The 922,746-nt window shown below is 71.0% G+C and carries 752 protein-coding genes, 7 tRNA genes, 3 rRNA genes, 24 pseudogenes and 3 riboswitches (1 of these 789 cut by a window edge); of the genes and pseudogenes, 309 read left to right on the top strand and 477 right to left on the bottom strand.

The features are described from left to right. The 4 genes in view from QF030_RS32055 to QF030_RS32040 are tightly spaced (each overlapping or abutting the next) and all read left to right on the top strand, a layout consistent with a single transcriptional unit that may run on beyond the window. Positions 1–127, top strand: the final stretch of a protein-coding gene (locus QF030_RS32055) for a glycoside hydrolase family 78 protein (protein WP_307166058.1). It extends 2,684 nt beyond the left edge of the window; the window shows 127 of its 2,811 coding nt (coding positions 2,685–2,811); the start codon falls outside the window, past its left edge; it ends in the stop codon at positions 125–127. Further along, the gene (locus QF030_RS32050; RefSeq protein ID WP_307166057.1) at positions 124–1,077 is read left to right on the top strand and encodes a dioxygenase family protein; all 954 of its coding nucleotides are present in this window, start codon (positions 124–126) and stop codon (positions 1,075–1,077) included. Before QF030_RS32055 ends, QF030_RS32050 begins: the two co-directional genes overlap by 4 nt. Next, positions 1,074–1,931 carry a fumarylacetoacetate hydrolase family protein gene (locus QF030_RS32045; RefSeq protein WP_307166056.1) on the top strand — a complete coding sequence of 286 codons (858 nt, stop codon included), beginning with the start codon at positions 1,074–1,076 and terminating at the stop codon, positions 1,929–1,931. The genes QF030_RS32050 and QF030_RS32045 overlap by 4 nt, the downstream gene beginning before the upstream one ends. Further along, positions 1,928–3,583, top strand: coding sequence for an FAD-dependent monooxygenase (locus tag QF030_RS32040; protein ID WP_307166055.1), 1,656 nt, complete (start codon positions 1,928–1,930; stop codon positions 3,581–3,583). Before QF030_RS32045 ends, QF030_RS32040 begins: the two co-directional genes overlap by 4 nt. A gap of 184 nt (positions 3,584–3,767) precedes the next feature. Here QF030_RS32040 and QF030_RS32035 read toward each other — a convergent pair whose 3' ends face one another. Then, entirely contained in the window at positions 3,768–4,907 is a 1,140-nt protein-coding gene (locus QF030_RS32035; protein ID WP_307166054.1) for an SGNH/GDSL hydrolase family protein, read from the bottom strand. Between the two features lie 257 nt (positions 4,908–5,164). Here QF030_RS32035 and QF030_RS32030 point away from each other — a divergent pair, with 257 nt between their 5' ends. From QF030_RS32030 to QF030_RS32000, 7 genes are all read left to right on the top strand, one after another. Beyond that, positions 5,165–6,403 carry a cysteine desulfurase-like protein gene (locus QF030_RS32030; RefSeq protein ID WP_307166053.1) on the top strand — a complete coding sequence of 413 codons (1,239 nt, stop codon included), beginning with the start codon at positions 5,165–5,167 and terminating at the stop codon, positions 6,401–6,403. A gap of 132 nt (positions 6,404–6,535) precedes the next feature. Further along, positions 6,536–6,973: a Fur family transcriptional regulator gene (locus QF030_RS32025; RefSeq protein WP_307166052.1), complete on the top strand. Its 438-nt coding sequence runs from the start codon at positions 6,536–6,538 to the stop codon at positions 6,971–6,973. Positions 6,974–7,039: 66 nt separating this feature from the next. Next, the gene (gene katG, locus QF030_RS32020; RefSeq protein ID WP_307166051.1) at positions 7,040–9,256 is read left to right on the top strand and encodes a catalase/peroxidase HPI; all 2,217 of its coding nucleotides are present in this window, start codon (positions 7,040–7,042) and stop codon (positions 9,254–9,256) included. Between the two features lie 310 nt (positions 9,257–9,566). Next, a complete protein-coding gene (locus QF030_RS32015; protein ID WP_307166050.1) occupies positions 9,567–11,057 on the top strand; it encodes a family 43 glycosylhydrolase in 1,491 nt (496 codons plus the stop codon). A gap of 83 nt (positions 11,058–11,140) precedes the next feature. After that, entirely contained in the window at positions 11,141–12,589 is a 1,449-nt protein-coding gene (locus QF030_RS32010) for a family 43 glycosylhydrolase (RefSeq protein ID WP_307166049.1), read from the top strand. Positions 12,590–12,665: 76 nt separating this feature from the next. Next, entirely contained in the window at positions 12,666–13,454 is a 789-nt protein-coding gene (locus QF030_RS32005; protein ID WP_307166048.1) for a polysaccharide deacetylase family protein, read from the top strand. An 89-nt stretch (positions 13,455–13,543) separates the two neighbouring features. Next, complete coding sequence (locus tag QF030_RS32000; protein WP_307166047.1) at positions 13,544–13,984, top strand: SRPBCC family protein; 441 nt, start codon at positions 13,544–13,546, stop codon at positions 13,982–13,984. A gap of 143 nt (positions 13,985–14,127) precedes the next feature. Here QF030_RS32000 and QF030_RS31995 read toward each other — a convergent pair whose 3' ends face one another. The 5 genes from QF030_RS31995 to QF030_RS31975 form a co-directional block, all read right to left on the bottom strand. Next, the gene (locus tag QF030_RS31995) at positions 14,128–15,501 is read right to left on the bottom strand and encodes an XdhC family protein (RefSeq protein WP_307166046.1); all 1,374 of its coding nucleotides are present in this window, start codon (positions 15,499–15,501) and stop codon (positions 14,128–14,130) included. A gap of 87 nt (positions 15,502–15,588) precedes the next feature. Beyond that, complete coding sequence (locus QF030_RS31990) at positions 15,589–17,046, bottom strand: NCS2 family permease (RefSeq protein ID WP_307166045.1); 1,458 nt, start codon at positions 17,044–17,046, stop codon at positions 15,589–15,591. Between the two features lie 159 nt (positions 17,047–17,205). Beyond that, the gene (locus QF030_RS31985; protein ID WP_307166044.1) at positions 17,206–19,587 is read right to left on the bottom strand and encodes a xanthine dehydrogenase family protein molybdopterin-binding subunit; all 2,382 of its coding nucleotides are present in this window, start codon (positions 19,585–19,587) and stop codon (positions 17,206–17,208) included. A 1-nt stretch (position 19,588) separates the two neighbouring features. Continuing rightward, complete coding sequence (locus QF030_RS31980) at positions 19,589–20,242, bottom strand: (2Fe-2S)-binding protein (protein ID WP_307166043.1); 654 nt, start codon at positions 20,240–20,242, stop codon at positions 19,589–19,591. Continuing rightward, positions 20,242–21,132, bottom strand: a complete 891-nt coding sequence (locus tag QF030_RS31975; RefSeq protein ID WP_307166042.1) for an FAD binding domain-containing protein — start codon at positions 21,130–21,132, stop codon at positions 20,242–20,244. The genes QF030_RS31980 and QF030_RS31975 overlap by 1 nt, the downstream gene beginning before the upstream one ends. 383 nt (positions 21,133–21,515) lie before the next feature. Between QF030_RS31975 and QF030_RS31970 the strand changes: the two genes are divergently transcribed. After that, positions 21,516–23,225: a PucR family transcriptional regulator gene (locus tag QF030_RS31970; RefSeq protein WP_307166041.1), complete on the top strand. Its 1,710-nt coding sequence runs from the start codon at positions 21,516–21,518 to the stop codon at positions 23,223–23,225. 169 nt (positions 23,226–23,394) lie between these two features. Then, positions 23,395–24,180: a hypothetical protein gene (locus tag QF030_RS31965; RefSeq protein WP_307166040.1), complete on the top strand. Its 786-nt coding sequence runs from the start codon at positions 23,395–23,397 to the stop codon at positions 24,178–24,180. Between the two features lie 106 nt (positions 24,181–24,286). Here the strand turns inward: QF030_RS31965 and QF030_RS31960 are convergent, their stop codons facing one another. Beyond that, positions 24,287–25,111 (bottom strand): GntR family transcriptional regulator, encoded by an 825-nt coding sequence (locus QF030_RS31960; RefSeq protein ID WP_373428929.1) that lies wholly within the window; start codon positions 25,109–25,111, stop codon positions 24,287–24,289. 156 nt (positions 25,112–25,267) lie between these two features. Between QF030_RS31960 and QF030_RS31955 the strand changes: the two genes are divergently transcribed. Then, a complete protein-coding gene (locus QF030_RS31955) occupies positions 25,268–26,116 on the top strand; it encodes a (2Fe-2S)-binding protein (RefSeq protein WP_307166038.1) in 849 nt (282 codons plus the stop codon). A 312-nt stretch (positions 26,117–26,428) separates the two neighbouring features. After that, positions 26,429–27,505, top strand: a complete 1,077-nt coding sequence (locus tag QF030_RS31950) for a DUF2637 domain-containing protein (RefSeq protein ID WP_307166037.1) — start codon at positions 26,429–26,431, stop codon at positions 27,503–27,505. Positions 27,506–27,808: 303 nt separating this feature from the next. On the opposite strand, the gene QF030_RS31945 is transcribed toward QF030_RS31950, so the two are convergent. From QF030_RS31945 to QF030_RS31935, 3 genes are all read right to left on the bottom strand, one after another. Next, positions 27,809–28,297: an ATP-binding protein gene (locus QF030_RS31945; RefSeq protein ID WP_307166036.1), complete on the bottom strand. Its 489-nt coding sequence runs from the start codon at positions 28,295–28,297 to the stop codon at positions 27,809–27,811. 1,076 nt (positions 28,298–29,373) lie between these two features. Beyond that, on the bottom strand, positions 29,374–29,925 hold the full coding sequence (locus tag QF030_RS31940) for a hypothetical protein (RefSeq protein ID WP_307166035.1): 552 nt from the start codon (positions 29,923–29,925) through the stop codon (positions 29,374–29,376). Positions 29,926–30,060: 135 nt separating this feature from the next. Continuing rightward, positions 30,061–30,693, bottom strand: a complete 633-nt coding sequence (locus QF030_RS31935) for a hypothetical protein (protein ID WP_307166034.1) — start codon at positions 30,691–30,693, stop codon at positions 30,061–30,063. Positions 30,694–30,942: 249 nt separating this feature from the next. Between QF030_RS31935 and QF030_RS40785 the strand changes: the two genes are divergently transcribed. Further along, a complete protein-coding gene (locus tag QF030_RS40785) occupies positions 30,943–32,505 on the top strand; it encodes a helix-turn-helix domain-containing protein (protein ID WP_444875804.1) in 1,563 nt (520 codons plus the stop codon). A gap of 107 nt (positions 32,506–32,612) precedes the next feature. On the opposite strand, the gene QF030_RS31925 is transcribed toward QF030_RS40785, so the two are convergent. Next, the gene (locus QF030_RS31925) at positions 32,613–34,355 is read right to left on the bottom strand and encodes a pyruvate dehydrogenase (RefSeq protein WP_307166032.1); all 1,743 of its coding nucleotides are present in this window, start codon (positions 34,353–34,355) and stop codon (positions 32,613–32,615) included. 62 nt (positions 34,356–34,417) lie between these two features. Next, the gene (locus QF030_RS31920; protein WP_444875803.1) at positions 34,418–35,968 is read right to left on the bottom strand and encodes a PP2C family serine/threonine-protein phosphatase; all 1,551 of its coding nucleotides are present in this window, start codon (positions 35,966–35,968) and stop codon (positions 34,418–34,420) included. Positions 35,969–37,131: 1,163 nt separating this feature from the next. Between QF030_RS31920 and QF030_RS31915 the strand changes: the two genes are divergently transcribed. Then, positions 37,132–38,115, top strand: a complete 984-nt coding sequence (locus tag QF030_RS31915) for a helix-turn-helix domain-containing protein (RefSeq protein WP_307166031.1) — start codon at positions 37,132–37,134, stop codon at positions 38,113–38,115. Between the two features lie 72 nt (positions 38,116–38,187). Continuing rightward, a complete protein-coding gene (locus tag QF030_RS31910) occupies positions 38,188–38,670 on the top strand; it encodes a DUF456 domain-containing protein (RefSeq protein ID WP_307166030.1) in 483 nt (160 codons plus the stop codon). A 129-nt stretch (positions 38,671–38,799) separates the two neighbouring features. On the opposite strand, the gene QF030_RS31905 is transcribed toward QF030_RS31910, so the two are convergent. From QF030_RS31905 to QF030_RS31885, 5 genes are all read right to left on the bottom strand, one after another. Continuing rightward, a complete protein-coding gene (locus QF030_RS31905; RefSeq protein ID WP_307166029.1) occupies positions 38,800–39,312 on the bottom strand; it encodes a methylated-DNA--[protein]-cysteine S-methyltransferase in 513 nt (170 codons plus the stop codon). Continuing rightward, positions 39,309–40,802, bottom strand: a complete 1,494-nt coding sequence (locus QF030_RS31900; protein ID WP_307166028.1) for a DNA-3-methyladenine glycosylase 2 family protein — start codon at positions 40,800–40,802, stop codon at positions 39,309–39,311. Before QF030_RS31900 ends, QF030_RS31905 begins: the two co-directional genes overlap by 4 nt. A 578-nt stretch (positions 40,803–41,380) precedes the next feature. After that, on the bottom strand, positions 41,381–42,481 hold the full coding sequence (rsgA, locus tag QF030_RS31895; protein WP_307166027.1) for a ribosome small subunit-dependent GTPase A: 1,101 nt from the start codon (positions 42,479–42,481) through the stop codon (positions 41,381–41,383). A gap of 506 nt (positions 42,482–42,987) precedes the next feature. Next, complete coding sequence (locus tag QF030_RS31890) at positions 42,988–44,487, bottom strand: cellulose-binding domain-containing protein (protein WP_307166026.1); 1,500 nt, start codon at positions 44,485–44,487, stop codon at positions 42,988–42,990. Positions 44,488–44,865: 378 nt separating this feature from the next. Beyond that, positions 44,866–46,221 (bottom strand): radical SAM protein, encoded by a 1,356-nt coding sequence (locus tag QF030_RS31885; protein WP_307166025.1) that lies wholly within the window; start codon positions 46,219–46,221, stop codon positions 44,866–44,868. A gap of 149 nt (positions 46,222–46,370) precedes the next feature. Here QF030_RS31885 and QF030_RS31880 point away from each other — a divergent pair, with 149 nt between their 5' ends. From QF030_RS31880 to QF030_RS31840, 9 genes and pseudogenes are all read left to right on the top strand, one after another. After that, entirely contained in the window at positions 46,371–47,615 is a 1,245-nt protein-coding gene (locus QF030_RS31880) for an FAD-binding protein (protein WP_307166024.1), read from the top strand. A gap of 151 nt (positions 47,616–47,766) precedes the next feature. Further along, on the top strand, positions 47,767–49,020 hold the full coding sequence (locus tag QF030_RS31875) for an ROK family protein (protein WP_307166023.1): 1,254 nt from the start codon (positions 47,767–47,769) through the stop codon (positions 49,018–49,020). A gap of 271 nt (positions 49,021–49,291) precedes the next feature. Next, complete coding sequence (locus QF030_RS31870; protein WP_307167756.1) at positions 49,292–50,548, top strand: ABC transporter substrate-binding protein; 1,257 nt, start codon at positions 49,292–49,294, stop codon at positions 50,546–50,548. Positions 50,549–50,568: 20 nt separating this feature from the next. Further along, a complete protein-coding gene (locus tag QF030_RS31865) occupies positions 50,569–51,534 on the top strand; it encodes a carbohydrate ABC transporter permease (protein WP_307166022.1) in 966 nt (321 codons plus the stop codon). Between the two features lie 8 nt (positions 51,535–51,542). Continuing rightward, positions 51,543–52,427, top strand: coding sequence for a carbohydrate ABC transporter permease (locus tag QF030_RS31860; protein ID WP_307167755.1), 885 nt, complete (start codon positions 51,543–51,545; stop codon positions 52,425–52,427). Between the two features lie 12 nt (positions 52,428–52,439). Next, positions 52,440–55,331, top strand: coding sequence for a glycoside hydrolase family 2 TIM barrel-domain containing protein (locus tag QF030_RS31855; RefSeq protein ID WP_307166021.1), 2,892 nt, complete (start codon positions 52,440–52,442; stop codon positions 55,329–55,331). Positions 55,332–55,417: 86 nt separating this feature from the next. After that, a pseudogene (locus QF030_RS31850) lies at positions 55,418–55,750 on the top strand (ATP-binding cassette domain-containing protein); the annotation flags it as partial. Between the two features lie 263 nt (positions 55,751–56,013). Beyond that, positions 56,014–56,226 carry a hypothetical protein gene (locus QF030_RS31845; RefSeq protein WP_307166020.1) on the top strand — a complete coding sequence of 71 codons (213 nt, stop codon included), beginning with the start codon at positions 56,014–56,016 and terminating at the stop codon, positions 56,224–56,226. A 188-nt stretch (positions 56,227–56,414) separates the two neighbouring features. Next, a complete protein-coding gene (locus tag QF030_RS31840) occupies positions 56,415–57,743 on the top strand; it encodes a jacalin-like lectin (protein ID WP_307166019.1) in 1,329 nt (442 codons plus the stop codon). A 253-nt stretch (positions 57,744–57,996) separates the two neighbouring features. On the opposite strand, the gene QF030_RS31835 is transcribed toward QF030_RS31840, so the two are convergent. Further along, positions 57,997–58,647: a CatB-related O-acetyltransferase gene (locus tag QF030_RS31835; protein WP_307166018.1), complete on the bottom strand. Its 651-nt coding sequence runs from the start codon at positions 58,645–58,647 to the stop codon at positions 57,997–57,999. 440 nt (positions 58,648–59,087) lie between these two features. Here QF030_RS31835 and QF030_RS31830 point away from each other — a divergent pair, with 440 nt between their 5' ends. Next, positions 59,088–59,693 (top strand): TetR/AcrR family transcriptional regulator, encoded by a 606-nt coding sequence (locus QF030_RS31830; RefSeq protein WP_307166017.1) that lies wholly within the window; start codon positions 59,088–59,090, stop codon positions 59,691–59,693. Positions 59,694–59,698: 5 nt separating this feature from the next. Here the strand turns inward: QF030_RS31830 and QF030_RS31825 are convergent, their stop codons facing one another. The 4 genes from QF030_RS31825 to QF030_RS31810 all read right to left on the bottom strand — a co-directional run bounded on the left by QF030_RS31825 (position 59,699) and on the right by QF030_RS31810 (position 64,455). Further along, complete coding sequence (locus QF030_RS31825) at positions 59,699–60,508, bottom strand: isocitrate lyase/PEP mutase family protein (protein ID WP_307166016.1); 810 nt, start codon at positions 60,506–60,508, stop codon at positions 59,699–59,701. 389 nt (positions 60,509–60,897) lie between these two features. Then, positions 60,898–61,269 (bottom strand): VOC family protein, encoded by a 372-nt coding sequence (locus QF030_RS31820; protein WP_307166015.1) that lies wholly within the window; start codon positions 61,267–61,269, stop codon positions 60,898–60,900. Positions 61,270–61,564: 295 nt separating this feature from the next. Then, complete coding sequence (locus tag QF030_RS31815) at positions 61,565–63,319, bottom strand: DUF2264 domain-containing protein (RefSeq protein WP_307166014.1); 1,755 nt, start codon at positions 63,317–63,319, stop codon at positions 61,565–61,567. An 89-nt stretch (positions 63,320–63,408) separates the two neighbouring features. Beyond that, positions 63,409–64,455 carry a rhamnogalacturonan acetylesterase gene (locus tag QF030_RS31810; protein ID WP_307166013.1) on the bottom strand — a complete coding sequence of 349 codons (1,047 nt, stop codon included), beginning with the start codon at positions 64,453–64,455 and terminating at the stop codon, positions 63,409–63,411. 191 nt (positions 64,456–64,646) lie between these two features. Between QF030_RS31810 and QF030_RS31805 the strand changes: the two genes are divergently transcribed. Further along, the gene (locus tag QF030_RS31805; protein WP_307166012.1) at positions 64,647–66,329 is read left to right on the top strand and encodes a rhamnogalacturonan lyase B N-terminal domain-containing protein; all 1,683 of its coding nucleotides are present in this window, start codon (positions 64,647–64,649) and stop codon (positions 66,327–66,329) included. A gap of 6 nt (positions 66,330–66,335) precedes the next feature. On the opposite strand, the gene QF030_RS31800 is transcribed toward QF030_RS31805, so the two are convergent. After that, positions 66,336–67,748 carry an RICIN domain-containing protein gene (locus QF030_RS31800; RefSeq protein WP_307166011.1) on the bottom strand — a complete coding sequence of 471 codons (1,413 nt, stop codon included), beginning with the start codon at positions 67,746–67,748 and terminating at the stop codon, positions 66,336–66,338. A 515-nt stretch (positions 67,749–68,263) separates the two neighbouring features. On the opposite strand from QF030_RS31800, the gene QF030_RS31795 reads away from it, so the two are divergent. Together QF030_RS31795 and mmuM are read left to right on the top strand one after the other, a co-directional pair. After that, positions 68,264–70,492 (top strand): autotransporter, encoded by a 2,229-nt coding sequence (locus tag QF030_RS31795; RefSeq protein ID WP_307166010.1) that lies wholly within the window; start codon positions 68,264–68,266, stop codon positions 70,490–70,492. A gap of 166 nt (positions 70,493–70,658) precedes the next feature. Continuing rightward, the gene (gene mmuM / locus QF030_RS31790; RefSeq protein ID WP_307166009.1) at positions 70,659–71,600 is read left to right on the top strand and encodes a homocysteine S-methyltransferase; all 942 of its coding nucleotides are present in this window, start codon (positions 70,659–70,661) and stop codon (positions 71,598–71,600) included. Positions 71,601–71,699: 99 nt separating this feature from the next. Here the strand turns inward: mmuM and QF030_RS31785 are convergent, their stop codons facing one another. Then, a complete protein-coding gene (locus QF030_RS31785; RefSeq protein WP_307166008.1) occupies positions 71,700–73,382 on the bottom strand; it encodes a carboxylesterase/lipase family protein in 1,683 nt (560 codons plus the stop codon). A 473-nt stretch (positions 73,383–73,855) separates the two neighbouring features. On the opposite strand from QF030_RS31785, the gene QF030_RS31780 reads away from it, so the two are divergent. The 3 genes from QF030_RS31780 to QF030_RS31770 all read left to right on the top strand — a co-directional run bounded on the left by QF030_RS31780 (position 73,856) and on the right by QF030_RS31770 (position 77,794). Beyond that, positions 73,856–74,869, top strand: a complete 1,014-nt coding sequence (locus QF030_RS31780) for a hydroxyacid dehydrogenase (protein ID WP_307166007.1) — start codon at positions 73,856–73,858, stop codon at positions 74,867–74,869. A gap of 208 nt (positions 74,870–75,077) precedes the next feature. Continuing rightward, positions 75,078–76,172: a LacI family DNA-binding transcriptional regulator gene (locus tag QF030_RS31775; RefSeq protein WP_307166006.1), complete on the top strand. Its 1,095-nt coding sequence runs from the start codon at positions 75,078–75,080 to the stop codon at positions 76,170–76,172. 566 nt (positions 76,173–76,738) lie between these two features. Next, positions 76,739–77,794 (top strand): LacI family DNA-binding transcriptional regulator, encoded by a 1,056-nt coding sequence (locus QF030_RS31770; protein WP_307166005.1) that lies wholly within the window; start codon positions 76,739–76,741, stop codon positions 77,792–77,794. Positions 77,795–78,284: 490 nt separating this feature from the next. On the opposite strand, the gene QF030_RS31765 is transcribed toward QF030_RS31770, so the two are convergent. The 3 genes from QF030_RS31765 to QF030_RS31755 all read right to left on the bottom strand — a co-directional run bounded on the left by QF030_RS31765 (position 78,285) and on the right by QF030_RS31755 (position 80,224). Continuing rightward, the gene (locus QF030_RS31765) at positions 78,285–78,542 is read right to left on the bottom strand and encodes a hypothetical protein (RefSeq protein ID WP_307166004.1); all 258 of its coding nucleotides are present in this window, start codon (positions 78,540–78,542) and stop codon (positions 78,285–78,287) included. After that, positions 78,539–79,402: an isocitrate lyase/PEP mutase family protein gene (locus QF030_RS31760; RefSeq protein ID WP_307166003.1), complete on the bottom strand. Its 864-nt coding sequence runs from the start codon at positions 79,400–79,402 to the stop codon at positions 78,539–78,541. Before QF030_RS31760 ends, QF030_RS31765 begins: the two co-directional genes overlap by 4 nt. 168 nt (positions 79,403–79,570) lie before the next feature. Next, positions 79,571–80,224 carry a ThuA domain-containing protein gene (locus QF030_RS31755; RefSeq protein WP_307166002.1) on the bottom strand — a complete coding sequence of 218 codons (654 nt, stop codon included), beginning with the start codon at positions 80,222–80,224 and terminating at the stop codon, positions 79,571–79,573. 513 nt (positions 80,225–80,737) lie between these two features. On the opposite strand from QF030_RS31755, the gene QF030_RS31750 reads away from it, so the two are divergent. Both QF030_RS31750 and QF030_RS31745 read left to right on the top strand, forming a co-directional pair. Beyond that, complete coding sequence (locus tag QF030_RS31750) at positions 80,738–81,370, top strand: VOC family protein (protein ID WP_307166001.1); 633 nt, start codon at positions 80,738–80,740, stop codon at positions 81,368–81,370. Positions 81,371–81,888: 518 nt separating this feature from the next. Continuing rightward, positions 81,889–82,284 (top strand): VOC family protein, encoded by a 396-nt coding sequence (locus QF030_RS31745; protein WP_307166000.1) that lies wholly within the window; start codon positions 81,889–81,891, stop codon positions 82,282–82,284. A 9-nt stretch (positions 82,285–82,293) separates the two neighbouring features. On the opposite strand, the gene QF030_RS31740 is transcribed toward QF030_RS31745, so the two are convergent. Both QF030_RS31740 and QF030_RS31735 read right to left on the bottom strand, forming a co-directional pair. Beyond that, the gene (locus QF030_RS31740) at positions 82,294–82,968 is read right to left on the bottom strand and encodes a helix-turn-helix domain-containing protein (protein WP_307165999.1); all 675 of its coding nucleotides are present in this window, start codon (positions 82,966–82,968) and stop codon (positions 82,294–82,296) included. 385 nt (positions 82,969–83,353) lie between these two features. Next, a complete protein-coding gene (locus QF030_RS31735; protein WP_444875802.1) occupies positions 83,354–84,301 on the bottom strand; it encodes an AraC family transcriptional regulator in 948 nt (315 codons plus the stop codon). 104 nt (positions 84,302–84,405) lie between these two features. Between QF030_RS31735 and QF030_RS31730 the strand changes: the two genes are divergently transcribed. Further along, positions 84,406–85,245, top strand: coding sequence for an SDR family oxidoreductase (locus tag QF030_RS31730; protein WP_307165997.1), 840 nt, complete (start codon positions 84,406–84,408; stop codon positions 85,243–85,245). A gap of 223 nt (positions 85,246–85,468) precedes the next feature. On the opposite strand, the pseudogene QF030_RS31725 reads toward QF030_RS31730, so the two are convergent. From QF030_RS31725 to QF030_RS31715, 3 genes and pseudogenes are all read right to left on the bottom strand, one after another. Further along, a pseudogene (locus QF030_RS31725) lies at positions 85,469–85,893 on the bottom strand (IS5/IS1182 family transposase); the annotation flags it as partial. Between the two features lie 18 nt (positions 85,894–85,911). After that, entirely contained in the window at positions 85,912–86,193 is a 282-nt protein-coding gene (locus tag QF030_RS31720) for a hypothetical protein (protein ID WP_307165996.1), read from the bottom strand. Between the two features lie 136 nt (positions 86,194–86,329). After that, a complete protein-coding gene (locus tag QF030_RS31715; RefSeq protein ID WP_307165995.1) occupies positions 86,330–87,511 on the bottom strand; it encodes a YihY/virulence factor BrkB family protein in 1,182 nt (393 codons plus the stop codon). Between the two features lie 124 nt (positions 87,512–87,635). On the opposite strand from QF030_RS31715, the gene QF030_RS31710 reads away from it, so the two are divergent. The 15 genes from QF030_RS31710 to QF030_RS31645 all read left to right on the top strand — a co-directional run bounded on the left by QF030_RS31710 (position 87,636) and on the right by QF030_RS31645 (position 102,683). After that, positions 87,636–89,285, top strand: a complete 1,650-nt coding sequence (locus QF030_RS31710) for an acyl-CoA dehydrogenase family protein (RefSeq protein ID WP_307165994.1) — start codon at positions 87,636–87,638, stop codon at positions 89,283–89,285. 311 nt (positions 89,286–89,596) lie between these two features. Continuing rightward, a complete protein-coding gene (locus tag QF030_RS31705; protein ID WP_307165993.1) occupies positions 89,597–90,874 on the top strand; it encodes a GAF domain-containing protein in 1,278 nt (425 codons plus the stop codon). A 166-nt stretch (positions 90,875–91,040) separates the two neighbouring features. Beyond that, positions 91,041–92,354 carry a hypothetical protein gene (locus QF030_RS31700; RefSeq protein WP_307165992.1) on the top strand — a complete coding sequence of 438 codons (1,314 nt, stop codon included), beginning with the start codon at positions 91,041–91,043 and terminating at the stop codon, positions 92,352–92,354. A gap of 17 nt (positions 92,355–92,371) precedes the next feature. Then, complete coding sequence (locus QF030_RS31695) at positions 92,372–92,944, top strand: GNAT family N-acetyltransferase (RefSeq protein ID WP_307165991.1); 573 nt, start codon at positions 92,372–92,374, stop codon at positions 92,942–92,944. Between the two features lie 150 nt (positions 92,945–93,094). Then, complete coding sequence (locus QF030_RS40660; RefSeq protein WP_373428927.1) at positions 93,095–93,178, top strand: putative leader peptide; 84 nt, start codon at positions 93,095–93,097, stop codon at positions 93,176–93,178. A 180-nt stretch (positions 93,179–93,358) separates the two neighbouring features. Continuing rightward, complete coding sequence (locus QF030_RS31690) at positions 93,359–95,056, top strand: nitrite/sulfite reductase (protein ID WP_307165990.1); 1,698 nt, start codon at positions 93,359–93,361, stop codon at positions 95,054–95,056. Beyond that, on the top strand, positions 95,053–95,232 hold the full coding sequence (locus tag QF030_RS31685) for a hypothetical protein (RefSeq protein WP_307165989.1): 180 nt from the start codon (positions 95,053–95,055) through the stop codon (positions 95,230–95,232). The genes QF030_RS31690 and QF030_RS31685 overlap by 4 nt, the downstream gene beginning before the upstream one ends. Continuing rightward, a complete protein-coding gene (locus QF030_RS31680; protein WP_307165988.1) occupies positions 95,229–95,939 on the top strand; it encodes a phosphoadenylyl-sulfate reductase in 711 nt (236 codons plus the stop codon). Before QF030_RS31685 ends, QF030_RS31680 begins: the two co-directional genes overlap by 4 nt. A gap of 4 nt (positions 95,940–95,943) precedes the next feature. Continuing rightward, positions 95,944–96,549 (top strand): adenylyl-sulfate kinase, encoded by a 606-nt coding sequence (gene cysC / locus QF030_RS31675; protein WP_307165987.1) that lies wholly within the window; start codon positions 95,944–95,946, stop codon positions 96,547–96,549. Further along, complete coding sequence (gene cysD, locus QF030_RS31670) at positions 96,546–97,484, top strand: sulfate adenylyltransferase subunit CysD (protein ID WP_307165986.1); 939 nt, start codon at positions 96,546–96,548, stop codon at positions 97,482–97,484. Before cysC ends, cysD begins: the two co-directional genes overlap by 4 nt. Before the next feature lie 2 nt (positions 97,485–97,486). Then, positions 97,487–98,821, top strand: a complete 1,335-nt coding sequence (locus QF030_RS31665; protein WP_307165985.1) for a sulfate adenylyltransferase subunit 1 — start codon at positions 97,487–97,489, stop codon at positions 98,819–98,821. A gap of 235 nt (positions 98,822–99,056) precedes the next feature. Next, positions 99,057–100,205: an aliphatic sulfonate ABC transporter substrate-binding protein gene (locus tag QF030_RS31660; RefSeq protein WP_307165984.1), complete on the top strand. Its 1,149-nt coding sequence runs from the start codon at positions 99,057–99,059 to the stop codon at positions 100,203–100,205. Between the two features lie 10 nt (positions 100,206–100,215). Further along, positions 100,216–101,028, top strand: a complete 813-nt coding sequence (locus QF030_RS31655) for an ABC transporter ATP-binding protein (protein WP_373428833.1) — start codon at positions 100,216–100,218, stop codon at positions 101,026–101,028. After that, the gene (locus tag QF030_RS31650; RefSeq protein WP_307165982.1) at positions 101,015–101,914 is read left to right on the top strand and encodes an ABC transporter permease; all 900 of its coding nucleotides are present in this window, start codon (positions 101,015–101,017) and stop codon (positions 101,912–101,914) included. Before QF030_RS31655 ends, QF030_RS31650 begins: the two co-directional genes overlap by 14 nt. A 7-nt stretch (positions 101,915–101,921) precedes the next feature. Then, the gene (locus tag QF030_RS31645; protein ID WP_307165981.1) at positions 101,922–102,683 is read left to right on the top strand and encodes a sirohydrochlorin chelatase; all 762 of its coding nucleotides are present in this window, start codon (positions 101,922–101,924) and stop codon (positions 102,681–102,683) included. Positions 102,684–103,146: 463 nt separating this feature from the next. On the opposite strand, the gene QF030_RS31640 is transcribed toward QF030_RS31645, so the two are convergent. From QF030_RS31640 to QF030_RS31625, 4 genes are all read right to left on the bottom strand, one after another. Continuing rightward, positions 103,147–103,746, bottom strand: coding sequence for a TIGR03086 family metal-binding protein (locus QF030_RS31640; protein ID WP_307165980.1), 600 nt, complete (start codon positions 103,744–103,746; stop codon positions 103,147–103,149). Positions 103,747–103,771: 25 nt separating this feature from the next. Continuing rightward, on the bottom strand, positions 103,772–104,806 hold the full coding sequence (locus QF030_RS31635) for a ketopantoate reductase family protein (protein ID WP_307165979.1): 1,035 nt from the start codon (positions 104,804–104,806) through the stop codon (positions 103,772–103,774). A gap of 457 nt (positions 104,807–105,263) precedes the next feature. After that, positions 105,264–105,446, bottom strand: coding sequence for a hypothetical protein (locus QF030_RS31630; protein WP_307165978.1), 183 nt, complete (start codon positions 105,444–105,446; stop codon positions 105,264–105,266). Continuing rightward, a complete protein-coding gene (locus QF030_RS31625; RefSeq protein WP_307165977.1) occupies positions 105,443–105,991 on the bottom strand; it encodes a DUF1697 domain-containing protein in 549 nt (182 codons plus the stop codon). The genes QF030_RS31630 and QF030_RS31625 overlap by 4 nt, the downstream gene beginning before the upstream one ends. 624 nt (positions 105,992–106,615) lie before the next feature. On the opposite strand from QF030_RS31625, the gene QF030_RS31620 reads away from it, so the two are divergent. Further along, the gene (locus tag QF030_RS31620; RefSeq protein ID WP_307165976.1) at positions 106,616–108,883 is read left to right on the top strand and encodes an MMPL family transporter; all 2,268 of its coding nucleotides are present in this window, start codon (positions 106,616–106,618) and stop codon (positions 108,881–108,883) included. 628 nt (positions 108,884–109,511) lie between these two features. On the opposite strand, the pseudogene mgt reads toward QF030_RS31620, so the two are convergent. The 4 genes and pseudogenes from mgt to QF030_RS31600 form a co-directional block, all read right to left on the bottom strand. Next, positions 109,512–110,751: pseudogene (gene mgt / locus QF030_RS31615) on the bottom strand (macrolide-inactivating glycosyltransferase). A gap of 120 nt (positions 110,752–110,871) precedes the next feature. Next, the gene (locus QF030_RS31610) at positions 110,872–112,146 is read right to left on the bottom strand and encodes an ABC transporter substrate-binding protein (RefSeq protein ID WP_307165975.1); all 1,275 of its coding nucleotides are present in this window, start codon (positions 112,144–112,146) and stop codon (positions 110,872–110,874) included. After that, positions 112,146–112,979 carry a carbohydrate ABC transporter permease gene (locus tag QF030_RS31605; RefSeq protein WP_307165974.1) on the bottom strand — a complete coding sequence of 278 codons (834 nt, stop codon included), beginning with the start codon at positions 112,977–112,979 and terminating at the stop codon, positions 112,146–112,148. The genes QF030_RS31610 and QF030_RS31605 overlap by 1 nt, the downstream gene beginning before the upstream one ends. After that, positions 112,976–113,911, bottom strand: a complete 936-nt coding sequence (locus QF030_RS31600) for a carbohydrate ABC transporter permease (RefSeq protein ID WP_307165973.1) — start codon at positions 113,909–113,911, stop codon at positions 112,976–112,978. Before QF030_RS31600 ends, QF030_RS31605 begins: the two co-directional genes overlap by 4 nt. A gap of 196 nt (positions 113,912–114,107) precedes the next feature. On the opposite strand from QF030_RS31600, the gene QF030_RS31595 reads away from it, so the two are divergent. Beyond that, the gene (locus tag QF030_RS31595) at positions 114,108–114,971 is read left to right on the top strand and encodes a phosphotransferase enzyme family protein (RefSeq protein ID WP_307165972.1); all 864 of its coding nucleotides are present in this window, start codon (positions 114,108–114,110) and stop codon (positions 114,969–114,971) included. 99 nt (positions 114,972–115,070) lie between these two features. Here the strand turns inward: QF030_RS31595 and QF030_RS31590 are convergent, their stop codons facing one another. The 4 genes from QF030_RS31590 to QF030_RS31575 form a co-directional block, all read right to left on the bottom strand. Beyond that, positions 115,071–115,793, bottom strand: coding sequence for a 3'-5' exonuclease (locus QF030_RS31590; protein ID WP_307165971.1), 723 nt, complete (start codon positions 115,791–115,793; stop codon positions 115,071–115,073). Between the two features lie 108 nt (positions 115,794–115,901). Beyond that, the gene (locus QF030_RS31585) at positions 115,902–117,140 is read right to left on the bottom strand and encodes an SAV2148 family HEPN domain-containing protein (RefSeq protein WP_307165970.1); all 1,239 of its coding nucleotides are present in this window, start codon (positions 117,138–117,140) and stop codon (positions 115,902–115,904) included. A 102-nt stretch (positions 117,141–117,242) separates the two neighbouring features. Next, complete coding sequence (locus QF030_RS31580; protein ID WP_307165969.1) at positions 117,243–118,589, bottom strand: copper amine oxidase; 1,347 nt, start codon at positions 118,587–118,589, stop codon at positions 117,243–117,245. A gap of 76 nt (positions 118,590–118,665) precedes the next feature. After that, entirely contained in the window at positions 118,666–119,487 is an 822-nt protein-coding gene (locus QF030_RS31575) for a Tat pathway signal sequence domain protein (RefSeq protein ID WP_307165968.1), read from the bottom strand. A gap of 197 nt (positions 119,488–119,684) precedes the next feature. On the opposite strand from QF030_RS31575, the gene glgX (QF030_RS31570) reads away from it, so the two are divergent. From glgX (QF030_RS31570) to QF030_RS31560, 3 genes are all read left to right on the top strand, one after another. Next, a complete protein-coding gene (gene glgX / locus QF030_RS31570; RefSeq protein WP_307165967.1) occupies positions 119,685–121,793 on the top strand; it encodes a glycogen debranching protein GlgX in 2,109 nt (702 codons plus the stop codon). A gap of 81 nt (positions 121,794–121,874) precedes the next feature. Continuing rightward, positions 121,875–124,226 carry a malto-oligosyltrehalose synthase gene (treY, locus tag QF030_RS31565; RefSeq protein WP_307165966.1) on the top strand — a complete coding sequence of 784 codons (2,352 nt, stop codon included), beginning with the start codon at positions 121,875–121,877 and terminating at the stop codon, positions 124,224–124,226. Between the two features lie 222 nt (positions 124,227–124,448). Further along, a complete protein-coding gene (locus QF030_RS31560) occupies positions 124,449–125,699 on the top strand; it encodes a M14 family zinc carboxypeptidase (RefSeq protein WP_307165965.1) in 1,251 nt (416 codons plus the stop codon). Between the two features lie 102 nt (positions 125,700–125,801). Here QF030_RS31560 and QF030_RS31555 read toward each other — a convergent pair whose 3' ends face one another. From QF030_RS31555 to QF030_RS31545, 3 genes are all read right to left on the bottom strand, one after another. After that, positions 125,802–126,257: a subtilase-type protease inhibitor gene (locus QF030_RS31555; protein WP_307165964.1), complete on the bottom strand. Its 456-nt coding sequence runs from the start codon at positions 126,255–126,257 to the stop codon at positions 125,802–125,804. Next, entirely contained in the window at positions 126,254–127,582 is a 1,329-nt protein-coding gene (locus tag QF030_RS31550) for a M14 family zinc carboxypeptidase (protein ID WP_307165963.1), read from the bottom strand. The genes QF030_RS31555 and QF030_RS31550 overlap by 4 nt, the downstream gene beginning before the upstream one ends. A gap of 332 nt (positions 127,583–127,914) precedes the next feature. Next, a complete protein-coding gene (locus QF030_RS31545; RefSeq protein ID WP_307165962.1) occupies positions 127,915–128,466 on the bottom strand; it encodes a DUF1707 and FHA domain-containing protein in 552 nt (183 codons plus the stop codon). 165 nt (positions 128,467–128,631) lie between these two features. Between QF030_RS31545 and treZ the strand changes: the two genes are divergently transcribed. Continuing rightward, entirely contained in the window at positions 128,632–130,377 is a 1,746-nt protein-coding gene (treZ, locus tag QF030_RS31540; protein WP_307165961.1) for a malto-oligosyltrehalose trehalohydrolase, read from the top strand. Between the two features lie 151 nt (positions 130,378–130,528). Here the strand turns inward: treZ and QF030_RS31535 are convergent, their stop codons facing one another. From QF030_RS31535 to QF030_RS31515, 5 genes and pseudogenes are all read right to left on the bottom strand, one after another. Then, the gene (locus tag QF030_RS31535; RefSeq protein ID WP_307165960.1) at positions 130,529–131,500 is read right to left on the bottom strand and encodes an aminoglycoside phosphotransferase family protein; all 972 of its coding nucleotides are present in this window, start codon (positions 131,498–131,500) and stop codon (positions 130,529–130,531) included. A 48-nt stretch (positions 131,501–131,548) separates the two neighbouring features. Next, positions 131,549–132,682, bottom strand: a complete 1,134-nt coding sequence (locus tag QF030_RS31530; protein WP_307165959.1) for an aminopeptidase P family protein — start codon at positions 132,680–132,682, stop codon at positions 131,549–131,551. Between the two features lie 154 nt (positions 132,683–132,836). After that, a pseudogene (locus QF030_RS31525) lies at positions 132,837–133,461 on the bottom strand (LysE family translocator); the annotation flags it as partial. 167 nt (positions 133,462–133,628) lie between these two features. Continuing rightward, a complete protein-coding gene (locus tag QF030_RS31520; protein WP_307165957.1) occupies positions 133,629–134,237 on the bottom strand; it encodes a PDZ domain-containing protein in 609 nt (202 codons plus the stop codon). A 107-nt stretch (positions 134,238–134,344) separates the two neighbouring features. Further along, a complete protein-coding gene (locus tag QF030_RS31515; RefSeq protein ID WP_307165956.1) occupies positions 134,345–135,211 on the bottom strand; it encodes a LysR family transcriptional regulator in 867 nt (288 codons plus the stop codon). A gap of 94 nt (positions 135,212–135,305) precedes the next feature. Between QF030_RS31515 and QF030_RS31510 the strand changes: the two genes are divergently transcribed. Further along, entirely contained in the window at positions 135,306–136,037 is a 732-nt protein-coding gene (locus QF030_RS31510) for a CTP synthase C-terminal region-related (seleno)protein (RefSeq protein WP_307165955.1), read from the top strand. On the opposite strand, the gene cyc2 is transcribed toward QF030_RS31510, so the two are convergent. From cyc2 to QF030_RS31490, 4 genes are all read right to left on the bottom strand, one after another. Continuing rightward, entirely contained in the window at positions 136,028–138,214 is a 2,187-nt protein-coding gene (cyc2, locus tag QF030_RS31505; RefSeq protein WP_307165954.1) for a germacradienol/geosmin synthase Cyc2, read from the bottom strand. The two genes, QF030_RS31510 and cyc2, sit on opposite strands and share 10 nt — an antisense overlap. A gap of 272 nt (positions 138,215–138,486) precedes the next feature. Then, the gene (locus QF030_RS31500) at positions 138,487–139,770 is read right to left on the bottom strand and encodes a damage-control phosphatase ARMT1 family protein (RefSeq protein WP_307165953.1); all 1,284 of its coding nucleotides are present in this window, start codon (positions 139,768–139,770) and stop codon (positions 138,487–138,489) included. Positions 139,771–139,888: 118 nt separating this feature from the next. Further along, positions 139,889–140,539, bottom strand: a complete 651-nt coding sequence (locus QF030_RS31495; RefSeq protein ID WP_307165952.1) for a ScbR family autoregulator-binding transcription factor — start codon at positions 140,537–140,539, stop codon at positions 139,889–139,891. Positions 140,540–141,105: 566 nt separating this feature from the next. Beyond that, positions 141,106–142,914, bottom strand: coding sequence for a S8 family peptidase (locus QF030_RS31490; RefSeq protein ID WP_307165951.1), 1,809 nt, complete (start codon positions 142,912–142,914; stop codon positions 141,106–141,108). 392 nt (positions 142,915–143,306) lie between these two features. Here QF030_RS31490 and QF030_RS31485 point away from each other — a divergent pair, with 392 nt between their 5' ends. Then, positions 143,307–144,260 (top strand): lytic polysaccharide monooxygenase, encoded by a 954-nt coding sequence (locus QF030_RS31485; protein WP_307165950.1) that lies wholly within the window; start codon positions 143,307–143,309, stop codon positions 144,258–144,260. A 75-nt stretch (positions 144,261–144,335) separates the two neighbouring features. Here QF030_RS31485 and QF030_RS31480 read toward each other — a convergent pair whose 3' ends face one another. After that, positions 144,336–144,971 (bottom strand): Tat pathway signal sequence domain protein, encoded by a 636-nt coding sequence (locus QF030_RS31480; RefSeq protein ID WP_307165949.1) that lies wholly within the window; start codon positions 144,969–144,971, stop codon positions 144,336–144,338. Between the two features lie 725 nt (positions 144,972–145,696). Between QF030_RS31480 and QF030_RS31475 the strand changes: the two genes are divergently transcribed. The 8 genes from QF030_RS31475 (at position 145,697) to QF030_RS31435 (ending at position 152,866) form a co-directional block, all read left to right on the top strand. Further along, complete coding sequence (locus QF030_RS31475; protein WP_307167754.1) at positions 145,697–146,362, top strand: DUF6230 family protein; 666 nt, start codon at positions 145,697–145,699, stop codon at positions 146,360–146,362. Next, positions 146,362–146,823, top strand: a complete 462-nt coding sequence (locus tag QF030_RS31470; RefSeq protein WP_307165948.1) for a DUF6114 domain-containing protein — start codon at positions 146,362–146,364, stop codon at positions 146,821–146,823. Before QF030_RS31475 ends, QF030_RS31470 begins: the two co-directional genes overlap by 1 nt. Before the next feature lie 384 nt (positions 146,824–147,207). Next, positions 147,208–147,423: an SAM-dependent methyltransferase gene (locus QF030_RS31460; protein WP_307165947.1), complete on the top strand. Its 216-nt coding sequence runs from the start codon at positions 147,208–147,210 to the stop codon at positions 147,421–147,423. 202 nt (positions 147,424–147,625) lie between these two features. After that, entirely contained in the window at positions 147,626–148,651 is a 1,026-nt protein-coding gene (locus QF030_RS31455; RefSeq protein ID WP_307165946.1) for a substrate-binding domain-containing protein, read from the top strand. 101 nt (positions 148,652–148,752) lie between these two features. Continuing rightward, complete coding sequence (locus tag QF030_RS31450) at positions 148,753–151,452, top strand: sensor histidine kinase (protein ID WP_307165945.1); 2,700 nt, start codon at positions 148,753–148,755, stop codon at positions 151,450–151,452. 11 nt (positions 151,453–151,463) lie between these two features. Then, on the top strand, positions 151,464–151,898 hold the full coding sequence (locus QF030_RS31445; RefSeq protein WP_307165944.1) for a roadblock/LC7 domain-containing protein: 435 nt from the start codon (positions 151,464–151,466) through the stop codon (positions 151,896–151,898). A 1-nt stretch (position 151,899) separates the two neighbouring features. Then, entirely contained in the window at positions 151,900–152,262 is a 363-nt protein-coding gene (locus tag QF030_RS31440) for a DUF742 domain-containing protein (RefSeq protein WP_307165943.1), read from the top strand. After that, positions 152,249–152,866 carry a GTP-binding protein gene (locus QF030_RS31435; RefSeq protein ID WP_307165942.1) on the top strand — a complete coding sequence of 206 codons (618 nt, stop codon included), beginning with the start codon at positions 152,249–152,251 and terminating at the stop codon, positions 152,864–152,866. The genes QF030_RS31440 and QF030_RS31435 overlap by 14 nt, the downstream gene beginning before the upstream one ends. Before the next feature lie 263 nt (positions 152,867–153,129). Here the strand turns inward: QF030_RS31435 and QF030_RS31430 are convergent, their stop codons facing one another. After that, the gene (locus tag QF030_RS31430; protein ID WP_307165941.1) at positions 153,130–153,546 is read right to left on the bottom strand and encodes an ankyrin repeat domain-containing protein; all 417 of its coding nucleotides are present in this window, start codon (positions 153,544–153,546) and stop codon (positions 153,130–153,132) included. 208 nt (positions 153,547–153,754) lie between these two features. Between QF030_RS31430 and QF030_RS31425 the strand changes: the two genes are divergently transcribed. Beyond that, positions 153,755–155,125 (top strand): glycoside hydrolase family 43 protein, encoded by a 1,371-nt coding sequence (locus tag QF030_RS31425; RefSeq protein WP_307165940.1) that lies wholly within the window; start codon positions 153,755–153,757, stop codon positions 155,123–155,125. A 39-nt stretch (positions 155,126–155,164) separates the two neighbouring features. Here QF030_RS31425 and QF030_RS31420 read toward each other — a convergent pair whose 3' ends face one another. Continuing rightward, positions 155,165–157,063: an aromatic amino acid lyase gene (locus QF030_RS31420; protein ID WP_307165939.1), complete on the bottom strand. Its 1,899-nt coding sequence runs from the start codon at positions 157,061–157,063 to the stop codon at positions 155,165–155,167. A gap of 24 nt (positions 157,064–157,087) precedes the next feature. Next, positions 157,088–158,047: an ABC transporter substrate-binding protein gene (locus tag QF030_RS31415; RefSeq protein WP_307165938.1), complete on the bottom strand. Its 960-nt coding sequence runs from the start codon at positions 158,045–158,047 to the stop codon at positions 157,088–157,090. A gap of 401 nt (positions 158,048–158,448) precedes the next feature. Here QF030_RS31415 and QF030_RS31410 point away from each other — a divergent pair, with 401 nt between their 5' ends. The 5 genes from QF030_RS31410 (at position 158,449) to QF030_RS31390 (ending at position 164,147) form a co-directional block, all read left to right on the top strand. Continuing rightward, positions 158,449–161,937 (top strand): ATP-binding protein, encoded by a 3,489-nt coding sequence (locus QF030_RS31410; protein WP_307165937.1) that lies wholly within the window; start codon positions 158,449–158,451, stop codon positions 161,935–161,937. Further along, positions 161,934–162,410: a roadblock/LC7 domain-containing protein gene (locus tag QF030_RS31405; RefSeq protein ID WP_190147619.1), complete on the top strand. Its 477-nt coding sequence runs from the start codon at positions 161,934–161,936 to the stop codon at positions 162,408–162,410. Before QF030_RS31410 ends, QF030_RS31405 begins: the two co-directional genes overlap by 4 nt. Positions 162,411–162,441: 31 nt before the next feature. Next, on the top strand, positions 162,442–162,885 hold the full coding sequence (locus QF030_RS31400) for a DUF742 domain-containing protein (protein WP_307165936.1): 444 nt from the start codon (positions 162,442–162,444) through the stop codon (positions 162,883–162,885). After that, the gene (locus tag QF030_RS31395; RefSeq protein WP_053742700.1) at positions 162,872–163,471 is read left to right on the top strand and encodes a GTP-binding protein; all 600 of its coding nucleotides are present in this window, start codon (positions 162,872–162,874) and stop codon (positions 163,469–163,471) included. Before QF030_RS31400 ends, QF030_RS31395 begins: the two co-directional genes overlap by 14 nt. Positions 163,472–163,670: 199 nt before the next feature. Next, entirely contained in the window at positions 163,671–164,147 is a 477-nt protein-coding gene (locus QF030_RS31390; RefSeq protein WP_307165935.1) for a RidA family protein, read from the top strand. A gap of 62 nt (positions 164,148–164,209) precedes the next feature. Here the strand turns inward: QF030_RS31390 and QF030_RS31385 are convergent, their stop codons facing one another. From QF030_RS31385 to QF030_RS31370, 4 genes are all read right to left on the bottom strand, one after another. Continuing rightward, positions 164,210–164,878, bottom strand: a complete 669-nt coding sequence (locus QF030_RS31385) for an ABC transporter permease (protein ID WP_307165934.1) — start codon at positions 164,876–164,878, stop codon at positions 164,210–164,212. Beyond that, positions 164,875–165,591, bottom strand: a complete 717-nt coding sequence (locus QF030_RS31380) for an ABC transporter permease (RefSeq protein ID WP_307165933.1) — start codon at positions 165,589–165,591, stop codon at positions 164,875–164,877. Before QF030_RS31380 ends, QF030_RS31385 begins: the two co-directional genes overlap by 4 nt. Beyond that, positions 165,588–166,742 (bottom strand): ABC transporter ATP-binding protein, encoded by a 1,155-nt coding sequence (locus QF030_RS31375; protein WP_307165932.1) that lies wholly within the window; start codon positions 166,740–166,742, stop codon positions 165,588–165,590. Before QF030_RS31375 ends, QF030_RS31380 begins: the two co-directional genes overlap by 4 nt. Before the next feature lie 73 nt (positions 166,743–166,815). Beyond that, positions 166,816–167,223, bottom strand: a complete 408-nt coding sequence (locus tag QF030_RS31370; RefSeq protein WP_307165931.1) for a hypothetical protein — start codon at positions 167,221–167,223, stop codon at positions 166,816–166,818. Between the two features lie 115 nt (positions 167,224–167,338). Here QF030_RS31370 and QF030_RS31365 point away from each other — a divergent pair, with 115 nt between their 5' ends. Together QF030_RS31365 and QF030_RS31360 are read left to right on the top strand one after the other, a co-directional pair. Then, on the top strand, positions 167,339–168,295 hold the full coding sequence (locus QF030_RS31365) for a hypothetical protein (protein ID WP_307165930.1): 957 nt from the start codon (positions 167,339–167,341) through the stop codon (positions 168,293–168,295). Then, a complete protein-coding gene (locus QF030_RS31360; RefSeq protein WP_307165929.1) occupies positions 168,292–170,430 on the top strand; it encodes an ArnT family glycosyltransferase in 2,139 nt (712 codons plus the stop codon). Before QF030_RS31365 ends, QF030_RS31360 begins: the two co-directional genes overlap by 4 nt. A 117-nt stretch (positions 170,431–170,547) precedes the next feature. Here QF030_RS31360 and QF030_RS31355 read toward each other — a convergent pair whose 3' ends face one another. Genes QF030_RS31355 through QF030_RS31340 form a run of 4 tightly spaced genes read right to left on the bottom strand, consistent with a single transcriptional unit; the run spans position 170,548 to position 173,164 of the window. After that, entirely contained in the window at positions 170,548–170,673 is a 126-nt protein-coding gene (locus tag QF030_RS31355) for a hypothetical protein (RefSeq protein ID WP_307165928.1), read from the bottom strand. Beyond that, positions 170,670–171,404 carry an FAD:protein FMN transferase gene (locus QF030_RS31350; protein ID WP_307165927.1) on the bottom strand — a complete coding sequence of 245 codons (735 nt, stop codon included), beginning with the start codon at positions 171,402–171,404 and terminating at the stop codon, positions 170,670–170,672. Before QF030_RS31350 ends, QF030_RS31355 begins: the two co-directional genes overlap by 4 nt. Before the next feature lies 1 nt (position 171,405). Continuing rightward, complete coding sequence (locus QF030_RS31345; protein WP_307165926.1) at positions 171,406–171,816, bottom strand: FMN-binding protein; 411 nt, start codon at positions 171,814–171,816, stop codon at positions 171,406–171,408. A 10-nt stretch (positions 171,817–171,826) separates the two neighbouring features. Next, positions 171,827–173,164 carry a ferredoxin reductase family protein gene (locus QF030_RS31340; protein ID WP_307165925.1) on the bottom strand — a complete coding sequence of 446 codons (1,338 nt, stop codon included), beginning with the start codon at positions 173,162–173,164 and terminating at the stop codon, positions 171,827–171,829. Between the two features lie 152 nt (positions 173,165–173,316). Here QF030_RS31340 and QF030_RS31335 point away from each other — a divergent pair, with 152 nt between their 5' ends. The 3 genes from QF030_RS31335 to QF030_RS31325 all read left to right on the top strand — a co-directional run bounded on the left by QF030_RS31335 (position 173,317) and on the right by QF030_RS31325 (position 177,177). Then, positions 173,317–174,009 (top strand): response regulator transcription factor, encoded by a 693-nt coding sequence (locus QF030_RS31335; protein WP_307165924.1) that lies wholly within the window; start codon positions 173,317–173,319, stop codon positions 174,007–174,009. After that, positions 174,006–175,514 carry a sensor histidine kinase gene (locus tag QF030_RS31330; RefSeq protein ID WP_307165923.1) on the top strand — a complete coding sequence of 503 codons (1,509 nt, stop codon included), beginning with the start codon at positions 174,006–174,008 and terminating at the stop codon, positions 175,512–175,514. The genes QF030_RS31335 and QF030_RS31330 overlap by 4 nt, the downstream gene beginning before the upstream one ends. A 649-nt stretch (positions 175,515–176,163) precedes the next feature. Further along, positions 176,164–177,177, top strand: a complete 1,014-nt coding sequence (locus QF030_RS31325) for a lysylphosphatidylglycerol synthase transmembrane domain-containing protein (protein WP_307165922.1) — start codon at positions 176,164–176,166, stop codon at positions 177,175–177,177. Positions 177,178–177,297: 120 nt separating this feature from the next. On the opposite strand, the gene msrB is transcribed toward QF030_RS31325, so the two are convergent. From msrB to QF030_RS31305, 4 genes are all read right to left on the bottom strand, one after another. Then, positions 177,298–177,708, bottom strand: coding sequence for a peptide-methionine (R)-S-oxide reductase MsrB (gene msrB / locus QF030_RS31320; RefSeq protein ID WP_307165921.1), 411 nt, complete (start codon positions 177,706–177,708; stop codon positions 177,298–177,300). A gap of 13 nt (positions 177,709–177,721) precedes the next feature. Beyond that, positions 177,722–179,107: a UDP-N-acetylmuramate--L-alanine ligase gene (murC, locus tag QF030_RS31315; protein ID WP_307165920.1), complete on the bottom strand. Its 1,386-nt coding sequence runs from the start codon at positions 179,105–179,107 to the stop codon at positions 177,722–177,724. 269 nt (positions 179,108–179,376) lie between these two features. Continuing rightward, positions 179,377–179,850, bottom strand: a complete 474-nt coding sequence (locus tag QF030_RS31310; protein WP_307165919.1) for an indole-3-glycerol phosphate synthase — start codon at positions 179,848–179,850, stop codon at positions 179,377–179,379. A gap of 181 nt (positions 179,851–180,031) precedes the next feature. Continuing rightward, entirely contained in the window at positions 180,032–180,880 is an 849-nt protein-coding gene (locus QF030_RS31305; protein WP_307165918.1) for a pyrimidine reductase family protein, read from the bottom strand. Between the two features lie 37 nt (positions 180,881–180,917). Here QF030_RS31305 and zapE point away from each other — a divergent pair, with 37 nt between their 5' ends. The 6 genes and pseudogenes from zapE to QF030_RS31275 all read left to right on the top strand — a co-directional run bounded on the left by zapE (position 180,918) and on the right by QF030_RS31275 (position 187,403). Next, positions 180,918–182,024 (top strand): cell division protein ZapE, encoded by a 1,107-nt coding sequence (zapE, locus tag QF030_RS31300; protein ID WP_307165917.1) that lies wholly within the window; start codon positions 180,918–180,920, stop codon positions 182,022–182,024. A gap of 183 nt (positions 182,025–182,207) precedes the next feature. Next, positions 182,208–182,621 (top strand): hypothetical protein, encoded by a 414-nt coding sequence (locus QF030_RS31295; RefSeq protein WP_307165916.1) that lies wholly within the window; start codon positions 182,208–182,210, stop codon positions 182,619–182,621. 92 nt (positions 182,622–182,713) lie between these two features. Continuing rightward, positions 182,714–183,296, top strand: a pseudogene (locus QF030_RS31290) (carbonic anhydrase). A gap of 8 nt (positions 183,297–183,304) precedes the next feature. Next, the gene (locus QF030_RS31285) at positions 183,305–184,813 is read left to right on the top strand and encodes a SulP family inorganic anion transporter (RefSeq protein ID WP_307165915.1); all 1,509 of its coding nucleotides are present in this window, start codon (positions 183,305–183,307) and stop codon (positions 184,811–184,813) included. Positions 184,814–184,928: 115 nt separating this feature from the next. Then, positions 184,929–185,939, top strand: coding sequence for a slipin family protein (locus tag QF030_RS31280; RefSeq protein ID WP_307165914.1), 1,011 nt, complete (start codon positions 184,929–184,931; stop codon positions 185,937–185,939). A gap of 90 nt (positions 185,940–186,029) precedes the next feature. After that, positions 186,030–187,403: a PhoX family protein gene (locus QF030_RS31275; RefSeq protein WP_307165913.1), complete on the top strand. Its 1,374-nt coding sequence runs from the start codon at positions 186,030–186,032 to the stop codon at positions 187,401–187,403. On the opposite strand, the gene QF030_RS31270 is transcribed toward QF030_RS31275, so the two are convergent. Continuing rightward, entirely contained in the window at positions 187,400–187,618 is a 219-nt protein-coding gene (locus QF030_RS31270; protein ID WP_307167862.1) for a hypothetical protein, read from the bottom strand. The genes QF030_RS31275 and QF030_RS31270 overlap by 4 nt on opposite strands. Between QF030_RS31270 and QF030_RS31265 the strand changes: the two are divergent. From QF030_RS31265 to QF030_RS31255, 3 genes and pseudogenes are all read left to right on the top strand, one after another. Beyond that, positions 187,535–187,867: pseudogene (locus QF030_RS31265) on the top strand (AAA family ATPase); the annotation flags it as partial. The gene QF030_RS31270 and the pseudogene QF030_RS31265 sit on opposite strands and share 84 nt — an antisense overlap. Before the next feature lie 203 nt (positions 187,868–188,070). Next, complete coding sequence (locus tag QF030_RS31260) at positions 188,071–188,925, top strand: polysaccharide deacetylase family protein (RefSeq protein WP_307165912.1); 855 nt, start codon at positions 188,071–188,073, stop codon at positions 188,923–188,925. 119 nt (positions 188,926–189,044) lie between these two features. Then, a complete protein-coding gene (locus tag QF030_RS31255; protein ID WP_307165911.1) occupies positions 189,045–189,233 on the top strand; it encodes a hypothetical protein in 189 nt (62 codons plus the stop codon). A 445-nt stretch (positions 189,234–189,678) separates the two neighbouring features. Here QF030_RS31255 and QF030_RS31250 read toward each other — a convergent pair whose 3' ends face one another. Next, the gene (locus QF030_RS31250) at positions 189,679–190,350 is read right to left on the bottom strand and encodes an ABC transporter (RefSeq protein ID WP_307165910.1); all 672 of its coding nucleotides are present in this window, start codon (positions 190,348–190,350) and stop codon (positions 189,679–189,681) included. Further along, complete coding sequence (locus QF030_RS31245; RefSeq protein ID WP_307165909.1) at positions 190,347–191,207, bottom strand: ABC transporter ATP-binding protein; 861 nt, start codon at positions 191,205–191,207, stop codon at positions 190,347–190,349. The genes QF030_RS31250 and QF030_RS31245 overlap by 4 nt, the downstream gene beginning before the upstream one ends. A 27-nt stretch (positions 191,208–191,234) precedes the next feature. Between QF030_RS31245 and QF030_RS31240 the strand changes: the two genes are divergently transcribed. From QF030_RS31240 to QF030_RS31220, 5 genes are all read left to right on the top strand, one after another. Beyond that, entirely contained in the window at positions 191,235–191,987 is a 753-nt protein-coding gene (locus QF030_RS31240; protein WP_307165908.1) for a peptidyl-tRNA hydrolase, read from the top strand. A 307-nt stretch (positions 191,988–192,294) separates the two neighbouring features. Next, positions 192,295–193,857, top strand: coding sequence for a DUF692 domain-containing protein (locus tag QF030_RS31235; RefSeq protein WP_307165907.1), 1,563 nt, complete (start codon positions 192,295–192,297; stop codon positions 193,855–193,857). A gap of 261 nt (positions 193,858–194,118) precedes the next feature. Then, positions 194,119–194,895 (top strand): DUF4142 domain-containing protein, encoded by a 777-nt coding sequence (locus QF030_RS31230; protein ID WP_307165906.1) that lies wholly within the window; start codon positions 194,119–194,121, stop codon positions 194,893–194,895. Positions 194,896–195,237: 342 nt separating this feature from the next. Continuing rightward, the gene (locus QF030_RS31225) at positions 195,238–196,017 is read left to right on the top strand and encodes a TIGR04222 domain-containing membrane protein (RefSeq protein WP_307165905.1); all 780 of its coding nucleotides are present in this window, start codon (positions 195,238–195,240) and stop codon (positions 196,015–196,017) included. 131 nt (positions 196,018–196,148) lie between these two features. Then, on the top strand, positions 196,149–197,759 hold the full coding sequence (locus QF030_RS31220; protein ID WP_307165904.1) for an alpha/beta hydrolase: 1,611 nt from the start codon (positions 196,149–196,151) through the stop codon (positions 197,757–197,759). Here the strand turns inward: QF030_RS31220 and hemQ are convergent, their stop codons facing one another. Together hemQ and hemG are read right to left on the bottom strand one after the other, a co-directional pair. Continuing rightward, positions 197,760–198,491, bottom strand: coding sequence for a hydrogen peroxide-dependent heme synthase (gene hemQ, locus QF030_RS31215; protein ID WP_307165903.1), 732 nt, complete (start codon positions 198,489–198,491; stop codon positions 197,760–197,762). 5 nt (positions 198,492–198,496) lie between these two features. Continuing rightward, complete coding sequence (hemG, locus tag QF030_RS31210; protein WP_307165902.1) at positions 198,497–199,960, bottom strand: protoporphyrinogen oxidase; 1,464 nt, start codon at positions 199,958–199,960, stop codon at positions 198,497–198,499. Positions 199,961–200,119: 159 nt separating this feature from the next. Here hemG and QF030_RS31205 point away from each other — a divergent pair, with 159 nt between their 5' ends. Further along, on the top strand, positions 200,120–201,181 hold the full coding sequence (locus QF030_RS31205; protein ID WP_307165901.1) for a DUF4349 domain-containing protein: 1,062 nt from the start codon (positions 200,120–200,122) through the stop codon (positions 201,179–201,181). 27 nt (positions 201,182–201,208) lie between these two features. Then, positions 201,209–202,591 (top strand): FAD-dependent oxidoreductase, encoded by a 1,383-nt coding sequence (locus QF030_RS31200; protein WP_307165900.1) that lies wholly within the window; start codon positions 201,209–201,211, stop codon positions 202,589–202,591. A 129-nt stretch (positions 202,592–202,720) separates the two neighbouring features. On the opposite strand, the gene QF030_RS31195 is transcribed toward QF030_RS31200, so the two are convergent. Beyond that, positions 202,721–202,990, bottom strand: coding sequence for a hypothetical protein (locus QF030_RS31195; protein WP_307165899.1), 270 nt, complete (start codon positions 202,988–202,990; stop codon positions 202,721–202,723). A 125-nt stretch (positions 202,991–203,115) separates the two neighbouring features. On the opposite strand from QF030_RS31195, the gene QF030_RS31190 reads away from it, so the two are divergent. Next, positions 203,116–203,928 carry a rhomboid family intramembrane serine protease gene (locus QF030_RS31190; RefSeq protein WP_307165898.1) on the top strand — a complete coding sequence of 271 codons (813 nt, stop codon included), beginning with the start codon at positions 203,116–203,118 and terminating at the stop codon, positions 203,926–203,928. A gap of 6 nt (positions 203,929–203,934) precedes the next feature. On the opposite strand, the gene hemE is transcribed toward QF030_RS31190, so the two are convergent. Then, positions 203,935–205,002 (bottom strand): uroporphyrinogen decarboxylase, encoded by a 1,068-nt coding sequence (gene hemE / locus QF030_RS31185; RefSeq protein WP_307165897.1) that lies wholly within the window; start codon positions 205,000–205,002, stop codon positions 203,935–203,937. A 207-nt stretch (positions 205,003–205,209) separates the two neighbouring features. Between hemE and QF030_RS31180 the strand changes: the two genes are divergently transcribed. The 3 genes from QF030_RS31180 (at position 205,210) to QF030_RS31170 (ending at position 208,260) form a co-directional block, all read left to right on the top strand. Beyond that, on the top strand, positions 205,210–205,878 hold the full coding sequence (locus tag QF030_RS31180) for a DUF3000 domain-containing protein (protein ID WP_307165896.1): 669 nt from the start codon (positions 205,210–205,212) through the stop codon (positions 205,876–205,878). Positions 205,879–206,120: 242 nt separating this feature from the next. After that, positions 206,121–206,780: a helix-turn-helix transcriptional regulator gene (locus QF030_RS31175; protein ID WP_307165895.1), complete on the top strand. Its 660-nt coding sequence runs from the start codon at positions 206,121–206,123 to the stop codon at positions 206,778–206,780. A 193-nt stretch (positions 206,781–206,973) separates the two neighbouring features. Further along, complete coding sequence (locus tag QF030_RS31170; protein WP_307165894.1) at positions 206,974–208,260, top strand: ribonuclease D; 1,287 nt, start codon at positions 206,974–206,976, stop codon at positions 208,258–208,260. A gap of 153 nt (positions 208,261–208,413) precedes the next feature. On the opposite strand, the gene QF030_RS31165 is transcribed toward QF030_RS31170, so the two are convergent. Genes QF030_RS31165 through QF030_RS31155 form a run of 3 tightly spaced genes read right to left on the bottom strand, consistent with a single transcriptional unit; the run spans position 208,414 to position 211,534 of the window. Next, positions 208,414–209,244: a carbohydrate ABC transporter permease gene (locus tag QF030_RS31165; protein WP_307165893.1), complete on the bottom strand. Its 831-nt coding sequence runs from the start codon at positions 209,242–209,244 to the stop codon at positions 208,414–208,416. Further along, positions 209,241–210,215, bottom strand: a complete 975-nt coding sequence (locus tag QF030_RS31160; RefSeq protein WP_307165892.1) for a carbohydrate ABC transporter permease — start codon at positions 210,213–210,215, stop codon at positions 209,241–209,243. Before QF030_RS31160 ends, QF030_RS31165 begins: the two co-directional genes overlap by 4 nt. Beyond that, on the bottom strand, positions 210,215–211,534 hold the full coding sequence (locus QF030_RS31155; protein ID WP_307165891.1) for an ABC transporter substrate-binding protein: 1,320 nt from the start codon (positions 211,532–211,534) through the stop codon (positions 210,215–210,217). Before QF030_RS31155 ends, QF030_RS31160 begins: the two co-directional genes overlap by 1 nt. A 281-nt stretch (positions 211,535–211,815) precedes the next feature. Between QF030_RS31155 and QF030_RS31150 the strand changes: the two are divergent. From QF030_RS31150 to QF030_RS31140, 3 genes and pseudogenes are all read left to right on the top strand, one after another. After that, positions 211,816–212,196: pseudogene (locus tag QF030_RS31150) on the top strand (substrate-binding domain-containing protein); the annotation flags it as partial. 168 nt (positions 212,197–212,364) lie between these two features. Next, on the top strand, positions 212,365–213,591 hold the full coding sequence (locus QF030_RS31145; protein WP_307165890.1) for a thiolase family protein: 1,227 nt from the start codon (positions 212,365–212,367) through the stop codon (positions 213,589–213,591). Next, positions 213,588–215,714, top strand: a complete 2,127-nt coding sequence (locus QF030_RS31140) for a 3-hydroxyacyl-CoA dehydrogenase NAD-binding domain-containing protein (RefSeq protein WP_307165889.1) — start codon at positions 213,588–213,590, stop codon at positions 215,712–215,714. The genes QF030_RS31145 and QF030_RS31140 overlap by 4 nt, the downstream gene beginning before the upstream one ends. Positions 215,715–215,918: 204 nt before the next feature. Here the strand turns inward: QF030_RS31140 and QF030_RS31135 are convergent, their stop codons facing one another. Next, positions 215,919–216,935, bottom strand: a complete 1,017-nt coding sequence (locus QF030_RS31135) for a hypothetical protein (protein WP_307165888.1) — start codon at positions 216,933–216,935, stop codon at positions 215,919–215,921. A gap of 79 nt (positions 216,936–217,014) precedes the next feature. Between QF030_RS31135 and QF030_RS31130 the strand changes: the two genes are divergently transcribed. Further along, positions 217,015–217,386, top strand: coding sequence for an NTP pyrophosphohydrolase (locus QF030_RS31130; protein ID WP_307165887.1), 372 nt, complete (start codon positions 217,015–217,017; stop codon positions 217,384–217,386). A 119-nt stretch (positions 217,387–217,505) separates the two neighbouring features. Here QF030_RS31130 and QF030_RS31125 read toward each other — a convergent pair whose 3' ends face one another. The 9 genes from QF030_RS31125 to ngcE all read right to left on the bottom strand — a co-directional run bounded on the left by QF030_RS31125 (position 217,506) and on the right by ngcE (position 230,221). Further along, positions 217,506–219,029 (bottom strand): amino acid permease, encoded by a 1,524-nt coding sequence (locus tag QF030_RS31125; protein WP_307165886.1) that lies wholly within the window; start codon positions 219,027–219,029, stop codon positions 217,506–217,508. Between the two features lie 156 nt (positions 219,030–219,185). Further along, on the bottom strand, positions 219,186–221,147 hold the full coding sequence (gene dxs, locus QF030_RS31120; protein WP_307165885.1) for a 1-deoxy-D-xylulose-5-phosphate synthase: 1,962 nt from the start codon (positions 221,145–221,147) through the stop codon (positions 219,186–219,188). Positions 221,148–221,340: 193 nt separating this feature from the next. Next, positions 221,341–222,696, bottom strand: a complete 1,356-nt coding sequence (locus tag QF030_RS31115) for a sugar ABC transporter permease (protein ID WP_373428832.1) — start codon at positions 222,694–222,696, stop codon at positions 221,341–221,343. Next, positions 222,693–223,484, bottom strand: a complete 792-nt coding sequence (locus QF030_RS31110; protein ID WP_078615460.1) for an ATP-binding cassette domain-containing protein — start codon at positions 223,482–223,484, stop codon at positions 222,693–222,695. Before QF030_RS31110 ends, QF030_RS31115 begins: the two co-directional genes overlap by 4 nt. 296 nt (positions 223,485–223,780) lie before the next feature. Continuing rightward, a complete protein-coding gene (locus QF030_RS31105) occupies positions 223,781–224,884 on the bottom strand; it encodes a sugar ABC transporter substrate-binding protein (protein WP_373428831.1) in 1,104 nt (367 codons plus the stop codon). Between the two features lie 122 nt (positions 224,885–225,006). Continuing rightward, positions 225,007–226,206 (bottom strand): ROK family transcriptional regulator, encoded by a 1,200-nt coding sequence (locus tag QF030_RS31100; protein ID WP_307165884.1) that lies wholly within the window; start codon positions 226,204–226,206, stop codon positions 225,007–225,009. A 614-nt stretch (positions 226,207–226,820) separates the two neighbouring features. Next, positions 226,821–227,753 (bottom strand): carbohydrate ABC transporter permease, encoded by a 933-nt coding sequence (locus QF030_RS31095; RefSeq protein ID WP_307165883.1) that lies wholly within the window; start codon positions 227,751–227,753, stop codon positions 226,821–226,823. A 2-nt stretch (positions 227,754–227,755) separates the two neighbouring features. Beyond that, complete coding sequence (locus QF030_RS31090) at positions 227,756–228,682, bottom strand: carbohydrate ABC transporter permease (RefSeq protein WP_307165882.1); 927 nt, start codon at positions 228,680–228,682, stop codon at positions 227,756–227,758. A gap of 45 nt (positions 228,683–228,727) precedes the next feature. Then, positions 228,728–230,221, bottom strand: a complete 1,494-nt coding sequence (ngcE, locus tag QF030_RS31085; protein ID WP_307165881.1) for an N-acetylglucosamine/diacetylchitobiose ABC transporter substrate-binding protein — start codon at positions 230,219–230,221, stop codon at positions 228,728–228,730. Between the two features lie 382 nt (positions 230,222–230,603). On the opposite strand from ngcE, the gene QF030_RS31080 reads away from it, so the two are divergent. From QF030_RS31080 to QF030_RS31065, 4 genes and pseudogenes are all read left to right on the top strand, one after another. After that, a complete protein-coding gene (locus QF030_RS31080; RefSeq protein WP_307165880.1) occupies positions 230,604–234,464 on the top strand; it encodes a GH92 family glycosyl hydrolase in 3,861 nt (1,286 codons plus the stop codon). 112 nt (positions 234,465–234,576) lie between these two features. Then, a complete protein-coding gene (locus tag QF030_RS31075; protein ID WP_307165879.1) occupies positions 234,577–235,101 on the top strand; it encodes a hypothetical protein in 525 nt (174 codons plus the stop codon). A gap of 25 nt (positions 235,102–235,126) precedes the next feature. Further along, a pseudogene (locus QF030_RS31070) lies at positions 235,127–235,855 on the top strand (hypothetical protein); the annotation flags it as partial. An 87-nt stretch (positions 235,856–235,942) separates the two neighbouring features. After that, positions 235,943–236,836 (top strand): annotated as a pseudogene (locus QF030_RS31065) (acetylxylan esterase); the annotation flags it as partial. Positions 236,837–237,312: 476 nt separating this feature from the next. Here QF030_RS31065 and QF030_RS31060 read toward each other — a convergent pair. From QF030_RS31060 to acnA, 4 genes are all read right to left on the bottom strand, one after another. Continuing rightward, positions 237,313–238,377: a lytic polysaccharide monooxygenase auxiliary activity family 9 protein gene (locus tag QF030_RS31060; protein WP_307165878.1), complete on the bottom strand. Its 1,065-nt coding sequence runs from the start codon at positions 238,375–238,377 to the stop codon at positions 237,313–237,315. Between the two features lie 676 nt (positions 238,378–239,053). Further along, positions 239,054–240,568: a sensor histidine kinase gene (locus QF030_RS31055; RefSeq protein ID WP_307165877.1), complete on the bottom strand. Its 1,515-nt coding sequence runs from the start codon at positions 240,566–240,568 to the stop codon at positions 239,054–239,056. 299 nt (positions 240,569–240,867) lie between these two features. Further along, positions 240,868–241,593 carry a response regulator transcription factor gene (locus tag QF030_RS31050; RefSeq protein ID WP_307165876.1) on the bottom strand — a complete coding sequence of 242 codons (726 nt, stop codon included), beginning with the start codon at positions 241,591–241,593 and terminating at the stop codon, positions 240,868–240,870. A 469-nt stretch (positions 241,594–242,062) separates the two neighbouring features. Beyond that, entirely contained in the window at positions 242,063–244,780 is a 2,718-nt protein-coding gene (gene acnA / locus QF030_RS31045) for an aconitate hydratase AcnA (RefSeq protein ID WP_307165875.1), read from the bottom strand. A gap of 743 nt (positions 244,781–245,523) precedes the next feature. On the opposite strand from acnA, the gene QF030_RS31040 reads away from it, so the two are divergent. The 4 genes from QF030_RS31040 (at position 245,524) to QF030_RS31025 (ending at position 248,920) form a co-directional block, all read left to right on the top strand. After that, positions 245,524–245,724 carry a DUF4236 domain-containing protein gene (locus QF030_RS31040; RefSeq protein ID WP_307165874.1) on the top strand — a complete coding sequence of 67 codons (201 nt, stop codon included), beginning with the start codon at positions 245,524–245,526 and terminating at the stop codon, positions 245,722–245,724. Positions 245,725–245,788: 64 nt separating this feature from the next. Further along, on the top strand, positions 245,789–247,318 hold the full coding sequence (locus QF030_RS31035) for a UDP-N-acetylglucosamine 1-carboxyvinyltransferase (RefSeq protein ID WP_307165873.1): 1,530 nt from the start codon (positions 245,789–245,791) through the stop codon (positions 247,316–247,318). A gap of 521 nt (positions 247,319–247,839) precedes the next feature. Next, on the top strand, positions 247,840–248,376 hold the full coding sequence (locus QF030_RS31030; protein WP_307165872.1) for a DinB family protein: 537 nt from the start codon (positions 247,840–247,842) through the stop codon (positions 248,374–248,376). Between the two features lie 148 nt (positions 248,377–248,524). After that, on the top strand, positions 248,525–248,920 hold the full coding sequence (locus QF030_RS31025; protein ID WP_307165871.1) for a TOBE domain-containing protein: 396 nt from the start codon (positions 248,525–248,527) through the stop codon (positions 248,918–248,920). A gap of 184 nt (positions 248,921–249,104) precedes the next feature. Here the strand turns inward: QF030_RS31025 and QF030_RS31020 are convergent. Continuing rightward, positions 249,105–249,554, bottom strand: a pseudogene (locus QF030_RS31020) (molybdopterin-dependent oxidoreductase); the annotation flags it as partial. Between the two features lie 436 nt (positions 249,555–249,990). Here QF030_RS31020 and modA point away from each other — a divergent pair. From modA to QF030_RS31005, 3 genes are all read left to right on the top strand, one after another. Beyond that, positions 249,991–250,824 (top strand): molybdate ABC transporter substrate-binding protein, encoded by an 834-nt coding sequence (modA, locus tag QF030_RS31015; protein WP_307167750.1) that lies wholly within the window; start codon positions 249,991–249,993, stop codon positions 250,822–250,824. Next, on the top strand, positions 250,821–251,681 hold the full coding sequence (gene modB, locus QF030_RS31010) for a molybdate ABC transporter permease subunit (protein ID WP_307165870.1): 861 nt from the start codon (positions 250,821–250,823) through the stop codon (positions 251,679–251,681). The genes modA and modB overlap by 4 nt, the downstream gene beginning before the upstream one ends. Before the next feature lie 275 nt (positions 251,682–251,956). Beyond that, on the top strand, positions 251,957–253,048 hold the full coding sequence (locus tag QF030_RS31005; protein WP_307167749.1) for an ABC transporter ATP-binding protein: 1,092 nt from the start codon (positions 251,957–251,959) through the stop codon (positions 253,046–253,048). Between the two features lie 186 nt (positions 253,049–253,234). Here QF030_RS31005 and QF030_RS31000 read toward each other — a convergent pair whose 3' ends face one another. Continuing rightward, positions 253,235–253,663 carry a DUF6299 family protein gene (locus QF030_RS31000; RefSeq protein WP_307165869.1) on the bottom strand — a complete coding sequence of 143 codons (429 nt, stop codon included), beginning with the start codon at positions 253,661–253,663 and terminating at the stop codon, positions 253,235–253,237. Between the two features lie 229 nt (positions 253,664–253,892). Between QF030_RS31000 and QF030_RS30995 the strand changes: the two genes are divergently transcribed. After that, complete coding sequence (locus QF030_RS30995; RefSeq protein WP_307165868.1) at positions 253,893–254,096, top strand: DUF5999 family protein; 204 nt, start codon at positions 253,893–253,895, stop codon at positions 254,094–254,096. 633 nt (positions 254,097–254,729) lie between these two features. Here the strand turns inward: QF030_RS30995 and QF030_RS30990 are convergent. Together QF030_RS30990 and QF030_RS30985 are read right to left on the bottom strand one after the other, a co-directional pair. After that, positions 254,730–255,131 carry a RidA family protein gene (locus QF030_RS30990; RefSeq protein WP_307165867.1) on the bottom strand — a complete coding sequence of 134 codons (402 nt, stop codon included), beginning with the start codon at positions 255,129–255,131 and terminating at the stop codon, positions 254,730–254,732. Beyond that, a complete protein-coding gene (locus QF030_RS30985; RefSeq protein ID WP_307165866.1) occupies positions 255,128–256,264 on the bottom strand; it encodes an acyl-CoA dehydrogenase family protein in 1,137 nt (378 codons plus the stop codon). Before QF030_RS30985 ends, QF030_RS30990 begins: the two co-directional genes overlap by 4 nt. A 522-nt stretch (positions 256,265–256,786) precedes the next feature. Here QF030_RS30985 and QF030_RS30980 point away from each other — a divergent pair. Together QF030_RS30980 and QF030_RS30975 are read left to right on the top strand one after the other, a co-directional pair. After that, entirely contained in the window at positions 256,787–258,565 is a 1,779-nt protein-coding gene (locus tag QF030_RS30980) for an AMP-binding protein (RefSeq protein ID WP_307165865.1), read from the top strand. A gap of 16 nt (positions 258,566–258,581) precedes the next feature. Then, entirely contained in the window at positions 258,582–259,409 is an 828-nt protein-coding gene (locus QF030_RS30975) for a PaaX family transcriptional regulator (protein ID WP_307165864.1), read from the top strand. Between the two features lie 52 nt (positions 259,410–259,461). Here QF030_RS30975 and QF030_RS30970 read toward each other — a convergent pair whose 3' ends face one another. After that, positions 259,462–261,849, bottom strand: a complete 2,388-nt coding sequence (locus tag QF030_RS30970; RefSeq protein WP_307165863.1) for a bifunctional salicylyl-CoA 5-hydroxylase/oxidoreductase — start codon at positions 261,847–261,849, stop codon at positions 259,462–259,464. A 2-nt stretch (positions 261,850–261,851) separates the two neighbouring features. Then, positions 261,852–262,679: an enoyl-CoA hydratase family protein gene (locus QF030_RS30965; RefSeq protein ID WP_307165862.1), complete on the bottom strand. Its 828-nt coding sequence runs from the start codon at positions 262,677–262,679 to the stop codon at positions 261,852–261,854. Between the two features lie 312 nt (positions 262,680–262,991). Here QF030_RS30965 and QF030_RS30960 point away from each other — a divergent pair, with 312 nt between their 5' ends. Further along, positions 262,992–263,453: an ATP-binding protein gene (locus QF030_RS30960; protein WP_307167748.1), complete on the top strand. Its 462-nt coding sequence runs from the start codon at positions 262,992–262,994 to the stop codon at positions 263,451–263,453. Between the two features lie 85 nt (positions 263,454–263,538). Here the strand turns inward: QF030_RS30960 and QF030_RS30955 are convergent. From QF030_RS30955 to QF030_RS30945, 3 genes and pseudogenes are all read right to left on the bottom strand, one after another. Then, a pseudogene (locus QF030_RS30955) lies at positions 263,539–263,604 on the bottom strand (DUF3027 domain-containing protein); the annotation flags it as partial. A 15-nt stretch (positions 263,605–263,619) separates the two neighbouring features. Beyond that, on the bottom strand, positions 263,620–264,633 hold the full coding sequence (argF, locus tag QF030_RS30950) for an ornithine carbamoyltransferase (RefSeq protein ID WP_307165861.1): 1,014 nt from the start codon (positions 264,631–264,633) through the stop codon (positions 263,620–263,622). A 121-nt stretch (positions 264,634–264,754) separates the two neighbouring features. Continuing rightward, entirely contained in the window at positions 264,755–265,978 is a 1,224-nt protein-coding gene (locus QF030_RS30945) for an arginine deiminase (RefSeq protein ID WP_307165860.1), read from the bottom strand. 186 nt (positions 265,979–266,164) lie between these two features. Between QF030_RS30945 and QF030_RS30940 the strand changes: the two genes are divergently transcribed. Continuing rightward, positions 266,165–267,301, top strand: coding sequence for an SPFH domain-containing protein (locus QF030_RS30940; protein WP_307165859.1), 1,137 nt, complete (start codon positions 266,165–266,167; stop codon positions 267,299–267,301). After that, positions 267,298–268,212, top strand: a complete 915-nt coding sequence (locus QF030_RS30935; protein WP_307165858.1) for a hypothetical protein — start codon at positions 267,298–267,300, stop codon at positions 268,210–268,212. The genes QF030_RS30940 and QF030_RS30935 overlap by 4 nt, the downstream gene beginning before the upstream one ends. A 468-nt stretch (positions 268,213–268,680) precedes the next feature. On the opposite strand, the gene QF030_RS30930 is transcribed toward QF030_RS30935, so the two are convergent. The 4 genes from QF030_RS30930 to QF030_RS30915 form a co-directional block, all read right to left on the bottom strand. After that, positions 268,681–271,263, bottom strand: coding sequence for a polynucleotide kinase-phosphatase (locus QF030_RS30930; RefSeq protein WP_307165857.1), 2,583 nt, complete (start codon positions 271,261–271,263; stop codon positions 268,681–268,683). Further along, positions 271,260–272,729, bottom strand: a complete 1,470-nt coding sequence (locus tag QF030_RS30925; RefSeq protein WP_307165856.1) for a 3' terminal RNA ribose 2'-O-methyltransferase Hen1 — start codon at positions 272,727–272,729, stop codon at positions 271,260–271,262. Before QF030_RS30925 ends, QF030_RS30930 begins: the two co-directional genes overlap by 4 nt. Before the next feature lie 333 nt (positions 272,730–273,062). Continuing rightward, positions 273,063–273,995 carry a DUF4232 domain-containing protein gene (locus QF030_RS30920; RefSeq protein WP_307165855.1) on the bottom strand — a complete coding sequence of 311 codons (933 nt, stop codon included), beginning with the start codon at positions 273,993–273,995 and terminating at the stop codon, positions 273,063–273,065. Positions 273,996–274,228: 233 nt separating this feature from the next. After that, positions 274,229–275,152, bottom strand: a complete 924-nt coding sequence (locus tag QF030_RS30915; protein ID WP_307165854.1) for an LLM class F420-dependent oxidoreductase — start codon at positions 275,150–275,152, stop codon at positions 274,229–274,231. A gap of 242 nt (positions 275,153–275,394) precedes the next feature. Here QF030_RS30915 and QF030_RS30910 point away from each other — a divergent pair, with 242 nt between their 5' ends. Continuing rightward, positions 275,395–275,571 carry a hypothetical protein gene (locus QF030_RS30910; protein ID WP_307165853.1) on the top strand — a complete coding sequence of 59 codons (177 nt, stop codon included), beginning with the start codon at positions 275,395–275,397 and terminating at the stop codon, positions 275,569–275,571. Positions 275,572–275,715: 144 nt separating this feature from the next. On the opposite strand, the gene QF030_RS30905 is transcribed toward QF030_RS30910, so the two are convergent. From QF030_RS30905 to QF030_RS30895, 3 genes are all read right to left on the bottom strand, one after another. Then, positions 275,716–276,195: a DUF6099 family protein gene (locus tag QF030_RS30905; RefSeq protein ID WP_307165852.1), complete on the bottom strand. Its 480-nt coding sequence runs from the start codon at positions 276,193–276,195 to the stop codon at positions 275,716–275,718. A 312-nt stretch (positions 276,196–276,507) separates the two neighbouring features. Then, positions 276,508–276,837 carry a nucleotide pyrophosphohydrolase gene (locus QF030_RS30900; protein WP_307165851.1) on the bottom strand — a complete coding sequence of 110 codons (330 nt, stop codon included), beginning with the start codon at positions 276,835–276,837 and terminating at the stop codon, positions 276,508–276,510. Further along, positions 276,834–278,009 (bottom strand): ATP-binding protein, encoded by a 1,176-nt coding sequence (locus QF030_RS30895; RefSeq protein ID WP_307165850.1) that lies wholly within the window; start codon positions 278,007–278,009, stop codon positions 276,834–276,836. Before QF030_RS30895 ends, QF030_RS30900 begins: the two co-directional genes overlap by 4 nt. On the opposite strand from QF030_RS30895, the gene QF030_RS30890 reads away from it, so the two are divergent. Further along, a complete protein-coding gene (locus QF030_RS30890; RefSeq protein ID WP_307165849.1) occupies positions 278,008–278,211 on the top strand; it encodes a hypothetical protein in 204 nt (67 codons plus the stop codon). The genes QF030_RS30895 and QF030_RS30890 overlap by 2 nt on opposite strands. Positions 278,212–278,521: 310 nt before the next feature. Here QF030_RS30890 and QF030_RS30885 read toward each other — a convergent pair whose 3' ends face one another. Both QF030_RS30885 and QF030_RS30880 read right to left on the bottom strand, forming a co-directional pair. Next, the gene (locus QF030_RS30885) at positions 278,522–278,911 is read right to left on the bottom strand and encodes a cell division protein SepF (RefSeq protein ID WP_028806047.1); all 390 of its coding nucleotides are present in this window, start codon (positions 278,909–278,911) and stop codon (positions 278,522–278,524) included. A 638-nt stretch (positions 278,912–279,549) separates the two neighbouring features. After that, entirely contained in the window at positions 279,550–280,065 is a 516-nt protein-coding gene (locus QF030_RS30880; protein ID WP_307165848.1) for a YceI family protein, read from the bottom strand. Between the two features lie 111 nt (positions 280,066–280,176). Between QF030_RS30880 and QF030_RS30875 the strand changes: the two genes are divergently transcribed. Next, a complete protein-coding gene (locus QF030_RS30875) occupies positions 280,177–280,740 on the top strand; it encodes a MarR family winged helix-turn-helix transcriptional regulator (RefSeq protein ID WP_307165847.1) in 564 nt (187 codons plus the stop codon). 350 nt (positions 280,741–281,090) lie between these two features. On the opposite strand, the gene QF030_RS30870 is transcribed toward QF030_RS30875, so the two are convergent. From QF030_RS30870 to QF030_RS30860, 3 genes are all read right to left on the bottom strand, one after another. Then, positions 281,091–282,728, bottom strand: coding sequence for an MFS transporter (locus tag QF030_RS30870; RefSeq protein WP_307165846.1), 1,638 nt, complete (start codon positions 282,726–282,728; stop codon positions 281,091–281,093). A gap of 1,099 nt (positions 282,729–283,827) precedes the next feature. Continuing rightward, positions 283,828–284,475 (bottom strand): TetR/AcrR family transcriptional regulator, encoded by a 648-nt coding sequence (locus QF030_RS30865; RefSeq protein WP_307165845.1) that lies wholly within the window; start codon positions 284,473–284,475, stop codon positions 283,828–283,830. A 311-nt stretch (positions 284,476–284,786) separates the two neighbouring features. Next, entirely contained in the window at positions 284,787–286,073 is a 1,287-nt protein-coding gene (locus tag QF030_RS30860) for a multidrug effflux MFS transporter (RefSeq protein ID WP_307165844.1), read from the bottom strand. A 64-nt stretch (positions 286,074–286,137) separates the two neighbouring features. Between QF030_RS30860 and QF030_RS30855 the strand changes: the two genes are divergently transcribed. The 5 genes from QF030_RS30855 to QF030_RS30835 all read left to right on the top strand — a co-directional run bounded on the left by QF030_RS30855 (position 286,138) and on the right by QF030_RS30835 (position 293,444). Continuing rightward, positions 286,138–286,641: a MarR family winged helix-turn-helix transcriptional regulator gene (locus tag QF030_RS30855; RefSeq protein WP_307165843.1), complete on the top strand. Its 504-nt coding sequence runs from the start codon at positions 286,138–286,140 to the stop codon at positions 286,639–286,641. A gap of 201 nt (positions 286,642–286,842) precedes the next feature. Beyond that, a complete protein-coding gene (locus tag QF030_RS30850) occupies positions 286,843–287,259 on the top strand; it encodes a hypothetical protein (protein ID WP_307165842.1) in 417 nt (138 codons plus the stop codon). Further along, complete coding sequence (locus QF030_RS30845) at positions 287,256–287,909, top strand: hypothetical protein (protein ID WP_307165841.1); 654 nt, start codon at positions 287,256–287,258, stop codon at positions 287,907–287,909. Before QF030_RS30850 ends, QF030_RS30845 begins: the two co-directional genes overlap by 4 nt. Positions 287,910–287,911: 2 nt before the next feature. Then, positions 287,912–292,678: a putative T7SS-secreted protein gene (locus QF030_RS30840; RefSeq protein ID WP_307165840.1), complete on the top strand. Its 4,767-nt coding sequence runs from the start codon at positions 287,912–287,914 to the stop codon at positions 292,676–292,678. Between the two features lie 7 nt (positions 292,679–292,685). After that, positions 292,686–293,444: a hypothetical protein gene (locus tag QF030_RS30835; RefSeq protein ID WP_307165839.1), complete on the top strand. Its 759-nt coding sequence runs from the start codon at positions 292,686–292,688 to the stop codon at positions 293,442–293,444. 577 nt (positions 293,445–294,021) lie between these two features. On the opposite strand, the gene QF030_RS30830 is transcribed toward QF030_RS30835, so the two are convergent. After that, complete coding sequence (locus QF030_RS30830) at positions 294,022–295,362, bottom strand: class I SAM-dependent RNA methyltransferase (protein WP_307165838.1); 1,341 nt, start codon at positions 295,360–295,362, stop codon at positions 294,022–294,024. Between the two features lie 123 nt (positions 295,363–295,485). After that, positions 295,486–297,579, bottom strand: coding sequence for an APC family permease (locus QF030_RS30825; RefSeq protein ID WP_307165837.1), 2,094 nt, complete (start codon positions 297,577–297,579; stop codon positions 295,486–295,488). Between the two features lie 413 nt (positions 297,580–297,992). On the opposite strand from QF030_RS30825, the gene QF030_RS30820 reads away from it, so the two are divergent. Both QF030_RS30820 and QF030_RS30815 read left to right on the top strand, forming a co-directional pair. Next, positions 297,993–298,661 carry a potassium channel family protein gene (locus QF030_RS30820; RefSeq protein WP_307165836.1) on the top strand — a complete coding sequence of 223 codons (669 nt, stop codon included), beginning with the start codon at positions 297,993–297,995 and terminating at the stop codon, positions 298,659–298,661. Continuing rightward, positions 298,661–299,338 carry a potassium channel family protein gene (locus QF030_RS30815; RefSeq protein WP_307165835.1) on the top strand — a complete coding sequence of 226 codons (678 nt, stop codon included), beginning with the start codon at positions 298,661–298,663 and terminating at the stop codon, positions 299,336–299,338. The genes QF030_RS30820 and QF030_RS30815 overlap by 1 nt, the downstream gene beginning before the upstream one ends. Before the next feature lie 212 nt (positions 299,339–299,550). Here QF030_RS30815 and QF030_RS30810 read toward each other — a convergent pair whose 3' ends face one another. The 8 genes and pseudogenes from QF030_RS30810 to QF030_RS30775 form a co-directional block, all read right to left on the bottom strand. Further along, entirely contained in the window at positions 299,551–300,306 is a 756-nt protein-coding gene (locus tag QF030_RS30810; protein WP_307165834.1) for a DUF3159 domain-containing protein, read from the bottom strand. 3 nt (positions 300,307–300,309) lie between these two features. Then, positions 300,310–300,708 carry an OB-fold nucleic acid binding domain-containing protein gene (locus tag QF030_RS30805; RefSeq protein WP_307165833.1) on the bottom strand — a complete coding sequence of 133 codons (399 nt, stop codon included), beginning with the start codon at positions 300,706–300,708 and terminating at the stop codon, positions 300,310–300,312. Between the two features lie 57 nt (positions 300,709–300,765). Beyond that, entirely contained in the window at positions 300,766–301,482 is a 717-nt protein-coding gene (locus tag QF030_RS30800) for a response regulator (RefSeq protein WP_307165832.1), read from the bottom strand. After that, a pseudogene (locus QF030_RS30795) lies at positions 301,476–304,033 on the bottom strand (ATP-binding protein). The gene QF030_RS30800 and the pseudogene QF030_RS30795 overlap by 7 nt, the downstream one beginning before the upstream one ends. A gap of 205 nt (positions 304,034–304,238) precedes the next feature. Continuing rightward, on the bottom strand, positions 304,239–305,417 hold the full coding sequence (locus tag QF030_RS30790) for an alginate lyase family protein (protein ID WP_307165831.1): 1,179 nt from the start codon (positions 305,415–305,417) through the stop codon (positions 304,239–304,241). A gap of 202 nt (positions 305,418–305,619) precedes the next feature. Then, on the bottom strand, positions 305,620–306,387 hold the full coding sequence (locus QF030_RS30785; RefSeq protein ID WP_307165830.1) for a DUF3710 domain-containing protein: 768 nt from the start codon (positions 306,385–306,387) through the stop codon (positions 305,620–305,622). A gap of 1 nt (position 306,388) precedes the next feature. Then, positions 306,389–306,940: a dUTP diphosphatase gene (gene dut / locus QF030_RS30780; RefSeq protein ID WP_307165829.1), complete on the bottom strand. Its 552-nt coding sequence runs from the start codon at positions 306,938–306,940 to the stop codon at positions 306,389–306,391. Then, positions 306,937–307,521 carry a PaaI family thioesterase gene (locus tag QF030_RS30775; RefSeq protein WP_307165828.1) on the bottom strand — a complete coding sequence of 195 codons (585 nt, stop codon included), beginning with the start codon at positions 307,519–307,521 and terminating at the stop codon, positions 306,937–306,939. Before QF030_RS30775 ends, dut begins: the two co-directional genes overlap by 4 nt. A 58-nt stretch (positions 307,522–307,579) precedes the next feature. On the opposite strand from QF030_RS30775, the gene QF030_RS30770 reads away from it, so the two are divergent. After that, positions 307,580–308,044, top strand: a complete 465-nt coding sequence (locus QF030_RS30770; RefSeq protein WP_307165827.1) for a DUF3093 domain-containing protein — start codon at positions 307,580–307,582, stop codon at positions 308,042–308,044. Positions 308,045–308,052: 8 nt separating this feature from the next. Here QF030_RS30770 and QF030_RS30765 read toward each other — a convergent pair whose 3' ends face one another. From QF030_RS30765 to QF030_RS30750, 4 genes are all read right to left on the bottom strand, one after another. Beyond that, complete coding sequence (locus QF030_RS30765; RefSeq protein WP_307165826.1) at positions 308,053–309,090, bottom strand: hypothetical protein; 1,038 nt, start codon at positions 309,088–309,090, stop codon at positions 308,053–308,055. Positions 309,091–309,103: 13 nt separating this feature from the next. Then, positions 309,104–309,400: a DUF4193 domain-containing protein gene (locus QF030_RS30760; RefSeq protein ID WP_003993510.1), complete on the bottom strand. Its 297-nt coding sequence runs from the start codon at positions 309,398–309,400 to the stop codon at positions 309,104–309,106. A gap of 397 nt (positions 309,401–309,797) precedes the next feature. Continuing rightward, positions 309,798–311,033: a sensor histidine kinase gene (locus QF030_RS30755; RefSeq protein ID WP_307165825.1), complete on the bottom strand. Its 1,236-nt coding sequence runs from the start codon at positions 311,031–311,033 to the stop codon at positions 309,798–309,800. A 6-nt stretch (positions 311,034–311,039) separates the two neighbouring features. Further along, positions 311,040–311,693 (bottom strand): response regulator transcription factor, encoded by a 654-nt coding sequence (locus QF030_RS30750; protein ID WP_020125132.1) that lies wholly within the window; start codon positions 311,691–311,693, stop codon positions 311,040–311,042. A 414-nt stretch (positions 311,694–312,107) separates the two neighbouring features. Here QF030_RS30750 and QF030_RS30745 point away from each other — a divergent pair, with 414 nt between their 5' ends. Further along, positions 312,108–312,281, top strand: a complete 174-nt coding sequence (locus QF030_RS30745) for a hypothetical protein (RefSeq protein WP_171399964.1) — start codon at positions 312,108–312,110, stop codon at positions 312,279–312,281. A 73-nt stretch (positions 312,282–312,354) separates the two neighbouring features. Here QF030_RS30745 and QF030_RS30740 read toward each other — a convergent pair whose 3' ends face one another. Together QF030_RS30740 and QF030_RS30735 are read right to left on the bottom strand one after the other, a co-directional pair. Continuing rightward, positions 312,355–313,170 (bottom strand): inositol monophosphatase family protein, encoded by an 816-nt coding sequence (locus QF030_RS30740; protein ID WP_307165824.1) that lies wholly within the window; start codon positions 313,168–313,170, stop codon positions 312,355–312,357. An 8-nt stretch (positions 313,171–313,178) separates the two neighbouring features. Further along, positions 313,179–314,306: a ferrochelatase gene (locus QF030_RS30735; RefSeq protein ID WP_307165823.1), complete on the bottom strand. Its 1,128-nt coding sequence runs from the start codon at positions 314,304–314,306 to the stop codon at positions 313,179–313,181. Between the two features lie 231 nt (positions 314,307–314,537). On the opposite strand from QF030_RS30735, the gene QF030_RS30730 reads away from it, so the two are divergent. Continuing rightward, the gene (locus QF030_RS30730) at positions 314,538–315,776 is read left to right on the top strand and encodes an MFS transporter (RefSeq protein ID WP_307165822.1); all 1,239 of its coding nucleotides are present in this window, start codon (positions 314,538–314,540) and stop codon (positions 315,774–315,776) included. After that, positions 315,736–317,064 carry a D-arabinono-1,4-lactone oxidase gene (locus QF030_RS30725; RefSeq protein WP_307165821.1) on the top strand — a complete coding sequence of 443 codons (1,329 nt, stop codon included), beginning with the start codon at positions 315,736–315,738 and terminating at the stop codon, positions 317,062–317,064. The genes QF030_RS30730 and QF030_RS30725 overlap by 41 nt, the downstream gene beginning before the upstream one ends. Here the strand turns inward: QF030_RS30725 and QF030_RS30720 are convergent. Further along, positions 316,988–317,842 carry a hypothetical protein gene (locus QF030_RS30720; protein WP_307165820.1) on the bottom strand — a complete coding sequence of 285 codons (855 nt, stop codon included), beginning with the start codon at positions 317,840–317,842 and terminating at the stop codon, positions 316,988–316,990. The genes QF030_RS30725 and QF030_RS30720 overlap by 77 nt on opposite strands. A 472-nt stretch (positions 317,843–318,314) precedes the next feature. Between QF030_RS30720 and sepH the strand changes: the two genes are divergently transcribed. Beyond that, positions 318,315–319,352: a septation protein SepH gene (sepH, locus tag QF030_RS30715; RefSeq protein WP_307165819.1), complete on the top strand. Its 1,038-nt coding sequence runs from the start codon at positions 318,315–318,317 to the stop codon at positions 319,350–319,352. Between the two features lie 127 nt (positions 319,353–319,479). Here the strand turns inward: sepH and QF030_RS30710 are convergent, their stop codons facing one another. Then, complete coding sequence (locus QF030_RS30710) at positions 319,480–320,331, bottom strand: sulfurtransferase (RefSeq protein WP_307165818.1); 852 nt, start codon at positions 320,329–320,331, stop codon at positions 319,480–319,482. Positions 320,332–320,550: 219 nt separating this feature from the next. On the opposite strand from QF030_RS30710, the gene QF030_RS30705 reads away from it, so the two are divergent. Beyond that, positions 320,551–321,351 (top strand): VOC family protein, encoded by an 801-nt coding sequence (locus tag QF030_RS30705; RefSeq protein WP_307165817.1) that lies wholly within the window; start codon positions 320,551–320,553, stop codon positions 321,349–321,351. Between the two features lie 25 nt (positions 321,352–321,376). Here the strand turns inward: QF030_RS30705 and QF030_RS30700 are convergent, their stop codons facing one another. From QF030_RS30700 to QF030_RS30685, 4 genes are all read right to left on the bottom strand, one after another. Further along, on the bottom strand, positions 321,377–322,024 hold the full coding sequence (locus tag QF030_RS30700; RefSeq protein WP_307165816.1) for a thymidine kinase: 648 nt from the start codon (positions 322,022–322,024) through the stop codon (positions 321,377–321,379). Positions 322,025–322,091: 67 nt separating this feature from the next. Further along, positions 322,092–323,336, bottom strand: coding sequence for an alkaline phosphatase family protein (locus QF030_RS30695; protein ID WP_307165815.1), 1,245 nt, complete (start codon positions 323,334–323,336; stop codon positions 322,092–322,094). Then, positions 323,336–323,932, bottom strand: coding sequence for a DUF5998 family protein (locus QF030_RS30690; protein WP_307167747.1), 597 nt, complete (start codon positions 323,930–323,932; stop codon positions 323,336–323,338). The genes QF030_RS30695 and QF030_RS30690 overlap by 1 nt, the downstream gene beginning before the upstream one ends. Before the next feature lie 223 nt (positions 323,933–324,155). Continuing rightward, entirely contained in the window at positions 324,156–326,969 is a 2,814-nt protein-coding gene (locus QF030_RS30685; RefSeq protein WP_307165814.1) for a bifunctional acetate--CoA ligase family protein/GNAT family N-acetyltransferase, read from the bottom strand. Between the two features lie 180 nt (positions 326,970–327,149). On the opposite strand from QF030_RS30685, the gene QF030_RS30680 reads away from it, so the two are divergent. Then, the gene (locus tag QF030_RS30680; protein WP_020125117.1) at positions 327,150–327,431 is read left to right on the top strand and encodes an HPr family phosphocarrier protein; all 282 of its coding nucleotides are present in this window, start codon (positions 327,150–327,152) and stop codon (positions 327,429–327,431) included. A 228-nt stretch (positions 327,432–327,659) separates the two neighbouring features. Here the strand turns inward: QF030_RS30680 and QF030_RS30675 are convergent, their stop codons facing one another. The 4 genes from QF030_RS30675 to QF030_RS30660 all read right to left on the bottom strand — a co-directional run bounded on the left by QF030_RS30675 (position 327,660) and on the right by QF030_RS30660 (position 332,408). After that, entirely contained in the window at positions 327,660–328,355 is a 696-nt protein-coding gene (locus tag QF030_RS30675) for a GntR family transcriptional regulator (protein WP_307165813.1), read from the bottom strand. A 189-nt stretch (positions 328,356–328,544) separates the two neighbouring features. Next, on the bottom strand, positions 328,545–329,288 hold the full coding sequence (locus QF030_RS30670) for a M23 family metallopeptidase (RefSeq protein WP_307165812.1): 744 nt from the start codon (positions 329,286–329,288) through the stop codon (positions 328,545–328,547). A 14-nt stretch (positions 329,289–329,302) separates the two neighbouring features. Beyond that, positions 329,303–329,471, bottom strand: a riboswitch (cyclic di-AMP (ydaO/yuaA leader). A 202-nt stretch (positions 329,472–329,673) separates the two neighbouring features. After that, complete coding sequence (locus tag QF030_RS30665; RefSeq protein ID WP_307165811.1) at positions 329,674–331,062, bottom strand: M16 family metallopeptidase; 1,389 nt, start codon at positions 331,060–331,062, stop codon at positions 329,674–329,676. Further along, a complete protein-coding gene (locus QF030_RS30660) occupies positions 331,059–332,408 on the bottom strand; it encodes a M16 family metallopeptidase (RefSeq protein WP_307165810.1) in 1,350 nt (449 codons plus the stop codon). Before QF030_RS30660 ends, QF030_RS30665 begins: the two co-directional genes overlap by 4 nt. Before the next feature lie 270 nt (positions 332,409–332,678). Here QF030_RS30660 and QF030_RS30655 point away from each other — a divergent pair, with 270 nt between their 5' ends. After that, positions 332,679–335,159: a DNA gyrase/topoisomerase IV subunit A gene (locus QF030_RS30655; RefSeq protein WP_307165809.1), complete on the top strand. Its 2,481-nt coding sequence runs from the start codon at positions 332,679–332,681 to the stop codon at positions 335,157–335,159. On the opposite strand, the gene QF030_RS30650 is transcribed toward QF030_RS30655, so the two are convergent. Then, a complete protein-coding gene (locus QF030_RS30650; RefSeq protein ID WP_307165808.1) occupies positions 335,156–336,217 on the bottom strand; it encodes a CobW family GTP-binding protein in 1,062 nt (353 codons plus the stop codon). The genes QF030_RS30655 and QF030_RS30650 overlap by 4 nt on opposite strands. A gap of 324 nt (positions 336,218–336,541) precedes the next feature. Between QF030_RS30650 and QF030_RS30645 the strand changes: the two genes are divergently transcribed. Both QF030_RS30645 and QF030_RS30640 read left to right on the top strand, forming a co-directional pair. Beyond that, a complete protein-coding gene (locus QF030_RS30645; RefSeq protein ID WP_307165807.1) occupies positions 336,542–337,099 on the top strand; it encodes a DUF6082 family protein in 558 nt (185 codons plus the stop codon). A gap of 264 nt (positions 337,100–337,363) precedes the next feature. After that, on the top strand, positions 337,364–337,603 hold the full coding sequence (locus tag QF030_RS30640) for a hypothetical protein (RefSeq protein WP_230194432.1): 240 nt from the start codon (positions 337,364–337,366) through the stop codon (positions 337,601–337,603). 71 nt (positions 337,604–337,674) lie between these two features. Here the strand turns inward: QF030_RS30640 and QF030_RS30635 are convergent, their stop codons facing one another. Then, on the bottom strand, positions 337,675–338,844 hold the full coding sequence (locus QF030_RS30635; protein ID WP_307165806.1) for a citrate synthase/methylcitrate synthase: 1,170 nt from the start codon (positions 338,842–338,844) through the stop codon (positions 337,675–337,677). 99 nt (positions 338,845–338,943) lie between these two features. Between QF030_RS30635 and QF030_RS30630 the strand changes: the two genes are divergently transcribed. The 4 genes from QF030_RS30630 to QF030_RS30615 all read left to right on the top strand — a co-directional run bounded on the left by QF030_RS30630 (position 338,944) and on the right by QF030_RS30615 (position 343,822). Continuing rightward, positions 338,944–340,206: a citrate synthase gene (locus tag QF030_RS30630; protein WP_307165805.1), complete on the top strand. Its 1,263-nt coding sequence runs from the start codon at positions 338,944–338,946 to the stop codon at positions 340,204–340,206. A gap of 196 nt (positions 340,207–340,402) precedes the next feature. Then, positions 340,403–341,344 carry a sucrase ferredoxin gene (locus QF030_RS30625; protein WP_307165804.1) on the top strand — a complete coding sequence of 314 codons (942 nt, stop codon included), beginning with the start codon at positions 340,403–340,405 and terminating at the stop codon, positions 341,342–341,344. Positions 341,345–341,474: 130 nt separating this feature from the next. Further along, positions 341,475–343,145 carry an ATP-binding protein gene (locus tag QF030_RS30620; protein ID WP_307165803.1) on the top strand — a complete coding sequence of 557 codons (1,671 nt, stop codon included), beginning with the start codon at positions 341,475–341,477 and terminating at the stop codon, positions 343,143–343,145. Further along, a complete protein-coding gene (locus tag QF030_RS30615) occupies positions 343,142–343,822 on the top strand; it encodes a response regulator (RefSeq protein WP_307165802.1) in 681 nt (226 codons plus the stop codon). Before QF030_RS30620 ends, QF030_RS30615 begins: the two co-directional genes overlap by 4 nt. Positions 343,823–343,899: 77 nt before the next feature. Here the strand turns inward: QF030_RS30615 and QF030_RS30610 are convergent, their stop codons facing one another. The 3 genes from QF030_RS30610 to QF030_RS30600 all read right to left on the bottom strand — a co-directional run bounded on the left by QF030_RS30610 (position 343,900) and on the right by QF030_RS30600 (position 346,757). Beyond that, a complete protein-coding gene (locus QF030_RS30610; RefSeq protein ID WP_307165801.1) occupies positions 343,900–344,961 on the bottom strand; it encodes an ABC transporter substrate-binding protein in 1,062 nt (353 codons plus the stop codon). A gap of 127 nt (positions 344,962–345,088) precedes the next feature. Beyond that, positions 345,089–345,952 carry an ABC transporter permease gene (locus QF030_RS30605; RefSeq protein WP_307165800.1) on the bottom strand — a complete coding sequence of 288 codons (864 nt, stop codon included), beginning with the start codon at positions 345,950–345,952 and terminating at the stop codon, positions 345,089–345,091. Continuing rightward, entirely contained in the window at positions 345,942–346,757 is an 816-nt protein-coding gene (locus tag QF030_RS30600; protein WP_307165799.1) for an ABC transporter ATP-binding protein, read from the bottom strand. Before QF030_RS30600 ends, QF030_RS30605 begins: the two co-directional genes overlap by 11 nt. 161 nt (positions 346,758–346,918) lie before the next feature. Here QF030_RS30600 and QF030_RS30595 point away from each other — a divergent pair, with 161 nt between their 5' ends. Beyond that, on the top strand, positions 346,919–347,611 hold the full coding sequence (locus tag QF030_RS30595; protein ID WP_307165798.1) for a response regulator: 693 nt from the start codon (positions 346,919–346,921) through the stop codon (positions 347,609–347,611). A gap of 46 nt (positions 347,612–347,657) precedes the next feature. Here QF030_RS30595 and QF030_RS30590 read toward each other — a convergent pair whose 3' ends face one another. From QF030_RS30590 to QF030_RS30565, 6 genes are all read right to left on the bottom strand, one after another. Next, positions 347,658–349,250 carry a solute symporter family protein gene (locus tag QF030_RS30590; protein ID WP_307165797.1) on the bottom strand — a complete coding sequence of 531 codons (1,593 nt, stop codon included), beginning with the start codon at positions 349,248–349,250 and terminating at the stop codon, positions 347,658–347,660. Continuing rightward, a complete protein-coding gene (locus QF030_RS30585) occupies positions 349,247–349,819 on the bottom strand; it encodes a DUF485 domain-containing protein (protein WP_307165796.1) in 573 nt (190 codons plus the stop codon). The genes QF030_RS30590 and QF030_RS30585 overlap by 4 nt, the downstream gene beginning before the upstream one ends. A gap of 80 nt (positions 349,820–349,899) precedes the next feature. Then, complete coding sequence (locus QF030_RS30580) at positions 349,900–350,583, bottom strand: response regulator transcription factor (protein ID WP_307165795.1); 684 nt, start codon at positions 350,581–350,583, stop codon at positions 349,900–349,902. After that, positions 350,580–351,731 carry a sensor histidine kinase gene (locus QF030_RS30575; protein ID WP_307165794.1) on the bottom strand — a complete coding sequence of 384 codons (1,152 nt, stop codon included), beginning with the start codon at positions 351,729–351,731 and terminating at the stop codon, positions 350,580–350,582. Before QF030_RS30575 ends, QF030_RS30580 begins: the two co-directional genes overlap by 4 nt. Continuing rightward, the gene (locus QF030_RS30570; protein ID WP_307165793.1) at positions 351,728–352,252 is read right to left on the bottom strand and encodes a DUF1453 domain-containing protein; all 525 of its coding nucleotides are present in this window, start codon (positions 352,250–352,252) and stop codon (positions 351,728–351,730) included. The genes QF030_RS30575 and QF030_RS30570 overlap by 4 nt, the downstream gene beginning before the upstream one ends. 277 nt (positions 352,253–352,529) lie before the next feature. After that, positions 352,530–354,650, bottom strand: coding sequence for a DNA gyrase/topoisomerase IV subunit B (locus QF030_RS30565; protein ID WP_307165792.1), 2,121 nt, complete (start codon positions 354,648–354,650; stop codon positions 352,530–352,532). A gap of 445 nt (positions 354,651–355,095) precedes the next feature. Here QF030_RS30565 and QF030_RS30560 point away from each other — a divergent pair, with 445 nt between their 5' ends. Next, positions 355,096–355,326, top strand: coding sequence for a DUF7455 domain-containing protein (locus tag QF030_RS30560; RefSeq protein ID WP_307165791.1), 231 nt, complete (start codon positions 355,096–355,098; stop codon positions 355,324–355,326). A gap of 120 nt (positions 355,327–355,446) precedes the next feature. On the opposite strand, the gene QF030_RS30555 is transcribed toward QF030_RS30560, so the two are convergent. The 7 genes from QF030_RS30555 to QF030_RS30525 all read right to left on the bottom strand — a co-directional run bounded on the left by QF030_RS30555 (position 355,447) and on the right by QF030_RS30525 (position 367,411). Continuing rightward, positions 355,447–356,313: a serine protease gene (locus QF030_RS30555; protein ID WP_307165790.1), complete on the bottom strand. Its 867-nt coding sequence runs from the start codon at positions 356,311–356,313 to the stop codon at positions 355,447–355,449. A 134-nt stretch (positions 356,314–356,447) separates the two neighbouring features. Continuing rightward, positions 356,448–357,989: an RNA polymerase sigma factor gene (locus tag QF030_RS30550; RefSeq protein ID WP_307165789.1), complete on the bottom strand. Its 1,542-nt coding sequence runs from the start codon at positions 357,987–357,989 to the stop codon at positions 356,448–356,450. Between the two features lie 427 nt (positions 357,990–358,416). Next, positions 358,417–359,304, bottom strand: coding sequence for a FadR/GntR family transcriptional regulator (locus QF030_RS30545; RefSeq protein WP_307165788.1), 888 nt, complete (start codon positions 359,302–359,304; stop codon positions 358,417–358,419). 164 nt (positions 359,305–359,468) lie between these two features. Further along, positions 359,469–361,844, bottom strand: coding sequence for an ATP-binding cassette domain-containing protein (locus QF030_RS30540; protein WP_307165787.1), 2,376 nt, complete (start codon positions 361,842–361,844; stop codon positions 359,469–359,471). Positions 361,845–361,977: 133 nt separating this feature from the next. After that, a complete protein-coding gene (locus QF030_RS30535) occupies positions 361,978–362,736 on the bottom strand; it encodes an NUDIX hydrolase (RefSeq protein ID WP_307165786.1) in 759 nt (252 codons plus the stop codon). Between the two features lie 129 nt (positions 362,737–362,865). Further along, on the bottom strand, positions 362,866–364,785 hold the full coding sequence (locus QF030_RS30530) for a glycogen debranching N-terminal domain-containing protein (RefSeq protein WP_307165785.1): 1,920 nt from the start codon (positions 364,783–364,785) through the stop codon (positions 362,866–362,868). A 754-nt stretch (positions 364,786–365,539) separates the two neighbouring features. Then, complete coding sequence (locus QF030_RS30525) at positions 365,540–367,411, bottom strand: DUF4192 domain-containing protein (protein WP_307165784.1); 1,872 nt, start codon at positions 367,409–367,411, stop codon at positions 365,540–365,542. A gap of 163 nt (positions 367,412–367,574) precedes the next feature. Between QF030_RS30525 and QF030_RS30520 the strand changes: the two genes are divergently transcribed. Both QF030_RS30520 and QF030_RS30515 read left to right on the top strand, forming a co-directional pair. Then, complete coding sequence (locus QF030_RS30520; RefSeq protein WP_307165783.1) at positions 367,575–369,740, top strand: RecQ family ATP-dependent DNA helicase; 2,166 nt, start codon at positions 367,575–367,577, stop codon at positions 369,738–369,740. Positions 369,741–370,095: 355 nt separating this feature from the next. Then, on the top strand, positions 370,096–370,716 hold the full coding sequence (locus QF030_RS30515; protein ID WP_307165782.1) for a hypothetical protein: 621 nt from the start codon (positions 370,096–370,098) through the stop codon (positions 370,714–370,716). 191 nt (positions 370,717–370,907) lie between these two features. Here QF030_RS30515 and QF030_RS30510 read toward each other — a convergent pair whose 3' ends face one another. The 3 genes from QF030_RS30510 to QF030_RS30500 form a co-directional block, all read right to left on the bottom strand. Continuing rightward, positions 370,908–371,546 carry a hypothetical protein gene (locus QF030_RS30510; protein ID WP_307165781.1) on the bottom strand — a complete coding sequence of 213 codons (639 nt, stop codon included), beginning with the start codon at positions 371,544–371,546 and terminating at the stop codon, positions 370,908–370,910. 68 nt (positions 371,547–371,614) lie between these two features. Then, positions 371,615–372,316 (bottom strand): ribonuclease HII, encoded by a 702-nt coding sequence (locus QF030_RS30505; RefSeq protein WP_307165780.1) that lies wholly within the window; start codon positions 372,314–372,316, stop codon positions 371,615–371,617. A 93-nt stretch (positions 372,317–372,409) separates the two neighbouring features. Then, positions 372,410–373,033 carry a TetR/AcrR family transcriptional regulator gene (locus tag QF030_RS30500; protein ID WP_307165779.1) on the bottom strand — a complete coding sequence of 208 codons (624 nt, stop codon included), beginning with the start codon at positions 373,031–373,033 and terminating at the stop codon, positions 372,410–372,412. Positions 373,034–373,220: 187 nt separating this feature from the next. On the opposite strand from QF030_RS30500, the gene QF030_RS30495 reads away from it, so the two are divergent. Further along, positions 373,221–374,768, top strand: a complete 1,548-nt coding sequence (locus QF030_RS30495) for an MFS transporter (protein WP_307165778.1) — start codon at positions 373,221–373,223, stop codon at positions 374,766–374,768. Positions 374,769–375,178: 410 nt separating this feature from the next. Here the strand turns inward: QF030_RS30495 and QF030_RS30490 are convergent, their stop codons facing one another. From QF030_RS30490 to QF030_RS30480, 3 genes are all read right to left on the bottom strand, one after another. Continuing rightward, positions 375,179–376,099, bottom strand: coding sequence for an ADP-ribosylglycohydrolase family protein (locus QF030_RS30490; protein WP_307165777.1), 921 nt, complete (start codon positions 376,097–376,099; stop codon positions 375,179–375,181). A 12-nt stretch (positions 376,100–376,111) separates the two neighbouring features. Beyond that, complete coding sequence (locus QF030_RS30485) at positions 376,112–376,771, bottom strand: histidine phosphatase family protein (protein ID WP_307165776.1); 660 nt, start codon at positions 376,769–376,771, stop codon at positions 376,112–376,114. A gap of 130 nt (positions 376,772–376,901) precedes the next feature. Beyond that, the gene (locus QF030_RS30480) at positions 376,902–377,507 is read right to left on the bottom strand and encodes a YdbC family protein (RefSeq protein ID WP_307165775.1); all 606 of its coding nucleotides are present in this window, start codon (positions 377,505–377,507) and stop codon (positions 376,902–376,904) included. A gap of 156 nt (positions 377,508–377,663) precedes the next feature. Between QF030_RS30480 and QF030_RS30475 the strand changes: the two genes are divergently transcribed. Next, on the top strand, positions 377,664–378,197 hold the full coding sequence (locus tag QF030_RS30475) for a TerD family protein (protein ID WP_307165774.1): 534 nt from the start codon (positions 377,664–377,666) through the stop codon (positions 378,195–378,197). 131 nt (positions 378,198–378,328) lie between these two features. Here the strand turns inward: QF030_RS30475 and QF030_RS30470 are convergent, their stop codons facing one another. Together QF030_RS30470 and nrdR are read right to left on the bottom strand one after the other, a co-directional pair. After that, on the bottom strand, positions 378,329–381,229 hold the full coding sequence (locus QF030_RS30470) for a vitamin B12-dependent ribonucleotide reductase (protein WP_307165773.1): 2,901 nt from the start codon (positions 381,227–381,229) through the stop codon (positions 378,329–378,331). Positions 381,230–381,393: 164 nt separating this feature from the next. Continuing rightward, positions 381,394–381,963, bottom strand: a complete 570-nt coding sequence (gene nrdR, locus QF030_RS30465; protein ID WP_307165772.1) for a transcriptional regulator NrdR — start codon at positions 381,961–381,963, stop codon at positions 381,394–381,396. Positions 381,964–382,546: 583 nt separating this feature from the next. Here nrdR and lexA point away from each other — a divergent pair. After that, positions 382,547–383,326: a transcriptional repressor LexA gene (lexA, locus tag QF030_RS30460; RefSeq protein ID WP_307165771.1), complete on the top strand. Its 780-nt coding sequence runs from the start codon at positions 382,547–382,549 to the stop codon at positions 383,324–383,326. Between the two features lie 163 nt (positions 383,327–383,489). Here lexA and QF030_RS30455 read toward each other — a convergent pair whose 3' ends face one another. The 4 genes from QF030_RS30455 to QF030_RS30440 all read right to left on the bottom strand — a co-directional run bounded on the left by QF030_RS30455 (position 383,490) and on the right by QF030_RS30440 (position 390,367). Next, entirely contained in the window at positions 383,490–385,466 is a 1,977-nt protein-coding gene (locus tag QF030_RS30455; RefSeq protein ID WP_307165770.1) for an ATP-dependent DNA helicase, read from the bottom strand. Positions 385,467–385,638: 172 nt separating this feature from the next. After that, positions 385,639–386,346, bottom strand: coding sequence for a GNAT family N-acetyltransferase (locus tag QF030_RS30450; RefSeq protein ID WP_373428830.1), 708 nt, complete (start codon positions 386,344–386,346; stop codon positions 385,639–385,641). Further along, on the bottom strand, positions 386,337–388,277 hold the full coding sequence (locus tag QF030_RS30445) for an IucA/IucC family protein (RefSeq protein WP_373428829.1): 1,941 nt from the start codon (positions 388,275–388,277) through the stop codon (positions 386,337–386,339). The genes QF030_RS30450 and QF030_RS30445 overlap by 10 nt, the downstream gene beginning before the upstream one ends. 158 nt (positions 388,278–388,435) lie before the next feature. Next, positions 388,436–390,367 carry a diaminobutyrate--2-oxoglutarate transaminase family protein gene (locus tag QF030_RS30440; protein WP_307165768.1) on the bottom strand — a complete coding sequence of 644 codons (1,932 nt, stop codon included), beginning with the start codon at positions 390,365–390,367 and terminating at the stop codon, positions 388,436–388,438. 392 nt (positions 390,368–390,759) lie between these two features. Here QF030_RS30440 and QF030_RS30435 point away from each other — a divergent pair, with 392 nt between their 5' ends. Together QF030_RS30435 and QF030_RS30430 are read left to right on the top strand one after the other, a co-directional pair. Beyond that, a complete protein-coding gene (locus QF030_RS30435; protein WP_307165767.1) occupies positions 390,760–391,983 on the top strand; it encodes a trypsin-like serine peptidase in 1,224 nt (407 codons plus the stop codon). Positions 391,984–392,302: 319 nt separating this feature from the next. Beyond that, positions 392,303–393,514, top strand: coding sequence for a hypothetical protein (locus QF030_RS30430; RefSeq protein ID WP_307165766.1), 1,212 nt, complete (start codon positions 392,303–392,305; stop codon positions 393,512–393,514). Positions 393,515–393,585: 71 nt separating this feature from the next. On the opposite strand, the gene hflX is transcribed toward QF030_RS30430, so the two are convergent. From hflX to miaA, 6 genes are all read right to left on the bottom strand, one after another. After that, on the bottom strand, positions 393,586–395,079 hold the full coding sequence (gene hflX, locus QF030_RS30425) for a GTPase HflX (protein WP_307165764.1): 1,494 nt from the start codon (positions 395,077–395,079) through the stop codon (positions 393,586–393,588). Between the two features lie 135 nt (positions 395,080–395,214). Next, positions 395,215–396,726 (bottom strand): M1 family metallopeptidase, encoded by a 1,512-nt coding sequence (locus QF030_RS30420; RefSeq protein WP_307165763.1) that lies wholly within the window; start codon positions 396,724–396,726, stop codon positions 395,215–395,217. 177 nt (positions 396,727–396,903) lie between these two features. Further along, positions 396,904–399,093 carry a RelA/SpoT family protein gene (locus tag QF030_RS30415; protein WP_307165762.1) on the bottom strand — a complete coding sequence of 730 codons (2,190 nt, stop codon included), beginning with the start codon at positions 399,091–399,093 and terminating at the stop codon, positions 396,904–396,906. Between the two features lie 301 nt (positions 399,094–399,394). Then, positions 399,395–400,264, bottom strand: a complete 870-nt coding sequence (gene dapF, locus QF030_RS30410) for a diaminopimelate epimerase (protein ID WP_307165761.1) — start codon at positions 400,262–400,264, stop codon at positions 399,395–399,397. 73 nt (positions 400,265–400,337) lie between these two features. After that, the gene (locus QF030_RS30405; RefSeq protein ID WP_307167745.1) at positions 400,338–400,847 is read right to left on the bottom strand and encodes a hypothetical protein; all 510 of its coding nucleotides are present in this window, start codon (positions 400,845–400,847) and stop codon (positions 400,338–400,340) included. Positions 400,848–400,954: 107 nt separating this feature from the next. Continuing rightward, entirely contained in the window at positions 400,955–401,893 is a 939-nt protein-coding gene (gene miaA, locus QF030_RS30400; RefSeq protein WP_307165760.1) for a tRNA (adenosine(37)-N6)-dimethylallyltransferase MiaA, read from the bottom strand. Positions 401,894–402,137: 244 nt separating this feature from the next. Here miaA and QF030_RS30395 point away from each other — a divergent pair, with 244 nt between their 5' ends. Further along, on the top strand, positions 402,138–402,398 hold the full coding sequence (locus QF030_RS30395) for a hypothetical protein (RefSeq protein WP_307165759.1): 261 nt from the start codon (positions 402,138–402,140) through the stop codon (positions 402,396–402,398). Between the two features lie 25 nt (positions 402,399–402,423). After that, a complete protein-coding gene (locus QF030_RS30390; protein WP_307165758.1) occupies positions 402,424–402,693 on the top strand; it encodes an antitoxin in 270 nt (89 codons plus the stop codon). Positions 402,694–402,828: 135 nt separating this feature from the next. Here the strand turns inward: QF030_RS30390 and QF030_RS30385 are convergent, their stop codons facing one another. The 4 genes from QF030_RS30385 to QF030_RS30370 all read right to left on the bottom strand — a co-directional run bounded on the left by QF030_RS30385 (position 402,829) and on the right by QF030_RS30370 (position 407,022). Next, a complete protein-coding gene (locus QF030_RS30385; protein ID WP_307165757.1) occupies positions 402,829–403,542 on the bottom strand; it encodes a class III extradiol dioxygenase subunit B-like domain-containing protein in 714 nt (237 codons plus the stop codon). Between the two features lie 61 nt (positions 403,543–403,603). Then, positions 403,604–405,133 (bottom strand): tRNA (N6-isopentenyl adenosine(37)-C2)-methylthiotransferase MiaB, encoded by a 1,530-nt coding sequence (gene miaB / locus QF030_RS30380; RefSeq protein WP_307165756.1) that lies wholly within the window; start codon positions 405,131–405,133, stop codon positions 403,604–403,606. A gap of 210 nt (positions 405,134–405,343) precedes the next feature. Next, entirely contained in the window at positions 405,344–406,042 is a 699-nt protein-coding gene (locus QF030_RS30375) for a response regulator (protein WP_307165755.1), read from the bottom strand. Continuing rightward, positions 406,042–407,022 carry a sensor histidine kinase gene (locus QF030_RS30370; protein WP_307165754.1) on the bottom strand — a complete coding sequence of 327 codons (981 nt, stop codon included), beginning with the start codon at positions 407,020–407,022 and terminating at the stop codon, positions 406,042–406,044. Before QF030_RS30370 ends, QF030_RS30375 begins: the two co-directional genes overlap by 1 nt. A 382-nt stretch (positions 407,023–407,404) precedes the next feature. Here QF030_RS30370 and QF030_RS30365 point away from each other — a divergent pair, with 382 nt between their 5' ends. Together QF030_RS30365 and QF030_RS30360 are read left to right on the top strand one after the other, a co-directional pair. Then, positions 407,405–407,890, top strand: coding sequence for a cation:proton antiporter regulatory subunit (locus QF030_RS30365; RefSeq protein WP_307165753.1), 486 nt, complete (start codon positions 407,405–407,407; stop codon positions 407,888–407,890). Between the two features lie 4 nt (positions 407,891–407,894). Next, a complete protein-coding gene (locus tag QF030_RS30360; RefSeq protein WP_307165752.1) occupies positions 407,895–409,118 on the top strand; it encodes a cation:proton antiporter in 1,224 nt (407 codons plus the stop codon). Between the two features lie 187 nt (positions 409,119–409,305). Here QF030_RS30360 and QF030_RS30355 read toward each other — a convergent pair whose 3' ends face one another. Next, positions 409,306–409,719, bottom strand: a complete 414-nt coding sequence (locus tag QF030_RS30355) for a MazG nucleotide pyrophosphohydrolase domain-containing protein (RefSeq protein WP_307165751.1) — start codon at positions 409,717–409,719, stop codon at positions 409,306–409,308. 99 nt (positions 409,720–409,818) lie between these two features. Here QF030_RS30355 and QF030_RS30350 point away from each other — a divergent pair, with 99 nt between their 5' ends. Next, the gene (locus QF030_RS30350; protein ID WP_307165750.1) at positions 409,819–410,817 is read left to right on the top strand and encodes a TAXI family TRAP transporter solute-binding subunit; all 999 of its coding nucleotides are present in this window, start codon (positions 409,819–409,821) and stop codon (positions 410,815–410,817) included. Positions 410,818–410,825: 8 nt separating this feature from the next. On the opposite strand, the gene QF030_RS30345 is transcribed toward QF030_RS30350, so the two are convergent. Continuing rightward, entirely contained in the window at positions 410,826–412,232 is a 1,407-nt protein-coding gene (locus QF030_RS30345) for a sensor histidine kinase (protein WP_307165749.1), read from the bottom strand. 12 nt (positions 412,233–412,244) lie between these two features. Further along, positions 412,245–412,931 (bottom strand): response regulator transcription factor, encoded by a 687-nt coding sequence (locus tag QF030_RS30340; protein ID WP_307165748.1) that lies wholly within the window; start codon positions 412,929–412,931, stop codon positions 412,245–412,247. Between the two features lie 314 nt (positions 412,932–413,245). On the opposite strand from QF030_RS30340, the gene QF030_RS30335 reads away from it, so the two are divergent. From QF030_RS30335 to QF030_RS30305, 8 genes are all read left to right on the top strand, one after another. Beyond that, positions 413,246–414,022 carry an amino acid ABC transporter ATP-binding protein gene (locus QF030_RS30335; protein WP_307165747.1) on the top strand — a complete coding sequence of 259 codons (777 nt, stop codon included), beginning with the start codon at positions 413,246–413,248 and terminating at the stop codon, positions 414,020–414,022. 62 nt (positions 414,023–414,084) lie between these two features. Further along, positions 414,085–414,948, top strand: coding sequence for a glutamate ABC transporter substrate-binding protein (locus QF030_RS30330; protein ID WP_307165746.1), 864 nt, complete (start codon positions 414,085–414,087; stop codon positions 414,946–414,948). Between the two features lie 109 nt (positions 414,949–415,057). Continuing rightward, complete coding sequence (locus QF030_RS30325; protein WP_307165745.1) at positions 415,058–415,723, top strand: amino acid ABC transporter permease; 666 nt, start codon at positions 415,058–415,060, stop codon at positions 415,721–415,723. Beyond that, positions 415,720–416,628, top strand: coding sequence for an amino acid ABC transporter permease (locus QF030_RS30320; protein WP_307165744.1), 909 nt, complete (start codon positions 415,720–415,722; stop codon positions 416,626–416,628). Before QF030_RS30325 ends, QF030_RS30320 begins: the two co-directional genes overlap by 4 nt. Positions 416,629–416,804: 176 nt before the next feature. Continuing rightward, the gene (locus tag QF030_RS30315; RefSeq protein ID WP_307167744.1) at positions 416,805–418,427 is read left to right on the top strand and encodes an FAD-dependent monooxygenase; all 1,623 of its coding nucleotides are present in this window, start codon (positions 416,805–416,807) and stop codon (positions 418,425–418,427) included. Between the two features lie 233 nt (positions 418,428–418,660). Further along, the gene (locus tag QF030_RS40655) at positions 418,661–418,774 is read left to right on the top strand and encodes a putative leader peptide (RefSeq protein ID WP_373428926.1); all 114 of its coding nucleotides are present in this window, start codon (positions 418,661–418,663) and stop codon (positions 418,772–418,774) included. Positions 418,775–418,871: 97 nt separating this feature from the next. Beyond that, positions 418,872–419,411 carry a cysteine dioxygenase gene (locus QF030_RS30310; protein WP_307165743.1) on the top strand — a complete coding sequence of 180 codons (540 nt, stop codon included), beginning with the start codon at positions 418,872–418,874 and terminating at the stop codon, positions 419,409–419,411. A gap of 98 nt (positions 419,412–419,509) precedes the next feature. After that, positions 419,510–419,881: a rhodanese-like domain-containing protein gene (locus QF030_RS30305; protein ID WP_307165742.1), complete on the top strand. Its 372-nt coding sequence runs from the start codon at positions 419,510–419,512 to the stop codon at positions 419,879–419,881. A gap of 21 nt (positions 419,882–419,902) precedes the next feature. Here QF030_RS30305 and QF030_RS30300 read toward each other — a convergent pair whose 3' ends face one another. The 4 genes and pseudogenes from QF030_RS30300 to recA form a co-directional block, all read right to left on the bottom strand. After that, positions 419,903–420,880 carry a sugar ABC transporter substrate-binding protein gene (locus QF030_RS30300; RefSeq protein WP_307165741.1) on the bottom strand — a complete coding sequence of 326 codons (978 nt, stop codon included), beginning with the start codon at positions 420,878–420,880 and terminating at the stop codon, positions 419,903–419,905. 208 nt (positions 420,881–421,088) lie between these two features. Next, positions 421,089–421,467: pseudogene (locus QF030_RS30295) on the bottom strand (ABC transporter permease); the annotation flags it as partial. Between the two features lie 276 nt (positions 421,468–421,743). After that, positions 421,744–422,565 (bottom strand): recombination regulator RecX, encoded by an 822-nt coding sequence (gene recX, locus QF030_RS30290; RefSeq protein WP_307165740.1) that lies wholly within the window; start codon positions 422,563–422,565, stop codon positions 421,744–421,746. Positions 422,566–422,568: 3 nt separating this feature from the next. Beyond that, positions 422,569–423,699, bottom strand: a complete 1,131-nt coding sequence (gene recA, locus QF030_RS30285; RefSeq protein WP_307165739.1) for a recombinase RecA — start codon at positions 423,697–423,699, stop codon at positions 422,569–422,571. 371 nt (positions 423,700–424,070) lie between these two features. Here recA and QF030_RS30280 point away from each other — a divergent pair, with 371 nt between their 5' ends. Continuing rightward, positions 424,071–424,955 (top strand): hypothetical protein, encoded by an 885-nt coding sequence (locus QF030_RS30280; protein ID WP_307165738.1) that lies wholly within the window; start codon positions 424,071–424,073, stop codon positions 424,953–424,955. Between the two features lie 13 nt (positions 424,956–424,968). On the opposite strand, the gene QF030_RS30275 is transcribed toward QF030_RS30280, so the two are convergent. Then, positions 424,969–426,228: an AI-2E family transporter gene (locus QF030_RS30275; protein WP_307165737.1), complete on the bottom strand. Its 1,260-nt coding sequence runs from the start codon at positions 426,226–426,228 to the stop codon at positions 424,969–424,971. Positions 426,229–426,288: 60 nt separating this feature from the next. Further along, a complete protein-coding gene (locus tag QF030_RS30270) occupies positions 426,289–426,483 on the bottom strand; it encodes a DUF3046 domain-containing protein (protein WP_062650931.1) in 195 nt (64 codons plus the stop codon). Positions 426,484–426,562: 79 nt separating this feature from the next. Between QF030_RS30270 and QF030_RS30265 the strand changes: the two genes are divergently transcribed. After that, the gene (locus QF030_RS30265; protein ID WP_307165736.1) at positions 426,563–427,507 is read left to right on the top strand and encodes a hypothetical protein; all 945 of its coding nucleotides are present in this window, start codon (positions 426,563–426,565) and stop codon (positions 427,505–427,507) included. A gap of 41 nt (positions 427,508–427,548) precedes the next feature. Here QF030_RS30265 and QF030_RS30260 read toward each other — a convergent pair whose 3' ends face one another. The 3 genes from QF030_RS30260 to QF030_RS30250 are packed head-to-tail and all read right to left on the bottom strand — an operon-like array spanning position 427,549 to position 429,484. Continuing rightward, on the bottom strand, positions 427,549–427,857 hold the full coding sequence (locus QF030_RS30260) for an AzlD domain-containing protein (protein ID WP_307165735.1): 309 nt from the start codon (positions 427,855–427,857) through the stop codon (positions 427,549–427,551). Beyond that, complete coding sequence (locus QF030_RS30255) at positions 427,854–428,609, bottom strand: AzlC family ABC transporter permease (RefSeq protein WP_307165734.1); 756 nt, start codon at positions 428,607–428,609, stop codon at positions 427,854–427,856. Before QF030_RS30255 ends, QF030_RS30260 begins: the two co-directional genes overlap by 4 nt. Beyond that, positions 428,510–429,484 carry an AraC family transcriptional regulator gene (locus QF030_RS30250; RefSeq protein WP_307165733.1) on the bottom strand — a complete coding sequence of 325 codons (975 nt, stop codon included), beginning with the start codon at positions 429,482–429,484 and terminating at the stop codon, positions 428,510–428,512. The genes QF030_RS30255 and QF030_RS30250 overlap by 100 nt, the downstream gene beginning before the upstream one ends. Before the next feature lie 284 nt (positions 429,485–429,768). Between QF030_RS30250 and QF030_RS30245 the strand changes: the two genes are divergently transcribed. The 3 genes from QF030_RS30245 to QF030_RS30235 all read left to right on the top strand — a co-directional run bounded on the left by QF030_RS30245 (position 429,769) and on the right by QF030_RS30235 (position 436,539). Then, complete coding sequence (locus tag QF030_RS30245; RefSeq protein ID WP_307165732.1) at positions 429,769–434,742, top strand: ATP-dependent helicase; 4,974 nt, start codon at positions 429,769–429,771, stop codon at positions 434,740–434,742. A 44-nt stretch (positions 434,743–434,786) separates the two neighbouring features. After that, on the top strand, positions 434,787–435,629 hold the full coding sequence (locus QF030_RS30240; RefSeq protein ID WP_307165731.1) for an Fpg/Nei family DNA glycosylase: 843 nt from the start codon (positions 434,787–434,789) through the stop codon (positions 435,627–435,629). Positions 435,630–435,774: 145 nt separating this feature from the next. Then, complete coding sequence (locus QF030_RS30235) at positions 435,775–436,539, top strand: SDR family NAD(P)-dependent oxidoreductase (RefSeq protein ID WP_307165730.1); 765 nt, start codon at positions 435,775–435,777, stop codon at positions 436,537–436,539. 1,205 nt (positions 436,540–437,744) lie between these two features. Here the strand turns inward: QF030_RS30235 and QF030_RS30225 are convergent. The 9 genes from QF030_RS30225 to QF030_RS30185 all read right to left on the bottom strand — a co-directional run bounded on the left by QF030_RS30225 (position 437,745) and on the right by QF030_RS30185 (position 452,190). Beyond that, positions 437,745–438,215, bottom strand: a complete 471-nt coding sequence (locus tag QF030_RS30225) for a Dps family protein (protein WP_307165729.1) — start codon at positions 438,213–438,215, stop codon at positions 437,745–437,747. Positions 438,216–438,421: 206 nt separating this feature from the next. Beyond that, the gene (locus QF030_RS30220; protein WP_020125026.1) at positions 438,422–438,802 is read right to left on the bottom strand and encodes a helix-turn-helix domain-containing protein; all 381 of its coding nucleotides are present in this window, start codon (positions 438,800–438,802) and stop codon (positions 438,422–438,424) included. Between the two features lie 109 nt (positions 438,803–438,911). Then, positions 438,912–439,457 carry a CinA family protein gene (locus QF030_RS30215; protein WP_307165728.1) on the bottom strand — a complete coding sequence of 182 codons (546 nt, stop codon included), beginning with the start codon at positions 439,455–439,457 and terminating at the stop codon, positions 438,912–438,914. Further along, on the bottom strand, positions 439,454–440,245 hold the full coding sequence (pgsA, locus tag QF030_RS30210) for a CDP-diacylglycerol--glycerol-3-phosphate 3-phosphatidyltransferase (protein WP_307165727.1): 792 nt from the start codon (positions 440,243–440,245) through the stop codon (positions 439,454–439,456). The genes QF030_RS30215 and pgsA overlap by 4 nt, the downstream gene beginning before the upstream one ends. After that, on the bottom strand, positions 440,242–441,711 hold the full coding sequence (rimO, locus tag QF030_RS30205) for a 30S ribosomal protein S12 methylthiotransferase RimO (RefSeq protein WP_307165726.1): 1,470 nt from the start codon (positions 441,709–441,711) through the stop codon (positions 440,242–440,244). Before rimO ends, pgsA begins: the two co-directional genes overlap by 4 nt. Before the next feature lie 89 nt (positions 441,712–441,800). Then, positions 441,801–442,640 carry a helix-turn-helix domain-containing protein gene (locus tag QF030_RS30200; RefSeq protein WP_307165725.1) on the bottom strand — a complete coding sequence of 280 codons (840 nt, stop codon included), beginning with the start codon at positions 442,638–442,640 and terminating at the stop codon, positions 441,801–441,803. Between the two features lie 256 nt (positions 442,641–442,896). Continuing rightward, positions 442,897–445,617 carry a DNA translocase FtsK gene (locus QF030_RS30195; protein ID WP_307165724.1) on the bottom strand — a complete coding sequence of 907 codons (2,721 nt, stop codon included), beginning with the start codon at positions 445,615–445,617 and terminating at the stop codon, positions 442,897–442,899. A 164-nt stretch (positions 445,618–445,781) separates the two neighbouring features. After that, the gene (locus QF030_RS30190) at positions 445,782–446,471 is read right to left on the bottom strand and encodes a response regulator (protein ID WP_307165723.1); all 690 of its coding nucleotides are present in this window, start codon (positions 446,469–446,471) and stop codon (positions 445,782–445,784) included. Between the two features lie 256 nt (positions 446,472–446,727). Next, complete coding sequence (locus tag QF030_RS30185) at positions 446,728–452,190, bottom strand: HAMP domain-containing protein (RefSeq protein ID WP_307165722.1); 5,463 nt, start codon at positions 452,188–452,190, stop codon at positions 446,728–446,730. A gap of 375 nt (positions 452,191–452,565) precedes the next feature. On the opposite strand from QF030_RS30185, the gene QF030_RS30180 reads away from it, so the two are divergent. Further along, positions 452,566–455,307 (top strand): SpoIIE family protein phosphatase, encoded by a 2,742-nt coding sequence (locus QF030_RS30180; RefSeq protein ID WP_307165721.1) that lies wholly within the window; start codon positions 452,566–452,568, stop codon positions 455,305–455,307. A 59-nt stretch (positions 455,308–455,366) separates the two neighbouring features. On the opposite strand, the gene QF030_RS30175 is transcribed toward QF030_RS30180, so the two are convergent. The 8 genes from QF030_RS30175 to thyX form a co-directional block, all read right to left on the bottom strand. After that, a tRNA-Thr gene (locus tag QF030_RS30175) sits at positions 455,367–455,442 on the bottom strand. Positions 455,443–455,518: 76 nt separating this feature from the next. Then, the gene (locus QF030_RS30170; protein ID WP_307167742.1) at positions 455,519–456,181 is read right to left on the bottom strand and encodes a DegT/DnrJ/EryC1/StrS family aminotransferase; all 663 of its coding nucleotides are present in this window, start codon (positions 456,179–456,181) and stop codon (positions 455,519–455,521) included. Positions 456,182–456,295: 114 nt separating this feature from the next. After that, positions 456,296–456,412 (bottom strand): 5S ribosomal RNA (rrf, locus tag QF030_RS30165). Between the two features lie 91 nt (positions 456,413–456,503). Beyond that, positions 456,504–459,626: ribosomal RNA gene (locus QF030_RS30160) — 23S ribosomal RNA — on the bottom strand. 310 nt (positions 459,627–459,936) lie between these two features. Continuing rightward, positions 459,937–461,462: ribosomal RNA gene (locus QF030_RS30155) — 16S ribosomal RNA — on the bottom strand. The 16S, 23S and 5S rRNA genes sit together here, the layout of an rRNA operon. Before the next feature lie 519 nt (positions 461,463–461,981). Continuing rightward, a complete protein-coding gene (locus QF030_RS30150) occupies positions 461,982–463,667 on the bottom strand; it encodes a ribonuclease J (RefSeq protein ID WP_307165720.1) in 1,686 nt (561 codons plus the stop codon). Between the two features lie 126 nt (positions 463,668–463,793). Continuing rightward, positions 463,794–464,693, bottom strand: a complete 900-nt coding sequence (gene dapA / locus QF030_RS30145) for a 4-hydroxy-tetrahydrodipicolinate synthase (protein ID WP_307165719.1) — start codon at positions 464,691–464,693, stop codon at positions 463,794–463,796. 228 nt (positions 464,694–464,921) lie between these two features. Continuing rightward, positions 464,922–465,662 (bottom strand): FAD-dependent thymidylate synthase, encoded by a 741-nt coding sequence (thyX, locus tag QF030_RS30140; protein ID WP_307165718.1) that lies wholly within the window; start codon positions 465,660–465,662, stop codon positions 464,922–464,924. A gap of 189 nt (positions 465,663–465,851) precedes the next feature. Here thyX and QF030_RS30135 point away from each other — a divergent pair, with 189 nt between their 5' ends. After that, positions 465,852–466,088 carry a hypothetical protein gene (locus QF030_RS30135; protein WP_307167741.1) on the top strand — a complete coding sequence of 79 codons (237 nt, stop codon included), beginning with the start codon at positions 465,852–465,854 and terminating at the stop codon, positions 466,086–466,088. A gap of 121 nt (positions 466,089–466,209) precedes the next feature. Next, complete coding sequence (locus tag QF030_RS30130) at positions 466,210–466,758, top strand: hypothetical protein (protein ID WP_307165717.1); 549 nt, start codon at positions 466,210–466,212, stop codon at positions 466,756–466,758. A 66-nt stretch (positions 466,759–466,824) separates the two neighbouring features. Here the strand turns inward: QF030_RS30130 and QF030_RS30125 are convergent, their stop codons facing one another. The 5 genes from QF030_RS30125 to rpsO all read right to left on the bottom strand — a co-directional run bounded on the left by QF030_RS30125 (position 466,825) and on the right by rpsO (position 472,360). Next, positions 466,825–467,280: a hypothetical protein gene (locus QF030_RS30125; RefSeq protein ID WP_307165716.1), complete on the bottom strand. Its 456-nt coding sequence runs from the start codon at positions 467,278–467,280 to the stop codon at positions 466,825–466,827. Position 467,281: 1 nt separating this feature from the next. After that, positions 467,282–468,040 carry a 4-hydroxy-tetrahydrodipicolinate reductase gene (gene dapB, locus QF030_RS30120; protein ID WP_307165715.1) on the bottom strand — a complete coding sequence of 253 codons (759 nt, stop codon included), beginning with the start codon at positions 468,038–468,040 and terminating at the stop codon, positions 467,282–467,284. 46 nt (positions 468,041–468,086) lie between these two features. Beyond that, positions 468,087–469,466 (bottom strand): M16 family metallopeptidase, encoded by a 1,380-nt coding sequence (locus QF030_RS30115; RefSeq protein WP_307165714.1) that lies wholly within the window; start codon positions 469,464–469,466, stop codon positions 468,087–468,089. Next, positions 469,463–471,682: a polyribonucleotide nucleotidyltransferase gene (locus tag QF030_RS30110; protein WP_307165713.1), complete on the bottom strand. Its 2,220-nt coding sequence runs from the start codon at positions 471,680–471,682 to the stop codon at positions 469,463–469,465. Before QF030_RS30110 ends, QF030_RS30115 begins: the two co-directional genes overlap by 4 nt. A 390-nt stretch (positions 471,683–472,072) precedes the next feature. Next, a complete protein-coding gene (rpsO, locus tag QF030_RS30105) occupies positions 472,073–472,360 on the bottom strand; it encodes a 30S ribosomal protein S15 (RefSeq protein ID WP_020128575.1) in 288 nt (95 codons plus the stop codon). 370 nt (positions 472,361–472,730) lie between these two features. On the opposite strand from rpsO, the gene QF030_RS30100 reads away from it, so the two are divergent. Next, a complete protein-coding gene (locus QF030_RS30100; RefSeq protein WP_307165712.1) occupies positions 472,731–473,027 on the top strand; it encodes a DUF397 domain-containing protein in 297 nt (98 codons plus the stop codon). 149 nt (positions 473,028–473,176) lie between these two features. Here QF030_RS30100 and eccD read toward each other — a convergent pair whose 3' ends face one another. Beyond that, positions 473,177–474,688, bottom strand: a complete 1,512-nt coding sequence (eccD, locus tag QF030_RS30095; RefSeq protein WP_307165711.1) for a type VII secretion integral membrane protein EccD — start codon at positions 474,686–474,688, stop codon at positions 473,177–473,179. A 257-nt stretch (positions 474,689–474,945) separates the two neighbouring features. On the opposite strand from eccD, the gene eccCa reads away from it, so the two are divergent. The 4 genes from eccCa (at position 474,946) to QF030_RS30075 (ending at position 482,561) form a co-directional block, all read left to right on the top strand. Continuing rightward, positions 474,946–478,911 carry a type VII secretion protein EccCa gene (gene eccCa, locus QF030_RS30090; RefSeq protein ID WP_307165710.1) on the top strand — a complete coding sequence of 1,322 codons (3,966 nt, stop codon included), beginning with the start codon at positions 474,946–474,948 and terminating at the stop codon, positions 478,909–478,911. Positions 478,912–479,161: 250 nt separating this feature from the next. Continuing rightward, positions 479,162–479,680 carry a hypothetical protein gene (locus tag QF030_RS30085; protein WP_307165709.1) on the top strand — a complete coding sequence of 173 codons (519 nt, stop codon included), beginning with the start codon at positions 479,162–479,164 and terminating at the stop codon, positions 479,678–479,680. Further along, positions 479,680–481,944 (top strand): DUF6571 family protein, encoded by a 2,265-nt coding sequence (locus QF030_RS30080; protein ID WP_307165708.1) that lies wholly within the window; start codon positions 479,680–479,682, stop codon positions 481,942–481,944. Before QF030_RS30085 ends, QF030_RS30080 begins: the two co-directional genes overlap by 1 nt. Before the next feature lie 215 nt (positions 481,945–482,159). Further along, a complete protein-coding gene (locus QF030_RS30075) occupies positions 482,160–482,561 on the top strand; it encodes a hypothetical protein (protein WP_307165707.1) in 402 nt (133 codons plus the stop codon). A 316-nt stretch (positions 482,562–482,877) separates the two neighbouring features. Here the strand turns inward: QF030_RS30075 and QF030_RS30070 are convergent, their stop codons facing one another. The 7 genes from QF030_RS30070 to eccB all read right to left on the bottom strand — a co-directional run bounded on the left by QF030_RS30070 (position 482,878) and on the right by eccB (position 490,325). Continuing rightward, entirely contained in the window at positions 482,878–483,183 is a 306-nt protein-coding gene (locus QF030_RS30070) for a WXG100 family type VII secretion target (protein ID WP_307165706.1), read from the bottom strand. A gap of 50 nt (positions 483,184–483,233) precedes the next feature. Next, positions 483,234–483,572, bottom strand: coding sequence for a WXG100 family type VII secretion target (locus tag QF030_RS30065; protein ID WP_307165705.1), 339 nt, complete (start codon positions 483,570–483,572; stop codon positions 483,234–483,236). 46 nt (positions 483,573–483,618) lie between these two features. Further along, positions 483,619–484,803 carry a S8 family serine peptidase gene (locus QF030_RS30060; RefSeq protein ID WP_307165704.1) on the bottom strand — a complete coding sequence of 395 codons (1,185 nt, stop codon included), beginning with the start codon at positions 484,801–484,803 and terminating at the stop codon, positions 483,619–483,621. Between the two features lie 124 nt (positions 484,804–484,927). After that, complete coding sequence (locus QF030_RS30055) at positions 484,928–486,637, bottom strand: hypothetical protein (protein ID WP_307165703.1); 1,710 nt, start codon at positions 486,635–486,637, stop codon at positions 484,928–484,930. Further along, the gene (locus QF030_RS30050) at positions 486,637–487,071 is read right to left on the bottom strand and encodes a hypothetical protein (RefSeq protein WP_307165702.1); all 435 of its coding nucleotides are present in this window, start codon (positions 487,069–487,071) and stop codon (positions 486,637–486,639) included. The genes QF030_RS30055 and QF030_RS30050 overlap by 1 nt, the downstream gene beginning before the upstream one ends. A gap of 366 nt (positions 487,072–487,437) precedes the next feature. Beyond that, entirely contained in the window at positions 487,438–488,673 is a 1,236-nt protein-coding gene (gene mycP / locus QF030_RS30045) for a type VII secretion-associated serine protease mycosin (RefSeq protein WP_307167740.1), read from the bottom strand. A gap of 125 nt (positions 488,674–488,798) precedes the next feature. Further along, on the bottom strand, positions 488,799–490,325 hold the full coding sequence (eccB, locus tag QF030_RS30040; protein WP_307165701.1) for a type VII secretion protein EccB: 1,527 nt from the start codon (positions 490,323–490,325) through the stop codon (positions 488,799–488,801). 223 nt (positions 490,326–490,548) lie between these two features. On the opposite strand from eccB, the gene eccE reads away from it, so the two are divergent. The 4 genes and pseudogenes from eccE to QF030_RS30025 all read left to right on the top strand — a co-directional run bounded on the left by eccE (position 490,549) and on the right by QF030_RS30025 (position 496,601). Further along, a complete protein-coding gene (gene eccE / locus QF030_RS30035) occupies positions 490,549–491,853 on the top strand; it encodes a type VII secretion protein EccE (protein WP_373428925.1) in 1,305 nt (434 codons plus the stop codon). Continuing rightward, entirely contained in the window at positions 491,850–492,626 is a 777-nt protein-coding gene (locus QF030_RS30030) for a hypothetical protein (protein WP_373428828.1), read from the top strand. Before eccE ends, QF030_RS30030 begins: the two co-directional genes overlap by 4 nt. Positions 492,627–492,947: 321 nt before the next feature. Beyond that, positions 492,948–493,076, top strand: a pseudogene (locus QF030_RS40780) (SCO5717 family growth-regulating ATPase); the annotation flags it as partial. Positions 493,077–493,688: 612 nt separating this feature from the next. Continuing rightward, complete coding sequence (locus QF030_RS30025) at positions 493,689–496,601, top strand: AAA family ATPase (protein WP_444875801.1); 2,913 nt, start codon at positions 493,689–493,691, stop codon at positions 496,599–496,601. Between the two features lie 78 nt (positions 496,602–496,679). Here the strand turns inward: QF030_RS30025 and QF030_RS30020 are convergent, their stop codons facing one another. The 9 genes from QF030_RS30020 to rimP form a co-directional block, all read right to left on the bottom strand. Next, entirely contained in the window at positions 496,680–497,624 is a 945-nt protein-coding gene (locus QF030_RS30020) for a bifunctional riboflavin kinase/FAD synthetase (protein WP_307165698.1), read from the bottom strand. A 184-nt stretch (positions 497,625–497,808) separates the two neighbouring features. Further along, positions 497,809–501,642: a trypsin-like peptidase domain-containing protein gene (locus QF030_RS30015; protein ID WP_307165697.1), complete on the bottom strand. Its 3,834-nt coding sequence runs from the start codon at positions 501,640–501,642 to the stop codon at positions 497,809–497,811. Positions 501,643–501,899: 257 nt separating this feature from the next. Beyond that, positions 501,900–502,805 carry a tRNA pseudouridine(55) synthase TruB gene (truB, locus tag QF030_RS30010; RefSeq protein WP_307165696.1) on the bottom strand — a complete coding sequence of 302 codons (906 nt, stop codon included), beginning with the start codon at positions 502,803–502,805 and terminating at the stop codon, positions 501,900–501,902. Next, positions 502,805–503,254 (bottom strand): 30S ribosome-binding factor RbfA, encoded by a 450-nt coding sequence (gene rbfA, locus QF030_RS30005; protein WP_307165695.1) that lies wholly within the window; start codon positions 503,252–503,254, stop codon positions 502,805–502,807. Before rbfA ends, truB begins: the two co-directional genes overlap by 1 nt. A 46-nt stretch (positions 503,255–503,300) precedes the next feature. After that, the gene (locus QF030_RS30000) at positions 503,301–503,594 is read right to left on the bottom strand and encodes a DUF503 domain-containing protein (RefSeq protein ID WP_307165694.1); all 294 of its coding nucleotides are present in this window, start codon (positions 503,592–503,594) and stop codon (positions 503,301–503,303) included. Between the two features lie 185 nt (positions 503,595–503,779). Further along, a complete protein-coding gene (infB, locus tag QF030_RS29995) occupies positions 503,780–506,914 on the bottom strand; it encodes a translation initiation factor IF-2 (protein WP_307165693.1) in 3,135 nt (1,044 codons plus the stop codon). 147 nt (positions 506,915–507,061) lie between these two features. Further along, positions 507,062–507,358, bottom strand: a complete 297-nt coding sequence (locus QF030_RS29990) for a YlxR family protein (RefSeq protein ID WP_307165692.1) — start codon at positions 507,356–507,358, stop codon at positions 507,062–507,064. Positions 507,359–507,504: 146 nt separating this feature from the next. After that, entirely contained in the window at positions 507,505–508,491 is a 987-nt protein-coding gene (nusA, locus tag QF030_RS29985) for a transcription termination factor NusA (RefSeq protein WP_307165691.1), read from the bottom strand. A gap of 2 nt (positions 508,492–508,493) precedes the next feature. Further along, on the bottom strand, positions 508,494–509,060 hold the full coding sequence (gene rimP / locus QF030_RS29980; protein WP_307165690.1) for a ribosome maturation factor RimP: 567 nt from the start codon (positions 509,058–509,060) through the stop codon (positions 508,494–508,496). A gap of 226 nt (positions 509,061–509,286) precedes the next feature. Here rimP and QF030_RS29975 point away from each other — a divergent pair, with 226 nt between their 5' ends. The 3 genes from QF030_RS29975 to QF030_RS29965 are packed head-to-tail and all read left to right on the top strand — an operon-like array spanning position 509,287 to position 511,314. Further along, a complete protein-coding gene (locus tag QF030_RS29975) occupies positions 509,287–509,871 on the top strand; it encodes a hypothetical protein (RefSeq protein ID WP_307165689.1) in 585 nt (194 codons plus the stop codon). Next, entirely contained in the window at positions 509,868–510,386 is a 519-nt protein-coding gene (locus QF030_RS29970; RefSeq protein ID WP_307165688.1) for a ferritin-like domain-containing protein, read from the top strand. The genes QF030_RS29975 and QF030_RS29970 overlap by 4 nt, the downstream gene beginning before the upstream one ends. A 28-nt stretch (positions 510,387–510,414) precedes the next feature. Further along, positions 510,415–511,314 carry an aminoglycoside phosphotransferase family protein gene (locus tag QF030_RS29965; RefSeq protein WP_307165687.1) on the top strand — a complete coding sequence of 300 codons (900 nt, stop codon included), beginning with the start codon at positions 510,415–510,417 and terminating at the stop codon, positions 511,312–511,314. Positions 511,315–511,545: 231 nt separating this feature from the next. Here QF030_RS29965 and QF030_RS29960 read toward each other — a convergent pair whose 3' ends face one another. The 8 genes from QF030_RS29960 to QF030_RS29925 form a co-directional block, all read right to left on the bottom strand. Then, the gene (locus tag QF030_RS29960) at positions 511,546–511,902 is read right to left on the bottom strand and encodes a hypothetical protein (RefSeq protein ID WP_307165686.1); all 357 of its coding nucleotides are present in this window, start codon (positions 511,900–511,902) and stop codon (positions 511,546–511,548) included. A 128-nt stretch (positions 511,903–512,030) separates the two neighbouring features. After that, positions 512,031–513,731, bottom strand: a complete 1,701-nt coding sequence (locus QF030_RS29955) for a proline--tRNA ligase (protein WP_307165685.1) — start codon at positions 513,729–513,731, stop codon at positions 512,031–512,033. Positions 513,732–513,803: 72 nt separating this feature from the next. Then, positions 513,804–514,334 carry a GNAT family N-acetyltransferase gene (locus QF030_RS29950; protein ID WP_307165684.1) on the bottom strand — a complete coding sequence of 177 codons (531 nt, stop codon included), beginning with the start codon at positions 514,332–514,334 and terminating at the stop codon, positions 513,804–513,806. 21 nt (positions 514,335–514,355) lie between these two features. Further along, the gene (locus QF030_RS29945; RefSeq protein ID WP_307165683.1) at positions 514,356–515,204 is read right to left on the bottom strand and encodes a GNAT family N-acetyltransferase; all 849 of its coding nucleotides are present in this window, start codon (positions 515,202–515,204) and stop codon (positions 514,356–514,358) included. 410 nt (positions 515,205–515,614) lie between these two features. Continuing rightward, entirely contained in the window at positions 515,615–516,772 is a 1,158-nt protein-coding gene (ispG, locus tag QF030_RS29940) for a flavodoxin-dependent (E)-4-hydroxy-3-methylbut-2-enyl-diphosphate synthase (protein WP_307165682.1), read from the bottom strand. 212 nt (positions 516,773–516,984) lie between these two features. Then, positions 516,985–518,289, bottom strand: coding sequence for a M50 family metallopeptidase (locus tag QF030_RS29935; RefSeq protein WP_307165681.1), 1,305 nt, complete (start codon positions 518,287–518,289; stop codon positions 516,985–516,987). Continuing rightward, the gene (gene dxr / locus QF030_RS29930) at positions 518,286–519,539 is read right to left on the bottom strand and encodes a 1-deoxy-D-xylulose-5-phosphate reductoisomerase (protein WP_307165680.1); all 1,254 of its coding nucleotides are present in this window, start codon (positions 519,537–519,539) and stop codon (positions 518,286–518,288) included. The genes QF030_RS29935 and dxr overlap by 4 nt, the downstream gene beginning before the upstream one ends. Before the next feature lie 292 nt (positions 519,540–519,831). After that, complete coding sequence (locus QF030_RS29925; RefSeq protein ID WP_307165679.1) at positions 519,832–521,766, bottom strand: acyl-CoA dehydrogenase family protein; 1,935 nt, start codon at positions 521,764–521,766, stop codon at positions 519,832–519,834. Positions 521,767–522,180: 414 nt separating this feature from the next. Here QF030_RS29925 and QF030_RS29920 point away from each other — a divergent pair, with 414 nt between their 5' ends. From QF030_RS29920 to QF030_RS40650, 3 genes are all read left to right on the top strand, one after another. Continuing rightward, a complete protein-coding gene (locus QF030_RS29920) occupies positions 522,181–523,194 on the top strand; it encodes a LacI family DNA-binding transcriptional regulator (RefSeq protein ID WP_307165678.1) in 1,014 nt (337 codons plus the stop codon). Positions 523,195–523,269: 75 nt separating this feature from the next. Further along, a complete protein-coding gene (locus QF030_RS29915; protein ID WP_307165677.1) occupies positions 523,270–525,312 on the top strand; it encodes a glycoside hydrolase family 31 protein in 2,043 nt (680 codons plus the stop codon). Positions 525,313–525,390: 78 nt separating this feature from the next. After that, the gene (locus QF030_RS40650) at positions 525,391–525,633 is read left to right on the top strand and encodes a hypothetical protein (RefSeq protein WP_373428827.1); all 243 of its coding nucleotides are present in this window, start codon (positions 525,391–525,393) and stop codon (positions 525,631–525,633) included. Between the two features lie 26 nt (positions 525,634–525,659). Here QF030_RS40650 and QF030_RS29905 read toward each other — a convergent pair whose 3' ends face one another. The 7 genes from QF030_RS29905 to QF030_RS29875 all read right to left on the bottom strand — a co-directional run bounded on the left by QF030_RS29905 (position 525,660) and on the right by QF030_RS29875 (position 536,785). Next, the gene (locus QF030_RS29905; protein ID WP_307165676.1) at positions 525,660–526,373 is read right to left on the bottom strand and encodes a glycoside hydrolase family 12 protein; all 714 of its coding nucleotides are present in this window, start codon (positions 526,371–526,373) and stop codon (positions 525,660–525,662) included. A gap of 35 nt (positions 526,374–526,408) precedes the next feature. Further along, the gene (locus tag QF030_RS29900; protein WP_307165675.1) at positions 526,409–528,652 is read right to left on the bottom strand and encodes a glycosyl hydrolase family 95 catalytic domain-containing protein; all 2,244 of its coding nucleotides are present in this window, start codon (positions 528,650–528,652) and stop codon (positions 526,409–526,411) included. Then, positions 528,649–530,628, bottom strand: coding sequence for a beta-galactosidase (locus QF030_RS29895; RefSeq protein ID WP_307165674.1), 1,980 nt, complete (start codon positions 530,626–530,628; stop codon positions 528,649–528,651). The genes QF030_RS29900 and QF030_RS29895 overlap by 4 nt, the downstream gene beginning before the upstream one ends. Next, positions 530,625–532,832: an exo-alpha-sialidase gene (locus QF030_RS29890; RefSeq protein ID WP_307165673.1), complete on the bottom strand. Its 2,208-nt coding sequence runs from the start codon at positions 532,830–532,832 to the stop codon at positions 530,625–530,627. The genes QF030_RS29895 and QF030_RS29890 overlap by 4 nt, the downstream gene beginning before the upstream one ends. A 266-nt stretch (positions 532,833–533,098) precedes the next feature. Then, positions 533,099–534,034 (bottom strand): carbohydrate ABC transporter permease, encoded by a 936-nt coding sequence (locus QF030_RS29885; protein WP_307165672.1) that lies wholly within the window; start codon positions 534,032–534,034, stop codon positions 533,099–533,101. Beyond that, positions 534,031–535,065 (bottom strand): ABC transporter permease, encoded by a 1,035-nt coding sequence (locus QF030_RS29880; RefSeq protein WP_307165671.1) that lies wholly within the window; start codon positions 535,063–535,065, stop codon positions 534,031–534,033. Before QF030_RS29880 ends, QF030_RS29885 begins: the two co-directional genes overlap by 4 nt. Before the next feature lie 25 nt (positions 535,066–535,090). Further along, entirely contained in the window at positions 535,091–536,785 is a 1,695-nt protein-coding gene (locus QF030_RS29875) for an extracellular solute-binding protein (RefSeq protein WP_307165670.1), read from the bottom strand. Between the two features lie 325 nt (positions 536,786–537,110). On the opposite strand from QF030_RS29875, the gene QF030_RS29870 reads away from it, so the two are divergent. Then, positions 537,111–539,981, top strand: a complete 2,871-nt coding sequence (locus tag QF030_RS29870; RefSeq protein WP_307165669.1) for a glycoside hydrolase family 3 C-terminal domain-containing protein — start codon at positions 537,111–537,113, stop codon at positions 539,979–539,981. Between the two features lie 97 nt (positions 539,982–540,078). On the opposite strand, the gene QF030_RS29865 is transcribed toward QF030_RS29870, so the two are convergent. The 3 genes from QF030_RS29865 to gabT all read right to left on the bottom strand — a co-directional run bounded on the left by QF030_RS29865 (position 540,079) and on the right by gabT (position 544,128). Then, positions 540,079–541,524, bottom strand: coding sequence for an aldehyde dehydrogenase family protein (locus QF030_RS29865; protein WP_307167738.1), 1,446 nt, complete (start codon positions 541,522–541,524; stop codon positions 540,079–540,081). A 39-nt stretch (positions 541,525–541,563) separates the two neighbouring features. Further along, positions 541,564–542,343, bottom strand: a complete 780-nt coding sequence (locus tag QF030_RS29860; protein WP_307165668.1) for a phosphatase PAP2 family protein — start codon at positions 542,341–542,343, stop codon at positions 541,564–541,566. A gap of 450 nt (positions 542,344–542,793) precedes the next feature. Further along, a complete protein-coding gene (gene gabT, locus QF030_RS29850) occupies positions 542,794–544,128 on the bottom strand; it encodes a 4-aminobutyrate--2-oxoglutarate transaminase (protein ID WP_307165667.1) in 1,335 nt (444 codons plus the stop codon). Between the two features lie 237 nt (positions 544,129–544,365). Between gabT and QF030_RS29845 the strand changes: the two genes are divergently transcribed. Together QF030_RS29845 and QF030_RS29840 are read left to right on the top strand one after the other, a co-directional pair. Further along, on the top strand, positions 544,366–546,747 hold the full coding sequence (locus QF030_RS29845) for an ATP/GTP-binding protein (protein WP_307165666.1): 2,382 nt from the start codon (positions 544,366–544,368) through the stop codon (positions 546,745–546,747). A gap of 104 nt (positions 546,748–546,851) precedes the next feature. After that, positions 546,852–548,483, top strand: coding sequence for a PucR family transcriptional regulator (locus QF030_RS29840; protein ID WP_307165665.1), 1,632 nt, complete (start codon positions 546,852–546,854; stop codon positions 548,481–548,483). Between the two features lie 679 nt (positions 548,484–549,162). Here QF030_RS29840 and QF030_RS29835 read toward each other — a convergent pair. The 7 genes from QF030_RS29835 to QF030_RS29805 form a co-directional block, all read right to left on the bottom strand. Next, positions 549,163–549,615: a hypothetical protein gene (locus tag QF030_RS29835; RefSeq protein ID WP_307165664.1), complete on the bottom strand. Its 453-nt coding sequence runs from the start codon at positions 549,613–549,615 to the stop codon at positions 549,163–549,165. A 172-nt stretch (positions 549,616–549,787) separates the two neighbouring features. Continuing rightward, positions 549,788–551,206 (bottom strand): NAD(P)/FAD-dependent oxidoreductase, encoded by a 1,419-nt coding sequence (locus tag QF030_RS29830; protein WP_307165663.1) that lies wholly within the window; start codon positions 551,204–551,206, stop codon positions 549,788–549,790. Between the two features lie 30 nt (positions 551,207–551,236). Then, positions 551,237–552,037, bottom strand: coding sequence for an ABC transporter permease (locus QF030_RS29825; protein WP_307165662.1), 801 nt, complete (start codon positions 552,035–552,037; stop codon positions 551,237–551,239). Then, on the bottom strand, positions 552,038–552,967 hold the full coding sequence (locus QF030_RS29820; protein WP_307165661.1) for an ABC transporter permease: 930 nt from the start codon (positions 552,965–552,967) through the stop codon (positions 552,038–552,040). Beyond that, positions 552,967–554,118, bottom strand: a complete 1,152-nt coding sequence (locus QF030_RS29815; RefSeq protein WP_307167737.1) for an ABC transporter ATP-binding protein — start codon at positions 554,116–554,118, stop codon at positions 552,967–552,969. The genes QF030_RS29820 and QF030_RS29815 overlap by 1 nt, the downstream gene beginning before the upstream one ends. Positions 554,119–554,123: 5 nt before the next feature. Beyond that, a complete protein-coding gene (locus QF030_RS29810; RefSeq protein WP_307165660.1) occupies positions 554,124–555,371 on the bottom strand; it encodes a polyamine ABC transporter substrate-binding protein in 1,248 nt (415 codons plus the stop codon). 56 nt (positions 555,372–555,427) lie between these two features. Further along, the gene (locus QF030_RS29805) at positions 555,428–556,942 is read right to left on the bottom strand and encodes a gamma-aminobutyraldehyde dehydrogenase (protein WP_307165659.1); all 1,515 of its coding nucleotides are present in this window, start codon (positions 556,940–556,942) and stop codon (positions 555,428–555,430) included. A gap of 222 nt (positions 556,943–557,164) precedes the next feature. Here QF030_RS29805 and QF030_RS29800 point away from each other — a divergent pair, with 222 nt between their 5' ends. Further along, positions 557,165–557,725 carry an NADAR family protein gene (locus tag QF030_RS29800; protein WP_307165658.1) on the top strand — a complete coding sequence of 187 codons (561 nt, stop codon included), beginning with the start codon at positions 557,165–557,167 and terminating at the stop codon, positions 557,723–557,725. A 172-nt stretch (positions 557,726–557,897) separates the two neighbouring features. On the opposite strand, the gene QF030_RS29795 is transcribed toward QF030_RS29800, so the two are convergent. Further along, the gene (locus QF030_RS29795; RefSeq protein WP_307165657.1) at positions 557,898–558,800 is read right to left on the bottom strand and encodes a DUF4190 domain-containing protein; all 903 of its coding nucleotides are present in this window, start codon (positions 558,798–558,800) and stop codon (positions 557,898–557,900) included. 333 nt (positions 558,801–559,133) lie between these two features. On the opposite strand from QF030_RS29795, the gene QF030_RS29790 reads away from it, so the two are divergent. Continuing rightward, positions 559,134–560,270, top strand: a complete 1,137-nt coding sequence (locus tag QF030_RS29790; RefSeq protein WP_373428826.1) for an adenosine deaminase — start codon at positions 559,134–559,136, stop codon at positions 560,268–560,270. 27 nt (positions 560,271–560,297) lie between these two features. After that, on the top strand, positions 560,298–561,002 hold the full coding sequence (locus QF030_RS29785; protein WP_307165656.1) for a glycerophosphodiester phosphodiesterase: 705 nt from the start codon (positions 560,298–560,300) through the stop codon (positions 561,000–561,002). On the opposite strand, the gene QF030_RS29780 is transcribed toward QF030_RS29785, so the two are convergent. Next, positions 560,959–561,606, bottom strand: coding sequence for an NADPH-dependent F420 reductase (locus tag QF030_RS29780; RefSeq protein ID WP_307165655.1), 648 nt, complete (start codon positions 561,604–561,606; stop codon positions 560,959–560,961). The two genes, QF030_RS29785 and QF030_RS29780, sit on opposite strands and share 44 nt — an antisense overlap. A 123-nt stretch (positions 561,607–561,729) precedes the next feature. On the opposite strand from QF030_RS29780, the gene QF030_RS29775 reads away from it, so the two are divergent. Beyond that, complete coding sequence (locus QF030_RS29775) at positions 561,730–562,089, top strand: winged helix-turn-helix transcriptional regulator (RefSeq protein WP_307165654.1); 360 nt, start codon at positions 561,730–561,732, stop codon at positions 562,087–562,089. On the opposite strand, the gene QF030_RS29770 is transcribed toward QF030_RS29775, so the two are convergent. Then, positions 562,071–563,762 (bottom strand): RNA polymerase sigma factor, encoded by a 1,692-nt coding sequence (locus QF030_RS29770; protein ID WP_307165653.1) that lies wholly within the window; start codon positions 563,760–563,762, stop codon positions 562,071–562,073. The genes QF030_RS29775 and QF030_RS29770 overlap by 19 nt on opposite strands. Before the next feature lie 347 nt (positions 563,763–564,109). Between QF030_RS29770 and QF030_RS29765 the strand changes: the two genes are divergently transcribed. Then, a complete protein-coding gene (locus QF030_RS29765) occupies positions 564,110–565,291 on the top strand; it encodes a serine hydrolase domain-containing protein (RefSeq protein WP_307165652.1) in 1,182 nt (393 codons plus the stop codon). 13 nt (positions 565,292–565,304) lie between these two features. Here QF030_RS29765 and QF030_RS29760 read toward each other — a convergent pair whose 3' ends face one another. The 5 genes from QF030_RS29760 to QF030_RS29740 form a co-directional block, all read right to left on the bottom strand. Beyond that, positions 565,305–565,829 (bottom strand): hypothetical protein, encoded by a 525-nt coding sequence (locus QF030_RS29760; protein ID WP_307165651.1) that lies wholly within the window; start codon positions 565,827–565,829, stop codon positions 565,305–565,307. Further along, entirely contained in the window at positions 565,813–566,313 is a 501-nt protein-coding gene (locus QF030_RS29755) for an RNA polymerase sigma factor (RefSeq protein ID WP_307165649.1), read from the bottom strand. Before QF030_RS29755 ends, QF030_RS29760 begins: the two co-directional genes overlap by 17 nt. Next, complete coding sequence (locus QF030_RS29750; RefSeq protein ID WP_307165648.1) at positions 566,310–566,930, bottom strand: class F sortase; 621 nt, start codon at positions 566,928–566,930, stop codon at positions 566,310–566,312. The genes QF030_RS29755 and QF030_RS29750 overlap by 4 nt, the downstream gene beginning before the upstream one ends. After that, positions 566,927–567,301: a sortase-dependent protein gene (locus tag QF030_RS29745; protein WP_373428825.1), complete on the bottom strand. Its 375-nt coding sequence runs from the start codon at positions 567,299–567,301 to the stop codon at positions 566,927–566,929. Before QF030_RS29745 ends, QF030_RS29750 begins: the two co-directional genes overlap by 4 nt. Before the next feature lie 304 nt (positions 567,302–567,605). Then, the gene (locus QF030_RS29740) at positions 567,606–569,045 is read right to left on the bottom strand and encodes a gamma-aminobutyraldehyde dehydrogenase (RefSeq protein ID WP_307165647.1); all 1,440 of its coding nucleotides are present in this window, start codon (positions 569,043–569,045) and stop codon (positions 567,606–567,608) included. 164 nt (positions 569,046–569,209) lie between these two features. Between QF030_RS29740 and QF030_RS29735 the strand changes: the two genes are divergently transcribed. From QF030_RS29735 to QF030_RS29705, 7 genes are all read left to right on the top strand, one after another. Continuing rightward, complete coding sequence (locus QF030_RS29735) at positions 569,210–569,728, top strand: Lrp/AsnC family transcriptional regulator (RefSeq protein WP_307165646.1); 519 nt, start codon at positions 569,210–569,212, stop codon at positions 569,726–569,728. 19 nt (positions 569,729–569,747) lie between these two features. Further along, complete coding sequence (locus QF030_RS29730) at positions 569,748–571,112, top strand: aspartate aminotransferase family protein (RefSeq protein ID WP_307165645.1); 1,365 nt, start codon at positions 569,748–569,750, stop codon at positions 571,110–571,112. Between the two features lie 194 nt (positions 571,113–571,306). Then, positions 571,307–572,050 (top strand): ABC transporter ATP-binding protein, encoded by a 744-nt coding sequence (locus QF030_RS29725; protein ID WP_307165644.1) that lies wholly within the window; start codon positions 571,307–571,309, stop codon positions 572,048–572,050. Next, positions 572,032–573,573 carry a hypothetical protein gene (locus QF030_RS29720; RefSeq protein WP_307165643.1) on the top strand — a complete coding sequence of 514 codons (1,542 nt, stop codon included), beginning with the start codon at positions 572,032–572,034 and terminating at the stop codon, positions 573,571–573,573. Before QF030_RS29725 ends, QF030_RS29720 begins: the two co-directional genes overlap by 19 nt. 111 nt (positions 573,574–573,684) lie before the next feature. Continuing rightward, positions 573,685–574,104: a VOC family protein gene (locus QF030_RS29715; RefSeq protein WP_307165642.1), complete on the top strand. Its 420-nt coding sequence runs from the start codon at positions 573,685–573,687 to the stop codon at positions 574,102–574,104. A 35-nt stretch (positions 574,105–574,139) separates the two neighbouring features. After that, positions 574,140–575,267 (top strand): LOG family protein, encoded by a 1,128-nt coding sequence (locus tag QF030_RS29710; RefSeq protein ID WP_307165641.1) that lies wholly within the window; start codon positions 574,140–574,142, stop codon positions 575,265–575,267. A 162-nt stretch (positions 575,268–575,429) separates the two neighbouring features. After that, a complete protein-coding gene (locus QF030_RS29705; protein WP_307165640.1) occupies positions 575,430–576,140 on the top strand; it encodes an LAETG motif-containing sortase-dependent surface protein in 711 nt (236 codons plus the stop codon). 108 nt (positions 576,141–576,248) lie between these two features. On the opposite strand, the gene QF030_RS29700 is transcribed toward QF030_RS29705, so the two are convergent. The 5 genes from QF030_RS29700 to QF030_RS29680 form a co-directional block, all read right to left on the bottom strand. After that, positions 576,249–577,268: an ABC transporter ATP-binding protein gene (locus QF030_RS29700; RefSeq protein WP_307165639.1), complete on the bottom strand. Its 1,020-nt coding sequence runs from the start codon at positions 577,266–577,268 to the stop codon at positions 576,249–576,251. Next, on the bottom strand, positions 577,269–578,939 hold the full coding sequence (locus QF030_RS29695; RefSeq protein ID WP_307165638.1) for an ABC transporter permease: 1,671 nt from the start codon (positions 578,937–578,939) through the stop codon (positions 577,269–577,271). Then, a complete protein-coding gene (locus QF030_RS29690; RefSeq protein ID WP_307165637.1) occupies positions 578,915–579,991 on the bottom strand; it encodes a thiamine ABC transporter substrate-binding protein in 1,077 nt (358 codons plus the stop codon). Before QF030_RS29690 ends, QF030_RS29695 begins: the two co-directional genes overlap by 25 nt. Before the next feature lie 264 nt (positions 579,992–580,255). Then, positions 580,256–581,362: a 23S rRNA (adenine(2503)-C(2))-methyltransferase RlmN gene (gene rlmN, locus QF030_RS29685; RefSeq protein WP_307165636.1), complete on the bottom strand. Its 1,107-nt coding sequence runs from the start codon at positions 581,360–581,362 to the stop codon at positions 580,256–580,258. 170 nt (positions 581,363–581,532) lie between these two features. After that, positions 581,533–582,159, bottom strand: coding sequence for a hypothetical protein (locus tag QF030_RS29680; protein ID WP_307165635.1), 627 nt, complete (start codon positions 582,157–582,159; stop codon positions 581,533–581,535). Between the two features lie 367 nt (positions 582,160–582,526). Here QF030_RS29680 and QF030_RS29675 point away from each other — a divergent pair, with 367 nt between their 5' ends. After that, on the top strand, positions 582,527–583,267 hold the full coding sequence (locus QF030_RS29675) for a hypothetical protein (RefSeq protein WP_307165634.1): 741 nt from the start codon (positions 582,527–582,529) through the stop codon (positions 583,265–583,267). Positions 583,268–583,270: 3 nt separating this feature from the next. Here QF030_RS29675 and QF030_RS29670 read toward each other — a convergent pair whose 3' ends face one another. Then, positions 583,271–583,822 (bottom strand): hypothetical protein, encoded by a 552-nt coding sequence (locus QF030_RS29670; protein ID WP_307165633.1) that lies wholly within the window; start codon positions 583,820–583,822, stop codon positions 583,271–583,273. Between the two features lie 224 nt (positions 583,823–584,046). Here QF030_RS29670 and QF030_RS29665 point away from each other — a divergent pair, with 224 nt between their 5' ends. Next, positions 584,047–584,700 carry a tyrosine-type recombinase/integrase gene (locus QF030_RS29665; RefSeq protein WP_307165632.1) on the top strand — a complete coding sequence of 218 codons (654 nt, stop codon included), beginning with the start codon at positions 584,047–584,049 and terminating at the stop codon, positions 584,698–584,700. Positions 584,701–584,998: 298 nt separating this feature from the next. Further along, positions 584,999–585,220 carry a hypothetical protein gene (locus QF030_RS29660; RefSeq protein WP_307167735.1) on the top strand — a complete coding sequence of 74 codons (222 nt, stop codon included), beginning with the start codon at positions 584,999–585,001 and terminating at the stop codon, positions 585,218–585,220. A gap of 18 nt (positions 585,221–585,238) precedes the next feature. Here QF030_RS29660 and QF030_RS29655 read toward each other — a convergent pair whose 3' ends face one another. From QF030_RS29655 to rpsB, 6 genes are all read right to left on the bottom strand, one after another. Beyond that, the gene (locus QF030_RS29655; protein ID WP_307165631.1) at positions 585,239–585,448 is read right to left on the bottom strand and encodes an e9imm peptide; all 210 of its coding nucleotides are present in this window, start codon (positions 585,446–585,448) and stop codon (positions 585,239–585,241) included. Between the two features lie 310 nt (positions 585,449–585,758). Continuing rightward, the gene (locus QF030_RS29650) at positions 585,759–586,940 is read right to left on the bottom strand and encodes a phosphatidate cytidylyltransferase (RefSeq protein WP_307165630.1); all 1,182 of its coding nucleotides are present in this window, start codon (positions 586,938–586,940) and stop codon (positions 585,759–585,761) included. After that, positions 586,940–587,497, bottom strand: coding sequence for a ribosome recycling factor (gene frr, locus QF030_RS29645; RefSeq protein WP_020128692.1), 558 nt, complete (start codon positions 587,495–587,497; stop codon positions 586,940–586,942). Before frr ends, QF030_RS29650 begins: the two co-directional genes overlap by 1 nt. A 173-nt stretch (positions 587,498–587,670) precedes the next feature. After that, positions 587,671–588,429: a UMP kinase gene (pyrH, locus tag QF030_RS29640; RefSeq protein WP_307165629.1), complete on the bottom strand. Its 759-nt coding sequence runs from the start codon at positions 588,427–588,429 to the stop codon at positions 587,671–587,673. 186 nt (positions 588,430–588,615) lie between these two features. Next, positions 588,616–589,452 (bottom strand): translation elongation factor Ts, encoded by an 837-nt coding sequence (tsf, locus tag QF030_RS29635; protein WP_307165628.1) that lies wholly within the window; start codon positions 589,450–589,452, stop codon positions 588,616–588,618. 157 nt (positions 589,453–589,609) lie between these two features. Continuing rightward, positions 589,610–590,566, bottom strand: coding sequence for a 30S ribosomal protein S2 (gene rpsB / locus QF030_RS29630; RefSeq protein WP_307165627.1), 957 nt, complete (start codon positions 590,564–590,566; stop codon positions 589,610–589,612). Between the two features lie 280 nt (positions 590,567–590,846). Between rpsB and QF030_RS29625 the strand changes: the two genes are divergently transcribed. Beyond that, entirely contained in the window at positions 590,847–591,431 is a 585-nt protein-coding gene (locus QF030_RS29625) for a M23 family metallopeptidase (RefSeq protein WP_307165626.1), read from the top strand. 1 nt (position 591,432) lies between these two features. Here QF030_RS29625 and QF030_RS29620 read toward each other — a convergent pair whose 3' ends face one another. From QF030_RS29620 to proS, 18 genes are all read right to left on the bottom strand, one after another. Then, on the bottom strand, positions 591,433–591,990 hold the full coding sequence (locus QF030_RS29620; protein WP_307167734.1) for a TetR/AcrR family transcriptional regulator: 558 nt from the start codon (positions 591,988–591,990) through the stop codon (positions 591,433–591,435). 108 nt (positions 591,991–592,098) lie between these two features. Then, positions 592,099–592,941: an RNA polymerase sigma factor WhiG gene (gene whiG, locus QF030_RS29615; RefSeq protein ID WP_307165625.1), complete on the bottom strand. Its 843-nt coding sequence runs from the start codon at positions 592,939–592,941 to the stop codon at positions 592,099–592,101. 264 nt (positions 592,942–593,205) lie between these two features. Beyond that, complete coding sequence (gene dprA, locus QF030_RS29610) at positions 593,206–594,366, bottom strand: DNA-processing protein DprA (protein WP_307165624.1); 1,161 nt, start codon at positions 594,364–594,366, stop codon at positions 593,206–593,208. After that, positions 594,363–595,988, bottom strand: a complete 1,626-nt coding sequence (locus QF030_RS29605) for a YifB family Mg chelatase-like AAA ATPase (RefSeq protein WP_307165623.1) — start codon at positions 595,986–595,988, stop codon at positions 594,363–594,365. Before QF030_RS29605 ends, dprA begins: the two co-directional genes overlap by 4 nt. A gap of 1 nt (position 595,989) precedes the next feature. Continuing rightward, a complete protein-coding gene (locus tag QF030_RS29600; protein ID WP_307165622.1) occupies positions 595,990–596,397 on the bottom strand; it encodes a YraN family protein in 408 nt (135 codons plus the stop codon). Between the two features lie 87 nt (positions 596,398–596,484). Further along, positions 596,485–596,793 (bottom strand): DUF2469 domain-containing protein, encoded by a 309-nt coding sequence (locus QF030_RS29595; RefSeq protein WP_005311352.1) that lies wholly within the window; start codon positions 596,791–596,793, stop codon positions 596,485–596,487. Between the two features lie 56 nt (positions 596,794–596,849). Next, complete coding sequence (locus QF030_RS29590) at positions 596,850–597,386, bottom strand: NUDIX hydrolase (protein ID WP_307165621.1); 537 nt, start codon at positions 597,384–597,386, stop codon at positions 596,850–596,852. Continuing rightward, entirely contained in the window at positions 597,376–598,152 is a 777-nt protein-coding gene (gene lepB, locus QF030_RS29585; protein ID WP_307165620.1) for a signal peptidase I, read from the bottom strand. Before lepB (QF030_RS29585) ends, QF030_RS29590 begins: the two co-directional genes overlap by 11 nt. A gap of 130 nt (positions 598,153–598,282) precedes the next feature. After that, positions 598,283–599,263, bottom strand: a complete 981-nt coding sequence (gene lepB, locus QF030_RS29580; protein ID WP_307165619.1) for a signal peptidase I — start codon at positions 599,261–599,263, stop codon at positions 598,283–598,285. After that, on the bottom strand, positions 599,151–600,248 hold the full coding sequence (gene lepB / locus QF030_RS29575) for a signal peptidase I (protein WP_307165618.1): 1,098 nt from the start codon (positions 600,246–600,248) through the stop codon (positions 599,151–599,153). Before lepB (QF030_RS29575) ends, lepB (QF030_RS29580) begins: the two co-directional genes overlap by 113 nt. Continuing rightward, on the bottom strand, positions 600,241–600,972 hold the full coding sequence (lepB, locus tag QF030_RS29570; protein WP_307165617.1) for a signal peptidase I: 732 nt from the start codon (positions 600,970–600,972) through the stop codon (positions 600,241–600,243). The genes lepB (QF030_RS29575) and lepB (QF030_RS29570) overlap by 8 nt, the downstream gene beginning before the upstream one ends. A 45-nt stretch (positions 600,973–601,017) precedes the next feature. Beyond that, on the bottom strand, positions 601,018–601,368 hold the full coding sequence (rplS, locus tag QF030_RS29565; RefSeq protein ID WP_307165616.1) for a 50S ribosomal protein L19: 351 nt from the start codon (positions 601,366–601,368) through the stop codon (positions 601,018–601,020). Between the two features lie 137 nt (positions 601,369–601,505). Then, a complete protein-coding gene (gene trmD, locus QF030_RS29560; protein WP_307165615.1) occupies positions 601,506–602,339 on the bottom strand; it encodes a tRNA (guanosine(37)-N1)-methyltransferase TrmD in 834 nt (277 codons plus the stop codon). Then, positions 602,339–602,938 (bottom strand): ribosome maturation factor RimM, encoded by a 600-nt coding sequence (rimM, locus tag QF030_RS29555; protein ID WP_307165614.1) that lies wholly within the window; start codon positions 602,936–602,938, stop codon positions 602,339–602,341. The genes trmD and rimM overlap by 1 nt, the downstream gene beginning before the upstream one ends. A 105-nt stretch (positions 602,939–603,043) precedes the next feature. Next, complete coding sequence (locus tag QF030_RS29550) at positions 603,044–603,283, bottom strand: RNA-binding protein (protein ID WP_005479813.1); 240 nt, start codon at positions 603,281–603,283, stop codon at positions 603,044–603,046. 5 nt (positions 603,284–603,288) lie between these two features. Beyond that, positions 603,289–603,717 (bottom strand): 30S ribosomal protein S16, encoded by a 429-nt coding sequence (gene rpsP, locus QF030_RS29545; protein WP_307165613.1) that lies wholly within the window; start codon positions 603,715–603,717, stop codon positions 603,289–603,291. A gap of 285 nt (positions 603,718–604,002) precedes the next feature. Then, positions 604,003–604,599 (bottom strand): hypothetical protein, encoded by a 597-nt coding sequence (locus tag QF030_RS29540; RefSeq protein WP_028806665.1) that lies wholly within the window; start codon positions 604,597–604,599, stop codon positions 604,003–604,005. 261 nt (positions 604,600–604,860) lie between these two features. Continuing rightward, positions 604,861–606,276 (bottom strand): proline--tRNA ligase, encoded by a 1,416-nt coding sequence (proS, locus tag QF030_RS29535; protein ID WP_307165612.1) that lies wholly within the window; start codon positions 606,274–606,276, stop codon positions 604,861–604,863. 199 nt (positions 606,277–606,475) lie between these two features. On the opposite strand from proS, the gene QF030_RS29530 reads away from it, so the two are divergent. Next, entirely contained in the window at positions 606,476–607,357 is an 882-nt protein-coding gene (locus QF030_RS29530) for an SAM-dependent methyltransferase (protein ID WP_307165611.1), read from the top strand. 213 nt (positions 607,358–607,570) lie between these two features. Here QF030_RS29530 and ffh read toward each other — a convergent pair whose 3' ends face one another. The 5 genes and pseudogenes from ffh to nsdA form a co-directional block, all read right to left on the bottom strand. Next, a complete protein-coding gene (ffh, locus tag QF030_RS29525) occupies positions 607,571–609,115 on the bottom strand; it encodes a signal recognition particle protein (RefSeq protein ID WP_307165610.1) in 1,545 nt (514 codons plus the stop codon). A gap of 123 nt (positions 609,116–609,238) precedes the next feature. After that, the gene (locus QF030_RS29520; protein WP_307165609.1) at positions 609,239–611,686 is read right to left on the bottom strand and encodes a [protein-PII] uridylyltransferase; all 2,448 of its coding nucleotides are present in this window, start codon (positions 611,684–611,686) and stop codon (positions 609,239–609,241) included. 26 nt (positions 611,687–611,712) lie between these two features. Next, positions 611,713–612,052, bottom strand: a pseudogene (locus QF030_RS29515) (P-II family nitrogen regulator). After that, the gene (locus QF030_RS29510; RefSeq protein ID WP_307165608.1) at positions 612,049–613,392 is read right to left on the bottom strand and encodes an ammonium transporter; all 1,344 of its coding nucleotides are present in this window, start codon (positions 613,390–613,392) and stop codon (positions 612,049–612,051) included. Before QF030_RS29510 ends, QF030_RS29515 begins: the two are co-directional and overlap by 4 nt. A 336-nt stretch (positions 613,393–613,728) precedes the next feature. Beyond that, entirely contained in the window at positions 613,729–615,213 is a 1,485-nt protein-coding gene (nsdA, locus tag QF030_RS29505; protein WP_307165607.1) for a transcriptional repressor NsdA, read from the bottom strand. Positions 615,214–615,661: 448 nt separating this feature from the next. Here nsdA and QF030_RS29500 point away from each other — a divergent pair, with 448 nt between their 5' ends. Continuing rightward, on the top strand, positions 615,662–616,318 hold the full coding sequence (locus tag QF030_RS29500) for a bifunctional DNA primase/polymerase (protein WP_307165606.1): 657 nt from the start codon (positions 615,662–615,664) through the stop codon (positions 616,316–616,318). Between the two features lie 164 nt (positions 616,319–616,482). Here the strand turns inward: QF030_RS29500 and ftsY are convergent, their stop codons facing one another. Next, positions 616,483–617,688, bottom strand: coding sequence for a signal recognition particle-docking protein FtsY (gene ftsY, locus QF030_RS29495; protein ID WP_307165605.1), 1,206 nt, complete (start codon positions 617,686–617,688; stop codon positions 616,483–616,485). 280 nt (positions 617,689–617,968) lie between these two features. Between ftsY and QF030_RS29490 the strand changes: the two genes are divergently transcribed. Next, entirely contained in the window at positions 617,969–618,940 is a 972-nt protein-coding gene (locus QF030_RS29490) for an LLM class flavin-dependent oxidoreductase (RefSeq protein WP_307165604.1), read from the top strand. A 97-nt stretch (positions 618,941–619,037) separates the two neighbouring features. Here the strand turns inward: QF030_RS29490 and QF030_RS29485 are convergent, their stop codons facing one another. The 4 genes from QF030_RS29485 to QF030_RS29470 all read right to left on the bottom strand — a co-directional run bounded on the left by QF030_RS29485 (position 619,038) and on the right by QF030_RS29470 (position 625,373). Continuing rightward, positions 619,038–620,456 carry a sugar porter family MFS transporter gene (locus QF030_RS29485; protein ID WP_307165603.1) on the bottom strand — a complete coding sequence of 473 codons (1,419 nt, stop codon included), beginning with the start codon at positions 620,454–620,456 and terminating at the stop codon, positions 619,038–619,040. A gap of 215 nt (positions 620,457–620,671) precedes the next feature. Beyond that, positions 620,672–624,229: a chromosome segregation protein SMC gene (smc, locus tag QF030_RS29480; protein ID WP_307165602.1), complete on the bottom strand. Its 3,558-nt coding sequence runs from the start codon at positions 624,227–624,229 to the stop codon at positions 620,672–620,674. Between the two features lie 278 nt (positions 624,230–624,507). After that, positions 624,508–624,711, bottom strand: coding sequence for a hypothetical protein (locus tag QF030_RS29475; RefSeq protein WP_020128723.1), 204 nt, complete (start codon positions 624,709–624,711; stop codon positions 624,508–624,510). 380 nt (positions 624,712–625,091) lie between these two features. Beyond that, on the bottom strand, positions 625,092–625,373 hold the full coding sequence (locus QF030_RS29470) for an acylphosphatase (RefSeq protein WP_307165601.1): 282 nt from the start codon (positions 625,371–625,373) through the stop codon (positions 625,092–625,094). A 210-nt stretch (positions 625,374–625,583) separates the two neighbouring features. Here QF030_RS29470 and QF030_RS29465 point away from each other — a divergent pair. Beyond that, positions 625,584–626,724, top strand: a pseudogene (locus QF030_RS29465) (CAP domain-containing protein). 45 nt (positions 626,725–626,769) lie between these two features. Here QF030_RS29465 and QF030_RS29460 read toward each other — a convergent pair. Then, on the bottom strand, positions 626,770–627,357 hold the full coding sequence (locus QF030_RS29460) for a flavodoxin family protein (protein ID WP_307165600.1): 588 nt from the start codon (positions 627,355–627,357) through the stop codon (positions 626,770–626,772). 107 nt (positions 627,358–627,464) lie between these two features. On the opposite strand from QF030_RS29460, the gene QF030_RS29455 reads away from it, so the two are divergent. Further along, a complete protein-coding gene (locus QF030_RS29455; RefSeq protein WP_307165599.1) occupies positions 627,465–627,866 on the top strand; it encodes a winged helix-turn-helix transcriptional regulator in 402 nt (133 codons plus the stop codon). On the opposite strand, the gene mutM is transcribed toward QF030_RS29455, so the two are convergent. The 8 genes from mutM to recG all read right to left on the bottom strand — a co-directional run bounded on the left by mutM (position 627,839) and on the right by recG (position 635,739). Beyond that, a complete protein-coding gene (gene mutM, locus QF030_RS29450) occupies positions 627,839–628,699 on the bottom strand; it encodes a bifunctional DNA-formamidopyrimidine glycosylase/DNA-(apurinic or apyrimidinic site) lyase (protein WP_307165598.1) in 861 nt (286 codons plus the stop codon). The genes QF030_RS29455 and mutM overlap by 28 nt on opposite strands. Before the next feature lie 89 nt (positions 628,700–628,788). Next, positions 628,789–629,643, bottom strand: coding sequence for a ribonuclease III (rnc, locus tag QF030_RS29445; protein WP_307165597.1), 855 nt, complete (start codon positions 629,641–629,643; stop codon positions 628,789–628,791). 19 nt (positions 629,644–629,662) lie between these two features. Next, positions 629,663–629,836 (bottom strand): 50S ribosomal protein L32, encoded by a 174-nt coding sequence (gene rpmF, locus QF030_RS29440; protein ID WP_006139588.1) that lies wholly within the window; start codon positions 629,834–629,836, stop codon positions 629,663–629,665. A 2-nt stretch (positions 629,837–629,838) separates the two neighbouring features. Next, the gene (locus tag QF030_RS29435) at positions 629,839–630,492 is read right to left on the bottom strand and encodes a YceD family protein (protein ID WP_307165596.1); all 654 of its coding nucleotides are present in this window, start codon (positions 630,490–630,492) and stop codon (positions 629,839–629,841) included. Positions 630,493–630,659: 167 nt separating this feature from the next. Continuing rightward, positions 630,660–631,754: an ATP synthase F0 subunit B gene (locus QF030_RS29430; RefSeq protein ID WP_307165595.1), complete on the bottom strand. Its 1,095-nt coding sequence runs from the start codon at positions 631,752–631,754 to the stop codon at positions 630,660–630,662. Positions 631,755–631,864: 110 nt separating this feature from the next. Further along, on the bottom strand, positions 631,865–632,344 hold the full coding sequence (gene coaD / locus QF030_RS29425) for a pantetheine-phosphate adenylyltransferase (RefSeq protein ID WP_307167733.1): 480 nt from the start codon (positions 632,342–632,344) through the stop codon (positions 631,865–631,867). 26 nt (positions 632,345–632,370) lie between these two features. Beyond that, complete coding sequence (gene rsmD / locus QF030_RS29420; RefSeq protein ID WP_307165594.1) at positions 632,371–632,955, bottom strand: 16S rRNA (guanine(966)-N(2))-methyltransferase RsmD; 585 nt, start codon at positions 632,953–632,955, stop codon at positions 632,371–632,373. 549 nt (positions 632,956–633,504) lie between these two features. Further along, entirely contained in the window at positions 633,505–635,739 is a 2,235-nt protein-coding gene (gene recG, locus QF030_RS29415; protein WP_307165593.1) for an ATP-dependent DNA helicase RecG, read from the bottom strand. 167 nt (positions 635,740–635,906) lie between these two features. On the opposite strand from recG, the gene QF030_RS29410 reads away from it, so the two are divergent. Both QF030_RS29410 and QF030_RS29405 read left to right on the top strand, forming a co-directional pair. Next, positions 635,907–637,754: an HSP90 family protein gene (locus tag QF030_RS29410; protein ID WP_307165592.1), complete on the top strand. Its 1,848-nt coding sequence runs from the start codon at positions 635,907–635,909 to the stop codon at positions 637,752–637,754. Next, a complete protein-coding gene (locus QF030_RS29405) occupies positions 637,754–640,765 on the top strand; it encodes a tetratricopeptide repeat protein (RefSeq protein WP_307165591.1) in 3,012 nt (1,003 codons plus the stop codon). Before QF030_RS29410 ends, QF030_RS29405 begins: the two co-directional genes overlap by 1 nt. A 219-nt stretch (positions 640,766–640,984) precedes the next feature. Here the strand turns inward: QF030_RS29405 and QF030_RS29400 are convergent, their stop codons facing one another. Then, positions 640,985–642,730, bottom strand: coding sequence for a DAK2 domain-containing protein (locus QF030_RS29400; RefSeq protein ID WP_307165590.1), 1,746 nt, complete (start codon positions 642,728–642,730; stop codon positions 640,985–640,987). Between the two features lie 280 nt (positions 642,731–643,010). On the opposite strand from QF030_RS29400, the gene rpmB reads away from it, so the two are divergent. After that, the gene (gene rpmB, locus QF030_RS29395; protein ID WP_013000438.1) at positions 643,011–643,196 is read left to right on the top strand and encodes a 50S ribosomal protein L28; all 186 of its coding nucleotides are present in this window, start codon (positions 643,011–643,013) and stop codon (positions 643,194–643,196) included. A 673-nt stretch (positions 643,197–643,869) separates the two neighbouring features. Here the strand turns inward: rpmB and thiD are convergent. Both thiD and QF030_RS29385 read right to left on the bottom strand, forming a co-directional pair. Next, positions 643,870–644,685: a bifunctional hydroxymethylpyrimidine kinase/phosphomethylpyrimidine kinase gene (thiD, locus tag QF030_RS29390; RefSeq protein WP_307165589.1), complete on the bottom strand. Its 816-nt coding sequence runs from the start codon at positions 644,683–644,685 to the stop codon at positions 643,870–643,872. Next, on the bottom strand, positions 644,682–645,653 hold the full coding sequence (locus QF030_RS29385; RefSeq protein WP_307165588.1) for a thiamine-phosphate kinase: 972 nt from the start codon (positions 645,651–645,653) through the stop codon (positions 644,682–644,684). Before QF030_RS29385 ends, thiD begins: the two co-directional genes overlap by 4 nt. 206 nt (positions 645,654–645,859) lie before the next feature. Here QF030_RS29385 and QF030_RS29380 point away from each other — a divergent pair, with 206 nt between their 5' ends. Both QF030_RS29380 and QF030_RS29375 read left to right on the top strand, forming a co-directional pair. Further along, positions 645,860–646,093, top strand: coding sequence for an Lrp/AsnC family transcriptional regulator (locus QF030_RS29380; protein ID WP_020128743.1), 234 nt, complete (start codon positions 645,860–645,862; stop codon positions 646,091–646,093). A 20-nt stretch (positions 646,094–646,113) separates the two neighbouring features. Then, complete coding sequence (locus tag QF030_RS29375) at positions 646,114–646,623, top strand: DUF3515 domain-containing protein (RefSeq protein WP_307165587.1); 510 nt, start codon at positions 646,114–646,116, stop codon at positions 646,621–646,623. 40 nt (positions 646,624–646,663) lie between these two features. Here QF030_RS29375 and QF030_RS29370 read toward each other — a convergent pair whose 3' ends face one another. The 3 genes from QF030_RS29370 to QF030_RS29360 are packed head-to-tail and all read right to left on the bottom strand — an operon-like array spanning position 646,664 to position 649,780. Next, on the bottom strand, positions 646,664–647,821 hold the full coding sequence (locus QF030_RS29370; RefSeq protein ID WP_307165586.1) for a D-alanine--D-alanine ligase family protein: 1,158 nt from the start codon (positions 647,819–647,821) through the stop codon (positions 646,664–646,666). 58 nt (positions 647,822–647,879) lie between these two features. After that, positions 647,880–648,890: an NAD(P)H-dependent glycerol-3-phosphate dehydrogenase gene (locus tag QF030_RS29365; RefSeq protein WP_307165585.1), complete on the bottom strand. Its 1,011-nt coding sequence runs from the start codon at positions 648,888–648,890 to the stop codon at positions 647,880–647,882. Next, entirely contained in the window at positions 648,887–649,780 is an 894-nt protein-coding gene (locus QF030_RS29360; RefSeq protein WP_307165584.1) for a lysophospholipid acyltransferase family protein, read from the bottom strand. Before QF030_RS29360 ends, QF030_RS29365 begins: the two co-directional genes overlap by 4 nt. A 164-nt stretch (positions 649,781–649,944) precedes the next feature. Here QF030_RS29360 and cofC point away from each other — a divergent pair, with 164 nt between their 5' ends. Beyond that, positions 649,945–650,583 carry a 2-phospho-L-lactate guanylyltransferase gene (cofC, locus tag QF030_RS29355; protein WP_307165583.1) on the top strand — a complete coding sequence of 213 codons (639 nt, stop codon included), beginning with the start codon at positions 649,945–649,947 and terminating at the stop codon, positions 650,581–650,583. A 9-nt stretch (positions 650,584–650,592) separates the two neighbouring features. Beyond that, positions 650,593–650,796 carry a hypothetical protein gene (locus QF030_RS29350; protein ID WP_307165582.1) on the top strand — a complete coding sequence of 68 codons (204 nt, stop codon included), beginning with the start codon at positions 650,593–650,595 and terminating at the stop codon, positions 650,794–650,796. 105 nt (positions 650,797–650,901) lie between these two features. On the opposite strand, the gene QF030_RS29345 is transcribed toward QF030_RS29350, so the two are convergent. The 4 genes from QF030_RS29345 to leuC form a co-directional block, all read right to left on the bottom strand. Beyond that, a complete protein-coding gene (locus QF030_RS29345; protein WP_307165581.1) occupies positions 650,902–651,573 on the bottom strand; it encodes an HU family DNA-binding protein in 672 nt (223 codons plus the stop codon). A gap of 138 nt (positions 651,574–651,711) precedes the next feature. Next, positions 651,712–651,942: a hypothetical protein gene (locus QF030_RS29340; protein ID WP_307165580.1), complete on the bottom strand. Its 231-nt coding sequence runs from the start codon at positions 651,940–651,942 to the stop codon at positions 651,712–651,714. 287 nt (positions 651,943–652,229) lie between these two features. Further along, entirely contained in the window at positions 652,230–652,823 is a 594-nt protein-coding gene (gene leuD / locus QF030_RS29335) for a 3-isopropylmalate dehydratase small subunit (RefSeq protein WP_307165579.1), read from the bottom strand. Between the two features lie 6 nt (positions 652,824–652,829). Beyond that, positions 652,830–654,260: a 3-isopropylmalate dehydratase large subunit gene (leuC, locus tag QF030_RS29330; RefSeq protein WP_307165577.1), complete on the bottom strand. Its 1,431-nt coding sequence runs from the start codon at positions 654,258–654,260 to the stop codon at positions 652,830–652,832. A 187-nt stretch (positions 654,261–654,447) separates the two neighbouring features. Between leuC and ndgR the strand changes: the two genes are divergently transcribed. Then, positions 654,448–655,164 (top strand): IclR family transcriptional regulator NdgR, encoded by a 717-nt coding sequence (ndgR, locus tag QF030_RS29325; protein WP_007384919.1) that lies wholly within the window; start codon positions 654,448–654,450, stop codon positions 655,162–655,164. 60 nt (positions 655,165–655,224) lie between these two features. Here the strand turns inward: ndgR and QF030_RS29320 are convergent, their stop codons facing one another. Further along, complete coding sequence (locus QF030_RS29320; RefSeq protein ID WP_307165576.1) at positions 655,225–655,719, bottom strand: DUF4188 domain-containing protein; 495 nt, start codon at positions 655,717–655,719, stop codon at positions 655,225–655,227. A gap of 38 nt (positions 655,720–655,757) precedes the next feature. Here QF030_RS29320 and QF030_RS29315 point away from each other — a divergent pair, with 38 nt between their 5' ends. Beyond that, on the top strand, positions 655,758–656,402 hold the full coding sequence (locus QF030_RS29315) for a MerR family transcriptional regulator (protein WP_307165575.1): 645 nt from the start codon (positions 655,758–655,760) through the stop codon (positions 656,400–656,402). 66 nt (positions 656,403–656,468) lie between these two features. On the opposite strand, the gene QF030_RS29310 is transcribed toward QF030_RS29315, so the two are convergent. From QF030_RS29310 to QF030_RS29270, 9 genes are all read right to left on the bottom strand, one after another. Then, positions 656,469–656,541, bottom strand: a tRNA-Glu gene (locus tag QF030_RS29310). A 28-nt stretch (positions 656,542–656,569) separates the two neighbouring features. Continuing rightward, a tRNA-Gln gene (locus QF030_RS29305) sits at positions 656,570–656,641 on the bottom strand. Positions 656,642–656,661: 20 nt separating this feature from the next. After that, positions 656,662–656,734, bottom strand: a tRNA-Glu gene (locus QF030_RS29300). Between the two features lie 62 nt (positions 656,735–656,796). Next, positions 656,797–656,869: transfer RNA gene (locus QF030_RS29295), tRNA-Glu, on the bottom strand. A gap of 42 nt (positions 656,870–656,911) precedes the next feature. After that, positions 656,912–656,983: transfer RNA gene (locus QF030_RS29290), tRNA-Gln, on the bottom strand. A gap of 91 nt (positions 656,984–657,074) precedes the next feature. Next, positions 657,075–657,803, bottom strand: coding sequence for an HAD family hydrolase (locus QF030_RS29285; RefSeq protein WP_307165574.1), 729 nt, complete (start codon positions 657,801–657,803; stop codon positions 657,075–657,077). Between the two features lie 108 nt (positions 657,804–657,911). After that, positions 657,912–659,396, bottom strand: a complete 1,485-nt coding sequence (gltX, locus tag QF030_RS29280) for a glutamate--tRNA ligase (RefSeq protein ID WP_307165573.1) — start codon at positions 659,394–659,396, stop codon at positions 657,912–657,914. Then, positions 659,389–660,174 carry a fumarylacetoacetate hydrolase family protein gene (locus QF030_RS29275; protein WP_020128759.1) on the bottom strand — a complete coding sequence of 262 codons (786 nt, stop codon included), beginning with the start codon at positions 660,172–660,174 and terminating at the stop codon, positions 659,389–659,391. Before QF030_RS29275 ends, gltX begins: the two co-directional genes overlap by 8 nt. Positions 660,175–660,321: 147 nt before the next feature. Further along, positions 660,322–660,510, bottom strand: coding sequence for a hypothetical protein (locus tag QF030_RS29270; RefSeq protein WP_307167861.1), 189 nt, complete (start codon positions 660,508–660,510; stop codon positions 660,322–660,324). A gap of 602 nt (positions 660,511–661,112) precedes the next feature. On the opposite strand from QF030_RS29270, the gene QF030_RS29265 reads away from it, so the two are divergent. The 8 genes from QF030_RS29265 (at position 661,113) to QF030_RS29230 (ending at position 671,760) form a co-directional block, all read left to right on the top strand. Continuing rightward, a complete protein-coding gene (locus QF030_RS29265) occupies positions 661,113–664,889 on the top strand; it encodes a sensor histidine kinase (RefSeq protein ID WP_307165572.1) in 3,777 nt (1,258 codons plus the stop codon). 9 nt (positions 664,890–664,898) lie between these two features. After that, a complete protein-coding gene (locus tag QF030_RS29260; protein ID WP_020128762.1) occupies positions 664,899–665,312 on the top strand; it encodes a roadblock/LC7 domain-containing protein in 414 nt (137 codons plus the stop codon). Between the two features lie 112 nt (positions 665,313–665,424). Then, entirely contained in the window at positions 665,425–665,823 is a 399-nt protein-coding gene (locus QF030_RS29255; RefSeq protein WP_009190816.1) for a DUF742 domain-containing protein, read from the top strand. After that, entirely contained in the window at positions 665,804–666,379 is a 576-nt protein-coding gene (locus tag QF030_RS29250) for a GTP-binding protein (protein ID WP_054239771.1), read from the top strand. The genes QF030_RS29255 and QF030_RS29250 overlap by 20 nt, the downstream gene beginning before the upstream one ends. A gap of 376 nt (positions 666,380–666,755) precedes the next feature. Then, on the top strand, positions 666,756–670,091 hold the full coding sequence (locus tag QF030_RS29245; RefSeq protein ID WP_307165571.1) for a sensor histidine kinase: 3,336 nt from the start codon (positions 666,756–666,758) through the stop codon (positions 670,089–670,091). Positions 670,092–670,101: 10 nt separating this feature from the next. After that, positions 670,102–670,515 carry a roadblock/LC7 domain-containing protein gene (locus tag QF030_RS29240; RefSeq protein WP_037737006.1) on the top strand — a complete coding sequence of 138 codons (414 nt, stop codon included), beginning with the start codon at positions 670,102–670,104 and terminating at the stop codon, positions 670,513–670,515. Between the two features lie 95 nt (positions 670,516–670,610). After that, complete coding sequence (locus tag QF030_RS29235) at positions 670,611–671,198, top strand: DUF742 domain-containing protein (RefSeq protein ID WP_307165570.1); 588 nt, start codon at positions 670,611–670,613, stop codon at positions 671,196–671,198. Next, positions 671,179–671,760, top strand: coding sequence for a GTP-binding protein (locus tag QF030_RS29230; protein ID WP_054239772.1), 582 nt, complete (start codon positions 671,179–671,181; stop codon positions 671,758–671,760). The genes QF030_RS29235 and QF030_RS29230 overlap by 20 nt, the downstream gene beginning before the upstream one ends. A gap of 198 nt (positions 671,761–671,958) precedes the next feature. Here QF030_RS29230 and QF030_RS29225 read toward each other — a convergent pair whose 3' ends face one another. Next, a complete protein-coding gene (locus QF030_RS29225) occupies positions 671,959–672,150 on the bottom strand; it encodes an acyl-CoA carboxylase subunit epsilon (protein ID WP_307165569.1) in 192 nt (63 codons plus the stop codon). A 67-nt stretch (positions 672,151–672,217) separates the two neighbouring features. Beyond that, a complete protein-coding gene (locus QF030_RS29220; protein ID WP_307165568.1) occupies positions 672,218–673,822 on the bottom strand; it encodes an acyl-CoA carboxylase subunit beta in 1,605 nt (534 codons plus the stop codon). A gap of 368 nt (positions 673,823–674,190) precedes the next feature. On the opposite strand from QF030_RS29220, the gene QF030_RS29215 reads away from it, so the two are divergent. From QF030_RS29215 to QF030_RS29205, 3 genes are all read left to right on the top strand, one after another. Continuing rightward, positions 674,191–674,805 (top strand): YceI family protein, encoded by a 615-nt coding sequence (locus QF030_RS29215; protein WP_307165567.1) that lies wholly within the window; start codon positions 674,191–674,193, stop codon positions 674,803–674,805. Positions 674,806–674,898: 93 nt separating this feature from the next. Next, positions 674,899–675,537 (top strand): hypothetical protein, encoded by a 639-nt coding sequence (locus QF030_RS29210; RefSeq protein ID WP_307165566.1) that lies wholly within the window; start codon positions 674,899–674,901, stop codon positions 675,535–675,537. A gap of 319 nt (positions 675,538–675,856) precedes the next feature. Continuing rightward, entirely contained in the window at positions 675,857–676,642 is a 786-nt protein-coding gene (locus QF030_RS29205; protein WP_307165565.1) for a S1 family peptidase, read from the top strand. 110 nt (positions 676,643–676,752) lie between these two features. On the opposite strand, the gene QF030_RS29200 is transcribed toward QF030_RS29205, so the two are convergent. Together QF030_RS29200 and QF030_RS29195 are read right to left on the bottom strand one after the other, a co-directional pair. Then, complete coding sequence (locus tag QF030_RS29200; RefSeq protein WP_307165564.1) at positions 676,753–678,138, bottom strand: hypothetical protein; 1,386 nt, start codon at positions 678,136–678,138, stop codon at positions 676,753–676,755. Positions 678,139–678,198: 60 nt separating this feature from the next. Next, positions 678,199–681,231: a glycoside hydrolase family 3 protein gene (locus QF030_RS29195; RefSeq protein ID WP_307165563.1), complete on the bottom strand. Its 3,033-nt coding sequence runs from the start codon at positions 681,229–681,231 to the stop codon at positions 678,199–678,201. Positions 681,232–681,468: 237 nt separating this feature from the next. On the opposite strand from QF030_RS29195, the gene QF030_RS29190 reads away from it, so the two are divergent. Next, positions 681,469–683,334 (top strand): lectin, encoded by a 1,866-nt coding sequence (locus tag QF030_RS29190; RefSeq protein ID WP_307165562.1) that lies wholly within the window; start codon positions 681,469–681,471, stop codon positions 683,332–683,334. Between the two features lie 69 nt (positions 683,335–683,403). Here the strand turns inward: QF030_RS29190 and cimA are convergent, their stop codons facing one another. The 8 genes from cimA to QF030_RS29150 all read right to left on the bottom strand — a co-directional run bounded on the left by cimA (position 683,404) and on the right by QF030_RS29150 (position 692,289). After that, on the bottom strand, positions 683,404–685,008 hold the full coding sequence (gene cimA, locus QF030_RS29185) for a citramalate synthase (RefSeq protein WP_307165561.1): 1,605 nt from the start codon (positions 685,006–685,008) through the stop codon (positions 683,404–683,406). A 305-nt stretch (positions 685,009–685,313) separates the two neighbouring features. Beyond that, positions 685,314–685,928, bottom strand: coding sequence for a TetR/AcrR family transcriptional regulator (locus QF030_RS29180; RefSeq protein ID WP_307165560.1), 615 nt, complete (start codon positions 685,926–685,928; stop codon positions 685,314–685,316). Between the two features lie 29 nt (positions 685,929–685,957). Then, positions 685,958–686,995 (bottom strand): agmatine deiminase family protein, encoded by a 1,038-nt coding sequence (locus tag QF030_RS29175; protein WP_307165559.1) that lies wholly within the window; start codon positions 686,993–686,995, stop codon positions 685,958–685,960. Positions 686,996–687,004: 9 nt separating this feature from the next. After that, entirely contained in the window at positions 687,005–688,678 is a 1,674-nt protein-coding gene (locus tag QF030_RS29170; RefSeq protein ID WP_307165558.1) for an urease subunit alpha, read from the bottom strand. Beyond that, complete coding sequence (ureA, locus tag QF030_RS29165) at positions 688,675–689,370, bottom strand: urease subunit gamma (RefSeq protein WP_307165557.1); 696 nt, start codon at positions 689,368–689,370, stop codon at positions 688,675–688,677. Before ureA ends, QF030_RS29170 begins: the two co-directional genes overlap by 4 nt. A gap of 210 nt (positions 689,371–689,580) precedes the next feature. Next, on the bottom strand, positions 689,581–690,669 hold the full coding sequence (locus QF030_RS29160; protein WP_307165556.1) for a branched-chain amino acid aminotransferase: 1,089 nt from the start codon (positions 690,667–690,669) through the stop codon (positions 689,581–689,583). A 249-nt stretch (positions 690,670–690,918) separates the two neighbouring features. Further along, complete coding sequence (locus QF030_RS29155; protein WP_307165555.1) at positions 690,919–691,962, bottom strand: 3-isopropylmalate dehydrogenase; 1,044 nt, start codon at positions 691,960–691,962, stop codon at positions 690,919–690,921. Positions 691,963–692,157: 195 nt separating this feature from the next. Next, on the bottom strand, positions 692,158–692,289 hold the full coding sequence (locus QF030_RS29150) for a hypothetical protein (protein WP_099935881.1): 132 nt from the start codon (positions 692,287–692,289) through the stop codon (positions 692,158–692,160). A 556-nt stretch (positions 692,290–692,845) separates the two neighbouring features. Here QF030_RS29150 and QF030_RS29145 point away from each other — a divergent pair. Beyond that, positions 692,846–693,730 (top strand): alpha/beta fold hydrolase, encoded by an 885-nt coding sequence (locus QF030_RS29145; RefSeq protein WP_307165554.1) that lies wholly within the window; start codon positions 692,846–692,848, stop codon positions 693,728–693,730. Positions 693,731–693,791: 61 nt separating this feature from the next. Here QF030_RS29145 and pruA read toward each other — a convergent pair. Both pruA and QF030_RS29135 read right to left on the bottom strand, forming a co-directional pair. Then, a pseudogene (gene pruA, locus QF030_RS29140) lies at positions 693,792–695,433 on the bottom strand (L-glutamate gamma-semialdehyde dehydrogenase). Between the two features lie 188 nt (positions 695,434–695,621). After that, positions 695,622–696,548 carry a proline dehydrogenase family protein gene (locus tag QF030_RS29135; protein WP_307165553.1) on the bottom strand — a complete coding sequence of 309 codons (927 nt, stop codon included), beginning with the start codon at positions 696,546–696,548 and terminating at the stop codon, positions 695,622–695,624. 164 nt (positions 696,549–696,712) lie between these two features. On the opposite strand from QF030_RS29135, the gene QF030_RS29130 reads away from it, so the two are divergent. After that, positions 696,713–697,945, top strand: coding sequence for a PucR family transcriptional regulator (locus tag QF030_RS29130; RefSeq protein ID WP_307165552.1), 1,233 nt, complete (start codon positions 696,713–696,715; stop codon positions 697,943–697,945). Between the two features lie 33 nt (positions 697,946–697,978). Here the strand turns inward: QF030_RS29130 and QF030_RS29125 are convergent, their stop codons facing one another. Continuing rightward, complete coding sequence (locus QF030_RS29125; RefSeq protein ID WP_307165551.1) at positions 697,979–698,569, bottom strand: TetR/AcrR family transcriptional regulator; 591 nt, start codon at positions 698,567–698,569, stop codon at positions 697,979–697,981. A 95-nt stretch (positions 698,570–698,664) separates the two neighbouring features. Here QF030_RS29125 and QF030_RS29120 point away from each other — a divergent pair, with 95 nt between their 5' ends. Next, complete coding sequence (locus tag QF030_RS29120; protein WP_307165550.1) at positions 698,665–700,194, top strand: MFS transporter; 1,530 nt, start codon at positions 698,665–698,667, stop codon at positions 700,192–700,194. Between the two features lie 159 nt (positions 700,195–700,353). On the opposite strand, the gene serA is transcribed toward QF030_RS29120, so the two are convergent. The 6 genes from serA to QF030_RS29090 form a co-directional block, all read right to left on the bottom strand. Then, positions 700,354–701,943 carry a phosphoglycerate dehydrogenase gene (gene serA, locus QF030_RS29115; protein WP_307165549.1) on the bottom strand — a complete coding sequence of 530 codons (1,590 nt, stop codon included), beginning with the start codon at positions 701,941–701,943 and terminating at the stop codon, positions 700,354–700,356. 233 nt (positions 701,944–702,176) lie between these two features. Continuing rightward, complete coding sequence (gene ilvC / locus QF030_RS29110; protein ID WP_020131430.1) at positions 702,177–703,175, bottom strand: ketol-acid reductoisomerase; 999 nt, start codon at positions 703,173–703,175, stop codon at positions 702,177–702,179. Between the two features lie 139 nt (positions 703,176–703,314). Then, complete coding sequence (gene ilvN / locus QF030_RS29105; protein ID WP_307165548.1) at positions 703,315–703,839, bottom strand: acetolactate synthase small subunit; 525 nt, start codon at positions 703,837–703,839, stop codon at positions 703,315–703,317. Between the two features lie 21 nt (positions 703,840–703,860). Then, positions 703,861–705,741 carry an acetolactate synthase large subunit gene (locus QF030_RS29100; RefSeq protein ID WP_307165547.1) on the bottom strand — a complete coding sequence of 627 codons (1,881 nt, stop codon included), beginning with the start codon at positions 705,739–705,741 and terminating at the stop codon, positions 703,861–703,863. Positions 705,742–705,983: 242 nt separating this feature from the next. Then, positions 705,984–709,082 carry a putative bifunctional diguanylate cyclase/phosphodiesterase gene (locus QF030_RS29095; RefSeq protein WP_307165546.1) on the bottom strand — a complete coding sequence of 1,033 codons (3,099 nt, stop codon included), beginning with the start codon at positions 709,080–709,082 and terminating at the stop codon, positions 705,984–705,986. Between the two features lie 410 nt (positions 709,083–709,492). Next, entirely contained in the window at positions 709,493–710,446 is a 954-nt protein-coding gene (locus QF030_RS29090; protein ID WP_307165545.1) for a 2-hydroxyacid dehydrogenase, read from the bottom strand. 76 nt (positions 710,447–710,522) lie between these two features. On the opposite strand from QF030_RS29090, the gene QF030_RS29085 reads away from it, so the two are divergent. Together QF030_RS29085 and QF030_RS29080 are read left to right on the top strand one after the other, a co-directional pair. Next, complete coding sequence (locus tag QF030_RS29085; protein ID WP_307165544.1) at positions 710,523–711,518, top strand: aldo/keto reductase; 996 nt, start codon at positions 710,523–710,525, stop codon at positions 711,516–711,518. A gap of 155 nt (positions 711,519–711,673) precedes the next feature. After that, positions 711,674–712,780: a PQQ-dependent sugar dehydrogenase gene (locus tag QF030_RS29080; RefSeq protein ID WP_307167731.1), complete on the top strand. Its 1,107-nt coding sequence runs from the start codon at positions 711,674–711,676 to the stop codon at positions 712,778–712,780. A gap of 6 nt (positions 712,781–712,786) precedes the next feature. On the opposite strand, the gene QF030_RS29075 is transcribed toward QF030_RS29080, so the two are convergent. The 16 genes and pseudogenes from QF030_RS29075 to QF030_RS29000 form a co-directional block, all read right to left on the bottom strand. Further along, complete coding sequence (locus QF030_RS29075; RefSeq protein WP_307165543.1) at positions 712,787–712,966, bottom strand: DUF6191 domain-containing protein; 180 nt, start codon at positions 712,964–712,966, stop codon at positions 712,787–712,789. A gap of 67 nt (positions 712,967–713,033) precedes the next feature. Continuing rightward, positions 713,034–716,122: pseudogene (locus QF030_RS29070) on the bottom strand (helix-turn-helix transcriptional regulator). A 95-nt stretch (positions 716,123–716,217) separates the two neighbouring features. Then, entirely contained in the window at positions 716,218–716,427 is a 210-nt protein-coding gene (locus QF030_RS29065) for a hypothetical protein (protein WP_307165542.1), read from the bottom strand. 195 nt (positions 716,428–716,622) lie between these two features. Continuing rightward, on the bottom strand, positions 716,623–717,228 hold the full coding sequence (locus QF030_RS29060; protein WP_307165541.1) for a hypothetical protein: 606 nt from the start codon (positions 717,226–717,228) through the stop codon (positions 716,623–716,625). A gap of 35 nt (positions 717,229–717,263) precedes the next feature. Continuing rightward, entirely contained in the window at positions 717,264–717,839 is a 576-nt protein-coding gene (locus QF030_RS29055) for a GNAT family N-acetyltransferase (RefSeq protein WP_307165540.1), read from the bottom strand. Then, positions 717,817–718,038 (bottom strand): annotated as a pseudogene (locus QF030_RS29050) (MMPL family transporter); the annotation flags it as partial. The gene QF030_RS29055 and the pseudogene QF030_RS29050, both read right to left, overlap by 23 nt. Positions 718,039–718,141: 103 nt before the next feature. After that, the gene (locus tag QF030_RS29045; protein WP_307165539.1) at positions 718,142–718,561 is read right to left on the bottom strand and encodes a hypothetical protein; all 420 of its coding nucleotides are present in this window, start codon (positions 718,559–718,561) and stop codon (positions 718,142–718,144) included. A gap of 97 nt (positions 718,562–718,658) precedes the next feature. Continuing rightward, positions 718,659–720,173, bottom strand: coding sequence for an Asp-tRNA(Asn)/Glu-tRNA(Gln) amidotransferase subunit GatB (gatB, locus tag QF030_RS29040; protein WP_307165538.1), 1,515 nt, complete (start codon positions 720,171–720,173; stop codon positions 718,659–718,661). Between the two features lie 15 nt (positions 720,174–720,188). Continuing rightward, positions 720,189–720,428, bottom strand: coding sequence for a hypothetical protein (locus QF030_RS29035; protein WP_020131415.1), 240 nt, complete (start codon positions 720,426–720,428; stop codon positions 720,189–720,191). Next, positions 720,425–721,927, bottom strand: coding sequence for an Asp-tRNA(Asn)/Glu-tRNA(Gln) amidotransferase subunit GatA (gene gatA, locus QF030_RS29030; protein WP_307165537.1), 1,503 nt, complete (start codon positions 721,925–721,927; stop codon positions 720,425–720,427). The genes QF030_RS29035 and gatA overlap by 4 nt, the downstream gene beginning before the upstream one ends. Positions 721,928–721,932: 5 nt before the next feature. Continuing rightward, a complete protein-coding gene (gene gatC / locus QF030_RS29025) occupies positions 721,933–722,229 on the bottom strand; it encodes an Asp-tRNA(Asn)/Glu-tRNA(Gln) amidotransferase subunit GatC (RefSeq protein WP_007384860.1) in 297 nt (98 codons plus the stop codon). A 186-nt stretch (positions 722,230–722,415) separates the two neighbouring features. Next, entirely contained in the window at positions 722,416–724,671 is a 2,256-nt protein-coding gene (locus QF030_RS29020; protein ID WP_307165536.1) for a putative bifunctional diguanylate cyclase/phosphodiesterase, read from the bottom strand. Positions 724,672–724,941: 270 nt separating this feature from the next. Further along, positions 724,942–727,134, bottom strand: a complete 2,193-nt coding sequence (gene ligA, locus QF030_RS29015; RefSeq protein ID WP_307165535.1) for an NAD-dependent DNA ligase LigA — start codon at positions 727,132–727,134, stop codon at positions 724,942–724,944. 15 nt (positions 727,135–727,149) lie between these two features. Then, a complete protein-coding gene (locus tag QF030_RS29010) occupies positions 727,150–728,151 on the bottom strand; it encodes a methionine synthase (protein ID WP_307165534.1) in 1,002 nt (333 codons plus the stop codon). 50 nt (positions 728,152–728,201) lie between these two features. Further along, on the bottom strand, positions 728,202–728,891 hold the full coding sequence (locus QF030_RS29005) for an SDR family oxidoreductase (protein ID WP_307165533.1): 690 nt from the start codon (positions 728,889–728,891) through the stop codon (positions 728,202–728,204). Between the two features lie 27 nt (positions 728,892–728,918). Beyond that, positions 728,919–729,458 (bottom strand): LOG family protein, encoded by a 540-nt coding sequence (locus tag QF030_RS29000; RefSeq protein WP_307165532.1) that lies wholly within the window; start codon positions 729,456–729,458, stop codon positions 728,919–728,921. A 50-nt stretch (positions 729,459–729,508) separates the two neighbouring features. Here QF030_RS29000 and QF030_RS28995 point away from each other — a divergent pair, with 50 nt between their 5' ends. Both QF030_RS28995 and QF030_RS28990 read left to right on the top strand, forming a co-directional pair. Next, positions 729,509–729,862 (top strand): DUF427 domain-containing protein, encoded by a 354-nt coding sequence (locus QF030_RS28995; protein ID WP_307165531.1) that lies wholly within the window; start codon positions 729,509–729,511, stop codon positions 729,860–729,862. 38 nt (positions 729,863–729,900) lie between these two features. Next, the gene (locus QF030_RS28990) at positions 729,901–730,686 is read left to right on the top strand and encodes an alpha/beta fold hydrolase (RefSeq protein WP_307165530.1); all 786 of its coding nucleotides are present in this window, start codon (positions 729,901–729,903) and stop codon (positions 730,684–730,686) included. 3 nt (positions 730,687–730,689) lie between these two features. On the opposite strand, the gene mnmA is transcribed toward QF030_RS28990, so the two are convergent. Further along, complete coding sequence (mnmA, locus tag QF030_RS28985; protein WP_307165529.1) at positions 730,690–731,820, bottom strand: tRNA 2-thiouridine(34) synthase MnmA; 1,131 nt, start codon at positions 731,818–731,820, stop codon at positions 730,690–730,692. A gap of 83 nt (positions 731,821–731,903) precedes the next feature. Between mnmA and QF030_RS28980 the strand changes: the two genes are divergently transcribed. Next, positions 731,904–732,563, top strand: coding sequence for an N-acetylmuramoyl-L-alanine amidase (locus QF030_RS28980; RefSeq protein ID WP_307165528.1), 660 nt, complete (start codon positions 731,904–731,906; stop codon positions 732,561–732,563). Between the two features lie 67 nt (positions 732,564–732,630). Here the strand turns inward: QF030_RS28980 and QF030_RS28975 are convergent, their stop codons facing one another. The 3 genes from QF030_RS28975 to QF030_RS28965 are packed head-to-tail and all read right to left on the bottom strand — an operon-like array spanning position 732,631 to position 734,323. Then, the gene (locus QF030_RS28975; RefSeq protein WP_307165527.1) at positions 732,631–733,794 is read right to left on the bottom strand and encodes a cysteine desulfurase family protein; all 1,164 of its coding nucleotides are present in this window, start codon (positions 733,792–733,794) and stop codon (positions 732,631–732,633) included. A gap of 59 nt (positions 733,795–733,853) precedes the next feature. After that, a complete protein-coding gene (locus QF030_RS28970; protein ID WP_307165526.1) occupies positions 733,854–734,120 on the bottom strand; it encodes a DUF4190 domain-containing protein in 267 nt (88 codons plus the stop codon). A 35-nt stretch (positions 734,121–734,155) separates the two neighbouring features. After that, positions 734,156–734,323, bottom strand: coding sequence for a hypothetical protein (locus QF030_RS28965; protein WP_199824938.1), 168 nt, complete (start codon positions 734,321–734,323; stop codon positions 734,156–734,158). A gap of 122 nt (positions 734,324–734,445) precedes the next feature. Here QF030_RS28965 and QF030_RS28960 point away from each other — a divergent pair, with 122 nt between their 5' ends. Beyond that, complete coding sequence (locus QF030_RS28960) at positions 734,446–735,072, top strand: TetR family transcriptional regulator (RefSeq protein ID WP_307165525.1); 627 nt, start codon at positions 734,446–734,448, stop codon at positions 735,070–735,072. A gap of 112 nt (positions 735,073–735,184) precedes the next feature. Here QF030_RS28960 and QF030_RS28955 read toward each other — a convergent pair whose 3' ends face one another. Together QF030_RS28955 and QF030_RS28950 are read right to left on the bottom strand one after the other, a co-directional pair. Next, positions 735,185–735,565 carry a hypothetical protein gene (locus QF030_RS28955; protein ID WP_307165524.1) on the bottom strand — a complete coding sequence of 127 codons (381 nt, stop codon included), beginning with the start codon at positions 735,563–735,565 and terminating at the stop codon, positions 735,185–735,187. Between the two features lie 203 nt (positions 735,566–735,768). Beyond that, a complete protein-coding gene (locus tag QF030_RS28950; protein ID WP_307165523.1) occupies positions 735,769–736,662 on the bottom strand; it encodes a thioesterase family protein in 894 nt (297 codons plus the stop codon). A 198-nt stretch (positions 736,663–736,860) separates the two neighbouring features. On the opposite strand from QF030_RS28950, the gene QF030_RS28945 reads away from it, so the two are divergent. Next, positions 736,861–738,105, top strand: a complete 1,245-nt coding sequence (locus QF030_RS28945; RefSeq protein ID WP_307165522.1) for an alpha/beta hydrolase — start codon at positions 736,861–736,863, stop codon at positions 738,103–738,105. Here QF030_RS28945 and QF030_RS28940 read toward each other — a convergent pair. From QF030_RS28940 to QF030_RS28900, 9 genes are all read right to left on the bottom strand, one after another. Beyond that, complete coding sequence (locus QF030_RS28940) at positions 737,987–738,670, bottom strand: trimeric intracellular cation channel family protein (protein WP_307165521.1); 684 nt, start codon at positions 738,668–738,670, stop codon at positions 737,987–737,989. The genes QF030_RS28945 and QF030_RS28940 overlap by 119 nt on opposite strands. A 63-nt stretch (positions 738,671–738,733) precedes the next feature. Then, on the bottom strand, positions 738,734–740,086 hold the full coding sequence (locus QF030_RS28935; RefSeq protein WP_307165520.1) for an ABC transporter ATP-binding protein: 1,353 nt from the start codon (positions 740,084–740,086) through the stop codon (positions 738,734–738,736). Beyond that, positions 740,083–741,180, bottom strand: coding sequence for an ABC transporter ATP-binding protein (locus tag QF030_RS28930; RefSeq protein WP_307165519.1), 1,098 nt, complete (start codon positions 741,178–741,180; stop codon positions 740,083–740,085). Before QF030_RS28930 ends, QF030_RS28935 begins: the two co-directional genes overlap by 4 nt. Continuing rightward, positions 741,177–742,175 (bottom strand): ABC transporter permease, encoded by a 999-nt coding sequence (locus QF030_RS28925; RefSeq protein ID WP_307165518.1) that lies wholly within the window; start codon positions 742,173–742,175, stop codon positions 741,177–741,179. The genes QF030_RS28930 and QF030_RS28925 overlap by 4 nt, the downstream gene beginning before the upstream one ends. 110 nt (positions 742,176–742,285) lie before the next feature. Next, complete coding sequence (locus QF030_RS28920; RefSeq protein WP_307165517.1) at positions 742,286–744,085, bottom strand: ABC transporter substrate-binding protein; 1,800 nt, start codon at positions 744,083–744,085, stop codon at positions 742,286–742,288. Between the two features lie 119 nt (positions 744,086–744,204). Continuing rightward, the gene (locus QF030_RS28915; RefSeq protein WP_307165516.1) at positions 744,205–745,212 is read right to left on the bottom strand and encodes an ABC transporter permease; all 1,008 of its coding nucleotides are present in this window, start codon (positions 745,210–745,212) and stop codon (positions 744,205–744,207) included. Positions 745,213–745,524: 312 nt separating this feature from the next. Next, positions 745,525–746,280 carry an enhanced serine sensitivity protein SseB C-terminal domain-containing protein gene (locus QF030_RS28910; RefSeq protein WP_307167730.1) on the bottom strand — a complete coding sequence of 252 codons (756 nt, stop codon included), beginning with the start codon at positions 746,278–746,280 and terminating at the stop codon, positions 745,525–745,527. A gap of 223 nt (positions 746,281–746,503) precedes the next feature. After that, positions 746,504–747,316, bottom strand: coding sequence for an enhanced serine sensitivity protein SseB (locus QF030_RS28905; protein ID WP_307165515.1), 813 nt, complete (start codon positions 747,314–747,316; stop codon positions 746,504–746,506). A 79-nt stretch (positions 747,317–747,395) separates the two neighbouring features. Beyond that, on the bottom strand, positions 747,396–748,079 hold the full coding sequence (locus tag QF030_RS28900; RefSeq protein WP_373428823.1) for an AAA family ATPase: 684 nt from the start codon (positions 748,077–748,079) through the stop codon (positions 747,396–747,398). Between the two features lie 179 nt (positions 748,080–748,258). Next, positions 748,259–748,358, top strand: a riboswitch (glycine riboswitch). Next, positions 748,359–748,474: riboswitch (glycine riboswitch) on the top strand. Positions 748,475–748,516: 42 nt separating this feature from the next. Between QF030_RS28900 and gcvT the strand changes: the two genes are divergently transcribed. The 5 genes from gcvT (at position 748,517) to QF030_RS28875 (ending at position 753,472) form a co-directional block, all read left to right on the top strand. Next, the gene (gene gcvT, locus QF030_RS28895; RefSeq protein WP_307165514.1) at positions 748,517–749,659 is read left to right on the top strand and encodes a glycine cleavage system aminomethyltransferase GcvT; all 1,143 of its coding nucleotides are present in this window, start codon (positions 748,517–748,519) and stop codon (positions 749,657–749,659) included. 119 nt (positions 749,660–749,778) lie between these two features. Continuing rightward, positions 749,779–750,156, top strand: a complete 378-nt coding sequence (gcvH, locus tag QF030_RS28890; protein WP_020131386.1) for a glycine cleavage system protein GcvH — start codon at positions 749,779–749,781, stop codon at positions 750,154–750,156. A 14-nt stretch (positions 750,157–750,170) separates the two neighbouring features. Then, a complete protein-coding gene (gene glyA, locus QF030_RS28885; protein WP_307165513.1) occupies positions 750,171–751,448 on the top strand; it encodes a serine hydroxymethyltransferase in 1,278 nt (425 codons plus the stop codon). Positions 751,449–751,523: 75 nt separating this feature from the next. Continuing rightward, complete coding sequence (locus QF030_RS28880; protein ID WP_307165512.1) at positions 751,524–752,891, top strand: L-serine ammonia-lyase; 1,368 nt, start codon at positions 751,524–751,526, stop codon at positions 752,889–752,891. Between the two features lie 38 nt (positions 752,892–752,929). Continuing rightward, positions 752,930–753,472, top strand: coding sequence for an MOSC domain-containing protein (locus tag QF030_RS28875; RefSeq protein WP_307165511.1), 543 nt, complete (start codon positions 752,930–752,932; stop codon positions 753,470–753,472). A gap of 10 nt (positions 753,473–753,482) precedes the next feature. Here QF030_RS28875 and QF030_RS28870 read toward each other — a convergent pair whose 3' ends face one another. The 3 genes and pseudogenes from QF030_RS28870 to QF030_RS28860 all read right to left on the bottom strand — a co-directional run bounded on the left by QF030_RS28870 (position 753,483) and on the right by QF030_RS28860 (position 755,708). After that, a complete protein-coding gene (locus tag QF030_RS28870; RefSeq protein ID WP_307165510.1) occupies positions 753,483–754,145 on the bottom strand; it encodes an NADPH-dependent F420 reductase in 663 nt (220 codons plus the stop codon). A 431-nt stretch (positions 754,146–754,576) separates the two neighbouring features. Then, positions 754,577–754,789 (bottom strand): EF-hand domain-containing protein, encoded by a 213-nt coding sequence (locus QF030_RS28865; protein WP_028807102.1) that lies wholly within the window; start codon positions 754,787–754,789, stop codon positions 754,577–754,579. 62 nt (positions 754,790–754,851) lie between these two features. Continuing rightward, positions 754,852–755,708 (bottom strand): annotated as a pseudogene (locus QF030_RS28860) (helix-turn-helix domain-containing protein). Positions 755,709–755,826: 118 nt separating this feature from the next. On the opposite strand from QF030_RS28860, the gene QF030_RS28855 reads away from it, so the two are divergent. Next, the gene (locus tag QF030_RS28855) at positions 755,827–756,525 is read left to right on the top strand and encodes a GNAT family N-acetyltransferase (protein WP_307165509.1); all 699 of its coding nucleotides are present in this window, start codon (positions 755,827–755,829) and stop codon (positions 756,523–756,525) included. A 217-nt stretch (positions 756,526–756,742) separates the two neighbouring features. Here QF030_RS28855 and QF030_RS28850 read toward each other — a convergent pair whose 3' ends face one another. The 6 genes from QF030_RS28850 to QF030_RS28825 form a co-directional block, all read right to left on the bottom strand. Continuing rightward, complete coding sequence (locus QF030_RS28850) at positions 756,743–757,939, bottom strand: YncE family protein (RefSeq protein ID WP_307165508.1); 1,197 nt, start codon at positions 757,937–757,939, stop codon at positions 756,743–756,745. After that, the gene (locus tag QF030_RS28845) at positions 757,939–758,781 is read right to left on the bottom strand and encodes a polysaccharide deacetylase family protein (RefSeq protein WP_307165507.1); all 843 of its coding nucleotides are present in this window, start codon (positions 758,779–758,781) and stop codon (positions 757,939–757,941) included. The genes QF030_RS28850 and QF030_RS28845 overlap by 1 nt, the downstream gene beginning before the upstream one ends. A gap of 509 nt (positions 758,782–759,290) precedes the next feature. Then, positions 759,291–759,794, bottom strand: a complete 504-nt coding sequence (locus QF030_RS28840; RefSeq protein WP_307165506.1) for an ATP-binding protein — start codon at positions 759,792–759,794, stop codon at positions 759,291–759,293. A 289-nt stretch (positions 759,795–760,083) separates the two neighbouring features. Then, on the bottom strand, positions 760,084–760,851 hold the full coding sequence (locus tag QF030_RS28835) for an enoyl-CoA hydratase/isomerase family protein (RefSeq protein ID WP_307165505.1): 768 nt from the start codon (positions 760,849–760,851) through the stop codon (positions 760,084–760,086). Between the two features lie 89 nt (positions 760,852–760,940). Then, complete coding sequence (locus QF030_RS28830) at positions 760,941–762,185, bottom strand: L,D-transpeptidase (protein WP_307165504.1); 1,245 nt, start codon at positions 762,183–762,185, stop codon at positions 760,941–760,943. Between the two features lie 170 nt (positions 762,186–762,355). Continuing rightward, the gene (locus QF030_RS28825; RefSeq protein WP_307165503.1) at positions 762,356–763,600 is read right to left on the bottom strand and encodes a L,D-transpeptidase; all 1,245 of its coding nucleotides are present in this window, start codon (positions 763,598–763,600) and stop codon (positions 762,356–762,358) included. A 152-nt stretch (positions 763,601–763,752) separates the two neighbouring features. On the opposite strand from QF030_RS28825, the gene glgX (QF030_RS28820) reads away from it, so the two are divergent. The 8 genes from glgX (QF030_RS28820) (at position 763,753) to QF030_RS28785 (ending at position 778,596) form a co-directional block, all read left to right on the top strand. Beyond that, positions 763,753–765,984 carry a glycogen debranching protein GlgX gene (gene glgX / locus QF030_RS28820; protein WP_307165502.1) on the top strand — a complete coding sequence of 744 codons (2,232 nt, stop codon included), beginning with the start codon at positions 763,753–763,755 and terminating at the stop codon, positions 765,982–765,984. Between the two features lie 322 nt (positions 765,985–766,306). Continuing rightward, positions 766,307–768,148, top strand: a complete 1,842-nt coding sequence (locus tag QF030_RS28815) for an ABC transporter ATP-binding protein (RefSeq protein WP_307165501.1) — start codon at positions 766,307–766,309, stop codon at positions 768,146–768,148. Then, on the top strand, positions 768,145–770,001 hold the full coding sequence (locus QF030_RS28810; protein WP_307165500.1) for an ABC transporter ATP-binding protein: 1,857 nt from the start codon (positions 768,145–768,147) through the stop codon (positions 769,999–770,001). Before QF030_RS28815 ends, QF030_RS28810 begins: the two co-directional genes overlap by 4 nt. A gap of 63 nt (positions 770,002–770,064) precedes the next feature. Beyond that, positions 770,065–771,861, top strand: a complete 1,797-nt coding sequence (locus QF030_RS28805; RefSeq protein WP_307165499.1) for an ABC transporter ATP-binding protein — start codon at positions 770,065–770,067, stop codon at positions 771,859–771,861. A gap of 2 nt (positions 771,862–771,863) precedes the next feature. Beyond that, a complete protein-coding gene (locus tag QF030_RS28800; RefSeq protein WP_373428924.1) occupies positions 771,864–773,678 on the top strand; it encodes an ABC transporter ATP-binding protein in 1,815 nt (604 codons plus the stop codon). A 290-nt stretch (positions 773,679–773,968) separates the two neighbouring features. Continuing rightward, positions 773,969–776,020 (top strand): M4 family metallopeptidase, encoded by a 2,052-nt coding sequence (locus QF030_RS28795; RefSeq protein ID WP_373428822.1) that lies wholly within the window; start codon positions 773,969–773,971, stop codon positions 776,018–776,020. 320 nt (positions 776,021–776,340) lie between these two features. Beyond that, positions 776,341–778,005, top strand: a complete 1,665-nt coding sequence (locus tag QF030_RS28790; RefSeq protein ID WP_307165496.1) for a M4 family metallopeptidase — start codon at positions 776,341–776,343, stop codon at positions 778,003–778,005. 72 nt (positions 778,006–778,077) lie between these two features. Further along, entirely contained in the window at positions 778,078–778,596 is a 519-nt protein-coding gene (locus QF030_RS28785) for a DUF1990 domain-containing protein (protein WP_307165495.1), read from the top strand. A gap of 26 nt (positions 778,597–778,622) precedes the next feature. Here the strand turns inward: QF030_RS28785 and QF030_RS28780 are convergent, their stop codons facing one another. The 5 genes from QF030_RS28780 to QF030_RS28760 all read right to left on the bottom strand — a co-directional run bounded on the left by QF030_RS28780 (position 778,623) and on the right by QF030_RS28760 (position 787,151). Next, the gene (locus tag QF030_RS28780; protein WP_307165494.1) at positions 778,623–779,810 is read right to left on the bottom strand and encodes a hypothetical protein; all 1,188 of its coding nucleotides are present in this window, start codon (positions 779,808–779,810) and stop codon (positions 778,623–778,625) included. Between the two features lie 337 nt (positions 779,811–780,147). Beyond that, entirely contained in the window at positions 780,148–781,428 is a 1,281-nt protein-coding gene (locus QF030_RS28775) for a vWA domain-containing protein (RefSeq protein WP_307165493.1), read from the bottom strand. After that, complete coding sequence (locus QF030_RS28770; protein WP_307165492.1) at positions 781,425–782,738, bottom strand: AAA family ATPase; 1,314 nt, start codon at positions 782,736–782,738, stop codon at positions 781,425–781,427. Before QF030_RS28770 ends, QF030_RS28775 begins: the two co-directional genes overlap by 4 nt. A 74-nt stretch (positions 782,739–782,812) precedes the next feature. Continuing rightward, positions 782,813–784,273 carry a hypothetical protein gene (locus QF030_RS28765; RefSeq protein WP_307165491.1) on the bottom strand — a complete coding sequence of 487 codons (1,461 nt, stop codon included), beginning with the start codon at positions 784,271–784,273 and terminating at the stop codon, positions 782,813–782,815. Between the two features lie 253 nt (positions 784,274–784,526). Next, the gene (locus tag QF030_RS28760) at positions 784,527–787,151 is read right to left on the bottom strand and encodes a glycosyltransferase family 1 protein (RefSeq protein WP_307165490.1); all 2,625 of its coding nucleotides are present in this window, start codon (positions 787,149–787,151) and stop codon (positions 784,527–784,529) included. A gap of 278 nt (positions 787,152–787,429) precedes the next feature. Between QF030_RS28760 and QF030_RS40645 the strand changes: the two genes are divergently transcribed. The 5 genes from QF030_RS40645 (at position 787,430) to glgB (ending at position 795,988) form a co-directional block, all read left to right on the top strand. Then, positions 787,430–787,819, top strand: a complete 390-nt coding sequence (locus QF030_RS40645; RefSeq protein ID WP_373428821.1) for a S8 family serine peptidase — start codon at positions 787,430–787,432, stop codon at positions 787,817–787,819. 191 nt (positions 787,820–788,010) lie between these two features. Continuing rightward, the gene (locus QF030_RS28750) at positions 788,011–790,203 is read left to right on the top strand and encodes an alpha-1,4-glucan--maltose-1-phosphate maltosyltransferase (RefSeq protein ID WP_307165489.1); all 2,193 of its coding nucleotides are present in this window, start codon (positions 788,011–788,013) and stop codon (positions 790,201–790,203) included. Further along, positions 790,200–791,918, top strand: coding sequence for a maltose alpha-D-glucosyltransferase (gene treS, locus QF030_RS28745; protein ID WP_307165488.1), 1,719 nt, complete (start codon positions 790,200–790,202; stop codon positions 791,916–791,918). Before QF030_RS28750 ends, treS begins: the two co-directional genes overlap by 4 nt. 91 nt (positions 791,919–792,009) lie before the next feature. After that, a complete protein-coding gene (locus tag QF030_RS28740) occupies positions 792,010–793,389 on the top strand; it encodes a maltokinase N-terminal cap-like domain-containing protein (RefSeq protein WP_307165487.1) in 1,380 nt (459 codons plus the stop codon). A 313-nt stretch (positions 793,390–793,702) separates the two neighbouring features. Continuing rightward, on the top strand, positions 793,703–795,988 hold the full coding sequence (gene glgB, locus QF030_RS28735; RefSeq protein ID WP_307167728.1) for a 1,4-alpha-glucan branching enzyme: 2,286 nt from the start codon (positions 793,703–793,705) through the stop codon (positions 795,986–795,988). Between the two features lie 163 nt (positions 795,989–796,151). Here glgB and QF030_RS28730 read toward each other — a convergent pair whose 3' ends face one another. From QF030_RS28730 to QF030_RS28715, 4 genes are all read right to left on the bottom strand, one after another. After that, complete coding sequence (locus QF030_RS28730; protein WP_307165486.1) at positions 796,152–798,434, bottom strand: HelD family protein; 2,283 nt, start codon at positions 798,432–798,434, stop codon at positions 796,152–796,154. Between the two features lie 144 nt (positions 798,435–798,578). Then, positions 798,579–798,911: a thioredoxin family protein gene (locus QF030_RS28725; protein WP_307165485.1), complete on the bottom strand. Its 333-nt coding sequence runs from the start codon at positions 798,909–798,911 to the stop codon at positions 798,579–798,581. Further along, positions 798,908–799,336 carry a MerR family transcriptional regulator gene (locus QF030_RS28720; RefSeq protein ID WP_307165484.1) on the bottom strand — a complete coding sequence of 143 codons (429 nt, stop codon included), beginning with the start codon at positions 799,334–799,336 and terminating at the stop codon, positions 798,908–798,910. The genes QF030_RS28725 and QF030_RS28720 overlap by 4 nt, the downstream gene beginning before the upstream one ends. A 28-nt stretch (positions 799,337–799,364) precedes the next feature. Further along, the gene (locus QF030_RS28715; protein ID WP_307165483.1) at positions 799,365–799,874 is read right to left on the bottom strand and encodes an Lrp/AsnC family transcriptional regulator; all 510 of its coding nucleotides are present in this window, start codon (positions 799,872–799,874) and stop codon (positions 799,365–799,367) included. Between the two features lie 45 nt (positions 799,875–799,919). Between QF030_RS28715 and QF030_RS28710 the strand changes: the two genes are divergently transcribed. Then, complete coding sequence (locus QF030_RS28710; RefSeq protein WP_307165482.1) at positions 799,920–800,891, top strand: NAD-dependent epimerase/dehydratase family protein; 972 nt, start codon at positions 799,920–799,922, stop codon at positions 800,889–800,891. 1 nt (position 800,892) lies between these two features. Next, positions 800,893–801,789, top strand: coding sequence for an aldo/keto reductase (locus QF030_RS28705; RefSeq protein ID WP_307165481.1), 897 nt, complete (start codon positions 800,893–800,895; stop codon positions 801,787–801,789). 250 nt (positions 801,790–802,039) lie between these two features. Here QF030_RS28705 and QF030_RS28700 read toward each other — a convergent pair whose 3' ends face one another. Next, positions 802,040–803,491 carry a cation:dicarboxylate symporter family transporter gene (locus QF030_RS28700; RefSeq protein WP_307167727.1) on the bottom strand — a complete coding sequence of 484 codons (1,452 nt, stop codon included), beginning with the start codon at positions 803,489–803,491 and terminating at the stop codon, positions 802,040–802,042. A gap of 122 nt (positions 803,492–803,613) precedes the next feature. Between QF030_RS28700 and QF030_RS28695 the strand changes: the two genes are divergently transcribed. The 3 genes from QF030_RS28695 to QF030_RS28685 all read left to right on the top strand — a co-directional run bounded on the left by QF030_RS28695 (position 803,614) and on the right by QF030_RS28685 (position 806,805). Beyond that, positions 803,614–805,275, top strand: coding sequence for an ATP-binding protein (locus tag QF030_RS28695; protein ID WP_307165480.1), 1,662 nt, complete (start codon positions 803,614–803,616; stop codon positions 805,273–805,275). Continuing rightward, positions 805,272–805,967 (top strand): response regulator, encoded by a 696-nt coding sequence (locus QF030_RS28690; protein ID WP_307165479.1) that lies wholly within the window; start codon positions 805,272–805,274, stop codon positions 805,965–805,967. Before QF030_RS28695 ends, QF030_RS28690 begins: the two co-directional genes overlap by 4 nt. A 64-nt stretch (positions 805,968–806,031) precedes the next feature. Next, positions 806,032–806,805, top strand: a complete 774-nt coding sequence (locus QF030_RS28685) for a helix-turn-helix domain-containing protein (protein WP_373428819.1) — start codon at positions 806,032–806,034, stop codon at positions 806,803–806,805. A gap of 444 nt (positions 806,806–807,249) precedes the next feature. On the opposite strand, the gene QF030_RS28680 is transcribed toward QF030_RS28685, so the two are convergent. After that, a complete protein-coding gene (locus QF030_RS28680) occupies positions 807,250–808,275 on the bottom strand; it encodes an ATP-dependent 6-phosphofructokinase (protein ID WP_062641960.1) in 1,026 nt (341 codons plus the stop codon). Positions 808,276–808,463: 188 nt separating this feature from the next. On the opposite strand from QF030_RS28680, the gene pta reads away from it, so the two are divergent. From pta to pyk, 3 genes are all read left to right on the top strand, one after another. Next, positions 808,464–810,554 (top strand): phosphate acetyltransferase, encoded by a 2,091-nt coding sequence (pta, locus tag QF030_RS28675; RefSeq protein ID WP_307165478.1) that lies wholly within the window; start codon positions 808,464–808,466, stop codon positions 810,552–810,554. Continuing rightward, positions 810,551–811,756 (top strand): acetate kinase, encoded by a 1,206-nt coding sequence (locus tag QF030_RS28670; protein WP_307165477.1) that lies wholly within the window; start codon positions 810,551–810,553, stop codon positions 811,754–811,756. The genes pta and QF030_RS28670 overlap by 4 nt, the downstream gene beginning before the upstream one ends. 118 nt (positions 811,757–811,874) lie before the next feature. Further along, entirely contained in the window at positions 811,875–813,305 is a 1,431-nt protein-coding gene (gene pyk / locus QF030_RS28665; protein WP_307165476.1) for a pyruvate kinase, read from the top strand. Between the two features lie 116 nt (positions 813,306–813,421). Here the strand turns inward: pyk and QF030_RS28660 are convergent, their stop codons facing one another. The 4 genes from QF030_RS28660 to QF030_RS28645 all read right to left on the bottom strand — a co-directional run bounded on the left by QF030_RS28660 (position 813,422) and on the right by QF030_RS28645 (position 817,805). Beyond that, positions 813,422–814,801 carry a hypothetical protein gene (locus QF030_RS28660; protein WP_307165475.1) on the bottom strand — a complete coding sequence of 460 codons (1,380 nt, stop codon included), beginning with the start codon at positions 814,799–814,801 and terminating at the stop codon, positions 813,422–813,424. Then, a complete protein-coding gene (locus tag QF030_RS28655) occupies positions 814,791–815,429 on the bottom strand; it encodes a DUF6114 domain-containing protein (protein WP_307165474.1) in 639 nt (212 codons plus the stop codon). The genes QF030_RS28660 and QF030_RS28655 overlap by 11 nt, the downstream gene beginning before the upstream one ends. A gap of 118 nt (positions 815,430–815,547) precedes the next feature. Next, positions 815,548–816,180, bottom strand: coding sequence for a DUF6230 family protein (locus tag QF030_RS28650; RefSeq protein WP_307165473.1), 633 nt, complete (start codon positions 816,178–816,180; stop codon positions 815,548–815,550). 644 nt (positions 816,181–816,824) lie between these two features. Then, complete coding sequence (locus QF030_RS28645; RefSeq protein WP_307165472.1) at positions 816,825–817,805, bottom strand: tetratricopeptide repeat protein; 981 nt, start codon at positions 817,803–817,805, stop codon at positions 816,825–816,827. A gap of 238 nt (positions 817,806–818,043) precedes the next feature. Here QF030_RS28645 and QF030_RS28640 point away from each other — a divergent pair, with 238 nt between their 5' ends. Further along, positions 818,044–818,694, top strand: coding sequence for a TetR/AcrR family transcriptional regulator (locus QF030_RS28640; RefSeq protein WP_307165471.1), 651 nt, complete (start codon positions 818,044–818,046; stop codon positions 818,692–818,694). A gap of 47 nt (positions 818,695–818,741) precedes the next feature. Here QF030_RS28640 and QF030_RS28635 read toward each other — a convergent pair whose 3' ends face one another. The 7 genes and pseudogenes from QF030_RS28635 to QF030_RS28605 all read right to left on the bottom strand — a co-directional run bounded on the left by QF030_RS28635 (position 818,742) and on the right by QF030_RS28605 (position 823,903). Beyond that, on the bottom strand, positions 818,742–820,442 hold the full coding sequence (locus QF030_RS28635) for an acyl-CoA mutase large subunit family protein (RefSeq protein WP_307165470.1): 1,701 nt from the start codon (positions 820,440–820,442) through the stop codon (positions 818,742–818,744). A 142-nt stretch (positions 820,443–820,584) separates the two neighbouring features. Next, entirely contained in the window at positions 820,585–820,923 is a 339-nt protein-coding gene (locus QF030_RS28630) for a DUF3817 domain-containing protein (RefSeq protein WP_307165469.1), read from the bottom strand. An 84-nt stretch (positions 820,924–821,007) separates the two neighbouring features. After that, positions 821,008–821,517, bottom strand: coding sequence for a MarR family winged helix-turn-helix transcriptional regulator (locus QF030_RS28625; RefSeq protein ID WP_307165468.1), 510 nt, complete (start codon positions 821,515–821,517; stop codon positions 821,008–821,010). Positions 821,518–821,528: 11 nt separating this feature from the next. Then, positions 821,529–822,044, bottom strand: a pseudogene (locus tag QF030_RS28620) (MFS transporter); the annotation flags it as partial. A 78-nt stretch (positions 822,045–822,122) separates the two neighbouring features. Then, positions 822,123–823,112 (bottom strand): matrixin family metalloprotease, encoded by a 990-nt coding sequence (locus QF030_RS28615; RefSeq protein ID WP_307165467.1) that lies wholly within the window; start codon positions 823,110–823,112, stop codon positions 822,123–822,125. Positions 823,113–823,259: 147 nt separating this feature from the next. Continuing rightward, the gene (locus QF030_RS28610) at positions 823,260–823,562 is read right to left on the bottom strand and encodes an MTH1187 family thiamine-binding protein (RefSeq protein ID WP_307165466.1); all 303 of its coding nucleotides are present in this window, start codon (positions 823,560–823,562) and stop codon (positions 823,260–823,262) included. Beyond that, positions 823,559–823,903 (bottom strand): DUF3817 domain-containing protein, encoded by a 345-nt coding sequence (locus QF030_RS28605; protein WP_307165465.1) that lies wholly within the window; start codon positions 823,901–823,903, stop codon positions 823,559–823,561. Before QF030_RS28605 ends, QF030_RS28610 begins: the two co-directional genes overlap by 4 nt. 167 nt (positions 823,904–824,070) lie before the next feature. Between QF030_RS28605 and QF030_RS28600 the strand changes: the two genes are divergently transcribed. From QF030_RS28600 to QF030_RS28585, 4 genes are all read left to right on the top strand, one after another. Beyond that, positions 824,071–824,703: an AIM24 family protein gene (locus QF030_RS28600; RefSeq protein ID WP_307167725.1), complete on the top strand. Its 633-nt coding sequence runs from the start codon at positions 824,071–824,073 to the stop codon at positions 824,701–824,703. 1 nt (position 824,704) lies between these two features. Continuing rightward, positions 824,705–825,355, top strand: a complete 651-nt coding sequence (locus QF030_RS28595) for an AIM24 family protein (protein WP_054239883.1) — start codon at positions 824,705–824,707, stop codon at positions 825,353–825,355. A gap of 2 nt (positions 825,356–825,357) precedes the next feature. Further along, on the top strand, positions 825,358–826,164 hold the full coding sequence (locus tag QF030_RS28590) for an AIM24 family protein (RefSeq protein ID WP_307167724.1): 807 nt from the start codon (positions 825,358–825,360) through the stop codon (positions 826,162–826,164). A gap of 92 nt (positions 826,165–826,256) precedes the next feature. Further along, positions 826,257–826,733, top strand: a complete 477-nt coding sequence (locus tag QF030_RS28585; RefSeq protein ID WP_307165464.1) for a MarR family winged helix-turn-helix transcriptional regulator — start codon at positions 826,257–826,259, stop codon at positions 826,731–826,733. A gap of 10 nt (positions 826,734–826,743) precedes the next feature. Here the strand turns inward: QF030_RS28585 and QF030_RS28580 are convergent, their stop codons facing one another. After that, positions 826,744–828,285 (bottom strand): sensor histidine kinase, encoded by a 1,542-nt coding sequence (locus QF030_RS28580; RefSeq protein WP_307165463.1) that lies wholly within the window; start codon positions 828,283–828,285, stop codon positions 826,744–826,746. Then, positions 828,282–828,974 carry a response regulator transcription factor gene (locus QF030_RS28575; RefSeq protein WP_307165462.1) on the bottom strand — a complete coding sequence of 231 codons (693 nt, stop codon included), beginning with the start codon at positions 828,972–828,974 and terminating at the stop codon, positions 828,282–828,284. Before QF030_RS28575 ends, QF030_RS28580 begins: the two co-directional genes overlap by 4 nt. Before the next feature lie 131 nt (positions 828,975–829,105). On the opposite strand from QF030_RS28575, the gene QF030_RS28570 reads away from it, so the two are divergent. Then, the gene (locus tag QF030_RS28570) at positions 829,106–829,738 is read left to right on the top strand and encodes a PepSY domain-containing protein (protein ID WP_307165461.1); all 633 of its coding nucleotides are present in this window, start codon (positions 829,106–829,108) and stop codon (positions 829,736–829,738) included. Between the two features lie 28 nt (positions 829,739–829,766). Here QF030_RS28570 and QF030_RS28565 read toward each other — a convergent pair whose 3' ends face one another. The 3 genes from QF030_RS28565 to QF030_RS28555 all read right to left on the bottom strand — a co-directional run bounded on the left by QF030_RS28565 (position 829,767) and on the right by QF030_RS28555 (position 833,731). Next, positions 829,767–830,993 (bottom strand): MFS transporter, encoded by a 1,227-nt coding sequence (locus QF030_RS28565; RefSeq protein ID WP_307165460.1) that lies wholly within the window; start codon positions 830,991–830,993, stop codon positions 829,767–829,769. Between the two features lie 516 nt (positions 830,994–831,509). Beyond that, positions 831,510–832,466 carry a methylmalonyl Co-A mutase-associated GTPase MeaB gene (gene meaB / locus QF030_RS28560; RefSeq protein WP_307165459.1) on the bottom strand — a complete coding sequence of 319 codons (957 nt, stop codon included), beginning with the start codon at positions 832,464–832,466 and terminating at the stop codon, positions 831,510–831,512. A 53-nt stretch (positions 832,467–832,519) separates the two neighbouring features. Further along, positions 832,520–833,731, bottom strand: coding sequence for an acetyl-CoA C-acetyltransferase (locus QF030_RS28555; protein ID WP_307165458.1), 1,212 nt, complete (start codon positions 833,729–833,731; stop codon positions 832,520–832,522). Positions 833,732–833,882: 151 nt separating this feature from the next. On the opposite strand from QF030_RS28555, the gene mce reads away from it, so the two are divergent. The 7 genes from mce (at position 833,883) to QF030_RS28520 (ending at position 843,690) form a co-directional block, all read left to right on the top strand. Beyond that, positions 833,883–834,323, top strand: coding sequence for a methylmalonyl-CoA epimerase (gene mce, locus QF030_RS28550; protein ID WP_307165457.1), 441 nt, complete (start codon positions 833,883–833,885; stop codon positions 834,321–834,323). 232 nt (positions 834,324–834,555) lie between these two features. Beyond that, positions 834,556–838,437, top strand: coding sequence for a polarized growth protein Scy (gene scy / locus QF030_RS28545; protein WP_307165456.1), 3,882 nt, complete (start codon positions 834,556–834,558; stop codon positions 838,435–838,437). Between the two features lie 183 nt (positions 838,438–838,620). After that, on the top strand, positions 838,621–839,559 hold the full coding sequence (locus QF030_RS28540) for a cellulose-binding protein (RefSeq protein WP_020131158.1): 939 nt from the start codon (positions 838,621–838,623) through the stop codon (positions 839,557–839,559). 84 nt (positions 839,560–839,643) lie between these two features. Continuing rightward, positions 839,644–840,621 carry an ABC transporter ATP-binding protein gene (locus QF030_RS28535; protein ID WP_307165455.1) on the top strand — a complete coding sequence of 326 codons (978 nt, stop codon included), beginning with the start codon at positions 839,644–839,646 and terminating at the stop codon, positions 840,619–840,621. Positions 840,622–840,623: 2 nt separating this feature from the next. Next, positions 840,624–841,394: an ABC transporter permease gene (locus tag QF030_RS28530; protein ID WP_307167723.1), complete on the top strand. Its 771-nt coding sequence runs from the start codon at positions 840,624–840,626 to the stop codon at positions 841,392–841,394. A 110-nt stretch (positions 841,395–841,504) separates the two neighbouring features. Continuing rightward, on the top strand, positions 841,505–842,812 hold the full coding sequence (locus QF030_RS28525) for an ABC transporter ATP-binding protein (protein ID WP_307165454.1): 1,308 nt from the start codon (positions 841,505–841,507) through the stop codon (positions 842,810–842,812). Next, the gene (locus QF030_RS28520; protein WP_307165453.1) at positions 842,809–843,690 is read left to right on the top strand and encodes an ABC transporter permease subunit; all 882 of its coding nucleotides are present in this window, start codon (positions 842,809–842,811) and stop codon (positions 843,688–843,690) included. The genes QF030_RS28525 and QF030_RS28520 overlap by 4 nt, the downstream gene beginning before the upstream one ends. Before the next feature lie 31 nt (positions 843,691–843,721). Here QF030_RS28520 and QF030_RS28515 read toward each other — a convergent pair whose 3' ends face one another. Next, positions 843,722–844,054 (bottom strand): ATP/GTP-binding protein, encoded by a 333-nt coding sequence (locus tag QF030_RS28515; RefSeq protein WP_307165452.1) that lies wholly within the window; start codon positions 844,052–844,054, stop codon positions 843,722–843,724. A gap of 222 nt (positions 844,055–844,276) precedes the next feature. Between QF030_RS28515 and QF030_RS28510 the strand changes: the two genes are divergently transcribed. Further along, positions 844,277–845,305: an LLM class flavin-dependent oxidoreductase gene (locus tag QF030_RS28510; RefSeq protein WP_307165451.1), complete on the top strand. Its 1,029-nt coding sequence runs from the start codon at positions 844,277–844,279 to the stop codon at positions 845,303–845,305. Between the two features lie 83 nt (positions 845,306–845,388). Here QF030_RS28510 and QF030_RS28505 read toward each other — a convergent pair whose 3' ends face one another. Beyond that, positions 845,389–845,781: an SCO5389 family protein gene (locus tag QF030_RS28505; RefSeq protein WP_307165450.1), complete on the bottom strand. Its 393-nt coding sequence runs from the start codon at positions 845,779–845,781 to the stop codon at positions 845,389–845,391. 309 nt (positions 845,782–846,090) lie between these two features. On the opposite strand from QF030_RS28505, the gene nucS reads away from it, so the two are divergent. Further along, positions 846,091–846,762 carry an endonuclease NucS gene (gene nucS, locus QF030_RS28500; protein WP_020131166.1) on the top strand — a complete coding sequence of 224 codons (672 nt, stop codon included), beginning with the start codon at positions 846,091–846,093 and terminating at the stop codon, positions 846,760–846,762. Positions 846,763–846,834: 72 nt separating this feature from the next. Here nucS and QF030_RS28495 read toward each other — a convergent pair whose 3' ends face one another. Both QF030_RS28495 and QF030_RS28490 read right to left on the bottom strand, forming a co-directional pair. Next, complete coding sequence (locus QF030_RS28495; protein ID WP_307165449.1) at positions 846,835–849,384, bottom strand: ATP-binding protein; 2,550 nt, start codon at positions 849,382–849,384, stop codon at positions 846,835–846,837. Positions 849,385–849,615: 231 nt separating this feature from the next. Further along, positions 849,616–849,939, bottom strand: coding sequence for an STAS domain-containing protein (locus QF030_RS28490; RefSeq protein WP_020131168.1), 324 nt, complete (start codon positions 849,937–849,939; stop codon positions 849,616–849,618). Positions 849,940–850,363: 424 nt separating this feature from the next. Between QF030_RS28490 and QF030_RS28485 the strand changes: the two genes are divergently transcribed. After that, on the top strand, positions 850,364–850,936 hold the full coding sequence (locus QF030_RS28485) for a cob(I)yrinic acid a,c-diamide adenosyltransferase (protein ID WP_307165448.1): 573 nt from the start codon (positions 850,364–850,366) through the stop codon (positions 850,934–850,936). Positions 850,937–851,010: 74 nt separating this feature from the next. On the opposite strand, the gene QF030_RS28480 is transcribed toward QF030_RS28485, so the two are convergent. After that, on the bottom strand, positions 851,011–851,574 hold the full coding sequence (locus QF030_RS28480) for a hypothetical protein (RefSeq protein ID WP_307165447.1): 564 nt from the start codon (positions 851,572–851,574) through the stop codon (positions 851,011–851,013). Positions 851,575–851,726: 152 nt separating this feature from the next. Here QF030_RS28480 and QF030_RS28475 point away from each other — a divergent pair, with 152 nt between their 5' ends. The 3 genes and pseudogenes from QF030_RS28475 to QF030_RS28465 all read left to right on the top strand — a co-directional run bounded on the left by QF030_RS28475 (position 851,727) and on the right by QF030_RS28465 (position 855,526). Then, on the top strand, positions 851,727–852,911 hold the full coding sequence (locus QF030_RS28475) for a sensor histidine kinase (RefSeq protein ID WP_307165446.1): 1,185 nt from the start codon (positions 851,727–851,729) through the stop codon (positions 852,909–852,911). Continuing rightward, positions 852,908–853,589, top strand: a pseudogene (locus QF030_RS28470) (response regulator). The gene QF030_RS28475 and the pseudogene QF030_RS28470 overlap by 4 nt, the downstream one beginning before the upstream one ends. Before the next feature lie 113 nt (positions 853,590–853,702). Continuing rightward, entirely contained in the window at positions 853,703–855,526 is a 1,824-nt protein-coding gene (locus tag QF030_RS28465; RefSeq protein WP_307165445.1) for a glycoside hydrolase family 18 chitinase, read from the top strand. A gap of 78 nt (positions 855,527–855,604) precedes the next feature. Here the strand turns inward: QF030_RS28465 and QF030_RS28460 are convergent, their stop codons facing one another. The 26 genes and pseudogenes from QF030_RS28460 to QF030_RS28335 form a co-directional block, all read right to left on the bottom strand. Then, complete coding sequence (locus tag QF030_RS28460) at positions 855,605–856,051, bottom strand: DUF2550 domain-containing protein (protein WP_020131174.1); 447 nt, start codon at positions 856,049–856,051, stop codon at positions 855,605–855,607. A gap of 141 nt (positions 856,052–856,192) precedes the next feature. Then, entirely contained in the window at positions 856,193–856,567 is a 375-nt protein-coding gene (locus QF030_RS28455; RefSeq protein ID WP_307165444.1) for a F0F1 ATP synthase subunit epsilon, read from the bottom strand. Positions 856,568–856,759: 192 nt separating this feature from the next. Next, on the bottom strand, positions 856,760–858,196 hold the full coding sequence (gene atpD / locus QF030_RS28450; RefSeq protein ID WP_307165443.1) for a F0F1 ATP synthase subunit beta: 1,437 nt from the start codon (positions 858,194–858,196) through the stop codon (positions 856,760–856,762). Beyond that, positions 858,196–859,113 carry a F0F1 ATP synthase subunit gamma gene (locus QF030_RS28445; protein ID WP_307165442.1) on the bottom strand — a complete coding sequence of 306 codons (918 nt, stop codon included), beginning with the start codon at positions 859,111–859,113 and terminating at the stop codon, positions 858,196–858,198. The genes atpD and QF030_RS28445 overlap by 1 nt, the downstream gene beginning before the upstream one ends. A 21-nt stretch (positions 859,114–859,134) precedes the next feature. Beyond that, positions 859,135–860,724, bottom strand: a complete 1,590-nt coding sequence (atpA, locus tag QF030_RS28440; protein ID WP_307165441.1) for a F0F1 ATP synthase subunit alpha — start codon at positions 860,722–860,724, stop codon at positions 859,135–859,137. 134 nt (positions 860,725–860,858) lie between these two features. Further along, complete coding sequence (locus QF030_RS28435) at positions 860,859–861,680, bottom strand: F0F1 ATP synthase subunit delta (protein WP_307165440.1); 822 nt, start codon at positions 861,678–861,680, stop codon at positions 860,859–860,861. After that, the gene (locus QF030_RS28430; RefSeq protein WP_307165439.1) at positions 861,677–862,222 is read right to left on the bottom strand and encodes a F0F1 ATP synthase subunit B; all 546 of its coding nucleotides are present in this window, start codon (positions 862,220–862,222) and stop codon (positions 861,677–861,679) included. Before QF030_RS28430 ends, QF030_RS28435 begins: the two co-directional genes overlap by 4 nt. 36 nt (positions 862,223–862,258) lie before the next feature. Further along, positions 862,259–862,507 (bottom strand): ATP synthase subunit C, encoded by a 249-nt coding sequence (locus QF030_RS28425; RefSeq protein WP_030008695.1) that lies wholly within the window; start codon positions 862,505–862,507, stop codon positions 862,259–862,261. Between the two features lie 72 nt (positions 862,508–862,579). Then, complete coding sequence (gene atpB / locus QF030_RS28420; RefSeq protein ID WP_307165438.1) at positions 862,580–863,401, bottom strand: F0F1 ATP synthase subunit A; 822 nt, start codon at positions 863,399–863,401, stop codon at positions 862,580–862,582. Positions 863,402–863,626: 225 nt separating this feature from the next. Continuing rightward, positions 863,627–864,079: a hypothetical protein gene (locus tag QF030_RS28415; protein ID WP_307165437.1), complete on the bottom strand. Its 453-nt coding sequence runs from the start codon at positions 864,077–864,079 to the stop codon at positions 863,627–863,629. A 303-nt stretch (positions 864,080–864,382) separates the two neighbouring features. Then, positions 864,383–865,723, bottom strand: coding sequence for an MraY family glycosyltransferase (locus QF030_RS28410; protein WP_307165436.1), 1,341 nt, complete (start codon positions 865,721–865,723; stop codon positions 864,383–864,385). Between the two features lie 173 nt (positions 865,724–865,896). Then, complete coding sequence (gene glyA, locus QF030_RS28405; protein ID WP_307165435.1) at positions 865,897–867,159, bottom strand: serine hydroxymethyltransferase; 1,263 nt, start codon at positions 867,157–867,159, stop codon at positions 865,897–865,899. A 128-nt stretch (positions 867,160–867,287) separates the two neighbouring features. Then, on the bottom strand, positions 867,288–867,965 hold the full coding sequence (locus QF030_RS28400) for an arsenate reductase/protein-tyrosine-phosphatase family protein (protein ID WP_307165434.1): 678 nt from the start codon (positions 867,963–867,965) through the stop codon (positions 867,288–867,290). Then, positions 867,962–868,609 (bottom strand): L-threonylcarbamoyladenylate synthase, encoded by a 648-nt coding sequence (locus QF030_RS28395; protein ID WP_054239907.1) that lies wholly within the window; start codon positions 868,607–868,609, stop codon positions 867,962–867,964. The genes QF030_RS28400 and QF030_RS28395 overlap by 4 nt, the downstream gene beginning before the upstream one ends. A gap of 53 nt (positions 868,610–868,662) precedes the next feature. Continuing rightward, complete coding sequence (prmC, locus tag QF030_RS28390; RefSeq protein WP_307165433.1) at positions 868,663–869,508, bottom strand: peptide chain release factor N(5)-glutamine methyltransferase; 846 nt, start codon at positions 869,506–869,508, stop codon at positions 868,663–868,665. A 45-nt stretch (positions 869,509–869,553) separates the two neighbouring features. Next, entirely contained in the window at positions 869,554–870,630 is a 1,077-nt protein-coding gene (gene prfA / locus QF030_RS28385; RefSeq protein ID WP_307165432.1) for a peptide chain release factor 1, read from the bottom strand. Between the two features lie 109 nt (positions 870,631–870,739). After that, positions 870,740–870,964 (bottom strand): 50S ribosomal protein L31, encoded by a 225-nt coding sequence (gene rpmE, locus QF030_RS28380; RefSeq protein ID WP_062642060.1) that lies wholly within the window; start codon positions 870,962–870,964, stop codon positions 870,740–870,742. A 149-nt stretch (positions 870,965–871,113) separates the two neighbouring features. Then, positions 871,114–872,253, bottom strand: a complete 1,140-nt coding sequence (locus tag QF030_RS28375; protein WP_307165431.1) for an LCP family protein — start codon at positions 872,251–872,253, stop codon at positions 871,114–871,116. 169 nt (positions 872,254–872,422) lie between these two features. Beyond that, the gene (locus QF030_RS28370) at positions 872,423–874,228 is read right to left on the bottom strand and encodes a trypsin-like serine protease (protein ID WP_307165430.1); all 1,806 of its coding nucleotides are present in this window, start codon (positions 874,226–874,228) and stop codon (positions 872,423–872,425) included. A gap of 208 nt (positions 874,229–874,436) precedes the next feature. Beyond that, a complete protein-coding gene (rho, locus tag QF030_RS28365; RefSeq protein WP_307165429.1) occupies positions 874,437–876,491 on the bottom strand; it encodes a transcription termination factor Rho in 2,055 nt (684 codons plus the stop codon). 404 nt (positions 876,492–876,895) lie between these two features. Continuing rightward, entirely contained in the window at positions 876,896–877,840 is a 945-nt protein-coding gene (gene thrB, locus QF030_RS28360) for a homoserine kinase (RefSeq protein WP_307165428.1), read from the bottom strand. 286 nt (positions 877,841–878,126) lie between these two features. Next, positions 878,127–879,185 (bottom strand): threonine synthase, encoded by a 1,059-nt coding sequence (thrC, locus tag QF030_RS28355; RefSeq protein WP_307165427.1) that lies wholly within the window; start codon positions 879,183–879,185, stop codon positions 878,127–878,129. Positions 879,186–879,191: 6 nt separating this feature from the next. Continuing rightward, positions 879,192–880,491: pseudogene (locus QF030_RS28350) on the bottom strand (homoserine dehydrogenase). A 218-nt stretch (positions 880,492–880,709) separates the two neighbouring features. Continuing rightward, on the bottom strand, positions 880,710–882,101 hold the full coding sequence (gene lysA / locus QF030_RS28345; RefSeq protein ID WP_307165426.1) for a diaminopimelate decarboxylase: 1,392 nt from the start codon (positions 882,099–882,101) through the stop codon (positions 880,710–880,712). A gap of 14 nt (positions 882,102–882,115) precedes the next feature. Then, positions 882,116–883,168, bottom strand: coding sequence for an ArgS-related anticodon-binding protein NrtL (gene nrtL, locus QF030_RS28340; protein WP_307165425.1), 1,053 nt, complete (start codon positions 883,166–883,168; stop codon positions 882,116–882,118). Positions 883,169–883,597: 429 nt separating this feature from the next. After that, positions 883,598–884,050, bottom strand: coding sequence for a response regulator (locus QF030_RS28335; RefSeq protein ID WP_373428817.1), 453 nt, complete (start codon positions 884,048–884,050; stop codon positions 883,598–883,600). 229 nt (positions 884,051–884,279) lie between these two features. Here QF030_RS28335 and QF030_RS28330 point away from each other — a divergent pair. Then, positions 884,280–884,351, top strand: a tRNA-Arg gene (locus QF030_RS28330). 215 nt (positions 884,352–884,566) lie between these two features. Here the strand turns inward: QF030_RS28330 and QF030_RS28325 are convergent. Continuing rightward, a complete protein-coding gene (locus tag QF030_RS28325) occupies positions 884,567–884,989 on the bottom strand; it encodes a hypothetical protein (protein WP_307165423.1) in 423 nt (140 codons plus the stop codon). 84 nt (positions 884,990–885,073) lie between these two features. Further along, positions 885,074–885,223: a hypothetical protein gene (locus QF030_RS28320; RefSeq protein WP_307167860.1), complete on the bottom strand. Its 150-nt coding sequence runs from the start codon at positions 885,221–885,223 to the stop codon at positions 885,074–885,076. A 348-nt stretch (positions 885,224–885,571) separates the two neighbouring features. On the opposite strand from QF030_RS28320, the gene QF030_RS28315 reads away from it, so the two are divergent. The 4 genes and pseudogenes from QF030_RS28315 (at position 885,572) to QF030_RS28305 (ending at position 887,103) form a co-directional block, all read left to right on the top strand. Next, positions 885,572–885,796 carry a cold shock domain-containing protein gene (locus tag QF030_RS28315; RefSeq protein ID WP_307165422.1) on the top strand — a complete coding sequence of 75 codons (225 nt, stop codon included), beginning with the start codon at positions 885,572–885,574 and terminating at the stop codon, positions 885,794–885,796. A gap of 56 nt (positions 885,797–885,852) precedes the next feature. Then, positions 885,853–886,002: a hypothetical protein gene (locus QF030_RS28310; protein WP_307165421.1), complete on the top strand. Its 150-nt coding sequence runs from the start codon at positions 885,853–885,855 to the stop codon at positions 886,000–886,002. A 112-nt stretch (positions 886,003–886,114) separates the two neighbouring features. Next, a pseudogene (locus QF030_RS40640) lies at positions 886,115–886,381 on the top strand (hypothetical protein); the annotation flags it as partial. Beyond that, positions 886,369–887,103 (top strand): glycosyltransferase, encoded by a 735-nt coding sequence (locus QF030_RS28305; protein ID WP_373428923.1) that lies wholly within the window; start codon positions 886,369–886,371, stop codon positions 887,101–887,103. The pseudogene QF030_RS40640 and the gene QF030_RS28305, both read left to right, overlap by 13 nt. A gap of 35 nt (positions 887,104–887,138) precedes the next feature. Here QF030_RS28305 and QF030_RS40635 read toward each other — a convergent pair whose 3' ends face one another. Beyond that, positions 887,139–887,480, bottom strand: a complete 342-nt coding sequence (locus QF030_RS40635) for a hypothetical protein (protein WP_373428816.1) — start codon at positions 887,478–887,480, stop codon at positions 887,139–887,141. 280 nt (positions 887,481–887,760) lie between these two features. On the opposite strand from QF030_RS40635, the gene QF030_RS28295 reads away from it, so the two are divergent. Next, positions 887,761–888,612 carry an ANTAR domain-containing protein gene (locus QF030_RS28295; RefSeq protein ID WP_307165420.1) on the top strand — a complete coding sequence of 284 codons (852 nt, stop codon included), beginning with the start codon at positions 887,761–887,763 and terminating at the stop codon, positions 888,610–888,612. A 54-nt stretch (positions 888,613–888,666) separates the two neighbouring features. Here QF030_RS28295 and QF030_RS28290 read toward each other — a convergent pair whose 3' ends face one another. From QF030_RS28290 to QF030_RS28275, 4 genes are all read right to left on the bottom strand, one after another. Continuing rightward, positions 888,667–889,776, bottom strand: coding sequence for a LacI family DNA-binding transcriptional regulator (locus QF030_RS28290; protein WP_307165419.1), 1,110 nt, complete (start codon positions 889,774–889,776; stop codon positions 888,667–888,669). Between the two features lie 95 nt (positions 889,777–889,871). Beyond that, entirely contained in the window at positions 889,872–892,466 is a 2,595-nt protein-coding gene (locus tag QF030_RS28285) for a beta-galactosidase (protein WP_307165418.1), read from the bottom strand. Continuing rightward, the gene (locus QF030_RS28280) at positions 892,466–894,220 is read right to left on the bottom strand and encodes a glycoside hydrolase family 35 protein (RefSeq protein WP_307165417.1); all 1,755 of its coding nucleotides are present in this window, start codon (positions 894,218–894,220) and stop codon (positions 892,466–892,468) included. Before QF030_RS28280 ends, QF030_RS28285 begins: the two co-directional genes overlap by 1 nt. A 406-nt stretch (positions 894,221–894,626) precedes the next feature. After that, positions 894,627–895,796, bottom strand: coding sequence for an MFS transporter (locus QF030_RS28275; RefSeq protein WP_307167722.1), 1,170 nt, complete (start codon positions 895,794–895,796; stop codon positions 894,627–894,629). A gap of 459 nt (positions 895,797–896,255) precedes the next feature. On the opposite strand from QF030_RS28275, the gene QF030_RS28270 reads away from it, so the two are divergent. Then, a complete protein-coding gene (locus tag QF030_RS28270; RefSeq protein ID WP_307165416.1) occupies positions 896,256–897,779 on the top strand; it encodes an acyltransferase family protein in 1,524 nt (507 codons plus the stop codon). A gap of 201 nt (positions 897,780–897,980) precedes the next feature. Here the strand turns inward: QF030_RS28270 and ku are convergent, their stop codons facing one another. Then, positions 897,981–899,177, bottom strand: a complete 1,197-nt coding sequence (ku, locus tag QF030_RS28265; RefSeq protein WP_444875794.1) for a non-homologous end joining protein Ku — start codon at positions 899,175–899,177, stop codon at positions 897,981–897,983. 55 nt (positions 899,178–899,232) lie between these two features. Between ku and ligD the strand changes: the two genes are divergently transcribed. Next, positions 899,233–900,114 (top strand): non-homologous end-joining DNA ligase, encoded by an 882-nt coding sequence (gene ligD, locus QF030_RS28260; protein ID WP_307165414.1) that lies wholly within the window; start codon positions 899,233–899,235, stop codon positions 900,112–900,114. A gap of 121 nt (positions 900,115–900,235) precedes the next feature. On the opposite strand, the gene QF030_RS28255 is transcribed toward ligD, so the two are convergent. Next, positions 900,236–901,039, bottom strand: coding sequence for a nuclease-related domain-containing protein (locus QF030_RS28255; RefSeq protein WP_307165413.1), 804 nt, complete (start codon positions 901,037–901,039; stop codon positions 900,236–900,238). A 111-nt stretch (positions 901,040–901,150) separates the two neighbouring features. On the opposite strand from QF030_RS28255, the gene QF030_RS28250 reads away from it, so the two are divergent. The 7 genes from QF030_RS28250 (at position 901,151) to QF030_RS28220 (ending at position 908,801) form a co-directional block, all read left to right on the top strand. Further along, a complete protein-coding gene (locus QF030_RS28250; protein ID WP_307165412.1) occupies positions 901,151–901,660 on the top strand; it encodes a protein-tyrosine phosphatase family protein in 510 nt (169 codons plus the stop codon). Between the two features lie 267 nt (positions 901,661–901,927). Further along, positions 901,928–902,758 carry a hypothetical protein gene (locus tag QF030_RS28245; protein ID WP_373428815.1) on the top strand — a complete coding sequence of 277 codons (831 nt, stop codon included), beginning with the start codon at positions 901,928–901,930 and terminating at the stop codon, positions 902,756–902,758. Next, a complete protein-coding gene (locus QF030_RS28240) occupies positions 902,755–904,059 on the top strand; it encodes a sensor histidine kinase (RefSeq protein ID WP_307165411.1) in 1,305 nt (434 codons plus the stop codon). The genes QF030_RS28245 and QF030_RS28240 overlap by 4 nt, the downstream gene beginning before the upstream one ends. A gap of 70 nt (positions 904,060–904,129) precedes the next feature. Continuing rightward, positions 904,130–905,131 carry an SH3 domain-containing protein gene (locus tag QF030_RS28235; RefSeq protein WP_307165410.1) on the top strand — a complete coding sequence of 334 codons (1,002 nt, stop codon included), beginning with the start codon at positions 904,130–904,132 and terminating at the stop codon, positions 905,129–905,131. Between the two features lie 212 nt (positions 905,132–905,343). After that, a complete protein-coding gene (locus QF030_RS28230) occupies positions 905,344–906,771 on the top strand; it encodes an FtsW/RodA/SpoVE family cell cycle protein (RefSeq protein ID WP_307167720.1) in 1,428 nt (475 codons plus the stop codon). Next, positions 906,768–908,225 carry a peptidoglycan D,D-transpeptidase FtsI family protein gene (locus QF030_RS28225; RefSeq protein ID WP_307165408.1) on the top strand — a complete coding sequence of 486 codons (1,458 nt, stop codon included), beginning with the start codon at positions 906,768–906,770 and terminating at the stop codon, positions 908,223–908,225. The genes QF030_RS28230 and QF030_RS28225 overlap by 4 nt, the downstream gene beginning before the upstream one ends. Positions 908,226–908,270: 45 nt before the next feature. Next, the gene (locus QF030_RS28220; RefSeq protein WP_307165407.1) at positions 908,271–908,801 is read left to right on the top strand and encodes a DUF3291 domain-containing protein; all 531 of its coding nucleotides are present in this window, start codon (positions 908,271–908,273) and stop codon (positions 908,799–908,801) included. A 75-nt stretch (positions 908,802–908,876) separates the two neighbouring features. Here QF030_RS28220 and QF030_RS28215 read toward each other — a convergent pair whose 3' ends face one another. Together QF030_RS28215 and QF030_RS28210 are read right to left on the bottom strand one after the other, a co-directional pair. Then, entirely contained in the window at positions 908,877–909,203 is a 327-nt protein-coding gene (locus QF030_RS28215) for a hypothetical protein (protein ID WP_307165406.1), read from the bottom strand. Next, entirely contained in the window at positions 909,200–910,114 is a 915-nt protein-coding gene (locus QF030_RS28210; protein WP_307165405.1) for an ADP-ribosylglycohydrolase family protein, read from the bottom strand. Before QF030_RS28210 ends, QF030_RS28215 begins: the two co-directional genes overlap by 4 nt. A gap of 119 nt (positions 910,115–910,233) precedes the next feature. Between QF030_RS28210 and QF030_RS28205 the strand changes: the two genes are divergently transcribed. The 4 genes from QF030_RS28205 (at position 910,234) to QF030_RS28190 (ending at position 913,558) form a co-directional block, all read left to right on the top strand. Next, positions 910,234–911,172, top strand: a complete 939-nt coding sequence (locus tag QF030_RS28205) for an AurF N-oxygenase family protein (RefSeq protein WP_307165404.1) — start codon at positions 910,234–910,236, stop codon at positions 911,170–911,172. A gap of 46 nt (positions 911,173–911,218) precedes the next feature. Then, positions 911,219–911,869 carry a TetR/AcrR family transcriptional regulator gene (locus tag QF030_RS28200; RefSeq protein WP_307165403.1) on the top strand — a complete coding sequence of 217 codons (651 nt, stop codon included), beginning with the start codon at positions 911,219–911,221 and terminating at the stop codon, positions 911,867–911,869. 14 nt (positions 911,870–911,883) lie between these two features. Then, positions 911,884–912,234 carry a hypothetical protein gene (locus QF030_RS28195; protein WP_307165402.1) on the top strand — a complete coding sequence of 117 codons (351 nt, stop codon included), beginning with the start codon at positions 911,884–911,886 and terminating at the stop codon, positions 912,232–912,234. A gap of 103 nt (positions 912,235–912,337) precedes the next feature. After that, positions 912,338–913,558, top strand: coding sequence for a C40 family peptidase (locus QF030_RS28190; RefSeq protein ID WP_307165401.1), 1,221 nt, complete (start codon positions 912,338–912,340; stop codon positions 913,556–913,558). Positions 913,559–913,639: 81 nt separating this feature from the next. Here QF030_RS28190 and QF030_RS28185 read toward each other — a convergent pair whose 3' ends face one another. The 11 genes from QF030_RS28185 to QF030_RS28135 all read right to left on the bottom strand — a co-directional run bounded on the left by QF030_RS28185 (position 913,640) and on the right by QF030_RS28135 (position 922,737). Beyond that, positions 913,640–914,911, bottom strand: coding sequence for a tyrosine-type recombinase/integrase (locus tag QF030_RS28185; protein ID WP_307165400.1), 1,272 nt, complete (start codon positions 914,909–914,911; stop codon positions 913,640–913,642). Between the two features lie 81 nt (positions 914,912–914,992). Then, positions 914,993–915,232 (bottom strand): helix-turn-helix domain-containing protein, encoded by a 240-nt coding sequence (locus QF030_RS28180; RefSeq protein WP_307165399.1) that lies wholly within the window; start codon positions 915,230–915,232, stop codon positions 914,993–914,995. A 320-nt stretch (positions 915,233–915,552) separates the two neighbouring features. Next, entirely contained in the window at positions 915,553–917,103 is a 1,551-nt protein-coding gene (locus tag QF030_RS28175; RefSeq protein WP_307167719.1) for a YfjI family protein, read from the bottom strand. 11 nt (positions 917,104–917,114) lie between these two features. After that, positions 917,115–917,414, bottom strand: a complete 300-nt coding sequence (locus tag QF030_RS28170) for a hypothetical protein (RefSeq protein WP_307165398.1) — start codon at positions 917,412–917,414, stop codon at positions 917,115–917,117. 20 nt (positions 917,415–917,434) lie between these two features. Further along, entirely contained in the window at positions 917,435–918,313 is an 879-nt protein-coding gene (locus QF030_RS28165) for a DNA primase (RefSeq protein ID WP_307165397.1), read from the bottom strand. After that, entirely contained in the window at positions 918,310–919,026 is a 717-nt protein-coding gene (locus tag QF030_RS28160) for an SAM-dependent methyltransferase (RefSeq protein ID WP_307165396.1), read from the bottom strand. Before QF030_RS28160 ends, QF030_RS28165 begins: the two co-directional genes overlap by 4 nt. Positions 919,027–919,115: 89 nt before the next feature. Beyond that, positions 919,116–919,406: a hypothetical protein gene (locus QF030_RS28155; protein ID WP_307165395.1), complete on the bottom strand. Its 291-nt coding sequence runs from the start codon at positions 919,404–919,406 to the stop codon at positions 919,116–919,118. Between the two features lie 19 nt (positions 919,407–919,425). After that, complete coding sequence (locus tag QF030_RS28150) at positions 919,426–919,893, bottom strand: hypothetical protein (protein WP_307165394.1); 468 nt, start codon at positions 919,891–919,893, stop codon at positions 919,426–919,428. A 16-nt stretch (positions 919,894–919,909) separates the two neighbouring features. Then, positions 919,910–920,104, bottom strand: coding sequence for a hypothetical protein (locus QF030_RS28145; RefSeq protein WP_307165393.1), 195 nt, complete (start codon positions 920,102–920,104; stop codon positions 919,910–919,912). 17 nt (positions 920,105–920,121) lie between these two features. Further along, the gene (locus QF030_RS28140) at positions 920,122–920,373 is read right to left on the bottom strand and encodes a hypothetical protein (protein WP_307165392.1); all 252 of its coding nucleotides are present in this window, start codon (positions 920,371–920,373) and stop codon (positions 920,122–920,124) included. A gap of 141 nt (positions 920,374–920,514) precedes the next feature. Beyond that, positions 920,515–922,737: a cell division protein FtsK gene (locus QF030_RS28135; RefSeq protein WP_307165391.1), complete on the bottom strand. Its 2,223-nt coding sequence runs from the start codon at positions 922,735–922,737 to the stop codon at positions 920,515–920,517. Positions 922,738–922,746: the final 9 nt, after the last annotated feature.

The following is a 922,746-nucleotide window of genomic DNA, read 5'->3' as shown; positions in this document are numbered from 1 at the left end:
GCCGCCCGGCACCACCGCGCAGGTCCTCCTGCCCGACGGCGCCCGGCACCACGCCGGGTCCGGCACCCACACCTACGGCTGCGCGGCACCGGACGCCGCCCTGACTCCCGCGGGAGCGACCTCATGACCGACCCCACCGAATCGGCTCGGCACGCCTTCGCGGAAGGGACGACACCGCCCGGCTCCGGCCACGACCGGGAGCCGGACGCGCTGACCCGGCAGGTCCTGTCCACCGTCCGGGGCGACGACGAGCGGCTGCGGGAGCTGATCGGCGGCCTCGTGACCCATCTGCACGCCTTCGTACGGGAGACGCGGCCCTCCGAGGACGAGTGGCTGCGCGCGGTGGACTTCCTGGTCCGCACGGGCCGGGCCTGCACCGAGCGCCGCAACGAGTTCATCCTGCTCTCCGACATGCTGGGCCTCACCTCGGCCGTGGACGACGTCAACCACACGGGCCCGCCGACCATGACGCCCAGCTCGGTCGAGGGCCCCTTCCACTCGCCGGCGCCGCCCCGCCCGATGGGCGCCTGGATCGCCGAGGGCCCCGAACTGCGGCGCGGTGAGCGGGCCGTGGTGCACGGCCGGATCACGGACTGCGACGGCAGGCCGCTGGCCGGTGCCGTGCTGGACGTCTGGCAGGCGAACGACACGGGTCTGTACGACAGCCAGGACGACGAGCAGCCCGACGGCAACCTGCGCGCGCTGTTCACCACGGGCCCCGACGGCGCCTACTGGTTCCGGACGGTCAAGCCCGCCAGCTACCCGGTGCCGACCGACGGCCCGGTGGGCGAACTGCTGCGGGCGCTCGGCCGTCACCCGATGCGTCCCGCTCATGTCCACCTGCGGGTGGAGGCCGCCGGTCACCGGTCGCTCACCACCCATGTGTTCGCCGCCGGCGACCCCTACCTCGGCTCCGACGCGGCGTTCGCCGTCAAGGACGCGCTCGTCGCGCCCTTCGCACCGGGCGACGAGGACACGGCGCGCCGGTTCGGCATGGACGGACCGTTCCTCCAGGCCGAGTTCGACATCCGTCTGGCCGCGGCACCCGCGGCGGAAACAGGAGGCACACGCGCATGAAGCTCGTCGGCATGGTGGATCCGGGCCGGGGGTCCGGCCGCAGGCAGGTCATGATCGGCGTCGCCGTGGACGGCAGGGTCACCCCGCTCACGGACGTGGACGACTTCTACACGGACCTCCCCCACTGGCTGGAGCGGGCCCGCGCGGTCCGGCACGGCACGGTGCCGCTCGCGGAGGTGTCCCTGGCCCCGCCGGTGCCGGCGTCCGCGCGGGTGCTGTGCGTGGGTCTCAACTACCGTGCGCACGCGGCCGAGGGCGGCTTCCGGGCGCCGGAGCACCCCACCGTGTTCGGCCGCTGGACGGCCTCCCTGTCGGTGAGCGGCGTGCCGGTCCCGGTGCCCGCGAACGAGCCGGGCCTGGACTGGGAGGGCGAGGTCGCGGCCGTCGTCGGCGCCCGGCTGTGCGACGCCGACGAGCGGGAGGCGGAGGCCGCCGTCCTCGGGTACGCCGTCTTCAACGACCTGACCGCCCGTACCGCGCAGAAGCTCACCGCCCAGTGGACGCTGGGCAAGAACGCCGATCTCAGCGGCCCGATCGGGACGGTCGTCACCGCCGACGAGGCGGGCAGCCTCGCGGACGGGCTGCGCCTGGTCACCCGCGTCAACGGGGAGGTCGTGCAGGACGGGAACACCCGCGACATGATCTTCGGCGTGCCCGAGCTGCTGTCGCGGATCAGCGCCACCCTGACCCTGCATCCGGGCGACGTCATCGCCACCGGCACCCCGGAGGGCGTCGGCTACGTCCGGACGCCGCCCCGTCTGCTGCGCTCCGGTGACGTCGTCGAGGTGGAGGTCGACCGGCTCGGCACGCTGCGCACGCCCGTCGCCGACGCGTCCGCGAGGTCGGGCGCGTGACCGGGACGGCCGTCCAGGTGCTGATCGTCGGCGGGGGGCCGTCCGGCCTCGCCGCGGCGGTCGAGCTCGGCCGCCGCGGTGTCCGCGTGGTGCTCGTCGAACCGCGCACCACCGTCGACGACGACCGGCCGCGCGCCAAGACCACCAGCATCCGCACCATGGAGCACTTCCGCCGCTGGGGTCTGGCCGACCGCTTGCGCGCGGCCGCCCCGCTGCCGGTGGCCTGGTCCCAGGAGGTCATCTTCTGCACCGCGCTCCTCGGCACCGAACTCACCCGTTTCCGCAACGTGTTCGGCCTGTACGACGGCCGCGACGAGCGCTGGGCCGAGCCGGGCCAGCAGGTCCCGCAGCCGGTCGTCGAGCGGCTCCTGCGCGCGGCGGCGGCCGAACTGCCCACGGTCACCCGCATGTTCGGCCACCGGGTCACCGCCATCGAGCAGGACGAGCAGGCCGTGCGCGCCACGGTCACCGCCGCCGACGGCTCCGTCCGCGTGCTGACGGCCGACTATCTGCTGGGCTGTGACGGCAGCGGCGGAGTCAGCCGGCAGGCCATCGGCGCCGAGTACGCCGGGACGTCCGGTGAACGGCCGAACCTCAGCGTCGTGTTCCGGGCGCCGGGCCTGGGCGAGGCCGTCGGCCTGGACCGGGCGGTGCAGTACTGGGTGGTGAGCCCCGGGGCGTCCGGTCTCATGGGCCGTCTCGACCTGGACGACCGGTGGTGGGCCATCGTCCAGCGGACCGGTCCCGACGACCCGCCGGATCCCGACGCGCTGGTACGCGCCCTCGTCGGCGCCGGACACGCCGGGCCCCTGGAGGTGCTGGCCACCGACCCCTGGACCGCCCGCATGCTGCTGGCCGACCGGTACCGCGGCGGCCGTGTCTTCCTGGTGGGCGACGCCGCCCATCTGAACCCTCCGTGGGGCGGTCACGGTTTCAACACGTGTGTCGGCGACGCGGTGGACATCGGCTGGAAACTCGCCGCGGTCCTCCAGGGCTGGGGTGGCGCGGAGCTGCTGGACAGCTACCAGACCGAGCGGCGCCCGGTGGCCCGGCAGATCATCGCCAGTGGCGCCGCCCAGGACCGGCTTCTCGCCCCGTCCTTCGCCGACCCCGCGCTCCTCGGGGACAGCCCCGAAGCCGGTCGCCGCCGTGCCCGCACCGCGGCCGCCCTCCAGGCCAAGGCCGGCGAGTTCCACAGCGAGGGCCTGGTCCTCGGCCAGCACTACGCCTCGTCCCCAGTCGTCGTCGACGACGACTGCGCGATCCCGCCCCTCCTGCCGCGCAGCTATCACAACCTGTCCTTCCCGGGCGCCCGGCTGCCGCACAGCTGGCTCCCCGACGGCCGTTCCCTGTACGACGTGCTCGGCGACGGCCTGACGCTGCTCCTCCTCGCCGGTGACCGGGAGCCCGACCGCGCCGCCTTCGCGAGGGAGGCCGCGGCGCGGGGCGTCCCCCTCACCACCGTGGACCTGACCGGTGTGGTCCCGCGTGGACGCTACGGCGCCCCGATGCTGCTGATCCGTCCCGACCAGCACATCGCGTGGCGTGGCGCGGACGCCACCCGGGCCGGGGAGGTGCTCGACGTCGTCCGCGGCGCGGCGCCGGCCCGCCGACCGCACCCGAGGCGCCACGCCGAGTCCCCCCGGCCGTAGGCGGAGTCGGCGGGTGCCCGGAGCGGCCGACGAGAAGGGCGGCCACGACGCGGACACCGGTGCGCTGCGGGCCGGCGCGCACCTCACGAGGCCCGCCCCCGGGCGCCGTTCACCACCCCACAGCGGACGCCGACCTCGACGGTCGGCTTCCCGCGCGGGAGTCGACGCCTGCCCGGCCTTCCGGTCACCCGAACGCGCCCGCCCTGCCGAAGGAGAGGGGCAGGAAGCGTTCGGCCATACGGGCGTAGCCGGCCGCGTTCGGGTGCAGGCCGTCGGGCAGGTCGGCCACGTCGTCGGGCCCGAACAGCGTGGTTCCGTCGACGAGCCGGAGCCGGTCGTCGCCGTCCTTGCGGCGCTGTTCGACATGCTCGCTCAGCACCTCGCGGATGCGGGTGAGCGTGAGCGCGCCGAAGGCGAGTTCGGCGGGGCGGTCGACGGTGCGGACTTTTCCGTCGGGGCCCAACAGCGTGGGGCCGGGCCGCTGTTCGGCGGCCGGGCAGACGATGGGGCTGACGACCAGGACCGGCGTGCGCGGATGCCCGTCGCGGATCGTGTCGAGGAAGCCGTGGAAGGCCGGGACGAAGGCGCGTTCCCGCATGCTGTCGGCGTTGTGGACGTTGATGCCCAGCTCGAGGCTGATCGCGCTCGCGGGCAGGTCACGGATGGCGCGGGCCATGAAGGGGTCGAGCTGGCACTGCCCGCCGAGGCCCAGGTTGACCAGGGACCGCCCGGCCGAGCGGGCCACGGCGGCCGGCCAGGTGGAGGTCGGGCGGTCCGCGTCCGAGCACTGGCTGATGGAACTGCCGTAGTGCACCCACAGCGGGCCGTTCGCCGGAGCCGGTCGCACCGACGCCCCGTCCGTCACGCGCACGTCGATCAGCGTGAGGGCCGGGGTGACGGGCAGCCAGATCTCGACGCGGCGTTCACCGGCCCGCGGACCGAGGCGGAAGCGCACGGTCGCGGGCTCGGCCGGTCCGGACTCCAGGGAACCGGTGGCGGGGTCGAAGTAGACCCGGCCGTATTCCCTCGCCACCACCGGCTCGCGCAGTTCGCCGTCGACCACCAGGTCGAAGACGCTGCCGGCGGACGGCATGCCCAGGGGCAGGACGACGGTCAGCAGGGCGTCGAGCTCGACGTCGGTGGCGTCCGTGAGCATCTCCAGCCGCACTCCGGACGGCACGGCGCTGTTGAAGTCGAACGCCCGGTCGGCCAGCCGCGCACGTCCCGAGTCCGGGGAACGGTGCAGGGTGACCCCGGTCGGGTCGGTGGTCTTCCCGAGCGCGCCGACGACACAGTCGAGCGCGCGGTCGAGTACGGAATGCATGCGAGGACCTCTCGACGTCACAGGTCAGGTCAGGTCAGTCGTAGTCCTCTGTCCGGCATTCGTCGCGTGATTCATCGCGTGATTCGTCGCGGGTTTCCACGAACGGGTCCCCGGGGGCGCAAGCACGGGCCCGGTGCCGCGGCGTGTCCCTCCGGGGGCCGGGCCGGCTCACCTGCGGAAGGGACCGGTAGGGCACCGAGGCCGTGGCCGTCGTGGCTCCCTGGTGGGTCCCGTCCCCGGGTGTCAGAGTCGGGGCCATGGCCATCGACATCGCCGCCCTCCGGGCGCATTTCCCGTCCCTCGCACAGGGTCTCGCCTTCTTCGACGGGCCGGGTGGGACACAGACCCCCACCCCGGTCGCCGAGGCCGTCACCAGGACGTTGACCGGTCCGCTGTCCAACCGGGGGCTGGTCAGCGCCTCCGAACGCAACGCCGAAGAAGCCGTCACCGGCTTCCGGGCCGCCTACGCCGATCTGCTGGGCGTGCCGGAGAGCGGCGTCGTGCACGGGCGCAGCGCCACGCAGCTCACCTACGACTTCTCCCGGACCCTGGCCAAGGACTGGCGGCCCGGCGACGAGATCGTCCTCAGCCGGCTCGATCACGACGCCAATGTGCGCCCCTGGATCCAGGCGGCCGAGCGCGCCGGGGCCGTCGTCCGCTGGATCGAGATCGACGGCGCGAGCACGGAACTCGACCTCGGCTCCTACGAGCGGGCTCTGTCGTCCCGCACCCGGCTGGTCGCGGTGACGGCGGCCTCGAACGTGCTGGGCACCAGGCCGCCGGTGCGCCGGATCGCCGACCTGGCCCACGAGGCCGGCGCCCTGGTGTTCGTGGACGGGGTGCACTACGCCGCGCATCACCTGGTGGACGTGCCCGCGCTGGGGGCCGACCTGTTCGTCTGCTCGCCGTACAAGTTCCTCGGTCCGCACTGCGCGGTGCTCGCCGGACCGGCCGACGTCCTGGAGGCGCTCGTCCCGGACAAGCTGCTGCCGTCGCCGGACACCGTGCCGGAGCGCTTCGAGTTCGGGACGCTGCCCTACGAGATCCTGGCGGGCGCCACCGCGGCCGTGGACTTCCTGGCCGCGCTCGACCCGACCGGGCAGGGGCGACCGGGGGCGCCCGGGGACGCGCCGGGGACGGCGGTGCCGCGCCGGGAGCGGCTGGCGCGGTCGCTGCGGTCCCTGCACGACCACGAGAACGCGGTGCGCGCCCGGGTGGAGGAAGGGCTGCGCGCGCTGGGGGACGCCGTCACCGTCCACTCGCGGGCCAGGGACCGCACCCCGACGGTTCTGATGAGTTTCGAGGGCCGGGACGCACGCGCGGCTCAGGCGCATCTCGCCGCCCGGGGTGTCGTGGCCCCGGCGGGCTCGTTCTACGCCTACGAGGCCTTCACCGCGCTGAAGCTCGACGATCCCGCGCTACGGGTGGGACTCGCGCCCTACAACGACACCGAGGACGTCGACCGGCTCCTCGACGGGCTGGCCTCGTTCCTCTGACGCGGGTCATGACCTGCGCCGCGACCTGCGCCGCGACATGTGCCGTGATCTGCGCCGCGACATCTGCCGTTTCCCAGACTTGCACTGTTCGTTTTCTTGAATGATTCGTGTTTATAAAGTAGCCTGGACGTCATGACAGCACCCCGTACACCGACCACCGCCGACGAGCTGCGCGGTGCCGGCCTGCGGGTGACGGCCGCCCGTGTGGCGCTGCTCGAGACCGTCCGCAAGGGCGACCACCTCGGCGTCGAGGCCCTCGCCTCCGGAGTGCGCGACCGCGTGGGCCACATCTCCCTCCAGGCGGTGTACGACGCCCTGCACGCGCTGACCACCGCGGGACTGGTGCGCCGGCTCGAGCCGCCGGGCAGCCCCGCCCGGTTCGAGGGACGCGTGGGGGACAACCACCATCACCTCGTCTGCCGGTCCTGCGGCGCGGTGGCCGACGTCGACTGCGCCGTCGGCCACGCCCCCTGTCTGACAGCCTCCGACGACCGCGGCTTCGCCATAGACGAGGCCGAGGTCATCTACTGGGGCCTGTGCCCCGACTGTTCCACCGCCCGCAGCACCTGAGCGCCCGCAGGACCCGAGACCTGCGGTACGCGAGCATGTGATCCGACCAGCCAGAAGGATTCCCCCATGACCGAGAACCATGATGCGATCGTGACCGAGCCGAAGGCGGCGGAGGCAGGCGGCTGCCCGGTCGCGCACGGTCGTGCCGCGCACCCGACCCAGGGCGGCGGCAACCGTCAGTGGTGGCCGGAGCGCCTCAACCTGAAGATCCTCGCCAAGGACCCCGTCGTGGCGAACCCGCTGGGTGCGGAGTTCGACTACGCCGCGGCGTTCGAGGCCCTCGACCTGGCGGCCGTGAAACAGGACATCGCCGAAGTGCTGACCACTTCGCAGGACTGGTGGCCCGCCGACTTCGGCAACTACGGCCCGCTGATGGTACGTATGGCCTGGCACAGCGCCGGCACCTACCGCATCAGCGACGGCCGCGGCGGCGGTGGCCGCGGGCAGCAGCGCTTCGCGCCCCTGAACAGCTGGCCGGACAACGCCAACCTCGACAAGGCCCGCCGTCTGCTGTGGCCGGTCAAGAAGAAGTACGGCCAGTCCATCTCCTGGGCCGACCTCCTGATCCTCACGGGCAACGTCGCGCTGGAGACGATGGGCTTCGAGACCTTCGGCTTCGCCGGCGGCCGCGCGGACGTCTGGGAGGCCGACGAGGACGTGTACTGGGGCCCGGAGACCACCTGGCTCGACGACCAGCGCTACACCGGCGACCGCGAGCTGGAGAGCCCGCTCGGCGCCGTCCAGATGGGCCTCATCTACGTCAACCCCGAGGGCCCCAACGGCAACCCGGACCCGCTGGCCTCGGCCCGCGACATCCGCGAGACGTTCCGCCGCATGGCGATGAACGACGAGGAGACCGTCGCCCTGATCGCCGGTGGTCACACCTTCGGCAAGACCCACGGCGCCGGTCCGGCGGACAACGTCGGCGACGACCCCGAGGCCGCCGCCCTCGCGCAGCAGGGCCTGGGCTGGAAGTCCACCTTCGGCACCGGCAAGGGCGGCGACGCCATCACCAGTGGTCTGGAGGTCACCTGGACCACCAAGCCCACCCAGTGGAGCAACGACTTCTTCGACATCCTCTTCGGCTTCGAGTGGGAACTGTCGGAGTCCCCGGCCGGCGCCAAGCAGTGGGTGGCCAAGGACGCCGAGGCGATCATCCCCGACGCGCACGACGCGTCGAAGAAGAAGCTTCCGACGATGCTCACCACCGACCTGGCGCTGCGCTTCGACCCGATCTACGGCGAGATCTCGCGCCGCTTCCACGAGAACCCGGCCGAGTTCGCGGACGCCTTCGCCCGCGCCTGGTACAAGCTGACCCACCGTGACCTGGGCCCGAAGTCCCTGTACCTCGGCCCGGAGGTCCCGGCGGAGACCCTGCTGTGGCAGGACCCGCTGCCGGAGGCCGAGGGCGAGGTCATCGGCGCCGAGGACATCGCGGCGCTCAAGGCCAAGGTCCTCGACTCGGGGCTGAGCGTCTCGCAGCTGGTGTCCACCGCGTGGGCGTCGGCCTCCACCCACCGCGGCAGCGACAAGCGCGGCGGCGCCAACGGCGCCCGCATCCGCCTCGAGCCGCAGCGCGGCTGGGAGGTCAACAACCCGGACGAGCTGGCCCAGGTGCTGCGCGTCCTGGAGGGCATCCAGCAGGAGTTCAACTCCGGCGCGAAGAAGGTCTCGCTGGCCGACCTGATCATCCTCGGTGGCGCCGCCGCCGTGGAGAAGGCCGCGGCCGACGCCGGCCACGCCGTGGAGGTCCCCTTCACGCCGGGCCGGGTCGACGCCACGCAGGAGCAGACGGACGTCGAGTCGTTCGCCGCCCTCGAGCCGACCGCCGACGGTTTCCGCAACTACCTCGGCAAGGGCAACCGCCTGCCGGCCGAGTTCCTGCTGCTCGACAAGGCGAACCTGCTGACGCTGAGCGCCCCCGAGCTGACCGTCCTGGTCGGTGGCCTGCGCGTGCTGGGCGCCAACCACGGCCAGTCCTCGCACGGCGTCTTCACCGACACGCCGGGCAAGCTGACCAACGACTTCTTCGTCAACCTGCTCGACCTGGGCACGACGTGGTCGTCGACCTCCGCGGACCAGGCCACCTTCGAGGGCCGCGACGCCGCCACGGGCGAGGTCAAGTGGACCGGCACCCGCGCCGACCTGGTCTTCGGCTCGAACTCCGAGCTGCGCGCGCTCGCCGAGGTCTACGCGAGCGACGACGCGAAGGCGAAGTTCGTGAACGACTTCGTCGCCGCGTGGGTCAAGGTCTCGAACCTCGACCGGTTCGACCTGATCTGACGTCCCGGCCTCCCCGGAGGCCGCGAGGCAGCAGACCGGCCGGAAAGAGCGGCCGGAAGCAGCTAGAAACAGTCAGAAACAGCTAGACCGCCAGGGCGTCCGGCCCGGTCCACAGTGACCGGCCCGGGCGCCCTGGCGCGTTCCGCCGACGACCGGCCGCGCGGTGCCACCTGTGGTCCGACGGGTTCCCGAGGCCCGTGGGACTGTCGAAACCATTGACGAGGGCATGCGCGCACCTTATCTTCTGGCCGAAGTTACGAACTATGTTCGATACCTCGGACAGGCTTTTACGGACAAGGGACGGTCCTGTATGCCTCGGAAGTACCGCCGCAGCCCCCTGCTCGTCTGCGTGCTGGCCCTGCTCGTCGCCCTGGTGGCGGCGACCCAGCCGGCGGCCGCGGCCGACGGCCGCCCGTACACCAACCCGCTGAAGTCGGCCAAGGGCGCGGACCCCTGGCTGGAGTTCTACGACGGCAACTACTACCTGATCACCACCACGTTCACGGGCGTCCTCGGCATGCGCAAGGCGCCGACCCTGGCGGGTCTGGCCACCGCGCCCACCGTCCAGGTGTGGTCGGACACCACCTCGACCCGCAACACCAACATCTGGGCGCCGGAGATCCACCGGTTCAACGGCCACTGGTACCTGTACTACTCGGCCGGCCAGGGCGGCGTCGCCTGCTGCGACTCCCAGCGCACCCACGTCCTGGAGAGCGCCGGCACCGACCCGCTGGGCCCCTACACCTACAAGGGCTCCCTGACCGGCTCCAACCTCACACCGGGCGGCTGGCTGATCGACGCGAGCGTGCTTCAGGCGAACGGAAACCTGTACCTCGTCGGAAGCGGTTTCGTGAACGGCAGCGCGCAGAGCCTGGTGATCGCGCCGATGAGCAACCCGTACACGCTCTCCAGCAACACCTTCACGGTGATCTCCAGCCCCACACTGGACTGGGAGAAGTCGGGAGCACCCGTCAACGAGGGCCCGGAACCGCTGTATCACAACGGCCGCACCTTCCTCGCCTACTCCGCCAGTTACTGCCAGACGGCCGACTACAAGCTCGGCCAGCTGGAGTTGACGGGCACCGATCCGCTGAACCCGGCGTCCTGGACCAAGAAACAGACGCCCGTCTTCCAGCGCAGCGACACCAACGGCGTCTACGGCCCGGGCCACAACGGTTTCTTCACCTCGCCCGACGGAACCGAGAACTGGATCGTCTACCACGCCAACTCCTCCGCGAGCGGCGGCTGCGGCAACGGCCGGACGACCCGCGCCCAGAAGTTCACCTGGAACGCCGACGGCACGCCGAACTTCGGCACCCCGGTCGCATCGGGCACGACACTCCCCGGCCCGTCCGGCGAGACGGCCGCGACGCCGACGTCGTACACCCTCGTCAACCGCAACAGCGGCAAGTGCCTCGACGTCGAAGGCGGTTCCACGGCCGACGGCGCCGACATCCTCCAGTGGACCTGCACCGGCGGGACCAACCAGAAGTGGCGGATCGAGGACCAGGGCGACGACACCAGCCGGCTGGTGAACGTGGCCACCGGCCACGTGATGGACACCGCCGACTGCTCCACCGCCGACGGCGCCGACCTGCGCCAGTGGTCGTGGCTGAACAACAAGTGCCAGCGCTTCCGCCTGGTCTTCACCGCGAGCGGCGACTACGTCCGGCTCGTCGGCGAGAACAGCGGCAAGGTCGCCGACGTCGCCGACTGCGGGACCGCGAACGGCACGGACGTACGGCAGTGGACCTGGCTGAACAACACCTGCCAGCAGTGGCGCCTCGTGCCCACCACCTGAACCCGGACGCCTTCTCCCCTGTCCCCTCCCTCCTTCGCTTCCCCCCTCCCCTCTTCCCTCCCCCCTCCGTCTGGAGAACTCCCTTGAGACGCAACGCCGTTCGGCTGATCCTGGCCGGCCTCGTCGCCCTCGCGGCCGTCGTCGCCGGCGTGGGCGCCCCCGCCCAGGCCGCCGTGCCCGACTCCCCCGCGGTGACGTACACCAACCCGATCGCGGCGCAGCGCGCCGACCCGCACATCTACAAGCACACCGACGGCTACTACTACTTCACCGCCACCGTCCCCGAGTACGACCGCATCGTGCTGCGCCGGGCGACGACCATCCAGGGCCTGTCGACGGCCCAGGAGGTCACCATCTGGACCAAGCACAGCAGCGGGGTCATGGGCGCCCACATCTGGGCTCCGGAGATCCACTTCATCGACGGCAAGTGGTACGTGTACTTCGCGGCCGGGTCCACCAGTGACATCTGGGCGATCAGGATGTACGTCCTCGAGGGCACCGGCGCCAATCCGCTCACCGCGGCCTGGACCGAGAAGGGCCAGATCAAGACCACGTGGGAGAGCTTCTCGCTCGACTCCACCACCTTCGTCGTGAACGGCGTCCGCTACCTCGCCTGGGCGCAGCGCAACCCGTCCGAGAACAACAACACCAGCCTGTTCATCGCCAGGATGGCCAATCCCTGGACGATCTCGGGGACCGCGGCGGAGATCTCGCAGCCGACGCTCTCCTGGGAGACCATCGGGTACAAGGTCAACGAGGGTCCCGCGCTGATCCAGCACGGCGGCAAGGTCTTCATGACCTACTCGGCGAGCGCGACCGACGCCAACTACTGCCTGGGCATGCTGACCGCCTCCGCGACGGCCGACCTGACCGACCCCGCGTCCTGGACCAAGGGGCCGCAGCCCGTCTTCACCTCGAACGCCTCGACCTCGCAGTACGGGCCGGGCCACAACTCGTTCACAGTCTCCGAGGACGGCAAGTCGGACATCCTCGTCTACCACGACCGCAGCTACAAGGACATCACCGGTGACCCGCTGAACGACCCCAACCGCCGTACCCGCGTGCAGAAGGTGTACTGGAAGGCGGACGGCACCCCCGACTTCGGCATCCCGGTGGCCGACGGCGTCACCCCGAAGCGTTTCTCCTCCTACAACTACGCGGACCGGTTCGTCCGGCACTGGGAGTACCGCGCCCGCATCGAGGCCGGCGTGAGCCCGCTCGCCGACTCGCAGTTCCGGGTGGTCACCGGTCTCGCGGGCACCGGCACGGTCTCCCTGGAGTCGGCGAACTTCCCGGGCTACTACCTGCGCCACAAGAACTTCGAGGTGTGGCTGGAGAAGAGCGACGGCACGTCGGCGTTCGCGTCCGACGCGAGTTTCTACCAGCGGGCCGGCCTGGCCGACTCCGCGGGAGTCTCGTACGAGTCGTACAACTACGCCGGACGCTACGTCCGCCACTACAACTACGTGCTGTACGTGCAGACGCCGAGCACGGCCACGGACAAGGGAGACGCGACCTTCTACGCCCAGTGAGGCCCCGTCCGGCCTGAGGAGGGCATGACCGCCAGGACTATACATAGCGTGTATACGCTCTATGTATAGTCCTGGCATGCCTTCTCTGACCAAGAAGATGAAGAAAACGGGCGCCGGGTTGCGGACCGTCGCCGTCTCGGCGGCGGCCACCTGCCTGGCGGTCACGCTGACCGGCTGCGGCGGCGCCGACATCACCCACCCGAGCGCCGCCCGCGGCCACCCCGCGGCCACCACCCAGGCCGCCCGCTTCGGCAGCGTCGACTGCCGTGAGGCCAAGTGCATCGCTCTCACCTTCGACGCCGGTCCGAGCGAGAACTCGGCCCGTCTGCTCGACATCCTGAACGAGAGACAGGTCCCGGCGACCTTCTTCCTGCTGGGCGAGCGGCACATCGAGAAGTACCCGGAACTCGTCCGGCGCATGGCCGCCGAGGGCCATGAGGTGGCCAGTCACACCTGGGACCACAAGATCCTCACGCAGATCACGCCGGAGGAGATACGCGAGGAACTCCAGCGTCCCAACGACGAGATAGCGCGCCTCACCGGCCGGCGCCCCACCCTGATGCGCCCGCCGCAGGGCCGCACCGACGAGAGCGTGCACGAGATCTGCCGGGAGCTGGGCCTCGCCGAGGTGTTGTGGACGGTGACCGCCAAGGACTACACGACGACCGACTCCGCGCTGATCCGGCGCCGGGTACTCGCCCAGGCCGAACGGGACGGCATCATCCTGCTGCACGACATCTACGACGGGACCGTGCCCGCCGTACCGGGGATCATCGACGCGCTGAAAGAGCGCGGATACGTTTTCGTGACCGTTCCTCAGCTCCTCGCGCCGGGTGAGGCGGTGCCCGGCCACGTCTATCGCTGAACCGGCCGACACCTCGCGAAGGTGAGCCGGAACCTGTGAGCCGGAGGGTCGTCCTCCCTCGAACGGCCCCCACTCCTTACGATCGACGCGTGGTCTTCTTCCAGCTCGAACGCACGGTGCCGCTTTCCCCGGACGACGCCTGGCGTCGCCTGACGAAGTGGTCCCGGCACGGTGACGCGGTACCGCTCACCCACATCGCCGTGCTCACTCCCGCGCCGACCCGTGAGGGCACGGTCTTCGAGGCGCGTTCGGGTCTCGGCCCGTTCGCCTTCGCCGACCGGATGGAGGTGACCGTGTGGCAGCCGCCGTCCGACGACGAGCCGGGCCTGTGCCGACTGGAGAAGCGCGGCCGGGTCGTCCTGGGCTGGGCCGAGATCGAGGTACGGCCGGGGCCCGGCGGACGGGCCCGGGTGCTCTGGCGGGAGGAAATCCGCCTGCGTTTTCTGCCGTCCTTCTTCGACCCGCTCCTCGGGGCCTGCGCCCGCTCGGTGTTCGGGCGCGCGGTCAACCGGCTGCTGCGCGGCCGATGACCGTGCGAGACCCGCGTGGGCCGCGTCGGGCCGAGGGAGCGCGAACTGCCGCGCCCCGTCCGGCCGAGCGGGGGGGGGGCGGCGACCCTCGCGGCCCGTTCACCCGGCCGGACCGGCCGCCGTGCGCGGCGCGGCGCGGCGGCTCAGGCCACCGAGCCGATCCGGTCCGTCGGCGCCGAGGCCGCGTCGTGATGGATGGGCGTGTGCGCGCCGGTGAGTGAGACCCCGGTGCCGCCGCGCCGTTCGGCCACGATCTCGGCGGCGATCGACAGCGCCGTCTCCTCCGGCGTGCGGGCGCCCAGGTCGAGGCCGATGGGAGACCGCAGACGCGCCAACTCAAGTTCCGTCACGCCTACTTCGCGCAGCCGGGCGTTGCGGTCGAGGTGGGTGCGGCGGGAGCCCATCGCGCCGACGTAGGCGACCGGGAGCCGCAACGCCCGCTGGAGCAGCGGGACGTCGAACTTGGCGTCGTGGGTGAGGACGCACAGCACGGTCCGCGCGTCCACCTCCGTACGCTCCAGGTACCGGTGCGGCCACTCGACGACGATCTCGTCGGCCTCCGGGAAACGGGCCTCGGTCGCGAAGACGGGACGCGCGTCGCACACCGTCACCCGGTAGTTCAGGAACTTGCCGACCCGCACCAGCGCCGACGCGAAGTCGATCGCGCCGAACACGATCATCCGGGGCGGCGGGACGGACGACTCGACGAGCACCGTGAGCGGCGCCCCGCAGCGGGAGCCCTGCTCGCCGATCTCCAGGGTGCCGGTGCGACCGGCGTCGAGGAAGGCGCCGGCCTCGGCGGCGACCGTACGGTCCAGCTCGGGATGGGCGCCGAAGCCGCCTTCGTAGTAACCGCTGTCGCAAGAGCCGCTGCCGAGGAAACCGCTGTCGTAAGAGTCACCGCCCCGGAAACCGCTGTCGTAAGGCTTACCGCCACCGTAACCGCTGTCGTAGGACTCACCGCCGCGGAAAGCGCTGTCGCAAGACTCACCGCCCCGGAAACCGCTGTCGTAAGGCTTACCGCCACCGTAACCGCTGTCGTGAGAGCCGCTCGTGCGGGAACCGTTTTCGCCGCTTCCCCGGCGGACGATCAGCGCGCGACCGACGAGGTCGGCCGGGCCGGTCACGATCCGTGCCAGCGCCGTGGCCCCGCCCGAGGCGGCGGCCGCCAGGCCGGCCGCGATCGCCGGACGGACCCGGTCGCCGACCCGCACCGGGGTGACGAGGATGTCGATGATCCCGCCACAGGTGAGCCCCACGGCGAAGGCGTCGTCGTCGCTGTACCCGAAGCGTTCGAGGACGGACTCCCCGTCCTCCAGCGCCTGCCGGCACAGCTCGTACACCGCGCCCTCCACACAACCGCCGGAGACCGAGCCGATCGCCGTGCCGTCGGCGTCGACCGCCAGGGCGGCGCCCGGCCGGCGGGGCGCGCTGCCGCCGACGGCCACCACGGTGGCCACGGCGAAGTCACGGCCCTGCTCGACCCACCGGTTCAGCTCCTCGGCGATGTCCAGCATCTCTCGGTCTCCTTGACTGCGGTTGCGTGAAGGGCGGTTGCGGGGAGGGAGGTGGTGCGCAGGGCGGGTGCCCGGCGGACCGGGGTGCTAGTGCACGCCCAGCCAGCTCTCGATCGGGTTGAGGGCGAAGTAGACGAGGAAGATCCCCGTCAGGACCCACATGAAGGCGCCGATCTCCCGTGCTCTGCCCTGTGCCGCCTTGATCGCCACGTACGAGATGACGCCCGCGGCGACACCGGTGGTGATGGTGTAGGTGAACGGCATCAGGACGACGGTGAGAAACACCGGGACAGCGGTTGCCCGGTCGGCCCAGTCGACATGGCGGGCGTTCATCAGCATCATCGCGCCGATGACGACCAGGGCGGCCGAGGCGACCTCCTGCGGGACGATCGCGGTGAGCGGGGTGAAGAACAGACAGGCCGCGAAGAAGGCGCCGGTGACGACCGAGGCGAGCCCCGTACGGGCTCCTTCGCCCACGCCGGTCGCCGACTCGATGAACACGGTCTGGCCGGAGCCGCCCGCCACCCCGCCGATCGCTCCGCCGGCGCCGTCGATGAACAGCGCCTTGGACAGGCCCGGCATCCGGCCCTTGTCGTCGGCGAGCCCGGCCTCGGTGCCGACGCCGATGATGGTGGCCATCGCGTCGAAGAACCCGGCGAGGACGAGCGTGAAGACGATCATGCCGACGGTCATCGCGCCGACCTCGCCCCAGCCGCCGAACTCCACGTCCCCGAAGAGCGAGAAGTCGGGCATCGAGACCGCGCTGCCGTGCAGTTCGGGAGCGCCGGCCGCCCACTGTTCCGGGTCGACGACCCCGGTGGCGTTCAGGATCGCGGCGACGGCCGTGCCGCCGACGATGCCGATGAGGATGGCGCCGGGGATGTTCCGGGCCTGGAGCATGAAGATGAGCAGCAGCGTGCCGGCGAACAGCAGGACCGGCCAGCCCGCGAGTTCGCCCGCCGGGCCGAGGGCGAGCGGGGTCGCCTCGCCCTGGTGCACGAAGCCGGACTTGTAGAAACCGATGAGCGCGATGAACAGGCCGATGCCCATGGTGATGCCGTGCTTGAGCGCGAGCGGGATCGCGTTCATGATCATCTCGCGCAGACCGGTGACGACCAGGAGCATGATGACGACGCCGTACAGCACGCACATGCCCATCGCCTGCGGCCAGGTCATCTCCGGGGCCACCTGCGAGGACAGGACGCCGGAGACGGAGAGCCCGGCGGCGAGCGCGAGCGGCACCTTGCCGAAGAAGCCCATCAGCAGCGTGGTGAAAGCAGCTGCGAAAGCGGTTGCGGTGATCAGTGCCTGCTGGCCGAGGGTGTCCCCGGCCGCGTCCTTGCCGGACAGGATCAGGGGGTTGAGCAGCAGGATGTACGCCATCGCCATGAAGGTGGTGACGCCGCCGCGCACTTCGCGGGCGACCGTGGATCCCCGCTTGGATATGTGGAAGTACCGATCGAGCCAGGACCGTCCGGCCGGGACGCGAGTGCCTTCGCCCGCGTCTTCGGCTGTGGTTCTGGGCTCCAGTGACTGCTGGGTCATGGGCCATCTCCCAAGGTTCAAAGGGACACCCGCGTGGTGCCTTCGGCTGGTCGCGGGATTTGGGAATGGACGACCCGGGGGACGGCCCGAGACGAACAAGGGGGGGGTGGTTCCGGGGGTGCGATACCCCCGGACGACACCTGCTCAGACCCCGAGGGGTCACGTTCCGGTGAGGTGCTCCGGGCGTACCGGCGTGCGGTTGAGCTCGAGCCCGGTCGCGTTCCGGATGGCCGCGAGGACCGCCGGGGTGGACGACAGGGTGGGTGCCTCGCCGATGCCACGGAGCCCGTAGGGGGCGTGGTCGTCGGCGAGTTCGAGCACGTCGACCGGGATGGTCGGCGTGTCGAGAATCGTGGGGATCAGATAGTCCGTGAACGACGGGTTCCTGACCTTCGCCGTCTTGGGGTCGACGATGATCTCCTCCATGACGGCGACGCCCAGACCCTGGGTCGTGCCGCCCTGGATCTGACCGATCACGGACAGCGGGTTGAGCGCCTTGCCGACGTCCTGGACACAGGCCAGCTCGATGACCTTCACCAGGCCGAGCTCGGTGTCGACCTCGACGACGGCGCGGTGCGCGGCGAACGAGTACTGGACGTGCCCGAAGCCCTGTCCGGTGCGCAGGTCGAACGGCTCGGTGGGCCGGTGCCGCCACTCCGCCTCGACCTCGACGCTCTCACCCTCGAGCACGTCGACCAGGTCGGCGAGGACCTCACCGCCGTCGGTGACGACCTTGCCGCCCTCCAGGAGCAGCTCGGCGGTGGCCCAGGCCGGGTGGTAGGAGCCGAACTTGCGGCGGCCGGTCTCCAGGACCTTCTCCCGGACGAGCTCGCAGGAGTTCTTGACGGCGCCGCCGGTGACGTACGTCTGCCGGGAGGCCGAGGTCGAGCCGGCGCTGCCCACCTGCGTGTCCGCGGGGTTGATGGTCACCTGCGAGACGCCCAGCTCGGTGCGGGCGATCTGCGCGTGGACGGTGACACCGCCCTGGCCGACCTCCGCCATGGCCGTGTGGACGGTCGCGACGGGCTCGCCGGCGATGACCTCCATGCGGACGCGGGCGGTCGAGTAGTCGTCGAAGCCCTCGGAGAAGCCGACGTTCTTGATGCCGACCGCGTAACCGATTCCCCGTACGACGCCTTCGCCGTGCGTGGTGTTGGACAGACCGCCGGGCAGCTGCCGTACGTCGGCGCCCTCGCTGCTCTCCCACTGGCGCTCCGGGGGCAGCGGCATCGCCTTGACCCGGCGCAGGATCTCGGCGACCGGCGCCGGGGAGTCGACGGGCTGCCCGGTCGGCAGGAGGGTCCCCTGCTCCATCGCGTTGAGCCGGCGGAACTCGACGGGGTCCATGCCGAGTTCGGCCGCCACCTTGTCCATCTGCGCCTCGTAGGCGAAGCACGCCTGGACCGCGCCGAAGCCGCGCATGGCGCCGCACGGCGGGTTGTTGGTGTAGAGAGCGAGGGCCTCGATCTCGACGTCGTCGACGACGTACGGGCCGACGCCGAGCGAGGAGGCGTTGCCGACGACGGCCGGGCTGGCCGAGGCGTACGCGCCGCCGTCGAGGACGATCCGGCACTTGACGTGGGTGAGCTTGCCGTCGCGGGTCGCGCCGTGCTCGTAGGAGAGCTTCGCCGGGTGGCGGTGGACGTGGCCGAAGAACGACTCGAAACGGTTGTAAACGATTTTGACGGGTTTTCCGGTGCGCAGGGCCAGCAGGCAGGCGTGGATCTGCATCGACAGGTCCTCGCGGCCGCCGAACGCTCCGCCGACGCCGGCCAGCGTCATTCGCACCTTGCTCTCGGGCAGGCCGAGGACGGGCGCGATCTGGCGCAGGTCGGAGTGGAGCCACTGGGTGGCGATGTAGAGGTGGACGCCGCCGTCCTCCTCGGGCACGGCGAGACCGGACTCGGGGCCGAGGAAGGCCTGGTCCTGCATGCCGAAGGTGTACTCGCCCCTGACCACTACATCGGCGCGCGCGGCGGCCGCGGCCGCGTCGCCCCGGATGATCGGCTGGCGGTGGACGATGTTCGGGTGCGCGACGTGACCGATGTGGTGGTCGTCGCGGCCCTCGTGGATCAGGATCGCGTCGGGGGCGGTCGCCGAGGCCTCGTCGGTGATGACGGGCAGTTCGCGGTACTCGACCCTGATCTTCGCGGCGGCGCGGCGGGCGGTCTCCGGGTGGTCGGCGGCGACGATCGCGACCGGCTCGCCGTGGTGCCGGACCTTGCCGTGGGCCAGAACCGGGGTGTCCTGGATCTCCAGGCCGTAGTTCTTCACGTCGGTGGGCAGGTCGTCGTACGTCATCACGGCGTAGACGCCGGGCAGGGCCAGCGCCTCGGACGTGTCGATGGAGACGATCTCGGCGTGGGCGACCGTGGAGCGCAGGATCTGGCCCCAGAGCATGTCCTCGTGCCACAGGTCGGACGAGTACGCGAACTCGCCGGTGACCTTGAGGGTGCCGTCGGGGCGGAGCGTGGACTCGCCGATGCCGCCCTTGGTCCGGGAGCCCTGGGTCAGGGTGGTGGGAGTGCCGTTGGTAGGCATGTCAGACCGCCTCTCCCTGCCGTGCGGCCGCCAGGCGGACCGCGTCCATGATCTTCTCGTAACCGGTGCACCGGCAGAGGTTGCCGGAGAGCGCCTCGCGGATGTCCGCGTCACTCGGGTTCGGGTTGCGTTCCAGCATCTCGTCGGCCGCCACCAGCAGGCCCGGGGTGCAGAAACCGCACTGGACCGCGCCGGCGTCGATGAACGCCTGCTGGATCGGCGCGAGTTCGTCGCCCTCGCCGGTCCGGGAGCCGGCGCCCTCGGACGGCCGACCGTCGGCCCCTCCGTGGGAGCGGGAGGCGCCCGCAGCGCCCGGTGTTCCTTCCGCGCCCGACGCGCCCGGCGTTCCCTCCGTGCCCGGCGCGCCGCAGGAACCGGTTCCACAACCGGCGTGCCCGGCGCGCTGCCTTGCGTGGTCCGCGAGGCCCTCGACGGTGACGACGTCTCGGCCCTCGGCCTGTCCGGCGGCGACCAGACAGGAACACACCGGGACGCCGTCCAGCCGGACCGTGCACGAGCCGCACTCGCCCTGTTCGCAGGCGTTCTTCGAACCCGGCAGCCCGAGCCGCTCGCGCAGCACGTAGAGCAGGCTCTCGCCCTCCCAGACGTCGTCGGCTTCCTGCGGCCGTCCGTTGACGGTCAAGTTGACGCGCATCACGCGGCTCCCTTCGCGGTGCGGCGGGCGCCGCGGTACGACTCCCACGTCCAGGTCAGCGTGCGGCGGGCCATGACGCCCACCGCGTGCCGTCGGTAACTCGCCGTCCCGCGGACGTCGTCGATGGGGCTGCTGGCGGCGGCGCACAGGTCCGCGAACTGCTTGGCGACCGACGGGGCGATGATCTTTCCGTTGTCCCAGAAACCGCCTTCTTCGAGCGCCGCGTTGAGGAACTCCTCGGCGGTCTTCGCCCGGACGGGGGTGGGCGCGGCCGAGCCGATGCCGGTACGGACGGTGCGGGACTGCGGGTGCAGGGCGAGACCGAAGGCGCAGACGGCGATCACCATGGCGTTGCGGGTGCCCACCTTGGAGTACTGCTGCGGACCGTCGGCCTTGTTGATGTGGACGGCGCGGATCAGCTCGTCGGGGGCGAGCGCGTTGCGCTTCACGCCGGTGTAGAAGTCGTCGATCGGGATCCGGCGGGTGCCGCGCACCGACTCCGCCTCGACCTCGGCGCCGGCCGCCAGCAGGGCGGGGTGGGCGTCGCCGGCCGGGGAGGCGGTGCCGAGGTTGCCGCCCACGCCGCCGCGGTTGCGGATCTGCGGGGAGGCCACGGTGTGCGAGGCGAGGGCCAGGCCCGGCAGCTCGGCGCGGAGGTTCTCCATGATCCGGGTGTAGGGGACGGAGGCGCCGAGCCGCACACTCTCCTCGCCGACCTCCCATTCGTAGAGGTCGTCCACGCGGTTGAGGTCGAGCAGGTACTCGGGCCTGCGGTGGTCGAAGTTGATCTCGACCATCACGTCGGTGCCACCCGCAATCGGCACAGCGGTGGGGTGCTCGGCCTTGGCGGCGAGCGCCTCCTCCCAGCTGGCGGGGCGAAGGAAGTCCATGACCGGCTCTCTTCTTCGTCTCTTGAGTCTCGTGAGTCGTATCGAGCCAGAATCGGGTGCGGCGGGCCCGGCTCGTATCTGTGGTGTTCACGCTGAGTCAGGCCAGTACACAGCCGCTTGCTCCGACCGGGTCAGTCACGGAAACCATGAAGGAGTTGGCTGGTCGGTCCGGGCATCTTGTAGATTCGTATGAACGGAGGTCCTCGGTAACCTCCTCGTTTTCCTGCGGAAACTCAGGAAACGACCTGGCCACCGAAGAATGCGGTTCGTGACTGTCCGCCGCATGGGTCGGGCTCCCCGGGGCGGAACCGACGGCGGGTCCTGCGCCACCACGTCCTTCACGATTCATCGTAGATTTCGAGACAAAGAACGGCGGCGACGAGATGCGGCTGCGCGCACTTCTGGACACCGATGCGCTGGGCCTCAGGCTCCTCGGCGGCGAGGACGAGCTGGACCGCACGGTACGGGGTGTCATGACCACCGACCTGCGGGACCCCAGCCGCTACCTCTCCGGGGGCGAGCTGGTGCTGACGGGCCTGGCATGGCGCCGGGACGCGGCGGACTCCGAGCCGTTCGTGCGCATCCTGGTGCAGGCCGGGGTGGCGGCGCTCGCGGCCGGCGAGGCGGAACTGGGCGACGTTCCGGAGGACCTGGCCGTGGCCTGCGCCCGGCACCGTCTCCCGCTGTTCGCGGTGCACGAGTCGGTGGCCTTCGCGACGATCACCGAGCACGTCGTACGGCAGGTGTCCGGCGAGCGCGCCGGGGATCTCGCGGCCGTCGTGGACCGGCACCGCCGGATGATGATCTCGGGCCCGGCCGGCGGCGGCCCGGACGTGGTCCTGGACCTGCTCGGCTCCGACCTGGACCTGCGGGCCTGGGTCCTGTCCCCCACCGGACGGCTGATCTCGGGCCCGAAGCCGACCGGACCGGTGCTGCCGCCCGAGGCCTGCGCGAAGCTGGCGGCCGAGCACCTGGCGGCCGTCCGCACCGGACGGCGCGGACCGCACCGGGTGATCATGGGCCAGGCGACGTACTCGCTCTTCCCGATCCGCAGCGGCGGCCGCGCCCCGCAGGCCCCGCGCACCGCACAGGCCGCCCAGGCCGCAGAGGCACCGCGGGACGTGCGCGAGAGCGTCCTGTCGGACTGGCTGCTGGCCGTCGAGGCGGACGCCGGGGACTGGGCGGACGAGCGCCTCGACCTGCTCCAGGGCGTCACCCAGCTGATCGCCGTCGAGCGGGACCGCCGGGACGCCGCGCGCACGGTGCGCAGGCGGCTCGCGCAGGAGGTGCTGGAGCTGGTCCAGACGGGCGCGGCCCCCGCCGAGATCGCGGCCCGCCTGCGGGTGGCCGCGCCGGTGCTGCTGCCGGGGCTGGGGGCCGCCCCGCACTGGCAGGTGGTGGTGGCCCGGGTCGAGTGGGACGACGGCGGGCCGGCGGCCGGCCCGGTCGCCCAGTCGCTCCTGGAGGAGATCCTGGTCGACCCGCTCGCCACCGGACCCGAACCCTCCGACCGTATCGCCGTGGCCCACACGGGCGACGAGGCCATCGCCCTGGTCCCGCTGCCGGCGGTGTCGAGCGAGCACGACGGCTCCGAGACCGGCGTCCTCGCCGACGCGCTGCTGACCGCCGTCCGGGAGCCGCTGTCGTCGGGCCTCGACGGCGACGGACGGCTCACGCTGGGCGTCAGCGCGGCCGTGCACTCGGCGGAGGGCCTGCGCGGGGCCCTGGAGGAGGCACGGCACGCCCGGCGCGTGGCCGCCGCCCGCCCCGGCCGGGTCTGCACCGCCGGCCACCAGGAACTGGCCTCGCACGTGCTGCTGCTCCCGTTCGTCCCGGACGATGTGCGGAAAGCGTTTACCGCACGTCTCCTGGACCCGCTGCGCGACTACGACCGACGGCACCGCGCGGAGCTGATCCCGACGCTGGAGGCGTTCCTGGACTGCGACGGTTCGTGGACCCGGTGCGCGTCCCGGCTGCACCTGCACGTCAACACACTGCGCTACCGGGTCGGGCGAATCGAGCAGTTGACGAGCCGCGACCTCTCCCGGCTGGAGGACAAGCTGGATTTCTTCCTTGCGCTGCGGATGAGCTGACACCGGACCGGCACCGGTCACCCCCTGGGTCACGAGCTGTCGAAGCCTTCGGGGCGCGGAGTCCCACGACTTTGTGAAATCCTTCACCCGCCCCCTTGGCCCGGCCCCGCGATTCGTGCTGAGATGCGGCCACCACTCAAAGCTCGACGGCGCGCTCGGGGAGGGCAACGTGGCGTACACCGCCATGTCTGGTACCGGAACGACCTCAGGTGACGATCCCCTCCAGACCGCGGTATGGCGGCTGCGTTCGCGCGCCTGCTGGGCCGACGCGGCGGCGCTGCTCCCACCGGACGACGCGGCGGCCGCGATCCAGCGGGCCGCGCTGCTCGTGGAACGGTGCCTGTACACCGAGCAGGGCTGGCAGGACGCCGAGGACGCGCTGCGTACGGCGGAGGCTCTGGCCCACGACGACGAGGAACGCGGCGCGGCCGCCTGCGAACGAGGACAACTCGCCTACGCGGCCACCCTGCACGGTGTGCGCGACCGGGTGGACGAGGCACGGGCCGCGCTCGGCCGGGCGGCGGCGCTGATCCCGCCGGACGCGCCCGGGCGGGCACTGCTGGACTTCCGCCGGGGCCTGCTCGCGGAGAACATCTCGCGCTCCCCGCAGTCCGCGAGGGCCGCCTACCGGCGCGCCCACACGGCCGCCGCGGCCCACTCCGACTCGCTGCTGCTGTCCTTCACCTGGCGCCACCTCGCCGGACTCGCCCTGCGCGACGGCGAGGTGGCGGAGGCCCGGCACGGCTTCGCCGAATCCCTGCGCATCCGCGAGGAGTTGGGCTACCTGGTCGGAACCGCCCCGGCGCTCGCCTCGCTGGCGGACGCGGAGGTCGAGCCGGAGGCCTCACGCCTGCGGGAGGAGGCACGACGGCTGTTCCGGCTGCTGGGCGGCGTACCGACGTGGCTGGCACGGCAGTTGGCGCCACCGCCGACACCCAGCCCGACCGGAGTCTGAGAGCGGGCCTCACCGGGAGGCGGGTGGGCGAGGCGGCGCCTTCGCCTGCCCACGAGGAAGGTGGGGCAGGGGCGGCAGGGCCGCGACCCGGCCCGGCAGGGTCGACTCAGCCGCGTGGGCCGGTGAAGTGCCCGCGTATCAGCGCCTGGGCGCGGTCCGGCTCGCCCGCCGTCAACGCGTCCAGCAGCACGATGTGCTCCGCCGCGTCGGCCATGAGATCCGCCCGCCCGCGTCGCACCGACCCGCCGGCCAGCGGCCACTGCGAGCGCCGGTGCAGATCCTCGGCGACGCCGGCCAACTGCTCGTTGCCGGAAAGGACGAGCACCGCCCGATGGAAGGCGCGATCGGCCTCCGCGTAGGCGGCCGGGCAGCCGGAGGCCGCCGCGCGCAGGCTCGCCTCGCCGACCGGCCGCAGCTCCGCCCAGCGCTCGGCGGGCACCGTACGGGCGAGCCGCAGCATCACCGGAACCTCGATCAGCGCGCGCACCTCGGCCAGCTCGGCCAGTTCGCGGGCGCCCCGCACGATCACCCGGAAGCCCCGGTTGGGGACGACCTCGACGGCGCCTTCCAGCGCGAGTTGCTGCATCGCCTCGCGGACCGGCGTGGCGGAGACCCCGAAGCGTTCTCCGAGGACCGGCGCCGAGTACACCTCCCCCGGCAGCAGTTCGCCGGCGACGAGCGCGGTGCGCAGGGCGTCGAGGATCTGGCCGCGCACCGAGGCCCGCTGCACCACCGGCCGGGGGTGCGGGACGGGGGTCTCGCTGTGCGTGTGCTCACCGCGCGCGGCGCCCGCCGGACCGCATCTCTCCCGGTCCGCGCCCTCGCCGTACCCGGCGGACCCCCGCGACTGCGCCGGCACCCTGGCACGGCCCTCGGCCCCCGGCACGGCCGGGGTCCCGGTGCCGGTGGAGCCCTGCGCGCCCTGCTCCACGGGGCCTCCTCCGGCCTTGTCGGTACTTGGGGTCATTACGGCGGGTTGTTACTCGTCCGTCAAGCACCTTAGGCGTACTGGCCGTCAGTTCAAATCCCGACGATACTGAGTAAGGTAAGGCTTACCTTTAAACCTTCTCGAAACGGCGGTCCCGGCATGCCCACAGCCCCGTCGGCCACAGCGGAGGCCTACGCCCGTCTCGCCGAGGTCTTCCCCGGCCTGACCGTCACGGAGCTCGGAACCCGTGAGCCGTTTCCGCAGGGCGGCGGCTGGGTCGCGGCGGCCGACCTGGCGCAGGGCGGAGCGGCGCTGGAGGCCTTCCTCGCCTGGGACGACGCCCAGGTCCTCCGCGACTACGGCCGACCCGCGCGCCCGGACGTCGTGGCGAGCTTCGGACTGCACCGGTACTCCTGGCCCGCCTGCCTCCTGATCACCGTCCCCTGGTTCCTGCACCGCCGGGTGCCCCGCCTGCCCGTGACGCACGTCTCGTACGACCGCACGGGCGACGGCATGCGGATGGCCGTCCGGCCGCCCTCCTCCTTCGCCTGCCTGCCGGGCGATCCCGCGGCGCTGCTGCCCAGCGCCCGGGTGGTCGCGGACGAGGAGGCGCTGCGGGCGGAGGTGCGGACGGCGATAGCCGAGCACCACGAGCCGGTGCTCGCCGGGTTCGGACCACCCTCGCGACGCCGCGGCCGGGCCCTGTGGGGCATGGTGACCGACGAGATCGTCGAGGGCCTCTGGTACGTCGCCGAGCTGCTCGGCGAGGGCGAGAAGGACCGTGCGCGACGCGAACTGGAGCTTCTCCTGCCGGGGGCCACCCGGCCCTACGTCGGCTCGGCGTCCTTCCGCGAACTGACCGGACCGGCCGGCGAGCGCCTGCCCACCCGGGACCGGGCGAGCTGCTGCATGTTCTACACACTGCGCCCCGACGACACCTGCGCCACCTGCCCGCGCACCTGTGACGCGGACCGCGTCACCAAGCTCACCGTCGCCGCCGTCAGTTGAGGCACCCTCAGGCGCACCCGCGGGCCCGACGCCGACGGACGTCCCGTAAGATCACCCGGACGAGAGCCCTCCCGGGGTCACAGGCCATTCACAATTTCCTCACCTGCCCCGGGAACTTTCCGAGGAACCACCCGTACGGGTAGTCTTATTCGAACTCAACTCCCGCCCCTCAAGCGGCAGTTCGAGCAGAACGTCGCCCTGGGCATCCCCTTGCACCTCCTTGGCGGCCTCTTGCCCCGAAACCCCCTGAGGGACGGCGGGATTGCGCCACTATGGCGGGCGTTACGCCCTATCCCAATGCAAGGGACCCTGATGAGATTGACCGACATATCGCTGAACTGGCTGCTTCCCGGCGCCGTACTGCTCCTGGGCATGCTGGCGGCGGTGGCGGTGCTCGCGCGCGGCAAGCGCTCCTCCGGGGCAAACGCGAGCGCGGACGATTCGTGGGAGCGTACCGAGGAGCGCCGCAGGCGCAAGGAGGCCATATACGGCACTGCCTCCTACGTTCTTCTGTTCTGCTGCGCGGCCGTCGCCGCCGCGCTGTCCTTCCACGGTCTGGTCGGCTTCGGCCAGCAGAACCTCGGCCTCACCAACGGCTGGGAGTACCTGGTCCCGTTCGGTCTGGACGGTGCGGCCATGTTCTGCTCCGTGCTCGCGGTGCGCGAGGCCAGCCACGGTGACGCGGCACTCGGCTCCCGGATACTCGTGTGGACCTTCGCGGGCGCGGCAGCCTGGTTCAACTGGGTGCACGCGCCCAGGGGCCTCGGCCACGACGGCGCGCCGCAGTTCTTCTCCGGCATGTCCCTCTCGGCGGCCGTGCTCTTCGACCGGGCCCTGAAGCAGACCCGCCGGGCCGCGCTGCGCGAGCAGGGTCTCGTGCCCCGTCCGCTGCCGCAGATCCGCGTCGTGCGCTGGGCACGTGCTCCCCGCGAGACCTACAAGGCCTGGTCGCTGATGCTCCTCGAGAACGTGCGCAGTCTGGACGAGGCCGTCGAGGAGGTCCGCGAGGACAAGGCCCGCAAGGAAGAGACGAAGCTGCGCCGCCGCGAGCAGCACCGCGTCGAGCGGGCGCAGTTGAAGGCGATCAGCCGGGGCCACGGCCCCCGCTTCCCCGGTCGCGGTGGTGGCGGCGGCGGTGGCGGTGGCCGTCCGGTGGAGGCCCCGGCCGCCCTGGAGCCAGCCACGGCCGAGCGCGTTTCCGCGGAGCCTGCCATAGCGAACTCGGCGGAGCAGCTGCCCCTGCGCTCACGGCCCTCCCTCCAGCCCGTACGCCAAGGATCTGACGCGTCGACCACCGTCGACCTCACCGCGGAGGACGACACCATGGCCCTGCCGCGCCTGGACTCCCTGGAGCGCAAGCTCCAGGACCTGGAGCGGCAGTTCGGCTGACGGCCGTTCAGTTGTCACGGGAAGGGGGCGCGACCGCCGAGGTCGCGCCCCCTTCCCGTTGCCCTTCGCTCACCAACCGTTTCCGCAACCGGTTGCCGCGACCATTTCCGCAACCGGTTGCCGCGACTATTTCCGCAACCGGTTGCCGGGACTATTTCCGCAACCGGCACCGTAAGCGTTTCCGCGACCGGCACCGTTAGCGTTTCCGCAACCGGTCCCTTATGTGTTTCCGCAACCGGTCCCGTAACGGTTGCGCGACGATCGGTCGCCGTCACCCGTCGCTCGTCGTCCGTCGGCCTTCGCTCACGCGGCTCCGGCGCCCAGCTCGAACCAGACGACCTTGCCGCCGCCCTGCGCCCGCACCCCCCACGTGTCCGCGAGGGACTCGACCAGGACCAGGCCCCGGCCGTGCGTGGCCTCGTCGGCGCTCGGCACCCTCGGGCGGGGGCGGCGCGCCGCGGAGTCCCGCACCTCCACCCGCAGACCGGACGGTGAGACGGTGGCCGTCAGGACCGCGTCGTCGTCGGTGTGCACGAGCGCGTTGGTGACGAGTTCGCTGGCGAGCAGTTCCGCCGTCTCCGACCGCCCCGGCCTTCCCCAGCCCCGCAACAGCTCCCTCAGCGCGCGGCGCGTCTCGGGCACCGCCCGCAGGTCCGCCCGTCCGAGCCTGCGCCTGAGCCGGCACGCCCGGTTCTGGTCCGCCATGTCCTCGGCCCTGTCCTCCCCCGCCCGTCTGGTCGCCGAGGTGCCCGCGATCGCCGTCGGACCGCTTCCCCGTGCCTGCCTCTCCATGACCCCCGCCCGCGTGTCGATGTGGGTTCCCCTCCTGCTCGAACACGTTCACGGGAATCCTTGCCCGGTCGGCACCGAGCCAGTCATGTCGCATCATCGACGCCCGGATGTTCGGCCATGTTCGGGCGGGCCCCCAGGGCGCTCCCGGCAGGGGGAGACGGCCCGACAGCACGGGTCGAGCCGTCGGGGACGGGTCCGTGCACGCCGTGTACGCCGCGCACGCCCCTGGCTCGGGCGCGTCCGAAGCGAACGCTGAGACGGTTCGCACGTCCCGCGGGGCACGTGGCCCGCCTGCCGCCGGTGACCTCGGCACCGCACGAGCCGGACGAGCCGGTGCCCGCCGGGGTGTCGGTGCCCGCCGCCCGTGATGGCGCCGCGGCCGGCGCCCGGCGGGGAAACCCCTGGTCGAGGAGTCGGGTCCGGTGGGCGGGGCGGGGACCGGAGCAAGGGGCGAGCCGTGGGGCTGCGGCGGTGATCGGCCCTGTCTCCCGGGCGAAGGGGCTACCGTACGCCGGACCCGACACCCCTGCGGGGAGCGTGCGCCCGCGCAGCGGCACCCGCTCTTCACCTCCCTCTCGTGCGGGAGTGAGCGGGCGCATGCGCGGTGCGATACGGCCTCCGTTACGGCCGTCCCGCCCATCTGCGCGCCTACGCGCCCACGCGGCCCGTTGACCGCCGGGAATCGGCCCGTCTGCCGATTCGACCCCGCCCACCTGGGCCCTATGCGAAGAAGAGGTGGGGCAGCAGATACCGCCCTCCCTGTGGCGGCCGCCGCCCTGAACCGCTCCATCACGCCGAGGGCGCCCTCGCGCGGCCGACGAGGTTGGCCGGAATCCGCCGGTGCGAACGGCCGCGGCGGGAGCAGGGTTGGGCGAGCCGGTGATCGAACTGCTGGCCTCCGGTCGACCGCGGCACCGCACAAGGAGGCGAGACCCACGCACGCGTACGCGTCGTGGACTCGCCTCCGGTTGCTCGTTCCGCGTCGCCGACCGGCGGCCGTCGGCGCGCTGGGCGGCGGGGCGACGGGGCGACGTGGGCGCAGGACGGCTGGGCGGTGAGTGGTGTGGGGCCGTTCGTCAGCCGGCCTCTACTCCCGTCGTGCCGATGTGGAAGATCTTGTGCGTGTTGCGGGTCATGTCGACGATGAGCTTCGTGGTCCGGTTGCCGCCCCAGGTGAGGGTGACGACGGCCTCCGTGTAGTTCGCCGTGCCGTTGTCGGTGACCTTCCACGCGAGCGGCACGTTCTGGGCCTGGAGGACGCCGTTGGCGTGGTTCTCGTCCTCCCACGCCGCCAGCTCCTTCTGGAAGGCGGGGGTGAGGTAGTGCTTGCGCAGTTCGTCCTCGAGCCCGCCACCGCCCTCGTCGGTCGCCGCGTCGATGTAGGCGCCGTAGAAGTCGGCGATACGCGTGATGTTGTCCGACGGCTTGCCGCTCACGCTGCGCGGGCTGCCGGCGGAGGCCTGGGCCGTCACGCCGAGACCGAGGGCCAGGGCGAGACCGGCGGCGACCGCCGTACGGCGACGGGCGGTACGGAAACGGGCGGTATGGAAACGGGTGGTGCTGTCACCGGTCGCGCCGTTGTTGCCGGTCGACTCGTTGTTGCTGATCGAGCTGTTGTTGCCGGTCATGTGCGTGTTCCCCGTATGTCTCGTGTGTGCGGCCTGTCGGCCTGACTGGTGGCGGTGTGGTCGTGCGGGGCCACCGACCCTCCCGACCCCCGTGGCGGGAGGGCGGCGGCCCGGCTTTTCCTGGGTGGTCGTGTGTCAGCGGAGCTTGTTGACGGCCGTGACGGTCGTCTTCTTGAAGGCCTTCACCGGGGCGTCGCCGAAGTCGCCCAGCTGGCCCCAGTCCACGACCGTCACGGTCGTGCCGTCCCGGCCGACGGAAAGGAGGCGGATGTCGGTCGCGCCCCAGGATGTCTCCGTGTGCAGGCCGTAGACGTGGGCGCCCTCCTCCACGTTCAGCCTCCCGTAGTCCTTGAGCGTGGCCTCGACCTCCGGATCGGCCTGCTCGATCCACGCGGGACAGGACTTGATGTCCTGGTTGACCCGTGCGAACCGGCCCTTCGCCGCGCTGACGCTCGACAGCTCGACGCTCACCTGGCGGGCGCTCGTGTCGAGGTCGGTCCGGAAGTCCCGGTACCAGGAGTCCCGGCCGTCACCCAGCGCCATGCCGAGGCAACGGTCCGCCTCCACGTCCGGTGACGCGCCGGCGGTGATCCGGCCGGCCGTCCAGGAGGAGCCCGGGTGCGGCGGAAGGTCGGCGGCCGAGAGGAACCCCGGCTGTCGCGGGGTGGCGGCGCCCGCCGGTACGGCGAGTACGGTGCCGAGGGCGAGGCCCGCGACCGTGAGTGCGGTGAGCCCGGTGAGCGTGCCCGCTCGAGTGCGCTTGGGCATGGGTGTCCCCCGTGAGTGAGTACGTGGCTGTGGGTCGTCACCATGACGCCGATCGGTCGGTCCGGCCCTGGTCGGTGCGACACCAAGAGCATCGGCGCTCCGGGCCGCCCGGTGCAACGGTCAGCGCCCGATCGGCCGAGGTGGAACCATCCCAGCCCATCTGACGTGCAGGTATATGAGTGCCTGGGATGACCGCCGGGCCGGACGAACACAGGGAGAACGGTGTCGACCGACGACGGTGTGGCCGATGTGACGCAGTTCGCGGCGCTGCTGACGGAACTGAAGGGGCGCACGGAGCGCAGCTACGGCTCCCTCGCCCGCCGACTGGGCATGAACACCTCGACGCTGCACCGGTACTGCGCCGGGGAAGCGGTTCCGCAGGACTTCGCCCCCGTCGAGCGGCTCGCGGAGTTCTGCGGGGCGACACCGGAGGAACGCCTCGAACTGCACCGGCGGTGGCTGCGAGCGGTTGCGGCCCGCCAGCGGGCCCGGGCCACGACGCCCTCGGAGACTCCGAAAGCCGGGGCGATCTCGGCACTTGAGGAAACCGGGGAAACACACGGAACCGAGGACACACAGCAAGCCTCGGGAACACGTCAGGCCGACGACGACAGGTCGGGAACGCGGGAAACATCAGAAACACCGGGAACAACTGGAACGTCGGGAACGCCGGAAACAGCGCGAACGCCCGCAACACAAGGAGCCTCAGGGACGCTGGGCGCACCGGAAACGCGAGGAACACCGGTGGGGCCGGAAACGCCGGAAACGCCGGTAACCGGGACGTCCTCAGTTACCGCGAAATCCTCCGCAACGCCGACGGAAACGGAAACCCGGCCTACCGCCGACACGCGCGCTCCGCAACCGGACGGGAAACTCTTACCGCCTCGCCGTTGGTACCGCCGTCGGCGCACCACGGTCGCCGTCGGTGTCGCCTGCGCGCTGCTCGCCACCCTGGGGGCACTGACCGCGCTGCCCGGCGGCGGCCGCCCCTCGGCCTCCGACGACGTGGCCGGGTCCTCCGGTTCCGCCGTGGCCACGCCCCGGACGACGGCATCGGCCCACGCCGAGTCGCTCGGTGCCGGCTCGACCCTCTCCCCCGCACCCGGTGCCGTCTCCCTCTCCGCCCGCCCCACCGGGTCGTTCTCCCCCTCCCCGGCGGGCGGCAAGGCCTCGGCACCCGCGTCGGACGTACCGCTCGCCTGGACGGTCGACTCGCAGGTCTGGGCGCTCGGTTGTGGTCACGACTACGTCATCGACAAGCCGCCGACGCAGGTTCCGCCGCCCCCGGCGGAGCAGGACGCCGGCCCCTGGGCGACCGCACAGGGCGCGGTGCACGGGCGGGAGACCAACGTGGAGATCTCGGTGCAGGGCCGCACCTCCACGGCCGTCGTACTGACGGCGCTGCGCGTGCGCGTCGTAGGACGCGACGCACCCGTGCCGGGCACCGCCTACGCCATGGACCAGGGCTGCGGCGGCTCCCTCAGCAAGCGTTACTTCGCGGTCGACCTGGACAAGGACCGTCCGGTGGCGCACCCGGTCGCCGGCAACGACGCGGGCACGCCGATCCCGGCGGTGAGCCTGCCCTACCGTGTGTCCAGTGCCGACCCAGAGGTGCTGCTGGTCACGGCCCGGACCGAGACCTGCGCCTGCGCCTGGTACCTCGAACTGGACTGGTCGTCCCAGGGCCGCACCGGAACGGTCCGGCTCGACGATCACGGCCGCCCGTTCCGCACGAGCGGCATCGAGGGACTGCCGCGCTACTGGTACGGGTCCGAGAACGGCGAACGCCAGTGGGTCCCGACCGGCGACTGACCGCCTGCCCGGCCGACCGCACCCCTCACGGGCTCACGACCTCATAGAGCCTCACGACATCAAAGCCTCACGACATCAAAGCCTCACGGCCTCATAGCGCCACAGCCTCAGGGGCGGGGCACATTGCGCAGGTTGGACCGGGCCATCTGGAGCATCCGGCCCACTCCTCCATCAAGAACGATCTTCGATGCGGAGAGCGCGAACCCGGTCACCATCTCGGCGCTGATCTTCGGCGGGATGGACAGCGCGTTGGGGTCGGTGACGATGTCGACGAGGGCCGGGCCCTTGTGCCGGAAGGCGTCCTTCAGGGCGCCGGCCAGCTGTCGCGGCTTCTCGACCCGCACACCGTGGGCGCCGCAGGCGCGGGCGACCGCGGCGAAGTCGGGGTTCTTGTTCGTCGTGCCGTACGAGGGCAGACCGGCGACCAGCATCTCCAACTCCACCATGCCGAGGGAGGAGTTGTTGAACAGGACGACCTTCACCGGCAGGTCGTACTGCACCAGCGTCAGGAAGTCGCCCATCAGCATGGCGAAACCGCCGTCGCCGGACATCGACACCACCTGACGGTGGCGGTCGGTGAACTGGGCGCCGATCGCCATGGGCAGCGCGTTCGCCATGGAGCCGTGGGAGAACGAACCGATGACACGGCGACGGCCGTTGGGCGTCAGATAGCGGGCGGCCCAGACGTTGCACATACCGGTGTCCACGGTGAACACGGCGTCGTCGTCGGCGAGTTCGTCGAGAACGGCGGCGACATACTCGGGATGGATGGGAACGTGTTTCTCCACTTTCCGCGTGTACGCCTTCACCACCCCCTCCAGCGCGTCGGCGTGCTTCTTCAGCATCCGGTCGAGGAAACGCCGGTTCTCCTTGACCCGCACCCGCGGGATGAGACAGCGCAGGGTCTCCCGTACGTCTCCCCAGACGGCGAGGTCCAGTTTCGAGCGCCGGCCGAGGTGTTCGGGGCGTACGTCGACCTGGGCGATCTTCACGTCGTCGGGGAGGAAGGCGTTGTAGGGGAAATCGGTTCCGAGCAGGATCAGCAGATCGCACTCGTGGGTGGCCTCGTAGGCGGCGCCGTAGCCGAGGAGACCGCTCATGCCGACGTCGTACGGGTTGTCGTACTGGATGTGTTCCTTGCCGCGCAGCGCATGGCCCACCGGGGACTTGATCCTCCCGGCGAACTCCATCACCTCTCGATGCGCGCCTGCCGTGCCGGCGCCGCAGAAGAGGGTGACTTTGTCGGCCGCATCGATCATCGCGACGAGTGCGTCGATCTCGGCGTCGCCGGGGCGGACGGTGGGCCGGGCGGTGACGAGAGCGGTTTCGACGGCTTTCTCGGGGGCGGCCCGGTCGGCGATGTCACCGGGGAGCGAGACGACGCTGACCCCACTGCGTCCGACCGCGTTCTGGATGGCGGTGTGCAGCAGCCGGGGCATCTGTTTCGGGCTGGAGATCAGCTCGCTGTAGTGGCTGCACTCGCGGAACAGCTGGTCGGGGTGGGTTTCCTGAAAGAAGCCGAGACCGATTTCGCTGGACGGGATGTGCGAGGCGAGGGCGAGGACGGGGGCCATGGAGCGGTGGGCGTCGTAGAGGCCGTTGATGAGATGGAGGTTGCCGGGTCCGCAGGACCCCGCGCAGGCCGCGAGCTTCCCCGTGATCTGGGCCTCGGCGCCGGCGGCGAAGGCGGCCGTCTCCTCGTGCCGGACGTGGATCCAGTCCATCGAGGGATTGCGTCGTACCGCGTCCACCACGGGGTTGAGGCTGTCCCCCACGACACCGTAGAGGCGCCGCACTCCCGCCCGGGCGAGGATGTCGACGAACTGTTCCGCGACGTTCTGCTTGGCCATGGATCGACGCACCCCTTCGGTCTCCTCGGGTCTCTCCTTCCACAGTGGCCGCCGCGACTCGGTTACGCCTCCCAGACGGCCGCCGCCGTGCGGTCGTCGGCGTAGCCCTTCACTCTCACCTGGGTGTCGGCGAGGAAGGCGGCGAGACCGGGCGGAGTGGGGCCCGACCAGCGTCCTGTCAGGTGTGCGGACAGTTCCGGCTCGCCGCGCAGGGGCTCGGCCAGGCCGTCGGTGCACATCAGGAGCGTGTCGCCCGGTCGTGCCACGGAGGCGCGGAATCGGAACGGCTCGCGGGGCGGTTCCGGGTCCGGGTCGTAGGGGTTCGGCGGTGTGGTGATGCCCAGGTCCATGGTGAGCCGGTCGCCCTCGGGCGTCTCGGCCGGCAGCGAGCCGAACCCGACGACCGGCTCCCCCCTCACCTCGCCCACCCGCGGTTCGATGTCCCGCCACACACCGCCGCGCAGCCGGAACAGTCCGCCGGCGCCCACCCCGAAGAAGACCCGGGTACGGCAGTCGGGGTCGGCGGGCAGGAGCAGACAACGCAAGGTGGCCGCGTACTCCTCCGGTTCCAGGTTCTGTTCGGCGGCGCTGGCGCGGAGCCGTCCGAGGCTGCGGTCGGTGAGCCGGTGCAGGCCCGACTTGAGGTCTCCGCGCCGGGCCGCCCTTATGTCCTCCGCGAGACGGACATGACTGCGTCCCACGGCCCGCCCGATCCACCGGCACGCCTCGGCGGCCGCCCGATGCGCTCCCGGGGTCGCCCGGGCGCCGGTCGCCATCGCGACCAGGATCAGCGCCTGCTCGCCGGTGCCGAAGCGGGCGGTGAGGAGCGAGTCACGGCGCGGCTCCCCCCGGTAGCGCGCGGAGTCCCCGCGCACCGACGCGGCCCGCAGCGCCCAGGCTCCGTACCGGGCGCCGTCCAGGACGGTGTCGGCGACCAGGTCGGCCAGGTCGTCCGGGTCCGCGGGCGGAAGGCCGGTGGGCTCGGCGTCGTAGGTGGGCGGCCCCGAACCGACGTAGTCCCTGGAGCTGGACAGCGGCGGCACGGCGGGCGGGGCGGGCAGGCCGACGACGGTGGGGGGATGGTCTGGTGGGGAGGCACTCGGCGAGACGGGGGCGGGCGCGGGCTCCGTCGCGTGGAGGGGGGCTGCCGAGCCGTCGACGGAGGCGGTGGGCGCCTGCGGGGGCGGCGGCGCGTGGGCCGGAACGGGGGGCGTAACGGGCGGGGGTGGAGCGACGGGTGAGGCGGAGCCGCTGCCCTCCCCCGGCTCGGTCGCGGTCACCGCCCCCGCGGGTGGGATCGACGGCGGCGCAGGCGGGATGGACGGCGGTGCAGGCGGGGGGGACGTCGCCGGGGGCGGGGCGGCGTCGGGGCGTGCCTGCGTCGACGCTCGGCCGTCGGCGGGCGAGGGGGCGGGGCCGTGGAGCCCCCGCTCGGCGAATCCCGGTGGGAGCGGGCCGGTCGGGAAGCTCGTGGGACCGGCGGGCGTGGCCGACGGCGGCTCCCAGGGTGCGCGGTGCCGCCCCGGCGTTCGGGCGCCCTGTTCCGCTTCCACGGCACCTCCGCCGACGCCGAGGACCCGCCCGGCGGCGTCGTCCTTCGCACTGCGCCCGATGCCGTCACGCTCGTCGTCACGACCGGTGCCGCGCTGGTCGTCACGCTCGGCGTCACGACCGGTGCCTCGCTCGGCGTCACGACCGGCGTCACGACCGGTGCCGCGCTCGGCGTCACTCCGGACGTCACGCTCGTCATCGTCCCGTCCGGCACCGGCACCGGCACCGGCACCGGCACCGGCACCAGTCTGTTCGGGAGCACGGCCGGTGCCCCACGGGTCGCGCCACTCGGTGTGCGGCCCCGGCGCCGGCTCGGCGGTGGATCTGCTCCGGGGCGGCGGAACGGCGGCTTCCGGAGAGGGAGAGCGTCCAGAGGACGGGGACGGTGGCGTACCTGCCGTCGGGGCCGCCGGCGAGGCCCACCAGTCGGTCTGCCCCGCGGAACCGGACCGCTCGGCACAGGGCGACGGCAGCGGACCCGGGACGTTCGCGCCGCCGCCCGGGCCGTCCGTGTCGCCACCGTGGCCGTCCGTGTCGCCCGTGTCGCCCGTGCCCTCCGGGTACCGCTGGTCTGCCGTGGCCCCGGGTCCGCCGACGCCGTCCGGCGCACCCGCGCTCCCCGCCGTGTCCGTGGCGCTCACCGTCTTGGCGGCCGAGGCGAATCGGTCGTCCAGGGAGTCTGCGGTGCGCGCGGGCCCCGTGTCCTCGGTGGCGTCGTCGTACAACTGCCCCCACCAGTCGTCCTCGTGACCGGTGGGCCTACCCCCCTGCTGGCTCATGCCCCCGATTGTCCACCGCACGGGCACGATGAATACGGGGCATCCGGAAAATGCGCCACCGCGGGTGTGTCGAACAGAGGACCGAGTGACGTCCTGGACGGCAGTGCGAAACAGGGTGCGGCAAAGGTCGCCGGGCGGTTCCACCCCCCACGGGAGAACCGCCCGGCGACATGGGGTGACCCGAACTCATCCCCTGTGCGCCCCTGCGCGTCATGAGCCCGGATCACGTTTCGAAAGGTTTCCGTGCCGCGGCGATGTGGCCGACCGGCCCGAGTCTGCACGGCGCGGTTGGACCTCCGCTGTGGCTGATCAGTGGATGATCACGTGTTTCCGCCGTGGCCACACCTTGGCAGAGTGACCGGCGGTACGGCGATGATGTGCGGCGGCGGGTTTACGCCGTGGCTGTTTCCCGCCACTCACGGGACGTCAGAAGGAGGAGGACCCCGATGCTCGGAGCGATAGGGCTGGACGGCACGCACGAGTCGGCGTACCGGGCGCTGGTGTCCGTGGGCGCCGCGGACGTGCCCGACCTGGCGCGTCGGCTGGCCCTCGGCGAGCACGACACCGAGCGCGCGTTGCGCCGGCTGGAACGGCACGGTCTCGCCGCCCAGTCCTCGGGTCGCCCCGGTCGCTGGGTCGCCGCGCCTCCGGGCGTCGCCCTGGGCGCGCTGCTCACCCAGCAGCGGCACGAGCTGGAGAAGGCCGAGCTGGCGGCGGCCCTGCTCGCCGAGGAGTACCGGGCGGCCGCCGCCGAACCCGCCGTGCACGACCTGGTCGAGGTGGTGACCGGCGCGGCCGCCGTCGCCCAGCGCTTCCTGCAGATCCAGCTCGGGGCGAGCGAGGAGGTGTGCGCGCTGGTCACCGGCATCCCGGTCGCCGTGACCGGCGCCGAGAACGAGGCCGAGGAGCGGGCGACCGCCCGCGGGGTGCGCTACCGCGTCGTACTGGAGCGGGCGGTGCTCGACCAGCCGGACGGCATGACGGAGCTGACCGCCGCGCTGAACCGGGACGAACAGGTGCGGGTGGTGGACCGGGTGCCGACGAAGCTGGTCGTCGCCGACCGCTCCCTCGCCCTGGTGCCGCTGACCGGCCGCTCGGCCGAGCCCGCCGCGCTGGTGGTGCACGCCAGCGGGCTGCTGGAGCTGCTGTCGGGCCTGTTCGAGTCCGTGTGGCGGGAGGCGCTGCCGCTGCGCCTCGGAGCGGCCGGCGTGATCGAGCAGGCCCAGGACGGTCCCGACGCCACCGACCTGGAGATCCTTTCCCTGCTGCTGGCCGGGATGACCGACGCGAGCGCGGCCAAGCAGCTCGACCTCGGGCTGCGGACCGTGCAGCGGCGGGTGAAGGGGCTGATGGAGCTGACGGGAGTGACGACCCGGTTGCAACTGGGCTGGCACGCGTACGAACGGGGCTGGGTGGCCCGCGAGCACTGACCCCGCGCGGCACGGGTCCTGGACTCCACGCCTTGACCTGCGGGTTCTCCCTTACTCGGGCACCCTGGGCAGATGGGAGTGGCGCAACTCCTGCTGGTCGGACTGGTCATTCTGCTCGGCCTGTGCGGAGTGCTGGTGCCCGGCGTACCGGGGTCGTGGCTGGTGTGGGCCGCGGTCCTGTGGTGGGCGCTGGAGGATCCGCAGCCGGTCGCCTGGTTCGTGCTCGTCGGTGCCACGGTGACGCTGTTCCTGTCACAGGTGGTGCTCTGGACGCTGCCGCCCCGTCGGCTGCGGGAGAGCGGCGCGACCCCCCGGATGGCGGTGTACGCGGGGCTCGGCGCGTTCCTCGGCTTCTTCCTGCTCCCCGTGATCGGCGCGATCCCCGGCTTCATGGGCGGCATCTATCTCTCCGAACGTCTCCGTCTGGGCCGCCACGGCGAAGCCCGGGCGGCCCTGCGCACGGCGATGCGCTCGGGCGGCTCCAGCGTTCTCGCGGAGCTGTTCACCTGCCTGTTGATCATGGGCGCATGGCTGGGGACGGTTCTGTGGGGATGACCCGCCCCTTCCCCGACGGCGGCCCCACGACCAGGGCGACGGCCCTTCGACCGGACGACGGCCTCCCCCTCGGGACGACGGCCACTCGACCAGGCCGACAGCCACTCGATCCGAACGACGGCCACTCGATCAGACCAAGGTCTGGGACCGCTCCTGGAGCGAGCCCTCCAGCGAGAGCAGCCGCACCTTGCGCTCCAGCCCGCCCGCGTATCCCGTCAGCGAGCCGTCGGCGCCGATCACCCGGTGGCAGGGGCGCACGATCAGCAGCGGATTCGCCCCGATCGCCCCTCCGACGGCCCGTACGGCCATCCGCGAGGCGCCGACGCGGGCGGCGATCTCGCCGTAGGTGGTCGTCGCGCCGTAGGGCACGGAGTCGAGGGCGGCCCACACGCGCTCGCGGAACTCGGTGCCGTCACTGCGCAGCGGCAGCCGGAACTCCTTCAGCTCGGCGGCGAAATAGGCGGCGAGCTGCTCCACGGCGGAGCGGAAGGGCCCGGGGTCGTGCCGCCAGCCGTCCTGGACGGTCCGACCGCCCTTCTGTCCGGGCACGGAGAGCGACGTCAGCGTCGAGTCGGCGTCGGCGGTCAGCAGCAGCGGACCGAGCGGGCTCTCCACGCTGGTCCAGTACGTCAGGTCGGTCATCGTTCCTCCGCGGCGCGCAGATGGTGCAGGGCGTAGGTGCGCCAGGGGCGCCAGGTGTCGGGGACGTCCAGGCCGGGCGGCACGACGTCGGGGTCGCCGAGGGCACGGGCACGGATCTCCGCGATGGTACGGGCGTCCAGCCCGGGCAGCGCGAGCAGCGCCTGCTGGGCGTCGTCCCGGTCGACGCCCGGGTCCAGCCGTACGGTGCCGTCGGCGAGGGCGGCGGTGAGGACGCCCAGCGGCCCCTCGGCCCCGGCCCCGGACCTGCTGCCGGACCTGGTCGTGGTCCCGGACCTGGTCGTGGTCCCGGTCGCTGCCTCAGCCTCAGCCACAGGCACAGACACAGACCCGGCCTCGGACGCCGACTGCGCCAGGACGGCCGGCTCGGGGAAAAGGTGGGTGAGGGTTCCGCACGGGGTGTCGAGTGCCTTGCCGTGGGCGCGGACGAGCCGTTCGGCCGCCGCTCGCCCCACGACCGCCCGCACCGCGTACTCCTCCGGATCGGCGGCCCCCGGCGCACGCAGTCCCGGCCGGGCGGCGACCAGCGGGGCGAGCCGCGGATCGGCGCCGAGCCGCTCGTCGACGGCGTACGGGTCGGAGTCGAGGTCGAACAGCCTCCGCAGCCGCTGGACGGCGGTGGTGAGGTCGCGCGGGTCGGTGAGATGCAGCCGGGCGTCGAGCCAGCCGCCGGGATGCACGGCCGAGGCCCGGCCCGGGTCGCCCGCCCGCTCGTCCACGGCGACGATCCCCGTGCCGTACGGCAGCCGCAGCGTACGGCGGTAGGTGCGCCCGCCGGGCGGTCCGCTCACCTCCTCCACCCCGGCCACGGCCTCCCGTCGCAGCAGATCGAACACGGCGCCCGCGTGGTACGGGCCCCGGTGGGCGAGCCGCAGCGGGATTCCGGCGGACGGGGTGGCGGTGCGGCGGGTCGCGCGTACCGCGGCCCGCAGCTCGGTCGGGGTCGTGGCGTACACGGTCCGGACGGTGTCGTTGAACTGGCGCACGCTGGCGAACCCGGACGCGAAGGCGATCTCCGTGACCGGCAGGCCCGTCGTCTGGAGCAGGACCCGCGCGGTGTGAGCACGCTGCGCCCGCGCGAGGGCGACCGGTCCCGCACCGAGCTCCGCGGTGAGCTGCCGTTGCACCTGCCGGGCGCTGTAGCCGAGCCGTACGGCGAGCCCGGTGACCCCCTCCCGGTCGACGACGCCGTCGCCGATGAGCCGCATGGCCCGGCCGACGACATCGGCGCGCGCGTTCCAGTCGGCCGATCCCGGCACGGCGTCCGGACGGCACCGCCGGCAGGCCCGGAAACCCGAGCCCTGCGCGGCGGCGGCCGTCGCGAAGAAACGCACGTTGTGGCGTTTCGGCGTCACGGCGGGGCAGCTGGGGCGGCAGTAGATGCCGGTGGTCTCGACGGCGAAGAAGAACTCGCCGTCGAACCGGGCGTCCCTGCTGCGGACCGCCTCGTAACGCGTGTCCTGGTCCGTCATGAACCCCAGTCTTCGCGCCCGGGAGGAGCCGCGCTAGCGGAAATCGGACGTGACGCTGGACCCCGGAAACGGCTTGCCGGACCGGCAGCGTCACCAGGGCAGACACACCTCTCGCCGGGGACTGGCAGCGTTACCGAAACAGGGCACGCCATTGCCGGGACCGGCAACCGTTTCCGCAACAAGCAACCGATTTCGGGCTCGGTAACGCTTACCGGTGTCCCGGTCAGCATTACCGGACGACACACACGGCACCGCCCGACAACATCGCCGGACAGCGCACGCGTTACCGCGACGGCAGCCGTCGCCATCGCCGGACCACACACGCGGCACCGCGACGGCAGCCGTTGCTGGAACAAGCACGCGTCCCCGGAACCGGCACGCGCCACCGGACCAGACACCCGTTACCGGACCAGACAGCCGTTACTGCGACTGGTAACGGCTACCGAAACAGGCACACGCTCCCCGAACCGGCCCGACTCACCGCACCACCCACGCGACACCGCGACCGGCAACCGGCAACCGCACCGCAACAGGCACACGCTCCCCGAACCGGCTCGCCTCATCGCACCACCCGCGCCCTACCGCGGAGGAGCGGGTCGCCACGGACCGCGCCCCCGCTTCGCCTCCCCCGCGGCCCGGCCGGCGGCCTGCTTGCGCTTCCAGTCCTGGCGGACGTCGGCGCGCATGCGGGCGTCGGACTTGGCGACGATCCACTGGTTCTCCCGAACGAGCTTGTGGTAGCTCTCCAGCCGGCGCGGCGGCAGCTCCCCGTCCTCGACGGCCGCCCGTACCGCGCATCCCGGCTCGGACTCGTGAGCGCAGTCCTGGAACCGGCAGCCCCGGGCGAACTCCTCGATCTCCGCGAAGACCTGGCCGACCCCGGAGCCCGCGTCCCAGAGGCCGACGCCGCGCAGTCCCGGCGTGTCGATGAGGACGCCCCCGCCGGGCAGCGGCAGCAGGTTGCGGGTGGTGGTGGTGTGCCGCCCCTTGCCGTCCATGTCGCGGGTGGCCTGGACGCCCATGACATCCTCACCGACGAGCGCGTTCGCGAGCGTCGACTTGCCCGCTCCGGACGCCCCGAGCAGCACGGAGGTGCCCCGCCCGAGGAGGTCGGCGAGCTCCTCGACGCCGTCGCCGTCGCGTGCGCAGACGGAGAGCACGGGCACGCCGGGCGCGCTCGCGCAGACGTCCTCGACGAGATACGACAGCGCGACCGGGTCGGGCACCAGGTCCGCCTTGGTGAGCACGACGACGGGCTGGGCGCCGGACTCCCAGGCCAGCGCCAGGAACCGCTCGACGCGGCCGAGGTCGAGTTCGACGGCCAGCGACATCGCGATGACGGCGTGGTCGACGTTGGCGGCGAGGATCTGCCCCTCCGACCGCTTGGAGGAGGTAGAGCGCACAAAGGCCGTACGGCGCGTCAGAAGGGTCCGTACGTACCGCGGATCGGCGCTCTCGGGGTCGACGGCGACCCAGTCGCCCGTGCACACGACCTTCAGCGGGTCACGGGGAACGACGAACTCGGTGTCGGCGCGCACGACGCCTGCCGTGGTGACGACATCGCACATCCCACGGTCGACCCGCACGACACGGCCGGGCAGCAGGCCGCGCTCGGCGCAGGGGGCGAACTCGGCCTCCCGGTCTGCGTCCCAGCCGTACGCGGCGAGAGGCAGCGGCAACGCCGAAGAGGAGGAGGTGGAAGAGGTGGAGGTGGAGAAATGCAAGGGAAACCCTTCACAGGGGAGGCCCCGGCAGCGCTCGCGTACGCGAAGCGGAAGAAGTGGTCAGCCGGAGACCGCGGAGGCGGAGTGAACGAACGTCTGGTCGCTGCGAACAGCACCCTTCTCGGCGACAGTCATCGGTCACACCTCCCGTTTCTCATGTTTCTGCACGCATGTCTCTCACGCGCCCGACAGCTGACAGTGCGGCCGTCAGCCGCTCGAAGCTCACTCAGGATAGGCGCGCTCGTAACCGGTTGCCACCCAATTCCGGCCGGGTCGACGGCGTCGGACACGCGCGCGTGTCCGACGCGGCGTCGTCCTCCCGGATACCGCCGAGCACTGTGTGCATCCGATGGAGCCCTTGGAACGTCCGCTCGTAAGGACGGGGCGGGAAGCCCGCCCCGTCCTACGTTGCGCTCTCGGCTCGCGCCGACGCCCGGTTCAGTCGCCTCGGGCGGCGCGCGTCAAGCGCTCGTGCACGTCTGCCCGTTGAGGGTGAACGCGTACGGCGCGCTGTTCTTGTTCTGCCAGGAGGCGAGGAAACCGAAGGTGAGCGTGCCGTTCGCCGAGACGGACCTGTTGTAGTCGGCGGCGGTCGCGGTGACGCGTGAGCCGTTCTGGGCGAGACTCGCGTCCCACATCTGGTCGACCTTCTGGCCGTCGCGGAAGGACCAGGCCACGCGCCAGGAGTCGAGCGTCACGGCGGTGGTGACGGTGACGGTGGCCTGGAAGCCGTCGGGCCACTGGTTGACGAGGTCGTACGTCACCGCGCAGGCCGCCGCGTCCTCGCTCCCCCCGGCGCCGGCGGTGGCCGAGGAGGTGCCCTGGGGCTCGGGGTCGGGCTTCCCGGCGTCGTCGCCGTCCGTCGCCGAGGGCGTACCGCTCCCGGACGCCGCCGCGCCGGACGAGGACGGCGCGGCCGAGGTGGCGGGTTCCGCGGACGGCAGGACGGAGCCGGGACCGGCCACCGGGCTGCTGTCCGTGGGGTTGCCCTGGGCGACGTTCTCGCCGCCGCTGCCAGTGCCGGTGTCGCCGGGCATCATCGACACGGCGAGCGCCACCACGGACACCAGGACGGCGGCGGCGAGCATTCCGCCGCGCAGCACGCGCGCCCTGCTCGCGGCGGCCGGTGCCGGCACGCCCTCGTCCTCGTGCGCGTCCGGGCGTCCGGCGCCGAGGCGCACCTCGGCGGCCCGGCGGCGGCGCTCCAGGTAGGCGAGGCCGCCCCAGCCGATGACGCCCTGGGCGAGGGCGGCGGGCAGCCCGCCGCCGTGCAGCCGCAGACAGGCGGCGGCCTCCGCGCACTCCACGCAGGTGGCGAGGTGACGGGAGAGGTCGGGGGGTGTGTCGGCGGCGGGCGAGCGGGTGACGGCGTCCAGGAGCCGGACGTAGCTGCGGCACTCCGCGTCCATCGGCGTGTCGAGGTGGTTGCGGTGGCAGCGGTCCCGGAACAGTCCGCGGACCTGGTTCAGCTCCTCCACCGCGGCGGTCGGGTCGAGGCCCTGTCTGCGGACGACGGAGTGCAGCGGCAGCGCCTCCACCTCCGCCAGCCACAGCAGAGCGGCGTCCGGTTCCTGCATGTCGCGCAGGCCGCGCAGGGCGATGGGACGGCTCAGCGGCGGTCCGACGTACCGCGCCGCCTTGTCGGAGTTCAGCCACAGACGCAGATCGGGGTCGAGCTTGTGGCCCTGGCCTCGGGCCTCCCAGGCGGCGGCCGTGGTGCGTACGGCGGTCAGCAGCAGCGGGATCCGGGGCAGCCGGGACGAGCGACGGCCGGCACCTCGTGCGGTACCGTCCTCGGCGGCGCGGGCCTCGCGTATGCCGAGTGCGAACGCCTCGCGGGCCAGCTGGTTCGCCGCGGTCGAGCCGGACGTACACAGGTCGGCGTACGACAGGACGGCGTCCCAGCACTCGGAGAACAGCGCGGCCTCGGCGGCGTCCTTCGGGGTCGGCAGGTCGGGCATGAGTCTCCTGCATCCACAAGCGAGGTCAACTCACCATGGCGGCAATGGAGTTGGGGGGAACCTCGCGGCAGGGGCAGAGCTTTTCACGTTTCCAACACAACTGACAAGCGCCCTGTTCAGATGTCATGTCAGGACAGCAGGACAGACAGCCGAACGGAGCGGCGAAAAGGCGGCCGCGCCCCGTACTCCGGTCTCTTGTACGGACGCGGACCGCCCCGTGTTCAACACCGACGCCATGTTTCGACACCGGTTTCGGAAACCGCTTCGCGGATGGACTGTCTTCGCGGTGGGCTTTCGCAGGGAACGGTCCGCGCGGTGGGCTGTGCAGAGGGGAACGACTGTTGTTCGCAGGGAACAACAGCCTGCGCGACGGACCGCTCAGCGGACTGCGGGACCGTGGGACTGTCGCGCGGACTCCACGGTCGCCGGGTCCTCTTCCGGAAGACTGTCCATGAAGGAACTCACGGAGAACACCGCGCGGCCCGGTCCGGGCAGTCCGTAGCCGGGGGGCGAGGCAAGACCGAACTCGTCCATCGTGGCGCGGTAGGCCTCCAGCAGCCGGATGTGGTACTCCAGCGGCGCACCCTGCGGGTTGGCCTTGCCGAGCGGGGTCGTGGGCTCCGGGCACCAGGTGGTGAAGCGGGGCGTGATGCCGTGCGACATGAAGAAACGCAGGCCCTCCGTGGTGGAGGCGATGGCCTCGTCGACGGTGGTGAAGCCGAACGGCTCGGCCATCTCCACCCCCGCGACGAAGTTGGGGATCACGTTGCGTGCGCCGAAGATCTCCGCCGAGTCGAGGATCCGCTTGTGCCACTCGTCGCGGCCTACGTAGCGCTCCTTGCCGGGGCAGTACAGCTCGAACAGCCGGCGGTCCCACACCTCGTAGTTGGGGTGGTAGATCTGCACGCCGTAGTCCTTGAAGCGCTGCACGTCGTCGCGTGGCAGCGCCTGGGCGACGACCTTGCCGATCCAGCGGCCCGGGAAGCGCTCCTCGATGGCCTTGGCGTAGTGACCGTAGAAGTCGGCCTCGTCCCGCCCGGCGACGGTCTTGGTGATCGCGCCGCCGGTGAGGGTGTAGGCGGTGGACGCCTTCAGGGTGTCGTACCGGTCGATGATCTCCAGGGCCTCGAGGACCTCCTCGACGTCCTTCACGCCCGTATAGGGCCGACCGGCCGCCTTGTGCTGGCGCCAGTTGTGGTTGATGTCGCAGTACTGGCACTCCTCCTTGGCGCCGAAGTACTGGCACACCCGGAAGACGGTCAGGTAGATCAGGTAACCCCACTGAATGGTCGGGGCGACCTCCATGACGGACTTCCCGTTGGAGAGCTTGTGCCGGTAGTACTCCGGCATCGGCGGCACGCCGACGTCGGCGATGCGCTTTCCGTCGAGGTAGAGCCCGAGCAGGCCTTCGGCGTCCGCCGCGACGCGGTACGGGGAGGACGGATTCACCCGGACCGAGACGACCGTGCGGCGCAGGTCGTACGGGCCGCCCGTGAGGATGATCTCCTCCGGCGGCCGGCGCAGCGCGGCCTCGCCCAGCTCGGGCAGGGTGCCGTGGTCGAAGGAGAAGATGAAGTAGGACTTGGGTTTGACCTCGCCCGACTCGTTGTCACTCAGCGCGGAGGGATCGAAGGCCACACCTCCGCGCAGCAGGTCCTCCTTGAAGACGGCCTCCCGCGGAACATGCGGAAACCGCTCCATCAGATCCTCGACCAGCGCGGTACGGCTGCCCATCCCTGGCTCCTCCCGGTTCAGGCGTACGACTCCTCACGGTATGCCCCCGGTGGTGCGGAGGTGGGGGCGGGGGCCTCGTGTTGCGGGCAGGGTAGGTTCCACCTGGGCATTCCGGGTTCTCGATCTCCTCGGGAGGGGCGAGCAGTCGCATGACAGAAACCGTTACCAACTGGGCCGGCAACATCACCTTCGCCGCCAGGGAGCTGCACCGTCCGCGCTCCCTCGACGCGCTCCGCTCGCTCGTGGCGGGAAGCGGGCGGGTGCGGGTGCTGGGCAGCGGACACTCGTTCAACGAGATCGCCGAGCCCGGTGGCGACGGGGTACTGCTGTCACTGGGCGCACTGGCCGGTGAGGTCGACGTCGACACGTCGGCCCGGACGGTGCGGGTCGCCGGCGGGGTGCGGTACGCGGAGCTGGCGCGCCGCGTGCACGAGCGCGGGCTGGCGCTGCCGAACATGGCCTCCTTGCCGCACATCTCGGTCGCCGGGTCGGTGGCGACCGGTACGCACGGGTCGGGGGTCGGCAACGGCTCGCTCGCCTCGGCCGTGCGGGGGGTGGAGATCGTCACCGCCGACGGCTCGACCGTGGTCATCGGGCGCGGCGACCGGCGGTTCGGCGGGGCCGTCACCTCGCTGGGCGCACTCGGAGTGGTCACCGCGCTCGTCCTCGATCTGCAGCCGGGCTACGAGGTCGAGCAGCATCTGTTCACCGAACTCCCCCTGGCCGGCCTGGACTTCGAGACCGTCGCGGCGGCCGCGTACAGCGTCAGCCTGTTCACCGACTGGGGCGCGCCGGGCTTCCGGCAGGTGTGGCTGAAGCGGCGCGCGGACGAGCCCCTCGCCGACTTCCCGTGGGCCACGCCGGCCGTGGAGGCGCTGCATCCGGTACCGGGGATGCCGGCGGTCAACTGCACCGAGCAGTTCGGGGTGCCGGGGCCGTGGCACGAGCGGCTGCCGCACTTCCGGGCGGAGTTCACCCCGAGCAGCGGGAGCGAGCTGCAGAGCGAGTATCTGCTGGCGCGCCGGCACGCCACCGAGGCGCTGGGTGCGATCGACGGCATCCGGCAGACGGTCGCCCCCGTGCTGCAGGTCTGCGAGGTGCGTACGGTGGCTGCCGACGAGCAGTGGCTGAGCCCCTCCTACGGGCGGGACACCGTGGCGCTGCACTTCACCTGGGTCGAGGACACGGCGGCCGTGCTCCCGGTGGTGCGGGCGGTGGAGTCCGCGCTGGAGCCCTTCGAGCCGCGACCGCACTGGGGCAAGGTGTTCGAGGTGCCGGCCGACGTGGTGCGCGGGCGCTACCCCCGCATCGACGACTTCACGGCTCTGGCCCGGGTGCTGGACCCGGCCGGGAAGTTCACCAACGCCTTCGTACGGGACGTCCTGGGGGGCTGAGCGCGGGGGCCCGGGCGACTTTATAAAGCCCCTTTCCTAACCCCTTGTCGAACCGTACGGCAGCCCATAGCCTGGCGCGGCGCCGGTGCCGTCGCGCAGTGCGGGCCCGCCCGGCGCGGGAGGCACGGAAGGGATGAGGGGGGCACGCTCCATGAAGCGCGGCACGTCACGGGACATCCGCACCGCGAACCGCTACGAGGTGCTGCGTCAGATCATCGCCGCCTCGCCCACCTCCCGGCAGGAGCTCGCGGCCGCCACCGGTCTTTCGCTCGCCACCGTCGCCACCCTGGTCGGCGAGCTGCTCGACCTCCGCATGATCACCGAGGTCGGGTTCGAGGACTCGGCGGGTGGCCGCCCCCGTGGCCTCGTGGCCGTCAACGCGTCGGGGGGCGCGTTGATCGGCGTGGACATCGCGGAGACCTATGTCCATGTCGAGCTCTTCGACCTCGCGCTGAACGTGCTGGCCCGCGCCGAGGAGAACATGCGGCCCGGCGAGAGCCGTCCCGAGCAGGTGGTGGGCCATGTCGCCGCCGCGGCCGGTTCGGTGGTCGCGCAGGCCGGGGTGGAGGCCGCCCGGGTGCTCGGTGTCGGCGTGAGCGTGCCGGGGCAGGTGGACCGCGCCACCGGCATCTCCGAGTACGCGCCCAACTGGGACTGGCACGACGTGCCCTTGCTCGATCTGCTCTCCGAACACATCGCGTATCCCCTGTACTTGGACAACCCACTGCGGGCGGGCGCGGTCGCCGAGCTGTGGTTCGGCGCGGCACGCGGTCACGGGGACGCCGTGGTGGTCAACCTGGGCACCGGAGTCGGCGCCGGCCTGATCCTCGGCGGCGGGCTGCACCGGGGCGTGAGCAACAGCGCCGGCGAGTGGGGACACACCACGCTGGTGCTCGACGGGCGGTTGTGCCGCTGCGGCAACCACGGCTGCGTGGAGACGTACGTCGGGGCGCCCGGCATCATGCAGAACCTGCGTGAACTGAGCCCGCGAAGCCCGCTGTTGCATCCCGAGGACCAGACCGCCACCATCGACGCCCTGGCCGCCGGGGTGGCCGCGGGCGACCCGGTCGCCGTCAAGGTCGTCCGCGACACCGCCCGCTACCTCGGCGCGGGCATCGCCAACCTGGTCAACGTGCTCAACCCCGAGGTGGTCGTCCTGAGCAGCTGGGTCGCCGCCCGGCTCGGCGAACCGCTGCTCGACGAGGTGCGGGAGGCCGTCGCCCGGCACGCGCTGAAACGGCCACTGGCCGCCAACCGGATCGTCCTCTCCACGATCCCCACCGACCCGGCCTGTCTGGGCGCGGCGACGTTCGCGCTCGAAGGGGCGTTGCAGTCGGTCGGTCCGAAGAACGCCAAGCGCGCCGTTCTCGCCCGTGCCAGGAGCCGCACCGCACCGCCCGCTTGAGCCACAGGGCCGTCGGACCTGTCGTCGGCGGTCATCAACTCCCCTGCGGCGCGCCCGCGTCACCCGCGAGACAGCCGCTCCGCGCCCTGTACCGGACCCTCTCCCGTTCGCTATCCCGAACCGATCACAACGCTTCGAACAGCCTTCGTCCAACCCCTTGCCGAAGGCTTAGCCGAAGGTTAACGTCCCGCTCCGCGACAGGAATTGAGCCGCCTGCGCCGCGCCACAAAGCCGTAGCCGTACTCGAGACAAGGACGTCGCCATGTCGGCAATGAGCAACAGCAACTGGTCCCGCAGGTCCCTCTTCCGAGCCGCCGCGGGCATGGCCGCCGCCGGCACGCTCGCCGCCTGCGGCGGCAACAACGGCCGCGGCGGCGGGTCCGGTTCGGGTGTCGGCCTCACGCAGTACTTCCACGCGTACGGCGAGCAGGGCACCGAGCAGGCCATCAAGAAGTACGCGAAGGCCTACGACAAAGCGAACGTGACCACGCAGTGGATCACCAGCGCCGACTTCGAGAGCAAGCTCTTCGCGACCCTGCTCACCAAGAACGCGCCCGACCTCTTCGAGTTCCACCCGCAGATCCAGCTGATCAGGAGTGGCCAGGTGGCGGATCTGACCGACATCATCACGCCGGTCAAGGACGACTTCAATCCCGCGGACATCAAGTCGCACACGGTCGACGGCAAGATATACGGCGTCCGCATGATCGACGACCCGCAGTTCTTCTTCTACCGCAAGTCGATGCTGGAGAAGGCCAAGGTCGACGTGCCGACCACGCTCGACGAACTGGCGGAGGCCGCCGCCAAGCTCGCCACCGGCAAGGTCAAGGGCCTGTACATGGGCAACGACCTGCACAACGTCATCGACACGATGATCTGGTCGGCCGGCGCCGACCACCTCACCGAGAAGAACGAGATCGCCTACCACACCCCGGGCGTCATCGAGGGCCTGAAGAAGATGCGCAAGCTCTTCACCAGCGGCGACCTGCTCCTCGGCGCGCCGACCGAGTCCTGGGACCCGTCCTCGCTCAACCAGGGCCTGTGCGCCATCCAGTTCTGCGGGATGTGGGCGATGCCGGGGATCCAGGCGGCGCTCGGCGACGACTGGGGGGTCTTCCCGTTCCCGAAGACGATCGACTCCGGCAAGCAGTCGGTCTACAACGGCGGCTGGTCGATGTTCGTCAACGCCAAGGGCGAGAACGTCGAGGCGGCCAAGGAGTACGTCAAGTGGCTGTGGATCGACCAGAAGAAGTACCAGGAGGAATGGGCCACGAACTTCGGCTTCCACATTCCGCCGCGCACCTCGCTCGCGCAGACGGCCACCAAGCTGAAGTCGGGCAACGCCGCTGAGGGCGTCCGGCTCTTCAACGAGTTCGGACACTTCGACAACATCGGCTGGACCCAGGCCATGCGCACCGCGCTCGAGGACGTCTTCGCCAACAGCGTCCGCAAGGACATGGACCCCGAGGCCGCGCTCGACAAGGCCGACACGGCCGTCGACCGCGAACTCAAGAAGCTGTTCGGATAGGCCGCGGGACGGACCACGACATGTCGACGACCGAGACGCGCGACCTCGCGCGGCCCGCCCCGGCGAAGGCCGCACCGGCCAAGCCGCGGCGGGGCCTGCGGGGCAGCCCCACCTTCAACTTCTGGCTCTTCACCGGGCCGTTCCTCATCGGTCTGGCGATCTTCGTCTACGCGCCGATCCTCTGGAGCCTCTGGCTCAGCTTCTTCGAGGCCCGCTTCACCGTCACGCCCGACAAGTTCGTCGGCTTCGAGAACTACACGTACATGCTGACGAACGACGACTTCGTCGGCTCGCTCGGCACCTTCACCGCCTTCGCCGCGTTCATCGTGCCCACCACCTGGGCGCTCTCCCTGAGCCTGGCCCTGCTGGTGAACCGGCTGCGCTTCATGCGGGCGTTCTTCCGTTCGGTCTTCTTCCTGCCGACCGCGTGCAGCTATGTGGCCGCCTCGCTGATCTGGAAGATGTCCATCTTCAGCGGAGTCCGCTTCGGCATGATGAACACGGTCCTCGGCTGGTTCGGGGTCGAGAACATCGCCTGGCTGGCCGACCCCAACCCGCCCTGGTACTGGCTCGTCATCGTCACGGCACGGCTGTGGCTCCAGTCCGGCTTCTACATGATCCTGTTCCTGGCCGCGCTGCAGAACATCCCGGGCGAACTGTACGAGGCCGCCGCCATCGACGGCGCCAAGCCGGGCTGGCAGACCTTCCGGTACATCACCCTGCCCCAGTTGCGTGCCACCTCCACGGCGGTGATCCTCCTGCTGCTCATCGCCGCTTACCAGGCCTTCGACGAGTTCTACAACCTTCTGTCGAAGACCACATGGGGTCGTCCGCCCCTCGTCGAGCTGTACTACAAGGCCCTGGGCGAGAGCCAGGACTACGGTTCCGGCAGCGCGGGCGCGGTCATCCTGACCGTGCTGATCTGCGCCGTGACCCTGCTCCAGGGCAAGTTCATGGGCTTCGGAAGGGGGGAGGATTCCAAGTGACGACCACGATGCCCGAAGTACGGGAACCCGCGCCGTCGCCGGACAGGCCTCGCCGCGGCGGTCGCGGTGGCGGCGTGATGAGCTCCACCGGCCTGTACATCGCCACCGGCGTCGCCGGCTTCTTCTTCCTGATCCCGTTCTACCTGCTGATCCGCAACGCCCTCTCCACCGATGCCGAGATCACCGGGGAGAACTGGAAGTTCTTCCCGACGGACATCCAGTGGTCCAACGTCGGCGAGCTTTTCACCGACGGGACGGTGCCGTTCGGCCAGTCCCTGTGGAACTCCGCGGTCGTGGCCACCCTGCACACCGTCGGCGTCCTGCTGGTGTGCTCGCTCGCGGGCTACGGTCTCGCCCGCATCCCGTACCGGCACGCCAACAAGGTCTTCTACGCCGTCCTCGGCACCCTGATGGTCCCGACGGCGGTCACCTTCGTGCCGAGCTTCGTCCTGGTGTCGTCGCTCGGCTGGGTGGACACCTACCGGGGCCTCATCATTCCGGGCCTGTTCAGTGGTTTCACCTGCTTCCTGTTCCGGCAGTACTTCCTGGGGTTCCCCAAGGAACTGGAGGAGGCGGCGCGGGTGGACGGACTGGGCTACTGGGGTGCGTACTGGCGCATCGTGGTGCCCAACTCGCTGAACTTCTTCGCGGCGATGGCGACCATCACCTTCATCAACGGCTGGAACTCCTTCCTGTGGCCGCTGGTCATCGGCCAGGACCCGGGATCGTGGACCGTCCAGGTCGCGCTCTCCAACTACATGACCAACCAGACCGTCGTCTTCCATCTGATCTTCATGGCCACCGCCTTTTCCATCCTGCCCCTGGTGTTCGTCTTCCTCTTCCTCCAGCGCTGGCTGGTCCAGGGGATCGCACAGACCGGCATCAAGGGCTGACCTAGGAGACCGATGTCCCTCCGCACCTCCCCCGCCGTCGACTACGTCGAGAACGTCTCGCCGGGAAGCGGGGCCCTGCCGCCCCGCGCCTGGTACGCCTCGTCGGACGCGAAGTCGCTCTCCCTCAACGGACCTTGGCGTCTGCGTGTGTCGCCGACCGCCGACGCCGAGGACGACTCGTTCGCCGAAGACGGCTACGACGCCGAAGGCTGGGCCGAGGTCGTGGTACCGGGCCACTGGGTCCTCCAGGGCGACGGGGCCTTCGGCTCGCCCGTCTACACCAACCATCTCTACCCCTTCCCGGTCGACCCGCCCCGGGTGCCGACCGAGAACCCGACCGGCGACCACCTGAAGGTCTTCGACCTGCCGGAGGGATGGCCGGATGTTTCCGAAGGCGGTTTCGTCCTCCGTTTCGACGGCGTGGAATCCTGCGCCCGGGTCTGGCTCAACGGCCGGGACATCGGGGAGTTCAAGGGCTCGCGGGTGCCGCACGAGTTCGCTGTCGGGCACCTGCTCAGGCCGACGGGCAACGTCCTCGCCGTCCGGGTCCACCAGTGGTCGGCGGGCTCGTACCTGGAGGACCAGGACCAGTGGTGGCTGCCCGGCATCTTCCGTGACGTCACCCTGCTGCACCGCCCCGCGGGCAGCGTGCTCGACTTCTTCGTGCACGCCTCCTACGACCATGTCACCGGTACGGGCACCCTGCGCGTCGACTCCGATGCCGACGGGCGGGTGTCCGTGCCGGCTCTGGACATCGATGTCGAGACCGGGGAAGCGGTTACGGTACCGGTTCGGCCATGGACGGCGGAGACGCCCGCGCTGTACGACGGCGAACTGGTGACGGAGGGCGAGCGGGTCCCCCTGCGCATCGGTTTCCGTACCGTCGAGCTCGCCGACGGTCTGATCAAGGTCAACGGCCGGCCGATCCTCTTCAAGGGCGTCAACCGGCACGAGTGGCATCCCGAGACGGGCCGGGCCCTGGATCCGGAAACGATGCGCGCCGACGTGCTGCTGATGAAACGGCACAACATCAACGCCGTGCGCACCTCGCACTACCCGCCCCACCCGGCCTTCCTCGACCTCTGCGACGAGTACGGACTGTGGGTGATCGACGAGTGCGACCTGGAGACCCACGGCTTCGTCGAGCAGGACTGGCGGGACAACCCCGTCGACGACGACCGCTGGACCCCCGCGCTCCTCGACCGTGCGGCCCGCATGGTCGAGCGGGACAAGAACCACCCGTCGGTCGTCATCTGGTCCCTCGGCAACGAGGCCGGCACGGGGCGCGGTCTCACCGCGATGGCCGAGTGGATCCGCGACCGTGACGACTCACGCCTCCTGCACTACGAAGGCGACGTCGACTGCCGTGACACGGACGTCTATTCACGCATGTACGCCTTCCACGACGAGGTGGAGCGGATCGGCAAGGGGCTGGACGGCGGCACCCGGAAACGGCGCCGGCTGCCCTTCATCCTCTGCGAGTACGCCCACGCCATGGGCAACGGACCGGGTGGACTGGCCGACTACCAGCGGATCTTCGAGGCGCACGACCGTCTCCAGGGCGCCTTCGTCTGGGAGTGGATCGACCACGGCATCAAGCACGCCGAGCTGGGTTACGCCTACGGCGGCGACTTCGGCGAGGAGCTGCACGACGGCAACTTCGTCTGCGACGGTCTGGTCTTCCCGGACCGGAAGCCGTCGCCCGGCCTGGTCGAGTACAAGAAGGTGATCGAGCCCGTCCGTATCGAGGGCGACGGCACGGGCGGGACCGTGCGGGTCACCAACGGGTACGACTTCTCGGACCTGTCCCATCTGGAGTTCGAGTTCTCCCACCAGGTGGACGGGATTCCCACCGGCGCGAAGGCACTCACCGTCGGGCCCCTCGCCCCCGGCGAGTCGGCCGAGATCGAACTCCCGGCGGGCCCCGACGGTCGGGGCGCCGAGGTCCGGTGGACGGTCCGCGCGCTGCTCGCCGAGGACACGTTGTGGGCACCCAGGGGTCACGCGGTGGCGTGGGGTCAGGAGACCGTCGTCCCCCGCACGCCCGTGACCGTCACCGCCTCGGAGGGCCCCGTCCGCGGCGGGGGGCCGATCACGCTCGGCCCCGGTGCCTTCGACGCCCGGACCGGCGCACTGAAGGCGATCGGCGGCGTCGACGTGACGGGGCTGCGGCTGGACGTGTGGCGGGCGCCGACCGACAACGACGACGGCGCGTCCTGGCAGGACGACACGCGCTACGGCGTGCTGTGGCGCACGTTCGGCCTGCACCGCATGCGACACCGCCTGGACGGCGTGGAGTCGGCGGCCGACGCGCTGACCGTACGGACCCGGGTGGCCCCGGCCGCCCGGGAGGCGGGCCTGCGCACCGCGTACCGCTGGACGTCGGACGGGACACGGCTGAAGCTGACCGTCTCCGTGGCACCGGACGGCGACTGGAAGGTACCGCTGCCGAGGATCGGCATTCGCTTCGGGCTGTCGGCGTCCTCCGCGGGACACGCGCGGTGGTTCGGCGGCGGTCCGGGCGAGGCCTACCCGGACACCGGCGCCGCGTCCATGCTCGGCCAGTGGGACGGCAGCATCGAGGAGATGCAGACGCCGTACCTGCGCCCCCAGGAGAACGGCGCCCGGGCCGACGTCCGTTGGGCGGAACTCGGCGGACTGCGGATCGAGGGCGACCCGGAGTTCTGGTTCTCCGCCCGGCGCTGGACGAGCGAACAGCTGGACGCGGCGCGGCACCTGACCGATCTCACGCCCGGTGACACGGTCTGGGTCAACCTCGACCACGGCCAGCACGGCATCGGCTCCCAGTCGTGCGGCCCGGGTCCGCTTCCGCAGTACTTCCTGAACGCCGAACCCGTCGAGTTCTCCTTCGTGTTCTCGGAGATCGGTCGTCCGACTCCTTGATCGGCTTTTCCGACACGGTGACGACGTCTCCCGCGGCCGGGCCGGCTCCCCTGCCGGCCGGCCGCGCTGTACTGGAGGGTGAACCAGTGATCGCCAGCATCGAGGTCCGCGGCCTCTCCCGCACCTTCCACACCACCGTCCGCCGACCCGGCCTGGTCTGCGGCCTGCGTTCCCTGGTCGACCCGGAACGGGTCGCCAAGCACGCCGTCCGCGACATCACCTTCGACGTGGGGGCCGGCGAACTCCTCGCCCTGCTCGGCCCGAACGGCGCCGGCAAGTCCACCACCATCAAGATGCTCACCGGGACCCTCACCCCCACCTCCGGCGAGGCACGCGTCGCGGGCGTGGTGCCGTACCGGGAACGGGAACGCAACGCCCGCAACATCGGCGCCGTGTCCGGGCAGCGCACACAGCGGTGGTCGAACCGGGCGAGTACTCGCCGTGGGACGAGGCGCTGGCCCTCGTCGATCACGACCTGACCGCCCTCCTGCCGGGCCTGGCCCGCTGTGCCTGGTGACGACGCCCGCCCGGCCGGAGGAGCGGGGCCGACGACGAACAGGCGGCCGAGCACCGGTACGTCGCTCTGCCGGACGGCCGCCGACACGGCGACGCCCTGCCTCCGGACACGGACTCCGGGCCCGGCGCCGCGCTCGCCGCTGTCGCCGAAGCCGCGCAGGAGACGGTGCTGGAATGCCTGTGGCAGGTGTGGCCCGTCTGCCCCGAGCACCGGCTGGGGATGCACCCGGGCCTGGAGAACGGGCAGGCGGTGTGGAGGTGCGCGGGCGGAAACGACGAGCGGGAGCCGGCACCCGTACAGGCGCCGGTCGGGAAACTGGAGGAGCCGTACCGGTCACAGAGGGAGCGCCGTGAGCAACGCAAACAGAACGAGCTGTAGAAACATGGGCGAAAAATGATAGAGGGCATGAAAAGCCATAAGTGGAGCAAGTGGAACCGGGGACGGTAAGCGTTTTCTCCTCCGCACTCACTGTTTCCCCAACAGCCCTTGTGCGTCACTCCGGACGGCCCCAATCTGAGCTTTGTTCAGCTCCTTCGCCGCTCCTCCCCCACCGGAGACACCCTCACATGAGACGACTCATCGGCACCCTGGCGGCCGGCGTCCTGGCCCTGACCGGCCTCACCGCGACCGCCACAGCTCCCGCCCGGGCGGCCACCACCGCGGAGTCCGGCACCTTCAACGTCCTGACGTACAACGTCGCGGGCCTGCCCGAGGGCCTCAGCTCCGGCCCCCCCGCGACCAACACCCCACTGATCTCACCGAGGTTGGCGGCGTACGACATCGTCAACGTCCAGGAGGACTTCAATTACCACGCGGCGCTGTACGCGGGTGACAACCACCCGTACCGCACCGCGACCAGCGGTGGCGCGGGCATAGGCGACGGCCTCAACACCCTCTCGGACTACGTCCTCGAGGACTTCGAGCGGGTGCGCTGGAGCGACTGCACCGGGACCAACTGCCTCACGCCCAAGGGATTCACGTTGTCCCGGGTGCGGCTGGCCGAAGGTGTCTTCGTGGACCTCTACAACGTGCACACCAACGCCGACGACTCGGACGACGCACTGGCCGCCCGGCGCGCCAACACCGAGCAGCTGTCGGACTTCATCCAGGCGAACTCGTCCGGCAACGCGGTGCTCGTCATGGGCGACACGAACACGCGTTACACCCGCGCCGGAGACAACATCCGCACCCTCGCCGACGAGAACGGCCTGACGGACGCGTGGGTACAGCGGGTGAAGGGCGGCACCCGGCCCACCCAGGGCACGGACGCGCTGCTGTGCCCGACGACCGCGCCGACCGACGACTGCGAGGTCGTGGACAAGGTCTTCTACCGGGGCAGCAGGCTGCTGAGCCTGAACGCAACCCGATACCACAACGAATGGGCGTCGTTCCTGGACTCCGCCGGCGGCAATCTGTCGGACCACTTCCCGCACACGGTCGACTTCTCCTACACCCTCAACTCGGCCCTGCGGGCCAGTGACTTCTTCGGCGGTCCGCACGGTACCGCCTTCAACGACGCCGACGACCTGCCTGCCACCCCGGCCCCGCGTACGCTGACCCTGCGCGGCAGCGCCCGCCTCGACGCGGTGTCGCTGACCCACGACGGCGGTACTACGGTCACCCACGGAGGCACGGGCGGCACGGCGACGACGCTGACGCTGGCGACGGGCGAACACCTCACCTCGGTGAAGCTGACGCAGGGCCAGAAGGACGACCGTACCCGCATTTTCTCGGCGGCGTTCACGACCGACAAGAGCCGCACAGTGTCCTCCGGCACGGCGACGACCGACGCCACCACCTTCACGGCCCCGTCCGGCTGGCAGATCGTCGGGTTCACGGGCCGGGCGGGCGGCGAGGTGGACAGGCTGGGCGTGCTGTACGCGCCGATCGGCTGATTCTCGTCCGCCTCCGCCTGCCTCCGCCTGCCTCCCCTGCGTCCGCCTCCGCCTGCCTCCGCCTACGCATCGTCGTCGGCGCAGGCCGGCCCTCGGGTGGATGCCTCCGGGGAATCGGTCTCCCAGATAGGGGTTTCCGGGATAGGGGTTTCCGGGATAGGGGTTTCCGGGATAGGGGTTTCCGTGGAAGCTCTTTCCGCCGGAACCCTTTCGCCGAAACCGTTTCCGCGGAGACCGTTTCTGCGGAAACCGTTTACGGGGCTCCGGAGCTCGGCGCGGCGGCCTCGAGGTCGTCGACGCTGCCGGACATGATCGTCCGCACCTGTTCGGTGATGTGCTCGGCGGGCCAGTCCCACCAGGCGACCGCCAGCAGCCGGGCGACGTCCGTCTCGCTGTAGCGGGTGCGGATGAGACGGGCCGGGTTGCCGCCGACGATCCCGTAGTCGGGCACGTCGGCGGTGACCACGGACCCGGCGCCGATGATCGCCCCGTGCCCGATCCGGACGCCCGGCATCACCGTCGCGCCGTAACCGAACCAGACGTCGTTGCCGACCACGGTATCCCCGCGGTTCGGCAGGCCGGTGAGCAGGTCGAAGTGCTCGGACCAGGAGCCGCCCATGGTGGGGAAGGGGAAGGTCGAGGGGCCGTCCATGCGGTGGTTGGCGCCGTTCATGAGGAACCGCACTCCGGTTCCCAGCGCACAGAACCTGCCGATGACCAGCTTCTCCGGGCCGTAGTGGTAGAGCACGTTCCGCGTCTCGAACGCGGTGGCGTCCTCGGGATCGTCGTAGTACGTGTACTCCCCGACTTCGATCAGCGGGGACTTCACCAGCGGCTTGAGCAGCACGACTCGCGGCTGCTCGGGCATGGGATGCAGGACGGTGGGATCGGCGGGTACAGGCATGCGAAGCGTCCTTGCGGGCTCGGAGGTCGGCGACTCGGGCCTGGGCGCGGGATACGGGCCGTGAGCCCGAGTTCTGGGGCTATGGCCCTGGCTCTGAAACTGCAACTGCAACTGCAACTGGAACTGGAACTGGAACTGGAACTGAGATCGAAACTGGGACTGGGACTGGGAACCAAGACCGGGCGCCGGGGGTTCGTTGCCGATCATGATCGCAGCCCCTGCCGTTCGGTGCCCGTCATTTCCCGGCCGGGCAGAGCCTGTGGAGGGAGCTGTTGGGCCCTGGCGGTGAGCAGGAAAGCGGGGAAGCCGTTACAGAACGGTTCCGCAGCTCTGGGCTCGGCTCCGGGGCGGAGTCTCCCCCGGCGTCCACCGTGCCACCTGCGGAACCCTTAGGATCCTGGCTGATACCTCCAGGTCCGAGCGCACACAAGGCGGTCCCCATGCCACGAGTCGGCCTGACCACCGACCGCCTGGTCGAAGCCGCCGCGGAGCTGGCCGACGAGATCGGTTTCGACAAGGTCAGCATCTCGGCGCTGGCCCGACGGTTCGGAGTCAAGGACGCGAGCTTGTACTCGCACGTCAGAAACCTTCGGGAACTGCGGGCAAGACTCGCGCTGCTGGTCGGCGGCGAGATGATCGACCGGATCGCCGTGGCCGTCGTGGGACTCGCCGGGAAGGAGGCGCTGGTCGCCTTCGCCGGGGCGTACCGGGAGTACGCCCTGCGGCACCCGGGCCGGTACGCCGCCACCCAGATCCGGCTCGACACGGAGATCGACCGAGAACTGGCCGAAGCCTCCACCGCTCCGCGCCGGACAGCCGAGATCACCTACGGCATGCTCCGCGCCTACGGCCTCGACGAACCCGACCTCACCGACGCCGTCCGCCTGCTGCGCAGCACCTTTCACGGGTACTGCACGCTGGAGGCCGGTGGCGGGTTCGGTGCGCCCCGGGACGTGCAGCGGTCGTGGGACAAGGCGATCGACGCCCTGCACACGGCCCTGACCCACTGGCCGCGGGAGACCGGCACCCGCGACGCCGGCGGCTGACGCTGTCACACGTGGCGTGCTGCCTCGGTGCCCGGTCCCCGTAGGTCCTCGTACGTCGGTGTGGGGCCTCCCGGCCTGCGTCCCTCACGGATGTCACCCAGCGCTTCGAGCGCCGCACCCATCGCTCGCCGGTACAGAAGCGAGCCGAGGCTGACACGGCTCACCCCCAGGTCGCCGAGTTGGGCGAGGCTGGGGCCGGTCGGCGAGTAGAGGAGGTTGAGGGGCACATCCAGGCGCGCGACGAGCGCGGCGATCTCTCGGGCATCGGTCAGCCCCGGGACGAAAACGCAGTCCGCGCCCGCCTGTTGATAGGCGTCGAGGCGCGCAAGCGTTTCGGCTCCCCTGCGAAGGCCGTGATCGCCGTGTTCACGCAGCCAGTACGTGTCCGTGCGGGCGTTGACGAAGAGGCCGGGCGCGGCAGCCCTGACCGCGGCGATCTTCGCCGCATGCCGGTCGACCGACCCCAGGCCATCCTCCAGGTTGATTCCGACCGCACCCACCGCCACCAGCTGACGGGCGAACTCGCCCACCTCGTCCGGATCTTCGCTGAAACCGCTTTCGGCGTCGACAGACAGGAGAAACGGTTGCGAACCCAGGATCAGCGCGAGCCGTAGGGTTTCGTCGCAAGTCGCCGACGCGCCGTCCGGCAGCCCCACCGCCGCCGCCACCGCGAGACTCGTCGTGCCGATCGCCGGAAAGCCCATCCTCGCCATGGACATCGCCGTGGCATGGTCCCAGGCATTGGGCAGAAGGAGGGGGTTGTCGGCGTGGTGGAGGTCGGCGAAGGGGTGAGAGGTCGCCCTGAGTGCACGCATGCGAGCCACGCTAGGGGCGCGTCCCTTCGGCCTCCGCCGAACTGTCCCGGCTGGTCTGCTTCCGTCAGGCTGTTTCCGGTATTTCGTTCACGTCGGACTGTTTCCTACGCTTTCCTCCCAGTGAACCGTTTCCCGGCACCCTGACGTCCGGTGACCTGTTTTCGAAATCCTTGCATCAAGCGAACTGTTCCGGAGCCCTGCTTCAAGCGAACCGATTGCCGGCGTCCTGTTTCCCGTGAACTGTTGCTGACACCGTTTCCGGCGAATTGCCCACCGATCTGTTTCCGGCGAATTGCCCGCCGATCTGTTTCCGGCGGACGCTTCTTCTTCCGCGACCCTGTCAGGGGTCGGCTGCCGGCCCGCCCGTATCGTGCCCGGTGGCCGCCGCCTCAGCCTGCTGCCCGCTCTTCCGCGCTGCGCTCCACGCAGAACTCGTTCCCCTCCGGGTCCGCGAGGACCGCCCACCCGGTGCCGTCGGGCTTACGACGGTCGTCGACCAGCGTGGCGCCGAGGGCGAGGAGACGCTCGACCTCCTGCTCGCGGGTACGGTCCTGCGGCTGAAGGTCGAAATGAATGCGGTTCTTCCGGCTCTTGGTCTCGGGGACGGTGACGAACAGCATGCCCGCGCCCTCGATCAACGCCTCCTCGTCGCCCGGCTTGTCGTCCTCGTGGAGAGGCTGGCCGAGCACCTCGGACCAGAAGGCGCCGAGGGCGTAGGCGTCGGAGCTGTCGATCGTCACGTGACGGATGGCAGAAGTCATAGGCGGATTCTTCTGCACGCCGTTCACGCAGGGCAACGGAGATTCCCTCCCACCGGCCCACGCGCACGCGGCCGCGCCGACCGAGCCCGCGTCCCTCCCCTTCACTCGGCGCCGGTTCACCCCGACCGCATCCGTCACGGCAGTTCTCCGTCGTCGGCCGGAACGGCACGTTCCAGGGCCCGGTCGAGGTGGTGAGCACTCACCGCGCCTCACCTCACCAGTGATCTCGCGGTCCTCGAGGACGGGACGCCGACCTGGGCGTACGCCGCGGTGACGCCGTCCTGCGCACAACCGCTCAGCGGGGGATCACCGACCACGACGACGTCACGGATCGTCCGTCCGAAGCCGTGAAGCGGAAATGGCGCTCCGCACCCGTCGGCCATCGGACGCTGAGCTCGTACGCGCCGTCAGCGGTGGTGTCGGCCTCCACCCTCTGCACCTCGACGGACACCAGCTCCCCGAGTGGCAGGGGGTCCGGCTCGGCCGTGAGGCGGGCCAGCGCGACGAACAGGGTCGCAGGACCTTCTCCCGCCACGCCCGACAGAGGGGACGTGCCCGCCAGTCCGTGCACCGGCACCAGTTCCGCCCGCTCGTCCCCGCCCTCCACCGGCACCCAGCCCGTGATGTGAACCTCCGTCCCCGGGTCGGCGCCGGCCACCAGGTGGGCCCGAACCTCCACCGCGTCCTCGGCCACCACCAGGCTGGTGACTTCCGCCCCGGAGCTCAGCGCGTGTCGGGAGGCCGCCCAGCCCTCCCCCACTCCGAGGGGGACGATGCCCTCGCGGCGCGCGTCGCCGCCGATCATGACGATGTTGTCCGGTGGCACGTCCAGCGGCCGTGTGACCGTGGAGTACGAGAACCTGGTGTAGTACGGGTCGTAACGGACGTCTTCGCTGCCGTGGTTGTGCAGGCGGACCAGGCCGTCCGAACTCGTCGACTGCAGAAGCCAGTTGGGAGCGGCAATGGGGGTAACGGCGTTACCCCGTTCCGCCGGTCCCGCCTTCTCCGTCGCCGTCCACACCTCGTGTTCCGGGGGGATCAGCAAGCCGAGGAAACCCTTGCTCGCCCAGTAGGGGGAGGCCGGTCCCGAGTAGCCCTGGAGAACCGACGCGTCGGGTCCGTGCCAGCCAAGGGTCAGCAGACCGTGTTCGTCGACCGCACCGCGTTCCAGGAAGTACTTCAGCGCACCCGAGGCAAGGCGCCGGGTCTCGCCGGAGGGGAGCGGGGTGTGGCCGGTCAGGGCGCCCAGCCACAGGGGGGCGGTGGTGGCGAAGCGATAGGTGAGGGACCGGCCCTGGTGCAGGGGTGCGCCGTCGCCGCCGAACAGGCGGGCGTAGTCTCCCAGATGGGTCCTGAGCCGGCCGCCGTAGAGGGCGAGCAGCCCGGGGTCGTCGGCCAGCCAGGCGTGCAGGACCGGGTAGAGATGCATCGCCCAGCCGTTGTAGTAGTCGAAGGCACGGCCTGCGCCGTCGCTGTACCAGCCGTCGGCGACATACCACTGCTCGATGCGCTCCAGCCCTCGGTCGATGGCCTTGCGGGACGCCTCCGGCTCATGGCCGACAGACTCCAGGAAACCGCCTACCGTCACCGGGAACAGCTCCCAGTTGCAGGGCCAGGCCTCCGCGGTCAGGGCGTCGCCGAGCCAGGCGGCGGCGCGCTGGCGCACACGGTCGTCGAGCCGGTCCCAGAGCAACGGGCGGGTCAGTCGCAGCGCGAGGGCGATCGACGCGGCCTCGACGAGGGGCTGACCTCGGTCCTCGATCCGGGGCCAGACGCCGCGGACACCGGCCGCGAGACCGCTTGCGTAACGCTCCAGCGCCGTCTCGTCACGGCGGAACGCCGCCAGCAGCAACGTGCGAGCGTAGCCTTCCAGGCCGTCGGAGAGGCGACCCGACCAGCTCTCCCGGTCGCCGGGAAAGTGGTAGAGAGCGCGATCCTCGGTGGCGTACGGCTCCACCGCGGCGAGCAGCGAGTCCGCGGCGGCCTCCCAATGGGCGCGGGTGTAGCCGGTGCGGGGGCTGCGGGCGAGGTCGGGCGGGGGCAGGTGCATCTGCTGTTTCTTCCTTCGCGGCCGGTGCGGAGCCTGGTGTCGCCAGGACCTGGGGGCGTCCCGGTTCCGGTCGGGGCGCCCCCAGGCGTTCATCCCACCCGCACGGTGCCCCTCGGCACCAGATGCCGGGCGACGAGTTCGTCGCGGACCAGGCCCGCGTAAACCGTTGCTCCGTGCACGGAGGTGTGCGTGTTGTCGCGCTTCTCGTTGTAGAGGTAGAGCGCCTTGGAGCCTTCGACGCCAAGGGACTCCACCAGTGCCTTGGTCTTGGCGGTGAGATCGATCAGCGGTACCTCCTGTGTGGCGGCGACCGAGCGGATCACCGCCGGGTGGTCGACGCCGAGTCCGTTGACCAGCAGGGCCGTTCCGTTGTTCAGCGTTCCGTCGGCGTTGAACCAGCGGCGCACGATGGGGGTCACCAGGACCGGTCGGCCACCCCTCTCCCTCACTCCCGCCACCAGCGTCTCGAGATTCGCCCGGTAGGTCGCCTCGTCTGTCGTCTTGTCGTTGTGGGCGAGTTGGACCAGGACGAGATCGCCCGGGCGGATCAGCGGCTGGACCGTGGCCCAGAGCAGCGGGTTCCCCAGATACGTGACCGTACTCTCCCCGGAATCCGCGTAGTTGGCGACCGAGACGCCCTTGCGCAGATACTGCGGCAACTGCTGGCCCCACCCGGCGTACGGGTCGCCCGGCTGGTCACACACCGTGGAGTCGCCGACGAGGAAGACCTGCCGTGCGTGCCGGGCCCGGGTGACCCTGATGTCGGCCAGGGCCGGCGCCGAGCCGCCCACGGCCAGGTCCAGGCCGGCGGTTCCGGCCGCACCCGTGGGCTCACCCTCCGGGGTTCTGACGTCCACCGTGAAGCTGCGGACGACCCGTTCACCGGCCGGCGCGGCGGTCTCGGGGAGCAGAGCGCGCCGGGTCTCTCCGCTGATGCCGGTACTCGACGCGACGTCGCCACCGAGGACGACCTCGACGTCATAGGTGCCGGGTGGGACGTCGAAGTGGCAGGCGGTCGCGGTGCAGTTGTCGATGCCGAGGGATGCGCGGCCGCCGTGCGCCTGAGCGGCGGGCACCGCCGTCAGACCGACGGTCAGGGTCAGTGCCGCCAGCACGGCAATGTTGAAACGTCTCACTTGCGGCTCCTCCGTCGAGGCAACAGGGGCTGGCGGCTGGACCGTACCGCCTCTGGCAAGCGCTTTCTAGACCTGGGACTGATTTTGCGAGATTGCCAACTTCCAGGGCGTGAAAGCCCTTTCGCGAAATCGATTCAACTGTCACTCTCTCAGGCACCCGCACCCCCACACCTCCCGAAGGAGGCACCCCCATGTCCGGATCCGACAGCCACCGGCCGATCCGACGCCGTACCTTCGTCCTCGCCACCGCGGCCACGGCAGGCTCGGCCGCCCTGGCCGGGCCGCTCGCCGCACCGGCCGCGGCAGCGGCCTTCGGCTACACCGACGACGGCTCGAACTACGTCGTCGACACCGGCGCCAACCTGGTCTTCAAGGTCAGCAAATCCACCGGCGACCTGACCTCACTGGCCTACCGGGGAACCGAGTACCAGGGCTACGGCGGCATGAACTCGCACATCGAGTCGGGCCTCGGCAGTTCCACCGTGACGATCGCGCAGTCCGGCTCCACGATCCTGATCTCGGTCACGCACGGCACGCTCAAGCACTACTACGCGGCCCGAAGCGGCGAGAACAACGTCTACCTGTGGACCAACAAGGCCGACACATCCGTTTCGGCAACGCGTTACATCGTGCGCGTCAAAGCGGGTCTGTTTCTCAACGACGAGCCCGACTCCTACACGTACACGACCAGCACCATCGAGGCTTCCGACGTCTTCGCGAAGTCCGACGGCCAGACCCGCTCCAAGCACTACTCCAGGCTGCGCGTCATCGACTACGACTATCTCGGCTGGTCGACCGGCAGCGTCGGTCTCTGGATCGTGCGCAGCAACCACGAGAAGGCATCGGGCGGCCCCTTCTACCGCTCCCTTCTGCGCCACCAAAGTGCCGACGGCGGCGGCCTGTACGAAATCCTGTACTACGGCCAGAACCAGACCGAGGAACAGCGTTTCGGTCTCCAGGGCCCCTACGTCATCGCCTTCACCGACGGCGGCGCCCCCTCCTCGTCACTGTTCCCGGGCAACCTGACCACCTCGTGGGCGGACTCGCTCGGCATCTCCGGCTACGTCGCCGCCGGCGGGCGGGGCCGGGTCGCGGGGGTCGGCATCACGGGACGCAACTCGGCGTACCCGTACACGGTCGGACTGGCCAACGCGAGCGCGCAGTACTGGGGTTCGGCGCGGTCGTCCGACGGCTACTTCTCGATCCCCGGGGTTCTCCCGGGGACGTACACACTGACCGTCCACAAGAGCGAACTCGCCGTGTACAGCACACAGGTGACCGTGTCGGCGGGCGGGACGACCACCCTCAACTCGATCGCGATCCCGTCCTCGAACGACCCCGGCAACGCGACCGCGATCTGGCGGATCAACGACTGGACCGGCACCCCGAGCGGCTTCAAGAACGCCGATCTGATGACGTACGCGCACCCGTCCGACGTCCGGGCCGCCGCCTGGACCGGCAACGTGGTGATCGGCAGCGGCAGCGAGACCGCGGGCTTCCCCTGCTACATCTGGAAGGACGTCAACAGCGGTCTGCTGGTGTACTTCAAGCTGACCGCGGCCCAGGCCGCCGCCGCGCACACCCTGCGCATCGGCGTGACGACGGCCTATGCCAACGGCCGGCCGCAGGTCGTCGTGAACGACACCTGGACCTCGGCCATCCCCTCCCCGCCCACCCAGCCGAGCACCCGGTCCCTGACCAACGGGTCCTACCGGGGCAACAACCACACGTTCACCTACAGCGTCCCGGCGAGCGCGTGGCTCACGGACACCAGCCAGTACAACGTGCTGAAGATCAACGTGGTGAGCGGTTCGGGGACGACCTCCTACCTCAGCGCGGGGACGTCGATCGACGCGATCGACCTTCTCGCCTGACGTAGGTCAGGTGCCGCGCGTCCACTGCTGGTTGGTTCCTCCGTTGCACGTGTAGGTGATGAGCGCGGCGGAGTTGGCGGTGGACGCGCCGTTCACGTCCAGGCACTCGCCGCTCGCGCGGGACTTGACGTTGACGTAGGTGCCGGAAGTCGTCAGCGACCACTGCTGACCGGTGGCTGTCGCGCTGCAGTTCTCCTGGCTGACCGTGTTCGCGTTCTCCTGCACACACAGAGAACTGCTCCTGACGACCAACTGGTAGTAACCGCTTCCGACGGACTTGAACCAGTACTTCTGGTTGTTACCACCGTTGCAGTCGTACTGCTTGATCTGTGCGCCCGCCCAGAGGGACTGGCTCGTGACATCCGCACATCTGCCGCTGTGCCGGGCGATGAGCGTGTTGTACGTGGCGCTCGTTCCGGTAACCGTTCCAGCCGCCGTGTCGATGGTGAGCTCGGGGGACCAGGACATCGACAGCGACGTGGTCGTGGGGAAGGTCAGCGGCAGCCAGACGTAGCGGGAGTCGTTGACGGTCCCACCGAAGGCGTTGCCCCAGCGGTCGCCCAGGTAGAGGTACGAGGTCCCCGAAGTGCCCTGGACGGGCAGCACGTACGCGGTCTGCGAGCCGTACGCCGTCGAGTCGCCGACGTTCGTCATGGCCGACCAGGGGCCGGTGAGCGAGGTCGCCGTGGCGTACTGCTGCTGGTTGGGGCTCCAGCCGGTCGCTCCGGAGGTGAGCATGAAGTAGACGCCGCCCCGCTTGAACAGCGCGGGCGCCTCGCGGTGGCCACCGTGCCAGGGGTCGGCGACCAGACTTGCGATACCGGTGTAGTCGGCGGTGAGCCGGTAGATCTGGAGGTCGTAGTTCTCCCGTGCGGCCGAGACCATGTATCCGGCGCCGTCGCTGTCGACGAAGACCGTGATGTCACGGGACATGTGCTGGCCGAGCGGGCGGAAGCTGCCCTGCCACGCGTAGTTTCCGTCGACGGTGTCCGACACGGCGACAGCTGCTCGGGCCTCGCTGTAGTCGGTTCCGTTCTCCTTGTGCATCCACATCACGAACTTGCCGGTGGAGGCGTTGTACATGACTTTCGGGCGTTCGATGTTGGCCGTGGCCAACTCCGAGTCGCTCGCCTGGGTCAGGACGTGACTGCGGAACTCCCAGTTCTTCAGATCGGTGGAACGGTAGGCGTCCACGTACCGGAAGGTGTTGTCGGCGTTGCGGTTCTCGCCGAACCAGTAGTAGTAGGAGCCGACTTTCAGGACGCCGCCGCCATGGGCGTGTACGGGGCTGCCTGAACTGTCGTTGAACTGAGTGCCGTTGGCGACCGTCACCGGCGCCGCCTGGGCGGGCCCAGCGGTCGCGAGGGCGCCGATCAGCACAAGACAGAGGGCGAGCAGGGTCGTGTACGCACGTCTCATCTCACGCACTCTCCTTCACGGTGTCGGCGACGGGGACGCCGAAGTCGGGGATGCCGTCCGGGCGCGGGCCGGAAGGCCTGGATCCGGGCGTGGCGGCTGGGATCGTTCGACGGGCCGCCCACGAGGCGAGGTCCGTGTCGGGCAACCGGGACCGTCGGCCCGTCAGGCCCCGTGAGCTGTCCGTCACGGGATGAGGTATCGCCGTGCCGTGGCGCTGGCGGGCGGGTTCGGGTCGCGCCTGGGGGTCGGCGCGGCGGAGGACGAGCGCATTGAGGTGCACGCGGCTACCTCTCGAGGGAGGGGGTGTTCGGTACTGCGAACGGCATGTGGAATGACGAACGCCGAAAAGGTAAGGGCGTGTTACGGGCAGGTCAACGGGTCGGACGGACTTGATGGAAAGCCCTTTCCGGAAGTTTCCGGCGGGAAGGTGGTTTTCTGGGGTGTGCCGACATACCCGTCGACGCTCGAGCAACGAATTTCTGTTATCCGTGGGGCGCCCACGCGTCTCCGATGACGTGCGCAGCCCTCTCCACACCTCAGCAGCGGTCGTCGGCGCCCTCGCGTCCGTCGCCGCCCTCATGGCCACCGCTCCCCCGGCCGTGGCCGCCGACGCGCAGGACATCACTCGGGACGTCCTCGCGAACCGGGACGTGACGCTCGTCGGCGACGCCGTGATCACCGTGCCCTCCGGGACGACCACCTACGACGGCGTTTTCCGCGGCCAGGGAACACTTACCGTGCGCGGCGGCGGAACGCTGGTCCTGAGCAGGGACAGCGATTTCACGTTGCCCGACGCCCGCCGGCGGCAGGTGGTGCGCACCCAGGGCGGGAACCACCCGTACACCACGGTCGTGAACCCGGACCCGCCCGCGATCACGGTGGAGCGTGGGACGACCCTCCAGTACGGCACCGGCGGGGGCACAGGGCTGATCGGACACTTCCCCTACGGCACTCCCGGTTACCGGCTCAATCAGCTCAACGTGCGCGTCGACGGCACTCTCCGGCTCTCGCTGACCCGCACTTTCAACATCGGCACGATCAGCGGATCCGGCCTCGTCACCCAGCCCCGCGGCATGTGGGGCACCCTCGACCTGGCGGGCACCCACCCCTTTTCCGGGGTCATCGACAACGGCACCGGGATGGCGGCCGGCCGCCCCGAGTACCCGGTGTCGCTGCCCAACGCCCGGGCGATCCTCAACCAGGGCTCCTGGATCATCGACACCCCGCTGCACCAGACGATCATCCTGCGGCAGGACTTCTTCCAGCGCGAGTACGGCAGTGACGTCAACGTCCACTCGCGACCGGGCAGCAAGGTCGTCCTCACGGGGCAGTACAGCTACAGCGACCAGGGCGGAGACACCCATCCCTCGCTCAGCGACCCCGCCATCAACTGGCATGCCGTAGCGCATCAGTTGAACAAGCGCGGCACCAACATCGAGGGTGCCGACGTGCAATGGGGCGACGGCACCACGCACAAGATCTTCATGCCGGGAACGAAGGACACCGTTTACATCAATGTGCACGAAGCCGGCGGACGGCGGTCACTGCTGACGTTCGACTACAACGGGCCGGTCACCCTCGGGGCGCCGATCGGCGGCGGCAGGTACCACGACACCCTGGCCGCGCCCGGCGCCGGTGACATCGTGATCGCCGGGACCAAGGGCAACGACGTCACCTTCGCCGCCGCCCAGTACTACGACGGTTCGACGACCGTGCAGGAGGGGGCGGTCCTGCGACTGGGGTCGGCACAGGGAGACGGCTCCCTGCTCATGGGTACCGACCGGCGCCGGATCGTGAACGACGGCACTCTCGTCGTGCACAACACGAAGGCCTGCGTCTCTCTTTCCCGGCTGGGCGGCAGCGGCTCGCTCGTCCAGTCCGGAGCGGCCACGACGACCCTTACGGGCACCGCGGTGACGTACACCGGGACGACGACGGTCAAGCAGGGAACGCTGGCGCTGAGGGACGGGGCGACGCTCTCCAACAGCAGGGCGGTCCGTTTGACGTCGGCGGGGGCGCGGCTGGACACCGGCGGTTCGGCACTGCGGGTGACGAGCACGCTCAGCGGCAAGGGCACGGTGAACGGCGCCGTGACGAACGAGGGTGCCGTCAGCGGCGGGCTGACCGTGACCGGCGCCTACACGCAGAGCGACGAGGGGCAACTCGTCCTGGCCGACACTCCCCTCAAGGTGGGCGGCAAGGTCACCCTGGGAGGAGGGCTCGACCTGTCCGCGGCAGGAACCACCCCCGCGACGCCCGGGGCTGCTGCCACGCGGGGCCCGTCCCCCGCCTCGCCCGAAACCGGTATCCACGCAGATACCGATACCGCTTCCAGCGCGGGCTCCCCCGCGGCTGGCGACACCTCCGCCCGGAAGATCACCGTCCTGAACCACACCGGGAACACTCCCACTACCGGCACCTTCGACCAGCTGCGCGAGGGAGCCGAGGTGAAACTCGCTGACACCGTTTACCGGATCACCTATAAGGGCGGGGACGGAAACGACGTCGTCCTCACGGCGGCAGCCGTGAGCCAGTCGGTGAGCGCACAGGGACAAGTGTCGGCGGGCTCCGTGACCGCCCGGACGCGCAGCGCGAGCGCGGCCGGAAGCGGCGCCTTCGGGTGGTGGCCGTACGTGCTGGCGGCCGGGTTGCTCGGCGGGCTGCTGGTTCCTGCGACCAAGCGCAAGCGCGAGCGGGGCGGCGGGCGCCGCGGTGGTGGACGGCACTCGGCGCACGGGCGATGAGCCGTCGGGTGCCACCGAGCGCGGAAGGGCCGACCGGCTTCTCCCTCACCGGCCAGGTGAAGCGAGCGCCTGGCCGCCGCCCCGTCTCGCATCCCACATCGTGGCGCTCTTGTTCAGGCAACGGACAGTTCCGGCTGTCTGCCGCCTCTTCGACTAGCGTCGTGCCATGACCAGCGACGTCCCCGCTCCCCTCGCCGAGACCTCCCTCACCACGGCTCTCGCCGCCGGAGCCGTCGTCCTTGACGGCGGCATGTCCAACCATCTGGAGTCCGCCGGGCACGACCTGAGCGACGAACTGTGGTCGGCGCGGCTGCTCGCCGAGCAGCCCGAGGCGATCACCGAGGCGCATCTCGCCTACTTCGGGGCGGGCGCCAACGTGGCGATCACTTCCAGTTATCAGGCCACGTTCGAGGGGTTCGCCAAGCGCGGCATCGGCGCCGACGAGGCCGCCCGACTGCTGGCGCTGAGTGTGGAACTGGCCCAGGAGGCCGCCCGGCAGGCCCGGCACAAAGGTCTCACGCACCCGTTGTGGGTGGCCGCATCGGTGGGGCCCTACGGGGCGATGCTCGCGGACGGCTCCGAGTACCGGGGCCGTTACGGGCTGAGCGTCGAGGAACTGGAACGTTTCCACCGTCCCCGGGTGGAGATTCTGGCCGCCGCGGCGCCCGATGTCCTGGCACTGGAAACGGTTCCCGACGCCGATGAGGCCGAGGCACTCCTGCGCGCCGTGCGCGGGCTCGGCGTGCCGGCCTGGCTGTCGTACTCGATCGCCGGAGAACGTACGCGCGCCGGACAGCCGTTGGAGGAGGCGTTCGCGCTGGCCGCCGATGCGGACGAGGTGATCGCGGTCGGGGTGAACTGCTGCGCCCCGGAAGACGTCGAGGCCGCGGTGACGACTGCGGCTCGGGTGACGGGCAAGCCGGTCGTGGTCTACCCCAACAGCGGCGAGGTATGGAACGCGGAGGCTCGCGCCTGGAACGGCCGATCCACCTTCACTGCCGAACAGGTCCTGGGATGGCGGGAGTCGGGAGCCCGTCTGATCGGCGGCTGCTGCCGGGTCGGCCCCGAGGCGGTCGCCTCGATCGCTCGGACACTGACCTCCGCATAGGCCTCTGGCGCTCCGCCCACCGCTCCCGCCCCACTGTTGCCGTCCAACAGCCGCTCAGCGCCGGGGGAGACGCGACTCCAGCGCCCGCAGGCCCGATGGTCAGCGTCCTCTCGCTCCGCCGGCCCGGCGCAGTCGGCGCATCGCGGACTTGAGCTCCGTGCCGCGCGGGGTCTTGCCGAGCAGGGGGTCGGGCGTCGTCGTCTCATCGACGGGATCTCCTGAGGGAACGGCGGCTGCCTCCACTGCCCACAAGGCCCGCTCACGGTCCCGCGGTCCGTACGCGGTATGCGACATACCGTCGACCTCATGCGCGATACCGTCGCCCTCATACCGCCCGCTGTCCACCTCACCGAAGATCCGCACAGGGTGCGTCGGCCCCCATGCCTCCCAGCCGGGCGCGCCCGTGGCGACGAAGCGCGTCCACGCTCCGTGCATGGCGTCGGCGAGTTCCTGCGGCGCGCCGTCCCCTGCCAGTTTCGCGGACTCGGCCGTCCCGCCGGTGTCGAAGACGAAGCCGAGCTCGAGGCCGTGGCAGGCGCCGAGCCCGGGCCTGAACGAGGGCCAGGCGAACTCGTAGACGTAGGACGGGCCGGAACGGGCTTCGGCCATCTGTTGCAGGGGGTTGCGCAACAGGTTGTCGGTGACCATCTGGCCGACGATCTCGGCGGTTCGGGCTTCGGGGTGCAGGGCACGGTAGCCACGCGGCACCTCGCGGCCGCAGCGGCAACGCGCCATCGCGGCGGCGAGGGCGACGGGACCCAGCCGGTCGACGCGCTCCATCAGTCCCCCCGGGACCAGCCACAGCCGGTGCTCGTCCCGGGTCCAGCCCAGGAGGAGGTCGGTTCCGACGGCCGCGTCCCCTTCGACGAGTGCCAGGAGAGGGTCGCGCGGGACGAGGTCGCCGTCGACGACGATGCCGAACGCGGGCCCGCCGAGGACGGGGCTGCTGAGCCTGCCGGCCTCCGCCTGGGTACGCAGCAGCAGATCCCGGTCGACGGCGGCGAAGGCCTCGGCGGTGGCGGGCACCTTCAGCCGGGTCGCCATACGGCGGACCATGCGCCGGACCCTGTGCCGTTCGAAGGCCTCCGGCGCTCCACTCTGGAGGATGGCCTGGCGGAACAGGCCCTGTGCCCGCGGAGCGGCGATCAGGGCGCCGACGCTGATGGCTCCGGCGGACTGTCCCGCCAGGGTGACCCTGTCGGGGTCGCCGCCGAAGGCCCTGATCGCGCGGTGCACCCATTCCAGCGCGGCAAGCTGATCCCGCAGGCCGGGATTGGCGGGGGCGTCCGGGAAGAATCCGTAGCCCTCCACGCCCAGCCGGTAGTTGATCGAGACGAAAACGATTCCATCGCGGGCGAAGTTCCGTCCGTCGCACACCGGCATTGCCGACGATCCCCTGGTCAGGGTGCCGCCATGCAGCCAGACCAGGACAGGCAGCCGGGCGGCGGGGCCGGGCTCGGGCGTCCAGACATTGAGGTTGAGGCAGTCGTCGCCCGCCACCACGGGGTCGGACAGGTACGGGGCGAAGGCCTCGGAGTACGGCGGTTTCGGCGACGTTGCGCCGAAGGCTCCCGCGTCGCGCACCCCGTCCCAGGGCGCGGGTGGGACAGGAGGCCGGAACCTTCGGACCCCGAAGGGAGGTGCCGCGTAGGGGATCCCGCGGAAGACGGCGATGCCGTTCTCGTACCTGCCGCGTACGGCCCCGCAGGGGGGCGTGACCACGGGATCGTGCTCGGGGTCCGCCTGGACCCCGGCCCGTGGGTCCGTCGGGCCTCCTGCCATCTGCTCACCAGCCCTTCACCGCGCTCACGCTTGGTACGACCAGATCACCACACCTGTGCGCGGTATTCCGGTGCACAAGCCTGTGGCAGGGCTGTTCGGCGTACGGGAGGGTGCGGCAATCCGAGCTGGTCGTTGCGGTAGGCGGCGGTTGCGTCGGTGAAGGGTGACGAAATTTCTCTGACCCGTCGTCCCAGATACTTCCTCGTCTTCCGCGGGTCGCTACACCGCCTGCGGACATCACCTGCGTGCATCGAGGCGACCGCCCAGGCGCGTCCTGGAACAGCCCTCGCATCCGACGGAGCCGAGTTACCCCGGCCGTCCAACTGCCCATGACAGGCAGCCCTTTACATGGAAACCGCCCCGAACAGTTTCCACCCCGGCGATCCCCCACCTCATTGATTGACCCCGCCTCTGCGCCAGATCTACGGTAGAAAGCGTTCTCAGAAAACGTTTCCCCGCACCTCAGGAGAGTCATGCCCAGCGCTCAGCTCCCCAGGGCCGTGTTCGCCATGGATCCGGTGCACCTTCCCCTGTTGTTTCCCCCGCCGCTCGTGGCCCGGCTACGGCAGGTGGCCGAGATCGATCCAGCGTTTGTCGTAAGGGATTTCGCCGATCCCGCTGCGGCGTCGCCCTTGGCCGCCGCCGAGATCCTGATCACCGGCTGGGGTTGTCCCCACCTCGATGCGGACATCCTCCGTGCCACGCCCCGGCTCCGTACGGTCCTGCACGCTGCGGGCTCGGTGCGTTCCCTGGTCGGAGAGGCATTGTGGGGCCGGGGGGTGACCGTCTCCAGCGCGGTGATCGGCAACGCCGTCCCGGTCGCCGAGTACACACTCGCGATGATCCTCCTCGCCGGAAAGAACGCCTTCGTCCACCGGGAGCGTTTCCGCCGCACCCACGCCCAGCCGACGCCCGCCGAAACCGCGACCACCGGAAACCTCGGCCGCCGGATCGGTGTCATCGGCGCCTCGCGGGTAGGGCGCCGCCTCCTCGCACTTCTGCGCCCGTACGACTTCGAGGTGCTCCTGCACGACCCGTACGTGGACGCGGCAGAGGCCGCCGAACTCGGAGCGCGGCTGTTCTCCCTTGAAGACCTGCTGCGCCACAGCGACATCGTCAGCCTGCATGCGCCCGACATCCCCGGGACCCGCCACATGCTCGACCGCGCCCGCCTCGCCCTGATCCGCGACGGCGGCGTGCTGATCAACACCTCTCGGGGCGCCCTTGTCGACCACTCCGCCCTCACCGACGAACTGGTCTCCGGCCGACTGCATGCCGTCCTGGACGTCACCGAACCCGAACCACTGCCCGCAAGCTCTCCTCTTTACCGGTTGCCGAACGTGTTCCTCACCCCGCACATCGCCGGCTCCCTCGGAAACGAGCTGGAAAGACTCGGCCGCATCGTCGTCGAAGAGGTGGAACGCCTGGCCGAGGGGCTGCCCCTCGGCCATGAAGTGCGCCAGGCAGACTTGGACCGGGTGGCGTGAGGCGTAGGTCCGTGCCCTTGTCGGCGTCCCGGGCCGCGGCGACGACCGGGCTTATCCACAGGCCGGCCCACGTCGCAGACCATCGGGATACGGTTCCCGCACCGACGGGGGGCCGGGTCCCTGCCGTGCCTTGACCAGGCTACGGCGAGGTCCGCACGCGGCCTCCAGGGCGCCCTGTCGGCGCCCACGACAGTGAAGGAGCCGCAACGTGAGTCAGCGCAGGACGACGGGTGGGGCCGGCCGGGCGACCATACGGGATGTGGCGGAACGCGCGGGGGTGTCCGTCGCAAGCGTTTCCCGCGCGTTGTCGGGCAACTACCCGGTCTCCGAGGAACTGCGGCGCCGCGTGATGAAGGTCGTCCGCGACCTGGACTACGTCACCAACGCGCACGCCCGCTCCCTTGCCGGTGGGGGTACTCCGACGGTGGCCATACTGATCAACGACATCACCGGGGCCGCGTTCGCCCACGTGGCGAAGGGCGTCGAGGGTGCGGCCACCCTGCGCGGCTGGCTGTCGATCGTCGGCACCACGGGAGACGACCCCGAACGCGAACTCGCACTGGTCAACCTGATGCGCCACCAGGGCGTCGACGCCGTGATCCTGCTGGGCGGCACCAATGACCACGACGAGTACCAGCTGCGTATGGCCCGGTTCGCGCGTTCACTGGACGCGGCAGGTTCGCATCTCGTCCTGGTCGGCAGGCCGCCGCTGGAAGGGGACGTCCCGGCCACGACGATCGACTACGACAACGAGTCCGGGGCCTACGCCATGGCCGGCCACCTGCTCTCAGCCGGTCACCGGAGGGTCCTGATGCTGCCCGGCCCCGCTGAACTCACCACTGCACAAGGCAGGTTGAGGGACGCCAGACGGGCCTTCGAGGCATACGGAGTGCCGTTCGACCAGGGGTTGGTGCGGCACGGTCCCTACGACGACGAGCACGGATACGCCGCGGCGCGAGCGGCTCTGCACGAGACACCGGACTTCACCGCCGTGCTCGCCGGCACCGACATCGTCGCCGCTGGAGCCATGCAGGCACTGCGCGGGGCAGGTCTGCGGGTGCCGGACGATGTGTCGATCACGGGCTACGACGACATTCCCCTGGCGTCCCAGCTGACTCCCCGACTGACCACGGTGCACGTGCCTTACGAGGAAATGGGCCGCGTCGCCCTGCGCGCGGTGGCCGATCGGCGGCAGGGAGCCGGAAGCGGCGGCCGACGCAGAAGCGGAGAGGGCGAGCACCTGGTCCTGGGCACCCACGTCGTCGTAAGGGAATCGGTGCAGCCGCCGAAGCGGCGTCGGTGAGCCACAGTGTCGGCGGAGACTACGCATCGATCGGTCTCCGTAAACGTTTTCTCCGTGCAGTCCATGGGGTGCGGGCCTCTCCGGAGGCCCCACCACACGGAGTTCGGAACATTGCCGGCTGCCGCCTTCGACCTGTGCCGGTATGCGGCGGCCTGAGACCCTCCGCGCCACGCGGTACCGCGCTTCTCCGCCTCGCAGCGGCGCAATGATTTCCTGTATGCCGCTCGGAGAGCCGGATTCTCCGGAGTCCCGACTCCGGCGCTGCTGCGTGATCCGACTCGCGCACCCGGCCCGGTCCGGTGCCCCTCGATGCTTCGGGACAGCGACTCCCACCTCGGGGCACCGACCTCGCCTCGGGGCGCCCGCTGTCAACCGGGTTGCAGCACGGGGAGAGTTTCGAAAGTTCCTGCGTTCATGATCCCGCGTTTTCCGGAGTCTTCACGTCTCGCCGAGGCACCCCTAGGATAGCAAGCGCTTTCTGTGAGCCGTCTGTTTCCGTATCGGCTCCGAAAGGGCGCTGGTCGAACTTTCGCTGGCCTTCGGGCGGGCCGGAGAGGTGGTTCCCGATGGTGCGTACGGCAAGTGCGAGCGGGACGGCCGGGCCGACCCTGGCGGTCGTGGCCCGCGAGGCAGGTGTGTCGGTGCCGACCGCCTCCAAGGTGGTCAACGGCAGGGAGGATGTTGCCCCCGAAACCAGACGGCGGGTGACGGAGGCGCTGGACCGACTGGGTTATGTGCGCAGACCGCGCTTCGACGCGACCAAGCCGCCCCGGTTGATCGACCTCGTCGTGCACTCGCTGGACAGTTCCTGGTCGGGCGCGGTGCTGCACGGCGTGGAGGAGGCGGCACACGACGCGGGCCTGGACGTGGTCGTCTCGGCCGCCCTGTCCCGCTCCCGCGTGGGCCGCCCGCAGCGCGGCTGGCTGGACAAGCTGACCGTGCGCGGATCGGCCGGAGTTCTCTTCAACCTCACGGAGTTGACGGCCTCTCAGTACGCTTGGCTGGAGCAGCACCACACCCCCTTCGTGCTGATCGACCCGGTGGTCGAGCCGCCGCCCGGAGTGGTGTCGGTGGGTGCGGCGAACTGGCAGGGCGGGGTCACGGCGACCGAGCACCTGCTTGCCCTCGGCCACGAACGCATCGCCGTGATCGCCGGCCCGCCCCGCAAGATGTGCAGCAGCGCCCGGGTCGCCGGATACCGCTCGGCCCTGGCGTCGGCAGGGCTCGCGTACCGCCCGGAGTACCTGCACAACGGCGGCTTCGACGAACTGGTGGCCCACCGGCGCATGCACGAACTGCTCGACCTGCCCGAGCGGCCGACGGCCGTTTTCGTCTGCTCCGACCGCATGGCCCTCGGCGTCTGTCTGGCCTTGGCTGAGCGGGGGTTGACGATCCCCCACGACGTCAGTGTGGTCGGCTTCGACGATCTGCCGGAGTCCCGGTGGACCACCCCCGCTCTCACCACCGTGCGCCAGCCCCTATCGGAGATGGCCGCAACAGGGTTGCGGTTGTTGCTGCGGATGATGGACGGCGAGCAGCCGGAGGGGACCCGGACGGAGTTGTCGACACGGCTCGTGGAGCGGGCGAGCACGGCTCCGCCGCACCGGCGAGCAGGAGCATGAAACGGTGGCCTTCCGGTGTTACTGATCTTTTTCCGTCATGAACCTCAGCACGCACACCACAGTCCTGCTCGTCGTCGCGCCCGCCCTCCTCATCACCGTCAGGACGGCCCGGGCCGCGACTCCCGGTTCCGTCCCTGGGACGCCACCGCCGAAGCCACGGTCAGCGATCGCGGTGACGGGCCCGTCGACGGGCCCGAGGCGATCGAACGGGACGAGGTCGGACGTCCCCACGCCGAAGAGGACTGACGGACCGTTCGGTGATCCGGTCGCTGGGGCCGTGGCGCTCGCATGCGCCGGCAGGTCACGAGAGTCACGGCCGTGACCGGGACCCCGGCCGTCGCCGTCACCATCACTGTCGTGCGTTTCTCGATCGCGGGGTGCGTCGTCTGGCGGCGGCACGCTCGCACGGTCGCCGGGAAACACGGCGTAACGGACAGCGGAGAGCCGGGCGCCACCATCACGATGACTCCCGGCCGGTGGTCTCCTCGCCTCAGTCCTCGCCCCGGTCCGGTGCGCCGACCAGCGCTTCCATCATGTCGACGGCGCTTCCGTCGTGGTCGCTGCCCGCGGTGCCGCTGCTGCCCTGCTGGACGTTGGCCGCCCGGTCGACCTCGAGGATCGAGTCCGCGTGCGAATTGTCGATCACGGTGATCAGGCTGCCTTCGGCTACCGCCGGCGCTGCGGCGGCGCCCAGCAGGGCGGCCGTCAGGAACGTCGCCGCCCTGAGCCGGGGCGCGACCGGGCTCACGCGTTCACGCTCTCGGGCGCGGTGCGCAGGCGCGCGATGTTCCGCTCCAGCAACTCGGTCGAGGCCCGCACGCCGATGCCGCTCTCCGCGTCCACCTCGGGGAGCCGGCCGTCGGCCCGCTTGAGGTCGGCGAGCGCGGAGTCCATCGCCGCGTGCGCGGCGAAAAGACACGGCGTGCTGTAGATCGCGACGTTCACGCCCAGGTCGGACAGCTCGCTGAGCGAGAGCCGGGGAGACTTGCCGCCGGCGATCTGGTTGAACAGCAGCGGCTTGCTTCCCACCACGTCACGGATCCGGCGGATCCATTCCACGGTACGGACCCCGTCGACCAGGATGACGTCCGCATCGGTGGCGGCGAGCGTGCCGGCCCGCCGCAGGATGTCGTGCTCGTCGGTGGCGTCCGTACGGGCCACCACGACCATGTCACGCCGGGTGGCGAGCACCATCTCCAGTTTCGCCAGGTACTCGTTCAGGGGCAGTACCTGCTTGCCGTCTGCGTGACCGCACCGGCGCGGCCGCTTCTGGTCCTCCAGGATCACGCCGGAGGCCCCGATGCGCTCGAGGCCCTCCACCACATGACAGGCGACCTCCGGATCGACGTACCCGTCGTCGATGTCCACCAGCAGATGCTGCTGCGGAAACGCGCCCCGCAACCGCTGCACGAACGCCAGCATGTCCGGCCAGGCGATGAAACCGATGTCCGGCAGTCCGTAGTGCGACGCCGCGAAGCCGAAGCCCGAGACGAACATGCCGTCGTAGTGATCCGCCGCGATCGAAGCCGAGTACATGTCGTACACGCCGATCAGCGGGGTCGTTCCCGGGTCGGCGATCCGCTCCCGCAACTTGTTCCCGTAAGTCACCGTCCGGCTCCTCCAATGGAGTCGAGGGGTCAACACACCAGGTGCAACAAAGCCGTTGCGACACAACAGCCCTTTACGAAGACAAAAGGATCTCTATGTCGATGCGCGGCTTTCCCCATGTGAAGGCTTTGCTCACCCCAATGGCGGAACCGGTTCACCGGAGAAACGTCACTGGTCCCGCAGCCGTGCCGCCCAGGCGATGCCACCGCCAAGATGGTCACGGAACTGCGGGTCGGCGTAGGCCTGGGAGGCGTGCCCGAGGGCCGTGTAGAAAACGCGTCCCCGGCCTTGCTCCCGGCACCAGACCAGCGGGTGGTCACTTCCCATCCCCCCGCCCGTGTACGACGACTCGTCGGCGACGGCGAGAACGCGTACCCGTCCGCGCGGGTTGACGCGGAAGTCGTACCACTCGTCGGTGAGGTTCCAGACCGCCGGCAGTGAACGGGTGGCGGGATGATCGTGGTCCTCGATCACCGCCTTGCCCGGCTGGTACTCGGGATGACCGGCGAAGCGGGCGCCGAGGAGCTCGCCGTAGTACGGCCAGTCGTACTCGGTGCAGGACGCCGCGTGCACGCCGACGAAACCACCGCCCGCCTCGACGTAACCGGCGAGGCGTTCCCGCCCGGCCGGGGTCAGCACCTCGCCGCTGGTGGAGAGGAAAACCACGGCCGCGTACCCGTCGAGTGAGGCCTCCAGGGCCGCCGGGTCCTCGGTGTGGTCGACTGCGAACTCACCCAACGCGCGTACGGCGGCAACGGCGTCCGGGATGGAGTCGTGGCGGTAATCGGTTGTGCGGGTGTACACGAGCAAGCGAACGGTCATGAGGACGAGCCTAGGCGGACGGGAGTTCGGGATTTCCTGAGCCGTGCTCGGCGACCGGACGGGCGCTGGACGCATACGGAGCGTCTCCCGGCCCCGGCCCTGGCGCCGGCCCTGGCCCTGGCCATGGCGCCGACGCCCGATGCCCGACACCCGACACCCGACACCCGGCTCACTGGTGGAGCCCGTGGGAACACGAAGCAACCGGTTACACCCTTGCTCAGCCATCCAGGCCGGCGAGGCGGTCAGCGAGGTGACCTCCAGATCCGTGTCGGACGCCTGTGCGCAAGGCGTCAGTGGAAGCGTTTTCTCCCCGTTCATCTGGTCCCGAGACCGACCGCCGTCGACTTTCGCCGGCCCTCCACCGCGGACATCGAGCGTTCGGATGAGCAGCCGCGCCGGTCGTGCGGGAACGACCTCCGTGACCAGCAGACCAAGAACTCGCGCCTCGACACGTCGTACAGTTGTTCCCTATGCGCGGTCCCGTCGAGGACCGGGCGCGTAGTCTCGGGCGGGATGAACACCATTCCCGCACGTCTCGACCACATCGTTCTCGCGACGCCCGATCTGGCAGCGACGGTCGCCGAGTTCACCCGGCGCACGGGAGTGGTTCCGGCGCCGGGCGGGGTGCATGTCGGGCTCGGCACCCGCAACTGTCTGGTCGACCTGGGGCATCGCGCGTATCTGGAGATCATCGGCCCGGACCCGGAACAGCCCACGCCTTCCTACCCTCGCCCTTTCGGCGTGGACGCGCTCGCCGCCGCACGGACGATCACCTGGGCCATCAGCCCACCAGATCTGGACGCGACGGTCGCGGACGCCCGTGCTCGTGGCTACGACACCGGTGACGTACGGGAGATGAGCAGACGCCGCCCCGACGGCTCCCTGCTGCGATGGCGGCTGACCGACGGCGGCTCCCCGCATCCGTCCGGCCTCGTGCCCTTCCTCATCGACTGGGGCAGCACGACCCACCCCTCCGCCTCCGGCCTGCCCGTCAGTCCCCTTCTGGAACTGACCGCCACCGCTCCCGACCCCGAGGACGTCCGACCCCTCTTGACCACCATCGGCACCGACCTCGCCCTCACCGAGGGCCCGGCGGGATTTTCGTTCACGGTGGACACGCCCAACGGGCCGGTGACCTTCAACTGACCTGTGGAGCCGTTGGTTTCACAGGTTGAGGCCGGCCGGTCACGACCGAACCAGGAGAACGGCATCTGGGAGACGCCGTCTGGCCGGTCGGTACCGTCTGACCGGTCGGCGAAGGTGAACCTCACGACAACGGCCGTTCGCTCCCCGCACGGACGCCGTAGCTGATCGACGGCCGTCGGTCGTCGGCCTCGGCCGTCGACCGGCTCCTGCCGCCGCCGACCGGAGAAGTGCAGGTGCGCTCGCATGGCGAGCGGCCGAGCAGGTGATCGGTGACGACGCTCAGCCGTACGGCGGTGGGCCGGGATCGGTTTCCGTGTCCGCCGCCCGGAGGGCCGCACTACGGGCGCCGTACGGGTTGTACGGGCCGTACGGATGTACGGATGTACGGATGTACGGATGTACGGATGTACGGATGTACGGATGTACGGATGTACGGATGTACGGATGTACGGAAAGTTTCCCGGGGCGTGTCCGTTTCCTTCAAGACCGGCCGCGGCAGCGCTGCCTACCGTTGCCGTATGAGTCCACGATTCGATGCCATCGGCCTGGTCGTCTCCGACATGGCTGCTTCTGTTTCCTTCTACCGACGACTCGGCTTCGTCTTTCCAGAGGGGGCCGAGCACGAACCGCACAGCGAGGCCGAACTGTCCGGGGGGCTGCGGCTGTTGCTGGACACGGAGGACACCATCCGCTCGTTCAACCCGGCGTGGCAGCCGCCGTCCGGGGGTGGTCGGACCTCGCTCGCACTGCGTTGTGACACACCGGGCGAGGTCGACACGGTGTACGAGGAGTTGCTGGGCGCCGGTCACCAGGGCGATCTGAAGCCGTGGGACGCCTTCTGGGGCCAGCGCTACGCCGTTGTTCTCGACCCCGACGGCAACGGCGTCGACCTGTTCGCACCGCTCCCTCAGTAGCGCGGCCGCTCAACGCAGCAGAGCGCCTAGCGTGATGCCCGTGAACTGCCTGACGTCGCGGGCGAGATGGGCCTGGTCGGCGTAACCGGCCCGGATCGCAGTGTCCGCGTACGGTACGCCCTGCCGGGCCAGCGTGAGGGCCCGTTGCAAGCGCAGGATCCGGGCCAGCGTCTTGGGGCCGTAGCCGAAGGCCGACAGCGAGCGGCGATGCAACTGGCGCGCTCCCAGGCCGAGTTCGTCGGCCGTATCGGACACGGCCCGACCTGAGGCGAGGGATGCGACCAGTCGGCGCAGCGCCCGGTCCGGCGGCACCGCCCGCTTCAGCGCCAACTCCTCCAGTGCCACGGCAGGCTGCGCGGCCGCGGAAACCCTGTCGGTCAGGCGACGCACTTCCCCGGCGGGCCACAGGTCGGCCAACTCGACTCGCCGATCACGCAGTTCGTAAGCCGGTACGCCGAGCAGTGCGGGCGCGGTCCCGGGATACAGACGTACGCCCGCCCAGGACGCGGGCGGGCCGTCCGGGACATGAGCCCGGGTGTCCGGCCCGGCGACCAGCAGTCTGCCTTCGTGCCACAGCAGGTCCATACAGCCGTCGGGAAGCACAGGACCTACGCCGGCTGCCGCGGACGGCGTGTTGGTCCACACCACCGCCCCGGCCAGTCGGGAGGGCCGCTCCTCGTACATGTACGCCAGGCTACGCCGCCGGGATCCTGGGCGTCGGGAAGCAGCCCATACCGCTTCCTGGCCCCGCCTCCACCAGTGGTTCTTCCCGGCTGCGCGACCGGGGGCCGCGCCGAGCGATGTCGCAGTGTCCATTACTGCGGCCGGAAGCCGCATTCTCCTGCTTTGCGGCGGTCCGCCCCGGCGGCCGAGACGGACCCCGCCCCCGCAGCGCCGCTCGGTGCCACGGCGAGCAGAAACCGCATACCGCTGACTTCCAAGCGCTTCCAAACGCTTCCAGGGCCCCGAACGCCGCCTGCCGAGCCCGTCGTCATCACAGGGTCAGCGCGTACTACTGACGAAACCGAGACGCCGACCGGGAAACACGTTGTCCTCCCCCGGGGCCTTCCTACGTGGCTCGCGAGCGGTGTTCCTGCGGGCTGACGCCGTACAGCCGTTTGAAGGCGCTGGAAAGGGCGAAAGCGCTTCCGTAACCGACCTGCCGGGCTATCGCGCCGATGGTTTCCTCGGTGTCGCGCAGTCGGTCAGCGGCGAGAGCGAGGCGCCAACCGGTGAGATAGGTCATCGGGGGTTCGCCCACGAGGTCGCTGAACCGGCGGGCCATGGCCGCCCGGGAGACACCCGCCTTCGCGGCGAGGGACGCGACGGTCCAGGAGTGTGCCGGATCGTCCTGGACCAGCCGTAGGACGCGCCCCACGACCGGGTCGGCCAGCGCCTGGTACCAGGCCGGGGCAGCCGCCTCCGGGCGGGAGAACCAGGCCCGGAGCGCGGCGATGACCAGGAGGTCCAGCATGCGGTCCAGGACGACCTCCTGACCTGGTTCGTCGCGGACGATCTCCTCCATGAGCAGCGGGGTGAGCGGGCACCGCCAGACGTCGGCGGTGAGGGACAGCAGTGGGGGCAGCGCGTCGAGCAGCCGACCGCTGATCTCGCCGTGCATCAGGTACGTGCCGATCAGGACGACCGTGGACCCGTCCAGCCGGTCGCCCCAGGTGCGCACGCCCAGGTCCATGGAGCCGTTCAGGAGGCGCCCGTCGGGGTACGCGCACTGTCCAGCGGGGAGGATCAGCGCCTGCGGAGGTGTGCCGGGAACATCGGCGCAGGTGTACGGGGCGGGGCCACGGGCGATGGCCAGGTCCCCGGCCCGCAGCCGAACGCCCTCGCCCTCGTCCGGCACGACCCAGCCCTCGCCGCGCACCATGAGCATCACCGTCAGCGGGGCGCGGTCCTCGACCCGTACGGCCCACGGTGGGTCGAAGCACGCGCGGATCATGAGGGCGCCACGCGCGCGTGGACCCTCCAGCAGGCCTGCAAGGGGGTCCCCCCGGGTGAGCATGTTCGAGCGTGGGGGAGCGTCCATGCGGCCAGCGTAGACGCGCGCTTATGGGAATGAGCCGTTCAGCGATGGGACCTTGCGCTGTACGGCAGTTGACTGAACGCATGACACAGAACACGGCACAGCGGATGACGGTGGTGGTGACCGGCGCGTCCGGTCGTACGGGCAGCCGGGTGGCGCTAGCGGCCGAGACGGCCGGGCTTGCGGTGCGGGCGGCCTCGCGGGCCCAGGGCTTCGACTGGCACGACGGCTCGACGTGGGCGTCCGCGCTGCGCGGCGCTGACGCGGCGTACCTGGTGTACCCCTCGGATGTGGGTGCGCCGGACGCGGCCGACGCGGTGGGGCGGCTGGCCCGGGAGGCGGTCGCCCTCGGGGTGCGGCGGCTGGTGCTGCTGTCGTCGCGCGGTGAGGAGCGGGCGCTGCCGACCGAGGAGGCGCTGCGGTCGTCGGGCGCGGACTGGACGATCGTACGGGCCGCGTGGTTCGCGCAGAACTTCAGTGAGGGGCCGCTGGTCGAAGAGTTGCGGCGGAGTGGGGAGTTGGTGTTCCCGGGCGGGGAGGTGCGGGAACCGTTCGTCGACCTGCGCGATGTCGCCGATGTGGTGGTGAAATCGCTTACCGAGGGTGACCGGTACGTGGGCAGGGTGCTGGAGGTGTCCGGGTCGCAGCTGCTGACGTTTCGGGAAGCGGTTGCGGCGATCGGGCGAGCAGCCGGTCGCGCACTGACCTACACGCCCGTGCCCGCGCGTCAGTACGGCGAGCAGTTGGCCGGGTTCGGGGTACCGCCCGAGGAAGTCGCTTTTCTGGTGGAGCTGTTCGAGTCGCTGCTGGACGGACGTAACGCCCACCTCTCCGACGGTGTTCGAGAGGTGCTCGGCCGCGCGCCGCGCGACTTCACCCAGTTCGCCGAGGAGTCGGCGCAGGCCGGTGCCTGGAAGGCTTAGAAACTCGTTTCTCATGGTTCAGGTGAGGCTGAGCGGCCCGGGGAAGCCCAGCTGGTCGAGCAGCGCGGTGAAGAGATCTTCGAGGAAGGTTTCGTGTGAGCGAAGCAGCTCTTCGATTCGGACTGATTGTGGGCGCACCCGGTGGGCTGCCGCTGACAACGCGGGTGTAGCCGGCATCTGCGCCGTCGGCCGGGCTCACCTGCTGAGACGGCGATACCCGATGAAGGCTGCGGGCGACGGCAACGAAAGCGAGGAAATGCTGGGCTCGGCGTTCACAGCGGCGGTGCGGACGTCGGCAGCCGGCCGGCCAGGGCACGGTCCTCTCGACCACCCGGCGATGACGGCCGAGCCGCTCGCATGGCTCGACTCCCTTGCGGGCGACGCGGTGGCGGATACCCCTCTGGGGAAGCCGTTGCTCCGGTGGTCGTCGTCGTAGTCCTTGCCGGCGTGGAGCCTGGCAGGGCGTCGGCGGCGGGGTCCGCGGCGGGAGCGGACGGGCGGGATCCCGCGCACGAGCGGCTCCGGACCAGGGCTGTCGTGCATGCCGGCGCCGGAGATTCCCAGCGATGGCGGCAGACCGTTTCGGTCCGTGACGAGGTGGATCGTCGATCCCGACTGGCCACGGTCGGTCGGATTCGGTGGTTGCAGGTCCGGGCCGGGGGATGCTCAGTCGGCAGGGGTGTCGAGGAAAGCGAGGAATCGGCGGGCCTCGGCCGTGGTCATGCCGGTCTCGTCCTGCACCAGCCTGACGGCCTCGAAGGGGTCCTCGTCGGACTGCAGCAGCCGGATCCGTGAGATGAGGCTGCCGCCTCCGTACTCGGGTGGGACCTGCTCCTGGAGGAAACGTCGGCCCTCCACGGCGTCGCAGAATCCCTTGGCAGTCTCAAGGGAGAAGCCGGTCAACGAGCGCAGCTCCTTGATGACCTTGATCTTCGGTGTCTTCGCCAACAGATCGGCTATGTGCAGCGCAAGGGGTTCATGCCGTCAACCTAGACAGGCCGTGAGCAGGGCGGACAGGCGGGCGCCCCGAACTCGCCGGTCAGCCCCGGCCTGATGCCAAGCCCCCGGCCGACTTCCCAGGGGCTCACTTCTCCGGAGGCCGCTGTTCCGTGTTCCCGCCGTTTCCTCCGTGCACCTTCGGAAAACTCTTCGCATGCGTCCGGAAACGTCCCGTCACGTCCTCCGGCGGGAGGAAGCGGGACCACCTCTCGGGAAACTCGGACGGCATGTCGGGATCGTCGGGGTCGTCGTCCTCGTGGGAGCGGATCGCCGCCATACGGGCGACGTACTCCGCCGCCTCCTCCTCGCGAAGCCGTTCATTGGCGGCGCGGGCCGCTGCCGTCGCGGCGGCCGGCCAGACCCGGTCGATCGCGGCGTTGACGGCGGCGCCGACCAGTACGGCGAACGCGGACACGCCGATCCACAGCATTACGGCGACGGCGGCGGCGAGGGAACCGTAGATGGTGGCGCCCTCGATCGTGCTCGTCAGGTAGATGCGCAGCAGGAAACTGCCGAGCACCCACATGGCGAGGGCGACGAGCGCGCCGGGGACGTCCTCGATCCACGGCGAGCGCACGGGTACGGAGACGTGGTAGAGCGTGGTCAGAAACGCGACGGAAAGGACGATCACGACCGGCCAGTACAGGACCTGCACCACAGTGGTCGACCAGGGGACGATCCTCACCACCGCGTCCGGTCCGGCGACCATCAGCGGCAGTGCGACCGAGCCGATCAGCAGGGCTCCGACGAACAGCAGGAAGGCCACCAGCCGCGTCTTGACGATCCCGCGCACTCCGTCCAGGCCGTACATCACGGTGATGGTGTCGATGAAGACGTTCACCGCGCGCGAGCCCGACCAGAGCGCGAACAGGAAGCCGATGGAGATGACGTCGGGGCGGCCGCCCTTCATCACGTCGTCGAGGATCGGCTGGGCGATCTGCCGGACGCCCTTGTCCGAGAGGACCGTGCGGGAGGCGTCGAGAAGGTTGGCCTCGAGGCTGGTGATCGTGTCGGTGCCGGTCCAGTCGTCGACGTAGCCGAGCAGGCCGATGAGACTGAGCAGCAGCGGCGGCACGGACAGCAACGTGAAGAAAGCGGCTTCGGCGGCGAGTCCGAGGATGCGGTACTCGATGCAGGAGTTGACGGTGTCCTTCAAGAGCAGCCAGGCTGTCCGCCGCTTGGAAACGTTCCGGTAAAGGGCACGCGCCCGGTGGAGACGCCCGGCGGGGCTTCCGGGTTGCTCGGGTGACTGACTTCCTGGCTGCACGACCTAAAGGTATCCGCCGTTCGGGGCTGCACTCACCTCCGGCAAGGCCGCTTCACCGGGTCGGGGAGCGGCACGCTGGTTCCCGGATGGCCATGACCGTCGTACCCGGGGGTAGGTTCGGGCTATGGCAGGCACCACGCACACCGTGACCAACCAGCCCCCGCCCCTGACCGGGTACGACGTGTACGGCGCCGATCAGGCGCTGGTGGCGGCCGTGGAACGGCATCTCGATCCGGAACTGCTCGACGAGACCCACAGCGAGTTGTCGGCGCTCGGCCGGGCGGCCGGGTCGGCCCAGCTGCAGGAGTGGGCGGTGCAGGCCAACGAAAACCCACCGAAACTGTGTACGCACGACCGTTACGGCCACCGCATCGACGAGGTCGACTTCCACCCGGCGTGGCACCGGCTGCTCGGCAAGGGGGTCGGGGCGCATCTCACGGATGCCTGGGTGCGGCCGGGCGGCCATGTGCGTCGGGCGGCGGGTTTCCTGGTGTGGACGCAGGTGGAGGCGGGAAACGGTTGTCCGCTGTCGATGACCCACGCGGCGGTGCCCGCGCTGCGCGCCGATCCGGAGCTGGCCGCCGAGTGGGTGCCCCGGCTGACGTCGACGATCTACGACCGAGAGCTGCGGCCGGCCGGTCAGAAGTCCGGGGCGCTGTTCGGCATGGCGATGACGGAGAAACAGGGCGGCAGCGATGTGCGGGCGAACGCGACGGTCGCCACGCCGCTCGCCGAGGACGGGACCTACGAACTGACGGGTCACAAGTGGTTCTGCTCGGCGCCCATGTCCGACGGTTTCCTGGTGCTCGCGCAGGCGGCTCCCGTCCAGGGCGAAGGCGGACTCACCTGTTTCCTGGTGCCGCGCGTGCTGGAAGACGGTACCCGTAACGTTTTCCGTCTCCAGCGGCTCAAGGACAAGCTGGGAAACAGGTCCAACGCGTCCGCGGAGGTCGAGTTCGACGGGACGTGGGCCCGTCGGGTCGGTGAGGAGGGGCGCGGGGTGCGCACCATCATCGACATGGTGGCGGCGACCCGGCTCGACTGCGTACTGGGTTCGGCCGGGCTGATGCGGCAGGCGGTGGCGCAGGCGGTCCATCACTGCAGCCATCGTGCGGCGTTCGGCGGGAAGCTCGTCGACAAGCCGCTGATGCGCAACGTTCTGGCCGACCTCGCGCTGGAGTCGGAGGCGGCGACCGCGCTCGCGCTGCGGCTCGCGGCGGCCTACGACGACGGTGGGGAGCAGGAGCGGGCCCTGCTGAGGATCGCGGTTCCGGCGGCCAAGTACTGGGTGACCAAGCGCTGTGCGCCGGTGGCGGTGGAGGCGTCGGAATGCCTGGGTGGAAACGGTTACGTCGAGGAGTCGGGGATGCCCCGGCTGGTGCGCGAGTCGCCGTTGAACTCCGTCTGGGAGGGCGCGGGCAACGTCCAGGCGCTGGACGTGCTGCGCGCGCTGCAGCGGGAGCCGCAGGCGCTGAACGCCTATCTCCAGGAGGTGGGTCAGGCGCGTGGGGCCGATCACCGGCTGGACAAGGCGATCAAGAGCCTGCTGACGGAACTGGCCGATCTGGACGGCGTCGAGGGGCGGGCACGCCGGCTGGCCGAGCGGTTCGCTCTGGTGCTTCAGGGTGCACTGCTCGTGCGATTCGCGCCGCCGGAGGTCGCCGACGCGTTCTGCGCGTCGCGGTTGGGCGGGGACGGGGGCGCGGCCTTCGGGACCCTGCCCCACAGCCTGGACCTGGCGTCGATCGTCGAGCGGGCCCAACCCCGCGGCTGACCGCGCCGACCTGGTCGGACAGGAAGCGGGGGTGGTGCTGCGCCGACACGGCACCACCCCCGCCGCAATGGCCCTGCGAGGCCAGAATCGCCGCTCGGGACGGCGTGGCTCAAGTTTCAAACACCCTGTGGACGTTCACCAGGGTTGCAGGGGGTTGCAACTTGTCGGTGGTTGTGACCGGACTGTGCCCCTCCGTCACCCGAGGGCGGCAAGATGGGGGCCTTCAGCAAGACCGGAAACAGTCGGCGCAGAAACTTGACATCCGGTTGTCGGACTGTGTGCTCCCGGGAGGCCCAGTGGTGATGCCACCGATGAACGTGCCGCAGCTCGCGGCCGTCGACGCCGCGCGGGCGGCGCGGGTGCTCAACGAGATGCGCGACGCCCGGCTGTCCGGTCAGCAGGCTCGCGTCGCCCCGCGCCCCGTGATCGAGCAGTCCTGGGATCGGATGCTGCGCAGTGGTGTCGACCCGGAACACGATTTCAGAGCAGGGCTGCTCAGCGCCGACGAGGTGCGGCGACGGCGGGAGGAGTCGCCGCTGCGGGAGGTCCTTCCGGTGCTGCGCGAGGGCCTGCTGTCGGTCGCCGACGTCGCCCACCACATCATGGTCGTCGCCGACGAGGAGGGCCGGGTGCTGTGGCGCGAGGGCTGCGGACCCGTGCTGCGCAAGGCCGACGGGCTCGGCTTCCAGCTGGGCGCGGACTGGGGCGAGGCCGTGGTCGGCACCAACGGCGTCGGCACTCCGGCGGTGGTACGCCGCCCCGTACAGGTGTTCGCCGCCGAGCATTTCGTGCGCTCGCACGCTGCCTGGACCTGCGCGGGCGCCCCCATCACCGACCCGCGCAACGGCCGGCTGCTGGGTGTGGTCGATGTCAGCGGACCGCTGGAGACGATGCATCCGGCCACGCTCGCCTGGGTCGACTCGGTGGCGAAACTCGCCGAGTCGAGGCTGCGGGAGAGACACCTGCGTTCGCTGGAGCGGTTGCGCGCGGTGGCGGCGCCCGTGCTGGCGCGGCTGGGCGGCCGGGCGGCCGCCGTGGACGGGGACGGGTGGACGGCCGCGGTGACCGGGATGCCGTACGCGAGCCGCATCGCGCTGCCCAAGTCGCCGTCGCCGGGCCGTCGCCGGCTCCCGGCGCTCGGGCTGTGCTCGATCGAGCCGCTGGCCGGTGGCTGGCTGGTGCGGTCGGTGGACGAGGCCACCGAGCCGCCGCCGAGCGGAACGACCCGGATCGTGCTGGATCTGACCCGCCCGCGGCGCTGGTCGGTGACGGTGTCGGGCGGGGCGGGGTCGTGGTCCCACGAACTCAGTCCCCGGCATGCCGAATTGCTCTACCTGCTGGCGGCCGACCGCGGTGGCCGCAGCGCGGCGGGCCTGGCCGAGGACATGTTCGGCGACCCGGGCCGTACGGTGACGGTGCGGGCCGAGATGTCCAGGGTGCGGCGGTATCTCGGGGGGTTCCTGGAACATCGGCCGTATCGTTTCTGCGAGGGCGCCGAGGTCGAGGTGCTCCTACCGGCGGACCCGAAGGCTTTGCTTCCGCACTCGACCGCGCCCGCAGTGGTGAGAAACCGGGCGGCGGCGCCGTAGCAGCACGATGCCACCGGAGTCCTTCCGGTGGCATCTTCCGCATATTTGCGGGGTCTTCGCCCCCGACGGCGCCCGACTGCCGTAGCATCCCTCTACGGGTCACCCCACCTGCTCCTCGGTCAACGTACGGATCATCAGGCGCAGTTGGCCCGCCTCGGGAGGGCAAATGAAGCAACGCGGCCGACACCGCCGGCGCAGACGAGGCAGGGCACTACGCGCGTTCCTCTCCGCAACCGCCCTCGCGCTCACCGCTGCCGCCACCATGATCAGCGCCTCCCAGGCAACGGTCACGGACGGGCCCGGGGACCTGAAACCGCTTACGGCCTCGGCCGAGACGGCAGAACTGCGCCTCACGGAGCACCGGGTACCGCAGGCCTCCCTGGACCGGCTCGCCGCGGGAATGGGCCGGCCGTTCGGCGTCGGCGCGGTGCTGGACGGGGCCGACCGCACGTTGCGGGACGCGATCGACTGCTCGGCCGCCGAGCGCAGGGCCCTGCCCGTCTCCCCCGTGGCCACGCGCGCCTACTGCTGGAACACGGACGACACCGAGGGCTGGCAGCCGGGTGCGGTCACCACCTCGGGGGACGCGGACGACGACGGCGTCTGGGGCTCGAACCGGGTGATCCTCTCCGGCTGGTCGCGCAGCGGCGGCACGTCCGCCGACCGCGGTCTGGCCCGGGTCGGCTTCGTGAACGCGGGCGACCTGAGCCACCTCACCTACACCTGGGCACTGCTCGCCGTCCCGGTGGACGAGGGCCGGGACTACCGGGGCCTGGTCTCACATGTCTCCGGGATGGTCTGGTACCAGGACAAGCTGCTGGTCACCGCCGACGACGGCGACCGGGCCGCGCTCTATGTGTACGACATGAACCGGGTCCAGCGGGCCACCGTCGCAGGCGACGCGGTCGGGCGGGTGCCGGGCGGCTGGTCCGCAAACGGTTACCGCTTCGTACTGCCGGCCATCGGTTCCTACGAACTGAGCGGGGACTCCGACGCCCCGCATCCCGCAACCGTTTCCCTCGACCGCAGCACCGCGCCGGACAGCCTGGTCGCCGGGGAGTGGACCCCCGACGACGGCGATCGTGACGCCCGCCTGTGGCGCTACCCCTTCAGTACCGTCCCCGGCCACGCGGGACTGCTCGCCACGAACGCCGCCGGCCGGGCAAGGGCCTCGGAGGCGTACGAGACGAAGGTGACGGGCGTACGGGGCGTGCTGTCGTACGGGGCGGAGTGGTACGTGACCCACGCCGCCGGCCCGCGTGACAGGCAAGGGGCGCTGTGGCGGCAGGACGCCGGCGAGGTCGACGACAAGGCGCACAAGGCGCAGGCGGCCGTGTGCGGCGCCAAGGAAACGCACAGCTGCTGGAGCCCGCAGACCGCATCCCTTTCCTACTGGGAGTCGACCGGCGAGGTCTGGACCCAGTCGGGACGAGCGCTCTTCGCACTGCCGCTGGCCTCGATCGACAGAACAACCGGGTAGATGATTCCCTGACGGGCATGACCAACATCCCCGTGACCACCTGGTCCCTGGAGCAGACCGACCCGACCGACGTGCTCCCGGCCGCCGCGCCGGAGGGCGACGTCCGGATCGTGCGCTCCGAGGTCCCCTCCCCCGAGTACAGCCGCTTCCTGTACGCGTCCGTCGGCGGGGACATCCGCTGGATCGACCGGCTGCGCTGGACGTACGCGCAGTGGCAGGAGCATCTGGCGCGTCCGGGGGTGGAGACCTGGGTCGCCTACGACCGGGGCACACCGGCCGGGTACGTGGAGCTGGAACCACAGGACGACGGTGTCGTAGAGATCGTTTACTTCGGTCTGATCCCGGCCTTCCGGGGACGGCGCATCGGCGGGCACCTGCTGGCGTACGGGGCCGCTCGGGCATGGGACCTCACGGAGCGCTGGCCCGGGCTGCCGCAGACCAAGCGGGTCTGGCTGCACACCTGCAGCCTGGACGGCGAGCACGCGATGGACAACTATCAGCGGCGCGGTTTCAAGCTGTTCGACACCAAGGTCGAGGAGCAGCCCGAGGTGTCCGCGCCGGGCCCCTGGCCGGGCGCCCTTCCGGCCTGATCGTTCGCTCATACCGGCTGTGACCTGCGCCGACAAGAGGCCTCGCAGGTCATGTGATCGACGACACCCTCGTCTCACACTTCGGGACCAGGGTGTCCGCATCGCGGACGAAGCTGGACTGTGTCCAGATCGCCGTGACACGCTTTCGCCATGTCCGGAACTGGAATTGCCTTGGTGAGTCGGCGACACGTCGACCTCGGCCGCATGTCCAGCGCCATCTGTCCGACGAGCTGACGAGCCGCAGCACCGCCGGCGTCTCCGTTCGAGCCACCCGCCTGCGCAATGTCGCGCACGTGTGCTCCATGCGCCCGCACGCGCAGGTCAGAGCCGCCCGCCCGTCACCAGACCACCGCCCCTCCCGGACGGCGCTCTGCGCCGACACCTTCCGCCGCTGTCCCGAAGGACGTATCAACCATGGCCGCCACCCCGCAGAACCCTGCCGCCGCGACTTCCCGCCGCAAGGTGAGCCGTCACCGCGGTGAGGGCCAGTGGGCTGCGGGACACCACACCCCGCTCAACGGCAACGAGCAGTTCAAGAAGGACGACGACGGTCTCAATGTGCGGACACGCATTGAGACGATCTACTCCAAGCGGGGTTTCGACTCGATCGACCCCAACGATCTGCGCGGCCGGATGCGCTGGTGGGGGCTGTACACCCAGCGCAAGCCGGGAATCGACGGCGGCAAGACGGCGATCCTCGAGCCGGAGGAGCTGGACGACAAGTACTTCATGCTGCGGGTCCGCATCGACGGTGGCCGGCTCACCACCGAGCAGCTGAGGGTGATCGGCGAGATCTCGCAGGAGTTCGCCCGCGGCACCGCCGACCTCACCGACCGGCAGAACGTCCAGTACCACTGGATCCGCATCGAGGACGTGCCCGAGATCTGGAACCGCCTCGAGGCGGTCGGCCTGTCCACCACCGAGGCCTGCGGCGACACGCCCCGGACCATCCTCGGCTCGCCGGTGGCCGGCATCGCCGAGGACGAGATCATCGACGGCAGCGCGGCCGTCGAGGAGATCAGCCGCCGGTTCATCGGCAGCAAGGAGTTCTCCAACCTGCCGCGCAAGTTCAAGACGGCGATCTCCGGCTCGCCGCTCCTGGACGTCGCCCACGAGATCAACGACGTCGCGTTCGTCGGCGTCGAGCACCCCGAGCACGGGCCCGGCTTCGACCTGTGGGTCGGCGGTGGTCTCTCCACCAACCCGAAGATCGGCGTCCGGCTCGGCGCCTGGGTCCCGCTGGACGAGGTCCCGGACGTCTGGGCGGGCGTGATCGGCATCTTCCGCGACTACGGCTACCGGCGCCTGCGCACCCGCGCCCGTCTGAAGTTCCTGGTCGCCGACTGGGGCCCGGAGAAGTTCCGCCGGGTGCTGGAGGACGAGTACCTCGAGCGCACACTCGTCGACGGCCCGGCGCCCGCCGCCCCCGTCGAACGCTGGCGCGACCACGTCGGTGTGCACCGTCAGCAGGACGGCCGTTTCTACGTCGGTTTCGCCCCGCGCGTCGGCCGCGTGGACGGCGCCACCCTGACGAAGATCGCGGAGCTCGCCGAGGCGCACGGCTCGGGCCGGGTGCGTACCACCGTCGAGCAGAAGATGATCGTCCTCGACGTCGAGGAGGGGCAGGTCGGGTCGCTGGTCGACGCGCTGGAAGCGCTGGACCTGACCGCCAAGCCCTCCGCGTTCCGGCGCGGCACCATGGCCTGCACCGGCATCGAGTACTGCAAGCTCGCCATCGTCGAGACCAAGCAGCGCGGCTCCGCACTGATCGACGAACTGGAGCGCCGCATCCCGGAGTTCGACGAGCCGATCACCATCAACATCAACGGCTGCCCGAACGCCTGCGCCCGCATCCAGGTCGCGGACATCGGGCTCAAGGGCCAGCTGGTCCTCAACGACCGGGGCGAGCAGGTCGAGGGCTTCCAGGTGCACCTGGGCGGTGCGCTCGGGCTGGAAGCCGCTTTCGGCCGCAAGGTCCGCGGTCTGAAGGTCACTTCGGAGGAGCTGCCGGACTACGTGGAACGCGTACTGAAGCGGTTCCAGGACGAGCGCGAGGACGGCGAGCGGTTCGCCGTCTGGGCCACGCGTGCCAGCGAGGAGGCCCTCTCATGAGCGAGCGGGCCGCACCCTTCTACTGCCCCTACTGCGGCGACGAGGACCTGCGTCCGAGCGAGCAGGGCCATGGCGCCTGGGAATGCGCGGCATGCAACCGCGCATTCCAGCTGAAGTTCCTCGGGCTGCTCGCCCGGGGCGTTCAGCACACCGACCCGGGAGGGGACCGGATATGACGACGCTTCAGGAAGGCCGTACGACCGAGGAGTTGAAGGCACTCGCCGAGCAGGCGGGCCGCGACCTGGAGGAGGCCTCCGCGCTGGAGATCCTCCAGTGGGCGGTGGACACCTTCGGCGAGCAGTTCTGCGTGACGTCCTCGATGGAGGACGCCGTGGTCGCGCACCTGGCTTCCCGGGTCCGCAAGGGCGTGGACGTGGTGTTCCTCGACACCGGTTACCACTTCCCCGAGACCATCGGCACCCGGGACGCGGTCGAGGCGGTGATGGACGTCAACGTCATCACGCTCACCCCGCGCCGGACGGTCGCCGAGCAGGATGCCGAGTACGGGCCGAAGCTGCACGACCGCGACCCTGACCTGTGCTGCAAGCTGCGCAAGGTGCAGCCCTTGGAAGACGGGCTGAACGGTTACCGGGCCTGGGCCACCGGCCTGCGGCGCGACGAGTCCGCGACCCGGGCGGGTACTCCGGTGGTCGGCTGGGACGAGAAGCGGCAGAAGGTCAAGATCTCGCCCATCGCCCGCTGGACGCAGGACGACGTCGATGCCTACATCACCGAGCACGGCGTACTGGCCAACCCCCTTCTGATGGACGGCTACGCCTCCGTCGGCTGCGCCCCGTGCACCCGCCGGGTCCTGGCGGGCGAGGACGCGCGCGCGGGCCGCTGGGCGGGACGCGCGAAGACCGAGTGCGGACTGCACGGCTGACGCCATGGCCTCGACCCCCACGAACGTCCCCATCCCCACCTCCACCCCCACTTCTACGAACCGGGAGAATCACGTGACGACCGGAGCCACCGTCTGGCTCACGGGTCTGCCGAGCGCCGGCAAGACCACCATCGCGTACGAGCTGGCCGGCCGGCTGCGTGAGGAGGGCCACCGCGTCGAGGTGCTCGACGGCGACGAGATCCGCGAGTTCATCTCCGCGGGCCTCGGTTTCAGCCGCGAGGACCGGCACGTCAACGTGCAGCGCATCGGTTTCCTGGCCGAGCTGCTCGCCCGTAACGGTGTCAAGGCCCTGGTCCCGGTGATCGCGCCCTACGCCGACAGCCGGGACGCGGTGCGCAAGCGCCATCAGGAGAGCGCAACCGGTTACCTGGAGGTGCACGTGGCGACCCCGGTCGAGGTGTGCTCGGTCCGGGACGTGAAGGGTCTGTACGCGAAGCAGGCGGCGGGCGAACTGACCGGGCTGACCGGGGTCGACGACCCCTACGAGGCTCCCGAGTCGCCGGATCTGCGGATCGAGTCCCAGGACCAGACCGTGCAGGAGTCCGCGGCGTCGGTGTACGCCCTGCTCACCGAGAGGGGACTGGCATGACGACGACCGTCGCCCAGGCCGAGGAGGGCACGGCGAGTCCGTACGCCCTCAGCCACCTGGACTCGCTGGAGTCCGAGGCGGTGCACATCTTCCGCGAGGTGGCGGGCGAGTTCGAGAACCCGGTGATCCTGTTCTCCGGCGGCAAGGACTCCATCGTCATGCTGCACCTGGCGCTGAAGGCGTTCGCCCCGGCCCCGGTCCCCTTCTCGCTCCTGCATGTCGACACCGGGCACAACTTCCCCGAGGTCCTCGCGTACCGCGACCGGGTCGTCGCCGCGCACGGGCTGCGCCTCCACGTGGCCTCCGTCCAGGACTACATCGACCGCGGCGCGCTGCGCGAGCGCCCCGACGGCACGCGTAACCCGCTCCAGACGCTGCCGCTGACGGAGAGGATCCAGTCCGAGAAGTTCGACGCCGTCTTCGGCGGCGGGCGCCGCGACGAGGAGAAGGCCCGCGCCAAGGAGCGGGTGTTCTCCCTGCGCGACGAGTTCTCCCAGTGGGACCCGCGGCGTCAGCGCCCGGAGCTGTGGAACCTCTACAACGGGCGGCACGCTCCCGGTGAGCACGTCCGGGTGTTCCCGCTGTCCAACTGGACCGAGCTCGACGTCTGGCAGTACATCGCCCGTGAGGGCATCGAACTGCCCCAGATCTACTTCGCGCACGACCGGGAGGTCTTCCGGCGCGGCGGGATGTGGCTGACCGCCGGTGAGTGGGGCGGGCCGAAGGACGGCGAGACCGTCGAGAAGCGCCTCGTGCGCTACCGGACCGTCGGCGACATGTCCTGCACCGGCGCCGTCGACTCCGACGCCGTCACGCTCGACGACGTCATCGCCGAGATCGCCGCCTCCCGGCTCACCGAGCGGGGCGCCACCCGCGCCGACGACAAGATGTCCGAGGCCGCGATGGAAGACCGCAAGCGCGAGGGGTACTTCTAAGCATGAGCACGATCACCTCCGAGGAACTCTCGGCAACGACCCTGCTGCGGTTCGCCACCGCCGGTTCCGTCGACGACGGCAAGTCCACGCTCGTGGGCCGGCTGCTGCACGACTCCAAGTCGATCCTCACCGATCAGCTGGAGGCCGTGGAGCGTGCCTCGGCGAGCCGCGGCCAGGAAGCCCCCGACCTGGCGCTGCTCACCGACGGCCTGCGCGCCGAGCGCGAGCAGGGCATCACCATCGACGTGGCCTACCGTTACTTCGCCACGCCCCGACGCCGCTTCATCCTCGCCGACACCCCCGGTCATGTGCAGTACACCCGCAACATGGTGACGGGCGCCTCCACGGCCGAGCTGACGGTGATCCTGGTCGACGCCCGTAACGGCGTGGTGGAACAGACGCGCAGGCACGCGGCGATCGCGGCCCTGCTCCGTGTTCCGCATGTCGTCCTGGCCGTCAACAAGATGGACCTCGTCGAGTACCGGGAAACCGTCTTCGCGGAGATTGCCGAGGAGTTCACGGCGTACGCGAGCGAGCTCGGCGTTCCCGAGGTCACCGCGATCCCGATCTCGGCGCTCGCCGGGGACAACGTGGTCGATCCGTCGGCGAACATGGACTGGTACGGCGGGCCGACCTTCCTGGAACACCTGGAAAAGGTCCCGGTCAGTCACGACCTGGCACACTGCCACGCGCGGCTGCCGGTGCAGTACGTGATCCGTCCGCAGACCGCCGAGCACCCGGACTACCGGGGATACGCCGGTCAGATCGCGGCCGGCACGTTCCATGTGGGCGAAGCGGTGACGGTCCTGCCGTCCGGCCGTACCTCGACGATCTCCGGCATCGACCTGCTCGGCGAGCCGGTGGACGCGGCGTGGACGACCCAGTCGGTGACCGTGCTGCTCGACGACGACATCGACATCTCGCGCGGTGACCTGATCGTGCCGACCAAGGACGCGCCGGCCACCACGCAGGACGTCGAGGCGACCGTGTGCCACGTGGCCGACCAGCCGCTGACCGTCGGTCACCGGGTGCTGATCAAGCACGGCACCCGCACGGTCAAGGCGATCGTCAGGGACATCCCGTCCCGTCTCACGCTCGACGACCTGTCCCTGCACCCGCACCCGGGACAGCTCGTCGCCAATGACATCGGCCGGGTGAAGATCCGCACCTCGGAACCGCTTCCGGTGGATTCCTACGCCGACTCCCGCCGCACGGGCTCGTTCATCCTGATCGATCCGGCCGACGGCACCACGCTCACCGCGGGCATGGTCGGCGAGTCGTTCGCGGCGCCCGAGCCGGTCAAGGACGCGCCCGACGACGACGGTTGGGACTTCTGAAAATGACCACAACCGACTTCTACTCGACGTTCGCGAAGGAGGGCGGCCGCATCGGCAGCGGCGCCCTCGGCAGCGGGCAGGGCGGAGTGGCGCGATGTGCGCTCTGACGTACGCGCACTGCCTGCGCGCCCCGTCCCCCCACCCGCCGTCCCGGAAGCGACGAAAACCCTTTGCCGATTTCCCGGCCACGACCTGAAAACCCGTGACCGCCGGGCCAACGAGAGGAACCCCTCCCGTGCCTGCCAACCTCCCCCTTTCTCGGCTTCGCTCCAACGGGGGCGCCCCCGGACGCCTTCTCCGCCGCGGCATCCTCGCCGTAGCGGCCCTTCCTCTGCTCGCCCTCACCGCCTGCGGTTACGGTTCCGAGGCCAAGGACGACAACGCCAACGAGAAGGTCGCCGCCGGATCGGAGAAGATCGACGGGCTCGACACCGTCAAGATCGGCTACTTCGGCAACCTGACGCACGCGACCGCGCTGGTCGGCCGTCAGCAGGGCATCTTCCAGAAGTCGCTGGGCGCCACCAAGGCGTCGTACGCGACCTTCAACGCGGGCCCGTCCGAGATCGAGGCGCTGAACGCCGGTTCCATCGACATCGGCTGGATCGGCCCTTCCCCGGCGATCAACGGCTACACCAAGTCCGACGGCAAGAGCCTGCGCATCATCGGCGGTTCGGCGTCCGGCGGGGTGAAGCTCGTCGTCAACCCGGACAAGGTGAAGTCCGTCAAGGACGTCAAGGGCAAGAAGATCGCGACGCCTCAGCTCGGAAACACGCAGGACGTGGCGTTCCTGAACTGGATCGCGGAACAGGGCTGGAAGGTCGACGCGCAGAGCGGCAAGGGTGACGTAACCGTTGTCCGCAGCGACAACAAGGTGACCCCGGACGCCTTCAAGGCCGGTTCGATCGACGGCGCCTGGGTGCCGGAGCCGACCGCGTCCAAGCTGGTCGCCGAGGGGGGCAAGGTGCTGCTCGACGAGGCGTCGCTGTGGCCCGACAAGAAGTTCGTGATCACGAACATCATCGTGTCGCAGAAGTTCCTCACGGAGCACCCGAAGGTCGTCGAGGCGGTGCTGAAGGGTTCGGTCGACTCCAACAAGTGGATCAACGCCAACCCGGCGGCGGCGAAGGCGGCGGCGAACAAGCAGTTGGAGGCGGACTCCGGCAAGGCGCTGCCGACCGAGGTCCTGGACCCAGCGTGGACGTCGATCCAGTTCATCAACGACCCGCTGGCCTCCACCCTCAACAGCGAGGCGGAGCACGCGGTCAAGGCGGGCCTGCTGAAGAAGCCCGACCTCAAGGGCATCTACGACCTGAGCATCCTGAACAAGGTCCTCAAGGCCGAGGGCGAGTCCGCGGTCGACGACGCCGGTCTCGGCGTCAGCTGATCGGAATCCGATGAGTTCCCAGGAGGTGACGACCATGGCCACGACCTTCGCCAAGGCCGCCGAGTCCGCGGAGTCCGTGGACTACGCGGCACGGCTTGAGCACGTCTCGAAGTCCTTCGCGGGGCCGGGCGGGCAGCAGCTCGTCCTGGACGACATCACTCTCGATGTCGCTCCCGGCGAGTTCGTCACCCTCCTGGGGGCTTCGGGCTGCGGCAAGTCCACTCTGCTCAATCTGGTGGCGGGGCTCGACGAGCCCACCGCCGGTGCCATCACGACGGACGGCCGCCCGGCGCTGATGTTCCAGGAGCACGCCCTCTTCCCGTGGCTGACCGCGGGCAAGAACATCGAGCTCGCCCTGAAACTCCGGGGTGTCGCCAAGCCCGAGCGCCGCGACAAGGCGGAGGAACTCCTCGAGCTGGTCCGGTTGAAGGGTGCTTACGGAAAGCGTGTTCACGAACTTTCCGGCGGTATGCGGCAGCGCGTGGCCCTGGCCCGCGCGCTGGCGCAGGAGAGCAACATCCTGCTGATGGACGAGCCGTTCGCGGCGCTGGACGCCATCACGCGGGACGTGCTGCACGACGAGCTGACCCGGATCTGGGCGGAGACGGGACTGTCGGTCCTCTTCGTCACACACAACGTGCGCGAGGCGGTCCGACTCGCGCAACGGGTCGTCCTGCTGTCCTCGCGGCCCGGACGGGTGGCGCGGGAGTGGACGGTCGACATCCCGCAGCCTCGCCGGATCGAGGACGCCCCGGTGGCGGAACTGTCCATCGAGATCACCGAAGTCCTGCGTGGGGAGATCCGCCGTCATGGCCAGCACTGAGACGAAGACGACGGTGACGAAAGCGGCCACCACCGAGCTTGCCGGGGTGGAGGCGGGCCTCGACGCGCTGGACGTCGTGGCGCCCACCGGCCGTACGCCCTTTCGGCGGACCTTCGTCGACAAGATCCTGCCGCCGATCCTGGCGAGCGTGCTGCTGCTGATCGTCTGGCAGATCACCTTCAAGGTCGTCGACGACCCGACCAAGCTGGTCTCGCCCCTGGACGTCTGGCGGACGCTCCAGGACGCCTGGCTCGAGGGCAAGCTGCTCGGCTATATCTGGACCAGCGTCTCGCGCGGTCTGCTCGGCTTCCTCTTCGCCCTGGCCATCGGCACGCCACTGGGTCTGCTGGTGGCACGGGTGAAGTTCGTGCGGGCGGCGATCGGTCCGATCCTCTCCGGTCTCCAGTCGCTGCCCTCGGTGGCGTGGGTTCCGCCGGCCGTGCTGTGGCTGGGTCTGAACAACTCGATGATGTACGCGGTGATCCTGCTCGGCGCGGTGCCGTCCATCGCCAACGGGCTGGTTTCCGGTGTCGACCAGGTGCCGCCGCTGTTCCTGCGGGCGGGTCGCACGATGGGGGCGACGGGACTGAAGGGAACCGTGTACATCACGTTGCCGGCCGCGCTGCCGGGTTACGTGGCGGGCCTGAAGCAGGGCTGGGCGTTCTCGTGGCGTTCGCTGATGGCAGCGGAGATCATCGCGTCGTTCCCCGACCTCGGCGTCGGACTCGGTCAGTTGCTGGAGAACGGGCGCAACGCCAGTGACATGTCCATGGTGTTCGAGGCGATCCTGCTCATCCTGTTCGTCGGCATCGCGATCGACCTGCTGATCTTCAGTCCGCTGGAGCGGTGGGTGCTGCGCAGCCGTGGTCTGCTGGTGAAGAGCTGAAGCCCCCATGTACAGGAAACCGGTTCCTCCCGTTCTCGTGGTGATTGCCCACGGCAGTCGTGACCCACGGCACGCCGCGAACGTGCACGCCCTGGTACGGCGGGTGCGGTCGCTACGGCCGGGGCTACGGGTAGAGACCGGTTTCCTGGACTTCAACATCCCCTCCGTCCACGGCGTGCTGGAGTCGTTGGCTACCGAGGGCGTCCGCGACGTCGTGGCGCTGCCGCTGCTGCTGACCCGGGCGTTCCACGCGAAGGCGGACATCCCGGCGGTCCTGCGGGACGCTCCGGCACAGCTGCGGATCAGGCAGGCCGAGGTGCTCGGCCCGTCGCCGCAGCTGCTCACCGCCCTGGAACGACGGCTGTACGAGGCCGGGCTGACGCCGGCCGACAAGTCCTCGACCGGGGTCGTGCTGGCCTCGGCGGGGTCCACGGACCCGGAGGCGATCGCAGTGATCGCAGAAATCGCGCGGGAGTGGCGGCGCACCGGTTGGTGTGCCGTGCGGCCTGCGTTCGCCTCCGCCGGCTCTCCCTCGGGGTTCCCGCGCACCGAGGACGTGGTCCGTGAACTGCGGGCGACGGGGTGCTCGCGGGTCGCCGTCGCACCGTACGTGCTGGCCCCCGGCTTCCTGCCGGACCGCATCGCGCGAGGCGCGGCCGGGGCGGACGTCCTGGCCGACGTGCTGGGCCCTGCGCCGGAGGTGGCGCGGGTGCTGCTGGAACGGTACGACGCCGCGCGTACGCCGGCACTGGCGGCTGTCGGCGCCTGACCGACGACGGGCTCCCCCGCGCCGCGAAGCGCTCCTGTTTCGCTCTCTTTCCCCCCATCCTCCTCGGTACCGGTTTCTGTTTTCTGCTGCGGTTCTCTTTCCGCTCCGGCGCTCCGGCTTCTGTTTCTGCTGCGGTACCGGATTCTCTTTCGGTACCGGTTTCCGTTCCGGTACCGGTTTCCGTTCCGGTACCGGTTTCCGTTCCGGTACCGGTTTCCGTTCCGGTACCGGTTTCCGTTCCGGTACCGGATTCCGTTCCGGAACCGGTTGGCGTTGCGGAACCGGTTGGCGTTGCGGTATCGGTTTCCGTTGCGGTATCGGTTTCCGTTGCGGTATCGGTTTCCGTTGCGGAACCGCTTCCCTTTCCAGTACCGGATTCCGTTCCGGAACCGCTTCCCGTTGCGGTACCGGTTTCCGGAAGTTCACGCCCCCGCGCCCACAGCTTCCCGTCCGGGGTGAGTGCTCAGCGGTCCACGTGCGCGGCGCCCTGGCGGGGGTCGCGCCCACTCGCCGCCAGCGCCCGCTCGAACACCGGCGCGTCCTCCGCCACCGGCACTACCGCCGCGAAGCCGTCGTACTGGCGGTAGAGGTCGCCGTGCCGTTCGACGACGTCGAGAACGAACCGGGCCGCGTCGTCCGAGATACGGAACTTCTGGTCGGTGGCTACCGCCACGTCCCAGCCGTGCACCGCCATCTCCTTGACGATCATCGAGGCGATCTCGGCGGCGGGCATCGCGGCCGTCCCCAGGTCGACCTCGCCCTCCCACACGGCCGGATCCGCCCAGGCCGCGACCGCGCGCCCCAGCTGGTCGGCGTATGCCTCGGCCCACTGCGGGTCGGCCGTGAAGTCGCGGGCGACGAGGTCGTCGGGAAGCGGCTTGCGCAGGGCGCGGTGCTGGAGGCCGTGGGAGGTGTAGAGGACCCAGTGGTCGACCAGGGTGCGGACGTCCCAGCCCGGGCAGTGGGTCGGGTCGCTCAGCCGTGCCGCCGGGACACCGCGCGCCACGCGCGCCGCCTCGGCGGAGCATTCGGACATGTACTGGTGCGTCTCGTCGTACTTCATGGGTCCCACGCTAGGCAGCGGGTGCTCAGGACTCTTGAACAAACGCGACAGCGCCGGCGGACCGCTGGTCGGCCAGTCGGGTCAGCTCGGGCAGCGGCAGGGAACCGGGCGCCCTGCGCTCCCGTGCGAACTGGTTGGCAAGCCCTTGCAGCAACTCGTTCAGCGGGGTCGGCACGCCGTGCAGACGGCCGAGGAGCACGATCTCGCCGTTGAGGTGGTCGGCCTCGATGGTGCCGGCGCCACGTCTGAGGGACTGCCAGGAGGAGCCGCCGGCTCGTGGGACGCCGTCCAGCGGCACGAGGGTGACCTTGTCGCCACGCAGGGCCTGCTGCTCCTCGGCGCTCACCCACGCGATCCCGGCGGCACGCAGCACGGCCTCGCCCTCGGCCCGCACGCTCGCGTACAGCGCCTCTGCTTCGGGGTCGCCCACCGGCCCGCTCACCGCTTCCAGGGCGTTCCCGAGGTTGGACAGCAGCTTGGCGTACTGCCAGCGGGAGACGTCGGCCACGACCGGTGCCTCGAAGTGCGCCTTCTCCAGGTCGGCGGCGACACCGCGGGCCGTGTCGTCGGTGCCGTGCGGGTACCGGCCGAGGTGAAGGATGCCGCTGAGCGGGGTGCCGGCGGCGGAGACGACACCCGGTTCGACATGGGTGGCGGGCAGCCAGACGCAGACGCCGTAGACGTGCCGGAAGCGGCGCAGAGCGAGGCGCGGGCTTTCCACCCCGTTCTGCGCGCAGACCACGGGCAGCCGCTCCGCGGCCGTGCCGCCGCCCTCGACCGGGGCCGGCCCCCAGACCCGGAGTGCCGCCTCGGTGTCCTGCGTCTTGACGGCGAGGAAGAGGACGTCGTCGGTGCGGAGCGGGCCGAGCGCGTCCGGTCCGTCGACGACGGGCAGCCGGTGAGTCGACTCGCCCTGCGGAACCCTGAGCCGCAGTCCCCCCTCCGTGAGTGCCGCCCGGTGCGCGCCGCGTGCGACCAGCACGACCTCGTGACCGGCCTGCGCCAGTCGTCCGCCGACGGTGCCGCCGATCGCCCCTGCCCCGATGATGATGTAACGCATGGGACGAGCCTCGCACAGTCCTGAGGAGGCCCGGTCGAAGGCGTGGGACAGGATCCGTGCGAGGTTGACCCTGACCCTGGGTCAGGGCCGAGGCTCCGGACATGGACGACTTCTCCCTGCGGCAGACGCCGTACAGCGACCCGGGTGACCTGGATGTCTCCGACCTGCCGCGCGATCCTCACTAACTCGCTCTGCTGGTACGCCGTCTGATGGCGCATCGGCTCGGGGGGCACGTGTCGCCTACGAGATTCCCCGAGGAGCGGCTGCACCACGACGCCGAGTCCCGGTACGTGACGGAGATGCTGCGGATCTTGAGGACGCGCGGGAACGCGCCGCCGGCCCGGCGGCGTTCCTACGACGAACAGTTCGTCGGCACGTGCCGGGACCACTCGCTGCTGCTGTGCTCGCTGCTGCGGGCCACGGGGACGCCGGCCTGGATCCGGGGCGCATACGCGACCTACTTCATCGAGGGTTCCCACGACAGCCACTGGTCACCGAGTACCGCCTGCCGGACGGTGGTTGGCGGCTCGTGGCCGGCGCCCGCAGCCGCGAGGAGCTCCGCCGGCTCTACGCCGATCCGCGGCTCGCCGTGCCCCGCGAGTTTCTCGCCGACACCGTTCCACGGCCTGCGCACGGTCACGCTCGCGTCATCTCCACCAGTTTGACGACGGTGTTCCAGTTCCGGGTCGTGGCGATGAGGCCCTTGTTCAGCCGGGGCCTGGACAGCTGCTCGGCCAGCTTGGACCGGCCGAGGCCCTCGGGGGCGTACAGGTAGAGCACGCGGTCGCCGAGGCGGAACTCCTCGGGGAGGTGAGCGGCCTGGTCGATCCCGGCGTAGCGCTCCGCGTCGACGGGGGTGGAGAAGTACGTGATGTGGAGTTGCTTGGCCTCCAGCTCGGCCGCCGGGAACGGGCAAGCGTCCGCAACCGCTTTCAGATAGGCGTGGTCTCGCACGATCACGCCCACGGCGAAGCCGAAGTGTTTCTCGATCGCCGCCGTGACCTCGGCGGCCAGGCTGTCCTCGTCCCCGTGCGCGGAGGAGAAGGCGGCCTGGCCGCTCTGGAGGTGGGTGCGGACGTCTGCGAGGCCGAGTCCCTCCAGCAGGGTGCGCAGTTCGGCCATCGGGACCTTCCTGCTGCCTCCCACGTTGATGCCGCGCAGCAGCGCCGCGTACGTCGTCGTCATCCGCTCACCTTAAGCGGCCGTCGTGCCCCGTGGGGGTGGGCACGACGGCCGAGGCCCGGGTGGGGCGCCGGGCGAAACTCTGGCTGATCCAGGGGATGCGGAGCAACATCTGCCGGACATCTCCACAGGCTTGTGACTTGTTCAACAAACTTTCGTAATCACCATTCCGACCTTCACCCTCCAAACGTCCATCGGCCCTCGTCGTCGACCAGCACCCATCGGCTCGCGCCGTCAGCCCACTTCACCGGCCCGCGTCCTCCATCCGCCCGCGCCCGCCCACTTCACCGGCCCGCATCCTCCGCCCGTCCGCGCCCGCCCACTTCACCGGCCCGTTCCTTCCATCCGTCCGCGGCGTCCAACCGTCTGCGTCCTCCATCCGACCGCAGATTCCAGCCGTCCGCGCCCTCCGTCGGCCCGCACCCTGATCGTCATCCCCGAGATCCCCGGATAGATGTAGGGGCCCTCCGTCCTCCCCAGCGGTGAGACCGCGGGGTCCGACGGGAGGAGTCGGGGGTCCGGCACCTCACCGGGGAGCACGACGAGATGGCCTTATCCAGGCCATACCTTCGAATCGAAAGGTGGCGGCAGGGGGCTTCCACCGCATCACAAGAGGGCAGGCCCGTCATGGGGAACGGAGATATACGGGTGCGGGGCATCGCCGCGCGAGCCGGCGGCTGGAGCGCCCGGCACCGATGGGCCGCCGTGGGCATCTGGGTGCTGTTCGTCGTCCTGGCCATGGGGATCGGTTCGGCGGCGGGCACGGTCGAGGTCAAGGAGAGCGACCAGCTCGGGGGCGAGACGCATACGGCCGCCCGGATCATCGAGGACGCCGGCATCGACGAGCCGGCCAGCGAGACCGTGCTCATCCAGTCGAAGGACCGCTCGGTCAAGGCCACGGACGCGGAATTCAGGGCCGCGGTCGCCGCGGTCGTCTCGGCGGTGGACAAGACCGGCAAGGTCACCGACGTGACCTCGCCGTACGACTCGGACACGATTTCCGAGGACGGCCGCAGCGCGCTCGTGCAGTTCGACATGCGCGGCGACTCCGACACCGCGGGCGAGCGGGTCGAGCCGGTCCTCGATGCCGTCGAGGGCGTCCAGAAGGACCACTCCTCGCTGCGGATCGAGGAGATCGGCGGCGCCAGCATGATGAAGACGTTCGACGACGCGTTCGGCGACGACTTCCAGCAGGCGGAGTACTCCGCCGTGCCGGTGGCCCTGGGCATTCTGCTGATCGCGTTCGGCGCGCTGGTGGCGGCGCTGCTGCCGGTGGCGCTCGCGGTCACCGCGATCATGGCGACGATGGGCCTGATGAGCATCGTCAGCCACTTCCAGCCGATGGACGACACCGCGAGTTCCGTGATGCTGCTGGTCGGTCTGGCCGTCGGCGTCGACTACTGCCTGTTCTATCTGCGCCGCGAGCGCGAGGAGCGGGCCGCGGGACGTGATCCGGAAACCGCTCTCAGGATCGCCGCAGCGACCAGTGGCCGCGCCGTGATCGTCTCCGGTGTCACCGTGTGCGTGGCGATGGCGGGCATGCTCTTCACCGGGCTCGCGACGTTCGAGGCGATGGGCCTGGCCTCACTGATGGTGGTCGCGGTCGCCATGGTCGGTTCGGTGACCGTGCTGCCCGCGCTGCTGTCGCTGCTCGGTCGGCGGGTGGAGAAGGGCCGGATCCCGTTCCTGCACCCCGACAAGCGCCGCAAGAACGGCAACGGAGGACGCGCCGACGAGGGCAGCCGGTTCTGGAGCGCCGTCCTGAAGGTCGTTCTCGCCAAGCCCGGCGTCTCGCTGGTCGTGGCGGCGGGCGCGCTGCTCGCGATCGCCGCTCCGGCGGTCGGCATGAAGACCCAGAACCTCACCCTGGACCAGGAGTTCGGCGACTCGCTGCCGATCGTGCAGACCTACAACCGGGTCAACGACGCCTTCCCGGGCGGCTCCGAACCGGCCGAGGTGATCGTCAAGGCGGACGACATCAACGCCGCCGAGGTGAAGACCGCCCTGGCGCAGTTCAAGGAGCAGGCGGTCAGCTCGGGCGCCTCTCGCGGTCCGGTCGAGATCAAGCTGCACGACGCGCAGAACATCGCGTACGTCTACGTTCCGCTGGTGGGCGGCTCCGACCTGGACAAGGCGGGTACGAGCCTGGACAAGCTACGTGACGAGGTACGGCCCGCGACGCTGGGCAAGGTCGACGGCCTGCAGGCGCCGATCACCGGACAGGTGGCCGGTTCCAAGGACTTCAACGACCAGCTGGCCGGAGCCGTCGCTCCCGTCTTCGCGTTCGTCGTGGTCTTCGCCTTCCTTCTGATGCTGCTGTCGTTCCGCTCGCTGACGGTCGCGATCACCTCGATCGTGCTCAACCTGCTGTCGGTGGGCGCCGCCTACGGCATCCTGGTCGCCGTCTTCCAGCACGGCTGGGGGGCGTCGCTGGTCGGCGCGGAGGGCGTCGGCGCCATCATCACCTGGCTCCCGCTGTTCCTCTTCGTGATCCTCTTCGGCCTGTCGATGGACTACCACGTGTTCGTCGTCTCCCGGATCCGCGAGGCGCGGATGCGGGGCCGTTCGACGAACGAGGCCATCAAGCACGGCGTGGTCACCACGGCCGGTGTGGTCACCAGCGCCGCGGTCATCATGGTCGCCGTGTTCGCGATCTTCGGAACGCTTTCCATGCAGTCCATGAAACAGATGGGCGTGGGCCTGGCGGCCGCGGTGCTGATCGACGCGACGATCATCCGGGGTGTGCTGCTCCCGGCTGTGATGGCGCTGCTGGGCGAGCGCAACTGGTACCTGCCGAAGTGGCTGCACTGGCTGCCCGACTTCACGCACGACGAGTTGCCCGAGGCCGTGACGCCGGTGACGCGGGACGACGAGGGCGAGCCGCTGCGGGTCTGACGCCGCTCGACAGCCGCTGAGGAAGCTGTCCGTACCGAGGGCCCGTTGACCTCCCGGGGGAGCCGACGGGCCCTCACTCACGCCTGGTCCGACACCGAATCGGCGCCGGTTCGGGACCTGGTTGGAGATCTGACCCGGGCCTGGGTGTCTCCCGGTTCGAGACCTGCCCCGGGAGCTGATTCGAGACCTGGCCCGGCATCCGGTCCGGGATCTGGCCCGGGGCCTGTTCGGCACCCGCCTGGGGGCTGGCCAGGACCAGGCTCGGGACAGGCCTGGAGCATGGCCGGCACCCGGCTCAGAACCGGCCCAGGTCCCGGTGGGACCGGCCCAGGTCCCGGTGGACCGGCCCAGGTCCCGGTGGACCGGCCCAGGTCCCGGTGGACCGGCCCAGGTCCCGGTGGACCGGCCCAGGTCCCGGTGGACCGGCCCAGGTCCCGGTGGACCGGCCCAGGTCCCGGTGGACCGGCCCAGGTCCCGGTGGACCGGCCCAGGTCCCGGTGGACCGGCTCAGGTCCCGGTGGGACCGGCTCAGGTCCCGGTGGGACCGGCTCAGGTCCCGGTGGGACCGGCTCAGGATCTGGCCCCGAACCTGAATCGGGACCCGGTTCGACGCCGGTCGAGGCGATGCTCAGGGCCGCTTCCTCGTCAGCTCGGCCTCGATGAGGTCCGCCGCCCGGTGGGTGCCGCCCTCGTCCGCCATCTCCGCCTGGATCGCCTTGAGCCGACGGGTGACCTCCGGGTCGTCGACGAGCGCGAGGGCGGCTTCCCGCAGGGTCTCGGCGCTCGCCTCGGACGTGGCGATCTGCCGCGCGACACCGAGTCCCTGGAGCATGTCCGCGTTGCCGAACTGGTCGACGGCCTGCGGTACGGCGATCATCGGCGTGGCCGTGGCCAGTCCCTCCTGACTGCCGCCCGCGCCGGCGTGCGTGACGAACAGGTCGGCCTGTTTCAGGACCGCCAACTGCGGCACCCAAGGACGCACTTCGACGTTGTCGGGAACGGTGCCCAGCGCGGCGGGATGGACGTGCCTGCCGATCTGGAGCACGAGGTGCCAGCCGGGCAGGTCGCCGAAGGCCCGCACACACTCCCGGTAGAAGTCCCGGTCGGTGAAGGTCGAGCCCAGCGAGACGAGGACGACCTTCTCCGCCCGCTCGGGACGCGTCCACTCGCCCTCGGCGGCGCGGTCGCCCTGGCAGGCGCCGACGAACGTGTAAACGCTTTCGTCGACCCGGTCGGCGTGTGGCTGGAGCGCCCGGGGGATCAGCACGAGGGAGCGGGCCGGGCGGCCGACGAAAGGATCCGGGTGTTCGGTGATCCCGTTCTCCTTCAACCAGGCATGGAAACGCGCGTAGTAGGCCTTTCCGCGCTCCGTTTCCCTCGGCTCCGCCCACATCGGCTCGGCGACTTCCTCCTCGTAGCCCTCCCAGGCCACGAGGTTGGGCGAGAGGGAGATCGCCGGCACGTCCCAGCGGTGGGCGAGGACGCGGGCCGGGTAGGCGGTGATGTCGTGCAGCACCAGGTCCGGCTCGTCCCCTTCGTACGCCTCGATCAGCTGGGGCAGGGCCTGGATCGCGTCGGCCAGGAAGGGCTCGACGTTGTCGAGGAGGGTGCTCCCCCAGGCGGAGGGGTCGTCGTCGGGCGAGGGCAGCGTCGAGTGCCACGGCTTGACCTCGGCGCCGGTGCCGGCGACCTTCTCGGCGAAGACGGGCGGGATCGCGTACGTCACCCGGTGCCCGCGCGCGACGAGCTCGCGGATCACCTCGAGGCTCGTGTTCACGTGCCCGTGGGCGGCGATGGAGAACATGGCGACATGGGCGGGGCGACTGGTCATACCGTCGACCGTAAGCGAGACGATACGTCTCGTGCAACCGGAATGACGTGGGTCGGCCGCCGCGACAGCGCTCGTCGGTCCCCCTTCGACCCACCGCCGGACCGGTCGCCGAAACGACCGCCGAACCGGTCGCCGAACCGGTCGCCGGGCGGGCCGTTCACCGCTGGTAGCGGGCCAGCACCAGGTTGCCGTCCTTCTCGAGCCGCTCGCGCAGTTCGCTGAGTCCGATCGCTCCGCTGTAGTACTCCTGGAACGCGGGGGTGGCGACCTTGTCCTTCCACTCGGCATAGCCCCGGACGGCCTGGGCGGGCGCCGGGCGCAGGTGTTCGGCGAGGGCGGTACCGGTCGCCCAGCCGTCCTTCGCCGTGTGCAGGGCGGGGTCGGCGAGGGCCTGCGTGCCGGTCGGCAGCATCCAATCGCCCAGCGCGAGCCGCACCATGTTCCCGGGCCGGAGCAGGAAGTCGATGAAGGCCGCCGCCTCTTCCTTGTGCGGGCTGTCCTCGGCGACGGACAGCGTCTGCGGACTGACCCCCTGGGCGAGCCCGTCGGCGCCCGCCGGAGCGGGCAGCACCTGCCAGTCGAACCCCTTGGGCGCCTGCTGCACGATCTGCTGGCGGTAGGAGAAGCCGAGCGGGACCATCGCGTACCGGCCGCCGAAGAACCCGGGAAGGGTGTCCGAGCCGCCGCTGCCCAGCGTCGTGGGCGAGGCGCTGTGGTCGGTGTCGACCTGGTCGTGGATGGTGCGCGGTACGACCTCGTCGCCGGCCTCGAAGCGGACGGTGACCTTCCCGTCCGCTCCCCGGTGGAACAGCCGGCCGCCCGCCGACAGGGAGAGGTTGAGGGTGGCCGAGACGGGCTCCTTCAGCGGCCAGGCGACGCCGTACTCGCCGTCGCCGCTGAGCTGTCGCGTGATGTTCCGGAACTCCGGCCAGCTCCAGGGGTGTTCGGGGGTCGGGATCCGTACGCCGGAGCGCTTCAGCCAGGTCGCGTTCGCGACGAGGACGCGCGGCTCCTGGAGGAACGGCACGCCGTAGACACCGTCGCCGAAGGTCGTGGTCCGCCAACTGCGCTGCGGGATGTCCGACGTGAGGCGGGCGGGCAGCAGACCGGTCAGATCGGCCAGGTAGCCGCCGTGGGCGAAGTCGGCGAGGTCGTCGGAGGCGTCGTGGATGATGTCGGGGGCCTCGCCGCCCTCGAAGGAGGTGAGCAACTGGTCGTGGACGCTCGACCAACTTCCCTGTACGTAGTCGACCTTGACGTCGGAGTGGGTGGCGTTCCACTCCTCGACCAGGTCCTTGTTGGCCTGGACGGACTCCTCCTGCCAGGCGAGGGACTGGAAGCGGAGGGTGACGGGCCCTCCGTCGTCCGTTCCGTCGGCGGTACAGCCCGCGAGGAGCAGCAGGGCTGCCACGATCAGCGCTCCGGTCCGCATCAGCTCTTCACCGCCCCGGCGAGCATGCCGCCCGTGATCCGTCGCTGGACGACCGCGAAGACGGCCAGCGAGGGGAGGGTGGCGAGGAAGGCGGCGGCGGCCAGGGGGCCGAGGTCGGCGACTCCCTCGGTGCCGATGAAGTGGGTCAGCACGACCGGCAGGGTCTGTTTCTCCGGGGTCTTCAGCAGCACCAGCGCGAAGAAGAACTCGTTCCACGCCGTGACGAACGCGAAGAGCCCCGTCGCCACGATCCCGGGGGCGAGCAGCGGCGCCGTGACCGAAACCAGCGTCCGCAGCCGTCCGGCGCCGTCGATGGCCGCCGCCTCCTCGAGTTCGACGGGGACGGCCCGGACGTATCCGACGAGCATCCACAGCGCGAAGGGCAGCGCCCACACCACGTACACCATCACCAGGCCCGGCACGGAGTCGATCAGCCGCAGGTTCTTCAGCACCAGGAACAGCGGGATGATCACCAGCACGAACGGGAACGCCTGGCTGACCACCACCCATCCGGACGCGGCCCGCGCGAGCCGGGTGGGCCGGCGGGCCATGACGTAGGCCATCGGGGTGGCGAGGACGACGGCGATCACGGCGGCGCTCACCGCGGCGAGCAGGGAGTTGAACGCGGCGTGCAGCAGGGGCTGCTCGTCGAACGCCTGGCGGAAGTTGCCGAGGGTGGGGTGCTCCGGGATCCAGGTGGGGTGCAGGCTGCCCAGTTCGCGCGCGGGCTTGAACGCCACGGAGAGCAGCCAGAGGAAGGGCAGGGCGAGGAAGACGAGGTAGCCGAGCAGGGCCGCGTACTGGCCGGCCCGGGCCCCGGGGCGCGTCCTCACGCGTCGTCACCTCCCCTGATGCGGCCCACCAGGAACAGGGCCAGGAACACCGAGATCACCGCGACCATCACACAGCCCATCGCCGCCGCGTACCCGAACTGGCCGTAGCGGAAGGCCTCTTCGTAGGCGAAGAGCATGGGCAGCCGGGTGCGGCCGCCGGGTCCGCCGTTGGTCAGCACATAGACCAGGGCGAAGGAGTTGAAGTTCCAGATGAAGTTCAGGGCCGTGATGGCGAGGGCGATGGGCCGCAGGGCGGGCCAGGTGACCGTCCGGAAGCGACGCCAGGCGCCCGCGCCGTCGACCGCGGCCGCCTCGTGCAGTTCCCTCGGGGTGTTCTGGAGGCCGGCGAGCAGGGCGACCGTCGTCTGCGGCATGCCCGCCCACACGCCGACGACGATCACGGCGGGCAGGGCCGTCGTCAGTCCGCTGAGCCAGTCGCGCCCGTCGCCCAGACCCAGGTCGCGCAGGGTCTCGTTGAGGATGCCGGCGTCCGGGTTGTAGACGAGCCGCCACATGACGCCGACGACGACCTCGGGCATCGCCCAGGGGATGATCGCGAGGGCGCGGGCCAGCCAGCGCAGCCGCAGGTCCTCGTTCAGGAGCAGGGCGAGGCCGAGAGCGAGCAGGAACTGCGGGACCGTCACCCCGACCGCCCAGACCAGGCCGATCCGGAACGACTCCCAGAACAGCGTGTCGTGCAGCAGGTCGGAGAAGTTGAGGACGCCGATCCACCGGGTGGGCGCGGTGCGGCCCGACTGGGCGTCGGTGAACGCCAGCAGGATCCCGTACAGCAGCGGGCCGACGCTGAGGGCCAGGACGGGGATCAGGGCGGGGAGGACGAGGAACCACGCGCCGTGGCCCGCGGTGCCGCGCGGCGGGCCGGTGCCGGGCGCGCGACGCGCCGTCCGTCTCTTCTCGGTCGCCGACGACACCGGATCCGCCCCCTTCCCCCGGCTGTGACGGGCCCCGTCATGGTCGTGAAGGTGCTGTACCCCGTCAAGAGACCGTGCGCACGGCCCGATCCGTGCGAATGCGACACTGACCGTCGGACGGCCGGATCACGACGCCGTCCGGCGGCGTCGGGCGGCGTCGGGCGGCGTCGGGCGGCGAACCACACGGAGGCGGACGATGGACGAGGCACGGGCGCGGGACGTACTCGCCGCGGCGGGCGTACTGACCGGCCCGGCGGCGGACGCGCGGCTCCTCGCCCTGGGTGAGAACGCGGTGTTCGCCGCCGGTGACCTGGTGGTGAAGGTGGGCCGTGACGCCGAACTCCTCGACCGGGCCCGGCGCGAGCTCGCGGTCGCGGCCTGGCTGGCCGGGGCGGGGGTCCCGGCGGTGCGGGCCGCCGGGCCGGAGCCGCTGCTCGTCGAGGGCCACCCGGTGACCCTGTGGCACCGGCTGCCCGACCCCGTGCGCCCCGCCGAGCCACGGGATCTGGCCGAACTGCTGCGTCTCGTGCATGCCCTGCCCGCCCCCGCCTTCGGCCTGCCCGCACGCGATCTGCTGTCGGGTGTCGAACGCTGGCTGCGGCTCGCGGGCGACGCGATCGACCCGGCGGACGCGGCGTATCTGCGCGAGCGCCGCGACGGCTTCGCCGCGGCGGCCGCCGCCCTCACCCCGCATCTGCCGCGCGGTCCGATCCACGGCGACGCGCTGCCCCGCAATGTGCACGTCGGGCCCGACGGTCCGGTCCTGGTCGACCTGGAGACCGTCTCCGCCGATCTGCGCGAGCACGACCTGGTGGTGATGGCGCTCTCCCGCGACCGGTACGGGCTGCCCGCCGAGGCCTACGACGCCTTCACCGGGACCTACGGCTGGGACGTGCGGGAGTGGGCGGGGTGCACGGTCCTGCGGGGCGCCCGCGAGACCGCGAGCTGTGCCTGGGTCGCCCAGCACGCGCCCGGCAACCCCGAGGCGCTGACGGAGTTCCGGCGCCGGGTGGCGTCGCTGCGGGACGGCGACGAGGCGGTGCGATGGTATCCGTTCTGATCCGGGCGCTGCGGGCCTGGCGGACCGCCGCCGGGGGCGGGAAGGACGCGGACCTGCCCCGGACCGGCGGCCGGTGAGCGCGGCCGGGGTCGCGGGACGTCAGACGGTCTTCTCCGCCGGCTCCCGCACCGGCCAGGCCCCGTCCACCACTGCCTCCGCGTCCCCCTTGCGGCGGAGGAAGCTCTGGAAGTCCGCCGCCCACTCGGCGTACCACTCGATCTGGCGGCGGTGCAGCTCCGCCGGGCCGAGGGACGCGACCTTGGGGTGGCGGCCGGCTATCGCCCGCGCGAGGCGGGCCGCCGCGAGGGCGTCGGCCGAGGCGTCGTGCGCCGAGTCGAGGCGGACGCCGTACTCGGCGCAGACCGCCTCGAGGTTGCGCTTGCCGCGCCGGTAGCGGTCGACCGAGCGGTCGATGGTGTACGGGTCGACGACCGGTGCCGGGTCCACGCCGCCCAGGCGGTCGCGCAGCGAGGGCAGCCCGTGGCGCCGCAGTTCGGCGGAGAGCAGGGTCAGGTCGAAGGCGGCGTTGTAGGCGACGACCGGGACCCCGGTGCGCCAGTAGCCCGCGAGGACGTCGGCGATCGCGTCCGCTACCCGGTCCGCGGGAGCGCCTTCGCCGGCCGCCCGCTCGTTGCTGATCCCGTGCACCGCGACGGCGTCCGCCGGGATCTCCACGCCCGGGTCCGCCAGCCACTCGCGGTGTCCCAGGACCTGCCCGTCCCTGACCTCGATCACGGCTCCCGTGACGATGCGCGCCTCGCGCGGGTCCGTCCCGGTCGTCTCCAGGTCGAAGCCGACAAGCAGCTCCCGGTACCAGGCCATGGTGGCCCCCCTTCTTGGTGGTGCTTCCCCCAGTGGTCTCCACCCTCGCACGCACCACTGACAATCAGAGGACCGCGTTCCGCTCACCCTCCGGGCGAAACGGATGATTCAGGACACCGGCCGCGAGTCCGCCCAGGCCAGCTCGAACTCCTCGCGGTATGCCGGGAAGATTCCGCTGTCGTCCTGTTCGCCCGGTCTGACCACCCGGTTGCCGTTGCGCAGCACCAGCACCGGCGCCTCCATCCCGCGCATGCGCCGCAGGTAGGACTGGATCACCGCGATGCCGTCGGTGCCGTCGCCGTCGACCAGATAGGCGGTGAAGCGGGGTGTCTCGTCGTACACCTGGATCTGGAAGGCGCCGGGGTCGCGCAGCCGGGCGCGGACGCGGCGCATGTGCAGGATGTTCATCTCCACCGCCCGGCTCAGCTCGCCCCGTTTCATCCCGAGTTCGCGCTCGCGGCGCTTGACCGCGCTGGAGGCCGGGTTGAGGAACAGCAGCCGGACCCGGGCGCCGGCCTCGGCGAGGCGGACCAGACGGCGGCCGGAGAAGTTCTGCACGAGCAGGTTGAGGCCGATGCCGATGGCGTCGAGGCGGCGGGCGCCGTCGAAGATGTCCTCGGCGGGGAACCGGCGCAGCAGCCGCACCCGGTCGGAGTGGACGGCGACCACGTCCGCGTACCGGTCGCCGACGAGGTCCTCGACGGCGTCGACGGGCAGCCGGCGCGCCGAGGGCACGTCGCCGCTGGTGCCGAGCATCTCCAGCAGACGTGCGGAGGCCCGCTCGGCCTGCCCGAGGACGGCCTCGGACAGGGCCCGGTTGCGGGAGACGACGTTACGGGTCACCTCGAGCTCGTCCAGCGCGAGTTCGACGTCCCGGCGGTCGTCGAAGTACGGCTCGAAGCACGGCCAGTGCTGCACCATCAGCTCACGCAGCTGGGGCAGTGTGAGGAAGGAGATGACGTTGTCGTCGGCCGGGTCGAGCAAGTAGCCCTTGCGGCGGCTGACTTCGCGCACGGCGACCGCGCGCTGCACCCACTCCTGGCCGGCGGGTCCGGCCGCGGCGACCACCCATTCGTCGCCGTGGACGGGTTCGTAGACGGGCCGCAGCACGGCGGCCACGACGGCGCGCAGCCGCTGTTCGACGAGGTTCAGCCAGATGTAGGCCCGGCCGGCCCGCTGGGCGCGGGTGCGTACCTCCCGCCAGGCTTCGGCGTCCCAGTCCAGCTCCGGTCCGATGGCGTTCGTCTCCATCGGCCGGGCCAGCGACACCGTGCCGGGCGGGACGTCTGCGGAGCCCCCCTCGTGACCCTCGTCACCAGGGGGCAGCTCCAGCCCTCCCGAGCCCACCCGCGCACCGCCTTCCGCTCCCCCGAGCACTCCCCGTCCCAACGATCAAGGAAGGGTACTCCGGGAGCGGCGGGCGGTGCAGCCGGATGGACAGGTCGTTTCTCAACTACCGCTGTTCGACTCACCGTTCTGTCCGGCCAGCGCGGACGGAGTGAGCGGATTCATAGCGGTGACGTCCCGGGGGACGAGCGAGAAGCCCTGCCAGTGGACCGGCATGGGCTGCTGGTCCTCGTCCCGGGCGATGTGGTGGAATCCCACGTTCACCCAGGTCACGGGGTGGGTGAGGGTCTGTCCGTTCACCCACTTGTCGACGGAGGTGCCGTGCAGGGGGCTGCCGCAGTCGCGGACGTTGTTGCTGGCGTACTGCTCGCACTGGTTGTACTGCGTGAAGTAGACGTCGTGCTGGGTGAACCTGCGCCCCGGGTACGTGGCGGTGGCGCCGGGGACGAGTTCGTAGGAGCGGGCGTGGCCGTCCTTGTTCTTGCCGGTCGCGCTGACCACCCGCCACCAGCGCATGTTCTGTGCGTCGCCCGCGAGTTCCGTGGTGACGGGCGTGCGGGTGGTCCTGGCGGTCGGGCCCTGTCCGCCGCCGGCGGGCGGGCTGACCACCGAGTCGTACTGCTCCACCTTGGTGGCCGAGGAGCCGTCGAGGCCGAAGTCGAGCCGCCAGAAGACGTTGTGGCTGTGGCTGGTGGCGTAGGACTTGGCGCCCTTGCCTATCGGCCAGCCGCGGCCGTCGCCGGCGTCGTAGTCGAAGGGCGAGAGGCTGCCGGTGGCGCCGACGTTCATGTTGACGGCGCCGTCGTCGGAGAAGCGCCACTCGGTGATGTACTCGTACCAGCCGACCTTGTTGACGGTGTAGATCAACAGGTCCTTGCCCTGGGCCTGGTAGACCTTGTTGCCCGTGTCCGACTGCATGCGGTAGGCGTGACCGCGCGAACGGGTCGTGGTGCACAGGCCCTTGACGTTCGGGTTGTCGGAGAAGGACTCGGGGACCTTGATGGTTTTGAGGGTGCCGCCGGGGCACTCGGCGGGCGTCATCCCGACCAGGCCCGAGCCGAAGTTGTAGTCGGTGATGTCGTTGTACTCGTTCTTGCCGTCGTCGTACGGCACGTGGATCTGGGCGATCTTGGCGCTGTTGAGGACCTTGATCGGCTTGGTCTCGCCGGGTGGCTGGTAGGAGATCTTCTCCAGGACCAGGCCGGACTTGGCCTCGAAGCGCCAGCACATGCGCCAGGTCGTGCCGGTGGCGAGCTTCTGTTCGATGCGGTAGGCGGCGCTGCAGTCGGCGGCCGCCGCGGGGGCCGCCTTCGGCCGGGCGGCGGCCGGGCCGGCTCCGGCGGCCGCCCCGGTGGCCAGCGCGGCCACACAGAGGCCGACGGCCGCCCCCCGGTGGACACGGCCGGCGCCCTGCGGCCGAAGGCCGCCGATCAGATTCGGAACACGCATGTGGACATGACTCCCTGTGCCTCCCGCTGCGGAAGGCAGGTCGGAAAACGGACGTGGAGGTGGGCCTGCTGCGGATTCAGCCGCTGAGCCGGACGACCTTGCGGGTGCTGAGGTCGATCACCAGGGACCGGGCGTCGATCCACGGGCCGTTCCTGACCTTCGGCAGCAGCCGCACGCAGCGGTGTTCCCCGCACGTGTCGAGGACGGCGGGCTCGGCGCCCGGCACCGCGCGGTAGATCATGGCGGCGATCTGCAGCTGGTCGGGAGAGCTGAGCTCCTTGCCCGTGGCGTCCTTGAAGTCGGCCTTCAGGCCCGCGCCCAGCGGGTCGGCGATCAGCAGGCTCGCGGCCTCGCTCTGCTCGGCGGCGCTGAGCGGCGGCTGGACGCCGTGCCGGGCGCCGGTGCCCTCGACCTTGCCGGTGTCGAGGTTGACGGTCCTGGTGACGAGCGTGTCGTCCTTGTAGTCGTAGAACGACACCACCGCGCGCCGGGGCGCGTCGGGGTCGTCCACCTCGTCGGCCGCGGGTTCGGCGAGGTCCACGCCCAGGCGCTGCGGGCCGCGGTCGCCGTCCACGTCCTCACTGGCGTTGAACTGCTGCCGGTCGAGCGCGATCTTCTCCACGCGCGCGATCTCGTCGTCGGTGAGCGGGTCGCGGCCCTCGCCCCTGGCGCCCTCGGCGGGCGCCTCCTCGACGACACCGGGCTGTACCGCAGCCCCCGTGTCCCCCTGCTGCTGTCCGGCTGCCTGCCGCGTGCTCGGGCCGCCCTTGCCGCCTCCTGTGTCGTCCGCCCCCGCCGTGCCCGGAAGGGTGATCCCCACCATCACGGCCGTCGCGGCCACCGCGATGGCCGTACCCGCCACCACCTTGCCCAGGTGGCGGCGCACTGTCGTGCGCACAAATTCCCCCTGCTCCCCCTGTTGCGCGGGAGTACGTTTCTGCCCCACTGGTTCGGCACAGGACGTGAGTCACCTGTCGTCCTGTGCACTGGTCGTCAGGTAAGAGGGGCGTAAGTCACAGGTGGTTCCCCCACTTTCCTGGAGACTCGACGTTCAAGGCGCCCCGACGGGGCGAGACACCTGAAAGAGTCGTGTCCATGCAGGTCTGGCCTGGAGAGGCGTATCCCCTCGGTGCCACGTACGACGGCGCCGGCACGAACTTCGCGGTCTTCACGGAGGCCGCGGACCGAGTAGAGCTGTGTCTGCTGCACGACGACGGCTCGGAGACGGCGGTGGAACTGCGCGAGAGCGACGCGTTCGTCCGGCACGCGTACCTGCCGGGCGTCATGCCCGGGCAGCGGTACGGATTCCGGATGCACGGCCCCTACGAACCCGCGCGCGGGCAGCGCTGCAACTCGGCGAAGCTGCTGCTCGACCCGTACGCGAAGGCGATCAGCGGTTCCGTCCGGTGGGGCGAGGAGGTGTACGGCTATCACTTCGACGCCCCCGAACGGCGCAACGACCTCGACTCGGCGCCCCACACCATGACCTCGGTCGTGGTCAACCCCTACTTCGACTGGGGCGACGACCGCAGGCCGCGTACCGAGTACCACCACACGGTGATCTACGAGGCGCATGTGAAGGGCCTGACGATGCGCCACCCGGGGCTGCCGGAGGAGCTGCGCGGCACCTACGCGGCGCTGGCGCACCCGGCGATCATCGAGCATCTGACGGAGCTCGGGGTCACGGCCCTGGAGCTGATGCCGGTGCACCAGTTCGTCAACGACCACCGGCTGGTCGACATGGGCCTGAACAACTACTGGGGCTACAACACGATCGGTTTCTTCGCCCCGCACAACGCGTACGCCTCCTGGGGCGACCGCGGTCAGCAGGTCCTGGAGTTCAAGTCGGCGGTGCGGGCGCTGCACGAGGCGGGCATCGAGGTCATCCTCGACGTGGTCTACAACCACACCGCCGAGGGCAACCACCTGGGCCCGACGCTGTCCTTCCGGGGCATCGACAACCAGTCCTACTACCGGCTGACGGACGATCCCCGCTACTACATGGACACCACGGGCACCGGCAACTCCCTGCTCATGCGGTCCCCGCACGTCCTCCAGATGATCATGGACTCGTTGCGGTACTGGGTGCTGGAGATGCACGTCGACGGGTTCCGTTTCGACCTCGCGGCGACCCTGGCCCGCCAGTTCCACGAGGTGGACCGGCTGTCGTCGTTCTTCGACCTGGTCCAGCAGGACCCGGTCGTGTCCCAGGTCAAGCTGATCGCGGAGCCGTGGGACGTGGGCGAGGGCGGCTATCAGGTGGGCAACTTCCCGCCGCTGTGGACCGAGTGGAACGGCAAGTACCGCGACACCGTGCGGGACGTGTGGCGGGGCGAGCCGCGCGCGGTCGGCGAGTTCGCCTCCCGGCTGACCGGTTCCTCCGACCTCTACCAGGACGACGGGCGGCGTCCGCTGGCCTCCATCAACTTCGTCACCTGCCACGACGGGTTCACCCTGCACGACCTGGTCTCCTACAACAACAAGCACAACCAGGCCAACGGGGAGGACAACCGGGACGGCGAGAGCCACAACCGGTCCTGGAACTGCGGTGCGGAGGGCGCGACGGAGGATCCCGGGGTCCTGGAGCTGCGGGCCCGGCAGATGCGGAACTTCCTCGCCACGCTGATGCTCTCCCAGGGCGTGCCCATGATCAGCCACGGGGACGAGTTCGGGCGCACCCAGCAGGGCAACAACAACGCCTACTGCCAGGACAGCGAGCTGGCCTGGGTCCAGTGGCCCGAGGAGGGCAGCGAGCTGCTGGACTTCACGCGCGCGTTGGTGTGGCTGCGCAAGGAGCATCCCGTCTTCCGGCGGCGCCGCTTCTTCCACGGCCGGCCGGTGGAGGGCACGCACGACGAGCTGTCGGACATCGCCTGGTTCACCCCCGAGGGCAAGGAGATGGCGCCGCGGGACTGGGACCGGGCCCAGGCGTCCGCGCTGTCGGTGTTTCTCAACGGCAACGCGATCTCCGAGCCGGGTTCGCGTGGGGAACGGATCACCGACGACTCCTTCCTGCTGATGTTCAACGCCTCGGCCAAGCCGATGGAGTTCGTGGTGCCGGTCGACCACGGGCGGCAGTGGCAGGTGGTCGTGGACACCGGGAACCCCCAGGCGCCGGCGCCCGGCGCGGGCCCGAAGGTGCAGGCCGGGGCCCGGCTGAAGCTGGTCGACCGGAGCATGACGGTGCTCCAGCGGCCGACCTAGCCGGGCCGGGAGGGCACGGGAGCGACCCGCCTGGAGGAGGTGTGTGACACGAAACGCGGCGGGACGGGTACGTAGGTTGTCATGACCCCTGAGCGACGTGACGCCTCCGTTCCCGTGCCGCCCACGGCCACCTACCGGTTGCAGCTCCAGCCCGAGTTCCCGTTCGGGGCGGCGACGGCGGCCGTGCCGTACCTGGCCTCGCTCGGCGTCTCGCATCTGCATCTGTCCCCCGTCCTGGAGGCCGTACCGGGCTCCCCGCACGGCTACGACGTCGTGGACCCCACGCGCGTGCGGGCGGAGCTCGGCGGGGAGGAGGGACTGCGGGCGCTGGCGCGGACCGCGCGGGAGCACGGGCTCGGGCTGGTGGTGGACATCGTGCCGAACCACATGGCGATGGCCCCGCGTCACAACCACGCCTTGTGGGAGGTGCTGCGCGAGGGGCCGAAGTCGCCGTACGCGCGCTGGTTCGACATCGACTGGGAGGCGCAGGGCGGCCAGGTGCTGCTCCCGGTGCTCGGCGGCCCCGTCGGGTCGGAGCTGGCAGGGCTGAGGGTGGACGGCGACGTGCTGCGCTACTACGACCACGTCCTCCCGCTGCGCGAGGGCACCGAGGGGCTGCCGCTGCCGAGGCTGCTGGACGCCCAGTGGTACCGGCCGGTGTGGTGGCGGCTGGCCCGCACCGAGCTGAACTACCGGCGCTTCTTCAGCATCTCCGAACTCATCGGCGTGCGGGTGGAGGATCCGGAGGTGTTCGAGGCCACCCACGGCACGATCCTGCGGCTGCTGCACGAGGGCGTCGTCGACGGGCTGCGGGTGGACCACCCCGACGGCCTCGCCGACCCCGACGCCTATCTGGAGCGGCTGCACTCGGCGAGCGGCGGCCGCTGGACGGTCGTCGAGAAGATCCTGGCCGACGGCGAGCGGCTGCCGGACTCCTGGCCCGTGGCCGGCACCACCGGCTACGACGCCCTGCGCCACGTCGACGGCCTCTTCGCGGATCCCGAGGGGGCCGGGGAGCTGCTGGCCCACTACCGGCGCTTCGCGGCCCCGCAGACGGACCGGGGCGGCGACTGGGCGGCGACGGTGCGCCGGGCGGCGTACAAGGTGCTGACGCACGAGCTGGCGGCCGAGACGGAACGGCTGACCCGGACGGCGTCCCGGGTGTGCGCCGCGTCGGCCGACCCGGGCCTGCGCGACCGGGCGCCCTGGGCCCTGCGGACGGCGCTGGAGGAGCTGCTCGTGCGCATGGAGGTGTACCGGCCGTACGCCTCGGGCGACCCGGCCGCCGTCGTCACCGAGGAGGCGGCCGCCGAGGCGCGGCAGGCGTTCGTCGTGCCGGAGGAGGCGGGCGCCGTCGACGTGGTGCGGAAGCTGGTGCTCGGCGGGGAGGGGCCGGCCGGGGCGGAGTTCCGGGCGCGGTTCGCGCAGACGGCGTCCGCGCTGCGCGCCAAGTCGGTGGAGGACACGGCGTTCTACCGGTACGTGCCGGTGGCGGCGGCGAACGAGGTGGGCGGCGACCCCGGCGCCCCGGGGGTCTCCCCGGCCGGCTTCCACGCGTACTGCGCGCGCGTGCAGCGCGACTGGCCGGCCACCGGGACGGTCGTGTCGACGCACGACACCAAGCGCAGCGCCGACGTGCGCGCCGCGCTCGCCGTGCTCACCGAGTGCCCGCAGCGCTGGGCGGACGTCCTGGCGGAGGTCACCCGCGCGCAGGAGGGCGTACCGGACGGACAGCTGGCGTGGGCGGCCTGGCAGACGGTCTTCGGACTCGGGCCGGCGGCCCCCGAGCGCGTCCAGGAGGCACTGCTCAAGCACGTGCGCGAGGCGGGGCTGTACACGAGCTGGACGGAGCAGGAGCCGGCGTACGAGGAGGCGGTGGCGGCGTTCGTGGCGGCGGGGCCGTGCGGAGTGCCGGGTGAGCGGGTGACCGCGCTGCGCGCCGCGCTGGAGCCGTACATCCGGGCGAACGTGCTCGGTACGGCGCTGGTGCACCTGACGATGCCCGGGGTGCCGGACGTCTACCAGGGCACGGAGAGCGAGTACCGGGCGCTGGTGGACCCGGACAACCGGCGCCCGGTGCGCTTCCCGCCGGACGACCCCGGCGTCAAGGGCACGGTGACCGCCGCCGCGCTGCGGCTGCGCCGGCGGCGGCCGGAGGTCTTCGGGGACACCGCGGGGTACGAGCCGTTGGCCGCCGAGGGAGCGGCCGCGGCCCACTGTCTGGCCTTCGCTCGCTCCGGCCGGGTGGTGACGGCCGTGACGCGGCTGTCGCTGCGGCTGGCGGAGGCGGGCGGCTGGGGCGAGACCCGGCTCGCGCTGCCCCCGGGCACCTGGGCCGACGTCCTGGCTCCCGAGCGGGAATTCACCGGCCACGCGCGCGTGGCGGAACTGTTCGAGGGGCTGCCGGTGGCCCTGCTGGAGCGGGCGGACTGAGAACCTCGCCGTGGTCGTCCGGCCCACCCGCCGGCCGCGGGGACCGCGGACGTGGGAGGGCGCACGCGCGGGGAGTGCGGGCGGGGAGTGCGGGCGGGACGGTCGTACCCCCCGCCGGCGCGCACGTCCGAGCGCCCCCGGAGCCTCCCCGCAGGCGTTCTTGACAGTTACCAGAGAGCGTGGGGTACTGCGGATGCGAAGGCCGGGCGGACGATAACGGGGGTGAGTCTCCTGCCGGAGCTGCGCTACCCCACGGTGGCCGAACTGACGTCGTCTGTCCGGGCTCTGGCCGCGCGCCACCCCGGAATGTGCGCACTGCGGCAGGTGGGTCTCTCCCGTGCGGGCAGGCCCCTGCACCTGCTGTCCGTGGGGCACGCCCGGCGGGCCGTGCTCGTCGTCGCGGGTGCCCACGCCAACGAGCCGACCGGCGGCTCGACGCTGCTGGCGCTCGCCGAACGGGTCTCGCAGGAGCGGAAGTTGCGGGACGGCACGTCCTGGCACTTCCTGCTGTGCGCGGACCCCGACGGGGCGAGCCTGCATGTGACCCCGGCGCCGCGCAGCCTGCTGGAGTACCACCTCGGCTTCTTCCGGCCCGCCGGTCCTGAGCAGCCGGAGTGGTCCCCCGCCGTGCTGCCGCCGGACCGGCTGCCTCCCGAGACGCGCGCGCTGACCCGGGTCATCGACGAGCTGCGGCCCTACCTCCAGGTGACGCTGCACGGCACCGACCTGGGCGGCAGCTGGGTGCAGCTGACCAGGGACATCCCGGGTCTCGCCGAGCCGTTCGTCAAGTCCGCCGCCCGGTTGCACATCCCGGTGGAGACGGGCGCGTCCGACGCGGCGGGCTGGCCCGCGTCCGGGCCCGGCGTGCATGTGATGCCGGCCGCCGGGACGGAGGCGGCGTACCCGAGCATGCCGGACGACGCCCGGCACAGCACCTGGTACCACGCCCATCGTTACGGCGGTCTGACCGCGGTGGTGGAGGTGCCGATGTGGGCGAGCGACATGGTGGACGATCCCGCCCCGCATCCCGCCCCGGCCGCGGCGATGCGGCGCCTGGCGCGGCGGCTGCTGCGGGACGCCACGGAGGTGGAGCGGGTGCTCGTCGAGGCGCTGCCGCGTCTGGAGGGCGTCGACGGACCCCTGCTGCGGGCGGCGAAGTGGGCGCTGGAGCTGGTGCCCGGGCTGGCCGCGGACTGGACGGACACCCCGCCCGCCGACACGACGATGGCGTACGTCGGCAGCGTGGACGCCTTCGCCCGTCGGCTGCCCCTGCGGGCGGCCGCGATGCTGTGGCGGGTCCTCCAGGAGAGCGACGACCACGCCGCCCCACGTCTGGAACACCTCGTCGAGACGTGGAGCGACGCCTTCGCCTATCGCTTCCGGGCCCGCTGGGTGCCCCTGGAGAACCAGGTCGAGCACCAGTCCCGCACGGTCGTCGCGGCCGCCCTGCACGCGCGCGAACAGGCGGCATGACAGGCGGCACGACGGGCGGACGACGGGCGGGACGACGAGGGGGACGACGGACAGGGCGGTGGCCGCGGGCACGCGCGGGTGTCCGCGGCCGTCCCGGCCGGGTCAGACCTCGGGCACCTCCTGGTCGTCCAGGGCGAACACCGCCCCCGTCAGCGCCTCCCGCTCGCAGTCGTTGCCGAAGGTGCGCTCGTAGTCGACCGGGCGCCCGTTCCACTGCCCCTGTGCGCGGACCGTGACCGGCGCGTACATGAGCGGGCAGACGCGGCTGCCGTCCGCGGTGAGCGCGTCGACGTCCCCGTCGGCCTGCGTCAGGACGTCGCAGGCCTCGACGGCGCGGGAGTGGCCCTGGGGAGGGTCGCACAGCAGCAGGGTGCCCCGGGTGTCGCTGGAGCGGGAGTCGCCGCGGGTGACGGTGAGCTGGAGCCAGTTGCCGGAACGGGCGTCGTGGGAGACCGCCAGGGCCGGTGCGGCGCCGACGGCGAGAAGGAGGGCGGCCGCGGCCGGGAGCGCGCGCCGTACGGCTTTCGCCGACCGGAGACAGGTGAGGGAATACGTCATTCCCGATGCATCGGCACGACCGGCTGCGTACCCCAGTCCGACTCACCCGAACGGGCACCCGCGGGCTCGGCGGCGTGGCGGCCTGCCAGCTCGAACGCGGCGAACACGACCCGCGCCTGGTACTCCGCCTGGCGTGCGACGGGAATCCAGCGCGCCCCGCACCCCTCCTGGTAATCGGCGCACCACGCGTCGATGAGCCCGTCCAGCTCCGGCAGCGCGCCGGTGGGATCGTGTCCGGCGCCGGTGACGAGCTGGTGCAGCAGGCCCGCCGTCCGGACGGCGATCCGGCGGCCCGCGATGCGCAGGGCGGTCAGATGCGCGGTGCTGAGCGAGGGCAGCGGGCGGGCGGGGTCGGCCGTGGCGGGGTCCCAGGCGGCCGCGAGACCGGGGCAGACCAGGAGATAGTCGTCGACCGGGGCGAGCAGACGGGCCGCGTCGGGCGCACCGGCGAGATGGGGCCGGACCCGCGCGAGGATACGTTCCAGCAACTGTGCGTCATGGCGCAGGGCTGAGCTCACGGCCCGCAGCGCCGCGTCCCGGTCGGCGGGCGGCGAGTCGTCCTCGACGGCGGCGACGCCCCACATGGGCGCCTCGACGACCGCGGTGACCGTGCCGTACCGGTGCGGGTGGTACCAGGTCGACTCGACGGCGGCCTCCGTGATCGCTGCGGCCAGGTCACGCGGCCGCGGTGGCGGGATCCGGTAGACGGCGGGTCCGAGACGGGGCCAGTACAGGCTGTCGTAGGGCCCGAGTTCGCGGGGGATGCCGAGGCGGGCGGCGGCGTGGGCTACGCGCCGGGAGAGACCGGGCAGGTCGCGGGTGAGTTCCACGAAGGCTCCGCCGACGTCGACGCCGTGCAGCGAGCACTGGAAGGTGGGTTTCAGTTCGTCCTGGAGGCGGAGCAGCGTACGGGTCTCCGGCAGCGCGGCGGCGGCCGCGCCGTCGGGCAGCCACTCCGGTTGCTCCAGGAAGCCGGGCCGGAAGAAGTGACGGAAGTAGCGGCCGAGGCTGTAGGGGCCGGACAGCCAGCCCTCGTTGCGGCGCAGGCCGTCGGGGTCGAGACAGAGCAGCAGGTTCCAGGTGGCGTCGGCGCCGACGGTGAACCGCGGGTCGGCGAGGACGCGTTCGGCCAGCCGCAGGACGGTGGCGCCGCCGACGGGCTCGTTGGCGTGCGGTCCGGCGACGACGAGCGCCTGGCGGGCGCCCCGGCCGACGGAGAGCAGCCACAGGGGCGAGCCCGCGCGGGAGACGCCGACGCGGCGCAGCCGGACGTCCCCGGAACCACGGACGGCGAGCGCGGCCGCGCGGGCCGCGAGTTCGTCCACGGTCGGGTAACGGAGGAGGGGCGGCAGGGCACACCTCCCACGGGACGGCACCGTCGGTTCACCTGGAGTGTCTGGTGTACGCACAGTGAGTCATGGGCCGGGGGTACGTCAACACCGCGGTGGCGGTGGGGACTTGACCCGACCGTGGCCGCTCGGGCGAGCCCGGGGTCGCCGTCGGCCCGCCGGGACGCCACGGTTCGACGGACCGCATACGGACCGACAGGCGGGCACGCGGACAGGCCGCGCAAGCGCGACGGGCGAGCGCGACGATGCGTCCGGGTCGGGGCGGGGCCTCGGGCCGGCAGGTCGGTTCGGTGGGCCGGTTGGGTGGGTCAGTTCACCGAGAGGCGGAAGGCCATGCGGCCGAAGGCGACCTGGTCGCCCTCGCGGACCACGGCCGCTCCGATGACCCGGCGTCCGTTGACCGTGGTGCCGTTGGTGGAGCCGAGGTCGCGCAGCACCCACATCCCGCCCTGGCGGACGAGTTCGGCGTGCACCCTCGAGACGCTCTCGTGGGTCAGTCTGAGGCCGCTCGCGGGGTCGCGGCCGATGCGCAGGGCGCTCGCGGTGCCGGGGTGCGGCAGCAGCAGCTTGGGCAGCCGCTCGGCCTGCCAGGCCCTGCGCAGCCGTACGGTGAAGCCGGAGACCGCTTCGACGCTGCCGAAGACGGCCCTCGAGAGGCGGCTCTCCCTGGGCAGGTCGGCGGTGAGGACGGCGAGCTCGTCGGAGCGGCGGGCGACGAGAGCCAGCTCCATACGCCGGATGAACGTGTCGTGCGACAGTCGCCCCATGGCGACGCCGTCACGCAGCACCTTCAGCGCCCGGTCGCGCTCCACGTCGGACAACCGCGCGGGGTACGTGTTGAACTCGAAAGACGACGTCACGGTGGTGATTGTCGGTCAGTGGACGGCGGGTGTCCAGAAGACGCGAAAACGCCCGGCACGCGCGCGTGCCGCCAATGGGAGTGTTACCAAAGCGGATTGATCTCCGGTGGAGCACGATGGACGCGACGGGCTACATCACCGTGAGCAGACGAAGGGGAACCGTCCGTGCAGTTCGAGGTGTGGGCACCGAAGGCCGAACGTGTGACGCTCCAGTGCGACGACGTCACCCACGCGTTGGAGCGCGATCCGGAGCGGGCGGGCTGGTGGACCGGTGAGGCGGAGGCCGCGGACGGCTCGCGGTACGGGTTCGCGGTGGACGACGGACCCGTCCGCCCCGATCCCCGCTCGCGCCGTCAGCCGGACGGCCCGGACGGACTGAGCGCGGTCGTGGACCAGGCCCGCCACGAGTGGCGTACCCCGTGGCCGGGCCGGCCGCTGCCGGGGGCGGTCCTGTACGAGCTGCACGTGGGCACCTACACCCCCGAGGGCACGCTGGACGCCGCCGCGGAGCGCCTCGGGCATCTCGCGGAACTCGGTGTCACCCACGTCGAGTTGATGCCGCTGTCCGCGTTTCCCGGCCGGCACGGCTGGGGGTACGACGGGGTGTCGCCGTGGGCGGTGCACGAGCCGTACGGCGGCCCCGAGGCGCTGAAGCGGTTCGTCGACCGGGCCCACGCGCTCGGCCTGGGCGTCGTCCTGGACGTGGTGCACAACCACCTGGGCCCGTCCGGCAACTACCTGCCCGAGTTCGGCCCGTACTTCACGGAGACCCACCAGACGCCGTGGGGCGCCGCCATCAACCTGGACGCGCCCGGCTCGGACGAGGTGCGCGCCTATCTGCTGGACAGCGCGCTGGCCTGGCTGCGCGACTACCGGCTCGACGGGCTGCGGCTGGACGCGGTGCACGCGCTCGCGGACACGCGCGCGTGCCACTTCCTGGAGGAGCTGTCGGCGGCGGTGGACGCCCTCGCCGAGGAGACCGGCCGGCCGTTGTTCCTGGTCGCCGAGTCCGACCTGAACGACCCGCGGCTGATCACGCCCCGCCGGGCGGGCGGTCTCGGCCTGCACGCCCAGTGGAACGACGACTTCCACCATGCCGTGCACACCGCGCTCACCGGCGAGTCGCAGGGCTACTACGCGGACTTCGCGCGCGCCCCGTTCGCCGCGCTGGCCAAGACCCTCACCGGCGGCTACTTCCACGACGGCAGCTACTCCGGCTTCCGTGGCCGGCGCCACGGCCGCCCGCTCGACCGCACCCGCCTGCCCGCGCACCGGCTCCTCGGGTACAGCCAGACCCACGACCAGATCGGCAACCGCGCCCAGGGCGACCGCCTGTCGGCGTCGCTCTCCCCCGGGCTGCTGGCCTGCGCGGCGGCGCTGACGTTGACCGCGCCGTTCACACCGATGCTCTTCATGGGCGAGGAGTGGGCGGCGGGCACACCCTGGCAGTACTTCACCGACCACACCGACCCGGAGCTCGCCGAGGCCGTACGGCGGGGCAGGCGGCGGGAGTTCGCGGCGCACGGCTGGGCCGAGGAGGACGTGCCCGACCCGCAGGACCCGGCGACCCGCGAGCGCTCCTGCCTGGACTGGTCCGAGCCGCAACGCGAGCCCCACGCGCGCGTGCTGGCCTGGTACCGCGAGCTGATCGCGCTGCGGCACGCGACCGCGGACCTCACCGATCCGGATCTGGCCGACATCAAGGTCGCCCACGACGCACAGGCGCGCTGGCTGGCGTTCCGGCGCGGTGACGTCCGGGTGGCGGTCAACCTCGGCAAGGAGCCGGCCGCCATCCCCCTGGGCCCGCGTCCGGCCCGCGTACTGGCCACCTGGGATCCGGTGGACGTACCGGGCCGGGACGGGCTGCTGCATGTCCCCGGCGAGTCGTGCGTGGTACTGGCGCAGGACTGAGGACTGAGGACTGAGGCATCCCGGTGGGGCGCCCCCTGGGACGACACCGTGGGCGACCCCTTGGGGTGACCCCCGTGGGGTCGTCCCGTGGATGGCCCGGCGGAGGGACCGCTCGCCTCCGTACGGCCGTCCCCCGCCCTCCCCCGTCCGCTCATCCCTCCTCGTGGGGCCCGCCGTCCTCGCCCTCCACGCGGAACTCCGTCACCCGCTCGAGCAGGATGGCCTCCCAGGCCCGTCCCAGCCGCACCCGCGGGAGGGTGAGCGCCTCGGCGTCCCGCGGACGGGCGGTGCGGCCGTCGAGGCGTTCCGCGAGGCGGACGACGGTGTCGCAGCGGGCGAGCCACAGGCCGCGCAGGCAGGGGCGGGCTCCGTAACCGGCGAGGGTGGCGGCGCGGACGGCGGCGCCGGAGCCGACGGCGAGGGCGAGCCCGGCGATGTCCTCGGCGGGGTCCCCGAGGACCGCGCCGGTCCAGTCGAGGACACCACGCACCCGGCCGTCGGCGCTCACCACGAGGTGTTCGCCGCGCAGGGCGTGGTGGACGAGGACGGCGGTGCCGGGCTGGGCGGCGAGCTGCGCCGCGCCGGACGAGGTGAGCTGCTGGAGGCGGGCCGGGTCGAACTCGTCGGCGCGGGCGAGGCGTTCGGCGGAGGCCACGGCCATCCGGCGCAGCGCCTCCAGGGAGCGCGGGGCGGTGCGCGGCACGCCGAGCGTCTCGGCCTGCCGGGGCGGCACCTCGCGCAGCCCTCGGAGCAGTCCGGCGAGGTCGGCCTCGCCGACGGCCGACACGTCGTGCTCCTCGGCGGTGCCGCCGGGCAGCTTGGTGTCGAGGGTGTACATCAGCCCGGGAGACCACTCGCCGTGCGCGACGCTGGTGGGCACGGCGACCGGGACGTGCGGGCGGACGAGCTCGCGCAGCCGCAGTTCCCGGCGGCGGCGCAGGGTCGTCGCGCGGTCGGTGGCGAGGCGCAGCACATGGCGGGTGCCGACCCACCAGGTGGCGGGCGAGCCGCCCGCGGCGACGGGCCGTACCTCCGGCCCCGAGCCGCTCGCGCCGCCCTCGTCGAGGAGCGCACGGACCAGTCGGCGGACGGTGTCCGCGGTGGGTGTCGGTGCCTGGGTCATGGTCGCGCCGTTGCCGTTCGGATGGGTGGCCGGGACTCCTGGGGCAGGTCAGTCCACTATGACCAGCTCGCGGGTGGTGTCGTTGAGACGGCGGCCGCCGTCCTCGGTGACGGTGACGATGTCCTCGATGCGCACGCCGAACCGGCCCGGCAGGTAGACCCCGGGCTCCACGGAGAAGCACATGCCGGGCACGAGGGGCCGCTCCTCGCCCTCGATCATGTACGGCGGCTCGTGGGTCGTGACGCCGATGCCGTGGCCGGTGCGGTGGACGAAGTAGTCCCCGTAGCCGGCGTCCGCGATGACCGCGCGGGCGGCCCGGTCGACCTCCTGGCAGGCGACACCCGGCCGGACGGCCCGGAAGCCCGCCTCCTGGGCCTCGCGCACGAGGTCGTGGACCCGGCGCTCCTCGTCGGTGGGCTCGCCGACGTGCACGGTGCGGGAGGTGTCGGAGCCGTAGCCGTCCTTGAGGCCGCCGAAGTCCAGGACGACCATGTCACCGTGTTCGATGACCCGGTCGCCGACCTCGTGGTGCGGGTTGGCGCCGTTCGGCCCGGAGGCGACGATGGTGAAGTCGACCTGGGAGTGCCCGTACCGGCGCAGCAGCCCGGCGAGGTCGGCGCCGACCTCCCTCTCCCGGCGCCCGCGGAAGGGGACCTCGCGGATCTCCTCGAACGTCGCGTCCGCGGCCGCGCCCGCGGCCGCCATCAGCTCCAGCTCCGCCGCGTCCTTGACGGCGCGCAGCATCGGCAGGGCCTCGGTGAGCGAGGCGTAGGAGGTGGCGGGCAGGGCCCGCTGGAGGCCCAGCAGGTGCATCGCCCAGGCGTTGTCGCTGATGCCGAACCGGCCGTCCCGGTCGACGAGGGCGGCGGTGGCCGCGTAGGGGTCCTTGCCGTCCGTCCAGTCCCGCAGGGTGAGCGCCGGGGCGCCGACCGCCTTCGCGGCGTCGGGGGCCTCCAGCGTCGGCACCACGAGGACGGGTTCCCGGCCGGGGGCGAGGACGAGCACGGTGAGCCGTTCGGTGGCGGCGGTGGGCGCGTAGCCGGTGAGCCACACGAGGTCGGGTCCGGGTGCCACGAGCAGTCCGGCGAGTCCGGCGTCGGCGGCCTCGCGCACGGCCCGCCGCATACGGGCACGGTAGTCGTCGGCGGTGAAGGGCGACGTGGCGGTGGCGGTGCCGGTCATCCGGGCCTCCCAGAAAGGACGTGGCGACTGAGGTGTGACGGACGTGATGACGCTGACGTGACGGCCACGGGCAGCATCCTGCCCGTACGGCGGGGGTCGCGCGAGCCGGTCGGCGCGGATCCCGGGCGGGTGACCGGCCCGGGTCGGCCGCCCCGGCCAGGCGCAGGCCCGGGAGCGGCAGGACGCCGCCGGAGACCCGCTCCGGGCGGCGGCGTGCCCCGGCCCGGGTCAGGGGGCCTTCATCCCGCCGAAGAACCGGACGCAGAGGCTGTAGTAACCAATCTCGCAAACCGCCCGGAGCGCGGCGAGCCCCGCCACGGCCGGCGGGTGCGGGGCGCTCTGCGGCCGGAACTGCGGCAGGAAGGACAGGGCCGGGACGGCCGCCTTGGGGTGGGCGAGATTCGGCAGCGGCCCGCCCGGCTGCGAGGCCCGGCCGCTCTGTCCGGCGCCCTTCCGTCCGCCGGCGCCCTTCCGTCCGCCGGCGCCCTTCCGTCCGCCGGCGCCCTGCGCGCCGCCGGTCCCGGTCCGGCGGGCCTGCCGCGGGGCCCGCCCGCCGAACCGGAGCAGCACGACGGCGCCGCCGCCGCACGGCACGTCGTACGCCACCTGTGAGGCGGTCGGCAGGGCCGTCGAACCGAACGCGGCGACGACGCCCCGGACGAACGCGCCGGTCTCGTTGCCGAGCACCGTCGGGAAACCGGCACGGCGGCTGCGCAGCGACTGCTGACGATGAGCACGGTGCCCGGCCCGGGAGAGGCGGCGAGGGCGCAGGCGCCCAGGGAGGCCGGGCAGGCCGGAGACCAGGGGCGCCAGGAAGGCCAGGGGGCCGGTCGGCATGACGCTCACGGTGGCACGGTGAGGTCCGCCCTGGCCGGTGGTCCGCCCGGCGGTGGCGACGGCCGGGCGTCTGCGGCCCGGCGGCGCTCAGGGCCGCCTCGGGCCCCGTTCACGTGACGACGCCGGGGATCACCGTCAACCTGTCGTAGCCCCCGTGCCCGTGACGCACCCGCAGTTCGACCGCCTTTCCGGGGCGGGCCTCGTCGACCGCCCGGGCGAGGTCCGTCGCCGAGTCGATCCTGGTGCCGCCGAACCGCAGAAGGACGTCACCGCGGACCAGGCCCGCCGTGCAGCCGGGGCCGGGGATGTGGACGGCGACGATCTCGGCGCCCGTCTGCTCCGCGTCCACGGCCTCCAGGCCGAGGGTGGCGTCCGGCGGGCGCGCTGACGCGGGGGCCGACCCGGACGCGCCGTCCGAACCCGGCCGGCCCTCCCGGCCCGGGGTGGACGCGGCGCCCGGTGAACCTGCCGTGCCCGGCCCCGGCTGCCGCTGGAGCTCGGCCAGTCTGCTCATGCCGATCACGGTCGCACCGACGGTGCCGAGTCCGACGCCGGACAGGACCAGGACCGTGCCCGCGAACAGGCCGAACAGCAGGGTCGTCAGCCGTCGGCCGCGGCGCCGCGCGGCGTGCGGGCGCCGGCCCTGGCCACCCGGACCGGCACCGCCGCCGGGTTCGGATCCGGGCATGGGCTTGGGACGCAACGCTGTCTGTTCCATGGATCGCCTCCGGCTGGTGCTCTACCCGGCGCGTCGGCGCACCACGAGCCCCGAAAGAGTGAGACTGACCGGGCGTCGGCAGCGGTACCGGTCGACGGCACCGCAGGTCACGGGCGGGTGGACAGCGCCTCCACCAGCGTCCGCGCCGCACCCGACGGCGTACCCGCGTACACGAGTTCGATCCGGTGTACGACCCGGGGCCCGGTCAGCGGGACGGCGGCGGTGCCCGGCACGTCGGCCGCCACCGAGCGGGGCAGCAGGGTGAGACCGTGCCCTGCGGCCACCAGGGCGGTCAGGACGCGGACGTCGGCGCCGTCGTAGCGCAGGGCGGAGCGGAAGCCGTGGCCGCCGTTCGCGGCCCGCAGCTGGGGCAGCGGCAGACCTGCGTCGGGGGCGTCCAGCCAGCGGGCGTCGGCGAGGTCACCGAGGTGCAGGCCGCTGCGCCGGGCCAGGGGGTGGCCGGCGGGCAGCAGGACACGGACCGGTTCCTCGACGACGCCGTACGTGGTCAGCGGCGCGACGTCGGGCAGCCGGAGCGGGTCGCTGGGCGCGGCCAGACCGTCGACGAGTCCCACGTCGGCCGTGCCGTCGGCGACGGCGGCGCAGACGTCGTCGCGGCCGAGCACCCGCAGCGTCACACCGGCGGGCGGGAGCGCGGCGAGGGCGGCCGGCGCGAGAGCGGTCGGCGAGCCGGCCAGGGTCAGCCCGTGCGAGGGCGCCGAGGCGATCCGGACGACGTCCGCGCGCGCCGCGTCCAGGCGCAGCAGCAGTGGTCCCGCGTGCTCGAGCAGCCTCTCGCCGGCCGTGGTGGGCAGGACGGGCCGGCGGGTGAGCAGCGGCGCGCCCAGGTCCTGTTCGAGGGCCGCGACGTGCTGGGAGACGGCGGACTGGGTGTAGCCGAGTTCCCGGGCGGCGTCGGAGAAGGAGGCGAGGCGCGCGACGGTGACGTAGGTGCGCAGCAGATGCGGATCCATGCGCCCAGGGTCGCAGGCCGCATCAGTTCTGCTTATCGAGGGTGCAGGAATCATCGTTGGACGTGAAGTCGGAGGCACCTTCAGGATGAGCGGCATGACCGACACCACCGCTCAGATCGCCAAGCTCGCCCTCATCGGCGACCGCTCTTCGAACGTCGTCTCGCACACCCGTGTCCCGCTCCTGGTGGACGCTCTCGCCACCCGGGACCGGCTGGTCCTGGACGCCTACTGGATCCCCTCCGAGGAGGCGGAGGCCGAGGGCGCGGTACGGGGATTCGACGCGGTGTGGGTGGTGCCGGGCAGCCCCTATCGCAGCGAGGCGGGCGTCCTGTCCGCGATCCGCACGGCGCGCGAGGAGGGCATCCCGTTCCTCGGCACCTGCGGCGGCTTCCAGCACGCGCTCCTGGAGTACGCCCGCAACGTCTGCGGACTGTCGCGGGCGGCGCACGCCGAGAACGACCCCGAGGCGGACGACCTGCTCATCGAACCCCTGGCCTGCTCCCTCGTGGGCCACGAGGGTGTCGTGAGGATCGAGCCGGGGTCGCTCGCCCAGTCGGTGATCGGCTCGGAGCGCACGGTCGAGCGCTACTTCTGCGCGTACGGCCCCTCCCGACACCTCGACACCCTGCGCGCCCACGGCCTGCGCTTCTCCGGCCACGACGAGGACGGGCAGGTCCGGGTCGCCGAACTGCCCGGCCACCCCTTCTTCCTGGCCTCCCTCTTCCAGCCGGAGCTGTCCGGCGACGGCTCGCGCCCGCACCCGATCGTCCGGGCACTGGCGCGAGCCGCGGTCGGGCACGCCTCCCGCAAGGAGCGTCAGCGGTAGGAGGGCACGGAGACCGGCAGGTGCGGGAGGGACGCCGGCGCCGCGAAGTCCGGCAGGAAGCCGTGGGTGCGGCGGCCCAGGTACGCGGACTTGTAGCGGTCGACCTCACGGTGCCAGTGCAGGATGCCGGCCAGCCAGTTCTGCAGGTCGGCGACATAGTTCCCCATCGCCTCCCGCGCCCTGGGCGAGAGCCCGAAGTCGTCGTACAGCACCGGCAGTTCATGGGCGACGACATGCTCGAACTGCTGCATGCGCTGGGTCATCAGGTCATGGACGATGCCCAGCGCGGTCGGATAGTCGCAGCCGAAGAAGTTCTGCACGACGAGGATCGCGTTGTGCATCTCGCCCTCGTACTCGATCTCCTTCTGGTACGAGAAGACGTCGTTGACGAGACACGCGTAGTCCACGGCGGCGTTCTCCAGCGAGCGGACCACACCGCTGCGGTAGACCTCCGGCGGCACGGCGGGGCCCTGGCCCATGCGGCACAGGCTCAGCGTGAGGTCGGAGCCGAAGGTCGCGCGGCGCATCTCCAGGTAGTCGACCGGGTCGGGGACCCGGTTCTGGAGCTGGTTGGACAGCTCCCACACCCAGCTCTCGGTCATGACGTCGACCGCGTCGCGCAGGGTGCGCCGCTGGTCGGGGCTCATGCCCTCGGTCGTGCGCACCCACAGGTCGATCAGGCCGCGTTCCATGGCGTTGACGGGGACGACCGGCGCCTCCAGGTCGTCGACGGGCATGCACGCGGACAGCCGGGCCGTGGTCAGGCGCGCGGCGGCCAGGTCACGGCGCGCGCCGAAGACCAGCGGGTAGTAGTCGTCGCCGTAAGTGCCCCAGGCGAGCCAGCAGGCGCTGAGATCGAGCGCCTCCGCGGTGGCGTCCGGGTCCAGGCCGGCCGAGCACAGCGCCAGGTCGTAGGCGCCGAGTTTGTCCTCGTCCCAGACGCCCTCCTCCAGGATGCCCATCCGGTGCGCCCAGTCCTTCAGGCGCGGGCGGCACGCCTCCAGGTGCGGGCTCAGCTCCACCGGGAAGGGCATGTGGAAGTCGGGCAGCAGCGACGGGCCGACCTTCTGGTGCGGCACGTGCGCGTAGGCCCGCAGGCGTTCGGCCGCGGCGGAGGCGAGCAGCGCGCCGACGTCGGCGGCGGAGGTGCCGGGGCCGGTCAGCTTCTGCCAGGGCGCGTCGGAGGTGGCGCCCTTGTTCATGTAGCGGCTGGAGCGCATGTGCCATTCGTGGCCGCCGGACTGCCAGTCCTGCAGGCCCTTGGTGTAGGCGGCGACCGCGAGGACCTCGTCCGGCCCGAGGCCCTTCTCCAGGGCCACCGCGGGCACTTCGGTGAACGCGGTGTGCTCGAACTGGTGGAGACGGGAGGTGAGGATGTCGTTGACGGTGTCGGCGGCCTCCTGGGTGGTGCAGCCGAAGAACGTCTCCAGGACGAGCACGCCGTTGCTGTTCTCGCCCTCGTCCTCCACCTCGCGCTGGTAGGAGAACAGGTCGTTGCGCAGATGCACGGCGTCGGAGAAGGTCTCCATCAGCACCCTGAGCGGCCTCGACCCGGCGACGGCGGCCGGCACCTCGGCGGTCGCGTACTCCACGAGCCCCGCCGACCAGGGGGCGCCGCCCACCTTGCGCCGCATCTCGATGTACTCGACGGGGTTGGCGATCCGCCCCTCGTTGATGTTGGAGAGCTCCCACATCGACTCGTTGAGCAGGTGCTCGGTCGCCACGGCGAAACGGCGTCGCCAGTCCTGCGACATCTGCGGCACCGTGCGCGCCCACAGGTCCGCGAGGCCCGCCTCGACCGGATTGCGCGGCTCGGGCACGGGCGTCGACAGGTCCAGCGGCATGAACAGCGGCAGCCGGTCCAGGTGCGCCTTGCCGGCGGCCCGGTCCGGAGTGCGCTTGAACATGTCGAGGAAGTGGTCGTCGAAGAAGAACACCCACACGTACCAGTCGGTGATCAACGACAGCGCGGGACCGTCACAGTCCGGGTGGGTGTAGGCGCAGAGCAGGCCGTAGTCGTGCGCCTCCAGGTCGGCCTGGTCCCAGATCCCGGACCCCTCCAGCATGCCCATGTCGCGCGCCCACTGCGTCGAGTGGACCCGCGCCTCCTCGACATGCGGGTTCAGGCGCGCGGGATGCGGCATGTAGAAGTGCGGGAGTTCGAACGGTTGCGTCATGGCCGGGCCCTACCCGGGGGTCCGCACCGTCATCCGCGGGGCCGCACATGATCACACCATCGCGTGAATCGAGCGGAAAGCCCTGTACGGTACGGAACTTGAGGTACCGGTCCGCGCGGCCCCCGCACCACCTGCCCGGTCGTCGTCACGCAGCGCCGCGGACACGGGCGGGCCCGGCCGGCGCTCCGGCCGCGTTCGCCCGGCGGTTCGGCGCCCGCTCCCTCCTGACCCACCGTCCGCGCCGGCCTCGCCGTGCGGCCGTCCCCTGTCCGTCACGCCCGGACCTGGATCAGCGCGTGCGTCCCCGCGGTGCGCCAGCGCCGGCCCTCGGCGGCGACCAGGGCGGCCTCGGTAGCGGCGTCCAGGCCGGTGATCACATCGGACTTCAGGGTGCGCAGGGCCGCGACGGGGCCCGGGAAGTAGGCGGTGACGTCGGTGAACGGGGTGGTCGGACGCCACCGGCTGTCGCCCACCAGGCGCCGGTAGTTGAGGTCGCCCTTCACGATCGTCAGGGCGGCCGCCGCGAACTCGGCCCGCAGGTCGCCCGGCATCGCCGCGTAGGGCAGCGGGGCGGCGGAGAAGGGATGGGCGCGCACGGTGAGGGCGCCGTCGGTCATGGCCTTCCAGAGCCGCCGGCCGTATGCGCCGGCCGCTCCCCGCGCGGCCGTCAGCTTCCTGAGCGCGTCGACGACGTCGGCCGTGGTGGCGTCGGAGACGTAGTACGGGTACGGCTTGACGTGCAGCACGACACGGCCGCACCGCCCGTGCGCGAGGAGGTGGGCGGCGAGGAGGAGATCAGGGATCAGCTCCCGACCCGCGTTGTCGGCGACCAGACAGAGGACGCCGGTGCCTGAACCGGCGCCCCCCTGCCGGATACCGGCGGCGATCTCCGCGCCCGCGTCCGCGTCCGCATCGACCTCTGCATCCGTATCCGTATCCGCAACAACATCCGCATCCGCAGCCGGCAGCAGTGACCACAGGGTCTCGCTGTCGTCGGCGACCAACGCCGGTACCGCCGCCCGCTTCTGCGCCTCGACGTCGGACAGCCGGAAGCCGAGGTCGGCACGGTTGCCCCAGAGAGAACCGTGCAGCAGCGCGCGGTCACGCTCGTCGACCGGGCGGTCCGCCAGGGTGTCGAGTACGGCCAGTTCCTCGTCGGTCTCGGGTGCGTCGAGCTCGGCCAGCTTGAAGGGACGGAACGGGTCGATGCCCTGCCAGGCGCCGGCCCCGAAGTAGCCGACCGCCTCGAGAAGTTGACGGTAGAAGTAGCTCTCCGACCACAGCCAGGGCACGTCGAACCAGGATCGCCCGGCGTACGCGTCCATACCCCAGGTCCGCCACCGGTCCCGGTCCAGCGCACCGGCGGGAAGCGGTTCGATCACGCCCTCGGCGCAGTTGTCGAGCAGCGCGTCCAGCCTGCGGTGGATGTCGGGTCCGTAGGGGAACGCCTCCCGCACCTGCTGGATGATCGCCGGGTGCCGTTCGGCCAGGACGCTGTGGGGGAACGAGCCGGGCTCGCCGCCGAGGATCACGGGCGGCGCGGAGATGTCGGACATGCGGCTCACCGTATCCCGGGGCCCACCGCTCGGACCCACCGCTCGGGCCCACCGCTCGGGCCGACCGTCACCGGCACCGTGGTCGTCATCGTCACCACGGCCGAGCGCTCCGCACCCCTCAGACCGCCGCCATGATCTCCCGCTCCAGGCGCGCCGCGAGGCTGAGATAGCGCGGTCGGCGCGGTACCGGAACCAGGCCGCGAATGAGGACGTGCCACATCTCCGCCATCCGGCGGGGCAGCCGGCCGGCGGGTTCGCGGGAGCGGCCGACGACGCGGGTGCCGACGAAGAAGCAGACGAGGGAATGCGCCACGGCGTCGACGTCGATGTCCGGATGGATGTCGGACTCCTTGAGCGCGCCGCCGAGCCGTCGGGAGATGAGGTCCAGCAACTCCGCGAAGGGATGCGACAAGGGCGGGCGGACCGCCACTCCCCCCGTGGCGAGCCGCAGCCCGGCCCGGGTGATCGGCCCTTCGACCGACAGTCGCGTCAGCGCGAACGTCAGGCGCATCACGGCTTCGAGGGAGGCGTAGCCGCGGTCGTCGATCTCGCCGGCGATCCGGCGCGAGGCCGAGGACTGCAACTCCATGATGGCATGGGCCAGATCCTCCTTCGCCGCGAAGTGGAAGTAGAGGGCGCCCTTGGTGACATGGGCGTGCGCGACGATGTCACTGAGGCTTGTCGACTCGTAGCCGCGCCGGTCGAACAGGTCGGCGGCGGCCGTGATGATCGTCGTGCGGGTCTGTTCGGCGCGTAACTGCCTCGCCATCGACTGGTACTCTCCCGGGCCGGTAACGAACGGGTCATGCCGTTTTTTCTTACCCACCGTACACAATAGCTCACGGTACGACTGGACTGCCCATACGAGTGAACCCGGCCGACGCCCCCTGGGCTCACCCGACTTGTTCTCGACTGCTGGCCTGCTGCACGAAGCCTCCCACAGAGAACGTACCGGAGGCATAGTCGAGAGAGAATCGAAAGAGACGGGGGGCGCGGTTTCCGCTTGTGGGCAGCCGGAGAAGAGGATGCCGGGACACTCGAGCGACACGTGTCACCGCATACCGAGGCTCTCACAGCCCCTTGCAGAGCACATCCTTCCGGTGTCTTTACGGTGCGAGGGCGGCCGGTTTGTTTTTCATGGAAACGGCTGGAAACACATAGGTAACTCGTTGCCGTCGAGGTGCCGTTGCCGACGGCGCCGGAGTCCACGCCTCGACGGGATCCGGCTCAACCGGAACCCGGAAGCAGGCAGAAACAGAACGAGGGCGGGTCGGCCGGTGCCCCTCCACACCGGCCGGCCCGCCCGTTCGTCGCAAGCGGCGAGAAGCGGTTTCCTCAGAACGTCAGTTGCCAGCTGTTGAGCTTGCCGGTGTCCTGCGCCGCGGTGTCCTGGACACGCAGTTTCCAGGTGCCGTTGGCGATTTCGCCGGAAGCGTTCACGGAGTAGGTGGCCTTCACGTTGTCGGCGGAGTCCGAGGAGGCGGCCGCTTTCAGCCGGTAGGCGCTGCCGTCGGGCGCGACGAGGTCGATCACCAGGTCCCCGCGGTAGGTGTGGGTGATGTCGACGCCGACCTGGAGTGCGGTCGGGGCGTTGCCCGTGCGGCCGCTGACAGCGATCGAGGACTCGATCGCGGAACCGTTGTCCGGGATCGGGACCGCGGTGGTGTTGGAGAAGGTGGTGCCCCCCGTGGAACCGCCTGAGCCGCTCACCGCCTGCACCGTCCTGGCCGCGTCCGCGAGACCCGCGCCGCAGCCACCGGAGCAGGCGCCGGGCAGGGCACGGGCGTTGTTCTTGACGGCCGTCTCGATCTGGGCCGGTGTGAGCGCGGGGTTGGCCGACTTGACCAGCGCGACCAGTCCCGCGATGTGCGGGGTGGCCATGCTGGTGCCCTGGTAGTAGGCGTACGACTCGGTCGCCGGCGTCGTGGTACCGGAGTTCAGGGTGGACAGGATGCCGTTCGCGGTGCCGGTGCCGGTCTGGCCGCCGGGCGCCGAGATGTCCACCAGGGACCCGTAGTTGGAGTAGGACGCCTTGGCGCCCGTGCGGTTGGTCGCCGCGACCGAGATGACGTTGTTGCAGTTGCCCGGCGAGTGGTTCGCGACGTTGTCGCTCTCGTTGCCGGCGGCCACCACGACCGTTGTTCCGCGGTTCACGGCGGCGGTGATCGCGCTCTGGGTCGCCGAGGTGCAGGCCCCGTCGCCGCCCAGGCTCATGTTGATGACCTTGGCGACCTGGGAGTTGGCGGGAACACCGGAAACGGTGCCGCCGGAGGCCCAGGTGATCGCGTCGATGATGTCGGAGTCGTAGCCGCCGCACTTGCCGAGCACCCGGACCGGGGAGATCTTCGCGCCGTACGCGATGCCCGCGACACCCTTGTTGTTGTTCGTGACGGCGGCGATGGTGCCGGCCACGTGGGTGCCGTGCCAGGAGGAGTTGCTCGCCCCGACGCCGGAACCGCACTCGTTGGCGGCGTAGTGGTCGCCCGGGTCGGCCGGGTTGCTGTCGCGGCCGTCACCGTCCACGGAGACCGCGGTGTCGGCGATGAAGTCGTAGCCGCCGACGACGTTGGCGGCGAGGTCGGTGTGCGCGACGTAACCGGTGTCGATGACGGCGACGGTGACACCCGTGCCCGTCGAGGTGGCCCAGGCGCCCGGCACGTTCATACCGGCGGTGGTCTCGAAGAGGTCCCACTGTTTGGTGTACTCGGTGTCGTTCGGGTCTGCCTTCGGCTTGTTCAGCCGGTCCGGGACGACATAGGCGACCTGCGGGTCCGCCCGGTACTGGGCGACGACGTCGGCGACATCCGCCTTCGTGAGGTCGTCGCCCAGGTCGACCAGGGCGGCGCCGGTGCCGAGCCGGCGCTGGAAATCGACGTCCTCGCCGGCCTGCCGGCCCTTGGCCGCGGCGTCGGCCTCGGCGGCCGGATTCGAGCCGGCCTCGGCGGCACCGGCCTGGTATCCGACGATGAGGCGCTCGGCCGGGGTGCCGGGCGCGGCCTCGGTCTGGGCGGCGGGGACGGCAAGACCCTGGGAAACGGTTTCCTGGGCGGCGACGGCCGAAGCGGTCGACGCGGCGGTGAGCAGGGCCGCGGAGGCCGCGGCGACGGATATCAGCTTCCGTCTCAGGGCGGGTGAGGTGCGCAAGGGCGTGCCTTTCGTAACCGACTCCGGACAGGGCGGAGCGGCGGTCGATTCGCTTCGGCGGGGAAGCGGCGGGGGGTGCATCGAAGAGCAGCGCGAAAGGCCGGCCAGGCGCGGGGACCGGCCCCGTCGGGGTTACCTGTGGGTCGGCTGTGCAGGAACGATAGGCAAAGGATCAGCCATCCGGATACAGGGGAAACCCTCGATCCGACCAAAACCCAACCCTCGTCGACCCCGATCGGTCATCGAACGACCGTTTTGGTCGCGTCCTCGCGAGGGGCGAAAGCCATGGGAAGGCGCGCTGAACGCGCCGGGCCGGATTCCCGTACTGACGAACAGACCGTTCCCGTACTGATGAAGAGACCATTCCCGCGCCGGCCGAGGAGACGTCCCCGATGCCCCGCAGCACCGCACACCGCACCGCAGTTCTGACGGCCGCCGCCGTCAGTCCTCTCCTGCTGGGCCTGTGGGCCGCCGGACCGGCCCAGGCGCACGGCGCCCCCACCAATCCGGTCAGCCGGGTGTTCGCCTGCTCCCCCGACGGCGGAGCCGACGCGAGGACCGCCGCCTGCCGGGCGGCGGTCGACGCCAACGGCACGTCCTTCGCCGCGTGGGACAACCTGCGGGTGGCGAACGTGAACGGCCGCGACCGGCAGACCATTCCCGACGGGCGGTTGTGCAGCGGCGGACTGTCCGCGTACAAGGGGCTCGACCTCGCCCGCGCCGACTGGCCGTCGACCCGGCTCGCCCCCGGCGGGACGCTGCGCATGACGTACGCCTCGACGATCGCGCACACCGGCACGTTCAAGCTGTATCTGACGAAACCGGGATACGACCCGTCGAAGCCGCTCACCTGGTCCGACCTGCCGACGAAGCCGTTCGCCGAGGTCAGGGACCCGGCGCTGAAGGACGGCGCCTACCACCTCACGGCGAAGCTGCCCGCCGACCGGACGGGACGTCAGATGCTCTACACGATCTGGCAGAACAGCAGCACGCCGGACACCTACTACTCGTGCTCGGACGTGGTGTTCCCGGAAGCGGTTTCTCCGAGCAGGCCGGACAGTGACCCGACGAGCGAGGGGCCCGTTCCGGCCACGCCCACGACGTCTGCGGCCACGACCTCCTCGCTCGAGACGCCGGGCACGCCGTCCGCCATTTCGTCGCTGTCGACCGCGTCCGGCGGCGCCGCCTCAGCCCGGGCCGCGGCGGCCGACCCCGGGAGCACCCCGGTGGCGTCCGCCACCGATTCCGGCTCCGGGCCGTCCGCGCCGATGCTGGCGGGCGGCGCCGCGGCGGTGTTGGTGCTCACCGGCGGCGCCGCCCTCGTCGCGCGTCTGCGTCGGCGCTGAACCCCGTTGGCGAGGGTTCGGTCCAGCAAACTCCGATCAGTCACACAGACGGTTCTCTGTGGTGGATGACGGCTTTCAGTTGACGGTGACGGCCGCGCCCGCGTCGGTCACCGGGGCGTACTTGGCGGTGAAGAAGCCGTTGGCGAAGCACAGCGACGAGCCGGACGACTTGGTGAACTGCTGGCCGGTGAAGGTGATGCTGTTGTCGGCGTTGCTCGCCGTGCCGGTCAGGCTGGGCGCCCGGTAGACGCAGTTGATGCTGCCCAGCAGGGTGCGCAGCACGACCGTGGTCTGGATGGTGGAGCCGCTCGGCGGGGTCACGGTGACGACGCCGTCCGACGACACGCTCGTCGTGTAGGACAGGTTGTTGACCGTGATGCTGGTGACGCCGAGCACGCCGACGACGTTGGCGGTGCAGTTGTTGAAGGTGTGCGCGGTGAGCGACTCGGTGGCGGTGCCGGGCGCGGTGGGGTTGTCGGTGACGGTGGCGGTGAACGCGGACGCGGCACAGGAGACGCCGCTGGTGCCGGTCGCGCTGGAGTACAGCGTGGCGGCCGTGCCGCTGGCGAGGGAGGCGTTGAGGACGTCACCGACGGCGACGTCGCCGTTGGCGGTCGTCAGCACCGCGCCGGCCGCGGAGGCCGGGGTGACGGCGGTGAGCGAGAGGGCGACGACGGTACCTGCGAGGGCGAGGAGGGAGCGAGTGCGCATGCGGGTGCCTCTTTCTCAAGTGGGGGTTCAATCAACGGGTTGATCTGTGGGGGGTTGATCCGTGGGGGGGGTCGGCCTGTGGCGGGTTCGGTCGGTGGGGATGAACCGGTGCGTCGCTGGTCGCGACAGGAGGGACGCTGATCGGCGTCCGCCGTCACCGGCCCGTGACGCCTTCTCCGTACGTGACGGACCGGCAACAGCGGCCGGCCGGTGACCGGCCTGAGGCACTGGCGAGTGACTCCGGCCGGGCCGGGCGGGGAGGGGCGACCGGTCACGGCCCGCGGGCGAAGCGGCCGTACCGGTGCCGTGCAGGGATCGAGCTCGGGACCGAATGGCCCGTACTGGCTGAAAAGCGTCCGGGAGCGCGGCCATGTCGTCGCGCTGCGGATCCGGCGCCACGGATCCCGGCTGAGCCAGGGAGAGTTGTAGACCTGATGGTCTGTCAACGTCAAGGCTCTGCAACAAAGTTGATGGTCCAACAGATATATGCGTCAGCCCGTCGAGGGTGCGACCGATCGGCGGCACATAATGAACACTCTTTTTCCACATCTCCCTTGACCGGCTGGTGTAACCATCGGTAACTTCCTCGACGGCTACTGCTGCGTAACCAGAAAGCCCTTGCGGTTTCCGGGAGTCGCGAGGAGGCGTGCGCGGCAGCCGCTGTCCGCGCCAGGACAACGTGCCACTGAAGCCCAACCCGCATGACCAAGCGCATGGGAGCAGACATGGCCTCGTCCCCGGACGTCACTTCGTCCGCCGACCACACCCCCGAGAACCCCGAAAGCGGTTCCGCAACGAGACGCGGCCGGGTGCGGCTGCGCCGGGCCGCCGTCATGGCGGTGCCCGCCACCTTCGTCGCCGCGGGGCTCGCGGTCCTGACCGCGCAGGGTGCCCTGGGCGTGCAGTTCGCGATCTCCGGCATGCCGTTCGTGGTCACCGCCGACAAGCTCGAAGGTGAGGGCTTCGCACAGTTCGGCGGCCTGGACAACATGATCGAGAACAGCCCCAACCAGGGCGACACCGGCGGCCAGGTCCTGGTCGTCACCTCGGTCGTGAAGAACGGCAAGATCACCAACATGTGCCAGAGCGTCGACCTCGGCGGCATCCAGCTCATCCTCAAGGCCGGCGGTGGGTCCACCCCGGTGAGCGTGAAGAACCTGGCCATCGACTCCGACGAGATCTCGGGCGACGCCGAGTTCAACAACATCGAGATCGGCCGCGACTCCAGCACCTTCGACAAGGTCCCGATCCAGGGCCCCGCGGGTGTCTACGGCCAGCAGGCGGACACGGTCGTCATCAAGAACCTGTACCAGCACAACTACGCGGCGACCGCGGCCGTCTTCAAGCTTCCCGGACTGAAGATGAGCTTCTCCAGCGAGGGCTGCAAGTAATGACCTTCACCCAGTGGCGGGACCGCTTCCGCGGGTGGAGGGGCCGACGGCCCTTCGCGGGCGGTGTGCTGCTCGTCCTGGGCGGCGCCGAGATCCTGGTGACCATGAAGGCACCGCTTCCGGTGATCCTTCATGTGGGTATGCAGGGCCTGGCGGGTTACCTCCTGCCGACTCTGATGGTGCTCTGCGGACTTCTGATCATCTTCAACCCGACCCAGCGGCTGTTCTACTCGATCATCGCCATCCTGCTCTCCCTGGGCACCTGGCTCACGTCCAACATCGGCGGCTTCGTCGTCGGCCTCCTGATGGGCGCCGTGGGCAGCAGCCTGGCCTTCGGCTGGCTGCCCGACCAGGAACCGCGTCAGAGCCGTCGGCAGCGCCGCAAGGAGAAGCGGCCGGAACGGACGGCCGACCGGGTCCGGCAGGACGGTCCGCTGCCGGGAGCGGGGAAGCCCGCCTGACCCGCGGACCTGCGCGCCTCTGACGCGCGAATGCGACGCGCGGAAACCGGTTCGCGGCCGTACGTCACTTCACCGGCGGGGCCGGGACGACCTGTGCACAGCAGGCCGCTTCCGGCCCCGCCGGTGTCGTCAGCGCTCCCGACCGGCTCACCGTCCGTCCACTGCCCGCGCCGAAGGCGGTCACGGAAGCACTCGGGTCGCCCGGGTTCGGTTTCCGGTCCGCCGACCTCGAGCAGGGGCGTATCGGGAGCACGGTCGACAGCCGCCGTGCCAGCCGGGGATCGACCTCACCGTTTCCCTCCCGTGCGTACGCGGCACACGGCACACGGCACACGGCACACGGCACGGGGAACGGGAACGCGGCACGGGGAACGCGGCACGCTGATGCCCGATGCGGGTGCGCGCCCGGCGAAGGCAGCGACGTTCTTCACCGGGCTCGACCTCGTCGTCCCCGAGATCGTCCGGGTCCGCCACTGGCGCCCGGACGGCACCGCCGCCGAGTCCCCCCGGCGCCGCCCACATCGCGAAGTACGGAGCGGCGGCCCGTCGGCTCCCAACCGCGCCTCCCTGCTGACGATCAGTCAAATCACCTGCGGATAGGCTCCCTTCTGCCCTTGCCGCCTCGTCAAGGATCACGATGCGGACGCAGCGCCTCCCCCAGGCGAGGGCTCACTTGACTACCAGCGGTCACACACGGTTGGCTCCGAGCCAACGAATGCCTCTCGCCGGTGCACCACCCCCTCGCTCCGGCGGCGCTCGCCCCGTCCTCCCTGCTCTGCCGCACAGCGAGGTGCAGCCCCCCATGAACACTCCCCTCCCCACCCTCTCGGCCCCCTCAGCTCCTTCTCCTCTCGGCTCCGTACGCCTCGCCGCCCTGGCCGCGGCCTGCTGCCTTCTCCTGTCGACCGGCTGCTCCGCGGGCACGTCGTCCGGCTCGGACATGGACACGGCGGGTGGCTCGGGCGACCGGATCAAGATCACCCTGGTCACCCACGGCGCCGAGGGCGACGACTTCTGGGAGCTGGTGCGCAAGGGCGCCGAGGCCGCGGCCGCCAAGGACGGCGTCGACCTGACCTACGCCAGCGACTCCGACGCCGCCGGACAGGCCGAACTCGTGCGGGACGCCATCAGCGACCGGGTCGACGGCATCGCGGTGACCCTCGCCAAACCGCAGGCCATGAAGGGCCCGGTGGCCCGGGCCAAGGCGGCCGGCATACCCGTGGTCGGACTCAACTCCGGTATCGACGCCTGGCGTTCGGCCGGCCTCCTGGAGTACTTCGGCCAGGACGAGAGCGTCGCGGGCCGCGCCGTCGGCGACAAACTCGACGGCCTCGGTGCGAAGCACGCGCTGTGCGTCATCCACGAACGGGGCAACATCGCCCTGGAGGCGCGCTGCGCGGGCGTGAAGAAGACGTTCACCGGCGAGACCGAGATGCTCTACGTCGACGGAACGGACATGGACGCCGTGACCGCCGCCGTGGCGGCACGCCTGCGGCAGGATCCGGACATCGACGAAGTCGTCGCCAACGGCGCGCAGTTCGCGCTCGCCGCGGTGCAGGCGACCGAGCAGGCCGGCAGCAAGGCCAAGGTCGCCACCTTCGACCTCAACAAGGACCTGGTGACGGCCGTCCGCGACGGTAGCGTGCAGTTTGCTGTGGATCAACAGCCCTACCTGCAAGGCTACTTGGCCGTCGACGGGCTCTGGATCTACAAGACCAACGGCAACCTCAGCGGCGGCGGTGCGGCGCCCGTGCTGACCGGTCCGGCCTTCGTCACGAAGACCAACGTCGCCGAAGTCGCGCGCTTCGCCGCCGCCGGCACCCGCTGACGGAACCGTTTGCTCCTCCCCTCCACCTCCTCCACCCCCCGCTCTCCTCCCCCCGGTTCTCTCCTCTCCCCCCGCCCCCCGCTGATCGCTCTAGGACGACTATGTCTCCACGGACAGGTGCCCGGCGCCGACGTCTCGGCTCCATACGTCTCTCCCTGATCCTGCTGGCACTGGTGCCCAGCGTCACCCTCGCCGCCATGTGGGGTGTGACGACGACCCAGATGTTCGCGGAGGGGCTGCGGCTGCGCGCGCAGACCGAACTGAGCCGGTCCACCGGCGCCATGGGCACCGAGGCGACGCTCATGCTCCAGCAGGAACGCAGCCTGTCAGCCGTGTGGCTCGCCTCGGGGCCCGCCGGTTCCCGGGCCGCGCTGGAGGCACAGCGCGAACGGACGGACGTGGCCGTCGCCGAACTCGTCGCCCGGTCGGACGACATCCAGCAGGCGTCCGACCGCGTCAGGGACCGGATGTACTCGGTCGTCGCCTCCGTGGGCAGCCTGGAGTACTACCGGGGCCAGGTGGACGACCCCGTCGACATCACCGCCGCCCAGGCACTGGACCAGTACACGTCGATCATCGACGACCAGATCCACGCCTTCCAGGAGTTGTCCCAGGTCGACGACGGCGACCTCACCTCACAGGCCGGACCGCTCGTCGCCCTGGAGCACGCGGCGGAACTGGTCTCCGAGGAGGACCTTCAACTGACGCTCGCCGGGCCCCGGCAACGGATGGACGAGAAGACGTGGGCGGAGTTCGCCCAGCTGGTGAACACCCGGCGCTGGCTCGTGCAGGACCAGATCGTCCCCTCGCTCACCGGCCCCGCGAAGGAGCAGACCGAGAAGATCCTGACGAGCTACCAGTGGCAGATCCTGGAGTCCGTCGAGGACAAGGTGCTGGCGGCCCGCGCGAAACAGGGCGAAAGCGGTGACATCGCGTTGCCGGACGTGCAGAAGGAGTGGCGGGCCGCGCTCATCGAGGTCTCCGACCAGTACTCGGGGCTGATCCGGCTGCAAACCACGGCGCTGCTCCAGCACAGCGCAGACGAGGCGCGCGAGCTGCTCATCACGGCCGCCTCGCTGAGCGCCGGCGGTCTCGTCGCCCTGCTGATGTGCGTCGGCATGTCGTGGCGGATCACCCGCTCGCTGTCCCGGCGGCTGCACGGACTGCGGATGGCCACACTGAGCCTGGCGCAGGAGCGGCTCCCGGACGTCGTGGCCCGGCTGGACCGGGGCGAGACCGTCGACGTGGACTCCGCGGCTCCGCCGCTGGACTACGGCGGCGACGAACTCGGCCAGGTCGCCGCGGCGTTCAACACGGCGCAGCGCACCGCCGTACACACGGCGGTCGAACTCGCCGACACCCGGCGGGGCTTCCAGAAGGTCATCCTGGGCATCGCCCGGCAGAGCCAGAACCTCGTCAACCTCCAGCTCAGCAAGCTCGACGCACTGGAGCGACGGCACCAGGACCCGGACGTCCTCAACGGGCTCTACGAACTGGACTCCACCGCCAGTCAGTTGCGGCGCTACGAGGAGAATCTCGTCATCATCAGCGGCGGTCGGCCGGGACGCAGCTGGACGGAGCCGGTGGCGCTGATCGACATCCTGCGCGGCGCCGTCGGGGAGGTCGCCGAGTACCGGCGGGCCGAGGTGCACACCGAGGAAGACGTGTACATCGCGCCTCCCGCGGTGGCGGACGTGATCCATCTGCTCGCCGAGCTCATCGACAACGCGACGTCCTACTCGCCTGCGCCCAGCCCGGTCGGTGTGCGGGCCACACTGGTGGCCAGGGGCCTGGCGATCGAGGTCGAGGACCGCGGACTCGGTATGTCGGAGGAGGACTACGCCTCGTTCAACGAGCAGCTGGCGGTTGCGCCCCAGTTCGACGTGGTGGCACTCGCCGACGACCTGCGGCTGGGCATGTTCGTGATCGCCCGGCTCGCGACCCGGCACGGCATCACCGTCACCCTGCGCCCGTCGCCGTACGGCGGGACCACGGCCATCGTGCTGGTCCCGCACGACGTCGTGGTCCGAGAGGACCCGGCAGACCAGGCGGACCCGGCCGACCCCGCGAACCCGGCGGAGTCGACGGACCCGACCGAGTCGACGCACCCGGCAGACCCGGCGGACCCGAGGGTCCCGGCTGCGGAGGTCTCCGGTGAGGCGGTGACCGCCGGTTCCCGCATGTCGGAACCGGACGTCCCGTCACCTCTGCGGGCCGCCGCGGACACGGCGCGGGAGCACAGCAGGTCGCCGACCGGACGGGTCGCCTCGCCTCTCCCGACGGCCGGCGCCTCCGCCCCGGTGCGCGACTCCGGTCCGCTGTCGGCCGGTGGAGGGGACCCGGCACTCGGCCGACGCTCCTCGGACGGCCCTGACTCGGCCGACTCGCGTTCCACGGAAGGCTCCCCCTCGTCGGAAGGCTCCCCCTCGTCGGAGGGCTCCCCTTCCCCGGCGGGCGACGCGTCCCCGACGGCCGGCCCGGGTGCGGTCGCGCGCCCCGAAGGTCTCACCCCGTTGCCCCGCAGGGTCCCGCAGACCAGCCTCGCCACCGAGCTGCGCGAGGACTCCGCCGCCTCCGCGTCCACCGCGGCCGTCGAGGAAGACGGTTACCCGGACGATTTCACCGCGGAGCGCGCCGCCTCTTCCCTCGCCGCTTTCCAGCGAGGCACGCTGCGAGCACACGCCGACGCCGACCTGTCGCTCGACGATCCGCAGGAAACATCCGCCGAGGAGGCCCCCGGCCCGCCGGTCACCACCGCGGGCGCCTCCCGGACCCCGACACCGCCCGCCGACCGCTCATGAAGGACTTCACGATGACACGCTCGATCCCCGGCACGAACACCCAGCTCGACCAGCTGCTCACCGGTCTCGTGGACCGGGTCGCCGACGTCAACCAGGCCGTCGTGCTCTCCGAGGACGGGCTGGTGGTGAGCAAGTCCACCGGGTTCCTTCGCGAGGACGCCGAGCGGCTGGCGGCGACCGCCTCCGGCCTGATGAGTCTGAGCAAGGGCGTCAGCATGGATTTCCGCGGCGGCCCGGTCCGCCAGGCGCTCATCGAGATGGCCAACAGCTACCTGATCCTCACCTCGGCCGGCCCGGGGGCCCATCTGGTCGTGCTCGCGGGGAAGAACGCGGACGTGGGCGTGGTGGCGTACCAGATGAACATGCTCGTGAAGAAGATCGGCGAGCACCTCAGCGCGGCGCCGCGGGCCCATGTCGGTCCCGCGGCCCGCACCAACGGCGGGTGAGGTGAGCGGAGGCGACGAAGCGGGCCGGCTCGTCAGGCCGTTCACCCTCACCGGTGGCCGGACCCGGCCCAGCCGTGCCGACTTCACGCTCATCACGACGGTGACCGCCGTCGACCCGCCGCCCGAGCGGGTCGCGCGGCAGCAGCCCGAGCACACCCGGATCCTGCGGCTGTGCGCCCGGCCGCTCGCCGTGGCCGAAGTCGCGGCCCGTCTCGACCTGCCCGTGAGCGTGGTCGTCATCCTGCTCTGCGACCTGCTGGAGGCGGGCCTGATCACGGCCAGGCCGCCCCGTCCCGTCACCGGCGCCGGCACCCCGGATCTCGATCTGCTGAAGAAAGTGAGGGACGGCCTTGGCCGGATCTGATTCCACCGCTCCCACCGCCCTCAGCGCCGGTACGGCGGTCGCGCCGGACACGGTGAAGATCCTCATCGCCGGCGGCTTCGGCGTCGGGAAGACCACCATGGTCGGGGCGGTCAGCGAGATCGCGCCACTGCGCACCGAAGAACCGCTGACCGTCGCCGGGCTGGACGTGGACGACCTGAAAGGCATCGAGGAGAAACGGTCCACCACGGTGGCCCTGGACTTCGGACGGATCACCATCGGCGACGACCTGGTGCTGTATCTCTTCGGCACGCCCGGCCAGCAGCGGTTCTGGTTCATGTGGAACGACCTGGCGATCGGCGCCCTGGGGGCGGTGGTGCTCATCGATGTGCGGAGGCCGGAGTCCAGTTTCGCCGCGATCGACTTCTTCGAGCGCCGGGGCATCCCCTTCGTCGTTGCGGCAAACGGTTTCCACGGGTTGCACCCGTATCCGACGGAGGAGATCCAGGAGTCGCTGGCGCTGCCGGAGCAGGTTCCCGTGCTGCTGTGCGACGCGCGGGAACGTGATTCCTGCCGGGACGTACTGATCGCTCTCATCGACCGACTGATCGAGGATGTCGTACTCCGGTCGAATCCGGTCCGGTGAGGGAACCCCCGTACTGACAGGACCCGTCCGGCCTGCCCGCCCACTCCGCCTGTCTTCCCCGTCCGGCCTGCCCGCCCACTCCGCCTGTCTTCCCCGTCCGGCCTGCCCGCCCACTCCGCCTGTTTTCCCAGTCCGCCTGTCTGCCCATCCGGCCTGTCTGCCCACTTTGCCGACGGTCCGGCAGCCCGACGGCTCCAGCCCGGCTCGCAGCACCGGTGGCCCGTAGTGGCCGGGAGCCATGGCGCCCGACTTTCCGACTTCCGTCAGCGTGCTCCCGCGGCGCGCAGTGCGGCCATCGTTTCCGGGTGCGGTCCCGCGGCCGCCCACTCCAGTGGGGTCAGTCCCGTTCCGTGGTCCTCGCGGAGGTTGGGGTCGGCGCCGTGGGCGAGCAGGGCGCGGACGGCGTCGAGGTGCCCCCAGCAGGCTGCCGCGCACAACGGGGTGCCCTCGGCGCCCGAACCCGCGCTCTCGGCGTCGGGGGGCGCACCGGCCGCGAGCAGTCTGCGCGCGTTGTCGGCGGCCCCCTGGACGCAGGCCACGTACAACGGGGTGGTTCCGTCGGCGTCGGCGGCCGCGGGGTCGGCGCCGGCCCGCAGCAGCAGGTCGACCCGAGTACCGCCGTCGAACATCACCGCCGACAACAGACGCTTGGTGAGTTTCTTCTGCCGTCTCCTGTTCACGGTCGCCGAGACTAGTCCGGACCGGCGTCGAGATCGCCGGAATTTCCATGGGCCGCACACAGGCACACGGCGGAAAACCGCCAAGCGTGTCCCGGTGATTGACCTGTTCCCCGCACGCCCCTACCTTCTGACCGACTCACCGAACCTGGTTCGACATTTCGAACCTCTGAGTCGGCATCAAAGGGCACCCCGCACCCCTGGAGCGCATATGACCCCCAACCCCTCCCGCCGCCTCGTCCTGGGCGCGGCCGCCGCCGTCCCCCTGTCCCTCACCCTCGGCGTCCCGTCCGCCCACGCGGCCGACTCGGCCTATGTGATGGGCTACTTCACCGAATCGACCAGCCTCGGCGCCGGCACCGACTACGGCCTCCACCTCGCCGTCAGCACCGACGGGTTGCAGTGGATGCCGCTCAACCAGAACAACCCCGTGGTCACGCCCACCGAGGGCGCACTGGGGCTGCGCGACCCGTTCATCCTGCGCAAGCAGGACGGCACCTACGTGGTGATCGCCACCGACCTCAAGGGCACCGACTGGAGCTACGTCAGCCAGTACGTGCACGTGTGGAACTCGACCGATCTGCGCACCTTCACCGGCTATCACCGGCTGAAGCTGCACGACATGAACACCCACAGCTGGGCGCCGGAGGCGTTCTGGGACGCGGGCCGGGGTCAGTACGCGCTCATCTACTCCGCCGTGAACTCCAGCGGACACAACGTGATCATGGTCAACTACACCACCGACTTCGTCACCGCCTCGGCGCCCCAGGTCTTCTTCGACCCCGGCTACGACGTGATCGACGGCGACATGGCCGTAGGGGTGAACGGCGTCAACTACCTCTACTTCAAGAAGGACCAGACGCTGGTGGGCGCACGGTCCAGCACCCTCGACCCCGGCAGCTTCACGGTGTTCAACACGGGGGTCGCCCACGGCGGCACCGAGGCGCCGACCCTCGTCAAGTCACTCACCTCCAGCACCTGGTGGCTCTGGGGTGACACCTACACGCCCAACGGCGTCTTCTACGCCTGGCAGTCCACCAACCTGTCGGCGGGCACCTGGACCGCGCTCGACCAGAAGACGTACACCCAGCCGGTGAACTCCAAGCACTGCGGTGTCACGACGATCACGAGCACGCAGTACAGCAACCTCGTCGCCAAGTGGGGCGCCCCGGCCTGGAACCGGCTCAAGTCGTACAACTACCCGGACCGTTACGTCCGCCACTCCAACTACGTCGGACGCATCGACACGTACCCCTTCGACCTGTACACCGACTCGCAGTGGAAGCTCGTCCCCGGCCTGGCCGACAGCTCCGGGGTCTCCTTCCAGTCGGTGAACTACCCGACCCGGTACCTGCGTCATTACAACTACCAGCTGCAACTGGACGCGAACGACGGCACGTCGGCCTTCGCCGGTGATGCGACCTTCTACCGTACGGCGGGCCTGGCGGACTCCGGATGGGCGTCGTTCCGCTCCTACAACAACCCGACGCGCTACATCCGGCACTCGAACTACGTACTGCGGATCGACCCGGTCTCGACGGCCACCGAGAAGCAGGACGCGACGTTCTACGTGGGTTACTGAGCGAGGCCCCTCACCGGAGCCGCTCCCGAGTGGAAGGACTCACAACTCGGCCAGCACCGGCAGCAGTTCGGCAGCCACCAGCACGTCTCCGGTCAGCGGACGGTCCTCCAGACCCGTGGGGAGAACGGCCGTGGCCGCGGCGAGGACTGCGCCCGGCGGTGACAGTGAGTCCATCTGGCCCGGGCGCATCCGCAAGGCCCGTACCGCGACGACGAGTTCACATGCGAGGACGGTGGTGTAGGCGTCCGTTGCCCGCGAGGTCTGGCGGGCGGCCTGTCCGGCGAAGCTGGCGGCCTCCTCCAGACCTCGCGACAGGACGGCGTGGCCCGCCGAGGCGGGCGTCGCCGCCGAACGCAGCTCCGCCAAGGCGGAGTTGGCGGTGTACTCCAGGATCATCGTGCCCGAGCTGCTCGAGGGGCCTCCACCGAGGAACGCGGGCAGGCCGGTGAGACCGGGGTCACCGAGCGCCGTCAGACGAGCGGCGGAGAGCTGCGCGGTCTGCAGCAGGGCGAGTACGGCGGCGTCCAGGGCGAGGCCCAGCGGCGCAGCGAAGAAGCCACCGTGATGGTAGGCGGTGGCCCTGTCGGGATCCATGAGGGGGTTCTCCGACGGGCAGTTGACCTCCACCTCGATGACCTCACGCAGCCGTTCGGAGGCGTCCAGGGCGCATCCGTGCGCCTGCGGGAAGGCGCGAAACCCGAAGGGGTCCTGGATCCGCCGGCCCCGGCCCTGCGGCCGATCGGGCAGACCGAGCAGCCGCCGCACCTCACCGGCCGCGCGGGCCGCGCCGGGATAGGGCCGCAAGGCGTGTACGGGCGCGGCATACGCCTCGGGCGAACCCGACACCGCGGCGAGGGACAGGGCGGCGACGGCGTGCGTGGCGCGCAACAACACGTCGAGATCACGCTGGGCGAGCGCGGCCTGCCCCAACGCGAGCGCGTTGCTGCTCAGCAGGGCCAGCGCATCACCGGGCTGAAGGACGACCGGCGCCGGGAGCCCGGGGGCAGGGGCGGCGCCTGGGGCGGAGTCGGCGGCCGCGACCGGGGTGGGGGCGCAGACGGGGACGTAAACGGTCCGGGCGGCGGGTCCGGGCAGGGTGACCAGCCGAACCACGGGGTCGACGACACGCCGAGCAGCGGCAACGGTCTCGGTACCGGACTCGGTACCGGTCGTACCGGGCTCGTCACCGGGGGCATCCGCGGCCGCCGACCCGGTCGGCCCGGCTGTCCGAGCCGTCCATGACCGACCGGCCCACCGTGCATCCGACTCGGACTGGTTCGCCGAGCTGCCCCGCTCGGCCCGCTGTGCCTGGTCTGCCTGCTCGCCCTGTCCGGCCTGCCGCAGCCGGCCGGTCGTTCTGCCCTCCGGCTCAGGAGTGACGCCCGGCTCCGTCAACTCCGGTCTCAGCCAGGGTCGTTCGCCGATCAGCGTCAGGCCGGTCTGGGCCAGCGCCGTCAAGTCACCGGTGCCGACGCCGCCGTACTCGTTGACGGCCGGATGGACGCCGAGGCGGAGGGCGTCGACGAGGGCATCGATGAGGGCGGGCTGGATGCCGGAGCCACCGGCGAGAAGCTGGTTGGCCCGTACCGCGAGCATGGCGCGGACCTGGCGGGCGGGGAGCGGGGCGCCCGCTCCGCCCGCGTGGCTGCGCAGCAGGCGCAGGCCGTGCGCGGCCTCGTCGCCCTCGTCGACCGGCACCGAGCGGTGTGCGCCGACGCCGGTGCCCCGGCCGTACAGCCGTCCGACGGCGGCGAGTCGCTGTGCGGTGCGCCAGGAGAGGGCGGCCCGCTCGCGGGCCTCGGGGGCCACGACGGGGACGGCCTCACCGTCGACGAGCGCGATCAGCTCGCCGACGGTGAGGGCGGTTCCGTTCAGGACGATCCGGGCGTCCCCGCGCTGCGGGGGAACCCGGGTCGCACCGTTTGCTGTCGTGTCCAACGGTTCACGTGATCCGGTGGAACCTCAGCCGAGGCCGGCCGACTTCAGCCAGGCCTTGGCGACGTCCAGCGGGTCCTTGCTCTCCAGCTGGACCTGGGAGTCCAGCTCGAGCAAGGTCTTGGTGTCGAGCTTGGCGGAGACGGCGTTGAGGGCGTCGACGCCCTCCTGGGAGAGTCCGCTCTTGTAGACCAGCGGGGTCACGTTCGCGAATCCGAAGAGGTTCTTGGGGTCCTGGAGGACGACGAACTTCTCCTTGGTGATGGTCGGGTCCGTGGTGAAGACGTCCGCGGCCTGCACGGTGTTCTTCTTCAGCGCGGCCTGGGTCAGCGGGCCGCCGGCGTCCAGGGCCTTGAAGGACTTGAACTTCAGCCCGTACACCGACTCCAGGCCGAGCATGCCCTGCTGGCGGGTCTGGAACTCGGGCGAACCGCCGAGGACCAGCTCCGGCGCGATGTCCTTGAGGTCGGCGAGCGTGGACGTCGCGGTGAGGTTGTACTTCTCGGCGGTCGCCGCGTTGACCGTGACGGAGTCCTTGTCCTCGGCCGGCGACGACTCCAGCAGCGTGAGCTTGGAGTCGAGTTTGGCCGTCGCCGCGGCGTTCACGGTCGCGAGCGAGGTCTGCTCGGCCTTCGCGTCCAGGTAGGCCAGCAGCGAGCCGTTGTACTCCGGCAGGACGGTGATGGAGCCGTTCTTGAGGAGGCCGTACGTGGTCTCACGGCTGCCGATGTTGGGCTTGTAGGACACCTTGATGCCCTTGGCCTTCAGGGCCTCGCCGTAGATGTCGGCGATCAGGATGCTCTCGGCGAAGTTGTTGGAGCCGACGACAACGGTGTCACCGGCCGCCTTGTCGCCGGCGAGCGGGTCGGAGGTGTCGTCGGACGAGGAGGAGCATCCCGCCAGCAGGACCGTCACGGCCGCGAGGGCGACGGCCGCCGCACCGGGGTGGTTCCTGAGGGACCTGCTGCTGTGGGCGTTGGAAGTCACGGTTCCCGTTCCGGGCTGTGGGGTTGATGAGAACTCAAACACTCTGTCCTGATCCAATCCACCCGCTTCTCGATCAGTCAAGAGCAGCCGGGTTACCGATTGGCTTCGATCCGTGATCGCTTGCGCAGGGATCAGAAGATCGTCCGGGTACCTCTCCGGTGGTCCCGGACAGGTTCCGGTTCACCGCTTCGTAATGGATTCTTGACGTAGGGCTACGCGCTCGGCCGTTCGAATAGGCGATAGTCTCGCCGGAGTTGGCGTCCGCCACAGCAGTCGGCGTCGGCCACAGCGGTGTGCGGGGGCCGCTTCCGTATCATTCATATTCGGACACGTGTGTGCAGAGTTCCGGCATGCATGCGAACCCCCTTGCACGCCTGCAACACCTTCTTGAAGGAGGCCCGGTGTCCACGAAAGAGGTGGACGCGTCCGCCCGGTCGAGATCCTCGGCACCGACGTCCGTGCGCCGGGGCCTGCGGGGTTTCGCCGACCGGTGGCCCTTCCAGCGCAAGTTGAACGTACTCGTCGGTATCCCGCTGACGGTGATCGCGCTGCTGCTGACGTACCTCATCGTCGACCTGGTGCAGGAGTCCAACCGCGCGGAGGACGCCGCCCAACTGGTGCGTGACAGCGCGCAGGTCGCCCAGCTCGTCGCCCAACTGCAGGACGAACACCAGCAGGCGATCCTGCTCTCCGTGCGGCACGAGGCGTCCTTCGACGGCGGCACCCCCTCCACCGACGGCTACCGGCAGGCGCAGGCGGCCGTGGACGCGCAGGTACGCAAGGTGGTCGACGCCTTCGGCGAGCGGCTGCCGGACACCGAGGTGCAGGCGCTGAAGGAGGTCCAGGGCCTCGCCGGCCTGCGGGCCACCATCGAACAGGGCTATCTGCCGGCCGACAACATCGACCCGGCGTACTCGGGTGCGGCCGACGGCCTCATCGACGGCCTGGGCCTGGACCGCAACGCCGCCCTCGCGACGACCTTCACCGGCAACCTCCTCGACTCGCTGCTGCGCGCCGACGCCGCGCACGGCGCCTTCGAGACCGGCGTCTTCTCCGCACGGACCGGCGACAGCAACGCGCTGATCGAGTTCACCGGCGCGGTCGGCTCCTACGAGCTGTTCACCTACCAGGCCGAACGGTTCGAGCGGTTCGCCAACGACACGCAGAACGAGGAGTTCGGCGGCATCGAGCACAACGCCTCGCAGGCTTCGATCGGCCAACACTACGCCGAACTGGCCGTCGACCCGAGCGCGTTGCAGGCAGAGTCCAAAGCCGAGATCCGTACGGCGTTCCGCGCGGCCATCGCCTCCTACCCCGACTACAGCGCGCAGGCCCGGAACCGGCTGAAGATCACCGCGTCGCTCATCGACCAGATCGCCGACCGGGCCGACGACACCGCCTCCAGCGCCCAGTGGCGCGCGGGTCTGCTGCTCACCCTGGCGCTGCTCTCCTTCGCCCTGTGGATCGCCTTCTCCATCCTGGTACGCCGCTCCGTGGTCCGTCCGGTGCTGGCACTGACGGGGGCCGCCCAGGAGGTCGCCGACGTAGCGGGCCGCGAGCTCGCCCGCGTCGCCGACGACGACGCCGAGGAGTCCGGCCCTCCGCGCCTGCGTGAGCTGCCGGTCACCGCGGACGACGAGATCGGTGAACTCGCCGAGGCCTTCAACAACGTGCAGACCACCGCGGCCGCGCTGCTGGAACGCCAGGTCCTCAGCCGCCGCAACGTCGCCGAGATGTTCGGCAACGTCGGCCGCCGCGTCAGCAACCTGACGACACGTCAACTTGCTCTGATCGACGCGGTGGAGCGCGGCGAGACCGACCCGGCACTGCTCGAACGGCTCTACTCCATCGACCACATCGCGGTCCGCCTGCGCCGTAACGCCGACAGCCTGATGCTGCTGGCCGGCATCCGCGAGACCGTCCTGGAGGCCGGCCCGACCGAACTCACCAACGTCGTACGCGCCGCGCTGGGCCAGATCGAGGGCTTCCAGCGGGTTCAACTGCGCGCCGCGACCGAGGCCATGGTGGAGCCCGACATCATCGGCGACCTCACGCTGATGATCGCCGAACTCCTGGAGAACGCCGTGTCGTTCTCGCCCGAGGGCAGCCCCGTCGAGGTGGTCGTCGGCTCCGATCACGACGGCGCCTCGATCACCGTCGCCGACCACGGTCTGGGCATGAGCGCCGAGCGCCTCGCCGAGGAGAACTCCCGCCTCGTGCGCCGCGAACGCCTCGACGTCGTCCCGACGAAGGTGCTGGGCCTCTTCGTGGTCGGCGCACTGGCCCGCCGCTGGGACGTCGACGTCACCCTCTCCCGCACCCCGGGGGGCGGCGTGACGGCCGAAGTGCTGATCCCGTCGACGCTGCTCCTGACGATGAACGAGCTGGGTGCGGTGGGCAGGCCCGCCTCCCCCGGCACACCGTCGTCCCCGGCCGCGGCGGCGCTCGCCGCCCCGTCGGCCCCCGCGGCCGGCCCCTCGCCGTCGAACTCGATCCCGTCCACGGTTCCGTCCTGGGCCACGCGCGAGGACGACGCGACCGCGCTCCCGCGCCGGGTCCCCCGCCGCGATCCGTCCCCGGACGAACGAGAGGCCGAGGCCCCGCTCGCTCCGGCGACCGGCACGGACGACCCGACGCGCGACACCGAAGACCCGACCCGCGACACCGCCACCACGGTGACAGCCACCTCCGCCGCAACCGCGGAAAGCGGTATCTCGTCCCGTACGGCGGAAACCGGTGTCTCATCCCGTATCGATGAAACCGGTATCGCGTCCCGTATCGCGGAAAGCGGTTCCTCCAGCGTTACCGGTGACATCGGCTCCCCTTCCTCCGGGCATGCGGCTGTAACCGTTTCCTCCGACCTCACCGGGCATGCGGCTGCAACCGTTTCCTCCGACCTCACCGGGCATGCGGCTGCAACCGTTTCCTCCGACCTCACCGGGCATGCGGCTGCAACCGTTTCCTCCGAGCTTGCCGCCGAAACCGGTGTCTCCGCCCGTACGGCGAAGTCCGGGTCCCCCGCCGACGAGGAACTCCCCGCCCCGCACGAGGCAACGGTCAGTACCGGGGCCGAGTCCGGCACCACCGGTGGGCCGGCAGCCCGCTCCTACCCGGCCGGCGTCGGAATCCCGGCGCCCCGTACGGCCGGGACGACGTCCCACGCCCGCGCGCAGGACGAACCCGGGGAGCGCGCCCGTACGGCGGAGCGCACGACCTCCGCCGGTACCGGGGAGTCGTCACACGTCCACGCGACCGGGTCCCACCCCGCCGCGCGTACGGCGCAGGCCGCGCCGCACGCCCACCCGTCCGGACCCGAGAGCGGCCAGGGCCGCGCGACGAGCGGCTCCGGCGACTCCGTCCGCGGGGCGGAGCACATCGTCGCCGACCATGGCGCCGAACCGTCCCCGCTCGACCGCGCCACCGGGTCCGGCGGTCCCCTCTCGGCCCGTGCCCAGGCCGGGGCCGACCCGTTCGCCGTCGGTCCCGACGGCTCCCGCCCGCTCCGCCGGCGGGTGCGTGGCGCCACGCTCAGGACGACCGCCGACGCCGCCGCCCAGCAGGCCGCGCGGCAGGCCCCCCGCCCCGCCGACGCGGACGCCGTACGTGATGCGCTGGAGGAGTTCGAGGCGGCCGTGGCCCGTGCGCACCGGGACACCGGCGAGCACCCTCGCCCCGTCGAGTCCCACCCCCTCGCCACCCCCACCCCCGAAGACCCGACCGACCGCCGGAACGACCGCCGGCCCGACCACCGTCCCGACGTTTCGCCCGAGAGGACCGACCGGACAGAGCCGTCCGACGGGTCCGACCGGACCGGACCGATCACCGACCCGATCACCGTCCGGGACAGCACGCACCACCAGAACCACCTTCCGGAAGGAGCCGAGCAGTGAGCACGTCGACAGGTGAGACTCCCGCCGGAGACGCCAGGCCGACCGACCTGCGGGCCGCCGCAGCCGACTTCACCTGGCTGCTCAATCGTTTCGCCACCGAGACCGCAGGGGTCGTGGACGCCATCGCGGTGTCCTCGGACGGACTGCTGATCGCGGTGTCGGAGCTGCGCGAGCACGCCGACTCCGAACGGCTGGCCGCGATCGTCTCAGGCATCACCAGCCTGGCCGCGGGCGCCTCCGGCAACTACGGGCTGGGCGGCCTGAACAAGGTCATCATCGACCTGGAGGGCGGCCATGTCCTGGTCTCCGCGATCGGCAGCGGCGCCGTGCTCGGCGTCGTCACCGACAAGGAGGCCAAGCTGGGCAACATCGCCTACGAGATGACGGTGTTCGCCAACCGCGCGGGCACGGCGCTCAGCCCGCAGCTCGTCCTGGAACTGAAGAACAGCGTCGGCGCCACGCGTACGCGCTGAGCGCGTGCCACCGTAGAGAGAGCGAACACCGATGGCGGACGGCCGCACACCGCGCGGGCCCGGCGAGGACGGCGTCGTACCCGTCGGTCCCGCACCCGCCGTCCGGCCCTTCCTGGTCACCGCCGGCCGGGTCGCGGGCGGCGCGGGCGAGGCGTCGTCCGGCCGGACGATGCCCGTGGAGACACAGCTGGTGGCCACCACCGGCGGGCTCGGCGCGCTCGACCGGCTCTCCTTCGAACAGCACGACATCGTCGCCGCCTGCCGCGTCCCGCAGTCCATCGCGGAGATCGCGGCCAGGCTGCGGCTGCATCTGAACGTGGTGCGGGTCCTCGCCGAGGACCTCCGGACGGCGGGGCAGTTGTCGGTGCACGTGCCCGACTCCGGCGTCACCCACGACGCATCCGTTCTGCGCAGGGTTATCGATGGCCTGCGGGCCATCCCCGACTCCCGGGGGGTACTCCGTGACACCGACTGAACCGCTGGTCCGCACCTCGGCCGGCCAGGCCGCCGTACGGCCGCCGCTGCCGGTGAAACTGGTGATCGCGGGCGGTTTCGGCGTGGGCAAGACCACCGCCGTCGGCTCGATCTCCGAGATCGAGCCGCTGACCACCGAAGCGGCCATCACCGAGGTCGCGGCGGGTGTGGACGACCTCAGCCACACCCCGCGCAAGACCACCACCACGGTCGCGATGGACTTCGGCTGCATCACCATCGACCCGACACTGAAGCTGTATCTGTTCGGCACGCCCGGGCAGGAGCGGTTCGGGTTCATGTGGGACGACATCGTCGAAGGCGCGGTCGGCGGGCTCGTCATCGTGGACACCCGCCGTCTCGACGACTGTTACGCCGCAGTCGACTACTTCGAACACAAGCAGATTCCGTTCGCCGTTGCGGTAAACGCTTTCGACGGCCAGACCGCGCACACGCTGGACGAGGTCCGCTGGGCCCTCGACGTGTCCGAGGGCGTCCCACTGCTCGTCTTCGACGCCCGCGAGCGCGGCTCGGTACGCGACGCCCTGCTGGTCGTGCTGGAACAGGCGCTGGCCCGGTCGGGCGGGTGACAGCGTCCCGGTTCGGAAGGGCGCAGAAGCAGAAACGGGAACAGGAACGGGAACGGCAACAGGAACGCGAAAACGCTCGACAATGCCTGGAAAGGTCCGGCACCGACCGGGTCGGTCGGCAACGGCGAAGACAGCGGTTACCGAAACGGAACTGTGGTGCGGGGGAATGGCCTTCCCCCGCACCGCAGTTGTTTCCGTCATGAACCAGAGCCCGAGCCAGAGCCCGAGCGACAGCCGCAGCCAGAGCCACAGGCACGACGAACGTACGATCACCAACCCGCCCGTCCTGCACGACCCCACGCCCTTCGGCTACAGCCATGCCGTGTCGGCGCCCGGCGAACTGGTCTTCCTCGCGGGTCAGTACGCCTCGGACGCGTCGGGAGCCCCCGTGCCCGGCGGCTTCGGCGCCCAGGTGGAACTGGCCTTCGACCGACTGGAGGCGGCGCTGGCCGGGGTGGGCCTCGGGCTCCGGCACGTCGTGCGGTTGGGTACGTTCGTCGTCGACCACGATCCCGGCAGGCTCGGGATCCTGGGCAAGGCCCTGCATGCCCGCTTCGGCGAGCGGCTGCCCGCCCAGACCCTGAGCGGGGTCGCCTCGCTCGCCCTGCCGGGCATGCTGTTCGAGGTGGACGCGATCGCTGTTCGGCCGTCACCCCGGGGCCAGGACCGGCCCTAGTCGCTCCTGACCCGGAGCCAGGACCGGTCCTAGTTGCTCCTGACCCGGAGCCAGGACCGGTCCTAGTTGCTCCTGCGGACCCCCGGCGAGACCGTCACCTTGGCCGCCGCCCAGAACACCGCGAGTGTCGCGAGTGCCATGCCGGCGACCAGGGTGGCGCCGCCCACCACCTTCTCGTAGTCGTGCTGGTAGAGGCCGTCGACGATGTAGCGGCCGAGACCACCGAGGCTGACGTACGCGGCGATGGTGGCCGTGGAGACGATCTGGATGGCCGCCGAACGCAGCCCACCGAAGATCATCGGAAGCGCCACGGGCAGTTCCACGCGCAGCAGGACGCCGGACTCCCCCATGCCCATACCCCGTGCGGCGTCCACGGGGGACGGATCGACGGAGCGCACCGCCTCGTACGTGGTGACCAGGATCGGCGGGACCGCGAGGACGACCAGCGGGATCATCACCGGCAGCATGCCGAACCCGAGCACGATGGTCGTCACCACCAGCAGACCGAAGGTGGGCAGCGCCCGACCGGCGGTGGCAACCAGGGAAAGGACGTTTCCGCCCCGCCCGTAGTGACCCGTCACCAGGCCGATCGGCAGCCCGATCACGGCAGCGAGGGCAAGGGCTTCCAGGGAGTACTGGACGTGTTCCCACACGCGGGTGGGGATTCCGTCGTAACCCTGCCAGTGCGCGCTCTCGCTGAAGAAGGCGCTTACGAAATTGATGACGTTCACCGGGCTGCGTCCTCCAGGGCGGGCACGGCCGGTTCCGGCCGGACCCCGGCCGGCTTGCTCTTTTCCACGCGCGCGCCGCTCGGCATCCAGGGCGTGAGCAGAATCCGTACGACGACCAGCAGTGCGTCCGCGAGCACCGCCAGAGCGGCACTCGTGATCACGGAGTTCCAGGCGAGTTCCGGCCGGTTGTAGATCTGTGCGTCGTGCAGCAGGTTGCCGAGCGCACCCTGGTTGCCGATCAGCATGCCGACACTGACCAGGCTGATGCTGGACACGGTGGCGACCCGCAGGCCGGCGATGATGGCGGGCACCGCGATCGGCAACTGGACCAGGACGTAACGGCGTACGGGTCCGAAGCCCATGGCGGTCGCGGCGGCGAGGGTCTCCTGCGGGACCGAACGGACGCCGTCGACGATCGCCGGCACGAGCACGACCAGGCTGTAGATGGTGAGCGGGATCATCACCGTCAGTTCGGTCTGCCCCGTGTAGTCGATGAGGACGACGAAGAAGGCCAGGGACGGGATCGCGTAGAGCACGGTCGTCACCCACAGCACGGGCGGGTACAGCCAGCGCAGCCGCACGCACAGCTGGGCCAGCGGAAGCGCGAGCAGCAGCCCGCCCAGCACCGGAAGCAGCGCCTCGCGCAGATGCAGCCCGATGAGACCGAGCCAGTCGTGCTGGAGGTCGCTGGGGATGTCGAAGAAGCGGTTCACCGGATGACCTTCTGGGCGCTCACCGCGGGCGTCGGCTGCTCCTCACGGCCTACCGCGTGGGCGCCGCGGATGGCCTCGCCGATGGCCGCCTGGGAGACGACTCCGGTGGCCCGGCCCTCGGCGTCCACGGCGACCGCCCAGCCGGTGGGCGACAGGACCGCGCAGTCGAGGGCGGCGCGCAGCGAGTCCCGCCCGGCGACGAACGGCCGCCCGTACGACAGCAGTCGGGCGGCGTCGACCCGTCCGGCCGTCAGCGCGCCGGGCTCGCTCCACCCGAGCGGACGGCCGTCCAGACCGGTGACGAGGAGGTAGGGCGCGTCGGTCGCGCCACGCGCGGCGATCTGCTCGGCCGTGGAGTCGATCGCGACGATCGGGGTGGTGAGCAGTTCCAGGCCGGCGGAGGAGAAGAAGGACAGGCGCCGGATGCCCCGGTCGGCGCCGAGGAAGTCCTCGACGAACGCGTCGGCGGGGTCGGACAACAGCTCGGCCGGCGGCGCGAACTGGGCGAGCCGACCGCCGGTGCGCAGCACGGCGACCATGGTGCCGAGCTTGACGGCCTCGTCGATGTCATGCGTGACGAAGACGATGGTCTTGCCCAACTCCTCCTGAATGCGCAGCAGTTCGTCCTGCAGGCCCTTGCGGACCACGGGGTCGACGGCGGAGAACGGCTCGTCCATCAGCAGGACCGGCGGATCGGCGGCGAGCGCTCGGGCCACGCCGACGCGCTGTTGCTGGCCGCCGGAGAGCTGGTAGGGATACCGCTTGGCGAACGAGGCGTCGAGGCCGACCCGTTCCATCAGTTCCCGTGCCCGCGCGCGGGCCTTGTCCTTGCTCCAGCCGAGCATCCGGGGCACGGTGGCGATGTTGTCGACGATCGTCCGGTGCTGGAAGAGTCCGGCGTTCTGGATGACGTAACCCATGGACCTGCGCAGCGTGTTGACCGGCTGCCGACGGCTGTCGACACCGTCGATGAGGATCGTGCCCTCGCTGGGTTCGACCATCCGGTTGATCATCCGCAGAGTGGTCGTCTTGCCGCAGCCCGAGGGGCCGACGAGGACGGTGATCGAACGGTCCGGTATGTCGAGGGAGAGCCGGTCGACCGCCACCGTGCCGTCCGGGTATCGCTTGGTGACTGAATCTATCCGTATCAAAGCGCCGAATACCCTTCGGGTCTGGCAATTTCTGCCCGCTCTCGATACGAGTTCGGGCCGTTGCGAGGAGAGTCTAGACCGCGTACCAGATCAGCAGTCCGCCACCGGCCCCCTGCGCGTACCGGGCGCTCGCCTCGATGCCATGCAGGCGGCGGGCGACGTGGAGATGGTGGCTCTCGACCGTCCGGTCGGACGGGCGGGTCTCGGCGGTGAGCCGCTCCGAGTAGGCGCGTACTCGATCGATTTCCGCCAGGAAGGCGGGGATCTCGTCCGGAGCGACGACGTCACCGTTGTGCACGCTCACCGACGCCGGCAGGAACCGGGCGCCGAGTCGGCGGATGGCCCGCGAGCCCCAGACCGTCCTGCGCCAGGATTCCGGCCCGGCCAGTTCCATTCCGTCGGGCCGACCGTCCCGCTGCCCGGCCAGGATGTCGAGCTCAGCACCCTCCCCCACCAGGAAGACCTCGCTCGTCAGGCTCATGTCCCCAGTGGATCACGCCAACCGCACCTGGGCGAGCGGGGTTTCCTCTGTGCGCTGCCTGTGAGTCCGCTGATTCTCACTCTTCCCTCAGGACCGGCTCAGGGTTCCCCCAGACATGGCCTCGATCGTCATGGCCATGAACGAAACGAAGGCGGGAGGCGTCCGTCAGCGGTCGGCCGAAGTGCTGGTGCCCGTGCTGCCGGTACCCGTGCCAGTGCCCGTGCCCGTGCCGGAACGCGTGCGGGTGCCCGTGCGGGTATCGGTGCCCGTCGTGCCGGTGCCGGTGCCGGTGCCGGTGCCGGTGCCGGTGCCGGTGCCGGTGCCGGTGCCGGTGGGCAATGAGGCGCGCCTTCTCGCCGGTGGCATCGACCGTCGCCACGCCCACCTCGAAGAATCCTTCCTGTTTCCGTTCGCGTTCCGGTTTCCGTTCGCGTACCCCTTTCCGTTGCCGTTCTCCTTTCCGTTTCTGTTTCTGTTTCCGTTCCCGAACTGCTTCGCGACAGTGGACGACGTCGGCGCGGGCGACTTGATGCATGGCCCCAGACCTGACGCTCCGTCAAATTCGCGTGCGTGCGACATACCTGGAAGAAGAGGGTCGGGGCCAGGGCCGGGCGGGGCCCGGGGCTGGGACCGGCCCCTGAAACACGGGTGGAACCGCTTCAGCGCAGACGGCGCCGCCGCCTCCCTGGACGTGGACCTGTCGACAGGCCTGGCGACCTGCCTCCCTCTGGTCGCCCCGCTGCCGTCCGGCCACAGCAACCTCCCCGCCGGCAGCCGTCTCCACCGCCAGGCGACCGCCATGCCGGGCGCCGATCGGAAGCGCATCTCCCGCCACTGCCACCTCAGGCAACAGGCCGACCTCGGCGCACTGTCCCACTCCCGGCTTCGCCCGAGCGGAGTGACCATCCGCACCGGCCGCACTCGCCTCCCCGCCGTATCCCGCCACACCAGCGCCGATTTCCCCGCCGTACCCCGCCGCACGAGCACCCCCCGGGTGCCTGCGGCACGCACGACCACCTCCGCCGCCGTCCTGCCCACCGGGGCGAACATCCACCTGGAGCACGCGTCATGACGACACTCGTCCCGCCGCCCGTACCGGTCCACGAGGAGGGCGCCCGCCACCGGGTCACCGTCCCTCCCTCCGACGGCGGGCTTTCCTCCCGCGCCAGGCGCCTGTTCACCGGCGCCCCCGAAGACCCGCGCTGGGCCCGCCCGGCGCTCTGGGCGATCCTCGTCCTGGCCACGGTCCTCTACGCCTGGAACCTCTCCTCGGTCACCGGTAACACCTTCTACGACGCGGCCGTCTACAGCGGCACCAAGAGCTGGAAGGCATTCTTCTTCGGCGCCCTGGACGCCGGCAGCTTCATCACGGTGGACAAGCCGCCGTTCGCCCTCTGGGTGATGGGCCTGTCCGCCCGCGCCTTCGGTTACGGCACCTGGCAGTTGCTGCTGCCGATGGTCGCCGTGGGAACCGGTTCCGTCGCGCTTCTCCACCGGCTGGTCAAGCGGGACTTCGGGGCGGTGGCGGCGACGATCTCCGCCCTGGCGCTGACACTCACCCCGATCACGGTCGCCATCACCCGGGACACCAATCCCGACCCGATCCTCGTCTTCCTGATGCTGCTGGGCGCCGCCGCACTGCTGAAATCTGTGCGCACCGGCCGGCTGATGCCGTTGGTGTGGTCCGGTGTCGCCATCGGTTTCGCGTTCAACACGAAGATGATGCAGGCGTACGTCGTCCTGCCCGCGTTCTTCCTGGTGTATCTGTGGGCCGCGAACGTCTCGTTGGGCAAGCGCATACGCAACCTTGCCGTCGCTACGGTCGCGCTGGTCGTCTCCAGTGCCTGGTGGATGGTGGTCGTCGACCTGATCCCCGCCTCGTCCCGCCCGTACATCGGCGGCTCGACGGACAACACGGTCTGGGACCTCGTCATCGGCTACAACGGTTTCGGCCGTATCTTCGGGGCGAGTTCCTCGGTGGGCTCTCAGGGCAACGGTGCCGGCTTCGGCGGTGAAGCGGGCCTCTACCGGATGTTCAACGACATCATGGGCGGCCAGATCTCCTGGCTGATCCCGTTCGCGGCGATCGCGCTGATGGCGGGTCTCGTCCTGCGCGGCCGGGCGCCCCGTACGGATGCCAGGCGTGCCGCGCTGATGCTGTGGGGCGGCTGGTTCGTCCTGCACTACCTGACCTTCGCCCTCGCCGAGGGCACCTTCCACCCGTACTACGCCACCGCCATGGCGCCCGGCATCGCGGCCCTGGCCGGCGCGGGCGGCGTCATGCTCCACAACGCTTTCCGTAACGGCTCCGCGGCGAAATGGGGTGGGGTGCTGCCGGCCGCGGTGGCGGCGAGCTCGGTGTGGGCGGTCGTCCTCCTCCAGCGGGCCTCCGGCTCCGGAACGCTGTACACGGTTGCCGAGGTCGTGGCCGGTGTGGCGGGGGCCGCCTCGGTGATCGGGCTGCTGGTCGGCCGGTTCGCGAAGCGGCAGCGGCTGATGGGCGTCGCGGCACTGGCAGCGGTCGTGGCGCTGCTCGCCGGTCCGGCCGCGTACTCGGCCTCGGCCATGACCTCCGGCACCAACGGCACCAACCCGACGGCCGGGCCGAGCACCGGCGGCATGGGCGGTGGCGGCGGCCAGCGGAACGTGGGCGACGGCGGACCGGGAACCAACTCCGGTACGGGGACGAGTGGTTCGGACGCCGACCAGGAATTGGGTCAGCCTCCGTCGAACAGCGGCGGCTCCACGGACAACACGGACAACGGCGGCTCGACGGAGTCGAGTACGACCCGATCCGGCACGAGCGAGTCCGGGACGACCGAGTCGGGGACGGCGGAGCCCGGCGTCTCCGGCGGTCGCGCCGGCGGCGGTACCGAGGTGTCGTCCGCGATGATCACATACCTGAAGAAGAACCAGGACGGTGCCACCTGGCTGGTGGCGGTGGCCACCGACCAGACGGCTTCCTCGATCATCCTGGAGTCGGGCGAGCCGGTCATTTCGATGGGCGGCTGGTCCGGCAGCGACAACGCGATGACACTGGCCAAGCTGAAGAGCCTCGTGAAGGCGGGCAAGCTGCACTACATCGTGGTCGGCGCCGACGGCCAGGGCTCCTCGGACTCCGGGGTGTCGACCTGGGTCGAGGCGAACGGCACGGCCGTGTCCGACTACAGCGGTCTCTACCGCCTGGACGCGTCCGACGTCAGCTGAGGACACCGGGACAGAAGAAGCGGGCCGCCGGTGTCACCGGACCGGCGGCCCGCCTTCCGCATGCCCTGGATCCGTTGTGGAACCGCTTCGAAGCGTTTCGCACCGGAGCGGCAGGGGTCAGGAACGCCGGCCTGGATGACGGGTCTGCGGCCTGCGTCCCCGCCCCGATGTCCAGGCGAGGACCGTCGCGCCCCAGCCGAGCAGCCACAGGGCCACTCCCAGAGCCACCGCCTCGACGCTCACGCGGCCGCTGTCCCCGCCGTCGGGAAGCCGCCGGTGCGCAGCACGCGTCCGCCGGGCAGCACGGCGTACACCTCGCAGCCGTCCCGTGCGGCCGCCCACTCGACACCGTCCGCGCCCATGGCGAAGGCGGCCGTGGCGACGGTGTCCGCGTCGGTCAGGGTCGGGGCCACGACGGTGAGACTGTCGAGTCCGGTCGCCGGACGGCCGGTACGGCCGTCGAGGATGTGGTCGCCGCGCTCGTATCGAGCGGAGGTCGCCACGGCCCCGTCGGTGAGGTCCAGTACGGTGCACAGCCGGTCGGCGATCTCGGGATGCCGTACGCCGACCCGCCAGGGCCCGCCGGAAACGACCACGTCACCCCCGGCGTTGAGGCAGAACCGGGTGAGCCCGGCCCCCGTCAGCAACTCCGCCGCCCGCTGCACCGACCAGCCCTTCACCACCGCGCAGGGGTCCAGGCAGCGGCCGGGCAGCCGGATGTCGAAGGCGCCGCCGGTGGCCACCCGGTACCGCTCGCAGATGTCGAGCACCTCCACGAGGTCGGCGCTCAGCTCGTCGGCCGACAGCTCCCCCCGGCCGTAGCGGGAGACCTCGCTGTCGGCCTTGAACGGGCTGAACCGTGCGTCGACCGCACGCAGCCACGCGAACACGGCGTCCCCGGTCCCGTCGGGGACGACGGTGTCGTCGACCCGCAACGAGACCGGGAATCCCATGACGTGCTCGACGCGGTGCACGTCAGGCGCCCTTCGCGTCGATCGCGGCCTGGAGGGACTCCCGGTAGCCGTCGCTCGTGATCGTCGCACCCGAAACGGTGTCGACGTCCGCACTCTGCGCCGTAAGCGTTTCCGCAATCAGCTTCGGCACCGCCGCGGTCGTCTGCGGATGGTCCGGCTGCTTCAACATCTCCACAGCCGTGATCCTTTCGCCCTCGAAGGTGATCCGAACCTGGACGTCCCCTTTCTCGGTGGACACGGTCGTACCGGTGAACGTGGTCGATCCCGAGGAGCCCGAGGACGACGTGGAGGGGGACGCGGAGGGCGTCGAGGCGGCCTCGGTGGTGGATGTCGTACCGATCGACGGCTCGTAGCGCCAGACCGGGATCAGACCCGCCACGGACAGGACCAGGACAGGTATGGCTCGCTTCACGATGTCTCTCTCATCCCGCCAGGCTGAAGCGTTCGAAGTGGATCTGCGGCTTGGGCACGTCCAGCTCACGCAGGGTGCCGAGGACCGCGTTCATCATCGGCGGCGGTCCGCACAGGAAGACGTCCCGCTCCGCGATGTCCGGTACGAGCGCGGCGAGTTCACGCGGCGCCAGCCGGTCCGGCACCGGCGGCCCGGTGACCAGGTGCAGCTCGGCGCCCTTGGCCAGGGCGAGGTCGCGCAGCTCGTCGTAGAGCACGGCGTCCCGCTCGCCGGCCACCCGGTAGATGACCACCGCGTGCCCGTGGATCTCCTCCAGGAGCGCCCGGATGGGGGTGACGCCGACGCCGCCGGCGATGAGCAGCGCCTCGGGCCGGGTGCGGTGCATGGCGGTGAAGGCGCCGTAGGGGCCCTCGGCGAAGACGCGCGTGCCGGGCTGGAGATGGCGCAGTCCGGCGGAGCCGGCGCCGGCCGCCTTCGCGGTGAGACGCAGCCGGGTGCCGTCGGGCGCGGCCGAGAGGGAGAAGGGGTTCGCCTGCCACCAGCGGTCCTTGGTCAGGAAACGCCACAGGAAGAACTGGCCGGCCCGGGCGGGCAGCCGGTCCAGGTCACGACCGGTGATGTAAACGCTTACGACGTTGTCGGCCTCGGGGACCACGGCCTCGACGCGCAACTGGTGGCGCCAGTTCCGCCACAGCGGCAGGACCAGCCGGCCCAGAGCCACCGAGCCGAGGGCGACGCTCCACACCGCGTACCAGTACGCCGTGGCGACGGACGACGCGGTGAAGGTCGTACCGACCACGACCTGGTGGGTGAAGGCCAGGATCACGGCGGCGTACGTGTACAGGTGGATGAAGTGCCAGGTCTCGTAGGCCAGGCGCCGACGGGCCCAGCGGCCGGAAACGCCGCCGACGACCAGGATCAGCACCATCGCGACGGCGGCGCGCAGCACGCCCTCGACGGTCTCGGCGAGGTCGACGAGCTGGTTCACCGGGTTCATCGACGAGGATGCGGCGTAGCCGAAGGTGATGAACACCACATGGCCGACCAACGTCCACAACAGGCTGAAACCGGTCCAACGGTGCCAGTTGGTCAGCCGGTCCATGCCGATGCGGCGGTCCAGCCAGGGCAGCCGGGCCACCAGAAGCAGTTGGAACGCCATCAGCAGGGCGCTGTACAGGCCGGCGAAGCGGCCGATCACGACGAGTGCGTTGGAGGCGAAGCCCGCCTGGACGGCGAAGAGGGTCACGACGGCCGCGTTCGCGGCGAGCACGGCGTACAGGCCGGTGCGGGCCACTACTTGGGGACGTATCGCCGTGGGGGGTACGGGAGGCGATTGGACGGTCGTCACGGACGGAAACTCCTAGATCGGGTCCTCAGAACACAGAGCTTGTCCGTGCTTCGCTGTCGTTTTCCTGTCGTACAACTTTCAAGATCTTATCGATCCGCGCGTGCGTGAGACGGGGGTCTGGCGCTGCGGGGTGTGTGGCGCACTATGAGCAGGTGGAAAAAGTACGACTCCTCGTCGTGGACGACGACCCGCCGATAGCCGATCTCGTGGCGACGGTCGCCCGCTACGAGGGCTGGGACGCGGTCACCGCGAACTCGGGTGCGGAGGCGCTGCGCCGTGCCGCCGACTTCCACCCCGACATCGTGGTGCTCGACCTGATGCTGCCCGACATCGACGGCTTCGGCGTGCTCGACCGGCTGCGGCGCACCGGGACGATGGTGCCGGTGGTGTTCCTGACGGCGCGCGACGGGGTCGCCGACCGGGTCGCGGGGCTGACGCGGGGCGGCGACGACTATCTGGTGAAACCGTTTGCCGTCGAGGAGCTGATGGCCCGGCTTCGGACCGTGCTGCGGCGCAGCGCGGGCCCCGGCGCCCAGCGCTCGGTACTGCGGGTCGCGGACCTCACCATGGACGAGGACACCCGGGAGGTCCGGCGCGGCGGAAAACTGCTGACCCTCACGCCCACCGAGTACGAGGTGCTGCGCTATCTGATGCGGAAGTCGCCGACGGTTCTGACCAAGGCGCAGATCCTGGATCATGTCTGGGAATACGGTTTCGGCGGCCGTTCCAACGTCGTCGAACTGGTGGTCAGCCGACTGCGCCGCAAGCTCGACACGACGGGCGACGACCCGCTGATCCAGACGGTACGCGGTTTCGGGTACGTGATCCGGCAGGCGGCCGAGTGATCGGCCGCTTCTGGCACGCGTACCGCAGGCTACGGCTCGGCACCCGGCTGGCGCTCGGCCTCGGTGCGCTGTCGCTCGTCGTCTTCGCGGTGGTCGGCGCCACGCTGACCATGTACATGCGTGACTACCTGGATCATCAACTACGCGACCAGATCAAGCTGGTCCAGGTCATGCAGTCCAAGGACGCCAAGGCGCACGGCATCGTGGAGCGCCAGCCGTACTACGGCTGGTACACGGCCGTGTACGACGTCTCGGCGGGGTCGGCCGTGCTGCGCAGGCCCGCCGACGTGCCCGCGGACACCGCGGCGCTCACCGCCCTCGCCCGGCGGATGGAGGATGACGACGCCGAGGTCACCCGTACGGTACGGATCGACGGTGAGGGCACCTATCTGCTGCGGGCCTGCCAGGTCTCGCCGGGTGTCGTGCTGGTCAGCGCCGCGCCGACGGAGGACATCGACGGCACCGTGCGTCAGCTGATCACCACGCAGGTGGTCGCCTTCGGCCTCGCCCTCCTGGCGCTCGTGGTCTTCGGCCGTCGGATGCTGAAACACGGTCTGAAACCGTTGAGCGACATGGCACACACCGCGCACGGCATCGCCTCGCACGACCTGACCGAGTCGGCGTCCCGGCTGCACCTGCGAGCGGACGCCCCGGGCGGCGGCCCGGAGGTCGAGGAGCTGCGCACGGCCTTCAACACCATGTTGCAGCACATCGACGACTCCCTCGCGGTGCGGGCGGAGGCCGAACAGCGCCTGCGCCGCTTCGTCGCCGACGCCTCGCACGAACTGCGCACGCCCCTGATGTCAGTACGCGGTTACGCGGACCTTTTCCAGTACGCGGCCGCCAACGCCCCCGAGGAACGCGACAAGCACCTGGCCCGGTTGCGAGCCGAGGCGGCCCGGATGGGCGTCCTCCTCGACGATCTCCTGCTGCTCGCCCGCCTGGACGCGGCCGAGGTGGAGACACCCCTGCGGATGGAGAACGCCGACCTGGTGGAGCTGGTCGAGCAGGCGGCCGACGCGTTCCGCGCGAGCCACCCCGGTCATCCCCTGACGGTGTCCCCCGGTCCGGCCGCCGTCCACCTGCGGATGGACCCGCACCGCATCCGCCAGGTCCTGGACAACCTCCTCACCAACGCGGCCGTGCACACTCCGGCCGGCACGGCGGTCCGCGTCGAGGTCACCGCCTCGCCGGGCACAGCACGCGTCCACGTCGCCGACAAGGGCCCCGGCATACCGTCCGGCGACCGCGACCGTGTCTTCGACCGGTTCTACCGCGTCGACAAGGCCCGCAGCCGTGACCGCGGCGGCAGCGGCCTGGGCCTGTCGGTCGCCCGGTCCCTGGTCCGGGCGCACGCCGGCTCGTTGGAGCTGGGCGACATGGCGGGTGCCACGTTGTTCGTGGTGACACTCCCCCGGGGCCCGGTCACGAACGGGCGCGGGACATCGCCGGCCACGAACGGTCGAGGGACGCCCCCGGTCACCAAAGGGCGCGTGACGCCGTAGACCGGTAACGCCGTGACGTCGTGGACCGGTAACGCGGTGACGTCGTGGACCGGTAACGCGGTGACGTCGTGTCGTCGGTAACGCGGTAACACGGTGACGCCGTAGATGGGTGACGCGCTAGCGCGGTAACGCCGTAGACCAGTAACGCGGTACCGCAGTAACGCAGTAACGCAGTAACGCAGTAACGCAGTAACGCAGTAACGCGAAGTATCTGCAACCGCACCGCAACCGTCATCCGTCGAGGCTGGTTCGGCGGGTGAACCGGTCACCGGAGAGTCGAGTGGTTTCCTCGGCGCGGCAGAAGCAGCGTTCCGTCGCCCGCGAAGGCGACCGAGCCGATCGCGGGCAAAGGGGGCCGATCGTACTGCGGCCCGGTGAACCTCGGCGCGCGGCCGGGATGAACCACGGGGGGTGCGGGCAGAAATCCCACAGCCTCACCGCACTTCCCCCGCCGCACAGCACCTCGCCCCACGGCACCAGCCGCACGGCAACCCGCCACACCGCACTGCGGTCGCCCTTCGGCCCGCACTCCGTCGGCTCACGGACACCGCACCGTCACACCGGAGGGGAACGACTTTCCCGTCCCCTCCGCAGGCCCGATCCGTCGCGCCGTCGCGCGCGGTCACGACGCGGAAGGACGACGTGCGCCGTGCCCCTGCTGCCCCTCGACGACCCCGCGTCCCCGCCCCCGCCTCAGCCGCCGCTCGCGGAAGACCGCCGCGGTCCCCTGGCGGCCACCGCCACCCGCCGGGCCCTCACGCTCTCCCCGATCCTGCTGCTCGCGGTGTGGGCGGCGCTCGACTGGCATGCCGTGCGAGACGGCGCCGCCCTGCTGGCCGCCGCCGACCCCTGGTGGCTGCTGGTCGGGCTCCTGTTCACCTACCTCGGCTCGGTCGCCGCGGCCTGCGTCCGCCAGGGGGCGATCCCGGACCGGCTGCCACCGGGTCTGCTGGTGGCGTCCCAGATCGCCGCGGGCGCCGCGAACCACATACTGCCCGCGAGTATCGGCGCCCATGCGGTCACGGTCCGCTTCCTGCAGCGCCAGGGCGTCGCCCTCCCTCGCGCCACCGCCTCCGTGGCCCTGTACTCCTTGGTCAGGGCCGTGGCGAAGACACCCGTTGTGTTGATCTTCCTGCTTGCCGCGCCCAGCGCCGTACCCCCCGCGAGGCTCCTCCCGGAGGGGCGGACACTGCTTCTGGCCGCCGCGGGCCTCCTGCTGGTTCCCGCGGCGACCGGGGCGGTGCTCGTCCTGGTACGGCCGCTGCGCCGTCCCGCCCTGGACTTCGTCCGTACGGCCCTCACCGACGCCCGGCAGCTGCACACCCGCCCCGCCCGTTTCCTCCCGCTGTGGGGCGGAGCGGTCGCGGCGCCGCTGATCCAGGCGAGCGTGGTGGCGTCGGTGGGAACGGCGCTGGGCCTGCCCCTGTCCTGGCCGCAGCTGCTCTTCGCGTTCCTCGCGGCGAGCACCGCGGCGGGGGCCGTTCCCGCACCCGGCGGCATCGGCCCGGTCGACGCGGCCCTCGTCCTCACCCTGGCCGGATACGGCACCCCGCTGCCGCTCGCCACGGCGACGGTCATCGGCTACCGGGTGCTGACGGTGTGGCTGCCCCTGCTGCCAGGGATGCTGGTGCTCTCGGCGCTGGTACAGCGCAAGCAGCTGTGAGCGGTCGGGGCCCGCCCGTCAGTCCCTGCCGTCGGGCCTCGCCGTCGTCCTCATCACCGGCCTCGCCGTCAGTCCTTGCCGTCAGCCTTTACCGGCAGATCTCGCCATCAGCCCTCGTCGTCAGCCCTCGCCGTCCGCCGCCAGCCGCAGCGAGATGCTGTTGATGCAGTACCGCTGGTCGGTCGGGGTCCCGTACCCCTCGCCCGCGAACACGTGTCCGAGGTGCGAACCGCACCGGGCACACCGCACCTCGGTGCGCAGCATCCCGTGCGAGCGGTCCTCGATCAGCTCCACGGCGTCGGTGTCCTTCGGGTCGAAGAAGGACGGCCAGCCGCAGTGGGAGTCGAACTTGGTCTCGGAGGTGAACAGTTCGGCACCGCAGGCACGACAGGAGTAGACCCCCTCGGCCTTGGTGTCGGTGTACTCACCGGTGAACGCGGGCTCCGTCGCGGCCTGCCGCAGCACGGCGTACTCGCCCGGGGTCAGCTCCGCCCGCCACTGCTCGTCCGGCTTTTCGACGTCGTACGACATGAGCCTCAGCCCCTTACTGGGAAAGACGGTCCAGAATGCGCGGGCCCAGGTCCGTCACGTCGCCCGCGCCCATGGTGAGAACGAGATCACCCGCCTTCGCCATTCCCGCCACCACCTCCGGGGCCAGGTCCTTGTCGTGCATCGCGGTCACGTCCGCGCCCGCCGACCGGGCCGCGTCGATGATCAGCTCGCTGGTCACGCCCGGGATCGGGTCCTCGCGGGCGGGGTAGATGTCGAGGACGACGGAGGCGTCCGCGAGGGCCAGCGCCTGCCCCATCTCCTGGCCGAGTTCCTGGGTCCTGGAGAACAGGTGCGGCTGGAAGAGGACGAGGATGCGGGCGTCGCCTACCGCCGCGCGCATCGCCTCGAGGTCCGCCGTCATCTCCGTCGGGTGGTGGGCGTAGGAGTCGATGACCTGGACGCCCGCCTTCTCGCCCTTGAGCTGGAGCCGGCGCTTGACGCCCGTGTACGCGGCCAGGGCCGGGGCCAGTTCCGCGGCCGGTACGCCCAGGGCGACGCCCGCGGCCAGCGCGGCGACGGCGTTGTGCGCGTAGTGGCGGCCGGGCACGGAGACCGCGAAGCTGAGCTGCTGCCCGTCGAGCAGCACGGTCACTTCGCTCTTCAGCCCCTGGGGGACGACGGACAGCACCCGCACGTCGGCGTCCTCGGCCTCCCCGTACGTCACCACCCGCACGCCCTCGACCCGCCGGGTCAGTTCGCGGGCGCCCTCGTGGTCGGCGGAGATCACCAGCGTGCCGCCGGGCACGATCTTCCGGGCGAAGGTCTCGAAGGACTCGTAGATCTCGTCCATCGAGGCGTAGTTGGCGTGGTGGTCCAACTCCACGTTGAGGACGATGGCGACCTCGGGCGCGTACTTGTGGAAGCTGCGGTCCGATTCGTCCGCCTCGGCGACGAAGATCTCGCCCTCGCCGTGCAGCGCGTTGGAACCGGGCGCGTCCAGGTCGCCGCCGATCGCGTACGAGGGATCGAGTCCCAAGTGGGACAGCGACACCGCGAGCATGGACGTGGTCGTCGTCTTGCCGTGGGTGCCGGCGACGGCGATCGGGCGCGTCCCGTCCATCAGCCGGGCGAGCGCGTCCGAGCGGTGGACGACGGGAATCCCCAGCTCGGCCGCGCGGGCCAGTTCCGGGTTGTCCGCGCGGATCGCCGACGAGACGACGACACAGCTGGCGTCGTCGGCGAGGTGGGCGGCGGCATGCCCGATGTGCACGGTCGCGCCGAGCGCCCGCAGCGCCGCGGCGGTCCCGGACTCCTTGGCGTCGCTGCCGGCCACCTTCGCGCCGCGCTGCGCCAGGATCTTCGCGATCCCGGACATCCCCGCCCCACCGATCCCGATGAAGTGCGGTCGGTCCATGGCGGTAGGAAGGCCGGGTGCCATGCGTGTTCTCCCAGGGTGCGCTACGACGGTTCGGTGCGCCCCCACCCTATTGCGCGAGGCACACCGCACCCACCCAGGGGCGCGGGGCCGTGTCCACGTGCGGTATCGATGTGCCGTATCGACGTACGACGGCGCCGCGCGGACGCGAGCGGATGCAGCGCACCCTGCCCGCTCACCGAACCCGTCACCCGCACCCGCACCCGCACCCGCACCCGCACCCGCACCCGCGGACGAACGGATACGGGCGGGGGCGCAGCACAGCGGTCCGCTCACGCCTTGCTGTGCGAGAAGAGTTTCAGCACCGGCACTCCCACCTTGTGCCGAGCCCGAGAGGCCCAGTCCCGGTGGAAGAACTCCTCGACGTAGTGGGGGTCGGTCAGCACGATCACCTCGTCCGCCTGCGCCTCCGCCACCAGGGACTTCAGCGCGTCCAGCGGGTGGTCCTCGACGAGGCGTCCCACCGCGTCGTGGCCCGCCGCGTGCAGGGCCTGCAGGGACACCTCGAGGGCCCGCACGCCGAACCCCTTCGCCTCGTCCCCCTCCGGCGTCTCGCCCTCGCGCGCCGCCTCGTCCAGTTCGCCGAGAGCCACGTCGTCGACGGCCCGCAGCAAGCGGTCCGCCTGGTCGCCGCGCGGCTGGAGCAGCACGTGGAAGGAGACCGGCTCGTCCCCGTGCAAGGTGCTGACGAACTCCACGTCGGCGGACGTCAGGGCCTTCTCGATCATCAAAACGCTTGTGAACACCAGCGCCCCATTCTCCTTCGAGGACCCCCGTGGCCCTCTCTCCTCCGTGAGCCGTTCGCGGCCCTGCGGAAACCATCCTTCCCCGTGTACGCACGGGGACTGCGAGATCCAGTGTGCCCGCCGGACGCCAAACGGAACGGTTGATTCCGCCCTTTGGGGACCGACGGCGACGACCGAACTCCTATCCGGCATCCGGCCTCTGATACCTGCTGAACAGGAAACCCTCCTCCTCCAGGAGGGACACGAGTGCGAACCGGTGCGGCACCGCGACCGACGGCCCGCCGGCGATCCGCTGCGCGTCACCGACGGTGAGCATCGGGGAAACGGTCAGGCAGAGCTCGTCGAGCACCCCTGCGGCCACGAACTGACCCAGCAGCCGGGGACCGCCCTCCGTCAGCAGCCGGGTGTGTCCGAGCTCGGCGAGCGCCCGTACGGCCCGGTCCGGCTCCACGCCCATGCCGTCACCGGCGATCACCACGCGCGCGCCCGCCTTCTCCGCGCTCGCGACCTTGTCGGGGGCCGCGGCGGCGCCCGTCAGGATCAGGGTGGGCACCAGCGGCGAGGTGAAGAGCGGAAGCGAGAAGTCCAAATCGAGGCTCGCACTGACCACCGCGACGGCCGGTGCGGGGCCCTGCCCGGCCGCCTCACGCCGCTCGGCGAACTCCGCACGCGCGCGTGCGGGACGGTAGCCCTCCAGACGTACCGTTTCCGCGCCCACGACCACGACGTCCGCGAGCCCGCGCAGCGTGCCGAAGATCCGCATGTCGGTGGCGGTGGAGATGGGCTGCGAGCGCCCGTCGTGCTGGGCGGCGCCGTCCAGCGTGGACACCATGTTGGCCCGCAGCCAGGGCACCGGCCCGCCGGGACCGGGCCCGGGGTAGGCGTAGGCGTCGGCGAGCTCGTCGAGGCTCCACTCGCGGTCCGCCGCCGCGCCACCCCCCGCACCACCGCCCTCGTCGGGGGCCCCGGGCGGCCTGCCGCCGGAACCGGTCGTCACTGTCTGGTCGGTCACAGGGAACAGCCGTCGCATGCCAGGCAGTCTGGCACGCCCCGTAGCATGGGGAACCGTGTCGTCCTCCTCCTCCGCCCCCGGCCTCGGCCCGATAGCCGACGCGGCCCCGGTGTCCCTCTGCACCCGTCAGCCGCACGTCCCCGCGGACCGGCTGGTCGCCGAGATGGTGCCGCCGCCACGCTTCGACTCCGTCCGCTTCAGCACGTACATCCCGGACCCGAACCAGCCCAGCCAGACCGAGGCGGTCGGCGTCCTCGAGGGCTTTGCGACCGGACTCGGCGGGGCGCACGCCCTGGGCGGCGCCAAGCGGGGCTTCCTCGGCTTCGGCAGGTCCAGGGCGCCCAAGGTGCCCGCCGGGCCGCGCGGCGTCTACCTGGACGGCGGCTACGGCGTCGGCAAGACGCACCTGCTGGCCTCCCTGTGGCACGCCACCCCGGCGGAGCCCGCCCTCAAGGCCTTCGGCACCTTCGTCGAGCTGACCAATCTGGTCGGCGCCCTGGGCTTCCAGCAGACGGTGCGGACCCTCTCCGCACACCGCCTGCTGTGCATCGACGAGTTCGAGCTGGACGATCCGGGCGACACCGTGCTCGTCTCGACCCTGCTCGGCAAGCTGGTCGAGGCGGGTGTCGCGCTCGCCGCCACCTCCAACACGCTGCCCGGCAAGCTCGGCGAGGGCCGGTTCGCCTCCGCCGACTTCCTGCGCGAGATCCAGGGCCTGTCGGCGCACTTCCGCGCGCTGCGCATCGACGGCGAGGACTACCGCCACCGCGGTCTGCCCGAGGCGCCGGCGCCGTACTCCGACGAGCAGGTGACGAAGGCGGCCTACGCCGCCGAGGGCGCTTCGCTCGACGACTTCCCGCATCTGCTGGAGCACCTCGCCAAGGTCCACCCGAGCCGCTACGGCGCGCTGACGGACGGCCTGAAGGCGGTCTGTCTCACCGACGTGGGGGCGGTGCCCGACCAGTCCACGGCGCTGCGGCTGGTGGTCCTGGCCGACCGGCTCTACGACCGAGAGGTCCCGGTCCTCGCCTCCGGACTCCCCTTCGACCGGTTGTTCAGCGAGGAGATGCTGAACGGCGGCTACCGCAAGAAGTACTTCCGCGCGATCTCCCGGCTCACCGCACTGGCCCGCGACGCCAAGAGACTCGTCGAGCCCCAATAAACGATCTTGACCGCCCCGTCAAGAGTGGGTTCGCGCCAAGAACCCCTCCCTTTTGAGGCGCACTTCATTTCGCAACGTCCAGTTAACCCTGCAAACAACTTTGCAGGGTTAACGTGTTTCTTGACCAATGGTTGACCAGCCGTTGGTCTGGACTAGAAGTGCGAACCGTCCGAAGGGGGGCGCATGTTCCGAGGTACGACGACCCGAACCGTCATTTCGGTCCTCGCCGCCGTCCTGCTCGCCCTTCCGTTCTTCGCACCCACGTCATCGTTCGCACGCGCGCACACGGTCCGTCAGGCCGAGGCCAAGGCCCAGCCCGGGATCAAGGTCTCGGGCAAAGCGATGCGCGACGAGATCGCCACGCTCCGCGACTGCGACCGCTCCGGCGGGCCCGCCGACCCCCTGCGCACCCGTGACCGCCACCGTGCCGGCAGCTCCGGTCCGGCCGCTTCGGCACCCCAGGAGCCCGAGCGCGCGCTGCTGGCGCAGGATCCCGCGTCCGCGCATCAGCCGCCCCTGCCCGGCGACCCCTATCACCGCTGGTCGAGATCCTCGGCCGCCCACTCACCGGCGACCCTCCAGGTCTTCCGCTGCTGAGAGAGCAGAGCAGAACAGCACTTCCCCCACCTGTCCTGTGTCCTGCACATCCGACGCGCCCCCCACCGCGCGCCAGGAGGAGTCACCACGTCATGCAGCCCCTCATCGACAACGCCCGTACGTTCGGACAGCGCCCTGAGGAGTTCGCCAACCTCGCAGACGGCCAGTCCCCTCAGGTCCTGTTCATCACCTGCTCCGACTCGCGGGTCGTTCCCGCCCTGATCACGGGCGCCCGTCCCGGTGAGCTCTTCGAGCTGCGCACCGCGCGGCAACATCGTGCCCCCCTACGTCTCCGACCGCCCCACCGGCGAGGCGGCCACCATCGAGTACGCCGTCGAGGTCCTCGGCGTCCAGGACGTCGTCGTCTGCGGCCACTCGCACTGCGGCGCCGTCGGCGCGCTGGTGCGCGGCGACGACCTCGACGGCGTCCCCGCCGTACGCGACTGGCTCGCGCACGCCGCGGACGAACCGGAGGCCGCCGACCCCGACGACCCGACGGTCATGCGGGCGGTGCAGACCCACGTACTCGCCCAGTTGCTGCGGCTGCGCTCCTACCCCTGCGTGGAGAAGCGGCTGGCCGACGGCCGGCTGCGGTTGCACGGCTGGTACTACGAGGTGCACACCGGCGCCGTGCGCGAACACCGCGTCGACACCGACGGCTTCGAGGCCCTGTGAGCGCCGCGATGAACCAGAAGCCCGCCGGGCGAATATCCCGGTTCCCCCATCTGCGGCAGGACTTCGCCGCTTCCCTCGTCGTCTTCCTGGTCGCGCTGCCGCTGTGCGTGGGCGTGGCGGTGGCCTCCGGCGTGCCGGCCGAGCTGGGGCTCGTCACCGGCATCGTCGGCGGCCTCGTCACCGGTGTGATGCGCGGCAGTTCCCTCCAGGTGTCCGGTCCGGCGGCCGGACTGACCGTGCTGGTCTTCGAGGCGGTGCGGGAGTTCGGCCTGCCCGCCCTCGGAGTCGTCGTCCTGGCCACGGGCGTCCTCCAGCTCGCCATGGGCGCCCTGAAACTGGGCCGCTACTTCCGGGCCATCTCCGTCTCGGTCGTCGAGGGCATGCTGGCCGGAATCGGCCTGGTGCTGATCGCCGGTCAGTTGTACGCGATGGCGGACACCAAGGCGCCGGCGTCCGGCCTCGCGAAGATCGCCGGACTGCCCGAGGCGCTCGTGGACGCGGCCGGCAGCACCTCCGCACTGGCCTCGCTCGCCATCGGCGTCGGCACCATCGCGGTGCTCGTGTTGTGGAAGCGGTTGCCGACGAAGGTGCGTACGGTGCCCGGCCCACTCGCCGCGGTCGGCCTGGCGACCCTCGCCGCCCTGCTGCTGAACCTGCCCGTGGCCACGGTCGAGGTGCAGGGCCTGCTCGGTTCCGTCCAGCCACCGTCGCTGAGCTCCTTCGGCGAACTGGCGCACGTCGGCCTGCTCGGCACGATCGTCGCCTTCACCCTGATCGCGTCCGCCGAGTCGCTGTTCAGCGCGGCGGCGGTGGACCGTCTGCACGACGGCCCGCGCACCGAGTACGACAAGGAGCTGATGGCGCAGGGCGCGGGCAACGCGCTCTGCGGGGCGCTCGGCGCGCTGCCGATGACCGCGGTGATCGTGCGCAGCGCGGCCAACGTCCAGGCGGGCGCGCGGACGAAGGCCTCGCGCGTCCTGCACGGCGTGTGGCTGCTGCTCTTCGCGGCCCTGCTGCCGAACGTACTGGCCTACATACCCCTCCCGGCGCTGGCCGGCATCCTCGTGCACGCGGGCGCCAAGCTCGTGCCCGTGCGGGCGATCGTGGGACTGTGGCGCGAGCACCGCGGCGAGGCGCTGATCCTGGTGGTCACGGCCGTCTCGATCGTCGCGGTCAGCATGTTCGAGGGCGTTCTCATCGGCCTCGCACTGGCCGTCGCCAAGACGGCCTGGGAGGCCTCGCACATCAGGCTGGAGGTCGTCGACAAGGGCGCCGGACCCGTCCAGGTCCACCTGTCGGGCAACGCGACCTTCCTGCGGCTGCCGAAGATCCTCGACAGCCTGGAGGCCCTCCCGCAGGACCGCCCCGTCGAGCTGGACCTCTCCGGTCTGCACCACCTCGACCACGCCTGCCGTACGGCACTGGAGACCTGGGCCGAACGCCACAGTGCGGCCGGCACGGAGCCGGTGAAGGTCACGGAACCCGTCAAGATCACGGAACCGGTTACGACCGTGTAGCCCGCCCGTCGCTGTCCGGCCCGGGACCTGGGGCGTGGCCCCGGGCCGGACAGCGGGCATATCGTGGCAGAGCAGACAGAAACACTCTTTCGGGCCTCTTGCCGAGGAGGTCGTCATGCTCGAGGAGCTGCTGGGCGCGGCAGCGGTGGTCGCCGCCGGAGGGCTCGTGTACGTCGGGGCGGCGGCTCGGGTCGTCAAGCAGTACGAACGCGGGGTCGTCCTCCGGCTCGGCCGGCTGCGCGGCGATGTCCGTATGCCGGGGTTCACCCTGGTCGTCCCCGCCGTGGACCGGTTGCGCAAGGTCAACATGCAGATCGTGACGATGCCCATTCCCGCCCAGGAGGGCATCACCCGCGACAACGTGACCGTGCGGGTCGACGCGGTGGTGTACTTCCGGGTGGTCGACGCGGCGGCCGCGACCATCAACGTCGAGGACTATCGCTTCGCCGTCTCACAGATGGCACAGACCTCGCTGCGTTCGATCATCGGCAAGAGCGAACTGGACGACCTGCTGTCCAACCGGGAGAAGCTCAACGAAGGCCTGGAGCTGATGATCGACAGCCCCGCCATCGGCTGGGGTGTGCAGATCGACCGGGTGGAGATCAAGGATGTGTCCCTGCCGGACACGATGAAGCGCTCGATGGCCCGGCAGGCCGAGGCCGACCGTGAGCGGCGGGCCCGGATCATCAACGCCGACGCCGAGCTCCAGGCCTCGAAGAAGCTCGCCGAGGCCGCGAAGGAGATGTCCGAGCAGCCCGCCGCGCTCCAGCTGCGGCTGCTCCAGACGGTGGTGGCGGTCGCCGCCGAGAAGAACTCCACCCTCGTGCTGCCGTTCCCGGTGGAACTGCTGAGATTCCTGGAAAAGGCGCAGCAACCGCTCCCACAACATCCACAGCAAGAGACACAGCAGCAACCGCTTCCGCAACATCTACAGCAAGAGGCACAGCAGCAACCGCTTCCGCAACATCCACAGCAAGAGACACCGCAGCAACCACGCCACGAGCCGCTGAACCAGCAACGGCAACAGCAAGAGCAACAAGAGCAGGAGCAGGAGCAGGGGCAAGAGCAACAACAGCCGCCCTTGTCGCCTTCACCCCAGCCCTCCCCGAGGGACGGGGAGGAGTGACACGAGCTACGCGCGTGGTTCCCGGGGCGCCCTGCGGGTGATAGACACAGCGGGATCACAGTTCCTGTCCGCCAGCAGGAAGGTTTCCGCATGTCTGCGACACGACGTCAGATCCTCGCCGGTACCGGCGCCCTGGGAGTGGGCGCGGGAATCGCGTTCACCGGCGCCCTCTCCGACCTCTTCGCGGGCACCGCCGCCGCGCAGACCCTCGGCGGTGACGGCTACGGCCCCCTCGTGCCCGACCCGCAGGGCCTGCTCGACCTCCCCGCGGGCTTCCGCTACCGGGTCCTCTCCCGCGAGGGTGACCCACTGCGCTCCGGCGAAGGTCCGGTCCCCTCGAACCACGACGGCATGACGGCTCTGCCCGGCCGGAACGGTCGCGTCCACCTGGTCCGCAACCACGAGAACCGCCCCACGGCCAAGTTCCCCGTCCCCACGGTCGAGGGCCTGACCTACGACCCGGAGGGCAAGGGCGGCTGCACGGCCCTCACGCTGGACTCCCGGAACCACGTGCTCGCCGAACGAGTGGCCATCGCCGGTACGGCCGTCAACTGCGCGGGCGGGCCCACCCCCTGGCACACGTGGCTGACCTGCGAGGAGACCGAGGACAAAGCCGGCACAAACGGTTACACAAAGGATCACGGCTTCATCTTCGAGGTCGACCCGTCCGACCCGCGCCGCAGCGGGGCCGTCCCCCTGACTGCGATGGGCCGCTTCCAACACGAGGCGATCGCCGTCGACCCGCACCTCGGAATCGTTTACGAAACCGAGGACGCGTTCCTCAAGCCGTTCGGCCTTTTCTACCGCTTTCTCCCGAAGAAACCGTTGGGCGGAGCGGGCTCGTTTCGCGCGGGCGGCCGCCTCCAGGCGATGCGCGTCCCCGGCGTGCCGGACCTGTCCTCGATCCAGGACACGGGCGCCACCTTCGACGGCATCGAGTGGGTCGACGTACCGGACCCGCTCGCCGCCGAAACCCCGGTGCGGCTCCAGGACTTCGGCCCGAAGGGCATCACGCACGCCCAGAAGCTCGAGGGCTGTTACTGGGGCGGGCGGTGCGTGTACTTCGTGTCGTCGTTCGCACGCGGCGCGGACGGCTCGGCGGCCGATCACTTCGGCCAGATCTGGCGGTACGACCCGAAGCTCCGCCGCCTCACCCTTGTCATCGTCTTCGGCCCGGACACGGACGTCCAACTCCCCGGCGAGTCCCCCGACAACATCTGCCTGGCCCCCAGCGGCGGCCTGATGGTCTGCGAGGACGGCAACGGCGCCCAGCACGTCTTCGGCGTGACCAGGACCGGCGAGGTGTACGCGATGGCGCGTGGCCGCCAGAACATCGGAACACCGCAGGCCCCGGAGTGGGGCGAGTTCGCCGGCGTCACCTTCTCCCCCGACGGCGACACCATGTACGTCAACTGCTACACCCCGGGGACGACCTTCGCCGTCACGGGGCCCTGGCGACGCTAGGCCGCCCGACTGGGGACTCGGGCGGTCGCGGGGCGTCCCGACCTGCGCGACGCCTGCCGCCCGGCGAAGGCGACCGCCGCCGCCCGCCCCTGCGTCAGCAAAGCGCTCCCGACGACGCCTTCGATGCCCGAACGCTGCTCGCGGCATTCGCCGCCGACAGGGCGGGGCAGCCCGACGAGCATGCCGACGCGCTCCTTGCGCTCGGCCTGTTCCACGCCGCCGACCTCGCTGTTCCCGTACGGAACCTGTCCGTCGGACAGCGCCGCAAGCTCGAACTGGCCCGGCTTGTGACGGCCGGCCCATTGGATCTGCTCCTGCTCGACGAGCCGACGAACCACCTGGCTCCCGCCCTGGTCGAAGAGATCGAGGCGGCCCTGGACCGCTACACCGGCACGCTGGTCGTGGTGACGCACGACCGTCTCCTGCGCAACCGCTTCCATGGGCTCCGCCTGGAACTGCCCTGACCGTCGGGATGACGCGCCCGAGCCGACAACCGTGAGCGACCGACCGCCCGCGTCTACGGGCCCGCCCGCAACCCGCTGTCTCCTCACCGGCCTGGTGCTGCCCGGGCGAACGAGAGCCCGGGTGGGTGACACGACGATGACACGACCAGAGGCACGGTCGCATATCGCAACGAACACCATCAGAACTCTCATAACTTCATACGATGATCCCTTCCGTACGCCGCCTCACCGCCCTCTGTGCCATCGGGGCCGCCCTCGCCCCCCTCGCTGCCTGCGGCACCCCTGAGGAACCACGCACTGCTCGTCCGGCCGCCCACGCGCCCGCTTCCCCGGCCCCCACCCGGCCCCCCACGCTGGCCCCCGGTCCGGCGGGCCTCACTCCCGTCTTCACTAGAGCGCCCCGCACCGCCGACAAGGCAGTCGCCCTCACCTTCGACGCCGACATGACCGCCGACCAGGGAGCCCGCGCGGCGGCCGGCGAGCACTTCGACAACCCGGGGCTCATCGCCGCACTGCGTGCGCTGAAGGTGCCTGCCACCGTGTTCATGACCGGCCGCTGGGCCGAGGAGTACCCGGACCAGGCCCGCTCCCTGGGCCGCGACCCCCGCTTCGAGATCGCCAACCACTCCTACAGCCACTACGCCTTCACCGATGACTGTTACGGCCTGCCGACCGTCCCGGCGGACAAGATGCGCGCGGACGTGGAGCGGGCGTATAAGGCGTTCCGCAACGCCGGGGTGCCGAACGCGATGCCGTACTTCCGTTTCCCCGGCGGTTGCTACGACCGACAGGCGCTGCGGGCGGTGAGCGGCATGGGCGTCACCGCGGTGCAGTGGGACGTGGTCAGCGGAGACGCCTTCGCGACCGACGCGGACGCGGTGGCCCGGCAGGTGCTCGAAGGAGTCCAGCCCGGCTCCGTCGTCGTCATGCACTGCACGCGCAGCGCCGCCCCGACGACCGAGCGGGCGGTACGGGCCATCGTGCCGGAGCTGCGCCGACAGGGGTACCGGTTCGTCAAGGTGTCCGAGCTGATCGGGGCGGCGAGCGGACGCCGGTGAACCACGCCACCCCGACATCCGGACGCCCCGCCACCCGGAGCACGCGGAGCACCCGAAGGACCCGGACACCCAGGTCCGGACACTCGGACGAGTCGTACTCGCTTACGTACTCTGGAGGTATGAGCGACGACAGTGACCGCGAGTACTGCCTGATCGACGCGACCACGCCGCCCAGCACCGAGGGGCCGCCGTACGCGGAGTGCGTCCTCTGCCGCAAGCCGACCGAGTATCCGGAGTCCTACAAGGGGATCACGCTGTGCCCGGTGTGCGAGTGGCAGGAAGCGCAGCGGACTGCGTGCTCGGGGTAGCACGCCCCGCCCGCACAACCGGTTACGGAACACAATCGGCGCCGACTACCGACCAGCAACCGGATACACGTCAAGTAGCCGGTTGCTGCCGATTGGCGGTCGGCGAGCGGCCGATCACCGTTTCACCATCGCTTACCGTCGCGGGCTCGTGCCACTGACGCGTAATCGGTTACCCGACACCCGCTCGCCCGCTGAAACGGACGGGGGCACAGCGCACTTTCGCTCACGGACGCCGCGTAGACGCTTACCGGCGCACATCACCGCCGAGCGTTGGTTCACTGTTGCGTAACCGCTCTCTCCCAGCCTCCCCCGTCTGTCTGCCCCCGGTTTGCCTCACCTTCCCCCGGCTGCTTCCCCCACCTCCCCGGCTCCCCCGGCTCCCCCGGCTCCCCCTCTCCCGCTCTGACCGTCTTTCCCGGCCTCCCCTCTTCCCCGGCCCCCTTCCTCACGGCGATCGGCGTGACGTAAGCGCGCATGCCAGGGCCGTCGCCGCGGCGCTCAGCAGGGCTGCCGCAGCGACGGGCACGATCGGCACGTGGACGGTGGCCGTGTGGGAGCCGTCCACCAGGCCGCGCACGGCCGCATGCGCCGGGGAACCGGTTACCACCAGGGCCAGCAGAGCCGCCAGGAGCAGCGCGGGCACGGCGCGGCCGGGCGAGCGCAGCACGGGCCAGGCGGTGAGCACGCCGACGGCCGTGCCCAGCAGGGCGCAGGTCAGGACGGCGAGCAGTCCGGCACCGGCGGCTTCCACGACCGGAACGCGCTTGTCGTGGTCGCTGCCGACCGGGTCGCTGATCAGCGTGACCAGCACGGTCGCCGTCACGCCGAGCACGACGGCCGTGGTCAGCGCGACCAGGACACAGGCCAGGTGCGCCCGCGCGGGCCCGGCCGCCGCCGCGACGACGGTGCGGGCGGCCGGGGGCTCGTTGGTGACACAGATCCGCACCAGCCAGGCGGCGACGGGCAGCAGGAACGCGGCCGTGTAGCCCAGCGAGTCCAGCAGCGGCTGGCCTCCCTGCACGCCGATGCCCAGAAAGACGGCGTAGAGCAGGAACGGGGGCAGCCAGCGCTGCGAGCGCAGGAGCAGGGCGGTCTGGTAGCGCAGGAGGGCGCTCATCGGCGTGGGCTCCCGTCCTGACGGACGCTCACCACGTGCCACGGCGGGCGTGCGGTCAGCAGGGCGCGGAGCAGGACGTCGGAGTGGGAGGCGGAGACGGTGAGCCGGTGGTTGCGGTCGGCCGTCTCCTCGGTCGCGGTGGCCAGCCGGAGCGCTTCCGGCGGAAGCGGCGCGGCAGGGCCGCGGACCTCGATGGTCACGTGGGGGCCGTCGGGAACGGCGGCCGGTTCCGCCGCGGTGCGGCGGTGGAGGCCGCCGTCGCGGACGGTGTACTCGGCGTCCGCCCGGCCGGCGAGGCGGCGCGGGTCGTGGTCCACGAAGACGACGGCCGATCCGGCGGCCGTCCGCTCGGCGACGGCACGTTCGAGTTCGGCGCGCGCGTCGGTGTCGAGACCGGTCCAGGCCTCGTCCAGGATCATCAACTCCGGTTCGGCGAGGAGCGCTTGCGCCACGGCGACCTTCTGGCTGCCGCCCTTGGACAGGCGGCTCATCGGGGTGTGGGCGTGCGCGGTGGCGCCGAAGCGGTCCAGCCAGTCGCCCGCGGCCTGTGCGGCCGCCGTACGGGACAGTCCGTGGACCGCGCCGAGGTGGGTGAGGTAGCCGAGGGCGGTGAAGGGGAGGGCGGCGGGGAAACGTTCGGGAACGTAGGCGGTTCGGGGGGCACCGGTCACCCGGCCCTCGGTCGGCGCGTCGATGCGGGCGAGCAGACGGAGCAGGGTGGACTTTCCGGTGCCGTTGGGACCATCGATGCGGGTCAGGGTGCCGGGAGCCGGCTTCAGGTGCACGTCGCGGAGCACCCAGGGGCCGCGAACGCCATAGCGACGGCCCACCGCCTCCAGCCTCAGCTCATGTGGCATGCGGACCGTCCTTTCACGCGCGGATGCATGGATCTTCCACCTGGCAGACTGGAGGACGTGACCAGCGATCCGGCCGTTCCAGGCGACAGCCCCTTCCGTTCCGAGCGTTCGACACGGGACGAGGCTCCGCAGTTCGTCCTGCCTTTGGTGGTCCGTATCGAGCGTGCCGACCCGCCGGCCCGCACGGACGCGCTGGAGACGGCCGCGCGCGCCGTACTGACCCTCCTCGCCGACGACCGGGCGCTGGGCGACGGCGAGTGGGCGGCGGCCGTGCGCGACTGGCAGGACGCCCGGATCCGCAAGGTGGTGCGGCGCGCGCGTGGCGCCGAGTGGCGGCGGGCGGAGGCACTGCCCGGCATCACGGTCACGGGCAAGGCGGCCGAAGTAAGGGTTTTCCCGCCCGTTCCGCTGGACGGCTGGCCCAAGGAACTGGCGAAGCTGCAGGTTTCCGGAACCGATCTCGAGGATCCGGAGCCGCCGGCCGATTTCGACCCGACGGCTCCGGTGATCTGGCAGAACCCGGAGGTCGACATGTCCGCGGGCAAGGCGATGGCGCAGGCCGGACACGGCGCGCAGCTCGCCTGGTGGGAGCTGTCGGACGAGGAGCGGACCGCCTGGCGCGAGGCGGGTTTCCCGCTCGCCGTACGGACCGCGGAGCCGCGACGGTGGCGTGAGCTGACGGAGAGCGGACTTCCGCTGGTAAGGGACGCGGGCTTCACCGAGATCACGCCGGGCAGTTGCACCGTGGTCGCGGACCACCCGGCCCTACGAGCCCGCTAGCCCCGCATCTCGCTGCCTCACCTGCCGGGCAGCGCACCGCGCCGCGCTGGCCGCCTGCCCACCACGCCGGCAGCCCTGCTGCTCGGAACCGCCGCAGCCCGCACCCCCACACCTCCCGCAGGCCCATACCCCCGCAGCGCCGCAGCCCCGCAGCCCCGCAGCCCCGCAGCCCCGACGACCCCGGGCCCTCCAGCTCGGTGGTCCGAACCTCAAATGTTGCTCTGAAGGGAGGCCACGGGCGGTTCGGGAAGCGGTGGCGGGGCCATACCACCGTCACCACGCAGGGGGCACGAAGGAGGCGGGGACCATGAGGCGACTGGGGACGGGGATCGGCTGGCGGCCGGAGATCGCGGACGCCGTGGAGCGGATGCCGGGCATCGACTGGGTCGAGGCCGTCGCCGAGAACGTGTGTCCCGGACATCTGCCTGACTCCCTGCTACGGCTGCGTGATCGCGGGGTCACCGTGATCCCGCACGGCGTCTCGCTCGGGCTGGGCGACGCGGAGCGGCCCGACGCGGGCCGACTGGCCGCGCTCGCCGAGCGAGCCGAGGCACTGGGTTCGCCGCTGGTCACCGAGCACATCGCGTTCGTCCGCGCGGGCGGCCCCCTGACGGCGTCCCCGCGTCTCGAGGCAGGGCACCTGCTGCCCGTGCCGCGCACCCGTGACGCCCTCGACGTGCTGTGCGAGAACGTACGCATCGCGCAGGACGCGCTGCCGGTGCCGCTCGCCGTCGAGAACATCGCCGCCCTCATCGCGTGGCCGGGCGAGGAGATGACCGAGGGACAGTTCCTGTACGAACTGGCCGACCGCACGGGCGTACGACTGCTCATCGATGTCGCCAATCTGCACACCAACCACGTCAACCGGGGTGAGGACCCCGCCAAGGCGCTCGCCGAACTGCCCCTGGAAGCCCTCGCGTACGTCCATGTCGCGGGCGGTTTCGAGCGGGACGGCGTCTGGCACGACAGTCACGCCCACCCGGTGCCCCGCCCGGTCCTCGACATCCTCACCGACCTCGCGTCCCGGGTGTCGCCCCCGGGGGTGCTGCTGGAACGGGACGAGAACTTTCCCGAATCGGCAGAGCTGGAGCAAGAGTTGGCCACGATCAGGGCGGCCGTCGAAGCCGGCGGCCAGAAGGGCGCCCTCACGCGAGCTCGTTCGAGTGCGAGAGAGCACGGCCCGACGAAGACGGGGCCGGAAACCAGAAGGGAAACCGGAACCGAAACCGGGATCGGGACCGTGACCGGGATCGAGACCAGGGCTGAGACCGGGCCGGGAAGCAGGCCCGAGACGGGGACCGGGACCGGAATTGAGATCGGGGCTGAGATCCGGGTCGAGAGGGGGGCCGAGACCGAAATCGGGTACGAGTTCACCCCGTCCCCGTCCACGTCCCCGTCGACGGCAACAGCAACAGCAACAGCAACAGCAACAGCAACGAACCCGACCGCCCCCGACGAGGCGACGCGTCAGCGCCTCGCCCTCGCGCAGGCGGCCCTGTTGTCCGCGCTGGTCGCCGGAACGCCGGTCCCCGAGGGCTTCGACCGGGTGCGACTCGGCGTACAGTCCCGGGCGCTGGCGGCGAAGCGGGCGGATGTGGTCGCCAAGGTGGCCCCGGAGCTGCCGCTCCTTCTTGGAAGCGGTTACCGCGCCGCGTTCATCGCCTACGCCCAAGGGCACCCGATGCACGGTGGCTACCGGCAGGACGCCCTCGACTTCGCCGAGAGAACTCTCCTGGGTGGACGGCTGACCGAGGGCCGGGCCCGCCGCGAACTGCGCCGCTGGTGGCTGGACCGCTCGGGCCCCGCGCCGAGGCCGAAGTCACGACTGCGTCAGGTGGGACGGGCAGGACGGACGTTGATCCGGCGATGAGGGGTCAAGCACCGCGGGCGGCTCGAATGTGCCGGGGTTAACACCCCGCTGCCAGCAACGCGCGCCGCGACGGTTCCACCACCGTTTCCCCACTGTTTCTCCTGCTTTGAGGCTATCTTCAGCCATCCCATTTCGCCCACGAAATCCCCATTGCAACTATTCACCCCTGTACGGCAGTTGGCGGTGCAGGCGCAGTAGCATGCCGGTCAGACCCGCAATCGAAGCGCACTAGTGTGCAGTGCCGCGAGCAGGAGGCACCCCATGCGGCCGCGACCCCCCGTTCAGGGCAGAGGCATCTTCAGCGGAACCGGGCTCATCATCACCGGCCTGGCGGCGACCCTGGCGGCACTGGTCTTCCCGATCTGGTCGTACGCCGACCGGTCGGGCACCGGAGTGGACGTACTGAACGCGCAGACGGTGTCCACGCAGTACGGGCCGCTGTCCGCGCTGGACCGGGACTTCGTCACGAAGGTACGGCTGGCGGGGCTGTGGGAACTGCCCGCCGGTCAGCAGGCGCAGACGAAGGGCACGACCGAGGCCGTGCGGACAGCGGGCCGGCACCTGGTCGCGGGGCACGCCTTCCTCGACGAGCGGGTGCGCACCGTCGCCTCCCGGCTGGGCCTCGCGCTGCCGAACGAGCCCAACGACCAGCAGCGGGGCTGGCTGAGCGAGCTCGACGCGGCACAGGGCCGGCAGTACGACTGGAAGTTCGCCAACATCCTGCGCCTCGCGCACGGGCGGGTGTTCTCCGTCGTCGCCCAGGTGCGGGCCAGTACCCGCAACTCGCTGGTGCGCGAGCTCGCCGACGACGCCAACACCACGGTGCTGGACCACATCAGGATCCTGGAGGCCACCGGGTACGTCGACTTCGACGCCCTCGCCCGGGACATGGCCGCCGGCAGCACGCCACCGATCACCCGCTCCCCCGGCCCGCCGGGGCCGACGGCCGATCCCGGGTCGGTCGTGCCGTTGGCGCCGTCACCGGCCCCCACCTACACGCTCCCCCCTGCCGCGGCCAGTCCGCCGCCCGGCAACTGACTCCGGTTTCCGGGACAGTTTCCGAGACGGTCCACGACACGGGTTGCGAGACGCGTTTCCCAGATACGTCTCCCAGACGCGCTTTCGAGACCGGTTTCCGCATCCGCCGGTTCAGGAACACGTTTCCGCGCGTTTGCGAAACCGGTTTCCCACAGCGGTGCCGACATCCGTTTCAGAGACGCGTTTCCCCGACGCGTTTCCGAGCCGGTTTCCACACCCGTTTCCGAGTCCGTTCCCGAGGGTCAGCGCGAAGGCGAGCGGAACGTCACATATCCACCACGCTCGGTCCGGATTGTGAACAGGGCATGGCGTTTGTCGGTGCACATGGCATAGAAACGCGGCATGGTCTGGGTGCTTCTCCTGCTGCTGGCATGGACCGTCGCGGGTGCGGCGTGCACACGGCTGTGCCTTGCCGCCGTACGGGCGGCGGCCCTCGACGAGGACGCCGGCCAAGGCCATGACCTGACGCTCTATGAGGCCGCCTTCCTGTCCGGCGGTCCGGGCAGGGTCGCCGACCTGACCATGGTCTCCATGGCGCGGCAGCGGCGGCTGGTGCTCGCCCGCACCGGCTGGGCGACCGTCGTGGACCCGCGCGGGCGCGACGAGATGGAGCGGTCGGTCATAGGCGCCATCGGACCCGAGGGACAGTCCCGTATCGCCCCGGCACGGGCGGCGGCGGCCGCCGCGGACGCGGTGGGCGGCCTGGCCGACCGGCTGGTCCGCGCGGGTCTCGCGGTGCCCGACGGGGCCCGTACGACGGTCGCGGCCGGGGTGCGTCAGGTACGGGTCGCCGCCGTGGCCGTCCTCGCACTGGGCGCGACCGCACTGCTGGTTCCCGCCACCCCGGACATGCCCCGCGCTCTCGTCGCGCTCTGGTTCGCGCTGCCCCTGGCGCTCACGTTGAGCTGCCTCGCCATAGCGCGGGTGGAGGTGCATCCGTACTCGCGCTGGGCCTCCCCGGCCGGGCAGCGGCTGCTGGGCGCGCTGGCGCGGCGCGCCGGTGGCACGGCGGGGGACGACCGTACGTATCTGACGTCCGTCGCCGTGCGCGGGATCCGCGCGGTGGGCGAGCCGGACCTGCGGGCGGCCTTCGCTCATCGTGAGCAGTACGGGCGGGACTGAGGCGGGGCGCGCTCGACCAGCGGGGGGCGCACAAGGGGCATTGGCGCCGACACCCGCCGATGGTGCTTGCCTTCCCCCACGGTCGAACCAACCATCCCTTTTGTCGCCGCCGTGCACCGAAGGGACACCCGATGAGAGCCGCCGCCCTCCACTCGGCCGCAGGAGCCCTGCTGCTGACCACCCTCTCCGCCGTCCCGGCGGGCGGCGCCCCGAACCCCGGCGGCCTGTCCGGTTCGTCCGGTGTCGTGCCGGCCGCCGTACGGGCGGCGGCGAAGGGCGTCGACTTCGGGAAGTGCTCCGCCGCGCAGGACCTGCCCGGCAGCATGCAGTGCGGCACGGTCTCCGTCCCGCTCGACTACGCGGCGCCCAACGGCAAGCAGATCGAGCTCACCGTCAGCCGGGTGCGGGCCACCCAGCGGGATCCGCACAACAGCAAGCGCCGGGTGCCCCGGCAGGGCGCGCTGGTCTTCAACCCGGGCGGTCCCGGCGGCTCGGGCCTGTACTTCCCGCTGATCGGGCTGCTGCCGGAGTGGAAGCGGATCGGGGCGGCCTACGACCTCGTCGGCTACGACCCGCGCGGGGTCGGCCGTTCGGCGCCGTTGTCCTGTCAGGATCCCAAGCGCTTCTTCAAGGGCCCCGCCCCCGCCCCGGAGCACCCCTCGGAGTCGTACAAGCGGGAGCGCATCGCGCAGGCGAAGGCGTACGCGCGGGGCTGTGCGAAGCGGTCGGGCAGCGCCCTGCGGCACTACAACTCGCTCAACAACGCCCGCGACCTGGACGTGCTGCGCGCAGCGCTCGGCGAGGAGCGGCTGACGTTCATGGGGGCGTCGTACGGCACCTACTTCGGGTCGGTCTACGCGACGCTGTTCCCCTCCCATGTGCGGCGGATGGTGTTCGACGCCGCCGTGAACCCGGACCCGGCGCAGATCTGGTACCGCAACAACCTCGACCAGTCGGCGGCGTTCGAGAGCCGCTGGACGGACTTCCGGGAGTGGATCGCGCGGCACGACGACGTGTACGGCCTGGGCGGCACGGCGGAGGCGGTGCTCGCCAGTTACGAGCGGGCGCGCGCCCGGCTGGCCGCCGAGCCGGCCGGCGGGAAGGTCGGTCCGGGCCAGCTCCAGGGCGCGTTCCTGCAGGCCGGGTACTACGACGACTACTGGCCGGCCCGGGCGCAGGCACTGTCGGAGTATCTGAGGGGCGATCCCGAGCAGCTGATCGCGCAGGCCGGACCGGTGCGGGAGGCCGCGGTGGAGGCGGAGAACGCCAATGCCGCGTACACGGCCGTGGAGTGCAACGACGCGTCCTGGCCGACCGACTGGAAGGTGTGGGACCGCGACAACACGCGGCTGGCGCGCGTCGCGCCGTTCGAGACGTGGGACAACGTGTGGGCGAACCTGCCGTGCGCGTACTGGCCGGCGCCCCGGCAGCAGCCGGTCGACGTGCGGACCGGTCCGGGTGAGCTGCCGCCGACGCTGATCCTGGCCGCCGAGCGGGACGCGGCGGCGCCCTATGCCGGGGCGCTGGAGATGCACCGGCGGCTGACGGGCTCGGTGCTGGTGACCGAGCGGGACGCCGGCACGCACGGCATCGCGGGCGGCCCGAACCGGTGCGTCAACGGCCATCTGGAGGCGTATCTGCTGGAGGGCCGGCTCCCGGGGCGGCGCGCGGCCTGCGCCCCGCACCCGGAGCCCGAGCCGGCGGTCGCCCCCGCGGAGCGCGCCGCCCGGCCGGGGCGCTGATCAGGCGAGGCCCGCGACCAGTTCCGTGAGGTCCTTGCGGCGGCCCGTGTAGAACGGGACCTCCTCGCGGACGTGCATGCGGGCCTCCGAGGCGCGCAGGTGGCGCATGAGGTCGACGATGCGGTACAGCTCGTCGGCCTCGAAGGCCAGGAGCCACTCGTAGTCGCCCAGCGAGAACGAGGCGACGGTGTTGGCGCGGACGTCCGGGTAGCCGCGGGCCATCTTGCCGTGGTCGGCGAGCATGCGGCGCCGGTCCTCGTCGGGCAGCAGGTACCAGTCGTAGGAGCGCACGAAGGGGTAGACGCTCACGTAGTTGCGGGGCGTCTCGTCGGCGAGGAACGCCGGGATGTGCGAGCGGTTGAACTCGGCGGGGCGGTGCAGTGCCATGTTCGACCAGACCGGCTCCAGAGCGCGGCCCAGCCGGGTGCGGCGGAAGAGGTTGTACGCCTCCTGGAGCTGGTCGGCGGTCTCGGCGTGCCACCAGATCATGACGTCGGCGTCGGCGCGCAGCCCGGACACGTCGTACGTGCCGCGGATCGTCACGTCCTTGGCGGCGAGCTGGTCGAACAGCTCCTGGACCTCGTCGGCGTAACCCGCGCGGTCCTCGGGCAGTACGTCCTTCAGCTTGAAGACGGACCACAGCGTGTAGCGGATGACCTCGTTGAGGTCCTTGGCCAGCTTGCCCTTGTTCGGGACCCTGCCGGACTCGGTGGTGGGGGCGTCGTCACTCATGGTTCTTATTCTCCCGCTCCGCCGTGCAGACTCTGCACCGGGTTGGCGGCGAGCTCCCGGACGGCGCTCAGGTCGTCGCCGAGCTGGTCGACCGCGGCGTAGGCGCTCGCGATGCAGGCCGGGATGCCGACGCCGTCGTAGGGGGCGCCGCAGACGGCGATGCCGGGGAGCTCGGCGACGTGCTCGCGGATGCGGGCCACGCGCGCGTGGTGGCCGACCGGGTACTGCGGCAGGCCGTCCGTCCAGCGGGTGACGCGGGTGTCGAGGGGCGTGGCGTCCAGGCCGGTGGCCGCGCGCAGGTCGTGCCGGGAGACGTCGACGAGGTCGGCGTCCTCGCGACCCAGGATCTCCGTCTCGCCGTACCGTCCGACGGAGGTGCGCAGCACGATCGTGTCCGGGTCCTCGTCGGCGATCCAGCCCCACTTCCGGGAGGCGAAGGTGGACGCCTTGATGGTGCGTCCGTCGACGGGCGGGACGAGGAATCCGCTGCCGTCGGGCAGGGCGCCGGCGGTGTCGGTGCGCCGGTAGGCGAGGGTGACCAGGGCCATGGAGGCGTACTCCACCGTGCTCAGTGCGGCGGCGGCCCCGGGGGACTCGGCGGCCAGCAGGGCGGCGGCGGCCGGCGCGGGCACGGCGACGACCACGGCGTCGGCGTGCAGCACCCGCTCCCCCGCGGTGACGCGCCAGCCTCCGCCGGGTGCTCGGCGCAGTCCGGTCACGGGTACGCGCGTGTGGATCTCGGCGCCGCGCGCCCGCACGGAGTCGGCGACGGCGAGCGGCAGGGAGCCCACACCGCCCTGGATGCCCATGAACACCGGGCCGGTCTGCTGGTCGGCGGCGGTCTTCGCCTGGATCTCGCGGACGGCCTCGGTCAGCGAGGTGTGGGTCAGTGCCGCCCGGTAGAGCTGCGGGACGGCGGAGCGCATCGAGATCCGGTAGGCGTCTCCGGCGTACACCCCGCCGAGCAGCGGCTCGACGAGGCGGTCGACGACCTCGCGCCCGAGGCGGGCCGCCACGTACTCCCCGACCGCCACGTCGTCGCCGACCTCGGTGCGGGGCAGGTCGGCGTCGCGCTCGATACGGGCGAGGCCCTCCTCGGAGAGGACTCCGGCGAGGGCGGTCGCCGTGCCCGGCACGCCCATGACGTGGCCCTTGGGCATGGGGCGCAGCGCGCCGCGGGTCCAGATCGACGCCGTCGCGGTGGCCGGCGGCTGAAGGCGGTCGGAGAGGCCCACCTCGCGCGCGAGGGCGACCGCCTCGGGCCGGCGGGCCAGCATCGACTCGGCGCCGAGGTCCACGCGCACGCCCGCGATCCGGCCGGGCAGCAGCTTGCCTCCCACCCGGTCGGAGGCCTCGAGGACGGTCACCCGCGCCCCGCGCTCCAGCAGTCGGTGGGAGGCGGCCAGACCGGCGATCCCGGCTCCGACGACGACGACGTGCTGCCCCGTGCCCGTACCCGTTGAGCTCATGCGTCCACTCTCTCAGACCCCACTGACACCGCCGTCGCGGCACGGAGTCCTCCCCGCGTCCCGACCGTGACCTGTTCGGAACCGATCCCCGCCAACGTCCCGGCCCGCTCGCGCGTCGAAGGAGCGTCAAGGCAGTCACCACCTCGGGGGTTCACCCAGATGCGCACACGACGTTCCGCAGGACACTCCGTACGACGTTCCGCACGGCCCGCCCACGCCCTGGCCGGGCTCCTGCTGGCCGCGGCCCTCGCGCTCACCGGATGCAGCGGCGCGAACGATTCGGGGGCGAGCAGTTCGGCCGACAAGGCCGCGGTCGGGGAGGCCGCCGCGGGGGAGGCGGGCGCCGGTGACGCCGACGCCGCGCAGGACGCGAAGCAGGGTGCGGGCTCCAGCGGCTCGAAGGCCACCTCCGCACCCGATGTCACCGTCAGCCGGATCATCCGCACCGCCTCGCTGACCGTGCAGGTCAAGGACGTGCCCAAGGCCCTGGACGAGGCCCGCGCGACCACCGAGAACGCGGGCGGCTACGTCGGGGACGAGACGACCGTCCGGGACGAGGACGGTGCCGAGCGGACCCGGGTGGTGCTGCGGGTGCCCGTCGCGAAGTACGACGACGTCCTCGCCGACCTCCAGGGGGCGGGCAAGCTGCTGGAGCGCACGGCGAAGGCCCAGGACGTCACCGACCAGGTCGTCGACGTCGAGAGCCGCATCGCCTCGCAGCGGGCCAGCGTCGTCCGCGTCCGCGAGCTGATGGACCGGGCCACCAAGCTGAGCGACGTGGTCACCCTGGAGGGTGAGCTGAGCAGCCGGGAGGCCGATCTCGAGGCGCTGCTCGCCCAGCAGTCGTCCCTGAAGGACCGCACGAGCCTGGCGACCGTCACCCTGACCCTGTCGGAGAAGCCGGTCGTCCCGGCCGCCGAGGACGACGACCCGGGGTTCGTGGACGCGCTGGCGGGCGGCTGGGACGCGTTCGTGACGATGCTGCGCTGGATCGCCGTCGTGTTCGGTGCGGCACTGCCGTTCCTCGTGGTGGGCGTCCTGCTCGTGCTGGCGTGGCTGCGGCTGGTGCGGCCGCGCCGGAGGGCGGCGGAGGCGAGCTGGGCCCGGTTGAGCGTGCCCGGGCAGCCGGGGGCAGCGCCGGCGGGGACCGCGCCGACGGGCCCGGCGCAGACCGGGGCCGCAGAGGAAGGGGCCGGGACGGACGGGCCCGGGCAGCACTGAACTGCGGGTCCCCCGTAGCGTGTTCGCATGAGCATCGAGCGACTGGTGGTGATCGGCGGGGACGCCGCGGGCATGTCCGCGGCGTCGCAGGCCCGCCGTCTGAAGGGGCCCGGGGAGCTGGAGATCGTGGCCTTCGAGCGCGGTCACTTCACGTCCTTCTCGGCGTGCGGCATCCCGTACTGGGTGGGCGGTGACGTCACCGAGCGGGACGATCTGATCGCCCGCACGCCCGAGGAGCACCGCGAGCGGGGGATCGATGTGCGGCTGCGCACGGAGGTCACGGAGATCGACCTCGCGGGACGGCGGGTACGCGCGCGTGCGCTGGATCGCGGGACGGAGTCCTGGACGTCGTACGACAAGCTCGTCATCGCGACCGGAGCCCGCCCGATCCGGCCGGACATGCCGGGCGTGGACGCCCGGGGCGTGCACGGGGTGCAGAACCTGGACGACGGGCAGGCGCTGCTCGACACGCTGGCACGCGCGCGTGGGAAACGGGCCGTGGTCGTGGGGGCGGGCTACATCGGTGTGGAGATGGCCGAGGCGCTCATCAAGCGCGGCTACGAGGTGACGGTCGTCAACCGCGGCAGCGAGCCGATGTCGACCCTGGACCCGGACATGGGGCGGCTGGTGCACCGGGCCTTGGAGGGCCTGGGCATCACCCTGGTGAACGACACCGAGGTCACCGCGGTGCGCGCCACACAGGACGGTCACGTGCGGGCGGTGGTCACCGAGGACGCCGAGTATCCGGCGGACGTGGTGGTGCTGGGCATCGGGGTCCGTCCGGAGACCGGGCTCGCGAAGGCCGCCGGCCTGCCCCTGGGCGCTCACGGCGGTCTCCTGACCGACCTGGCGATGCGGGTGCGCGGGCCGCTGGCCGACGGGACCGTCTGGGCCGGCGGTGACTGCGTCGAGGTCCTGGACCTGGTCTCCGGCCAGGAACGCCACATCGCCCTGGGCACCCACGCCAACAAGCACGGTCAGGTCATCGGCACCAACGTCGGGGGCGGGTACGCGACGTTCCCCGGCGTGGTCGGCACGGCCGTCAGCAAGGTGTGCGACCTGGAGATCGCCCGCACCGGCCTCCGCGAGAAGGACGCCCGTCGCGTCGGCCTCCAGTTCGAAGCGGTCACCATCGAGTCGACCAGCCGCGCCGGCTATTACCCCGGTGCGTCGCCCATGACGGTCAAGATGCTCGCCGAGCGACGGACGGGCCGTCTGCTGGGCGTTCAGATCGTCGGGCGGGAGGGCGCGGCCAAACGCGTCGACATCGCGGCGGTCGCGTTGACGGCCGGGATGACGGTGGAGCAGATGACGGCCCTGGACCTCGGATACGCGCCGCCGTTCTCACCGGTGTGGGATCCCGTACTGGTGGCGGCGAGAAAGGCGTCGGCAAAGGTGCGCGACCGCTAGCCGGGCGTCGGGCCGGGACTGGCCGAGTGGCGCGGAAACCGCGAGCAGCCCCGTGCCCCCGCGCCGCACCGCATCCGCACTGCATGGCACCGCGTCCGGAAAAGCAGGAAACGGGCCAGTAAACGCTTGTCAGGCGGTTCCGCTCAGTCGCGGCAACGCGGAGACCGCCGCGGTGGGCGGCTGCTCCGCGGGCTTCGCATGCGCCGCGGGCGCCGGCCGCGACCGCAGACGGCTGCTGACCGCCTCGTCCAACGTCACCGGCCGCTGCATCTGCGCGGCGAGCCGCCCGGCCTCCTGGCCGAGTCGTGCCACGTCCTCCCAGGGCAGCCTGATCACCAGGGAGATCTCCGCCTCGCCGTCGGGAGTGGCGTGCATCGGGGGAGCTGTTCGGTCGTTCATCGCCTGTTCCTCACGTCGTCCTCGCGGCCCGCCTTCCTCGTGCCGCGAGCAGTTGACGGTTCATACGCGCCTGTGAGGATCCGCGTTCACCGGTTCGCCGAAGGGATCGGGGGCAGTAATTTCTTGTGGTCATCCCCGTCCATGACGTGAATCCCGTGCGCCGCACGCCGGTGGTGACGTACGCCCTCATCGCGGCGAACGTCTTCGTCTTCCTGTTCATGCCCGGCCTGTCCGGCTCCACGGCGGGCGACAGCAGCCTGGCCCAGACCTGTCATCTGCACGCCTTTCTGGAGCACTACGCCGCCGTACCACGGGAGTTGATCCACCATCAGCTCCCGCAGCTCGTCCCCACCGGCGAGGTGCGCGGCGCGGGCTGCCTGCTGGCCCCGCCGGGCTACGACAAGTCGCCCGCGCTGAGCGTGCTCAGCGCGATGTTCCTGCACGGCGGGTGGCTGCACCTGCTGGGCAACATGCTGTTCCTGCTGATCTTCGGCAACAACATCGAGGACCGCATGGGCCACGTCCGCTTCGCCGTCTTCTACGTCGCCTGCGGCTATGCGGCGTCGTACGGTTTCGCGCTGGTCAACGCCGACTCGACCGACCCGCTGATCGGCGCGTCGGGGGCGATCGCGGGAGTGCTGGGCGCCTATCTGGTGCTGTACCCGAAGGCCAGGGTGTGGGTGCTCGTCCCGTTCCTGGTGTTTCTGCCGTTGCGGCTGCCGGCCTGGCTGGTGCTGGGTTTCTGGTTCGTGCTCCAGGCGGTGTACTCCTCCGGAGAGGGCGTCTCCGGCGCCGGCACCGTGGCGTACGCGGCGCACGTCGTCGGCTTCCTCGCCGGGATGCTGCTCGCCTGGCCGCTCAAGCCGGGCACGCCCCCGCCGCCGGAGCCGCGCGGTCTGCTGTTCGGCAGACGGGCGCGCCCCCGGCACACCTGGTGAGACGGCTCAGCGGGCGGTCTGCGTGTGGACGTACTCGACGAGGCGGGTGAGCGCGTCCGGGTCGGTGGAGGGCATGACGCCGTGGCCGAGATTGAAGACGTGGCCCTCCAGGCCGGCGGCCGTGTCGAGGACCTCGCGGGTCTTGGTCTCGACGGCCTCGGTGCCGGCGAACAGGACGGTCGGGTCGAGGTTGCCCTGGAGCGCCTTGCCGGGGCCGACCCGGCGGGCGGCCTCGTCGAGCGGGACACGCCAGTCGACGCCGACGACGTCCGCCCCGGCCTCACCCATCAGCCCGAGCAGCTCGCCGGTGCCGACTCCGAAGTGGATGCGCGGGACGCCGTACTCCTCGACCGCGCGGAACACCTTCGCGGAGGCGGGCAGCACGGAGCGGCGGTAGTCGGTCGGGGCGAGCGCGCCGGCCCAGGAGTCGAAGAGCTGGACGGCACTGGCGCCCGCCTCGATCTGCACCTTCAGGAAGGCGGAGGTGATCTCCGCGAGACGGTCGAGCAGGTCGGCCCAGAGCTCGGGCTCGCCGTACATCATCGCCTTGGCGTTCTCGTACGTGCGGGACGGACCGCCCTCGACGAGGTAACTCGCGAGGGTGAAAGGAGCGCCCGCGAAACCGATCAGCGGGGTGGCACCGAGCTCGGCGGTCAGCAGGCCGATGGCCTCGGTGACGTAGGAGACGTCCTCGGGCGTGAGGTCGCGCAGCTGGGCGAGGTCGGCGCGGGTGCGGATCGGGTGCTCGACGACCGGGCCGACGCCCGGCTTGATGTCGAGGTCGATTCCGATGGCCTTGAGCGGGACGACGATGTCGCTGAAGTAGATCGCCGCGTCGACGTTGTGCCGGCGCACCGGCTGGAGCGTGATCTCGGTGACCAGGTCGGGCCGCATGCAGGACTCGAGCATCCCGACGCCCTCGCGGACCTTGCGGTACTCCGGCAGTGAGCGTCCGGCCTGCCGCATGAACCACACGGGCGTGTGCGGCACCGGTTCGCGCCTGCACGCCTTCAGGAAGGCACTGTCGTAGGTCGCTGTCCGCTGCCGGCCCGCCGGGCTCTCGTTCGCACTCACGACGGCAAGTCTCGCACGGCGCCGGAGGCGGTGAGGCCGCCCCCTGCCGCGCTCGCGTACGGCTCACGTCCTGTCCGGGGCCGGCCGTTCCGAGCGTCCCGGGCGTGCGCGGTCCGTGCGCCTGTTCGCCCAGCGCGCACCCGTCCGCGAGCCCCGCGCGGGTGTCTTGCCCTGCGCGAAGGCCCCGTTCCCCTTAATCTTCCCCGCATGGCTGCGGCTCAGGGACGACTGTCGGACGGCGCTGGCGGGATGGACGACGCGAACGAGGGGGACCCGGATGGGACCAGGTCGGCTCCACCGCCCTTCCGGGCGGCCGTCGACCAGCTGAGGGCGGCGCGGCTGCGGCCACAGATCGAGATGGAGGCGACACCGGCCCCCAAGCGGCTCGCCCCGTTCGCGTACGCGCTCGAGGCGACGGTCGTGGACGGCGACCAGGACCTGGCGGACGGCCGGCTGGTGCTGCTGCACGACCCGGCCGGGCACGACGCCTGGCGCGGGACGTTCCGGCTGGTGACCCTCGTCCGTGCCGAACTGGAGCCGGAGATGGCCGCGGACCCGCTGCTGCCGGAGGTGTGCTGGTCGTGGCTGACCGGCGCGCTCCAGGCGCGCGGGCTGACGTACGGCGAGCCGAGCGGGACCGTCACGCGCGCGGGTTCGCACTACTTCGGCGGGCTGGCGGAGCGTCCGGCGACCTCACAGATCGAGATCAGGGCCTCGTGGACACCGCGCGAGGGGCTGGGCGGGGTGCCGGAGGCGGGGGCGCACCTGGCGTCCTGGTGCGATCTGCTGGCGCAGGTGGCGGGGCTGCCGCCGGCCGGCCCGGGGGACGCGTCGGTGGTGACGCTGCCGCAGCGCAGGGGGCCCCAGTCACGTTGACCATCTCTTTGTCGATACGGCCATTTTCGATCTCGTAAGAAGCCCACTTAAACCGACTCGATCTTCGGATGATCGATCGCGTGTCCGAATTGCACGTATTGTTACTCACTAGATCGTGATCATTCTCTAAAGGACCCCGGGCTGCCTGCCGAAGACGACTGTGACCTTGAAAGCACGGTTCGTCCCGGCTTCCTCCCCACAAGCCCCGCGAGCCGGCCCCCGTCCCCCACCCAGGAGGCCTGGTGTCCGTTCTCCTCGAGCAGCCCGCAAGCCTGGTCGCCTACCGCCCGAACAAGCCCACCGCCATGGTGGTCGTGGCCGACCCGCGCGTCCGCTCCACCGTCACCCGCCATCTGTGGGCGCTCGGTGTGCGCGACGTCATCGAGGCCTCGTCCATCGCGGAGGCTCGTCCCCGCATCGGCAACCCCCGCGACATCTGCGTCGCCGACGTCCACCTGCCCGACGGCTCCGGCCTCACCCTTCTGTCCGAGACCCGCGCCGCGGGCTGGCCCAACGGGCTCGCCCTCTCCGCCGCCGACGACATCGGCGCCGTGCGCAACGCCCTCGCGGGCGGCGTCAAGGGCTACGTCGTCACCGGCACCCGCACCAACCTCGGCCTCCCCAGCCGCCCCGGCGCCGTCCCCATGGGCTCGGCCGCCCGTCTGCACCGCCGCCCCCCGGGTGCCCCGAGTCACCCGGGCGGCTACCGCGAGCTCTCCGGCCGCGAGGTCGAGGTGCTGCGACTGGTCGCGGAAGGCCAGTCCAACAAGGCGATCGGCGTCTCGATGGGCCTGTCCGCGCTGACCGTCAAGAGCCACCTCGCCCGCATCGCGCGCAAGCTCGGCACGGGTGACCGCGCCGGCATGGTCGCGGTGGCGCTGCGGACCGGCATCATCCACTGACACCCCACCCGGCGCCCGGGGCCTCTCTCCCCAGAACGCCCCGCGACCCCGGCCCGACTCCTACCGAATCCGAACGGTTTCCACCCGACCCCCTCCCCCGCGTTCACCGTCCTGACTGGTTTACGACCCTCCGGCGCCCGCCGACGGAACGTTCCGTCGGCGGGCGCCGTCCATACACAGATACCCTTGACAGGTGACCGACGCCCAAGAAACCGCAGCAGCCAGTTCACTGCGAACCACCGGAGGCGCCCCTCCGGACGACGGCGGATCAGCTGATTCCGGGGCGCCGACACCGTTGCTCGAACCGCGCGAGGGCATCCCTCCCGTGATCGCCGACGAGGCCGCCCTCGCCGAGGTGATCGCCGCCTTCGCCGCCGGCACCGGCCCCGTCGCCGTGGACGCCGAGCGCGCCTCCGGCTACCGCTACGGACAGCGCGCCTATCTGGTGCAGCTGCGCCGCGAGGGCGCGGGCACCGCGCTGATCGACCCCGTGGGCTGCCCCGACCTCTCCGCGCTCGGCGACGCCCTGTCCGGCGCGGAATGGGTGCTGCACGCGGCCACCCAGGACCTGCCGTGTCTGCGCGAGATAGGCATGGTGCCGACGCGGTTGTTCGACACCGAGCTGGCCGGACGGCTCGCCGGGTTCCCGCGGGTCGGCCTCGGCGCGATGGTCGAGGGAGTACTGGGCTTCGTCCTCGAGAAGGGCCACTCCGCGGTGGACTGGTCCACCCGGCCGCTGCCCGAGCCCTGGCTGCGTTACGCGGCTCTGGACGTCGAGCTCCTGGTCGACCTGCGCGACGCGCTGGAGAAGGAGCTGGACCGGCAGGGCAAGCTGGACTGGGCCCGCCAGGAGTTCGACGCCATCGCGTCCGCCCCGCCGGCCGAGCCCCGCAAGGACCCGTGGCGTCGCACGTCCGGCATGCACAAGGTGCGCCGGCGGCGGCAGCTGGGTGTCGTGCGGGAGCTGTGGCAGACGCGGGACCGGATCGCGCAGCGGCGGGACGTGTCGCCCGGCAAGGTGCTGTCGGACGCGGCCATCGTGGAGGCGGCGCTGTCGCTTCCGGTGAACGTGCAGGCGCTGGCCGCGCTGAACGGCTTCGGGCACCGGATGGGCCGACGGCAGCTGGAGCAGTGGCAGGCGGCGGTCGACCGGGCGAAGACGCTGAGCGAGTCGCAGCTCCCGCAGCCCGGACAGCCGGTGGCGGGCCCGCCGCCGCCGCGCGCCTGGGCCGACAAGGACCCGGTGGCCGCGGCACGGCTGTCCGCGGCACGGACCGCAGTCTCCGCACTGGCCGAGGAGCTGAACATGCCGCAGGAGAACCTGATCGCTCCGGACGCGGTACGGCGGGTCTGCTGGGAGCCTCCGGCCGCGGACGAGGAAGCGGTGGCCGGCGCGCTCGCGTCGTACGGGGCTCGGCCGTGGCAGGTGGAGCAGGTCGCACCGGTGCTCGCCGCGGCTCTCGCCGGCCAGAGCGCCTGACGGCCGCGGTCCCGTCCGGGGTGCCTGCCGCAACCCGGACCGGGGCGACGGCCGCAATCCCGTGCGGAGCGCCCGCCACGAGCTGGCCGAGCGGTACGGGGCACCAGCCGCACCAGCCGCACCAGCCGCACCAGCCGCACCAGCCGCAAGCGGTTACCTCGTCGCTCCTCTCATGAAACCGTTGTAGATGTATTTCTGGAGGGCGAGGAAGACGATCAGTGTCGGCAGGACGACCAGCACCGCTCCTGCCGAAATCGTTTCCCAGTGGGCGGCATAGGGGCCCTTGAAGCGGAACAGGGACGTCGAGATCACGCCAAGATCTTGCGAGGGCATGTACAGGAAAGGGATGTAGAAGTCGTTGTAGACGGCGATCCCCTTCACGATCACGACCGTCGCGATCGCCGGTTTCAGCAACGGAAAGATGATCTTCCGGTAGATCGTGAAGGCGTTGGCTCCGTCGAGGCGGGCGGCCTCGTCCAGGGAGATCGGGATCGAGCGCACGAACTGCAGGAAAATGTAGATCGAGACGATGTCCGTGCCCATGTAGAGGGCGATCGGGGCCCAGCGGGTGTCGAACATGCCGAGGCTGTGGACGATCTGGAAGGTGGCCACCTGGGTGGTCACCCCGGGGACCAGCGCGGCGACCAGGAACAGCGCGACCACCAGTTTCCGGAAACGGAAGGTGAACCGGTCGATCGCGTATGCCGTCATCGACCCGATGAGAACGGTTCCGCCGACCGAGACGAGAAGGATGAAGGCGGTGTTGCCGAACGCCGTGAGCATGCCGCCGTCCTGGAACGCCGTCACGTAGTTGTGGAAGTTGAGCGGGTCGTGCGGCGGTGTGAGCGCCCCGCTGCCGTTCGCCGTCTCGTTCTCGGTCTTCAGCGATGTCATGACTACGACGCCCAGCGGGAGCAGGACGACCAGCGTCGCCGCGATCAGCGACAGGTACACGAGGGCACGGGCCACGGCGCTGCGTGTCATACGAGGTCCACCCTGTCGTCGGGGACGAGACGTCGCTGCACCCAGGTCACCAGCAGGATGATCAGCAGCAGCACGACCGCCGCCGCCGAGGCGAGCCCCGTCTTGTTGAACTGGAAGGCCAGCTTCACGGTCTGGATCACGAAGGTCTCGGTGCCGGTCGCCCCGCCGGTCATGATGTACGGGATCTCGAAGGCCGACAGGGAGCCCGAGACGGAAAGGATCACCGTCAGGGTCAGCACCGGCTTGATGCCGGGCAGGATGATGTGGCGGAACTGGTGCCGGCGGTCGGCCCCGTCCAGTTCGGCCGCCTCGTACAGCTCCCCCGGGATGGACTGGATCGCCCCGAGGAAGAGGACGAAGTTCATGCCGAGGTAGCGCCAGATCGAGACGCCGGCCAGCGAGACGTTCGCCGAGGCCGGGGTGCCCAGCCAGGCGTGGTCGGTGTGGTAGCCGAAGAGGCCGAGGACCGTGTCGAAGGTGCCGCCGTCCTGGAAGAAGTAGAGGAAGACGAAACCGATCGCCACGCCGTTCACCAGGGACGGAAAGAACAGCACGCCCTTGAAGAAGTTCCGGAAGCGGATGCTGAAACTCAGGACGGTCGCGAAGTACAGCGCGGCGACGATCTGGATCACCGAGGCGACCAGGTAGTAGCCGCTTACCCAGAAGACCTGGAAGAGGTCCTCCCTGGTGAAGATCTCGGTGTAGTTCTCCGTGCCCGTGTAGTGCAGTTCGGGACTCACGCCGTCCCAGTCGGTGAAGCTGTAGGCGACCATGTTGGCGATCGGCGCGTAGGTGAACGTGATCAGCAGGGCGAGCGGAGCGAGCAGGAACAGCCACGGGGTGAGCAGCCGCCAGGTGCGCGCCCGGCGCGGGGCCGGTGCGGGAGCGAGGCGTTTCTGAACCGGTGTCGCGGCCTCTGAGTTCCTCTGCCCCGTGCGGTGCGCCGGAGGGTGCGGGTGCGGGAGCGCCATCAGTCGCTCACGTTCGCTTGCGTCTCGGTCCACTTCTTGCCGAGTCCGGCGAGGAAGTCGTCCAGGCTGCCCTTCTTGGCGCCGCGCGCCAGGTCGATCAGATCCTGGCGGTACTCGGGCTTGTAGATGCCGACCTCGGACTCGTCGTCGATCAGCTTGACCTTCGCGCCCGCCGCGTCGTCCAGTTCGATGAGCTTGACGCCCGCCTCTTCGTACGGTTTCAGCACCTCGGGCAGGGCCGCGTCCTTGAGCGGGGAGATCGCCAGGTTGTCCTTGTCGTAACCGGACCGGTCGGTGAACCAGTCGATCCAGGCGCGGGCCGCTTCCTTGTGCGGGGAGTGGACGTTGACGGCCTGGTTGTAGTCGGGGCCGACGGTCGCGCAGAAGGTGCCGTCCGTCCGGGCGGGAAACGGCATGAAACCGATGTCGTCGGGGTTCACACCGGCCTTCTTCGCGGCGTCCTGGAACTGGATGACCGCCCAGGTGCCGAGCCACTGGGTGGCGATCTCGCCCTTGGTCGTCCGGGGCTTGGACTCTTCCCAGTTGCTGGTCGTCGGGTCCTTCTCGGCGAGGCCCTGCTGGACGATGTCGTACAGCAGCGTGTCCCCGACGCGCAGGTCGGAGTTCTCGGCCCAGGGGTCGTCCTCGGCGAGCTTGGTGGTCGCCTGCGGGTCGCAGTGGACCGAGCCGTCGACGTACGTCCAGGAGGTCAGGGGCCACTGCGCGGCGAAGTTGGTGTAGTAGGGGATCGCGTCGGTCTTCGCCTTGATCGCCTTCAGGTCGGCGAGGAACTCGGCCGGAGTCGTGGGCCATTCGGTGACCCCGGCCTCGTGCCAGACCCGCTTGTTGTAGACGAAGCCGGGCATCACGCCGACCGGGCTCTGGCCGTAGACCTTGCCGTCGACGGTGGTGAAGTCGGTGAACCGGTACTTCTTGCCGCGTTCGGCGGCGGTGCCGAGGGAGGCGAAGAACTTCGGGTAGTCGTTCTTCTTGATGACCGCGGGGATCAGCAGGACGTCGCCGTAATCGTCCGTGTTCATCCGGATCTTGATCTCGGCCTCGTAGTTGGTGAGGGCCTGGAACTCCACCTTGACCTTGGGGTAGGTCTTGTTGAACTCGGCGGCGTACCTCTTCATCGTGCCGTCCTGCACCAGGTCGGTGCGCACGGTGAGGACCGTGATGGTTCCGCTGACCTTGGAGGGGTCGTCGGGCGCCTTGGCGTCCGCGCCCTTGGCGCTGCCTCCGGTGCCGGTGCAGCCGGGGAGCAGGAGAGCGGCTCCCGCGACCGTGGCGAGGGCCGTGACGGTGCGGCGGTTCATGTGCATCACTTCCGTTCTCGGGAGGTTCTCGGGACGGACGAGCACGTGCGGGTCGGTCGCACGCCAGTGGGTCGGTCGACCACGAGTGGGTTGGCTGATTCGGCACTCTGACAGCGCTTTCTCAACCGGTAAAGCCCCATTCCCGCCAACGATGAAGAGGCAAGTCTCAGTGCGGGCTTGACCGGTTAAGGGAGTGCGCATGCGGGAGACCTCACCACTCGACGACGACCGGCACCTGCGGCAGAGCACTCGGGATGCCGCCGCCGCCCGGGGCGCGCTCGGCCGGGGCGCGGCAGGTCGCCACGGACCACTCCGGGGAGGCGGGGGCACGGGCGACCCGGTCGACGCTGACCGCCGCTCCGGCGGACCGGCCAACGGCAATCGTTTACGACAACGACATCATGGCGGTGGCCGGGCTGGCCGTGGCGGCCGAGATGGGGTTCGGTGTGCCGGGCGACGTCTCCCTGCTCGCCTGGGACGACTCCCCGTTGTGCCGGCTGACCCATCCGACGCTCTCCGCGATGAGCCATGACGTGCACGGATTCGGGGCGGAGGCGGCGCGGACGCTGTTCGGCGTGTTCACCGGGCCGGGTCCCGGATCGCATCCGGTGCCGACGCCCGTACTGACACCACGGGGTTCGACGGCCCCGCCGCGGCGCTGAGGACGGGCGCGAGCGAGGATGATCCCGGACCCGTCCGGGGTGTGACGTTCGCCGCTTGGCCCTCCGGGACTGGGCAGCTACGTTACCCACAAGTAGCATGGGTCCTGAGCGCGCGCTCAGCGCTTGCGTGTCGCAGCAGTGCCATCCCGCACCTGGAGGAGAGCCATCGTGCCTCGTACCGTCAGGGACGTCGTCTTCGTCGACGGCGTCCGTACCCCGTTCGGCAAGGCGGGCCCGAAGGGCATCTACCACGAGACCCGGGCCGACGACCTCGTCGTGAAGGCGATCCGGGAGCTGCTGCGCCGCAACCCCGGTCTCGACCCGAAGAAGATCGACGAGGTCGCCATCGCCGCGACCACGCAGATCGGCGACCAGGGCCTGACCATCGGCCGTACCGCCGGCATCCTGGCCGGTCTGCCGACCTCCGTGCCCGGTTACTCCATCGACCGCATGTGCGCGGGCGCCCTGACCGCCGTCACCGCGGTCGCCGGCTCCGTCGCCTTCGGCGCCTACGACATCGCCATCGCCGGTGGTGTCGAGCACATGGGCCGCCACCCGATGGGTGAGGGCGTGGACCCCAACCCGCGCTTCGTCAGCGAGAAGCTGGTCGACGAGTCCGCCCTGTTCATGGGCATGACCGCCGAGAACCTGCACGACCGCTACCCGCAGATCACCAAGCAGCGCGCCGACGAGTACGCCGTGCGCTCGCAGGAGAAGGCCGCCAAGGCCTACGCGAACGGCAAGATCCAGGCCGACCTGGTGCCGGTCTCGGTCCGCCGCACCAACCCGGACGCCGGTGAGACGGGCTGGGGCCTGGTCACCGCCGACGAGCCGATGCGCCCGGGGACGACGCTGGAGAACCTGTCCGGTCTCAAGACCCCGTTCCGCGTCCACGGCCGGGTCACGGCCGGTAACGCGGCCGGTCTGAACGACGGCGCGACCGCTTCGCTCATCGCGTCCGAGGACTTCGCCCGCGAGAACGGCCTGCCGGTGAAGATGCGCCTCGTCGCGTACTCCTTCGCGGGTGTCGAGCCGGAGGTCATGGGCTACGGCCCGATCCCGGCCACGGAGAAGGCGCTGGCCCAGGCCGGTCTGTCCATCTCCGACATCGGTCTCTTCGAGATCAACGAGGCCTTCGCCGTCCAGGTCCTGGCCTTCCTCGAGCACTACGGCATCGCGGACGACGACGAGCGCGTCAACCAGTACGGCGGCGCGATCGCCTTCGGTCACCCGCTGGCCTCCTCCGGCGTCCGCCTGATGACGCAGCTGGCCCGCCAGTTCGAGGAGCAGCCGGACGTCCGCTACGGCCTGACCACCATGTGCGTCGGCTTCGGTATGGGCGCCACGGTCATCTGGGAGAACCCGCACTTCGAGTCCGCCGGAGGCGACAAGTGAGCACCACCGAACTCCTGAAGGGCGCGGCCGAGCTGTTCCCGGACGAGGTCGTCACCCAGGCGCACGTCCGTCACCTGGACCTGCCGTTCGGCGCGGGGCGCTTCGCCCTGATCACGCTGGACAACGGTTTCGACCACACCAAGCCGACCACCTTCGGCCCGCAGTCCCTCGCGAACCTCGACTCCGCGATCGACCAGGTCGAGAAGGAGGCGGCGGCCGGCGAGATCGTCGGTATCGGCGTCACCGGCAAGCCGTTCATCTTCGCCGTCGGCGCGGACCTCAAGGGCGTCGAGCTGCTCAAGGAGCACAAGGACGCGCTCGCCATCGGCAAGGGCGGCCACGAGGTCTTCAAGCGCCTGTCGGGCCTCGCGGTCCCGACCTTCGCGTACTACAACGGCGCGGCGATGGGCGGCGGTGTCGAGGTCGGTCTGCACTGCGCGTACCGCACCGTTTCGAAGGCGCTTCCCGCGTTCTCCCTCCCCGAGGTGTTCCTCGGTCTGGTGCCCGGCTGGGGCGGCTGCACCCTGCTGCCGAACCTGATCGGTGCCGACAAGGCCGTCTCGGTGATCATCGAGAACAGCCTCAACCAGAACAAGCAGCTCAAGGGCCAGCAGGTCTTCGACCTGGGGATCGCGGACGCGATCTTCGAGGGCGCGGACTTCCTGGAGCAGTCGCTGATCTGGACGGCGAACGTCCTCAAGGGCGACGTCGAGGTCGAACGCCCGGTGATCGACCGCGGGGAGGCCTGGGACCAGGCCGTCGCGCGCGGCCGGTTCGTCGCGGACAGCAAGGTGCACGGCGCGGCCCCGGCCGCCTACCGCGCTCTCGACATCATCGCCGCCGCCAAGAACGGCGACCTCCAGCAGGGCTACGACGCCGAGGACGTCGCGCTCGCCGACCTGATCATGGGCGGCGAACTGCGCGCCGGCATCTACGCGTTCAACCTGGTGCAGAAGCGCGCCAAGCGCCCGGCCGGCGCCCCGGACAAGTCCCTGGCGCGTCCGGTCACCAAGGTCGGCGTCGTGGGCGCGGGCCTGATGGCCTCGCAGCTCGCGCTGCTGTTCCTGCGCCGTCTCGAGGTGCCGGTCGTGCTGACCGACATCGACCAGGAGCGCGTCGACAAGGGTGTGGGCTACGTCCACGCCGAGATCGAGAAGCTGCTCGGCAAGGGCCGCATCAACCAGGACAAGGCCAACCGCCTCAAGGCGCTGGTGAGCGGCGTCCTGGACAAGGCCGAGGGCTTCGCCGACGCGGACTTCATCATCGAGGCCGTGTTCGAGGAGATCGGCGTCAAGCAGCAGGTGTTCGCGGAGGTCGAGGCGGTCGCCCCGGCGCACGCCGTCCTCGCCACCAACACCTCCTCGCTGTCGGTCTCCGAGATGGCGTCGAAGCTCAAGAACCCCGAGCGGGTCGTGGGCTTCCACTTCTTCAACCCGGTCGCGATCCTGCCGCTCCTCGAGATCGTCCGGGGCGAGCAGACCGACGACGCCTCGCTGGCAACGGCCTTCGCCGTCGCCAAGAAGCTGAAGAAGACGGCGGTTCTGGTGAAGGACGCCCCGGCGTTCGTCGTGAACCGCATTCTCACCCGTTTCATGGGCGAGGTGCAGAACGTCATCGACGAGGGCACCCCGGTCGAGGTGGCGGAGAAGGCGGTGGAACCGCTCGGTCTGCCGATGTCCCCGCTGGTGCTCCTCGAGCTGGTCGGCCCCGCGATCGGGCTGCACGTCTCGGAAACGCTCAACCGGGCGTTCCCGGACCGTTTCACGGTCTCTCCGAACCTCGCGGCCGTCGTCAAGGCCGGCAAGCGCGGCTTCTACGTCTACGACAGTGGCAAGCCCGAGCTGGACCCCGAGGTCTCCGCGCTCCTGAAGCAGGGCGACAACGTCCTGACCGAAGAGCAGGTGCGGGCGCGCGTCCTGGACGCCGTGGCGCAGGAGATCGGGCTCATGCTCGACGAGGGTGTCGTCGCCGAGGCGCAGGACATCGACCTCTGCCTGATCACGGGCGCCGGCTGGCCCTTCCACCTGGGCGGCATCACGCCGTACCTGGACCGCGAGGGTGTCTCCGAGCGCGTGAACGGCAAGAAGTTCCTGGCGCCGGGCCTGGCCTCGGTTCCGGCGTAACCGTCGTAACCGCTCGAGCCGTCCTGCGTCCTGGGACATGAAGAGGGCCTCCGCCACCGGCGGAGGCCCTCTTTCCTGCGTTTCCGTCGCGTTTCCCGGTCCCGGCGGGCCGGGCTTCTCAGTTCGGCGTGTCCGGCCCGCGGCCCGGCGACCCGGTGGGGAGTGCCGTCGGCCGCGGCGGGCGCGCCGGCCGGTCGTTGCGCGTCACACCGTCCGCCAGGCCATCATGGCCAGGCCGGGCTCGTCCTTGCGGCGGGTGATCTGGAGCAGACCGGTCGACGGGGACAGGGCCGCCGCGACCACCCGGTTCTCGTGGTCCATGGCGAGCGCCACCACGGCGTCGGCGGGCAGTCGGGGGCCCGACTCGGCCCACCAGGCGCCGGCCGACTCGCGTTCGGTCGGATACGCCGCGAAGGCGACCCGGCCGCTCGCGGAGCGCTGGGCGAGCAGGGTGCAGTCGTGACCGTCGAGTTCGGTGCGGATCGCGGCGACCGGGCCGGGGCCGGCGGCGGCGAGCACGGAGACGGGCTCACCGCCGGGACGCCACGCGCACACGTCACCGGAGTCGTCGGTGTAGAAGAGGGTGGTGTGCTCCGGGGAGGTGGCCAGTGCCCGCAGGGTGCGGGGCCGCACCGGTGCCTTGAGGGGCTCCTGGAGCACCGGCTGGGCGCCCGGCGCCTCCTGGCGCCAGTGCAGGATCCCGCCGGAGACGGCCGCGAACGCCTGGACGCAGCCGGACTCCGCCGTCACCGCGATCGGCGGCCCCTCGACGCCCTGCCCCTTCAGGTCGCGCCACGGGTCCCAGCCGCCCTTCTCCTTCTGGGCGACCATGCACAGTCCGGTGCCGATGTTGCGGGCGAAGACGTGGGCGCGTCCCTGGGCGTCCACCGCGACGGCGGGCGTGCCGGTGCGGTCGCCCTTCCTGTTGGGGTGGCCGATGGGCATCCAGTCCAGGGCCGCGAGGTGCGGCCGGAAGTGGGCGGAGTGCACCAGACCCGCCTCGCCCTTCACCGTGGGCCGCCAGGTGGCCAGATGGGCGTAACCGTCGGCGCCCTGGCCGATGGCCGGGGCCGGGTACACCTTCTGGTCGCCGCCCACCCTGCGTGGGGCCTCCCAGGCCCCGCCCGGGGTGCGTTCCGCCCGGCACAGGACGGCGTCGTCCGACATCAGATAGACACCGAGCCGCCCGTCGCGGCCGCGTATGAGCCAGTCGCCGTTCACCCGATCACTTTATGACGGACCCCGCACGGCGCCTGCGCGAGGGTCACACCCGGGGGGTCGCGCGTGCGACGCTGGCTCCATGGACGACAACGCCGCGCTGCTCGTGATCGTCGACGCCGCGAACGTCGTCGGGTCGGTGCCCGACGGGTGGTGGCGGGACCGGCGCGGAGCCGCGGAGCGTCTGCGGGACCGGCTGGCCGTCGACGGGCTGCGGGGGCACGAGGGGGTTCAGGAGATCGTCCTCGTCGTGGAGGGCGCGGCCCGCGGGGTGGAGCCGGTGCCCGGCGTACGGGTGGAGGCGGCGTCCGGCAGCGGGGACGACCGTATCGTCGAGCTGGTCGCCGGGGCGCCGGAGCGCTCCCGCCTGGTCGTCACGGCCGACCGCGAGCTGCGCCGCCGGGTGACGGAGCTGGGCGCGGAGGTGACGGGCCCGCGCGCGGTGCGGGACTGAGGGGGCGTGCGGTACGAGACGGTACGCGGCCGAGACGGTACGGGGCGGTCCGGGATCCGGGGCGGTGAGCCATCGGAGCCGGCCCCGCGCGGACGGGCGGGGCCGGGGCTCCGAAGGCGTCACACGGTGTCGTCGCGGCCCGGCCCGGCGGTCCCGCCGACGGTCGTCTCCTCGCGTCGTGCCAGGCGGCTGTGCGAGCGGCCGTAGAGGAAGTACACGACGAACCCGATGACCATCCAGATGCCGAACCGCAGCCAGGTCTCGGCGGGCAGGTTGAGCATCAGCCACAGCGAGGCCAGCACCGACACGATCGGCAGGAACGGCACCCACGGGGTGCGGAAGGCCCGGGGCAGGTCGGGGCGGGACCTGCGCAGGATGATCACGCCGATCGCGACCACCACGAAGGCGAAGAGGGTGCCGATGTTCACCAGCTCGGCGAGTTCGCTGAGGCTGGTGAAGCCGGCCAGGATCGCGATGAGGACGCCGAGCAGGATCGTCGGCCGGTGCGGGGTCTTGAACCGCGGGTGGACGTGGGAGAAGAAGCGCGGCAGCAGTCCGTCGCGGCTCATCGCGAAGAAGACCCGGGTCTGGCCGAGAAGCAGGATCATGCAGACGGTCGTCAGGCCGACGGCGGCGCCGAAGCTGATGAAGCCCGCGAACCAGGGGTGCCCGGTGGCCTTGAAGGCGTCGGCGAGCGGGGCGCTGACCGACAGCTTGGTGTAGTGCTGCATCCCGGTGACGACGATCGACACCGCGACGTACAGGACGGTGCAGATGATGAGGGAGCCGATGATGCCGCGCGGCATGTCACGCTGCGGGTTCTTGGTCTCCTCGGCGGCCGTGGCGACGACGTCGAAGCCGATGAAGGCGAAGAAGACGACGGAGGCGGCGGTGAAGATGCCCATCACGCCGAAGTTGGAGGGCGCCCAGCCGAACATGAGCTGGATGAGCGGGGACTGGAGGCTGTCGCCGGCCGGCACGGGCTGCGCCTTCGGGACGAACGGGTCGTAGTTCTTGCCGTCGATGAGGAAGGCGCCCGCGACGATCACGGTCAGTACGACGGTCACCTTGATGGCAACCACCACGGAGGTGACCCGCGCGGAGAGCTTCGTGCCGACGACGAGAATGGCCGTCAGCACCAGGACGAGGGCGGCGGCGAGGATGTCGAAGCCGAAGCCGTCGGTTCCCTCCCGGCCGCTGAGCGCCGCCGGCAGGTGCCAGCCCGCGTTGTCGAGCAGTGAGGCGATGTAGCCCGACCAGCCGACGGCCACCACCGCCGTGCCGAGCGCGAACTCGAGGACGAGGTCCCAGCCGATGATCCAGGCGGGGAGCTCTCCGAGGGAGGCGTACGAGAAGGTGTACGCCGAGCCGGCCACCGGCACCGTCGAGGCGAACTCGGCGTAGCAGAGCGCGGCGAGCGCGCAGGCCACGCCGGCGGCGACGAAGGCCAGAGCGACGGCCGGACCGGCGTTGTTCTTGGCCACCGTGCCGGTCAGGACGAAGATGCCGGTGCCGATGATGACACCGACGCCGAAGACGGTGAGATCCAGCGCCGACAGGGATTTCTTGAGCGCGTGCTCGGGTTCCTCGGTATCGAGGATGGACTGCTCGACCTTCTTCGTCCGGAAGAGGGTGCTGCTCACGGGGACCTCCCACGCTGTGTCGTCCTCGACATGATCGAGAGGGCGCGTAGACCGTATGCCCCGGCGCGGGCGGGTTAACGCGAAGGGGCCGGTCGCACCACTCTTCACAGTGGTGCAACCGGCCCATTCGGACGTGTCGGTTTCTCCGGGAGGACGTCAGTCGCGCGCCGGCTCCACGGAGTCGACCTCGGCGGCCGTGCTGCCGAGGTGCGTCCCCCCGCTCGGACGGAGCCGGGCGTGGGGGATGCCGTCGAGCTGGGAGACCAGCCCGGTGACCTGGCGGGCGATGTCCGGGGCGGTGAGCCCGATCTCGGCCATGACCTCGGCGCGCGAGGCGTGGTCGAGGAAGCGGGGCGGGATGCCGAAATCGCGCAGCGGGACGTCGACACCCGCGTCGCGCAGCGCCTGGGCGACCGCCGAGCCGACGCCTCCGACGCGGGAGTTGTCCTCGACGGTCACGACCACGCGGTGCCGCTCGGCGAGCGGGGCCATGGCCTCGTCAACGGGTTTGACCCAGCGGGGGTCGACGACCGTGGTGGTGATGCCCTGCCGGTCGAGCAGGGTCGCGATCTCCAGGCACATCGGGGCGAGCGCGCCCACGGAGACCAGCAGCACGTCCGGGGTGTCGGTGCCGCTCTCGCGGAGCACGTCCATGCCGCCGACGCGCCCCACGGCGGGTACGGCGGGGCCGACGGCGCCCTTGGAGAAGCGCACGACGGTCGGCGCGTCCTCGACCGCGACGGCCTCGCGCAGCTGGGCGCGGACCTGGTCGGCGTCGCGCGGGGCGGCGAGCCTGAGGCCCGGGACGACCTGGAGGATCGACATGTCCCACATGCCGTTGTGGGAGGCGCCGTCGGTGCCGGTGACACCGGCCCGGTCCAGTACGAACGTCACACCGCACTTGTGGAGGGCGACATCCATCAGGACCTGGTCGAAGGCACGATTGAGGAAGGTGGCGTACACGGCGAACACCGGATGCACCCCGCCCGCCGCCAGACCCGCGGCGGAGACGGCGGCGTGCTGCTCGGCGATGCCGACGTCGTAGATGCGGTCCGGGAAGGTGTCCGCGAACTTCTTCAGGCCGACCGGCTGCAGCATCGCGGCCGTGATCGCGACGATGTCCTCGCGCTCCTTGCCGAGCTCGACCATCTCGTCGCCGAAGACGGAGGTCCAGTCGGCGCCCGACGCCTTGATCGGCAGACCGGTGTCGGGGTGGATGGGGCCGATGCCGTGGAAGCGGTCGGCCTCGTCCTGGAGGGCGGGCTGGTAGCCGCGGCCCTTCTCGGTGAGGCAGTGCACGATGACCGGGCCGCCGAAGCGCTTGGCGCGGGCCAGCGCGGACTCCAGCGCCTCGATGTCGTGGCCGTCGATGGGGCCGACGTACTTCAGGCCGAGGTCCTCGAACATGCCCTGGGGGGCGATGAAGTCCTTCAGGCCCTTCTTGGCGCCGTGCAGGGTCTCGTAGAGCGGTCTGCCGACGACGGGGGTGCGCTCCAGGACCTCCCTGGTGCGGGCGAGGAAGCGCTCGTAGCCGTCCGTCGTGCGCAGGGTGGCGAGGTGGTTGGCCAGGCCGCCGATGGTCGGCGCGTACGAGCGCTCGTTGTCGTTGACGACGATGACCAGGGGGCGGTCCCCGTCGGCGATGTTGTTCAGCGCCTCCCAGGCCATGCCGCCGGTGAGCGCGCCGTCACCGATGACGGCGACCACGTGGTCGTCGCGGTCGAGGATCTGGTTGGCCTTCGCGAGGCCGTCGGCCCAGCCGAGCACCGTGGAGGCGTGGCTGTTCTCGATGACGTCGTGCTCGGACTCGGCCTGCGACGGGTAGCCGGACAGGCCGCCCTTCATCTTCAGCCGGGAGAAGTCCTGCCGGCCCGTGAGCAGCTTGTGCACGTAGGACTGGTGCCCCGTGTCCCACAGCACCTTGTCCTTGGGGGACTCGAAGACCCGGTGCAGGGCGATGGTGAGCTCGACCACGCCGAGGTTCGGACCGAGGTGGCCACCGGTCTTGGAGACGGCGTCGACGAGGAAGGTCCGGATCTCCTCTGCCAGCTGGTCCAGCTCCTCCAGGCTGAGCCGGTCCAGATCACGCGGTCCCCTGATGCGGGTCAGCAGCGGCACCCGTGCCTCCTTGCAGTAAAAGCTGATCGAGCTGTTGCCGGGCTCGTCGAGTCTAATGTTCCGCCGGGGCGGACGGACTCCGGCCCTTGCGTCATGGGTCACGCGAACGGCCGTACCCAGAATGAGCCTTTCCTATGACACGACTGTGCCCGGCATCGAAACGGATGCCGGGCACATCGGGTCACCAGGAGCGTCAGCCGCGACCGGCGGCCTTCTGGCTCTTGCGGGAGACGGAGTCGATGACGACCGCGCCCAGCAGAACACCACCGGTGATCATGTACTGGATCGAGGTGTTCATGTTCAGCAGGTCGAGGCCGGTCTGGATGGACTGGATGACCAGCATGCCCAGGAGCGCGGACCACACCGTGCCGCGGCCGCCGAAGAGGCTCGTGCCACCGATGACGGCCGCCGCGATGGCGAGCATCAGGGTGTTGCCGCCACCGGCGTTCAGCGTCGCGGAGGCCGTCTGGCCCGCGAAGAACATGCCGCCGACCGCCGCGAAGCCACCGGAGATGGCGAACACGGTGATCCGGACCATCGGCACGTTGATACCGGCACGGCGGGCCGCCTCGATGCCGCCGCCGACCGCGAAGACCTTACGGCCGTACGTGGTGCGACGGAGCACGAAGTCGACGACGACCAGCGCAGCCAGGAAGATCACCAGCGCGTTGGAGACACCCGACGCGTTGTTCAGGACGCTCGCCGCGAGGAACGACGCGACGGCCAGCGCGCCGACGCGCAGCAGGATCTCGGTCGTCGGCCGGAACGGCACACCGGCGGCCCGGCGACGGCGCTGCTCGCCGAAGTTGCCGACGAGGGTCAGCACGACCGCGAGACCGGCCAGCAGGTACGCGCCGATGATGGCCTGGTCCATGAAGAAGGAGTTCTGGCCGAGCAGGTGCACCGGGCCGGAGTCCGACGGGATGTTGATCGTGCCGCTGGAGCCCAGCAGCCACAGCATCAGACCGTTCCAGCCGAGGAAGCCGGCCAGGGTGACCACGAAGGCCGGTACGCCGATCTTCGCGAAGAACCAGCCGTGCAGTGCGCCGATGCCGGCGCCGGTGATGATCGTCAGGACCAGCGACAGCCACGGATTCATGGTGTGGTCCACCACGAACACCGCGAACAGCGTCGACGCCAGGCCGCTGACGGAACCGACCGACAGGTCGATCTCGCCGAGCAGCAGGACGAACACCAGGCCGATGGCCAGCATGCCGGTGGCCGACATGAAGTAGCTGATGTTCGAGAGGTTGTCGGCGCTCAGGAACAGGTCGTTCTTCGCCTGGAAGATCGTCCAGATGATGATCAGGCCGATGACGACGGGGATCTGGCCCAGCTCGCCGCCCTTCACCTTGCGCTTGAACTCGGTGAGGTAGCCCTTGAAGCCCTCTTCCCGCACCAGCAGGCGCGGGTCGACGACGGATACCGGCGCGGCGGTCGGGTCGTCGGCGGGGGCGACGGTGGTCTGGTCCTCGATGACGCCCCCGGTCTTGTCGACCTTCTGGGGCTCCGAGGAATCGCTCTTCACGGTCTTCGACGTGTCGCTCACTTTGCCGCCTCCGCGGTGCGACGCCCCGCACGACGGGTCACGGCGTTGTCCGTGGCCCCGGTGATCGCGGCGATGATCTCTTCGTGGCTGGTGTCCTTCACGGGGAAGGAGCCGTTGTTCTTGCCCAGACGCAGGACGGCGACGGTGTCGGCGACCGCCTTGACGTCGGCCATGTTGTGGCTGATGAGGATGACGCCGAGGTTGCGCTCGCGCAGCCGCTCGACCAGGTCGAGGACCTGTGCGGTCTGCTCGACGCCGAGGGCGGCGGTGGGCTCGTCGAGGATGACGACCTTGGGGTCGCCGATCAGGGCGCGCGCGATGGCGACGACCTGGCGCTGACCGCCGGAGAGGCTCGCGATCGGGATGCGGACGCTCGGGATGCGGATGGAGAGCGTGGACAGCAGCTCCCGGGCGTTCTTCTCCATCGTCACCTCGTCGATGACGCCGCGGTGCAGCAGCTCGCGCCCGAGGTAGAGGTTGCCGACGACGTCGAGGTTGTCGCACAGGGCGAGGTCCTGGTAGACGGTCGCGACGCCGAGTCCCTGTGCGTCGTGCGGCCGGTTGATGCTGACCGGCTTCCCCTCCCATTCGATGACGCCCTCATCGATGGGGTGGACACCCGCAATCGTCTTGACCAGGGTGGACTTTCCTGCGCCGTTGTCGCCCACCAGGGCGACCACTTCTCCGGCGTGGACCTCCAGCTCGACGTCGGTGAGTGCCTGCACAGCACCGAATCGCTTGGAGACCCCGCGCAACGCCAGCACGGGCGTAGCGGACACGTGAACCATCTCCTTCGCCGCCTGACCGGCGGGGATGCCGCGCTCAAAGACAGGCGCGGAGGGATGTGCGCGACTCGCGGGGTACGCGATGCCGACGCACGAGGTTTACAAGATGAACATGCGTGAATCCGCTGCGCTTGGCAACGGTTCCGTCCGACGCCCGCCCCGGCAGCGGGGTGTGAGGTGGGGCGGGCGTCGGACAGGTCTCACGGGACCGCTGAGCGGTCGGTGGGACCCGAGGGCCGGCTCGAGAAGCGACTCGAGAGGGGCCCTCGGGACCGGGTGCCTGCGGGAGGACCGTCGGGTTACTGGATGCCGGCGGTCTTGCAGGCGGCGGCGTACTCGCCGGCGCAGATGTCGGCGACGGTGTACAGACCGTCCTTGATCACCGTGTCCTTGATGTTGGCCTTGGTGACCGACACCGGGGTCAGCAGCTGCGAGGGGACCTTGTCGCCGGAGCCGCTGGTCAGCGTCTCGGTCGCCAGGGACTTGATGTCCTTGCCCTCGAGCAGGTCGACGGCGAGCTGGGCGGCCGCCTCGGCCTCGGGCTTGAAGGCCTTGTAGACGGTGGAGGACTGGGTGCCGGCGACGATGCGCTGGATACCCGCGAGCTCGGCGTCCTGGCCGGTCAGCGGGATGCCGCTGATCTTCGCGCCCTTGAGGGTGTTGGCGATGCCACCGGCCATGCCGTCGTTGGCGGCGTAGACGCCCGCGATGTTCTTGGCGCCGAGCTGGGTGATGGCCGCGGACATCTTCTGCGCGGCGACCGTGTCCTTCCAGAGGCCGGACTGCTCGTAGGCGATGTCGACCTTGCCGTCGAGGGCCTTGTGCGCGCCTTCCTTGAACTGGCCGGCGTTCGGGTCGGCGTCGTCACCGTTGATCATGACGACCTTCGCCTTGGGGGTCGCCTTGGCGCCGAGGGAGTCGAGCAGGGCCTGACCCTGGAGCTCGCCGACCTTGACGTTGTCGAAGGAGACGTAGGCCGAGACGGGGCCCTGAGCGAGGCGGTCGTACGCGACGACCTTGACACCCTTGTCCACCGCGGACTGGATCGAGGACTTGATCGCGGCGGAGTCCTGGGCGGAGATCACGATGACCTTGACGCCCTTGGTCACCATGCTGCTGACCTGCTGGGCCTGCTTGGCCGAGTCGGCGGCGGCGTTCGCGTACTCGAGCTTGCAGTCCGAGCAGAGCGCCTTGACCTTGGCGTCGAAGTACGGCTTGTCGAACTTCTCGTACCGCGCGGTGACGCTGTCGGGGAGCAGCAGACCGATGGACTTGTTGCCCGAGGAGCTGCTGCTGCCGGAGTCGCTGTCCTTGTCGTCGCCGGCCTTGCCGCACGCGGCAATCGACAGCGCCATGGACACGGCGGTGGCGCCGATCACGACTCTACGCATCGTTGCGTTCATTGGGGTGTGCCTCCCTGACAGGGCCGCAACGCTGCGGCCGAGGTGGCTCGAAGTCAACTCGGCCGCAAGTTCGACGTCAAGAAGTAAATACTTAACGAGATGGCAACGGCGTCATTCGTTCTCTAAGTGAAGGCAGGTGTCGCTGCAGTCAGCGTGCCGTCCAAAAGGGTCGAATCGCCCATCTCGCTCAGTGCGAGAGCGAGCGCTCCGAGCACCTCCGCACGGCCCCCAAGTGCCCCCGGGAGAACGGAAAGTTGACGCGCCGCACTCGGGATCGCATAGCGGCCGACGGACTCCCTGATCGGACCGAGCACCAGCTCACCGGCCTCAGCGAGATCACCGCCCAGGACCACCCGACTGGGATTCAGAAGGTTGCAGAGATTGGCGACTCCACTGCCGATGTGTCGGCCGACGTCGGCGATCACCCGACGGCAGCCCGGGTCACCGTCCCTCGCCAGCCGCACGACTCCTTCCATCGTCAGATCCGTGCCGTGACTGGACTGGAGGAGCGGCAGCACGTAGCGCGCCGCCGCGAAGGTCTCCAGGCAGCCCCGGTTTCCGCAGCGGCAGACCGGGCCGGATTCGTCCAGTGTAATATGCCCGATTTCTCCCGCAGTGCCACCGGGACCCCGGTAGATCTTCCCCTCGATCACCAGCCCGGCGCCGACACCGCTCGCGACCTTGATGTAAGCAAGATCACGAACGCCCCTGCCGCTGCCCCAGACCATCTCGCCGAGGGCGCCGAGGTTGGCGTCGTTGTCCACGTGCACGGGCACGCCGAGCCGGCCCCTCATCTCCTCGGCGGGCCTGGTGCCGATCCAGCCGGGCAGAATGGCGGACGAGCCGAGCGTTCCGGACTCCAGATCGATCGGTCCGGGCACGCCGAGACCGACTCCCGCGACCTTCGTACGATCCACCCCGGTGGCCTCGATCAACCGGGTGACCAGCTGTTCCGCCCGGTCGAAGCCCTGCGTGGAAGAGGCGTCCACATCCAGCGGCTCGGACTCCTCGGCCAGGACCTGGTGGGCCAGGTTTCCCACCGCCACACGGAGGTGGGTATGACCGAAATCGACCCCGATGACGATGCCCGCGTCACCGCTCAGACTGACGCTGCGCGCCCTGCGTCCGCCCGCCGAGGTGGGCGTCACCTCGACGGTTCCGCCGTCCTTGAGTTCTCGCACGATGTTGGAGACGGTCGCGGCGGACAAGCCCGTGGACCGGGCGATCTCCGCTTGTGTGAGGGACCCGGCCAGACGCACGGCGCGTACGACTCGCTCCAGGTTGGCTCGGTGCAGCGACGACTGCGACCCCGGAGTCTCCACGACGACCTCCTGCGCGCGGGACCGCATCGATGAGGCCCCGTCTATGTCCAACTAGTGAACTCTAAGCTGAGCCGTTCGGGTCGCCTCCCGTCAAGAGGTTGAACGGTATCCGCATGCGTGCGAAGAGACACGGAGGGTGGCCGCGCCGGGCTCGCGCGGCGTGTGGGAGCGGTTGCGAGGCGTTGCGGCCAGGGTGCGGACCGGGCGTGGAGGGGGTCGGAACAGGTGGTGGCGGAGGCCGGGCGGGAGGTGCGCCCGGGGCGAGGGTGAGGCGGCGGCCGTGAGGACGGGGGCCGAGGGGCCAGGTAATGAAGGCGAAGCCGGTTTCCTCTCTTCTCTTCTTCCCGGCGGCCCCCCACGCCTCGGCCGTTGACCACGGCCGGAACCGGAGTCGATGGGGCGGAGGCGGAACCCGGAGCGGGAACGCCCGGTGCGGGGCGTCGGGGGCGTGGGCGGGCGACGTGGGAACGGACGTCCTGAGACGGAGTGCACGCGGCGAGGCCTTGCGGCGGCGCCCGCGTCAGACCCGACCGGGAGTCTCGACGCGGGCATCGGTGGGCGTCGGTGGGCGTCGATGGCGTCGGTGGGCGTGGGCCGTACCTCCGGCCACGCTCCTACTTCAGCGCCCCCGCCGTCAGTCCCTGGACCACCTGCCGCTGGAAGACGATGTACGCGGCGAGCACCGGCAGCATCGCCATCACGAGGCCCGCGAAGAGCCCCGACCAGTCGCCCTTGTAGCCCTGGCTGACGGCCAGTTGGACCAGGCCCTGGGTCAGGACGCGTTTGTCGGGGTCGGTGTTGAGGACCGTGGGGAGCATGTACTGGTTCCACTGACCCAGGAAGTTGAAGATGCCGACGCTGATCAGTCCCGGCTTGGCCATGGGCACCATGATCTGGAAGAACGTACGGCTGTGCGAGGCGCCGTCCACGAAGGCGGCCTCCGCCACCGAGGTCGGCAGGGTCCGGAAGAAGGCCGTCAGGAAGAACACCGTGAACGGCAGCGAGTAGGCGATGTAGACGAGGATCAGGCCGTGGATGGAGTTCAGCAGGCCCATGTTGTTCACGACGTAGAACAGCGGGACGAGCGCCAGCATGATCGGAAAACTCATGCCGCCGATGAAGAGGAAGTAGATGAAACGGTTGCCCGGGAAGTCGAAACGCGCGAGGACGTAGGCCGCCATGGAGCCGAGGACCAGTGTGCCGATGAGCGAACCTCCCACCACCAGAACGGTGTTGAGGAAGTAGTCGCTCATGTTGGCCTCGGTCCAGGCCCGTGACCAGTTGTCGAAGTGCAGCGTGTCCGGCAGCGACCAGGGTGAGCCGAAGATGGAGCCGTCGCCCTTGAAGGAGGTCATCACCGCCCACAGCAACGGCAGTACGACCATGATCGCCCAGATGACCAGGATGCCGTGGGAGAAGGCGTTGAGTACGTTTCCTTCCGTTTTCTTCTCCGCAGCCGGTTTCTCGGTGGACAGGCCGACCTTCGTGACGGGGACGGCCGAGCCGGACTCGGCCGGCAGGGGTGCGGGGGTTTCGGTCGTCTTCATCGTCAGTACTCCAGCCGCTCGCGCCGGCCCAGCCGCATCACGACGGCGGCGAAGGCCAGCGTCACGACGAGCAGGGCGACGCCGATGGTGGTGGCGTAGGCGGCCTGACCGTCACGGAAGGCCTTCTGGTACACGTACAGGACCATCACGGTGGTCGAGTAGTCGGGGCCGCCGGGTCCGGTCGTCATGATCTGCACGACCGCGAACGACTCGGCGCCGAGCGCGAGGATCCCCATGTAGACCCAGCCCGACTGCACCGTGTCCCAGAGCAGGGGCAGGGTGATGCGGAAGAACGTCGCGGCCCGGCCCGCACCGTCCAGCAGCGCGGCCTCGTACAGGTCCGCCGGGATGGAGGCCATGCCCGCCGAGAACAGCACCACGAAGAATCCGACGGTGGACCAGACGAGCACCGCCATCACGCACCACAGCGCGAGATCCGGGTCGCCGAGCCAGAGGGGCTGGAGGCCGTCCAGCCCGACGCCCCGGAAGAAGGAGTTGATCGCGCCGCTGTCCGGGTTGTACGCGAAGGCGAACAGCAGAGCCACGATGGCGATCGACAACACCTGCGGGAAGAAGTACACGATCTTGTAGAAGGAAGAGCCCCGGACTCCGGAGATCACCGGGCCGCCCTTCCTCCGCCGTCCACCGACATTGATCATGAAGGCGAAGAACAACGCCAGGCTGATCGTCACCAGTGGCAGCGCGACCGCGAACATCAAGCTGTGCTGCAGGGACTTCCAGAAGATGTCGTCGTCCAGCATCCTCCGGTAATTGTCCAGGCCCACCATCTTGAATTCGGGGCTCAGGCCGGTCCAGTCCGTGAACGAGTAGTAGATGGACTGGATGAACGGCCACACCACGAAGAGCGCGTACAGTCCCAGGGGGAGCGCCAGGAACCCCACGATGAACCGGTACTTGCCGTGCTGCATCGCCACTCCGGTGCTTTTATGGATGCTTCGCCGTGATTCCCACCGTCACTGGTGCTTGTAGTGCTTGATCGCCGTGTCCTTCGCGGCCTCGTCGGCGTATCCCTGGATCTTCTTGATCGCCTCGGCCGGGGTGAGCCGGCCGGCCATCATCTCGCCGAGGCCGGACACCCCGATCTTCTCCTTCTGCAGCTGGACGTACCAGTCCTGAAGCCGTGGATTCACCACGTTCTCGCCGGCCTTGTCCAGCGCCGCCACGCCCGACTTGAGGCCTGGGGTGAGGGTGATGCCGTCGGTGCCTCCGTTGTACGCGGTCAGCGACTTGACCTTTGAGGTGAAGTTCCTGGAGGACGCCTCGCCGAGCATGATGCGCAGCTGTTCCATGCCGCCCGCCGCGTTCTTCGCCTTGGCCGGCACGACGAACGGTTCGCCGCCGGAGGCCCAGATGGTGCCGAAGGGCATCTTGTCGGAGGAGTCGATGCCGGTGGGCGCGGAGACCGCCAGGTCGAAGTCGGCGGGGATGACGTTCGCCGACTCGTTCTCCACCCAGGAGCCGTTGGGGATGAACAGGGCCTTGCCCTTGGCCCAGGCGGTCTGCGACTGGATGTGGTCCAGGCCCGGGGTGCCCCGCAGGACGTAGCCCTTCTTGTAGAGCTCGTAGTAGGCCTCGAAGCAAGCCTTTACCGCGGGGTGATTCCAGGCGTTCGGCTCGAGGTTGTCGATGGCGTCGAGGACCTCCCGACCGCCCACCTTGCCGATCATCGGATACAGCGAGAAGGGGAGGTAGTAGGGGTATTTGCCCGCGTACGTCCAGCCCGCGATGCCCTTCTTCTTGGCCTTCGCGCAGACCGCGAGCATCTCGTCCCACGTCTGGGGGTATGTGGCGTCGAGCGAGTCCAGGGCCTTCTGCGAGTACCAGACGCCGTAGACGGTGTAGGCGTAGTACATGATCCAGACCGGGTCGCCGTCGAACTGGCCCATCTCGACGATGCCGGGCCGCAGGGTGTCGCGCACCTTCTTGTTCGGGTCGTCGTAGGACACGGCGTCCAGCAGCGGGGTGAGGTCGGCCAGCTGTTTCTTGCCGACCAGGACGCCCATGTCCATCTGCTCGGCGCCGGAGTTGTCGATGAGGTCGGGCGGGGTGCCCTGGTTGAAGCGGGGCTGGAGGGTCGACTGGATCTTCTGGGTGGCCGCGAACTTCACCTTCGCGTCGGGGAAGCCCTTCTCGTAGATCTTGACCGCGTCCTCGGCGTACTCCTTGCCGAAACCGCCGTCGAACAGGACGAATTCCATCTGGGCGGTCTCGTTGACCGCGAGGGGGTTCTTCGCCGTCTTCTTTCCGGCCTTGGCCTTGTCCTCGTCGCCGCCGCCGCTGCTGGCACAGGCGGACAGGAAAGCCATCGTGGGGACGGAGATCAGGCCGAGCGCCGCGGATCTCCTGATCAGGTCTCGGCGGCCGACACCTACCGAGCCGTTCTCGTCGGAGCCGCTCTTGTCGGAGTCGATGTTCTCGGAGCCGATGTTCTCGGAGTGGGATCCCATGCTCAAGTCCTCGCCTTCTCCAGGACTCAGGCGGTGCACCGGATCCTTCCCGGCACCGCGGTCAGGTCAAGCAGGGTCGTACGGATCATGCGGTCCGACGCCATCGCCGGATTCGACGGTGAATGGTCGACAGGTATAGTCCACTTCGCGCCGACGGAGCAAGATCGAATGCAAGGTTGACCGTGGGTCTTTTCCGAGTTGAGACCTCCCGGAAATATGACCGGCCGGTGGGTGCCTTGCCGGAGAATTGCATGACATGAGCCCCGCCTGGCGCAATCAACATCCTTGACATCACTGTCCACTTGGCCACCTACTGATTCCTGCGCAACCAGGAGGACAACGTTGTCCGGGGCGTTGTCCGGCGCGGGGAGGGTGCTCACGCATGCAGCGGTTCGGACGGTTGCGGGCGGTCGTGGTCACGGCTGCTCTGCTCATGACGGTCGGCGCGCAGGGGACGGCGGTCGCACTGCCGTCGCCGGTGCCGCTACCCGGTCGGGGGTTCGCCTCGTCCTTCGAGACGGGTGAACACGCCCCCGACTGGCAGAGCACGGTCGACACCACGCCCGGCGGCGGCAAGCGGGCCTCGGGCGTGGACGGCGGCTACGGCGGCGGGCTCCCCGGCGATGTGACCGACCGGGTCACCGACCTGCGGGCGAGCACGGAGAACACGGCCGGCGGCGAGGTGAAGGAGAACCTCGTCGACGGCGAGGCAGGCACCAAGTGGCTGGCGTTCGCATCCACCGGATGGGTCGAGTTCGACCTCGACGAGCCCGCCCGGGTAAGCGCTTACGCACTCACCTCCGCCAATGACTTCGCGGAGCGCGACCCCGCCGACTGGACCCTCTCCGGTTCGGCCGACGGCAGCGCCTGGACCCCCCTCGACGCCCGCTCCGGGGAGTCCTTCGCCGAGCGGTTCCAGACCCGCACGTACACCCTCGAGGCCCCGGCCTCGGCCGAGTACCGGCACTTCCGGCTGGAGGTCACCCGCAACCACGGCGCGGGGATCCTCCAGCTCGCCGATGTGCGGTTCGGCACGGGCGGCGGCGACGCACCCGTCCCGCCGGACATGCTCACCGTCGTCGACCGGGGTCCGAGCGGCTCACCGACCGCGAAGGCGGGCGCCGGCTTCAGCGGGCGGCGCGCGTTGCGTTACGCGGGTCGGCACACCACAGCCGGCCGGGCGTACTCGTACAACAAGGTTTTCGACGTGAACGTCCGGGTCGGTTCGCGCACGCAGTTGGCCTACCGGATCTTCCCCGGGATGGCGGAGGGCGACCGTGACTACGCCGCGACACACGTTTCCGTGGACCTGGCCTTCACGGACGGCACCTATCTGAGCGGGCTCGGAGCCAGCGACCAGTACGGCTTCCCGCTGTCGCCCCGCGGCCAGGGCGCCGCGAAGGTGCTGTACGTCAACCAGTGGAACGACGTGGTGTCCGCGATCGGGACGGTGGCGGCCGGGAAAACGGTCGACCGGATCCTCCTCGCCTACGACTCCCCCGGCGGCCCCGCCCGGTTCAGGGGCTGGGTGGACGACATCGCGCTGCGCACCGCTGCCCCCGAGCAGCCGAAGGCCCATCTGTCGGACTACGCGGTGACCACCCGCGGCACCAACTCCAGCGGGAGCTTCTCGCGCGGAAACACATTTCCCGCCACGGCCGTGCCGCACGGGTTCAACTTCTGGACGCCGGTGACCAACGCGTCCTCGCTCGGCTGGCTGTACGACTACGCACGGGGCAACAACGCGGACAACCTGCCCACGATCCAGGCGTTCAGCGCGAGTCACGAGCCGAGTCCGTGGATGGGCGACCGGCAGACCTTCCAGATGATGCCGTCGGCCGCGGCCGGCGTCCCGGACACCGGCCGGACGGCGCGGGCTCTGGCCTTCCGGCATGGGAACGAGACCGCCCGCCCGTACTACTACGGAGTCCGTTTCGAGAACGGTCTCACGGCGGAAATGGCACCGACCGACCATGCGGCCGCCCTGCGCTTCACCTACCCGGGTTCGGACGCGAGCGTGGTCTTCGACAACGTCACCGGCCAGGCGGGATTGACCCTGGACAAGGAAGCCGGTGTCGTCACCGGTTACTCGGACGTGAAGTCGGGACTGTCGGCGGGAGCGACCCGGCTCTTCGTGTACGGCGAGTTCGACGCCCCGGTGACGGATGGGGCGTCGAGCGGCGTAAAGGGTTACCTGCGTTTCGACGCGGGCGCCGACCGCACGGTCACCCTGCGCCTGGCGACCTCTTTGATCAGTGTCGACCAGGCCCGCGACAACCTCCGCCAGGAAATTCCGGCGGAAACCGACTTCGACACGGTCAAGCAGCGTGCCCAGCGGCAGTGGGACAAGCTGCTCGGCACGGTGGAGGTCGAGGGTGCGAGCCAGGACCAGCTCACGACGCTGTACTCCAGCCTGTACCGGCTCTACCTGTATCCCAACTCCGGTTTCGAGAAGGTCGGCTCGACGTACCAGTACGCATCGCCGTTCTCGCCGATGCCGGGCCCGGACACCCCGACCCACACCGGCGCGAAGATCGTGGACGGCAAGGTGTACGTCAACAACGGTTTCTGGGACACCTACCGAACGACCTGGCCGGCCTATGCCCTGCTGACGCCGACACAGGCGGGCGTCCTCACCGACGGCTTCGTCCAGCAGTACAAGGACGGCGGCTGGACCTCGCGCTGGTCCTCGCCGGGGTACGCCGACCTCATGACCGGTACCTCCTCCGACGTCGCCTTCGCGGACGCGTTCGTCAAGGGAGTGGACTTCGACGCCGAGGCGGCGTACGAGGCGGCCCTCAAGAACGCGACCGTCGTGCCCCCGGCGTCCGGGGTGGGCCGCAAGGGCATGGCCACCTCGCCCTTCCTCGGGTACACCGGCACGACCACGCACGAGGGCCTGTCGTGGGCCCTGGAGGGCTACCTCAACGACTACGGCATCGCCCGCATGGGCCAGACCCTGTACAAGCAGACGGGCGAGAAGCGCTACCGGGAGGAAGCCGACTACTTCCTCAACCGCGCGCAGGGTTATGTGCACCTCTTCGACGCGAAGGCCGGGTTCTTCCAGGGCAAGGACGAGAAGGGCGACTGGCGCGTGCCGTCGCAGACCTACGACCCGCGAGTGTGGGGATACGACTACACCGAGACCAACGGCTGGGGCTACGCCTTCACCGCCCCGCAGGACAGCCGGGGCCTGGCCAACCTGTACGGCGGCCGCGACGGTCTGGCGAAGAAGCTCGACACCTACTTCGCCACCCCGGAAACCGCTTCCCCGGAGTTTGTGGGATCGTACGGCGGCGTCATCCATGAGATGACGGAGGCGCGGGACGTGCGGATGGGCATGTACGGGCACTCCAACCAGGTCGCCCACCACGCGATCTACATGTACGACGCGGCCGGGCAGCCCTGGAAGGCGCAGGCGAAGGTCCGTGAAGCCGTCGCACGGCTCTACACCGGCAGCTCGATCGGTCAGGGCTACCACGGCGACGAGGACAACGGCGAGCAGTCGGCCTGGTACCTCTTCTCCGCGCTCGGCTTCTACCCGCTGGTGATGGGCAGCGGCGAATACGCCGTCGGCTCCCCGCTGTTCACCAAGGCCACCGTGCACCTGGAGAACGGCAAGGACCTGGTGGTCAAGGCGCCGAAGAACAGCGCCAAGAACGTCTACGTCCAGGGCCTCAAGGTCAACGGCCGTGCCTGGACCTCGACCTCGCTGTCCCACGCGCTGCTCGCCAAGGGCGGGGTCCTGGAGTTCGACATGGGGCCGCGTCCCTCGCCATGGGGGTCGGGGAAGAACGCTGGTCCGGTTTCGATCACTCAGGACGAGAAGGCGCCGACGCCGCGCACGGACGTGCTGAAGGGACCGGGCGCGCTGTTCGACGACACGTCGGCGACGCAGGAAACGGTGTCGGGCGCGCTGACCCTGCCGGTCACCGCCGGCGCCAGAGCGGTGCAGTACACCCTCACGTCGGCCGATCACACGCAGGCACCGACGAGTTGGGCGCTCCAGGGTTCCGCGGACGGCCTGACGTGGACCGACCTCGACCGCCGCTCCGACGAGGCCTTCCCGTGGGACCGGCAGACACGTGCCTTCACGCTCGAACGGCCGGGCACGTACGCGCACTACCGGCTCGTTCTCGACGGCGAGGCGGGAGGGGCGGGCGCCGAGGGCGCGACGAGCACAGCGGCTCGCGGCGCGCGGGCGGGTCACGTCAGCCTCGCCGAAGTGGAGTTGTTGTCCTGATCCGGTAACCACCAGCGATCGCCTGCTGTACCGGGCGTCACCCGTGTTCCAGAATGACCAGGCCGCCCGGCAAACACCGGGCGGCCCGTGCCATGGAGGGGGAAAGCGGTACATGAGCATCGTCAAACGGTTCACGGGACTGCTCGCGGGGGCGGCGCTGGGAGCGGGGGCCCTGTTCGCGACGGCGGCGCCGGCCCAGGCGTACAGCCCCAACCCGGAGTTCCACGCCTACTACTACGACACCGGCAACTGCCCTTGCAGCGGCGGCAACCTCACCGACCCGTTCGACAACACGTATTTCGCGAACGACGCCGGTGGCCAGGCCGTGAAGATGGAACTGACCAACGCGGGGGCGTTCGTCGGCAAGGTGGAATTCCACCCCAACGACGAGAAGCTGTGGGTGTACGACACCGCCAACGACGGTGACACGTACTACGTCAAGGTGAGCTACACCTCCGGCGGCGTGACCCACGGCCTGGGCACCTTCAGCCCGCCCGGGACCACGGCGGTGCTGGACTACCAGGTCCAGGATTTCGACCTTCCCGAAGGCGCTTACGTCGACATTTCCGTGTACGACGACGCGGCTCTCACCGACCTCATCGGCGCCGCCCGCGGCACGGGATCGGCCATCGCCTAGACACGTCTGCATCACCGGAGGCACCATGCCGCTCACCGTGCCCGTCCTGGCCGAGGGGATCGACCCCGCCTGGCTGCCGCCCGAGGCGCTTCGGCCGCTGGGGCGCCGACGGACGCTGGTGGACGGCTCGGGCCCACTGGTGGACACGGTGCACGGAGAAGTGGAGCAGGCCTGCCGGCAGTTCGGCGGTGAGGTGGTCGTACGGGGCGAAGCGGATGCCTCGTCCTCGTACGACCTGGTGTTGCGGGTGGTGGACGCCACCGACGTGGGTGGCTCGGGCGACGTCGGTGCGCGCCTCGGTCGCGTCGCGTGCCTCGGCGAGTGCGGTGGCCTGGGCGACTACGGTGGCCCCGGTCATCTCGATCGCCTCGATCGCCTTGGTGACCTCGCTGACCTTGGTGACCTCGCTGACCTCGGCGCAGAGGGGTTCGCCGTTGAGCGAACCGACGGCACCACCGTCATCACGGCGAGCGGCCGGCCGGGCCTGCTGTACGGCCTGTTCTATGTCGTACGACTCGGCGAGGCCGCGTTCCGGGGCGAGCGGGCGCGGGAGGTACACCGTCCGGCGGCCGCGCAGCGGATGCTGGACCACTGGGACAACGTGGCCGTCCATCCGGTCATGGGCCAGGTGGAACGCGGGTACGCGGGCGGCTCCCTCTTCTGGCGGGACGGGTGTGCGCGCGGGGACTCGGAGCGCGTGCGGGCGTACGCCAGGCTTCTCGCGGCCTGTGGGATCAACGCCGTCTCGGTCAACCGCTCACCGAGCACTGGCGCGGCACCGACCACACCGCCTTCCAGGGCATCACCCTCGACTACCAGCGCTTCATGACCGAGGCCCTAGGAGGCCGGCCAATCGACCCCGCTGGTGTCGGTACTGCCTGTCGAAACCGGTCTCCGCCTCACGAACACCTGGGACGTGACGTTCCGAGGCTTCGCCGGGGATCCGGTGCGCGCCTGGTTCAGCCTTCCGGCAGGCGCTCGGGAACCGCTTCCTGTAGTGGTCGAATACGTCGGCTACGGACGTGGCCGCGGTCTTCCCCACGAACGTCTGACCTGGGTGAACGCCGGGTACGCTCATCTGCTGATGGACAACCGGGGCCAGGGCGACCAGTACGGCAACGGAGGTGCCACCCCAGACCCGCACAGCACGTCGCCCGGCGGCCCCGGTCCGGCCGTTCGCGGCCTCCGCTCCCCGCACGACTACCACTACCGCCGTCTGATCACGGACGCGGTCCGGGCGGTGACGGCCGCTCGAGCACTAACCGGTGTCGACTCCGCTCGCACGGTCGTGGTGGGCAACAGTCAGGGCGGTGGACTCGCCCTCGCCGTCGCGGGCCTGGTCCCTGATCTGACCGCCGTCCTGGTCACGGCACCGCTCCTGTGCGGAATCCGGCGCGCCTTGGACCTCACCGACACAGGCCCGTACGGCGAGATGGCCACCTACCTCGCCGTGCACCGGGGAAACGAGGAAACCGCATACCGCACGCTTTCCTACATGGAAGGCATCTCCTTCGCCCGTCGCGCCCAGGCCCCCGCGCACTTCGGTACGGGGCTGCGCGACACTGTCTGTCCGCCGAGCGGGGCGTACGTCGCGTTCAACCGGTACGGAGAGCTGAGCGGCGGCGCCGATTCCCCGAGAGAGATGCACGCTTATCCGTTCAACGGGCACGAGGGCGGCGAGGGAGAGCAGGTTGCGCGTCAACTCCGGTGGCTGGCTGCGAGGTTGGGTTACTGACGTCCGCATCACGCCGTCTCCCGGGGCCGGAGACGGCGCTGCTCGTTACGTTGGGGACCGGGCGGCACTTCGGCGCGGGGCTCCGGCACCTCGGCGGCGCGGGGCTCCGGCACTTCGGCGCGGGGCTCCAGCAGCGGCGCTTCGATACCTCGGTGCTTCAAGCGCTTCGGTGCGAAGCTCCGGCGGTCCGGCGGAAGCGACTACGTATCACCTGCTCGAGGACATTCCAGGCGCTGGACGGCGGCGGAGTTTCTCTGTCGATCTCCATCCAACTCTATTGCGTACTACACGCGTTGAACCGCTAAGATCGTCCGGACGACGTCCAGACAACGTTGTCGAAATGCGATCCCCTTCCGTGCACCGTCCGGGCGGGGACACCCCGGGCCGCCCCGCACCCCCCTTGGGGCAGGACCGGCTCGCGGGCCCGGTGGGCGTGCGGCTCGCCGCCCACCGGGCCCGCCCTGAGCTGCTCGTGCTCAGCCGACCCTGCAGGGAAGGCTCGTGGCGCTGTCACCGCCCGTGCCGGAGACGACGTATCCGAACGTCGCGGTCTGGCCCGGACTCAACGAGCCGTTCCAGTCGGCGTTGTGGACCATCACCGCCTGTCCGTTGTACGTCGCGTTGCCGCTCCAGAGACTGGCCACCGACTGACCGCCGGGCAACGTCCAGTCGACCATCCAGCCGAGCATCGGAACGTCGCCGGAGTTGGTGACGGTCACTTCGGACTGGTAGCCACCGGTCCAGGTGTTGGTGGTCCGCCGGGTGGCGGTGCAGGTACCGGGAACCGGCTCGGTCGGGTTGCCCGGCTCGTGGATACCGGTTACCTCGCCGTTCCCGCCGTCGAAGACAACGTCGGAGCAGGAGTAGAACGTCTCGGCGCTGTCCGAGCGCTGCCAGACCATGTAGATGATGTGCCGGCCGGACTTGCCAGCCGGAAGCTGGCCGTTCCAGGAGTAGTTGGCCTCGACCGTGCCCGGACTGCCGTTGAGCGGCGGGTGGTCGACGGAGAGGAAGGGCTGACTTTCCATGGTGTCCCAGGTGAGGGTCCGAGTCGGGTCGAAGCCGTCCTTGGTGACGTAGACGTAGAACCAACCCGGGTGCGCAGCCCAGGCGTTGTAGGAGAAGTCGACGTTCGCGCCCGACGTGAGATGGGTGAGCGGCCAGTCACTGCGGGCCGCGTCGAAACCGGTGAAGTTGGTGTTGCCACCGCTGCACAGCTGGCCGTCCGGCACGAAGCCGCGGGTGCGGCCGGCCCCGTCGGAACGCAGCACCGAGAACCAGTTGTAGAACGGCGTGGTACCGCTTACCTGCTGCGCGTTCCTGCATGCGGGATTGACCGGCTTGATCTCACCGGTGTCGGTGAGGCCGTCCTGCCAGCACAGGAAAGTGCGGCTGCCGGGTTTCATAGGGGTGCCGTGAGCCTCGGCCTTGCCGCCGGTCGTGAGGATCAAGCCCAGGGCGGGGACAGTGGCCAGCAGCGCGAGGAGGACGAGGAGAAGGGCCCGGGTGCGTAACCTCGACCGCACTTGTGACGTGATCATGACAGATTGCATGGCGAATGACTCCGCCTTCCGTGTACGGACCGTGCGTGCATGGGGTGCACTGCGGATGCGGGTGTGGGGGCGTGAAGTGGGAGCCTCCCGGACCCGAGGCCGACAGGTTCCGGTCCGCCGGACGCGAGATATTGTGGGAGCGCTCCCACTTCACCTGTGGCGGAAGGTAGCGCCGTCCGGTCGACTTGTAAACGGGCGCGTACGGCGCTGCCGCGAAACGGCGACTTGTCAGTGGTGGTGCGGCGGCGCCCAGAGTGCTGGCACAGAAACTTTTGTTGCCATTGCCGCAATCGTTTCGGTCGTTGCGGTTGCGGTTGCGGTTGCCGTAACCGTTGCCGTTGCCGGTGCCGCTGCTGTTGCGGTTGCGGTTGCCGTAACCGTTGCCGTTGCCGTTGCCGTTGGGTGTGCGAACCACACAGGCTAGATGCTGCTGGGTCGGGGCCCTGCCGTTCGTCTCACCGTAGAGCGGGCCGAACGCGAACGGCGCCTGGCAGTCGGCCTCGGTCCAGTGCGGCAACAGCCGGAGGAAGCGGGCGAGACGGCCGGGTGGAGTGGGTTGGGCTGTGCGCGGTGTGGTCGGGCTGTGCGTGGTGTGGTCTGGCTGAGTGCAGTCACCGCGTGGCGTGTCGGGGCGCGCCGGCTCGGCACTGGGCGGCGCTTCGGCTCATTGCACCGACACCCGTGGACTCCACGTCAGGGTGTCCGCTCCGGTATCCCCCACGAGCGGGAGTTCGACCGTGAACTCCGTGCGGCCCGGTTCGCTGTGAACGCCGATATGACCGCCATGGGCCGCTGTGATCGCCGCGACGATGGCGAGGCCGAGACCGGCACCGCTGCCCTTCGTGGCGCGGACCCGGGAGACGTCGGCGCGGGTGAAGCGTTCGAAGACGGTTGGGAGGAGGTCGGGCGGGATGCCTGGGCCGTCATCCCGGACGCGCACCGCGCACGTTCCCCGTCGCGCCTCCACCACCGCCACGACACTCGTGCCAACAGGTGTGTGCACACGCGCGTTGGCCAACAGGTTGGCGACCACCTGATGGAGGCGGGCCTCGTCGCCGAGGACCAGCGGCGTCTCGTCGAGGAACAGCTCCAGTTGCCAGTCGTGACCGCTGCCCGCGGCCCGGGCGTCCCACACCGCCTCGGCGACGAGCGCAGCAAGGTCCACCTCGGCGGATTGCAGCGGCCTGCCCTCGTCCAGTCGGGCGAGCAGCAGCAGGTCTTCCACCAGGCCTGTCATCCGCGCCGACTCGGCCGTCACCCGGCGCCAGGCCAGTCCCGGTTCGATGCGGTCCGTTCCCCGGTTCATCAGCTCCGCGTATCCGGCGATGGAGGCGAGGGGAGTGCGCAGTTCGTGACTGGCATCGGCCAGGAAGCGGCGCATGCGTTCCTCGCTGCGGCGCATCCGCTCCTCACTGCGCTGGCGTTCGGCGAGCGAGGACTCCACGTGGTCGATCATGCGGTTCAGAGCTGCGCCCACTTGGCCGGCCTCGCTTCCGGGGGCGGTGTCCCGTTCGGGAACCCGGGTGAGACCGGTTACCTCGCCGTGGCAGAGCGGGGCGTGCGAGACCTCGACGGCGGTGGCGGCGACCCTGCCGAGGGGGCGCAGTTGACGTCGTATGACCATCGCGCAGACGCAGCCGGCCACTGTCAGACCCGCCGCGGCCACGACCGCCTCCACGACCACCAGGCCGCTGATCATGTCCTGGACGTCGTCCATCGGAAGGCCGGTGAGAACGCGTACGCCGTTGTTGCCGAGGACGGTGAAGCGGTAGGTGCCCAGGCCGGGGACCGTCCTGGTGTACAGGCCGCCGTCGGCCTCGATGCCCCTCAGGGTCGCGATCTGGGTTTCGGTCAGGTTCTGCGGCGGAGCGTCCTGGCCCACCGTCGCCGCCGCGAGGACGAAGCCGTCGGCGTCCAGGCGGGCGGCGAGCATGCCGGCCGGATGGCCGCTCTCGTTGAGAAACGTGAGGTCCTGGGCCAGGTCCGGGTGGAGGGAGGCGCCGCCCACGCCGCGTTCCGCGGCGTTGGTGACTCGGTCGTCCAGGTTGCCCAGCAGGTAGGCACGCTGTGCGTAAACGGTTGTGAGCGCCATCATGGCGCACACGGCGGCGAGAACGACGCCGATGAAGACCAGGAGACGAGTGCGCAGGGAGCCGCCCCGCGGGCGGGCATCCCACATACGGAAACCCCACCGATCGATACCCCTCGGACGGGCCTCCCCCGAACCGACATCCACCGAACCGACATCCACCGGGCTGGCATCAATCGGTCCGGAACCTAGCGGTCCGGCGCGCTCCAGACGTGCCTGCGTCGAAGCCATAGCCGCAGCCGCTGGAGAAACATCCCGCAGGTGAACAGCCCCTGGAGGGACATCCGTCAGGCCGACAGCCTCTGGACGGACAGTCGTCGGGACGGCAGCCTCTGGACGGACATCCGTCGGGACGGTGTCCCTCGGGCGGGCGCCATTCGGATGGATCCTCATCTTCCGTCCTCCGCCGGCCTGAGCGCGTACCCCAGCCCGCGCACGGTGTGGATCATGGGAGAGCGGCCGCGGTCGAGTTTCCGGCGCAGACTGGAGATGTACACCTCGACCAGGTTTCCGCCGCCGCCGAAGGAGCTGGTCCAGACGTGTTCGAGGATCTGCGCCTTGCTGAGCACCTGCCGCGGGTGCTCCATCAGCAGACTGAGCAGTTCGTACTCCTTGGCGGTCAGGGCGATCCGCGAGCCGTCGCGGTGCACCTCACGGGACTCGCCGGTCAGCACCAACTCACCGAGGACGCGCACGGGATCGTCGGTGCGCGTCCCTTCGGCGCCGGACCGCCGCAGCAGTCCGCGCAGCCGCAGCACGACCTCTTCCAGAGAGAACGGTTTCGTGACGTAGTCGTCGGCTCCGTTCTCCAACCCGTCGATGCGGAACTCCAGGGCGTCGCGGGCGGTGAGCATGAGGATCGGCAGCTCGGGATTCTCATGGCGCAGGCGGCGCAGGACCTGGATGCCGTCCAGGTCGGGCAGCATGCCGTCGAGAACGACGGCGTGCGGGGCGCAGCCGCGCGCGATCCTGAGCGCACTGTGCCCATCGGCGGCCGGGTAGGGGCGCCAGCCCGCCTCGGTGACGGCCACGGAGAGCACTTCGGTGAGCGCGGGCTCGTCGTCGACGATCAGAACGCGGACCCGTTCGCTTCGAGTACCGGAGATGCCAGCCATGTCCTGATCCTGTCCCTGTTGACTGAGGGAACCCTGTGTTCCGACTGAGCCGAAGCCGTGGGTACCGGCGTTCGTCCTGCTCCTCGAGCGGGAGTGGCAGGCGGGGTTCCCACCTGCACCCACCTGCACCCATCAGTGGCTTCTCGCGACTTCCGCCCTGGGGACCGCGTAAGTCCGCCAACTGGCCTGCGCCGGCGGGGCTTGGCGGCCCTTGCATCCAATGGGGGCTCGGCGTCCTGCAGCACGACAAAGGGCCGCACCCCCGCTGACGGGGATGCGGCCCTTCACTACCGTGCCTTGCCGTGCCGTTCGGCTCGCCCTGCCGTTTACTGAACCGCTTACCGGATCAGTTGCGAAACCGTCGCTCGATCGATTGCGCAACCGCTTATGCAATCGGTTGCGGAACCGCTTGAGCGATCGGTTGCGGAACCGCTTGAGCGATCGGTTGCGGAACCGCTTACCGAATCGGCTACTTGCGGATCAGGCTGCGCAGCACGTACTGCATGATGCCGCCGTTGCGGTAGTAGTCGGCCTCACCGGGAGTGTCGATGCGGACGACCGCGTCGAACTCGACACCCGTGTCGGTGGTGACCTTGACCGTGCGAGGCGTGGTGCCGTTGTTGAGCTCCTCGACACCGGTGAAGGAGAAGGTCTCCTCGCCGGTCAGACCGAGGGACTGGGCGCTGGCGCCCTCCGGGAACTGGAGCGGGAGCACGCCCATGCCGATGAGGTTCGAGCGGTGGATGCGCTCGTACGACTCGGCGATGACGGCCTTGACGCCGAGGAGCGCGGTGCCCTTGGCGGCCCAGTCGCGCGACGAGCCCGAGCCGTACTCCTTGCCGGCCAGGATGACCAGCGGGACGCCCTGCTCGATGTAGTTGCGCGAGGCGTCGTAGATGAACGACACCGGGGCGTCGGGCTGGGTGAAGTCGCGGGTGTAACCGCCTTCCGTACCCGGCGCGATCTGGTTGCGCAGGCGGATGTTGGCGAACGTACCGCGGATCATGACCTCGTGGTTGCCTCGGCGGGAGCCGTAGGAGTTGAAGTCACGACGCTCGACACCGTGCTCGGTGAGGTACTTGCCGGCCGGGGTGTCGGCCTTGATCGCACCGGCCGGGGAGATGTGGTCGGTGGTGACCGAGTCGCCCAGCTTGGCGAGGACGCGCGCGCCCGTGATGTCGGAGACCGGGGTGGTCTCCATCGTCATGCCCTCGAAGTAGGGGGGCTTGCGGACGTAGGTCGACTCGGCGTCCCACTCGAAGGTGTTGCCGGTCGGGATCGACAGCGCCTGCCACTGGGCGTCGCCCGCGAAGACGTCCTGGTAGGACTTGTTGAACATGTCCTCGCCGATGGCGTTCGCCACGACGTCGTTGACCTCGGCCTCGGAGGGCCAGATGTCGGCCAGGAAGACCGGCTTGCCCTCCTGGTCGGTGCCCAGCGCGTCCTTGGTGATGTCCACCTTCATGGAGCCCGCGAGCGCGTAGGCGACGACCAGCGGCGGGGAGGCCAGGTAGTTCATCTTGACGTCGGGGTTGATCCGGCCCTCGAAGTTCCGGTTGCCGGAGAGGACCGAGGTGACCGCGAGGTCGTGGTCGTTGACGGCCTTGGAGACCTCTTCCGGCAGCGGGCCGGAGTTGCCGATGCAGGTGGTGCAGCCGTAGCCGACGAGGTTGAAGCCGACCTTGTCGAGGTACGGGGTGAGGCCCGCCTTGTCGAAGTAATCGGTTACGACCTTCGACCCCGGGGCGAGCGTGGTCTTGACCCACGGCTTGCGGGTCAGGCCCTTCTCCACGGCCTTCTTCGCGACGAGCGCGGCGGCGACCATGACGTACGGGTTGGAGGTGTTGGTGCAGGAGGTGATGGCCGCGACCGTCACCGCACCGTGGTCGATCTCGTACGTCGAGCCGTCGGGGGCGGTCACGGTGACCGGGTTGGACGGGGCGCCGTTCGGGGCGACGGCCGGGGCGTCGGAGGCCGGGAAGGACTCCTTGCCCGCCTCGTCCACGTCGTCGACGTAGTTGCGCACGTCCGTCTTGAACTGCTCGGCGGCGTTCGCGAGGACGATGCGGTCCTGCGGGCGCTTCGGGCCGGCGATCGACGGCACGACGGTGGAGAGGTCCAGCTCGAGCTTCTCGGAGAAGTCGGGCTCGGCCGCCGGGTCGAGCCAGAGGCCCTGCTCCTTGGCGTACGCCTCGACGAGCGCGACCTGCTGCTCGGAGCGGCCGGTGAGCTTGAGGTACTTCAGGGTCTCGTCGTCGATCGGGAAGATCGCGGCGGTGGAACCGAACTCCGGCGACATGTTGCCGATGGTGGCGCGGTTCGCGAGGGAGGTGGCGGCGACGCCCTCACCGTAGAACTCGACGAACTTGCCGACGACGCCGTGCTTGCGGAGCATCTCGGTGATGGTCAGCACGAGGTCGGTGGCGGTGGTGCCGGGGGGGAGCTCACCGGTGAGCTTGAAGCCCACGACACGCGGGATCAGCATCGAAACCGGTTGCCCGAGCATCGCGGCCTCGGCCTCGATGCCGCCGACGCCCCAGCCGAGGACGCCGAGGCCGTTGACCATGGTGGTGTGCGAGTCGGTGCCGACCAGGGTGTCGGGGTAGGCCTGGCCGTTACGGACCATGACCGTGCGAGCGAGGTGCTCGATGTTCACCTGGTGGACGATGCCGGTGCCCGGCGGGACGACCTTGAACTCGTCGAAGGCGGTCTGGCCCCAGCGCAGGAACTGGTAGCGCTCCTTGTTGCGGCCGTACTCCAGCTCGACGTTCTGGGCGAAGGCGTCGTGGGTGCCGAACTTGTCGGCGATGACGGAGTGGTCGATGACCAGCTCGGCAGGGGCCAGCGGGTTGATCTTCGCCGGGTCGCCGCCGAGCTCCTTGACGGCCTCACGCATGGTGGCGAGGTCGACGACACAGGGCACGCCGGTGAAGTCCTGCATGATCACGCGGGCCGGCGTGAACTGGATCTCCTCGCTGGGCTGGGCCTGCGAGTCCCAGCCGCCGAGGGCCCGGATGTGGTCGGCGGTGATGTTCGCGCCGTCCTCGGTACGGAGCAGGTTCTCCAGCAGCACCTTCAGGCTGTACGGAAGGCGAGCCGAGCCTTCCACCTTGTCCAGCCGGAAGATCTCGTACGACTCGTCGCCCACCTGCAGCGTGCTGCGGGCGTCGAAGCTGTTCGCCGACACGACAGTCTCCTTCATTGATGTGCGCTTACCACCGCATCCTGCCGCCACGCGGGCTTGGCCGATCCGCTAAGGTCAGGCTAAGTTAGGTAACCCTTACTGCCAGACCGACTAGCGCGTGCGACTGCGGGGCGCCTCGGCAGATATCTCGATGTCGAGATAACTCTAGTACATGGGGGCTGAATGGTCATGCCCGGGCTCGCTGACCGCTCCCACGGAAAGTCGGGTTTCGCACTGCGCCGCCCAGGCGACAGCTCCCGCCGGGAGACACGAACCAGTCTGCCGCCGCCGAAGCGCACCGCGGCCGTGACCCCGGCCACGCACCGCGCAGCAGACGCGTAGGCAAGTGCGCCGGCGGCCGTCACCGACGAAGGCATCGGAGGACCGGTCGGCAGTAACGCCCCTCCCGCCCGGCCCGAGCGCACCTCCGCTCCGCACACTCCCCCCACCCGGCCTCCCGGACTCCCGGGTCTCCTGGGCTCCGCAGGCTCGCGGGCTCAGGGCTTCCGGGCGCCAGGGCTCCCGGCCGGCACCGCAGCACCGCAGCACCGCAGCACCGCAGCACCGCAGCACCGCAGCACCGCAGCACCGCAGCACCGCAGCACCGCAGCACCGGCGAGGCTTCCAGGAGCATCTCGGCTGTGGCGCGGGCGCGTTGGGCCGCTCGCCGCACGAACGCCCGGTCATGGGTCCGCCCAGCCGGGGTAGACGTCGGCCAACGGACACTTCGCGACGATGGAGGCTCGATGCCCCTCACCTTCCGCAAGAGTTTCCGCATCCTTCCCGGGGTGCGACTGAACATCAATCGGCATTCCTGGTCGATCACGACCGGCGGCGGTCGGCACGGGCCGCGTCAAACGCACAGCAGCACCGGTCGTCGTACGACATCGGTGGATTTGCCGGGACCTTTCGGGTGGCGGCGTACGCGTAAGGACAGGCACCATTGACGGGACGTCACCCGAACGGCCCCCCAGAGAGGCGCCATCTCATATCTGAGATAACCTCAGCCTCATGGCAGACGACTACCTCGTACGCATCGGCAAGCTCATCCGTGACGCCCGGCAGCACCGGGGCTGGACACAGGCGCAGCTGGCCGAGGCGCTCGCAACCAGCCAGAGTGCTGTCAACCGCATCGAGCGAGGCAACCAAAACATCAGCCTTGAGATGATCGCTCGAATCGGTGAAGCCCTGGACAGTGAAATCGTCTCTCTGGGCTACGCGGGACCGATGCATCTGCGGGTCGTGGGCGGCCGTCGGCTGTCCGGCGCGATCGACGTCAAGACCAGCAAGAACGCCTGTGTGGCCCTGCTGTGCGCCTCGCTGCTCAACCAGGGGCGCACGGTGCTGCGCCGGGTCGCCCGGATCGAGGAGGTCTACCGCCTCCTCGAGGTCCTGAACTCCATTGGCGTACGGACCCGCTGGATCAACGACGGTGTCGACCTGGAGATCGTGCCGCCGAGCGAGCTGGACATGGACGCGATCGACGCCGAGGCCGCCGTACGCACCCGTTCCATCATCATGTTCCTCGGTCCGCTGCTGCACCGGATGAACCACTTCAAGCTGCCGTACGCCGGTGGCTGCGACCTCGGTACGCGGACCATCGAGCCGCACATGATCGCGCTGCGACGGTTCGGACTGGAGGTCGCGGCGACGGAGGGGCAGTACCACGCCGTCGTCGACCGCGCAGTCCGTCCGGACCGGCCGATCGTGCTGACCGAGCGCGGGGACACGGTTACCGAAAACGCTCTGCTGGCCGCCGCCCGGTACGACGGCGTAACCGTTATCCGCAACGCCTCTTCCAACTACATGGTCCAGGACCTGTGTTTCTTCCTGGAGGCGCTCGGGGTGCGGGTCGAGGGCATCGGAAGCACCACACTCACCGTGCACGGTGTGCCGAACATCAACGTCGACGTCGACTACTCGCCCTCCGAGGACCCGGTCGAGGCGATGAGCCTGCTGGCCGCCGCCGTGGTCACCGAGTCGGAGCTGACGGTGCGCCGGGTGCCCATCGAGTTCCTGGAGATCGAGCTGGCGGTCCTGGAGGAGATGGGGCTCGATCACGACCGTACGCCGGAGTACCCGGCCGACAACGGCCGCACCCGTCTGATCGATCTCACCGTCCGGCCTTCCAAGCTGGAGGCGCCGATCGACAAGATCCACCCGATGCCGTTCCCCGGCCTGAACATCGACAACGTTCCCTTCTTCGCGGCCATCGCGGCCGTCGCGCAGGGCAAGACCCTCATCCACGACTGGGTCTACGACAACCGCGCGATCTACCTGACGGACCTGAACCGCCTCGGCGGGCGGCTTCAACTCCTCGACCCCCACCGGGTGTTGGTCGAGGGTCCGACCCGCTGGCGGGCCGCCGAAATGATGTGTCCGCCCGCGCTGCGGCCCGCGGTGGTCGTGCTGCTGGCGATGATGGCGGCGGAAGGCACATCGGTGCTGCGCAACGTGTACGTCATCAACCGCGGTTACGAGGACCTGGCCGAGCGGCTGAACTCCGTCGGGGCTCAGATCGAGATCTTCCGGGACATCTGACCGGCGGACGCCACCGCCGCCGCACTCCGCCTGGCCTGAACGGATTCGGATCAGCAACGGGTGCGGCGGCGCCTCTCGGACTTCGCCGGCCTGCGAGTGTGAGGCGAGTTGTCGCCGGTCGCCTTGCGGCTGTGCGGCTGTGCGGCTGTGCGAAGACCGCGTCGATGCCCTGCTACGGCAGTGCCCGGGCGCCCAGGAAGCGCCCGGCAGGCTCGTGGGGCAGGAGGCGCGCTTGCTTACGGAGGATGCATTGCGGTGTCCGTGGCGTGCGCCCCTGGGCCGCTCCCGGGCGCGGAATCCTCCCCAGCGTCGAAATCGATGTCGTCCACGAACAGGCTTCGAGGGCTTCTGCCTGCCGGGGCCGAGGGCCCGTGCCTGCCGCCGGAGTCCGTGGCCGGTGCGGATCTCCACAACGGCGCGACAACAGGCTCAACGGGGCTCTCGGAGCGATGAGTTTCGGTGCGGTGGTGAGTCTCCCCCGGGTGAACGTCAGGCCTGAGGCAAGTGAGGGGAAGTCCAGCGTGAGCGACATCGTGGTTCAGGAGATCGTTCGGCCCGGGCGCACGTTGTCGGGCTCCTGGCTGGAAGTGATCGCCTCCGGCCTCGACCACCACCGGGCCACCTTCCTGTGGAAGTGCGAAGGCCTGTCGGACGCGCAGTTGCGACAACGGCCTTTTACATCCTCCGAGTTGAGCCTGTTGGGCCTCATGCGCCATCTCGCGGGGGTCGAGCGTGCCTGGTTCCAGCGGACCCTGGCGGGTACGACGCCTCGGCACTTCCCCTATCGGACGTACGTCACCGGCTCCGGTGACGAGTGGTACGACGAATCGGACCCTACGCCGGCCGAGGAGGTCTACGAGGACTACCTGAAGGCCTGCGAGGAGTCACGGCAAGCGTTTCCGCACGTTACCGAGAACCCGTCGCGTGTCAGGCCCAACCCGGAGTTCGGTGACACCGATGTGCGGTTCGTCCTCGAGCACGTGATCGAGGAGTACGCCCGCCACCTCGGTCACGCGGACCTCCTCCGCCAAGCCATCGACGGATCCGTCGGCGAGTAGCCCGCCTCCGCGCCGGAAGCGTGCGTCACTGAACCCTCCTCGCGCCGGAGATCTACCGCAGGGGCCCGGTCCGGCGCCCACGCCCGGCGCAGGAGCGATACGCGCCCCCGCACGGACGGGTCGGCGTCGATCGCCTATCTTGGCGGCTATGCAGTCCTACACGATCGGCCAGGCGGCGCGTCTGCTCGGGGTGAGTCCGGACACCGCGCGACGGTGGGCGGACGCGGGCCGGGTGGCCACACACCGGGACGAGGGCGGACGACGCCTCATCGACGGCCGGGATCTGGCTGCCTTCTCGGTGGAGCTGGCCAAGAGCGGTGGCGGCGAGGAGGGTGCCTCGTACACCTCGGTCCGTAACGCCTTTCCCGGCATCGTCACGGCCGTGAAACTCGGTGATGTCGCTGCCCAGGTGGAGATCCAGGCCGGGCCGCACCGGCTGGTGTCGTTGCTGACGCGGGAGGCCGTGGAGGAGCTGGGGCTGGAGGTCGGGGTGGAGGCCACCGCCCGGGTGAAGTCGACGAACGTGCACATCGACCGGGCCTGAGAAGAAAACAGGGGTCTCCGCCGCCCTCCACCGGTGACGCGTTGACGGGGGGGGGCACCGGCGCGGTCCGCTCCGCCTCGCTGCCGACGAAGGCCCTGCGACGGATGTGTGGAACCGGTTTCCCGGCCCCACGGGTACGGGCCGGGAGACGGTAGCCGATTCCTCATAGCAGGGCGGGGTTTGGTCACGCCCATGAGGTGTAGCCGCCGTCCACACGGATCACGCTCACGCCGCTGGTGTGCCGGGCGCCGCAGCGCTCCCGCGGCAGGACGAGCTGGGGTCCGGCACGGTCGAGCGGGGCGCCGTCGAGGGTGACCGCGAGGAGTACGGGTGCCTGCCCGAAGTCGGGGTCGATCTCCGCCCAGGACAGCAGGGCGTGACGGCCGTCCGCCCCGGACACCGCTATCAGGAAGCGCAGACGGTCCTTGCGCCGGACCGGGTCGAAGCCGGGACCGGCGTCCGCGAGAACCTCGTACAGCAGCGGTCCCGTGAAGCGGTGGTGCCGGACGCCGCTGGTGGCGCACTCGAAGGTCACCTCGGCCCGGTGCTGCGGCCGACCGAGCAGGTCGGGCACCGTGAGCCGGGCAGGCCGGCACAGATCGCCGACGAGGACGAGTTCCGCCGCGGGAGTAGCGGTCGTATCGGCCGTCGGGCCGGCGGACGTACCGGCGGACTCACCGACGGCTGGACCAGCGGCGGGACCGGCGGTCGGGTCAGCGGACGTGCCGGCGGCTGGGCCGGCGGTCGGGGCAGCAGCCGTAACGGCAGGCGGGCCAGCAGCCGTGCCGGCGGACGTGCCGACGGACGTGCCGACGGACGTGCCGGCAGCTGCGAGGGACTGGCTCACGGGCTACCCCCTCCTGGATGACCGTACCCGGACCCGCCTCCCGTGCAATCGCACATGCCACCTCATCCGATCACCGTTGCGGCTCATGCGAAGCGACAGGAGACTTTCCCCTCGCATCTGCGGCAGTATGATCAGTGCATGCGCACCTACCGGATCAGGGACGTTGCCGCCCAGCCGGTGTCAGCGTGAGGGTGTCCGTCAGGACCAGAGGAGTGGACCCATGATGACCCGTACCGCGCGCCGGAGCGGCCGACCGATGCAGGTGGCCGCCCTGGGAGTGACGGCGCTGCTGGGCCTGAGCGCCTGTTCGTCCTCCGACGGCTCCTCCTCGGCGGCGTCGGGCTCCTCCGCGTCCACGTCCACGTCCACGTCGGACAAGCTGTCCGGGACGGTCACCGTGTTCGCCGCGGCCTCGCTGAAGGAGAGCTTCACGACGCTGGGCAAGGCGTTCGAGAAGGCTCACCCGGGTACCGAGGTCACCTTCAGTTTCGGGGGCAGCGACTCCCTCGCCGCGAGCATCACCGGCGGTGCCCCGGCGGACGTGTTCGCGTCCGCCAGCCCCAAGACGATGGCGATCGTGACGGACGCGGGGGACGCCTCGGGGACGCCCGCCACCTTCGTCCGCAACCAGCTGGAGATCGCCACCCTGCCGGGCAACCCCCACCAGGTGTCCTCCCTCAAGGACCTTACGAAGTCCGGCCTGAAGGTCGTGCTGTGCGACAAGACGGTCCCCTGCGGCGCCGCCGCCCAGAAGGCCCTCGACGCCGCCGAGCTCAAGCTCACGCCCGTCTCCTACGAGCAGGACGTCAAGGCCGCGCTGACGAAGGTGGAGCTGAAGGAGGCCGACGCGGCGGTCGTCTACAAGACCGATGTGCACGCGGCGGGTGACAAGGTGGAGGGTGTGGAGTTCCCCGAATCGGCCGACGCCGTCAACGACTACCCGATCGTCCGCCTCAAGGAGGCGAAGAACGCCGTGGCGGCCGAGGCCTTCATCGCGCTGGTGCGGTCCGCCGAGGGGCAGAAGGTCCTGACCGAGGCCGGGTTCCTGCAGCCGTGACCTCCCCGACCGGCAGGTCCGACATCGCGGCCGACACCGTCCGGGGCGGGCCGCGGCGTCGACGGGTCCGGGCCCAGGTGCGCGGCGTGCCGCTGCCCCTGCTGGTCCCCGCGCTGATCGGTATGGCCTTCCTGATCGTGCCGCTGATCGCGCTGCTGGTGCGGGCCCCTTGGCGCAGCCTGCCGGACCTGCTGACCAGTGCCGAGGTGTGGCAGGCGCTTCGGCTGTCCCTGGTCTGCGCCACCGCCGCCACTGCCGTGAGTCTGGTCGTCGGCGTGCCGCTGGCCTGGTTGCTGGCCCGGGTCGAGTTCCCCGGACGGGGCCTCGTCCGGGCTCTCGTCACCCTGCCGCTCGTGCTGCCGCCGGTGGTGGGGGGTGTGGCGTTGCTGATGGCGTTGGGCCGCAACGGCGTCGTCGGGAAGTCGCTGGACTCCTGGTTCGGCATCACGCTCCCGTTCACCACCGCCGGGGTCGTGGTCGCCGAGGCGTTCGTCGCCATGCCGTTCCTCGTCATCAGCGTCGAGGGCACCCTGCGCGCCGCCGACCCGCGCTTCGAGGAGGCGGCCGCCACCCTCGGCGCCTCCCGTTTCACCGCGTTCCGCCGGGTCACACTGCCGTTGATCGCGCCGGGCGTCGCGGCCGGCGCGGTCCTGGCGTGGGCCCGGGCGCTCGGCGAGTTCGGCGCGACGATCACCTTCGCCGGCAACTTCCCCGGCCGCACCCAGACCATGCCGCTGGCCGTGTACCTGGCCCTTCAGAGCGACCCGGAGGCCGCCATCGCCCTCAGCCTCGTTCTGCTGGCCGTGTCCGTCGCGGTGTTGGCGGGCCTGCGCGACCGATGGATGACAGCGCGATGAGCGAGCCCCAGGAGACCGCCGCCGACTCCCGGCCCGTCCACGACGACCGACGTGGCGCCCCGTCCGCGGACGGACACAGTCTCCGTGCGGGGCCGTCCGGGGAACTCGGCCTCCGCGCCGACCCCTGTGCGGACGAAGTCACTCTCCGCGGCGACCGCACTGCGGACGAAGACACTCTCCGCGCCGGTCCGTTCACGGACGAAGACACTCTCCGCGCCGGTCCGTCCGCGGACGAAGACAAGCTGCGCGCCGGTCCGTCCGCGGACGAAGACAAGCTGCGCGCCGGTCCGTCCGCGGACGAAGACAAGCTGCACGTCGGCTCGTCCGCGGACGGGCTCGACGCCCACCTGGTCGTGGAGCGCGGCGCGTTCCGCCTCGACGTGGCGCTGAGCGTGGCGCCGGGTGAGGTGGTCGCCCTGCTCGGTCCGAACGGCGCGGGGAAGACCACCGCGCTGCGCGCCCTCGCCGGTCTGACGCCGCTCACCGACGGCCGGCTACGGCTGGACGGCCGCGCGTTGGAGGACACGCCGCCGGAGTCCCGCCCGGTCGGTGTCGTCTTCCAGGACTATCTGCTCTTTCCCCATCTGACCGCCCTGGACAACGTGGCCTTCGGCCCCCGCTGCCAGGGTGCGACCAAGGCGCAGGCCCGTGCCCGGGCCGCCGCTTGGCTGGACCGCCTGGGCCTGGCGGCGCACGCGGGCGCCAAGCCGCGCAGGCTGTCCGGGGGCCAGGCCCAGCGGGTCGCCCTGGCCCGTGCGCTGGCCACGCGCCCGCGGCTGCTGCTCCTCGACGAGCCGCTGGCCGCGCTGGACGCCCGCACCCGGCTGGAGGTCCGGGCCCAACTCAGGCGTCACCTGGCCGAGTTCGAGGCCGTCGCCGTCCTCGTCACGCACGATCCGCTGGACGCCATGGTGCTCGCCGACCGGCTGGTCGTCGTCGAGCACGGGCGGGTCGTCCAGGAGGGCGCACCGTCCGACATCGCCCGTCATCCCCGGACGGACTACATCGCCCAGTTGGTGGGCCTGAACCTCTATCGGGGCGAGGCGGACGGCCACACCGTCCGCCTCGACGCGGGACCGGCCCTCACCACCACCGAGGTCCTGTCCGGCCCGGTGTTCGTGGCGTTCCCGCCGAGCGCGGTCACGCTCTACCGCGACCGTCCGACCGGCGCCAGTGCCCGCAACCTCTGGCGCTGCGAGGTCGCCGGCCTGGAGACCCACGGCGACCAGATCCGCGCGGACCTCACCGGTGAGCTCCCCCTCGCCGCGGACCTCACGACCGTCGCCGCGGCCGAACTCGATCTGCACCCGGGGGCGCGGGTCTGGGCGGCGGTGAAGGCCACGCAGACCCACGCCTACCCGGTGTGAGACCGGGTCGGGAAGGGGCCGGAAACGTCGGGCCCGTCGGGAGGCGGGTCCCACCCACGACGCCAGGGGCGTCGGGCCCGTCGGGAGGCGCGCCGACCCACGACGCCAGAAGCGGCGGGCTGTCTGCCGGGCCCGCCGCTCGGAGTGCGGTGCCCGTCAAGGGGCCCGCTGTTCAGGACCGGCCGCTCAGCCGGCAGTCAGCGTGATGTCCTGCTCCTGCGTCGCGTGGAAACGGGGCAACGGCAGGCTGCCCTGGGGGCGGAGTTCCATGAGCGTGGCCTCGACGTGGGCCTTACCGGGTTCGAGGTCGGCCGGGGTGGCCCTGCCGGTGTTCTTCCAGGCGTGCTCGGCGCCGTCGCACACCGCACGGGTGCCTCCGATGCCGTGCCGGACCTTGCCGGACCCCTGGCCCACCGAGGAGCTGACGAAGACGGGACCCGTGTTGCCGAGACACCGGTAGGTACCCGAGAGGGTGACGGTGCCGTCCGCGGCGATGGTGCCGACCGAGTCCACGGTGACGGACTCCGACGGTCCGGCGGTGGCCGTCACCGCCGGAGCGGCGAGCAAGAGCAGAACGGCGCCGACGGCCGCGGAGAGGGCGGGACGCAACGACATGGGGAAACCTCCTGTTGTGGGGGGCTCCACAGGTACCCGGCGAGCGTGCCCGAGGCGGTGATCGTCACTCCTTCGGTGGCGAGTCCGCGCCGGTCGTCGACGAACGGTCCTGGAGTTGTCCTGGTGCTGTCACGCTTTCGAGCACCCTCTGGAGATGCCGGCGGGCGGGGCGCATGGTCTACCCATGGGGCCGACCGGACGGCCGACCCCACCGACGTGGAGGTGCTCCATGTGTTCCCACCAGCTTCCCAGCGCTTCTGCCGACGCCCGGACGGTACACCTCGCGCACATCGTCGCCGCCCACCCCGAGCAGGGCTGGTACCTGATGTGCGACGGCACGATCGCCTTCGACGACTCCGGCGAACTGCTGCCCGACGGCCGGTCTGTGGCCCCGCACCGGGTGACCGCCGGACAGCTGGCCGTCGCCGCCTGACCTGGATTTCAGCCCGGCTGCCGATCATCCCGCCGATGCCGACCACGGATGCCGGCCAGTTAGCGAACTTGCGCAGATACCGGTTACCGAATTGGTCCGGGGACCGGTTACCGAATTGGTCCGGGAACCGGTTACTGAGTTAGTGCTGGTACCGCTTACCGCGCTTGCGCGGCGACTGGTTACTGAGCGTGCGCGGAGACCGGTTACTGAATCGCCGCGGAGACCGGTTACTGATTGGTGCTGGTACCGGTCACCGAAACCGGCGCTGACGTGGTTGCTCAAACCGGCGCTGGTACCGGTTACCCGACTCGGTGCTGAAACCGGTTACGGAACCGGCCGTCGAAACCGGTTACGAAGACTGGCCGTCGATACCGGTTACGAAGACTGGCCGTCGAAACCGGTTGCGCAAACCGATGACGGAAAGCCGTCACCGAAACGGCCACCAGCACCCGTCACGGAACCCGACGGAAACCGGCCGCCGACGCCTGCTACCGAAACCGGTTGGCGAACCCGTTACCGGAACCGGAGGGCGAAACCGGTTACCGGAACCGGCCGACGAGACGCGGTACCGGAACCGGCCGACGAGACGTGGTTGGGGAACTGGCCGTGGCCGCAGATACCGGATACTGCCTTTCATCCATCGAGTACCGCGAATCCGTCCAGTTCGACGAGTGCCTGCTCGTCCCAGAGTCGTACGATCCCGACGACGGCCATCGCCGGATAGTCGCGGCCCGCCAGTTCCCGCCAGATCGAGCCCAGTTCGGCGGCCCGCTCGCGATAGGCGGCGACGTCCGTGACGTAGACGGTGACGCGCGCCAGGTCCGACGCCGTACCGCCCGCCGCCGTCAGTGCGGCCAGCAGATTCGCCAGCGCACGACGGAACTGGTCCGGCAGCGACTCACCCACGATCTTCCCGTCAGTGCCGAGTGCGGTCTGGCCCGCGAGGAACACGATCCGCTCTCCGGCTGCGACGACGGCGTGGGAGAAGCCGCTGGGCGGGGAGAGTTCGGGTGGGTTGACGCGGTCGGTGGTCACCTGGCCTCCAGTTCTGCGAGTTCGGCGTACAGCTCCCGGGCGATGATTCCGCGTTGGACTTCGCTGGCCCCCTCGTAGATCCTCGGTGCGCGTACCTCCCGGTAGAGGTGCTCGAGCAGATGGCCGCGGTGCAGGGCGCGTGCGCCATGAAGTTGGACGGCCGCGTCGACGACGTACTGCGCGGTCTCGGTGGCGAACAGCTTGGCCATGGCGGCCCGCTTCGGGACGTCCGGGGAACCGCTGTCGTACGACATCGCCGCGGCGTGGACCATCAGCCGCGCGGCCTCGGTACGCAGGGCCATCTCGGCGACCTGGTGGGCGACCGTCTGGAGGTCACTCAACTTGCCGCCGAACGCGTCCCGTCGGGCGGTGTGGGCCAGAGTCGCGTCGAGGGCGGCCTGCGCCATGCCGACGGCGAAGGCGCCGACGCTGGGGCGGAAGAGGTTGAGGGTGCCCATGGCGACCCGGAAGCCGCGGTCGGGCTCGCCGAGCACGTCGTCCGCCGTGACCGGCACGGCGTCGAAGCGGAGGGCGCCGATGGGGTGCGGGGAGAGCATGTCGAGGGCGGCGCCGGTGAGACCGGCACGCTCGGCGGGAACGAGGAAAGCGGTTACACCGCGAGCTCCGGCTCCTTCGGTGGTGCGGGCGAAGACGGTGTAGAAATCGGCCTCGGGAGCGTTGGAGATCCAGCACTTCTCTCCGGTGAGCCGCCAGCCGTCCCGTCCGTCCCGCTCGGCGGCCAGGGACAGGGCCGCCGCGTCCGAGCCCGCGCCCGGCTCGCTCAGGGCGAAGGCGGCGATGGCGGTGCCGTCGGTGACACGGGGCAGCCAGTGCTGCCGCTGGGCGGGGGTGCCGTGGGCGTGGACCGGGTGCGCGCCCAGCCCCTGCAGCGCGAGCGCGGTCTCCGCCTCTGTGCAGGCGTAGGCGAGGGACTCGCGCATCAGGCAGAGGTCGAGGGCGCCGGAGGTGAACAGTCGCGGCAGCAGGCCGAGCCGGCCGAGTTCGGCGACGAGCGGGCGGTTGACGCGCCCCGGTTCGCCCTTCTCGGCGAGCGGGTGCAGCCGTTCGGCGGCAAGAGCGCGCAGTTCGGCGCACCAGGCGGCCTGTGCCGGTTCGAGCGAGAATGCGGGCATCGCCTGTCCTCTCTGCCGTGCGTGACCTGCCGTACGGGACTTGCCGAAGTACGTGTTTCTGCCGTGCCTGCCGTGCCTGTTTCTGCCGTCTCTGTTTCTGCCGTGCCTGTTTCTGCCGTGTCTGTTTCTGTCGGTCCGACTTGGCGTACCGCTGCCGCTGCGCCTTCCTGCCGGGCCTGCTGCTCTAGCTGTTTCCATGCTGGTTCCGGAGGGTCTCACCCTGCCGAGACCGTTTCTGCCGTACCGGAGGGGATCGCGCCGGTGCCGCCGTGTCCGCACCCGCCTGCCCTGACCGCTGCTCCGCCCGCCCGTCTGCCCTCCACCGCCCACCGCCCACCCGTCAACGTCCACCACCCGTCAACGTCCACCGTTTACCGTCGCCTACGCCGCCGCCCATCTCGACGGTATCGCGTACCGTTGACTGTCGTCACCAACGCGCTACGCTCGCTTACGCGACCCCAAGACGACGCCCGCCCGGGCAGCCCAGCCGGACAGTCCATCCAGGCAAGGGGGCGAACGCCCATGAACGTCTCGGCTCACGTCGACACCTTCGCGCGCGACCACCTTCCGCCGCCCGGTACCTGGCCCGGTCTCCGATTCGAGCTGCCCGAACTCGACTACCCCGATCGGGTGAACTGCGCCGCCGAACTGCTCGGCAGCACCGCCCCGGACCGGCCCGTGTTCCACACCGCCACCGGGCCGTCCTGGACGTACGGGGAGCTACGGGCCCGCGTCGACCGGATCGCCCATCTGCTCAGCGGCGAACTCGGGGTCGCCCCCGGCAACCGTGTGCTGCTGCGCGGTCCCACCACTCCCTGGCTCGCGGCCTGCTGGCTGGCGGTGCTGAAGGCGGGCGCGATCGCGGTCACCGTCCTGGCCCAGCAGCGGCCGAACGAGCTGCGCGCCATGTGCGAGATCGCGCGGGTGGACCACGCGCTCTGCGACATCAGGGCCGTGGACGCCCTCGCCAAGGGGGAGATACCCGGACTCCGCATCACGACGTACGGCGGTGACTCCCCCGACGACCTGCTGAACCGGTCGGCGCCTTGCGAGCCGTATCAGGCCGTCGAAACCGCTTGCGACGACGTGGCGCTGATCGCGTTCACCTCCGGGACCACCGGCCGCCCGAAGGGGTGTCTGCACTTTCACCGGGATGTGCTGGCGATCGCCGACACCTTCTCGCGGCACATACTGAAACCGCTTCCGGATGATGTCTTCGCCGGCAGCCCCCCGCTCGGTTTCACCTTCGGCCTCGGCGGGCTGGTCGTCTTTCCGATGCGGGCCGGCGCCAGCGCCCTGCTGCTCGAACAGGCGGGCCCCCGGCAGCTGTTGCCCGCGATCGCCGCACACCGGGTGACCGTGCTGTTCACAGCCCCCACCGCTTACCGCGCGATGCTCGACGACCTGAACGCATCGAACGACCGGAACGACCGGAACGACCTCAACCACGTCAAGCAGTTCAACCACCTCGGCGGTCTCCATGACCTCAACCGCCCCTCCGCGCACGACGTCTCCTCGCTGCGCCGCTGTGTCTCCGCCGGCGAGAACCTGCCCGCCGCCACCTGGCGAGCCTGGCACGAGCGGACCGGGCTCCGGTTGATCAACGGCATCGGCGCCACCGAGTTGCTGCACATCTTCATCTCGGCCGCCGACGAAGACATCCGGCCCGGCACGACCGGTGTCCCCGTCCCCGGCTGGCACGCGCGCGTACAGGGGCCGGACGGCAGACCCGTGCCCGACGGCGAGCCCGGGCTGCTCGCCGTGTGCGGCCCGGTCGGCTGCCGTTACCTCGCCGATCCGCGTCAGCAGGAGTACGTGCGCGACGGCTGGAACATCACCGGCGACACCTACGTCCGCGAGCCCGACGGCTACTTCCGGTACGTCGCCCGTGCCGACGACATGATCATCTCCGCCGGGTACAACATCGCGGGCCCCGAGGTCGAGGAGGCGCTGCTGCGCCACCCGGACGTGGTCGAGGCGGCGGTCGTGGGACGGGCCGACGAGCAACGGGGACAGGTGGTCGTCGCGTTCGCCGTCCTGCGGGCGGGTGTCCGGCGCGATGCGGAGGCTCTGCGCGCCTTTCTCAAGGAGGAGTTGGCGCCGTACAAGTGCCCCCGCGAGTTCGTCTTCCTGGACGCGCTGCCCCGCACGGCGACCGGAAAGCTCCAGCGATTCCGGCTGCGCACCCAAGACCACGGCGAAGATCACGGCGCAGATCACGGCGAACACCATGCCGAAGACTGCGCCGAAGGCCGGAGTGGAGATCACGTCAGGGATGACACCAATGGTGACCAGCCGTGATGCCGAAGACCTTAAGATGATCAACGTGTCCGACCAGCCAGCACCCCGGTCTCTCATCGTCACGCTCTACGGCGCGTACGGCCGCTTCGCACCGGGCCCGGTGCCCGTCGCCGAGCTGATCCGGCTGCTCGCCGCGGTGGGCGTCGACGCGCCCTCCGTACGCTCCTCGGTGTCCCGGCTGAAGCGGCGCGGACTGCTGCTGCCGGCCCGTACGGCGCAGGGCGCGGCAGGGTATGAACTCTCGGATGAAGCAAGGCAGTTGCTCGACGACGGTGACCGGCGCATCTACGCCACGGCACCGCCGGCGGACGAGGGCTGGGTGCTTGCGGTGTTCTCGGTGCCTGAGTCCGAGCGGCAGAAGCGGCATGTGCTGCGGTCGCGGCTCGCGGGCCTGGGGTTCGGTACCGCCGCGCCGGGCGTCTGGATCGCACCGGCGCGTCTGCACGACGAGACCCGGCACACCCTCCGACGGCTGCGTCTCGACCCGTACGTCGATCTCTTCCGCGGCGAGCACCTCGGCTTCTCGCCGACCGTCGAGTCCGTCGCCCGGTGGTGGGACCTGGCGGCCATCGCCAAGGAGCACGAGACGTTCCTCGAGGGTCACGCGCGCGTGCTGCACGCCTGGCGGCAGCGTCCGGACACTCCGCCGGAGGAGGCCTACCGGGACTATCTCCTGGCTCTGGACTCCTGGCGTCACCTGCCCTACACCGACCCCGGGCTGCCCGCCCGCCTGCTGCCCGAGGACTGGCCGGGCACCCGTTCGGCGGCCGTGTTCCAGGCACTGCACGAGCGGCTGCGGGACGCGGGGGCGCAGTTCGCCGGAGTGACTCCGCACGCGCCGTGAGCCACTCAGCCGAACCTCAGGCTCTTCGACCGAGGGCGCTCGTTAACCTGTCTCAACTCCTGAACAGCAGACGGGGTTTGGGCGCGTCCGCGCGTCCGGTGCGCGGGGGGCGGCTGCCTGCGCGGTAGGGGGCGGGCCAGTCGACGCCCGGTCCGGTGTAGCCCTGTTCGGCGGCCGCGTGCAGGGTCCAGTTCGGGTCGTAGAGGTGGGGTCGGGCGAGGGCGCAGAGGTCCGTACGGCCGGCCAGGATCAACGAGTTGACGTCGTCGTACGAGGAGATCGCGCCGACCGCGATCACGGGCACCCTCGCCTCGTGCCGGATCCGGTCCGCGAACGGCGTCTGGTAGGAGCGTCCGAACTCGGGACGTTCCTCGGCCACCACCTGGCCGGTCGACACGTCGATCGCGTCGGCGCCGTGTGCGGCGAAGGCGCGGGCGATCTCGACGGCGTCGTCGGCCGAAGTGCCGCCGTCGGCCCAGTCGGTGGCGGAGATGCGGACGGTCATCGGTCGTTCCGCGGGCCATACCGCACGGACCGCGTCGAATACCTCCAGCGGGAAGCGCAGCCGTGCGGCGAGCGGGCCTCCGTAGGCGTCGGTCCGGTGGTTGGTCAGCGGGGAGAGGAAGCCGGACAGCAAGTAGCCGTGGGCGCAGTGCAGTTCGAGCAGGTCGAAGCCGGAACTGGCGGCTCGCCGAGCGGCGGCGGCGAACTCCTGGCGGAGGTCCGTGAGGCGTGCTCGGGTGAGTTCGCGGGGCAGTTGGCCGGTCGGCCTGTAGGGCAGCGGGGAGGCGGCCACGAGCGGCCAGTTGCCTTCGGGCAGTGGTTCGTCCATGCCCTCCCACATCGGTTTCGTCGATCCCTTGCGTCCGGAGTGGCCGAGCTGGACGCCGATCGCGGTGCCCGGCGCCCGGAGGTGCACGAAGTCGGTGACGCGCCGCCACGCGTCGGCCTGGCGGCCGGTGTAGAGGCCGGTGCAGCCGGGTGTGATGCGTCCCTCGGGAGAGACGCACACCATCTCGGTCATGACCAGTCCGGCCCCGCCGAGGGCGCGGGCGCCGAGGTGGACGAGGTGGAAGTCGTCGGGGAGTCCGTCGGTGGCCGAGTACATGTCCATGGGCGAGACGACGACCCGGTTGCGCAGGGTCAGGCCGCGCAGCCGGAACGGGGTGAACATCGGGGGCGTACCGGGCGGGCAGCCGAACTCCCGCTCCACGGCCTCGGTGAAGTGGGGGTCGCGCAGCCGCAGGTTGTCGTGGGTGACGCGGCGGCTGCGGGTGAGCAGGTTGAAGGCGAACCTGCGGGGCGGCTGGTCGAGGTAGAGGCCGAGGTTCTCGAACCACTCCAGGCTGGCGCGGGCGGCTCGCTGGGTGGAGGCGACGACGGGCCTGCGCTCCTCTTCGTAGGCGGTCAACGCGGTGGCGGCGTCAGGGTGTTCGTGCAGAGAGGCGGCCAGGGCCAGGGCGTCCTCGACGGCGAGCTTGGTGCCGGAGCCGATGGAGAAGTGGGCGGTGTGGGCGGCGTCGCCCAGCAGGACGATGTTGCCGTGGGACCAGTGTTCGTTGACGACGGTCCGGAAGGTGGTCCAGGTGGAGTTGTTGGACTCGAGTGAGCGTCCGCCGAGGGCTTCCGTGAAGATCTTGGCGCAGCGCTCCACCGACTCGCGTTCGTCGAGTTCGTCGAAACCGGTTGCCCGCCAGACTTCCTCGCGCATCTCGATGATCACGGTCGAGGAGTCGGCCGCGTAGGGGTATCCGTGCAGTTGCATCACGCCGTGCGGGGTCTCGGCGATCTCGAAGCGGAAGGCGTCGAAGGCGAAGTCGGCGGCGAGCCAGATGTAGCGGCAGCGGTGGCCGGTCACCCGGGGGCGGAACATCTGGGCGTATGCCTCGCGGGTGGTGCTGTGCACACCGTCGGCGGCGATGACGAGGTCGTGGTCCGCCGCCAGCCGGGCGGGGTCCGGCGCCTCGGCGCGGAAGCGCAGGTCGACGCCGAGGGAGTGGCAGCGTTCGTGCAGGATCTCCAGGAGCCGGCGGCGGCCGAGGGCGGCGAAGCCGTGTCCGGTGGAGGTGTGCCGGGTGTTGCGGTGCACGATGTCTATGTCGTCCCAGCGGACGAAGTCCTGCTGGAGGGCGGCGTGGACGCGCGGGTCGGCGTGTTCGATGCCGCCGAGGGTCTCGTCGGAGAGGACGACGCCGAAGCCGAAGGTGTCGTCGGGGGCGTTGCGTTCCCAGAGGGTGATCTCGCGGTGCGGGTCGAGGCGTTTGAGCAGGGCTGCGGCGTAGAGGCCGCCGGGGCCGCCGCCGATGACGGCGACGCGTAGGGGCCGGCCGGCCGGTCCGGGCGGCCGTGGGGGTGTCGTGGCCGGTCGCGCCCCGCGGGGGGGCCGGTCGTCGAGGCTGTTACGCGCTCCGGTGGACGGGGTCCGGCCGTCGGCTGCCACGTCTACCGTCCCCTCCACTCGGGAGGGCGCTTTTCCCTGAACGCCGCGTGGAACTCGGCGTAGTCCTCGCCGTTCATGAGGAGGGCCTGGGTCGCGGCGTCCAGTTCCACCGCGGCCGCCAGGGGCATGTCCAGTTCGGCGGTCAGCAGCGCCTTGGTCTGCGCGTACGCCAGTGCGGGTCCGTCGGCCAGGCGGCGGGCGAGGGCGTGTGCGGCCTCGTCGGAGCGGCCCTCGTCGGTCAGTTCGCTGATCAGGCCGATGCGCTCGGCCTCGGGGGCGCGGACCGGTTCGCCGAGCATGAGCAGGCGGGTGGCGTGGCCGAGGCCCACGACCCGGGGCAGCAGGTAGGCGGCGCCCATGTCGCCGCCGGAGAGGCCGACGCGGGTGAAGAGGAATGCGAAGCGGGCGCTGGGGTCGGCGATCCGGAAGTCCGCGGCCAGGGCGAGGACCGCGCCGGCTCCCGCCGCCACGCCGTGCACGGCCGCGATGACGGGGAACGGGCATTCCCGTAGGGCGCGGACGACCTGGCCGGTCATCCGGTTGAAGTCGAGGAGCCGGGCGGTGTCCATGCCGAGGGTGGCGCCGATGATCTCGTCGACGTCTCCGCCGGAGCAGAAGCCGCGTCCCTCGCCGGCCAGCACCAGGGCGCGGACCGACCGCTCCCGGGACAGCTCGGCGAGCAGGTCGCGCAGGTCGGCGTAGGCGCCGAAGGTGAGGGCGTTGAGTTTCTCGGGACGGGCCAGGGTGACGGTGGCGATGCCGTCGGTGAGCTCGACGCGCAGGTGGTGCCAGTCGGAGGTGCGGGCGGCGGAGCCGGTGAAGGGACTCATGAGGGCGGCCTCCTCGACAGTCACTCACGAAGTTATCACCTTCTTGTGACTGTCGTCATGAGTACGCGATAGAGCAGCCGGGAAGAACTGCTGTGTCACCGCACGGCATGTTCTCGTCACACACGTCACCGGTCGTCGATAACGCGGTAACAACGGGATCAGGTACGCGAGCGGGACCGTTGTCCCGGGTAAGCCGCCGGCAGGGGCCGAAGGTCCCGTAGGACGCCCGACGAGCGCCTCTGCCGGAGGCCGCCGTACCATTCCTGAAGTTGAAAGCAGGACCGCCTGATGTCGATCACCGGACCCTGCGCCATGAACGGACTCGCCTTGTACGAACGCCCCTCCGAGCCGGCCGCCTCCTGGCGTATCGCGCTGCCGCACTCCGCTGCGGCCGTGCCGGTGGCCCGTGCGCTGGTCCGAACGGCGCTGGCCGAGCTGAAGCACGGGGCGGACAGCGACACCGCGGAGCTGCTCACGGCCGAGCTGGTGGCCAACGCCGTGGAGCACACCGCCGGGGACGCCCCGATAGAGCTGGTCGTGGAGTTGCGGCCGACCGGCTGCCAGGTCGAGGTGCACGACCCCGACCCCGTGCCGCCGGGCGATCTCACCCGTCCTTCCGGGGTGGAGCCCGACCCCTGGCAGGAGCACGGGCGCGGGCTGCTGCTCATCCGCACCCTCAGCTCGTCCTGCGGGCACCGGCCCACCGAACAGGGCAAGGCGGTGTGGTTCAGGCTGGCCGCCGTCCCGTCGCAGTGGCGCCCCCACCCGGCGTGAGTCCGACCGACCCGGGCCCGACCGACCCGGCCCCGACGGGCGCCCCCCGCGGGGCGCGGCGCCCGTAGCCGACGGGGAGCGTGCGGTCGCCGGGGCGCAGGCGGTCGCTCCATGGAACCCATTCGGGGGCGAGGACCGCGTCCGGGCCGGGGCGGGGTCCGCCCGGTCAGGCGAGCGTCGCCACCAGTACGGCCTTGATCGTGTGCAGACGGTTCTCCGCCTCGTCGAAGACGATCGAGTGGGCCGACTCGAACACCTCGTCGGTGACCTCGAGGGAGTCCAGGCCGTGGGTCTCGTGGATCTCGCGGCCGACCTTGGTGCCGAGGTCGTGGAAGGCCGGGAGGCAGTGCAGGAACTTGACGTCCGGGTTGCCGGTGGCGCGCAGGACGTCCATGGTCACGGCGTACGGGCCGAGGGCGGCGATCCGCTCGTCCCAGACCTCCTTGGGCTCACCCATGGAGACCCATACGTCGGTGGCGACGAAGTCGGCGCCCGCGACGCCCTCGGCGAGGTCCTCGGTGAGCAGGATCGCGGCCCCGGAGTCCTCGGCCAGCTTGCGGGCCTGGGCGATCACCTCGTCCGCGGGCCAGTACTCCTCGGGCGCGACGATCCGGACGTCCATGCCGAGCAGGGCGCCGGTGATCAGGTAGGAGTTGCCCATGTTGAAGCGGGCGTCGCCGAGGTAGGCGAGGACGAAACGGTCGTCGCCGAGGTTCTTGGCGCAGTGCTCGGTCATCGTGAGCACGTCGGCGAGCATCTGGGTGGGGTGCCAGTCGTCGGTGAGGCCGTTGAAGACGGGCACGCCCGCGTGGGCGGCGAGCTCTTCGACCTGCTGCTGACTGGACCCGCGGTACTCGATCCCGTCGTACATCCGGCCCAGCACCCGCGCGGTGTCCTTCACCGACTCCTTGTGCCCGATCTGGGAGCCGGAAGGGTCGAGGTAGGTGGTGGAGGCGCCCTGGTCGGCTGCGGCGACCTCGAACGCGCACCGGGTGCGCGTCGAGGTCTTCTCGAAGATCAGGGCGATGTTCTTGCCGCGCAGGTGCTGGACCTCGGTCCCGGCCTTCTTGGCGGCCTTCAGCTCGGCGGCCAGCTCGATCAGGCCGCGGAACTCCTCCTGGGTGAAGTCCAGCTCCTTGAGGAAGTGGCGGCCGGCGAGGGCGGTCGGGACTGTCGCCATGGGGGTCGCTCCAGAAGTGCGGTGAAGAAGCGCAGTGCACGGGACTGCGGTGACAGGGACCCTCGGAAGTCTATACGATGATCAACATTTTTATACAGACGCCTAGACGGCAACCGCACACCTATACGGCACTCCGCTCGACCGGGCAGCTCATGCAGCGCGGCCCTCCCCTCCCCCGCCCCAGCTCGCTGCCGGGGATCTCGATCACCTCGATGCCCTGTTTGCGCAGATGGGTGTTGGTGGTGACGTTGCGCTCGTAGGCGACGACGACGCCCGGCTCCACGGCGAGGACGTTGCAGCCGTCGTCCCACTGTTCGCGTTCGGCCGCGTGGACGTCCTGGGTGGCGGTGAGCACGCGGATCTCGCTCAGACCGAGGGCGGCGGCGATCGCGCGGTGCATGTGCTCCGGCGGATGGTCGGTGACCTTCAGTTCCTTCTCGCCGACGCCGGGCTCGATGGTGTACGAGCGGAGCATGCCGAGGCCCGCGTACTGGGTGAAGGTGTCGCCGTCGACCATCGTCATCACGGTGTCGAGGTGCATGAACGCGCGCCGCTTCGGCATGTCGAGGGCCACGATGGTCTCGGCCGAACCCGCCGCGAACAGCTTGTGGGCGAGCATCTCGACGGCCTGCGGCGTGGTGCGCTCACTCATGCCGATCAGGACGGCGCCGTTGCCGATGACGAGGACGTCGCCGCCCTCGATGGTGGACGGATAGTCGGCCTGCCCCTCGGACCAGACGCGGAACGTCTCGCCACGGAAGAGGGGGTGGTGCCGGTAGATCGCCTCGAAGTGGACGGTCTCGCGCTGCCGGGCGGGCCAGCGCATGGCGTTGATCGCGACGCCGTCGTAGATCCAGGCGGAGGTGTCGCGGGTGAAAAGGTGGTTGGGGAGGGGGTCGAGGAGGAAGTCGTCGAGGTCCATGACGTGGAAGCGCACGGAAGTCGGTTCGGGATGCGCTTCCAGGAACTCCCGCTTGGTCATGCCGCCGACGAGGGCCTCCACCAGCTCGGGGGCGGGGAGCGCCTCGAAGGCGGCGCGGAGGTGGTCGGTGGCGAGCACCCCGTACTCCTTCTCGTCGAAGACGCGGTCCAGGACGAGCGCACGGGCCGCCGGGATCTCCAGGGCCTCGGTGAGCAGGTCGCCGAAGAGGTGTACGGCGACACCGCGGTCGCGCAGCACGTCGGCGAATCCGTCGTGCTCGGCGCGCGCCCGGCGCACCCACAGCACGTCGTCGAAGAGAAGGGTGTCCTTGTTGCTGGGGGTGAGCCTTTTGAGCTCGAGATCCGGCCGGTGCAGGATGACGCGGCGCAGCCGCCCGGCCTCGGAGTCGACATGGAATCCCATGTCTCCATCCTGACCACCGGGGACCGCCTTCACCCCCTACTGGACCGTTTCCGCACCAGCTTGTTTCCTCCCTACGCCGATCTCCGCCACCTCCCCTCATTCTCGTCCTCTTGACGACAAGAGGAACTCGCCTCTATCGTTTCCTTATCGTCGCACTGACGAGAAATGGAACGAGGGGGGTCTCTCATGGCCGACATCACCCGGCGCCTGGGCTGGCGACACCTGCGCGGCGCCCCGACGGCGCATGTGCGCCACCACCGCTCCGGCAAGCTGGCGCACGACGGACCGGGGCTCAGCTTCTGGTTCCGCTCACTGAGCGCGGCACTGTCCGAAGTGCCGGTCGACGACCGCGAGTTGGCGATGACCTTCCACGCCCGCACGGTCGACTTCCAGGACGTGACGGTGCAGGCGACGGTGACCTACCGGATCAGCGAGCCGGCGGTAGCCGCCTCCCGCCTCGACTTCTCCATCGACCCCGACACGGGGGTGTGGCGCAGCGCGCCCCTGGAGCAGCTCGGCACGCTGCTCACGGAGACGGCGCAGCAGCACGCGCTGGACGTCCTCGCGCGGACGTCGCTGTCGTCGGCGCTGGTGGACGGCGTGACGTCGGTACGGGAGCGGGTCGCGGCGGGGCTGGCGGCCGAGCCGCGGCTGCCCGCCACGGGCATCGAGATCGTGGCCGTGCGGGTCGTCGCGCTGCGTCCGGAGCCGGAGGTGGAGCGGGCCCTGCGCACCCCGGCGCGGGAGCAGATCCAGCAGGAGGCCGACCGGGCGACGTACGAGCGGCGGGCGGTGGCCGTCGAGCGGGAGCGGACGATCGCCGAGAACGAGCTGGCCAGCAAGATCGAACTGTCCCGCCGTGAGGAGCAGTTGGTCGAGCAGCGCGGCACCAACACCCGGCGTGAGGCGGAGGAGAGCGCGGCGGCGGACAAGGTGCGGGCGGAGGCCGAGGCCAACCGGTCCGTACGGCTCGCGGAGGCGGAGGCCGCCAAGCTGGTACGGCTGGCGGATGCCGAGGCGCAGCGCACCGAACGGCTGACCCAGGTGGAAGCGGCGCGCACCGTCCGGCTCGCGGAGGCGGAGGCGGCCCGCTCGGTCCAGCTCGCCCACGCCGAGGCGCAGGCTGCGCGCGAGGTCGGCGAGGCGCGGGCCCAGGCACAGGCGGCCTGGCTGCGCGTGCACGCCGACGTCGACGTGGCGACCCTGCACGCCCTCACCGGAACCCGTCTCGCCGAGAACCTGCCGCGCATCGACAGCGTGACGATCTCGCCGGACGTCCTCACCGGTCTCCTGTCGAGGCTCGGCGGCGGGGAACCGGAATGAGTCTCGCCCCGCGGGCCGTGCTGGTCCACCGCCGCACGGAGTACGAGGAGTTGGTGGCCCGGCACGGCACCCACGGCCAGGCCGCCTTCTTCCTCTCCTCGCGGGGCCGGGACATCGAGGAGATCGCCGAACGCCACCGGCGGACCAGGCGGGCCCTGGCCGAGGTGACGGCGGCGATTCCCCTGACCTGGCGTCAGACCCGGGTGGAGCGGGCCGACTTGGACCGCTTCCTCTTCGCCCCGGAGGACGTGGTGGTCGTCGTCGGCCAGGACGGACTGGTGGCGAACGCCGCCAAGTACCTGGCCGGTCAGCCGGTGGTGGGCATCGACACCGACCCCGGCCGCAACCCGGGCGTCCTGGTCCGCCACCGCCCGGCGGACGCCCGGCTGCTCCTGCCTGCCGTGCTCGCGGCGGACACCGGCGCCGAGGAACTGACCATGGTCGAGGCGGTGGCCGACGACACCCAGCGGCTGCTCGCCCTCAACGAGATCTACCTGGGCGCCGCGGGGCACCAGACCGCCCGCTACCGCCTGGGCCTCGACGACGACGGGGGTGCCGTCGAGGCCCAGGCCTCCTCCGGGGTGCTGGTGGGCACGGGTACCGGGGCGACCGGCTGGATCCGGTCGGTGTGGCAGGAGCGGGGCGGCGGCGGAGGCGACATGGGCCCGCGGCTGCCGGGTCCGACGGAGGACCGTCTGGTGTGGTTCGTGCGGGAGGCGTGGCCGTCGCCCGCGACCGGCACCTCGCTCGTCGCGGGCGAGCTCGCGGCCGGCGGCCGTCTGACGCTGACCGTCGAGTCGGAACGGCTCATCGCCTTCGGTGACGGGATCGAAAGCGACGCGGTGGAGCTGACGTGGGGGCAGCGGGTACGGGTGGGGCGGGCGGAGACGGCGCTGCGACTCGTCGGTTGAGCCACGCCGGCGGCTCACCAGCCGCCCTGCGCCTCGCCGAGGATCTCGCTGCCGATGTGCGCGCCGAGCAGTTCCGCCCGTGGCGCTCACCCCGGTCGGCCACATGGCCGAGAACGGGCGTGATGCCCGGACCAGCCCTGGTACCGGGCGTGCTCACCGAGGAACGTCACCTGGACCCCGTCGCGCTTCGCCACCCCGTAGTGGGCCGCCGCCGGACGTCCGGCCAGGCCCGCACAGCCGCCCGGCGCGCGTGGACGCGATGGCCGCCTCGCTGGTACGGAGCGCGGGATACGCCCGCGAGTTGCCCGTGGGCGGACCGACGGGGCGGAGATGGGCAAGCGGTGGTGGCCGAGGGGCACGGTCACCCGGGTCGGCCCGCCCACGTCACCGCGTTCCACCCGGGCCGGGACCGGCGGGGCGCAGCCTCGGGCCCCGGTCCGCGCCGACGGCACGGACCGGGCGAACGGCTCACAGCCTCGGGTCGACCGGCTCCGACTCCAGGGCCAGCACGCCGAAGACCGCCTCGTGGACGCGCCACAGGGGCTCGCCCTCGGCCAGGCGCGCCAGGGCCTCCAGGCCCAGGGCGTACTCGCGGATCGCCAACGACCGTTTGTGGTTGAGGAAGCGTCCGCGCAGCCGGGTGAGGTTGTCGGGGCGGGTGTACTCCGGGCCGTAGATGATCCGGAGGTACTCGCGGCCCCGGCACTTGATGCCGGGCTGGACCAGCCGCCCCTCCCCGTTGCGGACCAGTGCGCCCAGCGGCTTGACGACCATGCCCTCGCCGCCCCGGCCCGTCATCTCCAGCCACCAGTCGACACCAGCCTGGACCGACTCGGGGTCGGCCGTGTCGACGTAGAGGCGGCGGGTCGTCTGGAGCAGGCCCGTGTTGTCGTGTTCCACCAACCGGTCGAGGAGCGACAGCTGCTCGTCGTGCGGCAGACCGGCCAGGCTGCGGCCCTGCACGGCGAGGATCTGGAACGGGGCCAGGCGTACGCCGTCCAGCCCGTCCGTCGTCCAGCAGTAACGCCGGTACGCCTCGGTGAACGCGGCCGCGTCCGCGGCGCGTTCCCGCTGCCGGGAGAGAAGCCCGCCGACGTCGACGCCTCTTGCCGCCGCGCCTTCCAGTGCGGACAGGGCGCCCGGGAAGACCGCGCGGGACGCGGCGCCCACGGCCGCGTACTGCGAGCGCAGCAGACCCGAGGCCTTCAAAGACCAGGGCATCAGCTCGGCGTCCAGCAGAAGCCAGTCCACCGCTTCGGAGGCGCTGTCGGGAGCGGCCAGCTCCGACCAGAGGCCCGCCTCGTCCACCGCCGTCCGTATCCGGCCGAGGATCTCCTCCGTCACGGCTTCGTCGTCGAAGAAGGGCCGGCCCGTGCGGGTGTAGAGGGATCCGGTGGGGCCGTCCACGCCGAACCGCTTGCGCGCTGTTTCCGCGTCCCGGCACACCAGGACCACCGCCCTCGAGCCCATGTGCTTCTCCTCGCACACGACCCTGGCGACGCCGTCCTGCGCGTACTGCGCGAACGCCTCCGCCGGGTGCTCCAGGTAGCCCTCGACGTGCGAGGTGGCCGTGGGGGCCATCGTCGGCGGCAGGTACGGCAGCAGGCGCGGGTCCACCGCGAAACGGCTCATGACCTCCAGGGCCGCCGCCGCGTTCTCCTCGCGGATCGAGACCCGGTTCTGGCCTTCGTAACGGGTTTCTACGATGCGTCGGCCGTGCACGTCCGCCAGGTCCAGCGGTCGGCCGTCGTGCCCGCCGGGTGCCTCGGAGCGCAGCGGCTTCGTCGGTTCGTACCAGACCTGCTCCGCCGGTACGTCGACCAGCTCGCGCTCCGGCCAGCGCAGCGCGGTCAGCTTGCCGCCGAACACGGCGCCGGTGTCCAGGCAGATGGTGTTGTTCAGCCAGGTGGCCTCCGGGACGGGCGTGTGGCCGTAGACCACCGCAGCCCGGCCCCGGTAGTCCTCGGCCCACGGGTAGCGCACCGGCAGGCCGAACTCGTCGGTCTCGCCGGTGGTGTCGCCGTACAGCGCGTGCGAGCGGACGCGGCCGGAGGTGCGGCCGTGGTACTTCTCCGGCAGGCCCGCGTGGCAGACCACGAGCCTGCCGCCGTCGAGGACGTAGTGGCTGACGAGGCCGTCGATGAACTCCCGTACCTCGGCGCGGAACTCCTCGCTCTCGCTCGCCATCTGCTCGATCGTCTCGGTCAGGCCGTGGGTGTGCTGGACCTTGCGGCCGCGCAGGTGACGGCCGTACTTGTTCTCGTGGTTGCCGGGCACGCAGAGGGCGTTGCCCGACCTGACCATCGCCATCACGCGGCGCAGGACGCCCGGGCTGTCCGGGCCCCGGTCGACCAGGTCGCCGACGAACACGGCCTGCCGGCCCTCCGGGTGGACACCGTCGGCATAGCCCAACTTGCCGAGCAGGGACTCCAGTTCCGCCGCACAGCCGTGGATGTCACCGATGATGTCGAACGGGCCGGTGAGGTGGGTCAGGTCGTTGTAGCGCTTCTCCGTGACGACCGAGGCGTTCTCGATGTCCTCGACGCCCCGCAGGACGTGCACCTTGCGGAAGCCCTCACGCTCCAAGTGCCGCAGGGAACGGCGGAGTTCGCGTGTGTGGCGCTGGATGACCCTGCGGGGCATGTCGGCGCGGTCGGTGCGGGCCGCGTTGCGTTCGGCGCACACCTCCTCCGGTACGTCCAGCACGATGGCGATGGGCAGCACGTCGTACTGCTTCGCCAGCTCGATCAGCTGGCGGCGGGCGTCCTGCTGCACGCTCGTGGCGTCGACCACCGTGCGGCGGCCGGCCGCGAGCCGCTTTCCCGCGATGTAGTGCAGGACGTCGAAGGCGTCCCGTGTCGCGCTCTGGTCGTTCTCGTCGTCGGAGACCAGCCCGCGGCAGAAGTCGGAGGAGATGATCTCCGTGGGTTTGAAGACACGGTGGGCGAAGGTGGACTTGCCGGACCCGGACGCGCCGATCAGGACGACGAGGGAGAGGTCGGTGACGGGCAGGACGCGGCCCTGCCTTGCAGGAATCTGGGTCTCGGTCATGCTGCTGTCGCCTCCTTCTCGTTCATGCTGCCCATGGTGAAAACGGCCATCTGGGTGGGCGGACCGACCTCCGGGTCGTCCGGACCGACCGGGACGAACTCGACGGCATAGCCGTGCCGTTCGGCGACCGAGGCCGCCCAGCCGCGGAACTCCTCGCGGGTCCACTCGAAGCGGTGGTCGCCATGCCGGACATGACCTGCCGGGAGACTCTCCCAGCGGACGTTGTACTCGACGTTCGGGGTGGTCACCAGGACCGTGCGCGGGCGGGCCGCACCGAACACCGCGTACTCCAGGGCGGGCAGCCTGGGCAGGTCGAGGTGCTCGATCACCTCGCTGAGCACGGCGGCGTCATAGCCCTTGAGGCGGGCGTCGGTGTAAGCGAGCGAACTCTGGAAGAGCTGGACGCGGGAGGCCTGCCGCTCGCCCATCCGGTCCAGCTTCAGCCGGCGGGAGGCGATGGTGAGCGCGCGCATCGACACGTCGACGCCGACGATCTCGGTGAAGCGCGGGTCCTTCAGCAGCGCCTGCACCAACTGGCCCTGGCCGCAGCCGAGGTCGAGGATCCGGGCGGCCCCGGACTCCGTCAGCGCGGTGACGATCGCCTCGCGGCGCAGCACCGCCAGCGGGGCCGGGCGTTCCTCCGCCTCCGCCTCCGGTTCGACCGCGTTGTCGATCTCCTCGACCTCGCTGTCGTCGGCCTCGGCGAGCCGGACCAGTTCGAGCCGTTCCATCGCCTGCCGGGTCAGCGACCAGCGGCGGGAGAGGTAACGGCTGGTGATCAGCTTCTGCTGGGGGTGCTCGGACAGCCAGCCCTCCCCGGCGCGCAGCAGCTTGTCGACCTCGTCGGAGGCGACCCAGTAGTGCTTGGCGTCGTCGAGGACGGGCAGCAGGACGTACAGGTGACGCAGGGCCTCGGCGACGGTGAGCGTCTCCGACTCCAGGACCAGGCTCACATACCGCGAGTCGCCCCACTCCGCGAACTGCGTGTCCAGGGCCACCGGTTCGGCAGTCACGGCCCAGCCGAGCGGCTCGAAGAGATCGCGTACGAGGTCGGCGCCGCCGCGGGCGGGCAGTGCGGGTACCTCGACCCGCAACGGCCTGGCCTGCGCGGGGAGTTCGGGCTTCGCCGTGCAGACGCCGCGCATCGCGCTGGAGAACACGCCGCTCAGGGCGACCGCGAGCAGCGAGGAGGCCGCGTAGGGGCGGTCGTTGACGTACTGGGCGAGGGCCGCGTCCGGAGCACCGCCCCGACCCTTGCCCTTGCCCCGCCGGACCAGCGCCACGGCATCCACCTCCAGCAGCAGCGCCGCCGTGCAGCGCTCGGCGCCGGCCTCGGGATAGAGGACGTGGGCCTTGCCGTAGGAGGTGGAGAACGCCTGCGCTTTGCCGGGATGCTTGTGCAGCAGGAAGCCCAGGTCAGTGGCAGGACGTTCGGGGGTGCCGGTGGTACTGATCGTCAGGAACACGTGGGTGCCTCGGTGGGGTTCGGAAGAAGGAGCGCAAGCGCTGATCGTGCGCCCGCGCACCCCTACAACGTACAGAGAACGCTTCCTCACCACTCGCGATTTTCCCAGCCGATCGACGGCCGTCCGCGCTGGTCAGCCGCAGGACCGGCCGTGTGCCGGGAAACGGGGACGGAGGGGAGCGGCAGCCCGCGACGAGAGGGGAGCCGTCGGGGGAAGCTGGGGTTGGGGAGGAGGGGCACCGGACGGGTCACGGACGGGGCAGGGCACCTGATCGACCGGATCGCGGGGCGGTCGGAAGCGGCGAAGCGAGGCTGGGCGGCCTGCTCGCGTCGGTTACCTCGGCATGCTTCGCCATGGGCCGACACCGAGCTTTCCGGTGGTGCCGAGGTCCAGGTGAGGGGTCACCATCACCGGCGTGGCGTCGGACTTGGCGCGCACCCGGACGTACGGGACGTCGACCGCGGTGCCGAAGCCGGTGGTGTTGCGCCACATCAGGCCGGCGCTCGCGCGTTCGCCGGGTTTCAGGGTGACGGGCCGGGGCGGGTCGTCGAACCCGGTGACGGTGGAGATGCCGCCGCTGCCCTTGAAGATCTTGACGCCGTCGACCGGCTCATGGTTCTCGTCCAGGAGGCTCACCTGCGGGTAGCCGTCGACGGTGTAGTCCCGGTCGCCGCAGTTCTCCAGGACGAGCCCCACTACTCGCAGTCCCATCGCGGCGTCGCCGTCGTCGGCCGAGACGCGGATGCCGGAGGGCGGGCAGGTGCCGGGCTCGGTCGGCGCCTCGTCCGCCGGGACCTTGGTCACCTCGCCGACCTTCACCGTCGTCACCGAGGACGCTCCCGGCGCGAGCGTCCCCGGCCGGACCGTCCCCCGCACCGTCCGTCCCGCCCCCACCGAGCGCACGGTCACCCGCTCGTTGCTCATGACCTCGCCCGCGCTCGTCGTGAACTCGAAGAGGACCGTGTACGTCAGCTCCTCGGTGCCGGAGTTGACGATCTCGTAGGCGGCCGAGACGCCGGAGCCGGCGGCGAGTCCGGTCGGCAGCCGCTCTGCCTTGACGCGGCCGTCGTCGGATGCGCTGGGGGTCGCGGAGCCGGCGGGGACGGTCACCGAGGTGATCCGGACCCCGTCCACGGCGGGCTCGGTGACCTGCGTCCGCTCACCCGCACCGCCGCCGCCGTTCTGTGCGTCGGCGTGTTCCGACCCGCATGCCGTCAGAAGCAGCAGGGCGGCCAGGGCCGGGAGGAACGGAAGGGATCTGCGCATCGGGCCACCTCATCAGGGCCCGACCACGCCGACTGTGACGGAAGCCATACTTCCGGTCACAGCCGTGTCACAGATGATCGGCGCGCGGCCCGAGCACCGGTGAAAAGGGACACGGAGGCCGCGCCCTGGCCGCAAGAGAAGAGGGACACGGAGACAAGGGGGACACGGAGGACGACGGTGTCCGTGCCAGCCGTGTCGGGCCGGGGCGCGACGCCGTGCGTCCCTGTCCGTGCTTAGGTCAGCTGCGCCTGGACCTGGGCGGAGATCAGCTCCAGGTGGTCCAGGTCGTGCAGGTCGAGGACCTGGAGGTAGAACCGTCGGGAGCCGGCCTCGGCGTAACGGCCGATCTTGTCGACGACCTCGGCCGGGGAACCGGCCAGCCCGTTGGCCTTGAGCTCGTCGACCTCGCGGCCGATCGCGTCGGCACGACGGGCGAGTTCCTGATCGTCCTTGCCGACGCAGACGACGAGGGCGTTGGAGAAGGTGATGGCGTCGGCTGCGCGGCCGATCTCCTGCGCGGCGGCCCGCACCCGGCCGAACTGGCGCTCGCTGTCCTCGATCGAGCTGAACGGCATGTTGAACTCGTCGGCGAACCGGGCGGCCAGGCGCGGCGTACGGGTCGCGCCGGTGCCGCCGATCAGCACCGGGATCTTCGCCTGCGCGGGCTTGGGCAGCGCAGGCGAGTCGGTGAGGTCGTAGTACGTGCCGTGGAAGTCGTACGTCTTGCCGAGCTCCGTCGCCCACAGGCCCGTGACGATCTCCAGCTGCTCCTCGAGCCTGCCGATCTTCTCCTTCGGGAAGGGGATCCCGTACGCCGTGTGCTCCTCCTCGAACCAGCCCGCGCCCAGGCCCAGTTCGACGCGCCCGCCGGACATCTGGTCCACCTGCGCGACCTGGATGGCCAGGACGCCGGGCAGCCGGAAGGTACCGGCGGTCATCAGTGTGCCGAGGCGGATGCGCTTGGTCTCGCGGGCGAGCCCGGCAAGGGTGATCCAGGCGTCCGTGGGACCCGGAAGGCCGCTCACGTCACCCATCTTCAGGTAGTGGTCGGACCGGAAGAAGGCGTCGAATCCGAGATCCTCGGTGGCCTTGGCCACGGTGAGGAGGGTGTCGTAGGTCGCCCCCTGCTGGGGCTCGGTGAAGATACGCAGATCCATGCCTCCATCCTGCACTCCGACCTCCCCGTCAACCCCACCGGTCCCCGCTCCCCCGGCCGTCCCCGGTCGGGTGAAAAACGCCCGCGCCGTGCGTGGGGGGTTGCCCCGTCCAGTGACCCGCCCCTCCGGTGATCGTTGGGCGAGCGGAGCCGGCCCGCCCGGCGCCCGTGCCCGGCTGGTCAGCACCGGGACGTCATCCGCGTCGGCCCTCCCCACGGGGGGCCAGGGCCGAGGAGGCCGTCATGTCCGAAGAGACCGTGCCGCAGCAGGGCGGGGCCCCCGCCGCAGCCCAGCCGAAGGGGTTGTTGCAGCAGATGGAGGAGCTGATGGCGGCTCTGAACGCAGATCTCTCGGCGCTGGACGCGGACTTCCAGTCGACCGGGGCTGTGCAGCGGGGGCGAGAGAAGAGGGTGACGTGACCGGCTGCCCCCCTGCCCCGTGCCCGGCTCCGGGAGAAGAGGGTGACGTGACCGGCTGACCTTTCCCTGCCCCGTGCCCCACGCTCGCACTCTCCCCCTCGCCGCTGTTCCCCTTCCTTCCAGCGCCGGACAGGTCGGCCTACCTCACCTCTCCGGCAGGGCGCCCTCCCTCTCCTCCCGTTCCTCCCTCGCCGCCAGCTTGCGCAGCATCTCCAGGACCCGGTCCCTGGACTCGTCCGCCGCGTCGATGGCCTCCATGCACTTCCAGTACGTGCCCTGGTCGTCCGCCGAGCTCGCCAGGCCGACCAGGGCGATGCCGACCTCGCCCAGCAGGCCGCTCAGGTCGAGCAGCGCCCGGCGAGCGTCGTCCAGCTCGGTGAGCCGGGCGGCGAGCAGGTCGCCCGGGTCGAGGTCCGGCGCGCCGAGCACACCGCAGCCTCTGCCCGCCAGCTCGGTCAGTCCCAGCGCCTCGCCGCGCAGTTCGGGCGGGCCCGAGACGGCGAGGCGACTGCCGATCGCCTGCGCCAGGGCCTGCGCCTGCCACACCTCCGCCAGGATCCCCGCTCCTTCGCCGCTGCCCGCGAGCGCGCGCCTGCTCGTCAGGATGAGCTGCACCGCGTCCATGCGCTGCCCCCGTCTGCCCCGACGTGCTGCTCGCACGTCCGCCCGAACACCCGTCTCCACCAGTCCACTACCCAGAGTGAGGGCGTGTGGGACGAAAAGCCAGAGGAAGACCGAAATCTGTGGACAACAAATCGATTTCGGTCCGCCATTCGACTGCGGAGAGTGAAAACGGACTGTTCGGCTCACCTTCGAGGCATCCCCGCCGGGCTGTCACGGCAGGGCCGTTGCGGCGGGGGCCGCCGCGTCACCGCCGCCTCGACGGCACCCTGTTTTTTGACGGCACTGCTGCTTCTCCGCTCCGCTGCGGCGCCGCTACGGCGCCGGGAACCTGTGCTCGTTGCGGTCGATCTTCGCGTCCAGCGCCGCCAGCGGATCGACACCGAGCACCTCGCAGAGCTGGAGCAGATAGGCGAGAACGTCGGCGACCTCGTCCGTCACCCGGTGGGCGGTGTCCGGGTCCTCCATCACGCGCGCCGACTCCTCCGGCGTCAACCACTGGAAGATCTCGACCAGTTCGGACGCCTCCACGCTGAGCGCGGCGACGAGGTTCTTCGGGGTGTGGAAGGGCTGCCAGTTCCGCGCGGCCGCGAAGTCGGCGAGTCTGCGCTGGAGCTTCGCCACGTCGAGGTGTTGTTCTGTCACGGACCCAGGTGTACCACCGTCACTCCTTCCGTCCGGGCGGCACCGTGGCCGTCACCGACCGCGCCGACGCAGCGGATGTGCCCGCGCTCGGCCATCCGCACCGCCAGCCGCAGCAGTTCGGCGCGCTGACGTGCGTCGAGGCCACGGTCGAGGCCGTCCGCGAGCAGGGTGAGAGTCTGCATCGCGGCGGGCACCTCGCCGGCCGGGTCCACGTCGAGGACGCCCGGGCCGGTGAGCAGCACCAGGGCGAGGGCGATGTAGCGCAGTTCGCCGTATCCCAGCCGGGCGAGTTCCGTGCGGCTGCCGTCGGCGCGGTGGAGCAGCGCGCGGACCGTGCCGTCGGGCAGCGGTTCGGCGCGCAGGTCGACGACCGGTCCTCCGGAGCCCGCCGACAGCGCGGCCACCAGCTGTGCGTGCCGCCGTGCGCACTCCTCTCGGGTGCGCCACAGGACGTCGGCGAGGTTGTCGCAGCCGCCGAGCAGTCGGCCGGAGCCGGTGGGAACGGGGGCCCCCATCCAGTCGGGCTGCGGATCGCAGGCGAAGACGGATCGCAGGGCGACGACCATCTGTTCCGCGGCGGCGAGCACCTGCCGTTGCCCGTCGGTCTTGCCTGCCACGCGCAGCGGGAGCAGGGCGGTGCCGAGCCGGTCGTCGGGCAGCGGCGCGCGCGTCACCGGCGCGGAGCCGCCGGTGTGCCAGGCCGCCTGTACGGTGCGGCGGCCGGGATCACGCAGTGCCGTCTCCAGCAGCACGACGCCCGCCGCGCTCAGCCGCTCCCCCACGATGCGCAGCTCGGGCTCGGCCTGCACGGCGACGTCGAGCCGAACCGGGCCGCCGGGTCCGTCGGCCGTGCATCCGATACGGAACCCCCTACGACGCTGGGCGTCGGGCCGCGCCCCCTGCGGCACGCACGCGAGCGGATCGGCGAACACCTCACCCAGCGAGGCCCCGCCACCGAGCCGCGCCAACGCCTCGTAGGCGCGCAGCGCGCTGCTCTTGCCACTCCCGCTGGCCCCGACGAACAGCGTGACCGCCCCCAGCGGAAACCGGGCCCGGCGATGCCCCGCGAAGGCGGAGAGCCGCAGTTCGGTGACACAGGGCCGGACGTACCGAGCCTGGGCGTCCGCCGTACCGGGACCCGGCGCGGAGGACGGAACATGCCGCTCCGCCATGGCCGGCGCCTGCGCGGGCACGGTTGGGGAGGCATCCTCCGACGGCGGCCCGCCGGACGACTGGTGGTGGGGTAAGGGCGCGGAGGAGACACCGGCTGAAACAGAGGAAGGGAAAGAGGAAGAGGAAGAGGAAGAAGCGGAGGCAGAGACAGAGGCAGAGGAAGCCGAAGAGGCGAGCGGCGAGGGCATATCCGGACCGTAGGACTCCGCCGCCAGACGAACCGTTACGCCCCGAGAACCTTCCTACGATCGAGCGACCTCGACGAGACCGACGACATCTACGGCACACCGACGAGCCTCGCGGAGCACGCCGAACGGGACGGGAGAGACCAGCGGGACGGAAGAACGGGCGGGACCGCGGGACAAGGGGACCAGGGGACCGGGGGACGGGGAACGGTGGGACCGGGGGGGGAACGGATCGACGGGTTCCCGTGTCGCCGAGCGCCGCGGTGGGCGCGGTTACCCGACGCCACACCCGGAGCCCGACGCCGTGCCCGGAGCCCGACGGTTGCTCAGACTCCGGGAACCCCCGCCCCCTCCATGATCCCGCTGACCTCGGTGCCCGGTGGGGTCAGCAGGAAGACGTTGCGGTCGACCCGGTGCATGCCGCTGGCCAGCCCGAAAACAACTCCCGTGGAGAAGTCCAGGACGCGCTTGGCGGTGTCGGTCTCCGCGCCCGTCAGATCGAGCAGCACCGGGATGCCCGCCATCAGCGTCTCGGCGACCTCGCGGGCGTCCGCGAAGACGTTGACCCGCAGCACGACGAATCGGCGCCGGGTCTCCGTCTCCGCGTCGGGGAGCGAGCGGTGGCTCACCGCCGACGGCCACGCGTCCCGGCCCCGCAGCGGAACAACCTGAGCGAGCCCTTCCCACTGTTCATCGGTGACGTCGTAACGGTTCACCGGCACCCCCCGAACTGACTCGCCTTCAATACCTGCACCAGCCATTCTTACGCCAAGTCACCCGTTCAGCCCAACAACGACACGGACCGCCACAGTCCTCGCCGTCGCTCAGCGGCTTGTCGCCGTGGCCGGACCGGGATCCTCACCCCAGGCGCACTCCCCCACCAGCCCTGTTCGCGTCGTGAAACCGGAACCACGAAGGCGGCGGTCCGAGACACCACACGAAGAGCACCGGCAGCGCGGAGGACCGCCCGGCGGCGGCCGACGTGCCGCCCCGGGCGGCGGCGTTCCTCCTGTCGGCGCGCCCAGGAGGGCGACTACCTGATGATGACGCTCATGTGGACGTCGGCTGCGGTCATCGGGCCCCAACGGAGTTCGCCCGCGCCTCGCAGCCGACGCCGCCCCTCCCCCCGCCGACGAGAGGACACGGGCGGCGGCCGAGCCTGATCGCGGCGGCTCCACCGGTCGTGCTCCCGGCCCTGACGGGCACGGAAGTGACGGCCGGCAGCGCGGGTCCTACCGGCGCCCCTTCACAGCGGGCACCTCAGCTGCCGCCGAGGACGGACGCGAACAGATCCCCTCGCCGATCCAGCTCATGACGTTGCGTCAGGCCGCGCCGCCGCAACGGACACGACGGCTCAGGCGGCCGTGCGCGTGAAGCGGAGCGTGGTGGTGATCGTCGTCAGGCCGCCCATCATGCCGAGCTGGTTCAAGGTGATCCCGAACTCGTTCCGGTCCACGGTGAACGTGGCGTCCAGGGTGACCGCGTCCGCGTCCACCTGACTCAGGCGAGCGGTGAAGTCCTGCGGGCGGCTGACACCGCGCACCGTCAGCTGGCCGGACACCTTCACGGACCGGTCGGCGCCGAGTTCGGCGGCGCGCACCGCGAAAGTGATCTCGGGGTACGTCTCCACGTCGAAGAAATCCGCGCTGCGCAGGTGCGTGTCCCGCTTGGCGTTCTTGGTGTCGACGGAGGCCGCGTCCAGGACCAGGGTCCCGCTGACGGTTCCGTCGGCGGCCACCTCGCCCCCGCCGTTGACGGTGGCGAAGACGCCCTTGACGGTGACAAGGCCCCATACCGACTTGTGCTTCAGGGCGACGGTGGAGGCGCTCGCGTCGAGCTGCCACAGTCCGGTTTCCACAGCGACGGTCATGGTCGTTCTCCTCGGTGTTCCAAATTTGGATAAGCGTCGTGGTCACGCTAGCGGGTTATCCAAATCTGAACAACAGGTCGTGCAAATTTGGACCAGCGATACACTCGAGCCATGGCAGACTCCCCTGAACACCCCGCCGACCTGCCCGCATGTCCGTCAGCGCAGGACGCCGGGGCCGGCCTGCTGCCGCCCGAGCTGCGCGGCTGGATGTTGCTGCTGGCGGCGACCGGAGCGGTGGAGCAGCGACTGCGGTCGGTGGTCAAGGAGCACCTCGACGTCTCGCACGACGAGTTCCTGGTCCTGTGCCTCCTGGCGGAGCAGCCCCAGGGCGGCCTCCGCATGACCCGCGTCGCGGAGCTGCTGGGGCGGCCCAAGACCCGGCTGACGTACCAGGTCGCGTGCCTCCAGCACGTCGGTCTCGTCACCCGGAGGTCGGTGTGCGGGGACAAGCGCGGGGTGGAGGTGGCCCTCACCGACAAGGCCCGGACCAAGCTCCAAGAGGCGTCCGGCGCCCTGGCCGAGACGGTGACAGGGGCGCTGGCCCACGTCATAGGGCCCGAGCACCGTGCCGCGATGAGCGGGCTGATACCTAAGGCGGCCGCGGGCTCGGACCCGGAGTCGACCCCGGAGCGGGAGCCGGAGCCCCAGTACGAGCCTGCGACCGCCTCGGACTGAAGACGGCACCCCACCCGACCCCCATCACTTCCACCGGCCCCCGCGGCCCCCGCATCCCTCGGGCGGTGACGACCGCCGACCTCTGGTCCGACGGTCGCCCTCTTCACGCCGCCGTGAAAAACATGGGAGGCACAATCCGCCGAACGCCGGACGCCGGACGCCGAGTGCCCGGATGCCGGACGCCCCACCGGCGGAGTTCCGAGAACACCACGGCGGGGCAAGGCAAGTCGGCAGCAGGGGCGACAGACGGGCCGTCCTGGCCCAGGGGACGGCCCCTTCAGCCGGAGACGGGCCGCCCTGGCAGGTCCCCTCAGCCGGAGACGGGCCGCCCTGGCCGAAGGCAGGCCGTTCTAGCGGGAGGCGTCGGAGTACTCCTCCGAGGCTGCGGCCTCCTCCGACCGCTCCGCGCCCTCCGCGCCCTCCGCGCCCTCCGCGCCCGCGGCAGCCTTCCGGCCGGGCAGGACCGCGAAGACGACCAGCGTGCCGACGGCCATGATGATCCCGCCGACCAGGCTGGTCTGGGCGACGCCGTGTGCGAACGCCTCGTGCACCGCCTCGACCAGGACCTGCGCCTGCTGCGCCCCGCCGGCGGGGTCCTTCGCGACCTGTTCGGCGACCGCCAGGCCGCCGCCCACCGAGTCCTTGGCGGTCTCCATCGCGGCGGCCGGAAGGTTGCCGCCGACCAGATCGGTCAGCTCGTCGCGGTACGCGGTGCCCAGCAGCGAGCCGAGGATCGCGATGCCGAGCGAACCTCCCAGCTCCAGGGCGGTGTCGTTGGCGCCGCCTCCGACACCCAGCTCACTCTCCGGGAACGATCCCATGATCGTGTCGGTGGCCGGGGACACACTCAGGCCGATCGCGAAGCCCAGCATCATCATCGGCGCGAGGAAGTCCGTGTACGTCGATCCCATGTCGACGCGGGTGAGCAGGAACACGCCCGCGGTGCCGATCACCATGCCGGACACGACCATGGCCCGCACGCCCAGCTTCGGGGTCAGCCGCCCGGTCACCGCGGCGCCGACGAAGACCGCACCGGCCAGCGGCAGCAGCCGTACGCCGGTCTGCAGCGCGTCGTAGTCCAGAACGAACTGGAGGAACTGGGTCGAGTAGTAGATCGCCCCGAAGGTGCCGAAGAAGAAGAACAGCACCGCCAGCATCGAACCGCCGAAGGGCCGCAGCCGGAACTTGCGGACGTCCAGCATCGGATGCGGATGCCGCAGCTCCCAGGCCACGAATCCCACCAGGCCGACCGCGGCGACCACGGCAGCGGTGATCGGCCCGGCGCCCCAGCCGAAGTGCGGACCCTCGATGGTCGCGTACACCAGTGAGCCGACGGAGACGATCGACAGCAGACCGCCGATGTAGTCGATCCGGCCCATGCCCGCCGCCTTGGACGGCGGGATCAGTGCGAGCGCGCCGACGACGGCGACAAGCGCGATGGGCACGTTGATCAGGAAGGTCGAGCCCCACGCATGGTCCTGGAGCAGCCAGCCGGCGACCAGCGGACCGACGGCGATGGCCAGCCCCGAGGTGGCCGTCCAGGCCGTGATGGCCTTGGCCCGCTCCCGCCGCGGGAAGATCGCGACCAGTAGCGACAGGGTGGCCGGCATGACGACCGCGGCACCGACACCCATGATCGCGCGGGCCGTGATGACCATGTCGGTCCGGTCCACCAGGCTGCCCATCACCGAACCGCCCGCGAAGACCAGCAGCCCGGTGATGAGCGCGCCGCGACGGCTGTACTTGTCGCCTATCGACCCCAGCACGAGCATCAGCGCGGCGTACGGGACCGTGTAGCCGTCGATGACCCACTGGAGGTCGCTGCTGCTCAGGCCCAGGTCCGTGGTCATGTCCGGCGCGGCCACGATCAACGAGGTGTTCGCCATGACCACGATGAGCAGGCTCAGGCAGAGCACGATCAGCGCCGACCAGCGCTTGGCGTACGGCCCGGTCATCTTCTCGACCGGTGTCTTGACGGGGAAGGGCATGGGGGGCTCCTAAGAGGACGAGTTAATTGCCCGTTGATGTGCAGACTAGTTTGTTGCCCACAAGTGTGCAAATAGTTCGATGGCCTGCCCAGCGCCCCTGACCGACGGGAGGCGAAAGGACCGGCGGCCAGCCCCCGCGCGAGCCGCGGCGCCGTGGCCGCAGCGCCGCGCACCTCGCCCACCCCGCCCCCTGCTCGCCGCGCCCGCGGTCTGGCCCGAGAGCTGGACCTGGTGGCGACCCGTGGCCACCGAGCCACGGCACCGACAGCGGCCTCGCAGAGACCGCCGGGACCGCCGGGACCGCCGAGACCGCCGAGACCGCCGAGACCGCCGACGTCACGGGTGCCCTGGCAAGCTGTGCCCTCACCTCGCGCAGGGTGAACGACCGCTTTTGTGCTCCGTCGGCGAAGACCCCCTCCCCAAAGAGCAGTTGAGGGTTCCGGCTCAGGTACGAGAGCGGCGCGTCCACGAAACGACCGAAGGGCCCGGCACCCGCCACAGGCGGCGACCGGCCGCCCCCACCATCACCCTTGCCGCACGGCTCACGCTGATCCTGATGCCCGTCCCGCTCGACCGTCCCGTGCGGCCGGCTCATTCGACCGGCTCATGACGGCGCAGGTGGATTCACGCACCGCGAAGACGTGCCGGTGGACTCATGCACCGCCAAGGCGTGCCGGTGGACTCCCGTACCGCGAAGGCGTGCCAGGAGGGCATCGGCACCCTGGCTCACGCCGAGGCACGAGCGCGGGTTGCCGTCTTCTGCCCTGACGCGGGTGGCTGAGCACAGCTGCGGGCACGTACGGCGGGTGAATATCGCCGTCCGCGACATCCCACCGACGGGTCGGCCCGTCAGCTGCCGCTGCTCGAACTCGACCTACGACCGGACGGTCCGACCAGTCACGACCAGGGCACGACCAGGCACGACCAACTACGACCGGACCCGACGACGACAGCGAGGCGCCGACCCGCTCAGCAACGGCGACTGCCTGCGCTGCCTGCCCTGTCGTGTCCTGCTGCCCCTGTCAGGGCCTGTGAGCGCAGAGCGGCGTGAGCGCAGAACGGCAGGCGGAGGCAGGGAACCTTTGGCGATCCGGACGCTTCAGGCGCCCGGCTCAGCGACGCTTGCGGCCGCCGACACGATCTCACCGACCACGGACCGTGCCCGCTCCTCCGACACCCCCGCCGCGACGAGTGTCACGACGGCCGTCCGGGTCCCGTCGTCCTCCAGCGCCCCGGTGTTGACCTCCTCCAGCAGCGCGACCTGCATCGCCTCGAGCCCCGCGCTCAGCACGGCGGGCGGCAGCTGCGTGTGGAAGACACCGTCGCGCTGCCCGCGCGCCAGGATGGCGGTGACCTCGTCGCGGGCGGGGGCGAGGATCTCGGCGACCCGCTCGTCGCCCAGGTCACGCCGGGCCAGCGCCAGGAGCAGCCGATAGCGGTCGCCCACCGGCCAGATCGTGTGCACGAAGTGCGCCAGCGCCCGCTCGGCCGGCTCCTGCGGTGCCGACGCGACCGCCAGCGCGCCACGCAAAGCCTCGGACGCCTCTTCCGCGAGCGCCTCCAACAACGCAGCACGTCCGGGAAAGTGACCGAAGAGAGTCCGTCGTACGACGCCGGAGGCGCGCGCGATCTCCTCCAGGGTGACGTCCGGGTTCCGGCCGAGTTCCTGCCGGGCCGTGGCCAGGATGCGCGCCCGGTTGGACCGCGAATTACGCCGCTGCGGCTCGCGGGCCACGGAGTGGGTCACGGGGAAACCTCGGATGGTTCGGTACGGACGAACGAACGACGGGCGCCCATTGTGGCCGATCTTCGCCGCGGGGGCGACTCGGGTGCGGCCCGACCCCGACCCGCGTGCGACCGGACATCAGCGCAGCGCCTGACCGACACCGACGTGAGACCGACGGCCGCTCTCAGACAGCGGCACCAGACCGACGGCCCCGCCCTGCCCCGCCCGCCCTGCTCAACGGCATCCGCCCCACGGCGCCGCCCCGCCCCACCCACAACAGCATCCGCCCCCGGCCGCATCCCAGCGACAAGAGGGTCCCACCTCCAACAGCCTCAGACGGAAGCCGTTTCCCCGTGTCCCTGCCACGGCCGTGCCAGTCCGACGAGGGCGAGTACCGCCCCCGTGGCGGCGATCAGCATGATGAGGGCCATCGGCAGGGAGCTGTCCTCCCCGAACAGCCCCACCAGCGGTGAGGCGAGCGCTCCGAAGAGGAACTGGAGGCCGCCCAGCAGCGCGGACGCCGCTCCCGGCGCCATCCGCCCCACCGACTGCCCGATGCTCATGCCGCTCGGGAAGACCAGCCCTACGCCGGCGGTGGTCACGAACAAGGTGACCCATGTGCCCACGAGGCTCTCCCCCACGGACAGGACCACCAGAACCTGCCCGAGTGCGCCCGCCAGCACGACACCGACCCCGGCGGCGAGCAGGGTGTTCAGCCGTACGCCCCGCCCGGCGAGCCGGGCGAAGACCGCGCCGGCGAGCAGCATGCCGACCGCGTTCGTGGCGAAGATGAGGGAGTACGTCGTCGAGGAGACGCCGTGGAGGTTCTCGAAGACGAAACTGGAACCGCTGATATAGGCGAACAAGGCTGCCGCGACGAGGGCGACGGCCAGGACGTACCCCATGAACGCCCGGCGGCCGAGCAGCGTTCCCATGGCACGGAACGTGTTCAGGAACCCGCCGCTGCGACGCCGCTCGGGCGGCAGGGACTCCGGCACCCCGCGCACCACGGCAAGTACCAGCAGTCCGCCCAGCACCGCCAGCACGGCGAACACCGCACGCCAGGTGGAGACGCCCAGGATCGCCCCGCCGAGCACCGGCGCGGCGATCGGCGCCACGCCCATGACCTGGGAGAGCACCGCGAAACGGCGGGGCAGTTCGGCACCGTCGAACCGGTCGGTGAGCACGGCCCGGGCCAGCACCATGCCCGCCGCGCCGGCCACGCCCTGGAGGAAGCGGGCGCCGGTCAGCAGACCGACGTTCGGGGCGACGGCGCACACCAGCGAGAAGAGGACGAACCCGGTGGAGCCGGATATCAGCAGCCGGCGCCGCCCGAGCCCGTCACTGAGCGGCCCGATCAGCAACTGCCCGACGACCAGCCCGGCCAGGAACGCGGTCATCGTCAGCTGCACGGCCGAGCTGCTCGCCCCGAGCGCGTTGCCCATGGCCGGGAAGCCCGGGACGTACATGTCGGTCGCGAGCGGGGCGACCGCCGTCAGCGCACCGAGGACGGCGACGAGGGCGACGGCCGAACGCTCGCGCGGGGCGGGGCCGGGAGCGGTGGCGGTGGCGGTGGCGGTCGGCACAGCGGTGGCACGGGAGGATGACGGGGGTACCATGAGTAAAAGATAACCAATAGTTCACCAGCTAACAAATTGCCGCGCAGGTCAGAAGGCGAGCCGCATGCCCACCTCCCCCGCCTCCCCCGCCGACGTCCGTGCCCAGTGGGCCGCTCACAACCCGGGGCTCGACACCTCACCCATGGAAGTGGTGGGCCTGCTCAAGCGCGCCACCGGTCTGCTCGACCGCGCCGTCGAACCGCTCTACGCGGGCGCCCCCCTCACCGCCCCCGAGGTCGACACGCTCATCCCCCTGCGTCACGCCACCGACCCGGTGATCGCCCGCAGCCTCGCCGAACGCCTCGGGCTCTCCCGCGCCGGCGTCAGCAAGACCCTCGCCAAACTGGAGCGGCGCGGTTTCATCACCCGCACCCCCAATCCCGCCGATCGCCGCGCCGCCCTGCTCGTCATCACCGAGTCGGGCGCCAAGGCCGTCGACGACCTCTTCCCCCGCCAACTCGCCGCCGAGGTGGATCTGCTGGCAGGCCTCGGGGACGACCGCGAGTGGATTCTCAGGGCGTTGGGACGGCTGGTGGAGACGATGGAGGGCCAGGGACGCCACGGCTGAACCCGGTTTTCCGGCCACGTGATGGCCGGGCCGGGCCGGCCGGGCTGAGGGGGCCGGACTGAGGGGGCCGGGAGTCCCGACGGAATCCCGTCTTCGCGGGAGACGCCTTCCGGCCCGGGCGGGCTTCACCAGAACCGCTCGCTTCTCCCCGCGCGTCCTGCTCTACGGTGCCTTCAGTCACCTACGCCCGGGGAGGGAACCGTGCAGCAGCCGAAGGCGGCACTCGCCGAACGCATCGCCGAGCGGAGAAGGGGAGGCGACGACCCGCGTGCTCTGGTCGGCGAGATGCGGCGCTCGGTCCTCCTGGTGCCCATGGCCGACGGAGGTCTCTGGTCGGTGCGTTCGGGCGGCGTGCGGTGGATCTGCGGGTTCACCGACGAGGCCGCGCTGGCCCGGTTCGCGCTGCGTCACACGCGCGGTGACCAGCCCATGGACTACGCGGCGCTGCTCGGCGCGCGCATCGTCGACGACATCGTGCCCACCCTGGGCGAGCCCGCCGGCCTGGCCGTCGACATCGCCACCGAGGACGGGTCGATGTTCTTCCCGCCCGTCGTCGGCATCGTGCCGGAGGCCGTCGCCGTCGACGCCGCCGCGGCGGGAGAGGGGGCGCGGTCATGAGCGGTGACGAACCGGACCTGCGGCTCGACAAGGCGTCCGTCGCCAAGTTCACCCAGGGTGTGGGCGCGACCATCGACCAGCTCGGTGAACTCGGCGGCGCCACCGGATCGGTGATGGGAAAGGGTTTCTCCGAACTGGCGATGACGGGGATGGAGGCCGGGCACCACGGCCTCGCGGTCGACTTCGAGGACTTCTGCGAACGTTGGGAGTGGGGCGTGCGTGCCCTGGTGCACGACGCCAGCGCGCTCGCCGACCGCCTCGGCCTGGCGGCGGGCACCCAGTGGGAGCACGACCAGTACGTCGCGGCCACGCTCAAGGTGGGTGCCAACTCCCTGTTCGGCGGGAACCCGCACGCAAGTGAGGAGGAGATCGCCCAGCAGAACTGGGGCGACATCTTCACGCCGGACTACTTGGACCCGGACTGGAGCGCCGAGTCGTTCGACAAGGCCGGCCAGGACATGGAGCAGACCTGGAAGGACACCGGCCGCACCGTTCTCACCGAGGGTCACGGCGGTCAGCAGTCGCAGGTGCTCAACGACGCTCTCGGCATCTCCGACGACCAGTGGAACCAGGCGCTGGACGACACCTTCGGCCCATCGCCGGAGGAACGCGCCCAGCAGGAGCAGCAGGGTGAGTCCGGGGGGAACTGACGGTGGGTATCGGCGACTTCATCAGTGACATCACGCCCGACTCGGTCGAGGACGCGGTCGAGGACGGCGTCGAGTGGGTGGGCAACCGGGTCGAGGACGCGGGCAACTGGACCGCGGACCGGCTGGACGACGTCGGCTGGAAGTCCGGCGCGGACTGGGTGCGGGAGCAGTCCCGTTCGGTCGCCAACCGGTTGGGCGCCGAGGTCGACGAGATGGACCTCGGGCAGACCGAGGACAAGACCAAGCTGATCTACGGCAGCCCGAGCGAGATCACCTCCACCGCCGGGAAGCTCCGCGCCTTCCAGTCGGCCTTCGACAACGCAGGTGACGGTCTCAAGGGCCTCGACTCGTCCCGGCTCAAGGGCGAGACGGCCGACGCGTTGCGCACCGCGGTGAGCACCCAGCCGCCCAAGTGGTTCACCGGTGCCGATGCCTGTGAGAGGGCGGCCGCCGCGCTGGAGGCGTTCGCCGGCACGGTCACCTGGGCGCAGGGACAGGCGCAGACGGCGATCGACAAATGGAAGGAGGGAGTCAAGGCCTCCGAGGACGCCGCCGACGCCCACCGCAAGAAGGTCGACGACTACAACGGCGCCGTCGATCGCTACAACGCCCAGCCCGCCGACCGGCGCGACCCGGCCTCCCTGCCGCCGAAGCCCGCGGCGACGTTCGACGACCCCGGCAAGAAGCTGATGCAGGAGGCCCAGGACGTTCTGGCCGAGGCCCGTAAGCAGCGCAACTCGGCGGCGGAGACCGCGCGCACGGCAGTGCGCGCCGCCCGCGACATGGCCCCGCAGAAGCCGTCCTACACCGAGCAGTTGGGCGACGGACTGCAGGAGCTTCAGCTCATGGGCGACCACGTCGGCGGCGGCGTCGTCAAGGGCACCGCGGGGCTGCTCAACTTCGTCCGCGGCGTCAACCCGCTGGATCCGTACAACATCACGCACCCGGCCGAGTACGCCACGTCCCTCAACAACCTGGCCGCCGGCCTGGTGGTGGCCGCCAACGACCCGGTCGGCACGGGCAAGCAGATGATCAGCGACTTCATGAAGGACCCGGCCGAGGGCTTCGGCCGGCTGCTGCCCGACCTCGCTCTGACCGTGGCCACCGGGGGCGGGGGCGCCGGGGTGAAGGCCGTGCGCGTCGCCGAGGAGGCCGCCGACGCCGCGCGGCTGCGCCGCCTGGTCGACGACGCCCCGGAGGGGACCCACAGCCGACCGGACGGCGAGCGCCCCACCGACGGCACCGACCCGGTGGACCTCGCGTCGGGCCGGATGTTCCTGCCCCAGACCGACCTGGAGATCCCCGGCATCCTGCCGCTGGTCTTCACCCGCCGTACCGAGTCGGGTTGCACGGCCGGCCGCTTCCTCGGGCCCGCCTGGACGTCGACCGTCGACGAACGTCTGGAGATCGACGCGATCGGTGTCCTCCACGTCACCGCCGAGGGACTTCTCGTGCCGTACCCGCACCCGGCCCCCGGCTCGCCCACCCGCCCCGAAACGGGCCGCGCCCGCACGCTGCTGGCCAGCGACAGCGACGGCGGCTATACGGTCACTGCCCTCGACAGCGGCCTGACCTTCCACTTCACGGCCCCGTCGGGCGGCGAACCGGGGGGCGACGGCGTCGCCTGGCTGTCGGGCGTCAGCGAACGCAACGGCCACGCCGTCGACGTAGACCGGGGCGAGGACGGAGTGCCGCTGGCCCTGGTCCACTCGGCGGGACACCGGGTGAACCTGTCCGTCGCCGACGGCCTGGTCACCGGCCTGTCGCTGGCCGGCGGCGGCGAGGGCGGGGCTGATCTGCCGCTGCTGAGCTACGGCTACGAGGACCGCGACCTGACCACGGTCACCAAGCCGTCGGGCGCCGTCACCACGTTCGTCTACGACGACCGCCGCCGCGTCATTGCCTGGATCGACTCCAACGGCAGCCGGTACGACTACGTCTACGACGACCGCGACCGGGTCGTGGCGGAGGGCGGCGAGGCCGGCCACGTCCAGATCACCCTGTCCTACACCGAACCGGACGCCGCGACCGGTCACCGAGCGACGGTCCTGACCACCGCCGACGGCCGGGTCACCCGGCACCTGTACGGCCCCGGCTGCCGTCGGCTCGCCCTCACCGACCCGCTCGGCCACACCACCCGGTTCGGCTACGACAGCGGCGGCAACCTCGTGACCCGCACCGATCCGCTGGGCCTCACCACGGTCTTCGCCTACGACGAGGAGGGGCGCGTCGTGTCCGCCGTCCGCCCGGACGGCAGCGAACTGCGCACGGTGCGCGGTCCGTTCGGCCTGCCCGTGGAGGTCATCGGCTCCGACGGCACCCGCATGGTCCACGCGTACGACGAACGCGGCAACCGCACGGCGGTCACCGACCAGGCCGGCGCCACCACCCACTACACCTACGACGGGTCCGGTCGGCTCACCTCGGTCACCGACGCCCTCGGGGCCACGACACACGTGGTGTGCGACGCGGCGGGGCTGCCCGTGGAGGTGACCGACCCGGCCGGGGCCCTCACCCGCACGGAGCGGGACGCCCTCGGCAGACCGGTGCGCGTCACCGACCCCATGGGCGGCGTCACCCTCCTGGAGTGGGCCGCCGACGGACAACTCGCCCGGCGCACCGGCCCTGACGGCGCCGCGCAGTCGTGGACCTACGACGGCGAGGGCAACCTGCTCTCCCGCACCGACGCGTCCGGTGGCGTCTCCCGCTTCGAGTACACCCACTTCGATCTGCCGGCCGCCCATACCCGACCCGACGGCGCGCGCTACGAGTTCGAGCACGACGCCGGACTGCGCCTCACCCGCGTCACGAACCCGCAGGGGCTGACCTGGACCTACGAGTACGACGCCGCCGACAACATCGTCTCCGAGACCGACTTCGACGGCCGCACCCTCACCTACCGGACGGACCCGGCGGGCCGGCTGGTCGCCCGCGTCGACGCACTCGGCGGGACCGTCTCGTTCGCGCGCGACCGACTCGGCCGGGTGGTCGCCAAGGACGTCGACGGCCAGGTGACGACGTACGCCTACGACCGGGCCGGGCGCCTGCTGGAGGCCGTCGGCCCGGACGGTGAACTGCGCTACCGGTACGACCGGCGCGGACTCACCAAGGCGGAACTCGTCGACGGCCGGGCCGTCCTGTACGCCTACGACGTCCTCGGCCGGCGCATCCGCCGCACCACGCCCACCGGTCACGTCACGTCCTACGCCTACAGCGCCGATGGGCTGGCCCACAGTCTGACCAGCGGCGGTCACCGGATCGACTTCACGCACGACGCCGCCGGCCGCGAGATCGCCCGCGTCTTCGGCGACGCGATCACCATGACCTCGGCCTGGGACGAAGCCGGACGGCTCACCACGCAACGGATCACCGCCGGGGGCCTCGACGTCAACGGACGCGCCTACTCCTACCGCGCCGATGGCCGACTGACCTCTGTCGTGGATGGGCTCTCGGGCTCCCGCACCTTCGATCTCGACCGCGTGGGCCGAGTCACCGCCGTCCACGCCCGGGGATGGACCGAGCGGTACGCCTACGACGACGCCGGCAACCAGGCCTCGGCGTCCTGGCCCTCCGGCCACCCCGGCCACGAGGCCACCGGACCGCGCGCCTACACCGGCACCACGCTCACCCGCGCCGGAGACGTCCGCTTCGAGCACGACGCCCTCGGCCGGGTCGTCCTGCGGCAGAAGACCCGCCTCTCCCGCAAGCCGGACACCTGGCACTACACGTGGGACACGGAGAACCGCCTCACCGGCGTCACCACCCCCGACGGAACGCGGTGGAGGTACCGCTACGACGCCCTGGGCCGCCGCACCGCGAAACAGCGCCTGACGGCCGACGGCGCGAGCGTGGTGGAGGAGGTCCGCTTCACCTGGGACGGCCTGAATCTGTGCGAACAGACGAGCCACCACCCGGACGCCCCGAACACGGTCGCCCTCACCTGGGACCACCGCAATGTCGTCCCGCTGGCGCAGACCGAGCGCATCCTCACGGCCGACGGCCGCCAGGAGGAGATCGACCGCCGATTCTTCGCCATCGCGACGGACCTCGTCGGCACACCGACCGAACTGATCGATGAGACGGGCGGCATCGCCTGGCGCACCCGGAGCACGCTCTGGGGCACGACGGCCTGGTCCCGTGACAGCGGTGCCTACACCCCTCTCCGCTTCCCCGGCCAGTACTACGACCCCGAGACCGGCCTCCACTACAACTGCTTCCGCCACTACGACCCCGAGACCGGCCGCTACACCTCGCCGGACCCCCTCGGTCTGGCTCCCGCCCCGAACCCCCTCGCGTACGTGGACAACCCGCACAGCGGCTGCGACCCGCTGGGCCTCATGCCCAAGTACACGAAGGAGGAGAAGGCGCAGAAGCGGGTCGACAAGATCCTGGACGACATCGCCGAGAGGGCTCAGAACGGTGAGATCAACAAGCATCCCAAGTACCACGGGGAGACGAGGCACGGCTTCACCGACGAACAGGTCCTGGAGATCCTGAAGAACCCGGACGCCGTGTACCAGTCATCGGGACAGGCAGGGAACTTCATCTTCCGCAAGGACAACGACATCGCCGTGGTCTACGGTCCCGGCTCCAAGCAGGGTCAGGCCATCACGGCCTACGGAGACTCGGGCATCAAGGGCCCGTCCGGCGCGGACGCGCTCGGTGGCAGTCCGACAGACCCCGGCGCTCCGGTGACCCACGAGGACATCGTGCAGGGCAGGATTCCCACCGAGGACGGCTACCTGGCCCCGGCGAAGCAGATCAGATGAGGCAGGAATGACCACGAAACTGTCGTTCGACGGCGACTGGCGCGCAACGGTGACGGACGATCCGCTGCCCATCACCCCCCGCTTCACGGGCGACTCCGTCGATGTCGCGCGGTACGCGGACGTGCAGGAGCGCGAGCGGTTCCTCGCGCGTACCTTCGGCAGCCAGGACCGGCTGTGGGACACGCCCGACGTCCTCAGGTTCGACCCGGACAGCCGGAAGCTGGTCGGGGTCGAACTCCAGATGCCGTACGTGTCCGCCGACGCCGAGACCACCACCCGCCTTCCCGTCCTGCCCGACGTGCGCCCGGGCGGGCTCCGCGCGGACGAGGTCCGGGACTTCCGGCACGAGACCTGCACGGTGCTGTGCCGCGCTCCTGGGGACGCCGTACTGATCTGTCTGCGCGACCTCGACGTCCTCGACGAGCCTCTGGAGGCCCGCATCGGCATCGCCCCCGACGTGGCGCTGCTCGTCCAGCACGGCGCCGTCGCCGGTTGGAGCCTCACCGACCCCGCGCGGTACCTGACCACCACGTACGCCGACCCCGACCCCGCCCCGCCCTCGCCCGCCACCCGCCGCCTGCTCACCGAATGCCTGGACCTGATCACCACGCCGCTGATCGACGACGTGATGGACGCCGAACCACCCGCCCTGGCCCGCCTCCGAGCCGCCGACGCGGCACTGCGCGCCCAACGCGAGGACCGACACCGCGCCGACGCGCTGCACGCGCTGATCGCCACGCTGGTCAAGGATTACGGAAACGGATGACGGTCGGCCGTGAGGCCGAGGCGCCGGCCGCACCCGCCCTGATGACCGCGGCGTCACGAGGTGGCGCGCAACGCCTCACTTCCACCGCGCGGTCAGGCCCCCTCGGCCACCGCCTCCAGAATCGCCACGCACTCCACGCGATGCGTCATCGGAAAGACGCCAGCCGGAGCCGCAGCCGGGAAATCGCAGGGCAGGTAGGTTTTTGCGCCTCACCGGAGAGTCCGCGAGCGCCGCGGCGTCACGTCCGGACGCTCCATGAGCGCTGCATCCCGACCGGCGCAGGCGGGATCGTCGCCCTTGTCGCCGACTCCGGGTATCTGGACAGTGAGGGCGCGGTCGGCATGCGCCTCTATTTGCGCGAGGCCGCCGACGAGGGCTGGATCATCGGCCTCTCAGAACGAGCGTCATGCGAGCGTCAGCAGCCCGAGGAGCGCACGGACCCGGCTTGCACCGCTGTCGCTACACCCGCCTGGATCCGCCCCCCAGGCCGGGCGGCCTTCACAGGCGATCGCCACCGTTCACCCGTCGGACGAGCGGAAACAGGTCGGGTAACCGGCGAATCCCGCAAAACCGCAGCTCAGGCGTCCTTCTTCACCGGCTCCAGGATCGCCACGCACTCCACGTGATGCGTCATCGGGAACAGGTCGAAAGCGCGAAGCGTGCGGACCCGGTATCCGCCGTCCCTGAAGTACGCCAGGTCACGTGCCAGCGCCGCCGGGTCGCAGGCGACGTACGCGATCTTCCGGGCGCCCAGCGAAGCCAGGTGCTCGACCGTCTTCTTGCCCGCGCCCGCGCGCGGCGGGTCGAGGACGATCAGGTCGACCTCGGTGATCCCGGTGCGCGGCAGGACGGCCTCGACCTTGCCCTGCTCGATCCGCACCCGCTCGAACCCGGCGAGGTTGTGCCGGGCGTCCTCCACGGCGCGCTTGCCGGACTCGATGCCGAGGACCGCGCCCTTGTCGCCGAGGCGGTCGGCGAGGGCGCCCGCGAAGAGGCCTACGCCGCAGTACAGGTCGAGCGCCATGTCGCCCTTGCGCGGCAGGAGGCCCTGCATGACCGTCTTGACGAGGGTGTCGGCGGCCTGCGGATGGACCTGCCAGAAGCCGCCGCTGCCGACGCGGTAGGTCCGACCGTCGGCGCGTTCGCGCACGAACGCCCGGCCGTGGACGCGGTGGATGCCGCCGTCGTGCTCCTCGACCCGCATGACGGAGACGGGCCTGTCCAGCTCGACGAGGGGAAGTCGGGCGCCGGGACGGGGCTCCAGGATCACCATGCGGTCCTGGGAGCCGGTCGCGGCGATCGCGTCGACGGACGCCATACCGGACCAGTCGCGGTCCTCGATGCCGAGCTCGCTGACGCCCGGCGCCGCGATCATGCAGTGCTCGATCGGCTCGACCTCGTGCGAGCGGTGGCGCCGCAGGCCGGCGTTGCCGTCGGCGTCGACCGCGTACTGGACGCGGGTGCGCCATGCGGGCACCTCGCCGGGGGGCAGCTTGTCGCCCTCGGCCGGCATGACGGTGCCGTCCCAGCCGGCCTCCTCGGGCGTGAGGCCCGCGAGCCGCAGCAGCTGCTCGGCGACCACCTCGCCCTTGAGGCGGCGCTGGGCGCCCGGCTTGGCGTGCTGCCAGTCGCAGCCGCCGCAGCGGCCGGGTCCGGCGTACGGGCAGGGCGCCTCGACCCGGTCCTTGGACGCCTCCAGCACCCGCACCGCGTCCGCGCGCAGATACCGGGCCCCCTCCTCGCCCTCGGTGACCCGGGCCACGACCCGCTCGCCGGGCAGCGTGTGCCGGACGAACAGCACCTGGCCGGCCTCCGTACGGGCGATGCAGTGGCCGCCGTGGGCGACGGGGCCGATCTCGACCTCGTACTCCTGCCCGACGAGCGACACCGCCTGCGACTTCTTCGGTTCTGCCTGCATGGCGGGGTGACTCCACAACGTCGAACGAGGAACGGCCGGACAACAGCCCACCAGTCTACGTGGCTGCCGCCCGGCCGTTCACCATGCGCCGGGGCGAAGCCCGAGGGCCGCCCGGCGCGACGGTCAGTTCTTCGCGTCCGGCTTCGAGGAACCCGGGGCGTTCCCGGAGCCGGAGCCCGACGGCTCCTTCGGGCGCCCCTCCTGCGCGGGACCGCGCCGCACCGCACCCGGAGCGTTCCACTCCGAGCGCCTGCGGGCCCGCTTCTTGGCCGCTTCGGAGGACTGGAGCTGGTACGGGACGGAGGTGACCATGACGCCCGGCGTGAACAGCAGCCGGCCCTTGAGCCGGAGCGCGCTCTGGTTGTGCAGCAGGTGCTCGTACCAGTGGCCGACCACGTACTCCGGGATGATCACCGACACGGCGTCGCGCGGCGACTCCTGGCGCAGGCTCTTGACGTATTCGATGACCGGCCGTGTGACCTCGCGGTAGGGCGAGTCCAGGACCTTCAGCGGTACGTCGATACCGCGTCGCTCCCACTCGTCGCGCAGCGTCTTCGTCTCGGCCGGGTCGACGTTGACGGTGAGCGCCTCGAGGGTGTCGGAGCGCATCAGCTTGGCGTAGGCGAGGGCGCGCAGCGTCGGGCGGTGGATCTTGGAGATCAGCAGCACCGAGTGGACGCGCGAGGGCCGGACGGTGTCGTCGCTGGGGCCCTCGGGCGCGGCGATCTCCTCGGAGACACCGTCGTAGTGGCGGCGGATCGCGCTCATCGTCCCGTAGAAGATCACCATGCCGAGCAGGGCGACCCAGGCGCCGTGCGTGAACTTGGTGACCAGGACGACGATCAGGACCAGGCCGGTGAAGAAGGCGCCGAAGGTGTTGATCGCGCGGGAGCGGACCATGTGGCGGCGCTTGGCCTGGTCGGTCTCGGTCGCCAGAAGGCGGTTCCAGTGCCGGACCATGCCGATCTGGCTGAGGGTGAACGACACGAACACGCCGACGATGTACAGCTGGATCAGCCGCGTGGAGTCGGCGCCGTAGATGATGACCAGCATCGTCGCCGCGCCGGCGAGCAGCACGATGCCGTTGGAGAAGGCGAGACGGTCGCCGCGGGTGTGCAGCTGGCGGGGGAGATAGCGGTCCTGGGCGAGGATCGAGCCGAGCACCGGGAAGCCGTTGTAGGCGGTGTTCGCCGCCAGGAACAGCACCAGGGCGGTGGCCGCCGCCAGGACGATGAAGAGGAAGCTGCCCTTGCCGAAGACGGCCTCGGCGACCTGGGTGATCACCGGGTTCTGGACGTAGTCGGCGCCGACCGCGGTGCCGTCCTTGAGCAGGTCGACGGCCGGGTTCTCGGCCATCCGGACCTTGGTGAACAGGGCCAGCACGATGATGCCGCAGAACATGGTGACGGCCAGCAGGCCCATCGCCGCGAGGGTGCTCGCCGCGTTCTTCGACTTGGGCTTGCGGAAGGCGGGGACGCCGTTGGAGATCGCCTCCACGCCGGTGAGCGCGGCACAGCCGGAGGAGAAGGCGCGCAGCAGCAGGAACACCAGGGCGAACCCGGCCAGGCCCTGGTGCTCGGCCTTGATGGTGTATTCGGCCGTCGGCGCCCGCATGGTGTCGTCGAGCACGAGCCCGCGGAAGGCGCCCCAGGCGATCATGATGAAGACGCCCGCGACGAAGACGTAGGTCGGGATGGCGAAGAGCTTGCCTGACTCCTTGACGCCGCGCAGGTTCATCAGCGTCAGCAGCACGATCACGGCGACCGCGCAGGCCACCTTGTGCTCGACCACGAACGGGATCGCGGAGCCGAGGTTCTCGATGCCCGAGGCGATGGAGACGGCGACGGTCAGGACGTAGTCGACGAGCAGCGCGCTCGCGACGGTCAGGCCGGCCCTGGGGCCGAGGTTGGTGGTGGCCACCTCGTAGTCACCGCCGCCACTGGGGTAGGCGTGGACGTTCTGCCGGTAGGAGGCGACCACCGTGAACATCAGCACGACCACCGCGAGGGCGATCCAGGGGCTGAAGTGGTAGGCCGACACGCCCGCGATGGACAGGACCAGCAGCACCTCCCCGGGCGCGTAGGCCACGGAGGACAGCGGGTCGGAAGCGAAGACGGGCAGGGCGATGCGCTTCGGCAGGAGCGTTTCTCCGAGCCGATCACTGCGCAGTGCGCGCCCGATCAGAATCCGTTTGGGCACGTCGGTCAGTTTGGACACAACAGAGGATCGTAGGCCTTCGAACACGGGACCGCCCACCCTCCCCCGGCCTCAGCCGGGTGATGGTGTTCCGCGTCTGCCTCCCGGGTGAAATCGGCCATGCCCGCGCTGCGGATTCCGTGACCGCACCGATCCCCATGCCTATATGACAATCCCCGCCCGCTGCCGCCCCCTTGGAGGGTCCATGCACACGACCGCGGAGATCATCGGCGCCGTCGGCACCCTCGTCGGCCTCGGAATCCTTACCTTCCTCAGTCTCTGGAGCATCAGTCGCCGCTGATTCCGTAAAGCGTGCACAGGGGTGCCCCGCGGTGACCGCACGTGTGTAGCTTGGTCGACGGTCTGAGACCCTGTTCAAAGCCAGGCCAGAATTTTTATTGACTTCTTGACTTCTTGACCTCGGAAGGACGGTCGTGCACATCGTCATCATGGGCTGCGGCAGGGTGGGTTCCGCCCTCGCGCAGACCCTGGAGCAACAGGGGCACACGGTCGCCGTGATCGACCAGGACCCCACCGCCTTCCGACGGCTGGGCTCCGGTTTCGGTGGCCGGCGGGTCACCGGAGTCGGCTTCGACCAGGACACCCTGCGCGAGGCGGGCATCGAGGAGGCCGGCGCCTTCGCCGCCGTGTCCAGCGGCGACAACTCCAACATCATCGCCGCCCGGGTGGCCCGTGAGATGTTCGGCATCGAGAACGTCGCCGCCCGTATCTACGACCCCCGGCGCGCCGAGGTCTACCAGCGCCTGGGCATCCCCACGGTCGCCACCGTCCGCTGGACGGCCGACCAGATGCTGCGCCGGCTGCTCCCGTCGGGCGCCGAGCCGCTGTGGCGCGACCCCACCGGGGGCGTCGAGCTCGCCGAGGTGCACGCCGCCCCGTCCTGGGTCGGCCACAAGATCAGCAGGCTTCAGGAGGAGACGGGCGTCCGCGTGGCGTTCCTCACCCGTCTCGGCGAGGCGATCCTGCCCAGCTCCCAGACGGTGCTCCAGGAGGGCGACCTGGTGCACGTGATGCTGCGGAGCGACGAGGTCGAGAAGGTCGAGGCCTCGTTCGCCGAGGGCCCCAAGGAGGACGGTCACTGATGAGGGTCGCCATTGCCGGAGCCGGCGCCGTAGGCCGCTCGATCGCGGGCGAGCTGCTGGAGAACGGCCACGAGGTGCTGCTCGTGGACAAGGCGCCGACCGCCATCTCGGTCGAGCGCGTCCCGCAGGCGGAGTGGCTGCTGGCCGACGCCTGTGAGATCACCTCCCTCGACGAGGCGGCCCTCCAGCGTTGCAACGTCGTGATCGCCGCGACCGGCGACGACAAGGTCAACCTGGTCGTGTCACTGCTGGCCAAGACGGAGTACGGCGTCCCGCGCGTCGTCGCCCGGGTGAACAACCCGAAGAACGAGTGGCTGTTCAACGAGTCCTGGGGCGTGGACGTGGCCGTCTCCACCCCGCGTCTGATGTCGGCCCTCGTCGAGGAGGCGGTGAGCGTCGGTGACCTGGTCCGCCTGCTCCGCTTCAGCCACGGCGACGCCAACCTCGTCGAACTGACCCTCCCCGAGGAGTCGGCCCTGGCCGGCACCCAGGTGGGCGACGTGGAATGGCCGGAGGACACCTCGCTGGTGACGATCATCCGCGGCACCCGGGTCCTGACCCCGACCCGTGAGGACTCCCTCGAGGCGGGCGACGAACTGCTCTTCGTGGCCGCCCAGGCCCGGGAAGAGCAGCTGGAGGACCTGCTGTCGGTGCGCAAGGAAGACACCAGCGGCTGACCGCCAAGGGTGACGACGAGGGGGCGTCCGGAGATCTCCGGACGCCCCCCTCTCAGTGTGCGTCGGGCGCCGGACGCGCGGCGGGCGCCGCAGCCGTCCAGCGCCGGTCGGCATCATCCAGCCCGTCCGGTGATTGAGGACAAGGCCCGTTCAGGGCCGGAGCGGGGTCTGGGGGGCGCAGCCCCTGGGGAGGTCACCCCGGCGGCAGGGGGTCACCCCTCCCGACGATGCCGCCCAGCGGCCTCCGCCGCAGTCTTCCGCTCGGCCTCCGCCTTCTCCTCGGCCTCCATCTCGGCGAACACGTCAATGGGCGCGGGCGCCTTCGCGAGGAAGACCCACGTCAGCCAGACGGCGAGCAGGAACGGCGGGATCTTCAGGGCGATCAGCACCCAGCCCAGCTGCGCGGTGTCGGCCCACCAGTACAGCGGGAAGAGGATCGCGCACTTGGCGAGCAGGATCAGCCCCCACGCCCAGCTGGCCTTGGCGTACGCCTTCTTGCGGCCCGGGTTGCGGGTCCGCCAGGAGAGGTTCTCCTTGAAGACCGGGCCCAGGATCAGGCCGATCAGCGGCACTCCGCACAGCGTCGTGATGATGTAGGCGAGGGCCAGCCCGAGCGTGTAGAGCATGCCGGGCAGGTAGAAGTCCTTCGCGTTGCCGGTCATCATCGCGAAGACGACGCCGAAGGCGACGCCGAAGACCCCGCTGAAGGCGTGCTTGACCGTGTCCTTCCTCGCCAGGCGGACCACGACCAGGATCAGCGACACCGCGAGCGCGGCGATCGCGGACATGTGCAGATCCTTGTTGATCGTGAAGATCGTGACGAAGAGCAGGCCGGGCACGACCGTCTCGACCATGCCCCGGACCCCGCCGAACGCCTCGAACAGCGCAGCCTCGGTCACCGCCCGGGCGTCGGCCGCGGTCGTGTCGTCCGCGGTCGTGTCTTCGGTCGGCTTGTCGAGCGACGTCACCGGCTACTCCCTACCCACAGGTCTCAGTTCGTACTTGGGGTTGAACAGCACCCGGCGGCCCCGGCTCATGGAGACCCGCCCCGATGCGATGAGCTTGCGCCCCGGTTCTATGCCCACTATGGAGCGTCTGCCAAGCCACACCACGTCCAGCGCGGCGGTACCGTCGAACAGCTCGGCCTCCAGGGCCGGAACTCCGGCGCGTGGCCGCAGGGTGACCGTGCGCAAGGTACCAGTAACCGTGACGATCTGGCGGTCCTGGCAGTCTCCGATCCGCGTGCAGCCGGCCGTCTCGGCGTCCTCTCGCAGCTCCTCCGACTCCAGGTCCTCCTGCGAGGAGGAGAGCCGGTCGAGCATGCGCCGGAACCGGCCCACCGGCTTTTCGGAACGAGGAACAGCACTCATGTCTGAAGGGTACCGGGGCACGCCCGCGGAGCCGTAGCCGCCGCCCCACCCGTCGCACTAGCGCTCGAACCGGTATCCCATGCCGGGTTCCGTGACGAAGTGCTCCGGATGCGAGGGATCCGCCTCGAGCTTGCGTCTCAGCTGCGCCATGTACACCCGCAGGTAGTTGGTCTCCGTTCCGTAGGACGGCCCCCACACCTCCTGGAGCAGCTGCTTCTGGCTGACCAGCCGGCCCGTGTTGCGCACCAGCACCTCCAGCAGGTGCCACTCGGTGGGGGTCAGCCGTACGTCCTTCCCGGCCCGGTTGACCTTCTTCGCGGCCAGGTCGACGGTGAACCCGCCGGCCTCCACCAGGACTTCGTCCTCGCCGCCCCCGGCGGGTTCCGCCCGGCGGACGGCGGCTCGCAACCGCGCCAGCAGCTCGTCCATGCCGAACGGCTTGGTGACGTAGTCGTCGGCGCCCGCGTCCAGCGCCTCGACCTTCTCGTCCGAGGAGTGCCGGGCGGACAGCACCAGGATCGGCACCCTGGTCCAGCCGCGCAGTCCCTTGATCACCTCGACGCCGTCCATGTCCGGCAGTCCCAGGTCGAGGACGATCACGTCCGGGTGGCGGGCGGCCGCGAGCCGGAGGGCGGTGGCGCCGTCGTGAGCCGCGTCGACCTCGTACCTGCGGGCCTTGAGGTTGATCACGAGGGCGCGGACGATCTGCGGCTCGTCGTCGATCACGAGCACTCTCGTGGGGGCCTGGGGCGTCCCCTCGGCCGGGCTCAGCATGGGGCGTGCCTTTCGGGTCGGGCGGGTCGTGCTGCCTGCGGCTCGAGGCGCGGTCCCGCCGCGCGGACGGTGAGCACCATGGTGAGGCCGCCGCCGGGGGTGTCCTCCGCGTCGAGAGTGCCGCCCATGGCCTCGGCGAAGCCACGCGCGACCGCGAGGCCCAGCCCCACCCCAGCCCCGCGCGGAGCGTCGCCGTAGCGCTGGAAGGGGGCGAATATCCGCTCCTTGGCCTCGTCTGGAACGCCCGGCCCCCGGTCCACGACCCGTACCTCGACCCGGTCGGACATCGCGCTCGCCGAGACCAGCACCGGCCGGCCGCCCGGACTGTACTTGACCGCGTTCTCCACGAGGTTGGCGACCGACCGCTCCAGCAGCCCGGCGTCCACCGCGACCATGGGCAGCGTCTCCGGGATGTCCAGCTCCACGCTCTCCGTCGGATCGGGCACTCCGCCGAGCGCCATCGGCACCACCTCGTCCAGGTCGATCTCCCGGATGATCGCCGTGACCGTACCGGTCTGGAGGCGGGACATGTCCAGCAGGTTGCCCACCAGGTGATCGAGGCGGTCCGCGCCTTCCTCGATGCCCTCCAGCAGCTCCGCCCGATCTTCCTCCGACCAGGCCACGTCGTCGGATCTCAGGCTCGACACCGCCGCCTTGATCCCGGCCAGCGGGGTCCGCAGGTCGTGGCTCACGGCGGCCAGCAGGGCCGTGCGGATGCGGTTGCCCTCGGCCAGCGCGCGGGCCTGGTCGGCCTCCTCCCGGAGGCGCCGCCGGTCCAGTACGACGACCGCCTGCGCGGCGAACGCGGCCAGCACCCGCCGGTCCTCCGCGGGCAGCACCCGCCCGGTGAGCGCCAGCGCCAGGTGGTCGCCGACCGGCACGTCCACGTCCGCGTCCTCGGGCCGCTCGACCGGTCGTCCGGTCCCGACGTGGCCCGCGCGGGTCCACGGCGTTTCGTCGTCCGCCCGTTCCAGCAGGGCCGCCGACTCCATCCCGAAGGTCTCGCGCACCCGCTCCAGCAGCGCCTCCAGGCTGGTCTCGCCCCGCAGCACGTTGCCCGCCAGGTAGGACAGGATCTCCGACTCGGCGCGCAGCCGGGCCGCCTGATGTGTATGGCGGGCCGCCAGGTCCACCACCGACGCCACCGACGCCCCGACTCCGACGAAGATCACGATGGCGACGATGTTCTTCGGGTCGGCGATCATCCACCGGTGCAGGGGCGGTGTGTAGAAGTAGTTCAGCAGGAGCGAGCCCACCGCCGCCGAGGCCAGGGCGGGCAACAGCCCTCCGAGCAGCGCCGCCGCCACCGTCACGGCCAGGAACAGCAGCATGTCGTTGGCGAGGCCGAGGTGGACGGAGTTCAGCAGCAGGGCCAGCAGCGCCGGACCCACCACACCGACCAGCCAGCCCCAGAGGATCCGGGCCCGCCCCAGCCGGGCGCCCCGGGCCACCGGCAGCCCACGCCCCTTGGCGACCTCGTCGTGGGTGACGATGTGCACGTCGAGGTCGGACCCCGACTCCCGGGCGACCGTCGCGCCGACCCCGGGCCCGAAGACGTACTGCCAGGCCTTGCGCCGCGAGGAGCCGAGCACGATCTGTGTGGCGTTGACCCCGCGGGCGAAGTCGAGCAGGGAGGCCGGAATGTCGTCGCCGACCACGTGGTGGAAGGTGCCGCCCAGATCCTCCACGAGGGTGCGCTGGACCGCCAGCTCCTTGGGTGAGGCGGAGGTCAGCCCGTCGCTGCGCGCGATGTACACGGCCAGCACCTCTCCGCCGGCGCCCTTCTCCGCCAGCCGCGCCGCCCGCCGGATCAGAGTGCGCCCCTCCGGGCCGCCGGTCAGCCCGACCACGATCCGCTCGCGCGACCCCCAGATCGCCGACACCCGGTGCTCGCTGCGGTACTGCTTCAGGTACTCGTCGGCCCGGTCGGCCACCCACAGCAGGGCCAGCTCGCGCAGGGCGGTGAGGTTTCCCGGCCGGAAGTAGTTGGACAGGGCCGCGTCGACCTTGTCCGGCCGGTGGACGTTCCCGTGGGCCATCCGCCGCCGCAGCGCCTGCGGCGACATGTCCACCAGCTCGATCTGGTCGGCGCGCCGGACGAACTCGTCGGGGACCGTCTCCTGCTGCCGCACCCCTGTGATCGACTCCACGACGTCGCCGAGGACTCCAGGTGCTGGATGTTCACGGTCGACACCACGTCGACGCCCGCCGCGAGCAGTTCCTGCACGTCCTGCCACCGCTTGGCGTTGCGCGAGCCCGGGACGTTGGCGTGCGCGAGTTCGTCCACCAGGGCGACGCGCGGGGCGCGGGCGAGGACGGCGTCCACGTCCATCTCGGTGAGGACGCCGCCCCGGTGCTCCAGTTCCCGGCGCGGGACCTGCTCGAGGCCGTGCAGCATCGCCTCGGTGCGCCGCCGCCCGTGGTGCTCGACGAACGCCACCACGCAGTCCGTGCCGCGCTCCGCCCGGCGGTGCGCCTCGGACAGCATCGCGTACGTCTTGCCCACGCCCGGTGCCGCACCGAGGTAGATCCGAAGCTTTCCGCGTGCCATGGCCTCATTGTCTTCCCGTGACTCCTGCGTACGCAGCGTCGACCTTACGGCCAACGGTTCCGGCATAAGGGACGAGCTGAAGGGTGAGGGACGCCTTTGACGCAACCCTGACGCGGCGAGACGAACACCGGCGCCCTTCAGCCCTTCAGCCCTTCATCGGACGAGCCCCCCGGATCGGTTCACGCGCAGCGGGCACGGACACCGGTCACGCGGGATTGTCCCCGTGGGTGAGCGTCTCCCAGGCGACGAAGAGGTTGTTGCTGCCGGCCGGGCGGTTCTGCAGGGTCAGCGTCTGGGTGTTGGTCATCGCGATGCCCAGGCGGTTGTGCAGCGCGTTGTAACCGACCTCGGTGACCGGGCCGAGCGTCTGGTTCAGCGAGCCGCCGCACAGCCAGCTCGGGACGGCCGCGCCGAGCTCGTACTTGGCCTGGAAGCCGAGCGCCTGCCGCAGCCGCTCGCCGACGTCGGTGCCGTACAGGTCCTGTCCCTGGATCCGGCTGGTCTCGGCGATGTGCGAGATCGCGGAGATGCCGTACCCGGTGTGGGTGAGGTCTCGGCAGGTCTCCTGGGTGAGGCCGGTGACGAAGGTGCCCTGCCCCTGCCAGTAGGCGACGATCTTGTCCCGGGTGTTCAGGTTCTGGCTCGGCACGGTCTTCGGCAGTTCGCCGTCGGAGGCCAGGTAGACATAGGCGGCCGTGCGGGTGCGGAACCGCGCCATGGCCTTGTCGTACGAGGTCCTGTCCTCGAGGAAGACGGAGATGCCGATCGCGGCCTCCGTCATGGACAGCTCCCAGTTCCCGTTCGAGTTGGAGCCGTTGATGACCTCGGGCAGGTAGACGTCCCGCAGCATGGTCGCGAAGCGGCCGGAGCCGGCCCAGCCGCCGGTGTACGTGTACTTGATGATCTCGGCGGCCCTGGGCCAGGACGAGCCGGCCCAGCCGGTCTGGAGCGGGGCGTTGCTGTTGGTGTGGTCCTGGACGACGGCCGACCAGGCGTCCATCAGCTCGATGGCCTTCTTCGCGTAGCGCTCGTCCCGCGTGATGTACCAGGCGAGGGCGTCGGTGTACGCCGCGAGGGCGTCCTCCCGCTCGTCCGTGCAGCCGTAGTTCGGGTTGGAGTAGGACCCGCACTCGACCACCGCGCGGGGTTTGGGGGTGCGGATCAGGCTGGCGTACTTGCTCGCCAGGAGCTGGTCGAAGGCGCCCTTCCAGGGCTGGGCCGCGGAGCCGACCTTGTCCCGGACGAAGTCCAGTTGCGCCCGCGAGACGGTGACCCCGGGGTGGGCGAAGGCGGCCGGGGCGGCTTGGGCCCGTGGGGCGGCGGGTGACACGAGAGCGCCCAGGACCAGGGCGGTGACGGTCACAAGGAATGCGGTTCGACGCACAGCAGCTCCGTTCTCGTTCCTGTATGTGAACACAGAGCGCCCTTATGAACTCAGGCGTTGAGCGGAGACCGTAGGTCCAGACCAATGGGCCGTCAAGGGTGCACACAGGAGAAAGACGCGAGACGCGGACACGACAAAGGGCCGCACCCCGTGCGGGGTGCGGCCCTCTGGGTCGTGCGGCCTGCCGTCGTGGACCAGCGGACTAACGGACCTCGGTGATCTCAGGTCCGCGCTGCAGCTGGCCCATGCCGCCGGAGAAGCGGGAGCTGTCGTCCTGCTGCTGGACGCCCTCGGGAACCATCTGCGCGTCGTTCGGCAGCTTGAGCACGATCGGGTCGCGGGGCGCCATCGGGCCCTCTCCGCGAACCACGACGGTGTCCCGGAAGATCTGCTCGAGCAGACCGGCCGCCTGCGGCTGCACCGCGCCCTGACCCGAGATCACTCCGCGCAGGAACCAGCGGGGACCGTCCACGCCGACGAACCGCACGACGTGGAAGCCACCCGTGCCGTCCGGCAGCTGCACCGGCACCTGGGCCCGCAGCTCCCAGCCCAGCGGGCCTTCGACCTCGTCGACGATGCCACCCTGCTGGGTGATGCCGGAGCCGATCTCCTCGCGCACCTCACCCCAGATGCCCTCCCGCTTGGGAGCGGCGAAGGCCTGGAGCTGGATGGCGCTGTCGCGCAGTACGACGGTCGCCGCGACGATCGCGTCACCGGCGACCTCCACCCGCAGCTCCATGCCGTCGACCCCGGGCACGAAGATCCCGCCGAGGTCCACGCGGCCCTCGGCCGGGTCGCGCACCTCCGAGTCGTCCCAGGGCCCGTCGGGCCGCGGCTCGGGCTCGAGCCGCACGCGCTCGCGCCCGCCGCCCGCTACGTCGTCCGCCTCAGCGTCGACACTGTCGACGACCTGCTCGGCCTCGCCGGCCGCGTCCTCGGCGGCACCCTTCTTCTTGCGACGTCCGAACACGTCACTGTCCTTCCCGGTCGGATACGACCGAAGCGTATCGATTCCCACCCGTCGCGCCGCCCTCGGCGGCCGAGGCGCTTGTACCGCTTTCACCGCCCACGGCCGCATGCCCGCCGGTGGACCCGAAGCCCCCTGCGGCCCGCGCCGATCCGGGAAGTTCCGCCACCTCCTGGAAGCGGACCCTCTCGACCTGCTGCACGACCAGTTGGGCAATCCGGTCGAAGCGCTCGAACCGCACGGACTCGCGCGGGTCGAGATTCACCACGATCACCTTGATCTCCCCACGGTACCCGGCATCAACCGTCCCCGGGGCATTCACGAGGGCGACGCCGCACCGGGCGGCCAGCCCCGAGCGCGGGTGCACGAAGGCCGCGTACCCCTCGGGCAGGGCGATGGACACCCCCGTGGGCAGTACGGCCCGCTCCCCCGGCGCCAGTTCATGGCTGCGCGTGGTACGCAGATCGGCCCCGGCGTCACCCGGGTGCTCGTACGTCGGAAGCGGTACGTCGGGGTCGACGCGCCGGATCAGCACGTTCAGGGGGTCACGGCTCACGGGTTCACCTCGAAGGCACGGGTGCGCCGGATCTGGTCCGGGTCGCTCATGGCGGCCCGGATCTCCGTCTCACGGCCGTGGCTCACGAAGTGCTCGACCGCGACCTCGACGAAGAGCGCGTCGGCACGGACGGCGAGCGGCCCGTCGGGGCCGCCGATCCGCCCGGTGGCACTGGAGTAGATCTTGCGTCCCGCCACCGCCGTCACCTCGGCCTCGAGATGCAGCGTGGTTCCGACGGGCACGGGCCGTACGAAGTCGGTCTCCAGCCGTCCGGTCACGGCGATCGTCCGCAGCAGCCAGTTCAGCGAGCCGAGTGTCTCGTCGAGGGCGGTGGCCAGGATCCCCCCGTGCGCGAGGCCGGGCGCGCCCTGGTGGGCGGGCTGCACGGTGAATTCGGCGGTGACGGTCACGCCCTCACCGGCCCGCGCCTCCAGACGCAGCCCGTGCGGCTGCTCGCCGCCACATCCGAAACAGTGTTCGTAGTGGGCACCGAGAAGCTCGCCGGGCACGGGAGCGTCGGGGTGCCGAACGGGTTTCACGGCATCGGCCGGAGGCTCAAGAGCTGCGGAAGTACCACTCACAGCCGCAGACCTTACCCGCGCGTCCGCCCCATCAGGACACCGTGCCAAGCTTGGCTCCATGCAGCTCTCGACCAGCCCTTACGAAGAACGCCTCACCGCCCCCCGGTCGTGGTGGTTCGTCTCGTTCCTCGTGGGTGTCTCCATGGCCCTGATCCTGCTGCCCTTCGGCACCCTGCCGTTGCTCGGCGGACTGGTCGGCGGCACCGCGGCGGCGGCGGTCGTGGCCAGCTCCTACGGCTCGCTCCGCATCCGCGTCGTGGGCGACTCGCTGATCGCGGGCGAGGCGAAGATCCCGGTCGCGGCCCTGGGCGAGGCGCACATCCTGGACGCCGACGAGGCGCGCGCCTGGCGCACGCACAAGGCCGACACCCGTGCCTTCCTGCTCCTGCGCTCCTACATCCCCACGGCCCTGCGGGTCGAGGTCACCGACCCGGACGACCCGACGCCCTACCTGTACCTGTCGACGCGGGAGCCGGAGCGCCTGGCAGCGGCGCTGAAGGCGGCGCGGGAGGCGACCGCGTAACCGGATCCCTAGCGCCCGGGCTCTCCGGGATTCCCGGGAAGCTGGGGGTTGCCGGGGTTCTGGGGGCTGCCGGGGCTGCCGGGGTTGTCGGGATCATCGGGGCCCAACGGGTTCAAGGGGTGCTTGGAGATCTCCCCGATGGCCAGGGGATCCGCCGGCCGCTCCAGCGGCGGCAGTTCCGGCAGCGCGTCCCACGGCACCTGCATCTTCCGCAGGTCGGCCCGGACCTTCGCGGCCACTCTCCTGGTGTCCCGCCGGTTCATGACCGCGCCGACCGCGGCGCCCACCATGAAGGGCATGAGGTTCGGCAGGTCACGGACCATGCGTTTCATGATCTGCTGGCGCAGTTCACGCTTCATCTGGCCGCCGAGCGCCGAGTTGATCGAGGACGGCTTCATGACTTCGACGCCGCGTTCGCCCGACCACGAGCGCAGATACGCGGTACTGCGGTCCTTGAGATTGCCGGCCGGCCGGACGCCGTAGACCTCGTGGAGTTCGGCGATCAGCTTCAGCTCGATCGCCGCCACCCCGGTGATCTCCGCGGCCAGTTCGGTCGGCATCGCGGGCGGCACGGGAAGCATGGCCGCCGCCCCGATGCCGGCTCCGACGGTGGACGTGGCGTTCGCCGCGCCCGAGACGAGTTTGTCCGCGAGCTGCTCGGGCCCGAGACCGGGGAACTGTCTGCGCAGCGTCTGGAGGTCCCGTACGGGGACCCGGGGGGCGAGGTCGATGATCCGGTCGGCGAGGTGCCCCAGTCCCGCCCTGGCGCGGTTGCCGCCCCTGCGGGCGCCTTCCCGGGCCAGGTGCGTCGCCTTGTCCCGGATGACCGCCGCCCGCCGCCTGGCGACGGGGGCGGCGCTCTGCGGCGGCACCGGTTGGTCAGCCCGGTCGGCCGCGGGTTCGAGCGAGGCCGATCCTTCAGGGACCGCTCCCGTACCGGATGAGCCTCGCTCGTCGTCACGCACGCCGTGAGGGCCGCGGGAGGGCCCCTTGTCCGTTCCCCACGAGGGGAAGCGGCGCTTCCGAGGTGGGGTCGAGCCAGTCACGGCCGACCCCGCCTCAGTCGCAGTCGCGGCAGATCGGCTGGCCGTTCTTCTCCCGGGCCAGCTGACTGCGGTGGTGCACCAGGAAGCAGCTCATGCAAGTGAACTCGTCCTGCTGCTTCGGCAGCACCCGGACGGCCAGTTCCTCGTTCGAGAGGTCTGCGCCGGGCAGCTCGAGACCTTCCGCGGCCTCGAATTCATCAACATCGACTGCGGAGGCGGACTTGTCGTTCCGCCTGGCCTTCAGCTCTTCAAGACTGTCTGAGTCGACGTCGTCATCGGTCTTGCGTGGGGTGTCGTAATCGGTAGCCATTTCGCCTCTCCCCCTCTGGGTATCTGCTGGTGTCTCCAGCGCACGTAACGCGTGAGAGGCCGGACTTGTGCCCGCCTCGAGGCGGAGATTTTGCCTCACATCAAGGTCTGTTACTCAATCGACACCCAACCGAACTCCTCACGAGTGATCGGCTTGGATGGCGATCGGGACCGTACACGGTCCGATTGCCGCACTTCAAAGGCGTCTCACCGTGTACTTCCCGTGATCAGGACCCCTGAAAACCCGGATTTTCCGGGCTTTACGACGGCATTCATGATCACGGAGAGTAGATGGCCGGATATTCGCCCTTGTGATCGATCACACACGGGAAAGCCAGGTCGAGGCACAGAAGATTCCGCGCAAAGCGAACATCCCCGTGTGTGTCGGCGACATGATCTCAGACGGGGAAGGTGACCCGCATCACGAGCCCACCCCCCTCGCGCGGCTGGGCCGCGATATGACCGCCGTGCGCCCGGGCGACGGACCGCACGATGGACAGGCCCAACCCGACCCCCTTGTCACTGCCGGTCCGCTCCGTGCGCAGGCGACGGAACGGCTCGAACAGATTATCGATCTCGTATGCGGGCACGACCGGCCCGGTGTTCGACACCACGAGGACGGCCTGCCCGTGCCGGACCTCGGTGGTCACCTCGACCCAGCCGCCCTCGGACACGTTGTACCGTACGGCGTTCTGCACGAGATTCAGCGCGATCCGCTCCAACAGCACGCCGTTGCCCTGAACCACGGCGGGTTTCTGCTCACCTCGGATCACCACGCCCTTGGCCGCCGCCTCCCCGTGCACCTGATCGACGGCCTGCTCGGCGACCTCGGCGAGGTCGACCGGCTTGCGCTCGACGATCTGGTTGTCGCTGCGGGCGAGCAGCAGCAACCCCTCGACGAGCTGTTCGCTGCGTTCGTTGGTGGCCAGCAGCGTCTTGCCGAGCTGCTGCAGTTCCACCGGAGCGCCCGGATCCGACAGGTGCACCTCCAGAAGCGTCCGGTTGATCGCGAGCGGTGTCCGCAGCTCGTGCGAGGCGTTGCCGACGAACCGCTGCTGAGCCGTGAAGGCCCGCTGCAGCCGCTCCAGCATCTCGTCGAAGGTGTCCGCCAGCTCCTTCAGCTCGTCGTCCGGGCCGTCCAGCTCGATACGGCGGGACAGGTCCGAGCCGGCCACCGCGCGCGCCGTGCGGGTGATCCGGCCGAGCGGGGACAGCACCCGGCCTGCCATGGCATAGCCGAAGGCGAAGGCGATCACGGCGAGGCCCAGGAGGGCCAGCAGGGAGCGGCTGAGGAGGTTGTCCAGGGCGTGCTGACGCTGTTCGTTCACACACCCGTTGAGAGCGTGGTTGAGCTCGGACGCGGTCGGGGTGGTGGAGCCGATGTTGCAGGTCTCGCTGGACACCTGCCCGGAGATGACCCTGAAGGGCAGATCACTGCCGACGTTCAGCGCGTTGGCGGCGAGCAGGTAGATGATCGACAGCAGCAGGATGCCGGCGATCAGGAACATACCGCCGTAGAGCAGGGTGAGCCGTATGCGGATGGTCGGTCGCAGCCACGGGAGGGCGTCCTGCGGGCGCCTGGGGTCCCACGTGGGCTTCGGGGGCGCCTGGGACGGCGCGGGTGTCGATGCCACGGCGGATCAGATCCGGTAGCCGGAACCGGGGACGGTGACGATCACCGGAGGTTCGCCCAGCTTGCGGCGGAGCGTCATGACGGTCACGCGTACGACGTTGGTGAACGGGTCGGTGTTCTCGTCCCAGGCCTTCTCCAGGAGCTGCTCCGCGGAGACCACCGCTCCCTCGCTGCGCATCAGCACCTCCAGGACGGCGAACTCCTTGGGCGCGAGCTGCACCTCCTTGCCGTCGCGGAAGACCTCGCGGCGGTTGGGGTCGAGCTTGATGCCGGCCCGCTCCAGTACGGGCGGCAGCGGAAGGCTGGTGCGGCGGCCGAGGGCGCGCACGCGTGCGATCAGCTCGCTGAAGGCGAAGGGCTTGGGGAGATAGTCGTCGGCGCCGATCTCCAGTCCCTCGACGCGGTCGCTGACGTCGCCTGAGGCCGTGAGCATCAACACGCGTGTGGGCATGCCGAGTTCGACGATCTTGCGGCAGACGTCGTCGCCGTGGACGAGGGGGAGGTCCCGGTCGAGGACGACCACGTCGTAGTCGTTGACGCCGATGCGCTCCAGAGCGGCCGCGCCGTCGTACACGACGTCGACGGCCATGGCCTCCCGGCGCAGCCCGGTGGCCACCGCATCGGCGAGCAGCTGCTCGTCCTCGACGACGAGTACGCGCACGTCGCTTGTCCTTCCTGTGTCCACCCGCGTAGCGCTCCGTGAGCGCACGCGGGCGGGGGTTCCGGTGAGTGTGGGCTTCCATCCTGCCCTTTTCGGCCATAAGTCGGCGGTAAGGCGGGTGCGCGGAAGATGAAGGGCGGGTGTGAAGCCCGGGAATGCGAGATTTTCTCGTGAGGTTGAGGTTTCCGCGGAAGGGAGCGGGGGGAGGACGGCTTTACACCCCGCGATCACGCTCTGCATGTGCCGCAGCACCATGCGGTACTCCGCGGTCCGCAGCCGCAGAGTGGGCGTGGGTGTCCGGCACCGTCGCCGCCCGGCGGACAGCGCTGGGCACCTGTGGCAGACGTGATCGCCCCTTCCCGACCGGCACACCCCCGTGCCACCTACCCACGACCCAGGACGAGGGGGCGCAGCATGGACGCATTCACCGCAGGACTTCTGCACCGCATAAGGACGACCGAGTCCGACCTGACGCGGGCTCGCGACGAGGGCGACGACTTCCTCGTCGAGGTGGAACAGGCCGAGCTCGACGACCTGCGCCGCCTCGCCGCCGAGCACGGCGTGGAGGTCGGCGCGACGAGCGTCTGAGCAGTTCGCAGGTACGCGGAGGGGCCCCGGCGAATCCAGCGCCGGGGCCCCTTCGCATGTCCGCGCGAGCGCATCAGTCGTGCCAGGCGCCGAAGTCGTCCAGGAGTCGCTGGAGGGGCTCGAAGACGCCGGGGGAGGCCGCCACCGCCAGGTCGCGTGCGGGGCGCTCTCCGGGCCGCCCACCGGTCAGCGCGCCCGCTTCCCGGGCGATCAGGTCGCCCGCCGCGAGGTCCCAGGGATGCAGCCCGCGTTCGTAGTAGCCGTCGAGGCGACCCGCGGCCACGTCGCACAGGTCGACCGCGGCCGAGCCGCTGCGCCGGATGTCCCGCAGCAACGGGATCAGCCGTTGCGCGACGTCGGCCTGATGGGCGCGCACCTCGGTGACGTAGTTGAAGCCGGTGGAGACCAGGGCCTGCTCGAGGGGCGCCGCGGTACGGCAGGACAGGGCGCGCTCGCCCTCCGGGGCGCCGCTCCCCCACGCCCCGCCGCCGCGCACCGCGTGGTACGTCTCGCCGCGCATCGGGATCTCGACGACCCCGACGACGGCCTCGCCGTCCTGCTCGGCGGCGATGGAGACGGCCCAGGTGGGCAGTCCGTAGAGGTAGTTGACCGTGCCGTCGAGGGGGTCGATCACCCAGCGGATGCCGCTGGTGCCCTCGCTGGAGGCGCCCTCCTCGCCGAGGAAACCGTCGTCGGGGCGGTGCTCGGAGATGAGCCCCGTGATCAGTTTCTCGGCCGCGATGTCCATCTCGGTGACCACGTCGATCGGGCTCGACTTGGTGGCGGCGACCGCGAGATCGGCCGGGCGGCCGTCCCGCAGCAGTGCGCCGGCCCGGCGGGCGGCCTCCATGGCGAGATCGAGCAGTTCGGTGTGCAGGGGGTCGGTCACGCCGTTCCTCACGCGTAGGGGCTGTCGGCGCCCGCGGCGGCGGGCTTGGGGGCGCGGGCGGGGCAGCAGCCGACCGGGCACAGGTTGTGGCTCGCGCCGAGCGCCCCCAGCGCGCACGGAGCGACCTCGCGTCCGCTCTCGGCCGCGGCGCGCTCGAGGACGAGCTCACGGACCGCGGCGGCGAAGCGCGGGTCGGCGCCGACGGTGGCCGAGCGGCGCACCGGCAGGCCCAGTTCCTCCGCCTTGGCCCTGGCCTCCGTGTCGAGGTCGTACAGGACCTCCATGTGGTCGGAGACGAAGCCGATGGGAGCCATCACGACGGCCGGGACGGCGGCCGCGTGCCGCTCCTCCAGGTGGTCGCAGATGTCGGGCTCCAGCCAGGGGATGTGCGGGGCGCCGGAGCGGGACTGGTAGACGAGCTGCCAGGGATGGTCGACGCCGGTGCGTTCGCGGACGGCGTCGGCGATGAGCCGTGCGGTGTCCAGATGCTGCTTCACGTAGGCGCCGCCGTCGCCGTGGTCCTCGACCGGTCCGGAGGTGTCGGCGGACGCGATCGGGATGGAGTGGGTCGAGAAGGCGAGATGCGCGCCGTCCCTGACCTCGTCGGGGAGGTCGGCCAGCGACCGGAGCACCCCCTCGATCATGGGCTCCAGGAAGCCGGGGTGGTTGAAGTAGTGCCGCAGCTTGTCGACCTTCGGCAGTTCGAGTCCCTCGGCCTCCAGCACGGCCAGCGAGTCGGCGAGGTTCTCGCGGTACTGACGGCAGCCGGAGTACGAGGCGTAGGCGCTGGTGGCGAGGACGAGGATCCGGCGCCTGCCGTCGCCGACCATCTCACGCAGGGTGTCCGTGAGGTACGGGGCCCAGTTGCGGTTGCCCCAGTAGATCGGCAGGTCCAGGCCGTGGTCGGCGAAGTCCTTGCGCAGGGCGTCCAGCAGGGCGCGGTTCTGGTCGTTGATGGGGCTGACCCCGCCGAACAGAAAGTAGTGCCGGCCCACTTCCTTGAGGCGTTCCTTGGGGATGCCGCGCCCGCGCGTCACGTTCTCCAGGAACGGGACCACGTCGTCCGGGCCTTCCGGGCCGCCGAAGGAGAGCAGGAGCAGGGCGTCGTAGGGGGTGGCATCGAGCGCGTCTCGCATGAGTCGATCCTGCCACCCGCCTCCGACAGGCGGGAAACGGTGGGGTGCCGGGCGGGGTACCTCCCCGTCCGATTGCGTTAGGGTTGCCTAACTTCGTAAGCTGTATGAGCCGTCTTCACGCCTTACCGGCCCTGCCGGGCTCACCGCACGCCTTGCCGAGTCCCTGCCGAGCCGCCTTTCTCACGCCGCGCCGAGCGTCACGCGCGCGTGCCCGGACCCACCGGAGACCCCGTGCCCAGCCCCTACCGCGCCCTGTTCGCCGCCCCCGGCTCCAAGGGCTTCTCCGCCGCGGGCTTCGTCGGCAGGATGCCGCTGTCGATGATGGGCATCGGCGTGGTCACGATGGTCTCCCAGCTCACCGGGCGCTACGGGCTGGCGGGCGCGTTGTCGGCGACCATCGCTCTGGCGGCGGCCGCCTTCGGACCGCAGATATCGCGCCTGGTGGATGTGCACGGTCAGCGCAGGGTGCTGCGCCCCGCGACACTCGTCGCGCTCGCCGCCGCGGCCGGACTGCTGCTGGCCGCGCACTTCGAGTGGCCGGACTGGGTGCTGTTCGTGTGCGCCGCCGGGATCGGTTCCGTGCCGAGCCTCGGCGCGATGATCCGGGCCCGTTGGGCGGCCCTGTACCGGGGCACGCCACAACTGCACATCGCGTACTCGTTCGAGTCCGTCGTGGACGAGGTGTGCTTCATCTTCGGGCCGATCGTCTCCATCGGCCTGTCCACGGCCTGGTTCCCGGAGGCGGGACCACTGCTGGCGGCCGGCTTCCTCGCCGTGGGCGTCTTCTGGCTGACCGCTCAGCGGGCCACCGAGCCCGCGCCGCACCCGCGCGGGCAGCGCGGCGGCGGTTCCGCCCTGCGCTCGCCCGGACTCCAGGTCCTGGTGGCCACCTTCGTGGCTACCGGAACGATCTTCGGGGCGGTCGACGTGGTCACCGTCGCCTTCGCCGACGAGCAGGGCCACAAGAGCGCCGCCAGCGTCGTCCTCGCGCTCTACGCGGCCGGTTCCTGCGTGGCCGGGCTCGTGTTCGGCCTGCTGCGCCTCAAGGGGGCGCCGGAACGTCGCTGGCTGCTGGGCGTGTTCATGATGGGCGTGAGTATGATCCCCCTCCTACTGGTCGGAAACTTGCCGTCTCTGGCCGTGGCGCTCTTCTTTGCGGGTCTGGCCATCGCTCCGACGATGATCACCACGATGTCCCTCATCGAAGAGCACGTACCACGCGCACAACTGACCGAGGGCATGACCTGGATCAGCACCGGGCTCGCGGTCGGCGTCGCGCTCGGGTCCTCCCTCGCCGGCTGGGTCATCGACGCGGCGGGCGCACAGGCCGGGTACGGGGTTCCGGCGGTGTCCGGAGCCGTCGCGGTCGCGGTCGGTTTCCTGGGGTACCGCCGGCTGAGCAGGCCGGCGCCGGGTCGGGGAGGCACCGTTGAGCAGCACAGCGAGCGGCAAGAACGCCACGTGGCGTAACTGGGGCGGCAATGTCGCCGCGCGGCCGGCGCGGGAGGTCACGCCGGCCTCCGTCGACGAGCTGGCCGAGGCCGTGCGCCGGGCCGCCGAGGACGGTCTGAAGGTGAAGGCCGTGGGCACCGGCCACTCCTTCACCTCGATCGCGGCGACCGACGGTGTATTGATCCGACCTCAACTGTTGACCGGTATCCGCGACATCGATCGCGACAACATGACCGTCACGGTCGAGGCCGGCACCCCGCTCAAGAGACTCAACCTCGCTCTCGCGCGCGAGGGCCTGTCGCTCACCAACATGGGCGACATCATGGAGCAGACGGTGTCCGGGGCCGTCAGCACCGGCACACACGGCACCGGCCGCGAGTCCGCCTCGATCGCCGCCCAGATCAAGGGACTCGAGCTCGTCACGGCGGACGGGTCGGTGGTGACCTGCTCGGAGAAGGGGACCGACGAGGAGCGCGCGCTCTTCGCCGCCGCCCGCATCGGCCTGGGCGCCCTCGGCATCGTCACCGCGATCACCTTCGCCGTGGAACCGATCTTCCTGCTCACCGCGCGGGAGGAACCGATGCCCTTCGACAAGGTCCTCGCCGACTTCGACGAACTGTGGGCCGAGAACGAGCATTTCGAGTTCTACTGGTTCCCGCACACAGGGAGCACCAACACCAAGCGCAACAACCGCAGTGCGGGCCCCCGCGAACCGGTGAGCCGGGTCTCCAGCTGGATCGAGGACGAGTTCCTCTCCAACGGCGTCTTCCAGGTGGCGCAGTGGGTGGGCCGGGCGGTCCCCGCCACGATCCCGACCATCGCGCAGGTGTCCAGCAAGGCGCTGTCCGCGCGCACCTACACGGACATCCCCTACAAGGTCTTCACGTCTGAGCGCCGGGTGCGCTTCGTGGAGATGGAGTACGCCGTTCCGCGCGAGGCGGTGACCGAGACGCTGCGCGAGCTGAAGGCGATGCTCGACCGCTCGGGCCTGCGCGTCAGCTTCCCCGTGGAGGTGCGCACCGCGCCCGCCGACGACATCACGCTGTCCACCGCCTCCGGTCGCGACAGCGCATACATCGCCGTCCACATGGTCAAGGGCACGCCCTACCAGGGGTACTTCACCGCCGCCGAGCGCATCTTCACCGCCCATGAGGGCCGGCCGCACTGGGGCAAGGTGCACACACGGGACGCCGACTACTTCGCCGGCGCCTATCCGCGCTTCGGCGAGTTCACGGCGCTGCGGGATCGGCTGGACCCTGATCGCCTGTTCCAGAACGACTACTTGCGGAGGGTGCTGGGGTCGTAGCCGACTCCGTGGGTACGGGGACCGCCGGGTCGTCGGTCCCCGAACTGCCCACCGTGGCCGTGGGAGTCGGCGCGGTCCCGGCCGTCGTACCGCCGGGGTCCTCCTCCGCGTCCTCCCCGCTGCCGCTCGCCGACGGGGAGACCCCGCCCGAGGCAGCCGACCCCCCGGCCGAAGGCGAGGAGGGCGACGACGAGGAGGCGGGCGCAGAGGTGCTGTCCGACTCCGCGCCGGAGGGGCCGGGCGACGAACCGGACGAGGAACCGCCACCCGTGACCGCCTCGGTGACCGTCGTGCCCCGGTCGCCGCTGAAACTGTCGCCCGACACCAGCTCGTACGTGGTGATCCCGGCCATCGCGACCCCGAAGACGAGCGCGGCGGCCGCCACCGGCCGCTTGCGGCGCCCGCTCCGGGCGCGGTGGACGGTGCCCTCGGTGAACTCGCCCGGCGCGGGCGGTGTGCGCACCCTCGGTTCCGCGGCCACCCAGGTGTCGCGGACCCGTGGCTCGCGGACCTGTGGCTCGCGGACCTGAACTTCGCGCAACTGCTCCCCGGTACGCCTGAAGAAGTGCTGGAAGAGCGATCCGCCACAGGTGGCGACGACACTGACCAGACCCGCGCCGAGGATCGTGCCGTAGACCCCGAAGTACGAGGCGAGTTTCGCGGCCACCACCGCGGCCACGGCGCTGCCGGCGACCTGAGGCACGCTCAGGTCGAGCCGCTTGCGTTTCACCTCCTCCCCGGCAGTCGACTCACCAACGGATTCGGGCCTTTCACACATACCGGGAGCTTGCCTTCCTTTCCCGCACTTGATCAATCATCTGCACGAGAAGGGGACGTACGGACGAAACCGATAGTTCCTTTTCGGGAGATTGCGTGAACTACGCCACGCCCAAGATCGCGAAATGCCCGCCGCGGACGGTCAAGTCCCACGCCTCCCCCGAAGTTGGATGGCGCGCCAATCCACGCACGTGGCCCAAATGGAGTACTGTTGCGAGCCCTGGGCCCGGTCTCCCTCCAGGATGTCCGGAGCCTCGCTGGACCGCTTGTGGGGGGATGAGTTGCACAGGGTGACGGGGTTGGTCACTCAGCGTGACGAATAGGTAACCGTGCCATAACGGCGAGGCAGGACCTGTGCCCGACACGCCGGGCAACTCGGCAAGGTTGTGGCAGGCTGCACCCGGGCAGGCCACACTCGACTAGCGGAAGCAGCGACGCACGTGACGTCGGCAGGCACCACCCGGGAGGTCCCCATGCCCGAACTGCGTGTCGTGGCCGTCTCGAATGACGGCACACGGCTGGTGCTGAAGGCTGCGGACAGCACGGAGTACACGCTTCCGATCGATGAGCGTCTGCGCGCCGCCGTCCGCGGCGACCGTCCCCGCCTCGGCCAGATCGAGATCGAGGTGGAGAGCCATCTCCGCCCCCGTGACATCCAGGCGCGTATACGTGCCGGTGCCACCGCCGAAGAAGTCGCCCAGATGGCCGGCATCCCTGTCGACCGGGTGCGCCGCTTCGAGGGCCCCGTGCTGGCCGAGCGTGCCTTCATGGCCGAGCGAGCCCGGAAGACTCCGGTCCGTCGGCCCGGCGAGAACGCCGGCCCCCAACTCGGCGAGGCCGTCCAGGAACGTCTGGTGCTGCGCGGCGCCGACAAGGACACCGTCCAGTGGGACTCGTGGCGTCGCGACGACGGCACCTGGGAAGTCCTGCTGGTCTACCTGGTCGCGGGCGAACCCCACTCGGCGAGCTGGACGTACGACCCGCCCCGGCGGCTCGTCCAGGCCGTCGACGACGAGGCCCGTTCGCTGATCGGCGAGTCCGACGACCTGGCCGCTCCCGAGCCCAGTTTCCCGTTCGTCCCGCGCATCGCACGGCTTCCGCGCGACCGTCCGCTGGACCGCGCGCTCGACCGGCCCAGCCTGCCGGCCCAGCCGTCCGAGCCGGCCGAGGAGAGCACCGGCGAGCGGGAACGCGACTCGCTGACCAGCCTGTTGGAGGCGGTGCCGAGTTTCCGTGGCGACATGGTCGTGCCGGAGCGCCCGGCGGATCCCGCCGCGGAGGAGCCCGAGGAGCAGGAGCCGGTCACCGAGGAACCCCCGGCGCCGGCCGCCTCCGCCGGATCCGCCTACGCGGACGTCCTCATGCCGCGCTCGGTGGGCAGCCACCGCGATCGCCTCATCGGCGCCACCGACCGGCAGGCCGAGGCGGACGGCGTCCGTCCGGGCCGCCGGGCCGCGGTGCCGAGCTGGGACGAGATCGTGTTCGGCACGCGGCGGAAGAAGCAGGAGTAACCGGCCCTCGGGCAACTCGCCCGGGGCGTCGGCCGGTTCGCGTAATCCGGTGAACACACCCGTAGATACGTGGGGGAGGGCCGCATCTGTTCGATGCGGCCCTCCCCCACGTCTCCACGCGGCCGGACTACCGGGGATCGGGGCCCACGGCGACCGGCCGGGCCGGGTCCGAGGACCACTCCGACCAGGAGCCGACGTACAGGGCCGCCGGGATCCCCGCGACCGCCAGGGCCAGCACCTCGTGGGCGCCGGAGACGCCCGAGCCGCAGTACACGCCGACCTCGGTGCCGTCGGACGCCCCCAGCCCCTCGAAGCGGTCCCGCAGGTCCTCGGCGGCCAGGAATCGGCCGTCCGGGCCCACGTTGTCGTTCGTGGGCGCGGAGACGGCACCGGGAATGTGCCCGCCGACCCGGTCGATCGGTTCGACCTCACCCCGGTACCGCTCCCCCGCACGGGCGTCGAACAGCACTCCGGAGCGGGCGAGAGCGGCGGCCCCGTCGGCGTCGAGAAGCCCCGTGGCGCCCGGCACCGGCTCGAAGTCGCCCTCCGCGCGCGCGGGGACGTCACGCGAGAGATCCCCCTGCCACGACGGCAACCCGCCGTCGAGGACCCGCACGTCCGGGTGACCCGTCCAGCGCAGCAGCCACCACGCGCGGGCCGCCGCCCAGCCCTGCCCGCCGTCGTACACGACCACCGGCCGGCCCGCCGAGACACCCGCTCGGCGCATCGCGGAACCGAACAGCGCGAGGTCGGGCAGCGGGTGCCGGCCACGACCGCCCGGCGCTCCCGCGAGCTCCCGGTCCAGGTCGACGTAGACCGCGCCGGGCACATGTCCGGCCTCGTACGCGGCGCGCCCGTCGAACGGCGGCTCCCCCGCCGCTTTCGCCACGCTGAGCTGCCAGCGGACGTCGAGGACGACCGGCGGGTTCTCCCCCGCCAGGTCGCCGGTCAGTTCCGATGCGGTGATGATGGCGTTCATGGTCACCATCCTCGCTCACGGGGTGGCCCCATCGCTCATGTCCGGCTACTCTGCTCGGCCGGACAGGCTCGATCACTGGGCGTGCGGGATCGAGCACATGCCGTACAGGCGATCGACATACGGCGACAACCGCGCGTAAACCAACGAGAAACCCCCTATCAGGCATCCTCCGAGGGCGGAAGCGACACGGCACCTCAGGGGGCCGAGGAGAGAGTGACGATGACCGAGGCAGGTGGGTCGGCCGGCCCGATCGGCGCAGCACACGCCCGCTACGCGCCCGGTACACCCTGCTGGGTGAGTCTGATGGCGCACGGGTTGACCGCGACGCAGGAGTTCTACGGCGAGCTGTTCGGCTGGGAGTTCCGACCCGGCCCGCAGCAGCTGGGCCCCTACGCGCGGGCGCTGCTCGACGGGCGCGAGGTGGCCGGCATCGGTCAACTGCCTCCGGACCGCCACCTCCCGGTCGCCTGGACGCCCTACTTCGCCTCCGACGACGTGGACACGACCGCCGAAACGGTCCGCCTGTGCGGCGGCACGATCGGGGTCGGCCCGCTGGACGCCTCCGACGCCGGGCGGCTGGCCATCGGCTCCGACCCCTCCGGCGCCGTCTTCGGCGTCTGGCAGGCGGCTGCCCACGTCGGCACCACCCTCACCGGCGTGCCCGGCACCCCGGCCTGGAACGAGCTGACGACCTACGAGGCCGCGAGCGTCCGCAAGTTCTACGAGACGGTCTTCGGCTACGAGGAGACGGTGGTGTCCGCAGACTTCGACCACCTGACCCTGCACGTCGCCGGCCGCCCGGTCGCCGGCATCCACGGGGTGGGCGCCGCGTTGCCCCGGGACCGGGGGCCGCACTGGACGACGTACTTCGAGGTGGCCGACACGGACGCGGCGCTCGGCCGGGTCGTCGATCTCGGCGGGCGGATCCTCGAGCCGGCCCAGGACAGCGAGCACGGGCGCGTGGCGAGCGTGGCCGACCCCGAGGGTGCCCGGTTCTCCCTGATCCAGGGGCCTCGGTGACGGCGCTCCCTGAGGCCGACGGAGGCTAGACCTGCTGCACCGGCAGCACGTCCGGCGACAGGGCCGCCGCCCGGGCCGACGCCGAGGTCATACGGCGGCGGTGGTGGCGCCTGCACAGGACCTCGTAGCCGACGGTGTCCGCCCGGTCGACGTCACCGACGACGACCTGGGCGCCCTCCACGACCATGACACCGCCCACCGTGCGGGCGTTGTGCGTGGCGCGGGCGCCGCACCAGCACAGCGCCTCGACCTGGAGGACCTCGACGCGGTCGGCGAGCTCGACCAGCCGCTGCGAGCCGGGGAACAGCTTGGAGCGGAAGTCGGTGGTGATCCCGAAGGCGTAGACGTCGATGTCCAGGTCGTCCACCACGCGCGCGAGCTGGTCGATCTGCTCCTCGGCAAGGAACTGCGCCTCGTCCGCGATCACGTAGTCCGCGCGGCCGCCCTGCGAGAGGTGGTCGACGAGGGAGGCGTAGAGGTCCTGGCCGTCCTGGACCTCGACCGCGTCGGTGACCAGGCCCAGGCGGGAGGAGAGCTTGCCCTCGCCCGCGCGGTCGTCCCGCGTGAAGATCATGCCCTGCAGACCGCGCGAGGAGCGGTTGTGCTCTATCTGCAGAGCCAGCGTCGACTTCCCGCAGTCCATGGTTCCGGAGAAGAACACCAGCTCGGGCATGGGAAGTTGAGCGCCTTTCGGTGACGTTGACAGTGACGGTGTCGGTGAGAGGGAACGGTCCTGGGCGTCAGGAGCGTACTTCGAGCAGCGGGACCAGCTGCTCGGCAGGGGTCATCGAGCCGTGGTTGCCGACCATCGCCGACTCCTTGGGCTCCCGTTCGGACGCGATGATCAGCACGTCGTCCCGGGCGGCCGCGACCACGTCGCCGAGACGGGCGTACACCCGCTCGTCGATCTGCGGTCCGAACCAGCCCGCGGCGATCGCCTCGTCGCGGGAGGCGATCCAGAACTGCTCGCCGAGCACCTCGCGCCAGCAGGTCAGGACGTCGTCCTCGGCGCCCGGCACGGCGTAGACATGGCGGGCGCGGCCCTCGCCGCCCAGCAGGGCGACCCCGGCACGCAGCTCCCAGTCCGCGTCGAAGTCGATGCGGTGCTCCTCGTCGAAGGGCACGTCGACCATGCCGTGGTCCGCGGTGACGTAGAGCGCGCTGCGCGGGGGGAGCTGCTCGGCGAGGCGCTGGACGAGCCGGTCGACGTACATGAGCTGGCCGCGCCAGGTGTCGGAGGCGACGCCGTAGCGATGCCCGGCGCCGTCCAGTTCCGCGTAGTACGTGTAGACGAGGGAACGGTCGCCGGCGGCCAGTTGCTCGGCGGCGAAGTCCATGCGCTCCTCGCCGGTCAGCCGCCCGTGAAACGTTCCGCCGCTGAGCGCGACCTTGGTCAACGGGGTGTTCTGGAACGTGGGGGACGACACCTGCGCGGCGTGCACGCCCGCCTCGTGGGCGAGCTGGAAGACGGTGGGGTACGGCTGCCAGGCGCCCGGGGCCGTCCATGGCTGCCAGCGGAGCTGGTTCATCAGGGCGCCGGTCGCCGGGTTGCGCACGGTGTAGCCGGGCAGGCCGTGCGCGCCCGGGGGAAGGCCGGTGCCGACGGAGGCGAGGGAGGTCGCCGTGGTCGCCGGATAGCCGGCGGTGAGCGGACGTCCGGTGCCGCCGCGCGAGCTGCCGAGCAGCGCGTGGAGGTAGGGCGCCTCGTCGGGGTGGGCCTTGACCTGCTCCCAGCCGAGGCCGTCGATCAGGAAGACGCAGTTGCGGTCGGCCGGCGTGAGCTCCGGGATCGCCGCGGTCGTACCGGGTACGCCCATGCCCGCCGCCAGCGTGGGCAGCAGGTCGGCGAGGGATCCGGAGCCGTACTCGGGGACGGGGGCGGAGCCGACGGCGAGCGGTTCGGGGAAGTCCCAGGAGGCGGAGCCGTAAGGGGCGTCCGCGGGGCGCCCTCGGTCATGGGCGGCGGGGGGATGCGGGTGGGACATCAGCGGGGTACGTCCACTGTCGCCTCGGAGAGCGCCTGCGCGAAGACCAGGGCCTGGCGGACCGTCTCCGGGCCGTCACCGGCCTCGCTCACCCGCAGGCTGAGGTCGTCCGCCGTCGAGCTGCCGGTGTAGCCGTGGTCGGCGTCGCAGTTGGGGTCGCCGCAGGCGGCAGGCTCCAGGTCGATACGGGAGACGGCGCCCCAGCCGATGGTCAGCACGACCTCGCGCGGCAGAGTGCCCGGCGTGTACGACTCGGGGTTGGCGACCACCCGACTGAGGACGACGGACGAGATCCGGCCGATCTTCACGGATTCCGTGGACGTCGTGGCGTACGGCGTCGGGGAGGTGGTGTCGGCTGCCTGCTCGTCGGTGTGGCTGACGATGAAGCGGTTGCCGGTGAGCACCAGCACGGTCACGTGCCGGCGCACCTCGTTCTGGTCGAACGTGGTCTCCTGGTGGACCAGGAACGACCGGATCGGCTCGCCGCCCACAGCGGCCTCCACCGCCTCGGCCACGAGGGCCGGGTAGTAGCCGCTGCGCTCGATCGCCGCGCGCAGCCCCTGGGTCGTCGTACTGGTCTTGGCCATGCCCTCCATCCTACGGGGACCCACTGACTGCGAGGCACCGCTCAGGAGCGCTTCGGTACGTCGGCGCGGGCCGGGCTGTGCGCCGTCGGCGCCCCGCCGACGCTCCGGGGACCGCGCCACGGGGCGGGCCGCCGCCCGGGCTGCGTGTCCTCGCGCGCGTGCCGCACCGTGTTCCCGGACGGACCGCTCAGCCGGCCGGCCGCCGGCAGATCCGCAGTCGGTAGGTCGGCAGTCAGTAGGTCGGCAGCGTCCTCGGTCCGAGGTCGTCGCGCGCCGGCGGCGGCGAGAGGCGTACGGAGGCGCCGAGCACGCTCAGGCCGTGCGGGGCGACGACGACCGGCTCCAGGGTGACCGCGACGACCTCGGGGTGGTCGTCGACCAGCCGGGAAACCCGCAGCAGCAGCTCCTCCAGGGCGGCGGTGTCGACCGGCGTCGAGCCGCGCCAGCCGAAGAGGAGCGGGGCGGTCCGGATGGACCGGATCAGCGAGGTCGCGTCGCGGTCGGTTACCGGAACGAGCCGGTGCGCCATGTCCCCGAGCAGCTGGGAGGCGGCTCCGGCGAGCCCGAAGGACAGCACGGCTCCGGCCGCCGGGTCGATGACCGCGCGGACGACCGTGTCGACGCCGCGCGGCGCCATCGCCTGGACGACCGGGCGGATCTCCTCCGGCTTGCCGAAGAGCTCGGTCAACTCGGCGTATGAACGGCGCAGTTGCTCCTCGTCGGCCACATCGAGCCGTACGCCGCCCAGGTCGGCGCGATGGCGCAGGTGCGGCGCGGTGGCCTTGAGGGCGACGGGGTAGCCGAGGGCGTCCGCGGCCCGCGCGGCCTCGTCCGGGGTGGGGGCCGCGATGGCCCGGCGGGTGCGGATGCCGTAGCGGCCGAGCAGCGCGCACGTCTCGTCGGTGCCGAGGGTCAGGCCCTGCCCGCGCGCGAGGAGCCCGCCGATCAGCTCGGCGGCGCCCTTCTCGTCGATGTCGTCGTACTCGGGCACCTTGCCGGCGTCGGCCGCCTCGCGCCGCCACTGGGCGTACTTGACCGCCTCCGCGAGCGCGCGGACGGCGCGTTCGGCGGCGGGGTAGGCGGGGATGAGATGCGTGCCCTCGGCCGGCTCGACGGCGGTGGGCACCGGCCGCCCGGCGTCGGCGGCGTCGGCACGCGCGCGGGGGGCCGCTTCCGCGCGCGGCGCGGTGCTCGTCGCCGCGGACAGCGCCGTGGCGAGACCGCCGAGTTCCACGTGCACGACGAGCACGGGTTTGGCCGGAGCGGCCGCCGCGGCCGACCGCAGGGCCTCCGCGAGTTCCGCGTCTCCGGGCGACCCCTCACCGATCGCCGGGATCGCCGTCACGACCACCGCGTCGCACGTCTCGTCGGCCAGCGCCCGGGCCAGCGCCGCGTGGAAGTCCTGGGCCGACGCCTCGGTCGTCAGGTCCAGCGGCGGCATCGGGCGCAGCCCTTCCGAGAGACAGGCGTCGTACGTCAGCAGGCCGAGCGACTCGGAGTTGCCGAGGATCGCCACCCGCGGGCCCGTCGGCAGCGGCTGACGGGCGAGCAGCAGGCCCGCGTCGACCAGTTCGGTGATGGTGTCCACCCGGATCACGCCGGCCTGCCGCAACAGCGCCGACACGGTCGCGTGCGGCAGCCGGGTCGCCCGTACGGCGTGCCCCTGCGGGGCGGAACCGGCGCCCTGGACGACGACCAGGGGCTTGGCGGCGGCCGTGCGCCGCGCCAGGCGGGTGAACTTGCGCGGGTTGCCGATCGACTCCAGGTACATGAGGGCGACGTCGGTGTCGGGGTCGTCGTACCAGTACTGCAGGACGTCGTTGCCCGAGACGTCCGCGCGGTTGCCGGAGGAGACGAAGGTGGACACGCCTGTGACGCCGGTGACGCCTCCGCCACGCCGGTGGAGGCGGGACAGCAGGGCGATGCCGATGGCGCCGGACTGCGCGAACAGACCGATCCGGCCGGGCCTCGGCATCTCCGGGGCCAGCGAGGCGTTCAGCCGCACCTCCGGGGAGGTGTTGATGACGCCGAAGGCGTTGGGGCCGATGATCCGCATGCCGTACGCGCGCGCGTGGCGGACGAGTTCACGCTGGCGCTCCCGCCCGTCGGGGCCGCTCTCCGCATAACCGGCGGAGATGACCACGAGCCCCTGCACGCCGTGCTCGCCGCACTCGGCGACGGCCTCGGGGACCTGCTCCGCCGGGACGGCGACGACCGCGAGGTCGACGGGCGCCGCTATGTCGCGCACCGAGCGGTGGGCGGGTACCCCGTCCAGCTCCTTCAGGTCCTCGGGAAAGGCCTTGTTCACCGCGTACAGCCGTCCGGTGAAGCCCGCCTCGCGGAGGTTGCCGAGGACGCTTCGGCCTACACCGCCGGGGGTGCGGCCGGCGCCGACGACGGCCACGGAGCCGGGCGCCAGCAGCCGACCCACGGAGTGCGCCTCGGCGCGCTGTTCCCGCGCGCGCTGCACGGCGAGGGAGCGTTCGGTGGGTTCGAGGCCGAACTCCAGGTGTACGACGCCGTCCTCGAAGCTGCGCTTCTGGGTGTAACCGGCGTCCGTGAACACCTTGATCATCTTGGTGTTGGCGGGGAGCACCTCGGCCGCGAAACGGCGGATGTCCCGTTCGCGCGCCACGGCCGCGATGTGTTCCAGCAGCGCGGAGGCGACACCCCTGCCCTGGTGGGCGTCCTGGACCAGGAAGGCGACCTCGGCCTCGTCGGCCGGCGCCGAGGCGGCCATGCCGTCGGCACCAATGCGGTCATAGCGTACGGTGGCGATGAACTCGCCGCCGACCGTGGCCGCGAGTCCCACCCGGTCCACAAAGTCGTGGTGCGTGAAGCGGTGGACGTCCTTGTCGGACAGGCGCGGGTAGGGCGCGAAGAAGCGGTAGTACTTCGACTCGTCCGAAACCTGCTCGTAGAAGCTGACCAGGCGCTCGGCGTCATCGACGGTGATGGGGCGGATGCGCGCGGTGCCGCCGTCGCGCAGCACCACGTCGGCCTCCCAGTGGGCGGGGTACTCGTGCCGGTCCGACGCGCTCTGCATGGGGCCCAGAGTACGGCTCGCGTACGACAACGGCGCGAGGCAGTCTGTCTGTGGGGGACGCACGTCGGATCGAGGCCGCGATCCGACCACCACGTCGGGAGGGACACGTGACCCCTCCCTCACACGCTTCACGTGTGGAACACTGGTCTAGACAACCTGAACACTGAAGGGCAGCATCACATGGCTGAGCGCCGCGTCAACGTCGGCTGGGCCGAGGGCCTTCACGCCCGCCCCGCTTCCATCTTCGTCCGGGCCGCCACGGCCGCAGGTATCCCGGTGACGATCGCCAAGGCCGACGGCAACCCCGTCAACGCGGCCTCCATGCTGGCCGTTCTCGGCCTGGGCGCCCAGGGCGGCGAGGAGATCGTCCTCGCCTCCGAGGCCGACGGCGCGGACGCCGCCCTCGACCGTCTGGCGAAGCTGGTCGCCGAGGGTCTCGAGGAGCTTCCCGAGACCGTCTGAGCACACGGCCCCCTTTGCGCGTCCGAACCGGCACCGCTCTCGCGGATGTGGTCGCGCATCACGGGGATCGCTCGATCGACGGTAGCGGTGTTCGTCGCCTCGAAGGTGCCGCACCGCTGACATTGAAGGGCTCGTCCGAATTATCGGGCGAGCCCTTCGCATTTCCCGTTCACGGGCAGCAGAAATAATCCCCCGCGAATTACCCCCTCTTTGTATACGGCCCTCGTGTTAATGCCGCAGACCCGTCATGTTTACGGGAGGTTGCGAACTCCTCACACGGTCGGTCCGCTCGGAACCGCCGGAAAAGCGCAGCCGGTGCGCGGCCGTCGCGCGCTCGGTGTGCAGCGCCGTTATCGTCCGCGCGCGCTCGCCGTCGCCGCGCGCCACCGCGTCCACGATCGCGCCGTGCTCCGCCCAGGACTCCACGGGGTCGGCCGGGGCCTCGACCGCGTACATCCAGGCGATCTTGTGGCGCAGCTGGGTGAGCATCGACGTGAGGGCGTGGCTTCCGCAGGACTGGGCGAGCGTCTCGTGGAACCAGCCCCCCAGCGAGCGCAGATCCTCGCTGTTGCCCCGCCTGGCCCGCTCCTGGCCCAGTCGGACGAGACCGCGCAGCACCTTCAGATGGGCCTCGGTGCGCCGCTGGGCGGCGCGGGAGGCGCCGAGCGGCTCCAGGAGCATCCGCATCTCCAGCAGGTCCGCGGCCTCCTGCTCGGTCGGTTCCGCGACGCACGCGCCCGCGTGCCGCCGGGTGACGACGAAGCCCTCGGCCTCCAGGGTGCGCAGCGCCTCTCGGACGGGGACGCGGGAAACGCCGTAGCGGCGGGCGAGGAGTTCCTCCGTGAGGCGGCTGCCGCGCTCGTAGACACCCGCGACGATGTCGTCCCGAATGGCCGTGCACACCGAGTGCGCCGGAATACGCATGACGGACCTCCGCCTTAATCCCCGTGAAACGTCGACGATTGACGTGTGTTCCGTGACTCTATTGCAATGAGCGGGAATTTCCGATGGCGGGCCGGAATCCGGGGATATTTTTTGGACAGCGAGGCCCCGAAAACGGCGAAAGCCCCGGCCGGAAGGGCCGGGGCAAGACGATCCGTCGCCGTGGGGTCGTCAGACGTTCACGCCGTGGTTGCGGAGGTAGGCGACCGGATCGATGTCCGAGCCGTACTCCGCGGTGGTGCGGGCCTCGAAGTGCAGATGCGCGCCGGTGACGTTGCCGGTGGCGCCGGACAGGGCGATCCGCTGCCCCGGGGCGACCTGCTGGCCCACCGACACCTCGATGGACGACAGGTGACCGTACTGGGTGTACGTCCCGTCGTTCATCTTGATGACGACCTGGTTGCCGTACGACCCGCCCCAGCCGGCCTCGACGACGGTGCCCAGCCCGACCGCGTGCACCGTGGTGCCGCTGGCCGCGTGGAAGTCGATGCCGGTGTGGCTGCCGGAGGACCACAGGGAGCTGCTGGCCTGGTAGCCGGTGGAGACGTAGGAACCGGTGATCGGCAGCACGAAGGTGTTGAGGCGCTTGCGCTCGGCCTCACGGGCGGCACGCACGCGTGCCTCGCGCTCCTCGACGGCCTTCTTGGCCGCGGCCTGACGGGCGGCCTCCTCGAAGGCCGCGTGCTTCTGCACGGCGACCTGGTCGTCGACCTGCTCGGCGACGGCCGCGGAGGCGGTGACGACGGGGATCAGCCCGGTCTGCTCGGGGCTGGGTTCGGCGGCGAGAGCCGGAGTGGAGGCGACGGTGGCCATCACACCGGTGGTGGTGAGCGCCGCGACGCCCGCCGCGCGAGCGGTGGTCCGCTGCATCCGGCTGGGCCGACGGTGCTTACCGGGCGCGCAGGTGAACGCCATGAAGTCGTGGGTGTCCTTTCCTTCCCTCTCGCCTACCGGGTTAGCTGACGGGTTCGGAGCAGGAAGGTCTCCTACGGACCCCCTCGCGTTCACGCGCGGGCGTCCGATTCACCCCAGGGACTTCACAAGTGGGTCCCCGGCTCCCCTGGCTCGCGCCGTACGGGGACTCGGCGATGACTGTCCGGTGCCGCGGCTGCGGCGCACTGCCTGACGAACAGCCCGGATGACGCTAAGCGGCGCGGGTTTCAATCCTCAAACGAATCCCGGGTTTTGTAGCGCATCCCACAGGGCAGACGGGCAACCTCCGCATCAATTCGGACATACGGAGGCCCTGGTGACGCTTTCGTCGACCAGGGCCCCCGCACGCGTGCGCCGTTGCCGGGACCTACTCGGCGGACACGACCTTCACCTCGCCGATGCCGAGGGCTTCGACCGGTTCCTTGATCTGGGCGGCGTCCCCGACGAGAACGGTCACCAGGCGGTCCACCGGGAAGGCGTTGACGGCCGCCGCGGTGGCCTCCACCGTGCCGGTCGCGGCCAGCTGCTGGTACAGCGTGGCCTGGAAGTCGTCGGGCAGGTGCTGCTCGACCTGGTCGGCCAGCGTGCCGGCGACGGCCGCGGCGGTCTCGAACTTCAGCGGCGCCACACCGACCAGGTTCTGCACGGCGACGTCACGCTCGGCGTCGGTCAGCCCCTCCGCCGCGAGGGTGCGCAGCACCTTCCACAGGTCGTCCAGGGCGGGACCGGTGTTCGGGGTGTCGACGGAGCCGCTGATGGCGAGCATCGCGGCGCCCGAGCCGTCCGGGGCGGACCGCAGGACCTGCCCGAACGCGCGGACACCGTAGGTGTAGCCCTTCTCCTCCCGCAGGACACGGTCCAGCCGGGAGGTGAGGGTGCCGCCGAGGCAGTACGTGCCGAGCACCTGCGCGGGCCACACGCGGTCGTGCCGGTCGGCGCCGATGCGGCCGATCAGCAACTGCGTCTGGACGGCGCCGGGACGGTCCACGATGACGACCCGGCCGGTGTCGTCGGCGGTCACCGGCGGCACGGGCCGCGGCTGGGCCGAGGAGCCCGTCCAGGCGCCCAGGGTGTCGCCGAGGAGCGCCTCCAGGTCGACGCCGGTGAGGTCGCCGACGACCACGGCGGTGGCCGTGGCGGGGCGGACGTGCTTCTCGTAGAAGGCGCGTACGGCCGCGGAGTCGATCTTCTCGACCGTCTCCGCGGTGCCCTGACGGGGGCGCGACATCCGCGCGGTGGCCGGGAAGAGCTCCTTGGAGAGCTCCTTGGCGGCGCGCCGGGAGGGGTTGGCCAGCTCGTGCGGGATCTCGTCCAGCCGGTTGCGGACCAGGCGCTCGATCTCGCTGTCGGCGAACGCGGGGGCCCTGAGCGCGTCGGCCAGCAGGCCGAGGCCCTTGGACAGGCGCGAGGCCGGCACTTCGAGGCTCAGCCGGACGCCGGGGTGATCGGCGTGCGCGTCCAGGGTGGCGCCGCAGCGCTCCAGTTCGGCGGCGAAGTCCTCTGCGGAGTGCTTGTCGGTTCCCTCCGAGAAGGCCCGCGCCATGATCGTGGCGACGCCGTCGAGGTTGGCCGGTTCGGCGTCCAGAGGTGCGTCGAGGAGGATCTCGACGGCGACGACCTGCTGGCCGGGACGGTGGCAGTGCAGCACGGTCAGGCCGTTGGCCAGCGCGGTGCGCTCGGGCGCCGGGAACGCCCACGGCTTGGCCTCGCCCGCCCGGGGCTGGGGGTGGAAGTCCATCGTGGCGAGCTCGGTCACCGGGCCGCCTCCTCGTTCTCGTCCTGGTCGGCGGGGGCTTCGGCGGCGGTCGGCTCGTAGACGAGCACCGCGCGGTTGTCGGGGCGCAGGCGGGCCTTGGCGATCTCCTGCACCTCCTCGGGCGTCACGTCCAGCACGCGCTGGACGGCGGTGAGGGCGAGCTGCGGGTCGCCGAACAGGACGGCGAACCGGCACAGTTCGTCGGCGCGGCCGGCGACCGTGCCGAGCCGGTCGAGCCACTCGCGCTCCAACTGCGCCTGAGCCCGCTCCATTTCCTCCGCCGTGGGCCCCTCCTCGGCGAACCGGGCGAGTTCCTCGTCGATGGCGGCCTCGATGACGGGCACCTCGACGTCACCGGACGTCTTCACGTCCAGCCAGCCCAGGGAGGGCGCTCCGGCGAGCCGCAGCAGGCCGAAGCCGGCCGCGACGGCCGTACGGTCGCGGCGCACGAGCCGGTTGTACAGGCGGGAGGACTCGCCGCCGCCGAGGACGGTGAGCGCCAGGTCGACGGCGTCGCACGCGCGCGTGCCGTCCTCGGGCAGCCGGTAGGCGGCCATCAGCGCACGGGCCGGTACCTCCTCCTCGACGATCTCGCGCAGCTGTTCGCCGATGACGTCGGGCAGTCCGCCGTCACGGGGGGCGGGCTTGCCGTCGTGGCCGGGGATGGAGCCGAAGTACTTCTCGACCCAGGCGAGGGTCTGCTCCGGGTCGATGTCACCGACCACGGAGAGGACCGCGTTGTTGGGCGCGTAGTACGTGCGGAAGAACGCGCGCGCGTCCTCCAGGGTCGCCGCGTCCAGGTCGGCCATCGAGCCGATCGGCGTGTGGTGGTACGGGTGGCCGTCCGGGTAGGCGAGAGCGGTCAGCTTCTCGAAGGCCGTGCCGTAGGGGACGTTGTCGTAGCGCTGGCGGCGCTCGTTCTTGACGACGTCGCGCTGGTTCTCCATCGACTCGTCGTCCAGCGCGGTGAGCAGCGAGCCCATGCGGTCGGCCTCCAGCCAGAGGGCGAGCTCCAGCTGGTGGGTGGGCATGGTCTCGAAGTAGTTCGTGCGCTCGAAGCTCGTGGTTCCGTTGAGCGAACCACCGGCCCCCTGGACCAGCTCGAAGTGGCCGTTGCCCTTGACCTGCCCGGAGCCCTGGAACATCAGGTGCTCGAAAAGGTGAGCAAGACCCGTACGCCCCTTGACTTCGTGGCGCGAACCGACGTCGTACCAGAGGCACACCGCCGCGACCGGGGTCAGGTGGTCCTCCGAGAGCACCACGCGCAGGCCGTTGGCCAGACGGTGCTCGGTCGCTGTCAGGCCCCCGGAGCCTGCCTGGGCTGTGGCCGTGTGACCCATGGGCATGTACGTCCCTTCCGATCGCGGACGCGGTCGTCGAAACCGCGGTTTTCCTGCCGGTCCTGCCACTGTATGCAAGCGTGCGGACGGTCCGCGAAGTTCCCGGACGACATACGCCGAGAGCGAGATCGCGTAGCCTGCGGACAGCCGTGGAGGAGATGCCCCTGCGTTCGGGCCGGACGGCCGACGCCGGGTCCTCGCCCGCGCTGTCAGTGCCACGGTCCACAATGGTCCGCGTCAGATCCCGTATCACGCCCCAGCAAGGAGCCGGCAGCGATGGCCCGCCGCAGCACGAAGACCCCGCCGCCCGACGACTCGTACGAGGAGCGGATCCTCGACATCGACGTCGTCGACGAGATGCAGGGCTCCTTCCTCGAGTACGCGTACTCGGTCATCTACTCCCGCGCCCTGCCGGACGCCCGTGACGGCCTCAAGCCGGTCCACCGCCGCATCGTCTATCAGATGAACGAGATGGGCCTGCGCCCCGAGCGCGGCTATGTGAAGTGCGCCCGGGTCGTCGGCGAGGTCATGGGCAAGCTGCACCCGCACGGTGACGCGTCGATCTACGACGCGCTGGTGCGGATGGCCCAGCCCTTCTCGATGCGCGTGCCGCTGATCGACGGCCACGGCAACTTCGGCTCGCTGGGCAACGACGACCCGCCGGCCGCGATGCGGTACACCGAGTGCCGCCAGGCCCAGGCGACGAGCCTGATGACGGAGTCGATCGACGAGGACACGGTCGACTTCTCGCCCAACTACGACGGCCAGGAGCAGGAGCCGGTGGCACTGCCCGCCGCCTTCCCGAACCTGCTGGTCAACGGCGCGTCCGGGATCGCGGTCGGCATGGCCACGAACATGCCGCCGCACAACCTGGGCGAGGTCATCGCGGCCGCCCGCCATCTGATCCGCTACCCCGGCGCGGATCTGGACGCCCTGATGAAGTACGTTCCGGGCCCCGACCTGCCCACCGGCGGCCGGATCGTCGGCCTCTCCGGCATCCGGGACGCCTACGAGAACGGCCGCGGCACGTTCAAGATCCGTGCCACCGTCGCGGTGGAGACCGTCACGGCCCGCCGCAAGGGCCTGGTCATCACCGAACTGCCCTTCACCGTCGGACCCGAGAAGGTCATCGCCAAGATCAAGGACCTGGTCGGCTCGAAGAAGATCCAGGGCATCGCCGACGTCAAGGACCTCACGGACCGCGCGCACGGCCTGCGTCTGGTCATCGAGATCAAGAACGGCTTCGTGCCGGAGGCGGTCCTGGAGCAGCTGTACAAGCTGACGCCGATGGAGGAGTCCTTCGGCATCAACAACGTGGCACTGGTCGACGGCCAGCCGCTCACGCTGGGCCTCAAGGAGCTCCTGGAGGTCTACCTCGACCACCGCTTCACCGTGGTGCGCCGTCGCAGCGAGTTCCGCCGCAGCAAGCGCCGTGACCGGCTGCACCTGGTGGAGGGCCTGCTGACGGCGCTCGTCGACATCGACGAGGTCATCCGGCTGATCCGCTCCAGCGACAACAGCGCGGAGGCGAAGCAGCGCCTGATGGAGCGCTTCTCGCTGTCGGAGATCCAGACCCAGTACATCCTCGACACCCCGCTGCGCCGGCTCACCAGGTTCGACCGCATCGAGCTGGAGGCGGAGAAGGAGAAGCTCAACGAGGAGATCGCCGAGCTGACCCGGATCCTGGACTCGGACGCCGAGCTGCGCAAGCTGGTCTCGGCGGAACTGGCCTCGGTGGCGAAGAGGTTCGGCACCGAGCGCCGTACGGTCCTGCTGGAGTCGTCGGGTACCACGGCCACCGCCGTGCCTCTCCAGGTCGCGGACGACCCGTGCCGTGTCCTGCTGTCCTCCACGGGCCTGCTGGCCCGCACGGCCAACGGCGAGCCCTTCACGGAGAACGCCGAGGACGCCGAGGACGGGGACGGGGACGGCAAGCGGACCAAGCACGATGTGATCGTCTCGGCGGTGTCGGCGACCGCGCGCGGGGAGATCGGTGCGGTCACCTCCTCGGGCCGTCTGCTGCGGATCAACGTCGTCGACCTGCCGCAGCTCCCGGACACGGCCTCGGCGCCGAACCTCTCGGGCGGCGCCCCGCTGGCGGAGTTCGTCTCTCTGGAGGGTGACGAGACGGTGGTCTGCCTGACCACGCTCGACGAGTCGTCCCCGGGCCTGGCCATCGGCACGGCACAGGGCGTCGTCAAGCGGGTCGTGCCCGACTACCCGACCAACAAGGACGAGCTGGAGGTCATCACCCTCCGGGACGGCGACCGGATCGTCGGCGCCGTCGAGCTGCGCACCGGCGAGGAGGATCTGGTCTTCATCGCCGACGACGCCCAGCTGCTGCGCTACCAGGCCTCGCAGGTGCGTCCGCAGGGCCGCGCGGCGGGCGGCATGGCGGGCATCAAGCTGACCGAGGGCGCGAAGGTGATCTCGTTCACGGCCGTGGACCCCGCGGTGGACGCGGTGGTCTTCACGATCGCGGGCTCGCGCGGAACCCTGGACGACTCCGTCCAGACGACCGCCAAGCTCACGCCGTTCGACCAGTACCCGCGCAAGGGCCGTGCCACGGGCGGTGTGCGCTGTCAGCGGTTCCTGAAGGGTGAGGACTGCCTGTCCCTGGCCTGGGCGGGGCCCGTCCCCGCCAAGGCGGCGCAGAAGAACGGCCTGCCGGCCGAGCTGCCGGAGATGGACCCGAGGCGGGACGGCTCGGGCGTGTCGCTGACGAAGACCGTCTCGGTGGTGGCGGGGCCGGTCTAGGCCTCGGCGTCCCCGAAGGCCTCGTCGTCGGGGGTCTGCACGTAGCGCAGGACGCCCCACATGCCGTGCTCGTCGGCGTATGGGGCGTCGTCCTCGCACGCCTCGAGTTCCTTGCCGAGGGCGACGGTGTCGATGCCGGAGCCGATGAGGACGAGCTGGGTCCGACGGGCGGCGGCGGCCGGCCAGGGCTCCGGGTAGAAGCGCAGAAAGCGTCCGACGGCGTGCACGGCGTACCGGTTGGCAGGGTCGTGCGGGCCGAAGTCGACATACCCCTTGATCCGGTACAGCCCCTCGGGCCGGCTGTCGAGGAACTCCATCAGAGCCCGGGGGCCGAGCGGCACTTCGGAGGTGAAGGAGAGGCTGTCGTAGGAGCTGTGGAGGTGGTCCGCGTGATCACCCCCCGAGCGGTCGTGCAGGTCGTCGAAGGAGAGCTGCCCGACACGCTCCTCGGCCGGCCGGCAGTCGAAGAGGAACTCCGGGTCGATACGGCCATAGGTGGCGGGGACGACGGCGGCCCGGTCGGTGAGGGAGCGGACGAGGCCGAGGACCCGCTCGGCGTCGGGCGCGCGGTCGAGCTTGTTCACCACGACGAGGTCGGCGAGGACGAGGTGCCGGTCGATCCCGGGGTGCTTGGCCCGGGTCTCGTCGAACTCCGCGGCGTCGACGACCTCGACGAGCCCGCCGTAGACGATGCCGGGATGCTCACTGGCCAGCACCATCCGCACGATTTCCTCGGGCTCGGCGAGACCGCTGGCCTCGATGACGATGACGTCGATGCCGACGGCGGGCCTGGCGAGCCGTTCGAGGTACACGTCGAGTTCGCCCGCGTCGACGGCGCAGCACAGACAGCCGTTGCCGAGGGAGACGGTGGAGTCGCCGAGCGCACCGGCCACGGCCATGGCGTCGATCTCGATGGCGCCGAAGTCGTTCACGATCGCCCCGATGCGGCTGCCTCCGCTGCGGTGCAGGAGATGGTTGAGCAGAGTCGTCTTGCCGGAACCGAGGAATCCGGCGAGGACGACGACCGGGATCTGCTGCGGACTGCGGCTCTGCGACACGTGCGACCTTTCCGAAACCTACGCGTGCACCGGCGCGCGGCCCCGGCGCGCGTACGAGGATTGAATGCCGCCCCAGGATACGAGCCGTGGTAATCACCGCGAAGTGAACGATTGTTAGCAGGCTGATCGGGGCAGACGTTGGGCAAGGCGCCCTGGCGTGCGACCCTCGCTTCCCTCCGTGCGCCTCCCCTCCGCCTCCCCCGCCGATCAGAGCCGCTCGGCACTCTGGGAGATGGCAAGCGCCGCCCACCGCTCGCCGGTCCCCGTCACGTCCACCCGCACCCCGACGACCGGCGCACGGCCGCTCGATCGGGGGTTTTTGACATGGCCACACAAAGGTTTGGGGTACGCGGACTCGGTGCCGTCGCCACGGCGGCGGCCGGCATGGCCGCGGGCGCCCTCGTCACCATGGCGGCCCAGCGCCATGCGCTGGGAACACTGCGGGTACGGCTGGAACACCTGGAACGGACCGCCCACTCCCAGCAGCACACCAATCTGGCCAACCAGCAGCGCCTCCACTGGGAATTGCTGAGCAAAGCCATCGACGACCCGGAACTGGCGGAAGTGCTGGACCTCTTCGAGGCGCCCGTGTCCACCAAGCAGCGGCGCCAGTACCTCTACGCCAACGCGCTCTACACGAACGCGCTGTTTTATTACCGGATAGGCAACATCTCCCGTGAGGAGTTCTTCGGATACATTCGAGGCATTCTCCAGAACCCCGTGGTACGGGAGTACTGGTACGCGACGAGACACCAGCGGGCGACCATCGCCGACGGTTCTGACGAAGCGGAACTCGGCCGTATGGTGGACGAACTCCTGACGCAACTCGAGGAGTCCGACGCCGACGAATGGTGGGTGGTGGGCGAGCCGCCGAGCCAGTGAACTCCCACCGGCCCTCGGCTCACTGCGGCAGCCGAGGGCTCACACTCCGGAGCTCGCACCCCCTCCTGCGGAATCACACCCTCGGCCCATTACGAAAAGGTCAAGTGGGGAGTTAGGCGGGGCGTCAGGGAGTTGACTCGCGCTTGATCGCGTAGAGGACCCCACAGATCGTCGCCTACGCCGCCGGATGACGAGCGACCCCACAGGGCCCGTCTTGCACCGCGCAGTCGTCGTGCGCAAATCAACGGACCCAAGGAAGCAACAGTGAGTCAGATCATCCGTCGGATCGGTGCATCTCCGCGCGCTCGGGGAAGCGTGAGCGGAGCGAATTGCCCCGATATTTTCGAACTTGCCGATGGTAATTTCGCCGTGATCGGCACGGATGCCACGGATTCACTGGACCCGGATCTTCCCTCCGATGCCTCACGCGGTGACCACGAGAGAATTGTCGTCATCACTCGCGAAACTCTGATTCGCGCCAAGGCCGATATTCCGGACCTTTAGGCTCCTTCGCGAGGGGGGCTCGGCCGGGATGTGCCGGGCCCCCCTCGCACACGGGTGCCGTCAGGGCGCTTTCAGGCCACCGCCGGTACCTCGACCGGCGCACCCGGCCCCACATACCGCGCGACCGGGCGGATGATCTTCGAGTCCTGCGCCTGCTCCAGGATGTTGGCGCTCCAGCCCACCACCCGCGCCGCCGCGAAGGTCGGGGTGAACATCTCGCGGGGCAGCCCGCAGAGCTCCATGACCACGCCCGCGTAGAACTCCACGTTCGTGTGCAGCTCACGGCCGGGCTTCAGTTCGGCGAGGATCGCCTCGACGCACCGCTCCACCTCGACGGCGAACTCGACCCGCGGGCCTCCGAATCGCCGGGCGATCCCGCGGAGCATGCGTGAACGCGGGTCCTCCGTCCGGTAGACGGCGTGGCCGAAGCCCATGATGCGCTCACCGGCGAGGACACGCTCGCGGATCCAGGGGTCGATGCGGTCCACAGTGCCGATCGCGTCCAGGGTGTCCAGGGCCCGGCTGGGCGCGCCCCCGTGCAGCGGCCCCGACAGCGCCCCCACCGCCCCCACGAGGCACGCTGCCACGTCCGCCCCGGTCGAGGCGATGACCCTCGCCGTGAAGGTCGATGCGTTGAAGCCGTGATCAATGGTGGAGATCAGGTACTGCTCGATCGCGCGGGCCCGCTCCGGATCGGGCTCGACGCCGGTCACCATGTAGAGGTAGTTGGCCGCGTACGGCAGATCCTCGCGCGGCTCGACGGGGTCGAGTCCGCGTCCCAGCCGGTACAGCGCGGTGAGCAGGGTGGGTACGGCCGCGGCCGCGACGACCGTGTCCGCACGGCGCCGGTCCGTGTCGACGTCGTACACCGGCCGGAAACCCTTCGCCGTGCCCAGCAGCGACAACGCCGTCCGCATCCCGGCCAGCGGATTCGCGTCCGCACCGGCCGCCGCCGCCAGTGCGGGCAAGGCGACGGCCACCTCCTCGGGCAGGCCCCGCAGTGCGGCGGTCTCGGCGGCGAAGGCCGCGCTCCGCCGTGCGTCCGGCAGCGCGCCGTGGACCAGGAGGTGCCAGACGTCCTCGAAGCGGCGGGTGCGCGCGAGGTCCACCGCGGAGTACTGGCGGTAGTGGTAGAAGCCCTCACGTCCTCGGACGTCGCCGACCTCCGTGTCGGCGACGACGACGCCCGCGAGTCCCCGCGGCACGTCTTCGGATGGGGCTGCTGACGGATTGACGGACATGAATTCCTCCTTGAACTTGATCCGACTGTCCATCCTTGACTCAGCCCCTGTCAATATTGACTTAATCAACCTATGCGTCTTGTGGATACGGTGACCCCCATGCGCGATCAGGAACCCGGCTCCGGCCACCCCGAACGACGGCTGAGCACCAAGGAGGCCGCCGAACTGCTCGGTGTGAAACCCGAGACCGTGTACGCGTACGTCAGTCGCGGCCAGCTGAGCAGCCGGCGTACGCCCGCGGGCCGGGGCAGCACCTTCGACGCCGGAGAGGTCGAGGCGCTCGCACGGCGCAACAGGCGGGACAGCAGCGGGAGTCCGGGCTACGGAGCGGAACTGTCCGTGCGCACCCGCGTCACCTTGATCGACCAGGACCACTACTACTTCCGGGGCGTCGACGCGGTCGAACTGGCCTCCCGGCACTCCTACGAAGAGATCGCGGAGTGGCTGTGGACCGGCCGGTTGCGGCCCGGCGTCACCTTCACCGCGCCCGACGAGTCCGTCGAGGCCGCCCGCCTCGTCGTCGAGGCGCTGCCCGAGCACACGGGTCCGACCGACCGGTTGCGGGTCGCCGCCGTCGCCGCCGCGGCTGCGGACCCGTTGCGGTTCGACCTGACCGAGGACGCCGTGCTCGGCACCGCCCGCATCCTGATTCCCACCCTCGTCGCCGCGCTGCCCCCGAAACAGCCCCTGCACGGTGACGAAGGCCCGCTGGCCCGGCGCCTGTGGGGCCGGCTCAGCGGACGCCTCGCGGAGGAGGCGCAGCTGCGCGTCCTCGACACGGCGCTCGGCCTGCTCGCCGACCACGACCTGGCCGCCTCGACGCTCGCGGTGCGCGTCGCCGCATCGGCCCGCGCGCACGCCTACGCGGCCGTCTCCGCCGGCCTCGGAGTCATCGAGGGACCGCTGCACGGCGCGGCCGGCGGGCTGGCCCACCGCCTGCTGCTCGACGTGCTCGACATCGGCAGTGCGGCCCCGGTGATCGCCGAGGAGTTGCGCGCGGGCCGCCGCATCCCGGGCCTCGGGCACCGGCTCTACTCCGGCGAGGACCCCCGCGCGCGTGCCCTGTTCGCTCTTCTGGAGGAGATCCCCGCTGCCGGGCCGGCGCTCGCCGCGGCCCGGGACATCGTGGCCACGACCGCCCGCCACACGCCACTGCACGCCAACGTGGACCTGGCGCTCGCCGTCCTGACCGCCTCCAGCGGCATGGAGTCCTCGGCCAGCGAGACGATCTTCGCCGTCGCCCGGACGGCGGGCTGGATCGCCCATGCCCTGGAGGAGTACGGCGAACGCCCTCTGCGGATGCGCCCGAGCGGACACTACGTGGGGCCGAAGCCACCCCAGCCGCTGCCGAAGCCGCACTAGGAAGCCGCGGAGGCCGTCGCGCGCGGGTCTGCGTCACCGCTCGGGGTGCCGCCTCTCCCGCGCGACCGGTACGGCTCCGCCCAGCGGCGACGCCGGGGCATCCCGACCCCCGCGGCACGCGTTCCCGGTACCCGCACGGCCGAGCACATGACCCGGCCGGAGTCGCGCTCCAACAAGTCAGGTTAGGCTCACCTCTGTGAGTACGTGCGCGACCGTCTCGCGGGACCTCGACGAGCCCATTTCCGGAACCGCGGCCACGGCAACGACCTGGCTCCTCCTGGAACAGCCCGGCCCCTGGGGTGCCGAAGCGCTGGTCTCGAGCCACCTGGACCCGGCCCTGGGCCGTGCCCTGGGTGCCGCCGCGCGGGACACGGGCGTGCGCATCGCGCTCATCCGCCGTCCCGGGCGCCACGCGGACTTCGGCGCGCCACCCCTGCGGCAGGTGTACGCGGCCCACACCGTGCCGGGAAACGTATGGCTGCGCAGCGCCACCACCCACGACCCGCGGCACCTGCTGGACCTCGACTTCGACGCACTCGGCAGGGGCGACCACCGCACCTTCGACACCGCACTGCGCGGCGGGCCCCACACGGGCGACCCGCTCGCCCTCGTCTGCACCAACGGCAAGCGTGACCGCTGCTGCGCGCTCCTCGGCCGTCCGCTGGCCGCGGAGCTCGCCGCCTCGGGGGTACGGGGCGCGTGGGAGGTCACCCATCTGGGGGGTCATCGCTTCTCCCCCACCCTGCTCGTCCTGCCGTACGGGTACGCGTACGGTCGCGCGGAGGCCCACACCGTCAAGGAGGTCCTGCACGGCGTCCAGGAGGGGCGGATCGTCATGGCGGGGTGCCGCGGACGTTCGGCCTGGGAGCGGACGGGCCAGGCGGCGGAGCTGGCGGTGCGCTCGGCGACCGGCGAGGACGCGGCGGATGCGCTCACCGTCGTCCGGACCACGGGCGGCGCACCGCGCTGGGAGGTGACCGTCGCGCACCTGGACGGGCGCCGCTGGCAGGTCGTCGTCACCCAGGCCGCTTCGCAGCCGCCCCGGCAGGAAAGCTGCGGCGCCTCGGTCCTCGGTTCACCTGCGCGGATGGACGTGGTGGCGGTACGCGAGCTGGCAGGAACGGCCCTGGTGGGGTGACGCACTTCCGTAGATGATCCGGCAGCCCCTCGCGCGGGCCACGGCCGAATCGTTTCCTCTTGAGTCGATCAAGAGATCCACACCACCCACCCCTACGGCTGTGCCGGTCCACCCACGTACCGTCTTGGGTATGAGCCCCAGTCCCCCCGCCCGCCGCCTGCGCCTCGGAATGCCGCGACGCATGTTCTCGCAGGTCCTGCTCATGCAGTTGACGATCGCCGCGGGAGTCGTGGTGCTCGCGACCGGGCTGTTCCTCGCTCCGCTCAGCGATCAGCTGGACGACCAGGCGATGCGCCGTGCCCTCGCCATCGCGCAGACCACCGCGGCCGTGCCGCAGATCGCCGAGGATCTCCGGAGCACGCGGCCGTCGGTCGACGGGCCGGTGCAGCGGGAGGCCGAGCGGATCCGCAGGGCCAGCGGCGCGGAGTACGTCGTGGTGATGGACCTCCACGGCACCCGCTGGTCGCACGCCGACCCCCGGCAGGTGGGTGGCCATGTGTCGACGGACCCGAGCCAGGCCCTGGCGGGCGAGGACGTCATGGAGATCGACAGCGGCACCCTGGGCCGCTCGGCCCGCGGCAAGGTGCCTCTGCGCGACGGTGACGACAGGATCATCGGCGCGGTCTCGGTCGGCATCGAGTACGACAGCGTGCGCGCCCGCCTGATCCACGCGATCCCCGGGCTCTTCGCCTACGCGGGCGGCGCCCTCGCCGTGGGCGCCCTGGCCGCCTGGCTGATCTCCCGGCGGGTCCAGCGACAGACCCGCGACCTGGCCTTCTCGGACATCTCGGCGCTGCTCGCCGAACGGGAGGCGATGCTGCACGGCATCCGGGAGGGCGTCGTCGCCCTGGACCGCGTCGGCCGCGTCCGCCTGCTCAACGACGAGGCGCAGCGCCTCCTCGGTATCGGGGAGGAGGTGGTCGGATCTTCTCCCGACGACGCGCTCGGCGGGGGACGCACGGCCGACGTCCTGGCGGGCCGGGTGACCGGCACGGACCTGATCGCCGTCCGCGGACAGCGCGTCCTGGTCGTCAACCGCATGCCCACCGACGACGGCGGAGCCGTGGCCACCCTGCGCGACCGCACCGAGCTGGAGCAGCTCGGGCGCGAACTCGATTCGACGCACGGCCTCATCGACGCGCTGCGCGCCCAGGACCACGAGCACGCCAACCGGATGCACACGCTGCTGGGGTTGCTCGAACTGGAGATGTACGACGACGCGGTGGATTTCGTCGGGGAGGTGGTCGGCGATCACCGGGCGACGGCGGAGCAGGTGACCGAGAAGATCGAGGATCCGCTGCTCGCCGCCCTGCTGGTCGGCAAGGCGACCGTCGCGGCCGAGCGCGGTGTCGCGCTGTGGGTCTCCGACCTCACCCGGCTGCCCGACCGCCTGATCGACCCGCGCGGACTGGTCACCGTCGTCGGCAACCTCGTGGACAACGCGCTCGACGCAGTGGCGGGCAAGCCGCACGCGCGCGTGGAGGTCGAACTGCGCGCGGAGGGCCGTACCGCGGTGCTGCGGGTACGGGACACGGGCCCTGGCATCCCGGCCGAGCAGCGCGAGTTGATCTTCACCGAGGGCTGGTCCACGAAGAAGCCGCCGGCGCACGGCAAGCGCGGCATCGGGCTCTCCCTGGTGCGCAGGCTCGCCGAGCGGCAGGGCGGCCACGCCACGGTGGACGAAGCGACCGGTGGAGGAGCCGAGTTCACCGTTGTCCTGCCCGAGGCGCTCACCGAACCCGACCTGGAACCCGCCCTCGCCGCACCGGCGCAGAGCACTGCCGAGGAGGAGTCGCGATGATCGAGGTCCTGGTCGTGGACGACGACACCAGGGTCGCCCAGGTCAACGCCGCCTACGTCGAGAAGGTGCCGGGCTTCCACGTCGCCGGCGAGGCCCACACCGCGGCCGACGCACTGCGTCAGCTGGAGTTGCTGCCCCACCTGGACCTCGTCCTGCTGGACCATTACCTGCCCGACGAGACGGGTCTCGAGGTCGTCCAGGAGATGCGCCGGCGCGGTCACCAGACCGACGTGATCATGGTGACGGCCGCACGGGACGTCACGACGGTGCAGGCGGCGATGCGCCAGGGCGCCCTTCAGTACCTGGTGAAACCGTTCGCCTTCGCGGGGCTGCGCGCCAAGCTGGAGGCGTACGCCGAGCTGCGCCGCACGCTGGACGGCGGCGGAGAGGCCGAGCAGGCCGACGTCGACCGCATCTTCGGCGCGCTTTCCGCCTCCTCGGAGCCCGGCCTGCCCAAGGGACACTCCCCCACCACCGCGGAACTCGTACGCCGGTCCCTGATGAACGCCGATGGGCCCCTGTCGGCCCAGGAGATCGCCGACCTGACCGGGGTGAGCCGCCAGACCGCCCAGCGCTACCTGAAGCTCCTGGAGCGCACGGGGCGGGCCCGGCTGACCCTGAAGTACGGCGACGCGGGCCGCCCGGAACACCGTTATGTGTGGGCGACCCGCGCCTGAAGGCACGGTCCTCGGGGGCGGGGGAAGGACCGTGCCCCTTCTGGGACACGGGTCCCGGCCCGCCGCCTGCTCGACCGTCAGCCCACCGCCTTCTCGACGAACTCGGTCGTGTAGGTCTTGCTCAGGTCCACGTCGGCGTTCTGGATGTTGGGATTGAAGGCCTTGAGGACCTTCTCGACCGTCTCGGGGCCGTTCTTGGGCATCACGCCGTCCTTGGTGAACATCGGCAGCGTGTTCTTGATGGCCACCGCGTACAGCAGCTTGTTCCCCTGCGAGTAGTCCGTCGGCATCTTCTCCGCGATCTCGGCCGCGCTGTGGGTGGACATCCACTTGAGCGTCTTGACGAATGCATTGGCCAGCTTCTGGACGGTGTCCTTGTGACCATTGACCCAGTCCGTCTGCATGTACAGGCTTGACGAGGGATACGGCCCGCCGAGCGCGTCCTCGGAGCCCTGGGGCGTGCGCATGTCCAGCAGGACCTTGCCGGCCTTCTTGTCCAGGATCGTCGCCACGGTCGGGTCGGTCGTCATACCGCCGTCGATGGCGCCCTGCTGGAGCGCGGCGATGAAGGTCGGCCCCGCTCCCACCGCGACCGGGGTGAACTCGCTGACCTTCACGCCGTTCTTGACCGCGAGGTATTTGGTGAGGAAGTCGGTCGAAGAGCCGAGGCCCGTGACGCCGAGCTTCTTGCCTTTGAAGTCCTTGGGCGAGGCGATGTCGTCCGCTGACTCGGTGGAGACGATCTCCACCTCACCGGGCGCGTGCGAGAACTGCACGACGGACTCCACCTCCTTGCCCTTCACCTGAAGGTCGAGGGTGTGGTCGTAGAAGCCGACGGCCCCCTGCACCTGACCGGAGACGAGTGCCGTCTCGGCCTGGACACCGGCCGGTTCGCTCAGCATCTCCACCTCGAGCCCCTGGGCGTCGAAGTAGCCCAGGCGCTGGGTGAGCATGGCGGGCAGGTAGATGACCTTGTCCAGGCCACCGACCATGATCTTGACCTTGGTGCCCTTGCCGTCCCCCTTGCCACCGGAGCCCGTGGACGCGGTGCTCGCCGCGTCGTCGGCACAGGCGGTGAGCGAGGAGAGGGCGAGCAGGCCGGCGGCGGCCAGGGCCGTGTATCTGACGGTTGTGCGCATGGCGGGTTCACGTCCTTGTGAGAGGGCGATGCGGAGGACAGAGCGAGCGGAAGGCGGGAGAACGGTCGACGGGGCCCTGAGAGCCCTTTCGCGGGGACGGCTCATCGGGGGATCGTTCAACGAGGGGTCAGCTGTCGGAGCCCGAGGGCTTCCACCGGAAGATGCGCCGCTCGGCGAAGGTCAGCAGCCCCTCCGCGACCAGTGCGACGACGGCGAGGATGACCATCGCGGCGTACACGCCCGCCGCGTTGAACGTTCCCTGGGACTGCGCGACGAGCAGCCCGATGCCCTTCGTCGCGCCGATGTACTCGCCGACGATGGCGCCGATCAGAGCGAAGCCGAAGCTCACGTGGAGGCTGGTGAAGATCCAGGAGGTGGCGGACGGGACGACCACCTGGAGCGTCACCCTGCGGTCGCTCGCGCCGAGGATGCGGGCGTTGGCGACGAGATTGCGGTCCACCTCGCGGGCGCCCTGGAAGGCGTTGAAGAAGACCGGGAAGAACACCAGGACGACGGCCGAGGCGACCTTGGAGGCGGGGCCGAGGCCGAACCAGATCACGAAGATCGGCGCCAGCACGATCCTGGGTATGGAGTTGAGCACCTTGATGTACGGACCAAGGATGTCGGCGAGGAAGGTGATCCGCCCCAGTGCGATACCGCACACGACACCGGCGACCACACCGATGATCCAGCCGAGCAGCGCCTCGTAGAGCGTGTACCAGATCTGCTCGCCCAGAGAGCCGAGCGCGGTTCCGTGCGTCACCCAGGTGTGGATCTGGTCCCAGATCTTCGTGGGCATCGAGAAGTTGAAGGGATCGATCACCTCGGCCCGGGAGAGTGCCTCCCACAGGGCGAGTACGGCGACCAGGAGCAGCACACGGGACGCCGTCACGACGGCCTTGCGTCTGCGGGCGGCACGCGCACGGGAGTGTGCGCGGTCGGGCGCCTTGGCCGTGTCGACGACGGGCGTGCTGAGAACCTCAGGCGACACGGGCGGCACCTCTCTCGCGGGTGATGCGGACCTCTTCGCCGAGGGACTCCCAGATCTCGCGGTAGATCTCGATGAACCGCGGCTCCAGACGCACCTGCTCGACCTTGCGCGGCCTCGGCAGGTCGATGTCGTACACCTGCTTCACGGTGGCGGGCCCGGCGGTCATCACGACGACCTTGTCGGCGAGCGCGATGGACTCCTCCAGGTCGTGGGTGACGAAGACGACGGACGTGCCCGTGCCCTCCCACAGCTCGAGAAGCTCGTCCGACATCAGGGCCCTGGTCTGAACGTCGAGTGCCGAGAACGGCTCGTCCATGAGGAGGATCTCGGGGTCGTTCACAAAGGTCGCGGCGAGGGCCACGCGCTTGCGCTGCCCGCCGGAGAGCTGGTGCGGGTAGCGGTCCTCGAAGGCGGTGAGCCCGACCCGGGCCAGCCACTCGCGCGCCTTCCGCTTCGCCTCCGCCTTGGGCACACCGCGAAAGCGGGGGCCGGCCATGACGTTGGACAGGACCGTGCGCCAGGGGAAGGTGGCGTCCTGCTGGAACACGAAGCCGACCTTGTCGCCGACGCCACGCACGGGCCGCCCCGCGACCATCACCTCGCCCTGGGTGGGCTCTTCCAGGCCGCTGACCAGGGTCAGCGTGGTCGACTTGCCGCAGCCGGTCGGGCCGACGACGGCCACGAACTCGCCACGCCCGACAGTGAGGTCGAGTTCCCGCACGGCGGTGTGCGGGGCCCCCGAGGGGGTCCTGAAGACCTTGCTCGCGCCCCGCAGCTCGATGGCGGGGCTGGTGTGTGCGCTCATGGCCGGGGACGGTAGAGGCGACCCGGGAGACGGCATCAGCCTTGTGGGCGCATGCGCTTCTTTTGCTTGCAGTAGCCTGTTGTGCTCGTTTTGCTCGCGCTAGAACTGCGAAGCCGAAACACGGGCTCACCGCCCGCCTGGCCTTGACGGAGAGAGGCCCGATGATTGACGTCCTGGTGGTGGACGACGACTTCCGTGTCGCCGAGATCAACGCCAAGTACGTGGGAAAGGTTCCCGGCTTCCGGGTGGCCGCCCGCGCGCACAGTGCCGCCCAGGCGCTGGGAGCCATCGAGCGCGGACCCATCGACCTGGTGCTGCTCGACCACTACCTGCCCGACCAGACCGGTCTCCAACTCATCCACCACCTGCGCGAACAGGGCCATGGCACCGACGTCATCATGATCACGGCGGCCGGTGACGTCACGACGGTGCGGACCGCGATGCGCCTGGGCGCCCTGCACTACCTGGTCAAACCGTTCACCTTCGCCGCCCTGCGCACCCGTCTCGACTCGTACGCCGCCCTGCGCCGCACGGTGGACCGGGTCGGTGGGCACGGCATCGCCGGCCAGGAGCAGGTCGACCGGATCTTCGGCGCCCTGCGCACCGGACCCGCGCCGTCCTCCCCCGGCCTGCCGAGTGGCCACTCGGAACCGACCACGGACCTGATCTGCGACGTTCTGCACCGCGCGAAACAGCCCCTGTCGGCCCACGAGGTCGCCGCCCGGACCGGTCTGAGTCGCTCCACCGCCCAGCGTTATCTCCGCCACCTGGAACAGGCCGGACGCCTGCATCTCTCGCTCAAGTACGGCGACACGGGCCGCCCGGAGCACCGCTACGCCTGGGTGGCGCCGTAGCCGTGGGCCGGTGGCCCGACGCCGGGCGGCGATGAGAAGTCGCCCGCTACGCGGCTCCCGCCCCGGTCAGCGACCGCACCTCTGTCTCCGCGTGCTTGGCCTCGTCCGCCACCTCGGCCGAGGTGACCGTACCGAGCCAGCCCGCCAGGAAGCCCAGCGGAATCGAGACCAGCCCGGGGTTCTGTAGCGGGAAGTACTGGAAGTCCACGCCGGGGAAGAGCGAGTCGGGGCTGCCGGACACCACCGGCGACAACACGACGAGCACCAGGGCCGGCACCAGCCCGCCGTACACCGCCCACACGGCGCCCCGCGTGGTGAACCCCCGCCAGAACAGCGAGTACATCAGAACGGGCAGGTTCGCGGACGCCGCGACGGCGAAGGCGAGCCCGACCAGGAAGGCGACGTTGAGATCGCGGGCCAGCAGTCCGAGTGCGATCGCGACCACACCCACCCCCACGGCGGCCACCCGCGCCACCGCGACCTCGCTGCGGGGTTTCGCCTGCCGGCGGCGCAGGGAGGCATACAGGTCGTGCGCCACCGAGGCCGAGGAGGCGAGCGTGATCCCGGCGACGACCGCCAGGATCGTGGCGAAGGCGATGGCTCCCACCACCGCGAACAGCACCGCTCCACCGGTGGAGTCGGCGCCGCCGCCGAGGTCGAGTGCCAGAAGAGGAACCGCCGTGTTCCCGGCCGCGTTCGACCCGCGCACCGCCTCCGGGCCGACGATCGCGGCCGCCCCGAAGCCGAGGACGATCGTCATCAGGTAGAAGCCGCCGATCAGCCCGATCGACCAGACGACGGAACGACGGGCGGCCTGGGCGGTCGGCACCGTGTAGAAGCGGGACAGGATGTGGGGCAGTCCCGCCGTGCCCAACACCAGCGCGAGCCCCAGGCTCATGAAGTCGAAGCGCGCGGTCCAGTCCCCGCCGTACTTCAGTCCGGGCGCCAGGAACGCGTCGCCGTGCCCGCTGCGCTCGGCCGCCGTGCGCAGCAACTGGTCGAAGTCACCGTGGAAGCGCACCAGGACGAGCACGGTGAGCGCGATGGTGCCGGCCAGCAGCAGAACCGCCTTGACGATCTGGATCCATGTGGTCGCCCGCATCCCCCCGAAGGACACGTAGATCACCATCAGCGCGCCGACGCCGATGACGGCCCAGGACTGGGCCGCCTCGCCGGTGTTCCCGAGGAGCAGCGCGACCAGGCTGCCGGCGCCCACCATCTGCGCCACCAGGTAGAGAACGGACACGGTGACCGAGGAGGTTCCCGCCGCGATCCGCACCGGCCGCTCGCTCATCCGCGCGGCGACCACGTCGGCAAGCGTGAACCGTCCGCAGTTGCGCACCAGTTCGGCCACGAGGAAGAGCACCACCAGCCAGGCCACGAGGAAGCCGACCACATACAGCAACCCGTCGTACCCGAACAGCGCGATGAGTCCGGTGACACCCAGGAAGGAGGCGGCCGACATGTAGTCCCCCGCGATGGCAAAACCATTCTCCATCGGGGAGAACAGCCGGCCTCCGACGTAGAACTCCTCCTCCGAACCGTGCCGGTTGCGGCTCACCCAGGTCGTGATCCCCAACGTGACCGCGACGAAGGCGCTGAACAACAACAACGCCAGCGTCTGATGGTTGCCGGTCACGACGCACCGCCTTCTGCTCCCCGAGTCAATTCCTGCGTGTCCCAGCGCAGTTCGAGCGCGGCGCGGTCCCGGCGCAGCCGTGCGTGCCGGGCATAGGCCCAGGTGAGCAGGAACGTGCTGACGAACTGCCCCAGCCCGGCGAGCAGGGCCACGTTCACCGCGCCCGCCACCGGCCGCGCCATGAGTCCGGGCGCGGTCGTCGCGGTCACCACGTAGGCCACGTACCAGATGAAGAAACCGACGGCGGCGGGCACCACGAATCGGCGGTACCGGCTGCGCACCTCCTGAAAGGCCGCGCTGTGCTGCACCTCGAGATAGATCTGAGCCGCCGCACCGGTGCCGGTCTTCCGCCGACGTGCCGCGGGGACGTCGGCGGGAGTGCTCATGATGGCCGACTCGCCCCAGCCCGAGGCGAGCGCGTCGTACCACGGGTCCTCGTAGCGCACATCGCCTGGCGCCTCGGCGTACGCCTGGCCCTGTCCTTGATGAGGTTCGTGCACGTGTGGCGTGGGGGCGCCGCTCTCGGAACCGTCCCCGTCGGCGCGGGCACGACCGTTGCTTGACTGCATGCCCAAGGATGGACAGAACGGGAAGATCCCCGACTATTGTTCCCCGAACACTTCACCCCATCAGGTGACCAACCCGCCGTTCACCCCGCAGGCGGCCGGACCAGCCCCTTCCCGTACGCGTAACGCACCGCCTGGGCCCGGTCCTTGAGCCCCGTCTTGGAGAACATGTTGTTGATGTGGGTCTTCACCGTCGCGGTGGACACGCTCAGCCTGCGGGCGATCTCCTGGTTGCTGAGTCCCTCGGCGATCAGCACGAGCACCTCCGCCTCGCGGGATGTGAGCCCGTCGGGGACGACAGCGGGCGCGACCGGCTCCGGTTCCGGCGCCGACAGGCGCTCAAGCAGCCTTCGCTGGACACTCGGCGACAGTCCCGCGTCCCCGGACAGCACGCTGTGCACGGCCCGTACGATCTCCTCCCCGCCCGCGTCCTTCGTGAGATACCCCCGTGCGCCCGCCTTCAGCGCCGGGAAGAGGGATTCGTCGTCCGCGTAGGTCGTGAGGACCACGACCTGCGTTCCGGGATGCCCGGATCGGATACGCCGGGTCGCTTCCACTCCGTCACAGCGAGGCATGCGCAGGTCCATCAGCACGACGTCGGGAGCCAGTTCGGCGACGAGCCGCACAGCCTCTTCCCCGTCCCCGGCCGAGCCCACGACCTCGACGCCCGGCAGCAGCCCGAGCAGCATGACGATGCCTTCCCGGACGACCGTCTGATCGTCCGCGACCACGACCCTGGCGGGCTTCCGCTCCGCCTCCTTCGTCATACCGGCACCTTCAGCGTCACCACGAACCCTTCCTCGTCCGCCCCGGCGACGAGCGACCCACCCAGCAGTTCGGCGCGCTCCCGCATACCCAGCAGACCGTACCCGCCTCCAGCCTCGGCCAGTTCGCCCGGCGCACCACCCGAGTCCCGCACGTCCAGGGTCACTTCCTGCCGGCCGTAGTCCAGCCGTACACGGACCTTGGCGCCCGGCGCGTGTTTACGAGCGTTCGTCAAAGCTTCCTGAGCGACCCGCCGCACGGCCTGCGAGGCCTCGGCCGGCAGCGGTCTGCGTTCCCCTCCCACCTTGACCTCGGCGCCGTCGGACATGCGGACGAGGTCGGCCAGAAAGTCCTCCAGCGGTGTCAGCTCGCCGCGCAGCGCGCAGAGCGACTGCCTGGTCTCCTCGAGACCGTCGCGGGCCATCTCCCGTGCCGCGACCACGCGGCCGAGAATCTGCTCGCGGTCCGCGCCCCGCTCGATCAGCAGCCGGGCCGCCTCCAGGTGCACGAGCTGCGCCGAGAGGCTGTGGGCCAGGACATCATGAATCTCCCGGGCGATGCGGGCCCGCTCGGCGAGAGCGGCCGACTCGGTCTCGGCCACGCGCGCCGCCCGCTCCTGGGTGAGCAGTCGCTGTGCGGTGGCTCTGGCTTCGGCGTCCAGACGCAGGGCGTATCCGGCGAGAGCCATGCCCGCGCTGGCGACGGCCGACGTCGCCAGCGAATCGTCGTTGACGACGGCGAAGGCGGCGAACCCGGCCGAAGCCACCGGCAGCGCCGCCCCGAGAGGCAGTCGCTCCAGTGCCACGACGGCACAGCCACACCACAGGACCGCGGCCGGGGAGCGGAAGTCCGCGGCCTCGGCCCCGGCCGCCAGTCCCAGCAGCATCAGGAGAAGCGCCAGGGACGGCCACAGCCGGTGTGCGAGCGTGGTCCGGAAGAGAGCCCACGCCAGGCCGCCTGCCACGAGAACGCCGCCGACCCCGGCGACCGCGACCCACCCCTGGATGCGGCTGTCGTGGAAGGCGCTCCATCCGAGCGCGCCCCCGACCAGCAGCCTTACTGCCCAGGCCAGCAGCCGCCTGGGGCGCGAGATCCCTCTGGGGCCCAGAGCCTCCCGTGAGGGCCAGCGTGTCCAGGCGTTCTCCGTCACACGCGTTCCTTCCACGGGGACCGGGGCGCCTGGTCACCGTACGCCGCGGAGTGCACGACCGTCCGGTCCAGGAACTGCGCGCGCCGGACAAGGATCCCGGAACGGACCAGCAAGGTCACTGCGAGCCCCAGCAGCAGGGCCGCACTGTCCTGGCGGAGGCCCAGCAGTGCGCCGACTCCGAAGAAGCCGGCTCTCAAAGCGATGCCGACTCCCCATACGGCCACGCTCGCTCTGGTGCCCTTGCTCCATACCGCGCCGTCCGGCTCCACCCAGATGCGGGTGGTCCAGGCCCAGGCGGCTCCCATGGCCAGAGCGACGATCAGTTCGGCGCCGAGCACCAGGGCCGCCTCGGCGTGGTGACGACCGTCGAGCAGATCGGGTTCGCGCAGCGCCAGGACGGCCAGGATTCCCGGAAGGAGCCACCAGCGCCGGTCCGTGTCGACGCGGCCTGCGCGGAACTGCCGCACGATCACGAGTGCGGCCACGGCCGCGATCAACAGTGCGTCGACGAGCCCGGACATCACAGCCTCCGTGAGCGGGAAGGGGAGGCCGGCAGCGAGCGCTGCCGACGCCTTCGACGCTACGGAATCGGGCTGATCCGCAGATCGGAGCGGGGGTGGATCATGGGTGGATCTCCGGAAGCCGGGTTCTCCACCCGCGGGTGGAGAACGAACCCTCCGCCGACCTGCCCGGCCGGGCCTGTACGGCCCCGGCCGGATGTCCCGGCAACCGGCCGGGTGGATCCGGGACCCGGCCGGGGGGTACGGGACCCGGCCAGGGCCGGACAGAGCGCCCCGGTTACGCGTCGATACGGGACCGGTCCAGCGTCGCCGCCGAGCTGGAGATGAACTCCTTGCGCGGCGCCACGTCATTACCCATGAGCAGATCGAACACCTGCTCGGCAGCGTCCAGGTCGGAGAGGTTGATGCGCCGCAGGGTGCGGTGGCGCGGGTCCATCGTCGTCTCGGCCAGCTGGTCGGCGTCCATCTCACCGAGACCCTTGTAACGCTGGATGGAGTCCTTGTACCGGACGCCCTTGCTCTGGAACGCCATCAGCTTGTCGCGCAGCTCACGGTCCGAGTACGTGTACACGTACTTGTCCTGGCCCTTCTTGGGCTGGACGAGCTCGATGCGGTGCAGCGGCGGGACAGCGGCGAACACCCGCCCCGCCTCGACCATGGGCCGCATGTAGCGGTGGAACAGCGTCAGGAGCAGCGTCCGGATGTGGGAGCCGTCCACATCGGCGTCGGTCATCATGATGATCTTGCCGTAGCGCGCCGCGTCGATGTCGAAGGTGCGCCCGGAGCCCGCTCCTATGACCTGGATGATCGCGCCGCACTCGGCGTTCTTGAGCATGTCGGTGACGGACGACTTCTGGACGTTGAGGATCTTGCCCCGGATCGGCAGGAGCGCCTGGAACTCGGAGTTCCGGGCGAGCTTGGCCGTACCGAGCGCGGAGTCCCCCTCGACGATGAACAGCTCGCTGCGCTCGACGTCGTCGCTGCGGCAGTCGGCGAGCTTGGCGGGCAGGGACGAGGACTCCAGAGCCGTCTTGCGGCGCTGGGCGTCCTTGTGCTGCCGGGCCGCGATCCGCGTCCGCGCCGCTGCGACCGCCTTCTCCATGACGACCCGCGCCTGAGCTGCGGCATCGCGCTTGGCGGAGGTCAGGAACGCCTTGAGCTCCCTGGAGATCACCGTGTTCACGATGCGCCGGGCCGCCGAGGTACCGAGGACCTCCTTGGTCTGGCCCTCGAACTGGGGCTCCGCGAGACGCACCGTGACGACGGCGGTCAGGCCCTCGAGGGCGTCGTCCTTCACGATGTCGTCCTCGGCCACGCGCAGCAGCTTCTTGGCGCGCAGCACCTCGTTCATCGTCTTGGCGACCGCCTGCTCGAAGCCGGCGACGTGAGTGCCGCCCTTGGGCGTGGCGATGATGTTGACGAAGGACTTGAGGTTCGCGTCGTAACCGGTGCCCCAGCGCAGCGCCACGTCGACGCCGAGTTCACGGGTGACCTCCGTGGGAGTCATCTGCCCGTGCTCGTCCAGGACGGGGACGGTCTCCTTGAAGGTGCCCTGTCCGGTGAAGCGGAGGACGTCGCAGACGGGCTTGTCGGTGGCCAGGTACTCGCAGAACTCGCTGATGCCGCCGTCGAAGCGGAAGGACTCCTCGCCCTTGCTGCCGCCCTCGCCGAGGCCGTACTCGTCGCGGACGACGATGGTCAGGCCGGGCACCAGGAAGGCGGTCTGGCGGGCGCGCTGGTGGAGGTTCTCCAGGGAGAGCTTGGCGTCTTTCAAAAAGATCTGGCGGTCGGCCCAGTACCTCACCCGCGTGCCGGTCCGGTTCTTGGCGACCCTCTTGATCTTCCGCAGGCCGCCCGGCTCGAACTTGGAGTCGGGGCCGTTGCCTGCGAAGGCGCCGGGAACTCCACGCCGGAAGCTGATCGCGTGCGTGTGCCCGCTTCGGTCCACCTCGACGTCGAGACGGGCGGACAGGGCGTTGACGACGGAGGCGCCGACGCCGTGCAGACCGCCGGAGGCGGCGTAGGAGCCGCCGCCGAACTTGCCGCCGGCGTGCAGCTTGGTCATGACGACCTCGACACCGGACAGCCCTGTCTTCGGCTCCACGTCGACCGGGATGCCACGGCCGTTGTCACGGACCTCGACCGAGGCGTCGTCGTGGAGGATCACCTCGATGTAGTCGCAGTAACCCCCCAGGGCCTCGTCGACGGAGTTGTCGATGATTTCCCACAGGCAGTGCATCAGGCCACGGCTGTCGGTCGAGCCGATGTACATCCCCGGGCGCTTCCGCACGGCCTCGAGTCCCTCGAGGACGAGCAGGTGCCGCGCGGTGTAATTGGAACCGTCCCGGTCTGCTCCTGCCAGCAGCGCTGTGGACGGCACGGACGTTTCGGCGGTCACGCGGTTCGCTCCTCGCTGAATTTCACTTGAGGCCCTTCTGGGTAAGGGCGCGGCTTGGGTTGCCGCCAAGAGGGTACCGAGGCCTGGTAGAGCCGTTGTAACGCCACCCTTGCCCGCAACTGAGACTAGTCCAGCGTCGCATACGTGTTCGATCCCTCGATGGAGTGAAGTACATATCACGTTCCCTTCGGGGCATGAACCATTTAGGCTCCGGGCACGTCCTCATGAACAAACGGCAACCCAGCCGGGAGGATCGCACCATGACCGACAGCGCGAAACCGTAAGCACCACAGACCACGCAATACGGCACATTCGCCGCCAAACCGGCAGCAGACGGCCACCTCGGAAAAGATTTTTTCGAGGAGAAGCCACGAGCGGGAACGTTTTGGGCCTGGTTGGATGTTGACCCTGGTACGACAGCTCGTCGAGCTAGAGAAGAGGCGACGTGACTACTGTTCTGACCCCCGCGAGCCCGATGACGGCCGCTGACCGCTGCGACCGCTGCGGCGCCCAGGCGTACGTACGCGTCGTCCTGCTCAGCGGTGGAGAACTGCTCTTCTGCGCCCACCACGGCCGCAAGTTCGAGCCGGAACTCAAGAAGATCGCCGCTGAGATACAGGACGAGACAGAGCGGCTGACGACCGTTCCGGCCTCCACCCCGGAAGAAGAGCGCTGATCTGCGCGTCCACGACGAGCCAAGACCGGCACAGGCCGGTATACGGGCGGCCGCCCCTTCTCCCAGGGGCGGCCGCCCGCTCTCGTGACCCGCAGCTCGGCCCCGAGCGGCAGGACTCGCTCAGCCGCTCTCAGAGGGTGTCGCCGGGCTTCCGAGCGCCCGGGTCCAGCCGAGCGTCCTCACGGCGTCGGAGACCCGCGTGTAGACGCCCGGACTTCCCGGCCGACCACAACCACTGCCCCATGACACGAGTCCGATGAGCCGGCCCCGCGCGACCAGTGGCCCCCCGCTGTCTCCCTGACAGGCGTCGCGGCCGCCCCGCGCCTCTCCGGCGCACACCATGCTCCGCGCGTCGTAGGTGCCGTCGGAGGTGCCCGGATAGGCCCGCTCGCAGGACGCGTCGGACAGCACATGGACACGAGCCGCTCGCAGACTGTGCGCGTACGCACCGAAGCCGGTGCTGTCACCCCACCCGTAGACGACGGCCTCCGTGCCGGCCTGGTACGCCGGATCGCCTTCGGCGGCCATGCCGATGACCGCCGCCGCCGGAAGGGGCTGGGCAAGGGTGAGCACGGCGAAGTCCCCGGCGTTGCTGCCGCTGTCGTAGCCGGGATTGACCCAGACGCTACGCACGGTGACCTCCTGACCGGTGTCCCTGTACAGGTCCGTACGGCCCGCGACGACCTTCAGGTCGGCCAGCTCCCCCGGCGGCGCTCCCAGGACGTCCTCGCCCATGCAGTGGGCCGCGGTGAGTACGGTGGACGGGCCGACGGCCACGCCGCCGCAGAACTGCCCGGAGCGCATACCTCCGAACCGGTCACGACTGGACAGCGCGACCGCCCACGGGCTCTGGGAGACATCGACCGGGAAGCCGCCCACGACCACACCGTCGGAGGCTGCCGGTGCGGCGGAGCCCAAGGGTATGGCCACCGCCGCGGCCGCCAGGATCAACGGCCGGGACAGGGCCCGGACAAAGGGACGTCGCATGCGCGCTCCTCACTCTGGAGTGATCGGTGAACACCCAGAGTGATCCAGCGCGCGCCGCCCCGCACCCGCGCGTCCAAGCCGAAGGCCCGGCTCCCTCACGGGAGACCGGGCCTTCGGCTTCGTACTGCTACGACCTAGTCGAGGTAGTCGCGCAGCACCTGCGAACGGGACGGGTGGCGCAGCTTGGACATGGTCTTGGACTCGATCTGACGGATGCGCTCGCGCGTCACGCCGTACACCTTGCCGATCTCGTCGAGGGTCTTCGGCTGACCGTCGGTGAGACCGAACCGCATGGAGACGACGCCCGCCTCGCGCTCGGACAGGGTGTCGAGGACGGAGTGCAACTGCTCCTGGAGGAGCGTGAAGCTGACCGCGTCGGCCGGGACCACGGCCTCGGAGTCCTCGATGAGGTCACCGAACTCGCTGTCACCGTCCTCACCCAGCGGGGTGTGCAGCGAGATGGGCTCGCGGCCGTACTTCTGGACCTCGATGACCTTCTCGGGGGTCATGTCGAGTTCCTTGGCCAGCTCCTCCGGGGTGGGCTCGCGGCCCAGGTCCTGAAGCATCTGACGCTGCACGCGCGCGAGCTTGTTGATGACCTCGACCATGTGCACCGGAATACGGATGGTGCGGGCCTGGTCGGCCATGGCGCGGGTGATCGCCTGACGGATCCACCAGGTGGCATACGTGGAGAACTTGTAGCCCTTGGTGTAGTCGAACTTCTCGACCGCGCGGATCAGACCGAGGTTGCCCTCCTGGATGAGGTCCAGGAAGAGCATGCCGCGGCCGGTGTAACGCTTGGCCAGGGAGACCACCAGACGGAGGTTGGCCTCCAGGAGGTGGTTCTTGGCGCGTCGGCCGTCCTCGGCGATGATCTCCAGCTCGCGCTTGAGCTTCGGGGCGAGCTTGTCGGCGTTGGCCAGCTTGTCCTCGGCGAACAGACCGGCCTCGATGCGCTTGGCGAGCTCGACCTCCTGCTCGGCGTTGAGCAGCGGGACCTTGCCGATCTGCTTGAGGTAGTCCTTCACCGGGTCGGCGGTGGCACCGGCCACGGCGACCTGCTGGGCGGGCGCGTCGTCCTCGTCGTCGTCGGAGAGGACGAAACCCTTGTTCTCGGTCCCCTCCTCCTCCTCTTCGCCGGGCTTGACGTCCTCGAGGACCTCGTCCTCAGCGACCTCGGCATCGTCCTTGCCCGCGGTCGTCTTCTTGGCCGCCGTCTTCTTGGCGACGGTCTTCTTCGCGACCGCCTTCTTGGCGGTCGTCTTCTTGGCAGCCGCCTTCTTGGCGGGGGCGGCTTCGTCTGCGGAATCGTCCACAGCGGGAGCGGCCTCGGTGGCCGGGGCGGCCGTGGCGGTGGCCTTCCTCGTGGTCACCGCCTTCGCCGCGACCGTCTTGGTGGCGGTGCGCTTGGCCGGACTCTTCGCTGCGACGCTCTTTCGGGTGCGCTTGGGCTCCGCGGCACTGACCATCAGCGTCACACCCTCTTCCTCGAGGATCTGGTTGAGGCTGCGCAGTACGTTCTTCCACTGAGTGGCCGGAATCTGGTCAGCTTCGAAGGCCCGACGCACATCGTCGCCGGCGATCTGCCCCTCAGCCTTTCCCCGCTCAATGAGCGCCATGACAGAGACGGACTCGGCGATCTCAGGCGGGAGCGTACGGGATGTGCTGGCCGACACGAACAACCTCTCGGAACGTTGGAAAACGGCTTCCGGCCCCGTCCGTGAGGACAGGAGCCGACCACCGGCCTGGGGATGGGCCGACGGTGCGGGCGGGGGCCGGGAGGATTCACAGCGCCTTGAACGGCGTTCGTATTCCCTCCGCGGCGGTCACCTCTTAGGTCATCGCGTTGTTTCCACAAGCGTTACGCCCAATCTTCGTGGCCCGAGTCACACCACGTAAGCTTTCAAAAACGGTCAGACGCGGACAGATGAGGTCACCCGGAAGCCTACCGGTGCCGCCTGGACCGGTGCCGCCACATCGACCGTCGGACCCCGCAGGCCCCGGGGCGGGTTCTGCGGGGTCCGACGGGAGTGGCAGGTGGAGCGGCGGCCGAGGACGACGCGGGAGGGGGAGGCCCCCCGACCGTCCCCCGCGCGGGTGCGGTCAGTGTTCGCGCGGCGCCGGCACGACGCGCTCCACCTCGGGATGAACGATGAGCAACTGTCGCATGGCCGTCTCGGCGGCGGTGGCGTCGCCCGCCGCGAGGGCGTCGACGATCCGGCCGTGGTGCCCCAGCGACGCGTCGTTCGGCCGGTCACAGCCCGTGGCCGGGCCGCCGGAGACCTGCAGGGCGGACGACACGATCCCGGAAAGGTGTTCCAGCATGCGATTGCCGGCGACCTGGATGAGCAGCGAGTGGAACTCGGCGTCGGCCCGGGAGTAGGTGAGAGCGTCACCCTGCCCCATGGCGTGCGCCATGATCTCGACCATGTCGGACATTCGCTGCTGGATGTCGGCGCGACCGTGCCCTGCGGCGAGGCGCGCGGCAAGCGGCTCGATCGTCCAGCGCAGCTCGTTCAGCTCACGCCGCTGATCATCGCGCTGGGGACCGAACGCCCGCCACTCGATGATGTCCGGGTCGAGAAGGTTCCAGTCACTCACGGGACGCACACGCGTGCCGACGTTCGGCCGGGCACTGACCAGGCCCTTCGCCTCGAGGACACGCAGCGACTCGCGGACGACGGTGCGGGACACCTCGAACCGCTGACCGATCTCCTCGGGTACCAGCGGTCGGTCGGCGCCCAGGTCGCCCGAGACGATCATCTGACCGAGCTGCTGGACGAGTTGGCCGTGCAGTCCGCGTCCGCGGCTGCCCGCGGCGCGACGGCCCACGCGGCCCAGCTCGGGTTCCGCGGAGTCCCATACGGGGGCTCCGACGCGTTCGGCCACAGGGGGCTCGCCGAAGGGATAGCGGTCGAGTTCGCCCGGGCCGGCCAGACCGGAGTCGGTGGAGCGGGCGGCGGTCATCATGGTGTGCGCAAGGATACTCACGGATCCTTTGTCGGCGCTGCTCCCAACTCCCTTGAGGTCTTTGGTGAAAAGCACACGAAAGGGTGATCGCTCACCCCGTCGCAATTGACGCCTTATCGGAAAGAAATGGGCTTTATTCGGGGAGTTGCGCACACACCGGGATCGGATCGGCCCAGAGATGGTCGTCAGACTCTGCTACGCAGGGTCACGAGCAGGTACGCGCACAGCAGAGCCGTCAGCGACAACGCCATTGCCCCGCCCACGGGTTGGGCGATCACGCGTGCCGCGGCGGCCACATAGCGCTCTCCGCCGAAGGGCCACTGCACCAGGACCAGCTCGCGCAACCGCACCGAGAACCCCGCCGCCGACCGCACGGACATGCTCTCCACGGTCTTCTGTACGACGGGCAGCACGGCGACGGGCATGGCGACCACCGCCGCCAGCCCGGCCGTGGTGGATCGGAAGACGCCGGCGGCCAGCACGCCGGTCCAGGCGCAGCCGATCACCAGGCCGACCCAACCCGCGCCGAGTGGAAGCCAGTCCGCGGGAACCTGTGCGACCTCCCGTCCGTAGACGAGGTAGAGCGCTTCGGCGTCGCAGCCCACCGTGAGAAAGGCCAGCATGAGTGCGGTGAGAGCGGCGACGAGGAGTTTGGCGGTGAGTACGCCCAGTCTGCGGGGCACGGTTCCGCGGTCCGCGGCCAGGGCGGGGTGGCGGAATTCGTCTCCGAAGGCCAGCGCGCCGAGCAGGCCCGCACCGAGCGCCGCGGGTGGCAACGGGAGTTCCGTGGGCCACGCGGCCAGCAACCGCGCCTGTGCGGTATGGCCCGCGCCGGCCAGGAGTACGGCGGTGAGAGCGGAGACGACCAGCACGACCGCGCCGGTGGTGAACCCGGTACCGATGCCGGTGGCGCGACGGAGTTCGTAGCGGAGGGGGCGCAGGGGGCTGGGGGCCGAGCGCACGGAGATGGGAGGCGGCAGGGCGGACAGGGTGTCGACCCCACGGGACGCGAAAGGGCGGATGGCGTGCTGGGGCGAGGACATGACAGAGGCGGCCGGGGGACGGGCGGCGGCGCGGTGGGCGTCAGAGGTGGCGCGGCCGGTGGCGTCGGCGGTATCGGCTTCCAGGGGCTGCCGAGGTGCCTCGACGATCGCGCTTGCGGAGGCGGCCGCTCCACTGACAGGGCGCCATTCAGGAGCAGCGGAGTGCCCCGCGGAAGCAGTCGGGGAGGCCGGTGCATCCGCGGTGTCCGCGGCCCGGGCGGCGGCGGCCGGTGCCATGAGAGCGACCGGGGAGTCGCCGCCGCAAGTCGGCATGCCGTCGCGAGGCGCCGCCTCGACCGGCCGGTACGGCGCTGGGGACGGCGACAGCTCATCACCGGGGCCGCCCGGCGCGTCCACGGCGCCCGTGTACGGGGATTCGCTCGCCGCACGTGCCCCTTCCGACAGGTCCGCGCATGCCCCTTCCGACAGGTCCGCGCATGCCCCTTCCGACAGGTCCGCGCATGCCCCTTCCGACAGGTCCGCGCATGCCCCTTCCGGCAGGTCCGCGCGTTCCGAGCCCGGTTCGGAGGAAGCGACAGTGGGCGGTTCTCCGCCCGCGGGTTCCTGACCCGCTCGCCTCGTGGGGCCCGGGCCCGGCTCTGCCGCGGCGTGCGCCCGCTGCCGTGCCTCCGCTCCCGCTCCGGGCCCCATGTCGCCGGTTTCGTCGGCGAGTTGGTGGACCAGGATGTCGTGCCGGAACGCCGTCTCGCCGACATGGGCGCAGCTGCTGCCGTACACGGAGAGCCGGTTGCCGTCCTCCTGCACCACCTCGACGGAGCGTTGCCCGGCTCGGGCCTCCCTGGTCAGCAGGGCGGCCAGGCGGGTGGCGTGCGGGCTGCGGACGGCCACCCGGGGCCTCAGCCGGGTGCGGGCGAAGTCGGCTGCCTCCTGGTCGGCGACCACGGCGCCCCGGTCCAGAGTGACGACCCGGTCGGCGGTGCGCGCGGCCTCCTTGGGGTCGGTCGTGGTCGTCAGGACGGTGCCGCCCTGGTCCGCGTGGGCACGCAGCATGCCGTACAGCCAGCGGCTCTCGCGCCCGGAGAGCCCGTCGGCGGGATCGTCGAGGACGAGGGTGTGCGGATCCGCCAGGAGAGCGCAGGCCAGGCCCAGGCGCCGGTCCATGCCGCGGGACAGGGTGCCGAGGCGTTCGTCGCGGAGGCTGACCAGACCGACCACCTCGAGCACTTCGTCGGCGCGCCGCGCCGGGACTCCGGCGGCCGCGCACAGCATGCGCAGGTGGCCCCGGACCGTGCGGGCGGGGTGGCCCGGCACATCGCCGAGGAGGACGCCGACCTCACGCGAGGGATGGGCGATGCGGTGCAGCGGACGGCCGCGGAAGTAGGCGAGCCCGCGGCCCTGTTGAAGTCCGAGCATGAGTCTCAACACCGTGGTCTTGCCCGCGCCCGGCGCTCCGAGCAGCACGGTGACGCGGCCCGCGCGCGCCTCGAAGGAGACGTCGTCGACGGCGGGCGGAAGCGCCTTGCGGGAATTACTGGTCAGTCCGAAGGCCTGGATCACCCGTAGCAAGATAGCGCGTTATATCCCTTTTTTCCGTTCACCGCACGGTGACGCCGTGCGGCCGGTCACCCGGCCACGGCAGACCGGCTCGGGGTTCTCCCCTCCTGCCGGTGGGCGACGCTGTCGGCCGGCGTCACACCTCGGGCCGCAGCATCGGCGGGTTGAGCAAGGTCGCGCCGCCCGCTCGGAACAGCTGCGCCGGACGTCCTCCCTGCCGAGTGGTGGTGCCACCCGTGGGCACCAGGAAGCCGGGCGTGCCCGTCACCTTGCGGTGGAAGTTCCTCGGGTCGAGCGCCACACCCCACACCGCCTCGTAGACCCGGCGAAGCTCGCCGACCGTGAACTCGGTGGGGCAGAACGCGGTCGCCAGGGACGAGTACTCGATCTTGGAACGGGCACGCTCCACTCCGTCCGCCAGGATCTGGGCGTGGTCGAAGGCGAGCGGTGCGACCGGTTCCCCGTCGCGGCCGTAACCGCCGTGCTGAAGCAGTTCCTCGACCGGTGCCCAACGCGCGTTGCTGGCGTCTCCGCCCGCTCGCGGCGCGGGCAGGTCCGGGGCGAGCGCCAGGTGCGCGACGCTGACGACGCGCATCCTGGGGTCGCGCTTGGGGTCGCCGTACGTGGCGAGCTGCTCCAGATGGGCACCGTTGTCGTGAGCCGGGGCCGAGGGGTCGTGCGCACGCAGTCCGGTCTCCTCGGCCAGTTCGCGCGCGGCGGCCTGGGCAAGGTCCTCGTCGCCCCGTACGAAGCCGCCCGGGAGCGCCCACCGCCCCTGGAACGGCGCCTCACCCCTGCGCACCGCCAGCGCGCACAGGGCATGGCGGCGCACGGTCAGCACGACCAGGTCCACGGTCACGGCGAAGGGCGGAAAGGCTGACGGGTCGTAGGGCATGCCGCGATCATAGTCGTCTCCCTGACGATAAACACTCCCTTCGTCGGCCGCTTCGATGGCTGGTCCAGTGCGGTGCCGCACGGCTGACCTCGTCCACCGTGCCGACGACCGGAGCCGCGTCGTTCGAGCTCACACCCCCAATTGCAGTCCGTCGGCCGCTTCCTCCACCATGGCGAGACCCAGTCGGCTGACCCGTACCGAGAAGGGGGCGCCGGCGACTCGCAGCCCGGTCAGGCCGATCTCTCCCAGGGGCGCGCCGCGCAGGGGACGCAGGGTGACGGTTCCCGCCGGAGCGTCGGGCCGGACGCCTGCCAGGGTGGTCAGCAACAGGACCCCTGCCGCCGCCGCGGTGGCCGCGGGGCGACAGGCGGCCGGGTGCGGGAGCGGCGTTCCCCCGTCACCGCGTTGCTCGCCCGCGTACATCTCCGGCAGGCGGTGCTCGAAGGCCTCGGCCGCCGTCAGTACGCCTCGCAGCAGCGCGGTGCCCTCCTTCTCGTAGCCCGCGGCGGCCAGGCCGGCGACGGCGATCGCCGTTTCGTGGACCCGGACGGCACCACTGCGGTGCCCGAAGGGGTTGTAGCCGACCTCCTTCGCTCCGAGGCCACGAAGTCCCCAGCCGGAGTCCATGACGGGACTGCCGAGCAACCGGGCGAGCTGCTCGGTCTGCACCCGGTCCAGCAGCCCGGCGGCGTGGGCGCCGCCGCCCAGCAACCCGGTGTCGAGCAGATGGACGGCCGTCGCGCAGAGGTGGGGCAGTGGCCGCCCGTCCGGGGTACGGGCGGCCGCGGGCCGGCCGCCTGCGGGGTCGTCGATCCAGAAGTCCCGCCGGAAGGTGGCGCGCAGCTTCCTGGCCCACTCCCGCAGCCCCTCCCCACCCCGTCTGCCGCAGGCGTCGAGCAGGTCGGCGCCGAGCAGTGCGGCCCGGTGGGCGTGGGCCTGGGACTCGCAGCGCACGGGACCGCCGGGCCGGGGGTCGCTCAGGTAGGGCCCGTCACCGACCGTCGTGCGCAGCCAGGTCAGGCAGCGCTCGGCCGCCGGCAGCAGTTCCTCCGTCTCCTGGTCGGGCAGGCCCCATCGGCGGGCCTCCGCGAGGAGCACCGGAAAGAGCAGGGTGGCCTCGGTCCCGGTGCAGCCCGGCGGGAGGTGCGCGCCCGCGTCCCGGCGGGGGCCGGGGATCATGCCGCACCGTGGACCCGGAGCCGTGATCTGCGTCCGGGCCAGGGTGCGCAGCGTGCCCACGGCGAGGCGGGTCCCGAGCGGCAGCGTCATGCGGGCCGCGGCGAGCGCGTCGGCCGGCGCCAGGCCGCAGCGCCACGGCGCGCCTGCCGCGAAGTGGGTGTCCGCGGGATGCGCGGGATCCCGCAGCAACAGGGCCTGAAGGTCCGCGACGCTCGTCGCCATGAGCGGTCGGACGCGTGGATCGTCGCCCGTCGCCTGTGCCGCAGCCAACGGGCCGGCGGCCGCCCTGCCCACGGCCCGGACCGGTCCCGCACCGTCCAGGCGGACCCTCAGTTCCACACGTACGGTGCCGCCGGGAGGCACTTCGAAGTCCCAGCGCAGCAGGCCCGCGGAGGCGATCGCGTCGGACGGGGGCGGGTCGGCCGTGACGCTCGAGGCCCCGGCGGCAGAGGACCACCGCAGTCCGGAATCGTGGACGCTGGCGGCCAGTTCGGGGCCCACGGCGCCGGACGCGATCGCCCCCAGGTCGGCCAGATCGGCGCCGAGCGCCACCTCGACCGGGAGGCGCAGCGGCCGAGTGGCGGCGCTGTGCAGCGTGATCAGCTCCGTGCCGTCCGCGGAGCGGGTCCGCTCGACGACGATGTCCGGGTCCGGGCCGCCGTGCGGTGTGACACGGAGCGTGCCGACGAAACGAGCCCGGTCGGCCGAGGTCATGCGGGCCTGGACAGCCAGCGGTTCACGTCCGGCCACCCTCACCTGGCAGCGGGAGAGGATGCGCCTGCCCGCCCGGTAGAAGCCCTCCAGCCCATGTCCCGTCAGCTGCCCCTGCTCCGTCGAGATGGCGAGGCCCGGCAGAGCGACGCAGATCATCGCCGTGTGGGTGGGGGGCAGGCCGACGGAGCGAGGCCGGGCCGGCGTCCCGGGCGGAGGTCCGGCGCCTCTGGACGACGGCGGCGGAGGACGACGCGCGGTGCCGGCCGATGGGACGGCCGTGGTGCCGGGGACACCGGGGCCGACGGCCGGGCGCGGGCCTTCCTCCGACCTGATGAGCGGGGAGGGCGGCGAGGTGTGCCGGTCCTCGCCGGTAGATCCGGGCCGTTGCGGACCTGGCCCGTCCGCAGGCGGTGGGACGGGCCCCGCGCCTGGAACCGGCGTCGGGTTGTCGAGGCGGGAGCGTTCGTCGGCAGCGGAGGGCGGAGTCGGCTGATGCATGCGGTGACTTCTTCTGCTCTCTTTGCGCCTCGGGCATGGTCGAGGCCGGGTGGACGGCTCCGGCAGGGCGGGTGCGCTGCGGCGGCACGACCCGTGCAGGCGTTCCGCCACTCAGGTGAACGGGGCGGGACTCCCCCAGGTCACGCCCCCGGGACACAGGCCACACCGAATGGCGGTCGGATCCGAACAGACCGGACCGACCTCGGGGCACGCTCGGGCACGATGGCCCGGTTCGCGGTCACGCCGGAGCGGCGTCGGACGATGTCCGGCCGACGGCCGGCGGTGTCCGAGGTGGCCGGCCACAGGCCTTCACCGGACGGGGCAGGTGCCGGTGGGGATCCGGTCGTCGTCGACCGCCCACGCCGGCCACCTCCCTCCAGTCCGGTGGCAGAACGGCGTCACCCCTTACCCGTCACCCCTTCCCCGCGGTGTCGCCGCTGTCGGAGCGCAGGCCTTCCGGGCGGTCGTCACGGCGGCGAGTGACGGCCTTCCCCACAGGACGGGTTCGGGATCCTCCACGACTCGGCGCGGCAGGACGTGTGACGTGCGACTTCCGCGGGTGAGCGCGAAGCGCGTTCGTTTCCTGTGCGCGCAACTCCGGTTCCTGGCCTTCCTCCGCTGCGGACACAGCCTGTGCGTGACCGGCGCCGGCACTGGTGGGGCGGACACGGCGACGCCTGCGCGCAGTCGTGGGGGCGGCCGTCGGCACAGGGCCTGATGTGTGGGTGGGTGGAGTATGCGGCAGTGCACCGGAGGGGCGGCCTTTCATCCCGCCGACTCGGCCCTCGTGTTCGACCTCGCCGGAGTCGCTCACGTCGTCAGGCGTGCCGGAGCCCGTTCCCTCGCCGGAGCAGCTCCCGTGATCGGGCCGACTTCCCCGGCCGGAATGATGCTCCGCCTCCGAACACCGGAGGTCGGTGGAGGCATCTCCCCTCTCGGTTCCGCACAGATCTGCGCCGAAATCCGCCGCGGGCGGGTCCTGGGGCCCCTCGAAGCCTTCCAGGTCCTCGGCCGCGGCCCCCTTGCCCGGCATCTCCGCTGCCGTGAGCAGCCCACGTCCCCCGCGCTCGGCGCGCAGACAGCGTCGCACCGACTCGGGGTCGAGACCTTCGTTGCAGGCCTGGTGCAGGAGGCGGGCGAACAGGTAGTCCGGATCGGCGCCCAGGGCCATGGCAAGGGCCTCCCTTGCCTCGAGTTCATCCCCGCTGGACCAGGCGACCCAGCCCGCGAGGGTCAGGGGGGCCGCCGCGTGTTCGCCGTAGGGTCCGACGCAACGCCGTGCCAACGCCCGCCACAGACGCAGGGCGGGGGCCGCCTCGTCGCCCTCCATCCACCCGGCCGCCCGGTCACGCGTCACCCGGTCCTGGAGGCCGAGGATCAACGCCGCTGCCTCGTCGAATCCGAGCAGTTCGTCGTCTCGGCGGTCGGCGCTGAGGGCACCCGGCACGACGGGCGCCTCCGCGAGGCGGCGAAAGACCCGTCCGGCCAGTTCCAGCGTCTCCTCCGCGACCGTCGCGCGACTCGTCTCGTCCAGGATCCGCGGGAGAAGCGCCATACCGGCGGCGTCCAGGGCGACTTCCTGCTCCAGCGCGGCACCGGTCTCCAGGGGCAGCAGTCGGGCACGCAGCTCGCGCAGGGTGCCGCGTACCTGGATCCCCGCGTAGGTCGCGGCCGCGGCCAGTACGGAGGTGCCGGGCAGCCCCATCGCCACCCCTTCGACCGGGCAGCAGCCCTTGCCCCCGCAGCAGTACGACCAGAAACGGCCGTCGGCGATGCAGAGCGCCTCGATCACCGGGACATCGAGGCGGCCGCATTCGAGACGCAGCCGGTGGGCCAGCGGCTGAAGCCGTTCCATGACCTCCCGGCCCGTCTCTCCCCTCCCCGGCTCCTGGCAGAGGTAGGCGACCATGCTCGCGGGAGGGGTGCCGCGGCGTTCGCTGCCCTTGACGAGCCCCTGCGCCAGCTGCCGGGCAACGGCTTCCCAGTCGTCCGGGTTCGCGGGAATGCCGAGCCGGGCCCGGCCGCCGAACCGGCCTCGTCCGCCGCGGTCGTGCAGGGCGACCAGGACGATGCTGTCCTCCGGCCGGTACCCGAGCAGGTAGGGCAGGGCGTCGGCCAGCTCCGCCGGAGTGCGCAGGGTGACCTGGTGGTCGGCCGGGGCTGTGCCGTACGCGATGTCTGCGTCGTATGTCGTGTGGCTGACATAGGCCGGGTGCTCACGCCCGTCCCGTCCGGAGATGTCGCTGTTTTCGGAGGATCCAGTGGTTTCGCCGTGATTCGTCATGCGCCGACGATCTCGCGGATCTTGAGCTTCCGCTTAACCTGTGGATAAGTCCGATCAGGGTCATGCCAGAAATGCGGGTCGACGGGTCACCGGGCAGGCGGCTGACGCCCCGCCCCCTCCCGTCACTGACCGGATTGTCAGTGCCGTCCTGTTGTATGGGGGCATGGAGCACACGAACAACGCGGATCTCCGGGCCGACGCCGACGCCGTCCTCGCCCGCCTCGTCGGTGACGCCACCGGCGTGACCAGGCTGCGCGAGGACCAGTGGCGGGCGATCGAGGCGCTGGTCGCGGACCGGCGCCGCGCCTTGGTCGTGCAGCGGACGGGCTGGGGCAAGTCCGCGGTCTATTTCGTGGCGACCTCTCTGCTCCGCGCCCGCGGTTCGGGCCCGACGGTGATCGTCTCTCCGCTGCTCGCCCTGATGCGCAACCAGGTCGAGGCCGCGGCCCGGGCCGGTATCCATGCGCGGACCATCAACTCCTCGAACACCGAGGAATGGGCCACCGTGCAGGACGAGATCGCCGCGGGGGAGGTCGACGTCCTGCTGGTCAGCCCGGAGCGGCTCAACAACCCGGATTTCCGGGACGAGGTGCTGCCCGCCCTGTCGGCCGCGACCGGACTGCTCGTGGTCGACGAGGCCCACTGCATCTCCGACTGGGGCCACGACTTCCGCCCGGACTACCGTCGGCTGCGGACCATGCTCACCGATCTCCCAGCCGGCGTACCGGTGCTCGCGACGACCGCAACCGCCAACGCGCGCGTGACCTCCGATGTCGCCGAACAGCTCGGCACCGGCGGCACCTCGGACGCCCTGGTGCTGCGCGGCCCGCTCGACCGCGAGAGCCTCAGCCTGAACGTGCTGCGGCTGCCCGACGCCGCACACCGGATGGCGTGGCTCGCCGACCATCTCGACGACCTGCCCGGATCCGGAATCATCTACACGCTCACCGTCGCCGCCGCGGAGGAGGTCACCGCCTTTCTCCGGCAGCGCGGCCACATCGTCGCCTCGTACACCGGGCGCACGGAGAACGCCGACCGCCAGCAGGCCGAGGAGGACCTGCTGGCCAACAAGGTCAAGGCGCTGGTCGCCACGTCCGCGCTCGGCATGGGCTTCGACAAGCCCGACCTCGGGTTCGTCGTGCACCTCGGCTCGCCCTCCTCCCCCATCGCGTACTACCAGCAAGTGGGCCGCGCCGGACGCGGTGTGGAGCACGCGGAGGTCCTCCTGCTGCCGGGGAAGGAGGACGAGGCGATCTGGGAGTACTTCGCCTCGCTCGCCTTCCCGTCGGAGGAGCTGGTCCGCCGCACACTGGATGTCCTCGCGCACGCGCAGCGGCCCGTGTCGCTGCCCGCCCTCGAGCCCTTGGTGGAACTGCGCCGCTCCCGCCTGGAGACCATGCTCAAGGTTCTCGACGTGGACGGGGCGGTCAAGCGCGTCAAGGGCGGCTGGCTCGCGACCGGGCAACCGTGGCAATACGAGACCGAGCGATACGAATGGGTCGCCCGGCAGCGCAGGGCAGAGCAGGAGGCGATGCGGCAGTACGCGTCGACGACGGACTGCCGGATGGAGTTCCTCCAGCGCCAGCTCGACGACGAAGGCGCCAAGCCCTGCGGACGCTGCGACAACTGCGCAGGGGCGCGCTACGCCGCCGAGACGTCCACGGCCGCGCTGGACGCCGCCCGTGTGGACCTGGGCCGCGCGGGCGTCGAGGTGGAGCCCCGCCGGATGTGGCCGACCGGACTCCCGGCGATCGGCGTGGAGCTCAAGGGCCGCATCCCGGCCGGTGAACAGGCTTGGACGGGGCGCGCGTTGGGCCGTCTCTCCGACATCGGCTGGGGTAACCGGCTGCGACCGATGCTGACCGCCCAGGCTTCCGACGAGCCGGTTCCGGACGATGTGGCGAGCGCCGTGGTGGGAGTGCTGGCCGACTGGGCGAAGGGTCCCGGCGGCTGGGCCTCCACGGTGGCCGACGCCTCACCGCGCCCGGTCGGCGTGGTCACCATCGCCTCCCGCACCCGACCCAGGTTGATCCACTCGCTGGGCGCGCGCATCGCCGAGGTCGGCCGACTGCCGCTCCTGGGCTCGGTGGAGTACACCGCTGACGCCTCGCCGATCTCCCGAAGCAACAGCGCGCAACGCCTCAAGGCGCTGCACGGCATGCTGGAGGTACCGCCCGCCCTCGCCGCCGCGCTCACGGAGGCTTCGGGGCCCGTTCTGCTCGTGGACGACTACACCGAGACGGGCTGGACTCTCGCGGTCGCGACCCGGATGCTCCGTCGCGCGGGCGCACACGGGGTGTTGCCGCTGGTACTGGCTGTGCAAGGCTGACCACAGGTGGCGACCTAGGAAGTCGGCCCGAGCGTCGCCGGCCGCCTCCCGGTGGCCCCTCGACCTCGTTGTGCCGGAGCTCCTGCGCTTCGCATCCGCAGCCCGGGAAGCGCATACGAGGCGTGAGCTGTCGGCTCACGTGTCCTTCCGCGAATCAGTGGGTAAGGATATAAGTCACTCATCGTCACATAACGGTCGGTGGCCCCAATTGCTCGTTGCCGCATCCAAGTTCGGCAGGAAGAATTGAGTTCCGCTCCCCGCACGGCTCGCCCGTAGTCCGGTAGGGCTCTGCTGCGGCGTGCGCTCCCCCGAATCCGACCCGCCCGCAGTGTGGGCCGTAGCCGAAGGGAGGATCGTGACCTTCGGATTCGCTCCGTCCTCGGCGGCATCGTTGTCGACGTCCACGTCCGCCACCTCCGCCACCCGCTTGCTCGAACCCGCCGAATGGGCAGCGGCCGGCATTCCGCTGCTGCGCAACCCGCGCGAAGTCGTCAGCGGACTGCACTCACGGCACCGACCGCGGCCGGCCACCGCGATCGTGGCCGTGCTCGATCCTGACGAACGGGTGCGGGCGAGCGCCTCGTTCACCCGGCGCCAGGCATCGGCCGACGGGTGGATGTTCCGCAACGCCCTGCTCGCCCAGCTGCGCCGGGTCATCCCGCACGACCTGCGGCTGCGCACACCCGTGCGCACCGCCGTGCTGCTGTACTGCCGGGACGGCGACGCGCGCTGGACGGAGGAGGACGGCGCGTGGATGTGGGGCCTGCGAGACGCCTGCACCCTGCACGGGCTGCGCTGTGGGGCGTACATCACCCTCACCCGGGACGGCTGGCAGGTCCTCGGTGAGGGCCGCGGGGGCAGGCGGCCCCACGCCGACTCGGCTCCGGAACCCTTCGCCCTGTCCGAGGCCCCGCCTCCGCTGCCCCGGACCGGCGGTGCCGCCTCGGACGTACTGCGTCGCGCGGCCGCCCGCTGAGAGACGGCCGGACAGCCGGAACCCCTTACGAACGGCGGCCCTCGGGAGGTGTGAACCTCCCGAGGGCCGCCCGCACATCGCCGCGCGCCGGGACCCGGCCGTCCGCGCACGCGAGAGGTCGCGCAGCCGGGGCACACCACGGAGGCGCCGCAGCAGCGACGCCTCCATGACCCCGGGCTACCGAAGCCGGCTCAGACGCCCGCGGCCAACGCCGCGTTGATCTGCTGCGGGTCACCGCAGACGATCAGCAGGGCGGCGGCCCGAGCGCGAGCCAGCGGGAGAACGGTGGCGGCAACGGTGTCCGGACCACCGTTGACGGCGACCACGACGACGGGACGCACGCCCGCCCGCTCCACCGCTGCGGCATCGGCGTAGAAGACGTCGTCTCCCGCGTCGTGCTGCGCCCAGTAGGGCGCTTCACCGAAGGACAGTTCATGGGTGGCCCAGGGGTGCCGCTCGCCGGTGGTGATCACCAGCACGTCCCCCGGAGTGCGACCCGAGTCCAGGAGGAGGTCCACGGCCTCCTCGGCGGCGTCCAGCGCGCCCTCGGCCGAAGCCGGGATCAACTGGACCTGGGGGGTCGCCGAGGCGGACGCGGCGACGGCAGGGGCGGCCGGGGCCGAGGGCCCGGGCATGGCGGCCGCGTCACGCGGCGCGCGTTGCGCCGGCGGCGTGGGCCGGACGGGTCCGGGACGACCGGGACGCGACGGAGCCGCGGGACGGGGTCCGGGTACAGGTCGAGGGGTCGGCGCTGTGCGGCCGCTGGCCGGAGTGGCGCGGGGACCCTGGGCACTCTCGTGAATCTGAGGCTCCTGGGGAATGAGAGGCATGAGCTGTTATCTATCAAACGCCGGCGCGGCAAGCGCCAGCGGGTGGCACATCAGTGCGACCGGGATCGTCAGAAGTCGAAGCCGAGTTGACCTTCGACCCCCGCAACGCTCCCGTTCGCCCCGGTACGGGCCTTCTTGAGGTGCCGCCACCGAGGCAGCGCATCAAGATACGCCCACGACAACCGGTGGAACGGAGTGGGTCCCCGCTCCTCCAGTGCGGCCTTGTGCACGGGCGACGGATACCCGGCATTGTCCGCAAAACCGAAGTCTGCATGGTCGATGCCCAGTTCGGCCATCATTTTGTCGCGCTGCACCTTGGCGATCACCGAGGCCGCCGCGACCGCCACACAGGACTGGTCGCCCTTGATCACCGTGCGGACCTTCCAGGGAGCGCCGAGGTAGTCGTGCTTCCCGTCGAGGATCACCGCGTCCGGGCGGACCGGAAGGGCCTCCAGGGCCCGCCCGGCGGCGAGCCGGAGCGCGGCGGTCATCCCCAGGTCGTCGATCTCCTCCGGTGAGGCATGACCCAGGGCGTGCGAAGTCACCCACGTCAGCAGCTCCCGGGAGAGCTCGTTGCGCCGCTTGACGGTGAGCAGCTTGGAATCGGTGAGGCCTGCGGGAGGCCGACGGAGCCCGGTGACGGCGGCGCAGACGGTGACGGGTCCGGCCCAGGCGCCCCGGCCCACCTCGTCGACACCGGCAACGACCTTCGCTCCGGTCGTGGCGCGAAGGGAGCGCTCGACGGTGTGAGTGGGTGGTTCGTACGGCATGGCGCCCCTAGATTACGCCGCCCGCATCCCGTCGCGACACCCCGGTCGGCACCGGGCCACCACGGACCGGCCGCAAGGTCGCCGAATCCGCGCTCAAGGCAGGTCCGGCCGCAGCAGCGGCAGCATGAGCCGGTCGATCATCTCGTCGAGTTGGCGATCATTCCATTCGCACCCGCACATCTTTGATCGATACATCATCATGGCCGGAATGACATCGAAGACGTAACCGTTCGCCGCGTCGGGCCGCACCTCACCTCGCTCGATTCCACGGGTGACAACCTCGTGCAGCAGTTTGACGGTCGGCTCCACCACTCCCTCGACGATCAGGGCGTGGAAGCGTTCGGCCTGGATCGGATCGCATTCGTGAATGATCGAGCGCAATGCGAAACCAGGGCGGGAGTACATCGCGTCCCGCGCGTCACGGCACAACGCCATGAGGTCCTCACGCACGCCGCCCAGATCTGGCACGGCATCGAGCCGGGGCAGTCCGGCCCGCAGGGCGTCCGCGACAAGCGCCTCCTTCGACGGCCAGCGGCGGTAGACGGCGGCCTTGCCGGTCTGGGCTCCGGCCGCCACTCCTTCCATCGTGAGGCCGTTCCAGCCGACGGTGCCCAACTGCTCCAGCGTGGCGTCGAGAATCGCACGTTCGAGCACGGCGCCGCGCCGGCGGGGAGAGGACGCCCGAGCGGGGGCGGCCGTCCAGCGCGAAGTAACCATCCGAGTGTCTCCAGCGAGCAGAGGAAGCGGGGATCAGGGTGCGGAGCGAGGATCTGCGCGACCGCGACGGGGGACACGCCGAGAGGCGACGCCGCAAGTGAACGCTTGCGTTCACTACGAAGAACTCACTACCGTTGACGGGCCAGTGAACGCCATCGTTCACTAATGCTCTTGTGGGGGACTCATAGTGACAACCTCTCAGCTGACTCAGAACCAGAAATCCGGGGCCGCCCGCCGGGAGGGACATCCCGGCATCGCACTCACCGTGATCGCGGCCTGCCAACTCATGGTGGTGCTCGACGCGACGATTGTGAACATCGCGCTCCCGCACATCCAGGACTCGCTCAAGTTCAGCACCACCGATCTCACCTGGGTGGTCAGCGCCTATACGCTCACCTTCGGCGGTCTGCTGCTGCTCGGCGCCCGAGCCGGCGACATCCTCGGCCGGCGACGCGTGTTCATGGCCGGCATCCTTCTCTTCACCTTCGCCTCGCTCCTGGGCGGACTGGCCCAGGAGCCCTGGCAGTTGCTCGCCGCACGCGCCCTCCAGGGCGTGGGAGGCGCCATCGCGTCGCCCACCTCGCTGGCGCTCATCACCACCACGTTCCCCGAGGGACCGGAGCGGAACCGGGCCTTCGGCGTCTTCGCCGCGGTCTCCGCGGGCGGCGGCGCCATCGGCCTGCTCGCGGGCGGCATGCTCACCGAGTGGCTCGACTGGCGCTGGGTGCTGTTCGTCAACGTGCCCATCGGGGTCCTCATAGCCTTCCTCACGCCGCTCTACATCAGCGAGTCCGAACGCCACCCCGGACGCTTCGACATAGCCGGCGCCTTGACCTCGACACTCGGCATGGCCTCCCTGGTGTACGCGTTCATCCGCGCGGCGGAGGAAGGCTGGCGGGACGGTCTGACCGTCGGCGCCTTCGCGGTCGCGGTGGTCCTGCTGGTGGCCTTCGTGTTCACGGAGACGCGGGCCAAGGAGCCGATCACTCCGCTGAAGATGTTCGCCGACCGCAACCGCTCCGGTACGTACGTGATCATGTTGAGCCTCGCTGCGGCCATGTTCGGCATGTTCTTCTACATCGTGCTGTTCGTCCAGAACGTCCTGGGCTACAGCCCCATCCAGGCGGGCCTCGCCTTCCTCCCCGTCACGGTAGCCATCGCGGCGGGTGCGGGTCTGTCGCAGCGGTACCTGCCCACCGTCGGCCCCAAGCCGTTCATGCTCGTGGGTTCCGCCCTGGTCGCGATCGGCCTCACCTGGCAGGCCTTCATCAGTCCCGACAGTTCCTACGTCGGCGGCATCCTCGGACCCATGGTGGTCTTCGCCTTCGGCATGGGTCTGAACTTCGTGACGGTGACGGTCACCGCTGTCTCGGGTGTCCCCCCGCATGAAGCGGGCGCCGCGTCCGGCCTGCTCAACGCGACGCAGCAGGTGGGAGGTTCGCTCGGTCTGTCCATCCTGACGACCGTGTTCGGCACGGCCAGCAAGGACGAGGCGGAGAAGCAACTGCCGAAGTTCCTCACGGACGCGACCCCGGAGCAGAAGGCCGAGTTCGCCAAGACGCACCAGTTGCCCGCCCCATGGGGGCATGAAGTACTCGCGCACGGCATTTCGACGGCCTTCGTCCCGGCCGCCGCGATGGCCGCACTCGCCCTGGTGACGGCCTGGTTCGTCATCCGGATCAGCAAGAGCGACCTGGAAGCGCTGTCCGGCACGGCAGGCACCCCGATCGTCTGACGGGACGGCGCCACCGGCCGACCCGGGAGCGTCACCGCCTGTCACGCCGAAGGCGCGCTCATCGCTACCGGGCCGGTCCGCCCGGCTCCTCGGCACCGCCCCCGACATGGTCATCAATACGCCGGATCGCACATCCACCCCCCAAGTCGTCTCCCGGTCACCCGCCCACCCAGCACGCCCCGGGTCGCACCGGTCGCACAGCGGATGCCCGAACAACGCCCGGACAGTCACACAGAGTTCCCATCAAGCACGCTGAGTCGCCACGGGCTGCCGTGCCGCCATGTCCGGCGTGACGCCGCAAGCCCACGGTGAGACGTCAGCCCTCAAAGTCCGGCCGTCAGCCGTCAGCCGTCGGGCGCCAGCCGTCAGGCATCAGCCGTGATTCCGGCTTCAGGCGTCGGGCCACATCTTCAGGCTTCGGGCGTCCCACGGAGCGCGGGCATCCACGCCGGCAGCGCCTCGACCTGACGTGCCCACGACTCCGGAGGAGCCCCCGCCTTGCCCGACGCGAGTATTCCGCCCACGATCGCGCAGGTCGTGTCCACATCGCCGCCGACCTGCGCGGTCGTCCAGAACGCCGCCTCGTAGTCACCGAGGGCGCGCGCCGCCGACCAGATCGCGAAAGGCACGGTGTCGTGGGCCGACGTCCGCCTCCCACAGCCCAGCACTGCCGCGACGGTGGCCGCGTCGGCGTAGTCGAGCATGTCCCTGGCGCGCCGCAGACCGGCGCCGACGGCGCTCTTCGGGACGAGGGCGACGACGCCGTCCAACAACGCCTCGGCGCCGGGCGGCCCTCCGGGGGCGCCGGCCAGCGCGGCGGCCGCGGCGACGGCCATGGCCCCGACCACGGCCTCCCGGTGCTGATGCGTGGGGTAGGCGGAGATCTCGGCCTGGTGCGTCGCCTGCTCGGGATCGTCCGCGTAATAGGCCCCCAGTGGGGCGACCCGCATCGCGGCGCCGTTGCCCCAGGACCCCTGCCCGTTGAACAGGGCGGCCGACAGCTCCCGCCAGTCGGCGCCCTCCCTGACCAGCCTCAGCAGCCGGTTGACCGCGGGACCGTACCCGCGGTCGAAGTCGTGGTGCTGGGCGAAGGACTGGGCCAGCGCGTCCTGGTCGATGCGGTGGTGGGCGGCCAGGACGGCCACGACGGAGCAGGCCATCTCCGTGTCGTCGGTCCACTGCCAGGGGCCGGGCGGCAGCTCGTGGCGCTGGAGCAGCGGGTAGTTCACCGGCACGAAGAACTGTGAGCCCAGCGCGTCGCCCACGGTGAGGCCTCGCAGGCCTGCCAGCGCGCGCTCCAGGCGACGTTCGGGAGAGGAGTCAGCGGTCATCGCTCTGCCACTCTATCCGGTGATCCCGTACGGTTCCGGATCTCGCCAGCGGTTGAAGGGCCGGTCGAGCGTGTACCTGTCGTCGTCCCCGAGAACGAGCATCCGCATCTCGGCGTTCCCCGGGTTCGCGAGGGACTCGAAGTCCGCGACCGTCCAGTGGAACCAGCGCATGCAGAACAGCCGCATCGCGAGGCCATGGGTCACGAGGAGCACGTTCGGCGGGTGGTCGGGAGCCTCGAAACTGCGGAAGAGGCTCTCCAGGAAGCCGCCGACCCGGTCGTAGACGTCGGCTCCGCTCTCGCCCTGGGCGAAACGGTAGAAGAAGTGCCCGTAGGCGTCCCGGTAGGTCTTCTGCAACCGTACGTCGTCGCGGTCCTGCCAGTTCCCCCAGTCCTGCTCACGCAGCCGGGGCTCCTCCCGTACCCGTATGAGCTCCTGGTCCAGGTGGAAGGCCCGGAGCGTCTCGTGCGTACGCCGGTAGGGGGAGACGTACACGCTGACCCGCTCGCGGCCGAACACCTCCCGCAGGGTCTTTCCCGTCTCCTCGGCCTGCTGCCACCCTCGCTCGGTCAGGGCCAGTGCATGGTCGGGTTCACGCTCGTAGACGGTGTCATCAACATTGCCCGTTGACTCCCCGTGCCGGACAAGGACGATGCGCCGTGGTCGTGCCATGCCAAAACCCTAGATCGGGTGACGGCCGATGGAGCACTCGTACGGCCTCCATACAGCGTAGGTCACACAAATTCTGCAGGAGTAAGCGCATACGGAGCACGATCGGCGAGCGCTGAGGCGGGTCCGGTTCTCAAACTGTCCAGGTCGACTCGAGCTCGACGATGTCACCGGTGAGGGCGGATATGTCGGCCTCCGTCTGGGCGCGCAGCGCGAGCCGCTCCACCCGTTCGGTTCGGTACTTGCCATGCTCGGCCTGCTGGCGCCACATCGAAAGCACCATGAACTCGTGCCCCGGCGCCTCCGCGAACATCCCCCGGATCATGCCGGGAGAGCCGGCCATGGCGGGGTTCCACACCTTCTCCTGCATGAGGGTGAAGTGCTCGGCGCGTTCCTCGTGGACCCGGCACAAAGCAACTCTCAGCAGGTCGGAGTCGGTGAAGCGCGGCTCGAAGCCCGTCTTCACATCGAAGCGGTAATCGAACAGGCGTACCTGGGCGTCCTTGAACGTGCCCGACTGAGCCGAGGCCAGCCGGTCGTGGGAACGCGCCATGAAGGAGTCGTAGAAGGCGCGGCTCTCCCAGAACGCGAAGACGTGCGCGACCGAGGGCCGCCCCCTGCTCCAGCCCCCGCCCTGCCCCCGGAACCCCGGCTCCCCCAGAAGCCCCGCCCACTTTCGCTGTCCCCGTTCGAAACCGCGGCGGTCCACCACGGTGCAGCGAATCCACTTGACCAGCACGGCGCCATGGTAAGGCCAGTGGGCGTGGCGTTGGTCACGCTCGTTCACAGAGCCTCGCTGCGATGGCGCACGCGCGCGTGGCAGGATGGACAACCGGCCCTAGGAGTCGGCCGGTTCGGGGCGATGCCTGACGGGGAAACGGGGAGGGGAATTCCGGTGAGCGGTCTCAACAAGGGAATCCGCAAGGTCGAGATGGCTCTGAAGTGGGACCCGAGTCCGGCGGGGCAGCCGCCCACTGACCTGGACATCGTGGCCGCGACCTACCTGGGAAGTGATCCCCATGGTGTCCCTGCCTACGTGGTGCACTTCGACAGTCGCTCCCCCGACGGAACGATCTATCTCAACCGTGACAGCAAGGACGGCAAGGGCTTCGGCTGGGACGAGGTGATGACGCTGGAACTCGACCGCCTGGACGCGCGGTACGCGCGCGTGGTCGTCGGTGTCGTCATCCAGCAGAACCCTGAGCACCGGACGTTCGCCGGTGTCCTCAACCCCGCGTTCCGGATACGCGAGGGCTACACCGTCCTGGCCGAGGACGACTTCGCCGATGTCCTCGGCGCGACCGCGGCGACGGTCGGGGAGTTCGTGCGCGAGTCGTCCGACGGATGGTCGTTCCACCCCGGCGTCCAGGGCTTCGAGGACGACCCGGCGACGTTCACCAGGACCATGGGCCAGGTGCGCCACTCCTGAGGACGCGTGGGACGCCACCGAACCCTCGGGGACGGTGGAACCCCCCGGAAAGCACCGAGGGCGGTGGAGCCGAGAGAACCGGCTCCACCGCCCTTCGTCAGATCATCGCGACCTGACCGGCACGGCTGTGATCAGCTGCAACCGCTGGTCGAACCGCAGCCCTCGCAGATGTAGCAGGAACCGGCCCGCTGCATCTTCGTACCGCAGGAGAAGCACAGCGGGGCGTCGGCCTGGATGCCCAGCTGCATCTCCACCAGCTCGGCACTGGTGTGGGCCTGCTTCGGGGCCGGCTCGGCAACCTCGACGTCCGCCTTGGGAGCGGCGACGGCCTTCAGGTCCGTCTGACGCGGAGCGGACTGCGCGAGCCCCTCGACGTCCACGTTCTCCTCCTCGAAGGTCGGCTCGTACGAACCGGTCTCCAGGTGGCGCTGACGCTCCTCGGCGGAGTGGATGCCGAGCGCGGAACGCGTCTCGAAGGGCAGGAAGTCCAGCGCCAGGCGGCGGAAGATGTAGTCGACGATCGACTGCGCCATCCGCACGTCCGGGTCGTCCGTCATACCGGCCGGCTCGAAGCGCATGTTGGTGAACTTCGAGACGTACGTCTCCAGCGGCACGCCGTACTGGAGACCGACGGAGACCGCGATGGAGAAGGCGTCCATCATGCCGGCGAGGGTCGAACCCTGCTTGGACATCTTCAGGAAGACCTCGCCGAGACCGTCGTCCGGGTAGGAGTTGGCGGTCATGTAGCCCTCGGCGCCACCGACGGTGAAGGAGGTGGTGATGCCGGGACGGCCCTTGGGCAGACGCTTGCGGACCGGGCGGTACTCGATGACCTTCTCGACCGCGGTACGGATCGTCTCCTCGGCCTTCTCGGTGATCTCGGTCTTCTCCTTCTCCTTGGTCTTCGCGGAGAGGGGCTGACCGACCTTGCAGTTGTCGCGGTAGATCGCGAGCGCCTTGACGCCGAGCTTCCAGGCCTCGAAGTAGATCTCCTCGACCTCCTCGACGGTCGCCGTCTCCGGCATGTTGACCGTCTTGGAGATGGCACCGGAGATCCAGGGCTGGATCGCGGCCATCATGCGGACGTGGCCCATCGGGGAGATGGCGCGCTCGCCCATGGCGCAGTCGAACACCTCGTAGTGCTCCGGCTTGAGGCCGGGGGCGTCGATCACGTTGCCGTGGTCGGCGATGTGGGCGACGATCGCCTCGATCTGCTCCTCCTGGTAACCCAGGCGGCGCAGGGCCTGCGGAACGGTGCCGTTGACGATCTGCATCGACCCGCCGCCGACCAGCTTCTTGAACTTGACCAGGGCGAGGTCGGGCTCGACGCCGGTGGTGTCGCAGGACATCGCCAGACCGATGGTGCCGGTCGGGGCGAGCACGGACGCCTGGGAGTTACGGAAACCGTTCTTCTCACCGAGCCGCAGGACGTCCTGCCAGGCCTCCGTGGCGGCGGCCCAGACCGGGGAGTCCAGGTCGTCCATGCGGACGGCCGTCCCGTTGGCGTCGGAGTGCTGCTTCATGACGCGGTTGTGGGCGTCGGCATTGCGGGCGTAGCCGTCGTACGGGCCGACGACGGAAGCCAGTTCCGCCGAGCGGCGGTAGGCCGTGCCCGTCATGAGGGAGGTGATGGCGCCGGCCAGCGAGCGGCCGCCGTCGGAGTCGTAGGCGTGGCCGGTGGCCATCAGCAGGGCGCCGAGGTTGGCGTAACCGATGCCGAGCTGGCGGAACGCGCGCGTGTTCTCGCCGATCTTCTGGGTCGGGAAGTCCGCGAAGCAGATGGAGATGTCCATCGCGGTGATGACGAGCTCGACGACCTTCTGGAAGCGCTCGGCCTCGAAGGACTGGTTGCCCTTGCTGTCGTCCTTGAGGAACTTCATCAGGTTCAGCGAGGCGAGGTTGCAGGACGTGTTGTCCAGGTGCATGTACTCGCTGCACGGGTTCGACGCGGTGATCCGGCCGGACTCGGGGCAGGTGTGCCAGTTGTTGATCACACCGTCGTACTGGATGCCCGGGTCGGCACAGGCCCACGCCGCCTCGGCGAGCTTGCGGAACAGCGCCTTGGCGTCGACCTTCTCGATGATCTCGCCGGTCATACGGGCGCGGAGGCCGAACTCGGTGCCGTTCTCGACAGCCGTCATGAACTCGTCGTTCACGCGGACGCTGTTGTTGGCGTTCTGGTACTGGACGGACGTGATGTCGTCGCCGCCCAGGTCCATGTCGAAGCCCGCGTCGCGCAGAGCGCGGATCTTCTCCTCCTCCTTCACCTTGGTGGCGATGAAGTCCTCGACGTCCGGGTGGTCCACGTCGAGGACGACCATCTTCGCCGCGCGGCGGGTGGCTCCACCGGACTTGATGGTGCCGGCGGAGGCGTCGGCGCCACGCATGAAGGAGACCGGGCCGGAGGCGTTGCCGCCGGAGGAGAGGAGCTCCTTGGAGGAGCGGATACGCGAGAGGTTCAGGCCGGCGCCGGAGCCGCCCTTGAAGATCATGCCCTCTTCCTTGTACCAGTCGAGGATCGACTCCATGGAGTCGTCGACGGCCAGGATGAAGCAGGCGGAGACCTGTTGGGGCTGCGGGGTGCCGACGTTGAACCAGACGGGGCTGTTGAAGCTGAAGATCTGGTGCAGGAGGGCGTACGCCAGCTCGTGCTCGAAGATCTCGGCGTCGGCGGGCGAGGCGAAGTACTTGTGGTCCTCACCGGCCTTGCGGTAGGTCTTCACGATGCGGTCGATCAGCTGCCTGAGGCCGGTCTCGCGCTGGGGGGTGCCGACGGCACCGCGGAAGTACTTGCTGGTGACGATGTTGACCGCGTTCACCGACCAGAAGTCGGGGAACTCGACGCCACGCTGCTCGAAATTGATCGAGCCGTCGCGCCAGTTGGTCATGACGACGTCACGACGCTCCCAGGCCACCTCGTCGTAGGGGTGCACGCCGGGGGTCGTGTGGATGCGCTCGATACGCAGGCCCTTGGTGGTCTTGATTCCCTTGGCTCGGGAACCTCGTGCCGGACCGCTCGCCGTCTCTGTCATGCCGCCTCCCTCTACGGGCGAAAACGCCCTGAAATGCCACGTTGTTCCCGTGACACGATGTTCTGTCTTGTGCTGTGGGCACCCATGCGCCATCGCCCACAGCAGGTCTTGGTGCGCCGCCGTCGGCCGCCCCCGGACTCGAAACCCCGGTTGCGGCCCTTCGGTCAGTCGGCGGCGTGGGCGGGCTCGGGGACCTGCACGGTCCCTCCGGGCCCGCCTTCGTCTCCCCGGCTCCCCACGTCGGTCCCTGCAGCGCCCTTGCGGTCGTCGTCGTCCGCGGCGGGGCGTGCCGTCTGGTCCCTGAGTTCCACGATGGCGGCCTCGAAGTCCTCGAGCGAGTCGAACGCCCGGTAGACGGAGGCGAATCGCAGATAGGCGACGAGGTCGAGCTCCTGCAGCGGGCCGAGTATGGCCAGCCCCACGTCGTGAGTGGTCAACTCGGCGCTTCCGGTGGCCCGTACCGCCTCCTCGACCCGCTGGCCGAGCTGAGCCAGAGCGTCCTCGGTGACAGGTCGTCCCTGACATGCCTTGCGCACGCCGTTGATGACCTTGGTACGACTGAAGGGTTCGGTGACTCCGGACCGCTTCACCACCATGAGCGAGCACGTCTCCACGGTCGTGAAACGACGGGAGCAGTCAGGGCACTGGCGGCGCCTGCGGATCGACGTGCCGTCATCCGTCGTACGGCTGTCGACGACACGGCTGTCGGGATGCCTACAGAAGGGGCAGTACATGAACTCCAACCCTCCTCACAGCAGACTCAATGGCCTCGCCAGACCTCATGGGCCCCTCGAAGCAGCCCCAAGCATAGGGGATCCATGAGCATCCGAAGACACCGGGGACCACAACTTCTGGGCCGCTGCTGCAATCCAACCACTACATATGGGGGCTTGGCTCATAAAGCCAGGCTGCATCGCGTGTCGCGTCCGACGGCTTCACCCCATGCGATCCCGCCGTCACACCGAGCACCCGGAAGCCACCGGTTCACGCGCGCGTGCATCCGTATCGGCGCGCCGGATACGGCGATACCGTGGGCGCCGCAGGGAGGAGAGGTGGGACTCTCGCGCAGAGCGGGCCGGATCCCCGATCCGCGGGCCGCCGGATGGCAGACTGGGACCACGCCTCACAAGGTCATCCGTCTCGGCGGGGAAGAGTACAACAATGTGCTCTTGCGACCGCCGGGCGGCGCGTTAGCCATACACCCAGACACATGATCAAGTCAGGCTATCCACGCTTTTTCACTCGAACGTGTGTTTGGCGCAACCTTTCGAAAGCAACTACCGTTGTCCAGCAGGGAGACAATCGAGAGGGGCCGACGTGACCACCACCGCAGACAGTGCCACCATCACTGCCCAGGACCGCTCCCAGGGCCGACTCGAGCCGGTGCATGCGATGAACGAAGCCATGAATTCCGAGGTGCACAAGCGCTCTCTGCCTGGGCGACCTCCAGGCATCCGCGCGGACAGCTCGGGACTCACCGACCGGCAGCGCCGAGTGATCGAGGTCATCAGGGACTCCGTACAGCGGCGCGGTTACCCGCCGTCCATGCGCGAGATCGGGCAGGCGGTCGGCCTGTCCAGCACGTCCTCGGTCGCCCACCAGCTGATGGCACTGGAGCGGAAGGGCTTCCTGCGCCGCGACCCGCACCGGCCGCGCGCCTACGAAGTGCGCGGTTCCGACCAGGCCAGCTCCGTGCAGCCCACGGACACCGCCGGCAAGCCCGCCGCGTCGTACGTCCCTCTGGTCGGCCGCATCGCCGCCGGTGGTCCGATCCTCGCCGAGGAGTCGGTCGAGGACGTCTTCCCCCTCCCCAGGCAGCTGGTGGGTGACGGCGAGCTGTTCGTCCTGAAGGTCGTGGGTGACTCGATGATCGAGGCCGCGATCTGCGACGGCGACTGGGTCACCGTCCGCCGCCAGCCCGTCGCTGAGAACGGCGACATCGTCGCGGCGATGCTGGACGGCGAGGCCACCGTCAAGCGTTTCAAGCGCGAGGACGGCCATGTGTGGCTCCTGCCGCACAACGCGGCCTACGAGCCGATCCCGGGTGACGACGCGACCATCCTCGGCAAGGTGGTGGCCGTACTCCGCCGCGTCTGAGCACGGCGGTGGACGGGACGCCTCCGTCCGCCTCCCTGAACTGGGCCCCGGGATCCCTGCGCCGGTTCCGGGGCCCTGTGCTGTGCCCGATGATCCATGGAAGGAGGGGCCGTCCCGGAAGCGGGACGGCCCCTCCTTCACGCTGTCTCCGCCTGCTTGTCCTTCACGCTGTCTCCGCCTGCTTGGCCACCGCGTCGATCGCGGCGAGCGACCTGCGGACCTGATTGCGGTCCGTGGTGTACCAGAAGTCCGGCAGGGACGCCTTCAGATAACTTCCGTAACGGGCCGTCGCCAGCCGCTGGTCCAGTACGGCGACCACGCCGCGGTCCCCCGACGCGCGTACCAGCCGACCCGCTCCCTGGGCCATCAGCAGCGCCGCATGGGTGGCCGCGACGGCCATGAAGCCGTTGCCGCCGGCGTCCTCCACGGCTTTCTGGCGGGCGCTCATCAGGGGGTCGTCCGGACGCGGGAACGGAATCTTGTCCATGACCACCAGCTGACAGCTCGGACCGGGGACGTCGACCCCCTGCCAGAGCGACAGGGTGCCGAAGAGACAGGTCTTGGGATCCGCCGCGAAGTTCTTGATCAGCTCGCCGAGTGTCTCCTCGCCCTGGAGGAGGATCGGGAATTCGGGGAGACGGGTGCGCAGTTCCTCGGCGGCGAGCTGAGCGGCCCGCATGGAGGAGAACAGGCCGAGCGTGCGTCCGCCGGCCGCCTGGATCAGTTCGGTCAGTTCGTCCAGCATGTCGCCGCGGTCGCCGTCGCGCGCGGGACGCGACAGGTGTTTGGCCACATAGAGGATGCCCTGCTTGGGGTAGTCGAAGGGCGACCCCACGTCGATGCCCTTCCACTGGGGGACGTCCTCGCCCTCGGTGCCCTCCGGGGCCAGCCCCATCGAGGCGCCCACTCCGTTGAAGTCCCCGCCCAGCTTCAAGGTCGCCGAAGCCAGCGTCACGGAGCGGTCGGCGAAGAGCTTCTCCCGGAGCAGGCCCGACACGGACATGGGCGCCACCCGCAGGGAGGCGCCGAAACGGTCGTGCCGCTCGTACCAGACGACGTCGTACTCGGAGCCGTCGACGATCCGCTCCGCCACGTCGTGCACGGCCTCCACGGACGCGAGGGCCTGCTTGCGGACCGCGTCCTCGTCCTGGACGGACTTGTCCCGGGTCGCTCCGATGGCCGAGATGACCGTCCGCGCCGCGTCGCGCAAAGCCATGAGGGCGTACCCGAGATCCTCCGGGATCTCCTCCAGACGGCCGGGCAGTGCCAGTTCCATGAGCCGCTCGAAACCCTCGGCGGCGGTCTGCAGCTGGTCGGCGGCCTTCTCGTTGGCCAGCTTCGCCGCCCGGCGTACGGCCCGGTTGACCTGTCCGGGAGTGAGTTCGCCGGTGGCCACACCGGTCACCCTCGACACCAGCTCATGCGCCTCGTCGACGATCAGCACCTCGTGCTGCGGAAGGACCGGCGCACCCTGGATGGCGTCGATGGCGAGCAGCGCGTGATTGGTGACGACGACCTCGGCGAGCTTGGCACGCTCGCGCGCCAGTTCCGCGAAGCACTCGGCGCCGTAGGCGCACTTCGTGGCGCCCAGACACTCCCGGGAGGACACCGACACCTGCGCCCAGGCCCGGTCGGAGACACCGGGCGTGAGGTCGTCCCGGTCCCCGGACTCGGTCTCGTCCGACCAGTCCCGCAGCCGGAGCAGGTCCTGGCCCAGCTTGCTGGTGGGTGCGGCCGCCTCGAACTGGTCGAAGAGGCCCTCCTCCTCGTCCTGCGGGACGCCTTCATGGAGGCGGTGCAGGCACAGGTAGTTCGACCTGCCCTTGAGCATCGCGAACTCCGGGCGGCGGCGCAGCAGCGGGTGCAGCGCGTCGACCGTACGCGGCAGGTCCCGCTCCACGAGCTGGCGCTGGAGGGCCAGCGTGGCGGTCGCGACCACGACGCGCTCCCCGTGGGCGAGGGCGGGCACGAGGTAGCCGAGCGACTTACCGGTGCCGGTGCCGGCCTGGACCAGCAGATGGGATCCGTCGTCGATCGCCTCGGCGACGGCTTCGGCCATGGTCACCTGGCCGGGGCGCTCCGTGCCACCGACAGCGGTGACGGCAGCGTGCAGGAGTTCGGGGAGTGAGGGCTTCGTCATAGCGCGACCACCCTACGGCGCGGCACTGACAAACGTGTGGTCACGGTGGACGGGAGGCAAGGGATCAAGACGGTGGGTTTCTCGGTGGGGGCGGAAAGACCGGACTCGGTCGATTGCGGGAACCGATGCGCCGCGAGAGGCGTTCCATGTGTGACGGCGTGATTACACAGCGTCATGACAGATCACGAGGAAAACGGTCCCGGATCATGAGGGCGGCTCGCTTGCCGGGCAGGTCGATCTCTGCGACGGACCGGAACCCCGCGCTCGAGAAGGTGGCGATGGACGGAATGTTGCGCAGGTCGGGTTCGGCGACGACGCGGGCACAAGCGGGTCTCCTGTCGAGGACAAGGTCGGCGACGGCCCTGAGCAGACGGCTGCCGAGGCCTCGCCCCCGGTCCGCGCCACCGCCGATGAGCAGATGGATGCCGGTGTCGTGTGGTCGGGCCGGATAGTGGCCCGCCAGGGGGTCGAGGTCTGCCCGGTAGATCTCCCAGTAGCTCATGGGCCGGCCGTCCAGCACTCCCAGACAGGGGACGCTGCGCCCGTCGTCGGCGATCTGACGGCGCAGATGCAGCGCCGTCAGGGATTCGGGTCCCGCCAGTTCCCAGAACGCCGCGACCACGGGGTCGTTCATCCAGCGGCAGACAAGGGAGACGTCCCGATCAATCTGTACGGGGACCAGGTGGAACACACCTACCGGGGTGGCGGTGGGCCCCCAGCCGCCGACGCCGTCGAGCAGGTCGCGGGCGGCCGGAGGGATACGGCTGTCGGCGGCTGTCTCGGCGAGAGCCACGGCAGCTCCTCTCAGCAGATCGGGCGGGACGGGTTCCGTGGCGAAGCGCAGAGGTCGGCGGCCGGTGCAGTGAGGGCTCAGGAGCACAGGGGGTTGGCGATGGTGACGTAGACGGACTGGGTGTCCACGGGACCGACGAGTTCGTCGAGGCCGTGCAAGCGGGTCAGCAGATTGGCCTTGCACCGCAGGCGGGGCGAGTCGAGCAGTCGGGCGGGCAGCGAACCGCGCATTCGGCGGGGGCCGGCGGCGGCTTCGGCGAGGAAGCGCCGGAAGGCGGCGAGCAGCAGTTGCTCGTCCGCGAGCCGCTGGGAGCCGAACGCGCCGATGAGTCCGAGCACGTTGTTGATGCCCAGGTAGTAGGCGAAGCGCTCGTCGGTGACGTCGTCCGAGACGAAGGTGTCGCTGTGTTCTCCGATGCCGGGAAGCAGGGCCGTGAGTCCCGCGCGGTGGGACTCGCGGAAGTAGTAGCCCTGGTTGTCGCGGTAGCGGCCGCCGGTGGGCCAGCCGTCGGCATCCAGCAGGAGGAGCGTGTTCTGCTGATGTGCCTCCAGGGCGATCCCTGCCTCGCCGTCGAGCCACAGGACGGGGCGGACGACCTGCTCCAGGTAGCGCAGGAACCACTCGGCGGAGACGGCCGACGACGGCCGGCCTGTCCGTGCGGAGAGGTGCCTGACGATCGCGGCCAGTCGCGAGCGGTGGGCGGATGCCATGTCCGGCCGGGGTGCGACGAGTCCTGCGATGCAGGAGACGTCGTCCTCAGGAGCGAACGGGTTGTGCCGGATCATCACGTCGAGGCCGGTCAGCGGAAGACCGTCGGCACCGTCGACCGCGAGCCAGGCCGGATCGCGGACGATGTCGAAGCCCGGGTGGACCGCCTGCCACTGCTCGGCCAGGCCCGCACGCAGAAGACGGTGTACCTCGACACCACGGTGGAGTTCTTTGCGGAGGTTCTCACGACGGGAGTTGGTGATGCGCAGAGCCAGCGACAGTTTGAGCATGGCGGGGGCTCCGGGCCGGTGGACGGTGCGTACGGAGGAGGTCGGATGCCACAAGAGGCCGTGTGTGCCCAGGTCCTGGAGGAGTCCGGCGTCGAACAGTGCCTCGACCTCGGGACGGTGACGCACCTCGCGCAGCTGCCAGGGGTGCACCGGCAGGGCGGCGAATCCGGTCGGCACCGGCAGCCCGGCGCCGCCGAGCCGGGCCGTCACCCTGGCGGCGGGGACGGGACGGCCGCCTTCGGTCCAGGCGGAGTCGGTGGCGACCACGGAAGGATCGACAGCGATCCAGCGAAGGGGGAAGGAGCCACGCGACTCGGGTGAGTAGCGGCGCGCTTCGCCGTCCGAGAGGCCTTCCCGGCTCTTCGGCGTCGGGTGCAGCGGATGTCCGAGCAACAGTGCCTGTTCGGCGGTCAGGAAGAGGTCGGGTTCGTTGCCGGGGCGTTCCCGGCGCTCGTCGATGAACACCGCGGTACGGCGGACGGAGTCGGCGACGCGGGCGACGAGGTCGATGCCTTCACCGCTGTTGATGTTCCCGCAAGCCGGACGGGGCGTCCGCTCGGGAGTGGTGGCGCGCTCCACCGGGTCCGTGCCCTTGTGGGCCGCCGCCACGGCTTCGGTGGACCCGTCGGGCGCGCCGCCGTCCCGGTGCGTCTCGCGGGCCAGGAGGGCCGCGACCATGACGGCGTCCGCGGGCGGGGAGAGGTCGGGTGCGCCGGCCAGACGTGGGGGGCCGAACCGGTGCCAGCCGGTCGGGGACCAGTAGTGGACGGGGGTGAGCAAGGTGATGCCGCTGGCGCGCAGCGGCAGGCGCAGGACGCCGTCCTGGGGTGCGGGCAAGCCCGTCTCGCGCACCCAGCAGCGCAGCAGGTTCTCCACGGCGGCCGCGTCGGCGGCCGTGTGCGGGTCGGGATGGTGCAGCAGATCGGCGGCGCGGCTCGGCGGCGCCACGGAGGCGGCGTCTCCCTGTTGGTGGGGGACGGGAGAGGTGAGGAATGTGGGCTGGTGGGAGGAGGTGGTCAAGGTCGTTCCTCGTGAAGTGGTGGAATCGGCCGCGAGCGGGCGGCGGCGCGGGACTCGAGCGCCCACAAGGGCGCGTGGGCGTCGCACACCGAGGCGAAGGTCGGCACCGGTACCGCCGACGCCCGTGGTACCGAAGTGACGCCGGCGGCTGCCCGGGGCTACCCCGCCCACTCGGCATCACCGTCGCAGTGCCGGTCCGCATCCGGCGGCCGACTCGGCCTGTCCTGGGTCTGGTCCTGGGGCCGGTACTCGGGGCTGTCCTCCTCAGGCGGGCACCCGGGCCTGTCCTGGGGCGGGCATTCGGGCCTGCCCTGGAGCCCGCACTCGGAGCTGTCCCCGGGCCGGTACTCGGGGCTGTCCTCGGGCGGGCACTCGGGCCTGCCCTGGAGCCGGTACTCGGGCCTGTCCTGGAGCCGGTACTCGGAGCTGTCCTCGGGCCGGTACTCGGGGCTGTCCTCGGGCCCGCACTCGGGGCTGTCCTGGAGCCGGTACGCGGGGCTGCCCTGGGGCCGGTCCTCGGGCGGGCACTCTGGGCGGTATTCAGGTCGCGGTTGATGGTTCGGCTGGTCGGGCACTCGTCGGTACGCGCCTCGGCTGTGGCTGCGGGACACCGCCGCCATCGCGTCCGCGAGTCGGTCGAGCACCGCGACGGCCTGCTCGTCGGTGATCGTCAAGGGCGGAAGCAGCCGTACGACGCTGGCGTGACGTCCGCCGAGTTCGACGATCAGACCCCGCCGCAGACACTCCCGTCGCACGGCGGCGGCCAGCGCGGGGGCGGCGGGACGGGGGGCGTGCCCGGGAGCCGAAGGCGCCGTCGGGGTGCCGATCGCGCCGGACCCGCTTTCCCCCTCGGGGTCCACCATCTCGACCCCGATCATCAGCCCGCGCCCCCGGACGTCCCCCATGCACGGGAAGTCATGGGAGAGACGGCGGAGCCGGCCCAGCATGCGGCTTCCCAGGGTGGCCGCGCGTTCGGCGAGGCGGTTCTCGCGGACGTAGGCGAGGGTGGCCGTACCGGCGGCCATGGCGAGCTGGTTGCCGCGGAAGGTGCCCGCGTGGGCACCGGGTCGCCAGACGTCGAGGGCGTCACGGTAGACGACGACGGCGAGCGGCAGGCTGCCTCCGATGGCCTTGGACAGGACCATCACGTCGGGCACGACCCCGCTGTGTTCCACCGCCCAGAAGGCGCCGGTCCGGCCCACGCCCGTCTGGACCTCGTCGGCGATCAGGGGGATCGAGCGCTCGGCCGTGATCTGCCTCATGCGCCGCATCCAACCGTCCGGAGCGGGAATCACACCGCCTTCGCCCTGGACCGGTTCGAGGATCATCCCGGCGGGGTGCCGCACCCCCGACTTGGGATCGTCGAGGACGGACTCGGTCCATCGAGCGGCGAGTTCGGCGCCGCGCTCGCCGCCGACACCGAACGGACAGCGGTAGTCCTGCGGGTAGGGCAGCCGCGCCACCCGCACGTCGAAGGCGCCCCCCGACACTTCGAGGGATCCGGCGGTCATCCCGTGGTACGCACCGGTGAAGGCCAGGACACCGGTGCGGCCGGTGGCGGCCCGGACCAGCTTGAGGGCGGCCTCCACGGCATCCGTACCGGCCGGTCCGCAGAACTGCACGCGCGCGTGGTCGGCGAGACCGGGCGGCAGCGTCCGGAAGAGTTCGGTGATGAAGGCGTCCTTGACGGGGGTGGCGAGGTCGAGGACGTGCAGCGGCGCTCCCGAGTCGAGGACCTTGCGGATGGCCTCCAGCACAACGGGATGGTTGTGGCCGAGCGCGAGCGTCCCGGCTCCGGAGAGACAGTCGAGGTAGCGGCGGCCGTCCGCGCCCTCGATGGTCAGCCCACGTGCCCGTACCGGCACGATCGGCAGAGCACGCGCATAGGTGCGCGCCGCGGACTCGCGAGCAGTCTGGCGCCGCAGGATCCCCTCGTGCGCCGGCCGGCCACCCGTCCGGTCGCCCTTGGCCGCGGTTCCGGCGACAAGGGCTCCCGCGACGGGAGTTCCGGCGCCGGAGCCTCCGTCGGGGCGGGTTCCGGTGGTACGCCCCGCGGGAGCCTCCTCTGGTACTGGCTCGGTCTCTGCCACGCCTCCCCTGTCCTCCCGCCGGTAGAAGGGCGAGCACACACGGTCGCGCCCATCGCTACCAACACCGGACGGCCTTGCCGGTTACGGGCGGTGGGGAGAATGACGGTGCCCGCGCCCATGTCTGCGCGCCCCCGCCGCCGGGGCCGCGCCCAACACCCGGCTGCGCACGCACTTTGCCGCCGCCACCGCGTCCGCACCCCATCGGCCCCGTCGAGGCTCTGTGGCGGAACAGTTGCCATTCGGTCGGGAGTCCCCCGCGGCGACCGCATATCGTGTGGTGGCATCACAGATGGCCGTGAGACCCGCTTGAACTCGTTGTGAGATCACCATGAGTTCCGCTCCGCGGGGTCGGCCGGCACTTCAAGTTCGTTCACAGCAGGGGGAGTCAGATCATGCGATCCATACGGCCGTCGTTCACCGCTCGGCGGGGGAGGAACGCGCGCCGCAGAATCTCCCCCGTGCTCGGCGCCGTGGCCCTCGCCTCGGTGCTCGCGCTCACCGCGACCGCCTGCGATTCGGGCGGCACCGACGCGGACAGCCAGGCCGGCGCGACGGCGTCGACCGGCAGCGACGGCAAGATCACGATCCCGGACGACATCAAGGACAGGCTCAAAGAGCACGGGATCGACCTCGACAAGTGGAAGAACGGCGCCTGGAAGAACTGGGACAAGGACGACTGGCTGCGTGAGGCGCAGGACTACGTCAACCCGATCATCGCGGGGCTGTGGGACCCGGACCGGATGCGCGAGGCCGAGGACCCGGACCGGAGCGTCGACGAGAACGACCTCTCCGGTGACCAGGGCGTGACCGACGCGACGCCGCAGGCGGTGGACGCGAAGGCCGTCCCGCCCTCGTACCACGAGAACGCCGCCGAGGCGGGCAAGGTGCTCTTCGACTCGCCGGAGGGCACGATGGTCTGCTCGGCGACGGTCGTGAAGGACCCGGCTCACCCCGGCAAGTCCAACCTGGTGTGGACGGCGGGCCACTGTGTGCACGCCGGCAAGGGTGGCGGCTGGTACCGCAACATCGCGTTCGTGCCGTCGTACAACGACTCGGGCCTGTCGGCCGAGGAGTTGGAGACGGCCACCAAGGAGCAGGTCGCTCCGTACGGGGTCTGGTGGGGCGACTGGACGAAGACGTCCGACCAGTGGATCGCGCAGGGCGGCCAGACCGGCGGTGACGGCGCCTCGTACGACTACGCCGTCATCCACGTGACGCCGGAGGAGGGCGGCACGGGCAAGTCGCTGGAGGAGACGGTCGGTTCGGCGCTCCCGGTGAACTTCAACGCTCCGGCGGTGCCGAAGGTGAGCAGCATCACCGCGACCGGCTACCCGGCGGCGGCACCGTACGACGGGCAGACGCTCTACCAGTGCCAGGACAAGCCCGGTCGGTTCTCGCTCAGTTCCTCGGACCCGACGATGTACCGCATCGGCTGCACGATGACCGGTGGTTCGTCGGGCGGTGGCTGGGTCGCGACGGGGTCGGACGGGAAGCCCGCGCTGGTGTCCAACACCTCGATCGGCCCGGTGAAAGCGGGTTGGCTCGCGGGACCGCGGCTGGGTGAGGTGGCCAAGGGTGTGTACGACTCGGTGAGCGACAAGTTCGCCGGTCAGTAGCTTGACCGGCGGTGGGACGCCTGACGGGAACCTTCACCGTCCCACCGCCGTTCGTCCCGAAATCCCGGGGCATAGTGGGGTGTTGCCTGCGAGCGAACGGGGCGTCGACTCGGTCCTGTGCCTGTCAGGCCCATGACATCGCTAGCATCGCGCGCTCCATGAGCCCTTCGTTCGACCGTCCGTACGTGCGACCATCCACCTCTTCGGCTAGCCGCACGTTCAACAATCCGCGCATTCGGCAAGCAACACGCTCAGCGATCCGAGCGTTCCATGACCCACCACGTCTCACTTCACACGCTTCAACGGGGGACATCGCACCATGCGTTCCATACGTACACCCGCCGAGCGCCCACGCGGCCGCCGGCGGACCCTGCTCGCGGCCGGACTGGTCACCGCCCTGGCTCTGACGGCAACCGCGTGCAACGGCTCCGAGGACACCGGGGCCGACGCGACCGCCTCCGGGACGGCCACCGGCTCCGTCTCCGGCTCCGCTGACGGCAAGGTCCGGGTCCCGGCCGACATCGCCGACAAGCTCGAGAAGCACGGCGTCGACGTCGACAAGTGGGCCGACGGCGGCTGGCAGGACTGGGGCAAGGACAAGTGGCTCAGCGCGGCCAAGGACTTCGTCAATCCGGTGATCGAGGGGCTGTGGAAGCCCGAGCGGATGCGGTCCGCGAAGGAGGCGAACAAGACCGTCACCACGAAGGACGCCGCCGCCGACCAGGGTGTCAGCGACCCGGATCCCACGGCCGTGAAGGCTGAGGCCGAGAAGACGCCCTACCACGAGAACGCGGCCCCGGTCGGCAAGGTCTTCTTCGACTCGCCCGAGGGCACGATGGTCTGCTCCGGCACGGTCGTCAAGGACGTGAACCACCCGGGCAAGTCCAACCTCGTATGGACGGCCGGGCACTGTGTGCACGCCGGAGGCGACGGCGGCTGGTACCGCAACCTCGTCTTCGTCCCGGCCTACAACGACCTCGGCAAGTCCGAGGCCCGGCTCGGCGACGCCACGGCCTCGGAGATCGCCCCCTACGGCAACTGGTGGGCCGACTGGGCGTCCACGTCGAACGAGTGGATCGCCGGCGGCTCGGACACGGGCGGCGCGGGAGCCGCGTACGACTACGCCGTGCTGCACGTGACACCGGAGCAGGGCTCCAAGTCGCTGGAGGAGACGGTCGGCGCGGCGCTGGACGTGGACTTCTCCGCGCCGGCCGCGACCGCGGTCACCTCCATGGGCGCCTGGGGCTACCCGGCGGCACCGCCCTACAACGGGCTGAAGATGTTCAAGTGCCTGGACCGGCCCGGGCGGTTCTCCCTCGATGCGTCGCTGCCGACGATGTACCGCATCGGTTGCACGATGACCGGCGGTTCGTCCGGCGGCGGCTGGTTCCGGGTGGTGGACGGAAAGACCGAGCTGGTCTCCAACACCTCGATCGGCCCGGCCGACAACAGCTGGCTGGCGGGGCCCCAGCTCGGCCAGGAGGCCGAGGCGCTCTACGAGAACATGAGCAGGACGTACGGCGGTCAGTGAGCCGAGCACGCCGAAGGCCCGCCCCCGCGAAAGGGGGGCGGGCCTTCGGGCGCTCAGCCGGCTGTGACGGCTCAGGCGAGCGGAGCAGGTACGTACGGCGCGAGGTCCGCCGCCAGCTCCTCGTGCACCCGCACCTTCAGCAGGGTGCCCTCCGCCGTGTGCTCCGCGGAGATCACCTCGCCCTCGGTGTGGGCGCGGGCGACCAGGCCGCCATGGGTGTACGGCACGAGCGCCTCGACCTCGACCGACGGCCGCGGCAGCTCGTTGTCGATCAGCGCGAGCAGCTCGCCGATGCCCTGGCCGGTGCGGGCCGAGATCGCGATGGAACGCTTCTCGTTGCGCATGAGCCGCTGGAGCGTCAGCGGGTCGGCCGCGTCCGCCTTGTTGATCACGACGATCTCAGGCACGCCGGTGGCGCCGACGTCCCGGACCACCTCGCGTACGGCGGCCAGCTGCTCCTCCGGGTTCGGATGGGAGCCGTCCACCACATGCAGGATCAGATCGGACTCGCCGACCTCTTCCATGGTGGAACGGAACGCCTCGACCAGATGGTGCGGCAGGTGCCGGACGAAGCCGACCGTGTCGGCCAGCGTGTACAGGCGGCCGCTCGGGGTCTCGGCCCGGCGCACGGTCGGGTCCAGGGTCGCGAACAGGGCGTTCTCGACCAGGACGCCCGCGCCCGTGAGGCGGTTGAGCAGCGACGACTTGCCGGCGTTGGTGTAGCCCGCGATGGCGACGGACGGCACCTTGTGGCGCTTGCGTTCCTGGCGCTTGATCTCGCGGCCGGTCTTCATCTCCGCGATCTCCCGGCGCATCTTCGCCATCTTCTCGCGGATCCGGCGCCGGTCCGTCTCGATCTTGGTCTCACCGGGGCCTCGGGTGGCGAGGCCGCCGCCCTTGCCGCCGCCCATCTGCCGGGACAGCGACTGGCCCCAGCCGCGCAGCCTCGGCAGCATGTACTGCATCTGCGCGAGCGCGACCTGCGCCTTGCCCTCTCGGGACTTGGCGTGCTGGGCGAAGATGTCGAGGATCAGGGCCGTACGGTCGATGACCTTGACCTTGACGACGTCCTCGAGGTGGATCAGCTGTCCCGGGCTGAGCTCACCGTCGCAGATGACGGTGTCCGCGCCTGTCTCGAGCACGATGTCGCGGAGTTCCTCGGCCTTGCCGGAGCCGATGTAGGTGGCCGCGTCGGGCTTGTCACGGCGCTGGATGACGCCGTCGAGCACCAGTGCGCCCGCCGTCTCCGCGAGGGCGGCCAGTTCCGCGAGGGAGTTGTCCGCGTCCTGTGCGGTCCCCGTGGTCCACACGCCGACGAGCACGACCCGCTCCAGGCGGAGCTGGCGGTACTCGACCTCGGTGACGTCCTCGAGTTCGGTGGAGAGGCCCGCCACGCGGCGCAGGGCCGCGCGCTCGGACCGGTCGAGCTGATCGCCGTCCCGGTCTCCGTCGATCTCGTGGCTCCAGGCGACGTCCTCTTCCATCAGGGCATCGGCCCGGAGGCCTTCGGGGTAGGCGTGCGCAACGCGCGGGGTGTCCTGGGAAGGGGAAGAAGAGGAGGTCATTGGGTCCTTACGTCGTTGGATGCCAGTACGGCGGGTTACATGATGGTCAACGCGCGAGCACCCCGGGAGATTCCCGTGTCCCGCGCTGCACCGACCTCACGATGGTCGCACGGTACGGCCCGTCTCGTCACGGCCTTATTTCGTGGCCCGTGCTGCCGGCCGGGCGACCTTCGGCGCGGCCTTCGGTTCACCCTTGGCGACCGGCGCCGCCGGCTTCCAGTCCGGGTGGCCGGGCATCACCGGGGTCTTCTCGCCGTACAGCCAGTCCTTGAAGAACCGGGCCAGGTCGCGTCCGGAGATCTCCTGGGCGAGGTTCTCGAAGTCGGCCGTGGTCGCCGTGGAGTCCCGGTGGTTGTGGACCCACGCCCGTTCCAGGTGCTCGAACGCGGTCCGGCCGATCTCCTGACGCAGGGCGTAGAGGACGAGGGCGGCGCCGTCGTAGACGTTGGGCCGGAAGATGCTGATCTTCTGCCCCGGGTTGGGGGCCTTGGGCCGTGCCGGCGGGCCGCCCGTGGAGCGCCAGCGGTCGGAGGCGCCGTACGCCGCCTTCATCCGCGCTTCCAGCGTGCGCCCCGCCTTCTCCTCCGCGTACAGGGCCTCGTACCAGGTGGCGTGTCCCTCGTTCAGCCACAGGTCGGACCAGGTGCGCGGGCTGACGCTGTCGCCGAACCACTGGTGGGACAGTTCGTGCACCATGATCGACTCGACGTACCACTTGGGGTAGCCGGGCTCGGTGAAGAGGTCCCTCTCGAAGAGGGAGAGGGTCTGCGTCTCGAGTTCGAACCCGGTGGAGGCCTCCGCCATGAGCAGGCCGTAGGTCTCGAAGGGGTAGGGGCCGACCTTCTTCTCCATCCAGGCGATCTGGTCGGGGGTCTTCTTCAGCCACGGTTCGAGGAGCTCGCGGTCCTTGGTGGGCACGACGTCCCGTACGGGCAGTGCGTGCGGTCCCTCGCGGTGCACGACCGTGGAGCGCCCGATGGACACCTGGGCGAGCTCGGTGGCCATGGGGTGCTGGGTGCGGTAGGTCCAGGTGGTCGCCTCGCCCGCCCGCTCGACCCCGGTCGGCAGCCCGCCCGCGACGGCCGTGTAGCCGTTGGGAGCGGTGATCCGGACGGTGAACATCGCCTTGTCGGACGGGTGGTCGTTGCACGGGAAGACCAGGTGCGCGGCGTCCGCCTGGTTGGCCATGGCGAGGCCGTCCGCGGTCCGTACCCAGCCGCCGTCCCGGCCGTCGGTGCTCACGGGATCGCTGGTGTGCCGCACGGTGATCCGCATCCAGCTGCCGGCGGGCAGCGCGTCCTCCGGGGTGACCACCAGGTCGTCGCCTGCGCTGCTGAAGGTGGCAGGTTCGCCGTCGACCTCGACGGATTCGACCTTCCCCTGGGCGAAGTCGAGGTTGATCCGGTCCAGAGCGGTGGTGGTCCAGGCGTCGATGGTGGTGACCGCCTGGAGGGGCTTGGTATTGGTACCGGGGTAGCTGAAGGCGAGGTCGTACGAGGCCACGTCGTATCCGGGGTTGCCCAGGTACGGGAAGAGGCGGTCGCCGAGACCGAGCGGGACCTCCGGGGCGCTCGCGGCGACGAGGCAGACGGAGACGGCCGAGGCGAGGAGTGCGGATTTCAGCCGGGCGCGAGGGGTGAGCAGCATGCACCACCGCTACCAGCGCGCACGTCCGTCGCGTCGGCGACGCGCGCCCGGCCCACTCGAACGGGTTGCGCACGCGCGCGTGCGGTGACGTTCGGAAGGACACCCGCACGACGCGCCGTCCCTCCACGCGCGCGTGGAGGGACGGCGGTGCTCACCTCACGCGTGCGCAGGCACGGCCTACCCGGCGTCCGGGGAGGCGGAAGCGTGGTGCTGCGCGCGGCCCACGTCGTAGACGCCGGGTACGTTCCGCATGGCGCGCAGGAGGGTGGGCAGGTGGCCGGCGTCCGGGAGCTGCACGGTGTACGTGTGGCGGACCCGCTGCTGGGTCGGTGGCTCGACGGTCGCGGAGACGATCTCGGCGCCCTCCAGTGCCATGGCCTCGGTGAGGTCCGCGAGCAGATGGGGGCGGCCGAACGATTCGGCGACCAGGGTGACCCGGCATCCGGTGGTGTCCCCCCAGCGCACGTCGACCTCCTCGCGCCCTGCGTTCGCCATGCGGGCCACGGCAGAACACTCGGCGCGGTGCACGGTCACCACTCCCCCGCGCACCGCGAAGCCGGTGACCTCGTCGAGGGGCACCGGCGTGCAGCACCCGGCGAGCCGGACGCTCGCGTCGGGCCGGTCGACGACGGTGATCGCGGCGCCGGGGCGCGAGGCGGGGGCGTCCGGCGTGGCCGGGTCGGCCGCGGACCGGGCAGTCGCCTCGGCGGCCTTCGCGGCCCCGGGGTCCTCCGCCGTCCCGGCGCCGCCCTCGTGCTCGGCCGGGGCCGGGTGCGTCGCCAGCCACCGCTGGATGGCGATGCGGGCGGCGGGGGTGTGGGCGTGCTCCAGCCACTCCCTGGAGGGCTCCGAGGCGGGGTCCTGGCCCATGAGGAGCTGAACCATGTCGCCGTCCCGCAGAACGGTGCTCAGGGTCGCCAGGCGGCCGTTCACCCGGGCCCCGATGCAGGCGTGGGCGTCCTCGCCGTACTGGGCGTACGCGGCGTCGACGCAGGTGGCACCCTCGGGCAGGCCGAGCGTGCCGCCGTCGGGGCGGAAGACGGTGATCTCGCGGTCCTGGGCGAGGTCCTCGCGCAGGGTGGACCAGAAGGTGTCGGGATCGGGCGCGGCTTCCTGCCAGTCCAGGAGGCGGGAGAGCCAGCCGGGCCGGGTGGGGTCGACGCGTTCCTCGTCGGCCGGCACCCTCCCCCGGGCCTGCTCCTCCGCGGGAGCCGTGTAGGGATTGCCGAGGGCGATGACGCCGGCTTCGGCGACCTTGTGCATCTGGTGGGTGCGGATGAGGACTTCGGCGACCTGGCCGTCCTCGCGGGCGACGGCGGTGTGCAGCGACTGGTACAGGTTGAACTTGGGTACGGCGATGAAGTCCTTGAACTCGGAGACGACCGGCGTCATACAGGTGTGCAGTTCGCCCAGGACGGCGTAACAGTCGGCGTCCTCGTTCACCAGCACCAGCAGGCGGCCGAAGTCGGCGCCGCGCATGCGGCCGCGCTTGCGGGACGCGCGGTGCACGGAGACGAAGTGCCGCGGGCGGATGAGGACTTCGGCCTGGATGTCGGCGTCGCGCAGGACCGCGCGCATCGCCTCGGCGAACTCCGCGAGCGGGTCGTCCGCGCGGGAGGCGTTGTCGACGATCAGCGCGCGGGTGTGCTCGTACTCCTCCGGATGCAGGATCGCGAAGACGAGGTCTTCCAGTTCGGTCTTGAGGGCCTGCACACCGAGGCGTTCGGCGAGCGGGATGAGGACGTCGCGGGTGACCTTGGCGATGCGTTCCTGCTTCTCGGGGCGCATCACACCGAGGGTGCGCATGTTGTGCAGCCGGTCCGCCAGTTTGATCGACATCACGCGGACGTCGTTGCCGGTGGCGACGAGCATCTTGCGGAAGGTCTCGGGCTCGGCGGCCGCACCGTAGTCGACCTTCTCCAACTTCGTGACGCCGTCGACGAGATAGCGCACCTCGGCGCCGAACTCCTCACCGACCTGATCGAGCGTCACATCCGTGTCCTCGACGGTGTCGTGGAGCAGTGAGGCGGTCAGTGCCGTGGTCTCGGCGCCCAGTTCGGCGAGGATCAGGGTCACGGCGAGCGGGTGGGTGATGTAGGGCTCGCCGCTCTTGCGCATCTGTCCGCGGTGCGAGGACTCGGCCAGCACATAGGCGCGGTGCAGCGGCTCGAGGTCGGCGTCGGGGTGGTGGGCGCGATGGGCCTCGACCACGTGACCGATCGCGTCGGGCAGCCTGCCGCGGGAGGCCGGGCCGAGCAACGCGGCCCGGCCGAGGCGACGCAGGTCGATCCGGGGGCGACTGCGCCTGCGGGGCGCTGAAGGCACTACCGGGCCTGGGGTCGCGGGATTCGTGGCCTCCGCACTCATGGGCACCTCCGGCTGCGTGGACCGGCGGACGGGGTGTCCCAGGGCGGACACGGCTCAGGGGACTGGCGAACGGTTCCCCGTCCGGGCCGGTGCTTGATGCTACCGAGCCCATCACGCGCGACTGACCGCCTCTCGCCGAGCGTGAAACGGATCACCCATTCGAGCGAAGGATCGGGGGTTTACGAATTCGAGCCACCTGACCTGATCTCGATCGTGGAATCGAGCCCCGCAGCCGGATCCCGGTGACCACCCCTCCGGGTCGTCGGGCCGCTCCTGCCTGCGATGCCAAGCCCCAGCGGATTCAGCGGGCGACTGTTTCCAGCCACTCCGGGTCGATCTCCCCTGTGGCGACGATCACTGCGGGCCCGGTCATCTCGATCTCGCCGTCGGGCCGTTCGGTGATCAGCAGACGGCCGCCGGGTACGTCCACGACGTACGTCGCCGGCACACCGGTGGCCGCCGGGTCGGCGCCGTCCCGGCGCGCGGCCGCCACGGCTACGGCACACGCACCCGTGCCGCACGAGCGGGTCTCGCCGGCCCCGCGCTCGTGCACGCGCAGGGCGACGTGCCGTGGGCCCCGGTCCACGACGAACTCGACGTTGACCCCGTCCGGGTAGGCCGAGGCGGGACTGAACGGCGGCGCGGCGGACAGGTCGCCCGCGTGCGCGAGGTCCGCCACGAAGGCGACGGCGTGCGGGTTGCCCATGTTCACGTTCCGCGCGGGCCAGCTGCGCTCGCCGACGCTCACCGTGACGTCCCCTTCGGGCAGGCGGGCCCTGCCCATGCCGACGGTGACGTCACCCTCCTTGTCGAGGTGCGCCCGCTTCACGCCCCCGCGTGTGGCGATCGCGAGATCACCATCGGTGACGAGCCCGGCGTGCTGGAGGTAGCGCGCGAACACCCGGACGCCGTTGCCGCACATCTCCGCGACGGAGCCGTCGCCGTTGCGGTAGTCCATGAACCACTCCGCCTCGGCCGCCATGTCCTTCGCCTCGGGGTGCGCGGACGACCGCACCACGTGCAGCAGCCCGTCACCGCCGATGCCCGCGCGGCGGTCGCACAGGGCGGCGACGGCGGCCGGAGAGAGGTCGATGGCGTTCTCGGGGTCCGGGACGATCACGAAGTCGTTCTCGGTGCCGTGCCCCTTGAGGAAGGCGATCCGCGTGCTCATCCCCCGATCGTACGGGGTGGGCCGGGACACCCCGTCCGGGGCGGCGGCGCCGGTGAGCACGCGCGCGGGGCGCTCAGCGCAGCCGGGCGACCCGCCAGACGGCCAGGGCCACCACCGCGGCGACCATCACGACGTACGCGAGGACGACCCGCCAGTCGGGACGGCGTCCGGAACCGCGCGGGGGCACGCCGGGCCACGTGTAACCCACGCGACGCGCGGCCATCATTCCCCAGCCGGCCGCACAGGAGCAGATCAGCAGCCCCAGCATGGCGATCACGGCGCCGCTGTCTCCGAAGTCGAAGGCGAGCGGGAAGGCGAACATCAGGGAGCCGCCCGCTGCCAGCGCCACGATGGGCGCGAGCTGCCAGATCCGGAGCCGACGCTGAGGGCGCAGCTCGACCTCGACCTCGGGCCCGCCCGCGAACATCTCCTCGGGCTCGGGACCGTCGTCGATCACACCGTCCCGGGTGTCGTCCACGTCCGGCCCGTCGGGGCTCAGACGGCCTTCCTCGGGCTCCGTTTCACCACGCTCGGTGGTGAGGTGCTCGGTGCCTTCTGCGGTGTCGCGAGGGCCGGCCTCCATCGCCACGCGCCCTCCCAACTCGGTTCCACTTGGTCGATCGAAGCTCGATGATGGCACGGCACCGGATGCCCGGATGACGGCCTGGGCGTCCCGATGCCAGGACGTGATCAGGCTGTAACCGGTCGTTCCACCAACGCCAGCGCGAGCTCCGGAAGTTCTGCGAGGTCAGCCGCGGCCCCACTCAACCAGTGCACCCGCGGATCGCGCCTGAACCACGAATCCTGACGGCGCGCGAAGCGCTTGGTGGCACGGACCGTCTCGGCACGCGCCTCCTCCTCCGTGCACTCGCCGGCCAGGGCGGTGAGGACCTGCTGGTAGCCGAGCGCTCGCGAGGCCGTGCGCCCCGCGCGCAGGCCCTGCGCCTCCAGCGCGCGGACCTCGTCCACCAGCCCCGCGTCCCACATCCGGTCGACGCGGCGGGCGATGCGCTCGTCGAGTTCGGGGCGCGCCACGTCGACCCCGATCTGGACGGTGTCGTAGACCGAGTCATGACCGGGCAGGTTGGCGGTGAAGGGCTTGCCGGTGATCTCGATCACCTCGAGGGCCCGGACGATACGGCGGCCGTTGCCGGGCAGGATGGCCTGCGCGGCCTCGGGGTCGGCTGCGGCCAGCCGGGCGTGCAGCGCACCCGATCCGCGCAGCGTGAGCTCCTCCTCCAGCCGGGCCCGGACCTCGGGATCCGTGCCGGGGAACTCCAGGTTGTCGACGGCGCCGCGGACGTACAGCCCCGAGCCGCCGACCAGAACCGGCCAACGGCCCTCGGCGAGCAGGGCGTCGATCCTCTCGCGGGCCAGCCGCTGGTACTCGGCGACGGAGGCGGTTTCTGTCACCTCCCAGACGTCCAGGAGGTGGTGCGGGACGCCGCCGCGCTCTTCGGGCGTCAGTTTGGCGGTGCCGATGTCCATCCCGCGGTAGAGCTGCATGGAGTCGGCGTTGACGACCTCGCCGCCGAGCCGCTGGGCCAGGAATACGCCCAGATCGGACTTTCCGGCCGCGGTCGGTCCGACGACGGCGATGACGTGGGGGACGGGGGGTGCGCTGCTCACGGCACCAGTCTCGCAAACCTCGACCACCGCCCTCGAACGAGTTACGTGACGACGCCGCAGCGACGTCGTTGCCCGTTGCGAGATTCCCGTCACCCGTCCCGGGGGCGGCGACCCCGGTGACGCAGACGGACGCACCGGCCAACGCGGGGTTTCGCCCGCACGAGTACCATATGGAGTGGAAATGGGAGTATTGGCGCGAATTTTTCGGAGGTCGAAGGCCACGGAGGAGGCGACGGCGGAAACCGTGAGCGCCGCCGACGCGCCGACCGGTACGTCGGCCGACGACGTCGAGGCGGAGCCGACAGGTGAGCCGACGTCGGCGCAGGACCCGGTCGAGGCCGAGCAGGCCGGGAACGCCGCAGGGCCGGAGCCGGAGAAGACGCCGGAGCTGGAGAAGACAACGGAACCGGTTGCCGTACCCGCCGACGACGGGGTCGAGATCCCCCGGCAGCAGTCCGCCGAAGAGGCGGCCGACAGCGAAGCGGGCGAAGGCGCTCGCGCGTGACGGAACCCGCGAGGAAGGTGCCCCCATGGGTCTCTTGGACAATTTGAAGGCCAGACTCTCCCCGGCCAAGGGCAAGGTCTCGGGCCTCGCGCAGCAGCACGGGGACAAGGTCCAGCACGGCCTCGACAAGGCCGCGAAGGTCGTCGACGAGAAGACCAAGGGCAAGTACAGCGACAGGATCCAGTCGGGCACCGGTAAGGCCAAGGGCGCCATGGACCGGCTCGCACACAAGGACGAAAGCGCCGGAGGCGGCGACACCTTCACGCCGCCGAAGACTCCCCCGCCGGCCTCCTGAGCCGCACCTCGGCCGGACCATCGATCGGCGGACGGCCGCGCAGCGGAAACGCTCGCGGCCGTCCGCCGTTCCACCGGCAGGCGCCGCTCACCGGGGACCGTGCACGGCGGCCGTGCGACGCGGCCGCACGGCCGCCTACGACCAGGTCGCGACCACGTATCCCACGCCGTAGGGCGCGTCCTCGTACAGCAGGGCGCCCGTCAGTCCGGCGCCCTCGGCGGCGCCTGCGAGGACCTGCCAGGGCGCCCGGCCCGAGGCCTTGAGCTCGTACGCCAACTCGGCGTCCAGCGCCCCGAGGGCCGCGAGGTCCGCCGTTCCGAGCGCCCTCGCGACCTCGGCGTCGAACGGTGCCGCGCGCTCGTCGAGATAGCCCGGAGCCTTCAGCGTCCGGCAGGCGCTGGCGTCGCCCATCACCAGCAGCGCGACCCGCTCCGCCGCCGCGCCGATGCTCCGGCCGACTTCGGCGCACCGCTCGGCCGCGAGCGGTTCCCCGACGCCGAGTCCCTCGACGGGGGCGGCCGCCCATCCGGTCCGCTCGAGCAGCCAGGCGGCGACGGCGAGCGACGACGGCAGTTCGCGTGCGGACGACGCCTCGCCGTCCTGCCCGAGCCGTACGGCGAGATCCACCCCGTAGCCGGCGAACGAACCCCGCGCGCCCTCCGGATGCGGGCCACGCCCCGGCTCCTCGGCCGGTCCGACGACGACGAGCCGGTCGGGCCGGGCGGCGGCCAGCACGGCCAGCGCGTCCGAGCAGGCGGTTCGCGCGGCATCCAGCTCGGCAGCGGCGCCTGCGGCGACCTCGGGTACCAGCAGGGGCGGACAGGGACAGACTGCGGCGGCGACAAGCATGATCGGCAGGGTAACCCCGTGCGAGAACCACGGGGCTGCCGACCGGGCGTCGCGTCGCCCGTCAGTCGCAGCCGCAACCGCTGGCCGCGGCCACCGGCAGCGGCGCGGGCACGCCGATCTTGGGCAGCCCGAGCAGGACGCCGGCCGGCTTCGCCGCCTTCTCGGCGGTGCGCTTCTCCCAGGCGTCCCCCGCGCGCGTGCGGCGCACTTCCAGGACGGGGCCCTCGGCCAGGAGATGGTGCGGGGCCGCGTACGTCACCTCGACGGTCACGACATCGCCGGGGCGGACCTCCTGCTGCGGCTTGCTGAAGTGGACCAGGCGGTTGTCCGGGGCACGGCCGGAGAGGCGGTGGGTGGCGCCGTCCTTGCGGCCCTCGCCCTCGGCCACCATCAGCTCCAGGGTGCGGCCGACCTGCTTCTTGTTCTCCTCCCAGGAGATCTCCTCCTGAAGGGCGACGAGACGCTCGTAGCGCGCCTGCACGACCTCCTTGGGGATCTGGTTCTCCATGGTCGCGGCCGGGGTGCCGGGACGCTTGGAGTACTGGAAGGTGAACGCCTGCGCGAAACGGGCCTCGCGGACCGCGTGCAGGGTCTGCTCGAAGTCCTCCTCGGTCTCGCCGGGGAAGCCCACGATGATGTCGGTGGTGATCGCCGCGTGCGGGATGGCGGCCCGCACCTTCTCGATGATGCCCAGGTAGCGCTCCTGGCGGTACGACCGGCGCATCGCCTTCAGCACCGTGTCCGAGCCGGACTGCAGGGGCATGTGCAGCTGCGGCATCACGTTGGGCGTCTCGGCCATGGCCGCGATGACGTCGTCGGTGAAGTCGCGCGGGTGCGGGGAGGTGAAGCGGACGCGCTCCAGGCCCTCGATCGCGCCGCACGCGCGGAGCAGCTTGCTGAACGCCTCGCGGTCGCCGATGTCGGAGCCGTAGGCGTTGACGTTCTGGCCGAGCAGGGTGATCTCGGAGACGCCCTCACCGACCAGCGCCTCGATCTCGGCGAGGATGTCGCCGGTGCGGCGGTCCTTCTCCTTGCCCCGCAGAGCCGGGACGATGCAGAAGGTGCACGTGTTGTTGCAGCCCACGGAAATCGACACCCACGCCGCGTAGGCGCTCTCGCGCCGGGTCGGCAGGGTGGAGGGGAAGGCCTCGAGCGACTCGGCGATCTCGACCTGGGCCTCTTCCTGCACGCGCGCGCGTTCGAGCAGGACCGGGAGCTTGCCGATGTTGTGCGTACCGAAGACGACGTCCACCCAGGGCGCCTTCTTCACGATGGTGTCGCGGTCCTTCTGGGCGAGACAGCCGCCGACCGCGATCTGCATGCCCGGCCGGCTCGCCTTCCTGGGCGCGAGCCGGCCGAGGTTGCCGTAGAGGCGGTTGTCGGCGTTCTCGCGCACCGCGCAGGTGTTGAAGACGACGACGTCCGCGTCCCCGTCGGACCCTTCGGGGGCGCGCACATACCCGGCTTCCTCCAGCAGCCCGGACAATCGCTCGGAGTCATGGACGTTCATCTGGCACCCATAGGTGCGGATCTCGTAGCTCTTGGGGGTGTGAACGTCCACTGCGAGGCTCCGGTCGCTGCTGCTGGTCATGGCTCAAGGGTAGGCGCTCCCCGAGCAAGGCCTGCCTGCCTCCGTTCGAGGGACCGGCACCGGCCCGGCACCCTCTCCGTCGCTCTTCCTCGACCACCGCGTCGCCGCCGTCGGATTCCCGGCCGTGCGGCGGGGGCTCCTCGGTGCTCGGGCACGGCCGCGACCCTCGCCAACGCGATCGGCGAGTACCGCGCGCACCCGCGCAGGGCGTCACGGATCGACGAGGCCCGCGCGGATCGCGTAGCGGGTGAGTTCCAGACGGTCGCGCATGCCGAGTTTGTGCAGCAGGTTCGCGCGGTGCCGCTCCACAGTCTTGGCGCTGATGAACAGCAGCGCGCCGATCTCCCTGGAGGTGTGCCCTTCGGCCACGAGTTTGAGGATCTCCTCCTCGCGCTCGGTGATGGGCCGCTCGGGCAGCCCGTCCACACCGTCCCCGCGGTGCAGCCGGTCCAGGTACGAGCGGACCAGGGCCCGCTCCGCGCCCGGGTAGATGAACGGCTCGTCCCGCACCACCGCCCGGCACGCCTCGACCAGGTCCCGGTCGGCGACCGACTTCAGGACGTACCCGCCGGCTCCTGCCTTGAGCGCCTCGAAGAAGTACTGCTCGTTGTCGTACATCGTCAGGATGAGGATGCGCAGGCCCGGAAGGCGGCGGGACAGTTCGCGGGCCGCCTGGAGGCCGGTCATGCGGGGCATGGCCACGTCGAGGACCGCCAGGTCGATGTCACCGGCGCGGGCGCGCTCGACCGCCTCGGCGCCGTCCCCCGCCTCGGCGACCACCGTCAGATCGGGCTCGCCGTCCAGGATGAGCCGTACCCCGCGGCGTACGAGGGTGTGGTCGTCGGCGAGCAGGACCCGGGTCGGCGAGGGCGCGGGCCCCGGTGCGGCCGGTGCGGCGCCGTCCGCCATCAGCGGTCTCCGACAGGGGTCGCCGTGTCCGCCCCGCCCGTCCACGCGTCCGCCCGCAGCCGTATGTCCGTCCCGCCGCCGTCCGCCCTCGACGACACCGTGAGGGTCGCGCCGATCAGCAGGGCCCGCTCGCGCATCCCCCGGATCCCGGCCCCCTCCCCGGCCCGCTCGCCCAGGCCCCTGCCGTTGTCCTGTACGAGGAGTTCGACGCCGTCGGTGACCGGGCGGAGGCGGAGCTCGGCGCGGTCGGCGCCGGCGTGCCGGGCGGTGTTGGTGAGGGCCTCCTGGGCCACGCGGTAGAGCACGAGTTCCGTCTCCTCGGTCAGCGGGGGCAGGCCGGCGCGAAGGTCGTGGCGCACCGTCAGTCCATGGGTGGTGAACTCGCCCGCGAGCGAGCGCAGGGCGCTGAGCAGTCCGAGTTCGTCGAGGACTCCGGGGCGCAGCCGACGGGCGATACGGCGGATCTCGTCGAGGCCGGACCGGGTGGCCTCCTGTGCCTGGCCGAGTTCCTCGCGCAGGTCCTGCGGGGCCCGGTTGGCGACCCGCTTGAGCTGCAACAGCACGGCGGTGAGGGTCTGGCCGACCTCGTCGTGCAGTTCCCGGGCGATGCGGTGGCGCTCGCGCTCCTGGGCGGACAGCGCCCCGGCCGCACTGGCGGCGCGCTCGGCCTCCAGCCGGTCCAGCATGGCGTTGTACGTCGTGATCAGTTCGGCCGTCTCGACCGGTCCCGAGACCACGGCACGGGCCCCCGGGTGCAGCAGGTCCGCGTCGGCCATGGCCCGTCCCAGCCGCCCCAGCGGGGCCAGCCCGAGACGCAGCACGACCGCGTTGACGGTCAGCAGCGCGGCCAGACCCGCGACCACGACGAGCACCTCGCCCGGCAGTATGGGCGTGGAGACGGTGACCGGGCCCAGCAGCAGTGCGGCCGCGACGATCAGACCGGCGGCGTCGAGCACGAAGATCCGCCAGAACAGTGACATGTGCGCGACCCCTCCTCGTCCGACTCCCACAACTCCCCCTACTCGGCGGACAGCCGAGTCTCGTCCGTCTCGCCTTTCTCGTTCGTCTGGTTCGCCTCGTAGGTCTCGTACATCTCGTTCGTCTCGTACGGCTCTTGCCACGTCTGCGGCCTCTGCGGTATCTCCCCGCCCTGCGGTTCCCGGCTCCTGTCGTACGCCGGAACGGCCCCGGCCGCGTCTCCATGGCACTGCCGTGACCAGCCTCTCCGCCCGCCGCCGGCCCTGTCCATCCGTCACGACACCCATGTCGTCACCGTACGGCGGGATGGCAGCATGGCGGTTTTGGGCACTCGTCCCAGACGTCGCAGGAAACGACCAGCAACCACCAGCAAGGGGAAGAAACGTGTCTGCTCCACGCCTACGGACGACACCGCTGCCAGGCATCGGAGTCCAGTACGACCTCGTGACGCGGGAGCAGCGCCACCTGTCCGTGGTGGCCCACCGCGACGGCTCGCGGACGGTCGGCCTGTACCAGGCGGACGACCCCGACTCCTGTGCGCACTCCCTGCGGCTGACCGGCGCCGAGGCGGGCTCGCTGATCGACGCGCTGATGCCGACCCACCACAGCGCGAGCCTGCTCTACACCACGGACCTGGGGCTGGTCGCCGAGCGCGTCGAGGTGGCGGCCACCTCGCGCTGGAACGGGCGGCTGCTGGGCGACACCCGGATGCGGACGGAGACCGGCTCCTCGATCGTGGCGGTGCTGCGGCGGGCCGAGGCGATCCCGTCGCCTGCGCCGGACTTCCGGCTGGCGGGCGGGGACACCCTCATCGTCATCGGCACCCGCGAAGGCGTGGACGCGGCCGCGGCCATCCTCGGTCGGGAGTGATCGAGTGCACTCCGCGGTCCTGCTGATCGAGTTCGGTTCCATCATCCTCGGCCTCGGCCTGCTCGGCCGGTTCGCCGCCCGGTTCCGGTTCTCGCCGATCCCGCTGTACCTGATGTCCGGCCTGGCGTTCGGTGAGGGCGGACTGCTGCCGCTCGGCGCGAGCGAGGAGTTCGTGGCCACCGGTGCCGAGATCGGCGTCATCCTGTTGCTGCTGATGCTCGGCCTGGAGTACACGGCGAGCGATCTGGTCTCCAACCTCAAGGCGCACTATCCGGCCGGTCTCGTCGACTGCGCCCTCAACGCCCTGCCGGGCGCGGCCGCAGCGCTGCTGCTGGGCTGGGGGCCGGTGGCGGCCGTGGTGCTGGCGGGCGTCACCTGGATCTCGTCGTCCGGTGTGATCGCCAAGGTGCTGGGCGACCTGGGCCGGGTCGGCAACCGGGAGACCCCGGTGATCCTCAGCGTGCTGGTCCTCGAGGACCTGGCCATGGCGGTCTATCTGCCCATCGTCACCGCCCTGGTGGCCGGGGTGGGGCTGGCGGCCGGCAGCGTCACCCTGGCCATCGCGCTGGGCGTCGCGGGGCTCGTGCTGTTCGCGGCGGTGCGCTACGGCCGGGTCATCTCCCGGTTCGTGTCCAGCGACGACCCGGAGAAGCTGCTCCTCGTCGTGCTGGGGCTCACCATCCTGGTCGCCGGAGTGGCGCAGCAGCTCCAGGTGTCGGCGGCCGTGGGGGCGTTCCTGGTGGGCATCGCGCTGTCCGGGGAGGTCGCCGAGGGCGCGCACACGCTGCTGAGCCCGCTGCGTGACCTGTTCGCCGCCGTCTTCTTCGTCTTCTTCGGGCTGCACACCGACCCGGCGAGCATTCCTCCCGTCCTGCTGCCCGCCCTCGCGCTGGCCGTCGTCACCGCCGCGACGAAGATGGCCACCGGTTACTGGGCGGCCCGGCGGTCCGGGATCTCGGTCAAGGGGCGCTGGCGGGCGGGCGGCGCGCTGGTGGCGCGCGGAGAGTTCTCGATCGTCATCGCGGGGCTGGCCGTCACCGCCGGGATCGAGCCTTCCCTCGGACCGCTGGCCACGGCGTATGTACTGATCCTGGTCGTCCTGGGACCGCTCACCGCCCGCTACACGGAACCAGTGGCGGCTTGGTGGGCGCGGCGCCGGGCGCCCCACGACCAGGGCACGGCGGAGCGGCTGCCCGAGGCGATGACCCAGACGCCGGTGCGCGACTGAGGCGCGGTGGCTCCGGTCATGGACGCCGCCGGTCCGGTCCCCGGGCCGTGTACGGCGGCGTCGACCAGAGCGGCACCCTGCGGCCCCAGGTGACGCTCTTCGGTCCTCACGTGCTCCAGCGCGAGCGGGACACCGCGCCGGACACAGTGCTCCGGGCGCGGAAGCCGATCACCTTCCCGACCGGTTCCTACGCCTCAGGCCGCGCCGCCGGGGTCCAGCCCTGGCGGCGCAGCACGGCGGCCACGTCCGGTATCTCGTAGTGCTCGCCCTTGAGCACCTTGCCGTCGGCACGGCGGGCGACCTGGCCGCCCGGACCCAGCTTGGTCATGTTGGACCGGTGGATCTCGGCGAGGACCGCGTCGAGATCGATGCCGTGCACCAGGGCCGTGCCGTAGGCGACGTAGACGACGTCGGCCAGCTCGTGCGCGAGCCGGTCCAGCGGGCCGCTCACCGACACCTCGGCGACCTCCGCCGCCTCCTCGGCGAGAAGCTCACCACGCTGTGCGGCGAGGCGGGGCGACACCTCCGTCGGCGTGCTGCGGGCATCGAGTCCGAAGGCACGGTGGAACTCACGGACCAGGTCGGCGGGCGAGGAACTCATGCACCGACTGTAACGACGGCCACTGACACCGCCGCCCCGAACCGGCCCTGTGAGCCCCGCCCTGGTCAGCACCGCGTTCCGGCTGGCAGGATCGCGCGCATGTCCCCGTTGTTCTCCCGTATCGGCAGGCGCCGCGCGCTCCAGGGCACGGCTGCCGGTGTCGTCGTCCTCGGGCTGCTGCTGTGGTGGCTGCTGCCCCTGGGCGAGGACCCGCCGAGCGGGTCGATCACCTTCAGCACGGGCACGACGAGCGGCGTCTACTACGAGTACGGCAGCCGCCTGCGCGCCGAGCTGGCCAGGGACATGCCCGACCTGGACGTCAAGCTGTCGACCAGCAACGGATCGCAGGAGAACGTCGCGCGCGTGGCGACCGGCGAGGCCGACTTCACCATCGCCGCGGCCGACGCCGTGGAGACGTACGAGCGGCAGCACCCCGGCTCGGCCGCCCGGCTGCGCGGGGTGGCCCGCCTGTACGACGACTACGTCCAGCTCGTGGTGCCGCGCGACTCGGACATCCGGTCCGTCGCCGACCTGCGGGGCAGAACCGTGGCGACCGGGCTGCCCCGCTCGGGCGTGCGACTGATCGCCGAGCGGGTGCTCAAGGCGGCGGGCCTCGATCCGGCGAAGGACATCACGGCCGCGTCGCAAGGCATCGACACGGGTCCCGAGGAGCTGAAGAAGGGCAGGATCGACGCCTTCTTCTGGTCCGGCGGGGTGCCGACGGCCGGCCTGGAGAAGCTCGCCGACACGTTCACCTTCCGGTTCGTGCCGATCGGCCCCGATCTCGTCGCCAAGATGCACGACCAGGACGACTCCACCGGGTTCTACCGGGCCACGAACATGCCGGAGTCGGCCTACCCCACCATCCAGAACGGCTCCACCGTGCCGACGATCGCGGTGTCCAACCTGTTGATGACCCGTACGGACATGGCGCCCCGGCTCACCGAATGGCTGACCCGGACCGTGATCAAGAGCCGCGACGGGATCGGCGCGCATGTGCATTCCGCGCAGTTGGTCGACCTGCGCACGGCCATCTACACCGACCCCCTGAAGCTGCACGAGGGCGCCCGGCGCTACTACCGCTCCGTCAAGCCGTAGGACCCTGGCTACGACGTCGGCGATCTCGGGACCGACACCGTCGCCGTCAGTCCGCTGGGCTCGTGATGGTCGTAGGAGAGGGAGCCGCCGCCCGCCGCGAGCAGGGCCCGGGAGATGGACAGGCCCAGCCCCGAGCCCTTGACGTTCTGGTGACGGCCGCTGCGCCAGAAACGGTCGCCCACGCGCGTGAGCTCCTCGTCGGTCAGCCCGGGGCCGTTGTCGGTGACGACGACGGTCGTGGTCGCGCCGTCTGCCGCGACCGTGACCGTGACGCTCTCCCCCTCCGGGGTGAACTTCACCGCGTTGTCGATCACGGCGTCCAGCGCGCTGGACAGCGTCACCGGGTCGGCCCATGCCGTGGTGGGCGGGCAGTCGCCGACGAGCCGGACGCCCTTGGCCGCGGCGGTGGGCGCCCAGGCGGCCACGCGCTCGGCGGCCAGCGCGCCGATGTCGGTGACCCGCAGGTCGGCCTCCGCGTGCTCGGCCAGGGCCAGGTCGAGCAGGTCGTCCAGGACCTGGGCCAGGCGCTTGCCCTCGTTCTGAACCGAGGCGATCTCCTCGTTGCCCTCCGGGAGCTCGTACCCGAGCAGTTCGATGCGCAGCAACAGGGCCGCGAGCGGGTTGCGCAGCTGGTGCGAGGCGTCGGCGACGAAGGCGCGCTGCTGCTCCAGCACGTCCTCGACGTTGTCCGCCATCTCGTTGAACGCCCCGGCCAGCCGCCGGAGTTCCGGCGGCCCGCCGGCCACCGCGACCCGGGACTTCAGGCGGCCGCTCGCGATCTCGTGGGTGGTGGCGTCCAGGACCCGTACCGGCCGCAGCACCCAGCCGGTCAGCCGCAGGGCGGCGCCGATGGCCAGCAGCATCGCGGCGATCTCGCCCGCGCCGACGACGAGCCAGCCGTGCAGGATCCGCGACCGCATCGGTCCCGTGGGCGAGTCGGTGACGACGACGGCGACGACGTCACCGTCCCGGATGACCGGCGAGGCCACGACGAGCCGGTTGCGCTGCCACGGCCACACCTGGCGGGGGTCGTGGCTGCGACGGCTGAGCAACGCCTCCTCGAAGGCATCCCGCACCTCCCCCTTTTCGGGGAGGTACCAGTCCCTCGGGGCATGAGCCATGGGGGTGTCGGTGCCGTAGAAGACACCGGCACGAATGCCGTAGACGTCGTAGTAGCTGTCGAGCTCCCGGCTGAGCGTCGCGCGTCGCTCGTTCGTGGCCGACGCGGAGTCGTTGACGCCCGAAGACGCGGTGACGAACTGGGCGAGCGCCGCGAACCGCGCGGTGTCGTCGATGCGGTCGACGACCACGCTCTGCTGCTGGGCGCCCGCCACACTGACGGCCAGCGGCACCCCGAGGGCCAGCAGTACGGCCGCCATCAGCACGATGAGCAGCGGCAGGAGACGGGTACGCAACCGCGGTCCCCGCTATGCGCCGGGAGCGACGAGCCGGTAGCCGACGCCGCGTACGGTCTCGATCAGCGCGGGCATGCGCAGCTTGGCGCGCAGCGAGGCCACGTGCACCTCGAGGGTGCGCCCGGTCCCCTCCCAGTTGGTGCGCCACACCTCACTGATGATCTGTTCCCGGCGGAAGACCACACCGGGACGCTGGGCGAGCAGCGCGAGGAGGTCGAACTCCTTGCGGGTCAGTTGGACTACCGAACCGTCCACCGTGACGCGTCGGGTGGGCAGCTCGATGTGCACCGGGCCCAGGCGCAGCGCGTCCTCCCCGCCGGCCTCCGCGTCCTCGTGGACGGTGCGGCGGCTGACGGCGTGGATGCGGGCGAGCAGCTCCCCGGTGTCGTACGGCTTCACCACGTAGTCGTCGGCGCCCAGGTTGAGGCCGTGGATGCGCGAGCGGACGTCGGAGCGGGCGGTCACCATGATCACCGGCGTGGCGGTGCGTTTGCGGATCTTGCCGCAGACCTCGTACCCGTCCTGGTCGGGGAGGCCGAGGTCGAGCAAGACGACGCCGAAGCCGGGGCCCTCCGGGACGAGCGCCTGGAGCGCCTCCTCGCCGCTGCGCGCGTGGGTGACGTCGAAACCGTGCCGCTTCAGGACCGCGGACAGGGCGGCGGCGACGTGGTTGTCGTCCTCGACGAGCAGCAGTCTCACGCCGGCCTCCTCCGATTGGTCGGGCATACGGTCTGACTCACTAAAACAGGCGTTCGGTTCTCCGGTCGGGAAAACGCGGGCACACGCGTGTGTGCATCATGGCAGTCACGCTGATGGACGAGGACGCAGTCAAGAGGGTTCCGGTTGCGCCCGGCTTCCGTTATCCGCCCGATACGCCCGCAGGTCACAAGTGCTACGACACGTGTCCGATTGCTATCGGATCGTGATGCTCAGATTCCCCTCAGATGTAATGACGCTGGTCGCGACAGGTCACTACTGTCCTCCGAAACCGAGGAGGACGGAGCACCAGAGCGATGACCGAAGTATCGGTGACCAAGGAAGACGCGGTCGCGAGCGGTGAACTGGTCGTCCTGAGGAGCGTCAACAAGCACTTCGGCGCGTTGCACGTTCTCCAGGACATCGACCTCACGATCGACCGCGGCGAGGTCGTCGTGGTCATCGGACCCTCCGGGTCCGGCAAGTCGACCCTGTGCCGCACCATCAACCGCCTGGAGACGATCGACGAGGGCGCGATCACCATCGACGGGAAGCCGCTGCCCCAGGAGGGCAAGGCGCTGGCCCGGCTGCGCGCCGACGTCGGGATGGTGTTCCAGTCGTTCAACCTCTTCGCGCACAAGACCGTGCTCGAGAACGTGATGCTCGGCCAGATCAAGGTCCGCAGGGTCGACAAGAAGAAGGCCGAGGAGAAGGCGCGCGCGCTCCTCGACCGGGTCGGCGTGGGCACCCAGGCCGAGAAGTACCCCGCGCAGCTCTCCGGCGGTCAGCAGCAGCGCGTCGCCATCGCACGCGCGCTGGCGATGGATCCGAAGGTCATGCTCTTCGACGAGCCGACCTCGGCTCTGGACCCCGAGATGATCAATGAGGTCCTCGAAGTCATGCAGCAGCTGGCCAGGGACGGCATGACCATGATCGTCGTCACCCACGAGATGGGTTTCGCACGATCGGCTGCAAACCGCGTGGTGTTCATGGCGGACGGACGCATCGTCGAAGAGGCTGCGCCCGACCAGTTCTTCAGCAATCCGCGCAGCGACCGTGCCAAGGACTTCCTGTCGAAGATCCTGCACCACTGATCTGCATCACTGACGGAACCCGCGCCACACGCAGTACTTCACCACTCTTCTAAGGAAGTTCCATGAAGCTTCGCAAGGTCACCGCCGCCTCCGCCGCAGCCCTCGTCCTCGCCCTGACCGCCACCGCCTGCGGCGGCGACGACAGCAAGGACGACACCGGCAGCAGCAGCTCCAGCGGCGGCAGCGGTGGAAAGATCAAGGTCGGCATCAAGTACGACCAGCCCGGCCTCGGCCTGAAGAAGCCCGACGGGTCCTTCGCCGGCTTCGACGTGGACGTCGCGACCTACGTCGCCAAGCAGCTCGGTTACAAGCCGGACCAGATCGAGTTCGTCGAGACCAAGAGCGCCGACCGCGAGAACGCCCTCGCGCGCGGGGACGTGAAGTTCATCGCGGCCACCTACTCGATCAACGACGAGCGCAAGCAGAAGGTCGACTTCGCCGGCCCGTACCTGCTGGCCCACCAGGACCTGCTGATCAAGTCGGACTCCGACATCTCCAAGGCCACGGACCTCAACGGCAAGAAGCTGTGTTCCGTGACCGGCTCGACGTCGGCGCAGAACGTCCAGAAGTCGATCGCCCCGAAGGCGAACCTCAAGGAGTACAGCTCCTACTCGGAGTGCATCGCCGGTCTCCAGAGCGGCGCCGTGGACGCGGTGACCACCGATGACTCGATCCTCGCCGGCTTCGCCTCCCAGGACCAGTACAAGGGCAAGTTCAAGCTCGCCGGTCTGAAGCTCAGCAACGAGAACTACGGCGTCGGCGTCAAGAAGGGCGACTCCGCGACCGTCGACAAGATCAACAAGGCGCTGGAGCAGATGGTCAGCGACGGCTCGTGGCAGAAGGCGGTCGACGCGAACCTCGGCCCGGCCGACTACAAGAACGAGCCCGCCCCGAAGATCGGCGTCATCGTCCCGAACGCCTCGTAACGACAGTTCACCCAGCGGGGTACCTGCGGTGCGCCGCCGTCCGTCGCGATCACGGCGGCGGCGCGCCCCGCCCTCCTCATAGGCCACCCACCCGGAAGCGCGGGAGATCGTGTTCGACTTTCTTGATGGTTACGACGTCCTAGGGGCGTTCTGGATGACGGTGAAACTCACCGCCCTCTCCGCCGTGGGTTCCCTGGTCTGGGGCACCCTGCTGGCCGCGATGCGGGTGAGCCCGGTTCCGCTGATGCGCGGGTTCGGCACCGTCTATGTCAACGTCGTCCGGAACATCCCCCTGACGGTCATCATCCTGTTCAGCTCGCTCGGCCTCGCCGACGTCTTCGGTGTGACCATGGGAAGCGACGACTTCAAGGTCCAGGGCTTCCGGCTGGCCGTGCTCAGCCTCATCGGCTACACCGCGGCCTTCGTGTGCGAGGCGATCCGCTCCGGCATCAACACCGTGCCGCTCGGCCAGGCGGAGGCGGCCCGGGCCATCGGCCTGAGCTTCAGCCAGACCCTGACGCTCATCGTCCTTCCGCAGGCCTTCCGCTCGGTCATCGGCCCGCTGGCCAACGTCCTGATCGCGCTGACCAAGAACACCACGGTGGCGGCCGCCATCGGCGTCGCCGAGGCCGCCTACCTGATGAAGACGATGATCGAGAACGAGGCGCAGACGCTGCTCATCGGCGCGGTCTTCGCGTTCGGCTTCGTGGTACTGACCCTGCCGACCGGCCTCATCCTGGGCTGGCTCAGCAAGCGACTGGCGGTGAAGCGATGACCTCGGTCCTGTACGACACTCCCGGCCCCCGCGCCAAGCGGCGCAACGTCCTCTTCTCGGTGGTCTTCACCGTCCTGCTCGCCCTGCTCCTGTGGTGGGTGTGGCAGAAGATGGACGAGAAGGACCAGCTCACCTCCGCGCTGTGGAAGCCGTTCACCGAGTCCGAGGCCTGGACGACGTATCTGCTGCCCGGCCTCGAGAACACCCTCAAAGCGGCCGCGCTCTCCATGGTGATCGCCCTTCCGCTGGGCGCGGTCTTCGGTATCGCGCGCCTGTCCGACCACCGTTGGGTGCGCGCCGTGTCCGGCACTGTGGTCGAGTTCTTCCGGGCGATCCCGGTACTGCTGCTGATGCTGTTCGCCAACGAGTTCTACGCCCGCTCCACGGACGTCAGCAGCGAGGACCGGCCGCTCTACGCGGTCGTCACCGGCCTGGTGCTCTACAACGCGTCGGTCCTCGCCGAGGTCGTCCGGGCCGGCATCCTCTCGCTGCCCAAGGGCCAGACCGAGGCCGCGTACGCGATCGGCCTGCGCAAGGGCCAGACGATGACCAGCATCCTGCTTCCGCAGGCGGTCACCGCGATGCTCCCGGCGATCGTCAGCCAGCTGGTGGTCATCGTGAAGGACACCGCACTCGGTGGTGTGATGCTCGGATTCCCCGAGCTGCTCAACTCCCGCGGCACGCTGGCGGCCAACTACGCCAACGTGATCCCGAGCTTCATCGTGGTCGCGGTCATGTTCATCGTGCTGAACTTCATCCTCACCAGCTTCGCGAGCTGGCTGGAGCGCTACCTGCGGCGCAGCAAGCGCAGCACGGGCGCGGTGCTCGGCGTCGACAAGGTCGACGACCTGAACGCCGCCGAGGTCGGCGGCACCTACGGCACCGGCGCGGGCGGCAGCATCTGACGCGACATCAGGCGATGTGACCTGTACGGAGGCGGTGGCGTGCGCGCCACCGCCTTTCGTCACTTGACGCAAGCAGCGGCAATAGGTTGCATACGTTCTGTGATCGTGCACCCTGCTCCTACCTCTTGTTCCCTTACGTCCCTGAGGACACCGTCGTGGGCAGGGGGCGGCACGCCGTGGACCCGGTGATCATCGTCGGAGCGGGGCCGGTGGGGCTCACGCTCGCCCTGGCGCTGGCGCGCCAGCAGGTGCCGTCCGTGGTCCTCGACGAGGGCCCCGGCAAGGACGAACCACGGCTCGCGCGCACCGTCGTCCTGCGCGAGGACACCGCCGCCCTCGTCGAGCGGCTGACCGGAGTGTCCCTCGACGAGGCCGGGGTCCACTGGGCCGGATGGCGGTCGATGCGGCGCAAGCAGGTGACCCGCGAGGTCAGATTCGACGACGCGACGGATCCCGCCCCCCTGCACCTCGCCCAGCATGTGCTGACGGGCGTGCTGCGCGCCGCCGTCGCAGGTCAGCGGCTGGTGAAGATCGCCGTGGACAGCCGCCTGGACTCCATCGAGCAGGAACCTTCCGGCGTCACGGCCCACACCCGCGGTCCCCGGGGCACCTGGTGGCGCGGCAGCCACCTCGTCGGCTGCGACGGCCCGCGCTCCACGGTCCGCAAACTCCTCGACATCCGCTTCCCCGGCCGTACGGCGGTGGAGCGACACGCCGTCGCCGCGCTGCGCACGGAACTTCCCTGGGCCGACGAGGCGTTGCTCCATCGGACACCGCCGTGGCGGGTGTCCGGCCCCTCCGCCGGGGAAGTCACCGGACGCCCGCTGCCGGACGGTGTATGGCGCCTGGACTGGCTGCTGCCGCCCGGCAAGGACCTCGTCACGCCCGAGCTGCTCGTGGCCCGTATCCGCGAGACCCTGGCGGGCTGGAACAGCGGTTCCACGCCCCCTTACGAACTGCTCGACACCGGCGTCCACACCGTGCACCACCGGTTGGCCCGCCGCTGGCGCGTGGGGCGGGTCTTCGTCGCCGGGGACGCCGCCCACCTGCTCGGCGCGTTCGGCACCCAGGGCCTCGACGAAGGCCTGCGGGACGCCGACAACCTGGCCTGGAAGCTGGCGCTGGCCTGGCACCACGGCTCGCACGAGGCGTTGCTCGACAGCTACCAGGCGGAGCGGCGCGCGGCGGTCGCCGCCCGGCTGCGCGCCGCCGACCAGGCGCTGCCGGTGCTGCGCGGCGGCGCGGGCATAAGGGCGTACGTGCCGGGCACGGCGCGCGGTCACGACCTGCTGCTCACCGACGGCCATCTGGGCCGCGGCCCGTTGGGCGCGCCGGGCACCTACGACGGCTCGCCGCTCGCGCCCCGGCATCTGGAGGCGGAGGTGCCGGTGGACACGCCTCCCGGCGCGCCCGTCGAGGACGTCCGTGTGACGGCGGAGGACGGTTCGTTCGTACGGCTGCGGGACCGGCTGGGACGCGGCGCGCTGCTCGTCCTGCTGATCGCGCCGGGCACCGGCGTGTGGGAGCGCAGGCACTGGGTGGGCGCCGGGATCATGCCCCGGCTCGCCGCCGCGGTGACGGCCCTGCCGAGCCCGGCCGAGCTCCTGGTGGCGGAGAGCTATCCGGGTGCGGCCGCGCACACCGTCCTGCTGATCCGGCCCGACGGCCATCTGGTCACCGCGCTCGACGGGGTTCGCGCGGCCGACCTGTACGCGGCGGCGGAGGCGACGGTGGGCGGACCTGAGGGGGCACGCGAGACCTCCGAAGCGGGGGCCACGGCCGGCTCCGCGACCAAGTGACGGTATGGCCGCCCCGCCCCGCCCCGCCCCGGCGCCCGCCCGCGCAGGCCGATACGAAGCCCGGCCGACAACCGGCCAGAGGTGAGCCGGGGGCGAGCCGGGGGCGAGCCGGACGAAAGTCGGGTGCGAGCCGGCCGAGAGTCGCACGCGAGCAGGGTGCGAGCAGGGTGAAAAGCGCACGATCGCACCGGCCGTGACCGTGCGGTCCGCATGGTGACAGTGAGTTGACCGGGGTGCACCGGCATGGTGTACTCCGGATCGTGACCGACACCGATGTGCGCCTGTGGCGGAGGGTCCATATGGACCTCGTCCGCTATGCGGGCTGCGTGTGTCGCCCGTCCTGCTGAATTCGCATCCCCTTTCCCCACCGGCGCGCGCCGCCGATGCGCACCTCACCTCGTGCGCCGCCGCGTGCTCCCCGCGAACCTTCCCAGGACGGTATCCGTGTCTGTCTCCCCCTCCTCCGTGCCCACCGCCGCCCCCGTCGCCGCCGCGCCCACCCAGGCGGAGCTTCTCGACTTCGTCCGGCGCACGGCCGCCGACGCCGAGCTGATCGCCTCGCTCCCCCTCGACCCGGAGGGCCGTACCTGGGTGCGCCTGGAGGGCCCCGGGGGCAGTGAGGCCTGGCTGATCGGCTGGCCGCCCGGCACCGGCACCGGCTGGCACGACCACGCCGACTCGGTCGGCGCCTTCCTGACCGCGCGGGGCGAGCTGAAGGAGTACTCGCTCGCCGCGCGGCTGCCCACCGACGGCTGGAAGACCCTCGAGCTGACGGAGGACGTGGACCGGGAGCGCACCCTGAGGGCCGGCCAGGGCCGCTCCTTCGGACGTCACCATGTCCACGAGGTCCTCAACCGGTCCACCGAGGAACACGCCGTCTCCGTCCACGCCTACTACCCCCCGCTGCCGCGCATCCGCCGCTACAGCCGTACGGGCCACGTCCTGCGGCTGGAGCAGGTCGAGCGTCCGGAGGACTGGCAGTGAGCGGCTCGGGCGCACCTCGGGAGGCACGCCCGGTCGGCGCACGGCCGGTCGACACACGACCGGTCGACACACGACCGGTCGACACACGGCCGACAGGCGTGGACGAGCTGCTCGAGCGGATCCGCACGGGGTACGCGCGCGTGGAGGCCCGGGAGGCGTACGAGGCCGCACGCACGGGCGACGCGCTGCTCGTCGACATCCGGTACGCGGCCCTGCGCGAACGGGACGGCCTGATCCCCGGCGCCCTGGTCGTCGAGCGCAACGAACTGGAGTGGCGCCTCGACCCCCAGGGCAGTCACCGCCTCCCCGAGGCCACGAGTCACGAGGTGCGGGCGGTCGTGATCTGCAACGAGGGCTACGCGTCGAGCCTGGCCGCCGCCTCCCTGCACCAACTGGGGCTGCACCGGGCCACCGACCTCGTCGGCGGTTTCCAGGCGTGGCGGGCGGCGGGGCTCCCCGTGACGTCGTAGCGGGGCCGTGGCGTGCCGGGCTCAGTCCCGCGGCGGGCAGTACAGCGGGGCCGTGTCCGCGTTGTCCCGGGTGACCAGGCGGACGGGCGTCCTGTCGATCCTGTCGGCCCGGTCGTCCTTGCGGAGCAGGGAGACGACGTTCTGCACCGCCAGTTCGCCGGTGTCCGCAGCCGAGTTGGAGACGGTGGCGGCGAGGCTGCCGGCCTTGAGTGCGGCCAGTGCCTCGTCGGTGCCGTTCACCGTCACGATCCTGACGTCCTCTGCACCGGCCGTGTCGAAGGCCTTGCGGGCGGCGAACGCCATCTCCTCATTGGCGACGAAGGCGTAGTCCAGGCCGGGACTGTCTCTGATCACGGCCGCTGCGACCGTGCGCGCCTTGACGGGGTCGTACATGCCGGGCCGGCTCGCGACCACCTCGGCGTTGTCCGGCAGCCGCTCGGTGAACGCCTTGGTCAGCAGGTCGGAGGCGGCACCGGGGGCACCCGCGATCACAGCGACGCTCACCTCACGACCGGCGGCGTCCCGCTCGATCCACTCGGCGTCGAGCTCCCCCACCTCCTTCAGATCGACCACGACGGCCCCCAGGAGGCCGGACGTGTCGTCGGGGGCGACCGAGGTGAGGAAGATGGGGACCCCGGCGGCCTTCGCCTCGGCGATGTCCCCCTTGAGGACGTCGACGTCGACGGTCTGGACGATCAGCGCGTCCACCTTGCGGGCGATCATGTCCTCGATGTTGGAGACCTCCGTGTCGCCGTCCTGGCGCGAGTTGGCCGTGAACAGATGGACGCCGTTGTTGCGGGCCGTCCGCTCGACGGACTCCTGGAGACACGTATGGAACTCGGTGGTACCGCCGTTGACGAAGCCCAGCGTGATCCTGCCCGTGACCGCCCCGGCGGGCGCCGTGGCCTGCGAGGGCCAGACTCCGCAGCCGGTGAGCAGCAGACCGGCGCCGAGGACCGGGACGACGAGCGGTCTTCGGGAGCGGGTGGACACGGGCATGGCAAGGCCGCCTTTCGGAAGTGCGGGAGACGATCCCCGCGGACGGGACGGGGGTGCCGGGCGGCAGCAGACAGTACCGGCAGCCCGGACGAGCTCACCCTTCCGGGAGCGCAAGGTAATCCTGCGCTCCCCGGGGGGCCCGGAGATCACGCCTTCCGACAGGGTGCGGAGCATCGCTCACGCCTTCCGACAGGATGTGGAGCGTCGCTCACTCCCTCGCCGTCGCCACCGTCGCCCCCGCGCGCACCCTCAATGCCACGCGTCCCGGCACCACGGTGGCGTACCCGAGCGGTATGACGGCCGGGGCCGCCCGCCCGGTCCTTCCGACGCTGAACGCGGTCAGGACCGCCAGGGAGAGGGCCCTGCCCAGGGCGACGGCGAGGAGCAGTACCGCCAGCGCCTCGGTACGCATGCGCAGCACCTGGCGACGGGTCGCCCCCGCGCAGCAGCGCGAACTCCCGCACTCGCTCGGCGACCGACATGGCGAGCGTGTTGACCACGGCGATGGCCGTGAACGCCGGCACCAGTCCCATGGCCAGGAATATGACCTCGGCGTTCGCCTGCTCCCGCTCGGCCCGCAGCGAGTCGGGCGGCGGCACGGCGAGGTCGCCGAGTTCGACGGGAGCCGCGGACGCCGGTTCCGCTTCCGGGGGCTCCTCCGCACCGGGTTCCGTGGCTTCGGGATTCTGGGACACGCGTACACACTCACCTGTGCACAGACGCCCTTGTGCACTGCGGTGATCCGGACTCCTCAGTGGGGGTTGTCCCCACCCCGCTGCGGAAACCGGCTGTTCAGCACCCGTTCTTCAGCGCCCGCGTCTGTACAGGGGTAAGACGCCGGCGACTCGTCGAGAACCTCTCGTTCAGAACCCTTCGCCGTCCAGGAACTCCGTCTCCTGACCCTCCGCCTCCAGTGCCTGTCGGACCACCCGCAGGGCCATGCCCTCGGGGTAGCCCTTGCGCGCGAGCATGCCGGCGAGTCGGCGCAGCCGTTTGTCACGGTCGAGGCCGCGGGTCGAGCGCAGCTTTCGGGCGACGAGCTCGCGCGCCGTCTCCTCTTCCTGCTCGGAGTCGAGCCGGCCGACGGCCTCTTCGATCAGCTCCGAGTCGACCCCCTTGGTCCGCAGCTCCTGGGCGAGGGCCCGCCGGGCCAGCCCCCGGCCGTGGTGCCGGGACTCCACCCAGGCGTCCGCGAAGGCACCGTCGTTGATCAGCCCGACCTCCTCGAACCGCGAGAGCACCTCCTCCGCCACGTCGTCCGGGATCTCCCGTTTGCGCAGCGCGTCGGCGAGTTGCTTCCGGGTGCGCGGGGTCCCGGTGAGCAGGCGCAGGCAGATAGCCCGTGCCCGCTCAGCCGGGTCCCCTGAAGACCCCTCCTGCTCGGCCCTCGACGAGGAAGAGGTGCCTTCGTCCTCGGCGGACGGTTCTCCGAAGCCGCGCCGACGTCGTCCACGACCACCGCGTGGACCTCCATCGCCGCCGCGCCGCCCCCGGCCACCACGGGGCCGGTCGTCGTCGTCCGTCCCGTCACCGCGGTGCGGGTCGCCGTCCGTCCCGTCACCGCGGTGCGGGTCGCCCTCCGGCCGGTCGTCGTCGGCCTGGGCGGGGCCGCCGTCGGCCCCGCCCCTCGTCCCCCGGGGCGTGTCGGGGTAGACGTACTCGGCCCAGTCCGTTCGTCGCGTCACGGATCAGCTCTTGGCAGCCGCGGCCTTGGTCTTGGCGGTCTTGGCCGCGGTGGCCGGAACCGCCTTGGCAGCGTCCTCCGCGGGGGTGCCCGCGGCAGCCGGGGCGACCGCACCCGGCTCGGCGGCGGGCTCCTCCGGACGCACGCCGACGCCCAGCTTCTCCTTGATCTTCCTCTCGATCTCGTTGGCGAGGTCGGGGTTGTCCTTCAGGAAGTTACGGGCGTTCTCCTTGCCCTGTCCCAGCTGGTCGCCCTCGTACGTGTACCAGGCGCCGGCCTTGCGGACGAAGCCGTTCTCCACGCCCATGTCGATCAGACCGCCCTCGCGGCTGATGCCGTGCCCGTAGAGGATGTCGAACTCGGCCTGCTTGAAGGGCGGCGCAACCTTGTTCTTGACGACCTTGACGCGGGTGCGGTTGCCGACCGCGTCGGTGCCGTCCTTCAGGGTCTCGATGCGACGGATGTCGAGACGCACCGAGGCGTAGAACTTCAGCGCCCGGCCACCGGTCGTGGTCTCCGGGGAGCCGAACATCACGCCGATCTTCTCGCGGAGCTGGTTGATGAAGATCGCGGTGGTCTTGGACTGGTTGAGCGCGCTGGTGATCTTCCGCAGTGCCTGGCTCATCAGACGGGCCTGGAGACCGACGTGGCTGTCGCCCATCTCGCCCTCGATCTCGGCGCGCGGGACGAGCGCGGCGACGGAGTCGATGACGATGAGGTCGAGGGCGCCGGAACGGACCAGCATGTCCACGATCTCGAGAGCCTGCTCGCCGTTGTCCGGCTGCGAGAGGATCAGGTTGTCGATGTCGACGCCGAGCTTCTTCGCGTACTCGGGGTCGAGGGCGTGCTCCGCGTCCACGAAGGCGACCTGTCCGCCGGCCTTCTGCGCGTTCGCCACGGCGTGCAGCGTCAGCGTCGTCTTACCGGAGGACTCCGGCCCGTACACCTCCACCACGCGGCCGCGTGGCAGCCCGCCGACGCCGAGGGCGACGTCGAGTGCGGTCGACCCGGTGGGGATGACCTCGATGGGCTCGTTCGGTCGCTCGCCGAGACGCATCACGGCGCCCTTGCCGAACTGCCGTTCAATCTGTGCGAGTGCGGCATCCAGTGCCTTCTCGCGGTCGGTTCCTGCCATGGGTTCCACCCGGTTTGCTTGAGTCGATCGCTTCACGTCAAAGACGCTAACGCCTGCCACTGACAATGCGCCCCGACGCCGGTCCGGCCTGTGGATAACTCGGGTGCTTCTCCGCCCAAACCGGGACGGAACGCCCGACCAGAGTCTCACCGGAGCCCTAATAAGAATGGATGTTCGATTTCTGTGTCAAGCGCACCACGCGGCACTTCCGAGGCTACGTTCACCTGCCTGCCACGCCTCCGGTCCGGCTCACGCGGGCCTCCTGTCCACGTGCTCCCGACCACTTCCCCCGGCGACTACTTCCCCCGGCGTACGGCGGGTGTCTTCGGCAGGACGACGACGGCGTACGACACGGCCGGGACGCTCGACGCATGGACCAGCAGAAGACCGGGCACGCACGCGGCGAAGCGGAGGCCGGGCACCCGATCCCGCATCCGCCACCGCATCCCCCTCCGCACCAGCACCTCATGGACAGCCAGTCCCCTCAGCACGTCCGGTACCCCCAGTACCCCCCAAACGGCCTGTCCCACCAATACCGTCTCTACGAAGCGACGGCACTTGTGCTGATCCTCTCCGGGCTCGTCCACCTCGCGGTGTTCGCCGTCGACGGCGGCCCCTGGAGCGGGCCCGTCTCCTGGCGCAAGCCGGTGACCTTCGGGCTCTCCTTCGGGGTGACGCTCCTCGCGGTCGTCCGGGTCACTTCGTATGTGCGTGTCGGACCACGGCTGCGCGGCGCGCTGCTCGGGGTCTTCGCCGCCGACTGCGTCGTGGAGGTCGCGGGCATCACCCTTCAGGCGTGGCGCGGCGTGCCTTCGCACCTGGACATGGAGACGCCCTTCGACACGGCCGTGTCCATGACGCTGGCGGTCGGCGGCGGGATCCTGGTGATGCTGCTCGCCGGGTTCGCCGTGGCGTCCTTCCGGCACCGGCCGGCAGGTCCGGCCGGGATGGCTCTCGCCGTGCGCTCCGGCTTCGCGATCCTGCTCGTCGCGCTCGCCTCGGGGGCGGCGATGATCGCGCGTGGTGTCGTGCTCACCCGCACCGGCCATCAGGAGGCGGCGTACCACTCGACGGCCTGGCTCAAGCCCCTGCACGGGGTGAGCCTGCACGCTGTCCTGGTGCTGCCCGCCCTGACCTGGCTGCTGTCCCGCACGCCCTGGAGCGAGGCCGTGCGGCGGCGGATCGTGGCGGCGGCGGTGGGTTGCTACGCGGCCGCCGTCGCCGCGGCCGGTGTATGGGCGGTCCTCAGGTACTGATTGCCGCTCCCCCTCAGCGGGACTCGCCCCGCGACCCGTCCCGCCGATGCCGTACCTGCCTCCACAGCCCCCGCGCGCGGGTGAGCGGTCCCGGCCCGTCGCTGCGTCCCCGGTGTCCGTGGACACGGGGATCGTCCGTGACGTCGTAACGCTTCACGTAGGCGCCCAGGAACGCCTGGAGGGTGGCGATCGCCGGGATGGCGACCAGCGCGCCGACGGCGCCGAGAAGGGCGGTGCCCGCGATGACGGAGCCGAAGGCGACGGCGGGGTGGATGTCGACGGTCTTCGAGGTCAGCTTGGGCTGAAGCATGTAGTTCTCGAACTGCTGGTAGACCACGACGAAGATGAGTACCCACAGGGCGTACAGGGGCGAGACCGTGAAGGCGATCAGCATGGGCAGGGCGCCGGCGAGATAGGTGCCGATGGTGGGGATGAACTGCGAGACCACACCCACCCAGACGGCGAGCACGGGCGCGTACGGGATACCGAGCGCCTCGAGCAGTACGTAGTGCGCGACGCCGGAGATCAACGCCATCAGCCCGCGCGAGTACAGATAACCGCCGGTCTTGTCGACGGCGATCTCCCACGCCCGCAGCACCTCGGCCTGCTTGGCGGGCGGCAGGACGGAGCACAGCCCGCGGCGCAGGCGGGGACCGTCGGCGGCGAAGTAGAACGAGAACAGGGCGATCGTCAGCAGCTTGAAGAGGCCGCCGAGCACCTGTGTGGAGACGTCCAGGACGCCGGCGGCGCTGTTCTGCGCGTACTTCCTCAGCCAGTCGGAGTGAAGCAGTCCCTCCTGGACGTCCACACGCCTGAGGTCCGTGTGGAACGTGGTGTTGACCCAGTTGATCACCGAGTCGAGGTACTCCGGAAAACCCTCGATCATCTTGATGATCTGACCCGCCAGCATCGAGCCGAGCAGCGTGAAGAAGCCGGCGACCACGATCAGCAGGCCGAAGAAGACCAGGAAGGTGGCGAGCCCCCTGCGCATCCCGCGGGCGGCCATCCGGCTGACCGCCGGCTCTATCGCCAGCGCCAGGAAGAACGCGATCAGGATGTTGAGCAGCAGGCCGATCAGCTGGTGGAAGGCCCAGGTGCCCAGCTGGAACGCACCGATGAGAGCGAGTGCGAGCACCATGGCGCGCGGAAGCCAGCGCGGCATGCGCGCGCCCTGCTCGGCGCCGCCGTCGGCCGGGGGCGGCCCGGTGGGCGGCGTAGCGCCGAGCGGGGATGGGTGCCGGGCGACCTGCCCGGTCTCGTCAGTGGGTGCCACGGACCAAGTCTCGCCTACGCCACCGACAATCGGAGCGCCGCCTACGATCTTCTTGTGGGATCAGCGCATCTCCTGGGGAACGTTCATCACCGTGCACACCACGCGCCACACGTCCTTGGCCTCCCAGCCGTCCGCCAGCGCCCCGTGCACCGTGCGTCCGCCGAGTTCCGCCATCACGTGATCGCGTGCGAACGTCTCGGCGTATCCCGCGCCGAAGTGCTCGTCCATCCGCTGCCAGAAGACCGTCAACCGCATGACACCAGTATCCCGCGCGCGGGGGTGGCCCTCGCAGGGGCCGCCTGCCGAGACCGCTTTCCGCCCTACGGTCTGACGCATGGCCGAATCCGGAGCATCCCCACTCCCCCCGACGCCCCCGGCGCGCTCCCCGCTCTTCCGCGCCGAGCACTTCGTCTGGCTCACCGCACGCGTGCTGGAGCAGCGCCTCTTCGCACACGACTTCCTGCACGGCGCCGCCGACCCCGTCGAGACCGCCCTCGACGCCTACCGCAACGAGGACGGCGGATACGGCCACGCGCTGGAGCCCGATCTGCGCGGTCCCGTGAGCCAGCCCCTGCACACCGCGCGGGCACTGCGCGTCCTGGACTCCGTCGGTCGCCTCGGCGGCCGGCGCGTGGAACAGGTGTGCCGCTACCTGACCTCGGTCTCCACCGGCGACGGCGCACTGCCGGCGATCCATCCCAGCCAGCGCGGGTACCCGGCGGCCCCGTTCATTCCGATCGTGGACGACCCGCCCAGCGAGCTCCTGTCCACCGGGCCGGTGGTGGGCCTGCTGCACGGCAACGACGTCTGGCATGCCTGGTTGTTCAGGGCCACGGACTTCTGCTGGCAGGCGGTCGACTCCCTGGAGCGGTCCCATCCGTACGAGATCCAGGCTGCCGTGGCCTTCCTGGACTCCGCCACGGACCGCCCGCGCGCGGAGGCGGCCGCCGACCGGCTGGGTCGGCTGGTACGCGCGCAGCGGCTCGCCGCGCTGGATCCGGACCACCTGGACGCGTATCCGGTCGCCCCCGGGTACGCACCCGGCGAGCACCACTTCCCGTACGACTTCGCGCGGACACCGCACTCCCTCGCGCGGGCGTGGTTCACCGACGACGAGATGGCACGCTCCCTGGACCACCTCGCCGGCGATCAGCAGCAGGACGGCGGCTGGCCCGTCCGGTGGCGTCGCTGGGCGCCCGGCACCGCCCTGGAGGCCCGCCCCATGGTGACGATCGAGGCCCTGCGCACCCTCAGGGCCTACGGCCGCGCCATCGGCTGATCCCGCGCCGGCCGGCCCTCACCTGGACCGCCTCCTCGTTCTCACCCGCCCAGGGCCCGCACCCCCGCCGTCACCACCACCGCGGCCGCGACGACCAGCAGGAAGGGAGCCCGCAGCATGAGGGCGACGACGGCCGCGGCGAGCCCCGCGGCCCTCGCGTCCAGCACGAGCGCGTGCCCGTCCGCGAAGGTCTGCTGGGCGGTGAGGGCGGCGAGCAGGGCGACGGGAAGCAGGGCGGCGAACCGCCTGACGAGGGGCCGTTCGAGAAGACCGGCGGGGACGAGCAGTCCGGCGAGCTTGACGGCATAGCAGCCGAGAGCGGTCGCGCCGATCGCGAGCCAGATGTTCATCGCTCCTCCTCCCCCGTGTCGACCCGGCCGGCCGCCCCGCGGCCTCGGCGCCGGCCATCGAGGTACAGGACGACCGGCGCGGCGAGCGCGGCCGTCAGCACGGGCACTCCGGCGGGCAGCACGGGCAGCAGGCCCAGCCCCAGGAGCACCGCGAGCCCGGCGACGGCCCGCTCGGCGGTGGTCTTCAGCATGGGTGCGAGCAGCGCCAGGAAGACGGCGGGACCGGCCGCGTCGAGCCCCCACGCGTCCGTGTCCCCGATGGCCTCCGCCCCCAGGGCGCCGCACAGCGTGGTGAGATTCCACAGGACGTACAGAGACAGTCCGGTGACGCCGAAGCCGATGCGCGCGGCACGCCGCCCGGGCTGAGCGAGGGAGACCGCCGCCGTCTCGTCGATCACCCATTGGGCGGCGAACGGGCGCACCGCGCGCGGGAGCGCCAGCGACTGCGACAGACGCAGACCGTAGAAGGCGTTGCGCACACCCAGGAAGAAGGCGCCCGCGGCCGCCGTCAGGGGGTTGCCGCCCGCCGCCAGTGCCCCGACGAGCGCGAACTGGGACGCCCCCGTGAACACGAGGAGACTGAGCGCGCAGGTCTGCCACACCGAGAGTCCGCTGCCCGCCGAGGTCACCCCGAAGGCGAACCCGGAGAGTCCTACGGCGACCCCGACCCCGAGGGCGTCCCGTACGACGGCGGCGTCCGGCCGTCCCCCGCCGTCGGCGCGTATGTCCGTGAGTGCTGTCTGTTCTGCCACGACCACGAGGGTAGGAGCAGCCCACCGGGCGGGTCTTGTACGTTCTTGCGCTCACGCTGGTACGCCCCCGGAGGGACTCCGACGATCCGGGCGAAGTGGCGGTTGAGGTGCGGCTGGTCGGTGAACCCGACCGCGACGGCCGCCTCCGCGGGCGCGGTCCCCGCGTCCAGCAGCCGCCGCGCCCGCCGCACCCGGGCATCCGTCAGCCAGGCATGGGGCGGCAGCCCGTACATGTCCCGGAAGGCCCGCAGCAGCGCGAACGAGCTGGTCCCGAGGTCCGCGGCCAGCTCCTCCAGCGTCGGAGGGTCGATCAGCCGCTCCTCCAGCACGCCACGCGCGCGTGCGGCGATCCGCGCCCCGGCCGACCGCACCTCCCGCTGCGGCAGCGGTCCGCCGTTGAGCCGCAGCAGCCGCGTCACAGCCACCCGCAGCAGTGTGTCGGCGGCCAGCGCGTTGCCCTCCTCGGCGGCCCGGAGCACCTGATGCACCAGCCCGACGGCGTAGGCATCGTCCAGCACGGGACGGACGAAACCCGGAGTGCCACGAAGGGTCGTGGTCTCGGCCGCGATCCCGGCCACCACGTCGGGCGAGGGATACACGGCCCCGTACCGCCAGCCCTCCGGCACCCCGGCGCGTCCGGTGTGCGGCGTGTCCGGGTTGACCAGCGCGAGCGCCCCCGCGCCCGCGTACTGGTCGGCCCCACGGTGGTGAAAGACCTCCACCCCCTCGGCGATGGCGGCGATCACGAAGTGCTCGTGGGTGTGCCGCACGAAGGCCTTGTGGACATAACGGGCGCGCAGCAGATCGACACCGGGCAGCTCCGCATACCGCCAGTGCCGCGCCAGCTCAGCCGAACCGGACCTCGAACTCCCCACACACCCATTCTCCGCGACCCACCACGGGCCCACCGGCCCACCGGCCCACCGGCCCACCGGCCCACCGCGTCAGAGGATCCCGTGCCACACGACTCCGCCATCGCGCGCTGCCGCGTCTCGCCCCGCCGTACGGCCATCGCCCCCGCCGTGCCTGGCCCAGCCCCCCCGCCACACGGCGACCGCCCAGCCCGCCACACGGCGTCCCCCACCGCCGGGGCGCGGCGGGGGACGCCGTATCCGCGCAGGTCAGGGCAATTGTCAGTGGCCGGGTGCAGGATGGACGCATGGTCAGCTCCGCACACCGAGCCCTCGACGGCTTCTCCCCCGCGACCCGCGGCTGGTTCACGGGGGCGTTCTCCGCGCCCACCGCGGCCCAGGCGGGCGCGTGGCGGGCCATCGGCGAGGGCTCGGACGTGCTGGTGGTGGCCCCGACCGGCTCCGGGAAGACCCTGGCCGCCTTCCTCGCCGCCCTGGACCAACTCGCCTCGACACCCCCTCCCGCCGACCCGAAGAAACGCTGCCGAGTCCTCTACGTCTCCCCCCTCAAGGCCCTCGCGGTCGACGTGGAGCGCAATCTGCGCAGCCCCCTGACCGGCATCCGCCAGGAGTCCGTCCGTCTCGGCCTGCCCGAGCCGGAGGTCAAGGTCGGCATCCGCTCCGGCGACACCCCGCCCGCCGAGCGCCGCGCGCTGTCCACCCGCCCCCCGGACATCCTGATCACGACTCCCGAATCGCTGTTCCTGATGCTGACGTCGGCCACTCGGGACGCGCTGACGGGCATCGAGACGGTGATCCTGGACGAGGTGCACGCGGTGGCGGGCACCAAGCGGGGCGCGCACCTGGCGCTCTCCCTTGAGCGGCTGGACGAACTGCTGCCGAAGCCGGCCCGCCGCATCGGCCTCTCGGCCACGGTCCGGCCGGTCGACGAGGTGGCGCGGTACCTCTCCCCGCACCGCAAGGTGGAGATCGTCCAGCCGAAGTCCGGCAAGGAGTTCGACCTCTCGGTCGTCGTCCCGGTGGAGGACCTGGGCGAGCTGGGCGGCTCCCCGGTCGCCGAGGGCTCCGAGGGGGCGGAGCGCCCGTCGATCTGGCCGCATGTCGAGGAGCGGATCGCCGACCTCGTCCAGGCCCACCGGTCCACCATCGTGTTCGCCAATTCCCGCCGGCTCGCCGAACGCCTGTGCAACCGGCTCAACGAGATCGCCTACGAGCGGGCCACCGGCGAGCCGTTGGACGAGCACCACTCGCCCGCTGAGCTGATGGGCGGCTCGGGTGCGGCCCAGGGCGCCCCGCCCGTCATCGCGCGCGCCCACCACGGTTCGGTCTCGAAGGAACAGCGCGCACTCGTGGAGGAGGACCTCAAGGCGGGCCGGCTGCCCGCCGTGGTGGCGACCTCCAGCCTGGAGCTCGGCATCGACATGGGCGCGGTGGATCTCGTCATCCAGGTCGAGTCACCGCCTTCGGTGGCCTCGGGCCTCCAGCGCGTCGGCCGCGCGGGCCACCAGGTGGGCGCCGTGTCCACCGGCGTGGTCTTCCCGAAGTACCGCGGTGACCTCGTCCAGGCGGCGGTCGTCACCGAGCGGATGCGCACGGGCTCGATCGAATCCCTGAAGGTCCCCGCCAACCCGTTGGACGTCCTGGCGCAGCAACTCGTGGCCATGACCGCGCTCGACACCTGGCAGGTCGACGACCTGCTGACCACCGTCCGCCGTGCCGCCCCGTTCGCGTCCCTCCCGGAGTCCGCGTTCACGGCGGTCCTGGACATGCTGGCGGGCCGCTACCCGTCCGACGCCTTCGCCGAGCTGCGTCCGCGCGTGGTGTGGGACCGCGTCGCCGGCACGATCACCGGCCGTCCCGGCGCCCAGCGTCTCGCCGTCACCTCCGGGGGCACGATCCCCGACCGGGGCCTGTTCGGCGTCTTCCTGGCGGGCTCCGACCCCAAGAAGGGCGGCGGCCGGGTCGGCGAGCTCGACGAGGAGATGGTGTACGAGTCGCGCGTGGGCGACGTCTTCACGCTCGGCACCAGTTCCTGGCGCATCGAGGACATCACACGCGACCGCGTCCTGGTCTCCCCCGCCCCCGGAGTCCCGGGCCGTCTGCCGTTCTGGAAGGGCGACCAGCTGGGCCGCCCGCTGGAGCTCGGCCGCGCGGTGGGCGCGTTCCTGCGCGAGGTCGCCTCCCTGCCCAAGGACGACGCCCGGCTCCGGCTGCTCACCGCGGGCCTGGACGCCTGGGCGGCCGACAACGTGCTCTCCTACCTGGACGAGCAGCGCCAGGCCTGCGGACACATCCCGGACGACCGCACGATCGTCGTGGAACGCTTCCGGGACGAACTGGGCGACTGGCGGGTCGTCGTCCACTCACCCTTCGGCGCCCAGGTCCACGCCCCCTGGGCCCTTGCGCTCGGCGCCAAACTCTCCGAGCGCTACGGCATGGACGCCCAGGTCATGCACGCCGACGACGGCATCGTCCTGCGTCTGCCGGACGCCGATCTCATGAGCCTGGACCTGCTCGACCAGGAGCCGCTGAAGGCGGGCATCGAGTACGACGCCGAGCAGGCGCCGGTCGGCGCGGCCGACGTCGTCTTCGACAAGGGCGAGGTCGATCAGATCGTCACCGACCAGGTCGGCGGCTCGGCCCTGTTCGCGGCCCGCTTCCGCGAGTGCGCCGCCCGCGCGCTGCTGCTGCCGCGCCGCAGCCCCGGCAAGCGCACCCCCCTCTGGCAGCAGCGCCAGCGCGCCGCCCAGCTGCTCCAGGTGGCGAGCGAGTTCGGCTCGTTCCCGATCGTCCTGGAAGCGGTCCGCGAGTGCCTCCAGGACGTCTTCGACGTTCCCGGACTCGTGGAGCTGATGGGTGACCTGGAGGCCCGCAAGGTGCGCCTGGTCGAGGTCACCACCGCGGAGCCGTCCCCCTTCGCCCGCTCGCTGCTCTTCGGCTACGTCGCCCAGTTCCTGTACGAAGGGGACTCCCCGCTCGCCGAGCGCCGCGCGGCCGCCCTCTCCCTGGACTCACGTCTGCTGGCCGAGCTGCTCGGCCAGGCAGAACTGCGCGAACTGCTCGACGCCGAGGTCCTCACGGAACTGGAGCGGGAACTCCAGTGGCTCACCGAGGACCGCCGGGTGAAGGACATCGAAGGCATCGCGGACCTCCTGCGCCTTCTCGGTCCGCTCACCGACGCCGAGCTGGCCGAGCGCGGCGCCGAACCGCACTGGGCGCAGGAGCTTGCCGCCGCCCGCCGTGCCATCCGGGTCCGGATCGCGGGTGTCGACCACTGGGCAGCGATCGAGGACGCGGGGCGCCTGCGCGACGCGCTCGGCACGGCGCTGCCGGTCGGTGTCCCGGAAGCCTTCACGGAGCCGGTCAAGGACCCGCTCGGCGACCTCCTCGCGCGTTTCGCGCGTACGCACGGCCCGTTCACCTCGGCGGGCGCGGCCGCCCGCTTCGGCCTCGGCGCGGCGGTGACCGAGGGCGCCCTCCAGCGGCTCTCGGCCGGCGGGCGCGTCGTGCAGGGCGAGTTCCACCCGGCCGGCATCGGCCAGGAGTGGTGCGACGCGACGGTCCTGCGCAGGCTGCGCCGTCGCTCCCTGGCCGCCCTGCGGCACGAACTGGAGCCCGTCCCGCCGCCCGCGCTGGCCCAGTTCCTGCCCCAGTGGCAGCACATCGGCAAGGGCCACTCCCTGCGCGGCACCGACGGCCTGGTGCGCGCCGTCGAGCAGCTCCAGGGCGCTTCGGTGCCCGCCTCGGCCCTGGAGAGGCTCGTCCTGCCCTCCCGCGTGCGGGACTACGCCCCGGCGATGCTCGACGAACTCACCGCGGCCGGAGAGGTGGTCTGGGCCGGAGCCGGCGCCCTGCCCGGCAAGGACGGCTGGATCTCCCTGTATGTGGCGGACGCGGCGCCCCTGCTCCTGCCACCGCCCCACCCCCTGGAGCTGACGGCGCTGCACCAGTCGGTCCTGGACGCCCTTTCCGGGGGTTACGGCCTGTTCTTCCGCCAGATCGCCGATCAGGTCCGCGCCACCACGCATCCCGAGGCCACCGACCCGCAGCTCGCCGACACCGTGTGGGACCTGGCCTGGTCCGGCCGGCTCACCAACGACACGCTCAGCCCCCTGCGCGCCCTGCTGGGCTCGGGGCGCACGGCCGGTTCCACGGCCCACCGCGCCAAGCGCAGTGTCCCGCGCGGTCGCTACGGCTCGCTGACGGCGGCGGCCCGACCCGCTTCCCGCAGCGGCCCCCCGACCGTCGCCGGGCGCTGGTCCCTCCTGCCGGCCCACGAGTCCGACCCCACGGTCCGCGCCCACGCCCTCGCCCGTACGCTCCTCGACCGGCACGGCGTGGTGACGCGGGGCGCGGTCGCGGCCGAGGGCGTCGAAGGCGGCTTCTCGGCGACGTACCGCATTCTGTCCGTCTTCGAGGAGAGCGGTCAGGCCCGCCGCGGCTATGTCGTGGAAGGCCTCGGCGCGGCGCAGTTCGCGATGGACGGCGCCGTGGACCGACTCCGCGCGGTGGCCAACGCCCGTGACCGGGGCGAGCCGCTGCCGGGCCCGAACCCGACGACGAGCCCGTCGGACGGCTTCGATTTCCCCGACGGCTCCCCCTCCGACGACATCTGGGGCGTCCCCGGCCTCGACGCCCCGTCCTCCCCCTTCGACGCCCCGGCTGCCTCCGCCTCCCGCGACGAGTACGTCTCGCCCCGTGACTTCGGCTCTCCCGGCGCCGGCGGCCCCCGAGGGAGCGGCGGCTTCACCACCGGCTCAGGCGGCCCGGACGGCTCGGGCAGGCCGCACGCCTCGGGCTTCCCGGACCACCACAACCCCCGACGCGCCCAGAACCGCAACCGCTACGGCACGGCATCGAGCGTCTCCCGCGCCGTCGTCCTCGCCGCCGCCGACCCGGCGAACGCATACGGCGCAGCGCTGGGCTGGCCCGAGCCACCGAGCGGCGCCGGGCACAAGCCGGGCCGCAAGGCGGGCTCCCTGGTGGTGCTCGTGGACGGCGAGCTGACGCTCTACATGGAGCGCGGCGGCAAGACCCTGCTGGCCTGGCCCTCCACCCCCGACGGCGAGGGCGCCCCCACCGACGACCCGCGCCTGCACGCCGCCGCGGAGGCCCTCGCGGCGGCCGCGCGCGCGGGCTCCCTCGGCACGGTCACGGTGGAGCGCGTCAACGGCGCCTCGGCCCTGACCTCCCCCATCGGCACCCTCCTGGAAGGAGCGGGTTTCATCGCGACCCCCCGCGGCCTGCGACTGCGCGCATGACCGCCCCACCCCGTTCCCGACGACGCTCATGCCACCCTTGACCCATGCCCGAAGGTGACACGGTCTGGCAGGCCGCGAGGCGACTGCACGACGCCCTCGCGGGAAAGGTGCTGACCCGCTCGGATCTCCGGGTGCCGAAGTACGCGACCGCCGACCTCGTCGGACGCACCGTCCTGGACGTCACTCCGCGCGGCAAGCATCTCCTCACCCGCATCGAAGGCGATCTGACGCTCCACTCCCACCTGCGGATGGACGGCTCCTGGAAGGTGTTCACGAACGACCAGCGCTGGACCGGCGGCCCGGCGCACCAGATCCGGGCCATTCTCGGTACCCACGACCGCACCGCCGTCGGTTACCGCCTCCCCGTCCTCGAACTGCTGCGCACGGGCGACGAGTCACGAGCCGTAGGCCATCTCGGCCCCGACCTGCTGGGGCCCGACTGGAACCCCGAGGCAGCCCTCTCCAACCTCCTGGCGGAGCCCGCCCGCTCCCTCGGCGAGGCCCTCCTCGACCAGCGCAACCTCGCCGGCATCGGCAACGTGTACAAGAGCGAGCTCTGCTTCCTCCTCGGCGTCACCCCGTGGCTCCCCGTCGGCGCCCTTCCCGCCGATCGCGTCGCGAAGCTGCCCGCCCTCGCGAAGAAGCTCCTGGAGGCCAACCGCGACCACCCGGTACGCAACACGACGGGCCGTCGCGGCCCGAACCTGTTCGTCTACGGCCGCACGCCCCGCCCCTGTCTGCGCTGCGGAACACCGGTCCGGGTCGCCGATCAGGGCGACGGCTCCCGCGAGCGCCCGACCTACTGGTGCCCGGCGTGCCAGACCGGGCCCGCCCCGGCGCCGGGTTCCCCGCCGACGCGCCGCATCCGCCCTCGCACCGTCCGGTGAGTCCCGTCAACGACCGTTCTCCGCCCAGTCGTCGACGGGCCGTCTGCGGCCCCGCATCGACGATCCACCCGCGACATACGAACGACCCGTCGTAATCGACGAACGGTAATTGACGGACCGTCAGAAACCCTCGTACGGTCCCTTCATGCCCGTCAAGGCGTACGACCTCACCGGACGCACCGCATTCGTCACCGGCGCCGCAAGCGGAATCGGCCGCGCCTGCGCCGTACTCCTCGCCGAGGCGGGCGCCACCGTGCACGGCGCGGACCTCGACGCGCGCGGCCTGCACGAAACGGCGACCCTGATCAAGGACCGCGGCGGCACGGCCCGCACCCACCACCTCGACGTCACCGACCGCACCGAGGTGCGGCAGGCCGTCGAGTCCTGCGAGCGGCTGGACGTCATGGCCGCCGTCGCCGGGATCATGCACAGCAGTCCGGTCCTGGAGACCCGGGACGAGGACCTCGACCGGGTTCTGGCCGTCAACTTCAAGGGCGTGCTGTACGCCTGTCAGGAGGCGGCCCGCCTGATGCTGGCCCGCGACAGTGGCGGCAGCATCGTCACCATGGCCTCGGGCGCCGTGGACACCGGCGGCCCCGGCCTGCTCTGCTACGGCGTCGCCAAGGCGGCCGTGGTCCAGTTGACGAAGACTCTGGCGACGGAGGTCGGCCGGTACGGGATCCGCGTCAACGCCGTCGCCCCGGGCTGGATCCGCACCCCCATGACCGACCGCCACGACGCCGGCGCTCAGGCGCACACCGAGGCGCTCATGGCCCGCATGTCACCCCTGGGTCGGGTCGGCGAACCCGAGGACATCGCCCACGCCGTTCTCCACCTGGCCTCGGACGCGTCGGCGTTCACCACGGGCCAGATCCTCCGCCCGAACGGCGGCGTGGCGATGCCCTGGTAACCGCGCCCCAGGAGACCCCGAAGAGCACTTCGGTCGGCCTCACTCAGCCCCTCCCCTCCGGGTCCCCACCACGCCCGCACTCCACCCTGGGCCCGCACCCCGCCCTACGCCCGCACTCCGCCCTGGGCCCGTGCACAGCCGCCCCCAGCCCGAACCAACGCCGCCTCCCAGGCCCGTCGCGCCCGCACCCCACCCGACCCTCGCCCCCAGCCGTATCCCGGCCGCACCGCACCACAACATCCCGCCCTGAACCGGGCATCACGCGCACGGCGCGGAGTACTCCACAAGCGGCCTCGGCCTCCCCACGGATCCACCCCATGCAGACCCCCGGTGGACCCGAGGGCACCAAGCCCTCTCTCGAGCCTCCGGTCGGCAGCCGGCAGTCGGCAGCCGACACGTCCAGCCGCCGGTACCGCCCGGCACCCCACCGGGTCCACGACCTCTGTCCAGCGGTGGCGAAAGTCGCTCACCGGACATCGCTCACCGGACAAGGCTTCGGCCAGTCATCGGCCCCGGCTCGCCACCGAGCGCGAGGGCGGCGCTGCCCAGCCGCCCTCCTCGCCCCGCCTTACAACGCCCGACCCCCGCCCCCTCCGCCGGAAGACACCTACCCCGACACCTCCTCCGCGGTCCCGCCACCACTCGCCGCAGCACCTCACCGGCCCTCCGGCCACCCTCGACCCCATTCCCCGCACCACCTCAACCAGCCCTCCGGCCACCCTCGACCCCATTCCCCGCACCACCTCAACCGGCCCTCCGGCCACCCTCGACGTCACTCCCCGCGCCACCACCACCAGCCCTCCGGCCACCCTCGACCCCCCGCCAAGCGACTCTCCATCGCCCCTCCCCGACCGCCCCCACCGCACGCGCCTTGGCCACGCAGTGCACGGGCAGGAGGCTCAGCCCCCACCCCCCGGCGGCAACCGCTCCCTCCAGTACTCCGGCATCGGGGGCCACGGCGAGCCTCACCACGGCCCACCACCACGCCGTGCCCAACCCGAGGCCGAGCCCCAGCGCGACGCCTCGCCCCGCTATTCGCCTCACCACGGCCGTCACCTCCAGCCCGACGCTCACCACGACACCCGGTAACCTCACGCGCTTGCGAGAAGACCGACGCCAGACGCCCGACCCCGGCGTCGGCAGGGCGCGCGGGCGGCACACCGGCGCATCGGCCGAGCCGATCCGCCGCCCGCGCCCCCGCCGCCTCAGACGGTCTCCGCCTGGAACATCCAGTGATGCTTCTCGAGATCGGCGGTGATGCCGATGAAGATGTCCTGGCTCACAGGATCCGCGTCGCCCGTGCCCGCCACCCGCTCCCGCATACGGGTGATCGCCGCGCCGAGAGCGGCGACGAGCGCGTCCACCGCGTCGGAGTCCTTGACCCAGCCCGCCGGCACCGCACCGATCCCGCTGCCCGCCGCCACCGTCGCCGCACGCCCATCCGGCGAGACGCCGAGCGCCGAGGCGCGCTCCGCCACGGTGTCCGAGTGGGCGCGGGCGACATCCACGACCTCGTCGAGCTGGAGGTGGACGGACCGGAAGCGGGGCCCGACGACGTTCCAGTGGACCTGCTTGGCGACGAGCGACAGGTCGATCAGGTCGACGAGCGCGCCCTGCAAGGCCTCGGAGACGGTCTTCAGATCGGCGTCGGACAGGGGACTCTTCACGACGAACATCGGTACCTCCGGTGGTTGGCCCCCGCCGTGCCCCTTCACGATGCCCTCGGCGCCCCGCACCGGCAAACGGACGACGGACGCGAAAAACCCCGACCGCACCTCTCCGGGTCTTCCCGGAGAAACCCCGGCCGGGGCCTCACACTTGCGTTCCTGCGTGCCTGCGTCGCGTCACATGCCCACGCGTCACACGCCCGCGCGCGTGAATGTCACGCGGCGACCACGTCCACCGCCTCGGCGGGTGCCTTGATGGTCACCCGCTCCGGTGGCACACCGGTCACCGACACGGAACCCAGCATCGGGCGAACCGACGCCGGTACAGGCTCCCTGGGGGTGGCGGCAGCAGACTGAGCCAGCTCGGCGAGAGCGAGCTCGTCGCTCACTTCCCGCATGAGCTCGGACATCCGTACGTCCAGCGCGTCGCAGATGGCGGAGAGCAGCTCAGAGGAAGCCTCCTTCTGCCCCCGCTCCACCTCGGAGAGATAGCCGAGTGAGACTCGGGCGGACGAGGAGACTTCGCGCAGAGTACGGCCCTGGCGCTGGCGCTGCCGACGCAGCACGTCACCCAGCAGGCGACGGAGCAGAATCATCGGTGGCTCCCTCCTCGGACCGCGTAGCCGCATCCTTCACGCCCCACCGTACCGCCTTGCGCTGCGGCCGTGCGGGGAGCGATGTCGTGTTCACTCAGGGCTGCAAACATCAAAACCCCCCGTTCTGTTCCGTATCCTGTGCCCGCTCGTTCCCGGTGTGTTCGCCCGCAAGCTCTGTCAGGAGCAGTGCGAGTACGCTCCGTACACTCTCTCTACGAATTTCCGCCCGGTCGCCGTTCAACCGCAGGGCCTCCACTTTTCCGCCGCCGGCGGAACCGGACTCCGCCCCGGACGGGCCGTCCACCGCCACGAAAACCGTCCCCACCGGCTGTCCGTCCTGCGGATCGGGGCCGGCGACACCCGTGGTCGCGATGCCCCAGTCGGCGTTCAGCGCCTTCCGCACTCCGGCGGCCATCTGGGCCGCGACCTGCGCGTCCACGGCCCCGCGCGCGGCCAGCAGCTCCGCGTCCACCGCGAGCAGACCGTGCTTGAGATCGGTGGCGTAGGCGGTGACGGAACCACGGAAGACCTTGGACGCACCGGGGACGGTGGTGATCTCCGCGGCGACCAGGCCACCGGTCAGCGACTCGGCCACGGCGAGCGTCTGTTCCCTCACCGTGAGTAGTCGCACCACATCCGTGGCCGGGGAATTCACGCTTGCGTCTCCTCCAACGCGGCCTCGCGCTCGGCGATTCCCTGCCTGCGCAGCACAACGGCCTGCCTTATGTAATCGAGCCCGGTCACCACGGTCAGAACGACGGCCGCGGCCATCACCCACCACCTCATGGTGGCCAGCCAGCCCGTCAGCGGAAGGACGTACATCCCGACCGCCACGCCCTGGATGAGCGTCTTCAGCTTGCCGCCCCGGCTCGCCGGGATGACCCCGTACCGGATGACCAGGAAACGCAGCAGCGTGATCCCGAGTTCCCGGCCGAGGATCACGATCGTCACCCACCACGGCAGGTCACCGAGCGAGGAGAGGCAGACCAGCGCCGCTCCCATGATCGCCTTGTCGGCGATGGGGTCGGCGATCTTCCCGAAGTCGGTGACGAGGTCGTACGTCCGCGCCAGGTGCCCGTCGAACAGGTCGGTGATCATGGCGATCGCGAAGGCCGCCCAGGCGAACGCGCGCCACGCCGGGTCGTAGCCGCCGTCGGCCAGCATCAGCGCGACGAAGCCGGGCACCAGGATCAGCCGAAGCATGGTCAGCAGATTGGCGACGTTCCAGACGCTCGCCTGATTGACGGCGGCGGCCGCCAGCTTCGCGCCGCGCGGCGGCCGGCCCGCACCGCCCGGATCGGCGACCGTGGCCGCGTCGGCGGACCCTTCCACAGGAGTCACCACGGTCCTCGCCGCCTGCGAGGCCTGGGAACCGGGTGAGGTCTGCGAAGCCGGTGAGGCCTGCGAGGAGCCGCCCGCAGCCGATGCCGGAACACCCGTCATCTGCCCGCCTCCTCACTACACCCGGACGAGCCCGGCAGGGGCTCGGCCACCAGGTCGACGCCTTCGGTACCGACCACCTTCGCCTCGACCATACGACCGACGCTCAGGTTTTCGCCCGATGTGAGCAGCACCTGGCCGTCCGTCTCCGGAGCCTGGTGCTCTCCACGGCCGTACACGCCTTCCTCGTCGACCGACTCGACCAGTACGTGCACGGTCTCGCCGACGCGCTCCTCGGCCCGCTGCGAGACGAGCTCCTCGGCGAGCCGGGAGACCCGGGCGAGCCGCTCGGCCACGACGTCCACGTCGAGCTTGCCGTCGTACGTCGCGGCCTCGGTGCCGTCCTCGTCGGAGTAGCCGAAGACGCCGATCGCGTCGAGGCGCGCGCCGTTCAGGAAGCGCTCCAGCTCGGCCAGGTCCGCCTCGGACTCACCGGGGAAGCCCACGATGAAGTTGGAGCGCACACCGGCCTGGGGCGCCTTGCTGCGGATGGTGTCGAGCAGTTCCAGGAAGCGGTCGGTGTCGCCGAAGCGGCGCATCGCGCGCAGCACGCCGGGCGCCGAGTGCTGGAAGGACAGGTCGAAGTAGGGCGCGATCTTCGGAGTCGAGGTCAGCACGTCGATCAGGCCGGGCCGCATCTCGGCCGGCTGGAGGTAGCTGACCCGCACCCGCTCGAGGCCGTCGACGTCCGCCAGCTCGGGCAGCAGCGACTCCAGCAGCCGGATGTCGCCGAGGTCCTTGCCGTAGGAGGTGTTGTTCTCGGAGACCAGCATGATCTCCTTGACGCCCTGCTCGGCCAGCCACCGCGTCTCGTTCAGCACATCGCTCGGCCGGCGCGAGATGAAGGAGCCGCGGAAGGACGGGATGGCGCAGAAGGAACAGCGCCGGTCACAGCCGGAGGCGAGCTTGACCGAGGCGACCGGGGCGCCGTCCAGCCGGCGCCGCAGGGGCGCACGGGGGCCGGAAGCCGGGGCGACGCCCTCGGGAAGGTCGTTCGGCCCATGGCCGGGCAGGGCCACGGACGCGGCCGAGTCCTGGCGTTCCGCCGGGCTGACCGGCAGCAGCTTGCGCCGGTCGCGCGGGGTGTGGGAGGCGTGGATGCCGCCGTTCAGGATGGTCTGGAGGCGGTCGGAGATGTCGGAGTAGTCGTCGAAGCCGAGCACGCCGTCGGCCTCGGGCAGGGCTTCGGCGAGCTCCTTGCCGTACCGCTCGGCCATGCAGCCCACGGCCACCACGGCCTGGGTTCTGCCATGACCCTTGAGGTCGTTGGCCTCCAACAGGGCATCGACGGAGTCCTTCTTGGCGGCGTCGACGAAACCGCAGGTGTTGACGACGGCGACGTCCGCGTCCTCGGCGTCCTCCACGAGCTGCCAGCCGTCCGCCTCCAAACGGCCTGCGAGCTCCTCCGAGTCCACCTCGTTACGGGCGCAGCCAAGGGTGACGAGTGCGACGGTACGGCGTTCAGGCATGGGCTCAAGACTACTTTGTCCCACCGACACCGAACGTCGACGGGGTTGGCGATCTTCGCCAACCCCGTACACCCGAAGGCACGCCTGGCTCATCCAACCTGCGGGTCGCCCTTCGTGTACGTCAGCCGCTCCACGGCGCCGGGCCGGAAGTCGTCGTCGAGCTTCTTGCCGTTGACGTACAGATCGATCGCGCCGGCGTCGCCCAGGACGAGGTTGATCTTCTCGCTGTCCTGGAAGGTCTTGGACTCGCCCTTCTTGAGCAGACCGTCGAAGAGCAGTCGGCCGTTGTGGTCCTTGGCGGCGACCCAGCTGCGGCCGTCCGCGGCGCTGACCTGGACGGTCACCTTGTCCTGAGGGGCCGCGGCGATGGCGCTGTCGGAGGGTTCCGGCTTCTCGTCGACGGGCTTGTCGGTCTTCGTCGTGGGTGCGGCGGTCTTGCCGGTCGCGGGGGTGGCGCCGTCGGCGACCTGATCCTTCGAACCGTCGTCGTCGCCGCCCGTGAAGGCGGTGAAGCCGACGAAGCCGACCACCGCGACGATCGCGGCGACCATGGCCGCGGTCCAGTTCGGCCCGCGCCGCTCGGGGCGGATACGTTCCGCCTCGAAGAGGGGCGCGGCCGGCGTCGGCGCCGGACGGCCGCCGTGGGTGTCGTCGTACCGCTCGATCAGCGGGGCGGGGTCGAGGTGGACGGCCCGGGCCAGGGTCCGGATGTGCCCACGGGCGTAGACGTCCCCACCGCAGGGGGTGAAGTCGTCGGACTCGATGGCGTGGACGATGGCGATGCGGACCCGGGTGGCGGAACTGACGTCATCGACGGTCAGCCCGGCCGCGATACGGGCCTGCTTCAGGGCGCGGCCGATGGAGAGGGGGGCTTCCTCGGACGGGTCTTCGAACGGACGCTCGTCTTCAGGGGAGTTGCCGATGGACACGGGGGCGCCTTTCGAGCGTGTAGCCACCTGTGCTGGAGGTTCAGTCTAGGGGGGGTGCCAAAGGGAGGGGCAACCGGGCGGTACGACTTTGTACGCCATCGGTATGGCCGGTCACACCGATGACGGGCCGGTTTACGGCCCCGGCGGGGAGCCGCACCTGTCCTCTCGCTCAACTGGACGTACGCCAAAGGGAAACGGTTGCCCACTGCTCTCTAACGGGTGAGTCACGGTCGGCCTCCGCTTCCCTCGCTGACGTCTACCCCGCGGAATCCCCCCGGATCACGGCGAGCACGCCGTCCAACTCGTCCGGCTTCACGAGAACGTCGCGTGCCTTGGAACCCTCGCTGGGTCCGACGATGTTCCGCGACTCCATGAGGTCCATCAGCCGGCCGGCCTTGGCGAAGCCGACGCGCAGCTTGCGCTGGAGCATGGACGTCGACCCGAACTGGGTGGAGACGACCAGCTCGGCCGCCTGGCACAGCAGGTCGAGGTCGTCGCCGATGTCCTCGTCGATCTCCTTCTTCTGCTTGGTGCCGACCGTGACGTCGTCCCGGAAAACCGGCGCCATCTGGTCCTTGCAGTGCTGTACGACGGCCGCGACCTCGGCCTCGGTCACGAAGGCGCCCTGCATACGGGTCGGCTTGTTCGCGCCCATCGGCAGGAACAGCCCGTCACCCTTGCCGATCAGTTTCTCGGCGCCCGGCTGGTCGAGGATGACGCGCGAGTCGGCGAGCGAGGAGGTGGCGAAGGCGAGCCGCGAGGGCACGTTCGCCTTGATCAGTCCGGTGACGACGTCGACCGACGGACGCTGGGTGGCGAGCACCAGGTGGATGCCGGCCGCGCGCGCGAGCTGCGTGATGCGCACGATCGAGTCCTCGACGTCACGCGGGGCGACCATCATCAGGTCGGCCAGCTCGTCGACGATCACCAGCAGGTAGGGGTACGGCTGAAGCTCGCGCTCACTGCCCTCGGGCGGCTTGACCTTGCCGTTCCTTATGGCCTCGTTGAAGTCGTCGATGTGCCGGAAGCCGTACGCCGCCAGGTCGTCATAGCGCAGGTCCATCTCCCGTACGACCCACTGCAGCGCCTCGGCGGCCCGCTTCGGGTTGGTGATGATCGGCGTGATCAGGTGGGGGATGCCCTCGTAGGCGGTCAGTTCGACGCGCTTGGGGTCGATCAGGACCAGCCGCACGTCCTCGGGGGTCGCGCGGACCATGATCGACGTGATCAGGCAGTTGATGCAGGACGACTTGCCGGAACCGGTGGCTCCGGCCACGAGGACGTGCGGCATCTTCGCCATGTTGGCCATCACGTAGCCGCCCTCGACGTCCTTGCCGAGCGCCACCAGCATCGGGTGGTCGTCCTCGGCCGCGTCCGCCAGCCGTAGCACGTCGCCGAGGTTGACCATCTCCCGGTCGGTGTTCGGGATCTCGATGCCGACCGCGGACTTGCCGGGAATCGGGCTGATGATCCGCACGTCGGGGCTGGCGACGGCGTACGCGATGTTCTTCGCCAGCGCCGTGATCCGCTCGACCTTCACGGCGGGGCCGAGCTCGACCTCGTAACGGGTGACCGTCGGCCCGCGCGTGAAGCCCGTGACGGCCGCGTCGACCTTGAACTCGGTGAAGACGTTCGTCAGCGAGGCGACGACGGCGTCGTTGGCCGCGCTGCGCGCCTTGCCGGGACCGCCGCGCTCCAGGAGGTCGAGCGAGGGCAGCGAGTAGGTGATGTCACCGGACAGCTGGAGCTGCTCCGCGCGCGGCGGGAGCTCGCGCGCCTCCTGGGGGGCCTTGGTCAGGTCGGGGACCGCTCCCCCACCCGTCCTGAGCTTCTCCTGCCTGGGCCGGGGGGCCGGTGCCGGAACGGGCGTCGGCGTGGTCGGCTCCCCGTCGCCCCCGCTCACCCCCTGGGTGAGGTCCGCGACGATCCGCGAGGGCGGCATGCCGTGCAGGACGGCGCCGTCCAGGTCGGCCGCGGCGGCCGCGGCGATGTCCACCGCGTCCATCCGCCGGTCCATGGCCGGCTGCGGCACCGCGGAGCGCCTGGGACGGCCACGCCGCCGGGAGAGCGCCTCCTGCTCGGCGTCCTCGGGGTCGTACCCCTGATCGGACGCCGGGCGCCGGCGGGGGCGCCCGGGCAGCGCCTCGCGCCACTGCTCGTCGTAGCGCGTGTCGTCGTCGAAGTCCTCGTACGCGTCCGCCGCCGGGTCGTGCAGCACACCCAGCCGCACCCCGAGCTGCCGCAGCCGCTGCGGAATGGCGTTGACCGGGGTCGCCGTGACGACCAGCAGCCCGAAGACCGTGAGCAGCACCAGCATCGGCACGGCGAGAACCTCGCCCATGGTGTACGTCAGCGGGGTCGCCGCACCCCAGCCGATGAGTCCGCCCGAATCCCTTATCGCCTGCATGCCGTCGCTGCGGGCGGGCGCGCCGCAGGCGATGTGGACCTGGCCGAGCACACCGATGACGAGCGCGGACAGGCCGATCACGATCCGGCCGTTGGCCTCGGGCTTCTCCGGGTGCCGGACGAAGCGCACGGCGATGACCGCCAGCAGGATCGGCACCAGCAGGTCGAGCCGCCCGAAGGAGCCGGTCACCAGGATCTCGACGAGGTCGCCGACCGGGCCGCGCAGGTCGGCCCAGGTGCCCGCCGCGACGATCAGCGCGAGACCGAACAGCAGCAGCGCGACGCCGTCCTTGCGGTGCGCCGGGTCGAGGTTCTTCGCGCCGTTCCCTATGCCGCGGAACACGGCGCCGACGGCGTGCGCCAGACCGAGCCAGAGGGCGCGCACCAGCCGGTAGACGCCCCCCGTGGGGCTGGGAGCCGGCGCGGGCACGGGTTTCCTGGCCGCGGCTTTCCTGGCGGGCGCCTTCTTCGCCGGGGCCTTTTTGGCGGCGGCCCTCTTCGCCGGAGCCTTCGCGGGAGCAGCCGCCTTCCTGGCGGGCTGCTTCTTGGCTGCGGACGGACGTGAGGCCATGGGTGTGAGGTTACCGGTGGAGACCACTGGGGACACGTGTGCCCACTGCTTCACCCGTTCGTGTCGCCCTCCCGAGGACGCGGAACTGACACGTCGGCCTTGGGTGGAGGCGGAACTGACGCGCCCTCATGCGCAACTCGTCACGTCGCACGCGTCAGTTCCGTTCAGTTCGGTGACGACACCGCGGCCGTGCCGCTGCCGGTGCCCGGCTCCAGGGCGTCCAGCGCCCGGCGCAGGCCGGTGAGTTTGCGCTCGAGGTGCGCCGCGGTGGCCACCGCGGCCGCGTCCGCGGACTCGTCGTCCAGCTGCTTGGACAGGGCCTCGGCCTGCTCCTCGACGGCCGCGAGCCGCGCGGAGAGCTCGGCGAGCAGCCCCGCCGACTCCTTGACGCCACCGCCCGCGGCGGCCTTGCCGCCGCCACCCTCCAACTGCAACCGCAGCAGCGCCGCCTGCTCGCGCAGCTGGCAGTTCTTCATGTACAGCTCGACGAACACCGAGACCTTCGCGCGCAGCACCCACGGGTCGAACGGCTTGGAGATGTAGTCCACCGCGCCCGCCGCGTACCCGCGGAAGGTGTGATGCGGCCCGTGGTTGATCGCGGTGAGGAAGATGATCGGGATGTCCCTGGTCCGCTCCCGCCGCTTGATGTGCGCGGCCGTCTCGAAGCCGTCCATTCCCGGCATCTGGACGTCCAGCAGAATGACCGCGAAGTCGTCCGTCAGCAGTGCTTTGAGCGCCTCTTCCCCGGACGATGCCCGCACCAGCGTCTGATCGAGCGCAGAGAGGATCGCCTCCAGCGCCAGCAGATTCTCCGGCCGGTCATCGACCAGGAGGATCTTGGCCTTCTGCACCATGGCCCGCCCTCCTCGCCCCGGCAGTGCACCGGGCGCCGCCCCTGGGGACGACTCCTTTGCGCCGCCCTTCCTTGTGCCGGTCATGGTAGCCGCACCCCGACCGTCGCCACACCCTGTCACCGTGATGTCACTGTGCACGTAGCAGGAACGCAGCAGGAGACCAGAAGGTTCCCCGGAATCCACCCTGCTACACGACAACGGACACCCTGAGTCAGCAACTCCGGGCGCCCCGCGAAGGTTCCCGTCCCACCGCAGGTCACTCGTCCCGCATCCACTGCCGCATCACCGACAGCAGGTGATCGGGGTCGACCGGCTTCGTCACGTAGTCGGAGGCACCCGACTCGATCGCCTTCTCCCGGTCGCCCTTCATCGCCTTCGCGGTCAGGGCGATGATCGGCAGCCCGGAGAACTGCGGCATCCTGCGGATGGCCGTGGTGGTCGCGTAGCCGTCCATCTCCGGCATCATGATGTCCATCAGCACGACCGCCACATCGTCGTGCTGCTCCAGGACCTCGATGCCCTCCCGGCCGTTCTCCGCGTACAGCACCGACAGACCGTGCTGTTCCAGGACGCTGGTCAGCGCGAACACGTTGCGGATGTCGTCGTCCACGATCAGCACCTTCTCGCCGCCGAACCGGATGCCCGCGCGCGCGTGGGCCCCCGCCTCCTGCGCGCGGGCCGGCCACTGCTCCGGCCGCCCCACCTGCTCGCCGCCGCTCACCAGCCGGCGCCGGCGCCGGAAGAGAGCCGCGGGCCCGTTCTGCGCGTCCTGGTACGACCGCACCTCGGCCGGCATCTGGATCTCCGCGTCGGACAGCTCCGACATCTCGCGCGCCCCGCTCTCCGAGGCCACCAGGTCACCGGCCTCCAAAGCGGGCACGACCTGCTGGTAGCCCTGCGGCGGCAGCTCGCTGGGGTGCAGCGGCAGATAGAGCGTGAACGTCGAACCACGGCCCGTCTCGCTCTGCGCGTGGATCTCGCCGCCGAGCAGCTGCGCGATCTCCCGCGAGATCGACAGCCCGAGGCCCGTACCGCCGTACTTACGGCTGGTGGTACCGTCCGCCTGCTTGAACGCCTCGAAGATCACCCGCATCTTGCTCGCCGCGATCCCGATGCCGGTGTCGGTCACCGAGAAGGCGATCAGCGGCGCGTCCGCGTCGGTCAGCGAACCGGCCTCCAGCAACTGCTCCCGGATCGCCACCGGCACCTCCGCCCCGGCCGGCCGGATGACCAGCTCCACCGAGCCGGAGTCGGTGAACTTCACCGCGTTGGACAGCAGGTTGCGCAGCACCTGGAGCAGCCGCTGCTCGTCGGTGTGCAGCGTGGCCGGCAGCTCCGGCGACACCCGTACGGACAGGTCGAGGCCCTTCTCCGCGGTCAGCGGACGGAAGGTGGCCTCCACGTAGTCGACCAGCTGGACGAGCGCGATACGCGTCGGCGAGACGTCCATCTTGCCCGCCTCGACCTTCGACAGGTCCAGGATGTCGTTGATCAGCTGCAACAGGTCGGACCCGGCGCCGTGGATCGTCTCGGCGAACTCGACCTGCTTCGGCGTCAGGTTGGTGTCCGCGTTGTCGGCGAGCAGCTTGGCCAGGATCAGCAGCGAGTTGAGCGGCGTGCGCAGCTCGTGCGACATGTTGGCGAGGAACTCGCTCTTGTACCGCATCGACACCGCGAGCTGCTCGGCGCGCTCCTCCAGGACTTGCCGCGCCTCCTCGATCTCGGTGTTCTTCACCTCGATGTCGCGGTTCTGCCGGGCCAGCAGCTCGGCCTTCTCCTCCAGTTCGGCGTTGGACGCCTGAAGGGCCTTCTGCCGCTGCTCCAACTCGGCCGACCGCTCCCGCAGTTGCTCGGTCAACTCCTGCGACTGCTTCAGCAGCTGCTCCGTCTTGGTGTTGACGGAGATCGTGTTGACGCTGGTCGCGATCATCTCGGCGAGCTGGTTCAGGAAGTCCTTCTGGATCTGCGTGAACGGCGTGAACGACGCCAGCTCGATCACCCCGAGCACCTGGCCCTCGAACAGCACCGGCAACACGATCACCTGCGCGGGCGGCGCCTCGCCGAGCCCCGAGGAGATCTTCAGATACCCGGACGGGGCGTTCGCGACGAGAATCGTCCGCTTCTCCTCCGCCGCCGTCCCGACCAGTGCCTCGCCCGGCCGGAACGACGTCGGCATGGAGCCCATCGAATAGCCGTACGAGCCCAGCATCCGCAGCTCGTACAGATCCGCGTCGCCTTCCGCAGGCGGCATCGCCAGGAAGAACGCGCCGTGCTGCGCGGCCACCAGGGGGGGCAGCTCGCTCATGATCAGCGAGGCCACGTCCTGGAGGTCGCGTCGGCCCTGCATCAGGGCGGACACGCGCGCGAGGTTGCCCTTGAGCCAGTCCTGCTCCTTGTTGGCGATCGTGGTGTCGCGCAGGTTGGCGATCATCTTGTTGATGTAGTCCTGGAGTTCCTGGATCTCCCCGGACGCGTCCACGTCGATCTTCAGGTTCAGGTCACCACGGGTCACCGCGGTCGCCACGCGCGCGATGGCACGCACCTGCCGGGTCAGGTTCCCGGCCATCTCGTTCACCGACTCGGTCAGGTCGCGCCAGGTGCCGTCGACGTCCCGGACCCGCGCCTGACCGCCCAGCTGCCCCTCGGTGCCCACCTCACGGGCGACCCGGGTGACCTCCTCGGCGAACGACGACAGCTGGTCGACCATCGTGTTGATGGTCGTCTTCAGCTCGAGGATCTCCCCGCGCGCGTCGATGTCGATCTTCTTCGTCAGGTCACCCTTGGCGATGGCCGTCGTGACCATGGCGATGTTGCGCACCTGACCGGTCAGGTTGGACGCCATGCCGTTCACCGAGTCGGTGAGGTCCTTCCATGTGCCCGCCACACCCGGCACATGCGCCTGACCGCCCAGGATGCCGTCCGTGCCCACCTCGCGGGCCACCTTGGTGACCTGCTCGGCGAACGAGCTCAGCGTCTTCACCATGGTGTTGAAGGTGTCGGCGAGCTGCTGGACCTCGCCGCGCGCCTCGATCGTCACCTGCCGCGTCAGGTCGCCGTTGGCGACGGCCGCCGCGACCTGGGAGATGTTGCGCACCTGCATGGTCAGGTTCTTGGCCATCAGGTTGACGTTGCCGCTGAGGTCCTTCCAGATGCCCGTGACGCCCGGCACGTGCGCCTGGCCGCCCAGGATGCCCTCGGTGCCCACCTCGCGGGCCACCCGGGTCACCTGCTCGGCGAAGGACGACAGCTGGTCGACCATCGTGTTGACGGTGGTGACGAGCTCCAGGATCTCGCCCTTGGCGTCGACGGTGATCTTCTTCGACAGGTCGCCCTTGGCGACCGCGGTCGTGACCTCGGCGATCTGACGCACCTGGATCGTCAGGTTGTTCGCCATGAAGTTCACGGACTGCGTGAGGTCCTTCCAGGTGCCGGAGACACCCTGCACCTCGGCCTGGCCGCCGAGCTGCCCCTCCGTACCCACCTCACGGGCCACCCGGGTGACCTCCTGCGCGAACGACGACAGCTGGTCGACCATCGTGTTCAGGGTGTTCTTCAGCTCGAGGATCTCCCCGCGCGCGTCCACGGTGATCTTCTGCGAGAGGTCACCCCGGGCCACCGCGGTGGCGACCTGCGCGATGTTGCGCACCTGCGCGGTGAGGTTGCCGGCCATGCCGTTCACCGAGTCCGTCAGGTCCCGCCACACACCGGCCACGCCGGGCACCTGCGCCTGCCCGCCGAGCCGGCCCTCGGTACCCACGTCCCGCGCCACCCGGGTCACCTGGTCGGCGAAGGCGGAGAGCTGGTCGACCATCGTGTTGATGGTGTTCTTCAGCTCGAGGATCTCCCCGCGCGCGTCCACGTCGATCTTCTGCGACAGGTCGCCACGGGCCACGGCCGTCGTCACCTGCGCGATGTTGCGCACCTGGGAGGTCAGGTTCCCGGCCATCGAGTTGACGGAGTCCGTCAACTCCTTCCAGGTGCCCGACACACCGTCCACCCGGGCCTGCCCGCCCAGCCGGCCCTCGGTGCCCACGTCCCGGGCCATCCGGGTCACCTGGTCGGCGAACGACGACAGCTGGTCCACCATGGTGTTCACGGTGTTCTTCAGCTGCGCCATCTCGCCCGAGACGTCCACCGTGACCTTCTGCGACAGGTCACCGTTGGCCACGGCCGTGGTGACCTGCGCGATGTTCCTCACCTGTCCGGTGAGATTCCGGAACGCCGTGTTGACGGAGTCCGTCAGGTCCTTCCACGTCCCGGCCGCGCCCGACACCTGCGCCTGCCCGCCCAGCTCACCCTCGACCCCGATCTCGCGCGCCACGCGCGTGACCTCGGCGCCGAAGGCCGACAGCTGGTCGACCATCCCGTTGACGGTGTTCTTCAGCTCCAGCATCTCGCCGGCCACGTCCACCGTGACCTTCTGCGACAGATCACCGCTGGCCACGGCCGTCGTCACGGCCGCGATGTCCCGCACCTGAATGGTGAGGTTGCGGAAGACGGTGTTGACGGAGTCCGTCAGGTCCTTCCAGGTCCCCGCCGCGCCCGGCACGTTCGCCTGACCGCCCAGCTGCCCCGCGGCCCCCACCTCGTTGGCCACCCGCGTGACCTCGTCGGCGAAGGTCCGCAGCGTCTCCGTCATCTGGTTGATCGTGTCCGCGAGCTGCGCGACCTCGCCGCGCGCCGACACCGTCACCTTCTGCGACAGATCGCCGTTGGCGACCGCCGTCGTCACCTCCGCGATCCCGCGCACCTGGGCCGTCAGGTTCCCGGCCATGGTGTTCACCGAATCGGTGAGCTCCTTCCACACCCCGTCCACGCCGGACACCTGCGCCTGGCCGCCGAGGATGCCCTCGGTACCCACCTCGCGGGCGACCCGGGTCACCTCGACCGAGAACGCGGAGAGCTGGTCCACCATCGTGTTGACGGTGTTCTTCAGCTCGAGCATCTCGCCCTCGACGTGAACCGTCACCTTCCGGGACAGATCACCCTTGGCCACGGCCGTCGTCACCAGCGCGATGTCCCGCACCTGCGCCGTCAGCCGGTACGCCATCGTGTTGACGGACTCGGTGAGGTCCTTCCAGGAACCGGACATACCGCGCACCTGGGCCTGGCCGCCCAGCTTGCCCTCGGTCCCCACCTCACTGGCCACCCGCGTGACCTCGTCGGTGAACGTGGAGAGCTGGTCCACGAGGTTGTTGACCGTCCGCCCGACCTTCAGGAACTCACCGCGCAGCGGATGACCGGCCCCCTCCGGCGTGTGCGTCCTGAGCTCCATCCGCGGCGACAGATCACCCTCGGCGACCGCCGACAGCACCCGCCCGACCTCGGAGACAGGCCGTACGAGGTCGTCGACCAGCGCGTTCGAGTTGTCGATGGCCGTCGCCCAGGACCCCTCGGAGGCGCCCGTCTCGAGCCTCTCGGTGAGCTTTCCCTCACGTCCCACCATGCGCCGGACCCGCGACAGCTCACCCGTGAGGTGCAGATTCCGGTCCGCGACCTCGTTGAACACGGCCGCGATCTCCGACATCACGCCGTCCCCGGACACCGTGAGCCGCTTGCGGAAATTGCCGTCCCGCATGGACCCGAGGGCCCCCAGCAGCCGGTTCAGGGCTGCCGTGTCCACGACGGTCGTCCCGCCGCGTGGTGTGCGCGGCCTGCTCAGAGACTGTCCGCCTTTCGCGCGCGTCTTAGTGCCCCGCGTCGCTGCGCCAGACTCCACTTGTCCCTCCCGCAGGGATCGACCGATACCGCTGTGCCTGGGTGCTACTGCTCGCCGTACCTGTTGCCACTCGGCATCCCGCCCGATGAAATCAGGCGGACCCGGGGGGCTGCTGCCCCCTGTGCTCAGAAGACACCCAGTCTGCCCGGACCTTCACAACAAGCCTGCCCAGTGTTTCACCCTTGCCGAACCAGGCCATAACAGTTCGGCAGCTTCGCACATCGTCCGCACACCCTCGGGCGGAAACACTGGCGACCGGCATCCGTAGGGACCGGGAAGGTAAGTAACCTTGCATGCGGCTGTCCAGCCACGCCGGTCCGACCGGCCTGGGCGGTGGCACGAGCACGAGCGGGCATCGGAGGGGCGGCCGCACACATGACCACCGGACTGATCCCGGGGGGACAGACCCCGGACCCCCGGCCCTCCGGCACGCGCCCGCCCCACCAGCGTGGCGCCCTGACCGGCCAGGGCGCCCAGCACGTCGACGACCCGCAGAGGAGTCCAGTGATCACCGCGCGCGCGGCTGCCAGCTTCGAGCCCGTCGGGAGATCGGTGGCGACCGCCCGCTCCTTCGTCCGCGACACCCTCCAGGGCTGGGGCTTCTCCGACATCATCGACGACGCCGTGGTCCTCACCAGCGAGCTGGTCACCAACGCGGTCGTCCACGCGGGCACCCACGCCGACGTGCTGTGTCTGCGCAGCGCCGACGGCGTGCGCGTCGAGGTGTCCGACCGGTATCCCGAACGTGAGATTCCGCTCCAGGGCTCCCTCGCCACCATGGGCAGCCCGGACCGCGAAGGCGGCCGCGGCCTCCAGCTCTGCGCCGCGATCGCCGGCCGCTGGGGAGTCGAGTACACCCCCACCCACAAACAGGTCTGGTTCCAGCTCGACCTCCCCGACCGCCCCGTCGGCACTCGCACGGCCGGCCCCTCCCTCCCGGCCGACCTCCTCCCGCTCGCCGACAGCCGCGTGCGCGTGGCGGTCGTCCAGATCGACCGCACGGGCGCCATCTCGGCCTGGAACGAGGACGCCGAGGAACTCTTCGGCTACCCCGCCGACCAGGTCACCGGCAAACCCCTCACCGACCTCGCCGCCTGGCCGCACACGCCCGGCACGAGCACCGGCATCGTCGAGGCCCTCCAGCTCTCCCGCTGGGAGGGCAGCTACGGCATCCGCGGCGCCAACGGCCGCGTCACCCCCGTGTACGCCTCCCACCTCCGCGTCCGCGACACCGAAGGCGAGCCCTCCACCGTCTGCCTCCTCGTCCGCGACCACGAGCGGGCGGTCCTCCAGACACCGTCGCGCGGCCCGGCCACCGACCCGTCCACCGCCTCGGACGGCCAGAACACCGATCCCTTCGAGGTGTTCATCGGCTCCCCGGCCCCGGACGACCTCGACGGCCTCCTCCAGCGCACGGTCGAGCGCGCTCGCGACATGCTCGACGGCGACTCCGCCTTCCTCCTCCTGGCGACCGACGACGAGACGGAGCTCGAGGTCCGCGCCTCCACCGGCCTGCCCTCCGCCCGCCAGCGCTTCGCGCGCGTACCCGTCGAGGCGGGCCCCGGCCGCTACGGCTCGGCCCGCATGCCGGCCGTCCACGAGGACCTGCTGGCCGTTCCCGGCGCCGTACCCCTGCTGAACGGCACGGGCATGCGCTCGGTCGTCACGGTCCCGCTGAAGGTCGAGGGCCGGCTGACGGGCTCCCTCGGCGTGGCGGCGGAGGCTTCCGGCCGCTACTCCAACGAGGAGGCACTGCGCCTCCAGTTCGCGGCCGACCGTATCGCCCTGGCCGTGGAGTCGGCCCGCCTCGGCGAGTTGGAACGCCTGCGCCGCGGCTCCCTCAGTTTCCTCGTCGAGGCCTCCGACCTCCTCGCGGGCACCCTGGACCGCGACCAGACCCTGGCCCTCATGGCCCAGATGACGGTTCCGACCCTGGCCACCTGGTGCGCTGTCTACACGATCGCCGACCAGGCATCCGACCCCTACCTGTCGTACGTCCTGCACGAGGACGAGGAATTCATCGACGGCATCAAGTCACTGCTCTCGAAGATCGCGCCCCCCGACCCGGTCCCCACCCCCGGAGCGAGGGTCTGGGCGGCCCCGGCCGCCGCTGCGCACGACGCGGCCCTGCGCAGCTCCATGCGCAGCCTCGGCCTGACCGGCGGCCCGACCCACCAAGTGGCGTCCGGCGTCGGCCCCACGCTCGCCACCGCCTCGGCGGTGGGCGGCGAGACGGTCGTCCTTCCGCTGGTCGCCCGCAACCGCGTCATCGGCATGCTGACGCTCGGCAAGCCCACCGACGAACACTTCCGCCAGGAAATCCTCGAACTGGCCGAGGACTTGAGCCGCCGAGCGGCCCTCGCCCTCGACAACGCCCGCCTGTACTCGGAGCGCACAGCCATCAGCCAGGCCCTCCAGCGCAGCCTGCTGCCGCCGGAACTTCCCGAGATCGACGGCGTCGAGGTCGAGGTCATCTACCGCGCGGCCGGAGAGGGCAACGAGGTCGGCGGTGACTTCTACGACGTCTTCCCCATCAGCGACGGCGCGTACGGCTTCGCCATCGGCGACGTCTGCGGCACGGGCCCGAACGCGGCGGCGGTGACCGGCCTGGCCCGCCACGCCCTGCGCCTCCTGGCACGCGAGGGCCTCAGCGGCCCGGCCGTCCTGGAGCGACTGAACTCGGCCATCCTCGACGAGGGCGCCCGCAGCCGCTTCCTGACCCTCCTCTACGGCGAGATGCGTCCGCAGGAGGACGGCAGCGCCGAGCTGAAGCTGGTCTGCGCCGGGCACCCGCTCCCCCTGCGCCTGCGCCAGGACGGCACCGTCGAGCCGGCCGCCGAGCCCCAGCCGCTGCTGGGCGTCATGGAGGACCTGGAGCTCTACGAGCAGACGGTCACCCTCGACCCGGGTGACGTCCTCCTCTGCGTCACGGACGGCGTCACAGAGCGCCGTGAGGGCACCCGCATGCTGGGCGACGACGGCCTCGCCGACGTCCTCACCACCTGCACGGGTCTCACCGCCGGCGCGGTCGCGGCCCGCATCATGCGCGCGGTGGAGCGCTTCGCGTCCGACGCCCCTTCCGACGACATGGCAATCCTGGCCATGCGGGTGGCGTGAGAAAAGAGCGCACAGGGCATGAGAAAAGCCCCCGCCCGGAAGGGCGGGGGCTTTCTTTGTGGAGCCCTCTAACGGAATCGAACCGTTGACCTTCTCCTTACCATGGAGACGCTCTACCGACTGAGCTAAGAGGGCCAGTCGCCTTTTCGAGGTTTCCCTCGCGGCAACAGAACAGATCGTACCCCGAAGTGGCCGGTGTTCCCAAACTCGTTCAGAAGGCGGGCTGAAGCAGTCCGCCGAGCGCGTTGCAGGCGGTCACGATGCGCTGCATGTCCCGCTTGGTCAACGAGGCGTCCACCGGCAGCGCGAGGGTCTCGTCCGCCGCGAGCTCTGTCTCCGGCAGCGACGCGCACCGCCTGAACTCGGGCAGCCGGTGCAGCGGAATCTTCACCGGCACCCGGCACTCGACTCCCTTTGCCCGCAAGGCCCGCGCGAACGCATCCCGGTCGGGCCGGCCGTTCCCCGGCACCCGTACGACGTACTGCTGATAGGTGTGTCCGTCCCCGCCGTCCGGCATCCGCACCCCACGCAACCGCCCGTCCAGGTAGGCCGCCCGCTCCCGACGCCGCGCGATCTCGTCCTGCGACGCCTCGGACTCCCCCTGTTCCCACACCAGCAGCCCATGCCGCCGCCCCACACCGCGCAACTGCCCGACATCCGCCGTCCGGCCGAAGCGATGCACGACAACAACCGCTGCGGTACGCCGAGTTACGGCCGCTTCGACGGCGACCGGGTCCAGGCAGTACGTCACGGGATCGACATCGGCGAACACCGGAAGCGCACCCGCCAGAGCCACTGCTCCGGCGACTTCCACATTCCCGAAGGCCGGCACGATGACCTCGTCACCGACTCCGACGCCTGCGGCCCTGAGCATTGCAGCAGTACCCATGCCGTGGATGCTGGAGGCGGAACATGAACTTCAAGTGGCCGAAAACAAAAAAGGGTTGGTCCCTGAACCAAAGTTCAGGGACCAACCCTTTGAATAATTGTTCGGCGGTGTCCTACTCTCCCACAGGGTCCCCCCTGCAGTACCATCGGCGCTGTAAGGCTTAGCTTCCGGGTTCGGAATGTAACCGGGCGTTTCCCTTACGCTATGACCACCGAAACACTATGAAACACATGCAGCCGCACCATACCGTGACCATGGCATGGGGCCGTTCGTGGTTTCAGAACCAACACAGTGGACGCGAGCAACTGAGGACAAGCCCTCGGCCTATTAGTACCAGTCAGCTTCACCCATTACTGGGCTTCCACATCCGGCCTATCAACCCAGTCGTCTACTGGGAGCCTTAACCCCTCAAGGGGGTGGGAATACTCATCTCGAAGCAGGCTTCCCGCTTAGATGCTTTCAGCGGTTATCCCTCCCGAACGTAGCCAACCAGCCATGCCCTTGGCAGGACAACTGGCACACCAGAGGTTCGTCCGTCCCGGTCCTCTCGTACTAGGGACAGCCCTTCTCAATATTCCTGCGCGCGCAGCGGATAGGGACCGAACTGTCTCACGACGTTCTAAACCCAGCTCGCGTACCGCTTTAATGGGCGAACAGCCCAACCCTTGGGACCGACTCCAGCCCCAGGATGCGACGAGCCGACATCGAGGTGCCAAACCATCCCGTCGATATGGACTCTTGGGGAAGATCAGCCTGTTATCCCCGGGGTACCTTTTATCCGTTGAGCGACGGCGCTTCCACAAGCCACCGCCGGATCACTAGTCCCGACTTTCGTCCCTGCTCGACCCGTCGGTCTCACAGTCAAGCTCCCTTGTGCACTTACACTCAACACCTGATTGCCAACCAGGCTGAGGGAACCTTTGGGCGCCTCCGTTACTCTTTAGGAGGCAACCGCCCCAGTTAAACTACCCATCAGACACTGTCCCTGATCCGGATCACGGACCCAGGTTAGACATCCAGCACGACCAGAGTGGTATTTCAACGGCGACTCACCGTGAACTGGCGTCCACGTTTCAAAGTCTCCCACCTATCCTACACAAGCCGAACCGAACACCAATATCAAACTGTAGTAAAGGTCCCGGGGTCTTTCCGTCCTGCTGCGCGAAACGAGCATCTTTACTCGTAGTGCAATTTCACCGGGCCTATGGTTGAGACAGTCGAGAAGTCGTTACGCCATTCGTGCAGGTCGGAACTTACCCGACAAGGAATTTCGCTACCTTAGGATGGTTATAGTTACCACCGCCGTTTACTGGCGCTTAAGTTCTCAGCTTCGCCACCCCGAAGAGTGACTAACCGGTCCCCTTAACGTTCCAGCACCGGGCAGGCGTCAGTCCGTATACATCGCCTTACGGCTTCGCACGGACCTGTGTTTTTAGTAAACAGTCGCTTCTCGCTGGTCTCTGCGGCCACCCCCAGCTCGAGGAGCAAGTCCTCTCACCAGTGATGGCCCCCCTTCTCCCGAAGTTACGGGGGCATTTTGCCGAGTTCCTTAACCATAGTTCACCCGAACGCCTCGGTATTCTCTACCTGACCACCTGAGTCGGTTTAGGGTACGGGCCGCCATGAAACTCGCTAGAGGCTTTTCTCGACAGCATAGGATCATCCACTTCGCCACAATCGGCTCGGCATCAGGTCTCAGACTATGTGAACGGCGGATTTGCCTACCGTTCGTCCTACACCCTTACCCCGGGACAACCACCGCCCGGGATGGACTACCTTCCTGCGTCACCCCATCACTCACCTACTGCAAGTCTGGTCCGTCGGCTCCACCACTTTCCATTCCCCGAAGGGTCCGGAACGGCTTCACGGACTTAGCATCGCCTGGTTCAATGTTTGACGCTTCACAGCGGGTACCGGAATATCAACCGGTTATCCATCGACTACGCCTGTCGGCCTCGCCTTAGGTCCCGACTTACCCTGGGCAGATCAGCTTGACCCAGGAACCCTTAGTCAATCGGCGCACACGTTTCTCACGTGTGTATCGCTACTCATGCCTGCATTCTCACTCGTGAACCGTCCACAACTACCTTCCGGTGCTGCTTCACCCGGCACACGACGCTCCCCTACCCATCACAGCGGGCGTTGGCCCTATTGCTGCAATGACACGACTTCGGCGGTACGCTTGAGCCCCGCTACATTGTCGGCGCGGAATCACTAGACCAGTGAGCTATTACGCACTCTTTCAAGGGTGGCTGCTTCTAAGCCAACCTCCTGGTTGTCTGTGCGACTCCACATCCTTTCCCACTTAGCGTACGCTTAGGGGCCTTAGTCGATGCTCTGGGCTGTTTCCCTCTCGACCATGGAGCTTATCCCCCACAGTCTCACTGCCGCGCTCTCACTTACCGGCATTCGGAGTTTGGCTAAGGTCAGTAACCCGGTAGGGCCCATCGCCTATCCAGTGCTCTACCTCCGGCAAGAAACACACGACGCTGCACCTAAATGCATTTCGGGGAGAACCAGCTATCACGGAGTTTGATTGGCCTTTCACCCCTAACCACAGGTCATCCCCCAGGTTTTCAACCCTGGTGGGTTCGGTCCTCCACGAAGTCTTACCTCCGCTTCAACCTGCCCATGGCTAGATCACTCCGCTTCGGGTCTTGAGCGTGCTACTGAAACGCCCTATTCGGACTCGCTTTCGCTACGGCTGCCCCACTCGGGTTAACCTCGCAACACACCGCAAACTCGCAGGCTCATTCTTCAAAAGGCACGCAGTCACGACGCACCGAGTAAACTCGATGCGCGACGCTCCCACGGCTTGTAGGCACACGGTTTCAGGTACTATTTCACTCCGCTCCCGCGGTACTTTTCACCATTCCCTCACGGTACTATCCGCTATCGGTCACCAGGGAATATTTAGGCTTAGCGGGTGGTCCCGCCAGATTCACACGGGATTTCTCGGGCCCCGTGCTACTTGGGTGTCTCTCAAACGAGCCGTTGATGTTTCGACTACGGGGGTCTTACCCTCTACGCCGGACCTTTCGCATGTCCTTCGCCTACATCAACGGTTTCTGACTCGTCTCACAGCCGGCAGACTGTGAAAGAGAGATCCCACAACCCCGTACACGCAACCCCTGCCGGGTCTCACACGTATACGGTTTGGCCTCATCCGGTTTCGCTCGCCACTACTCCCGGAATCACGGTTGTTTTCTCTTCCTGCGGGTACTGAGATGTTTCACTTCCCCGCGTTCCCTCCACATACCCTATGTGTTCAGGTATGGGTGACAGCCCATGACGACTGCCGGGTTTCCCCATTCGGAAACCCCCGGATCAAAGCCTGGTTGACGGCTCCCCGGGGACTATCGTGGCCTCCCACGTCCTTCATCGGTTCCTGGTGCCAAGGCATCCACCGTGCGCCCTTAAAAACTTGGCCACAGATGCTCGCGTCCACTGTGCAGTTCTCAAACAACGACCAGCCACCCATCACCCCGAACCCTTACGGTCCGAGTGCACTGGGGCCGGCACTGAAGGCAGCCATACGGCCATACCCTCAGATACCCAACAGCGTGCCCGGCACTCCAGCCACTCGTGATCAGCTTTCCACGCTCCGAAGAGCAGTACTTGCAGCCCGAGATGACTGAAAATGCCGAATAATCAACGTTCCACCCATGAGCAACCAGCACCGGACGTACGCCGATGTACTGGCCTCTGACCGAGCGAACTCGGTAAGAAGTGCTCCTTAGAAAGGAGGTGATCCAGCCGCACCTTCCGGTACGGCTACCTTGTTACGACTTCGTCCCAATCGCCAGTCCCACCTTCGACAGCTCCCTCCCACAAGGGGTTGGGCCACCGGCTTCGGGTGTTACCGACTTTCGTGACGTGACGGGCGGTGTGTACAAGGCCCGGGAACGTATTCACCGCAGCAATGCTGATCTGCGATTACTAGCAACTCCGACTTCATGGGGTCGAGTTGCAGACCCCAATCCGAACTGAGACCGGCTTTTTGAGATTCGCTCCACCTCACGGTTTCGCAGCTCTTTGTACCGGCCATTGTAGCACGTGTGCAGCCCAAGACATAAGGGGCATGATGACTTGACGTCGTCCCCACCTTCCTCCGAGTTGACCCCGGCAGTCTCCTGTGAGTCCCCATCACCCCGAAGGGCATGCTGGCAACACAGAACAAGGGTTGCGCTCGTTGCGGGACTTAACCCAACATCTCACGACACGAGCTGACGACAGCCATGCACCACCTGTACACCGACCACAAGGGGGCGCCTGTCTCCAGACGTTTCCGGTGTATGTCAAGCCTTGGTAAGGTTCTTCGCGTTGCGTCGAATTAAGCCACATGCTCCGCTGCTTGTGCGGGCCCCCGTCAATTCCTTTGAGTTTTAGCCTTGCGGCCGTACTCCCCAGGCGGGGAACTTAATGCGTTAGCTGCGGCACCGACGACGTGGAATGTCGCCAACACCTAGTTCCCACCGTTTACGGCGTGGACTACCAGGGTATCTAATCCTGTTCGCTCCCCACGCTTTCGCTCCTCAGCGTCAGTAATGGCCCAGAGATCCGCCTTCGCCACCGGTGTTCCTCCTGATATCTGCGCATTTCACCGCTACACCAGGAATTCCGATCTCCCCTACCACACTCTAGTCTGCCCGTATCGAATGCAGACCCGGGGTTAAGCCCCGGGCTTTCACATCCGACGTGACAGACCGCCTACGAGCTCTTTACGCCCAATAATTCCGGACAACGCTTGCGCCCTACGTATTACCGCGGCTGCTGGCACGTAGTTAGCCGGCGCTTCTTCTGCAGGTACCGTCACTTTCGCTTCTTCCCTGCTGAAAGAGGTTTACAACCCGAAGGCCGTCATCCCTCACGCGGCGTCGCTGCATCAGGCTTTCGCCCATTGTGCAATATTCCCCACTGCTGCCTCCCGTAGGAGTCTGGGCCGTGTCTCAGTCCCAGTGTGGCCGGTCGCCCTCTCAGGCCGGCTACCCGTCGTCGCCTTGGTGAGCCATTACCTCACCAACAAGCTGATAGGCCGCGGGCTCATCCTTCACCGCCGGAGCTTTTAACCTCCACCCATGCGAGTGGAAGTGTTATCCGGTATTAGACCCCGTTTCCAGGGCTTGTCCCAGAGTGAAGGGCAGATTGCCCACGTGTTACTCACCCGTTCGCCACTAATCCCCACCGAAGTGGTTCATCGTTCGACTTGCATGTGTTAAGCACGCCGCCAGCGTTCGTCCTGAGCCAGGATCAAACTCTCCGTGAATGTTTACCGGTAATCCGGTCGACACCACGAGAGCGGAACAGCCAGGCGGAATAAGCCCGGCCGTTCACAGCGTCCTCGCTGTGTTTTTTTTCAAAGGAACCTCATCCTCGGCTATCACTGCCGGGGACGGGGTATCAACATATCTGGCGTTGATTTTTGGCACGCTGTTGAGTTCTCAAGGAACGGACGCTTCCTTTGTACTCACCCGAGAGACTCTCTCAGGCTTTCCTCCGGGCGCTTCCCTTCGGTCTTGCGTTTCCGACTCTATCAGATCTTTTCTCGACCCGATTTCCTCGGTGCTTTCCAGGTTCCCGCTTTTCTTTCGCGGTTTCCTTTCCGGCGGTTCCGACTTTATCAGAAGTTCTGAGTCGGATTTCCCGGCCCCTCTCGGTGGATCCGGCGCACGAAGCGTCCGGGGTTCCCGTTCAGGCGGAGACGTAAACGTACTGGAGCGGGGCTCCTCGATGCAAATCGAGGAGCCCCGCTCGGGGTTCACGCGTACGAGGGGCCGTGCGTCGGTCAGACCTCGACCACGACCGGCAGGATCATCGGCCTGCGGCGATAGGTGTCGGAGACCCACTTGCCCAGTGTGCGGCGGATGAGTTGCTGGAGCTGGTGGGGCTCGACCACACCGTCCTGAGCGGAGCGTTCCAGGACCTCGGCGATCTTCGGGGTGACGGCCGAGAAGGCCGAGTCCTCGATGCCCGAACCGCGCGCCTGGATGTGCGGACCTCCGGTGATCTTGCCCGTGGAGGAGTCCACGACGACGAACACCGAGATGATGCCCTCGTCCCCCAGGATCTTCCGGTCCTTGAGGGCCGGCTCGCCCACGTCACCGACCGAGAGGCCGTCGACGTAGACGTAGCCCGCCTGGACCTTGCCGGAGATCTTCGCCTTGCCCTCGACGAGGTCGACGACAACGCCGTCCTCGGCGATCACGATGCGGTCGTGCGGGACGCCGGTCATGGCGCCCAGCTCGGCGTTGGCGCGCAGATGGCGCCATTCGCCGTGGACCGGCATCAGGTTCTTCGGGCGGCAGATGTTGTAGAAGTACAGGAGCTCGCCCGCGGAGGCGTGGCCCGAGACGTGCACCTTGGCGTTTCCCTTGTGGACGACGTGCGCGCCCCAGCGGGTCAGGCCGTTGATGACGCGGTAGACCGCGTTCTCGTTGCCCGGGATGAGCGACGACGCCAGGATCACCGTGTCGCCGGGGACGATGCGGATCTGGTGGTCACGGTTGGCCATGCGGGACAGGGCCGCCATCGGCTCGCCCTGGGAACCCGTGCAGACCAGGACCACCTCGTGGTCGGGCAGGTCGTCGAGCGTCTTGACGTCCACGACGAGGCCCGGCGGGACCTTGAGGTAGCCCAGGTCGCGGGCGATACCCATGTTGCGGACCATCGAGCGGCCCACGAAGGCGACCCGGCGGCCGTACTCGTGCGCGGTGTCCAGGATCTGCTGGATGCGGTGGATGTGGCTGGCGAAGCTGGCCACGATGATGCGCTTGCGGGCGTTGCCGAAGACCGTGCGCAGGACGTTGGAGATGTCCCGCTCGGGCGCCACGAATCCGGGAACCTCGGCGTTCGTCGAGTCGGAGAGAAGGAGGTCGATACCTTCCTCGCTCAGACGTGCGAACGCGTGCAGGTCCGTGAGACGGCCGTCCAGCGGGAGCTGGTCCATCTTGAAGTCGCCCGTGTGGACCACCATGCCCGCCGGCGTGCGGATGGCGACGGCGAGAGCGTCCGGGATCGAGTGGTTGACCGCGATGAACTCGCAGTCGAAGGGGCCGATGCGCTCACGGTGTCCCTCCGTCACCTCGAGGGTGTACGGACGGATCCGGTGCTCCTGGAGCTTGGCCTCGATGAACGCGAGCGTCAGCTTGGAACCGATCAGCGGGATGTCCGGCTTCTCCCGGAGGAGGTAGGGGACGGCACCGATGTGGTCCTCGTGACCATGGGTGAGGACGATGCCCTCGATGTCGTCGAGGCGGTCCCTGATGGACGTGAAGTCCGGCAGGATCAGGTCGATTCCGGGCTGCTCCTCCTCGGGGAAGAGCACACCGCAGTCGACGATCAGCAGGCGGCCGCCGAATTCGAAGACCGTCATGTTCCGGCCGATTTCGCCGAGACCGCCGAGCGGGGTGACCCTGAGGCCGCCCGCCGGGAGCGGCGGGGGCGGGGCGAGTTCGGGATGCGGATGACTCAAAAGACTCTCCTCAACCACACGCGCCACGTACCGGTGGGCACGTGGCGCGCGTGACGTTCGTGCAGTAGCAGTTGTCTTGTGGATCGCAGGCGCCGGTGGCCTGCTATTCAGTTGTGAAGTCTGTTGTCAGAGCTGTACCCCGCCCGCGGCAAGATCGATCTTGAGCTGTTCGATCTCTTCGGACGAGCACTCGACCATCGGCGAGCGCAGCGGGCCCGCGGGCAGGCCCAGCAGGGTGAGTGCCGCCTTGGTGGTCATCACGCCCTGGGTGCGGAACATGCCCGTGTAGACCGGGAGCAGCTTCTGGTGGATCTCGGTCGCCTTCTGGATCTCCCCGGCGGTGAACGCCTCGACGAGGGCACGCAGGTCCGGGGTGACCACGTGGCCGACGACGGAGACGAAACCGACCGCGCCCACGGAGAGCAGCGGCAGGTTCAGCATGTCGTCGCCCGAGTACCAGGCCAGACCGGAGCGCGCGATGGCCCAGCTCGCGCGGCCCAGGTCGCCCTTGGCGTCCTTGTTGGCGACGATCCGCGGGTGTGCCGCGAGGCGGACCAGCGTCTCGGTGCTGATCGGGACACCGCTGCGGCCGGGGATGTCGTAGAGCATGACCGGCAGCCCGGCGGCGTCGGCGACGGTTGTGAAGTGCCGGTACAGGCCCTCTTGAGGGGGCTTGTTGTAGTACGGGGTGACGACCAGGAGGCCGTGTGCGCCCGCCTTCTCGGCCGCGCGGGCGAGTTCGACACTGTGGTGGGTGTCGTTGGTGCCGACGCCGGCGACGACGTGGGCACGGTCTCCGACGGCCTCCAGGACGGCTCGTACCAGGTCCGATTTCTCCGCGTCACTGGTGGTGGGGGACTCGCCGGTGGTGCCGTTGACGATCAGGCCGTCGTTGCCTGCGTCCACCAGGTGGGTGGCGAGCCGCTGTGCGCCGTCGAGGTCGAGTGCGCCGTCCGCCGTGAAGGGCGTGACCATGGCGGTGAGGACCCGCCCGAAGGGGGTCTGCGGAGTGGAGGTCGGAGCCATGGGTAACACGCTACTCGTTGCTCACCGTGGGGTCTGCCCGCGGGGGGTACGGAAAGTCATGACAAAGGTGGAACCCGGCACTGCCTGCTCGGGGGTTCAAGCAGTGCCGGGTCCGTTTGATCAGGCTAGATGAACTTCTCTAAATGCCGCAATACGGACACTTCGCGCGGATGATCCGTACATACGTCTCCGTAGCCCGATCTCCGTGGCACGTCTCCGTCGAGGCCGTCAGGGCGCGATTCGGCCGTTGGCGTTGAAGGCCGCGTAGGTGAGGGGCATGAGCCTGGCCCACTCCGCCTCCATCTTCTCGCCCACCATCTCGATCTCCCGCTGCGGGAAGGACGGGACCTTCGCCAGCTCGTGCTGGGTGCGCAGACCGAGGAAGTGCATCAGCGAGCGGGCGTTGCAGGTGGCGTACATGGAGGAGAACAGCCCGACCGGCAGGACCGCGCGGGCGACCTCGCGGGCGACGCCGGCGGCGAGCATCTCCTGGTAGGCCTCGTAGGCCCGGCGGTAGGAGTCCTCCATGGTGCGGTTGACGAGTTCCTGCTGGTCCTGGGTGCCCTCGACGAAGACGTACTTGCCGGGGCGGCCCTGCTGAACGAGTTTGCGGGACTCGCCGGGGACGTAGAAGACGGGCTGGAGCTCCCGGTAGCGGCCGGACTCCTCGTTGTACGACCAGCCCACGCGGTGACGCATGAACTCCCGGAAGACGAAGATCGGGGCGCTGATGAAGAACGTCATCGAGTTGTGCTCGAAGGGGCTGCCGTGCCGGTCCCGCATCAGGTAGTTGATCAGACCCTTGGAGCGCTCCGGGTCCTTGCCCAGCTCGTCCAGGGACTGTTCGCCGACGGTCGAGACGCGGGCGGCGAACAGGACGTCGGCGTCGGACGCGGTGTGCTTGACCAGTTCGACGGTGACGTCGCTGCGGAAGCCGGGCTTGAGGTCGTCGGCGGGGCTGTCGGTCACTGTGCGGGGGTCCTTCCGTCGCGTCTTCGGAGCGGCGCCAACTCTACGGGGGCCGTCGAGCGGGACCGCCCACGGGCGTGCCGCGGGGCGGGTGCGGGACGTCTGCCGATATGGGGCACGTTTTCGGGCACCCGCTCGTCTGTATCAGTGAAAGCGCCCGATCGCATGCCCCAGGAGGACGTACCCATCATGTTCCGCCGGCGCGAGCCCGTACCCTTCGCCTTCCTCGCCGAGGCCGACAGGTTCCGTAGCAATGTCACTCCCCCGCCCTCAGAGCACTCCTCCGCCGGTCAGGTAGCCGGGCGTTGGCTGTTCGGCCTCACCGTCGTGGCCGCCCTGGTGGGCTCTCTGGTCATCGGGATGCCGGCGCTGAGCCTGGACCATTCGTCGGGGGCACAGCAGTCGCAGGCGTCCCAGGGACGCTGACGTCTCCCACCGCCCGAATGGTGTGCCGGATACCCCCATGGCCCCCCGATGGTGGTGAGCCGGGACACAGGCGGATAGCCTCACCGGGCACAGCCCACGCATGGACGAGTGAGGACCAGCCGTGCCCCTGCCCTTCCTGACGGCCGACCGCTTCGAGGCGGCGGACGACGTCGCGCTGCCCTTCGAGGACCGTGAGCGCTGGCGGCGCCCCTACCGGCCCGGACCCTGGCGGGTCGGGGTGGCCGCGTTGGCGCTGCTGCTCGCCTCGTACGTGCTGTTCGCGGCGGTCATCATCGCGTTGACCGGGCCGATGTCCAGGGCAGGCGCCGTCTTCGGCTGCTCGGTGCTCGTGATCGGCGCTGCCCTGCGGTTGCTGCGTATGGGTGTGTGGGTGAGCGACCGCGGACTGCGACACGTGCGTTTCCTCCTCACCCGCACGCTGCCCTGGGAGCGCGTCGTGGCGGTGCGGACCGTGCAGCAGCCGGTGCGCTGGCTCGGGCTGCCGCGGACCGTCCAGGGACAGGCACTGACCCACGGACGGCGGGACCGCCCCGAGGAGGCCACGCAGCTGCTGACCACGCACGGGGCGGACTTCCTGGCGCGTCCCGAGGCGTTCGAACGGGCGGCCGACGCGATCGAGGCGTGGGCCGCGGAGAACCGGCGCGCCTGATCGCGCACGACCGTACGCCGAAGGGGCCGGTCCGCCAGGCGCGGGCCGGCCCCTTCGGCGTACGGCTCAGGCGGTCCGGACCGGCTTGCCGTCGTGCAGGCTGATCGCGCGTTGCATCGCCCTGCGGGCCCGGGGGGTGTCCCGGGCGTCGTGGTACGCGACGGCGAGGCGGAACCAGGTGCGCCAGTCGTCCGGGGCCGCCTCGGTCTCGGCCTTGCGCCGGCCGAAGACCTCGTCGGCCGAGTCGCGGTCGACGCGGCCGCCCGCGGTGCGCTTCAGTTCGTCCACGGGAAGGCCGCCCTCGGCGTCGAGTTCGGCGGCGAGGGCGTTGGCCCGGCGGACGAACTCGGTGTTCTTCCACAGGAACCAGACGCCGATGACCGGCAGGATCAGCACCGCCACCCCGAAGGTGACGGTCAGCAGTGTGCCGGACTGGATGAGCATGACGCCGCGGCTGCCGACCAGGACGAAGTAGAAGACCAGGACGGCGGCCGTGACGGCGTAGGAGAGCTTGGCACGCATGTCAGCCTCGGCCGAGGTCCAGGAAGTTCTCCAGGCCGAAGGTGAGGCCCGGAGTCGACACCACCCGGCGGGCGCCCAGCAGGATGCCCGGCATGAAGCTGCTGTGGTGCAGCGAGTCGTGGCGGACCGTGAGGGTCTCGCCCTCGCCGCCGAGCAGTACCTCCTGGTGGGCCAGCAGCCCGCGCAGCCGGACGGCGTGCACCGGGATGCCGTCGACGTCCGCGCCCCGCGCCCCGTCCAGAGCGGTCTCCGTCGCGTCCGGCGCCGGGGCGGTGCCCGCCTCGCGACGGGCCTCGGCGATGAGCTGGGCGGTGCGCGTGGCGGTGCCGGAGGGCGCGTCCACCTTGTTGGGGTGGTGCAGTTCGACGACCTCGACGGACTCGAAGTACGGCGCGGCGATCTGCGCGAACTTCATGGTCAGAACGGCTCCGATGGAGAAGTTGGGCGCGATGAGCACGCCCGTCCCCGGAGACTCGGCCAGCCGGCCCGTCAGGTGCGCGAGGCGTTCCTCGGTCCAGCCGGTGGTGCCGACCACGGCGTGGATGCCGTGCCCCACGCAGTAGTCGAGGTTGTCCATGACGGAGGCGGGCGTGGTCAGTTCGACCACGACCTGGGCGCCGCTCTCCGTCAGTGTCTCCAGCTTGTCGCCCCGGCCGAGGGCGGCCACCAGCTCCATGTCCTCGGCGGCCTCGACCGCCCGTACCGCCTCGGAACCGATCCGGCCCTTGGCGCCGAGGACCGCCACGCGCAGCTTGCTCATCTGTTGTGCTTCCTTACCGAAGTTGCCGAAGGCCTGCCGAAGAGGATCAGGCGACCGCGTCGTGCAGCCGGGAGGCCTGTTTGTCCTTGAGCGGGCCGATGACCGACAGCGACGGGCGCCGTCCCAGGATGTCGCGGGCCACCGAGCGGACCTCGTCCGGGGTCACCGCCGCTATCCGGGTCAGCATCTCGTCGACCGACATCTGCTCGCCCCAGCAGAGTTCGCTCTTGCCGATGCGGTTCATGAGCGCGCCGGTGTCCTCCAGGCCGAGCACCGTGGAGCCCCTCAGCTGGCCGATGGCGCGGACGATCTCCTCGTCGGACAGGCCGTGCTCGGCGGCCTGGTCGAGTTCGTCCCGGCAGATCTTCAGCACGTCGTGCACCTGGCTCGGGCGGCAGCCCGCGTACACGCCGAAGAGGCCGCAGTCGGCGAAGCCGGAGGTGTACGAGTACACGCTGTAGGCCAGGCCGCGCTTCTCGCGGACCTCCTGGAAGAGCCGGGAGGACATGCCGCCGCCAAGGGCGGTGTTCAGCACGCCGAGCGCCCAGCGCCGGTCGTCCGTGCGGGCCAGACCCGGCATGCCGAGGACGACATGCGCCTGTTCGGTCTTGCGGCCGATCAGCTCGACGCGGCCGGCGGAGCGGATCGCGCGCCGGCCGCCGCGCGGGGCGACGGGCGCGGCGTCCTGGTCGCCGAGGGCGCCCGCCTTCTCGAAAGCCGCGCGGACCTGGCGTACGACCTTGTTGTGGTCGATGTTCCCGGCGGCCGCGACCACGAGGTGGGTCGGGTCGTAGTGCTTCTTGTAGAAGCGGCGGATGCGGTCGGCGGTGAGGGCGTTGACCGTGTCGACGGTGCCGAGGACCGGGCGGCCGAGGGCGTTGTCGCCGAACATCGTGTGCGCGAACAGGTCGTGCACGCAGTCGCCGGGATCGTCCTCGGTCATCGCGATCTCCTCGAGGATCGCGCCGCGCTCGACGTTGACGTCGTCCTCGCGGATGAGGGAGCCCGTGAGCATGTCGCAGACGACGTCGATGGCGAGCGGCAGGTCGGCGTCGAGCACGCGCGCGTAGTAGCACGTGTACTCCTTCGCCGTGAACGCGTTCATCTCGCCGCCGACCGCGTCTATGGCGGAGGAGATGTCCAGCGCGGACCTGCGGGTCGTCCCCTTGAAGAGGAGGTGCTCCAGGTAGTGCGTGGCGCCGTTCAGGGACGGCGTCTCGTCCCGGGAGCCGACGTGCGCCCAGATGCCGAAGGTGGCGGAGCGGACCGAGGGGAGGGTCTCGGTGACGATGCGCAGGCCGCCCGGGAGGGTGGTCTTGCGGACGACACCGATGCCGGCCGTGCCCTTGATCAGAGTTTGGGTACGGGCGACGGCCCGCGCCTCCGAAGAGGTGCGGGCCGTCGCCTGGGAGCTACTCGACGTCACTTGTCGGAGTCGTCCTTCGTGTCCTCATCAGCTTCCTCGCCCTCGATCACGGGGATCAGGGAGAGCTTGCCGCGGGAGTCGATCTCGGCGATCTCGACCTGGACCTTGGAGCCCACACCGAGCACGTCCTCGACGTTCTCCACGCGCTTGCCGCCGGCGAGCTTGCGGATCTGCGAGATGTGCAGCAGTCCGTCCTTGCCCGGCAGCAGCGACACGAACGCACCGAAGGTCGTGGTCTTGACGACCGTACCCAGGTAGCGCTCGCCGACCTCCGGCATGGTCGGGTTGGCGATGCCGTTGATCGTGGCACGGGCGGCCTCGGCCTGCGAGCCGACCTGGGCACCGATGTAGATGGTGCCGTCGTCCTCGATCGTGATCTCGGCGCCGGTGTCCTCCTGGATCTGGTTGATCATCTTGCCCTTCGGGCCGATGACCTCACCGATCTTGTCCACGGGGATCTTGACGGTGATGATCCGCGGGGCGTTCGGGGACATCTCGTCCGGCGTGTCGATCGCTTCCATCATCACGTCGAGGATGTGGAGGCGGGCGTCGCGGGCCTGCTTGAGGGCCGCGGCCAGGACGGAGGCCGGGATGCCGTCCAGCTTGGTGTCGAGCTGGAGGGCGGTGACGAACTCCTTGGTGCCGGCGACCTTGAAGTCCATGTCGCCGAAGGCGTCCTCCGCACCGAGGATGTCGGTGAGGGCGACGTAGTGCGTCTCGCCGTTGATCTCCTGGGAGATCAGGCCCATGGCGATACCGGCGACGGGGGCCTTGAGGGGCACACCGGCGTTCAGCAGCGACATGGTGGAGGCGCAGACCGAGCCCATGGACGTCGAGCCGTTGGAGCCGAGGGCCTCGGACACCTGACGGATCGCGTAGGGGAACTCCTCGCGCGTCGGCAGGACCGGCACGATGGCGCGCTCGGCGAGGGCGCCGTGGCCGATCTCGCGGCGCTTCGGGGAGCCGACGCGGCCGGTCTCGCCGACGGAGTACGGCGGGAAGTTGTAGTTGTGCATGTAGCGCTTGCGGGTCACCGGGGAGAGGGTGTCCAGCTGCTGCTCCATCCGGAGCATGTTGAGGGTGGTGACGCCCAGGATCTGGGTCTCGCCACGCTCGAACAGCGCCGAGCCGTGCACGCGCGGGATGGCCTCGACCTCGGCGGCGAGCGTACGGATGTCCGTGACGCCGCGGCCGTCGATGCGCTTCTTCTCCTTGATCACGCGCTCACGGACCAGCTGCTTGGTGAGCGAGCGGTACGCGGCGGAGATCTCCCTCTCACGGCCCTCGAACTCCGGCAGGAGCTTCTCGGCGGCGAGCGCCTTGACGCGGTCCAGCTCGGCCTCGCGGTCCTGCTTGCCCGCGATGGTCAGCGCGGAGGCGAGCTCCGGGCGGACGGCGGCGGACAGCGCCTCCAGGATGTCGTCCTGGTAGTCGAGGAAGACCGGGAACTCGCCGGTCGGCTTCGCGGCCTTGGCGGCGAGGTCGGCCTGGGCCTTGCAGAGCACCTTGATGAAGGGCTTCGCGGCGTCCAGACCGGAGGCGACGACCTCCTCGGTCGGCGCCTCGGCGCCGCCCGCGACGAGCTGGATGGTCTTCTCGGTGGCCTCGGCCTCGACCATCATGATCGCGACGTCGCCGTCCTCCAGGACGCGACCGGCGACGACCATGTCGAAGACGGCGTCCTCGAGCTCGGTGTGCGTCGGGAACGCGACCCACTGGCCGTTGATCAGCGCGACGCGGACGCCGCCGATCGGGCCGGAGAAGGGCAGGCCGGCCAGCTGCGTGGACGCGGAGGCGGCGTTGATCGCCACGACGTCGTACAGGTGGTCGGGGTTGAGCGCCATGATCGTGGCGACGACCTGGATCTCGTTGCGCAGGCCCTTCCTGAAGGACGGGCGCAGCGGGCGGTCGATCAGCCGGCAGGTGAGGATGGCGTCCTCGGAGGGACGGCCCTCACGGCGGAAGAAGCTGCCGGGGATCTTGCCGGCGGCGTACATCCGCTCCTCGACGTCCACCGTGAGGGGGAAGAAGTCGAGCTGGTCCTTGGGGTTCTTGGAGGCGGTCGTGGCCGACAGCACCATGGTGTCGTCGTCCAGGTACGCCACGGCGGAGCCGGCGGCCTGCTTGGCCAGGCGGCCCGTCTCGAAGCGGATGGTGCGGGTGCCGAAGGTGCCGTTGTCGATGACGGCCTCGGCGTAGTGGGTCTCGTTCTCCACTAGCATTTTCTCCGTTACTTGTCGTCTTTCGTCCCTCGCTGCCCGTGTGGCAGGGGGACGGTGCGGAGAAGCGCTCCGTTCGGTGCGGGCCGGTCTTCGATCGAAGCCCTCGGGGATCTCTTTCCCGGGGGCCACTACCGAGGACCGGCGGCGGCAAGGAACGCTTCTCCTCGTTCGGGGTGCGTGGTGACGCTTACCCGCAGCGAGTACACGTCACCACGCTGTGTCGTACGTATTGCGTTGTGCTACCACACTACAAAGGGTTGGTGACACTCCGCACGTTTCCGCGCGACGCCAGGGTGTACGACGGTCCCTGTCACCGGTACCCACCGGTGAGTACAGCAAAGGGAGCGGTCCCGATCTTTCGGGAACCGCTCCCCTCACGGCGTGCTACTTGGCGCCCGCCGCACCGCGACGGATGCCGAGGCGGTCGACCAGCGCACGGAAGCGCTGGATGTCCTTCTTGGCCAGGTACTGGAGAAGGCGGCGACGCTGACCGACCAGGATCAGCAGACCACGACGGGAGTGGTGGTCGTGCTTGTGCGTCTTGAGGTGCTCGGTCAGGTCCGAGATCCGGCGGGACAGCATGGCGACCTGGACCTCGGGGGAGCCGGTGTCGCCCTCCTTCTGGCCGAACTCCGTGATGAGCTGCTTCTTCGTAGCGGCATCGAGCGGCACGCGTACTCCTCGTAGTCTTTGAGTGGCCATCGAGTGCCCCCGGTCTTGGTCTCGGGGGAGCTTCCGTTACTCGGATGGCGGGGATCCGCTGAGCGCGGCCTCCAGAACCTTCAGGGACTCCCTGAGGGTGTTTCCGGGGGTGCGTACACAAACGGCCGAAAGCCAGGGTAGCAGGCTGTCGCGTCGGGACCGCCCGGGACCTCGCGGCGGGCGGTCGGCCCGTGCCCTTGCGCGCGGGGGCAGTGTACGGGCGACGGCGCCGGTCCGGAACGTAAAGGAAGAACCTCTGAGCTGGGGGAACGCCGGCAAGTAGGGTAACGCCACAGCTTGTTGGAACAGTGTGAACCCAGGGGAAAGGGTCGGAGCCGACATGGCCGATGCCGAGGACGAGGACGTCAAAGCTCGCAAGGAGCGGGAGCGGGACGAGCTGTACGCGCTGGACATCTCCGGCGTCGAGTGGGAGTGCGCCCCCGGCACGGAGGAGCACGAGGAGCGCGTCGAGATCGCCCACCTGCCGGAGGGGGCGGTCGCGATGCGGTCGTCCCTCGACCCGGAGACGGTGCTGCGCTACACGGAGGCGGAGTGGCGGGCCTTCGTGCTGGGCGCGCGGGACGGCGAGTTCGATCTGGAGCCGGCGCGGCACGACGGGGAGTCCGCCGCCCGGTAGCCGGGCCGGCGGACGAGCGGCGGCCGGTCCGTGCCGGCCGCCGCTCGTCCGCACCTGATGCGGCGGTGGGCCCGACCGCACCCCGAGGCGGTGTGGACGGACCGGGGACCGGAGCGGGCGCCGGGCCTTCCGGCGCGGCCGGCGGCGGGTCAGCCCGTCATCGACCGGGCCGCCGCGTACACGTCGAAGACGGCCAGGGCCAGCGGGACCAGTGTCAGCAGGACGAAGCCTTCGGCCAGCTCCATGAAACGGCCCCAGAACGGTGTGAGGCCGCCCCGCGAGCTGATCAGGCCGATCGCGGTCACGATCGCGGAGGCCGCCGCGATCGCCGCGACGAGCCAGACGGTACGGATGTCCAGATCGCTCCGGTCGCCCGCCAGCGCGTCGCGGATCACCGCGTGCGGCGGGTTCAGTGCCAGGCCGAGGCCGAGCAGGACGAGGGAACCGAGGCCCGCGGCCAGCACGGGGGCGACCTGGGCGCTGTAGCGGAACAGCTGGGCGCGCATCAGCAGGGCGATGCCCGCCGCCAGGGCGAGGAGCCGGGCCCAGACGTCGTCGGAGAACCCGAGAACCGCGCAGGCGCCCACCGTGATCACCGCACAGCCGCCCACCAGGCCGACCAGGAGTTCGTGTCCGCGGCGGGCCTGGGCGGCGATCCGCTCGGCGTCGACCGGCTCCCGCGGGGCGGGATCGGCGCCGTACGCGCTGCGCGGCGCGGCATCCGGGGCGTCGAAGCCGATCGGCAGCCGCGCGAAGCGCATGGACAGACCGGGCAGGAAGGCCAGCGCGCCCACGCCGACGGGAGCGCACAGCGCGGCGGTCTCCGCCGGTGTCCAGTGGGTGAGGAGGGCAGCGAACACGGCGGCCAGGGCGGCGCCGGATGCGGCCAGGAAGGCGACGAAGGGGCCGTCCCCGCGCGGGGAACAGAGGGTGAGGAGCACCGCGGCGAGCAGCACCGCGGCGCAGGCCAGCAGGAACTGGAGCCTGCCGATGCCCTGTCCGTCGGCGAGCGGCAGGAGTCCGGAGCCCGCCACGCCCACGTTGGGCAGCGCGCCGAGCCCCAGGGCGACGGCGGAGCCCCGGTCGTCGTAGACACGGGCCCGGACACAGGCGAGGGCGACCAGCAGGACGCCGACGACCGCGGCGAGGACGCCGGGCAGGCCGTGCATGTCGTGGCGCGGGTCGCCCGACCAGGCCACGAAGGCGAGCAGGGCCGGCAGGACCCCTCCGCCGACGAGGCCCGCGGCGCGGGTCAGCTCGCCGCTCCACAGGGTGTGCTCGCGCGTCACGGCCGAGGCGACCGCCTCCGAGACGTCGTCGAAGACGGCGGGCGGCAGCGACTCGGAGAAGGGGCGCAGCGTGAGGAGCTCGCCGTCGAGGATGTGCTGGGCGGCGAACGAACGGGAACTGTCGAGGACGGTGCCGTCCCGGCGGACGAGGTGGTAGCCGACCGGGGCGCCCTCGGCGGGGCTCTGCCGGGAGAGCCTGAGGATCTCCGGGTGGATGTCGGCGACGGGCACGTCGTCGGGCAGCGCCACGTCGATCCGGCTGTCGGGGGCGACGATGGTGACCCGGCAGAAGCCGAGAGCCGTCCCCGCCGCGGGAGCGGCTCCGGTGCCGCGCCCTTCTCCGGTGGCTGCCGCGGAGGCCGCGATACTCACCTGCTGCTCCCCCTCAGTGATGGTTCCGCGTCGGCGTGTTCGGCGTCTGCCGGCGGTGTGAAGGTTCCGCGCCGGACGGTGCGTGGCGCGTCCCGCGGGTGTGCTCACGCGAACATCCGGCACCCTACCGCCCCTTGGTCGTACCGGCAGTCAGTAGGATCACGCGGCGGCCTGCGTCCGTCCGGCACGGGGCGGCGGACGAAGTCTTCGGGGGTCGCGCCAGGGGATTCGGGGCCTCGCAAGGGGATCGGTGAGCAGTGAGCCACATCGTCGTGAAGCGCCAGCCACGGGCTTGGCCGTCCGAGGTGCCCACCGGTGAGGTCGTCCTGCAGCCTCCGCCGGAGCTGCCTCGGGGCCATCAGGAGAGCGTGCTGATGCAACTGCTGCCGACGCTCGGCATGGGCGGCTCGGTGGTCTTCTTCTTCACGAGCGGGCAGCCGTTCATGCGCATCATGGGCATGGTCATGATCGCCTCGACCGTGGCCATGTCGATCGCGATGGTCGTGCGTTTCCGGCGGGGGTCGCAGGGGCAGTTGGCGGATCTGCGTCGCGACTACCTGAGCTATCTGGCGCAGACCCGGCGTACCGCGCTCGACACCGCGCGGGCGCAGCGGGACGCGCAGTACTACCTGCACCCCTCCCCGGAGCAGCTGTGGGCGCTGGTCGCCGAGGGCAGCCGGGTGTGGGAACGGCGGCCGGGCGACGAGGACTTCGCCCAGGTCCGCGTCGGCCTCGGCGCCCAAGCCCTCGCCACCCCGCTGATCGCCCCCGAGACCGGCCCGGTGCAGCAGCTGGAGCCGCTGACCGCGGGCGCGCTCCAGCGCTTCCTGGCCGTCCACGACAGCCTCGACGACCTGCCGATGGCCGTCTCCCTGCGCGCCTTCTACCACGTCACGGTCAGCGGTGAGCCGCGGTCGGTGCGCTCCTGCGCCCGTGCCCTGGCCGGTTCGCTGGCCGCGCTGCACTCGTCCGAGGACCTGGTTCTCGTTTTCGCGGCGGGCCGGGAGGAACTGCCGCACTGGGAGTGGGCGAAGTGGCTGCCGCACGTCCAGGCGGCCGGGGCCGTGGACGGGGCGGGCAGCCGCAGGCTGATCGGCGCCGACACCCGCGAGCTGGAGAACCTCCTCGGGGCCCGGCTGACGGGTCGCCCGCGGTTCCATCCGCACGCGACGCCGCTGCCCGACGAGCCGCACGTCGTCGTCGTCCTCGACGGGGTCTCCCTCCCCCCTGACTCGGTGCTGGCCAACGCCGAGGGCCTCCAGGGCGTGACGGTCCTCGAACTCGTCCCCGGTGAGCCGACGGGAGCCGGTGGCGAGCTCGACATCGTCGTACAGCCCGGGGTGCTGCGGCTGGAATCGGAACACGGCGCCGTCTACGAGGGGACGCCCGACGCGCTCTCCCCGGAGTCCGCCGAGGCGCTCGCCCGGCAGCTCGCCCCGTTGCGGATGGCCTCCGGCGGGGACGACGACGAGCCGCTGCTGGCCAACCTGGAGTTCACCGACCTGCTGAACCTCGGTGACGCTGCGTCCGTGGACACGCGGCGCACCTGGCGGCCGCGTTCGCTGGCGGAGCGGCTGCGGGTGCCGATCGGGGTGGGCGAGGACGGCCGTCCGGTGATGCTGGACCTCAAGGAGGCGGCGCAGGAGGGCATGGGTCCGCACGGGCTGTGCGTGGGCGCCACCGGCTCCGGCAAGTCCGAGCTGCTGCGCACGCTGGTGCTGGGTCTGGCGGTCACGCACTCCTCGGAGACGCTGAACTTCGTCCTCGCCGACTTCAAGGGCGGCGCGACCTTCGCCGGCATGGCGCAGATGCCGCACGTGGCGGCCGTGATCACCAACCTGGCGGACGACCTGACGCTGGTCGACCGGATGGGCGACTCCATCCGCGGTGAGCTCAACCGCCGTCAGGAGCTGCTGCGGGACGCGGGCAACTACGCCAACATCCACGACTACGAGAAGGCGCGGGCCGCGGGGGCCGCTCTTCAGCCGATCCCCTCCCTGGTCCTGGTGATCGACGAGTTCAGCGAGCTGCTGACGGCGAAGCCGGACTTCATCGAGATGTTCGTGCAGATCGGCCGGATCGGCCGCTCGCTCGGGGTGCACCTGCTACTGGCCTCGCAGCGCCTGGAGGAGGGCCGGCTGCGCGGCCTGGAGACCTATCTGTCGTACCGCGTCGGTCTGCGCACCTTCTCGGCGGCCGAGTCGCGGGCGGCGCTCGGCGTGCCCGACGCGTACTCGCTGCCGAACGTGCCGGGTTCCGGTTTCCTGAAGTTCGGCACGGACGAGATGGTGCGGTTCAAGGCGGCGTACGTGTCCGGGGTCCACCGCTCGGGCGCTCAGCGGACGGCGCCGGGGGGCGGCCCGCTGCCGGTCGACCGGCGGCCGGTGCTGTTCACCTCCGCGGAGGTGCCGGTGCGGTACGCGACCGTGCCACCGGCCCGCCCGTCCGGTGACGCGGAGGTCGACGACGCGCTGGCGGACACGGTGCTCGACGTGATCGTGCGCCGGCTGGAGGCACAGGGCCCGGCGGCGCACCAGGTGTGGCTGCCGCCCCTGGACAGCCCGCCGTCACTGGACGCGCTGCTGCCGGGGCTCACGGCGGTGCCGGGCCGCGGCCTCACCCAGCCGGGTTATGAGGGCGCGGGCCGGCTGGTCGTGCCGGTGGGTCTGGTGGACAAGCCGTTCGAGCAGCGCCGGGACTCCCTCTGGGTGGACTTCTCCGGTGCCGCGGGCCACATGCAGATCGTCGGCGGCCCGCAGTCCGGCAAGTCGACCCTGCTGCGCTCGCTGATCTGCTCCTTCGCCCTCACCCACACACCGCACGAGGTCCAGTTCTACGGCCTCGACTTCGGCGGCGGCGCGATGGCGTCGGTGGCCGGGCTGCCGCACGTGGGCGGGATCGCCTCCCGGCTCGACCCGGAGCGGGTCCGGCGCACGGTGGCCGAGGTGTACGGCGTGCTGACCCGCCGAGAGGAGTACTTCCGCTCGGCCGGCATCCCGTCGATCGCGGAGTTCCGGGCCAGGAGGGCCCGCGGGGACATCTCGGTCACGGACCAGCCGTGGGGGGACGTGTTCCTGGTCATCGACGGGTGGGGGAACTTCCGCTCCGAGTACGAGGCGATGGACCAGGTGATCCTCGACATCGCGGCGCGTGGGCTCGGCTACGGCGTTCACCTGGTGCTGACGGCCTCACGGTCGATGGAGGTCAGGGCCGCCCTCAAGGACCAGCTGATGAACCGCCTGGAGCTGCGGCTCGGCGACACGATGGACTCCGAGATCGACCGCAAGGTCGCCGCGAACATCCCGGCGGGCGTGCCGGGCCGTGGCCAGTCGCCGCAGAAGCTGCACTTCATGGCGGCGGTGCCGCGGATCGACGGCCTCGCCTCCGACACCGGCCTCGCCGACGCCACCCAGGCGCTGACCGCGGAGGTCGCCCGGCAGTGGCAGGCGGCGCCCGCGCCGGAAGTGCGGCTGCTGCCACGGGAGTTCCCGGCCGGGTCGCTGCCGCCGGGCGACCGGTTCCCGCGCCGCGGGGTCGCCTTCGCCCTCGACGAGGACCGTCTCGAGCCGGTCTACGTCGACTTCGAGCAGGATCCGTTCCTCCTCGTCTTCGGCGAGAGCGAGTCCGGCAAGTCCAACCTGCTGCGGCTGCTGATCAGGCAGCTGACCCAGCGCTACCCGGGCGACGAGTGCAAGCTGTTCGTGGTCGACAACCGGCGTTCCCTGCTGGGCGTGACGCCGGAGTCGCACCTGGCCGAGTACATCCCGATGTCCAACGCCATGGACCACCACATGGCCGCGCTGGCCGACCTGATGAAGCGCCGGACGCCGACGGCCGAGGTGACGGCACGGCAACTGCGCGACCGCAGTTGGTGGCGCGGACCGACGGTGTTCGTCGTCATCGACGACTACGACCTCGTCGCGACGTCGAGCGGCAATCCGCTGGCGGGCCTGACGGAACTCCTGCCGTTCGCCCGCGACGTGGGGGTGCGGTTCATCATCGCGCGGTCGACGGCGGGCGCGGGGCGGGCGTCGTACGAGGCCTTCATGCAGCGGATCAAGGAACTCGGCGCGCAGGGCGTGGTGTTGGCGGGCGACCCCGGGGAGGGGGACCTCCTCGGCGGGGTGCGGCCACGGCCGATGCCCGCAGGGCGGGGGATCTTCGTCTCACGGCGCCGCGGAAAGCCGTTGGTGCAGGTGGGGTGGGTGCCGGAGGAGACGTGATGAGCGGCGGTAGCCACCGTCCTTCCGAAAGGACTTGCGGGGCGCTGGAATCGACGGCCTCGCTGCGCCGCCGTCAAGTCGTACGGCGGTGAATCGGGAAAAGTAGGGTGAGATCCGTGAACTCACTTGAAACGGGTTGATGCATCTGGCCTGTTGAAGGCTCGACAGAACTGTCCCGTCGGACGGACGGGCTTCCTGTCCGGCAGGCGAGATTCACGGGGACACGGGGACACGGGGAAGGGGCTCACGCATGGCGTGGGAGGAGTGGGAGCAGCTCAAGGCGGACGCGGCCTCGAGTGCCGCGCCCCACATGCAGCTGAACCAGCTGGATCCAGGGAGCGGCCCGGTACGCCCCGCGCCGGATCCTGGTCAGTACGGCGAACTGAGGGCAAATCAGGGCGACCTGGCAAGGATAGGTACCAACGCCTTCAAGCTGTACAACGACCTCTGGGACAAGGGCCGCAGGGCGGTGCCCAGCAGCGAGAGCGCCGCCGGCGCCCTCACCAAGGACGGTTTCGCCCTGGGCAGTGCCCTCCAGCATGTGGCGCTGCGCTGGGACGAGCAGTTGGGTTCCCTCAGGGACGCGTGCGCGCACATCTCGAACCACATGACCGTCACCAAGAAGCTGCACGCCGGCGACGACCACTACATCCGCCGTCAGATGAGCAGCATCGACGTGCTGGACGCGGGCTTCGACGAACGAGTCGGCAGACCGGGCAAGCACAACCCGGTGTACGGCGAGAAGGACGACGAAAAGGGCAAGGAGTGATGGACCTCGACGCCCTTCGCAACGCCGACCTCAGCCTGTTGGACGACGCGGTCGAAGACTGGTCGACGATGGTCGGTGATCTGGAGACCTTGATGGACGCGGCCGAGAAGGGCCTTCGCGGCGCCGCGAACAAGGCGAGCTGGGCGGGATACAACGCCACCGTCTCCAAGGAGTTCATCGGCAAGACCGCTGGGGAGTTCACGGACGCGCACAGCCAGGCCTCGTCCATCCACAAGATCCTCCAGGACACCCGGGACGAGCTGAAGACGTACAAGGGGCAACTCCGCGACGCCATCGAGCGAGGCCGCCTGAAGAACCTCACGGTCATCGGCTACGAGGGCGGGTTCACGGTCACGACGAACGTCCCGCCAGAGGGCCGTGCCCAACAGGACCAGGACAACAAGGGCGAGATCACCGCGCTGCGGGACGAGATCCAGAACATCTTGGAACAGGCCACCACGAGCGACAACTCGGCCAACACCGTCCTCATGGCCATCGCCGACCAGAGCAGACTCGGCTTCTCGGACGTCGACTACGCCGACCGGGACTCCGCGGCCAAGGCACTCAAGGACGCCGAGGAACTGGCGGACCTGGCGAAGCAGAAGCCCGAGGATCTGTCGGTCGCGGAGTTCGACCGGCTCAACAGGGGGCTGAAGGAGAACGCCGACGACCCGCTGTTCGCGGAGCGCTTCGCCACGCGCCTGGGACCGCAGGGGACCCTCGACTTCTGGACGGGCATCAACGACCCGCACAGCGCGTGGAAGATCGGACAGCAGCGGGTCGACCAGTACGACGACCTCCAGAAGAACCTGAGCCTCACGCTCGCGACCGCGTCACAGAGCGACAACACCGGTATGACCCAGTGGAAGTCCACGATGATCGACCTGGTCGACAAGCCGGTCGGTCGCAACGGTGGCTTCCCCCTCGGCGGACAGGTCATGACGAACCTCATGCGATGGGGTGACTTCGACGACCGATTCCTCGTCGACTACGGCGACAAGTTGATCGAGACGGAGAAGCAGTTCACGGGCAACGGCCGGCACGGCGCTTGGCAGCGGACGGGCATGGACCCACTCCTCAATCGCACCGGCACAGACTCCGGCTGGGACCCGATGACCGGCTACCTCAAGGCCCTCTCCAACAGTCCGGACGCGGCCACGGAGTTCTTCAACGACACCTTCGTCACCAAGGACGAGGATCACGACTTCAAGAACGACAAGGGCAAGCGGGAGACGCTGACCAACTTCGACTACCTCTTCGAGGAGCGCGACTGGCCGATGGACCAGGACGACGAAGGCGAGGACAGCATCGCTGGTCGGAACTACCTGGCCGCTGCGCTGGAGGCAGCCACCACAGGGCATCCGGCGGGGGAGATGCCGACGTCGGACACCCCTCCGCACAACACGGAGCAGGTGAAGCTGATGCAGAGCCTGGTGTCGTCCGTCTCTGAACAGCCGTCACGCATCACCGACAACGGCTATATGGGCGACAGCATCGGTCAGATCGCCTCGGAATACCTTCCGGACATCAACCGGGCCATGACCGACGACTCCGACGGTGACACGGACCGGCTCTTCCCGATCGCCGGCGCCGAGGCGACGCTCGAACACCGTGACGTGACCCGGTTCCTGTTCACCGTCGGACAGAACCCCGAGGGATACGCCGCCGTGGAAGTGGGCCAGAAGGCCTATATGGGCAATCTGATGGAGTACCACCTCGACCCCCGTCTCCCGGCGAACGAGCGCTATTCCAACGATCCCCAATTCGTCGTCGAACAGATCGCGAGCGGATCGGGCGAAGTATCGGGAACGCTTGCTCAAGGCCGCGCGGAAGTCGTCGCCCAGGAGGGCGAAGAAAAGGACAAGGCCTACGAGCACTCCGTGGCCCAGTGGAAGAACGTGATCTCCGGGACGGTCGGCACCGTCACCGGTGTCGGAACAACCTTCATCGTCAGCCCGGTCGGGGGTGCGGCAGCCGGTGGTGTCGCAGGCACCGCGACCAGCGTGATTCTGGAAGAGCTCTTCAAGGACGCGGAAGGAAAGGCCAAGGGCAATGCCGGCCCTCTCATGGGTCAGTACTGGGAGAGCGGCCTCGACAGCAACAACGGCTACACCGAGAAGGCGGCGGAGACCGCGGCGACGAACCGCAGCAGGGCTGATCTCACGGACGTCGGAGAATGGGCCCGCGTCGGTGCAGAGCGCGGGTTCAAGGACTCGGGGACGAACGTCATTGCCATGGCTCCCGATCTCAAGACGGACGTCTGATGCGGGGCCCCAGCCGAATCCGCCGCATGCCCGCACAAGGATCCACCCGTCCAGAGAGGTCCCTGACCTTGAAGTACGCACCCCTCCCGCTCCCCACGACACTTCGACGCCTTGCCATCCTGACGGCATCGCTCGCTGTCGCTACCGCCTTGTCCGCATGCTCAGGCGACGAGGAGAGGAAGTACCCCCTTCCGCAGTCCCTGTGCGGGGTGTCCGTGGACGCCGACCTTCTGGCACCGTTCCTGCCGCCCGGAGAAAGGGTTTCCACCCGGCAGACCACACCCAACGGCGGAACCCAGCGCTGTAACGTGAGCGTCGACGGTGAACTCGCCCTGGTGGCAGGCCGATTGTGGTGGGACAAGACAGGAAACGTAGTCGACGTCGCCGCCGTGCATGCTCAGGTCGACAAGGGAGACGTGATCACCGGCGACGAGTTTCTCTATTCGGGGACCGGCGCGGTCGGGAAGGTCGAAGGATGCACGAATTCAGCGCATCCGGACCAAGCCCTCTTCACCGTTGTTCAGGTCTTCGCCTCCGGTCGGGAGAACTCGTCCACGATGAAGCGCCTCATCACCGAATACACCGGGCACGTGCGGAAGGGGCGTGAATGTAGCTGACCTCGGACTCGGCCCAACTCGCTCAGCCACACGACCGAGAGCGAAGAGTCCGTCGAGTGAGGAGCGTCGCCCATCGCCGCGACGGTGCTCGGCCTGAAGCGGGACCGCTGTCCAGGTAGGACCCTCGTCATTCTGGAATCGTCGTTCCAGGACGCCGAAGGCCACGCTGTCGACAAGGCCCAGGACATAAGCGGTCAGTTCTGGGCGGACGGACAGACGAGAAATCAGGCCATCGCTGAGGACCTCAACGACACGCTACAGCACAGGGTGGGCACCTCCCGTGCGTGCCCACCCTGGCGTTGTGACCTACGCGCGGCTACATGAAGTAGCTCGCGCCCTTCAGGTCGCCGCCGCGGTAGTCACCGCCGGCGCCGTGGACCTGGTGCGAGATCTGGAGCAGCGCCGCGTGGATGCCGCGGGCGTGCTTGTTCCACTCTTCGCTCTTGCTCTGGAACTGCTGGAACGCCTCGCCGCCCCAGCCCGAGGACACGTTGAGCACGGCCTGCCTCAGCGCCTCGAGGTCCTCCTCGAGCTTCCTGGCCTGGTCGCCGAGCTCGGTGGCGAGTGCGTCCATGGTGCCGTAGGTGACGGCGAGTTCCTCGTAATGTGCACCGGAAGGCATTTTCCCCTCGTTTCTCTGAAGACTTCAGCCGGACTTCGCCGGAGTGATGATCAGTAGCTGTTGAGCGCCGAAGTCTTCCCGCCGAGATCCTCGACCGAGATCTTGTTCATGTCGGCGGTGATTTGATCTTCGAGGTTCTGCTTGTCGGTCTTGGTCATGTGGATGCCCTCGAGGAAGTCGTCGAGCATCTTGCCGATCCCGACCATGTGGCCGTTGATCTCCGTCTGCTTGGTGTTGAAGGCGTTGGCACCCTGGCCCGTCCACGCCCTCTCGATCATGTCGATCGTGCCCTGCAGCTTCGCGAGGGAGCCCCGGATGTTGTCGTAGCGATCGATGACTTCCTTCTGAAGCTTCTGTACATCGCCGTCGTTTAGCTTGCGGTCGACCATTTCGGCTCTCCCTTTCGCTTCGTGAGCTGTGGTCGTCATGTGTGGGTCATGCGGCTCGCCGTGAGCGGATCACGACGAAGGCTCCGCCCCCGATCGCCAGGACGGCCGCCGCCACACCGAGCGCAATCCACATCGTGGTGTTGTCGGAGGTGTCCGAGGTTGATGCTGCCGCCGAGGTCCGGCCGCCTGCCGTGGCTTTCGGGGACTGGGGCGGGGCCGACGCGGATGCGGACGCGGAGGTCGAGGTGCCCGCCTCGTCCGTGACGCCCGTCGCGTTTTCCCTGGCGAGCGGGTCGGTGGCGGCCGGTCCGGGGTTGAAGTTGCTTTGCTCGAGCACCATTCGGGGGCGGATCAGTCCGTAGCCGAGGTACGTGCTCGGGTCGTCCTTCGCCCAGTCGCGTCCTGCGGTGTCGATGAGGCTGGCGAGGACCTGGTTCGCGGTCCAATCAGGGTGGGCGGACCAAACTAGGGCTGCGGAAGCGGAGGCGATGGCGGTGGCTTGGCTGGTGCCTTGGCTCGTGCAGTAGGAACGGAACGTGTTGTCACACCAGGTGGGGACTTCGAGCCCCGGGGAGGCCAGGTCGACGTAGTTGCCATGTTCAGAAAATTTTCCAACCCTTCCGGACTTGTCCGAGGCAGCAACGCCGACCACATAGGGATAGGCCGCCGGGTACCCGATGAAATTCTTCTCCTGGGCGTCATTACCAGTGGCAGAAACCATCAATTTACCCTTGGATTCTGCGTACTTGACGGCCGCAAGAACATCCGACCTTTCGACGTCTTCACCGAAGGACATGCTGATGATTTTGACATCACTGTCGGCGATCGCCCTGATCACGTCCGGTAGTTGAGGAGCCTTTTCCTTCTCGCTCCCGTCCTTCATGTCTTTCATCGCGAGCCGATAGGGAACGATCTTTGCTCCCGGTGCAAGTCCTTTCAGACCGTCTCCGGCACCGGTACCGGCGATGAGTTCCGCCATGCTCGTCCCGTGACCGTCGTAGTCCTCAGTCGCCTTGTAGCCGACGGCTCTCGGCACCTCACCGGCGAGCACCTGCCCTTTCAAGGAGGGGGTGTTGGGGTTGACTCCGGTATCGATGACGGCCACCTTGACGCCCTTGCCGGTACTCACCTTCCACATCTCGTCGGCCTTCATCGCCGACAGGTACCACTGCTGGGACTGGACATCAGCGGCTGATGCGCTCGGAACCAGACCTGCAGACAGAACGGTCAAGGTACCGATCAATGAGCAGGCGGCGATAACTCGTCTGCCGTTTCGTACCGCGAAGGACGCGCTCCACCTGCCGCGTCGGCTGATCCCTGGCACCATGCCTACGTCTGTCCTCGCTCTTGTTCCGTCACTCGCTCGCCGACGCGTCATCCCGCCGTTTGTCACGGCTCGAGCGTGCCTCGGTGGCATCCTGATTGCGTGTAGAACCACGCGCCGCCCCCGGGCCGCCGGTCGTGTTTCCCTTGTTCTTACTTCCGGAAACTCGCCCCTTCGGCTTTCCGGCCACACCGTCAGGGCTACCAGCAGGACGTCGAGCGGCCTTTCCCGCGCCCGTCGTCGAGCCAGACGTCCCGATAACACCGCGCTGACCGGGCTTCTCGCCTCCGGCCCGCGACGCGGGCGCTCTCTCACCACCGACAACCGTCCCGCGCGGCAACCTGGAAACTTTGCCGCCGGCCGCACCCTCAGCGACAGGCCTCCCGCCGACAATGCCATCGCCTGTGCGTCCGGCGCCGGTGCGCCCACTTCCTGGGCGTCCGGGATTCGCGGCGCCCATGCCTGTGACGGGACCGCGCGGGACACCACCAGTACGTCCTGCCGCCTGCCCACCCGTCTTCGCCGCTCCGCCGACCACACCTCGCCCCACGGGACCAGTAGTGCGACCGCCCGCCTTCCCTGCTGCTGCGGCACGTCCCGCCTGCCCCATGGGGCCAGTTCCCGTACGACCGCCAGCGGTGCCGCCCGGCACACCACCACCTACGCGCCCCTGCGCCGAGGTGGGAAGCCTGTTTGCCGGTACGCCACCGATTCCTGAAGTACGCCCGGCCGACCCTCGCAAGACGGGGGGTACGCCAGTGGGGGCAAACGGAGAAACCGTCCCCGCTGACGTTGCGCTGGGACCTGCCGTCGAGGACGGTGTGACAGTCGTCGGCTTGGCAGCGTCCTGCGGCGGCAACGTACCGACGCTGTCAATCTCCGTGCCCACGTGCTGCTCGGGAAGCCTGACCGTCTCGTCCCTGCTCTGGTGGGATGACGGCAAGTCCTCGGCACGAGGTCGCTCCACCCCGGTCACCACAGAGTGATGGCGCGTGGTTTCGGAATCGCTGGCAGACGAAAGCTGCCCTTGACCAGGCGGGTCCTTGAACTTCCCGTAGCCCGGCGGCGGCTCCGGCACCCCCACCCCCGGCATCTCCGGAAACACCGGCTCCTCCGCCAGCTCCATCATCCCGCTCGACACCGTGTAGAACGACGCCAGCCGGTACATCTGGTTGATGGCTTCCTGCCGGTCCTTCTCGGCCTTGACCGCTGCCGTGTACTCCTCGTTGCCGTCGACCCGTTGAGGTGTCGGGATGTCGTCGACCTTCTTGGGGACGATCCGGTTGTCACGCGGCGGCATCGACTTGCGTACGGAGGCGAGGCCGGCGCTTGCCGCCAGGACCTGGGTGCCCACCTCGTCGGTGTAACTGGCGAGCGCGAGGGCGGTCGTGGTGAGGTTCATGCCCCAGGTGTAGAAGGCGGTGTGGGCCTCGCCCTCCCAGTCGACGTCACCCAGGTTGCGGCTGAGCTCGTTGGCGGCGTCGTTGATGGCGTCGCGGGCGTCGACGAGGGCCGTGGCCGCGCTCTCCATGGTCTCGGGGCTCGCCGACTCGACGATGTCGATCATGGCATTGAGGTCGTAGCTCTCGAAGCTGGTGTTGCCGAAGCCGCCCGGGCTGCTGAGGGATCCGGGGCTGATCACCACAGCCTTGTTCACGGCGTCGTCCACGCCGGTGTTCTGCTGGGCTGCTTCCTGGCGTTCCGCCTGGTAGTGGTCCGGCTTCTTCTTGTCGCCGCTCATCAGTACCCCGCGTCGCTGTGATCGGCGTCGTTGGTCCGTTCGGTCTGCTTGGTCAGCGCCTCTTCACGGTCCCGGTTGACCTCGGTGCGGATCTCGTGGAACCGGTACCGGAGGTCGTCCTCGAGGTTGTCGAAGGTGACGTCCACGCCGTGCACGGCGATCTGCATGGCCTCCAACTGGAGGCCCAGCGACTTGGAGAGGCTCGTGATGCGTTCGTGGACGCGCTCGTACTGGAGGTGGAGCGTCTTTGCCTCCGGGAAGTTCCCCGCGCCGAAGGTGTGCTCCGCAAGGCTGTGGTCCGCCACCTTCGCCGAGCCGCCGGCGGATTTCTCGAACGCCGTGAGCAGGTCGTCCACCCGCTTCTTGAACGCCGAGAGCGCCATATAGCCGCGCCGTACGTCTGTGGGGCCCCCGCCCATGTCCGCAGGAATCACGCCAACCACTCTCCCCGTTTTCCGCCGCCCGTCCCGGACGGGAACCGCCCACGCCTTTCAAGTGTTCATGACCGCAACGCAACCACTGTAATGACTCCCTCTGACAGCCCCAACTGCCTTATGCAACAACCCTGCCACCAATGAAGCGCAGACCGCCCATTCTTCACGTTCGGGGTGTTTTCTCCTGCGTCCAGCGGCGCGCCCCGACTTCGTTCGGCACTCGCGGCAGTGAGCCGGGCGGTCAGCCAGCCGACGAGGTATGCGGCGAAGCCCGGCATGACGAGTGCCGCGAGGAGGGCCGGGCCACGTCGTGCGGCGGCCCGGCCCGGAGCGCGGCTGTCGTGGTCGCGAGGTGCCCGACTCCCGCTACTCCGCTCCCGCGACCCTCCGCCCCCGTCGCCGTGCGTCCCGGATCGCCACCGCCGTGCCGCCGAGGCCCGCGACCAGGACCGCCACCGCCACGACTGCGTACGTGGCGAGGCGGGTGTTGCGTTCGTCGGGGGTCTCGCCGGTGTGGAACTCGGCGGGGCTCGGGGCCTCGGCGCCGCCCAGGCCGTTCCTGGGGCTCGGGGACTCGATGGGGCGGTCGTCCTCCGTCAGGGCGCGGACCGGGTCGACGACGCCCCAGCCGACGAGTCGGTCGTGGCCCGCGATGGTGCGCTCCGCGGTCTGCTCGATCTGGGCGACGATCTCGCGCGCGGTCCAGTCCGGGTGCCGCGCCTTGAGCAGTGCCGCCACGCCCGCGACGTACGGCGCCGAGAAGCTCGTGCCGTTGTCGGAGCAGTGACCGCCCTGGGGGACCGTGGAGACGATGTCGACGCCCGGGGCGGCCACGCCCACGAAGTCGCCGGACTGGGAGAAGGAGGCGCGTTCGTTGTTGCGGTCCGACGCGGCGACCGCGAGGACCCCCTGGTAGGACGCGGGGTAGGTCTCCTTGACGTTGCCGCCCAGGCCGTCGTTGCCCGCCGACGCCACGACCACGACGTCGCGGTCCAGGGCCTCGTCGACGGCCAGCTCCAGGTCGGAGGTCGGCCGGACCGCGTGGGACGTGTCCTGGGAGATGTTGATGACTCCTGCCCCGGCCTGTACGGCGTAACGGATCGCCGCGGCCAGGGACTTGGTGTCGCCGTGGCCCTCCGCGTCGTTCTGCTGGATCGGGATGACGGTGGCCTCGGGGGCCAGTCCCACGAAGCCGGTGCCGTCGAGGGGGCGGGCCGCGATGATGCCGGCGACCTTGGTGCCGTGCCCCACGGTGTCCGTGGTGCCGTTCTCGGCGCCGCGCTCGATCGGGTCCCCGTCGTCGTCCTTGAGGTTCTTGGGGAGGAGGTTGCGGCCGGCCTTCGCGTCCACCGCGTCGGTGAGCTGCGGGTTCTTCACGTCCACGCCCGTGTCGATGACGGCCACGCGGACGCCCTTGCCCTTGGAGCGGCTCCACAGTTCGTCCAGGAGGACCCTCTGGAGGGCCCAGGGGCGGCCCGGGTACTCGCCGTTGGGAAACGTGCACTGGTCCGAGTAGGGCAGCTTGTCCGCCGCCGACGCGGGGGGCGCGAGAACCGTGGCCGTGGTGAGGAGGGTCGCCGTCGCGGACAAGGCGGCGCGCAGGAGCGGGGCCGTGCGCCGGGTCTGGGCCGTGCGCCGTGACTGGGTCGTGCGGGGCACCTGGGCCGTGCGGGGCACCTGGGCCGTGCGACGCGTCGTCGGCGTCCGCTGCACCGTCGTCCTCCTTCTCACGAGCCCTGTGGCTGGCGGGCCGCCGCCGTCGACAGGCGGGGGCCGGTGGGCAGGAACTCCGACCAGGCGGCGGGGATCGGCGCCGGGTCGACGTCCTTGTAGCCCAGCAGGGTCTGGGCCTGCTTGGCCTCCTGCCGCTGCTTCTCGCGCTGCTCGGCGGTGGTGCCGATGCCCGCGTCGTCCGTCGCGCTGTCACCGTTGGACTGGAGGACGTAGCGCAGGCCCGTGTCCGTGACGAGGAAGACCGGGCCGGTACCCGTCGCCTCGCCCTGGAACTGGCGGTAGAGCTGGCCGGAGCCGGGCGTCACATAGGCGCTGGAGGAGCCGGTGGGCAGCTTGGCGGGGAAGTCCGTGCCCGCCCAGGTGCTCAGGGTCGTGGCGCCCGAGCCGGAGTGCACGCCCCGCAGGACGTTGCAGATCGTGCTGCGGCTCCCCGCGGCCCCCGACGCCTCGTTGACCGGCTCGGGGTCCCCGGTGGGCCAGCGGTGCTCGGTGCCGAACGCCTTGCCCGGCACGATCGCGCCGGGGCTCAGCTCGCGGGCGTGCCCGGCCTGGCCGAGGGGCGCCAGTTCCTTGCTGAACAGCAGCAGCTGGGCGACGAAGGCGGACACGGGAGCGACGCGGCCGCTCAGCACCACGTAGTACTGCTCGGTGTTGTTGTCGAACGCCTTGAGCACCATGCCGACCCGGTCGGCCGACGTGTCCAGCTGGCCCGGCGCGCCGGCCGCCTCACCCGGCTGCCCGGGGATGTCGGGGAAGGCGATCGGGTCGCCCTGGTGCAGGGTCGCCAGCCACTCCGCGGACACCCGCTGGGGCTCCCGGCCGGAACCGACCACCGCGCGCAGCAGCAACTCGTCGCTGTTGCCCACCGGGTACGCCGTGCCGCCCGCGTCCACCACGTACCGCCTGCCGTCCGGGTCCGCCACATAGAGCAGTTGGCCGCCGCGCAGTCGGCCCGCGCCCTCGGTCGCGTCCTTCTCGCGGGCCGCGAGGACCAGCGCCGCCTTCTGGACCGAGTCGCCGCCCCCCGCGCTCGGCCGCTCGCAGACCGCCCAGCGCTTCGCCTTGCCCGCCTCGGACGCCGAGGGCAGCCGGTCGGGGGCGTACGGGATGCCGACGGTGACGCCGTGCGGGATCTTGCCGCTGTCGAGGACGGACTCGGAGACGGTCACCACGTCGCCCTGCCCCTCCTCGAGCAGCAGTTTGGCCGAGGCCATGTTGAGGACCGGGTGCAGCTGGACCTCCTCGCCGGTCCGCAGCACCACATAGCGGGTGGTCGACTTGCTCGCGACGATCACCTTGGCGTTGGGCGCGTCCCAGCCCTTGGGCGCGGTGGGGCGGAACATGCCCCACGCGCCGAAGACGGCCATCACGAGCACCCCGACGACGATTCCGGGCAGGATCGAGCGCAACGGCCGCGGCGCCCCTTCCTCCGAGCCGTCGGGCGACGACTGGAGGAAGGCCGCGAGCATCCGGCGCTTCGCGAAGGTGTAGGCGTTGAGCTGATCCCGCCGAGATGCCATCTGTGCCCGTCTCTCCCCGATTTCCGGCCGATCCGCGTGGCGCGCAGGGCGGTTGGCCGACTCCCCGTCTCCGATGTCGGAGCGGCCACCTACTATGCCCGGTAACCGTGCGGACTCGAGGAGCGGGTAGGGTTCCCGGGCCGTCGAGTGCCCTGTGCGGCGCTGGGACACGGGCGGGTCGTGAGCGGAACGGGGGGACGGAGTGAGGGTTTCGGGAACGGGCGTGCGCTCCGGCGGCCGAGCGCGGACGCGGGGTCCCTCGGCGACCGGTCCGCGGCCGCCCGAGCGGTCCGAACGGCCATCGGCGCCGGGCACACCGCATCTCAGGACGCGCGCGGGGCAGGGCGGGACGTTCCGGTTGCAACGCCTCGTCCTGCTGGAGATCGCGGCCGCCGTCCTGCTCGTCGGCTGGGTGAGCGGTCCCGTGGTGCTCGTCGTGGCGGCGGTGGTCGCCGCCCTGCTGGTGGCCCTCGCCTTCGTCCGCCGTCGCGGCCGCTCGCTTCCGCAGTGGCTGGCCACGGCACGGGAGCTGAAGACCCGTCGACGGTCGGCGGCGAAGCTGGAGATGCCTCCCGGGACGGAGCCGGGGTTCGGGCCCGCCGTGGAATGCGACCCCGGGCTGCGGACGTACGCCTACGGCGGCCGTGACCGGCGCCCCGTGGGGATCGTCGGGGACGGCACGTTCGTCACCGCCGTCCTCCAGGTGGAGGCGGACACGACCGCCATGCGGGCCGAGCGCGGCCGCCGGCCGCTGCCGCTCGCCCTGGTGCGGGACGCCCTCGAAGTGGACGGGATCCGGCTGGAGTCCGCACAGATCGTGCTGCACACCCAGCCCGCGCCCGCCCTGCACCTGCCCCCGCAGTCCGTGGCGGTGGCCAACTACGCCCCCTTGCAGGAACAGACCGGAGCGCCGGCGGTACGCATCACCTGGATCGCCCTGAAGCTGGATCCGGAGCTCTGTCCGGAGGCCGTCGCCGTCCGCGGCGGCGGCGCCGTCGGCGCGCAGAAATGCGTCGTGCGGGCGGTCGATCATCTCGCGAGCCGGCTGACCGGCGCCGGGTTCCGGGCGACCGTCCTCGACGAGGAGGAGCTGACGGCCGCCTTCGCCACGTCCGCCTGCGCCAACCCGCTGGTGACGGCCGAGGCCGGGCGGACGGGGACGGTGGAGCGGCGGACCGAGGAGACCAGCCGGAGCTGGCGCTGCGACAACCGCCGTCACACCACGTACTGGTTGCGCCGGTGGCCCGCGCTGGGCGGCGACGGCCCGTCGCTCCCGCAGTTCGTCGCCCTGGTCACGGCCGTCCCCGCGCTCGCCACCACGTTCAGCGTCACCCTCGCGCGCGGTGACCGGCAGGAGGTGTCGCTGTCCGGGCACGTGCGGGTGACGGGGCGCAGTGACGAGGAACTCGTGGCGGCCCGGCGGGCGGTGCAGGGCGCGGCCCGGCACACCGGCGCCGGGCTCGCCCGTCTCGACCGGGAGCAGGTGCCCGGCATGCTCGCGACGCTGCCGCTCGGAGGTGCCAGGTGACGGCGACGACGACCCAGGGAGCCGGCGCTTCCGGCGAACCGGAGCCGTCCGCCGGCCGGACCGGACGGCGCCGGCCGCGCAGCGGGTTCGGTCTGAGGGGGCCTCGGCACGGACGTCACTCGGTGTCCGCGGACCAACTGGCCGCGCTCGCCCTGCCCATCGGGGACGACGGTGTCGTCATCGGCGTAGGCGCCGAGGGCCGGCCCGCCGTCCTGGGGATCAACCGGCCCACGCCGTACGACGTCGTCCTGATCGGCGGGCTGTGGACCGCGCAGGTCCTCGCGCTCAGGACGGCGGCGACCGGGGCCCGGGTCGCCGTGGAGACGGGCCGGCCGCAGGCCTGGGTGCAGATGGTGCACGCGATGGGCGGCGGGCAGAACGGGCTTGCCGTGTACGAGGTCGGCCGGGTGCCCGCCCAGGGCGCTTCGGCGGGCACGCCGGTGCTGGTGGTGCGGGACTGCGGTATGCGCCCGCCGCGCGGCCGGGTCACCTCCGGGCCCTGGCAGTCCGTGCTGACGCTGCTGCCGTATCTCAGTCCGGTCGCCCCGCGGCTGGTCCGGCAGGCCCGGCTCGTCGGCGTCCAGCGGATCTCGCCGGACGAGGCCGCGGAACTGGGCCGCGCGTTGTCGCTGCCCCTCAGGGACGTGGAGGCGCTGCCCACGCTCGCCGACGGGTTCACCCTGTGGTGCGCCGACCGCGACCGGCAGTACGTGATGACGCAACCCACGGATGCGGAGATCGGGTTGCTGGGCACACCGAGACGGATGGACTGACGCTGCGGCTTCTCCCTTCACCTGTGCGGCACTTCGGGGGGTATGACCGTTTCGGCGAGTGATCTGAGGCGCGTATGCGGCCCTTTCGGGGGGTGCGTGACGTGGTGGACTGGTGCTGAGGGTGGGCGGGCCTGCCGAGGTGGGCCGTCTGATGATTAGGCTGGTACGGGGCGCGATACCGGAAACCATGGGGTGGACGTCGGCGTCTCCCGGGGGAAAGCCGCATCGGACGACGTCAGACGGCCTCGAACCATTCAAGGACGACAAGCGAACGGTCGCCCCGGCACGGCATGAGGGTGCTCGACCACACCAGGAGGAATTGTGAGCAGCGATCGGGACGGGATCCGCGGGGGCTGGGCCACACCCGGCGATGACCAGCCCGACGCGGAGTCCTCCGTCGAGGCGACGGGCGAGTTCACCATCGACTACGCGCCGCCGGCTTGGTACACGCAGAACACGGGCGGCGGTTCGAGCCCGGCACCCGGGGCGTCAGCCGGGCCGGCACCGGGAGTGACACCCGGAGCGGGGGCAGGCGCGGCAGCCGGCGCGGGGGCGACGAGTGCGCCCGGAGTACCGGTCGCTCCGCCCGCGGCGGACGCACCGCCCGCGCTGGAGGCCCCGTTCACGGCGGCCGCACCCCCGGCGCCGCCTGCGCCGGAGTCTGCGTTCACCTCGGCCGCACCCCCCGGATCGGAGGTCCCGTTCACCCCCGCCGCAGCCCCGGCAGCGCCTGCGCCGGAAACTCCGTTCACCCCGCCCGCGCCGCCCGCGCCGGACGGGGCCTTCCCCTTGGCCGCGCCGGGCGTGCCGGTCGCTCCGGTGGCGCCTCCGGTGGCGCCTCCGGTGCCTGCGACGCCACCCGCTCCGCCCGCCCCGGCGGCTCCCGCCGTGCCTCCCGGCGCGGGGTCGGGAGCCGTGCCGGGCCTTCCGGCGGGCAGCGGGTTCGAACCGCAGCCGCAGCCTCACCAGCAGCAGGCCGCGGCGCAGTGGGGAGCCCCGAGGGCTTCGGCAGGTGACGAGGAGAGCGGTTCCGGAAACGGGGACCTGGAGAGCGGTGCGACCATGCGCTTCTCCGCGGCCGCCCTCAAGCGGGAGATCGCGGAGCACGCCGCCGCGGTACAGCCCGAGCCCGGGACGCCCGCGGAGCCGGAGCCCGAGGCCGCGCATTCCACCTCGGCCGGTTCCGCGCCTTCGGAGGACGCGGATGCGCCGCACGCACCCGCCGATGAGGGCGTCACGGACGGCAGCGTGGGTACGACCGCCGCCGCCGATGCCGACGCCCACGCCGTTGCCGGTGCCGACGCCCACGCCGACGCCCACGCCGACGCCCACGCCGACGCCGAAGTCCTGACCGGCGGTTCGGCCGACGGCGGCACCGCACCGGGCGGGGAAGCCGTCTCCCCCGCTGCCGTGGACGACGAGTCGGCGGTGCAGGACGCCGACGCGGTGACCGGCCCGGCACCCGACGGCGCTGCCGTCGACGAGGGTGCCGCCCCGCAGAACGACCCCGCCGTCGAGGAGCCCTCGGACGCCGTCCCCACGGGTCCCGCGGCGCCGCAGGGCAACGTGCCCCAGGACGCTGTTCCCGCGGCGCAGCCCGCCTGGACCCCTCCGCCGGTCCCGCAGGGCGAACTGCCCCCGCTGCCGCCGTCGTACCAGCCCGCGGCCCCCGCACCGGCGGCCCAGTGGCCTGCACAGCCGCAGCCCGCCGATGCCGTGGCGCCCGCGCCCGGTGCCGTGCCCGCACAGCAGCCGCCCGGTCAGCCGCCCCTCCAGCCGCAGGCGGTCCCGCCCGCGCCGGTCGGCTGGAACCCGCCTGCCCCCGAGCCGGCGCCGGTCGCACCGCAGCCGGGCTACGGCTTCCCGCAGCCCCCCGCACCCGCCCCCGCAGCCCAGCAGCCTGCCGCTCCGCAGCCGGGTTACGGCTTCCCGCACGCCGGCGCATCCGCCTCCGCAGCCCAGCAGCCTCCCGCCCAGCAGCCTGCCGCTCCGCAGCCGGGTTACGGCTTCCCGCACCCCGGCGCCGATCCGGCCCCCGCGCCTCAGTCGCAACCGGCCCCTCCGGCACCCCAGCCGCCTGCCGACGCCCCCGCACCCGCACCCGCCGGTTACGGCTTCCCCCACCCCTCGGACGCACCGCCCGCCGCGGGCGGCTACGGCTTCCCCCAGCAGAACACGGGACCCGCAGCGCCGAACCCTGCGCCGCAACCGGCCCCTTCGGCTCCTCAGCCGCCCGCCGGCTACGGCTTCCCCCAGCCCACCGACGCACCTGCCGCCCCCGGCGGCTACGGCTTCCCCCAGCCCCCGGCACCCCAATCCCCGCAGGCCCCGCAGGCCCCGCAGCCTCACCCAGCGCATCCCGGCTTCCCGCAGCCGGGCGCGCCGCAGCAGGCGGACGGCCAGCCGTCGCCGGCGGTCTCCCAAGGGTTCCCGCAAGCAACCCCGCAGGGCTTCCCCGGGCAGCCGCCCCAGCCCCAGCCCCAGCCCCAGCCGCCGCATGCCGCTCAGGCACCGCCCGCCTCACATGCCCCGCACGCGGCCGTCCCCGACCCCTCGCAGGGCCCGCAGCCGCCCCAGCAGACCCAGCCGCCCGTCGACCCCCGCGCCGGGGCCGCCTGGCCGCAGCCGATCCAGCACGACCAGCGGCAGCCGGTCAACCCCGGCGCCGTGCCGCTGGGTTACACGGCCGCCGTCGAGCTGTCCTCCGACCGGCTGCTCAACAACAAGAGGCAGAAGGCGAAGAGCGGGCGGCCCGCCGCCGCCTCCTCCCGCTTCAAACTCGGCGGCAAGAAGGAGGAGGCCGAGCGGCAGCGCAAGCTGGAGTTGATCCGCACGCCGGTGCTGTCCTGCTACCGCATCGCCGTCATCAGCCTCAAGGGCGGCGTGGGCAAGACCACGACCACCACCGCGCTCGGCTCCACCCTCGCCACCGAACGCCAGGACAAGATCCTCGCGATCGACGCCAACCCGGACGCCGGCACGCTCGGCCGACGGGTGCGGCGCGAGACCGGGGCGACGATCCGTGACCTCGTCCAGGCGATCCCGTACCTCAACTCGTACATGGACATCCGGCGGTTCACCTCCCAGGCGCCGTCCGGCCTGGAGATCATCGCCAACGACGTCGACCCGGCCGTGTCCACGACGTTCAACGACGAGGACTACCGGCGCGCGATCGACGTGCTCGGCAACCAGTACCCGATCATCCTCACCGACTCGGGCACCGGCCTGCTCTACAGCGCCATGCGCGGGGTGCTCGACCTCGCCGACCAACTCATCATCATCTCCACCCCGTCCGTGGACGGTGCGAGCAGCGCCAGCACGACGCTGGACTGGCTGTCCGCGCACGGCTACGCCGAGCTGGTCTCACGGTCCATCACCGTCATCTCCGGGGTGCGCGAGACCGGCAAGATGATCAAGGTCGACGACATCGTGTCGCACTTCGAGACCCGCTGCCGCGGTGTCGTCGTCGTGCCGTTCGACGAGCATCTGGCCGCGGGCGCCGAGGTCGACCTCGACATGATGCGGCCGAAGGTCCGGGAGGCGTACTTCAACCTCACGGCGATGGTCGCGGAGGACTTCATCCGCCACCAGCAGCGCCAGGGCCTGTGGACCAGCGACGGCAACCCGCCGCCGGTGGCCGCCCCGCCGATGCCGGGCCAGCAGATGCCGGGCCAGCCGATGCCCGGTCAGCCCTATCCGCCGCAGGCGGGCCAGCCGTACCCGCAGGCCCCCCAGCCCGGCCCCGGGCAGCCGTACCCGCAGCAGGGACAGCCCGAGGGACAGCCGTATCCGCAGCCCCCGCAGCCGGGACAGCCGTATCCGCAGCAGCAGCCCCAGCCGGGGCAGGATCCGTACGCCCAGCCGCAGCCGCCGCAACAGCAGCAGCACCCGGGACATCCCCCGGCCGGTTATGGCTACCCGCAGCACCCCCAGGCTCCCCAGGCCCCTCAGCCAGGGCAGCCTCCGCAGCGGTGAGAAACGCCGAAGGGCGGCCGGTGTCCTGGGACACCGGCCGCCCTTCGGCGTTTCCCCGGCCGAACCGGGGCGGGACGGCTACCGCGCCGCCACCAGCTCCTTGCAGCGCTTCACGTCCTCGGCCATCTGCTCCAGCAGCCCGTCCAGCGACTCGAACTTCGCCTGGCCGCGCACGAAGGCGAGGAAGTCGACGGCCACGTGCAGGCCGTACAGATCGAGGCCGACACGGTCGATGGCGTACGCCTCCACCGTGCGCTCGGTGCCGTCGAACTGCGGGTTGGTGCCGACGGAGATCGCGGCCGGCATCGCCTCGCCGTTCACGTGCAGCCAGCCCGCGTAGACGCCGTCCGCCGGGATCGCGGTGTGGGGCAGGGTCTCGACGTTGGCGGTCGGGAAGCCGAGTTCCCGTCCCCGCTGCGCCCCGCGCACCACGACCCCCTCCACCCGGTGCGGGCGGCCGAGGATCTCCCCGGCGCCCGCGACATCGCCCTCGGCGACCAGCCGCCGGGTCAGTGTCGAGGAGAACGGCTGCCCGCCGCCCGCCTCACCGCACAGCACCAGGTCGACGACCTCGACGTCGAAGTCGTAGACCTTGCCCTGCTCGGCGAGGAACTCGACGTTGCCCGCCGCCTTGTGGCCGAAGCGGAAGTTGGGGCCCTCGACGACCGCCTTGGCGTGCAGCTTGTCCACCAGGACCTTGACCACGAAGTCCGCCGGGGACAGCTTCGAGAACTCCGTGGTGAAGGGCAGGATCAGCAGCGCGTCCACACCCAGCTCGGCCATCAGCTCGGCGCGGCGGTGGTGCGGGGCGAGCAGCGGCGGGTGGCTGCCCGGCCGGACGACCTCGCTGGGGTGCGGGTCGAAGGTGACGACGACGGCGGGAACGCCCAGTTCACGGGCGCGGTCCACGGCGTGCCGGATGATCAGCTGGTGTCCGCGGTGGACCCCGTCGTAGGAACCGATGGTGACGACGCTGCGTCCCCAGTCCTCGGGGATGTCCGCCAAGCCACGCCAGCGCTGCACTGTGACCGCTCCTCGAACCCGTGTCCGTATCTACATTGCCTGTTACGCAGGACTAAGGGTGCCATGCCGGGTGCTTCCGGCCCGCATCGGCATGGGGGCTGTGACCCGACCCACGTGAGACCGGCCACGTGAGACGGGCCACGTGGCACGAGCCGCGCCGGCGCCGCGCCATGGGAGCGGCGCGTCACGCGGGCACCCGGGTCCCCGCCAGGTTCTCGATCGTCCGGCGGGCGCTGGGTCCGACCACCGCCGCCCACTCCCCCGGCTCGTCCGTGAGCCAGTCGACCACCCGCGTGGCGAAGCCCGGGACGTGCCGGGCCAACTCGACCAGGCCTTGGTCGAAGCGGGTCGCGCCGTCGGTGGTGCGCACCAGCAGGAGGCCGGTGCGGTGCACGAGGACGCGCAGGTCCTCACCGGTGCGCCCGGCGGCCCCGTGCAGTACGGCGTCCAGGACCTCAGGGGCTCGTTCGTCGGTGAGCAGGTGCTCCAGCAGTTCGTCGCGCAGGGGGCGGGACTGCGCGGCGCCGGGGGCGGCCAGCACGCCGGCCAGCGCGGCCCGCAGCTGCTCCGGCCCGCCGTCCAGCAGTCCCGTGACCAGCGGCAGGAGGACGGCCCGGGCGGCGGGGCCGTGGTCGAGGCTCCGGTCGACGTACGCGGCCACCTGCCCGGCGGCCTCCGGTCGCCGCTCCACCGCCTCCCGGACGAGGGCGGCGACGCGCGGGGCCAGGGCGGGCGTGGTGACTTCGGCGAGGGCGCGCAGGACGCTGCCGGTGTCCGCGCGGTCGGGGCCGCGCAAACGGGACCGGAAGGCGTCCAGGACCGGCTCGGGGTGGGTGGCCAGGGCGGCGAGCAGCGCGCTCGGCGGCAGCTGCGGGTCCCCCGCCGTGAACCGCTCCAGCGCCTGCGGCAGGTGCCGGGAGCGAGTCTCCGGATCCCGGACCAGAAGGGCGAGCGCACCACCGTGCAGGGCGCGGTCGGCGGGCCGGGCCAGCAGGACGAGGGCCGCGCGGCGCAGCAACCGGTGGTCGGCGTCCGTCCGGATGTGCGGGGCGGCGCGCAGTCCGTACGTCATCGCCGCGACCCGCCGGGCCGGCCGCTCGTCGCGCGACCAGCGGCCGACGGCCCGGCACAGCGCGGTCGGCTCCTCCTCCGCCAGTACGGCGAGCAGTTCGTCGGCGCGGGGGTGCGCACGGTCGACGAGGGCCTCCGCGAGGTCGTCCAGCGCCCGGCGCCGGTGGGTGTGCAGCAGCGCCTGCGCCGCCGTCGCCACGGTGGCGTGCGGGGTCGCGGGCAGCGGTCGCTCGTCGTCGAACCACTCGGTCAGGCACCGCTGTACGACGGTGGGGTCGGCGGCGAGGAGCCCGGCGACGGCGTCGAGGTAGCGGGGCGCGTCCGCGTCGTGCGGGGCGCCGTCGGCGAGGACCAGACGGCGCAGCAGGTCGAGGCGGGCGTCGGCGGGAAGGGCGAGCCCGGTCCAGAACGCGGGACCGAAGTCCACGAACCGGCCGTGCGGCTGGGCCCCGGCGCCGATCAGGTCGGCCAGCAGGCGCAGGACGCCCGTGTACGGAGTCGCGTCCGGAACGCGCAGCAGGGTCTCGGTGAGCAGCCGAGCGGCCCACCAGGAGTCTGGGGCGGCGTCCAGCGCGTGGACCAACTCCCGCAGTCGCAGCGCGAGTCGGTGCGGGCCCTGCTGGCGGGCGAGCAGCAGCAGAGCCTGGACGACGGGACCGACCCGGTGGTGCGGGACGGGCAGCGGATGCCCCGCGTCCGGCGCGCGACGGCGGTGGACCAGGGCGCGCAGGGCCTCGTCCAGGTCGAGGTGGACGCCCTGGATCCAGTCGGCGAGTTCCTCGTGGGCGAAGCGGTAGCCGCGGCCCGCGGGCACGAGGAGGCCCACGGTGAGGACGGCGGACGCCCAGCCGGCACCGCCGCCCAGGCGGTCCGGCGCCGGCCCCCAGGGGAACACCGCCTCGAACGACGCCCGGTCCAGTTCGCCCTGGCCCGGGCCGAGACTGCGGCGGGCGGCCTCGTGCACCTGGCCGGCGACCTTCGCCGCGAGACGCCGTACGGCGGTGCCGCGCAGTCCGTTCTCGGCGGCGAGGCGGACCGCGACCCGCAGGCACATCAGGTCGAGGTACGCGGACAGGACATCGTCGCGGTCGACGGGCGCCGGGGTCCGCGGGCCGGGGAGGGCGGCCCAGACCTCGGCGAGGAGGCGGAGGGTGAGCGGGTGCCGGTCGTCGGGGGCGGCGAGCACGCCCTCGGGTACGCGGTAGCGGGCACGGGCCTCGCGCGCCTCCTCGTCGGTGAGGTCGCCGAGGCGGACACAGGGCGGGAGCGGGTCCCCGGCAGCCGTCGTCCCGTGGAGCAGCTCCGGCGGGAACTCCGCGCCGGCCCGCTCCCAGTACTCCCCCCGACACGCGATCACCAGCCGCGTGCCCGTCTCCCGCAGCCATGCGGCCGTGCCCTCGGTCCACTCGGCGAGCCGGTGCGCGAGGACCGGGGGCATCTCCTCCGGTCCGTCGAGGATCAGCAGCAGGGGCCTTCCGACGGCCCGGGCGAGGTGGGTGAGCCGTTCGGGGGTGACATCACCGAGGCCGCGGGGGCCGGACGCCCGGGACAGGGCGGACCCCTGCCCCGGCTCCGGCACAGCCACCGAACCCGCGGCCGAACCGGCGGCGGAGGCCGGGCCCGAGGCCGCCACGATGCGTGCCGCGCGGTGCAGCGCGCGGCGGGCCGCGTCGGCGAGCGAGTCGTCCCCGGCCCTGAGGTCGGCGCCGCGCAGCCACAGGGTGGGGGCCGGCCGGCCGCCCCGGTCGCGGCGCGCGACGAGGGCGGCGAGTTCCGTCGTACGGCCGCTGCCCGGTGCGCCGACGAGACCGAGGACGGCCGCCGGGCCGGCCTCGAAGGCGGCCAACTCCCTCGCGGGGACGACGCGTTGGATCGGCTGCGTGACAGCTGCCAAGGCACTGTTCGCGGTGCGGCCGAAGTGGCCGGACAGCGCTCCGGGCGGGCCGTCCGAGCCGACGGACGTGGCCGTGAGCTCGAGCAGAGCGGCCAGGTTGAGGTCCGCGCCGTAGGCGGGCACGGTGGCCGCGTTTCGCGCGAGCAGCTCGGCCAGCGGACCGTGGGCCGAGATCCCCGCACCCGCACCCGCACCCGCAGGAGCCTCGCCCGCTCCCCCGAACGGCGCCGTCGTCCACACCGCGTCGCTCACGTGGCCGCCCGGTGACAGAGCCGTCGAGTGGTCGCCGGGTGGCGGCATGGCGTCGGGCCGTGGGAGGGCATCGACCGCCGGACCGGCTTCGGTCGGCGGGGCGCCGGGTCGCAACGGCACCGCGAAGCCGACGTCGCGGTGGCCGGACCGCAGCGCGGTGCCGAGGACGGCGACGACCGCGCCCGTCTCGGCGTCGAGGACCGGTCCCCCGGCCGCGCCACCGCCCAGCCGCAGGGCGTCGCGGCCGGCCGTGCCGATCGCCAGCTCCAGGGCGCCGTCGAGGACGTGGCAGCGGTCCGTCGCCGTGTACGTCACCGCCGTCTCGGCCAGCACCCGTGCCTCGCGCCAGCAACCGGCGGCGAGCCGGACGTACCGGCCGGTCTCGACACCGTCCCGCACGGTCACCGGCAGCGGGACCCCGCCGAGACCCTCGGTGCGCACGAGGGCCAGGTCGAGTTCCGGCAGGGGGGTCACCGCATCGTCGGTCACCACGCAGCTGCGGTCGCCGGTCGCGTACAGGACGAGCCGGGGCAGGCCGTCGACCGCCTCGTGACTGGTGACGACCGTGCCGTGGTGGTCCGCGAGGAACCCGGTGCCGCGCGGCCGGCCGGCGAGGTCGCGGATCCGGACGAGCGAGGGATGGGCGTCAGCGGCGAGGTCCGGGGCGGGGTCCGCGGCCCGGGCATCCGGGGCCTGCGGCGGAGGCAGGGGATCCCGGGGGCCCGGGGGATCCGCCGGGCGGTTCCCGCCCGCGCCCCGCAAGGGGTCGTGCCGCGGTGTCCGCGGGCCTCGTCCCGCCATCGTCGTCCCTCCCGCCACGCCCGCGTGCCCTGTGTCCGACGGTAGGGGCGGGATGATCAGCGGGACAGTTCACGGAGCGAAAGCGCCCCCCTGCACTCCCTCGGTTCACTCCGAGCGCCTGCCCGGACGGGTGAATGAACGGGGGTCACCGGATACACCCTAGGGGTGGGGGAACCGAGGGGGGACCGTGGAGCGGCGGCGCAGCACGACCCCGTGTCCGCCGCTCCACGGGCAGCAGGCGACGCGCTCGGCGCCGCTCAGCCGAACACGGCCAGGCTCTTCGCCTTGCCCTTCTGCTCCTCGACCAGGGCCAGGAACCGGCCCTCGGGGTCGAACACGGCCACGGCGCCCGCGCCCGCGTACTCGGCGGGCATCTCCAGGCGCACGCCGTTGGTGAGCAGCTGGGCCCGCTTGGCGTCCACGTTCCAGCGGGGGAACGCGGCGGTGGCCGCCTCGGCGATCGGCATCACGCCGAACTCCTGCTGGAGCTGGTCGAGCGTCTTCGCCGAGTCCAGCTTGTAGGGGCCGACGCGGGTACGGCGCAGGGCGGTGAGGTGGCCGCCGACGCCGAGACCGGCGCCCAGGTCGCGGGCGAGGGCCCGGATGTAGGTGCCGGAGGAGCAGACCACGGACACGACCAGGTCCAGGACCGGGGTGCCGTCCTCGGCCACGGCGTCCCGGACGTCGTACACCGAGAAGGAGGAGACGGTCACCGGGCGGGCCGGGATCTCGAACTCCTCGCCGTCGCGGGCGCGCTTGTAGGAGCGGACCCCGTTGATCTTGATGGCGCTGACCTTGGACGGCACCTGCATGATGTCGCCGCTCAGTTCGGCGATGCCGGCGTCGATCGCGTCCCGGGTGACCTTCGAGGCGTCCGTGGACCCCGTGATCTCGCCCTCCGCGTCGTCCGTCAGGGTCGTCTGGCCGAGCCGGACGGTGCCCAGGTACTCCTTCTCGGTGAGCGCCAGGTGCCCGAGGAGTTTCGTCGCCTTCTCGATGCCGAGGACGAGGACGCCCGTCGCCATCGGGTCGAGCGTGCCGGCGTGACCGACGCGGCGGGTCTTGGCGATCCCCCGCATCTTGGCCACGACGTCGTGCGAAGTGAAGCCCGACGGCTTGTCGACGATGACAAGGCCGTCGGGCGGGGTCTGCTTGCGGTTCATCAGGCGGAGTCGTCCGTCTCGTCCTCGTCACCGGGCTTCCGGTACGGATCGGCGTCGCCGGCGTACCCGGCGCCCGCGGACACCTCGCGGACCTTCTCGTCGGCGGCACGAGCCTTGTCGAGGAGGTCGTCGATGGTCCGGGCGTTGTCCGGCAGGGCGTCGGCGACGAAGGCGAGCGTCGGCGTGAACTTCACGCCGGACGCACGCCCCACCTCGGAGCGCAGGACGCCCTTGGCGCTCTCCAGGCCGGCGGCGGCCGCCGCCCGCTCCTCGTCGTCCCCGTACACCGTGTAGAAGACCGTGGCCTCCCTGAGGTCACCCGTGACCCGGGTGTCCGTGATGGTGACGTGGGAGCCGAGCCGCGGGTCCTTGATCCCGCGCTGCAGCTTCTGGGCCACCACCTGCTGGATGAGGTCCGCCAGCCTCTTGGCGCGCGCGTTGTCGGCCACTGGTCCGTCTCCCGTTCTTTCTTCTTCTCGTGTGTTCTGTGGTCGGTCAGTCGTCTTCGCCGTGGAAGCGGCGTCTGACCGACAGCAGCTCCACTTCGGGGCGGCCGGCGACCAGCCGTTCGCACCGGTCCAGTACATCGGTCAGATGCTCCGCGTCACCGGAGACCACGGCGAGACCGATCCTGGTCCTGCGATGGAGGTCCTGATCGTCCACCTCGGCCGCGCTCACCGCGAACTTGCGCTGGAGCTCGGCGACGATCGGACGGACGACGGAGCGCTTCTCCTTCAGCGACCGTACGTCGCCGAGGAGGAGGTCGAAGGACAGAGTCCCCACGTACATGTGTAACCGGTTCACCCGCCGGTACGGGATAGATGGCCCTGCCCGTCCATGGGACAGGGTCATCAAGAACGGTACAACGATCCTGGCGGTGGCTCGACGGGGTTTTCCCTCGCTCATGCGTCCGCCGGACGCCGTACCGGCCGGCGGGGAACGATCCCCCGCCGGCCGGTACGAACCATGGGTGCTTACACCCGCGGCTTCTCCCGCATCTCGTACGTCGCGATGACGTCGTCGATCTTGATGTCGTTGAAGTTTCCGAGGTTGATACCGCCCTCGTAGCCTTCGCGGATCTCGGTGACGTCGTCCTTGAAGCGACGCAGGCCCTCGATGTTGAGGCTCTCCGCGATGACCTTGCCGTCGCGGATGAGGCGCGCCTTGGTGTTGCGCTTGACCTCGCCCGAGCGGACCAGGACACCGGCGATGTTGCCCAGCTTGGACGACTTGAAGATCTCGCGGATCTCCGCCGTGCCGAGCTCGACCTCCTCGTACTCCGGCTTCAGCATGCCCTTCAGGGCCGCCTCGATCTCCTCGATCGCCTGGTAGATGACCGAGTAGTACCGGACGTCCACGCCCTCGCGCTCGGCCATCTGCGCCGCGCGGCCTGCCGCACGGACGTTGAAGCCGATGACGATGGCGTCCGAGCCCATGGCCAGGTCGATGTCCGACTCCGTGACCGCACCGACGCCGCGGTGCAGGACGCGGATGTCGACCTCTTCGCCGACGTCCAGCTGGAGCAGCGAGGACTCGAGAGCCTCCACCGAACCGGAAGCGTCACCCTTGATGATCAGGTTCAGCTGCTGCACCTCGCCGGCCTTCAGGGCGGCGTCCAGGTTCTCCAGGGAGAACCTGCGCGTCCGCTTGGCGAAGGCGGCGTTGCGCTCGCGGGCGGCACGCTTCTCGGCGATCTGGCGGGCGGTGCGGTCCTCGTCGACGACGAGGAAGTTGTCGCCCGCACCCGGGACGTTGGTCAGGCCCAGGACCTGGACCGGCGTCGACGGGCCGGCCTCGGCGACGTTGTTGCCGTTGTCGTCGAGCATGGCGCGCACACGACCGTAGGCGTCGCCCACGACCATCGTGTCGCCGACCCGCAGCGTGCCTCGCTGGACGAGGACCGTCGCCACGGCACCGCGGCCGCGGTCGAGACGGGACTCGATCGAGATGCCCTGCGCGTCCTGGCTGGGGTTGGCCCGCAGGTCGAGCGAGGCGTCGGCCGTGAGAATCACGGCCTCCAGCAGCGAGTCGATGTTCAGACCCTGCTTGGCGGAGATGTCGACGAACATCGTGTCGCCGCCGTACTCCTCGGCCACCAGACCGAACTCGGTCAGCTGACCGCGCACCTTGGTCGGGTCGGCACCCTCGACGTCGATCTTGTTGACCGCGACGACGATCGGGACCTCGGCCGCCTTGGCGTGGTTGAGCGCCTCGACCGTCTGCGGCATGACGCCGTCGTTGGCCGCGACGACCAGGATCGCGATGTCGGTCGACTTCGCACCACGGGCACGCATGGCGGTGAACGCCTCGTGACCCGGGGTGTCGATGAAGGTGATCTTGCGCTCTTCTTCGTTGACCTCGGTCGCGACCTGGTAGGCACCGATGTGCTGGGTGATGCCGCCGGCCTCGCCCGCGATGACGTTGGTCTTGCGGATCGCGTCGAGCAGTCGGGTCTTGCCGTGGTCGACGTGACCCATGACGGTGACGACCGGCGGACGGACCACCAGGTCTTCCTCGTCGCCCTCGTCCTCGCCGAACTCGATGTCGAAGGACTCGAGCAGCTCGCGGTCCTCCTCCTCGGGGCTGACGATCTGGATCGTGTAGTTCATCTCGCCGGCGAGGACCTCGAGGGTCGCGTCGGAGACGGACTGCGTGGCCGTGACCATCTCGCCGAGGTTCATCATCACCGCGACGAGCGACGCCGGGTTGGCGTTGATCTTCTCGGCGAAGTCGGTGAGGGACGCACCGCGCGACAGGCGAATGGTCTCGCCGTTGCCGCGAGGCAGCATCACGCCGCCGACCGACGGGGCCTGCATGGCCTCGTACTCCTGGCGCCTCTGCCGCTTCGACTTGCGACCGCGACGCGCGGGACCGCCGGGACGACCGAAGGCGCCCTGCGTGCCACCACGGCCACCGGGACCGCCGGGACGACCGCCGAATCCGGGACGGCCACCGCCGCCACCGAAGCCGCCGCCACCGCCGGGGCCACCGCCACCGGGACGACCGGCGAAACCGCCGCCGCCACCGGGACGGGCACCGCCGCCGGGACCGGCCGGACGGCCTGCGAAGCCGCCGCCACCGGGACGACCGCCGCCGCCGGGACGACCCGCACCGCCGCCGCCGCCCGGACCGCGGCCACCGGGGCCACCGCCGGGACGCGGGCCGGCAGCGGGACGCTGCGGCATCATGCCGGGGTTGGGACGCGGGCCGCCGCCGGGACGGGGACCGCCGGGGCCTGCGCCCTGCGGGCGGGGCATGCCGCCCGGAGACGGACGCGCGCCGCCCGGAGACTGCGGACGAGGACCGCCGCCCTGGCCACCGGCACCCTGCGGACGGGGGCCTGCGCCGGGAGCGCCACCGGGGCCGCCGGGACGCGGGGCGCCCTGCGGACGGGGCGCCTGCGGGCGCGCCATGCCGGCGTTGCCGCCGGAGGTGAAGGGGTTGTTGCCCGGACGCGGACCCGAGGGACGGGCACCGCCCGGACGCGGAGCACCGGCGCCACCGGGGCGCGGCCCCTGAGCGGCGGCCGGACGCTGGCCGCGGTCACCGCGGTCGCCACGGTCACCGCGGTCGCCACGGTCCTGACCGGGCGCGGGGCGGCCGGCGGGGCGAGGCGCGCCGGGGCGCGGGCCCTGGGAGGCCGGCCGCGGGGCGGACGACTGGGCCGGAGCGGCGGGGGCGGCCGGAGCAGCCGGCGGAGCGGTGAACTCCGGGGCGGCCGGGGCCGGACGCGGCGCGGGCTTGGGGCCCGGCGTCGGACGCGGGCCGGAGGCCGCCGGCGCGGGGGCCGACGAGGCGGCAGGGGCGGCGGGAGCCGCCGGAGCCTCGGGCGTCTGCGCCGCGGGAGGCTTGGGGGCGGCCGGCCGAGGTGCGGCCGGGCCCGGACGGGCCGACTGCGCCGGGGAGGGCGCGCCGGGCCTGGGGGCTGCCTTGCGGGGGGCGGGCTTGCCGCCGCCCTGGAAGGCGTCTGTCAGTTTGCGGACAACGGGCGCTTCGATGGTCGAAGACGCCGAACGGACGAATTCACCGAGTTCCTGGAGCTTGGCCATGACGGCCTTGCTCTCCACCCCGAACTCCTTGGCGAGTTCGTATACCCGGACCTTAGCCACTTCGCTCCTTTTAGGTCCGGGTGTGTCCGGACCGTCGCTACTTCATGGGCGTACTCATCGCGTGCTCATCGAGTGCTCATCGCAATCTCGACCTACTTCCAACTCGCGGGGTACCAGAGCCGCACGGAGGTTCCGTGCGACGCCTTCTTACGGTGTTGCCTGTTCGGCAACGGTCGCCTGCTCGACGTACTGGCGCAACGCCTTTGTGTCGAGCGCTCCCGGGGCTCGCAACGCCCTCGTGAACGCCCGGCGGCGTACCGCCTGGTCGAGACAGACCGGGGCGGGGTGCAGATACGCACCCCGGCCGGGCAGCGTACCGCGTGGATCGGGGACGCATGCATCCTTGATCGCCACGATGCGCAGCAGCTCCGTCTTGGCCGCCCGCTCCCGGCACCCCACACAGGTGCGTTCAGGGCATACTCCGGCGTGCGTCCGGCCAGACACTGTTAAGTCTACCTCCCCGCGGCGTCCTCACCCCTCGGGGTCAGGATTCGAACGATTGCCGCGTTACATCTGTCGTGATCTGAGCCCCGGCAGGCCGAGATCTATTCCCCTGCGGCCCGGCGTCGCTCGGTGACCTGCGCGCTCGGCTACTCGGTGGGCTGTTCGACGTCCGGACGGATGTCGATGCGCCAGCCGGTCAGCCGGGCGGCGAGCCGGGCGTTCTGCCCTTCCTTGCCGATCGCCAGCGACAGCTGGTAGTCCGGCACCGTCACGCGCGCGGAGCGGGCACCGAGATCGACGACCTCGACCTTGGAGACCCGGGCCGGGGACAGCGCGTTCGCCACCATCTCGGCCGGGTCGTCCGACCAGTCGACGATGTCGATCTTCTCGCCGTTCAACTCGCCCATCACGTTGCGCACCCGGCCGCCCATGGGGCCGATGCAGGCGCCCTTGGCGTTCAGACCCGAACGGGTGGACCTGACGGCGATCTTCGTGCGGTGACCGGCCTCGCGTGCGATGGCGGCGATCTCGACCGAACCGTCGGCGATCTCCGGCACCTCCAGGGCGAAGAGCTTCTTCACCAGGTTGGGGTGGGTGCGCGAGAGCGTCACGGACGGCCCGCGCATGCCCTTCGCCACCCGGACCACGTACGACCGCAGGCGCATGCCGTGCGGATACGTCTCGCCGGGGACCTGCTCCTGCACCGGCAGGATGGCCTCCAGCTTGCCGATGTCCACCAGCACGTTCTTCGGGTCGCGGCCCTGCTGGACCACGCCGGTGACGATGTCGCCCTCACGGCCGGCGTACTCGCCGAGGGTCGCGTCGTCCTCGGCGTCGCGCAGGCGCTGGAGGATCACCTGCTTGGCCGTGGTGGCGGCGATGCGGCCGAAGTCGGACGGGGTGTCGTCGAACGGGCGGGGCTCCTGCCCCTCCTCGAGGTCCTCGGGGTCCTCCTTCGCCCACACGGTCACATGTCCGGTCTCCCGGTTGAGCTCCACGCGCGCGTGACGGCGGCTTCCCTCGGTGCGGTGGTAGGCGATGAGGAGGGCCGACTCGATCGCCTCGACCAGCAGGTCGAAGGAGATCTCCTTCTCCCGCACCAAGCCCCGCAGGGCACTCATGTCGATGTCCACGGCTACGCCTCCTCTTCCATCTCGTTCTCGTCGTTCTCGTCGTTCTCGTCGTTCGGGTCGTTCTGGTCGTTCTCGGCGTGCCGGTCGCTCTTGTCCTTGCGGTTGAACTCGACCTGCACGCGGGCCTTGTCGATGTCGCCGAAGGAGAGTCTGCGGGCGGTGGCCTTGCGGCCCTTCACACCGGGGACCTCGAGATCCAGTCCCTCGTCGTCGACCGTCAGGATCCTGGCGACCAGCTCGTCGCCCCCGGTCAGCTGGAACCGCACCAGCCGGTCGACGGCGCGTACGTAGTGGCGGTGCTCGGTGAGCGCGCGCTCCGCGCCCGGGGTGCCGACCTCGAGGGTGTACTCGCCCTCGCCCATCGCGTCCGTCTCGTCGAGCTTCGCCGAGAGCGCGCGGCTCACATCGGCGATCTGGTCCAGGTCCGCTCCGGAGTCGGAGTCGACGACGACGCTCAGCACCCGCTTGCGCCCCACGGAGTCCACGGTGATCTCTTCCAGATCCAGGCCCTGGGAGGCGACGAGCGGTTCCAGGAGCTCTCGCAGCCTCTCGCTCTGGGTGGTGCTCATCCGGGTGACTCCTCGGCCGCGTGTGCTGTTGTGGGATGGGGCGCGTGTCTGGTCAAAGGGTATCCGGTCGCAGGGTGTGTTGCCGTCCACCTGCGCACGGAGGGTGGCGGCCCTTCGCGGAGCGGTGCCGCTGACCGGTGCGGGGCGGCCGCGCGGGTACGGTGATCACGGGCCCGCCGCCCACCAGGACGCCAGTTCCGTACGAGTATCCCCGAGGACGCCTGCCGTGCCGTTGCCCCTCCCCTCGCGCACCCCCTCGGGGCCGCGCAGAAGATCCCTGCTCGCGTCGGCCGCGGGGGCCGCGCTGCTCGTGGGCTGCTCGTCCGGTACGGAGGAGTCCGAGGAGCGGGCGGGCGGCAGCCCGTCGGCCGTCGAGCGGGCACGCGCGCGTGCGGCCCGGGACAGCGGCGCCCTGGTGGCCAGGTACGACGCCGTGCTCGCCGTCCATCCGGCGCTGGCGGGGCGGCTGGAGCCGCTGCGGGCGGAGGCCGTACGGCACGTCGAGGCCTTCGGAGGCGCCGGAAAGGCGTCGCCCTCCGCCACGGGTTCCGCCACCGGCTCCCCCGCCTCCCCCGACGCTTCGTCGACGAGCACCGCCTCGGCTCCGCCGGCCGATCCCTCGGCCGTGCCGTCCGCCGTGCCGATCGTCGACACGGACGCGCTCGCCGGGCTGGCCGCGGCCGAGCGGGCGCTCGCCGACCGCAGGGCGACGGAGCTGCTGGACGTCCCGGGCGAGCTGGCCCGGTTGCTGGCCTCGGTCGCGGCGGCCGGCGCGGCGCACGCCTATCTGCTGACGGAGGAGACGCGATGAGCGAGGCCACGAGCGCGGAGCTGACGGCACTCCAGGCGGCGCTGGCCGCCGAACACGCCGCCGTGTACGGGTACGGGGTCGTCGGCGGGCGGATCCGCGACGGGCGGAGCGCCGAGGCACGTGCGGCCTACGACGCGCACCGGGCGCGCCGGGACGCGCTGGTGCGCGAGGTGCGCGACCTGGGCGCCGAGCCGGTCGCCGCGAACGCCGGGTACGCGTTGCCGTTCCCGGTGCCGGACTCCGCGGCGGCGGTCCGGCTGGCGACCGAGCTGGAGGAACGTGTGGCCGGGGTGTACTCCGACCTGGTACGGGCAGCCGGGGACGCACGGCGCCGGGAGGCCGCGGTCGCGCTGCGGGACGCTGCGGTCCGTGCCGTGCGCTGGCGCGGCGGGAGCGTAGCCTTCCCTGGTCTCGCCGAGCGGACCGGTACGGATCCGGACACGGGCTCGGCGTCCGTACCGGCAGCGGCCACGCCTCCGGCGGCGGCAGCGCCCTCGGGCACACCGGCGGCTTGACCCGGAGCAGGAAGGAAACGACTCGCGCATGGCTTTCGAACCGCCGCAGCGTCTGGCGAGGGCGCTCGGTGAGACGGCACCGGACGGTGACGGCTGGTTGGAGAAGCTGCCGGAGGCGGCCCGACAGGCCGTCGCACTGGGCGAGTTGACCGTCGACCGGGTGCAGGTGCCGGGCGGCCGGACCAGCCTGGTCGTGCTGGTGCGGCGCGCGGACGGGACACCGGCCGTGCTGAAGCTGGCCCCGCCCCGGTTCCGGCCGGAGGCGGAGCGGGCCGCGCTGGCCCACTGGGACGGCCTGGGCGCCGTCCAGCTGCTCGAGGGGCCGCCGACCGCGGGGGCACTGCTGCTCGAGCGGCTGCATCCCGATGTGTCGGTGCGGTCGCTGGCGGAGGCGAAGGCCCTGCTGGAGGCGGCGGGAACGGTGCGGCGGCTGTGGGTGGAGCCGCCGGCCGGCCACACCTTCGAGTCCGTCGCCGACCGCACGGGACGCCAGGCGGAGGCGATGCGGGCGAGTGCCGGGGCCCGGCCCGAGGTGGCCGCCCTGGTGGACGCGGCCCTCGCCGCCCGTGCGGAGCTGCTGGCCGGACCGCCCGAGCACCGGCTGCTGCACGGCACGTTCCGGCAGAGCAAGGTGCTGGCGGGCGAGCGGATGCCCTGGCTGGCCGTGGGGCCGGACCCGGTGGTCGGCGAGCGCGCCTTCGACCTGGCCCGGCTGGTCCGCGACCGGGTGGAGGACCTGATCGCCTCGCCGTCCGGGGCTACGATCACCCGGCGCCGGGTGAAGCGGCTCGCGGAGTCGCTGGAGCTCGACCAGGAGCGGCTGCGCGGCTGGACGCTGTTCCGGGCCGTGGAGTCGGGGGCCCGGGCCCTGCGCGTCGGACGGACACGGGACGCCGAACTCCTGCTCGAGTTCGCGAGCTGGCTGTAGCGGAACCGATCCGCGACGGGCTCCGGGTGCGGAGCCGCGGTTGGCGGGCCGCAGGGGTACAGGCTGACCGGGTGACCGAGTCGCCGGGGCGTGAGGGGGCAGACGTGCGCGTGTGCTGGTCACGAGCCATGGACGGGGCGGCGCTCACCTACTGGAGGCGCCCCGCAGGGGAGCGTCGTGGGTCCCCCCGACGGGCCTCCCGAGCGTCCCGCGGGTGAGCGGCGAAGGTGGTCAGGGCGCTGAGGAGCCGCTCGACGAGGAATCCGTACCCCTGTCGGCGGAGTCGCTGTCCGTAGAGGCGCCGTCCGTGGTGCCGGTGTCGGTGGAGTCGCTGTCCGTAGAGGCGCTGTTCGTGGTGCCGGTGTCGGTCGAGTCGCTGTCCGAGGAGCTCGAGCCGGAACCGGAGCCGGAGCCGATGTCGCTGCTCGTGCTGTTCGCCGTCGTCCGGGCGTCGGCCTGCAGGGCGCCGACCAGTGCGAACACCGCGGCCGCCGCGGTGAGCGTGACCGCCGCGGCGAGGGCGGCCGTACGCCGCACACCTCCGCGTACCGCTGTCGCGGCCCCCCGTTCCTCTTCCCTGGTCGCCATGACCGTTCCCCTCCGCAGTGACGTTCTGTCACGCCCTACGGTCGGGGAACGGTCTGGGAGAACGCTGCGAAGCAGCCGTACGCCCCGGCAGAAATCCCTGAGATTTCGCTTTACCTCACGGCTTCACATCACGCCGTCAGCCGGGCGATCGCCTCGTCGACCGTGAGCTCTTCGCGCTCGCCGGTCCTGCGGTCCTTCAGCTCCAGGACGCCCTCGGCCGAGCGGCGGCCCGCCACCAGGATCTTCGGCACGCCCATCAGCTCGGAGTCGGTGAACTTCACGCCCGGGGAGACGCCGGCCCGGTCGTCGACCAGGACGCGCAGACCGGCCGCGCGCAGCTTCTCGGAGACGTCGAGCGCCAGCTCGGTCTGGAGAGCCTTGCCCGCCGCGACGACGTGCACATCGGCCGGGGCGACCTCGGCGGGCCAGCACAGGCCCTTGTCGTCGGCGCTCTGCTCGGCCAGGGCGGCGACCGCGCGGGAGACGCCGATGCCGTACGAACCCATGGTCACCCGGACCGGCTTGCCGTTCGGACCGAGCACGTCGAGCTTGAGGGCGTCGGCGTACTTGCGGCCCAGCTGGAAGATGTGGCCGATCTCGATGGCGCGGTCCAGCTTGAGGCCGGTGCCGCACTTCGGGCAGGGGTCGCCCTCCTGGACGACCACCACGTCGACGTAGCCGTCGACCTCGAAGTCCCGGCCCGCGACGACGTTCTTCGCGTGCAGGCCTTCCTTGTTGGCGCCGGTGATCCAGGCGGTGCCCGGGGCCACGCGCGGGTCGGCGATGTACGTCACCTTGTCCAGACCCTGCGGGCCGACGTAACCGCGGACCAGGTCCGGGCGGCCCACGAAGTCCTCGGCGGTGACCAGTTCGACGGCTGCCGGGGCGAAGTGCGCCTCGACCTTGCCGAGGTCGACCTCACGGTCACCGGGGACGCCCACGGCGACGATCTCGCCGTCGACCTTCACCAGGAGGTTCTTCAGGGTGGCCGAGGCCGGGACGCCGAGGTGGGCGGCGAGCGTCTCGATGGTGGGGGTGTCCGGGGTCGGGATCTCCTCGAGAGCCGCCACGCCGTCGGCGTCCACCGGCTTCGACTGGTACGTGATCGCCTCGGTGTTGGCCGCGAAGTCGCAGTTGGGGCAGTCGGCGAAGGTGTCCTCGCCGGCGCCGGCCGGGGCGAGGAACTCCTCCGACTTGGAGCCGCCCATCGCGCCCGCGGTCGCCGCGCAGATGCGGTAGTCCAGGCCGAGGCGCTCGAACACCTTCTGGTAGGCCTGGCGGTGCAGGGCGTAGGAATGCGCGAGGCCCTCGTCCTCGGTGTCGAAGGAGTAGGAGTCCTTCATGAGGAACTCACGGCCGCGCAGGACGCCGGCCCGGGGGCGGGCCTCGTCACGGAACTTCGTCTGGATCTGGTAGAGGATGACCGGCAGGTCCTTGTACGAGGACGCCTGGTCCTTCACGATCAGCGTGAAGATCTCCTCGTGGGTGGGGCCGAGGAGGTAGTCGCCGCCCTTGCGGTCCTGGAGGCGGAACAGCTCCGGGCCGTACTCGTCCCAGCGGCCGGTCGCCTCGTAGGGCTCGCGGGGCAGCAGGGCGGGGAGGCTGACCTCCTGGGCGCCGATCGCGTCCATCTCCTCGCGGACGATCCGCTCCACGTTGGCGAGTACCTTCTTGCCGAGCGGCAGCCAGGACCAGATGCCGGCGGCGGTGCGGCGGACATAGCCCGCGCGGACGAGGAGCTTGTGGCTGAGCACCTCGGCGTCCGCAGGGTCGTCGCGCAGCGTCTTCGCCATCAACTGGGACATGCGCTGGACCGGTGCGTTCGCCATGGTTCTCGTACTCCTGCCGGAAAAGGGTGGTGGCTAGGAGGTTAGCCGGGAGCGTGGCGGGCCGGAAATCCGTTACCCGCGCAGGAGGGGAAGCGGGGCGCCCATCACCGCGTACGGGCGGGGGGCGCTGGGGAACAGCACCCGGCGGGCCAGGTCCCGGTAGCCTAGGGAGTGGTAGAGCGCGCGGGCGGGACTGTCGGTGTCGATCGCGGAGAGGATCGAGCGGGGCTGGGCCGCGGTGTCGGTGATCGTGGTGATCAGGGCCCGGCCCGCGCCGCGGTTCTGGTGGGCGGGGTGGACGTGCAACTCCGTGATCACGAACGAGTCGTCCAGCCAGTGCTCGTTGCCCTGGGCCCGGAGGTAGGGCTGTACGACCGTCGACCACCAGTGGGTGCGGTCGTTGGGCATGCCGTAGACGAAGCCGACGAGCCGCTCTCCGGCGGTCGCGCCGAAGGCTCTCGCACCCGGATTCGCCATGTGCCGCAGGACGATCTGCCGGCGGACGGCCACCTCGTCCGGCCCCAGTCCGAAGGCGATCGCCTGTACGGCCAGGGCCTCGTCCACATGGGCGGGGAGGTCCAGGGCGCCGATCACGAGGTCCATGGCGGGGAGCCTACAGGGGCGTCAAAACAGGACGCTCATGAAGGCGCCGACCTCCTGGAAGCCCACCCTCCTGTACGTGCGCCGCGCCGCGGTGTTGAAGTCGTTCACGTAGAGGCTGACCACCGGGGCCACGTCGGCCAGGGCGTAGCGCAGGACCGCTGCCATGCCGGGGGCGGCCAGGCCCTGTCCCCGGTACTCCGGGGCCACCCACACCCCCTGGATCTGGCAGGCGTGGGAGGTCGCCGCGCCGATCTCCGCCTTGAAGACGACCCTGCCCCGGTCGTCGAGCCGGGCGAACGAGCGCCCGGAGCCGACGAGTTCGGCCACCCGGGCCTGGTAGAGCAGGCCTCCGTCGCCGGCCATCGGGGAGACACCGACCTCCTCGGTGAACATCGCCACGCACGCCGGCATGATCGTGTCCATCTCGTCCTTGCGGATGCGGCGGACGTAGGGATCCGGGGCGATGTCGGTGGGCATGCGGTCGGTGACCATGAGGGGCTGTTGGGCGCGGACCTCGCGGGCCGGGCCCCAGTGGGGTTCCAGGAGGCGCCACAGTCTGGTCGTCGGCTCGACGGGACCGACGATCGAGGAGCAGCGGCGGCCCGCCCGGCGGGCGCGGTCGGCGAAGGCCCGCACCGCTCTCGGCGTCGCGCAGATCGGGACGAGGTTGGCGCCCGCGTAGCAGAGGGACGTCAGCATGCCGTCCTCGTACCAGCCCCACATCTCGCCGCCGAGGCGCCACGGGTCGAGGCCCGCGACCTGTACGCGCGACGTGACGAAGGCGTTGGCGACCGGCTCGCGGTCGAGGACGGCGAGCGCGGCGTCCAGGTCTCTCGGTTCGAGGACCCGGGAGGTGGTCTGGGTCAACACGCGCGGGGCCTCACACTCAGGTCTGCTGGTCCCCGCACTGTACCTGCGGAAGCTGGGCGGTGCCGACCCGTGTTCGGTGGGCGTTCGTCTGCCGTGACCGTCGGGTGCCGCGCCGCCGCCTGGGGGCTGCCGCCCCCGGACCCCGCTGTCGGCCTGAACGGCCTCGTCCTCAAACGCCGGACGGGCTGGTTGCACCTGGCCCGGCGCAGAAGCTCAGGACGACCGGCCCCGGCCCGCGACCACCCGCCGGGCCGACGCGAGCCCGCCCGCCGCCCGCACCCCCAGGAGCCGCGCCGCCTTCGGCCGCCGTGCCGACGGCCGGGCAGATGCGAGCAGGCCCCGCCGCCCGCACTCGCGGGAGCCGGGGCCTCGCCTTGGAGAAGGAGTCCGGTCGGCGTCGGAAGCCGGTGTCAGCCCGCGACCGATACCTGCGGCTCGCCGGACGGGGTGCCGGACGCCTCCATCTGTTCGGCGAGCTTCATGGCCTCCTCGATGAGGGTCTCCACGATCTTCGACTCGGGGACGGTCTTGATGACCTCGCCCTTCACGAAGATCTGGCCCTTGCCGTTGCCGGAGGCGACGCCGAGGTCGGCCTCGCGGGCCTCGCCGGGGCCGTTGACGACACAGCCCATGACGGCGACGCGCAACGGGACCTCCATGCCCGTGAGCCCCGCCGTGACCTCTTCGGCCAGCTTGTACACGTCGACCTGGGCCCGCCCGCAGGACGGGCAGGAGACGATCTCCAGACCGCGCTGCCTGAGGTTGAGGGACTCCAGAATCTGGTTGCCGACCTTGACCTCCTCCACCGGCGGAGCCGAGAGGGAGACCCGGATCGTGTCGCCGATGCCCTGGGAGAGCAGGGCGCCGAAGGCGACCGCCGACTTGATCGTGCCCTGGAACGCCGGGCCCGCCTCCGTCACCCCGAGGTGCAGCGGATAGTCGCTCTGCGCGGCGAGCTGCCGGTACGCCTCGATCATGATCACCGGGTCGTTGTGCTTGACCGAGATCTTGATGTCACGGAAGTCGTGCTCCTCGAAGAGGGACGCCTCCCACAGCGCGGACTCGACGAGCGCCTCGGGAGTCGCCCTGCCGTACTTCTGGAGCAGCCGCCGGTCCAGCGAGCCGGCGTTGACGCCGATCCGGATCGGCGTGCCGTGCTCCTTCGCCGCCTTCGCGATCTCCTTGACCTTGTCGTCGAACTGCTTGATGTTGCCCGGGTTCACCCGGACCGCCGCACAGCCCGCCTCGATCGCGGCGAACACGTACTTCGGCTGGAAGTGGATGTCGGCGATGACCGGGATCTGCGACTTGCGGGCGATCGTCGCGAGCGCGTCCGCGTCGTCCTGCGTGGGGCAGGCCACCCGCACGATCTGACAGCCGGACGCGGTGAGCTCCGCGATCTGCTGAAGCGTCGCGCCGATGTCGGAGGTACGGGTCGTCGTCATCGACTGCACCGACACCGGGGCGTCTCCGCCGACCGCCACGGATCCGACCTGGATCTGCCGGCTCTTACGGCGCTCGGCAACCCTGGTCGGAACGGACGGCATGCCGAGAGAAATCGCAGTCATCTGCTGTGCAACCCCAAGTCGTGGATCAAGGCCCAGGTCCCGTCTTCAGGCGGGTTCCAGGCTTCGAGATTACGGCACCGGCCCGTGCGCGAGCACTCCCCCGCCCGGAACCACCCGAGGGGGCGACCCCGCCGCCGCCAAACCCACTCGGCCGAGGCGGCCCGGAACATATCGTCCCGGGCCGCCGCGAACCCTGTGTGACGGGAAGGTGGCTACGAGATGCGCACCGGGTTCACCACGTCCGCGATGAGGACCAGCAGCGTGAAGCAAATGAAGACGCCTGCCACCACGTACGCCACCGGCATCAGCTTCGCCACGTCGAACGGGCCCGGGTCCGGCCTGCGCAGGACCTTAGCCAGGTTGCGGCGCAGGGATTCCCACAGGGCGCCCGCGATGTGCCCGCCGTCCAGCGGCAGCAGCGGGAGCATGTTGAACAGGAACAGGGAGAGGTTGAAGCCCGCGACCAGCATCACGGCCATGGCCAGCTGCTGCGAGGCCGGGATGTCCAGGGTGAAGATCTCTCCGCCGACGCGGGCCGCGCCGACCACGCCCATGGGTGAGTCGGGCTCGCGCGGAGCGCCGTCGAAGGCGGCGTTCCACAGGGCCGGGATCTTGCCGGGGAGGGCGGCGATGGAGTCGACGGCCTCGCCCACCCGGTCGGTCATCCAGGACACGGAGTCTCCGAAGTCCTGCTTGACGACGCCGGTGGCCGCGCCGAAGCCGAGGAAGCCCGCCTTGATGTACTCGCCCTGGACGTAGGTCCCGTCGGAGTCCTTCTTGGCGACCTGGTTGGTGGCGATCGTCGCGTGCAGGGTCAGTTCCCTGCCGCCCCGCTCGACCACGACGGCCACGTCCTTGCCTGCGCTGACCCGGATCAGGTCGGAGAGCGTGTTCCAGTCGTCCGTCCGCTGACCGGCGAAGGAGACGATCTTGTCACCCGGCTTCATGCCGGCGGCCGCGGCCGGGGAGGCCGGGTCGGTCGACTTGCACTCGTCGCGGTTCTGGCTCTGCGAGATGACGCAGGGCGAGACCGAGCTGACGGTGGTGGTCTGCTGCTGGATGCCGAAGCCCATCAGGACGGTGAGGAACAGGCCCACCGCGAGCACCAGGTTCATGAACGGGCCCGCGAACATCACGATGACCCGTTTCCACGGCTTGCGCGTGTAGAACATGCGCGTCTCGTCGCCCGGCTGGAGTTCCTCGTACGCGGCCGAGCGGGCGTCCTCTATCATGCCGCGCCAGGGCGAGGTGGAACGGGCCGTGATCCGGCCGTCGTCGCCCGGCGGGAACATGCCGATCATGCGGATGTAGCCGCCGAAGGGGATCGCCTTGAAGCCGTACTCGGTCTCGCCCTTCTTCCGGGAGAAGATCGTCGGGCCGAAGCCGACCATGTACTGCGGTACCCGGATGCCGAAGAGCTTCGCCGTGGACAGATGCCCCAGCTCGTGCCAGGCGATCGAGAACAGCAGGCCGACCGCGAAGACGACTATGCCGAGGATCATCATCAGGGCTGTCATGCACGCGCCTCCGCGGTAGCCGTCAGTTCCTGGGACCGGGCCCGTGCCCAGGTCTCCGCTTCGAGGACGTCCGACACGGTGAGTGAAGTTCCCGTCGCCGGCGTGCCGTGCTCCCGCACGACCCGGGTGACGGTCTCCATGATCCCGTTGAACGGGAGCGCGCCCTTGCGGAACGCCTCCACACACTCCTCGTTGGCGGCATTGAACACCGCCGGGGCCGTGCCCGCGAGCTCGCCGACGTGCCGGGCGAGGTTCACCGAGGGGAACGCCTCGTTGTCGAGCGGGAAGAACTCCCATGTCGACGCCGTGCTCCAGTCGAAGGCGGGCGCCGCGTCGGGGACGCGCCGGGGCCAGCCCAGACCGACGGCGATCGGCCCCCGCATGTCGGGGGGCGTCGCCTGGGCCAGCGTCGATCCGTCCGTGAACTCCACCATCGAGTGAACATACGACTGGGGATGCACGACGACCTCAATGCGGTCGAAGGGAATGTCGTAGAGAAGGTGCGCCTCGATGACCTCCAGGCCCTTGTTGACCAGGGTCGCGGAGTTGATCGTGATCACCGGTCCCATGGACCAGGTGGGGTGGGCGAGGGCCTCCTCGACCGTCACGTTCGCCAGCTGCTGCTTCGTGCGGCCTCGGAAGGGGCCGCCCGAGGCGGTGACGACCAGCTTGCGCACATCCGCGCGGGTGCCCGCGGCGAGGGCCTGGAAGAGGGCCGCGTGCTCGGAGTCCACCGGGATGATCTGGCCGGGCTCGGCGAGCGCCTTGACCAGCGGGCCGCCGACGATGAGCGACTCCTTGTTGGCGAGCGCGAGGGTGCGGCCCGCCTCCAGGGCGGCGAGGGTGGGCGCGAGGCCGATGGAGCCGGTGATGCCGTTGAGGACGGTGTGGCAGTCGGAGGCGGCGAGCTGGGTGGCCGCCTCGGGGCCGGCCAGGATCTCGGGGAGCGGCTCACCCGTCCCGTACTCGGCGGCGAGGGCCTCGCGCAGGGCCGCCACGACGTCCTCACGGGCGACCGCGACGGTCCGCACCCGCAGCCTGCGGGCCTGCTCGGCGAGGAGGGCGACGCGGCCGCCGTTGGCGGACAGACCGGTCACCCGGAAGCGGTCCGGGTTGCGCAGCACGAGGTCGATGGCCTGGGTGCCGATCGAACCGGTGGAGCCGAGGATCACCACGTCCTTCGGGCCGTCGCCCGCGACCGGGTCGTAGACGAGGTGCGGGTCGGCGAGGGGGGCTGGACTGTCGCTCATCCCCCCATTGTTGCCGCAACGGGTGGGCGGCAGGACCGGGGTGTCCCCCGGGAGGGCCCACCGGTCGCGTACGCCCCGCCGAGCGTGGCCGAACATGGCCGGTGGTGCGCATTCCCTGGCTGTCTGGTGCGCGCGGTTGTTCGACTCTCTTCCCTTACAGACCCTTTTCGTCTCTTTCGTTGGCACTTCCTCTATCTCTCCGTGCCGTCGGCTTTCGGCGCAGGCCGGGAGGCGGCGGCGACGCCGGGACGTGGGTCCGCACACTGTGGCGGACCCGCGTCCCGGCGCCCGCTCAGCGGATGGGACGGTGGACGTTCGCCCGCTCGCTGGGTCCCGGTGTGGTGTCGGCGATCCAGGGGCCGTCCCCGGACGGGTCGACGACGCCGTGCTCCAGCCACTCGTAGGTGCCGGCCATGACGCCCTTGACGACCTTGCCGTCCACGTCGTCGGTGTTGCTCCACAGCCGGCTGAAGAGCTCGTCGACGCGGATCCGGGACTGGCGGCAGAAGGCGTCGGCGAGCTGGTAGGCCTCGCGGCCGTTCTCGCCGCGCGAGCGCAGCAGTTCGGCGCGGACGCAGGCCGCGCTCATCGCGAACAGCTCGGCGCCGATGTCGACGATGCGGCCGAGGAAGGCCTGCTTGGTCTCCATCCGGCCCTGCCAGCGGGACATCGCGTAGAAGGTGGAGCGGGCGAGCTTGCGGGAGTGCCGCTCGACCTGCCGCAGATGCGGCGAGAGGTCGACACCGTGCCTGAACTCCGCGTAGGAGTTCGGCAGCTGGCCCGGTCCCGCGACCAGTTTCGGCAGCCACTTGGCGTAGAAGACGCCCGCGTTGGCGCCCGCCCTCGCCTTGTCCTGGAGGGTCTTGTCGGGGTCGATCAGGTCGCCGGCGACCGAGAGATGGGCGTCGACCGCCTCACGGGCGATGAGGAGGTGCATGATCTCCGTCGAGCCCTCGAAGATCCGGTTGATCCGCAGGTCGCGCAGGACCTGCTCGGCGGGGACCGCCCTCTCGCCCCGGGCGGCCAGCGAGGCCGCCGTCTCGAAGCCGCGGCCGCCGCGGATCTGGACCAGCTCGTCCGCCATGCGCCAGCCCAGTTCGGAGGCGATGAGCTTGGCCAGCGCACCCTCGATCCGGATGTCGTTGCGGTCCTCGTCCGCCATCTGGGAGGAGAGGTCGAGCACCGCCTCCAGGGCGAAGGTGGTCGCCGCGATGAAGCTGATCTTCGCGCCGACCGCCTCGTGGTGGGCGATCGGCCTGCCCCACTGCTCACGGGCCGCGGACCACTCACGGGCGATCTTCAACGACCACTTGCCCGCCGCCACGCAGGACGCGGGCAGCGAGAGCCGTCCCGTGTTCAGCGTGGTCAGGGCGATCTTCAGGCCCACGCCCTCGGGGCCGATGCGGTTCGCGGCCGGGACCCGCACCTGGTGGAAGCGGGTCACGCCGTTCTCGATGCCGCGCAGGCCCATGAAGGCGTTGCGGTTCTCGACGGTGATGCCGGGCGAGTCCGCCTCCACGACGAAGGCGGTGATGCCGCCCCGGTGGCCCTCGCTCTTCGGCACGCGGGCCATCACGACCAGCAGGTCGGCGACCACGCCGTTGGTGGTCCACAGTTTCACGCCGTCGAGGACGTAGTCGTCCCCGTCCGGCACCGCGCTCGTCGCGAGCCGCGCCGGGTCGGAGCCCACGTCCGGCTCGGTGAGGAGGAAGGCGCTGATGTCGGTGCGGGCGCAGCGGGGCAGGAACCGCTGCTTCTGCTCCGGCGTGCCGAACAGCTTCAGCGGCTGCGGTACGCCGATCGACTGGTGCGCCGAGAGCAGCACGCCGACCGCGGGGCTGGCCGAGCCCACCAGGGCCAGCGCCTTGTTGTAGTACACCTGGGTGAGGCCGAGGCCGCCGTACTTGGGGTCGATCTTCATGCCGAGGGCGCCGAGCTCCTTGAGCCCGTTGATCACCTCGTCGGGGATGCGGGCCTCGCGCTCGATGAGGGCCGCGTCCACCTTCGTCTCGCAGAAGGCCCGCAGTTTCGCCAGGAACTGCTCGCCGCGCCGGACGGCCTCGTCGGTGGGGAGCGGGTGGGGGTGGATGAGGTCCAGCCGGAAGCGGCCGAGGAAGAGTTCCTTGCCGAAGCTGGGTTTGCGCCAGTCCTGCTCCCGAGCGGCCTCGGCGACCTGTCGGGCCTCACGCTCGGTGACAGTGGGTTTCTTGAGGGGTGGTGCGGACATGAGGCTCACCTCGCCGCGAATCGGGATCTCGGGCCACATTGGTTACCGATCGGTGCTACCCGATCGTTGGTACCCGATCCGGGGCGAGGTGGCCACCCCACGCGCGGGGTTCCGGCCGGTGTCCGCCGGGTACGCCGACGGCGCGGGAGGCCCGTTCCCGCGAAGGCCCCGGCGCCGGCTCCGTCGCCGGGGGCCCCTTCGTACGTCGGTGCGGAGCCTGCGCCGAACGAGTGGCGGTCGCGGGGCCGGAAAAGCTTGCCGTACCCTTCTCCACCAATCCCCCACAACTCGCTGTCGAAGCGCTTCGACAACCTATGGACACCCATCCTCGCTAGAGCTACTGTCGAACCACCCTCACCCGCCCCTGTTCGCCGCGCGCACTGTCGAAGCGCTTCACAAAACTTGGAGAGCTGGATGGTCACCCTCGCCGAGGTCGCCCAGCACGCCGGAGTCTCGGCGAGCACGGTGAGCTATGTCCTCAGTGGCAAGAGGTCCATCTCCACGACCACCCGGCAGCGGGTCGAGCAGAGCATCCGTGAACTCGGCTACCACCCGAACGCGGGCGCCCGCGCCCTGGCCAGCAGCAGATCGAACATCATCGCGCTGATGATCCCGCTGCGCACCGACATCTACGTGCCGGTGATGATGGAGATCGCCATCGCGGTGGCCACCACCGCGCGCACCCACGGGTACGACGTCCTGCTGCTCACCGGCGAGGAGGGCCCCGACGCCGTCCGCCGCGTCACCGGCAGCGGGCTCGCCGACGCGATGATCCTCATGGACGTGGAGCTCGACGACGAGCGGCTGCCGCTGCTGCGCTCCACCGACCAGCCCTCCGTGCTGATCGGGCTGCCCGCCGACACCTCCGGGCTGACCTGCGTCGATCTGGACTTCGCGGCGACGGGGGCGCTGTGCGCGGAGCACCTGGCGATGCTGGGGCACCGTGACATCGCTGTCATCGGCGAGGCGCCCGCCGTCTACGAACGGCACACCGGCTTCGCCGAGCGCACGCTCGACGGACTCCGGTACCGGGCGAAGGAGCTGGGCCTGCGGCTGCTGCACCGCCCGTGCGAGGGCGGGTACGACGCGATGGCCCTGACCCTGGCCCGGGTCCTCGACGAGCGTCCGGGCACCACCGGGTTCGTCGTGCAGAACGAGTCGGCGGTCGAGCCGCTGCTCGCCCTGCTGCGCCAGCAGGGCCGGGCCGTGCCGGAGGACGTGTCGGTGGTGGCCGTCTGCCCCGACCAGGTCGCCGTCCAGGCCTCGGTGCGGCTGACGTCGGTCGCCATCCCCGCACAGGAGATGGGCCGGCACGCCGTGGAACGTCTCGTCGCCAAGCTCGAGGGGCACGGCAGCGACGAAGTCGTGCTGATCGCGCCCGAGCTGACGGTCCGGGCGAGCACGGGACCGGCGCCCACCGTCTCCTGACCCCACCCCGCTCTTCCGCCGTCGCGCCCGTCGCAGGGCACCGCCATGTCTGCACTCCTTCAAGGAGCACCTCACATGAACCAGCCTGCCGAGAACCAGCCTCAGGTCAGCCTCGCGCAGTCGTCGCCCACGGTCGGCACCTTCCGTGAGCACGGCGGCGCGCTGGAGTGGAGCGGCCGCCAGGAGACCCTGCGGGTCGAACCGTGGGGCCCGGACGCCGTCCGGGTGCGCGCCCGGCTCGGCGGGCCGATCCTCGAGGGGCTGCCCGGCGCGCTCCTCGACGAGCCGCCGGCCACCGAGAGCAGCGTCAAGATCACCGACGTCGAGGGTCTGCTGACCGTGGGCGCCCTCACCGTCGAGGTGAACGCCGAGGGCGTGATCCGGTTCCTGCGGACGGACGACCGCACGGAGCTCCTGGCGGAGGAGCGCGCCCACTTCTGGTGGCCGGGCACCCGGCTCTACACGGCCGTCGGCAACGGCCACCACCGCCTCGAGCAGCGCTTCGCCGCCTACGACGACGAGAAGCTGTACGGCCTCGGCCAGCACCAGCACGGCCGCCTGGACCAGAAGGGCCTGGTCCTGGACCTGGTCCAGCGCAACGCCGAGGTCGGCATCCCGGTGCTCACCTCCAGCCGCGGTTACACCCTGCTGTGGAACAACCCGGCGATCGGCCGGGTCGAACTGGCCGGCAACGGCACCCGCTGGGTCGCGGACTCGGCCCGGCAGATCGACTACTGGATCACCGCGGGCGCCCCGGCCGAGGCCCAGCGCCGCTACAGCGCGGCCACCGGCCGTACCCCGATGCTGCCGGAGTGGGCGGCGGGCTTCTGGCAGTGCAAGCTGCGCTACCGCACCCAGGACGAACTCCTGGGCGTGGCACGGGAGTACAAGCGCCGGGGCCTGCCGCTCGACGCCATCGTCTGCGACTTCTTCCACTGGACCCACCTGGGCGAGTGGAAGTTCGACCCGGCCGAGTGGCCCGACCCGGCCGCGATGGTCCGTGAGCTCGAGGAGCTCGGCGTCAAGCTGGTGGTGAGCGTCTGGCCGTCGGTGTCGCCCCTCAGCGAGAACCATCCGGTGATGGAGCAGCGCGGCTACTTCATCGGCACCCAGTACGGCCCGATGGCCCACGCCGACTGGCCGGACAAGGGCGTCGCCTCGACGGTCCAGGTGGCGTTCTACGACGCGACGAATCCCGGGGCCCGGGAGTTCGTGTGGTCGAAGATCCGCGACAACTACCTCACTCCGTACGGCATCACGGCCTTCTGGCTGGACGCCTGCGAGCCGGAGCTGAAGCCCGGCTTCCCGGAGAACCTGCGCTACTGGGCGGGTCCGGGCCTGGAGGTCGGCAACATCTACCCGGCCGAGAACGCCCGCACCTTCTACGAGGGTCTGCGCGCCACCGGCGAGGACGAGATCATCAGCCTCAACCGCTCGGCGTGGGCGGGCAGCCAGCGCTACGGCGCCGCCCTGTGGTCCGGTGACATCGGCACCGACTTCGCGACCCTGCGCCGCCAGATCGCTGCCGGGCTGAACACCGCGCTGTCGGGCATCCCGTGGTGGAACACCGACATCGGCGGCTTCCACGGCGGCGACCCGGACGACCCGGCGTACCAGGAGGTGATGGTCCGCTGGTTCCAGTTCGGCGCGCTGTCCCCGCTGATGCGGCTGCACGGCTTCCGCGACCCGGGCATGCCGCTGGGCCCGGACATGACCGGCGGCCCGAACGAGGTGTGGTCGTACGGCGAGCAGGCCGGCGCGGTCATGGAGAAGTACCTGCGGCTGCGCGAGCGGCTCAAGCCGTATGTCCTGAAGGTGATGCGCGAGGCCCACGAGGAGGGCCTGCCGCCGATGCGGCCGCTGTTCCTGGAGTTCCCGGACGACCAGGCGTCCTGGTCGGTGGACGACTCCTACCTCTTCGGCCGGGACCTGCTCGTGGCCCCGGTGCTGACGGCCGGCGCCACCGCCCGCACGGTCCACCTCCCGGCCGGCGCGACGTGGACGGACGCGTGGACGGGCGAGACGTACGAGGGCGGTGCGGCCGTGACGGTCGACGCCCCGCTGGACCGCCTCCCGCTGTTCCTGCGGGACGGGGCGCGCCTGCCGGTGGCGGAGTAGCGGCACGAGGGCACGGAAGGCGGGCGTCCGGTCCCGGCCCAGGGGAGGGACCGGACGCCCGCAGAATCTGCGCGATCGATGAACGCCCGTGCGCCAAAGGCGAGGCATCTCGCCCATCGCGCCCGGGTCCGGCGGCTCATCGCCGAGCACCCCGCGATCGCGCGTGAGCCCGTCGAGCGGCCGGTGTTCGTGGCCGCCTCCCGTCCGACGGGCGCCCGGCCGCACCGCTACGACCTGTCCCGGTACGACCTGACCCGCGCCGACGTCGACTCGGCCTTCGCCGACTGCAACGCGCTGCGGGCCGAGGTCGACCGGACGTAGGAACGCCGGCCGGCCCCGGCCCCGGGTCAGCTGCTGCTGACGGTGAGGTTGTTGGTCACGAAGTCCAGCCCGCCGGAGGACGAGGTGATCTCGTATCCGAACTGCACGTCACCGATGGTCTCGTTGCCGAACCAGCCCTTCGTGTCCTTGATCCACTTGAGGATCGGCAGGATGCCGACGGTGCCGGACGACGAGTCGGACGTGCGCAGGAACGAGAACACCTGGTTCGCGCCGTTGTCGCCCTTGTAGACGGTCCAGGTGTGGCCGCCGAGGGTGACGTTGCCCTGGGAGGTGCCGAGCGGGCCGACGGCGCCGTTGTAGTTCACCCAGAGCATGATCTCGTAGTCGTAGTCCGTGTCCCAGATGTCGTACGACGTGTTGTAGGCGCCGGACGACGGAACGGTGACGTTGTAGCTGCTGGACAGCGAACCGAGCGAGGTGATCGTCTTGTTGATCACCTTCTTGGAGTTCGGGTACGACTTGATGCCGCCGGTGTTGGGGTGGTTGGCCCAGACGCCCCAGTTGGTGCCGGAGTTGGCCCAGACGCACTGGCTGCCGGCGCCGGAGCCCCAGATGTTGTTGTACAGCGTGTAGCCGTTCAGGCTGGTGTTGCCCCACTGGTCGCAGGAGTTCCAGACGGCGGCCGAGGCGGGGGCGGAGGCCAGTCCGACGGTGACGCCGAGAGCGAGTGCGGGGGCGAACAGTGCCTTGGCGACCCTGCCTGTGATGCGTGTTGCCATGGTGTCCCTTCCATGGGTGGGGGGAGGAGGTGCGGCTACCACGTCCCCAGGGTGAGGACGTGGTCTTCTCCGGCGACGAGGTCGAGCGGCTGAGCGCCGCCGGAGGAAGTCCTGACTTCGATGCGGTGCGTGCGGTGCGGCCGCAGCACAGCCCGTACGCCCTCGTGGCCCCAGGACAGATCGAGTTCGGCGCCGAACCGGGTCCGAACGCCTCGCAGTTCGCCCGAAGGAAGCGCCGGGGGAAGCGCGGGCAGCAGGACCAGCCGGTCCGGGGTCGACTGGACGAGCGTCTCGATCAGCACGGCGGGGAGGGCGTGCGCGGCATCGGCGTTGTACACCTCACGGCGCGGGTAGTGGGCGCTCATCAGGGAGGCGTGGAAGAAGTCGCCTTCGAGGACCTCGCCGAGGGCGTGGGCGACGCGCCGGCCGTCCCGCAGGCGGGCCGCGATCAGCGCGTGGTGGAGGTGGCCGTGCGCGGAGTCGTTCTCGGCGCCGCGCAGTTCGAGGGCGCGAAGGGCGGCGGCGGCCCACCGCGGGGTGTCGTAGGGGTTGATCTCGTCGAGGGGCCAGACGCCGTAGAGGTGGCTCAGGTGGCGGTGGTCGTAGGTGTCTTCGAGTCCCGTCCTGGCCCATTCGGCGAGGGCGCCGTCGGAGTTGATCCGGTGCGGCGGGAGGCGGTCGGCGAGGGCACGCCAGCGATCGGCGCGCTCGGCGTCGTCCGGGTGGTACGCGGCGGCGGTGAGCAGTGCGTGCCGGGCCGCCGAGAGGTCCATGGCGGCGTTCACGGCGCCCCAGCTGCCGCCCGTGGGCCGGTTCTCCGGCGAGTAGGAAGGGACGACGACGAGCGGACCCCCGGGGTCCTCCGGGTCGGTGCGGGTGAGGAAGTCCTCGTAGAACAGGGCGACTTCGGCGAGGGCGGCGGCGGTGCGCGGGTCGCGTGCGCCGCGGGTCTCGTCGTGGTCGACCAGGGGTTTGAGCAGCCAGTCGGCGCCGGCGGTCCACAGGTGGAGCGGGTATTCGCGGCTGAAGTGGTAGACCAGTCCGGACTCGCCGTCGGTGTGTGCCGGCGCGACCGCGCCCCGGGCGCCGAAGACCGCGCGCGCGTTCTCCCGCCAGTCCTCCGCCTGCCGGTGGATCAGGGACGCCAGGGACTCGGTGACCTCGGGGAGCGCGGCGGCCGCGGCGGAGGCGGTCTGGAGGTTGACGTTGGCGTCGTTGGTGAACGCGCCGGACCAGGCCGTGTCCCAGTCGCCGGTCCACAGGCCGGTCAGCCGGGGCGGATTGAGGCCGGCCGAGGACAGGAGGTGGTAGCGCCCCGCCGCGAAGAGGCGCTCGAGAAGCGCCGCGCTGCGGGGGCGCTCCAGCAGCGCGGACCCGGGGAGACCGCGCTCGCCGGGGTCGGCGTGGAGGTCGAGCGTGACGCGCTCGTAGGCGGTGCGGTGGAGGGGGAGATGGCGGGCGAGCAGGTCGTCGTAGCGTCGCGGCAGCTCGCTCAGGGCGCGCTGTTCCCCGGTGACGTCCAGTTCACCGGTGTGTCTGCGGACGCGGGTGAGCAGCAGCACGGAGCGCGCGTCCGTGACCCGTACACCGGGGTGGGTGAGGCGGGTGCGGCCGCCGGTGACGACGACGAGGGTCACGCCCGTGTAGGCGCGGTCGCTTGCGGGGTAGCGGGCGCGCAGGGTGAGCAGCGCGCCGTCCGGGGTGAGGACCGATCCCTGTCCGACGGCGAGGCCGGCGGGCGCGCCCGGGAGCCGGTGGTCCAGGGATATGTCCAGGTCGAGGCCGGTGACCTGCTGGACGATCACGTCGTCGGCGCGGGAGACGAAGACCCGGCTGGTGCCGGCCTCGCAGGTGGCCACGGCCTCGCCGGTGGTGAAATCGACGGTTCGCATGCGGTAGCCGCGCGGCTCGTCCGAGAGCGCTCTGAGACGTATCTGGAAGGCCGGATGGAAGGGCTGGACCCATTGCAGGGGCCGGTGGTCGGTGAAGCTCTCGGCGGCCTCCCACTCCCCGGCCAGCAACCTGTCCTGGAGAGCGGGCAGTTCGGCGGCGAGCTCCGGCGGGCGGGCGTGTTCGGAGCCGTTGGGGCGGACCAGGGTGTGATGGGTGACGACGACCCGGTCGTCGTACGGGTCGCCGAACGTGAGGGTGCCGTGCCGGCCGTTGCCGCTGAGGAAGGCGTCCTCCCAGCGGGCGGCGGGCCGGTGTTCATGGGTGCCGTGCACGGGGCGGCCGGTGCCGGGGAGGCCGGGGTGCGCGCGGGAGGAGGTGTCGGTCATCGGCGCAGCACCGCCGCACCGTAGCGGTCGAGCGTGATCTCGTCCGTGCGGGTCGTCCCGGTCAGCAGGTCGTGGTGGGCGCCCGGGAGGTCTACGGTCACCGGCTCGCGGCCGTGGTGGAGCAGGAAGAGCAGCTCGCCCCGGCGTACGGCCTCGACCTCCGGGGGGAGGCCGTCGAGGACGGGCCGGGCGCCCGCGTCGGCGGCGACCCGGGCGAGCAGCGCGCGGAAGGCCTCGGGCTCGGGCAGGGTGGAGACGTACCAGGCGCGGCCGGTGCGCAGGACGGCGGGCAGTCCGTCGAGTTCGCCGCCCTTGTAGACGGCTTCCACCGCGTCCGGTTCGGCCTCCAGCTCCTCCGACCAGAGGATCCCGCGGAAGCCGTCGGTCTCGACGTGCTCCCCGGCCTCCAGCGGCCACCACTCGTGCAGGGTGCGGATGCCGAACAGCTCGCGCAGGCGGGCGTCCATCCCGCCGGGTCGGACCCGGTCGTCCTCGTCGGCCACACCGGTCAGGAAGCCGGCCACGAGGGTGCCGCCGCCGCGGACGTAGGCGAGCAGGTTGTCGACGGCCGCGTCCGTCATGGCGTACAGCTGGGGCACGACGACCATCCGGTAGCCGGTGAGGTCGTGTCCGGGGTGGGCGAAGTCGGTGGTGAGGTGGGACTCCCACAGGGCGCGGTGCCAGGCGTGCAGGACGGCCGGGTGGTCGACGTGGGTGGAGGGACGGCCGTCCTGGGCGCCGGCCCACCAGGCGTGCCAGTCGTGCAGGATCGCGACGTCGGCGGCGATACGGCTTCCCGCCACCGCGCCCCCGATGCGGGCGAGTTCGGCTCCCAGCCGCTTGACCTCCTGGAAGGTGCGGCCCCGCTCCCCCGCGTGGCTGACCATCCCGGAGTGGAACTTCTCGGCGCCCTGCCGGGACTGGCGCCACTGGAAGTAGCAGACGGCGTCCGCGCCGCGGGCCACGGCCTGGAGGGACCAGAGCCGGTTGAGGCCGCGCGGCTTGGGGTGGTTCACCCCGCGCCAGTTCACCGGTCCCGCCGCCTGTTCCATCAGCATCCAGGGGCCACGCGCCTGGGACCGGGTCAGGTCCTGCACCAGTGCCCCGTGCTGGGCGCCCAGCGGATCGCGTGGATCGGGGTAGAGGTCGACGGAGACGACGTCCTCCTCCTCGGCCCAGCGCCAGGCGTCCTGGCCGAAGAAGAGCGGCATGAAGTTGGTGGTGACCGGGATGTGCGGGGTGTGCCGGGCGACGATGTCACGCTCGGCGAGGTAGCACTCCAGGAGCATGTCGGAGGTGAAGCGCCGGAAGTCCAGCACCTGGGTGGGATTCTTCAGATAGTGCGTCCGTCGGGCGGGCAGGACGGCGTCCCAGCTGTCGTAGCCCTGGCTCCAGAAGGCCGTGCCCCAGGCGGTGTTGAGGGCGTCCAGGGTGCCGTACTTCTCACGCAGCCAGCGACGGAAGGCGACGGCCGCCTCGTCGCCGTGATCGGCCGTGCAGTACTCGTTGTTGATGTGCCACATGGTGAGGGCGGGGTGGCCGCCGTAGCGGGCGGCCAGGTCCTCGGTGATGGCGGCGGCGTACCGGCGATAGGTGGCGCTGGAGTGCGAGAAGTGCTGGCGTCCGCCCCACCACTCGACGTCGCCGTTCTCGTCGCGGGGCAGGGTGTCCGGGTGCAGCCGGCCCAGCCACGGGGGCGGGGCGGAGGTGGGGGTGGCGAGGACGACGCCGATGCCGTTCGCGTGCATGAGGTCCAACAGCGTGTCGAGCCAGCCGAACTCCCGCGCCCCCGGCTCGGGTTCGAGCCGGGACCAGGAGAAGACGCCGAGGGTGACGGAGTTGACGCCGGCGTCCCGCATGAGCCGGACGTCCTCGTGCCAGGTCTCCTCGGGCCACTGCTCGGGGTTGTAGTCGCCGCCGAAGAGGATGCGGCCGCGGGTGGCGTCGGCGAGACCGGGCCGGCCGGCGGCGGTCATCGGACGGGCTCCCCGTACTGGATGCCCCGGCCGTTGGTGGCGATGTACACCCGGCCGTGGATCCGGGGGTCGGCGGCGATGGTCGCGCCGATCCAGCCCCACTGGTGCCGGTCGTCGTTGATGCGGACCCAGGTCTGCGCGCCGTCGTCGGAGCGGTACACGGCGGTGCTCGCCTCCGTGGAGCCGACCTGGTAGACGGCCGGGTACCCGGCACCGTCGGCGGCCCTGCCGAAGGCGAGGGTGTACGAGGCCCAGCAACTGGTCAGCTTGGTGAAGCTCGCCCCGCCGTCGGTGGACCGGTACAGGCCGTTCCACTTGGTGCTCAGCCACAGATCGCCGGAGCGCCCCGGGGCCGCGGCCAGCTGGAACTGGCTGTCGCCCGAGGGCAGTCCGCCGGCCCGCGCGGTGAAGGTGAGGCCGGCGTCGGTACTGGCGAACAGGGTCCCCGTGTCGGTGTCGTACGCGTAGAAGCGTGCCGGGTCGGCCGGGTCGGCGAGCGGGGTGGCGCCCTTGGGGAAGGAGGAGACCTCGGACCAGGTCGCCCCGTTGTCCGCGGAGCGCTGAGCGGGGTACTTCGTGCCGTCCCAGTGCACGAAGGTCCACAGCAGCACACTGCCGTCGGTGTTGACGGCGATCGGCCCCGGCGCGTCCTTGCCGAGGGCGGGCTGGGCGGCGAAGGGCGCCCAGGTTCTGCCGCCGTCGGCCGACCAGGCGCCGTTGCCGTGGTCGCCCCACCCGGTGCGGACGACGTACGACGGCCGGTCCGCGGCCTGCGCCAGTCCGGTCACCGTCCCGAACACGGGGTTGGTCGCCATGCCCCGGGACGGCGAGGCCGTGAGCCGCTCGTGGTACATCACCCCGACGTCCCCGAGACCGCTGATCAGGTGCGCCTCGCCCGCCGGGGGCGAGATCAGCTGCCGCACGGAGGTCTCCTCCAGGCCGCGGATCCACGGGGCCCAGTGCTTCAGGTCCCGGGTGCCGTAGAGCGTGGCGCCGGTGCCGAAGACGACGTGCCCGGAGTCGTACGGGTCGACGGCGACGGCCTGGATCCACCAGCCGAACTTGGGCTGCTCCTCACCCCATTTCAGGTAGGGCGTCTCCGACACGTCGAGGACGGCGGTGTCCTTCAGGGAGGTCCAGGTACGGCCGCCGTCCGTGGTCCGGTACAGGGTGTCGACCGCCGCCCAGCGGTTGTTGGTGGAGACGACGACGGTGCCGGGACGGCGGGCGTCCACGGCGGCGCCCCCGTAGCCGAAGGTGTCACTGCCCGCGGGCCGCACCGGCGTCACGTCGGTCCACCTGCCGCTCGTCGTGGCCAGCTTGTGGACACTGCCGTCGGACTGGCCGTTGGGGCCGGGCGCGTCGGCGTACGTCACGTACAGCTCGCGGGTGTGGCGGTCGTAGGCGGCGCGGACGGGCACCTTGGCGGAGGCGCCGGTGGGCCGGCCGGGAACGGCCTCCCAGGTGGTGCCGTCGGCGGTCCGGTACAGGTTGGCGGTCGTCCCGTCGGAGTCGCCCCAGCCGGCGTAGAGGGTGCGGCCCGCGGCGACGAGAAGGGTGACGCCCTGGCCGCCCGCGCTCGGGGCGCCGGGGAAGCCGCCGACCGCCGCCCAGGTGGCTCCGCGGTCGGTGGACTTCAGGAGCCCGTCGTGCCGGGTCCCCAGCCACAGGGTGTCACTGTTCCGCGGATCGACGAGGAGACGCTCCCCCGTGCCCCGGCCGTCCTCGTTGCCGCCGAGTTTCACGGTGAGGTCGGCACGGCTCCAGGTGGCGCCGCGGTCCTCGGAGCGCAGAACGGCTCCGTTGCCCGCCCAGGACTGGGCGTACGTGCCGAGGGCGAGGTAGAGACGGTCGGGGTGCGCGGGGTCCACGGCGAGGGCCTCCACGCCGAGGAGGTTCCAGTCGTCCCAGCCGAGGTGGTCGGTGAGCGGGGTCCAGCGGGCCGCGCGGTCGTCCCAGCGGTAGGCGCCGCCGATGTCGGTGCGGGCGTAGGCGAGACCCCGGACGGCCGGGTGGAAGAGCACGCCGGTGACGAATCCGGTGCCGCCGATGACCGCGTTGCGCCAGCGATAGCCTCCGGCGGTCGAGCCGGGGCGGGCGGGTGTGGCCTGGGCAAGGCCTTGCCCGGCGGGGAGCGCGGTGATCGCAGCGGCCGCCGCCGTTCCTGCGAGGAGTGTGCGGCGGCTTGCGGAGGGCGTGTGCATGAGGTACCTCGCAGGGGGTCGTGGACCTGGGGTTCGTTGGTGCCGTGTGCTGATGCCGGGCCGGGGTGGGGTCACTCGCCCCGCGCCTGCGGGGGCGCCGCGCCCGTCCCGCGCCGCCCGACCGGCGCGACTGCCCGCGGCTGAGGGTGAGGAGGGGCGCCGGGGTGACTGCCACCCCCCTGGGGCCGCGGGGAACCGCGCGACCGGCCCCACCTGCCCGCAGCCGAAGTACCGCAGTCCGCCGGCTCCCCCCGCGACGAGGGACGTCAGCCCTTGACCGCCCCCGTCAGCATCCCCTTCTTGAAGTGTTTCTGGACGAACGGCGACAACACCGCCACCGGCAGCAGCGCCATCACCATGACCGCCATCTGCACGGCCAGCCCCGACAGCTGCCCCGTCTTGATCGCCTGCCCCAGCCCGACCGGCGCCTCCTGCTTCTGCACCAGCTGGATCATGACGTTCTGCAGCGGCATCATGTCCTGGTCGTTGAGGTACAGCGACGCGTTGAACCAGGCGCTCCAGTATCCGACGGCGTAGAACAGCGTGATGACGGCCAGCACCGCCCTCGACAGGGGCATGACGATCTGCCAGAGGATCCGGAAGTCCCCCGCCCCGTCGATCCGCGCGCTGTCGACGAGTTCCTGCGAGATACCCATGAAGAAGCCGCGCAGGACCAGGATGTTGAACACGCTGATCGCGCTCGGCAGGATCAGCGCGAGGTAGCTGTCCATCAGGCCCAGCGACTGCACCAGCAGGTAGGTGGGGATCAGGCCCGCGCTGAAGAACATCGTCGCCAGCAGGACCATCAGGATCCACCGGTGTCCGACCGAGCCCGACCGGGAAAGGCCGTAGGCGCACAGGACGGAGACGCCCATCGAGAAGAGCGTGCCGACAAGGGTGATCAGGACGCTGATGACCGCCGCGCGGGTGACCTGTCCGCCGCTGAGCAGCTCCCGGTAGGCGATGAAGGTGATCCCCTTGGGCACCATCACCAGCCCGCCGGCCTCGTCGATGGTCTTGCGCGAGGAGAGGCTGGTGACGAGGACGATCCACAGCGGGAAGAGGATCGCCAGGCAGGCGAAGGACAGGGCGATGCCCTTGCCCGCGAGACCGGCGCTGGTGGGCTCCTCCTCCCATACGGGTCGCGGCGGCGAGGCCCAACGGCCGGGTGTGCGCACGGGTTTGTCGATCACGGCGGTCACTTCTGGTACACCCCCTGCTCGCCCATGAGATGGGCCACCTTGTTCGCGACGAGCACCAGGCCGAGGCTGATGACGCCCTTGATCAGACCGGCGGCGGCCGCGTAGCCGAAGTCCTGGTTGCGGACGCCGTTCCACCACACGAAGGTGTCGAGGACCTCCGACGCCCCTGGCCCGACCGCGTCGCGCTGGAGCAGGATCTGCTCGAAGCCGACGGTCAGCGCGTCGCCCACCCGCAGCACCAGCAGCAGCGCGATCACCGGGCGCAGGGCCGGCAGCGTCACATGCCACATCCGGCGCCAGCGGTTCGCGCCGTCCATCGCCGCGGCCTCGTACAGGTCGGGGTTGACGGAGGCCAGCGCGGCGAGGAAGACGATGATGCCCCAGCCGGCGTCCTTCCAGACGCTCTGCGCGGTGATCAGGAACTTGAAGGTCTCCGGGTCGGTCATGATGTCGATGCCGTCGTACCCGTGCTGCCGCAGCAGCTGCGAGAGGATGCCCGCGCCGCCGAACAGCTGCTGGAACACGGCGATGACCAGCACCCAGGAGAAGAAGTGCGGCAGGTAGAGGATCGCCTGCGACACCGCCCGGATCCGGGGCCTGACCACGCTGTTGATGAGCAGCGCGAGCATGATCGGGATCGGGAAGTAGAGCACCAGCTGGAGGAAGAACAGCACCAGGGTGTTCCGGACGGCCTCCCAGAAGGCCGAGTCCTCGAAGAGCCGCTGGAAGTTCTCCAGGCCCACCCAGGGGCTGTGGAAGATGGCGACGATCCCGTTGTCGCTGATGTAGGGGTCGTAGTCCTGGAAGGCGACCACGTTGCCGAGGATCGGCACGTAGTTGAAGAGCAGGATGAGGACGATCGCCGGGAGCGTCATCAGCAGCAGGACGCGGTCCCGTCTGAGCCTGACCCGCAGGCCCAGCTTCCCGGAGGACCGTTTCCCCTGGGGGCCGCCGGCGCCGCCAAGCGTCACCGGGGTCTTTCCGGTCTCGTCGGCCTCGGCCCTGCTCCGAGGCACCGTGCTGTGCGACACGGCCGTTCTCCTTGCCTCGCTGCCGTCAGCTCGTCGCCGTGCCGTTGTCGTCGAGCAGCTTCTGGTACCAGGCGCGCAGCTCGTCGCCGCCCTTCTTCTTCCAGTCGGAGACGGCCGCCTGCATGTCGCTGACCTTCTTGCGGCCGCGGACGATGTCGTCCTCCAGCTGCTCGAAGTTGTTGGAGAGGTTGGTCCAGCGGCTGGGCTCGGTGATCTGCATGCCGTAGAAGGCCGACTTCTTGGTGAAGGCGCCCATTCGCTGCTGCCACTCGACCTGGCCCTTGGCGATCTCCGGGAAGTCCGGGTGGGCGATGGTCGACGCCGGGCTCGCGACCATCACGAAGGCGTTGAGGACCTCCTGGTTGCCCTTGTCGTTCTTGACGGGGACCCCGTCCTTGACGCTGTAGTGCGTGCCCTCCACCCCGTAGTTGGTGAGCATGTACTCCTTGGTGCCGTACGGGGCGGCGGTGACGTTGGCGACCGCCAGCACATCGCGGATGACGGCCTCGGAGGCCTTCTTGTTGACGAAGGCGAAGATGTTGGCCGGCTGGGTGGCGTAGATGATCGGGTCGGCGCCGCCGTGGCCGAAGATGTCCATGCCCCAGATCTGGAAGTCCGGGTTCTGGGCGGCCTGCGAGGCCTGCTGCCCGTACCAGCTGGAGATGTCGTTGTTGTAGATGAGGAACTCGCCGGCGGCGAACTTGGTGCTCGGGTCGACGGCCTGGCTCTTGCCCAGCTTGAAGTCCGGATGCACGTAACCGGCGGCGAACAGCTTGCGGGTCCACTCCAGCGCTTCGAGGTAGGAGTCCAGCTCGATGCGGTTGATCAGTTTGTCGCCCTCGAGGATCCAGCCGAGCGGCTTCTCCCCGCCGGACGGCACTCCGAAGCTGTTGAACGCGGTCCACTTCATGTCGCCGCAGGCCCACACCTTGGCCTTGGCGTTGGTGATCTCCTTGGCCAGGGCCGTGAACTCGTCCGTCGTCGTCGGGACCTCGTAGCCGTTCTTGTCGAAGAGATCCTTGCGGTAGAACGGCACGATGTTGGTGACGTAGGACGACGGCATCGGCAGACCGCGCAGCTTGCCGCCGAAGAGGGAGCGCTGCCAGGCGTCGGTCGGGATCGCCGCGAGGTTCGGGTACTCCTTGACCTTGTCACCGGAGAGGTACGGGCCCAGGTCGGCGAACTTGCTGAGGATGGCGCTGGGTATCTTGCCGCCCATGTTCCAGCCGGGGACCACCACCACGTCCGGCACGTCGCTGGAGGCGAGCACGGCGCCGAGCTTCTGGTCGTAGGTGTTGCCGTCCTGGTTCTGCCAGACGACGTCGACGCCGATGAGGGCGTTCATCGCCGTGTAGTAGGCGTTGTCGCTCTTCGGCGGTGAACCCCAGAACGGCGACATGACGGTGACCTTGCCGCCCTTGCCGAGCGGCTTCGGCACCGAGGTCTTCAGTGTGGCGAGGTCGAGCTTGCTGCTGAAGCCGACCGAGGAGCCGTTCTTCGACGGGATGTCGGGCGTCACCACGTTGCTGGCCACGTAGGCGGGCAGGATCTTCTTGGCGTCCTTGCCCGAGGTCGTGCCGTCGCGCGAGCCGCTGTCCGTACCGCCGCAGGCGGCAAGCAACGGCATCCCTCCAGCCACCGCGGCGGTGGCGACCGCCGTGGAGGCGAGGAAGCTTCTCCGGCTGGGTCCGGAGGAGGCGGAAGCGGCGTTCGGCGTCATTGCGTCAACCCTTCATGGCGCACCAGGACACCCGGCGGTGGCCGTCGGCTGCGGTGTCTCGAGTGGAACTGGCTGAGCTGAAGCGGTCCTCCGACGCATGTCGCGGCGTTTTCAGTCGAAGCGCTTCGATGTTGCTGCGAGGTTAAGTGAACACCCTGGGGTGCACAAGGGCCGCTCCCAACATTCCTCCGAGGTATCAGGAGCGACCTGTCCTTATGTGCCGCTTGAAATAGCGGTGAAGTCCCCTTGACACCCACCCCACCGTCGAATGAGCATCGAAGCGCTTCGAAAGCGCCTCCCCGCTCCACCGCAAAGGGATCCCCACGTGACCGCACACACGCCGCCCACGCCGCCTTTTCGCGATCCGCAGCTGCCGTTCGCGAAGCGCATCGACGATCTGCTGTCCCGGCTGACCCCCGAGGAGAAGGTCTCCTTCCTGCACCAGTTCGCACCGGCCGTCGAGCGTCTGGGCATCGCCGCCTTCCGCACCGGCCAGGAGGCGCTGCACGGCGTCGCCTGGATGGGCCCGGCGACGGTGTTCCCGCAGGCCGTGGGTCTGGGCGCGACCTGGAACACCGAGCTCGTACACCGGATCGGCGAGGCGGTGTCCAAAGAGGTCCGGGCGATGCGCGCCCGCGACGAGCGGGTGGGCCTGAACGTCTGGTCCCCCACCGTCAACCTGCTGCGCCACCCCCTGTGGGGCCGCAACGAGGAGGGCTACTCCGAGGACCCCCGGCTGACCTCCGCCATCGCCACTGCCTACACGCACGGGCTGCGCGGTGATCATCCGACGTACTGGCGCACGGCCCCGGTCCTCAAGCACTGGCTGGCCCACAACAACGAGACCGGCCGTGACGTCACCTCGTCCTCGGTCCGCCCGCGCGTGCTCCACGAGTACGATCTGCGCGCCTTCCGCGGATGCGTGGAGGCGGGCGCGGTGGCCGGGGTGATGCCGGCGTACAACCTGGTCAACGGCCGCCCCAACCACGTCTCGCCGTATCTGCGCGAGCAACTGCGCAGCTGGACCGACGAGGACCTGCTGGTCTGCTCCGACGCGGGCGCGCCCTCCAACCTGGTGGACTCCGAGCACTACTTCGACACCCACGAGGAGGCGACGGCGGCCGCGCTCGTGGCCGGCGTGGACAGCTTCACGGACCACGGCACGGACGGCTCGAAGATCGTCGCCCGGGTCGAGGGGGCCCTGGAGCGGGGCCTGCTGACCCAGGCCGACGTGGACACGGCGGTGCGCCGCCAGCTCTCGGTCCGCTTCCGGCTGGGCGAGTTCGACCCCCACTACGACCCGCACGCCGGCACCGGCGAGTTCGACTCCCCGGCCCATCGGCTGCTCGCCGGGGAGGCCGCCGAGCAGGCGATCGTCCTGCTGCGCAACGACGGGGTGCTGCCGCTGGCCGCCGACACCCGGATCGCGGTGGTCGGCCTGCTCGCCGACGAGTGCAAGCTCGACTGGTACAGCGGCACGCTGCTGCACCGTTCCACCCCGCTGGAGGGCCTGTACGAGCGGTTCGGCGCCGAGCGCGTGGACTTCGCCGAGGGTGTGGACCGGGTCCTGGTCAAGACCTCCGCGGGAACGTTCCTGAAGGTCCCCACCGCCCCCGAGGCCACCGACGAGGTGCGCGGCGCCGAGGGCGCCCTCGATCCGGCGCTGCTCGCGGGCCGCACCGATCTCCCGCCGCTGACCACGGACGCGACCGGCACCGAGTTCGCGCTCGTCGACTGGGGCGAGGGCGTGCTGACCCTGCGCGCGCCCGACGGGCGCTACCTCTCCGTCGCCGAGGACGGCTTTCTGCGCGCCTCCGCCGACCAGCCAGGCGGCTGGGTCGTCCAGGAGACGTTCCGCCTGGAGCCGCACCCGAGCGGCGACGGGAACTCTCACGGGAACGGTCACCTCCTGTTGCATCCGGGTACGGGTCGCCATGTCTGTGTCGCCGCCGACGGCGTCAGGGTTGCCGGGCCGGAGGACGATCCCGAGGTCGTCGAGGTCATCGTCGTCGAATCCGGCGAGGACGCAGTGACCCGCGTCACGGCCGGGGCCGACGTGGTCGTGGTCGTGGCGGGCAACGACCCGCACATCAACGGCCGCGAGACCGAGGACCGCGGCACGCTGCGGCTGCCGCCCCACCAGGAGCGACTGCTGGCGGCGGCCCGGGCGGCGAACCCGCGCACGGTGCTGGCCCTGGTGTCGGCGTATCCGTACGCGTTCGAGCCGGGCCCGCTGTCCGCGGTGCTGTGGACGGCGCACGGCGGCCAGGCCGCGGGCACGGCCCTCGCGCGGGTCCTGGCCGGGGACGTCTCCCCGGCCGGACGCCTCCCGCAGACCTGGTACGCCGACGACGCCGATCTGCCCGACCTCCTCGACTACGACGTGATCGGCGCCCGTCAGACGTACCTCTACTTCGAGGGCGCCCCGCTGTTCCCGTTCGGGCACGGCCTGTCGTACGCGTCGTTCTCCTACGCGGACCTGGCGGTGCGCGTCGCGGACGGCACGGCGCACGTCACCTGCACGGTCACCAACACCGGAGACCTGACGGCCGACGAGGTCGCCCAGCTCTACACCCGCGCCGTGGACCCCTCGGTCCCCCGGCCGCGCCGCGAACTGCTCGACCACCGCCGCGTCACGCTCGCCCCGGGCGCGAGCGCGGAGCTCTCCTTCGACGTCCCGCTGTCCGCCTTCGCCTTCTGGGACGTGGCGCAGGGCCGGTGGCGTGTGGAGTCAGGCGCGTACGACCTCCTGGTCGGCGCGTCCAGCACGGACGTCCGGCTGCGGACGACCGTCACGCTGGAGGGCGAGCCGTCCGCCCCGCGCCCGGTCCGCCTGCGCGGCCTGCAGGCCGCCGACTTCGACGAGCAGAGCGGCGTCGAGATCGTGGACCGCACGAAGGCGTCCGGCGACGCGGTGACACCGGTGGCGGGCGGGACGGGTGAGCTGGTCTACCGCGCCTGCGACTTCGGCACGGGCGCCGGCACGACGGGCGTGACGGCGACGGTGGCCGGCTCGGGCACGGTGGAGCTGTCGCTCGACGGCGGCCCGGTCCTGGCCACGCTGACGGTCGCGCCGACGGCCGGACCGTACGACTACGTCACCGTCGACGCGGCCCTCACCGCCGGGGGCGTCCACGATCTGCGCCTCGGACTGCGCGGCCCGCTGCGGCTGGCGCATGTCGGTTTCCGCGGTTGAGGGGCCGCAGGAAGCCGGCACGAAGAAGGGGTCCGGCACCGGAAGGCATCGGCGCCGGACCCCTTCGGGGAGCCTATATGAAAATGGTTCCCATGAGCTAGAGGGCGAGCCCGGTGAGGACAAGGACCCGCTCGTACGTGTAGTCCTCCATCGCGAACCGCACGCCCTCGCGCCCCACACCCGACTGCTTGGCGCCGCCGTACGGCATCTGGTCGGCGCGGTAGGACGGGACGTCGCCGACGATGACACCGCCGACCTCCAGCGCGCGGTGGGCGCGGAAGGCGACCTGGAGGTCGTGTGTGAACACGCCCGCCTGGAGGCCGTACTTGGAGGAGTTGACGGCGGCGAAGGCCTCGGCCTCGCCGTCCACCTTCGTCACCGTGAGGACCGGTCCGAAGACCTCCTCGCAGGCGAGGGTGGTGTCCGCCGGCACGTCGGTGAGGACGGTCGGCGCATAGGAGGCGCCGTCGCGCTTGCCGCCGGCGAGCAGGGAGGCGCCCGCCGCGACGGCCTCGTCCACCCAGGTCTCGACGCGCTTGGCCGCGTCCTCGCTGACCAGCGGCCCGACGTCCGTCCCGGCGTCGGAGGGGTCGCCGGTGACCTGGGCCTCGACGGCGGCGACGATACGCGGCAGCAGCCGGTCGTAGACCGAGGCGTCCGCGATGACCCGCTGCACCGAGATGCAGGACTGGCCGCCCTGGTAGTTGGAGAAGGTCGCGATGCGGCCGGCCGCCCAGTCGAGGTCGGCGTCGCTCGCGAAGTCGCCGAGGACGACGGCCGCGCCGTTGCCGCCCAGCTCCAGGGTGCAGTGCTTGCGCGGCACCGAGTCCATGATCGCGTAGCCGACCTTCTCGGAGCCGGTGAAGGAGATGACCGGCAGACGCTCGTCCTGGACGAGGGCGGGCATGCGGTCGTTGGCGACCGGCAGGATGCTCCAGGAGCCGGCCGGCAGCTCGGTCTCGGCGAGCAGGTCACCGATGATCAGGCCGGACAGCGGGGTCGCCGGGGCCGGCTTGAGGATGATCGGCGCGCCGGCCGCGATCGCCGGGGCGATCTTGTGGGCGCACAGGTTCAGCGGGAAGTTGAACGGCGCGATGCCGAGGACGACGCCCTTGGGGAAGCGGCGGGTGAGGGCGAGACGCCCCTGGCCGCCCGCGTCGGTGTCGAGCCGCTGCGCCTCACCGCCGTTGAACCGCCGGGCCTCCTCGGCCGCGAACCGGAACACGGAGACGGCCCGGCCGACCTCCCCGCGCGCCCACTTGATCGGCTTGCCGTTCTCGGCGGAGATCAGCTGCGCGATCTCCTCGGTGCGCTCGACGAGCCGCTTGCTGACGTGGTCGAGAGCGGCGGCGCGCACATGCGCCGGGGTGGCGGCGAACTCGTCCGTCACGGCGTACGCGGCGGCCACGGCCTCCTCGACCTGCGCGTCCGTCGGCACGCTGACCTTGCCGACGAGCCGGCCGTCCCACGGGGAGGTGACGTCGAAGCTGTCCTCGCCGGTGACCTGGCGGCCGGCCAGCCAGAAGGCGTGGGTGGCCTCCACGTTCTTTTCCTGCGGCATTGCGAGTCCCGGCCCTTCCGCTCAGGGGGTGTCCTGTGGTTTCCGTGATCCACGGTAGGGGCGGGAGGCCGAAGGGTCGCTTGTCCGAGTCGTACGGGTGGACGGCCCGGGTGCGCCGGTTTGGCACGGTCGCCTTGCCGCCGGCCGCAGCCGTTCCCGCCGCTCTCGCCGCTCCCGCTCCAGCAGAAGCCACAGCGCACCGAGCAGCACCGCGCACAGACACCAGCTCGCCACGACGTCCAGTGGCCAGTGGTAGCCGCGCCGGACGAGCCCGAACGACACGGCCAGGACGAGAAGGGCACTCGTCGCGAGGACCAGCCGACGGGCGAACGCGGTGCGCAGCCACGGCAGCAGGACCAGCGCTGCCGAGCCGTAGGCGACGGCCGCCGTCGCCGTGTGCCCGGAGGGGTAGTAACCGGTGGCCGCAGGCACGGCGGGCGTGCCGGGCCGGTCCGTCCACAGCTTCAGCGGGACGACGATCAGCGGCACCAGCACCATCACGGCGAGCGCGGCGACGGACGGCACCCACCACCGCGCCTGGCCTGCCGCTCTCCCCCGCCATGCCGCATACCCCGCGACCAGCACCAGGACGGGCACCGCGATCTGTACCTCGCCCAGGTCGGCCAGCAGCTCGGAGGCCCGGTCGGGACGGACGAGGGCGCGGCTGAGGCGCTCGTCCGGGCGCAGCAGGCGGCCGTCGACGGCTACCTGCCAGGTGATCAGCGCGAAGAGGAGGGCGGGCGGCAGGAGGCCGAGGACGGCGCGGGACGGGCGGGACGGGCGGGACGGGCGGGACGGCATGGGCCCCAGCTTGTCAGGCGCGGCCGAACGGCAGAAAAGGAACCCGGATCGAAAAAAGACCCCGGATCGGATCCGGGGTCTGCTTTCCGTGGTCTGCACCAGAGAAGGAGGTCGGCCACCCCGGAACAGGGGGGGTGGTTCCGGGGTGGCCGTCCGGACCGGGGTGCCGGCCGCCCCGGGGGGTTTGGGGCGGGCGGCCGTCCGATCGGTGTGGAGATCCGAAGCCGGAAGCTCCGGTTGTGTGCGCGAGGGCACGACCAGGTCGAAGCTGGGGAGGCCCCGGCCTGGATCCGTCCACAGTCCCCTGTGGACGGGGTGTATCTCTCATCCGGATAGAACCTACGGCAGGGACAGGCGGTACGACAGGCCGAATCGCGTCCCGCCATCCTCCTCGCACACCTTCTTCACACGCTCTGCGGCGAATGGGAATCAGCTGTGCGGCACCTGGGCTCACATGCGCGCGAAAGCCTGCTCGATGATGTCGAGTCCCTCGTTCAGCAGGTCGTCGCCGATGACCAGCGGCGGCAGGAAGCGCAGCACGTTGCCGTAGGTGCCACAGGTCAGGACCAGCAGGCCCTCCTGGTGGCACGCCTTGGCGAGCGCGCCGGTCGCCTCGGGGTTCGGCTCCTTCGTCGTACGGTCCTTGACCAGCTCGATCGCGATCATCGCGCCGCGCCCGCGGATGTCGCCGATGATCTCGAACTTCTCGGCCATGGCGGCGAGGCGGCCCTTCATGACGGCCTCGATGTGCTTCGCCCGGGCGTTGAGGTCGAGCTCCTTCATCGTCTCGATCGCGCCGAGCGCGCCCGCGCAGGCGACCGGGTTGCCGCCGTAGGTGCCCCCCAGGCCGCCCGCGTGCGCGGCGTCCATGATCTCGGCGCGGCCGGTCACCGCGGCGAGCGGCAGACCGCCCGCGATGCCCTTGGCCGTCGTGATCAGGTCCGGCACGATGCCCTCGTCCTCGCAGGCGAACCACTGACCGGTGCGGCAGAAGCCGGACTGGATCTCGTCGGCGACGAAGACGATGCCGTTGTCGGACGCGAACTTGCTGATGGCCGGGAGGAAGCCCTTGGCGGGCTCGATGAAGCCGCCCTCGCCGAGCACCGGCTCGATGATGATCGCGGCGACGTTGTCCGCGCCGACCTGCTTGGTGATCTCGTCGATGGCCTGCGCGGCGGCCTCGTGGCCCGCGTTCTCGGCGCCGGTCGGCCAGCGGTAGCCGTAGGCGACCGGGACGCGGTAGACCTCGGGGGCGAACGGGCCGAAGCCGTGCTTGTACGGCATGTTCTTCGCCGTCAGCGCCATGGTGAGGTTGGTGCGGCCGTGGTAGCCGTGGTCGAAGACGACGACCGCCTGCCGCCTGGTGTAGGCACGGGCGATCTTGACGGCGTTCTCGACGGCCTCGGCACCGCTGTTGAACAGCGCGGACTTCTTGGCGTGGTCGCCCGGGGTGAGTTCGGCGAGGGCTTCGGCCACCGCCACATAGCCCTCGTAGGGAGTGACCATGAAACAGGTGTGGGTGAAGTCGGCGAGCTGGGCGGTGGCCCGGCGTACGACGGCCTCGGCGGAGGCGCCGACGGACGTCACGGCGATGCCGGAGCCGAAGTCGATCAGGCGGTTGCCGTCGACGTCCTCGATGATGCCGCCGCCCGCGCGCGTGGTGAAGACGGGAAGCACCGAACCGACACCGGCCGCGACCGCGGCGGTACGGCGGGCCTGGAGTTCCTGCGACTTCGGGCCGGGGATGGCGGTGACGACGCGGCGCTCCTGCGGAAGGGCGGTCATGAGGGGCTCCTGGGGTTTTGCGGACACTTTCGTTCTTTTCTCGCAGGCTAGGACGGGGAGTGCGGGGTGGGCATGCTCCATGTGGGCGGTGTCGGCGGGGCGGCTTGTCCGTCATGGACAGTGCGGACGGACGGTGATCGTCACAGGCCCGGCCGCGTAAGCGGTGAACTCCCTTGGTGAGCGCGTTAGATTGACTCGCTGATGGTGGACGGAACGGCTGGTCGGGGAGCAGGGGCGATGGACAGCGACGGGACGCAGGACGCGCGGAGCACGCAGGCGAATCCTGTGCCGCGCCCGGCGGGGCCGGCGCGGCCGCCCTCGACGCCGCCACGGCCGGACCGGGCGCCCGGCGTACCGCCTGCCCCCGGGCAGGCGCCGCGGGCCGCGTCCGCCGTCGCCGACTGGCTGGACGAGACGCGCCCCACGGCCGGGACGGGGATCTGGCGCTTCGGCTACCGGCCGCCGAAGGCGGCCCGCACCACGGAGCGGCTCGCGCCGGTGACGGTCGTCGGCATGCTGGTCCCGCTGGTGGTGGCGCTGGTCCTGTGGTCGCTGTGGCGCCGGGGCGGCCTCCCGTACCAGTTCACCCTGCTGCGGCTGTTCACCCCGGACGACTGGTGGTGGGGCGGCACGATCGCCTCCCCGAAGTCGATGGAGGGCGCCGAGGCGCGGGTGGTCTACGACGGCGTGTTCTTCGCCGTCCTCGTCTACGGCATGGGCCGGCTGGGCAGCTGGGCGCACGCGGTGCGGCACTTCGTGGGGCGCCGGCCGCAGCCCGTCCGGGCTCTCGTCGCCCTGCTGGGCGCGCTCGCCACGCTCAGCTTCGTCTTCCCGGGCGCCTTCGGGGTCGGCTGGGACGCCCTGCCCGTCGTCGACCCGCTGTTCTCGCTGATCGTCCTGATCTCCGGCAGCTACGAGCTGTTCGCCTCTCCCCTGTTCACGAACGCGCTCTACACGGTGATCACACTGCTCGTGGTGTGGCCGTTCGCGAAGGTCGGCGGCTGGTGGCCCTACGCGCAGGAACGACTCGCCGCCCGGCGCGCCGGGCCCGACCGGTCCGCGCCCGCGGTGGAGCGGCCGCGCGCCCAGTGGCCGGAGCTGCGGGACGCCGGTCAGTACGAGGCGGCCGAGCTGCTGACCGCCGAGGTCGCCGCCGGCCGGATGAACGACGTGGACTGCGTCCGCGTACGACGGGCCTGGACGGCGGGGCTCGCGGACTTCCGGGAGACCGTGCTGCGGCAGGGCGGGGCGGCCTGGGCCCACCCGTCCGGCGCCCGCGACCTGCCCCGGCGCACCGCGCGCCACGACCTGCTCACCGGGCAGGTCCGGGTCGGCCGCTGGGTGGCCGCCGAACGCACCCCGGCCCGCTATCAGGACGCGGGCGCCGCGCTCGGCCCGGACGTGCTGGGCACCTCCCTGCTCGCGGTCGGGCCGTCCGGATCGGGCAAGACCCGGACCCTGGTCGAGCCGCTCACCGAGGCGCTGGCACTCCAGGCACTCACCGGTTCGTGCGCCGTCGTCGCGGTGTCCTCGCCCGGAAGCGCCCCGCTCGGCGCCGACTCGGCGTTCGACGTGATCGTCGGGATCGGGAACCCCGCGTCGGTGCACGACCTGGACCCGTACGCGGAGTCCGAGGACCCGGACGAGGCGGCCGCGATCCTCGCCGAGGCGCTGGTCGGCGACCTCGACACGGTGAGCGGCCAGAGCGCGACCACGGCCCTCGCCCAGCTGCTGGGCCCCTACCGGAGCGCGCACGGATGCTTCCCCACCCTGCCCGAGCTGCGCGAACTCCTCGAGGGCGAACCGGCCGCGCTGTCCGCGCTGCGCGAGGCCGTGGCCGGTGACGAGGTGATGCGCCGTGAGCTGGCGGCACGAGTCCGGCAGACGGGGACCCCGGGCGACGCGGGCCGCGCGCTCGCCGACCGGCTGGCGCTGCTGAACCGCCCGGCGTTCGCGGAGTTCTTCGGCGGCGGCAGCAACGCGCACCGGGCGTTCTCGCTGCGCGCCGTCGCCCACCACCCGCTGCGGGTCCGCGTCGACCTGCCCGAGCGGGGTCACGAGGAGGCGGCCCGGCTGATCACCCGGCTGGTCCTCGCCCAGTTCCACACCGTCGTACGGGAGCGGCGCGACCACTTCGCCTGTCTGGTGCTGGACGACGCCACGGGCACGGTCACCGAGGGATCGGTGCGCCGGCTCCAGCGGCTGCGCTCGCAGAACGCGGGCGTGGTGCTCACCCTGCGCTCGATCGGCGACGTGCCGGAGGCGCTGCACGGACCGCTGTACGGGGCCGTCGGCTGCCGGATGGCCTTCTCCGGCATCACCACCTGGGACGGCAGCAGGTTCGCGCAGACCTGGGGCACCGAATGGGTGGAGACCACCGAGGTCGCCCAGCACACCGTCTTCGCCGACCAGCCGATGACCCGTGCCATCCACGCCCTGCGCAAGCTGGTGACCGGCAAGGCGGTGACCACGGACGCGGTGACCGTGCGCCAGGTGGAGCGGGAGCGGTGGTCGGCGTCCCGGCTGGCGCACGAGGTGCCGCCCGGTCACGCGGTGCTGTCCCTGACGGACGTGCGGGGCGAGCACGCGCCGCCGCTGCTGGTCGACCTGCGGGGCTGACGACGCGTCCGCGGTCCTTACAGTGAGGCAGAATCGGGAGAGACCGTTCATACGCGGCGGCCAAAAGATCAGACCGCCGATCGCTCCCCCGACCTGAAGGCCCCATGCCTCCCACGCTCGCCTCGCTCGTCCATCACTCCGCGCTGAAACTGACCGTGCGCGCGGGCGGGGACCGTCTGGACGTGCCGGTGCGCTGGGCGCACGTCAGCGAGCTCGCGGACCCCGTGCCGTACATGGAGGGCGGAGAGCTGCTGCTGATCACCGCGCTCAAGCTGGACGCGGAGGACCCCGAGGCCATGCGGCGCTATGTGCGGCGGCTGGCCAAGGCCGGGGTGGTCGGGCTGGGGTTCGCCGTCGGCGTCAACTACGAGGACACCCCGAAGGCCCTCGTGGACGCGGCCGAGGAGGAGGGCCTGCCCCTGCTGGAGGTACCGCGCCGCACGCCCTTCCTCGCGATCAGCAAGGCGGTGTCGGCGGCGATCGCGGCCGACCAGTACCGGGCGGTCACGGCCGGGTTCGCGGCCCAGCGCGAGCTGACGAAACAGGCGCTGACGGACGGCCCCCAGGGGCTGCTCCGCGCGCTCGCCGCGCAGGTCGACGGATGGGCGGCCCTGTACGACGCCTCGGGCGCCGTCGTGGCGGCGGCGCCCGAGTGGGCGGGCCGTCGGGCGGCGCGGCTCACGACGGAGGTGGAGCGGCTGCGGGAGCGGCCTGCGCCGGCCTCGGCGGTGGTGGGCGGCGGCGGGGGCACGGAGCGCTCAGGACCTGACGAGCGGCACGACGACCGGATCGAGCTGCACTCCCTGGGCACCGGCCGGCGCCCGCGCGCCGCGCTCGCCGTCGGCACCGCCTCGGCTCTCGGCACCGCCGAGCGGTACGCCGTCCATTCGGCCATCGCACTGCTCACCCTCACCACGGAACGCTCCCGCTCGCTGCACGCGGCGCAGCAGCGGATCGGCGCGGCGGTGCTGTGCATGCTGCTGGCGGGGGAACCGGACCATGCGCGGGCCGTCGCGGGGGACCTGTACGGCGGTCTGCTCGACGCCCCGTTCCGGGTGATCGTCGCCGACGCGGCGTCGCCCGCCACTGCCACGGCCGAGGGAGGCGGCGACCCCTTCGACGGTCTCACCGAGGTCGTCGAGTCGGCGGCCGCCCGGGCCGGAGAGGCCGTGCTGGTGGTGCCCGAGGGCGACCGGCTGGTGGCCCTGGTCGCGGACGGGGGCGCGGCCGTGGCGGCGGGCGCGCAGTACGCGGCGGCGCTGGAGAGTGCGCGGGCGGCCGGGGGCGTCGGTCCGGACTCCGGCGACGAGGACGGACTCGTCGTGGGCCTGTCCGCGCCGACCGGGCCGATCGCGGCGGCGGCTGCGTACAAGCAGGCGGAACAGGCGCTGTCGGTGGCGCGGCGCAGGGGCCGGGTCTTCGTGGAGCACGAGCAGCTCGCGGCAGGCTCCGTGCTGCCGCTGCTCGCGGACGACGCGGTGAAGGCGTTCGCGGACGGTCTGCTGCGCGCCCTGCACGAGCACGACGCGACCGGCCGCGGTGATCTGGTGGCCTCGCTGCGGGCCTGGCTCTCGCGCCACGGCCAGTGGGACGCGGCGGCGGCCGACCTGGGCGTCCACCGGCACACCCTGCGCTACCGGATGCGGCGGGTGGAGGAGATCCTCGGGCGCTCACTGGACGACCCGGACGTCCGGATGGAGCTGTGGCTCGCGCTGAAGGCGACATCGACGGAGTAGCACGACGGGCCGTCGGGAATCCGCCGCCGTCACGGATGCCAGGGCCATCGGGAATCCGCCGCCGTCACGGGTGCCCGCCACGGGCGCAGGCACGGAGGGCCGGCACAGGCGCAGGCAGGGACGGCTGGCACAGCCGCAGTTGCAGAGACCGCAAGCGCGGGCAGCAGGAACCGGCGCAGAGCGCGGGCGGCAGGCACAAGCGCAAGCGGCAGGCAGAAGGCGGCAGGCACCGGCGCAGGCGTGGGCGTGGGCGCAGGCAGCAGAGATAGGTGCAGCGAGCGTCGGCGTAAGCGCAGGCAGCAGGCACAAGCGCAGGCTTAGGTGTCGGCATAGGCGTCGGCGTCGGCGTCGGCGGCAGGCACAGGTTCGGGCAGCAGACACCGGCGCAGGCGGCAGGCACAGGTGCAGGCATAGGCGTAGGCGTCGGCGGCAGGCACAGGTGCAGGCAGAGTGTCGGCGTCGGCTCGGGCGGCAGGCGGCCGGCGGCCGGCGGCCGGCGGCCGGCGGCCGGCGGTGGGCAGTCGGCGGTGGGCAACCGGTCCTCGCCGGATGCGTCCGCGTCGGCCGCACGGGCGGCCGACGTGAAGGGATCTGCCGTGCCTCCCGGTCGGGGGGACGTAGAGGCGCGCCGGCCGGACCCGGTCGGCGGCCGGGTACCGCGGCGGAGGTGTCCGGTCGGTCAGCCGTCCTCTCCGCCGGCCAGTCCCGCCGCCGCCTCGTGCATCGCCAGTTCCAGCAGCCCCGGATCGGTCAGGGTGCCGGAGCCGTCCGGCTGGACCAGCCAGCGGACACCCCGGGTCGAGCGGCCCGGGTACGGCACGACGATCCAGGTGCCGGCCCCGGCCGTGCGGATGCCGGTGCCGAGCCAGCGGGCGGCCGTGCCGGGCGCCACGAAGAACCCCATGCGGGCGTCTCCGAAGTCGACCAGCACGGGCCCGGGCCGGTGAAGGATCCGGGTGAGCACGTCGAGGGTGGGGTAGCCGAGCTCGCCCGGCAGGATGAGTACGTCCCAGGCCTTGCCCGCGGGCAGCAGCGCCACCCCCAGGGGGTTGCGCTCCCATTCCCAGCGGCACGCCTCGGGATCCGGTGCGACGGCTGCCAGCCATTCGACAGCCGTCTTCGCCCCAGCCATGAGAAGACCTCCCTTTCACTCGTGGACGCGGACGCGTCATGAGGGAGAGGGAGGTCTCCGGTCGGCATTACGCGGGTCGGGGCAACCCGTTGGAGTGAACCGGATCACATCTCACCGGATCGGGTGGGTGGACCGGCGGCCGGCTGTCCGTCGGCCGGGGGCAGCCGACGGGTCAGCTGTCGAAGCCCAGCCCCAGCCGGTCCATCGCCCTGAGCCACAGGTTGCGCCGCCCGCCGTGCGCGTCGGCGCGGGCCAGCGACCACTTGGTGAGGGCGATGCCGGTCCAGGCGAAGGGCTCGGGCGGGAAGGGCAGCGGCTTCTTGCGGACCATCTCGAGCGACGTCCGCTCGGTGCTCTCCCCCGCCAGCAGGTCAAGCATCACCTCGGCGCCGAAGCGGGTGGCCCCGACACCCAGGCCGGTGTACCCGGCCGCGTACGCCACCTTCCCCCGGTGCGCGGTGCCGAAGAACGCCGAGAAGCGCGAGCACGTGTCGATCGCCCCGCCCCACGCGTGGGTGAAGCGCACGCCCTCGAGCTGCGGGAAGCAGCCGAAGAAGTGCCCGGCGAGTTTGGCGTACGTCTCCGGCCGGTCGTCGTACTCGGCGCGCACCCGGCCCCCGTAGGGGTAGACCGCGTCGTAGCCGCCCCACAGGATCCGGTTGTCGGCCGACAGCCGGAAGTAGTGGAACTGGTTGGCCGAGTCCCCGAGGCCCTGCCGGTTCTTCCAGCCGATCGAGTCGAGCTGCTCGGCGGTCAGCGGTTCGGTCATGAGCGCGTAGTCGTAGACCGGCACGGTGTACGACCGCACCCGCCTGACCAGGTTGGGGAAGATGTTGGTGCCGAGCGCGACCTGCCGGGCCCGCACCTGCCCGTAGGGGGTGCCCACGGCCATGCCTGCGCCGCAGGGCTTCAGGGTCAGGGCGGGGGTGTGCTCGTGGATCCGGACGCCCAGGCGCAGGCACGCCTGCTTCAGACCCCAGGCGAGCTTGGCGGGATGGAGCATGGCCACACCCCGGCGGTCGTACAGACCCGCCTGGAAGGTGGGCGAGGCGACCTGCGCGCGCACCGCGTCCGCGTCGAGGAACTCGATCCCGTCGGCGAGACCCCTGCCTTCGAGCTCCCGGTGCCAGTCGCGCAGTTCCCCCGCCTGGTACGTCTCGGTGGCGACGTCGATCTCGCCGGTGCGCTCGAAGTCGCAGTCGATGCCGTACCGGGCGATCGCCGCCTCGATCTCGTCGAGGTTGCGCATCCCCAGCTCCTCCAGCCGGTGGATCTCGTCCGGCCAGCGGGCGAGCCCGTTGGGCAGCCCGTGGGTGAGGGAGGCCGCGCAGAAGCCCCCGTTGCGGCCCGAGGCGGCCCAGCCCACCTCGCGGCCCTCCAGCAGCACCACGTCCCGCTGCGGTTCGCGCTCCTTGGCGACGAGGGCGGTCCACAGTCCGCTGTAGCCGCCGCCGACGACCAGCAGATCGCAGGTCACCGGGCCGGTGAGCGCGGGTTCCGGGTGCGGCTTCCCGGGATCCTCCAGCCAGTACGAGACCGGCTGTGCGTCGGAAAGAGAAGTGATCCACCGGTTCATGGCGCTCGGGGCCATGATTTCAACTCCCTACAGGGGCTTTTCCGATTACGCCTTTTGCTTGTTGCGGCGATTCCCGATGACCATCGAGGTCAGTACGAACAGTACGGCGATGAGGAACATGGCCGTACCGATGACATTGATCTGAACGGGCGTTCCGCGCTGCGCCGAACCCCAGACGAACATGGGGAAGGTGACGGTGGAGCCCGCGTTGAAATTGGTGATGATGAAATCGTCGAAGGAGAGCGCGAAGGCGAGCAGCGCGCCGGCGGCGATTCCGGGGGCGGCGATGGGCAGTGTGACGCGCAGGAACGTCTGCGCCGGTCCGGCGTACAGGTCCTGGGCGGCCTGCTCCAGGCGCGGGTCCATCGACATGACGCGCGCCTTCACCGCCGTCACCACGAAGCTGAGGCAGAACATGATGTGCGCGATGAGGATCGTCCAGAATCCCAACTGGGCGCCCAGGTTCAGGAACAGGGTGAGCAGCGAGGCGGCCATGACGACCTCGGGCATCGCCATGGGCAGGAAGATCAGCGAGTTGACGGCGCCCCGCGCGCGGAAGCGGTAGCGGACGAGCGCGAAGGCGATCATCGTGCCCAGCGCGGTCGCGCCGATGGTCGCCCAGACCGCGATCTGGAGGCTGAGCGACAGCGAGCCGCACAGCCCGGAGACCCCGCACGGGTCCTTCCAGGCGTCGGTGGAGAACTGCTGCCACTGGTAGTTGAAGCGGCCCTTCGGTTTATTGAAGGAGAACACCGTGACGACGACGTTCGGCAGCAGGAGATAGGCGAGCGTGAGAAGTCCCGCGATGACCACGAAATGGCGCTTGAGCCAGTTGACGAAGGGCATTTAGACCAGATCCTCCGTCCCGGACCTGCGGATGTAGAGAGTGACCATGAAAAGGATCGCGGCCATCAGGATGAACGAGAGTGCCGCCGCCGTCGGATAGTCCAGGACCCGCAGGAACTGCGTCTGGATCACGTTTCCGATCATGCGTGTGTCCGTCGAGCCGAGGAGTTCCGCGTTGACGTAGTCGCCGGCCGCCGGGATGAAGGTCAGCAGCGTCCCGGAGACCACGCCCGGCATCGACAGCGGGAAGGTGACCTTGCGGAAGGTGGTGACCGGCTTGGCGTACAGGTCGCCGGCCGCCTCGTGCAGCCGCCCGTCGATGCGCTCGAGCGAGGTGTAGAGCGGCAGGACCATGAACGGCAGGAAGTTGTACGTCAGGCCGCAGACCACCGCGAGCGGGGTGGCCAGCACCCGGTCGCCCGCGGTCCAGCCGAGCCAGCTGGTGACGTCGAGGACGTGCAGGGTGTTGAGGGCGCCGACGACCGGGCCGCCGTCCGCGAGGATCGTCTTCCAGGCGAGGGTGCGGATCAGGAAGCTGGTGAAGAACGGCGCGATCACCAGGATCATGATCAGGTTCCGCCAGCGGCCGGCCCGGAAGGCGATCAGATAGGCCAGCGGGTAGCCGAGCACCAGGCACAGGACGGTCGCGGCGGCCGCGTAGAGGACCGAGCGCAGGAACTGCGGCCAGTACTCGCTCAGCGCGTCCCAGTAGGTCGCGAGGTGCCAGGTGACCTTGTAGCCCTCCTCCAGGGAGCCCGTCTGCACGGAGGTGGAGGCCTGGTAGATCATCGGCAGCGCGAAGAACACGAACAGCCAGAGCAGACCGGGCAGCAGCAGCCAGTACGGCGTCAGGCGCCCGCGCTTGCGGGGCGGCTTCTCCGTCGGCGCCGTCGGGGAGAGAGGCGGGGGCGCCTCGGTGAGCGTCGCCATCAGAGCGCCGCCTCTTCCTGGATGCCGGCGTCGATGTCCTGGGCGGCGTCGAGGCCGAACGTGTGGGCGGGGCTCCAGTGCAGGACGACCTCGGCGCCGGGGGCGAGCCGGGCGTCCCGGTCGATGTTCTGGGCGTAGACCTCGAACTCGGGGCAGACCGTGCTGTCGATGACGTACTGGGTGGAGACGCCGATGAACGAGGAGTTGGCGATCCTGCCGGTGATGCGGTTGCGTCCCTCGGGGATCGCACCGGCGTCGTCGGCGTGGGTGAGGGATATCTTCTCCGGCCGGACGCCGACCAGCACCTTGCCGCCCGTCGTCGTGGGCGCGGAGCAGCGCGACTCGGGCAGGACGAGCTTGCCGCCGCCCGCCTTCAGCACGATGTCGTCGCCGTTCTTGGTGTCGACCTCGGCCTCGATGAGGTTCGACGTGCCGAGGAAGTTGGCGACGAAGGTGGTGTTCGGGTTCTCGTAGAGGTCGGCCGGCGACCCGAGCTGCTCGACCCGGCCCGCGTTCATCACCGCGACCGTGTCGGCCATCGTCATGGCCTCCTCCTGGTCGTGCGTGACGTGGACGAAGGTGATGCCCACCTCGGTCTGGATGCGCTTGAGCTCCAGCTGCATCTGGCGGCGCAGCTTGAGGTCGAGGGCGCCGAGGGGTTCGTCGAGGAGCAGCACCCCGGGCTTGTTGATCAGCGCGCGGGCCACGGCGACCCGCTGCTGCTGCCCGCCGGAGAGCTGGTGCGGCTTCTTACGGGCCTGTTCGCCGAGTTGTACGAGTTCCAGCATGTCCTCGACCTGCTTCTTCACGCTCTTGATGCCGCGCCGGCGCAGGCCGAAGGCGACGTTCTCGAAGATGTCGAGGTGCGGGAAGAGGGCGTAGGACTGGAAGACGGTGTTCACGGGGCGCTTGTACGGCGGGAGTGCCGTCACGTCCTGGTCGCCGAGGTGGACGGTCCCGGAGGAGGGTTCCTCCAGGCCCGCGATCATGCGCAGGGTGGTGGTCTTGCCGCAGCCGGATGCACCGAGCAGGGCGAAGAAGGAGCCCTGCGGGACGGTCAGGTCGAGCGGGTGGACGGCGGTGAAGGAGCCGTAGGTCTTGCTGATGCCGGTCAGGCGGACGTCGCCGCTGCCGCTGTTGGTCGTCTTCATCGTCGTCACGCCCCAGTGAGCTTCGCGAACTTCGCCTCGTAGGCGGTCTCTTCCTTCGAGCTCAGCGAGCGGAAGGAGTGCGACTTCGCCTGCATGGCCTTGTCAGGGATGATCAGCGGGTTGTTCGCCGCATCCTCGTCGATCTTCGCCAGCGCGTCCTTCACGCCGTCCACGGGGCAGACGTAGTTGATGTACGCGGCGAGTTCGGCGGCCGGTTCCGGCTCGTAGTAGTAGTCCATGAGCCGTTCGGCGTTCGTCTTGTGACGCGCCTTGTTGGGGATCAGCATGTTGTCGCTGGACGTCAGATAGCCGCTGTCCGGGATGACGAAGTCGACGTCGGGGCTGTCCGCCTTCAGCTGTACGACGTCACCGGCCCAGGCGATGCAGGCCGCGAAGTCGCCACTGGTGATGTCCGAGGTGTAGTCGTTGCCGGTGAAGCGGCGGATCTGGCCGCTGTCGACGCCCTTCTGGAGGCGGGCGATCGCGGCGTCGTAGTCGTCGTCGGTGAACTTCGCCGGGTCCTTGCCCATGTCCAGCAGCGTCATGCCCATGCTGTCGCGCATCTCGGTGAGGAAGCCGACGCGGCCCTTCAGCTTGGGGTTGTCGAGCAGGTCGGAGACCGACTTCACCTCGATGCCGTCGAGCGCCTTCTTGTTGTAGGCGATCACCGTGGAGATGCCCTGCCAGGGATACGAGTACGCCCGGCCCGGGTCCCAGTCGGGGCTGCGGAACTGGCCCGACAGGTTGGCGTAGGCGTGCGGCAGGTTGGACGGGTCCAGTTTCTGGACCCACCCGAGGCGGATGAGGCGGGCGGCCAGCCAGTCGGTGAGGACGACGATGTCGCGGCCGGTGTCCTGACCGGCGGCGAGCTGCGGCTTGATCTTGCCGAAGAACTCGTTGTTGTCGTTGATGTCCTCGGTGTACTTGACCTTGATGCCGGTCCGCTCGGTGAAGGCGTCGAGCGTCGGGTGGTGTTTGCCGCTGTCGTCGACGTCCATGTACTCGGTCCAGTTGGAGAAGCTGACGGTCTTCTCCTCGGCCGAATGGTCGTCGGCGGCCGTGCCGCCCTCGGTCTTGCCGGCCGCGGGGATTCCGCAGGCGCTGAGCGCGCCGAGGCCGCCCAGCGCCAGGGCGCCTCCCGTGGAGGCGCGCAGCAGCGACCGTCGGGTCATCGCCGCCCTGCCGTTGCGGAGACTGCGCCGCATGGCGGCCACTTGGGCCGGGCTCAGGCGGTCGGGCTCGTAACTTGCCATGCGCGTGGTGCCCTTTCGGGAGGGTCGGCCGTGGTCGGCGGCCGGTCGTCGTCGCTCTAACAGTCCCCGAAGATGGTGCGGTGCCAGGGCTTGCGGGCCACCGCCGTGTTATCGAACATAACGTGCTTTACCTGGGTGTACTCCTCGAACGAATACACCGACATGTCCTTGCCGAAGCCGGAGGACTTGTAGCCGCCGTGAGGCATCTCGCTGATGATCGGGATGTGGTCGTTGACCCACACGCACCCGGCCTTGATCTCGCGCGTGGCGCGGTTCGCCCGGAAGACGTCCCGGCTCCACGCGGAGGCCGCCAGCCCGTAGGGGGTGTCGTTGGCGAGCGCGATGCCCTCGTCGTCGCCGTCGAAGGGCAGGACCACCAGGACCGGCCCGAAGATCTCGGACTGGACGGCCTCGCTGTCCTGCGCGGCGTCCGCGATCAGGGTCGGGCGGTAGTACGCGCCGTTCTTGAGATCCCCCTGCGGAACCTCACCGCCGGTCACCACGCGCGCGTAGCCACGCGCCCGGTCGACGAAGGCGGCGACCCGGTCGCGCTGGACGTGCGAGACCAGCGGGCCGAGGTCGGTGCCGGGGGCGAAGGGATCGCCGAGCCGGACGGTCTCCATCAGGGCGGCCGTCCGCTCGACGAACGCCTCGTAGAGGGGACGCTGCACGTACGCGCGCGTGGCGGCCGTGCAGTCCTGCCCGGTGTTGATGAGCGCTCCCGCGACCGCGCCGTTGGCGGCGGCCTCCAGGTCGGCGTCGTCGAAGACGACGAAGGGCGCCTTGCCGCCCAGCTCCAGGTGGAGCCGCTTCACGGTCGCGGTGGCGACCTCGGCGACGCGCTTGCCGACGGCGGTGGAACCGGTGAAGGAGGTCATGGCGACGTCGGGATGCCCGACGAGGCGCTCACCCGCCTCCCGTCCGGTCCCGGTGACGATGTTGATCACACCGTCGGGGATCCCGGCCTCCGTCGCCGCCTGGGCGAAGAGCAGCGAGGTGAGCGGGGTGAGCTCGGCGGGCTTGAGCACGATGGTGTTGCCCGCCGCGATCGCCGGGAGGATCTTCCAGGCGGCCATCTGGAGGGGGTAGTTCCAGGGCGCGATGGAGCCTACGACGCCGATGGGTTCGCGGCGGACGTAGGAGGTGTGGTCGCCGGAGTACTCACCGGCGGACTGGCCCGCGAGGTGGCGGGCCGCGCCGGCGAAGAACGCGGTGTTGTCGATGGTGCCCGGCACGTCGAACTCGCGGGTCAGCTTCAGCGGCTTGCCGCACTGGAGGGACTCGGCGCGGGCGAACTCCTCGGCCCGGTCGGCGAGGACGGCGGCGAACCGGTGCAGCGCGTCGGAGCGCTCGCCCGGCGTGGCCCCGGCCCAGCCCGGGAAGGCGGCGCGGGCGGCGGCGACCGCCGCGTCGACGTCGTCGGCGCCGGCCAGCTCGTAGGTGAAGACCTCCTCGCCGGTAGCGGGGTCGATCACGGCGTGGGTCCGGCCGGATGTGCCGTGCCGGAGACGGCCCCCGATGTACTGAGCGCCGTCCGCGAAACGTTCCTGTGCGGGGAACCGGTCCTGCATGTCGCTCTCCTCCGCCTTCGCCCCGCTGTGCGCGGCGGCGGCTGGCGTAGCTCCAGCTTGATTTGATTGCCGATCCTGACAGAGCAAGGGCACTCCAACAAGTGATTCCGTTGTTGCCTTTTGGTTACGCGACGGAATCTGTCGGTGACGGGTCGACCAGGTGTCGAGTCGGAGTGGAAAAGGCGGGACGCACTGTCAGTGGCGCGTGCCACACTCGCGTGCATGGAGAAGATCGACAGCCGGGAGGCCCTGGTCAGGCAGGTCCGGACAGGGGCGAAGATCAAGTATCTGCATTTCTGGGGGCACCGCCCGCGGCCCGACGGCCGGCTGGGCTCGAGCTGCCTGAGCCAGTGGTGGCCGTCACCCTTCGTGGCCGAGGGGGTCGCCTATCCGACGGCCGAGCACTGGATGATGGCGGCGAAGGCCCGCCTCTTCGAGGATGCGGAAGCGGAGAAGCGGGCGCTGGCCGCGAAGTCACCGGCCCAGGCGAAGAAGGAGGGGCGGCTGGTGCGCGGCTTCGACGAGGCGACCTGGCAGCGGGAGCGGTTCCGGATCGTGGTCGAGGGCAGCGTCCACAAGTTCTCCTCGGACGCGGGGCTGCGGGCCTTCCTGCTGAACACCGGCGAGCGGGTGCTGGTGGAGGCGAGCCCCGTGGACCGCGTCTGGGGCATCGGCCTCGCGGCGGACGACGAGGCGGCGATGGATCCGCAGCGCTGGCGGGGGCCGAACCTGCTGGGGTTCGCGCTGATGGAGGCCCGGGAGAGGGTGCGGGCGGCGGCCTGAGCCCCGGCTGCGGCGGGGCGCGGCTGCGGCGGGGCGCGGCCCGCGGCTGCTGCGGGGCACCCGGCTCCCCCTGTCCCCGTCCTTCCGCTACAACCCCGGGCTCGCCGAGGTGGACGGCCGGGCGGAGTCGCCGGCGCTCGCACCTGCCGCCGGACCGGCACCCGCCGGGGCCTCAGGAATGCACGATCACCAGCACGCCCAGTCCGATCGCGAGCGCGATGCCCACGCTTCCGCAGATGATCCCGGCCAGCGCCTGCCCGGGGTTCGAGGCCTCGCCCCGCCTGGCCTTCCCCCGCCCGACCGCGCCGAAGGTGACGCCGAGGACGCCGAGCACGACGGCCAGCGGCCACATGCAGAAGCCGACGGCGGAGACGATCCCGAGCACGAGTCCGGCGATGCCCATGCCGTTGCTGTCCCCCGCCCCGCCGGGCCAGCCGTAGGGGCCGGGAAAACCGCCCCCGTAAGAGGGCGGGGTCGGGTAGCCGTAGCCGCCCGGATATCCGTACGGGATCCGGCCCGGCCCGTGGGGCGCGAGGGGCGGCGGAGGAACCGCCCCGCCCGGGCCGGGCGGACCGAAGGGGTTGACGGGCGGGCCGCCGGCCGCCGCCGTGCCGGGATAAGGCGGTGGGAAGGACCCGAACGGATCGTTCATCGGCGGGTTCCCGAAGGGCGTGGCCCAGGGCTGCGGGATGGCGTCCGCGGGCGGCGGGGGCACGCTGGGCAGCGCGGTGACCGTCCACTGGTCGTGGACGGCCGGCGGCGCCTGGCCCGGGGGGACGGGGGCGGGTGCGGGTTCCGGGGGCGGCGTCTCGTTCGCGGCGATCGTGTGGCCGGGCCCGCTCCGCGCGCTGTCGCCGGGGGCCGCCCAGGGGTTCGGCGCGACGGGCGAACCTGCCGAGCCGGCCCCGCTCTCCGAGGTGCCCGCGGTGCCCGACGTGCTCGTGTCCGCCGTCCGTCCCTTGTCCAACGGCACCTTGGGAGCCGCGTCCTGCGGACCGTCGGCCCCGTCCGGAGCGGGCGCGGGCCACGGATCCCGGGCGGCGTCACCGGCCGGAGTCGGCGCGTCGTCGGACATGCGTGGATCCCCTCTGTCGCCCTCTGCCCCGCGTTCCGCCAGGCGTTCGGTCCTGCGCGTACCGTCCTGCGCGTTCCTTCGTGCGTTCCGTCGTCCGTACACCGTTCCGCTCTGCGTACGTTCCGTCATGTTACGGCCCGGGGCCGGTGCGGTGGGCGGCGGCCCGTGCGGTCGCGGAACGGTCCGCGACACGGCGGCGGCCCGTGCCGCGGCCGAGGCCGACGGCCTTCTCCGGGACCGCTCCGCCTACGATGATCCCGAGTCATCGATCAGCCGATCACCCGCGTCCCGTCCGGCCCGCTCGGCCCGGGGCGCCGTCCCGGGGAGGACCCCATGACCGACCGCTTCGACGCATCCGCCGCAGCCCCGGGCTCCCCCGCCCCCGGCTCCCCCGTCTCCGGTGCGCCCGCCGGTCCCACCGCGGCCGCCGCGTCCGGCGCCCGTGACGTGCACGCCTTCATCGCCGGGCTCCCCAAGGCCGAACTGCACGTCCACCACGTCGGTTCCGCCTCCCCCCGCATCGTCTCCGAGCTGGCCGCCCGGCACCCCGACTCCAAGGTGCCCACCGACCCCGAGGCCCTGGTCGACTACTTCACGTTCACCGACTTCGCCCACTTCATCGACGTGTACCTGTCCGTCGTGGACCTCATCCGCACTCCGGAGGACGTCCGGCTGCTGACGTACGAGGTCGCCCGGGACCTGGCCCGTCAGCAGGTGCGGTACGCCGAGCTGACCATCACCCCGTTCTCCTCGACCCGGCGCGGCATCGACGAACTCGCCTTCATGGACGCTATCGAGGACGCCCGCAAGGCGGCCGAGGCGGAGTTCGGCACCGTGCTGCGCTGGTGCTTCGACATCCCCGGCGAGGCCGGCCTGGAGGCCGCCGAGGAGACGACGCGGCTCGCCACCGACGACCGGATCCGGCCCGAGGGCCTGGTCTCCTTCGGGCTCGGCGGGCCCGAGATCGGCGTACCCCGCCCGCAGTTCAAGCCCTACTTCGACCGGGCCATCGCCGCCGGGCTGCGGTCGGTGCCGCACGCCGGCGAGACCACCGGACCGCAGACGGTGTGGGACGCGCTGACCCACCTGCGCGCCGAGCGCATCGGGCACGGCACCAGTTCCGCGCAGGACGAGAAGCTGCTCGCGCACCTCGCCGAGCACCGCATCGCCCTGGAGGTGTGCCCGACCTCGAACATCGCCACGCGCGCGGTCCGCACCCTGGACGAGCACCCGATCAAGGAGTTCGTGCGGGCCGGTGTCCTGGTCACGATCAACTCCGACGACCCGCCCATGTTCGGCACCGACCTCGACAACGAGTACGCGGTCGCCGCCCGCCTCCTCGATCTCGACGAGCGGGGTCTCGCCGCCCTCGCCAAGAACGCGGTCGACGCGTCCTTCCTGGACGAGGTCGGCAAGGCGCGTATCAGGGCCGAGATCGACGCCTACACGACGGACCGGCTCGCCCCCTGAGGACCGGCGGCCGCCACAATGGGCCCCATGCGCAACGTGACTGCCGTGGCCCATCGCGGCGACCCCTACCGCTTCCGTGAGAACACCGTCGACTCGCTGCGTTCCGCGCTCGCCCTGGGCGCGGACGCCGTCGAGCTCGACGTACGGCTCACCCGGGACGGTGTGCCCGTACTGCTGCACGACGCCACGCTGAAGCGGCTGTGGGAGCAGGACCGGCCGCTGCTGTCGCTGTCCGCCGCCGAGGTGCGCGGGCTGACGGCCGGCGCGGTGCCGACCCTCGAGGAGGCGCTCGCGGCCACCGACGGCAGCCGGCTGATGCTCGATCTGCCGGGGACGCGGGAGGTGCGCACGGCACGGCGGATCGTCGACGCCGTCCGTGAGGCCGGGGCGGCGGACCGGGTCTACTACTGCGCCGACGCCACGGCGATGCTGGCCGTGCGCGCCGCCGATCCGTCCGCCGAGATCGCCCTGACCTGCACCAGCCTGGCGCCTCCGCGGCCCGCGCTGCTCGACGCGGTGAAGCCGCGCTGGCTCAACTACCGTTTCTCCCTGGTGGACCGGGACCTGGCCGCCCGCGTCCGCCACGGCGGTCACCTGCTCTCCGTCTGGACCCCCGACACCCGCCGTTCCATGCGCCGGCTCATCGACCTGGGCGTCGACTCCATCACCACCAACCGGATCGAGGTGCTTACGGCTCTGCGCGAGCGGGGCCGACCGCGCGGGCGGAGCTGACCCCGGAAGGGGACGGCCCCGCCGCGTACGCCGGCGGCGAGATCGCCTGGGCGTCCGCTCCCTCGCCGAGCCACAGCCGGATCAGCAGCGCCGCCGTCGCCTCCAGCAGACCGGCCCTGTCGAGTCCCCCCGCGTTCAGCGGCTCGCAGCCGAGATCGCGGACGAGCCGGCGTACGACCGACAGGGCCGCGTCGTCGTCCCCGCACAGCGGGACCGCCAGGGGGCGGCCGTCGAAGACGGGCGGGGTCAGGCGCCAGACGTCGACGTGGCACAGGTTGAAGGCCTTCACCACTTGCGCGGTCGGCGCGGCGGCGGCGATGCGTTCGGCCGCCGACGGGCCGCCCGCCGTGAGCAGGCCGAAATCCCGGCCCACCGGATTGGTGCAGTCGATCAGGACCCGCCCGCGCAAGGCCTCCCGCAGCCCGCCGACCACCTCGACCACGGCCTCGTACGGCACCGCGAGCAGCACCGCGTCCGTCCCGGCCGCCGCCGCCTCCCGCAGCCCTCCCGAACGGCCCCCGACGACCACCTCGTGACCGGCCCGCCGCCACTGCGTGCCCAGCGCGTCCGCCATACCGCCCGTACCGAGAATCCCCACGCGCACGGCTCCTCCTCCTGTCCACGGATCTCCGGGCCATGGATCCCGAGCCGCGGACGTGCGTTCCGCGGATCTGCGTTCCATGGATCTCCCACGACAGTAGGGAGGCGTTCAGGCACCATTCGGTACGTGGACACCGACCTCGCGTTCCTCGCCGACTGCAGGACCCGGCTCGCCTTCGACCTCGTCTCCCACACCTGGAACCCGGTGGTGATCTGGGCCCTCAAGGACGGACCCGGCCGCCCCGGTGAGCTACGGGCGCGCATCGGCGGGATCAGCCAGAAGGTGCTGACGCAGACGCTGCGCCGGCTGGAGTCCAACGGGCTCGTCACGCGGCGGGCGTACGGCGGGTCGCCGCCCCGGGTGGAGTACGAACTCACCTCCCTGGGACGGACGTTGCTCCCGCCGATCCAGGCCTTCGGCGCCTGGGCGCATGACCACGGGGACGAGGTGACCCGGGCCCAGGACCGCTACACGCGCGAGGCCTGAGGGACCGTCGCCGGGTCGGCAGGCGTCTCGCGGGTGACGTACTGCGGAACCGGTGTGTCGTCCTCGCCGGTGTCACGGACCAGGCCGTAGCGCCCGGCGCCCTGGCCGGGGCCGCTCGTGACGTCCTTCTCCACGGCGTCGAAGGTCGTCGGGAAGACGTTGAGGCCGTAGTCGGCACCCCGCTCGTTCACGGTGAGGGTGACGCTGCCTGCGAGGTAGAAGTACTCGTTCTGCCACATCTGCTGGGTGCCGGACGGCAGGACGATGTAGCCGGTTGCCGCGCTGCCCATGCCGGTGGCGGTGGTGTCCGTGGCGCTGACCGGGTCGTCCATCCGACGGCCGCCGCCCGACGCCACGTGGAAGAGCTTGCCCTTCAGCCCCGTCCAGCTCGGCATGGCCAGGGCGCCCGACCGGTACTGCGGCGATATCTGCCAGCGCACGAGGACATATCCCCGGCCGCTGAGCGTCACGCCGTCCCCGCGGTGGTTCATGGTGGCGTGCGCGCCGCCGGTGCTGGTGACGCCGGACGCGGGCCGCTCGGGCAGGGCGGCGGGCGGTGTGTCCGGGTCGGGCGCGCGGTCGACGGCGTCGACGACGCTGCCGTACCGGTCCGTCCCGCGCTCGCTCGCCGACGCCGAGGGGGACGGCGACGGCGCGCCGGAGCGGGACGGGGACGGGCCGGGGGAGGACGGTGCGGCGGCCACGCTCGCCGTCGTGGGCACGACGGCCGCGCGGGCGGGCGGGTCGTCGGGGGTCTGTACGACGACGTAGGCGCCGCCCGCGGCGAGTGTCGCGCCGGCCGTGACCGCGACGGCCGGCTTGGTGAGCGCGGTCAGCACCTTCGCGGACCAGCCGACGGAGGCCGTGCCGGTGGCCGCGGCGGCCGTCTTGCCGCCGAGGGCCAGGGAGATCGTGAACCCGGCCGGCACCGGGACCAGCGCGATCCCGACGAGCAGCCGTTCCGCCGGTACGACGGACTCGCGGGCGTCGCCGCAGTAGCCGCAGCCGCGGATGTGCCGGGCCAGCCGCTTGCGCCACACGGAGTCCGGCCGGCCGTTCCAGCGGGCGGTCAGTCCGCGCAGGTCGGAGCAGGCGCCGTCGAGGGCGCGCACGATGCCCCGGGAGACCTCGAGACGCTCCTTGACCCGCTGGACGCGTACGGCGGCGTGCTGCCGGCTGATGCCGACGGCCGCGGCCAGCTCGCGACGGGTGAGCTCGCCCGCGACCTCCAGCCACCACAGGGACAGCAGGTGCCGGTCCTCGTCGTCGAGCCAGCGTGCCGCCTCCGCGACCTCGCGGCGCTGGCCCTCCAACTGCAACCTGAGGACGGTGAGTTCGGCGAAGTCGGCGGCTTCGCCGGAGGGTACGCTCTCCGCCAGGCGCTGCGGCGTCCTGCGGCGGGCGCGGTCCCGGATCTGCCGCACGGCGATCGCCACCAGCCAGGACCGGAAGCTGTCGGGGTCGCGCAGCGAGCCGAGGTTGTCGACGGCGCGCAGCATGGTCTCCTGCACGACGTCGTCGACGTCGGCGTGGCCGTTCAGGGCGCGGCCGACGATGTTGTAGACCAGCGGCAGCCAGCCCGCCACCAACTCGTCCAGCGCCCGCCGGTCGCCGGCCTGCGCGTCGGCGATGGTGGCGCGCCAGTGCCGGCCGGCCTCGGCGTACGTGCTCATGCCCGCACCCTCTCAGCCGGGACCCCGCTGTGGGCAATGTCGGAGATCACACCCAGGGAGACGACCGGGACGGCACCCGGATAACACTTTTCGCCCTGCGAACCGGCCCGGGCCGACCGGGCCGCCCCAGGCCGCGACCCCGGCCACCCCCCCCGGTCCGGCAGCGGGACCCATGGGGTCCGGGACGGCACCCGTAAGGGGCTACCCGAGTAACTCACCTACTCCGTAAAGAAGTTGCTCAGGGTTTCCCCAGGGTCGGGCACCCTCCTCGGCGACGATCCGCGGTGGGCGCGCACCGGCGGAAGATCGTGGCGAGTCCTCCGGCCCCCTTCCTCTGGAGCCCCCGTATGCACGCTCGCCGTCGCACCGCCGTCCTCGCCGCCTCCCTGGTGGCCGTCCTCACCGCGGGCCCGCTGGCCGCGACCGCCGCCGCGGCGCCTGCGCAGGCCCCGGCCTCCACCGCGGCCCCGGCTTCGACCCCGACCCGCCCCGCGACCGCCCCCGACGCCGAAGCGCTGACCGCCGCGCTCGCCGGACTCCCCGACCAGGACGCGACCGCCGCCCTCGTCCGGGTCGGCGGCACCGACGGCGCCTGGCGCGGGAGCGCGGGCGTGCACGACCTGGCGAGCGCCTCGCCGGCCGACCCCGACGCCCGCTTCCGGGCCGGTTCCACGACGAAGGTGGTGACGGCGGCGGCCGTCCTGCGCCTGGCGGCCGAGCGGCGGATCGACCTGAACACGCCGATCCAGCACTATCTGCCCGGGCTGCTCGGCGGGAGGTTCCGGCCGGTCACCGTACGGCAGCTGCTCAACCACACCAGCGGCATCCCGGCGGGCGACGGCCTCGGCAACTCCTTCGAGGAGGTGTACGCGCACCGCTTCGACACACTCACTCCGCAGCAGGTCGCGGCCTCGGCGGCGGCGAAGGGGCCGGAGTTCCGCCCGGGCGCGCAACAGCACTACCTGAACATCAACTACACGATCCTGGGCCTGCTGATCGAGAAGGTGACCGGCCGCTCGTACGCCTCCGAGGCCACCCGCCTGGTCCTGGCGCCCGCGGGCATGAAGGACACCTACTTCCCCGGCGCCGAGCCGCGCATCGCCGGTCCGCACAACCGCGGCTACCAAGCGGTGAAGGGGGCCGACGGGACGACGGAGTTCGTGGACGTCACCGAGTGGAACCAGTCGGACCGGTTCGCGGCCGGCGACATGATCTCCACGACCGCGGACCTGGAACGTCTCCTCACCTCCCTCTTCCGGGGCCGCCTCGTCCCCGGGCCCCAACTGCGGGAGATGTTCACGGTCCCGGCGCACATCGACGGCGCCACCTACAGCGCCGGGCTCCAGCGCTTCCCGTACGAGGGGAAGGTCTACTGGCTCAAGTCGGGCGGCCGGTACGGCTACAACACGCTGATCGCCGGCACCCGCGACCTCGGCCGCACCCTCGTCTACTCGGTCAACTCCACCGACGCCAAGGGCCAGGACATGAACCCGGTGGCCCAGCGCATCGCCATGGCCGCGCTCAAGTGACGGCCCGGCGGACTCACCCCCGCGAGACCGCGGACGGCTCCGCGGAGGGAGTGGGCCGGGCCGACGACGACCCGCTCGGCTCACCGGCCGTGGTCGGTTCCGGCGACTGACCGCGGCCGCGTTCGGGGGTCGGGACAGCGGTGTCGACGGGGGCAGTCGACGTCCGCGGGTCCGGGGCCGGCGTGACCCCCTCGGTAGGGCGCTCGGTGGCCGGCTCGGGCGAGGGCGACGATGCCGGCGACGGCACGGTCGGCGGACCGCTCACCGACGGCGGGGCCAGCGGGACGGTGGGACGCGCGGGCGCGTCGGACCCCGTCAGGTGCAGCGGCAGCAGCACGGCGAACGCGGCGATCCCGCAGGTCGCGCCGACCCCGACGACGGTCCGCAGCAGCCGGCGGCGGACGGCTCCGCGGCGGATCTCCTCGTAGCGGCCGGGCGGTGGGCCGAGATGGCCGGGGACGGCGCCCAGGATGACGGTCAGAGGGTCGTCGGGGTCGAGGTCCGGGCCGTCGTCGAAGTCGTCAGTGGGTGTGATCAAGGCTTCTCCTCAGGTGGGCGCGGAGCAGTTCGCGGGCCGCGTGCAGGTCGGCCTTGACGGTTCCTTCCTTGCGCCCGGTCAGCACGGCCACCTCCCGGATCGGCATGTCAGCGTAGTAGTGCAGCAGGATCGGGACGCGCAGCCGGTCGGGCAGGGACTGCACGAGCAGCCGCACCGAGGGGTCGGCCGGCTCGGCGGACGGGGCGACGACGGCCTCGACGGTGGCCCGGCGCAGCGCCCGGCGCTCGCGTTCGAGCTTGCGCCAGTGGTCGCGGACCAGGTTGGCGGCGGTGACGAAGAGGAAGCCCTGGGGCTCCGCCACGGCCGTCCAGCGGGCCCAGAGCCGGGTGAACGCCTCCGAGGCGATCTCGTGCGCCGTCTCGTCGTCGTCGACGAGGCGCCGGCACCAGCCGGCGAGGCGCGGGTAGAGGGCGGCGAACAACTCGGACGCCGCCCTCTCGCGGGACCGAGCGGGCCGTTTCAACGTTCTCCCGCGGGAGTCAGGGTGGCGAAGACGATCACGTTGTCGCGGTATCCGTCGCCGGAACGCGGGCCGCCGCACGTGATGAGACGCAGTTCTGGCCGGTCCACGTTCCCGTAGACCTCCTCGGTCGGGAACTCCGCCTTCTCGACGGTCGTCACCTCGGTGACGGCGAACTCGGCCGTCGTGCCGTTCTCCAGACGCGCCCCGATCCGGTCGCCCCGGCGCAGCCGGTCGAGGTGCCGGAACACACCGTCCCCGTACGTGCCGACCGTGACATGGGCGAGGATCACCGACGGCCCGGTCTGTCCCGGCGTCGGCGAGTTCTCGTACCATCCCGCGCGGTCGTGTTCCTCGACCGGGGGAACCCGCACGCTGCCGTCGGCGGCCAGCCCCAGCCGCATGACCTCGGTGTCGACCCCGATAGCCGGAATCCGCAGCCCGACCGGCACCGAGCGCGCGAGGGGACGCGCCGCCCGGACGGAGGGGGCGGAGGAGGTACCCGGCGTACGTGCGGCGGCGCCCGGAACAGCAGGCTCCGCCGGGTCGCCGGCGCAGCCGGCCACCAGCGGCGCCGCCAGGGCCGTCAGGATCAGGGCGCGCCTGGAGAGCGGACTCATGCGCCGGTCGCCCTCCGGCGCCGTACGACGTAGAAGCCCGTGCCGGCGGCCGCGAGCACCGCGGCCGCGCTGCCGCCGATCAGCCCGCCGTGTCCTTCGGAGGGCTCCCCGACACCGGTGTCGGCCCCACCCCGCGGCACGACACCGACCTGGCTCGGAGCGGCGGACGGAGCCGTGCCGGCCTCGGTCGGGGCCGGCACCGGGGTCGCGTCGCCGCCCGCCTCGGTGGGGGCCGGGGACACGCTCCGGTCCGCGGTGGTGGGGACGGGCGCCGGCGTCCCGCCGTCGGCCAGCGCGGGCGCCGCGCCCACCAACAGGGCGGTGCCCGCAACTACCAGGGCGGCGAGGCCCGTTCGCGGCATGAGTCGCATGAATCGCTCTCCTTCATCGGTCCGTTGACGGATCGGACGAAGAGACGAGACAGCCCCGGAACAGGTTGTAAAGAGATGGCAAAGCCGTAGCGGGGGGTGATCACAGAAGGAAACGGCCCCCGGTCAAACCAGGGGCCGAACTCTGACAGAGGGCGCCGAAAAACCCCACACCCAGCCGCCCCACGCAGGGGCGCGGGGAACTGCGCGACCAGCCACAGCGGACCCGCACCCGAACACCGCCAACCGCGGCCGCGCCGTAGCCGCAGCCGCAGCCGCACAACGACCCCCGCAGCCCAGCGGAGCGCTACGCGTCGAGGGACGTCATGACGTGCTTGATGCGCGTGTAGTCGTCGAAGCCGTAGCCCGACAGGTCCTTGCCGTAACCGGACTTCTTGAAGCCGCCGTGGGGCATCTCGGCGACCAGCGGGATGTGGGTGTTGATCCACACGCAGCCGAAGTCCAGCTTCTTGGACATCCGCATCGCGCGGCCGTGGTCCTTGGTCCACACCGAGGAGGCGAGGGCGTACTCGACGCCGTTGGCCCACTCGACCGCCTGGTCCTCGTCCGTGAAGGACTGGACGGTGATGACCGGCCCGAAGACCTCGTTCTGGATGATCTCGTCGTCCTGCTTCAACCCGGACACGACGGTCGCGGCGTAGAAGTAGCCCTTGTCGCCGACCCGCTGTCCGCCCGACTCGACCTTGGCGTGGGCGGGCAGCCGCTCGATGAAGCCGGACACCTGCTGGAGCTGGTTGGGGTTGTTCAGCGGGCCGAAGAGCACGTCCTCGTCGTCCGGCTGCCCGGTCTTCGCCTCCGCCGCGGCCTTCGCGAGCGCGGCCACGAACTCGTCGTGGATGCCCTCCTGGACGAGGACGCGAGTGGCCGCCGTGCAGTCCTGGCCGGCGTTGAAGAAGCCCGCCACGGAGATGTCCTCGACGGCCTTGGCGATGTCGGTGTCCTCGAACACGACGACCGGCGCCTTGCCGCCCAGCTCCAGGTGAACGCGCTTGAGGTCCTTCGACGCCGACTCGGCGACCGACATGCCCGCGCGCACCGAGCCGGTGATGGAGGCCATCGCCGGGGTCGGGTGCTCGACCATCAGCCGGCCGGTGTCGCGGTCACCCGTGACGACGTTGAAGACGCCCTTGGGCAGGATCGAACCGACGATCTCGGCGATCAGGACCGTGGAGGCCGGCGTGGTGTCGGACGGCTTGAGCACCACGGTGTTGCCGGCCGCGATCGCCGGCGCGAACTTCCACACGGCCATCATCATCGGGTAGTTCCACGGCGCGACCTGCGCGCAGACGCCGACCGGCTCGCGGCGGACGATCGAGGTCATCCCGTCCATGTACTCGCCGGCGCTGCGTCCCTCCAGCATCCGGGCCGCGCCCGCGAAGAAGCGGATCTGGTCGACCATGGGAGGGATCTCCTCGGAGCGGGTCAGCCCGATCGGCTTGCCCGTGTTCTCCACCTCGGCCGCGATGAGTTCCTCGGCCCGCTCCTCGAACGCGTCCGCGATCTTCAGCAGGGCCTTCTGGCGCTCGGCGGGCGTCGTGTCGCGCCAGCCGGGGAACGCCTTGGCGGCGGCCGCCATCGCGGCGTCGACGTCCGCCGGGCCGGACAGCGGCGCGGTCGCGTACGCCTCGCCCGTCGCCGGGTTGACCACCTCGGTGGTCCGTCCGTCGGCGGCGTCCCGGAACTCACCGTCGATGTAATTGCGCAGACGACGCAGCTCGGTGCTCACTGCCGGCCCTCCAAGTTCGGTGTCCATTGACTGAGACACCCACAGTAATCCTTGCCTCGACGTTTTCAACACCCCTGATCCCGTCGAGACTGCGGAATCCGCAGATCTCTCACACGTAAACAACGAATTTCATCGCCCCGACCTTGCGGAACTGTCGATACGTCGTGCACAGTGAGCCCGTGGCCAGTCGAAGCGCAGAGCACAGGGACTCCCGCGAGTCCAGGAACGGCAGCACCCCTCACCTGGATGCCGTCAGCCTCGCCATCATCCAGCAGCTCCAGGAGGACGGCCGTCGGCCGTACGCCGCGATCGGCAAGGCGGTCGGCCTCTCCGAGGCGGCCGTGCGCCAGCGCGTCCAGAAGCTGCTGGACCAGGGCGTGATGCAGATCGTCGCCGTCACGGACCCGCTGACCGTGGGCTTCCGCCGGCAGGCGATGGTCGGGATCAACGCCGAGGGCGATGTCGAGGCCATCGCGGACGCGCTGACGGACATGGCGGAAGTCGAGTACGTGGTGATGACCGCGGGCTCGTTCGACATCCTCGCCGAGATCGTCTGCGAGGACGACGACCACCTGCTGGACGTCATCAACAAACGCATCCGTGCCCTGCCGGGCGTGCGCTCGACCGAGAGCTTCGTCTACCTGAAGCTGAAGAAGCAGACCTACATGTGGGGAACCCGATAACCGTGAGGACCCGATAACCGTGAGCACCAAGGACCTCAGCCGCACCGCGTACGACCACCTGTGGATGCACTTCACCCGCATGTCCTCGTACGAGAACTCCCCCGTCCCGACCATCGTCCGGGGCGAGGGCACCTACATCTACGACGACAAGGGCAGGCGCTACCTCGACGGCCTCGCGGGCCTGTTCGTGGTCCAGGCCGGCCACGGCCGCGTGGAGCTCGCCGAGGCGGCGTTCAAGCAGGCGCAGGAGCTGGCTTTCTTCCCGGTGTGGTCCTACGCCCACCCGAAGGCCGTGGAGCTCGCCGAGCGCCTCGCGGACCACGCGCCCGGCGACCTGAACAAGGTCTTCTTCACGACCGGTGGCGGCGAGGCCGTCGAGACCGCCTGGAAGCTCGCCAAGCAGTACTTCAAGCTGCAGGGCAAGCCGACCAAGTACAAGGTCATCTCCCGCGCGGTCGCCTACCACGGCACCCCGCAGGGCGCCCTGTCCATCACCGGTCTGCCGGCCCTCAAGGCGCCCTTCGAGCCGCTCGTGCCGGGCGCGCACAAGGTGCCGAACACCAACATCTACCGCGCCCCGCTCTTCGGCGACGACCCCGAGGCCTTCGGCCGCTGGGCCGCCGACCAGATCGAGCAGCAGATCCTCATGGAGGGTCCGGACACGGTCGCCGCGGTCTTCCTGGAGCCCGTGCAGAACGCCGGCGGCTGCTTCCCGCCCCCGCCCGGCTACTTCCAGCGCGTCCGCGAGATCTGCGACCAGTACGACGTGCTGCTCGTCTCGGACGAGGTCATCTGCGCCTTCGGCCGCCTCGGCACGATGTTCGCCTGCGACAAGTTCGGCTACGTCCCGGACATGATCACCTGCGCCAAGGGCATGACCTCGGGCTACTCCCCGATCGGCGCCTGCATCATCAGCGACAAGCTGGCCGAGCCGTTCTACAAGGGCGACAACACCTTCCTGCACGGCTACACCTTCGGCGGCCACCCCGTGTCGGCCGCGGTGGGCCTCGCCAACCTCGACCTGTTCGAGCGCGAGAACCTCAACCAGCACGTGCTCGACAACGAGGCCGCGTTCCGCTCCACCCTGGAGAAGCTGCACGACCTGCCGATCGTCGGCGACGTCCGCGGCAACGGCTTCTTCTACGGCATCGAGCTGGTGAAGGACAAGGCGACGAAGGAATCGTTCAACGACGAGGAGACCGAGCGCGTCCTGTACGGCTTCCTCTCCAAGGCGCTCTACGACAACGGCCTCTACTGCCGTGCCGACGACCGCGGCGACCCGGTCGTCCAGCTCGCCCCGCCGCTGATCTCCAACCAGGAGACCTTCGACGAGATCGAGCAGATCCTGCGCGCCACGCTGACGGAGGCGTGGACGAAGCTCTGATCGTCAGCCTGATCAGCTGATCAACACCGGCCCCGGCGTCGACCGTTCGAGTGAGAAACGGCGACCCGGGGCCGTGTGCTGTCCGGCCTTCCCCTCCTGGCTGCCTAGCGTGCGAGTGACCGATCGGCCCTGCCTTCGTTCCCCCGCACGGGGGATGCGCACGGAACCACAGATCTGAACCGAGGTGTACGCCCATGGAGGCCCCGCCGGACAACGACGTGCTGTGGGCACGCTCCCTGTACTTCACGCACCGCGACGGCTCACCGGCGCTCGGCGGTGTCTCGCTGGGCGTGCGGGAGGGCGAGATCCTCGCCGTCAGCGGACCGCGCGGCAGCGGCAAGACGACCCTGCTGCACTGTCTGTCCGGCCTGGTGCCCGCCCAGCGCGGCGAGGTCTGGTTCAACAGCGTCCCCGTCCACACGATGGGTCCGATGGCCCGCGAACGGCTGCGCCGCGACCGCTTCGGCTGGATCGACCCGGCGCCGGTCCTCGTCCCCGAACTCAACGTCTGGGAGAACGCGGCCCTCCCCCTGATGCTGCGCGGCACCAGCCGCCGCCGGGCCAAGGTCGCCGCGCTGGAGTGGCTGGACCGCCTGGACATCGGTGACAGGTCCCGAAGCCGCCCGCACGAGCTGACCCAGGCCGAACGCCAGCGGGTCTGCATCACCCGCGCCCTCGCGCCGGCCCCCTCGGTCCTCTTCGCGGACGAGCCGACAGCTCCCCTCCACCGCGCGGACCGGGCCCATGTCCTGCGCACCCTGACGACGGCGGCCCGCTCCCACGGCATCACCGTGGTGCTGGCCACCCACGACCCGGAGACCGCCGCCGTCGCCGACCGCACGGTGCCGCTGATGGACGGCCGCCGGGTGAAGACCGTCCATCTGCCGCCGGTCACGGAGCCGGAAGGCCGGGGGGCCGCGTGCTCGCTCTCCGTCTGACGCGCAGCGCCCACCCCGCCGTCCAGCTCCGCCGCCTGCTGGTGGCGACGGCCTCGGCGGGCACCGGCTTCCTGCTCCTGTCCACCCTCGGCCGCGCGCTGACCCACCCCGAGGCCCCGGCCACGTCCGTGCTCCGGCTCGCCTGGTGCGCGGTCCCCCTGGCCGCGACGGTCTACTTCGCCCTGGCGGTGGCCCGCACCGACCCCGGCACCCGCCCGCGCCCCGGCCTGGCGGCGATCGGACTGGGCCCGACCCGCCTGATGGCCGTCTCGGCGATGACGACCGCCCTGTCGACGCTGCTCGGCTCCATGCTGGCCCTGCTCCTCTTCCTGCACCTGCGCGGCGACCTCACGGGCATGCCGTTCGACGGAGCGGCCGACGACTTCCTGGCCGCGAACCAGCCCCTGCCGCTGCCGGCGTCCCTGACCCTGCTGTCCCTGGTCCCGGTGACCTCGTCCCTCGCGGTGGCCCTGATGCTCCGCCCGAGGGACACCCGCGTGGCGGCCCAGGCGGCGCCGAGGATGTTCGGCCGGTTCGGCGCCCACGGAAGGACGGGGGCGGGCGACAGGTTCGGTGAGTACGGCCGGTTCGGGGCCCGGTCGAGAAGCGCCCGGCCGGCGCCCCCGGCCCCGGACGCTCCTCCCCCCGACGCGACCCCCGCATCGGCGCCGGGCGGGCACCCCGCCGAAGGGGCCGTGGACCCGGCGGCGGGCGCGATCCCTTCGGCACCGGGCACCACGGCCCTGCCCACGGCGTCGGCTCCGGTCCCGGTCCTGGTGGGCGGAACGGCGCAGCCCCGGGCCGACGGCACCCCAGAGCCTCCGGCGCAGACACAGACACAGGCACAGGCACAGGCACAGGGCCAGGGCCAGGGTCAGGGACAGGCCCGGCCGGAGACACCGCCACTGACGCACCCGCCGCATCCCACCGCCCTCCCCTGGGGCATGGCGCTCCTCGCCACCGGCCTGGCCGTGGAGGCGTACGCCAACCGCACCGCGAACCCCAGCACCCTCCCCCTCCCCGGCGGTCTCCCCACCGGTCCCGCCGCGGTCCTCCTCGGCTGGACCCTGACCGCCGTGGGTCTCGCCCTCGCCGGGCCCGGCCTCACCCACCTCTGCGGGCGCCTGCTGCAATCGGCCCGTCCCGGCGCCCTCCGCCTCCTCGCGGGCCGTGGCCTGATGCAGGAAGCGGCCCGCATCGGACGACCGCTCGGCGTGGTCTGCGCGGTGGCGTCCGGCGCGTACACGATGGCCGCGCTGTACGACCCGGCCGACCCGGCCTTCGGCCCGCTCACCACCCTCGGCGCCGCGGTGGTGGCGGGCTGCGCGGTCGCCACGCTCCTGACCGCGGCCGTGGAGGCGAGGCAGGTACGCGCCGACACCACCGCCGCCCTGCTCCGCCTCGGCGCCCCGGCCAAGACGCTGCGCAGCGCCGCCGCCCTGCGCACCGGGGCCCTGCTCGCCCTGTTCGTCCCGCTGACCCTGGTCGTGGCCGAACTGGCGGCCCTCCCGCTGACCCGCTGAGCCCGCCCGTCCGAAAAAAAATCCCCGTCCCGCGATGAGTTCCGCACGGCCCCCCGGTCTACCCCCACGAAACGCCGTCACCAGCCGTACGAACCCCCTGGGAGAGACCCGATGACCACGCCGGCCTACCAGCAGATGATCTTCGTGAACCTGCCCGTGAGCGACCTCGCCGCCTCGAAGAAGTTCTTCACGGAGCTCGGCTACACGATCAACCCGCAGTTCAGCGACGACAACGCGGCCTCCGTCGTGATCAGCGACACGATCGTCGCGATGCTGCTCACCAAGCCGTTCTACTCGACCTTCACCAAGAAGGAGATCGCGGACGCGTCGAAGACCAGCGAGGTCCTGATCGCCCTGAGCGCCCGGAGCCGCGAGAAGGTGGACGAACTCGTCGACAGGGCGCTCGCGCTGGGCGGTTCGCCGAGCGGCGAGACGCAGGACATGGGCTTCATGTACGGCCGTTCGTTCGACGACCTCGACGGCCACACCTGGGAGGTCGTCTGGATGGATCCGTCGGCCGTCGCGAGCTGACCCACGGCGCGTCCGGCGCTGCCTAGCATGGGCGGGTGCATCCGACGACACCCGCCCAGCCGTTCGACGGCTCCCACGACCGTGAGATCGAGTCCCTCGCCGAGTTCGACGAGGTGGTCGCGGCCCACGGCACGCTCTCCCACTTCCGCGTCCAGTCCGTCGCCCTGACGGCCCGTACGGACGCCCTGCTCGCCCTGGACACCTCGGGCGCCGTCTTCCTCGGCTGCCCGATGGAGCCGGCGGCGGCCACGAAGGCCCGCGCCTCCGGCGCCCTGGTCTTCCCGCCCGTACCCGGTCTCTCCTTCGACCCGTACCGCGGTTTCGTCTACTCCCCCGACGAGCTGTTCGCGTCCCTGGACGAGGGCTACGAGGCGACCCCGGACGCCCTGACGTACGCCTGGTTCCAGCGGACGAAGGCGGACGGCGACATCTTCGGTTCGATGCTCCGCTCGATCCACGACGACGCCGTCTCCGACGCGCTCGACGAACTCCTCGTCGGGGAGCGGGTGGTGGGTGTGATGGGCGGCCACGCCATGGCCCGCGGCACGGAGGCCTACGCGGGCGCGGCCCGGCTCGGCCGCGAACTCGCCCGGGACGGGCTCATGGTGGCGACCGGTGGCGGACCGGGCGCGATGGAGGCGGCGAACCTCGGGGCGTACGCGGCCCCCTTCGGCAACGGGATGCTCACGGACGCCCTCCGGCTGCTCGCCAAGGCGCCGACGTTCACGCCCTCGATCACCGACTGGGCGGCGGCGGCCTTCGAGGTGCGGGCCAACTGGCCGGGCGGCGGACCCTCGGTCGGCATCCCCACATGGTTCTACGGCCACGAGCCGCCGAACCCGTTCGCCGCACACCTCGCCAAGTACTTCTCCAACGCCACCCGTGAGGACGGCCTGTTGGCCCGCTGCACCGCCGGGGTGGTGTTCCTGCCGGGCGCCGCCGGGACCGTACAGGAGATCTTCGACAACGCGACACCCAACTACTACGGGTCGCGGGGCGAGCCGACGCCGATGGTGCTCGTGAACCGCGCGCACTGGACCGAACGGCTGCCCGCCTGGCCGCTCTTGCGGTCACTCGCCCGTGAGCGGTCGATGGAGTCCCGTATCGCCCTCGTTGACCGGATCGAGGAGGCTCCGGAGGCGTTGAAACGTCTCGGTGGTTAATAAGCAGGCAAAGCCGACTGCGTGAAGGCATCCTCGCATTGACACTTCTTATGGAACGCTTATAGACCTGTGAGTCTGCTGGGGATGGTGACGCACTCGGCTCACCGGGGGCGCCATCTTCCCCTCCACCCCCCGCAGTTGCGCTTCCCGTAAAGGACAAACGTGTCCCTTTCCCGCCGTACCGCCGCCCGTTCGGTGCGCATGCTCGGTGTCACCGCCGCCTCCGCCGCTCTCGCGCTCAGCGCCGCCGGCACCGCGCTGGCCTGCGACATCAGCGAATTCTCGGCCTCCGCCGCCTGTGACGGCGCGAAGGGCCTGATCACCGTCACCGACAAGGACCCGACGGGTGTCCCGGCCGAGATCACCGTCTTCCTGGAGAACAACGGCGGCGACCTGAGGCAGGTCGGCACCGCCCAGACGGTCGAGGGTTCGAAGAAGGGCGTCACCGTCTCCTTCGCCGAGGACTGGGAGCCGGGCGCCATCTACCGGATCCACGTCAAGGCCGTCAAGAACGAGAAGATCCTGGTCGACAAGGACATAGCCGGGAACCTGACCACCCCGTCCAAGGCCTGCGAGGCCGTCGGCACGTCCACCCCGTCCACCACCCCGTCCTCGACTCCGTCGGACGACACGACCACCGCGCCGCCGGCCGAGACGGTCACCCCGTCCCCGTCCGCCTCGACGAGCGAGGGCACCGAGCCCGCGCCCTCCGCGAGCAACGCCCCGTCGCCCGCGGCCCAGGAGTCGAACCTGGCCGAGACCGGCGCCGGCTCCAACACCGGTTTGATCGTCGGCATCGCGGCCGTCCTGGTCGCCGTCGGCGGTGGCGCGGTGTTCTTCGGGATGCGGCGCCGCGGGTCGAGCAACCGCTGACCCGCGCGGCCGACCGGTCCGACGGACGTACGTGAGTGGCCCGCCCCTTCACCGGGGCGGGCCCTTCGTATGTCCCGCACCCTCGCCCGGCTCGCCCCCGAGCGGCGGTCAGTCCAGTACGACGGTCTCCGCCGCGTCGAAGGACACCCCCACCACGCCCCCGACCTCCGGTGCGTCCCGCAGCGTGCACGCCGCCTCCAGCCTCGGCGCGCCCTCCGGCTGGAGGTGCACGGCGACATGCGTGCCACGGAAGGTGCGGGCGGCGACCGTGCAGCGCAGTCCCTCGTCCGCGCCCACCAGACGCACACCGGCGGGCCGGACGAGGAGCGTGCGCGCTCCTTGCGCCGACCCGGCCGGCACCGGAACCTTGCCCCATGGCGTGACCGCGGCCTCCTCCGTGACGGTCGCCTCCACCACGTTGTCGAAGCCGAGGAAGCGCGCCACGAACGCGTCCGCCGGCCGCTGCCACACCTCGAGCGGCGTACCGGACTGGGCGATCCGCCCGTCCCGCATCACCACGACCCGGTCGGCGAGCGCGAACGCCTCGCCCTGGTCGTGGGTGACCGCGAGCACGGTCGTCCCCAACCTGCCGAACAGTTCGCGGAGTTCGACGACCAGGCGCTCCCGCAGCGACCGGTCGAGCTGGCCGAGCGGCTCGTCGAGCATCAGTAGCCGGGGCCGCGGCGCGAGGGCCCGGGCCAGCGCCACCCGCTGCTGTTCACCACCGGAGAGCGCGGCCACCGCACGGCCCGCGGCGCCCGGAAGCCCGACCAGGTCGAGCAGTTCCGCCACCCGTTCGCCCTGCCGGTTCCCGGGCATGCCGTGCATCCGCAGCCCGAAGGCCACGTTGCCGCCGACGTTTCGCTGCGGGAACAGCTGGTGGTCCTGGAACATCAGCCCCAGCTCCCGCTTGTGGGCGGGCACGCCCGCCTGATCGCGCCCGTCGAGCAGCACCCGCCCGGCGTCCAGCGGCTGGAGCCCGGCCACCGCCCGCAGCAGCGTCGACTTGCCGCTGCCGCTCGGCCCCAGCACACACACCACCTCGTGCTCGGCGACCGCCAGATCGACGGCGTCGAGCACGGGCCGCGGGCCGAACCGCACGGTGGCGCGCTCCAGTTCCAGCAGCATCTACAACTCCCCCGTCCGGTCGGTCCGCAGTCGCTCCAGCACCAGCAGCGCCACCACGCACACCACCATCAGAATCGTCGAAAGGGCCATCGCCTGGCCGTAGTTGAGCTCGCCCGCCCGCCCCAGCAACCGCGCCACGGCGACCGGCAGCGTCGGGTTGTCGGGCCGCGCGATGAACACCGTCGCCCCGAACTCCCCCAGCGACACGGCGAAGGCGAACCCCGCCGCGACGAGCAGCGCCCGCCACACCATCGGCAGGTCGACCTCCCGCCACACCCGCCACGGCGACGCCCCGAGCACGGCCGCCGCCTCACGCAACCGCTGGTCCACCGCCCGCAGCACCGGGAGCATGGTCCGTACGACGAAGGGGACACCGACCAGCGCCTGCGCGAGCGGCACCAGGATCCACGTACCGCGCAGGTCCAGCGGAGGCTCGTCGAGCGCGATCAGGAACCCGAAGCCGACGGTCACCGCGGAGACGCCCAGCGGCAGCATGAGCAGCGCGTCGAAGCCGCGGACCAGCCGTCCGGCGTCCCGCCGGGTGAGCGCGGCCGCGGCGAGCCCGCCGACCGTCACGGCGATCGCGGTCGCGGCGCCGGCGTACTCCAGCGAGTTGCCGATAGCGTCGATCGGCGGGACCAGGAAGACATTGCCGTCCTCGCCGGTCAGGGCGCGGTAGTAGGCGAAGCCGGGCGCGTCGAAGGAGCGCTGCGCCAGCACCGCCAGCGGCAGCACCAGGAGCACGGCGATCGTGCCGAGCACTCCCGCCAGCAGCGCCCACTGCCCGGCCCCGCGCGGCCGCCGCGCCGTCACCGAGGGGTCCACCAGCCTCAACGCGGTCTCCCGCCGCCGTACGGTCCCGGCGTGCACGGCGAGGATCGCGCCGACGGCCAGGAACTGGACGAGGGTGAGGACCGCGGCCGTGGACAGATCGAAGATCTCGGAGGTCTGCCGATAGATCTCCACCTCGAGGGTGGAGAAGGTGGGGCCGCCGAGGATCTGCACCACTCCGAAGGAGGTGAAGGTGAAGAGGAAGACCATCAGAGCGGCGGCGGCGACGGCGGGCCCGAGGGCCGGCAGGGTGACCGTGCGCCACGCCCCGACGCGGGACGCGCCGAGCATCCGCGCCGCCTCCTCCTGCCGCGGGTCGAGCTGCGACCACAGCCCGCCCACCGTGCGCACGACGACCGCGTAGTTGAAGAAGACGTGCGCGAGCAGGATCGCCCACACCGTGGTGTCCAGCCGCACGCCCCACAGGTCGTCGAGCAGTCCACCGCGCCCGACGAGTGCCAGGAACGCCGTGCCGACGACGACCGTCGGCAGCACGAACGGGACGGTGACGACCGCGCGCAGCACCTGCTTGCCCGGAAACTCCAGGCGGGCGAAGACATACGCGGCGGGCAGCGCGACCAGGAGCGTGAGCGCGGTGGAGGCCAGCGCCTGCCAGGTGGTGAACCACAGCACGTGCCGGATGTCGGACTGCGCGAGCACGTCCCACAGCCGTCCGAAGCGCCATCCGCCGTCGGCCCCGAGCCCCCGGGCGACGATCGCGGCGACCGGGTAGGCGAAGAAGACCGCGAAGAACGCGACGGGCACGGCCATGAGCCCGAGCCGTGCCGCGTTCCCCGCGCGGGCCGCGCGCCCGGTCACCTCAGTACGAGCGAGGTCCATGACTTGACCCAGTCGTCACGGTTGTCGGCGATCTTCGCCGGGTCCAGCGTCTCGGGGTCCTTCGCCTGGGGCCCGTACTGCGTGAACTCCGCCGGGACCGCGGCGCCCTTGCGCACCGGATAGACGAACATGTTGAGCGGCATGTCCTGCTGGAACTCCGCAGTGAGCAGGAAGTCCAGGAGCGCCTTGCCGCCCTCGGGGTTGGCGGCGTTGCTCAGCAGACCCGCGTACTCGACCTGGCGGAAGCAGGTACCGGTGGAGACGCCGGTCGGGGCGGTGGCCGGCTTGGGGTCGCCGTAGATCACCTCGGCGGGCGGCGACGAGGCGTACGAGACGACGAGCGGCCGGTCGGCCCCCGCCTTCTTCCCGCCCGCGGACCCGGAGAACTCCTCGTTGTAGGCCTGCTCCCAGCCGTCGACGACCTTCACGCCGTTGGCCTTCAGCTTCTTCCAGTAGTCCGTCCAGCCCGCGTCGCCGTACTTCGCGGCCGTGCCCAGCAGGAAGCCGAGGCCGGGCGAGGAGGTGCCGGCGTTCTCGGTGACCAGCAGGTTTTTGTACGCGGGCTTCACCAGGTCGTCGAAGGAGGCGGGCGGGGCCAGCTTGTGCTCGCTGAAGTACGCCTTGTCGTAGTTGACGCAGATGTCACCGGTGTCGACGGGCGTGACCCGGTGCTTGTCCCCGTCGGCCCGGTACTCGGGCAGGATCTGGTCCGCGCCCTTCGCCTCGTAGGACTGGAACAGCCCGTTGTCGAGGGCGCGCGACAGGAGCGTGTTGTCGACGCCGAAGAAGACGTCGCCCTGCGGGTTGCCCTTGGTGAGGATGGCCTTGTTGACGGCCTGACCGGCGTCGCCGTCCTTGAGGACCTTCACCTGGTAGCCGGAACTCTTCTCGAAGTCCGCGAGCACGTTCTTGGAGACGGCCCACGAGTCGTGGCTGACGAGGGTGACGGTCCTGGAGTCGGCCGCCGAACCGCCGTCGTCCGACGATCCGCAGGCGGACAGCGTGACGAGGCAGAGGCCGACGGCCGCGGCCACGAACGTCCTGGTGTGCACTGGATTCCTCCTGGGGTTGACCAGGAAGAGACGCGGCCCCGCCCGGGCACCCGCGGAAGGTTCCGCCGGTGCCCGGGCAGGGCGCAACAGCTTGAGTGATGACCGAACTTCCTACCCAGAATGACCTGGGCAAGGTTCAGAGGGTCTGCGGACTCTCCCGCACTCTCAGCGCTGTGGCGCTCCCCTGTCGGAATATGAAGATGTACTGATATGGGCGTACGGATATCCGATACGTAGTACCGGATACCTGATACCGGGGTCAGACTACCGCTCGGTGGCCGCGAGCTGACCGCACGCCCCGTCGATCTCCTGGCCACGGGTGTCCCGGACCGTGACGGGCACCCCGTGCGCGGCGATCGCCTCGACGAACGCCTTCTCGTCCTCGGGCCGCGACGCCGTCCACTTCGAACCGGGCGTCGGGTTGAGCGGGATGAGGTTGACGTGCACCGGCTTGCCGCGCAGCAGCCGCCCGAGCCGGTCACCACGCCAGGCCTGGTCGTTGATGTCGCGGATCAGCGCGTACTCGATGGAGAGCCGGCGCCCGGACCGCTCGGTGTACTCGAACCCGGCGTCCAGCACCTCGCGCACCTTCCACCGTGTGTTCACCGGGACGAGGGTGTCACGCAACTCGTCGTCCGGCGCGTGCAGGGAGATCGCCAGCCGGCACTTGAAGCCCTCGTCGGAGAACCGGTTGATGGCCGGCACCAGCCCGACCGTCGAGACGGTGATCCCCCGCTGCGAGAGCCCGAGCCCGTCCGGAGACGGGTCGGTGAGAGCGCGGATGGCCCCGACGACCCGCTTGTAGTTGGCGAGCGGCTCGCCCATCCCCATGAAGACGATGTTGGAGAGCCTGGCAGGACCGCCGGGCACCTCCCCGTCCCGCAGCGCCCGCATCCCGTCGACGATCTGGTGCACGATCTCGGCGGTGGACAGGTTGCGGTCCAGCCCCGCCTGCCCGGTCGCACAGAACGGACAGTTCATCCCGCACCCGGCCTGCGAGCTGATGCACATCGTCACCCGGTCCGGGTAGCGCATCAGCACCGACTCCACGAGCGTGCCGTCGAACAGCCGCCACAGGGTCTTACGGGTGTCCCCCTGGTCCGTCGACAGATGCCGCACGACCGACATCAGGTCCGGCAGCAGCGCCTCCCGCAGCTTCTCGCGAGCACCGGCGGGGATGTCGGTCCACTCCGCCGGGTCGTGCGCGTAACGCGCGAAGTAGTGCTGCGACAGCTGCTTGGCACGGAAGGGCTTCTCCCCGATCTCCGCCACGACCTCCTTCCGCTCGGCGGGCGAGAGGTCGGCGAGATGCCGCGGCGGCTTCTTGGCTCCGCGGGGGGCTACGAAAGTGAGTTCTCCGGGTGCAGGCATAACACGTCCAGTGTCGCAGATCATCTCCGGGCCCCCAGGCCAGAGCGGGGTGGGGGTGATCACCCGCGGGCGCTGACTGTCAGCGTTGGTCGGCTTCGCACGGCCCAGGGACGGCCCAGGGCTCAGTCAGCCCCCGACCGGCCGTGCCCAGGCAGCGGCGCCACCGCCCGTCAGTCCAGCTGCACGGGAGCGACCGGGAGCTGTTCCCTATAGGGCCATGTGAAGGTGCGGTCGGGTTCAAGGTGGGCGTCCCCCCAGTAGATGGCATGGATGCCGTTCTCGGCGTCGGCCGTGAAGAACACACAGACCAACCTGGTGGAAGATCCCAGCTCCTCGAACGCCTCATGCAGCCCCAGGTACTCCTCGGTCGCCAGGTCCTCACCGACGTCGAACAGGCCTTCCGGAGGCTGCGGTCCGTGCGCTCGGAACAGCCGGTGCCGAGTGGGCGACGCATTGGCCGGCAACCGGGCTCGGTCCAGGGGCTTCGGCCTGTCCGCGTACCGGAAGGGGAAGAGTGCGTGATCGTTGATCACCGCATACTCGTATCCGCGTACATCTCGCACGGCTTCTCCCAGCCCGCGCGCCGTCTCCGCCAGGTTCTCGCGCACCACCCCCGCAAGGGCGACACCGTACGGGCTGCGCTTCTTCAGGCCCGCAGCGAGGTGCGCGGCATGAGCCTTCCCGTGCGCCTTGGCCAGTTGCACCGGAACCGCAGCGGCCAGCACACCGGCATGCCGCCCAAACCGCTCGACGGCCCAGGCCGATGGCCCGACCGGATAGCCCCCCAACACCGGCATGCCGTGCTCCCTCCCCCAGGTCCGCGCCTCTGAACTGTGTGACACGCACACGAAGGGCGCACAAGGGGGCGATCCGGCCAGGAAGCGGCCGAACATGCTCGTTCCTCATAACAGCCACAGCTGTTCTATGCCCGCTGCGGCCTGCGGCTACGTAATGGATCACCGCTTCGACCTGATGCCAAAGTGTCGGCCGTTATTGACATTGACCAACGCTGAGCGCCCTCCGCGATCCAAGGACGGCCCAGGAGGATGGTCGGCGGTTGATTGGCGTGGCTGCGTTGACCGTTGGTGAAGTCGATCTTGGGCTGGACGACCAGCGGCGAAAAACTCGGTGCTTCGCACGCGGAAGGCCATTACGATGGATGGCGTGACAGCTGAAAGTGCCACTTATTGGCTTTCGATAAATTTCGACGAAAGCTTCAGCGACGGAGCTTCGCACTGCGGTCTGGATACGGAGGGGTTGGCGCTTAAGCATCGCGCCAACGCCTCTCTGTCGCATGCAGAATATCGACTGTTAAATCACTCCAACGCATATGATCGAATCGATGGCATTCTCGCTCTGAAGAGGGCAATGCAGACTCGCTTGGAGCATCTCGATAACATTTACGGCCTAAAGCAGTACCCGCAATACAAGACTGGTGGATGGCTCGCAGTCCTTGAGGACTGGGGAGTGATCCGACGACGCATGCTGCAGCGCATGAATCGCCTCCGCAATGCCGTCGAGCACGACGGGGCAGAACCGCCCGGAAAAGAAGAATTTGAGGACTACTGTGAAGTCGTTTGGTGGTTCCTGAGAGCAACCACCTCGCTGCTCACACCGCTCGAAGAGCTGGGCTTGATCCTTAACACTGAGGAGCATTGCTGGTTCAAGCTGGAATATAATCCAGTTCGGATCGACCTTCAGGCATTCCTATTGCCGGAGAATATTTCCGATTCGCCGATTCCTGGATGGTGCCATGTAGATTCCGTACTCAAGGCAACGCCGCCGGGTCGCGATCAGTACTTTTATAAACCCCTCCCGGCAGGCACATTCGAGCTGGAAGGGCAGATTTCGGATCCTACCCTTGCTGAAGCCTTCGTAAGAGCCAGCCTCATTGAGATTATGTGAAAACTACAACGCCTCGATGGCTGCTTCCTCCTTGACGAGTACAGCGTTTGCAGCCTCCGCGAATTCGTTAGCGCAGCTATTTATTTCATCGCGCATCTCATCGTATTCCGTTGACAGTTCGTCGATTTTTTCCTGATCATCAGCGATGATTGCGTTCTTCCATTGTTCAGCTAGCCCAAGTAGCTCGTCGATAGCGTTGCAAAAATTAATTGCTAGAGCCGTCACATCCTGTGGACCATGCAAAATAGCAAGGGCACAAGTACTGGTCAGCTCAGATATTAGCCCCCGGCACGTTTGCAGTCTTCGTTCAGCTGCTCCTGCATCCCTTTCACGAAATACAGCCGTTAACCCACTCAGGGCCGCCCCCGTCGTCACGGCCGCTCTCATGAAGTCCGTATAGACTCTCTGGCGCTCTTGCAGGTGCCATCGGGTAATGTCGGCACGCGCTTGGGTTTTCGCTTGTTCCCTGGTTCCCCAGGCGGAAATCCATCCGGCTCCCATCGCCCCCAAAGCGCCCGCCACCGCACCCAGCAGAGCCGCAACTCCAGCATCCATAGACAGATCGTGCCTCGTCAGTCGAGACGCTGTCAGCCGTTACAGCACCACGAGGTCGGCGGAGCGGCTTTGGGCTGGAGCTGCTTTGGGGCGAGTGATCATGGCCCCGTAAGCTCAAGGCGAGTCGGGCAGTCTGTGGACCTGCCCGGAATCCGTGCTCAGCGGCATCCGTCCGCCCGCCGGCCGTCTCGGCCGCCCGGGTCGTGCCGTGGCTCCCCTCGCAAGTGACTGCGGTCCGCGACGCTCTGCCCGAGCGGTACCAGGCCATGGTCTCCGTGGGCAGCGGCTGCGGTCTCCGGCAGGGCGAGATCATCGGTCTCGCCGAGGACAGCGTGCAGCTCGACGGCGACACGCTGCGGGTCACCACTCAGGTCAAGCTGATCCGCGGTGTCGCGGTCTTCGCTCCGCCCAAGGGCAACAAGGAGCGGGACGTACCGCTGCCGACCTCGGTGGCATCCGCCCTACGGCAGCACATGAAGAATCACCCGCCCGTGGGCATCAAGCTGCCGTGGGGCCGGCCGGACGGCCCGCTCACCGAGCGGCGTCTGATCTTCACGAACACGGTCGGCGGCATCGTCTGGCGAAGCAACTTCAACTTCCACGAGTGGAAGCGCGCCCTCGCCGCGGCCGGCCTCATCCCCACCCCGGAACTCGGGAAGCCGTACGCCTCCGCCCGGCACCACGGGATGCACGCCCTTCGCCACTTCTACGCCTCGGTCCTCCTGGACGCGGGCGAAAGCATCAAGGCCGTGAGCGAATACCTCGGCCATGCCGATCCGGCGATGACGCTGCGGGTGTACGCCCACCTGATGCCCAGCAGCCGTGAGCGGGCTCGCCGGGCCCTGGACGATGTCTTCGGCACGGCCCAGGAGCCCTGACGGCCCAGAGACGGCCCACCGGGCACAAGACGGCCCCCTGCTGGCGACAAAACCGCTGGTAGGGGGCTTCTTCATGCCCGTGGGAGATCAGTTCTCCGGGTGCAGGCATAACACGTCCAGTGTGGCAGATCATCTGCGGGGCCCCAGGCCAGAGCGGGGTGGGGGTGGTCACCCGTGGGCACCGACTCCCGACGTCGGTCGGCTTCGACCGGCCCGGGGCCGGCCCAGGAGGCCACAGAGGCCCGGAGGGGGTGCCACTCGGGATGGGATGATCTCCCCGGAGGATGCGCGAGTGGACATGCTCGAACTGATGGAGTGGCTGGCCGAGCGCGGAGTCACGACTGTCTTCAAGGTGGACGGTGACCGCATGGTCGAGCGACGGTCGGCATGGATGGTCATCGTCAGCGGCGGGCCGCTCGGCGAGGACTCGTTCTTCCGCGCTGACCTGGGCACGCCAGACGCATGCCTTGACTCGTTGCTCGCCCATCTGGAGAGCAAGGGCCTGTCGCCGTTCGCATGATCAGCGCCCGCGCTTCGATCACAGGGCGAACGGCTCGTAGGCCATGGCTCGATCGACGATCTTCTCGGCTGCCGGCTCTGGATCGGACTCCCAGAAGATGTAGTCGCCGATGTGCGGGCAACCGGTGCCCCGTACAAGAGCGGCGACCATGGCCTCGCACTCGGCGTCGTCCGCGTAGCCGGCGTCCATGATCCGCTGCACGAGACGGACGGCTTCCTCACGGCTCATGGGGCTCGGCTGCCGGGCCTCCGGCCGGAGACTCGAAGCTCTTCGGCTCGTCGGCCTGAAGCGCGATGCCGGCCGACTGCCCTCGGCTGGGCCGGCCGCCGTCGACGAGGTACAGGGCCTTGTCCCCCTGCGGACTCGTTCGAGACGACCTGCATCCCGTCAGCCAGGTCCGCCGGGCTCCGGCTCGGCCGGCCTCGGTGTCCCCGAAACCACGTCGCCCCTTCGGCGGCCGCGCCACCGGCTCCACGCCAGCGGGCCCCTTTCCGAAGTATGGGAAAGAGGCCCGCGTGAGCCGGTTGTGCCGCGTGGGTCAGCCGGAGCCCACGAACAGTACGAGCAGCAGCCACACCACGGGAGCCGTGGGCAGCAGCGAGTCCAGGCGGTCCATGATGCCCCCGTGACCCGGGAGCAGCGTGCCCATGTCCTTGATGCCCAGGTCCCGCTTGATCATGGACTCGCCGAGGTCACCGAGCGTGGCGCTGGCCGCGACGGCCAGGCCCAGCAGCAGGCCCTGCCACCAGGTGCCGTCGTCGATCACGAACTGCATCAGCAGCGCGCCGGCGACCATCGCGAACGACACCGCGCCGAGCAGGCCCTCGCGGGTCTTGCCCGGGCTGATGCGCGGGGCGAGCTTGGTTCTGCCGAAACGCCAGCCGACGGCGTACGCGCCCGTGTCGCTGACGACCGTCAGGACCAGGAACGTCATGACGCGGAACGCTCCGTCGTCGGCGGTGAGCATCAGGGCGACGAACGTGGCCAGGAACGGGACGTAGAAGGCCGCGAAGACGCCGGCGGTGACGTCCTTGAGGTAGCCCTCGGGCGGTTCGGTCATCCGCCAGACCAGCACCGCGAGCGCGGTGAGCGCCATGGCGACCCAGGCGCCCTCGGGCCCCCGGACGTATCCGGCGACGACCATCGCCGCACCGCCGACCGCGAGCGGCACGAGCGGCGCCTTGATGCCCTTGCGCTCCTGCAGCCTGCTGGTCAGTTCCCACAGGCCGACGACGACGGCGACCGCTATCACGCCGATGAACACGGCCTTGACGACGAACAACGACGCGATGATCACCGCACCGAGCCCGACCCCGACGCCTATGGCCGCGCCCAGGTCTCGGCCCGCACTCTTCTTCTGCGGTGCGGGCGCCGGGTGAGAGGCGTCGGGCATGGGCTCCGGATTCTGCGGCACCGCCGCGTGGGGCTGTGCCGACGGTGTGTCGTGGCCGTGGGATGCGTCGCCGTACGGCTGGTTGCCGTAGGGCGGGTCCGGGAACAAGGGGCCGCCCGGCCGAGCGGCCCCCCGGTCGTCATCCTGGTTTCCGCCGTGCGCGGGGACGTCGGGGACGATGGGCATGGGGCGAGTCTGCTGCGCCTCAGGCGCATCGTACGCGGGACCCGCCGGGGCGGCCCCCTGGACAGGCCCCTGGTCGGCGGGCCCCCAGTACCCGGCCCGCGACCCGGCGTGTGGCGGTGAGCCCCAGGAAGAGTCGTTCATCAGACCTCGAGCAGCTCCGCTTCCTTGTGCTTCAGGAGCTCGTCCACCTGGGCGACGTACTTGGCGGTGGTGTCGTCGAGCTCCTTCTCCGCACGGCGGCCCTCGTCCTCGCCGACCTCGCCGTCCTTGATCAGCTTGTCGATCGCGTCCTTGGCCTTGCGACGGACCGCGCGGATGGACACCTTGGCGTCCTCGCCCTTGCCCTTGGCGACCTTGATGTAGTCGCGGCGGCGCTCCTCGGTCAGCTCGGGGAACACCACTCGGATGATGTTGCCGTCGTTGCTCGGGTTGACGCCCAGGTCCGAGTCGCGGATCGCCTGCTCGATGTTGCGCAGCGCGGTCTTGTCGAACGGGGTCACGACCGCCATGCGCGGCTCCGGCACGGAGAACGAAGCCAGCTGGTTGATCGGCGTCGGTGCGCCGTAGTAGTCGGCAACGATCTTGTTGAACATCGCCGGGTGCGCACGGCCGGTGCGGATCGCGGCGAAGTCCTCCTTGGCGACCACGACGGCCTTCTCCATCTTCTCCTCGGCCTCGAGGAGGGTCTCTTCGATCACCACTTGCTCCTGCGTGTCTTGAGTAGGCCCGGCTCCGATTCCTTGCGGAGGCGGCGGCCGGCTGCGTCGCGTCTTCTTCCTGCACGGTTCCCGACCGGCAGGACATTGTCCATCCCCAGGCCGGGCTCCGTCCCCCGGTCAGGTGTTGTCGTACGAGACCGGGGTTCCACCGGTCAGGCCCGGCTGCCTTGCTCACCCACAAGCGTGCCGATCTTCTCACCCTTGACTGCGCGAGCGATATTGCCCTCGGTCAGAAGCTCGAAGACGAGAATCGGGAGCTTGTTGTCGCGGCACAGCGTGATCGCGGTCATGTCGGCGACCTTCAGGTCGCGGGTGATGACCTCGCCGTAGCCGAGGGCGTCGAACTTGACGGCCGCGGGGTTGGTCTTCGGGTCGGAGTCGTAGACGCCGTCCACGCCGTTCTTGCCCATCAGCAGCGCCTCGGCGTCGATCTCCAGGGCGCGCTGGGCGGCGGTGGTGTCGGTGGAGAAGTACGGCATGCCCATACCGGCGCCGAAGATGACCACGCGGCCCTTCTCCAGGTGCCGCACGGCACGCAACGGGATGTACGGCTCGGCGACCTGGCCCATGGTGATGGCGGTCTGCACGCGGCTGTCGATGCCCTCCTTCTCCAGGAAGTCCTGGAGGGCGAGGCAGTTCATGACGGTGCCGAGCATGCCCATGTAGTCGGAGCGGGCACGGTCCATGCCGCGCTGCTGGAGTTCGGCGCCGCGGAAGAAGTTGCCGCCGCCGATCACGACCGCGATCTCGGCGCCGTCGCGGACGACGGCGGCGATCTCACGGGCGATCTTGTGCACCACGTCGGGGTCCACGCCCAGGCCCCCGCCACCGGAGAACGCCTCTCCGGACAGCTTCAGCATGTACCGGCCGCGTACTTTGCCGTCGTCGCTTTTCTGGGCCTTGGTGGTCATGGGAGATCCCGCCTCTTTCACGTGGTGCACATGCGAAGAAGGCCATTGCCGGTGGGGTGTTCGCAACCCGTGCGCGGCAATGGCCTCCTCGTCAGATCTGCTGTCGTCCGTCACGCACGCGCGTGACGGCGTACCGGACGACTGCCTCCGACCCTATCGGGCCGGCGCGTCGATCGCGGCACGGACTCAGATGCCGACCTTGATGCGCGTGAAGCGCTTCAGGGTGACACCGGCCTCGTCCAGGATCTTCTGGACGGACTTCTTGTTGTCCAGCGCGTACGGCTGGCCGAGCAGCGTGGCGTCCTTGAAGAAGCCGTTGAGGCGACCCTCGACGATCTTCGGCAGGGCGGCCTCGGGCTTGCCCTCGGCGCGGGTGGTCTCCTCGGCGACGCGGCGCTCGGACTCGACGACCTCGGCCGGCACGTCCTCCTTGGAGAGGTACTTCGGCGCGAAGGCGGCGATGTGCTGGGCGATGCCCTTGGCGACCTCGGCGTTCGGCTTGTCCAGCTCGACGAGGACACCGATCTGCGGGGGCAGGTCGGGCATCGTGCGGTGCATGTACGCGGTCACGAAGCCGCCGGCGAACTGCGCGAAGCGGTCCAGCACGATCTTCTCGCCGAGGTTGGCGTTGGCCTCGTCCACGAACGCCTGGACGGTCTTGCCGGCCTCGATCTCGGACGCGAGCAGCGCCTCGAGGTCGGCCGGGGAGGTCTTGGCGACGTGCTCGGCGATCGCGTTGGCGACGGCCTGGAACTTGTCGCCCTTGGCGACGAAGTCCGTCTCGCACTTCAGCTCGACGAGGACGCCGGAGGAGTTGTCGTCGGCGATGATCGAGACCACGGCGCCGTTCTCGGCGGAGCGGCCCTCACGCTTGGCGACGCCCTTCTGGCCCTTGATCCGGAGCGCCTCGACGGCCTTGTCGACGCTGCCCTCGGCCTCGTCCAGCGCCTTCTTGCAGTCCATCATGCCGGCGCCGGTGAGCTCACGGAGCTTCTTGACGTCAGCGGCGGTGTAGTTCGCCATGATCTGTGAATCTCTCTCGGAGTTCGAAGTCTCGAAGATCTACGAAGATCTGGGGGCTGTGGGTGAACGGCGGGCGGTGCGCTGGGCACCTCCCGCCGTCAACTTCATCCCTGGGACCGTACGGACGACCTGGCGTCCGTACGGCCTACGGCCTGACTCAGGCCTGCTCGCCCTCGGCGGCCGGAGCGGCCTCGGCGGCGGGAGCCTCAGCAGCGGGGGCCTCAGCAGCGGCGGCGGGAGCCTCAGCCTCGGCGGCGGGAGCCTCGGCCTCGGCGGCCGGGGCCTCAGCCTCGGCAGCGGCCTCGGCCGGCTTCTCGGCAGCCTCTTCGCCGTCGGCCTTCTTCTCGCCCTCGAGCAGGTCGCGCTCCCACGCGGCCAGCGGCTCGCCGGCGGCCTTGTCGCCCTTGTCGCCGGTGGCGACGCCGGAACGGGAGATGAGGCCCTCGGCGACGGCGTCGGCGATCACGCGGGTGAGCAGGGTGACGGAGCGGATCGCGTCGTCGTTGCCCGGGATCTTGTAGTCGACCTCGTCGGGGTCGCAGTTGGTGTCGAGGATGGCGACGACCGGGATGTTGAGCTTCCGGGCCTCACCGACCGCGATGTGCTCCTTCTTGGTGTCCACGATCCAGACGGCGCTGGGCACCTTGGACATCTCGCGGATACCACCGAGGGTCTTCTCGAGCTTGGCCTTCTCGCGCGAGAGGACCAGGAGCTCCTTCTTCGTCAGACCCGAGGCGGCGACGTCCTCGAAGTCGATGAGCTCGAGCTCCTTGAGGCGCTGAAGGCGCTTGTAGACGGTCGAGAAGTTGGTGAGCATGCCGCCCAGCCAGCGCTGGTTGACGTAGGGCATGCCGACGCGGGTGGCCTGCTCGGCGATGGCCTCCTGCGCCTGCTTCTTCGTGCCGACGAACATGACCGTGCCGCCGTGGGCGACGGTCTCCTTGACGAACTCGTAGGCGCGGTCGATGTACGACAGCGACTGGAGCAGGTCGATGATGTAGATGCCGTTGCGCTCGGTGAAGATGAAGCGCTTCATCTTCGGGTTCCAGCGACGGGTCTGGTGACCGAAGTGGACGCCGCTTTCCAGCAGCTCCCGCATCGTGACGACGGCCATGGCCGTTCTCCTTGGGTTTCTCGGTTGTGCCGCGGGAACCGGACGGCTCCCGCGCCTGACGCCCGCTGTGCGCCGAGCCACGAAGGACCGAGGGGCGCAGATACCGGAGAACCGACCGTGGCCGGCCCCTGATACCGGGGCGTGCGAAGTCGACCCGGTGACCCGGATCGCCAGAAGAAGTGTACGGGACCGGCGGGGCACCGGGTGACGCCGCTGTCCACAACCGTCGGGTGGTCCACAGGTCCCGACCCCGGTCTCGGGCAGGCGGCACGGTGTCGCCATGTACGCACAGCGATTCACGGCCCTGCTGCCGGTCCTGCCGGTCCTGTCGATCATGACGGTGGTGACGGTGGCGTGGGCGGACCCCCAGGTCGCGCCGGGAGCCCGGGCCTTTCCCGAGCCGCCCGTCCCGGCGGTCGGCCGGGTCTGGCCGGTGGGAACCCGTCCGGCGGTGGTACGCGGCTGGGAACCCCCGGCGGGCCCGTACGCGCGCGGCCACCGAGGCGTCGACCTCGCGGCACCGCCGGACACTCCGGTACGGGCGGTGGCGGCCGGACGGGTGTCCTTCGCGGGCCTGGTGGCGGGCCGGGGCGTCGTGTCGGTGGAGCTGTCGGCGACCGGCCTGCCGCCCCTGCGGACCACCTACGAGCCGGTACGGGCGTCGCTGCGCAAGGGCGACGAGGTGGCGCCGGGCCAGGTGGTCGGCACGCTGGAGCCGACGGGCTCGCACTGCGCACGCACGTGTCTGCACTGGGGGCTGCTGAGGGGCCGTACCTATCTGGACCCACTGTCGCTGCTGCCCCCGTGGCTGCGGCGGAGCGGCCCGTCACGGCTGCTGCCGGTGCTCGGCGTACCGCTGCCGTGACTCAGCCGCGGACGCCCCGCAGCACCATGCCCACCGCGGCGTCCGTGATCGCCGAGGGATCCTCCGCGGCTCCCAGCTCGATGCGCCGCACCGCCGCGTCCACCACTCCCTGCAGCAGCATCGCCGCCAGCCGGGGCTCCGCGTGCCCCAGCTCCGCCAGCGCCGCTCCGATCATGGCCACGAGCCCGCCGTGCGCCGCCCGGATCTTCTCCCGGGCCCCCGCGTCCAGCTCGCTCGCCGAGATGGCCACGACGGCCCGGTGCCGCCGGTCCCCCACCAGGGCGAGCTGCCGGCGCACATACGCCTCGACCTTGGCCTCGGCCCCCTCGGCGGCGGCCATGCCCGCCTCGACCTCCGCCGCCCACAAGGGGAAGTCGACCTCGCACAGCTCCTCGACCACGGCGGCCCGGGACCGGAAGTACTCGTACACGGAAGAGCGCGCGAGGCCCGTGCGCTCGGCGAGGGCAGGGAAGGTCAGCGCCTCCGTCCCGCCCTCGGACAACAGGGAACGTGCCGCGTCCAGCAGGGCGGCACGCTGCATCGACCGGTGCTCGGCCACGGAGGCCGCTCGAATCCTTGGCACGTCGACCACTCTACGGAGGCCGGGTCCCCGGCGGGAGTGATCCCGGTCGCGCTTCGGTCGGCGGGCCGGGCCGGTCCGCGCGGTTCAGCGGCCGAAGCTCGCCAGTTTCGCGCGCAGCTGGAGGACGGACTTGGTGTGGATCTGGCTGACCCTGCTCTCGGTCACTCCCAGCACGTTCCCGATCTCGGCGAGCGTCAGACCCTCGTAGTAGTAGAGCGTGACGACCGTCTTCTCCCGGTCGGGCAGGGTGTTGATCGCGCGGGCGAGGAACCGCCTGAGCTCCCGGTCCTCGGCCACCTCCACGGGGTTGTCCGCGGCGGTGTCCTCCAGTGTGTCCATGAAGCTGAGGCCGTCCCCGTCCTCACCCCCGACGTGCAGCAGCTCCTCCAGCGCCACCACGTTGGCCAGCGACAACTGACTGAACACGGCGTGCAGTTCGTCCACCGCGATGCCGAGTTCGGCGGCCACCTCGCACTCCGACGGAGTCCGCCGCAGCCTCGCCTCCAGGGTCGCGTAGGCCCGCTCGACGTTGCGCGCCTTCTGCCGCACCGACCGCGGGATCCAGTCCAGCGCCCGGAGCTCGTCGATCATCGCGCCCCGGATCCGGGTGATCGCGTAGGTCTCGAACTTGATCTCCCGTCCGATGTCGAACTTCTCGATCGCGTCGATCAGCCCGAAGACCCCGGAGGAGACGAAGTCGGCCTGCTCGACATTGGGCGGCAGACCGACGCTCACCCGGCCCGCCACGTACTTCACCAGCGGTGAGTAGTGCAGGATCAGCTGCTCCCGCAGCCGTTCGTCCCCCGTCGCCTTGTACGACCGCCACAGCTCGTCGAGTGTCGAGGGAGCGGGCGGCCGCACGCTGCCACCGTCACGGGCGGCTGGGGTGATCGCCGCCCGGTCGGACCCGGAGGTGTGCTGGGGCATTCGTCGCCTTGTGCCGTTCTGCCGTGAAGTGCGTGAGGTGGGTACCGCGTGGTGCAGAGGTGCCGGTCTGTGCCGGAATCCTCGTGAGCGTAGCGTGACTGAAGTGTCGCGGTGCGCGAAGGGCGTGCCCGAACCGGTACGCAGATACGTTCCGCTGGGCGCACTCCAGGGTCACGCCGGTCACGGCGGTCGGCCCCGGCGGTGGGTCAACTGCCGGTATCCCCAAGGCTTTCGGCGTTCCCCCGGACGGCCGAACCCTCCCGGTCAACACGGACGTCCACCCGCTCGAACGGAGACCACCGCCTGGCGTGTCAACTTCCAGCCGTCGCCGTGTCGTTCGACGTAGCCGAGCGCCATGAGTTCGTACAGTCTCGCGATCGCGTCGTCCGGTGTGGTCCGCGCCTCCCGGGCGATCTCGTCGACCGCCGCGGGTCTGCGGGCGGGCAGCGCGGCCAGGACCCGCCGGGCAGCCGGCTCCAGCAGATCGCGCGGCAGCGCGGGGCCGCGCCGGTCGGGGGCCAGCTCACCCATGTCACCGACCAGTTCGACGACCTCCGCGGCATCGGTGACCAGGACGGCCTCGCCCCGCAGCAGTTCGTGCACACCGGCGGAGAGACCGCTCGTGGCCGGACCCGGCACCCCCATCGTGTGCCGACCCAGCCGCTGGGCCGCCCGGGCGGTGACCAGCGAGCCGCTGCGGTAGGCGGCCTCGACGACGACCGTGCCCCGGGTGAGCGCGGCGATCACCCGGTTGCGCAGGATGAACCTGCTCGGGGTCGGATGGTCGCCGGGCGGCAACTCGCCGATCACCAGCCCCTGTTCGGCGATCCGGTTGATCAGTGCCGTGTGACCGCGCGGGTAGGGCTGATCGACCCCGCAGGCGAGGACGGCGACCGTGGCGCCGCCCGCGCCGAGCGCGCCCCGGTGGGCGGCTCCGTCCACCCCGTAGGCCCCGCCCGACACCACCACCCAGCCCTGTTCGGCGAGGTCGGCGGAGAGGGTGGCCGCCATGTGGGCGCCGTACTCGGTGCAGGCGCGGGCACCGACGACGGCGACCGACCGCAGCGCCCACATCCGCAGACTGGGCCGCCCGCGCACCCAGAGGCCGATTGGCCGGGCGTCCCCGAGCTCGTCCAGCGTCCCCGGCCACTCGGCGTCTCCCGGGCACACGAACCGCACCCCCGCCTCCTGCGCGAGGGCCAGATCGCGCTCCGGCTCGGCCTGCCCGGCCCGCGCCCGCAGGCCGGCCCAGCGGCGGGCGGTCACCCCCGGCAACGGCTCCCCGTCGTCCCGCAGCCGACGCACCACCTCCGGCACTCCCCGCTCGCGCACCCACTGCCCGCCCACCTCGTCGCCGGGCTCGAGGACCCGCCCGAGGAAGACCCGGGCGAGCCGGTCCCCGGCCGGGTCGCCGTCGCTGTTCACGTCAGGGCCCCGAGGGCCATCGGCACACCGCGCGGCACTCCTGTGCGCAGTTGGAGGGCCAGGTTCACGTCCATCGCGCCGGGCCGGTCGTGGCCGACCAGGTCGGCGACGGTCCAGGCGACACGCAGGACCCGGTCGAGCCCCCGGGCGGTCAGCACCCCCCGCTCCAGGCTGCGCTCCGCCTCGTCCATGGCGCCGGTCGCGGCATGCCAGCGGTTGCGCAGCTCCCGCCCCGGCACCTCGCTGTTGGTCCGCCACGGGGTGCCCGCCAGCCGGGCCGCCGCGCGTTCCCGGGCGGCCTTGACCCGGTCGGCGACGACCGCCGTGGACTCCCCGCCGGGACCGCGGTGCGCGAGCTGGGCGCGGCTGACCGGATCGACCTCGACCCGCAGGTCGACCCGGTCGAGCAGCGGTCCGGAGAGCCGCGCCTGATAGCGGCGGATCGCGGAGGGCGGGCACTCGCACAGGGTGTCCCGCTGCGAGAACCGCCCGCACGGGCAGGGGTTCGCCGCGAGGACCATCAGGAACCGTGCCGGGAACCGCACGACGCCCGCACTGCGCGCGATCACCACGTGGCCCGACTCCAGCGGCTGCCGCAGGGCGTCGAGGGCGTGGCTGCCGAACTCGGGGGTCTCGTCGAGGAAGAGCACCCCCCGATGGGCCAGCGAGACGGCGCCGGGGCGGGCGAACCCGGCCCCGCCCCCGACCAGCGACTGCATGGTGGCCGAGTGGTGCGGGGCGCAGTAGGGGGCCACGTCGATGAGGGGCTTGCCCGGCGGCAGCAGCCCGGCCACCGAGTGGACCGCGGTGACCTCCAGCGACTCCTGCCGGCCCAGCCTGGGCAGTACGGCGGGCAGGCGCTCCGCGAGCATGGTCTTGCCGGTACCGGGCGGTCCTTCCAGGAAGAGATGATGTCCGCCGGCCGCGGCAACCTCCACCGCGGTGCGCGCGGAGCTCTGTCCGATCACGTCCGCGAGGTCGTGCTCCTGGTCGTGGTGGGCGGCGCCCGTGCTGTGCATCCCGGTGGCCGCTCCCGCGCCGGGCATCCGCAGTCCGGCCAGCAGCGGATCCGGGCGGCCCGCCTCGTCCGGCTCCTCGTCGGGGACCGGCTCGTCGGCGAGGACGGCGATCAGCTGCCGCAGGCTGCGCACCCCGAGCACGGACACGCCGGGGACCAGTGCCGCCTCGGCGGCGGCGCACTCGGGCACGACCACCTGCTCGTACCCGGCGTCGGCCGCAGCCAGCACGGCGGGCAGGATGCCCCGGACCGGGCGCACCCGTCCGTCCAGGCCCAGCTCCCCGATCATGACGATGTCGGCGAGCACCCGCGGGTCGATCCGTTCGGCGGCGCCGAGCACCGCGCTGGCGATGGCGAGGTCGAAGCCGCTGCCGCCCTTGGGCACCGATGCCGGGCTGAGCCCGACGGTCAGCTTCCGCTGGGGCCATTCGCCGCCCGAGTTCACCACCGCCGCCCGGACCCGGTCCCGGCTCTCGGTCAGGCTCTTGTCGGGCAGCCCCACGAGCGTGAACGCCGCCACTCCCGGTTCGAGGTCGGCCTGCACCTCGACGACGACTCCTTCGACGCCCACCAGCGCCACCGAGCACGTACGCGCGAAGCCCATCTCAGGCCACCCCCCGCGCGTGCTCGACGACGGCCGCCCCGCGGCGGGGCAGGACGACACCGACCAGGTCGATGCGGACACCGCCCGGCGGGGCTCCTCCGTGCGCCTGGATCCACCGCTCGGCCAGGTCGCGCAGGCGCTCGGCCTTCTCGGGCGTCACCGAGGCCATCGGGTGCTGGAATCCGCCGCCGCTGCGGGTCTTCACCTCGCAGACGACCAGGACGTCGCCGTCCCTGGCGACGATGTCGATCTCACCGGTCCTGCCGCAGCGCCAGTTGCGCTCCAGGACCGTCATGCCGGCCTCGACCAGCCGCCGTGCGGCCAGTTCCTCGCCGTACCGGCCGAGTGCGCCTCGGGCCAGATCCGTGTTCGTGTTCACGTGGGCACCACCTCCGGCACCCACGCTCACTCATCCGCCACCACGAGAAGGATCTTGGTGGACAACCCCGGGGCTGTGGAAAACCCCGTCACCCGTCCGAGCGCGTCCCTGCGGAACTCAGCTTCCCGGGAGTTCCAGGTCGCTCTTGTTGAGCTCCTCGATGTTCACGTCCTTGAACGTGAGCACCCGCACCTGCTTCACGAACCGGGCCGGCCGGTACATGTCCCACACCCAGGCATCCGCCATGGAGACTTCGAAGAACACCTCGCCCTGGACCGAGTGCACCTGCATCTCGTAGTCGTTGGTGAGGTAGAAACGCCGCTCGGTCTCGATCACGTATTTGAACAGACCGACGACATCGCGGTACTCCCGGTAGAGCTTCAGCTCCATCTCGGTCTCGTACTTCTCGAGGTCCTCGGCGCTCATGGCATGTTCCCCTTCAGCCGTGCGATCTCCCCATTGTGCGCCAGTCCCGCGCGCCTCTAGACGATTTCCGTGTCCAGGGTTACGGGTCCGGCCGGAGGACCTTCGTCGAGCAGCCTGCGCAGCAGCTCGGCGAGTCTGGTCGGATACACCGTCTCATGTGTCCGGGTCAGTTCCCGACAGGTCCACCAACGCGCTCCGACGACGCTGCGCCGCTCCAGCTCGGTCAGGGCCGTGGCACGGGTCGCCGTCTGTGTCGTACGGGCCAGGTAGTACCACTCCTCCTGGTTCCAGCGGCGGCCCGCGAACGGAAAGGAGCACGTCCGCCGCCACAGCACCGGGCCGAGCTCGACCTCGGTGATGCCGGTCTCCTCGACGAGTTCCCGCAGAGCGGCCTCCTCACGGGTCTCGTCGCCCTCCACGCCACCGCCGGGTGTGAGCCACCAGGTGTCGGCCGGGTCGTCCGGTTCATGGCCGTGCAGCAGCAGGATGCGGTCCTGCGGGTCGAGGAGGACGACCCGGGCGACCCTGCGCAGTCCGCCCTCGGAAGAATCGAGGCCCGCGCCCTTCGGCTCGTCCGTGGTCTCAGCGGGCACCGGCGGCCTCCGGCCGGGCCCGGCGACCGGACGTCCGCTTGGCGATCGGGCCGTACGCACCGCCACCCAGGACCAGCACACCGCCCGCGACGATCATCCAGCCGATCGTGCCCAGCGGGCCCGGCTCGGAGAGGGCGCCGAGCTCCTCGAAGCCCGTGGGCCGCTCCAGCATGCCGTTCATGGGCCAGACGACGGCGTCGACGCGAGCCTTGACGGCGCTGCGCGCGACCGTCCCCTGGGCGGCGTCCGTGAGGTGGGCTGTGGAGTCCAGCGACCCCTCCCGCTCGTCGCCGAGCAGGAAGAGCCGGCCCTCCGGGACCTTCACGGTCGGGAAGTTCTTGATCTCGGCCAGGCTGCCCGCGGGCAGATACGGTTCCTCGATCTGCTGGCCGTTGACGGTCAGCTTGCCCTCGGTGCAGCACGAGACCGTGTCGCCGCCGACCGCCACGACCCGCTTGACCACGGGCGCGTTGCTCGCCCAGGTCTTGTCGGTGAAGACGACGACGTCCCCGCGGCGCACCTCGTCGCCGTCGACACGCTGGGCCAGCACACGGTCGCCGGCCGCGATCGTCGGGCTCATGGAACTGGTGGGCACCGTGTACGGCAGATAGAGCAGGGCTCCCCAGCCGAATCCACAGAGGAACAGCACGAGGCCCAGTGCGACGGCCAGTCCGGACAGACGCTGTCCGGTCCGGCTGCCCACCGGGCCACTGCTGGTGCCACCGCCACTGTGCGGGGCCGTACGCGTAGTGCTCTCGCCACCCATGGATCCGCACCCTACCCGGCGGTACCGAACCGGTCAGCCCCTCTTTCCCGGTCTTCCCCGTCTTCCCGGGCCTTGGTCACAAGCTTGGGAAAGGGTTTGCCGACGGGCGGCCGACGCGGAAGCCGGAGGGTCAGCGGGCCGCGGAGTCCTCGGTGCGCCGACGACGCCACAGGACGACGGGGACGACCCCGGCGACGGCGAGGCCCTGCGGGGCGACCGTCAGCGCCGCGGATCCCGCGGACCCGGCGTTCAGGCCGGTCTGGTCGAACGTGTCCGGCACCGGGAGGGTGCCCCAACGGGTGATCGGCCAGGCCTTGACGACGGCACGGCCGACGACCTGGTTCACGGGCACCATGCCGTGGTTCTTGTCCGACTGGTTGTAACGGGAGTCGCGCGAGTTCTGACGGTGGTCGCCCATGACCCAGATGAAGCCCTTGGGGACCTTCACGGTGAACTGCCCGCCCTGGTCGTCCTGACTGCACGGGGTGTTGCCGGGGTACACGTACGACTCGTTCAGCGCCTTGCCGTTGACCGTCAACGGGCCCGTGCCCTTGCACGAGACGGTGTCGCCGCCGACGCCGATGACCCGCTTGATCAGGTCCTTCTCCTCGGCGGACGGCATCAGGCCGATCCAGCTGAGGACCGTCTGGAAGGCGTTCGGATCGGCGGTGGCCTCGCCTGCCAGCCAGTTGTCGGGGTCGTGGAAGACGACGACCTCGCCCCGCTCCGGCTCGGAGCCGAACCACGGGGTCAGCTTGTCGACGAGGACCCGGTCGCCCTCCTTGAGGGTGTTCTCCATCGAGGCGGACGGGATGGAGAACGCCTGCACCAGGAACGTCTTGATCAGCAGCGCGAGAACGAGCGCGATACCGATCAGGATCGGCAGCTCCTTCCAGAAGGAGCGGGGCTTCTTCGGCTTCGGGGCCGGGCCTCCGGACCCTTCGCCACCGGTCCGGGGCGGCTCGTCCGCCGGCGGGCCGTCGCCGCCCGCCGCCGGGTCACTCCCGGAGGTCACGGCGCTGTCGGAAGCCGGGTCGGCGGCTTCCACGGGATGACCGCGGTGCTCCTCGCCGTCGTGCCCGGACCGTGCGCCAACCGCCACATCCCCCACGCCAACTCCTCACTCTGTGCCGCTGCCTGCCCCACGTACGACGCAGGCCCACCACTCCCATAACGAGCGGGAGTTCCGCAGGGCTCGGGAGTTGTCGAACCGATCCGTTCGGATCGCCGGGGGCAACCCTATGCGACAGCTGGGCGGACGCGGTCGCCGTGGCGGCCGAGCCGGTGACGGATGCGAAAGTTTGCGGTTCCTTGAGACGGACCCAGTGCCCGAGCGGCCAGGCGATGACCATGGCCCGCCCCACCACCTCGTCCTCCGAGACGGTGCCGCCGTAGTCGGTGTTCTGGTGGGCCCGGGAGTCGGCGGAGTTGGCCCGGTGGTCGCCCATCACCCACAGCCGCCCCTGGGGGACGGTGATGTCGAACGACGTGCTGGAGGGGTCGTTGCCGGGATACAGATATGCCCCCTCCTCCAGGGGCACGCCGTTGACGGTGACCCGTCCCTGCGTGTCACAGCACACGACACGGTCGCCGCCCACCCCGACGACGCGCTTGATGAGGTCCTTCTCGTCGTCGGACGGCAGCAGACCGATGAAGGTGAGCCCTTCCTTGATCTGCTTGACGACGACCGGGTCCGCCTTCTTGGTGGTGGTCTGCTCGTCGTCGAGCCAGCCGCCGGGGTCCTTGAACACGACGACGTCCCCACGCTCGGGCTTGGAGCCGAACCACGGGGTGAACTTGTCGACCAGCACACGGTCGCCGATCCGGATCGTCTGCTCCATGGAGCCGGACGGGATCACGAAGGCCTGCACGAGGAAGGTCTTCAGGACCAGGGCTATCAGGACGGCGACACCGACCAGCAGCGGTATCTCCCGGACGGCCGAGCGCCTGCGCTTGCGCTTGACCTTGCGCTGGAGCTTGCGCCGTTCCGCGCGTGTGCGGCCGGAGGCCGAGCTGGAGGTGCGCCGGGCGCCGGTGGGCAGGAGGTTCTCCGCGGCGCTGGTGGGGATGGCGCGCGGCTTGCCGCGGTTACCCATGGGCGCCCTCCGCGCCGGGCACGCGCGCGTAGGCGCTCGGGCGGGACAGCCGGGTGAGATGCGCGGAGGGCCAGAGGATCCAGTCGGCGCGGCCGATCACCCGGTCGACGGGGATCATGCCGCCGCCCGGTGAACCGAGGTGGTCACGGGAGTCGCGGGAGTGACTGCGGTGGTCACCGAGGACGAACAGGGTGCCCTCGGGCACGACCACGTCGAAGTCCACCGTGGACGCACGGTCGCCGGGATACAGGAACGTCGACTCGTCGACCGACCGGCCGTTCACCTTGATCCTCCCCTCCTTGTCGCAGCAGACCACGTGATCTCCCCCTACACCCACGACGCGCTTGATGTAGTCGGAGTTCCCGAAGTACCCGGCGCCGTCGAACACGACGACATCGCCGCGCTGCGGCTCGGCACCGAAACGGTACGCCAACTTATTTACGAGAACGCGGTCGCCGATCCTCAATCCGTTTTCCATGGATCCGCTGGGAATCTGGAACGGTTGCGCCACGAAAGCGTTGAGGACCAGCAAAAACAGCAGGCAGACGAGCAGGGTCAGACTGATCCGGCCGCCGGGCAGCCACTCCGTGATCCGCCCGGCCAACGCGAAACGCGACCGTCCCTCCGTTCCCTCCGCCTCCGGGGTCTCCTGGGAGACGTCCGCGGGAACGGAAGGGTGGGAGGAGCGGTCGCGCTCCGTCGTGGGCTGAGCTTCGGTGTCCATCGGGGCCAGATGCTATCCGGCCGCCCCATGAACCCCTCAGGGTGCTCAGTTGTAGCGCTTCTCCTTGATCTTCGCGGCCTTGCCGCGCAGCTCACGCAGGTAGTAGAGCTTGGCGCGACGCACGTCACCGCGGGTGACGAGCTCGATCTTCTCGACGATCGGGGTGTGCACCGGGAAGGTGCGCTCGACGCCGACGGAGAAGGAGACCTTGCGGACCGTGAAGGTCTCGCGGACACCGGCGCCCTGGCGGCGGATGACTACGCCCTTGAACTGCTGCACACGGGAGCGGTTGCCCTCGATGACGCGGACGTGGACGTTGACGGTGTCACCGGGGCGGAAGGCCGGGACGTCGCTGCGCAGCGACGCGGCGTCGACTGAGTCGAGCAGGTGAGACATTTCGTCTGCTTTCTTCGCTGATGCCACAGGTCATCAACGGAACTAGATGTTCAAGGATTGAGTGCCGTGTGCCCGTCGAGGCGGGCGTCGTGTCCCCCTGTGGCAGGGGCGCACACCGGACGGCGCACAACAGCGGCCTATTCTTCCACGCTGTCGGTCCTGCGCCAAAATCGGCCGAACGGGGCACCCTCCGGGTCGGGCATCCAGCCCAGGATGGAGAGCATCTCGCGGTCCTTCTTGTCGAAGGTCTTCGGCTCGCAGCGCTCGATCAGGTCGGGCCGGTTGGCCGTCGTGCGCCGCAGGGCCTCGTCCCGGCGCCAGCGGGCGATCCTGCCGTGGTGGCCGCTGAGCAGCACCTCGGGGATCTCCCGGCCGCGCCAGGCGGGCGGCTTGGTGTAGACGGGGCCCTCCAGGAGGCTGGCCATCGCGCCGGGGGCGAAGGAGTCGTCGCGGTGGGACTCGGCGTTGCCGAGCACGCCGGGCAGCAGGCGTGCCACGGCCTCGGTGACGACCAGGACCGCGGCCTCCCCGCCGGCCAGGACGTAGTCGCCGATGGAGACCTCGTAGACGGGGATCCGGGTGGCGTACTCGTCGACGACCCGCCGGTCGATGCCCTCGTAGCGGGCCGGGGTGAAGATCAGCCAGGGGCGCTCGGAGAGCTCGACCGCGAGTTCCTGGGTGAAGGGCCGGCCGCTGGGCGTCGGGACGACGATCGCGGGCGCGTGCGAGCCCCGCTCGTACCCGTCGGCCAGGACGGTGTCGAGGGCTTCGCCCCAGGGTTCGGTCTTCATGACCATGCCGGGTCCGCCGCCGTAGGGGGTGTCGTCGACCGTGTTGTGCCGGTCGTACGTCCACTCCCGCAGGTCGTGCACCTGGACGTCCAGCCGGCCACGCGTGCGTGCCTTGCCGACGAGGGAGACGTTCAGCGGGTCGAGGTACTCGGGGAAGATCGTGACGACGTCGAGGCGCATTACGGCCGGTCCCCGTCCGCGTTCTCGTCGGCCTCGCCGTTCTCGTCGGCCTCGTCCCCGTCGGCGTCCCGCGCGGACGCGATCTCGGCGCGGTCGTCGATCAGACCGGGCGGCGGGTCGATGACGGCCCGCTGCTCCTCCAGGTCGATCTCGGTGACGATCGACTCGACGAAGGGGATCATCACCTCGCTGCCGTCGGGCCGCTCGACGATGAAGAGGTCCTGGGACGGCAGATGCGAGATCTCCGTGATCCGGCCGACCTCCATGCCGTCCTTGGTGACCACGTCCAGGTCCATCAACTGGTGGTCGTAGTACTCGTCCTCCTCCTCGGGCAGCTCCGTGGGGTCGAGCTCGGCGATCAGGAGGGTGTTGCGCAGGGCTTCGGCGGCGGTGCGGTCCCGCACGCCCTCGAAGCGCAGGAGGAGACGACCGCTGTGGACACGGCCGGTCTCGATGGTCAGCGGGCCGGTCGAGGCCGGGTCCGTGGCCAGGACGGCGCCGGGCGCGAGCCGCTGCTCCGGCTCGTCGGTGCGTACCTCGACGGTGACCTCGCCCTTGATGCCGTGGGCGCGGCCGATCCGCGCGACTACGAGCTGCACTTCTGAAGATCTCCTGTCGTACCTGTCGTCACGGCTGCCGTAACGACTACGGGCCGGGGACGGCCCAGTGGCCTTCCCCGGCCCGAGCCGGTGCTGCGAAACGCGTCAGCGGACGTGATCCACGTCGACGAGGTCGACGCGGACGCCACGGCCGCCGATGGCGCCCACGACGGTGCGCAGAGCGCGTGCGGTGCGGCCGTTGCGGCCGATCACCTTGCCGAGGTCGTCCGGGTGGACCCGGACCTCGAGCACACGTCCGCGACGCAGGTCGCGCGAGGCGACCTGCACATCGTCGGGGTTGTCGACGATGCCCTTCACGAGGTGCTCAAGCGCCTCTTCGAGCATGCTGCTCAGGCCTCGGTCGGCTCAGACGCAGAGGACTCAGCGGCAGCCTCGTCCTTCTTCTCAGCCTTCTTCTTCTGGGTGATGGCCTCACCCTTGCCCGAGTCGTCGCCACCGAGGGCCTCGAACAGCGGGCGAGCCTTCTTCGGCTCGGCGACGAGCAGCGGCGCCGGGGCGGGCTCGCCCTTGAACTTCTGCCAGTCGCCGGTCTTCTTCAGAATGGCGAGCACCGGCTCGGTCGGCTGCGCGCCGACACCCAGCCAGTACGCCACGCGGTCGGCGTCGACCTCGATGATCGACGGGTGGTACGTCGGCTGGTACTTGCCGATCTCCTCGATCGCACGGCCGTCACGACGGGTGCGGGAGTCGGCGACGACGATGCGGTAGTGAGGCGCGCGGATCTTGCCCAGACGCTTCAGCTTGATCTTGACTGCCACGGAAGTGGTGTCTCCTGGTCTTGACGTGGTTGGGCACGGCGAGATGGCCGCGTGGGGTTGCGGTACCCGAGTGCCCGATGGACGCGTCAGCCGGAGGAGAGAGGGGTCCTGTGCGACTGTCGAGTACAGCTAGCCATTGTGCCACACCGCACGGGGCCCTTCCGGCCACGGGTGGTTTCCGGGCATGCGGCAGAAACGCCCGGCGCTTGCGGGGCGCCGCCCTTGACGGCCCCCCGCACCACGCTGAACCGGCAGCCACGAGTTGCCGGTGCACGACGGACGTACCTAGGCGGCGCCCGCGATCTCCGGGATCCGGAACGGCTTGCCGCAGCCCCCGCACACGATCGGCGCCTGGGCCAGGACCGACGGCACGACGCGCACGTTGCGGCCGCAGTCGCACACGGCCTTGACCCGGACGCCACCGCCGGAGGAGCCGTGCCGGGCCGCCGGACCGCGGAAGGAACGAGTGGTGTCGGACGAGGTTGCCGCCAGATGGGCCTTGAGGGCCCGCTGGAGGCGCTCGATCGTCGGGCGGTAGCGCCGCTTGGCCTCGGGGTTGAGCGTGACCAGGGAGAAGCCGCTGCTGGGGTGCGGTTCCTCGGGGTGGTCCAGGCCCAGCTCCTCGGCGATCGCGAGGAATCTGCGGTTGTGGTAGCGGCCGGCCCGGGAGGTGTCGCGCACGCCGCGGGCGGCGGCGATGCCATGGACTGCCTCGTGAAGCAGTCGCTCGAAGGAGAGCTCGTGACCGCAGGCGGACGACGACTCCCCGATCAGGGACTCTGGCGCGGCGAGATCGGGCAGTTCGGGGTGGTACCGCTGAATGTCGGCCCACGCCTCTGCCAGTTCTGCGGCGAGAACAGGTGGTGTCTGTGTCGTGCTCACGTAATGACAACGAGCGGGGGTGCCCCAGTGTTCCTATTCCGGGCCATCCCAAATAATTTGCACGTACCCGTCAGTTGCCGCTGATGCGTCCTGACGAGGGCGGGTGCGCTGATCTGCGGAGAAGCCTCACAGCTCCTACCAAGCTGGTGCGTAGGCCCACGTACGACCCGGCGCGTAGACGAGGTCCGCGCGCCGGGGTAGGGAAGTTCCGCAGGGGCGCAAGAGGCGTTTCGGCCGCCTTCGCGAGCGGAGGGCGCCGTCTCAGTAGGCGCGCGCGACGACGGCGAGGTTACCGGGGGCGTCACCGTCGTCCGGCACCGACCCGTCCTCCGCGATCAGACACCGTACGGTCAGCGACTGCTCGGCCAGTCGGGCCTCGCCCTCTTCGCCGAGGGCCGCCCACGGCACGCGCGCCCAGCCGCCGGCGGCGGCCGCCTCCGCGGCCTCCTCGATCGTCGAGACGTCGGCCGTGCGGGATTCACGGCGCTCGCGGGACTGCTTCAGCAAGAGCGCCTGGTCCTCCTCCAGGACGCCGGGCAGCAGACTCTCGAGCGCGTCGATCGCCACCGGCTCCTTGCCTCCCGGGATGCGCCGGGCCAGCATCGCGGTGCCGTTCTCCAGGTCACGGGGTCCGATCTCGACACGGACGGGCACGCCCTTGAGCTCCCAGTCGACCGCGCGCCGCCCGAAGGGGACGTCGGTGCGGTCGTCGACGCGGACGCGCAGCCCCGCGGCCTTCAGGCGCGCGCCCAGCTCGCGGACCTTGGCGAGAACCGCCTCGTCGCCCTTGATCGCGAGAACGACGACCTGGATGTGCGCCAGCCGCGGCGGCACCCGCAGCCCGTCGTCGTCGCCGTGCATCATCACCAGGGCGCCGATCATGCGGGTCGTGGACCCCCAGGAGGTCTGCCAGACCAGTTCCTGCGCGCCCTCCTTCGACAGGTACCGGGTGTTGAAGGCCTTGGCGAAGTTCTGGCCCAGCTCATGACTGGTGACCATCTGGAGGGCCTTGCCGTCGCCCATCATGCTCTCGAGGGTGAGGGTGTTGACGGCGCCCGCGAAGCGCTCCTTGGCCGTCTTGCGGCCGGAGACGAAGTCGACCGCGAGGACGTTCTCCAGGAAGTCGCCGTAGACCTCGCGCTGGATGCGCGCGGCGAAGTCGCGGGCCTCCTCGTAGGTGGCGTGCGCGGTGTGCCCCTCCTGCCAGAGGAACTCCGACGTCCGCAGGAAGAGGCGGGGCCGCAGCTCCCAACGGACCACGTTGGCCCACTGGTTGATCAGCAGGGGCAGGTCGCGATAGCTCTGCACCCACTTGGAGAAGTACTCGTTGACGATGGTCTCGGAGGTGGGCCTGACGACCGCAGGCTCCTCCAGCTCCTTGCCGCCCCCGTGCGTCACCACGGCCAGCTCCGGTGCGAATCCCTCGACATGGTCCGCCTCGCGAGTGAGGTAGGACTGCGGGATCAGCAGCGGGAAGTACGCGTTCTCGGTGCCCGTCTCCTTGATGCGGGCGTCCAGCTCCGCCTGCATCCGCTCCCACAGTCCGTAACCGTACGGTCGGATCACCATGCTGCCGCGCACCGGTCCGTTGTCGGCCAGTTCGGCCTTGCTGATCAGATCCTGGTACCAGCGGGGGAAGTCGTCCGCCTGCGGGGTGAGAACGGGAGCCTTGGCCATGGCGAGATGGTACGGCCCCGGGTTGCCGGAATGTGAATTCTCGCCACAGGCACAGCCGGCGCACAAGCGGGGGGCCGAGACCCCTGGACGCCGTCGCGTACGGGGAGTTACCTGGCATACGGGGGAAGTGCGAGCGCACTGCACGGGGGTCACCTGATCGGTTACTGCGGCAGTTCTCGGCGGATTGGGGCGCTTATCCATGACACCTACGCTCGTGCGGCAGCACCTGCCACTCGCGGGGCCGACCCCCCGCGCGGACCCGGGTGCACGCGCGCGTGACTGGTCGGAAGTACAGGAGCGGATGCTGGTCCCGCTCTACGAGGCCGTCTACGAGCGACTGGACGTGGGGCCCGGCACCAGGCTCCTCGCCCTCGGCTGCGGCTCGGGGCTCGCCCTGCTGATGGCCGCCTCCAGGGGCGCGGCGGCCCTCACCGGTGTCGAACCCTCCTCTCCCGAACGGCTGGCCCTGGCGCGCGAACGCCTGCTGCCCAAGGAGCCCCGTCCCCGCACGCGAGGCGCGCGCGGAGAGGGGGGCGGCATCCACCTCACCGACCGGCTGCCGGGGGACCCGGCCGGCCCGGGCACGCGCGCGTACGACCTGGTGACCGCGTTCGAGCCGATCGGCTGCCGCGCGGGCGACGCGGACGGGCTCGGCGGTCTCCTGGCGGCCACGGCACCGCTCGTCGCACGCGGAAGGCCCGTGGTGCTCGTCGGCTGGGGTCCGCCGGAACGCTGCGCCACGTCCGCGGTGTTGCGGGTCGCCGCCAAGCTGGCCGATCCCCTGCGCGGCGGCACGGTCCGGCTGCGCCCGGCGCTGCGCGACGACCTGGAGGAGGTCGCCGGGCGGGCCGGCCTGAAGCCGGACGGCTCGGGGCGGGTGGCCTGCCCCTTCGGGTACGCCGACGTGGAGAGCGCCCTCAAGGGGCTGCTGTCCACCGGGCTGTTCGACGCGGCGGTCGCGGCGACGGACCAGGCGCAGGTCGACAAGGAACTGACCGAAGCGCTGCACCCGTACCGACGCCCGGACGGGACGGTGTGGATGCCGAACGTGTTCCGGTACCTGATCGCGCGGACTCCCTGAAGCTTCCGCGCCCTGTCGAGGTCCACGCCTGGCCGTAGGCCTTCGCCGGCCCCCGTGACGCCCGTGCGTGTCCACCTGCGTCCGCGCGCCCGCTTCGACGTCCGTACGGCGTGTGGGGCGCCCCTCCGTGAACGGAAGAGCGCCCCACACCAGGTATCTGCCCGCGGACGGACGGACGGGCGCGGTCCGGCGCCGATCCGCGGACGGCGGCCGTCAGCCCATGAACTTCTTGAACTCGTCCGGCAGTTCGAAGTCCTGGGCACCCTGCTGCGGCAGGCCGAGCGCGTTGCCGCCCTGGGCCTCGCGGCGCTGGGCCGCCTCGATCTCCTGCTGCTTGCGCTTCATCGGGTTGCCGGAGCGCTGCTTGCCCTTGGCCTGCTTCGGCTGCTTCTTCTGCCGGCCGGCGCCGCCGCCCATGCCCGGCATCCCCGGCATCCCCGGCATGCCGCCGCCCTGGGCCATCCGGGACATCATCTTGCGGGCCTCGAAGAACCGCTCGACCAGGCCCTTCACCGCGCTGACCTCGACACCGGAACCCTTGGCGATACGGGCGCGGCGCGAGCCGTTGATGATCGTCGGGTCCTGGCGCTCGCCCGGGGTCATCGACTTGATGATCGCGGCCGTGCGGTCGACGTCCCGCTCGTCGAGGTTGGCGATCTGGTCCTTGATCTGACCCATGCCGGGCAGCATGCCGAGCAGCTTGCTGATGCTGCCCATCTTCCTGACCTGTTCCATCTGGGCCAGGAAGTCGTCCAGGGTGAAGTCCTGGCCCTTCTTGGACGCCAGCTTGGAGGCCATTTTCTCGGCCTCTTCCTGGCTGAACGTCTTCTCCGCCTGCTCGATCAGGGTGAGCAGGTCACCCATGTCGAGGATGCGGGAGGCCATCCGGTCAGGGTGGAACGCGTCGAACTCGTCGAGCTTCTCGCCGTTCGACGCGAACATGATCGGCTTGCCGGTCACCGAGGCGATCGACAGGGCCGCGCCACCACGGGCGTCGCCGTCGAGCTTGGACAGCACGACACCGTCGAAGCCGACGCCGTCGCGGAAGGCCTCGGCCGTGTTGACGGCGTCCTGACCGATCATCGCGTCGACGACGAAGAGGATCTCGTCGGGCGAGACGGCGTCGCGGATGTCCGCGGCCTGGCGCATCAGCTCGGCGTCGATGCCGAGGCGGCCGGCGGTGTCCACGATCACGATGTCGTGGACCTTGACCTTGGCGAACTCGATCGAGTCCTTGGCGACCTGGACCGGGTCGCCCACCCCGTTACCGGGCTGCGGGGCGTACACGGCCACGCCGGCGCGCTCGGCGACGACGCTGAGCTGGTTGACGGCGTTGGGGCGCTGGAGGTCGCAGGCGACGAGCAGCGGCGAGTGGCCCTGCTCCTTCAGCCAGCGGCCGAGCTTGCCCGCGAGGGTGGTCTTACCGGCACCCTGGAGACCGGCCAGCATGATCACGGTGGGCGGCTGCTTGGCGAACCGCAGGCGCCGGGTCTCGCCGCCGAGGATCGTGACGAGTTCCTCGTTGACGATCTTCAGGACCTGCTGGGCGGGGTTCAGCGCCCTGGAGACATCGGCGCCCAGGGCGCGTTCCTTGACGTTCTTGATGAACGTGCGGACGACCGGCAGGGCCACGTCCGCTTCGAGGAGTGCGATGCGGATCTCGCGCGCCGTGGCGTCGATGTCCGCTTCGCTCAGGCGCCCCTTGCCGCGCAAGTTCTTGAAGGTCGCTGAAAGGCGATCGGAGAGAGTATCGAACACGGCGGCGTCGGTCCTCGGAGTCGGGGGCAGTCTGAGCGTCTTCCAGGGTATCCGGCCGCGCAAGACATTCGTCCCCGCCTGCTGTATTTCAGCGGGCGGGGACGCGTGCCACGCGGCACACGGTCACGCCCGCAGTGTCTCCTCCAGCTTGCGGGTCACCGAGGCGGCCTCGTCGCCGGGCAGCGGCGTGCCCTCGGTCCCGGTGACGTAGAAGGCGTCCACGGCGTTCGCGCCCAGGGTCGAGACGTGCATGCTGCGGACCCGCAGCCCCTCGTCCTCCAGGGCCCGGCCGATCCGGAACAGCAGCCCCGGCGCGTCCTGCGCGCGCACCTCGATGACCGTGGCGTGCCGGGAGGCCGCGGGGGCCACCGTCACGCGCGGCGGCGGCGCGACCACGCCCCGCCGGCGGGGGTAGGCCGCGTCCCGTTCCGCGAGCCGCCCGGCGATGTCGAGCGAGCCGTCCAGGGCGCGTACGAGATCGGCGCGCAGCCGGGCCGCCTGGGGCAGCGAGCCGTACTCGGCGGCGACCCGCCAGTTCAGCAACAGGACGGATCCCTCGACGCCGGTCGGCAGGTCCAGGGCGCGCAGCTCGGCGGTGCGGACGGTCAGGCGGTGCATCGCCAGCACGCCGGCCACCGCGGGCAGCACGCCCGTCTGGTCGGGTACGGCGATGAGCAGTTCCACACCGAGCGGCTCGGGGTCGTCCGTCGGCCCGTCCTCCGCGGGAGGCTCGGTCTGCGCGCGCAGGGCCAGCACCGGACTGCTGGTGGCGACCGCCTCGATGGCGAGCCGTTCCTGTTCGGCGGTGGGCGCGACGGCGTCGGGCTCCTCCGGCTCGTCCCCGGCGAGCACCGCCCCCACCCGCTTGACCAGGTCCGCCACGAGCGAACCCCGCCAGGACGACCAGGCGGCGGGGCCGGTGGCCAGCGCGTCGGCCTCGGTGAGGGCGTGCAGCAGCTCCAGGGTGCTCTCCGAGCCGACCGCCTCCGCGACCGAGCGGACCGTGGCCGGGTCCTCCAGGTCGCGCCGGGTGGCCGTCTCGATCAGCAGCAGGTGATGCCGTACGAGCGTGGAGAGGACGGCGACGTCGGCGCGGTCGAAGCCGATCCGGGCGGCGACGTCCTTGGCGATGATCTCGCCCGCGACCGAGTGGTCGCCGGGCCAGCCCTTGCCGATGTCGTGCAGCAGGGCGGAGACCAGGAGAAGGTCGGGACGGCTGACCCGGCGGGTGAACTCGGAGGCGCGGACGGCGGTCTCGATGAGGTGCCGGTCGACGGTCCAGATGTGCACGGCGTTGCGCTGCGGGCGGCAGCGCACCCGCTCCCAGTCGGGCAGCAGCCCTGTGATCAGGCCCTCGGCCTCCAGCGCCTCCCAGACCTCGATGGTGGGCCGGCCCGAGCCGAGCAACGTCACGAGCTGCTCGCGGGCCTCGGCGGGCCAGGGCGTGGGCAGCGGGCGCACGGTGGCGGCGAGGCGCCGTACGGCGTGCAGGGAGAGCGGGAGGCCGGCCTGCGCGGCGGCGGCCGCGGCGCGCAGCGGGAGGACCGGATCACGCTCGGGGCGTGCGGCACGGGCGAGCACCACCTCGCCGTCCTGCTCCACCACGCCCTCGGCCAGCGGAGAGCGCTCGGCGACCGGTTTGCCGCCCCCGAGCATGGCGCGCAACCGCGGCCGCACGGCGCGTGAGCGCAGCACGCGCCCCACTTCACGCCAGGTGACGTCACTCGCATACGAGATGACGCGGGCCGCCTCGTACACCTGCCGCAGCAGCGTGTCGGCGTCCAGCAGTCCCAGCTCGGCTGCCACCTGGTCCTGTTCCTGGAGGGCCAGCCGGTCGGTGGCACGGCCGGTGGCCAGGTGCAGGGCGTCCCGTACGTCGAGGAGCCGGCGGCGGGCGTCGTCGAGGCCCTCGCGGGGCGCGTCGGCCAGCCAGGAGGCGGCGACCGCCCGCAGTGCGGTGGCGTCCCTCAGGCCGCCCCGCGCCTCCTTCAGGTCCGGCTCCAGCAGGTACTGGAGTTCACCCTGGCGTTCGGCGCGCTCGGCGCACAGCTCCTGGAGTTCGGGGAGGCGCTTGGGCGCCTGGTTGCGCCAGTCGGCGAGGACGGCCGTGCGCAGTCCCGCCGTCAGACCGGGGTCGCCGACGAGGTGCCGGGCGTCGAGGAGGCCGAGCTGGACCTTGAGGTCCTCACCCGCGGTCTTGCGGGCCTCCGCCGGTGTGCGGACGGAGTGGTCGAGAGCCAGGCCCAGGTCCCACACGGGGTACCAGAGCCGGTCGGCGAGGGCGGCGACCGCCTTGGGGTCGGCGCCGTCGTGCAGAAGGAGGAGGTCGAGGTCGCTGCGCGGGGACAGCTCGCCCCGGCCGTAGCCGCCGACGGCGACCAGGGACACGCCCTTCAGTTCCTCGGCTCCGGCCGTGAAGAGCCCCGACAGCCAGTCGTCGGTCAGTTCCGCGAGGGCGGAACGGCGCGGCGGCCCGGACCGCGCCCCCTCGGTGAGGAGGCGCAGCCGGGCCGCCGCGTAGCCGCTGGGTCCCGAGTCCTCTGCATCCTTGCGCACGTCCGTACTCGTCACCCAGCGACTCCTGTTCTGTTCTGCCGTCAGAGCGCGTCCGGACCGCGCTCGCCGGTGCGGACCCGAACGGCCGTCTCGACCGGAAGGGACCAGACCTTTCCGTCACCGATCTTGCCCGTGCGGGCCGCCTTGACGATGACGTCGATCAGCTGCTCGGCGTCGTCGTCCTCGGCCAGCACCTCGATGCGGATCTTGGGGAACCAGGTCGACCGTGTACTCGGCGCCGCGGTAGACCTCGGTGTGTCCCCGCTGACGACCGTAACCGCTGGCCTCGGTGACCGTCAGACCGTGGACGCCGAACGCCTGAAGGGCTTCCTTGATCTCGTCCAGCCGGTGGGGCTTCACGACGGCGGTGATGAGCTTCATGCGTCCACCTTCTTGCTCGCGTCGGTGACCGCGGTCGGGAGGGCGGTCGTGCGGGCGGCGCCGCCGCCGGCCCCGCTGAAGTCGTATGCGGTCTCGGCGTGCTCCGCCTGGTCGATGCCGGCGACCTCGACGTCCTCGGTGACGCGCATCCCGATCGTCTTGTCGAGGAGGAAGGCGAGGACCGCGGAGACGACCAGGGAGTAGGCGAGGACCGCGAAGACGCCGGCGCACTGCTTCCAGAACTGGTCGAGGCCGCCGCCGTAGAAGAGGCCCTCGACGTCGGACTGTCCCTTGCCGCTGGCGAAGAAGCCGATCAGCAGGGAGCCGACGACACCGCCGACCAGGTGGACGCCGACGACGTCGAGCGAGTCGTCGTAGCCGAACCGGTACTTCAGGCCCACGGCCATGGCGCACAGGACACCCGCGATGACACCGACGGCGATCGCGCCGAGCGGGGAGACCGCACCACCCGAGGGGGTGATGGCGACCAGACCGGCGACCGCGCCGGAGGCCGCGCCCAGCGTGGTGAACGCACCGTGGCGGATCTTCTCGTAGACGAGCCAGGCCAGCATGGCGGCGGCGGTGGCGACCTGCGTGTTGACGAACATCAGCGCGCCCACGCCGTCGTCGTTGCCGAGCCACGAGCCGGCGTTGAAGCCGAACCAGCCGAACCACAGCAGACCGGCGCCGAGCATGACCAGCGGCAGGCTGTGCGGGCGCATCGGGTCCTTCTTGAACCCGACCCGCTTGCCGATGACGAGGATCACGCCGAGGGCCGCGGCACCGGCGTTGATGTGCACCGCCGTACCACCGGCGAAGTCGATGACACCCAGCTCGAAGGCCCAGCCGCCGGCGCCCCAGACCCAGTGCGCGACGGGGAAGTACACGACCGTGGCCCACAGTGCGACGAACAGCGCCCACGCGGAGAACTTGACGCGGTCGGCGAGCGCACCGCTGATCAGGGCGGGCGTGATGATCGCGAACATCATCTGGAAGACCATGAACACGAAGATCGGGATGGTGTAGCCGTCCCACAGCTCCGTCAGGCCGATGTTGCTGAGGCCGACCCAGTCGGAGTTCCAGCCGATGAGGCTGCCGGAGTCGGTGCCGAAAGCGAGGGAGAAGCCGTACAACACCCACAGGATGGTGACGATCCCGATGCTGATGAAGCTCATCATCAGCATGTTGAGCGTGCTCTTGACGCGGACCATGCCTCCGTAGAAGAAGGCGAGGCCCGGGGTCATGATCAGTACCAGTGCGGAACAGATGAGCATGAAGCCTGTGTTCGCGGACGACAGCGTGGGTGCGTCCGCCGCAAGCGTGATGGCGGCCTGTGCCATCGGCGTCTCCTCGTCGTAGGTACGGCCCCGTGCGGGCGAAGCCAGAGCGGGTCGTGAGGGGTGGGCCGGTTATGCGCCATGAGATTCGCGCAGCGCGGTTTCGGTCGACGCCCCTCGTTGTTTCGCCGCTGTGACGAAGGCGCCTCGTGCGTTACGCCTCGATGAACTGCCTGATGTTCGGCGAGTGGATCGTTATCGTGGCGCAACCTTCGAAGAACGCGATAAACCGGCCGCGGGCGGCCTTCCGAATGACCTGGCATGGGGGAGCCGAGTCGGGCAGTTCGGGAGGGCCGGCCGCGGCCGGAGTCCAGGGTTTCGCTGTGCGGACGAGCCGGATCAGACCGCTTCCGCCGTCTCCGGCAGCTCGATGGTGAGCCGCTCGGTCAGGTCCACGACCTCGGAGAGATCACCGAAATCGCGTACGGCGCTGTCGACGGTCTTTCGGATACGAGTGTTGACGCGCTCGGAGCGCACCTTCTTGGCCTCCTTCATGGCCTGTGTGGCGAGGGTGGCGCTCTGCTCGGGCTCCCGCTGCAGGAGGTGCACGGTGGCCATGCCGATCAGGTTCAGCACATACGACCGCTGGTGGTCGTGGTCGCCCGCGAACAGCTTCACGGCCTTGCGCATCAGGGGTTCGGCCAGCGAGGCGTACGTGGGACTGCGGCCGGCGACATAGGCGAGGTCACGGAAGGAGTGGCTGTTCTCGCCGTACAACTCGGCCTCGGAGAAGAAGCGGATCCAGTCCGGGTCCGGCTCGTCCCACTCGTCGGACTCGGCGAAGGTGTCCTCGGCCATCCGCACCGCCCGCTTGCACCGGCCGGGCTGCCCCATGTTGGCGTAGGCGCGGGCCTCCATCGCATACAGCATGGACTGGGTGCGCGGGCTCGCGCAGTCGCGGCTGCCGTACTGCGCGAGGTGGACCAGTTCCAGGGCGTCCTCGGGCCGGCCGAGGTGGATCATCTGGCGGCTCATGCTGGACAGCACGTAGGAGCCGAGCGGCCGGTCACCGGCCTCCTTCGCCGCGTGCAGGGCGAGGACGAAGTACTTCTGCGCGGTGGGCTGGAGCCCCACGTCGTAGCTCATCCAGCCCGCCAGCTCCGCCAGTTCGGCGGCGACCTTGAAGAGCCTCCTCGCGGTGGACTCGGGCTGGGGCTCCTGGAGGAGATCCGTGACCTCGTGCAGTTGCCCGACGACGGCCTTGCGGCGCAGCCCGCCGCCGCACTGCGCGTCCCACTGCCGGAACATCACGGTGGTGGACTCCAGGAGGTCCAGTTCGGGCCTGGAGAGCCGGCCACGGGCCCGGCTGGTGGGAATCGAGTCCGGCTCCTCGAGCGGGGCGGGCGGCGAGGGGACCAGCCAGCGCTGCATGGGCTCGATGAGGGACGGGCCCGCGCACAGGGCGAGCGAGGTCCCGAGGAAGCCACGCCGCGCCAGCATCAGGTCGCTGCGCGAGAACTCGCTGAGCTGGGCCACCGTCTGCGGGGCAGTCCACGGCAGGTCGACACCGGTCACGGAGGGCACCTGGCGCGCGGCGCGCAGCCCGAGGTCCTCGACGGAGACGACACAGCCGAACCGCTCGGAGAACAGCTCCGACAGGATCCTGGGGATGGGCTCGCGGGGGTTCTCGCCGTCCAGCCAGCGGCGCACCCGCGAGGTGTCCGTGGAGATGTGGTTGGCGCCCAACTGGCGTGCGCGGCGGTTGACCTGACGCGCGAGTTCACCCTTCGACCAGCCGCTGCGCACGAACCACGAAGAGAGCAGCTCGTTCGGGCGCTTGTCCACACCCGCAGCGTTACTTCCGCTTCCGCCGTTGCCGCTCACTGGAACGCCCCCATCCCTGAGACCACTTGTCACTGAGTGCGCCAACCCTTATCAGAATGCCGGTAAATACGGCCTGCCGTACGGGACTTGTCACCCTTCGAACGGAAAGCCGACTTGCCCCCGGCATACCCACAAGCGCATGTGCCTCCAGGACCCGCACACTCAAAGTAATCCTACGATCACTGCTCCGGCCACGAGGATCCCGGAAACGCCACCATTCGCCACCCCTTCGGATGAACTCCAGGTGACCCGTACGCGATTCACTTGACATAGGACGGCCGGAAGTGGCGGAGCGAAGCACTCAGGGGCGCGTACGGCGTGACACACCCCCTGGAGCACTTCCGGGCGCTGTCCGGATCGAGCGGCCGCCGGGAAGCGTGTAAGTACACAGAGTCACGACGATCGATCGCTGCGTAACCATCGGCGCGTCGAACCCGTTGGAGGGGGCATGGGCTTCACGATCGGCGGCATTCGCGAGATCCGCTCCGGCGCGCGCAGGCGCGGTCGCTCGTCCGAGTGCACCGCCGTCGCCGAGTTCACGGGACTGTGGGGCTGGGACGCGGTCCCCGGCGCGCGGGCCGCGGCGGGCGTCTGCTCCTGCGGGCGCTCCGACTGCCGCGAACCCGGCGCGCATCCGCTGACGTTCGCCCCCCGGGTGCCCGCCGGGGCCACCCTCGACGACGTGAGCAGGACCTGGTCGGAGTTCCCGGGCGCCGCGGTGATGCTGCCCGTGGGGCGCGCGTTCGACGTGATCGACGTCGCCGAGGCCGCCGGCCGTCGCGCCCTGGTCCGGCTGGAGCGCATGGGTCTCCCCCTCGGCCCGGTCACCGCCACCCCCGAGGGCCGCGCCCAGTTCTTCGTCGCCCCCGGCGCCGCCGCCGAACTGACCGGCCTGCTCTACCGCATGGGCTGGGACGACCCGACCGCCCTGGACCTGCACGGCCTCGGGCCCGGTACGTTCGTCACGGCCCCGCCCTCCGACCGCGGCGGGCTCGGACCGGTGCGCTGGCTGCGTCCGCCCGCGCTGGACTCGGCGACCCGCCCGCCGCAGGCCCGTCTGCTGCTGGGCACGCTGGCCTATCTGGCCCACCGTTCGCGCGCCTGAGCCGTCCGGCGTGCACACGGCCGAGCGCCCGCTCCCACTGCACCTGGGGGCGGGCGCTTCGTCCCTTCGTTCGCCTGAACCGGCGCCGCTGTCGCGGACCCGGCTGGTCGCCGTCCTGGTACCTCGATCGATGGTCGCGGTCCGTGGGCGGCGGGCGGCGGTCCTCAGTCGCCGATAAGGGCATCCACGAACGCCTCCGGCTCGAAGGGCGCCAGGTCGTCCGCGCCCTCGCCGAGTCCGATCAGCTTGACCGGGACGCCCAGCTCGCGCTGGACCGCGATCACGATGCCGCCCTTCGCCGTGCCGTCCAGCTTGGTCAGGACGATGCCGGTGATGTTCACGACCTCGGCGAAGACCCGGGCCTGGACGAGACCGTTCTGGCCGGTGGTGGCGTCGAGGACGAGCAGCACCTCGTCGAGCGGCGCGTGCTTCTCGACGACCCGCTTGACCTTGCCCAGCTCGTCCATGAGGCCGGTCTTGGTGTGCAGCCGCCCCGCGGTGTCGATGAGGACGACGTCCACCCCCATCTCCTTGCCCTCCTTCACCGCGTCGAACGCGACGGAGGCGGGGTCGCCCGCCTCCGGGCCCCGCACGGTGTGCGCGCCCACCCGCTCGCCCCAGGTCTGGAGCTGGTCGGCGGCGGCGGCGCGGAAGGTGTCGGCGGCGCCGAGGACGACGGTCCGCCCGTCGGCCACGAGCACCCGCGCGAGCTTGCCGGTGGTGGTGGTCTTGCCGGTGCCGTTGACCCCGACGACCATCACGATGCCCGGCTTGCGCTCCGCGGGCTCGGTCTTCACCGTGCGGTCGACGTCGGTGCCGACCAGCTTGAGCAGCTCGTCGCGCAGCAGACCGCGCAGGCCCTCGGGGGTGCGGGTGCCGAGCACCCGGACGCGCTCACGCAGCCGCTCGACCAGTTCCTGGGTCGGCAGCACGCCGACGTCGGCGGTGAGCAGCGTGTCCTCGATCTCCTCCCAGGTGTCCTCGTCGAGGTGCTCGCGGGAGAGCAGCGTGAGCAGGCCCTTGCCGAGGGCGTTCTGCGAGCGGGACAACCGGGCGCGGAGGCGGACCAGCCGCCCCTCGGTGGGCTCCGGGATCTCGAGTTCGGGAACCTCGACGACGGGCGGTTCCTCGACGGCGGTGCCGGTCGAACCGCCGCCGGGAAGATCCACCTCCTCTATCGTGCGGCGCGGTTCGTCGCGTGGCGTCTCGGCCTCGTCGCCGACGTGCGGCTCGGCCGGAGGGGCGGTGATGTCGGGCGCGGTGGGGGGCGGCGGTGGCAGCGACTTCTTCCGTCGGCTGCCGACCACGAGCCCGGCGAGCACACCGAGCACGACCACGGCGATGACTACAGCAAGGATGACGGTTTCCATAACGCGTCCAGTATCCATCCCCACCCGCCCGCGGCCCCGCTCCCCGGTCCGTACGGCTGGGCCGTGCCGCTCTTGTGCAGTGCGGCCCTCGCCCGCAAGCGCAGGCGCGGGCAGCGGTCCTCGGTCTCCCGCGACGCGCCCCCGGCCGGCCCCGCCCTGCGGGTCGGTCGGCACGACGGGTCGGGTCATGGCCCGGGCCCACGGCCGGGAGGGCCCGACCCATGGCTATCTGATGTGCCGTCAGCTACGGTCCCCGGACATCCGCCGAAGGGGGCCTGCCATGCCCGTCACCGTCGTCCGTTTCAACCTCGTCGCTCCCGGCGCGACCCCGGCCGAGCTCGGCGTGCGGTACCGGGCCGCTCTGGAGATGGCCGCGTACGCCGACGAGTGCGGGGTCACGACCGTGCAGACCGAGGAGCATCACGGAGCCGAGAACAACTGGCTGCCGTCGCCGTTCGCCTTCGCGGGCGCCGTGCTCGGCGCGACCCGGCGGCTCGCGGTCACGGTCTCGGCGGTGATCGGCCCGCTGCACGACCCGCTGCGGCTGGCCGAGGACATCGCGGTGCTCGACCTGCTGAGCGGCGGCCGGCTGGTCACGGTCGCCGGCATCGGGTACCGGCCCGAGGAGTACGCCCGGGCGGGGGTGGACTGGAAGCGGCGCGGGCGGCTCCAGGACGAGCTCCTCGACACCCTGCTCAAGGCCTGGACCGGCGAGGAGTTCGAGTACCGGGGCCGCACGGTGCGGGTCACCCCGCGTCCGGGCTCCGCCCCCCACCCGCTGCTGCTGGTCGGCGGCTCCTCCAGGGCCGCCGCCCGCCGGGCCGCCCGGTTCGGCCTGCCCTTCTTCCCCAGCGCGCACCTTCCGGAGCTGGAGGCGTACTACAAGGAGCGGCTGGTGGAGTACGGGACCGAGGGCTGGACGATGATGCCGGGCGCCGAGACCCCGCTGCTGCACATCGCGGAGGATCCGGACCGGGCGTGGGCCGAGTACGGCGAACACTTCCTGCACGAGGCCCGCACGTACGCCTCCTGGCAGTCCGGCGACATCCGCTCGGCGGTGCGGTCGGCGGCGGGCAGCGTCCGGGAGCTCCGTGACGAGGGCGTCTACCGGATCCTCACGCCGGACGAGTGCGTGGCGCAGGGGCTCGACAACCTCGTCCTGCATCCGCTGGCCGGCGGGATGCCCACGGCGGAGGGGTGGCGTGGGCTGCGGCTGTTCTGCGAAGACGTGCTGCCCCGGCTCGACGGGTGAGCCGGGGCAGCGCGTTTCCACGGGTATCGAGGAGCGGGCAGCGGGGACTTGGCCCGGCTCCTCGAGTTCAGGGGGCCCGGGGGCCTCTCGGGGAGGCTCAGCCCATCTCCTCCAGCGCCTTGCCCTTCGTCTCCTTGACGTACTTCAGGACGAACGGGATGGAGAGCGCGGCGAAGACCGTGTAGATCACGTAGGTCGCGGAGAGGTTCCAGTCGGCCAGCGACGGGAAGCTCGCGGTGATGGCCCAGTTGGCGATCCACTGCGCGGACGCGGCCACACCCAGGGCGGCGGCACGGATCCGGTTGGGGAACATCTCGCCGAGGAAGACCCAGACGACCACACCCCACGACAGGGCGAAGAAGAGGACGAACACGTGGGCGGCGATCAGGGCGATCCAGCCCTGGGTGGCCGGCAGCTTGCCGTCGACCAGGTCGAAGGAGAACGCCCAGGCCTCGAGCCCGAGGCCGACGACCATGCCGACGGAGCCGATGAGGGCCAGCGGCTTCCGGCCGACCCGGTCCACGAAGATCATCGCGATCACGGTGCCGACGATGTTGATGATCGACGTCGTGAAGGAGTAGAAGAACGAGTCCGTCGGGTCGACGCCGACCGACTGCCACAGCGTCGAGGAGTAGTAGAACGCGACGTTGATGCCGACGAACTGCTGGAAGACCGACAGGCCGATACCGACCCAGACGATCGGCTTGAAGAAGAAGGAGCCGCCGAGCAGGTCCTTGAACGTGGACTTGTGCTCGCTCTTCATCGCGTGCTCGATCTCGGCGACGCGGGCGTCCAGGTCGATCTTCCCGCCCTCGACCTCTTCGAGGATGTCGCGGGCCCGCTCACGCTTGCCGACGGAGATCAGGAAGCGCGGGGACTCGGGGATGGCGAAGGAGAGCAGCCCGTACAGGACGGCCGGGACCACCATGACGCCCAGCATGACCTGCCAGGCCTCGAGGCCCATGAGCTCGCCGCGCTGGTCGCCGCCGGCGGCGTTCAGCAGACCCCAGTTGACCAGCTGCGAGATCGCGATGCCGATGACGATCGCGGCCTGCTGGAAGGAACCGAGGCGGCCGCGGTAGGCGGGCGGGGCGACCTCGGCGATGTAGGCGGGGCCGATGACGGAGGCCATGCCGATGGCGAAGCCGCCGACGACCCGCCAGGCGGCGAAGTCCCACAGCGCGAAGGGCAGGGCCGAGCCGACGGCGCTGACGGTGAACAGCACGGCGGCGATCTGCATCACCCGGATGCGGCCGATCCGGTCGGCGATGCGGCCGGCGGTCGCGGCGCCGACGGCGCAGCCGATCAGGGCGATGGCGATGACCTGCGCCAGGGCCGCGGAGCCGACGTCGTAACGGTCCCGGATGGCCTCGACGGCGCCGTTGATCACGGAGCTGTCGTAGCCGAAGAGGAAACCGCCCATCGCGGCCGCCGCCGCGATGAAGATGACGTGCCCGAGATGATCGGGGTGAGCCGTCCCGGCTCCTGACTTGTGTGCCTGCTCTGTGCTGGTCACGTTCAACTCCTCGGGCCGCCGGCAACGCCGCCGACGGGATCAACACCTCCAGATAGGTGGTACCTGAAGGTAAAAGCAACGGAGCCGAGACTATGCCTTCAAGTTTCGAAGTCAAGAGGGCCCGGCTGTGACTTTTCAGCGCCCGCGTGAGGGGAATGTGTTCAACTCTTGAAGTTACGGCGGGAGCTGAGGTTACGGGTACCCGCTCCGGCCCTTCAGCGCAGGCGCTGGCTGATGACCTTCGACACACCATCGCCCTGCATGGACACGCCGTACAGCGCGTCGGCGACCTCCATCGTGCGCTTCTGGTGCGTGATCACGATCAGCTGCGAGGACTCCTGGAGCTCCTGCATGATGCGGATCAGGCGCTGGAGGTTGGTGTCGTCGAGGGCGGCCTCGACCTCGTCCATGACGTAGAACGGGCTGGGCCGGGCCTTGAAGATCGACACCAGCATGGCCACGGCGGTCAGCGATCGCTCGCCACCGGAGAGCAGACTGAGCCGCTTCACCTTCTTGCCGGGCGGCCGCGCCTCGACGTCGACGCCCGTGGTGAGCATGTTGTCGGGGTCGGTCAGGATCAGCCGTCCCTCGCCGCCGGGGAAGAGCCGGCTGAACACGCCCTCGAACTGCCGTGCGGTATCCCGGAACGCCTCGCTGAAGACCTGCTCGACCCGCTCGTCGACCTCCTTCACCACCTGAAGGAGGTCCGCCCGGGTCTTCTTGAGGTCCTCCAGCTGCTCGCTGAGGAACTTGTGCCGCTCCTCCAGCGCGGAGAACTCCTCCAGGGCGAGCGGGTTCACCTTGCCGAGCTGCTGATAGGCGCGTTCGGCCGCCCTCAGCCGCTTCTCCTGCTCGGCCCGCAGGAAACGCCTCGGCAGGTTGCGCGGGTCTTCGGGATCCTCCGGCAGCACCTCGCCCTCGGCGGGCAGCGAGGGCGGCACCGGCTGGTGGGGTCCGTACTCGGAGACGAGACCCGCGGGCTCCACCCCCAGTTCCTCCAGCGCCCTGGTCTCCAGCTGCTCGATCCGCATCCGCTTCTCGGCGCCGAGCACCTCACCCCGGTGCACCGAGTCCGTCAGCTTGTCCAGCTCGGCCTTCAGATCGCGGCCGGCGGTGCGGGCGGCGGCCAGCTCCTGCTCGCGCCGCGCCTTGGCGGCGTCGGCCGCGACCCGCTCCGCCTCGGCCCGCCCGAGGGACACCTCGACATGCGCGAGCAACTGCCGCGCGCCGGAGGCCACGGCCTCCGCGACGGCGGCCTCGTGCCGCAGCCGCGCCAGCCGCTGTTCGGCACGCGCGCGTGCCTCGCGTTCCGCCCGCGCGGCCCGGTCCAGCGAGTCGGCCCGCCCGGCCAGCCCCTTGACCCGTTCCTCGTGCGTACGGACCTGGAGCCGCGCCTCCATCTCGGTCTGCCGGGCGTTGGCCCCGTCCGCCGCGAGCCGGTCGCGCGCGGAGGTGTCGGGCTCCTCCTCGACCGGCATCTCCTCGGCGACGGTCAGCCGTTCGGCCAGTTCCTCGGCCTCCTCCACGGCCCGGTCCAGTGCCTCCTGCGCCCGCGCCGCGGCCGCCGTGGAGCGCTCGGCCTCCCCGGCGGCGCCCCGCGCCTGTCCTGCGAGCCGTCCGAGCTGCTGGGCCACGGCCGACTTCTCCCGGTCGGCGGCCCGCCGCCGCTCCCCCAACTCCTCGACGAGCACGGCGCACTCCGTGCGCCGCTCCCCCGCCGCGTGCTGCGCCCGGGTCAACTCCTCGCAGCGCACGGCCAGCTCTCCGAGCTCGGCCGCGGCCTCGTCGACGGACGCCTGCACCTCCAGCAGACTGGGCGCCCCGGCGGACCCGCCGTGCGCGAAGTGCGCCCCCAGCAGGTCGCCCTCGAGGGTGACGGCGGTGAGATCGGGCCTGGCGTAGACGATCTCCTCGGCGTCCTCCAGCGTGCCGACGACGACGATCCCCCGCAGGAGACGCCGTACGGCGGGCAGGAGATCGTCGGGGCCGCGCACGAGGTCGGCGGCGTACCGCGACCCCTCGGTCTCCCGCGGCTCCTGGGGCACGTCGTCCGGGGCACCGCTGAGCAACAGCGCGGCCCGGCCCGCGTCCTGCTTGCGCAGGAGACGGATCGCCTCGGCGGCCGCGGACGGAGTGGTCACGGCGAGGGCGTCCGCCGCCGCCCCGAAGGCCGCCGCCAGCGGAACTTCGTACCCCGGCGTCACCGTCAGCAGTTCGGCCGCCGGGCCCAGCAGTCCGCTCAGCCGGTCGCGCGCGCCGAGCAGCGCGCCCGTGCCGTCCTTGCGGCGCAGACCCATCGCCAGGGTCTCGTGGCGGGCCTGGGTCGCGGCGCGTCTGCGTTCGGCCCCCGTGACCGCCTCGCGGGCGGCGGTGAGAGCGGACTCCGCCTCGACGAGTTGCCGTCTGGCGGCCTCGTGCTGTTCCCCGAGTTCCTGGTCACCCGCGTCGAGGCCGTCGACCTCCGCCTTGAGCGTCTCGTACTCCTCCTGTGCGGTGACGGCCCGCTCCAGGGCCCCGTCCCGGGCGGCGGCGAGCCGGTCGATCTCGGCCTGGGCGGAGGCGGCACGGGAACGGGCCGCGTTGACCTGGCCGTTCAGCCGGGCGAGGCCCTCGCGGCGGTCTGCGATGGCCCGGGCGACGTCCTTCAGCCGCCGTTCCTCGACGGCGAGCTCCCGCTCCAGGTCGGCGCGGTGGGCGACGGTGTCGTCGAGCGCGTGCCGGGCCGCTTCGAGGGCGGCCTCCAGCTCGGCCTCCTGCTCGCGGACGCGGGCGGCCTCGCGCTCCATGTCCTCGGGATCGCGGCCGCGGCGCTCCTCGGGCGGCGCCGAGGTGGCGCTCTTCACGCGCGCGTCGGCCAGCGAGATCGTGCCGCGGACGCGCTCGGCCAGCTGGGACAGTTCGTACCAGGTCTGCTGGGCGCGCTGGAGGCGCGGTGCGAGCCGGCGGACCTCGTCCTCCAGCAGCGACTCCCGCTGAAGGGCCTTGCGCAGTTCCTGCTCGGCGGCTTCCTTGCGCTCCTTGAGGGCGGCCTCGTCCGCGACCTCGGTCTGCAAAGCCTCCCGCAGCCGTACGAGATCGTCGGCGAGGAGGCGCAGGCGGGCGTCGCGCAGGTCTGCCTGGATGACGGCGGCACGGCGGGCGACGGCGGCCTGGCGGCCGAGGGGCTTGAGCTGGCGACGCAGTTCGTCGGTCAGGTCCTGCACGCGCGCCAGGTTGGCCTGCATCGCGTCCAGTTTCCTGAGCGCCTTCTCCTTGCGCTTGCGGTGCTTGAGGACGCCCGCGGCCTCCTCGATGAAGGCGCGGCGGCCCATGGGGTCGGCGTGCAGGACGGAGTCGAGCTGCCCCTGGCCGACGATGACGTGCATCTCGCGGCCGATGCCGGAGTCGGACAGCAGGTCCTGGATGTCGAGGAGCCGGCAGGTGTCACCGTTGATCTGGTACTCGCTGCCGCCGTTGCGGAACATGATCCGCGTGATGGTGACCTCGGCGTACTCGATGGGGAGGGCCCCGTCGGAGTTGTCGATGGTGAGGGACACCTCGGCGCGGCCCAGCGGGGGACGGCCGGTGGTGCCGGCGAAGATCACGTCTTCCATCTTGCCGCCGCGCAGCGACTTCGCGCCCTGCTCGCCCATGACCCAGCTGAGCGCGTCGACGACGTTGGACTTCCCCGAGCCGTTCGGCCCGACGACGCACGTGATCCCCGGTTCGAACCTGAGTGTGGTCGCCGAGGCGAACGACTTGAATCCCCGGAGGGTCAGGGCCTTGAGGTGCACGGCGCTGGACTCTACCTTCCGGGGGTGTCTCACTCCATGAACCCGCGGTTTCACCCGTGAACGCGCAGGGCACACCAGACGTTAAGAGACTGAAAGGGTGCGCGGGGGAAGTAAAAAGAACGTGCAGTTCGACGGCGGGAAAGACGCGGAGTCGGGGCGGGGGAAAAGAAAGAAAGGGACGCCGAAGCGTCCCTTGTCAACTCTGACAACCAAGCGGTCCGACGCGGTGAGATGAGCCGCCCGACCACTGCGTGTGCCGTTGTGCAGCGGTGCAGCGATCAGGTGAGCGCAGGCTCCGCCTGGCGTGCGTCGATGCTCTCCAGAAGCGATTCGTGAGAAGCGGCAGCCGTCAGAGCGTCGTTCTCGGCCTGGATCCGTCCGAGCTCGGATTCCAGATCCTGTACGCGCTGCTGGAGCCGTCGCATCTCGGCGAGGAGTCGCGGGTCGGAGCCGCCGACGTAACCGAGAAGCGCCTTTGCCATGATGGATGGTCCTCCACAATGAGTGACCGACCGAAGCGGTGTGGGTCGTGAGGGATTCGCACCCGCGGTGCTTGCCAGGATCTTGGTATTGCTGCCGTTCATCCATGCCAAACAGCTGAGGTGCGCGGGGTGCTTTCAGCGTCTCACCAAAAAGTTTGACGGTCAACACGATCACGCCCCGTATTGGCGGGCATCCCGGCGGCGCGCGGCCTGAACGGCGGCGCTGCGACTCCTGCGGGGCCCTCGGGGCGTGGCGATCATCCTGGCGTGCGGAGCCTCCCACTGCAAGGGATTCTTGGCAACCACCTGCCGCTTTCCGCTCGGGCAGATGCCGTCGGCATGTACCGGCGCCGGTTCCGGGCCCCTCCGCGCGGATTCCGTCAGCGGATCGCGAAGCCGTCGTAACCGCCGCGAGGTGTGTCCCATATCTCGGTGACGCCGTCCACCCGCCCGGGCGTGTCGTCACCCAGGAGCCATCCGAGCAGTCCCTCGCAGCCCTCCCGGGCCCCCTCGGCGACGACCTGGACCCGTCCGTCGGCCAAATTGAGAGCAAAACCACTCAGGCCGCCGATCTCCAGCGCCTTGGCCCGTGTGAACCAGCGGAAACCCACGCCCTGGACATGTCCGCGCACCCAGGCGACCAGCCGTACATCCTCGCTCATGGGTGCAACCTAACCGGGCAAAGTCGCTCGGAGCACCTCGCCCCTCAGGCCCATGCGGTACCGTCCCCACCCAATGATTCTCATATGAAACTCACTCGATCGGGTGAGTCAGGTGGACCAGAGGGCGCAGGAGGCGCGCGTCGCCCCAGCGCCTCGGCCGACCGTGGGAATCACCGCTGGGAACACCGCTTGGACGAGGAAGGCAAGGACATGGGACGCCACCGACGCTCCGCCGCCGGCCGCGCCGCCACGGGCCGCGCCACGGGGGTCACACAGACGCACGGCTCGCACGCGGACAGTCACACCCCGCAGGACTCGTACGCCGACGACCGCCCCACGATGGGCATCGCGCCCTATCTCAACCCGGAGGCGTACGCCGACTCCGTCGCCCGGAGCAGGGAGTACCTGTACGCCACCGGCGACGAGTACGCCCACGCCGACACCGCCGTCTTCGCGGCGGACGGCTTCCGGCCCGACGACGGCGCCCTGCGACCGGACTCGAACCGGGCCGGGGGCGGGCCGCCGCCGTAAGCGGAAGGTCGCCACCCCGGTCAAGACGGGCCTGCTGGGTGTCTCCGCGGCGGTCGCCCTCGGCACCGTCGCGGTCGCCACGGGCGTGGTGCCGGGTCTCGACAACTACCAGCTGGGCGGCGGCAGCGGCCCGGGTGACAAGGTCCAGGCCGTCGACTCCCCGACCAACTCCGCCTCCGAGCAGGGCGGCACGTCCGGCTCCGCCGACGACGAGCGCGGCGGCACGTCGACCAGCCGCGATGCCGGCCGCTCCACCTCGCCCTCCGCCTCGGCGACGCCTTCCCCGTCCGCCTCCGCCTCCACCGCGTCGGCGTCGCCGACCGAGACGGCCACCGAGAAGCCGCAGGCCACGCCCTCGAAGAAGCCGAAGACCACCCCGTCCAAGTCGAAGACGGCCACCAGGGCACCGGAGAAGTCCGAGTCCCCGGTGACGGTCTCGGCCGAGGCGCAGGCCGCGGCCGAGGTGCTGAAGCTGGTCAACGAGGAGCGGGCCAAGGTCGGGTGCAGCGCCGTCGCGGCCAACAGCGCGCTGTCGGACCTCGCCGAGAAGTTCAGCGACGACATGGCCGCGCGAGGCTTCTTCGACCACACCGATCCGGACGGGGCGACCCCGTGGGACCGGGCCGCGAAGGCCGGGATATCCGACCTCGGCGGCGAGAACATAGCCCGGGGCCAGGCCGACGCGGCCGCGGTCATGGAGGCCTGGATGAACAGCCCCGGCCACAAGGCGAACATCCTGAACTGCGACTTCAAGACGCTGGGCGTCGGTGTCCACCTGGGCTCCGGCGGCCCGTGGTGGACGCAGGACTTCGGCTACTAGGGCCCGAAAAGGGGCGAGCGGCGGTACCCGGCCCCGCAGAAACGATCAAGCGGCCTGGGCGCGGCCGGCCAGGAAGGTCTTCGCGGTCTCGGCGACGCGCCGCCCCAGATGCTCCGCCGTCGCCACGTCGGCCTTGTGGACGGCGTCCGGGCCCTCGTCGACATTGGTCTGCGCGGCCGCGCCCAGGAAGACGCCCAGGCGGTTGAGGTCGTGCTCGGACGCGGTGCTGCTGTTCCAGCCGGGCAGCAGGCCGAGGTTGACCCAGTGCATGCCGAGCTGCGCGGCGAGGATCTGGAAGAACTGCAGCGTGTGCAGCTTGTCGCCGCTCTTGGAGCCGGAGTTGGTGAACCCGGCGGCCAGCTTGTCCTTCCACGCCTCGGTGGCCCAGCGCGCGGAGGTCGCCTCGGCGAAGGCGTGGAAGGCGCCGGACGCGGTCCCCATGTAGGTCGGCGAGCCGAACACGATCGCGTCCGAGCCGTCGAGCAGCGCCCACTGCTCGTCGGTGATCTCGTCGACCTTGATCAGACGCACCTCCGCTCCGGCGTCGGCGGCCCCGGCCCGGACGGCCTCGGCAAGCACGGCGGTGTGGCCGTAGCCGGAGTGGTAGGCGACAGCAATGATGGGCGTGGACATGCAGCACTCCTCGAACAGAGCAGGTCGGATTCGGTGACCACAGGAAAGCACTAACTTTTAGTTAGTGCAACCTGTCAGCTAGCGCTGCCGTCGCGTACGCTTGTCACATGGACATCACCCAGGAGCGCGCGGAGAGCCAGGACCTCCCGTTCAACGTGTTCGCCAAGGCCTGCCCCTCGCGCGGCACGCTGGAGCATGTCACCGGCCGCTGGGGCGGACTCACGCTCGGGGCGCTGTACGAGGGCTCGCTGCGCTTCAACGAGTTGCGCCGCCGGGTGGACGGCGTGAGCGAGAAGATGCTGTCCCAGACGCTGCACGCGCTGGAGCGCGACGGCCTGGTGCACCGCGAGGCGCAGCCGACCAACCCGCCCCGCGTGGACTACGAACTGACGGTGCTGGGACGCGAGGTGGCCGAGCGGCTGCTGTCCCTCATCCACTGCGTGGAGGGTCGCATGGACGACGTACTGGCCGCCCGCGAACGCTACGACGGGACGCGCGGCACCCTCTGACACTTCGGGCAGAAGTAGCTCGAACGGTTCATCCACGGGCGCCGGACCATCGGCGTCGCGCACCGCCTGCAGGGCAGACCCTCGCGGCCGTAGGCGTCCAGCGACCGGTCGAAGTAGCCGGACTCGCCGTTGACGTTGACGTACAGGCTGTCGAAACTGGTGCCGCCCACGGCGAGGGCCGCGTTCATCACGTCCCGGACATGGCCCAGCAGCTCGAGCGTGCGGGGGCGGGTGAAGTTCGCGGTCGGACGCTCGTAGTGCAGTCGGGCGCGCCACAGCGCCTCGTCCGCGTAGATGTTGCCGACCCCGCTGATCAGCGACTGGTCGAGCAGGGCTCGCTTGATGGTGGTGCGCCTGCGCCGCAGGGCCTGATGGAACGCCTCGTCCTCGAACAGCGGGTCGAGGGGGTCGCGGGCGATGTGCGCGATGACGTCCGGAAGGCCGTCGGGAGTGGTGTCGTGCAGCGACAGCCCGCCGAAGGTGCGCTGGTCGACGAAGCGCAGTTCGGTGTTCACCGCGTCCGCGAAGCGCACCCGGACCCGCAGATGCTTCTCGTCGGGGGCCTCGTGCGGCTGGACCAGGAGCTGCCCGCTCATCCCGAGGTGGGCGAGGACCGCCTGGTGCGTGTCCGCCAGGGGCAGCCACAGATACTTGCCCCGGCGGCTGGGGGTACCGATGCGGTGGCCCTTGAGCCGGTGCGCGAAGTCGTCGGAGCCGGCGAGGTGACGGCGTACGGCGCGCGGGTGCAGTACCTCGGCCTCGGCGACCGTGCGATGGGCGACCCACCGCTCCAGACCGCGTCGGACGACCTCGACCTCGGGCAACTCGGGCATGGGATCCCCCGTACGGAGCGCCCGCTCCCGTCGGGGAGCGGGCGCTCGTCTCGTACCGCTGTGCTACTTCTCCACTGCTTTGCTGTTCGTCAGGCGGAGGCGGACTCGGACTCCGGGTCCGGGGCCGGGTCCGGGGCCGGGGCCGGGGCCGGGGCCGGGTCCGGGCTGCCGTCGGCGGCCGCCACGGCGTCCGCCGTCTTGGCACGCTCGTCCGCCGCGGCCCGGATGGACCGCCATGCGGACTCGGCGGCCTGCTGCTCCGCCTCCTTCTTGCTGCGGCCGGTGCCGGTGCCGTACGAGACGCCTCCGACGCGGGCAGCAGCAGTGAAGGTCTTCTCGTGATCGGGGCCGGTCTCCGTGACCAGGTACTCGGGGACACCGAGGCCTTCGGTCGCGGTGAGCTCCTGGAGACTGGTCTTCCAGTCCAGGCCGGCACCGAGGTTCGAGGACTTCTCGATCAGCGGGTCGAACAGGCGGTGCACCAGTTCGGAGGCCGCGTCGAGGCCCTGGTCGAGATAGACCGCGCCGATCACCGCTTCGAGGGTGTCGGCGAGGATGGACGCCTTGTCCCGGCCGCCCGTGCCCTCTTCACCCCGGCCGAGCCGGATGAAGGAGCCCAGGTCGAGGCCACGGCCGACCTCCGCCAGCGCACGCGAGTTGACCACCGCGGCCCGCAATTTGGCCAGCTGGCCTTCGGGCAGGTCGGGGTGGGTGCGGTACAGCGTGTCCGTGACGACGAGGCCGAGCACGGAGTCCCCGAGGAACTCCAGCCGCTCGTTCGTCGGCAGGCCGCCGTTCTCGTATGCGAAGGAACGGTGGGTCAGCGCACGCACCAGAAGGGCGGACTCGAGCTGATAGCCGAGCCGCCCTTCCAGAAGCGTGTGGGACGAGGCCGTGTTCTCCGCCTTTTTCTTGGCGGTCGTGTCCGCCTTGGCGTCAGACATGAAGCCTCTCACCAGCCGCTCAGACCTCGAGGACCTGGCGCTTGTTGTAGGTGCCACAAGCCGGGCACGCGATGTGCTGCAGCTTGGGCTCGTGGCAGCGCTCGCACGCAACCAGGGTGGGGACCGCAGCCTTCCACTGCGACCGGCGGTGGCGCGTGTTGCTGCGCGACATCTTCCGCTTCGGAACAGCCACGGCTACTTCTCCTGCTTCTCGTTGGCGCGCGCCGATCGAGGCGCTTCGCCACTCATCTCGTCCTTCTCGCCGTCTCCGAGTGAACCGGCGAGTCCCTGCAGTGCCGCCCAACGAATGTCGGTGGCGTCGTGGTGGTGGTCCGGGTCGTCCGTGAGCCGCGCTCCGCACTCGGAGCACAGGCCCAGACAGTCGTCCTGGCACACCGGCTGCATCGGCAGTGCAAGCACCACCGCATCACGCAGCACGGGTTCGAGGTCGAACAAGCCGTCCTCGATGAAGAGCCTGTCCTCGTCTTCCTCGGCGTCGTCGACCGGCTCCGCTTTGGGGCGGCCCCGGTCGTCGGCGTCAGGGTACGAGAACATCTCCTGGAAGTCCGCTTCGAGCTCCAGCTCCAGCGGCTCCAGACACCTTACGCACTCCCCCTCGGCCTGTGCACGGGCGGTGCCTGTGACGAGCACACCTTCCATGACCGACTCGAGTCGGAGCTCGAGCTCCATCGGGGCGCCTTCCGGCACTCCGATCACTCCCTGGATCCCGAGATCCCGGGGAGCGTCGAACTCGCGGGTCAGGCGCTGTAGCGCACCAGGACGCCGCCCCAGCTCGTGCGTGTCGAACACGAGAGGCTTGCGGTGGTCGAGGCGGGCGTTCAGAGCCATTCCTGCTTTCGATCCTGAGCTCGGGGGATGCTGTCCTGCGATTGCGGCGGGCAGCTGTGATCGCGGGCGTATACGAAAACAGCGAAGCGCACACGCGACCGAAGAGCCAGGATACTGGAGCATTCGCCCACAGCCCAATCCGGGTGCCTGCCCGGGCGGCCCCGGTGCTACAGGCCGCGTTCCTGCTCGTAGGCGCGCAGCTGCTCGGCGCTGATCATGCCGGTGTCGAAGAGGCTGGTCTCGTCGAGGGCGTATCCCTGCTGGACCTGCTGCTGCGGCTGCTGCACGGCCTGGTTCGGGTCGTAGGGGGCCTGCTGGGTGTCGTAGCCCTGGACGGCCCCCGTGCCCTGAGCGAAGTCGAAAGTGGCGGCGTACGGGTCGGCCTGCTGCTGGTAGCCGTACGCGTCCTGCCGGCCGTAGTCCTGCTGCTGCTGTTGCTGATAGCCGCCGTAGGGGTCCGCCTGCTGCTGGTAGCCGTACGCCGGCTGCGGCTCCTGCTGGTCGTACGACTGCTGGACGGGCTGCGCAGCCGCGGCGTCCTGCTCGGCGAGGGCGGTCAGGTCGGCGAGGTAGTCGGCGTCGGACGAGTGCTGGAACGTCGTGGCGTCGTCGGCGAGGGCTCCGAGGTCGTCCGTGGCGATGCGGCCGTGCAGCTTCTGGCGGCCGCGGCCGACCGCGTCCAGGGTCTTGGCGAGAACCGCCTCGAAGGCGCCCAGCTTGGTGTCGACGTAGGCATCGGCGTCGCGGCGGAGGGTCTCGGGGTCGTGGCTGCGCTCGGGGGCGTCCTCGTCCGCGTAGCCGTTCTCGTCGGTGCCGGGGCCGGTGCCGAGGAGCTTCTCGCGGCCGCGGCCGACGGAGCCGAGCGTCTTGGTGAGGACGACCTCGAAGTTCGCGAGCTTGGAGTCGACGTAGTCGTCGGCCTCGGCGCGGACCTCCTCGGCCTCCTTGCGGGCCTCGGCCAGGATGCGGTCCGCCTCGTTCTGGGAGCGGCGGGCGATCTCGGTGTCGGAGATCAGGGAGCCGCGCTCGGCGTGCGCGGTGGAGATGATCCGCTCGGCCTCCTGGCGGGCCTGCTCGACCATCTGCTCACGGCCGCCGATCAGCTCCTCGGCCTGGGCGAGGGAGTCGGGAAGGGCCGCGCGCACCTCTTCCAGCAGGGCGAGCAGGTCCGCGCGGTTGACCACGCACGAGGCCGACATCGGCATCGACCGGGCACTGGAGACCGCCGTGACGATCTCGTCGAGCTTCTTCTGCACGTCCACCGGTTGCTCGCCACTTCCTGCGCTGTGTTGGAGACGGACGGAACGACTGTACGGCCATGAGGTGTCCGCCGGACACCGGGTGACGGGCCGTCAGCGCACCGGTCGCGGGGTCAGTCCTTCCTGAGCCGTTCGCCCAGGGCTTCCAGGACCAGCGGCGGCACCAGGTGGGAGACATCGCCGCCCCAGGTGGCGACCTCCTTGACCAGGGAGGAGGAGAGGAAGCTGTAGGTGGGGTTGGTGGGCACGAAGAGCGTCTCGACGCCCGACAGGCCGTTGTTCATCTGGGCCATCTGGAGCTCGTAGTCGAAGTCGCTGACCGCCCGCAGGCCCTTGACGATGGCCGGGATCTCGCGCTGCTTGCAGAAGTCGACGAGGAGGCCGTGGAAGGCCTCGACCCGGACGTTGCCGTACTCGGCGGTGACCCGGCGGATCAGGTCGAGCCGCTCGTCGATCTCGAACAGGCCCTTCTTGGCCTTGTTGATCATGACCGCGACGTAGACCTCGTCGTACAGACGAGAGGCGCGGGAAATGATGTCAAGGTGTCCGTTGGTGATCGGGTCGAACGACCCGGGACAGACGGCACGGCGCACTTGTGGTCCCTCGCTCTCCAGTCCGGTCATCGCGCGTCTTCGCACGTAGAGGCGGCGCGACCGTACCAAAACGTTCCCTCGCCGTAGCGACGGGCCCTCAACGCCTCGAAGCCGTCCGGCCAGGGGAACTCCCCGCCTCTGGTGCTGCGCTCCACGGTGACGAGGGCATCGGCCGCGAGCCAGCCCCCCGAACGGAGTGTGAGCAGAATCTCCCGAAGATCGTCGTTCGTGACGGCGTACGGGGGATCGAGGAAGACCAGGTCGTACGGGTCCGTCGGCGGGGTCTGGATGATCTGCCGGGCCTTGCCGGCCCTGACCTCGGCGCCGGGCAGGCCGAGGGCCTTCACGTTCTCCCGGATCGTGCGGGCCGCCCGCGCGTCGGCTTCGACCAACAGGGTGTGGCCCGCGCCCCGGGAGAGGGCCTCCAGGCCCACGGCCCCGGAGCCCGCGTACAGGTCGAGGACGCGTTCGCCGCTCAGGGGGCCGCCCAGCAGGGACTGCCAGGTGGAGAAGAGTCCCTCGCGTGCGCGGTCGGAGGTGGGGCGGGTGCCGGTGCCTGGCGGGACGGCCAGGCGACGTCCACCGGCTGCGCCGGCGATCACGCGGGTCATCTCGGGGTCCTTGTTCGGGGGCGGGTACCCGCCCAGTCTGGCAGGCGGAGGCAGACGGGCGCGCTCCGGCGTGAGCGGGCATGGGAGTAGGCGCGGGAGCAGACGCGGGCCAAGGGCACGCATCCGGCGGGAGCAGACGCGAGCCTTGGGCACGCATCCGGCGGGAGCAGACGCGAGCCTTGGGCACGCATCCGGCGGGAGCAGACGCGAGCCTTGGGCACGCATCCGGCGGGAACGGACGCGGGAGCAGAGGTGAGCCATGCGGACGCACCCGGCGTGCGGAGCGCGTGCACCCGCGCCTGTACGGCACGGCGGGCCGGCCTCCTCGCGCCACAGCACGCCCTCCCGGCTGATCGACAGGTCACCACGTCGACACGTCATCGGCCCGCTCGGCGCGCCGCCGGGAGCGCGAGGAGTGTCAGGGCTGCCTGGGCTGTCATGCCTGCCGGGAGCAGGGCTGCCAGGGCCAGGGCTGCCAGAGGTGCCTGAGTGCTCGGTGGGCGGCCGCGTCGCGTACCGAGGCCGCCCCGCGCCGGAAGCCGGCTGTCCTCAGCCCTTGTCCAGGTACTGCTCCCGTTCCTCGTCCAGGAGGGCGTCCAGGGCCGTGCGCAGGCCGGGCAGGGTCGCCAGCTCGGGGTCGGCGGCGACCAGGCGGGCCGCCTCTTCGCGCGCCTGCGCGATGACCTCCTCGTCCTCGATGACGGCGAGTACCCGCAGGCTGGAGCGGGCGCCGGACTGTGCCTGGCCCAGGACGTCGCCCTCGCGGCGCTGTTCGAGGTCGATGCGGGACAGCTCGAAGCCGTCGAGGGTGGCGGCGACGGCATCGAGGCGCTGGCGGGCCGCGCTCGCCTCCGGCATCTCGGAGACCAGGAGGCACAGTCCGGGCGCCGAGCCCCGGCCGACGCGACCGCGCAGCTGGTGCAGCTGGGAGACGCCGAAGCGGTCGGCGTCCATGATCACCATGGCGGTGGCGTTCGGGACGTTGACGCCGACCTCGATGACGGTCGTGGCGACCAGGACGTCGGTCTCGCCCGCGGCGAAGCGGCGCATGACGGCGTCCTTGTCGTCGGGGGGCATGCGACCGTGCAGGACCTCGACCCGGAGGCCGTGCAGGGGGCCCTTGGCGAGCTGGTCGGCGATGTCCAGCACGGCGAGCGGCGGCCGCTTCTCGGCCTCGTCCTCGGGCGACTTCTTCTTGCTTCTGCCCGACTTCTTCGGGTCGCCGCTCTCGTCGACGTCGTCACCGATGCGCGGGCAGACGACATACGCCTGATGGCCGTTGCCGACCTCTTCGCGGACCCGCTCCCAGGCCCGGGCCAGGAAGTGCGGCTTGTCGGCGGCCGGGACGACATGGCTGGCGATCGGCGAGCGGCCGGCCGGGAGCTGGTCGAGGACGGAGGTCTCCAGGTCGCCGAAGACGGTCATGGCGACGGTGCGCGGGATGGGCGTGGCCGTCATGACGAGCAGGTGCGGGGGTTGCCTGCCCTTTCCGCGCAGGGCGTCGCGCTGTTCGACGCCGAAGCGGTGCTGTTCGTCGACCACGACCAGGCCCAGGTCGTGGAAGCGGACCTTGTCCTCGATCAGCGCGTGCGTGCCGATCACGATGCCGGCCTCTCCGGTGACGAGGTCGAGCAGTGCCTGCCGGCGGGCGGCCGTGCCCATGGAGCCGGTCAGCACGACGACCTTGGTGGCCCGCTCGGACCCGCCCAGCATCCCGCCCTCGGCCAGCTCGCCCATCATCTCGACGACGGAGCGGTGGTGCTGCTGGGCGAGGACCTCGGTGGGCGCGAGCAGGGCGGCCTGACCGCCGGCGTCGACCACGGCGAGCATGGCACGCAGGGCGACCAGGGTCTTGCCCGAACCGACCTCGCCCTGGAGCAGCCGGTGCATCGGATGGTCCGTCGCCAGGTCGTCGAAGATCTCTTTGGAGACCTTCTGCTGGCCTTCGGTGAGGGTGAAGGGGAGACGGGCGTCGAACGAGGTCAGCAGGCCGTCGGCGGCGGGCTCGCGGGGCACGGCCGGGAGTTGGGCGTCGGCGTGGCGGCGGCGGGCGAGGGCGACCTGGAGCACGAACGCCTCGTCCCACTTCAGCCGGGAGCGGGCGTCGGCGATGTCCGCCTTGGTGTGGGGGCGGTGGATCTTCAGGAGCGCCTCGGGGAGCGAGACCAGGCCGCGGCCGTCCCGCAGCGCGTCCGGGAGCGGGTCGAGCGCCTCCTGCGCGGCGGGCAGGACGGTCTGGATCGCCTTGCCGATCTTCCAGGACTCCAGTTTCGCGGTGGCGGGGTAGAGCGGGATGAGGGCGCCGGCCCAGGTCTCGACCGATTCGTCGGTGTCGGCACGGAGCAGTTCGTAGGCCGGGTGGGCCAGCTGGAGGCGGTGGTTGAAGACCGACACCTTGCCCGAGAACATCGCGCGCGTGCCCGGCAGCAGATCCTTGTGGGGCTTGTGGACGCCGCTGCCGAAGAAGACCAGCTGGAGCCGGCCGCTGCCGTCGGTGATGGTCACCTCCAGGCGCTGGCCCTTGCCACGGGGGGCCCTGGCCGAGGCGAAGCTGTGCAGACGGGCGTCGGCGACCTGGGCGACCACGGTGACGTGCTCGTCCATGGGGAGGTCGGCGAGGTGGGTGAGCTGGCCGCGCTCCTCGTATCTGCGGGGGTAGTGGTGCAGGAGGTCGCCGACGGTGTGCAGACCGAGGTGCTCGGCCATCACCTTCGCGGTGGCGGGGCCGAGCACCGACTTCAGCGGCTGTTCCAGTGGTTCTTTCCGTGCGGGCACGAGATCCATTGCACACCACACCACTGACATTGCCGTATATGTGTCCCGAAACCCCTGGTCAGGCGGCTCGTTCGGGCTCTAGGATGACGCGCTCCGGCCATCATCCGCGGTCACCGCCCCACCGGGACCGCCCGACCCCGCGCCGTGCTCCTCCCTCAGCCCGCGGCGCAGCAGCGATGGACTCCCAGACCTCACCGTCATCCCAGCCGCCTCACACGTTCCAGGTCGACCTGCGTGGTCTGGTGGACCTGCTCTCCCATCACCTCTATTCCAGTCCCAAGGTCTACCTGCGCGAGCTGCTGCAGAACGCCGTGGACGCGATCACCGCCCGACGGGCGGAGGAGCCGGACGCCCCGGCGCGCGTGCGGCTGTTCGCGGAGGACGGCAGGCTGCGAGTGGAGGACTCGGGCGTCGGGCTCACCGAGGCCGACGTGCACCACCTGCTGGCGACGATCGGACGCAGCTCCAAGCGTGCCGAAGGGCTCCAGGACGTCCGTTCGGACTTCCTCGGGCAGTTCGGCATCGGGCTGCTGGCCTGTTTCGTGGTGGCCGAACAAATCCGCGTGGTCAGCCGCAGCGCCCGCACCCCGGACGCGCCGCCCGTGGAGTGGACGGCGCGCGACGACGGCTCCTACACCGTGCGGACACTGCCCCACGAGGAGCGTCCCGAGCCGGGTACGACCGTGCATCTGGTGGCGCGGGCCGGCGCCGCCGAGTGGCTCACGGAGCAGCGGGTGCTGGCGCTGGCCCGGGACTTCGGGTCGCTGCTGCCGTACGACGTCCGGGTCGGCGACGAGGCGGTCACCGACCTGCCGGCGCCCTGGAGCCGGTCCTACCCCTCCCCCGCCAACCGGCGGGTGGCGCTGGCCCGGCACTGTCGCGAGCTGTTCGGGTTCACGCCGTTGGACTCGGTGGAGCTGGACCTGCCCGTGGCGGGGATCCGCGGGGTGGCGTACGTACTGCCGGCGGCGGTCAGCCCGGCGCAGCGTGCCGGTCACCGGGTGCACCTCAAGGGGATGCTGCTGACCGAGCGGGGCGAACAGCTGCTGCCCGACTGGGCGTTCTTCGTGCGCTGCGTCCTGGACACCGACAGCCTGCGGCCGACGGCCTCGCGGGAGGCGCTGTACGAGGACGAGACGCTGGCTGCGGTCCGGGAGGCGCTGGGGGAACGGATCCGGTCGTGGCTGACGGGTCTGGCCGCCGGTGATCCCCAACGGCTGGCGGCCTTCCTCGACGTGCACCACCTGGGCGTGAAGTCCCTGGCGCGGCACGACGCGGAGATGCTGCGCACGATGCTGCCGTGGCTGCCCTTCGAGACGACCGACGGGCGGCTGTCGCTGGAGGAGTTCGCGCAGCGGCACCCGGTGGTGCACTTCACCCGCACCGTGGAGGAGTACCGGCAGGTCGCGCCGATCGCGTCCGCGCAGGGCGTCGGGGTCGTCAACGGCGGTTACACGTACGACAGCGAGCTGGTGGAGGCGCTGCCGTCGGTGCGGCCGGGGACGGTGGTCGCCGAGCTGGACGCGGACACCGTGACCGCCCACCTGGACACCGTCGCCGCGGCCGACGAGCTGGCGCTCGCGGGCTTTCTGGCGGCCGCGCGGGCGAAGCTCGACCCGCTGGGCTGTGACGTCGCCCTACGGGCCTTCCACCCGCTGTCGGTGCCCGCGCTGCACCTCGACGACCGGGGGGCCCGGCACGAGCAGGCCCGCGCGCAGGCCGAGTCGCAGGCCGACGACCTGTGGGCGGGCATCCTGGGCTCGCTGCGCGGGAGCGCCCCGCGCGCGCGTCTGGTGCTCAACCATCTCAACCCGCTGGTCCGGCGGATCAGTTCGTTGAACGATCCCGAGCTGATCGGCACCGCCACGGAGTCGCTGTACGGGCAGGCGCTGCTGATGGCGCAGCGCCCGCTGCGGCCCGCGGACTCGGCGCTGCTGAACCGGGCGTTCATAGGTCTCCTGGAATGGGCCACGCACGGGGAGTCGGCACACGGTGAGCCGACAGAGGAACAGGGCGGTCACTGATGAGTGAGATCACGGACTTCGACTCGCTCCGCCGGGCGATGGCGGAGAACGGCGAGCAGCCGGAGGGGCCTGCCCGCAACGCGCGCGCGGAGCAGCTGCTGGTGGAGGCCGAGAGGCTCGACATCCCGCTCGCGGTGATCGAGGCGCTCGGGCACCAGCTGAAGGTCTACAACTACAGCTCCGAGAAGGCGAAGATGTTCGTCCCGTTCGCGCGGCTGCTGCGCATGTGGGACGAGCGGCCCGGGGACTTCGACGAGTACGAGACGCACTCGCTGCACTGGGTCTTCAAGTGGATGTCGGCCGGCATGCTCGACCAGCCGCACGTGCCGCTGGCGTCGGTGGAGAAGTGGCTCGGCGAGATGGAGCACCGCTACCGGCTCGCCGGGCACTCCGCGCGGGCGGTGCGCAGCGCCGAGTTCAGCGTGGCCGCGCACGTGGGCGACGTGGAGCGGGCGGAGCGGGCGTTCGCCGCGTGGCTGGCGGCGGACCGGGACACCATGGCGGACTGTCACGCGTGCGAGCTGCACGGTCAGGGCTGGTGGCAGGCGGAGCGGGGCCGGGACGCGGAGGCGCTCGCGGTGTGGGCACCGGTCCTGGAGGGCGAGTACACTTGCGCGCACGAGCCGCACACGGTGCTCGCGTCGTCCCTGCTTCCGTTGCTGCGGCTGAGCCGCCTCGAGGAGGCACGCGCCCACCATCTGCGCGGCTTCCGGCTGGTGCGGTCCATGGAGAGCATGCGGGGCGCCTACGCCGACCACGTCGAGTTCTGCGCCCTGACCGGCAACGAGGCGCGGGGCCTGGAGCTGCTCGCGGAGCGGCCGGCGTACTTCACGGACGAGGGGCATCCGCACAGCAGGATGGAGTTCCTGAGCGTGGTGGTGCTGCTCATGGAGCGTCTGTCCGAGCTGGGTCTCGCCGGGCAACGGGTGCCGGGGCCGGCCGGGCGGGAGTGGACGGCCGAGGAGCTCGCGGACCACGCGCGTGCGCAGGCCCTGGCGCTGGCGGCGCGCTTCGACGAGCGCAACGGCACGTCGTACGTCAGCGAGCGGGCACGCGCGCGTATGGCACAGCGGCCCCTGGTGGAACGGCTGCCCCTGGGTGTACGGGCGACTCGTCCCGCCTCCACCGTGGCCGCTGCGGCTTCCGGGGACGCCGCTCCGGCTCCGGCCGCGGTCCGGCAGGTTGCCGAACCGGACCTGGCGGTCCTGCTCGCCGAGGCCCGGCGGCTGTCCGACACGCTCCAGCCACATGCCGTCGAGGCGTGGGCGCGGGTGGCACGGCTGGCCGAGGAGACGGAGGGCGTCGAGCTGGACGCCCGTGACCGCGCGGAGATCGCCGACCACGCGGCGATAGGTCTCGGCCCGGAGGGCGCCGAAACGTTCGAGCACGCCGCCGAGCTGTACGAGCGGGCGGGCGACCCCGGCGAGGCTCTGGCGGCACGCGCGCGTGCGGCGTACGTCCGTGCGCTGGCCGGCGAGATCGACGAGGCGCTCGCGGCGGTCGCGGACCCGTACGACCAGGTGCTCGCGCTGTACGCCGAGGGCGGTACGGGGGTGCCGCAGGCGGCGGGCGTACTGATGGGCCGGGCGCGGATCCTGATGCGGCGCGTCCACGAGGCCGAGGGAGAGGTGGTCGACGAGGCGGTCCTGGCGAAGGCGGAGGCGGCGGTACGGGAGCTGCTGGCGCTCGTCGACGGGCGGGCGGGGAACGACGTACGGCTCGCCGCCCGGGTCGCCGAGGGACACGCGATGCTCGCGGAGCTGGCGACGCACTCCGGGAACCCGGAGGCGGGCGCGGAGCTGTTCGCGCGGGCCGCGGCGGAGTTCGTCGAGACGGGTCTGCCGTGGTTCGCCGTGGAGTACGAGGCCCGGCTGGCCGGTCTCGCGCATCAGCTCGGCGACATGGGGGAGGCGGAGCGGGCACTGCGGGCGGCCCTGGAGCACGGTGGACCGTACCTGGAGGCGGTCGGGCGGGCCCAGCTGCACCTCCAGCTCGCCGAGGTCCTCGGGGGCCGCGGGGCGGCCGAGGAGGCCGCGGAGCACGCCTTGGAGGCGGCACACTGGGCGGACGAGGCGGGTGCGGGCCCCACGCTCGGCGCGTGGGCGCGGCACCAGCTCGGCGGGTTCCTGGTGCGGCAGGGCCACTGGGCCGAGGCGGCGGAGGTGCTGGAGTCGGCGCTGGCGGAGCTGACCGTCGAAACGCACGGCGACGGCGCGGTCGTCCAGACGCAGTGGTGGCTGGGCGACTGTCTGAGCGAGCTCGGGGAACACCGGGACGCCGCGGAACGCCGGCTCCAGGCCGCCGACATCGCCCGGCACTGGCCCGAGCAGCACGACCACGCGACCCTCGCCCATCTTGCCGCCGAGTCGCTCGGCCAGGCCGGTCTGCCCCTCGAGGCGGACCAGGGCTACGCGCGCGCGGGCGAGCTGTGGCGCGGTCTCGGCAACGTCCACGGGCTCGTCCGCTCGCTGCGTGCCCGCGCGTGGCTGGCGTTGCGCACCGAGAACGGGACGGCCGCGGCACGCGCTTTGATGACGAGTGCCGTGGAGGAGTGCGCGGACGCGTTCGACGCGGCGGACGACGACGAGGCGCGCCTGCGGCTCGTCTCCGAACTCGGGCACACCCACCGGCAGTTCGGGGACCTGCTCGCCCGTACCGCCGCCGAGGACGCCGACGACGACTCGATCCGGGCCACCCTGGACGAGGCGCTCTCCCAGATGGCCGAGGCCGTGGCGGTGTTCGCCGCCCTGGGCGAGGGCGCCGTGCACGCCCGGACCGGCGCGGAGCTGGCCGCGGGCTGGCTGGAGACCGACCTGGGACGCCCGGCGGCGGCGGCGGCACGCGCGCGTGCGGTGCTGCGGGCTTACGCCGACGCGGACGCGGACGCCGGAGACGATGCCGGCGCGGACGCCGCGGTCGGCAGCGGCGAGGAGGAGGGCGAAACGGTGCAGGCACGGCTGGCCGAGGCGGAGCAGCTGCTGCACGCGGCAGAGGAACAGCAGGATCGTTGAACGATCCCCGGCCGCCGTGGGTCTACCCGACCCGCCATCAGCGGCTTCTGGTCACCGGCCACCGGCCCCGGTCAACTGGCCAGGCCACCGGCGCCCCCTGGTCGCCGGACACCCGCGCCGGGATTGTTGAACGATCCCGGCGCGCCTCGCTCCTCACCTCTCCCTCCCTCACCCGTCACCTCTCACCCCTCAGCCATCACCCCTGGCTCCTTACTCCACTTACTCCACCCCGATCAACACCAACGCGCCCTGCTGTCCTCCCCGGTACACCACCGTGTCCACGGCGAGGTACGCCTCCCGTACCCGTGCCTCCAGGCGCTCGGCGACACCCTCGGGGGCCTCGTCACCCAGCACGAGGGTGACGAGTTCGCCGCCCGCCGCCAGCATGCGGTTCAGGACGGCCTCGGCGGCGGCGGTGACATCGGAGCCGATGACGGCCACGTCGCCGTCGATCAGCCCGAGGACGTCACCGGCCTGGCAGATGCCGGCCATGGTCCACGACTGCCGCTCGGCGACGGTGACCTCGGCGTAGCGCGTCGCGCCCGCCGCCGAGGTCATGGAGACGACGTCCTCGTCGAAGCGACGGTCCGGCTCGTGCACGGCCAGCGCCGCGATCCCCTGGACCGCGGACCGGGTGGGGATCAGCGCCACCCGGATGCCCTCGGTGCGGGCCTGCTCCGCGGCCGCTGCGGCGGTGTGCCGCAGATCGGCGTCGTTGGGCAGCAGCACGACCTCACGCGCGTGTGCCCGTCGTACGGCCTCGACGAGCTCTCCACTGGCGGGCGGCTCCCCGGGACGCGCGAGCACGGTGGTGGCGCCCGCCTCGGTGTACAGCCCGGCCAGGCCCGCACCGGGTACGACGGCGACGACCGCCCGCTGGACGCGCTCGCGCGGCGGACGCTCGCCCCCGCGCGTGTGCGCGTCGCCGACGCCGAAGTGGGTGATGCGGATCCGGTACGGCCTGCCGGCCTCGACGCCCGCCTCCACGGCGGCGCCCGCGTCGTCCACGTGCACGTGGACGTTCCACAGGCCGTCGCCGCCGACCACGACCAGCGAGTCTCCCAGGGCGTCCAGCCGCCGCCGCAGTCGCGCCACGGCCGTGTCCTCGGCCTCCAGCAGATAGATGACCTCGAAGGCGGGACCACCTTCGTCACCGTCGCCGCCCTCGTCCCTCGCGCCGCCCGGCCCGTCCGCGGCGCAGTCCGCCGCCTGCGCGGCCTTCACGCGCCCGTGGGCAGCGACAGCGGCCGCGGACACGGACATTGACACGGCGGCGCCGGAGAGCCCCGGCATCTCGCCCGTGAACGTCTCGACCAGCGCGGCGAGGACCGCGACCAGGCCCCGGCCACCCGCGTCCACCACTCCGGCGCGCTCCAGGACGGCCAGCTGGCCCGGGGTCGCCGCGAGCGCCGCGCACGCCCCCCGGTAGGCCGCCCTGGCGACCGTCCCGCAGTCCCCCTCGGCATCCTCCGCCGCGTCGGCGGCGGCCGAGGCGACCGACAGCACGGTGCCCTCGACGGGATGGGCGACGGCCTGACGGGCGGAGTCGGCCGCGTGCCGCAGGGCCAGGCTCAGCCCGTTCCCGTCGGTGTGAGGGGTCTCACCCTCGGCGGTGAGCACCTGGGCCATGCCGCGCAGCAGCTGCGCGAGGATCGTCCCCGAGTTCCCGCGCGCGCCGATGAGCGCGCCGTGCGCCATCGCGCGCGCGGCGTCGGCGAGCGAGGGCCTCCCGACGGACCCGGAGCCGGCGCCCGAACCGGCCTCGTACCCGGCGAACACCGCCTCGACGGCGGTCGCCGCGGACTCGACGGTCAGATACAGGTTGGTGCCGGTGTCCCCGTCCGCGACCGGATAGACGTTGATCGCGTCGATCTCCTCGCGAGCCCGGCCCAGCGCCGTGAGCGCCAGACCGCACCAGGTGCGCACCGCGAGAGCATCGAAGAATGTCTGCGGCACCTGCGCCACCTGCGCCTCCTTGGGCTGCTGGACTGGACGCAGCGTAGACCCCGGGCCGGTGTCCGCAGACAGGCGGGCCGGACGGGAGCGGGCGGAGGCGGACCGGGGCAGGGGGGCAGGCCCCTGAGCAGCCATGGTAGTTTCGTTGCACCGGCGCAGTCGTTGTATGCTGCTCCGGTTGCCCGATCCGCATCGGGCCATCCCCCTGGCAGCGCCACTCAGATCCTAGATCCTGATCCCGGCATGCCGGGATCATCCGTAAGTGCATCTGAAGTCTTTGGAGTGACCCGTGGCTGCCAACTGCGACGTCTGTGGCAAGGGGCCGAGCTTCGGCAACAACATCTCGCACTCGCACCGCCGTACGTCCCGTCGCTGGAACCCGAACATCCAGCGCGTCCGTACCGTGGTCGGCGGGACGCCGAAGCGCGTGAACGCTTGCACCTCGTGCATCAAGGCCGGCAAGGTCTCGCGCTGACGCACATCCCCCTGCTCTCGACTCCGTTCGAGCCGGGGGGACCCCCAACGCGCGCGGCCACTGCTGGTTCGCTGCATAGAGCCGGTCCATCCAGGTGGGCCGGCTTTCTGCTGCCTCCGGACACCCGCGGCCTGCCGGACTCCGGGGAACCCGCTTCGGCATCCCGGGCGCCCTCGGCCTCCGCAGCGACGACGGCACCCCCGTCACCCCCGGCGGGCCGTCCCCGTCCCGCACCCTGCTCGGCCTCCTGCCGCGGGAAGCCGGCCGCGGCATGCCCGTGTAGCGCCTGACGACGGCCTGCACGGCACCGGGCCGCCCACCGCAGCGGCCGACGCGCTCCCGTCCCAGGATCCCTCGGCGCCGCCAGGCCACGCACACCGAGATCGAGCAGGGTTCGGTCCTTCACCAAGGGCTGCCGGCGGATCCCGGCAACGCGGGCACGTTTCTTCTCCTCGCCGACCGAGCGGCGCATCCGCAGCCGGGACCGGCTGTACCGGCTGCTCGGCTCGCGGCCGTGGCCGGTGTCTTCCGGCGGCTCACCGAGAAGGCGGCGGCCGACGGCGGGACGGCGCCTGCCGCCCAGGTCCGGCCGCCCCTGCCGCGGCGCCCGCGCGGTGCCGCGGCCGGCCAGTGGGCCGAGGAGCCGCCGGGCCGCGGCCGGGCGGAGCCGACGTCACGCTCCGGTCGTGCCCCGGGCGAGATCCCAACCGTGGTCCACGGGGCCGATGCCGGCGCCGAGTGCGAAGCCGGCGGCGATCGCTCCGGTGACGTACCGCTTGGCCGCGGCCACGGCCTCGGGCACGGAACTGCCCTTCGCCAGCTGTGCGGCGATCGCGGACGCGAGGGTGCAGCCCGTGCCGTGTGTGTGCCGGTTGTCGTGCCTCGGGGCCCGCAGCCAGTGCTCCTCACGGCCGTCCGTCAGCAGGTCGACGGCGGCACCGGGGAGATGGCCGCCCTTGATGAGCGCCCAGCGCGGCCCGTACGCCAGCACGGCGGCTGCCGCGTCCCTCAGTTGCTCCTCCGACTCCACCCGCACACCGGACAGTTGTGCCACTTCGTCGAGGTTGGGAGTGGCGACGGTGGCGACCGGCAGCAGTTTCGTCCGCACGGAGTCCAGCGCGGAGGCGGCCAGCAGCGGGTCCCCGTGCTTGGAGACCCCGACCGGGTCGACGACGACGGGAGCCCCGGTGCCCGTGAGCAACTCGGCGACGGTCTCGACGAGTTCGGCGGAGGCGAGCATGCCCGTCTTCACCGCCTGGACGCCGATGTCGTCGACGACACTGCGGTACTGGGCGCGTACCGCCTCCACCGGCAGCTCCCAAGCCCCCTGCACACCCTGGGAGTTCTGCGCGGTGACCGCGGTGATCACGCTCATGCCGTGCACGCCGAGCGCGAGCATCGTCTTCAGGTCGGCCTGGATCCCGGCCCCGCCACCGGAGTCGGAGCCGGCGACGGTCAGCACCCGGGGCGGCGTCCCGAGCGCGCTCACGACTCCATGTCCCCGTCCCCGAAGTGGTCCCAGCCGCCCTTGCTGGTCCAGGGGGCCCCGTCGACCGTCACCTGGGGCAGGGCGGACGGGTTGAGTACCTCGCCGATCACCTTCCAGCGGGCGGGCAGCTTCACCTCCGGCGGGAAGGTCGCCACGATCGCGTGGTCCTCTCCCCCGGTGAGCACCCACTGGATCGGGTCGACGCCGACGGCCTGCCCGATGTCGTGCATCTGGGTCGGGATGTCGATGGCGCCGGAGCGGATGTCGATACGGACCTTGCTGGCCTCGGCGATGTGCCCGAGATCGGCGATGAGCCCGTCGCTGACGTCGCACATCGCCGTCGCGCCGAGCGAGGCCGCGGCCGGACCCGCGTGGTACGGCGGCTCGGGACGGCGGTGGGCCTCGACGAAGGCGCGGGGCGAGCGGAAGCCGCGGGAGAGGACCGCGTACCCGGCGGCGGACCAGCCCAGCCACCCGGTCACCGCGACGAGGTCACCGGGCTGGGCGCCGCCCCGGGTGACCGGTTCCTGGTTGCGCAGGTCGCCGAGCGCGGTGATCGACACCATGATCGTGTCGCCCCGTACGACGTCGCCGCCGACCACGGAGGCACCGGCGACCTGGCACTCGTCACGCAGGCCGTCCATCATCTCGGACGGCCAGGTGACCGGCAGTTCGGCGGGCACGACGAGACCGAGCAGCAGGGCCGTCGGCACCGCGCCCATGGCGGCGATGTCGGCGAGGTTCTGCGCGGCGGCCTTACGGCCCACGTCGTAGGCCGTGGACCAGTCACGGCGGAAGTGCCGGCCCTCCAGCAGGATGTCGGTGCTGGCCACGACCCGGCGGTCGGGCGCGGCTACCACCGCGGCGTCGTCGCCGGGGCCGACCCGGACCGCGGGGGTGGTGGTGAGACGGGAGGTGAGCTCCCTGATGAGCCCGAACTCCCCGAGCTCACCAACAGTGCCCTTCATTGCCCTTTCGCCCCTTCTGTACCTGTCCGTGCCCGGTCGCGCGTAACCAGTGTCCTCGATACGGTCGAGTCAGCCGTCAACTTCTGTCCTGTCCGTACCCCGGCGCGCGAGCTGTGGTTCCCGCAGGTCTCCCCGCGGCGAGCGACGACGCGATACCGTGGCGTTCCTTTTCCCCACATGATCCTCGTGGCCGCCCTGGAGGTTCCGTGGTACAGGCGTACATCCTGATCCAGACGGAGGTCGGCAAAGCGTCGACCGTCGCCGAGGAGATCGGCAAAATCCCTGGCGTCGTCCAGGCCGAGGACGTGACGGGACCCTATGACGTGATCGTGCGGGCCCAGGCCGACACGGTGGACGACCTCGGCCGCATGGTGGTCGCCAAGGTCCAGCAGGTGGACGGGATCACCCGCACACTGACCTGCCCGGTCGTGCATCTGTAGCCCCCGTCTAACCTTGGCCGGTGAACGTTTCCCGGCACCGGCACCGCACTGTCCTCGGGCTGCCCGCTCTCGTCCTGCTGATCGCGACCACGGGCTGCTCCTCAGCAGACGACAGCGCGTCGACGGCGGTTCCCAGCCCCGGCGCGAACGCGACGAAGCTGTGCCGGAACCTGGACAAGGTACTGCCGTCGAAGGTGGACGGTGAGAGCCGCCACGATCCCGAGCCCGCCTCCGCGCTTTCCGCGGGCTGGGGAGGCCCGGCGATCATACTGCGCTGCGGTGTCACACGGCCGCCGAAGATGATCGACCCGAAGGTCGCGGAGGGCACCGACCCGGACGCGGTGGCCGGCGGGGTGAACGGCGTCGACTGGCTGATGGAGGAGCGGGACGGCGGGGGCAGCCGCTTCACCACGGCCAATCGGAGCGCCTACGTCGAGGTGACGGTGCCCGGGAACGCGGACAGCTCCGGGGCTCTGGTCGATCTGGCACCGGCCATCAAGAAGGCGATCCCCGTGGGGATCGCCGACTAGATCGTCCGACCGGACCGGTCCCGGCCCGGTCCAACGTGGATCAGCGCAGGCCCGTCGACCTGCGCAGGGCCGCCTGCACCAGGCGGTCCACCAGCTCGGGGTAGCCGATGCCGGTCGCCTGCCACATCTGGGGGTACATCGAGATCGGGGTGAAGCCGGGCATCGTGTTGATCTCGTTGATGACGAACTCGCCCTCGTCCGTGAGGAAGAAGTCCGCCCGGACCAGGCCCTCGCAGGACGCCGCCTCGAAGGCGTCCACCGCCAGCCTGCGGACCTCGGCCGTCTCCTCGTCCGTCAGCGGTGCCGGGACGATCCCCGGGGTCGAGTCGATGTACTTGGCGTCGAAGTCGTAGTAGGCGTGCGCGTCCGGCGGCGGGATCTCGGCCGGGACGGAGGCGCGGGGGCCGTCCTCGAACTCCAGGACTCCGCACTCGATCTCGCGGCCCCGCAGCGCCGCCTCGACCAGGATCTTCGGGTCGTGGCGCTGGGCCTCGGCGATCGCCTCGTCGAGCCCGGACAGATCGTCGACCTTGGTGATGCCGATGGACGAGCCCGCGCGCGCGGGCTTCACGAAGAGCGGCCAGCCGTGTTCGCCGGCGAAGTCGACGATCTTCTTGCGGGCGGCCGCCCCGCCCTGTGCCCACTCGCGCGGCCGGATCACCACATACGGGCCGACCTTGAGCCCGAAGGAGGTGAACACCCGCTTCATGTACTCCTTGTCCTGGCCCACGGCCGAGGCGAGCACACCCGCGCCCACGTACGGGACGCCGGAGAGCTCCAGCAGACCCTGAAGGGTGCCGTCCTCGCCGTACGGGCCGTGCAGGACCGGGAAGACGACGTCGACCTCGCCGAGCGCCTTGGGCACCGATCCCGGCTCGTAGTAGACGACTTCGCGGTTGGCCGGGTCGACGGGGAGCACCACGCCGCCGTCCCGCGACTCGGCGAGTTCGTCCACGTCGGGCGTACGGCGGTCGGTGATCGCCATGCGCTCGGGCGCGTCGGCCGTGAGGAACCAGCGGCCCTCGCGCGTGATGCCGATCGGCAGGACCTCGTACTTGGTCCGGTCGATGGCCCGCAGGACCGCGCCGGCCGTGACCACGGAGATCCCGTGCTCGGAGCTGCGACCGCCGAAGACAACGGCCACCCGCGGCTTGCGGACGGGCTGCTGAGGGCTCTGGGGGAGGTTCTCGGTGCTCATATCGGCTTGAGAGTACCCGGTGGTAGGGCCGGGAGTCAGCGTCCGCCCACCGGTTCGCTCAGCGTCGCTCGGGCTTCGCGCTGCGCGACATCAGCTCCTTGAGGGCGACCACGGGAGGCTTGCCCTCGTGGACGATGCCGACGACCGTCTCGGTGATGGGCATGTCGACGCCGTGCCGGCGGGCCAGATCCAGCACCGATTCACAGGACTTGACGCCCTCGGCGGTCTGCCGGGTGACCGCGATGGTCTCCTGGAGGGTCATGCCCCTGCCGAGGTTGGTGCCGAAGGTGTGGTTGCGGGAGAGCGGCGAGGAGCAGGTCGCCACCAGGTCGCCGAGTCCGGCGAGTCCGGCGAAGGTCAGCGGGTCGGCGCCCATCGCCAGGCCCAGCCGGGTGGTCTCGGCGAGGCCGCGCGTGATCAGCGAGCCCTTGGCGTTGTCACCGAGGCCCATGCCGTCCGCGATGCCGACCGCGAGGCCGATCACGTTCTTGACCGCGCCGCCCAGCTCACAGCCCACCACGTCGGTGTTGGTGTAGGGGCGGAAGTACGGCGTGTGGGAGGCGGTCTGGAGCCGCTGGGCGACGGTCTCGTCGGTGCAGGCGACCACGGCCGCGGCGGGCATCCGGGAGGCGATCTCCTTCGCGAGGTTGGGTCCGGTGACGACGGCGATCCGGTCCCGGCCCACCTTGGCGACGTCGTCGATGACCTCGCTCATCCGCATGGTCGTACCGAGCTCGACGCCCTTCATCAGCGACACCAGGACGGTGTTCGGGGCGAGCAGCGGCGTCCAGTCGGCGAGGTTGGCGCGCAGGGTCTGCGACGGGACGGCGAGGACGGTGAAGTCGGCGTCCCGGGCCGCCTCGGCCGCGTCGGCGGTGGCGCGCAGGTTGCGCGGGAGTTCGACGCCGGGGAGGTAGTCGGGGTTGGTGCGCGTGGAGTTGACCGCGTCGACGAGCTCGGGGCGGCGCGCCCACAGCGTCACCTCGCAGCCCGCGTCGGCGAGGACCGTCCCGAAGGCGGTCCCCCATGATCCGCTACCGAAGACGGCCGCCTTCACGGACTTGCTCACTTGCTGTTCTCCCCCTCGTGACGGGACTGCGCGTGGCTGGTCTGCGTGTGTCCGGACGACGCGCCGTCGATCTCCGCGTCGATCTCCGCGGCGATCTCCGCGGCGGTCCCGGCACCGGACTCCGCACCGGCCTGCACACCGGATGCCGCACCGGTCTCCGCCCGGGTGCGGCGGCGCTGCTCGATCCGCTCGCGGCGCGGGTCGTAGGGCGTCTCGGGCGCCTTCTCGCCGCGGATCTCCTCCAGCTGGGCGGTGACGGCCGCCATGATGACCTCCGTCGCCTCCTTGAGGAGCTCCGGGGTCATCTCGTGGCCGTAGAACCGCGTGAGGTCCACGGGCGGGCCCGCGAGGACGTGGTGGGTCTTGCGCGGAAGGAGGTTGGGCTTCTTGGCGTACGGCGGCAGCAGTTCGTTGGCGCCCCACTGCGCGACGGGAATCACCGGGCACTTGGTCTGGAGGGCGACGCGCGCGGCGCCGGTCTTGGCGGTCATGGGCCAGCCGTCGGGGTCGCGGGTGAGGGTGCCCTCGGGGTAGAACGCGACGCACTCGCCGCGTTCCACGGCGTCGATCGCGGCCCGGAAGGCGCTCAGCGCGTCCGTGCTCTCGCGGTACACGGGGATCTGCCCGGTGCCGCGCATCGCGGCGCCGACGAACCCTTCCTTGAAAAGAGCGCTCTTCGCCAGGAATCGCGGCACGCGTCCGCTGTTGTACTGGAAGTGCGCGTAGGCGAAGGGATCGACATGCGAATTGTGGTTCACCGCGGTGATAAAGCCGCCGTCGGCCGGAATATGCTCCATTCCGCGCCAGTCCCGCTTGATCAGAACCACCAGCCAGGGTTTGCAGAGGACCGCAGCGAAGCGGTACCAGAAGCCGATTCTGCGGCGGGGCACGCGGACACCTTCCTCTAGGACTTCCCATGGCCTGCTCCGGGGCCTGGGGGCCGCACAAGTGTCGCCCCGGGCCGCCGGTCTGTCGAGAACACGGTACGCCCGCGCGTCCGGGCGGCGGATGGGCCGGGTGACAATGGCCGCGACACGAGAGGGACGGTACGCCGGTGCAGTGGACGTTGGTCATACCCCTGAAACCCTTGGCGCTGGCGAAGAGCAGGCTTGCGGACACCGCCACCGACGGGCTGCGCCCGGGCCTCGCCCTCGCCTTCGCCGAGGACACCGTGTCGGCGGCACTGGCCTCACCTGCGGTGCGGGATGTGGCAGTAGTCACGGACGACGCCCTGGCCGGGCGGGTCCTGGCGGCCCTGGGCGCCCGGATCGTCGACGACGAGCCGCGCGGCGGCCTCAACGCGGCCCTGGCCCACGGGGCGGCCGCCGTACGCGCCTTCCGTCCCGATTCCCCGCTCGCGGCCCTCAACGCCGATCTTCCGGCGCTGCGCCCGTCGGAATTGGCCCGGGTACTGGACGCGGCGGCGGAATTCCCCCGCTCTTTCCTCCCGGACGCGGCCACGACGGGGACCACGCTTCTCGCCGTCGCCGCGGGCCGTGAATTGCTTCCCGCATTCGGCGTGGATTCCCGTGCCCGGCACCGCTTCTCCGGGGCTGTGGAACTCCGTCCGGAGGGGGTGGATTCCGTTCGCCAGGACGTGGACACCGGCGAGGATCTGCGCGCCGCGCTGTCCCTGGGGGTGGGCCCCCGGACGGCCGCCGCCGCGGCGCGTCTGCTGATCCCGGGGCAGTAGGCTGCCGCCATGCAGGCCACCGCATACACGTACGACCCCGATACCCGCAGCGGACAGGTGCTGCTGGACGACGGCACACCGGTGCCCTTCGACGCGCCGGCGTTCGACGCGGGCGGACTGCGGCTGCTGCGGCCCGGACAACGGGTGCGGATCGAGGTGGAGGGGCCGACGGACAGCCCCCGGATCACCCTGGTCACGCTGCAGACGTTCTGACGGGCTCGGGCTCCTCACCGGGGACCCTCCCGGCACCCGCCCGACACGCCGCGGGCCGGACTTCCGTAAGGGAGTCCGGCCCGGCGCGTGAGTGCCCCCGCTGTTCTACGCCTTGCGGGCGGTGGTCTTCTTGGCGGTGGTCTTGCGCGCGGTCGACTTCTTGGCGGGGGCCTTGGTCGTCGCCGTCGCCTTCTTCGCGGCCGGGGCCTTCTTGGCCGTCGTCTTCTTGGCGGCGGCGGACTTCGCGGGGGTGGTCTTCTTCGCGGCCGCGGTCGTCTTGGTGGTGGCCTTCTTCGCGGTGGTCTTCTTGGCGGTGGCCGTGGTCTTCTTCGCGGCCGGCGTCGTCTTCTTCGCGGGGGCGGCCTTCTTCGCGGCGGCCGACGCCCTCTTCGCCGGGGCCGCCTTCTTCGCGGCGGCCTTCTTGACCGTGGCGGAAGCGCCGCCGGTCAGGCTGCCCTTGGGGGCCTTCTTCACGGCGACCTCGCCGCCGCGCGGGAGCTTCTTCGAGCCGCTCACCAGGTCCTTGAAGCCCTGTCCTGCGCGGAAGCGCGGCACGGACGTCTTCTTGACCCGAACCCGCTCGCCCGTCTGGGGGTTGCGAGCGTAGCGGGCCGGCCGGTCGACCTTCTCGAACGAACCGAAGCCGGTGACCGAGACCCGGTCTCCCGCGACCGTCGCGCGGACGATGGCGTCCAGGACCGCGTCGACCGCCTCGGCGGCCTGCTGGCGGCCGCCGACCTTGTCGGCAATCGCTTCTACGAGCTGCGCCTTGTTCACGTCTTCCCCTTCGGAGACATTAGCCGGAACGAAACTGTTCAAGCTTTTTCGCACGTTAGGCAGATATATACCGCAAATCAAACACGAAACGGGCTAATCACCCTTGTGCCGCAACGAAATCGGCTGCTCCGGAGACGATCAACGTTCCCCATCGGGCATTCGCCCCTCGTCGAGGTCCGCCATGAACCGCTCCAGACGCCTTGTCGCATCGGCGAGATCGTGCTTGGCCGCGGCCGTAATGACCAGCAGCTTCCGGGCCAGCGCCATCCGTACGCCCTCCGGGACTTGCAGTGCGCGCACTCTTGTGTGCGCTTCCTTGAGCTGGTTCGCGACCGCCGTATAGAGCTCGAGTTGGCCGTCGTGTTCCATGCACAGATTGTGCCATCTGGGGCGAGTTGTCGCCCGCCCAGGGGGCAACTGCCGCCTCGAACGGCCCCCCGGGCACCTGCGGCGATCGCTTGCACACGAGGCGCGTACCCAGGCAACAACCCTCCTAACGTGGGAAGTTGGGAGGAAGGGCGAAGATCCGCGGGGCCGAACGGGTGCAGACACAGCCGTACCCCCGATCGGACCGATCGGGGGTACGGCGGGGGTGTCGCGGTGGCCGAAACTCGACCTGCTCAGGGCCTTCTCCGGCCCCATGCCCAGGGCTGGGGTCAGATCTGGAGCGTCCTCGGCTTGTACGTCGGGCGCTTGGCCTCGTAGGCGGCGATGTCGCCCTCGTTCTGGAGGGTGATGGAGATGTCGTCCAGCCCGTTCAGCAACCGCCAACGGGCGTTCTCGTCGAGCTCGAAGGCCGCGGTGATCCCCTCGGCGCGCACCTCACGCGCCTCGAGGTCCACCGTGATCTCGACCTGCGGGTCCTTCTCGGTGAGCTCCCACAGCGCGTCCACGATCTTCTGCTCCAGAACCACTGTGAGCAGGCCGTTCTTCAGCGAGTTGCCCCGGAAGATGTCGGCGAAGCGGGACGAGATCACGGTCTTGAAGCCGTAGTTCTGCAGTGCCCAGACGGCGTGCTCACGGGAGGAACCGGTGCCGAAGTCGGGGCCGGCCACCAGAACGCTCGCGCCCTGCCGCTCGGGGCGGTTGAGGATGAAGGTCTCGTCCTTGCGCCAGGCCTCGAACAGACCGTCCTCGAACCCGTCCCGCGTGACCTTCTTGAGCCAGTGAGCAGGGATGATCTGGTCGGTGTCGACGTTGGAGCGGCGCAGCGGGACGGCCCGGCCGGTGTGCGAGATGAATGCTTCCATGACTGATCAGACTCCAGCGGGCGTACGGGTCTCGGCGTCGGACAGGTCGGCCGGGGAGGCCAGGTGGCCCAGGACGGCCGTGGCCGCCGCGACCTGCGGCGACACCAGGTGCGTACGACCGCCCTTGCCCTGCCTGCCCTCGAAGTTGCGGTTGGAGGTGGACGCGGAGCGCTCGCCCGGGGCCAGCTGGTCGGGGTTCATGCCGAGGCACATCGAGCAGCCCGCGTGCCGCCACTCGGCGCCGGCCTCCTTGAAGACGACGTCCAGACCCTCGGAGACGGCCTGGAGACCGACCCGCACGGAACCGGGGACGACCAGCATCCGTACGCCGTCGGCGACTTTGCGGCCTTCGACGATGGCCGCGGCGGCCCGCAGGTCCTCGATGCGGCCGTTGGTGCACGAACCTACGAAGACGGTGTCCACGTTGATGGAGCGCAGCGACTGTCCGGCCTCCAACCCCATGTATTCCAGGGCCTTTTCGGCGGCGAGGCGCTCCGAAGCGTCTTCGTACGAAGCAGGGTCGGGGACGACGGACGAAAGCGGCGCGCCCTGACCGGGGTTGGTGCCCCAGGTGACGAACGGCGACAGCGCGGCGCCGTCGATGACGACCTCGGCGTCGAACTCGGCGTCCGCGTCCGTCTTCAGCGTCTTCCAGTACTCGACCGCCGCGTCCCAGTCCGCGCCCTCGGGCGCGTGGTCGCGGCCCTTGATGTACGCGAAGGTGGTCTCGTCGGGGGCGATCATGCCCGCGCGGGCACCGGCCTCGATCGACATGTTGCAGATGGTCATCCGGGCCTCCATCGACAGCTTCTCGATGGCGGAGCCCCGGTACTCCAGGATGTAGCCCTGGCCGCCACCGGTACCGATCTTGGCGATGATCGCCAGGATCAGGTCCTTGGCCGTCACGCCGTCGGGCAGCTCGCCCTCGACCGTGATCGCCATGGTCTTGGGACGGGCCAGCGGCAGCGTCTGGGTGGCCAGCACGTGCTCGACCTGGGAGGTGCCGATGCCGAAGGCCAGCGCGCCGAACGCGCCGTGCGTGGAGGTGTGCGAGTCGCCGCAGACGACGGTGGTGCCGGGCTGGGTCAGACCCAGCTGCGGGCCGACGACGTGCACGACGCCCTGCTCGACGTCGCCGAGCGGATGCAGCCGCACGCCGAAGTCGGCGCAGTTCTTGCGCAGCGTCTCCAGCTGGGCGCGCGAGACCGGGTCGGCGATCGGCTTGTCGATGTCGATGGTCGGGGTGTTGTGGTCCTCGGTCGCGATGGTGAGGTCCAGACGGCGCACCGGGCGGCCGTTCTGCCGCAGCCCGTCGAAGGCCTGCGGGCTGGTCACCTCGTGCAGGAGGTGCAGATCGATGAAGAGGAGGTCGGGCTCGCCCTCGGCGCGCCGGACGACGTGGTCGTCCCAGACCTTCTCCGCGAGTGTCCTACCCATCGCTTTCCCTCCGGCCGGCAAACGCACCGGCCCAACTAGAGATCTTGTGGAGGCGACGCCCTGTGCCCCTGTTCCCGGGCATCCGCCGCCAGGCCCGTTGGTCCGCGGGCCACCATGTGTCCAAGGGTTGCGCGTCTCACGGAAAATTGAACTTGCGTTTCACAGAGTGAGACGGGAGTATCGTTGCATGGACAACAGTAGCGGCGTCGGCGTTCTGGACAAGGCAGCCCTTGTCCTGAGCGCCCTGGAGTCCGGTCCGGCCACCCTCGCAGGCTTGGTCGCTGCCACCGGACTCGCACGACCCACGGCCCACCGGCTGGCCGTGGCTTTGGAACACCACCGTATGGTGGCGCGCGACATGCAGGGCCGTTTCATCCTCGGCCCCCGCCTGGCCGAGCTGGCCGCGGCGGCCGGCGAAGACCGCCTCCTGGCCACCGCCGGACCGGTGCTGACGCATCTGCGCGACATCACGGGCGAGAGCGCGCAGCTCTACCGCCGCCAGGGCGACATGCGCATCTGCGTGGCGGCGGCGGAACGCCTGTCCGGCCTTCGGGACACGGTCCCGGTCGGTTCCACGCTCACGATGAAGGCCGGTTCCTCGGCCCAGATCCTGATGGCCTGGGAGGAACCCGAGCGTCTGCACCGCGGCCTCCAGGGCGCCCGCTTCACGGCGACGGCCCTGTCGGGCGTACGGCGCCGCGGCTGGGCCCAGTCCATCGGCGAGCGCGAGCCGGGCGTCGCCTCGGTGTCGGCTCCCGTCCGCGGCCCCTCCAACCGCGTGGTGGCCGCCGTCTCCGTCTCGGGTCCCATCGAGCGCCTGACCCGCCACCCCGGCCGCATGCACGCGCAGGCGGTCATCGACGCGGCGGCCCGCCTCTCGGAGGCCCTGCGCCGCACCGGCTGACGCCAGGAGAGAAGGGCAGCCTCAACGCCGCGGCGGCCCTCTTCTCCACGGCGGAATCAGCTACCGCGTGGACCGGTACGAGAAACGGTCCTTCGCGTACCGCCCCCGCGCCGCCAACGGAACCTGTCCGTGCGCCGCCGCGAGACCGAACGCCGGCATGTCCCCGTAGACCGCCTCGTACGACCCCTCCGGCACGACATACGTCTCGTGCCAGATCCCCACATGCCCCCGCACCTTCCCGCCCCGCTCCAGGCGGTTGATCCTCGCCCACGCGCGGTGATGGAACGCGTCGGGCGCGCTCGCGTAGGCGTACAGCTTCTCCTTGGACTCCCAGTACTGGACGACGTAGTACGTCCGTGGCGAGGCCGTCAGGAGCACCCGGGAGAGCAGGCCGCGGCCCGGGTCCTTCTTCAGCTCGGCCAGCATCCGGAGCATGGCCAGCATGACCGGCACCCACTGGTGCACGGCCCGGAAATGGTTGACGCGCATCCCGATCAACAGGACGACCACGTCCCCACGAGCGTCCGCGGTGGTCCGGGCGGCTTCGACAGACATGCTTGGATAGTGCCGCTGACCAACGGAGGGCGCAAGACATGCGGCTGGCCGAACTGAGCGAACGCAGCGGTGTGTCCACCGCGACGATCAAGTACTACCTGCGCGAGGGGCTGGTGCCGCCCGGCCGCCGGATCAACGCCACGACCGCCGCCTACGACGAGGAGCATCTGCGCCGGCTGCGTCTGGTGCGGGCGATGATCCAGGTGGGCGGGCTGCCGGTGGCCACCGTCCGCGCGGTCCTCGGTCATGTCGACGACGACTCCCTGGGCCGCACGATCCGGCTCGGCGCGGCCCTGTGGGCGCTGCCGCAGGTCCCCGAGCCGGACGCGGACGACGAGTACGTGCGCGCCGCCCGCCTGGAAGCGGACGAACTGCTGCGCACCCTGGGCTGGTCGAACGCCCGGCAGTTGACGACCATCTCCCCCGCCTACCGCTCACTCGTGGTGGCGGTGGCCGCGCTGCGTCGGCTCGGCCACGACTGGGACGCCGAACTTCTCGTCTCCTACGCCCGGTTGATGCACCGGGCAGCCGTACTGGACCTGGATTTCGTGGAGACCCGGGAGTCGGAGGCGGAGCGGATCGAGACGGCGGTGCTGGGCGCGATCCTCGTCGAGCCGATGATGCAGGCGCTGCACCGGCTGGCGCAGGAGGAGGAGTCGGCGCGGCGGTACGGCTTCGAGTGAGGCCGGATGTCCGGACGGCAGACACACGGAAAGCCCCCCGCCGAAGCGAGGGGCTTTCCGATCGCGTACCCCCGACCGGATTCGAACCGGCGCTACCGCCTTGAGAGGGCGGCGTGCTAGGCCGCTACACAACGGGGGCCTAAACCCTGCGTTTCCGCAGGTCAGAGCTGGTCTACCTGGACTCGAACCAAGAATGACGGTACCAGAAACCGTAGTGTTGCCAATTACACCATAGACCAAGGTGATTCAATGAAAATCGTACCCCCGACCGGATTCGAACCGGCGCTACCGCCTTGAGAGGGCGGCGTGCTAGGCCGCTACACAACGGGGGCCCTAGCGATCCTGCATCGACGAGAGAGGGAGCTACCCGAGCTCTCCTCGCGGGAAGGATCTGTACCCCCGACCGGATTCGAACCGGCGCTACTGCCTTGAGAGGGCAGCGTGCTAGGCCGCTACACAACGGGGGCTTCGTGGAGTAGATCTCCACAGGCGCAGATAAGCTCTGCGAGCTGGCCTACCTGGACTCGAACCAAGACTAACTGAACCAGAATCAGTCGTGCTGCCAATTACACCATAGGCCACTGGAACGCAAGCCCCGTAGGGGTTCTTGTTCTAGCGTTGCTCCTCCGGTTCCGGCCTTTCGGCCCGCTCCCCGGCGGCGCAGGAAGAACATTACCCGAAGGTGGACCGGGCTCCAAAACGGGTATCGGGGCCGAGGATCGAGGGCAGTTCGGCGAGCGAGACGATCCGGTGGCGTCCGGACGGGAGCTCGACGGTGGCCGTACCGCAGCGGTCGATCCACACGGAGAGCAGTCCGGCCTCGGCGGCGCCCTGTCCGTCGATCTCCGGATGGTCGCCGACGTAGGCCACCTGGTGCGGGGCCAGCGACAGTGCCTCGCAGGCCGCGAGGAAGGCGCCGGCATCCGGCTTCGAGACGCCCAGTTCCGCGGCGCACAGGATGGCCTCGAAGCGGTCGTGGACGCCGAGCACGCGCAGCTTGTGGTCCTGGACATAGATGCTCGAGTTGGAGAGCACCGCGTGGCGGTGGCTGGCGGCGAGGGCGTCCAGCACGGGCAGGACGTCCGGGAAGAGCGCCCAGGCGGCCTCGTAGTGCGCGTGGTAGCGCAGGAGCCACGCGTCGGCCTCCGCGTCGGTCATCTCGCGGCCGAGGAACGCCCGTACCCGGTCCCGGCGCTGGTCCTCGAAGGTGATCCCGCCCGCCGAGAACCGGGCCCACTGCTGCTCGGTGACCTCCCGCCACCGCGCGAGTCCCAGCTCCGCGGTGCCGAACCTCTCGAGCAGCCCCTCGGCCGTCAGGTACGACCGCATGCCCTCGCGGTCGGCGGTCGTGTAGTCGAAGAGGGTGTCGTCCACGTCCCAGACCACGGCGAGGATGCTCATGATCCAACGGTAGCGCGGGGCCGGCCGCCCTGTCCGGGGTATGCCGAAGGGGCGGCACCCGGATCGCCGGGCGCCGCCCCTCGCGGGCGGATGGGGCCACGCGGGTGATTACGCGGCGAGCTTGGCCAGTGCCGCGTCGACGCGGGCCAGTGTCTTCTCCTTGCCCAGGATCTCCAGGGACTCGAAGAGGGGGAGGCCGACCGTGCGGCCGGTGACGGCGACGCGGACCGGGGCCTGGGCCTTGCCGAGCTTGAGGCCGTGCGCCTCGCCGGCGGCCAGGACGGCCTCCTTCAGGGACTCGGCCGAGGTCCAGTCGGCCGACTCCAGCTTCTCGCGGGCCGTCGCGAGCAGCGCGTCGCTGCCCTCCTTCATGGCCTTCGCCCAGCTCGCCTCGTCGAAGACCGGCTCCGGGAGGAAGAGGAAGTCGACGTTGTCGGTGATCTCCGACAACACCTTCAGACGGGTCTGGGCGTGCGGGGCGATCGCCTCCCACCGGGCCTCGTCGAAGTCCTGCGGGGACCAGGGGGCGTAGGGGGCCTTCAGCCAGGGCGCGCAGCGCTCGGTGAAGTCCTTCACGTCCAGCAGGCGGATGTGGTCGGCGTTGATGGCCTCGCACTTCTTCAGGTCGAAGCGCGCCGGGTTGGGGTTGACGTCCGCGATCTCGAAGGCCGCGGTCATCTCGTCCATCGTGAAGATGTCCTGGTCCGCCGAGAGCGACCAGCCGAGCAGCGAGAGGTAGTTGAGCAGGCCCTCGGGGAGGAAGCCGCGCTCGCGGTAGAGGTTGAGCGAGGACTCCGGGTCCCGCTTGGACAGCTTCTTGTTGCCCTCGCCCATCACGTACGGCAGGTGGCCGAAGTGCGGGGTCCCCTGGGCGATGCCCAGTTCGGTCAGCGCCTTGTAGAGCGCGATCTGGCGGGGGGTCGAGGAGAGCAGGTCCTCGCCGCGCAGGACGTGCGTGATCTCCATCAGCGCGTCGTCCACCGGGTTGACCAGCGTGTACAGCGGGGCGCCGTTCGCGCGGACGATGCCGAAGTCGGGCACGTTCTCCGGGGTGAACGTCAGCTCGCCGCGGACCAGGTCCGTGAAGGTGATCGTCTCGTCGGGCATGCGGAAGCGGACGATCGGGGTGCGGCCCCGGGCCTTGTAGTCCGCCACCTGCTCCTCGGTGAGGTCGCGGCAGTGGCCGTCGTAGCCGGAGGGCCGGCCGGCGGCGCGGGCGGCGTCGCGGCGGGTGTCCAGCTCCTCCTGGGAGCAGTAGCAGTGGTAGGCGTGGCCGGCCTCGAGGAGCCTGCGGGCGACGTCGGCGTAGAGGTCCATGCGCTGCGACTGGCGGTACGGCGCGTGCGGTCCGCCGACCTCGGGGCCCTCGTCCCAGTCGAAGCCCAGCCAGCGCAGCGAGTCCAGGAGCTGCTGGTAGGACTCCTCGGAGTCGCGGGCCGCGTCGGTGTCCTCGATGCGGAAGACCAGCGTGCCCTGGTGGTGCTTGGCGAACGCCCAGTTGAACAGGGCGGTGCGGACCAGGCCCACGTGGGGGTTACCGGTGGGCGAGGGACAGAAACGGACGCGTACGGGGGAGCCGGGTGCGCTAGCCACGCTTGACAACCTTGTTGGTGAGAGTGCCGATGCCTTCGATGGTGACGGCGACCTCGTCGCCGACGACCAGGGGGCCAACCCCTGCCGGGGTGCCCGTGAGGATCACGTCGCCGGGGAGCAGCGTCATGGCCTCGGTGATGTTGACGATCAGATCCTCGATCGAGTGGATCATCTCGCTGGTGCGGCCGAGCTGCCGTTGCTGCCCGTTGACCGTCAGCTGGACGGTGAGGTCGCCCGCGGTCTCGAGGTCCAGGCCGGTCTCCACCCAGGGGCCCAGCGGGCAGGAGGTGTCGAAGCCCTTGGCCCGGGCCCACTGCTTCTCACGCTTCTGGACGTCGCGGGCGGTGACGTCGTTGGCGCAGGTGTAGCCGAAGATCACGTCCTTGACGCGCTCGCGGGGGACCTCGCGGCAGAGCCGGCCGATGACCACGGCGAGCTCGGCCTCGTGATGGACCTCCTCGGAGAAGGCCGGGTACTGGATGGCGTCGCCGGGGCCGATCACCGAGGTGGACGGCTTGAAGAAGGCGAACGGCGCGTCCGGCACCTCGTTGCCCAGCTCGCGCGCGTGCTCGGCGTAGTTGCGGCCGAAGGCCACGACCTTGTTGGGCAGGACGGGCGGGAGCAGCCGGACCTTGCTCAGCGGCACCTTGGTGCCGGAGAGCTCGAAGTCCGTGAACGGGATGCCCTTGATGATGTCGAGGACGAGCTCGTCCGGCTTGTCGCCCTCGACCGCGCCGAAGGCGACGTTCCCGTCGATGGAGAACCTGGCGATGCGCACGGGTTGGTTGGCCCCTTGACTGAGCTGGCTGGAGTGTGACGCCCCAGGCTAACGCGGAAGGGCGTCCCCGGCCGGGGACGCCCTTGACATCCGTGGGTGACCGCCTTGAGCATTCGGCGGCCGGTGCCCGTATCTCCGGGCGAAGATCTACTCCGCGACGGAGGCCGCGACCGGCGCCTCCATGAGGATGGTGCGCTTGGGGTTCGCGGTCTGGGCGGGCAGCTCGACGGAGTGCTCCTGCTGCTCCGGGAGCTGGAGGTCGTCGGCGTCCGTGAGGTGCGCCAGGGTCGTACGCCGGGGGTTGGCGATCTTGTGGAACATCGTCGTCGTCTTCACTGTTGTACGTGACCCTGTCGTGTCCGGGCGTCCGGGAAGCCCTCAAGGGCCTCCGCACGGACGCGGTTTGTCGGATGTGCCATCCCTGTAAAGCGTCAGGCTAAACACGCGATTCCCGGTGAAGACGTGAAGGTCGCATGATCAGCGTGTGAGTTTGCTCACGAATCCAGGGGCAAAGCGGTCATTCCGGACTGGCCATCGACCATGACGAAACGGACATCAGTCACCTGAAGCGCTCATTCCGCTCCTGATCATGGCGACTGGGACACCCCCCGGCCACCACCCCTTCCCACCCTTATGTCCGCCTTACGTGGGATCACTTTCTACATCCCGTAACTTGACCCTCACGTCGTGTCACGGATGTCACAGCCTGGCCAACGGGCCTTGTTGGAGATCCTGCACTGTGCTGGAATTCCTCGGACCGCCGCGGGATCGAGCCGGCGCACAGAGGGCGCTCAGCGCGCCCGGTGGCGGCGAGGACAGGGGGAGCCAGCGCCGGTACTCACGACCAATTGGCGGGCGTATTCAGGACGCCCGCCAACACGCCGACACCGTCCTTCCGTTCGCGCGGAGGGGCGCCTGGTCCAGAGGTTGCGACGCTAGTGCAGGGACGTTTCAAGAGGGATGGCAGCGCTTCGGCCGAGCCGGAGCCGCGCGGCGGGACTGGCCCGATGGCAGTCGGCTCCTCGCCCCAGCACGCCCAGAACCCGGGCCCCAATCCGACCGGCGACGGCGGTGAGCGCTCCGGACGTCCCGGTGCGTCCGCGTCGCCGAGTACTCCTCCCCAGGCTCCGACGAAGCCGCCGACCGGCCACACCGGCCCCGGACCGCGGGTGGCGCTGCGCAACTGGCGCATCTCCACGCGTCTGGTGGCACTGCTGACCCTGCCCGTGGTCGCGGCCACCTCGCTGGGCGCGCTGCGCATCAACCAGTCGATGGACGACATCCAGCAGCTCGACAACATGAAGCTGCTGACGGACATGACCAAGCAGGCCACCGACCTGGCCGACGCGCTCCAGGACGAGCGTGACCGCTCCGCCGGCCCGCTGGCGCACAACGGCAAGGCGACCGACCCCGGCATCAAGGGCCTCCGCGAGAAGACGGACCGCGCGCTCAGCGCCTTCCAGGACTCCTCGGAGGAGATCGACGGCGCCACCGCGGACGGCAACCTCCAGGGCGTCCGGGACAGCCTCGTCGGCCTGCTGGGCGACTTGGCCAACCTCGCCAAGGTCCGTTCGACGGCCTACGCGGAGAAGGGCAACTCCACCCAGACGGTGGAGGCCTACCACCGCCTCATCACCAGCCTGCTGGACCTCTCGCAGGACATGGCGCAGGCCACGAGCAACCCGGAGATGATCCAGCGCACGCGTGCGCTGGCCGCCTTCTCCTCCGCCAAGGAGTACGCCTCCGTCCAGCGCGCCGTGCTCGCGGCGGCCCTGCCGGTGGGCAACACCGTCTACGGCGACCTCTCCGAGAACGACCGGCAGTACGCCGAGGCAGGCCTCCAGAACCAGGAGTCCGACCTCGCGAGTTTCCGCAGCATCTACGGCGACGGCGACGCCGAGGAACTGCTGAAGCCGATCGAGCTGGGCAACCCGGTCATCGAGGACGCCGACACCTACGCGGACCGGGCCCTCAGCTCCTCCAGCGGCCTGGAGTCGCTGGACAAGCAGTCGTACCAGGACTGGATCGACTCCAGCTCCACCAAGATCAAGCAGATGAGCAACATCGAGCTCACGCTGCTCGAGAACATGGAGCAGAAGGCGCGTGAGCTGCGCGCCGAGTCGGAGCGCGAAGCGATCATCTCCGGTGCGCTGATCCTGCTCGTCCTCGGTGTCTCGCTGGTCGGCGCGTTCGTCGTCGCCCGGTCCATGATCCGTTCGCTGCGCCGCCTCCAGGAGACCGCCACCAAGGTCGCCCAGGACCGGCTGCCCGAGCTGGTCAAGCAGCTGTCCGAGTCCGACCCGCAGGACGTCGACACGTCCGTGGAGTCGGTCGGTGTGCACTCCCGGGACGAGATCGGCCAGGTGGCCGCGGCCTTCGACGACGTGCACCGCGAGGCGGTCCGCCTCGCCGCCGAGCAGGCCCTGCTGCGGGGCAACGTCAACGCGATGTTCACCAACCTCTCGCGCCGCTCCCAGGGTCTGATCCAGCGCCAGCTGTCGCTGATCTCCGAACTGGAGTCCCGCGAGGCCGACCCGGACCAGCTGTCCTCGCTGTTCAAGCTCGACCACCTCGCGACCCGCATGCGCCGTAACGGTGAGAACCTCCTCGTCCTCGCGGGTGAGGAGCCCGGCCGTCGCTGGACCCGTCCGGTCCCGCTGGTCGACGTGCTGCGTGCCGCCGCGTCCGAGGTGGAGCAGTACGAGCGCATCGAACTGTCCTCCGTGCCGACCACCGAAGTGGCCGGCCGGGTCGTCAACGACCTCGTGCACCTCCTCGCCGAGCTGCTCGAGAACGCCACCTCGTTCTCCTCGCCGCAGACCAAGGTCAAGGTCACCGGTCACGCGCTGCCCGACGGCCGCGTGCTGATCGAGATCCACGACACCGGCATCGGCCTCTCCCCCGAGGACCTCGCCGCGATCAACGAGCGGCTCGCCTCGCCGCCCACCGTGGACGTGTCGGTCTCCCGCCGCATGGGTCTGTTCGTGGTCGGTCGTCTGTCGCAGCGGCACGGCATCCGCATCCAGCTGCGCCCCTCCGACTCCGGTGGCACGACCGCGCTGGTCATGCTGCCCGTGGACGTCGCACAGGGCGGCAAGAAGCCCCAGCCCAAGCCCGGTCAGGGCGCCGTCGCGGGTGGCCCCGCCGCCGCGCAGGCCGCTGCCGGCGTCGCCGCCGCGCGTCGCCAGAACGGCTCGCAGAACGGCTCGCAGGGCGGTGCCCTCGGCTCCGGTCCCGGCACCGGCGGCCGCATCGCCGCCGGCCAGGGTCCCCGGGCCGCGCTGCCCGGACGGGACGGCGGTGGCCGGCCCGGTGGTCAGCCGCCGCGTGGCCCGCAGCAGCCTCCGGCCTCCCCCCAGCAGGGCCGGCCGGCTCCGGCCGGCGCGGGTTCCGGCTTCGGCGGTCAGGCGCCCGGTGCGCCGCAGGGCCTCCAGGCGGCCGGTACGGGTTCCGCCCAGGGCGTGGACATGTTCGGCGGACGTCCCACGCAGCAGCAGCGGGGCAACAAGGCCGACCAGGGCGGCCGTGGCCGTCAGCCGCAGCTGCCGCCGCGCGGTGGAGCGCGCGCCGAGCTGCCCGGCGGCAACCAGCAGCCGCGCGTGACCAGCTGGGGCGACGAGAACGCCCAGCCGCCGGTGCCGCGCAGCCCGCTGGACGCCCCGCGCGGCCACGAGGAGCCGGACGTCGCCCAGACGTCGCGCATGCCGCGCTTCGACGACCGGCAGGGTCCCGGCGCCACCGCCGAGATACCGGCGATCCCGCGCACCGACGACCGCCAGAGCCCGGCGGGCCCCGCCGACTTCGGCCGCCCCGTCGCGAACGGGTTCCAGAGCACGGGCCAGTTCCCGGCCGTGGGCAACCCCCAGACGGGTCCGGGCGGACGGCAGGACGCCGGCCAGTTCCAGCGTCCGGGCACCAGCGCCCGACAGGACCCGGGGCAGTTCCAGCGCCCCGGCACCAGCGGCCAGCAGGACGAGAACGGCTTCACCCGGTCCGACGTCTTCGGTGCCCCGGGCGGCCAGAACGCCTCGGCGGCCCCGAACCAGTTCGCTCCGCAGGCGTACGACAACGGCTCCACCGGCCAGTTCGCCGCACCCGGCTACGACGGCTCCTCGACCGGTCAGCACTCGCTGCCCGGCCGCCAGGACCCCTCGTCCACCGGCCAGTTCGCGGCGCCGCAGCCGGGTGGCTACGGCACCCCGTCACAGCCGTCCGGCCCGCAGCGTCCCGTCGGGCGGCCGGAGCCGGAGGCACTGCCGCCGGCCTCGGGTCCCGGAGACGGCCGCACCCCGCTGTACGACACGCTGGAGACCAACTGGTTCCACGGTCAGCAGGCGGGCGGTTCGGACCAGGCTCCGCAGCAACAGCAGCACCAGGAGCCGCAGGCTCCGGCTGCCCCCCAGCGTCCCGCCGCCACCAATGCCTCCTGGCGCACCTCGCCGAACGACGAACTCGTCCGGCAGGCCGAGCGGGTCAGGCAACCGGCCGCGGGCGGCGTCACCACATCCGGCCTGCCGCGCCGGGTGCCCAGGGCGAACCTCGTCCCGGGCACGGCTCAGCAGCAACAGCACCAGCCCGGTCCGCAGGTGTCGCGTGCGCCTGACGACGTACGCGGACGGCTGACCAATCTCCGTCGGGGCATCGCGCAGGGTCGTCAGGCCGGCAACGGTCAGACCGGCAGTTTCCCGAGCCCCACTCACCAGCAGGAGCGTTAGTTGAGTCAGATGAGCCAGGCGGCACAGAACCTGAACTGGTTGATCACCAACTTCGTGGACAACACCCCTGGGGTGTCCCACACCGTTGTCGTGTCCGCCGACGGGCTCCTGCTCGCGATGTCCGAGGGCTTCCCGCGCGACCGTGCCGACCAGTTGGCGGCCGTCGCGTCGGGGCTGACCTCGCTGACGGCCGGCGCTTCGCGGATCTTCGAAGGCGGCAGCGTCGCGCAGACCGTCGTCGAGATGGAACGAGGGTTCCTCTTCCTCATGTCCGTCTCGGACGGCTCGTCGCTCGCCGTTCTCGCGCACCCCGAGTGCGACATCGGCCTCGTCGGCTACGAGATGACGCTGCTTGTCGACCGCGCGGGCGCGGTCCTCACGCCCGACCTGCGCGCCGAACTCCAGGGCAGTCTGCTCCACTGACCCGCCCCAGCACTACCCACCTCACGAAATCACCGTCCGGCCGACACAATCCCCCCACCGGCCTCGACGGACGGCACGACTGACCGCGAATGCTGTCCCGCCCGGAGGATCCATGACCCCGCCCACCGCCCATCATGATCCGTACGCGGAGCCGTACGGGGATGAGGGCGACCAGCCGCTGGTGCGTCCGTACGCGATGACCGGCGGCCGGACGCGGCCGCGCTATCAGCTCGCCATCGAGGCGCTGATCAGCACCACGGCCGACCCGGCAGCGCTCATGGGGCTGCTTCCGGAGCACCAGCGCATCTGCCATCTGTGCCGCGAGGTGAAGTCGGTCGCGGAGGTCTCGGCTCTCCTGGCCATGCCGCTGGGAGTGGCGCGGATCCTGGTCGCGGACCTCGCCGAGGCCGGACTGGTGGCCATCCACCAGCCGGGCGGCGACGAGAACAACGGCGGCGCTCCGGACGTGACGCTGCTCGAAAGGGTGCTCAGTGGACTTCGCAAGCTCTGACGGGGGGCGGGCCACCACCTCCGCGAAGATCGTGGTGGCGGGTGGCTTCGGCGTGGGCAAGACCACGTTCGTGGGCGCCGTCTCCGAGATCAACCCGCTGCGCACGGAGGCCGTCATGACGTCCGCGTCGGCGGGCATCGACGACCTCACCCACACCGGGGACAAGACCACCACCACGGTGGCCATGGACTTCGGCCGTATCACGCTCGACCAGGACCTGATCCTGTACCTGTTCGGCACGCCGGGTCAGGACCGGTTCTGGTTCATGTGGGACGACCTGGTGCGCGGCGCGATCGGCGCGATCGTGCTGGTGGACACCCGGCGTCTCGCGGACTGCTTCCCGGCGGTCGACTACTTCGAGAACAGCGGCCTGCCGTTCGTCGTCGCCCTCAACGGCTTCGACGGCTCGCAGCCGTACCAGCCGGAGGAAGTGCGCGAGGCGCTCCAGATCGGACCGGACACCCCGATCATCACGACGGACGCCCGGCACCGCTCGGATGCCAAGAGCGCGCTGATCACGCTCGTGGAGCACGCGCTCATGGCGCGACTGCGGTAACTTTCAAGCACCCGGTGCCGTACGGCAGTTGACGTAGACGCCCTGGAGCCGGCTGTGGCCTTTGACACGGTCGGCTCCGGTGTTCATAACGTTTCGGCAGTGGAATCCACAGATACCGCCACGCGTCGCGGTCGCTTGGTCTCACTGCGCGCACGAAAGCCCCGCCTTTTGGCGGGGCTCGTTCTTTTTGACCGTTTTATCTGGGGCTTACATCACATCGAACCAGGGCTTTCCCATGTTTGGAAGAGCGCTGGTCGTCGTGCTGGAATGCCTGAACTGCCCAATAGTCAATGACGTACTGATGGTCGATGGCTGACCGGGCTCTGAGACACTGCGGCACGACGAAGGTGCCGACCGCCGAGAGGTTGTTGGTCGAGTGAGGCGAAGCAAGCAAAGTCCCGAGCCGGCGGCCCGGGGCAACTTCACCCCGCCGCCGCGCGGAGCGGCGCCCGCCCCTGTGCCCGGTTCGGAGCCGGCGTCCGCACCCGCGAAGAGCGGCGGTCGTCTCTCCCCGCGGAACTGGCGGGTGCCCACCCGGCTGAACGCGATCCTGCTCATACCCGTGTTGGTCGGCCTGGTCATGGGCGGCTTCCAGGTGAAGAACTCGATCGACACCTGGCAGGAGGCCCGCGACGCCGAGAAGACGGCGAAGATCGTGGCCGCCGCCGGCGAGTACGCCGAGGCCCTGCTCAACGAGCGGGACATCAGCGCCCAGCCGCTGCTCCAGTCCACGAAGGACGACCCGAAGGTCAAGGCGGCCCGCGCCACCACCGACGCGAAGGCCACCGCCTTCCACGACGAGGTCGCCGGGATGCCGGACAAGGACGGCCTCAAGCGCCGTCTGAAGCTGGTGGAGGAGGCCGAGCCGACTCTGACGAAGATTCGTGCCGCCGCCTACACCAAGGCCCTGGACCCGGTGAAGACCGAAGAGGGCTACGTCGCGGTCGAGCACCTGCTGATGGAGTTCTCCAACGAACTCGGCCTCGGCACCGGCAACATCACCGCCTACGGCCGCACCGTCTACGCGGTCGCCCTGGCCAAGGGCGCCGAGTCCCTCCAGCGTGCCATCGGCATGCACCTGCTGGTCCGGCCCAGCCCCGACGAGACGGTCTTCCGGCAGCAGCTCACCGCCTTCACCTCGTACGCCTACCTCGAGGGCATCGCCCAGCAGGAGTACGTCTCCGGTGGCACCACCGAGGACGCCGCGCGGCTCACCGAGGTCATGAAGGAGAAGGCCGAGCAGGGCGCGCAGCAGGCCGCCGACGCGAAGGCCGAGGCCGACGCCGCGGGCGAGGAGTTCACCGCTCCGCCGGCCATGGACAAGATGATCCAGGCGATCGCCAGCGGACAGTCTCCGTCCAAGCTCGCCGAGCAGGGCGTCACCGCCCAGGCGTGGATGACGGCCGCGACGCTGAAGTTCGAGGGCTACAGCCAGGTCGAGAGCGAACTCATCGACCGCGCGGTCACCGACGCGGGTGAGATCGCCTCCGACGCGCAGCGCAACGCCATCATCAACGGCGCCATCGTCATCATCGCCCTGCTCGCCGCCTTCATCGTCGCCAGTCTCATGGCCCGCCAGATGAGCCAGGCCATGCGCCAGCTGCGCAACGCCGCCTTCGGCATCGCCGAGCAGCGGCTGCCGATGCTGGTCGACCAGCTCTCGCGCACCGACCCGGGCCGGGTGGACACCCGCGTCCAGCCGATCCCCATCAACACCAGGGACGAGATCGGCGAAGTCGCCCGCGCCTTCGACCAGGTCCACCGCGAGGCCGTCCGACTGGCCGCCGAGCAGGCTCTGCTCCGGGGCAACATCAACGCGATCTTCACCAACCTCTCGCGCCGCAACCAGTCCCTGATCGAGGGCCAGCTGACCCTGATCACCGAGCTGGAGAACAACGAGGCCGACCCGGACCAGCTGGAGAACCTCTTCCGCCTGGACCACCTCGCCACCCGTATGCGCCGCAACGGCGAGAACCTCCTGGTCCTCGCCGGCGAGGAGCCCGGCCGCCGCTGGGACCAGCCGGTTCCGCTGGTCGACGTGTTGCGCGCCGCCTCCTCCGAGGTGGAGCAGTACGAGCGCGTCGAGCTGTCGGGCGTCCCGGAGGCCGAGATCCACGGCCGCGCCGTGACCGACCTCGTGCACCTGCTCGCCGAGCTTCTGGAGAACGCCACGACGTTCTCCTCGCCGCAGACCAAGGTCCGGGTGACCGCCACGCGTCTCCCCGACGGCCGAGTCATGATCGAGATCCACGACAAGGGCATCGGCCTCACCGCCGAGGACTTCGCGGACATCAACCACAAGCTGGCCAACCCGCCGACGGTGGACGCCGCGATCTCGCAGCGCATGGGCCTGTTCGTGGTCGGCCGGCTGTCCGACCGGCACGGCATCCGCGTGCAGCTGCGCCCCTCGGGCGAGCAGGCCGGCACCACCTCGCTGGTCATGCTGCCGGACGCCATCACCCACGGTGGTGGCGGCGGCGAGCAGCAGCCGCGCGACGAGTTCACCGTCTCGCAGATCATCCCGGAGCAGAACTACGGCGGTGGCGGCGAGGACTTCGGCAACGGTCTGCCGATGCGCACCGCCGCGGAGCTCGGCTTCGACGACAGCCAGTACGAGATCCCCGACGACCTCCGTGACCTGGACCCGGTGGGCCGCTCACTGATGCGCGAGGAGCGCCGCGCGGCCCTGGACGGCCAGCCCGGTCAGCCGGGTCAGCCGGGTCAGCCGGGTCAGCCGACCGGGCAGCAGCAGTCCGAGGGCTTCGACGCACCCCGTCAGCAGCAGTCGTACGATGCCGGGCAGAACGGCTACGACCCCGCCCAGCAGGGTGCAGGGGCCGGCTACGACAACAGTGCGACCGGGTACGCCCAGCAGCCGGGGGCGTTCGACCAGCAGACGTCGTACGAGGAGCAGCAGCGCCCGGCGTACGACGACCAGTACTTCGGGCCGAACGGCGGCATGCCGCAGGGCGAGTCGTTCTCCGGAAACGGCGGACTGCCGCAGAACGACGGCTTCGCGTCGAACGGCGGCTACCCGGACCCCGCGTATGCGGAGCCCGGTCAGGAGGAGCGGACGGCGGCCCCGGCCGCGTCGTCCGAGGGCTTCCAGCCGTACCAGCAGCAGCAGGAACAGCAGTCCTACCAGGACGACTGGCCCCAGCAGAACGGCCACACGAACGGTTACCAGAACGGCTACCAGGACCAGTACGCTCCGGAAGCGGAATCCGTACAGGCTGCTGACGCGGGTGAGCAGAACCGCGTAGGCTTCGAACGTCCGGGACCGACCTCTTCCGCCTCCCACGCGCTGACCGACGCCGGTCTCCCCCGCCGCGGCGCCGCCGCAAGCGGTTCGAACGGCGCCCGGCCCGCGAAGCAGGAGCCGGCGGCCTCCCCCGCGGAGAGCAACGGCGGCGGCGACAGCTGGCGCTCGGCCAACGACGAGCGCTGGCACCAGGCCTCCGCTCTGAAGAAGCCCAAGGCGGGCGGGGTCACCTCCTCCGGCCTGCCGCGGCGGGTACCCAAGGCCAATCTGATCGAGGGCGCCGCCGAGACCACCCCCCAGGGAGGCCCTCAGGTCTCCCGCGCCCCGGAGGACGTCCGAGGCAGGTTGAGCAACCTGCGCAGGGGCGTCCAGCGCGGACGCAACGCAGGAAGCAGTGAAACGAACGGCCAGGGCCTCGGTCCTGACAGCACCTACAACCAGGAGCGTTAGTGTGAGCCCGATGAGCCAGGCGGCACAGAACCTGAACTGGGTGATCACCAACTTCGTGGACAACACCCCGGGGGTGTCCCACACCGTGGTGGTCTCCGCCGACGGACTCCTTCTGGCGATGTCCGAAGGCTTCCCCCGCGACCGCGCGGATCAGCTCGCGGCCGTCGCCTCCGGTCTGACGTCCCTGACGGCAGGCGCCTCCCGGATCTTCGAGGGAGGCAGCGTGAACCAGACGGTTGTGGAGATGGAGCGGGGATTCCTCTTCCTCATGTCCATTTCCGACGGTTCCTCGCTCGCCGTTCTCGCGCATCCGGAGGCGGACATCGGCCTCATTGGGTACGAGATGGCCCTTCTGGTGGACCGAGCCGGTTCGGTTCTGACCCCCGACCTTCGTGCGGAGCTCCAAGGGAGCCTTCTCAACTAACAAACGAACGGTGCGTTTTGGCGTCCCGAGGCCGTAGGGTTTCGGGACGCGGCTTCCACGTGATGGGTGCCAGGCACATCGGAGGAGGAGAGAGAGTGGCAACACCCCCAGGCGGATCGAATTCGGGCAACTGGTCGTACGGCCCTGCCCAGGGCCAGGGCGACGGTTCCCAGAACCCGAACCGTTACAACTTCCCCTCCGCGCCCGGCCAGCAGCGGCCGTACACGCCCCAGGGTCCGCAGGGTCCCGGGCCGTCACCGTACGACCAGCCGTCGGCCCCGCGCATCCAGCCCGTACAGCCGCACCGCCGTACCCCGGAGCCGGCGCCCGCAGGGGCGTCGAACAACCCGCTGGTGCGTCCGTACGCCATGACCGGTGGCCGGACCCGCCCGCGTTACCAGCTCGCCATCGAGGCGCTGGTGCACACCACTGCGCAGCCGCACCAGATGCAGGGCCAACTGCCCGAGCATCAGCGGATCTGCAACCTCTGCCGAGAGATCAAGTCGGTCGCCGAGATCTCGGCACTGCTGACCATCCCTCTCGGTGTGGCCAGGATCCTCGTCGCCGACTTGGCGGAGGCGGGACTGGTCGCCATCCATCAGCCCGGCGGCGACGAGAACGCCGGCGGCCAGCCAGACGTGACACTGCTCGAAAGGGTGCTCAGTGGACTTCGCAAGCTCTAGCGGGGGTCCCTCCCGCTCCACCACTTCCGCGAAGATCGTGGTGGCGGGCGGCTTCGGCGTGGGCAAGACCACGTTCGTCGGGGCTGTTTCGGAGATCAATCCGCTGCGCACCGAGGCCGTCATGACGTCCGCGTCGGCGGGGATCGACGACCTCACCCACACCGGGGACAAGACCACCACCACGGTGGCCATGGACTTCGGCCGCATCACCCTGGACCAGGACCTGATCCTGTACCTGTTCGGCACGCCGGGCCAGGACCGGTTCTGGTTCATGTGGGACGACCTGGTGCGCGGCGCGATCGGCGCGATCGTGCTGGTGGACACCCGGCGTCTCGCCGACTGCTTCCCGGCGGTCGACTACTTCGAGAACAGCGGCCTGCCGTTCGTCGTCGCCCTCAACGGCTTCGACGGCTCGCAGCCGTACCAGCCGGACGAGGTCCGCGAGGCCCTGCAGATCGGCCCCGACACCCCGATCATCACGACGGACGCCCGCCACCGCGCGGACGCCAAGAGCGCGCTGATCACGCTCGTGGAGCACGCGTTGATGGCCCGCCTGCGGTAGGCCGAAGGAGTGACAGGTGGGCGGCCCCTCCCGGTTCGGGAGGGGCCGCCCACCTGTTTCCGGCGCGACGGCGGGACGCGGGACGGCGACCACCTCCGGCGCCGGGGCCGGCCGGGCCCGCGACACCGGCACGAAGAAGGGGCCCCTCCGTGCGGAGGGACCCCTTCTCGACGTGCAAGCGGCGGAACGGCGCAGCGCCTAGTGCCAGCTGTGCGGGGCGCGGAAGCCGCCCTCGCGCTCCAGGCGGCGCCAGCCGGCCTTGGGGCGGCCTCGGTGAGGCTTGGTCGTGGACGACTGGGCGGCCGCGCGGGCCAGGAGGACCGCCGTGATGGCGGCGACTTCCTCGGGCTCGGCGTGGCCCTTCTCGACGCGGATGTCGGGAGCGTTCATGGGTGCAAGTCTCCGTGGATGAGGTTTCCGCAGGGGATCCAGTGGGTTACCCGTGGGATCTGCCGGGTTACTGCGGGGGGTTGCCGTGCTTGCGCGAGGGCAGGTCGGCGTGCTTGGACTGGAGCATGGCCAGCGACCTGATGAGGACCTCGCGGGTCTCGGCGGGGTCGATGACGTCGTCGACCAGGCCGCGTTCGGCCGCGTAGTAGGGGTGCATCAGCTCGGACTTGTACTCCTTGACCATGCGGGCCCGCATGGCCTCGGGGTCCTCGGCCTCGGCGATCTGGCGGCGGAAGATGACGTTGGCGGCGCCTTCGGCGCCCATCACGGCGATCTCGTTCGTCGGCCAGGCGTAGGTGAGGTCGGCGCCGATGGACTGGGAGTCCATGACGATGTAGGCACCTCCGTAGGCCTTGCGCAGGATCAGGGAGATCCGCGGCACGGTGGCGTTGCAGTAGGCGTAGAGCAGCTTCGCTCCGTGCCGGATGATCCCGCCGTGCTCCTGGTCGACGCCCGGGAGGAATCCGGGGACGTCCAGGAAGGTGACGATCGGGATATTGAAAGCGTCACACATCTGGACAAAGCGTGCAGCTTTTTCCGATGCCTCGATGTCCAGGACACCGGCGAGGGCCTGCGGCTGGTTGGCCACGATGCCAACGACCTGGCCGTCGAGGCGGGCCAGCGCACAGATGATGTTGCGGGCCCAGCGCTCGTGGATCTCCACGTACTCGCCGTCGTCGACGATCTCCTCGATGACCTTGGTCATGTCGTACGGACGGTTGCCGTCGGCGGGGACCAGGTCGAGCAGGACGTCACCGCGGCGGTCGGCCGGGTCGGTGGCCTCGGTGCGCGGGGGGTTCTCGCGGTTGTTCTGCGGGAGCAGCGACAGGAGGTAGCGGACCTCCGCGATGCAGGTCTCCTCGTCGTCGTAGGCGAAGTGGCACACGCCGGAGGTCTCGGCGTGCACGTCGGCGCCGCCCAGGCCGTTCTGGGTGATCTCCTCGCCGGTGACGGCCTTGACCACGTCCGGCCCGGTGATGAACATCTGCGAGGTCTCGCGGACCATGAAGACGAAGTCGGTCAGGGCGGGGCTGTAGGCCGCGCCGCCCGCGCACGGGCCCAGCATGACGGAGATCTGCGGGATCACCCCGGACGCCCGGGTGTTGCGCTGGAAGATGCCGCCGTAGCCGGCGAGCGCCGAGACGCCCTCCTGGATGCGGGCGCCGGCGCCGTCGTTGAGCGAGACCAGCGGGGCGCCGGCCGCGATGGCCATGTCCATGATCTTGTGGATCTTCGTCGCGTGGGCCTCGCCCAGCGCGCCGCCGAAGATCCGGAAGTCATGGGCGTAGACGAAGACCGTGCGGCCCTCGACCGTGCCCCAGCCGGTGATCACACCGTCGGTGAACGGCTTCTTGGCCTCCAGACCGAATCCGGTCGCCCGGTGCCGGCGCAGCTGCTCGACCTCCTGGAAGGACCCCGGGTCGAGGAGCAGCTCGATCCGCTCCCGCGCGGTCAGCTTTCCCTTGGCGTGCTGCGCCTGGGTCGCCTTCTCGCTCGGGCCGGCCAGCGCCTGGGCACGGATCTCGTGCAGCTCGGCCACGCGGCCGCGCGCATCCGTGGGTTCCGAAGGCTCTGCGATCGGCTCGCCCGTCGTCTCTTCCAAAACGGTCATGTAGTGACCTTACGAAGCCCACCAAGGAAAGAGGGACGTCGACTCCGTACAGTCTCCGGCGCGTTTTCCTGGTACCCCTGAACAGAACTCGCGGGGCATGCAGCCGTTCCGACTGCTCAGAGGGGCCGGGGCTTGTAGGAGTCACACAAACCGAGGGGCTGAGACCCGCCTCACATTCCCCTCGCACACATGCCCTCCCCGGAGTGAAACGGAGAGCCCGGACGGCGGTCCGCCTCCGCCGGATGCCAGTGGCCGACTTCGATCGGACGAAGATGTTGAACATTGAACGGAATAGGTCTACCGTCGTCCCTGTTGACCTCGTTGAAGATTAAACATCCTCGACCTTCCCGTCCCCCAAGGAGCACGTCATGGGCATCTTCGGCCGCAAGAACACCGACGAGACCACCACCACCGCCGTCGCCGACACCCCGGTGACCCCCGAGCTCGCCGCCCTGACCGGCGACTACTCGATCGACCCCGCCCACTCGACGATCGGCTTCGTGGCGCGCCACGCGATGGTCACGAACGTCAAGGGCAAGTTCAACGACTTCACCGGCTCGCTGCACCTGGACGGCACCGACCCGTCGAAGTCCAGCGCCACCATCGACGTCACGATGGACAGCATCGACACCGGGTCCGCCGACCGTGACGGCCACCTGAAGACCGCCGACTTCTTCAAGACCGACGAGTTCCCGGCGATGACCTTCCGCTCCACCTCGGCACAGGCGCTGGGCGGCGACGACTACCGGATCACCGGCGACCTGACGATCCTCGGCGTCACCAAGCCGCTCAGCATCGACCTGGAGTTCAACGGCGCCGCCAAGGACCCGTTCGGCAACGAGCGAGTCGGCTTCGAGGGCAAGGCCGAGATCCTGCGCTCGGCGTGGGGCCTGACCTGGAACGCGGCGCTGGAGACGGGTGGCGTTCTGGTCTCGGACAAGATCAAGCTGAACTTCGACATCTCGGCGATCAAGAACGCCTAAGCGCTTGGCCGAATACGGTGGAAATCGACTAAAAGGGGTCGGAAGCGAAGAGCTCCCGGCCCCTTTTCGCGTTCCCTGTCACAGTCGCGAGGCATGAGCACCAGGACCGGACCCCAGCACTACCCCGGCGCGAACCGCGACCACTGGTACCAGGACGACTTCGGCGGTGACCGCATGGAGGTCAACGTCGTCGTCCTGCACACCACCGAAGGGCGTTCACTGCCCGACTACCAGGGCGGCTCCGCCGCACCCAACCTGACGGCCGTGCCGGACTTCGCCGCCAGAAAGCTGAAGTGGTACCAGCACTTCGAGATCGACGTCTCCTCCCGCGCGCTGGTCAACAAGCGCGGCGGCGTGGAGACCAACACGCTGAACGTCTGCCAGGCGGAACTCGTCGGCACCTGCGACCCCGACCTGCACGCCAAGTGGAAGGCCCGCGACCAGGCCCACGTCTACTGGCCGAAGGCGCCGGAGTGGGCGCTGCGCGCCGTCGCCGAGTACCTGGCGTGGATGCACATCCACCACCATGTCCCGCTGCGCGGACCGACGCTCTGGCCCGCGTACCCGAAGTCCGCCGGGAACGGGGGCGGTCAGCGGATGAGCGGGGAGCGATGGAACGCGTTCAAGGGGGTGTGCGGGCACATGCACGTGCCGGAGAACGCGCACGGGGATCCGGGGGCGCTCGACTTCGAGGGACTGCTCGGCTTCGCGAAGGCGGCGGTACAGGACTGACGTCGGCTCACGACGTACGTATCGGCGGCCGGCTCCGATCCGTGGAGTCGGCCGCCCGCCGTACGGGGCCGCCGATGGACGGGGGTCGCCACCGACAGACGGGGGTCGCCACCGACGGACGGGGTCGCCGCCGGTGGGTGGATGTGGCCGCCGGTGGAGACGGATGTGGCTGAATCAGCCCCCTTGTGTGAGGGCTTGCGGCGTTCCCATAATCCAGCAACAGATTTGACCTGACCATGCCAGCGTATGGGCGTTTCTTTGCGGTGCCCTTTGCGTTGTCATGTACTCGTCAAGTTGACCCCCCACGGAAGGCAGCACCGTGAAGAAGCTCCTCACAGCGCTCAAGAGATTCGCCGCCGTCGGCGCGGCCGCCCTCGCGATCGCCAGCCTTCAGCCCCTCTCGTCCGCACAGGCCGCCCCCTCCCCCGTCGTCGGCGGCACCCGTGCCACGCAGGGCGAGTTCCCGTTCATGGTCCGGCTCTCGATGGGCTGCGGCGGAGCGCTCTACACCCAGCAGATCGTGCTCACCGCCGCGCACTGCGTGAGCGGGACCGGAGCCAATACCAGCATCACCGCCACCGCCGGCGTCGTGGACCTCCAGTCCACCACCGGCCGGGTCCAGGTCAGATCGACCTATGTGTACCGGGCCCCCGGCTACAACGGCAACGGCAAGGACTGGGCGCTCATCAAGCTCGCCTCGCCCATCACCACCCAGTCCACCCTGAAGATCGCCACCACCACGCAGTACAACACCGGCACCTTCACCATCGCCGGCTGGGGCTCGGCCACCGAGGGCGGCGCCCAGCAGCGCTACTTGCTCAAGGCCACCGTGCCGTTCGTGAGCGACGCGACCTGTCGTACGTACAGCGGCTACAGCGGTCTGGTCGCCAGTGACGAGATCTGCGCCGGATACACGGCCGGCGGCACCGACACCTGCCAGGGCGACTCGGGCGGCCCGATGTTCCGCCGGGACTCCGCCAACGCCTGGATCCAGGTCGGCATCGTGAGCTGGGGCATCGGCTGCGCCCGGGCCAACGCCCCCGGCGTCTACTCCGAGGTGTCCACCTTCGCCTCGGCCATCGCCGCGGCAGCGGCCTCGCTCTGACGCACACCGGTCCCGCGGACCGAGCGGGAGTGAGCCGTACGACGTCCACGGGCCCGGCGCCGACGCGCGCCGGGCCCCTGGCGTGTGCGGTGCCCCCGTGCGCCGGGGCTTCAGAACCCGCCGCCGAAGTCGCCCCCGCCGCCTCCGCCTCCGCCGAAGTCGCCCCCGCCGAAGTCCCCTCCCCCGCCGCCCCCGAAGCCGCCGAAGTCGCCGGGGTCGAAGTCGGCGCCGGACACGTCGCCTCCCCCGTAGCCCCCGCCGAAGTCGCCGTAGCCGGTGCCGTAGTCGGCGGCGTAGGACGGGCCGGCCATGATGCCGCCGAGCATCGTGCCGACGAGGAGGCCGGGCAGGATGCCGCCGCCGAAGTAGCCGCCCGCCCAGGGGCCGTAGGCGGGGCCCGCCTCCCAGTACGGACGGCGGCCGTAGTCGCTGTCGACCTCGCGGATCACCGGGTCGCGGCCGTCGGCCAGACGGGTCGCGTCCGCCGCGCAGACCGGGACCTCGCGGGTGGCCCCGCCGGCCGGCGTCCAGGTGGCGTCGGTGACCGAGGGGCCGTGGCGGGGGTCGAAGAAGCACGGCGGCCGGCGTTCGGGCAACGGCCGTCCCGCACGGCGGGCGGCCAGCCGGGCGAGGGAGAAACGGCCGTCCTCCAGCGCCTCGGTGACGGCCCGGACGTCCTCGGGTCTCGTCGCCGCCCCCATGAACGTCTTCGCCTGCTCGTAGGCGTCCAGGCCGCGTTCGTAGTCGGCGCGCATCGAGTCGTCGGCGCCCGGCTCCGACGGCCGGAAGTCCAGCCGGTCGAGCTCCTCGCCGAAGGCCGTGATGTCCTCGTCCACGACCACCCGCAGCCGGTCGAGGGCGGCCCGCTGCTCCGCCGCGTGCCGCCGGCGGTTGCGCCGCACGAGGGTGTAGGCGCCCGCCCCGCCCGCCACCAGCACCGCACCCGTCGTGATCAGCGCGGTGGAGGAGATCCCGGCGCCGCCCGAGGAGCCCCAGCTCTTCGGCGCCGCGCCGCCCATGTTGGCCACGGCACGGTCGGTGAAGCCGGTCAGCTGACTGTTGGCGTCGCTCTCGTCCTGGACACTGGCGACCAGGTTGCGGACGGCCGTGCGGGACAGGACCGAGGAGTCGGCGCGGGCGTCGAAGCGGTCACCGAGGCGGATCGCGTACAGACCGGTCACGCCGGTGGCGGTGCGCAGGTCCGTGAAGAGGTCGGCCGTGGGGTAGCCGGCGGGCAGGACGGCGATGAACAGGGGCTTGTCGGCGCCCTCGATCTGCTGTTGGAGCGCGTGCGCCTCCGCCTGGGACAGCTGGGCGCTCGCCTGCGGATCGACGTAGACCGGGCTCTCGCGCAGGGCGGCGGCGATCGTCGAGACGTCGGTGGCCGCGGCGGCACGCGGAACGCCCGCCGTCATGACCGCCAGAGCGGTCAGGACGGCGAGCGCCAGTGCGATCAGCGGTCCGGCGAAGCTTCGGGTCGATCGAGCGACCTTCATACTTCGAAGCTACCCGAAAGCTGCCGGAAGCGGTCTCTTCGCGTGCTCCGGAACCGGTGGTCAGGACGCGGCCCGGTACGCCGCCGTCAGCTGCTCCACCGCCTTTCCGTACCGGCCGGTCAGCAGCAGGTGGTCCGCGTCGGCGAAGGGCTTCGCGACCGCCGCGGTGACGGCCTGCCCCACCTTCTGCTGGACGAGGAGCCTGGCCTTTCCGACGAGCGCGCGTCCCACCCCGTCGGCGCCGGCCCGCTCGGCCGCCGCGGCCGCGGCCGCCAGCCCCTTCAGGGTCGCCGAGCCGCCCTCGGGCACTCTGCTCAGCGTCGTCAGGCCCCAGCCGTAGGGGAACTGCGGGTCGTACGCCGCGTCGCCGACGTTGATCGGCAGCTGGGCCTGGGACTTCGGCCAGGTCACCGGCAGCTGTCCGGTGAAGGGCCGCCTGCCGTACAGGACGTCGGCGACGCCGTCGCCCTCCGTGCCCGGCAGCCAGGAGGCGACCAGCGCGTCGATGTCACCGAGCCGGTCGCCGATCAGCTGGGGCCGCCCGGAGACGATCAGCACCGCGCACCTCATCGCGGCGCACACCTTGTCCACGGCCGCCCGGTCGGCGGCGGTCAGCTCCAGGTCGTTGCCGTTGCCGACGTCGCCGACGCCCTCGGCGTACGGGGTCTCGCCGACGACCACGACACCCACGTCGTATCCGTCCGTGGACGCCGAGGCGTCCTTGGAGTAGGTCACGTCGCCGCCGGCCTTCCTCATCCCCTCCAGGATCGTCGTGCCCTGCGTGATGTCGCCGGAGGCGCCCTGCCAGGTGATGGTCCAGCCGCCGGTCTGGTTGCCGATGTCGTCGGCGTTGGAGCCCGCGACGTAGACCTTCTGGTTCTTCTTCAGCGGCAGGACTCCGCCGGAGTTCTTCAGGAGCACCTGGGACTCGGCGGCCGCCTTGCGCGCGACGTTCCGGTGCCCTGCGGAGCCGATGGCGGAGGCGTTGCCGGTGTCGGCGTACGGCTTCTCGAAGAGGCCCAGCTCGAACTTCCGCGTGAGGATGCGGGACACGGCGTCGTCGATCCGCCGCTCGGCGACCCGGCCCGCCCCGACCTCGTCGAGGAGCGTGGCGTGGAAGTCCTTGTAGGCGTACGGGACCATGATCATGTCGAGGCCCGCGTTGACCGACGTACGGACGTCGGAGGCGTAGTCGCCGGGGAGTTGGTCGATGGCCGCCCAGTCGCTGATGACGAACCCGTCGAAGCCCATGCGGTCCTTCAGCACGCCGTTCAGCAGGTCGGCCCGGGCGTGCATCTTCACCGGCCCCTTTCCGTCGCCCGCGATGTCGAGCGAGGAGTAGGACGGCATGACGGTGCCGACCCCGCGGTCGACGGCCGTCCGGAAGGGCGCCAGGTGGACGGCCTCCAGCTCCTGCCGGGTGACCTCGGTGACGCCCTGGTCGATGGTGTACGTGCCGGTCGTGGAGGAGCCGTACCCGGTGCCGCCGTCCCCGACGAAGTGCTTGGCGGTGGCGAGGACCTTGTCGTCGTCCTTCAGGTCCGCGCCGCTCGCCCGGCCCTGGAGCCCCTGGATCACCGTCTCCATGGCCTGGACCAGCGCCGGGTCCTCGCCGTACGCCTCGTAGGAGCGGCCCCAGCGTTCGTCGCGGGTGACGCAGAGGCAGGGTGCGAAGTCCCAGGGGATCCCGGTGGCCCGGACCTCGGCGGCGGTCACCGCGCCGGTCTGTTCGGCGAGCGCGGGGTCCCTGGTCGCCCCGATGCCGATGTTGTGCGGCATGACGGTCGCGCCGACCAGGTTGTTGTGGCCGTGCACGGCGTCGACGCCGTAGATCAGCGGGATCTGGAAGCGGGTGGCCTGCGCCCGGAGCTGGAACGCGTCGATCATCTTCGCCCACGCCTCGGGGGTGTTGGGCGTCGGTGTCGAGCCGCCGCCGGAGAGCAGCGAGCCGAGGCCGTACGCGGCGATGTCACCGGGAGCGGTGATCGCGCCGCGCTCCGCCTGGGTCATCTGGCCGGCCTTCTCCGCGAGGCTCATCCGCGACAGGAGATCGGCGACGCGCTTCTTCACCGGCAACTTGGCGTTCAGGTACGGCAGTCCGTGCGCGTCGAGGACGACCTGCGGGGTTTCGGCCGGCGGCTTGGCGCCGGTGACGGTCAGCCGGAGCGGGACGGTCTCGGCGGACTCGGCCTGCCGGTCCGCGAGGGTGCGCACGGCGACCGTGCGGGTGGCGCCGGAGGGGGTCCCCGCCGGGAAGGTGACGGTGCCGGCGACCGGGGTGTAGTCCTTGCCGGGCACGGCGGTGCCGGTCGCGGCGGTCTCGTAGGCGACGGTGACGGGGTCGTCGAGGGGGGCGGCGCCGGTGGTGGCGACGGTGAGCGTGACGGCGGCCGCACCGCCCTCCCGGACCGGGTACACGGCCGCGTCGGTGGTGACGGCCGCGCGCAGCGACTGGTCAGCCCGGCCGTAGAGTTCCACGCCGTCCATGGCGAAGTCGCCCTTGACGCCGACGGGAAGGGTGAGGGCGTATCCCCAGGTCTCGGTGAGGCCGAGGACGTGGTCGATGCCGCCGACGGGCTGGTAGTCCGTGCGGTACGTGAAGTCGGTGAACGGGATCTCGACCAGTTTCCAGCCGGTCCAGTCGTCGGTGAAGGAGGTCGTCCAGAGCTCGGACGCCTCTCCGTTCGCCCCGCCGTCCTTGATCTCGAAGGCGATCTTCTTGCCGTTGCCGCGGCCCTCCCACCAGAACCGGATGCCCCGGTGGCCGGACCAGTCGTGGGCGGGCTCCGCGAAGGCGAAGTCGTGGGTGAAGCCGCCGTAGCCGCTGATCTCGTAGCTTCCGGTGAGGACCTGGTCGCCCTCGGGGGCGTCCTCGCGGGCGGCCAGCCGGAGGGCGGGCGGGTCGTCGGTGTCACCGCCCCAGGTGAACAGGCCTTCGGCGGGCGGGCTCGCGAAGGGGATCTCGCCCTCGAAGCGGTCGACCGGGACGGGGGCGGGGTCGGGCTCGTCGGCGCCGGACGCGCCGGCTGCGGTGGTCAGCGGGAGCAGTGCGGCCAGCAGGGTGGCGGAGGCGAGCAGGGCGGTTCTTCGCATGGAACGTCCCTCTACTCTCGTGGTCCACTCATGACTTAGATCACGCCGTGAGTTAACTGGTGACCTGGTGCACCGTCAAGACTTCACACCAGAACTGGTACGGCAGCAACGCCCGTCCGGATCAGTGACGTTGTTCGTTCGACAGATGAACGCGCGACCCCTTGACGCACCCCGGAAGCCGTCATTTACTCACGCCTCGCACGCCCCCATCCCCCACCTCCGAAAGGGCGGCGCTCCATGAGGAGATCCACTCGCGCTCTCCGGCTGCTCATCGCCGGTCTGCTCGGCACCGCCGGGATCACCGCGGCGGCCGCGCCCGCCGACGCGGCCGGCGAGCAGGTCACGGCCTGGCTCACCACCACGGACGACGCCGGCGGGCGGCACGTTGTCCGCGGTCTCCAGGCCCAGCCCGCCTTCGCCTTCCAGACGGGCAGCGGCGGCCCAGGTGAGAACATCACGGTCGACGAGAACACCGGGTACCAGACCTTCACCGGCGGCGGCGCGTCCTTCACCGACACCGCGGCCTGGCTGATGAACGGCAGCGGGGCGCTGTCCGCGGCGACCCGGGAGGCGACGATGCGCAAGCTGTTCTCGCCGACCGAGGGCATCGGCCTGTCGTTCCTGCGCAATCCGATGGGCGGCTCGGATCTCGCGCGCTTCGGCTACACCTACGACGACGTGCCGGCCGGCCAGAGCGACCCGGACCTGTCGCGGTTCTCCCTCGCTCACGACCTGGCGGACGTGGTGCCGCTGACCCGGCGGGCCCGGGAGCTGAACCCGGCGCTGACGGTCATGGCGTCTCCGTGGACGGCGCCCGCCTGGATGAAGGACAGCGGGCAGCTCGACGGGGGCTGGCTGAAGGCGGAGAACTACGGGGCCTACGCCTCGTACTTCGTGAAGTACCTCCAGGCCTACCGGGACCAGGGCATACCGGTGGCGTACGTGACGGCGCAGAACGAGCCGACGTGCTGCTCGGGCTATCCGTCGATGAGCTGGAACGCGTCGGGGCTGGCGTACTTCACGAAGAGCGAGCTGTTGCCGAAACTGGCCGCGGCGGGACTGTCGACGAAGGTGCTGGCGCACGACTGGAACTGGGACACGTACGACGCGTACGCGGCGCAGACGGTGGACGACGCGGCGGTGCGCTCGCACCCGAACTTCGGCGGGATCGCCTGGCACGGCTACGGCGGGGACGTGGCGAAGCAGACGTCGGTGCACAACCAGTACCCGCAGCTGGACGCCTTCGGCACCGAGCACTCCGGCGGGACGTGGATCGCGAACCAGCAGCGCGAGGACATGCTCGACATCGTGAACTACACCCGCAACTGGGCGAAGTCGGTGACGAAGTGGTCGCTGGCGGTGGACCAGAACCGGGGGCCGCACAACGGCGGCTGCGGGACCTGCGACGGGCTGGTGACCGTGCACAACGGGGACGGGGCGAGCGGGACCGTCGACTACATGATCGAGTACTACACGATGGGGCACCTGACGAAGTTCGTCCGGCCGGGCGCTCGGCGGATCGCGTCGACGGCGTCCTCGTCCGTGCCGAACGTGGCATGGCGCAACCCCGACGGCTCCAAGGCCCTGATCGCCTACAACGACGCCTCGGCCGCGAAGACGGTGACGATCAACTGGGGTGCGCAGCACGCGACATACTCGCTGCCGGGGAAGACGTCGGCGACCTTCACCTGGTCGGGTACCCAGGCGGGCGATCCGAGCCGGTCGGGGTCCTTCGCCGGACTCGCGGGCAAGTGCCTGGACGTGGCGGGCGGGGCCGCGGCCAACGGCACGGCCGTGCAGCTCTACGACTGCAACGGCTCGGCCGCACAGCGGTGGACCGTTCAGCCGGACGGCTCGCTGCGGGCGCTCGGCAAGTGCCTCGACGTCGTCGGGGGTTCGACGGCGGACGGCGCGAAGACCCAGCTCTACGACTGCAACGGCACGGGCGCCCAACGGTGGTCGTACGACGCCGCCACCGGTGACGTCGTGAACACGGCGGCGAACAAGTGCCTCGACGTCACGGACAACTCGTCGGCCAACGGGGCACGGGGTCAGATCTGGTCGTGCACGGGAGCCGCCAACCAGAAGTGGCAGCTGCGGTAGGTCCGGTCCGGCGGCCGGGTGCGGAGCCTCGGCGAGTTCGGCTCGCCGAGGACCCGCGCCGGGCGCCGCCTACTCGGCGGGTTCCACCTTGGCCCGCAGCAGCCCGTACGTGTAGGCGTCCTCCAGGGCCTGCCAGGAGGCGGCGATCACGTTCTCCGCGACACCCACCGTGGACCACTCGCCCGTGCCGTCCGTCGTGGAGATCAGGACGCGGGTGGTGGACTGGGTGCCGTGGACGCCCTCCAGGATGCGGACCTTGTAGTCCACCAGGTCGAGCTTGGCCAGCTGGGGGTAGATCTTCTCCAGCGCCACGCGCAGGGCGCGGTCCAGGGCGTTGACCGGGCCGTTGCCCTCCGCCGTCGCGACGATGCGCTCGCCCTTGGCCCACAGCTTGACGGTGGCCTCGTTGGCGTGGGTGCCGTCGGGGCGGTCCTCGACGATGGCCCGCCAGGACTCGACCTCGAAGTACTTGAGCGGCTTGCCCTCGACCTCTGCCCGCAGCAGCAGCTCGAAGGAGGCGTCCGCCGCCTCGTAGGTGTAGCCCTTGAGTTCGCGTTCCTTGACCCGCTCCACGACCCGGCCGACCACTTCACGGTCGCCGCCCAGGTCGACGCCCAGCTCCTTGCCCTTGAGCTCCACCGACGCGCGTCCGGCCATGTCCGACACCAGCATCCGCATGGTGTTGCCGACCTGTTCGGGGTCGATGTGCTGGTAGAGGTCCGGGTCGACCTTGATGGCGGAGGCGTGCAGGCCGGCCTTGTGCGCGAAGGCCGAGACGCCCACGTACGGCTGATGCGTGGACGGCGTCAGGTTGACGACCTCGGCGATCGCGTGCGAGATGCGGGTCATCTCGCGCAGCTTTCCCTCGGGCAGGACCTGCTTGCCGTACTTCAGCTCCAGGGCCGCGACCACCGGGAACAGGTTCGCGTTGCCGACCCGCTCCCCGTAGCCGTTGGCCGTGCACTGGACGTGCGTCGCGCCCGCGTCCACCGCGGCCAGGGTGTTCGCCACCGCGCAGCCGGTGTCGTCCTGGGTGTGGATGCCGAGCCGGGCGCCGGTGTCGGCGAGGACCGTGGAGACGACCGCCTGGATCTGCGCCGGCAGCATGCCGCCGTTGGTGTCGCAGAGGACGACCACGTCCGCGCCGGCCTCGGAGGCCGTGCGGACCACGGCCTTCGCGTACTCCGGGTTGGCGCGGTAGCCGTCGAAGAAGTGCTCGCAGTCGACGAAGACCCGGCGGCCCTGACTCTTCAGGAAGGACACCGTGTCGCCGACCATCGCCAGGTTCTCGTCCAGCGTGGTGCGCAGGGCCAGTTCGACGTGCCGGTCGTGGGACTTCGCGACCAGCGTGATCACCCCGGCGCCCGACTCCAGCAGCGCCCTGACCTGTGGGTCCTCCGCGGCCTTCGCGCCCGCCCGGCGGGTGGCGCCGAAGGCGACCAGCTGGGCGTGCTGGAAGTCGATCTCCTCCTGCGCGCGGGCGAAGAACTCGGTGTCCCGCGGGTTGGCGCCGGGCCAGCCGCCCTCGATGAAGCCCACGCCGAAGTCGTCCAGGTGCCGGGCGATCGCCAGCTTGTCGGCGACGGTGAGGTTGATGCCCTCCCGCTGCGCGCCGTCGCGCAGGGTGGTGTCGAAGACGTGGAACGAGTCGTCGGGTTCGCTGGTTTCGGTCATGGTCTGAAGGCTCCTGTGTCGGATCTCGGTCGTTACCGGAATGACCGGCTCCACCACCCCCATGCTCCCTCGCGCTCTCGCTCCCGGCTGTGGGTGGGCCAGAAAAGCGAAAAACCCCTCGCGGGTGCGAGAGGTCTGCGCGCGGGTCGAGGACGACGATGGCCGCTCGTACCTGGTCGTACGGAGCGGTCACTGCGGACCGGCGCGCCTGCTGCCAATAATCGTGGCGAACGAGAGCACGGCGGCAGTCTGGCACATACCGTCTGTTTGCTCACCGGGTGTCTCAGGATGCGAGCGGCGCGATCTCACGCCTCCGCGAGCAGGCTCTCGGCCAGGAACTCCCTGACGTGCCCGAGGACCTGTTCGCGGCCCGTGCCCCGCAGTCCGATGGCCACATGGATGGAGAAGCCGTCGAGGAGGGCGCGCAGCCGGGCCGCGAACCGGTCGGGGTCCACGGGCCGGAACTCCCCCCGCGACACCCCTTCCGCCAGCAGGGCGACCAGGTCGCGGTGCCAGGCGCCCTCGATGGCCGCCTGGCGGTCCCGGGCCGCCGCGTCGACGGCGGCGCTCTGCGAGCGGTTCCAGACCTCCAGCCAGAGCGTCCAGTGCGGGTCGCGGTGGCCGTCGGGGACGTACAGGTCGACATAGGCGTCGAGCCGCTCGCGGGCGGGGGCGGCGCGGGCCAGCAGCCGGGCGCGCTCGGCGCCGAGCCGGCCCTCGCTCCACTCCAGGGTGCGCAGCAGCAGCTCGTCCTTGGAGTGGAAGTAGTACAGGAGATGGCCGCTGCTCATCCCCATCTCGCGGCCGAGGCCCGCCATGGTGAGCTTCTCCAGACCGCGCTCGGCGATCATCTCCATGGCGGCGGCGAGGACCTCCTCGCGGGGTGGCGCGTTCCTGCGTTCCCGTGCCGCTGCGGCCATTGACGCCTCCCCTTCGTCTCGTCCCGGTCTCAGACCCTCGGCTGCTGCTGGGTGATGCAGTGGATGCCACCGCCGCCGGAGAAGATCGTACGGGCGTCCACCAGGGTGACCGTGCGGTCCGGGAACAGGCGGCGGAAGACGCCCGCCGCCTGCTCGTCGCGCGGATCGTCGAAGCCGCAGAGCACGACGCCGCCGTTGCAGAGGTAGTGGTTGATGTACGAGTAGTCGGCCCAGCGCCCGTCGGCCTCCAGGACCGTCGGGGCGGCGACCTCGACGACCTCCAGACGGCGGCCGCGCGCGTCGGTCTGCGCCTTCAGCAGTCCGATGACCTCCTTCGTGACCTCGTGGTCGGGGTGGGCCGGATCGGGCTGGTGGTGGGCGACGACGACTCCGGGGCGGGCGAAGGCGGCGACGATGTCGACGTGGCCGAGGGTGCCGAAGCCGTGGGGCGGGTAGTCGCCGGTGAGCCCGCGGGGCAGCCAGATCGCCTTGCGGGTGCCGAGCATGGCGTGGATCTCCGCCTCGGCCTCCTCGCGCGTCCACCCCGGATTGCGCTCCGGGCCGAGCTGGACCGTCTCCGTCAGCAGGACCGTCCCCTCGCCGTCGACATGGAAGGCGCCGCCCTCGTTGACCAGGGTCGAGGCGTACGTCCGTGCCCCCGCGAGGTCCGAGACGTACGCGGCGATCTTCGCGTCGTGCTCCCAGCGGGCCCAGCCCTGGGCGCCCCAGCCGTTGAACGTCCAGTCGACGGCGGCGAGCCGCCCGTCCGCACCGGTCAGGAAGGTGGGGCCGATGTCGCGCATCCAGGCGTCGTCGAGCTCGCGCTCGACCGTGTCGACGCCCGGACCGAGGAGGGCGCGGGCGTGCGCCGACTGCCCGGGGCCGCACACCACCGTCACCGGCTCGAAGCGGCGGACCGCGCGGGCGACCGAGGCCCAGGCGGCCCGGGAGGCGGTCAGGTGGTCGGGGTCGTCGAAGGTGGGGTTGGGGCCCGGCCACGCCATCCAGGTGCGCTCGTGCGGGGCCCACTCGGCGGGCATGCGGAAGCCGTCGGCGGCAGCAGACATCAGCGGTCCTCAGAGGAAGTACAGGCGGTTGAGGGAGACGGACTCGGCGGGCTCGGAGCGCAGCGGCTCGCCGTCGAGGGTGACCAGGCCGGTGCGCCGGTCGACGTCGACCGCTCCGGTACGGGAGTTGCGGCACAGGTCGGCGGGGCCGATGCCGCGGGTGCCGCGGACGGCGACCCTGCGGCGTCGGGTCGGCATCGAGTCGCCGCCCTGGTCGAGGGCGGCCCGGGCGACGAAGGCGACCGAGATGTCGGCGGGCGTGGCCCCGTACGCCCCGAACTGCGGTCCGAGGACCAGGGGTTCGCAGGTGTCGGTGGCCGCGTTCGGGTCGCCGACCACGCCGTAGGCCGGGAAGCCCGACTTGAGCACCAGCTGCGGTTTGGCGCCGAAGTACTCGGGACGCCACAGCACGATGTCGGCGAGCTTGCCGACCTCGATGGAGCCGATCTCGTGCGCGAGGCCGTGGGCGATGGCCGGGTTGACGGTCAGCTTGGCGATGTAGCGCAGGACGCGCTCGTTGTCGTGGCCGTCGTCCGGGGCGCCGAACTCGGCCTTCATCTTCCCGGCCATGGCGAACGTACGGCGGACCGTCTCCCCCGCGCGGCCCATGCCCTGGGCGTCGGACGAGGTGATGCCGATCGCGCCCAGGTCGTGCAGGACGTCCTCGGCGCCCATGGTCCCGGCCCGGATCCGGTCGCGGGCCATGGCGGCGTCGCCGGGCAGGTCGGTCTTCAGGTCGTGGACGGAGACGATCATGCCGTAGTGCTCGGCCACCGCGTCCCGGCCGAAGGGGAGGGTGGGGTTGGTGGAGGAGCCGATGACGTTGGCGACGCCCGCCATCTTCAGCACGTTGGGCACATGCCCGCCGCCGCAGCCCTCGATGTGGAAGGCGTGGATGGTCCGGCCCTCCAGCACCCGCAGGGTGTCCTCGACCGACAGGCACTCGTTCAGTCCGTCGCTGTGCAGGGCGACCTGGACGTCGTGTTCCTCGGCGACCCGCAACGCCGTGTCCAGTGCCCGGGTGTGGGCGCCCATGTCCTCGTGCACCTTGAAGCCCGAGGCGCCGCCCTCGGCGAGGGCCTCCACCAGGGGGGCGGCGGACGAGGACGAACCCCGGCCGAGGAAGCCGATGTTGACCGGCCAGGCGTCGAAGGCGTTGAACGCGTGCCGCAGCGCCCAGGGCGAGTTGACGCCGACGCCCCACACGGGCCCGAACTCCTGCCCGATGACCGTGGTCACTCCGGAGGCGAGCGAGGCCTCCATGATCCGCGGCGACAGCAGATGGACGTGGGTGTCGACGGCGCCCGCGGTGGCGATCAGCCCCTCGCCGGACACGATGGACGTGCCGGTGCCGACCACGACGTCCACGCCGTCGAGGGTGTCGGGGTTCCCGGCCCGCCCGATCGCGTGGATCCGGCCCTCCCGGATGCCGATCGACACCTTCCGGATCCCCTGCACCGCGTCGATCACGACGACGTTGCTGATCACGACGTCACAGGTCTCGCGGACGGCGGCGGCCTTGAGGTGCAGCCCGTCCCGCGCGGTCTTGCCGAAGCCGGCCAGGAACTCGTCGCCGTGCAGCTGGGCGTCGGACTCGACGCGGACGACGAGCCCCGAATCGCCGAGGCGTACCCGGTCGCCGGCCCTGGGGCCGTGGGTGGCGGCGTACTCGTAGGGGTTCATCGGGCCCCTCCCCCTTCCGCTCCGAGGTATCCGCAGGCGGCGGCCCGGCGCAGGGCCTCGTCCTTCGCCCCCGGCGCGTCGAGCGCCCCGTCGACCAGACCGGCGAAGCCGATCGCGACCCGGTCGCCGCCGATCGGCACGAGTCCGACCTCACTGCTCTCGCCCGGCCCGAAGCGCACGGAGGACCCGGCGGGGACGGCGAGCCGCATCCCGTAGGCCTTCTCGCGCAGGAAGTCGAGCCGCGGGTTGGCCTCGAAGAAGTGGAAGTGGGAGGTGACGGAGACGGGCACGGTCGCCGTGTTCGTGACCGCCAGCCGCACGGCCGCCTCGGGCTCGGCGTGCTCGGGCCCCGGCAGCAGGGCCCCCGGCGCCCGGTCCCCGAGCGTGCCGCCGGCGATCGGATCGCCGACCACCGCGAGACGCGTGCCGTCGTCGAAGACGGCCTCGACGTGCACCTCGGTGACGACGTCCGCGACGCCCGGCAGCACGTCGTCCGGGCCGAGGACCGACCGGGCGCGTTCGATCGCCGCGGCGAGCCGGGCGCCGTCACGGGCGGCCTCGCACACCGTGTCCGCGATGAGCGCGGTCGCCTCGGGGACGTTCAGCCTGAGCCCGCGGGCCCTTCTCGCCCGGGCCAGCTCCGCCGCGCCGAAGAGCAGGAGGCGGTCCCGTTCGGTGGGGGTGAGTCGCACGTTACTCTCGCTTTCTTTGAGCAGCACTCTAAACCGTTTAGTGCATGATCAGTAGCCCTGGCGAGCGACTTTTGAGTACTGCTCTAACTTGGGCGGAGCTCCGGGAACGCCGAAGGGCCACCCCGGACGGGGTGGCCCTGACGAGTGGTCCCGACGGGGCAGGCCCTGGCGGGGTGGCCCTGACGGGGTGGCCCTGGCGAAGAGGGGCGACTAGCCCAGCTCGTGCATCCAGCCGTGCTTGTCCTCGGCCGTGCCGCGCTGGATGTCCAGCAGGGCCCGGCGGAGCTCGAGGGTGACCTCGCCGGGCTCGCCGCCCGACTGCCGCCATTCGCCGGCGGTGCGCTTGACCGTGCCGACCGGGGTGATCACGGCGGCGGTGCCGCAGGCGAAGACCTCCTTGAGGGCGCCGCTCTCGGAGTCGCGCTGCCACTGCTCGACGGAGACCCGGCCCTCCTCGGCCCGGTAGCCGAGGTCGCGCGCGACGGTGAGGAGGCTGTCACGGGTGACGCCCTCCAGGATGGAGCCCGTCAGCGAGGGCGTGATGATCTTGTCGTCGTACACGAAGTACAGGTTCATCCCGCCGAGTTCCTCGACCCACTTGCGCTCGACCGCGTCGAGGTAGCAGACCTGGGCGCACCCCTGGGCGGCGGCCTCGGCCTGGGCGAGCAGGGACGCGGCGTAGTTGCCGCCCGTCTTGGCGTCGCCCATGCCACCGGGAACGGCACGCACGTGCTCCTCGGAGACCCAGATGGAGACGGGCTTGACGCCCCCCGGGAAGTAGGCGCCGGCCGGCGAGGCGATGACCAGGAACAGGTACTCGTTGGCCGGCTTCACGCCCAGGCCGACCTCGGTCGCGATCATGAACGGCCGCAGGTAGAGGGACTCCTCACCGCCGTGCGCGGGCACCCAGTCCTTGTCCTGGCCGACGAGCGCGTCGCACGCCTCGATGAACGTCTCGACCGGCAGCTCGGGCATGGCCAGACGACGGGCGGAACGCTGGAAGCGCTTGGCGTTCTGGTCCGGGCGGAAGGTGGCGACCGAGCCGTCGGGGCGGCGGTACGCCTTCAGGCCCTCGAAGATCTCCTGCGCGTAGTGCAGGACGTTGGTGGCCGGGTCGAGCGGGATCGGCGCGTACGGAACGAGCTGACCGTCGTGCCAGCCGCGGCCCTCGGTCCACTTGATCGTCACCATGTGGTCGGTGAAGTGGCGGCCGAACCCGGGGTTCGCCAGGATCGCCTGCCGCTCGGCGGCGGAGGTGGGACTGGCGGAGGGCTTGAGCTCGATCGTGGGCGTCGTCATGAGTGGTTGTCCTTCACCGGTTGTAGTGACGGGGCCGCGCTCACGCCCGTACGGCCAGTGGCCGGTGCTAGGACGTCCGAGCATTCCCTCATACCGCGGCTCCACGTTCGATTATCGCAAGCGGCGGACGAGGGCCAAAACGGCGGGAATGCGACCCAGGGTTGATGGTGGCACCCGGCGGGGGACATGCGGAAGCCGCCGGGTGCTGATGCGACCCGGCGGCTTCGAGAGGTTTCGCGCAGCGCGGGGTCAGCCGGCTACTCGTACGGCGAGCGCGTCACCGATCTCGGAGGTGCTGCGCGCGGGCAGCGAGCCGCGCTCCTCCAGGTCGACGGAGACGGCGTCCTCGATGCGGACCGCCTCGGCGTCGTAGCCGAGGTGGCGCAGGAGCAGCGCGACGGACAGGACGGTGGCGGTGGGGTCCGCCTTGCCCTGGCCGGCGATGTCCGGGGCCGAGCCGTGCACCGGCTCGAACATGGACGGGAACTCGCCGGACGGGTTGATGTTCCCGCTCGCGGCGACGCCGATCCCGCCGGAGACGGCCGCGGCGAGGTCGGTGATGATGTCGCCGAAGAGGTTGTCCGTGACGATGACGTCGAAGCGCGCGGGATCGGTGACGAGGTAGATCGTCGCCGCGTCCACGTGGATGTAGTCCGTGGTGACGTCGGGGAACTCCTGGGCCACCCGGTTGAAGACGTTCGTCCAGAGGTGACCGGCGAAGGCCAGCACGTTGTTCTTGTGGACCAGCGTGAGCTTCTTGCGGGGGCGGGCCTGGGCGCGCGCGAAGGCGTCCCGGACCACGCGCTCGACCCCGAAGGCCGTGTTCACGGAGACCTCGGTGGCGACCTCGTGCGGAGTGCCCTTGCGGATCGTGCCGCCGTTGCCGGTGTACGGGCCCTCGGTGCCCTCGCGGACCACGACGAAGTCGATCTCGGGCTGGCCGGCCAGCGGGGTGGCGACCCCCGGGAGGAGCTTCGACGGACGCAGGTTGACGTGGTGGTCGAAGAGGAAGCGCAGCTTGAGCAGGAAACCCCGCTCCAGGACGCCGGAGGGGACGCTCGGGTCGCCGATCGCGCCGAGCAGGATGGCGTCGTGCCGCTTGAGCGCCTCGACGTCCGCGTCGGTGAGCGTCTCACCGGTGGCGTGGTAGCGCCGGGCGCCGAAGTCGTACTCCTCGGTCTCCAGCTTCACATCCTGCGGGAGGACGGCGGAGAGGACCTTGAGACCTTCGGCCACGACCTCCTGGCCGATGCCGTCACCGGGAATCACTGCGAGATTGAGGCTGCGAGACATACGGGAACCGTACTCCTCGTCCCATGGGATGACATGGACTGTCCGCGATGCGGACAGAGAAGTCGCGGTGCGGACAGGGTGGCGCGGAGCCGAGGCGTCGTGACGGGTCGGGGTGCGACGCGGATCCGAAGTCCCGTTCGGGGCCCGCGCCGCACCCCGTGCGGGTGCGGCTCCCGGACTGCGGGGCGGCTCGGCTCAGTGGCCGGTCTCGCCGCCGTTGTCACGGCGGTCGAGGGCGCGCTGGAGCGCCGCGGCGGCGTTCTTGCGGTCGGACTCGCTCGTGCGGGAGATGTGACGGACTCGGCGGCGGACGGTCGTCTCGGCCATGGGAAATCGACTCCTTCGAATTCCGGGGAACGGCAAGGGGGTTTCGAGACGCCGGATGGGGCGGGGAGCGGGCCGCAGGGATTGCCTGCACGGGGCCCGGCTCACGACCGCCCTTCGCTTGGTCGAGCGAGACGTTCGGCTCCTACAACGCTAAGGGAGGAGCACGCGCCTGTCTCCACAATTACTCGGACTTCCTACTATCTGAGACGGCACCTCCGCCCACCCGGCACCGACCTGCGGCTTCCCGGTCGTCCTCAACCCCCGTCCGCGGTCGACCCGCGCTCCCGGACGCCCTGGCCGGCCACGTGGGCGGCGCACACCTCGGGGCGGCGATCGGCGCGCCGCGGGAGCGGTGACGGCCTCGGTCCGGGCCGGGTGCATCGCCAGGACCCCGCCGGGGCGACGCAGCCGGTCGGGGAATCCGGTGTGCACGGCAGGGGGCGGGCGGCGCCCGCCGGCACCGCGGCGGGGAACGCGGGCGAGATCCCGGCATGCCGACCATCTAACCTCTAAAATCTTCTTGACCGGTTAGGTGATCGCGTGGTGCACTCATGCCATGACCCTCCACGCCCACCGCCAGGTCCGTCATCGCACCACCACCGTCCGCGGCCACGAGGTGTACTACCGGGAGGCGGGCCCGGCCGACGCGCCGGTCCTGCTGCTGCTGCACGGCTTCCCGAGCAGCTCCCACATGTTCCGCGACCTGATCCCGCTCCTCGCCGACAGCCATCGCGTCATCGCCCCCGACCACATCGGCTTCGGCCGGTCGGCGGCGCCCGCCGACTTCCGGTACACCTTCGACGAACTGGCGGCCGTCACCACCGAGTTCACCGAGCAGCTCGGTCTGAAGGAGTTCGCGCTCTACATCCAGGACTACGGCTCCCCCATCGGCCTGCGCCTCGCCCTCGCCCATCCCGACCGGGTGACCGCGATCGTCACGCAGAACGGCAACGCCTACGAGGAGGGACTCGGGGCCGAGGCCTGGGCTCCGGTGCTGGCGCTGATCGCGGAGCGGACCCCCGGGACCGAGGCGCCGGTGCGGGAGATCAGCGGCCCGGACGGGATCAGGTGGCAGTACCTGCACGGGGTTCCGCCGGAGCAGCAGGAGCTCGTGAGCCCCGACGCCTACGAGCACGACGCGGCCCTCATGGCCCGGCCCGGTCAGCCGGAGATCCAGCTCGACCTGATCTCCGACTACGGTTCCAACTTCGCCCTCTACCCGGCCTTCCAGGAGTACTTCCGCACCAGTCAGGTCCCGCTGCTGGCGGTCTGGGGCGCGGGCGACGAGATCTTCGTCCCGGCCGGCGCGCTCGCCTTCCGCCGCGACCTGCCCCGGGCGGAGGTGCACCTGCTGCCCACCGGCCACTTCGCCCTGGAGACGCACGCGGACCAGATCGCGGCGCTGATCAGGGACTTCCTCGGACGCACCCGCACCCGCTGACGGAACAGCGGGAAGGGGCCGGGCGATCGCCCGGCCCCTTCCCGCGTCGTACGCCGGCGCGTCAGCCCATGTGCGGGTACGCGTAGTCGGTCGGCGCGACCAGCGTCTCCTTGATCGCGCGGGTCAGGGTCCAGCGCATCAGGTTCTGCGGGGCGCCGGCCTTGTCGTTGGTGCCGGAGGCGCGACCGCCGCCGAAGGGCTGCTGGCCGACGACGGCGCCGGTCGACTTGTCGTTGATGTAGAAGTTGCCGGCCGCGTAGCGCAGCTTCTCCATCGTGTACGCGGCTGCCGCGCGGTCGCCCGAGATGACCGAGCCCGTCAGCGCGTAGTCGGACACCGACTCCATCTGCGTCAGCATCTCGTCGTACGCCTCGGCCGAGCTGTCGTCGTACACGTGCACGGCGAGGAAGGGGCCGAAGTACTCGGTCGTGAAGACCTCGTTCTCCGGGTCGGTGCACTCGACGACGGTCGGGCGGACGAAGTAGCCGACCGAGTCGTCGTAGGAGCCGCCCGCGACGATGGTGCAGGTGGGGTCCGCCTTCGCCCGGTCGATCGCCGCCTTGTTCTTGGCGAACGAACGCTCGTCGATGACGGCGCCGACGAAGTTGGAGAGGTCCGTGACGTCACCCATGGTGAGGTAGTCGACCTCGGCCGCCGAACTCCTCCTTGAAACCGGAGTTCCAGATCGACGCCGGGATGTAGGCCCGGGAGGTCGCGCTGCACTTCTGGCCCTGGTACTCGAAGGCGCCACGGGTGAGCGCCGTCTTCAGCACCGCGCGGTCCGCGCTCGGGTGGGCGACGACGAAGTCCTTGCCGCCGGTCTCGCCGACCAGACGCGGGTAGGAACGGTACTTCTCGATGTTGGCGCCGACCGTCTTCCACAGGTACTGGAAGGTCTTCGTCGACCCGGTGAAGTGGATGCCCGCGAGGTCGCGGTGGGTCAGCGCCACCTCGGAGACCTCGAGACCGTCGCCGGTGACCAGGTTGATGACGCCCTTGGGCAGACCGGCCTCCTCCAGCAGCCGCATGAGCAGCACGGCGGCGTGGGTCTGCGTCGGGGACGGCTTCCACACCACCACGTTGCCCATCAGCGCGGGCGCGGTCGGCAGGTTGCCCGCGATGGCGGTGAAGTTGAACGGCGTGATCGCGTAGACGAAGCCCTCGAGCGGACGGTGGTCGAGGCGGTTCCAGACGCCCGGGGAGTTCGCCGGGGGCTGCTCGGCCAGGATCTGACGGGCGTAGGCCACGTTGAAGCGCCAGAAGTCGACCAGCTCGCAGGGACAGTCGATCTCCGCCTGCTGGGCGGTCTTCGACTGGCCGAGCATGGTGGAGGCGGCGAGCGTCTCGCGCCAGGGGCCGGCGAGCAGTTCGGCGGCGCGCAGGATGATGGCGGCACGGTCGTCGAAGGACATCGCGCGCCAGGCGGGCGCGGCGGCGAGGGCCGCGTCGATGGCGTCCTGCGCGTCCTGCCGCGTGGCGTTGGCGTAGGTGCCGAGGCGGGCCTTGTGGTTGTGCGGCTGCACGACGTCGAACCGCGCGCCGCCGCCCATCCGCTGCTCGCCGCCGATGGTGCAGGGCAGGTCGATCGGGTTGTCGGCCAGTTCCTTGAGCTTGGCCTCCAGCCGGGCGCGCTCCGGCGAGCCGGGGGCGTAGCCGTGCACCGGCTCGTTGACGGGGGTGGGGACCTGGGTTACCGCGTCCATGTCTTCCGTTACTCCTTCTGAGCGGGTGTTCCGAGCGAGGGGTCGGGCTCGGCCCTTGTTGATCGTCCTGGTCGTCGAGCGGACGAGGAACCGCGGGTCGGCGGGGTTCTCCGCGGGGCGTCGCATGCTGTGCCCGGCCGGGGGCGCCCCGGGTCCTGGCCGAGAAGCCGCTGCGCCCGCTGCGTCCCTCAGCCCCGGGTGAGCATGCTGCGGGCGAAGAACCGCAGGTTGGCCGGCTTCTCCGCGAGACGGCGCATGAAGTAGCCGTACCAGTCGGTGCCGTAGGCGGTGTAGACGCGCATGCGGTGGCCTTCGGCCGCCAGCCGCAGGTGCTCGTCGCCGCGGATGCCGTACAGCATCTGGAACTCGTACTCGTCCAGCTTGCGCCCTGCCTTGCGGGCGAGCTCCTGCGCGATCGAGATGAGGCGCGGGTCGTGGGACCCGATCATCGGGTACCCCTCTCCCTCCATCAGCGTGCGCAGGATCCGGACGTACGCCTTGTCGATCTCGTGCTTCTGCTGGTGGGCGACCTCGGCGGGCTCCTTGTACGCGCCCTTCACGAGCCGCACCCGGCTGCCGCTCGCGGCGAGCCGGCGGGCGTCGGCCTCGGTACGGAACAGGTAGGCCTGGATGACACAGCCGGTCTGCGGGAAGTCCTTCCGCAGCTCCTCGTGGATGGCGAACATCGAGTCGAGGGTGGTGTGGTCCTCGGCGTCGAGGGTGACGGTGGTGCCGATGGCCGCGGCGGCCTCGACGACCGGACGCACGTTGGCCAGGGCCAGCTCGTGGCCGCCGTCCAGCGCTTGACCGAACATCGACAGCTTGACGGACATCTCCACCCGCTCGCCGAGTGCCAGCTGCTCGAGCCGGTCGATCAGCGCCAGGTAGGCGTCCCGGGCGGCGGCGGCCTGCTCGGGGGTGGTGATGTCCTCGCCGACGACGTCCATCGTCAGCTCCAGCCCGTCCGCGGTGAGCCGCTCGACGATCGGGACGATGTCGTCGACCGTCTCACCGGGGATGAAGCGGTCCACGACCTGCTTCGTCACCGGGGCCGCCGAGATAAGGCGTCGCATCCGGTCGCTGCGCGAAGCGGCGAGAATCACGGGACCCAGCACGGGGCACCTCCACATACCAACCCATACGAGGCCGTTTCCCGACGATCGGGGAACGGCACGGAGAACCACCGTGAAACCTAAGGATCCCTCCGATCGTGGGCCATCGACAGCTGTCACGCATCCGTGCCGCGGATCTCAGACAGATGTATGAAGGAGAGGCGGGCATGCGGGAGAATGTCCGGGTGACAGCCGATGCGCCATCGTTCAGCCACGCGGGCGACTACCAGGAGCTGGTCGACGAGATCTCCGAGCTGCTCGGCGCTCCCGCGACCCTGGAGAACCGGGACTTCGAGCTGATCGCCTTCGGCGCCTACGACAGCGAGGACGAGCTGGACGCGTCGACGCTGGATCCGGTGCGCACCCGCTCGATCCTGACCCGGCGCTCCACAGCCGCCGTCCGCACCTGGTTCGAGGGCTTCGGCATCACCCGCGCGACCGGCCCGGTGCGGATCCCGCCGACCCCGGAGGCCGGGGTGCACCGGGGGCGCGTCTGCCTCCCCGCACGGCACCGGGGGGTCGTCCTCGGCTACGTCTGGCTGCTCGACGACGACCCCGGGCCCTCGGACGCCCAGCTGGCGGCCGCGATGGAGGTGACCGGCCGGATCGGCGCCCTGCTAGCCGACGAGGCCCAGCACGGGGCGGACCTCACGCGGGAGCTGCGGGCGGTGCTGACCGCGCAGGCCGACTGGCAGCGGGACATGGCGGTGGCGGAGTTGCGCATCGCGCTCGGCGCCCGCGCGGACGGCCCGCACACGGTGGTGTGCGTGACGCCCTGGCCGTCCGCCGACCCGGACGACGCGCCTTCGCTGCGTACGCTCCCGGGGGCGACGGCACTGTGCACGGTCCCGTGGGGCGGGGGCCCCTCCCACCCCCTCGACGCACAGGCGGATTCCCAGTCCCTGGCCCTGCTGGTCCGCCTGCGCTCCACGGACACCCTCACCCCGGCGACGTCGGCGGCGGCCCGGCTGCTGGAGCGGGCGAGGGAGTCCGCCGCGGGCGTGGCGGCCGGGCGGCTCGGCCTCGCGGAACTCGGCAGCGCCTGGCAGGAGGCGTCGGCGTCGGCGCGGGCGGCCCTGGCCGAACCCGGCCTCGGCCCGGTCGCCCGGTGGGCGTCCATCGGCCCCTACCGGCTTCTGACCGCCCTGCCCCGGGAGAGCGCCCAGGACCCCGCCGTACGGACCCTGTTGGAGCACGCCCACCACGAACTCGCCCGTACGGCCGAGGTGTACCTCGACCGCGCGGGCCAAGCCGGCCGCACGGCGGCCGAGTTGGGCATCCACCGGCAGACCCTCTACTACCGGCTGTCCCGGGTGGAACAACTCACCGGCCTGGACCTCGACGACGGCGAGGACCGGCTGCTCCTGCACATGACCCTGAAGGCGGCCCGGCTGCCCTAGGCGCCACTCCGGGCCGGGACGACCCCGGCCGGGTCAGCTCTTCGCGGCGCCCGCGATCACCCGGCGCAGTCCTTCGGTGAGCTGTGCCGCGTCGGTCGCCGAGTCCGGGTCGAAGAGCCACTGGACCATGAGCCCGTTGAGAAGGGTCTGGTAGAAGCGGCCCTCCGTGTCCACGGTCTCCTTGTCGAGCTGATCCTCCGGGACCCCGTTGAACATGGGCACGATCCCCGACCGGCCCTCCTCCTGCGCCGCGGCCAGCAGCTTGCGCACCTCGGGGAGCCGGTCGCCCTGGACGATGAGTTCGAAGCTCAGCAGCCAGATGGCCCGCGTCCGCGGCACCGAGCCGATGATGCTCGCCCATACCTCCTGGAAGCGTTCCAGCGACCCGGCGGGCGCGGTCACCTCGCCCCCCGCGCCCCAGCCCGGGTCGAAGTCGTCGCCGGCGCCCTCGATCAACGAGACGTACGCCTTCACCAGCAGCGCGTCCTTCGAGCCGTAGTGATAGCCGATGGACGCGAGGTTGGTCCCCGACTCCTTGACGACGTCCCGCGCGGTCGTACGCAGGAACCCCTTCTCCAGCAGGCAGCGCTTGGCGCCTTCGAGCAGATCCTCACGGTGTCCCATGCCGCCACCCTACCCCGATCCATACAGTCGTCCTATACGGATGACTTATACATTCGTTCTAGACAAGTGTTTAATACGCTCGTACAGTCGCCGTCATGACGAACACGACGCACCCGACGAGCAGCAGCGAACCACCGGCCGCCCGGGCCGGCCGCCGCGAATGGACCGCGCTGGGCGTACTGATGCTTCCGCTGCTGCTGGTCTCGATGGACGTCTCGGTCCTCTACTTCGCGATCCCGGCGATCAGCTCGGACCTGGAGCCGACCGGCACCCAGCAACTGTGGATCTTCGACATCTACGCCTTCGTCCTGGCGGCCCTGCTGATGACGATGGGCTCGCTCGGCGACCGCATCGGCCGCCGCAGGCTGCTGCTGATCGGCGCCGCGGCCTTCGGCGCCGCCTCCCTGATCGCGGCGTACGCGAACAGCGCCGAGACCCTGATCGCGGCCCGCGCGGTCCTCGGCATCGGCGGCGCGACCCTGATGCCCTCCACGATGGCCCTGATCCGCACGATGTTCGCCGACCCGGCCCAGCGCGCGAAGGCGATCGGCATGTGGTCCGCGGTGATGACGGCCGGCATCGCGCTCGGCTCGGTGATGAGCGGCCTGCTGGTCCAGTACTTCTGGTGGGGCTCGGTCTTCCTGGTCAACCTGCCCGCGATGGTCCTGCTGCTCGTCCTCGGCCCGGTCCTGCTGCCGGAGTCCCGCGACCCCGCCCCCGGCCGCTTCGACTGGCCGAGCGTCCCCCTGTCGATGGCCGCCGTGCTGCCCGTGATCTACGGCCTGAAGGAGATCCCGTCCGAGGGCTGGCACGCGGAGTACGTCGTCTCGGTCACCGTCGGTCTGCTCTTCGCGGCCGTCTTCGTCCACCGCCAGCGCACCACGGCGTCCCCGATGATCTCCCCGGCCCTGTTCCGCGGCCCCGGTTTCGCCCCCGCCCTCGCCCTCAACCTGGTCTCCGCCTTCGGCATGCTGGGCTCGGCGTTCTTCACCACCCAGTACCTCCAGTCGGTCCTGGGCAAGAGCGCGTTGGAAGCCGCCCTGTGGGCCCTGCTCCCCTCGGTCCCGATCGGCATGGCCGCCCCGGTCGCGACCGCCCTGGTCCACCAGGGCGTCCACCGCGCCTCCGTCGTCACGGCCGGGTTCGCGATCGGAGCGAGCGGCTACGCGCTGCTGGCCCTCGCCGGCACGGACTCGATGTGGCTCGTGCTGACCGCCTGCGCGGTCCTGGCCGGCGGGATCGTCATGGTGCTGTCCCAGATGACGGACCTGGCGATGGGCGCGGCCCCGGTCGAACGAGCGGGGTCCGCGTCCGCCCTGCTGGAGACCGGCACCGAGTTCGGCGGCGCCCTCGGCATGGCCGTCCTCGGCTCCATCGGCACGGCGATCTACCGCCACGACATCCCGGCCACGGCCCCGGCCGAGGCCCGCGAGACCCTCGGCGGCGCCCTGGCGGTGGCGGGTCGTCTCCCGGGGCGCACGGGAGACGCCCTGGCGACGACGGCGCGCGAGGCGTTCACCAGCGGCATGCAGGGCGCGGCGATCGCCGGGGCGCTGCTCCTCGCCGCAGCGGCGGCAGCGGCTTCGGTCACGCTGCGGCGGGTCCCGGTCGACGACAAGAAGTGACAACAGCAAGAAAAGCCGGGCGGGCTGGATCACACCAGCCCGCCCGGCTCCTGTTCTCCCGCCACGTTCAGCGGATCCGGCCCGTCCGGCGATCGAGGACGAGGCCGATCGGGCCGAAGCGGGGCCCGGGGGCGGCAGCCCCCGGTACGTGCGACGACCTCAGACGAGGTTCACCGCACGCGCGGACGTCGCGCCGATCTCCGTGGCGACCTCCGCCAGCACGCCCGCGGGCACCGTGTCGTCGACGGTCAGCACGGCCAGCGCCTCGCCGCCCGCGGCCGCACGGGCGACCTGCATGCCGGCGATGTTGATCCCCGCCTCGCCGAAGACCCGGCCCACGGTCCCGACGACACCCGGACGGTCCTCGTACTTGAGGACGACCATGTGGTCGGCGAGCGCGAGGTCGACGTCGTACTCGCCGACCGCGACGATCTTCTGGAGGTGCTTCGGGCCGGCCAGCGTGCCGGAGACCGACACCTCCTCGCCGTCCGAGAGCGTGCCGCGCACGGTGACGACGTTACGGTGGTCGGCCGACTCGGAGCTGGTGGTCAGCCGCACCTCGACGCCGCGCTCCTGCGCGAACAGCGGGGCGTTGACGTAACTGACGGTCTCGTCGACGACGTCCTCGAAGACGCCCTTGAGGGCCGACAGCTCCAGCACCTTCACGTCGTGCTGGGTGATCTCGCCGTACACCTCGACGTCGAGGCGGACCGCGACCTCGCCGGCGAGCGCGGTGAAGATCCGGCCGAGGCGCTCGGCGAGCGGCAGGCCGGGCTTGACGTCCTCGGCGATGACACCGCCCTGGACGTTCACCGCGTCCGGCACCAGCTCACCGGCGAGGGCGAGCCGCACGGAACGCGCGACCGCGATACCGGCCTTCTCCTGGGCCTCGTCGGTCGAGGCGCCGAGGTGCGGGGTGGCCACGACCTGGTCGAACTCGAACAGCGGGGAGTCCGTGCAGGGCTCCTTCGCGTACACGTCGAGGCCGGCGCCGGCGACCCGGCCCTCCTTCAGCGCCGAGTACAGCGCCTCCTCGTCGACGATCCCGCCCCGCGCGGCGTTGACGATGCGCACGCTCGGCTTGACCTTGCGCAGCGCCTCGTCGCCGATCAGACCGACCGTCTCGGGGGTCTTGGGCAGGTGGACGGTGATGAAGTCGGAGACCTCGAGCAGCTCGTCCAGCGACAGGACCTTCACGCCCATCTGCGCGGCGCGCGCGGGCTGGATGTAGGGGTCGTACGCGACGATCTTCATGCCGAAGCCGGACATGCGCTGCGCGACGAGCGCGCCGATGCGGCCCAGCCCGACGACGCCGAGGGTCTTCTCGGCCAGCTCGACGCCCGTGTACTTGCTGCGCTTCCACTCGCCGTTCTTCAGCGCGGCGTTGGCCTGCGGGATGTGGCGGGCGGTGGCCAGCAGCAGACCGCAGGCCAGTTCGGCCGCGGTGACGATGTTGGAGGTGGGGGCGTTGACGACCATCACGCCGGCCTTGGTGGCGGCGGGAACGTCGACGTTGTCCAGGCCGACGCCGGCTCGTGCGACGACCTTCAGTTTCTTCGCGGCGGCGATCGCCTCGGCGTCCACCTTGGTGGCCGAGCGGATCAGGATCGCGTCGACGTCGGCGATGGCCGGGAGCAGTTCGGCTCGATCAGCTCCGTTGCAGTGCCGGATGTCGAAGTCCGGGCCAAGCGCGTCCACAGTCGCGGGCGACAGCTCTTCAGCGATGAGTACGACAGGTTTCGAGCTCACGTGAGTCCTCACAAGTCCAAAGCGTGCGGACGGCCGTCCCGACGGCCGCATGCGGAGGAGGGGCTAGCCGCGTGGAAGACGCACGACGCTGTGGGCCTGACGCGTATTAGTGCAGCAGTGTAGTGCTGCGCCGGAGGTCGCCTCACGCCTCCGCGGAAGGATCACCCGTCCGTGGTTGGACGGGATGGACAACGGGGCCGGAGCGATCCGCTCCGGCCCCTTCTCCCGAGGCCTTACGCCTCTTCGTTCACCCAGCTCATCAGCTTGCGCAGCTGCTTGCCGGTGGTCTCCAGCAGGTGCTCGGAGTCCGCGTCCTTGTACTCGTTGTACTTCTTCAGACCGCCGTGGTACTCGTCCATCCAGTTCTGGGCGAAGGTGCCGTCCTGGATCTCGGCGAGGACCTGCTTCATCTCGGCCTTGGTGGCGTCGGTGATGATGCGCGGGCCGGTGATGTAGTCGCCCCACTCGGCGGTCTCGGAGACGCTCCAGCGCATCTTCTCCAGGCCGCCCTCGTACATGAGGTCCACGATGAGCTTCAGCTCGTGCAGGCACTCGAAGTAGGCGATCTCCGGCTGGTAGCCGGCCTCGACCAGGGTCTCGAAGCCCGCCTTGACCAGCGCGGAGGTGCCACCGCAGAGAACGGCCTGCTCACCGAACAGGTCGGTCTCGGTCTCCTCGGTGAAGGTCGTCTTGATGACGCCGGCGCGGGTGCCGCCGATGCCCTTGGCGTACGACAGGGCCAGCGCGAAGGCGTTGCCGGTCGCGTCCTGCTCGACGGCGGCGATCGCGGGGACGCCGCGGCCCTCCTCGTACTGGCGGCGCACGAGGTGGCCCGGGCCCTTCGGGGCGACCAGGGCGACGTCGACACCGGCCGGGGCCTTGATGAAGCCGAAGCGCACGTTGAAGCCGTGGGCGAAGAACAGCGCGTCGCCGTCCTTCAGGTTCGGGGCGATGGACTCCTCGTAGACCTGGGCCTGGATCGGGTCCGGGATGAGGATCATGATGACGTCGGCCTCGGCGGCGGCCTCGGCCGGGGTCACCACGCGCAGGCCCTGCTCCTCGGCCTTGGCCTTGGACTTGGAGCCCTCGTGCAGACCGACCCGGACGTCGACACCGGAGTCACGCAGCGACAGGGCGTGGGCGTGGCCCTGGCTGCCGTATCCGATGACCGCGACCTTGCGGCCCTGGATGATGGACAGGTCGGCGTCGGCGTCGTAGAACAGCTCGGCCACTTTGGGTTCTCTCCTTGGGTGCAGGTGTTGCGTCCCACCGTATGACGGCGGGCGGAAGGGAAGGCTCGGGGTCTCGGTATACGGGCGGTCGGTGATCACCGGCCGCCCGGATCCGTTCGTGCGACGACCGGTTACGTACTTACGCCGACCGGTCGAGAGCGCGCAGCGACCGGTCCGTGATCGAACGGGCGCCGCGGCCGATGGCGATCGTGCCGGACTGGACCAGCTCCTTGATGCCGTACGGTTCCAGCATCTTGAGCATGGCGGACAGCTTGTCGTTGCTGCCGGTGGCCTCGATCGTCACGGCCTCCGGCGAGACGTCGACGGTCTTGGCGCGGAACAGCTGGACGATCTCGACGATCTGCGAGCGCGTCTCGTTGTCGGCGCGCACCTTCACCAGAACGAGTTCGCGGTGAACGGCGTGTCCCGGCTCCAGCTCGACGATCTTCAGCACCTCGACGAGCTTGTTGAGCTGCTTGGTGACCTGCTCCAGCGGCAGCGCGTCGACGCTCACCACGATCGTGATCCGGGAGATGTCGGCGTGCTCGGTGACGCCGACGGCGAGCGAGTCGATGTTGAAGCCCCGCCGGGAGAACAGGGCGGCGATCCGGGCCAGGATGCCCGGCTTGTTCTCCACCAGGACGGAGAGCGTGTGCTTGGACATGTCTTCTTACGTCTCTCTCGCTCAGTCGTCTTCGTTGTCGCCGAAGTCGGGGCGGACGTCCCGGGCGGCCAGGATCTCGTCGTTGGAGGTGCCGGCGGCGACCATCGGCCACACCATCGCGTCCTCGTGGACGATGAAGTCGACGACGACGGGACGGTCGTTGATGGAGTTCGCCTCCTCGATGACCTTGTCGAGGTCGTCCGGGGACTCACAGCGGATCGCGTAGCAGCCCATGGCCTCCGACAGCTTCACGAAGTCCGGGACGCGGGTGCCGGCGCTGGGCTGCTTGCCCGCGGCGGAGGCGCCGTCGGGCACGGCGGCCTGCGGACCGCTGTGCAGCACGGTGTTGGAGTAGCGCTGGTTGTAGAACAGGGTCTGCCACTGGCGGACCATCCCGAGGACGCCGTTGTTGATGATGGCGACCTTGATCGGGATGTTGTTCAGGGCACAGGTGGTGAGCTCCTGATTGGTCATCTGGAAGCAGCCGTCGCCGTCGATGGCCCAGACGGTCTGGCCCGGGACACCCGCCTTGGCGCCCATCGCGGCCGGGACCGCGTAGCCCATCGTGCCCGCGCCGCCGGAGTTCAGCCAGGTGGCGGGCTTCTCGTACTGGACGAAGTGCGCGGCCCACATCTGGTGCTGGCCGACGCCCGCCGCGAAGATCGTGCCCTCGGGGGCGAGCTGCCCGATGCGCTCGATGACCTGCTGCGGGGAGAGCGAACCGTCGGCGGGCTGGTCGTAGCCGAGCGGGTAGGTCTCGCGCCAGCGGCTCAGGTCCTTCCACCAGGCGCTGTAGTCGCCCTGCTGACCCTCGCTGTGCTCCTTCTGGACGGCCTGGACCAGATCGGCGATGACCTCACGCGCGTCGCCGACGATCGGCACGTCGGCGGCCCGGTTCTTGCCGATCTCCGCCGGGTCGATGTCCGCGTGCACGATCTTGGCGTAGGGCGCGAAGCTGTCGAGCTTGCCGGTGACGCGGTCGTCGAAGCGGGCGCCGAGGGCGACGATCAGGTCGGCCTTCTGCAGACCGGTGACGGCGGCCACCGAGCCGTGCATGCCCGGCATGCCCAGGTGCAGCGGGTGGCTGTCGGGGAACGCGCCGAGCGCCATCAGCGTGGTGGTGACGGGCGCGCCCGTCAGCTCCGCGAGGACCTTCAGCTCGGCGGTGGCGCCGGCCTTGAGGACGCCTCCGCCGACGTACAGGATCGGGCGCTTGGCGGCGGTGATCAGCTTGGCCGCCTCGCGGATCTGCTTGGCGTGCGGCTTGGTCACCGGACGGTAGCCGGGCAGGTCCATGGTGGGCGGCCAGGAGAACGTGGTCTTCGCCTGGAGGGCGTCCTTGGCGATGTCGACCAGGACCGGGCCGGGCCGTCCGGTGGACGCGATGTGGAACGCCTGCGCGATGACCTGCGGGATGTCCTCGGCCTTGGTGACCAGGAAGTTGTGCTTGGTGATCGGCATGGTGATGCCGACGATGTCCGCCTCCTGGAAGGCGTCCGTGCCGATCGCCTTCGACGCCACCTGCCCGGTGATCGCCACGAGCGGCACCGAGTCCATGTGGGCGTCGGCGATCGGGGTCACCAGGTTGGTGGCGCCGGGGCCCGAGGTGGCCATGCAGACCCCGACCCGGCCGGTGGCCTGCGCGTATCCGGTGGCCGCGTGACCGGCGCCCTGCTCGTGGCGGACCAGGACGTGGCGGACCCTCGTCGAGTCCATCAGCGGGTCGTAGGCGGGGAGGATCGCGCCGCCCGGAATGCCGAATACCGTGTCGGCGCCGACCTCCTCGAGAGAACGGATGAGGGACTGCGCACCCGTCACGTGCTCGACGGTCGCGGAGTGCTGTCCTCCGGATCGGGGCCGCGGCTGCGGATGGGCCCCGGTGGCCTGCTCGGTCATCGGCATTCTCTTCTCGATGCTGAGGGTTTTACTGAGGGTTTTTCAGGGCTGCGGCACGAATGCCGCGGCGGGTTTTGTGCAACAAAAAACCCCTCGTGCCAAAAGGCAAGCGAGGGGAGCGCGCCGGGTGTGGGTCGCTGGGAGTTCCGGGTCCGTCCGGAGCGTCACCAACTTCAGCCGACGCGCTTTCCAAGTACGAGAATTCGGGTGCGCATGGCATTGACCCTCCCCCCGGCGCGCACCGACTGTCAAGTGGGTGGGACGGGAGTCTCATTATGTGAGCGAAGGACACTTCCGCTCCCCAGGACGGCCGTGACACCGCCGGCGACGCCACCGGCGTGGACACCACCGGTGTACACCCCCGCGCCACCGCCCGCGAAAGCGGGCTCGGCCGGACCGTGCGGCACCGGATAGCGGCCGTGGGCGAGGGCCCGGCGCAGCCGGTACTCGTCGAGCGGTCCGGAGAACGCCATGCCCTGGCCGTGCGTACAGCCCATCGCGCGCAGGGCGACCACCTGCTCGGGCAGATCCACGCCCTCGGCGACGGACTGGAGCCCGAGGTCGGTGGCGATCCGCAGGAGACCACTGGTGATCTTGTGCAGCCGAGCGGACTCGACGACCCCCTCGACCAGCGAGCGGTCGAGCCTGAGCACGTCGACGGGGAGCCGCCGCAGCGCTGTGAGGGCCGCGTAGCCGCTGCCGAAGCCGTCGAGGGCGATGCGCACCCCCAGGCGCCGCAGTGCGCCCAGACGGCGCTCCAGCTCGTCCAGCGGCACCCTCGGGTCGGTGTCGGAGAGCTCCACCACCAGGGAGCCCGACGGCAGCCCGTGCCGGGTCAGCAGCGCCTCCACCGAGCCCAGCGGCATCGACCGGTCCAGCAGCCTGCGGGCGCCCACCCGCACGACCACCGGCAGGGTGAGCCCGCTCGCGGCCCGGTCGGCGGCCTGTTCGACGGCCTCCTCCAGCACCCAGCGCCCGAGCTCGGCCGTCTTGTCGCTGTCCTCCGCCACCCGCAGGAACTCGGCGGGCGTGAAGAGCACCCCCTGCGAGGAGCGCCAGCGGGCCTGTGCGGTGACCGACGAGATCCGGCCGTCCTCCAGCCGCACCACGGGCTGGTGCAGCAGCGCGAACTCGCCGTCGTGCAGCGCGGCACGCAGCCGCGTGGCCAGCTCCGCCTTGCGTACGACGTCCTGCTGCATCTGCGGCCTGTACAGCTCGACCCGGCCCTTGCCGCCCGCCTTCGCCCGGTACATGGCGAGGTCGGCGTTGCGCAGCAGCTCGCCGGTGCCCAGACCGGCTTCGGCGAAGGCGACCCCGATGGAGGCGGCGACCCGGACCTCGTTCCCGTCGATGAGGTACGGCTGGGACAGCGTGAGCCTGAGGCGGTCGGCGAGTTCCACTATGTGGCGTTCCCTGGCGGCGCGGTCGCGGGTGCCGTCGCCGACGATCAGGGCCGCGAACTCGTCGCCGCCGAGCCGGGAGGCGGTGTCGCCCTTGCGGACCGCGTCCTGGAGCCTGCGGGCGGCCTGGACCAGCAGTTCGTCGCCGGCCGCGTGACCGATCGTGTCGTTGACGGCCTTGAACCCGTCGAGGTCGATGAAGAGGACCGCCGTGTTGCGCAGCGCGATGCCCCGGTCGGAGCTGCGGCGGCCGGACAGGGCCTGCTGGACGCGCCGGGTGAACAGGGCGCGGTTGGGCAGGTCGGTGAGCGGGTCGTGTTCGGCGTTGTGCTGGAGCTGCGCCTGGAGCCGCACCCGCTCGGTCACGTCCCGGCTGTTGAAGATCAGGCCGCCGTGATGGCGGTTGACGGTCGACTCGACGTTGAGCCAGCCGCCGTCGCCTGAACGGAACCGGCACTCGATGCGGGTGGTGGGTTCCTCCGAGGGAACGGCGGCGAGGAAGCGGCGTACCTCGTGCACCACGCAGCCCAGGTCCTCGGGGTGGATGAGGTCGGCCAGTTCGGAACCCACCAGGTCCTCGGCCGGCCGGCCGTAGACCCCGGCGGCGGCCGGGGAGACGTAGCGCAGGACGCCGCTGGGCGCGGCGATCATGATGACGTCGCTGGAGCCCTGCACCAGGGAGCGGAAGTGGTTCTCCTTCTGCGCCAGCTCCTGGGTGAGGGTGATGTTGTCGAGCAGCATGATCCCCTGGCGCACCACGAGGGCGAGCACGACCGTGCCGCCGGTCAGCAGCACCACGCGGTCGACGCTGCGGCCGTTGAGGACGTTGTAGAGGATGCCCAGGGTGCAGACGGCCGCGGCGAGATAGGGCGTGAGGGCGGCCAGGGAACCGGTGATGGGCCGGGTGACCGGATACCGGCTGTGGTCGCCTCCCTGCGGAGGCGCCTGGTCGGGGCGCTGGGCCGAGGGGTGCGCGGACGCCGGCGCGGACGCTGCGGCCGCCGGGCGCGACGGCCCGTGGGGGCGCCCTGTGGGGCGCTGGCCCGGTACGTGTTCGTGCACCACACGCGTGTGCCCCTCATTCGCGGCCGACCGCTGCCCGCGGGAGGCGGCCCACGGCGCGTACGCCAGAAGCAGCGAACCCGCGAACCAGCCCGCGTCGAGGAGCTGGCCCGAGCGGTAGTTGTTGTGCAGCAGCGGCGAGGTGAACAGGGCGTCGCACATGACGGTCAGCGCGAGTGCGCCGACGGCCGTGTTGACCGCCGTGCGGTTCACCGCCGTGCGCCGGAAGTGCAGCACCAGCACCATGCTCACCAGGGCGATGTCGAGCAGCGGGTACGCGAGCGACAGCGCGGCGTGCGCCACGCTCGGTCCGTCGAACTTCGCCGCCTGGGCGAGCGCGAGGCTCCAGGAGAGGGTGAGCAGCGAACCGGCGATCAGCCAGGCGTCCAGGGCCAGGCAGACCCAGCCCGCCTTCGTCATGGGTCGGGCGGCGAGCACGAGCAGTCCCACGATGGCGGGGGGTGCGAAGCAGAGGAAGAACAGGTCGGCGAGGCTGGGGCTGGGCACGGGCCGTCCGAGGACCACCTCGTACCACCCCCAGACCAGGTTGCCGAGGGCCGCCATCGAAGAGGAGATCGAGAACAGCAGCCACGCGGGCCGAAACCGGACGCGGCGTCCGCGCGCGTAGAGGAAGCAGGACACGGCCGCGGTGCCCGCCGCCCCCGCCAGCCCGAAGTCGCCCATGATCAGCGCCAGTCGGTCGGAGCCCCAGCCCACCGCGGAACCGATGGCGTATCCCCCGCACAGGAGGGCGAGCAGCAGTTGCTGGGCCAGGTTCGTCCCGGCGCCGCCGGTGGACGGCCGCGCGGTGCGCGGCGTCCTCGCCGAAGGCTGTGTCCGCGGCACTCCGTCGAGGAGGGGCGTGGAGGTCGGCGGCGGACTCACCGGGTCCTCCCGGTCCGCGTCACTCCCGGATCCCTCGGGTCCCGGACCGCCGGTGGCGCGTGCTTCCCGTGGCCGCCGTGCCGGTGGCGGTGACGGCCGGGGTGATTGCCGTGCCCGGGTCGGCGCGTGGTGGAGCGCCAGGGTCGCCGCCGACGGCTCCGCCGCGTCGGATCGTTCGTCCATAGGCCGTGCATCGCCCGTCGCCCCCCTCACAAGTCTGAAATGTGCATCCCTGACGCCGAAGTGCGCGGCGTAGCCCCTGTCGGGACGATACACCAGTCTCGTCACTCAGGGACATAGTTCCTCTACGCTGCGTGACGATCATCGGCATATGCGCCCGGAAGGGGTACGGACCGCGTCCGGGGGACTGCGGAGGGTGCTCGAACCGGCCTACGCGAGCGCCCCGGCCGTCACGATCCGTCCGCCGTGCCCGTAGTGAGGATCACGTTGCGCAGCGGCTCCCGGTTCACGAAGCGGCCCAACTGGTCCACCAGCAGGCGCACGGCGCGGGGCAGGAAGGCGGAGGTGGGTCCGCCGACGTGCGGGCTGACGAGAACGCCCGGCGCGTTCCACAGCGGGTGGCCCGGGGGCAGGGGCTCGGGGTCGGTGACGTCCAGCGCCGCGCCGAGCCGGCCGCTCTCCACTTCGGTGAGCAGGGCCTTGGTGTCGACGACCCCGCCGCGGGCCACGTTCACGAGCAGCGCGCCGTCCTTCATCCGGGCCAGGAAGTCGGCGTCGACCAGGCCGAGAGTGCTCTCGTTCAGCGGTGTGCAGAGGATCACGACGTCCGCGTCGGGAAGCAGGGCGGGGAGTTCGGCTATCGGGTGCACCGGACCGCGCGCCGTCGTGCGCCAGGAGCGCGCGACGCGCGCCACCCGCGCCACCTCGAAGGGCACGAGCCGGTCCTCGATGGCGGAGCCGATGGAGCCGTACCCGACGATGAGCACGTTCTTGTCGGCGAGCGCGGGCCGGAACCCGCTGAGCCACTCCCCCCGGTCCTGGGCCCGGACGAAGTCGGGGATCCCGCGCAGCGACGCGAGGACCAGGGTGAGCGTGAGTTCGGCCGTGCTCGCCTCGTGCACTCCCCGTGCGTTGCACAGCCGCACGCCCGGACGCAGCGAGCCGAGGGCCGGCACCACGTGGTCGATGCCCGCGGACAGGGTCTGGACGACCTCCAGTGAGGTCATCTCGGGCAGCGGCCGCTGCCCGAGGGCGGCGGGCTTCATGTAGGGGACGACGTAGAAGAGGCAGTCGGCCGGGTCCGCCGGGTAGTCCTCCGCTCCGTTCCAGAAGCGGTAGTTCGGCCCCTGCGGGAGGCCCTCGATCTCTTCCGGAGGGATGGGAAGCCAGACGTCAGCGCTCATGGTCAGGAGGCTATGTCAGGTACGCGCGGGTGCAGAGGTTAGGTTGGGGGCTCGGGTGAGGGAGGGTCACGGGCAGGTGGAGCGCAGGACGATCGGCGCGGGGGCGCTCGAGGCGGGTGCCGTGGGTCTCGGGTGCATGCCGATGAGCTGGGCGTACAGCGGGTCGCGGCAGCGGGGCGACGAGTCGCTCCGGGCGGTGCACCGGGCGCTGGACGCGGGTTCGTCCCTGCTGGACACCGCCGACATGTACGGCCCGTTCACCAACGAACTGCTGCTGGGGCGGGCCTTGAAGGAGCGGCGCGGGGACGCGTTCGTGTCGACGAAGGTCGGTCTGCTCGTCGGTGAGCAGCACATCGTGGCGAACGGCCGGCCGGGGTACGTGAAACGGGCCTGCGACGCCTCGCTCCGACGCCTGCAGACGGACGTCATCGACCTCTACCAGCTGCACCGGGCCGATCCCGAGGTCCCGGTCGAGGAGACCTGGGGCGCGATGGCGGAACTCGTCCGGGCGGGCAAGGTGCGCGCGCTGGGGCTGTGCGCGGTGGGCGCCCGGGGTGGTCGCCGGTCCGGCGGCCTGTACGACGGAACGATTCGGCAGTTGCGGCGCGTCCAGCAGGTCTTCCCGGTGAGCGCCGTGGAGGCGGAGCTGTCGGTGTGGTCCCGCGAGGCGCTGGGCGCCCTGCTGCCCTGGTGCGAGGCACGGGGGGTGGGCTTTCTGGCCGCGATGCCGCTCGGCAACGGCTTCCTCACCGGCACCCTCACCCCCGGCCAGGGCTTCGAACCGGACGACATGCGCGCCCGGCACCCTCGTTTCACCGCCGAGATGATGGCCGCGAACCAGCCGATCGTCGCCGGGCTGCGCCGCGTCGCCGCGCGGCACGGCGAGGCCGTGACGGCCGCGCAGGTGGCGCTGGCCTGGGTGCTGGCGCAGGGCCGGCACGTGATCCCGGTGCCGGGCGCCAAGCGGGAACGCTGGGTGGCGGAGAACGCGGCGGCGGCGGGCCTGCGTCTGACGCCGCAGGATCTGACGGAGGTGGCGGAGCTGCCCGGGGCCCAGGGGTCGTGGGAGTAGTCCCGCTTTCGGGTCGCGACGGCCCGGATCGGGAACCCCTGGGGCACGGGCGACGTAGGACAGATGAAGCCCGCCGCAGGAACCGCCGCGTCGAAGGGACCAGGATCGTGCAACGTCGAGCTGTTTCAGCCGTGTTGGCCGCGAGTGCTCTGCTGATGACGGCGGCCTGCTCCTCCGACGCCGGGGGGTCCTCGGGCGCCTCGCCCAGCGCGTCCCCGAGCCGTACGGCGGCCGCGGCCTCCCCGTCCGCCGAGATGACCCCGCCCGCGAAGGGCACCGTCGAGGTGGTGCGCACGGTCGCCGAGGGCCTGAACACGCCCTGGGGCCTCGCGCCGCTCCCCGAGGGCGGCCTCCTGGTCGCCTCACGTGACGAGGGCACGATCACCCGGGTGGATCCGGAGACGGGCAGGAAGACCGAGCTGGGCGAGGTGCCGGGGGTGTCGGCGGCAGGCGAGGGTGGCCTGCTGGGCCTCGCCCTCTCCCCCGACTACGCGTCGGACCACATGGTCTACGCGTACTTCACCTCTGCCTCGGACAACCGCGTCGTCCGGATGATCTACGACCCCGCGCGCCCCTCCGGCGACCAGCTGGGGGCGCCCGACACGGTCTTCAAGGGCATCCCCAAGGGCATGATCCACAACGGTGGCCGGATCGCCTTCGGTCCCGACCGGCTGCTCTACGTCGGCACCGGCGAGAGCGGCGACCGGGGCCTGGCCCAGGACAAGAAGTCCCTCGGCGGCAAGATCCTGCGGCTGACCGCCGAGGGCGAGCCGGCCGCCGGAAACCCGTTCCCGGACTCCCCCGTGTACTCGTACGGACACCGCAACGTGCAGGGGCTGGCCTGGGATGCCGAGCAGCGCCTCTTCGCCGCGGAGTTCGGCCAGGACACCTGGGACGAGCTGAACGCGATCGTGCCGGGCGCCGACTACGGCTGGCCGGCAGCCGAAGGAAAGACCGGGGACCCGAAGTTCCGGAACCCGATGGCCCAGTGGCACACCGACGAGGCCTCGCCCAGCGGCATCGCCTGTGCCGAGGGCTCGATCTGGATGGCCGGGCTGAGGGGGGAGCGCCTGTGGCGCGTCCCGCTGAGGGGCACGGCGGCCTCGGCGGACCCGCAGGCCTTCCTCGAGGGCGAGTACGGTCGGCTGCGCACGGTGGTGTCTGCGGGCGGCGACAAGCTGTGGGTCACGACCAGCAACACGGACGGCCGGGGCGACCCCGAGCCGGGGGACGACCGGATCCTGGAGCTCGAGGTGACCTGAGCCGTCTCACTCGTCCTCCGCCGCGGGCTCGGAGGGCCGCACCACGACCTTTCCGGACGCGAGGTCTATCGGCCCGTGCCCGGGATCACCGTCGCCGACGTCCTCCCGGGTCAGTTCCAGCCGGTTCTGCTCGTCCCGGGTGTGCTTGCGGCCCGGCGCGAAGAGGTCCTCGAATGCGTTGAACATCGTTCTCCCATGCCGGGCCGGTTCGCGGTCGGTCGCCTGTACGGCTCCTCCGGGGTGGCCTGCCCCATTATCGCGCCATCAGCCGTTCCTCGGCTCCCGGCGGGAACAGCCCCAGCCGATGGGCCACCGCCGCCGCCTCGCCGCGGCCCGACACGTCGAGCTTGGACAGGATGTTCGAGACGTGGACGCTCGCCGTCTTCGGGGAGATGAAGAGCACCTCGGCGATCTGCCGGTTGGTGCGGCCGGCCGAGACCAGACGCAGGACGTCGCGCTCCCGGCTGGTCAGGCCCAGCGTCGTCAGCGGATCGCCGGCACCCGCCGGGGTGTCCGCAGGGCCCGTGGCGGACGTCAGGGACAGGCGGGCACGCCGTCCGAGCCGGGTGACGGCTTCGGCGAGGGGACGGGCGCCGAGGTGGGCGGCGACCGCGTGGACGAGGCGCAGCAGCTCGGCGGCCCGGTCGCGTTCGTCGTCGCCGCCGGCACAGAGGAGGGCCTCGGCCAGGCGGTGCCGGGTGCGGGCGAGGTCGTAGGGCCGCTCCAGGCACTCGAAGGCGGCGACCACCTCGGCCCAGTCCTCCGGGTCGGCGCGGCTCTCCGCACGCAGGAGCTCTGCGCGGACCCAGCGTTCGTGTGCCTGCCAGACGGGGGCGACCGTGGCGAGCGTCTTGGCTGCCGTCCGGATGCGGTCGAGGGCGTCGGCGCGGCCGGGGCCGGCGGCGGAAGCCGCCCGGGCGTCGCCCTCGGCGGAGGCCGCGGCGAGCAGCAGGGGCCAGGCGTAGCGCTGGGTGCCGGGCCGGAGGTCCCGTTCGAGCGCGCCCGCGACATGGGCGCGGGCGTCCAGCGGGCGGCCCTGGGCCGCGGCGAGTCCGATGGCGAGACGGGTCAGGGGCAGGTGGTTCTGCGGGGCGTGTTCATGGGATCCGACATAGCCCTGCGCCGCCGCCAGTCGGCGTGCGGACTCGCTGAGGTCGCCGCGGGCGAGGGCGAGTTCGGCGCGCAGGGAGGCGTGACAGCCCCGGATCGCCACCCCCTGGCCCAGCTGTCCGGCGGCGGTGCAGGCACGGTCGGCCTCGTCCCACCGGCCCAGGGAGAACAGGGACTCGGCGAGGTTCCCCCACACCCAGGCCTCGGTGTCGGGCGGTCCGTGCAGTTTGGCGAAGGCCAGGCCCTCCTCCAGGATCGGCACCGCCTCCCGGGAGCGGCCGATCCCCTCCAGTTCGGAGGGGAGGTTGACGTAGGCGTTCAGCGCGACGGAGGGGGTGTCCTCGGCGAGCGCCCGTTCTCTCACCTCGTGCAGCTCCGCGAGGCCGGCCTCGATGTGACCGGCGTCGACCATGAGGACGCCGAGGATCTGGCGGGCGTTGAGCTCGGTCTCGCGGGCGCCGACCATGCGGGCGTACTCCACGGCCCGTTCGGCGGCGCCGTAGGCCTCGGGACCGGGGACATGGACGTAGGACCAGTTGGCGATGTGGGTGAGCACCTCGGCGTGCACCCCGTTGGGCGGCAGGCCGCGCAACAGGTCCGGGCGGTGGCCAGTTCCTCGCGGCCGCTGCCCCGGCCCAGGGAGTGGGTCAGCCGGGAGCGCTGCACCCAGAACCAGGCGGAACGCAGGGGGTCGTCCTCGTCCTGCAGTAGGCGCAGCGCCCGCTTGGCGATCTTCAGGGCGCGTTCGCGTTCTCCGCAGTAGCGGCCGGCGACGGCGGCCTCGGCCATCAGGTCGAGGTAGCGCAGCGGTGTGGAGTCCGGATCGGAGCCGCTCGGGGTTCCCCCACGCCGTTCAGGCGCGGACGGAGGGGGATAGGCCTCCGTGTAGTCGACGGGGCGCAGGGCGGCCCGGATGTGCTCGGGGGCCGCCTCCCACAGTTCCATCGCCCGTTCCAGGAGCCGGAGCTGCTCGCTGTAGGCGCGTCGGCAACGGGCCTCGACGGAGGCGTCCAGGACAGCGGGGAGTGCCTTGGCCGGGTCGTGGGCGTGGTACCAGTAGCTGGCCAGTCGCATGACGCGTTCGTCGGCGGGGACCAGGGTCGGGTCGGCCTGGAGGGACTCGGCGTAACGGCGGTTGAGACGGGCGCGTTCGCCGGGGAGCAGGTCGTCGCTCACGGCCTCGCGGACCAGGGAGTGGCGGAACCGGTAGCCGTCCCCGTCGGAGGTGGTGAGCAGGATGTTGGCGCCGACGGTGGCGCGCAGTGCCTCCAGAAGTTCGTCCTCGGCGAGCCGGGCGACGGCGTCGAGCAGCCGGTACTCGACGGTGGAGCCGCCCTCGGCGATGATCCGGGCGACCTTCTGAGCGCTCTCGGGCAGTGCCTCGACGCGGACGAGCAGCAGATCGCGCAGGGTGTCGGTGAGGCCGGTGCAGCAGCCTTCGTGTGCCGCCACGGCGAGTTCCTCCACGAAGAAGGCGTTGCCGTCGGAGCGTTGGAAGATGTCGTCGACCTGGGCGGGGTCGGGTTCGGCGGCGAGGATGCCGGCGATCTGGCGGCAGACCTCGTCGCGGGTGAAGCGGGCGAGTTCGAGGCGCCGGACGGTGCGCAGCCGGTCGAGTTCGGCGAGCAGCGGGCGCAGCGGATGGCGGCGGTGGATGTCGTCCGCGCGGTAGGTGGCGAGGACGACGAGGCGGCCCGTGCGCAGGGTTCGCAGCAGGTAGGACAGCAGGTGGCGGGTGGAGGCGTCGGCCCAGTGCAGGTCCTCCAGGACGAGCACGACCGTGCGCTCGGCGGCGGCGCGCTCGAGGAGACGGGCGGTGAGTTCGAAGAGGCGGGCCATGCCCTCCTCTTCGTGACGTCGTGGCGGGACCGTCTGCCGCAGTTCGGGCAGCAGCCGGGCGAGTTCCTCCTCCTGGCCGGCCGCGGCGGCGGCCAGTTCGTCCGGCAGGGCTCGGCGCAGGGCGCGCAGTGCGGTGGAGAACGGGGCGAACGGCAGTCCGTCGGCGCCGATCTCGACGCAGCCGCCGAGCGCGACGACGGCGCCCGAGCGGTGGGCGGCCGCGGCGAACTCCTCGACGAGTCTGGTCTTGCCGACCCCGGCCTCACCGCCGATGAGCAGCGCCTGCGGCTCTCCCGCGGCGGCGCGGGAGAGCGCGTCGTTCAGGGTGTGCAACTCGTCGGCGCGACCGACGAAGACGGGGCTGACGGACCGGGTCTCCACGGGGGCGAGCATCGCACGCGGGCGCGGCGACGGCCCAGCGGATATCGCCGGGGCCCCGGCGGGAGGGCGGCCGACCCCCGTACGGCCGCCCTCCCCCGCCCCCGCGTTCACGCCGGCCGGGCGAACCCGAGCCGACGGAGGAGATGGGTATGCGACTCGCTCCCGGCGCCGCCGTCCGCCCGCTCGGCGGTGGCGCGTTCGGCGGCCTCGCGACGGGCGGCGCGACGGCTGCGGACGGCCTCGCGGGCCAGCCGCGCGTGGTCGGCCCGGCGGCGCAGTTCGGCGGAACGGGCCTGCTGGACTTCGTACTCGTACATGGTGTGTCCCCTGAGAGTCGGTTGTGGCGGCTTCGCTTGCCGCGATGCCTCAACCTTCGTCTCCCAGGGGGGTCCGCCACATCGGGAGAGTTCCGCATCTTCCGCGGCGGACGGCGCCTCGGACGCGACTGAGGGGCCTTAGGACGTCCGTGAGTGGTTCACGGTTGTCTAAGGCCCCTCGTGACCTGCGGGTGGTCAGCTCGCGGACGGCAGTCCGAGCAGGGCGTCGGTGTACTTGAGCACGGCCAGCAGCAGGCCGATGACGCCCAGCGCGACGCCTGCCCAGGAGACGGACTTGATCCAGGGGGCCTGCGGCCTGCCGGGGGCGCCGAAGGCGGGCTTGGCCAGGACGACCACACCGACGATCAGCGCGGTCAGCGCGAAGAGGCCGGCCCACAGCGCGGTGGTCTGCCAGGCGTCGCCGTAGACCTCCTTGATCTGGGTGGCCACATTGGCGCTCGACGAGGTCTGGAGCTGGCCGACCAGCGTCTCGCGGGCGGCGGCGACGGTGCCGATCCAGCCGCCGGTGAGCGAGACGACGCCGAGCGCTGCGGAGACCACGGCGCCGGCGCCCTGGCCGACCCCGGTGGAACCCGCCGCGTTGTCGGCACCCTCCTCGGCGAGGAGGGCGTCACCGTCGTCGGTGTGGTCGGTGTCGGCGGTGGCGTCCTCGACGGCCCCCGCCTCCGTCCCGGTCGCTTCGTCCGGCGCCTCGGTCTTCGTGACGTCCACCTTCTTCTCGTCGCGCTTCGCCTCGGTACCGGATTCCGTGCCGGCCTCGTCCACAGTCTTGGTTCCCATACCTCGCACCGTACGGACGCTCTCTGAGAGGTCCCTTAATGATCGTTGTGAGTGCCGCGCGCGCGGGCGTCGCGCCACTCCTGGGCGAGCACGGACCACACCTCGAGGTCGTGCCGCACCCCACGATAGGGGTACGCCTGCCGGCGGACGCCGTCGCGGGTCATTCCCAGCCGCCGGGCGACGTCCAGGCTGGGGGTGTTGCCCGCGGAGGCCACCCACTCGACCCGCTGGATCCCGCGCTGCTCCACCGCGAAGTCGATCAGCACGCGCATGGCCCGGGTGATCAGACCGCGCCCGGTGCCGGCGGGTTCCAGCCAGCAGCCGACCTCGCAGTTCGCGTCGGCGGCGTCGAAGTTCAGGAAGAGCACACCGCCCACGAGTGTGCCGTCCAGCCACAGGCCGTGCAGCGAGCCCGTGTCGGCGGCGCGCATGTCGGCGTACCGCTGGAGCGCCTCCCGCGCGGTGGCCACGTCGGTGGCCTTCGAGCCGAACGGGACGTACTGGTTGATGAACTCCCTGCCGCGCTCCAGATGTGCCAGGAACTCCGCGGCGTGCCACGGCTCCAGCGGGCGCAGTTCGGCCCCGTCGTCACCCAGCGATATCGCGTACATCCGACCGCCGCTCCTTCTCCCGTGCCTTCGCTGCCTCGGTGAGCCTCTCATGGGCGGCACGGCACTCGGGCGGCTCGATGCCGATCCGCGGCAGGCGCCGGTCGAGCCGGCGGGGCAGCCACCGGTCGGCGGCGCCGAGCCGGTGTACGAGGGCAGCCGCCGGCAGCGTCCGGAGAACGAAGGCGTCCCGGGCGACGGCGGGCAGGCGGTTGCGGAACACACCGGCGAGGGGGCTTCCACAGGAGTGGGAGGCAGATCGCAGGAGCAGGGCGGTCGCCGTGTCAGGCCTCGTCGGGCACGTGTCAGTCGGCCTGGTCGCCGATCGCCATCACCATCACCCCGGCGATGAGCAGCCACAGCGCGCGCCGCGTACGGCCGCGGGATCCCAGGAGGGCGGCGAGGCCGCAGACCGCGGCGCCGAGGGCGTACGCCGCGGGGACGAAGGCCGGGGCGGAGCCGGTGAGGCGCAGCAGGGAAGCGGCGAGTCCGGCGAGGGTGAGCAGCGCTCCGGTGCCGATCGCCGTCCAGCGGGCCCGCCGGGCGTCCTCGACGCCGTGTTCCTCGTCCGCGCCGTCGGCCGTGTCGGCGGCCGTGTCGGCGGCCGTGTCGGCGGCCGTGTCGGCGTGTTCGGCCGCGTCGGCGGCTTCGGTCGTCGCGGTCGTTCCGGCCTGCGGGCCGTCGTGTATGTCGTCCTGCGGGTCGGAGTCGGTTCGTGCCCTCATGGCGGGCGAGCGTAGCGCGTCGCGCCGGGAAGAGAGACGCCCGGGGGGAGTGCGCCGGTGCGGCGCACTCCCCCCGGGCGCGAGGAGAACGGCGGGGTCAGCCCTCGACGACGCCCAGCTTCTCCAGGATCAGCTCCTTGACACGGGCCGCGTCGGCCTGCCCACGCGTGGCCTTCATCACCGCGCCGACCAGCGCACCGGCCGCGGCCACCTTGCCACCGCGGATTTTGTCGGCGATGCCCGGGTTGCCGGCGATGGCCTCCTCGACGGCGGTGGTGAGCGCGCCCTCGTCGGAGACGACCTTCAGACCGCGCTTGTCGACGACCTCGTCCGGGGTGCCCTCGCCCGCGAGGACGCCCTCGATGACCTGACGGGCCAGCTTGTCGTTCAGATCGCCCTTGCTCACCAGCTCGGTGACCCGGGCGACCTGCTCCGGCGTGATCGCCAGCTCGTCGAGCGGGACGCCCGACTCGTTGGCGCTGCGCGCCAGTTCGCCCATCCACCACTTACGGGCGGAGGCCGCGTCGGCGCCGGCGTCGATGGAGGCGACGATCAGGTCCAGCGCGCCGGCGTTCAGGATCGACTGCATGTCGGTGGCGGAGATGCCCCACTCGGCGACCAACCGGTTGCGGCGGACCAGCGGCAGCTCCGGCAGACCGCCGCGGATCTCCTCGACCCACTCGCGGGACGGGGCGATCGGCACCAGGTCGGGCTCCGGGAAGTACCGGTAGTCCTCGGCCTCCTCCTTCACGCGGCCCGAGGTCGTCGACCCGGTGTCCTCGTGGAAGTGGCGGGTCTCCTGGACGATCGTGCCACCGCCGTTGAGCACGGCGGCGTGCCGCTGGATCTCGAAACGGGCCGCGCGCTCCACGGACCGCAGCGAGTTCACGTTCTTCGTCTCGGACCGGGTGCCGAACTTCTCCCGGCCGTGCGGGCGCAGCGACAGGTTCACGTCGCAGCGCATCTGGCCCATCTCCATGCGGGCCTCGGAGACGCCGAGCGCCTTGATCAGCTCGCGCAGTTCACGCACGTACGCCCGCGCGACCTCGGGGGCCCGCTCGCCGGCCCCCTCGATCGGCTTGGTGACGATCTCGATGAGCGGGATGCCGGCGCGGTTGTAGTCCAGCAGGGAGTGGGACGCGCCGTGGATACGGCCGGTGGCGCCGCCGACGTGCGTCGACTTGCCGGTGTCCTCCTCCATGTGGGCGCGCTCGATCTGCACCCGGAAGGTCTCGCCGTCCTCCAGCTGTACGTCGAGGTAGCCGTCGAAGGCGATCGGCTCGTCGTACTGGGAGGTCTGGAAGTTCTTCGGCATGTCCGGGTAGAAGTAGTTCTTCCGGGCGAAGCGGCACCACTCGGCGATCTCGCAGTTCAGCGCGAGACCGATCTTGATCGCGGACTCGATGCCGATCGCGTTGACGACCGGAAGCGCGCCGGGCATGCCGAGGCAGACGGGGCAGGTCTGCGAGTTGGGCTCGGCGCCCAGCTCGGTCGAACACCCGCAGAACATCTTCGTCTTGGTGCCGAGTTCGACATGGACCTCGAGGCCCATGACGGGGTCGTACGACGCCAGCGCGTCCTCGTACGACACCAGGTCGGTCGTGGTGGTCACGGTGAAACTTCCCTCTCAGCCCAGCAGGACGTCGTCGTCGCCCAGCCGCTTCAGCTCGCGGTAGAGGATGGCGAGGCCGGTGACGATGGCGACGGCGGACACGGTGGCGTCGATCAGGACCAGGGTGTCCTTCTCGGCGCGGGCCTTCTTCAGCCGCTTGGCGACGCCGAACGCGCCGAACGCGGTGCCGGCGATGGACAGGTACGTACCGGACTTGGACTTCTTGAAGCCCTTGGCCTTGTTCAGTGCGCTCACAGCGACGGAGCCTCCTCGAGAAGCGGGTGACCCCACCTTTCCACGAAGGCGGCCTCGACGGCGGCGCCGACCTTGTACAGCCGGTCGTCCTTCAGCGCCGGGGCGATGATCTGGAGACCGACCGGGAGGTTGTCCTCCGGGGCCAGACCGCAGGGCAGCGACATGGCCGCGTTGCCCGCGAGGTTGGTCGGGATGGTGCACAGGTCGGCCAGGTACATCGCCATCGGGTCGTCGGCGCGCTCGCCGATCGCGAAGGCCGTGGTCGGCGTCGTCGGCGACACGATCACGTCGACCTGCTCGAAGGCCTTCTCGAAGTCCCGCGTGATGAGCGTGCGGACCTTCTGGGCCGAGCCGTAGTACGCGTCGTAGTAGCCGGAGCTCAGGGCGTACGTGCCGAGCATGATGCGGCGCTTGACCTCGGGGCCGAAGCCCGCCTCACGGGTGAGGGAGGTGACCTCCTCGGCGGAGTGCGTGCCGTCGTCGCCGGTCCGCCGGCCGTAGCGCAGGCCGTCGAAGCGGGCGAGGTTGGACGAGCACTCGGACGGCGCGATCAGGTAGTACGCCGACAGGGCGAGGTCGAAGGACGGGCAGTCCAGCTCGACGATCTCGGCGCCCAGCTCCTTCAGCAGCGTGACGGACTCGTCGAACCGCTGGATGACGCCGGCCTGGTAGCCCTCGCCGCGGAACTGCTTCACGACACCGACCCGCATGCCGTCGACGCTGCCGTTGCGGGCGGCCTCGACGACCGCCGGGACGGGCGCGTCGATGGACGTGGAGTCCAGCGGGTCGTGGCCGGCGATGACCTCGTGCAGCAGCGCCGCGTCCAGGACCGTGCGGGCGCAGGGGCCGCCCTGGTCGAGGGAGGACGAGAAGGCGACCATGCCGTACCGCGAGACCGCGCCGTACGTCGGCTTCACGCCGACCGTGCCGGTGACGGCGGCCGGCTGGCGGATGGAGCCGCCGGTGTCGGTGCCGATGGCGAGCGGCGCCTGGAAGGAGGCGAGCGCGGCGGAGGAACCGCCGCCGGACCCGCCGGGGATCTTGGTGAGGTCCCAGGGGTTGCCGGTCGGGCCGTAGGCGCTGTTCTCGGTGCTCGACCCCATGGCGAACTCGTCCATGTTGGTCTTGCCGAGGATGACGACGTCGGCGGCCTTCAGCCGCTTGGTGACCGTCGCGTCGTACGGCGGGATCCAGCCTTCGAGGATCTTCGAGCCGACGGTGGTCGGGATGCCCTCGGTGGTGAAGATGTCCTTGAGCGCGAGCGGGACGCCGGCCAGCGGGCCGAGCTTCTCGCCCCGCTCCCGCTTCTCGTCGACGGCGCGGGCCTGGGCCAGCGCGCCCGCACGGTCGACGTGCAGGAAGGCGTGGACCTTCTCGTCGACGGCCTCGATGCGCGCCAGGTGCGCCTCGGTGACCTGGACGGCCGTGAGCTCACCGGAGGCGATCTTCGCGGCGGTCTCGGCGGCCGTGAGCTTGATGATGTTGACGTTGTCCGTCATGGCGGTTAGTCCTCCCCCAGGATCTGCGGCACCTTGAAACGCTGCTGCTCCTGGGCCGGGGCGCCGGAGAGCGCCTGCTCGGGGGTGAGCGACGGACGGACCTCGTCCGCCCGCATGACGTTCGTCAGCGGGAGCGGGTGCGAGGTCGGCGGTACGTCTTGGTCGGCGACCTCACTGACGCGGGCGACCGCGCCGATGATGTCGTCCAGCTGTCCCGCGAAGTGTTCGAGCTCTTCGGGCTTCAGCTCCAGACGCGCCAGCCGGGCGAGGTGGGCGACCTCCTCGCGCGTGATGCCAGGCATGCGGCGTTCCTCTGGGGTGGAGTGAGTGTGTGCTTTGGGCCCAATCCTATGGGGCGGGGCGGCGTACCCGTTAAACGGTTCGCCTCGTCGCTCGCCCTCTCACCGGCATGCGCCGGCTTCGGCGCCCTCGCCGTTCCCGCGCTCGGGAACGGGCGGACGGGTGAACGCGCGGGCGGGAGGGGCCGGCTACTCGTCCGACGCCGCTGCCGGGAGTGCCGCCGCGGGGCGCTGCCAGCCGCGTGAGCCCCGGGCCCGCAGCCAGGCCGTCGTCTCCTCCGGGGGCATCGCCGCGGCCACCAGCCAGCCCTGGACGGCGTCGCAGCCCAGGTCGCGCAGGCGCTCCCAGGTCTCGTCGTCCTCGACGCCCTCGGCGACCACCATCAGTCCCAGCGAATGGGCGAGGTCGACCGTGCAGCGGACGATCTCCGCGTCCTCGGTGTCGACGGCCAGCCGGGCCACGAAGGAGCGGTCGATCTTCAGCTCGCTCACGGGGAGCCGGCGCAGGTGCACCAGGGAGGAGTAGCCCGTCCCGAAGTCGTCCAGCGACATCTTCACGCCGTGCCCGGTCAGCGCGTTGAGGGTGTCGGCGGCGCGCTGCGGGTCCTCCAGCAGGACGTGCTCGGTTATCTCCAGTTGGAGCGCTCCCGCGGGCACTCCGTGCCGGGCCAGCCGGGCCGCGACGGAGCCCGCGAACCCCGGTGTGTGGACGTCACGGGGGGAGACGTTGACCGCGACCGGCACGTACAGCCCCTGGGCCCGCCACTCGGCGACCTGGCCGAGCGCCGTCTCCAGCACGTACTCCGTCAGATGGGGCATCAGCCCGGACGACTCGGCGATCGCTATGAACTCGTCCGGCGACACCTTCCCGCGCTCCGGGTGAACCCAGCGGACCAGTGCCTCGAGACCCGCCACCTGCCCGTCGAAGCGGACCTTCGGCTGGTAGTGCAGTTCGACCTCGTGCGCGTCCAGCGCGCGCCGCAGGTCGCCCAGCAGTCCGAGCCGGTCCGGTGTGTTGGAGTCGCGCTTCGACTCGTACACCTCCACGCCCGTACGGTCCCGCTTGGCCTGGTACATCGCCACGTCGGCCCGGCGCAGCATGCCCTCCGCGTCGAGGGCGTGGTCGGGGAAGACGGCGACACCGGCGCTGGCCTCCAGGACGAGGGTGAGTCCGTCGAGGTCGAGCGGCGAGCCGAGGTCGGCGACCAGGCCGCGGGCGATGCGCGCCGCCGACGTGGTGGAGTCGGCGACGGGCAGTAAGACGGCGAACTCGTCCCCGCCGAGCCGGGCGACCTCCGCCCCCCGCGGCAGAGCGAGCTTCAGCCGCTCGGCTATCTGGAGGAGCAGCCGGTCACCGGCGAGGTGACCGAGGGTGTCGTTGACCGAGCGGAAGCGGTCGAGGTCGATCAGCATCAGGGCGGCCCGGGCGCCGATGCGCTCGGCGTCGTCCAGGGCGGTCCAGATGCGCTCCAGCAGCCACTGCCGGTTGGGCAGTCCGGTCAGCGGGTCGCGCAGCTGCTCCTCGGCGCGGGCGCGGGCCATCCACAGGGTGGAGTCGAGGGCGATGAGCGGGATGGCGAACAGCGGCAGCAGGATCGGCTTGGCCACGGCCACCACGCAGATCAACGGCGCGATGCCCAGCAGGGCGACCGCGACCAGGCTCTGTCTGACCAGGGCCGTGCGCGCGACGGTGGGCAGTCCGCCGGAGCGCGGGGCGTGCAGGTACCAGAGCAGGACACGGGTGACCGCGAGGTAGACGACGGCCACCAGGACCACCTGGGGCCCGGTGTAGACCGTCCAGCTGTCGGGGGTCCAGGGGTGCTCCACGGACGGGATCGGCCCGCAGGCGGCCAGCAGCAGCGCACCCGCGCCGATGCCGAGGATGTCCACCGCGCCGTGCAGGACGCCCTGCCGCCAGCGGTGGCGCCTGGCTATGCCGACCAGGACGACGACGGTGAGGCTGACCAGGCCGGCCGACACCCAGCCGTACAGCAGCAGGACGGCGAGGGTGAGGGCGGCGCCGGAGCCGGTCCCGCCCCACCAGCGGGCGCGGCCGAGCAGGACCAGGTGGCCGACGATGATGCCGGCCAGCACGGCCAGGGCCCAGCCGGCCGTGCCGGACGGGAAGAGCGCGTGGTGGCCGGTGAAGGCGCGGTAGAAGCCGGCGCCGAGGGCGAAGGCGGCCGCGGAGACGACCGAGGCGGGCAGCGCGGGCCAGGACAGCAGCCGGTCGGCCTCGCTGTCGGGCATCCCCGGATGCGGGGCGGAGGTGACGCGGAGGCCCGGAGCCGGATGCGGCGTCGAGTACGGCGCGGTGTGCGGCACGTAGGCCTCGGCGCCCGGAGGCCGCCCGGAGCGCACCGTCCACCAGCTGCCCCACCAGACGCCGGCGTCCCGGCGCCGGCGCAGCCGTTCGCCCGGGGCGGCGCTCTCGGTCGGTTCCATTCCCGTCCCTCTCACAGCCGGCGGTGCTCACGCCACGCGGCCCGTTGCCCGACAACCCCGGGCGGCGCCGCGTCGGAGCACCCTTCCTCCTGCTCACCAGGAGCACGGGGATGCCCCGGCCGCAGCTGGGCACGGCAGGCGCACGTCTCAACAGTAGGCCGCGGAAGGCTTCCACGGGCAGCGGTCGTCGACGGTTGCCCGAATGCGCCCCCGGCCACCCGTATGCATCTGGTATGCGCCGATCGGGTGACCTTCAACCACTGCTCTTCGCTACTCCTCGGCCGGAAGGGCCGCTTCGGCCGCCGCCTCGGGTCCCTGTTCCAACAGGACGGTGAAGCCGTCCTCGTTCAGAACCGGCACCTTCAACTGCATCGCCTTGTCGTACTTCGAACCCGGATTGTCGCCTACAACGACAAACGATGTCTTCTTCGAAACCGAACCGGTCACCTTCGCCCCTTGGGACTGCAGGGCGTCCTTGGCGCCGTCACGGGTGAACTGCTCGAGGGTGCCGGTGACGACGACCGTCAGCCCTTCGAGGGGACGCGGTCCCTCGTCCTCCCCCGAGCCCTCCTCCTCCATGCGGACCCCGGCGGCCTTCCACTTGCGCAGGATCTCCTGGTGCCACTCCTGCGCGAACCACTCCTTGAGCGAGGCCGCGATGATGGCGCCCACCCCGTCGGTCGCCGCCAGTTCCTCCTCCGACGCGTGCTCGATCCGCTCGATCGAGCGGAACTCGCGGGCCAGCGCCTCGGCCGCGACCGGTCCGACGTGGCGGATCGAGAGGCCGGTGAGGACGCGCGCCAGCGGGCGTTCCTTGGCCGCGGCGATGTTCTCCAGCATGGCCAGCGCGTTCTTCCTCGGCTCGCCCTGCTGGTTGGCAAAGACCGTGACGACCTTCTCCTCGCCCGTCTTCGGGTCCCGCTTGGGCAGCCCGCTCTCCTGGTCGAGGACGTACGCCTTGATGGGCAGCAGCCGGTCGATGGTGAGGTCGAAGAGATCGCCCTCGTCCCGCAGCGGCGGGTCGGCCGGCTCCAGCGGATCGGTGAGGGCGGCCGCGGAGACGTAACCGAAGTGCTCGATGTCCAGCGCCCTGCGACCGGCCAGGTAGAACAGGCGCTCACGCAACTGGGCGGGACAGGAACGGGCGTTGGGGCACCGCAGGTCGATGTCGCCCTCCTTCATCGGCCGCAGCGCCGTACCGCACTCCGGGCACTCGGACGGCATCACGAACTCGCGCTCGCTGCCGTCGCGCAGGTCGGCGACCGGGCCGAGGATCTCCGGGATCACGTCACCGGCCTTGCGCAGCACCACGGTGTCGCCGATCAGGACGCCCTTGGCCTTCACGACCTCCTGGTTGTGCAAGGTGGCGAACTCGACCTCGGAACCCGCCACCGTGACCGGCTCGACCTGGGCGTACGGGGTCACCCGGCCGGTACGGCCGACTCCCACGCGGATGTTGAGGAGCTTGGTGTTGACCTCCTCCGGCGCGTATTTGTAGGCGATCGCCCACCGGGGAGCCCGGGCCGTGGAGCCGAGCCGCCCCTGGAGGCGGATCTCGTCGAGCTTGACGACCACGCCGTCGATCTCGTGCTCCACCGAGTGCCGGTTCTCGCCGTAGTACGCGATGAACGCCCGTACGCCGTCGAGGTCGCCGACCACCTTGTTGTGCGGGGAGGTGGGCAGGCCCCAGGTCTTGAGGAGGTCGTAGGCCTCGGAGAGACGGGTGAGGCCCTCGTAGCCCTCCAGAGCGCCGATGCCGTGCACGACCATGTGCAGGGGGCGGGAGGCGGTGACGCGCGGGTCCTTCTGACGCAGTGAACCGGCCGCCGCGTTGCGCGGGTTGGCGAAGGGCTTGTCGCCCGCCCCGACCAGACGGGCGTTCAGCTCCTCGAACTTCTCCATCGGGAAGTAGACCTCGCCCCGGATCTCCACCAGCGTCGGGACTCCGTGACCCGTGAGGCGGTCGGGGATCTCCGCGATGGTGCGCACGTTGGGCGTGATGTCCTCGCCCGTGCGGCCGTCGCCACGGGTCGCCGCGCGCGTGAGACGGCCGTTCTCGTAGGTGAGGTTGACGGCGAGACCGTCGACCTTCAGTTCGCACAGGAAGTGGTGCGCGGAGCTGCCCACGTCCTTGTGGACGCGCTCGGCCCACGCGGCGAGCTCCAGGTCGTCGAAGGCGTTGTCGAGCGAGAGCATGCGCTCACGGTGCTGGACGGCCGTGAACTCCGTGGCGTACGCGCCCGCGACCTTCTGGGTCGGCGAGTCGGGCGTCCGCAGCTCGGCGTACTCCTCCTCCAGTGCCTCCAGGGCGCGCAGGAGCCGGTCGAACTCCGCGTCGCTGATGACCGGAGCGTCCTTCACGTAGTACCGGAAGCGGTGCTCCTCGATCTGCTCAGCCAGCTGCGCGTGCTTCTCCCGTGCCTCGCTGGGCACCGTCGTCTCCGCTTGCCTGTCGCCGGCCACCGTGTCGTCCTCCCGTTACTCTGGGTTGTCCGCGAGGGATCTCGCCGCCCGGACGCAGTGGGCGAGGGCCTGGCGCGCGTACGCGGGGGAAGCTCCCGCGAGACCGCACGACGGTGTGAGCGTGACCGCCTCCGTCAGCAGTCCTGGTGCCAGCCCCAGCCTGCGCCACAGCGTCCTGACACCCATGACGCTACCGGCAGGGTCCGACAATGGGGCGTCCACGCCCGGCACGACACCGGCGAACAGCCGGGTGCCCCCTTCCACCGCCTCACCGATCGCGTCGTCGTCACGCTCGGTGAGCAGCGAGAAGTCGAAGGAGACCGCCGCCGCGCCGGCCCGGCGCAGCAGGGCGAACGGGACGTCCGGTGCGCAGGAGTGCACCACGACGGGGCCGTCGCCGTGCGCCCCGACCACGTCCCGCAGCGTGGCCTCCACGACCTGCCGGTCGACGGCGCGGTGGGTGTGGTAGCCGCTGGCGGTCTTCACCTGGCCGCGCAGGACGGCGGTCAGGGAGGGTTCGTCGAGCTGGAGCACGACCTGCGCGCCGGGCAGACGGCGCCGCACCTCGTCGAGGTGGAGGCGCAGTCCCTCGGCGAGGGAGCCGGCGAGGTCGCGGCGGGCGCCGTGGTCGGAGAGCACCGACTGGCCGTTCTTCAGCTCCAGCGCGGCGGCGAGCGTCCAGGGCCCGACGGCCTGCACCTTCACCTGGCCCTCGTGGCCCTGCGTGAACTCCTCCAGCGCGTCGAGGTCCTCGCCCAGCCAGGAACGGGCCCGTTTGGTGTCCCGGCCGGGCCGGTCGCCGATCCGCCAGCCGCTGGGCTCCACGCGCGCGAACAGCTCGACGAGCATCCCCGCGGTACGGCCGATCATGTCGGCGCCCGGGCCGCGGTCCGGCAGTTCGGCGAGGAAGGGGAAGTCCTCGAAGGACCCGGTGGCGGCCCTGGCGGCCTCGCGGGCGTCGCCGCCGGGCAGGGAGCCCACGCCGGTGGCGGGGCCGAAACTGAAGTGTGCGTTCACGGGTGCAGCCTACGTAGGCGCGGGAGCGCGCTGCGCCCCCGCGGACCCGATCACCGCCCCGGGCGCACCGTCAGGTCGTTGACCTCCGCGTCCCGGGGCAGGTCGAGCGCCATCAGGATCGTCGTCGCGACCGACTCGGGGTCGATCCACTCCCCCGGGTCGTACTCCTTGCCCTCCTGCTGGTGGACCTTGGCCTGCATGGGGCTGGCGGTGCGGCCGGGGTAGACGGAGGTGACGCGGACGCCGCTGTCGTGCTCCTCGGCGCGCAGGGCGTCCGCCAGCGCCTTCAGACCGTGCTTGGAGGCGGCGTACGCGGACCAGTCGGCGCTCGCCCGCAGGCCCGCCCCGGAGTTCACGAAGACCACGTGTCCCCGGGTGGCCCGGAGTTGCGGCAGGAAGTGCCGGGTCAGCTCGGCCGGCGCGATCAGGTTGACGTCGAGCTGGTGGCGCCAGGACTTCGGCGTCAGGTCGCCGACCGGGCCGAGGTCGACCACGCCGGCGACGTGGAGGAGCGAGTCCACCCGGTCGGGCAGCGTCTGGTGGGAGAAGGCCCAGCTCAGCTTGGCGGGCTCGGCCAGGTCCCCCACCAGGGTCCGGGCTCCGGGGAAGTCCGCCGCCAGCTCCTTCGCGCGGCCCGCGTCGCGCGCGTGCAGCACGAGTTCGTCCCCGCGCGCGTGCAGACGGCGGGCGACGGCCGCGCCGATGCCGGAACCGGCTCCGGTGATCACATGAGTAGCCATGCCCGCCATGCTCGCATCACCGGCACGTCACGCGACGCCCCGGCTCTCTTCCAGGTACGCGAGGGCGCCGACCGGCTCCTGCGCGAAGAACACCAGGTCGGTCAGGGGCCGCGGCAGGAAACCCTCGTCCTCCATGCGCCGGAACTGCTCCTTCAGGCCGTCGTAGAAGCCCGCGGTGTTGAGCAGCACGACCGGCTTGTCGGTGTGCCCGTGCTTCTTCAGCTCGAGGATCTCGGTCGCCTCGTCCAGCGTCCCGGTCCCGCCGACCATGATCACGACGGCGTCGGCCTTCTCCAGGAGGAGCCGCTTGCGCTCGGCGAGGTCGCGCGCGACGACCATCTCGTCGGCCCCGGTCCGCGCCGTGGCGACGAGGAAGTCCACCGACACCCCGCACAGCCGCCCGCCCGCTTCCTGCACGCCGTCCGCGACCACCTTCATCAGGCCGACGTCGGAACCGCCCCACACGAGGGTGTGACCGCCCTTGCCGAGCAGTTCGGCGAACTCGCGCGCGGGGCGGGTGTAGCGCTCGTCGAGGTCGGCGGCGGAGAGGAACACACAGATACGCATGCGGCCACGGTACCCGGGAAGAACCGGAGGCCCGCGGGCGCTGTTCCGGCATGACCCGAGGACACACGATCACGATCGAGCGGGACGGCCGGCACATCAGGGTCGTCCACGGGGGCCGCGTGCTGGCCGAGACCGACCGGGCGCTCGCCCTGCGCGAGACCGGCTGTCCGGTGCGGTACTACCTCCCCGCCGAGGACGTTCGGCTCGACCTGCTGACCCCCTCCGACACCCACACGTACTGCCCCTTCAAGGGAACGGCCTCCTACTGGTCGCTGCCGGACGCGGCGGACCTCGTCTGGGGCTATCCCGATCCCAAGCCCGACGTCGCCGAGATCAAGGACCACCTGTGTTTCTACGAAGTGGAGGTCCCGGAGGCGGAAGTGCCGGAAGCGGAGGTGTCGTAGGCCGATGACCGCCGTGCCGTGCGGCAGTCTGCACTGGCATGGACAAGAAGATTATTTCGCGCGACGGCACCGAACTCGCGTACGCACGCGCGGGCGAGGGGCCCGCGGTCATCCTGGTGAGCGGGGCGATGTCCACGGGCGGCACCATGACGCCCCTGGCCGGCTTGCTCGCGGACCGCTGCACGGTCCTGCGGTACGACCGCCGGGGCCGTGGTGAGAGCGGCGACACGGCGCCCTACGCGGTGGAACGCGAGGTCGAGGACCTGGCGGCCCTCATCGACGCGGCAGGCGGCGAGGCGGCGCTGTACGGCATCTCCTCCGGCGGCGCGCTGGTGCTGGAGGCGGCCGCCGCCGGGCTGCCGGTGCGGCGGGTCGCCGTGTACGAGACGCCGTACGCCCTGGACGAGGAGGACGTGCGGGGACGCGCCGCCTACACCGCGAACCTCACCGAGGCGCTCGCGCAGGGGCGGCGCGGGGACGCCGTCGAGCTGTTCCTGCGGCTGACGGGGCTCGCCGAGGAGATGATCCAGGGCGCCCGCCGGTCGCCGATGTGGGAGGGGATGGAGGCCATCGCCCCGACCCTCGCCTACGACGACGCCGTCATGCGCGGCGGCGCCCCGCCCCGGGAGCGGCTGGCCTCGGTCGGCGTCCCGGTGCTCGCCATGGCGGGCGAGGCCAGTCCGCCGTGGCTGCGCGAGGCCACGCGTGCCGTCGCGGACGCGGTGCCGGACGGCGCGTACCGCGTGCTCGAGGGTCAGAGCCACATGGTGGACCCGAGCGTCCTCGCGCCGGTGCTGGCGGAGTTCCTCGGGACGCGCGGCTGACGGTCAGACCGCCCCGGCCGTCGCCCGCACGGTGGCCGCGATCGTCGCCGAGCCCACCACGCGCGTGTCGTCGTACAGCACGATCGCCTGCCCCGGGGCCACTCCCCGGACGGGCTCCGTGAAGGTGACCTCCAGGTGGCCGTCGACCAGTTCGGCGGTCACCTCGGTCTCACCGCCGTGGGCGCGCAGCTGGGCCGTGTAGGTGCCGGGGCCGGTCGGGGCGGCGCCGCACCAGCGGGGCCTGATCGCGGTCAGGGCGGCGACGTCGAGGGAGGCGGCCGGGCCGACCGTCACGGTGTTGTTCACCGGGGAGATGTCGAGGACGTAGCGCGGCTTGCCGTCGGCGGCCGGGGTGCCGATGCGCAGGCCCTTGCGCTGGCCGATGGTGAAGCCGTACGCACCCTCGTGGGTGCCGACCTTCGCGCCGGACTCGTCGACGATGTCGCCCTCCGCCTTGCCCAGGCGGTTCGCGAGGAAGCCCTGGGTGTCGCCGTCGGCGATGAAGCAGATGTCGTGGGAGTCGGGCTTCTTGGCGACCGCCAGGCCCCGCCGCTCGGCCTCCGCGCGGATCTCGTCCTTCGTCGTCACCGTGTCGCCGAGGGGGAAGAGCGCGTGGGCGAGCTGCCGGTCGTCGAGGACACCGAGCACGTACGACTGGTCCTTGGCCATGTCGGAGGCGCGGTGCAGTTCGCGTGTGCCGTCCTCGCGGACCAGCACCTTCGCGTAGTGGCCGGTGCACACCGCGTCGAAGCCCAGGGCGAGCGCCTTGTCGAGCAGCGCGGCGAACTTGATCTTCTCGTTGCAGCGCAGACAGGGGTTGGGGGTGCGGCCGGCCTCGTACTCGGCGACGAAGTCGTCGACGACGTCCTCGCGGAAACGGTCGGCGAGGTCCCAGACGTAGAACGGGATCCCGATCACGTCGGCCGCGCGGCGGGCGTCGCGCGAGTCCTCGATGGTGCAACAGCCTCGGGCGCCGGTGCGGAACGACTGCGGGTTCGCGGAGAGCGCGAGGTGGACGCCGGTCACGTCGTGGCCGGCTTCGGCGGCGCGGGCGGCGGCGACGGCGGAGTCGACGCCGCCGGACATGGCGGCGAGTACGCGAAGGGGGCGGGAGCGCTGCGAGGTCTCAGTCATAACCCTTCCAGGGTACGGGTCCTCGGGAACCGGAGCCCGCGAGTATCCGTTGACGATCACAAGGGGCGAGGAAAGGCACGGGCATGGGGGACGGCAAGAGGGACTCCGACCGGCGGATCGGGCGGCGCGCCCTGCTGATCGGCGGGGCGGCGGCCGCCGTCGGCACGGGCGTGCTGGCGCGCGACGAGCTGGCGCGGCTGTACTGGCGGCTGCCGGGCGTGCGCAAGCAGCGGGTGGAGGGCGCCGTGGACTTCCTGGGCGCCCGGTGGGTGGCGGCGTCGGAGGCGAACTTCCGCTGGGCGGACCGGCCGGACGACTACGGGATCGACATGGTCGTCGTCCATGTCACCCAGGGCGATCTCGACAGCGCGGTGAAGGCGTTCGAGGACCCGGGGCACCGGGCCGCCGCGCACTACATCGTCGGCAAGGACGGGCGCGTCACGCAGATGATCCGGGAACTGGACGTCGCGTACCACGCGGGCAACCGCGCGTACAACGAGCGCAGTGTCGGCATCGAGCACGAGGGCTTCGTGGACCGGCCGCAGGACTTCACCGACGCGATGTACGCCGCCTCCGCCCGGCTGACCGCCGCGATCTGCCGGCGGTACGACATAGCCGTCGACCGCGAGCACGTCATCGGGCATGTGGAGGTGCCGGGCACGGATCACACCGACCCGGGCGAGCACTGGGACTGGGACCGGTATCTGCGGCTCGTACGGGAGGCGCGGGCCGCGGCGTCCTGAGCGCCGCCCACGTGACACGGGTCGCACTCGCTCGGGGCCGCCTTCGGCACCGTCCCGACCGTCGGCCTCAGGTGAGTCCGGCGGCGCGTGCCCGCTCCACCGCCGGGCCGATGGCCTTGGCGACCGCCTCGACGTCGGCCTCGGTGGAGGTGTGGCCGAGGGAGAAGCGCAGGGTGCCGCGGGCCAGGTCGGGGTCGGTGCCGGTGGCCAGCAGGACATGGCTGGGCTGGGCGACGCCCGCGGTGCAGGCGGAGCCGGTGGAGCACTCGATGCCCTGGGCGTCGAGCAGCAGCAGCAGGGAGTCCCCCTCACAGCCCGGGAAGGTGAAGTGGGCGTTGGCCGGGAGCCGGTCCACCGGGTCACCGCCGAGGACGGCGTCGGGGACCGCCGAGCGGACCGCGTCGATCAGCGCGTCGCGCAGGGCGCCGATCTCGCGGGCGAACCACTCGCGCTGCTCGGCGGCCAGGCGTCCGGCGACCGCGAAGGAGGCGATGGCGGGGACGTCGAGGGTGCCGGAGCGGACATGGCGCTCCTGGCCGCCGCCGTGCAGGACCGGGACGGGGGTGTACTCGCGGCCGAGGAGGAGGGCGCCGATGCCGTACGGGCCGCCGATCTTGTGGCCGGAGACGGTCATCGCGGCGAGCCCGGAGGCGGTGAAGTCGACGGGGACCTGACCGAAGGCCTGGACGGCGTCGGCGTGCAGCGGGACGTCGAACTCGGCTGCCACGTCCGCCAGTTCACGGACCGGCAGAATCGTGCCGATCTCGTTGTTCGCCCACATCACGGTGGCCAGGGCCACGTCGTGGGGGTCGCGGGCGATGGCTTCGCGCAGCGCTTCGGGGTGGACCCGCCCGTAGGAGTCGACCGGCAGGTACTCGACCGTGGCGCCCTCGTGCTCGCCGAGCCAGTGCACGGCGTCGAGGACCGCGTGGTGTTCGACCGGGCTGGCCAGGACGCGGGTGCGGGCCGGGTCCGTGTCGCGGCGGGACCAGTACAGGCCCTTGACCGCGAGGTTGTCGGCCTCGGTGCCGCCGGAGGTGAGGACGACCTCGCTGGGACGGGCGCCGAGCGCGTCCGCGAGGGCCTCCCGGGCTTCCTCGACCGTGCGACGGGCCTGCCGGCCGGCCGCGTGGAGGGAGGAGGCGTTGCCGGTGACGCCCAGGTGCGCGGTGAGTGCCTCGACCGCCTCGGGAAGCATCGGCGTGGTCGCGGCGTGGTCGAGGTATGCCATGGTGGCCCCGATTCTACGGGGACCGGCCGGCACGGCTCGCTGCCAGGTGGGCCGGGCGGTCAGAAGCTCCAGGAAACCGTCGAATCCGCCTGCATGAACGCCACCAGGACCACGAGGTCGGCGATGCCCAGACCCAGTCCGAGGAAGGCGCGCCCGCGGCGGGCCGTACCGCGCCAGAGGGCGACCGACGCCAGGACGATGGCGATCGGACCGAGGAAGACGTTGAGGACGAGCAGGCCGAGGAGGCCTAGGACGAAGGACGCGACGGCCATGCCGTCGGTGTCCCGGATGCCGGTGCGGCGGGTGGCCGGTGCGGTGAGTTGCATGGCTGGTCAGCTCCTGTCGAGGAAGGTGCGACGGGTCAGTGGGTCGAGGTGTGCCGACGGCGGCCGTGGCGCTCGCGGAGCGCGAAGACACCGAGCCAGGCGGCGATCACGGCGGCGGCGACGAGGGTGAAGGCGAACGGCGCGTGGGCCACGGTGCCCATGACGACACCGAACAGCAGCAGGGCCGCGACGAGGAACAGCATGGGAACGGATCCCCCTCCGTAAAGTTTGGGTGAACAGTTGTAGTTACAGGTGTTCACTGACTTCCGAGTCTAGCGGGTTCCCCGGCTTTCCAATTCCAGAGAACAGTTGTTAACTGGATGACATGAGTCACACCCTCGGCATCAGGCAGGCCCAGAAGCAGAAGACCCGGCAGGCGCTCATGGACGCGGCGTTGGTGCTGCTGGAGGAGCAGAGCCTGAGCAGCCTGGGACTGCGGGAGGTCACCCGCGCCGTCGGGGTCGCCCCGACCGCCTTCTACCGCCACTTCCGCTCCACCGCCGATCTGGGCGTGGCTCTGGTCGAGGAGGCGCTGGGCAGCCTGCACCCGATGATCCGCACCACCGTGACCGCGGCCGACACGAGCGAGGAACGCATCACGCGCGCTGTGGAGTTGATCGCCGGTCATGTGGACGCGTACCCCGCCCCCGTCCGCTTTATCGCCCGTGAGCGACATGGCGGGGTTCAGCCGGTGCGGGAGGCGATCCGGGACCAACTGGCCCGCTTCGCCGAGGAGGTGAGGACCGAACTGGCCAAGGACGCCGTGGCCGAGGGCTGGAGCGAGGACGACCTGCTGATGCTCTCGCACCTCTACGTCGACCAGATGCTCGTCACCGCCTCGCTGTTCCTGGAGGCGCTGGAGTCCTCGCCGGAGGACCGGGAGCGGGTCAGCCGGCTCGCCGCCCGCCAGATGCGGCTCATCAGCATCGGCCGCCGGCACTGGCTGGACTGACAGCCGCGCGGGACGCCGGCACCGGCTGGACTGACAACCGCGCGGCACACCCGTACGCCGCAGGGGCGGCACACCCCTTCCCGGGTGCGCCGCCCCTGCGAGTGAAACGCCGTCAGCCCTGCTGCTGGGCCTGCTGCCCCTGGCCTGCGCCCGGGCCGCCGCAACCGCCGCCCCGGCCGCCGCCGGGGCCACCCTGACCGCCTCCCCCGGGACCGCCGCTCGGCATGCCCGACGGGACACCGGTGGGCGTGCCGGTGGGCGTGCCCGTCGGCCGCCCCGAGGCGGCACCGGTCGGCGCACCCGACGGGGCCCCCGAGGGAGCGCCGCTCGGCATGCCCGAGGGGTTGCCGGACGGCGGCTGACAGCTCTGCTGGGCGGACGTCCCGCTGCTGGAGGAGGAGTCGCCCGAGCCGCAGGCCACCAGGGCGAGGGGCGAGAGCGCCAGCAGCGCCACCGCGGGGACGAGACGGACGGGCATCAGCGCACGCTTCATGAGAAACAGCTCCGGAGAAGATGAGGACAACCTGAGACCGTCACTCAACCAACGGCGCTTAGGCCTTCCTTGGGGTCCCTCTGTCCCTCTCCTGTCAATCAGGTAAAGCACATCTCAACAAACGGCGCTGACCTGGGAGTTCGGTTCACGAACCGTCGGCGCGCTGGTACGGCTTCGTGACGGAAGCCCCCCGCGCCCCGGGGTCAGCCGAGCCTGACCCGCGCCAACTGCCTCGACTGCGCGACCAGTCGGTCCGCGCTGTCCCAGACCTCGGCGTCCTCCTCCAGGAAGCCGCCCGCGAGGTTGCGGGTGGTGATGGAGACGCGCAGCGGGCCCGGAGCCGGCCGGCAGCGGACGTGGACCGTCAGCTCGACCGTGGGGACCCAGCCGCGCAATCCGATCTCGAAGGCGGTGGGCGGCAGGGCGTCCACCGCGAGGAGGAGGGAGAGCGGGTCGGGGTCACGGCCGTCCTTCAGGCCGAACCAGGCCCGCATCTCGCCCTTGCCGGACGGCTGTCCGAGCGCCCAGCCGAGGGTCGAGGGGTCGAGCTTGAGCATCAGCCGGTCGGCGATCGCGGAGCTGCCGTCGACGGGCGCCGGTCCGTCCTCGGGGCCGAAGCACTGGTCGATCGGCGGGATCGCGGGCGGCTTCGCCGTCGTACGGACGTCGTCCGGCAGGGCGTCCAGATCGCCGTAGGAGGCGAGGACGCGGATCCGCTCGATCTCGGCGCCGTTCTCGTCGTACTGGAAGAGCGAGGCCTGGCCGGTGGAGAGGGTGCGGCCGGTGCGCACGACGTCCGTGCGGACGACCGCCGGGCCGGGCTGGGACGCCGTCAGATAGTGCGCCGAGATCGTGAACGGGTCCCGGTGCGGCAGGGCGTCCGCGAGCGCGCGGCCGAGGACGGCGAGAAGATAGCCGCCGTTGACGGCACTGATGATCGTCCAGCCGGCCGAGAGGTCGATGTCGTAGACGCCCGGCGCGCGTCGGGTGAGCGCGGTGTCGCGGTCGAACTCGAACGCGAACCCGCCGTCTCCGGTGGAGTCCGTGACGAAGGCGGTGGAGGCCGGCGCGGCCGCCGCGGTAGCTGCTTCTGGCATGTCTGAACCGTACAACAGTGCATTACTAAGCGGTAGCTTTGGACGCTGCGGCGGCATCGTGCCCGATGAGCGCTTCGAGCCCACTCATGACCGCTTCGGAGCTCAGCGGCGACCGGTTCCGGTGAGCGGTCGGCAATTTCTTGGTAAGTGTCCGAACTCGTCCGTAACCTTGACGCCCGGTTTCCCCTCTGCAAGGACATGAGCCTCACCGGGACTCCGTTCCTCTACACCTTGATCGCACTGTCCGTGGCCGCCGTCGCGCTGCCGCTGCTGATGTGGTCGCGGCTGCGCGGACCGCGGGTCCTGCGCGCCGCGGCCCGGATGGTGATGCTGCTGTTCGCCCAGGGCACGGCCGTGGCCCTGGTCTTCGTCCTGGTCAACAACGCCAACGGCCTGTACGACACCTGGGACGACCTGTTGGGCACCGGCACCCATGTGCAGCAGGCCGCCGACCTGGGCGCCGACGGCACCGGCGGTATCGCGCTGGACCGGCTGCCCAAGGTCCGACAGACGTTCGAGCAGGCCGAGGGGCCTGGCATGCGCGCGGCGGGCGGGGTGCGCGTCACCCAGCTCGAGGGCCGGGTCTCCGGCGTCAACGCCGAGGTCTACGTCTGGCTGCCCCCGCAGTACGACGAGCCCGCCTACGCGCACCGCGCCTTCCCCGTGGTGGAGCTGCTGCCGGGCTACCCGGGCTCCGCGAAGTCCTGGTACGGGACGCTGCACGTGCACGAGCAACTGGCACCGCTGATGCGCGCGGGCAAGGTCGCCCCGTTCATCCTGGTCGCGCCGCGCACCACACTGCTGCCGGGCGTGGACACCGGGTGCGCCAACGTCCCGGGCACCGTCAACGCCGACAGCTGGCTCAGCATCGACGTACCGAAGATGGTCAAGGACAACTTCCGGGCCCAGCCCGCGCCCAGGGGCTGGGCGGTCGCCGGGTACTCCGCCGGGGGCCACTGCGCGGCCAAGCTCGCCGTCGCCCACCCGGACCGCTACCGGGCCGCGGTGAGCCTGTCCGGGTACAGCGACCCGATCGTCGAGCCCCACTCCCTCGCCGCGCAGAGCCCCGCCCTGCGCCGGGCCAACAACCCGTATGCGCTGCTCCGCAGGGCCACCGTGCCGCCGCCCGTGGCTCTCTACCTCTCCGGCCAGCCGAAAGACGGCTACGAGGCGGCCCTGGCCCTGCGGCAGGCGGCCAAGGCGCCGACGGCCGTGCAGGTCGTCTACATCCCGGCAGGCGCGGGCGGCCACACCATGGCGCTGTGGCGACCGCAGGTCGTGCCGGCGTTCCGCTGGCTGACCACCCAGCTGGACCAGCGCCCGGTCAGCCGTGACGAGAAGGTGCGGGAGACTGCTCCTCGCGCACCGTCGAGCGCCGGTTCCAAGCACGCGGCGCTCGCCAGTGGAACCGCATCGCGAGCAGCCGCAGCACGAAGGCCGTGACCGCGGCCACCCCGCTGGCCAGCGGCGTGAGCACGTCGTAGTGGATGCAGAGCACCACCATGGTGGCGCCGACGATCGCCGGGACCGCGTACAGGTCGCGGTCCCAGCGCAGCAGCGAGGGCACCTCGTTGGCCAGCACGTCGCGCAGCACACCGCCGCCCACGGCGGTGGCGAGACCCAGCGCGGCCGACGCGGTGAGGTTGAGGCCGTAGTCGTACGCCTTCGTCGTCCCCGTCACGCAGAAGAGGCCGAGGCCGGCCGCGTCGAAGACGTTGACGCCCGTCTGGATGCGCTCCACCTGGGGGTGCAGGAAGACGACCAGGAGGGCGGCCAGCAGCGGCGTGAGGAAGTACCCCAGATCCGTGAAGGCGGCCGGGGGCACGGCCCCGATGACCAGGTCCCGGAAGACCCCGCCGCCCAGCGCGGTGACCTCGGCGAGCATGGCGATGCCGAACACGTCGAAGTTCTTGCGGACGGCCAGCAGCGCGCCCGAGATGGCGAAGACGAAGATGCCGATCAGGTCGAGCGTGTGCTGGACGGAGGGGCTGAAAAGTTGCTGGAGCACCCCTACATTCTCACCCAGCACAGAGCCCCCGCCTTACATTGCAAGGCGGGGGCTCGGTGTTACTTACTTCTCTTTGGCCGGAGTGTCGTCACCGGAAGCCTCCGGCGCGACCTCGTCGGCCGCCTCGGCGTCCCCGGTCGGCTCCGATGCCTCGGCCGGCTCGGCAACCGCTTCGGCCGGCTCGGCAGCCTCCGCCGGTGCGGCGGCCTCCGCGGCCGTCGTCTCCGCCACTTCCGCCGCCACCGCGGCCGACGTCTCCGCCGACTCCGCGAGCACCTCGTCGGCGACCAGCTCCGCCGCCTCCTTGGCGACGGTCAGCAGGACGGTGTCCTGCGGGGCCTGGTCCTCGAAGTTCTCCGGGTGGTGGCAGGCGACCTGCTGGCCGGGCCGCAGCTCGACGAGCGCCGGCTCGGTGGTCTTGCAGACCTCGGTCGCCTTCCAGCACCGGGTGTGGAAGCGGCAGCCGCTCGGCGGCGAGATCGGCGAGGGCACGTCACCCTTGAGCAGGATCCGCTCGCTCTTGGCGTTCTTGCGCCGCGGGTCCGGGATCGGCACCGCCGACATCAGCGCCTTGGTGTACGGGTGCATCGGCGACTTGTAGAGCAGGTCGCGGTCGGCCAGCTCCACGATCTTGCCGAGGTACATCACCGCGATGCGGTCCGAGACGTGGCGGACGACCGAGAGGTCGTGCGCGATGATCACGTACGTGAGGCCGAGCTCCTGCTGGAGGTCGTCGAGCAGGTTGACGACCTGGGCCTGGATCGACACGTCGAGCGCCGAGACCGGCTCGTCCGCCACGACCAGCTTCGGGTTCAGCGCGAGCGCGCGGGCGATGCCGATGCGCTGGCGCTGACCGCCGGAGAACTCGTGCGGGTAGCGGTTGTAGTGCTCGGGGTTGAGGCCCACGACCGACAGCAGCCGCTGGACTTCCTTCTTGATGCCGCCCTCGGGCTCGACGCCCTGGAGCTTGAAGGGAGCGCCGACGATCGTGCCGATGGTGTGGCGCGGGTTCAGCGACGAGTACGGGTCCTGGAAGATCATCTGCACATCGCGGCGCAGCGGACGCATGCCGCTCACCCCGAGGTGGGTGATGTCCTTGCCCTGGAACTCGACCTTGCCCGCGGTCGGTTCGAGCAGCCGGGTGATCAGCCGTCCCATCGTGGACTTGCCGCAGCCGGACTCGCCCACGACGCCGAGGGTCTCGCCGGAGCGGACCTCGAAGTCGATGCCGTCGACCGCGTGCACCGCCCCGACCTGCCGCTGGAGCAGGCCCTTCTTGATCGGGAAGTGCTTCTGGAGCCCGGTCACCTTCAGCAGGACCTCGCCGGGGGCGGCGTCCTTGGCGAGGGTCGCGCCCTCCGCCTTCGGGCCGTCGGCCTGCGCGGGGATCTTCACCGCTTTCTCGTCGTCACTCACAGCTTCGGCGCAATCTCTTCGGTCCAGATACGCTCCCGCTGCTCCGTGCCCAGGTGGCAGGCGGCCCAGTGCCGGCTGCCGACCTCGGCCAGCTCGGGCCGGACGGTGCGGGTGACGTTGTCCTTCGGGAGGTCCGCGTACGGGCAGCGCGGGTTGAAGGCGCAGCCGGACGGGATGTTGATCAGCGAGGGCGGGGAGCCCTTGACCGGGATCAGGCGCTCCTGCTGCTCACGGTCCAGCCGCGGCATCGAGCCGAGCAGGCCCCAGGTGTAGGGGTGCCGGGGCTCGTAGAACACCTTGTCGGCCGGGCCCCGCTCGACGCAGCGGCCGCCGTACATCACCAGGATGTCGTCGGCGAGTTCGGCCACCACACCCAGGTCGTGGGTGATGACGACGACCGCGGAGCCGAACTCCTTCTGGAGGTCGCGGATGAGGTCGAGGATCTGCGCCTGGACGGTTACGTCCAGGGCGGTCGTCGGCTCGTCCGCGATCAGCAGCTCGGGGTTGTTGACCAGCGACATCGCGATCATCGCGCGCTGACGCATACCGCCGGAGAACTCGTGCGGGTAGCTGTCGACCCGCTTGTCCGGCTGCGGGATGCCCACCCGGTCGAGCATCTCGACCGCGCGGCGCTTGGCGGCCTTCTTGGTGACGTCGTGGTGGATCCGGTACGCCTCCACGATCTGCTGACCGATCGTGTAGTACGGGTGCAGCGCCGACAGCGGATCCTGGAAGATCATCGCCATCTCACGGCCGCGCAGCTTGCGCACGTGGTCGGGGTCGGCGGACAGCAGCTCGGTGCCGTCCAGCCAGATCTCGCCGGAGATCTGCGCCTTGCGCTTGCCGTACTGGCCGGCGGTGTGCAGGCCCATGATGCCGAGCGAGGTCACCGACTTGCCGGAGCCGGACTCGCCCACGATGCCGAGGGTCTTGCCCTTCTCCAGCTGGAAGCTGAGCCCGTCGACGGACTTGACCAGGCCGTCGTCGGTCGGGAAGTGCACCTTGAGGTCGCGCACTTCGAGGAAGGCGGTCGGCGCGGGCGAGGCGGGGGTGGGTTCGCCCACGGCCGCTCCGCTCTTGCTGAGTTCGGTCATGCGAGCCTCACTCGGGGGTCGATCACGGCGTACAGGATGTCCACCACGAGGTTGGCGACGAGCACCGCCAGGGAGGTGATCAGGGTGACGCCCAGGATGATGGGCAGGTCCTGGTTCTTGATGGCGTTGAGCACCGCCTGGCCGAGGCCGGGCAGGTTGAACGCCGTCTCGGTCAGGATCGCACCGCCGATGAGGGCGCCGAGGTCCATGCCGAGCATGGTCAGCAGCGGAGTCATCGTGGAGCGCATGGCGTGCTTGCCGATGACGGTGTGTTCCTTGAGGCCCTTGGCGCGGGCGGTACGGATGTAGTCCTCGCCGAGGATCTCCAGCATGGTGGCCCGGGTGATGCGGGCGTACATGGCCGCGTACAGGAACGCGAGGGTGACCCACGGCAGGATCATGCCGCCGAACCAGCCGCTGAAACTCTCGTCCAGCGGCACGAACTGCCCGTCGAACAGATCCAGTCCGTAGACGAAGATCGACAGGGCGACCATGCCGGTGAAGTAGATCGGGAGGGAGACGCCCGAGAGCGCGATGACCATCGCGCCGCGGTCCCACAGGCTGCCCCGCTTGAGCGCGGAGAGCACACCGGCCGAGACACCGAAGATCAGCCACAGCACGGCGGCACCGAGCGCGAGCGCCAGGGTCACCGGGAAGCGGTCGGTCAGCACCGGCCAGACGGCCTGTTCACTGCGGAAGGAGTAACCGAAGCACGGGGCGGCGCAGTGGATGGAATCGCCGCCGCCCGTGTAGGTACGGCCGGCGAAGATGCCCTTGAAGAACTCCCAGACCTGGGCGTAGATCGGGTCGCCCAGGCCCAGCTTCTCGCGCACACCCTCGACGGCGGCAGGGTCGGCCTGCTTGCCCACGAAGCTCAAGGCGATGTCTACGCCAGCCCACTTGGGGATGAGGAAGAAGATGCCGAAGACCACCATGACGATGACCACGAGCATCACTACGGCGGCGAACAACCGCCTGATGAGGTAAGCGAGCACAGCTCTCGGCCCGCCGCGGACCGCGGGCCACCGGATTGTGTCCAGTGACCCGCGGATCCGCCGCGCCGGCCTTCACCTGCCTTTCGTGCCGTTCGGCGGGTGTGCCGGGACTACTTCTTCGGGTTCTTCAGACCGAGGTTCACGAAGTCGTACTGACCGCTGTAACCGTCGGTGGTGTAGACGTTCGCCAGGTTGTCCGAGCGCCAGTTGATGAACCGCTCGAAGACGAAGGGCAGGTAGTACGCGCCCTCCATCACCTTGTGGTTGATCTCCGTGGCGATCTTGGTCTTGCCGGCGTCGTCCAGGGTGGTGACGTACGAGGAGAACAGACCGTCGATCGTCTTGTCGTTGATGAGCGCGTAGTTGTTGTTGCCGCTCTCAGCGATGTACTTGCTGCTCCACAGCGGCAGACCGAAGCCCTGCACGGACGGGAAGTCCGGACCCCAGCCCATGATGATGATGCCGTAGCCCTTCTTCTTCACGTTCGAAGGGCTGCCGATGATGCCGGCGGTCTGCGAGCCGTCGTACTGGTCGATCTCGGCGGTGATGCCGATCTTCTTCAGCGACGCCTGGAGGGACTGGGCGGTGGCCACCTCGACCGGCTTGTTGTTACGGACCGCGATGGTGGTCTTGAAGCCGTTCGGCTGACCGCAGGCCTTCAGGGCCTCCTTGGCCTTGGCCTCGTTGCCGCTCTTGTTGGCGCCGGAGATCTCGTACGGGTCGTACTTCTGGCCCTCGGCACCCGGGACGGACGGCGGCAGCATGTTGGTGCCGATGTCACCACCGGCGATCGGGCCGCCGCGGGCGGTCTGCAGCGACACGTGGTCGGCGCCGAGGATGACGGCCTTGCGGCACTCGATGTTGTTGAACGGCGCGACGCTCTGCGGGAAGACCGCGTAACGGACGTAGCCGGAGACCGGGTTGTCCAGGTTGCCCTTGTGCTGCTTCAGGGCGGTGGTGCGGCCCTGCGGCGACATTCCGGTCTGGTTCAGGTCCAGGTCCAGGTCACCGCTCAGCAGACGCTGGTCGAGCTGGTTGGCGTCCGAGAAGAACTGGATGGTGATCTGGTCCGGGTAGGCCTTGCGGATCGGGTCCGAGGCCTGCTTCCAGGAGGTGTTGCGGACCAGCTTGAGGTCCTTGCCCGGGGAGTAGGACGCGAACTTGTACGGGCCCGAGGAGAACGGCTTCAGGCCGTACTTGGACTTGGTGTCCATGTCCTGGCGGACCGGCGAGGCCGAGACCAGGGCCAGCATCTCCTCGAAGTCCGAGTTGGCCTGCGGGAGGTGGAAGACGATGGTCTTGTCGTCGGGCGTGTCGATCGCCTTCAGACCCAGCTTGTCCGCGGACGTGTCCTTGTAGGGGCCCTTGTACTCGCCCTTGGGGTCGAGGACGTCCTTCAGGTACGTCGGACCGCCGGACAGCACGTCCTGCGCCCACACGCGCTCGATGCCGTACTTCACGTCCTTCGACGTGATCGGCTTGCCGTCCTCCCACGTGACGCCGTCACGCAGGGTGTACGTGTAGGTCTTGCCGTCGTCCGTGACCTTCGCGGTCTCGGTGGCGAGGTCCGGAGTGACCTCGGCGCCCGCGGCGCCCGGCTCGGCCTTGTTCGTGACGAGCTGGCGGCTGTAGTAGCGGGCGAAGTTCCACATCATGCCGTAGTAGCCACGCGTGGTGTCCCACGAGTCGGCGTCCTGCGCGGCACCGAACTTCAGCGTGCCGCCCTTCTTGGCGGCGGAAGCCTGGGCGATCTTGTTGTTCGCGGCGTCGAAGCCGGCGGCGCCGGAGCTCGAGCCCTTGTCGCCGTCGTCTCCACCGCCGCCGCACGCCGCAGTGGTCAGCAGCGCGGCGACCGCGGCAGCAGCGGCAAATGCCTGCTTCCGCCGCCCTGAGGTGCGTTGGGTAGTCACGATCTCGGATCCTCCGGATAGATGAGAGATACCCCGTGTGAAGACCACGGGACGGTTGGGGCGCCGTGTGTTCGGCGGTTTCGCGGCTCGCTGTGGTCGCGGATCCCCGACGGGGCGGATCAGCGGGAGGCCTTCGGGTCCAGCGCGTCCCGTACGCCGTCGCCGAAGAGATTGAAGGCGAGCACGGTGATGAAGATCGCCACACCCGGGACCACCATGTACATCGGGTCCGACTCGTAGTAGTCGATCGCGCTCGAGAGCATCTGCCCCCACGAGGCGGTGGGCGGCTTGACCCCGACGCCCAGGAAGCTGAGCGCCGCCTCGGTGAGGATGTTGGTCGGGATCATCATCGTCGTGTACACGACGATCGGGGCGACCAGGTTGGGCAGCAGTTCCTTGAACAGGATGTACAGCCGCCCCGCGCCCAGCGATCGGGCGGCCTCGACGTACTCGCGCTCACGCAGCGAGAGCGTCTGACCGCGCACCACACGTCCGATGTAGGGCCAGCCGAAGAAGCCGATGACCAGGATCATCACGAAGACACGCACGCTCGAACCGGAGAGGCCGAGCAGGTCGTTCGGCATGACGGAGACCAGCGCGATGATGAACAGCAGCTGCGGGAAGGCGAGCAGGCCGTCCATCACCCGGCTGATGAGCGAGTCGACCCAGCCGCCGAAGAAGCCGGCGAGGATGCCCAGCACCGTTCCGAGGATGACCGCGACCACGGCCGACAGGAAGCCGACCAGCAGCGAGATCCGGGCCCCGTAGAGGATGCGGGCGAAGATGTCGCGGCCGTTGACCGGCTCGACGCCGAGCAGGTGGTCGCCGCTGACGCCGCCCAAGGAGCCCGTGGGCGTACCGAAGAGCGGGTCGATGAGGTTCTCGTGGTACTCGTTCGGGTCCTGCCCGAGCAGCCCGGTGATGACCGGCGCGAGCAGCGCGACCACGACCAGGACGAGCACGACGACGCCGCCCGTGAGGGCGAGCTTGTCCCGCTTGAGGCGCTCCCAGGCGATCCGGCCCAGGGAACGGCCCTGAACGGCCTTGGCGCCGCTGGTGGCGACCGACGCTTCCTCGGCCGCGCTCGGGGCCGCTTCCGCGGTCGGCTCGTGCAATGGTGCCGTCATCTGGCAGGGACCCCTCTCAACCGGCGGTAGCCGGCCCGCACTTGCCGCTGTAGCGGCGTGATCAGTCCGTAATACGCAGGGGATAAGTCCCCTGACGCCGGAGTCTTCAACGGTTTGGCGATCTGTAGCCAGACTTGGCAGTGAATGGATGCGTAAACGTGATCCGGGTAGAGGGGTTCCGTTATCCGGACGGCGGGTAACGCCCCCCGGACGGTGACCTATTGGGGCAGATCGGTCGAAAAACGGACCAATCGCCTTCATCTACGCGCGAAGAAGTCCGGCCTCCACTTTATGGCGGACCCGTGACGGGGATCAGTAGCGTCCGGTGGGCGGATACCCGTAGCCGCCCGCGGGCGCCTGGGCCGGGGCCGGGGCGTGGGCCTCGCGGTCGTAGAAGGGCCGGGCGGTGGCACGCATCCACATCACGACGGGGTCGTACTCGTCGGTCATGGCGACCGTCGACACCGGCAGCCCGTCCGGCACGGCCCCGATGGACTGCTGCATCATCGCCCGTACGGCGTCCACGGCCGGCGGCGAGGCGTCGTACACGTCGAGCCCGATGGCCAGGTAGGGCGCTCCCAGCGCCGGCTGCACCCAGGCGCGGCGCAACGCGCGGACCGCCGGGGTACGGTGGGCGTTCTGCGCGAGCAGGGCGTAGAACTGCGGAATCTCGATGCCCGGTTCGGACAGCCGCAACGGCCCGGCCGGCTGGCGCTCCAGGCCGGTGGCGATACGGCGCAGGTCCAGCCACGGAATGCCGACCCCGCCGCCGGGGGCGTGCGGGTTCAGCCAGAGGCCGTAGTGGTCGGGGTAGAGGGTGCGGGCCACGTCCAGCCCGTCGACCACCTCGTACGACCTGTTCCAGCCACTCGCGCTGAGTTCCTGGGCGGAGGTGACACACGGCGCGTAGCCGTGCCCGTCGACCTCCATGTTTCCGTACTGGGCGTCCGGGGAGCCGGCCTGGCCGTGCCACAGCAGCATCCAGACCTGGCCGGACGAGGGGGTCGCGAGCGCGCGCAGGAGCGCCTCGTAGGCGTCGTAGCGCCCGGGCGTGACCTGGCGCAGCATGTGCTCGACCGAGCCGGTCGCGGCAGTGCCAGCGCTCACTTTTTATCGCCCCTTCGAGAAAACGTCCCGCGTTGGAGTCCAGCTTAGGCGCTCTGCCCGGCCGAGCCGTTGGGAGCTCGGGACCGACTGCGCGCCGGCGGACGCGCGTCGGGTGCGGCGGGGCGCGCCCCGCGGCGGGGCCGCGGCCGAGGACAGCCCCGCGCCCCGTCAGGCGGGCTGCTCCTCAGACCTGGTGGAACCCCGTGTAGAAGGGGCGGACCCGCTCCCTCAGCCAGTCGCCCACCGGATCCTGGGCCACGTCCAGGAGGACCAGGTTGACCGGCCACGGGGCCGGCGTCCTGCCCAGCGCCCTGCCCAGGGCCTCAAGGGGCAGGGCCCTCAGGTCGCCTTCGAGGTGGGAGAGTTCCACGCCCACGAACATCACCGGGTCCGCCGTCTCGATGACGGCCAGGCAGCGGCGGGCCGTGCGGACCACGCCCGTGGCCTCGAACTCCGCCGAGGCCGCGGCCAGGAAGTCCATCGGCTCGTCCTGCCAGTCGGGCTCGTAGAGGCGGACCCGTCCGCCGCCCGCGGTGCCGTCCGGCGAGGTGCGGCCCGCCCGGCACAGCTCGGCCACGGCGGGCGGCGGCAGCGGGATGCCGACCACGCCGTCCGGGTTCACCAGGATGCCCACCTGCGGGGGCAGTCCCCGGGCGAACTCCACGGCCGGCGCGATCGTGAACGACATGTGGGAGCCCACGACCTGCCGGAACTGTTCCTCGGAGCTGAAGACCGGCACGTACACCTGGCCCTCGAGCTCCATCGTGGGCAGGTCCAGAGGGCCGCTGTGCGGGCCGCCGCCGCCGGGCAGCGGCACCCAGACGAAGCTGCGTCCGAGCACCTCGACGATCCGGCCGCCGGCTCCCGGCACGCCGAGGGAGACGGAGAGCACCTCCTCCAGCTCGTTGCCGGGCCATCCGCCGTGCGGATGGGGGTGCGCCTGCGCCGGAAAGTCCGCGGAGTAGTCCGTCGGAAAGTTCGCCGGGGGGAAATCCATCTGCCTACCGCCTGCTGAGAACCGCTCACTTCGCTGTGGCCGAAAGGCTAGCGGGTACCCGGGGGTCGCGCCCGAGCCCTCAGCCCGTGAACCCGATGCGGCGCAGCGCGTCGGCCGCCGCGCGGTCGAGCAGCACCGCCGAGCCGCAGCCTGCGGGCAGCCGGCCCTTCTCCACCGAGCGCACCAGACGGGAGGCGGCGTGGCGGTGGCGCAGGAACGCGTACCGGGAGACGCCCCGACCGCGCTCGCGCTGCCCCTCCAGTGCCGTGTCGGCGCCGACGTCCAGCAGCAGCAGGTGGAGGACGCCGCCGCGGCGGCGGGCCTCGCGGGCCAGCCAGTCACGGACCCAGGCCTGCGTGCCGCAGTCGTGCACGACGACGCCCGCACCGCCGCGCAGCGCCCTGCGCAGTCCGGCGTAGTGGGCGAGCCGGACGAGGGGGCGGTAGAGGCCGTAGGGCAGGAAGCGGGGGGCGCGGGCGTCCCAGCGGTCCCGGGTGTCCTGGGAGTCGACGCGGACGCCCTGCACGGTCCGCCGCATGAGCGTGGACTTGCCGCTGCCGGGCAGACCGGTGACCACGACCAGGTCACGGGGGCCGAAGAGCAGTCCGTGCGGGCTGCGGCCGGCTCGCTCGCGCAGGTCGCGGACGACGGGCGCCGGCTGCGGGCCGCACGCCTCCCGGGCCGGGGCGACGGGCTGCGCGGGCAGCGCGATCCCCGAGCCGGTCGCGAATGCCGTGGACCTCGCCGTGGTCGTCCTGTTCACCGTGATCGTCCTCCCCTGGGGTCCGATGGTGTCCTCATCCCCACTGAGCGTAAAGAGAAGGTAATGCGCCGCGTCCGGCGATTTCGTGCGCGTACCGACACAAGCCGGTTACAGATGCGGCCTGCCGTGATCGGGGCGAGCCGTGCAATGATGGCCGCGCCAACTGCATACCGGCCGTTTGAATCCGCGCGGGAGAGTCCTCAGCAGCAGCTTCGCTGGGGCGCCGAAGGAGCAAGTCCCTCCCTTGAATCTCTCAGGCCCCGTTACCGCGCGGGCGAGGCACATCTGAAAAGCGGGCCGCTCTCCAGTGGCCCCACCCAAGGTGCAAGTCATGACCGATCCCTTCCCGGGTTGTCATGGCGAACCTCTCAGGTTCCGATGACAGATGGGGAGGAACGACCTCGCCGTGCCGTCATGCCTTGGGAGACGAACGCCCGATGAGCAGTACCGACCCCGCTTCCGCCCAGAACGCCGGGCAGCGCCTCACCGCCCTCGACGCGGTGCATCGCGCGCTCGGCGCGACGATGACCGACTTCGCCGGCTGGGACATGCCGCTGCGCTACGGCTCCGAGCGCGACGAGCACCAGGCCGTCCGCACCCGGGCCGGGCTCTTCGACCTCTCGCACATGGGCGAGATCACCGTCGCCGGCCCGCAGGCAGCCGCCCTCCTCGACTTCGCCCTGGTGGGCAACATCGGGGCGGTCAAGGCCGGCCGCGCCCGCTACACGATGATCTGCCGGGCGGACGGCGGCATCCTGGACGACCTGATCGTCTACCGGCTGGCCGAGACCGAGTTCATGGTGGTGGCCAACGCCTCCAACGCACAGGTCGTGCTGGACGCGCTGACCGAGCGCGCCGAGGGCTTCGACGCGGTGGTCCGCGACGACCGTGACGCCTACGCGCTGATCGCCGTGCAGGGCCCCGAGTCCCCCGGCATCCTCGCGGCCGTCACCGACGCCGACCTGGACGGCCTGAAGTACTACGCCGGCCTGCCCGGCACCGTCGCCGGCGTCCCCGCCCTCATCGCGCGTACCGGCTACACCGGCGAGGACGGCTTCGAGCTGTTCGTGCGGCCGGAGCACGCCGTCGAGCTGTGGCAGTCGCTGACCAAGGCCGGCGAGGGCGTCGGGCTGGTGCCCTGCGGCCTGTCCTGCCGGGACACCCTGCGCCTGGAGGCGGGCATGCCGCTGTACGGGCACGAGCTGAGCACCTCCCTCACCCCGTTCGACGCGGGTCTGGGCCGGGTGGTCAAGTTCGACAAGGAGGGCGACTTCGTCGGGCGTACGGCGCTGGAGGAGGCCGCCGGGCGAGCCGCCTCGCAGCCCCCGCGCGTCCTCGTCGGCCTGGTCGCCGAGGGCCGCCGGGTCCCGCGCGCCGGATTCGCCGTGGTCGCCGACGGCGCAGTGATCGGCGAGGTCACCTCGGGCGCCCCCTCCCCCACCCTCGGCAAGCCGATCGCCATGGCGTACGTCGACGCCGCCCACGCGGCGCCGGGGACCCAGGGCGTCGGCGTGGACATCCGAGGCAGCCACGAGCCGTACGAGGTCGTGGCGCTGCCGTTCTACAAGCGCCAGAAGTAGACACTGGGCGCGTCGACGCCCCGCCCGCGCGTGACGCTGCGCACATGTGCGCTGCTCCCCTGCGGTTCCAGCAGTCCCCCATTCACCAGCACCCTCCCGCGTACAGGAGAATTCAGGCCATGAGCAACCCCCAGCAGCTGCGCTACAGCAAGGAGCACGAGTGGCTGTCGGTCGCCGAGGACGGCGTCTCGACGGTCGGCATCACCGAGCACGCGGCCAACGCGCTCGGCGACGTGGTCTTCGTCCAGCTCCCCGAGGTCGGTGACACGGTGACCGCGGGCGAGACCTGCGGCGAGCTGGAGTCGACCAAGTCGGTCAGCGAGCTGTACGCGCCGGTCTCCGGCGAGATCGTCGAGGTCAACCAGGACGTCGTCGACGACCCGGCGCTGGTGAACTCCGCCCCGTTCGAGGGCGGATGGCTGTTCAAGGTACGCACCGCGGGCGAGCAGGACGACCTGCTCACCGCCGACGAGTACACCGCCTTCACCGCCGGCTGAGGAGTCGTAGACGCATGTCCGTCCTGAACACGCCCCTGCACGAGCTCGACCCGGAGATCGCCGCCGCGATCGACGCCGAGCTGAACCGCCAGCAGTCCACGCTCGAGATGATCGCCTCGGAGAACTTCGCTCCGCTCGCGGTGATGGAGGCGCAGGGCTCGGTCCTGACCAACAAGTACGCCGAGGGCTACCCGGGCCGCCGCTACTACGGCGGCTGTGAGCACGTCGACGTGGCCGAGCAGATCGCGATCGACCGGATCAAGGAGCTGTTCGGCGCCGAGTACGCCAACGTCCAGCCCCACTCGGGCGCCTCCGCCAACCAGGCCGCCCTGTTCGCGCTGGCCCAGCCCGGCGACACGATCCTCGGCCTGGACCTGGCGCACGGCGGTCACCTGACCCACGGCATGCGGCTGAACTTCTCCGGCAAGCAGTTCGACGTGGTCGCCTACCACGTGGACGACGCCGGCCTGGTCGACATGGCCGAGGTCGAGCGGCTCGCCAAGGAGCACCGCCCGAAGGTGATCATCGCGGGCTGGTCGGCCTATCCCCGGCAGCTCGACTTCGCCGAGTTCCGCCGGATCGCGGACGAGGTCGAGGCCTTCCTGTGGGTCGACATGGCGCACTTCGCGGGTCTGGTCGCGGCCGGTCTCCACCCGAACCCGGTGGAGTACGCCGACGTCGTCACGTCCACCACCCACAAGACGCTGGGCGGCCCCCGCGGCGGCATCATCCTCGCGAAGAAGGCGTTCGCGAAGAAGCTGAACTCGTCCGTCTTCCCGGGCTTCCAGGGCGGCCCCCTGGAGCACGTGATCGCGGCCAAGGCGGTCTCGTTCAAGGTCGCCGCGACCGAGGACTTCAAGGAGCGCCAGGCCCGCACGGTCGAGGGCGCGAAGATCCTCGCCGAGCGCCTGACCGCGCCGGACGCCCGCTCGGCCGGGGTGAACGTCCTCTCCGGCGGCACCGACGTGCACCTGATCCTGGTCGACCTGCGCGAGTCCGAGCTGGACGGTCAGCAGGCCGAGGACCGGCTCCACGAGGTCGGCATCACGGTCAACCGCAACGCGGTCCCGAACGACCCGCGGCCGCCGATGGTCACCTCCGGACTGCGGATCGGCACGCCCGCCCTCGCGACCCGCGGCTTCACCGCCGCCGACTTCGCCGAGGTCGCGGACGTGATCGCCGAGACGCTGAAGGCGCCGTCCCCGTTCGCGGAGGCCGACGCGGCGGCGCTGAAGGCCCGGGTCACGGCCCTGGCCGACAAGCACCCGCTGTATCCCGGTCTGAGCGAGTAGTTCCCTTTCCCGGGTGCCGCGCACACTGTGAGGTGTGGGCGGCACCCCGCACCACCCCGTACTGAGGAGTTCCCCGTGGCCATCTCGGTCTTCGACCTGTTCTCGATCGGCATCGGCCCGTCCAGCTCCCACACGGTCGGCCCGATGCGCGCGGCCCGTATGTTCGCCCGCCGGCTGCGGGGCGAGGGTCTGCTGGACTCCGTCGCGTCGGTGCGCTGCGAGCTGTACGGCTCGCTCGGCGCGACCGGCCACGGCCACGGCACGCCCAAGGCGGTGCTGCTCGGCCTGGAGGGCTCCTCCCCGCGCACGGTGGACGTGGAGGGCGCGGACGACCGGGTGGAGCAGATCAAGAGCTCCGGACGGCTGCGGCTGCTGGACTCGCGCGAGATCCCGTTCTCCTACGACGACGACCTGGTCCTGCACCGCCGCAAGGCCCTGCCGTACCACGCCAACGGCATGACGATATGGGCCCACGACGCCCAGGGCGCCGAGCTGCTGTCGAAGACGTACTACTCGGTCGGCGGCGGCTTCGTCGTGGACGAGGACGCGGTCGGCGCGGACCGCATCAAACTCGACGACACGGTCCTGAAGTACCCCTTCCGTACGGGCGACGAGCTGCTGCGCCTGGCGAAGGAGACCGGCCTGTCGATCTCCTCGCTGATGCTGGAGAACGAGCGCGCCTGGCGCACCGAGGACGAGATCCGGGACGGGCTGCTGGAGATCTGGCGGGCGATGCAGTCGTGCGTCTCGCGGGGCATGTCTCGTGAGGGCATTCTGCCGGGCGGCCTGCGGGTCCGCCGCCGGGCCGCCATGACGGCGCGTCAGCTCCGGGCGGAGGGCGACCCGTTGGCGCTCGCCATGGAGTGGATCACGCTGTACGCGATGGCGGTGAACGAGGAGAACGCGGCCGGCGGCAGGGTGGTGACCGCCCCCACGAACGGCGCGGCCGGCATCATCCCGGCGGTCCTGCACTACTACGTGAACTTCGTGCCCGGCGCCGACGAGGACGGGGTGGTCCGCTTCCTGCTCGCGGCCGGCGCGATCGGCATGCTGTTCAAGGAGAACGCCTCCATCTCGGGCGCCGAGGTCGGCTGCCAGGGCGAGGTGGGCTCGGCCTGCTCGATGGCGGCGGGCGCGCTGGCCGAGGTCCTCGGCGGTTCCCCCGAGCAGGTCGAGAACGCGGCCGAGATCGGCATGGAACACAACCTCGGCCTGACCTGCGACCCCGTGGGCGGCCTGGTCCAGATCCCGTGCATCGAGCGCAACGGCATGGCCTCGGTCAAGGCGGTCACCGCGGCCAAGATGGCGATGCGCGGAGACGGCTCGCACAAGGTGTCCCTGGACAAGGTCATCAAGACGATGAAGGAGACGGGCGCGGACATGTCCGTCAAGTACAAGGAGACGGCCCGGGGCGGGCTGGCGGTGAACATCATCGAGTGCTGACTCGGCAGCGGGTCGCAGGGACAGGGGAGCTTCGCCGTATGAGTGGGTCGGTCAGCGCTGTCAGCAGCAACGGTACGTACTCCTTCACCAAGCCCAACCGGGAGAGCGTCACGCTGGTCGCCGGGCTCGGGGTGCTGGGGGACGTGCATGCCGGGGCCACGGTGAAGCACCGCTTCCGGATGGAGAAGGATCCCTCGCAGCCGAATCTGCGGCAGGTGCACCTCATCCACGAGGAGCTGTTCGAAGAGGTGCGAGCGGCCGGGTTCGAGGTGGCCGCCGGGCAGCTCGGGGAGAACGTGACCACCCGGGGGACGGACCTGCTGGCGCTGCCCGAAGGGACCCGGCTGCGGCTCGGCGGACAGGCCGTGGTCGAGGTGACCGGGCTGCGCAATCCGTGCAGGCAGATCGACGACTTCAGAAAGGGCCTGCTGAAGCAGGTCGTCGGGCGGGGTCCGGACGGCCGGCCGGTCTTCAGGTCCGGGATCATGGGCGTGGTGCTCAGCGGGGGTGTGGTGCGGCCCGGGGACCCGATCGGGATCGAGTTGCCGGACGGGCCGCACCGCCCTCTGCGGATCGTCTAGCCGGGCCCGTCTAGCCGCGGAAGGACGCCGGGCGTTCCGGGCTCGCCTCGGCCAGGGCCTTGGTGACCGCCTCGGTGCCGGCCTGCAGCCCGTAGACGGGGGTGTCGGGCTGCTGGCGCCAGGAGTCGTCGATGCCGCCCGCGTCGACGGTGTCGAAGCCGAGCTCGTCGATCAGGGCGCGTACCTTCGCCTTCGCCGCCTCGTCGTCGCCGGCCACCGGGAGCGCCATGCGGTCGGGGTCGCCCGCGGCGAGCGGGCGGTCCAGGATGTCCTGGGCGTAGGTGCCGTTGAAGGCCTTGATCACGGGGTGGCCGATGTGACGCTCGGTCCAGCGGCTCTCGGTGAGGCCCTCGTCCTCGATCTCCGCGATCCGGCCGTCGCGCTGCTGCGGGTAGTAGTTGTTGGTGTCGATGACGGCCACGCCTTCGGCCGCGCCGTCCAGGATGCCGGGCGGCAGGCTCGGGACCGCCTTGACCGGGATCGTGATCACCACGACCTCGGCACCGCGCGCCGCCTCCTCGACGGTGACGGGGGTCGCTCCCGTCTCCTCGGCGAGTTCCGTGAGCGTCTGCGGGCCTCGGGAGTTCGCGACGGAGACGTCGTGACCGAGCGCGCTGAGACGCCGGGTGAGGTTGCCGCCGATGTTGCCCGCTCCGATGATGCCGATCTTCATGAGTGGCCTTGCCTTCCGGGACGGAGTCGCTTCGTTTCATGCATATGCATGCACCTGAGAGCGGCAACCCCGGTCGGTGGCAGGCTATTCCGGCTCCGCGGCGATCCCTGAGGATTTCTCCGCGGAGCCCGGCCCGGCACCGCCCGGATCCTCCCGTTCCGCCGCGAGGACGGCCGCCGCGGTCTCCGGGTACCCGTCCGCGACGGCCAGGACCGGCCGTGGAGCGGCCGACGCCGAGTTCCTTCGCGGGCGTGACCCCGCCGGGGAGCTTCGCGCCGACGGGCCAGGTCCCGGCCGGGCCCCCTCGGCGATCCGTGCGCGCAGGGCGCCGGCGGCCTGCCCGACCGGCGGACCGGGGCGGGCGGCGCCGAGCGGCGGTCATGAGCAGGGGGCGCCCCGCAGGTCGCGAGGCGCCCCCTTCTCCGCTCGTCTCACTTGTTCAGGTGCGCCCAGAACTCGTCGAACGAAAGGAGCTTGTCGCCGTCGAGGTCGCGGCTCTTGATGATGACCTCGGCCACCGACTCGGTGACGTTCCAGTCACCCCCCTGGGCCAGGGCGGTCTTGAACTCGGCCGCGGTGATGAAGCCGTCCCCGTCCGTGTCGATCCGCTGGAACTCCTTGCGCGCTTCTTCGATGTCGGCCACCGATCCGCCCCTCTTCGTCATGCCTTGCGGTCATACTTGCTGTTCCACTGACGCAGGTCAGGTTAACGGCCCTGGTGAGCGCGGAGCGCGGCGACCACCCAGGAGAACTCCTCCTCGTACGAGGGCCGGCTTCCGACACCGTTCACGATCGCCGACAATCGGCGGTAGCGGGCGACCCGTACGTTCGATGCGGCGGTCAGCCGGTCGAGGACGGCGGCCCGGTCCGCGTCGCCCAGCAGGCCCCGCAGGAACTCCTCGGCCGCCGGGTCGCCGGGGGCGACGCCCTGGCGCAGCGCCTCGCCGCCGAGGTGCACGAGACGGCTCATGAACCACAGGGACGTGCCCGCCGGGACGTCCGGCCCGCGGTCCGCCGCGTTGAACTCGACCATCGTCCGCATCAGCACCCGGAACTCCGGGTCCCGGATCAGCTCGGCCAGCTCCACCCAGGCGTCCACCTGCTCGGGAGCCGGATCGTCCGGCAGGTCCGCCGTGGCGAACCGCAGCCGGGTACGGATGTCGGGGTCGGCCGTGTCGAGACTGTCGAAGATCTCCGCCGTGAAGTCGTCGAGGAGCCGCTTGCGTTCGGCCGCCGACAGCCGGGCCAGTCTGTTCATCAGGGTCATCTCCTCCGCGGTCGAACCGCGTCGCGCCACGGACGACAGCACGGCCCGGGTCACCTTCAGCGAACCGATCTGCACATCCAGCGCCGCCACGTGCGCCGCCGCGACCTCCGCGACCGTCCGCTCCCCGGTCAGCACCCGGCGCACATCGGCCAGGCCGAGGCCCAGCTCGCGCAGGGTGCGGATCAGTTCCAGCCGGGCCACCGACCCGGCGTCGTAGAGGCGGTAGCCGCCGGCCGAGCGGGTCACCGGGCCAGGACCCCCTCGTCGGACCAGTAGCGGATGGTGCGCACGGTCAGTCCGGTGGAGCGGGCCAGCTCTCCGATGGTGAAAAGTCCGGTGCCGTCGTCGATCATGTGTGTGAGTGTGGGCCTTCCAGTGGGTGGAGGCTCAAGGAGCGCGAAGGGGAGCGGCGCGGTGGGGACCTTGCGGGACATTCTCGACGCGGCCGCGCGCGGTGTCTTCCCTCCCGCCGACGGCCGCACGACCGTCCTGCCCCAGCCCTCCCCCCGCGAGGCGGGAGTCCTGTCCTTCACCGCGCACTCGGTGGTGTTCACGGACGAGGACCCGGGGTGGGTGGACGAGGCCTTGGCCGCCGCCGACTGCGACGCCCTGGCCGCGTCGATGAGCCCCCGGTTCCTGACGGCTCTGCTCGACCGTACGGGCCGGGTCGCGGAGACGGTCGACCAGTTGATGGTCGGTTCCCCGCTGCCTGGCCCGCCGTCCCTCGCCCTGGCCGAGATCGAGGACCCGGACCATCCCCGGGTGGTCAGCTCGCGCAGGCGCCGCGACGAGGTGCGGGTGTGGGCCGCGAAGGGGGGCGTGCTCGTCCTCGGTCGCGGGGTCGCAGGTCGGCTGGAGGTCGCCGTGGAGGTCGAGGAGGGCGTACGGCACCAGGGACTGGGCCGGGCCCTGGTGGGCGCGGCCCGGCACCTGGGCGGGGGCGAGCCGGTGTGGGCGCAGATCTCGCCGGGGAACGCCCGCAGCACACGGGCGTTCCAGGCGGCGGGCTATCTGCCGGTCGGGGCGGAAGCGCTGCTCACCGTCCGGCGGGAGCCGGGGGCGGCGGGAGCCGGTGCCACGGCGCGTGGTCCGGATCGCTCACACGGCCGCTGAGCGCCTCGGTCCGGTCGCGCGTCACCCCGGGTCGTGTCCGCAAGGTCCCGCCCGGCTCGCGACGCCCGGCACGCACGCTCGCCCCGTCGTCGGGACCGCCCACGGACACCCGGTACGAGGCCGGTCCTCCGCCTTGCGACCGCAGGCACCGGACCGCACGCACCGGACGCCGCGAGCCCAGCCCTGCGGGCAGACGGCGCCGCTTCGCGGACACGGCCTAGCGGAAGATGCCGGTGTGGCCGAGCGAGTAGCGGCCCGGCTGCGGGTAGACGGCCAGACCGTGCGGACCCCTGCCGACCTTGATCCGGGCGAGCTGCTCTCCGGTGCGGGTGTCGATGGCGTACACCTCGGAGTTGTACCGTCCGGACAGCCACAGCACCTTGCCGTCCGCCGAGACGCCGCCCATGTCCGGGCTGCCGCCCTGCGGAAGGCGCCACTTCTTGGTGAGCGCGTTCTCGTGGAAGTCGAAGACGGAGACGGTGCCCTCGCCGCGGTTGGAGACGTACATCTCGCGGGAGTCGCGGCCGACGTACAGCCCGTGGCAGCCCTTGCCGGTGTGCAGGAACTCCGGCTCGCCGAAGGTGTCGCCGTCGACGATCCACATCCCGTCGGCCATCATGTCCGCGATGTAGAACCGTTTCCCGTCGGGTGACACCTTCACGTCCTGGGGCATGGCCCCCTTGAAGGGCAGCTTCCGCTGTCCGACGACCTTCATCTTCTCGGTGTCGACCTTGAGCAGCTCACCGCTGAACTCGCAGGACACGATGAAATACCTCCCGTCGAGCGAGAAGTCGGCGTGGTTGACGCCGTAGCAGGTGACCGGTTCCGTCTTGATCCGCTTCATGGTGTGCGGGTCGCGGAAGACGAGTTCGCGGTCGAGGGAGGCCATCACGACGGCGTACTTGCCGTTGGGCGTGAAGTAGAGGTTGTACGGGTCGTGCACCTCGACCGACTTGCCCGCCTTGCCGGTCTTCGGATCGATGGGGGTGAGGGTGTGCCCCCGGTTGTTGTTGACCCACAGCGTCTTCATGTCCCAGGAGGGGACGACGTGCTGCGGCTGCCGCCCCACCCTGAGGGTCTCGATCACCTCGTACGTCTTCGGGTCGATGACGGAGACGGTGTCGGACTCGGTGTTGGGAACGTAGACCCGCGACGGGAAGTCCTTGACCACCGGGGAGAGCCTGCCGGGACGGTCGGCGGCGTAGACGTCCTTCGGATCGAGCACGGGCGGCATGCCGGGCAGGCCGTCGACGACGGGCCTGTGGGCCTTCTTCGCCGGTGCGGGAGCGGCCGCCTCGGTGGCGCCGCCGCGCCCCTCCTTGGCCGCCCCGTCCCCGGCGCCGGTGCCACAGGCGGCGAGGACGGTGAGCGCGGCGCCCGCGAGCAGAGTGCTTTTCACGAGGTTGCGGTGCATCAGCCGATCAGCTCCGTGGTGGTGACCGCGCGCAGTCCGCGGCGGTCGAGTTCGTCGAGTACGGCGGGGAGTGCGGCGACCGTGTCCGCGTACCCGAAGTGCAGGCTCACGACGGACCCGTCCCGGACCTTGCCGAGGATGTTGCGGGCGACGGCGGCGGCACCGGGCGAGGTGAAGTCGAGGGAGTCGACGTCGTAGGAGAGGACGTGCGGGTAGCCGGCACGGCGGGCCAGCGTTTCCACGAGCGGGGAGGCACGGATGGCGCGGGAGGGCCGGAACCAGGTGCCGATCGACCCGGTGAGCCTGCGCAGCCGCGCGGCGCACCCGGCGATCTCGGCCGCCGCCTCAACCTCGGGCATGGCGTTGATGTCCAGGTGACGCTGGGTGTGGTTGCCGAGGTCGTGGCCGCCGTCGAGAACCCGGCGGGCGAGGTCGGGATGTTCGTCCAGCCAGGACCCGACGGCCAGCACGGTGACCCGCGCGCCGTGCCGCTCGGCTTCACCGAGCAGGGCCCGGGCGACGGAGGGCTCCCCCTGACCGTGGAAGGTGAGCGCGACCCGGGAGCGGCCGCGCGGACCGTGACTGATCTGAGCGGGCTGCCGGGGAAAGGCACGCGGCGCGGGAGCGGCCAGGGGACGGGCGGGAGCGGCACGGGTGGGGGAAGCGGGCCCCGGAGAGGCCGATCCCCGGGAGGCGGGGCCCGGAGAGGCGGGGGCGTGCGGGGCGACGGCGCCGGAAGGGGACTCGGAGGGCGAGCACGCGGCCGCGAACGCACCCCCGGCGACGAGCCCGGCGCCCGCCCGCAGCGCGAAACGACGGTCGGATGTGGTCACCCGCACCATTTAAGGCCGGATATGCGACATTTCCGGCCATTGACGCAACCCGACTCACCGACGAGCGACGCCCCACTCGCCCCGCCCGGGGCCTCTTCCGGATAGTTCGCGAACAAGGCCGGGACCAGCACCGAAGCGGACCCCCTGGCCCTCAACGCCCCGACGCCCCGACCGGGGACGACCCACCCAGTCCGTCCGGCGCTGGAGGACGAGGCCCGTTCAGGGCCGACACGGGGACCCGGGGGCGGCAGCCACTCGACTTCCCGGCCGGGGACGACACACCCAGCGCGTCCGGGACCCCTGGGGCAACTTGGGGAGGAGACCCATCCAGAGCCGACGCGGACGCCCGGCCCCGACAGCCACTCGGCTCGCCGACCGGGGACGACCCACCCAGTCCGTCCGGCGCCGGAGGACGAGGCCCGTTCAGGGCCGACACGGGGACCCGGGGGCGGCAGCCTCCGGGGGACGGCCACCGGAACACCCCGCACATACCCGGCCGACCGCCGGAGGCACCGGCACTAGCGGTCCGCGACCCGCATCTCGAACCACGTCGTCTTGCCCCGGGGCAGGAGATCCACGCCCCACCGGTCGGACAGCTTGTCGACGAGGAACAGCCCCCGCCCGCTGACGTCCAGTTCCTGGACCGGCATCAGACAGGGCAGCCCCCGCGAGGGATCGCGGACCTCGACCCGGATCCAGCCGCGCCGGCGCCGCATCCGAAGGCCGAAGACCCGGGCGCCGGTGTGCCGTACGGCGTTGCCGACGAGCTCGGAGACGAGGAGGACCGCGTCCTCGGTCATCTTGGGGGTCAGTCCCCACTGCCGCAGGACGACGACCTGGGTCAGCCGTCGGGCCGTGGCGGCGGACTCGGGCCGGGACGGCAGCGGAACCTCGCCGTCGGTCGGGTTGCCGAACAACTCCAACGCCTTCAACGCCCGTTCGTCCTCGACCGCAGGCGACCAGCGCGCCGCGGTCGCACGGCCCGGTCCCCGCGGCTGTTCGATGCCCTCCAGCCCCGCCATGCCCCCATCATGGCGGCCCCGAGGCGCCTCCGGGGCCGTTCCGACGGAATACACCACCCGGAATCTACCGTTCCGAATGGATTGATCGGCATATGCCAGGGACAGTTCAAAGCCCGACAAAACGGGACTGACCTGCGGCAACGGATCGCCGCAAGGCGCTCGACGGGGCCGCTCGACAAGGCAGGCTTAAGGTTGCGTTAAGGCCCCCATAAACCGCCCCATCGAGGGACCTGGCATGAGACACCCCGTCAATTGCAAGTGATTCGGCGGAGTTGGCAGGAGACCTCTCTCACAGGAACTTGGCCTTGCCCGGGCCCTCCTCCACGAAGCTGCGCATCCCGATCTCCCGGTCGGCCGTCGCGAACAGACCCGCGAACCAGTTCCGTTCGATGGCCAGGCCCGTCTCGATGTCGGTCTCCAGACCGGTGTCGATCGACTCCTTGGCGGCGCGCAGCGCGATAGCCGGACCCTGCGCCAGCTTCGCGGCCCAGCGGTGCGCCTCCGTGTACACGTCGGCGGCCGGGACGACCCGGTCCACCAGACCCATGGTCAGTGCCTCGTCGGCCTTGACCATCCGGCCGGTGAAGATCAGGTCCTTCGCCTTGGAGGGGCCCACCAGCCGGGAGAGGCGCTGGGTGCCGCCGGCGCCGGGGATCAGCCCCAGCAGGATCTCCGGCTGGCCCAGCTTGGCGTCGTCCCCGGCGATCCTGAAGTCCGCGCACAGCGCGAGCTCGCAGCCGCCGCCCAGCGCGTAGCCGGTCACCGCCGCGACGACCGGCTTGGGGATGCGGGCCACCGCCGTGAAGGAGTCCTGGAGGGCGCGGGCGCGCAGGACCATCGCGGTGTGGTCCATCTCCTGCATCTCCTTGATGTCCGCGCCCGCCGCGAACACCTTCTCCCCGCCGTACACGACGACCGCGCGTACGTCGTCACGCCGGGTCGCCTCCTCGGCGAGCTCCTTGAGCCGGTCCTGGGTGGCCACGTCCAGCGCGTTCATGGGCGGGCGGTCGAGACGCAGCGTGCCGACGCCGTCGGCGACTTCGAGATTCACGGTCATGACAGCAGGTTAACCATCACTAACCACAACGGACCCGGTGCCGTTTGTCACAGCACCGGGCCCGCCCGCCCGCAGTCGTCAGGGGACCGCTACTTGCTCCACTCCGCCCAGGGGATGTTCCAGCCGTTGAGGCCGTTGGCCGGGTCGACCGTCGGGTCGGTGGAGTTCTTCACGACCACCACGTCGCCGACCATCGAGTGGTTGAAGAACCAGGCGGCCGCCACGGAGCTGTCGTAGCCGCCGCGCACGTCCCGCAGGCCGATGCAGCCGTGGCTGGCGTTGTAGTTGCCGAAGGCGTCGCCGCCCCAGTAGTTACCGTGCACGAAGGTGCCGGAGTCGGTCAGGCGGATGGCGTGCGGGACGTCCTTGATGTCGTACTCGCCGTCGTAACCGACCGTGTCGCCGTTCATCCTGGTCACGGTGAACTTCTCACTCATGACCATCTGGCCGTTCCAGGTCGCGTAGCCGGCCTTTCCGGTGGTGACCGGAATGGTCTTGACGACCTTGCCCTCCTGCGTGACCTTCATCGTGTGCTTCTTGGCGTCCACGACGGACACCTGGTCGCGGCCGATGGTGAAGGAGACGGTCTTGGCCTGCTTGCCGTAGACGCCCTTGCGGCCCTCGACGCCGTCGAGGTTCAGCTTCACGGTGACCTTGGTGCCGGCCTTCCAGTACTTCTCCGGGCGGAAGTCGAGACGGTCGTTGCCGAACCAGTGGCCCTGCACGTCGACGGCCGGCACGGTCGTGACGGTGATGGCCTTCTCGACGTCGTCGGGATGGGTGATGCCCCGGGTGAAGCGCACCGAGAACGGCATGCCGACGCCGACCGTGGAACCGTCCTCGGGCGTGAAGTTGCCGGTGAAGGTGTTCTGCGGGCTCAGCGTGGTGAAGGACGAGTCCTCGGCGGCCGTGCGGCCCTCGGAGTCCTTCGCGACCGCGTGCACCTGGTACTTGGTGGACCCGGCGAGGTGCGTCGCCGGCGTCCAGCCGGCGCCGTCCGCGGAGATCGCGCCGGTGACCGCCGTGCCCTTGTCGTCCTTGACGACGACCTCGGTCAGTTTGCCCTTGGCGGCCGTCACCTTCAGGGCGCCGCTGGTGTCGACGTCCTTGGCGCCGGTCTTCGGGGCGATGGTCACGACCGCCTCCGACTGCTTGCTCTCGGCGGCGGCCGAAGCACCCTTGTCGGAGCCCGCGCCCTTCGCGTCGGACCCGGTGTCCTCGCCCCCGCCGCAGGCCGTGACGGCCAGCAGCAGCCCGCCGAGGATCAGCGCCAACCGCTTGTCGCGGCCACGACGTCCCCCAACCGACGCCCCCGATATCGGTCGCACGTTCAAAGTCGTTCTCCCCACTCCCCCGGGCCCTCCCCGGGCCCGCACCGCGACGCGTCCCCCGCGTTCGCCGCATATTAACCACAAGGTCAACGGCCTGGACGGGCCAAGATTGTCACCGTTCAGTCCCAACTAGGACCAGGAGAACGCGGGGAAGGTTGCACCGGGGGGCGAGGTCATTTCACGGCGCCGCCGGCGATCCACTCCTTCCAGCTCATGTTCCAGCCGCCGAGCCCGTTGTCCGGGGCGACCTGCTTGTCCTTGCTGTGCACGACCTCGATGACGTCACCGACGAGCGAGCGGTCGAAGAACCAGCCCGCGGGCGTGTCCGAGGCGCCGCCCTTGACGTCCCTGAGGCCCACGCAGCCATGGCTCACGTTGGCCCGGCCGAAGACGTCCTCCGCCCAGTAGTTGCCGTGCAGGAAGGTGCCCGAGCTCGTCAGCCGCATGGCGTGCGGCACGTCCGGGATGTCGTACTCGCCCTTGCCGTCGGCCTTCTTGAAGCCGACCGTGGCGCCGTTCATCCGGGTCAGCTCCAGCATCTCGGTCACCACCATCTTGCCGTTGTAGGTGGTGTTCTTCGGCGCCCCGGCCGTGATCGGCACGGTGGCCAGCAGTTCGTCGTCGCGTCGCACCTGCATCGTGTGCTTCGCCGCGTCCACCAGGGACACCTGGCTTCGGCCGACGGTGAAGGAGAACGACTTGTCCTGCAGCCCGTAGACACCGGGCGCCCCCTCGACGTCCCGCAGTCCGAGCCTGACGGTGACCCGGGTGCCGGGCGCCCAGTACTCCTCGGGCCGGAAGTCGAGCCGGGTGTCACCGAACCAGTGCGGCCGGATGTCCACCGCGGGCTCCGCCGTGACCCGGACGGCGCGCTGGACGGCGGCGCGGTTGTCGATCTCCCGGTTGAACTCCAGCGAGACGATCATCCCGGTGCCCACCGTGGAGCGGTTCTCCGGAGTGACATAGCCGATGAAGCGCTCTTCCGGGACGTACGTGGTGAACGTGGTGTGCCGGGCCGAGCGGTTGCCGTCGCCGTCCAGGGCGACGGCGTCGACGGTGTAGCGGGCGGCAAGCCCGAGCCGGTCGTCGTCCGGCCGCCAGCTCGTTCCGTCCGCGGCGATCCTGCCCGGGACCGGGGTCTCCTGCGCGTCCTGCGACCTGACGACCTTCACCGACTCCAGCCGCCCGCCCGGTACCCGGACCAGCAGCCGCTCCTCGGGCCTCACCCCCTTCGTGCCGTCGTCCGGGGTGACGCGGATGACGTCCTCGGGTGCCGGGGGCTTGCCGAGCACCCGGTCGAGTCCGCTCCGGCTGTCGTCGCCGGTGCAACCGGCGGCCCCGGCAAGTAGTCCTGCCCATGTCAGTACGGCGGCCAGTGCGACCCCCGCGCGCCGTGCGCGCCCTTGTACGTGCCTCACATGGTGCCCAACGATCGGGCACGCTCCGGGGAAACGTGAGTGCGAGGGCCGCTCTGGGCAGAAATGGGGGGAGGACGACGCGACGGGGAGCCGCGGCGGGACACCGCGCGCTCTTTTCCCACGTCGTCCCACGAGCCGCGGGAGGCTGAACGGTGTCCAGCGCAGCCGAGCAGGAGGCGGTGGCGGAGCGCGCCACGCCGGACACCGTCATGAACGGTGCGTCACGCAAGGTGCCGCGACCACGCGTGTGGCCGGGCGCGTCCACACCACTGGGCGCCCGGTTCCGGGTCGGCCCGGACGGGGTCGCGGGCACCAACTTCGCCCTGTGGGCGGGTGGGGCGGAATCGGTCGAACTGTGTCTGTTCGACGAGGCCGGCCGGGAGACGCGTGCCCGGCTCACGGAGCTCACGCACGAGATCTGGCACGGCTTCGTGCCGGGGATCATGCCGGGCCAGCGTTACGGCTACCGGGTGCACGGCCGCTGGGATCCGTGGACCGGCGGCCGCTGGAACCCCGCGAAACTGCTCCTGGACCCGTACGCCCGGGCGGTGGACGGCGAGTTCAGCCTGCCGCCGGAGGTCTACGGGCACGTGCGTGACTGGCCCCAGCAGCAGGTCGCCGACACCGTGCGCGACGAACGGGACTCGGCGCCGCACGTCCCCAAGGGCGTCGTCGTGCACGATGACGACGACTGGGCCGACGACCGCCGCCCGAAGACCCCCTGGGCCGACTCGGTGATCTACGAGCTGCATGTGCGCGGCTTCACCCGGCTGCACCCGGGGATCCCGGAGGAACTGCGCGGCACCTACGCCGGTCTGGCGCATCCGGCGGCGGTGGAGCACCTGGTGAAGCTGGGCGTCACCGCGGTGGAGCTGCTGCCGGTCCATCAGTTCGCGCACGAGGACCATCTGCTGCGCCGGGGGCTGAAGAACTACTGGGGCTACAACTCGATCGGCTACTTCGCCCCGCACGCCGCGTACGCCTCGGCCGGGACGACGGGCGGGCAGGTCGGCGAGTTCAAGCGGATGGTGCGCGCGCTGCACGCGGCCGGCATCGAGGTCATCCTCGACGTCGTCTACAACCACACGGCGGAGGCCGGCGAGCTCGGGCCGACGCTGTCGTTGAAGGGCATCGACAACCGGGGCTACTACCGGGTTCAGGCGGACGCGCGCAGATACGCCGACTACACGGGCTGCGGCAACACCCTGCACGTGGTCCAGCCGCACGTGCTGCGGCTGATCACCGACTCGCTGCGCTACTGGGTGACGGAGATGGGCGTCGACGGCTTCCGCTTCGACCTGGCGGCGGCGCTGGCGCGCTCCATGCACGACGTCGACATGCTGTCCCCGTTCCTGGCGGTCATCGCGCAGGACCCGGTGCTGCGCCGGGTGAAACTCATCGCCGAGCCGTGGGACGTGGGCTCGGGCGGCTACCAGGTGGGCGCCTTCCCGCCCTTGTGGACGGAGTGGAACGACCGCTACCGCGACGCCGTACGGGACTTCTGGCGGCACGCGCTGCCGGACGTGCGGGAGATGGGCTACCGGCTGTCGGGGTCGAGCGACCTGTACGCGTGGGGCGGCCGCCGGCCCTACGCGTCGGTCAACTTCGTGACCGCGCACGACGGTTTCACCCTGCGCGACCTGGTGTCGTACGACCGCAAGCACAACGAGGCCAACGGCGAGGGCAACCGGGACGGTACGAACGACAACCGTTCCTGGAACGGCGGCGCCGAGGGCGAGACGGCCGACGAGCGGGTGCTGGCCCTGCGGCGCCGGCAGCTGCGGAACCTGCTCACCACCCTGCTGCTGTCGACGGGCGTGCCGATGCTGGTCGCGGGCGACGAACTGGGGCGCACCCAGGGCGGCAACAACAACGCCTACTGCCAGGACAACGAGATCAGCTGGGTGGACTGGGCACTGCTGGAGGAGCCGGGATGGCGGGCCCTGTTCGACCTCACCTCCCGGCTGATCGCGCTGCGCCACCGCCACCCGGTGCTGCGCCGTCGCGCCTTCTTCTCCGGGCGGGCACATTCGGCGGACGGGCTGCGCGACCTCGCCTGGTTCACCGAGCGGGGCACGGAGATGACCGAGGGGGACTGGTACGCGCCCGCGGCGACCCTCGGGATGTACCTGTCCGGTCGGGACATTCCCGGCCGGGACGAGCGGGGGGCCCTGATCACCGACGACAGCTTCCTCGCCGTTCTGCACGCCGGGGACCGGCCGGTGAACTTCGTCCTGCCGGGGGCGCCCTGGGCGGAGCGGTACGAGGTGGTCGTCGACACGTCGCGCGAGGAGCAGGCGGAGGCGCCGGGGGTGACGCATCCGGCGGGGATGCCGGTGACGGTGCCCGGGCGGGCGGTTCTGCTGCTGCGGGTGGTGGGGTGAGGCGACGTCGCGGGCCCACGCGCTCCGCGCGGCACCCCCAGGAGGCCGAAGACCGACCACGTAGGCGATCCGGCCGCCGACTCCCGTGCACAGGCCGGTCTCGTCCCCGGCCGGCCGGAGCTGCCCGCCGGGCCGCCGCCGTACGGCGACTGCGGGGGAGACGGCGGCCGGCACCTCGGCCGGCTCGCCCGAACGGGTGTCGGCCGATCCGCCGCTGTCCTGGTACGACCCCTCGAACACGCAGGTCGTAGGACCAGCGGCCGAGCCCGGCCCGGCCAAAACTCGGTGGGCGTCGTCAGCGCCGGTCCGTAGGCTCGCGGTGATGCCCAGGACACCTGCAACCGCTTCCCGAAACCGCTCCGCCGTACGCTCCCTGCTGCGTCTGTGGCCGTACGTCCGTCCCATCCGGATACGGCTGTTCGCGGCCGCCTTCGTCGCCGTGGTCGCCTCCTGTACGGGGCTGGTCATCCCGCTCGTCCTGAAGTGGATGGTGGACGGCCCCGTGGCCGACCGGGACACGGCCGGGGTCTGGCTGGGCGCGCTCTGCCTGCTGCTGCTCGGGTTCGCGGAGGCGCTGCTGTTCGGGTTGCGGCGCTGGATGGTGGCGCGTCCGCTGTCGCACGTCGAGGCGGAGATGCGCGCGGATCTCTACGGGCGGCTCCAGCGGCTGCCGGTGGCCTTCCACGACCGGTGGCCCTCGGGACAGCTGCTGTCCCGGGCGACGGCCGATCTGGGGCTGCTGCGCATGTTCCTCGCCTTCCCGCTGACGTTCCTGCTGGTCAACTCGGTGACGATCCTCTTCGGCGTCGTCATCATGCTGCTCCAGGACTGGACGCTCGGGCTGGTCATCCTCGGGCCGGCCGTCCCCGTCGTCGTGATGTGCGTGTACTTCGAGAACCGGTACTCGGTCGTCGCGCGGCGCGCCCAGGACCAGGCCGGGGACCTGACGACGGTGGTCGAGGAGAGCGTCCTCGGGATCAGGATCATCAAGGGCTTCGGGCGGCACCAGAGCCAGGCGCGGGCCTTCCGGGAGCTGTCGTCGACGCTGCGCGGCACGGAGCTGCGCAAGGCGCGGCTGCTGGCGACGATCTGGGCCGTCATCGTGACGCTCCCGGAGGTGGCGATCGGCGCCGCGCTGGTGCTCGGCTCGGTGCAGGTGGCGGACGGCGAGCTGTCGGCGGGCACCCTGGTCGCCTTCCTGTCCACGGCGCTCGCGCTGCGGTGGCCGGTGGACTCGATCGGCTTCCTGCTGGCGATGAGCCAGGAGGCGGCGACGGCGACCGAGCGCTACTTCGAGGTGATGGACGAGCCGCCCGAGGAGCCCGACGGCCGTGGTGCGCGGACCGTGGCGGCCGACGGCGGTCTGCGGTTCGACGGCGTGACCTTCCGCTATCCCGACGCCTCCCCCGACTCCCCGCCCACCCTCGACGGCGTGGACCTGCACATCCGGCCCGGCGAGTCCATGGCGCTGGTCGGGGCGACCGGCAGCGGGAAGACCACGCTCACGGCGCTCGTCCCCCGGCTGCACGAGGTGACCGCCGGCCGCATCACGCTCGACGGTGAGGACATCACGGCGATGTCCCGCGAGGAGCTGCGCTCACGGGTCGCCGTCGCCTTCGAGGAGCCGACCCTGTTCTCCGCGAGCGTCGGGGACAACGTCCTGATGGGGGCGGCGGACGGTGCGGGCGCCGTGGAGCTGGAACGGGCGCTGGGTGTGGCACAGGCGGACTTCGCGCACGCGCTGCCGCAGGGTGTCGACACGCAGGTCGGCGAGCAGGGCCTCAGCCTCTCCGGCGGCCAGCGGCAGCGTCTCGCGCTGGCCAGAGCCGTCGTCGGGCAGCCCGGGTTCCTCGTCCTGGACGACCCGCTGTCCGCGCTGGACGTGCACACCGAGGCCGCCGTGGAGGCCGCGCTGCGGCAGGTCCTCGCCGACACCACCGCGCTGATCGTGGCGCACCGGCCGTCCACCGTGCTCCTCGCCGACCGTGTCGCCCTGCTGTCCGACGGGCGTGTCACCGCCGTGGGCACCCATCACGAACTGCTGCGCAGCAATGCCGAGTACGCCCACCTCATGTCCGGAGAGCCGTCCGGATCACCGTCCGCAGAGCCTTCCGGGACACCGTCCGGAACCCGCTTCGGGGAACAGGAGGCCGACCGCCGATGACCGCCCCCACCACCGCTTCCCCCGTCACCGACGACGCCTGCGAGGTCGCCCCGCGGACCGCCGACGACCCCTTCGACAAGGACGTCCTGCCCACCCCGCCCGGCGCCACGGGCGCGCTGCTGCGTTCGCTGCTCGAGCCGATGCGGGCGCGGGTCGCGTTCACCTCGCTCCTGCTGCTGCTCCAGCAGGCTGCCGTGCAGGCAGGGCCGCTGCTGGTGGCGTACGCCATCGACCGCGCCGTACCGGCGTTGCGGGCCGACGACCACGGGCCGCTGATCGTGGTGGGCGTCGGCTATCTGCTGTGCGCGCTGGCCTCCGGCGGACTGCAGTACGCGTTCCTGATCACCTCCGCCCGCGTCAACCAGGACGCGCTGCTCGATCTGCGCGGCCGGATCTTCCGGCACGCGCAGGCGCTGAGCCTCGACTTCCACGAGCGCTACACCTCGGGCCGGCTGATCTCCCGCTCCACCACGGACGTGGAGGCGTTGCGCGAGCTGCTCAGCGAAGGTCTCCAGGAACTCGTGACGGTGATCCTGTCCTTCCTCTACATCTCGGCGATGCTGCTCTGGCTGGACCTGGGCCTCGGAGCCGTCGCGGTGGCCTCCTTCGTGCCGCTGTACCTCCTCGTCAGGATCTACCAGCGGCGCGCCGGGCAGGTGTTCCGGTCCCGCTCCACCGCGATCGCGGCCGTGATCGTGAGGTTCGTGGAGACGATGAACGGCATCCGGCCGGTGCGCGCCTTCCGCCGCGAGGACGTCAACGACGCCGACTTCCGCGTCCTGAACCGGCGGCACGAACGGATCAACGGCAACGCGCTTCTGGAGATGGCCCGGTACGTCGTCGGATCGCGGCTGGTCGCCAACACGGCGGTCGCGGTGATCGTGCTGTGGGGCGCCACCCGGGTGGCCGACGGCTCGCTGGAGCTGGGGGTGCTGGCGGCCGCCGTGCTGTACCTGCGGCGGCTGTACGACCCGATCGACCGGCTCGGCATGTTCCTCAACTCCTACCAGTCGGCGGCCGCCTCGCTGGAGAAGATCGCGGGGCTGCTGGCACAGGCGCCGTCCGTGCCGGAGCCGTCGGCGCCGCGGGAACTCCCGGCGCTCGAGGGCGAACTGCCCGGCCGGGAGGTCCTCTTCGACGGGGTCTCCTTCGGTTACCGCACGGGGGGCGAGATCCTGCCCCGCTTCGACCTGGTCCTTCCCGCCGGGCAGACCGTCGCCGTGGTCGGCTCGACCGGCGCGGGCAAGTCCACGCTGGCCAAGCTGCTCGCCCGCTTCTACGACCCGTCCGAGGGTCGGGTGCTGCTGGACGGGGTCGACCTGCGCGAGCTGGCCGTGCCCGAGCTGCGGCGCGGGGTGGTCATGGTGACCCAGGAGGCGTTCCTGTTCTCCGGCACGGTCGCCGAGAACATCGCCATCGGGCGGCCGGACGCGAGCCGGGAGGAGATCGAGCGGGCGGCGAAGGCGATCGGCGCGCACGAGTTCATCAGCGCCCTGCCCGACGGCTACGACACCGACGTACGCAAGCGCGGTGGCCGTATCTCCGCCGGGCAGCGTCAACTCGTCGCGTTCGCAAGGGCGTTGCTCGCCGACCCGGCGGTGCTGATCCTCGACGAGGCGACCAGCTCGCTCGACATCCCGGGCGAGCGGGCCGTGCAGGCGGCGATGGCGACGGTGCTGAAGGGCCGTACGGCGGTGGTGATCGCGCACCGGCTGTCGACCGTGGAGATCGCCGACCGGGTCCTGGTCATGGAGCACGGGCGGATCGTGGAGGACGGCAGCCCGGCCGCACTGGTCGCGGGCACCGGCCGGTTCGCGGACCTGCACCGGGCCTGGCGGGACAGTCTGGCGTGAACGTCCGGGAACGCGGGGGGACCGGGAACGCAGGGGGACCACGGGGGCCGGAGGGACGAGCGGATGATCGACGCGTACGAGGATCCCGGCACGCCCGACCGCCGCGGCGGCTGGGCGTACCTGGCGTGGCTGGTGCGCTGCCAGCCGTGGCGGTCGCTGGCCGGGGCGGTGCTGGCCAGCGTCTGGATGGTGCTGCTGGCGACGGCGCCGTATCTGTTGTCCAGGGCGGTGGACGACGGTCTGGAACCCGGTGACACGGCGGCGCTCACCGGCTGGACGGCGGCCCTGTTCGCCGTGGGTGCGCTCAACGCCTGGGTGAGCATCATGCGGCACCGCACGATGACCCGGGTGCGCATGGACGCGTACTTCCGCACCACCAAGGTCGTCCTCGCGCAGACGGTACGGCTCGGGGCCGCGCTGCCGCGACAGGCGGGAGCCGCGGAGGTCGTCACCATCGGGGTGAGCGACGTGCAGACGATCGCGGGCGCGCTGACGGTGATCGGGCCGGGCGTCGGCTCGGTCGTCGTCTACGTCTTCGTCGCCGGGCTGCTGCTGTCGGTGTCGCCGCTGCTGGCGGTGATCGTGCTGCTGGGGATGCCGGTGGTCGCGGTGCTGGTCGGACCGCTGATGGCGCGGTTGCAGGGCACCGAGACCGAGTACCGCGAGCGGCAGGGAGTGCTCACCGCGCGGATCGGCGATCTCGCGGGCGGTCTGCGGGTGCTCAACGGGCTCGGCGGCAAGGAGCTGTTCGCGGCCTCCTTCGACCGCGACTCGCAGCGGCTGCGGGCGCAGGGCTACCGGGTCGGCGCGGTCACCAGCTGGATGCAGGCGCTGGGCGTGGGTCTGCCGACGCTCTTCCTCGCCGTGGTGACCTGGCTGGCGGCCCGGCTGGCCGCCCAGGGGGACCTGACGGTCGGCGAGTTGGTGTCGGTGTACGGCTATGTCGCGGTCCTGATCGGCCCGGTGGCGTTCCTCGTCGAGATGGGCTACCAGCTCAGCAGGGGTGTGGTGGCGGCCCGGCGCGTCGTACGGCTGCTGTGCCTGGAGCCGGATCCCGACACCGCCCCCGGCGCCGGTGTCGCCGACGCGCCCGTGGAGCCGTCGGTGCTGCACGACCCCGTGTCGGGGGTGCGGGTGGCCCCGGGCCGGCTGACCGCGCTGGTCGGCGCGCGGCACGCCGAGGTGACCGCCGTCGTGGACCGGCTGGGCCGCTACGGCCCCTCGGACGCCACCTGGGGCGGGGTACGGCTGGACGCCGTCCCCCTGGACCAGGTCAGGGAGCGGATCCTGGTCGCCGACAACGAGGCCGACCTGTTCGCCGGAAGTCTGCGCGAGGTGGTGGGCGGACGGCGGGCGCCCTCCCCGTCGGACGTCGGACGGGCGGTGTGGGCGGCGGCGGCCGACGACATCGTGCAGGGCCTGCCGGAGGGGCTGGAGTCACCCGTGACGGCGCAGGGACGCAGTCTTTCCGGGGGCCAGCGGCAACGGGTGCGGCTGGTACGGGCGTTGCTGGCCGACCCCGGGGTGCTGCTGGCCGTCGAGCCGACGTCGGCGCTCGACGCGCACACGGAGGCGGCGGTCGCCCAGCGACTGCGCGCGGCCCGCACCGGCCGGACCACGGTGGTGACCACCACCTCCCCGTTGCTCCTCGCCCAGGCGGACACCGTCCACTTCCTGGTCGACGGCAAGGTGACGGCGACCGGCCGCCACCGCGACCTGCTGGAGCGGGAACCGGGGTACCGGGCCCTGGTGGCCCGGGAGGCCGAGGACGGCGATCCCGGTCCGGGTGACGCTGCCGCGGGTGGGGACACGGGCCCGGGTTCGGCCACGGGCGCCGGCGCCGGGGAGGTTGTGCGGTGACAGTGGTGGAGGGGGCGTCGGGACGTCTGCCGATCGCCGCGCCCGGGGACGTGCGCCGGGCGGCGGTCCGGCTGCTGCGGGCCGACCGGCGGGCCTTCGCCGGTGCGCTCGCCCTGAACGTGCTCGCCGCCGGGGCCGGGCTGGCCGGGCCATGGCTGCTGGGCCGGATCATCGACGAGGTGCGGGCCGGGCACGGCACCGGGGCCGTGGACCGGCTGGCGGCGGCCATTCTGGCCTGCGCGTGCGCGCAGCTGCTGCTGGCCCGCTGGGCCCGGTACGCGGGGCACCGCTTCGGTGAGCGGACGCTGGCGCGGGTGCGGGAGGAGTTCGTCGGGCGGGCGCTCGCGCTGCCCGCGTCGGTGGTGGAGCGGGCCGGCACCGGCGATCTGACGACCCGCGGCACCGCCGACGTGGCGGCCGTGGGCACCACCCTGCGGGACGCCGGGCCCGAGCTGCTGGTCTGCACGGTCCAGGCGCTGTTCACGCTCGGCGCGGTATTCGTGATCGACCCGCTGCTCGGGGCGATCGGAGTGCTGGGGCTGACCCCGATCTGGTTCGCGCTGCGCTGGTATCTGCGGCGGGCGCGTACGGCCTACCTCGCCGAGGGCGCGGCCACCTCCGAGGTCGCCGAGATCGTCGCCGCCACCGCGTCCGGGGCGCGCACGGTCGAGGCGTTCCGGCTTCGGGAACGGCGGTCGGCGGCCTGCCGGGACGCGCTGGAGATCTCGCGCCGCACCCGCTTTCGGACCCTCCACCTGCGCACGGTGTTCTTCCCGGTGATCGAGGTGTCGTACTCGCTGCCGGTGGCGGGTGTGCTGCTGCTGGGCGGCGTACTGCACGCGCGGGGTGCGATGAGCCTGGGCGCGGTGGTGGCGGCCGCGCTGTATCTGCGGCAGTTCACCGAACCGCTGGACCAGATCCTGCTGCGCGTCGAGCAACTCCAGAGCAGCGGCGCCTCGTTCGCCCGGGTGGAGGGCGTGGCCCGGGCGCCGCGCGCCGAGCCGGACGGCGAGGCGCCGGCTCCGGCGGACGACCGGATCGACGTGACGGGCGTGCGCTACGCCTACGAACGCGGCGGCGAGGTGCTGCGCGGGGTGGATCTGACGGTGCGGCCCGGCGAGCGGCTCGCGGTCGTCGGCCCGTCGGGCGCGGGCAAGACCACGCTGAGCAGGCTGCTCGCGGGCGTGGACGCGCCGAGCGCGGGCACGGTGACGGTGGGCGGAGTGCCGGTCGCGGAGCTGGCGCCCGAGACGCTGCGCCGGCAGGTCGTGCTCGTCACCCAGGAGCACCATGTCTTCCTCGGCACGGTCCGCGACAACCTGCTGATCGCCGAACCGGCCGCGGACGAGACGCAGTTGTGGGCGGCGCTGACCGCGGTCGGCGCCGCCGACTGGGTCCGGGAGCTGCCCGGCGGCCTCGACGCCGTACTCGGCGGCGGCACCCGTACGGACGGTTCCCAGGCCCAGCAACTGGCCCTGGCCCGGGTGGTGCTGGCCGATCCGCACACGCTGATCCTGGACGAGGCGACGGCCCTGCTGGACCCGGCGACCGCCCGGCACACCGAGCGGGCGCTGGCGGCCGTGCTCCGGGGCCGGACGGTCATCGCCATCGCCCACCGTCTGCACACCGCGCACGACGCGGACCGGGTCGCGGTGATGCAGGACGGCCGTCTCACCGAACTCGGCACGCACGACGCGTTGGTGACGGCGGGCGGGGCGTACGCGGCGCTCTGGCGGACGTGGCACGGCGAGCGGGCCGGGAACGGCCGGGCCCTGCCCGGTGCGGGACGGGAAACCGGGAGGGATCGGACCCCGTAGGCCCCGCGCCCCTCCGAGCCGCCCTTCCGGGTCGCCGGGGAGCCCACGGATCCGCATACCGAACATGAACTACCGGACAACGAACCGTTTCCGGCCAACTTCCTGACGCGCTCCTGACAGATAGCGCAATCCACTGCCACTCTTCCCACTGCTGGTTCACAGCAACCCCACAGCTAAGCCCGCTCCACGTACCGCCTTTGTTCTGCGTACCGCCTTTGTCGTGCCCGCACGGCTCACCCGCCGTCGGGTCTCCCCTGGCCGCGTGACCCGTGGCCGCGCAGAAGGAGTCAGTGTTGAGCAGCAGCCCCTCTCGCAGACGCACCCCCCACAGCACCTCCCGCCGTGCCGCGGCCGTCGCCCTCGTCGGCGTCTCCGCGCTCATCGCCGCCGCCGTGCAGTCCGGCGCCGCGACCGCCGCCCCGGTGAAGGCACCGCAGGCGGCGGGCCAGGCCAACCCGGGCGCCGAGTCGGTGCGCCTCACCCCCGCCCAGCGCGCCGCGCTGATACGCGAGGCGGACGCCGGCAAGGCGGCCACCGCCAAGGAGTTGGGCCTCGACGCCAAGGAGGCGCTCGTCGTCCGTGACGTCGTCAAGGACGCCGACGGCACCCTGCACACCCGCTACGAGCGCACCTACGGCGGCCTCCCGGTCCTCGGCGGCGACCTGGTCGTCGAGACCGCGAGGTCCGGCGCCACCGAGAGCGTCACCAAGGCCACCAGGGCCGCCATCAAGGTCGCCTCGCTCGCGCCCGCCGTCAGCGCGGCCAAGGCGGAGAAGCAGGCGCTCAGCCTCGCCACGGCCGCCGGCGCCGAGAAGGCGGACACCGACCGCGCTCCGCGCAAGGTGATCTGGGCGGCGAACGGCACCCCGGTCCTGGCGTACGAGACGGTCGTCGGCGGTCTCCAGGAGGACGGCACCCCGAACGAGCTGCACGTCGTCACCGACGCCACCACCGGCGCGAAGCTGTACGAGTACCAGGGCATCGAGACCGGCACCGGCAACACCATGTACAGCGGCCAGGTGACCCTCGGCACCACCCAGTCGGGGTCGACGTACAACCTGACCGACGGGGCGCGCGGCGGCCACAAGACGTACAACCTCAACCGGGGCACGTCCGGCACCGGCACCCTCTTCTCGGGCTCCGACGACGTCTGGGGCACCGGCGCCGCGTCCAACCTGGAGACCGCGGGCGCCGACGCCCACTACGGCGCGGCCCTGACCTGGGACTACTACAAGAACGTGCACGGTCGCAGCGGCATCAGGGGCGACGGGGTCGGCGCGTACTCCCGCGTGCACTACGGCAACGCGTACGTCAACGCGTTCTGGTCCGACAGCTGCTTCTGCATGACGTACGGCGACGGCTCGGGCAACACCCACCCGCTGACCTCCATCGACGTGGCCGGTCACGAGATGACCCACGGCGTCACCTCCAACACCGCGGGTCTCAACTACAGCGGGGAGTCCGGCGGCCTCAACGAGGCGACCTCGGACATCTTCGGCACCTCGGTCGAGTTCTACGCCCAGAACGCCTCCGACGTCGGCGACTACCTCATCGGCGAGGAGATCGACATCAACGGCGACGGCTCGCCGCTGCGGTACATGGACAAGCCGAGCAAGGACGGCGCGTCGAAGGACAGCTGGTACTCGGGGATCGGATCGGTCGACGTCCACTACTCGTCCGGCCCGGCCAACCACTTCTTCTACCTCCTGTCGGAGGGCAGCGGCACCAAGACCATCAACGGTGTCACCTACAACTCGGCCACCGCGGACGGCCTTCCGGTCACCGGAATCGGCCGCGACAAGGCCGAGAAGATCTGGTTCCGCGCGCTGACCACGAAGTTCACCACGACCACCAACTACGCGGCGGCCCGCACCGGCACGCTGGCGGCGGCCGGTGAGCTGTACGGCACGACCTCCACCGAGTACAAGGCGGTGCAGGACGCGTGGGCCGGCGTCGCGGTCGGCGCCCGTTCCGGCGGCGGGGGCGGCGGCGGCACCTCCTTCGAGAACACCGCCGACGTATCGATTCCGGACAACGGAGCGGCGGTCACCTCCTCGGTCACGGTCTCCGGCCGGACCGGCAACGCGCCCACGAACCTCGCGGTGGCGGTCGACATCGTCCACACCTACATCGGCGACCTCCAGGTGCAGTTGCTCGCTCCCGACGGCACGGCGTACACGCTGAAGGCATACGGCACCGGCGGTAGCACGGACAACATCAACACCACGTACACCGTGAACGCCTCCTCCGAGGTCGCCAACGGCGTCTGGAAGTTGCGGGTCCAGGACAACGCGGCCCAGGACACCGGCTACATCAACAGCTGGAAGCTGACCTTCCCGTAGGCCACAGGCCCCTCAGGGGCCGTGTTACGGCCGGCCGAGAGGCAGCGCACAGGACGCCGTCCCGGAGTTTCGACTCCTCCGGGGCGGCGTCCGCTTTTTGCCCCTGCCTTACCCAGGCCCTGTTGGCCTTTTACCCAGGTCAAGTCCGTTTACATTCCCGCAATGTTCACCCGACAGTTGATTTTCAGCCAACATCACTTCGGGGTCCTGACATGTACGCGCCTTGATGCCAGTCTTCCTGTCACCCGCCGCACAACTTCACAGCAGCCACGGACAGCCACCCCACGCCGCCCGGGCACCCCCACATCCAAGGAGCTTGTGTGACCTCCCTCTACGCGCGTCACAAGCGCACCTCTCTGGCCATCGCCACCGCCGTCGCGGCCGGAGCCCTGGTCACCACCGGCCTGACCGCCGGTACGGCAGCCGCCCAGACTCCGGCGGACGCCACCAGTACGACGCCGCTCGCCGTGCCCACCGCGCTGGCCCCGGCCGCCCGCACCGCCCTGATCCAGGACAAGCAGGCCGACGCGCCCGAGACGGCGCAGGAGATAGGCCTGGGCGTCAAGGAGAAGCTGGTCGTGCGCGACGTCGTCAAGGACGCGGACGGCACGGTCCACACGCGCTACGAGCGGACCTACGCGGGTCTGCCGGTCCTCGGCGGCGACCTGGTCGTCCACGAGTCGGCCGCGGGCGCGAGCAAGGGCGTCACCAAGGCGACGAACACCACCATCAAGGTCGCCTCGCTCACCCCCGTCGTCACCGCCGCCAAGGCCGAGAAGCAGGCCCTGACGCTCGCCAAGGACGCCGGCTCCGCCAGCACCGAGGCCAGCGACGCGCCCCGCAAGGTGATCTGGGCCGGCAACGGCAGCAAGCCGGTCCTCGCCTACGAGACGGTCGTCGGCGGTCTCCAGGACGACGGCACCCCGAACGAGCTGCACGTCATCACCGACGCGGCCACCGGCAAGAAGCTGTACGAGTACCAGGGCATCGAGACCGGCACCGGCAAGAGCCTCTACTCGGGCACGGTGACCCTCGGCACGACCCTCTCGGGCTCGACGTACCAGCTGACCGACGGCACCCGCGGCGGCCACAAGACGTACAACAAGGCGCACGCCACCACTTCCTCGGCGGGCACCCTGTTCACCGACGCGGACGACACGTGGGGCACCGGCGCAGCCTCCAGCTCGACCACGGACCAGACGGCCGCCGTCGACGCCGCCTACGGCGCGCAGGCGACGTGGGACTTCTACAAGTCGACGTTCGGCCGCAGCGGCATCAAGAACAACGGCGTCGCCGCGTACTCCCGCGTCCACTACGGCAACGCGTACGTGAACGCCTTCTGGGACGACAGCTGCTTCTGCATGACCTACGGCGACGGCTCGGGCAACACCCACCCGCTGACCTCCCTGGACGTGGCCGGCCACGAGATGACCCACGGCGTCACCTCCAACACGGCGGGTCTGAACTACTCGGGCGAGTCCGGCGGCCTCAACGAGGCGACCTCCGACATCTTCGGCACCGCCGTCGAGTTCTACGCGGCGAACTCCTCCGACGTCGGCGACTACCTCATCGGCGAGAAGATCAACATCAACGGCGACGGCACACCGCTGCGCTACATGGACCAGCCGAGCAAGGACGGCGGCTCGGCCAACTACTGGTCGTCCTCGCTGAAGAACCTGGACGTGCACTACTCGTCCGGCCCGGCGAACCACTTCTTCTTCCTGCTGAGCGAGGGCAGCGGCAGCCGGACCATCAACGGGGTGAGCTACAACTCCCCGACGTACAACAGCTCCACCCTCACCGGCATCGGACGCGCCAAGGCCGTCCAGATCTGGTACAAGGCGCTGACGACCTACATGACCTCGACGACCACCTACTCGGGCGCCCGCACGGCGACCCTGAGCGCGGCGTCGGCGCTGTACGGCTCGACCAGCACCGAGTACAAGGCGGTCGCGGCCGCCTGGACGGCCGTCAACGTCGCCTGACGACCGAGCGTTCGAGCTGAGGCGGTACCCGGGACGAAGGCATCCCCGGGTACCGCCTTACTCTTGGCTCCCATGTCTTCGAAGGACTTCACGTACGACGATGTCGGCGCGACCCGCGACCGCCCCGGCCACTGCCCCGCGGGCTTCCACTCCCTCCACGTCCGCACCCGCCTCGGTGAGGGTCACGACGTCTTCCGCCGGGCCGCCGAAGCGGTCCTGACCTGGGAGATGCACCGCACCCTGGGGGTGGGCATGGACACCACCGCGGACCGGGCCGCCCCCGGCGTCGACGTCACCGTCACCCTGGCCGGCCTCATCAAAGCCCCCTGCCGGGTGGTCTGGACGGTGGACGAACACCGGCGGGCCGGCTGGGCGTACGGCACCCTCCCCGGCCACCCCGAATGCGGCGAGGAGGCCTTCGTCGTCGACCGCACCGGAGACGGCACGGTCTGGCTGACGGTCTCCGCCTTCAGCCGGGGTGCCAAGTGGTACGCGAGGGCCGCCGGCCCGGCGACCCGCGGCCTGCAGCAGGCGTACGCACGGCGGTGCGGGGTGGTGCTGCGCGAACTGTCCGAGGGCGACAAGTCGTGACGTCCCTGACGAGTGGGTGACGTCCCTCAGGTACGGGACACCACTCCGCACCCCTCCTCGACGACATGGGCGATGTCCTGGCTGCGGTCGTACGGGTCCGTCGTCGGGCCGGTCGCAGGCGCACCCGTCGGCTGCTCGGCCGCCGCCGTCGAGAACTGGGGATGCAGGTAACCGTCGTAGACGTCGCAGGCGGAGTTGCCGATCTCCTGGTCGTACCGGGTGACGGTGATCTTCCCCGGGGTGACGATCCACTTGTCGGGATCGAAGAGCTCGACGTCGACGACCCGACGCACGATGGTGCGCTGCACCTCGGTCGGGGCGTCCTCGTCGACGCGCACCAGCGGGTAGACGAAGGTGTAGTCGGCGTGCACGACGACGGAGGCACTCTCGCCCGCCTCGAACGTCATCCGTCCCCGCGTCTTGACCACGTCACCGGCCAGGCGCAGTTCGGCGGGGTCGAAGCGGCTGAACATCAGCAGCGGATCGTGCTCCTCGTCCGGCTTGCTGAGCGAGGTGTTCAGCAGGTCCAGCATTTCCTTCTGCCGTGGCTCGAGCACGGAGAGCGCCGTTTCGGGACGTCCGCCGCGCAGGGTCGCCGGATCGAGGTTCGCGTCGATCAGCAGCTTCCTGGTCTGCTGAAGCGCCTGTTCCACCTGGGCCTTGGACAGCGATCCGATCCGGGTCGCCTTCGGCGGCACGATGCCGGCCGCGCCGTCGGCCCACTGCAGCGCCGGGGAGCCCGCGAACGGCCGCTCGATCGTGGGGAGCGCGACGCCCGCCGCGCCGGGCGCGGCGGTCGGGGCAGCGGTCTCCGCCGGCAGCGGCGAGGCGGCCGCGGCGGATGAGGGCACGCCGGTACGGAACGGGTTCCCCGGCAGCAGCGAGGGCCGCATCGCCACGACGCCCAGAGCGATCGCGACGGGCACCCCGAGGAACGCCCACAGCCGCCGCCTGCGCCGAGACGCCCGCTCGTGCGTCTGCTGAAGATCCGCGACGGTACGCCACCGCGTGGGCGTCGCTCCGCGCGCCTCCTGCCGCCGCAGCCGATCCGTGACCTCGCGGGCCCGCGCGGACGGCTCCTTCGGCGCGGAGTCAGGTATCGCGCGTTCGCTTTCCCGGACGAACTCCGCCCATTCCTGGTCGGATATGGAGCTGCCGTTCCCCTCCCCCTTTTCCGAACCGGATCTGTGCTCTTCAGACGGTCTGTCGGACACGTGCCGTCGGCCTCTCTGTGTGTCGATCACCGGGCGGCACAGCCTATGTCAGCCCTGCTCAGGGGCGGCGAGAGGTGTGGTCTCGACCGGATCACCGGGCTGCCACTCCTCGGAACTCCACTCCGGCGTGGGCGCCGGACGAGGCGGCGCGGGCGGCGGATCCGAGCCACGGTGGGGATTCTGCGGCGACGGAACCCGAGCTGCCCGACCCGCTCCCCATCGAACCGGAACCGCTCGACCCGCCGGAGCCGTTGCCCCCATCCGTCGACGAGTCCTTCGTCGCCCGCGGGGCCGCGGTCCTCGACGGCGAGGGCGTGGCGACGCGGTCACCGCGCCCTCAGCACCCTGCCCCCACCGATCCGATCTCCACCACGCGGGCCCAGGCGGGCGGGGTGTCCGGTACGTAGTCGGGGTTGTTCTCGTCGTGCCTGCTCCGGCCCCGGGGAAACAGGCCCACCACCGTCCGGCAGGCCGGGCGGGCTTCCGGCCAGGGGGTCTGGCCATCGGTGAGGATCACCACCGCGTCGGGCCGGGGTGTCGTCCGCAGCGCCTTGGCGAAGCCGGCGCGCAGGTCCGTTCCGCCGCCGCCCAGCAGGGGGATCCCCTCGCCTCGGCACAGCGAGTGCACGAACCCGGCCGAAGCGTCGCACGGCACCACGGTGACCAGGTCCCGACGGCCGCCCACGGCACGGGAGATCGCGGCGACCTCGAGCAGGGCACTGCCCAGTTCCGCGTCGCTGACCGACCCGGAGGTGTCGATGACGACGCAGACCCGGGGCGGTCTGCGGCGCAGGCTCGGCAGGACGACCCCGGGCAGACCGGCCGAGCGGCGCGCCGGGCGGCCGTAGGTGTAGTCCTCGCCCGCGCCCGGCCCGGAGGCCGCCGAGCGGACGGCCGCGCCCAGCAACTCCCGCCACGGCTGCGGCGGATGGAACGCCTCCTCCGCCCAGCGCTTCCACTTCTGCGGAGCGGAGCCCGGCCTGCCGTTGATGCCCTGCGCCACCCGGAACCGGACCGCGTCCCGCTCCTCCTTGCTGAGCCCGTGCGCGCCGTCGGGACCCAGCTCCCACTCCCGGCCGAGTCCGTCGGCGCCGCTGCCGCAGTCCAGCCAGGAAAGACCGTCCGTGTGCGCCCCCAGCCGGAACCGGCTCAGGTACTCCTCCATCAGCTTGCCATCGGGCAGTCCCAACGACGCGGGTCTGACCGCGCTTTCGGGACGGACCAGCCCGTCGCCGTACGCGTCGTCGTTGATCTCGCAGTCGGCGGCGATGTTCATCCGCAGCCGCTCCCCCGGCCCGGTCAGCCCGTGCTGCCGGGCGTACCGGTCACTGCGCCCGTGATGGTCGCGCAGCAGATGCGACACCTCGTGCACCCATACGGCGGCCAGCTCCTCCAGCGGCATCCCGTCCACGAACGCGGGCGAGACGTAGCACCGCCAGTACCGGTCCACGGCCATCGTCGGTACCTGCCGAGACACCACGACGTGCAGGGCGAACAGCGCCGTGGCCAGATAGGGCCGGGCCCGGGCGGCGTGCAGCCGGGCGGCGAGGAGCTTGTCGAGGTCCAGCCCCGGACCCGGCTCCGGGTCGGACGTCTCGGCCGTCGAGTGCGCGGTCACCGGCCGGCCCTCGCCGCCGCCTCGGCGAGCCGTGCCGCCGTCCGCTCCGCCGCCTGGTCCGCCCGCCGGGACAGTCCGACGGCGCCCGCGAGGCTCTCGATCGAGGCGGGGACGTCCCAGTCCTCCTGCCGAAGGGTCGCGAGAGTGGTCGCGGGGACCACCACCAGGTCCGGGGCCCCGGTCTCCACCGCCTTGACCAGCAGCTCCCACGCCGCGTCCCAACGGGACCGCTCCGGCCGGGCGCGCACCGCCGCCACCACACCGTCCAGAACGGCCTGGCGCAGGTCGCCCCGCTCGGGCAGTTCGGCGCCCGCCGGGTCGGCGAGCAGCGTCTCCGGGTCCGGAAGGTCCAGCCGGTCCAGGCTCGCGAGCAGCTCCAGCCCCGGACCGTCCCCGACCGTGCCCCTGACCAGCTGGGACAGCACGTCCCGGGAGGAGCCGGCCGCGGTGGCGAAGGCGATCAGAGTCAGCGTCATGTCCCAGCTGCGCGGGGACGGCCAGGGACCGCCCCGGCGCGTCTCCCCGCTGGGCAGCCGGTGCACGAGCGTGGGCCTGGCGGCCAGCAGCCCGCACACCGCGCGCCGGGCGAAGTCCACGGCCTCCGGCAGCCGCTCCGGGTCGAGCCGGGGCATGGTGGCCCGGGGCCAGGTCCCGCCGAGTCCGCGGACGACGACCTCGTGGTCGTGGACCCACTGGAGGTGCACGAACCGGTTGGCCAGCGGCGGGCTCAGCTCCCAGCCGTCGGCCGCCGAGCCCCGCGGGTTGGCGGCGGCCACGATCCGTACCCCCCGCGGCAGTTGCAGCGACCCGATCCGGCGCTCGAGCACCAGGCGCAGCAACGCGGCCTGCACGGCGGGCGGCGCGGTGGACAACTCGTCGAGGAACAGCAGCCCCTTCCCGGCCCGTACCAGCCGTACCGCCCAGTCCGGCGGGGCCATCGGAACCCCCTGCTCGGCGGGATCGTCCCCGACGACGGGCAGCCCCGAGAAGTCGGACGGCTCGTGCACGCTCGCGATGACGGTGGTCAGCGGCAGGTCGAGTGAAGCGGCGAGCTGGGTGAGGGCGGCGGTCTTGCCGATGCCCGGTTCACCCCAGAGCAGCACGGGCAGATCGGCGGCCACGGCCAGGGTGAGGGCCTCGAGCTGGTCGTCGGGCCGGGGTTCGGTGGTCGAGTGCCGAAGAAGCGTCAACAGGTCGCCGGCGACGTCCAGTTGCGCTGTCTCGGTGCCGGCTGCGGAGCCGGGTGCGGATTCGGGTGCGAAGGGGTCGGCGGGTGTGTCGACGAGGGTGAGCGGGGCGCATGTGGGCATGGGTGATCACCTTTGGGGTTCGGGGGTTGGCGGGGCTGGGCGTTGCCGGGGCGTGGCTGTGGGGTGCGCGGGGTTCAGCGCGCGGCGAAGGTGTGGCGGGGGTGTGACCGGTGGGCGGTGGTACGGGCCGGCCCGGGAAGGACGCGGCCGGGCCCGGGCCCCGCCAGTCCGGCCCGGAACAGCCCGTAGGTGATGCGCCGCCGCGCGGCCGCCTGCAACTCGTCCCGCAACGCACCCTCGCGCAGGATCGCGTCGGGGCCGAGCAGCTCCTCGACGACGGCCAGCGCACCGGTGACGTCTCCATGGACGAGTCGGTCGCGCACCCCGGTCAGGCAGTCCGGACGCCGGTGAGCGTCATCGATGGCCTGCAGGCAGGGCAGCGGAGTACCGGTCAGCGCGACCAGCAACTCCTCCCGCCGCACCTCGTCCGGTCCGTGGTCGAGCGCGGCCAGCACCCCGTCGACCAGCCCGATCCGATGCTGCTCCCCCCGGCACTCCACGAGATGCGGCTGCCCGCCGCCCCGCTTCCCGGCGACGTCCCCGGACGAGGACGCAGCCGGGGACAAGGACGGGGCCGAGGACGGGCCGGGGGGCGGCGCCGGATCCGGCAGGAGCGCCGAGGCGACGAGCGGATGCAGCAGGCCGACGTCGATCGCGCCGGAGCGGATCAACTCGAGGTCGGGCGCGACCCAGGTGGCGGCGTCGGGAAGCACCGGCAGCACGGTCCCGCCACCGGCGCGGGTGGACACGGCGGTGATCCACGACGCGGACGGCTCGCCGCCGACGCCGGGTTGGAGTCCGAGCCCGAGAACCAGGCGATGCCGTCCTCCGAGCCGCACAAGAACTGTTCCCTCGGAGCCGGTCGCCCCGTCGGCGCGGAGCAGGATCGCGGCCTCGTCCGCCCACCGGTCGGCGGCACAGCGACGCCCGTCGGGCACGGGAAGTCCGTCTCCGAGCAGGGTGTCACCCACCCCGTCGCCGGCCCGGGTCCGCAGCTCGTCCGCGCGACGCGCGTCCCAGAGGTGACGGTGCAGGTCGAACCGGAACCGCCGACTGGGACGAGGATGCGGATGCGGATGCGCACGATCGCCGGAGGACCCGTCCCACAGCCCGAGGCTGAACCGCTGGCCGGCGTCCGCCCAGGCGGGCGGTGTCCGCACCACCAGGTGCACCGGCCACCGGGTGTCGTCCCGCCCGGCGACGCCGACATCGACGTCGTACCGAGCCAGGGAGACGGTCAGCCCCGGTCGCAGCAGCCCGTCGGGAGCGACCCTGGGCATATGCCATCGCAGCAGGTCAGGCGCCAGATGACGGAGATCGGCCCGGAGCCGGGAAACGAACTCGCGACCGTACGCACGCGCGACGGCACGAAGGTCGAGATCGACGTCGATACCCGCGGCGGCACAGGCCCCCGCCCAGTCCCCGGCACTGCGGCGGACGGTCGCGGTCTCGATCATGGAGGCCGGCACGGCGAACTCGCGCACGCGCAGCCAGAAGGAAAGTCGGGAATCCTCGTTCGCGATCCGAGTGAGCATCAGCACTCACCTTGCGCGGACGAGTCCCCCGATCTGTCTACAGAAGAAGTAGTCATCGCGGGGGAGCATAGCCCGCACCCCGCGATCCGCCTACCGGTTATCCCCCGCCCCATCGCGTCAGCCCCGCCCGCCGTCCGGGAACCGCGGCAACGGCCGACGAGCGCGTCGGCGTCCCTCGCCCGGAACCGACGACGGCACCGAGGCGCCGACGTCATCACGTCGGCGCCTCGGGCGGGCGGTCGGCGGCGGGCGGTTACCGCAGGATGACTCCCGCCCCCTCCACCGCCTCCTCGGACGGAACCTCCACCAGGCCCAACTCCGCGCCCGAGGCGAGGAGGCGGTGGGCGGGGAGGATGCGGACCGTGTAGCCGTAGGGGCCCGTGCGGTCCAGGGACAGGGGGCCCTCGTACAGCCAGCGGCCCTCCAGGTCGGGGCCGCCGGCCGGCTTCAGGGGGACCTTCGTCGCGTCCGTGATGCGGTCCTCCTCGTCGACCCGGCCCGAGACGGCCTGCACCTCGACGTCGTCGGGGGTGAGGTCGCCGAGGCCGACGCGGACCCGCAGCGCGAGGGTCGTGCCGAGTTCGGCGGTGGTGGTGGCCACCGACGTCTCGACATGGTCCACCTGCACGGCGTGCCAGGCCGAGCGCACCCGCTGTTTCCAGACGGCGAGTTCGCGCGCGGTGTCGGGCGTCATCGTCCGGTGGGCGTGGGCGGCCGGCGTGTAGAGCCGCTCGACGTACTCACGGACCATGCGTCCCGCCAGCACCTTCGGACCGAGCAGGGTGAGGGTCTGGCGGACCATCTCGATCCAGCGGTCGGGCAGGCCCGCCTGCCCGCGTTCGTAGAAGCGGGGGGTGATGCGCTGTTCGAGGAGGTCGTAGAGGGCCGCCGCCTCGATGTCGTCGCGGTGGTCGGGGTCGGTGCCGATGCCGTCCGCGGTGGGGATCGACCAGCCGAAGTCGGGCTGGAACCACTCGTCCCACCAGCCGTCCAGCACGGAGAGGTTGAGACAGCCGTTGAGCGCCGCCTTCATGCCGGACGTGCCGCAGGCCTCCAGGGGGCGCAGTGGGTTGTTCAGCCAGATGTCGCAGCCGGGGTAGAGCTTCTGCGCCATCGCCATGCCGTAGTCGGGCAGGAAGACGAGGCGGTGCCGCACGCGCGGGTCGTCGGCGAACCGGACCAGTTCCTGGACCAGGCGTTTGCCGCCGTCGTCCGCCGGATGCGCCTTGCCCGCGACGACGATCTGGATCGGCCGTTCCGCGTGCAGGAGGAGATCCATCAGACGGTCTCGGTCCCTCAGCATCAGGGTCAGACGTTTGTACGAGGGGACGCGGCGCGCGAAGCCGATGGTGAGGACGTCCGGGTCCAGGACGCCGTCGATCCAGCCGAGTTCGGCGGTGCCCGCGCCCCGTTGGCGCCAGGAGGCGCGCAGCCGCTCCCGCACCTCCACCACCAGTTGCTCGCGCAGTTCGCGGCGCAGCTCCCAGATGTCCTGGTCGGCGATGTCGGCGACGGCGTCCCAGCGGTCGGAGCCGCCGACGCTCAGGGCGTCCTCGGCGCGTCCGGAGCCGAACTGGCGGGCGCCGAGCCGCAGCACCTCCGGGGCCACCCAGGTCGGAGCGTGCACACCGTTGGTGACGGAGGTGATCGGCACCTCGTCCGGGTCGAAGCCGGGCCACAGGCCGGAGAACATCTCCCTGCTCACCTGGCCGTGCAGCAGCGACACGCCGTTCGCACGCTGCGCCAGCCGCAAACCCATCACGGCCATGTTGAAGAGGTTCGGCTCACCGCCGGGGTAGGTCTCCATGCCCAGCCGCAGGATGCGGTCGACGTCCATGCGCGGGAGTTCGGCCTGGGGGCCGAAGTGGCGGGCCACCAGCTCACGGTCGAAGCGGTCGATGCCGGCCGGGACGGGGGTGTGGGTGGTGAAGACCGTGCCGGCGCGGACCGCCTCGAGTCCGGCGTCGAACTCCACCCCTTCGTCGCAGAGTTCGGCGATCCGTTCCAGGCCGAGGAAGCCGGCGTGGCCCTCGTTGGTGTGGAAGACCTCGGGCGGGGGGTGGCCGGTCAGCCGGCAGTACGTGCGTACCGCCCGGACACCTCCTATGCCCAGCAGCATCTCCTGGAGGAGCCGGTGCTCGCTGCCGCCGCCGTAGAGCCGGTCGGTCACCCCGCGTTCGCCGAGGTCGTTCTCCTCGACGTCCGAGTCGAGCATGAGGAGCGGGACCCGGCCGACCTGGGCCAGCCAGACCCGGGCGTGCAGCTGTTTGCCCGCGGGGAGGGCGAGCGAGACCTGCGCGGGGGTGCCGTCGTCCTCCTTCAGAAGGGTCAACGGCAGCTCGTTGGGGTCGAGGACCGGATAGTGCTCCTGCTGCCAGCCGTCCCGGGAGAGCGTCTGACGGAAGTATCCGTGCCGGTAGAGCAGCCCCACGCCGATCAGCGGGACGCCCAGGTCGCTGGCCGCCTTCAGATGGTCGCCGGCCAGGATGCCGAGGCCACCGGAGTACTGGGGCAGGGCGGCCGCGACGCCGAACTCGGGTGAGAAGTAGGCGACGGCGGCGGGCAGCCCGGCGGTACCCGGCTGCGCCTGGTACCAGCGGTCGCCGGTCAGGTAGTCGTGCAGGTCGTCGGCGGCGGCACTCAGCCTGCGCAGGAACCGGCGGTCCCCGGCGAGCTCGGTCAGGCGTGCCGGGCGCACGCCGCCTAGGAGTCGCACCGGGTCGCCGTCCGAGACGGCCCAGCGCTCGGGGTCGACGGACTGGAAGAGGTCGCGGGTCTCCGCGTGCCAGGACCAGCGCAGGTTGCGGGCCAGATCGCTGAGTGGCCGCAGGGGTTCGGGGAGGAGGGGTCGGACGGTGAATCGACGGATCGCCTTCACATTCCACCTCGGCGTGCGTGAGGAAGAGACGCACGGCGGTGTGCGTCCACGTCGTCTACGAAGGTACCGGCGCCGACCCGGGGCCCGCTGATGGCTGGCCGCCCGCGGCCCCACGCTTTTCGGCCCGACCCGCGACAACGGGCCGAAACCTGTTCCGTCCCGGTAGGCCACCTTGTGGCCCTTCGCCCCGCACGAGAGGCTGCCCAGTGGCGTACCCGGTGAAGTCGGACAAGTCGGCGGAGCCGTCGTACGCCGAGTCGAGGAGGGGAACTCGAACCATGGCACGGACGCGAACACGGCGTCTGCGCCGGGTGGGGGGCCTGACCGCGGTCGTCACGAGCGTGGTCCTTTCGGCCGGCACCCTGCCCGCGCACGCCGCACCGGAGGGGAAGACAGTCGGCGCCGGTCTGCCCGGTTCCGTCGGCGGAAGCCATCTGCCGATCATCTCCGCGTCGTACACGAGCGACACCGGCCGGGTGACCCGCTCCGGTACGTCCATGGCGGCGCCGCACGCGGCGGGCGCGGCCGCGCTCCATCTCGCCGACCACTCGAACACCACGCCCGCTCAGATCGCGCGGGCGCTCGTCACGGGGGCGGCGAACGGCAAGGTTTCCGGCCGGAAAACCGGTGCGCCGAACAAACTGCTCCAGGTCCCACCGTCCACCTGACGGAGTTCCGAGGCCGGCTCCGTTCCCCTCGAACGGGGCCGGTTTTGTGCACCAACAACGGCACGAGGAGTTAACAACGTGCCGGATTGCTCACCCGAATAGGGTGGAAGGCTCCTCCGGTACTCCTTCGCAGGACCCCCTCCCCACCACATCCATCCGCCTACCCCCCGTTGATGCGGACAGGAGCGGTCATGCCAGCAAGGCACCACCCGTCATCACCCCCGACGCCTCGCACCAAGAACAACAAGAACAGCAAGAACGGCAAGAGCACCGGCAGCGCCGACGTCCCCGACGGCCGCGACGGCCCGGAAAAGGAAGCGCCCGTGCCGGTGCTCACGCCCGCACCCGGTCCGCCGGCCCCGGAGCGATCCTCCTCGGGCGGCGACGCGACCGTCGTCGGGCGCATACCCGTCCTGGACGTCCGCCCGCTCGTCCAGCAGGGTCGCCGGCCCGCCAAGGCGGTCACGGGTGAGACGTTCCAGGTCTCGGCGACCGTGTTCCGGGAAGGACACGACGCCGTCGCCGCCAACGTCGTCCTGCGGGATCCGGACGGCAACCCGGGCCCCTGGACACCGATGCGTGAACTCGTCCCGGGCACCGACCGCTGGGGCGCGGACGTCACACCGGACGCCACGGGCCGCTGGACGTACGCCGTGGAGGCCTGGAGCGACCCGGTCGCCACCTGGCGCCACCACGCCCGCATCAAGATCCCCGCCGGGATGGACACCGAGCTGGTCCTGGAAGAGGGCGCGCGACTGTACGGACGCGCCGCCGCAGGAGTGCCGGAGGGCCCCGAACGCGCCGTGGTGCTGACGGCGGCCGAAGCACTGCGCGACGAGACCCGCCCGGCCTTCGCCCGGCTGGCGGCGGCGCTGACGCCGCAGGTCGACGCCGTGCTCGGCCGGTATCCGCTGCGGGAGCTGGTCACCGCGTCGGAGCCGCTGCCGCTGCTGGTGGAGCGCGAACGCGCCCTGTACGGCGCCTGGTACGAGTTCTTCCCCCGCTCCGAGGGCACCCCCGAGCGCCCGCACGGCACCTTCCGCACCGCCGCGCGCAGGCTCCCCGCCATCGCCGCGATGGGCTTCGACGTCGTCTACCTCCCGCCCGTCCACCCCATCGGCACGACGTTCCGCAAGGGCCGCAACAACACCCTCGATCCCGGCCCGGACGATGTCGGCGTGCCCTGGGCGATCGGCTCACCGGAGGGCGGCCACGACGCCGTCCACCCGGAGCTGGGGACCATCGAGGACTTCGCCTGGTTCGTGGAGCGGGCGGGCGAGCTCGGTCTGGAGATCGCCCTCGACTTCGCCCTGCAGTGCTCCCCCGACCACCCCTGGGTGCAGAAACACCCCGAGTGGTTCCATCACCGGCCCGACGGGACCATCGCCTACGCCGAGAACCCGCCGAAGAAGTACCAGGACATCTACCCGATCGCCTTCGACGCCGACCTGGACGGTCTCGTCGCCGAGACCGTGCGGGTCCTGCGGCACTGGATGTCGTACGGGGTGCGGATCTTCCGGGTGGACAACCCGCACACCAAGCCGGTCGTGTTCTGGGAACGGGTCATCGCGGACGTCAACCGCACCGACCCCGACGTGATCTTCCTCGCCGAGGCCTTCACCCGCCCCGCGATGATGCACACTCTCGGCCAGATCGGCTTCCAGCAGTCGTACACCTACTTCACCTGGCGCAACACCAAGCAGGAACTGACGGAGTACCTCACCGAACTCTCGGGGGACGCGGCCTCCTACATGCGGCCCAATCTGTTCGCCAACACCCCCGACATCCTGCACGCCTATCTCCAGCAGGGCGGCCGCCCCGCCTTCGAGATCCGCGCCGTCCTGGCCGCGACCCTCTCGCCGACCTGGGGCGTCTACAGCGGCTACGAACTCTGCGAGAACACGGCGCTGAAGGAAGGCGGCGAGGAATACCTCGATTCGGAGAAGTACCAGCTCAAGCCCCGTGACTGGGCGGCGGCCGAACGGGAGGGCCGCAGCATCGCCCCGCTGCTGACCCGGCTCAACGAGATCCGGCGGGCGAACCCGGCCCTGCACCAACTCCGCGATCTGCACTTCCATCCCACCGACAAGGAAGCGGTGATCGCCTACTCGAAGAGGAGCTCGAAGAAGAGCGGTTCGAACACGGTTCTGGTGGTCGTCAACCTCGACCCCCACCACACCCAGGAGGCGACGGTGTCGTTGGACATGCCGCAACTCGGCCTGGACTGGCACGAGTCGGTGCCGGTGCGCGACGAGCTCACCGGCGAGACCTACCACTGGGGCAGGGCCAACTACGTGCGCCTCGAACCGGGCACCCGGCCCGCGCACGTACTCACCGTCCTGCGACCGTCCAACCCGCAGATCGGAGGGTCACCCACATCATGATCGTCAACGAGCCCGTTGCGGACACCTTCGAGGACACACCCGCCAAGGACCGCGACCCCGAGTGGTTCAAACGCGCCGTGTTCTACGAGGTCCTCGTCCGCTCCTTCCAGGACAGCAACGGTGACGGCGTCGGCGACCTCAAAGGCATCACCGCCAAACTCGACTACCTGCAATGGCTGGGAGTCGACTGCCTCTGGCTGCCGCCCTTCTTCAAATCCCCCCTACGGGACGGCGGATACGACGTATCCGACTACACCGCCGTCCTCCCCGAATTCGGTGACCTCGCCGACTTCGTCGAGTTCGTCGACGCCGCCCACCAACGCGGCATGCGCGTCATCATCGACTTCGTGATGAACCACACCAGCGACCAGCACCCGTGGTTCCAGGAATCGAGGAAAGACCCCGACGGACCCTACGGCGACTACTACATGTGGGCCGACGACGACAAACAATACGCCGACGCCCGCATCATCTTCGTCGACACCGAAGTCTCCAACTGGACCTTCGACCCCATCCGCAAGCAGTACTTCTTCCACCGCTTCTTCTCCCACCAGCCGGATCTCAACTACGAGAACCCGGCCGTCCAGGAGGAGATGATCTCCGCGCTGCGGTTCTGGCTGGACCTGGGCATCGACGGCTTCCGCCTCGACGCCGTGCCCTACCTCTACGCCGAGGAGGGCACCAACTGCGAGAACCTGCCGGCCACCCACGAGTTCCTCAAGCGGGTCCGCAAGGAGATCGACGCCCACTACCCGGACACGGTGATCCTCGCCGAGGCCAACCAGTGGCCCGAGGACGTCGTCGACTACTTCGGCGACTACGCCTCCGGCGGCGACGAATGCCACATGGCCTTCCACTTCCCCGTCATGCCCCGCATCTTCATGGCGGTCCGCCGGGAATCCCGCTACCCCGTCTCCGAAATCCTCGCGAAGACCCCCGCGATCCCCTCGCGCTGCCAATGGGGCATCTTCCTGCGCAACCACGACGAGCTCACCCTCGAAATGGTCACCGACGAGGAACGCGACTACATGTACGCGGAATACGCGAAAGACCCGCGCATGCGCGCCAACATCGGCATCCGCCGCCGGCTCGCACCCCTCCTCGACAACGACCGCAACCAGATCGAGCTCTTCACCGCCCTGCTGCTCTCCCTGCCCGGCTCGCCGATCCTCTACTACGGCGACGAGATCGGCATGGGCGACAACATCTGGCTCGGCGACCGCGACGCCGTCCGCACCCCTATGCAGTGGACACCGGACCGCAACGCAGGATTTTCCTCCTGCGACCCCGGACGGCTGGTTCTGCCGACCATCATGGATCCCGTCTACGGGTACCAGGTCACGAACGTGGAGGCGTCGATGTCGTCGCCCTCCTCGCTGCTGCACTGGACCCGGCGCATGATCGAGATCCGCAAGCAGAACCCCGCCTTCGGCCTCGGCACCTACACCGAACTCCAGTCCTCCAACCCGGCGGTCCTCGCCTTCCTGCGCGAGGCTCCCCTGACGAAGGAGGGGGAGGACGACCTGGTGCTGTGCGTGCACAACTTCTCGCGGTTCGCGCAGCCCACGGAACTGGACCTGAGCCGGTTCAAGGGTCGGTACCCGGTGGAGCTGTTCGGCGGCGTCCGTTTCCCGGCGGTCGGCGACCTGCCGTACCTGCTCACCATGGCGGGCCACGGCTTCTACTGGTTCAGGCTGCGCAGGGACGCGTCCTGAAAGCCCGGGCGGGGCGGTTTCCACCGCCCCGCCCGGGGCACGCAACAGTAACGCCCCGACCCCGCCCCCCGGGGAAAGGAATGTGACACCTATGGCGGCGACTGTCACACTTTCCGGCCGGACCGACCCCGGCCTTCTCGCTTCGCTCGACCCCCTGCTGCGGGAGTGGCTGCCCCGGCAGCGCTGGTTCGCCGGCAAGGGCCGTCCGGTCACCGGCTTCTCGCTGGTGGCGGCCACCGAGCTGCTGCCGGCCCACACCAGACTGGGGCTGTACCACCTGCTGGTGCGCGCCCATCAGCCGGCGGGGCCCGGCGACTGCTACCAGCTGCTGATCGGCACCCGCGAGGCCCTGCCGCCCCGGCTGGCGCCCGCGCTGATCGGGCATGTGACCCAGGGTCCGCTGGCCGGGCGGACGGTGTTCGACGCCCTGTACGACACCCGGCCCGCCGAGGTGCTGCTGGAGGCCCTGCGCACCGGGGCCCGGATCGGCGGACTGCGCTGCGAGCGGGACCCAGGTCAGGAGATCCGGTCGGGCCTGGTGCCGCGCCGGCTGACGGGCGAGCAGTCGAACTCGTCCGTCATCTATGGAGATACGTTCATTCTCAAGCTGCTCCGCCGGGTCGTACCGGGCGTCAACCCCGACCTGGAGCTGCCGCTGGCGCTGGCCCGTGAGGGCTGCGCCCGGGTGCCCGCGCCGACCGCCTGGATGTACGGCGACCCGGGTGAGGACGAGGGCGAGCCGTACGTCCTGGCCGTGCTCCAGCCGTATGTGCAGGGCGCGGCGGACGGCTGGGAACTGGCGCTGCGGGAACTGGCCAAGGGCGAGGACTTCGCCACCGAGGCCCGGGCCCTGGGGCGGGCCACCGCCGAGGTGCACGGCGCGCTGGCCCGGGCGTTGCCCACGGCCACCCTGGGACAGGCGCAGATACGTCCGATGGTGGACGGCATGACCGAGCGGCTGGACGCCGCCGCGCAGGCGGTGCCCGCGCTGCGTCCCTACGCGCCGGCGCTGCGCACCGCCTTCACCGCGCTGGCGGACCTCGCGGCCGAGGGCCACACCTGGACCGCCCAGCGCGTCCACGGCGATCTGCACCTCGGTCAGTGCCTGCGCTCCGCCTCCGGGGAGTGGTCGCTGATCGACTTCGAGGGGGAGCCCGCCAGGCCGCTGGCCGAGCGGCGGATGCCCCAGCCGACCGTGCGGGACGTGGCGGGCATGCTGCGCTCCTTCGACTACGCCGCCCACTCGGCGGACCCTCCCTCCCCGGCCTGGGCACACGCCTGCCGGGCGGCCTACTGTTCCGGCTACGCCGAGGTGGCGGGCGTCGACCCGCGCACCGACCCCGTGCTGCTGCGGGCCCATGAGACGGACAAGGCGGTCTACGAGGTCGTCTACGAGGCCCGGCACCGCCCCGACTGGCTCCCCGTACCCCTGTCCGCGATACACCGCCTCGCCGCACCCGACCTGCCTTGAGGAGGCTCCGTACGTGACTCCCCCGAAGAAGAAGGCCACCGCGAAGAAAGCAGTGACCGAGAAGGCGGCGGCCAAGAAGGCGGCGAGCAGGAAGACGACGGGCAGGAAGGCGGCGTCCGAGAACACGGCGGTCGACAACCCGGCGAGCAAGCGGGCCGAGGAGACGCCGGTGGCGGGTACGCCGGAAGCGCCGGTGGCGGGTACGCCGGACGGGGTGGCGGCCGCCGCTACCGCGAAGCCCGAGACGGCAGCGCCCGCCGCAGTGCCGGCGCCGATCGACGGGGTCGCCGCGAACGAGCCGGTGAAGGACCCCATGGACACCGTCCCCGAGGCCGACGCCCTTTCTGAGGCCGACACCGTTCCCGGCCCCGGGGTCCCCGAGGCCGACACCGTTCCCGGCCCCGTCCCCGTCATCGACCCCGCCATCGGGCCCGTCGACCGTGAACGCCTGCTGCACGGCACCCATCACGACCCGCACGCCGTGCTCGGCGCGCACGCGGTGCCCGGCGGGGTCGTCTTCCGGGCGCTGCGCCCGTACGCGCGGTCGGTCACGGTGCTGGCGGGGGACCTGCGCGCAGAACTCCACGACGACGGCGACGGCTTCTTCTCCGGCCTGCTGCCGCTCGGCGAGGTCCCGGTCCACCGGCTCCTCGTCACCTACGAGGACACCGTCCTGGAGACCGAGGACGCCTACCGATTCCTGCCGACGCTCGGCGATCTGGACCTGCACCTGATCGGCGAGGGCCGGCACGAGCAGTTGTGGACGGTGCTCGGTGCGCGTCCGACGACCCACCAGGGTGTGAGCGGCACCGCCTTCTCCGTGTGGGCGCCGAACGCGCGCGGGGTGCGAGTGGCCGGCACCTTCAACTTCTGGGACGGCACGGGGTATCCGATGCGGTCACTGGGCTCGTCCGGGGTCTGGGAGCTGTTCGTGCCCGGCATCGGCGAGGGCGAACTGTACAAGTTCGACATCACCCGCCCCGACGGTTCGCACACCCTGCGCGCCGACCCGCTGGCCAGGCGCACCGAGGTGCCGCCGGCGACCTCGTCGATCGTGCACGCCTCGCACTACGAGTGGGGCGACGAGGAGTGGCTGGCCCGGCGGGCCGAGATACCCGTGCACGAGGCGCCGTTCTCCGTCTACGAAGTCCATCTGGCCTCCTGGCGACCGGGCCTGACGTACCGTCAGCTCGCCGAGCAGCTGCCCGCGTACGTCCGGGCCCTGGGCTTCACCCATGTCGAGCTGATGCCGGTCGCCGAGCACCCCTTCGGCGGCTCGTGGGGCTACCAGGTCACCGGGTTCTACGCCCCCACCGCCCGCCTCGGCACACCCGACGACTTCAAGTACCTGGTGGACGCGCTGCACCGGGCCGGCATCGGCGTCCTGATGGACTGGGTGCCGGCGCACTTCCCGCGCGACGAATGGGCCCTCGCGGAGTTCGACGGGCGTCCGCTGTACGAGCACGAGGACCCGCTGCGGGCCGCGCACCCCGACTGGGGGACGCTGGAGTTCGACTACGGCCGCCGCGAGGTGCGCAACTTCCTGGTGGCCAACGCGGTGTACTGGTGCGAGGAGTTCCACATCGACGGCCTCCGCGTGGACGCCGTCGCCTCGATGCTGTACCTCGACTACTCCCGCGAGGCGGGCCAGTGGACCCCGAACGAGCACGGGGGCCGGGAGAACCTGGACGCGGTGGCGTTCCTCCAGGAGATGAACGCGACGGTCTACCGCCGCAGCCCCGGGGTCGTCACGATCGCGGAGGAGTCCACGGCCTGGGACGGTGTCACCCGGGCCACGCACCATCCGGGTCCGAGCGGCTTCGGCGGGCTCGGCTTCGGGCTGAAGTGGAACATGGGCTGGATGCACGACTCGCTGGAGTACATGAGTCACGAGCCGGTGCACCGCAAGTACCACCACCACGAGATGACCTTCTCGCTGGTGTACGCCTGGAGCGAGAACTACGTGCTGCCCCTCTCCCACGACGAGGTCGTGCACGGCAAGCGCTCGCTGGTGTCGAAGATGCCTGGCGACTGGTGGCAGCAGCGCGCCGCCCTGCGCGCGTATCTGGCGTTCATGTGGGCCCATCCGGGCAAGCAACTGCTCTTCATGGGGCAGGAGTTCGCCCAGGGCGCGGAGTGGTCCGAGGCGCACGGTCCCGACTGGTGGCTGCTGGATCCGGCGTACGGCGCCGAGGCCGACCACCGGGGTGTCCGGGACCTGGTCCGCGACCTGAACACCGTCTACCGCGCGGCCCCGGCGCTCTGGCAGCTGGACACCGACCCCGCCGGTTTCCAGTGGGTGGTGGGGGACGCGGCCGAGGACAACGTCTTCGCCTTCCTGCGTTACGACGCCGAGGGCGTCCCGCTGCTGTCCGTCTCCAACCTCTCCCCACTCGTCCGCCACGACTACCGCCTCGGCGCGCCCGACGACGTCCCGGCCTGGCACGAGGTCCTCAACACCGACGCGGCCGGGTACGGCGGCAGCGGTGTCGCCCATCCCGACCCGGTCAAGCCGGAGCCGCAGGGCCTTCACGGTCGGCCTGCGAGCGTCCGGCTGACGCTGCCGCCGCTGGCGACGGTGTGGCTGCGGCCTGCCTGAACCTTGTCCCGGGTGTCCCGGTCCGCGGTCCGCGATCCGCGATCCGGGTGCGGGCTGCCGGCCGGTGCGGCGGTGTGCGGTGGGGCCTGCCCGCCCGCTCGCCGTCACACCGGCCGTGCACCGCGGTGATCACGACGCCGGCCGGTACGCCTGACGTCCCCGGCTACGCCGGGTGCTCCGCGAGGGCCGCGGCCAGCGCCTTCGGGAGGGTCCTGCTGTGCAGCACGCCCAGCCGCTGCGTCGCCCGGGTCAGCGCCACGTACAGGTCGCTGGTGCCGTACCGCGAAGGCTCCACCACCAGCACGGAGTCGAACTCCAGGCCCTTGGACTGGCGCGGGTCGAGCAGTACGACGCTCCGGGTGAGGTCCGGCTCGGCGCCCGCCGTCACCCCGTCCAGCCGGGCCGCCAGCTTGCGGTGCAGGTCGCGCGGGGCGATGACGGCGAGCCGGCCCTCGGTGGGGGTGAGCTCGCCGACCGCCTCGGCGACCGCGCCGGGCAGGTCGTCGGTGGCGCGGGCCCACGGACGTACGCCGGTCGACCGCACCGAACTCGGCGGCTCGAAGCCGGGTTGTTCCGCGCGGACCACCGCCGCGGCCACCTCCATGATCTCGGCCGGGGTGCGGTAGTTCACGCCGAGCCTGGTGTGCTCCCAGCGGTCCTCGACATACGGCTGGAGGATCCTGTCCCAGGAGCCGACGCCTGCCGCCTCGGCGGTCTGCGCCGGGTCGCCGACCAGGGTCATCGAGCGGGTCGGGCTGCGCCGCATCAGCAGCCGCCAGGCCATCGGCGACAGTTCCTGCGCCTCGTCGACGATGATGTGCCCGAAGGCCCAGGTACGGTCCGCGGCCGCGCGTTCGGCGGCGCTGCGGTGGTCGTCCTCCTCGTGGCGTTCGGCGAAGCGTTCGGCGTCGATGATGTCGTGCGCGGACAGGACCTCCGAGTCCTCCTCGTGCTTGTCCTCGAACTCGTAGGTCCGGGAGGCGTACGAGACGTCCAGGACGCCCTGGGCGTAGGCGACCTGGGTCGCCCGCGCGCGGTCCGCGCGGGCCCGCGCCACCCGGTCGTCCTCGCCGAGCAGCTCGGCCGCCTCGTCGAGCAGTGGTACGTCCGCCACGGTCCACGCCCGGGTCACCGGGCGGCGAAGGGCGGACGCGTCGTCGTCGGAGACGTAGCCCACGGGGTCGGCGAGGAAGTCGGCGACCAGGCGCTGCGGGGTCAGCCGCGGCCACAACTGGTCGATGGCGGCCCAGACCTCGGGGTTCTCGGCGAGCTCGTCGCGGATCTGGGTGATGTCGCTCGGGTCGAGGAGGTTCGAGCCGTCGTAGGGGTCCGTGCCGATGCGTTCGGCGACCATGTCGGTGAGCGTGTTGAGGATGTGGCCCTCGAAGATCTCGCGGGCCGCGTTGTGCGGCAGCCGAGCGGCCCGGGTGCGCTCGCGGGCCACGCTCACCAGACCGTCGTCCAGCATCAGGATCTCGCGGTCGTGCCCGATCGCGATCACCGGATCGGGCAGCGCCTGCCAGTCGCGTACGACGTCGGCGAGGACGTCCGCCATGTCGGCGCGGCCCTTCACGGCCGCCGCCGCGCGGGTTTCGGTCGCCGTCGCCTTCACGCCGGGGAAGAGTTCGCCGACCGTCGCGAGCAGCACACCGGTCTCGCCCAGCGAGGGCAGCACCTCGCCGATGTAGCCGAGGAAGGCGGGGTTGGGGCCGACGATCAGGACGGCCCGCTTGGCGAGCAGCTCCCGGTGTTCGTAGAGGAGGAAGGCGGCGCGGTGCAGGGCGACGGCCGTCTTGCCGGTGCCGGGGCCGCCCTCGACCACCAGGACCCCTCGGTGGGGCGCCCGGATGATCTCGTCCTGCTCGGCCTGGATGGTCTGCACGATGTCGCTCATCCGGCCGGTGCGCGCGGAGTCGATCGCGGCGAGCAGCACGGCGTCGCCGGTCGGGTCCTCGTGGCCGGTGCGGGTGGCGTCGCCGATGTCGAGGATCTCGTCGTGCAGGGCGGTGACCCGGCGGCCCTCGGTGGTGAGGTGCCGACGCCGGCGCAGCCCCATCGGGGTGTGGCCGGTGGCCAGGTAGAAGGGGCGGGCGACGTCGGCACGCCAGTCGATGAGGACCGGCGTGCGCTCGGCGTCCTCGGCGCGCAGGCCGATACGTCCGATGTGGTGGTTGGTACCTGAGGTGAGATCGATGCGGCCGAAGCAGAGGGAGCCGTCCACCGCGTTCAGCGCGGCGAGCAGCCCGGAGCGCTCGGCGACGAGGATGTCCCGCTCGAGCCGGGCCTGCATGGGCGTGTTGCCCTGGGCCAGCGCGTCGGTGACGGCGCCCTCGGTGTCGCCGCGCAGGGCGTCCACGCGCGCGTACAGGCCGTCGATGAATTCCTGCTCGCACTGCAATTCACTATCCGGAAAGTCGGCGTTTGACAATTCCACTCCCGCCCGCATATACTGTGCTCAGTGAGCTTCTTTGCGACTCCATTCAGTGAAGTCGCGAACCATCGAATATACGCAGAGAAATCCCCCGAGCGCAATTGCTCGGGGGATTTCTTTATGCGGCGAAGACCTCCCGCCGGTCAGCTCATCGCCCGCTCACAGGACCTCGTCCAGCTCCGCCAGCAGCCGGCGCTTGGGCCGTGCCCCCACCATCGACTTCACGGGCTCACCGGCCCGGAACACGATGAAGGTCGGCATCGACAGGACCCGGTACGCCTGGGTGGTCTCCGGATTGGTGTCCACGTCCAGCTGCACCACCTTCAGCCGCTCGCCCTCCTCCGCGGCGAGCGCGCTGAGCACCGGGCCCATCTGCCGGCACGGCGGACACCAGTCGGCGGTGAACTCCACCAGCACCGGCAGGTCCGCCCCCAGCACCGCCGCCCCGAAGTCCGCGTCCGTCACCTCGGCCACCCCGTCCGCCTTGATCACCGTTCCTGCCCTCCCAGTTCGCACTCGGGCTCCGGACCCCCCGGAACCAGCGCCTCGGCGGCCAGCTCGTCGCGCGCCTGTTCGGCCCGCACGAGCTCCCCGGCGACGGTCTCCCGCACCACCCGCAGCTCCCCGATGAGCGCGTCCAGCTCGTCCAGCTTGCGCCGGTAGACCGCGAGCGACGCCGGGCAGGAGTCGCCCTCCGGGTGCCCGGCCCGCAGACACTCCACGAAGGGCCGGGTCTCCTCCAGCTCGAACCCGAAGTCCTGCAACGTCCTGATCTGCCGCAACAGCCGCAGATCGGTCTCGTCGTACGTCCGGTACCCGTTGTCGCCGCGCCGCGCGGGCAGCAGCCCGCGCGACTCGTAGTACCGCAGCGTCCGGGTGGTGGTCCCGGCCCGTGCGGCCAGCTCGCCGATGCGCATGCCACGAACGTAAGGCTTGACGCCCACGTCAAGGCAAGAGCGGTTTCCGCTCCACCGGCGAGGTGAGCACGATCGACGTCGTGGTGCGCCCGAGAGCGGAGACCGCCTCGAGGACGTCCTCCAGGTGGACGGTGTCCCGGACGGCGACCTTGAGGATCCAGCAGTCCTCGCCCACCACGTGGTGGACCTCGGTGATCTCGGGGCGCCCGATCAGCTCGAGGGTCCTGGGGTGCTTCAGGGTGTAGCCGCCGTGCGGATCGACCCGGATGAACGCCTGGATGCCGTAGCCGAGCCGGGCCGGGCTGACGTGCGCGCCGTAGCCGCTGATCACCCCCGCCGCCTCCAGCCGCCGCACCCGTTCCGTCACCGCCGCCGGACTCAGCCGCACCCGGCGGCCCAGCTCGCTGAGCTTGATCCGGCCGTCGGTCTGGAGCAACTCCAGGATCTGCCGGTCCAGTGCGTCGAAGGCCACCGAGGTTTCGTCGGCCACGCCTCGCGAATGCCGAGGTTCTTTCGGTACGACGGCCGGAACTCCCATGGTTACCCCTTCAGGACAGGCGTGTACGCCGGGAGAATCATGGTCATGGAAACAGCGCAGGAGGTAAAGGCCCGGGAAGGGGCCGCCGGACAGGCGGCGGCCCGGCAGGGAAATGAGCGTGAGGTCCTGGTCATCGGTGGAAACCGCTATTTCGGCAAGCGGCTGATCGCGCGCCTGCTGGCCGCCGGGGACCGGGTGACGGTACTGAACCGCGGTTCGTCCGCGCCGCCTCCGGGCGCGACGCACCTGATCGCCGACCGCGACGACGAGAACGCGCTGAACGCCGCGCTCGGTTCGCGCACCTTCGACGTCGTCGTCGACCAGGTCTGCTACACCCCCCGCCAGGCGGCGATCGCCCGCCGGGTGTTCGCCGGCCGCACCCGGCGGTACGTCCTGACGTCGACGGTCGAGGTGTACGAGTACGAGGACTCCGTCGCCTTCGTGCGGGAGCAGGACGTCGATCCGCGGGACGTCCGGGTCGATCCGGAACTTCCCTGGGACCGGCCGGAGTTCCTCGACGCCCACTACGGCGAGGGCAAGCGGCAGGCGGAGGCGGTGTTCGCGGCGGAGCCGGCGTTCCCCCACGTGGCCGTCCGCGTCGCCCATGTGCTGGGCGGTGACGACGACTTCACGGGACGGCTGGAGCACTACGCCTCCCGCATCCGCGCCGGTGAGCCGATCACCGTGCCGACGGCGAACCGTCCGGCGACGTACATCCACGTCGAGGAGATCGCCGACTTCCTGTTCTGGACGGTGGGCCAGGACTTCACCGGCCCGGTCAACGCGGCCTCGCACGGGACGCTGACCACGCAGGATCTGTGCGAGGCGGTGGCGGCGCGGATACCCGCCGGCCGGGCGGTGTTCCAGGAGGTCGAGGTCGGTGAGGTGTCCCCGCTCTCCTTCCGCCGCTTCTACGGCATGGACAACACCCGCGCCACCCGGCTCGGGTTCACCTTCGGCAACAGCCGGCAGTGGCTGCGGCGCGCGGCCGAGGAGACGCTGGGGAAGGTGAACTGACGTGCGCCACCGCATCCTTGGTGACCTGCGCGTCAGCGCGATCGGGCTCGGCGCGATGCCGCTGTCCGTCGAGGGCCGCCCCGGCCGGGACCGCGCCCTGGCCACCGTCCACGCGGCGCTGGACGCGGGCGTGACCCTGCTGGACACGGCCGACTCCTACCATCTGCCGGGCGCGGAGCCCGGTCACAACGAGCGGCTCGTGGCCCACGCGCTCGCCACGTACGGCGGTGACACCTCGGACGTGCTCGTCGCGACGAAGGGCGGCCGGGGCAGACCGGGCGGCGGCGCGGCGGACTGGACGGTGAACGGCGATCCCCGCCATCTGAAGACGGCCGCGGAGGGCTCCCTGCGGCGGCTCGGCGTCGAGGCGATCGGGCTGTACCAGCTCCACAAGCCCGACCCGGCGATCCCGTTCGAGGAGTCCGTGGGCGCGCTGCGGGATCTGCTCGACGAGGGGAAGATCAGGCTGGCCGGCGTCTCCAACGCGGACACGGACCAGATCCGCGGGGCCCGGGCGATCCTCGGCGACCGGCTGGTGTCGGTCCAGAACCGCTACTCCCCCGCCGTGCGCGACAGCGAGCCCGAACTGCGGCTGGCGGCCGAGCTGGGGCTGGCGTTCCTGCCGTGGAGCCCCTTGGGCGGCATCTCCCGCAGCTCCCTCGACGGGCCCGGCGAGCGGCTTTCCGACACGCTCGGCGCCTTTCACGACCTCGCCCGGGAGCGAGGCGTCAGCCCCCAGCAGCTCTGTCTGGCCTGGCTCCTGACCCGCTCCCCCACGGTGATCCCGATCCCCGGCGCGAGCCGCCCCGAGTCGATCCGGAACTCGGCCTCGGCAGCCGACCTGCCCCTGACCGAGGAGGAAGTCGACCACCTGAACGAGGCGGCGCGACGGCGATGACAACGCCCCGCGTGGCGGGGCGTTGCCGGGCGGAACGGGCCGGAAGAAGGCCAGGAACCTTGGAGAACGCGGACCGGGCGGCCGGGCCACGGGGGAGTGCTCGGCCGCCCGGAGACGGTGGGGTGGTGGACGCCCGGGACGTGGGGTCGCGGGCGTCCCGGGGCGGTGGGGCGGTGCCCGGGTGTCCGGCGCCGGTTCAGGCGGGGCCGGACACCCGGAGTCGTGGAGGGCGGGACCGTGCGGACACGACCTACGCCTTGGCGAGTTCCTTCTCGCCGCCCTCGCGCTGCTCGGGCACGTCCACCGGGGCGGTCTCGAGGCCGTCCCCGTCCTGGTCCTGGTCCTGGTCCTGGTCGAGCAGGGTCTTCTCGTCGAAGGGCAGCCCGCCGGCGAGCACCACCCGGACGCGCGCCTTGTCGATCTCCTTCGTCCAGGTGCCGATCAGGACGGTGGCGACGGCGTTGCCCGCGAAGTTGGTGAGGGCGCGGGCCTCGCTCATGAAGCGGTCGATGCCGACGATGAGGCCGATGCCGTCCACCAGGGCGGGCTTGTGCGACTGGAGACCGCCGGCCAGGGTCGCCATGCCGGCGCCGGTGACACCCGCCGCGCCCTTGGAGGCGACGAACAGGAAGAGCAGCAGCGGGATCTGCTCGCCGACCGACATCGGCGTGCCCATCGCGTCGGCGATGAACAGGGACGCCATGGTCATGTAGATCATGGTGCCGTCGAGGTTGAAGGAGTAGCCGGTCGGGACGGTGATGCCGACGACGGGCTTGCTGACACCCAGGTGCTCCATCTTCGCGATGAGCCGCGGCAGCGCGGACTCGGAGGAGGAGGTGGACAGGATCAGCAGGAACTCCCGGGCCAGGTACTTGAACAGGGAGAGGATGTTCAGACCAGAGACGATCCTCAGCAGCGCGCCCAGCACGATGAAGACGAAGAGGAAACAGGTGGCGTAGAAGCCGAGCATCAGTACGGCCAGGCTCTTGAGCGCGTCCACGCCCGAGGAGCCGACGACCGCGGCCATGGCGCCGAAGGCACCGATCGGAGCGGCCCACATCACCATCGCGAGGACGCGGAAGACCAGGCGCTGGATGTGCTCGACACCGCGCAGCACCGGCCGGCCGGCCTTGCCCATGGCCTGGAGCGCGAAGCCGCAGAGCAGGGCGATGAGCAGGGTCTGGAGGACCTCGCCCTCGGTGAAGGCGGAGACGATCGTGGTGGGGATGATGCCGAGCAGGAACTCGGTGGTGTCCTTGGCCTCCGGCGAGACCTGCGCCTGCCCGGTCTCCTTCACGGCGTCCGTGATGGCGAGACCCGTGCCCGGCTCCAGGATGTTGCCGACCACGAGGCCGATACCGAGGGCGACCATCGACATGACCATGAAGTAGCCGAGGGCGATACCGCCGACGGCGCCGACCTTGGCGGCCTTCCGTACGGAGCCGATGCCCAGCACGATCGTGCAGAAGATGATCGGCGAGATCATCATCTTGATCAGGTTGACGAAGCCGGTCCCGATGGGCTTCAGCTCGACGGCGAAGTCGGGAGCGGCGAGCCCCACGGCGATGCCGATGGCGACCGCGACGATCACCGCGATGTACAGGTAGTGGGTGCGGTCCCGCTTGACAGCGGGTGCGGCAGGTGCCGTATCGGGGGTGCTGCTGGCGGCCACGGCTGCCCTCCTTGACGTCTTCGTCGGCATCACCGGCGTGCGGCTCACGTCCGGGGTGTATGGGGGATTGCCGCGACTATCTCCCGGCCTGTGAGGGCGGTCACCCTTCCGTTCATTTAGTTCACGCTTACCGCCGGGGGCACACTGACGACATGCGCATCCCCGCTCTGCCGAGACCCCGCAGCCTGGCCGGCCAGCTCTTCGCCATGCAGGCGGTGCTGATAGCGGTGCTCGTCGCGGGATACGCGCTGTTCACGTACGTCAGCGACCGCACCCAGGCCGAGGAGGCGGCGGGCCGCCAAGCCACGGCCGTGGCCCGCTCGGTCGCCGACTCGCCCTCCGTGCGGGCGGCGATCCGGACCGCGAAGCCCACCGCCGAGCTCCAGCCGTACGCCCTGCGCGTCATGAGGGACACGGAGGTCGACTTCGTCACGATCATGAACCCGGAGGGCATCCGCTGGACGCATCCGGACAAGACCCAGATCGGCCAGCGCTTCCGCGGCAACACGGCGAAGGCCCTGAAGGGCGAGACCTTCACCGAGACCTACACCGGCACCCTCGGCGCGTCCGTCCGCGCGGTCACCCCGATCGAGGACGACGGCACGATCATCGGTCTGGTCAGCGCGGGCATCAAGGTCGAGTCGATCAGCAAGCGGGTGCAGGACCAGGTGACGGCCCTGTTCGCGGTGGCCGTCGGCGCGCTCGCCCTCGGCGCGATCGGTACGTACCTCATCAACGCGTCCCTGCGCCGCCACACCCACGGCATGAACGCGACCGAGCTGAGCCGCATGCACGACTACCACCAGGCCGCGCTGCACGCGGTGCGGGAGGGGTTGCTGATGCTGGACGGACAGTACAAGGTGGCGCTGATCAACGACGGGGGCCGGGAGCTGCTGGGCGTCTCGGGGGAGGTGGTGGGCATGTCGGTGGCGGAACTGGGCCTGCCGGCTCCGCTGACAGGTGCGCTGCTCTCCTCCGAGCCCCGGGTGGACGAGGTGCATCTGACGGCGGACCGGGTGCTCGTGGTGAACACCTCCCCGGTGTCGGGCGGCGAGCGCAGAGGCGCTGTGGTCACCCTGCGCGATGTGACCGAACTCCAGTCCGTGATGGGTGAGTTGGACTCCGAGCGCGGCTTCACGCAGGCGCTGCGCTCACAGGCCCACGAGGCGGCGAACCGGCTGCACACCGTGGTGTCGCTGATCGAACTGGGCCGGGCGGAGGAGGCGGTGGACTTCGCGACGGCGGAACTGGAACTGGCCCAGGCACTGACGGACCAGGTGGTCGCGGCCGTCGCCGAACCGGTCCTGGCGGCCCTGCTGCTGGGCAAGACGGCCCAGGCGAACGAGCGGGGCGTGGAGCTGGTGGTGTCGCGGGAGAGCACGGTGGACGACGGCCTGCTGCCGGAGTCGCTCCCCGCCCGGGACCTGGTGACGATCCTGGGCAACCTCATCGACAACGCGGTGGACGCGGCCCAGGGGAGCACCCGGGCGCAGGTGACGGTGACCGCAGCCACCGAGGGTGCCGAGCTGCTGATGCGGGTGGCGGACACGGGAGCGGGAGTGGACCCGGCGCACGCCTCTTTGGTTTTCGAACGCGGTTTCTCGACGAAGCCGGCCGGGCCGGGCGGGCGGGGCCTCGGGCTGGCACTGGTCCGGCAGGCGGTGCAGCGGCACGAGGGGACCCTGTCGGTGGCGGAGGCCGCGGGCGGCGGGGCGGAGTTCCTGGTCCGCCTGCCGCTGCCGGTGACGGCGGCCACCGGTGCCACCGGGCCCGGTGCCACCGGGCCCCTGTCGGCGTCTGGAGACCTGGGATGACGAGCGAAGAGCCGATCAGAGTGCTGGTCGTGGAGGACGACCCGGTCGCCGCGGACGCCCATGTGATGTACGTGGGCCGGGTGCCGGGGTTCGTCGCGGTGGGCAAGGCGCACACCGGCGCGGAGGCCCGGCGGTTGCTGGACCGCACGCCGGTCGACCTGCTGCTGCTGGACCTGCACCTGCCCGACGCGCACGGACTCCAGCTGGCCCGCTCACTGCGGGCGGCGGGGTATCACGCGGACGTGATAGCGGTGACGTCGGCGCGGGACCTGACGGTGGTACGGGAGGGCGTCTCGCTCGGAGTCGTGCAGTACGTACTGAAACCCTTCACCTTCGCCACGCTTCGGGACCGGCTGGTGCGGTACGCCGAGTTCCGGGGGGCCGCGGGCGAGGCGAGCGGTCAGGACGAGGTCGACCGGGCGCTGGCGACCCTGCGCGCGCCGGGGCCCGCCGCGCTGCCCAAGGGGCTGAGCGGGCCCACGCTGGAGCGGGTGACGGAGGCCGTACGGGAGGCGGAGGGCGGGCTCACCGCCGCGGGGGTCGCCGAGGCGGTGGGCATCTCACGCATCACGGCCCGCCGGTACCTGGAGCATCTGGTGGAGGCCGGGAGAACCGAACGCAAGCCGCTGTACGGGCAGGTGGGGAGGCCGGAACTGGTCTACCGCTGGGTGCGGACGACACGCGGCAAGTGACCGCGCCCTCCTCGGTCGCAACTGACCGACCGGTCACCACCGTAGGTTCCTACAACCGGTGACTATGTCCGAACAGCCCGTAGTCACCGCATCCCGCGGCCCCTACCTTGTCCCCGTGCCCAGACCTCCAGCCCACACCCGTCAGCCGGGTCCGCCCTTCGACGCTCCCGCCGCCCGAAGGCTCCGGGCCGCCCTCGGCATGACCCCGGAGCACGTCGCCCACGGGCTGCGCGCCTCTTACGCCCTCCCGCACGCCGGCCCCGATCTCGTCATCGCCTGGGAACGCGGGACACTCACCCCCACCCATCCCGAACTCACCGCTCTGGCAGGCGTGTTGTGGTGTTCCCCGGGTGAGCTGATCGGCAGGCCGCGCACCCTGCGCGAACACCGCGTCGCCCAGGGCTTCGCCCCCGAGGACGTCGCCCGGGCCGTGGGGCACGAGTTCCCGGCGTACACGCGGATGGAGGAGAGCGGGCAGTGGCGCGGCACGGACCGGCAGTCCGCCGCCCTGGCCGAGCTGCTCGACCTCTCGCTGCCCGACCTGGTCACCGTGACCGGCCTCGAGGCCAGGCTGGCGGACCTGCTGCGCACCGCCGCCCGCACGCGCTGGCAGGCGTACGTCAGACCCGTGGGCAGGATCGTGCCCGTGGACCGGCGTCTCCTGGAGGAGACCCTCCAGGAGCTGCACCAGGACTACCAGGGGCGCATGGTCGCCACGCTCAGCTGGGGTGACGGCGGCGCGGCCGGGGAGGCGAGCGACGCCGGCCGGGACTTCCTCGACCGGATCGTCGACACCTTCTGGACCAGCCTCGAGAACCGGACCGCCCAGCCGAGATGACCGTCCGGAGGACGGGACCGTCGGCACGGGGAGCGCCGGGGCCAGGACCGTCGGCACGGGGAGCGTCGGGGCCAGGACCGTCGGAGGCCCGGAGCGTCCGGAGCGTCCCGAGCCGGCACCACCCGGAAACCAGAGCGTCCCGCCAGGACCGTCCGGAGACCGGAGCGTCAGACGGCCGGACCGGTCCGGAGGCCGAAGCTCCCCGAGCCCGGACATCCGGAGACCGGACCGTCAGAAGGCCGGACCGCCGGAGTCCGGACGATCCCGAGACGGGACCGTCCGGAGGCCGGACCATCCGGAGACCGGGCCGCCAGAAGGCCGGAAGCCTCCCGAGAACAGGCTCCATGGAGGCTGGACCGTCCGGGAGACCGCGCCGCCCGGCAGCCTGGACCGCCCGGGAGACCGGGCCTCCGGGAGGTCGGGCCGTCTGCGGAGTCGGGGCGGCTAGAAGACCGACTCCGCTTCGACGATCCGGTCCTTCGGAACCGTCTTCAACTCGGTCACGGCCTCCGCCAGCGGAACCATCACCACGTCCGTCCCGCGCAGCGCCGTCATCCGCCCGAACTGGCCCCGGTGCGCCGCCTCCACCGCGTGCCAGCCGAAGCGGGTCGCGAGGACACGGTCGTACGCCGTCGGGACACCGCCACGCTGGACGTGGCCGAGGATCACCGGCCGGGCCTCCTTGCCGAGCCGCTTCTCCAGCTCGTAGGCCAGCGCCGTGCCGATGCCCTGGAAGCGCTCGTGACCGAACTGGTCGATCGCGCCCTTGCTGTAATCCATGGTGCCGTCGGCCGGGTGGGCGCCCTCCGCGACGCAGATCACCGCGAACTTCTTGCCGCGGGCGAACCGCTCCTCGACCATCTTCACCAGGTCGGCGGGGTCGAAGGGCCGCTCAGGAAGGCAGATGCCGTGCGCGCCCGCGGCCATGCCGGACTCCAGCGCGATCCAGCCCGCGTGGCGGCCCATGACCTCGACCACCATCACCCGCTGGTGGGACTCCGCCGTGGTCTTCAGACGGTCCATCGCCTCCGTCGCGACGCCCACCGCCGTGTCGAAGCCGAACGTGCGGTCCGTCGACGAGATGTCGTTGTCGATCGTCTTCGGGACGCCCACCACCGGCAGGCCGGCGTCGGACAGCATCCGCGCCGCCGTGAGCGTGCCCTCGCCGCCGATCGGGATCAGCGCGTCGATGCCGAAGTCGTGGATCATGTCGGAGGCGCTCTCGCAGGCCTCGCGCAGCCGGTCGCGCTCCAGACGTGACGAGCCGAGGATGGTGCCGCCGCGGGCCAGGATGCCGCTCACCGCGTTCAGGTCGAGGCTGCGGTAACGGCCGTCCAGCAGACCCGCGTAGCCGTCCTCGAAGCCGATCACCTCGTCGCCGTAGTTGTCGACGGCGCGGTGCACGACCGACCGGATCACTGCGTTCAGGCCGGGGCAGTCGCCACCTGCGGTGAGAACTCCGATGCGCATCGTGCTGTGTCTCCTGCTCGCTGTTGGTACCGGTGAGCCAGATTCGATTGTTTCACGCCGCCGAGCGGGCTGTCTCTTGACGGGCGCCTTAACTACGGCCGGAGGTATTGTCAAGAGGGATCTGCTCACCTAGGTGGGCGATTTTTGTGCCCCGTGCCCTCGTGCCCCCGTAGAGACGGAGAGCTCGCGTGACCCGCAGCGTGTACGTGACCGGAATCGACCGCGGCGACGGCCGTCAGGTCGTCGAGCTGGGAGTCATGGAGCTCCTGACCCGGCAGGTCGACCGGGTGGGCGTGTTCCGTCCACTCGTCCACGACGGGCCCGACCGGCTCTTCGAGCTGCTGCGTGCGCGCTACCGGCTGGCGCAGGATCCGGCCACCGTCTACGGCATGGACTACCACGAGGCGTCCGCCCTCCAGGCGGAACAGGGGACGGACGAACTGGTCTCCACCCTCGTCGAGCGGTTCCACCGCGTCGCCCGCGACTACGACGTCGTCCTCGTCCTGGGAACGGACTACGCCGACACCCAGTTCCCGGACGAACTCGCCCTCAACGCGCGCCTCGCGAACGAGTTCGGCGCGTCCGTGATCCCGGTCGTCGGCGGACGCAGGCAGTCGGTGGAGTCCGTGTTCGCGGAGACCCGCAACGCCTACCGGGCGTACGAGGTCCTCGGCTGCGACGTCCTCGCCATGGTGACCAACCGGGTGGCCCCGGACGACCGGGAGGAGATCGCCGCCCGGCTGGCGACCCGGCTGCCCGTGCCCTGTTACGTGCTGCCCGACGAGCCCGCCCTCGCCGCGCCGACCGTCGCGCAGATCAGTCACGCGCTGGGCGCGAGGGTGCTGCTCGGCGACGACTCCGGGCTGGCCCGTGACGCGCTCGACTTCGTCTTCGGCGGGGCGATGCTGCCGAACTTCCTCAACGCGCTGACCCCGGGCTGCCTGGTCGTCACCCCCGGGGACCGCGCCGACCTGGTCATCGGCTCGCTGGCCGCGCACAGCGCCGGCACCCCGCCGATCGCCGGTCTGCTGCTCACCCTCGACGAGGTGCCGAGCGACGAGATCCTCACGCTCGCCGCCCGTCTCGCCCCCGGCACGCCCGTCGTCTCGGTGCCCGGCAACAGCTTCCTCACCGCCGAGCAGCTGTTCTCCCTCGAGGGCAAGCTGAACGCGGCCACCCCGCGCAAGGCCGAGACCGCCCTGGGGCTGTTCGAGCGGCACGTGGACACGGCCGGTCTGCTCAGCCGCGTCTCCGCGCCGAGCAGCGACCGCCTCACCCCCATGATGTTCGAGCACAAGCTCCTCGAGCGGGCCCGCGTCGACAGGCGCCGGGTCGTCCTGCCGGAGGGGACCGAGGAGCGGGTGCTGCACGCGGCCGAGGTGCTGCTGCGCCGGGGCGTCTGCGACCTCACCCTGCTCGGGCCCGTCGACCTGATCCGCAAGAAGGCCGCCGACCTCGGCATCGACCTCGGCGACTGCTCGCTGATCGACCCGGCCACCTCCGAGCTGCGCGACTCCTTCGCCGAGAAGTACGCCCGGCTGCGGGCCCACAAGGGCGTCACGGTGGAGCTGGCGTACGACGTCGTCTCGGACGTGAACTACTTCGGGACGCTCATGGTCCAGGAGGGCCTCGCCGACGGCATGGTCTCCGGGTCGGTGCACTCCACGGCCGCCACCATCCGGCCCGCTTTCGAGATCATCAAGACGAAGCCGGACGCCGACATCGTCTCGTCCGTCTTCTTCATGTGCCTCGCCGACAAGGTCCTCGTGTACGGCGACTGCGCCGTGAACCCGGACCCGAACGCCGAGCAACTCGCCGACATCGCCATCCAGGCGGCCGCGACCGCCGCCCAGTTCGGCGTGGAGCCGCGGATCGCGATGCTGTCGTACTCCACCGGTACGTCCGGCTCGGGCGCCGACGTCGACAAGGTGCGGGAGGCGACGAAGCTCGTCCGCGAGCGGCGCCCCGACCTGAAGATCGAGGGGCCGATCCAGTACGACGCCGCCGTGGAACCGACCGTCGCCGCGACCAAGCTGCCGGGCTCCGAAGTCGCCGGACAGGCCAGCGTGTTGATCTTTCCGGACCTCAACACCGGCAACAACACCTACAAGGCCGTGCAGCGTTCGGCCGGCGCGATCGCGGTCGGGCCGGTGCTCCAGGGTCTGCGCAAGCCGGTCAACGACCTGTCCCGGGGCGCCCTGGTCCAGGACATCGTCAACACCGTGGCCATCACGGCGATCCAGGCCCAGACCCCGAACGAGAAGGCTTCCCAGCAGTGACCGCGACCCGTGTCCTCGTCCTCAACTCCGGCTCCTCGTCGGTGAAGTACCAGCTGCTCGACATGCGGGACAGCAGCCGGCTCGCGAACGGGCTCGTCGAGCGGATCGGTGAGCAGTCCTCCCGGCTCAAGCACACGCCCCTCGCCACCGGCGGGGAGAGCCGTGAGCGGACCGGGCCGATCGCGGACCACGACGCCGCGCTCAAGGCCGTGGCGGAGGAGCTCGCGAAGGACGGCCTCGGTCTCGACTCCCCCGAACTCGCCGCCATCGGGCACCGTGTCGTGCACGGCGGCAAGCACTTCACCCAGCCGACCGTGATCGACGGCGCCGTGCTCGCCGAGATCGAGCGGCTGATCCCGGTCGCCCCGCTGCACAACCCGGCCAACCTCACCGGGATCCGTACCGCGACGGCCCTGCGCCCCGACCTGCCCCAGGTCGCCGTCTTCGACACCGCGTTCCACACGACGATGCCGGAGGCGGCGGCCCGCTACGCGATCGACGTCGAGACCGCCGACGCGCACCGCGTACGGCGCTACGGCTTTCACGGGACCTCGCACGCGTACGTCTCCCGGGCGACGGCGAAGCTGCTGGGCAAGGCCCCCGAAGAGGTGAACGTCATCGTGCTGCACCTCGGCAACGGGGCGTCCGCCTCGGCCGTCGAGAAGGGGCGGTGCGTGGACACCTCGATGGGGCTGACGCCCTTGGAGGGGCTCGTGATGGGTACGCGCTCCGGGGACACCGATCCGGCCGTCATCTTCCATTTGGCGCGTGTTGGTGAAATGTCCATCGATGAAATCGACACTCTTCTCAACAAGAAGAGCGGGCTCGTCGGACTGTGCGGTGACAACGACATGCGGGAGATCCGGCGCAGGATCGACGAGGGCGACGAGCGGGCGAAGCTCGCCTTCGACATCTACATTCACCGGCTGAAGAAGTACATCGGCGCGTATTACGCCGTCCTCGGGCACGTGGACGCGGTCGCGTTCACCGCCGGGGTCGGGGAGAACGCGGCACCGGTGCGGGAGGCGGCCATGGCGGGCCTGGGCTCCCTGGGCCTGGCGGTGGACGACGGGCTGAACGCGGTACGCGGTGACGAGCCGCGGTTGATCTCGCCCGCCGGCGCGCGGGTGGCGGTCGCCGTGGTGCCGACGGACGAGGAACTGGAGATCGCCACACAGACCTACGCACTGGTGAAGCGGTAATCATTCGCGGCTCCGCCGCGGGCAACTGAGCAGGAAAGCAACTGAGCACAACCCCTCTCATTTGTATCTTCCACCAGACGGAATATTCCGTAGCGAAACAAACCGATAGGATCGCCTCATGCGCCGTTCGAAAATCGTCTGTACTCTCGGCCCCGCGGTCGACTCCCACGAAATGCTCGTGTCGCTGATCGAAGCCGGCATGAACGTGGCCCGCTTCAACTTCAGCCACGGCTCCCACGCCGAGCACCAGGGCCGTTACGACCGGGTCCGGGCCGCCGCCAAGGAGACCGGCCGGGCCATCGGCGTCCTCGCCGACCTCCAGGGCCCGAAGATCCGCCTCGAGACCTTCGCCGAGGGTCCGGTCGAGCTGGTGCGCGGTGACGAGTTCACCATCACCACCGACGACGTCCCCGGCGACAAGACGATCTGCGGCACGACGTACAAGGGCCTGCCGGGCGACGTCTCGCGCGGCGACCAGATCCTCATCAACGACGGCAACGTCGAGCTGAAGGTCCTGGACGTCGAGGGCCCCCGGGTGAAGACCATCGTCATCGAGGGCGGTGTCATCTCCGACCACAAGGGCATCAACCTGCCCGGCACGGCCGTCAACGTGCCCGCGCTCAGCGAGAAGGACATCGACGACCTGCGGTTCGCGCTGCGCATGGGCGCCGACCTGGTCGCGCTGTCCTTCGTGCGGGACGCCAAGGACGTGGCCGACGTCCACCGGGTGATGGACGAGGAGGGCCGCCGGGTCCCCGTCATCGCCAAGGTGGAGAAGCCGCAGGCGGTGGAGAACATGGAGGACGTCGTCGCGGCGTTCGACGCCGTCATGGTCGCCCGTGGCGACCTGGCCGTCGAGTACCCGCTCGAGAAGGTCCCCATGGTGCAGAAGCGCCTCATCGAGCTGTGCCGTCGCAACGCCAAGCCGGTGATCGTGGCGACCCAGATGATGGAGTCGATGATCACCAACTCCCGTCCCACCCGCGCCGAGGCCTCCGACGTGGCCAACGCGATCCTGGACGGCGCGGACGCGGTCATGCTGTCCGCCGAGTCGAGCGTGGGCGCGTACCCGATCGAAACCGTGAAGACGATGTCGAAGATCGTCACCGCGGCCGAGCAGGAGCTGCTCAGCAAGGGTCTCCAGCCGCTGGTGCCGGGCAAGAAGCCGCGCACCCAGGGTGGTTCGATCGCGCGCGCGGCGTGCGAGATCTCCGACTTCCTGGGCGGCCGGGGCCTGGTGGCCTTCACCCAGTCCGGCGACACCGCCCGGCGGCTCTCCCGTTACCGTGCGGCCCAGCCGATCATCGCGTTCACCACCGACGAGGGCACCCGCAACCAGCTGGCGCTCAGCTGGGGCGTCGAGTCGCACATCGTGCCGTTCGTGAACAGCACCGACGAGATGGTCGACATGGTCGACCAGCAGATCGCCAAGATCAACCGCTTCAGCCCGGGCGAGATCGTCATCATCACCGCCGGCTCGCCTCCCGGTGTGCCCGGCACCACCAACATGCTGCGCGTCCACCACCTCGGTGGCGGCTCCCGCGACTGATCCGGCGGCCCCGCGAAGGGGCCGGTACGGCGCTGAGGGCGCCCCCTGGGAAGGGGGCGCCCTCAGCATTTGTCGCGGCTCCCGGAACGGGCTCTGGGACGATCGGCCGGTACCGCTCAGCCGGTCGTGTACTGGTGCAGACCGGGGACGGTCAGCGTGCCGCCGAGCTGGCCCGCCTGCTGGACCTTCACGTTGGTGAAGTAGATCAGCGGGATGTTCAGCGGCGGCGGGCTCTTCGGGGTGAACGTGATGGGTATCAGGCCGAACAGGTTGCCGGAGATGCTCTCCGTGTACATGATCGTGTCGCCGTCACGGATGGTGGACGTGGTGCCCTTGCCCGCCTGCACGTGGTAGGTCTTGCCGGACTGCTTGTCGTCCACCGTCTGGTGCAGGTCGCCTATGTCGGTGCCGTCGGAGATGACGTACTTCAGCACCTCCTTGACCGTGCCGTTGGCGGTCTTCACCTTGACGATGCCCTGGTAGTCGGCGCCCTTGAGGAGCAGCGAACTGGCGTTCAGGTACCACGGGTCGTCGGGCAGCCTGATCTTGTTGTCGATGCCGCCCTCCTCGTCCGTGGCGGCGGGGCAGTCGTCGGCGTCCGTACCGGCGCTCTCCGAGGGGCTCGGCGAGGCCGTGGCGTCGTCGGCGGCCTCCTCGGTGTCCTTCGTCGCGTCCTCGGCCCCGTCGGCGGTGTCCTCGACGGTGTCCTTCGCCGTGTCGGTGACGGCGTCGGTGGAGTCCTTGGAGGTGCCGGAGGAGTCCTTGCCGGAGGAGCCGGTGCCGGAGGAACCGGAGGTGTCCGAGGAGCCCGAGCCGGAGTCCGACGACGAGTCGCCGGCCGAAGCCGACGCCGAGGCCGACGGGGACGGGCTCGAACCGGCCGTCGTGTCGCCGCCGTTGCCGTCGAAGAGGTCCGTGATGGCGTCGCCGACGGTCTCCAGGACGCTCTTGCTCGTCTCGGAGTCCGACGGGCTCGCCGTCGCGGTGTCGCCGGACGCCGACGACTTCTCGGGTTCGGCGGCCGCGGAGGACGCCGCGGGAGCGGGCTCGGCCGTGTCGTCGGAACCTGAATCCGACGAACCGGAGTCACCCGTGCCGCCCGAACCGCCCGACGTGTCCTTCGAGTCGTCCGCCGAACCGTCCGAGCCGGACTCGTCCTTCGAGTCGTCGGCCGACTCGCTCGCGCTCGCCGAGGCGGACGGTGACGGGGAGGCCGACGCGGAGGCGTCCGCGCCTTCCAGCGCCGCCACGCAGTCCTTGTACTCGTCGATGGTGAGGCTCTTGGACGCCGGCTGGTCCTCGGCGTTGGCGAGCGTCGGGGTGAACCCCATTCCCATGAGGACCGCCGTCGGCATGGCCGCCAGGGCTATCGCCTTGCCGGCCGGCATGTGGAGCCTGGTGAACAGCGGCTTCTTGGGTGCCGCGTGCCGCGGCCCGGTGGTTCTCACGCGGGCAGCGTCCACATCGCTCCCGGTGGAAACCTCGTCAGCCGGCACTGTGCCTCCCGTTCGCCCCGTTGGCCGGGCTCGTTCCTGACAGATCGTGCAGATCGTGCGGCTCGCCCGCCCCGTGGTCGTCCTTCGTGAAGGACGGCTTCCCGGTCGGGGCCGGGCCCGTGCTGTACGGGTTCGCGGTGAGGTCGCCCGCGTCGGCGGGACTTGCGGGGAACGCGCCCTCGGGGTTGCCGCCGGCGGTCGCGCCGGCTTCGGGAGCCGGCGCCGGGGCCGGCGGTGTGCCCGGCACCCAGGACACGGCCATCGCCCCGCCGATCAGCGCGAACAGGAAGCCGATGAGGAAGCCGCCGAGGTTCGACACCGGGATGGACACCAGGCCGAGCAGGATCGCCGCGACTCCGGCGAAGACCTGTACGTGCTTCTGGAACCACAGACTGATGCCCAGGACGCCCAGCAGCACGCCGATGATCAGCGATCCCGCGCCCGCCGTCGTGGCCATCGCCAGAGTGAGGTGGCCCACCTGGAGGTGCGCGTAAGGGAAGTACGCGATGGGGAAGCCGGCGATCAGGACGAACAGGCCCGCCCAGAACGGCCTCGTGCCCCGCCAGGCGCGGAACTGCTCCCTCCGGTGGGTGAACTGACCGGAGGCGACAGGGGTCTCGGCGCTCATGGAAAACAGCTCCCTGGTGCGGCGTTTCTGTGGTGGTGAGTCGAAGTGCTGGTGAAGCCAGGGGCTTCAGACTGGACGGGCGGGGGCGCCACCGGCCCCCCCGCCCGTCAGAGAGTGCTTAGTAGCACTCCTTGACACCCGTCGACAGCGACATCTTCAGGCCGCTGAGCTTGAAGGTTCCGGCGGTGGTGGCCCACGCCGTCTGCTTCACGTCGGTCAGCGTGGCGGAGTCCGCCTGCTGGGCGAACCCGTACGGGTTGGCCGTGTCACCGCTCTTGAGGCCCGGACCCTTGCTGGCGTCCTTGGCGGCCACACCGATGTCGATGCCCTTGAACACGGCGTCCGCGCTCAGGTCCTCGACGTCGATGTACAGGTTCTCCGCCTCGACCGGCGTACCGCCGCCGCCGGCCTTCAGCGTGAGGCTGACGGAACCGAGCAGCGGGATGTTCGGGGTGACCACGGACTGGCACATGTTCGTGATCGAGGCGCTCTTGAACGCCGAGACGGCAACGGCGTGAGCCGTCTTCTTGCCGTCGAGGGTGTAACCCGAGTCGATCGCGCCGTACTGCGAGAAACCCGTGCCTTCCAGCTTGTCGGCCGTCACCTTGAACGACTGACCGGACACGCTGAACGACGCGGCCAGTGCACCCTGCGCGAGGGCGACACCTATACATGCCGTAGCGGCGACGCTGGGCACCATGACCACAGCGAAGCGCTTCCATCTGGTCCCGCCACGCACCTGGGACTCCATATTTCCTCCTTCTCGGACGTACATCTCCTGATCCCGGCCGCCCCCTCGGACGGCGGCTCAGCCGGGCAGGGATGGGAGAAGTGCTACGTCCTCGGGAAGGGGAGCGCCTGTCTCGGAGGCGCGAACCGCGCACCGATCACCGGCGATCACCCCCGAGCGACAACCACTGGTCGCGCCTGACACGCATCACGCACAACCTTGCTGGACAGGCTTCACCGCAGCGAAGACCCCCCTGTCCGAGAGCCGACTGCACTGCTGTCGGCTCTGCTCGGTGGGGACCCAGGAAAACCCGTTGACCCAACCGGCTGTCGGGGTACGGGATTGGACCGAGCGTGGCCGATCGTGGTGCATTCTCGCCGCCCGCACAAGGGGGTTCGTTACTCGCTAGTAACGGCCGGATAACCGAACAACGACCCATAGGTCTCGGGCGGCAACGCAGGGTGTCAGCAACGCCCGGGACAAAGCTGTTGATCGCTGGACAGAATCCGACAGAACAACGCCCAAGTCTTACTTGCAGTAACAGCGGCCGCGATTACCAAGATTTGGTAAAACGCGGCCGCTGGGGAACCACATCGGCAGAACTTTCACCGCGGCGCCACGCGCTCTGACGTTTAGTGACTGGTCAGAACACGGCGCGCGGCGGATCAGAACAGGGCGCGCGCCAGCGCCCGCCGGGCCGCCGCCACCCGGGGGTCGTCCGGTCCGACCACCTCGAACAGTTCGAGCAGCCGCAGCCGTACGGCGTCCCGGTCGTCACCGGCCGTGCGCCGCACGGTGTCGATGAGCCGTCCGAACGCGTCCTCGACGTGACCGCCCACCAGGTCCAGGTCGGCCGCGGCGATCTGCGCCTCGGGGTTCTCGGGCTTGTCGGCGGCGTCCTTGCGCACCTGCTGCGGATCCATCCCGCCCACCCGCTGGAGCAACTCGGCCTGGGCGAGCCCGAGCTTGGCCTCGCTGTTGCCCGGGTCGTCGGCGAGCACGTTGCGGTAGGCCTGCACGGCGCCGCCGAAGTCGCCCGCGTCCAGCGCCTGTACGGCGGCTTCGAGCAGCGTGTCGTGGGGTCCGACGGGCTCGGCCTCGGCCGCCTCCACGGCACCCGGCCCGGCGTCGGCGTCGGCGTCGACGGTCAGGCCGGTGAGCCCGAACCGCTGCTCGGCGACCTGCACCAACTGGTCGAGGGTCTGCCGGATCTGGGCCTCGCCGGCGGCCCCCTGGAAGAGCGGCAGTGCCTGCCCGGCGACGACCGCGAAGACGGCCGGGATGCCCTGCACCCCGAACTGCTGCATCAGCATCTGGTTGGCGTCGACGTCGATCTTGGCGAGCAGGAAGCGGCCGTTGTACTCGACGGCGAGCCGCTCGAGGACGGGGCTCAGCTGCTTGCAGGGCTGACACCACTCGGCCCAGAAGTCGATGACGACGGGCACCTCGGCGGACCGCTGGAGGACCTCCTGCTCGAAGCCCGCCTCATCGACGTCGATGACGAGATCGGCCGGGGAAACGGCCCCCGCGCCGCCCTGCCGTGCCGTTTCGGCGCGCGTCTGCTCCGCCTTCGCCTTGGCCTCCTGGGCCGCCTTCACCGCGGCGAGGTCGACGACTCCGCTCATGGACATGTTCCGTGGCTGCATGCGTCTATCCTCCCCCGTCCGCGCGCCTGCGTGAAAAGCGTTCCGAATACTTCCGAACATCCCGGACCTGAGCACCGGGGTCCCCACCCCGCACCCCGCCGGGCCACCGGCCCGCGCACGTCCCGCGCGAGCTTTCGCTACGAGTCGTAGCGTAATGGCACCGGGTGCCTCCGCAACACCACGCCTCAGTGATCTCCCTCACGGAAGCCCATGACAAACCGCCGGTTATGGTCGGGGAATGCAGATCCGCACCCCCGCCTGTCGCACGGGCCGTCCGCGCAGCGCCGCGGCGGACACCGCGATCCTGGCCGCGACCCGGGAGGCGCTGGTCGAGCTGGGCTGGTCCAAGCTGACGCTGGGGGATGTGGCGACGCGCGCCGGAGTCGCCAAGACGACCCTCTACCGCCGCTGGGCCGGCAAGAACGAACTGGTCGTCGACGCGGTCGCGGAACTCTTCGGTGAACTCGAACTCCCCGACCGGGGCAGCCTCGCCGCCGACATCGAGGGCGTGGTCCTCCAGTTCGCGGCGATCCTGGCCCGGCCCGAGGCCAAGAGCGGTCTGATGGCGGCCGTCGCCGAGTCCACCCGCGACGACGCCCTGCGCGAGCGCATCCGGGCCTCCATCGTCGATCCGCAGAAGGACCTGGTCCTGGAGGGCCGCGCCCGCGCCCAGGCGCGCGGTGAGCTCCCCCCGCAGACCGACCCGGCCGAGGCCGCCCGCACGGTGGACCTCATCTTCGACGTCGTGGCGGGTGCGGTGGTCCACCGCACCCTGGTCAGCGCGGAACCCGCGGACGAGGAGTGGGTCCGCAGCTTCACGCGGGTCCTGCTCCTGGGCCTGACCGCGTCCACCGGCCCGTCCGGCGACCTGCCCGGAGAACACGTCTGAGGGGCGGGGGCACCCGCTCGCCCCCGCCCCCCGCCCCACCGGCGCCCCTAGAACCCCGCGGGCTCGGTGTAGACGCCCCACTCCTCCCGTAGCACGTCGCAGATCTCGCCCAGCGTCGCCTCGGCCCGCACGGCGTCCAGCATCGGCCCGATCATGTTGGACCCGTCACGGGCGGCGGCCAGCATGGCGTCGAGGCCGGCCCGCACGGCCGTCTCGTCCCGCCCCGACTTCCGCTCCGCGAGGACGCGCACCTGCTCCCGCTCGACCTCGTGGCTGACCCGCAGGATCTCCAGGTCCCCGGTCACCGACCCGGTGTGCGCGTTGACGCCGACGACCCGCTTCTCGCCCTTCTCCACGGACTGCTGGTACCGGAACGCCGACTCCGCGATCTCCCCGGTGAACCAGCCGTCCTCGATCCCGCGCAGGATCCCCGAGGTGATCGGCCCGATCGGGTGCCGTCCGTCGGGGTGGGCCCGCAGCCCGCGCTCCCGGATCTGCTCGAAGATCTTCTCGGCGTCGGCCTCGATCCGGTCCGTCAGCTGCTCGACGTACCAGGAACCGCCCAGCGGGTCGGCGACGTTGGCGACGCCGGTCTCCTCCATCAGCACCTGCTGGGTGCGCAGCGCGATCTCCGCCGCCTGCTCGCTCGGCAGCGCGAGGGTCTCGTCCAGGGCGTTGGTGTGCAGCGAGTTGGTCCCGCCGAGCACCGCCGCGAGCGCCTCCACGGCCGTACGCACCACGTTGTTGTACGGCTGCTGGGCGGTCAGCGAGACCCCGGCGGTCTGGGTGTGGAAGCGCAGCCACTGCGCCTTCTCGGACCGCGCCCCGTAGACGTCCCGCATCCAGCGGGCCCAGATCCTGCGCGCCGCGCGGAACTTGGCGATCTCCTCGAAGAAGTCCACGTGCGCGTCGAAGAAGAAGGACAGTCCGGGCGCGAACACGTCCACGTCGAGACCGCGGCTGAGCCCCAGTTCCACGTATCCGAAGCCGTCCGCCAGCGTGTACGCCAGCTCCTGCGCGGCCGTCGCCCCGGCCTCGCGGATGTGGTAGCCGGAGACGGACAGCGGCTTGTAGGCGGGGATGCCGGACGCGCAGTACTCCATCAGGTCGCCGATGAGGCGCAGATGCGGCTCGGGCTGGAAGAGCCATTCCTTCTGGGCGATGTACTCCTTGAAGATGTCCGTCTGGAGCGTGCCGTTGAGGACGCCCGGGTCGACGCCCTGCCGTTCGGCGGCGACGAGGTACATGCAGAAGACGGGGACGGCCGGACCGCTGATCGTCATGGAGGTGGTGACGTCACCCAGCGGGATGTCCTTGAACAGGACCTCCATGTCGGCGGCCGAGTCGATGGCGACCCCGCAGTGCCCGACCTCGCCCAGCGCGTGCCGGTCGTCGGAGTCGCGGCCCATCAGCGTGGGCATGTCGAAGGCGACGGACAGACCTCCGCCGCCGTTGGCGAGGATCATCTTGTAGCGCTCGTTGGTCTGCTCGGCGTTGCCGAACCCGGCGAACTGCCGGATGGTCCAGGTGCGCCCCCGGTAGCCGGTCGGGTACAGCCCGCGCGTGAAGGGGTACTCCCCGGGCCAGCCGATCCGCTCGAAGCCGTCGTACGTGTCACCGGGCCGGGGCCCGTACGCCGGCTCCACGGGATCCCCGGAGAGTGTGGTGAAGTCGGCCTCACGCTTGCGCGAAGCGTCGTACCGGGCCTGCCAGCGACGGCGGCCCTCCTCGATGGCGTCAGCGTCCATGCCTCAAATTTACTAGGACGTCCAAGTAAATGTCGATGGCTATCGGTGGGGCTCCGTGGTGACTGCGCGTGTCCGGCCGCCGTACACGCGCGCGTGCGGCACGGGTACGGCGGCCGGATCGGCGCCGGAACAGGGGCCTGACCTAGGCCTTCGCGGCCACGGGCGCCTCGTCGGCGATCCGGCCCGCCAGCTCCCGGCTGATCCTGCGCTCCACGAAGAAGGCGGCCGTCGGGACGGTGCCGGCCAGCAGCACCCACAGCTGCTTGCCCACCGGCCACTTCGCCTTGGATCCCAGGTCGAAGGCGAAGACCAGGTAGAGGACGTAGAGCCAGCCGTGCGCGATGGCGACGACGCGGGTGAAGTCCGCGGCCCCGTCGACGTCCAGGCCGTACTTGGCGATCATGCCCAGGCACAGCAGGACCAGCAGCACACCGGTGACATAGGCCAGGACGCGGTAGCGGGTCAGCACGCTCTTCTTCATGCCGACGAGCGTAACGACCCGTTCCGGGAGATCTTGCCCCGGGTCACTCCTGCGGGAGGCGGGGCAGCTTCCCCCGGTTCCGGGTCACTCCTCGTCGAAGTCGTGCGCGGCGACCCGCAGCGGCCTGAGCATCGCGAAGATCTCCCCGCACTCCTCCGCGTCGTACACCCCGAGGCCGAAGTCCATCGCCATCAGGTCGCGGGTGGCCTCCTCGACGACCTCCCGGCCCTTGTCGGTGATGACGGCGAGGGTGCCGCGGCCGTCGTTGGGGTTGGGGCGCCGGGCGACCAGGCCCGACCTCACCAGGCGGTCGACGGTGTTCGTCACCGAGGTGGGGTGCACCTGGAGCCGCTCGCCGATCTTCGACATGGTCAGCTCGCCCTCCTTGGAGAAGGTGAGCAGCACCAGCGCCTCGAAGCGAGCGAAGGTCAGGCCGTACGGCTTGACCACGGCGTCGACCTCGGCGAGCAGGATCTGGTGCGCGCGCATGATCGAGGTGATCGCGGCCATGGACGGCGTGTTCCCCCAGCGCTGCTTCCAGAGCTCGTCGGCGCGGGCGATGGGGTCGAAGGGAAGACTGGGCGGTTTCGGCACGCCTCCAGACCTTACCGGCCGGTCATATCGTGGTCAGCCCCGTCTCGGCCCTCGGTCCGCCGGACCTCCAGGGCCGTCAGTACGCAGGCGACCGTCCCCAGCACACCGGCCCCGGTGACCGCGGCCGCCACCCCCAGCAGCTCCGCGGCCACCCCGGCGAGAGCCATGCCGACGCCCTGGAACGTCATGAGCCCGGCGGTGAGCAGCGTCATGGCCCGGCCGCGCAGTTCCTCGGGCACGTCCCGGACGATCCACTGGTCGAGGCCGAGGGTGTACGCCGACCCCGCGCCCGAGACGACCAGCAGGAGCAGCGAGACGGCGAGGCCGGGGTGGAGCGCGTAGCCGAGACAGGGCAGCAGCGTCACACAGACGAGCGGCAGCGCGACGCGCTCGCGGGTGACCGGACGCAGCCGGGAGCCTGCCCACAGCTCGCCGGCGATCGCGCCGACCGGCAGGGCGCACATCAGCAGGCCCAGTCCGGTGGAGCCGACGCCGTCGGCGTAGGGCGCGGACAGCGCCTCCGGGCTGCTGGTGTCCCGGCGCCACGGCCACCAGGTGCTGTACGAGCGGACGCCGCTGGGGATGGCGCTGGTGTCGGGCGGCGCTCAGTAGAGGCTGCGCAGGCCGAGCACGTCGCCCTTGCCGAGCGTGCGGGCGTCCGTGGAGCAGGCGAACGAGTCCGCGTACATGGTGAGGTTCTCGTGTCCGGCGCCGGAGTGGCCGAGGCCGAAGACGTGCCCGGCCTCGTGCGTGGCGACGCTGCGGATGTCGTACGCGTGCGTGCAGCCGCCGGACGGGCGGTTCGTGAACGGGAAGTCGTGGGTGTTGAAGCGGACGTCGGCCTCGAGCAGTTCCTCGGGGCCGTCGGGCACCGGCCGGCTCCAGGAGCAGGTCGTCGCGACGGCCTCGGCGCCGATGTCGCCCGCGTCCCACACGCTCAGACCGTCCCGGCGGGTGCAGCGGGCCGCGCGGTCGATGCCGGCCTCGTTGCCTGTCGACGACAGGAACCTGGCCCTCGCCGTGACGGTGTCGTCGTAGCCGCAGTCGTTGCGGCTCGTGGTGATGGTGGCGATGGCGTCCTCGAAGGCGCGTCGGCCTCCGGCGCGGGACAGCCGGCCGGGCAGGGGGCCGTCGCCGATGAACCACTCGTAGGTGCCGTACTCCTTGCGCCCCGCGGTGGAGTAGGCGCCGTCGGCGCAGGGGGCGGGCGCGTCGGCGCGGGCCCGGCCGGCGGCGGCCGCCGTGTGGGCCGCCGTGTGGGCCGCCTCGTAGGTGTAGGAGACCGTTCCGTCGGCGGCGACCGTCAGGGTGAAACCGTGCGCCGAGCCGTCCACCGTGAGCGCGTCGACGCTGACCGTCGTGCCGGGTTCGGGCACCGCCACTCCGGCGCCCTCGTGGGTGACCACCCGGCCGACCGCGAGACAGTCGAGCACGGACGAGCCGGCGGGCAGGTCGTCCACGGTCAGCTCGCCCCCGACGAGTGCGCAGGCGGGCGGCCGGGGCGCCTCCCCCACGCAGACCACCGACAGCGATGCCGCCACCAGGAACGCCGTGACCATCCTGCCGACCGGTCCCGGTCCGCGCCGCCCTGCCACCGCACACTCCCCTTCGATGCCACGCCGTCGCGCGGAACCTGATCGGCCTCGGGAGACATTAGCCAGGCGGCACCGACCGAAAACCCCCGCAGATGCCACCCGTTCGAGCGACCGCTGGAACGGGTGTTCCGTCGCAGGGCCCGGCCTCTACTCCGAACGCTCCCCCAGATGCCGTTCCACCGTCTCCACCTTGGAGGTCAGGCCGTCCGTCACACCGGGGCGGATGTCGGCCTTGAGGACCAGGGAGACACGTGGGGCCCGTTCCTCGACGGCGGCCACGGCACGCTTGACGACGTCCATGACCTCGTCCCATTCGCCCTCGACGGAGGTGAACATGGCGTCGGTGCGGTTCGGGAGACCGGACGCCCGGACGACCCGGACGGCGTCGGCGACGTAGTCACCGACGTCCTCGCCGACACCCAGCGGCGTGACCGAGAACGCGACGATCATGCCTTCGCCGCCGATTCCCGGCGGGCGCGGGAGGCGATGACCGCGTCCTCGGCCTCCCGGCGCAGCTTGCGCTCGGCGAAGAAACCGCCGGTCGGCAGGAACGAAAGGACGAAGTAGAGGGCCGCGGTCCCGAAGGGCCACTTCGCGCGGTTCCAGGCATCCGCCCAGAAGAGCACGTACAGGACGAACAGCACGCCGTGGACCATGCCCATCACGGGCACCGCGTTGAAGTCCGTGGTCCGCTTCAGCACCGAGCAGACCAGCAGGAGAAGGAAGGACACGGCCTCGGGGGCGGAGACCAGGCGCAGGCGGCGGAGGGCGGAGGCTGTCTTCAGGTCCACGGGACACCTTCGGGGGAGGTACGGCGACGAACAGGCGGTTTGTGAATGCACGCACAAGCGTTCGTCCATTGTGGCAAACGGTCCACCTAAGGGTGCGTTCAGGGTCGTTCTCCACCCCCGGGTGCTGTTCGGCACACCCGTCCGGCGGATACCTTCACGGCGTGGCGATGTTTCGACTTCAAGGCAGCAAGGTGCTGGCCGTCGACGTGACCGGGGACGCCGTGAAGGCCAAGAACGGCTCGATGGTCGCGTACGACGGGCAGATGGCGTTCAAGAAGCTCAGCGGCGGCGGTGAGGGCATCCGGGGGATGGTCACCCGCAGGCTCACCGGCGAGCAGATGACCATGATGGAGGTGAGGGGGCAGGGCACCTGCTGGCTGGCCGATCGCGCCTCCGAGATCAACCTCGTCCAGCTCCACGGGGACAAGCTCTACGTCGAGTCGAGCAACCTGCTCGCGACCGACGCAGGCCTCAGGACCGGGACGAGCTTCACCGGACTGCGCGGCGCGACCCAGGGCAACGGACTGTTCACGACGACCGTCGAGGGCACCGGCCAGGCGGCCATCACCTCGGACGGGCCGGCCGTGGTGCTGCGCGTCAGTCCGCAGTACCCGCTGACGGTCGACCCCGGCGCCTATGTCGCGCACCAGGGCAACGTCCGGCAGACCTTCCAGTCCGGTGTGACCTTCCGCACGTTCATGGGCGAGGGCGGCGGCGAGGCCTTCCAGATCCGGTTCGAGGGGGACGGCCTGGTGTACGTCCAGCCGAGCGAGCGCAACACGATCGCGGGGGATGTGTGAGATGACCTTCCGCGAGATCAACTCCAAGATGGTCGAGGCGACCGTCGTCCCCGGCCAGCGGCTCTTCAGCCAGCGCGGCGCCATGCTCGCCTACCGCGGCGAGGTGGCCTTCACCCCCAACGTCCAGGGCGGGCAGGGCGGGGTGATGTCCATGATCGGGCGGCGGCTCGCCAACGAGGACACCCCCCTGATGACCGTCGAGGGCAGCGGCACGGTCCTCTTCGGTCACGGCGGCCACCACGTCCAGGTCATCCGGCTCACCGGCGACACCCTGTACGTCGAGGCGGACCGCCTGCTCGCCTTCGAGGGCACCCTCCAGCAGGGCACGATGTTCCTGGGCTCGCAGGGCGGGGTCATGGGCATGGTCCGCGGCCAGGTCAGCGGGCAGGGTCTGTTCACCACCACCCTGAAGGGGCACGGAGCCGTCGCCGTGATGGCCCACGGCGGGGTCTTCGAGGTCCCGATCACCCCCCAGCGCCCGGTCCATGTCGACCCCCAGGCCTATGTCGCCCACCACGGCGATGTCCGCAACAAGCTGTCGACGGCGCTGGGCTGGCGGGACATGGTGGGGCGGGGCTCCGGCGAGGCGTTCCAGCTGGAGCTGAGCGGCAGCGGTGCGGTGTTCGTCCAGGCGTCGGAGGAGAAGCTGTGAGCATGTACGGGGCTCCGGGCGGCGGCCCGGCGGTGCACGACCCGATGACCTTGCCGGTCGACGACAACGTGAACAGCTACACCTTCTGCGTGGAGCTCAAGGGGAGCCAGTGGTTCCTCCAGAAGGGGAAGATGATCGCCTACTACGGGTCGATCGACTTCAACGGCATCGGACACGGCCGTCTGGACCGCCTGGTGCGGACTTCGTTCCATTCGCCACTGCACGCAAGCGACTGGGTCGTGGCGGAGGGTTCGGGCAAGATGCTCCTCGCCGACCGGGCCTTCGACGTGAATTCGTACGACCTGGACGACGGCAACCTGACCATTCGCTCGGGCAATCTGCTCGCTTTTCAGCCAACTCTGTCGCTCAAGCAGTCGATCGTGCCGGGATTTCTCACGCTGATCGGAACCGGCAAGTTCGTCGCGGCATCTAACGGCCCGGTGGTGTTCATGGAACCCCCGATCCGGGTCGACCCGCAGGCGCTCGTCGGCTGGGCCGACTGCCCCTCCCCGTGCCATCACTACGACCATGGGTACATGACCGGGCTGATGGGCGGTCTACGTGCGCTGACAGGGCTCGGAGGGGCTTCCGGGGAGGAGCACCAGTTCGAGTTCGTGGGGGCCGGGACGGTGCTGCTCCAGTCGACCGAGCTGCTCATGGCCGAGCAGGCGACGGGGGCGGTTCCGCACGAGCCGGGAGTGCCCGGCGGCGGCGCCGGACCTGGTGGGCACGGTGGCCACGGAGGGCAAACCGGCGCACCGCGCCTTCCCGGACAGCTGGGGGACCTCCAGCGTCGCTTCGGGCTGTGAGCGGTAGTCTGCGGAGTGTGACATCGAACGCATGCGCACCGTCACACCGCCCTCACTAGTTCGCCTTTCAACATTTTAGGTAGACTTCAATTATGGAGACCGAAACGGCCACGCGCTGGCTGACCGATGCGGAGCAGTGCGCCTGGCGCACCCACCTGGAGGTCAACAGGCTGTTGACGTACCAGCTCGAAAAGGATCTCCAACCGTTCGGCCTGACCATGAACGACTACGAGATCCTGGTGAATCTCTCCGAGTCGGAGGGCGTCCGGATGCGGATGAGCGACCTCGCGTCCGCCACCCTCCAGTCCAAGAGCCGTCTCTCGCACCAGATCACCCGTATGGAGAGCGCCAACCTGGTGCGCCGTGAGAATTGCGAGTCCGACCGGCGCGGCCTGTACGCGGTCCTGACCGAGCACGGCATGGAGACGATGCAGAAGGTCGCCCCTCATCACGTGGAATCCGTGCGGCGGCACTTCGTCGACCTCCTCTCCCCCGAGGCCACTACGGAACTGTCCAAGGCCCTGAAGCCCGTCGCGGAACACCTCCGCGGGCAGCGGGGACGCCCGTGAGGGACTCCCGCTAGACGGGGTGGTCCGGGCGATCGGTCCGGGCGATCGGCAGGCGGAGCTCGAACAGGGCTCCGCCTGCCGGCGTCTCCCGGACCGTGAGCGTGCCACCGTGCCGGACGGCCACGTCGCGGGCGATCGCCAGGCCGAGGCCCGCCCCGCCGTCGTCACGGCCGCGGGCGTCGTCGAGCCGTACGAACCGCTCGAAGATCCGCTCCCGGTCCGCCTCGGGCACGCCTTCCCCGTCGTCGGCGACCTCGACGAGGGCCTGCCCGCCGGCCCTGCGCACGGTCACGGTGACGGCCGAACGGGCGTGCCGGTGCGCGTTGTCGAGCAAGTTGGCCAGCACCCGCCCCAGCTGCCCCCGCGATCCGGCCACCTCCACGGGCTCCGGCTCCACGGGCTCCGGTTCCACGGGCTCCGGCTCCGCGGGTTTCGCCCGCACGACCACGCCCGGCCGCCCGGCCGCCTCCTCCCGGACCAGCGCCGCCAGATCCACCCGCGCGCCGGCCACCGGCCCCTCCCCCGCGTCCAGCCGAGCGAGCAGCAGCAGGTCGGCGGCCAGCCGCTGGAGCCGTACGGTGTCCTCGACCGCGCCCGGCACATCCAGCAGCGCCGGGTGCGCGACGCCCACTTCGAGCTGGGTGCGCAGCGAGGCGATGGGGCTGCGCAGCTCGTGCGAGGCGTCGGCGACGAACCGGCGCTGGCGTTCCACCGAGGTCTCCAGCGCGGCCAGCGTCTCGTTCGTCGTGCGGGCCAGCCGGGCGACCTCGTCATGGGTGTCCGGCTCGGGCACCCGGCGGGTCAGATCGGCGGCGGCGGTGATCGCGGCCATCTCCCGCCGGATGCCCTCGACCGGACGCAGCGCCCGCCGGGTGACCAGCCAGGTCACTGCGGCGACCACGGCGAGCAGCAGGGGAAGGCCGATCAGCATGACGGTGAGGGCGGTCCGCACCGCGCTCTGTTCAGCCGCCAGGGACGCACCCGCGTACACGGTGAGCCGTCCCTTGTTCGGGTCCCGGACGTCCACGGCGGCGAAACGGTAGTCGGCCGTGTCGCCGTCGACGGTGGCGGAACCCGCACTGAAGCGGGTGTCGTCACCGACCTCACCGGGGTCGAGCGAGTCGGGGGAGGAGTCGTCGTCGAAGCCGCCGCTCTCGCCGTTCGCCCCGGTCACCCCGCCCACGCCGCCGTCGTCTCCCGCGTCCTCCCCGGCGTCCTCCTCCGCCCGCACCGCGCTCGTGCCGGCGCCGCTGATCCGCTCCAGGTCCTCGGTGGCGGCGGTCTGCCCGCCGTTCGCGTCGACGACCTGGACGACCCGGTCGTCGTCGTCCAGCGAGGAGAGCATGTCGTACGGCGTGCCGAGGGCCAGTTGGGCGGCGACGGTCCGCGCGGAGCGCTCCGCCTGTCCGCCGGCCTGGCCGGTCAGACTGGACCGCAGGGACAGCAGCACGGCCGTCCCCGCCGCGAGGAGCGCCACGGCGACCACGAGCGTGGCGCCGAGCGTCGCCCGGGCCCGCACGGACCCGAACCGGGAGCCGGACCGTCGGCTCATCGCGCCGCCTCCGGCCGCTCCAGCCGGTAGCCGGCGCCGCGCACCGTCCGGATGAGCCCCGCGCCCAGCTTGCGGCGCAGCGCGCTGACGTACACCTCGACGATGTTGGGGTCGCCGTCGTAGGCGAAGTCCCAGACGTGGTCGAGGATCTCGGTCTTGGACACCACCTCGCCGGCCCGCACGACCAGTTGCTCCAGGACGGCGAACTCCTTGGCCGTGAGGGCGGCTTCGGCCTCGGTGCCGCCGTCCTGGCGCAGGAAGACGCGCCGCGCGGCGGTGTCGACCCTGAGATCACCCAGGACGTGCACCGCAGCGGCCCCGGCGCCCTGTCCGCGCCGGCGCAGCAGCGCCTTGACGCGGGCGACGAGGACGACGTACGAGAACGGCTTGGTGAGGTAGTCGTCCGCGCCGGTGTCCAGGCCCTCCGCCTCGTCGTACTCGCCGTCCTTGGCGGTGAGCATGAGGATCGGGACGTCGTTGCCGGCTGCGCGCAGGGTGGAGCAGACCCGGTAGCCGTTCATGCCGGGCAGCATGACGTCGAGGACGATCAGGTCGTACGGCGCCTCGCTCGCCCGGTGCAGTCCCTCGATCCCGTCGTGGACCACGTCCACGGCATAGCCCTCGGCGGTCAGGCCGCCCGCAAGCGACCGGGCCAGTCGCTTCTCGTCCTCCACGATCAACAGCCGCATGGCACCAGGGTCCCAAACCGATCCTGAAGTGATCTTCAGGTTGCTTCAGCGTGCCTTCAGGTGCGTTCGGGCAGCTTGGTTGTCGTCGAAGCCGAAGCAGGCCGAAACCAAAGCATCCAGGAGGAACCATCATGAAGCGCAAGCTCGTCATCGCAGCCGTCGCCGCGTCCGTCGTGATCGGCGGGGGTACGGCGGTCGCCTTCGCCGACGACGAGGCGCGAACCGGCTCGGCCGAGGTGCGGGCCGCCCAGCCGGTGGCCGCCGACCGGGCCGAGGAGAGCACGGCGAAGTCCTCGAAGGCCACCGCCGCCGAGGTGATCACGGCCGCCCTGAAGCACACGCCGGGCACCGCCGTCGGCGCGGACCGGGAGGACGACGGAGCCGACGCGGGCACCTGGCAGGTGGACGTCGTCGGGGCCGACGGCGTCGAGCGGACCGTCACCGTCTCCCCCGACACCGGCAAGGCCGTCCACGTCCAACGGGACACCGATGACGACGCCGACGCCGACGCCGATGACGACGCCGACCGCGCCGACGACAAGCGTGACGACGCCGACGACGCCCGCGAGGACCTCGCCGCGCTGAAGGGCGCGAGCGTCGACGCCCACGAGGCCGCGCTGGCCGTCGCCGCCAAGGGCGAGGTGACCGACGTCGACCTGGACGACGACGAGCGCGCCACGGTCTGGAGCGTGGACACCGCCCGGTCCGGCGAGTGGCAGGTCGACGTGCGCACGGGCGAGGTCACCCAGGAACTCGACGACTGACCCCGCGTCCGAGCGTCAGGCGAGAGCGTCAGGCGAGGGGCACGAGATCGCTCGTGCCCCTCCGGGCGCGCCCGGCGACGGCCGCCGCCGTCAGCAGGACCACCGCTCCGGTCAGCGCGAAGCACACCGCCACCGGCAGCCGCCCGGCCAGCGCGCCGGCGACCGCCGTACCGGCCGTGCTGCCCGCGTTGACGGCCGTGTTGACCCATGCCCCGGCCCGCACCCGGGCCTGGGGCGCGGCGATCTCGTCGGCCATGAGATAGGCCGTGGTGATCGTCGGCGACACGAAGAACCCGGCGGCCGCGACGGCGACGGCGAGCGTGCCGAGCCCGGGCGCGAGTCCCGCACCGCACAGTGTCAGCCCGAGCCCCGCCGTGAGCAGCGGCAGCCGCGCCCCGGTCGAGGCCCGCCAGGAGACGGCCCCGTTGAGCAGCCCCCCGACGGCGCTGCCGGCGGACAGCGCGGCCAGCACCCAGGCGGCGCTCGCCCCACCCGTCCCGTGTCCGTGGTGCTCGGCGAACGCCACGACCAGCAGATCGACCACGCCGAGGGCCAGCCCCACGCCCGCGATGGCGACCACCGGCCGCCCGAGACCGCGCAGACCGCCGCCGTCCCGCCGCACGGTGGCCTTCCCCGGCCCCACCGTCCGCACGGCCGGCGACGACAGGAACCCGGCCGTGCCCGCGGCCATCAGGGCCGCCCCCACGACGATCCCCGCGGCCGGCGGGGCGAGGCCGACGAGGACGCCGACCAGCAACGGCCCGACGACGAAGAGGAGTTCCTCGGCGACCCCGTCGAGGCTGTACGCGCGTTGCAGCAGGGCCCGGTCCGGGGCGAGCCTGCCCCACACCGCCCGCATGGTGGGTCCCAGTGGTGGCACACAGGCGCCCGCGGTGGCCGCGAGGGCGCCCAGCACGGGAGCCGGGGCGCCGGCCGGGCGCGTCAGGACCAGGGTCAGCAGGACGAGCACCGCGAGGTAGGCGGCGGTCATCGGTGCGAGCGCCCGGCGTGGCCCGTGCCGGTCGATGAGGGCCGCCCTGGCGGGCGACAGGAAGACGGTGGTCGCCCCGAACAGGGCCATCACGACGCCCGCCACCGCGTACGAGCCCGAGGAGCGGGTCACGGCGAGCATCAGGGACAGCGGGACGATCCCGTAGGACAGCCGTCCGGTCAGGGCGGCGGCGAAGGTACGGCGGGCGTGTGGAACGCGCAGGACGACGGCATACGAAGGCCGCACGGCAGACGAAGCGGACATGAGGAGTTCCTCGACTCATGGCGGGAGAAAAAGGGGACGCCTGATCGCCGCGAGCGGGGCGGCCGGACGCCGCTCACCGATCGCGGGCCGAGGCGGGCCCTAGGCCAAGAGGAGGAACACGCTGGTGACCGTATCAGCACGGACACGGGGCCGACGAGGGGATTTTCGGTGGACAGCTCGTCGGCGCGTCCCGGGGTCGGACGGGGGTCACGCACCGAGCGGGGCGTGCGGCAGGACGGCTGCCCGCACCGAACGGAGTGCACGGCCGGACGGCTGCCCCCGCCGAGGTGGCCGTGCAGGCCCCGATCGTGCGGGCGCTGCCGGTGTCGCCGTCGCCCTCACCGTCGGGCTCACGCGACGCCGGCTCGGCGAACGCACGCCGCTTGCGAGCGGCGGGTGCGTTGCCCGGCCGCGCAACGCACGCCGGTTGCGAGGGGTGCGGTGCCCGGCCGCGTCGCGCGACGCACGCCGGTGACCGCCGGGCCGGCGCCCCGCCTTCTCCGCGTCGGCCGCGCGTCAGCCCTGGGTGAGCCCCGCCACCAGTTCGTCCGCCGCCCGGTAGGGGTCCAGTTCGCCGGCGACGATGCGCTCGGCGAGCGTGCTCAGCCGGCGGTCGCCGTGCAGGTCCCCGATGCGTTCACGCAGGGCCGTGACGGCGATCGTCTCGACCTCGCGGGCCGCGCGGGAGCGGCGCCGCTCCGCGAGGACGCCGTGCTCCTCCATCCACGCCCGGTGCTTCTCCAGCGCCTCGACGACCTCGTCGACGCCCTCGGCACGGGCGGCGACGGTCTTCACGATCGGCGGGCGCCAGTCCCCGGGGCCGCGTGCCTCGCCGAGGCCGAGCATGTGGTTCAGCTCACGGGCGGTGGCGTCGGCGCCGTCCCGGTCGGCCTTGTTGACGACGTAGACGTCACCGATCTCCAGGATCCCGGCCTTGGCGGCCTGGATGCCGTCGCCCATGCCCGGCGCCAGCAGGACGACACTGGTGTCCGCCTGCGACGCGATCTCGACCTCCGACTGACCGACGCCGACCGTCTCGACCAGGATCACGTCGCAGCCGGCCGCGTCCAGCACCCGGATCGCCTGCGGGGCCGACCAGGCGAGACCGCCCAGGTGGCCGCGGGTGGCCATCGAGCGGATGTAGACGCCGGGGTCGGAGGCGTGCTCCGACATCCGGACGCGGTCGCCGAGCAGGGCCCCGCCGGAGAACGGCGAGGACGGGTCGACCGCCAGCACCCCGACCCGCCGGCCCTGCTTGCGGTAGGCGGTGACCAGCGCGGACGTGGACGTGGACTTGCCCACGCCCGGTGAACCGGTCAGGCCCACCACATACGCGTTGCCCGTGAGCGGGGCCAGCGCCTCCATGACCTCCCTGAGCTGCGGGGACGCCCCCTCCACCAGGGAGATCAGCCGGGCCACGGCCCGCGGCCGGCCTTCTCTGGCCTGGGCGACCAGCGAGGAGACGTCCTGCATCACAGCTCCGTTCAGATCCGTTCGGGGTGAGACATGCACGAGGCGCGAGGGGTTCAGGCCTTGGGTACCCGCACGATCAGCGCGTCGCCCTGACCGCCGCCGCCGCACAGCGCGGCCGCGCCGACACCGCCGCCCCGGCGCTTGAGCTCCAGGGCCAGGTGCAGGACGAGGCGGGCGCCGGACATGCCGATCGGGTGGCCCAGGGCGATCGCACCGCCGTTGACGTTCACCTTTTCCGTGGAGACGCCGAGGTCCTTCATTGACTGCACCGCGACGGCGGCGAAGGCCTCGTTGATCTCGACCAGGTCGAGGTCGGAGACCTCCAGGCCGTCCTTCTTCAGGGCGTGCAGGATGGCGTTGGAGGGCTGGGACTGGAGCGAGTTGTCCGGCCCGGCCACGTTGCCGTGGGCGCCGATCTCGGCGATCCACGACAGGCCCAGCTGCTCGGCCTTGGCCTTGCTCATCACGACCACGGCCGCCGCGCCGTCGGAGATCTGCGAGGAGGTGCCCGCGGTGATCGTGCCGTCCTTGGTGAACGCCGGACGGAGCTTGCCCAGGGACTCCGCGGTGGTGTCGGCGCGGATGCCCTCGTCCTTGCTGAAGACGACCGGCTCACCCTTGCGCTGCGGGATCTCGACCGGGGTGATCTCCGCCTCGAAGATGCCGTTCTTCTGCGCGGCGGCGGCCCTCTGATGGCTCAGCGCGGCGATCTCGTCCTGCTCGGGACGCGCGATCCCGAGCCGCTTGTTGTGCTTCTCCGTGGACTCGCCCATGGCGATGTTCTCGAAGGCGTCGGTCAGACCGTCGTACGCCATCGCGTCGAGCATCTCGATCGCGCCGTACTTGAAGCCCTCGCGGGACTTCGGCAGCAGGTGCGGGGCGTTGGTCATGGACTCCTGGCCGCCGGCCACCACGATGTCGAACTCACCCGCGCGGATCAGCTGGTCGGCCAGCGCGATCGCGTCGAGTCCGGACAGACACACCTTGTTGATCGTGAGCGCCGGGACGTTCATGGGGATGCCGGCCTTGACCGCGGCCTGACGGGCCGGGATCTGCCCTGCCCCGGCCTGGAGCACCTGCCCCATGATCACGTACTGCACCTGGTCGCCACCGATCCCCGCACGGTCGAGGGCGGCCTTGATCGCGAAGCCGCCGAGGTCGGCTCCGGAGAAGGACTTCAGGGAGCCCAGCAGTCGTCCCATGGGCGTCCGTGCGCCCGCGACGATCACCGAGGTCGTGCCGTTGGAACCAGTCGAGTCAGTCATGAGCTGCGATTCCCCTTACCGGCCTGCACGGGCCGAGGAGTGAACGAGGGTTTACTTCGAATGTACTGAGTGGCACTCCGTGCCGTCATCGGGCCGTCAGTGTGATCGCGCGCACGTTGCGTAACCATGACGGCCGCGCTCCACTAACAACATGCTGACGCGAATCGACCACATCGGGATCGCCTGCCACGACCTCGACGCAACCGTCGAGTTCTACCGTTCCACGTACGGCTTCGAGGTGTTCCACGCCGAGGTCAACGAGGAGCAGGGCGTGCGCGAGGCCATGCTCAAGATCAACGATACGTCCGACGGCGGCGCCTCGTACCTCCAGCTCCTGGAGCCGACCCGGCCGGATTCCACCGTCGCCAAGTGGCTCGACAAGAACGGCGAGGGCGTCCACCACATCGCTTTCGGTACGGCAGACGTCGACCAGGAGGCCACGGACATCCGCTCCAAGGGCGTACGCGTTCTGTACGAAGAGCCGCGAGGCGGCTCCATGGGGTCACGAATCACCTTCCTGCACCCAAAGGATTGCCATGGAGTACTGACAGAACTGGTCACTTCGGCGCCTGTTGAGTCACCTGAGCACTGACCCTCGTACATATGGGCCGGTAGGGTTGGGGGCGGTCGCCGCTCACACCGGGGCGACCCGGTCCTGCCGTACGGCGGCGGGACGCAGCCGGGGTCCGGGTTTCGGGGGACGAGCGTCGGGGCAGCAGCCCATGCTCCGTCGTTGATCTGACACCATTCCCCGGGAGCCCCGTCCGGCGGATGGACGGAGCTCGTTCGGGAAGCTTGCGACCAGGGACGGATGGGACCGCGCAGTGCGGGGCTACGAGAGCCAGGAGCGGGAACCGGCGGCTGACGTCGACCACCTGACTCGGTTCGAAGCCGAGATGAAGCGGCTGAAGACCGAGCGGGAAAAGGCGATCCAGCATGCCGAGGACCTCGGCTACCAGGTCGAGGTGCTGCGCGCCAAGTTGCACGAGGCGCGGCGCACCATCATGTCCCGGCCCGCCTTCGACGGCGGCGATATCGGGTACCAGGCCGAGCAGATGCTGCGTAACGCGCAGATGCAGGCCGACCAGTTGCGGCAGGACGCCGAACGGGAGCTGAGCCAGGCCCGGGCGCAGACGCAGCGAATCCTCCAGGAGCACGCCGAACAGGCGGCCCGGCTCCAGGCGGAGCTGCACCAGGAGGCGGTGGCCCGCCGCCAGCAGCTCGACCAGGAGCTGGCGGAACGCCGGCAGAACGTCGAGTCGCACGTCAACGAGAACGTGGCGTGGGCCGAGCAGCTGCGGGCCCGCACCGAGGCTCAGGCGCGCCGGCTGCTCGACGAGTCGCGGGCCGAGGCCGAGCAGGCTCTGGCGGCCGCCCGCGCCGAGGCCGAACGGGTGGCCGCGGAGGCCCGCCAGCGGCTTCAGGCCGACGCCGAGGCCACCCGCGCCGAGGCCGAGCAGCTGCTGCTGCGGGCCCGCACGGACGCCGAACGGCTGCTGAACGCCGCCTCCAGCCAGGCCCAGGAGGCCAGCGACCACGCCGAGCAGCTGCGCACCTCCACCGCCACGGAGTCCGACGCGGCCCGCCGGCAGGCCGGGGAGCTCAGCCGCGCCGCCGAGCAGCGCATGTCGGAGGCCGAAGAGGCGCTGCGCAAGGCGCAGGCCGAGGCCGACAAGGTGCTCGCGGAGGCGAAGGCCGCCGCCGAGAAGGCGCTCGCCGGCGCCGAGGCGGCCAAGGAGCAGCGCACCCGTACGGCGAAGGAGCAGGTCGCCCGGCTGGTCAGCGAGGCCACCAAGGAGGCCGAGGCCACCAAGGCGGACGCCGAGCAGGCCGTCGCCGACGCCCGTGCCGAGGCCGAGAAGATCGTCGCGGAGGCCGCCGAGAAGGCCCGCACGCTCACCGCCGAGGAGAGCGCGACCCAGCTGTCGAAGGCGGCGAAGACCGCCGAGGACGTCCTGAACAAGGCGCAGGAGGACGCGCAGAACACCACCAAGGCCGCCGCCGAGGAGGCCGAGCGGATCCGCCGCGAGGCGGAGACCGAGGCTGACCGGCTGCGTGCCGAGGCGCACGACATCGCCGAACAGCTCAAGGGCTCGGCGAAGGACGACACCAAGGAGTACCGCGCCAAGACGGTCGAGCTCCAGGAGGAGGCCCGGCGGCTGCGCGGCGAGGCCGAGCAGCTGCGCGCCGACGCGGTCGCCGAGGGCGAGAAGATCCGCGCGGAGGCCCGCAGGGAGGCCGTCCAGCAGATCGAGGAGGCGGCCAGGACCGCCGAGGAACTGCTCTCCAAGGCGAAGGCCGACGCGGACGAGCTGCGCCAGAAGGCCACCTCGGACAGCGAGAAGGTGCGTACCGAGGCCATCGAGCGCGCCACCACGCTGCGCCGGCAGGCCGAGGAGACCCTGGAGCGCACCCGCGCGGAGGCCGAGCGCCAGCGCGACGAGGCGGTGGAGCTGGCCGAGACCATCACCTCGAACGCCGAGGAGGCCGCGCGCGAGCTGCGCGAGGAGACCGAACGCGGGATCGAGTCCCGGCAGGCCGAGGCGGCCGAGGAGCTGACCCGGCTGCACACCGAGGCGGAGTCCCGGCTCGCCTCCGCCGAGCAGGCGCTGACCGACGCCCGGGAGGAGGCCGCGCGGATCCGCCGCGAGGCCGGCGAGGAGACCGACCGGCTGCGCTCGGAGGCTGCGGAGCGCATCCGCACGCTCCAGCAGCAGGCCGCCGCGGAGGCGGACCGGCTGCGCGACGAGGCCGCCGCCGACGCGTCCGCCTCGCGCGCCGAGGGCGAGGCCGTCGCCGTACGGCTGCGTTCCGAGGCCGCCGCCGAGGCGGAGCGGCTGAAGTCGGAGGCGCAGGACACCGCCGACCGGGTGCGCGCGGAGGCGCAGGCCGCCGCCGAGCGGCTGGCCACCGAGGCGTCCGAGACGCTGGCCGCCGCCCAGGAGGAGGCGCTGCGGCGCCGCCGCGAGGCCGAGGAGCTCCTCGGTTCCGCCCGCCAGGAGGCCGACCAGGAGCGCGAGCAGGTCCGTCGGCAGAGCGAGGAACTGCTGGCCTCGGCGCGCAAGCGCGTGGAGGAGGCGCAGACCGAGGCCGTCCGGCTGGTCGAGGAGGCCGACCGGCGCGCAGGCGAGATGGTGTCGGCGGCCGAGCAGCACGCGCAGCAGGTGCGGGAGTCCGTCGCCGGGCTGCACGAGCAGGCGCAGGACGAGATCAACGGGCTGCGTTCCGCCGCCGAGCACGCGGCGGAACGTACCCGGCGCGAGGCCGAGGAGGAGGCGGACCGGGTCCGCTCCGACGCCTACGCGGTGCAGGAGCGGGCGGCCGAGGACGCGAACCGGGTCCGGCGCGAGGCGAGCGAGGCCTCGGAGGCCGCGCAGGCGCTGGCCGAGCAGACCGTCGGCGAGGCGATCGCGGAGGCGGAGCGGCTGCGCTCGGAGGCGTCCGCGCACGCCCAGCGGGTCCGCACCGAGGCCTCGGACGCCATCGCCCAGGCCGACCAGGACGCCTCGCGCACCCGGGCGGACGCCCGGGACGACGCCAACCGCATCCGCTCGGACGCGGCGACGCAGGCGGACACCCTCATCACCGAGGCCCGCAACGAGGCGGAGCGGCTCCAGACGGAGACCATCGCGGAGGCCGAGCGCCTCCAGTCCGAGACGATCGCGGAGGCCGACCGGCTGCGGGCCGAGTCCGTCGCCAAGGCGGAGAAGCTCATCGCGGACGCCGCCGGGGACGCGGAGCGGCTGCGCGCCGAGGCCGCCGAGACGGTCGGTTCCGCTCAGCAGCACGCCGAGCGGATCCGCAGCGAGTCCGAGCGCGTCAGGAGGGAGGCGGCCGCGGAGGCCGACCGTCTGATGAGCGTCGCCCGCGAGGAGGCCGACTCGACGCTGGACGAGGCCCGCAAGGAGGCCAACAAGCGGCGCTCCGAGGCGGCCGAGCAGGTCGACACGCTCATCACGGAGACCGCGGCCGAGGCGGACAAGCTCCTCACGGAGGCGCAGCAGCAGGCGCAGCAGGTCACGGCGGACGCGGAGGCGCAGGCCGACTCGATGGTCGGCGCGGCCCGCAACGAGGCCGAGCGGCTGGTGTCCGAGGCGACGGTCGAGGGCAACTCCCGAGTGGAGAAGGCCCGTACGGACGCCGACGAACTGCTGGTCGGCGCCCGCCGGGACGCGACCGCGATAAGGGAGCGGGCGGAGGAGCTGCGCGACCGCATCACGAGCGAGATCGAGGGGCTGCACGAGCGGGCCCGCCGCGAGGCCGCCGAGACGATGAAGTCGACCGGCGACCGCTGCGACGCGCTCATCAAGGCGTCCGAGGAGCAGCTCGCCAAGGCGCAGGCGAAGGCGAAGGAGCTGGTGTCGGACGCCAACTCCGAGGCGGGCAAGGTCCGCATCGCCGCCGTGAAGAAGGCCGAGGGCCTGCTCAAGGAGGCCGAGCAGAAGAAGGCGACGCTCGTGCGCGAGGCCGAGGAGCTCAAGGCCGAGGCGATCCGCGAGGCACGCCGCACGGTCGAGGAGGGCAAGCGCGAGCTGGAGGTCCTGGTGCGCCGGCGTGAGGACATCAACGCCGAGATCTCCCGCGTCCAGGACGTGCTGGAGGCCTTGGAGTCCTTCGAGGTGCCGACCGGCGGCAAGGACGGGGGCGTCAAGGCGGGTGCCGTCATCGGGGCGCCCCGATCGGGTGGGAAGGCGTCGGACGGCTAGCGGAATGTGTGAATTGCGTTAAAGTCTGAGGCCTTTGACCGCACCTTTGGCAAGCGCTCTGCCGCTCAGCCACCCAAAAGGGGTGTCATTCTCCAGATCAAACACGTATACGCTCGATGACACACCGTTCAGGCCCCTAGGATTCCCCCTATCACCTCACCGGTCTCATTCGACAGGAACCCCATGAGCGACACTTCCCCCTACGGCTTCGAGCTTGTGCGGCGTGGGTACGACCGCGCTCAGGTGGACGAACGCATCTCGAAGCTCGTCTCCGACCGTGACAGCGCTCTGGCCCGTATCACTGCTCTGGAAAAGCGCATCGAGGAGCTCCACCTCGAGACGCAGAACGCCCAGGCTCAGGTAAGCGACGCGGAGCCGTCGTACGCCGGTCTCGGCGCGCGTGTCGAGAAGATCCTCCGCCTCGCCGAGGAAGAGGCCAAGGACCTGCGCGAGGAGGCCCGTCGCGCGGCCGAGCAGCACCGTGAGCTCGCCGAGTCGGCGGCCCAGCAGGTGCGCAACGACGCAGAATCGTTCGCTGCGGAGCGCAAGGCCAAGTCCGAGGACGAGGGCGTCCGGATCGTCGAGAAGGCCAAGAGCGACGCGTCGCAGCTGCGTTCCGAGGCGCAGAAGGACGCGCAGTCGAAGCGTGAGGAGGCGGACGCCCTCTTCGAGGAGACCCGCGCCAAGGCCGCGCAGGCCGCCGCCGACTTCGAGACCAACCTCGCCAAGCGCCGCGAGCAGTCGGAGCGCGACCTGGCGTCCCGTCAGCAGAAGGCGGAGAAGCGTCTCGCGGAGATCGAGCACCGCGCGGAGCAGCTGCGCCTCGAGGCCGAGAAGCTGCGCACCGACGCCGAGCGCCGGGCCCGTCAGACCGTCGAGACGGCGCAGCGCCAGGCCGAGGACATCGTGGCCGACGCCAATGCCAAGGCGGACCGCATCCGTTCCGAGTCCGAGCGCGAGCTGGCGGCCCTCACCAACCGCCGCGACTCGATCAACGCCCAGCTGACGAACGTCCGCGAGATGCTCGCCACGCTGACCGGCGCCGCGGTGGCCGCGGCCGGCACGCCGTCCACCGACGACGAGCCGATCTCCCGCGGGGTCCCGGCGCAGCAGTCCCGGTAACGCCCACCGGTACGGCGACCGAACATCGCGAAGCCCTCCGCCACTCCGGTGGCAGAGGGCTTTGTCGCGCTTTAGCGTGGCCGCATGATCGAGCTGTCGGGCCTGACGAAGCGATACGGCGAGAAGGTCGCGGTGAACAACCTCACCTTCACCGTCAGACCGGGCATCGTCACGGGCTTCCTCGGCCCGAACGGCGCCGGCAAGTCCACCACCATGCGGATGCTGCTGGGCCTCGACCGGCCGACCGCCGGGGACGTGCGGATCGACGGGCAGCACTACGACCGGCTGAAGGACCCTCTCACGTACATCGGCGCCCTGCTGGACGCCAAGGCCATGCACGGCGGCCGCAGCGCCTTCAACCATCTGCTGTGCCTGGCGCAGAGCAACGGCATCCCGAGGAGCCGGGTGCACGAGGTGCTGGACACCGTCGGCCTCACCTCCGTGGCGGGGAAGAAGGCCAAGGGGTTCTCGCTGGGCATGGGGCAGCGGCTGGGCATCGCGGGCGCGCTCCTCGGCGACCCCCGGATCCTGATGTTCGACGAGCCGGTCAACGGCCTGGACCCGGAGGGCATCCACTGGATCCGCAATCTGATGAAGTCCCTCGCCGCGCAGGGGCGGACCGTGTTCGTCTCCTCCCACCTCATGAGCGAGATGGCGCTGACCGCCGATCACCTCGTGGTCATCGGGCAGGGCAGGCTGCTCGCCGACACCTCGATGGCCGACTTCATCGCGCAGAACTCGCGCTCGTACGTCCGCATCCGCACCCCCCAGCGGGAGCGGCTGCTCGATGTGCTGCACGGCGCCGGGATCCTGGTCGTCGAGACCGGCAGCGGCGTGCTGGAGGTCGACGGCGGCAAGTCCGAGCACATCGGGGAACTGGCCGCGCAGCACCAGATCGTGCTGCACGAGCTGAGCCCCCAGCGCGCCTCCCTGGAGGAGGCGTTCATGCAGCTCACCGCGGAGTCGGTGGAGTACCACGCGCACACGGACACGCCCCCCGGACCGCCCGAGCAGCTCGAGCAGCCCGGACCTCAGTGGGGCGACGACTGGACGAGGAGCTGATGATGGCGGCGACCCAGGTCATCCGGTCCGAATGGACCAAGATCCGGTCGGTGGCCTCCACCGTGTGGACGCTCTCGCTGGCGGTGGTGGTCACCATCGCCCTCGGCATGCTGATCTCCGCGTTCTCGGGCGACGACTTCGACAACATGAGCCGCGACGACCGGCTCTCCTTCGACCCCACCTTCATCAGCTTCGCCGGGATGAGTCTGGGCCAGCTGGCGATGATCGTGTTCGGGGTGCTGGTCGTGTCGAACGAGTACAGCACCGGCATGATCCGTACCTCGCTGGCCGCCGTGCCGCAGCGCGGCGCCTTCCTGTTCAGCAAGATCGCGGTGGCCACCGGGCTCGCGCTGGTCGTGGGGCTGGCGACCAGCTTCGTCACGTTCTTCCTCGGGCAGGCCATGCTCGGCTCCCACCGGGCGTCGATCGGGGACGACGGTGTCCTGCGGGCGGTCATCGGCGGCGGTCTGTACATGACGCTCATCGCGGTGTTCTCGATGGGCGTGGCCACGATGCTGCGCTCGCCGATGCTGTCGCTCGGCATCCTGATGCCGTTCTTCTTCCTGATCTCCAACATCCTCGGCAACGTCTCCGCGACGAAGAAGATCGGCCGGTATCTGCCCGACCAGGCCGGCAGCAAGATCATGCGGGTGGTCACGCCGATCGACGACGACACCCCGTACGGGCCCTGGGGCGGGTTCGGCATCATGGCGCTGTGGGCGCTCGCCGCGCTCGCCGGCGGCTACCTCCTGCTGAAGAAACGCGACGCGTAACGCTTTGGGCTTTGCTTTGATTTGAGCGGAACCGTCAGCGCCCCGATATCCTCCTAACCCTTACGGGGGCGTGTGCCCTGCTGTCCTGAACCTTTCGATGGGTGCGGAGCATGATCGAAGCAGTCGGCCTGACCAAGCGCTACGGCGACAAGACCGCTGTGTACAACCTTTCCTTCCAGGTACGGCCCGGCGCCGTCACCGGCTTCCTCGGGCCCAACGGCTCGGGCAAGTCGACGACCATGCGGATGATCCTGGGCCTGGACAACCCGACCTCCGGGACGGTGACGATCGGCGGCTACCCGTACCGGAGGCTGCCCAACGCCGCCCGCCAGGTGGGTGCCCTGCTGGACGCCAAGGCCGTGCACGGCGGCCGGCACGCCCGCAACCACCTGCTGAGCCTGGCCCAGCTGTCCGGCATCCCGGCCCGGCGGGTCGACGAGGTGCTCGGCGTGGTCGGCCTCCAGGACGTGGCGCGCAAGCGCTCCAAGGGCTTCTCCCTGGGCATGGGCCAGCGGCTCGGCATCGCGGCCGCGCTGCTCGGCGACCCCCAGGTGCTGCTCTTCGACGAGCCGGTCAACGGCCTCGACCCCGAGGGCATCCTCTGGGTGCGCAACCTGATGAAGTCGCTGGCCGCCGAGGGACGCACGGTGTTCGTCTCCTCCCATCTCATGAGCGAGATGGCGGTGACCGCCGATCACCTGATCGTGATCGGGCGGGGACAGCTGCTCTCCGACATGAGCGTCAAGGACTTCATCTCGGCCAACTCCGCCGACTTCGCCCGGGTCCGCACCCCGCACACCGACCCCCAGCTGCGCGAGAAGCTGGCCTCGGCGCTCACCGAGGCGGGCGGCCATGTGCTGCCCGAGCAGGACGGCGCGCTGCGGGTGACCGGGCTGCCGCTGCCGCGCATCAGCGACATCGCCCACGACACCGACGTACGTCTGTGGGAGCTCTCGCCGCACCAGGCCTCGCTGGAGGAGGCGTACATGCGGATGACGCAGGGCGCCGTCGACTACCGGTCCACCATCGATCAGAAGGCCGGCCTCCAACAGCAGTTGCCGCCCGGCGCGCAGCCGCCGATGCCCATGCCGGTGCCGGGCCAGGGCCAGCCGGGCTGGTACGCCCCACCGCCCCCGCAGCACTCCGGATACGCACCCGCGCAGCCCGCCCAGGCGCCTCCGGCGGCCTCCTACGGGGCGTACGGCGCCCCCGGGGCGCCCGGCACGGCCCCCGGCCCGAACGTGGCCAACCCGTACGCGCAGGCGCCCGCACAGGCCCCGGCCCAGCCGGCCGCCCCGGCGGGTCAGGCCCCGGCGGCCACCCCCGCCCCGGCCCCGGCCGCCTCGCTCGACAAGGCGCCGGCCGCGCCCGCCGCCGCCCCCGACGCCGCCCCGACCAAGTCCGAGGACGCCCGATGAGCACCCCGCAGCACCCGTCGCCGCAGGCCCCGCACGCCTGGCAGGGGGCGCCCGGCCCCGCGTACGCCGCGGCCGGTCCCGCCTACACCTCGCCGATCCCGATCGTGCGCACGCACCTCGGGCACGCCGTCACCTCGGAGTGGACGAAGATCCGGTCGGTGCGCTCCACGATGTGGACGCTGGGCGTGTTCGTGCTGCTCGTCGTCGGCATCGGACTGCTCGCCGGCGCCGTCGTCGCCGCGAACGCCTCCCCGAGCGACCTCGAGAGCGACACCGCGCTGTCGTTCGGCTTCTTCGGGGTGCTCCTGGGCAGCATGTGCATCATCACGCTCGGCGTGCTGACCACGGCCTCGGAGTACGGCACCGGCATGATCCGGACGACGATGGTGGCCTGCCCGTCCCGCGGCCGGGTGCTCGCCGCGAAGGCGGTCGTGTTCTTCGCCGTCGCGTTCGTCGTCACCCTCGTGTCCACGGGCTTCGTCGCCATGGTGCACGTGGGGATGCTGGGCGACGCCCGGCAGCCGACCGGCTCGGAGTGGCTCAAGGCCACCTTCGGAGTCTCCCTCTACCTCGCGCTGCTCGGGCTGATCTCGCTGGCCGTCGGCTCGATCATCCGGCACTCGGCCGGCGCCATCACCATCATGATCGGCGTCCTGCTGGCCCCGCTGGTCATCGCGATCTTCATGTTCTCGTCCTCGCTGGAGGGCCTGCGCCAGGCCCTGTTCGAGTACTCGATCCCGAGCCAGATGAGCGTGTTCTACTCGTCCACGCTCAGCGACAGCGGGCCGAGCGGCTGGGACCCGCTGTGGATCGCGCTCGGCGTGACCGCGGTCGTGCTCGGCAGCGCCTTCGCCCTGCTGGAGAAGCGCGACGTCTGACGGCTGACGGCTGACGGCTGACGGCTGACGGCTAGAACTTCGGCGCGTTACGGGACCGCCGCACCCCTGGGGTGCGGCGGTCCCGCGCGTTCCAGCACGCCTTGTGCCAGTGCCGGCGGTCGTCGACGCCCGCGTGCTCGGGCCAGACGACGACGTGCGGCACGCCGTCGGGGATCAGCTGATCGCAGCCGGGGCACCGGTACGCCTTGCCCTGGGCGCTCGCGCCGGCCACGTGCCGCACGCTCCACTGCTCACCCTGCCAGCTCTCCCCGGACTGCCAGCCTCCGTAACGGCTCGCGCGGTCGTCCTCGGCGCTCCGGCCGGGCGACCCCTCACCCTTGGGGCGGTTGCGACGCGGGGACACGGGACACCTCACGGGGCTATACAGGGAGCAGGATTGGCGTCCAGCCTACGCGGCGTACGCGCGGGTACCCGTAGCGCAGCCGTCCTCTCAAGTCGTCCCTTCCGGCGTCCCATTCTCCAGACAATCCGCAAATCTCTCCGCCAGGCCGTGTCCTCGGCACGTGTCGGACGGTTATGCCGGGTGGGGGAGCTCCGTGTCGGAGCCAAGGAAGCAGGAAAGTCCATGCGCGTTGGAAGTTTCGTGTTGGGAGCCCAGTTCCCCGGCCAGGGTCAGGGCGAGGCGCTGCACCGCGCGGTCCGCTCGACCGAGGTGGCCGAGGAGGCGGGCCTCGACTCGGTCTGGCTGGCCGAGCACCACTTCGTGCCGTACGGCACCTGTCCGTCGGCGGTCACGCTCGCCGCCCTGCTCCTGGGCCGCACCCGCCGCATCCGGGTCGGCACGGCCGTCAGCGTACTGCCCACCGTCCACCCCGTCGCCCTGGGCGAGCAGGCCGCGCTGTTGCATGTGACGAGCGGCGGCCGCTTCTCGCTGGGCGTGGGGCGCGGCGGCCCGTGGGTCGACCTGGAGGTGTTCGGCGCGGGCCTGGAGGCGTACGAGCAGGGGTTCCCGGAATCACTCGATCTGCTGGTGCGCTGGCTGCGCGAGCCCTCGGTGGGGGCCGACGGCGAGCGGTTCCGCTTCCGCGAAGTCCCCGTCGTCCCCAGGCCGTCGGAGGCGCTGACGGACGTGTCGGGTCCGGAGGTCGTCGTCGCGTGCACCTCGCCGGCGAGCGTACGGCTGGCCGCCGAGCGCGGGCTGCCGATGCTCCTGGGCATGCACGTGGGGGACGAGGAGAAGGCCGAGATGGTCGCCACGTGGCGGCAGTACGCACGCGCGGCCGGGCGGTCAGCGGACGAGATCCGGGGCGCGGCGCATGTCTCTGCGGGCGTCTGCCAGATCGCGGACCGGCGCACGGACGCGGTGGAGACTCTGGTGAAGGCGATGCCGGGCTGGCTGAGGCAGGGGCTCGACGCGCACGTCACGGTGGACGGCCGGGCCCGCTCCATGCGGGACCCGGTGGCATACACCGAACTGCTCTGCGGGCTGCACCCGGTGGGCACCCCGCGGCTGTGCGCCGACCGCCTCGCGGCGACCAGCGAGCGGACCGGTATCTCGCGTTTCGCCCTGCTGGTCGAGGGTTCCGGCGACCTGGCGGCCACCGAGGAGAACGTACGGCGGCTGGGCTCGGAGGTGCTCCCCCACCTCCGGTGAACAGCCCAGCCGGCCGCGAGGCTTGCCGCTCCCGTTCTGATGGAACCTCCCGCGTCAGGAGCGGCAAGCAACAGGCTCACGTGTCAGCAGTCCCGGAATTCCGGGGACTGGTTCAGCACCTGACTGCGGACCGAGGTGAAGCGGACGAGCTTCTCGTCGACAGCCGGCTCCAACGGGAACACCGCCACCCGGTGGCAGTTCTGGAAGGCAAGCCGCACACCGAAGTGCCGCTGAAGCGCGCCGCGTATGGCGTCGCTCGCGAGGGCGCGCAGCAACTGCCCGCGTGCCTGCTCGTCCGGCGGGGGCGTCTGGTTGTCGGCGAAGTCTCCGCCGTCCACCTTCAGCTGGGCCACCAGGGAGCTGACCATCTCCCATGCGTAAGGCAGGGAGGTCCGGACGCAGTCGACGAATTCTGCTTCGTCGACCTCGCCTCGCTCGGCCTGTTCGAGTAGGGCCGGTGAGACGTCGAGCGACATGGGTACTCCTCTCGCACCCCCGGGACATCAGGGGTTGCCGGACAGGGAAAGGGAGTTCGCATGCCGAAACACCGCACACGCTGAGTACACGCATCGCGACCTCCCGTTCACTACGGTAGGCAACGGACCGTGACCGCACCAGGAGAATGGGCACATAGGGAACTCCCAGTAGGCACACAATCGGCCACTGCCGAATGATCGTTTTCCAGGTCGAAAGGGGCGTGCCCCGAGGGGCCCGGTGGACATCGGTGACGGGAGACAGACGGGCGAATCGCGTGCGCGGTGGGGCGTCGGATAGCGTTGCGGACCATGCGTCTCGTCATCGCCCGGTGCTCCGTGGACTACGCCGGCCGGCTCACCGCCCACCTGCCCTCCGCCCCCCGTCTCATCCTGGTGAAGGCGGACGGCAGCGTCTCGATCCACGCGGACGACCGGGCCTACAAGCCCCTGAACTGGATGTCGCCGCCCTGCACTCTGAAGGAGGGCGCGGGCGACGAGGAAGGCGTCTGGACCGTCGTCAACAAGGGCGGAGAGAAGCTCATCATCACGATGGAGGAGATCCTCCACGACTCGTCGCACGAACTCGGCGTCGATCCCGGCCTGATCAAGGACGGCGTGGAAGCACACCTCCAGGAACTGCTCGCCGACCGCATCGAGACCCTCGGCGAGGGCTACACCCTCATCCGCCGGGAGTACATGACCGCCATCGGCCCGGTCGACATCCTGTGCCGGGACGCGGAGGGGCAGACCGTCGCGGTGGAGATCAAGCGGCGCGGCGAGATCGACGGCGTCGAGCAACTCACGCGCTACCTCGAGCTGCTGAACCGTGACCCGCACCTCGCGCCGGTGCGCGGAGTCTTCGCCGCCCAGGAGATCAAGCCCCAGGCCCGCGTACTCGCCACGGACCGCGGCATCGGCTGCCAGGTCCTGGACTACAACGCGATGCGGGGCATCGAGGACGACAAGCTGCGGCTGTTCTGACCCACTCACCCGTACGACGTGAATGGGCCGAGTTCCCGAAGAGGAACCCGGCCCTTCCGTCTGTCCGGAGGCTCAGATCACCTGGTCCGGCGAGACCGGAGCGGAGGCACTGGCGGAACTGACCGAGCTCGCGGGTGAGGACGACATCGAGCTGCTGGCCGCGTTGGAGGTGGGAGGCGTGGTGCCCGTCGGAGGCGGGCTGCTGGGGACGGACTCGGACGGCGACGGTGAGGGCGACGCCGAGCCCGTGCCTCCGCTGGAGGAGCCGGACGGCGACGGCGACGCGGACCCGGAGGGCGAGTCCGACGACGGTGGCTTCGGCGTGGCCGAGGAACCACCGCTCCCCGACCCGTGTGAGCTGCTCGCCTCCGACGACGGCTCCGCCTCCCCCGTGGGGGTCGGGTCGTCGGAGGTGCCCATCGTTCCGTCCGGGCCCGGGTCCGTCGGCCTGCTCGTCGCTTCGCCCGTGTCGGCGGAACCGCTGTCGTCGGCCGGGGTGTCCGTGTCCTGCGCCCCGTCGTCCAGGCCGGTGCCGGCGGTCGGGTTGACGCCGACCCGGTCGGAGGGGTCGTTGGCGTCGTTGTTGGAGGTCGCGCCGAGGGTCACGACCGTGCCGAGGACGGCCACGAGCAGCGCGCCCGCGCCGGCCGCGACCAGGTTGCGCTTGGCCAGGCTCTTCAGGCCGCCCCGGTTGTGACGGGCCGACGACCCGGCGGGCTCACGGCGGGCGACGACGGTCCGGGCCTCCGGCGGATAGGTCGGGAGCACCGCCTGGACGCCGCGCGGCGGGGACGCCGACTCCTCGTGGCGGGCGTCGGGCACCTCCTCGCCGGCCGTCGCCGCCGCGAGGCCGGGCACGTCCCCGGAGCGGTCGGCGACCAACGCGAGGGCGCGGCGGCCGGCGACGGTCCCACGCTTGTCGGCGATCGCCCCGCGCAGGGCGAGGGAGGCCTCCAGCTCGGAGCGGGACCGGTCGAGGTCTCCGCCGCAGAGGGCGAGCACGCCCAGTTCGTGGTGGAAGTAGGCCCGGTCGGCGGACTCCCCGGCGAGCCGCGCGGCCTCGGCGCCCTCGTGCAGGGTGCTCTCCCAGGCGCTCCAGTGCAGGCCCGCGGCGAACGCGGGCGCGGCGGTGCGGGCCAGCTTGACGGCGGTGGACTCCTCGTCCTCGCCGGTCCGGGTCGTCGCGGGGACGATCACGGTGAGAGCGGCGAGCACGGCGTCGGCCTCCGCGCAGACCCGCTCGGGTGTGACCGAGGGGTGTCCGGCCCACCAGGCGTAGTGCTGGGCGGCGGTGTGGGCGCGGGCCTCGACGTCGTCGGCGTATCCGGCGGCCTCGAGCTGGGTCTGGACGCCGGCGGCGAGCCGGTAGCGGGCGCCGACCGGGGAGACGAGTCCGCAGGCGGCCAGTTCGCCGAGCGCCGCGTCGGCGTGGGTGTCACCGACCAGGGCGGGCAGGTGGGCCTGGTGCGGGACCTCACCGTCCAGGGCGACGGCGAACCGCAGGGTGGCGCGGGCGGAGGCGCTGAGACGGGCGGCGAGCAGCGGGGCGGGAGCGGCGGCCTCACCGAGCGAGGGCAGGGGTATCTCCTCGGCCTCGCCGGCTCCGGCGAGGCCGTCGACGGACCCGGCGAGCGGCCGGGCGTCCTCGAAGACGCCGAAGGCGTCGACCGCGTCGGCGCCGGCCCGCAGTCGGTCGCGCTGCGAGAGCAGGGCGCCGGCCTGGACGAACCGGAGCGGCAGGCCCTCGGACTCGAACCACAGGTCGCCGGCCCAGTTGGCCTCCTCCTCGGTGAGGACGCGGCCCACGGCGTGCTCGATCACCTCGACGCCGCCCGCGCGGTCCAGTCCGGTGAGGACGACCTCCTCGACGGCGGACTCCGCGGAGGGCAGCGGGGTGTCCGGGGTCGCGCCGAGCAGGAAGGCGCACTCGGGCGTCGCGTCCAGGAGTTCGTCGAGGGCGGCGCCGCCGAGATCGAGGTCGTCGACCACGACGACCGCGCCGATCTCGCGGACCAGGCCGCTCAGGTCGTCGCTCCCGGGGCGGTGGCGGGGGGCGTCGTAGACGGCGTGGAAGAGGTCGTGCAGGAGGTCGGCCGCGGTGCGGCGGAAGCCGGTGAGGCGGACCACGCCGTCGGGGGCGAGGTCCTCGCAGTCCTCGGCGACGAGGTCGAGAAGGCTGGTGCGGCCGGAGCCCGCCGGGCCGGTGAGGCGTACGGAGCGGCCGCGGGCCAGCAGGCGGACCAGTTGCTCGCGTTCGTCCTGGCGGCCCAGGAGCGGCTGTGCGGGCCGGGTGGTTCCGGCGGGGACCGGCGGCCTGGCGGCCTGCTCGGCCTCGGCACGCTGCTCCGCGGTGCGCTTGGCGGGGCGCTCCGGTATCCCTCCCCCGCTCGCGGCTGCGTTCGAGCGGGAGGGGCCCGCCGGCGGGCAGAGTTCTATCTCGCTGCCGTCGACCGGGTTGACCGTGAGCAGGTGTTCGCCCGCGACGAGCCGCACGGTGCGGGCCAGGGCCGGTGCGTGCTGGCTGAAGTCGGGAGTGAGGGGGTCCCTGGACGGGCGCGGGCGCGGCGTACCGCCGTCGTCGTCCTGGCCGTACTCCTCGGGTCCCCGGGTGTTCGGGTCCATAGGTTCAAGCCCCCCAAAAGCGTGGTGTGGCGGTAGCCCCTCCCGGCCTTGCTGCACACTGCGCTGTCGCTTCTGGTCCGGTGCCCGCTCGAGGGCTGAGCGCGGCGGGCAGACGAACCGTAAACCTTCGCACAGTATCTACGACAGCCCGGGGTGGCGGGCCGCCCGAACCGTCACAGTGTCGTGAGGATTGCGCCACGTTTTCCGCCGCAGGCCACGCGCCCTCGGGGGTCAGACCCGGGGCAGGGACTCCACTCCGATACCGCCCTCGATCGCGAGGATCCGGTGCAGCCGGGTGGCCACCAGCAGGCGTTGCATCTGCGGAGGCACCCCGCGCAGCACCAGGCGTCGGCCGCACCGGCCGGCCCGTCGGTGGACGCCCATGATGACGCCGAGTCCGGTGGCGTCCCAGGAGTCAAGCTCGGACAGGTCGAGCACCAGGTCGCCGACTCCGTCGTCCACGGCCGTGTGCAGGGCCGTGCGGGCGTCCGCCGCGCTGCGGACGTCGAGACGGCCCCCGACGACCAGCTCTACGTGGTCGCCCCTGATGTGCATAGCGCTCCCCTAAGCGTGCGTCTCGTGCTCCGCGGTGTGGTGTCCGGTGTTGCATCCTCTGACTGCGGGAAGCGGTCGAAGGTTGCCGTCTGTGAGCGAACCGATACCGAATTCACTCGCAGGGGTGAGACCCATGGGGCCTGTGCGGTTTCGGTGCTTCTAGAAGCCCTGCCCGCTCAGGCGTCCGATGTCACCGGCGTCAACCATCCGGCGCAGCCGCTCCGCATGCCTCTCGGCGGGAGATTAGCGGGCGTGAGGCGCTGTGTGACCGGTTAGTAACGCGGCTCACGTCTCAGGGCGTGAGACACCGGTCACGTCGTCAATTACTGTCCGATTCAGGCCGATTGAGCCGGTACTGACCGGGCGCCGACGGGAGTGACGAAGGGAACGGAACGGATCCGCGGGGACGGTCTAGATTGGCCGCATGGTCAATCTGACGCGCATCTACACGAGGACCGGCGACCAGGGCACCACCGCCCTCGGCGACATGAGCCGGGTCGCCAAGACCGACCTGCGGATCGCCGCGTACGCCGACGTCAACGAGGCGAACGCGGCGCTCGGCACGGCTCTCGCCCTGGGCGGGCTGGACGAGGAGCTCGTCGCGGTGCTCACCCGGGTCCAGAACGACCTGTTCGACGTGGGCGCGGACCTGTCGACACCGGTGGTGGAGAACCCGGAGTTCCCGCCCCTGCGGGTCGAGCAGTTCTACGTCGACCGCCTGGAGGCGGACTGCGACCGGTTCAACGAGCGGCTGGAGAAGCTGCGGTCGTTCATCCTGCCCGGCGGCACCCCGGGGGCGGCCCTGCTCCATCAGGCCTGCACGGTCGTCCGGCGGGCGGAGCGCTCCACCTGGGCCGCGCTGGAGGTGCACGGAGAGCGGATGAACCCGCTCACCGCGACCTACCTCAACCGGCTCTCGGATCTGCTCTTCATTCTGGCCCGCACCGCCAACAAGGCGGTCGGCGACGTGCTCTGGGTGCCGGGCGGGGAGCGCTAGCGCATCTTGGCCGGTTCCCGCTCCGATCCGCCGTCCGATCCGCCGTCCGATCCGCCGAACGACCCGCCCTTCGGTCAGGCCTTCGTCTCGGCTTGCGGGACGGCTTGCGGGACGGCCTTCGGGAAGAGGGTGTAGCTCCCCGCGATGACGAGGTTGATGCCGATCACCCACAGCATCCGCAGTTGCCACGCCCGCAGCGAGCCGGTCTCGCCGTCCGCGCCGACGTACCAGGCGGCCGCCTGGAGCAGCGCCACGGCGACCAGTGCGGCGAGCGTCCAGCGGCCCGCGACCTTCCATTCGTGGACGGCGCGGGCCCTGCCGTACTCCGGCGGCCGCACGGGCGGCGGGCCCCCGGCGAAGCGGTGGGCGACCCTGGCGTCCGCCCATCTGACGGTGGAGTGGCCGAGGCCCACGGTGAAGCCGATGTAGACGGCGGCGAGCCCGTGCCGCCAGTCCGGCTCGGCGCCGTTCTTGAGGTCGATCGCGGTCACCGCGAACAGCACGAGCTCCAGCAGCGGCTCGCACAGCAGCAGGGCGAGCCCCAGCCGCGGCATCCGGAACACGTACCGGAAGGCCAGTCCGGCGGCCAGCAGCACCCAGAAGGCCACCTCGCAGGCGATGATCAGTCCGACGATCACGGTTCGCTCCTCTCGCTCACCCTCCCAGGCTCCCGGGTGCGAGGGCACGTCTCGTCGTCGGCGGTGACGAACTCGCGGTACATCGAACGATGCAGTCGGGGTCCGTCCCAGGGGAGCAGGCGGACGGGACGGGCGGCGTGTTGGATGGAGGCATGGCCGTCCGAGAACCGCGCAGCCTGCGCCGCCCGCACCGCTTCGACGTGTTCATCGCGGTCGGCGGGCTGCTCGGCGGGCTCCTGCTGGTCGCCCTCGGTCTAGCCACCCGGCCGTCCGACGATCCGATCGTGCTCCTCGACGGCCCCTGGCCGGTTCTGCTGCCGCTCGGTGTGATGGCCGGCTGCGAGGCGCTGCGCCGGATCGCTCCGCGCACGGCCCTGCTGACCGGCACGGCCGCGATCGTCCTGGACACCCTGACCCAGGGCAACCTGTGCACGGTCCTGATGTACACCGACGTGATGTACGCGGCCGTGCTGTACGGCTCGCTCGCGTCGGCCCGCCGGATCCAGTGGATCACCGGACTGCTGACGGTGGCCGGGACGCTGGTGCCGTTCGCGGTGTGGCGGGTGCCGGAGGCCCTGCTGATCGGGGTGGTGGTCGGCATCGTGGCCTACGCGCCCGCGGCCACCGGCTGGATCGTGCGCAACCACCGCGACGCGGCCGAGGCGGCCCGGCTGCGGGCCGAACAGACCGCGCTGCTCGCCGAGCTGGACCGCACCCAGGCCGTCACGAGCGAACGGGCCAGAATGGCACGGGAGTTGCACGACATGGTCGCCAACCACCTGTCCGCGATCGCCATCCACTCGACGGCGGCGCTCTCGATCGACGACCCGGACACCTCCCGGCAGGCGCTCACCGTCATCCGCGAGAACAGCGTCGAGGGGCTGGCGGAGATGCGGCGGCTGATCGGGATCCTGCGCGACGGCAGCGAGGACCACGAGCCCGCCGCGGCCCCCACCCTGGACGGCCTGGAGGCTCTCGTCGAGGGCGCCCGTGCCAATGGTCTCGACGTCGTCCTCGAATCCGAGCACGGCGGGGTGCCCGCGCCGGTCGAACTCGCCGCCTACCGGATCGTCCAGGAGTCGCTGACCAACGCGCTGAAGCACGCCTGCCCCGGCCGGGTCACGGTCGCCCTCGTCCAGCGCGACGGGGTGCTCGACGTACGGGTGCGAAGCCCGTACGGCCGCCGGGACGGGCCCCGCGCCCCCGGTTCCGGCGCCGGACTGGTCGGCATGCGGGAGCGGGCGGCGCTGCTGGACGGCACGTTCGAGGCCGGGCCGGAGGACTCCTGCTGGACGGTGCGTGCCACGTTCCCCCTGGTCGAAGGAGAGTCGGTATGAACTCCGCCATCCGGGTCCTCGTCGCCGAGGACCAGTCCGCCGTGCGCGCCGGGCTCGTCCTGATCCTGGGCAGCGCGTCCGACATCGAGGTGGTGGGCGAGGCGGCGGACGGGGAGCGGGCGGTGGCGCTGGCCCGGGAGCTGCGGCCCGACGTGGTGCTGATGGACGTTCAGATGCCGCGCCTCGACGGGGTGTCCGCGACGCGGCAGATCGTCGAGGAGGGGCTCGCCGACGTGCTGGTGCTGACCACCTTCGACCTCGACGCCTACGTGTTCGGGGCGCTGCGGGCGGGCGCGGCGGGGTTCCTGCTGAAGCACACGGAGGCGAGGGATCTCCTGGCGGCGATCCGCACGGTGGCCGGCGGGGAGGGGCTGATCGCTCCCGCGGTGACCCGTCGGCTCATCGCCGAGTTCGCCGCGAAGCCGGTGCGTGCGCCGAAGGCAGACCCCGCCGTCCTGGACGCCCTCACCCCGGCGCGAGCGCGAGGTGCTGGCCTGTCTCGGCGAGGGGATGTCGAACGCGGGTGTCGCCGTACGCCTCGACATGGCGGAGGCGACGGTGAAGACGCACGTCAGCCGTCTGCTGGGGAAGCTGGAGCTGCGCAGCCGGGTGCAAGCGGCGGTGCTGGCCCAGGAGTTGGGCATCCAGGCGGGATCCGAAGGGGCTCCGGAGGTTTAGTGGGCCGCAGTGGTCCAGACCTATTGACCTGTGGTCCAGACCTTTCTATTCTCGCGGCACCGTGGGCGTGAAGGCTCAGTCACGCCCCCCGACTCCCCCCGAGGAGGCGCAGGATGCGCTTCAGACACAGAGCCGCGGCAGGTTTCGCGACACTGTTGCTCCCGCTGGCCGGCCTGGTCGGCCTCGCCGGCCCCGCCCAGGCCGCCACGACCGCCACCGCCACCTACACCAAGGCGTCGGACTGGGGCACCGGCTTCGAAGGCAGGTGGACGGTGAAGAACACCGGTACCGCCGCCATCAGTTCATGGACGGTCGAGTGGGACTTCCCCTCCGGCACCTCCGTCACCTCCGCCTGGGACGCCGACGTCACGTCCTCCGGCACCCACTGGACCGCCAAGAACAAGTCCTGGAACGGCAGCCTCGCCGCAGGCGCCTCCGTCTCCTTCGGCTTCAACGGCGCCGGCGCCGGATCCCCGTCGAACTGCAAGCTCAACGGCGACAGTTGCGACGGCACGACGGTCCCTGGCGACGCCTCCCCCTCCGCCCCCGGCACCCCGACCGCCTCCGCCCTCACCGACACCTCGGTGAAGCTGACCTGGTCCGCCGCCACCGACGACAAGGGCGTCAAGAACTACGACGTCCTGCGCGACGGCGCCAAGGTCGCCACGGTGACGACGACCTCGTACACCGACAGCGGGCTGACGGCCGGCACCGACTACTCCTACACCGTCCAGGCCCGTGACACCGCCGACCAGACCGGTCCGGTCAGCGGCGCGGTCGCCGTGCACACCACGGGCGGCGGCACCACTCCCCCGACCACCGGCTCCAAGGTGAAGCTCGGCTACTTCACCGAGTGGGGCGTCTACGGCCGCAACTACAACGTCAAGAACCTGGTGACGTCGGGCTCGGCTGCGAAGATCACGCACATCAACTACGCCTTCGGGAACGTCACCAACGGCCAGTGCGCGATCGGCGACTCCTACGCCGACTACGACAAGGCCTTCACCGCGGACCAGTCGGTCAGCGGCGTCGCCGACACCTGGGACCAGCCGCTGCGCGGCAACTTCAACCAGCTGCGCCAGCTGAAGGCCAAGTACCCCAACATCAAGGTGCTGTGGTCCTTCGGCGGCTGGACCTGGTCCGGCGGCTTCGCCCAGGCCGCGGCCAACCCGGCCGCGTTCGCGCAGTCCTGCTACAACCTGGTCGAGGACCCGCGCTGGGCCGACGTCTTCGACGGCATCGACATCGACTGGGAGTACCCGAACGCCTGCGGCCTGTCCTGTGACACCAGCGGGGCGGCGGCCTACAAGAACCTGATGCAGGCCCTGCGCGCCAAGTTCGGCACGGGCAACCTGGTCACCGCGGCCACCACCGCCGACGGCTCCACCGGCGGCAAGATCGACGCGGCGGACTACGCGGGCGCGGCGGCGTACGTCGACTGGTACAACGTGATGACGTACGACTTCTTCGGCGCCTGGGCGGCCCAGGGCCCGACGGCCCCGCACTCCCCGCTCACCTCGTACAGCGGCATCCCGCAGGCCGGGTTCACCACGGCCGACGCGATGGCCAAGTTCAAGGCGAAGGGCGTGCCCGCGAGCAAGCTGCTCATCGGCATCGGCTTCTACGGCCGCGGCTGGACCGGCGTCACCCAGGACGCCCCGGGCGGCACGGCGACGGGCCCGGCGGCCGGCACGTACGAGCAGGGGATCGAGGACTACAAGGTCCTCAAGACGTCCTGCCCGGCCACCGGCACCATCGCCGGCACGGCCTACGCGAAGTGCGGCGGCAACTGGTGGTCCTACGACACCCCGGCCACCATCGCCGGAAAGATGAGCTGGGCCAAGAACCAGGGTCTGGGCGGCGCGTTCTTCTGGGAGTTCAGCGGCGACACCAGCAACGGTGAACTGGTGAGCGCCATCAACAGCGGCCTGTCGTAACCGCCTGAGCCAGTTCGCGTGAACGAACGACGTTCGCTCTCCTTCGGACTTCACATGTCCGGGGGAGAGCGGATGTGCTTATGCCACATTCACCCGCTGCCCGGGCGGGGCTGCCTCCAGCCACGCGAGGAAACCGGTCAGCGCGTCCTCGCTCATGGCGAGTTCGAGGCGCGTGCCCCGGTGCACACAGGTGAGGATCACCGCGTCGGACAGCAGCGCCAGCTCCTCCTCGCCCTCGGGAAGACGGCGGCCGGCCACCTCGATCGAGCCGCGCTCCAGGACCCGGCGCGGGCGGTAGGCGTACGAGAAGACGCGGTACCACTCGATGCGGTCGCCGTTGTAGCGCGCGACCCCGTAGCTCCAGCCCTTTCCGCTCGTGTCCGGTTTCTCGGAGACGTCCCAGCGCAGGGAACAGTCGAAGGTGCCGCCGGACCGCTGGATGAGTCTGCGGCGCAGGCCGAAGACGAACAACCCCAGCGCCACCAGGGCCACGACGATTCCGCAGACAGTCAGAGCGAGGACCATCGACACCGACCTCCTCGTCTCCTAGGTACCGAAAATAGGTAACGGAACGGAAAAATCATCCAGATCTGCCTCAGCCGCGGTCGGCTCCGGATTGCTCCGGAGCCGACCGCGGCTGAGTGACGTCAAGCGGCTAGCGCCGGGTCAGCGCGAGGTCGCCGCACGCAGTCGTACGTCCGCGCGACGCTCGGCGGCGGAATCGCCCTCCGCCTTCGCGCGCTCGAGTTCCCGCTCCACGCGCTGGACGTCGATCTCGTCCGAAAGCTCGGCGATCTCGGCCAGCAGCGACAGCTTGTTGTCCGCGAACGAGATGAAACCGCCGTGCACCGCGGCGACGACCGTTCCACCATCACTCGTACGGATGGTCACCGGGCCCGACTCCAGCACACCGAGCAGCGGCTGGTGACCGGGCATGACGCCGATGTCGCCCGACGTGGTGCGCGCGACGACCAGGGTGGCCTCGCCGGACCAGACCTCTCGGTCGGCCGCGACCAGCGCGACGTGCAGCTCAGCAGCCAAGGTGGCTCCTCGGGTCACCACCCGGCTTTTCTGCCGGGTGTTGCGTATAAGTCTAGTAGGGCTCCGAGCACCGAAGTGCCGGGGTCCCGCCCCAGGACTGCGCCGGGGGTCCGGGGCTCGTCCCCCGGAAGATGCGGCGTGGGCGTACGAAGAGGGGCGGGACGCGCCCGCCCCTCTTCAAGAGCACCAAGCTCAGGAAACGCCCAGCTCCTTGGCGTTGGCCTTCAGGTCCTCGATACCACCGCACAGGAAGAACGCCTGCTCCGGGAAGTGGTCGTACTCGCCGTCGATGATCGCGTTGAACGCGGTGATCGACTCGTCCAGCGGAACGTCCGACCCGTCGACGCCGGTGAACTGCTTGGCGACGTGGGTGTTCTGGGACAGGAAGCGCTCCACGCGACGGGCACGGTGGACGGTGAGCTTGTCCTCCTCGCCCAGCTCGTCGATGCCGAGGATCGCGATGATGTCCTGAAGGTCCTTGTACTTCTGCAGGACCGTCTTGACGCGCATCGCGGTGTTGTAGTGGTCCGCCGCGATGTAGCGGGGGTCCAGGATGCGGGACGTGGAGTCCAGCGGGTCCACGGCCGGGTAGATGCCCTTCTCCGAGATCGGACGGGAGAGCACCGTCGTCGCGTCGAGGTGGGCGAAGGTGGTGGCCGGGGCCGGGTCGGTCAGGTCGTCCGCGGGGACGTAGATCGCCTGCATCGAGGTGATCGAGTGACCACGGGTCGAGGTGATGCGCTCCTGGAGGAGACCCATCTCGTCGGCCAGGTTCGGCTGGTAGCCCACCGCGGAGGGCATACGGCCGAGCAGGGTCGAGACCTCGGAACCGGCCTGCGTGAAGCGGAAGATGTTGTCGATGAAGAACAGCACGTCCTGCTTCTGCACATCGCGGAAGTACTCCGCCATGGTCAGACCGGCCAGGGCCACGCGCAGACGGGTGCCCGGGGGCTCGTCCATCTGACCGAAGACCAGGGCGGTCTTGTCGATGACGCCAGACTCCGCCATCTCCTCGATGAGGTCGTTGCCCTCACGGGTGCGCTCGCCGACACCGGCGAACACGGAGACACCGTCGTGGTTGTTGGCGACGCGGTAGATCATCTCCTGGATGAGCACCGTCTTGCCGACGCCGGCACCACCGAACAGACCGATCTTGCCGCCCTTGACGTACGGGGTCAGCAGGTCGATGACCTTGACGCCGGTCTCGAACATCTCGGTCTTCGACTCGAGCTCGTCGAAGTTCGGCGCCTTGCGGTGGATGGTCCAGCGCTCGCCGTCGTACGTCTCGTCGGTGTTCAGCACCTCACCGAGGGTGTTGAACACCTTGCCCTTGGTGAAGTCGCCGACCGGGACGGTGATGCCCGTGCCGGTGTCGGTGACGGCGGCCTGGCGGACCAGACCGTCGGTGGGCTGCATCGAGATCGTGCGGACCAGGCCGTCACCCAGGTGCTGGGCGACCTCCAGGGTCAGCGTCTTCTTCTCGCCGTCCTTCGCCGGGTCGGCGACCTCGACGTGAAGGGCGTTGTAGATCTCCGGCATGGCGTCGACGGGGAATTCCACGTCGACGACCGGGCCGATTACCCGGGCGACGCGGCCCGTGGCAACGGCCGTCTCAACTGTCGTCGTCATTACCTGTCACTCCCCGCGGTCGCGTCGGCCAGGGCTGCGGAGCCACCGACGATCTCGCTGATTTCCTGGGTGATTTCGGCCTGGCGGGCCGCGTTGGCGAGGCGGGAGAGCGTCTCGATGAGCTCTCCCGCGTTGTCGGTGGCCGACTTCATCGCGCGCCGCGTGGCGGCGTGCTTCGAGGCTGCCGACTGGAGAAGAGCGTTGTAGACACGGCTCTCCACATACCGCGGCAGGAGGGCGTCGAGGACGTCCTCCGCCGAGGGCTCGAAGTCGTACAGCGGAAGGATCTCGCCCTTCGTCGCCGACTCCTCGGCAACCTCGTCGAGGCTGAGCGGCAGCAGACGGTCGCCGAGCGCCGTCTGCGTCATCATCGAGACGAACTCGGTGAAGACGATGTGGATCTCGTCCACGCCGCCGTCCGCCGTCTCCTTCTCGATGGCCTCGATGAGCGGGGCCGCGACCTTCTTGGCGTCCGCGTACGTCGGCTCGTCCGTGAAGCCCGACCACGACTCCGCGACCTTGCGCTCACGGAAGTTGTAGTGCGCGAGACCACGCCGGCCGACGATGTACGTGTCGACCTGCTTGCCCTCGGCCTCGAGGCGCGCCGTCAGCTGCTCCGCGGCCTTGATGGCGTTGGAGTTGAAGGCACCGGCGAGACCACGGTCGCTCGTCAGGAGCAGCACCGCGGACCGCACGACCGTCTCGGCCTGCGTGGTCAGCGCGTGCTTCGTGTTCGATCCGGTACCGACCGCCGTGACCGCGCGGGTGAGCTCGGTCGCGTACGGCGTGGAGGCCGCCACCTTGCGCTGCGCCTTGACGACACGCGAGGCGGCGATCATCTCCATCGCCTTGGTGATCTTCTTGGTCGCGGTGACGGATCGGATGCGACGCTTGTAGACCCGGAGCTGGGCTCCCATGAGTCAGGTCCCTTCCTTACGTCACTTGGCCGCGGCCGGGGCGTCCTCGCCGAGGAGCTTGCCGTCCGAGGTCTCGAACTGCTTCTTGAACTCGGCGATCGCGTCGGCGATGGCGATGAGGGTGTCGTCCGACATCTTGCCGCCCTCCTTGATGGAGGTCATGAGGCCCTGCTCCTTGCGGTGCAGGTACTCCAGGAGCTCCTTCTCGAAGCGGCGGACGTCGGCGACCGGGACGTCGTCCATCTTGCCGGTGGTACCGGCCCACACGGAGACGACCTGGTCCTCGGTCGGCATCGGCTGGTACTGAGCCTGCTTGAGCAGCTCGACCAGACGCTGACCGCGCTCCAGCTGGGACTTCGACGCGGCGTCCAGGTCGGAACCGAAGGCGGCGAACGCCTCCAGCTCACGGTACTGGGCGAGGTCGAGGCGGAGACGCCCGGAGACCTGCTTCATCGCCTTGTGCTGCGCGGAACCACCGACTCGGGAGACGGAGATACCGACGTTCAGCGCGGGGCGCTGACCGGCGTTGAACAGGTCCGACTCCAGGAAGCACTGGCCGTCGGTGATGGAGATGACGTTGGTCGGGATGAACGCCGAGACGTCGTTGGCCTTCGTCTCGACGATCGGCAGACCGGTCATCGAACCGGCGCCCAGTTCGTCGGAGAGCTTCGCGCAGCGCTCCAGCAGACGGGAGTGCAGGTAGAAGACGTCGCCCGGGTAGGCCTCGCGGCCCGGCGGACGGCGCAGCAGCAGCGACACGGCGCGGTAGGCGTCGGCCTGCTTCGAGAGGTCGTCGAAGATGATGAGGACGTGCTTGCCCTCGTACATCCACTGCTGACCGATGGCCGAACCGGTGTACGGCGCCAGGTACTTGAAGCCGGCCGGGTCGGACGCCGGGGCGGCGACGATGGTCGTGTACTCCAGCGCACCGGCCTCTTCGAGGGCGCCACGCACGGAGGCGATGGTCGAGCCCTTCTGGCCGATGGCGACGTAGACGCAGCGGACCTGCTTCTTCACGTCACCGGAACGCCAGTTGTCGCGCTGGTTGATGATCGTGTCGACGGCCAGGGCGGTCTTGCCGGTCTGGCGGTCGCCGATGATCAGCTGACGCTGACCACGGCCGACCGGGGTCATCGCGTCGACGGCCTTGTAGCCGGTCTCCATCGGCTCGTGCACCGACTTACGGGCCATGACACCCGGAGCCTGGAGCTCCAGGGCACGGCGGCCGGACGTCTCGATCTCGCCGAGGCCGTCGATCGGGTTGCCGAGCGGGTCGACCACACGGCCGAGGTAGCCCTCGCCGACGGCGACGGACAGGACCTCTCCCGTGCGGGTGACCGGCTGGCCCTCCTCGACGCCGCTGAACTCGCCGAGGATGACGGTACCGATCTCGCGCTCTTCGAGGTTGAGCGCGAGACCGAGGGTGCCGTCCTCGAACTTCAGCAGTTCGTTGGCCATGGCCGAGGGAAGGCCCTCGACCTTCGCGATGCCGTCGCCGGCAAGGGTGACCGTACCGACCTCCTCGCGCGAGGCCGCGTCCGGCTTGTACGACTGGACAAAGTTCTCCAGCGCATCCCGGATCTCCTCCGGCCGGATCGTGAGCTCCGCCATCTGGGTTCCCTGCTCTCCTTGTTGGGCCCGAAGTTTCACTTTGGGGGGATGGGGACTCCCCCCTGAAAGAGGTGAATCCTCTGCACGGCCCAACCAGGGCCGCCATCAGTTCGTACTGCGGTCTTGAGTTGCTGCTAGCTCGCCATGCGGCGGGCGACGTCCTCGATGCGGTCCGCGAGGGATCCGTTGATCACCTCGTCGCCGACCTGCACCCGCATCCCGCCGAGGACCGCGGGGTCCACGTCGAGGTTGAGGTGCATCGGGCGGCCGTAGAGCTTGGCGAGGGCGGCGCCGAGGCGCTGCTTCTGCGGGTCGCTCAGCGGTACCGCCGAGGTGACGACGGCGACCATGCGGTCCCGGCGCTCAGCGGCGAGCTTGGACAGGCCTTCGAGGCCCGCTTCCAGGCTACGTCCACGGGGCGCGGTCACGAGGCGCGTCACCAGTCGCTCGGTGGCCGCGTCGGCCCGGCCGCCGAGCAGGCTGCGCAGCAGCTCGCTCTTGGCCGAGGCGGTGGCCTTCCGGTTGGTCAGTGCGGCGCGCAGCTCGGTGTTCGAGGCGACGATCCGTCCGAAACGGAACAGCTCGTCCTCGACGTTGTCGAGCCTGCCGGCCCTCTGCGCGGCGGTGAGGTCTGCGATGTTCGCCAGCTCCTCCAGCACGTCCACCAGGTCGCGCGACTGCGACCAGCGGGAACGCACCGTGCCGGACACCAGGTCGGCGGTGGCGCCGCTGATCTGGGCGCCGAGCAGGCGCTGGACCAGCTCGGCCTTGGCCTCGCCGGCCTGCGCCGGGTCGGTGAGGACCCGACGCAGCGAGACCTCGCGGTGAAGCAGCGCGGTGACGGCCGCCAGCTCGTCGGCGAGCTGCGCCGCGTCCACGGACGTGGAGTCCGTCAGCGCGTCGAGACGCTCACGGGCTGCTGCGAATGCCTCGCGGCTCGCTCCGTGTGCGGTCATCGAGACGCCTCGGCCTTCTCCTCGAGGTCGTCGAGGAAGCGGTCGATGACGCGGCTCTGGCGGGCGTGGTCGTCGAGAGACTCCCCGACGAGCTTGCCGGCCAGTTCGGTGGCGAGCTTGCCGACGTCCTGACGCAGCGCGGACGCGGCGGCCTTGCGGTCCGCCTCGATCTGGCTGTGTCCGGCGGCGACGATCTCCTCGCGCTGGCGCTGGCCTTCCGCACGCATCTCGGTGATGAGTGCGGCGCCCTGCTCCTGCGCCTCCTGGCGCAGCCGCGCGGCCTCGTGACGGGCCTCGGCGAGCTGGGCCTTGTACTGCTCAAGAACGCTCTGGGCTTCGGTCTGTGCGGCCTCTGCCTTCTCGATACCGCCCTCGATGGCCTCGCGCCGCTGCTCCAGAACCTTGTTGATGTTCGGGAGAAGCTTCTTGGCGAGGAAGCCGAAGACGATGACGAAGGCGATCAGGCCGATCACGAGCTCCGGAATCGGCGGGATGAGCGGGTTTTCCGCTTCCTCAGCCGCCAGCTGAACCAGGGGGCTCATATCAGTGCCTTTCGTCGAAAGGGGCGGTCCGACGGATCAGGAGGTCGGGTAGACGAACGGCATGACCAGACCGATCAGGGCGAGCGCCTCACAGAAGGCGAAGCCGAGGATCTGGTTGGCGCGGATCAGGCCGGCAGCCTCGGGCTGACGGGCGAGCGCCTGGGTGCCGTTACCGAAGATGATGCCGACGCCGACGCCCGGGCCGATCGCGGCGAGGCCGTAGCCGATCGAGCCGAGGTTGCCCTTGATCTCGACGCCGGCGGCAAGGGTCTGGAGAGCGGACATGCCGGTTCTTCCTTCTCTTTCAAGGACCGGTGGGGGTTGGCCACCGGATGTCTGGGTGGGGGTCGGGCTGGCTCAGTGGTGCTCGGCGAGCGCGCCCTGGATGAAGCTGCAGGTCAGGAGGACGAAGACGTACGCCTGCACAGCCTGGATGAAGAGTTCGAAGGCCGTCATCACGAGAACCATCACGAACGAGACGGCGGAGTAGGCGATGCCGATGCCGTTCAGCATGTACCAGGTGGCGATCGTGAAGAGCAGCAAGAGGGTGTGGCCGGCGAACATGTTCGCGAACAGTCGGACGGCGTGAGTGAAGGGCCGCACGAGGAGGTTCGAGAAGAGCTCGATCGTCATCGACAGCGGGAGGACCGCGCCGAGCGACTTGTCGTAACCGGTGAAGTTCTTCCAGGCGCCGACGAATCCTTGGCGCTTGAAGGTCAGGGAGACCCACAGGATGTAGACGATGCCGGCGAGAACCGCGGGGTACGAAATGATCGCGGTGACCGGGAACTGGGCGATCGGGACGATCGACCAGAGGTTCATCATCCAGACGAAGAAGAAGAGCGAGACGACCAGCGGTACGTACTTCTCGCCTTCCTTCTTTCCGATGGTCTCGTAGACGACACCTCGGCGGACGAAGTCGTAGCCGGCTTCGGCGACCAGCTGGAGCTTGCCGGGGACGACCTTCGGACGGGCGAAGGCGGCCCAGAAGAAGCCGACGATGATGATCGAGCCGAGCAGCGCCAGCAGCATCGTCTTGTTGAAGTACGAGTTGCCGTCCGCGTCGCCGAAGAGCGGCTCGAACAGGAACGAGTGCAGGCCCGGAGCCGGGAAGCCACAACCGTCGAACAGGTGGCAGTCGGTCTCGAAAGCGAGCACCTGCGTCGGGTCAGCACTCACCGCGGGCTCCTTCGTCGTGGTGCATGGGTACGGCAACCTCGTTGTGTCGGCGCGGCGTACGACCGCGTTTCGGCACGGGACTGGTGTTTCTGATGTGAGGGCGGCTTGGGGGCATCTCGCCTCGCGATTGAGCAGGCGTCAGCTCGAATGCCCGCGCCCGCGATGCCGCAGTTGGCACCGGACGATAGCAGGATCTCCCAGACGTCTTTATCCCGGCCCTACCCCTCACGACGAGTGCCTCGAATTTTCGGGCTTTTCGCCCTTCGAGGAGGTCGTGGAGGCCGAATCGGGTTCGACGTAAAGGATCTTGGCCTTCATATGCGCACGCGCCTGTGCGGCGATCCACGCGATGGTGGCGGCGACGAGCGTGATGGCGAAGGCCCGGGGGTTGAACAGCGTCGTGTTCTTGAACGCGGCCATGAAGATGAACAGCAGCAGGATCTGAGCCGCGTAGAGCATCAGACCCATGGCCTGGAACAACTGCGGAAGCGATTTGGCGGTGCGCTGCAGGACGTACAGCCCCAGCCCCATGAACGCGATCACGATCACCGTGCCGACGGCCGCTCCGATGACACCCTTGCCACCGGCGACCACGCCGCTGACGGCGGCGGCGACAGCACCGACGGCGACAGTGGGCACGGCGGCCTGGGCCAGGATCCGGACGTCATTGGACGGCATGGCGGCAACTCCGCTTTCAAAGGGGGGCAGGGTGTCGTCATGGACGAGCGTAGTCCCGGTTCGAGGGGCGAAAAACTCACGCCGGCCTCGCTCCGAAGAGCCCTCGCGTTGGGGCTCTTTGGTTGTGTTCGGGGTTCTCGTGAACCGTATCACAAACTATTTGATGAGGTCTTTACCTGGCGGGTGTGCTCACTGTCACACATGAGAGTGACAGTGCACGTCTGCGCGGGAACCGGGAGGTCTTGTCTGGTATTGGGATGCTTTGCCCTGCACCGGTTCTCCCACGACTTGGCAATGCTCTCGTCAGATTCTTACCTTGGAGCTGCCCCGGCCACCGATCGCGGTGGCCCCGTTCGCCCCCGCCACCCCTACCGTCACAGGGCCCTGCGCGTCGTCGTCGGCGGGCTGCCCGTCGGCGGCCGGCCCGTCGTGGACGGCCGCTGCCCCGGACTCCCGCTCCTCCGCCTGCAAGGCCCTCCGGCGCCGGTAGCGCGGCGGCACGAAGCCCTCGGCCCAGCGCGGGGTGCGCGGCCTGAAGCGCGGCAGCAGGAGCAGCGCCAGACCGATCGCGCTGAGGATCACCACCCCGAGGACGATCCACATGGAAGCCGCGTTGACCGAGTAGGTGAGCGCCCCGAAGGCGATCAGCGCCGACCAGAAGTACATGATCAGCACCGCGCGGCTGTGCGAGTGGCCGATCTCCAGCAGCCGGTGGTGCAGATGCCCCCGGTCCGCGGCGAACGGCGACTGACCGCGCCAGGTGCGGCGCACGATCGCCAGGATCAGGTCGGCGGCCGGGATCGCGATGATCGTCAGCGGCATCAGCAGCGGGATGTAGACCGGCACCATCTGGTGCACGGCGTTGCGCTCGGAGCCGGAGAACAGCCGCATGATGTCCGGATCGACCTGCCCCGTGACGGAGATCGCGCCGGCCGCCAGCACCAGACCGATCAGCATCGAGCCGGAGTCGCCCATGAAGATCCGCGCGGGATGCATGTTGTGCGGCAGGAAGCCCAGGCACATGCCCATCAGGATCGCCGCGAAGAGCGTCGCCGGGGCGGCGGCCTCGATGCCGTAGGAGTACCAGATGCGGTAGGCGTACATGAAGAACGCCGCCGAGGCGATGCACACCATGCCCGCCGCCAGGCCGTCGAGACCGTCCACGAAGTTGACCGCGTTGATCGTGATCACCACCAGCGCGACCGTGAGCAGGGTGCCCTGCCACTGGGTCAGCGCGACCGTGCCGACCAGCGGCACCGGCAGCCACAGGATCGTCAGACCCTGCATGACCATGACGCCGGCGGCGATCATCTGGCCGCCCAGCTTGATCAGGGCGTCGATCTCGAACTTGTCGTCCAGGACGCCGATCAGCCAGATCAGCGCGGCCCCCGAGAGCAGGGCGCGCGGCTCGTTCGACTTCTCGAAGACCTCGTTGAGGTTGGTGAGATGGTCGGCGACCAGCAGGCCGGCGCACAGGCCGAAGAACATGGCGATCCCGCCGAGCCGCGGAGTGGGTTCCCGGTGCACGTCACGGGCCCTGATCTCCGGCATCGCTCCGGCCACGATCGCGAACTTACGTACCGGCCCTGTCAGCAGATACGTCACCGCGGCCGTGATGCAGAGCGTCAGCAGGTATTCACGCACGGGCTTCCCCACAGGTCTCGCTGGCCATCTCAGTCCCACACCCTAGCGATCGACCACCGCACGGCGCATATGTGTGAGGACTACCGGGTAGTGACGATGGTTTCACGTCAGGCTGCGCGCGGGGACGCACGGGGGTGCGCACGAGGCGGTGTGCGCGGCGCGACCACCCCGGATCAGCCCGCGTACGGCGGGAACCCCAGGGCCAGCTCGCGCACCTCCTCACGGGCCTTCCTGGCCTCGACCTCGTCCCGCAGCACCCCCGCGAGCAGCGCCGCGACCCGTGCCATCTCCTCCTCCCCCATGCCCTGCGTGGTCAGGGCAGCGGTGCCCAGGCGCAGGCCACGGGCGTGGGCGGCGGTGACATCGGCGCCCGGGGCATGCGGGAGGGCGCAGCAGTCCAGCACCATCCCGGCGGCCGCGAGCAGCCCGCGCGCGGTGCGCCCGTCGACACCCAGCGGTGCCGGGTCGGCGGTGATGAGGTGGGTGTCGGTCCCGCCGGTCGTGACGGTGAGCCCCTCCCGCTGCAAGGCCGCTGCGAGAACCCTCGCATTGGCGACCACCTGATGGGCGTACCCGGCGAACGCCGGGGTTGCCGCCTCGCCGAAGGCGACCGCCTTCGCGGCGATGGTGTGCATCTGCGCGCCGCCCTGCGTGAACGGGAAGACCGCCCGGTCCACCCGCTCGGCGAGCTCGCCGCCGCACAGCAGCATTCCGCCGCGCGGCCCGCGCAGCACCTTGTGCGTGGTGGCGCAGACGATGTCGGCGTACGGCACCGGACTGGGCGCCGCTCCCCCGGCGACGAGCCCGATGGGATGAGCGGCGTCGGCGATCAGAAAGGCGCCCGTCTCGTCGGCGACCTCGCGGAAGAAGGCGTAGTCGATGTGGCGCGGATAGGCGGTGGATCCGCACACGATCGCCTTGGGCCGGTGGCCCCGGGCCAGCGTGCGGACCTGCTCGTGATCGATGAGCCCGCTCTCCGCGTCCACCCCGTAGGGGATGAAGTCGAACCAGCGGCCGGAGAAGTTGGCCGGCGAACCGTGCGTGAGGTGGCCGCCGTCGGGCAGCCCCAGCGCCAGGACCGTGTCGCCGGGCCGGAGCACCGCGGCGTAGGCGGCCAGCATCGCGGAGGAGCCCGAGTGGGCCTGCACGTTGGCGTGTTCGGCGCCGAACAGCGTCCTGGCGCGGTCCACGGCGATCCGCTCGGCGATGTCGACGATCTCGCAGCCGCCGTGGTGCCGGGCCCCCGGGTAGCCCTCCGCGTACTTGTTGGCGAGCGGTGAGCCGAGCGCGGCCAGCACGGCGGGCGAGGTGAAGTTCTCGGCGGCGATCAGCTGGAGCGTCGACGCCTGCCGCTCCCGCTCCCCGAGCAGGATCTCGGCCAGCTCGGGGTCCTGCCGGCGCAGGACATCGGCCTCGGGGGCATGGGTGACCGACATGGTGCGCTCCGGGCGTCGACGGTGACGTACGTCCAATGTAGGCCCGGGGTGGGGGGTGCGCGCGGTCGCCGCGTCCGCGCGGGAACCCGGCGACAACGGTCACGACCGGGACCCGGTCCGCGCCGCCCTCAGGTGCGTGCGGGCACGCCGGTGAGCGCCGTGACCACCGGATCCAGCGCCTGGTGTATCTCGTCGCCGATCGAGCGGAAGAACGGCAGGGGCGCCCCGTACGGGTCGTAGACCTCGTCCGCCTCGAGTGTCGGGGCCAGGAGCCACCCGCGCAGCGCCGCCGCCGCGCGGACCAGGGCACGGGCGCGCATCACCACGCCCTCGTCCAGCGGCGGGAGGGTGGCCGGGTCGATGGCGTTCACCAGGCGGGTGAACTCCTTCAGGGTGAAGGTGCGCAGGCCCGCCGAGTGGCCCATGGAGATGACCTGGGCGCGGTGGTCGCGGGTCGCCGTCAGGACCAGGTCGGCCATGATGACGTGCTCGTCGAGCAGCTCACGGCCGGTGAATCCGGTGGCGTCCGCGCCGAAGTCGGCCAGCACGGTCTCCGCGTTGCTCTCCATCGGCGCGCCCTCGTGGCCCCAGGTGCCCGCGCTCTCCACGATCAGCCCGCCGCCCAGCACCCCGAGCCGCTGCGACACGAAATGCCGCGTCAGCCGCTCGGTGATCGGCGAGCGGCAGACGTTGCCGGTGCTGACGTGGAGGATGCGGAAGCTGTCGCGCGGAAACCCGAACGTCGTGGTCTGTTCCGCGGCACGTTCCCCGTTGCCTATGCCACGCCCCGCGTCAGGGGCTGTCAATTCGCCACCTCGAGGTCGGGTACGACCTTCCGCAGCTCGTCCGCGGAGATCGCGCCCGCGCGCAGCAGCAGCGGCACCTCTCGGCTGACGTCGACGATCGAGGAGGGGACGTTGCCTGGGGTCGGGCCGCCGTCGAGGTAGACGGAGACGGAGTCGCCGAGCATCTCCTGGGCGTAGTCGCAGTTCTCCGGCGCCGGGTGCCCGGTCAGGTTCGCCGAGGACACCGCCATCGGGCCGACCTCCGTGAGCAGCTCGATGGCGACGGGGTGCAGCGGCATACGGACGGCGACCGTGCCGCGGGTGTCGCCCAGGTCCCACTGCAGGGACGGCTGGTGCTTGGCGACGAGCGTGAGCGCGCCCGGCCAGAACGCGTCGACCAGCTCCCAGGCCATCTCGGAGAAGTCCGTGACGAGGCCGTGCAGCGTGTTCGGGGAGCCGATGAGGACGGGGGTGGGCATGTTGCGGCCCCGGCCCTTGGCCGCCAGCAGGTCGGCGACGGCCTCCGAGGAGAACGCGTCGGCGCCGATGCCGTACACCGTGTCGGTCGGGAGGACCACGAGCTCGCCACGGCGGACGGCGGACGCGGCCTCGCGCAGACCGGTCACGCGGTCGGTCGCGTCGTTGGTGTCGTATCGCCGTGCCATCTAGCGGGCCTCCTCGTACACGTACTGCTGCGGATCGAAAGGGTGGGGGGCGCTCACGGCGTCGCCCGGCGGGCGGTCGCGAAGCGCGGGCGCTTGTTGAGGTCGGGGTGGTCGGCCGCGTCGGCCCAGCCCCGCTCCTCGGTGAAGATCCACGGCACCTGGCCGCCCTGGGTGTCGGCGTGCTCGATGACGACGACACCGCCGGGACGCAGCAGCCGGTGCGCGGTGCGCTCGATGCCGCGGATCAGGTCGAGGCCGTCCTCCCCCGAGAACAGGGCGAGTTCGGGGTCGTAGTCGCGCGCCTCGGGCGCCACGTACTCCCACTCGGTGAGCGGGATGTACGGGGGGTTGGAGATGACCAGGTCGACCTGGCCGTCGAGGTCACGGAAGGCCTCCAGGGCGTCTCCCTGACGCAGGTCGACCCTGGACCCCTCCATGTTCTTGCGCGTCCAGCGCAGGGCGTCCTCGGACAGCTCCACGGCGTGCACACGCGAGCGCGGCACCTCCTGGGCGAGGGCGAGCGCGATGGCGCCGCTGCCGGTGCACAGGTCGACGATGCGGGGCTCGACGACGTCCATGGCGCGGACCGCGTCTATGGCCCAGCCGACCACCGACTCGGTCTCCGGGCGCGGTACGAAGACGCCGGGGCCGACCTGGAGCTCGAGGTACCGGAAGAAGGTCCGTCCGGTGATGTGCTGGAGCGGCTCGCGCTGCTCCCGCCGGGCGATGGTCTCCCAGTAACGGGCGTCGAAGTCGGAGTCCTTCACGGAGTGGAGCTCACCGCGCTTCACGCCGTGCACGAACGCGGCGAGCTCCTCCGCGTCGTTGCGCGGCGAGGGCACGCCGGCGTCGGCCAGCCGCTGGGTGGCCTGGGCCACCTCTGCGAGCAGCAGGTTCACGCAAGTCCTCCGTGTCGTACTCGTCGTGCGTACGTCCTACAACGCTTACGCGGCTGCGAGCTTGGCAGCCGAGTCCGCGTCGACGCAGGCCTGGATCACCGCGTCGAGGTCGCCGTCCAGGACCTGGTCCAGGTTGTACGACTTGAAGCCGACGCGGTGGTCCGAGATGCGGTTCTCCGGGAAGTTGTACGTGCGGATCTTCTCGGAGCGGTCCACCGTGCGGACCTGGCTGCGGCGGGCGTCGGCGGCCTCCCGCTCCGCTTCCTCCTGCGCCGCTGCGAGCAGCCTGGAGCGCAGGATACGCATCGCCTGCTCCTTGTTCTGCAACTGGCTCTTCTCGTTCTGGCAGGAGGCGACGACTCCGGTGGGAATGTGCGTGATGCGCACCGCGGAGTCGGTGGTGTTGACGGACTGCCCGCCGGGCCCGGAGGAGCGGTAGACGTCGATGCGGAGGTCGTTCGCGTTGATCTCGACCTCGACCTCCTCGGCCTCGGGCGTCACGAGGACGCCGGCCGCGGAGGTGTGGATCCGCCCCTGGGACTCGGTGGCGGGCACGCGCTGCACCCGGTGCACGCCGCCTTCGTACTTCATCCGCGCCCAGACGCCCTGGCCGGGCTCGGTGGCTCCCTGTCCGCCCTTGGTCTTCACCGCGACCTGGACGTCCTTGTAGCCGCCCAGCTCGGATTCGGTCGCGTCGATGATCTCGGTCTTCCAGCCGACGCGCTCGGCGTAGCGGAGGTACATGCGCAGCAGGTCGCCGGCGAACAGGGCCGACTCGTCGCCGCCCGCGCCCGCCTTGATCTCGAGGATGACGTCCTTGTCGTCGGACGGGTCCCGGGGCACCAGCAGCAGCCGCAGCTTCTCCGTCAGCTCCTCGCGCTGCTTCTCCAGCTCCTTCACCTCGGCGGCGAAGTCCGGGTCGGCGGAGGCGAACTCGCGCGCGGTCTCCAGGTCGTCACCGGTCTGCTTCCAGGAGCGGTACGTGCCGACGATGGGCGTCAGCTCGGCGTAGCGCTTGTTCAGCTTGCGCGCGTTGGCCTGGTCTGCGTGGACCGACGGGTCGGCGAGCTTCTTCTCCAGGTCGGCGTGCTCTCCGAGCAGCTCCTCGACGGCCTCGAACATGATGCGCTCCTGAATGACGTGCGTGGGGGAAGGGCGGGCGACCAAAAACGCCGGTCCCGGCGTGCCCCCTGGGCGGGGACACTGCCGTGGACCGGCGAAGAGGTGCTCGCTACTTCTTGGAGCCGGCGGGCGCCTTGCCGAAGCGGGCCTCGAAGCGGGCCACACGGCCACCGGTGTCGAGGATCTTCTGCTTGCCCGTGTAGAACGGGTGGCACTCGGAGCAGACGTCGGCGCGGATGGAACCGCTCTCGATCGTGCTACGGGTGGTGAACGAGGCGCCACAGGTGCAGCTGACCTGGGTCTCGACGTACTCGGGGTGGATGTCGCGCTTCAAGGTGTCTCCTAGTTTCGGGAGGGCGCCGGGTCGCTGCCGCGGGATACGGCAAACGTGAACCGGAGCCGACGTACCAGTCTGCCAGGACTGGCCGCATCCCCCAAAACCGGGGGGCGGGGGGATCTATTCCCCGGAGTGTTCGAAGCCCCTCACGAGGACGCCACGACGCCCGCCGCCTCGCCCGTGGCGGTGCCTTCGGTGGCGGCCTTCGGGATGGGCCGGTCGTTCTTCAGGGCCGTCCACACCTGTTCGGCCTTGGCTTTGGCGACGATGACCCGGTTGAGGTTGGCCGGGTCGTACCGGACCGGCATCGTGACCATGTTCATGTTGGCCGCGCTGATGCCCTTGAGTCCGTTCGCGAAGGACATCAGGGAGTTCAGCGAACCGAGGCCGGAGTCGGCCGTGACGGCCTTGGTCGCGGTGTCGGCGAGGTCGTACAGCTTGGTGCCGCTGGTAAACAGGCCGACGTGCTTGACCTGGTTGACCAGGGCCTTGATAAAGGCCTGCTGGAGCTGGATGCGGCCGAGGTCGGAGCCGTCGCCGACGCCGTGCCGGGTGCGGACCAGACCGAGGGCCTGCTCGCCGGTGAGCGTGTGCGTGCCGGCCTCGAGGTCCAGATGGCTGTCGGGGTCGTCGATGGCCTTGGTCGTGGTGACCTCGACGCCGCCGAGTTCGTCGATGAGCTTCTCGAAGCCGGAGAAGTCGACTTCCAGGTAGTGGTCCATACGGACGCCGCTGATCGACTCGACCGTCTTCACGGCGCAGGCCGCGCCACCGGTCGAGTACGCCGAGTTGAACATCACGTCGGACGCGGCGTCGTGCGTGGTACCGCTCGTGTCGGTGCAGGCGGGGCGGTCTATCAGCGTGTCGCGCGGTATGGAGACCACACTGGCCTTCTTGTGGCCCTCGTACACGTGGACGATCATCGCGGTGTCGGAGCGGGCGCTGCCGTCGTCCGTGCCGCCGCCGAGCTTCTTGTTGGCGCCGGAGCGGGTGTCCGAGCCGAGCACGAGGATGTTCTCGGAGCCGTTGTCGACCTTGGTGGGCCGGTCGGCGCCCAGCGCCTGGTCGATGTCGACGCTCTCGATGTTGCCGTTGAGCTTGAAGTAGAGGTAGCCGACGCCGGTACCGCCCAGCACGAGGACGCCCGCGGCGCTCCACGCGGCGATCAGCACGCCCCTGCGTCGCCCACGCTGCCTGCGGTGGCGCGGGCCGTCGCTGCCGGGCGCCCCGCTCGTTGTGCCGGCCTCACCCGGGGTACCGGGCTCCGGCGTGCTCTCGGGGGACATGTGCTCCTCTGTTCTCGTGCAACCTCACCATCGTCACTCCGCCAGGTCAGACGGGGAAACTCGGGACAGGGTTGCACAACGCGTCGTGCCCGGTCCGTGACGGACCGGGCACGCGGCGTGACCCGGGTCAGCGGGGTCTACCCCCGCTCACCTGCGCGTTCGGCCGGACTCAGCCGAACAGGTCGTACTGCTTGTAAGACGTCCCGAGTGAGACCCTTGTGGCAAAGATCGCAGTGGTGGCCTTTCCGGTGCCCTTGTACAGGTACAGGGTGCCTGCCGGGGTGCGGGCCAGCAGGTCGGCCAGACCGTCGCCGTTGACGTCACCGACGGCGGCGATGACGTTGTACGTCGTGTTGGTCCAGGTGGCGACCTTGATACGGGCCGCGAAGGCGCTCGTGGCGGTGCCATTGCCCTTGTAGAGGTAGACCGCGCCGGTGGCCTTGTCGCGGGCGATGAGGTCCGTCCTGCCGTCGAAGCTGAAGTCGCCGTGGCCGCGCACGACGTTGTACGCGTTCCAGCCCGTGCCGTTCTTGACGGGCGCGGCGAAGGCGCCGTTGCCCTTGCCCGGGTAGACCCACATCGCGCCGGCGGAGTCGACGGCGACCAGGTCCGGCAGGTAGTCACCCGTGACGTCGCCGGGGGCGAGGATCTGGGTGCGGGTCTTCCAGTTGTCGCCGATGAGCTTGTTGACCCAGGTCCCGCTGGAGGGCACCCAGTGCTTCCAGAAGACGTCGCCGTCGGAGGTGCGGCGCAGGATCAGGTCCTGGTAGCCGTCGCGGTCCAGGTCGGTCTGCACGACGAGGTTGTAGGCGCTCATGGAGCCCCAGGTGTCGCCACCGGCCAGCGAGGTGCCCTTGGAGTACAGGTCGCGCGCGACCTTCGTGGACGCGTTGCGCACCCACAGGTCGGCGAGGTGGTCGTAGTTGAGGTTGGTGTCGTCCATGCGCGGATAGGCGCTGGCGGCGTACGTGGAGATCTTGCTGAAGACGCTGTACGCGCCGCTCTCGACGCAGTCCTTCACACCCCAGGAGACGACGCCCACGATGCGGTTCTCGCCGGCCGCGTTCCTGACGATCAGCGGGCCGCCGGAGTCACCGTTGCAGGCGGTGGTGGTGCCCGTGTCACTGCCGGTGGCGGGCGTGCCCGCGCACACCATGTGACCCTTGAGGTACTCGGCTCCGTAGTAGCCCGAGCAGGTGGTGTTCGACTGGATCGGCAGCTCGGCCGTCTTCAGGGTGTCGGAGATGTCCTGCGTGGCGGAGCTGGTGCGGCCCCAGCCGTACAGCGTGGCCTTGGTGCCGGTCGCGTACGAGGCGCTGTCGGTGTTCGTGGTCATCTTGATCGGCGTGGCCGTGACCGGCGTCTCCAGCGTCAGTACGGCGATGTCGTTGTCCAGCGTGGTGTCGCTGTACGACCAGTGGTTCCACTGGCGCGAGACGAGCGAGACGGTGCCGCCGTGCACGTTGCCGTCGGAGGACATCAGCTGGGTGCTGCTCGTGACGGCCCAGCCGTTGGCATACCAGTTGTAGCCCTTGACGCAGTGCGCGGCGGTCAGGATCTTCGTCGGCGAGATCACGGAGCCGCCGCAGAAGAAGCCGATGTCGTCGCTGGTGGTGTCGGTGCCCCGGTCGTCGGAGTACCAGAGCTGAGCCATCCACGGCGCGGTGGTGATCGTCGTCGTGGTACCGCCGATGATCTTCGGATTGATCGTCCTCGGGCTCGCGCTCGCGCTCAGGGACTCCTTGGCGCTCGACCCCGGTGTGTCGTCGCCGGCGACGGCGAGGGGGGCCCGCTCCTTGAGCTCCTGGGCCGACATCGTCCTGGCGGGCGATGGCGTCGGCGGCGTCTCCGCGGCCTGCGCCGACGACAGGAACAGCGCACCGGCGACGGCGGCGGCCAGCCCGGCCGCGGCGACGGGCAGCGCGATCCGTATCCGGCGTCTGTGCCGACCGCCCCCTGACGTGGATGTACCCACTCGAGTCCCCCCTAGGGATCAAGAAATGCGAAGCAGCTCGAAGCAGCTCGAAAGAGTTCGAAGAGGTTCGACGCAGTTCGATCTGAAGAAAGCGTGAAGGGCGAGATCGTATCCCGCTGCACGGCACGGCTGAGGGCCGCCCCCTGTGTGTGCGGGGGCGGCCCTCAGCCGGTGCTCGGCGAACCGCGTCGGACCAAGGAGTCCGTCGTCAGTCGTTGTTGCCCGTCGACGGCGTCGTCTTCTGGATCTGCATCAGGAACTCGCCGTTCGACTTCGTCTGCTTCATCTTGTCGAGGAGCAGCTCGATCGCCTGCTGCTGGTCGAGCGCGTGCAGCACCCGGCGCAGCTTCCAGGTGACGGCGAGCTCGTCGTTGCCGAGCAGGATCTCTTCCTTACGGGTACCGGACGCGTCGACGTCCACCGCGGGGAAGATGCGCTTGTCGGCGAGCTTCCGGTCGAGCTTGAGCTCCATGTTGCCGGTGCCCTTGAACTCCTCGAAGATCACCTCGTCCATGCGGGACCCGGTGTCCACCAGAGCGGTGGCGAGGATGGTCAGCGAGCCGCCGTCCTCGATGTTGCGGGCCGCACCGAAGAAGCGCTTCGGCGGGTACAGGGCGGTCGAGTCGACACCACCGGACAGGATACGACCGGAGGCCGGGGCGGCGAGGTTGTACGCACGGCCCAGACGCGTGATCGAGTCGAGCAGCACGACGACGTCGTGACCCAGCTCCACCAGACGCTTGGCGCGCTCGATGGCGAGCTCGGCGACCGTGGTGTGGTCCTCGGCCGGACGGTCGAAGGTCGAGGAGATGACCTCGCCCTTGACCGACCGCTGCATGTCGGTGACCTCTTCCGGACGCTCGTCGACCAGGACGACCATCAGGTGGCACTCGGGGTTGTTGTGCGTGATCGCGTTGGCGACCGCCTGCATGATCATGGTCTTGCCGGTCTTCGGCGGGGCCACGATCAGACCGCGCTGGCCCTTGCCAATCGGCGACACGAGGTCGATGATGCGGGTCGTCAGCACGCCCGGGTCCGTCTCCAGACGGAGGCGGTCCTGCGGGTAGAGCGGGGTCAGCTTGTTGAACTCCGGTCGCCCGCGCCCGGAATCGGGCGCCATGCCGTTGGTGGAGTCCAGCCGGACGAGCGCGTTGAACTTCTCGCGGCGCTCGCCGTCCTTGGGCTGACGGACCGCACCGGTGACGTGGTCGCCCTTGCGCAGGCCGTTCTTGCGGACCTGGGCGAGCGAGACGTACACGTCGTTGGGACCCGGCAGGTAACCCGACGTACGGATGAAGGCGTAGTTGTCGAGGATGTCCAGGATGCCCGCGACGGGGATCAGCACGTCGTCGTCGGCGACCTGCGGCTCGGCGGCGCCGATCTCGTCACGCCCGCGACGGCCACGGCGGTCGCGGTAACGACCGCGACGGCCACGCCGTCCGTCGCCGAACTCGTCGTCGTCCTGCGGGCCGTTGTCGCGCTGCTGGCGGTCCTGACGGCCACCGCCCTGCTGCTGGCCCTGCTGCTGGCCGCCGCCTCGCTGCTGCTGGCCGCCACCCTGCTGGTCGTCACCCTTGCGACGGTCACCGCGGTCTCCGCGGTCGCCGCGCTCACCGCGGTCGCCACGCTCACCGCGGTCGCGGCCGCGCTCACGGCGGTCGCGGCGGCGGCCCTCGCCACCGTCGGCGTCGCCCTGCGGCTGCGCGTCGGTCTGCGCCGGGGCGGACGCCTCGGCCTTCGGGGCGGCCTTCGCCTCGGCGACGACCGTCTCCGGGCTGCCCGCGTCGGCGGTGGCACGACGGCGACGGCGCTCGGTGGGGGCGTCGTTGCCGCCGGCCGGCTGGCCGGGGATCTCGATCTGCTGCTGGGCCACGGCCTTCTCGGCGGGGGCCTCGGCCTTGGCGGTGTCCGCCTTCTTCTCGGCGGGCTCGTCGCCGGTGCGCGCCTTGGAGGTGGCGCGGCGCTTGGGCTTGGTCTCGGCGACGTCCCCCGCGGGGGTCGTCGCGGCCTTGGGAGCGGATGCTCCGCCTCCCGCCTGCGCCTCCTTGATGACCTCGATCAGCTGGCTCTTGCGCATACGCGCCGTGCCCCTGATACCGAGACCGGATGCGACCTGCTGAAGCTCGGCCAGCACCATGCCCTCGAGGCCGGTACCGCGGCGCCGCCGGGAGCCGGCACCGGTGGCAGGCGCGGAGGCGTCCGTGGCGGGCGCGGCAGCGGTCTCCTCGACACGTGCGCCCATCAGATCGGTGGTGTCGCTCACGAAGGGTCCTTCCCTGGAGCGGACGTCGGCCTGTCTGGCTCGGCGACCGGTTGTGCTGTCCGACTTCGGTCCTTGCTGTGGCGAAGCCGGGGCGGTGGTCCGCCAAACGGCGGAAGAGAATTTGCTGGTGATGGCGCTACCGCGACGAGCCATGACACTCAGTGTCACGCGGCCTGGTCGCACCAATTCCGGAGCGTGCCCTGTGGACCACTCAACGTCGCTGTACTGCGTACTGCCCAGGTACGACGTACGGAACGCAGTGCGGCTTGGGGAGCTCCCGGAAGAATGTCTGTCCCGAAGCGGGACACGAAGCACCTCGCCATGGTGGGGTCGGGTGCAGACTTGAGGTTAACACTACCGGATCCAACAAACATTCCCCCTCTCGAAATCCGGCAACCGTGCGCCTAAATGTCGCCGGAGTGGCTGTCACCAGCAGGCGCGAGCGGCAGGACGCAGGCGCCTTTCAGGTCCAGGGCCAGGCGGTTCGCGGCCCAGTCCGCGCCGGCCGAGGCCTCGATCTTGTCGGCCGTTCCCGCGTCGGCCAGCGCCATCACGGTCGGTCCTGCGCCGGAGACGACGGCCGGAATGCCGTCGGCGCGCAGCCGTTCCACCAGTGCCGCGCTCTCGGGCATGGCCGGCGCGCGGTACTCCTGGTGCAGCCGGTCCTCGGTGGCGGGCAGCAGCAGTTCGGGGCGCCGGGTGAGGGCCTCCACGAGCAGTGCGGCCCGGCCCGCGTTGGCGGCGGCGTCGACGTGCGGGACGGAGCGCGGGAGCAGGCCGCGCGCGGTCTCGGTGAGAACCGGCTTTCCGGGTACGAAAACCACCGGAACGATGGAATCGGCGGGCTCCATCCTGATCGCCCGCGCGGCGCCCGCCTCCATCCAGGACAGGGTGAACCCGCCCAGCAGACAGGCCGCCACGTTGTCCGGGTGGCCCTCGATCTCGGTCGCGAGCTCGAGCAGGGCCGCGTCGTCGAGCTTGCTCTCGCCGCCTATGGTCACCGCGCGCGCGGCGACGATCCCGGCGCAGATCGCGGCGGAGGAGGAGCCCAGGCCGCGGCCGTGCGGGATGCGGTTGGCGCAGACGATCTCCAGGCCGCGCGGCTGGCCGCCCAGGACGTCGAACGCGGTGCGCAGGGAACGGACGAGGAGATGCTTCTCGTCACGCGGGAGCGTCTCGCTGCCCTCCCCCGCGATGTCGATGTGCAGCCCGGAGTCGGCCACCCGGACGACGACGTCGTCGTAGAGTCCCAGCGCGAGGCCGAAGGCGTCGAAACCCGGGCCGAGGTTGGCGCTGGTGGCGGGAACGCGCACCCGGACGGGGGCGGCGCGGAAGGCGGGACCGGCCATCTCGCGATGACTCTCCTTGAGCTGCGGGACTGTCGAATGACATTCGATATGTACGGGAGACCTGCACGGGAACCCTGGAGCCCGCGGAGACGACGCGCCGACGACACGGCTACGACGCGGCATATGCGGCAGGCGGATTCAGTACAGCCTATCGAAGGAAGGTTCCGTGGCGACATAGGGCGCACAGGCGGCGCACGATGCGTGTCGCAAGCCCCTTGTGCACCCCTGCGCGGGAAAGCCCCCTGCGCGTCGCCCGCACGTGACGCGCGGACGACGCGCGGACCGCTTACGCGAGCCCGAGGCGCTCGGCGGCCGTCACCGCGTCGACCGGGACGGTGACGGGCTGCGGGGCGCCGGCGACGGCCCAGTCGGGGTCCTTCAGGCCGTTCCCGGTGACGGTGCACACGATCTTCTGCCCCGGGTCGACCTTGCCCTGCTCGGCGGCCTTCAGCAGGCCGGCCACGGACGCGGCGGACGCGGGCTCCACGAAGACGCCCTCCTGCGCGGCCAACAGGCGGTAGGCGCGCAGGATCTCACGGTCCGTCACCTCGTCGATGAAGCCGCCGGACTCCTCCTGCGCGGCCAGCGCGAACTTCCAGGAGGCCGGATTGCCGATGCGGATCGCGGTGGCGATGGTCGACGGGTCCTTGACGACCTCGCCGCGCACGATCGGGGCGCTGCCCGAGGCCTGGAACCCCCACATACGAGGGGTCCGCGAGGCGATCCTGTCGGCGGCGTACTCCTGGTACCCCTTCCAGTACGCGGTGATGTTGCCCGCGTTGCCGACCGGCAGGACGTGGATGTCGGGGGCGTCGCCGAGCATGTCCACGATCTCGAACGCGGCCGTCTTCTGGCCCTCGATGCGCACCGGGTTCACCGAATTGACCAGTGCCACCGGGTAGTTGTCGCTCAGCGCACGGGCGAGCGTGAGGCAGTCGTCGAAGTTGCCGTCGACCTGGAGGATCTTCGCGCCGTGGACGAGGGCCTGGCCCATCTTGCCGATCGCGATCTTGCCCTGCGGGACGAGAACCGCGCAGACCATTCCGGCGCGCACCGCGTAGGCGGCGGCGGACGCGGAGGTGTTGCCGGTGGAGGCGCAGATGACGGCCTGCGCGCCCTCCTCCTTGGCCCGCGTGATGGCCATGGTCATGCCGCGGTCCTTGAAGGACCCGGTGGGGTTGGCGCCCTCCACCTTGAGGTGGACCTCGCAGCCCGTGCGCTCGGAGAGCACCTGCGCGGGCACGAGGGGCGTGCCGCCCTCACGGAGCGTCACGACGGGCGTGCTGTCGGAAACCGGCAGCCGGTCCCGGTACTCCTCGATGATTCCGCGCCACTGGTGGGTCATTGCTGGTTACTCTCCTTCAACCCGCATGATGCTGGCGACACCCCGCACGGTGTCGAGCTTGCGCAGCGCCTCGACGGTCCCGCTGAGGGAGGCGTCGGACGCGCGGTGGGTGACGACGACGAGAGAGGCCTCGCCGTCGCTGTCTTGCCGTCCTTGCTGGCGCACCGTATCGATGGACACCCCGTGCTCGGCGAACACGGTCGCCACCTGGGCGAGAACACCCGGTTTGTCGGCGACGTCCAGGCTGATGTGGTAGCGCGTGACGACATCGCCCATCGGCGAGACCGTCAGGGCGGCATACGCCGACTCGCCGGGCCCCGTTGCCCCGCTGAGCCGGTTGCGGCAGACGGCGACGAGGTCGCCGAGCACGGCGGAGGCGGTGGGAGCACCGCCGGCGCCGGGACCGTAGAACATGAGCTGCCCGGCCGCGTCCGACTCCACGAAGACGGCGTTGTAGGCGCCGCGCACGGAGGCCAGCGGGTGGCTCAGCGGAATCATCGCGGGGTGCACGCGCGCGGTGACCGACCCGCCGTCCGCGGCCCGCTCACAGATGGCGAGCAGCTTGATGGTGCAGCCCATCGCCCGCGCGGACGCGAAGTCGGCCGCCGTCACCTCGGTCATGCCCTCGCGGTAGACGTCGTCGAGACGCACACGCGTGTGGAAGGCGATCCCGGCGAGGATGGCCGCCTTGGCGGCCGCGTCGAACGCCTCCACGTCGGCCGTGGGGTCGGCCTCGGCGTACCCCAGGGCGGTGGCCTCGTCGAGGGCCTCCTGATACCCGGCGCCGGTGGAGTCCATCTTGTCGAGGATGAAGTTGGTGGTGCCGTTGACGATCCCGAGCACCCGGTTGACCTTGTCCCCGGCGAGGGACTCGCGAAGCGGCCGGATCAGCGGGATGGCGCCGGCGACGGAGGCCTCGTAGTAGAGGTCCTCGCCGTGCTCCTCGGCGACGGCGTGCAGCGCGGCGCCGTCCTGGGCGAGGAGCGCCTTGTTCGCGGAGACGACGGAGGCGCCGTACTCGAAGGCGGTGGTGATGAGCGTACGGGCGGGCTCGATGCCCCCGATGACCTCGACGACGACGTCGATGTCGCCGCGCTTGACGAGGGCGGTGGCGTCGGTGGTCACGAGGGCGGGGTCGATGCCCTCCCGGACCCTGGACGGCCGCCGAACGGCCACCCCGGCCAGTTCCACGGGGGCCCCCGATCCGCGCGGCGAGGTCGTCGGCGTGCGTCGTCATGATGCGCGCCACCTCTGAGCCGACCACTCCACAGCCCAGCAGCGCCACCTTCAGCGGACGCGTACGCATCATCCGACCTCGTTTCCTCATACCGTCTACGGTTGTTTCCGGTTGCCCCAGTCTCACTCACCGGACCGGAGTTTCTATCCCTGGTCCGGATCGTGAGACATCTATTTCATTTCCACGGGGGTGACGGACAGGAGATCTTCCGTCCCTTTTCCATCGACGCCTGTCGGCGTCCGCGGACGGATTCCGGCATTCGTCGGCCGGAGGGTTCCGTCTCCCCCTCAGCCCACATCGAGGCGCAGCAGATCCTCCTCGGTCTCCCGCCGCACGATGACCCGCGACTCACCCTCGCGGACGGCGACCACGGGCGGCCGCAGCACATGGTTGTAGTTGCTGGCCATGGACCGGCAGTACGCCCCCGTGGCGGGCACCGCGATCAGGTCACCCGGTGCCAGGTCGGAGGGCAGGAACGCGTCCTTCACGACGATGTCGCCGCTCTCGCAGTGCTTGCCGACGACACGCGCGAGCATCGGCTCGGCGTCGGAGGTCCGGGAGACCAGCGAGACGCTGTACTCCGCGTCGTACAGCGCCGTACGGATGTTGTCCGACATACCGCCGTCGACGGAGACGTACGTACGCAGCCCGTCGAGCGGCTTGATCGTGCCGACCTCGTAGAGCGTGAAGGCGGTCGGGCCGACGATGGCGCGCCCCGGCTCGACGGAGATACGAGGCGTGCGCAGCCGGGCGCCCTCGCACTCACGCGTGACGATCTCGGTGAGCGCCTTGGCGATCTCGTGGGGCTCGCGGGGATCGTCGTCGCTGGTGTACGCGATCCCGAGCCCGCCGCCGAGGTCGATCTCGGGCAGCTCGACGCCGTGCTCGTCACGGATGTCCTTGAGCAGTCCGACGACCCGGTGGGCGGCGACCTCGAAGCCGGACATGTCGAAGATCTGCGACCCGATGTGGGAGTGCAGCCCGATGAGTTCCAGCCCGTCGAGCTGAAGGGCGCGCCGGACGGCTTCCGCCGCCTGTCCGCCCGCGAGCGGAATCCCGAACTTCTGGTCCTCGTGCGCGGTGGCGATGAACTCGTGCGTATGGGCTTCGACCCCGACGGTGATACGGATCTGCACCCGCTGCCGCTTACCGAGCGACTGCGCGACATGGGAGACGCGCACGATCTCCTGGAAGGAGTCGAGAACGATACGCCCGACACCGGCGTCGATGGCCCGGTGAATTTCGTCGACGGACTTGTTGTTGCCGTGGAAGGCGATGCGATCGGCGGGCATTCCGGCGGACAGGGCAGTGGCGAGCTCGCCGCCCGAACAGACGTCGAGGTTGAGCCCCTCCTCGTGCAGCCACCGCACGACGGCCCGGGACAGGAACGCCTTGCCGGCGTAGAACACGTCGGCGTCGGCCCCGAAAGCGGAACGCCAGGCACGGGCCCGCTCCCGGAAGTCCGCCTCGTCGAGGATGTAGGCGGGGGTGCCGTACTGCTCGGCGAGAGCGGTGACGCCGACACCGCCCACGGTCAGCACACCGTCGGCGTCACGGGCGACGGTGTGCGCCCAGACCTTCGGATGGAGGGCGTTGAGATCGGCGGGCGGGGCGGAGTAGTGGCCCTCCGGAAAAACGTCGGCGTGGCGGGGCCCGGCGGGGTGGGCGGAACGGCTCATCTGGGCGTGCTCTTTCAGAGATGGTCGGGTGCGTCGATGCCGAGCAGGGTCAGGCCGCCGGCCAGCACCGTCCCGGCGGCTTCGGCAAGCGCGAGCCGGGCACGGTGGGCGGCCGAGGGTTTCTCCTCACCACGGGGCAGGACGGTGGGCCAGAGGGGGGTGACGGCGTCGGCGACGGCGAGGAGATGCCGGGCGAGACGGTCGGGAGCGTGCCGGGTCGCCGCCGCGGCCAGGATGCGGGGATGGTCGGCGAGGGCGATCTCGAGTTCGCGTACGTCCTGGACGTCTCCGGGGTGGGCGTCGAAGCCCAGGTCGGCGGCGTTACGGCTGAGCGCCCGGGTGCGGGCGTGGGCGTAACGGACCCGGAAGAGCGGGTTGCCCTCCCGCTGGGAGAGATACCCGGAGGTGATGCGGGGCCGGTCATGAGCGGCGGGATGGAGCAGGGCCCACCGCCCGGCGTCACGGCCGAGCGAAACGGGATCGGCCGGGGCGGCGGGCACGGGACGCACGTTGACCTCGAGCGGAGCCGGCGCGTCGGGCCTGCCGTACGCGTCGACCTCGGCACCGAGCACCTCGGTCCACTCCCGCTCGGGACGCGCCGCACAGCTGGTACGGACGAGCGCCCCCTGCGAACGCAGCACACGCGCGACGACGTCCATGACGACGACGGCGCGGACCTCATGAGCCGCGTGCAGCTGTACGAGCTGCCCGGTGGGGCGATCGGCGTACCCGTACCGCACCCCGCTCCGCAGGATCTCCCGGACGAGCGAGGCCGACGTCTGCGCCCTGCGCAGGCTGATATTGAGGAACCCGGGCCCGGTGACGACGACGTCACTGACCCCGGCGGCGCCAAGGAGATACGGCCGGAGAACCTCGGCGACCCGCTGCGGCGGCTGCCCGGCCGGCCGCGCCAGCTGAAGCGCGATGTTCGTCGCGTAGTCCCCACACCCACCGGGCCCCGGAGCGGTGACGACGGCCCGCCCCGGCACGACCACACTCAGCTCCCCGTCATCGACAGCACGACGCACCGCGCACAGCACGGTACGAGAGAGCTCGACGGGGGTCACGGGACAAGCGTAGGGGAGGAGGGGGGTGAGTAGGCGACCCGGTTTACGGGAGGTCCGGGATGTGGACGGGGGTGGCGGTATACGGGGTGCGGGGGGCCGGGGCGCCGTGGGCCCAGGTGAGCAAGAGGGGCAGCAGGTGCGCAAGGAGGGCTGAGGATGGGGGTGCGGGGTGCGGGGATGCGGGGATGCGGGGATGCGGGGGTGCGGACGCGGGGCTGAGGACGCGAGGCTGAGGACCTGGCGGAGCGAAGCGCTGGGCCTGGTGGAACGCGGCGCTGGTGCACTGGTGGAGCGAGGCGCTGTACCTGGTGGAGCGAGGCGTTGGTGCACAGCCTGGTCCGAGGCGCTGGTGCACTGGAGCTCGTCAGGCCTGGGATCGGTGTTACTCGGCTTCTGGGATCGGTGTTACTCGGCCCCTGACATTCGGTGTTACTCGTTCCCTGGGCCCGGGCCGCCCGGCCCCACACCTTTCCCCGCCCCTACACCTTCCCCGGCCCCGAGGACGGGCCCGAGTCCCATCCCTCGCCCCAGACCCTCCCCACGCTCCATCAACTCCCGTACCACGGTGACAAGTTCGGCGGGGTCAAAAGGCTTGGCGAGGAACGCGTCGACGCCGACCTCGAGTCCGGCCTCGACCTCGTACTGCGTACACGCGCTGATGACGACAAGGGGAAGATCACGCGTCCGTGGATCGGCACGCAGCCGGGCGGCGGTACGCAACCCGTCCAACCGGGGCATGACGACATCGAGCGTCACGAGATCGGGCTGCACCTGATGAACGACATCCAGACACTCGACACCATCGCCCGCGGTCACGACCTCGATGCCCTCCAGCTCGAGATTGACCCTGATCAGCTGCCGGATGACCTTGTTGTCGTCCACAACAAGCACCCGGCCCGACGCGCCTGGCACAACTCGAGAGTAGGTCGGGACCGGCCACCGCGTCCGGGTTTTCCCCACTTCCGCCCCGTGCGGGCGACCCACACCCCACTTCACCCCGGTCCGGACGTACGACGCCCCACCCCGGACCCGCAGAAACCCGTTCATGAACACCCCTAGCGAGCTGGTAGTGTTCTACCCGTCGCCGCGAGCAACACCTCACGACCGACACGCCCCCGTAGCTCAGGGGATAGAGCAACGGCCTCCGGAGCCGTGTGCGCAGGTTCGAATCCTGCCGGGGGCACCTTGTACGAGGTGCCCGAAGACCCCGCCACCAGCGCTTTCGCTGAGGACGGGGTCTTGGCGTATGTGCAGGCGTGTGCTGCTCGGAGCGGCCGTATGTCGGCGTCTGTGGGCGAGGCGTGGACGGGATCTAGGGGCGTTCCCCAGGTGGGCCCGACCAAAGCGACGCGGCCCCGGACGAGTACGGGGCCGCATCGCGAAGCGGTATCGGTCCCCCTAGTCGGCGGTGACCCCCCAGTAGCCGATCTGCGCAGGCCTGCCGTCGCGGTAGAGCACTGTGCAGTTCCCCTGGGCGCGGCTCGGGAAGCCCAGTTGCTCGGAATCAAGAGCTGCGTCCCACTCCTCGTAGGTGGGCCGGCCGTGAGGAGCCCACGCACGCACTTCCCCATCGGTCAGGGGCCGCATGAACGGACCGTCATCGGTGTCCGCGGCTTCGATCATGAGAGGAAAGTCGAGCACGGTGCACGTGCCGCCGGTGAATATGTACTCCTGCCACTCCGGGTCGCGCCACAGTTCCTCGACGGACTGCCCCTCGAAACCGTGGTTGTCCCGCGTCAACTCGTCCTCCTGAGCCTGCCGGAACGCGGCCACCAGATCACGCTGATACGGGCCCGTGTGACTCCACTCGTTTCCGCCCATCCGTATCCCCTCCCCATCCGAACTGCTTGATCAGGAGCGGAGCGTAAAGGACGGCACCGACAGGGCGCCCCACCCCGGCGCCGGTCACGCCATGAAGGCTCCCCCACAGCTCTGTTCAGCCGTCAGCACCCCTGAGAGCGGCGCCAGTGCCGACACCTCACGCTCCCGGTACACGCGCACGCTGAGCTGCGTGGCGACCACCTTCAGATCGGTCACGCCGACGAAGACGAGCACCGGCTCCACCGGTACGGGAAATCCGCAGTCCTGATGTACCCAGGCCCCGATGACAGGCCGGTCTAGGAGGTTCGGTTCCGCCTGGAGCAGTACCTGGGCGAGGTCGAGCGCGCATACGCGACGGTGGCCGGCACCATCAACAGTCAGTAGCTGCGTCGGAAGAGGTCGTGCCAGACCGGTGGCAGATCGTGCGGGGAACACGGGAAGCACCGGGCGACCAGCCGGCCTCGCACCATGCACCAAGACCGCTGAGCCGCAGGACAGCCACGGCTAAGCCCTCAATGCCCTCAGCCTCCCGAACTGGAATCCCCGATGCGTCGGCGCGGTCGGCGCCCGTAGAGTCGCCGCATGGTGACTGCGACTGTCCGTGAGTGGCACGACGAGGAAGGGTGGGGGGTACTCGACTCTCCCGAGACCCCCGGCGGGTGTTGGGGCCACTACGCCGACATCCAGACGAAAGGCTTCCATACGTTGTCGCCGGGGCAACGTGTCGATCTGCAATGGGAAGCCCCTGGCTTCAAGCAAGACGGCTACGACTATCGGGCAGTGAACATAGTGCCTCGGCCGACCTGACATCCACATCTGACATCGGCAACGGCAGCAGTGGTTGCGGGCGGTCCGTGCCGGCCATGGCTTCCATGCATTCGAAGCTCATGAGGTCGTCCGGGCCCCCGTTCCCGGACGCGCTGGAGCAGCGGAATTACATGCGACCCCTGGGACTGACGGGTGACTGCGTGATGCGGGTCCCCGAGCAGCGGCAGCAGGGTGGCGACGGCTGATGGGCCGGGGGATGCCGCGAACCGCTTCCCGGCGTACGAGCGGCACGGGAGGGACGGGGCCGCGGTGTAGCGCTCCAGGGCAGCCGGACCGAGACGGGAGGACGCGAAGGCTATGCGGTTGCTCCGGAGTCTCGTCGGACACGCGGACGAGACTTCCGGAGCAACCCGTCGAATCCGGATTCCCCGATCCGCTGAAGCACGTCGGTTCTGGATGTCCGGCATGGCCGCCCAGCTCGGCGTCCAGCCGCACGGCATACCGGTCGTGCAGACCTTCCACGCCCTGGGCACCGTCAAGCGGCGCCACCAGGGCCGGGACGACACCAGCCCCGTCGAGCGCGTCGGCATCGAGCAGCAGATCGGCCGCACCTGCGAGCGGGTACTGGCGACCTGCACCGACGAGGTGCACGAACTCGCCGCCATGGGCGTCTCCCGCGCAAGGTGTCCGTCGTGCCCTGCGGCGTCGACGCCGACCGCTTCCACCCCAGGGCGGACACCGCCGACACCCCGGCGCGCGGACAGCGCCACCGGCTGCTCTCCTGCGGCCGGCTGGTCCCCCGCAAGGGCCACGACCGGGCGATCCGCGCCCTGACCCGCATCCCGGACACCGAACTCCTCATCGCCGGCGGCCCGCCCTCCGACAAGCTGCACACCGAACCCGAAGCCCAGCGCCTGCTCCAACTGGCCGAGGAACAGGGCGTGGCCCACCGCGTGCGCCTGCTCGGCGCCGTCGACCCGCACCGGATGCCCGCACTCATGTGCAGCACCGACCTCGTCCTGTGCACACCCCTGTACGAGCCGTTCGGCATCGTTGCACTGGAAGCCACAGCCTGCGGCACACCCGTCGTCGCCACCGACGTCGGCGGCCACCGGGACACCGTCGCCGACGGCCACACCGGACGACTCGTGCCACCGGACGACCCCACCGCGATCGCCGACGCCGTCCACGACCTGCTCACACACGAGCCCACACGCCACCGCTTCGGCGCCACCGGCCGCGAGCGCGTGCTCGCCCGCTACACCTGGCAGCACGTCGCGGACGGCGTCGAACAAGTTCACCGGCGCGTCGCTGCGGGCCAGGAAGTACGTACGGAGGTCGCCTGACGGGCAACCATGGGGGCGCGCGGCGCGCTGCTGTCCTACGTCGAACACCCGAGCTCGTCCCGGCGTCCGCCGCGCACGCCGGGGACTCCTGCGGCGCCCATCACCGGTTCGCTGCCACGGCGGCCGGTCTGCTGGCGGACGGGACGCTCGTCGGGGAGGCGGTGGAAGGCGCCGTCGCCGCCGCGTCCGGGTTCGTCGCCTGGGGCGGTGCCGGCGGGGTGACCGACGGCGGTCCTCGACCATCCTCCTTGCGCGGGCCGAGGAAGCCCGGTGAACCGTCCGGCCTGCTCGTCCTGCGCGCGCTCGGGCCCGGCCACCTTCTCGCCGCGTCCCGGCGCCGTGCGCAGTGCGCAGTGCGCCGAAGCCTGACGGAGCACGAACTGGTGCCGGCCGCCCGCACCCGTCGCCGGGGCCCGCGGCGTCGACCGGCTGCTGCCCGCCTCCGCCCCCGGCCGCGTGGTGTCGCGCGGTGTCGAAGGCGGCGCGCACGGTTCGGGGGCCGGGGGGTGAAGGCGCCGGGGAGAGAGTGGTCAGGTTTACCCGCTGGGCTTCCGGTTAGGTGCATGGTCGTCGCTTGGCGAGCTGCGCCCCGACGGCTCCGGGGAGCCGTGCGCCGGGGTCGGCCACCGTCCACCGCCCCCCATTGGAGCCCCAGGTATGAGCCAGCCGCCCCGGCACCCGGCCGAAGGACGTCCGCCGGCCGGTGCCCCCGCCTCCGGATCGGGACAGGGAAACGCACCGCACTGGCGGCAGGACGATCTCGATCTGCGCAACCGCCTGTACGGCCACGCCGGCGTCGCCCGTGCCGAGGGGGTGCTGTTCCAGCGCTACGGCCTCGGTTCCACCGATGAGGCGTTCGCGCTGCTGAAGGACGCCTCCCAGCGGTTCAACATCAAGCTCTCCACCCTCGCCGACGCGGTCGTCCGCACACCGGCCCCCGACACCGACGCGGAACTGTGGTTCCCCCGCCGCACGCGGCACGGCCGCCCCGACGAGCACGGCAGCCATGCCAGCCAGGGCTCGGTCGTCAAGGCGGCTCTGCAACGGGTGCTGACGATCACCCAGACGCCGATGGGCAACGTCCAGCTGGCCGAGAGCGGCCGGCTGCGTATGGTCCGGCACGCCGGGCTCAACAAGTACTTCACCGACTTCTTCGCCTTCGTCGACGGCCCGACCACCACTTGTATGCAGGCGGCCACCCAGCGTGAGCAGGTCACCGTGCGGGACGTGGCGACCGCGGCGGTGTTCGACGAGGACTCCCGCCACGCCATCCTCCAGACGGGCAGCCGGGCCGCGCACAGCGTTCCGCTGGTGAACCGGGCGGGCGTGCCGCTGGGCATCGTGTCCTCCCATCACGAGCGGCCGCTGAGCGGTTTCACCCGCCGCGAGCTGGCCGCACTCGAGCGCACGGGCAGCGACGTCGGCCGATGGCTGTCCTGGCACTGGAACACCGTCGTGCTGGACGCCCTGGAACACCTCCACGCCACGGCCACGGGCGCGCACTGCTGACATCGCCGGGCGGTGCGTGACCGGGGGCGAGGCGGGCTCCTGGGCCGTGCGGGGTCAGCCGGCCGTGCCGCCGTCGGCGGAACGCTTCCCCGCTCGACGCGGACCGGCGGTGCTGTGCCTGACGCACAGGTCGACGGGGACGACCGTGAGCGGGCTGCCGGGGGTCGCCGGGCTGTCGATACGGTCCAGCAGGATGCGCAGGGCGATCGTGCCGATGTCCGTGAAGTCCGTACGGATCGTGGTCAGCGGCGGGAGGAAGTGGGCGGCCTCGGGGATGTCGTCGTAGCCGACGACGCTGACGTCCTGGGGGACCCGGCGGCCCGCCTCGTACAGGGCGCGCAGAACGCCGAGGGCCATCTGGTCGTTCGACACGAAGATCGCGGTGACGGCCGGGTCCTTCGCCAGTTCGCGGCCCAGGTCGTAACCGGAGTCGGCGCTCCAGTCGCCGATGAGGGGGGCGTGCACCTCGGCTCCGGCCGCCTCGAGGGTGGCGCGCCAGCTCTCCGCCCGGCGATCCGCCGAGGTCCAGCCCGTCGGGCCCGCCAGGTGGTGGACCGTGGGGTGGCCGAGGGAGAGAAGGTGCCGCGTGGCCTTGTGGCCGCCGGTGCGGGCGTCCGAGGTGACCATCGGGGTGCCGTCACCCAGCTCGTTGTCCATGACGACCAGCGGGGTGTCCAGGTGGGCCTCGGCGAGGGCCCGGGCCACGCGGACCTGGGGCGCGATCGCGATCACGCCGTCCGCGCCCTCCGCCGACAGCCGGTCCGCGGCCCGCACCACCGTGTCGGGGTCGGCGGTGTCCAGCGCGATCGAGCTCACCAGGTAACCGGCCTCCTGCGCAGCCGAGTTGATGGCGGTGAGGGTCGAGGCGGGGCCGTAGCGGGCAGCGTCGAAGGAGATCACGCCGAGCATCCGGGTGCGCCCGCTGGCCAGCGAGCGGGCGCTGCTGCTGGGGCGGTAGTCGAGCGTGCGCATGGCCGCCCGGACCGCCTCCCGGGTCTCGGCGCGGACGGCCGGGTGGTCGTTGAGCACCCGGGAGACCGTCTGCTTGGAGACCCCGGCCAGTTTGGCGACGTCGTCCATGACCGGACGCGAGCCCGCGAAGTTGCGTCTGCTGCGTCCCCTGGTCCCCGGGCCGGCCGGGCCGTCGGCGGCGCTTCGGGTCATGGCGGGGGCTTCTTCCTCGGGACTGGTCCGGGGCCCGTCGCACTGGGCCGCCCGGCGGACCCACAGGATAGGCCGGGCGGCCGGGGAAGCGGGGGTCAGGTCGTACCGAGCCTCCAGGTGCGGGTGGTGATCCGTTCGGCGTGCCGTACCTCGGCGATCCCGGCCGGCGGGGTGACGGGAAGGTGGACGGCCGCCCCGGCGGCGAGCGGCAGGATCCTCAGGGTGAGGGGCTCACCGGGCGGGAGCCGGTCGAGCGCGATGTCCCAGGGGCGGCCCGTGAAGAACTGGTCGGCGACGAGCGTGTCCCCCACGTAGGCGCGGGCCACGTCGCCGGTCCAGTGCAGGCGCAGCAGGTCGGATCCGGGCAGGGGCGGGGTAGCGGCGCGGGACGCCGGGACGTCGACGCGGAAGACGGCCGCCCTCGTGTCGTAGTGCTCGTCCGCGGGGGCGCTCGCCCGGCCCAGTACGCCCGTCTCCGGGGCCGGCGGCGGGCCCGCCGGGCGGAGCGCGGCGAGCGTGGGGGCGGCGACGGTGGGCGCGTCCTCGTCCGGGACGAGTGTGTAGCGGGTCAGGGCGCCGTCCTGGCTCTCCTTCACCCCGGCACCGGCTGCCGTCGGGGGACGGTCCGGGGCCGGGAGGACGGAGAGGGAGACCGCCGCGGCGGGGTCCCGGGATCCCTCGTCGCCGCTGTGGCCCGCAGCGCCCTCGTCCCTCGCACCGCCCTCGTCGGCGCTGCCTGCACTGCCTGCCGTGCAGGCAGTATCGGCCCTCTCGGCCCTGTCGGTCCTGCCTGCCCCCTCGGCCCTCTCGGCCCTCTCGGTCCTGTCGGCGCTGTCGTCCGAGGCGCGGGGGTGGATGCGCACCTCGCCGGTCGTCGCGTCGAAGACCACGCCGTCGGCGCACAGGACGAGCCGCTGTGCGCCCCAGGCCTCGCCCCGGTAGGCGGTGCGGGCGGTGGCCGCGTCCAGCACCAGGAGGGCCACCCGGTCGCCCGTCGGCGTCTCCGTCTCGACCAGAGCGTCCGTGCCGGGGCGCAGGCCGGTGATCAGGACGCGGTCGCCGTCGGCCACGGTCGTGACGTCCGCACCGGACGGCGCGACGACGGACGTCACCGTCGTCGCGTCCAGCGCCAGTTCGGGCTCGATGCCGTCCGTCGCCGCCAGGACGAGAACCGTCCGGCCGCCGCCGTCGCCGCCGTCGTCCGCGACCGTGCAGACCGGCTGGGCGGTGGCCCAGTCCAGGCGCAGGCCCGCCACGTCGAGGCGCAGGGGCCAGCAGAAGTAGGCGCCCGCGGGGACGGTGACGGGGGTGCTCGGGAGGGAGAGGGGCGGGGCCCCGGGGAAGCCGATCGTGAAGCTGGTGTCCGGGTGGTCCGGGAGCGGCTCGTGGGGCTGGTGGTTGGTGACGAAGAGGAAGCCCGAGGCGCGCCCGTCGCCGCGGACCGCCCAGCGCAGGGTGTCGCGGTCGTGCTGGTCTCGCGGGCGGCCGTCCGGCAGCACCGACCGCATGGGAGCGATCAGCTCGCCGAAGTCCGCCAGGAGCAGGTGCTGCAGCCGGAGTTCGTCGTAGGAGGGGCGGTACTGGCCGTACTCGCCGAGGGGGGCCTGGAAGTCGTAGGTCAGGACGGGGAGGTCGTTGGGGTAGGCGGTGGCGTGGGACTCCTGGAGGGGCGTCCGCTCCCCCGTCGGGTTGGTGCCGCCGTGGAACATGTAGTAGCCCTGCCAGACCGAGCCGCAGCCGATCTTCGTGAGGCCGAGGGCGCCGATGTCGGCGGCGTCGACGCGCGGGCGGCGGTGGTAGGCGACGGCCATGCCGCCGCCCAACTCACAGGTGGCCCAGGGGAACCGGTCCGCGTAGGCGTCGGGGTCCGTGCCGCGTACGGTCGTCGGGCGCAGGTCGGCGCCGATGCCCTCGTCGTCGCGCTGGTGGGTGAAGAAGAAGTGCTTGCGGCAGGTGTCGGGCCAGCCACCGTCGGCCTCGGTCCAGAAGGCCTCGGAGTAGCCGCCGTAGAGGGGGAGCAGCTCGTCGTCGGGGAGGTGGACTCCGCCCCATGCCGTCGAGGTCCAGAGCGGGGCGCGAAGGCCGGTTTCCTGGGCCATGCGCTTCAGGGTGCGCAGGTGGCCGGGCTGGTCGTAGAGCTCGTTCTCGATCTGGATCGCGACGACCGGGCCGTCGTGCGCGCGGTCCAGGCCGTCCAGTTGCGACGCGATCGCCTCCCACCAGGGACGGACGGCGGTCAGGTACGCCGGGTCGTCGGTGCGCGGGGCCGTGGTGCGGGCGAGGACCCAGTCCGGGAGGCCTCCGTTGCGGACCTCCGCGTGGGACCACGGGCCGATACGGGGGACGAAGTCCAGGCCGTGGCGGGCGCAGAGCCGGGCGAAACGGCGCAGATCGCGGTCGCCGTCGAAGCGGACGCGGCCCTCGGTCTCCTCGTGGTGGATCCAGATGACGTACGAGGCGACGACCGTGATCCCGCCCGCCTTCATCTTCAGCAGCTCCTCCTCCCACTCCCGGGCCGGGTACCGGGAGTAGTGGAACTCCCCCGAGACCGGGAACCACGGGCGGCCGCCCCGGGTCAGCCAGCGGCTGGTCACCTCGATGGGGTCGGGGGCGGCGGGGGCGTCGGCGAAGGGGAGATGACCTCGCGGCGGCGGCCCGGCGAGGGGTGCGACGTCCGCCCGGTGCCGCATCAGGACCGCTCCGGGCCGAGGTCGGGGGTGTCGATGAGGTGGGCGTCGAGCGTCGTGGCGCCGTGCAGTTCGAGGACGACCAACTCGTTGACGCCGGACCGCAGAGTGGGGGCCGGGACGTAGAGGGTGCGCTGCGGACCGCGGCTCCAGTAGCGGCCGAGGTGGAACCCGTTGACCCAGGCCTGGCCCTTCGTCCAGCCGGGGAGGGAGAGGAAGGTGTCGGCGGGGGTCCGCACCTCGAACGTCCCGCGGTGGAAAGCCGGTTCGGCGGAGGTGGGGTTCCCGGCCGGGGTGAACACGGCGGTGACCGGTACGTCGTCCAGGGGCAGTGCGTGGGAGTCCCAGCCTCGCAGGGGTGTGCCGTCGAGCGTGACCGGGCCCAGCAGGCCCTTGGGAACGCCGATGCGGGGACCGTAGTTGACCCGGCCCATGTTCTCCACGAGCACCTCGAGTACGGCGTCGGGGCGGGGGACGTGGACGGGCAGGGTCTCCTCGTAGCGCTCGCGTTCGAGGACGCCCGCGGGGGCGCCGTCCAGGAAGACCTGGGCACGGTCCCCCACTCCGCCGGCGAAGCGCAGCAGGCCGGTCCCCGGGGTGGGGACGGTGGTCCGGTACAGGGTGTACCCGGCGCGTTGGCCCAGCTCGTCGGCGGAGCGGGGGTCCGGGGCGTGCACGGGGCGGTCCGCGAGCGGGAGGAGGGGAGCGCGGTGGGTCAACCGGACGGTGACCGGCGGGAGTTTGGGCGACGCGGCGGGCACCGGTTCGTCCGGGACCGGGGCGTGGCGGGCGATGACCTCACGGAAGGCGTGGTACTTCGGGCCCGGGTCACCGCTCTCGGTGAGTGGGGCGTCGTAGTCGTAGGAGGTGACGGTCGGCACGTAGGCGTGGTGGTGGTTGGCGCCGTTGGTGTGCCCGAAGTTGGTGCCGCCGTGGAACATGTAGATGTTGACGGAGGCGCCCGCCGACAGGAGCCGGTCGAGGTCGGCGGCGGCGTCCTCGGCGTCCCTTCCGTGGTGCGGACCGCCCCAGTGGTCGAACCAGCCGATCCAGAACTCCCCGCACATCAGGGGGCCTTCCGGCTGTGCCTCGCGGAGCCGCTGGAGGGACTGGTCCACGCGGCTGCCGAACGTGCCGGTGGCGAGGACGCCGGGCAGCACGCCGTTCTTGAGGTGATCGCCGTCGGTCTGGTCGCAGGTGAACAGGAGCTCCTCGACGCCCCGTGAACGGAGCGCGTGTTCGAGGTGCTCCAGGTAGGCCATGTCGTCGCCGTAGGCGCCGTACTCGTTCTCCACCTGTACGGCGATGACCGGGCCGCCCGAGGCCGCCATGTACGGCAGGAGCGGCGGGAGGAGGAGATCCAGGTAGCGGTCCACGACGTCCGTGAAGCGGGGGTCGCTGGTGCGCAGGCGGATGTCGGCGTCGGTGGTGAGCCAGTGCGGCAGACCGCCGCCGTCCCACTCGGCGCAGATGAAGGGCCCGGGGCGGAGGAGGACGTGCAGGCCCTCCGCCGCGGCCAGCCGGAGGAAGCGGGGCAGGTCGAGGAGTCCGTCGAGGACGAGGGTGCCGGGTTCGGGCTGGTGCAGGTTCCACGGGAGGTAGGTCTCGACCGTGTTCAGCCCCATGAGGCGGGCCTTGCGCAGCCGGTCGGTCCACTGATCGGGGTGGACGCGGAAGTAGTGCAGAGCGCCGGAGAGGATGCGGAACGGTTCGCCGTGGAGGAGGAAACTGTCGGAGGTCGTGGTCAGGGCCGGCATGCGGGTCCCTTCGTCGGGGCGGACGTACGGGGTGCGTTCTGTGCTCGTACGGGATGCGTTCTCGTGCTCGTACGGGATGCGTTCTCGTGCTCGTACGGGGTGCGTTCTCGTGCTCGTACGGGGTGCGTGCATGAGCGGGTGCGTTGTCGTGGTCGTGCGGGTGGGTTGTCGCGGTTGAGAATCTGGTGCGGCTGTGGTTGCGGCCTTCGCTGCGGCTTGGGCTGCCGCTGCGGCTCGGGTCGTGCTGCGGGATGCCCTCGCCGGGCGGACGTGCGGGTGAGGTGCGTGCCTCGCGCCTCGGCCTGCCTGGGGTCGGCCTCGGGCTCGGTCGCGGTCCACTGCTCCCGGCCACGTCGGGCCACCGGTGCTGCGAGGCGGGCCTGGGCGGCCGGGGGCGGCCGGGCGGTCACCGCGCGGGTTTCGTGTGTGTCGCTCGGGTCAGCCAGAGCGTGGCCGCGAGACAGACGGCGGAGACCGCGGCGAGGAGGAGTGGGACCGCTCGGACGCCGGACCACTCGATGACCTTGCCGAGCGCCGGGCCCGCCGCGACGCCGCCCAGCATGGACGCGGCGATGACGACCGCGCCGGCCCGGCGGGCGTGCGGGGCGGCCCGGTGCAGCCAGGGCAGGCCGGTGGGGAAGATCGGTGCGATGAAAAGGCCCACGCCCGCGTAGGCGAAGGGCGCCAGGTCCGGTACCGCCGCCAGCAGGAGACAGCCGGTCATGCCCGCACAGGAGACCGTGATGATGGTCTGGGCGGAGAAGCGCAGCGCGATCGGGGCGACCAGGAAGCGGCCGACGGTCATCATCAGCCAGTACACGGAGGTCGCGGTGGCCGCGACGCCCGCGCTGTGCCCGACGGTCTCCAGGTGCGTGGGTTCCCAGCCTCCGACACCGGCCTCGATGCCGACGTGCAGGACATAGAGGGTGACGAAGACGGCGAGGACGGACCACAGGGCGCGGGCGGCCGGTGTCGTCGCCCCGCCGGCGACGAGGAGCCGCGGGTTCTGCGAGGACTGCGAGGACTGCGAGGGCTGTGAGGGCTGTGACTTCTGCTGGGGCTGCGGCAGCGGCGGGGGGCTGTCGCGTACGCCGCGCAGACAGAACAGCAGGGGCAGGTTGGCGAGCGCGAAGACCAGGAAGACGACGGGGTAGTGCTCGGCGCCGACCACCCCGATCACGGCCGGGCCGAGGATCGCGCCGATGCCGAAGTGGGCGTTGAGGACATTGAGCATCGCGGTGGAACGGTGGCCGAAGCCGACCGCGAAGAGTTGGTTGAGGCCGTAGTCGATACCGCCGAAGCCGAACCCCGCGAGAAGCGCCGCGGTGAGGGCGAGGGGCCAGTTCGGTGCGACCGCGAAGCCCGCCGCGCCGACCGCCATCAGCAGATACGAGGCGGCCAGGATCCGCCGGTTGCCGGTACGGCCGTACAGCCGGTCGAAGAGGAGGACTCCGGCGACCCCGCCGACGAAGTGCGCGCTGAGCCCCAGCCCCGCGGTGGAGGGCGAGAGTCCGAAGTCTTCGCGCAGTGCCGGGATCGCCGGGCCGTAGAGCGCCTGGAGAGCGCCGATGAGCATGAAACCGACGCAGGAGGCGACCACGGCGGACGTCGTGAAGACGGGCCCGGGACTGGTGTCGGGGTCCGTGGCGGTCCCTGTGCCGGAACCCGTGCCGGCGCTGGCGCCAGTCCTGGTGCCGGTGGCGCCGTCGGCCGTGCCGACGATCGTGGGGTCGGGCCCGGGTGAGCCGCCCTGGGCGCGCTGGGCCGTGGGGTGGTCGGTCACGCGGGCTCCCGAGGACGGACGGCCCACCTCAGCGTGGGCGTGCGGGTGATGCTCCGATGGGCGTCAATGTTACCGGTAACATGAGAGGCGTCAAGGTGCCGTACGCGTAGTCGGCACTGAGCTGCTCCGGGATTGCGGGCATGGTCGGGGGTCACCGCCGTGCCGCGCCGACGGGTGTCGTCCCGGGTACGGCTTGGTTGCGACAAGGGATAGACGCCGTACGGGAGTTGGCTGGCGGGCAGCATGCGAGACATGAGCCGAGACCGGTACGTCGACTTCCTGCGCGCGTGGGCGATCCTGCTCGTCGTGCTGGGGCACTGGCTGATCACGGGGCTGGTCCGGCATCCGGACGGCGAGATCACCGCCCCGGAGCTGCTGGCGACCCTGCCCTGGACGCAGTGGCTGACCCTGGGCTTCCAGATCATGCCGTTGTTCTTCCTCGCCGGTGGGCATGCCGCCGGCGGCTCCTGGGCGCGGGCCCGGGCCGCCGGCGGAAGCGCCGCCGGATGGGTGGGGCAGCGTGCCGTGCGGCTGCTGCTGCCCACGGCGGTGTACAGCGGCCTCGTCCTGTCGGCCGTCGGGGTGTGCTCCGCGCTCGGCGTGGACCGCGCCACCCTCGCGCTGGTCGGGTGGGCGATGGCCATGCAGTTCTGGTTCCTGCCGGTGTACCTGCTGCTCAGCGCGCTGACGCCGATGCTGTACTCCCTGCACGAACGAGGGGGTGTGCGTGTGCCTGTGGGCATGGGCGTGCTGGGGCTGGGCGTCGGCACGCTCGTGGCGACGGGCGACGCGTCCTCGCACGGTCCGGCCGTCGAGGCGATCGGAGCACTCAACTACCTGCTCGTGTGGGGTGTCGTCTACCAGCTCGGATTCTGCTGGCGGGACGGGTTGCTGGGCGGCGACGGTGAGACGGCGCCGCGAGCGCGCGGCCGGGCACTGGCCATGATCGTGGGGGGCGCGGTGGGGTTCGCCCTGCTGGTCGGGCCCGGGCCGTTTCCCGTCAGCCTGATCCTGGTGACCGGTGAGGAACTGAGCAACACCGACCCTCCGTCGGCGGCCATGCTGGCGTGGAGCCTGGCACAGGTCGGGGTGGCTCTGCTGGTCGCACCGGTCGTGCGGCGGCTGCTGGAGCGGGCCCGGGTGCGGCGGGCCGTGCGGACGCTGGGGGCCGGGAGCATGGCGCTCTACCTCTGGCACATGCTGCCGGTGCTGATCGTCGCCGCCGCCTTCTACCTGACCGGGCTCGCCCCCGAGCCCCGCTACGGTTCGGCGGGCTGGTGGGGCCTACGGATGCCGTGGCTGCTGGTGCTGGCGAGCGTCCTGGTGGCGGTGGTGCGGGCCTTGCGGCCACTGGAGCGGGCGCTGGCCTCCGTGGAGGTGCGCGGGCGGCCCGACGCGGACGTGCGGGGAGCGGCGGCCTGGCGCATGTGGGTGGGGCTCGGCGTGAGCGTCTGGGCGCTGACGTACTTCGCGGGGCACGGGTTCGCGTACGGCGGCGACGTTCCGGTGTGGCCGACGCTGGGGCTGGGGGTGGGCACGCTGTGCGTGGCCTTCCCTCGCCGGGGCGTCAGAAGCGACGGGGGCAAGGGCAACGGGCGGAATGACGGCGACGGGGGCAATGACGGCGACGGGCGTGACGCGCGGGACCGGCGTGACGAGGATGGCCACGAGGGCGGCGCCGAGGAACAGGCGGCAGGACGGGATCAGCGGGCAGGACAGGCTCAGCGGGCAGGACGGGCCCGCCGGGATCGAGGGGCGCTGGAAGGGACTGTCTGACGTCGACGGTCCCCCGCCCCCTCCCTCGCCTCCCACCCCCCTCGCCTTCCTCGCACAGCCCCCTGGCCCACTCGGCTCACCGGCCTCCCCTCCCCGACGCCTGGGCCTACGCCTGTGCTCCCAAACGTGCGGGAGAGGAGGGCGGGTACGGGCGGCGTCAGGCCGTGCGGGTGCGGGAGAAGGGGGCAGGCACCAGCGGCGTCAGGCCGTGCGCTTGCGGGCCGTCGTCTTCTTCGCAGCCGTCTTCTTCGCCGTCGCCGCCTTCGACGTCGTCCCCTTCGCCGTCGTCTTCTTCGCGGCGGCCTTCTTGGCCGTGCTCTTCGACGCCGCCGTGCCCTTCGCTTCCGCCGTGCTCCTCGACGCCGTTGCCCGCTTCGCCGGCTGAGCCGACTTCGCCGTCTTCGCCGTCGACTTCCTCGGCTGCGCCACGGTCTTCTTCGCCGACGCCGTCGACGTCGACTTCTTGCCGCCCGTCCCCTTGGGCGCCGTACGGGCCGATCTGCGCTGAGCGAGGTGGCTGACCTCGGCCCCCGGCTCCGCCTCCCGCTCCTCCGCCTCCCGCTCCTCCGCCTCCCGCTCCGTCCGCCGCTTCCTCCCCGCTGGGCCCTTGTCCGGTTCCTCACCGCGCGACTCCTTCGCCGCGCGCACGCTCTTCTCCAGGGCCGCCATCAGGTCGAGCACCTTGCCGCTGGACGGCGAGGAAGGGGCCTCGGGGGGCGCCTCGCCGGCCGCCTTCGCCGCCACGACCTCCTCGACCGCCTCGCGGTACTCGTCGTGCAGGTCGTCCAGGTCGACCTCGCCGAGGGTGTCCATCAGGGCGTCCGCCAAGTCGAGTTCCTTGTCGCGGACGGTGACCGAGGTGTCCGGAACCACGCCCTCCGGTGCGCGGACCTCGTCCGGCCAGAGCAGACCGTGCATGACGATCGCCTCGCCGACCACGCGGAGCATCCCGAGGCGCTCACGCCCGCGCAGGGCGTACTTCGCGATCGCCACCTTGTGGCTGCGTTTCAGGGCCTCCCTGAGCAGCGTGTACGGCTTCGCCGCCGGGGCGCCGCCCGCCTGGAGGTAGTAGGCGGCGTCCATCTGGAGCGGGTCGATCCGGTCGGCCGGGACGAAGGCCACGATCTCGATGGTCTTGGCGGTCGGGAGCGGCAGATGGGACAGGTCCTCGTCGGTGATCGGGATGATCGTGCCGTCCGCGTCCTCCCAGCCCTTGCCGATCTCCCCCGAATCCACCTCGCGGTCCTCCAGTTCGCAGACCTTGCGGTAGCGGATGCGGCCGCCGTCCTCCGTGTGGATCTGGCGGAAGGAGATCGAGTGGTTCTCGGTGGCGTTCACCAGCTTGATCGGGATGCTCACGAGGCCGAAGGAGATGGCGCCGTTCCAGATGGATCTCACGTGCCGCACCCTCCTGAGGGACCCTTATGTGACGGTTTCATGTGATTCTCATCGTATGACGCCGATCACAGAGGTGGAGGGGAGACGGCTCGCGCTCAGCAATCTGGAGAAGGTGCTGTATCCGGCGACCGGCTTCACCAAGGGCGAGGTGCTGCATTACTACGCGACCGTCGCCGATGCCCTGCTCCCCCATCTGCGCGACCGGCCGCTGTCCTTCCTGCGCTACCCGGACGGGCCCGACGGGCAGACCTTCTTCGCCAAGAACGTGCCGCCCGGGACGCCCGAATGGGTCACCACCGCCGAGGTGCCCCGGTCGGAGGGGCCCGTCCGGATGGTGGTCGTGCAGGATCTGGCGAGTCTGGTCTGGGCGGCGAACCTCGTCACGGAGTTCCATACGCCCCAGTGGGTGATCCAGGAACCCGAGATCGCCGACCGGCTCGTCCTCGACCTCGATCCCGGCACGCCCGCGACCGTCGTCGAGTGCTGCGAGGTCGCGGTGTGGCTGCGGGAGCGGCTCGCGGCGGACGGGATCGAGGCGTTGCCGAAGACGTCGGGGTCGAAGGGGCTGCATCTGCTGGCGGCTGTCCGGGGTGCCTCCTCCGATCGGGTCTCGGAGTACGCGAAACAGCTGGCCGTGGAGGCGGAGCGGGCCATGCCACGGCTGGTCCTGCACCGGATGACGCGGAGCCTGCGGCCGGGGAAGGTGTTCGTGGACTGGAGTCAGAACGCCGCGCGGAAGACGACCGCGACGCCGTACACCTTGCGGGCACGGGCCGAGCCGACCGTGTCGGCGCCGGTGACCTGGGAAGAGGTCGAGGAGTGCCGGTCCGCCGGGACGCTCACCTTCTCGGCCTCCGACATCGCTCCGCGGCTTCAGGACTTCGGGGATCTGCTGGCACCGCTGCTCGACGCCGGGCGGGCCGGCGCCGTGCCCTGATCGAACCCCCGGCGGCGCCCTCTCGACCCCTCAGGGGGCCCGTCGCCCTCCCTGGAGTCCCGTTTCGGCGGATCGTCCTCGTCCTCGGGCTCCCGTCCGGGGCGTCCCGGGCCGCCGGACATCACACCCTCGCCCATGTCCCCCGGTCGCGGGCCATCGCGTGGAGGGCTTCCACGTCCGCCGGCTTCAGTACGCCGCCGAGACGGGCGAGGTCGGCGAGGTCGGCGTCGGTCAGGACGCGGACCTCGCGCGGCGGGACGGTGACGGAGACACCCGTCGGTCCGACCAGGGCCAGTACGGGGCGGACCTCTGCCGTGAGGGCGTGGGACGCACGGCCGGCGTCGGCGCGCACCCGGCGAAGAAGCGGCTCCGGGTCCCGGCGGCCCAGACCGACCATCGGGTCGGAGACACGCACCCGCTGTTTGAGGGCGTACAGCGTATGGATCGCGAACAGGCCGGCCGGACCGATGGCCAGGTGGTGGACGCGGTCCCCGCCGGGAAGGGGCAGGGAGTGGAGGGTGTGCCAGCCGGCGCCGTCGAGGCGGTCGAGGGCCACGCCGACGGTCTGCTCGGCCGCCAGGGCACGCCGACGCGGATCGGCCCGGAGGCGGTGGGCGGGGCCCGGATCGCGGTCCAGGTCGATCAGAAGGGCCTCGCCGGGGCGGTTGGGGGCCAGATCGTCGTCGGGGTGGAGGGAGAGCCGGGCCAGCTCGGCGGGCGTGGGGACCGGGGGCGGGCCGACCGTGACCGAGCCGGTGACGAAGGGGCCGAGGGCCTCCAGGACGTCCTCTCTGCGGTTCTCCGCGATCAGGTTGATCCTGGCCGCCTCACGGTCGTACCAGGCGATGTTCCTGCCGTCCGTGAGACATACGTAGAGCCGCTCCTGGCCATGCCGCCAGGTCGGTATGACGCGCAGTCCGTTCATGCACCATCACCCCATGACCATGGGAACAGGAGGGGTGCTCCCGGGGCAAGAAGGCGGTTACGTCCGAGGCGAGTTGGGCAGGCACTGGGCAGTGCGTTCGGGGAGGCGCCGGTGCGGACCCGCAGGAAGCAACTCGACGTACCGCCTCCGGACCGTCCATGGAGCGAGATCGTGCCCGGCCTGTGGATGGGCGGGCACGAGTTCCGGGGACGCTCCGGGGAAGTGGAGCTCGCCGTGGTGCGGGATGAGTTCGATCTCGTGCAGACGTTGACCCGGGCCCGGCAGGGACATGGGCCCGACCCCGGCGTGCAGCATCATGTGTGGCCGATTCCGGACGGTCCGCTGGACGGGACCCAGCTCGCCGGGGTGATCCGGCTGGCGCGGGCGGCCGGGGACGCGATGGACGACGGCCGGACGGTCCTCGTCCGCTGCTACAGCGGCTACAACCGCTCGGGCCTGGTCGTCGCCCACACGCTGGTGGGCCGGGGGCACCCGACCGAGGAGGCGATCCGGCTGATACGGTCTCGGCGCTCGCCGTGGGCCCTGCACAACGAGTTGTTCGTGGAGTACCTGCGGGCGGGGCTGCCGACGGCCAGGCTTTTGGAGGAACTGGCCGAATAATCGTTTCGCCATGGCCAGAACCCCGGCACCTCCACCACCCAGCTCCGACGCTCCGACACCCAGCACCACCACTCCACCACCACCGGCACCGGCACCGGCACCGGCACTCCAGCTCCAGTACTCCGTTCCGCCATTCCGCTCCGCCACCGCCTTCCAGCACGCCCCTCCGCACTTCCCTCTCCGGCCCCCCGGTACGCAAAACGGACTTTCTTACGAATAAGGTGTACGGGCCTGGCCGTCGTATCCCAGAGGAGTCACAGAAGTCCCGTGCCCCGCCGTCATCTCTCCAGTCACGCTGGCCCCACACGCCCCTCAGGTCCCGTCGGACCCGCCCGGCGTGGGCTCGCCGCCGCCGTCGTTCTGCTGGCCTCGGTGGCCGTGGGCTGCGGTGACGCGGGTGAGCTTCAGGGCGCCGGGGCGACACCGACGGCGATCAGCCCGGACAGGCTGTGGCCGAATCTCACGCCCGCCTCCAGTCCGGCCTTCGACATCGGCGAGGTGGACACCCAAGTGGTGAAGGGGATCACGGTGCCGGGCGGCGACATCCGCGAGGTGGACCCGGTGGCGGTCGTCCGCGAGGAGATCGCCGCGCATCCGGGCGACTACAGCGAAGGGACGTACGGCGAGACGGCCCGTCGGATGGCGGACTGCGGCAGGAGTGGGGCGGCGGGGAGCCGGTGCCCCGTCCTCAAGGCGTACTACCGGGACCTCACCGGCGACGGCCACGCCGACCTGACGCTGGGCTTCCGGCAGCTGCCCGGCAATCTGACGGCTGTCCGCGTGTACACGGCACGCAAGGACAGACTGGTGCAGATCATGGCCTACGAGGACGCCGTGAGCGGGGTCGAGCTGACCGGACGCTCACTGATCATCCGGGCTCCGTCGGAGGTCGCGGGCTACGAGTACCGCCTGCAGTGGACATGGGATCAGCAGCAGCAGGCGATGCTGCTGACCCACGACGAGATGCTGCGCACCGGCGGCCGGAAGTACTCACCCGGGCCCTCCGCATCCCCGGCCCCGTCCGCATCCCCGTCCGCATCCCCGTCCGCTTCCTCGTCCGCCGCTGCTTCCGCCTCCGCGTCGGCGAGCGGCCGATGAGGCTCGCGTTTCCCTCGTGGACCGGCACGCTCGCCGTGAAGGCCGCCGTGTTCATCACGGTGATGTGCTGTGCGCTGGCCGCCCTGCTCGGCGTGCTGGTGCACGTCTCGGTGACGAACCAGACCGTGGGACAGGCCCGCGACCTCGCGCTCTCCCGGCTGAAGGACGCGACGGCGGCGTTCGAGGCCGGGGACACCCTCGGGTGGGGCGCGGGTGTCGATCCGCCGGGTCTGCCCGCGTCGCTGCGGGCGCTGGCGGTGGCCGGCGAGCGCGGCACGATGGTCGCCGACCACCGGGGGCGCCCGACGATGTGGGCGGCCGGCCCCGTCGACGGCGCCCGGGCCCTCGCGGTCCCGGTCGACTACTCGCAGAGCGCCCGCACCATCGAGGCTCTCGACACCGCGATCCTGTGGTCGTCGGTCCTGGCCATCGGCGCGACGCTGCTCGTCGGCGCGGTCGCGGTCACCCGGGTCACCCGGCGCCTGCACACCACCGCGCAGGTCGCCCGGCGGATCACCGCCGGCGATCTGGACGCGCGCGTGGACGACCCCCGTACGAGGGAAGCGGGCCGGCCGCAGGACGAGGTGGGGGCCGTCGCCGTCGCGCTGGACTCCATGGCGTCCTCGCTCCAGGGAAAGCTGCTGAGCGAGCAGCGGTTCACCGCCGACGTGGCGCACGAGCTGCGCACGCCCCTGACGGGGCTGCACGCGGCGGCGGAACTGCTGCCGCCGGGCCGGCCGACGGAGCTGGTCCGCGACCGGGTCGCGGCGCTGCGCACGCTGACGGAGGACCTGCTGGAGATCTCCCGCCTGGACACCGGCCGGGAGCGGCTGGAGCTGGACGCCGAGGAGCTGGGTGCGCTGGCGGCCCGGGTGGTGCGGACGGCACAGGCTTCGGGCTCCTCCGGCGCCTCGGCGGCCGGCACCGAGGTGACGGTCGTCCGGGACGCGCGCGTGGAGACCGACCGGCGACGCCTCGAGCGGGTGCTGGGGAACCTGCTCGCCAACGCGCACCGGCACGGGCGGTCACCCGTCGTCCTGACGGTGGACGGACCCGTGGTCACCGTGCGGGACCACGGGGACGGCTATCCGGAGTACCTCCTGACCCACGGGCCGCAGCGGTTTCGCACCGAGGGCGGGGCGACGGGGCACGGCCTCGGGCTGACGATCGCGGTCGGACAGGCGGAGGTACTGGGCGCCCGGCTGACGTTCACCAACGCCCCGGACGGCGGTGCGGTGGCGACGCTGACGCTCCCTCAGGCGCCTCCTGCGGGAAGCGGCCTCCCCGATGGCGCAGCGTGACGGGCGACACGCGCGAACCGCTCCTAATGTGGCGATTAGTCAGCTTCACCCTCTTCATGGAGGTACCGCCATGCCCCTGCGCAACGCTCTGACCCGCCTCGCCATACTCACGGCAGCCGGCACCCTCGCCGCCACCGCGGTGGTCGCCCCGGCCTTCGCCGACGACTGGGACGGCGACAACCCGACCACCCAGGACGACGGCTCGTCCGACTGGCAGAACCAGGGCGGCGACGGCTTCCAGGGCGACCAGAACCAGAGCGGCGGCGGAGGCGGCCAGGGGAATCAGAACCAGGGCGGCGGCCAAGGCAACAACCAGAACGGCCAAGGCAACCAGAACCAGGGCAGCGGCCAAGGCAACAACCAGAACGGCCAAGGCAACCAGAACCAAGGCGGCGGCCAAGGCAACAACCAGAACGGCCAAGGCAACCAGAACCAGGGCAGCGGCCAAGGCAACAACCAGAACGGCCAAGGCAACCAGAACCAGGGCAGCGGCCAAGGCAACAACCAGAACGGCCAAGGCAACCAGAACCAAGGCGGCGGCCAAGGTCACCAGAACCAAGGCGGCGGCCAGGGCAGCAACCAGAACGGCCAGGGCAACCAGAACCAAGGCGGCGGCCAAGGCAACAACCAGAACGGCCAGGGCAACCAGAACCAAGGCAGCGGCCAGGGCAACAACCAGAACGGCCAGGGCAACCAAGCCGGTCAGAGCGGCCAGGGCGACCAGAACGGCAGCTGGCAGTCGGGCGGGGGCGACTGGCAGTCCGGCGGGGGTGACTGGCAGTCCGGCGGGGGCGACGGGGGCGACTGGCAGTCCGGCAACGGGAACCAGAACGACTCGCGTCGCTACCGCGGGCGCGTCACCGCGAGCCGGCTGCTCCTGCGCAGTGCGCCCACCCGGGCCAGCCAGGTGATCCGTGTGGCCCATCGCGGCGAGATCGTCTCGATCTTCTGCAAGACCCCGGGTCAGAACGTCGAGGGCAACTCCCTCTGGTACCTCCTCACGGACGGCACCTGGGCCTGGGGCTCGGCGCGCTACATCGACACCATCGGAACGGCACCTCGCTGGTGCTGATCCGGCACTGACAAGAAAGCGTCCAAGGCTCACAAGGAGCCATATTTGGGTAGGTTCCGGACATGACCAAAGCCGGAGTCGGAGCAGGGCCGGGAGCAGGGACGGGAGGAGGGACGGGAGGAGGGGCCGCAGCAGGGACGGAAGTCGAGGCCGTGGCAGGGACCGCAACGGGGCCAGGACCCGGCACGGGCACCACGAGTGCCGCAACGACCGTGGCGGCGGCCGACGCGCCCGCCCCCGCGGCGCTCCTCCCCCGGCGCCGCGGCATCGAACTCTCCCTCATCGTCCTGGCCGTGCTGCTCTCCGTGTACGGCTACTGCGCTGTGGGCCTCGCGAAGGACGGCACCGTCCCGCCCGGCGCCGCCGGTTACGGCGCCGGGCTCGGCGTGCTCGCGCTGCTGGCACACCTCGCGGTACGGCTGCGCGCCCCCTGCGCCGACCCGCTGCTCCTCCCCATCGCGGTGCTGCTCAACGGGATGGGCCTGGTGCTGATCTACCGGCTCGACCTGGAGACGCCGGGCGACCGGGCGGCGCCCACCCAACTGGTGTGGTCCACGCTCGGGGTGGCCCTGTTCATCCTGGTCGTGGCCGCGCTGCGCGACCACCGCCTGCTCCAGCGGTACGCGTACGTCTGCGTGGTCGCCGCGCTCGCCCTCCTCGCGCTGCCGATCCTCTTCCCGGCCGTGAACGGCGCGCGGATCTGGATCCGGATCGCCGGTTTCTCCATCCAGCCGGGCGAGTTCGCGAAGGTGCTGCTGGCGGTGTTCTTCGCCGCGTACCTGGCGGCCAACCGCACGGCGCTGGCGTACGCGGGCCGGAAGATCTGGCGCTTCGAGCGGCTTCAGCTGCCCACCGGACGCGTCCTCGGGCCGATCGTCACGATCTGGCTGCTGAGCGTCGGGGTGCTGGTGCTGGAGCGGGACCTCGGCACGTCGTTGCTCTTCTTCGGGCTGTTCGTGGTCATGCTCTACGTCGCCACGGGCCGCACCGGCTGGATCGCCGTCGGGCTGCTCCTCGCCTCGCTCGGCGCGGTCGCCGTCGGCCGCCTGGAACCGCACGTGCACAGCCGGGTCGAGGACTGGCTGCACCCGTTCGCGACGATCGAGGCCGGTGAGGGCCCCAACCAGCTCGCGCAGTCGCTGTTCTCCTTCGCCGCCGGCGGGATGTCCGGCACCGGGCTCGGCCTCGGCCACTCGGTCCTCATCGGCTTCGCCGCGAAGTCGGACTTCATCCTGGCGACGGCGGGCGAGGAACTGGGCCTGCTCGGTCTCTCGGCCCTCTTCCTCCTCTACGGCCTGCTGGTGGAACGCGGCTACCGGGCGGGCCTGTCCCTGCGCGATCCCTTCGGCCGGCTGCTGGCGACCGGACTCGCCTCGATCGTGGCGCTCCAGGTGTTCGTGATCGCGGGCGGGGTGACCGGGCTGATCCCGCTGACCGGCATGGCGATGCCCTTCCTGGCGCAGGGCGGCTCCTCGGTCGTCACCAACTGGGCGATCGTGGCGCTGCTGATCCGGGTGAGCGACTCCGCGAGACGGCCGCGCCACGCACCGCAGGACGCACCCCTCGACGCACCGCGCCCCACACCGCACGGCACGCTCCCCGACCCGCTCCGCGACGAGGACCCACGGAGGCCCGGTTGACCCGGCACATCCGGCACGCCGCCGCCTTCTGCGCCCTGCTGCTGGTGGCGCTCCTGGCCAACGCCCTGCGCGTCCAGGTGGTCCAGTCCGAGGCCTACGACGACAACCCGGCCAACCGGCGCGAAACCATCGCCCGTTACGCCCAGCCGCGCGGCGACATCCTGGTCGACGGCGTCCCGGTGACCGGCTCCCGGGACACCGGTGAGCAACTGCGCTACGAGCGCACGTACCGCGACGGGCCGCTGTACGCGCCGGTGACCGGCTTCGCCTCGCAGGTGTACGGGACGACGTTCCTGGAGCACGCCGGCGACGACGTGCTCTCGGGAGCCGATCCGCTGCTGTCGCCGTTCCCGCTGTGGAACGACGTCACGCACGGCCGCCCCGCCGGCGGCAACGTGGTGACGACCCTGAACCGCCGGGCCCAGCAGGCCGCGTACGAGGGGCTCGGCGGGCGCAAGGGCGCGGTGGCGGCGGTGGAGCCGTCGACGGGGCGGGTGCTGGCGCTGGTGTCCAGTCCCTCGTACGACCCCGCCGTGCTGTCCGGGAACGACGCCGCGGCCGAACGGGCCTGGGTGCGGCTGAACGGCGACCCGGACAAGCCGATGCTCAACCGGGCCGCACGCCAGACGTATCCGCCGGGGTCGACGTTCAAGGTGGTCACCGCGGCGGCGGCCCTGGACGCGGGGGTGATCACCGATCTCGACGCGGCCACCGACTCCCCCGCCCCCTACCGGTTGCCCGGGACGACGACGGGCCTGACGAACGAGGGCCCCGGCTGCGAGGACGCACCGCTGCGGGACGCCTTCGTGTGGTCGTGCAACACGGTGTTCGCGAAACTCGGCGTGGACACCGGGCTGGCGCGGATGACCCGTACGGCGCAGGCGTTCGGCTTCAACGACGTGAACGTGCGGATCCCGTTCGCCGTCGCGCCGAGCACCTTCGACACCTCGCTCGACCGGGCGCAGCTGGCGCTGTCCTCGATCGGCCAGTTCAACACCCGGGCGACCCCGCTCCAGATGGCGATGGTGTCGGCGGCGGTGGCCGACGGGGGGCAGGTGCGCACGCCGTACCTGGTGGAGCGGACGACGCGGCAGGGCGGGGCCACGGTGGCCACGGCCGGTTCCCGCCCGTCCCACCAGGCGATGGCCCCCTCGACGGCCCGGCTGATGCGGGAGCTGATGGTGGACGTGGTGCGGGAGGGCACCGGCACGAACGCCGCGATCCCCGGCGCGGTCGTCGGCGGCAAGACCGGCACCGCCCAGCACGGTCTCGGCAACGCCGGAATCCCGTACGCCTGGTTCGTCTCCTGGGCGCGGGGCGAGCGGGACATGGAGCCGAGGGTGGCGGTCGCGGTGGTGGTCGAGGACGGATCGGCACGCCGCGGGGACATCACCGGCGGCGGCATGGCGGCGCCGATCGCCCGGGCGGTGATGGAGGCGGTGCTCACCTCGTGAGACGGGGGGTACCGGGACCGCACAGGGGCGTCCTACGGTTCGCTCATGACTGACACGAGAGCTGAGAACGTCACCGGGACCGCCGCTTTCGAACTCGCCCAGGTCAACATCTCCCGCCTCAGATTCCCGCTGGACTCACCGGAGTTGAAGGACTTCGTGGACGCTCTCGACCCCGTCAACGCCATCGCGGAGGCGGCGGACGGCTATGTGTGGCGGCTCCAGTCCGACGGCGGCGACGCGACCGACATCCAGGTGTTCGGGGACTCCTGGCTCATCATCAACATGACGGTGTGGCGGGACCTCGACGCCCTGACCACCTTCATGTACCAGGGGCAGCACCGCGAGCTGCTCTCCCGCAGGCGGGAGTGGTTCGAGCGGGTGGCGGAGGCGATGACGGCCCTGTGGTGGGTACCGGTGGGCCACCGTCCGACGGTCGCGGAGGCCGAGTCCCGCCTGCTCCACCTGCGCGCGAACGGCCCGACCCCGTACGCCTTCGGCCTGCGCACGTCCTTCCCCGCGCAGGGCGCGGAGCCGATGACGTTCTCGGTACCGGAGGACTTGGGCTGCTCCGTCTAGCCGGTCCGCCCCATCAGGCGGGCCGGCCCGGTCCCGTCGATGTGCCCGCCCCGTCGGTCCGGTGGCCCGGGAGGGCTAGGGAAGGTCGAGCCGGAACGGGCCGGTGGGCTGCGGCCTGCGGTGACCGCACTCGATCTCGTTGCCGTCCTCGTCCCCGACGTAGGCGGGCAGCGCCTCGGCGTGCACGGTCACCGTCCCCGGCCCGTGGTCCACATCGAACGCCTCGGACGTTCCGGCCGCCTCGGACACGCCGTCACCCGGGCGACCGAGCGTCCAGATCACGAAGGTCTCGCCGGGCCGCATCCAGTGATCGCTGCCGTACGGCTCGAGGACGAGTTCGAGCAGCTCCCTGCCGGAGTTGTGCACACGGAGGGCGGCAACGGGCCGCACTCCGGCGGTCATCGGCGCCCCGCCTGTCCGGGCAGGGGTTCGCGGCGCTCCAGCCACTGCGCGGGGACGGCGTCGACGCCGGTGCGGGCGGCCACGATGCCGCCGGTGATGGCGCAGGTGGTGTCGACGTCCCCGAAGCCCTCCGCGGTGGTCCACAGGGCGGCGACGAGGTCGTCGGGGTGGCGGGCGGCGGACCAGACGGCGAAGGGCACGGTGTCGTCGGCGCGGATGCGCTCACCGTTGCCGAGGATGTCGGCGGCCTTCCAGGGTTCGGTGGCGAAGGGGAGTCCGGCAGCGCGGGCGAGGCCGTCGCGGGTGGCGCTGTCCGGGGTCAGCGCCACCACCTCCGCGAGGCCGAGCCGTCCCGTGGCCGAGAGCGCCGCCGCCACCGCCACGGCGACCGCGCCCGCGACGCCCTCCGGGTGGGCGTGGGTGACCTCGGCGGAGCGGGTGGCCTGTTCGACGGTCCGGGCGAGATCGGCGTGGAACCGGGCGCCCAGCGGCGCCACTCGCATCGCCGCCCCGTTGCCGAGGCTGCCCTCGCCGCCGAAGAGCTCACGGCTGAACTCGGGCCAGCGGCCGGGCTCCTGGAGCAGTCGCGGCAGCAGCTGGTGCATGCCGTGGCCGTAGCCGCGGGCCGGGTCGGCGTCGTGGCCGAGCGCGAAGGCGAGGGCGAGCTCCCGCTGCCGTACCTCCCCGTACTGGTCGAGTACCCGGACGAGGCCGAGGGCCATCGCCGTGTCGTCGGTCCAGTGCCAGTCCGCTTCCTCGGGCATCCGGCGGGCGCGGACCTCCTCGTACGCCTGCCGGGGATCCCGGAAGAGCGGGAACCAGCGCTCCCCGAACGCGTCCCCCAGGGCCAGTCCCTCGAGGCTGCGGCGGGCGGCTGCGCTGCCTGCGTCGTCTCCGTGCGCGGTGCTCAAGTCGTCTCCCCCTACGGCTCGCAGGGGCCGATTCTCGCAGACACCCGTTCGGAAGCCCGGACCAATAAATGGTGCGTGAGGGATTGACGACCTTGCTGACAAGCAGTCTCATAAGAGCCATGACGACCCTCACCGATGCCGACGCGCTGGAAGGGCTGCGGGACGCGCTGGGCCTGCTCAAGGACCGCGAGCAGGTGGCCGAGCGGCTGCTCGCGTCCTCCGCCAAGCACTCCTTCGACCCCGACAAGGAACTGGACTGGGACGCCCCCTTCGAGGAGGGCAAGTGGTTCTGGCCGCCGGAACTGGTGTCGCTGTACGACACTCCGATGTGGCGGCGGATGAGCGAGGAGCAGCGGATCCTGCTGTCGCAGCACGAGGCCGCGGCGCTCGCCTCGCTCGGGATCTGGTTCGAGCTCATCCTCATGCAGTTGCTCGTCCGGCACATCTACGACAAGGCGGCGACGAGCGCGCATGTCCGGTACGCGCTGACCGAGATCGAGGACGAGTGCCGGCACTCGAAGATGTTCGCCCGGCTGATCACCCGGGGCGGCACGCCCTGGTACCCGGTGAGCCGTGCCCACCAGCACCTCGGGCGGCTGTTCAAGACGATCTCCACGACCCCCGGCTCCTTCACCGCGACCCTGCTCGGCGAGGAGGTCCTCGACTGGATGCAGCGGCTGACCTTCCCGGACGAGCGGGTCCAGCCGCTGGTCCGGGGCGTCACCCGGATCCACGTCGTGGAGGAGGCCCGGCATGTGCGCTACGCCCGTGAGGAGCTGCGCCGCCAGATGATGACGGCGCCGAAGTGGTCCCAGGAGTTCACCAGGGTCACGTCGGGCGAGTTCGCGCGGGTGTTCTCCGTGGCCTTCGTGAACCCGGACGTCTACACCGACGTCGGCCTGGACAAGCGGGAGGCCGTGGCGCAGGTGCGGGCGAGCGGGCACCGGCGGGAGGTCATGCAGACGGGATCGAAGAAACTGACGGACTTCCTGGACGACATCGGGGTGCTGCGGGGCGTGGGGCGGCGGCTGTGGAGGTCGTCCGGACTGCTGGCCTGACCCGGCGACGGGCACGGGGCGGGGGTGGGCGATTACGCTGCACGTCATGACCCCCGCCGTCCCCGCCTACCGTCGCCTCAGCGTCGAGGAACGCCGCAGCCAGCTGCTCGAGGCCGCGCTCTCGCTCTTCGCGCACCGCGTCCCCGAGGACGTCTCGCTGGATGACGTGGCGGAGGCCGCCGGGGTGTCCCGGCCGCTCGTCTACCGGTACTTCCCCGGCGGCAAGCAGCAGCTCTACGAGGCTGCCCTGCGCTCCGCCGCCGAGGAGCTGCACCACTGCTTCGACGAGCCCCACGACGGTCCGCTGCTCCCCCGTCTCGCCCGCGCCCTCGACCGCTACCTGACGTTCGTCGGCCGTCACGACGCCGGTTTCAGCGCCCTGCTCCAGGGCGGGAGCGTCGTCGAGACGTCCCGGACGACCGCCATCGTGGACGGCGTACGGCGGGCCGCCGCCGAGCACATCTACAGCCATCTGGGGGTGGCCGATCCCGGGCCGCGGCTCCGGATGACCGTACGGATGTGGATCACCGCGGTCGAGGCGGCCTCCCTCATATGGCTCGACGAGGACAAGCAGCCGCCCGCCGACGAGCTGCGGGACTGGTTGGTCGACCAGTTCTTCGCCGCGCTGACGGTGACCGCGGCGCGCGACGCGCAGACCGCCGAGCTGGTCCGGGGTGCACTGGCGGCGGAGACCTGATCGACACTGGAGCGGTGAAGAGCGAAGACACCCCTTTCGAGGGCGGCCCCATGGACGGCCGGGTGCTGCCCGTGCTGCTGGGCCCGACCGGGCACCCGCCGAAGACGTACCGCATCCCCGTCCCCGACGCGGCCGGCGGCCCGCCCACCGTCCTGGTCTACCGGCGCGTGCCGCGCGGCCACAGCCGGAAACTCGGACTGCCCCAGGGCTGGAAGTACGAGTACGCCGCCGAGGGCGACACGGGGGCCGGGAAGTGGGGCGGCGGGTTGAGCGGCCTGAGGTGGCCGTGGTCGAAGCCCGGCACCCCGTCCGGCACCGAGCCCGGCGCCACGCCGGGCGGACGGCGGGATGACGCCGACGAGTGACCCGGTTGCGCCGAACCGCGCACCTCCAGCGCGCGGGCCGCGCACGCGCGCCTGATGCTCGCCCTACGGGATGGAGACGCCACCCCGCAGCGGAGGTGATGGAGTGTCAGGAAGACTGCTGCGTCCGGTCTGTACGGTCGCCACGGCGGCGCTCGCCGTGCAGGCCGTCCTGGGCCCCGGGCCCGCCGTGGCGGCGCCGGAGCCCCCGGAGCCCGGCGGACGGACGGTGACGGCACCGAGCACGCCGGCCCCGGACGACCCGCCGGCCGCCGGGACGGAGGGCTCGCAGGACACCGACGAGCAGACCGCCGCCGGGACGGAGGACCCGCAGGGCGAAGAGCGGAGCGTGGCCGAGCTGCTGACGGAGCTTCAGCGGCTGTACCGGGAGGCCGAGCGGGCGACCGAGGCCTTCAACGCCACGGAGGAGCAGCTGAAACGGCGCCGGGCCGAGACGGGGCGGCTGGACGCCGCCCTGGTGAAGGCCCGGCTCTCCCTGCACCGGAGCCGGGGCGCGGCCGGACGGCTGGCCCGCCAGCAGTACCAGGGCAGCACCGACATCTCCCCGTACGTACGGCTGCTGCTCGCCCGCGATCCGCAGCACGCCCTCGACCAGGGGCACCTGATCGGCCAGTTGGCGCGCGAGCGGGCCGGGACGGTCGGGCGGCTGGCGAGCGGCGAACGCCGGGCCGACGACCTGGCCCGCAAGGCCCGTGCCGCCCTCGACGAACAGCTCACCCTCACCGAACGCCGGAAGAAGGAGCGCGACGACGTGACCCGGCGGCTGGACGACGTCCAGGCGCTGCTCGCCTCCCTCACCGCCGAGCAGCTCACCGCCCTCGCCGAACTGGAGCGCAGCGGCGTGGCGCGGGCGCAGAAGAAGCTCATGGCGTCCGGTGCGCTCGGCGAGGACAGCAAGCCCTCGAAGGCGGGCGGGAAGGCCGTGCGGTACGCCGTACGGCAGATCGGGAAGCCGTACGAATGGGGCGCGGAAGGCCCGAGGTCGTACGACTGCTCGGGCCTGACGTCCGAGGCCTGGGGCCACGCCGGGAAGCCGATCCCGCGGACCAGCGAGGAGCAGTGGGCGCGGCTGCCGAGGATCCCGCTGACCCGGCTGCGCCCCGGCGACCTGGTGATCTACTTCCCCGAGGCCACCCATGTCGCGCTGTATCTGGGCGGGGGCAAGGTGGTCCAGGCGCCGAGAACCGGCGAGCAGGTCAAGATCACCGGGATCGCCGCCCAGCCCGTCCTCGGAGCCGTCCGCCCGGACGCGCCGCCCGCACCCGCCCAGACCCCCGCTCAGGCCCCCGCGACGGAACCCAGGTAGGCCGCGGTCTTCTCCGGCTCGGAGAAGCAGGCCCACGGCCCTATAGGCCGTTCACCTGCAAGGTCTCCTCAACAGGAGGGCTCAATGCGGGCTGTGGGCCGTCTGTGGGCCGTCAAGCCCGTGCCGGGCCTTGTCGTAGGCGGTTGCGATCGCCTTACGGGTGCGCTCCTGACTGTTCGGCATGAGGTGTGCGTAGATCCGGAGCGTTAGCGCCGCGTTGCCATGGCCCAGGTACTCACTGACGGCCTTGATGTTCTCTCCTCCGTCCAAGAGTGCGGAGGCGTAGAAGTGCCTCATGGCGTGCATGCCGTGCTCGCGTGCGGCCACGTAACCGTCCTCGTCCTTCTCGCGTCCCGGAATGACTCCGGCGGCCACGAGAGCAGGCTTCCAGGCGTCTTCGTTCATGGTTGGACGCCACACGTGGTTGCCCCCCGGCGCGGTGAAGATGAGTCGCTTGGTCACCTTCGGGCCGTCGGGGGTTCTCCACGGCAACGTGATCTCCACTGGCGGGAACTTCTTCATGTGGGCCCGCAGCGCGTCGGCCACGGGACCAGGAAGGGGCACGTCCCGAAGTTTGCCTCCCTTGGGTGGGGCAAAGACGGGCTTGCTACGGCACAACTTCAGTTGCTGCACGACGTGCAAGGTGTCGGCCTCGAAGTCGACGGCATCCACCGCCACGCCGAAAATCTCCCCTTGCCTCAGTCCGCACCCTGCCCCCAAGTCGACCATCGCGCGGTACCGCTCGGGGAGTGCCTCCTGAACGGCAAACACCCGCTCATGAGTCCACGGCACGACGCGCTTGGGGTCGAGCGCCGGCGGGCGGACTGACCGTGCTGAGCAAGGGTTGCGGCTCAGATACCCATCGTCCACGGCGGCGCTGAGCGCAGCGCGCACACTGGCGTAGATGGCACCCCCGTACGAACCGGGAACGCCGTTCGCTTCGAGCTGGGCCACCCACTCACGAACGTGCCCCGGTTGGAAGGATCCAAGAGGCCGCGACCCGATGTATGGGAAAGCGTGCCGCCAGAGTTGGGAGTTCATGGATTCCAGGGTGTTCGGGTCCACCGCGAGGGTCTTGAGCCACTTCTCGGTGAACTGTTGAAAAGTGGTCTTGGCCGCGCGGGGGTCGACGTACTGCCCACGCGTCATGTCTGCCTCGATCTGAGACAGCCACTTCTCGGCGACGCGCTTCTGTCCGTCGGGGAAGCTCTTCGACTTCTCGGTGCCGTCGGGGCCGACGTACCGGGCCCGGTACCGCAGGCCAGTTCCGTGGCGGTCGGACTTGACGCGAGCGGTCCTGCCATTGGTATCGGTCTCGGTCTTGTACCAGCGGTCTTGGATGTGGCCAGCCATGTAGGGCGTGGGTCCCTTCTGCACGGGGGAGAGGGAGGGGCAGAGCAGGGCCCCTCCCTGGGGTTGGGAATGCTGGAAGCGTCAGGCTGCGTGCTGGTCGGCCGACTTGCGGCCGGTCACGTAGGCGTGCACATCAGCCGGGTCGTAGCGAAGGTGCTTGCCGATGCGGAAGCCGGGGGGCCCAATACGCTTCTTCCGCCACTGGTAGACGGTCTCCTTCGGAACATCGAAGATTTCGGCGATGTCATCGGGGGTGAGGTAGCGGTCGGGGATACCTCGCCGGAGGGTGGCGAGGGGGCCGGTGTCTGTGGGCGTTGCCATGGCACTCCAGGTCTGAGGGCGCCGCACAAACCGCAAAATCCGCAGAAAAGCCGGGGACGGCCTCTGGCCTGCGGTGATGTGGTGTGCGGGCGGTGGCGGACGGTGCTCCGCAGAAACCCGCGATATTCCGCAAAAATCAGGGGCGGCCGGTGACCGGCCCCCGGGGGTGGGTGGTGCTCGGTTTTTTGCGGAATATCGCGGGATTGTGCGACGGGCCCCCGGCCGGGACGGGGCGGGGGTCGCGTCGCAGGTCAGCGAGGGTGTCCGGGGTTATTGCGGATTTTGCGGTTTGTGCGGGAGAGGTTGAGGGGCGGACCGCGTCACCGGCCGCCGCCCTGCCGCAGGGCGGGGTGGGCCAGTAGGCGGGGCGCCGGGGGGCGTCCGCGCTTGCCAGTGCGCTCGGGTTGGTAGGACCGCAGATAGCCGTGGTCTTCCAGCAGCGCGAGGGCCGGTTCGAGGTCGGCGACGGTGGGGACCTCACTGCGGGACAGGACGGTGAAGACATCCCGTCGGCTGACGTCCTCCCATCCGTTGTCCCTCAGCGCTTCCAGCACGCTGCGGGCGCGGGACAGGACCGGGTCGGCGCCCATGACGTCGAACACGGCGAGGGCGTGGGCGGTGTAGTACTCCCCCAGCTCGATCGCCGCGTCCATGGTGGCTGCGGTGACCGGGTGGGCGTAGCCGTTGCCGCCGTGTTCGGCGAGGTGCAGCAGCGCGGCCATGCGGGCGGTTGCCCCGGCAAGCTTTCCGGCCCAGTTGGAGATGTGGCCCAGCTTGCCGCCGCGTGCCTTGAGCTGCGGTTCGATGCGCTTTTGATAGGCGATCAGGGCCGCGTCGGCTTCGGGGGTGAGCTGGATGACGGCCGGGTCGGTCCACTCCGCCAGGGACAGGGTGAGGTCGATGACCTTCGCGGTGTAGGTGGCGGCCGCCTGCTCGGGGACCGGGTCGGTGATGATCTCGCGGTCGCCGACCGTGGACACCGGGAGGGAGTACAGGAAGCGGGCCAGCAGTCCGCGTCCCTCGAACCCCTTCACCTTGCCGATGTCGCGCAGCACGTCCGGCTGTACGGCGAGGCCGATGGTCAGGGCGGGGGCGTCGATGTACTCGCGGCGGGTCTGCCGGTTCACCCGCAACCGGTCCCCGGCATGCCCTTTCAGGAAGACTTCCATGTTGGGGGCGCCGGAGTAGCGGCCGGCGATGATGTCGAAGATGCCGCCCTCCGCGCTCATCACCGACAGCCGGCCGCCCTGTTCCGCCATGAGCGAGGTGACCGTCTCGGGTGTCGAGTCATCCGCCAGCAGCACCGGTTCGGCGGGGACGGTGAGCGTGTCGGCCGTCTGCGCGAGGCCGACGGCCGTGGCCACCATCTCCTGCCGCTTCTCTGCGTCGGCGGACGCGGCCTTGGTGGCGGCCTTGTCCGCTGCTTCCTTGGCCAGCCTCGCTGTCAGTTCCGCTTCGACGATGACGGGCTGCATCGCGGTCTTGAGCTGTTTCTCTGCCTCGTACAGGGGGTTGGTCAGCAGGGCGAAGACGGCGGACTTGCGGTTGGCGGGCGGGAGTGCGACCACGGTGAAGAGGTTGGTCGGCTCGCGCCAGTTCCCGCGCACGTGGACCACCGACCGGCCGCCGGCCGCCGTGGCGAGCACGGCGAGGGCGACCGAACCGGCGAGGTCCACCGGGGTCTGTGTCTCCTCCGCCACGGCCGCCACGAACTCCCCCAACCAGGCAGGGAAGACGTGGGCGGGGAACCGCGGGCGCTCACGGCGGCCGGTGAGGGGAATGGGGTCCTCCCACACGTCCGGTGCCGCGTCGTCCTCGCGGGGCGGGTCTTCCAGGGTGGGCAGGCCGGCCCACAGGTCGGGACTGTCCACAGGCTGTGGGGTCATGAGGCCGCCCTCCCTTCGGCGGTGGCGGTGTGGGAGCATACGCCGACGATGACGCGGGCGGTCAGCCTGATGACGGCGGCACGGCCCCGGGCGCGTTCGTGCTGCCCACAGGCACAGAGCCAGTCCGCGACCGGCACGCCCTCGCACTGAATCTGAAGACCCGGGGTGCTGCCCGTGACGGTGACCGTCTGCGGATCAGAACCAACAGCAGAAAGGACGCCCTTGCGGGCGGCGCCCTTCGGCACGCCCACCGACAACCGCGGCAGGCCCTGTACGGCGCCCTGAGGTCCGTTCATAGGGGTTCGGGATGCTTTGTTCATGCCGCGCGCTCCACAGCCGCCTCAAGGCCGTTGGCGACCGCGCGGCGGGCGTAGGTCTCCGGGACGCCTACCGAGACGGCGGCGGCCACGATCTCCTCACCGATCACGGCGAGTCCGCACGGTCCCGGGCACCCGGTGTGCTGTGCGGCGAGGAAGCGGGCGACGCCGAATGCCTGTGATCCGGCGCCGGATTCGGTGCGGGCCCGTACGAGGGCGAGGCCGCGTTCGAGGCCGGTGCGGACGTAGCGCTCGGTGTGGCGGCACCCGGTGGCCACCTGCCGCGACCACGTGGCGCGGGCGGGGAGGGAAGATGCCAATCCCCCCGGGGCGAGGTTGGTGTCTTCCTTCACTGTCAGGGCACGCACGGCCGCCGGGAGAACGGCCATACGGCCGGTCCCGGGCCCGAGCCAACGGGCGTACTGCATCAGGGACTTGATGTCGACACCCGGCCGGACCGCGTTCGACGACGGCATGGCGCCCTGGTAGAGCCAGTGCTCACCGCGCGTCGTCGGCACGGTTCGGGTGGCGGGCAGGGTCTGGCGGGCCCATGCGACGGCCGCCGCGTTGTCCAGGTCGACGACCGTCAGCCCGGCCCCGCCGGGGTGGTAGGCGACAGCCACCGCCTCACGCCACACCGGCGCCCACAGAGGCGAGGTGAGAACGTGCGGGTCGGTGGTCGCGGCGGCCCACGCATGGCACGGCGCCGGGCACTGGCAGGGGCCCGCCGCCTTCATGTTGGGCCGTCCGCCGCAGGCGCCGTTCTTGCAGGCACGGCAGTTGCCGAACGGGACCTTTCCTGCCCGCAGGGGCAGGGCCGGGACGCCGGCCGCCGAGAGGGCGAGCGCGACCCGCAGAGGTTGGGGCATCGTGCTCATGCCGCTGCCCTCCCTTCCAGGGAGAGGGCGGCGAGGAAGCCCCGGCCGATCCATTCGGTGTAGGCGGGCGGGATGCACTCGCTGATCCCATCGCGGGACATCCACGGCACACCCAAGTCATCGCGGACATAGGGCACGTTGGAGAAGTGGCCAACCGCGTGGTACCAGTCGCCCCGGTTGAGCGGGCGGCCCATCTTCACCGTCGGGTGCCGGTGCTCGGGGTGCGGCGGGACAGGGACCGGGAAACTCGCCTCGAACAGACGGTGCCGGTAGGTGTGCAGGCCGAACGACGCACCGCACAAGGTGACCGGGTCGCACAGCTCCGGTGCCGCCTCCGGAACGTTCTCGATGATCCAGGGCCGTCCGGTGGACTGCATGGCCGCGCGGGTCGGGGCGATCAGCCGGGGGTGCTCGCGGCCCTGAATACGCTGGCACAGCGTGTAGTGCTGGCACGGAGGGGACCCGGCGATGACATCGTACTCGTGGCCGTGGGCGCGGATGAACTCGACCGCGTCGCCCTGGATGAACGTGAACGGGTAGCGGGGCTGCGGGGCGATGTCGACGCCGGTCACATCGAACCCGGCACGGTGCCAGCCCACGGCGGCACCGCCCTGACAGCAGAACGCGTCAAGCAGACGCAGCCGGGGCACCTCTCGCCCCGTTCGGGTAGCGGGGGCGATAGGGCCCTCGCCGAACGCACTGAGTTCGGTCATGCTGTAGGTCTCCTGTTCTGCTACGTCGGGATCGGAGACCGTGGGCGGCGGGCTGTCCTGTCCGGGAGTGCCGCCGCCCACGGGCCTAGCTAGAAGGGCGGTTCGTCGCTGTAGCCGCCGGGCCCCCACGGGTCACGGCCGGCGTCGCGGTGACGCAGCCACCGGGGACGGCGCGGCAGGGGCATCAGGAACCACCGCCGGTTCTCGTTCCAGCAGCCGCAGGGCTCCCACTCGTCTCCGGCGTACTCGCCGTTGTGGTCGCCGTAGGGGTGCTCGATGCCCCCCAGTCCCTCGCAGTTGCCACAGTCGGGGCGGGGCGTGTCGGTCAGAACCAGGGACCGGCGAGGCCAGTGGGCAACCTGGATGCGTAGTCGGATCACGGGTGTTGTTCTCCCTATGTCAGCCGTAGAACCTGTTCCGCTTGATGACGGCCTTGCGGATGTTGACCGTCGTTCCGCCCCGGTGGCCGCTCGCGCTGAACACCTGCACGGCGATCCACCCGCCGAAGACGACGGCGGCGAGGATGACGAGCTGGGTGACCAGGGCGGTCAGGGCTGCGATGAAGGTGGTGAGTATGAGCAGTCCGCCGCAGACGGCGAGAAACCCGACGCCTCCGAGGGCGACGTTCACCGCCGCGCGGGAGACGGCCGGCTTGGCCGCGAGCGGGGCGGGCTGTGCGTGCTCGATGGCGTAGCCGGTGACGACGCGGCCGTCGGGGAGGATCACGCTCGCCACGGCCGGGATGGCGCCCGGCTGCATGGGCACGAGTGGGCCGGCGTGGGCGGGGACGATCGGGGTGGGGATGTGGACTTCCACGGCCGCCGTCTCGTGTCCGGTCGTGCGGCCGTACACGGTGGGTTCGTTCATGGTGCTGGTCTCCCTTCTAGCGGCCGGCGTCGGCGAGGGCGCCGGTGACGGCGGTGACGAGCTGGTTGACGGTGTCGCTCGCGTCGGTGCCGGCGAGGTAGAAGCCGAAGAGCGCGATGACGACGGCCGCACCGGCGCCGACGGCCTTGAAGCGCAGCAGCAGCGCGACGCCGACGGCGAGCAGCAGAACGAGCGAGATGGTGATGTCCACGGGGCCTCCGGGCGGGGTCAGCGGGTGCCGGCGCGGTAGGTGCGCGCGGCGCGGTTGTAGATCCAGCGGCCGACGCGTATGCGCTTGCCGGTGGCGTCGCAGCGGCGGCAGTCACGGCCGCGCCGGGTCTTGCCCTTGCGGTCGGTCTTGAAGTCGTGGCCCATGCCGTCGCACTTGCGGCAGTCCCCGAACGGGCTCAGCCAGCACTTGAAGACGTAACCGAGGGTGACGATCAGCAGGAATGCGGTAGCGAGCACTGCAAGGCTCATCAGGGGCCTCTCAGAGGGGTTGGAGGGGGTTTCCGCAGGTCGGCCGCTACGCGCTAGCGACCTGATCAGGAGCGGTTTGGGTCGCTAGCAGGGTTGCTACCGGTAGCGACGTCTGCCGCTACCGGTAGCACGCTGCGGGACCTATCCGGCGTCCCGCTTCTGGTTGCGCTGTGTAATCACGGCGGCGATGTCGTCGCGCTTGATGCCGCGCTTGTTGACCTGTTCGCCGTCGATGCGCCGGCTGATCTGCACCGTGCCGATGCCGTGCGGCTTGAGTGCTGCCGTGAGCGCTTCCGCCTTGGGCTTGGCCTCCAGCTCCGCCCACGGGCCGTAGACGTCGGGGCGCAGGTCGGCGAGGCGGTCAACGACCGTTTCGGACCACACCTTGGTCTCGCCCTTGCCGAGGACGGCCGCGACGTCGTCAAGGATCGTCGCGGACGTCTCCGCCGCCGGGACCTCGCCGACCGCGTCACCCGACAGGGTCCCCTCCGCCTCGCGCAGGGCGGCGGCCCTGGTCAGGACGCGTTCGGCGTCGCGGCCGTCGGCGAGGTAGGTGCGCACGATCCCGGAGTCGTCGGACATGCCCTTGAGCAGACCGACGCCCTTGTGGGACTTCAGCAGCTTGGACGCGTCCAGTCCCTCCGAGTACGACCCGGCACCGAGGATGGTGTCCGACACCTGGTAGGCGCCGACCCGCAGGGCGAACCGGGCCTGATGCTGGTCACGCAGCTCCGACGGGCACGCCTTGTCGTCCGGCTTCTGCGTCGCCGTCATCACCGAGACACCCACCGCGGGGGCGACCCGGGCGAGGTAGACCATCAGGGACAGGATCTCCTTGCCGTGCTCGGGGTGGGTCAGGTACTCCTGCACCTCATCCACCACGAACAGGGTCAGGGGCATGTTCAGCTTCTTGTCCCGGCTGATCTCCGGGGTGAGCTTGCCCTCGGGGCAGACGTGCAGCGGCAGTTCCGAGAGCCGGTGGTAGCGGTCCTCCACATCCGCCTTCAACTCCCGCAGCGCGGCCAGCAGATGCCCCACCGGGTCGACCCCGTTCTTCGGGACGATGCCGAAGCCGATGCGGTGCGCGACCAACGCGAACTTGCGCCAGTCCGGCGACGCCTTGCCATCGAACACGTACAGGCGCACGTACGGGTCCAGCGCGGCGGCGAGCGCGATCGTGCGGGCAGAGAACGTCTTGCCCTGACGCGGCACGGCGCCGACCAGCAGCGACAGCCACAGCATGGTGGCCATGACCGGGTTGCCGCGCTCGTCGACACCCCACGGGAACGGCTTCCAGAAGTCCACCCGCGTCGCCCCCAGCAGCGGCGACTTGCCCGACGGCACGGCGAGCGGGTCACGGTCGGCGATCCAGTACGACACCCGCCGCCCGCTCGTCTCGTCCTTGTCGAGGAAGAGCTGAGTGGGGGCGATGTCCATACCGGAGGCGAGACGGGCGTGAGCCTTCATCGCGTCCTCGAACGTCTTGCCGTACGGCAGATCCACGATCACGCGCCAGCCGTCCCCGTCCCGGCCGATCGGCCTGGGGAAGGCGATCGTCTGATCCTTGGTGGTCAGCCCCGCCGCCTCGTGTGCGCGGATGACGATGTCCGAGGACAGCCGCCGCTTGCGGAACGTCACCTTGGCCATGTCGATGAGCGGCCGGTCCGCCGGCGCCCCGACCACACCGAGGGTGGTGGTCAGCGTCGCCACGGCCAGCGCGAGCAGCCACGACGGCGCCATGACGTACAGGGTCAGCGCGGCGGCCAGGCCGACGAAACCGGCGACCGTCGCCACGATCCCCCGCAGCCGGACGCGGTCGTTGCGCTGCCGCGACAGCTTCAGGTACTCCGCCGCGTCCTCGTTGGCCACGGAGGCGAGCCGCAGGCCCTTGCCCTCCGCGTCGAACACCCACCGGCCGATCGTCGACGACCACCGCCACGCGCCGCGCGGCGAGTACATGCAGATCTTCGGCGTGTAGACCAGCGGCAGCCGGACCGCGTGATAGCCGACCACAGCGGAGTAGTGCCGGACGGCCCACTTGCGGACCGCCGTGCGCTGGTCAGGGAGCTTCACCCAGTCCGGCAGCACCGGCATACGGGCCTTGTCCTTGGCCTCCATCCATTCCGCGACCGAAGGCGGGTAGACCTCGCGCGGCGGGTCGACCGGGGCGCCCTCGGTCAGGCCCTCGGCCTCCGGGTCGTCGACGTCGGGGAGTTCGGCGTTCCACTCCCCCGGCTTGGCCTCGCCCTCACCGAGCGCGGCGGGAGCGGTCGTCTTCTTCAGTGGGAACGGCAGCACGTCGGCCGCCGGCCGCTCGGTGCCCTCCGGGTCCCCGGCGGGCGTGAAAGTGGTGGTCTCGGTCACGATGTACGT

This window comes from Streptomyces rishiriensis (assembly GCF_030815485.1).
GTDB classification, from domain to species: Bacteria; Actinomycetota; Actinomycetes; order Streptomycetales; family Streptomycetaceae; genus Streptomyces; species Streptomyces rishiriensis_A.
This window is presented reverse-complemented; position numbering and strand designations above follow the sequence as displayed.

Coding starts and splice junctions, on each gene's coding strand:
- QF030_RS31910 (WP_307166030.1), top strand. CDS start 38,188: ATGGGAGTGGCGCAACTCCTGCTGGTCGGACTGGTCATTCTGCTCGGC.
- QF030_RS29315 (WP_307165575.1), top strand. CDS start 655,758: ATGCGGCTGGCCGAACTGAGCGAACGCAGCGGTGTGTCCACCGCGACG.
- QF030_RS29950 (WP_307165684.1), bottom strand. CDS start 514,334: ATGGACCTCGTGATCGGCGCCCTGGACCTCCCCGCCCATGTGGACGAG.
- QF030_RS30595 (WP_307165798.1), top strand. CDS start 346,919: ATGATTGACGTCCTGGTGGTGGACGACGACTTCCGTGTCGCCGAGATC.
- QF030_RS30000 (WP_307165694.1), bottom strand. CDS start 503,594: ATGTACGTGGGGACTCTGTCCTTCGACCTCCTCCTCGGCGACGTACGG.
- QF030_RS31685 (WP_307165989.1), top strand. CDS start 95,053: ATGAGCGAGCGGGCCGCACCCTTCTACTGCCCCTACTGCGGCGACGAG.
- QF030_RS29625 (WP_307165626.1), top strand. CDS start 590,847: ATGTACGCACAGCGATTCACGGCCCTGCTGCCGGTCCTGCCGGTCCTG.
- QF030_RS29500 (WP_307165606.1), top strand. CDS start 615,662: ATGGGCTTCACGATCGGCGGCATTCGCGAGATCCGCTCCGGCGCGCGC.
- rimO (WP_307165726.1), bottom strand. CDS start 441,711: ATGCCTGAACGCCGTACCGTCGCACTCGTCACCCTTGGCTGCGCCCGT.
- QF030_RS29840 (WP_307165665.1), top strand. CDS start 546,852: ATGCCTCCCACGCTCGCCTCGCTCGTCCATCACTCCGCGCTGAAACTG.
- dxr (WP_307165680.1), bottom strand. CDS start 519,539: ATGAGCGACAGTCCAGCCCCCCTCGCCGACCCGCACCTCGTCTACGAC.
- QF030_RS31840 (WP_307166019.1), top strand. CDS start 56,415: ATGAGACGACTCATCGGCACCCTGGCGGCCGGCGTCCTGGCCCTGACC.
- QF030_RS32030 (WP_307166053.1), top strand. CDS start 5,165: ATGGCCATCGACATCGCCGCCCTCCGGGCGCATTTCCCGTCCCTCGCA.
- QF030_RS31885 (WP_307166025.1), bottom strand. CDS start 46,221: ATGGGCAGCCGTACCGCGCTGGTCGAGGATCTGATGGAGCGGTTTCCG.
- QF030_RS29075 (WP_307165543.1), bottom strand. CDS start 712,966: ATGTTCAACGCATTCGAGGACCTCTTCGCGCCGGGCCGCAAGCACACC.
- QF030_RS29200 (WP_307165564.1), bottom strand. CDS start 678,138: ATGAAGGTCGCTCGATCGACCCGAAGCTTCGCCGGACCGCTGATCGCA.
- QF030_RS30860 (WP_307165844.1), bottom strand. CDS start 286,073: ATGGTACCCCCGTCATCCTCCCGTGCCACCGCTGTGCCGACCGCCACC.
- QF030_RS30470 (WP_307165773.1), bottom strand. CDS start 381,229: ATGACAGAGACGGCGAGCGGTCCGGCACGAGGTTCCCGAGCCAAGGGA.
- QF030_RS30830 (WP_307165838.1), bottom strand. CDS start 295,362: ATGCAGGCAGAACCGAAGAAGTCGCAGGCGGTGTCGCTCGTCGGGCAG.
- QF030_RS28465 (WP_307165445.1), top strand. CDS start 853,703: ATGCGCTTCAGACACAGAGCCGCGGCAGGTTTCGCGACACTGTTGCTC.
- dapB (WP_307165715.1), bottom strand. CDS start 468,040: ATGAGCAAGCTGCGCGTGGCGGTCCTCGGCGCCAAGGGCCGGATCGGT.
- QF030_RS28970 (WP_307165526.1), bottom strand. CDS start 734,120: ATGCAACTCACCGCACCGGCCACCCGCCGCACCGGCATCCGGGACACC.
- sepH (WP_307165819.1), top strand. CDS start 318,315: ATGCCCGAACTGCGTGTCGTGGCCGTCTCGAATGACGGCACACGGCTG.
- QF030_RS30805 (WP_307165833.1), bottom strand. CDS start 300,708: ATGAGTGCTGTTCCTCGTTCCGAAAAGCCGGTGGGCCGGTTCCGGCGC.
- QF030_RS31455 (WP_307165946.1), top strand. CDS start 147,626: ATGAACACTCCCCTCCCCACCCTCTCGGCCCCCTCAGCTCCTTCTCCT.
- QF030_RS31460 (WP_307165947.1), top strand. CDS start 147,208: ATGCCCGATGCGGGTGCGCGCCCGGCGAAGGCAGCGACGTTCTTCACC.
- QF030_RS31040 (WP_307165874.1), top strand. CDS start 245,524: ATGCCCCTCACCTTCCGCAAGAGTTTCCGCATCCTTCCCGGGGTGCGA.
- QF030_RS29020 (WP_307165536.1), bottom strand. CDS start 724,671: ATGGAACCGACCGAGAGCGCCGCCCCGGGCGAACGGCTGCGCCGGCGC.
- ngcE (WP_307165881.1), bottom strand. CDS start 230,221: ATGGGATCCCACTCCGAGAACATCGGCTCCGAGAACATCGACTCCGAC.
- QF030_RS30190 (WP_307165723.1), bottom strand. CDS start 446,471: ATGGTGCAGAAGGCCAAGATCCTCCTGGTCGATGACCGGCCGGAGAAT.
- QF030_RS31905 (WP_307166029.1), bottom strand. CDS start 39,312: ATGACCGACCTGACGTACTGGACCAGCGTGGAGAGCCCGCTCGGTCCG.
- QF030_RS28585 (WP_307165464.1), top strand. CDS start 826,257: ATGGAGACCGAAACGGCCACGCGCTGGCTGACCGATGCGGAGCAGTGC.
- QF030_RS28415 (WP_307165437.1), bottom strand. CDS start 864,079: ATGCCGTCCAATGACGTCCGGATCCTGGCCCAGGCCGCCGTGCCCACT.
- QF030_RS28290 (WP_307165419.1), bottom strand. CDS start 889,776: ATGACCCGAAGCGCCGCCGACGGCCCGGCCGGCCCGGGGACCAGGGGA.
- QF030_RS29905 (WP_307165676.1), bottom strand. CDS start 526,373: ATGGCAACACGCATCACAGGCAGGGTCGCCAAGGCACTGTTCGCCCCC.
- QF030_RS31975 (WP_307166042.1), bottom strand. CDS start 21,132: ATGGACTTCCTTCGCCCCGCCAGCTGGGAGGAGGCGCTCGCCGCCAAG.
- cimA (WP_307165561.1), bottom strand. CDS start 685,008: ATGACCGAAACCAGCGAACCCGACGACTCGTTCCACGTCTTCGACACC.
- QF030_RS30880 (WP_307165848.1), bottom strand. CDS start 280,065: ATGACCGTCGCTGTGGAAACCGGACTGTGGCAGCTCGACGCGAGCGCC.
- QF030_RS28690 (WP_307165479.1), top strand. CDS start 805,272: ATGACGAGCGAAGAGCCGATCAGAGTGCTGGTCGTGGAGGACGACCCG.
- QF030_RS31370 (WP_307165931.1), bottom strand. CDS start 167,223: ATGAGCCTGACGAGCGAGGTCTTCCTGGTGGGGGAGGGTGCTGAGCTC.
- nucS (WP_020131166.1), top strand. CDS start 846,091: ATGCGTCTCGTCATCGCCCGGTGCTCCGTGGACTACGCCGGCCGGCTC.
- QF030_RS28170 (WP_307165398.1), bottom strand. CDS start 917,414: ATGAACGGACCTCAGGGCGCCGTACAGGGCCTGCCGCGGTTGTCGGTG.
- QF030_RS29175 (WP_307165559.1), bottom strand. CDS start 686,995: ATGTCTGCTGCCGCCGACGGCTTCCGCATGCCCGCCGAGTGGGCCCCG.
- QF030_RS29770 (WP_307165653.1), bottom strand. CDS start 563,762: ATGAGCACGTACGCCGAGGCCGGCCGGCACTGGCGCGCCACCATCGCC.
- QF030_RS30980 (WP_307165865.1), top strand. CDS start 256,787: ATGAACGTCTCGGCTCACGTCGACACCTTCGCGCGCGACCACCTTCCG.
- QF030_RS29065 (WP_307165542.1), bottom strand. CDS start 716,427: ATGTACGAGTACGAAGTCCAGCAGGCCCGTTCCGCCGAACTGCGCCGC.
- QF030_RS31640 (WP_307165980.1), bottom strand. CDS start 103,746: ATGAAGTACGACGAGACGCACCAGTACATGTCCGAATGCTCCGCCGAG.
- argF (WP_307165861.1), bottom strand. CDS start 264,633: ATGGCGACAGTCCCGACCGCCCTCGCCGGCCGCCACTTCCTCAAGGAG.
- glyA (WP_307165513.1), top strand. CDS start 750,171: ATGTCCGTCCTGAACACGCCCCTGCACGAGCTCGACCCGGAGATCGCC.
- QF030_RS28785 (WP_307165495.1), top strand. CDS start 778,078: ATGTCTTCGAAGGACTTCACGTACGACGATGTCGGCGCGACCCGCGAC.
- QF030_RS29100 (WP_307165547.1), bottom strand. CDS start 705,741: ATGCCGATGACCGAGCAGGCCACCGGGGCCCATCCGCAGCCGCGGCCC.
- lepB (WP_307165620.1), bottom strand. CDS start 598,152: ATGGGTGGCGAGAGCACTACGCGTACGGCCCCGCACAGTGGCGGTGGC.
- QF030_RS28275 (WP_307167722.1), bottom strand. CDS start 895,796: ATGCTCATCGGCGCTCTCCAGGCGCTCTACGGCCCGGCGATCCCGGCA.
- QF030_RS28525 (WP_307165454.1), top strand. CDS start 841,505: ATGATCGAAGCAGTCGGCCTGACCAAGCGCTACGGCGACAAGACCGCT.
- QF030_RS31730 (WP_307165997.1), top strand. CDS start 84,406: ATGACACAGAACACGGCACAGCGGATGACGGTGGTGGTGACCGGCGCG.
- QF030_RS28150 (WP_307165394.1), bottom strand. CDS start 919,893: ATGAACGAACCCACCGTGTACGGCCGCACGACCGGACACGAGACGGCG.
- ilvN (WP_307165548.1), bottom strand. CDS start 703,839: ATGTCCAAGCACACGCTCTCCGTCCTGGTGGAGAACAAGCCGGGCATC.
- QF030_RS28965 (WP_199824938.1), bottom strand. CDS start 734,323: ATGCTGTTCCTCGTCGCGGCCCTGCTGCTGTTCGGTGTCGTCATGGGC.
- QF030_RS28815 (WP_307165501.1), top strand. CDS start 766,307: ATGCCCAGGACACCTGCAACCGCTTCCCGAAACCGCTCCGCCGTACGC.
- recA (WP_307165739.1), bottom strand. CDS start 423,699: ATGGCAGGAACCGACCGCGAGAAGGCACTGGATGCCGCACTCGCACAG.
- QF030_RS30855 (WP_307165843.1), top strand. CDS start 286,138: ATGCCCACCTCCCCCGCCTCCCCCGCCGACGTCCGTGCCCAGTGGGCC.
- QF030_RS28950 (WP_307165523.1), bottom strand. CDS start 736,662: ATGCCAGAAGCAGCTACCGCGGCGGCCGCGCCGGCCTCCACCGCCTTC.
- QF030_RS31510 (WP_307165955.1), top strand. CDS start 135,306: ATGACCGACACCACCGCTCAGATCGCCAAGCTCGCCCTCATCGGCGAC.
- QF030_RS30745 (WP_171399964.1), top strand. CDS start 312,108: ATGGACGCATTCACCGCAGGACTTCTGCACCGCATAAGGACGACCGAG.
- QF030_RS31740 (WP_307165999.1), bottom strand. CDS start 82,968: ATGTACGAGGAGCGGCCCTCCCGACTGGCCGGGGCGGTGGTGTGGACC.
- QF030_RS28640 (WP_307165471.1), top strand. CDS start 818,044: ATGCAGATCCGCACCCCCGCCTGTCGCACGGGCCGTCCGCGCAGCGCC.
- thrC (WP_307165427.1), bottom strand. CDS start 879,185: ATGACCCACCAGTGGCGCGGAATCATCGAGGAGTACCGGGACCGGCTG.
- QF030_RS28710 (WP_307165482.1), top strand. CDS start 799,920: ATGGAAACAGCGCAGGAGGTAAAGGCCCGGGAAGGGGCCGCCGGACAG.
- QF030_RS29340 (WP_307165580.1), bottom strand. CDS start 651,942: ATGGAACACGACGGCCAACTCGAGCTCTATACGGCGGTCGCGAACCAG.
- QF030_RS30300 (WP_307165741.1), bottom strand. CDS start 420,880: ATGCCCGTGTCCACCCGCTCCCGAAGACCGCTCGTCGTCCCGGTCCTC.
- pyk (WP_307165476.1), top strand. CDS start 811,875: ATGCGCCGTTCGAAAATCGTCTGTACTCTCGGCCCCGCGGTCGACTCC.
- QF030_RS31305 (WP_307165918.1), bottom strand. CDS start 180,880: ATGCGACGGCTGTTCCCTGTGACCGACCAGACAGTGACGACCGGTTCC.
- QF030_RS31050 (WP_307165876.1), bottom strand. CDS start 241,593: ATGGCTGGCATCTCCGGTACTCGAAGCGAACGGGTCCGCGTTCTGATC.
- QF030_RS30620 (WP_307165803.1), top strand. CDS start 341,475: ATGAGCCCCAGTCCCCCCGCCCGCCGCCTGCGCCTCGGAATGCCGCGA.
- QF030_RS31610 (WP_307165975.1), bottom strand. CDS start 112,146: ATGCGGACCGGAGCGCTGATCGTGGCAGCCCTGCTGCTCCTCGCGGGC.
- QF030_RS29370 (WP_307165586.1), bottom strand. CDS start 647,821: ATGAGCACCGAGAACCTCCCCCAGAGCCCTCAGCAGCCCGTCCGCAAG.
- QF030_RS30555 (WP_307165790.1), bottom strand. CDS start 356,313: ATGCGACGTCCCTTTGTCCGGGCCCTGTCCCGGCCGTTGATCCTGGCG.
- QF030_RS31260 (WP_307165912.1), top strand. CDS start 188,071: ATGATCCCTTCCGTACGCCGCCTCACCGCCCTCTGTGCCATCGGGGCC.
- QF030_RS28165 (WP_307165397.1), bottom strand. CDS start 918,313: ATGAGCACGATGCCCCAACCTCTGCGGGTCGCGCTCGCCCTCTCGGCG.
- QF030_RS29260 (WP_020128762.1), top strand. CDS start 664,899: ATGAGCCAGGCGGCACAGAACCTGAACTGGTTGATCACCAACTTCGTG.
- truB (WP_307165696.1), bottom strand. CDS start 502,805: ATGAACCGCAAGCAGACCCCGCCCGACGGCCTTGTCATCGTCGACAAG.
- QF030_RS30180 (WP_307165721.1), top strand. CDS start 452,566: ATGACCACCGGACTGATCCCGGGGGGACAGACCCCGGACCCCCGGCCC.
- QF030_RS30890 (WP_307165849.1), top strand. CDS start 278,008: ATGGCCGGCGCCTGCGCGGGCACGGTTGGGGAGGCATCCTCCGACGGC.
- QF030_RS30505 (WP_307165780.1), bottom strand. CDS start 372,316: ATGCCGTACGAACCACCCACTCACACCGTCGAGCGCTCCCTTCGCGCC.
- QF030_RS29875 (WP_307165670.1), bottom strand. CDS start 536,785: ATGACGCCGAACGCCGCTTCCGCCTCCTCCGGACCCAGCCGGAGAAGC.
- QF030_RS30435 (WP_307165767.1), top strand. CDS start 390,760: ATGCGATCCATACGGCCGTCGTTCACCGCTCGGCGGGGGAGGAACGCG.
- QF030_RS30330 (WP_307165746.1), top strand. CDS start 414,085: ATGAAGCTTCGCAAGGTCACCGCCGCCTCCGCCGCAGCCCTCGTCCTC.
- cysC (WP_307165987.1), top strand. CDS start 95,944: ATGGCCTCGACCCCCACGAACGTCCCCATCCCCACCTCCACCCCCACT.
- mutM (WP_307165598.1), bottom strand. CDS start 628,699: ATGCCCGAGTTGCCCGAGGTCGAGGTCGTCCGACGCGGTCTGGAGCGG.
- QF030_RS29455 (WP_307165599.1), top strand. CDS start 627,465: ATGGACATCACCCAGGAGCGCGCGGAGAGCCAGGACCTCCCGTTCAAC.
- QF030_RS30455 (WP_307165770.1), bottom strand. CDS start 385,466: ATGACGAAGCCCTCACTCCCCGAACTCCTGCACGCTGCCGTCACCGCT.
- QF030_RS28975 (WP_307165527.1), bottom strand. CDS start 733,794: ATGGCATACCTCGACCACGCCGCGACCACGCCGATGCTTCCCGAGGCG.
- QF030_RS30490 (WP_307165777.1), bottom strand. CDS start 376,099: ATGACCGCTGACTCCTCTCCCGAACGTCGCCTGGAGCGCGCGCTGGCA.
- QF030_RS31255 (WP_307165911.1), top strand. CDS start 189,045: ATGAGCGACGACAGTGACCGCGAGTACTGCCTGATCGACGCGACCACG.
- QF030_RS28235 (WP_307165410.1), top strand. CDS start 904,130: ATGCCCCTGCGCAACGCTCTGACCCGCCTCGCCATACTCACGGCAGCC.
- QF030_RS30630 (WP_307165805.1), top strand. CDS start 338,944: ATGCGCGATCAGGAACCCGGCTCCGGCCACCCCGAACGACGGCTGAGC.
- dapF (WP_307165761.1), bottom strand. CDS start 400,264: ATGAGCACGCGGATCGCCTTCCTCAAGGGGCACGGCACCGAGAACGAC.
- QF030_RS31480 (WP_307165949.1), bottom strand. CDS start 144,971: ATGCGCACTCGCTCCCTCCTCGCCCTCGCAGGTACCGTCGTCGCCCTC.
- QF030_RS28375 (WP_307165431.1), bottom strand. CDS start 872,253: ATGTCCCCCGAGAGCACGCCGGAGCCCGGTACCCCGGGTGAGGCCGGC.
- QF030_RS28715 (WP_307165483.1), bottom strand. CDS start 799,874: ATGGGAGTTCCGGCCGTCGTACCGAAAGAACCTCGGCATTCGCGAGGC.
- QF030_RS30500 (WP_307165779.1), bottom strand. CDS start 373,033: ATGGTTACTTCGCGCTGGACGGCCGCCCCCGCTCGGGCGTCCTCTCCC.
- proS (WP_307165612.1), bottom strand. CDS start 606,276: ATGGCCAAGGCTCCCGTTCTCACCCCGCAGGCGGACGACTTCCCCCGC.
- QF030_RS31785 (WP_307166008.1), bottom strand. CDS start 73,382: ATGGCAGGAGGCCCGACGGACCCACGGGCCGGGGTCCAGGCGGACCCC.
- QF030_RS28720 (WP_307165484.1), bottom strand. CDS start 799,336: ATGCGCATCGGCGAGCTGGCCGCACGGGCCGGGACCACCACCCGGACG.
- QF030_RS29435 (WP_307165596.1), bottom strand. CDS start 630,492: ATGGCTCTGAACGCCCGCCTCGACCACCGCAAGCCTCTCGTGTTCGAC.
- QF030_RS30070 (WP_307165706.1), bottom strand. CDS start 483,183: ATGCCTTCCGGTGCACATTACGAGGAACTCGCCGTCACCTACGGCACC.
- QF030_RS28475 (WP_307165446.1), top strand. CDS start 851,727: ATGGCCGTCCGAGAACCGCGCAGCCTGCGCCGCCCGCACCGCTTCGAC.
- QF030_RS30670 (WP_307165812.1), bottom strand. CDS start 329,288: ATGGCGTTCACCTGCGCGCCCGGTAAGCACCGTCGGCCCAGCCGGATG.
- QF030_RS31870 (WP_307167756.1), top strand. CDS start 49,292: ATGAGCAACAGCAACTGGTCCCGCAGGTCCCTCTTCCGAGCCGCCGCG.
- QF030_RS32015 (WP_307166050.1), top strand. CDS start 9,567: ATGCCTCGGAAGTACCGCCGCAGCCCCCTGCTCGTCTGCGTGCTGGCC.
- QF030_RS30920 (WP_307165855.1), bottom strand. CDS start 273,995: ATGCGCAGATCCCTTCCGTTCCTCCCGGCCCTGGCCGCCCTGCTGCTT.
- QF030_RS29790 (WP_373428826.1), top strand. CDS start 559,134: ATGACCGACCGCTTCGACGCATCCGCCGCAGCCCCGGGCTCCCCCGCC.
- QF030_RS30125 (WP_307165716.1), bottom strand. CDS start 467,280: ATGCGTGCCAAGCTCTCCTACGCCGTCACGGCCGCCGTCCTGGTCTTC.
- QF030_RS31925 (WP_307166032.1), bottom strand. CDS start 34,355: ATGGCCAAGCAGAACGTCGCGGAACAGTTCGTCGACATCCTCGCCCGG.
- QF030_RS30895 (WP_307165850.1), bottom strand. CDS start 278,009: ATGGCGGAGCGGCATGTTCCGTCCTCCGCGCCGGGTCCCGGTACGGCG.
- QF030_RS28240 (WP_307165411.1), top strand. CDS start 902,755: ATGAGGCTCGCGTTTCCCTCGTGGACCGGCACGCTCGCCGTGAAGGCC.
- QF030_RS28535 (WP_307165455.1), top strand. CDS start 839,644: ATGATCGAGCTGTCGGGCCTGACGAAGCGATACGGCGAGAAGGTCGCG.
- QF030_RS30415 (WP_307165762.1), bottom strand. CDS start 399,093: ATGAGTGCGGAGGCCACGAATCCCGCGACCCCAGGCCCGGTAGTGCCT.
- QF030_RS31485 (WP_307165950.1), top strand. CDS start 143,307: ATGCCCCGCAGCACCGCACACCGCACCGCAGTTCTGACGGCCGCCGCC.
- QF030_RS31855 (WP_307166021.1), top strand. CDS start 52,440: ATGTCCCTCCGCACCTCCCCCGCCGTCGACTACGTCGAGAACGTCTCG.
- QF030_RS28205 (WP_307165404.1), top strand. CDS start 910,234: ATGACGACCCTCACCGATGCCGACGCGCTGGAAGGGCTGCGGGACGCG.
- QF030_RS29220 (WP_307165568.1), bottom strand. CDS start 673,822: ATGACCGTTTTGGAAGAGACGACGGGCGAGCCGATCGCAGAGCCTTCG.
- QF030_RS28425 (WP_030008695.1), bottom strand. CDS start 862,507: ATGTCCGCTCTCCAGACCCTTGCCGCCGGCGTCGAGATCAAGGGCAAC.
- QF030_RS32050 (WP_307166057.1), top strand. CDS start 124: ATGACCGACCCCACCGAATCGGCTCGGCACGCCTTCGCGGAAGGGACG.
- QF030_RS31295 (WP_307165916.1), top strand. CDS start 182,208: ATGTTCCGAGGTACGACGACCCGAACCGTCATTTCGGTCCTCGCCGCC.
- QF030_RS31590 (WP_307165971.1), bottom strand. CDS start 115,793: ATGGCCTGGTACCGGGAGCTGCTTGTCGGCTTCGACCTGGAGACGACC.
- QF030_RS28495 (WP_307165449.1), bottom strand. CDS start 849,384: ATGGACCCGAACACCCGGGGACCCGAGGAGTACGGCCAGGACGACGAC.
- QF030_RS30770 (WP_307165827.1), top strand. CDS start 307,580: ATGCAGCTCTCGACCAGCCCTTACGAAGAACGCCTCACCGCCCCCCGG.
- QF030_RS31875 (WP_307166023.1), top strand. CDS start 47,767: ATGAAGCGCGGCACGTCACGGGACATCCGCACCGCGAACCGCTACGAG.
- QF030_RS28435 (WP_307165440.1), bottom strand. CDS start 861,680: ATGACCGCACACGGAGCGAGCCGCGAGGCATTCGCAGCAGCCCGTGAG.
- QF030_RS30080 (WP_307165708.1), top strand. CDS start 479,680: ATGGACCTCGACGCCCTTCGCAACGCCGACCTCAGCCTGTTGGACGAC.
- QF030_RS29890 (WP_307165673.1), bottom strand. CDS start 532,832: ATGCACACGCCCTCCGCAAGCCGCCGCACACTCCTCGCAGGAACGGCG.
- QF030_RS28810 (WP_307165500.1), top strand. CDS start 768,145: ATGACCGCCCCCACCACCGCTTCCCCCGTCACCGACGACGCCTGCGAG.
- QF030_RS30245 (WP_307165732.1), top strand. CDS start 429,769: ATGGTCAGCTCCGCACACCGAGCCCTCGACGGCTTCTCCCCCGCGACC.
- QF030_RS30265 (WP_307165736.1), top strand. CDS start 426,563: ATGGCCGAATCCGGAGCATCCCCACTCCCCCCGACGCCCCCGGCGCGC.
- QF030_RS30375 (WP_307165755.1), bottom strand. CDS start 406,042: ATGGCGGACGGCGCCGCACCGGCCGCACCGGGGCCCGCGCCCTCGCCG.
- rimP (WP_307165690.1), bottom strand. CDS start 509,060: ATGAGCACCACCCAGAGCGAGAGGCTGCGAGAGCTCCTGGAACCGCTC.
- QF030_RS30225 (WP_307165729.1), bottom strand. CDS start 438,215: ATGTTCGTCGTGAAGAGTCCCCTGTCCGACGCCGATCTGAAGACCGTC.
- QF030_RS29160 (WP_307165556.1), bottom strand. CDS start 690,669: ATGACGACGCCCACGATCGAGCTCAAGCCCTCCGCCAGTCCCACCTCC.
- QF030_RS31815 (WP_307166014.1), bottom strand. CDS start 63,319: ATGCACCTGCCCCCGCCCGACCTCGCCCGCAGCCCCCGCACCGGCTAC.
- QF030_RS29510 (WP_307165608.1), bottom strand. CDS start 613,392: ATGGCACAGGCCGCCATCACGCTTGCGGCGGACGCACCCACGCTGTCG.
- QF030_RS29060 (WP_307165541.1), bottom strand. CDS start 717,228: ATGGGAACCAAGACTGTGGACGAGGCCGGCACGGAATCCGGTACCGAG.
- QF030_RS29895 (WP_307165674.1), bottom strand. CDS start 530,628: ATGACCGCCGCCGGCCGGCCCGGTCTCGCCGACGCCACCCGCGGCCGC.
- QF030_RS29045 (WP_307165539.1), bottom strand. CDS start 718,561: ATGAGGGCACGAACCGACTCCGACCCGCAGGACGACATACACGACGGC.
- QF030_RS30735 (WP_307165823.1), bottom strand. CDS start 314,306: ATGCGAGACGCGCTCGATGCCACCCCCTACGACGCCCTGCTCCTGCTC.
- QF030_RS31130 (WP_307165887.1), top strand. CDS start 217,015: ATGGACGACAACGCCGCGCTGCTCGTGATCGTCGACGCCGCGAACGTC.
- QF030_RS29900 (WP_307165675.1), bottom strand. CDS start 528,652: ATGACCGACACCTCCTCCCGCGCGCACCCCGGCCTCCCCGGCACCGGC.
- QF030_RS30685 (WP_307165814.1), bottom strand. CDS start 326,969: ATGCAGAGCGCGTCGGACCGGCACGAGTACCCCGCCCACTGGGAGGCC.
- QF030_RS31995 (WP_307166046.1), bottom strand. CDS start 15,501: ATGCTGGACATCGCCGAGGAGCTGAACCGGTGGGTCGAGCAGGGCCGT.
- QF030_RS31830 (WP_307166017.1), top strand. CDS start 59,088: ATGCCACGAGTCGGCCTGACCACCGACCGCCTGGTCGAAGCCGCCGCG.
- QF030_RS31800 (WP_307166011.1), bottom strand. CDS start 67,748: ATGAGACGTGCGTACACGACCCTGCTCGCCCTCTGTCTTGTGCTGATC.
- QF030_RS31940 (WP_307166035.1), bottom strand. CDS start 29,925: ATGACCGGCAACAACAGCTCGATCAGCAACAACGAGTCGACCGGCAAC.
- thrB (WP_307165428.1), bottom strand. CDS start 877,840: ATGGCCGGTCCCGCCTTCCGCGCCGCCCCCGTCCGGGTGCGCGTTCCC.
- QF030_RS31770 (WP_307166005.1), top strand. CDS start 76,739: ATGGTGCGTACGGCAAGTGCGAGCGGGACGGCCGGGCCGACCCTGGCG.
- QF030_RS30655 (WP_307165809.1), top strand. CDS start 332,679: ATGGCCCGCCGCAGCACGAAGACCCCGCCGCCCGACGACTCGTACGAG.
- QF030_RS29170 (WP_307165558.1), bottom strand. CDS start 688,678: ATGAACCCCTACGAGTACGCCGCCACCCACGGCCCCAGGGCCGGCGAC.
- QF030_RS29155 (WP_307165555.1), bottom strand. CDS start 691,962: ATGTCTCGCAGCCTCAATCTCGCAGTGATTCCCGGTGACGGCATCGGC.
- QF030_RS31025 (WP_307165871.1), top strand. CDS start 248,525: ATGCAGTCCTACACGATCGGCCAGGCGGCGCGTCTGCTCGGGGTGAGT.
- QF030_RS30085 (WP_307165709.1), top strand. CDS start 479,162: ATGGCGTGGGAGGAGTGGGAGCAGCTCAAGGCGGACGCGGCCTCGAGT.
- QF030_RS30220 (WP_020125026.1), bottom strand. CDS start 438,802: ATGATTCTGCTCCGTCGCCTGCTGGGTGACGTGCTGCGTCGGCAGCGC.
- nrdR (WP_307165772.1), bottom strand. CDS start 381,963: ATGTACTGCCCCTTCTGTAGGCATCCCGACAGCCGTGTCGTCGACAGC.
- rplS (WP_307165616.1), bottom strand. CDS start 601,368: ATGTCTCACCTGCTCGACTCAGTCGACGCCGCGTCGCTGCGCAGCGAC.
- QF030_RS31700 (WP_307165992.1), top strand. CDS start 91,041: ATGAAGCAACGCGGCCGACACCGCCGGCGCAGACGAGGCAGGGCACTA.
- gatC (WP_007384860.1), bottom strand. CDS start 722,229: ATGCCTGGCATCACGCGCGAGGAGGTCGCCCACCTCGCCCGGCTGGCG.
- QF030_RS31935 (WP_307166034.1), bottom strand. CDS start 30,693: ATGCCCAAGCGCACTCGAGCGGGCACGCTCACCGGGCTCACCGCACTC.
- QF030_RS28835 (WP_307165505.1), bottom strand. CDS start 760,851: ATGACCGTGAATCTCGAAGTCGCCGACGGCGTCGGCACGCTGCGTCTC.
- QF030_RS32045 (WP_307166056.1), top strand. CDS start 1,074: ATGAAGCTCGTCGGCATGGTGGATCCGGGCCGGGGGTCCGGCCGCAGG.
- QF030_RS28315 (WP_307165422.1), top strand. CDS start 885,572: ATGGTGACTGCGACTGTCCGTGAGTGGCACGACGAGGAAGGGTGGGGG.
- QF030_RS29805 (WP_307165659.1), bottom strand. CDS start 556,942: ATGCAGGACCGGTTCCCCGCACAGGAACGTTTCGCGGACGGCGCTCAG.
- QF030_RS31475 (WP_307167754.1), top strand. CDS start 145,697: ATGGCCTCGTCCCCGGACGTCACTTCGTCCGCCGACCACACCCCCGAG.
- QF030_RS28695 (WP_307165480.1), top strand. CDS start 803,614: ATGCGCATCCCCGCTCTGCCGAGACCCCGCAGCCTGGCCGGCCAGCTC.
- QF030_RS29825 (WP_307165662.1), bottom strand. CDS start 552,037: ATGCCCTTCGTCAACTGGCTCAAGCGCCATTTCGTGGTCATCGCGGGA.
- QF030_RS30905 (WP_307165852.1), bottom strand. CDS start 276,195: ATGGACGCGGTGCAGCTCATCCTGACGAGCAGGCGCGCGCTCGCGGGC.
- QF030_RS28295 (WP_307165420.1), top strand. CDS start 887,761: ATGAGCCAGCCGCCCCGGCACCCGGCCGAAGGACGTCCGCCGGCCGGT.
- QF030_RS30815 (WP_307165835.1), top strand. CDS start 298,661: ATGAGGGTCGCCATTGCCGGAGCCGGCGCCGTAGGCCGCTCGATCGCG.
- QF030_RS31825 (WP_307166016.1), bottom strand. CDS start 60,508: ATGCGTGCACTCAGGGCGACCTCTCACCCCTTCGCCGACCTCCACCAC.
- QF030_RS30350 (WP_307165750.1), top strand. CDS start 409,819: ATGTCCCCGTTGTTCTCCCGTATCGGCAGGCGCCGCGCGCTCCAGGGC.
- QF030_RS29845 (WP_307165666.1), top strand. CDS start 544,366: ATGGACAGCGACGGGACGCAGGACGCGCGGAGCACGCAGGCGAATCCT.
- trmD (WP_307165615.1), bottom strand. CDS start 602,339: ATGCGCCTCGACGTCGTCACGATCTTCCCCGAGTACCTCGACCCGCTG.
- QF030_RS29965 (WP_307165687.1), top strand. CDS start 510,415: ATGGCTTTCGAACCGCCGCAGCGTCTGGCGAGGGCGCTCGGTGAGACG.
- QF030_RS29970 (WP_307165688.1), top strand. CDS start 509,868: ATGAGCGAGGCCACGAGCGCGGAGCTGACGGCACTCCAGGCGGCGCTG.
- QF030_RS31110 (WP_078615460.1), bottom strand. CDS start 223,484: ATGGTTCACGTGTCCGCTACGCCCGTGCTGGCGTTGCGCGGGGTCTCC.
- QF030_RS31285 (WP_307165915.1), top strand. CDS start 183,305: ATGAACCAGAAGCCCGCCGGGCGAATATCCCGGTTCCCCCATCTGCGG.
- QF030_RS30995 (WP_307165868.1), top strand. CDS start 253,893: ATGTGTTCCCACCAGCTTCCCAGCGCTTCTGCCGACGCCCGGACGGTA.
- QF030_RS28555 (WP_307165458.1), bottom strand. CDS start 833,731: ATGACTGACTCGACTGGTTCCAACGGCACGACCTCGGTGATCGTCGCG.
- QF030_RS31915 (WP_307166031.1), top strand. CDS start 37,132: ATGCTCGGAGCGATAGGGCTGGACGGCACGCACGAGTCGGCGTACCGG.
- QF030_RS28685 (WP_373428819.1), top strand. CDS start 806,032: ATGTCCGAACAGCCCGTAGTCACCGCATCCCGCGGCCCCTACCTTGTC.
- glyA (WP_307165435.1), bottom strand. CDS start 867,159: ATGTCGGTCACCCATGCCCCCGAGGCCGATGTCCTGCGCCGGCAGGAC.
- QF030_RS31515 (WP_307165956.1), bottom strand. CDS start 135,211: ATGGATCCGCATCTGCTGCGCACCTACGTCACCGTCGCGCGCCTCGCC.
- QF030_RS28740 (WP_307165487.1), top strand. CDS start 792,010: ATGGCGGCGACTGTCACACTTTCCGGCCGGACCGACCCCGGCCTTCTC.
- QF030_RS28325 (WP_307165423.1), bottom strand. CDS start 884,989: ATGGGCGGAAACGAGTGGAGTCACACGGGCCCGTATCAGCGTGATCTG.
- ispG (WP_307165682.1), bottom strand. CDS start 516,772: ATGACTGCGATTTCTCTCGGCATGCCGTCCGTTCCGACCAGGGTTGCC.
- gcvT (WP_307165514.1), top strand. CDS start 748,517: ATGAGCAGTACCGACCCCGCTTCCGCCCAGAACGCCGGGCAGCGCCTC.
- QF030_RS30975 (WP_307165864.1), top strand. CDS start 258,582: ATGATCAACGTGTCCGACCAGCCAGCACCCCGGTCTCTCATCGTCACG.
- QF030_RS29960 (WP_307165686.1), bottom strand. CDS start 511,902: ATGGCGACCAGGGAAGAGGAACGGGGGGCCGCGACAGCGGTACGCGGA.
- QF030_RS29725 (WP_307165644.1), top strand. CDS start 571,307: ATGGAGGCCCCGCCGGACAACGACGTGCTGTGGGCACGCTCCCTGTAC.
- QF030_RS30615 (WP_307165802.1), top strand. CDS start 343,142: ATGATCGAGGTCCTGGTCGTGGACGACGACACCAGGGTCGCCCAGGTC.
- QF030_RS30915 (WP_307165854.1), bottom strand. CDS start 275,152: ATGGATCTGCGTATCTTCACCGAGCCCCAGCAGGGGGCGACCTACGAC.
- QF030_RS28505 (WP_307165450.1), bottom strand. CDS start 845,781: ATGTCGCTCGACGTCTCACCGGCCCTACTCGAACAGGCCGAGCGAGGC.
- ndgR (WP_007384919.1), top strand. CDS start 654,448: ATGGACAACAGTAGCGGCGTCGGCGTTCTGGACAAGGCAGCCCTTGTC.
- QF030_RS31535 (WP_307165960.1), bottom strand. CDS start 131,500: ATGACCCAGGCACCGACACCCACCGCGGACACCGTCCGCCGACTGGTC.
- QF030_RS30025 (WP_444875801.1), top strand. CDS start 493,689: ATGCGCTTCTCCGCGGCCGCCCTCAAGCGGGAGATCGCGGAGCACGCC.
- QF030_RS28180 (WP_307165399.1), bottom strand. CDS start 915,232: ATGGCAACGCCCACAGACACCGGCCCCCTCGCCACCCTCCGGCGAGGT.
- QF030_RS28310 (WP_307165421.1), top strand. CDS start 885,853: ATGGCTTCCATGCATTCGAAGCTCATGAGGTCGTCCGGGCCCCCGTTC.
- QF030_RS28770 (WP_307165492.1), bottom strand. CDS start 782,738: ATGCCCACATGCGCCCCGCTCACCCTCGTCGACACACCCGCCGACCCC.
- QF030_RS30935 (WP_307165858.1), top strand. CDS start 267,298: ATGAGTCTCGCCCCGCGGGCCGTGCTGGTCCACCGCCGCACGGAGTAC.
- QF030_RS31650 (WP_307165982.1), top strand. CDS start 101,015: ATGGCCAGCACTGAGACGAAGACGACGGTGACGAAAGCGGCCACCACC.
- QF030_RS30600 (WP_307165799.1), bottom strand. CDS start 346,757: ATGAGCGCACACACCAGCCCCGCCATCGAGCTGCGGGGCGCGAGCAAG.
- katG (WP_307166051.1), top strand. CDS start 7,040: ATGACCGAGAACCATGATGCGATCGTGACCGAGCCGAAGGCGGCGGAG.
- QF030_RS29125 (WP_307165551.1), bottom strand. CDS start 698,569: ATGGGACACCGTGAGGATCTGCTCGAAGGCGCCAAGCGCTGCCTGCTG.
- ligD (WP_307165414.1), top strand. CDS start 899,233: ATGACGCCGATCACAGAGGTGGAGGGGAGACGGCTCGCGCTCAGCAAT.
- QF030_RS30960 (WP_307167748.1), top strand. CDS start 262,992: ATGAACGGACTCGCCTTGTACGAACGCCCCTCCGAGCCGGCCGCCTCC.
- QF030_RS31075 (WP_307165879.1), top strand. CDS start 234,577: ATGAGCATCGTCAAACGGTTCACGGGACTGCTCGCGGGGGCGGCGCTG.
- QF030_RS31865 (WP_307166022.1), top strand. CDS start 50,569: ATGTCGACGACCGAGACGCGCGACCTCGCGCGGCCCGCCCCGGCGAAG.
- QF030_RS28915 (WP_307165516.1), bottom strand. CDS start 745,212: ATGACGGCACCATTGCACGAGCCGACCGCGGAAGCGGCCCCGAGCGCG.
- QF030_RS28485 (WP_307165448.1), top strand. CDS start 850,364: ATGGTCAATCTGACGCGCATCTACACGAGGACCGGCGACCAGGGCACC.
- QF030_RS28945 (WP_307165522.1), top strand. CDS start 736,861: ATGAGCCTCACCGGGACTCCGTTCCTCTACACCTTGATCGCACTGTCC.
- QF030_RS28565 (WP_307165460.1), bottom strand. CDS start 830,993: ATGTCCGCTTCGTCTGCCGTGCGGCCTTCGTATGCCGTCGTCCTGCGC.
- QF030_RS28570 (WP_307165461.1), top strand. CDS start 829,106: ATGAAGCGCAAGCTCGTCATCGCAGCCGTCGCCGCGTCCGTCGTGATC.
- QF030_RS31955 (WP_307166038.1), top strand. CDS start 25,268: ATGCCCACAGCCCCGTCGGCCACAGCGGAGGCCTACGCCCGTCTCGCC.
- QF030_RS31950 (WP_307166037.1), top strand. CDS start 26,429: ATGAGATTGACCGACATATCGCTGAACTGGCTGCTTCCCGGCGCCGTA.
- mnmA (WP_307165529.1), bottom strand. CDS start 731,820: ATGACTGAGACCTCGCAGCGCTCCCGCCCCCTTCGCGTACTCGCCGCC.
- QF030_RS28185 (WP_307165400.1), bottom strand. CDS start 914,911: ATGGCTGGCCACATCCAAGACCGCTGGTACAAGACCGAGACCGATACC.
- QF030_RS29080 (WP_307167731.1), top strand. CDS start 711,674: ATGACGGCGGCCTGCTCCTCCGACGCCGGGGGGTCCTCGGGCGCCTCG.
- QF030_RS31750 (WP_307166001.1), top strand. CDS start 80,738: ATGAACACCATTCCCGCACGTCTCGACCACATCGTTCTCGCGACGCCC.
- QF030_RS28510 (WP_307165451.1), top strand. CDS start 844,277: ATGCGCGTTGGAAGTTTCGTGTTGGGAGCCCAGTTCCCCGGCCAGGGT.
- QF030_RS31240 (WP_307165908.1), top strand. CDS start 191,235: ATGGATCTTCCACCTGGCAGACTGGAGGACGTGACCAGCGATCCGGCC.
- QF030_RS29055 (WP_307165540.1), bottom strand. CDS start 717,839: ATGTACGCGATATCGCTGGGTGACGACGGGGCCGAACTGCGCCCGCTG.
- QF030_RS28845 (WP_307165507.1), bottom strand. CDS start 758,781: ATGGTGCGGGTGACCACATCCGACCGTCGTTTCGCGCTGCGGGCGGGC.
- QF030_RS28255 (WP_307165413.1), bottom strand. CDS start 901,039: ATGAACGGACTGCGCGTCATACCGACCTGGCGGCATGGCCAGGAGCGG.
- QF030_RS31820 (WP_307166015.1), bottom strand. CDS start 61,269: ATGACTTCTGCCATCCGTCACGTGACGATCGACAGCTCCGACGCCTAC.
- QF030_RS32025 (WP_307166052.1), top strand. CDS start 6,536: ATGACAGCACCCCGTACACCGACCACCGCCGACGAGCTGCGCGGTGCC.
- QF030_RS29475 (WP_020128723.1), bottom strand. CDS start 624,711: ATGGCAAAGGCGCTTCTCGGTTACGTCGGCGGCTCCGACCCGCGACTC.
- QF030_RS30420 (WP_307165763.1), bottom strand. CDS start 396,726: ATGCTGCTCACCCCTCGCGCCCGGCTGAAATCCGCACTCCTCGCCTCG.
- QF030_RS31690 (WP_307165990.1), top strand. CDS start 93,359: ATGGCCGCCACCCCGCAGAACCCTGCCGCCGCGACTTCCCGCCGCAAG.
- QF030_RS29215 (WP_307165567.1), top strand. CDS start 674,191: ATGGGCATCTTCGGCCGCAAGAACACCGACGAGACCACCACCACCGCC.
- QF030_RS29595 (WP_005311352.1), bottom strand. CDS start 596,793: ATGAGCGCCGAGGACCTCGAGAAGTACGAGACCGAGATGGAGCTGAAG.
- QF030_RS30260 (WP_307165735.1), bottom strand. CDS start 427,857: ATGAACATCTGGCTCGCGATCGGCGCGACCGCTCTCGGCTGCTATGCC.
- QF030_RS30520 (WP_307165783.1), top strand. CDS start 367,575: ATGGAGCACACGAACAACGCGGATCTCCGGGCCGACGCCGACGCCGTC.
- QF030_RS31595 (WP_307165972.1), top strand. CDS start 114,108: ATGGACGAGGCACGGGCGCGGGACGTACTCGCCGCGGCGGGCGTACTG.
- QF030_RS31580 (WP_307165969.1), bottom strand. CDS start 118,589: ATGCGTGTTCCGAATCTGATCGGCGGCCTTCGGCCGCAGGGCGCCGGC.
- QF030_RS29655 (WP_307165631.1), bottom strand. CDS start 585,448: ATGAGCCGTGAGGAAGCCGTCCGTCTCGTGCAGCGGATCATGGACGCC.
- ftsY (WP_307165605.1), bottom strand. CDS start 617,688: ATGGAAACCGTCATCCTTGCTGTAGTCATCGCCGTGGTCGTGCTCGGT.
- treY (WP_307165966.1), top strand. CDS start 121,875: ATGACCCCTGAGCGACGTGACGCCTCCGTTCCCGTGCCGCCCACGGCC.
- dapA (WP_307165719.1), bottom strand. CDS start 464,693: ATGGCTCCGACCTCCACTCCGCAGACCCCCTTCGGGCGGGTCCTCACC.
- QF030_RS28955 (WP_307165524.1), bottom strand. CDS start 735,565: ATGAAGCGTGCGCTGATGCCCGTCCGTCTCGTCCCCGCGGTGGCGCTG.
- QF030_RS30195 (WP_307165724.1), bottom strand. CDS start 445,617: ATGGCCTCACGTCCGTCCGCAGCCAAGAAGCAGCCCGCCAGGAAGGCG.
- QF030_RS31805 (WP_307166012.1), top strand. CDS start 64,647: ATGTCCGGATCCGACAGCCACCGGCCGATCCGACGCCGTACCTTCGTC.
- QF030_RS29920 (WP_307165678.1), top strand. CDS start 522,181: ATGGTCACCCTCGCCGAGGTCGCCCAGCACGCCGGAGTCTCGGCGAGC.
- QF030_RS29190 (WP_307165562.1), top strand. CDS start 681,469: ATGAGGAGATCCACTCGCGCTCTCCGGCTGCTCATCGCCGGTCTGCTC.
- gcvH (WP_020131386.1), top strand. CDS start 749,779: ATGAGCAACCCCCAGCAGCTGCGCTACAGCAAGGAGCACGAGTGGCTG.
- QF030_RS28870 (WP_307165510.1), bottom strand. CDS start 754,145: ATGAAGATCGGCATCATCGGAGCGGGCAACATCGGCGGCAACCTCACC.
- QF030_RS30270 (WP_062650931.1), bottom strand. CDS start 426,483: ATGCGGTTGACGGTCTTCTGGCAGCGGATGGACGAGCACTTCGGCGCG.
- QF030_RS31425 (WP_307165940.1), top strand. CDS start 153,755: ATGACCCCCAACCCCTCCCGCCGCCTCGTCCTGGGCGCGGCCGCCGCC.
- QF030_RS29830 (WP_307165663.1), bottom strand. CDS start 551,206: ATGGCCCCGAGCGCCATGAACCGGTGGATCACTTCTCTTTCCGACGCA.
- QF030_RS29120 (WP_307165550.1), top strand. CDS start 698,665: ATGACGAACACGACGCACCCGACGAGCAGCAGCGAACCACCGGCCGCC.
- QF030_RS31945 (WP_307166036.1), bottom strand. CDS start 28,297: ATGGAGAGGCAGGCACGGGGAAGCGGTCCGACGGCGATCGCGGGCACC.
- QF030_RS29680 (WP_307165635.1), bottom strand. CDS start 582,159: ATGCCGGTGTTGGGGGGCTATCCGGTCGGGCCATCGGCCTGGGCCGTC.
- QF030_RS31105 (WP_373428831.1), bottom strand. CDS start 224,884: ATGAACGCAACGATGCGTAGAGTCGTGATCGGCGCCACCGCCGTGTCC.
- QF030_RS28655 (WP_307165474.1), bottom strand. CDS start 815,429: ATGAGCGCCGAGACCCCTGTCGCCTCCGGTCAGTTCACCCACCGGAGG.
- mce (WP_307165457.1), top strand. CDS start 833,883: ATGCTGACGCGAATCGACCACATCGGGATCGCCTGCCACGACCTCGAC.
- QF030_RS30910 (WP_307165853.1), top strand. CDS start 275,395: ATGTCCGAAGAGACCGTGCCGCAGCAGGGCGGGGCCCCCGCCGCAGCC.
- QF030_RS31230 (WP_307165906.1), top strand. CDS start 194,119: ATGCGGCCGCGACCCCCCGTTCAGGGCAGAGGCATCTTCAGCGGAACC.
- QF030_RS28215 (WP_307165406.1), bottom strand. CDS start 909,203: ATGACCGCCGGAGTGCGGCCCGTTGCCGCCCTCCGTGTGCACAACTCC.
- QF030_RS28270 (WP_307165416.1), top strand. CDS start 896,256: ATGAGCCGAGACCGGTACGTCGACTTCCTGCGCGCGTGGGCGATCCTG.
- QF030_RS29605 (WP_307165623.1), bottom strand. CDS start 595,988: ATGGGCTTCGCGCGTACGTGCTCGGTGGCGCTGGTGGGCGTCGAAGGA.
- QF030_RS28875 (WP_307165511.1), top strand. CDS start 752,930: ATGAGTGGGTCGGTCAGCGCTGTCAGCAGCAACGGTACGTACTCCTTC.
- QF030_RS31205 (WP_307165901.1), top strand. CDS start 200,120: ATGCGCACACGACGTTCCGCAGGACACTCCGTACGACGTTCCGCACGG.
- QF030_RS30875 (WP_307165847.1), top strand. CDS start 280,177: ATGGCAGACTCCCCTGAACACCCCGCCGACCTGCCCGCATGTCCGTCA.
- QF030_RS29700 (WP_307165639.1), bottom strand. CDS start 577,268: ATGCTGCTGGAACTGGAGCGCGCCACCGTGCGGTTCGGCCCGCGGCCC.
- QF030_RS30985 (WP_307165866.1), bottom strand. CDS start 256,264: ATGCCCGCATTCTCGCTCGAACCGGCACAGGCCGCCTGGTGCGCCGAA.
- QF030_RS29195 (WP_307165563.1), bottom strand. CDS start 681,231: ATGCGAAGAACCGCCCTGCTCGCCTCCGCCACCCTGCTGGCCGCACTG.
- QF030_RS29800 (WP_307165658.1), top strand. CDS start 557,165: ATGGAGAAGATCGACAGCCGGGAGGCCCTGGTCAGGCAGGTCCGGACA.
- QF030_RS30390 (WP_307165758.1), top strand. CDS start 402,424: ATGGGTCTCTTGGACAATTTGAAGGCCAGACTCTCCCCGGCCAAGGGC.
- QF030_RS29530 (WP_307165611.1), top strand. CDS start 606,476: ATGACACCTACGCTCGTGCGGCAGCACCTGCCACTCGCGGGGCCGACC.
- pgsA (WP_307165727.1), bottom strand. CDS start 440,245: ATGACGGGTGTTCCGGCATCGGCTGCGGGCGGCTCCTCGCAGGCCTCA.
- QF030_RS30760 (WP_003993510.1), bottom strand. CDS start 309,400: ATGGCTACCGATTACGACACCCCACGCAAGACCGATGACGACGTCGAC.
- QF030_RS29490 (WP_307165604.1), top strand. CDS start 617,969: ATGCCCGTCACCGTCGTCCGTTTCAACCTCGTCGCTCCCGGCGCGACC.
- QF030_RS30945 (WP_307165860.1), bottom strand. CDS start 265,978: ATGGGATTCCATGTCGACTCCGAGGCCGGGCGGCTGCGCCGCGTCATC.
- QF030_RS31245 (WP_307165909.1), bottom strand. CDS start 191,207: ATGCCACATGAGCTGAGGCTGGAGGCGGTGGGCCGTCGCTATGGCGTT.
- QF030_RS30065 (WP_307165705.1), bottom strand. CDS start 483,572: ATGGTCGACCGCAAGCTAAACGACGGCGATGTACAGAAGCTTCAGAAG.
- QF030_RS28445 (WP_307165442.1), bottom strand. CDS start 859,113: ATGGGAGCCCAGCTCCGGGTCTACAAGCGTCGCATCCGATCCGTCACC.
- QF030_RS31635 (WP_307165979.1), bottom strand. CDS start 104,806: ATGCGTTACATCATCATCGGGGCAGGGGCGATCGGCGGCACCGTCGGC.
- QF030_RS29240 (WP_037737006.1), top strand. CDS start 670,102: ATGAGCCAGGCGGCACAGAACCTGAACTGGGTGATCACCAACTTCGTG.
- whiG (WP_307165625.1), bottom strand. CDS start 592,941: ATGCCCCAGCACACCTCCGGGTCCGACCGGGCGGCGATCACCCCAGCC.
- QF030_RS28850 (WP_307165508.1), bottom strand. CDS start 757,939: ATGCACCGCAACCTCGTGAAAAGCACTCTGCTCGCGGGCGCCGCGCTC.
- QF030_RS29470 (WP_307165601.1), bottom strand. CDS start 625,373: ATGAGCGAGGATGTACGGCTGGTCGCCTGGGTGCGCGGACATGTCCAG.
- tsf (WP_307165628.1), bottom strand. CDS start 589,452: ATGGCGAACTACACCGCCGCTGACGTCAAGAAGCTCCGTGAGCTCACC.
- QF030_RS30870 (WP_307165846.1), bottom strand. CDS start 282,728: ATGCCCTTCCCCGTCAAGACACCGGTCGAGAAGATGACCGGGCCGTAC.
- QF030_RS30530 (WP_307165785.1), bottom strand. CDS start 364,785: ATGATCTGCGTCGCTCTGCCGGGCCTCGCCATCTCGACGGAGCAGGGG.
- QF030_RS31155 (WP_307165891.1), bottom strand. CDS start 211,534: ATGAACCGCCGCACCGTCACGGCCCTCGCCACGGTCGCGGGAGCCGCT.
- QF030_RS28910 (WP_307167730.1), bottom strand. CDS start 746,280: ATGCTGCGCCAGGTCACGCCCGGGCGCTACGACGCCTACGAGGCGCTC.
- QF030_RS30525 (WP_307165784.1), bottom strand. CDS start 367,411: ATGACGAATCACGGCGAAACCACTGGATCCTCCGAAAACAGCGACATC.
- gabT (WP_307165667.1), bottom strand. CDS start 544,128: ATGACCGCCCTTCCGCAGGAGCGCCGCGTCGTCACCGCCATCCCCGGC.
- murC (WP_307165920.1), bottom strand. CDS start 179,107: ATGGCACCCGGCCTTCCTACCGCCATGGACCGACCGCACTTCATCGGG.
- QF030_RS31200 (WP_307165900.1), top strand. CDS start 201,209: ATGAGCATCGAGCGACTGGTGGTGATCGGCGGGGACGCCGCGGGCATG.
- QF030_RS29385 (WP_307165588.1), bottom strand. CDS start 645,653: ATGAAGGGCACTGTTGGTGAGCTCGGGGAGTTCGGGCTCATCAGGGAG.
- QF030_RS30485 (WP_307165776.1), bottom strand. CDS start 376,771: ATGGCACGACCACGGCGCATCGTCCTTGTCCGGCACGGGGAGTCAACG.
- QF030_RS31500 (WP_307165953.1), bottom strand. CDS start 139,770: ATGTCCGACATCTCCGCGCCGCCCGTGATCCTCGGCGGCGAGCCCGGC.
- QF030_RS30705 (WP_307165817.1), top strand. CDS start 320,551: ATGACCGAGGCAGGTGGGTCGGCCGGCCCGATCGGCGCAGCACACGCC.
- treS (WP_307165488.1), top strand. CDS start 790,200: ATGATCGTCAACGAGCCCGTTGCGGACACCTTCGAGGACACACCCGCC.
- gatA (WP_307165537.1), bottom strand. CDS start 721,927: ATGACGGACAACGTCAACATCATCAAGCTCACGGCCGCCGAGACCGCC.
- QF030_RS31180 (WP_307165896.1), top strand. CDS start 205,210: ATGGCTGCGGCTCAGGGACGACTGTCGGACGGCGCTGGCGGGATGGAC.
- QF030_RS30680 (WP_020125117.1), top strand. CDS start 327,150: ATGGCTGAGCGCCGCGTCAACGTCGGCTGGGCCGAGGGCCTTCACGCC.
- QF030_RS28160 (WP_307165396.1), bottom strand. CDS start 919,026: ATGACCGAACTCAGTGCGTTCGGCGAGGGCCCTATCGCCCCCGCTACC.
- QF030_RS29285 (WP_307165574.1), bottom strand. CDS start 657,803: ATGAGCATCCTCGCCGTGGTCTGGGACGTGGACGACACCCTCTTCGAC.
- QF030_RS31645 (WP_307165981.1), top strand. CDS start 101,922: ATGTACAGGAAACCGGTTCCTCCCGTTCTCGTGGTGATTGCCCACGGC.
- QF030_RS29130 (WP_307165552.1), top strand. CDS start 696,713: ATGCGGGAGAATGTCCGGGTGACAGCCGATGCGCCATCGTTCAGCCAC.
- QF030_RS31160 (WP_307165892.1), bottom strand. CDS start 210,215: ATGGCGCTCCCGCACCCGCACCCTCCGGCGCACCGCACGGGGCAGAGG.
- QF030_RS31680 (WP_307165988.1), top strand. CDS start 95,229: ATGACGACGCTTCAGGAAGGCCGTACGACCGAGGAGTTGAAGGCACTC.
- QF030_RS30510 (WP_307165781.1), bottom strand. CDS start 371,546: ATGCCTCTCATTCCCCAGGAGCCTCAGATTCACGAGAGTGCCCAGGGT.
- QF030_RS28220 (WP_307165407.1), top strand. CDS start 908,271: ATGACTGACACGAGAGCTGAGAACGTCACCGGGACCGCCGCTTTCGAA.
- hemG (WP_307165902.1), bottom strand. CDS start 199,960: ATGAGCTCAACGGGTACGGGCACGGGGCAGCACGTCGTCGTCGTCGGA.
- modA (WP_307167750.1), top strand. CDS start 249,991: ATGACCCGTACCGCGCGCCGGAGCGGCCGACCGATGCAGGTGGCCGCC.
- QF030_RS28995 (WP_307165531.1), top strand. CDS start 729,509: ATGACCCGAGGACACACGATCACGATCGAGCGGGACGGCCGGCACATC.
- QF030_RS31620 (WP_307165976.1), top strand. CDS start 106,616: ATGGGGAACGGAGATATACGGGTGCGGGGCATCGCCGCGCGAGCCGGC.
- atpD (WP_307165443.1), bottom strand. CDS start 858,196: ATGACGACGACAGTTGAGACGGCCGTTGCCACGGGCCGCGTCGCCCGG.
- QF030_RS30965 (WP_307165862.1), bottom strand. CDS start 262,679: ATGAGTCCCTTCACCGGCTCCGCCGCCCGCACCTCCGACTGGCACCAC.
- QF030_RS31695 (WP_307165991.1), top strand. CDS start 92,372: ATGACCAACATCCCCGTGACCACCTGGTCCCTGGAGCAGACCGACCCG.
- QF030_RS31655 (WP_373428833.1), top strand. CDS start 100,216: ATGAGTTCCCAGGAGGTGACGACCATGGCCACGACCTTCGCCAAGGCC.
- QF030_RS28635 (WP_307165470.1), bottom strand. CDS start 820,442: ATGGACGCTGACGCCATCGAGGAGGGCCGCCGTCGCTGGCAGGCCCGG.
- QF030_RS28730 (WP_307165486.1), bottom strand. CDS start 798,434: ATGCGGGCGGGAGTGGAATTGTCAAACGCCGACTTTCCGGATAGTGAA.
- QF030_RS29005 (WP_307165533.1), bottom strand. CDS start 728,891: ATGGCTACTCATGTGATCACCGGAGCCGGTTCCGGCATCGGCGCGGCC.
- QF030_RS29225 (WP_307165569.1), bottom strand. CDS start 672,150: ATGAACGCTCCCGACATCCGCGTCGAGAAGGGCCACGCCGAGCCCGAG.
- QF030_RS29935 (WP_307165681.1), bottom strand. CDS start 518,289: ATGACAGCCCTGATGATGATCCTCGGCATAGTCGTCTTCGCGGTCGGC.
- QF030_RS28700 (WP_307167727.1), bottom strand. CDS start 803,491: ATGCCGACGAAGACGTCAAGGAGGGCAGCCGTGGCCGCCAGCAGCACC.
- QF030_RS31035 (WP_307165873.1), top strand. CDS start 245,789: ATGGCAGACGACTACCTCGTACGCATCGGCAAGCTCATCCGTGACGCC.
- QF030_RS30055 (WP_307165703.1), bottom strand. CDS start 486,637: ATGAGCGGCGACAAGAAGAAGCCGGACCACTACCAGGCGGAACGCCAG.
- QF030_RS31080 (WP_307165880.1), top strand. CDS start 230,604: ATGCAGCGGTTCGGACGGTTGCGGGCGGTCGTGGTCACGGCTGCTCTG.
- QF030_RS29750 (WP_307165648.1), bottom strand. CDS start 566,930: ATGAGTCCGCTCTCCAGGCGCGCCCTGATCCTGACGGCCCTGGCGGCG.
- QF030_RS31520 (WP_307165957.1), bottom strand. CDS start 134,237: ATGGAACAGACAGCGTTGCGTCCCAAGCCCATGCCCGGATCCGAACCC.
- cysD (WP_307165986.1), top strand. CDS start 96,546: ATGACGACGACCGTCGCCCAGGCCGAGGAGGGCACGGCGAGTCCGTAC.
- QF030_RS30535 (WP_307165786.1), bottom strand. CDS start 362,736: ATGCCCTACGACCCGTCAGCCTTTCCGCCCTTCGCCGTGACCGTGGAC.
- QF030_RS28805 (WP_307165499.1), top strand. CDS start 770,065: ATGATCGACGCGTACGAGGATCCCGGCACGCCCGACCGCCGCGGCGGC.
- QF030_RS29835 (WP_307165664.1), bottom strand. CDS start 549,615: ATGGCTGGGGCGAAGACGGCTGTCGAATGGCTGGCAGCCGTCGCACCG.
- QF030_RS31090 (WP_307165882.1), bottom strand. CDS start 228,682: ATGCAGCACGGCAAGTACCGGTTCATCGTGGGGTTCCTGGCGCTCCCC.
- QF030_RS31970 (WP_307166041.1), top strand. CDS start 21,516: ATGCGGCTGCGCGCACTTCTGGACACCGATGCGCTGGGCCTCAGGCTC.
- QF030_RS30355 (WP_307165751.1), bottom strand. CDS start 409,719: ATGAGTTCCTCGCCCGCCGACCTGGTCCGTGAGTTCCACCGTGCCTTC.
- QF030_RS29320 (WP_307165576.1), bottom strand. CDS start 655,719: ATGTCTGTCGAAGCCGCCCGGACCACCGCGGACGCTCGTGGGGACGTG.
- QF030_RS31445 (WP_307165944.1), top strand. CDS start 151,464: ATGACACGCTCGATCCCCGGCACGAACACCCAGCTCGACCAGCTGCTC.
- QF030_RS29180 (WP_307165560.1), bottom strand. CDS start 685,928: ATGGCCGCAGCGGCACGGGAACGCAGGAACGCGCCACCCCGCGAGGAG.
- QF030_RS30800 (WP_307165832.1), bottom strand. CDS start 301,482: ATGCTGAGCCCGGCCGAGGGGACGCCCCAGGCCCCCACGAGAGTGCTC.
- QF030_RS31625 (WP_307165977.1), bottom strand. CDS start 105,991: ATGACGACGACGTACGCGGCGCTGCTGCGCGGCATCAACGTGGGAGGC.
- QF030_RS29810 (WP_307165660.1), bottom strand. CDS start 555,371: ATGGCAAGTTACGAGCCCGACCGCCTGAGCCCGGCCCAAGTGGCCGCC.
- QF030_RS30675 (WP_307165813.1), bottom strand. CDS start 328,355: ATGCGTATTCCGGCGCACTCGGTGTGCACGGCCATTCGGGACGACATC.
- QF030_RS29785 (WP_307165656.1), top strand. CDS start 560,298: ATGCGCAACGTGACTGCCGTGGCCCATCGCGGCGACCCCTACCGCTTC.
- QF030_RS30645 (WP_307165807.1), top strand. CDS start 336,542: ATGGCCACACAAAGGTTTGGGGTACGCGGACTCGGTGCCGTCGCCACG.
- QF030_RS28930 (WP_307165519.1), bottom strand. CDS start 741,180: ATGACCGAACTCAGCAAGAGCGGAGCGGCCGTGGGCGAACCCACCCCC.
- QF030_RS29815 (WP_307167737.1), bottom strand. CDS start 554,118: ATGAAGACGACCAACAGCGGCAGCGGCGACGTCCGCCTGACCGGCATC.
- QF030_RS31880 (WP_307166024.1), top strand. CDS start 46,371: ATGACAGAAACCGTTACCAACTGGGCCGGCAACATCACCTTCGCCGCC.
- QF030_RS29410 (WP_307165592.1), top strand. CDS start 635,907: ATGGACTCCCAGACCTCACCGTCATCCCAGCCGCCTCACACGTTCCAG.
- glgB (WP_307167728.1), top strand. CDS start 793,703: ATGGACACCGTCCCCGAGGCCGACGCCCTTTCTGAGGCCGACACCGTT.
- QF030_RS40650 (WP_373428827.1), top strand. CDS start 525,391: ATGAACGCCCGTGCGCCAAAGGCGAGGCATCTCGCCCATCGCGCCCGG.
- atpA (WP_307165441.1), bottom strand. CDS start 860,724: ATGGCGGAGCTCACGATCCGGCCGGAGGAGATCCGGGATGCGCTGGAG.
- QF030_RS31055 (WP_307165877.1), bottom strand. CDS start 240,568: ATGTGGGATGCCCGCCCGCGGGGCGGCTCCCTGCGCACTCGTCTCCTG.
- QF030_RS31495 (WP_307165952.1), bottom strand. CDS start 140,539: ATGGCGAGGCAGTTACGCGCCGAACAGACCCGCACGACGATCATCACG.
- QF030_RS31060 (WP_307165878.1), bottom strand. CDS start 238,377: ATGATCACGTCACAAGTGCGGTCGAGGTTACGCACCCGGGCCCTTCTC.
- lysA (WP_307165426.1), bottom strand. CDS start 882,101: ATGAGCCGTTCCGCCCACCCCGCCGGGCCCCGCCACGCCGACGTTTTT.
- QF030_RS30405 (WP_307167745.1), bottom strand. CDS start 400,847: ATGGAGGCCGGCCCTCGCGACACCGCAGAAGGCACCGAGCACCTCACC.
- QF030_RS30320 (WP_307165744.1), top strand. CDS start 415,720: ATGACCTCGGTCCTGTACGACACTCCCGGCCCCCGCGCCAAGCGGCGC.
- QF030_RS31250 (WP_307165910.1), bottom strand. CDS start 190,350: ATGAGCGCCCTCCTGCGCTACCAGACCGCCCTGCTCCTGCGCTCGCAG.
- lepB (WP_307165617.1), bottom strand. CDS start 600,972: ATGGACACCGAAGCTCAGCCCACGACGGAGCGCGACCGCTCCTCCCAC.
- QF030_RS31000 (WP_307165869.1), bottom strand. CDS start 253,663: ATGTCGTTGCGTCCCGCCCTCTCCGCGGCCGTCGGCGCCGTTCTGCTC.
- leuC (WP_307165577.1), bottom strand. CDS start 654,260: ATGGGTAGGACACTCGCGGAGAAGGTCTGGGACGACCACGTCGTCCGG.
- QF030_RS30940 (WP_307165859.1), top strand. CDS start 266,165: ATGGCCGACATCACCCGGCGCCTGGGCTGGCGACACCTGCGCGGCGCC.
- QF030_RS28430 (WP_307165439.1), bottom strand. CDS start 862,222: ATGAGCCCCCTGGTTCAGCTGGCGGCTGAGGAAGCGGAAAACCCGCTC.
- QF030_RS30700 (WP_307165816.1), bottom strand. CDS start 322,024: ATGCCCGAGCTGGTGTTCTTCTCCGGAACCATGGACTGCGGGAAGTCG.
- QF030_RS31860 (WP_307167755.1), top strand. CDS start 51,543: ATGCCCGAAGTACGGGAACCCGCGCCGTCGCCGGACAGGCCTCGCCGC.
- QF030_RS29695 (WP_307165638.1), bottom strand. CDS start 578,939: ATGGACCTCGCTCGTACTGAGGTGACCGGGCGCGCGGCCCGCGCGGGG.
- prfA (WP_307165432.1), bottom strand. CDS start 870,630: ATGTTCGAGGCCGTCGAGGAGCTGCTCGGAGAGCACGCCGACCTGGAG.
- QF030_RS28650 (WP_307165473.1), bottom strand. CDS start 816,180: ATGGAGTCCCAGGTGCGTGGCGGGACCAGATGGAAGCGCTTCGCTGTG.
- QF030_RS28280 (WP_307165417.1), bottom strand. CDS start 894,220: ATGCCGGCCCTGACCACGACCTCCGACAGTTTCCTCCTCCACGGCGAA.
- QF030_RS29460 (WP_307165600.1), bottom strand. CDS start 627,357: ATGTCCACGCCCATCATTGCTGTCGCCTACCACTCCGGCTACGGCCAC.
- QF030_RS40660 (WP_373428927.1), top strand. CDS start 93,095: ATGTCCGGAACTGGAATTGCCTTGGTGAGTCGGCGACACGTCGACCTC.
- QF030_RS28575 (WP_307165462.1), bottom strand. CDS start 828,974: ATGCGGCTGTTGATCGTGGAGGACGAGAAGCGACTGGCCCGGTCGCTT.
- QF030_RS30710 (WP_307165818.1), bottom strand. CDS start 320,331: ATGAACGCCATCATCACCGCATCGGAACTGACCGGCGACCTGGCGGGG.
- QF030_RS30370 (WP_307165754.1), bottom strand. CDS start 407,022: ATGTCACTGTTCTGGCGGATCTTCGTGCTCGACGCCGCCGGTCTGATC.
- msrB (WP_307165921.1), bottom strand. CDS start 177,708: ATGTCGTACGACGTCGAAAAGCCGGACGAGCAGTGGCGGGCGGAGCTG.
- glgX (WP_307165967.1), top strand. CDS start 119,685: ATGCAGGTCTGGCCTGGAGAGGCGTATCCCCTCGGTGCCACGTACGAC.
- QF030_RS28590 (WP_307167724.1), top strand. CDS start 825,358: ATGTACGGGGCTCCGGGCGGCGGCCCGGCGGTGCACGACCCGATGACC.
- QF030_RS28595 (WP_054239883.1), top strand. CDS start 824,705: ATGACCTTCCGCGAGATCAACTCCAAGATGGTCGAGGCGACCGTCGTC.
- QF030_RS28285 (WP_307165418.1), bottom strand. CDS start 892,466: ATGCGGCACCGGGCGGACGTCGCACCCCTCGCCGGGCCGCCGCCGCGA.
- QF030_RS29350 (WP_307165582.1), top strand. CDS start 650,593: ATGCAGGCCACCGCATACACGTACGACCCCGATACCCGCAGCGGACAG.
- QF030_RS31985 (WP_307166044.1), bottom strand. CDS start 19,587: ATGCCTACCAACGGCACTCCCACCACCCTGACCCAGGGCTCCCGGACC.
- QF030_RS28200 (WP_307165403.1), top strand. CDS start 911,219: ATGACCCCCGCCGTCCCCGCCTACCGTCGCCTCAGCGTCGAGGAACGC.
- QF030_RS30695 (WP_307165815.1), bottom strand. CDS start 323,336: ATGTCCCACCCGCATCCCCCCGCCGCCCATGACCGAGGGCGCCCCGCG.
- mmuM (WP_307166009.1), top strand. CDS start 70,659: ATGACCAGCGACGTCCCCGCTCCCCTCGCCGAGACCTCCCTCACCACG.
- QF030_RS29210 (WP_307165566.1), top strand. CDS start 674,899: ATGAGCACCAGGACCGGACCCCAGCACTACCCCGGCGCGAACCGCGAC.
- rpsB (WP_307165627.1), bottom strand. CDS start 590,566: ATGGCCGTCGTCACGATGCGGGAGCTGCTGGAAAGCGGCGTCCACTTC.
- QF030_RS31745 (WP_307166000.1), top strand. CDS start 81,889: ATGAGTCCACGATTCGATGCCATCGGCCTGGTCGTCTCCGACATGGCT.
- QF030_RS29925 (WP_307165679.1), bottom strand. CDS start 521,766: ATGTCCGCACCACCCCTCAAGAAACCCACTGTCACCGAGCGTGAGGCC.
- QF030_RS30280 (WP_307165738.1), top strand. CDS start 424,071: ATGGACCAGCAGAAGACCGGGCACGCACGCGGCGAAGCGGAGGCCGGG.
- QF030_RS29150 (WP_099935881.1), bottom strand. CDS start 692,289: ATGGCCGAGACGACCGTCCGCCGCCGAGTCCGTCACATCTCCCGCACG.
- QF030_RS29915 (WP_307165677.1), top strand. CDS start 523,270: ATGAACCAGCCTGCCGAGAACCAGCCTCAGGTCAGCCTCGCGCAGTCG.
- QF030_RS28610 (WP_307165466.1), bottom strand. CDS start 823,562: ATGATCGTCGCGTTCTCGGTCACGCCGCTGGGTGTCGGCGAGGACGTC.
- QF030_RS29255 (WP_009190816.1), top strand. CDS start 665,425: ATGACCCCGCCCACCGCCCATCATGATCCGTACGCGGAGCCGTACGGG.
- QF030_RS31280 (WP_307165914.1), top strand. CDS start 184,929: ATGCTCGAGGAGCTGCTGGGCGCGGCAGCGGTGGTCGCCGCCGGAGGG.
- QF030_RS29405 (WP_307165591.1), top strand. CDS start 637,754: ATGAGTGAGATCACGGACTTCGACTCGCTCCGCCGGGCGATGGCGGAG.
- QF030_RS29670 (WP_307165633.1), bottom strand. CDS start 583,822: ATGGATGCTGGAGTTGCGGCTCTGCTGGGTGCGGTGGCGGGCGCTTTG.
- QF030_RS29090 (WP_307165545.1), bottom strand. CDS start 710,446: ATGAGCGCTGACGTCTGGCTTCCCATCCCTCCGGAAGAGATCGAGGGC.
- QF030_RS31275 (WP_307165913.1), top strand. CDS start 186,030: ATGTCTGCGACACGACGTCAGATCCTCGCCGGTACCGGCGCCCTGGGA.
- QF030_RS31390 (WP_307165935.1), top strand. CDS start 163,671: ATGAACCAGAGCCCGAGCCAGAGCCCGAGCGACAGCCGCAGCCAGAGC.
- QF030_RS30845 (WP_307165841.1), top strand. CDS start 287,256: ATGAGCGGTGACGAACCGGACCTGCGGCTCGACAAGGCGTCCGTCGCC.
- QF030_RS28530 (WP_307167723.1), top strand. CDS start 840,624: ATGGCGGCGACCCAGGTCATCCGGTCCGAATGGACCAAGATCCGGTCG.
- QF030_RS30610 (WP_307165801.1), bottom strand. CDS start 344,961: ATGCGCACAACCGTCAGATACACGGCCCTGGCCGCCGCCGGCCTGCTC.
- QF030_RS28750 (WP_307165489.1), top strand. CDS start 788,011: ATGCCAGCAAGGCACCACCCGTCATCACCCCCGACGCCTCGCACCAAG.
- QF030_RS30585 (WP_307165796.1), bottom strand. CDS start 349,819: ATGCAGTCAAGCAACGGTCGTGCCCGCGCCGACGGGGACGGTTCCGAG.
- QF030_RS28395 (WP_054239907.1), bottom strand. CDS start 868,609: ATGGCACGGCGATACGACACCAACGACGCGACCGACCGCGTGACCGGT.
- QF030_RS30570 (WP_307165793.1), bottom strand. CDS start 352,252: ATGTCCGGGCTCGTCGACGCACTGTTGATCGCGGCCGTGGCCGCACTC.
- QF030_RS28580 (WP_307165463.1), bottom strand. CDS start 828,285: ATGAGCCGACGGTCCGGCTCCCGGTTCGGGTCCGTGCGGGCCCGGGCG.
- QF030_RS29145 (WP_307165554.1), top strand. CDS start 692,846: ATGACCCTCCACGCCCACCGCCAGGTCCGTCATCGCACCACCACCGTC.
- QF030_RS31735 (WP_444875802.1), bottom strand. CDS start 84,301: ATGCTCACCCGGGGGGACCCCCTTGCAGGCCTGCTGGAGGGTCCACGC.
- QF030_RS31195 (WP_307165899.1), bottom strand. CDS start 202,990: ATGAACGACCGAACAGCTCCCCCGATGCACGCCACTCCCGACGGCGAG.
- QF030_RS31360 (WP_307165929.1), top strand. CDS start 168,292: ATGACGACACTCGTCCCGCCGCCCGTACCGGTCCACGAGGAGGGCGCC.
- recG (WP_307165593.1), bottom strand. CDS start 635,739: ATGGATCTCGTGCCCGCACGGAAAGAACCACTGGAACAGCCGCTGAAG.
- QF030_RS30580 (WP_307165795.1), bottom strand. CDS start 350,583: ATGACGAAGGAGGCGGAGCGGAAGCCCGCCAGGGTCGTGGTCGCGGAC.
- QF030_RS28630 (WP_307165469.1), bottom strand. CDS start 820,923: ATGAAGAAGAGCGTGCTGACCCGCTACCGCGTCCTGGCCTATGTCACC.
- QF030_RS31365 (WP_307165930.1), top strand. CDS start 167,339: ATGGCCTCGATCGTCATGGCCATGAACGAAACGAAGGCGGGAGGCGTC.
- leuD (WP_307165579.1), bottom strand. CDS start 652,823: ATGGAAGCATTCATCTCGCACACCGGCCGGGCCGTCCCGCTGCGCCGC.
- QF030_RS28960 (WP_307165525.1), top strand. CDS start 734,446: ATGAGTCACACCCTCGGCATCAGGCAGGCCCAGAAGCAGAAGACCCGG.
- QF030_RS31980 (WP_307166043.1), bottom strand. CDS start 20,242: ATGCGCGTCAACTTGACCGTCAACGGACGGCCGCAGGAAGCCGACGAC.
- QF030_RS30660 (WP_307165810.1), bottom strand. CDS start 332,408: ATGCCCATGGGTCACACGGCCACAGCCCAGGCAGGCTCCGGGGGCCTG.
- QF030_RS28520 (WP_307165453.1), top strand. CDS start 842,809: ATGAGCACCCCGCAGCACCCGTCGCCGCAGGCCCCGCACGCCTGGCAG.
- QF030_RS29660 (WP_307167735.1), top strand. CDS start 584,999: ATGCTCGAACTGATGGAGTGGCTGGCCGAGCGCGGAGTCACGACTGTC.
- QF030_RS29765 (WP_307165652.1), top strand. CDS start 564,110: ATGCACGCTCGCCGTCGCACCGCCGTCCTCGCCGCCTCCCTGGTGGCC.
- QF030_RS31450 (WP_307165945.1), top strand. CDS start 148,753: ATGTCTCCACGGACAGGTGCCCGGCGCCGACGTCTCGGCTCCATACGT.
- QF030_RS30720 (WP_307165820.1), bottom strand. CDS start 317,842: ATGTGTGAAAGGCCCGAATCCGTTGGTGAGTCGACTGCCGGGGAGGAG.
- QF030_RS31225 (WP_307165905.1), top strand. CDS start 195,238: ATGGTCTGGGTGCTTCTCCTGCTGCTGGCATGGACCGTCGCGGGTGCG.
- QF030_RS32005 (WP_307166048.1), top strand. CDS start 12,666: ATGCCTTCTCTGACCAAGAAGATGAAGAAAACGGGCGCCGGGTTGCGG.
- rnc (WP_307165597.1), bottom strand. CDS start 629,643: ATGTCTGACGCCAAGGCGGACACGACCGCCAAGAAAAAGGCGGAGAAC.
- QF030_RS28905 (WP_307165515.1), bottom strand. CDS start 747,316: ATGGATTTCCCCCCGGCGAACTTTCCGACGGACTACTCCGCGGACTTT.
- QF030_RS30690 (WP_307167747.1), bottom strand. CDS start 323,932: ATGGAGGGCATGGCCAAGACCAGTACGACGACCCAGGGGCTGCGCGCG.
- QF030_RS40645 (WP_373428821.1), top strand. CDS start 787,430: ATGGCACGGACGCGAACACGGCGTCTGCGCCGGGTGGGGGGCCTGACC.
- QF030_RS31555 (WP_307165964.1), bottom strand. CDS start 126,257: ATGACGTATTCCCTCACCTGTCTCCGGTCGGCGAAAGCCGTACGGCGC.
- QF030_RS28140 (WP_307165392.1), bottom strand. CDS start 920,373: ATGAGCCTTGCAGTGCTCGCTACCGCATTCCTGCTGATCGTCACCCTC.
- QF030_RS29745 (WP_373428825.1), bottom strand. CDS start 567,301: ATGCGACTCATGCCGCGAACGGGCCTCGCCGCCCTGGTAGTTGCGGGC.
- QF030_RS31990 (WP_307166045.1), bottom strand. CDS start 17,046: ATGACCCAGCAGTCACTGGAGCCCAGAACCACAGCCGAAGACGCGGGC.
- QF030_RS31165 (WP_307165893.1), bottom strand. CDS start 209,244: ATGACACGCAGCGCCGTGGCCCGTGCCCTCGTGTACCTGTCGCTGATC.
- QF030_RS32035 (WP_307166054.1), bottom strand. CDS start 4,907: ATGCATTCCGTACTCGACCGCGCGCTCGACTGTGTCGTCGGCGCGCTC.
- QF030_RS28600 (WP_307167725.1), top strand. CDS start 824,071: ATGTTTCGACTTCAAGGCAGCAAGGTGCTGGCCGTCGACGTGACCGGG.
- QF030_RS28540 (WP_020131158.1), top strand. CDS start 838,621: ATGAGCGACACTTCCCCCTACGGCTTCGAGCTTGTGCGGCGTGGGTAC.
- QF030_RS30135 (WP_307167741.1), top strand. CDS start 465,852: ATGTTCCGCCGGCGCGAGCCCGTACCCTTCGCCTTCCTCGCCGAGGCC.
- QF030_RS29795 (WP_307165657.1), bottom strand. CDS start 558,800: ATGTCCGACGACGCGCCGACTCCGGCCGGTGACGCCGCCCGGGATCCG.
- QF030_RS28765 (WP_307165491.1), bottom strand. CDS start 784,273: ATGCTCACTCGGATCGCGAACGAGGATTCCCGACTTTCCTTCTGGCTG.
- QF030_RS28680 (WP_062641960.1), bottom strand. CDS start 808,275: ATGCGCATCGGAGTTCTCACCGCAGGTGGCGACTGCCCCGGCCTGAAC.
- QF030_RS30385 (WP_307165757.1), bottom strand. CDS start 403,542: ATGCTTGTCGCCGCCGCAGTCTGTCCCTGTCCGCCCCTGCTGGTACCC.
- QF030_RS31400 (WP_307165936.1), top strand. CDS start 162,442: ATGGCGGACGGCCGCACACCGCGCGGGCCCGGCGAGGACGGCGTCGTA.
- QF030_RS29860 (WP_307165668.1), bottom strand. CDS start 542,343: ATGCCGTCCCGCCCGTCCCGCCCGTCCCGCCCGTCCCGCGCCGTCCTC.
- QF030_RS29000 (WP_307165532.1), bottom strand. CDS start 729,458: ATGCGTATCTGTGTGTTCCTCTCCGCCGCCGACCTCGACGAGCGCTAC.
- QF030_RS29955 (WP_307165685.1), bottom strand. CDS start 513,731: ATGGCGAACGCACCGGTCCAGCGCATGTCCCAGTTGATGGCGAAGACG.
- QF030_RS28490 (WP_020131168.1), bottom strand. CDS start 849,939: ATGCACATCAGGGGCGACCACGTAGAGCTGGTCGTCGGGGGCCGTCTC.
- QF030_RS30635 (WP_307165806.1), bottom strand. CDS start 338,844: ATGTCCGTCAATCCGTCAGCAGCCCCATCCGAAGACGTGCCGCGGGGA.
- QF030_RS31665 (WP_307165985.1), top strand. CDS start 97,487: ATGAGCACGATCACCTCCGAGGAACTCTCGGCAACGACCCTGCTGCGG.
- QF030_RS30240 (WP_307165731.1), top strand. CDS start 434,787: ATGCCCGAAGGTGACACGGTCTGGCAGGCCGCGAGGCGACTGCACGAC.
- QF030_RS31835 (WP_307166018.1), bottom strand. CDS start 58,647: ATGCCTGTACCCGCCGATCCCACCGTCCTGCATCCCATGCCCGAGCAG.
- QF030_RS30430 (WP_307165766.1), top strand. CDS start 392,303: ATGCGTTCCATACGTACACCCGCCGAGCGCCCACGCGGCCGCCGGCGG.
- QF030_RS30835 (WP_307165839.1), top strand. CDS start 292,686: ATGACCACGAAACTGTCGTTCGACGGCGACTGGCGCGCAACGGTGACG.
- QF030_RS28980 (WP_307165528.1), top strand. CDS start 731,904: ATGGGGGACGGCAAGAGGGACTCCGACCGGCGGATCGGGCGGCGCGCC.
- pyrH (WP_307165629.1), bottom strand. CDS start 588,429: ATGACCACCAAGGCCCAGAAAAGCGACGACGGCAAAGTACGCGGCCGG.
- QF030_RS31705 (WP_307165993.1), top strand. CDS start 89,597: ATGAACGTGCCGCAGCTCGCGGCCGTCGACGCCGCGCGGGCGGCGCGG.
- QF030_RS31780 (WP_307166007.1), top strand. CDS start 73,856: ATGCCCAGCGCTCAGCTCCCCAGGGCCGTGTTCGCCATGGATCCGGTG.
- QF030_RS31095 (WP_307165883.1), bottom strand. CDS start 227,753: ATGAAGACGACCGAAACCCCCGCACCCCTGCCGGCCGAGTCCGGCTCG.
- rlmN (WP_307165636.1), bottom strand. CDS start 581,362: ATGCCTGCACCCGGAGAACTCACTTTCGTAGCCCCCCGCGGAGCCAAG.
- QF030_RS28990 (WP_307165530.1), top strand. CDS start 729,901: ATGGACAAGAAGATTATTTCGCGCGACGGCACCGAACTCGCGTACGCA.
- QF030_RS30015 (WP_307165697.1), bottom strand. CDS start 501,642: ATGGCGGGACGAGGCCCGCGGACACCGCGGCACGACCCCTTGCGGGGC.
- QF030_RS29820 (WP_307165661.1), bottom strand. CDS start 552,967: ATGGCGACGCTCACCGAGGCGCCCCCGCCTCTCTCCCCGACGGCGCCG.
- QF030_RS28840 (WP_307165506.1), bottom strand. CDS start 759,794: ATGGCGGGGCTGGAGGGCATCGAACAGCCGCGGGGACCGGGCCGTGCG.
- QF030_RS28460 (WP_020131174.1), bottom strand. CDS start 856,051: ATGGTCCTCGCTCTGACTGTCTGCGGAATCGTCGTGGCCCTGGTGGCG.
- QF030_RS29650 (WP_307165630.1), bottom strand. CDS start 586,940: ATGAACGACTCTTCCTGGGGCTCACCGCCACACGCCGGGTCGCGGGCC.
- QF030_RS31890 (WP_307166026.1), bottom strand. CDS start 44,487: ATGCCCGACCTGCCGACCCCGAAGGACGCCGCCGAGGCCGCGCTGTTC.
- rsmD (WP_307165594.1), bottom strand. CDS start 632,955: ATGACCCGCGTGATCGCCGGCGCAGCCGGTGGACGTCGCCTGGCCGTC.
- QF030_RS30100 (WP_307165712.1), top strand. CDS start 472,731: ATGGCCGATGCCGAGGACGAGGACGTCAAAGCTCGCAAGGAGCGGGAG.
- lepB (WP_307165618.1), bottom strand. CDS start 600,248: ATGGGTAACCGCGGCAAGCCGCGCGCCATCCCCACCAGCGCCGCGGAG.
- QF030_RS31220 (WP_307165904.1), top strand. CDS start 196,149: ATGAGAGCCGCCGCCCTCCACTCGGCCGCAGGAGCCCTGCTGCTGACC.
- hemQ (WP_307165903.1), bottom strand. CDS start 198,491: ATGAGTGACGACGCCCCCACCACCGAGTCCGGCAGGGTCCCGAACAAG.
- eccB (WP_307165701.1), bottom strand. CDS start 490,325: ATGGCATCTCGGCGGGATCAGCTCAACGCCTACACCTTCGCGAAGCGC.
- QF030_RS30930 (WP_307165857.1), bottom strand. CDS start 271,263: ATGACCGAGACCCAGATTCCTGCAAGGCAGGGCCGCGTCCTGCCCGTC.
- QF030_RS31235 (WP_307165907.1), top strand. CDS start 192,295: ATGAGGCGACTGGGGACGGGGATCGGCTGGCGGCCGGAGATCGCGGAC.
- QF030_RS29550 (WP_005479813.1), bottom strand. CDS start 603,283: ATGCTCGAAGAGGCGCTTGAGCACCTCGTGAAGGGCATCGTCGACAAC.
- QF030_RS31530 (WP_307165959.1), bottom strand. CDS start 132,682: ATGACCGGCACCGCCACCGCCACGTCGCCCTTCACCGCCGACGACTAC.
- QF030_RS31710 (WP_307165994.1), top strand. CDS start 87,636: ATGGCAGGCACCACGCACACCGTGACCAACCAGCCCCCGCCCCTGACC.
- QF030_RS30170 (WP_307167742.1), bottom strand. CDS start 456,181: ATGCTCAGGGCCGCAGGCGTCGGAGTCGGTGACGAGGTCATCGTGCCG.
- QF030_RS28645 (WP_307165472.1), bottom strand. CDS start 817,805: ATGCAGCCACGGAACATGTCCATGAGCGGAGTCGTCGACCTCGCCGCG.
- QF030_RS30335 (WP_307165747.1), top strand. CDS start 413,246: ATGACCGAAGTATCGGTGACCAAGGAAGACGCGGTCGCGAGCGGTGAA.
- hflX (WP_307165764.1), bottom strand. CDS start 395,079: ATGACCTCCTCTTCTTCCCCTTCCCAGGACACCCCGCGCGTTGCGCAC.
- cyc2 (WP_307165954.1), bottom strand. CDS start 138,214: ATGACGCAACCGTTCGAACTCCCGCACTTCTACATGCCGCATCCCGCG.
- QF030_RS30235 (WP_307165730.1), top strand. CDS start 435,775: ATGCCCGTCAAGGCGTACGACCTCACCGGACGCACCGCATTCGTCACC.
- QF030_RS29715 (WP_307165642.1), top strand. CDS start 573,685: ATGACCACGCCGGCCTACCAGCAGATGATCTTCGTGAACCTGCCCGTG.
- miaB (WP_307165756.1), bottom strand. CDS start 405,133: ATGACCAGCAGCAGCGACCGGAGCCTCGCAGTGGACGTTCACACCCCC.
- meaB (WP_307165459.1), bottom strand. CDS start 832,466: ATGCAGGACGTCTCCTCGCTGGTCGCCCAGGCCAGAGAAGGCCGGCCG.
- QF030_RS31470 (WP_307165948.1), top strand. CDS start 146,362: ATGACCTTCACCCAGTGGCGGGACCGCTTCCGCGGGTGGAGGGGCCGA.
- QF030_RS31755 (WP_307166002.1), bottom strand. CDS start 80,224: ATGACCGTTCGCTTGCTCGTGTACACCCGCACAACCGATTACCGCCAC.
- QF030_RS31900 (WP_307166028.1), bottom strand. CDS start 40,802: ATGACGGACCAGGACACGCGTTACGAGGCGGTCCGCAGCAGGGACGCC.